The following is a 922,746-nucleotide window of genomic DNA, read 5'->3' on the forward strand; positions in this document are numbered from 1 at the left end:
TGCTGGATGTGCCTGAGGAAGTAATCAATCAGCACGGAGCCGTGAGCGAAGCAACCGTTCGGGCGATGGCCGAAGGGGTTAAAAGAAATCTACAGGTTGATTTCAGTATCGCTACCAGTGGTGTGGCTGGCCCGGATGGTGGTACTTCCGACAAGCCAGTGGGAACGATCTGGATTGCGGTAGCCAGCCCAGAAGAAACCATTGCGAAAAAAATAAGCCTTTCTAAAGACCGTTTGGTAAATGTGCGGCGTAGTACAGTAATCGCCCTGAATATGCTTCGCATGGCAATTCAAACAACCCTTGCGAACCATAGCTAATGTTGTAACTTTGCCGGCTGTTGACAGTGATATTTAAAATCTGACTAGCATATTCTTACTTATAATCCACTGATAGTCAGTAGTTAAAATCACGTTTAATTGTTAGTTATCAACTATTATTTGTACTTATGGCAACAGTAGAAATGGTATTGCCCGCAATGGGTGAAAGTATAATGGAGGCCACGGTACTTCAATGGTTAAAGAAAGAAGGCGATACCATTGAAGAAGATGAGTCTATTCTGGAGGTGGCTACGGATAAGGTAGATACTGAAGTTCCGGCGGCTCACGGGGGTGTGTTGCAGAAAATTCTTATTCAAGAAGGCGACGTAGCCCAGGTGGGTAAACCGATAGCGGTTATTGAGCAAGAAAATGGAGCAGCTAAAGAAGAAAGCACCTTGGTAGCTGCGGTGGTTGAGGAAGAGGAACGTGTAGCCGTTCAAGAACCCTCTCAACCCGCCGCCAAAAGTAGTCCGCCTACTCCTAAAACCGAAACTACTCGTTTTTATTCTCCCTTGGTAAAAAATATTGCCCGCGAAGAAGGTATTTCAGTAGCTGAGCTAGAGCAGGTTGAGGGTAGCGGGAAAGAGGGGCGAGTTACCAAAAAAGACATCCTGAACTACATAAAACATAAGCAGTCGGGTAATGGTCATTCTTCGCCCACTAGCGCGAGTCAACCAACGCAAGCTTCATTAGTTCCGGTAACTGCTCAGGCAGGGGATGAGGTGATTGCTATGGATCGGATGCGAAAAATGATTGCGGGGCGCATGTTAGACTCCCAGCGCATCTCGGCTCATGTAACATCCTTTGTAGAAGCCGATGTAACCAATATAGTGCTCTGGCGCAGTAAAAATAAGCAAGACTTTGAGCAGCGAGAAGGGGAAAAACTGACGTTTACTCCAATTTTTGTAGAGGCGGTTGCAAAAGCACTGAAGGATTATCCTATGATTAATATATCGGTTGATGGTGATAAAATCATTAAGCGAAAGAACATCAATGTAGGAATGGCAGTCGCTTTGCCTAGTGGTAATTTGATTGTACCAGTCATCAAAAATGCCGACCAGTTGAGCTTACTGGGGCTAACGAAGCAGGTCAATAGCTTGGCTGAGAAAGCCCGTAACAATCAGCTTAGTGCGGATGATCTCTCTAATGGTACCTACACTTTATCAAATATTGGTTCTTTCGGTAATACCTTGGGTACGCCAATTATTATGCAACCGCAGGTAGCTATTTTAGCGGTGGGAGCCATCGTAAAGAAACCTAGCGTTATTGAAACACCTTCGGGAGATGCTATCGCGATCCGCCACAAAATGTACCTTTCTCACTCCTACGATCATCGGGTAGTAGATGGAGCACTAGGGGGACTGTTTGTAAGAAAAGTTGCTGATTATCTGGAGCAGTTTGATCTGAACCGTATGACTTAAAGAAAAGGAGTAAATGGTGAATAATGATGAAGCACCTATCATTGTTCATTAGTGGCTACCGCACGGTTATTATCAATACTATAGACTTGTGAACGGAAAGCTATTAGTACGTTGCCCGATAATCTACTCGTATGTTAAGTTGAGTAACACGATTGGACTCTACTGAAAAAGGTGCGATGTGGCCTTCACTATTAAATTGATTAGCAAACAGCCCCTCTGTTTCTTCCACTAGCAAAGAATACTGACCTACCGGAAGCGAGAGTTCAAATTTTCCTAATGAATCGGTGGTAATCTTGGCTACCAATTCTGTCTGAACGGCTTGGAAAAAGCGTCCTTTTTGAACAGTCTGATCACGGTGAGTTAATTTATGAATGTACAAAGTACGTTGAACGGGTTCCCCCTGCCTATCAGGCGCCGCTGCTGTGTCCTCCGTAATCGTCGGCATGAGGTTACCCTCGTACCACCGCACCTGCCCAGCCACTCCCTGCTGAATAACCGATTTTTTCGGCAGCGAATCCAATGTAAGGTCACTAAGCTCACTTCGTAACCGTCGCATAAAATCATCACCCGGATCAGTTTTCTCCGTCAGGTAATTAGCATCTTTTTCCTTCCAAAGCGGATGGCCGATGAATTGCTGGTACTCGTGGTGACCAATAACGTAGTGAATATTGTACTTCTTCACCAATGTGCGAATGAGCTGTTCGTTAGCTTGAAGTTGAGCTTCTGTTAACGGATAATCATTTCCATCGCCCACATTTTCGATACCAATAGCACAGTGGTTCAGACCAATTACGTGACGGGCAAATAGGGTATCGGCCATTAGCTGGTAGACAGCTCCATCCCGATCAATTAGGTACGGAACCGATACATTCAGAGGGCTGGCTTTCCCAATAGTAGCTCGGGAACCTGGTAAGCGAGAATCATAAAATGCTTGGTAAGAAGCTTGTAGGGTAGGAATTGCCGTCCAATGCACAACAATCATCTGGGGGGTAATTGCTGGATAGTCCGGGTTCATCCCGTAGTGCTCTTGCATATAATCTAGCGAAAGCTGTACTCGCTCTTGATTCCACTGAATGGGCCACGATTGCACGCTGGCAGTAGGAGCTGCCGTTTTGCAAGCAATCAAACAGCCAAAGAATACCAATAGATAGCTAAACCGTCTTAAGAAAATTGATAACGGCATTAGCGTAATGTGCGGACAAAGCGAAAGTTCAAGCCGATGCTGTACAAATTTCGCTGCGACTGAGAAGAAACATCATCTAAAGGCGATAGCATCACTTTGGTTTGAGCTTCTAAGCCAATAAATGTTTTAGGGTCTACACTGGCCTGAATACCAAAGCCACCGAGTATTCCAATATTATGAATCTGTCTGGTTCGTAGATAAGGTTTCTTGAGAGCCTCTTCAATTTCCTTATCAACTTCTCCACTCCGTACGGCTACCCGGTTTTTCTCCGAGAGTAGTAGACTATTGGTTACGCCTAGCATGGGGTACAACTGAAATCTATCATTTTTAAAGACGGTGCGCGTGACAAAAAAGGGTATTTCTAGGTAATTCTGAATAAAATCAATCAGGTAGGTGCGAGAAACGCGAATATCTGGATATGGGATGGCTACGTGGGTATTAGAAAACCCCTTCTGCGAATACAATAATGCGGTTCCCACGTGCCAATGATCGTTAATAGCAGTGCGAAAATCTATTCCAAAATCGAAGGTATGCATGGGGCGTTCCCCATTTCGTATGGACTCTTCCAATACCGGTAATGTTTTGGTTTGGGGTAAGCGATGCGATATGCTGGGGGCTATATTTACGCTCCAGGTTGTTTGCTGAGCCAGAGCAAGGTTTACGCCACCAATAAGTAAAAAAAGAAGTAGAGTTTGTTTCATATTCCCACGGGTTATTGAGTGCTATCACTGCCAGCATTATAGTGCTAGCAGCTTAACACCATAACCTTTTGTCACACTAAACGAAAAAAATCCCTCTTGAATATACAATACCTTCTACGAAAGCGAAACTGATTGCTTATTTTTTTGCTTTTCTCAATGATACTCCATCCTCATCGGAGGGAAAAAACAGGAACTTGGCGTAAATATATTTAGCCACCTGTAGCAGTACATAATTTCGTGAACCCCTTTCGCGCCACCAATCCTCGGGCTTTTTGTCGTTAGAACGGGCAGCAATAACTCCAACATGCACCGTGCTGCCGAACATGCGCTGATACACCAAGCGGCTACGCCGGGCATGGGTGCTTTCGGAAAAAAGAACAATAGCTTCCGTGCCCTTTGGTAAATTTTTTTTTACTGTGAGAGCCGAGGCGTAAGTGCGCTCAACAGTAACCGGGGGCGCAGCCAGTGTTACTAACTTTGCGCTGTCAACCCCTTGAGCAACAAGAAACTCCGCTGCTTCCGCCCCAATGCTCTCATAATCAGTGCGAAATACATAATTGCCATCTAGCTTGTCCCGATCATACCGCACCGCTGGATGCCGAGCCGGAATCATCACAGAATCTAAACGAATAGCGTACACAAACAGATCCCGGTCCTCATTGCCAACCCGACGATTATTATCGTACACAATAGTAATGGAGTCTGCTTGGGTAGGTTGTGAAAGCGTAACGGTGTGCCAGTGAAGTTTATTGGTAGCCGTAAACTCACCCACCTGTACCGTGTCCAGCATAACTTTAGCGTGAGCCTGAATTCCAATAGCGGCTTTCCCGTAGGCACTAATCTGTATTTCTTGAAATGACTGCTGCTGAGCTGATTCAATACGCGATAGATAAAAGCAAAGTCCGCCCTGGCTGTACATTCTAAATGCCGAATCGTGGGCTATGCTAGTGACAAATATCTGGCGGTAACTGCCACTTTTTACTTCTTCAACGGCTTGTTGCAATGCTTCCTCAGAAACCCAGCCTTCAATTACTAAAACCGGAGCTTCCACCCGTTCGGTGAGGGCTAAAAAGCAAAATAGTTCTTCCTTACCAAAGAGTGCTAATCCAACGGCACCCAAGGCTAACCCTAACGATAAGAGCTTAATAATCCTTCTTACCATAACCGAGCGCGAATAACGGCTAAATTGCCGCTATTACCAACAGCTACGGTGGTATTAGTTTCAGTATAAAGGGTGACTACTTATTCTATGGTAAGTTCATAGGTGTCTACCACCTCTCCTTCGTACTCACGGGTAAGTATAAGTTTTTGATCTCGCTCGGTGATTTGAAACTCGCCCTCTAGAATAAATGTCCAATCAAAATCAGCTGTCCAAACACAATTGTTGCTGAATGTCACTTGATTGCTCACCGTTGTCTGGTATGTACCCTCACAAATAGCCGGATATTTTTCCATCTCGCTACTCCCTGAGAAGCGTCCACCCTCAAGTGTTACAGTGATGTTAGCTGTCGCCCAGCGAGCATTTGGACTAGTGCGATAAAAAATGCCCGTGTAGGTGCCTTCTTTCAGTAGAAATACCCCGCTGCCCTCCTTGTCTTCGCGACAAGCCAGGGTAAAACATGCCAATAATAAGATAATTGTTAGCCGTCTCATGCCTTTATAAGACAATTAAAACAAGGTTTTGGTTGGAATAATTATGAACCTATAAGCCATTTAGCAAATAATTATAGAACAATTGAGCCACCTACTCATCCATTTGATAATCGCTTAAATACAGATTCTCCGCTGACCCGCGCTGTTACTAGAAAAATCATATCTTTGCGCCCAAAGAAGTAATCGATATGCTATCATTGTTTGAGTTCATCGTTTGGACGGCTAACCCGGAGGTATTTTCTTGGGAATGGTTATCGTGGTCGCCGCGTTGGTACGGGTTGCTATTTGCGGCTGGATTTCTGATCTCTCAGCAAATTCTGTTTTATATTTTCCGGAAGGAAGGTCATAAAGAGAGCGATGTAGAAACCTTGACGGTATTTATGGTGCTAGCAACTATTTTAGGGGCTCGCCTAGGCCACGTTTTCTTCTACGAACCGGCGAAGTACCTGTCTAACCCTATCGATATTTTTAAAATTTGGGAAGGGGGGCTAGCTAGTCACGGGGCAGCTGTCGGTATTTTGTTCGCGTTATTTCTGTACAGTAACTACGATATTAAGTATAATCCTCTCAAAGCTGAGGGGCACTTTAAACGGCAAAAACGCCCCCGGCAAAGCTGGTTGTGGGTGGTAGACCGTATTGTAATTGTGGTAGCTCTCACTGGGGGGCTTATCCGGTTCGGTAACTTCATGAACTCGGAGATCATTGGCAAACCTACCCAAAGTGATTACGGTGTAGTATTCGGTTACAGCTTAATAGAAGCTTTGGAAAATACGCAAGGCATTGAATCAGTTACCATAGCTGCCAGCGACCGTCCCGATCCGGCTCCAGTTAATCCGGAAGGGCCAGCATTCAGTTCGGAAGAATCGCCCTATCGTCCGATTGATGTTTCTATCACCTTTGGGGAAGGTGGTTATCAGGAAGCTGAAATCAGAAACTACTTAGAGAATCAGGTGAAAGATGTGCTTACCCGCTACGCTTCTATCCGAGAGCATATTTACGAGCCAACCTCAACTCCACTCAATTATGAGCTAAACCAACGCCGAGGGGCTTACGTAGCTACTATCCAAACATTCGGTATTCCTCGTCATCCGGCCCAGTTGTATGAGTCGGGTACTACTTTTATGGTGTTTTTGTTACTCCTATTTTTGTGGTCGCGAATGCGAGAAAAGACTCCCGAAGGGTTATTCCTTGGGCTATTTCTAATCTTTGTGTTCGGCTTACGCTTTGTACACGAATTCTTTAAAGAGAATCAGGTTGATTGGGAAGGTGATATTCCCTTGAATATGGGGCAATGGCTGAGCATTCCTCTCGTGCTCATTGGGCTATATTTGCTGTTTGTAGTAGTGCCAAAAAATCATCGCAAGATCAAGCAGACTGTAAAATCTTAGAAGCTGTTTTAAAACAGCTTCTTATAAGTGCTAGGGAGAGGTTTTGCTCTTAGCTATGTACAATGTGAGCTCTTCACCTACTCGGATGATATGATCTGATTTAGCGTTCCAGTCCTGAATGTCTTTTACGGAGCAACCGTAGCGTCGGGCAATATTAACCATTGTGTTTCCTCTTCGTACTCGGTAAAGTAACTTAGTGTAGTTTGAGCCTTCCGGCACTACCGCTCGCCTTTGTTTAGTTATTCGAGCTGTCTTAGCTATTTGAGCAGAATAGTCAACAGGAACGAGCAAGTAATTCCGCTTTTGCTCAAATCGGGCTATTTTATCTAATGGCAGCACCAGCGGGTAGCCTCCTCGCCAGAACGGAATTTTATTTTGAACCAAGGCTGGGTTTAGAAACTGTAACTCTTCCAAAGCCACTACCGTAGAGGCCGCAATTTTCTCTAGGGTAATTTCCCGGTAAATCCGTACGGTATCTACCGTTTGAAACGATAGTGCGGGGTACACCGGACGAAGGTTATGTTCCTGCTGAAATTCGTTGAGGTAGACCAGTGCCATAAAGGCGGGAACGTAGCTGCGAGTTTCTCGGGGCAAAAATCGTTGCACCCGCCAAAAGTTTTTGCTTCCGCCGGCTCGCACAATCGCTTTGTGCATATTGCCCGGCCCGCAGTTATAAGCAGCAATCGCCATCAACCAATCTCCGTACATATCGTGCAGCTTTTTCAAATAGCGTACTGCCGCCTGAGTAGATGCATACGGATCAAGTCGTTGATCTATCGTTCGGTTAATAGTTAATCCTAACCCCCGTCCGGTAATCGGTCTGATTTGCCATAAACCCGCCGCGGCTCGAGCCGAAGCTGCTTCGGTTTCTAAGGCCGACTCGACCATCACCAAGTGCTTTAGTTCATCAGGAAGATCATGTTCGGCGAGCACTTGTTCAATGTAAGGATAATACAACACGCTTTTGCCCAGCATCCGTTGGGTCAAGTCACGCTTGCGAATAGCGTATACCTCAATAAATGTTTTCACCTGATTGTTAAATACCAAAGGAATATCGGTGCTTATCTGGCGAAAACGTTGCTGATAGACGGCATCTGGGTAGTCAACTAAGTCATTAGCAGCAAATCCGTAGGGGCTGGCCGAGGCGGGCGGAGGAATTACCAATAAGCGGTTTACCGCCTTATCCAATTCTTCAGCCGTAAAATCAGGTACTTTAATATTGCTAATGGCGGAAGTAGGGGGAGATAGCAAAGTATTGAGTTGATCGGTTTGGAAAGCAAGCTGACCGTTCCAATCGCGCTTCATAGACTGTAGGTTTGCCTGATGAACTTCTACTGCTTCAATAGTAGGTAAAGTCACAAATAATCGCTGAACCTTAGTAGGAAAAAGTTTAATTTCCTGATTACATCCCGTGAGAAAAAGTAGCAGGACAGCTAGAAAAATAAGCGAATAATTGTTGCTCGTCATTAAACAAATAAAGGTAAATTTTTTCTTTTTTGTTCAGCACGATAAAGTACAAAATTCTGAGTTTTGCGTGCGAGTTCTGATAAAAGCAAACTCAGAACGCAAAACTCAAACACCATATACTTTAACACCAAAAACTACTCTCCATTAGCGGCGTAGGATTCTAATTGCTGCTGCATCTTCAGGATACGATCTTCTAAGGTCTCTGAACTGATTTTCTCCCGTAGGCGATCCACCAGCAACGGAAAGGCGAACGGTGTGGGGTAGGGTGGGTGTTTGATTAAAAAGTGCTGCTGATTGATTTGCCGTAGGGAATCTGCTAACTGAGCGTGTTCTATCTGCTGATACAAAGCTTCGTCTAATGCTTGCGCGAGTAGCCGGTTGTCGGCATCGTACTTTTGGAATACATCGTAGATAATCTGGGAGGAAGCTTGCAAGTGGCGGTTACCGATATGTTTTCCAGGGTAGCCTTGAAACACTAGTCCGGCAATAGCCGCAATCTCCCGAAACCGTCGTTTGGCCATTTCGGTACTATTCACGCTGGCTAAAATATCTTCCACTAAATTCTCAGTCCCAAATAAATCTAGCTCTAAAGCCTCTTCTAACGGAATTTCTTGATCTGACAGGAGTTCAAATCCGTAATCGTTCATGGCGATGGAAAACGAAATTGGCTGTACCTGACCGATGCGCCAGGCGATCAGTGTTGATAGGATTTCGTGAGCAGCCCGCCCAGCAAAGGGATAAAAAATGACATGGTAGCCCTCCCGGGTCTGTAATTTTTCTATTAAAAAGTGATTCCGGTCCGGCAAGGCTGACCAATCTTGCTGAAGATCCAGCAAGGGTTCTAGCGCAATTAGCTCCGGGTCAGAATAGTCGTCTCGCAAGTACTGATCTAGCTTGAGACGAATCATATCCGAAAGCTGGGTGGAAAGGGGCATTCGTCCGCCTGTCCAGCGAGGGATCACTCCATTTTTCCCCCGAGCCTTGCGAACCATCACGGTCATGTCTTTAATTCGCTCTAGCTTTAAGTTACGACCGGCAAACCAAAAATTATCGCCTTTGTTCAGGCGGGAAATAAAACTTTCTTCAATGGTTCCGATGTACCCCCCGCTTACGTACTTCACCTTCAGTACCGGGTCGCTCACAATGGTTCCCACCGAAAGGCGATGCCGGAGTGCCGTTCGTCTATTGCTGACTTTGTATACTCCGTCTTCTACCTCCACTTTAGAAAACTCATCGTACTGCCCCAGACTTTCTCCTCCGGAGGTAATAAACTGCAACGCCCACTGCCATTCTTCTTCACTCAAGTTACGGTATGAATAGGTAGCGATTATCTCGGGATACAGCTCCTCTGGTCGGAAGCCTTCGCCTACCGCCAGCGTTACCAGGTATTGAACCAGCACATCAAACGACCGCTCCAGGGGCTTACGCGATTCTACGACCTCATTTTTCATCCCTTCCTGAATAGCTGCCGACTCGATCAATTCCAGCGCGTGGGTTGGTAAAAAGTAGATTCGGCTGGTGGCCCCCGGTCGGTGACCGCTACGCCCGGCTCGTTGCAGAAAACGGGAAATACCTTTAGGACTACCCACCTGAATAACCGTTTCTACCGGACGGAAATCTACTCCCAAGTCTAGGCTAGAAGTACACACTACCAGTTTGAGTATTCCCTGGTGAAGAGCTTCTTCTACCCAACTTCGCACCTGCGGATCGAGCGAGCCGTGGTGCATCGCCATCTGCCCGGCCAAATCGGGTACTTTATCGAGCAGGGTTTGGTACCAAATTTCGGTTTGTGCTCGAGTGTTGGTGAACAGCAGCGTAGTCTGACTCGTAGCTACAATTGGTAAGATTTTCGGCAGCATCCGAATGCCCAAGTGCCCGGCCCAGGGAAACTTCTCCATTTCGTCGGGCAAGATAGATTGCACCCGAATATCCTTTTTAATATCGGCCTTTACAATTCGGTTAGACTGATTAGATCTAACTCCTAGCAGTACATCACGGGCTTGTTCCAGATTGCCAATAGTAGCCGATACCCCCCAGGTCTTAAGATGGGGTTGAATGGTTCTTAATCGGGCGAGAGCAAGTTCCATCTGCACGCCTCGCTTGCTGCCCATCAACTCGTGCCACTCGTCCACAATTACGCACTTCAGCTTTTTAAAGTGACGGCTAGATCGTTTTTGAGCGAGGAGTAGGTGCAAGCTTTCAGGAGTGGTAATTAGGCATTCGGGCATCCGGCGCAATTGCTTTTGCCGCTCACCCGAAGAAGTATCCCCGCTACGAACCGCCACTCGCCACGGAACGTTTAGCCCCTCAGCGGCTCGCTCCATGGCTGAGTGAATGTCTTTAGCCAGAGCTTTTAGCGGAGTGATCCAGATCACTTGTAGTCCGTTGGCCGAACGTTCGGAAAAATCATTAGGGTGCTGCCGGATGAACTCCAGCAAGCAGGGAACCCAGAGGGCGTAAGTTTTACCACTGCCGGTGGGGGCGTTCAGTAGTCCGCTTTCGCCATTTAGGTATGCTTCCCAAACTTCTTGCTGAAACGGAAAAGGTTGCCAACCTTGCTGCCGGAACCAATTAATTCCCGGGGCGAGTGCCGAATTAGAAACTTCTGCCATTGCCCTGTTTCAACCCGCATTGCTTAGCTTTGTTCCATGATCTCGGCTAACTCCAGCCAGCGATCTGATTTTTCGTCCAGCTCTTTTACCACTTTTTCTAGCTGCTGAGAGGCTTCGGTGAGCTCTTGGTGGCTCGATTGACCGGAAGTTGATAGTTCGTTCAGTTGGTTCTCTAAGGTTTCTTTCTCTTCTTCCAGTCGACTAATGTCAGACTCAATTTGCTCGTACTCTCGCTTCTCCTGGTAAGTAGCCCGTCGTTCCTTTTTGTTCTCGGGGACTACTTTAGAACTGGTAGCTGCCTTGAGCTTTGGAGCGGATTTAACAGTATTCTTCGCTGCTTTTTCCTGCGCTAGGGCATCTCGTAGATCGGTATAGTTTCCCGGAAAGTCGCGGATGTACCCGCTATCCTGTTCAAAAACGAAAATATGTTCCACCAAGCGATCCATGAAGTAGCGGTCGTGAGTCACCAGAATTAAACAGCCATCGAACTGAAGCAGAAAGTCTTCTAAAATGTTCAGGGTGATTAAGTCCAGATCGTTGGTGGGTTCATCCAGAATTAAGAAGTTGGGGTTCTGCATCAGTACTCGCAGTAGCTGCAACCGCCGTTTTTCTCCCCCACTTAAATCCTTTACTCGCTGGTAGTGCGTATCAGTAGAAAACTGAAACCGTTGCAGCAGTTGCGAAGCGGTAATTACCTGTCCTTTGCCCAGATCAATCACTTCGGCTACTTCTTTCACTACATCAATCATCCGCAGATCATCAGAAAAGCTAATCTCTTGCTGAGTGTAGTACCCAAATACGGTAGTCGTCCCCGTATCTAATTGCCCTTCGTCGGGGGTAAGTTGTCCAGTAATAATATTTAAGAAGGTGCTCTTCCCTGAACCATTAGGCCCGATAATCCCAATACGATCCTTACGCCGAAATACATAAGAAAAATTGTCGATCAACTGCTTGTTGCCGTAGGATTTGCTGACATGTTCAATCTCTAGAATTTTTTTACCCTGTCGCCGTCCCTGAATGCTGAGTTCGGTAGTATCCTGACTCACTTTCTGGTTGGCCTGATCCTTTAGATCGTAAAACGCATCTACCCGGTATTTGGCTTTAGTGCCTCGAGCCTTAGGTTGCCGTCGCATCCAATCTAGCTCTTTACGAAGCAGATTCTGAGCTTTGTCTACGGATGCTTGCTGTTGCGCTATTCGCTCGGCTTTTTTCTCCAGAAAGTTGGCGTAGTTGCCCTGGTAGCGAAAAATTTGCCCTTGATCGAGTTCAATAATTTCATTGGTTACTCTTTCCAGAAAATAGCGATCGTGTGTTACGAGTAGCAATGCCATATTCTGAGCAGAGATATAGTTTTCTAACCACTCAATGGTGGCTAAGTCTAAATGGTTGGTAGGCTCATCGAGGATGAGAAAATTAGGTTTCTCGATAAGGGCCTTTGCTAAGGCGACGCGCTTACGCTGCCCGCCCGATAAGTTAGCCACCGGGCGATCCATATCGTAGATACCCAGTTGACCCAGTATCTGTTCAATCTGGCTTTCGTAGTCCCAGGCATGACGGCTATCGATTTGCTGAATTAAATCCGGTAATTGCTCATCGCCCGGATTTTGTTGCAATAATTTTCGGTACTCCTTTAACAGAGCGAGAGTTGGATCATCGCTATCGTAGACAAAAGAAGCAATAGTATCATCGGCCGCAAACTGGGGTTGCTGTTCAGCGTACGTCATGCGTACCCCCTGCGATAGCACTACTTCACCACTGTCGGGTACTTCTTTGCCAGCAATAATTTTTAGCAGAGTAGACTTTCCCGAGCCATTAATACCTACTAGTGCTACTTTCTGTCCTGACTTAATACCGAAGGAAATGTTCTGAAACAGAAATTTCTCTCTTCCTTCCATTGTAAGATAATGCTTACTAAGGGTTTCTACTGATAGATAAATCATAGCGCAAAAGTAACAGAAAGGCCAAAAAAAAAGTGAATCTATAAGACTCACTTTTTTCACTACTAATACAACAACCTAAAACTACTCAATCAAAAATCTTTATATCTATTGTAACGAATATTTACTCCGTAAATTATTTCTTGATTTTATTCTTAACACGAATTGCCCTAGTAAATGTTTCAAAAAAATGTTAACAAAAGTATCACAACTCTTAAACAGGCATTCGAAACTTGTCCCTAATCATGTACCTCAGCACTAGCTAGTACTCGGGAAGGTTTGAAAAATTGCATGATCCCGTAGGTTGCCAAGCAGCCCGAAGCCATTCCCTCAATAATGATAGTAAAGCCTACTAATAGAGGATTCAGAAAATCTCCAAAAGGCTCTAGGTTTTGAATTACTCCCATAAAACTGGGATTAACCACTGAAAGGTAGAATACAACCATGATAGCGAAGCTTACTGTACCCACTATAGTTGTTAGTATTCCTAAGCCCAATCCCTTTAAATACGACAATTTGTTGCTTTTTCTCTTCTTAAAGTCTTTAATCGCCATTAGCACGAAGCTAATGAGAATGACCAAATTAAAAGCTCGCAACTCTAAATTATGCTCTAACCCAAAGGCTTTCATCAAGAAGAAAAAACCCGCTAAAGCCAACGCCATTAAAATACCATAACGAAAGCTTAATCGCTCGATAGTGTCTGAGATCATTTTTCTTTCCATTTCTTCAAGTGGTTTGTTATACAGGGAAGAACTCAAGTCATTCATTATTGTTTAACTATTTGCTAAAATAAATTACACATTTTTCGGTAATTTATTTCTGGGGCTATTTTTGTAAGGATTCTGTAGTAAGCATTCTCAACAGTTTGGGGTATTATTCTGTCTGATTCAATGCCTGCTAACCAAATTGTTTAGTATTTTTGACTCAAACTACTGAAGCGGAGATGAAAAGGAAGTTTAATCAAAATGTGATAATGATTGTTATGGCAACTTTAGTATTGTTTTCATCCTGCCAAAGTGGTAAACCGCGTAAACAACCTAAGCGAGGCCCTATTCCTTGTCCGGTAAAAGATTGCTAAAAGATTTTATCATGCCGAAAGATATTATTGTGGCAATAGACGGGTACTCAGGTTGCGGAAAAAGCTCCACAGCCAAAGCAGTCGCTCAGGCTCTGAATTATACCTATATTGACTCTGGAGCAATGTACCGTGCTGTTACTCTTTATTTGCTTCAGCATAAAATTGATCCGGCTCATTTGGCGGAAGTGCTGAACGCATTACCTCAGATCAATATTCGCTTCGTTACAAAACCCAATAGTACCCCACCGATTTACGAAACATACCTAAACGGTGATAACGTAGAGCAGTCAATTCGGGAAATGAGTGTGTCGGAGCGGGTAAGTGAGGTGAGTGCCATCCCCCAGGTGCGCCACGCAATGGTGAGCCTACAACGGAACATGGGAGCGGATAAACACGTTGTAATGGATGGAAGGGATATTGGCACCAACGTGTTTCCTCACGCCGAACTGAAGGTTTTTATGACGGCCGATCTTACGGAGCGAGCCCATCGTAGAAAAGCAGAGCTGGAGGCAAAAGGAAGTACCGCCACGCTAGAAGAGATTATAGAGAACCTAGCCGAACGCGATCGGATTGATACCAGCCGAACCGAAAATCCGCTGGTGAAAGCGGAAGATGCGGTTGAAATTGATACTACACATCTGGAATTTGACGAGCAGGTAGCTAAAGTGATGAGTTTAGCGCAAGAAGCCATGGAAATTAGTTAAACCAAACTACAAAACGTATGAAAGTAACGATAGATCAGAACTCAGGATACTGCTTTGGGGTGGAATTTGCCATTCAGATGGCGGAGGATGAAATGGAAGAGTCGGATAATTTGTACTGCCTCGGCGATATTGTTCATAACGATATGGAAGTGCAGCGCCTACACGAAAAAGGCTTACGGATTATTTCACGCGAAGACTTGGAGAATCTTCGCAATTGCAAGGTGCTCATTCGGGCCCACGGCGAACCACCCGAAACCTACCAAACGGCCCTGAAAAATAATATTGAACTGATTGATGCCTCCTGTCCAGTGGTGCTGAAGCTGCAAAATCGGGTGAAGAATGCTTTTGATCAAATGGAGAAGGCCGACGGGCAAATTGTCATTTACGGAAAACCTGGTCATGCCGAGGTAATTGGTCTCACCGGGCAGACAATGGGCAAAGCCATTATTGTTATGCATGATGAGGATTTGGATAAGATCGACTTTACGAAGCCAGTGACCTTATTCAGTCAGACGACCAAAAGTACCCAAGGCTTTTATCGCATTAAGGCGATGATTGAAGAACGCCTACAGGCGACCAATGGCGAATTGGAAACCGTAGCTTTTAATGCCAATGATAGCATCTGCCGTCAGGTTTCTAACCGCGAGCCACAGCTACAGCAGTTTGCTCAGGAGCAAGACGTAATTATCTTTGTAAGCAGCAAGAAAAGCTCTAATGGGAAAGCATTATTTGAGGTTTGTCGAGCAACTAACCCGCACAGCTACTTTATTGCCAACGAAGAAGAGTTGCAGCCTGAGTGGTTCGAAGGAATGAATACCGTAGGGGTGTGCGGAGCTACTTCAACCCCGATGTGGCTCATGGAGCAAGTGGCGAATGGCATCCGTACCTTAGATAGTGAGCTATTAGAAGCTACCTAGCGAACAGCCTGCTTTACGTTGGATTACGTTAAATTTTAGGCCAGACAGAGCGCTAGCACACTGTAGACTAAGTTTCTGTATGTTGTGTTAGTGCCGTCATTGCGAGCTGTGAAGAATGAGCAGCGTGTCGGACGGCCGATGCCGCAATCTCACGTACCGCTCGCCGTAGCGCAAGATTGCCATGCTCGTTCCTCATCCAGCGTGGAACGCTCGCAATGACATTTAAAATGTATAATTATTTACTTTACAGTGTACTGGGTTTTAACATCTCAACTGGCGGGTGCGCTCTTTTTGTTTTAACACCATCATTAGGTCTACTTTTCGTCGGCAGATCGGGTATCGTTGTGTAGTGAATATTCTATTCTCTAGTCAAATCGGAACTTGTCAGACCGATCTAAGTAAGAGCGTGTTTGAACTTTATCCTTTAGTTTTCTGATGGCTGTTTTCCGCCCATACTTCGCCTTTTTTTCGGACGATAGCTTAGGCTATCCTCCTCAAAAAGAGTCTCGTCTGTCCGAAAAACACCTCATAATAAATTCTAAAAATAAAATCCAAACACGCTCTAAGAAACACGAAATTGTTGCTATTGGTAGGCATTGATTTATGGTTTACGCCAACTCGTCGAGAAAATCAGGCAGTAATCTATCTGAATTTTAGGGCTTGGTTCAGTTTATTTCAGTATCTTAGGCGGTTCATAACTGTCATGAACCTAGCTTTACCTATCAGGAGTCTGTTACTAGTGCTATTACTGCTTCTGAGCCAAACGATAGTAGCACAACAGAAAGAGAATTCATCTACCCCGGCAGATTCATTGGTTCAACACTTCATTGATCAAAATCTGACAGTTTTACCTACCGGTGAAGTAGCCAATGTCTACACCTATACGACGGGATTCTGTTCAGAATCAGTTATACTGAAAGATGATGGCCAATTTAAAGTTACCCGCGCAGGATGCCTTGATGAAACACTTGCTAAACGAGGTACTTGGCAAGCTGAAGCGGGTAAGGTATTTCTAAAGAGTCAGAAGGGGGAAGAGAACGTGGCTTATTTGATTAGACGGGGTAAAAATGTTTATTTACTTACCGGTGGAATCATCGCCGAATGGCGAGCTATCGCAGAAAACTTACAATCGGCGGGCAGTAAGTTAGCTTATGACCCTTTCTCAGGAAAGATAGATTTGTATAAGGCCGAACAGAAGCAAGTAATTGAGAAACGTAAGCGGGATATAGAATAGAATGAAAGTGGCAGTTATTGGTGGTGGGGCAGCTGGATTTTTTTCGGCCATAACGGTAAAAGAGAACTATCCGGAGGCTGATGTTACTATTTTTGAGAAGTCACAAAAACTACTATCTAAGGTTAAAATATCGGGTGGCGGAAGGTGCAACGTCACTAATAGCTGTACTTCCATTGGGCAGCTCTGCCAAGCATACCCCCGGGGTGGAAAAAAGCTGAAAAAAGCGTTCCATCAATTTAGTACAAGTCATACTACAGCCTGGTTCGAGTCTCGGGGCGTTCCTTTGTTTGCCCAAGATGATAATCGGGTTTTTCCGGTATCGCAAAGCTCCCAAACAATCATCGATTGCTTCTTGCAAGAAGCCAAACGACTGAGCATCAAGATCGAACGGGGAGTAGGAATAGAAGGTATTGATCCGATCAATGACCAATTAGCGTTAAGCTTTGTCAGTGAGCAACTGCCCCCAAGAATCTTCAATAAGGTGATTGTAGCTACCGGAGGTTCGCCTAAAATAAAAGGATTAGAGTGGCTAGAAGCACTAGGGCATAAAGTTAAAGAGCCAGTTCCTTCATTGTTCACTTTTAATATGCCCGCTGAAGAAATTACTCAACTAATGGGATTGGTGGTAGAAAATGCGATGGTAAGTATTCAGAGAACCAAGCTTAGGTCAGACGGCCCGCTACTAATCACCCACTGGGGAATGAGCGGTCCGGCGGTGTTGAAGCTATCTGCTTTTGGTGCCCGAACGTTAAATGAGATGGAGTACAATTTTAAGGTTCAGATAAACTGGGCAAATGAAGCAAATAATGAAGAAGTTGCTAATCAGTTGAAAGCAGTTGGTCAGGAACATCCTAAGAAAATTATAGCTAACATCAGACCGTATACCCTACCTCAACGATTGTGGTTGTTCTTACTGAAAAAAAGAGGTATTCCCGAAGATAAAAAGTGGAGCGAACTTGGTACCAAGTCGCTGAACAAACTAGTGAACGTACTCACCAACGACGTGTACGCCGTGAAGGGTAAAACGACTTTTAAGGAAGAATTTGTGACTTGTGGCGGAGTGAGTTTGGATAGCATCGACCTCAACACCATGCAAAGTAAGGTATGCAACAATCTCTATTTTGCCGGAGAAGTAATGGACGTTGACGCTATTACTGGAGGCTACAACTTCCAAGCCGCCTGGACCACCGGATTTCTGGCGGGTAAGTTAGGTTAGCAGTTCACCCTATGTAAACATTAACAGGCACCTTTGATTATTTGTGGTTTAGTATAGAGTTCATTATAGGTAGGTAAGTGTCAGCGTTGCGAGCATGACACTTTACGCTATGTTTTCATAACTAGAAGACCCCCGCATTGAGCGTTGCTTTCTTCATTTATTAGAAGGTATCATCATGCTGGGACTCTGCGGTACCCTTGCCAGAGCACAGCACTACCATATTTATAGAAAGATATATAAGCTCTGAAGCTGATGTATTCGGTTATCAGGTAAAAATCTAATATATGGTGACAATCAATTAGCTTTAACCAGGCTGCTTTCTGCTTTGCTAGCCCTAATTCGGAACTACCAATTTCTATTTTTTGGTTTCATTAAAAATGTATCTGAGTACAGCAGTGTTACTAACACTATAACTCAGATGCCTGATTTTGTGGTAAGTTTAACCGGAAAGCTTTATACTTGCATCCGCGTAAGATTTTCGTCGTACGGAGGCAGTCGCTATGCGCTGGCTGTCTGATTTTGAATAGACTTTTTCATGATTGTAAAAACCAAAAAATATCAGCTTTCTACGGGCACCTACATCAAACTTGCTATGTTTAATTTACTCCGCAAGCAGTGGTGGGTATTTCTGATTACAGCAGCGCTAATGTGCGGGGCGTTCTTTATCTGGTCAATTTGGTGGATTATCGGGCCACTCATCGCCTTATTGCTTTACATTTTATTTTGGCTTATCCAGTTTACTGGGGTTACGCAGATGGAGCAAAACAAAATTTTGTTTGAGCGGCTCAGCTACGAAATCAATAGTCAGCAGGTACTCATAAAAGTAAATACTAAGCAAGGGATGCCCCTACGATGGGATATGATCAAAGATGCTCGTATTGGTAAAGATTATTTTGTGCTCATTGTTTCTAAGGCTCAGCTGGTGCATTTGCCGTTTCGGATTTTTAATACCGATAACGAGCGTAAATTTCTGGAAACCATACTGAAGCGAAAGGGCTACATTAAAGCTACTTAGCAGTAATGCATGATGATTGATGAATAGTGATAAACAAAAGCCCATCTATCATTACTCAATCAACAAGTGCTTCGTAAAATAGTGTGCTGCTATTATTCGCACTCAGAATCTTTTGAGCCGATTGTTGAATATCCTCGGCAGTAACTGCCTGTATCTTTGCCGATTCTTGGTTAATCAGGTTGGGATCACCCAATAGCGTAGAAAATGCCAGGCTCATAGCTCGGTTGAGCAATTCCATTTCCGAAAATACGAGGGTAGATTCGGCTTGGTTCTTCACTTTTCGGAGCTCTTCACCACTTATTCGTTTTTCTTTTACTTCTTCAATCACCGAAGTAATGGCTTCATCGGCAGCTTCCAACGTAACTCCTTCGTTGAGTCTGCCGTGAATAATCAGCAGACCCGGGTCGACTGAGCCGGTTACGTACGCATTAATTGAACTGAATAATGGGTTTTCCTTTACTAGCTGAGTAAATAATCGGGAAGATCGGCTTCGGCCCAGTATGTCGCTGAGTAAGTCTGCCGCATGGTAGCCAGCTTGGGTTCGCCCGGGAATATGAAACGCTTTGTAAATAGCGTGAGCGGGTACGTCACCGGCTTTCTTTAGGTGCCTCGGTTCGGTTTGTTCAGCTTCTTGAGGTAGTTGACGATGGTAAGGTTCTCCAGCCGGAATATCACCAAACCATTTTTCGGCTAACTGTTTCACTTCTTCGGCCTCTACCTGTCCAGCTACAACCAGCACGGCATTGTTGGGCCGATAAAATTTGTAAAAAAAGGATTTTACGTCATCGAGTGTAGCCTGTTCAATATGAGAAATGTCGCGACCAATAGTAGGCCATCGGTAAGGATGGGTTTGGTAAGCTAGGGCTTTCAGTGTCATCATAGCATCGCCGTAGGGCTGGTTGAGGTAATTTTGCTTGTATTCCTCAATCACCACCTTACGCTGTACTTCCAGCACCTTCGGATCAAACGACAAGCTGAGCATTCGGTCAGATTCTAACCAGAAAGCTGTCTCCAGATTGGTTACTGGTAAGGTGAGGAAGTAATTAGTGATATCGGGATTGGTGAAAGCATTATTTTCACCACCCACTAGCTGAAGAGGCTCGTCATAGCTAGGAATATTCTTGGAACCGCCGAACATTAAATGTTCAAAAAGGTGGGCAAAGCCGGTTTTATTTTCATCTTCATCGCGGGAACCCACGTTGTAGAGCACATTCACCGTAGCAATGGGGACGGATGGGTCGGTATGTACCAGTACTTGTAATCCATTACTGAGCTTGAATTGATTGAAGTCAATCATACGTATTTATCTTTTGATAGTGTTGCTGTTAACAATTCGGTTCTTCAAATCGTTGTGAAATAGCAATTTTTTAGTGAGACAAACGATAACAAGCTCTATCATTTTTCTTTGCTTTGCATTATTAGTATCATTGAGCTAATTTTTGCTAATCATGCCAACCATCAAAGACCAAACCAATAGTACCGAACGGTCTCGGAATTTAATTTATCAGTTTTTTGATCTCGTTAAAGAAGAAAGAACATTTATCATGCTGATAGGTGTTCTTTTTTTCGGAGCGGCGGTGGTATACCCGTATCCGGGAATAGCCATGTGGTTTGGTTTTTTGGTAGCTGCCTACTCAGCGGTTTCTAATGACAGTATTCAAACCTTAGGCACCTTTATTGCCTCGAATGCCAACCGCAAATGGTATGTGCTTTGGCTGTACATTGGCGGTATTTTTTTGGCAACCGTTATAGTGGGCTGGCTTAAGTACGATGGTGGCGTCTCTTACGGCCGATTACTAACTACGGAAGCTGACGGTAGTTTATCATTCCCTCAACCTGAGAGTTTTGCTTTTCTACAGATTGCTGCTCCTATTTTTCTGCTGATTCTAACCCGCTTGCGGATGCCGGTTTCTACTACGTTCCTGCTACTGAGCAGCTTCGCAGTGAGTCCGAGTGCAGTAGGTTCGGTCATCAATAAGAGTTTAACGGCTTATTTAATTGCGTTTGGATTGGGCTTCGTAGTTTGGTACTTAATTACCAACCTTACTAGGAAGTATTTTGTGGGCAAGCCAGCATTCGGCTGGGCCATTGCTCAGTGGATTACCAGCGGCACCCTATGGTCGGTCTGGATTATGCAGGATGCTGCCAATATTGCCATCTACCTGCCGCGCTCGCTAAGCGTTGTTCAGTTTCTTGGGTTTGCTATGGTTGTATTTTTAGGTTTAGGGCTAATCTTCTTTCTGAAAGGTGATAAGATTCAGGATATTGTGAATGAGAAAAGCGAGGTGACGGATATTCGGGCGGCTACTATTATTGATTTTGTGTACGCGCTTATCTTGATTTATAAACTCACCATCAGTACTATTCCTATGAGTACTACTTGGGTGTTTATTGGGTTGCTAGGTGGTCGCGAAATAGGGATTCGTTTGCGCCAAAAGAGTAATGGATCAGATAAAAGAAAAAGCGTGGGCAGTGCCCTACGAATGGTTGGTAAAGATGTTGGTTTAGCTACCGTAGGCTTACTCGTTTCGGTACTGTTGGCAATGGCCGTAAATGAAGGGTTTAGGGAGGAAGTGCTGAAATACTTCGGCTGAGTGGAACAGTTGACAGTGAGCAATGAATGATGACTAATGACTAATGACTAATGACTAATGAATGATGAGTAATGGGTAGTTGGCGGGGGCTGGGAGCACGGAGCGAGGCCGCTGCGGAGAACGGAGGTTAAAATCACTTTTTTTCGGAACCAACAAGATGCATCTTTTTCTAATCTGTAATTTTCAATTTTTCGTACCTAATGCCTACTATGGACTGTCGACCGTGGACTATTAACCAATGCCCAAAACTTTGTAACCTTCAACCTGCTAAACTTGCTGCCCAATGCCCGTCGACTATCGACCACGGACTGTTGACTATTAACCAATGACCACTGTGAACCGTCGACGATGGACTATCATCTGTGGACTGTGGACTATCGACCGTGGACTAATAACTAACCACCATTAAAACATCTCTAGCAAAACAGTTTCATCGGGTAGCTCAATCTGTAGCTTCTCCAGTTGCTGACTTACTAAAACTATATTTTGCTGATTAGGAAAGTTAAACACGTTAGGGAGTTGTGTTTCCTGATGGGGAAAAGTAGTGAGAGCTAGGTCTACCTGGGTTGGAAGCTTTTCTACACTAGAAGGATTGTACCATAGCACTTGAGATGCATCAGCTAGTGATTTCCAAAAGCGTTTCTTTACTTTTGCATTTTTTGCTGAAATCACCAGACTAGTCTTACTAGCAATAGGGTAGTGGCGTAGTTTGCTACTGGATAGATTAAATAAATACTGAATATCGGCAGAAACTGTTCCGGCGATAACGATTGGAACCAATGTATTTTCGTAGGTAATTGGTTGCCAGAATTTGAGCCACTTACGCCACGCAGACTCAGTAGATAAATTGGAAAGGCCATCTGTGAGCATAAAATCAGGCGAGTGATGGTAGATTTGTTGGGTGATGCTTTGCCAGTCATGCAGTTTTTGAGGCAGCTCCAGGGAAGTCCAGCAAGCACTCCAGTTAGGTTTATTTTGGCTAAAGGTTTGAACAATTAAGCGAGGACTTAACCCTTCATCCTCACCAATTATCAAGTAATACTTTGTGCCAGAGGCTAAGCCCCGCAAATGGCAGAAATAGTTTTCCATCCCCCGATGAAAATTAGAAGCAGTGATTGTAGCCCGAAAAGCATACGCTGCCGTGTCTTGCTGATGATCTACCGTATCGTAGTAAACCCGCTGTGAGTCGGGGCAGCCCCCAATCAATTCCCAGCCAATAAGTGCCGATGTGCTTGGGTTCTCGGTGAGAATAAGGCGATAGTTTTGAGTAGCCGCCTCACTTTGTAGTGAAAAAACCAAAGTTACTAAAGAAAAATAAGCGATCCTTATTAGAAATTTCATCAGATACTAATAGCTATTTTGATAACAATTTCTTAACATTAAGTTAACAATTTCTTAACATTGCTATTCAAATCAATGCATCTTCTATGAAAACTCCTTACGAACATCGGGCAAGATATGGGTTGCATCACCTCATTTTCGGAAAGCCATCGAGAAGGGCAAGGCAGTTTTACTGGTTCTTACTAGGTCTTTTTTTGGTTCTTAGCCTAACGTATATTGTAAGCTACTAATTTGATGTGTTCAGCTCTGCAATAGCCAACCACGCCATCAGTCCCGGACCGATTTCCAGTGCGTGCTCATCAATATTAAAGGTGGGAGTATGTACCGAAGAGGTAATTCCCCTCGCTTTATTACCGGTTCCTAGCCGGTAAAAGCAGGCATCAACGTGGTGAGTGTAATAAGCAAAATCTTCGGCAGCCATCCACAAATCTAGGTTTACTACATTTTCCTCACCTAAATAATCAATGGCTAAGCTTTTCGACCGCCGAGTGAGTTCAGGATTGTTCTGTAGAAATGGGTAGCCCACCTTAATGTCAACCTCGCACGAACCGCCCAAACTAGTACATACACCGTGGGCAATGTCTCTTATTTTCTGATGCGCCTGATATCGCCACTCTTCGTTAAGCGTACGGAATGTGCCTTCTACCTGCACTTCGTTAGGAATTACGTTAGTAGCTCCCTGAGCAATCACTTTCCCGAACGAGAGCACCGAAGGAATTTTGGGGTTGGCGGTTCGGCTAACTACTTGCTGTAGGGTCACCAGCAGTTGGGCGGTAATCATTACCGGATCGATATTCTTCTCGGGCATAGCGGCGTGACCACCTTTTCCCTTAATCGTTAGGTAAATTTCATCAGCACTCGCCATATACATTCCTTCCCGAAAACCAACTTTACCAGCAGGAAGGTGGGGCAGCACGTGTTGGCCTAGCATGGTGTGAGGGGCAGGGTTTTGCAGAACACCCTCCTTAATCATCAGTGAAGCTCCGCCCGGAAACCGTTCTTCGCCTGGCTGAAAAACTAGTTTGATGGTTCCTTCAAATTCCTGACGAAGTTGCTGAAGAATGTTAGCCGCTCCCAAAAGTGAAGACGTGTGCACATCATGGCCGCAGGCGTGCATCACTCCTTCGTTCTTAGATTTATAGGGCACATCGTTCGCTTCCCGGATAGGTAATGCATCCATGTCAGCGCGCAGAGCAACAGTTCGGCTGCTGGGATTCTTGCCTTCAATCAGTGCGACTACTCCGGTATCGGCCACTCCAGTTTGGGGTGATAAGCCAAACGAAGTAAGTGTCTCCGCCACAAAACGGGCAGTTTGGTACTCTTGAAAAGACAATTCCGGGTGCTGATGCAGATGATGACGGTAGCTAACTACCTGTTCAGCTAGTTCTTGAGATAAGGATTTTATTTGAGGAAGTAAAGAGTTCATGATGATGCAGTAGGAGGGTTAGTCAACCGTTCGGAAAGTTTCGGGCACCAGCAACACGTTAGGAAACACTTTTCTGAGGGCAATATAATCCTGTTGAGCTTCTAACCGACTGGCGTATTCTCCTACTCGGGTTCGCCAAATAGTCTGAAACCGAACCGCTGGTTCTGCATCGGGCAGGGCTTTATACACTTTTAGCTTCGCTTCATTTGCCTCTTCCCGACTATTTCCGGTGTATACCTGAAGGGTGAATCCCTGATACTTATTATTCTCGCGGCTTAGATCATCTACTTCATCAAAATACTCAGAAATTTCCTGGGTAATAGCGTTGGGAGTAGGCAGCGTAGAAACGGCCGAGATCACTCGTTCAGGATTAGGGTCAGGAGAGTTGGAGTTACTTTGAGCAATAGAATCGGCGTATTGAATGCGGTACTGGCTCAAATCCTCGTTGTACTCTTCGGCTCCTTGGGTGCTAATGGTTTTGGTGGGAGCACACTGTTGAAAAAAAGCCACCAGCAGAGCCAGAGTTAGCAATAAAAATAAACTGCGGTTTATCATTTCTAAAATTTTTCTAAGCCAAAAGTAGATGATTATTATAACAACTGCTAAATCATAGAGATAAATTGTTCAATGGGCTGGGGGCGGGGAGCGTGGAGTATGAATTTCTTACATTGCGCTTTTAACTTAACATTTATATTTTCTGTACATCCCGACCCCCAGCACCCCGCCCGTTACCCGTTCCACCCTTCTCGGTCGAGGCTGCGGTACTGGATGGCCTCGGCTAGGTGCTCTACGGCAATATCAGCTGAGTTATTTAGATCGGCAATGGTGCGGGAAACTTTCAGAATGCGGTCGTAGGCGCGGGAAGAGAGGCCAAGTCGCTCCATAGCAGTTTTTAGCAGAGTTTTTCCGGCAGGTGAAATTTTACAGATTTCCTTGACCATCGGTGGGGGCATCATTGCATTGCAGTAAATGGATGATTCCTGAAAGCGCTTAGTTTGGCGTTCGCGGGCCTTAATCACGCGCTCCCGAATACGCGAACTGCTTTCGGTCTTCTGCTCGGCGGTCATCTCATCGAAGGGGACGGGATTTACTTCTACGTGAATATCAATGCGGTCGAGTAAGGGGCCACTAATTTTATTCAAATATCGCTGCACTGCCGTAGGTGAATCGGGATGGCCAGACTGAGCATCGTAAAACTCACCGGAAGGACTGGGGTTCATACTGGCAATCAGCATAAAGTTGGCCGGAAAATTGACGGTGCCTCGGGCGCGAGAAATCGTTACTGCCCGTTCTTCCAGCGGCTGACGCAGCACTTCCAGCACCGTTCGCTTAAACTCGGGTAATTCGTCTAAAAACAAAATACCGTTGTGCGCCAAAGAGATCTGACCGGGTTGCGGAATATTTCCCCCGCCTACCAAAGCCGCATCGCTAATAGTATGGTGGGGTGCGCAAAACGGACGTTGGGAGATCAAGGCCGAATCAGTACTTAGCTTGCCAGCTACCGAGTGAATTTTAGTAGTCTCCAGTGCTTCATGCAAGGTGAGGGGCGGTAAGATGGTAGGAACCCGTCGGGCGAGCATGGTCTTTCCTGAGCCGGGCGGGCCAACCATAATCACATTGTGCCCTCCAGCAGCCGCCACTTCTAATGCTCGCTTAATACTCTCGTGTCCTTGTACATCGGAGAAATCTACCGAAAACTGATTAATTTCCTCAAAAAATACGTCACGGGTTTCGTGCCAGAAAGGTTCTATCTTTTGGTTGCCCTGAAGAAAGTCGATGGTTTCGGTTAAGGTTTCTACGCCGATCACTTCCAAATTGTTGACAATAGCGGCTTCCTGAGCGTTCTCTTTCGGAAGAATAAACCCCTGATAGCCGTGTTGACGAGCTTCTACCGCAATCGGCAGAACTCCTTTTATGGGGCGGAGGATTCCATCCAGCGACAGTTCACCCATAATTAAATATTTAGATAGCAGTGTATCCTGAATTTGACCGGAAGCTGCCAGTATGCCTACCGCAATGGGTAAATCGTAAGCCGAACCTTCTTTGCGAATATCTGCCGGAGCTAGGTTCACCACGGTTTTGATACGAGGCATGGCGTAGCCTGAGTGTTTGATAGCCGCTTCTACACGCTGCTCACTTTCTTTAACCGCACTGTCGGGCAATCCCACCATAAAAAATTTGGTGCCCTGCCCAACGCTCACTTCAATCGTAATCAGGTACGCATCTACGCCAAAAACTGCCCCGCCAAACGCTTTTGCTAACATTTTCTACTAGTTGACAATTGAAAATGAAAAATTGAATGATTAATGAATGGTGAGTAATGACTGATTTCTTACGCTTAATACTCGAACACTAAAATGCTAACCTCGTGAATATCAGGCAAACGTAATATTTATAATTCAGCAGGTATGTAGGAAAAAGCGAGAATTAGCTTGATGAAGCGACTTGCTTTTCGATAAGAAGAATAAGAATATGAATGACTTTGATATGGATTTCTTGAATGCGGTCGGCATAGCCCAGGTGGGGAACCCGGATCTCGATGTTGGCCTTATTGGCAAGTTTTCCCCCGTCTTTTCCGGTTAGGGTAACTACTTTCATTCCTTGAGCCTGAGCAGTTTCTACCGCATTTAGCACATTAGGGGAGTTGCCGCTAGTGCTGATGGCCAGTAGTGCATCTCCCGGTTGGCCTAAACCTTCAATAAAGCGGGAAAAAACCTGCTCGTAGCCGTAGTCATTGCCTACGCAGGAGATATGGCTGGGATCAGAAATGGCAATGGCAGGTAACGCCCGACGATTGTTGCGGTAGCGGCCACTTAGCTCTTCGGCAAAGTGCATAGCATCGCAATGGGAGCCGCCGTTACCACAACTAATAATCTTCCCACTATTACGTATTGTCCCGGCAAAAATAGTGGCCGCTCGCTCGATTTGGGTGAGTAGTTGGTTATCCTGCCTTACTTTTTCCAGTAATTGGGCAGCCTGCTGTAACTCATCCCGAATTAGGTCAATCATGTAAGTCGTTTCTGGTCAGTATCCGAGGGGTCGTCGGTAGGATTTTCTTCCGGGTCGAGGGAAGACTCAAACGATTTTATTTCTTGGTCAATTTCATCTTCCCGCCGTTTCATATCGTATACCTGTGCTTTAATTTCATTTTTCTCAGCTTCTAGCTTAGCAATCTTACTCTGGTAACGGCGGCGGTCGTAGAAAGCCATGCCGAATACAATTAGAAAAAGGGCTAAGCCAATGAGTGTAAAAATACGGACGGTGCTACTGCTTTCTACCAGATTCTGTGCTACCGAATCATTTAAATTGAGTGCAAAAGCCACTAATATGACGTGGTAAAAAATTAATAAAACGTAAAAAAATAAGCGAATAGGTTTCATGAGCTAAGAGTTTTGCTGTATCAAATATAGGATTATTGCTAAGATAACACGCTCAACTATCTACTTTGTTTAATACTATACGGCTTGCATTTGAGTGAGTTTACGGTACAACCCATCTTCTTCTACCAGTTCTAAGTGAGTGCCCCGTTCCACAATTTTGCCTTGCTGCACCACTACAATTTCGTCGGCATGTTGAATAGTACTCAGTCGATGGGCAATCACTAGAGAGGTTCGGTTTTGCATAAGATGCGTTAAGGCTTCCTGCACCAGCCGTTCCGATTCAGAATCCAGCGCAGAAGTGGCTTCGTCCAGTATCAGGATAGCCGGATTTTTCAGTACGGCTCGGGCAATGCTGATGCGCTGACGCTGACCGCCCGATAGCTTTGATCCTCGTTCACCTACTACGGTTTGGTACTGTTGCGGGGTTTCCATGATGAAATCGTGGGCGTTGGCAATTTTTGCTGCTTGAACCACTTCTTCTTCGGTAGCATCGGGCTTGCCGAAGGTAATGTTGTTTAGAATAGTATCGTTGAATAAAATGGATTCTTGGGTGACAATTCCCATGTGCTGACGCAGTTCTTTTATCTGATATTCATTCAGTGCCACGTCGTCCAGATAGATCGTGCCTTCGGTGGGATCGTAGAAGCGTGGTAGTAGATCAGCTAAGGTAGATTTCCCCCCGCCCGAAGGACCCACCAGCGCAATTGTTTTCCCTTTTTTTAAAGTAAAGTTAATATTCTCAAGCACCCGTTCATTTTCGTAGGCAAAAGAGATATTATCAAAACGAATTTCCTGTTCAAATCCAGGCAGGGTACGTGCATTCTCCCTCTCAACAATCTGAGGCTCGGTATCAATAATTCGGAAAATCCGCTCACCCGAAGCCAAGCCCCGCTGGATGCTACTGATAGAATTGGTGATAGAGCGAGCTGGGTTCAGCATCTGGGAGAAGATAATGATGTAAGTAATAAATTCGCTAGCACTTAGCGATGAGTCATTATTTAGTACCAGAATACCACCAAACAACAGAATGCCCGCTACTACGGTAACGCCCAAAAACTCGGAGGTAGGCGAAGCTAACTCTTGCTTACGAGCCATTGCTACATTGGTGCGGGCGTAGTGGTTCACTTCTTTTTCAAAGGTTTTTTCCACCAGTTGGCGGGCATTGAAAGCTTTAACAATTCGCATACCCGAGAGCACCTCATCTAAAATACCGACAATTCGGGCGAGCGACTCTTGGCTTTCGGTAGCCCTCTTTTTCAGACGTTTATTGATTTGGGAAATAATAACTCCCGATAGTATCAGTACCAGTAGTACAAACACAGTAAGCTGAGGTGACATGATGAGTAGCACGGCAAAGTAGCCAATAATGGTAGCCGGATCACGAAAAACCACTTTTAGGGTATTGACCACCGAGTTCTCCACCTCCTGCACGTCGTTAGTCATGCGCGACATAATATCGCCTTTGCGTTCATTGGAAAAATACCCCAGATGCAAATGAGAAACCTGATTGAAAATTCTCATTCGTAGTTTTTGAATAGTGCTCGCCCGGATTTTTGCTAAGGTTAGCCCCGACACATAGCGGAAGAGGTTGGATAGAAATACCGAAATTACAATAGTGCCGCATACAAAAGCCAAGGCACCAATTTTCCCTCGAGTTTCAACAATTGATAAAAAATAGTAATTGAACGTCTGGGTAGCATATTCAGCCGAAAGAGAGAAGCTGGGGGCATTTTGCATTTCGGTTAGTGCTGATTCATCCACTTGGTTGAACAGTACTTTAAACAGAGGAATCAGCAGTGTGAGATTGATTAAACCAAAAAGGATGGATAAGGAGGCATACACTAAATACTGAGGAATGTATTGGCGGTACGGTTTGGCAAAAGAGAGGATGTGTAAATAAGTCTTCATGTGTTTTAGTCGGTCCTACAATCAATCTGTTTCGTGATTCTATGAGAACAAAAGAGGGGATATAGCCTGGGAGGTAAGTTTCTGCCCAAAGTTTCTCAGATTGTTACCGGGCAAAACTAGTATGTTTCTACGTATTTTGGTAAAATTGCGCCTATGTGAGTTTAGAGTTAACTAAGACTGAAACCCCAAAACCATAAGCTCCGTAATTTTTCATGAACAAATCATCTCAATATTAATTTTATAAATATGTTTGATGCTAACGGAACGGAAGGTTTAGAGTTATTCACCTGGATTGTTGGAGGGTTAATTGGCTTTATTGCAGCACTAACCTTTACTCACTTTCTAGCGGTGCAAAAAGAAGATGAAGAGATCAGCGAGGAACCTTCAGAAACGGAAACCTCTCAAGCCGAGGAAAAAACCACAGTACATTAGCCCATGGATAAGCTTTTTAAGGTAATTTTTGACGGGCCAGCTACTATTTTGTTAACATTACTTTTGCTGGCCGCGATTGGAGCAATAATTTTTACCGACATTTTTTCTTTCGTTTAGGGAGCTACCCAGCTACCTTTCCACTGATTATTGTTCCAGCTAAACTGCGCTCGGAGATGGCCTTCTCGGCTCAATTTCAAAAAGTCTAGCTGGTAAACGGTACTAACAACCAACACAAAGTTTTCAATACCAGATTGGGTGTTTTCTACTGTAGGGTTGTTTTTAAAGTCATCAGGAAGATTATCAGTACGTACTGTGGTGTGCGTTCCTGGCGGAAGTGGGCCAACGTAGTCGCCTCGGTTTTTAGGTGGAATATTCTGCCAAGCTGTTTTAGCGTCCTCATCGGCCCAATGCCATGCCACCGAAGCTTTCGCTCTTATCTGTTCTTTACTCCCGTGATCGTAAAACAGCCAGTGCGCTTGGTTGTTCTCTGCCAAATCATCCATTTTTTGCGTTCGGCGATCCGAGTAGCAAATCAACTGTCTTAGATTTTTATTGGCTTTGCGAAGTACCACCGTTCGCTGTTCAATTTCGGCGGAGCCATGGGTAGCTAGTGACGGAAAATGATACGCATGTTTAGCGTCTGCGCCCCCTCGGAGTAGCATACCCCAAACGTGGTTTAGTATTTCTTCTACGGTTGAGTTGGGCGAAATCATATTCAGTTTAAAGTTTTGCGTTGTTAGGTAATTTGCCCCGGAATAGAAGGCTGCGTTGGTTTAGCTTACTAACTATCGGTGGGTTGTCAATCATTTGGTTGGCAATAGCAATTGCTCCGGTTAGCTGATCTTCGGTAAGTTGCTGATAGGCCGGAATACGGTTGTTGCGCTGGAGATGATTATACCAACAGTCTTGAAACAACGTATCCAGGATGATTCGCTGAAAACAATGGTTAAACCGAACCGGCAAATGTTGTTCCCGAGCTAATTGCAGCAATCGCTGGTTGGTAAGCGACAGATATTCTTCTCTTAATTTACTTATGCTCACTGCTACTCAACTGTAGGTTAGACAGCATGTTTGGAAAGTTAGCAATCTATTTCCCCCCGTAATTAGCGCAGATGTTTTGAGCGTTGGGAGAAATCAGTTTATGCAACAAGGTTTGAATTTTTTGGTAATCTTCGCAAGCACCGGGGTTGTCGCCTAATACGTACCTACTGTGGGCTCGCATTTTATACAACCCCGGATGGAAGGGATTTCGCCGGATGAGTTCATCTAAAAAACGCGCTGCCTTTTTATATTTCTTCGCATAGTAAAAAGTGATAGCTTTTTCTGCGATTTTATGGTCAGGTGAAGAAACACGACTACTGCCTGCGGGGCAAGCAGTTACCGTTACTTCCTTCAGCATAAATCCGGGTGTGTGTTGGTTACGAGCAAAGCGGAAATCGCCAATCAGAAAGGTTACCGGAAAAAAACATAACGAAGCTTTTCTTTTCCAAGCTATCAGCTAACCATAGCTGCTCCGTATCCCTGAACTTGGTTAAAAGCTCTGCATCAATGGAAGGACTTATCGGGTTGATGGTAGCCAGGGTGATATTACCCGTGGGGTGCAAGGTGAGGGAGATGATAGCGGTACCAACGGTGCCATCTTGGCGAGCGGGGTAGGGGTAGTGCAAACTGTTAGACAGAAACTGATAAAAGGTGGCGGCACCTCCTTGTACCCGGTGGTCAGGAAAATAGGCCAGTGTATCAGGAGGGTTAGCCACTAGTGAATTAGCGGTTATAAATAGCAGAATAGAGATCGATCCGGCAGCAGAAAGAGAGAATTTTAAACAGACTTTTGCCTTAGTTGATGATGGAAGCATAGATAAAAAAATAGGCTAAGTATCCTATACAAAGCTAAGTTACTAAAAAATGTAAAAACATCAATCAGTCATAAAATATTGAAATTCAAATATTTATAAGTAGTGGTCGCTAAGTATTGTTGAATTTTACAGGCTAGGGTGTAACTTTATTGCCAAATACCTTGTATAACAAAGTACTATACGATACATTTGTTAGAAACAACATTAACCCAACATGCTTCAACTGCTATCTCAATCAAAACTTATTGTACAAGCATTGCTGATTGCTATTACCATTCTGGTTGGAGTTTTATCTCGTACCGAGAATGAAGTAAGTGCATCAACTGGACTTGGTGAGCCAGGTAGTGCACTATTTCAGGTTCAGTTTAATCCGTGCGATACTCCGCAGTTTAAAAACGTAGCCTACTAGACTCAGACATTTAAGCAACATTACCTCAAGTAAAGAATGGATTTATGAAAATTGAAAACACCCAAGTGCAGATGCGAAAAGGTATTTTAGAATACTGCATTCTGCACATTATATCTCGGGGCGAAGTATATGCCTCAGATATGCTGGAGGAATTAACTTCAGCTAAAATAATGGTGGTGGAAGGAACGCTATATCCCCTACTGACCCGCTTGCGTAAAGCCGGATTAGTTGATTATCAGTGGGTAGAGTCTACTTCTGGACCGCCCCGCAAGTATTATACGTTGACCCAAACCGGCCAAGACTTTCTCATGCAGCTCAAAACTACCTGGGAGGAACTAGTTGACTCAACGAATCATATAACAACGAATCATAACGGTAGTGTGCCGACCGTAACCGATCCCCAAAAATCATCGCAATCATGAAACGAAATATAAGTATTAACATCAGTGGAATTATCTTTCACGTGGAGGAAGATGGTTACGAGTTGCTACGAAACTATCTGGACGCTATTAGCCGCTATTTTTCTAACTATGAGGATAACAAAGAAATTACCGACGATATTGAAAGCCGTATTGCCGAAATTTTTCTGAAAAAGCTTAGTTCTTCGAAGCAAGTTATTACGAAGGAAGATGTAGAGGGGGTAGTCGCCATTATGGGCAGCGTAGAAGACTTTGCCGCCCAAGACTACGGCGACGATGAAGCTTATACCTATGCTGACTCCGGAGCGCAAACTGATAATCGTACTTCTCAGGAAGAGCCAGAAGGGCAACGTCGGTTGTACCGCGACACCCAACGTAAAGTATTAGGGGGAGTGGCGGCCGGGGTAGCGCACTACTTTCGTACCGATCCGCTCTGGGTGCGACTGCTGCTCATCTTTGGTTTATTCGCTGATGCATTTATCACTTTTGGTACTTTAAGTACCATCACCCTCATTTCTTACATCGTTCTCTGGATTGTATTGCCTGGAAGAACTGACTTGGATCAGAGCGAGAAGGTGAAAAAACTGTTTCGTAATCCTAATGATGAAGTAATTGGAGGGGTTGCGGGTGGTTTGGCTCTTTACTTGGGTATTGATACTACCGTACTTCGTCTGTTATTTGTGCTATCAGCCTTATTTGGCGGTAGCGGATTAATCATATACATTGTACTATGGATTATTACCCCGCCGGCGAAAACACTGACCGATCGGATGCAGATGAAGGGGGAACCAATTACCCTGACGAATATTGAGTCTAGCATAAAAAAAAACTTTAGTGTAAGCGAGAGTGGCGAGGAGAGTACGCTCTTAAAAGCAGTGCTCTTCCCGTTTCGGTTAGTCTCGGCTATCTTCACCAATCTGGGAAGGGCATTAGGGCCATTCCTAATCTTTCTGGGTGATGCTGCTCGGGTTTTGTTTGGCTTGTTATTAATCGTAGTTGGCGGTTCAATACTACTATCTGTTTTAGTAACCAGCGGAGTCACACTAGGAATGGCTACCACGGAGCCATACTTCTGGGGCGTGAATATTCCGATGGAAGTTATTAAAAATAGTTTTTCTGGAGCCGGATTAGTATTTGCTACTATTGCCCTTTTAATGCCCGCCCTAGCCCTAGTGATTAGCGGAATTTCTATTATCGCCCGTCGGCGTTTAATCAGTGCTGCCGTTGTCTGGACAGGAGTGGGCATCTGGTTTGTGAGCTTAATTGGACTGGCGGCCACCGTTCCGCCAGTGATAATGGGTTTTCGAGAGGAAGCTCAATATACAAGTACCGAAGATCTGCCGATTACAGGTAAAATTCCGGTTCTGCGATTAACAGAATATCCGGAGTACGACGACTCCAAGGTGGTGCTATTTCTGGCAGGGCATAGTAAAGATCAATTTGAGCTGCAAAAGTCATATCAGGCGCGGGGCAGTAGCCGGAAAAAAGCGGTTGAGAATGCCCGTTTAGTAACTTACGATATACTCGTGGAAGACTCTATCATCTCTTTTCCCCCGGTTTATACTTTTAAAGAAGGAGCAAAATTTCGGGCGCAAGAACTAGATTTGACCCTGCGTATCCCTTACAACCAACCGTTTCAGATGGAGCAAAGCCTAACCGAGATTCTAAGAAACACCTTGTATCGCTACGGGTACCGTCGGTACGATTTACCGGGCAATACCTTTATATTTACTCAAGATGGTTTAAAGTGTATTTCGTGCGAGGAAGAAGAAGCGGATGAACCGAATGCTGAAATTGATTCATTAAAGAGTTTTATCAATAAAGCAGGGGGCGAAAGCTATCGCTTAGGGCTGCGCGATTTCGAATCGGTAGAAGTTCGAGGACCATTTCGGGTGCAAATTAGCCCCAGTGAGGAATACTTGGTAGATGTTATTCCCAACGATATGCCCTTGAGTCGTATGAAAGCGAATGTAGAAGACGGACGATTGGTTATTTATTACAACGGAAGCTACAACCAGCGAAATAGTCAAGTCTACGATTTATCGATTAGTCTACCGACGCTTCAGCAACTCAAGCTAAAGGGAGATACCCGAGCTACCGTAACAGCATTTTCTGAGCAAGACCTTGATGTTGATTTATCAGGTTCAGCCCAACTAACTGCCGAAGTTAGCGGGGTACGGACTAAAGTTGCTATGACTGGCGATAGCGAAGCGGAACTTTCCGGCAAAACGCAACTGCTCAATACCGAATTGGGCGGCTCATCCTTACTAAAAGCGTTTAAACTGAATACCGATACCGCTCGGGTTGAGAGTCGGGCGGCTTCAGAAGCCCAACTTTACGTAAGTGAGAAAATAGAAGCTGATATCAGCGGAGCCGGACGGGTAGAATATCAGGGCGACCCTGAAGTAACGGTCAACGAAGCGGGGCAAACCAAATTGCGGAAGGTAGAAGAAGAAATACCGTAGAGTCACTCTAAGCGAAAGTAAAAGTGAACGGAGAAGCTGTCTTTAAAGAGATGGCTTTTTTTGTGATAATGGATGGGATTAATATCATTTCTGATGAACTTTCGTATCTTTTAGTGCTCTATCAACCTACTACCTAATGAGTAATTTTTTGAAGTTTCTGGAAAACCACGCTACCGGAATATACTTAATTATCCTTTGTGTGTTCTCTCTTATCTTAGCAATCAATTGGTTGGCTAAAATTTTCTCTTGGGGTGTTTATCAGGAAATAAATACCGAAAGAAATGCTCAGAGCAAATTATCCTACGTAATATCCCGATTTTTTGTCAATATCATTGATGACTTTAAGCATCTTCTTGCCATCATCATCGTCATAATATTCACTGCTCTAATTATCTACTCCATGACTGCGGGTGACACGTTTGATGATAAAATGGAAGCCCTTCAGTTAGTAATTGCTTCTTTAGGCGGATTGCTGGGATCAATTATTGGTTATTACTTCGGAGAGTCAGCCGCCCGAACCAGCACCCCCAAAGTAGTGGATAACGAAAAGGAAATAGCTATTTCGGGTAGAATAGTGGCTGCGCCTCAGTTAACGCTCGAAGATCAGGGCGATAATCCGCAAAATGCACCAGAATAAATATGCAAACCTACAGTATTCAGCTTAGAGATTCGGTAATAGACCCTAATGAGCCTCTGAAGAAATCGCAAACCAGGGTTGCCTACTATCGGAAAACAGCCTCATCTAACCATCAATTCCTTTACCAAGTCTGGCTCTATTTAGAGGGTAAAGACTTGCCCTTTATTAACCGTGTAAAATATATTTTACATGATTCATTCCGGAATCCTGTTCAGCTTGTTGAGCGGACTACGCTTAATCAGAATTGTTCATTGGCAATTTGGACGTGGGGCATTTTTTGGGTGAAAGCGGAAGTAGAAGATGTAAAGGGACGAATTGTACAACTCGATCATTACTTAACCTACGGTAAGCAGATTGAGAACAAACAAAAGCTGGGAATCTTGTTTAAAGAAGACACGAGAGAATAAACCTTATTCTGATAATTATTTACCCCGAGGTTCGTGACGTCACGAACCTTAGAAGTTTATTGGAATATCCTCTAATTATAATTGATAATCAGATCAGGTGCGTTCTTAGTTATAGTTTTGGTCTACTGTAAACCTTTTTGGTTTTTATCGTATTATTTAGATAAGTTCTAAACAAAAAGTATGTTTGTAGAACCAAGCGAGCCAACTCTACCATTATTAATCAAATCACAATCTGTCCGTATGAAAACGCTAGCGAAGATGAGGCCCGGTGAACGAAGGGTGATCCAACAATTGAAGCCATCGTCTGTATCAATAAAGCTACTGGAAATGGGATTGTTACCGGGTAAGACGGTGCGATTCAACTTCTCCGCTCCTTTTGGCGATCCAATATCGGTACAAGTAGCGGGCTACCAATTATCGTTACGTTTGGATGAAGCGGACTTAATAGAGGTAGCATGAGCAAGCCAATTACCGATACTCTCCCTCCGCATACGGTTAGTACGGAGCGAATCGCCCTAGTTGGCAATCCGAACGCAGGAAAGAGTAGCCTATTCAATCTGTTGACCGGGTTAAATCAGAAAGTGGGTAACTATCCGGGCGTTACTGTCGATAAGAAAGTCGGTACGCTGCATTTGCCGTCAGGGCGATCGTTGCAGGTAGTAGATCTACCCGGTACCTATAGTATCTTCCCCCGCTCGTCTGACGAGTTGGTGGTAGCCGATCAGTTGCTGAACCTAAAGGAAGAGTCTTTCCAGGCGATAGTAGTGGTGGTAGATGCAACCAATTTGGAGCGGAACTTACTGCTTTGTACTCAGTTAATAGATTTGGGTTTACCAATAGTATTGGTGCTCAATATGGCTGATCTGGTGCAAAAGCGCAAAATCAGTTTGAACACAGAGGTTCTTCGGCGAGAGCTAGGTAATATCCCTATTGTTCAAATGAACGCCCGCCGGGGTGAAGGGCTAAATACGCTGAAAAATAAGCTAGATGAAGTTATTGATGCGCCCCTCGGGCAGTTTTATGACCCTCATTCGGCAGCCGCCGAAGCAGTCTCGGAAGTTAAGTATCAACTTGGTTGCCAGAACTACTATCAGGCGTATTTGCTACTTCATTACGGCGACTCTTTAACTTTTCTATCGCCCGCCGAGAAAAAGTTGCTACAGAATTGTAAAGATCAGTTTAATTTTAACGCAGAGGCACTACAAGTAGAAGAAACCACCCAACGGTATCAGCAGATTGATCAGATCGTAGCAGCGGCGATTTCTACGCCGGAAATTGGCTCTTCGGCTTTCACCGAGAAGCTGGATCAATATGTTACCCATAAAGTATTTGGCTACCTCATCTTTTTTGGACTGTTGCTCCTCATTTTTCAGGCGATTTTTGCTTGGGCGGCGGCTCCCATGGACTTTATTGATTTAATGTTTGGTAAGCTGGGTACCTGGATTAGTGAAACGTTACCCGAAGGGCCGTTAACTGACTTACTAGCCGAAGGGATTGTGCCCGGTATTGGGGGTATTGTCATTTTTATTCCTCAAATAGCTATTCTCTTCGCATTTATTACGGTGCTAGAAGAGTCGGGCTACATGGCTCGGGTAGTATTTATGATGGATAAACTTATGCGAAAGGTGGGATTGAACGGAAGAAGCGTGGTTCCGCTCATTTCTGGTCTGGCGTGCGCTATTCCGGCGATTATGGCTACCCGGGGTATTGATGATTGGAAAGATCGCTTAATTACTATTTTTGTCACCCCGTTCATGAGCTGCTCAGCTCGTCTTCCGGTGTACGTTATTCTGATTGGGCTGGTCGTACCCGAGAAAACGTACTTAGGCGTATTTAACTTAGCGGGTTTGGTACTGATGGGATTGTATCTACTAGGCTTTTTTATGGCTATCTCTTCCGCTTGGGTAATGAAGAAGCTGATTCGAGCCAAAAGCCAAGGATTCTTAATTATGGAACTACCGGCCTACCGCTGGCCTCGCTGGGGAAATGTAGGGGTTACAGTGCTAGAAAAATCGAGAGCGTTTGTGTTTGAAGCTGGAAAAATTATTCTCGCCGTATCGATAATACTGTGGGTGCTAGCTTCCTACGGTCCCGGTGATGCTATGCAGCAGGCGGAAGAGCAAATAATTCAACTAGCGCAGCAAGATGAAGCGTTGGCAGAGTCACTAGACACAAGAATTGAGAGTGCGCGCTTGCAAGAATCTTACGCCGGGCAGTTCGGCAAGTGGATTGAACCAGTTATTCGTCCGCTGGGCTACGATTGGAAAATTGGTATTGCGCTAATCACCTCCTTTGCGGCTCGGGAAGTGTTTGTTGGAACAATTGCTACGCTGTACAGCATTGGCGATACTGATAGCGAAAGCACCATTAAAAGCCGTTTACGCAACGAGATAAATCCCGAAACGGGTGGGCCGAGGTATACTCCGGCGGTAGCTTTTTCGTTACTGGTTTTTTATGCTTTTGCTATGCAGTGTATGAGTACCTTAGCCATTGTAAAGCAGGAAACCCGAAGTTGGCGATGGCCATTGTTACAACTGCTGTATATGACAATTGCTGCCTACGTAGCAGCATTGCTCGTATATCAGCTAATGTCTTAATTATGCAGGGTTTACTAATCATTTTACTTTTTACGTTAGCGACGATTTACCTCGCCCGTTTGGTTTATCGTCATTTCAAAACCGACCAAGGCTGCTCCAGCGGTTGCGGAGCCTGTAGCACCATTGACCTGAAAAAAATCCAGAAGCAAATCCAAGAAAAAGCATAGGCACCGGAGAGCGGAGACTAGAAGCAATGGGCAATGAATAGTGTGCAATGAGTAATGAGTAATGACTAATGAATGATGAGTAATGAGTAGTTGGCGGAGGCTGGGAGCACGGAGCAAGGCCGCTGCGGAGAACGGAGGTTAAAATCACTTTTTTTCGGAACCAACAAGATGCATCTTTTTCTAATCTGTAATTTTCAATTTTTCTTACCTAATGCCTACTATGGACTGTCGACCGTGGACTATTAACCAATGCCCAAAACTCTGTAACCTTCAACCTGCTAAACCGTGCGACGGCCGCTTGTAACTCAATGACCAATACCCGTCGACGATGGACTATCGACCGTGGACTATTAACCAAACTTGTAGCTAAGTGACTGTGAACCGTCGACGATGGACTATCATCCGTGGGCTATGGACTAATTCTTCCTTGCCAAATTATCAGAAGAAGCTTTGGTGGTTAGATATCACTGTATAATCATCTCAAATTTATATTTTTCAGATATTTTGGGGCAAAGCGTTTCTATGTAGTAGGATTATTCTTATTTTGAGGTTTTGAATTTGCACAATCAAAGCCTTAACGGCCGATCTATGCTGTTACGATGTATTCTTTGGGGAGGTATTTTTTTTAGCAGTTCTTACTCCCTTATGGCTCAATCCATTTACGTTAGCAGTAATCAATTGCTAACATTAACTGACGATGCGGTTTTGTACACCTCAAGCGCAGTTATTAATGAGGGAGTGATCTTCAATGAAGGTACTATTCAGCTAGACGGCAACTGGAGTAATCAGCAGAGTTACAGTGGTAATGGCTGGTTACGACTTACAGGCTCTTCAGACCAAACCGTTCAGCATAATAATCAAGTGGTAGGCTCCTTAGAAGCAAACGGTGGTGGAGCAAAAATAGTAGAGGGAAGTCTTTCTGTTAACGATACACTCAGTCTGATTAATGGTCATGTGATAGCGATCGCTCAAAATGTAATTCAACTAAACGAAAATGTTCAAGTCGAGAATGCCAACGATAACTCCTACATTCAGGGAACTGTGCGCTTTCGCGGAACGGGCTATCACTATCTTCCCATCGGTACCAGCACTGCTTTCCTACCAATCACCTTAGAAGATGTTACTGGAGTTAGCCCTTTGGTTGAAGTAGTTGCTTTCAGCGATCAGCAATTAGAGGTTGCCGGAGAAGCATTAGAAACTAAGGTGGTCAGCAATTATTGGACTATTACTAGTTTGGAAGGTCGCTACGACGGTTCGGTAGTTACCCTCACTGCAACCCTTTCCGATAATTTTGATGATATTATCGGAGCAGTTGTCGTTGAGTCGGATAACTTAGACGGCTCTTTTAATAATTTGGGCCAGCGAAATCGGGAAGGAGATAGAACGAGTGGGTTGATAACCAGCGAGGCAATAGCGAATAAATCTATTGTAGCATTAGGACTTACAGCAGAGTACGTACTTGAGAATTCGGTAGAGATACCTTCTGCTTTCTCACCGATAGCCTCAGATGCAACCGATCGTAGCGTGCGAGTATATTCGGCCAGTCTACAATCCGAGGGCTTTTTGTTTACCATTTTTAACCGATGGGGACAAGTTGTGTATCAAACCAGCGACCTGCAATCAGCCCTCACCTCAGGTTGGGGTGGTTTAGATACCAACACCCGTCAACCGCTACCTTCAGGAGTCTACCCTTACGTGTTACGGGGCATTTACGACAGTGGGCAAGCAGTAGAGAAGACGGGTTCCATTACGCTTTTCCGTTGATATGCGACACAATCGGACTCATATTGTTCTGATAGGACTTCTGTTCTTTGCTTCCGATGGGTTGACTCAAGAAATCCGGTTCTCCCAGTATCAAGCTGCTCCGGCCTACATTAATCCGGCTAGTGTAGGAACTACGTTGCATCCGGTATTACGAGTTAATTCTCGGATTCAGCGGTTCGGAGTAGTTGCCTTTCGTACCGGCTACGCCTCATTATCGCTGCCAATTTCCCTCAGCAGTACAAAAGAGTTGCCCATCGGAGGGGTTGGCTTAAATGTATTACAGGATGTAGCCGGAGAGAGTAGCGAGTTTCGCACTACAATTGCTCAATTATCAGCCGCCTATAACATTTACCTAAACCGCCGAGGTACTCAGTGGCTGAGTTTGGGTTTACAAGCGGGTTATCGCCAGGTGCGAGTAGACTACTCCCAACTTAATTGGCCTTCTCAACTGCGATACAATGGCTTCTCGGGCACTGGCCTACCTATTGAGAATGCTGAAAACCAGTTGGGAGCGCTAAGTATTAATTCGGGTCTGTTCTGGTCGTACGATGCTACCCGTAATCCACTTTCTGAAGCCCCTCCCGTTCGTCTGTACGCGGGGTTTTCGCTACAAAACATTAATGAACCTACTTACAATTTCTTGTCAGCTTCACAAAGCTCACTGAATCTGGGATATTCGGCTCTTGGCGGGGCAGAATTCTGGATAAATGATCGGTGGACGCTTGCTCCCGATGGTCTAGTTCTGTGGTACGAGCAGTGGTTTGCTTATCAGGCAGGAACTTCCGCCACGTACCATACCCAATACAGTACTCCATCGAATCCGGTACCGTCGCCGCTCCGCTTAACGGCTGGAACTTGGTATCGGGATGAATCTAGCTTGGTGTTTTTAGTAGGGATGGGAGGGAGAAAGTGGCAGGCCGCTTTATCCTACGATGCTAATCTGGCCACTACCCGAAGAGGAGTTTCCAATCAGTATGCTTTGGAATTATCTTTGCGGTACCAGTGGTTTGGCAACAATGCTCTCAAATCTCAATCCACGCCTTTGTATTGACATGTTTGGTTTTCTCCGCATCCGAAATATTGATCTAAGGCTGCTTATTCTGTTAAGCCTGAGCATGGTTTCTATTAGCAGCTCTGGTCAAAATATCGCCATTCAGAACCCAGAGCAAAGCGGAGATCAGTATTTTTTAGCCGAACAGTATTTTCGGGCTGCTCAGTTTTATCAATTAGCTCTTAAAAACGATAGTAGTAATCATGAGCTAGCGATTAAGCTAGCGCATAGTGAGCGCAACCAATTTAATTACGTTAAAGCAGCTAAGTGGTATCAGTATGCTCAGCATATTTCCCCTGACTTTTCGGCAAAAGCGGCGTACTATCAGTCGTTAATGCTGAAAAATATTGGGCGATGCGAGGAAACGTACCTTTGGCTGGATAGCTTATTGAATTCGTCTCAACCAGAAGCACGAGCCTTGCAATGGGAGGCAGAACAACTGAAAAATAGTTGTCAGGAATTAGCTTTAGCTGCTAGAAAGGTAGCGAGTATCACGGTGTTATCACTCGATTCTACCGTAAATTCCCCTAATTATGACTATGCTCCGGTTATAATGCAGCATGATTCAATACTACTACTAACCAGTACCCGTTTTGCCGGAAAGCAGAAGGTTTCTTATCGATTTGGGGAAAATAACGCCAACTTTTTTGCGTACCGCTTACAGGGAAGCCAGTTTACAGATACTAGTACTTTTGTAAGTGCCATCAATACCAAAGCCAGCGAAGGAGCCGGTTGCTACGTAGCATCCCGAAAGGAATTTTACTTTACCTACTGCTCCAATAACCAACCCTGTCAGATTTATTTCATTGCTTTTACGGGGAAGGGTTGGTCAGCACCTGCACCATTACCTCCTAGTGTTAACGTGAAAGAAGCTGAAACTAAGCATCCTAGCGTATCAGCTTCCGGCGATACCTTATTTTTTGCATCCGATCGGCCAGGTGGCCGGGGAGGTTTAGATATTTGGATGAGTATTCGGGCGGAAGAAAATCAGTGGCTATCGCCAGTTTGTCTGGATAGTTTGGTCAATTCTACTTACGATGAAGTTACGCCGTACTATCACAGCCAAGAAGACCAACTCTACTTCGCTTCCGACAATCAGCGTGGTTTCGGTGGAATGGATTTATACTTGGTTTCCGAATTCTCTAATGCGAAATCAGGTGTTCGTAGGCATTTGCCAATGCCTATCAACTCCCCGGCCGATGATAGCTACTTAGTTTTAGGGCAGCAATCAGGATACTTAGCTTCTAATCGCGACGGTAATTTTGATATTTATCAGTTCAAAAAAACAAAAAATCAACGGTGGGCGCAGTTTCTTTTGGGTATTCCGCCGCTGCTAACTAAACCAGTGGCTGATTTACTAACGGCAGTACCTACTGATAAAATTCGTCGGGCCGACTACCTGAATTCGGAATTAAATGATTGGATTTGGGTAAATTCCGCCCAACAGAAAAGGCTTAGCTCTGGAGCTACTCGCTTCATTCTGAATTCGGATGTAAACGATATTCAAATGAAGCAATATCAGCAACAGCAGAAACGTAACGAGATGGCGCAGAACCTAACAGTAGTAAGCACCATAATTAGCCCTAACGCCGATAGCACACTGATTTTAACGAGTTTCTCTACTGATTCTTCAACGGCAAACCTGACGAGCGTAGTTACGGGAACCGTTACCGTAAGCACCCCCCAGCAACCATTTGCCGAACAAATAATTGAACTGCGGGAAAGTGGAGGAGAACTGCTAAAGACATCTACCACCAATGCGACTGGCGAATTTAGGTTTGTGAACCTTCCGGCTAATAGCTCATACTACCTCGCATTAGCTTCTGCCGAAACGCAGGATACTATTAGCGTGAGCAACTTACTGCTTCGGGCCGAACCGGAATATATTTTTTCACAGACGTTTGAGCCAATCTACTTTAACTTTAATCAGCACGAGTTACGCCCGGAGTCAGCTAAAGTACTGGATGCTTTGGCTGAGTTTTATCAAGCCAACCCTGAAATATCTATTGAGATTAATGCTTTCACGGATAGTTTGGGTAACGACCTTTATAACTTGCTACTGAGTAGAAAAAGGGGAGAAGCCGCGTTTGATTATCTAATTAATTCGGGAGTGGATCGATCGGCGTTGGCGATTAATGCTAACGGAGTATCTACAGCTTATACCTCAACCAATGCTTACGTAAGCCAGCAACTGAACCGAAGGGTTGAGTTTGAAATTTTTGGATTGGAGAATCCACTTTCCCGCGAAGTGGCTACCAGAATTTTACGGCCAAGTATTGATCTGGCTCAGCTTTTAGAAGGCACCCAAATGAGCTGGGAAGAATTATCTTCATTAAACGGGCGACCGTTGGATATACTTGAGCCATATAAACCCATCCGGATATACAAAAGCAAGATCGCCAATGACAACTCGTTATTTTACCAGATAATTGACATAAATTGATAAGCTTAATCTACCAGACGTAACGATGATATTTTTGAAGCAAATCGTACTACTGTTGAGTATTGCCCTCTTCTCCCAAAAAATATTCGCCCAATCGGTAGGAGTGGGAACTACATCGCCCAACGCCAATGCTGCACTCCATATTGTAGCACCTAATAACAACCAGGGGGTGCTCATTCCGAGTATGAGTACGGAGCAACGAATTAGTGAGCAATTTACCGCCAATCTATCTTCACAAGACAATGGCCTGATGGTATTTGACCTAACCGAGAACCGTTTTTTCTTTTGGGCAGACGGGACGTGGTCTCCCATCATCAGCGGTGCCGTAAACCAGATATTAGACGTGGGCGAGGGGCTAGAGATTAATGAGCAGAGTCTGATTATCAATACGGGAGATACCGATTCTACTAATGACATTACTGTAACTACTGCTGCGGGCGGATCGCTGGTTGGGACATACCCTAACCCTGAGCTGGCCGAAGGAACGGTTCAAACTATAAATTTAGCTGATTTGGCCGTGAACGGTAACAAAGTTGCTGATAATACCATTGGAGTAGAAAAATTATCAGGGTTGGCTGATCCAACATCAGGTAGAAATTCAGTAATGATTACTAACAACAGCAATATCCCTCGCTGGTTTCAACCGGAGGCCAATCAGGTACTAGTTACCGATAATGCCGGACAAATAACCTCACGATCTGAAGCGACCTTTGCTCGGGAAACGCTAGCCCTGGGCGAAATCTACATTGGAAATAACGTAGGAGAGGCCGAACCATTGGATGTTTCGGATATTGGTAATATTCTAGTCGGAAACGGAACCACCCTCTTTAAGCTAGATGCCTCTGGTAACGGTAGGTTACTAGTGGGCAATGGAACTACTTTAGTCTCGGTAGATGTGATGGGGGATGTTTCCCTAGACGGAACTGGAACTGTTCAAATTAGTGCGGATGCGATCGGTACAGCTGAAATTGCCGATGGTACCATTGCTTCTGCTGACTTAGCAACTCAAGCAGTAACTACCGATAAGATCGCGTTGAACGCGATACAATCCGATCAAATTCTGGATGAGTCTATTACTTTAGCTGATTTGGCTCCCGGATCGGTAAATGCCGAAAAGATTCTGAATGGAGCGATTACCGACGGTGATATTAATTCTGGTGCTGGAATTTTGGTTAGTAAGTTAGAAGAATTGAATACAGGTGAAATCATTTTTGGAAATACTAATGGACTGGGAGAAGGGATACCTACTATCGGTCTACTCTCCGGAGATGCCAGCATTAGTGCTAATGGTATCCTTACTTTATCCTCTGTAGGGCCAGGTATGGGAAGCTACGGGGGGGGTGGTAATTTCATAGAATCCATCTCCCTTGACGTTCAAGGTAGAGTGACCGCTGTGACTGCTGGCTCTCCACCCAGTGACTCCCGTCTCAAGGAAAATATTACTGAACTAGCGTACTCCCCACAAAAACTGCATCAGCTACAGGCCTACAGTTATCAGTGGAAAGATAGTAAAATGGGTGAAGGACGGCAGATTGGGCTAATCGCCCAGGAGGTAGAAAAAGTGTATCCTGAACTAGTAAAAGAGCGTTCGGATGGCTACCAAGGCGTTCTGTACCAAGGGCTTATTCCGGTACTGATTGAGGCTACTAAAGTGCAGCAAGATTCGTTAGATGTATTGAGCCAAGAAAATAGTTTGTTGCAAAACCGAATAAAGCAACTGGAGGAAAATCTAAACCAGTACGAAGAACAACTTCACCGAATAGAAACTACTATTCAGAAGATGGTACTAAAAGAATCACCAGCGGTAGCAAGCCCCGAAGCTCAGTAGGTGAGGGGCACCAATAGCGAGTTCTCCCTGGAAACCGACGTGCTCAGTAACGTACGATTCCCCACCCAAGATAATCAGCTGTGGGGCAAAGGTGCCACCCAGAGCAAAATTGATTACCCGATCAACCACATCCGAAGGAAAACCCACATCGGAATTCACATTCCAGTTAGAAAAACCGAGTCGCGCCCCGCTGTACATTCGGAAGTTGGCTTGGTAGACGATATAAAGCAAGCCCGTGGCTCCAAGGTAAAACCGATTGGCCCTAAGTCCGTACTGCCGAGCCGAACTATTGTCTGGATCACGATAAGTCACTGAAAAATTCTGATGAGCAATGGTTCCTCCGATGGCAGCTCGCCGGGTTGGCTGAAAAAGGTATGTGGCGGAGATAACCGGATTTCTACGGATGTTTACCCCGTCAATAATCTGGAAATAGTTCACTATTCCTGATAGAATTCCGGAAGTACTAAACCCGATATTTCCCCGAACTTGATGAGGATGAATGACACGATTTTCGCTTTTCCCTGTTTTTTCTTGAGCAAAAAGAGGGGAGACAGTGCTACTAACGGCTACCGCTAGTATTAGAATTACCCCTGCGGGTAAGCATTTGAGCCACATCCTGAACATCGTTCCACACCCGGAACGTGTTCTTATAGCAAATTTTCTCAATGTCTTCTTCAGAATATCCTCGCTTTAGTAGTTCGGCAATTAGGTTGGGATATTCTGAAGCATTCTTCAGTCCGGTGGGCAAGGTATCGCCCACGCCGTCAAAGTCAGACCCAAAACCCACGTGGTCAATCCCAGCTAGTTGCACCACATGATCGATATGATCAGCCACTCTCTGAACGGTAGAGTAGGCCGGATTGTTTGCCATATATTCTCGGGCGTAGGCTTGGGTAGCACTATCGCTAAAAGTTAAGTTACGTTCACTCATCCACGCCGTCAGGTGGGTTCGCATTTCACTGGATTTTTTGCGGGAGTCAGCATCAACAAACCCGGAACCGAAATTAATTTGAATGACTCCGTTATTTTCTCCCATGAGTTTAATCATATCATCGTTCATATTGCGCTCAAAGCCAGGCACAAACTCTCGAGCTGATGAGTGGGAAGCAATCACCGGGGCCTGGGTAATTTTCATTACGTCGTAGAACGCACTATCAGAAATGTGAGAAACATCCACCATGATACCTACTCGGTTCATTTCTTTTACCACCTTTTCACCAAAAGGGCTGAGGCCATTCCAAACGCGGGTGGTATCGTAAGAGGAATCACAAATTTGATTAACCTTACTATGGGTTAGCGTCACGTAGCGAATGCCTCGGTCAAAGAAGTACTGTACGTTTTCAATGGAATCGCCGATGGGGGCACCATTTTCCATTCCCATGGGTAAGGAAATTAGGTCTTTCTCAAAATTACTTTCTATTTCTTGCGGAGAGTTCGCTAACGCAAATTTCTCGGGAAATTCCTGCGGGATGTTTTGTACCAGATTAATGAGGGAGTCAGCAAATTCTTTGGCACCACCCGTTTCCTGATAACTAGCGGGAATGTAGATTGACATAAATGGGGCGTCCAACCCTCCGGCTACGGCCTTGGGATAATCGAAATCACCCTGAGTCTCATTCTCAATATCTTTAATGTATTCTTTCTTCAGCCGAAAGCCTGAAACCTTAAGCCGATAAGGTAAATCAATATGACCGTCGGTAATGATATAGGCCTGAGCTAGTGAATCAGCTTTGTTTTGCAGACTATCTTGCGCCCGAAGAGTGAAGCAGGTTAATAAAAAAACAGTACTCAGAAATATAGGTAGAAATTGCATATATATTTTGTTGATTAGCGTGTAGGCAAACTTTAGCTATTATTTAATGCGATAAAATTAAAATATTATTCGGAATTATACCAGGATGCATACATAGAATAATTGTTGGCAATGGTTTGCATACGTTCTCGGTGGGATACATCTAGCTTCTTTACCTTGCGGGCTGGTACACCCGCGTACAAGCATCCAGCTTCTACGACGGTGTTTTCTAGCACCACAGCCCCCGCAGCAATCAGCGCCCCCTGTTCAACTACTGCATGGTCCATCACGATGGCACCCATCCCAATGAGTACGTAATCTTCTAGTGTACATCCGTGTACCAGTGCCCGGTGCCCAACCGATACGTAATTACCAATAATAGTATCTGCTTTTTGATAGGTTCCGTGAATAATTACACCATCTTGAATATTACTGTTGTGCCCAATGCTGATAGAAGCTACGTCGCCCCGGATAACCGTGTTAAACCATAAGCTACAATTACGACTTACGGCTACATCGCCAATGAGAGTAGCGGTAGGGGCTAAAAAACAATCGTCACCTACGGTAGGGGTTTTCCCCCGAACAGAAATAATATGGCTCATAAAAGAAAAACCTCCGAAAGTAAGTACTGTTCGGAGGTTTTGTCAAAAGTTAGCAATCAGTAATTAAGGTAGTTCTGGAAAAGCCGACCAATTTACGGCATCTGGATTGCTGAATTTAAGTAAAAATATTCCGTCGTCAAAGTCCTGATCGTGGAAATCTCGCTGTATATCTTCGTAGGCTAGCACTAACGTTTGTTCTTCAGGAATAGCTAATATCACGTTCTGCTGCTTGATGGGGCGATTTTTATGCAACCACCAGCTAGAATAGTGGGTTAAGAAGCCAGTAGTAACCTCGCCGTCTACGAATCCTTTAAAGTTCAAGAAGAAGCCCAGCGTATTTCCGCCGGAGAAGCCGGGTAAACATATCTTATCTCCCTTCATCAGATGACTTTCGCTGAGGGTAACAGTAGCGTTAGGAAATAGCACCGTTAGATCAGTAAGATCATTCGGGCTTTCGGGTCGGTCATTATTTGGGTACGTATAGTATCCTATCGTATTTTTATGGTGAGTAGATTCCCCAACTACCGTGATTTCCAGATCGGTATCCTCTAGCAAAGCAATATCAGTTAGAACAGTCTCTAAGAACCAGTTCGGCTGGCGCTGAGTTAAATCATCACCAGCAATGAACTGCTGACTGAGACGGGCATCAATATCGGGGTCAATTTGCGTACTAGTCTCGCATAAGTAGTTCGGACGACCGTATTCGTTCCAATCACCGATAGTGATATAATTGCCCGCTTCAGGGTCGTACTCAATAATTTCAACAATTTGTAATCCCTTGGTACCCGTAGCGACAAAAAGAAGGTTGCCCTGGCTCATTACGTAGTTGGTAGAGGCTGGAAATTGCACTGACCCGAATAATTGAAAATCGTTATCTACTTGGTGGATTACGTACATTCCCGCTGCGCCGTTCGCTGCGAAAACCTTGTCGTTGGCGTAAGAAACTCCGTTACAAGTAAGATTGGCTGCCTCAATGTCCTCTATTACCGGAATAGTAATGTGCTGCACGAGCGACCCATCAGGTCGGTTCAGTAGTTTTAAGCCCTCTTGTCCGGCGGGTATAAAGTAGGTGTCATCCGACATAGCAAAAACGGACTTTGCCCCGGGCTCATTTGCTCCATCCGTAGTTACGGTTTGTAGAATCTGCCAAGAATTCTTCTGGATGGTGGTAATCCGCCCGGGGCTGCCTTGCATTACGGTTACTTGATCATCAGACACGATTAAGGAGCGGGCGTCATCTAAGGGAACTGTCTTTACTAGCTCGAGACTAGTCTTATTGTAAACGCTCAACCCACCCGTAGAGCCGTGAGTGACATAAATGAAATTTTCATCTACTTTCACGTCAGTGCTCACGAATCCGGGTACATCAACCGTCTTTCGTTCTGATGACAAACTATCCTGATACGTCATAATCTCTAATATTGCCGGAGATGAAAGACTATCCTCATCCAATTTGGCACCGGCTAAGTAAATGGTTCTATTATCTACTGCCACCGAACTAAATTCAGTATTTGGGTAGATTGCCTGAGCAACTAATGTAGCAGTTCTAGGATTTTGAACGTTGATAATATCTAAACCTCCTAAAAAAGTACTACCCTGCGTATTGTACGCAACGTAAGCCAATCCATTGGCTACGGTTACATGTGAGGCTTGTAGTTTACTGTTTTGCCATTGAGGTGGATCTACTTGGGCTCGTAGCACCAACACGTAGTTTAGATCTTCGGCAGGTTCAGTTTGTATTCGGCCATTTTCAGTGGAAGTAGTCACCTCCGCGAAGGGTAATATTTTATCGCCTTCTGATAGGTAAATACGTGCATCTTGGTTATTTCCGTTGCGAACGATAATTTCAGGAGTGCTTTCAATATCAACTTCTGAAGAAGGCTGGCAAGCAGAAATAACGGCTAAGAGCAAAATAGCTAAGAGTCCATTATTAAACTGTACATTCATATTACTAAATATTATTATTCAAAAGTATTAGTTATCAAATTTACAACATATGTAATAAAAATACAAAAAATAATTATAAAACTTATATTCATTATAATTCTCAGGCTTCAAAAGCTTTGCAAAAGTTTGGGAATTTGACCAAGATGACCATATTGCAAGTATTCAAGCACTAATTACCAGCGTTTAATGAAAGCAGCGTTGCAGCTAAAATGGAATGCTATAGTAGGTGAAGGTCCTGTTTGGGATTATCGCCAGCATTGTCTGTATTGGGTAGACATATTACGCGGACACATATATAAATATGACCCACAAACTGGCGATAACCAGATTTTTGAAATGGGGCAATACGTGGGAGCCGCAGTACCCCGGAGTAAAGAGGGATTGATTGTAGCATTACAGCACGGCTTTGGTTTATACGATGAAGAAAACAAAGCACTAACCATGCTTAATGATCCAGAAACTCATCTACCCAAGAATCGATTTAACGATGGTAAAGTAGATGCTAAGGGAAGGCTCTGGGCGGGTACGATGCAGATTGATCCAAAAGAGCCACAGGGTAGTCTATATGTGCTGGATACTACGCATAAAGTAGAGCAAAAACTAGATAATATCTACATTTCTAACGGATTAATTTGGTCGCCGGATAATCAGTGGTTTTACTTCATCGACTCACTCAAAGGCGGCGTAGATTGTTATCGTTTTGACTTGGAAACAGCTGCTATTACTTACGAACGTGAGGTGCTTGCTATTGACCCAAAAGTAGGTGTACCCGACGGAATGACCATTGATGAAGAGGGTAACCTATGGGTAGCCGTTTACGATGGGGGACGCGTTATTGCGGTTAATCCCAACACAGGAAAAATTATTCAACAAATTGATGTTCCAGCGAAGAAAACGTCGAGTTGTACCTTTGGCGGAGAAAACTTAGACACATTATTTATCACTACTATTTCGGAAAACACCGATCCGAACGATGAACCATTGGCCGGATCGCTATTTTCGGTAAAGCCGGGGGTGAGAGGGATAAAGGCTAATTTTTACGCGGGCTAACTAATAATAAAAAAAGCCTGCACCAAAAGGTGAGGCTAATGTGCGCACGAGAAGATTCGAACTTCCACGCCAGTTAAGGCACTGCCCCCTCAAGACAGCGTGTCTACCAATTCCACCACGTGCGCGAGCGTTGCAAAGCTAGACAATTTTGCCGATGAAACAACAAATAATAAACCGGAGACCGGAGACCGGAGACCGGAGACCGGAGACCGGAATTTAAAATTGATCGCTGCTGAAACCAACCACCTAATGAATAATGATTGATGAATCATGATTATTTGGTGTGGGACACTGTACAGTAGACAATGAGTAATGAGTAAAGCTAAATTCCGTACATCAAACTACGTTAACACCATAACACCATAACACTCCATTCTAACCCGCGAGACGGCCGCCTGTAATCTAATGACCAGGGACAAAGGACTAATAACAGTTGACTGTGGACTATCGTCGGTGGACTGTTGACCGTAGACTAAAAAACAATTGAGTGTATAACGAATTGGGTGCAGAGGAAAAGCGAGTGGGAATGCAGAGATTCCCTTAATTTTGAGGTCTTCAACCACCATCAAAAAAACTCGCTATGGAAGTAAAGGAAGCAAAAATCAACCAGATAAGACAACACTTAGATCAGATAATAGCCCAAATGGATGCCCGAAGTAAAGAAGGAATGAGAATTCATCAGGTAGAGCGGTCTTTGTTTACCAGTTTATTGCAGTTAGGTTTTCAACTGTTAGAATACTACATTTTGAGTATACAACAGGTAGTCGCTGTTCAGGGGGTTCCCGTTGATCGTGCAGGGGAAAAGATGAAGAACACCGGGCTGCGTAGTCGGCCTTACCGAAGCATTTTTGGCCCGTTATCCATTGCCCGCCCCAAGTATTACTCAACCACTGGTAAGAGCTATTACCGGCTGGACGAAGCGTTGGGCTTACCCAAGAGCAACTATTCTTACGTATTGGATGATTGGTTAGGGTATGGGGCCACCGAGATGGACTTTGCCCAAAGTGCTGAGCAGTTGGAGCGCATCTTAGGTCATCCCCTAAGGGGTATGCAAAGCCAACGGTGTAGTTACAGGCTTTGCGAGCAAGTAAAAGACTTTTATGAGCAACAAGCCTGGGAAAACATAGAAGATGGTACTCATTTGAGCGTAGGCTTTGACGGTAAGGGGGTGCCCATTCGTCGCAGCGAAACTCAGCGAGCTGAGGAAAGTACGGCGGTTCGTCTGAGCAAAGGACAGAAGAAGGGGGTCAAAAAAGAAGCCACAGTAAGCCTGAGCAGTTCGTTTACCCCGCGGCCCCGGCAGGCTCAAGAACTCTTAGAGAGCTTGTTTTGCCCTACCCATGAGCCGCAGAAGCCCGATGGAGGGCATACCTGGCACGAGCACAAGCATCTACGAGCCTTTCTCTCAGACAAGGTAGGGGCCATCCGCTACGGGGTGGAAAACCTACTTCGGCGCGATGCTAGTGCAAAAAAGCCGATCATCGTTTTGATAGACGGTGACCGAGCCTTAGAAAAAGCAGTTCGGCAAGTGGTAGAAGAAAAGAAAGTTACCCATCGGGTAGAGGCCTACGTACTGGATTTTATTCACTTGCTAGAGTACGTTTGGAAGGTGGCTAACGCTCATTGGGGGGAGAAGCATCCCAATCGTTTTGCTTGGGTGAGAAGCCAAGCCGCCTTGTTACTAGACAGCCAGCATGATGAGGTACGACAGCAATGGCAAGTTATCTTGCAACAGGCTACCTTGTCTCAATACAAGCGTGACACTGTCCAACGAGCCATCACCTACCTGACCAACCATCAGCATATGGTAGATTACAAAACCTATCTACAGCTAGGATTTCCTATCACCACCGGAGCGGTGGAAAGTGCCTGTGGACATTTTGTAAAGAGCCGTATGGAGAGAAACGGCATGCATTGGGGAAAACAAGGTGCGCAGAATATGCTCAACCTACGAGCCGTCAGAAAGAACGGCGATTGGGACAACTACCTACAAACAGTAGTCAAACACGAACAACAAGCTCTTTACCAAAAAGCTGCCTGAGTTACACCCTTTTTGTTATACACTCAAAACAATTAGTAGTTTAGCCATCAAACAAGCGAACCATTGAAGTAATTAACTATCGATCAGATGTTTCAACATATTATTTACGAAGTAAGCGCCGGAATTGGAAAAATTACACTGAATCGGCCTGAGGTGTACAATGCACTGAACAATCAGATAAAAGTAGAACTCAAGCAGGCATTCAGTCAAGTGCAGGAAGATTCAACCGTGCGAGCGGTCATTCTTACGGGAGGTGGTTCGGCATTTTGTTCGGGGCAAGACTTAAAAGCGGCTCAAACTGAACTAAAGAATACAACGTATTCCGAAGCTGTGCGAACGTATTATAACCCGCTAATTCTTGCGATGCGCGATTTGCCTAAACCCATTATTTGCCAGCTCAACGGTGTGGCTGCCGGGGCTGGGTGCTCATTGGCGCTGGCCTGCGATGTGATCGTTGCCAGCGATGATGCTAGTTTGGCGGAGCTTTTTGTAGGTATTGGCTTAGTAATGGATTCTGGTTCTACCTATTTTCTGCCCCGCATGGTTGGCTCGCTACGGGCGTTTGAACTAGCGAGTACCGGGCGAACGGTAAGTGCTGAAGAAGCCGTTCAAATCGGATTAGCTAATCAGGTAGTGCCTGCTGACCAGTTAGAGAATACGGTGAATCAACTGGCTCAGAAGTATGCCCAAGCCCCAACCAAAACCATTGGTATGATTAAGCAGATGCTCAATCAATCTTATGAAATGAGTTTGGCTGAAGTACTAGACTACGAAGCCCAAATTCAAGATCAGGCTGCTGCTACCGAAGACCATCAAGAGGGAATCTTAGCCTTTTTGGAGAAGAGAAAGCCCAAATTTCGGGGGAAGTGACATACCCAAATAGTTTTAGGGTGAACTTCTCTAAGTTGCACTATGAACGGCTTCTACCTTTTACTAGTTTGGAAGGCAAAACGTACTACCCACGGACGGGAATAAAGGCTTTCCTCACTATGTAAAAGATCGTAGAGTACTACTATTTTCCCTTGTATATGTTTGGTTAGAGCGTATGTTTTGCCTACCCCAATAAATGCGCTTTTCTGCCATTGGCGTATTAAATCATCTTGCTGTGGTGCGCTAATAGGTTGACTCATCAACTCAAACTCAGCGTGCAGTAAGAAGCCCTTAAAGAACTGGTAATGCGTGAAGGCACTGCCACCATAGATTGACTGTTGGGTTTGAATTCCTCGTCCATCATCCCGTAGCTGAAGGCGGTACGATGCACTAAAGCCCCCTAGCCACTTTCGGTTAAGCTGAAAGCCTAAGTAGGGAGCCAGTTGAACACCAAAAGGTGCATTGGAAAGTATCTGAAATCCACTACCATATACTAATCGTTCGCTAATAGGTATGCCTTTCAAACTACTTTTTCTTAGGAAAACATTTTGATCGGCTTGTACATGGCTATACTTTTTTTTTAGCTTCTGTAGCGAACGTTGGGCATCTTGTAGTTGATCCGCGTGCTTCATAAAGTGGGCTTTTGCTTTGTGAAGTAACTTTTGCTGCATAAAAGCTTTCATTTGCTGTCGGTCAGAGAGGTAGCCTTGGTATTGGTTAGCTTGCTCGCTGATGGCCTGGGGTTGACCTACCCATTCATCCAGCCCCTGCTGCTGTTCTTGTAAAGCTTGCCATTCGGGGCGGTTTAGTAGTTGCTGATTAACCAGCTCGGTAGGTTATGGAGCTAATGATGCTGATTTCTTTATTGATGCAGTTTGCTCAGTAACCGGGTTTAATAAGTCGGGGGTGTTAGGTACTATCTGATTAAGTTGAGGTTGTTTAGCCGCAAATGGGAGGGCAGGAACCTGCGATGATGCCTTTGGAAATGCTGGTTGAAGTGGTGACAATGGTTCAGTTGATATTCCAAGTGAATCGAGCGGTTTGGTAATTCTGCCAAGTAGACTATCTGGTGTGGCTCGTATCCGCTGATTGGGTAGAGCTACCATACTGTCTATCTGTTGTGTAGTTTTATTTACCCATTGAACAGGTGTTACTAATATACTGTCGGCGGAGGAAACTAGATGATTATCCTTACAGGTAATTGCAATCAGTCATCACCTTATAATTACGTACAAGTAGAAGCTGTAAGAAGCCGGGGAAAGAAGCACGAATTTAATTTGAGCTTCTTAAGCAACGGTGAGCTACGTACTTCTTACGACTACCTAGATGGATTGGGGCGCACGGTGCAGCAAGTAGACCAAGCCGCCAGTCCGGCGGGAAACGATGTGGTGCTGCCCGTAGAGTACGACGCGCTGGGGCGCACTCCCAAACAGTACTTGCCCTACGTAGCTAGTGGGCAAAGTGGCAACTACCGAGCCGGGGCTATTAGCGATCAAGCTAGCTTCTACCAAACCAACGGCGATAAGATTACCAATACTACCCATCCGTTTAGCCAGAGTGTGTACGATCGCTCACCCTTGAACCGAATTATAGAGCAAGGATCAGTAGGAATAGCTTTTCAACCAGTAGCCGACAACCCCAATAACTACACTATAAAACAGTCGTACCAAACTAATAATGCCAACGAAGTACGGCGTTGGCAGTATAACTACACCAACCAAACCATTAGTAGTAACAATTTTTACGGACTAAACCAACTTTACGTCAGCGAAGTGAGGGACGAAGACAATGATGCCGTGTGGGAGTACCAAGATAAACGAGGGCAAACCGTGCTGAAGAAAGTGGAAGGTGATACCGAAGATTTGTATACTTACTACGTGCACGATGCGTTTAACCGCCTACGACTGGTAAAAGACCAACGCCGCGATATTTGCCAATGGTACCAGTATAAAACTGTTGATAGTGAGTGAGTTAGGTCACGAGCTATTGCCAAGGCTATATAGCTGGTTCACGGTATGCAACGTCTGGCAGCCAACTAGCCCGGCGGTTTCGGTTCGTAGGCGGTATTGGCCTAAGCTTACCATTTGAAAGTTTTGCTCGGTAGCCCAAGTTATCTCGCGCGGGCTAAATCCACCTTCCGGGCCAACCAGCAGTACATAAGATGTATGAGTTGTCGCTAACTTGCTAAGCGGTTGGTGGTGGTTTTCATCAATGTGGGCAATAAACTTACTGCTATCCGCCGGAAGCTGAAGTTGTCCAGAAGTCAAGGGATGTATTTCAACTAAGGCAGGCAGGAGGGCTCGACCAGATTGCTTCATAGCACTTACTGCTTTTCGCTGTAACCGCTCTAATTTGAGCACTCTTCGTTCGGAATAGTCACACTCAACAAACTGGATACTATCAACGCCAATTTCGGTGAGCTTTTCTACCATCCATTCCGTGCGATCGAGGTTTTTGGTGGGAGCAATTAGCAAATGAATAGAGTAGGGGAACGCAGCTTGATGCTGCTGGCGAACGATACTAAAAGTGCAGCGTTTAGGACTCGTCTCTTGAATAACCGACTGGTAGTACGTGCCTTTTCCATCTACGACAGTTATGGTATCATTTGGGCGCAATCGTAGCACTTTTGCACAGTGGCGAGATTCTTCTTCGCCTAAAAAATTGGCTCCGTCAGCAATATCCGGTTGATAGAAAGTAGCCATAAAAACGATTGTGCAATTGAAAATAATCCAGAATATCTCTGCCAGCGAAAGAGTTTCACCTGAACACTTAATTTCCAGCGTAAGCCGTATGCTGGGTGAGTATACTACGGTTAATGTCTCGCACTAAAGCAGGGCCTTCGTAAATGTATCCGGTATAAATTTGAACTAAACTGGCTCCTGCCTCTAATTTTTCTAAAGCATCATTAGGACAGCCGATGCCTCCCACACCGATAATCGGTAGTTTCCCTCCTGACTTTTGATGAATGTAGCGAATTACTTCGGTAGAGCGTTGGCGAATAGCTGATCCGCTTAATCCTCCGGCTCCAATTTGCTGTAATGTTTCGGCATTGGTCTGGAGCGACTCGCGAGAGATCGTTGTATTCGTAGCAATAATGCCGTCCACCGGAACCGTTAGGCAAATTTCAATAATATCATCTAGCTGAGATTCATTTAGATCTGGCGCAATCTTGAGCAGAATTGGTTTTGGATGTTCCTTTTTTTGATTAAGCTCTTTTAGATGATTGAGTAGATTAAACAACGGTTCTTTTTCCTGAAGTTGCCGTAAGTCAGGAGTGTTGGGTGAGCTTACATTTACTGTAAAATAATCTACTAGCGGAAATAGCAACTCGAAGCACTGTTCGTAATCGTCTGTGGCATTTTCGTTAGGGGTGGTTTTATTCTTACCAATATTTCCCCCCACAATAATATCAGATTTCCGCCGGGCTAATCGTTTGGCTGCTTCGTGAATGCCCCCATTATTGAACCCCATTCGATTAATCAGGCCACTGTCTTGAGGTAAGCGAAACAGACGAGGCTGCGGATTTCCGGCCTGCGGATGAGGTGTTAACGTACCAATCTCAACAAATCCAAAACCTAAGGCTGCCATCTCATCAATCAGCTTAGCATCTTTATCAAATCCCGCCGCTAGCCCAACCGGATTTTTGAATTCTAAGCCAAATAAATTTTGGGTTAAGCTTGGACTATCCACTTCCAGTGCCTTCTGAAATAAAAGCCTGACCGGAGGAATTGCCATTGCTACGCGTAGTAAGCCGACGGTCACTTTGTGAGCCTGTTCTGGCTTCAGTAAAAATAGTAGAGGACGAAGAACTGATTTATACATACGCTAGTCCAAATTTCGCAACTTTAAAATCAGATCGGTTTTCTTGGTAAATAGCTTCTCTTCTAAGCCTACCGGATAGCTATGAGGGTTTACAAATCGCTTTACGCCCCAGGGTAGTTCAGCCAAATTACGTAAGGTAGCACTTCGTATATCCGCTATCTTGGGTGACTCATAGGTAGCTGTTCCACCCCGAAATACGGGTACCAGTAATTCTTCAAAATCAGCCTCACCCGAATGTATAATCTTCTGGCGAGTGATATCCAAAGGGTCAATTATTTTATGCTTTTCTTCCAGCGTTTGCAAGGTATCATAAAGCATATCGGCTACTATTTGCCGCCTACTGTTTTTTTGGGTGTAAAACCGCCGTACTTGCTGAATGCCCGGGTTATTCACTTTAATAGCCTGCTCAGATAGTTTGATTTTATACTGCCACTTGCCGTCTTCTTTCAACGCAGCTAGTTTATAAACTGCCCCTAAAGCAGGTTGATCGTACGCTGTAACTAACTTGGTGCCAATGCCCCACACATCTATTTTGGCATCTTGCGTTCGTAGGCTGCTGATAATATTCTCATCTAGATCGTTACTAGCAACAATCTTAGCATCAGGAAATCCGGCCTCATCCAACATTTTTCGGGCTTCAATACTCAAGTAGGCTAAGTCACCCGAGTCTATGCGTACTCCCAGTAGCTGTTTGCCTTTACTTTTCAGTATTTTTCCTACTTCAATCGCTTTTTTTACTCCTTCCAGCGTATTGTAGGTGTCTACCAATAAAATGCAGTTGTTGGGCATAGCCTCAGCGTAGGCTTTAAAGGCACTCAATTCATCATCAAAAGCCATAATCCAACTGTGCGCGTGGGTTCCGCTAACCGGGATTCCGAAGAGTTTGCCCGCTAAAACATTAGAAGTGGACGTGCCTCCGCCAATATACGCAGCCCTACTAGCGGCCAATGCTCCGTCAATACCTTGAGCGCGTCGTAATCCAAATTCTAAAACTGGTTCACCTTTGGCGGCCACATGAATTCGAGCGGCTTTGGTAGCAATAAGGGTCTGATAATTAATAATATTCAGTAGTGGCGACTCAATAAGTTGGCACTGTAGAATGGGGCCTTTCACCCGGATAAGTGGTTCGTGCGGAAATACGACTGTTCCTTCGGGAATGGCATCTACATCGCAGGTGAACTTTAGCTCTTGAAGGTACGCTAAAAACGCTGGCTCAAACATAGGACGGCCATCTGGGCCTTCCAGAGTAGACAAATAGCTCAGGTCGGTATCGGTAAACTGAAAGCTCTGAAGCAGATCGATAACGTAGGAAAGGCCACAGTTCACGGAGAAGCCACCATTGAATGGGTTTTTCCGAAAAAACAGATTGAAGACTCCGGTTTTCTCAGCCATACCCGTTTTCCAATAGCCATAAGCCATAGTAATCTGATAAAAATCAGTGAGCAAAGCTAAGGAGCTGGTGTACAAGTTATTGGTTAAGTTCATTTACCGATAAGAGGGTTGGTACGATTGCTGAATGGCTATTGGTTCGCAGCCCACGGGCATTGGTCAATAGTTAACAGTCCACAGTCGATAGTCCACGGGCATTAAAAATTGAAAATTACAGACTAGAAAATAGATCATTAAATTAAAAGATGCATCTCGTTGATTTTGGAAAAAGGTGATTTTAACTTCTGTTTTCCGTTCTCCGTCTTTTTCAACCTGCTATATTTTGTAAGCGGGCTACCGCTTCTTTGATGCGCTCGTATATGTTATCAATACTACCTACTCCGTCGATAAGCTCGTAACGCCCCTGAGTTTCGTAGTAAGTAGCTACCGGTAGCGTTTCGGTCTGGTATACCTGCAAACGCGTAGCAATTTTAGCTTTATCTTGGTCGTCGGCTCGTCCGGAGGTTTTGCCTCGCTCAACAATACGCGCAATCAATTCGTCGTCAGGAACTGATAGGGCAATCATTCCGGTAATGGGGGTTTCCTTTTGGTTAAGCAGTTCATCTAAAGCTTTTGCTTGGGGAATGGTTCGAGGAAAGCCATCGAAGATGATGCCTTGCAGGTTATTCTCTTCTCGTAGTCTATCATCTACCATATCAATCACCAACTGGTCAGGTACCAATCGGCCTTCGTCCATAAACGCCCGCGCTTTTTTGCCCAACTCAGTACCTTCGCCTAAGTGCTTACGAAACAAATCACCCGTGGAAATGTGGGTCAATCCAAATTCTTCAATCAGTTTTTGGCTTTGAGTGCCTTTCCCGGCACCCGGAGGGCCAAAAAGTACAATATTTAGCATAGAAATATTAGTTCAAAGTACAAATACAAAAAGCAAGTTTACGACTCTTGGTTCGTATTTGAAAATTTTTTGCCGAGATGTCGATTATTAGGCTGCTGATTGTCTTTAGTCCACGGTCAATAGTCCACAGTCATTGAGTTACAGGCGGCCGTCGCACGGTTTAGCAGATTGAAGGTTGCAGAGTCTTGGGCATTGGTTAATAGTCCACGGTCGACAGTCCATAGTAGGCATTAGGTAAGAAAAATTGAAAATTACAGATTAGAAAATGGGGCATTAAATTAAAAGATGCATCTCGTTGGTTTCGTCAGCGATCAATTTTAAATTCCGGTCTCCGGTCTCCGGTCTCCGGTCTCCGGTCTCCGGTCTCCGGTCTCCGGTCTCCGGTCTCCGGTCTCCCTACTCCCCACTACTCAATTTATAAATATCGGGTAGGTTGCGTCCGAAACCGTCGTAGTCCAGTCCGTAGCCCACCACAAAGTCATTGGGAATATGGAAGCCTGCGTAATCAATCTCGATCGAGTGCTTGAGAGCTTCTGGCTTGAATAATAAAGTAGCAATAGAGATGCTGGCCGGATGTTGACTGCGGAGCTGCTTTAGCAAGAACTGAATAGTGTTTCCGGAATCAACGATGTCTTCAACAATAATAAGATGCCGCCCCTCGATAGGCACCTCCAAGCCAATAAACTCTCGATGCTCACCGGTAGATTGTAGCTGCTCGTACGACTTAACTTTCACAAAAGTAATTTCTGAAGGGATAGAAATATGCCGGGCTAAGTCAGCCATAAATATAAAAGCACCGTTAAGTACAGCGATAAAAATTGGATCATTTCCCTTCTGATCGCGATTAATGGTTTCGGCTAATTGGATAATCTTCTCCTGAATAGATTGCTGCGACAAGTAAGGCTCAAAGTGTAGGTCTTTAATTTGCATGGAGAAGCTATCAGATTATAAATTTTTCATTAGGTACTGGTAGAGCGCAAACATATGCGTAGCATCGGGCCAATAGACTTTCTCCTGAGGAGTATGAGCATCAGTAACCGGAGCACCGATAAAGCACCAATTGAAAGGGTAGGGGGAAAGCTGCAATTCACGACCGTCGCTGGAGCCACTGCCCTCTACTTCTAGCTGAAAAGAAACACCCGATTCCTGCGCTAACGCTACAATCTGATTCACAAAGGCTCGCCGTGGAATATTGCGGTCGCGCAGTGAGATAACGGTTCCCTCACCGTGCGGTATGCCGTCGGTTACCCAAGTTACATCCGAGATAAGGCACTGAGAAACTCCGTATTCTTCAAAAATAAACTTAGCCAAATAAGGTACCGATCCTCCTCCGTGTTCCTCCCAACAGCTAAAGACCAGAATGCCGTCCTCTAACGTTTCTGCTAGCTTTAGAGCATTGAGCACTCCCAGCCGGTTGTCCAGATAACAACTGTGGACATAATCGTCAGATTGTTGAAAATGGCATTCATACACTAGTTCGGTACCGCGTTCAATGCCTCTTCCAAAGTCATATTTTGCTTGCTTAGGAGAGTTTTCATCCGCCTGATCCATGTTTAGTTCGCAGAGGATCGGGCCTAGCTGATCTTTCCCCACTAGTTTGGTGCCGGATTCAGCCTTGGGACTGCCGATAGGTACTAGTTGATCTTGATAACGAACCGTAAACCCCACCGAGTCCATATGAGCAAATACAGCGGTGCGAGGTTGGCCAAATACTAATATCAAGCAGTCTTGAAAACCATCACCCTGAATAATCTTAGGCTGACGCTGCCAACTTTCTTGCTGCTGCTGAACGTAGGCTAAGATGTACTGCTTTAGTGCCCCTTCATTTCCCGAAGGGGCTTGCACCTGACAGAGTTGCTCAAGAAGTTTCCAGTCAGAATCAAAAGGTGAAGTCATTTGAATGGAATAATTTCCTTAGTCAGACTTAGAACGGAAGATCATCTTCCTCATCGGAGGCGGAAAGTAGATCGCCACCATTACCAGATGACGAAGCCGGAGCTGATGTTGGGGCATCGGCTGCGGGATGTGGTGCTGAGGCTGGGGCTTCAGCGGCTGCGGGCTGGATTCGCCAAGCTTGTAGTGAATTGAAGTATTTGGTGTTGCCCTGCGGGTCTACCCACTTCCGGCCCTTTAGGTTAAAGCTAACTGTAAGCTCTTGTCCTACCTGAAAATTATTGAGTAGATCGCAACGATCTTGAATACACTCAAATTTTACGAACTCTGGGTACTGGGGATTATCGGCGTATTCTACCACAAATTCGCGTTTTCGGAAGGTATCTGTCACTTGTGTGGTATCAGATAGATCAATAAGTTTTCCTTGGATTTCCATAGGTATATTCGGGTTTAGTGCTTTTCAAAAGATTACAAAAATGTGGATTCATTTTGATTTAACAAACCCGGTTGCTAATATTCGCTTTAGTTAAAATAGATGATTGAGAAAAACTAGCATGTACCGTTTCTTTAACTAATCGTGGAAACGCCTTTTAAATAAACGATCGTAAAGGAAACTAACCCTACCAAATAATCATTTTGGATAAATAAGTCCGCAATTGCGTAAAAATAGGTTCAGTTTTTGATACCTGAATAAGTGAGTTGCTTCTTGCGTGCTTGTCCAATAAGTAAACTCATTTCGCGTTAGCAAAAAACCAAGATAACTCCATTGTGTTATGACCCTCGACTACATTATTCTCTTCTTTCTGTTTCTGTTAGCTCTCACATTAGTTTTGCTAAAGATTATTCGTGATGAACGACAAGGCCGCTCAAACAACGACGGCGGTTTGCCATTTGAGTGGGACGAGCCAGAGCTTGATTTGCCGCCCGGCGTTATTCTTCCATTAGGTGGGCCAGTGCGGAAACCCGACGACGATCCGGTACTAGTTTCTTAGGTAGCTCGGCGGAGTACCATCTGCTGTTGGTCGGCCTTCACTGCTTTCTTATAGAAATCGAGTAACTCGCGGTAAGCCTCGGCTGGAAAATTACCCTTGTTTCGCTGAAACCTTCGGATATACATGATCTTACCCTGATCTACCTGGTATTCGCTATAGTAATCTCCGAAGATTGATGAAATTTCGGTTGACTCAGGGGTAAACTCAGCGTATAGGTTTTCGGGCATTTCAATCACTACCGTATCAATCTCAGTATACGCTTGACGGAACACTACTGGATAGGCTCTTTCTTCTGTATTTGCAGGTAAACTTTCCAATCGAGTCATAACGTTGGGGCTGAAAAACCATCGTTTGCCACTCACACTAGCGTAGTGGTCTAGTTCAATCGTCATCTCTTCCCTCGCTACCGGAAGCCGCTTCTTCGCTAACTCGTACTGAAACTGCTTCACCCGGAAGTTAGGAACCTCAATCTGCTCATAAACCGCTTGCTTCTGTTCAGTAGCATTGAGTCGGGTGATGCTGGCAATTCTATCATAAAGCTGACCGGAGTAGGTAGTATTAACTACCATGCTGCCGTTACCCGCTTCATCTAAACGCATCGCAATGGTTCTCACTTGCCGATTGTGCTGGGCCGAATAATCGGATGTCTTCACTAAATTACCTCCTTGGTCATTAACCATGAGCACATACCGATCGTTGGTAAAATCGCTTAAGTATCCGAAGGGATTAGTCTGACTGGTACACTCTAGCCAGACAGTATCTCGTTGTAGCGGCACTCCCAAAATCGCATGGTTAAATTGCAAGCTAGGAAAGTCCGCAACTACCTGATGGGCGTAAGGGCCAGCATTCACCAGCGTATACTGCGACTGGATGCCAACTACGGCTAAAATTGATTTCATATAGTTAGAGAGGGCTTTACAGTCTCCGTAACCCAGACGGTCGACAGTAGCTGCCTCAAAAGGCTGATAGCCGCCAATACCCAACTGAATGCTGACGTAGCGAGTTTTGGATTGCATATACTCGTACAGCGTTCGGATGATCTCAGTGGTATCGCTCAATCCGGCAATTTGCTCCTTAATCTCCTGTTGGGCAGTCTGAGGAAGTTCGGTACGGCCTTCGTTTAATTGATTAACCCACTCACCAATCTTTTGCCAGCTACTTTGGTCGCCGGTGTATTCTTCGTAGCTAAACTGGTTAGGAGCCAAAAGTACTTTGGGCACCAGTGATGGTAGGTTGGGGCGCAGTTGCTCTTTACTAAGTGCTTGATGGTTGGTCAGCTCCCACTGATACCAGTGTTGATTTTCCTCCTGCCAGGTTTTAGGTTCTGAACTTTGTATGGCGTGGTACCTTAATGGCGAATCAGCCGGAGTAGCTACGGAAAAGGTGGATTTCTCAACTGACAAATTGAAATTGCTCACGGGGTACCAATCCCGGTAATCGAGTATTCCGTCGTACTCTATCTCATAGGAATACTTTATGGTGTACGGATAGCTCGGCGAATCATAATCAAAGTACTTAACTCGATTGTCGCCAAAGATAGCGTAGGAGGAAAAGGCACTTTCATCTTTTATGTCCTTGTTCTTAACTTTCTTTACTTCTTTTCCCCGAGCATCGTATATCACACATCCAATGTTCTTTACTTTACGCTGAGGATCATACGATACCGCAAATAGTCCGAAGTGATCCCCGTTTTTATTCAGCACCGTTACGGCCCGGCTTATTTGGTACGTAGCTTGTTCAATAGAGTGGATGATTAGCGTTTCTTGCTGATTTCTGACCACTGCATTTGCATTTTGCGTTAACTCCACCGGAATAGCTGAAACCCGATAGTCATCAGCGGCATACAAAGCCGTGCTGAAAAATACAGAGAACAGGGTTAGCAGCCGGAATCTGGTGGAAGCATCAGCGGGGCGCAACCAAACCTCGTACGTTTTTTCTTTGGTAAGTGTATACATACGTAACTGTAAATTAGCTCTTAATTTTTTTCAGCACAATCTGCTCTTGCTGTTTGGCAACAATTATGTTAAAGAACTGTCTGAGGTGGGGGTACTCTTGAGCGTAGAATTTTATCTTATCAATTTTTAAACGAGACGTTATCTGAACGGTATTGCCCTGCTGTTGAGTAGTGAAGGTGTAGCGACCGGCTTTTTCGGGAAGGGCAATAACCAGGTTTTCCGGTAATTCATCTACGGCGTATCCCTCGGGAACACTGAGCGTAAGCATATAGGTCTCATTAGATGGGTACGGATAATCTACCGGGTACGCCCGACTTTCTGATTTAAACGGATTTTCTGCAAAACGCCCGGTTACGATCGGGTTCAAATAAATCACATCGCCCGCCTCGGTGGCTCCCTCCTGGAGCACCACCTGATAGGTTTCTTTCACGGGAGCTCCTACGGTCTCTAAAGATTCTAGCTGGTAATCTTGAATTGCCCAAGAGTGATTATCTTCTTTCAGTTTAGATAAATACCCTTCTGCTCCGTTTTCTTGACTTACTTTACGACGAAGGCGCATAGCGTTGTAACCGGAATACGAGCTATTGATGGTGCCTAGCAGTTGCCCGTCTTCCAGAGTGAGTTGAGCCATTACCGCTTCTCGAGTTCCCTTAGCAGGGTGTAGTTGAATCCATTTTTCGCCGGGTGCTTTGCTAACAATTCGGCCTTCCTGATTCAGACATCGCACCGGAAGTACGCCCGGAGGACAAACGGCATCAGTAGCATCTAGTAGTAGTTGCCCATCATTGGTAGAGGCCAGCGCTACTACGTAGTTGAATTGATTGAGCCGAGGAAACGTTTTGCGAAGCAGGCCGTGCGACCGGGTGCTTAACACCACCGGGTCAGCCGAGATACCCGCTTCCCGGAGCATAGCTACCAGCAACAAATTAATGTCGGCTGAATTTCCCGATTGGGTTTCTAACGTTTTCCGAAGGGTTTGATCGGCATACCTGCGCCTGTTTTGGTTCCAGCGAATATTGCGCTGTACATACTGGTAGATTGACGCAACCTTTTCTGTATCGGAATTTTTACCGGCAGTAAGTGATGCTACTTCATCTTTGGTGGTTCCGGTATGTTTAACAACATCTCCGAAGTAGGTATGCTCAAGCAACTGCTTGTCAATTTCCTCCCAAGTAGTGGTGTAGTTTTTATACAGTTCGTTCGGAAAGCGAGTACCCGCTAGTTCCATTTCTATTTTTAGCACGTAATCATCCATAGTGGTTACGTAAGGCTCTTCAATTAGAGCCGGCACGTTTTGGGCGGCCCAACGGTACTTTGTTGATTGAAAATTGACCTGTTCCTGACGCGCTTGAGAGCGACCTTGAGAAATATCAGTGGGAGTTTGGGCGCGGTAACTAATATTGTACTGCCCGCTAGCGGTTGTCTGTTTATTAATGACAAACGGATAATATCCTTGCGACAAAGGCTTATAGAAGAAGTACTCAGGAATTTCTACGTTGTACTCGCTCCATACGGTGGGGACAGAACTTTGAAACCGCCAGTCTTGCAGGTTAAAGATAAAATCTGACGTAATTCGGTACGTATACTCGATGACTGAACCCTCTTTTACATTGGGTAGGGTAAACTTATGAAGTTGATGATTCTCATCGTATTCTTCGGTAAATTTACCTTCATTTTTCAGTTTAGTTTTTACCACTTTTCCATTTTCCAGATTATAGGTGCACCCTTTTATCTGAGAAATAGATTCCCGGTCGCTACCATCGTGGTACAGCGGAATGATTACATCGGCCCAGTTGTAACCGGAGGAATTAAATATTTTTACGCGACGGTGGCGGGTAAAAATCAGTTGAAATCCACTGTTAGAGTTATAGTTTATTTTAGTGTTGCCAAAGTCAGCCAAAACCACCGCACTTGCACTGCTGTCGAGGTGGGTATGAGTCATTTGAAGTTCTTCTTGACTAATTTTTCCAAACTTAATCTCCGGAGGCTCGGCTGTCCAGCCGACAGCAGGATGTAATAATAAGGCTAAAAGAGTAGTTAATAAAAATTTCATAATAAGCGATTGTAACATTCATCATAAAATTATTAAAAAAGTTATAAAATATAGAATAAATATTTGAGAAAATTTATTTTATGAAGTTTTCACCACGTAGGTAGTATAGTAAGATTGTATCACCATCTTGGATAATTATCAGCGAATTTAGTCCAACCCACCCAGTATAAAATACCTGATCTGCCTTCTATTACTTCTTGGGTACAGCCTTTCTACTTAAACCATCTATTTGTACTGCGGTCGCCTAATTGATGGTGAAAGCGATGATGCTCAAGAAGAATTTACTACGTATTTACATCAGGAACATCATTTGGTGCTACGAGTGGCTCAAGTCTAGGTGTGACTGATCAGATAAGTTCTATTGAGGAAGGAAAACTAGCCGAGACTATCGCGGTGCAGGGCACCCTGAACGATGTTGCAATGAAAGGAAAAGTCGTGATGGTGATAAAGGGTGGAAGAATCTGTAAAGTAAAGAAATTACCAGTCTTATTTAGCGACAGCAGTAATGTGCTTTTTGCGGAAGTGTTGAAAGTGTAGCCAAACCAAGCCTACTGAGCTGAGCACTGAGATATACAGAGCCGGTGCCCAAACATCATGCAGTAATAAGGTAATAGTAAACACCAGCCAGACTGCCCACATCTGTCGAGGTAGTTGCCGTCTATTTTCAGGCTGCTCATCTTCATGACGATCATTTTCATGACGAGTAGCTAGGTAGACAGCGAGGCCACTTAGTAGAACGAACCCCCAATCAAGGTACTCCCAGCGGTCAATGACGGACTCAGATACTAATCCGTACAAAATGAAGAAAGGAACGAGTAGGCAGTGAATAATGCAGAGCACTGCACTGGCTATTCCTAGAAGGTCGGCTTGTTTATTTTTCATAATTACGCAACAAAGTTGCAAATATACAAATGCAACGCGATTGCAGAAAATATGTTCCGGAATTTGGAGAGAATTATTCTGCAATTAAAAAATGAAAACTCAGTGTTGGATTTATGATGTAATAAAAGTTGTTTTATTTATTATTTTAATAATAATTTACATAATTTTATATCCGGAAAAAATTAAATAGTATAAATATGAGTCGCTCTACGCTGTTTTATCTGGTACTAATAATTATATCTGGCCTTCTTTCCACTACCGTATATGGCCAAAATATTGACCCATTGTTCAACCCATTTATTCGTACTCATGCAGCTGCTAACGGAATGGTAGTACAATCTGACGGAAAGGTATTGGTTGGTGGAGATATTGAAAGCGTAGGTTATGAGAAAGTGCCTACTATTGTAAGGTTGACTGAGAATGGGCAACTTGATAAAAGCTATCAGATACCATACGAAAATTGGCAGACATACGGCATGTCTTTAGATAGTAAAGACCGACTATATTTAATAAAAGAAAGCCAGGGCTGGCGAAGGGATTTAACCCGATTACTTGCTAATGGTACGGTCGATAATCAATTTTTAGTAGACGAGAGCATCGACCACGTTAACCACATCACTACTCAGAAGGACAAATGCATCCTAGTAATTTCTCACTGGGATGGCAATGCGGCTATAGAGCGTGTTCTAAGATTAGATGAAAATGGAAATATTGATAGCAGTTTTAAAGAGTATCAGATGAAAGATGCTTTTTTAAAAGCTGCCGTTCAACCCGATAATAAAATATTGATTTACGGTACAAACTATCAAGACAATCATCCGATTATGGTTAGACTTCATGAGGACGGTAAAGTAGATGAAGCTTTTCAGTTTAGCGGTGAGCTAAGGGGAGATTACCCTAGTATAGCTAACATTCTTGCCCAGAAGGATGGTAAATATTTGGTCTACGGCTATTTTAATTTCTACAGCGATATTCCTGTACCAGGACTAGTAAGGCTTAATAAAGACGGCTCTTTTGATAACAGCTTTATACTGCCTGGGCCAACTGCCAATGCCTTTAGAGGAACACTCAGATCAATTCAGCAATTATCATCGGGAAAATATGCAGCACTAGGACAAAACTACAGTGGCGAAAAGGGTAGCTTTTACCGAATAATCTGGTTAAACGAAGACGGTTCGCTAGATAATACCCTCGAGACATATGAACTATTTGCAGCTTTTAATCAGTACCACTGGAATCTGGAAATGGATTATCACCAAGGGCAGTTGTTTGTAAGTGGTGGATTCAGTAGCGTGAATAATATAGCGGTAAAAGGGACTATTGCTATTAATGAACAGGGGCAACTAAATACTAACTTTCTTCCAGATTTAGGAGGAAAACCTTCCGTAAACGATGCAGTACTAACGGATGATGGTAGCCTGATAATATCGGGTAACTTCAGTGAAATTGACGGTGTTTCAACGAATAGCATCGCAAAATTATCTTCAGACGGTAAAGTTGATGAGGCATTTAGTAGTAATATTAGTATCGGACCTAAGGTGAGGATAAATACAATCGCTCTGCAGCCTGATGGGAAAGTGTTGGTAGGTGGCAGCTTTAAATTGTCTAATGGACATGAGTTGTCGGGGATTATGCGGTTGAAAAGTAACGGAAAGTTAGACCAGAGCTTCTCGAGCGAGATTAATAACTCGGGTGGAGGGACTACCAATATACATTTATTTGAAGATGGTAGTATGTTGGTAGCAGGGCACAGTAACTATTTCACTAACACGGCCTATCGAAATTTAATTAAGTTAGATAGTACGGGGGCAGTTGATTATTCGTTCGTACCCGAAGTTGAAGATGGAGTAAATATAAGTGAAATGCTGGTTACTGAGGAAGGTATTCTAATTGGTGGGGATAGATGGGCTGAAGTAGGCAGTACGGGACAATATACCAATGTAGGATATATAAATAAACTAGACTTTACCGGGAGAGCCGATTCCACTTTCTCTAAGGAAGCAACAGTCGGCTACAAAACAACGGCTCTGGCCCTTACGATAGACAATAATATATTAGCAGGAGGAATGAGTGCTGGTGGGTACGGAAGCCACGATATAACACCTATCATCCAAATGAAACCAAACGGTGAACTTATTGATCGGTTCTCGGTAGGCGTAGGTAGTTACGAAATTCCTTTTTTTTCCTCAATCGTTGCCACCTCTGACTCAACGTATATACTAACCGGTAGCTATGATCGCATAAATCGGGTTGCTCGCAAAGGCTTATCCATGTTTGATTTAAAGGGAAGAGTATACAACGATTTCCGTTTTGATCTGGACGGTACATCGCAGGGTATACTATTTGAAGATGAAGGCCGAAGTCAGGCAATCGTTTACGGAAGTTTTTTAGCCATTAATGACTTATCAGGTTTTTCGGGTATTGCTCGTCTGAACCTCAAAGCCCCTCGGGCTCCTTCGGGTCTACAGGTTTCTATTGACGAAAGTCAGGGAATTGTGCTGCAATGGCAAGATAGCTCAGACTATGAAATGGGCTACAGAATATATCGAAGCAGTGAAAATGCCAACGGCTACGAACTTATTGATAGTGTAGGGGCGGATGTTACCATCTACGTAGATCAGAACATTGATCCAGCCACTAACTATAGCTACCGAGTAGTTAGTATCGGAGATGGTATCGTTTCGGGTAATTCAAATGCAGTTCAGGTTAGCACTTCTTCTTTAAGTATACCTAAGAAGCCAGAAGGACTCAATGCTACCTGGAGTAACAGTAGTTTATATCTCAACTGGAATAGTCCGGTAGATAAAGTGATGGGGCATTACATAGAAAGGGCAAAGGGAGATAAATTCACGATAATAGATACGGTCAATGTGGGATATAATTATTATTACGATACGCTAGCAAATCGGGAAAAAGCGTATGAGTATCGCATTAAGGCATATAACATCGTCGGCGAGTCGGAGTACTCAACCAGAATAGAATACGTTCCTGCGCTTGTAACTTCAATTACCGAAGAAGTAAATTTTATTGAGAAGGTATACCCCAACCCTAGTTCGGGAGTATTTACGCTGGAGGTTGATGTCGAATCAATCAGCCTAAGTACAATACAAGTATACAATACACACGGAGCTTTGTATCGTGATGTACCCTACATTGTAGGTGATAAAGAAGTGACGGTAGACATTTCTTCGTACAAAACAGGGGTCTACTTTTTAGTGATAAAAAATCAGGAAGGTCTTACCCCTCGTCTATTTCGCTTGCTAAAACTTTAGGGCTAATGAATCAATAAAGCAACAGTACAACTAGCGCAACCAGTAGTGGGCCGCCTAAACCGACTAGTATACCTAACAACCGAAAATCAGACTGTTTCAGGTAGCCGGTAGAAAACGCAATAGCATTGGGTGGGGTTGAAATAGGGAGAAAGAGTGCGGTGGAGGCTGATAGCCCAATAACCACCGATACGAGTAACGTATGATCGGGAAGAAAAGACGAGCCTACCGGAATCAAAATACTGGCGGCAGCCGTGTTGCTCATAATGTTGGATAAAAAGGTGGTTAGCCACCCCATAATCAACAGCATTACCACTAGATTATTAAATATAGGAATGCCGCTAACGATATGAGTTGCTAGGCCAGTATCGCTAATAGCCATGCCTAAAGTCAAGCCGCCCGCCACCAAAATAAGGGTATCCCAAGGAAGCAGACGAAGATCCTCGGCTCTAACTACTCCAGTTACAGTAAAAGATACAATAGGCAGAAATGAAACAACAGCGACCGGAATACTGTGTAATGTGGAAGTTAACCACAACCCTACCGTTAGGGTAAATGTAGCGACAACAATAATCCGGTAGCGATTCTGGGTTCGCTGAGAAATACCCGGAGTTGCCGCACTAACTTGGAGTTCTAAGTGGTCGTACTGAGTTTTGTAATGATTCTTTAAAACCAGCCAAATGGCTAATACTGAGATAAAGGCAACAGGTACGCCCACCAGCATCCATTGAGAGAACCCAAACGATAGTCCCTGACTCTGAATAATACCGAGGGCAATGGCGTTGGGAGGGCTACCGATCACCGTACCCATACCGCCTACTGTCGCTGCGGCTGCTACCCCCAGAAAAACGGCTTTTACCAACGGATCTTTCCGATCTACCTGCTGAATAATTGGGGTAAGGATAGCGACCATCATGGCGGTGGTAGCCGTATTAGACATAAACATGCTAAGAACCGCGGTAACTAACATACAACCTAGCAAAATATTGTACGGTTTGTTGCCGAAGTAGCGTAAGACGAAGCTAGAAAATTTCCGATCAAAAGCGGTTACCTGCGCGCCCATTGCCAGAAAAAAGCCACCAATCAGAATCCAGATAATGGGACTAGACCAAGTGCTTACGTACCTTTCCCAATCTTCGGAAACTACGGTAAGGTCAATACTATCCAGGAAGTACATGGAGTAACCAATCACTAAAATACTCACTGCAAAAGGAGGGATCGCCTCACTGATCCACAGACCGGCGGCAAATAGTAGTAAAAATAGCGCGTTTACGGCGGAGGTAGACATCGCCTCCGACCGTAATAGTTGGGTTAAAAAAAGGGCTAGTAGCGTTACTGCTAAAAAAAATGACACTTTTTGGATGAGTGGCCACTTTTTCTGTAGGAAGCGCAAGGCGGCAAATCTAGAATCAGCCATGATAGGGACGGTTTAACTAGTCGTAGACATATCGTATTATCTGCTGCGTAATTACAAAAGTTCATCTACTGATATACTGATATAAATCAGTTTTTGACCTGAGTTTTACAAACATATTTAATAGGAAATCTACTACTTTAGCAATCAACCTATAAATCACAACTCCATGAGCAAGATTAAAAAAATTCTGATACCCGTAGACTTCACCGAAATCTCTGAAAACGCGCTAAAATACCTTAATGGCCTAATTGATAATGACGATACTACTGAGATAGTATTACTGCACGTTACTGAAGCTAAACTGAGCGAAGAAAAGCAGAAAGAAGCAGAGGCAGCTTTTCATCAGTTGGCTAAGCGCGTATTGTCTTCTTTGACGGCTTCTTACTCTTTTCAGCAAAAATCAGGTGAGTTGGTACCCGCTATTCTGGCTGCTCAGGCTGAAACCGGTGCGGACCTAATTTTAATCGGAACCAAAGGTTCGGAAATGGTGGAAGAGCAAGCAACATCCAATACGGCTAATTTGGTGCTGGAAGCGAACGTACCTGTATTGGTTGTTCCTGAAGAGGCCTCATTTGCTATGAATAACATTGCGCTGGCACTAGATAAAAACGAAATTGATGATTTCTTTTTGCTTAGCCCTCTGCACGCTATTGCGCGAAAGTTTGACGCAGCAGTTCACGTGCTTACTATTCAAACTGATAAAAATCAGGTTGCTTCTCACGGTGAAAATGCGGGTCTGCTAGAGTATTATTTAGAGACGCTAGATCATCACTGCGCTTTTCCGCAAAATACTGATATTGAACTAGGTATCTCGGATTATGTCGCTGAGAATAATATTGACTTACTAGTAATGCTACCTCGGGTACACGCTACAACAGGAGTTCCCTCCGAAGGCCGTCTTATAAAACTACTTACGTTACGCACAAAAGTGCCTTTGCTCAGTTTGGATTAACTGTAATGTAGCTAAAGCGAGGGGTTAGCGTTAGTAGTTTCGTAGTTTAAGTAGGTTTTTTTAGTGTAACCTGCCTATATTACTGCTCGACAGTAACCATTAAGATACCATCAACCTAACCATGTCTTTAACCATCCAAGCCTTCTTGGCAGTGCTCCCCATTTTAGTGGCGGCAGTGCTGCTTGTCATGTGGCGTTGGCCCGCCCAGAAAACCATGCCATTGGTGCTAGTCTCAACGGCGATTATTGCCTTTTTTGGGTGGGAGATGTCAGTACTCGATATAGTCGCCTCTACCATTCAAGGGTTGGTTATAACCTTCGATATTCTCTACATTATTTTCGGGGCTATTTTACTGCTCAACACCTTAAAATATTCAGGGGCAATCACCGTGATTCGGAACGGTTTTCTGAATATTAGTTCTGACCGCCGGGTGCAAGTGGTGATAATTGTCTGGCTATTTGGGGCATTTATTGAGGGGGCAGCCGGGTTTGGTACTCCCGCAGCCATTACCGCTCCTCTGTTGCTGGCACTGGGTTTTCCGGCACTGGGAGCAGTAATGCTGGGCATGATGGTACAAAGTACTCCGGTAACGTTTGGGGCGGTAGGAACACCCATCCTAGTCGGGGTAACGGGCGGATTAGCTGGGCCGCAAGTAGAAGCGCAGTTGGCTGATTTGGGTATTACATTGCCGGAGTATATTCAGTTAGTTACGGTGCGGGCGGCTATACTCCACGCATTAGTGGGTACGGTAATGCCATTGTTTATGTGTACTATGATGACTCGGTACTTTGGCAAGAATAAGTCTTGGAAAGAAGGGCTTGCAATTTTTCCTTTTGCACTGTTTGGCGGCTTGGCGTTTACAGTGCCTTATCTGCTTACCGGAATATTTTTGGGCCCCGAGTTCCCTTCACTACTAGGGGCTCTGATTGGGCTAGCAATTGTCACTTCAGCGGCTCGCGCTGGATTTCTAGTCCCAAAGCAAGCTTGGGATTTTCCGCCTGAAGCCGACTGGCCAAAACACTGGATGGGCAAATTAAAAATACGGGTGGAGGATCTGAAAGAGGGAAAAATGAGTTTAGCCAAAGCTTGGTTACCCTACTTGTTGGTTGCTGCTCTATTAGTATTATCTCGTTTGCCTCAGCTTCCGATTAAAGGATGGTTAACCTCAGTTAAAATTCCGTGGAACGAAATTCTGGGTAGCAGTATCAGTGCGAGCAGCACTCCGTTGTATCTGCCAGGCACCATTTTAATTGTGGTCGTACTAATTACGTACTTCTTGCACCAAATGCACGGAGGCGCACTTCGAGCCGCTTTTGCGGAGTCAGCTCAGCTCATTCTAGGAGCGGGTTTTGTTTTGATTTTCACTATCCCGATGGTGCGGGTGTATATTAATAGCGGAATTAATGAGTCAGAAATGATGAGCATGCCCATTGCTATGGCCGAATGGGTAGCTCAAAATGTAGGTGAGGTCTGGCCACTGTTTGCTCCCTCAATCGGGGCACTAGGAGCTTTCATTGCCGGGAGTAATACGGTGAGTAACCTAATGTTTAGCTTATTTCAATTCGGAGTAGCCACCAGTCTAGCACTGCCATCGACCCTGATTGTAGCTTTACAAGCCGTAGGGGCAGCTGCCGGTAACATGATTGCTATCCATAATGTGGTAGCAGCTTCCGCTACGGTCGGACTGCTAGGTCAGGAAGGTAATGTGTTGCGGAAAACAATTTTTCCCACGGTATACTACGTAGCCTTAGTTGGATTACTGGGTTGGCTAGTCGTACAATTTTAATGAGTAATGAATGAGGATTTATGAATAATGAGCAATGAGCAATGTCGCCGTGGAACGGAGCAAATAGAAAATTTGCGAGGTTTAAGTTTGGAAAAACAACGCATCAAAAATAACTTCCGGTCTCCGGTCTCCGGTCTCCGGTCTCCGGTCTCCGGTCTCCGGTCTCCGGTCTCCGGTCTCCGGTCTCCGGTCTCCGGTCTCCGGTCTCCGGTCTCCGGTCTCCGGTCTCCGGTCTCCGGTCTCCGGTCTCCGGTCTCCGGTCTCCGATTATCAATTATCAATTTTCAACTTCCATGCATAACTATCCTGAACTAAATACCAGTCAAAGAATTTTAATGGGGCCTGGGCCTAGTGATGCCCACCCTCGCGTACTTAAAGCCATGTCTACTCCTTTAATTGGTCACCTCGATCCGGAGTTTTTGACCGTTATGGATGAGATCAAAACCATGACGCAGGCTACCTTTCAGACACAAAATAGCCTCACCTTTACGGTTTCCGCTCCGGGAAGTGCGGGTATGGAGACGTGTTTGGTGAACCTGCTGGAACCGGGCGACGAGGCACTAATTTGCGTTCACGGCGTCTTTGGTAACCGGATGTCTGATATTGTTGAGCGTTGCGGAGCTAAACTCATTCGGGTAGATGCTCCCTGGGGGCAACCGATTGATCCGCAGCAAGTACGCGATGCACTAAAAACCTGTCAGCCTAAGTTGGTAGCCATCGTTCATGCTGAAACTTCTACCGGAGTACTTCAGCCCTTAGAAGAAATTAGTCAGATGACCCACGCCGCTGGGGCACTGTTTGTGGTGGATGCTGTAACCTCCTACTGCGGCACCCAACTGAAAGTAGACGACTGGGGCATTGATGCCATTTATTCGGGTTCCCAGAAGTGCCTAAGTGCGCCTCCCGGCCTCTCTCCCGTTTCCTTTAGCGACCGGGCAGTGGCAGCACTAGACCGGCGTAAGACTAAGGTGCAAAGCTGGTTTTTGGATTTAACGATGGTGAAGAACTACTGGCAGGGTGCTAAGCGGGCATACCATCATACCGCTCCAGTTTCAGCTATGTTCGCTCTGCGGGAAGCTTACCGACTGGTGTTGGAAGAAGGTTTAGAACAACGCTTTGAGCGTCACCACCGTAATCATCTGCTACTTCGAAACGGCTTGGAAGAGCTAGGCTTCACTTTTCTGGTAGACGAACCTTACCGTCTGCCAATGCTTAATGCCGTGAAGCTGCCCGAAGGGGTAGATGGTGTATCAACCCGCAAACGCTTGCTCGATGACTATAATATCGAAGTGGGCGGCGGCTTAGGCGATTTTGCTGGAAAGATTTGGCGCATTGGCCTGATGGGTAATAGCTCTACACCTAATCACGTCAATATGCTGCTAGGTGCCCTCAAAGAAATTATGCGATGACCGAGATAACCGCTGCGACCAATAACCTAATCACTACGCTTCAGGCTGAAATCCAGGGTGATGTATTAGCTGACGAATACAGCCTAGGACTTTATGCTACCGATGCTAGTGTGTATCAGATTCGTCCGCAAGCGGTGGTACTACCCAAAAATACTGAAGACGTAAAAGTGGCTTTGCGCGAAGCTCGAAAGCACAATATCACAATTTTGCCTCGGGGGGGTGGTACTAGTTTGGCGGGACAAACTACCGGAAATTCGCTGGTGCTGGATTTTTCCAAGTACATGAATCAGGTTCTGGAAGTGAACGAGGAAGAACGGTGGGTGAGAGTGCAACCGGGGCTAGTACGAGATGTGCTAAACGAACATCTAAAACCTTATCGATTGCACTTTGCTCCCGATCCAGCTACCTCCAGTCGGGCTAACGTAGGTGGTATGGTCGGCAATAATTCTTCTGGAACCAAAAGTATTTTGTACGGAAAGACGGTCGATCATGTACTGGAAGCCCAAGTGCTTTTAGCCGATGGAACTGAGCTTGACCTAAAAGAGCTAAACCCCGAAGAATATCAACATAAAATAGCCCAAGGAGATCGGGAAGGAGAGATTTACCAGCGGTTTCAAGAGGTAGTTGAGGGTAATAAGAAGGAAATAGAGCAGCGGTTTCCGAAAGTGATGCGACGGGTAGGCGGGTACAATCTGGATGAATTTATTCGTACTGATCACTGGAACCTAAGCAAGTTGGTCTGCGGCAGTGAAGGAACGCTAGCAACCACCTTAGAACTCAAGTTGAATCTAGAGCCGTTGCCTACTTTCAAATCAGTGTGCGTGGTACACTTTGCCACCGTACTGGAAGCCATTCAGGCGGTGGAACCCATGTTGCGATATACTCCGGCGGCGGTAGAAATACTGGATAGTACCGTGGTGGAGCTAAGTCGGAGTAATCTAACCACTCAGCGAAGCTGCCATTTTATTGAAAGACATCCAGCCGCTATTCTGATTGTAGAATTTTACGGGGATGATGCCCAAGAAGTGCTGGAGCGACCGCAGCGGATGATCGAGGAATTGAAACAACTTAGCATGGGCTACGCCTACCCACTGTTTCCTGAAGGAAAAGATTACAATGACGTTTGGCTGATCCGTAAGAAAGGGCTAGGGCTGATGCTAGGCATCAAAGGCAACAAAAAACCTTTGCCGTTCATCGAGGATGCTGGGATTCCTACCTCGGTGCTACCGGAGTATATTGATCGGGTACTGAAGATTTGCAAAAAGCACCAGACTGAAGTTGCCATGTACGCCCACGCCAGTGTCGGGGTTATTCACGTGCGGCCCATTCTGGATTTACGACTGAACGAGGATATTGAACGGTTCCAAAAGATCGCTGACGAAACTTTTGCGCTAGTACAGCACTACGGGGGTTCGTGGAGCGGTGAACACGGTGATGGACTAGTCCGCTCGGCTTACAACGAAGAATTCTTCGGAACGAAACTTTACCAAGCCTTCCGAGAGGTAAAGCAATTGTTTGACCCTGAGAACCGGATGAATCCGGGCAAGATTGTAGATGCCCAGCCCATCACTGAAAACCTCCGTTACGGTGCCAGCTATCAGGATAAGTCCTTTCCTACTGAATATCAGTATCGGGAAGACGAAAGTTTTGAGAATGCGGTGCATATGTGTACTGGAGTAGGAGAGTGCCGGAAAATCTTGGGAGGAACCATGTGTCCCAGCTTCAAGGCCACTCGCGACGAAGAGCACTCTACCCGCGGACGAGCCAATGCGCTTCGTTTAGCCATGTCGGGACAACTAAATGGCGGAGGTATTACCAGCCATCGGCTGCGCGAGGTGCTGGATCTTTGTCTCTCCTGCAAAGCCTGCAAATCGGAGTGCCCCAGTAACGTGGATATGGCGAAACTCAAAAGTGAGGTCAGCCAGCAGTACTACAATGAGCATAGAGCTTCTATACGGGATAACATGATCCGTCTCTCATCCGATGTAGCCCGAAAGTTTAGTGGTTGGCCCGCTAAGCTGGTAAATAAGATACAACGGAGTTCATGGTTTCGGGGCAGATTGGAAAAAATAGCTGGTTTCGATCCAAGAAGAATATTACCAGAAATGGCTTCTGAAACTTTTGCCCAATGGTTATCTAAAAATGCCCAGCCTCCTAAACCAGGTTCACCCCAAGTGGCACTGTTTGCGGATACCTATCTCAATTATCATGAACCGCAGGTGGGGATTGCCGCTTACGAACTGCTCACGGCTTGTGGCTACGAAGTACTACTCGCCGAAACCGGTTGTTGCCAACGTCCCAAAATTTCCCACGGATTCCTGCGTGAAGCCAAACAAGAAGGAGGTAAAACCATAAAGAATCTGGACACTTATCTGGCTAATGACATTCCAGTAGTGGTGTGTGAGCCTAGTTGTGCTTCTGCCCTGAATGATGACCTGCCCGATTTGATTGAAGACGAAGCCTTGGCTCAGCGATTGCAAAACGGGGTGCAGATGATTGATCAGTTTCTGTTTCGAGAGCAGGCAGCCGGGAAAATTGATGTTGAGTTTACCACTTCTTCTTCCGAAGTGCTTATTCACGGTCACTGCCACCAGAAAGCCCTGTACGGTACTCAAGCCATGAAAAATCTGTTGGAAACTGTACCTGATTTGCGCGTGAGCGAGGTGGATTCTGGCTGCTGTGGTATGGCAGGTTCTTTCGGCTACGAAAAAGAACACTACGAACTTTCTGAGAAAATCGGCTCTTCAGTGTTGTTTCCTGCGGTTAAGAACGCTGATAGTGCTACGCAAATTGTAGCCTGTGGCTTTAGCTGTCGCCATCAGCTTAAGCACTTCACTGATAGAAAAGCGAAGCACTGGGTAGAAACAATTCAGGTGAAGAAGAAAGTAACTTAGGCTTCTAAAATGCGAGGGCAACCCAAAAAGCTTTTTGACTTGATAGATCAATGCTAGGAACGTAAGAATTTCTCCGCAAGTACTTTGGCTCTCTCTAATCCTTTTTCCATAAGGTATAGCGACTTAGCCCGGTTTTCTTGGTCAATCATTCCGGTTTCCTGCAAGCGGTTAAGTGCTTCAAAGTCATATCCTTTTCAGGCTCGGTAAATGGGCTGCTGATCGTCAGAAAACGGCACTTCTTCGGGCCAAGCGGCTAAATACGCTGGTAATAGCGTTAGATCAGCAATTTGTTCTTCGGTAAATTCTGACATAAGGCTTTCGTTGAAAGTTGAGTAAAATCAATCTGGAGTCTATTCTTGAGAACGAAATAAAACTCGAAAAGAGCGAGCCTGTCAGGGTAATTCTTAATTTTGTCGCCAAACTTCTAAGAATGGGTATACGATCTGTTTTAAGTAAACCACTGGCAAGCTGGGTGGCTCGAGAGCAAAAAAAATGGAGCCAGGAACCGGAAAAGTCGCAAGACGAGGTGCTAAAGAATTTGCTGGCCGGAGTAAAAAATACGCTCTTTGGCAAAGATCACCATCTGCAAGACGTAAACTCTTACGAGGAATTTAAGCAGGCCGTACCCATTCGCGATTACGAAGACCTGAAGCCCTACGTGAATCGCATTATTGGTGGAAAATCGGATGTGCTGTGGCCGGGGAAACCAGCTTACTTTGCTAAAACCTCGGGTACGACTTCCGGAGCGAAGTATATTCCCATTACGAAAGATTCTATTCCTAACCATATTAACTCGGCTCGTAATGCGCTACTAAGCTACGTACACGATACGGGTAATTCCGTCTTTTTAGACGGTAAACTTATTTTCCTATCGGGCAGCCCAACGTTGGAAGAAAAGGGCGGCATTCCATTGGGGCGTTTATCCGGTTTGGTCAATCATCATGTGCCTCAGTACTTACGAACGAACCAAATGCCTTCTTACGAAACCAATTGTATTGAAGATTGGGAAACCAAGCTGGGGCGTATCGTAGACGAAACGATTAATCAGAATATGACGCTGATTTCGGGCATACCGCCCTGGGTGCAGATGTACTTTGACTGGCTGATTGAGCGAACGGGTAAACCAATTAAAGACATCTTCCCTAACTTCTCGGTGTTTGTACACGGCGGAGTGAATTACGCTCCTTACCGCCAGAAAATGCTGGAGTCTATTGGCAAACCAATTGATAGCATTGAAACCTACCCAGCTTCCGAAGGCTTTATTGCCTACCAAGATTCACAATCAGCCGAGGGACTGTTGATGCTGCTGAAAAGCGGTATTTTCTTCGAGTTTATTCCTGCCGATGAGTTCTTCGACGAAAACCCTACTCGGCTTTCCATTCACGATGTAGAAATAGGTAAAAACTACGCTCTAATCCTCAACAGCAACGCCGGGCTGTGGGGCTACTCCATTGGCGATACGGTAAAGTTCGTTTCTAAGTATCCGCATCGCTTGGTAGTGTCTGGACGAATTAAACATTTTATCTCTGCCTTTGGCGAGCACGTGATTGGCGAAGAAGTGGAAAAAGCCATGAATCATGCCCTGGCCCAATTCCCTGAGGCCAAAGTCGTAGAATTCACCGTAGCCCCCCAAGTAAACCCTACCGAAGGGTTGCCACTGCACGAATGGTACGTGGAATTTGCCCAACCTCCGGCTGACATCCCGTCCTTTTCTAATGTGATTGACCAACAATTACAACAGCTAAACCCTTATTATGATGATCTGATTTCCGGTAGTATTCTCCGATCGCTAGAAATCAGACCACTACAGAAGGACGGTTTCCGTCAGTATATGAAGAGTCAAGGTAGGTTAGGCGGACAAAACAAAGTGCCCCGCTTATCAAATGATCGTAAACTGGCTGAGGGACTAGAATCTTTTCTGAATAAATCTAAAAAATAGATTATTTTTTTTATAAATTGCACTTTATTTTAATTTTTAATAGTAAAGTGCATAGCATAATGTTTAAGTATATTTTTCTGAGTTTTCTATTCTTTTCATCAACTCAGTTTGTTCAGGGGCAATCAGATTCTACATTCAAAATGGTAGGGGGCAACTTTTTATACTACGCAAATAGTAAGGTGGCCGATGTGGATTGGACGCAGTCGATGGAAGAGCGAACTTCTGCGTTCGTAGCTTTCCCTTACATCGGTAAATTCTATGGCGAAGAACAGGAGCTATTTGTGGGTTTTGGCGTAGGTTTTAGCCAGACGCGTCAGGTATCCGATAAGCCCAGTTATTCTTCTACCACCAGTGTGGTCAGTGCTACCGATCTATCCCGGTTAGTAACTTTCAATGCTTTTGTCCGGCGTTACTATCGCCTTCATCCCAAGTTAGCAATTTTTGGTCAACTATTGGCCGGAGGTGGTTTGGGTACATTGGAAACTGAAATCGAGCTAGAGAATGATGCTAATTTGACCTCATTTCAGGTAGTTGGTACTCCGGGAGTACATTTCTCAGTGAGCGAAACGTTTGGTTTGGAGCTACTTTACGGTGGACTTGGTTTCACTCAGATTAAAAGCAACTACCAAGACTCGAATAGTTATTTTGCTGGCTCCGAGGTGAATCGGCTGTTTGGGTTAGATTTTGACAAAACCTCGGTACGACTAGGAATTACGTTCACCTACTAATCTAGTACTGATGAGACGAACCGACTGGAAACTAATCATTGGATTGATTATTCTGATCAGTAGCTGCGATAAAGAGTGGGAGGGGAAACGCTATACCGAAGAACCTACCATACAGTTAATTGACGTAGATTGGAAACGGTATTACCAAGGCAGTCAAAGAAGCTCTTCACGCGACTCCATTGAGATAACTATAGCCTGGCAAGATGGTAATAGTGATTTGGGAATGAGTTATAGAGACAGCGATACGAGTTCATTATATGCTCCATTTGAGCTAGTGAGAGATGATGAGGGGCAGCCAGTTTATTTTGATAGTGAAACTGATATATATAACTGTCGAGACTTTGCATTTCCTATAGGACTTAGTCCGTTAATTATTGGAAGTGATACGATTACTGATACCGTGCGAGTAATTCGGAATAAATACGTTGCAAACTTTCATATTTCAGTACTATATGAAGATGAAGGAGAATTTGTGGAACGTGATTTTATGGCGGAATACTGTAGGTTCCCATTGGGAGGCAGGTTTCCCAGAATCAGCCCTCTAACTACAGAGACAACTGTTGTTAACGATGGTAGTCCGTTTACCATTGTTCAAGAAAGCCCCTGGAGCGGAATTATGACCTTTACTATCTTTACTTCTATTACTGAAGAAAGTCGGGATAACCATCCATTTGCTAAAGGTCCTCTAAAATTTAGAGTTCATATTAATGATCGGGCATTAAACGAAAGTAACATTGTAGAATCTGAACCGATTAGTCCTCGGCCCATTGGTTGGTAGTTCGTGTTTTTTAGGCTAACTTTCGGCTTTTAGCATTTTGAAGAACGACAATCAACCCCGACACATCGCCATTCTTGGCTCGACGGGCTCTATTGGTACGCAAGCGTTGGAAGTCATCGAGCAGCACCCTGACCGGTTTGAGGTGGAAGTGCTGACGGCTCACCGCAACGCTGACCTACTTATTCAGCAGAGCGTCAAATTTCAGCCCAATACAGTAGTGATTGTGGATGAAGCGCAGTACGAAAAAGTACAGCAAGCCCTTGGTCCGCACGGTATTAAAGTTTACGCTGGAGCCAAATCGCTAGCCTCAGTAGTAGAAATGGAAGCGATTGATCTGGTGCTTACCGCTACGGTGGGCTACGCCGGTCTGCTGCCAACTATCAAAGCAATTGAGGCGAATAAGCATATTGCGTTGGCCAATAAAGAAACACTAGTCGTTGCGGGTGAGCTGATTACTAAACTGGCTCAAGAAAATGGAGTCAATTTGTATCCAGTAGATTCGGAGCACTCAGCCATTTTTCAGTGTTTGGTAGGGGAGTTTCATAACCCAATTGAGAAAATTATTCTCACTGCTTCCGGTGGGCCATTTCGGGGAAAAACGCGGGAAGAACTGATTCAAGTAACCAAAGCACAGGCACTGAAGCACCCTAATTGGGATATGGGCGCGAAAGTTACAATCGATTCGGCTTCGTTGATGAATAAGGGGCTGGAAGTGATGGAAGCGAAGTGGTTGTTTGGGCTTAAACCCGAGCAGATTGAGGTGATTGTTCACCCGCAATCGATCATCCATTCGCTAGTGCAGTTTCAGGATAGCTCGATGAAGGCTCAAATGGGTTTGCCCGATATGCGGGTGCCTATTCAGTTTGCCCTCGGTTATCCTGAACGTCTGCCCTCGGACTTTCCCCGCTTTAATTTTCTGGACTATCCTGAGCTTACGTTTGAGCAACCGGATACGGGCACATTTCGTAATTTGGCACTAGCCTACGATGCCATGCAGCGAGGCGGCAATTCACCCTGTGTGCTGAATGCAGCGAATGAAATTGCGGTTTCCGAATTTTTGCGCGATAAACTTGGTTTCCTAAACATGTCTGATGTTGTAGAGACCTGTTTGGCGGAAATTTCGTTTATTGAGCACCCTACCTACGAAGACTACGTTAAGACTGACGAAGAGACACGAATCAAAGCATTAGAATTAATAAAATAATTAATGGAAGGTTTAATAATGGCGGCGCAGTTGCTGCTGGGTTTATCTATTTTGGTGGGATTGCATGAGCTAGGTCACTTACTCACCGCCAAAATGTTCGGAATGCGGGTTGAGCAATACTACATTGGTTTTCCCCCTAAAATATTTGGCTTTCGCTACGGCGAAACTGAGTATAATCTAGGAGCTATACCCTTAGGTGGCTTTGTAAAGATTACCGGAATGATTGATGAATCGCTAGATACTAAGAAGTTAAGTGAAGAACCAAAACCCTGGGAGTTTAGGTCGAAGCCCGCTTGGCAACGCTTAATCGTGATGATGGGAGGTATTATCGTCAATGTAGTTACCGGTATTATCATTTTTATTTTTCTAACCTACAAGTACGGCGATACTTACATTCCCCGCGACGAGGTACTGGAAAATGGTATTGTCGCGTATGATTTGGGCCAGGAAATTGGCTTGCAAACCGGCGATAAAATCCTGAAAGTGAATGGAGAGGAGTACGTAAAGTTCTCGGATTTAACTAGTGCTAATGTGCTTTTGGCTGATGATGCTTACTATACGGTAGAGCGTAATGGACAAACATTAGATATTCCAGTACCTACTGGTTTCTTAGATAAATTCTCAGATAAAGAAGCGGCTCGAAACTTTATTCAGGTGCGAATGCCGTTTGAGGTAGGAGAGTTGGTGGAAGGTGGTAACGCTGAAAAAGCAGGCTTACGGGTAGGAGATAAGGTTCTTTCGGTTGATGGTAAACCAATAGCATTTTTTCACGAACTACGAGATGTATTGGCTGAGAAGAAGAATACAACTGTTATGATTGAGGTATACCGTTCAGATAATAGTGCTATTGAGAATCAGGTAGCTGAACCAGTGACACTTCAAGTGGATGTAAACGAGAATGGGAATATAGGTTTTTACCAAAAGCCCCAAATAGCTTTAGGTCGCACTGAATACACCTTGGCAGAATCTATTCCTCAGGGAACCAGCGATGCATTCAATATAATTTGGGTGAACGTGCGCGCTATCGGTAAGATCTTTAAAGGTGAGGTTTCTGCCTCCAAATCGTTAAGTGGTCCAATCGGTATTGCCCAAATCTTTGGCGGTGAGTGGGACTGGGTACGTTTTTGGCGCATAACCGGATTGCTATCTATGGTGCTAGCCTTTATGAATTTTTTGCCTATTCCGGCTCTAGACGGTGGTCACGTAGCATTCTTAAGCTACGAAATGATCTCTGGTCGTAAACCTTCCGATAAGTTCTTAGAAGGAGCCCAAAAAGTAGGAATGGTACTGCTGCTCGGTCTAATGACCTTTGCCATCTTCAATGATATTTTCAAGGCGTTTTTTTAAAAACCACCGCTTTTGGCTGCCCTAGTTTATTGAGAGAGGTCACTAGAAGTAAAAGCATTGACTGGGCAGCTTGCGATTGGCCTGAAAGTTCAATTGTTGATGAGCTCAATGGTTGAATGGTTGTTAGTCTACAGTCCACAGCACTCGGTGCTCGATCTACAGTGCCTGGCAACTACTTCATCAATCATTAGTCATTACCCCCAGCTCCCAGCCCTTCGCCAATTGTCATCAATCATTATTAATTGCTCCCCACTTACTCTTCCAACGGAGCGTGTTCTAGCACCCAAGATTTACCCCAGTCATCTTTTTCCTCATCGGTCCATAGTTCAGGGAAGAAAATAATTCGCTGGTAGCGAGGGGGGAGGTACTGTCGCCAGTTGGTACCACCGGTAGCAGGTTTGTCTTCTTTGCCATTCACCAGATAGCGAACGGCAGTTCTAAAGTGAGCTAGTGGCCAGTATACGTTGGCTAATTGATCGTAGGTACGCAGTTCTTCAATAATCTGCTCAGAAAGAGCCTCGCCGTTCTGAATAAATGGCTGGATCTGCTGACGTAAATTACGGTCGCGAGCCTCGGTCATTGCATCCAGCAACACCTCATCGTATTTTTCTTCAAACTGCCGGATCATCAAGGTTTTTTCTCCGGTTTCCACATCCCGCGCCCCCGCTTTCCAGTACAGTTGATCTAAAAAATCCTGGTCGGTACTTTCTGATGAGAGCCACAACACGTGGTCGGGGTGTACCAGATTGATAGCATCAGTAGAGTGTAACTCAATAAGCCGATACTGCACCGACTGAAATCCACTGGAAGGTATCAAAGCCATCCGAAATTCATTGAATTGCCGATGCTCCATTCCCTTAGTCATGATCGAGAATGAGCTTTCTAGCTGATGAAAATAGCGGTTGAGGCGTTGAATTTTATCCAAGAATACTTTCGGTTCAGTCACCGAACCATCGGTTAACTGCGCTAATTCCCACAGAATTAACTTGAAATACAGCTCCGTAATCTGATGGTATGCGACGAAGATCATCTCGTCTTTAACATCCGTTTTAGGCCGTTGTAAACTCAGCAAAGTTTCTAGTTGAACATAATCCCAGTAATTGAGGTACCGGGTATGCATCATGCTATCTAAGTAGTCAGACACGTTTTGACCGTTTTGCTCGTATTTAGCCGATAGCTGTTCTAATTTCTTAAGCAGTTCAGACGATGAGTCTTGCTCTTCCATAATTGAGAGGGTAAGGGTAACTGTTCAACGGATCGCCCTAAGCCAATGTTGCGGAACGGTTAGTTAAGCTACCCAGCAGCTTCCTTCGCGCTCAATTTCTATCTCAGCGAAACTAAATACTACCAACAATAGGCTAAGGAGCGTTACTTTTAATAAGTATTAAAGCTTTTCACAAATTACAGGTTATGAAACAATCATTTCTGAATGCTAAGCTAAAAGAAGTAGGTTTAAGTTAGGAATTGTTGGTGATGGACTAATAAAAAAATTACAAAGCCTCATCAACTAAGTAAACCAAGTGCCACTTTCGCCGGATTGGCTCGAAGACCATCTTAAAGTAAAATCCGGCTCCAGGAGTGTAGATTTCGTCGGTAGCTAACGTATCGGTAACTGATAAATCTCGCTTAAACTGGGTAGAGTCCAGATCAAATTCTTTGAGCATAACCCAATCGGTACGTTGCCATTGGTAGGTTGAGTCCTGGATATCGGCTGTTACGCGCTCTCCCGGCAGCGGAAACTGCACACGCTTCATCTGGAATGTGCTATCGGTTAGGAAGCGTTGGTAAAAGTCCTGAAAATTCTCACTAGCCCGGCCTACGTTTGCCGATTGGCAGGCGGATACCCAAAAAAATGAAGCGATCAGGAGCCAGCGAGTTATTTTGAGTAGATGCATGAGCGACAGGTTTTCACAAAGATAGTCTTTTTGGCTGACCTATCACCTCGCTACCAGTTTGGTTAGCGTAGTGTGCTAGCTTGTTGCACTAATGTTATAAACTCTTGCCGAAAACCGTGAGGATCAAAGCGGGTAGCTTGCCGACTCCACTCCAGTAGCTGGGGGTAATCTAATGTTCCTTTATACTCAGAGTCTCTCAAAAGCATAGCAAAACCGACGGCAGATGCAGCGAACCGAAGATTTTCCGAAGCTTGACTAAACGTGTTCCCTTCGTCAAATATCGCCAACTGTAGCGGGGCACTCTCATTTTCGTTGGCGTTTTTATAGCGAAAATCAATAGTGAAGATAGGTTCCTGGCGCAGTGCCGGAGAATTATTCTGACTAGGAACAATCTCATACAATGCGGTAATGGTTTGTCCCGCCCCAATTTCGGCGGCATCCTTGGTGTCATCAGTAAAGTCTTCTTCTTCCAACAGTCGGTTTTCGTACCCAATGAGGCGGTAGGACTCTACCGTTTCTTCATTGAAGCTCACTTGCACCTTTACATCTTTGGCTACGGTTAAGAATTTGCCGTACTCGTAGATAAATACTTTCTTCGCCTGTTCCAGTTGGTCAATGTACTCGTAAGTACCGTTTCCGTGGTTGGCGATTTGTTCCATCGCCGCATCATTAAAATTACCCGTTCCCATTCCCAGCACTGTTAAGAATATTCCCTTATCTCGCTTCGACTCAATTAATTCAATCAGCTCTTCTTGGCTGGAAGGGCCAACATTGAAGTCACCATCACTGGCGATGATAACCCGATTGTTACCGTCTTCTAAAAAATTACGCTCGGCAATTTCGTAGGCCGTGATGATGCCCTGAGCACCTGCAGTGCTGCCGCCCGAAGAAAGAGAAGTAATGGCTTGTAGAATTTTTGCTTTTTCAGTTCCGGCAGTAGCATCCAGCACTACTCCGGCACTACCAGCGTAGGTAACCAGTGCAATTTTATCTTCCGGACGCATTTCTTCCACAAAAAGCTTTAGGCTTTCCTGCAATAGCGGCAGCTTATCGGGTGAACCCATTGACCCCGATACATCGACCAACAAAACCAAATTTCCCACTGGGAAATCAGCTTGTTCTACGGACTTACCCTTAATTCCAATTCTAATCAACTGATTTTCGTTGTTCCAGGGGCAAGTACTGACTTCGCCATTAATAGCAATCGGGGTGTTACCGGTAGGGTCAGCATAATCGAGCGGAAAGTAATTGATGAACTCTTCGGCGCGAATAGCTGCCGGAGGTGGGGTCATTTGATTGGTTAAAAATCGGCGAACATTAGCGTAAGAGCCACCGTCAGCATCTACCGAAAAAGTAGAAACCGGACTTTCGGCTACTTTTACGAATGGATTTTCCACGTATTCGTTGTACCGTTCTCCCGCCACCGGGTCAGGGTTAGCTGAAATGCCGCCAACCTCATCAGCGTAGTACGATAATGCGTTAGGTGAACCGGGGTAGGCCGGATCATCGCTCCCGTCTTCACAACTAAAAAAGATAATCGAGAGCAGAAGTAAAACAGTAATAATTCGCATAAAAGGGATAGTTTAGATGAGACTACACCTTTAGGACACGCATCGGTTAGCCAGCGTTGGAAGCAACTACTATTTTTCTTTGATTAGTTAAGCTCCATCTGTTGGATACTATTGAGAGCTTCTTCAATGGCTTGCTGCGTAGCCTCGGTCGGTTCACAGAGCGGTAGTCGCACCTGCGATGAGCAGTACTCTAAATGATGCATAATGGCTTTAATCGGAATAGGATTGGTTTCCATCATACTTAGCTGCATTAATGGCAGTAGCGAATAGAACTGCTTTTGGGCGGCCACTAAGTTTCCATCGAGATAGTTTTGCACGCAACTGCGGAAGCTGCCCGGAACACAGTTAGAGACTACGGAAATCACCCCGTCGCCCCCGCAGGCTAAAATTGGTAAAGTGAGTGCATCATCGCCGGAAAGTACGCAGAAATCTTCGGGTGTATGCCGAATCACATCCATAATTTGGGCTAGGTCACCGCTGGCCTCTTTTACTCCGACAATGGATTTATGTATTAGCAAGCGTAGCAGGGTTTCCGTTTCCAGATTGACGGCGGTACGCCCTTTAATATTGTAGATGATAATGGGTAAATCGGTCGCGTGGGCTACCGCGGAAAAATGACGGTATAATCCTTCTTGGGTGGGTTTATTATAGTAAGGGTTGATAACCAACTGAGCGTCGGCTCCGGCTTCGGAAGCAACTTCAGCAAACTCAATGGTTTCTCGGGTATTGTTTGAGCCGGTTCCGTGGATCACTTGGCACCGCTGGTTGACCACTTGTACCGACCAGCGAAGAATTTCCCGATGCTCATCGTGCGACAGGGTAGGGCTTTCGCCCGTAGTTCCGACGAAGACTAAGCCAGTAATGCCTCCGGCAATCTGCTGTTCTACAATTTTCTCGAATGCCACCCAATCAATTTCATTAGAAGGAGTGAAGGGAGTGATTACTGCGGTATAGGTTCCTCGGAAAAGTTTTGCCATTAGAAAAAAATTTTTGGCAATTACCGACGACGAGATGTAAATTCCAAATCAACAGTTGATGAGTAATGACAATTGGCGAAGGGCTGGGTGTAATGAGTGATGAGTAATGAATAGTGAACAAGAGGCAGTGGCTAATGAATGATGATTAATTCCCTAAACCTAACCTATCAATAATTTAGCAATCAGCAATTGAGCACTTCAAGCTTCTCAACCTGTGGACTGTAGACTATCGACTGTGGACTAATAACCAATCAACAATTGAGCAATTGAACCATCGAGCTATCTTTGACGCATGAGTACATTTTTAGAAGAAGTTAGTCAGGCTATTCTTGAAAAATATGCGACTGATTTGGAGCAGCTCACCGTAGTTTTTCCCAATCGGCGAGCCGGACTGTTTTTTCAGCATATTCTGGCTCATCAGGCAAAACAATCGGGGTGGGCACCCCGCATTATTACCTTTGAAGATTTTGTGAGCGAGCTTTCCGGGGCGCGTACTCCCGATCATCTTACGCTTTTGTTTCATCTTTATCAGATATTTATCAGAGAAAGTAATAGCCAGGAGACCTTTGACCATTTTTACTTTTGGGGCGATTTGCTACTGCAAGATTTTGATGCGATTGACAAGGCACTGGTTAAAACATCCGACCTATTCGCCAACCTCAAGGACCTCAAAGAACTAGAAGCGAACTACGATTATCTTACCGACGATCAGCGTAGCGCAATCACCCGATTTTGGAAAAGCTTTCAGCACGGGCAGTCTACTTCCTCCAAAGAGAATTTTTTACGATTTTGGGTAATTTTACACCGAGTGTATACTTCGTTTACTCAGTTTCTTCAGCAAAAAGAGTGGGCGTATGAAGGTCTGATGCTCCGTCAGCTAGCGGATCGCATTGATTCAGGAACGGTCAATTCTGCATTTCCACAACTCGCCTTCGTAGGATTACACGCGCTGGCTCCAGCCGAAGACAAGCTGATAAAGTGGTTTGTAAAAGAGCAGCAAGCGGATGTTTTCTGGGACATGGACAGTTATTACGTTCGTCACCCTCAGCATCAGGCAGGAACGTACTTCCGTCGTTACCAGCGGGATTCCCTTTGGAAAAAGACATTCCCTAACCCTTTGCCCAATTATTTTTTTACCCAACCGCAGCGAGGCGTACAAGCGGTTGGTATTAATTTACACGTGGGACAGGCCAAGTACGCTGGGGCAATCTTGAGAGAAATCAGCCAGCAGCCTGGATTCATTCCCGAAAAAACCGCGGTAGTGCTCCCAGATGAAAACTTGCTATTTCCGCTACTGCACTCGCTACCTCCTGAAATTAGGCGAGTAAACGTGACGATGGGCTATCCGGTACGAAGTACGGCGCTTTACAGCCTAATTGAACACGCCTTGAGCCTTCAGGAAGACAAACGTTATAATTCAACTACAGAGCAGTATGAATTTCACCATTCTCAAGTCCTGTCGCTGCTCCGGCATCCCTATCTTCGGCAGTTAGCCCCTAATGTGTCTGATGATCTGGGGCAGGATATTGAAAAACGTAATCAAGTATACATAAGTGAGAAGCACTTACAGCAACACCCTCTTTATACCACTGTTTTTCAGCCTCTTACGCAAGCTGAAGACACGTTTGATTATTTGTTGCAACTGCTGCAACGCATTTATCAGGGAACTGATAGTTACGAAGAGTCTAAAGATCAATTAGCTGTACCATTGCTAGAGCAGGAATTGGTGTATCAATTATCTATTCAGGTAAACCGCCTAAAGGCACTGGCTCAAGAACATCAATTTACCCTAACTCCTCAGTTGCTAGTACGAATTTTCCGGCAAATGATGCAAGGGCTGCGACTTCCGTTTACCGGAGAACCGCTGCGAGGATTACAGGTGATGGGAGTATTAGAAACTCGAAATCTGGATTTTGATAACGTAATTATACTATCATTCAACGAAGGAGTGTATCCTAAATCGGAGATGATTAATACCTTTATTCCGGGCAATTTACGACGGGGCTTCGGCCTATCTACGGTTGATGAGCAAGATGCTATTTACGCTTACACATTTTACCGCTTGCTGCACCGAGCCAAGCGAGTTCACCTGCTGTATAATACTGCCGATAGCGTAGGGCAGCAGGGCGAGATGAGTCGGTTTTTGTACCAGTTACTGTATGAGTCTGACGCTAACGCGCATAGTTCGGTTCAGTTTCCTAATGCTCAGGGAGATTTTACGGTAAGCCGAAAAAATCTGGGAAATCCGGTACAAACTATTCCTCCCCAGCCAATTGCCATCCGGAAAGATACTGACGTACTCCAGCGATTACATCGTTATACCCACCAGGTTAATCAACCGCCCCGGCGTAGTCTCACTCCTTCGGCTCTGAATACCTATCTTGATTGCCGATTAAAGTTTTACTATAAATACGTGGTCGATCTGAAAGAGCCGGAAATTGTGCAAGAGGAAGTTGATCCGGCCGTGTTTGGTAACTTATTGCACCGCGCAATGGAGTTGGTTTACCAATCGGTAGTGACTGGGCAGAATCGTACGGTTACAGTAGAGATTATTGAGGAATTGAAAAGTCAGCGACTAACTGAAGCAGTAAAATTAGCCTTTAAGGAGCATTATGGTCAGGTAGAGGATACTCATTTTACATTGGAAGGTCGGAACCTGATTGTATACGATATTGTGCTAAAGATGACTCGGCAGATTCTGGCAATGGACACGGCTTACGCTCCTTTTGATATTGTTAGCCTAGAGCGCGACAAGGGGAGAGGGTACTTCTGGGAAACTACCATTCGTGATGAGGAGGGCACAGCTACTACTGTGAGTCTACGGGGCATTATTGACCGAATCGACCAAAAAGGTACTACCATTCGGGTGTTGGATTACAAAACCGGACGGGATGAAAAGCAGACAAAAGATTTAGCATCTCTATTTAATCGGGATGAAAAGTTGCGTAACAAAGCTGCTTTTCAGGCACTATTTTACGCTTTATTGTACCGCCAACATTCGGCTGAGGGGCAAATTGTGCCTGGATTAATCAATGCTAAAGACTTATTCAATCAGGATTTTGACTCCCGAATTTACGTCGGAAAAGAAGCGGTAAACGATTTTGAACCCTGGCAAGAACCGTTTATCCAAGAGCTCCATACACTATTACTGGAGTTATTTAACCCCAATGCAGTATTTGATCAGACCGATGATTTACGAAAATGCTCCCTGTGCCCCTACGCCAAACTCTGTTACTGAACAGTTAGCAATGAGTAATGAGCAAATTTACCAGGTTTAAGTTTGGAAAAACAATGCATTGAAAATAAACTCCGGTCTCCGTTGTGGACAATTAAGCTGAGCAGACTCTGAAATGAGTTTCGGTTTTTGTTGAATCTCCCGAGAAACCTATGTTATTTTACAGTTTCTAAGTAGAACTATAATTTTTTCATCTAACCCAAGACGACATGTTAGAGACTAACGGAATAGATATCTCAGAAAGCCAACGCGCTGACAGTCAGAAAAATTTAGTGCTTCAGCGGCGATTGCTCTACTACGCACACCATCCTCAGTTTATTAACCATCGGATTAATCAACTTGAGCGAGAAACCTCGCTAGAAAAGATTATTGAAAACAGCTCAATTGCTCTCTCTCTAACCGGAATAGTACTAGCTTTTGTAAGTAATCGGCGGTGGCTCGTTCTTGCGTTATTGGCTTCCGGGCTGTTTTTTCTAAAGAAAGAACCAAAAGATAACCAGCTACAGCAGCTCTTGCAGCAGCAGGGTTACCGCTCAGAAAAAGAGATACAGCGGGAGCAACAAATTCTTCAAGCCTTACGGGGTGATTACGATGCTATTGGAGCATCTGACCAGTTGCCAGAAGATCGGGTTCGCCAGATTGTCAATAGTCTGAATGTATAATTTTCAGCGATAATCTATATTCCCGAGCTTGAGCAGCAGATTTGTTGTTCATAAGTAGGTTTCTTACATAGGTTTTTCTAAAGGAATTTCCTGCTTTACTTCCTTAATGCTGTAGGCCGGACAGGTATATTTAGGGGCACAAGCGTAAAAACCAACAGCTATTGCCAAAGTGATTAGTGTTGTTAATTTTTTCATAATATTCTTTGATTTTTTACAAATATACATAAAATAGTACATATGTAAAAAATAATATGAAGTTTATTATTTTTATACCATCAAATTACAGCCCCGTATCTCAGAATTATCATACCGTCCCAGTACTTCAAATAATCTATTGTCTAGAACTCGACCCAAATCTTTGGTTTCAATAAAAGCACAGGAGTCTACATTGGCTAAGTCAATGATATTAATTCCTCCTTGCTTGCCGGGTTGTACGTGGGCAAAAGGATCGTAAATATCCCGAATCATCACTTTCATCCAAGGGGGGGCAGCGAATTGACCAGTACTACGGGCGTAGGCTTGAGAGAGCAGTTCGGTCATGCCGTATTCGGAGGCAACCGACGTTACGCCTAATTTTGTCCTGAGTATCTGGTGCACCTCCGGGCGGGTTAGCTCTTTTCGCCGGCCTTTCATCCCCCCGGTTTCCATTATTACTACCTCTGACCAATTGAGGGAGTATTGTTCGGCTAAATCTAGCAAAGCAAAGGTAACTCCTAACAGCAGTACCGCGCCCTGCGCCTGTCGGGCTTGCTCTACGGCATCAACTAGCTGTTGGAAGTTGTTGAGGTAAAAGCCAGCGTAAGGGGATTTGCTTTCTCGAATAAGATAGTCCGCCATAGAGACTAGCGAGGCATTGTTCCGTTCCAAGTAAGAGGGAAGTAGGGCAAAAATATGAAAGTCCTGAAGCTGACCCCACTGTTGGGTAAAAATTGTTTCACAAACTTGGTGGTACCAAGCTAGGTTGGGTACGTAATGCTTGCTGCGGATTTGTCCGGTAGTGCCACTGCTTTCAAAAATCTGAGTTACCTTCGAATGGTTGCCACTAAGTATGCGGTGATGCTTAAAGAATTCAATTGGTAAACAGGGAATTTGCTCAATAGTGTTGATGGTTGTCGGATGAACCTTCAGGTAAGATAGATACGCTCGGTAAATCGGGTTATGATGAGCTTGCCACTGAAAAAGCTCCAACGCAAGAGCTTCAAATGACTTGGGGTTGGCCTTTAGCAATTTGTGTTTAAACTGGGTAGAAAAATTCATCAAGAAAAGTAGCGTAGCTTATATCAAAAATCAACTCAATCGCGTTATATTGGCAATAAAGATCAGATATACTCTGTAGTATGAAACTTAGCTTTTATTTATTTGGCGTATTTTTTTTGGTAATGGGGCTTTCTGCCTGCATTGATGAACCGGAATTCTCGGATGTGCCCGCCGTCACGAATATTGAAGAGATTTACTTCGTTGATGTGGAACAGGGAATTGATTCGCTGGTAATCACCATTGCTTTTGAAGATGGTGATGGTGACTTGGGGCTTACTGCCCGGGAGGGAGGTTCTATCAGCCCTTTTGATATTGTAGAAGACAGCAATGGTGACCCTGTTGTATTTGATCCTCTTACTGCCGATGTGCCTTTTAACTGTTGTGATTACGCTTGGCCGGAAGGGCTTGATCCAATAATAATAGGAACTGACACTATTTTTGATACTATACGAGTAAATCGGAACCAATTTGTTAGGAACTTTGAAGTGGCAATCTTTAATCGTCAACCAGATGGTTCTTATCTAGAGGTTGATTTCTGTGACCCTGACGTTTCCGGTTGCCGTCCACCTCTAGGCGGGCGTTTTCCTCCTTTAAAAGATGATTTCTCGGATGATAAACCCCGGGTGGGGACTATCACATTTTTTGCTCAATCCCGAAGTTTTAGACCGCTCTTCCGAAATGATAGCCTAAAATTCGGCGTAGTCATCCGCGACCGGAGTGGTAATGAAAGTGAAATGTTCGTTACTGAAAATGCAATTGCGCTAGAAGAAATCACCCGACGGCCGGAGTAAAGTTGTTATTTTTGAACTGGTAGAATGCTTCAACTAACTCGGTAGGGGATACAATCTTTTTAATCGACTGTCCATTCGTAAGAAAGATTTGAGACATATTGTTGCGCTCAATGGCCTCTAACGCTTCCCAAACACTTTTTTCTAAGCTGATTTCTACTGTACTGCTAACCTTTTCACTCATCACTTTTATTAGAGGATAAACTTCCGCAAGATTCACCACCTGCATCTCCAGTCGGAGGCGTTGAGCATCAAAAAATGCTTTTACAAATTTAGAAGCGGGCTGAAACAGTAGTTCTTTCGGACTACCTATTTGCTGTACCTGTCCCTGATCTAGCAAACATATTTTATCGGCCAGGATAATTGCTTCAAACACATCGTGCGTTACAATTACCACTGTTTTATCTTTGAAAAGCTGTTTTTCTACTAGTTCGGCAATTAAGTTCTGTTTGGTAATAGGGTCAAGTGCTCCGAAGGGTTCATCCATTAGAATAATGGGTGGGTCGTTAGCTAAAGCTCGGGCAATGCCTACCCGTTGCTGTTGCCCGCCGCTTAGCTCGTGAGGGTAGCGTTCGCCATCTTCTTGGTTTAGCCCTACCAATTTTAGTAGCGTACTGCTACGCTCCTCTCGTTGCTTCTCAGGCCAGTTATTCAGCCTCAATGTAAGCTCAATATTATGACGATTGGTATAATGTGGAAACAAGCCAACTTGCTGAATTACGTACCCAATAGCTTTTCGCAGCTGAGTAGGATTGCTGTTGCCCACTGCTTTCCCATCGATGTAAATATCTCCGGTGGTAGGTGGAACAAGATGGTTGATCATCTTGAGTAATGTGGTCTTTCCTGACCCACTGGTGCCAAGTAGTACCAGGGTCTGCCCACGGTCTACTTGTAAGGAAATGCGGTCAAGTACGCGCTTATTTCCATACTTCTTACTTACCTCAGAGATATTTATCATAAATAGTGCTAACCTAAAGTATTATCTGAACAGTGTGCTGAATAGTGGGAAAAATGCATAAATATCTGATAGTCAATTTATTAATATGGAAAATGTAGTAAAGATTACATCTTTTTATTATATAAAATATTAAAATAAATATTGTATTATTTATATTTATGTAACGAAACCTACCCAAGTGCGGTAACAAAACCAAAGGGTTACTTTTTTATAAACAATTCAGGCTTCTTGCTGACAAGTTTTTTTACAAAAAAACAGGTTATGATGAAGAAGTCAAAAATCGCTCTATCAGTTGGTACTGGTTTGGTAGGAATGCTGGGAATGAGCGGTTGTTTACCCGATGAAGATTTTAGTGATGTAGAAGTAAAGGTGCCTTCCCCTCAGGTATCGCTACCCCTATTTAATACCACGCTAACGGTAGAAGACATGCTACAGACAGGTGAAGAAGGTAGCTTACTGAAAAACGCGGATGAGTCTTACAGCTTGTTTTATCAGAGCAGCGTACAATCGGAACGCGTAAAAGATTATTTTCCGGCAATTCCAAACCAACAATTTGCTGAATCGCACTCTTTGGGTTTAGATGCGTCCGGTTTTTCACTAACGGGAACTCCCCCCGCTATCTTTGAAGGTTCTATTCCCTTTGATCTTAACAACTTAACGATATACAGCATTGAGAGTGAGCGAGGAACATTGGCCGTGACTATTCAATCAGGCTACCAGCACGACCTGGAAGTAGAAGCTTCTTTTCCCAATATTATTAGTCCCGATGGTGAAATTTTAACTTTAAACTTTCCGCTACCCTACTGGAATGGGGCGGGTGTGATCGAGAAAGCAGAAGATTTATCCGGTTACGAAATTAAGCTGGAGGATGGTGAAGTAAGCTATCGTTTAGAAGTGAGTATTGTCGGTTCCGGACAGCCAATTAGCTCTAGCGATGAGATAGATTTTAATTTTTCGATCGATGGGTTAGCCTTTAACTACATATCAGGAAATTTCACTGATATCCGAGTACCAATTGAGGCCGATACCTTAGGAATTCCGGCTCTGAGCGGAGTAGTGGACGGGACAATCGCCACCAACCCCAACATGTCGTTGTCTTTTTCCAATTCCTACGGTGTACCGATTTCCCCCGATTTCAGTCGATTGTACATTGAACGGGTAGACGAAACGGTAGTGAGACTTCAGGATGAGGAAGGTTTTGACTTCTTCAGCGGGGGCTTTGCCTTTCCGTATCTATCGGAGCGTTCGCCAGAACCCATTACCGATACTTACCAAATAACTAGTGAGACATCAAATATTGATGATGCATTTAGCAATGTTCCCTCAGCCTTGGCTTATGGCTTTGGCTTTGGGCTAAATAGTAGCGAAACTGATACCAGCTTTATTAGTATTGAAAGTCAGATTGGAGTAGACCTTAATCTAGAGATGCCACTGGAGGCTGGCTTTGATATTACGCTGGAAGATTCTATCGCAATATCTTTTGATGAGCTAGAAGATGTAGAGCAACTTAAGCTACTACTTAAAACGGAGAACGATTTCCCCATTAGTGCTGATCTTCAGGTATACTTTCTAGATAGTAAAGGCAACATAATTGAAGATGCAAATGGCGAGCAAATTCGTCTCTTTGAAGAAGAAGGTAAATTTCTGGTAGCTGCCGAGATTGTTAACTCAGTGAGTGGGGAAACGGTACCGGCTAACATAGATTTACCAACCACGGCTACTATCAATAAGGATAAGTTTGAGAAAGTCCGCGATGCTAGTCACTTGTTAGTTCGTGCTCAATTCAATAGCGTGAGTGACGAAAGTAATAACCGAGTGAAACTTTATTCCTTCTATTCCATCCGTTTTAGCTTGGCCACTCAGATTATAGCCTTGGTCGACGCCTAGTTTACGTGAACCACATAATTATGAAAAATAAATACGCTTCTCTCATTCTTCTGGGAGTAATGCTACTAGCATTGCCCGGATTTGCCCAACAAGAACTAACGTTGCATCTCTTAGATAATGTGTATCAGGCTACACATACCAATCCAGCGTTTAGAACCCGAAGCAACAAAATAAACGTGACAATATTTTCTTCAGCCCATCTTTCACTAAGAAATTCAGGGTTTACTTACAATCAATTAGCCGCTAATATTAAAGAGGATGAAACCGGACAGCGAATTATTGATTTGCAGGATGTGCAGGATAACCTAAATTTAAACGGTAGAGACTATGTTCATGCTAGCTTTAACGCTGACTTGTTCGCTTTATCGTTCCCTGCCGGTAAGAACCGATTTTCTCTTAACGTTACTGAGCATATTCAAGGGCGACTGCATTACGATGCCAGTATTTTAGAACTTGCTACTACCGGAAATGCCCCTGGACAAACCTTTCAGTTTGGTAACTACGAGCTAAATGCTATCCACTTCCGGGAGTTTGGGATAGGGTGGAACCGTCCGTTTCTGGAAGAAAATAAACTTACGGTAGGAACTAGGCTGAAAGCAGTATTTGGTTTAGGTAATATTCAAACCCAATATGCTGACGTGTCGCTAACAACGGGCACCGAACAAGAGCTGTATGCGATAACGACGAATGCTAATGTTCGGGCAAATACTTCTGGAGTAGATATGTTGGAAGATGATTTGGAAGCGTACTTGTTCAATCTACAAAACGTTGGGTTTGGTATTGACATAGGTGGTACGTATGAGTTAAACAATCAAATTTCTTTTAGTGCTTCTGTGATTAATCTGGGAATGATTTCTTGGCAGGAAGATGCCAAAGCATATACTTCGGAAGGCGAATTTACATTTACTGGAGTTGATAATGATGACTTGCTTACCGAAGGCTTTGATATTGACATAGAGCAGCTCACCGATTCCATTGCTGACGTTTTCGATCTTGAAGAAGAGGAAGCTCAGTATACAACCGGGTTACCTACCCAAATGTATCTTACCGGAAATTATCAGCTAGCTCGCCGTACCACTGCCTCGGCTACGTTGTACTCAGACTTCTATCGATCATTTCGTCGGGGATTCGCTTTGGGGATTCGGCAGAACGTAGGACGATGGCTCCAGGCTGCTGCCACGTATTCGGTACAAAACCGATCGTTTAATAACTTGGGGGCCGGGTTATCCCTTACCACCGGACCCGGAGGAATTCAGCTTTACTGTGCTACCGATAATATCTTGGCACTTACCAGCATAGGTGGTGCAAGAGTAGCCAATATGAGAGCGGGTTTTAATTTCGTCTTCTAAAAATAGTGTACAACAACGTTGCTCCCACCGCCGCTGCCAAAATGTACAGTCCGGTTTTAAGAGACGGCGTATTCGAGATGAAAGGATAAGTTACTCGCTGGTAGTTAATACGAGGGCGCGGAAACTTACCTAAAGTGATCCAGGGGCGATCATCTACCTTCACCACCAAAGGTTGGTTATTTTGGTAGAATGTTCGGTTGGCTTCAACCACGGTATTCCAACTGGACTTAACGGGTAGCTTTGCCGATAGTAGGGAAAAAAAGGATTTTTGGTTAGGGAAACTGACAACCAAGTTTCCATCCGAATCATTATCAATACGAATATCACCCTGGGCACCAGTTACAGTAAGGTCAGCTAGTACACGCACGCTTTTACGAGAAGAAGGGGTAGGCATAGTGTAAAAAAAATATAGTCGAAAGAATAAAGTGAAAAGGATGTATTTTCCTTTTCACTTTTTACTTACTAGGCATTTTTGCTATCCGAGGTTCTCACCCGAATTGTGCCGTTCATCTTCCAGTGAGCGTGGTCGGAAGATCCACCACTGTCGGCCTTACTAGGAACATATAGGTCAAAATCATCAAACTCATAGGTGATCTCAGCATCGCGTCCCGTTAATTTGTCGTACAAACCAATAGCCAACTCGGGCCAGGTTTTAGTTTCTTCTTGTGCCATTCTTCAAAAAAATTAAGTGTGAAAATATAAAAGCTTGGTTTACTGGTATAAAGTGTAAATCCTGCAAAATGTTTAAGCACTTAGCTGAATAGTTACGAACGGAAGTCTGTTTTTTTTAACTAATTATTCCGTAACTTACTAGTAAAAACACACTCACTACCAACTGATGAACCGATATATTATCCTTCTTGGTGTAGCATTATGCTGCCATCCGGCAATGGCTCAGTTCGAATTGCTAGGTACCGCCGATTATATGCCTTCGGGTTGCATATTACTTACCCCTAATCAGCGCTACGCCGAAGGTATTGCCTACAGTACGGAGAAGCTGGACTTAAAAGGATACTTCGAGATAGAGTTTGATATTTACCTGGGCGATAAAGATGACTTAGGGGCTGATGGTATTACGTTTGTTATTCATGATGACCCTCGGAAGTTTCAGGCATTTGGTACCTACGGCGAGGGCATTGGCTACGGACGCTTTAATGCCAATTTTGTGTCTGGTAACTTCATCGCTCCTTCCGTGGCGGTAGAATTTGATACTTACCAGAATGCGTTTCAGAACGACCCGTACAGCGATCACGTAGCTTTTTTGGTGAACGGAAGTAGCTACCATACTGAGTACTGGAATAATGAAGACCAGCAGTTTAATCTGGAAGATGACCAGATGCATAACTTTCGCTTTAGCTGGAACCCCGAAACGTATGAGATTATCGTTCGGCTGGATAATACAATTGTTTATCAGGGTAAGCAGAATCTAATCGACGACATATTCAACGGAAATACGGAGGTGATTTGGGGCTTTACTTCGTCTACTGGAAATAAGTACAATCTACAGTACTTTTGCTTTCGCCGGATTGCGTACCAACCTTCCCCCCAATCTGCTAGCGAAATCTTCGGGTCGGAAGCAGAATAAAAAGGTGAATTACCTTACAGAACAAAGGTTCACATCTTTTTGAGCAGTAACGGAAAGTAACCAGCCGTACCTTTATTAAATGTTTCGCTGGGTTCCCTATCCGTTTTTGCGCTTCACGCCATTCCTCATGTTAGGAATTGGTCAGGCTACTTACGTGAATTCCACGGGCGCAACTATAGTGTTAGTCGTAGTCTTTCTTAGCTACACAGGTTGTGTTTTTCTACTTCCTAAAGCTGCATTTTCTCGCTATCATCCCTGGGTGGCTGGTATGGCTAGCGTTGTGATTATACTACTCGGAATTTTAAGAACCCATCAGCAGGATGAATCACGTAGCTCAGATCATTTAATGCACCATACTGATTCGGCTGATTATTATATCGCTCAAGTAATGAGCCAGCCTGAACCCAAGAAAAACTCATTTCGGGTGCTACTGGAAGTAGAGCAGATGGTTGTCTCTGGTACGCAAACATTTCCTCGATCCGGGCAAATAGTGGTGTATCAACCGAAGTCTGATAGCTGTCAGCTACTTCAGTTTGGAGATAAAATCTTAGTGAAAGGATTGCCTGGCGAGATAAAACCTCCCAATAATCCCGCTGAGTTTGATTACCGGCAGTTTATGGCTTACCAAGGAATTTATCATCAGCAATACCTTCCAGCCGATCGTTGGAAAGTTATCCAAGCGGGAGTAGTTCCGGCTTGGCAAGGATGGGCCGGCAGATGGCGAAGTCGTTGCCGAGAAATACTGCTACGCTACGTGCAAGATAAGCAAGCCCAAGGAATTACTTTAGCCATTACATTAGGCTTAAAAAGCCACTTAGAAAAAGAGGTGCAAACGGCCTACGCGGCTGCCGGGGCAATGCACGTGTTGGCGGTTTCCGGATTGCACGTAGGAATTATCTATCTGATTGTAAACTTTCTGTTTAAGCCCTTGCTCTCACTTCCCAAAGGAGGGGTGCTGTTGCACACCGTGCTTTGCTTACAAGTGCTTTGGCTGTACGCTGCCCTCACCGGATTCTCACCTTCGGTACAACGGGCGGCGGTGATGTTTTCGTTTGTAATTGTCGGATCGGCTTTGAATAGGCAATCGAGTATCTACAACACCTTAGCCTGCTCGGCGTTTGCCCTGCTCTGGATTAACCCTTATCTAATGTATTCGGTAGGGTTTCAGCTTTCGTATTTAGCGGTGTTCGGCATTGTTTACTTGCAACCCAAAATCGTGGCATGGTTGGAACCACCCAATAAACTGTTGGCCTGGGCTTGGGGGCTTACGGCAGTTTCTATTGCGGCACAGATTGCTACTTTTCCGCTTAGCTTGTACTACTTCCACCAGTTTCCGGTGTATTTCTGGATTTCCAATATCGTGGTGATTCCGGGAGCGTTGGTGATGCTACCTTTGGGTTTAGTCACGTTAGTTACTGGCTTCACCATTCCAGCTTTGGCGGAATGGGTGGGACTACTACTGGAGAAGTTCATCTTAGCCATAAACTTTTTGGTGGCTTTAGTACAACAACTCCCGGGTAGTACGATTGAAAATATCTTTATATCTGCCTCACAAACCTGGCTACTGTATTTTGCTATCGTTGCGTTGGCCGCGCTATTTTATTACCGTAAGCTACGCTACCTTTCGCTGGCGGTGGTTAGTCTGTTTTTGATAGCGACCGTGCAGACAGTTCGTTACTATCAGCAGAGTAAAGAAAGAAGCCTCACCGTTTATCAGGTAAAAAACGAAACCTACCTGGATTTTACCGAAGGCTTTAATAATCTTCTTTGGGGTGAAAGAACGGCTACTGCTGACTACCATATTCGGCCTAACCACATTCGAAAGGGCGTTCACACCCAGTTTATGGTGGATAGCTCAGCCAATAACAGTGTCGCTCGGCGCGCATCAGATGGAGTTACATTGTTCCAGTATCACGAAAAGGTAATTGCACTCGTCGATCAAAAACTTGGTAAAAAACCCAAACAGCCCGTTTCGGTTAACTACGTTGTTGTGGCAAAAAACGCTGTGCGCGATTTGAACCAGCTTGATCGGTACTTTCAGTACGAGCAATTAATTATTGACGGCTCTAACTCCTACTATACTACCCGAAAGTTGACCAAACAGGCTGAGCAGAAACATATCAACTGCCACGCAGTTTCCCTACAAGGTGCATTAATCATCAACTTAAATCAGGATAAGCAAAATTTTTCAAAAATGGTCAAGACAGAAATAGAATGAACAATGAAGGGTAGTTACAACCGAATATTCACCTTTTATTAATCATCATTCATTAACACAGCCTTGAGCGAAGCCGAACCTTCCGTTTTCTTTTCCGATCAACATTTATACAGCTTACCGGAGCAGCACCGCTTCCCGATTGATAAATATATTCTGGTAAAAGAGCAGTTGCTGTACCAAGGAATAATCCGGGAAGCCCAGCTAACCGATCCGGGACTCTGTTCGGAGGGAGATATTTTGCGAGTACATACGCCAGAGTACTGGCAGGCCGTTAAAACGCGTACTCTGCCAGCCCGAATGGTTCGCCGAATTGGGTTGCCTAATACCAAAGTTTCGGTAAACCGGGCAAGGAACAGTGTAGCAGGAACGATCGCGGCAGCTGAGGCTGCTCTACAAACCGGGATTGGTATAAATTTAGCCGGAGGAACGCATCACGCTTACGCTGACCGGGGTGAGGGGTTTAGCACGCTTAACGATATTGCGATTGCTAGCCGGAGGCTGTTAGCCCAACAACTAGCGGAACGAATTCTGATTATTGATTTGGATGTGCATCAGGGTAACGGGAATGCAGTGATTTTTCAGAATGACCCAGCCGTTTTCACCTTCAGTATGCACGGAAAAGACAATTATCCGCTAAAGAAAGAACAATCGGATTGGGATATTGCGCTTGCTACCGGAACCGAAGATGAGGAGTATCTTAGGCTTTTAGAAGACGCTTTACCAAAGTTGATAGAATATCAGCAGCCCCAAATTGTATTTTACCAGTCGGGAGTCGATGTGCTGGCTACTGATAAATTGGGTAAACTAGCGTTGAGCAAAGCCGGTTGCCGTCGGCGCGATGAACTTGTATTTGAATACTGCGTTCGGCACAATATTCCGGTGGTAACAACAATGGGCGGAGGTTACTCCGAACGTATGGCCGATATCGTTGACGCTCACTGCAACACCATTCAAGCCGGACTGGCGATCTACGCAGAATGATTAACGAACCGCCAATGTATACAGAATGAAGTCGTCCGCGCAAAATACCAACCGATCACCTGCTTCTGCTTCATCAAATAGTGATTCTACTTTAAATCCCATGCGATAGGGAAGGTTATAGTTGGTTTGAAATGTAGTAACCGGACGGCTGCCTCGGGCTAAAATAATCTGAAGGTTGTCACTCTTCGCCAGATTATTCACCAGGATGGAATCGTTTATTTCTAAACTCAAATAAGGCTTAGCAATCGTTTGTACCCGTGATAACTTAATCCCCTCTTTGAGATTTACTGGCTTTCGGTTTAAGTAAATTGAAATCGGATCATTCCGGGAAATAGTTTGAGTGGCTGAGCAAGCCATTGACACTAAACAAAGCAATGTGACTGCCCAAAAGTATATTGCTTCAATTTTACTCATACTGCCTTCTGCTTTATTACTCTCTGTACCAGGCTTACTAACAAATTGATGATAAAGATTACTACCGAAAGAATGACCAATATTATGAAGGTAGAAGCAAGAGAGTTGATAAAGGTGAAATCAGAACTGTATCTTTCTACTTCAGCGTAGGCAGATAAAAAATAAAATAAGACTCCCAAAACAATAGCGATAGTCAGCACTACTATCGCATGTACTGCGGTCAATGCCCGGTTGAGATAGCCATTGCCTCTATTTAAAACGAAGTATAAACTCAAGACACCGATTAGGCTAATAGTAAAAATCTGAGCTAAAGTATAAGGAGAAATTACAAAATATGTATCGTGAAGTTGTAGGTCAAATGTCTTATTTTGATAGATCGCACTGCTAATCCAGATGAGTGGGATAGCAGCAAGAATACTAAGCAGACTGTTCCTAATAGACTTCATGCTTCACTTACTATTTCATTAATCATACAACTTCTCATGAATCAATTGCAACGTATCTAAGTCCATTTTGATAACGGCTCGGTCGTAAGTCATTAGTCCATTCACCTCAGATTCTACGTCGGTGGTTTGAGTATACACGGCAGCAGCCAGTCCTTGCTTCTTCAGAGAATCCAACGGAACATAAAGACTGCTGTAAGCCATCAATAAGCTATCGGCTGAAGTAGATGTTTTAAAGTGGGTAGGGGCTTTGGATAAATCAGTAACCCATAAATGATCGGGAACTACCAGAGCCTGCCCACCAAACTCGCCAAGCACCGCTACGCGTACGTCCTCCACTTCGGGCATACCCGGTCCAGGGTACTTATGCATATCGTTTACGTCACCTACTCCCATATCCAACCAACCGCTTGCCGGATTAATAAGTCGGGTTGAGTCATATTCCTTTGCCCATTCGGTAAGTCGTGCGGTTTCGTATTGACCCCAGCCTTCGTTAAAAATTACCCACATTACGATAGACGGATGGTTGTAAAAATCGTCAATGAGTTCGGTTAGTTCGGTTTCAAACTGTTCGGCCGACTCTGAGGTGCGCTGAATTTCTTCACCATCGCGGCGCACGCGCTCTTCGCCACTGGGCATATCTTGCCAAACCAGCAGACCAAGTTTATCGCACCAGTAGTACCAACGGGCTGGTTCAACCTTCACATGCTTACGGGCCATATTGAAACCCATTTGCTTGGTCGCTTCCACGTCATACTTCAGGGCAGCATCCGAAGGAGCCGTATACAAACCATCGGGCCAAAAGCCCTGGTCAAGTGGCCCTAGCTGGAATAGGGGTTCGTTATTCAAAAACAAACGGTTGTAGCCATCGTCGGCTTTTTCTACCGATATTTTTCGCATTCCGAAATAGCTTTCTATTTTATCTACCACATTTCCATCAGCATCGGTTAGTTCTACGGTCAGGTCGTACAGAAAAGGGCTGTCGGGCGACCACAGTTTGGGACTAGTAATCGATAACCCAATGGGAAGATTATCGCTGCCCTCTTGTGTAGCCACTTCCTGTCCACCATCGAGAGCCGTTAGGCGTACGTTGCTCATCGTAGATTCGTCGTTAGTCTGAACGGCTACCGTAAGCTTCTCTTCGTCAATATTCGGAATCAGTCTAATCTGCTCAATGTAAGAGGTGGGTACCGGTTCCACCCACACTGTTTGCCAGATGCCCGTGGTAGGAGTATACCAAATACCACGAGGGTTCAGGGTTTGCTTACCGGTTGGTTGTTTACCTTCGTCAGTTGGGTCCCAGACTTCCACAATAATTTCGTGTTCGTTTTCAGCAGAGGCTGCTTGTTGAATTTCAAGGGTAAACGGATCGTAACCGCCTCGGTGCGTGCCCAAGTTTTGTCCATTAATGTACACGGTAGCTTCCCAGTCTACCGCCCCAAAATGTAGTAACAAGCTCTCGGCCGACCAGTCTTCAGGAATGGTAAACGTTGTTCGGTACCACAGCTTCTGATGGGGTTGCACCATTTGCTTCACTCCCGAGAGGGCTGATTCAATGGGAAAAGGAACCAAAATATTGCCCTGATATTCATTAGGCATACCGCCGTCTTTATCAGTGATAGCGTACTCCCAGAGTCCGTTCAGATTGAGCCACTGTTCCCGAACCATTTGTGGGCGAGGATATTCTTGGTAGGCTGTGTTAGGCGAAACATCGGCAGCCCAGCGAGTCATGATAGGTGCAGATTGAGGTTGCCACTCGGGTGGGGCTTCCTGCTCAGCGGGCGGTTGGCAAGCAAAAAGGAACAGAAAAGCGGATGGAAGCAAGTACTTAAACATCTGTAGTAGGTTGTTTTGAAAGTGGATACCAAGTATACTGATTTTTTTAGAAATGTAATACGAACGTAGCACCCTCCTCGGGCGAGGGGCGAACAGAAATAGTTCCTCGGTGCAACCGCATAATTTGCTGGGACAGACTTAAGCCAACGCCGGAGCCTTTAGGCTTAGTAGTATAGAAGGGCACAAATATGTGTTCTGTAACCTCCGGGGAAATGCCCGACCCATTATCACTTAATTCAATGATTCCTTCGTTCGCCTCGGTTCGGTAGGCGGAAAGTGTGATGCGCGGCTGAGCGGTTTCTTCCAGGGCTTCTAGTGCATTTTTAACCAAGTTAATCAGTACTTGCTCAATCAGCTCCAAATCAATGGTAAAAGTTAGGGTTTCCGGTGAGATGGATTGGCTCCACTGAATTTCTCGCTCCTTAAACGTAGTAGCAAATAAGCCGTGTATCCGCTGAACCAAATCTATTACTGTTACCTCTCGGAAGTGGGGTGGAGCTACTTGGGTAAGGCTACGATAAGCTTTCACGAAGTTAGCTAATCCCTGGCTCCGGTCTTCAATCACTTTTAGGCTCTCCAGTAAGTCGTGGCTATCCTCTTCATCCAGCGTCTGTAACTGAAGAGTGGCTACCTGCTGGGTTTGTAGCAAGGTCTGGCGAACTATCCCGCTCAAGTTAGCAATCGGAATTACTGAGTTCATTATTTCGTGGGTGAGCACCCGGATTAGTTTTTGCCAGGAGGCTAATTCCTGCTCTTCCAGCTCCCGCCGTAAGTCTTGCAAAGAAATCAGTTTGTAGTAGGTCCCTTGTAAATAAAATTCAGAGGCTTGTACTGCCAACTGCATCAGCCGATCATTTCTTACTAGCTTAACCATTACCCGCTGCCCGGCTTCTAGCTGACAGATGCGGTGGTACAAGTCTTCATCTACGGATCTAATATCTGTTAGGTGGCGGATCACCGGATGCTTTAAAAGCTGCTTGGCTGCCGGATTGACCAGTGTTACTTCATTTTTCTGATTTAGTCCAATCAGTGCTACTGATATATGCTTTACCACATTTTGTAGGTACTGATGATTACTTTCTTTCTCCTGCCGCAACTCCCGATAAGTGGCAACTAATTTGTTATAAGCGTGAGCCAGCAACTCGCCTGATTTGCGCCAATGCGGCTGGTAGGTATTGGTGAAATCTCCCTGATGAATGGCCGTTACTAAGTTTTCTAGTTCCCGATGCGACCGCTCAATGTAGCGAAGCAATTCAATTACGCTGATGATGGCCGCCAGAATTACCCAGAAAGAAACCAGCCAAAAGTGGGTCTGTGTAAGCACATAAACTGCTGTGTAACCCAATCCGATAATGAGTAGCAGGCGAAAAATAATATGCAAGCGGAAGGCAAAGTAGTGCATATACAATTAGCAGTGAACAATGTGCAATGTACAATAAATAGCTGAGGTGAGGGTGGGGGAGCTTGGCGAGAGAAGAATGTCTTTCGCACACCCTGCTCCCCGCGTCCAGCTATTGTATAGCTTGTAACTTTTTTAGTAGGTTGAACGCCCTAATAGACTAAGAAAAGAATTTATCTGGCTACATGGCAGCAAAAAGTTAGACAAAGAGAGATAATAAGCATGTCAGACGAAATATGCCTTCAGTGCACTTAACCTATTTTAGGTGAAAGAAGAATAGCCGTTGGATTAAACGTTTGCAAAGATGATTACTACGTTTCACTTTACTCCTTCACAATATTAAATTCTACCCGACGGTTGAGCATTTTATCTTCGTCCGTCACCTCTTCTACAATGGGGCGAGAGCTGCCGTAGCCAATAGCCTCAATGCGAGGTTCTTCAATATTACCAAAGGTTATTAAGTATTCTTTAATGGCATCAGCTCGATCTTGCGAGAGCTTCAAATTAAGGTTGGGGTCACCGTCAGAGTCAGTATGCCCTTCAATGCGAAGCTTTACGTAGGGGTTATCGAGCAAGAAATCGGCAATTTTATTGAGGTCGCCGTACATCTCGGTTTTAAGTTCAGCTTTTCCGTTGTCAAATTCGAGGTTCTCAAACTTTAGGCGGCTAGAAATGGCTTCGGTTTCAAAGTTGAACTCCTGGTCGCCCGCTAAAAAGAATATTTCTTCTAATCGGAAAAAATGCTCTCCCTGAATAATTAGTAGATAGTTATTATTGTTAATCAGATTAAACGAAAAGCTACCGTCTTTTTTCAGAAACTTTGGGGCTACTTCCACTCCATTGTCTAAGTCAATTACCGATACAATACCTTCGCTGAACGGATCACCCGTTTCAGAATCTACCAAGGTACCTTTAAGGTTGACCGTTGCCAGTGGTTGGGCTTCCATCGGTAGTGGAAAGGAGTAGAGGTCGAGGTTCCCCATATTATTTTCCACCGAGCGGGCGTAGTAGAGGTTTTGGGAATTAGCATCAATCGTGAAATAAAACTCACTACCACTACCATTTACGAGCGGACCTACATTTTTTGGTTCATCCCACAGCGCACTTTTTCGGTACGATTTATAAATATCGTACTCTCCAAAATTGAGCAGATGCCCGTTAGAGCTGAAGTACAGCACTTGGTGCTTAGGATGAAAAAACGGACTTACTTCACTGCCTCGGGTGTTAATTGTTGGGCCAATATTGCGAACCGGTACCCAGTTGCCTTGCTCATCTTTAAAAGTATAATAAATATCTGATAGCCCAAATCCGCCCAGGCGGTCAGAAGAAAAATAGAGTGTATCACCTCCCGGCGAGAGGGAAGGGTGAGAATCCCAGTAGGGACTGTTGATAGAGGCTCCCAGGTTAGCCGGAGTGTTCCAGACCCCTTCGTCATCGCGGTAAGCTACGTACAAATCGCAGCTACCAAAACCATCGGGAGCCAAGCAGCGAGAAAAGTAAAGCGTAGCTCCATCGGGACTGAGGCAGGCGGAGCCTTCGTTGAACGGAGAGTTGATGTTTTCCAGCGGAATAGCGTCCATCCAGTAGCCGTTCTCATTACGACTGAGCATCAGATCTTCGTTATCGTAGGTCTTAAATCCACGCTCCAGTTTGTTTCGTTTGGAGGTGAAGAGCATCACATCGTTGCTAGCACTTAGCGAGGGGCCGTAGTCACCCGAAGAGGAATTGATGCCTGCTCCCATATTCAGATACACCCCGCGGGGGGGGCGAAGGGTGTCAATCTCTTTTCGGTACTCCACTAGTTCGTAGTAGTATTCCAGCGGAACGTAGTCGTCTTTTTGCTCCAGTTGGTACTGCTCCAAGTTTTTACGAGCCATTTTAGCGGCCATACCATCGGTGTAATGTTTTAGCACCAGCTTGTAAAGCCCTACCGCAGCCAAAGTATCTCCCTGTGCCTCCTCTAGCTTGGCCAATTGCCACAGTAGCTGGTTATCTTTAAAAAAGTTTTGCACCCCAAAATTCCGCACGTATTGGTACAATTGCGGATACCATTGGGCGGTATCCTGAGCCTGAGCTGCTTTGCGGATGCTTTGCAATTTCCGTTCATGTTGATAATAAGGAAGCTTATGTAAGTTCGGGAAAGAAAATAAATCCTGTATTTTAGCCGGGACTGCACTTTTGGCAGTATCTTGCAGGGCAAACGGGCTTTGAGCCGGTTTTATCTGGGCTAGGCTTACTGTACAGGTAAGTACCGCACTATATAGCAGTAATAATCTTCGCATTGGTATGTTAATCCGCTATAAATCAGCAACTAACGTGCAAAACAAGGGTGAGTGTAAGGTTTGGTCTGAGTTTATGCCAAAATCGGAAAAAAAATAACTTATTCTTAGCCTTAGATTTATTGTAACATAAGGCTGGCATAAGGATTGACATAGTAGTGGCCTACAATAATTTTTGAGAAAGCATTAAATACCTGTCAGCTTGACAGGAAAACAGCACATATGAATATAAATTCAGCTTTTAACCAACTTTTTACTCAGGATTTTGATGAAGAAACCGATGACCTCATACAACTAGTAACTGCCGAAGAAGAGGAAGAGGATGAAGAGATTGAGTTTCCGGTAGAGCTGTCGGTGTTGCCCATTCGCAATACCGTATTATTCCCCGGGGTCGTGATTCCAATCACCGTCGGAAGGAAAAAATCTATTAAGCTGGTAAAGCAGTCGTACAACGAAGGCTCTCGCCTCATTGGCGTAATTGCCCAAAAAGATAACCAAGCAGAAGATCCGGATACCAGCGAAGTCTACAAAGTAGGCACCGTTGCTAAAATAATTAAAGTGCTGGTCTTGCCCGATGGAAATACCACCATTATCATTCAAGGAAAAAAGCGATTTAAAGTAAGCGCGTTTGTGCGGGATGAGCCGTACATGGTAGCTCAAGTTAAGTATCTGGAAGAAAAATTTCCTACCCGCCAAACCAAAGAGGTAACCGCACTAGTGCAGTCACTCAAGGAAGCAGCGGCTAAAATTTTGCGGCTGAACCCGGAAATTCCGCAAGAGGCGCAGCAAGCTCTAGATAATATTGACAGCCCCAGTTTTCTGACGCACTTTCTATCATCTAATATCAATGTAGAGGTAAAAGATAAACAGCGGTTACTGGAGATCAATAATGGCAAGGAGCGAGCCAAGTTGCTTTTAGAGTACATGTTGAAGGACATACAACTGCTGGAAATTCGGCATGAAATCCATAGCAAAGTACATTCTGATATTGATCAGCAGCAGCGCGACTACTTCTTGCGGCAGCAAATGAAGGTGCTGCAAGATGAACTGGGCGACGGAGGAACCGATCAGGAAGTAGAAAAGATGCGACTACGCGGGGAGAAGAAAAAGTGGCCGAAACCTGTAGCCGAGCACTTTAACAAAGAACTTGAGAAGTTGCTGAGAATGAATCCGGCAGCGGCGGAATATCCGCTAACGTTCAATTATGCCGAATTTTTATTGGATTTGCCTTGGCAAGATTATACCGAAGATAACTTCGATCTGAAACACGCTCAGCGTATTCTTGATCGCGACCACTACGGACTCGACAAAGTAAAAGATCGAATTATTGAGTACTTGGCAGTACTCAAGCTGAAAAATAATATGAAAGGCCCTATTTTGTGCCTCTACGGCCCTCCGGGGGTAGGAAAAACTTCTTTGGGTCGGTCAGTAGCTTCAGCTCTGAACCGCAAATATGCTCGTATGTCGCTGGGGGGCGTAAGCGACGAAGCCGAAATTCGTGGCCATCGTAAGACCTATATTGGCGCGATGCCCGGAAAAATTATTCAGAACATCAAAAAGGCCAAGTCGGCCAACCCAGTGTTTATTCTGGATGAAATTGATAAGGTGCGATCTGATTTTCGGGGTGACCCTTCTTCCGCTTTATTGGAGGTGCTTGATCCTGAGCAAAACAGCGCGTTTTTAGATAATTATCTGGAAGTAGACTACGATCTTTCTAACGTGCTATTTATCGCCACGGCCAACTCCTTAGACACGATTCATCCGGCTCTGCGTGATCGGATGGAGATTATCGACATCTCGGGATATACCTTGGAAGAAAAGGTAGAGATTGCTAAGCGTCACCTGATTCCTAAGCAGCGCAAGGAGCACGGATTAACCGGCAAAGATATTTCGTTTGATAAAAAAGCAGTTATTCGGGTAGTGGAAGATTACACTCGCGAGTCGGGAGTGCGAAACCTAGAACGTAAACTAGCTACCGTTATTCGCAACGTGGCTAAGTCGGTAGCAATGGAAGAAGATTACTCCAAAAAAATTACCGAAGCCGAAGTGCGTCGCATTCTGGGTGCCCCGGTATTTGATAAAGAAAACTACCAAGATAACAATACTCCGGGAGTAGTAACGGGATTGGCTTGGACTCAAGTTGGTGGTGAGATTTTATTTATAGAAAGTAGCTTAAGCCGGGGTAAGGGAAAGTTAACTTTATCGGGACAACTTGGCGACGTGATGAAGGAGTCGGCCATGACGGCCCTTTCGTACTTAAAATCAAAAGCCGAGCAGCTGGGTATTCACTACAAAGTGTTTGAGAACTACGACCTGCATGTACACGTACCCGCTGGGGCAGTTCCTAAAGATGGTCCTTCTGCCGGAATTACCATGCTCACTGCGATCGCTTCGGTGTACACCCAGCGTAAGGTAAAAGCCAAGGTAGCAATGACCGGAGAAATAACTTTGCGCGGAAAGGTGATGCCAGTGGGGGGAATTAAGGAAAAAATTCTGGCGGCGCGCCGGGCAGGAATTACAGAAATTATTCTCTGTCAGAAAAACCGAAAGGATATTGAAGAGATTGATGCCCGCTACGTAAAAGGGTTGAAGGTACACTTTGTAGACACCGTGAGCGAGGTGCTAGATTTAGCCTTACTTAAAACCAAAGTAGAGGAACCACTGGCGTTAGTTTCGGATTGAGAATCTATTTAGCACGTGCATTTGGCTGTTTTACTTGCTAAAATCAGGTTCACTGGTTGTTATTTGGGGTGAATGAACGTGCTGGGTTCTACAAGAAGATCATAGTTTTTACTAAGCTTTTATTATTTTTACAGGATGAAACTGCGAATTAAAGGGAATAGCCTTCGGTTACGATTAACCCAGGCCGAAGTGCAACGCATTAGTGAAGGAGAATCGGTACGAGAAGTAATGAATATTGGTGGAGGAAATCCTTCCTTTATTTATAGTCTGACAATTCATGCAAATCAGCTGCCTGTAGCGGTGGTTTACCAGAATCATGAGATTCATGTAACTATCTCAAGGCAGGTATCTCGGCAGTGGGCTACCACCAACCAAATAAGTATTGAAGAGAATATTCCGACAGAAGACAGGCATTCATTGCACGTTTTAATTGAGAAAGATTTTCGTTGCTTACACCGAAATGTTCAAGATGAACCCGACCAATTTCCCAACCCGAAAGCCACTGAAGCAAGCTGAAATTTGGCCAGGGGTCTCCGTTTTTTATTTAAGAATCTTGCTAGCAGTCTGAGCGTTGGCTAAGGACTTTCGGTCGTAAAGTGCTGGTCAGCAAAGTTGAGGTATTGTTGCCAATCGTAGGAGTTAATATCGTGCCCGCCGCTACGGATATGGTAGCCGATAGTGCCAGTTACTGGCTGGTCTACCGGAGGGAACTTGGTGGTAGGAAGCCCGCTCTTACCCAGTAGTTCATAGACGGGCGTAGCGTGTGCTGCCGATAAGAATTCACCTTTAGGATCAGCCCATTCGTCTTCTTCTGCACTAGCTACGTAGAGCGGGCGGGGAGCGATCAGGGCAAGCAGCATGTGCTGGTCAACTGGCAGGGAAGACTCATTTTTATTGTACTGCTCAAAGTTATCGCAGAACCAGTGGGGGAAGGCGTGATTGATCCGACCGACAGTCTCGCCGTAAGCACGTCGTGATAGGGCTGCTCCACCACAGCCGGAGTTATTAGAAATAACCATCGCAAAGCGTTTATCCTGAGCTCCGGCCCACAGCGCAGCTTTCCCCAACCGAGAATGGCCGATAACCGCTATTTGATCGCCGTTAACAGCGTCTTCGGTTTGTAGATGATCTAATGCCCGACTTAATCCCCAAGCCCAAGCCCCGATAGTGCCCCACTCATCGTTGGTCGGTTCTTGCTGATTGGCCTGATAAAAAATCGGGTGAACGCCATCTTGAAAATCATTTTTATCAGGATCAATATCACCGCAGTAGACCGTGGCTAAAGCGTAGCCTCGATCAATAATGGTTTCTACTGGCCAACGGGGCACGCGCACCCCGCGAGAAGCCTCAGTAGCCCGGTGGTCTACAATACCGAAATCTTCGTTGGCTCGCATCCACTGATCAGAAAGTGTAATGGAAGAGTCAGGATGAATGGTGTGATTCCCGTAAAAATTTAACCCCAGAAAAGCTGGTGCCGGACGATTGTTACCGTTGGGCACAAATAATAAAATATCCATGTAAGGTCGAGTACCCTGTTCCGTGAAGAAGACGCGCACTTCTTTGCGGGTTGCTTTACCGCCTAATACTTTTTGGTTGGTAGAAAGCGTTTTAGTTCGTAGATCAAGCGACTGGCTTGGGGTTTTGCCGTATACCTGAGAAGAAAATAGTTGTAAAATCTCAGTTCTACGCTGTTGCCAATCGGCCTGATTTTTTACCGCATCACCATTTTCAAATACTAGCGGATTAGGCAGCGTATAGGCAGGTACTTTATTTTCGTCGTAGTTGGGCTTAAAGTCAGGTTGAGCCGACATATTAGAAGAAAAGAGAGACAGAGATACTAAACTAAGTAAAAAAAGAAGGGTAGAGTAGTTCATGTTAACTAAATAGGTTGTGGGTACTAATTTAGTAAAAGAACGGCTTTTCTGCTAGGTGCATCTGGCCCAAGAAGTACTGGATACGCATTTAGCGATTTATTCTATCAGTAGTTTAACAACCTTAGCAGCACGGTTAGCCTGAGATACGCTGAGGTAGTATACTCCGGGTGGTAAAGCATAGCCTGACAAATCGATCATTGCAGTGGGAGGAGCTATGGTTTGGGTGAAAACCTGCTGTCCAGCACTGTTAGACAGTTGTAATTCCACTTGAGAGCTGGCCGTAAAATGACCGGATAAAGATACGTATAATAAGTTGTGGGCGGGGTTAGGAAATACCGTGACTTCAGTTTCCAGAAATGAATCAGTTCTGTTTTCAGGAACTGCTTCAGTGAATAAACTTTTTGCCGACGGTTGCTGATAGCGAGCATTACCACCTTCAGTAGAGAGCATTTCATCGGGAATACGTTGCTTGCTGATATTTGGCCCCTGGTAGCGTACTTCTAATATCTGACCACCAGCTCGTTCAAAAAAAAGTACCCGAATAGGATGCCAGCCTGCCGTCAAAGATAGGCTTCCTGAACGCTCGCGCTTAGCGTGTAAACCATCGTTATCCACCACTTTCTTTGAGTCGATAAATAGCTGGCTACCATCGTCGGAAGTTGTGTAAAAAGTGTAGGTTCCACTAGTTTTTATGTTGATATACCCGTCAAACACAAAACCAAATCGATTGTCTTGTTGGCGCTTCTCCAGGCTAAAGTTACTGACCGTTCCTTGCCCAGCGGCTGAAAGTTGGGAGAAGTCAGGCAGAGACTGCCAGTCTCCTTCGTAGTAGCGGTAAGACAGTCGTTGGGTTTTTTCGGGGGATGGAGAAGATGCAACCGTAGGTTTCCGCTCATCGGCTCCTACGTCGTTTCTACTGCCCTGGGGGCGAGGGTGCCCTTCCCAATCGGTAGTGAGCCAGCTAACGGATACTCCGGCATCTACGGCGGGCGAGCTCGATTTTACTCGATAGTTATGAGCATCAGGATCAGAAAAACGAGCTTCGGCTACCTTATCAAGCGATAGGTTTCCTTGTCCGTACGGTTGCAGTAGTTTTCCACTCCCAACCATTAGATTATTTCTAAAACTTAACCACCCACTGGGGTTTGCCGTGATATTAACGTGTCGCTGGCTATGGTTGACGAAAGTATTATGATGAATAGAAATTTTATCGCCTTTATGAATTAGCAGCCCTTTTCGGTTTTGGTAGAAAAAATTGTTAATGATTTTAATATTTGTGGGACGTTGCCCCTGCACAACGATGAGTGCAGCTCCCAGATCATTGTTGTAAAAGCGGTTTCCTTCTATTCTAACTCCTCGAGCCCGATGGTGAATAACCACCCCTTTGCCTGAGCCTCCCGTACAGCCCGGAGTATTGCTGGCACAACCATTATTTTTAGAAAAAGAATTACGTTTCACCAAGATACCGCCCTTAACTGTTTTGATATCTACGCCATTCTCACCACAGTTAATAAATGTGTTGTTAGAAATTTCCCAATCACGAATGTCTTCACCGCGGTGCCCCATCTGAATACCATCGGCAGCAATATTGATGAAAGTACACCTTTTGATCGTAATTCTTTTTCCCCGACGACCACAAGCAATAGCGTGCGTATCATTTCCTACCTTTGTTCCTCTTATATTTTGAAAAGTGCATCGGTCAAATAGAATATCAGTAGCACCATCAATCCCCACTACCGAAGAAGTCACTTTATAATTCTTAAAAGTACAGTTAATAAACTGGGTGCCGCTATCTTCTTTACGCAGCATGAATCGCTCACTTTGGTCAAAAGTTTGGTTGCGGTATACTTTTGGTTGAGCCATTACCCCGAAGGAACTCAGACTTAGCGCAATAATGATAATAAATGCCTCCCAAAAATGAGAGCGCGCAATGGTGGTATAGCCAGTGGTAATAGTCATACTTACTTTGTGGTGGTAAAAACGTACTTACGTATAATCTTGGTAGGAGGGAGGGTAGCCTGCAACAGTGGCAGTTATTTCTTTAGTAGGCAGAGGTAACTTTATTCATAATGTTAATGTGAATAAAGCATGTTTTATTTTGGAATACAGTTGCGAAAATATGCTTTTATCCTGGAAATAGAAATAAACGAAATAAATATTGATTGGAGCCATCGTCAAACAGCGTGTGGCAACCCCAACCGCAAGACTCAGCCACGCGCTTCAAGGTCTGCTCATCTACGTACAACCAAGAAAACCATTCGCCGTACTGCTCCCGATACTCATACTGAAACTGCACTTCTCCGTAGTAGTAATCTTCAGGAAAATCAGTGCTCTGAAATAGATAGGCAATATCGCTGGAATCGAAGAGTAGCTGGCCCCCAGGGCGAAGGTGGTGCTTAGCCCATTGGAGAAAATCAGACAAGCCAGTTAAATTTTCTACCAAGCCAATGCCATTCATTAACATCAGCATCGTATCAACTTGGGAGCCGGAGTAATCGCGGTAGTTAATATTTTGTACCTGTTGCACCCCTCGGTCGGTCATAATGGTAGTAGCCCGAGCAGATGCCTCAATGGCCGTAATATCAAAACCTTGTTGTTGTAATGCCAAAGCATGAGAGCCAACTCCTGCACCAATATCAAGTACTGAACCCTGGCACAGCGACAAAGCGTACTGCTCCAGGTCAGGAAAGTTGCGAGGTGACCGGAAAAACCATGCGGTAGGCATTTCTTCTCGCGTACCGTAGCTGGTATGAACCCAGAGAGGGAGCGACTCCTGCCGATAATAATAATCGGCCAACGCTTGACCGTAAACGTCGGGAGAAGAGCTCATACTACTTTGCTGAGTAAAAGTGCAGTAAAAGTGCAAAAAAAAGCCATTGAGTACTCACTCAATGGCAAAAAATTGCAACTAGCATAACCAACTCCCAAAACAGGTGAAAAAATATTTTTCCTGCAAAAAGTTTTACGACGATATTATTGAATCGCGTAAACAGGTTATATTGAAGGTAATAAATTTAAAACCTAAACCCTAACAATTAGGTAGTAATGACCATAAAATTGGTAGAATGAATTCACCTAATAATGCGAATGGTGAAACTTTTAGAGTGAGAGACAATAAAAATTTGTCAAGAAATATGTACCAAATGCTGCGTGTATTTAGCATCCACTAGAGTATAGTAAGCTTGCATAATGTGACTAGGAACCGCAACGGGGATTTGAAAATCTTTCTCGGCATAAACCCACAGCCGCTGTAAATCACCGACCATTAAGTGAATTACTGTTTCGCGATTAATCTCGGGATGCGGACTCTCACAGTATTCATCAAAACTCATTTGGGGTGAGGTAACTCTACATGCCTTCTCCGGCCAGTGTTTTTTAAAGGTGGCGTAAGCCCGCCGTTCCATATAGGGCTTTTGCACCACAATAAAAGATTGAAGTGAAGCGAACAGGTTCTTTTCCTGCAATAGTTTCTCTGTAAGACGAAAGTTCTCTCCGGAGTTGGTTGATTGGTTTTCCACTAAAATATTTTCATCAGGCACGCCCTTTTCCAGCGCAATTTTGCGGAACAAGTCCGCTTCGGGCGTTTCCCAAACGCCTTCGGTAAGTCTGCCCAGTCCACCGGATAAAATCAGCCATTTGCCGAATCCCTGGTGGTAGAGTTCAGCCGCTCGCTCCGCTACCCGGGTATCATGACTACCCAGAACCAGAATGGCATCCGAAGAAATCAATTCATGATTCATATGGTGAAAATCCCAAACAGTGCGAATGGCTTGCTCTACCGTCATAGTATCGGTGCTTATCAGATAACTGTCCGCAACATTACCAATTCTTTCCAAAATTCTTATCAACTTTCACTAACAATTATTATGGTAAGTGCTTATCAAAGCAGAACCTTTACTTTTTAACCTATGAAACCACTACAACAACAAATTGCCATTGTAACCGGGGCTAGTTCTGGCATCGGTCAGGGTGTCGCTATTGCTTTAGCTAAAGCCGGAGCGAAAGTCTGTATCAATTACCGTAGTAGTGAAGACGGAGCTAAGAAAACGCTGAAGGAGATTGAACAAAATGGGGGCGAGGGTTTTATTCAGCAGGCGGATGTAAGCCAGCCCGAAGCAGTGAAAACCATGTTCCGAAACACGGTAGAGCAGTACGGGACGGTAGATATACTAGTGAACAACGCAGGGATTCAGGTAGATGCTCCTTTTCTGGAGATGAGCCACGATGATTGGCAGAAAGTGATTGACGTTAATTTGTCTAGTCAGTTCTACTGCTCGCAAGAAGCTGCGAAAGAATTTATCCGCCGGGGTATTGTGGAAGAACGATCTAAAGCAGCCGGCAAGATTATTTGCATGAGTTCAGTACACGATATTATCCCTTGGGCGGGGCACATAAATTACGCCACGGCCAAAGCCGGAATTTTGATGTTTGCCAAAACGCTGGCGCAAGAACTAGCTGAGAAGAAAATTCGGGTGAATGCTATTAGCCCGGGAGCGATTAAAACGGATATTAACCGTGATGCTTGGGAAGATGACGCAAGCCGTGAAAAATTACTGCAACTTATTCCTTACCAGCGGGTGGGGGAGGTAGAAGATATTGGCAAGGCGGCCGTATGGCTAGCCTCTGATGATTCTGACTACGTGCAAGGACAGACTATTTATATTGACGGTGGCATGACGCTCTATCCTGGGTTTAAGGACAACGGATAAAGTGGTGAACGGAAAAAGGAGGGCGAAATTTGCAGTCCATGCTTCCTACTCCTTTTGCCGTCTTCCAAAACCCAATAATTACAACTAAATCAATAACATACTGTGAAAGAAAATACTACCTCCGACTATCTACCCATTGAAAACTACGGCGTTGTGGGAAACTTGCATACCGTTGCTATGGTAGGTATGCACGGTTCTATTGACTTCCTCTGTTTCCCCCGGTTTGATTCACCTTCCATTTTTGCCTCAATACTAGACAAGGAAAAGGGTGGCAATTTTCAAATTACCCCTGACTTGGAAGAGGTAGGTTACAAGCAAATGTATCTGCCCGATACCAACATACTGCTGAGCCGTTTCCTCGCCTACGATGGTATGGTAGAAATTACTGATTTTATGCCCGTGCGGGAAATAGAGAAAGAATGCGTTCTCATCCGTAAGGTAACGGTAATTCGGGGAGAGGTAAAACTCAAGATGAATTGCTCCCCCCGATTCGATTACGCTCGGGCCGATCATCAAGTAAGTCAGAAAGACAAGAACGAGGTTGTGTTCACCAGTCAGGGTGAAGATGGCACTATTTGTAAGCTACTGAGTGATGTGCCGCTGGAGGTGGACGGAAATGATGCTAAAGCTGAATTTACGCTCAAGGAAAAAGAGTCAGCCAACTTTTTGCTGGTTGCCCTTTCGGATGATAGCCGGGAGCTACCCTTCGAGAATGAGCTGAGTAAGTTTGTGGATAAGAGTTTTAAAGAAACCCTGAACTATTGGAAAAAGTGGATTGGAAAATCATCGTACACGGGTCGGTGGATGGACATGATGCATCGATCAGCTCTGACGCTAAAATTACTGACTTCGTACGAGTTTGGTTCTCCCGTGGCAGCAGCAACTTTTGGTTTGCCTGAAGAAGTAGGCGGAACCCGCAACTGGGACTACCGCTACACCTGGATTCGGGACGCGGCTTTCACCATGTATGCTTTTATTCGGATGGGCTTCACCAAAGAGGCAGGTGATTTTGGGAAGTGGATTCTTCAGCAGTTTGAGAAAAATATTGACGAGAAGCACCAACTACAGCTCATGTACAGTATTTCGGGTGAGTCGGAACTGACTGAGGAAGAGCTGGATCATTTGGAAGGGTATCGTCAGTCGCGTCCGGTACGGATTGGCAACGGAGCCTACGATCAAAAGCAGCTGGACATTTACGGAGAACTAATGGATAGCATCTATCTCTACGATAAGTACGGCGAACCGATTACCTACGACTTCTGGTCGAAGCTTGTTCACCTGATTGACTACGTTTGTGAGCATTGGCAGGATGCCGATCATGGTATTTGGGAGATACGGTCGGAAGAAGTAGAGTTTCTCTATTCCCGGGTAATGTGCTGGGTGGCAGTAGACCGAGCGATTCGCTTGGCAGAAAAGCGTTCTTTCCCCTACGATTGGGAGTACTGGCGCACGACCCGCAGTAAGATTTTTGAGGACGTCTACCATAACTTCTGGGATGAGGAGTTGCAATCGTTTGTGCAGTACAAAGGAGCCAAAACACTAGACGCTTCTTCACTGCTGATGCCACTGGTTCGCTTTATTAGCCCTTACGACCCCCGGTGGGTGAAAACCTTGAAGGCGATTGAGAAAGAACTGGTGACCGACACCTTGGTATACCGCTATAACAATGAAAAATCTGATGACGGAATTGAGGGCGATGAGGGAACATTTTCTATGTGTTCGTTTTGGTACGTAGAGTGCCTCTGTCGGGGTGGGCAGGTAGAAAAAGCCCGCTTGTACTTCGAGAAAATGCTGGGTTACGCCAATCACCTCGGGCTGTATGCCGAAGAAGTTGGGCTACAAGGCGAGCAGCTTGGTAATTTTCCGCAGGCATTTACCCATTTAGGACTCATCAGTGCTGCCTTCGCCCTCAACCGGGAATTAGAAAGGTCTAAAAAGGGCTAGGTGCCACCGCAGCGCGAAGAAAAGTAAGGGCTGGCTGGAAGATCATCGGTAAAAATAGCCTCTACATGTTCTATATACCTGAGAGAGCAAATGACATCATTATCTCCCCATTGAGTGCAATGTGAAGAAAATCATGTTTTCCTCAGGCAAATCACTTTCCAAAGTACGAATTACATTAGGCAAATCGTGTATTACCTCTAACTCAGCAATTCCCACTACATGATAGTTTAGGTTCTCTAAGTACTGGTCATGCTTAGAATCTTCTTCGATCTTGAACTGATGTGACCACCCGTCTAACTCAACCACTAACTTGAGCTTCCGACACACAAAATCTACGATATAGTTGCCAGTAGCAAACTACCGATTAAACTGGTATCCGTAGAAAACTTTAGCTCGCAACACTTCACTCCACAGTTTGATCTCACCCGGAGTAGAATCATTACGAAGCTTTTAGAAAAAGGGGGATACAGGAGAATTTACTCATCAGGCTTGCTTGCATCATCCAACTCTCCGTATTTCTTTAGAAATTCTTCCAGCTCATTTGAAGTTATTTGAGCACTTCTACGATGACCATCTAGTAAATCATAATTAGTCTTTAGAAATATAGACAAAGCTTCACGTTGGTATTTTTGCGACAAGTCTAATGTAGTTGTGAATTGTATCCACTCTTCATGGGCGCGTACAAGCTCATAAACGTTAGCTAAGTCTATAATCAAAGAATCATCAAAGCTAACCACAGAATTAGAGATTTTGGCAGTCTGCCAAGCGGCATCTCTTAATGGGTAAACGGCAAATCCGCCACCATAATTTTATGTTGAGTCAATAGTTCCTTGGTTTGCCGCTTGAATTTCTGCTTGTAATTTCTCTAGATTTCGGGTATCAGTTTCGATAATAGACTGACAAACATAAAAGTTGCTACTAAGCTCACTCACAATATTCCGATACGCCTTCTCCGCATTAATATCGGCACGCCGTTGCTGCCACCAAGAGTTAATTCCGAAAGCCAGCAGTACGGCAATAACGACCGGGGGAATTTCTACGAGCATCTTGCGTAAGAAGGCCTTAGAAACGGAACGACGAGTGCTTTCACGCCAGTCACGAAATTCTTCAGTTTGAGCTTCAATGCTGTTGTGTAGCTTCTCAAGAAGCTCATTAGTTTTCTGCTGTTGGGCAACAAGCTGTTTGGCCTGTTCACTTTGACCGTCTGCTTTTGTAAGCTGACGCTTGATTGTTTCGGCTACACGTTCAGCCATTGCATCCCAAGGAGTATTTTTGCGATCAGCCATGTGAGAAAGATAGGTAAATTGTATGGAATATAGTCTTAGCAGTAAGCTGGGTGCTAAGATATATACTTTGGAAACAAAAATTTGTTAGTGGGAGCAGTAACGAGCTGATGAATTAGCGTGCCAACCGAGCCGAAAGTTAGTCCCTGCCCTTCGGAATAACTTACCGGTATACAGGGAACCCTTCCCGGTGCTGCGGAATAACTGCCGAGCCACGGGGAAGGGGTACAAATACCTCTGGAAGTCTATCTGAGTTAGCGGGAGCACTATACGCTAACAAATTGAGCGCAGCGACCTTTCGGAAAGAGATATTTACTAACAAATAGGTTATTGATGTAAGCTTAGGCTAACAAATACACCGCTCTGTAAGGTTTTAATAACAAGGGGGAACTACTTCTTACGGTTCCCCCTTCCCCTCTTCGCCGATAGTTGAGTGGCATCCACTAAATAGCGACCACCACGTAGCGACATCGGCATTCACCCTTACTCATGCGGTTAATGCGCTAATAGTAAATTTAGTAGTTGGTAGAGGTCAATAGTATTATATTGATATAATATTATTGTGACCTGAGATTGTCTCTTACGATAGGTATATTAAAGGTAGATAAATTACGGAAAACTAAAAAGAGTAACGATAAAATAGTTAGCTAGTTGCCATTTTTTCCAATTAATTATTTACCCCAGAGGTTCGTGTCGTCGCGAACCTTAGAAGTTTATCAGAATATCCTCTTATGTACAGTAGCCTATTCACTTAATGTTTTATCAAGTGTTATTCGGTGGGCTGGGGCAGTTCTAGCAAATAACCGGCAGACAGCGAACAGCAGAACTTGCTGATTGTGAGGCGGCTCATGCCAACGGCCTACGTATTCGTCACTTATATTTGATAAAGTAAGTACTCTGTGTGGGCGCAACTGTATCAAAACCGTACACTGCACTGTTACGAAAACGATACAGTACATGCTTTAATGTATGCAAGCTTATCCTTAAAAATAGATTGCTTTCACCGTCACTGCGATGAGTGAAACGAAGAAGCAATCTCCTCACTAACAGGAGATTGCCACGCTCGTACCTCGCTCGCAATGACGGTAAAGGTGGGGCTAACAAACAGAAAATAGCACAGATGGAAAGGCTTTTGCACTTATATTTGTAGAAAGTAAAAACACTATGCTATCCACTATTAAATTATCGCTTACACTATTTTCTTTACTATTCACTCATGCACTGCTGGCGCAGGATAAGACGGACAATTATTCTTTTATGAAGCTGTACGTCGTTAACGAAAGCGACGAAGTACTGCTGGTGAAGTGGGAAGGGGAGTGGGAACTTGCTGGCAGTCGGTACAACGACCCTCTATCGGTCACAGCTTTTTTAGACCGAATGGCAGCCGACATGGGAGTGACCATACAGAATCATAAGCTCTGCGGGGTATACACCCAGCGGTGGCAAGGCGCGCCCTACCTTACGCTGATGCAGTACTATCAAGCGACGTATGCCGGAGGGGAGCTAAAAGTACCCGATGACTGTACCGACATTCGGTGGTTTAGTTACGAGAAAGCACTAGAGGTCATTCCCTACGAAAATATGAAGCGGATGATGCGCGAAATTCGGGAGCATCCGGGACGTATTATCGGAGCAGCCTTTGAACGCTATCAAGACGAAAATAACCAAACGCAGTACGTCACCCTAGAAGACTGGTACCTGCTAAATTGATGAATAATGACTAATGAGTAATGAATAATAAAAGGCATTATTCATCTACGAAACAACTACTGCCATTATTCATCAATCACTAATCATTATGATAAAGAATAACCTAGCCATTGCCTTTCGGCATTTATACAAACGAAAATTTTACACCATTATTAACGTAACGGGCTTAGCCATTGGCCTAGCCGCCGGGCTGCTGATTACGCTCTACGTGCTGGATGAACTCAGCTACGACCGCTTCCACGAACGGGCTGATCGGATTTACCGGGTAACCACCGAAACTAACTTCAACGGAAACCTAAGCGGCAGTGCCTCTACCAACTATCATGTAGGGGAAGTCATTGACGATGAAATACCTGAGATCGCGACGACACTGCGAGTGCAGCAATTGGGTAATCGTACTATCAAGGTTGATGATGACTTGTATACTCCGCAAACCTTAGCGGTGGATAGTAACTTCTTTCAGTTTTTCACCTTTCCACTCACGGAAGGAAACCCAGCTACCGCTTTAGATGACCCTTCGTCGGTGATCTTAACCGAAAAGTTAGCTCGGGAGCTTTTTGGCCGCTCATCTTATGTACTAGGAAAAACAGTGACAATGGGTGAGGAGGTGTACCGGATTACGGGAGTGGCTGAAAACCCGCCGACTAACGCTCACTTTCACTTTGAAATGCTGAAGCAGTTTAAACCTCGAGTGGGTAATCGTATCAACTGGGGTAATGTGAATGGAACAGTTTCTACCTACTTTTTGCTAGCGGAAAACGCTTTGGTCGAAGAGGTTCCAAGCAAGATTAAGGAAGTTTGTGTTAAGTACAATCCACAGGTGGCCGAAGGTATCAAACTTGGAAAGTATGACGTAAACTTTACAGCTCAACCGTTGACCGATATTCACCTGTACTCAAATTTAGGGATGGAGCTAGAAGGCAACAGTGACGTTCGTTACGTTTATATCTTCTCCATCATCGCACTGTTTGTACTGATTATTGCCGGAGTCAATTATGTGAACCTCTCTACCGCCCGTTCGGCTGATCGAGCCAAAGAGGTAGGAGTGCGTAAAACGTTGGGCGCAGTACGCCAACCGCTGATCGCTCAGTTCCTTACTGAATCGCTGCTGGTGAGTTTAATCGCAACCTTATTGGGGCTAGCGCTGGCCGAGTTGCTGCGCCGTCCGTTTAACCAACTAGCAAATAAAGAGCTATCATTAAATCTGCTAGATAATCCAACGCTAGGGTTAGCCGTACTTATAACGGGACTGATGGTAGGCATCATCGCGGGGCTGTATCCGGCCTTTTATCTCACCCGCTTTCAACCCATTCAGACGCTACGGGGCAGTATGAAAACCGGGCAAAAGGGTAAAAGCTTTCGCAATGCGCTGGTAGTGTTTCAGTTTGCTACTTCAATTGCGCTGATTGTCTGTACCGCGGTCGTTTATCAGCAGTTGCAGTACATGCAAAATAAAAAGCTGGGCTACAATCAAGAGAACGTCGTGATTTTAGGTAACGCCGTGGAAAGTAGCTTTGATGCATTCGTCAACGAGTTAAGTGCCTATCCACAAGTACGTGCGGTGACCGCTTCCAGTCAAAGTCCGCATATGATTACTAACTCTCAGGGTGGGTTGCAAGTGCGAGGTCAGGCTGAAGACCAGATATATCAGCTAAATCGCTTGTTCGTAGACCATAATTTTCTACCGACGTTTGACATTGTACTCAAAGAAGGCCGTAACTTTTCGGAAAAACTCGCTTCCGATACTGCTGTTATGATTCTTAACGAAGCCGCGGTTCGCCAGATGGGCATTGATGACCCACTTAATGCGAAAGTACGAAGAAATAACGAGTGGTACCGGGTTGTTGGGGTGACCGAAGACTTTCACTTCCAGTCGTTGAAAAACGAAATTGCGCCTCTGTTCATTTTACTAGGGTGGGGGCCTAGCGCATATAATAATATTGAGGTACGCATTAGCGGAGAAGATACGCCGGGCACACTAGCCTTTTTGGAAGAAACCTGGCAGAAGTTCTCGCCGAACAATCCGTTTTACTACTCATTTTTAGACCAAAACTATGAAGCCTTGTACCGTACCGAGATGCGGCTGGGCAAGGTGTTCGGCATCTTTACGGGCCTAGCCATTTTCGTAGCCTGTTTAGGATTGTTGGCCCTCGTAGCTTTTATGGCGGAGCAGCGTACCAAAGAAATCGGTATTCGCAAAGTAATGGGTGCTTCAGTGCGTAGTATCGTGCTGCTGCTGTCTACAGGTTATACTAAATTAATTGTTATTGCTTTGCTGGTGGCTATTCCGGTGTCCTACCTCGCTATGCGACAGTGGCTAGCCGATTTTGCTTACCGCACTGATTTGAACCTCTGGATATTTATCGGGGCCGGATTCGTCGCCCTACTGATTGCCTGGCTTTCGGTCAGCTACCAATCTATTAAGGCTGCCGTAGCCAATCCGGTAGACGCTCTTAAGAATGAATGATGAATAATGACTAATAATTAATGTTCTTCATGGTTTGCTACTCATTACTCATCCGCACGGCGGTCGCATTCACTACTCATTCATCATCAATCATTAATCATCATGATAAGAAGCTATCTCACCATCGCCTTTCGGAACTTGTGGAAAAACCGAGCGCATACGCTGATTAATGTGCTTGGGCTGGCTCTAGGCATTGCTAGCAGCATTGTCATCTTTTTTATTGTTCGCTTTGAGCTGAGCTACGATAACTTTCACGAGAAGGCCGATCGGATTTATCGGATTACTTCTACTTTTGAGCAAGAAGGAAAGCTGCGTTATAACAATGCGGTTCCGTTTCCTTTGCCCGAAGCCTTTCAGCAAGATTTTGCGGATGATATAGAAGAAGTTCTGATTGTGGAGCAAACTGGCGGACGGGTTATACTAGACGGCGAAACCACTTTCATTGACGAAGGAAAAGTCTTCACGGAGAACGCGTACTTTTCATTTTTTGATTTTCCCCTGGTAGCTGGCAACCCGAAAACGGTACTACAACAACCTAACGAAGTTGTTCTGTCTCAATCGCTGTATCGGAAATTGTTTAACTCGGAAGAATATGAGTTAGGAAAAACACTTTCATTTAGAAATGATACCACTTATTTACTGGAGGTAACGGGTATTCTAGCAGATTTGCCAAAAAACACTGATCTTCAATTTGAATTTCTGGTGTCATACAGTACGATGCCCGAGGAGACCAACGCCAGTTGGGAAAGCTGGTTTAGCAACTTCAATGCATTTGTTTGTCTTGCTGAAGATGTGCAGCCAGCAGCATTAAGTAGCCAGTTTCAGGAGTTTCTAAAAAAATACAGGAACGCCGAGGATGTAGAAAAACACAAGCAGGGATTACGGTTACAGCCCCTATCTGAAATGCATCATAATAATCAGTATGCTGGGTTTCCCTACCGAAAGATGCCCAAATTTATGCTATCAGGACTAGTGATTCTGGCTGTACTTTTAATTACATTGGCCTGTGTTAATTTTACAAATTTAGCAACCGCAATTAGTAGTAAGCGGGCTAAAGAGGTAGGGGTACGAAAAACGCTGGGAAGCAGCCGTAGACAGATTGTACTATCGTTTTTGGGCGAAGCCTTCATAGTGACGGTGCTGGCAACTGCTTTAGCGTTTGGATTAGCTGAATTGGGTTTGATTCAGCTAAAGAAGTTATATACCCACTTACAGCCAATTACTATTCAGTTCGGCTGGATGAGTATTGGTTTTTTCTTGTTGTTAGTATTATTGGTAGCTAATTTAGCTGGCTTCTATCCAGCTTGGCTATTATCTCGCTTCAAACCTATTCAAGCCCTTAAATCTGCCACGAGCCTGACTTGTAGTAGAAGGTTTTCACTGCGCCACGCATTAGTTATATTTCAGTTTTTTGTTTCTCAACTATTTATTGTCTGTGTGCTGGTTATTGCTCAGCAACTGAATTACCTCAAAAATGCTCCGCTGGGCTTTGATAAGGAGGCAATTTTAACAATAGATTTACAAGATGAGGAAGCTAAGAGCCGGAAGCGTTTTGAAGCTGCACTAAGCAAAGAGAGTGCCGTTAAGAATCTGACTTTCACCTCAGCTTCAGCTATTTCTCAATCTATGACAGGAGCGATTTACTCGGTAGATGGAAAAGAAACCGAACGCCAAGTAAACTTGCACTACGCTGACCATCGCTTCTTTGATACTCACGGAATGAATCTATTAGCAGGTTCAGTATTCACACCTTCTGACTCGGGCATTGCCTTTGTAGCGAATGAGGCGTTTGTAAAAGATTTGGGGCTTGACAATCCTGAGCAAGCTTTAGGAAAGTTTATTGAAGTTATGAATATTGAACTACCCATTGTGGGGGTGGTTTCCAATTACCATACCGCTAGTTTTACTAGTAAAATTCCACCGTTGCTTATTACTAACCGTAGTGAGCATTATTATAATTTGAGTATGAAGGTGGATCTGACACGGGCGCAAACGGTGATCGCTAAGCTGGAACAAGTCTGGCAGACTACGTACCCCGAATATGATTTTCGCTACGATTTTCTCGATGACAAAGTAGCTAGTTTCTATAAGAGTTACGACCGTACGTTTTCTTTAGCCCAGATATTTGCGGGTATCGCTATCTTTATTAGTTGTTTGGGTTTGTACGGATTGGTCATGTTTATGGCGGAACGACGAACCAAAGAAGTAGGCATTCGCAAGGTGCTGGGAGCTTCGGTGCAGCAGATTGTAGCGTTATTTTCTAAAGAGTTTGTCAAACTAATCTTCGTTGCCTTTATACTAGCTGCCCCATTAGCCTATTATTTAATGCAGCAGTGGTTACGCAATTTTGCTTACACCATAGAGGTCAATGCTTTTACCTTCGCTATCAGTTTAGTTGCCATTATAACCATTGTACTACTTACCGTTGGTTATCAATCTATAAAAGCAGCAATCGCCAATCCGGTAGATGCTCTGCGGGATGAGTAAAACAATGTAAAGTATGCAGTGAACAATGAACAATTGCTAATTGCAAAATGCACATTGCTAATTGAATAAACTATGCTAAAAAGCTACTTCAAGATTGCCATTAGAAATCTAATTAAGCGGAAGGCTTACTCCGCTATTATGGTACTTAGCCTCACGCTGGGGGTTATTAGTTGTCTGCTGATCGGCACCTACATTCACTACGAGTTTCAGTACGATCTTCACCATCAACATGCTGACCGGGTTTATCGATTGGTAGATGAGATTACCTTGCCGAGCGGTGGTACGACTAGTTTGGCTCGGGTACCCGGTACTTGGGGTCCTCTATTAGCCGAACAGTATCCCGAGATTGAAAGTTACACCCGACTGATGAAGTACCGTCTGGATAGGCTGGTTAATTATAAAGAAGGCGATAAGCAGTTTTATGAGCCTAACTTTCTGTGGGCTGATTCTACCGTATTTGAAGTATTTAGCATTCCATTTTTGATGGGAAACCCCGACGTGGCCCTCAACGGACCCAACCGGGTAGTCATAAGCCAAAACGCAGCCGAACGCTACTTTGGATCTGACTGGCAAACCGACCCTCAGCAGAATCCGATGGGCAAGCAGCTAAATGAACTAACTGTCACGGGGGTTATGCAGAACTTTCCTGCCACCTCTCACTTTCAGGCTGATTTTCTGGTTTCTATATCTACTCTCTACAACTCCTGGAGCAGTGTCATCAACAGTCGAACCAATCATTATTACTACACCTACTTTCTGCTTTCCGAACCATCGACCTCCGCCCAATTAGAAGATAAATTATCGTCGTTCGTAAAAACTCACGTTGAACCGGAAGCAGCCCGCCGATTTAGCCCTTATTTACAATCTTTACTGGATATTCACTTACATTCTCAATTGGAAGCAGAACTAGCCATCAATGGTAATATCCGGTATGTGTTCTTTTTTGGTGGAATTGCTTTATTCATATTACTACTGGCCTGTATCAATTTCATAAACCTGACTACCGCCCGGTCTACCTGGCGTAGCAAAGAGGTGGGTATCCGTAAAGCTGTCGGTGGTCGTCGCCGACAGTTGGTCTTTCAGTTTTTGAGCGAATCGGTGCTGCTGGTAATTCTATCGGTTATTATTTCTTTAGCAATCACTGAGCTAACCCTGGTCTGGTTTACCGATTTTGTTGACCGTCCGCTTACATTACATTGGGCTTCACCTTACTTTTACGGCGCACTGCTTTTCGGAATAATCATTATTGCTCTGCTGGCGGGATGGTATCCAGCGCACTTTCTATCTTCAGTTAGCCCTATCAAGGCACTTCGTTCGGGTAAATCGGATAGCCATAGTAGTCGCCTCCGCCAATATTTGGTCGTTTTTCAGTTCGCTACCTGTATTGCCCTTATTGCTAGTACCCTGATTATTACCCGTCAGCTACGGTATATGCACGATAAAGATTTAGGGTTTCAGACGGAACATATCCTCACTTTTAACCTTCCGGATGACCCCGCTCAACAAGATCAAGAGCAGCTTGAACGTGAGATCAGTCAATTAGCCTCAGTAGAGCAGACAACAATCACCTCCCATAACCTGATCGGTGACCAGCCTTATGGTGCTACTTACCATTTTCGGGGATATGACCCTGACGACGAAGGAGTGAGTATGGGGCGCTTGCATGTGAATTTTCAATTTTTGGAAACGTACGGACTCTCGTTAGTAGCCGGGCGAGGGTTCGCCCGAGAACACACCACCGATACGGCGGCCTTTCTTATCAACGAAGCCGCGCTAGGGCTACTGGGAGTCTCTGACCCATCGGAAATACTGGGAGTAGAAGTTATGTACGAAGCTAATGGCTATCCGAAACGAGGGGCAGTAATTGGAGTGGTAGAAGACTTCCACTTCCGCTCCTTGCATAGTCCCATTGGACCGATGGTAATGGATATTCAGCCGGAGAGAAACCACTTTGTAGCAGTGAGAATGCAGAGCGAAAACATTGCCGAAGCTCTGGGCAGTATTCAGAATATTTGGAACGATTTATACCCTGATATTCCGTTTCTGTACGATTTTCTGGATTCCAAGTTTGATCAGGTCTATAAATCTGAAAAACGGTACGGAAGCTTGTTCACTCAATTTGCTTTAGTCTCCATCATCATTGCCTGTTTAGGTTTGCTGGGTTTAGCAATTTTTACTGCTGAAAAGCGAGCCAAGGAAATTAGTATCCGCAAAGTGTTGGGCGCATCGGTATCTAGCCTGCTCGTGTTACTTACCGGCGAATTTACCAAACTGGTATTAATTGCAGCTCTAGTAGCTACTCCGTTATCTTGGTATTTTATGAGCAATTGGCTTAACAATTTTGCATACCACGCCAATGTGGGAGTTGATATCTTTATGATAGCCTGTGGTATTGCTTTGGGAATAGCTTGGATAACTGTGCTTTACCAATCAGTGAAAGCGGCCAAAGTTAATCCAATAAAGAACTTAAAAAATGAATAACTGGGCGAGGAGCTAGGAGCAGGGGGCTTGAGGTTTGTGCCCCACCCCTGGCTCCCCGCCGCGCCACGGTGGCCCCAAGCTAAAACTTATGATAGAGAACTACTTCAAAATTGCTCTTAGAAGCTTACGCAAACAGAAATTCTACGCGCTGATTAACGTCTTTGGGTTATCGCTGGGTTTGGCTTGTTGTCTGCTGATTGCTTTGTACGTGGCGGATGATTTGAGCTACGATCGTTTTCATCCCGATTCGGATCGGATGTACCGGGTGCGACATAAATTTATGGTAAGTGGGCAGGAGTCGGATATGGCAGATGTGGCTCCGGCATTGGCGCAGGGTATTCGTGAGAATATTTCCCAGGTAGCGCAAGCAATTCGGACGGAATATTCTAGTCCATACATTTATCGAAAGGGAGCCGAACTGCTGGGCGAGCAAGCCACCATCCGGTCTGACCCTAATTTCTTTCAGTTTTTTGGTTACGAACTGCTAGTAGGTGACCCGGCTACGGTGCTTGCAAGTCCGCGAAGTATCGTGCTAACTAAAAGTGTAGCAGACGCATATTTTGGGAAGGTTGAAAACGCAGATATAGATCAGCACCCGGCTTTAGGGCAAGCACTTATCTCGGAGGGCGAAGACTTTACTGTGACTGGAATCGCTGAAGATCCACCCATCAATTCTCACCTGGATTTTGGAATTATCATGTCCAACGTTGCTTTAGAACGGGTGAAGAACGGTGAGGGGTTTTGGCTTCCGGCGGGCTATCTTACCTACGTGATTTTGCAAGAAGGAACTAATCCTGAATCCTTGAAAGCGGAGTTCCTGGCGATGGAGAAGGCCTACGAGTGGCCTCAGATGACGGAGCGATTGGGCGTACCACTAGCTACTCTGGAAGCTCAACAAGATTATCTGGGGCATTACCTAGTTCCTATCTCTGATATTCATCTCGTTACCGAGGGGAATATGAAGTACGTGTATATTTTCTCCGTAATTGGGCTGTTTATGCTGCTGATTGCCTGCATCAATTACACCAACTTGGCAACCGCTCGTTCTACCCAACGGGCTAAAGAGGTAGGTATCCGGAAAGCCTTAGGCACATCTCGCATACGGTTGATTGGTCAGTTTTTAAGCGAGTCAGTTTTGATGACACTGCTGGCGATGCTCTTAGCTTTGGGTATTACTGAGATTTTTCGCATTCCGTTTGGTAGACTTACTGACAAGGCTCTGACATTGAGTGTTCTGCAAGAACCTATTTGGTTGGTGTTTATTCTTTTATTGACGCTACTCGTCAGTTTGTTGGCAGGACTTTATCCCGCTTTTTACCTCTCGCTATTTAAGCCATCCGAGGTTTTGAAGGGGCAGTTGGGTAGAGTAAAATCCGGTAGTTTCAGAAAAGGGCTAGTCGTATTTCAATTTTGTGTTTCGGCGACATTGATTGTCTGCTCAATATTGGTGTATCAGCAGTTGCTATTTATGCACGCTAAAGATGTGGGCTTCAGTAAAGAGAATGTGCTTCTGTTGCCCAACACTCATACGCTAGGAAACCGGGAAGTTTTTCGGGAGATACTGTTGCAGAATGCTCAAATAGAAGCGGTAAGCTTTAGCTCTACTGCCCCCGGTGATGCTTTCGATGCGTTTACTACCTATCAGAAACTAGGCAGCGAAGACAAGTATCAGGCTAAACGCTTAGCGGCCGACGCTGATTTTCTAGAAGCTTATGAGCTCCAACTATTGGAAGGGAGAAACCTAAAAAAAGAACCGGGCGAAATGAAAGAAGCCCTGCTAAACGAAGAAGCTGCCAACCAGCTAGGCACCGATCAGGTAGTGGGAAGCGTAGTGGAAACGTTTTGGGGTGGTAAATTTGAAATAGTAGGCATCGTGAAAGACTTCAACTTTGAGCACTTACAATCCAGTATTATGCCGCTGATTATTCACCATAACCGGGACGGGGAGTTTAACTACTACACTTCGGTGCGAATAAAGGGGAGAGATATATCAGAAACCATTAGCTTTATAGAATCCGTCTGGCGCAAGCACAATCAGGAAGCCCAGTTTAGTTACTCGTTCCTCGACCGAAAGTTCAACGACCTGTTTAAAACCGAACAGCGAATGAGCGTGGCGGTCGTTACGTTTACCGGATTGATTATTTTTATCGCCTGTATCGGTCTGTTTGGTCTAATCACCTACGTGGCCGAACAACGCACCAAAGAAATCGGAATTCGGAAGGTGCTAGGGGCTTCGGTGAAGGATGTGGTTCTACTACTTTCAGACAGTTTCGCCCGCTTGGTGTTTTGGTCATTCTTATTAGCCATTCCCTTAGCTTACGTACTCATTCAACAGTGGCTCGGTACCTTTGCCTATCGCATCAGCGTAGAAGTCTGGCCATTTGCTATCGCTGGAATTATCCTTTTCTTTCTCGCAATCACTACCGTTAGCTATCAATCCATCCGGGCTGCCCGGGCAAACCCGGTAGAAGCTTTGAAGAATGAATAATGACTATTGAAGAGTGTCAGCCATTATTCACTCTTCACCATTCATTATAATCTTAAAAGTTCGTATTTTTTCCACCATGCGAATTACTTCAATTTCTTGCTTTCTAGTATTTATCAGTGTACGCTTAGTAGTGGCTCAAGAACCGTGGTCGGTAGCTAGTTATCCCGATAAACCGGGCTACCAACAACGGATCGCGCCCCAATTATCAATTATCGCCAATCAACCCTTTGGAAAGAAGAGTAAAGCATTCTCTAAGTGTCCTGATACTGGGTTGCCGGTGTACACCTGGGCACTTGAGGGGGAAACTATTGTGTCACCCTACACCGGACGAACGTACCAGCAGGGGGAAACCGGGTACTTTGGACCGAAAGAACGTGGCGAAGATGGGCAAATTATCAGGTTTGGTGGTGATCCGTTGAAGCGAGATCTGCTTCCGGCTACCGCTCGCTTGCTACTGAATCCAAATGATACTTTGGCTAAAGCCTACCTCAGTATCCCGGGTAATCTACAGCAGCAGTACCATTTTGCTGCCAAAAACTGGGCTCGTTTTTATCCATTGTTAGCCGATAGAATGGGAGAAGATTGGAAGAACGATTTTCAGCAGGCGGTGGCTACCTACGCCGAGCGGCAGCGTCCTTCCGACGGAGTTCGTCAGTATCCTCCCTTGTCGGTAGCGCACAATCTAGTGGGCGAGCCGGGCAAATTATTGGGCGGAAATAAGCAAGACGGCGGAACCGAGAACCACAAAACGATGTGGCGTACCTCGGGTTTGCTCTACGCGCAACTTTTTCCGGAAGGAAGTCAAATATCCAGCTACCCGGCTGCGGAGGCCGAACAGAAAATTACGTTCTTCTTACAGGATTATCTTCGGCGGATGCTGACCACGGGTAACGGTGAGTACGATTCTCAAATCTACTACCCACATTCCATTGAGTCCTACCTGAATCTGTACGACTTCTCGCCTAATCCTGAGACCCGAGCGGTAGCTAAACTTACGCTGGATTATTATTTGGCAACGTACGCCCTTAAGTCGTACGGCGGAGCCATTGCCGGCGTGCAGAAAAGGGGAGGGTACGGTATCAATGGTCCGAGCGAAATGCGTCAATTGTTGCATACTTGGTTTGGGTCGTCTTCCGGCGGGGATGAACCAAGTAGTGCCAAAGGAATTCTTCACCAAGCAACTTCCACCTACCGTCCTAACCAGGTGATTTGGAACCTGTTCCATAAAAATATTGAGACTCCGTTTGAGCTGAAGGTGGCTCGCCCGTCCTACCACATGGATCAGCCCAATACGTTTCAAGAATATTTCTACGGCAGTAAAAATTTCGGCTTAGGTAGCGTATATCTAACGAAAGTGGATAATCCCAACCAGCAAATCGTTTGGTCGTTGGTAGCACTAAATGAAGGAAAGCCACTGACATTCGGTGGGTTGCAGCCCTACCATCGGTCGCCGGGAGGTAACAGTCCGTATACGCAAACCCTTCAGCACCAAAATGCCATACTGGTGGCTTCGGCCCCCACCGAGGGCGAGCCTAACGACATTGCCTCCAGCCGACAAGGTTCTTTCGCCCGGGAGCCACTGCGATTGATGGACGCACCGAAGGCTGATTCCTTCGGAAGCTTTCTTCAACAAGCCAAGTACCAGGCAGCTACCTGGCTGTTTGTACCTGAACAAGTGAACCGAGTACAGGAACAAGACGGACGCATTTTTATTGATGTAGGTTCGGCCTTTGTAGCGGTAAGCCCATTTTCACCGAATTATTACTGGCTGGATGCGAAAGCTAACGATGTGCAAGAAGTCGAAGCGACAGAGAAAAAAGCCAAACATCTCTACGACAACCAGGTACTGGTTGTTCCTGGAATGTTTTCGGGCTACGCGCTGGAAGTGGTGGAGAAAAAAGATTATACTGATTTTTCCGAGTTTATAAGTAGCGTTATTCAGCAAACCCAAATTCGGGTAAATACGAACCATCAGACGGTACAGTACCAGCCCCTATCGGGTACCAGCTTGGAGATGCGCTATCAAGCCAACGAATTAAGGTGTACCGGAAGTATTGATGGCAAACCGTTGAAATTTGAGAACTGGACGAGTAACGGGGGCTACGAAAGCCCCTACATAACTACCGGCAACGGCAAAATGACCATCACCGATGGTAAAGAAGGTTACTCGGTTGATTACTCCAAGTTTAATCCGGTGTATAAAAAACTAAAGCAGAGCTATTTGGATGAGTAATGACTGGTGATTAATGCTTAATGCCGTCGTAGCGCAGAACAATGAGCAGTGAAAATCATTATTCGCTAGTCATCATTCATTAATCATCAATCAGTAGTTCCAGAGCGTAAGTCCAACAATGTTCCAGTAGAGTAAATACGCGGCAATAGTACAATGCGCCAGCGATGCTACCAGCGTGAAGTATTTACCCCACGGAGTAGCAGACCGGTTCAAGTAGATTGCAATCAACGTTTGAGATAATGCGCCGAAGGAAAGGAGAAAGAATGTCCATCCGCAAATTAAAAATAGAACTGCTCCTAAGCTGAACGGTATAAAAGGGTCGTACAATAAAGTCACCGAAACGACCATGCCTACGAAGGAACCGAAGGCTAGAAGTATTAGTAGCTGAAGACGGGAGTGATCTTTCTTTCCTTTAATCAGTTTGACAATTACTCTTATTGTAATTGTTACCGCAGCTATCATCATGATAAGTAGACTTGATGCTATCGCGTAAAACTGAAAGTACCCCCACCCAACGGGAATCTGCCGATAGGCCGTACTTTCCAACCATTGCCAATTTCCGTCGGTGTCTTCTACAAAAGCTGAAGTTGCTATTGGCTCATGAGGCTTTCTGAATTGAGTATTGCTTACCGGTACTAGTTCCTGATGTCTACCAAACATACCTCGTTGGTACCACTGTCCATTTTTTTGCTCAATAAACTGTAGATCGACTAATCGTACGGCAAAGTCAGTGATGCTCATAGTAGAAGTGATCGGTTGGTAGCAGCCCGCTAAAGAAGAAGGTGAGGAAATGGAGGGAGTATCGCTGAAACTATTCTTTGAACTTGTTGGTGGAAGAGCGTAGGATAGAAGGGCTTCTTTTACTGCTCTTAGGGCTGCTTGACCGTCTCGATGATTAATCAGAATAATGTAGCCAATGTTTAGCTCTCTCGAATAGCCAAATTCCGATAAGAATCCGCCGTAGCTACCATCGTGACCGTAGAAAAGGTGGCCTTGCTCTATCTCGCCCCGTAGCCCTTTTCCGTAACCGTACTGAACTCCAGCTTGGGCGAGTAAAGATGTTTCCGGAGTTTCCATGCTGCTTACCGAAGCAGGACTTATAATCTGGTGACCGTTGACTTCTCCTTCGTTGAGAAATAGCTGAACTAACGTTGCCATATCTTGGGTAGAAGCTACGATGCCTCCGGCGGACCACTGCGGAAGATCGGGATACGGCTCTTCCACCAGTCCGCTGGTGTACCCTTTAGATACGAAAGGTAAAGTTTCATTAGATACTCGATAGCTAGCTCGATCCATTTTTAGCGGTGCAAAGATGTTTTCTTCAACAAACTTTTCGTAAGATTGCTCCATCGCAGTAGCAATGCCGTAAGCGGCGACCATAGCTCCCAAATTGTTGTACGCAAAGTACGAACCTGGTTTCCAGCGAGTAACTAATGATGGTTTACTCTTTTCCATAACTGCGCCAAGTGGGGTGCTGGAATTAGCCTGAGAGAATAAGCTGAAGTGTGCTTCATCGAAACCCGAAGTATGCTCCAACAAATGGATCAACCGGACGGGATGAGTATTTTCCCAATGGTTATCAAAATCCAACGAGGGGATAATATTTATAAATGGCTGGTGAATGTCTAGCATTCCTTTCTCCTGAGCTATCATAGCAGCTAAAGAAAGAAAAGTCTTAGCAATAGAGCCAATACCGAACAGTGTCTGCTCATTCACCAACGTGCTATTCTCAACATCAGATAGCCCTAGGTTACCCATCCAGATAATACTATCTTTTGCCACTAAGGCTACGCCTGCTCCCGGCACTTCATGCGCTTCAAGAATCTTTAGAACAACCGAGTCAAGATTAGTGAATTTCGTTGATTGAGCAGTGGTTTGGTTTTGAAAAAAGGACAATACGATAGCAACTATGAAAATGATCTTTTTCATGGTGAGTTGATTTTGAGAGATAAAAAATACTGGGCAGCGAAGCGATGCGGAAATTTAAGGTTCTTCGTAGTCGAGAATATCGCCCGGTTTACAGTCTAGGGCTTGGCAGATAGCTTCTAATGTGTTGAAGCGCACGCCTTTTACTTTGCCTTTTTTCAGCAGCGATAAATTAGTCATAGAAACCCCTACCTTTTCGGAAAGCTCAGTTAGCGACATTTTTTTCTTCGCCATTGCAACATCAAGATTGACAATAATCGGCATAACTATACAATAGATTCGTTATCAAGCTTAATGAGTACGCCCACCCGAAACACTTCGGCAATAATTAGTAGTATCAATCCAGTAAGGAGTGCTTGCCAGTTGGTATCGAAACTCAACCATATTTGATTAGAAGATAAGTTAGCTGAAAAAGTGTCAAACAGATTGGCATATTCCTTTCCCTCTACCTCAATAGTAGTAGCGATGTAGCCTCGATAAGTCAGGCTTTTGATTAAGCTGTAGGGCGTAGCTAAAATTACTAGTAACGCAATGTTTCTCAGCCGATGGGCATTTTCAGTAGTAAAGATGCGCTGGTGCTGAAGCGAAGAAAGAATCCTGATTAATAACCAAGTTACCCCAATCGTTATGGCGAAGCCGAGAGCTATTTCCAGAAATTTGAGTAAGTAGTAGTCTACACTTTCTGAGGAGAACTGGATGCTACCTTGATTGATGGTAACAGCAACATCGCTTAGGTGCGGATGGATACTGCTAGTACGAAGGTCAGTTACGGCAGCGCCTACTTCAACGGGCCAGGCTGATAGAAGGGTATCCTCTGATGAGATTATGGTTGTTGCGAAGATAATCAGCACCATTGCCGCCATAAGAATTTCTAGAATCAATGCGAAGATTACTAATCCTCTCAGCGTACTAATTAGCTTTTTATGACGAACGTATTGCATAGCGAATATTCATTTGTTTTTACAAACGTAAGCACAATACTCTAGTAAAACAATTAATTTTTTATGTTTTACATAAAAAATTATTTACAAAACATGAAATAATGAACTGGATCTTAGATTCAACAATCCGCGCCGATTTCTACTCATCAATCAGGCCACTGCGTTTCAAATCCTTGAGAACGGATAAGCTTTTGAAAGTCAGCCAGTAGACTTTCATTTTCGCGAACGGCGTGGGGAGTGGTTTTTTTATCTAGTGCAAAAGCAGCTAACATTCCTACTGCTTCGCCGATGCTCCATTCTACCGGGTGCAGACGGTAGCAGCCGTTGGTGATGTGAGTAGTTCCGATGTTTTTATTGGCTGGAAGCAAATTCTGCATCCGTTGGGGCAGCAAAACCCCCAGAGGAATCTGGAAAGGTAGGGAAGCAAAGTCGATGTAATTATCACCGCCGGAGCTGGGATGCAAGTCAATGTGGTAGTAGCCGATACCCACACTGTCGTAAAAATTAGCTGCTGTTTGCCCATTTTCTTTTCCGGCTACCATCAGACGGTTCTCTTTACCTACGTGTTCTTCCAGCACCCGAAAGACTGGTTTTATTCGGCGCGATTCCCGCACGTAGGGATACTTAGCCAGCCCGTCGTCAGTTCCTAGAATATCTCCGCGCAGGCGCAACCCGGGCCAGCCTTGACCACCGTCGGAGCGAGGGGCTTCGGCTTGTAGCCAATAGAAAAGTGATAAGCTTAGCTGCTTGCTTTGGGCTACGTGACGATCAAATTCTTCGGAGCTTACATCTACCAGGTTTCCTAGAAAATAATCATTCTGCGGCCAATTGATAATTGTGCTGTCGCCCGGATACGCTCCTTCTTTAAAATTATGACGATCAATCAGCTTGCGGTAGTTCCAGAGATTAAGCACATCTCCGGTGGCTCCGCCTTCGGGGTGAAACCCCAGTGTTTTAGGCTTTAGGGTAGAAGGGTGGGTGTAGGTCAACGAAAGTAGTTCGCCGGGCCAAGGTGGTTGTAAATCAGGGATAAAATTTCGCCAGAAGGCATAATCCTGGGGCTTCTCAATTAGGTTCTCGGTTCCTGGAACGTAATCCATCGCCAGACACATCGTAAACGATTGCTGATTAGCGGGATCAGCTTGTTCGGCGGCATGAAGTTCTCCCGTATCTGATTTAGCTTCGGTACCAGTTACGTATTCAGTATTAGTCAAAGGAAGTAAATCACCCAACTCGGTGGCATCGGCAAAGTAGGGCGCAGTTAAGGTTATTTCTTTTTCGGTATAAATGTCTCTAGCAGTTAAAGCCCGTACTTTCTCGCCATCAGCATCAGCACCTACAATTTTGTGGTTGAGCAGCAAGGTGAGTTGTCCATTACTTAAATAAGGGGCTAACATTGCATTTAGTACTGCTAAGGCTACCCGAGGCTCATGGCAAAGCCGGGATACTGCCCCATTGCCCGGATTAAAATACTGCTGTTGACGAGCTGCTTCCGTAACTGGATAGTTCTGAAAGTAGTACTGCCGAACGGCACTCCGAAAATCCCGATAGAGCTGGGTAGCTCCGTGGGTTTCAATCCACTGATGTTCATCGGGGGGAACCCCCTGCTGGGTAATTTGCCCGCCAATCCAATTGGTTTCTTCGGTCATCACTACGCGGAGCCCGTTGCGTAAGGCAGCTAAAGCGGCGGCACAGCCCCCTAACCCACCTCCGGATACAACTAGGTCAACAGTATATTCGTTCTGTACATTATTATTAATCAGAGAGTTAGTGAAGTAGGATGGAGAACTCAGTATGGGAAGCATGGTCAATGAACTACCTCCAATACCTACGTTTTTAATAAATCTTCTGCGCTTCATAGTTTTGCTAGAGTGAAGCGAGTAAATTAAGATTAATCACCCTTATTTCTTCACAATCTGGTAAAAAATCCGTTTTAGCTAATGCGGGGTTAGCGTAGAGCACGTAAGCTAAGCCAGGGTTTTCGGTTGTAAAGCCTCTGATTATCTGTTATCTTTAGAGTACAATAGGCGTGTATTATGGGGGAAGTGGTACAAAATTTTTATTGGTTCAGCCGAACGACAGTACTCTTTTTACTGATGGTGGCCCCTCAGCTTTTATCGGCTCAAGATCAAACTCAGGTCTTTATTCAGGGGCAGGTAGTGGGAGGCGATAGCCTGGCCCCCTTGCCTTACGTGCATATTCGTGGTCAGGATGGTAGAACCGGCACGGCTACCGATAGTGAAGGTTTTTTCGGTGTGAATGTGCTTCAGCAAGATACCATTATGTTCAGTAGCGTTGGCTACAAACCCTACTTCTTAGTTCCGGCCGACAGCTCGGTTGAACGTTTAGAGCGACTAAGGATTGTGATGATTCCTCACGTGGGAGAGTTACGGGAGATTACCATAAAAGCGTACGATAATATTGAACAATTTATTCGCCGGGAGGATGAACCTTTCTCTATGAAGCGCCCTAAGGGTGAACCTTTGTTTGAACGGAAAGACCCGAAAGAGGTAGCCGCTGTCCGACTTGCGACAGGAGCGAATGGGGCGGTATTAGAAGGGGGGATTACCGCTTTTGCTAATTTGTTCAATAGTCAGCATCAACAGAGAAAGAAGCTGAAGGAAATTATGGCAATGAAGGAGAGTGAAGCCCGTCAGCAGCGAATACAAGAGATGATGATCGAGCGGTATCAGGAGATGCTGGTGTTAGCCGATAATAATCTGAGTGAGATTGATATTCAACGGTTTACCCAGGAATATATGCCCCCTTCTTCGGTAATGCTATATCAGGATGATTACACCGTTATGCTCGGTATTCTACAAAATATGGGTAGTTTTGAGACCGAAGCTGAGCGGCAATTAGCGGTTCAGGAACTACTGAAAAACAAAGTGTTTGAGGGAGATATATCAACCACTCGCCAATAAAAAATCACTCTCTAAGAGATGAAGCTCGTTTGATAAGATGGTGTTTTATCACAATAGTGTTTTGTTCATCTTGACTCTCGTTATTAAGCTGACGAATTAGGGTTCGAGCAGCAATCTCACCCATTTCTTGTCCCGGATAGTGAATAGTGCTCAGTGCTGGTTCTACTACCCTGGATAGTAAATCATTGTTAAACCCGACTACTGCAATCTGTTGCGGCACCTTAATATCCGCTCTTTGTAGTTCGCTTATGATAGCTGCCGCTTGGGTATCGCTAACGCAAAAAAGCCCATCAGGCAACGTGTCCATCGCCAGAATATCTTGAGCAGTATTGCCCGGATTTACATCGCGCAGGTCGGGGAAAAGCACTAACGATGGGTCATAATCCAAGCCAAAATCTTGCAGTGCCTGCTTATATCCCGAATGACGACCCTCATAAACACTAGACCGTAGATTTCCCGCCACGTGCACCACTCGTCGACATCCCTGCTCAAGCAGGTGCTGAGTAGCACTGTAGCCTGCCTGAAAGTTATCAATGGTAATGCAAGTGCAGTTGGGGGCTTCAATCACGCGGTCGTAGAAAATTAGGGGGATTTCTTTTTGTAGTATAAACTGAAAATGTTCAATGTCTTCAGTATCACTAGCCAAAGAAACCAATAAGCCATCTACCCGACTGTTAAACATCGTATCTACATTCGACCGCTCTTTTCTAACCGACTCCAACGACTGACTGATAATGAGGTTGTAACCCGACTGGTTAGCTATTTTTTCAATACCAGCAATGACGGTAGAAGTAAAGTAGCTATTCAGGTGAGGAACAATAACTCCGATAGTGTTCGTTTTCTGTTTACGAAGGTTACTAGCGAAAATATTTTGTTGATAGCCCATCCGGCGAGCCGTCTCGTGAATTTTTTCCCGGGTTTGCTTCTTAATTGCCGGGTGATCGTTTAATCCCCGACTTACGGTAGCTGCTGAAATTTGCAGTTCCTTCGCAATGTCATATATGGTAATATCTTTAGAGTTCTTCATTCCCCGAAGCAAGAAAGTTGTCGATCAGAAAGCAGTTTTAACAGATAATTGCAAACCCAATATATGTACGAATAATAGGAAATTTTATTATTTTGCAATCGGTTACGTATAATGATATATCTTAGGCGTTAAACTAACTATACAAAAATAACAAAATTAAGCTCGGTTATAAATTCTGCAAATGGCTATTTTATGCAGTGCTTTAAGGAGTATCAGCTCCTTAGCTATTTGAGAATCATTTAGTAACAGACAGTCGGCTTTCTCATCATTGAATTTACGTTAAGCAACCACCTAAATCAGTATTTATGTTTTTAACTCCAGTTCTACAGTGCTTATCACTGGTTTTAGTATCTGGTATTTTTGGAATTAGCACAACCGCCCCGCGACCATCAGTAGATATTTACGTAGATGCTGGTGTGTACAATCGGTTTAATACCCCTGTTTCAGTTACACTGGAGAGCGTAGCTATTTCTTTATCAGGGGATAACTTTCAGCTAGTAGAAATGGTGGAAGGGGAAGAAAAGCCCGTTGCGGCTCAGTGGGAGGGAGGGTACACCCCTAGGTTACATTGGATTCTGAAAGGGGAGACTCGGGCCGGAACCACTCGCCACTTTATACTAAAACCTTCTTCCGATACCCCAAAAAACCGTCCACCTGAGGTAGTTGCTGAAGATAACGGGCAAGCTCTGCAACTAAAGATCAACGATCAAGACGTCTTGTCGTATCACTACGGTCTTACTCCCGTGCCGGAGGGAGTCTCTGAGCGCTATCGTCGCGGTGGGTACATTCATCCACTGCGTTCGCCTAACGGTGGGGTCCTTACCCGAATACAACCGCCCGATCATTACCACCACTACGGGGTCTGGAACCCCTGGACGACCACCGAGTTTGACGGGAAGGAACTAGATTTCTGGAACCTTTACAAAGGTCAGGGAACGGTGCGGGTGAAAGATATTCCTCTGGTGGTGGAGGGTGAGGTCTTTGGCAAATTAACTGCTACTCATGAGCACGTAGTGCTGGATACACTCAATGCCCAAAATAGCCAAGTTGCCTTAAATGAGGGCTGGGAGGTGCGCGCGTGGAATACTCAATCCGATGGCTTTTTGGTAGATTTTATCTCTACCCTTAATCCGGCTACCGCATACCCGTTCACTATTAAAGAATATCGTTACCAAGGCTTTGGCTTTCGGGCCAATGAGCAATGGAATGACGAAAGTGCTACGCTAATCACCTCTGGCGGATTAAATAAATCGGATGGAAACGGAACCCGGGCTCGTTGGTGCTATGTAGAGGGACCCACGGATGCCGGACCAGCGGGAGTCCTCTTCATGACGTATCCTACCAATTTTAACTATCCCGAGAAAATACGTGTTTGGCCTACGGGTGCAAACGATGGTAAGGAGAATGTCTTTTTCAATTTTAATCCGGCAATGGATCGCGATTGGACTCTGCAGCCCGGTCAGGAGTACTCGCTCAAATACCGGATGCTTACCTACGATGGTAAAATGGACGCAGCTACTGCTGAGCGTCATTGGCAGGATTTTGCCCATCCACCCCAAGTAGAGATGTCTAGCCAGCCTTCATTGGAAGGAAAGAAATTACTGCTTTACACCAAGAATGGCAAAGGCTACGTTCACGAAAATATTCCGTACAGCATTGAAGCCATTCAGAAGTTAGCGGACGAACATAAGTTTGAAGTCATTGCTTCTGAAGATCCTGCCCAGTTTACTACCGAGAATTTGCAGCAGTACGATGCCCTAATCTTCTCCAACACGAATAATGATGTCTTTGATACTCCCAAACAAGAGCAGGCATTTAAGCAGTACATGCAGTCGGGTGGACGGTTCGTGGCCATTCACTCAACTTGTGGTTCCGAACGGGACTGGCCCTGGTTTTGGAGAAACTTAGGTGGTAAGTTTGTGCGTCATGCTCCTATTCAAGATTTTAATGTGAAAGTAGTCGATAAAACGCACCCCTCTACCTATTTCTTACCTGAAATCTGGAGTATAAAAGAGGATGAGTGTTACTATCTAAATCAACTGAATCCTAATATTCACGTACTAGTCGCATCAGATTTAACTACCGTAGAGGACGGTAAAAAGTCAGAATACCCCGGTGAGATTTTTGGTGATACTTTTCCCACAACTTGGTGTCATACTACCGATGGAGGGCGTCAATGGTATACTTCCTTGGGTCATCGTCCCGAACATTATTCTGACCCAATATTTATGAAACATATTTTAGGCGGAATTCGATGGGTACTTAGCGATGAAGCCCCTTAATTACTTATTAACGCATTCAAACATTCAATTATTCAAATATCATGAATAGACGAGATTATCTTAAAAAAACACTAGCAACCACTACCGGAGCTTTCTTCGTACCCACTATTGTTCCGTCCAGCGTTTTTGGTAAAAATGCTCCCAGCAACAAAATTCAAGTAGGGCAGATCGGCTTCGGACGCATCGCTATGTCACACGATTTACCCGAAACCATGAAGCACGATATATCGCGGGTAGTTGCTGTGTGCGATGTAGATAGCAAGCGTAAAGAAGACGGTAAAAAGTTTATCGAAAAGTGGTATGCTGATAATAAGAAAAAGGAAAACTTCGTCGACGTAAAAATGTACGATGATTACCGGGAGATGCTAGCTAGTCCTGATATCGATGCCGTAATCGTAAGTACCCCCGATCACTGGCACGCCCAGCCCGCCATTGAGGCTGCTTTGGCCGGGAAAGCGGTGTACCTACAAAAACCCACCTCGCTCACTATTGAAGAGGGGCGGGCAATGAGCGATATCATTCACCAAACTGGCGCAGTTTTTCAGTTGGGTAGCCAACAGCGTTCAATGAACCCCTGGCCTCAGTTTAAGCGGGCTTGCGAGTTGGTGCGAAACGGGAGGATTGGCGAGATTAAAACGGTTAAGGTTGGTTTGCCGAGTGATCCTTCCGGCGGAGAAATGGTTCCAACCGATATACCCGATCACCTGAACTACGATATGTGGCTGGGCTCGACCCCTTACGTACCTTACACCGAAGAGCGGGTGCACCCCCAGCCTCCGTTTACCGATAACAAATCACAATTCTCCCGACCGGGTTGGCTTCGCTGCGAGCAGTTTGGGGCGGGCATGATTACTGGCTGGGGTGTTCACCATATTGATATTGCCCACTGGGGCATGGGTACGGAATACACCGGGCCGATAGAAGTAGAAGCTACCGCCAAATTTCCCGAAACCGGGCTGTGGACCGTACACGGACCCTACAATGTAAAAAGTAAGTACGCTAATGGGGTAGAGATGATTGTGGATGGTGAACTACCCAACGGAGTACGCTTTGAAGGAACGGAAGGCTGGATTTTTGTTTCCCGGGGCAATGTAGGTGTTACCGCTTCTGACCCCAACCTCGGTAAATCCGAAGCTTTTATGGCGAGCGATCCAAAGATACTGGAGTCAGAAATTAGCCCGGATGAAATTCAGTTGTACGAAAGCCAGGAGCAGCACGGCAACTGGCTAGATTGTATCAAGTCGCGTGAATTGACTATTTCCCCGGCTGAAGTAGCCCACCGTTCGTGCTCGGCCTGTTTGGTGTCGCATATTGCTATGAAACTACCTCGTAAACTCTACTGGGATCCCATCAATGAGCGCTTCAAGAATGATGATGAGGCCAACTCCATGCTATCCCGTTCGCAGCGTCACCCCTGGGGTTACGAGCACGTAGATGCCCTCAAAGCGAGTTATGGGAGATAGGTGAGATAGTGTTAGGGTTTTAGAGTGTTACGGTGCTTGAGTTTAGAGTTCTACGTTTACCAAGTATGAACTCAAAACCAAATTACTATAACACATTAACACTAAAACACTTCAGAACTCCGGCACTACACTTTTTTTATTACCTTAGCAACCGATTACAATAACCCAACGAATGAACCAATCAATTCGAGCAGTTACCTTTATGCTCATTTTATCGGCCTGTGGTGGAACCAATCAAGATCAAGCTGATGCTACTGAAGAACAGTCAATAGCTAACCAATTTACCGGAGCAGACGATGAAGTAAAGTTAATGACCGTAGACCCTGGTCATTTCCATGCGGCTTTGGTGCAGAAGTTTATGTACGATCAGGTAGATTCGGTAGTGCAGGTGTATGCTCCCGAGGGTAAAGACTTACAGTTACACCTACAGCGAATTGAGGGCTTCAATACCCGCAGCGATGAACCTACTGCTTGGACACAGGAGGTTTACACCGGGCCTGATTTCTTCTCAGCGATGATACAAGAACAGCCCGGCAATGTGGTAGTGCTATCGGGTAATAATGCTAAGAAGACGGAGTATATTCAGCAATCGGTAGAAGCCGGGTTGAACGTGCTGGCGGATAAACCGATGGTGATCCACCCCTCTGAGTTTCCTAAGCTAAAATCAGCGTTAGCTACCGCTCAGGAACAGGACGTGCTACTGTACGATATTATGACCGAGCGCTACGAGATTACCACCATGCTCCAAAAAGCACTATCGCAAAAAGCAGAAGTGTTTGGTGAATTGGAAATGGGTGCCCCAGATAATCCGGCGATCTCTAAAGAAAGCATTCACCATTTTTCTAAGGAAGTGGCGGGTAGCCCACTAATTCGTCCCGCTTGGTTTTTTGATACTGAGCAGCAGGGTGAAGGTATTGTAGATGTCTCTACGCACTTGGTAGATTTAATCTTATGGGAATGCTTTCCTGAAGAAGGAATTGATACTACGGAAGTAGCGGTGGTAAGTGCCCGACGCTGGGCAACCGAACTGACCCCAGCTCAGTTTGAGAAGGTAACCGGAATGGCTGAGTTTCCCGACTACTTGCAGAAAGATGTACAGAATTCAGTGCTGAACACGTATGCGAATGGTGAATTTGTCTTTACTGCTCGAGGTGTCCACGGCAAGGTAGCCGCTATCTGGAATTTTGAAGCTCCCGAAGGGGCTAAAGATACCCACTATTCCATCATGCGGGGAACAAAAGCAAATTTAGTTATCCGACAAGACGCGCCGCAAAATTACCAACCGGCATTGTACGTAGAGCCAATCGGTGAGACAGCAGGTTTTGAAGAAAAGCTGAAAGCTGCCCTTAATGAGCTAAGTGGTGAGTACCCTGGGCTAAATATGCGTACATCGGAAAGCGGCTGGGAGGTACTGATCCCTGAAGAATACAAAGTAGGTCATGAAGCCCATTTTGCTCAAGTGACTGAAAAGTATCTGGAATACTTAGTAGCGGGAGAGATACCTGATTGGGAGGTGGCGAATATGCTCACGAAGTACTATCTTACCATGCAAGCTTACGAGATGAGCCGAAACAATTAGCAATGTACAGTGAACAGTTAGCAATTGGTAGTGAAGCTTAGAACAATTTGTAATTAGCAATCAGCAATCAAACAATTGAGCCATCGAGTATTTGAGCTTATGAAAATAAAAATTTGGGTCGGGTTGGCCACTTTTCTGCTAATTGGCTGTGCTCAGGAAGAGGAGATAAAGACACTCCGGTTGGGGCATGGCTTATCGGTAGACCATTCGGTGCATCAGGCAATGATGTTTATGGGAGATCGGCTGAAGGAAAAGTCAGAGGGGAAGATGGAGCTTAAAGTATACCCCAGCGAACAGCTCGGTTCAGAACGGGAATGCGTAGAGCTACTCCAGTTCGGTAGTTTGGCCATGACCAAAGTATCGGCAGCAGTAATGGAAGGTTTTGTCGATAAATACCGGGTGTTAGGCTTGCCGTATCTATTTGAAAGCAAAGCCCACGCTTTTAAAGTATTGGATAGCGATGTCGGTAAAGAAATTCTGGAATCAGGTGAGTCTATTTGGCTACGGGGGCTAGGCTTTTACGATTCGGGCTACCGCAGCTTCTACACCAAAGATCGCCCGATTAATACGCCCAGTGATTTGTCGGGGATGAAAGTTCGGGTTATGTCCAGTATCAACTCTATCAATATGGTAGAAGCGATGGGTGGCTCACCCACCCCAATTTCTTTTGGAGAACTGTATACGGCTTTGCAGAGTGGGGTTGTTGATGCGGCGGAGAATAACCCGCCTAGTTTTTATCTATCGCGCCACTATGAGATTTGTAAGTACTATTCTATCGACCAGCATACCCAAGTACCCGATGTATTACTGATTAGTCAGATTATTTGGAATGAGCTAAGCCCTCAGGAACAGCAGTGGGTGCAGGAGGCTGCCGACGAATCAGTAGTGTATCAGCGAGAACTATGGGAAGCCTCAGAGCAAGAAGCGATGGACGCAGTGAAAGCCGCCGGAGTAGAAGTCAACTATCCCGATAAAAGCCCTTTTCAGGAAGCGGTAGAAAGTGTATACGAGCCATTTAAAGATAACGAAGAACTGAACAGCCTCATTCAACGCATAAAAGCGGCCTCATAGCCCACGATATGACTTTACGAAATACAGTTGATAAGATAGTACGATGGTTGCTGGTTGCCCTCATGGCGGCTATCGTGGTTGACGTAACCATCCAGGTAGTCAGTCGCTATTTATTTCAATCGCCTTTTAGCTTTACCGACGAACTAGCCGGGTTTCTGCTCATCTGGGTAGGACTTTTGGGTTCGGCCTACGCCACCGGGGAAAAACAACACTTAGCCATTGACTTAATTTCGGGCGGAATGTCCCCGGAAAGAAAACGCCAACTGGATATTCTCATCAATGTTATTGTCGTGATATTTGCTTTGGGAGTGCTGGGGGTAGGCGGGTTTTGGCTAGTATACACCAGTTTCTTGTTTGGGCAAATATCGGCTGCCCTGGAACTTCCCCTGGGCTTTGTGTATCTGGTGGTGCCCGTATCCGGATTGCTCATTGCCTACTACGCCATTGATAATACCCGAACTGCAAGTGAAAGGTGATAATGGATAATTGGAAATGTGAGATGTGAAATGTGAGAAGTTAGAGGTTAAGTCAAAAAAAGACAATTTTCCAAAACCCAAAACCCAAAACCCAAAACCCAAAACCCAAAACCCAAAACCCAAAACCCAAAACCCAAAACCCAAAAAATCAGCAATTGAACAATCAACCAACTAATGGAAGCTACCGAAGTCCTTATTCTTGTTTTTAGCTTTGTGATCTTTATTGCTATCGGCGTTCCTATTGCCTACTGTATCGGCATTGCCGGGGTCATCACCATGCTACTCTCCATTGACTACCTTCCGGCGGTGACCACCTTTGCCCAACGAATGGCAACGGGGCTTAACAGTTTTACCCTACTGGCAATTCCCCTCTTTATTTTGGCGGGGCAACTGATGAATACTGGAGGAATTGCCTCCCGGCTGATTGAATTCGCGAAGGTACTGGTAGGTCGCTTACCGGGTGGTCTGGCGGTGGTAAACGTACTAGCGAATATGCTATTTGGTGCCATATCCGGGTCGGCCGGAGCGGCTGCTTCAGCAATTGGAACCATCATGCACCCCCGAATGAAAAAAGAGGGCTACGATGAGAACTTCAGTGCCGCCGTAAATATAACCTCGGCTACTACCGGGCTGGTAATCCCGCCCAGTAACATTCTGATTATTTACTCACTGGCAAGTGGGGGAGTGTCTATCGCAGCATTATTTTTGGCGGGTTACTTACCGGGGGTATTGACTGGCTTAGCCCTTATCGGTTTTGCTACGGCTTACGCGTATCGTCACAATTATCCTACCGGAGAGAAAGTGCCATTGCGGGAGGGGATACAGAAGTTCTTGGCAGCCCTGCCTAGCCTATTGCTACTCGTTATCATCCTCGGTGGAATTGTAGCGGGGATATTTACCGCCACTGAAGCTTCGGGCGTAGCGGTGCTGTACTGCTTAGCCCTCGCATTTATTTATCGCGAAATTAAGGTGAGCGATTTACCCGATATTTTGATACGAACCACACTGACCACCTGTATCGTGCTGCTAATGGTTGCTGCTTCAATTGGCCTTTCTTGGGTCATGGCTTACGAAGAAATTCCCCAAAACGTTAGTGCCGCCTTGCTCACCCTGAGTGATAGTCCGTTTTTGATCTTGTTGATCATTAACATGATTCTGCTTTTTGTAGGAATATTTATGGATATGACCCCCGCGGTACTAATCTTTACTCCAATATTTCTTCCGATAGTCACTCAGCAACTGGGCATTGACCCGGTTCACTTTGGCATTATTCTGATAGTCAACCTCTGCGTTGGTTTATGTACCCCGCCCGTAGGTACTGTATTGTTCATTGGGTGCAGTGTGGCTAATATTAAAATTCAGTCAGTAGTGAAGCCTCTGCTGCCCTTCTTTGTGGCGATGGTTGTGGTATTGCTGCTAGTCACGTACATTCCTGAAATCAGCCTGTGGTTACCTCGCCAATTTGGGTTCTAAATGAATTACAGTTTATAAGGAACAGAAGTGGTGGGATCGAAGAAAAAGAGAGTTCATCCTTCAATTTATTCTTTGAAAGACAAACTCTCTCATAAATTTAGGCTTTTCTCCTACTGGTTGAGCGGTATTTCTACCAATCGTTTGCTTTTTTTTAGGTAGCGAACCGTAGCATAGCTCACGGTAAGCAGCACAAAAAGCGTAATTAAATAGGGGAGTAGCGTATCTACCGCTGGCCGTCCTCCTGATCGGTACAGGGTGTTTGCTGTTACCAGCACTGCGGCTGCCGTCCAGATATATGTGGTATTGTATTCTTTAAGAACCGCCCGACGCCCGTTAAACTGCATACTTCTTAGGGTGCTGCCCAATCCAGATAGTGCCGGCAGCCACCGGTTCACATCTTGTTGGTACGATTGGTAAGCCTGCCCAAATTTAGCTGCCAAGAAGTGCTCTTCTGCCATCACAATAGCCTGGTAGAACAAGACGAAGATCGGAGTGATAACAGTTACGAAGATCAGCGAGTTGGCCATTACTCCCAACCCGAGAATCATCAGGATGTTTCCTACGTACAAGGGGTTTCTACAGTGGCTAAATAGTCCGCCAGTCACTAATTCTTCGGCGTATACTTTATAGTTTTTACCGCCTCGGATAATGTACTGCAAACCAATTGTGGTAATCCGAATAGTCTGTCCTGAGAGGGCAATCATAAATCCTAGCCCAATAGCCAGCCACGGGTGGACAGTCAGCGGAGGTGAGGGAATAAAGAGTAAAGCGTAGAAAACGGGAAACAGGCTATTACGATAGCGAAAAAGAAAGTTGCCAAATTTTACCATTATTTCATTGCAATTATGCCACAGAAATTATACCATTTAAAAAAGACTTCTTGGTAACGAAACCCAGTAGCCTCGAGCAGGGCTTGATTCTCCTTCAATTTATAGGGGATCAGCACATTCTCCAGGGCTTCCCGTTTTTGAGAAATCTCCATTTCGCTATAGTTATGGCGCCGTTTCATGTCATAATAGTACTTGATAAATAGGCGATTAAACAGCGAGTCTTCCCCCAAGACCTTCTCTACAATAATTAAGCACCCATCATTGTTAAGCTGTCGGTAAATATCCTGAATAAGCCTTTCCCGGTAGAGCGGACGGACAAACTGAAGAGTCAAGCACATGATAGCCACCGAAGCCGATTCCAGCGTGATTCCCTGGTTTAAATCGGCTGATACCAAATCAAAATTACGGGTAAGTCCCGCTTGCTCGAAGTTATTACGACATTTATTCAACATCTCCGGAGACTCATCAATCCCTACAAAGCGAACAGATGGGTCAACCACTGGATCAAGGTTTAAAAGCGTAGTGCCGGTAGAGCACCCGAGGTCATAAACGGCTTGGTTGGGCTGAGCAAAATCGGCTACTAATTCGGTTAACATTCGTTGAATCTCTCCGTAGAAAGGAACCGAGCGCGAAACCATGTCATCAAAGACCTGAACCACGTTCTCTCCAAATTTAAAATCGCCCATCGCATTAGGGCGGTCAAATACTTGATCTCTTTCTTTGTCCATGAGCATATAGTTAGATTATAAGTTTTTCCTATTATTTTATTCTGTATTTCAGGAAAAGAGAATGGTAAAAGAAGGGTGAATATAAGTTCTCTAATGCGAAAAACTGTGCTAACTTAGCCAAATATTCATAGTAACACAATACGCTATTCAACTGAAAGATTATGGAAAACAGCGACCTTTTTACTATTTCTGGAAAAATAATTGTCATCACCGGTGGCGCTGGGGTGCTCGGTGGGAAGATGGCAACGATGTTGCTGGAGCATCAGGCCAAAGTGGTGATTCTGGACTTAAACCAATCATCGATTGACCAAAAGCTGAAAGAGTTACACGCCATCAGTGACAATGCTGTTGGTTACCCTTGTGATGTTACCTCCCAGGAGAAGCTGGAAACGGTAAAACAGCAGATACTAGACAAGTGGGGGCGAATTGATGTGTTAATCAACGCTGCGGGTGGTAATATGCCCGGCGCAACCGTAGCTCCCGATCAAACGGTATTTGATGTATCGGTTGATGCTTTGCAAAAAGTACTGGATCTCAACCTGATGGGTTCAGTACTGCCTACATTGGTGTTGGGTAAGGTAATGGCCGATCAAAAATCGGGTAGTATTATCAATATTTCTTCCATGGCTGCTACCCGTTCTATTACGCGAGTGCTGGGGTATTCGTTGGCGAAGGCGGGTATCGATATCTTCACTCGGTGGATGGCTACTGAGATGTCCTTAAAGTTCGGTGATGGTATTCGAGTGAACGCAATTGCTCCGGGTTTTTTTATCGGAGAGCAAAACCGCCGCTTGCTTACTAACGAAGACGGTTCGCTTACCGACCGGGGTAATACGATCATCAAAAATACACCGATGCAACGCTTCGGTGAAGCAGAAGAACTGAACGGGACAATTCTCTACCTTTGCAGTGATGCTTCCAAGTTTGTAACCGGAACCATTGTGCCTATCGACGGCGGGTTCAGTGCATTCAGTGGAGTATGAGTAAGAATACTTCACAACATTATTTGTATCCTACCTGGCGCTGGTTTGGTCCGTCGGATGGAGTTTCCCTGAGTGAGATTAAACAAGCAGGGGCAAAGGGTATTGTTACGGCACTTCACCATATTCCCTGCGGTGAGGTGTGGTCAGTAGAAGAAATCCGACAGCGACAGCAAACGCTTGAAGCGGCTGGTTTCAACTGGACAGTGGTAGAGAGTGTAAACATTCACGAAAGCATCAAGATTGGTGCCTCCGATCGGGATCAGTACATAGAAAAGTATCAACAAACTCTGCGAAACCTGGCTAAGTGTAATAGTAGGCTGGTGTGCTATAATTTTATGCCCGTGCTGGACTGGACCCGCACCCAACTGGCGTATCCGGTAGAGGATGGCTCAACCGCTCTCCGCTACGACCCTACCGCTTTAGCAGCTTTTGAACTATTTGTGCTGAAGCGAAAGGGGGCGGAAGACCAATACAGTGAGCAACAGCAAGTAGCCGCTGAGAAGTATTTCTTAGCCATGACTGAGGCTGAAAAGGAGGAGCTACAGCAAACAGTCTTAGCTGGCTTACCTGGTACGGATGAAGTGTTTACTCCCGACGAGTTCAACAAGTTTCTGGAGCGTTACGAAAAGGTGGATACTCAACAGTTGCGTGAGAATCTTGTCTATTTTCTACAGCAAATCACTCCGGTGGCGGAAGAGGTAAGTATCAAAATGGCGATTCATCCCGATGATCCCCCATTTCCGATTCTAGGATTACCTCGCGTGGTCAGTACTGAAAATGATTTACAGTTTATCACCAGTCAGGTTCCTTCGCCCAGTAATGGGATTACTTTTTGCACCGGATCGTTAGGCGGAAGGACGGATAATGACCTGCCGGGAATGATTGAACGTTTAGGGGATAAAATACACTTTTTACACCTACGAAATGTGCAGCATAACGCTGACGGTAGTTTTCATGAAGCAAACCATCTGGAAGGAAGCACTGATATGTTTGCGGTGATGCAAGCGGTGATAAATGAACAGCAGAAGCGGGTCAATAATGGGCGGAAAGATATTGCTATTCCGGTACGTCCCGATCATGGTCATCAGTTTCAGTTTGATGCTGAGCGTAGTTTTTACCCTGGTTATTCGGGGGTAGGACGACTACGAGGTCTGGCTGAACTAAGAGGCTTAGAGCTAGGAATTCGCAGAATGATGCAAATAAGTAATATTTAGCCAACAATATGCTCAGAAAACCGTTCTATTTGTTAGCTAAAGCCCTAAAATGAATTTTTTTCACCCCTCATTTGTTGTATAGACATGATTACAATACCCGACAAACGAAAGTCTCAGATTACTAAAGAACTTCTAAAACAGTACAAAAAATCTCATCCTGGAGTTTTCTCCCTCAGCTACTTTGATCCCACTGAAATCAACGACTTTGTAGTGCAACGTGGTTCAGATGTGGTGGTAGACAAGCAAGGGATAGAAAGTTTCCTTCAAGCATTCCGATAGATACCAACAACTGCGCTATTTAGCGCAGTTTGCATTTCTAGGTAATATAGCTCTTAAGTACTTGAGATACTTCCTCTATTGAAGCTATCCTGAATGTACCATCAGCTACCTTTCACAATACCTTGAGCGCGGAGATAGTCTAGGCTTTGCTCCTGATTAGCAAATGCCTGTTCCTTGTTATCAACTGCCTGAAGCTCAATCGCCACGTAGGATACCGATTGTTCCGACAAAAGTTGCAATACTTCGGGGAGCGGTAGAGGATTTTCACCTAGCACCTCTTGAGCCTGTCCATTCTCGGCCGATTTTAGGTGAATGTAAAACAGATTGTCAACATTCTCCCGCAGATAATTCCGAACACTATCCACTGTGCCATGAACGCGAGCTACGCTGAAGGGATTGGCGGTATCAAACTGCCAACCTACCTGCTCGCTCACTTGAGCAAACATATCGGCTACCCCAAAATACGCATTATCATTTCCAAAGAAAGGTTCACCAGCATTTTCAATTACGTACTGTAATCCGGCTTCCTTAGCCAGTGCAGCAGCACTGTCAGCGTACTGCACCGCCAAGTTCAATTCTTCTGGTGTCCAGCCTTGTTTTGCGGCATCACTGGCAAACTCAGATAAGCTGGCCAGCGACCGGATTAACTTGGGGCCATCAAAGACTCCGGCATTTTGTAAGCCTTTCTCAAACGTCGGCCAGAAGTCTTCGTCTAGCAGTCCTTTCTGAATGGCGTAGCTCACTTCAATTCCTTTTTCCTGCGCGTAGGCCGCAATCTCTTGGCTTTCTTCTAATGATAACTCCGCACTCGGATCACGAAGTTCAAGCCAAGCGTAGCCCTGTTGTTCGGCGTAATCAATAAACTGCTTACTCGTCTCTAGCGAGACAGGCATAGCTGCCAGAAAATTTTGCGTGGTGAACCCTAACTTTAAATTCTCATAATCAGCAAACATCAGATTTGGATTAGATACGGCCTCAGCTTCAGTAGCTTGTTCCTGACTGCCCGAAGAACAACCAATAAGAAAGCTCACTATTAGACTGATAAAAAAAAGAAGTAGGTTATTAGGTTTGTTTAGAAAAAGTGTCATTTGTGATAATTTTTAAATCAGAATGAATTGGATTGGGAGAAACTGAAGTAGGCAATAGTGAAATTCTAGTCGAGGTAGTTCCTCTGGATGTGATCTGTTTAAAGAACGGTATGCTACAACCATAAATAGTAGGATGTGTCAGTAGCGTTGAAGCTAGTCAGAAATTAAATTTGTTCAAAATCTGCCTAACCAATTTACACTTTGTACTTTACCATTCAGATCAGCAGATTCTAAAAAACGATTAACAATAAGATTTAATCATTTGATTAAATAAAGTGATTTTTATATATTTGTATTATGTCAATACTTCGGACAGAATTTAGGAAAAGAGAAGGCACCCCATTAAGTTAGTTTTGCGAACAACTTTAGGGTACCATGAAAACCATAGAGATTCTCCAGACGATAATGGCAAAAATGCCGGACATATCCCAACCCATGCATAAGTTTTTAGTGCATCTTGTACAGGTGTTCTTATCGGCTAAGGGGCGTTATAACTTTACCAACTTGTCGCGCTGGGGCGACCTATGTGAGCGTACGTTTCGGCGTAATTACGACAAAGCTTTTGATTTCAGACACTTTAGTGAGGTGCTCATTGATCTGTTTTTTGCTAACCACTCCTGGATTGCGGTGAGTGACTGTAGCTACGTTGCTAAGAGCGGTAAAAAGACGTACGGTTTGGATAGGTACTGGAGCGGATGCTCCCAAAAAGCAATTAAAGGATTAGAGATTAGTGCGCTGGCTTTGGTATCAGTGAAAAGCGGATTGGCCTTAACCCTATCGGTACACCAAACCCCTGGTGGACTCAAAGACGAGACCAACCGCTTACTTTTCTACTTACAGCAGCTAGTCCGTTGTAGTGCCTACCTGCTCAAAAAGACGAAGTACTGGGTGGTAGACGGCTTTTACGCCAAACAAGCCGCTTGGGATCAGGTAGCTGCGTTAGGTATGTTCATGATCACTAAGTTGCGCGGTGATGCCAATATGAACTACTTATATGAAGGCCCCCAAAAGCCCCGAGGGAGAAAACGCAAGAATGGGGGTAAAGTTCACTGGAAAGGCGATGAGGTGTTAACTCGTTTTGAACAACAGGGTACCACCCCTGAAGGTTGGCAAGTCTATTGCCAAGTGGTTTGGTCGGTAAAGTGGAAGCGAAAGATAAAAGTAGTGATGGTTACTACACAAAGTAAAAGCGGCCGAACCGGTTTGTTCTTGTTAGGATGTTCGGATCTGGAACTCTCAGCAAGTCGTATTCTAGCATACTATCGCTTGCGCTTCAATATTGAGTTTCTCTTTAGAGATGCTAAGCAGCATTTAGGACTCAGCCACTGCCAAAGCACTCAAGAAAAACGTTTGGCCTTCCATTTTCAGGCCGTCATGATGACTTTGAATCTGTGTTTGGTAGAGAATCACTTGCAGGGTAGAACCAGCTTCTCACTGCAAGACGTCAAAACAGAGCATTTTAATACCCGTTGGCTACAAATCATTATTTCAAACTTAAATCTGGACGCTGAGTCAATAAAAATGCACCCCAACTACCCAAAGCTATTGCAACGGGGAAAATTGGCTGCATAAAACTGTCCATACTATTGTTATGTCCAAAGAAGTAAATACGTCAAAAGAGCTTTCTACTGAAGAAAAAATAAAGCAAGCAGCGGCCAAGGTGTTTGTACACAAGGGCTACGCTGCTACCAAAACCCGCGATATTGCTGAAGAAGCTGGAATCAATATCGCTTCATTACATTACTACTATCGCAGCAAGGATAAACTCTTCGAGTTGGTCATTGGTGAAGCCTTAAAAAGGTTTTCTAAAATGATGGACAGTACTTTTAACAATGATATGCCACTGCATGAGAAGATAAAAATCTTTGTAGAAAAATATATTGACTTTATCCGGGAGAACCCGATGGTTCCGCTATTCATTGTCGCCGAATCGCAGCACAACCCAGAAACAGTGGATAAACTAATGGCAAATGAACGGACCTTGGACAAGCTAGAGTCTCAGTTTGAAGAACTAGTTGAACAAGGTGCTATTCGCAAAATGCACCATGCCCAATTTATGATGAACATGGTTAGCCTCACAATTTTTCCGTTTCTCATGAAACCACTTCTGTTACATAAAGTTGGGCTATCGCTAGATGAGTATAATGACTTGCTGGAAGAACGTAAAGAAATAATCCCAGAGATGATTATAAATTATTTGTATCTGAAGAAACCAACATGAAATTTTTTTGCTCTAATTATAATCAAACGATTACATCATAAAGTATAAACAGTTAAACAAATCAAAATAATGAAAGCTAAGAAAATAACATTATATCTGGTAGGGTTACTGTTTCTCGGCACCCAGTGGCAGTGTAGCGAGTCATCGGGGGAGAATCAGACTGCTTCAGCCCCAGCTAAGACCGAAAATATCCGCAAGTTTACCACCCAGTCCGCTGAGCCTCAGTCTATCAGACACAGTATCAGCCTCACCGGGCGCGTGGTGCCTCAGCAAAAAATCGACGTGGTAGCTCAGGTGCAGGGCATAGCCGAAAGCCGCCGTAAACCCTTTGAAGAGGGGCAAACATTTCAGCGGGGTGAAGTACTGCTTTCGCTTGATGACGATGAGTTTCGTAGTAACTTGGCTGCTCAGAAGAGTCAATTCTTAGCTTCGTTGGTTCGTATCATGTCGGATTTGAAGCTGGATTATCCTAGCAATTTTCCGGCCTGGAACCAGTACCTAAAGCAATTGGATATAAACCAATCACTATCGTCGCTACCCGAAGTGGAAAACGAGCAGTTGCGCTATTTTTTATCCGCCAATAACATTTTTAACCTCTACCACACTATTCGAAGCCAAGAAAAAACCTTAGAGAAGTACACAATTCGGGCACCCTTCACCGGGGCAGTGACCCAGACGATGATTGATGCCGGAGGGCTGGTGAGTTCGGGAGTGAAGCTAGGTGAGTTTATCCGCACCGATCAGTATGAAGTGCAGGCGGCCGTATCGGTAGAGGACTTGGAATTAGTGGAAGTTGGACAAACAATTCCGTTGAGCTCTCATAGCATTTCCGGGGAGTGGATGGGGCAGGTAAACCGAATCGGTAAACGAGTAGACCCCGCTACGCAATCGGTATCGGTTTATCTGTTGGTAGCGGGCGAGCGACTCAAAGAAGGCATGTACCTAATGGGAGATCTGGCTTCACGCACCTACGAAAACGCAGTAGAAATGCCAAAGGAAGTACTCACTCGCCAAAACCAGGTCTATGTTATTGAAGATTCAGTGGTCAAACTCAAAAATGTTACCCCGCTAGAATATCAGGAAACGACGGTGATTCTACAAGGGCTGGCTCAAAATGACCAAGTAATCACGGATCTAGTAAGCTCTCCAATTCAAGGTATCACCGCTGTTTCCAAATAACTAAAAATACTGAACCATGCGAAGTATAATAAAATATCTTATTCAAAGCCCGACGTTGGTTAACCTGTTCGTAATCCTACTGGTTGGGATTGGGCTTCTGCGACTAGCTCAGACCCGTAGCACTACGTTCCCTAGCCAGAAAGTGCGCTTTATTGATATGACTGTTCCGTATCCGGGTGCGAGTCCCAGTGAGGTAGAAGAGGGAGTTACTGCCCGTATTGAGGATAACTTGGAAAGTGTCACTGGTATTGATCGGGTAACCTCTACTTCTCGAGAAAACTTGGCTTCTATCCAGGTGGAGCTGGAAGAAAATGCTGATGCGGATAAAATGCTGGTGGAAGTAAAGAATGCAGTAGACCGTATTAATAATTTCCCGAGTGGGGTAGAGCCGGTGTCTATCCAGAAGCGCGAACCACTCAATTTAACAATGAGTGTTGCTCTACAAGGCGATTTGCCACTGCAAGCAATGAAAGATTACGCTGAAGAAATTCGGGATGATCTGATGACCGCGCCGGGTATCTCAACCGTAATGATCAGCGGCGTACCGGAAGAAGAAATTGAAATTCGGGTACGGGAAAATGACCTGCGGGCGTACAGTTTGACCATTAGCGATGTGCAACGAGCGGTTCAAAATGCCAATCTGGAAACCTTTGGCGGAAGTATTGAGACGGGAGAAGAAAACATTTCTATTAAAGCCAATGAGAAGGGGTACTATGCGAAAGATTTACAAAATATTGTAGTGCGGGCTACTCCCGACGGTAACGTAGTTTACTTGAAAGAAGTGGCCGAGGTAGTAGATCAGTTTAAAGATTCGCCTACTGCTCGCTACTTAGAAGACGAGCGGGTAATTACCGTTACGGTTTACACCCTAAATGATGAGGATATTCTGGAAAACGCGACTTACGCTAGAGACTATATCGCTACGTTTAACGACCGCCATGCTGGGATTGACCTGCTGGTACTGGAAGATGGCACTGGCACCTTGCAAGATCGGCTCAAAACCATGATAAACAACGGAGTGGTGGGAGTTGTACTGGTGTTGATTGTTCTCGCGCTATTCCTCGATAAACACCTAGCCTTCTGGGTAGCCCTAAAAATCCCGGTAGCCATTATCGCGATGTTTATTTTTGCTGACATCTACGGGATAACCATTAATGCGGTGTCGCTGTTTGGGTTTATTTTGGTACTAGGTATTCTGGTTGATGATGGAGTAGTGATCGGGGAGAATATCTACCAACACGCTAAGGAAAAAGGAAAGAAACCGCTCCGCGCAGCACTGGAAGGAACCCTGGAGATGATTACCCCTGTCACTATTTCACTTTCCACCACGGCAATTGCCTTTTCGTTGTTCTTATTCTTGCCTACGCAAGCGGGAGAATTTTTCGGCGAGATGGCCTTCGTCGTAATTTCAGTATTATTTGTGGCCTTCCTGGAAAGCTTTTTCATTCTACCCGCTCACTTGGCGCACTCCAAAGGCTTGCGAGAAAATAGTAAACCATCGCGCATAGAACGCTGGGCGAGTAGTTCAGTAGCCTTTCTACGCGATAAGGTCTATATGAAGTTATTTCACCGAACTGCCGTAGGCCGGGGGTGGATGCAAGGCTTGACGTTTATAGCATTCGTGGGTTTACTAGTTGGCTCGGTATCCCTTATTAGTGGGGGAGTAGTCAATTTTACTTTCTTCCCTAACTTAGACGATGATGCCTTCTTCATTGAGTTGGAACTTTCCCCCGGCACTCCGGTAGAGGTAACTCAACAGAAATTAAGTCAAATTGCCGAAGCAGCTCAAGAAGTTAATACTGACCTGAGTGAAGGTAGGGAAGATAAAAAAGAAATCATCCGTTTTGTGGAGATAGTCACTGGTCCGCTGGACAACCAAGGGCAGATAAAAGTAACGATGCTCGGTGGTGAAGAGCGTGGTATTAGCTCGTTTAAGGTTTCCAATGCTATTCGCGAAGCAGCTCCGCCTATCCCGGAGGCTACCCGACTAATTTATGGCTTGGGGGCATCGACGTCTTTGTTCGGCTTACCCGTATCATTCTCACTAAAGAGTAAAAACTTGGAAGAACTGCGACTAGCAAAACAAGAGCTTAAAGCAGCAATGGAGGATTTCCCCGACGTGAAGGATGTGTCGGATACCGATACACAAGGCAAACAGGAACTGCATATTAAACTGAAGCCCCAAGCGGAGCTACTCGGACTAAGTTTAGGACAAGTGTTAAATCAAGTGCGAGCGGGTTTCTTTGGAGCGCAAGCCCAAAGCTTACAGCGCGGAGATAACGAGGTAGAAGTATGGGTGCGCTATCCTAAAGAAGGGCGCAATACAAAGGCGGAACTATTGAATATGCGAGTTACGGATCCTGGTGGAAATACCTACTATCTCAAAGATATTGCTTCGGTAGATACGGAAGAGGGCACATTGGCAATTAACCATCTAGAGGGGCAACGGGAAATTCGTATCGAGGCGAACGTAGCTAGTAACGAGATATCTGCACCTCGAGCTATTACTTACATTGAAACCGGATTACTACCTAGTATCTTGCAAAAGTATCCATCAGTATCTTACACCGTGGAGGGGCAAAACCGGCAGTCCTTCAAACTCATTGGAGCTATTACCACCATTGGCCCGATTATCTTGCTGTTCATATTGGCACTGATTATTATCAACAATAATTCGTTCTCCCAGGGGTTTCTGGTATTTGGTTTGTTTCCTTTCGCTGCCATTGGGGTCATCATCGGTCACTGGATTCACGGTGAGGCGGTAAACATCTTCTCATTGGTCGGTACAATTGCGCTTATCGGAGTATTTGTGAACAATGCTCTGGTCTTTATCTCTACGCTCAACGATCTGCTTAAGGAGGGGAAAGATTTTATTGGAGCCATTGTTGAGTCGGCTCAATCCCGATTTCGCCCCATTATCTTAACTACCATTACTACAGTAGCGGGTTTAGGGCCGCTCATTGGTTCTAGTAGTACGGGAGCGCAGTTTCTAAAAGGCCCAGCGATTGCGATGGCTTACGGTTTAGGATTTGGAATTTTTAATGTACTCATTCTGCTGCCGCTAATGCTGGTCGTATTTAATCGCCTGCGCCTATGGTGGCATAATCGAGTACGAAACCGTCAGCTATCTCCGGCTGAAGTGGAACCAGCGGTCATGAAGCTTAAGTATACCATCAACGAATAATGATCAAAACCATGAATATCTATAAAATTACATTAGCACTGGTGAGCACTAAGATGAAAATAGTTGGTACTCTTCCTCTTTGGGAAAGGAGGCCGCCGTGGAACGGGGTAGGAGGATTTGAGCGAGCAAAGGTGCTAAACTCAAAAGTAGCTAATATCATACTATTTATGTTCTGCTGTTTACTAACTACGGTCACTACAACCGGATTTAGTCAGGAAGTAGCCGTATCGTCCGATTCTTCGCAGCTAACGCTGGAAGAGGCAATTTCTCAGGCACTGGAGAATAATTACGATATCCGCCTGGAGCGATACCAGATAGAACGTAGCCAAAACAGTGTATCTCGTGCCCTGTCAGGACAGATGCCTACGCTTAATCTTAACGGCAGCTACGAGTGGGGCTACGCCAATACGGAGATTCAGACGTTGCCGATGGGAGGAGGTGAAGCTCCGGCGGAAAATCCTCCGATGGAGCTGGAGGGAACCGCCAACGCCTTCTCGGTACAACCTCAGTTGAATGTCCCTATCTTTCAGGGGTTTAAGGGTAAGTATCGTTACGAACAGTTGGAAAACGCTCAGCGGATGAGCGAGTTGCAGCGCGACGGGGTTGTTGAACAAACCTTAGTCAGCACAGTATCGGCTTATCTGGAAGCTGCCCGTTTGCAGGCACAATTGGAAATCAATCAAGAGAATATCGCTCTTTCTTACGACCGCTGGCAGCGGGTGGAGGAAGATGCAAAGTTCGGGGTGGCTAACTCTATTCGCCGATTGCAGGCCGAAGTAGACTTGAAAACTGATAGTGCGAACTATCGTAATATGTTACTTTCTTACCAAAACAGCCTGCGAAACTTGAACGTGGTGATGGTGCGTCCGCTTGATGATCAGTATTCAGTAGAGGAAGAGTTATTACTCAGCGAGCAACTAGACTACGAAGCCCTGCTAAGCGATATGAAAGCCAACAATACCCAACTCAAGCTTTCGCAACGGGGTATTGATAATGCGCTCTACGAAGAGAAAATCGCTCAAGGAGATTATCTGCCGACGGTGCAGGGCTACGCTAATTATTCGTACCTCAACTCGGAGGACGAAGCCAACTTTTTGCAGAGCAACGTAGCTTACGGGCCTAATGTAGGGGTGACACTCAGCTACTCAATCTTCTCGGGTGGAGCCAGAAAGATTCAGCAGCAAAACGCGCAACTGAGCCGGCAAGAGCAGGAAATGACCCTGGAGAGTCGGCGGTTTACCCTGGAGAAAGAGCTGCGAAACGCTTACGCTCAGTACGTTAACAATCAAAACCAGCTACGAATTGAGCAATTAAACTTAGCTACGTTTGAGCAAAACTATCAGAAGACGCAGGAAGATTTCAAGCTAGGATTGATTACTGCCTCCGATGTTCGCACCGCTCAGCTAAATCTTACTGCTGCGAAAAACCGTATTAATACTTTGACCTACGCGGTGAAGCAATCCGAGATTCGGCTGTTGCAGCTTAGCGGAAGGTTGACTCAGTAATCATAAGTGCTAACCTAGAGATTTTACACTATGCTTTTTTTGAAAAAACAACTGTTCTTCTTACTACTAATCTTACCTACTGCTTTTGCTTTTCCAATCTGGAATACCTGGAGTATCTCCGACGATTACGAAGTTCGCTTTTCCGGTTCGGGAGCTGAGGGAACATTCCGCGGATTGACGGGCACGGTGGTATTCAATCCTGACCAGCTTGGGCAAGCCCAATTCGATGTATCGGTTGATGCTACGACTATTGACACTGGAAACAAAACGAAGGACAAGCACGCTCGAGGTAAAGATTGGTTTGATGTAGAACAGTACCCGGAAATTAAGTTTCGCTCCTCCCAGATTACTAAAGTCGGCGAGCAGTATCAAATGACGGGTACACTCACGCTACACGGAACAGAAAAGGAAATTACGTTTCCTTTCACGTTTACCGAAAATGGTAGTTCCGGGCTATTTGAAGGCAGCTTCACGGTAGACCGGGAAGAATATGGCATCGAGGGGCCGTTCATCAGCTTTATGGTCGGAGACGACTTTGAAGTGAGTTTAAAAGTACCAGTTCAGTCATCTAGTGCTAAATGAAGAAATTATGGAAGATCTTATTCATCCTCAGCACGCTAGTTTAAGCTATTTGACGGGCTGGCAAACGGCTCTTCACAATTTTGAGCGTTGGAATCAGGAGCATTCCAATAGGGCAAAGCGACCAATGAGGTTGAAGAAGAGGCAAAGCCGTGGCTAAACGCAACTTCTGGTTGGCATTTTGGATTGGGTGGGTAGGTTTACCTGCATTCGCGCAGGTTTCTGTTGACAGTGCCCACTTTACTGAGGCATTCCAACAGGAACCACCCTTCGGAATCTTCAAAGATAACTACTTCATCACCGGAGCACCCATTGGCGAAACCCCCAACCGTATGAACGCCGATGCTAAGTTTCAGATCAGTTTTAAGCATCGGCTTATTGACCGGAAGCTTCCCTTTGGTACGTATCTGTTTCTGACTTATACTCAGAAATCATTCTGGAATATTTACCAAGAGTCGAGTCCTTTTGCAGAAACCAATTATAATCCTGGGTTGGGGCTAGGAAAGCTACAGTTCCGGAATGGTAAGTTGGGCGGTATTGCCTTGCTACAAGTAGAGCATGAGTCGAACGGGTTGCCCCCGGAAAGCTCCCGCAGTTGGAACAGCCTTTCGGTCAATTACCTAAAATTTGCGACTGATGATTTATTGGTTGGCCTGAAAGCTTGGCTGCCCTTTGGGTACACTAAAGATAATGAAGATTTGATGGAATATATTGGTTTTCAAGAGCTAACAGCTCATTGGCGAGTTGCCAACCGTCTGTTGTTTGATGTTCAACTACGAAAGGCGGCTGCATGGAACAATCGAGGTAGTCTTCAAGCAGGAATGAGTTACAAAATTGATTCGGAAGCCAATCAGTACTTATACATACAATGGTGGCAGGGCTATGCCGAGAGTTTGATTGAGTACGAACAAGTAAGCAGTATGCTTCGGCTAGGGATTGCCATTAAACCACCTTTCCCCGACTATTACTAAGTAATAGCCTACAGCGTAATTGTTCAAGTAAAGGTAAATAATATCAATCGGTTTCCCTCTTAAGGTATGCTTGTCTATCACTCAATTGAGCGTGAAACAACAACTGAATTTTCTATTAATAACAGCTTGAAATGACTACACATTTGAACTTTTGCAAGATTATCTCGTTTTTTACTGGTGCACCAAAATCGAAGACAATGACTGAAGAGGCGCAGCAAGCAGAAAACACCGAGGAGAAAATCCGGCAGGTAGCTAAGCGGTTATTCACCGAGCGGGGCTACAATGGCACGAAGATTCGCGATGTAGCAGAAGAAGCGGGTGTCAATATTGCTTTACTAAACTACTATTTCCGTAGCAAAGAGCGACTTTATGAGTCAATCGTAATCGAAAACTTTCAGGAATACCTTGGTACACTGGCTGTAGTACTTAACGAGCCTGATCTTCCGCTAGAAGAACGTCTTCGCCGTTACACCACTCAAATGATTGACACACTAAAGGCTAATCCCGATTTGGCTTTTTTTATTATGAATGAGGGGCGTAATAATGGAGAGTTTTGTCAGAAATTCTTGTCTAAGTACGATAAGATCATGGCCCACTCTAAACTAGCTGAACAGCTACAACATGAAGTGGAGGTTGGCTCCATTAGGTCGATTGATATGTTCATGCTCGATTCCATGCTGCACGCCCAATTAATCATGCCCTTCATTCAACTACCCATTTGGCGGCAGGTAGACTACATTAGCGATGCTGATTTTGATAAGTTTTTAGAGCAGCTAAAGCAAACAGTTCCAGATATGATTATGGCATATTTGCGATCGAAACCTTGACACAACTATTTTTTTGCCCATCAATTAAACAGTTGTTTAAAAAAATTTTTTAAAATTTTCTATTTTTCTCAACCTTTCTGTTAGAACACCGTATTCTCTGTAAAATGATTTAAACACACGTTTAAAATAAGTATTTTAAAATGAAATATAGTTTTACAGCGATTTTTTGGGCAATTATAACCAGTGTGGCTTGGGCTCAAGAATCTTACACATTAGACCAAACCATTGAGCGCGCTCTTAGCGAAAATCTCAACATTCAAGTAAGTCAGCAGGGAAAAAACCTCTTCGATGAGCAGGTTCGGGAGGTAAGAAATAATTTCTTACCTACTATTAACTTCAGCGGTTCCCACCAGTACTTCTTTGATATTCCAACCCAGGTGGCTCCGGCTGATGCATTTGCTACCCCAGGTACCGAACCTGCCCCCAATGCCCCGGCCTATTTACCGCTAGCATTCGGTTTACCTCACCAAACAAATTTGACGGTACAGCTTCAGCAGGTTTTGTACAATCCACAACTGCCTATTGGTATTAAGGCCGCCCAAACGGGGCGGGATATGGCTGATCTACAGCTTCGTCAAACTAAAGAGCAAACCATACAGTACGTGTCTTCGGCTTACTACAATGCTCAGTCACTGGCTCAACAAATTAAATCGCTTAAGCAAAACCAAGCATCGTTAGACCGCCTGATTGAAATCACGAAGCTACTGCGGCAAAATGATCTGGCTAAAGGTACCGACGTGGAACGTTTGCAGTTGAACCAAGCCAGTCTTGCCAATCGGGTAGCTAATCTGGAGGTAGCCTACGAGCAACTGCTCAATACGCTTAAGCTACTAACTCATACCTCAATGACGGAGCCATTTGCCATTGACACGGCGATCAACCGTCAAGAAGTGGTTATGCTGTCAGTACCGGATAGCATGGGTCGTACCGATATTGCTTTGGCACACAAGCAGTTGGAAGTACAGAAACTGGAAGAACGACAAATCTTATCGGGCTACCTGCCGTCACTTTACGCGACGGGTGTGTACGGTCAAACCGGATTTGGTGAATTAGATCAGGATTACTACGAGATGTTTCCGATCAGTTACGTAGGTGTCCAGATGAACCTACCCATTTTTGACGGGCTACAAAAGCGCTCGAAACGGATACAGAACCGAATTCAACAAAGCCAGACCGAAACTCAAATTGAGTTTCTGGAACAGCAGGTGGAAACGGAGATTGCTAATGCTTACGCCAGCCTGAATACCCAGCAGCAGGCGGTACAAGTGCAGCAGCAAGCATTAGCCCTTGCTCAAAAAGTATTTCAAAATATTCAGCTTCAGTACCGCGAAGGGGTGGCGGGAGTGAGTGATATCATCAACTCCGAGAATGAACTTCGGCAGGCGCAAACCGACTACTTCACCGCCTGGGCTCAACTGCGTTTGGCAGAGCTCGATATGCGTCAGGCAACCGGTAACCTACTAGCCAACCGATAACTAAAAAATTAGCGACTATATCTTCTATTCTAACATTATCATGAAAACTAACACAAACAAAAAAATCATACGCGGCACCCTGGTTATTGGGTTGGCGCTGGCCTTGGGAGCCTGGACGTACACCACGCTGATGGCTAACAAAGAAGCGGTAGAAGGTCGCGTTTACGAACGGGACTTTACCCGGAATACCCCGGTGCAAGTTGTACAGGTAGCCCGCCAAAGCCTGGAACAATCGCGTCGCTTACTGGGTACTTTTCAACCAAGCCGTGAGCTGGATATAACCGTTCAAGCGCAAGGTGAGGTAATACACGAAGCGGTTCGTGAAGGCGAACAGGTACGTGCCGGAAGCCTCATCGCTAAGATTGACGACGAGCAGTTACAGTATCAACTCATTGCCGCTGAAGCTGATTACCAAGATGCGGTACGCGAAGCAAAACGTTACGAAGCCCTTACTGCGGGTGAAGCGGTACCGAAGGTTCAGCTTGACAAAGCTGAGCTACGCCTAGCAAGTACGGAAAGCCAACTGAAATCGCTTAAGAAGCGGATTCGGCAAACGAGGGTAACATCTCCTTTCAATGGCGTAATTACCACCAAAATGTTCGAGAAAGGAACCGTGGTTGCTCCGGGAATGCCCCTGGCTCATCTCACCGATATTAATACCCTCAAGCTAATTGTACAAGTGCCTGAAGCCGAACTGCTTAGGTTTAAAGAAGGGGAAGAAGTAACAGTAAAAACCGACGTTCATCCGACAGCCAGCTATCCGGGTACTATCACGATGGTGGGAGCCCAAGGTGATGAGGCTCACAACTTTCCAGTGCACGTTCGGGTCTCTAATTCCGAAGAGCATCCGTTGCGGGCAGGTATGTACGGCTACCTACAATTTGACCTATCCGGTAGAGACGAGACGCTAGTCATTCCTCGGGAGGCATTAATTGGCTCGTCGCGCGATGCCAGTGTGTACCTGGTGCGCGATAGCACTGCGTACAAACATTCTATTCGCCTAGGGCAAACTACCGGAGGTGATCTGGAGGTATTGGAAGGCTTGCAAGAAGGTGATCAAGTAGTTGTGAACGGACAGATCAATCTGACCGACAGTACCCGCGTGACTATCCGCTAACCCAAAAGAACCAAACAGTATGAGTATCTCAGAAATATCTATAAAACGTCCGTCGCTGATTATTGTATTGTTTTCAGTGACCGTATTAGCCGGGTTGTTTGCCTTGCCCCGTATTGGTTATCAATTACTACCCGATATTGCCGCTCCGGTACTGACCGTCACCACCATTTACCCCGGAGCATCGCCCAGCGAAGTAGAGAACAGTGTAACCCGGGAGATTGAAGACGCGGTAGCCGATCTAGAAAGCATTGATAATATTGTATCCAAATCATTAGAAGGTGCTTCACTCGTAATTATCACTTTCAACTCAGGAACTGATATTGATACCCGCTTAGAAGAAGCTCAGCGTAACCTCAATAACGTTACCAGTAATTTGCCCGACGACGCACTCGACCCTTCTATCTCCAAAATTTCACCCAGCGATTTGCCGATTATGCAGATCAGTGCTACCGCGAACCTTAGTGGAAAAGCGTTCTACAGTGAGATGGACGATCAAATTGTCCCTCAACTTCAGCAAGTAAAAGGAGTAGCTGCCGTCAATATGCTGGGAGGCGAGGAGCGGGAAATTCGGGTAGCTATCAACCCCGATAAGCTTGAGTACTACGGCTTATCACTGTTGCAAGTTACCCAAACAATTGGGCAGGCAAATATGGAATTCCCTACCGGAAGTGTGAAGAGTGAAGGGAATGACATTACGGTTCGCCTCGCCGGTAAGTTTTCAGACTTGGATCAGATTCGGGAGCTAATCGTTAAGTCAACCGAGACGGGTAGCGCCGTTCGGGTGAGGGATGTGGCGCAGGTAATTGACGGAATTAAAGAAACCGCCAGCATTGCCCGACTCAATGGGGAAGATGCTATCACGCTTCGAGTGCAAAAGCAAGGCGACGCCAATACCGTAGACGTGAGTGAGGCAGTGAGAGTACGTCTGGACGAGCTAGAGAAACGTTATGCTGATAGTGGACTGGCTTTCGATGTAGCTCAAGATGAATCTGAGTTTACGTTACAGGCTGTGGAGGCTGTACTACACGATCTGGTCATTGCGGTCATCTTTGTGGCAATAGTGATGCTATTTTTTCTACACAGCTTTCGCAATGCCCTGATCATTATGGTGGCTATTCCGGTATCATTGATCTCTACGGTAGCCTTCATGTACTTGCTGGGGTACACCTTCAACCTGATGACACTGCTTGCCATGTCACTGGCAATTGGTATTTTGGTAGATGATTCCATCGTGGTATTAGAAAATATCTATCGCCACATGGAAATGGGCAAAAAAACTTGGCGAGCCGTTCTGGATGGAACCAAAGAGATTGGCCTTACCGCTTTGGCCATCACGCTGGTGATCGTCATTGTATTCATTCCGGTCACCTTTGTTGAATCACTAATTGGTGATGTATTTCGTCAGTTTTCGTGGACAGTGGTTGTTGCAACCAGCTTTAGCTTACTAGTAGCCTTCACCATCATTCCCTGGCTCATGTCGCGGTTCTCAAAAGTTTCTCATCTGAATCCCAAAAATCCGTTTGAGTGGGTGCTAGTTCAGTTTGAGCGCGGTTTAACCAACCTCACCAACTTCTACGAACGGTCGCTGCGCTGGACACTTTCACGCAAGTGGGTGGTGATGACGGTCGTGGTAGTGCTCTTTGGTTTCACGGGTTGGGTGATGAGCTTGGGAATTGTGGGGCAGGAGCAGTTTTCTTCTGGGGATAAAGGAGAGTTTTCGCTTACGCTGGAGTACGCCAAGAGCACTTCAATCCGCAGTAACAACCTAGCTACCCAAAAGGTAGAACAATGGTTGCTGGAGCAACCCGAGGTAACTACCGTACTAGCGAATGTAGGAGGCCCGAGTGTAGGGATTGGCAGTACCGGACTGGGTAATCCTTATCTGTCCGAACTCAATGTGAAGTTGGTAGACAAGGAAGAGCGAGCGCGAAATACGGAGGAGTTTATGATTGATATGATGGAAACGGTGCGCGAAGAATATAGCGGAGTAGAAGTAGGTGGCTCGGTGATTGGGCTGGTGCAGTCGGGTACTGCTCCCATTGAAATTACCCTGAGCGGAGCGGACTACAATCAGTTGGTAGCCAGCGGTGAGCAGTTGAAAACGCTTATCGAGCGTACCTCCGGGGCTAACGATGTGGAGGTATCAGTAGATGCCGGAAAACCCGAAGTATCGGTTACTATTGATCGGGATAAGATGGCTGAGTTTGGGTTGAATATCGCTACAGTAGGAGCCACGCTTCAGAATGCCTTCACGGGCAACGATGATAGTGAGTACCGCGATGGGGCTTACGAATATGATATCCGCGTACAGCTAGACGCGTTTGATCGCCGTAACCCTTCCGATGTTAAGAATATAACATTTGTCAATCAAGACGGAGCCCCCGTCAAGCTTTCGCAGTTTGCCAGTGTTTCTCAGACCAACGGCCCTTCCGTGCTGGAGCGGAAAGATCGCCGCCCTTCGGTAACGGTTACCTCGTTCGCGCTGGGAGTACCTACGGGGACGTTGGCGCAAGCGATTGACGAGCAAATGAGTCAGGCGGCTTTTCTGCAACCCGTAGAGTACGAATGGGGTGGCGAAATCAAAGACCAAAACGAGAGTTTTGGGGCACTAGGCGGAGCCTTCGGGATATCGCTTATTCTGATTTACTTGGTTTTGGTAGCGCTGTACGATGATTTTATCGATCCACTAGTAGTATTATTATCTATTCCGGTGGCACTGATTGGGTCGCTGCTCGCCCTCGCACTTTCTATGTCTACGCTAAGCGTATTCGCCATTCTGGGAGTAATTATGCTGCTCGGATTGGTAGCCAAGAATGCCATCCTGATCGTCGATTTTGCGGGTGAGCTTAAGCGGGGCGGAATGCCGACCCGACAGGCCGTAGTACAAGCTGGGCAGGAGCGTCTGCGTCCAATTCTGATGACTACTTTGGCAATGGTAATCGGTATGCTTCCGATTGCGGTAGCTGACGGAGCCGGAGCCGAGTGGAAAAGTGCGATGGCTTGGGTAATCATTGGTGGTTTGTTGTCATCGCTGTTGCTCACTATATACGTCGTTCCTATTGTATACGACTTCGTGGATTGGGTTAAAGCTAAGGTAAATTCTGCGAAGAAAGAGGAAGAAACCAGGGAGCAAAAATTGAAGCCAGCCCAAGCCTAAACTGGCTAATGGGGTGGCAACATAGTTCATTCATTTTAAAGTAATCAGTATGAAAACTTCTTATGCATCGAGGACTACCGTAACAGTCCAATACTTAGCCGGCTGGAAACAGGCACAAAAAAACTTTAACCAATTTTTAGACGAAGTGCATCGTAGAAAGAAGCGAGAAAAAGTTTCCACTCAAGTGCCTAAATAGCTAAAGAATAATGTGAAAAACTCATAGCACGAATCCTATAAATTTTTATCAAATGCAAAGTAAGGGAAAGGATGTTCAATGGAACTTGGTGATAAGAGCGCAACACAACCAGATATGGTTATTTTCGGAGCGACGTTCTGCCTCAACCTTCCTTGAGCAGCCCCCTTCTGACCAGAGTAAAGGAAAAAACAGACAAAAACCGTAAAGCTTACAAACGGTAGAATATTCAAGCTGCCGTTCAAAAGTAATTAGCATTTCGTAGGGCTGATTAGCGGAAGTATCAGCCAATTTCAGAGAAGCAAACGAGACAGACGGTCCGTTATGCTACTAGCTTTTTTACCCTCAACGAATAAAAACACCTTAACCTTACTGAGGATGGAACTCTCAATCGTCATTCCACTCTATAACGAAGAAAAAAATGTACCGCTCTTGTTATCAAGATTAGAGCAGGCACTAGCAAGTTATCAATATGAACTGATTCTGGTCGATGATGGGTCTACCGATCAGACCATCAGCCAAATTCATCTTCATGCTAACCACCGGGTTCGTTTGGTTTCACTAAACTACAATCAGGGACAGACCTACGCCATGAAAAAAGGGATTGCGCTAGCCGATGGTGACTATATTGTTACGATGGACGGAGACCTGCAAAATGATCCTTCGGACATTCCCCGCCTACTCAATAAGCTGGTTGAAGGTGGATACGACATGGTAGCGGGTTACCGGAAAAAACGAAAAGATCCTTGGCACCATACTTTTCCCAGTCGGTTGGCTAATTGGGTGATTCGTACCACCACGGGCGTACACGTGCGGGACTACGGCTGTACGTTAAAGGTCTTTCGCGCCAATTTAGCCAAATCTTTAGATTTGCACGGGGAGCTGCATCGCTTTATTCCGGTTCTGGCGCACCTTCAGGGAGCCCGTATTGGCGAACTACCGGTGCACCACGCACCTCGTCTGCACGGCAAGTCAAACTATGGCCTGAATCGTACATTTAAAGTAATCAGCGATTTGTTACTCGTGCTTTTCTTTAAGAAATACTGGTCCCGAGCGATGCATCTCTTCGGTACTGTCGGTCTTTTACTCGTGGCAGCAGGGAGCATTACGTTAACCTATTTGATCGGGGTTAAGCTACTTGGGTACGATATTGGCGGACGCCCGCTCTTACTACTGGGTATGATGTCAGTTTTAGGAGGATTGCAATTTGTCTCCTTCGGGTTTATTGCGGAGATGCTCTATCGCTTGCACCAACGGCAACCCGCTGAGAGTTCGGAAGTAACTGACTTCAATCGACTTCCTTCGGCATCTCCTGATACCACTGAAACGCTGCCTTGGCGGGCTTCATCTTCTTCAATGCACGTATAATGGTTGAGAGAAATGTCGCCCTGGATAACCGGGTTTTCTATGGTCTGCTAGTAGCCATTGTAGGGGTATACGTAGCCGGGATAGGAGCTAATAGTATTTGGACTACGCACGAAAGCTACTACGCCGTAGCTGTGCGTGAAATGTTAGAGTCGGGTGATTGGATGACAATTACCTTCAATGGTGAATTGCGGTTTAATAAGCCGCCACTCACGTATTGGCTGATGGCAGCTTCTGCATCTGTTTTTGGTTTGAAGGAGTGGGCATTGCGCTTGCCAATCTTGCTGTGCTCATTAGGCACCCTCGTTGTAACCTATCGGTTAGGAGTGGTATTATTTAGCAAGGCAGTGGGGCGATGGGCTTTACTGTTCATGGCGGTGAGTTTACAGTTTGCGTGGCTCAAGCACTACGCTTCTCCAGAAATTCCGCTGACCTTTTTCTTTACCTTAACCATCTACGGGTTTGTCAGGGGCCTACAAGACCAGCGAAAAGGGTATCTATTGCTTGCTTTTACTGCTTTGTCGCTCACGTTACTGGTGAAAGGGTGGCCGTATTTTTTGGTAGTGTATACGGTATTGGGAGCTTTTCTCTTACTGCATTACCGCTTCTCTTTATCATCCATTAAGAAAGTCATCCCTTGGGGATGGTTCTTAGGAGGAAGCCTAATTGCACTGCTAATTGGACTAAGTTGGTTGGGGCTGATGTACTTGCGCTATGAGGAGGAACTACTCGAGGTACTACATTTTGAGACCAGTCAACGTGCAGTTCGTAGTAATCAGTCTAGTTTCTGGAAGCAATGGTTTTTTTACCCCGAAGCAATTGTATGGAGTTTCTTTCCGGGATCGCTCGTGCTATACTATGCTTTATTTTTTTATTTGAAGAAAGGCTTAACCAGCTTACAAAAAATAGCCTTGCCTGTTGCGTGGCTGGGAGTGATGCTGCTGGGGTTTACCTTGGCTCAAGGCAAACTACCCGCTTATATTCTGCAAGCACATCCGGCTATGGCATTACTGTGCGCTTATTTTGTTGTTCAATCTCAGCAAAATAGAAAGGTACAGCAGATTAATGCGTGGTTGTGGGGACTGGCTACCTTTGTTGCTGTCGTATTTTCGGTCAGCTTAGTGATCGCTTTTCATCTATCGGTGGCTTGGTACTTGGTGATTGGATTGTTAGCCGGTATAGCCGTACGACAGTACGCTAAGCATTATTTGCAATACGCGCCTACCCTGGCCGTAGCCTCTACGGTAGTTGCTCTCGCTATTTTGTTTCTTAGCCTTTACCCTTCATTAGAACAATACCGTCCTTATCGCGCTATTCGGCAGGCGATCGCAGATCATCAAATTTCGGAAGAAGTGCCGATGGTAGTGGAAGAGCGGTTTATCCACAATATGCCTTTCTATGCGGAGCGAAAGGTGCTGAAAGATCGACAGTATACTTGGGCGGACATTGTTCGTATGGAAAAGGAAAAGCCCGTACTTGGGTTGGTAAAAACTGGCCACGCTTTACCAGCAGGATACGAGGTGCTATGGCAAGGATGGATATATCGTAAGGGTTCAGAATCGCACGGCTTTCGGTTCATCTTACACTGTTGGTATGCGTTCCAAGGAAATAATCATCACTTTCAGGAGTATCAATTGGTTTATCAACCTGCATCAAGTATACCACAGAATCTTCCGGTCGCACTAGATGAGCAGCGTAGGCCACTTGCTGATTGAAACTAATCCCTTTATTTCGGAAAAAGCTATTAACAAAAGCTCTTCGTTTAGTAGATCAGAAGGGTCTCGTCAATGGCTTTTCCATACGCGGCCTAATCAGATTATTTCCGCAGTAAGCGAATGGTTTGGGTGCGCTTGGGAGTTTGTATCGTCAGAAAGTAAACTCCTGGTGCTAGCAACTCCTTTACCTGTATCTGAGCTTGGTTGACGGCAAGGTTATACGAGCGTCCCAAAATATCAGATAGCCTAAGCTGATAGTTTCCCGTGAGTGGTTCAGGTAGATAGATTTCTTGCTCAAACGGATTGGGATATACTACCGCTTTTTCGCTAAGTGGATCATCTAATGAAGTGACAGGATCTTCAGTTTGCTCCACTTCCGCTGCTACTACGTAGGTACGGGTGCTTCCGTCCTGAGCTACTACAGTGTAGTCAACCTCTTGGCTGAAATCGTTACTGGAAATTCCACTAATTTGCTGGAACTCACCCACAAATACTTCTGAGCTAGGTGAGGCCGTGAAACGGGCTACTAGTGTACTGGGGTCAGTATCTTCGGGTAGCACTAATTTTATGCTATCGTTACTGATAGTGCCCACAACATTGCCCGTCTCTAGTAACATCTCATAAGAAAGAATATCCTTTTCCGAACTATTGATAACCCGCTCACCCTGACTGAACCAGGTAGTCCATTTTGCAAAGATATAAGGGGTTTCTAGTTCGCCATCAGAAGATACCTTGTCTTTGAGTGCAATTCGCCCGACAGCTGGGTTACCATCCTCGTCAATCACATCGAATACCATAAAACGGTCGTCGCTGGAATAGCTGGGGAAACCTAGAGTATTATTTTCGAATACCATATTAGTTTCACCCGTACTTAGATCAGTAGCAATAATCTGATAAGTTTCATCTTCAGTATCAAACAGGTCAAAGCAGATGATATTTCGGTTGGTTTTGGAGAAAGATGGGTTGCCAATATTGGTGCCTCGGGGAAGGTTCGTGAAAATCTTCTGAATACTACCATCGCCGAAGCTGTCTTCGGTATTATCCCACACCCGAATAGCACCCACATCCCAGTATTCAATAGTCTCCCCAAACCCGAAGCCCTGTACTTGGTTAAAAGCATCGTATATCAGAAACTCGCCGGAATAATCCCACTCAATGGCATCTGCGTACTGCACTTCCCCGGTGGTAATTCCGTCTTGGGTAGTTGGGTTGAACAGTTCAAATTGCATAACATTATCCGTATCACGGGTAAGATCAATCACCCAGATTTCCGGCATTTCTCGATTGGGAATGATGGCTAGCCGATTTCCATCTTTGGAGATACTGAGGTTAGACCAGAATGATTCATCGCTGATAACTTGTTCGTTAAAAGGAGGGGATAATTCAATACCCTGAATCGTTTCATCTTCCGTAATAAAGAAAGCAGTGCTACCATCATCAGTAATAGTTGGCTTACGATTAACCGTAGAGATTGAGATAGGAGCAAACTCTTCATTAGCTAGATCTACCAAGTACAAGCTATGCATATTGCCTGCGTTATCCTGGTCTTCCTCATCGGTATTTACTGTCAGTAAAAACTCACTTCCCGCAATGGTAGGCAGCTCATCTCCATCATCATCTCCACCGCCTCCTGGATTACTATCACCAACCTCTTCGGTAATTCCTACCGCATCAAAGGCGGTTGCTACTACCTGGATTTCAGCAGCGTCAGCACCAAACAGATCGTTGGCTGAGTTAAGTAATGCTAGCCGTAGGTCAGAAAATTCTGAACTAGCCGTAAGGTAGGTGGTAAGTGCGTGGTAGTATAGCTCACCCGCCCGGTCGCGACCAATCTCATTGGCTATCAGGAAGAAAGCTCGATTCGGAATGCCACTATTGATATGAACTCCTCCATTATCTTCTTCTCCGGTATAAATCTCGGACATATGGTCAGGTTGGAAACCATTATCTCGTAGCGAAGTACCGCCATTGTGAGGCGACTCCATATCGCGAAGAGCACCCGAAGGAAAAACTTGGGTATTCACCACATCTTCACCTAGTAGAAAGTCTTCGTTCTCAATCAGCACGCCAAATACGTCGGCAATGTGCTCATTAATAGCCCCTGATTGATTACGGTACACTAAGTTAGCCGTGGCATTAATCACCCCGTGGGTCATTTCGTGTCCGCCCACATCTAACGAACCCGCCAAGGGACGGAAGGCAACGTCGCCATTACCGTATACCATGAACGTGCCGTTCCAGAAGGCATTATCCATGCCACTGCTATCGTCTTCCACATAATTCACTACCGAGAGAATATTTCCGCCCTCGCCATCAATGGCTAAGCGATTATGTTTCTGCCGAAAGTAATCATAAGCTATCGAGACATTAACATGGGCTGACACGGCAGCGGGGTCAGCGAATACATTAGTTTCACTGAATGAGATACTAACTGATTCCGGCTCAGGCCTACTCAGGGCATCGTAGGTAATCAGCACTCCTTCCAAGTCTTGAATTGATGTTCCGGCGGGACTTTTAAATATATCTTTGGAAGCATCAATCAAACCAAAACCATCGGAAGCTTGCCAAACATTGAGGGTTTGGTTTACATTGTTTAAGTCAATACCACTTCCCTGAGAGGCATTGGTAAGGCGTAGAGGAGACATTGATTGAGTTGCTTGACGAGGAGCAGAATGATGGTGATGAGCATCAGCATCAGCATCAGTTTTTCCGTGGGGTAGGTGCATTTCAGGGGCGAAGCTACAAGTGAGATTGGTTTTTTGAATCAGTGCCCCGCTTTGGGCATCAATCATAATCTCCCAGTAGTCCAGCATGTTGGGACGAGCCATTACCTGCCAGGCTAATTGAGGTGTACCCGTTTCCCAATTGGGTAATATAACCAGCTTGGCTTCGGGACCAGTGTATTGTAGTAGTTTCTTTTGCGTTTCATTTAGATAACTAACCGCTTCCAGTTGTCCTAAAGCCGCTTGAATGGCATCAGTATCAGTGATGGAAGGGTTCGTATTCAGCAAGTGAGGGGTAGGCATATACCGACCGTTCAGCCCCTGCACCGCTCGCTGATTCGCGTGAACAATAATTTCGCTACCGTATATGTCAATTCCCTGATACTGCTGCTGGAGGCGCAGATGACGATTATTACGAACATCCGTCCACTGCTGCTTGGGAACAAACTCATCATTGGGTGCTGATATTTGCATCAGTTCGGAGACTTCATCTAAATAAAGGTTAGCTGCCGACGGAAAATCAGTAGCAATTCGAGCAGCTTGATTGTTAGCAGTAGGCAACTCACCTTTAATTTCCCGAGGTGGCTCTTGCCCTCGCGCGCCTCTTACCTGGAGGTTAAGCGAAGAAAGTGAGCCTTTCAGGTTGGGCATAAAATTAGCCTGACGAGCGGACTTGCTTTTCGCTCCGTTACGGGTTTGGTACTTAAACGAAGGCTTCTGAATTTCTTGGGAACGCTGTTTCTTTACTTCCCAGGCCTCTGACTGGGCAAACAACAGGCTACTTCCCAATAAGCAGCCGAATAGCAATAGTAGTGGTAATATGCGGGTCATAACGATTCAGAAGTTAATGTTTGGAGATATTCGTAAAATGACGTGAGGCTGTCGGCAGGAGTAAAACCTTGCCTCCCCCACGTACATTGCCGAACGGTATCGGTATGGATAGTGAGAAAATAATAGATATTGCCTGGTTCTTTGCTGCCAAAAGCCGTGCCTGGCAATGCTTCGGCTTGAGAAAATACCTGCTTTCGTTCGGCTTTATTTAAGCGAGGTAGTGATTTATACTCTTTGGTTAGGTTATTATGCTGGTAAGCTCGCCCATTTTGTAGTATGTAGTACGTGCTTACTTGATTAGCCATACCACCTCCCTTTCCAAAAGTAATGTAGTGCTGATCGATAGTTTCCGGTTGAAAACTGGCACGCTGGCAGTTACTTAAACTAAACAAGAAGCAAAGAGCAGTAAAGGAGTAGAATAGATGCATGAGCAAAAGTAAGTAGTAAACCTTTTATAGCATTATCCCGGAAGGATAAGCAAGGTTAATGGTAATTGGTAATTTTTCTCCTCTGAAAATTTTAGGTACAAGATACGTGCTAGGTAGCAGTATTGCCACTTCATGCTATTATGATTTGGAGAAGTATACCCATAAATACTGAAAATGGGTAATTGATGTAGGAGTAAGGATAGGGAGTAATAATTGATGAATGATGGGAAAAATCCAGTGTTTTGGAATGAAAAGTGAGGGGTAGGAAGCTAAAAGCGGAGCTGAATCTTTGTCGGTATCAAAACATCAAGGTGTAATCCACTTGCCATTGAGCATCACCCGGTTTATCTGATACATGGCCCGAATGTCCTCTAGCGGGTTGGCATCAAGTAGCAGTAGATCAGCCTGTTTGCCGACTTCCACGCTGCCTAGCTTATCTTCAATCCGAAAGAAGCGGGCGTTTTCTAAGGTAGCCCCTACTAGTACCTCCATCGGCGAAATGCCGCTTTCTACCATCAGCTCCATTTCTCGCTGATACGACCAGCCCCAGTCCGCGTAAGGAATATGACCGTGCGAACCGACGACCATTCGTACTCCTTGCTGTTGCAAATAGCCTGTAACATCTAGCATCCGCTCAAAACCGGTGTGGCGAAGCGTATCTGGTTTTTCTTCACTCAGGCGGTATTCGAAAGCCCCTAGGGTAGGGCAGACGAAGGTTTGTTTCTCTACCAAAAACTTCGCTAAATCATTCACCCGCTGATTGCTGGTATCTAGCCTACTCCATACTCCGTAGCGACCGGGTCGACGAAAATTATTATCCTTAAGCATTGTTTGCCGATAGCGTTCGGCTTTCCGAAGTGGTAACAACGTGGTACCGAAAGAAGTAATATGTTCAATACCGTCTAGTCCGACGTTAATGGCATCGCGAGCATCAGTAATTTCCAGATGTGCCGTCACCGGAATACCCACTTCATGCGCGGTTTCACATACCTGCCGGATGAGGTCAAGTGGCAACCGAAAGTAGACTTTCAGAGCTGATGCCTGCTGGTCTACCAATCGTTCTACAATACGTTTTGCTTCGGTCACGTCTTGTACGACGTACGAGTTTCTCGGGTAAGCTGGGGGGAAACCGTCTAAGTGAGGTCCGGTAAGGTACAGACGGGGAAGGGGCAAGTTCATTTGCCGAGCGGGTTCGTAGGTTTCCATCCACGCCCCTGGATCACGTAGGGAAGTGATACCCCGCTGTAGAAGTTGGACGGGCATAGAGTCGCTGACCAAATGAAAGTGAGCATCAATCAGCCCCGGCAGCAACGTAAGTCCTTGCGCGTCTACTACTTCGGCCCCCATGGGCACATCGGTATCTTTCTTACTTCCTACCGCAGTAATAACACCTTTCTCTACAATGACGGTAGTATTGGGGAGTGGGTCACTACCCGTTCCATCGATCAGCGTAGCTCCGACGATAGCAATAGTTGTGTTCCCCACCGCAATGCTAGCTTCATTGACAGCCCGTACCGGATTGCTAGGTTGAGAAAATAGAACATGCGAGAGAATAACTAACAAAAAGGTAGTGAGGTAGCGTAGGGTAGTAGTCATAGGTTGTATGTGGCAGAGTGTAGGTAGAAGTTAGAAAATATTTTTCAATTATGATGAAAAAAAAGCCGCATCAAGGGTAACCCTAATACGGCTGAATTCATCGTCTCTTTTCGTAAAACGATACGTCTTATTAGCAACTGGTTTTCTACTATTGATTATGAATTTTCTCTAGTGCTGGCAAGGCTATATTATCCCAGCCATTTGCAACATGTCCAAGTCTTTCTGGGTCGTTATTAAAATTTTCAATGGTAGTTGTTAATTCAGTTTTACCATCCACTTCTTTCAAATCGTAAGTTATGTGCAAATAGTTTTCAGGAATATCTTCAATGCCGAAATTTGGGTCAATCGAGGAATATTTTAAGTGCTCATTTTCACTTAGCTCTAAAATGACGCCTTTCTCTCCGCTTTCATATCCGTTAAAATTCCCTTTCCATTTGATCTCACTGCCTACTTTCCAATTAGAATGAGCTTCACAATTAAACATAAATAGTTTTGTTTTATTTGGGTTTGTTAAAGTGTTCCAAACTATTTCTGGCATTGCGTTCAGAATGTTCTTTCTTTTTATTCTTTTTTCCATTTTCTTCTTTTTATTGACTCTGTTTTGTACTTATCACCTTCGTCTTCCCGGGAGTAGGCACAGGGTAGAGGCCGTTCTCATCGGGTACAATAGGTGGTTGAGCATCGAAGGCGAATGTTTCGGGCATCAGGCTTACGTTGGAGTTTAGAGCTTCATCCCAGGTGACGACTTTGCCGGAATAAGTGGCCATTCGCCCTAAGATAGCCGTCATGGTGCTCTTAGCTCCGTTTTCAGCATCAGCCAGTAGTTCCCCGCCGTTGGCAATGGTCTCGAACAGACGGTCGTGTTCTATTTGGTAGGGATTTGCATCGTTTTTACTGCGGTGGCTCCAGATAGTGTTCCCTTTTAAATCCGTGATTTCAGTCTTGCCATCGGTGGTTGCCCGGCCTTTGGTTCCTACGAAGGACTCGGCTACTTTATTCATACAGCCCTCAATATGGCGGCACTGGCTATTAATCATGGTACCATCGCCGTAGTGGAATTCTACAAAGTGGTGGTCAAAGATTTCACCGTGGTCGGGGCCCGTGCGTACTTCGCGTCCGCCCATACCTTGCGCCATTGTCGGATAGGCTTGTTTGGCCCAGTTAGCTACGTCAATATTGTGGATATGCTGTTCTAAAATATGATCGCCGCAGAGCCAGTTGAAGTAGTACCAGTTTCGCATTTGGTACTCCATCTCAGTTTGTCCTTCTTCGCGCGGACGCACCCACACCCCGCTGCTGTTCCAGTATACTTGTCCACCCACAATATCACCAATCTCACCGTTGTGAATACGCTCCATCAGTGCCAGATAGCTGGGTTGATAGTGGCGTTGCAGACCGACGACTACGTTGAGGTCTTTTTCTTTCGCTTTCTTGGCTACTTCCAGCACTTTTCGTACTCCGGGAGCATCGGTTGCCACCGGTTTTTCCATAAACACATGCTTTCCGGCATTCACAGCTTCTTCAAAGTGTATGGGGCGGAAGCCAGGAGGGGTGGTTAGGATGACCACATCGGCCAGCGCAATAGCGTCTTTGTAGCCTTCAAATCCTACGAACTTATTTTCTTCCGGTACATCAATTCGTCCTGATTCGCCGTGCTTCTGAGTAAGGTTATCGTAGCATTTATCCAGGCGGTCCCGAAACGCATCGCACATAGCAACAAGTTTCACATCTTGGTCTACGCTCATCGCTTGACTGGCGGCTCCGGTTCCCCGTCCCCCGCAACCGATTACAGCTACTTTGATAGTTTCGTTACCGCGCACGTAAGCACTTGCCTCTACGGGCAATTGGCTAATTAATAATCCGCCTCCCGCTGCTGCTACGGCTGAATTGCGGACAAATTTACGACGATTCATTGTTAGGTTCTTGTTCATATTTTTTGTTGTTTAATTATCAAATGGCTAGGAGCGTGGGGCGGGGAGGTCAGAATGAATGCTCTTCACTTTACTTCTACGCATTGGCTACTAGTTTCTAATTTCATGTTTTATTATCTCATAATTTTTCCCTACTCCTTGCGCCCTGCTCTATATATCCTCTATAAAGTTGATCCAGTACTTGTTTTGCACTTCTTCGGCTGGGGCGACCTGAGGCCGTACCAGGCGGATGCCAACCCAGCGAGCGTTCGTGAGCCACCAGCGACTTTTAGGTATTTGGGGATCGTGGATTTTCCAGTTGGGGTTAGACCCCAGCCTCGCGGCCGAGCGAAGCATTTCAGGATCGTCATCGTAGGTTCCTCCTCGAGCTGCCCGGGGGTACAACTCGGTAGGTTCGTTCCAGGGGTTTTTCGAGGTTGCCTTGTCCAAGCTGGCGTAATACGCTGGGTTGTACTGGTCTAGCGTCCATTCGGCAATATTGCCGTGCATATCGTGTAACCCCCAGGGGTTAGGCTTTTTGGTACCAATCTTTTCGTAGCCCCCGTTGGTGTTACCGTAGTGCCAAGCGTATTCATCTAGCTGAGAGACATCATCGCCGAAAGAGTAAGCCGTAGTAGTACCCGCTCGACAGGCGTATTCCCACTCAGCTTCAGTCGGGAGGCGATAGTAATGTCCGGTTTTGGCACTGAGCCACTTACAAAATTGGCTGGCAGCGTACTGGGTCATACAGATAGCTGGGTAGCCGTATTTACCCATGTTAAAGCTCATATCTAGGTAAGGAGGAGTAGGTCGAGATACTGCATCCACACTGGGAATTTTGGCGGCATCTAATCCACCGTTTTCTTCGGCGTAGCGTTTTTCTAGTTCCTGAAACATAAACACTTCGTATACATCCCACGGAATTTCGTACTTTCCCATCCAGAAGGGATCAACCATTATTTCAACTTGGGGGCCTTCGTCGTCTTGGCGGTTTTCTTCTGATTCAGGACTACCCATCATAAAGCTACCGCCAGGAATGGGGAGCATCTCGAGGGAGAAGCTAGTACCTGGTACGGCTTCATCGTAAGCCTCAAAGGATTCTTCCGCCGTTGGTTTAGAAATGTAGCCCTGCGTAGCTAGTAGTAGTATACTACTGACCGTAAGAAGTTGATTGAACCGATTAAGATGAAAGGAAAATTGGGGTCGGAATAGGTTTTTGATTAGATTGTTGATATGCATTCGTTAGCGAAAATTCAATAGGTAGGTATAAAAACAGTGTAAATTTACTGTTATCTCCTAATTTAGCGAAATTTCTTTAATTCTTGGAGTGGGAATCTGATGTTTCTGGCTACTAACTTAGCTCAATCTGGGTGGTTTGAGCCGATTCGTCTACTGATATGCTAGCTTCCTCAAAAGAAGGTGGCCCTAGTGTGCCTCGGGCATTGTTGGAGAAGCCATAATTCTCTTTGGGTATCCCTACTAGGTTTGTATCTAGTTTTCCGTTTTCGTTTTCGTCGTGGTAAGCGGCAATGGCATAATCACCTTCGGGTAGAGAAAAGGTGGCTTCCACCGTCTGTTTTCCGTTTACCTTTACCTCTTGTGCCAAAAACGGGGTTTTGGTAAATGCTTCGGCTGAATTGTAGACGGCTATTCGTACTTGACCTTCTGAGGACGCTAGTCCGGTTATCTGAATTGTTAGGTTTTGGTTTTCATTTTCAGAAGGAAGGTTGGGCATGAGTAAAAGAGCTAGTGATAGAAAAAGTGTAAGCATGTTGAAAAGCTTTGAGTATAGTGTTTTAAGATTTACAAATTCAAAACGCTAAACTTTCTATCTTGTTATGTTCCCTTACTTACAGCACTTGCCTTTTATTTTTCAAAAAGTCTTGATAAAAAGCCTTTCTTTTTATTCTTTAAACCCCAAACTAATTCGGTGGGATGTCTTTCTGTAACTAAATGATGGCATAACATCTAATTGCCAGTTACTTAAGACAAGGTTTTACTTTACATAATTGCTACCAAGATCAAATTTAGGGCGACCATCCCATGTTGGCCGCGTCACTGTGATTTACAATTTTTTCCAAATTCTTTAGCTTAGCAAAAATTCCATCACTGCGTTAGTTCTACAGTTGGGAAGAGCTTTCTTTAAAGGGTCAAGGCTTTCTGGATATAGTTATTCATTTCATGCTTCCTGGTCCATAGCCGAAATGGTCTTTAAATACCCGGGAGAAGTGCGAATAGTTGGCAAAACCAACCTGATTGTACACTTTCGTTACGTTGGTGCCCGTGTGCTGGAGCAGATAATGAGCTTGTTCCAGCCGTTTGACCCGAAGCCATTTAGCCGGGGTCACTTTAAAAGTACGCTGAAAATCCCGCTTAAAGGTCGCCAAACTGCGACCGCTCATGGCGGCAAACTCTTCCAGCGATGCATACTTCAGATAGTTTTGCTCCATAACGTCCACTAAGTCTTTCTGCGCCACTATGGGCCCGGAAAGTAGCTGGGAAGCGATCTCAGGATGCTGGTTGGTGAGGTGAATGAGTAGCTCCGTTACTTTGAGTTGCAGTAACTGCCGGTCGTACTTAAGCTTACTTTGAAACAGGTTGAGCACCGAACGTACGAAGTCCAGAAATTGAAGGGTCGGCTCTGTGACAAAATGGTCTTGCGCCTTGGCCGGATGCGACGGCACGATCTTACGTTCAGCTAAGAACCGTTGAATAAATGCATCGTTTAAAAAGAATAATACGCTGGCGTAGCCCCGTTCGGGCGTTCCGTGCTTGCGGTAGGGGGCATATACATTTCGGTTCAACAGCCCCACCTGCCCTTCCTCAACGGTGTCGGTGCCCGAAGCAAAATCCAAAGCAATCTTACCAGACAGCATGCAGAGCAATACCCGCTCATTGACATAGATAGAGTCGGCCACCAGCTTTTCGTGATGACAGGATTCTATGATCTTGCAACCGTCCAAATGAATCACTTGATGGTGCTCTGGCATAGTCAGCAGATCCTCAGGAATTTTGAACATAGTAGTGAATGTATGAACTCTATCTTTTACGACTCTTGGTTCGTACTGTTTTTTCTATCCGGCTCACTATTTTTTGCTATTTAGCTCACTGCCCTAAATAGCAAACTTCTTTGAGCTAAATAGCAAAATACTTGATCGTTCTACGACCGTCTGTAAAGATAAATCAAACTTATCACGTTATGAACCTACCCAATTTTTTCTTAGTAACATTGCCTACAGTCGTCCTGACAGCTTGGGCTTGCCAAGATGATAATGGTGATGCTCCTTCGGCTACAGATACTGCCCTGGCCGATTTCAATGTGCGCCAACTGATTGTACTCTCCGATGCTGATATGGCCGCCGGAGCCTACGTAGACGGACAACTTCGCCGGGTACCCGGTGACCAGGACGAGTTATCGCTGATTGATTTTTCTAACGCTGATCCAGCCAACAGCATTACTACCGTGCCGGTATCCAATTCGGTCACCAACTGGACAAAAAGTTTAGACGTAAGTCCGGATGACCAAGTAGCCTTTGTGGCCGAAACCCGAGGGCAACTTGACCCAAACGTAACCCAGGTGGACAATGTCGGGGAGATTCCTGCAGCCCAAGCCATTCGGGCTATTGACATCAGCAACCCTAATGCGCTGTCACTAGTGGCTGAAGCGAACGTGGGCAATATCCCATTAGTAGCCCAACTGAGTCCCGAGGGAAACTACCTGGCTACCGTCATTGACGAACCTGGACGCGAAATTGTGTTGCTGCCCTGGCAGGGAAATGCATTCGGTACTCCCCGCTACTTTGCCATAGGACGTAGCTACGAGACTCCCGTCCGAGCCACCGATATTACGTGGCACCCTTCGGGCAACTTCTTGGCAGTGACCTTAGAAGAGAGTCAGCAACTGGCCTTCTACCGAGTCAACGAAGCCCGTACTGAAGTGACAATGATTGGTGAGCCCTTGTCATTGGGTACGCTACCAGGAGCCGGACAGTTCGTGCCCAGTGGGGAGTTTTATATTATTCCTGATGTGAATGGCTTTGTGAACGAAGGTATTCTCTACAACGTGCGGCCCGATTTTGCGGAGGGCAACCACCAGATTGCTTCTCAAGTCGCCACTGGCGGGGCTCCCGAAAGCTTCGGTATCAGTCCTGATGGGGGCCGCATCGTGGTGGCCAATATGGAAGGGTCATGGTTTCCGGAAGGGAGCGAATTTTACACCGAAACCAGCTCATTGTCACTAATAGCGCTAGCAGCAGACGGTACGCTAACCGAGCAGCAGCGCGTACCCTTTGCGGGAGTGTTACCCGAGAGTGTCGTCTTCGACGAAGACGGTGATATGATTGCTGTAGCGATCTACGAATTCCAAGACCAGCCACTGGAAGAGGCTACCGGGGCTGTAGAGTTTTGGCGAGTTGGTGAAACCAGTCTGGAGACTACTGAGGTAATCCTACCGCTTACGCGGGGAGTACACGTACTGGAAGCCGTATACTGAGCCAAATAGCAAAACAATTTGCACTCATTAGGCAAAAAGCTTTGGACTGTACTTCCGTTGGTACCAAGAAAGATACGACTATGATTCGGCACACATCGTTATTCGGATTAGCAGGGGCACTTTACCTGCTCAGCGCACTAAGTATGGCTTGCTCGGAAGGAGAGAACAATCCCCAGCCGATAGCAGTCCTTCCCGATAGCCTGGGCGTAACCTCCCCGGACGATACCTTGACAGACGCGGGGGAGGGGTACCCGGACTCCGTAGCCTTGACCCTAACCGACCGCTACGGTCCGCCCATATACTTCTACGCTCAGGTAGATAAACGTGGCGACTACTTTCGCCGAATGTTTATGGACACCGCCTCGTTTCGGGTCGCCGCTACTACAGGGCAAATTCCCGATGGTGCCCTCATTGCCATGGAAACCTGGGCTAACGAAAGCAGCCAAAGCTCGGTATTTTACCGCACCAAGCGAGGGGATGGGTGGCTCAGCGGGTCGTTCAGCCCCACTCGCCCCGATTTTAGCGATGCCGTTGATATCAACAGTTGTCGCAACTGTCACCAAACTGCCCAGACTACTGATTTTACCTTTACCCGTCCGCTCATGCAGCGGGCGGCCCGGGAAAATCAGGTGCAGTTTATTGAGTGCGACCGAGGGCCAACCGAACCTTGTGACCTGGAAGTATACTTAGGAAATCTATAATCATTCGTTCGTCCCTAATCCCTTGTCATGCTAAAGACATTCAACATTCATTGTTTCACCTTTCTAACGTTATTATTTATGCTTACTGAACCTGTAAATGCGCAGACATTTCGCGACGATTTCGCCTCGCCCAATAGCCTGAACAACTGGCAACAACTAGAAGTGGACGGCTGGCAATCCAAAGTGCGTTCGCTGGAGATACAAAATGGTCATCTAGTGATGGAACCGACTTCCAGTGGCTGGTTTGAGGATAACGTAGCTGGTTTTCTCTATCGAGAGTATACTGGCAACTTTGAACTCACCGCCCGCCTGAAGGTAAGCGGTACCACGACGGACCTTCCCCAAACGGCCTTTTCACTCGCTGGTCTCTTTGTGCGAGCTCCTCACGAATTGCGAGCCGATACCTGGCAGCCAGGACAAGAAAACTGGATGTTCTTCAGTATTGGTTCGGCTACCGAACCCGGAACACCGCAGTTCGAGATCAAAAGCACCTACCAAAGCCAATCTACCCTAAAAATCTATCCGGCGCAAGATGCGTGGGTCACCCTCAAGCTAGTGCGGGTGGATGAGGTCTTCACCCTGCTACACTGCTTTGATGGGCAAGACTGGCAACTGCTGGATCAATTCATTCGCCCGGACTTACCCGAAACCCTTCAGTTGGGGATCACGGCCTACGCGGACTGGCCATCGGTGGCCGAAGTATACCCGGACTACGCGCAGTATAACCGGCAGGGTACGCCGCAGGACCGAGGTAATCTAGTGGCCCGCTTTGATTTTATTAGCATTTCTCCTACTCCGATAGAGAAGGAACTGCCCATTGCCAACCTCATTGGCGAACAGGTACTGACTTCGGTCCAGGAAGCAACTACCGAAACAACCCATGCGAAGCAATAGCCTACGATGGATCGTCGAAGGTTGGCTAATGGTCGGGGGGCTTTTGGGCTGTCAGAAAGAGGAGAACACGGCTCTCCCAGCCATCACCTCTACCGAAGCCTTCTTTGATGAAGCAGTTACTCCGATCTTTTTCCAAAACTGTAATTATTGCCATAGCACGGAGCAGGCGACGGCGGGCATCGTGCTGGATACTTACGCCGATGCCCGTGCTGTGGCCCTCAACGGACAGTTGCTGGGAGCAGTCAACCACGTATCGGGCTACACCCCGATGCCCCTCAACGCCCCCCAACTTCCTGACGAAGAGATTGCCACGATCCGAAGATGGGTGGAGGCAGTTCTCGCAGACGCAGACAACTGATGTTCAGAGGTAGAAGTATGAGTACAGAAAATGGGCCTTTAATGAAAATGGTTACTACACCCAGTGAGGCAGCCTCGGTGGAATAGTTGTTTACATTGGGATGATACTTTCAGGGCAAAAAACTTTCTATCAATTGACGGCGTTGATGGGCACGCTATGAATCTTTGCTTAGCTTTTACAAAAGATACTATACATCTATGAAGAGATACTTCGTATTTCTATATGCTTGTTTGTTTCCTGGCTGGCTGCCAGCCCAGTTATCTGATATCACCTCCTGGAAAAGTTTCTGCTTGGACAACCAATGAAAGCCTGCTCAGTTGGCTCAAACGGTTCTAGTTTAAAGCGAAATGCATCGCTTTGAAGCTATGATAGCGTTTCCAAGCAGCATTATCCAGAACTACTTTTTTACTAAACAATCATTAACCAATCGGTAATAGATGCTGACCACCATCTACCGGGATGACCGCTCCCGCCGTTATCATCATATGGTCAAGCGAATCCAGTCTATCAAAGAGCTGCTTGACACTCGTCTCATCCGAAATGTCTACTTCTTCGGCTTGACAACCTAACTCGTCAGCGGTTTTCTGGGCTTTCTCTAAAGACCGACTAGTAACAATGACATTCGCACCTTCAGAAAGGGCTACTTCGGCCACTCCACGACCCATGCCACTACTACCGCCTACGCAAAGGACTAACTTATTCTTTAGCTTCATAGGTTGGCTTATTTATTACACTGTGAACAGAATTTTACTGTATCGTCAGAAGTAGAAAGCGGGAGGTCGTAAGCAGTTACCCACCGCCTCCAGCCTCTTGCTTTCTGGTAGTAAGATTAGATGTTATACTTACCTAACTCTACTGTTTTCCCGGTCTTAAACGATTCGTCGGCGGCGAGTACCACCCGAAGACTATTGATCGCATCCTGGTGGTGTTGGGATAAATCCATATCCTCGCTGATCGCTTTGTAGAAGAGTTCCTGTTCCCGGTCGCAGAGTTCTTGGTGGTCGGGTTCATCGGCGGTACTGACAATTTCGTCTTTCTTAGTAAACTGTCCGTTTTCGTCACGGTCGGCAAAGTGAACTTTCAGGGCGTTGGTTTTGGAGTGGGCATCCACATCATCCGAAGCACTCTGCGATTCCATAATGCTGACGCAGCCCTTCGGCCCGATTACATCCTTTACAAAAAAAGCCGTTTCACTCATCATGGGTCCCCAACCCGCTTCGTACCAACCGACGGATCCATCGTCGAAGGTTACTTGCAAATGGCCGTAGTTGTACATATCCGAAGCTACTTCGTCGGTCAGTCGCGCCCCGATGCCGCTTACGCGAATAGGATTGGCTTGGGTCATCAGACACATCACGTCTACGTAGTGTACTCCGCAGTCTACGATAGGCGACATGGATTTCATGAGATTTTTGTGGGTGGCCCAGGTTTTACCGCTACTCTGTTGGTTCAGGTTCATCCGCATCACCAACGGTTTGCCCAATGTTTGGGATATTTCAATAAACTTCTGCCAAGCTGGGTGTACCCGCACAATGTAGCCAATTAGTAGTTTTTTACCCGTTTCTTGCGCTATCTTCACAATCTCTTCACACTCCTCAATGGTGTTAGCCAACGGCTTTTCTACAAATACGTGCGCTCCGGCTTTTAGACTAGCAGTAACGTATTCGGCGTGGGTATCAGGGTAGGTGTTGACTGACACAGCATCGGGCTGGGTTTCTTTTAGGGCTTCGTAGAAATCACTGAACAGCGGTATTCCGCCACCTAGTTCATCGGACAATGTTTGACGGCTTTCTGATCCTCGGCTAACGAGGCCAGCTATCTCAAATTGATTCATTGTATGATACGCCCGGGCGTGGGACGCTCCCATATTACCGCATCCGACAACGAGTACTCTAATAGGTTGGGTCATATTGTTAAGTGATTTGGTGTGTAAATGAGAGAATGTTTAATAGATAATGCGGTGCGATAATACAGCTTTTTGGAGCGAACTACAATGGGTAGTAGGGAGAAGCAATTTGAGGGGGATGCCTCCGAGTTATCCAGATAGGGCACAGAAGGTCTTGTGGGCAAGTCCGAGCCGCTCGCAATAAACGTTTAAATGTACAATTACTTTAAAACGAAGGGGTGATCTCACATATTTTTGTAAATTTTTGATTATTACAAAATAATATTGAAAATTGTACAGTATACAACCGAAGGCTTACTTTCCTAATGATTAGTAAAGATACGTGCGATGAAGATCTGCTTTGCCTGTTCCAGCAGGGAAGTGAAGCAGCGTTTGAGGTGCTGTACAATCGCTACTGGGAACGGATGCTAACGATTGCTTACTACCGTATCGGTTGTGTAGAAACGGCTAAAGGGTTGGTGCAAGACGTTTTTGCTAATTTGTGGCAGCGAAGGGAGCAGCTTGCTATCAAAACCACCTTTGTTATCTACCTATCTTCAGCAATGCGGTACGCCGTACTGGATCATATACGATCTCAAGTAGTTCAGGAGAAATACGTGGCCGCTATCAAGAAAGCCGCGCAGCAGGTAGACGACACTACGCTAGAATCGATAGAATACCGGGAGCTGACCCAGGTACTCAATCAAGAGATTGGTAAACTTCCGGCGAAGTGCCAAACGGTATTCAGGTTGAGCCGGGTGGACCATCATTCCAACCAAGAGATTGCGAAACAACTGAACATATCACCCAAAACGGTTGAGAACCATCTTACCAAAGCTCTCAAAATTCTACGTATCAGTCTGCAAGAGTTTATGGTTTTCTTGCTATCAATTATCTTTTTACCTCATTGACCCAGCGGTAAATAGCCTATCAAAACGTTCCTAAATATATTTTGTAGATAATTCTGATTTTTTTTGTGCGTGCGTAGGGGATGTGCCCGTCTTACCCGGCTATATAATAAATAGCACGTCCTATGGATCGGGATTTGGATAAAATTATTCGCGACTATCTATCAGGAGAAGACACCCCGGAGGGTAAAGCATTATTCGAGGCTTGGTACGCCGCTCAATCGGAAGGAGCTTCGCCACTAGAAGGTCTGGGTGACGCGGAAAAAGAAAGAATTAGGCAAGAAATTCTAACGAAGGCCAAGCAGCCTCTCTCAATCCTGAAAGAAGAAAAGCCCGATAACCTGCCTAAGAATCATCAAAAACCAATCTGGTACCGAATGGCTGCTGTGTGGGGCGGACTATTACTCATCAGCATAGCTTGCTTGCTGTACTTTAGATACGGGAGTAATACTGTAACTATTCAGACGGCCTACGGCGAAATTAGTGAGGTTGGCCTGCCCGATGGATCAACCGTCACTCTTAATGCTAACTCTACCCTTCGGTACGCTACCGACTGGGAAGAGCAGGCTGATCGAGAAGTGTGGTTGGAGGGAGAAGCGTTCTTCTCGGTAGCACATACCTTGCAAAATCAACGTTTTCGGGTTCATGCTTCTGATATGAATGTGGAAGTGCTAGGTACTGAATTTAATGTGAACACCCGTCGGGGCGATACGGAAGTCGTACTGCATTCGGGTCAGGTAAAGCTTGTAATAGACACTAATCAGGCAGACTCTGCCACAGTAATGAGACCAGGTGAGTTGGCCGCTTACACAGAAAGTGAGCAGCGTCTTGTTAAGAAAGTGGTAAACCCCCAACGTTATTCCCACTGGCGCCAGCAAGAGCTGGTGCTGGACAATACCTCTTTAGGAGAGGTTGCCCAAGCTATGGAGGACTACTACGGCTTTACCATTATCATCCCGAACGATTCGCTAAAAAACAACAGGCTCACGGCTACTACAAAGCTATCGCTAAAAGATGCTGAGCTTATTCTTGCCACCATCTCAGAAATATATGGTATTGAAGTACAGCGAAACGGCAATGAAATAACGCTCGATTATCCATAAAAAGAGCTTGGGGCAAGGAGTGTTTACACCAAGCTCCCCGCCACTTAACGACCAAACAACATGAATATGAACAAGAACCTAACAACAAACACACTATGGTAAGTTTTGTACAAAAACAGACTACACTACTTGTGGTGATCCTGATTGGCTGTTGCCAGTTTGAGGCATTTGGCCAGAAGTTGGCGACGGCTACGCAGCCCTACACTAATCAGTCTGTCCAAGTAAGCTTTCAGGAGGATCAGGGCCAGCAACTGCTAGAGCAGGCCCTGAAAGAAATCGGAACGCAGCATAAAATAAGCTTTGCGTTTGACCAGAAAGTGGTCGATCAAAAGAAGGTACGTAAGTCGGCGTTGAAAGCGAACGACCTCGATCAGTTGCTACGCAATATACTGACTCCGCTCGGGCTTACCTACAAGAAGCTTGATGCTACGCACTACATCATCCGGGTGGCTACGCCTAAGAAACAGTCAGTCGGAAAAGTTGAAACCCGAACTGTGTCGGCAACGGCCAAACAAGCGAGCTTGCTACCATTGTCCGATGCCCGATCGGTAGAGCAGCTTCCTTCCCTGGAAAAAACGATTAGCGGACAAGTGACCGATGAGAACGGGGAGTCGCTACCGGGAGTAAATATTCTGGTGAAGAATACCACCGTAGGTACGGTAACCGATATTGACGGAAATTTTCGGGTTACTGCTCCTGACAATGCTGAGACATTGGTATTTTCCTCAGTGGGGTATCTCACGCAGGAAGTGGCTATCAATAACCGCACGACGATCAATCTAACCATGAGCCCGAACGTAGAATCGTTGTCGGAAGTAGTGGTGGTGGGGTACGGCACGCAGAAGAAGAGCGATGTGACGGGTTCGGTGGTGTCGGTAGATTCGGAGATACTTCAGGAGGCGAATAAGGTCAACGCAGTTCAGGCGATACAGGGGCAGGTGCCCGGTCTGGATATTCAAACCGTGAGCAACAAACCAGGCGGAGGCTTTAACATCCGGGTGCGTGGAGCTAATACGATCAACTTTGAAGAACCCGTGTCGCAGGGTGGGTACAGCCCGGGGCAGAACCCGCTGTTTGTCGTAGACGGTATTTTTGTGGACGACATTTCGTTTATCAACCCTGCGGATATTGAACAGATTGACGTGCTGAAAGATGCCTCAGCTACCGCTATCTATGGAGCTCGGGGTTCCAGCGGAGTAGTGATTGTTACTACCAAACGAGGGAAGTCAGGTAAGCTTTCGGTACAGTACGATAACTACTTCGGGGTGAGGCAACCTTACAACCTACCAGATATTTTTGAGGGCGAAGAGTACGTGGAGTTCATGCGGGATGCGGTAGTAGGACTAGCCTACAGCTCCGGAGATTTCTCAGTGAGCCGGGAAGATGTTGATCTGAGCACCTTCCTGCGGCCCAATGAACTGGAAAATATCGCTAACGGCGAGTACGTGGATTGGGTTGACCTCATCAAGCAAAACGGGTTTCAGATGAACCATACGCTGAGTTTATCCGGCGGCACTGACCGAACTACCTACGGTTTTGGAGCAGGGTACACGGTAGACGAAGGTACGTTTCCGGGTGAATCGCTAGAGCGGTATAACATTCGGGCCAATGTGCAGGGTGAGATCAGCGATAAAATTACCCTCACGTACAGCGGCTACGCCACTTACCAAGTTCTTAACAATGGCAGCTTCGAGGGGTTTCGCAGTGCCTACCGCTTGCGCCCGACTGGAACCGCCTTCGACGAAAACGGGGAACCCGAATTTTGGCCGCTGGAAGGGGAAACCTTTATTACGAACCCGCTCTTTGAGGAAGACAATATCACCCGCGAACATCGCTCGCTGAGCTACATCGGTAATCTTGGTATTACTGTAAAACCTATTGAAGGTCTAAGCTTGACCTCTACCTTCTCACCGAACCTGCGGTTCAACCGCTACGGTGAGTACCGAGGATTGTTTTCTAAGTCGGTTGGGCAGCGGGTAGATAACCGCCGAGCGATTTATAATAACTCTAACAACCTCGGCTATACCTGGGATAATATTATCAACTATGAAGTAAGCCTGGGAGCTGAACATCAGTTGAACGCGACCCTTATATCCTCGGCCTGGACTCAGCGCGATGAGCTTATTGAAACCCAGGTTAGAAACTTTACTACCGATGAATTTCTGTTCTACAATATTGATGCGGGCTCGGACATCAGAGGACTGCAAAACTCTTTTGTTCAGCAGTCAATATTATCGTACTCGGCTCGGCTAAACTACAGCTTGCTATCTAGGTACTTGCTAACAGTAACCGGACGCTACGATGGGTCTTCTATGCTGTCGGAGCAGAACAAGTGGGCGTTTTTCCCCTCGGCTGCTTTGGCCTGGCGAGTGAGTGACGAGGCGTTTATGGAAAATCAGTCGTTTGTATCGGATTTGAAGCTTCGCTTTAGCTACGGGGAAACCGGAAATAATGGTGCTGGGGGAGGATTAAACCCCTTAGGTTCTCAAGCACTAATCAATGCTGGGTTTACCAACTTGGGCGATCAGCCAGTACAATCCGCTTTTTTTGGAACACGAATCGCCAACCAAGACCTAACCTGGGAGCGAACCAGTGAATTCAACCTGGGAATCGATTACGGGTTTTTAGAGAACCGACTCGTCGGCGCATTGGAGCTATACAATCGGCACACCACCGACCTCATTCTGTCCCGTAGCTTACCTACCTTTACCGGAAAAGATCAGATATTTGACAACGTAGGGGAAATTCGTAACCGGGGTATTGAGTTTAACATTCGCAGTGTGAACGTAGATAATGGTTCGTTTAAGTGGACTACTTTATTAAACTTTGCTAGGAATATTAACCGAATTGAGCAACTGTACGGCGGGTTGGATCGCCTTCCGAATTTTTCCACACGAGATGCTGAGCTAATTCACCAAATAGGAGAAGACGTAGGTTCTTTCTTTACTTTCGAGCCCACTGGCATTTGGCAGTTGGATGAGGCAGATGAGGCGCAGGCACTCGGTCAGCAGCCGGGGCAGGTAAAGGTACGGGATGTAAACGAAGATGGTATCATCACTGCTGAGGACCGCACCATTGTGGGTTCCCCCCAGCCGGACTGGACCGGTAGTATCACCAATACCATCAACTTCAAAGGCTTTGACTTCACCGTGTTTGCTTACACCCGGCAGGGAGTTGAATCCTACAGTTGGTTCCACCGCTCGCATGGTTGGGATCAGGACGATGCTCCGGCTCGCTTCAACGGCTGGGCCACGCAATATTGGACTCCCGATAACCCGACCAATACTTGGCACCAGCCCGGAAACTCTGGGCCGTATAAGCGGGCACTATTCTACCGCGATGTGTCGTTCGTGAAAATTGGCTATATGACGCTGGGCTACACCTTGCCTCGTGGGCTGGTAGACCGGCTCGGGCTAAGTAGTTTGCGGGTGTACGCCACGGCGCAGAACCCATTCGTGTTTACCGACTACGAAGGGTGGGACCCTGAAAGTGCCGGAAGAAACTCTTGGGGGGCCGCCTTTCTGTCGCGCACGCTGATGGCCGGAGTAAATGTAAGGTTCTAATCGTAAAAGAAAATATATCATGAAAACAATACATCAATACCTACTTATCATCGTTGGATTCATTGTTCTGAGCGGTTGTGAAGACTTCTTGGAAGAGGAAAACCGACAGTCGCTAACCGATGCCAACGCCTTTGAAAACCCCGAAGTGTTCGACCAGCTTGTGGTGAATGTGTACAGCCAGTACCGGGAGGCTTTTATGGATTTTCAGATGGAGTTTATGGGCACCGATATGGCTACCCGGGAAGCCCTGGTTGCGGGGGTAAGTGAACTGAACGACTACGTGAATATCGCTACCGACAACGGTACAATCAGAGACTACTGGACTCGCTACTACAAAGTGATTGATGCCGCTAATACGGTAGTTTCGCGCGTTGACCAGATTGCGGGAGTCACCGAATCGCAGCGGGAGGTTGGGCTAGCCGAAGCGAAGTTCTTTCGGGCGTTTGCCTACTTCCACTTAGTAGAGCATTTTAGCGACGTTCCGCTGATTGTAGAAGAAGTGACCTCAGCAGAATTTAGCTATACCCGAACCCCGGAGGCCGATGTGTATAACCAGGTGGTAATGGACATAGACGAGGCCATTGCCAACCTGCCTAACGAGGTAGACGTGTACGGTCGGCTGACCAAAGATGCCGCCCGTCATCTCAAATCAAAGATACTACTGACCCGAGGGTATAAATCGTACCGCGAAGAGACCGACTTTTCGGAAGCCGCTGCGCTGGCCGAGACGGTAATTGCCAACCGTCCGCTGGTAGACTCCTTCGAGCTCTTAACCGCTATTGGCAACCAACGCAATTCAGAAGTGATACTTAGTATGCTATTCGGTACTGAGGCGATTGCTCAGGGCGATGGAGTGGGGGCTGATGGTAATGCCCGGCACCAGTTATTTAAATTTACCTACGATATCTATCCCGGCCTTAATCGGTCAAGTATCTACGGACGAGGTTCGGGCATTAGCCTTACGCCTCAGTACTTTGATCTGTTTGAAGCGGGTGACGAGCGGGAAAGTGCCACGCTACGCCGGGTGATTTACGCCCTGGAAGACGATGGTGAGATTATGGTGGGCGATACCGCCGTATTTTTTCCCCGGGAACCTTGGTCAGAGGCCGAGAAAGCGGCGGTACCCTACACGGTTATCAACGAAGACGAATACTACATTCCCAACGGTTTTACCCCGGTTCATTATCCCATGTTCCAAAAGTTTGATGATCCTACCGTTCCCTACGGAGACGCGGGCGGCTTTCGTGATGCGGTTATCTTCCGTTCGGGCGAAGCGTACCTGATTGCGGCCGAAGCCTATCTGGGTGCCGGAGATGCTTCCCAAGCGGCTGAGTACATTAACACGCTACGCAACCGCGCTGGGTTAGGCAACATCACTGCTAACGATGTAACCGTTGATCTTATTCTGAACGAGAGTGCCAAGGAGCTGCTCGGAGAGGTAAGCCGCTGGATGGACCTGAAACGTACCGGAAGGCTCATTGACCGCGTGCTCGCTTTTAATCCGCATGCCGCGCTAAATAATACGCTGGAAGCCAAACACCTGGTTCGCCCTATTCCGCAAAGTGAAATTGACCTAACCGATGGATTGACTCAGAACGAAGGGTACCAATAGGAATGAAAGAATGAGTGAATGTAGGCTATTCCATCCTTCACTCATTCTTTCATTCTCTCTCCTTCGAAATACCCGGTTCGTAGTGGTTATAGCTTCAAAAGCTGTATCTTTCCCCCGTAAAACAACCGGAAAGCTGTGAACCGAGCATTTTTAATTAGGCGACGAATAATAGAGTTTTTACTCATTGGGTTGGGAATTGCTTTCGCTAGTATTGGACTGAAGGGTTTTTTATTACCCAATCACTTCCTCGATGGGGGAGTAACTGGGGTGTCGCTACTAGTCAACCACGTCACCGACTGGAACATTGCTTGGCTAATTGTGGTAATTAATGCTCCGTTTATATGGCTGGGTTATCGGCAAATTTCTAGCATACTAGCCTTCAAGTCTATTATATCTATTCTGATATTTGCAGTGGCCCTGTTTCTGATTGAGGTACCACTGATGACCGAAGATAAGCTGCTCATCGCCATTTTTGGCGGTATTTTTTTGGGAGCTGGTATTGGCTTTAGTGTACGCGGTGGAGCGGTTATTGACGGAACCGAGATTCTTGCTATTTACCTAGGCAAAAAGTTTCGAACAACCATTGGCTCAGTCATCTTAGTATTCAATATTGTCCTGTTCATTATTGCAGCAATGGTTATCGATGTAGAGGTAGCTTTGTACTCTATCCTGACCTATCTGGTGGCTTCTCGCACCACGGACTATATTATTCACGGTATTGAAGAATACATTGGGGTGACGATCATCTCGCCGAAGAGCGAAGAAATTCGGGAGGCAATTACCGAGGCGATGGGCTACGGCCTCACGATTTACCAAGGCAAACGGGGCTACAAGAAAATGCCCCACCTTACCGCTGAGATTGATATTATCCACACCATCGTCACCCGCCTGGACTTACGCCGTTTGCACAACGTAGTAGAGAATATTGATCCGCAGGCGTTTGTAGTAGAATACAATGTGAACGATACCAAGGGCGGGGTGATTAAAAAGAAGTTAGAATAAAAAACTGTATCTACATACGGTTTTAGCAGTTATTCTCAGTGGCTAACCCTTTCTACTAATTATTCGTACATCTATTCTAAAAATAAAGCAAACACTACCAACACCTATGTCTCTTATTGTAAAATGGCTGCTCTCGGCCATCGCTGTAATGATTACCGCCTATCTGCTGCCCGGCGTTAGCGTAGAAAGTTTTTGGGCGGCCCTGGTGGTCGCGGTTATTCTGGCGTTGTTTAATGCCGTACTCAAACCGATATTAGTCATCTTGACTATTCCTATTACTATTCTTACGCTAGGGTTGTTTCTACTAGTCATTAATGCTATCATTATCTTAATGACCGATGTTCTAATCGGTGGATTTACAGTTAGCAACTTTTGGTGGGCTATCGCTTTTAGTATTATTATGGCTATTCTTGGTTCTCTCTTTAACGATATTGCGGAAAGAGTGTAGGCGGAAAAAGGAATACGGAGAATAGAGAGCAAATACAAATTCCTTTTTTTTACCCTTCTTTTTTCGTTTTCCATTAGCCGTTAAGAAGATTCTTTTTATCTTTGCGCCACTATGAAAATGACACGAGCCATAATAGTGCCCTACGTCCCGGCCAACCTCGGCTAGGGAAAGTTACTTCTCAGTAGCGTAATTGGGCATTCCCGCCCTTTCTATTATTTCAATTCTTTATTGGCATTTTCATCGTTCTCACGCGTGGCTCAGTATATCCATCGTATCAAATACTTTTATAATAATCTCCGCATCGCACTTAATGGTGCGGAAACCAATTTTACCTCCGGTAGCATCCGTCGGGCTATCTTTCTGTTGTCAGTTCCTATGATTTTAGAAATGGTCATGGAATCGCTGTTTGCAGTAGTAGACATTTTCTTTGTGGGTAAGGTCAGCACCACTGCAGTAGCCACCGTTGGTCTCACCGAATCAGTACTCACTATTATCTATTCGGTGGCAATTGGCCTTAGCATGGCTACTACCGCATTGGTAGCTCGCCGGGTGGGGGAGAAGAACCATCACAAAGCTGGTGATGCTGCCTTTCAGGCCATTGCTTTGGCGGTTATCATTTCGTTGGTTATTGGTGTTGTAGGGGCAATCTTCGCGCGCGATATTCTTCGGCTAATGGGCGGAGAGCCTCAATTGGTAGAAGATGGTTTTCTCTACACCCGAATTATGTTTTTGAGCAATACCAGCATTATGCTACTGTTTTTGATCAACGGCATCTTCCGAGGGGCAGGAAACGCCTCGTTGGCTATGCGGTCGCTGTGGTTAGCCAACGGGCTTAACATTGTTCTTGATCCGATATTTATTTTTGGCTTAGGAGCCATTCCAGCATTTGGGGTAGCGGGAGCAGCCATTGCTACTACTACCGGACGCACGATAGGAGTGCTATTTCAATTATACCATTTGCTAAATGGTAAAACAATTGTCAGAATTGGCTGGGAAAATATAGTGATACGCGCTAAAACACTGCTTAATTTGTTGAGACTAGCTTCGGAAAGCATTAGCCAATTTTTGGTTGAATCAGCTAGTTGGATATTTCTAGTACGAATTATCTCACTATTTGGCAGTGAGGCGTTGGCAGGGTATACCATTGCTATTCGGATTATTATCTTTTCTATTCTGCCCTCCTGGGGGTTGTCTAATGCAGCGGCTACCTTAGTTGGGCAAAATCTGGGAGCTGGCCATCCGCTACGAGCCGAAAAATCAGTTTGGAAAACAGCGTACTATAACTTTCTATTTTTAACGGTGTTATCTCTAATATTTTACTTTGGCGCGTATCAGTTCGTTGGTATTTTCAGTGACGATCCCGACGTGATTCAAACCGGAGTAGAATCGCTGCGAACTATCTGTTTGGGGTACGTTTTTTTATCCTACGGAATGGTGTTGGCTCAATCGTTCAACGGAGCCGGAGATACCCGAACCCCTTTACTCATCAATATTGGCTGCTATTGGCTGGTACAAATTCCGTTAGCCTACGGTATGGCGGTTTGGCTGGATATGGGGCCTCGGGGAGTATACATTGCTATAGCCATTGCCTTTTCGCTGGCGGCGGTAGTCAGTGTAATTCTGTTTCAAAAAGGCAAATGGAAACTAGTGAAAGTATAAGCTGTTTGGGTAGATAACCTAGCCAATTGCCACTCAAAATCGCAAGTTTGGTAATTATTTATTAAATTATGCTACCTAAAATAAACATTTAAGATACTATGAGACATTCTACTAAATTAATTTTTGCGTTCGTGCTTATGGTGGCCACTCAGAACGGCTACGCTCAATTCTTACAACCGGTTGAAAAAAGGATGGACATAGGCGAAAAGGTAACTCCGGCTTGGGTGCTGGCGGTAGAGGAACCAGAGGAAGAACTTCGGGAAAGTATTGTTAACTATACTAAAGAAGAACTAAGAGCCAAGCTCAAAAAAGGTAGGAATGGCTTGCTGATCGCTAAAGAAGTGAAAGTGCCTAGTATTACTTCTTACACTGGCGATTTAAAAGTGCTACTTTCGCAAGTGCAGAATCGTACGCAGGTGGCTGTGGCATTTATGCCTGGCTACGACATTTCCCTTAATTCGGACGACTACCCTAACGAGATGGAGCGACTACGGCAGTATACTCGAAATATGCTGAAGTACCACATGGTAAATGAACTTCAGGTAACGATTAAAGATGACGAAAAGCGGCTGAAAGACTTGGAAAAAGATCGTAAGAGAAATGAACGAGAGTATCGCAAGCTTGATAAGTCTACGGCTCGAATGCAGAGAAAAATTAATTCGGACAAGACCGATGAAAACACCAAGTTTGACCTTAGCAACGAGCAAGAAGCTGCCGAAGACCGAATGAACACCTTGGTTGCCGAGAAAGATGAACTAAATGATGAAATTACGAAGATGAACGAGAAAATTCAGGTGAGCCAGGAGGAAATCAATACAATTGAGAATCGGTTTGTAGAGCGAAATGTATCGGTGAGTACCGAAGAAAATGAATCTGAAGAGGAGGAATACAAGCCGTAGACCGGAGGGAAGAATTTGAAAGTTACAAGTTTCAGATAGTAAGAACTTGTAACATTAATCTTTCAGTGATCGCTATAAATTAAGGGATTGGTAATAGGCAAGCCAATCCCCACTTTCTACGTAGGGTAATCCGGCAACATCCGTATCAAACTTCAGGTAGGTGTAGAATTGATGTTCGGCTAGGTAAATAAAGCGATACAATTGTTCATCTACCCCTTCTAGTTCGTGCACGGCGGGTAAAGCGACTTCAGCCACCTGATAAATATCGCCTATCACCGAAGAGCCAGTTTGGGCAATCATATAAGGGTACCACTGCTGATAATCGTACAGTGCGTAACCAGACAGGTAATATTTTTCTTTTATCAGCTCGCTATCCGCTAGATAGTGGGCGTACATGCCTCCTCGGCGTAGCGTTCCGTACACGAAGATGTCATAGAAGGTCATTTGCTGATTTTACCTACGTTGAAGCGTTAGTGCTACTTAAAACATTGTCGGCCTAGTTTACGATATACTAGGGAGAAAGTAGAACCATGCTGGCAAAAAAGAAGTGCGTATTTATAATCAACCCAATTTCGGGGGTAGGCAAGCAAAAGGATATTCCTTCGTTGCTAAAGCAGCATCTTGATATGCGTCGCTTTGAGTATGATGTGGTGTTTACCGAGTACCCCGGCCATGCCACTGAAATTGCCGAAGCGTATCGCGATCAGGTTGAATACGTAATTGCGGTAGGAGGAGATGGTACCATTAATGAAACTGCCCGAGCTTTGCTGGGTAGCGAAGCTGTGTTAGGAATTATCCCATTGGGTTCAGGAAATGGCTTTGCCCGGCATCTGAATATTTCTACCAATCCCACCCGAGCGATTAAGCAGTTGAACCAATCGCAGGAGTCACTATTGGACGTAGGGTTTCTAAACGGGCATCCGTTCTTCAATGTGTCGGGTACCGGCTTTGATGCGCTAATTAGTAAGCGGTTTGCCGATCAAACCCGACGGGGATACGCTACCTACATTCGCTGTGTGTGGGAAGAGATCACCAGCTACCAGCCTCGTACGTATCGGTACACCTTAGATGGAGAGGAAGTAGAAGACACCTTCTTTCTAATTGCCTTTGCCAACAGCGAACAGTACGGCAACAATGCTATTATTGCCCCCCAAGCCCAAACCAATGATGGGCTACTGGACATCGTATTCGTGCGGCCTTTTCCGGCGGCCTACGTTATTACATTTACACTGCTGGCTTTTACTCGGCAAATTCACCTTTCACCCTACGTAGAAATTGTGCAGGCTAAGCAGTTTGAGGTTCAGCAGCTCAACGACTCACTTATTCATATTGATGGAGAGTACGTTGAAACTACCGACAAAACGCTGAACATTTCTCTGCGCCCGCAAAACTTGAAAGTACTACGGCCCAATTAATCACATGCTACCTTTGAAAGAGTAAGCAAAAGAAATACTAATTTAGTGGTAACAACCTACAGGTAATTAGCATGGGTTATTGTTCAGTACACAAAATATACTCATAATTAACAATTTGGTAACAATATCTTAACAAGAAGATAACAGCTTCGTCAAAAACGAATAGGTTATTTGTGTAATTAATTATTGTTGCATTTGATATACTGGTCATACCCCAGCAACGTTCGCCAGACTAGGCTAAATTCCTTGCGTTTAGTCCCCGATCAGCCTCACCCTTTTTCAACCGTACCTACTTTGTTTAACTCAACCTTGTTGACTATGCTTACCCGATTTAATCCCGCCGAAATGACGATTAGTAATTTACTCTACGTAATCCAATTTAAACTACTACAATATGTCCAAAAAGCGATCAGTCGAGGTAGCGGTTATCTCCGATGTACACTTGGGTACTTACGGATGCCGCGCCAAAGAACTGCTTGAGTACTTAAAAAGTATTAGACCCGCTACGCTAGTGTTGAACGGCGATATCATCGATATCTGGCAATTCAGCAAGCGATATTGGCCCAGCTCTCACATGCGAATTGTAAAGCAAATTTTTGGGATGGCGGCCAAAGGGGTAGAAATCTACTACGTTACGGGAAACCACGATGAAATGCTGCGTAAGTTTGATGGGTTTACGATGGGCTCTCTTAAAATTATGAACAAAGTGGTTTTGGAGCTAGATGGTAAGAAAGCCTGGATTTTTCACGGCGATGTATTTGATATCACTATGAAGCATTCTAAGTGGTTGGCCAAGCTAGGGGCAATTGGCTACGACACGCTGATTTTACTGAATGCTTTCGTCAACTTTGTGCGGGAGAAAGTTGGAATGGGACGGGTTTCTTTCAGTAAAAAAATTAAAAACCGAGTGAAAGGAGCAGTTAAATTTATTGATGATTTTGAAAATACTGCGGCCGAAATTGCGATCAACAATAAGTACGATTACGTTCTCTGTGGTCATATTCATAACCCTGAGATGAAAACAATTAGAAATAATGAAGGCAGTGTTGTGTACCTCAACAGTGGCGATTGGATTGAAAATCTGACTGCCCTGGAGTATAATAAGAAAGAATGGTCGCTCTACCGTTTTGCCGATGATGCCACACTCAGTGAAGAAAAAGCCCCGGAGGAAGAAGAGGAAAATCTGGATGTAGGGGTGCTTTATAAAAACCTCGTGGCAGAGTTCCGGTTATCTAAACCATGAAGGTACTCTACGCCATTCAGGGAACGGGCAACGGGCACATCAGCCGGGCTCGCGATATAGTGCCGATCCTCCAAAATAAAGTTGATCTTGACCTGCTCATCAGCGGCATTCAGGCCGATGTTTCTTTACCCTATTCAATTAAATATCAACTCAAAGGGGCAGGGTTCATTTTCGGCAAATCGGGCGGAGTAGACTTAATGCGAACGTACCGCAAAGCCGATACCCGAAGGTTTTTGAAAGATGTGCGGAACCTTCCGGTTCAGAAGTACGACCTGATTATTAATGATTTTGAGCCAGTGTCAGCCTGGGCTGCCTATTTTAAAAAAGTGCCTAGTGTATCGCTCAGTCACCAAAGTGCTATTCTGAATGAGAACGCCCCCCAACCGCACAAAATAGATCCGGTGGGCAAAACCATTCTCAAGAATTACGCTCCCACCGATCAGGCTTACGGTTTTCACTTTGCTAAGTTCGACAAAAACATTTTCACCCCCGTAATTCGTCAGCAACTTCGGCAGGCAGAAGTACAGAACTTAGGTCACTACACCGTTTATCTACCTGCTTTCGACGACCAAAAACTAATTAAGCGTCTCAAAACTGTAGAAAATGTTTCCTGGCAGGTATTTTCTAAGCACAGCAAAAAAGCCTATCGGGAGGGCAATGTGCAAATATCTCCGGTAAATAATGAGCAATTTATTCAGAGCTTAACCAGCTGTGAGGGTATTTTATGCGGTGCGGGTTTTGAAACACCTGCCGAAGCATTATTTTTAAAGAAAAAGCTACTGGTTATTCCCATGAAAAACCAGTATGAGCAGTACTGTAATGCAGCAGCGTTAGAAGCCTTGGGAGTGCCCGTTTTGAAGCACTTTAAGAAAAAGCAGTTGCCCTCTCTGCAAAAATGGATTGAACAATCTAGCCCAATTGAGGTAGACTATCCTGACATTACTGAAAAGATCATAGACTTAGTACTGGAGGAGCAGAAGTTAATGAGTAATGTGCGGGAGTAAGGGAGACCGGAATTTAAAATTGATCGTTGATGGAACCAACCAGCTAATGAATCATGATGAATTGGCGTGGGACACTGTACAGTAGACAATGAGCAATGGGTAAAGCTAAACCCCGTACATCAAACTACGCTAACACCATAACACTTTAACACTTTAACACTTTAACACCTGAACACTGCAACTTTGTAATCTTTAACCTTCTAACTCTGTAGACCAATGTCGACTATCGACTGTGGACTATTGACTATCTCAACTAATAACTAAAACTTTTTAAGCTTGACTGAATTTAGTGCAGGGGAGTACGACCCTGATTTTAAATGGGGAGTATCTACGGCCGCTTATCAAACTGAGGGATCCATTCAAGAAGATGGCAAAGGACTATCTATCTGGGATGAATTTTCCAACCGTCCGGGAAAAATTTACAATAACCACAATGCGAACCAAGCTTGCGATTTTTACCATCGCTACCCCGAAGATCTGAGCATTATTCAACAATTAGGTATTCCTAACTTTCGGTTTTCAATCGCTTGGTCGCGAGTGTTGCCCCAGGGGGTGGGTGCTCCCAACCGAGCGGGACTCGATTTTTATGACCGACTCGTGGATAGCTGTTTGGAGCAAAATATTGAACCTTGGATTACGCTGTACCACTGGGACTTACCTGTTGCCCTTCATCGGCGAGGGGGGTGGACAAATCGAGATATTCTGAACTGGTTTACTGAATATGTTGAGTTAGTGGTCAATCACTTCAAGGATCGAGTAACACAGTGGATGGTCCTCAACGAACCAATGGTATTTACCGGAGCGGGATATTTTTTAGGAATTCATGCTCCCGGCAAGCGAGGAATGAAAAATTTTTCGTCAGCAGTTCACCATGCGACACTATGCCAAGCTGAAGGAGGGCGGATCATTCGCGACTTGCACTCTTCAGCTCATATTGGCACTACTTTCTCTTGTTCTCTGGTAGAACCAGCTTCGGCTAACGAGCGTGATGTGCGGGCTGCCCAGCGAGTAGATGCGCTATTAAACCGCTTATTCATTGAGCCTGCTCTCGGAAGAGGCTACCCTATTAATCAGCTACCCGCGTTAGCTAGGTTAGAAAAGCATATGCGGCCAGGTGATGAACAACGCTTAAAATTTGATTTTGATTTTATTGGCCTACAGTGCTATACCCGAGAAGTAATTCGCTATTCTTGGTCAATGCCGTATATCTTTGCTCGCCAAATATCCCCTCAAAAGCGAGCAGTGCCAACTACATTAATGGGGTGGGAAGTGTACGCTGACTCCATGTATCATATTCTTACGAACTTCTATCGGCGTTATCGCCTCAAAAAAATCATCATTACTGAAAATGGGGCTGCCTTTGCCGACTCAGTGAAAGAAGGTAAAATTGACGACTATGAACGAGAGAGATATCTAAGCAGTCATATTCATGCCTGCTTACGAGCGAAGCGCGAGGGTGTACCGCTAAGTGGGTATTTTGTCTGGACACTCACAGATAACTTCGAGTGGGCTGAAGGTTACCGACCCACCTTCGGTTTAGTTCACGTTAACTTCCAAACGCAGGAGAGAATCATCAAACGTTCGGGGCAGTGGTACGCCAATTTGGTGCAGCAATACCTGAGTCAATCTCAGAAATAGAACGTAAATATTTAGCTCTTACGCAAAGCTGGCAGAAAACGCGAGCGATTCCGTTTGGTAAGCAGTGTTCTCTTCTTTCGCTTTTCTATTTCTTCCCTAATTTTCTCAAGCAGAGCTTCCTCTTCAATTTTTTGGTTACCTAATCGAAAAACGCGTTGTTTCAATTCGTAGGGTGTGTTTCTGGTTTCCATGGGCTGTCAGGTTAATCATTCTCAGCCGATAATGTGCTAATCCTTCCTAAAGCAGTGGTGAAACAACAACTTTCATTTATTACTGCTAAGCTGTTTCTAGTGGTTGATTTCGTTCTTGACTTAAAAAAGAATGTGCTTCGTCTTGTCGGATGAAAATTTTCATATTAAGGTTATCAAAGTTAAATGAGGACTTTTCTAGCCACTCATTGTTGGCCATTAGCTTCCGTTGGGAGGCAGGAGTGGTAAGCACTGCCACCTGACAAATTTTATCGGAGATAATGGAACTAGTTAAACTTTTACAAGTATTAGACCATTTTTTGATAAAAAAGAAAAACTCATAGGGATTAACGTCCTGAAAGAAGTCTTTCACAAAGAGCCATTTGTTCGTATCATACACCGCAGCAATGTTCATGGCAATGTCCATAGTCTCATGATAGAGCGTAAGTTCACCGTAACCATTAAAATTAATGACAACGGCTTCAAGGTTTTTATGGTACTCTGCACTCGCTAAACTGTTGACAATTTTATACATAAAGTAGACAATTAGTGGAAAAAATGCACCAATCTCAGGTAGAGAATTCGGCAAAAGCTGTTGTGAATAGGTGCGTAGTTTGTAGTTAGGTCAGCGCAGTAAGACAAATATAAGTATAATAACGGAAAAAGACTCATTTTGAAAGTAAAAATAATGTAAAATTAATCGTAAATTAATATATATTTTTAACATATTTTTAATTATTGCGCGCATGTAGTTCAAAATACTCATAATATATGAGTAGCTATGAAATGAATACTAGTAAAACTATGGAAAATAAAACGTACACTATGCAAGCCTACCAAGTATTTCTCCTGAAGGTGAATAGGTAGTTTTGACAGATACTATTATCTCAAGTTTTGGGTCAAGGGACTACGAAAAAATTAACGAATCTGCGCTAAAGCAGCCCCGACTTGGGTAACAGGAAGTTTACAAACTTTATTCTGACATACGTAAATAGTGGTCTGTCCAGTAACCAGCTTATTCTCCAGTAGTGTTAAACTTCCCTCGGATTGACCACCCAAAAACAATACGTTAGGCAGATATTGCTTATCCATTCCTTGACGGGTTATTTGTGAAGACTCTCCCAAGATAGCCACTTCGTAGGGTTCATGGACTATATTTCCAAGTAGGCTAGCCCAGTTGGCGTGGAAGTTAGGATACTCCTCCACGCTAGAGTAAACCGTATTAACCATAGACTGAGCACGGGTAGTGTAAGCGTCTTCCGCTAATAATAACCCTAGCGTCCACAGGTTTTTAGCCATTACCGAATTAGAGCTTGGAATAACGTTATCGTCAATCTCTTTTTGGCGGGCAATAAGCGAAGCATGACGGCTGGAAGTATAAAACAGCATAGGCGTTTTGGCATCCTGAAAATTTTCAAGCACATAATCGGTGAGCGATTTAGCAGTGTAAAGCCAGCTCTCTTCAAAAGTAGCCTGATACAAATTAATGTAGGCTGCAATTAGGTGGGCATAGTCGTCTAAAAACCCCGGAATGCTAGTAACCCCATCTTTGTAGCTACGGGTCAGCGAAAAGTCAGACTGGATAATCTGGCTCTTTAGAAAGTTGGCATTGGTCAATGCCGATTGAAGGAAGCGAGGGTCGCCCAAGGCGCGGTACGCATCTACGTAGCCGTTTAACATCAGCGCGTTCCAAGCAGTTAATATTTTATCGTCTAAGCCCGGGCGGATTCGTTCACTGCGCTGTTCAAGTAAGCGGGATTTTGCCTGTTGAAGGCTCTTTTTTACCTTTTCGGAAGAAGTACCGATTGATTGAGCAAAATCAGCTATTCGCTGATTAGCGTACAGAATATTCTTGCCTGCTTCCCAGTTTCCTTTCTGCGAGATGCTAAAATAGGAGGTGAAGTTTCCTGCATTGCTACCCAGTGTTGCTTCAATTTCTTCGGCGGTCCAAACGTAAAATTTTCCTTCTTCTCCCTCACTATCGGCATCAAGCGAAGAATAGAAGGCTCCTTCCGGGGAAGTCATTTCTCGTTCAATAAATTCTAAAGTTTCATAAATGACCTCACTATAGAGTGAGTCGCCGGTAAGCTGATAAGCGTTGCTGTACAGGCTAACTAGTTGGGCATTATCGTACAACATTTTTTCAAAGTGCGGCACTTTCCACTTAGCGTCGGTAGCGTAGCGGGCAAATCCGCCACCTAGGTGGTCATAAATTCCACCAAGAGCCATTTTATCAAGGGTTGTCAGTACCGCTTCTTTTGCTGACGTATCTCCCGAAAAATAGTGGTACTGCATCAAGAAGTTCAGGTTGACCGGCATAGGAAACTTAGGTGCTCCCTGGTTACCTCCCCAGTCAAAATCTATCTGAGGCTTCCACGTCTGGAAAAGTTGGTTTAGCGTTTCCTGAGAATAAGTCGTGGGCGAAGAGGCTACTTCCAATTGATCGATAGTTTGAATACCCTCCGTTACCTCACTAGCAATGGTTTGGAGTCGCTCAGGATCATCTTGGTAGGTTTCTACGAGTTTCCGTAGCACTTGCATCCATTGATCTTTGGGTAAATAGGTTCCTGCAAAAAAGGGGCGTCCGTCCGGAAGTGCTACGGCATTAAGTGGCCAACCACCCCGTCCGGTAAGCAACTGAGAGGCATTCATGTAAATTTGGTCCACGTCGGGTCGTTCTTCCCGGTCTACTTTAATGGAGATAAAATGCTCATTCATAAAATCAGCCACTGTAGAGTCTTCAAAGCTTTCGTGCTCCATCACGTGGCACCAGTGGCAAGCAGCGTAGCCAATACTTACTATAATCAGTTTTTTTTCTTCTTCCGCTTTTTCCAGAGCCTGATCGCCCCAGGGGTGCCAGTCAACCGGATTGTAGGCGTGCTGAAGCAGGTAAGGGCTTGTCTCATCAATAAGGGCATTGGTATGCGCTGAACCCGAGGGCTGGGCGCAGGCGGAAGTGAACAGTAAGTAGGCTATTGGCAGTAGCAGATGAAAACGCATAAAGTTCAGGCAGTTAAGGCGCAAGAAAATTCTATTTCCGAACGCCAAAGCCTAAAAATTAGTTTGTCGTCGGTTGGTAATAGCCTAATTGAATAAGAAGTGATTTAACGTTTTAATACCTACCGCGTGATTGTATTGCGTGGAACGCTCTACGCAGACGAATGCTCGTTTTTAGTAGAGGATATTTCGATAAACTTCTAAGGTTCGTGACATCACGAACCTCGGGGGCGATAATTATCAGAACAAGGTTGCGTGCTGATCGTAGCGAAGGTGTACCGAACGCGATACAATCGCGCTCTAGCATTGCATCAACCGGCTGAAAATGAGGTAGTGCTGGTAAAACAAATTTCAAAACATTAAATCACTTCAATAACCCAAACAGCTTCTAAAATCCCAAGATAAAAAATTGAGTATTTCCGGATAAAGTACACACCGTAGAAACTGGCAAAAATATTAGGGGAAATTGGGGGGTGAAACGTTAAATTTAGCATTTTAGAATACACTAAATAGAGTGAAAACCAAAACCCAAAGCCATAAAGAGTTAGAGCAGTTAGCTAACCGCGTAGCTGGTTTAGAGCAGCAACTTGCTGAACAAAATTCTGTCTTTCAACAACTGGCCGAAGAGGTAGGCAGCGGCTACTGGCAGTGGACAATCTCTACCGATACTCTTGAACTAAGCCCTAAGTTATGCCAATTTTTGAATCATACGCCTCGTGCTAATCAGAAGCAGTCATGGCAATGGGAGGATATTTTATCTCCCAGTGGCTATGCTGAGCTAAAGCAGCGAATAGGTAAACTAACCCCTAGTAAGAATAAACGGTTCGAGTTTCACGCTGAAACTGCCTCACAACCTTCTGACCCGCTCATCTGTCAAGGCAGTGTGATTGAGTGGAATCAGCAGGGCAAGCCAGAGGCAATTCTGGGTTTTTTTAAATTGGCGTCACGTGAGCAGGCAGAGCGAGATGAGTTTGCCGAGCGAAAAAACTGGTTCCAGTGGATGGCCGATCATATTCCAGGAGTGACGATTGTAGTTTTTGACCAGAACTACCGCTACTTTACGTACGAAAAGTTTAAAGAAGTAGAAAATACGGTTATAGAAGGAGTGATAGGCAAAACCTTGTACGAAATAGCCACTCCCGAAGAAGTAGCTTTTCTGGAGCCTATCTATAAGCAGGTGCTAGCGGGTAAGTGCCTGGAACACGAAGTAGCCTATAAAGACAGGATTTACTACTCTCAGTTTATTCCCCTATTTAGCGAAGGAAAAGTAAACCAAGGTTTAGTATTTTCTTTAGACATTAGCCAAACAAAAGGATTTGAGCAGCAGTTGGCCTCGTTTATAAAACAGGCGCCCGTCGCTATTGCTGTTTTCGATACCAAGATGCATTACATTGCGGCTAGCCAGCATTGGGCAGACTCTATGCTAGATGATGAGCATGTGATCGGAGAATCGTTCTACGAAAATTTTCCTGAGATTACGCAAGAATGGAAAGATATTCACCAAGATTGCTTGCGAGGAAATACGCATCGGAATGATGCAGACCGGCTTATTCGGGAAGATGGCTCAGAGCAGTGGTTACAGTGGGAGGTGAAACCCTGGCGCTTATCCACCAACGAAATTGGGGGAGTAATTATGGTGGTTAAAGATATTACCGAGCGTAAAAAATCGGGACTCGCTTTTGAGCATTACCAGCAAGGGTTAAAGATACTTACCCAGATTAGTGCCAACCACCAGCTTAGTTTAGAAGAGCAACTACAGGAGCTACTTATTTCGGTTGCCAATTACTTTGACCTTCCCATGGGAATCATAAGTAGAGTAGATGAAGATGATTTTACAGTAGAGTATGCCATCTGTTTAGAAGATGACGACCAAAAAATTGGGGTTGATAGCCAATTCTCTTTACGGGAGACATACTGTGATATTGCATATACTACGAACGATACGTTTGCCGTCTCCAGCATGGGGGCTTCGGAGTATCGCGATCATTATTGTTACCAACAGTTTCAGTTGGAAACGTATATCGGCTCACCGCTGTGGGTGGGGGGGCAAAAGTACGGAACAATTAGCTTTTTCTCAGATGAAGAGCGACTCTCGCCCTTTACCGAGAATGAAGTAGACTTTATGCGACTGTTGGCACGTTGGGTAGGCACTACACTAGAACGCTTTTACCACGAGCGTGAGCTGGTGGCTGCTCGGGAGCAGGCGGAAGAAGCTACGCAAGCCAAAACTGATTTTTTGTCCACCATGTCGCATGAGATTCGCACTCCTATGAATGCGGTAATCGGTATGACTCATTTACTGCTGGAAGAAAACCCTCGGGACGATCAGTTAAAGTCACTACAAACGCTAAAATTTTCGGCTGACCTTCTTCTTTCTTTGATTAATGACATTCTAGATTTTAGTAAAATAGAGTCGGGAAAAATAGTGCTAGAGTCGGTAGACTTTAATCTGAAAGACATGCTTCAGGGAGTAAAGGCTGCCCAGGGAACCAAATCTCAAGAGAAGCAAGTGAAGCTAAAACTGCGCTGGGATGATGATGTGCCGATAATGGTAACTGGTGACGTCACCCGACTAGGGCAAATCATGAATAACTTGGTGAGTAACGCTGTAAAATTTACGCAAGAGGGTCAAGTTTCTATTGAAGTAGAGCTGATAGAGGAGATAGAAGACAAGGTTACGTTAGGTTTTAAAGTACGAGACACTGGAATTGGTATTTCCGAAAAGCAAATAGAAGCTATTTTTGATGAGTTTAGCCAGGCCAGTACCAGCACTACCCGTAAGTTTGGTGGAACCGGATTAGGGTTGGCGATTACCAAAAAACTATTAGAACTTCAGGGGAGTCAGATTGAGGTATCTAGTGAAGTTGGAGTAGGATCGGTGTTTTCCTTTGTACTTGATTTGCAAAAAAGTAAGAAGGTATCTCAAGAGGCGAAATCTGCTAAATCTGACGATGACTTGGGTCAAAGTCTAGAGGGGTTGCGAATACTATTAGTAGAAGATAATCCGGTGAATCAGTACGTTGCAACTCGTTTTATTAAAAAGTGGGAAGCATCATTAGATACGGCTAACCAAGGCCAGGAGGCAGTTGATAAAGTGAAACAGCAACCCTATGATGTGGTGCTAATGGATTTGCAAATGCCAGTTATGGACGGATACGAAGCTACTAAGCTCATTCGGGCTTGGGAAAAGCAGAAAAAAAAGAATCCGGTTCCAATTATTGCCCTAACAGCTTCGGCAACTGCAACTACCAGAGATAAGGTAAAGGAGCTAGGCATGAATGACTTTGTAACTAAACCATTTGATCCTAAGGAGCTCTTTGCTCGTCTGCTTATGCACTGGCAAAAGGAGGAGGCTAAGATTGATTATCTGAAAAATGACTTAACGGTTAATCTGGAAGTATTTGAATACCTTACTAAAGGTAATCAGGATAAACAACGGAATCTGTGCGTAAAAATAGAGAATATAGTCACCAATTTACTACAAGAAGTGAATGAGGCGAAAGAAAAAGCAGACTTGGAAAAATTCTCTCATGATCTTCAGCAGGTAAAATCTGCCATCGCTACCTTTAAGATTGAACCATTAGGAAGTATGGTGCAAGAAATGTTAGAAAACCCGGAAATGATTAATGCGGATATGTATACCGCTTTGGTCAATTATTGTCAGCAAGTATTAGCCAAAATTCAGGAGTACAAATCAGGTATCGAGGAATAATCCCGGAGACCAGAGACCGGAATTTAAAATTGATCGTTGATGGAATCAACCAGCTGATGAATAATGACTGATGATTGATGAATCATGAATAATGATGAATTGGCATGGGACACTGTGCAGTAGACAATGAGCAATAAAGCTAACCCCCGTACATCAAACTACGCTAACACCTGAACACTTCAATCTTCTGATCCGCACGACAGCTGCCTGTAACTCAATGACTGTTGACTATGGACTGTAGACTATTAACCGTAGACTAATCAGCAATTTAGCAATCCAATAAATCATGCTTTGAATTCTGCTTTCTTTTGTGGTCTTTTGCCGGATGAAGAAAAAGCGTGTAGCAATTGATATGGATGAGGTAATGGCTGATGCCTTAGGCAAGCTCATCCGGCTGTACGAAGATGAGTATCAGCTGCCAGTAGATCAAGATGAACTAGTCGGTCATTATCTGGACGAGGTTGTTCATCCCGATCATCGGTCAGCCATACGTCGCTATTTATTTACCGAGGATTTTTTTGAGGATTTGGATGTGATGCCCGGTAGTCAGGATGTAGTTCGACAGATGCACGAGCGTTACGAAATATTTATTGTAACGGCTGCAATGGAATTTCCTGGTTCGCTACGGCCAAAGTACCGATGGCTGCAACAGCATTTTTCGTTTATCCCCTGGAGCCATTACGTATTCTGCGGCGATAAAAGCATCATTCAAGCCGATTTTCTAATTGATGATCACGCTAAGAATCTAGTCAACTTCTCAGGAGAGCCTTTGCTATTCTCTTCTCCGCACAATGCCAACGAAACCCGCTTTACCCGGCTCAATAATTGGCAAGAGGTATCCCAATATTTTTTGTCAGACCAATGAGTTCGCTGGATATACTAGGGATTATAGCGGGAACCTGCACTACGTTGGCTTTTTTGCCTCAGGCGATAAAAACCTGGCAATCTCGTTCGGCTGGCGATCTTTCAGTGGGCACTTTTACGTTGCTGGTGATTGGTCTTATCTTATGGCTGATCTACGGAATCGGTTTGTATAACTGGCCCATTATTTTAACTAACGGACTTACGTTGCTAATTGCGGGGTCAATATTGTATTTCAAATTTCGTTATCCGTAACAAACAGTACCTTTACCAGAACTTCATCTAAACTTCACATAAGTATCCTGAATTTTTTGTACTATTGTGATTCTGCCAAATACCACTTTCATTTTATTTACTGCCTATGAAATTACTATTGCTAGTCTTTAGTGTTACGCTGGCCACATTGATTGGTCTTGTTAGCCAGACTTCACGGGTAATAAGCCCTATGGCTGATTGCCGAGTAATGGTAGATGATATTGCGGGCAGTTACGAAGGCGACTGCCACAAAGAGAAAGCCCACGGTTACGGAAAAGCAATTGGTAAGGATACCTACGAAGGAGAATTTAAGAAGGGATACCCTCACGGACAAGGAACCTATACCTGGATTAGTGGTGACTATTACGAAGGCACTTTTGTAAAAGGCAAAAAAGAAGGAGAAGGAAAAATGGTATACGCTTCAGTCAACGCCGATAGCGTGCTTACCGGCTACTGGGAAGATGATCGCTTCCAGCAAGAAGAAAAAAGCTCTTCTGAGTAGTGTTTTGGTATTAGTGTGTTAAGGTGTTTGTGTGTTCATGAATAATTTAAACATTACGCGGTAACCGCCTGAACATCATTCCATGACGGCCTGAACACTGAACATTGCATAAGCAACCGCCTGAATATCAATCGTTCAACAAATCATTTAGAGGCGAATGATGATTGGTATAGCGGTTGGTATTTATCTTGAAGATGCGCTGGAACAGAAAAAATAGCGGGATGAAATAAAGCGGCCAACAGTTCAATGCCATCTACCAAGTTAGCCGCGCTAGATTGGGTAAATAAGTCGTACTCGGCAATAAACACTTTCTGCTCTCGAACCGCTCGCATAGTAGACCAGCCTGATTGTTGGGTCAGACACTCCATTTCTTCCAGACTACGCTCTATTGTAAAACCGCAGGGCGCGATCACCAGTATTTCGGGATCGTAGCGAACAATTTTATCCCAACTGGTGACAATACTATCTCCACCGGGGTGAGCCAGTAGGTCGGTGCCGCCTGCGTAGGTAATTTGATCGGGAATCCAGTGACCACAATTATAGATAGGGTCTATCCACTCCAACAGCATCACCCGACGCGGCATGGCTCGATGAGCCCGTAGCTGATCCACAATAGCATCTAACCGATTCCGAAGCTGCGGCAGGTGTCGGTACGCTACAGCTTCCGCCCCCAGTGCTTGACCGATGGTTATCACCGTATCAAATACATCATTTAGCGACTGAGGCGTAATGGAAACTAACGCTGGGGAAGTAGCTAGGGTAGCTGCGGCTTCCGCAGCACAGGACGCATCAATTTGGCAGACTTCGCATATGTCTTGGGTGAAGATAACATCAGGTGATGCGGCTTGTAGTACTTCTTGGTCTACGTAGTAAAGACTCTTTCCCTGAGCTTTACTGGTAGAAAAGATCCGATTAATTTCCGCACTGGAGTATTGTTTTCCCTCCAAAAGGTAGCGCACTGCCACCGGCTTAATTTTTCTTGCTTCCTCCGGACATTCAAAGGTAACTCCGTGAAGCTGGTCTTGTAGCTCCAGGTCGTAAATCATCTGAGTAGCAGCCGGTAAAAAAGAACAAGCCCGAATCATGAAAGTTGCGGATGATTGAGTACGGGATACCGTCGGCTAGCCAACTCATAGCCTCCGAAAAGAAACCCACTGTACAGCAGGTTGCTGAGTAGCATGTTTTTAAGAAAAGGAAGGGCTAAGACGTAACAACTCAGCAGTCCCGACCAGTCGCGGGTAAATGGCTGACCCGTAGTTAGATCAATACCACCACCCAGCCACACTCCAAAATCAGTGACAATGTAGTGCACTAAGGCCGCTCCTATAGAAGCCGCTAACACACTTTTCCAATGTACTCGACGGATGAGGGTTCCTACAAATACCATCAGGGCAAACGCTAGGTATGTCCAGTACCAGCCGTCGTACAGCAACCCACTTCTGTACTGGGAGAAGTAGGTTTGCATCATCACCAAATCGCTAACGAGCAGCATTAATAAAGGGAAAAAATACGCTCGAACTTTAGAGATAAAGTAGGTACCCCCAAACAGAGCTAAGGCACCAAAAGGAGTAAAGTTGGCTAATGGAGTAAGTTGTCCGCCATTATTTAAGATACGCCATAGCCCCATTAGTAGGATAATAGCCAGTAAAACCAGTAAACGAATATTAATACGGTTTTTCATTGGGTACGAATAGTTGAGCTAATGAAGACCATTGATGATTGAACTGAGTGTGCTTCGTGAGCGAGGGTCTAAAAAGCAAAGCCGTTCGGGGCAATTCCCACTCCGTAACTTTGAATCAAATTCCCGGTAGTTGAGTAGCGAAAGAAGGTGCCATCGCTGCTAAAATTAGGCACCTGTCCGGTCAAAATATCTCCGCTTATTGGATCAACCCCTAATCCGTAAACATCTTGATCAATGAATGGGCTATCCGGTAGTTCGGTACTCTCAATGCTCATGGTGTAAACACCGCCTCGGTACCTAAAGTAAAGCTGCTGGCCAGCGGGGTTTATTCTCACGCTAATAGGGTCGCCCCCCATCTCGCTAGCTTCAATCCGAGAAGCAACTTCGTTATTTTCCAATCGAGCTAAATATCCGGGCAAACTACCGAATTGATTGCTAGCGACCCAGATACTACCGTTGGTATCCGCGACCAGGCTGCTGGGGTTTTCACCAACCACGATCGTATCGACTACGGTATCAGTTTGGGGGTCAAGTACCACTACCGTGCTGTCAGTTCCGAAACCACCTCCGTTCGCTACGTAAACTTGATTATCGACCAAAACGAGTTCATTCGGTCCAGAACCTATCGGAACCGTGGCGGTTACTTGATAGCTAGTTAAATCCAGTACTTTTATTGTTCCGCTTACTCCATCGGCTCCCCAATCGGTCACGTAACCTTTAGTTGGACTAATTCCGAGGAAATAGCGGGGTGAGACTATACCTTCATCCGCACCAATAGTAGCTAAGGACTCAAAAGTTTCCCGGTCGATAACCTCTATCTTAGCAGAGTTTTGTACCACTATAAAACCTCGGTCGTCAAATACTGCCATCGATTGGGTTTGGTCACCCAGCGGGCGATTGTTTGTGCTACTAAAGACGTTATTGAGTACTGAGTCTTTTTGTCGGTCGTAGTAAGAAAGAGTAGTATTGGCACCACCAAACGCACCCTCATTCACAATAAAATAGCCGTCTTGCCCGGGCGGAGGCGGAGCAGGACTATCGTCATCATTGTTACAAGATGTAAAAACAGTGCTGGTAAACAGGGTAAACACAAAAAAAGTGGCAATGTGCCGAAGGTTACGATACATAGTAAACATTAATTAAACTGATAAATAATATTGATTTGGTAGTTACGACCGGGCATCGGGAAGCCCTGCCGTACTTCGTAGGCGTGATTGAAAATATTGTTAAGTGTACCATTCACCGATAGCTGGTGAGCATCATTGATTGGCCAACGGTATGCTAACGAAACATCGGTGGTAGCGTAACTGGGCAGTACCCGATTATTGGAAGCATCCGTAAACTGCTCGCCAATAATGTTGGAGGTTGTACCAAGCTCCCAGCGACGGTAGTGCAGTAGAGCTGATGCTTTTCCTTGATGGTAGGGGGTGTAAATAAGCTGCTTACGCAGTTCGGTGGGGTTACCCCCATCCTTAATTGCTTCTTTGGAAGAACGAGTATAGCTGTAAAGGCCCCACAACTGGAAAGAGATGTCATTGGCTACTTCAAATTCAGCCCGAGCGGTGGCTTCCAACCCCCGCACCCACACCTGTTGCACATTAATGGGCGACCAGCCAGCACCGTCTAGAGGAACCCACTGTAGCCAGTTATTAAACCAGTTACTAAAAGCGGTCAGATTACCTTGTAACTTCCATCGGTTGTATACTGGCTCAGCTTCTACGCCAAATTCAGCTCCCCAGCCACTCTCGGGTTGCAAATTAGGATTCCCCTGGCTAACCCCTGACCAATATAAATCGTTGAACGTAGGCAGGTTGTAGCTTCGGGCCACTTTGCTGCGGAGTTTCCAAAATTTACTGACAGAGTAAGCCAGCGATAACGAAGGCAGAATTGGCGACCACTCCTGGTCAATCAAGGTTTCTCGCAAACCGACTGATGCTTCTAAGCGATCGTAGAGTAAGGTTCGGTACGATACAAATAAGGCCGTGCGGTTACGCTGGGGCCGCCGAGATCCGTAGCTACTTACCTGGGCCTGCTCGTAGGTGTGGTTAGCACCTACTAATAACCACTGTTCTTCATCCAGATAAAAAGTGCTTTCCACTTCAGAAATCCAGGAGACAGATTCATTGAGTGAGTTTTCAATGGCATTATCGGAGTAGACCAGCCGATGACCCAAAATAGCGGTTCGGGCGCGAATCTGGTGATTGGCATTCGTCAGCGTCCAGTTAGCCACCATTCGGTGAAAGAGATCAGTTTGGATGCCTTGGCTAGAAATTCCGGCAGCCGCTACACCCGGTACTTCTACGTAGTTATCTTGTAACCAGTACTTTACCTCTATGTTTTGCTGAGGTGATAGCTTCTGATAGAACTCCGCTAAAACGCCCTGCTGACTGATACCCGCGTGTTGCCGCTCTTCCGACCGAACCCGGTAGATATTGTAGTACGGAAAATCATTATCCGCTTGACGGTAGAAGGCCCGTACTCGTACCGCACTGTGAAGATTACCATATTTTAGCTGAACACCGGTCTGTCGATCACCAAAGCTACCCAACTGCTGAAAGAGCTTGCCGTTGAGTCCGGATGAAGATTCCAGCGTGGAATGCAGGTGAATAGCTCCGCCTAGTGTTCCGGCTCCGTAGACAGCTCCCAAGCTACCGTGTTGCAATGAAATATCGTCTAGGAAGAAAGCGGGCATAAGGGTTAGATCCAAACTGCCGTTCATGTTACTTTGCAGATTGATTCCTTCCCAAAATACCGGGGTATGATTGCTGCCGCTTCCTCGTAGCGAGGCGGTAGAAAGTCCACTAATTCCGTAGGAGCGTACATTAATTGCGGAATACTTCATTAATAGCTGAGCTAAATTATTGGAGGCAGCGTAGCCAGTAGCTTGCGGAAGAATTTCGGAAACCTGATCGCCACTACTGAACAGTTGCAAGCGAGAATCTGTGATTTCTACCGTCTGCAACATCTTTACTGTGTCGCGGTTCGTAGACTGCCCAACTGCTGGAAGTAATGATATACAGCACACTCCCAAAGCTAGCCCAACCGACAGAATCCGGTTTACGATTAGATTGATCGAGAAATACGACTGCCATCCGTGCATTATAAACATACTATGCCGGGCCGTCCGCAGAATACGAGAAATGTAATGAAACGAATACCGCCACCAGGATAGCCAGATTTAGCCACAGTGGTAGTAGCCTTTAGCCAAACTTGGTAGTACGGTAAACGGTCTGATACACTCCTGGCCTTTCCACCGAAAGCCTGAATGAAAAATTGCCCGGGCAGGTCTCCTGACTTACTCTAGTTGCTGTAGCCTTCCCATCCGTAGACAGTGGCGATGTTAGACAGCAACCTACTAAAGAGTTTACAGTTGCGGGGACAGCTTCGGATTCAGAGCATGTTTAAGTTCTGTTTTTGTAGGCGAAAAGGAGCTATTTCGGGGGCTGGCGAGTGTATTTTTCAAAGAATAGCAGTAGCTATTTTGCGGAAAATACATGAAGCTCAGACACCGAAAGGGCCCTTTACAGCCCAAAGGATAGAATTTAAATATGCTCTTACACCGAATTCCCTTTTAATTCAGATCAGCTAGATATTACTTGATCTGAAACCCAATGCGATTCAAAGATAGAAGCATTATTTTTTATTTCCTAAAGGTTTAGTCAAGGGGAATATAGCTGAGACAACCGAAGAAGCAGACTTTCAATAGACTGCACAGTACTAACGAGTTTATTGTTATTACAAATGTTCCAGTGGTTATTGGCGATTATTTCCACAGATACCGCTGAGCGGGGCTGTAGGTAGTACCCTGCCCGCTCTAACGCTCGTTGGGTCCACCGGGCACGTATTCCTGAGCCGGTTAGCGCAATTGGATGATTCTCTTCGTGTTGCACCTGAAATGTTCCGCTTTCAGGGTTAAACGGAGCCTGATCGGTGCTCATAGCCTCGGGGAGGGTTCCGCTAAGCACTAGGTCTTCTGGCACTTTATCGATTACTGTTTGCTGGTGCATCAGCCAGAGCCGATCGGCAACCTGAAGGGCTAATTCAATATTGTGGGTAGAGAAGATAATGCATTTCTGCTGGTTTCTTACCAAAGTTCGTAACAACTGAATGATATTCACCTGATTAGTAATATCCAGATGAGTGGTAGGCTCATCCAAGATCATAATTGGTGTATCCTGAGCTAAGGCTCGGGCAATCATCACTTTTTGCCGTTCGCCATCGCTAAGCTGATAAATTGGTTTGTCGAGCAGATGGATGACCTTTGCTTGCTCAACCGCCGCGTTAACTTTTTGCTGATCGATGGTAGAGAAATTACCTAACCAGCCGGTATGCGGTAATCGTCCCATCGCAATGAGTTCCGCCGCTTTCACGTAGCTTATTTCGGCTTGCCCGGTTAAAACAATACTTATATAACGAGCGAAGGCTTTGGCATTAAGCGTATTGATGGATTTATTGAGTAGCTCAATAGTACCTGAGTGGGGTTTTTGTAATCCGGCAATCGTTCGTAATAGGGTGGATTTACCTGCCCCGTTGGAACCCACCAATGCAATCAATTGCCGATTGGTGACGGCTAAATTAAGATTGTGAACTAATCGTTGCTCCGATTGGCCTTTTCCGTAGCCCAGTGATACCTGATTAAGCGATATAATTGAGGAAACTGAACTCACGAGCTAGCGAAAGTGGGTGCTGAGGTTGCGACGATGAAGAATTACCCAAATAACCACCGGCGAACCAATCAGGGCAGTAATAGCATTAATTGGTAGTACCCAAGCCTGACCGGGCCATTGGGAAACTAAATCGCAGCCAATTAGAATGAATGCTCCGGCTAAAGCACTGGCCGGAATTAGCCAACGATGATCGGAGGTGTTTAGTAGTGAGCGAACTAAATGGGGAACGGCAATGCCAATAAATCCAATGGGTCCGCAAAAGCCGGTCACCAATCCTACTAATATACTCGTAGTAGCAATAATCCCGATGCGAGTGGGTAGGAGGGGAATGCCCATACTCCGTGCGTAACGTTCGCCCAGTAGTAATCCGTTCAGGTTTTTAGATAGAAGAAAAGTAACCAGAGTGACCACTAAGGTTAGTGATGAAAATATTTGTAACTGCCCGTTGGTAACGTTGCCTACACTGCCTAGCGTCCACAGTAAATAGTCGCGGATTTGCTCCGGTTGACTAAAGTACTGCCAGATACTCACGACCGCCAGCGTAATATTACCAATCATAATTCCGATAATCAGCAGCACGATATTGTCACTCACCCGCAGTGAAACCGCTAGAATGAGCAAGAGAACTACTGCTGCTCCGGCACTGGACGCAATAACCAGCAACCATCCCTGACCCACTCCGGATGACCAAAGAGCGGAAACGGCTACTGATTGCCCCGAGGCCAGCATAACTGTCGCTACTCCTAAACTTGCCCCCGCCGAAATACCGAGTACTGATGGCCCGGCTAACGGGTTTCGGAATAAGGTTTGGAGCTGCAAACCACTTACTGATAAGGCCATACCCGCTAACATAGCCGTGAGCGTTTTAGGAATTCTAATATTTACTAAAATATTGTTCCAGACCTGGTTGTCAGCCTTTTGTCCTACCAGCACGTGGGCTACGTCCCGCAGCGGAATAGAAACTGACCCCAGGGCAATATCGGCCAATCCGATAATTACCACCCCCAACGATAGCAGTACTAACCAAGTAGCGGGGACTAATCTTTTCGCGGTAGCTGATTGGGTAATGGTACTCACTCCAGAAGTTGTTGGTAATAGTAGAGCTGATGGTGAGGTAGCAACTCTGGGTGCAAAATCTTAATTAGATCGGCGAGGATTCGTTGGGGATAAACTACGCCACTTTCGTAGTAATCGTTACTGCCGCCCGAAGCACTAAGCCGACGATTGCTGTTGTAGACTCTTCCCGATTGAAAAGCCGAAAAGTCCGCGAAGCGGGAATCAATGCCCAGCACCTCTTTGGTGTTAAGCGATTGTCCGGGGTCAAGCCATATCTCGGCCTGTAATCCTAAATCGTACATCCGCTCAAAATCTACCGGAAAACTTACGGCAGTAGAATCCTGACTAAACGCCCAATCGGCTCCGGCATCTTGCAGTAGGGCATTGCGGTAGCTTTCGGCCCCCGGTACGTACCAGGTTCCCTGAAACGGAGTGCCTACGATGACTGAAGGCTTTTCGGCTACCGATTGGGTAAGCTGGGCTAGGGTAGTGTACGCCTCCTCGGTTCGACTAAACTTGGTTAATGCAAATTCTTCTTTATTCAGTAGTGATGCAAAAAGCTTGAGCCACTCGGCTTTTCCCAGCGGAGTGCTTTCGGTCCACTCGGCAACGGGAAGTACCAGAATATCCAGGTCAATAAATTTTTGGTAAGCCGATAAATCGCTACCAGGCATATGGGAAACAAATATCAAATCGGGTTCGAGCGAAACTACTTGTTCGGTGTTTAATGTATTACCGCTACCTACTTCTTGAATAAGACCCGAAGCCGCCCGGTTGGTAAACAGAGAGTCGTAGACGTAAGCAGCTTTATCTAGTCCGACAACTACATCGGTATGACCCAGCATTTTTAAGAAGGCTAAATGGGTAGTTGATTGGGTGATGACTCGCTGAACCGGAATGCGGACAATCTGATCTACTTCAGCTTCCAAGTCAGGATATGTGGTTTCATCGGCGGGCAGCAGCAGATAGCGTAAGGTATCATTAGCGGTAGCAAGTGAGAGAACTTTTTGATTCTCGTAATAATCAATGGCAAAACCTTGGGCGTACTCTACGTTTAGTGTCGAGTCAGACTTAAGTAAATTTGCCGACTGCTCTGGAGGGTTACTGCACGACCATGAGAACATTAGCGATACTCCCCAATGAAATACCGTATTACGAGCGAGCCTAGTTGGGATATCGAATGATAGAAACTGAAGTTTCATAAGTAGTTCTTTTTACCCCAACCCTCGAGGGTAGCTCAGATATTGATTAAGGCAGGTCTTCTGACTTCTCCTACAATGATAGCCTTCCCATCTGTTATTGCAGACAGTGGCGATGAAGTGATCATTGTATGTAGTTTGGAGTTACAGCAGCGAGGACTGCACCGGACTGCGCGTCTCGGTTTCCCTTTTCAACTTGCCCACAATAAGTAGGTAAGCCACCTTAATGGAAGTAAAACTAGCTAAATTCTCATGAATTCCTAAATCACTGTGGTAGGTAAACTATTAGCGAGGCGAGTAAATGGAGTAGCCGTAGAGAATAATCAATAACCCTAAGACAATGATGACTAAGGCCGCTATAATGACGTGGCGTTTATTCATGATAACGGTTAATCAAGTTGGGTCTGATTTGCATCCAAACCATCTAAAAATCCTTGATACATCGGTTTTTTACTAAAGTTCTCGTTAAACAGCAATGGCCATTGCGGATGTCCGGTATGCTTAGTCAGCCAGCTCTCGTTATCGCGTAATCCCCAAAATGTAATGGCAAACTTATTTTCTGCTGGTAGTTGCTGGTACCGCTGTACGATAGCTGCCAGCAGTTCTTGCTGTTGTTGAGCCGCTTCTTCGGTAAGCGTGCTTAGTTCACCGTCAGGATTAGTACGAATATCTACTTCCGATAGATGTACTTTCAAGTTTCGCTTCACAATTTCATCCAGCGCGTACTGAAATTTATCCAATGAGAAGTCTAATCTGATGTGCATCTGCAACCCAATACCATCAATGGGAATGTTGCGGGACTGAAAATCGTCTACCATCGCCAGAATGGTAGCTAGTTTTTCGGAGCTAGCTATCACATCGTAATCATTGTAGAACAACAAAACATCGGGGTCGGCCTCCCGAGCGTACTGGTGGCAGCGGGCTACGTAGTCATCACCTAGCTTTTGGTGATAAACGGAGTTACGCCACCCTTTTCCACCGGAAGAAACGGCTTCATTCACCACATCCCAGCTTACTACTTTTCCTCTATAGTGTTTTACCGTAGCCTGAATATAGTCACGCAGTAAATTTTCCAGCGTAGCTGAGTCGTAGGAGTCAATCGTGTTTTCTAGCCAGTCGGGCTGCATTAGATGCCAAGCTAGTGTATGCCCGTGAACTTGCTGATTGTGCGCTTGGGCAAATTCAAGTAGGGAATCACCTAAGCTAAAATCGTACTGCCGCTCGGCAGCCCAAATGTACTGGGGCTTCATCACATTTTCGGCAGTAATACTGCTAAACTCCCGCCCTACCACTTGGGCGTAGTCAGTCTGGGCTAAGCGTTTGGGGTTGATGGCTACGCCCACCGGAAAGTCGGCAGACTCTCTTAACCGAGGCTCAGGCGAGTCGAGCCCATTGCTGATTATTACGGTCAATAATAGCCCTAGACTTAAAAAGAAGGAAAAAAACTGCATAGGTGTTGGTTTAGGTGTTGTTAGTGACTGAACGTTGGATTATTGTATATATTTTTTTTGATTTTTAAGTGCAGAAGAATACTTCCTAACCAGAGTAAATATAAAAATGATAGGGTAATTGCTGAAGATAGTAGTATTTTTAGCAATATATCAACCTAATACTATGCTACGACGTACATTTTTAACGCAAAGTTTAGGGGCAAGTGCTTTGGCTTTATTGCCCAATCACGCTAACCTTTTTGGTCGTAATTCTAAGGAAGTTTCTGTTCGGGCGATCACCTATGGCTCTAAGTCCCACTGGTTTGGCTACTACGATAAATGGCAGTTTGACCCGTCAGGCCGATACGTACTGGGTATGGAGGTTGACGTGCCCCGCCGTTCGCCTACCGAAAATGATATAATTAAAATCGGTGTGGTCGACTTGGAAAATAACGATCCCGAAGGTCGGCCCCAGTGGATAGAAGTAGGGGAGAGTAACGCCTGGGGTTGGCAGCAGGGTTGTATGCTTCAGTGGATTCCGGGTTCGGAAAACCAAGTCATTTGGAACGACCAGGAAGATGGACAGTACGTTAGCCGAATACTAAGTCGAGAAAGTGGTAAAGAAAAAATTTTGCCCAAACCAGTCTACGCCCTCTCGCCCGACGGAACCTTTGCCGTTGGCACCGAATTTAACCGTATTCAGAATATGCGTCCCGGCTACGGTTATCCTGGAATTCCCGACCCCTACGCCAAAGTGAAAGCCCCGGATGAAATTGGGCTGTACCGCATGGATTTGCATTCGGGCGAGAGCAAGTTGATTTTTTCTTTGGCACAAGCGGCGGCTATCCCTTACCGAGGAAAGTCGCTGGAAGATAAGTGGCACTACTTTAATCACTTGTTGGTAAGCCCCGATAGCAAACGAATGATTTTTCTGCATCGTTGGCGTGAAGCACCGGCGAATACTGCGGGTGCATCCGGTGGTTTTACGACCCGAATGTTCACTATCAACATAGACGGAAGCGATCCTTATATTCTTGACCCCTCCGGTCGTACTTCTCACTTTATCTGGCGCGACCCTCAGCACATCTGCGCTTGGACGAAGCCCGAAGGTAAGAAAGCCGCTTTTTATCTATTTAAAGACCAAACCGATGAGGTGGAAATTGTCGGGGACGGAAAAATGACGGTCAACGGTCATAACACCTACGTTCCCAACACCAACGGCGAGTGGATACTGAACGATACCTATCCCTCCAATGATCAGAAGCGTTTACAGACTTTATATCTCTACCACGTACCAACTGATAGAAAGGTGATACTGGGGCAGTTCTACGAACCTCCCGTGTTTAAAGGGGAGTGGCGTTGCGATCTGCACCCCCGAAGTAATCAGCAAGGTACTAGGGTAGTGTTTGATTCTACTCACCAAAACGGCCAGCGACAAATGTACCTGGCCGATATCAGCTCTATCATAGAAAACTCTTAAACCATTGCCCATGCGTCGCCGATCATTTGTGAAAGCCGGTGCTGCCAGTGCTGTTTTAGCTGCAACTGGCCTACCCTCCTGTAAAATTTCCCGCCAAGTACCGGAAGTTACTGCCGATAATATCCCGATGTGGAAAGGCTTCAATCTACTGGAAAAGTTTGACGGTCAGTCCAACAAGCCTTATCGAGAAAGTGATTTTAAAATGATGGCCGACTGGGGCTTTAACTTTGCCCGGCTACCGATGTCGTACTGGACGTGGGGTGATGTAAACGATTGGAGTAAAATTGATGAAGCCACGCTCAAGCATATTGATGAAGCGATTAACTACGGACAAAAGCACAGGGTACACGTTAATCTGAATTTTCATCGGGCACCGGGCTACTGCATCAACGGAGGTGATTTAGAACCTTACCAGCTCTTTGAAGACGAGGAAGCCCAGGATGCTACCCGCTTTCACTGGCGTACCTTTGCCAAACGTTATCAGGGCATTCCTAATTACGACCTAAGTTTTGATTTACTCAACGAACCTCCCTTTATTCCCGAAGCGCAGCATAACCCAGTTATGCTCTCGGTGATTGAGGCCATTCGGGATGCTGACCCTGACCGATTGATTGTGGTAGATGGCTTAGCGGTGGGGCGTGATCCAATTATTGGCTTTGCCGATAAAAATGTGGTGCAAAGCACCCGGGGCTACGACCCCATGCGGGTAAGCCATCACGAAGCTTCCTGGATTCCGGGTAGCGATATCTGGCCGGAACCTACTTGGCCCCTAACTACTGATGAAGAAACGGTAGATCAGGCAAAACTTCGCCAGCAATTGATTGAACCCTGGCAAACAGTGGTTACTCAAGGAGTAAAAGTACACGTAGGGGAATGGGGAGCGTACAATCAAACCCCGCACGAAGTGGCTTTGGCCTGGATGGAAGATCTGTTGCAACTCTGGCAAGAAGCAGGCTGGGGCTGGGCACTATGGAACTTACGGGGTTCATTTGGAGTGCTAGATAGCGGTCGAGAAGATGTTGAGTACGAAGATTATCAAGGGCACAAGTTGGATCGTAAGATGCTGGAGTTACTACAAGCGTACTTATAATGGTAAGTAAATTCAGCATTAGTCGTGGTGATGACTTTTGGCCTCTCTTAATAATTACTACCTTACCTAGAAACGTATCAGTTATGCTAAATCATATTCGAATGCCTTACTTGGTGCGCGCGCTATGCGGAGCTACCATTGGTTTTCTCGTTAGTCTGTATATAGTAAATACCTACTTTGGGGGTAGCATTAACTTTATTGTCTACCTGAGCGTAGTTGCCGGGGCAGGAGCTGGTATCTATTTTTTTCGGCGGTGAACTGAGCCGTTACCTCAAAAATTACGCTGCTAAATTAGCGTAGTCCATATACGGCTGCTCGCTCCATAACTTTATGGATCACGAAATTCAATCTCGTTTTATCGCGGCAGTCTTAGCTGTAGAGTAAGTAATCTGGAAAGCAAAAATTGATAAGATTCTGCTAATATTTAAACAAAAGCCCAACCATAGCTTTTACTTAGATATTCTTAAAGTAAAGCCCTTGGTCATTTTCAATTTTTCTTTGATGTCAAATCACAGTACGAATTCACAAATATTATTTGTAATATTAGCCGTGCCATTAAGAGATTCGCTGAGTTGTTCACTAAGATATAAAGAAAGTGTGTTTAGATTAGATAAAATATATTTGAACAATCATCGCTAAAGTGCAACCCGATTTTTTAACCAATCTAACACGTACTCATTCTATTAGTCAGTCCAGTTTTTTAATAAATCCTTTTAATTCTATGCTATTTTCTACTGCATTACGATCCTCGGCGATAGTCGGGATTATGATCTTGCTTAGTGTAGTTGCTTTTGCCCAGCAACGCACCATTTCAGGTACCGTCACTTCTGAGGAAGAGGGAGCACTTCCCGGAGTGAATATTCTTGTGAAAGGTACTACTCAAGGTACTGTTACCGATATTGAAGGTAACTATCGTATTAATGTACCGGATGAAAATACCGTACTAGTCTTCTCGGCAGTAGGGTACACCAATGAAGAAGTAACCGTTGGTAACCAATCTACTATTGACATGATTATGTTGCCCGACATAAAATCACTCAGTGAGGTGGTGGTAGTTGGGTACGGAACTCAGGAGCGGCGCGATTTGACCGGGGCGGTTTCCTCGGTAGACGCTGGTGATTTCCAAAATATGGCAATCAACTCAGTAGAGCAAGGCTTACAGGGTCGAGTTGCGGGGGTGAACGTAGTGCAACAGTCCGGTCAACCAGGAGCAGCTATGCAGGTGCAAATTCGGGGTATCGGATCAATCGGTAACTCGGAACCCCTGTACGTTATTGACGGAGTTCCGGTAATTAACGACAACGGGGCTACTGGGGAAGCTAAGTTTAACGCTCTGAACAGTATAAACCCCAGTAACATAGAATCTATTGAGATTTTGAAAGATGCATCGGCAGCGGCTATTTACGGGGCACGAGCCGCCAATGGGGTAGTGCTAATTACTACCAAACGAGGTAAAGCGGGAGAAGCAAAAATCCAATTAGATGCTTACACGGGTATTCAGGAAGCTTGGCGATTGCTAGAACTTACCGATATTAATGAGTATAAAGAAATTTCCGATGAGCTGACAGACAATGCCGGATTACCTCGGGTAGTTGCTCTACAAGATCCGGAAGAGCTAGTTAATATTACTGATTGGCAGGAAGAGATGTTTGACGTAGCTCCGATTAATAATGTAAACCTGAGTGTATCAGGGGGGAGTGAAAGTGCTCAATTCAGTGTCTCGGGTAACTATATGAGCCAGGAAGGTATTTTACGGAATACTGATTTTGAGCGGTTGAGCTTACGGGTAAATACTGATTTTAAGAAAGGGAAATTTAAGTTCGGCCAGTCAATGGCTTTTAGTCGCACGGTAGCTAATGACCTTACTACTAATTTTTTTGCTATTATTCACTTTCCGCGTAATCGGCCGATATTTGATGAAAACAATGTGGGAGGGTATTCTGGGAACCGCATCATCGATGAACAAGACGCTAACAACCCAGTAGGAGAGTCTGATCTTTTTACCGATAGAACTACCCGCTTTAGAGTACTCGGAAATATTTATGGTGAGTACGAAATTATTGAGGGGTTGACTTACCGACTAAATCTGGGTGGTGACTTCATTTATGGAAATAGATACGAGTATAACGAGCCTTTCCAGTTTGGGGATCGGCGAACCGAGCTGTTTGCTTCAATTGATGAGCGAAATAACTTCTCGGTCTCCCCCTTAATTGAAAATACCCTAAACTACAGTAAAACGTTTGGCGATCACCAGCTAGGAGTGCTGGTGGGGTATACTCGGCAGTCTTACTCTCAAAGGTCTGCCCGAGCTGAAGGGCGAAATACGGTAAACTCAATAGATGTACTAAACGGGGTGAATGAAGTTCCCGCCGTTAGCGGAAGTTTGCAGGAATTTGCACTAGTATCTTACCTAGGACGTTTGACCTACAGTTTTGCTGACCGCTACTTACTTACTGCTAATATTCGTCGCGATGGATCCTCTCGCTTTTCACCGGGCAACAAATTTGGGGTTTTTCCCTCCGCATCAGTAGGATGGAGGATAAGCGAGGAAAGCTTTATGGATGCAGTGGATATTGTTAGTGATTTAAAGTTGCGAGCTAGCTGGGGGCAAACTGGTTTTCAGGAAATTGGTAACTACGGTTTTCAGCCTGAGTTAAGAAACACACTGAACTATCTTATTGGTGGCGAGCAGGTAACCGGAGTTGCTCAGCGAGACTTAGCTGCTAATTCATTGGTATGGGAAACATCTACCCAAACCAACATTGGTCTGGACGTAGGTTTATTCAATAACCAGGTCTTAATTAATGCCGACTACTTTATAAAAGAAACCGACGATATTCTAATACCAGTTCCGCCGACCCCAAGCACCGGAGTGCGAGGAGGAAATAACTCACCCACGCTGAATGTAGGTTCGGTGCGAAATCAAGGGCTAGAGCTAGCGTTGACCTACCGCAAATCAGTGGGTGATCTTCAGTACAGCATTACTGGAAACATAGCAACGCTAGATAACGAGTTTCTTTCGCTGGGAGGCGGGCAGCCTATCACCAGTGGTAACGTAAACGTAACTCGGGTAACTCGGATTGATGAAGGTCTACCGATTGGCTCATTCTTCGGCTTCCGAACGGATGGAATTTACCAAACCCAGGAAGATATAGATGAAGTAAACCGAATAGCCCAAGAAACTACTGGGGAAAGTGATGCTGTTTACCAACCCAACGCCGAGCCGGGCGATATTCGGTTCAGGGATCTCGATGGGAATGGAGTTATCAACTCGGATGATCGGGAGTACATTGGCGACCCAATTCCTGATCTCACCTACGGGTTAAGTATCAACGCTTCCTACAAAGGGTTTGATCTGAATGCCTTTATTCAAGGCGTAGAGGGCATAGAATTGTACTACGGCTATCGCTACTTTGCCGAAGGAATGCTTCGTCCGTTTAACTTTGAAAAGCGTACCTTGAACCGCTGGACAGGGCCAGGTACCAGCAACGAGATTCCACGGGCCATTGGGGGGGATCCGGCCAATAACACTCGAGAGTCAGATCGTTTCATTGGCGATGGTTCGTTTCTGCGGATGAGAAACCTAACACTAGGCTACACCATACCATTTGCAGCCTTAGAGAATTTTGGAAATGGCTTTTTGTCTAATGTCCGAATTTACGCTACGGCTCAAAACTTGTTCACCATCACCGCTTACGAAGGCTATGATCCTGAAGTTGGTTCCCAGAACCAGAACCCAGAGCAGGCAAGCCGGGGCCGGGGTATTGATAATGGACAATTTCCTCAGGCGCGCACCTACATGCTAGGAGCTCAAATTACCTTTTAGTGTTAACTAGAAAATATAAAACATATGAAAAAGAGTCGTATATATATTAAGTTCTCAGTAGTGCTGCTTATGGCAAATCTGCTGATTGTATTTGCTTGCCAGCGTGATGAAGAGTTGCTGGAAATAGATAATCCGAACAACCCCACTCCCGATACATTCTTCCAAAATGAAAACGATGCCCTACTAGGCTTAAACGCAGTTTATGCTTCGTGGCAGTCCCGGAATTTGTGTCAGCGCTTTTATTTCTTTGGCAACGATATGCCTTCTGATGAAAGTATTGGTACTAATAACCTTCAAGCTACCTTGGCGCAGATGCTGAATTATACTTGGGATAATAACAACGGAGTAATATCTGGTATGTGGGGCGACTATTACACTGGAGTAGGTCGGGCGAACCGGGTAATTCAGCGAGTACCCGAAATAGAAATGGATGAAGAGCTTCGTACCCGAATTGTGGCTGAAGCCCGCTTCTTACGAGCTACCTTCTACTTTGACTTAGTAAATAAGTGGGGCGATGTGCCGTTAATTACTGATCCGCCGGAAGCTTCTATTGAAGAACCGCGTTCCTCAGCAGATAGTGTTTACGCCCTAGTAATTGAAGACCTTGAGTTTGCCAAAGCTAATTTGCCTACCCGAGATGATTACGGTGCTGATGACGTGGGTAGAGCCACTAGCGGAGCCGCTACTGGCTACTTAGGAAAGGTTTATTTGTACCGTGAACAGTGGGATGCCGCCGAAGCGGAATTTATGGAGATTATTGATGGCCAACACGGTAGCTATGGCTTGGTAGATAACTTTCGTTGGAATGGTATTGGCGAAGAACAAGAACCCGCCGCTGAAAATAGTATGGAATCTTTATTCGAGGTTCAGTTTCAAGCTGCTTTAGGTGGTAACTGGAACCAAGATAATGCTGGAGGCGGCGAACATACCTTCCGAGGAGTAGAGTACGCTTTTGCTAGTTTCAATAACGTTCGACCGAAGCAGTCCTTTGCTGATCGCTTTGAGTTGGGCGACCCGCGCTATGAGCAAACCTTCTACGACGACGGCGTGGCTTATTTTGAAGGTACCTACACCCGAGCCCAATTTGGTGGACTCATTGCTTGGCGTAAATATCATAATTATGACATTCGAAGCGACGGCCAACAAGATTCAGGAATCAACTTCCGTTTGATGCGCTACGCTGATGTGTTACTGATGGCTGCTGAGGCTAAGTTTATGAGTGGTGATCCTACTTCTGAGGTACTGGAACTAGTAAACCGGGTTCGACAACGAGCCATCGCTCAAAAGGTAAACCCGGATATTGAGCTATATATGCCCCGAACGCTTGATAACGTACTAGAACTGTATCCTACGGCAGCGTATCCGGCCAATACTCCCGATCAGGTGATGGCTATTATTATGCACGAGCGTGAGGTGGAGCTAGCGGGTGAGCAACATCGCTACAATGATTTGCGGCGTTGGGGGCTGGACGATGATGTTGCTCTGGCAGATAATAAGCCTTACAATGAACGGTATCGCCTTTGGCCTATTCCACTACAAGAGTTGGAAACTAATCCAAATATTAATCAGGAGGACCAAAACCCCGGATACTAATTACTTTTTGTCAGCCTGGCTCCCGTAGTCGGGCTGATGATTTTACTTACTCATGTTAAATTTTTATACTAAACGAATGATACGATCATATTCGAAAATAGGTGGTGCCTTAGCATTTTCACTGGTAATTTTTACTGCTTGCCAAGAAGATGTTGATGTACGCGATAAAAATGGTTCGGGCCTGATTACCGTGATGAACTCAATGGAAAGTGAAGGGAAATTCTCTCGCTTCTACGATGCTATTGGTGCCAATGGTTTACGTATTTCCGACGAGTTTAACGGAAGCGGTGACTCTTACGAATATACTATTTTTGCCCCAACTGATACTGCTTTTGGTGACTTTTTGGCTCGGTACGATACTTACGATGGACTAGATAACATTCCTGATGATTTGTTGCGTAGTTTAGTGGAGTATCATGTTGTGGCCGGTAGTCTTAGTGCCGCTGATTTAAATGGAACTACCCAAACTACGGTACAAGAGGGGGAAATTAGCGTGAATGGCACTACCGTTATTGGAGCTAACAACACAGCTAACGTGGCAGTAGCTGACCGAGCTGCCCGTAATGGTTTTTTGCACGAACTGGACGCAGTACTTATTCCCCCCACTTTTCCTACTCAGACAATTCTAGACATTGCGGGGGGAAGCGACTTCACTAGTTTAGCAGCGGCGGTAACTAGTTTTTCTGATCTGGTAGATGCTATTGACGGTGGCAATGGGGCTTTTACGGTAATGGCGCCAACTAACGCGGCATTCAGTGCATTTCTGGCTAGCCAGGGTTTTGCTTCGCTAGATGCTGTTCCTGCTCCATTGCTGCGAACGATTCTTGAGTACCACGTAATTCCCGGAGTGGTTGGATCCGCAGATATTGTTGGATCTCAGAATACCTTGAGCGGTGAAGTGCTCGATTTACCGGATGATACCGAAATTGTAGCTACGGCTGATGTAGCAGCTACCAACGGACTAGTACACGTAATTAGCGAAGTGCTTGTACCACCTAGTTTAAGTTCAGTAGCCGGAGTTATTCTTGCTAATCCTAATTTTAGTACGCTGGCTGCGGCTTTAGTTGATAAAGATTTGATTACACCGCTAAGCACTGGGGCGCGTACCGTGTTTGCTCCGAACAATGCTGCTTTTACAGCAGCCAATATCACTGACCCCACTTCGGTAAGTGCCAATATTTTAACTTATCATGTCTTAGGTGACTCGGTTCCTTCAACGGCGATTATGAGTGGATTTGCCCCAACCCTCAACGATGCTTCGGTAATCTTGAATACCGGTATGGGAGTTACGGTGGATGGCGTAGCTGTGGTAACTGCCGATATTTCTGCCAGTAACGGATACATTCACGAAATTGGAGCCATACTGACTCCACCGCAAAGTAACATTGTAACCCTAGCATCTAATACTTCTGAACTTTCCATTTTATCGGCTGCCATCCAAAGGGGAGAACTAGATGGGGCTTTATCCGAAGGAGGGCCTTATACAGTGTTTGCTCCTAGTGATGCAGCCTTCACGGCAGTTGGGCTAACTGCTGATAGCGTAGCTAGAATGGCTCCTGATCAGATACAGCGACTACTCACTTTTCATGTTGTCCCCGGACGCTTTACTACAAGTAATTTACCTAATGGTGAGATAGAGACGTTAGCTGGTGAGGGAGAGGAAAATAAAATAAACATCAATAATAGAGTTTTTACAATAACTACTCCAGAAGAACAAGTAGTAGATTTGACGGTGAACAGTACGCTTGATGTACAGGCGACAGACGGCGTAGTACATATTATGGATGCAGTATTACTGCCTTAAACACGAGTAACTAACATTGATTATTAACCGCTTCAGATTTTCTGGAGCGGTTTTCTTTTTTTCTATAGCGGATTAAATTTAGGGCTTTCTGAGCGGAAAATACCATCGTATTGGCTGCCCATATAAGCCCCCCAAGAAACCTGATCGGGAGCGTATATCTGTTTTTCTAAGCGGTGAACATTTAACCGGGCAGGATGATCGCTATCATTATCCCTTACTTGGGTAACACAGTAGATGATATCGAGCCAGCCATCATTATCAACATCACCGACCCAAGGTGTTGAGGAAAAATTAATGCCTTCCTGAGGATCATGAATGCGAAATACTTCTTGTTGGTGAAAGTCGAAAACTACTAAGCGATTGAACGGAACTTTGGATTCAAACTTTTCTTCCACGTAGTTGGTGCTCATTAGTACGTCATCAAAACCATCTTTGTTAATATCTACCACCACCGGGGAAGCGTACTGGAAGCGACCTAGCGTATCTTCATAGAGAATTTGGCCATTGCTACCATCTACCATAAACTGAATAGGATCACGTAAGATAGGCCACTGACCTTTTCCGTAATTGGCAAAAAAATCAGGAACATCATCTTCAGTAAAGTAGCCCACTGCCGGAGTAGTGTAGGCCTCAGCATTAGGAATAACCCTTGCCCAAAGTGGCGCATTATTTTTACCATCAAATGCTAGCATACGTCCGTCAACCGAATTAACAACAATATCTAGAGTACCATCTAGGGTAATATCTACTAAAACGGGCGGGGCAATAAACCCTTTATCAGCACCAGTGGCCAAAAGCACCGATTGGCTTAAGTCTTCGTTCATAACACTAGCTAAGGTCGTTCGGTACAGCCCTCCACCGATGGTTTCTCCGCCCGTGCCAAAGATTATGTCGAGAGTGGTATCGTTATCTAAGTCAGCTACCACGGCTGATAAATAAGTTTCTTTTCCGTCCGGAACTTCGGCACTTGCCAGTAACTTTCCAGTTCGGCTGCTGACTACCATCAAATGACCGGGAGGACGATTGGGGTCATCCGGTTCGGCTAGATAGTCTCCACCGTTGGCTACTAACAAATCTTCCGTACCGTCTTGATCCTGGTCAGGAATACGCTGCGGATTGTAAAAATTATAGAGGCCAGCCGTTTTTCCCGGATCTATCGAATCGCCCGCTTGGTAAAACTCCCACAGCAATTCTCCGCTTCGGCCATCAATTGCCATGAGCTCAGCGTTCCGTCCACCAATAAAAATATCATCGATCTCGTCTTGGGTGACATCCAGTAGCATTGCGGAGCCAACAATCTGATCGCGGGCGGCTACCTGCCACAGAAGTCTGCCATCACGGCCATCCAAAGCAATCACTGCCGTATCCGTAGGGTGAAGCTCCCGCTGCCCAGTACCCAGTACAATATCCAGTACGCCATCGCCCGTCAGGTCAGTAAGGCGAACGGAAGAGGTGGTTCCGATATCGGGCAAATTAGTACGCCACTGCGTAATATCGGGAGAACGGTAATACTGAATCGCTCCTACAATTAAGATAATTATGGCAATAGCTCCGCCAATGAGCATCCACTTTTTCATGGTATTGAGGTGGTGTGGTTATGGGTAGAATGCAATTGCTCAAATTTTAGTTTGTTTAGTGTAAGTTGCTTAGGCGTTTTTTCTCCCTCAGTAATCTGATAAAACGTATTCAACGAAAGATCAGTAAAAGTTTGCTGTTCAGAATTAGGCCAATGGATAGTAACCTCTTTAATAGCGTCAGCGTTTCCTAATCCAACTTCAACTCGCAAAGTGGAAGCTCCAAAGCTACCCCCCGAATTGACTTCTCGGTAAAGCTTCCGTTCGCGCTCATCTTCTTTTGCAGTTAAAACTACTTTGGTTCCGATGGCAGATCGATTAGACTGAGTTCCTACTAAATGCAGTGTGATCCAGTTATGTTCATCCTGATACGGGTTCTCGAAGAAAGCATTCTGAAAAACATCGCCTTCGTAAGCTCCACCCATCGACATAAGTAAATCCTGATCGCCATCATTATCAATATCGGAGAAAGTAACCGCGTGCCCTTTCTGCAAGTGTCCCATTCCGGTAACTGTGGTTACATCCTGAAAATATTCGCCCTGAGCGTTACGAAATACCCGGTTGGGAATTACTGAAGAGAGGGTTGGGTCGCCGGTGCCCAGATACATATCCAGCCATCCATCGTTGTCCAGGTCGCCGTAGTTAGCTCCCATCGCGTAGAGAATCTGATCCAGGTTGGTTTCTTCGGAAATATTGCTAAATGTGCCATCTTGATTGTTTCGGAACAGTAGTCCGGTTTGAGCATCGTGGGGTAATCCCAAGTATTCAGCCGCAATATCGGTAGTAATGACTCCGCCATTGCCCTGCCAATAGCCCGCAGCAAAAATATCTAACCAGCCATCCTGATCGTAGTCCCAGAACCAGGTAGCAAACGTGGGGTTGAGTCCACCCAACTGAGCTTCTTGAGTAATATCTGAAAAAGAGATTACCCCTGTTTCGTCCACGCCGTTGTTCTGAAATAGGTAATTGGAGTGTTGTTCACTACCCCCGCTGGTAGAAACATACAAGTCGGGCCAACCATCGTTGTTAAAATCTCCCGAGGTGACTCCCTTCACAATAATGGATGGAATCCGAAAACTTTCCTTACTAACCGCTACCCCGGCTGCTGAAGCTACTTCACGAAAAGTGCCATCTTGATTGTTGAGGTACAATTCACAAGGGTGAAAAGACTGGGTGCCGGAGGTCTCGTTGCCGATGAAGATATCCAGCCAACCATCACGGTTAAAGTCACTCCAGGTAGCGGTTTGGGTAGGGTGGAATGACAGAATATTTGCGGCGATAGTTACGTCAGTAAAGGTGCCATCACCGTTATTTTTTAGCAAAGAATTGGGGTGTTGCCCATACTCTTGTAGCCAAGCCCCCCGAAGGATAAACACATCTAACCAACCATCATTATTGTAATCGGCCTGAACGAGGTTTAACCCGCCGAAAAGCCCACTCAGATTAGCCGTTTCGGTTTGCTCGCTAAAGGTTCCGTTTGCACCATTCACAAAAAAACGGATCGGAGCATCTTGTCCCCATTCCGAAATCAGAATATCTAAGTAACCGTCATTCGTAAAATCATCCACGACTAATCCGCCCGAACGTCCGCGAAAGTCGAAGCCAATCTGATGGGCAATATCAGGAAACTCTTTCATGGAGTGCTCCGACTGAAAAGCCGAATCGGGAATCAACCATTCCGGTGGAACCTCGCTAGGGTGTTCACCTAGCGTCATGTAGGCTACGTTCAGTAACCAGCGCACATTTAGGTTATTTGGTTGTTGCTGGAGTATTTCTTCGTATATGGCAATGGCTTGCCTAGACCCCTGAGGTAGCTGGTGAAATCCGGCGGTTTGAATCGGGAAGAGGCAGGAAGCCGCCGTATGGTTAAGAATACAATTCTCCTGCTCACCTAAGCGAAGGTAGCTTAGCCCGAAGTACGAAGCGAGTTTATCCAATTCGGGTGCGGTAAGCTGACCGTCTAATTTTCCGGCTTCTTTTAGCACCATTAGCCTCTTCAATTCCTCTGCGGCTAACCCTGAGTCGCCCCGCCGGAGTAAATCTAGTGCCCGATAATACTGATAAGCGTAGTTATCTGGTTCAGTGAGAAGAAGGCTATCGTAGTACTGAACCCGGCTATCGTTGGCGTACATATTTTCAGAATTATCAACCAGGTCTTGAGTCTCTTTAAGCAAATGGAGCATGGTAGCGTGGCTACGTTCTTCTAATGAAGAGTCACAACCACTTATCAACATCAAGGAAATGGGGAGCAGGTAGAATCTAGTAAATAAAAAATAGTAACTGGGCATTGTGCAGTGGAAATCAACGATAAGCTAATCTACAAAAAGTATATCGTAAATAAGTTCTGACGTTGGATTACGTTGGGCATCAGTGTATCTTTTGGCGTGGAAAAACCCTTCATCATTTATCGCTCTTCCGCGGGTTCCGGCAAAACCTACACACTGGCGTTAGAGTATCTTAAACTCGCGTTGCGCCAACCTAACGCCTACCGAACAATTTTGGCCGTTACCTTCACCAACAAGGCCACTCAGGAAATGAAGGGGCGGGTGTTACAGTACCTGCATGAAGTAGCGAAAGCAGACAGTAGCTTACTACGAACTACGCTGGCTAAAGAATTGGCACTTTCGGAGATTGAACTATCCTTGCAGGCTGAGCAAACTCTTCAGTATCTGCTACACGGTTATTCCTACTTTTCGGTGATGACGATTGATGCTTTTTTTCAGAAAGTAGTGCGAGGGTTTGCCCGAGAAATGGGGCTTCAGGCCGGGTTTACTATTGAACTTGATCTGAATAAGGTTTTGGGTGAGGTGATTGACCGATTGCTGGAGGAAGTGGGCGAAAAGCAAAACCGCAGTATCCGTCGTTGGCTTACCCGCTTTGCGGAAGAAAAAGTTGAGTCAGGCAGTAGCTGGGATTTTCGGCGAGAGATTAAAGTGTTGGCAGGAGAATTATTCAAAGAGAACTACCGGGAAAAAGCTCTGGCCTTTGAAGGTAACCTAACCCCCCAAACTGCCGACAATCTGCTAAAGCAACTGCGCGAATTGCAACTGGCGTTTGAAAAGCAAATGGCGGATATTGGTGAAGCCGCTCTGAATTTATTGCAACAGCAGCAGCTTGATGTAACGGATTTTAGCTACGGGAAAAGTGGGGTAGTAGGCTACTTTGTCAAGATCGCTGAAGGCAATCAGTTCACTCCTACCAAGCGAGTGCTAGCCGCTCGGGAAAATTTGGAAGGTTGGGTGAAAAAGACTGATCCGAGGAAAGAACAGCTACTGTCGGTAGCCACTGCATTGCATCCGCACTTAGAAGAAGCACTGGATTTCTACGAAGAAGCAGGACCGTTGTATCATTCGGTGGTGCAGATGCAGCGGTTCATGTACACCTACGGTATTCTGCATCATCTGGAGGAACAGATCGATCAGTATAAGCGAGAAAATGACTTAATGCTGATCTCTGATGCTCCCACTTTTCTTCGGGATATTATCGGGAAGGACGATACACCCTTTATCTACGAAAAAATCGGGAGCTACTACCAGCATTTTCTGATCGATGAGTTCCAGGATACTTCCGGCTTGCAGTGGATGAACTTCCGACCGTTGGTAGAAAATAGTCTGGATGCTGGTAATCGGAACTTGGTGGTGGGCGACGTAAAACAATCGATCTATCGCTGGCGGGGAGGGGACTGGCAACTCTTGCTCAATACCATTCAGCAGGATATTCAGGAATGGCGCACTGAAATCCGGCAACTCGATCACAATTTTCGCAGTCGTAAAAATATACTGGATTTCAATAATGCGTTGTTTCAGGCAGCAGCATCGGAGCTGTTTCAGTATATCACCGACGAATTAATGGGCGATTTGGTGGATGAGCCGTTGCAGCAACAGTTACTCCAGCAAGCTTCGGTACTCCAGCAGGCGTACCAGGATGTAGCTCAGAAGATTCCTGCCACGTATGATCAACAAGCAACTTGGCACGGCCACGTAAAAATTGAGTTGCTGGCAGAAGATCATTGCCTTGGCGAGGAAGGTGAACTCACCGACTGGCGCAGCCACGTTCGGTCTAGGTTACCCGGAATGATTGAGAAATTACAAGCCGAAGGTTACACTGCTGGCGATATTGCTTTTTTGGTGCGGAACAAGCGGGATGGACAGGCGGTGGTAGATACATTTATGCAGTATAAACACGAAGGAAAAACGCAACCTGACTACAACTACGAAGTGGTTTCATCCGAATCATTGATGCTGACTTCTTCGCTAACGGTTAGTCTACTAGTGGAGCTGATGCGCTTTCTGGATAATACGCACGATGAGATAGTTCGTAGTAGTATACTGTATAAGTACCATTTAATTACCACCAATGAAGTTAGCTCCGACAAGCTGCACCCAATCTTCAGCAACCCCAGCAATGGAGATGATTTAACTAGCTTTCTTAAGCAACTTCCCCCAGATTTTGAAACGTACTACGCCTACCTTAACAAACTGCCGATTTACGAATTGGTAGAAAATTTGGTGCTGATTTTTGATCTGGGACAGTACCACGAGAAAGCGTACTTGCAAGCGTTTCAGGATGCAGTACTGCAATATTCGCTAACTGAGCAAGGTGATTTACGCTCCTTTTTAACTTGGTGGGACGAACGAGGGACTAATAGCTCGGCTCAGATCTCCGAAGAAACGGATGCTATGCGAGTAATGACCATCCATAAAGCCAAAGGATTGCAGTTTAAGATTGTGATTCTTCCATTTTGTGATTGGCCGTTAGATCATCAGTCGTTCACCACCAATATTCTCTGGACGTATCCTCAAGATGCTAACTTGGCTAACGCTGGGCTGGTACCGATGAAGTACACCACTCAGCTTACTCAAACCGTTTTCAGCCAAGACTACTACGAAGAGAAGATTCGGATTCATATGGATCATCTGAACTTGCTATACGTAGCATTTACTCGAGCCGAAGAGGGATTATACGCCTTTGCCCGACCAATGGCTAAGCGCAACGGTAGTTTTCCGATAAACGGAGTTGCGAATTTGCTTCGTACCATTTTACCCGATTTGGAGCAACCAGATTCTTTAGCCGGTTGGGATGAGATGGGGCAGCTCTACGAAGCTGGAAACGAGAAACCGGAGACCGGAGACCGGAGACCGGAAAACGGAAAGTGGAGTGTTGAATTACCGGATTATACTTCGGTGCGCTGGCGAAACCGTCTGAGTGTGCGTTCGCTCTCGCAGGGCTTTTTTGCTACCAAAGTTGGTACGGTCAGTAACGTAGTGTTGATGCAGCAATTGCTTATCCAGTTACCATCACTTGATCAACTAGAAAATCAGCTAGAAAAAATTGCCTTCGAGCGAGGGCTTACCACGCCAGAGTGTAAGGTGCTACTGAAACAAGCGCGCTCGTTTTTAACCAAGGGAGAGGCAACTGCTTGGTATCAACCGCACCCCCGAGTACTCGTACAACGCCCCCTACTTATCAAACCGAATCGTTCCGTTGTGCTGGATCGGGTACTGCTGGATGGTAAGAAAATGACCGCCATCAACTTTCACACCCACTTAGATGAATCGGAAAAAAATGAAGCGTTGTCTATCGCTAAAGACTATTTGTTAACTCAGTATGATTTGGTAGCCTTGTATCTGGTAGATGTGAATATTTTGGGAGTGAAGAAAGTACTACAGTGCTAATGTGTTATGGTGCGAAGTGCTGAATTCTGTAGGTGGCTATCTAGTTAGGCTCAATCGAGCTCCGAAACATTTAAACCATAACACCCTCAAGCTACTGCAACTGTAGCAATCCGATCTGGATCAGGCCAATGAGGAAGCCTAGCACTCCACCCAGAATCTCGATAAACTTAAACTCCTTTCGCATAATTGAGTACAGAATTTCTTCTAGCTTATCGCTGGAGAAGTTAACCACCTTCTCGTACACTATGCGCTCCACATCAACTTCTTTCTCTATTTTGTTGGCAAACTGACCAATGAGTTCGGGTAACATCAATTCCAGTTCTTGTTGTAAGGTAGCTTTGATTTTTACGCGCATATCATCGCTCATAAATACGTAGAGCATCGGCATGCTTTCCATCATGCGGTTTTCTAGAAAATCATCTAGCTTTTCGTCAATGACCTGATGCACATCGTTCAGGTTATCCGGGTTGGTGATAGCCTTCCGCACATCCTCCATGGAGAATAGCTCATCCGACACAATTTTTCCTAGCTTCTCTGCCAGCTTTTTCTGTCGCTTCGGAAAAATACCTTGTATCTCCAGAAATAGTATTTTCACTTTTTCCCGGGGATGGAAGAGCATTTTGATTGCAATAAAGTTAGTAATCCACCCGGTGAGGGCAGCAATAATGGGTAGTGTTAGTATAATCATAGATTAGTTTGTTCGTGGTGTTGTGGTATTGGGTGCGAAATGTTATAGTGTTTGGGTGGAAAAATAATGAATTTGGATTTTAGAGGTGAACAATCTTTCAGAGTTTGGCAATTTTACGTAGTACTTTAAACGTATCCAAAGGTAAGTAGCCGTTCAGTTTTTTGGCCTTTCAGCAATTTTACCCTTGTGCTCATATTCATAGCAAGTCTAACTTGAACACTCAAACACCCCCGCACTCTAACACTATAGCACTTCATACTTTAACACCAACAACTATAACACTATAATCTCTAAAATTTGTATCTTACGTCTTAATTTTAACCGATTACAAAATTTGCAAGCAATGATCGAAGAAAAACACCTCAATCGAAGAAGCTTTATGAAAACCTCAGGAGCTGCTGGGCTAGGCATTACTTTCCTTAGCAGTGCCGTGCCGGTTTTTGGGAAGAATGCACCCAGCAATCAACTCAACGTCGCCGTAATGGGGGTACGTAGTCGGGGTGCGGCTCTGCTCAATGAAGTTTTAAAGATAGACGGTATGCACCTTTCGCATATTTGTGACGTAGACCAACAGATATTGGATAAAACCTCACATGAGATTAAGGAATCAAAGCTACAGAAAAAGCAGCCTAAGGCACTTTCTGATTTCCGGGAGGCACTGGAAGACGATGACCTTGATGCTTTGGTAATTGCTGCGCCGGATCATTGGCATGCCCCGGCTGCTCTTATGGCATTGCAAGCGGGTAAGCATGTGTACGTAGAAAAGCCCTGTGGGCACAACCCCAAAGAAGGTGAAATGCTGGTAGAAGCTCAACAGCGTTACGGAAAAATAGTACAAATGGGGAACCAGCAGAGGTCGGCTCTTGAGTCTATTGATATTGTTCAACAAATTAGAGATGGTATCATCGGTCGTCCTTACTACGCTAAAGCCTGGTATGTGAATGCTCGTGATTCTATTGGTACCGGGAAACAAGTGCCCGTACCAGAACATTTGAATTATGAACTATGGCAAGGGCCCGCCCCCCGTCAACCTTATCAGGATAATGTGATTCACTACAATTGGCACTGGTTTTGGAACTGGGGAACCGGAGAAGCCCTGAATAATGGTACCCACGAAATAGATGTTTGCCGTTGGGCACTAGGGGTTGATTACCCTACTCGCGTAGGTTCTCAGGGGGGACGTTACCACTACGACGACGACTGGGAGTTTTATGATACACAGATTGTTAATTACGATTTTGACGACGAAAAAACCATTACGTGGGAAGGAAGAAGCTGTAATCCGAACCGCATAAAAGGACGAGGAAGAGGTTCATTGATCTGTGGTACCGAAGGTTCTGTGATTCTTGACCGAGATGGGTACGAAGTATACGACATGAAGAACAATTTGGTAAAGGAACTAAAGGCTAGCACCAAGGCGGCTTCTATGGATACCCGTGGGGGAGATAGTATGACTAATATGCACATTGCTAACTTTCGTGATGGGGTAGTAGATGGGGCTACGTTGAACTCACCGATTGAGGAAGGACACAAAAGTGTGCTACTCTGCCATCTGGCCAATATTTCGCAAGAAATGGGACGAGCACTAATGATAGATACGGCTACCGGACAAATTAAAGACGACAAAGAAGCGATGAAGATGTGGAGTCGGGAGTATGAACCCGGTTGGGAACCCGAATCTAGTACTTTGGGAATGGGTAACGAATAAATTGAAAGCCTCTGCATTGCAGAGGCTTTTTAATTGCTGTTTCGGTTAGAAATACCGAGTTTCAGAAGATTAATATCAGGCTTGTTCTTCAAATCACGGTAGTGCTCTTTATCTAAGTCTTCAAGCTGCTGAATCTGTCGGGCACATTCGTTAAGTAGACTGATCTCTACCAAATCAAACTCCTGGTCGGAAGTGAGCACAAAAGAGACCTCATTTTCATTGGTTTCTTTGCTGTATTCATAGCCAAACTTGACCAGAAGCTTCTCGAACTTCTTCTCCACAAAATGATCAATACTTACACTTACCGTTGGCATAATCAGTATAATTTTTTCGCTATTTTTTTGATTGCCAATCTAGGAAGAGGCTACTAAGGTTTTCAAGTCAGATTTAAAAGCAAAGGTACATCGTAAGTTTGCCGTACATTCCTGGATTTACACTGAGCTACAGAATTTATTAAGAAAGAAAATCATATAGCGAGTTAGTTGCTGAATTGTTTTTTAGTCCACCGTCATTAGTCTTTTGTAACCATTATTCATCAATCACCAGTCATTATTCATTAGCTTCCGGTCTCCGGTTTTTGCTTTTCCGCTTTGAAGTTACTTGTTAGCTAATTTTTTTATCAAAGTCAAGAGAATCACTCATTATCCAGGGTTGGTCTCGTAAAATAGCATTCGCTCGAGCGTACACCAAGCGAGGAAGGTAATCGCCGCGCTCTTTGGCTTGTTGTAAATATTGCTGTACATCTTCTTTAGAAGAGAGTTTCTCAATCTCCTGAAGAAGTTTTTCCTCCCGCTCTTTTTCAAAACTAGCGGCTAATAGCACCTCGTCATCCGAAAACTTTTTGGATAGTTCGTGTCCCAAGTTATAGCGACGGTTAAACTCAGCGTAGTCCATAGAGCTAAATCGGGCAGCATCAAACCAGCTAATAATCATGGGAACCAGAGTCCAAAAAAAACCAGCATACCACCAGCCCCGGCGGTGTTGCCCAATGTAAAACCGATGAACACCGAATCCTCCCAGAAGAATTGCTAGGAGGATTGCGTAGGATTTATGTTTCATAATAATAAGCCTGTTTTATCAGTTTGGTTAGGTACAGTGCCCTGCCAAAAATAGCACACCGACTGAACCAAAGTTTGGCATTCGGTTAATCGTGTCTTTCTTTTCAAAAGGTAAATATCAAATAATGTTCCTAACTCGCGACCAAAAAAAAGCAAGGAAGTAAGTTCTAGACAAATATTCTGGAAACTATTACGCTACTGATGCCTTCGTCTCAATCTGAAAGTGAATAGACAAGATTTTAGTGCGAAAGTGGGTAGTATTTTTACTCTTTTTCATATTTAGTAGGGCTGTACAAAACTTTTGTTAAATTCGTTTTCTCAAAGAGAATGATGAAGTAAACCAGGAGTATTGATATGCGTGGAGATGCTGTAAAACCTACTAAGGGCGACTTATTACTATCGGAGCCTTTTTTAGCTGACCCAAATTTTGAGCGATCTGTGATACTTTTATGCGAGCATAATAGCCAGGGATCTTTTGGCTTTGTGCTTAACAAAGAAGCTGACCTCAAACTTTCTGACGCAATAGATGAAGTACAAAACTACCAACAAACATTATACGTGGGTGGCCCCGTACAGCACGAGACGCTTCACTTCCTGCACCGTATTAATCCGCCGTTCAGTAATTCGGAGCCGATAGTAAATGATGTTTTTTGGGGCGGTGATTTTGACGAGCTATTATCACTTATCAATACTCGGCAAATTTCGGCAACCGACGTAAAGTTTTTTGCCGGATATTCGGGTTGGGGCCCCGGGCAGCTAGCGGATGAATTGAAAGAAGAGACCTGGATTGTGTATCGTCAGCCTACCGCTTACCAGCTATTTGATATTCCGGCAGGCCAGTTGTGGCAGGAGATATTACGTAACATGGGCGGAAAGTACCGTATGTTCTCCAACTATCCAATTGACCCACGTTTGAACTAAAACACTTGTCTCCGTTTTATATTCTATAGTAAAGAAAAAGTAGCAAGGAAACTGAATACTGCATTATGGCCGAAGCTTCTGAAGATCAGAAAGATAAAAAACTCTCTGTAGACCAAGAACCGGAAAATACAATCGAACTCACTTCTGAGACTACCACTAGTAGTGAAGTAGTAGACGAAGAATCTAAGACTGAAGTAATAGTTGAGTCAGACTCATCAGAAAGTACTGATGTGCAAGAAACACCCAAACCCGAGATAAGCTCTACTAGCGAAGCTGAATCGCGTGAGGTGCTTGCAGTCTCGGAAGAAGATAAGGGGCTGACTGAAAACAACCCTAACCAGCCACTTGAGGAGACTATTGCCGAAGCCACTGAGGTGAAGGAACCGATAGAGGCAGCAGTCGAGGCTGACAGTCAGGTAGCCTCCCCCCCAGATTCGGAACCTGTGTCTGAAGTTAGCCTACCGGAAGAGAAATTAGGCGAGGACGAGAAAGAAAATAAAGCGAGTGAAGAAGGTCAACCAAAGAACCAAGAGCAATCAGCAGGAGAGGGGGGAGTAGTAAGTGCGCCGAGTGCAGCTACCGAAGAAGCTGAGGTAGATAATCAGGAAGCAAGTGCTGAGTTGGAGGAAGAAGAAAATGTTCCGGATTACAGCCAGTTGAGTCGGGAAGAGCTAGCCCGGGAAATGGAAAGGTTGGCTAAGGGCGACGAAGTAAATAGCATTGCCGATCAGGTTCGGGAACTGAAAGTACACTTTGACGATCTGGAAGAAACTGAGCGGCAGCAGGCTCTCGAGCGATTTATAAAAGACGGAGGCGAAGCTGATGGGTTTGAGTATCGGCCAGATGAGTTCTACACGCTATTTTATGCTGCTTACGATGAAATTCGGGAACGTCGGTCCGAATACCGAAACAAGCGGGAAAAAAGCCGTCAGGAAAACCTAAAAGAAAAAGAAGAGATACTTAACAAACTGCGCGACTTTGTAGACAGCGAAGAAACGCAGGTGAGCATTGCCAAGGTAAAAGAAATTCAGCAGCAGTGGCGTAGTATTGGCGAAGTGCCTTCGGCGCAGAACCGTACCTTGTGGGCTAATTACCACGCTTTGCTTGATCGTTTTTATGATAATCGTAGCATTTACTTTGAGTTAAAAGAGCTTGATCGGAAGAAAAATCTAGAGAGCAAGATAGCGGTGGCGGAGCGTGCCGAGCAGTTAGTAGAAGAACCCGATATTAAGAAGGCTGCCAAAGAGTTGGACGAGCTACACGAAGAATATAAACATATCGGACCCGTTCCTCGCGATGATCAGGAAGCTCTCTGGCAGCGGTTTAAAGCCGCTTCTGACAAAATTCACGACCGTCGGCGAGAAGATATTGAGGCGTTTAAGGAGCAGCTCAAGCAAAATCTGGCAGAAAAACTAAAGCTGGTAGAAGCGGTAACGGAGTTTGCCAGTTTTGAAAGCGATAGTATTAAAGCGTGGAACAAAAAGACTAAAGAGCTTCAGCAGCTTCAGAAAAGTTGGGAAGCGGCAGGTAGTATGCCCCGAAACCAAGCGAAGGAAATAAACCGGCAGTTTTGGTCGAGCTTTAAGGAGTTCTTTGCCCATAAAGGTGCGTTTTTTCAGCGTTTAGATGCTCATCGGGAAGAAAACTTACAAAAGAAGGAGGCTTTAGCAGAGAAGGCCGAAAGCCTGAAGGAAAGCGAAGATTGGAAAACTACTTCTAATGAGCTAAAACGTTTGCAACGGGAGTGGAAGGATATTGGCCCGGTGCCCGAAAAAGCGAGAGAGTCAATCTACCAGCGGTTTAAAGCAGCCTGCGATGCCTTCTTTGAACGGCGACGCAACAACAGCCAAGAAACGGAGGTTGAGTATCAGAAGAACTTAGCAGTACGCGAAGAAGTTTGTGATAAAATAGAAGCATTAGCTAAAGAAAAGTCCAGTGACTTAGATGCTCTGACGAAGCTCATTCAGCAGTATGCTGAAACAGGTTTTGTTCCACGTTCGGCCATGAAGAGTATCAGTACGCGCTATCAGCAGGCGGTTAATCAGTTCGTAGAAAATGCTGAAGAATTAGATGAGAATCAGAAGAAAGAGGTATTAATTGAAATAGAATTAGGATCAATGAAGAGTGGCCCGGGTGGTCAGCGCAAGGTTAACCTCAAAGAAAGTAGTATTCGCCGAAAAATTAGCCAGCTTGAGAGCGATATTTCGCTGTGGAGAAACAATATTTCTTTCTTTACTTCCTCCTCGAAGCAAGCCAGCAAACTAATTGCTGATGTAGAGCGCAAAATTGAGAAGGCAACTGCTGAAGTAGAGCAATTAAAGTCTCAGTTAGCTGTTTTGCGAAGTTTGAAATAGAATTAAGTAAATAAGACTTGAAAATCAGCTAACAGCCTCCTATATTTGCAACCCAATTATCGCCTCCTTAGCTCAGTTGGCCAGAGCAACTGACTTGTAATCAGTAGGTCGTTGGTTCGAATCCGACAGGGGGCTCATTTCACGAAAGCACAAAAACCTCGTATAGCGAAAGCTGTCGGGTTTTTTTTTGATACGGCTCAGTTGGCCAGAGCAACTGACTTGTAATCAGTAGGTCGTTGGCGGCCGCCGCGCGGTTCGAATCCGACAGGGGGCTCATTTCACGAAAGCACAAAAACCTCGTATAGCGAAAGCTGTCGGGGTTTTTTTTGATACGGCTCAGTTGTTCAGCGCAACTGGCTAAAAAGAAAACTTCGTTTTAAATTCTTCCATTTCATCTAGCAAGGAACGCTTTTCCCAGTGGGGAATAAAGCTGAAGAGCTTGAGGTCGGTATCAACCGATAGCTCTCGCAAACCCAAATGGCGGTTAACGAAAATAAATTCCAGATCAAAGTAAATTGCTTTTACCACATCGATAATATCCAGAATTTGGAAGTTCTTGTCGACCAGATTGTAAGTATCGGAAGGCATATCGGTATTAAGCAGTTTTACTAGAGTGTCGCCAACTCGCTGTACACTTACGAACGCTCTCCGTTGCTTTCCGTCACCGTGAATGGAAACCCTACGACGAAAATTTGCCTCGAACATAAAGCGGTTAATCACGGCATCAAAGCGCAAACTTTTGTTATAGCCGTAGACATTTCCGCAGCGGATAATGTAAGTAGGTAGCTTAGGGAAAAGCCGTTGTACGTGCTCTTCCCCTCGTAGCTTAGAGATGCCGTAAATGGTTTGAGGGTTGGGAACCGCATCTTCTCCGGCGTGGGCAGAACCGTACACCGAAGTACTGCTTACGTAAATTAGCTTTTTCACCTGCGGTGCTTCCTCAATGGCGTACACCAACTCAGCCGTACCCCAGTGGTTTGTCTGCTCGTAAGCATGTCCATCGGTGGTAGCAAAAGGTGTGACAACTTTGGCGGCTAAGTGGTAGATTATATCAGCCTCCTGTACTACCGACCGAAGCTTGCGAGTATCTAGCAGTTCACCGGAAACGAACTCAATAGTTAAAGTATTATCCGTACGCTTGTAGAGCGAGTGGCCTAAAAACCCATTATAATTGTCTCGCGAGAGATTATCGTAAATAATAATGCGGGATACTGAATAGTCTTGAACCAATTCAGCTACGAGCTGGGTGCCAATGTAGCCCGCGCCCCCGGTAATTAAAACAGTCATACGCTTACGCTGATTTTGCTAAATCGGTATTCAATCCGCACTCTACTTTATTCATGCCGTACCAACGAGCTTCCCGTTCGTGCATTTCGGGGTCAGGTTTTTTAGTACACGGTTCGCAGCCAATACTGGCGTAGCCTTTGGCATCTAACGGGTGGCGCGGTAAATCGTACTCCCTAAGATACGCAAACACTTCTTGGATAGACCAATCTAGCATCGGGTGAAATCGTAGTACGTTGTGCGGGGCGGGTTGTTCTACCTTCATGGCCTTACGCACTAAGCTTTGGTCGGCACGCACTCCGTTAATCCACACGTCGTAATTGCGAAGCACTTCTTCCATTGGCTGAGTCTTGTTCAAGAAACAGCAGTAATCAGGGTCGGAGGTAAACAGTAGGTTACCGTCAGCATCGCGCTGCTGATGCTTGGGAACAATCGGGTTGAGCCGGAGGGTATTCAAGCCAAATCGTTCAGTAACTTCATCAACAAACGCTACCGTTTCGGGAAAATGGTAGCCCGTATTTAGAAAGTAAATCGGAATGCTACGATCAATCCGCGAAAGGATGTGAAGCAAGACCAAACTGTGGGATTGAAACGATGAACTGGTAAATAGCTTTTTGCCCGCTTGCTGGTAGGTTAGGATGCGAGCCTGTATTTCTTCAAAAGTCATACGTTGCTTACGAATAAATAGGCTTTAAAGTTAATAAAAAAGTGGCGGCTAATGCTAGCCACCGGAATTTCGGTGAATATCCTAGATTATTGGAGTCCCAGTAGGGTGCTGCTTATGCTAATCACTGTATATAAACCGCAAACCATTGGTAAGTCCGGGTCCAAAGATGGTTCGGTGAGTTTCATCTTCCATCACTTCTGATTTTATGGTGAGCGCGTCAACATTCTTTTTTTCAAGCTCATGAATAAACGCTAGTTGTAGATCATCAATTCTACCCTCCAGTTCGCCGGAAGCCATGTAAAGTTTACTTTTCGCAGATGGTAGTGAACTGTTTTTCATCTCATTGAGTAATAAGTTGTCTTTATACCACAAAGAAGGGCTTAACAAGATATATCGATTAAATAACTGGGGTTTCTGTAGAAAAGTGTAGGTTCCGTAGAGTCCGCCATAAGAATGTCCGTAGATGGCTCGGTCTTCTTCTTTAACTCGGTAGTGAGCAGCAATAAACGGGAAGAGTTCAAACTCAATAAAATTGCTAAAATTATCAGCACCACCGGTAGGGTCAGGAGGAGAGCCTCTTCTCATAACCAGTTCTTTATCTTCTACCGGAGTTAAGTCGCGGCTTCGTAACCTATAAAAATTATCGTAATCGGTTCCGTAGGCGATGCCAACGAGTAATATTTTCGGGATGAGCTTATCTTTTATCAATCGCTGAACAATGTAGCTGATGCCGCCAAAATTGGTTTCGGCATCAATTACGTAAAGAACCGGGTGTACTTCTTCACCCTTCTCATAGCCTCTCGGAAACTGAATTTTTATCTTGTAAGTCTGCCCATTGTACTTTGAGATAAGCTCACGAACAGTTGTATTGGGGAGAGTAACCAGAGAACTATCAGCTAAATGCTCAATTTCTGTGCACTGCTTTTTTAAACTATCTAATTCACTCTTCAACCTTTTGTTTTCCTCTTCTAAGGTGCTTTGATCAGATACTGAGTAGGTACAGCTAGTAAAAAGGGTAAACAAAATAATGAGCGATTTTTTCATTACTCGAGTGGTAGCAGTAGAGGGGTACAAAGTTACCGATGTTTTGAAGGCGAAGTAGTTTGTCTGATAGCCTGTTATGGTTTAATTTCAATGGGAGTACCGATAGGAACACTGCGGAATAGTTCTTCTATTTCTTCATTGGTAATAGCGATACATCCGGCCGTCCAGTCTTGTTGTAGGTGAGCAGCTTCAACAAAACCGAGTCCATTTTTAAGACCATGAATTTTAATATCACCTCCCGGAGATTTCCCCAACTTTTCAGCGTGAGCCTTATCTAGCTCATTAGGGTAGGAGACACCCAGATTGAGGTGGTAGGCACTGTTTGGGTTTTTGCTATCGATATAATACAGCCCTTCGGGAGTTTTACCGTCTCCTTCTATCTCTTTATGACCAATTGGATTAAAACCAAGAGCAATACGATAGGTTTTTAGCAAGGAGTCACCTAAATACACGTGCATCTGGCGTTGGCCCTTTTCTACCACAATGCGGTCAATAACAGCATTTTTTTCTAATGGAGTGAATTCTTCGGGCGTTATCATATACAGAATACCAACTGTCAGGATTAAGAAAAAGCCAATGAAGAGATGTTTTTTTATCGCATATTTAGAAGACTAATTAGGCTTTTAGACTGATCATTTATTGGATTGATCCTTCAAGCTAACTTCTCTGGTTACAATCATTACGACCAGTGTCATTGGACTTCTTGCATTTGATGGACTTGCTTTAAAAGGATCTTTTTTGGGGTTAGTGGCACTAACGACATCATTATTTTCTGTGAAGTATTTAATCCCGACATCACGTCCAATTTACCATCTAGCATTCCCTGATAACCCTCTTGGGCCACTGTTTTAGCACTGGCTGCATTGGCGAATAAGGCCGTTTTATCCATACCCGAAGTAGATCCAAAGTCTGTTTCAGTAGCACCCGGCATTAGGTTGGTTACGGTTACATTGGTATTACTAAGCTCTTCGGCTAGCGCATTACTGAGCGAAGTTACGTAGGCTTTAGTAGCAAAGTACACCGCTTGCAGTGGACCAGGTAGTAAGCTAGCCGTAGATGAAACGTTCAAAATCTTTCCGCTATTGCGTTGAGTAAAATTAGGCAGAAACAAATGGGTCAGTTGCGTAAGGGCTACAATGTTCAGCTGAATCATGGCTCCCTGACGATCCCAAGGTAACTCGTAGAACTTTCCTACTTGCCCAAAACCAGCATTATTGACCAAATAATCTACCAGAATTCCCGAATTTACCACTTCATCGTACACTTCTTGAGCGGCATTTGCCTGCGCTAAATCTTTCACAATAACCTTTACCGAAATTGAATGCTGTTGCTCCAATTTTTCTTTCAAGTGCTGGAGTTTATCCTCACTGCGGGCTACGATCACCAAATCGCCCCCTTTTTGTGCGTGGATATAGGCAAGTTCTTGACCAATTCCGCTACTTGCTCCGGTAATTAACGCTGTTTTACGCATCGTATAGAGTTTTGTGGTTTGCTAATTGAAGTATCAAAAACTAAAACTGATGCGCGTAACAGATTGTTAGATATGCGAAAGAAGCGTGATAGTTTGGGTGAATACAGAAACATTATGAGTATTTCTACTGGAAGTCATTTGCTGTTTTTTAATACCTTCTTCACGTTGACTTTTACCAATGCGCTCTGGCTGGCGAGTTGGTATTTGTCTTACTATTTTATAAAAGCCTCATAAACTGCCACTTTTACAAAATTTTCTCCAATTGCATCAGTCTTTGTAAATAGCTAAGCTAGCCGAGCTGCGAAGGCTTATGGATGATAGTTTTGTCATGGGGATTTTTCTTTAAGAAGGGTAAATACAAACTCCATTTGAGTATCTACTCCATTCTTCAAATCAGTTATAGATTGCTCCACTTTATAATCTGGAATGACACCTCTTCCTAACGGAATCATAGGTTCCACCGATAAAAAGTGTCTCACTAACGGTATTTTAACCCTCACCTTCGAGTTCGGCAGCGTTACCCAGGCATCTTCCATACTCGTGTTTCCATAATAACTACCACCTGTTTCTGTTCCAAAGAATGTTGCTAATTTATGTGACTTTATGAGTGCCGCTAAGTCAGAAGTAGCTGAGAAGCATCCTCCGTTGATCAAAACATATACGTTCCCAAGAAACTGAGGCTTTGAAGGCTTTTGCTCTTTGAGCATAGGTTCATTTTGGAGTTGATACGTAGAGTCATTTATTTGATTTGATTTTTTTGCTTGACCGCTAATCCAAAGTTTGGAAAGCTTTGGATCACAGTATTTAGCGTAGACAGACTCTGTATCCAAAATAAATTCCATACGATTAAAGAATGTAAAATTACTGTCATAGAGATATGAAAATAATTCATAAGGTGCTCGCCCACCGCCATTATCTCGGAGGTCGATAATCAAGTTATTCACACCAGAAGAATCGATCTGTTTAAAGGCTGAACGTAATTTCTTTGAGAACTTGTACTTCTTGCCATCTTTCTTCCAGTCAAAAAAAACGTTAACATCTAGGATTGCCGCAGACACCTCATTCGCTGAATGAAATGACAGAGTAAGGTTATCTGAAAAAGTATAATCTACTATGGGTGACGAAAACTTTTTTAGGTCTTTTTCTAGCCCAGACTTTCTTCTATTGCCCTCACTATCAATGTATTCAATGATGTACAGTTCGGCATTCCCTATAAAAATGGGATAGGAATAATGTTTGAAATAGCGGCTAATCTCATTAAACATCACGGGATGAAGCCCCTCTGTCCAATGCGATTCTTCAAAAATCTGAATTAACGAATCGGTGCTAAGATCGTTGATGCTGAGAATTTCATTTCCAGCATCAATCGAGTTCTCTACACTTTGGGTCGCGTAGAGCTTATTGTCAAGTGCTATGACTGATAATGGGAAGTAGTTATTCTCCTCCTTATATGTTTGATAAGTTGAATCTGACAACCGCAACTGAGTGTGACTACATCCAATTTTAGAAATTACTGAACCCAGAATCCTCAAATATTCATGTTCATCCATCGAGTGGTTCAGCTTTGCGTATGCGGTTTCAAAGGCGTTATCGATCTCTCGCTTTGGTCTATACCAATAAAGTCCGGGGTGAAAGTCTCGGAGACTTCCAATCATTATTTTGAAATCCTCTCTTAATTCATCAGGTGAGAAAACTTTGTTAGGTTGTGAGAGAGAAGGAAGTGACAGCCATATTGTGATCGAGATCAAAAGGTATTTCATTGTTTTTCCTTCAATGCTCGTGATATTTTTAAACAAAAGTGTTGCAAATCCCGATTTGAGACAACTAATCGTATCCCTTTAAAATTTCATTGGGAGATTTGCCAGTCACTTGCCTAAATGATCGGTAAAATGTAGACCGAGATGAAAACCCGACGTCTAATGCAATGCCCTCGATGCTAAACTTTTTTGAACTATCATTCTCAAGTTTAAGAAAAGCCTCTTGTATCCGGAATTGATTTATGTATTGGTTGAATCCCTTCTTGTAGTAATGCTTAAAAATGAACGACAGTATTTTTGCTGAGATGTTAGTCTCAGTACTCAGTTGTTTAAGAGTCAGTTCCGGATTTCGGTATATTTTGTCTTTAACAATGACCGCTTGAATTTTTTCTAACACGTTGTCTAGTTCGTCTTTGGTAATAAGGTTTGGTCGGAATGACAAGCCATCTTTTAGGATACGATAGCTCAGAAAGTAAAAGAAGCTACTGATGGCATAAAAAATCGGATGAAAATAAATCCAGTTCAGTAATAGTCCCTGGTATTCCGAAATATATAGCAGAAGGAATGGAAACCAGATTATATTGACAATACTAACACCAAAAACGAAATCCCGAGCCCATTTGAAAGTTTTAGAATCCGCCAGAGGCTTGTTATTCAGTAGGTATTGCCATGTTATAACCAGATAGAAAGTAAGTGATATAAATTGTGGAATTACAATATAATCGTCATATGTGTTGAGAAATTTGTAATGATTGGTTTGATCGGATGAGGTTGCTAAAACTATAAGTGAGTATATGGGAGAAAATAAGTCAAAAATACCTGGTAGAAAGTGCCAATAACCTGATTTTCTCATGCGGAAATTTTCTTCGAGTAAGCTGTTGCAATAGAAGTAGATCAAAGGGCCTAGCAGTAAAACAGGTTCAGGAATCACAAAGTCTGTAATCCTTATATTATCTGTTTTGAATGAACCAAAAAAGATAATATTATTAAGCAGTAATATGCTTAGTATGGAAATTGTGAATGCAAATAGTCGGGAAGATTTTGACTTTTTCTGCAAGAGGGAAACTATGACAATCATAAGCCCCTGAAATAGGCCAATTATTAGGTATAAGATTTGCCAATCAACTTTCAATAGCTAGTTCTTTTTTGGTTTTACTTATTCTCTATAATCCATAACCCATAACCCATAACCCATAACCCATAGCCCATTGATAACAGCAATATATCCTTTACCACTACTCTCTATATTATCGGTTTACTCGGTACTACTTAATCGTTCAACGCTACGGTAATGGGCCAGCCAGCGAATTGCTCGGCACTTTCGGTGGTTACATCTACGTCGCGGGGCCAGCACTCAAAGGTGACTTCGTTGGTGGGCTTATTAAAGCGAATGAGGCCGTAGCCCGAACCGCTGGAAGTACTCTCAGGGTTCACGTAGGCTTTCATCGTGATTTTATTATTAAAGCCATCCAAGTAATCGCCTGTCCAGGGTAGGGGATTGTTCGGGTCATGGTTCGCTCCGGGTTCTTCATCTTTGGGCCACCACCAACGGCTGTAGTAATCATTAACAATTGCCGGAACCACAAAAGCCCAGGAGCCATCCCGAAACTCATCGGTTCCGTGCTGAATAACCGTAGCCAAGTGCTGGTCGCCGGCAATATGCACTGCCCCAGCTTTATCGATAAGTTCTACTGCCTTGTCCCGTCCGGTTTGGGGCCAGCCGTTAGAATCCAGGTCGGCGTGCAAGCGGTTCTCTTTGTTACCGTGCAGATGTGCGCCACCGCAGAACCCGGTTTGCGATAGCACAGCTTTCATGGCTACTCCGTCTTGCTGAGTAGCCCAATTATCTAAAAAATTAAGTTGTCGCTCGCCTAGCAAAACTAACCCTTCCAGATCAATAGAAGCCGGATCGTAGTCGGGATTATTGATATGGTCAGGGCGAGGGCCTTGCTGGGGAATCTTTCCGGCGGGGCCACTTTTAAACTTACGGTCTTCAATAATGGCAAAATCCACATCGCCCCAAATCAGATTGGTGTAGTACACGCCAATACCTTGCTGAACCGGGGTGGGGTCGTAGGGATCGGGTAGGTGGGCAGTCTGGGCGCGTTCTACCATTTTCACGTACTCAGGGTGGTACTTGTAACCCCCGTCATCGGCCACTTTGGTTTGCGATACCTTACCGCTTTCGCCCCACAGGTTGCCCTGTCCAATATCGTGATCGTCGGGAATGCTAATGCAAGGGCGGTCGCGAAACAAATCGCGGAATTGCAAGCCGAATTTTAGCCAGGCAGCGGTATGTTCGGTGTGGTCGTAGGATTGATCGCCGGCGAAGAAGAGTAAGTCCGGATCGTGGTGGTCTACGTTACGAACGTACTGCTCGCGCAATCCTCGGTCTTTATTGGAGTTACACGAAAAAGCGGCTAGCTTAATTTCACTTTCATCTTTGGGGTCTTTCCGAACCAAGCCTTCAAAAGAAGCTGTCTCGCCGTGCAGCAATCGGTAGGGAACATCTTGGGTCACATCCCAGTTTTCCACCCGAAACAGGGCTGACCAGCCTAAATCATTTACTTCCTGGCTTTGAATCTCTTGCCACGTGCCATCTTTCTGCACTTCTAATCGCACTTCTCGGGTTTCGTCGGGGTACAGTGGGTACAGTTGAGCACTGAGTTTTAGGGTATTATTCGCTACCGTGTACATACCAAAACAAACTACCTCACTGCGGTCTACTTTCATATTAATAATGGGATTGTCAGCCCGGTTCCACCAGTCGTTTACGGCTAGCGTATCCAGTTCGTCAAAGGGGGCTACCACGGGTGGTTGCATATCGGTGGCTGCCGTTTCGTCGGCTTGATTACCTGTGCATCCGGTTAGTATCAAAAGAAATAAGGCGAGTAGTTTTAGGCTGTTTTGCATGGCAGAAAGATGGTTTTGTAAGATTGCAAAGTACAACTCAATTCGATATTTCCCAATAAAATATGTTAGCAGGGGCTTAGATTCTACAGGGTCATAACGGGTTAAGCAATCAGTAGAAAATGAACTGCTTCTTGATAGCCTCTTCCTGCCAAAAATTGCCTAATTTCTTCTCGCTTTCCCCGATTACCAACGTAAGACAAAATAAAGTACTGGCCTGGTGGGGCCACATCTTTAAAGTAGATACAAGGCTTTTCTTGGACTTTGTTGGGAATAATGTCGATGTAGGCGGTAACTGTTATGCCGCATTCTTCTAGTAGCTTTACGCGCTGCCGAGTTTTCCGACCACCACCCCAAATGACTACAGCGGGGTAGAAAGGGTTATTTTGGCAAAGCCATTCGGCTAAGTGCTTCGTTTTAACCTGATAAAATGCATCGGTAGAATAGCGGGAATCGGTTCGGGTGAGCCTATCCGGGCTATCGTGCCAATCCAGTACAGTGTTGCTTATCTTAGAAAAAGTAGCTCCCTGCTGTAGCCAGCGTAATACTAGCTCGTAGTCTTCCGGAAAGTGGCCATTCTGGTAGCTGCCGTATTTTTCTAAACTACGGTGACGAAATACGAGAGTAGGATTAATTGTGGGCAATTCTACAAACCGATTATTAGCAATTTGATCTGGGGTAGTAAGTGTATTCGTCCAGTCTACGTAGTGCTGCATACCCACCTGCGGATTGTTGGCTTGGTAAGCCACCACTCCGCTAATTGCATCTACGTTGGGATGGTTTTCTAAGTGGTGAACCTGCTGTTCTAGCCGGTGCGGGTGGCTGTAATCATCGGCATCCATCCGGGCAATGTATTTGCCCTTGGCAAAGGCTAGACCCGCGTTGAACGCAAAGGTTACTCCTGGCTGTTTCTCCTGAATTAAGCGAATACGCGCATCTTGCAGTGTGTAGTGATTGGCAATTTGAGAACTACCATCAGTAGATAAATTGTCAATTAAGATTAGCTCCCAATGGATATAGGTTTGCTGAATAATGCTCTCAATAGCTCGAACCAATGTCCGTTCAGCATTGCAGAAGGGAAGGACAACCGAAACCTGGGGCGTCGTCATAAATGAAAAAAGACGTTACTCAAAAGTAGCAACGTCTCAAAATATTTTTACTAGCTAAGAATTGGTTAACTGCTCACACCATCTTTTAGTAAGGCAGCGTAGTTTTTCTTTAATTTCTTCACCTTAGGCTTCGCCACAGACTGAATGTATGGATTACCCGGATTTAGCTCGTAGTAATCTTGGTGGTAATCTTCTGCTAGCCAAAACTTGTCGTAAGCTACTAGCTGAGTAACGATTGGCTTATCGTATTTGCCTGATTTATCCAACTTCTTCATGTACTCTTGCGCTAAGCTCTGCTGCTCAGAATCGTGGTAGAAAACCGCCGATCGGTACTGTTCGCCCACATCGGGTCCCTGCCGATTTAGCTGCGTGGGATCCATTGTTCCGAAGAATACTTCCAGGAGCTGCTGGTAGGTAATCACTTCGGGGTCGTAGTAGATCTGCACCCCTTCAGCATGATCGGTACGTCCGTTACTCACTTGCTTGTAGGTAGGGTTTTGCTGAGAGCCTCCGGTGTAACCAGATACTACGCTTTTCACTCCCTTTACTCGTTCAAAAACGGCTTCAGTACACCAAAAGCATCCTCCGGCAAAGGTAGCGGTATCTAATTTTGCTTTTTCTGTCTCAGTGAGCGAAGCCGGAGAAACAGTTAGCGATTCGGTAGATTCATTACCTGTAGCCGGTGCAGTACAATACACCGCTATGAGGGCAAAGAATAAAATAAATATTGCGTTCTTGTTCATTACGTCAATTTTCGTCTCATTAGATAATTAGCAATCCTTATCATAAATAAAGATTAACTCTCTACCTAACGATACTGATGAAGCAAAGTTTTCAATGTAGCCAACGTTCAAAAGCTTGCTTCTCTTCATCAGTGGCATCGTTCCGCTGGGCGATGGTATACACGTTGAAGTAGCGATCTTCTTGAGCAGCTAGCGCTACTACTCGGGTTTGGTGGTTGCGGACAATGGTCAACTCTGCGGTTTGGTGTCCCGCCAGTAATTCTTCCACGCTATCCTGTACTTGAGTTCCATTAATAGCCAGCAGCTCATCGCGAAGCGTCAAGTGATCGTCAGCCACGGAATTGGGTTCAATGCGTTGCACTAGCCACTTGTTGTCTATCTGGTTGGCTCGAAAGCCAAAGATGCCTTCGGAGTGTAGCGCATTTTCAGCAATGTCTAGCCGACAGCCAACCTTGTACAGCAATTGGTTAAGCGTAATTTCCAGCGGCTCTTTGCCGTAGATAAACCGCTCAAAATAGTCGTCAATCTGGCTGCCCGAAAGGTCATCTACCAATTTTTCTACATCAGATAGAGAGTAACCACATGCCTGCTTGCCGAAGTAATCCCAGAGGTAGCGCATAAATGTATCCAACGACTGTTCCTGCTCGGTACAATCTCTCAGCGTTAAATCTAATACCAGGCTAACCAGTGCTCCTTTCACGTAAATGGAAACCTTGCGGTGCGGGATTCCGGCACTATAGCCATCTAGCCACAAATCAAAGGAAGATTCGACCAGCGAATGATTGAAGCGGCCATAATTCTCAAAGTGACGTTTGAAGAGTTTGTTCAATTCCAAAAAGTATTCCTGCTTCGTGATTACTCCGCTTCGTACTAGAAACAAGTCACCGTAGTAGGTAGTCACGCCCTCAGCAATAAACCCAGTGGGAAAGTAATTCTCCTGAGTGTAATCGTACGGGCACATCTCCTTAGGGCGAATACGGATGATATTCCAAGTATGAAATAGCTCGTGGGAACTTACTCCTAAAAAGTCAGCATAGATTGCACTGTTCTCAACAATACTTTCGCTAGGCCCTAAAGCAATGACTGTAGAGTTAAAGTGCTCTACTCCGTGGTACGCCCGATAAGGCAAAAATTGATACAGAAAGTGGTAATCGTCAGCCGGGAAATTACCCATCGTTTGTATTTGTTCTCGAGTAAATGCCCGAAAGCGGTTGATCGTTTGTTCTTTGTCTAGCAAACACTGCCCCTGAAACCATAGGTGAAAACGATGACCTTCCACTTCATACTCCCAATGGGTAAGGGTAGGACTGGCAATCAGCGGGCTTTCTACCGTATGATAAAAGCTAGGAGCCTCTAACGTATGCGTACCTAACTTTTTGAGTCCGCAAGCTACTTGATAGTCCGTTGGCACTTGCAGCTTGATTTGGTAGGCTTCATCTAATTGCCCTTCGGCATAAAGTAGGCAATTCACGAAGTTGATGTACAATTGCTCATCATCCAGGTAAGTACTACCCGCGTTCATTTCAGCCGCATAATAGTTATATTTCACGTACATACCTTCAACCCCTTCAGTATCCACTTCCCAGCGGTCTTTAGTCACTTTGCGAAAAGCGAGAGGCTGCCCATCAATATCGGTGACTACAAATTTCTGAACGTTCTTGGCAAAATTACCCAGCTCGTAGCGACCTGGACGCCAAGTCGGTAGCTGCAAATAGGTTTTACTTTGATCCAGATTAGGGAACGTAAGTTCAAAATCAAGCCAGTGCTGATGGGGCCTTTGGTAAGATACGGTACAAGTAATCATAGATAGTAAAGTGTTTTTAGGGATTCAGTGTTTGAGGATTATATAAAGGTAGGTAATTCCGGACACCGGACATTTTTTGCTACTTTTGAATTTTAAAGAGTAATTATGAACTGGGATTTTCTTTGGGTAGGTATTGGTGGATTTCTGGGGAGTATTGCCCGCTACGGAGTGGGGCTGGGAGTGAACCGTTTCTGGAATAGCTCGTTCCCGATCGGTACATTTCTCGTGAATATCGTTGGGTGCTTTTTGATTGGTCTGCTGTTTGGCGCGTGGCTCAAGGGTTATTTGACTGACACCCATAGCCGGTTATGGATTGCTGGGTTCTGTGGTGGCTTCACTACCTTTTCGTCGTTCTCTTACGAAGCATTGGTTTTACTAGAAGGTGGAAAAATAGGTCTTTGGGGGCTCTACATTCTTGGAAGTGTAACGCTCGGAATAATGGCCACCTGGGGTGGAATTACGATTCTTCGGTTAAACTAGCCTTAGCGTTTTTTCTGATCTCTAGTATTATGTCGGCGTAGGTCTTTCACAAACTGCGACCAACGCATGGGGTTTAAAAAATTGTTGGGAGGCACTAGTCCCCATTCGGCATTGTACATTCGAGTGATGCCATCGTTGGGGCTTTGGGGCTGATACTTACCCAAGATAATATCTTCTTCTAAAATAGATTTTAGCTCAGTCTGCATACTTTCCGTTCTCTTCTCAAAATCTAATTGACGATCACTGAATGATTCCATAAACTTACTGGTGGTAGGCAACGAATAGACCAAGACTTCTTCGAGAATAACGGTGTCCCGTACTAATCCCTGCACAATAGAATATTGATCTCCGGCGAGATAGTCAGGTACCACAAATTCGGCAGTTTTGTAACCTACACTAGAAAAAACAATAGTATCTTCGGGGTAAACGTTAAGGCTGAAGTATCCCACACTGTCGCTGATGGTGCCTTCGGAGAGCTGATTATCGTAAACAGTAACGTACGGTAAAGCAGTGATGCTATCCATTGAAAAAACTACCCCGCTAATAGTAATAAGATGCTTGTTAGCTGGGTCAGTAGGGTTCTGGGCAACGGCACTAAGAATCCCTGAGCAGGCAAATACTAAAAAAATTAGTGGACGAATCATACGCTAGGTTGGTAATATCACCCAAAATAAAAAAATCAACCCTAAAAAATAATTTCTAGGGCTGATCTTTAAGAAGTATTAAGTTAAGGGTGAAATTCAAGACAAATTATCCTTATCCAGAAGGATAATCTGAATGGTGTCGCTTATTGTTTCAAGTAAGGTTGTACTTGCACTTAGACTAGTAAGAAAAAAAGTGCCAACTCTGGGGTGATTTCGTAATGTTCTGTTAATCAGTTTTTTAGGTGAAAAGTAGCAATTATGGAATATAAAATTCCGTAGGAATTCGCAACAATGCTTGCTCAAAGTGGGGAATTATTCCTCAACCTTACCCAGCAACCTTCCCAAACCGAACTGTTTTCTTTACTGGTACGTATTTTTCTCAGTGAATTGTTAAATTAGTCTAATGGTTTCTAAAAGGTCATCAGCCCTACGGTCGAAGGTAGTAATCGGGTTTATACTGGTTTTTTCGGCATTACTTATAGCGGCTTACATTTCCTACGAAAGTTTTTCTGAGCTACAACAGGCTTCCCAAACCATTTCCCAGCCTGATCTGAAAATCAAGCGGATTGATAGCATTCTTATGGCGGTTACCACCACCGAGAACACGCTTCAGGAGTATTCGGTACTTCGTTCGTCTAATAAACAAAAAGAAGCGTCTGATAAGCTAGAAGTTTATTACGATCAGGTAAAGGAAGTAGAGAGAATTATTGGCTCGCTGGAAAGTGAAACCGAAAAAGAAGAATATACGCTAGATTCGGTGGTAAACTTGATCTTGGATAAACTAGTGAGTTTAGATGCTTTTCGGGAAATTGAGGAACAACGAGGTGATTTCGATTTCTATAATCAGGCTTTATCTGAGCTGGAAAGTGAAGTATCTACGATAGCGTCTCAGCGTAACGCACCTCACTTTCTGGAGGATACTGCTCGGCAGAATATTGATATTCGGATAGATAAAAAAACAATACTTGGTCGCCTGTTTTCAAGAGACAAGGAAGAACAGCCCTTTGCTACTGCTGAACAAGAAGATGAACCAATTACACTAGCTCCAGACTCGGTTCGGCAGCTACTACGGCAGGTGCGTAATGATCAGGCACAACGGCAACAACGCATAGATCAGCAAGAGCTAACTTATCTACAAAACAACGCTCAAGTGATGGGCAGTATCTATCAGCTAGTAGGGCAACTAAAAGAGCAAGAACAAGCCCGTTCGCAGGAGCGGGTAGTAGAGGCTCGGGCTGCTATGGACGAGGCTATCATTCGGATTGCCATTATTTTGATTGTTGCTTTTTTAAGTACTATTCTAATTGTTTATTTCATCTTGGCAGATATTACCCGCAGTGAGTTTTACCGAAACAGGTTACTAGTTGCTAAGTCCGGTGCGGAGCGGCTGGCTCGGGTTAAAGAAGATTTTTTAGCCAATATGAGTCACGAAATCCGTACTCCGCTTACCGCTATTCTAGGATTTACGGAGCAACTGAAGTTTTCTCAACTGGATGCTGAGCAACAAAAGTACGTGGGTGCGCTGGATAGCTCTTCCCGACATTTAATGTCGCTGGTAAATGATATTCTGGATTTTTCTAAAATTGAAGCTGGTAAAATTAATTACGAACACGAACCCTTCGATGTAGTCCGATTGATTAGCGAGGTAAAGCACGACCTACAGTTGATGGCGCAAGAGAAGCAGTTAGACTTGCGCTACAGCATCAAGGGCGATGAGCATAAGTACGTGGCGGGTGATGCATTTCGCCTGAAACAGGTTCTGTATAATTTGGTATCAAACGCCCTGAAATTTACGCACGAAGGTGAAGTACTTATTATGGCGAAGCTCAAGCCAGTCTCAGCTCAGACAACTCAGTTAATACTGGAGGTGATCGACACTGGCATTGGAATTCCTGAAGAGAAACAAGCCTCTATCTTTGATGCTTTTCATCAATCTGATCTATCAACTACGCGCAAATACGGTGGCACGGGTTTGGGGTTGGCAATTTGTAAGAAAATTATTGAAGGGCAGGGGGGAAGTTTATCCGTAGCAAGTAATGAAGGAGCGGGTAGTATATTTCGGGTTACAATTCAGTATCGTTCAGAATCAGCTATTCTTGTTGAAGAAAATTTGGAAGAAGCAGACGCTCCCGATGTGATGTATTCGGGTGGTGAAGCATTGATAATAGACGATCATCCGTTAAATGTTACGTTGCTAGAACTAGCGTTGAGTGCCCGAGGTATACAATCAGTTGGTTGCTATTCAGGTAAAGAAGCCGTATTGGCAGCCGAAGAGAAGGTTTTCGATATTATCTTCTGCGATTTGCATATGCCAGAAATGGACGGTGCTCAAGTAATTCAAGCACTAAAAGAAAATGCGTTAGTGGAAGCGTACGACACGCCTATTGTTGCTTTTACGGCGAATATCCAGGCGGAAGAGAAGCTGAAATATGAGCAGATCGGAGTGCAAGATTTTTTGTTGAAGCCTTTTAGTCAGAGGCAATTAGACCAACTGCTAAAAAAGTACCTCGTTGAACTAGATACTGAACTGGTTATGGAGTCTCAAGCTGAACAACTTGCGCCGAAGCAAAGAGTAGCGATTGTTTCCCTGGAAAACGTTCGTCAGTTTACCGGGGATGATAACGAGGCATTGGTTTCTTATCTCAAAACTTTTATGGATACCGCTCAGGAGGCTGGTCAGCAGCTTCAGGTCGCACTAAAAGAAAAGTCAGCCGAGCAAGTTTCTTTTTACGCTCATAAGCTAGTATCGCAGGTGGAGCTCCTCCAAGTAGCCGATTTAACCAAACAACTGAAGTACCTAGAGAGTACGGCTTCTTCCGGCCTCTGGAGCGATCCATTAGCCGAAGGCGTGGAAAAAGCTATCGTGATGAACGACGCACTGATCGGCTCAGTACAAAATGAAGTGGCGCTACTAGAATCATCGGCGGTAGACGCCAATAGCGAGGGAAGCTATTCCAAATTATAGCGTTTCAGCTTATTGTACAGTGTTTTACGATCAATATTTAGCACCTTAGCGGCTTGAGTTTTATTATATCGCACTTTAACCAAGGTCTCTTCAATTAGGGCTTTTTCCGTTTTTTCTTGTATGGCTTTTAAGTCAGGATTGTTAAGGTTCGGAATTGATAAGGTTTCTGAAGTGGCCGATACCGTAGCGGGAGAAGTAATTTCGGCAGGTAGAACGCCCGAAGTAATAGTGTCTTCGGAAGTGAGTAGCACAGCCCGCCGGATAACATTCTTTAGCTCACGAATATTACCAGGCCAACTGTAGGCTTGCAGCTTTTCTACCACTTCTGAGGTAAATCCGCTTACATTTTTATTAAGCTCTTGATTAGATTGTTGGAGAAAATGATCCAGAAATAAGGGAATATCCGGCACCCGCTCTCGTAACGGAGGTACCGAAATCTGAAACTCATTAAGGCGATGAAACAAATCTTCCCGAAAGTGCCCGTCTTTAGCGGCCTTCTCCAGATTTTCGTTGGTAGCTACAATGAGGCGGACATCAACTTTTATATCTTTGGTGCTACCTACCTGCCGAATGGTACGCTCTTGAATAGCACGTAGTAGCTTAATCTGATTTTCGTAAGAAAGGTTTCCGATTTCATCCAGAAAGAGAGTGCCGCCGTTAGCTGCCTGAAACTGCCCTTCTTTATCTTGTAAAGCTCCAGTAAACGATCCCTTTAGGTGCCCAAACAGCTCACTAGCCGCTAGCTCCTCCGACAACGCGCCACAGTCTACGGCCACAAACGGTTTCTTGCTCCGCTGGCTCTTTTGATGAATGAGGCGAGATACGTACTCTTTACCAGTACCACTTTCTCCTAACACGATTACAGAAATATTGGTAGGAGCTACTAGCTCAATATGCTTTTTAACCTCCTGTGAGCTTGGGCTTACTCCCTGCACGAAGGGTAGTGTAGGGGAGGGGCTTGATGGCTTAGGCTGAGGGGCAACTGATGATGTATCCGGAGCCTTTTTGTCAAGCGCATCCCGCATAGAGAGTAAAATCTCATCGGGATTAATTGGTTTGGTAACGTATTCAAAAGCGCCCAATTGCATGGCTTTAACCGCCGTTTTTATGTTGGCGTAATTGGTCATAATAATGACCGGAAGGTGTAAATATCGCTTTTTGATATTTTTTAGCAGCTCCAAGCCGTCCATATCTGGCAGGCGATAATCAATCAAAACAATATCAAAGGAGTGATCATACACGGCCCGAATACCTTCTTTCGCTGAGTAAGCTTCTTGGGTTTCGTAATCGTTTTTTTTCAGGAAGTTGCGAAGAAGGGTGCAAAAGGAGGGGTCGTCGTCAATAATGAGTACTCGGGACATTCGCTATGGATGAATTACTTACGTTAATTTATTAATAAATTTACAAATATATATACTGATTGTTAGTCTTTGAGGAAAGTAAGGAGTTATTTATGACTTCTGATAACTTAAGTATTTCCCGAGAAACGTTTATCAGGTCATTTTAGTTTGAGTACGTACTACCAAAAAAAAAGCCCCTGATCGAATCAGGAGCCTTTCTTTAGGAAAAAAATAGTACTTATTGTTCTACTTCTTCGCCTTGATCATTGTATACAACACTCTCTTCTTTTGTACCATCTGATACCGTAATCTGGTATTGAGTGGTACCTTCGTTAGAAACCATCTGTCTTACCGAAGTTACATCCCACATGGCGTAGTCAGACCCTTCAAATGAGGTTTTAACCATGTCGGGAAGTTGATCAAATTCAATTTCTACTGCTTCGGCAGAGGCAGTGATTGTTTCTTCCGGTTGGGTTTGCTCTTCCACCTGAGCGAAAGTTGAAAGGCTGAACATGAAAGCAGCCGCAAACATTGCAAAAAATAATTTCTTCATTTTGGTAAAAATTTAAGGTTGATAATTACTCACACCTACTAGAAACTTTGTGCCAAAACGAAAATGATCCCCTGGGTAGCGGTTAAATAAGCTTATTAATGGGTTTACTCATAATTAGAGAATAAAGTATTAGCGAAAAAGTACGCTAACTGAGGAAGTTATCCCCAGTTTGAGACGTAAATCAGTAGCTTTCTGCTTGGTTGGGGAAGTCCGTCGCTTTTACATCAGCAATGTAGTTTTTAACCGCCTGGTCAACCACTGATTCTAAATCAGCGTAACGACGTAAAAAGCGAGGATTGAAATCTTTGGTAACCCCCAACATATCGTGCATCACTAAAACTTGTCCGTCAGTACCGGCTCCGGCCCCAATGCCGATTGTCGGTACTGATAACTGCTTAGTGATTTTTGCGGCTAAGTCGGCCGGAATTTTCTCGAACAATACCCCAAAGCAGCCGCATTCTTGCAGTAGTAGGGCATCTTGCGTCAGTTTATCAGCTTCTTCCTGTTCTTTTGCCCGCACAGAGTATGTTCCGAACTTATAGATTGACTGGGGGGTAAGCCCAAGATGCCCCATTACCGGAACACCCGCACTAATAATTCTTTTAACCGATTCTTGAATTTCTTCCCCACCTTCTACTTTTACCCCGTGTGCTCCTGATTCTTTCATAATACGGATAGCGGAGCGAAGTGCTTCCGAAGAATTACCCTGATAATATCCGAAGGGAATGTCTACCAGCACAAAGGCTCGCTTCACAGCTCGTACTACCGAGCTAGCGTGATAAATCATCTGATCTAAGGTAATGGGTAAAGTGGTTTCGTGTCCTGCCATTACGTTTGATGCAGAATCTCCAACCAAAATAATATCAATGCCAGCCCCGTCAATTAAGGTTGCCATTGAGTAATCATACGCCGTAAGCATGGCTATTTTCTCTCCCCGATTCTTCATGGCTGAAAGCTGATGCGTAGTAATCCGCTTAATATTAGCTGATGAATTAGATTGAGTAGACATAAACAATAGGGGTTAAATTGAAGTAAATACAGTATGATGTCTTAATTTTTTTAGCCAATCGACGCATTAAGCAGGAGAATAGTCCCCAGAATAAGCAAGACATGCTGATGTAATATTTGAGAAATGTCAGCTAATTACCAAAGTGTAGAGCAATTATTGATAACCCAAATTGCAAAAAACGTAGGATTTTAGCCATAATTAAACCACTTACAGCGAAATAGAGGCATCAATTGGGTAAAAGATATTTTTCATATTTAGGTAACATATTCGACATTAGTCCGAATTATTACAAATTTCTACCGTTATTGACACGAATCAAATACCGTAGAAGGATTCACATAAAGTGATAGTTTTTTGTATATATTTTATATAATATTGCATTATATAAATTAAAAAGCAGGAGTATGGTTCGTTATCCTGAATTACTAAAAGTGCCTGAGATTGCAGAGCGTTTCTATAAGGAGTTTAGAGATGTGTTGCCTCAAGAGAAATTTTTCACTGATTTTTGCTTTGTGGATCACTGTGATGGTTTTCAATGGGCTTTTTACAAGCATTTATTGAATGACCAAAGTAGTCTGTTTAAGGTGAACTCTCAGGTTCGTTCTTATTTTCTTGATAATAGCGGTTACGTAAAGCGTTTGGCATTGTACGCCATTTTTGTGAAAGAGTGCATGGAAGAAACTGGCGAAATGCTATTAGAGCAAGAATATTATGAACTGATGCCCAAATTTGAGGCTTCTCAAAGCAAAATACTAGACCTCGTAAATATGCTAATGGGCGATGCTCTTTAGTTTGACGGCAAATAGCCGTGTTTTTTCATTAAAGACTTTACCTCATTAAGTGGTAACGCTTTTATTACATGGTTTTGTTGTCCGTACATAGTTTCGGCCAGGAATATTGAGTTTAAGATTGCTTCTTCGGTAGCTTCTATCGCCGCCCAGAATAGCGGGGTCATATTTTCATTTTTCACTACTTCATTTTTTTCTACCAGCACATCCGATGGTACAATACGGCTTGCGGTAGAGAACGCGATAACATAATCGCCGCTGCCATTAGAAGCAACCCCTCCGGTACGGGCTAAGCCAAAAACTGCCCGTTTGGCTAGTCGTTTCAGATTACGGGCTGATAGCGGCGCATCGGTAGCCACCACAATCATGCACGAACCATCCGATTTTTGCTGAAACTGCTCTTTCCAGTAGGGGTTTAGTGTGGCACCAACCGGAACACCTTTAATCATAAAGTCACCACCAAAATTAGTCTGCACCAAAACCCCCACGGTGTATCCCCCAAATTTGTCAGGTAGCTGACGAGAGGAGGTACCAATGCCGCCTTTAAATCCAAAGCAAACTGTTCCAGTGCCGGCTCCTACATTTCCTTGAATAACACTGTCTGAGGTTGCTTGGCTAATAGCATCCAATACATCTTTTTCTGTGACATGTCTACCTCGAATATCGTTGAGAAAGCCATCGTTCGTTTCACCCACCACTGCATTGACCGATCGCACTTCAGAATTTTCGGGTTGCTGTAAGGTGTAAGTAGTCAGCGCTTGCACGGCGGTAGCTACACTTAGCGTATTGGTTAGAACAATCGGGGTTTCTAAGTTGCCTAGTTCTTCTACTTGAGTGGCACCCGTCAGCTTTCCGAAGCCGTTGCCTACGTAAATAGCTGCGGATACTTTTTCCTGAAACAGATTGCCGTTGTGAGGTAAAATGGCGGTAACCCCTGTGCGAAGGCTATCGCCCGCAACAAGTGTGGTATGCCCCACTGCAACTCCGGCTACGTCGATAATAGCATTTTTGGGTCCGGTAGGTACTACGCCAATCTCAAGTCCCATCTCTCGCACCGAGATCCGCTGGGCAGCGAGGTAATGGATCGTAAGAAAGAAAAGAAGAATGAGGGAAGATAATCGGAGCAAAACTACAGGTTATTACGCCCAATCCGTTTCATCATCATGGAGTAGTCAATGAAATAAAGTACCCTTACAGACACACTGTTGCTCTGAGGAGATGCGAAGGTATTCTCTAAGTTTGTGATGTAGTCATTTTGCAGCACATCTTCGTCGCGTACAATATTATTCTTCCAAACTACGCTAATCTCACTGGCAGGAGCAAAAGCATAGGTATATACCATGTCAATGTTGAAGGTATTGTAATTACGATTCTCATTACCATCGTAATCGCTATCGAGCAATTCGCCTTGGTCGCCTAAGGTGTAGAATTCCTGATAGTCTGCCTCCGACCAGTAGTGTCGCATTCGGAAGGAAAGATCCATCCGATTATTGAAGGTGTACTTAGTTCGGAAAATATTGCTAATGGTATTAATATCTCGTCGCCCGAAGGTTATTAGATGAGCATCATCAATCTTTTCCTTTTCAGCAAAGCCAATATCATTAGCCCTAGCCTGATAAACTAAACTACTGGAGAAGGTAAGCTTATTATTTACCCGAAAACGAGGGTCAAAGCTCAGATATAATCCTTCTTGATCTTCAAAATCAAAATCGGTGTAGCCCACGTACCCTCCGAGTGATAGCTGATTGCGATTATCGGTACGCATAGACACTCCGAAATTATGGTAAGCGGGTTCAACCACATATCGACCCTCTACCCGAGGTTCAAAGTAATCGTAACGATGCACCGGAGCCGATTCGTAGCGCAGGCTCATGGATAGAAAATTACGAAACGTACCCCGCGCTGAAGCAGACACGTTGAACTGGGTGAATACCGAAGGGGCATACAAGCGTTGGTAGCGAAAGTCTAAATCCGTAGAGAGGTTTAATAACTTCCAAAAAGGCTTGTAGATGTTGTACCCGACATTAGCCGAAGTTCGTACCTCATTATTGGCTCGTAAGAAACCCATATCGTTGGGGTCGTACGTATCGCTTTCAATATAATTGGTAAATGAAGCTCGGAAGTTACCTCCCACTTTGGCTAAAGTGGCCGATGACATAAAGCCGTACTCATTACCATCGGCTAAACCGTATTTTTGAGATACTGCCCCCCGGCCAGATATTGCGTACTGATTGCCCTGATTGGCTAAGCGAAAAGTAGTCCCAGTTAGGTTCGCATCGTAGTGATGCCCCTGGCGAAGCACATTGGTGTTAACCAAACTAACGTAGGAATTATTAGGTAAACTCTGGTCGAAGGCCAGTACATTGTAATTTGTAAAAGGATCGGTAAGTACTTCGCGTACTTCGCCCGTTTCAGTGTCTTGTACTCGGGCAAAGGTGCTACTCGTCATGGCATTAAACACTCCCATTCCGAAGCCTTTGGTGGTTCGTCCCGATAATTTGGTAGCATTGATCAGGCCACTCTCTTGTGGGTTAGATAAAATTTCCTCGGTATCGGAAAGCTGATCGTCTACGTCGCCGTACAGTAGCGGTCTCCCACCCACCCGGCGGGAGTAAAAGAAATCGCCTTTGTTAAATAGATCGGTACCTTCCTTAAAGAATTGGCGATTTTCATCAAACTGAACCTCAAAAGGGGTGAGGTTTAGCACCTGATTATCGGAAACTACCTGACCAAAATCGGGTACGAGGATCATATCCAGCGTGAATGCATCGTTAATTCCGTAACGAATGTCCATTCCGCCGTTAAACTGTGAACTGGTGGAAGCGGGATTTTCGAGGTCGCCGGAATACGTATCATGATAAGCCGAAACGTAGGGGGATATAGAAAGGCGAACGGGAGATTTTACGTTGATAACGCCCGCCATACGACCGAACTGATTGACAAATCCATTAACTTGGGGATCAATTTCATTCCAGTAATTGCTTTCATTGTTTCGCCGTACTGCGCGACGAAAGTTAACGCCCCACTCTTGAACGGGGGTTTTAGGAAATCGAAGAGCCGAGAAGGGTACCTCCATTTCTACGTACCAATTGGAACCATCTATGGTAACTTCGCTAATCCAGGCAGCATTCCAGCTTTCATCCCGGCCCATGGCGGTCCACCGGCGGTCAATCTGCACTCCAGCGGCCGAAATCGAAAATTCAAAGGCGTTAATATCGTCATCGTACGTATCAAAATATACACTGAAAACATCGGAAAAACCAAAGTCATCCCGCTTCGTGAACTCCCGCATAATGCTGTCTGCTGATACGTCGTATAGGTAAGCACCTATGTAGATTGAATGATTGTCGTACAGTACTTTTACTTCCGTAGGTACCGAAGGCTCACCGCCTGGGTTAGGACTTCGCTGCACAAAGTTCATGGCCGAGCAGCGGGTCTTCAGCCAAATTTCTTCATCCAGTATTCCATCAATTTTGGGAGGGGCAGTAATGCGGGTAGCGAAAAGATTCTTTTGAGGAGTATCGGCTGATAAAGCAAAAGGAAGTGTTAGTAAATAAATAGAAAGAAAAGCAAGCAAAAATTTGAGCGACATTCGTGTTAGAGCGATAGTATAAATGAAAACCTTGTCAATAAGCAAAAATATAATTAAAGGGGGATGTTTTTTGCATTCCAGCTCCCAGCGTAACTTCGAATGTAAAAAAGTTAATATTTCTTCGCTTTAGCAAGACAATCAAATCACTAATATTACACTCGCTATTTTGAAAAAAGGTTTAAGAAAAATTAATTTTCTTGCAATCTTCTCAAGATATTACGGTGAAGGTAGCTAATTTTGTAACGCTATGAAAGGTAGATTTGGTGTTTTTTTGTTTTTGTCAGCTATCTCACATTGGGTCTGTTGTCAAAATATTCAAGTTTTGAACAAAAAGTTACAACCGATTGCAGGCGTAATGGTTGTAGGGAGTGATCGAACCGTATTTTCCCAGACGGATGAGGCAGGAAATGTCACGTTGGAAATGTTTTCAAATAGTGATACCATCTACTTTCAGCACCCGGCTTATCGCCCCGATAAAACTACATCGGAGAAGTTGGCATCTCGTAACTGGAAAATGGTTCTGGAAGAAAACGTAGTTCAGCTAGATGAAACGGTGGTATTGGTAAATCGCTGGGAACAGCAACCAGAAGAAATACCTCAACAAATTACATCAATTAGCCCGTCGGCTATTGCATTGCGTAACCCGGGAACTGCCGCCGATGCTTTGGAGCAAACCGGAGAAGTATTCGTGCAGCGTAGTCAATTGGGGGGAGGTAGTCCGATGATCCGGGGCTTCGCCGCCAACTCGGTGCTGATTGTAGTAGATGGAATCCGCATGAATAACGCTATTTTCCGTAGTGGTAACCTGCAAAACGTCATCAGCATCGACCCCAACTTGATTGGCGAAGCAGAAGTAGTCTTTGGGCCAAGTTCGGTGATTTACGGCAGTGATGCCCTGGGTGGGGTAATGGATTTTCATACGTTTAAGCCTTCCTACAGCCTTTCTGCCAACCTGGAGATAAAAGGGCAGAGCTTTATTCGTTACAGCAGTGCTGCCCACGAAAAAACGGGGAATATCCGGTTCGATCTGGCCGGAAAACGCTGGGCTTCGCTCACGAACTTTACGTACAGCAGCTTCGGCGATCTGAGAGCAGGAAACGGGCGTCCAGCGAGTTTTCCTGACTTTGGAAAACGCCCGCAGTACGTAGTGCAACGAAATGGGCAAGATACTTTGGTTCAGAATACTGATGTTAATCGTCAGGTCCCTTCAGGCTATCGCCAATGGAATATGATGCAAAAATTTCGTTATCGCCTTACTGACTATGCTGATCTCACCTACGGCTTTTTGTTTAGCACTACGTCGGATATTCCCCGCTACGATCGCTTAATAGAAGAAAGTGAGCGTGAATTGCCTCGGAATGCCGAATGGTACTACGGGCCGCAGCGCTGGATGATGAACTACCTGAAAGCAGATTTTTATAATGCTAACCGCTGGTATGATGCAGCAAAAATTACGATTGGGTACCAGCAGGTGCAGGAAAGCCGTAATGACCGTCGGTTTCAGCGTAATTTGCTACGAAGCCGAACGGAAGATGTCGGTATGTGGACTATCAATCTGGATGCTGATCGTCAGTGGAATGCCAAACATCAGTTGTTTTACGGCGGGGAGTACGTTTTTAATGATGTGCAATCATCGGCTTTTCAGCAGGATATTGAGAGCGGTGAGCAGGAACCTTCCAGTACGCGCTATCCTGATGGGGGTAGCCGTTACCAAAGCGCAGCCTTGTACTCCAGTTATCAGTGGAACCCCAATCCTAAGACAACGCTCTCTGCCGGCATACGCTACAGCTACGTTTGGTTGACTTCTGAATTTGCCGATACATCCTTTTTTAATTTTCCCTACAATCGGATTGATCTGGGAACCGGAGCATTGAGTGGTAGTTTGGGGCTAACCTACCGTCCGGATGAACGCTGGCAGTTTAGCACGGTAGCTTCCTCTGGTTTTCGAGCCCCAAATATTGACGATATTGGAAAAGTTTTTGATTCTGAACCGGGCAATGTTGTAGTACCTAATCCGAATTTATCGCCGGAATATTCTTACAATGCTGAGGTAGGGGGCACATTTCATTTTTCCGACCAATGGAAAATTAATGGGGTGCTCTATGGTTCGCTACTGCGGAATGCGATGGTACGACGTGATTTTACGTTCAGTGGTCAAGATAGCATACTCTACGACGGAGTGCTGAGCAATGTGCAGGCAATTACTAATACCGGGCAAGCGTATATTTGGGGCTATAGCTTACAGCTAGAAGGGGATTTATCGCCGTACTGGAAACTACGGGCTACCTTTTCGGATAATACCGGGCGGGATACCGAAGAAAACCAGCCACTACGGCACGTGACTCCTTGGTTTGGCCGCACTTCGGTAAGCTATAAGCGAAACAAGTGGCAGGGAGAGTTTTTTTTGCGTTACAACGGCTCGGTCGCTTTGGAAGATTTAGCCCCTTCGGAACAGAATAAGCCCCACCTGTATACCGAAGAAGGTTCACTCGCTTGGTTTACCCTCAATCTGATTAGTTCCTACGAAATTCTTCCGAAGCTACGCCTACAGTTAGGATTGGAAAATATTCTGGACAAACACTACCGCCCGTACGCATCCGGCATTAGTGCACCGGGTATCAATGCAATTGTGGCAGTCCGTGGGAGTTTTTGAAGGAATGAGTAATGATTGATGATGAATTAATAGTAACTGATGAGTAATAATTCTAGGGCGTGTTGACATATAATGGTAATCTTGGGATCTTTGATGTAAAAGAATATGCGTAGATACGAATTACGAGAGGATCAATGGCAGAATATTGCCCCTCTACTACCAGGTACAACCTTGGATCGGGGTAGAACGGCCGACAACCGTCTGTTTGTTCATGCGGTGCTTTGGATTGCCCGAAGTGGCGCACCGTGGCGGGATCTACCAGAGCGTTTTGGAAAATGGAATAGCGTGTATGTTCGCTTTAACCGATGGGCTGAAAAGGGTGTGTGGAAGCGAGTGTTTGAAGCATTGCAAGAGCCTGATTTAGAATGGATAATGACGGACAGTACGGTAGTGCGTGCCCACCAGCACTCAGCAGGGCAAAAAAAGTAACAAACAAGCCGAAGAAGCCATAGGTAAGAGTAAAGGGGGGAAAAGCACGAAAGTACACGCTAGCGTAGATGCATTAGGCAACCCCCGGCGACTCATCTTGACACCAGGGCAAGCAGCAGACGTATGCACTGGGCCTGATTTGATTGAAGGGGAGCATGTCGAGGCGGTGATCGCAGACAAGGCTTATGACAGCAACGATTTTCTAGCGTTAATTGCTCAAATGGGAGCTGAGGCGGTGATTCCGCCCAAAGCGAATCGGGTTGACCAGCGAGAATATGACGAAAATTTGTATGCTGACCGCAATAAAGTGGAACGCTTTTACAATAAAGCGAAACACTATCGGCGATTAGCTACGCGATATGAAAAGACAGCACGTAACTTTCTGGCCTTCTGGCACATAGCTAGTTGTGTCATCTTAACGTTATAATCATATGTCAACACGGCCTAGACCTTCGGTTAAAAAGTGGGGACTAATTAAACCTTATTCTGATAATTATTTACCCCCGAGGTTCGTGACGTAACGAACCTTTAAACAGATGTTTTTCGATGCGGGTAACGCGCTCATCCAACTGGCGCGTCTTTGTTACCTCTTCAGTAAGCACATCAAAATTATGTTTGATGCTTTCAAAGCTTTCTTTCACTACGGCGGTAAGCCCGCTAATATCCTGGCGCATATCGTTAATGTCTTTTCGCATTCCGACCTGGTCATCTACCGATTTTTCTAGTAGTTCACTTTGACGATCTTGCTTGACTAGCCTTTCAGAAAGTAATCGCTCAATGATTCGGTCTTCCATACCTCGTTCGTTTTTCGCCGTTTTTTTAGTTGCTACTGTAAACGTGGAAATCCTACATGTAAGTTAAAAAATCAAACTGGCTTATCGCTTCCCAATTTTCAGGCCAGCGTAATAGTTACGAGTGGCGGCGGGTTGGTAGTATCGTCGGCCGAAGGCGTTAATATCATTGCCTAAACTGTATTTTTGATTCAACAAATTATCTGCTCCGGTAAATAGTTCTAGCTGCCAACCACTGTTCAATTCTTTTCGGTAACCTAGTCTTCCTTGCACCAAATGATAGGCATCAGCAAATACGGTATTAGCATCATTGAGCGGAATCTCATCGGTAAAGTTGTAGGTAAGGTTAGCGTAAAAACCAGGGCGGGTTTGTAAACGTAGGGTAGTTACCCACACATTCGGAGCTACTCCCGTCAGGTCGTTACCCGAAAAGTCTTCACCCTCTTTTTGGTACTCGTTAAAAGCAAAATTATGATGTGTGTAAGCGGTTTGAACTTCCAACGAACTGATGGTTTGTTGGGGAGCTTGAATGGCAAACCAAGTGGCGGCCAGTTCAAATCCGGCTTGGTCAGTACTACCGGCGTTAGAGAATAAAACGGTAATCTCCTCTGATTGTCGTTGCACAATGGTTTCACTCAGTTGAAAGTAAAAGGCCGCTACATCAAACTGAAGTTTATTATTGAAGACGAGTCCTCGCAAGCCTAATTCATAGTTAACCCCTCGTTCGGGTTGCAGTTCCCGATTGATCGTGCCTTCGCTGGTGCGTACTTCTTCAATAGTGGGGGGAGAGAAGCCTAAGCTTACGCTGCCCCGAGCAGTTATCAGGTTCGTGATCTGTTTACTGATTCCAATATGAGGAACCCATACCGGGTCATACGATACGTTGGCTTGGTAGGAGCTATCCAAATCGTTATCTACCAGCCGGTAAATATCGTAGTTTAGGCGGTTATGACTTAATCCGGTAGTTACAAAAAAATCATTAGGCAGCGCGAAGTCGGCTTTGGCGAAAAAAATGGCTTGTTCGCTACGGAGCTCGTCATCAAACCGGAGCGCCCCCGCTACTCCCATATTATTCTCAAAGGTGCGGACTACGTTCATTGCTGACTGAAATTCGGCTCCTACTACATATCGGGCTTCTACCGAACCAAAACTATGATCGTAGTAAAAGCGGGTTCGGCCCCCACCACCCTGGCGACCGTCTCGTTCGTAATTGGTGTTGAATGAATTTTCAAAAGCACTGAAGTTGCCGTAAATGGTAGTCTGGTTTTTTAGGTTATCACCCCAGCGGTATTCGTTAGTTAGCCCAATCAATACATATTCATGCTCAGTTCTGGTGTTTGCCTCTTCGCTACCGGGTGCGAAGCGGTTTGCCTGACGGGCTTGCCGGGGGTTTTCAGCAAATTGTGCCGAATCCAATCCACCCGGAATCTCGTAAAACAGGTCAGAATATAAAAAGCTGGTAGAGACCGTGTGCTGATCGGATACATCAAACTCCCCACGTAACTCCAGCACATCGCGGTTCATGGCAGTTTGATTACGGTAGCCTTCGGCTTGCTGATGGGCGTACCGAACCGCCCAGCGATTTTGCTCATTGAATTGTTTGATTGAGGCAGTATAACGTTGCAGACCAAACGAACCCCAGGTTGCACCCACTTCCGCAATTGTTCCGTTTTGCTGGCGCGGTAAGCTACGGATGTTAACCACACCACCGGTACCCGCTCCGTAGATACTTCCCGCCGGACCTTTAATAACTTCTACTGACCCAAAGTTGCTGATATCCAGTAGGTTTAAGTCCGTACTGCCACTGGGGGCGGTAAAGGGAATATCGTTCCAATATACTTTTACATTTCGTACTCCGAAGGGTGCCCGCAGCGCACTTCCTCGGATAGCAATGCGGTAACTACCTGGTGAGCGCTGCTCCATTCGCACGCCCGGCAGTGTGTTCATGGCCGGAACCAGCGAAGTTTCATCGTACGCCCGAATCTCCTGAGAAGGTAGTACGGAAACTGCAATTGGAGTTTCTAACAATTTTTGCTCGGTATCGTAGCCAATTATGGTAATTTCATCCAGGGTTTCGGTTCGAACATAGGAAGAATCGCTGCCGACTTGCGCCAACGCGGAATAAGAAATCAAAAAAATAGCTGAAAAAAAGAGTAGGTGTTTGAACATAGTTTTGTTGTGCTAATTAGCGAAGGTAGGGAAGAAGACAATCTTTTTTAACTCCGAATAGTTATACAGTAAAGAATACTACACAAAAGTATCATTACCATGAAAAGTTTGGTCTACACCGCCATATTTTTATTCATCAGTGTTGCATGTTCACCGGCGTACTTGGGAGGAAGCACCCGCGACCGCACCCAACCCAACATTGTTCAACCGGACGACGAGGAAGAATACGAAGTGCTGATCTTTGATAATAATTTTGATCGCTGGATGCAAACGAACAGTCGTCCGGTAGGTTTTTACTCTCCGCAGTACTACGCGCAGAAGAATCGGCAGTACGTAGCTGCTTGGAACGAGAAGGTAGGACGGTTCGGCGGAAATTCACCCTTTCAGAATATAATTAACTACGATTATTCGGAGGATTACGGTATTGAGCTAAATTATCAACTGTTTTGGTATTTTAAGTACGTTGAGGATTTGCACGGGCGACGGTATAATTTCCCGGTTTAGCTACCGGCCATCCAGGAGATTTCTACTTGCTGCTTGCCCCATTCCCGGGCTTTTTGAATATCGGTGCCCATATAAATATCGATTCGCTTCTTCCAGCGCTTGTTCATCTTGTCTAGCACCCGATACGTTCCCGGTAGGCCCTTAATTTTCACTTTGGTATGCCGGTCTAAGCCATGCTCGTGAAGCAGGTCGCGAGAGACTGCAATAACCTTCATGCCGGGTTCAAGCTTATCGCCCCAAGCAGCCGTAGTAGGATCGCCCTTTTTGGTTTGGGCTTCTACTGAATTATAGGCAGTAGCAGTAACTTCTAGTGTTTCCCGATTTTGACAGGAAAAGATATTGAGGGCAAACAGCGTAATTAATAGGGTAGAGGTAGTGGTGTTTTTCATAGCGATATTGTCCTTAACAACTATGAAAACAACAGATTTGAGCAACATACTGTTCAATGGGTAATACTTGTTCCGGTGTGATCGGAAAGCAATATCTAAAATAACTCCTGCTGCTGACCGATGCTGAGCGGTTGAGGTGCCGACAGTCTCAATCCACATTCCTGATTTAGTTGTTGCACTAAGTAGGTGCTAAGGTCAACGCAAAGTGCTTCTTCGGGCTGATGCACAATGAAGTACATCTCTTGAAGACCGAGCTTCAGCCACTTTTTAATTCGCTGTACCCAGGTATCAATCCGTAGGTAATCAGTGTGATGTAGACGGTTACCGACAAAACGAACCATCACGCTAGAAGTCGTTAGTCGCATATGCACAACATCGCGCCGTCCGGCAGTATCGGTAATCACCGTACTTACATTCATTTCTTCCAGCAGTTGAAACGCCCGGTCGCGAAGGCGCGGTTGACTAAACCAATCAGGATGGCGAAACTCTATCGCCAGCGGAATATCCTGAGGCCACTGTTCTAGGTAATTGAATAATAACTTTCCCTTTTGCGGATGAAACGTAGGCGGTAGTTGCATAAAAGGCATCCCTAGCTGGTTGCCAAAGGCGCGTAACGCTGGGGCTAGTTGTTCAGTGGCGTAAATACCCTGACCGAAATCTGTCTGGTGGCTAATTGATTGGGGTAGTTTAGGACAGAAGGTAAATGATTCTTCGGCTTTCTGTTTCCACTGAGTAACTTGATTCACGCTAGGAAGTTGATAGTGCGTGCTATTTAGTTCAATGGTAGAAAAGTGGCGGGAATAATGCGTAAGATAATCTTTAGCAGGAGTTTTGGGCGGATAAATCTTTCCAATCAGATCACGCTCTCCCCAACGAGCCGAGCCAACGAACACTCGCGGATTGGCAGAGCCACCGTGGTTTTCAAGAACTGGTTGCGTAGCCGGATGGTCAGGAGGAAGGGTAAAGTTAACTTTTGATATATCAGCGAGCTTTCCAAATTTCATACAAATCAATACGGTAACTGACGTCACCCCGTTGTTATTACGTTATTTGCGTTGGCAGTTTTACAATCATTTCTAACTTGCATCATTTCTCGCAAACATGCAACGATTTATCCTTTTACTGGGAATAACAATTGCCACACTGAGTGCTCAGCATTTGTATGCGCAGGTGGGCGGGCAACGGGTATTTGAGTTTCTAGAGATCAGCTCTACTGCTCAGATAACCGCGCTGGGTCGTCAGCAAGTAGCTTTGGGGTACGATTCTAGCCGGGTGCAGGAAGTTACTCAGTTCATGTTCAATCCAGCACTCAATCAGCCGGGGCTTCATCAGCAAGTCTCTATTCACTACACTCCCTACTATGCTGACATTGCCCAAGTGTCTTTAGGTTATTCTCATCATCGGGAAGCGGTCGGTACATTTGGCGTAGCCCTTCAGTACTTGAATTACGGCTCATTGGAAAGTTTTGATGCAACTGGCTTGCCTGCGGGAGATTTCTCAGCCCAAGATTTTGCGGTTGTGCTGAACTACAGCCACGAGATGCGCCCGTTTCGGTTGGGGGGGAATTTGAAGTGGGTAAACAGTCAAATCTCAGGCTATGCGGCTACCGGATTGTTGGCTGATGTTTCGGGCGTGTTTCGGCATCCTACCCAAGATTTAACGGTGGCGTTGGTGTTCAGCAATTTTGGCATTCTGCTACGGGATGAACTTTCGGCGGGCATTCGGGAATTGCCCAGCGATGTGAAGATTGGCGTTTCGGTAAAACCTCAGTTTATGCCCTTTCGTTTTCACTTTACGGCTTATCGTCTCATTAATGGCTACGACTACCGGGAAGAAGATGGGGAAGAACTAGGCATAGGCGGGCAAATACTTCGTCATTTATCATTTGGTTCAGAACTGTTATTAACCCCTAATTTTCAGCTACGGGTGGGCTATAACCATTTAACCCGAAGCACGTTACAATTACCACAAACGGCGGGTGGGGCCGGACTTACTTTCGGACTCATGTTTAGAACGAACACCTTTCGGGTCGATTACAGCCGGGCTACACTGCACGCGGCTGGTGCCTTTAATCAAGTTGGACTGTCGCTGAACTTAGATCAAATATTTCTCAAGAAGCTTTAGCATAAAATCTACTTTCTATCCGTCTTAAACTATAATTGCGATAGTGCAGTTATCAAATCCTACTGAATTTAATAATCAAGACAAAATACTATGTTAGAAGATAAGCAGTATTTGACCCCTCGCCAGATTGTTGCTGAGTTAGATAAATATATTATTGGGCAAAACGATGCCAAGAAGAATGTAGCCATTGCCCTACGAAACCGCTGGCGCCGAATGCACGTGCCTACCGAGATACAAAACGAAATCATTCCCAACAATATCTTAATGATTGGGGCTACCGGGGTGGGGAAAACTGAGATTGCCCGTCGGCTAGCTAATCTCGCTGATGCCCCATTTACCAAAGTAGAAGCCTCTAAATTTACCGAGGTAGGTTACGTAGGTCGTGATGTAGAAAGCATGGTGCGCGACTTGGTAGAGCAGTCGGTTAACTTGGTGAAGGAGCGTAAGCAAGAAGAAGTAAAGGAAAAAGCGGCTGATATAGTAGAAGAAATTATTCTGGATGCATTGATTCCGCCGATTAAGAGCACACCTGCGCGAAGCCAGTCTTCTACCGTCGGGTTTGAAACCAACAGCGAGCCTACTACCGATGAAGAACTAAATCAGCGGACGCGCGAACGCTTTCGGGAGAAGATTAGGAACGGAGAGATTGATGATCGTAAGATAGATATTAATGTGAAGCAGCCTAGCAATCCGGGGATTGGTATGATTGGTGGAGGAATGGTAGACGAAAGCTCGATGATGAACTTGCAGGAGATGATCGGCAATATGATGCCGAAGAAAAACAAAAAGCGCAAAGTAAGTATCGGCGATGCCAAACGAATTTTGCTGGAAGAAGAAGCGGCCAAGCTGATTGATATGGACGAAGTAAAGGAGGAAGCCATTAAGAAAGCCGAAAACACCGGAATCATCTTTATTGATGAGATTGATAAAGTAGCCACGGGTTCTGACCGTAAGGGTGGCCCGGATGTAAGTAGGGAAGGGGTGCAGCGTGACCTGCTGCCAATTGTGGAAGGAAGTGCGGTGAATACCAAGTACGGAATCATTCACACCGATCATATTTTGTTTGTAGCGGCCGGAGCCTTCCATGTTTCTAAACCCTCCGACCTGATTCCCGAACTACAGGGTCGCTTCCCGATCCGGGTAGAGTTGAACGATCTGACGAACGAGGACTTTATACGTATTTTACAGGAACCCAAAAATGCGCTCACCAAGCAGTACCAAGCCTTGTTTGGTGCGGAAGAGGTAACGCTAGAATTTCAGGGGGACGCGCTGGAAGCATTAGCCGATATTGCTTTTCAGATTAACTCGGAGATTGAAAACATTGGGGCGCGTCGCCTACATACGGTGATGAGTCATCTTCTCAACGACTTTTTATTTGATGTGCCAGATAAAATCGGGGCAAATGCTCACTTAGTCATTACGAAAGAAATGGTAGAAGAAAGCCTGTCGGGGCTGGTACAGAATAAAGACCTGAGTCAATTTATTTTGTAGACGGAAGACGAACCTTAGTTTACTGTTGCAGATGAAGCGAATTTTGAAAGCAGCTTGGCGGACAACGCGCAGACTGATCTGGGCAATAGGAGTGGCGTATATGCTGGCGTTTCATAATGTATACTACGATGAGCAAAAGTATAAAGAAGACATTGTTATTGTAGTGGAGGAAGATACTGAAATACAAGACGCTGCCCCAGGAGAATAATTTTACGGAAACGTGAGAGCCAAATCTTGAGTCCGGACAGTTTTATCAACTACCCATTTTCAATTATCAACTATAACCTGTGAATTACTACTTCATTACCGGAACCAGCCGAGGAATTGGTCGAGCTTTAGCTGAGCGGGCTTTGCAGGAAGACAATACTCAAGTAATTGGGTTTTCCCGCCAGCAAAATATTCAGCACGATCGCTATACTCACCATTCAATAGATTTATCTGATATTGATAATCTTTCCGAGCAGATTGCTTCAATTTTTTTAGAGTTATCGGATGCTAAACAAATTGTGCTTATCAATAATGCCGGAACGCTGGGTGATGTAAAATACTTTGGCTCGATAGCTGATGCGAAGATTGAGCAGCTTTTTTCACTGAACATAACTGCCCCGGCTATTCTAATGAATCACTTCATTCGCCAGTACCGGGATGCGGCCGCCGAACGAGTTATTATCAATGTTTCTTCGGGGGTGTCTAAGTATGCGGTAGACGGCTGGTCGGGCTACTGCGCTTCTAAAGCAGCCCTGGATATGCTGACTGAAGTAGCCGCCTTGGAACTAGAAAAGCAAAACGTCCAAAACTTCCGAGTGTACTCTGTAGCCCCCGGCATTGTAGATACGCAGATGCAAACCGACATACGTGAAACCGATGAGCAAAACTTTAGTCGTCTGCAAAACTTCAAAAACTATAAAGCCGACGGAGCTTTAGACAACCCCCAGCAAACCGCTGAAAAATACTTTTACCTGATTAACCATCCTGAAAAATTCACCGAGGTACGACTGGATGTACGGGAGTTTTAAACCGTTTCTTAATCACCCAAATGGTTGTCAAAACTATACTTTAATCCATCGTACAATCCCCAACCGAAAGGATACGTTTCGTCTATTATTTCACGACATCTACTACTGTATTCTTCCTTTAACTTTTCTTCTTCGATTAGTTTGCAGGCTTCTTCAAACGAGCTTTCCAGTGAGTTGTAAAATGGTTCATCTATATCCCCGTAAGCTTTGGTGTATGCGATCATTATTTCCACGCGGTACAGCAGCAGCTCAATTACATCTTTCTTGAAGATTGATATTTTCTTGAAATCACCGACTACTCTTCGGCTGGCTTGGTTGCTGGCTCTACCAAAGCCTCTCTTTGGGAAATATTCCTTTTTGATCTTGGCTTTGAACTCATTCAGAACAGCGGTAGTATCCTGACTAAATTCAAGCTCGTAATATTTCTTCACCTCTTTGAATTTAGCGTAGAGCATCTTTACTTCTTTCTCCAGCTCTTTCTTATCTAACGCTTTTAGATATCTATTCAATTCGGTCTTCATTGGTTGTTTTACTTAGGTAACAACTCTTACTTATCGCGGTCTCGTATAAGCGCAGTAGCGGGCTTTAGGCAACTGCTTTTCGGTCGAAAAGATACTTAAATAAAAACAAAAATGGTTTGGGTTTGCACCTAAACCGCTATTGCGTTTATACATTGTTATGTGCAGGTTATGTTCCACCTATGTTTTTGAAAAACTCCCAACCAACCTGCGTAAGTTTCTTCGGATGTTTTAGTGCCACAAGATTTAATATTGATTTACCGAAGCTTTCATCAATTTCAAAAATATTTACCTTTACATTCAAATTATCAATTGCCGATTTAGGGATGACTGCACTTCCCAAACCAATTTCAACCAGTTTCACAATCGAATGTAGGTGATTTGCCCTATGCTGAATTTTCGGTTGGATATTGAGCCTTTCGAACAAAAGGGCAATGTCTGAATACAATTCTTGTCCTTGCGGTCTCTCAAAGCTTACAAAATTTGGCTCTTTGCCTATTATTTTATCTATCTCTTCAATCTTGGTTATTTTCGTTCTGATTGGGGTTAGCAAAGCATATCTTTCTGAAAAGATAGATTTTTTAACCAGTCTGTTGTCATGGATTGAGCCTCTGATTATACCTAAATCAATTGAGCCAGAAAGTACTTGACTTATTGTTTGAGCAGAAGTCTGCTCATATAGCTTTAAATTCACGTTAGGATAGGCTTTTACTAAGTTCTGTAAAGTTGCAGGCAAAATGGACTGCATTGAAGAACCAACATAAGAGATTTTCAATAATCCCACTTTTCCTTTTGAAACAGCTTTTGAGTGTTCGATTCCATCATTGAATAGTTTTTCAGATCTAATAACATACTCATAAAGGACAGCACCTGCCTGTGTCAATTCCACCTTGCGATTGGTTCTTGTAAAAAGGTTAAAGCCCAAATCTTCCTCCAGTTTTTGAATGGCTCTGGTAAGTGGTGGCTGTGTTATACCAAGATATTGAGCTGTTTCGGTAAAATTTAGTTTCTGGGCAAGAGCCTTGAAATACGAGATTGCATTAGAATTTACCATACCTATATAGTATTGATTATAGTTTTTACAGGTATTAAAGGTATAGTAATTTTATTTCAAAATAATTTACTATGAAAGTATTCACTTTAATTTTTGCAATAATCGTCACAACTTTGACGCTTAACGCCCAAACATCAAAACGAGCTATTCTATTATATGTAGATGGATTTCATCCTGATGCAACCAAAAAGTATAAACTACCCAATATCCAAGAGTTAATAGATGGTGGCACCGAAGTTGAAGAAGGCGTGATGGCATTTCCCATACATCCCACCATCTGGCCTTATGGACAATACCACACGACTTCTTTTCCAAATATTTCGACTTTAGCCGGAACTTTGTTTCTTGATGAGAAACAGCACTTTTTTCCAGATGATTTGGCTGATACGGATAAAACTCTTCATTCGGCAGGAAGCAATTCTTACAGGTCATTAAATGTCGCTTTTGACTTTCATCTTACCGAATCTGGATTGAAAGATTCAGAATTGATTGATTTTTTTATTGTTACCTACAAGGAAGAAGGCGATTTACAGTTTTCAAGAATCCATTTGCAAGAACTTGGTGGTGCTGGTAGGGTTGAATCTGGGAAGAATTTAAGTAATGACCCTTGGGCGCAGAACATTTGGGCGGAAAATAGTCCATATTCCAAAAAACTTATAGAAACTGATAAACAGATTGGTCGACTCATTGACTTTTTAAGAGAGTCTGATTTGCTCGATTCAACGTTAATTGTGTTTATGGGTGATGGTCAAGCACCTACTGGTTGGCATACCTATATGGATGAAGAAGCATCGTTGACACCAATTGTTTTTTATGGCTCAAATATCAAAAATGGATATAAAGTAAAATATGCTGAAAATATTGATGTAATTCCAACTATAGCAAAAGCTATGAATGTAAAAATGAACTTTAGCAATGGTGGAACTGGAATGGTTTTAACTGAAATTTTTGAAGGAAATAATACTGTCCTTGAACATCCACAATGGGTCAAAAGGATAAACTCACAACTTAGAGAGTACACAGTTTTAAAGGCTAAAGCAGATATTCGTTCAGCGGAAGACCCAAAGATGAATATACTACTTATGGAATTGATGCACTCTAAATTATCTGAATACCAATTTTATAATTACGATAGGCTTTTGGAATGGAAATCAGCTACATCTTTAGAAACAATGTACAAAGCAAATGAAAATGTATTAGGGATATTAAAAGATGCCTTGGATGGAAATTACCGTTTCAGTAAAATTTAGTACGGGTGTTTGTTGAACTTGCACATAACTTCTGGATGCCTACATCAAGCTAGGTCAAATTTTGGGTGAAATATAATAGAATTGATTCCGATTATCATTTTATCGGAAAATGCTTCGGTGCTCGGTTTTCTTCGGTTAAACACTTAAAAACGCTTGCAGTCGCTTGTGCATAGATAATCCAATGAAACCCTTAATACGTTAGGGCAATGGCTGGGCCAAAATAGCCAGATAGGTTTCAATACCTCGAGTCAGATTACCTAAGCGCAGGTTTTCGTTAGGGCTGTGCTGATTGTTATCGGGATTAACGGTAGGCACAATCACCGCTGGAATGCCCAGCGTATTGACAAAGGGAGCAATAGGTACTGAACCGCCCGTAGTACGAATTTTAATTGGGTTTTCACCGAAGTGATGCGCTAGGGCTGCCGAGAGCCAATTTCCTACCTCACTATCTAGCTTGGTGCGAAAGGCCGGATAGGAAATTTGAGAGCGAAAGAACGCAATTTTGGGATACTTCATCCGCTCATCGTCAGTAGGTAAACTATCTACTAAATAGTAGCCCTGTTGCTCAACATGCTCTCTCACCAGACGGATCAAGCGTTCGGGGTCACTTTCCATCACTAGGCGAATATCGATCTCGGCAGTGGCTGTGCTAGGAACAATCGTTCGTACCCGCTGGGCTACCCAGCCCGAAGATAGTCCCCGAATATTGAGTGACGGATACTGCAAAGCTTCCTGATAGGTTGCGCCCACTTTATCAGTTTCAGCAATACCTAATTTTTGCTGAATCGCGGCTTCATCGTCGGGTACCTGCTGAAGTGTGCTTTTGGTGTCTGCACTAAGGTCAATTCCATCGTAAAAACCCGGAATAGTTACCCGGCCATCCTCGTTTTTCATAGATGCCAGCAGATGACTAAGCCGAAAGCCCGGATTGGGAGCGTAGTTTCCGTAGTGCCCACTGTGCTGCGGAACCCTTGGGCCGTAGACCGTCAGCGTGATAGTCGCAATGCCCCGGGCACCAAACTTCAACGTAGGTTGATTAGAAATATGGGGCGGGCCGTCGTAAATAATCAGCATATCGGCCGCCAGGACTTCTTGATGTACTTTTACTGCCGCCGGCAGATGAGGCGAACCTAATTCTTCTTCAAAATCAATAACTACCTTAATATTATAATTAGGAGTAAACCCTGCTTGCTGCATAGCATCTAGTGCCGCCAGAAACATAATGATCGGTCCCTTGGCATCCGATGCCGATCGGGCAAACACGCGCCAGTCTTCGTAATCAGCTTCGGGAGCTAGCTGTTGCCAATCCAGTTCCTGCCAGCTACCATCCTCGGTTTGGGCTTTGAGTACTGGGGTAAAAGGGTGGGGTTGATTCCAGCGGGTAGGATCTACGGGCTGCCCATCCGCTTGCAGATAGATTAAAACCGTTTTTCCCGAAGGGGCAAATTGGCGTTCAGCTAACAGCAGTGGAATTTCACCTTTGGTGGAAAGTCGTTGCGTTTGAAATTGGCGAGTTTGAAATGCACTATCCAGCCACGCAATATTGGGTTCAATATCCTTCGGGTAATGAGCATCGTTGGGAAGGCTAAGTAATGAGCGGAAATCACTCCAGGCAGTTGGGAGTTGCTGATGAGCGAGGGTCGTAATTTTGTCGGAAGATAACGTTTGAGCAAAAGTGCTAGCCTGTAGATACAAGCTAAGTAACAAGAGTGCGCTTATTTTCATTAATACTTCAGGTTAGTAAGAGCTGTTATTATCCGTATCTTTCTCGTCGTCATCTCCTTCAAAATCTCTGTCTACCGAGAAATCGCTACGCAACGTGCCATCGTCATCGTAATCATCATCGTCTTCGATAATCTGACGGGCTTCTAGTACCGTCATGCGGATGAGATAGTAAATTTCTTCGGTCTCAAACGGAAGTGCCGAAACCCTTTTTCCTTCCCGGTTAGTGAAGGTGATTAGGTTATCCTCAAAGCCATAGGGGTATTCTGCTTTCACCCGCTCGATAATTTCTTCCGGCAGGTGCTCGTAGTCTTTAACGATACGCTTCTTATCCATACGGCGACAAGTTTAGGTTGGAGTTTATTCTGATAAGCATTTTAAAAACACTAGATGAGAAAAACAACTAATTCTTTGCTTCTTATTGGTTATGTGGGCAGCTCAATAGCGAGTTGAAACCGCAATAGTGAGTGCTTTTTTTCTTGTCTATCTTTCGTAAATTGAACATATTAACTATAAACTGCTATTTTGACACGATCTACTAAATTTCTGAAACAGGTTGCTTATCATAGTCGCGAGCCTATGGTTGAGCTTAATCAACACGGAGTAATACAAAATGCCAATCGGGTGGCTGAGCAGCTATTCAAACTAGAAAAGTACGGAGCTAACTCTTTTTCCAGCTTAAAGTTACTAGGCTTAGAGGGCAAGCATTTCGATTGGGAGTATCTTATTAATAACCTATCGCTTTTGCCGAAGATTGTAACATACTCTCTCGGCTCAAATACCACCACTTATCTTTTCTCACTTTCAGCTGATACGGATGCTCACCAAAATGAACCGGCTTACTTTTTGGTGCTTAGTCCAATTGTGGGCAATGGTAATGAGGTAGAAACCTATCGCGTAGCGGAAGAGAAGTTTTATAAAGTGTTTCACTTGAGCCCCGATGCTATTAGCATTACTCGAGTTGCTGATGGGCTGTTTATCGATGTGAACGAAGGCTTTGTGCAACTTACGGGATACCAGCGAGAAGAGTTGATTGGTAATACTGTACTAAATATTGGTTTGTGGAACGTGCTGCCAGAGCGGGAAAAGCTAACCAATGATCTATTAAACAACGGAAAAAGCTTCATGGAAGCTAGCTACCGCATTAAAGGTGGAGAGTTAGCGGAAGGACAAATTAACGCTCGTATTATCACAATTAACGGGGAAGACTGCTTGATTAGTGTCGTACGTGACTTACGTCAGCAAAAAGCCGTTGAGCGAGTTCTTCGGGAGCGGGAAGAACAATTGAAAATAATCAATCGGGCAACAAACGATGCGGTTTGGGACTGGAATTTGACGAGTGATACGCTCACCTGGAATGGAGGAATGGAGCGCATCTTTGGGTACAAACCGGAGCAGATAGAACCGAAAATACAGTGGTGGGAGCAACATATTCATCCGGAAGATCAGCAACGGGTAATGAACCGTATCCGTTATTTTATTGAGAAAAAGCAAGAGCAATGGTTTGATAAGTACCGTTTCCTACGTAGCGATAACTCTTATGCGTATGTGTACGATAAGGGTAGTATTCTTCAAGATGAGAACCACCGAGTCATTCGCATGATAGGCGGGATGGTCGACATTACCGATCGGGTGTTGGCAGAAGAAAGCCTACTGATTCGGAACCAGCAAATTGCGGAATATTCTTTCTTTAACTCCCATAAGGTGCGAGCACCATTGAGTCGCTTACTGGGGCTTACTCACTTATTGCAGGAAGACCTTGTCTCTGATAATGAGCAACGAAGCATTATTGAAAAAGTCCGTCTGGCTGGGGAGGAGATCGACGAAATGATCAAAGAGATTGCGAAGATATTTTACTAAGCGCAACTACCGAGAAAAAAGCCGCTTGATTCCTCGCGCCATCTTTTTCTCTTTCTCCCAAAAGAACTGAAATTGCCCTACTAATGCGCCGTAGGCCAGCAACAAAACTTGGTAAGCAGGCATTACAAATAGTATGTAAGTCACGGTTTTTACCCAGAAGGGAGTAAACTCATCAAATCCAATCCAACCAAAGAAGGCCTTGCGAAGCATTACCACCGTGGTACCAGTTAATGAGAATACAATAAGAACTAAAATAACCTGTCCGATACTTTCTAACTTCCATTTGCTCTGTAACTTCTGTAAGAATGAGGGCTTTTCTAATGTTGATGCTACGGCTACTTCTTTTTTCATACAGTCAAAATGATTTTTAGCAAAAATACATTCCAAAGTAACCGAAAAATATGATAAAAGTCAGGTTTGTGCGTAAAAAACAGTTTTAATATGCTTAGCTACAGATAGATTATTGTTTACTCAAGAATATTCAATTCCCAGGCGACTCCTAAAGACCAAATGGCTCCGCCGTAAATGTTCTGTTGTTCGGCGATAAATCCGACGTAGTCGCTGTAAGAAGCGGTGAGCCTGACAACTTTAGTAAGGTCGGCCATTGCGATTAATCCGTAGGTAGTGTAAGTGGTTCCTTCGCCGTACAAAAATGTGGATACTGCTTGTCCATCTGATGTACTTTCTTGAATACCTAGTCGGCCAATGAGCCAAACCCGGTCAATAAAGCACTGACCTAGCTCTAAACCTACTCGGTACTGATCGGTAAAACCTTCGGTGCGTACGTTGTATTGGCCGTAAAGGCTGCCGTACGTTTTGCCCGTTGGTAAGCTTTTAGAAATCGCTAACGTTGACCATATATTAAATTCACCATCCGTCACCGGAAGATTAATTCGCTCGCCCGCCACTACCGGATTTTCAGTAACGCTGGCAAAATTAACTCCATTGCCAGTGGGGATTTCAGCTTCAACAGAAAACGAAATCGGCAGCTTCTGAGAAATGGCGTATTTGGCTCCAACCCGAATATCACCTACACCACCAATCCGTTCGGTATTAGAAAAACGATTAGATCGATACAACGGAGCATTCAACAAAGCGGTCACCCGGCGGGTAATTCCGTATTCGCCGTACAGCGTTAATGCTTGGCTCTGAAAACGATTACCTTGGTCAAACAACTCTCCGTCTAAAGCATAAAATTCATTGGAGCTAAATGTGCTAACAGTAGTTTGAATAAATGTTTCTCCTTCTCCTCGGGTCCAACCACTCTGGGCCAAAACACTGCTTTGAATTAGTGATAGTATTACTATTGGCGTAAGTATATATTTCATTGTAGTAGGCATAAAAAAAGCAGAAGTGGCCTTATTCGTTCTCTACTAAATCGATCCCAAGGCAAACTTCTGCTCTTATCTGTTTACTTCTTCTTGTTACTGTAGTTGGGCATTTCCAAACGGTATTCCCACCGATTCGCACCACAGAATTACGTGTGTAAACCTATTCTCAGGAGCGCTGGATAACTTAAAAAAGTCTTCACCCGTACCTTGGACTGCACCTACCAGTTTTACATTAGGGTTTCCGGCACCGGCATCTCTTATTAGCTCATCAGAAGTAGAAAAGTAGATAGTTACTGTGCCAGTAGCCAAATCAGTAGTAAAATCATTACCAAAGCGCAGAAAAGATTCTCCATCCTGATCGGTACCAACTTGAACCATCCCAGCGGTTGATTTATTATTTTGGTCAACAAAAGTGCCCTGGCGCTGAACCATCAAGTCACCAGTAGGTACCGAGGAGTCAATGGTTTCGGTAACTGTTTCGGTATCGTCTTCGCAGCTTACCATCGCTAGCATTCCAACAATCATAAAGGCAGAGAGAAATAAGTTCTTAAACAACATAATAAAATAGTTTGAAAAGGTGTAATAAAAAGATTTTTAAGAATGATTTGATCGTATTTACGCCGTTGACTGCTGGGGGTTGGGGAAAAATTATAACAAGTTTATCACAAGAATATAGCTTAATTATAACAGCGGTTTAAACCACGAAATTTAGCCCATGAGGCAGAAAACCATGTGGTTGAACTTAGCACCTTCAACTTTACTGCTTTCGGGCGGAATGATAAAAATCAAGTCGACGCAAAGTCAAGCACGCTAGCTGCGGTGCTTTATCCAGCTGATTAGAAAGAGTGTTTTGGAATACCGAATAACTCGAGAGATAGCGATCGGTGACGGTTGGCAACTTGTTGGGGTCGTAATTATTTTGTAAGATTGTAGAATTGGTAATCGACTTTTGGTAGATTACGTATAAGATTTTGAGTATAAACTTTTTAATCTCAAACTAACATGGAAATTTCAAGTATTTTTACCCGTAAAAAGAAGAAGGCACCAGCCTATTTATCATTAGATGCGCTTAAAGATGTAAGTGTGGTGACTGGTGTAATACTAGCTTTAAACAAGGCCGTTAAGGCCAAGCTGAACGAGCAGCGTTATGATCTGTTCAGAAGCCGCCGCGAGGAGAAAAAGCAACAGAACGCTTTGTTAATTATGGCGGGCTTATTGGGCGGTATCGTTGCAGGAGCAGTGGCTGCCCTGCTGGTAGCACCGCAGTCGGGCAACGAGTTTCGGGGGCGTATCTCAGGGATGTTTGGTAATGGACACAACGAAGAATCCGCTATTGAGCAAGCTTCCGAAAAGGCCGAAGAACTGGCCGAAACAGCTAAGCAGAAGGCCGAACGCGCCGAACGGAATATTAGCGATAACTAGCCGAAGTAGCAACGCCGGCTTTTCGCATCTCGTCGCGAAGAGCTGGTAAGTTGGGCTTGTGATGGTAAAACTGGCTAGCCAATGCCTCAGCTTCGTCGCGGTGACCCGGAATCTGCTGCATGAGTTGTAGCCATCGGGCAATCATGCGGTACACTGAGCGTCCGCGCAATTCAATTGCTTGCCAGCACTTTTTTTCTAAAATCACAAAACAACGCGCCGGATATACCGAGAGAATAGGCTCAATAAGTTTTTCAAAGCCATAATCTAGCCCGGTACGGTTCTGTACGTGCCGAAGAATTTCTTCGTGCTGTTCTTCCAGTGCTAGTAGCTGAACGTAATAAACATCGTTCGTCTTCACAGCCTGGATGAGCCTGTTTTTTTCGCTTTCGCTAAGGTGAGGGCGAACAGATTGGTAATACTCAACCTGACCGCCTTGCTTCACAAGGTAGGAATATACTTTTTTGTAAAAATCCAGGCTTAGCTCAGGACTCAGTTTTTCGGCCAAATAGCGAGCAGTTTGCTCAGGAAATTGCTGAAATGCTCGTTGAGCGGTTTGCAGAAAATCTTCGGTTTTATCTAGCTGATGATATTTTTCTAGCAATGGTTGGGCTAAGGTATTATCAAAATCCAGAAACTCCTGAGCAGTTTTAATCCACAGCGTATCATCTTGAAGCGTTTCAGCAACGCGCAACACTACGTGTGCGGTATCTACATCTACTACATCTTCTTCCCGCATTCGCTGAAGAAGGAAGCGAGCCATAGACGGATCAACAATCATGGCCAGTAAAAAAGCTTCAAAGTCTTTGAGATAGTAAATTCCTTCTGTTCCGTTTTTGGAAGGTGCCGGGTTCACTTCGTAGTACTGATAACGGGAAAATAACAAATCTACCGCAGCCTCAATTTCAAGCTCAGCTTTTACTGTGGTTTGTAAAGATTGAAACAGGGGAGTTAGCTGTTCGTTTAGCACCTCTTTAATCCGTTCCGGATAATCTTCTACTATGCTTAATGGGTCACTACTAGGGGAGGTGATCGAGAAAACACTCTCGTAAATACCCAAAACTATGCTGAGTCCTTGAGCGAGTTCTCCCTGCTGAAAGTAATATTTAGCCTGCTTAAGATAAGAAGCCAATCCCTTTTGAATGATTTTATCTCCTCCTTCTTCGGCATCGCTCCATTCGTCGTAGTAACCACCGTTTTCGTAATACCCCGGCGGAAAAAGGTCTTCTTCATCAAAAGTTAACGATTCTAGCACAACGGAGACCTCTTCTTTTACCTTCTCAATCTGGAGCACCCGATCGTCTAATAGTGACTCTACCGGACGTTGCTGTTGAGCAGCTACGTATTTTACGAATTGGGTTTTGAGTTGGGTATTTTGGGATAGAAGTTGCTGGAGAAAGCTGAGCTTCGTAATATCTTCGGTGCGATCAAACAGCGCAGTAAAATTTTTTAGCGATATGGTTTCGGTCTCTGCTACTTCAGCATCATCGTACTCATCCGATTCGTCTTCAAATTTACCATCAAGAATAGCTAATCCTACGGCTACAATGTGCTTGCAGATGCCGCCCCAATCGTAAGGGCAACTACAGTGCGTATATGTATCGGTAGGGGAGCCGCTAATCTCAACCTGATACGGATACGTGCCTTGCACTTTGGCGGAGAATCGCTGACCGTCAAAAACTATATTTTCTACTGAATTATAATGGTAGTAGTCTTCTCCCCGAGCAAAGCTCTCGGCCGAGGCCATACTTTCCAACGAATGATGAGTAATAGGTAGTTGCATGTTATTTAGCTAGGTTGCCGTATCCACTATAACGGTAAAAGCTAGCCATCGTTAGAAATTTAAACAGATGAACAACTCCAATTCAACTATTTGAGTAATGAAGTCGGAGATAATATCGAAAAGGCGAATTTTCCGTTAATACAAACAGACATCATTTATGAAAGTTTAGAAGCATTTTCATTACAAAAGTTCATGTTACATAAAAGCTCACTAAGTAATATGACAAAATTAATTTAACAAGATATATCTTTACACTATGAAAGGTAAGAAAAGATATATTACTTTGGATGAGAAGCAACGCAAAGAATTACTGGCGGGCTTCAAAACTGGCAAAAAACCCGTCTTCAGAATGCGTTGCCATTTGATTCTGCTCAGTGATCAGGGGCATGGTGTCCAGCAGATTGCCGAGCTATATCAACTAAGTCGGCAAAGCGTGGCGAACTGGTTCACACGCTACGAGCAAGGAGGCATTACGGCTTTGCATACAATACAAGGTAGAGGTAGACGGCCTATTTTACGTATTGACAATGCGGTAGAAGTCCAGCAGGTTGAACAGTTGGTTGATCGGCATCCACAAACACTTCGGCCGGTCTTAGTTGCTTTGAGTCAACAAGGGAAGGTGCTATCTAAGCGAACGTTGCAGCGATTTTTAAAAAGATTGGACGGAAATGGAAGCGGTTCCGAAGAAGTCCGTTAGGCCAACCCGATCAGAAAATATATGAACAGAAGTGTCAACAACTCGTGATATTACACACGTTAGCTGCCTTGGGCTATATTGATTTGCGATTTGGCGATGAAACTGGCTTTTCCATGGCTCCCTCCGTTCCTTATGGTTGGCTGCCAGTAGGAAGCCAACGGGCGATCCGTTCCGACAGTGAGCGGGTCACCAATGTGTTTGGTCTGATGAACAGGCGCCAGCAATTGAGCAGCTATCCTACCCAAGGGCATATCAATGCAGAATTTATCATTCAGTGCCTAGACAATTTCTGCACCACAATCCCCCAACTGACAGTTGTGGTACTAGACAACGCTTCATGGCATACGGCCCGAGCTATTCAAGCTAGAAGAGAAGCATGGCAAGAGCAAGGGCTTTTTCTGTTTTATTTGCCTACGTATAGTCCGCACCTGAACCCCATTGAGATACTATGGCGAAAGATCAAGTATGAGTGGCTAAAGCCTGAAGCCTATAGCTCCAAAGAACAGCTACAGCAAGCGATCTTCAATATCCTGAGACAGTTTGGAACCGAGTTTCAAATCAACTTCTCACTCACCTAAATGTTGTTACACTAATTATGTTACACTACTTATCCGCAATCATCTTACTATTTTGTGTTTCGCTCACTAGCTTTGCCCAATCCGAAGAAGAACCGATGGTAAAAAAAATTGAAGTAACTGGTCAGGCTGAAGAAGAAGTTGTTCCCGATGAAATCTATTTCGCTATTACCCTGAAAGAATATCTGGGTGATAATAAAAAGAAGGTAGTGATTGATAAATTAGAGCGAGAGCTTTACCAAGCCGTGCGTAAAGTAGGCGTAGCTGAAGAAGACCTTCGCGTGGAAGATATTCAGAGCTATAATTACAATTGGTACCGTCGCAATCGTCCGCAGCGCGAAGAATTTTTAGCAAGCAAAAAGTACACAATTAAATTTGAGAAGTTGGATGAAGTTAACGACTTGTTTGCCTACTTAGACGCTAAGGGAATTCAAAGCACCGATATTGATCGTTACGATCACTCCCGTCGCGACGAATTTGAGCGCGATCTAAAAATTAAGGCTCTACAAAACGCTAAAGAAAAAGCCAAGTACCTTCTAAACGGCATTGATGAAAACCTAGGAGGGGTGCTTGAAGTGACTGAAATCAATACGGGGAATCAGTCGCCTACTTACTATCGTGAGATGTCTTACGCCCGAATGGATATGGCTGAGGCCGAATCTAGTCAAGACCCATCTATTGAATTCCAAAAGATTAAGCTACGCTACGAGGTAAGAGCTGTGTTTGAAATTCGCTAGCGTTCAGCAGTTTCGTATAGAAATACCAAGAAGCCTGTAGAACATTTCCGGAACGATTTTTCGTCGGAAGCAGGATCGATGATATTTCTTTGACTGTTTTTCATAAGGAATTGATTTTGAATGGTTCTGATAACCCCTGTGGACATTTTTTAGGACGATCTAGAATGTTTAATAACTTAATTTATGTTAAATAAATTAGTTAGGTATTAAAGCACTGTTACGAAGTTATCGCCTTGGTAATATTTTCTTTGAATAGAATTTGGTATAATACCATACATGCTATCTTAGAATGCGGAAAAAAATTGCAGCTTTGGGCAAAATACTTGGGTATGAATAATTTGAAGTTTTGGCAAGATTGGCACCCCACCAGCCGAAGCGTATATTTATTTCTTCTGACGGTGTTTCTACTAGTAATCGTGGCGTTCGTTACTTTTTATCCTAAAGGAATGCTTAATATGGTTGCCTGGGAACGAATCTCTACGCTGCAAGAAGTGCCAGTGGCTCAAGACCCCATTTCGGTAGGCTTGTTCTCTTTTTCATACGATCTCAACTTCAGCGTGGTGCTAGAAACATTTGTAGGTAGTAGCGTGAATCATTCGTCAGTTGGAGCTTATTTGTTGCTGGGGGTAGTTGCGTTGGGCTGGATTATCTTGCTTACCATTTTTTCCGCCCTGGATAGGTTTTGGTACTACGTCGGCGTGCTAATTTTGCTAGGACTTATTCTTTTGTTACAGCTAGAGCAATTACTTTGGTTTGGTCAAACTCAGAAGTTTGGGGTAGTACTAGCCTTTGGGCTGTTTTTACTACCTACTGCGTACTTTCAACTAATAAATCCCAACGCCAGATTATCAGTCCGCTTACTGACGTTTAGTAGTGTCACCGCACTTTTTGCCGGACTCATTTTTCTGTTTGCTGAAGTTGCGTATCCATTCTTAACATTAGCGTATCACAGCCTTTGGGTACCCATTATCCTTAGCGTGTTATTTATTATTATTGTGGGCCACGAACTGATAAGCTTGGTGGTGCAACTCATTACCCAGAACAATACTCCCCAGAGCTCTAACAGTCTGTTGCATATTTTTGTGCTCTCAGCCATCTATCTGCTTAACCTCTCGCTTTTAGTGCTCAAAAACATTGGCACAATTGATTGGGATATCATTTACATTGATACTTTTTGGCTACTGGCTATTTTAAGCATCATTGGTATTTGGGGGTTTAAGCAGCGAGAAGTTCAGTATAAGTTCCTGTTCCCGTTTGCGCCACTTGGGGCTCTTTTCTATCTGACACTGGGTACTATCACGCTGGCTACTGTAGCGTTTTTATCCTGGCAAGGCAATGACCCGTTGTTGGAGAGCTTGGAAGACACTATAGCCTATACCCAGATTGGCTTTAGTGCTATTTTTTTGATTTACCTGATTGCCAATTTTATTCAACCGCTACTAAAAAATCAGCGAGTATTCACCGTGCTGTACCGTCCCATTAATTTTCCCTACGGCACGGTTTTAATTGTAGGAACGATTGTAACGCTAGCATTTTTCGCACGAGGTGGCTTTTTCTCTTATTCTCAACTATTGTCTGGCTACAATATTGGAATTGGGGACTTACATTGGATGAAAGAAGAGCTATTTGTGGCGGAGCAGTACTACAAACTTAGCGATCAGTACGCGAACAACAATCACCGAGCTAACTATTCATTAGGTGCGCTGGCTCGGCAGCAAGATGACCCGGTGCTCAACGCCTACTATTTTCAAGAAGCACTTCAGAAAAAACCTAGTCCGCTAGCCTACGCCAATTCGGCAGCGGCTTACGTAGGTACCAATCAGTACTTTGATGCCTTGTTTACCTTGAAAGAAGGGGTAGCTGCTTTTCCTGATAACGCATATTTGGAGAACAATCTGGCAATGCTGTACGGCAGAACTAAAGTGCTAGACTCGGCACTGTATTGGCTAACAAATGCTTCAGAAAATACAGAAACGCAAGCGGCTGCCGAGGCTAATATTGTAGGGTTAATCGGTCAGCAAAGAACCCAACTCAACATCTCAACGGATTCTATCATAGCAGATTTTGTTACGGTTCAGGACTATGCGCCTACACTTATTAATACATTACTGTTGCAGGAACAATCGCGGTCAGACTCACTTAACTTTCTTACTGAGCAAGCCTTGCCGACTGATTCAGCCCTTAATGCTTTCTCCTTTGCCCAGCTAAAAAACTATTTGCTGCAAGCTTCTCCGGTAGATACCGCCTTACTTAGTACAGTTCAAACGCTGGCTGATTTAGCCGAGAACTTTCCGTATACCGAAGAACTAATCCTGGCTATCGCAATTGCTGAGTACCAACAAAATAAAGTAGTAAACGCTCTTCGTAAACTTGATCGTTTGCAATCAGTTAATGTTTTTAAGCGAAACTACTACCTGAATATTATCGGATTATGGGCGTTGGAACAAAGTACCCCCCGGGTGGCTACTCGGTATTTCGCCCAGTTAGCGGATCAGGGTTATCAAGATGCTCGGCTCAAGTTTGCGGTAAGCCTTACCGAATCACTCTCAGCGCCTGACGTTGCCCTAGAGGTAGTTCAGCGAGCTTGGCAGGAGGTGCTGAGCGACTCTACCCAAACCACGTTTCATGACATGGCCAGTCAGCAGCTCCAAATTTTGTCAGTACCCATTGCTCAGATGGAGACGGATACCGAACGGTACCAGTGGCTTCGTTACCGAGGGCAAGAACTGACCGAAGAGCAAATACAATTAGCGTTTACATTATTTGAAGACCAGAGTTACGCTGCTGTAGCCGCTTATGATCTGCTGCAAAAAGACCAGAAGGCTTATCGGGAGATGCTAGCACCAGTAATTCAGCGTTTACGGGAAAATGAATCGTCATTAAACTACCAAGGAACCATTTATCTGGAGTGGGCGTGGGCTTTGGCTACCATTACCGATACTAATGTGAGCGATTGGAAGAACCGCGTCGATATGCTAGTGCCTCTTACTAAGCAACAGCAGTACCAAAAGGCGTATTGGCAAGCACTACTGGCTCATTCACTGGGTGAGGAAGATAAGGCGCGAGAACGACTTGCTTCCTTATTGGGTAACCCATTTTTTGAACCGGGGTTGATTGGGGCATTACGCTATTTTTATGCCGACCAGCCAGAAGTAATATACCAATATTTTCTGGATGCCATTCAGACGAATCCGTATTCGGCCGTACTGTTAGAGGAATATATTTTGTCGGCAGTTCGGGTTGGTTTGGAGAACTACGCAGAGGAAAGTTTAGCTGATTTGGAGCAGCTATCAAGTTCCCGACAGTATCAGCAATTTATGCAACGCTATCAGCAGGTCAAAGATGAGCAAGCGGTTGCTTTTTAGCCCGATTTACGGCAACTTGCTTCACTATTCATCTATTGAACCTATTGAGTGATTCATGAAAATATATACTAAAACTGGGGACAAAGGAGAGACTTCATTGTACGGAGGAAGCCGGGTTTCTAAAGCTGATCTGCGAATAGAAGCCATTGGCACAGTCGATGAGCTAAACGCTCAAATTGGACTACTCCGAGACCAGCCTATCAATGCTTCCCGTCAGGATAAATTTCAGTGGATACAGGATAATCTTTTTGTGGTGGGCGCCATTATGGCCAGCCAAGTTGATCAATCTAGCGTACCGGAATTGTCGGCGGATAGCACCTCGTGGCTTGAGCGGGAGATTGATCAGATGGACAGCGAACTTGCCCCCATGCGATTTTTTATTTTGCCGGGCGGCCATCCGGTAGTTTCTCAAGCCCACGTAGCCCGTTGCGTGTGCCGACGTGCAGAACGTTGTGTGGTAAGATTATCCGAAAACGATTCGGTAGACCCGCTGCTAACTACTTTTCTTAATCGGCTCTCTGACTATTTGTTTGTACTCGCTCGGTATCTGGGTAAAGAACTAGGGGTAGAAGAGATTCCCTGGAAACCAAATAAGCCTTAGCCTCATTGATAAGCATCTTTATTTGGTATGCAGTACTTCAGCTTATATGAATTAAACCAGAAGATTAAATCGGCTTTATCGGCTGAGCTAGAACCAAAGTATTGGGTTGTGGCTGAGATAGGTGAGATGCGAGTAGGGCAGAACGGACATTGCTACTTAGACCTAGTAGAAAAAAACGACAACTACCTGTATGCAAAGACTAGAGCCACAATTTGGTGCAATACTTACCGGGGACTGGGCGGTTGGTTTGAATCTATTACTGGGGAAGCTTTGCGACCAGGCTTAAAAATTCTGGCGCAAGTGGAGGTGAGTTTCCACCACCTGTACGGGTTAAGCCTGAACGTAAAAGATATTGACGCTCAATTTACACTGGGCGAACGTGCGCTAAAGCGACAAGAAGTTATCAATCAGTTGGTTGAGGACGGTGTGTTTGATATGAACAAAGGGCTGACCCTCACGGAGACCCCGCAAAAGTTGGCAGTAATTAGCTCTCCCACCGCAGCGGGGTTAGGAGATTTTATGGATCAGCTTCAGGAGAACCGGTTTGGCTACGGTTTTTCTGTAGAACTATTCAAAGCGAAAATGCAGGGCAACGAAGCAGCCGAGAGCATAATTCAGGCACTGCACCGTATTTTCGGCCTACACGATCAACAGAAGGCCAGTAGTTACGACTGTGTAATTATCATTAGAGGGGGAGGGGCACAGGTTGATCTTGACTGTTTTGATAGTTACGATCTGGCCGCACACGTAGCTCAGTTTCCCATTCCGGTAATTACGGGCATTGGACACGAGCGGGACGAAACGGTTATCGACCTGATTGCTCATACCCGTAAGAAAACCCCTACGGCGGTCGCTGAATTTTTGATTGAGCAGCTTTATGCGTTTGAGGTAAAACTGGATGAGCAAATGCGAGTACTGATGCAACTAGCGGAAAGTATAATAGCTGAGCAAAACTACCGTCTGGAAAAGCTAGCCTCAACGTTAAAGCTGTCGGTCACATCGCACTTACTTAACCAGTCGCATCAACTAGCACGATTGACCGATGGCTTAAAGAGTACTTCATCTACCGTGCTTACTCGTCAGTTAGAGTACACCAGTCAACTAAATGAACGGCTGGAGCGAAGCACACGAAAAGTGATGCAGGAGCAGTATCGTGATCTAGAGTCTACCGAAAAATTGTTGCAACTACTCCACCCAGATGCAATTTTACAACGGGGGTTTAGTGTGACGTATATTGATGGTGTTCCTTTACAAGCAGTGACCCAGCCGGAAGTAGGGGCTAAATTAATTACAAAAACGCATCGGGCTGTATACCTTAGTAATTTAGAAAAAGTGACCCAATCAGAAAATGCCGAAGAAGAAATCAGCCGCCCCTGAGAGTTATCAGGCAGCCATGCAAGAGTTACAAGAAATTGTTGATGCGGTAGAAAACCAGGAGCTAGATGTAGATACGTTATCGGAGAAAGTAAAGCACGCCCTTGCGTTAGTACAGTTTTGTAAAAGTCGCCTTAGGGCTACGGAAGAAGATCTTAATCAGGCTTTTAAAGAAGATTAACTACGAAGTTCTCATGGCTAAAGGTTGAATAGAGGCGTCTTTCTGGTTCTTCAATTAGCAATTTTCCTACAATAGAATGATTGTTGTGACGTTTCAAAAAAAGATAACCAGCCCAAACTGCCCTTACGTATGAACAACGAACCTAGCAAATATCGACATCGATTTAGCTTCTTTTACCACGAACCTAAGTTTTCTACTTGGATTATTCTCGGATCATTGGTGTTACTCTCGGCCGTATTGGTATATATGAGTTGCGATTACCAAACTCCGGTTTCAGAGTTATTCTGCACGCATACCGACGAACACGCTGCACCTAGCAGAACTTTGTATTTTAAAGAAACAATGAGTTTGATTACCAGCGAATTAGGGCTGACGCCCAAGTAAATCCACTCCCAAAGGCAGCTAGGCATACCAGATCATTTTCTTTGATTTTACCCTGCTCCCAGGCTTCACTCATTGCAATAGGAATGGATGCTGCTGTCGTGTTGCCGTATCGCTGAATATTATTAAATACTTGATCGCTTTTCAGTCCCAACAGCTTTTGCACCATCTGGCTAATTCTCAAGTTCGCTTGGTGAGGAATTAATAAATCTATATCGGTAGGCTGCTGGTTATTGGCAGCAAGAGCTTCTTTGATTACTTCGGGAAAACGAGTAGAGGCATGTTTGAACACATGGTTTCCGTTCATCACCGGAAATATTGTTCCTTCTTCAATCATACGAGTTTGGGTACGAGGAACAGCCCTTGAACTTCCGGGATCAATAACCGCCAACTCTTCAGCATACTTTCCTTCCGAATGCAGATGCGTAGATAAAATGCCACGGTTGGGTTCATCCGTGGCTTGTAGTACCGCTGCTCCCGCACCATCACCAAACAGTACTGATACCCCGCGCCCCCGAGTGGTCATATCCAACCCACTACTGTGAATCTCCGATCCAATAACTAGTACCGTATTGTACATTCCGGTTTTAATAAATTGGTCGGCAATAGATAGGCCATAAACAAATCCGGTACATTGGGTACGAATATCGAGGGCACCAATGGTAGGCACCTCTAATTCTCGCTGTACTAGTACTCCCGAACCTGGAAAGTCATAATCAGGACTTAACGTGGCAAATACAATAAAATCTACGTCTTGTGGGGTAAGCCCCGCATTTTCCAGTGCCATGCGGGCAGCGCGGGTTCCCATATTAGCGGTGGTATCTTTTCCCAGTTCAAAAAATCGCCGCTCACGGATACCGGTGCGCTCTTGTATCCACTCATCAGAAGTGTCCATAATTTGCGCTAGATCATGGTTAGTAACAATTCTTTCGGGCAGGTAGCGCCCTACGCCAACAATTCTTGAGGTTCTCATAATGGGATGTAGTGTTAGATCGTTAATTGTACTTAGTAGGGTATTTTTGGAAGCCTACTCACTCTCCTTACTTGGGCTAAGGAAGCGATTCTTCAAGTTTCAGTACTGAAGCCAATAGTTCACGGCCATCGGTATTGTGGAGTGCCTCATCGGCCGCTCGTTCGGGGTGGGGCATAAGTCCCATTACATTTTTATTCTGATTTGTTACCCCAGCAATACTATTAATAGAACCATTACAGTTGCTGGTTTCATCAACTTCTCCGCTCTCATTTACATAATAAAACATAATCTGCTCCTGGTCTTGCATCGCTTTCAACTCATCTTCAGAAGCGTAGAATCTCCCTTCGGCGTGGGCTATCGGTACTTTGTAGGCTTTGTTTGGGTCAAGCGAGGCCGTCATAATATTAGTATCAGAAGCTGCCTTAAGGTAAATATTTTTACAGATGAACTGCTGATTTACATTTGGTAGTAAAACCCCAGGCAGCAAGCGGGCTTCAGTTAGAATTTGGAATCCGTTGCAGATACCGAGTACATAGCCACCCTGGTTTGCATGTTTTATGACTGAATCCATAATAGGGGAGAAGCGAGCAATAGCTCCCGCCCGAAGATAATCACCGTACGAAAATCCACCGGGTACTACCAATAAGTCGCAGTTTTCAGTATTAGCACTTTTGTGCCAGAGTTTAACTGTATTTTGCTGAAGAATATGTTTGAAAACGTAGTAAATGTCTTCATCACAGTTTGAGCCGGGAAATACTATGATCCCAATTTTCATATGGTTGCAAATTTTATTGAGGCTTGAAGTTAAGTAAATCGGGTTTCTTTAACTAAACGCGCTGCTTTTTGATGGTGATTTTTTTTCGGAAACTCAGCCATTCCACACGAAAATCAAATTGATTTATTTTAAGTAGTTATGTAATAAAATTAATATTTACCGATATGATTTTTTTTCCTTTTATCAGAAATTTGTTTAGATCAAATTTTCACCAATATGAGATATATTATATTAGTTGTTTTGCTAGCGTTGAGTTCTCTCTCTTATGGCCAGTATCTTTCAGGTAACTGGCAAAGTAGTCTTCAAACTCAAATAGAAGATTTTCAAGCCTGTAAAAGTGCTAACGATCAAAATGTTAAGTGCTTTCAGCAAATAGGGAAAGCTTTGTATTCAATGTACCGATTAAACGACTTTTATGATAAGAGCAAAAATCGTTATATGACAGTAAGTGAAATTTATGATTTCTTAGAAAACGATTCTCATTGGAAATTACTAGGAAAAGGGTATGAGCAGTCTACGCTGGAGAAAGCGCAGAAGCTAGCTAATAGGAAGAGAGCGGTGATCGCTGTTTATTTGAATGAAGAGCAACTGGGTCAGATAGCCTATATTTTACCTGGTGATATGGCACCCTCTGGTTCTTGGGGACTGAGAGTACCCAATTCGGGCACGTTTAATGCCAGTGTACCCGAGAAATCATACACCGGAAAAGGACTGTCGTATTCGTTCCCTCGCCGTCTGATTACGGATGTGCAAATTTACACTCGCGAGATTTAGCAACGTATTCATTCAAGGGTGTGAGCGTTCATCGTACCCTTGAATGAAAACGTTGCTGTAAAAGTTTAAGCAAACGCTCAGATAGCCTGAGCATTGTAGAACTGATAGTGAACGTAGGCCTTATTGGTTTTAAGAATGCGTAGAATATGCAACCAAAGCCGTTCGTAAGGGACTACCTCCATTTCGGTTTCTAGATCTACGGGGATTTTGGTATCGGTAAGCTTCTGATAATAAAGTGTACCTTTCTCCTGAATAAGATCAAAATCAAAATTCTTTTCAATAACAATTTCCAGTAAGCGAATAAATACGCTGCTGCGGTAGTTATTCCTTTTGTCTAAGTGGGGCGATTTATAATCTGTAATCCACTTCACACTTTCCTTAAACCGTTGAACGTCACCTTCACGCAGCAGAAACATGCATTGAATAGTAAGGTAGGCAATGTTTAGGTATTCGTAATCTTTAGCAAAATTCGGGCGTTCTTGTAAAAATTCTTCCAGATTGAATCCCCAGCTCAGAATTTTAGCCTCGTTAAAGAAGATGAGGTTTACGCGGTACATTGCCCAACGCTCTTTCACGTGCTCAGGCTGGTTATTGAAGTTCTTATTGGTGCGTACCTTCCGGAATATTTTGGTTGCCTCTTTGTATTGTTCAGCCTTGAGCAGCAGCAAAATATAATATTCCATAAACGTAAACCAATCGTCGTGGCTAGGTTTGAATAGTGCCTGCTTACGTTTAGCGTAAGGAATCCCTTCTATCACTTCCTCAGTGTAGATGTAGGCGTAAAGTTTGGTAAACACAATACGCTTCTGGTTGAGGTTTACCTTAATTTCGCTATTGGGCCGATTGAGGTATTCCTCTTCTAGTTGAGTACAAAGCTTGAGTGATTTATCGTAATCCCAGTTGAGGTGGTAGTATAAAATAGATAGTTTGTGACCAATAATTTTTATTGCTTCACTTTCTACCCGATCGGCAATATGATAAATCTGGCTGATGGTATTCGGAATGGAATCTAGCACCCTTTTCTGGGCACTAACCGACTTATGAATATGAACCAGGGTATCGTAGTATAAATCCTCACTAGCCTGAAACGCTCGGTGCTTTAATCGATACTTGGCTAATTCTTCCCTCACTTCTAAAAATGGGGTAATCTTGCCCTGCCGAGAGTGGTAGTTTTTCACTAACTCAAGTGCTGGAACCAGAATATCATAAAGTTCAAACTCAGTAGTAGTACGAATAAGGGCGGGAAGAATCTTTTGAGCAATCTCATCCGCTTCTTCGGTAGACAGAATCTTCGCTTGGAGTAACGTATGCTCACTTTCGTAGCGAGATTGTTGGTAAAGCGTGTAGCTATCTTTATCGTAGTCTAGAAAAAACAGGTGGTTAAGCAATTTCTGCTTGAGACGCGATTTGGCATTCCGGTAATTGCGGTTACCAGGGTCGGCACCAAATAACTTTTCCGAAGCATCGGTATCAGATTGAAAGGTCTCATTGATGATTCCCTGATACAGTAGGTTATCTTTGGATGTCTCTTTTTTTCTGAAATTGAAGTTTACAAGTTGTAGACTTCGCTGTCCTTTCTTACGGATTATCCTAATAAGATCATGTAGTTCATGCATAGTTTAGAGTGCTTTTTAATAAACGACCTTTTAAAAGTACAAAAAAATTTAGTTATCCAAAATAATCTTACACAAATTTTTTTACCTATTATTAATAATAATACCCTGAAAAAGTGCTAAATAAGCGATTTAAGCACCAAAAAACTTATTTTTATTGAAAAATCTTACATAGGTAATTTATAAGAATACTGATCTGAGACAATTTTTGGGCAGAATGTCGTGGTCGCCAACGACCTTCATCTTTAAAACGGTAAAAAGGCGTATAGTATTGAAAAAGGGAGGCTCTTCTTTTCTGAGATTGGCTACTGGGGGCTAGTTATTTTTTAGTCTATTTCTGGCTATCCGACAGGTATTTTTTAACCCAAACGATCTGCATCGCCTCAACCTCCGCCCGGCTCGGACTAATAGTCGCGTCGTTAGACTTAGGTTTAAATCCGAGTCCGGCACACCGGAACTAACGGAGCTGTAACCCTCGCTTGCTCTAAAGCCTCGTAAAATAGTTCTGATTGAGTAGGGTACTGACATATCCTTTTTATCGTGGATAATTAGTACTGGCAGATCGGAGGGATCGACCTAAGTAATCGGATTAGCTTTTTGTGCTTGTTCGGGGTTTTCCTGAAGAGGGAAGCTTTGTGTAATCATAATAATGTCACTTTATATACAATCATCTATGATTGCTACTCAAAGCAGCTTCTAGTCAACTTTGTTTGAATTTCTGCTATACCTCAGATGCAATTGAACCACTAAGTGAGTGACATTGGGCTACTTCTTTTCACTCTTCAAACGTTGGATGATATCCATTGCGGACTGAGTTCGTTCGGTCAGAAGGGTATAATTTCCTTCTTTGATAATGTCTTTGGTAATTAGCTGCGAGCCCATACCCACGCAGGCGGCTCCAGCTCCAATCCAGGCGCTGAGGTTTTCTTCGGTAGGGGACACTCCGCCAGTAGGCATAATACTTGTCCAAGGGCAGGGGGCGGTTACTCCCTTAATAAATGCTGGGCCGCCAACTTGGGTAGCAGGAAATATTTTAACAATATCGGCTCCGAGTTCTTCAGCGTAAGAAATTTCTGACAGAGAACCACAGCCGGGCGACCAAGAAATCTTCCGGCGATTGCAGACTTTTGCCATATCGGCACTCAAAATTGGGGATACAATGAAGTTACTTCCCAGCTGAATATATAGTGAAGCAGTACCAGCATCTACCACTGAGCCTACCCCTAAAATCATCTCAGGCAGAGCTTGCTCGGCATATTTGTTAAGCTCCCCGAATACTTCGTGGGCGTAGTCACCGCGGTTGGTAAATTCAAACACTCGAACGCCGCCATCGTAGCAGGCTTTAAGCACCTTCTTGGCAACTTCAATATCTTTATGAAAAAAAACCGGAACCATACCGGTGGCGTGCATTTGACTAAGCACCTGAATACGGGTAAATCGTGCCATTAATTTGATAAATGATTATTAAATTGTCACTTGTTATTAGTCTACTGTCTACGGTCAGCAGTCGTTAGTTTGAGAAGGTAACGATGAAGAGCGCAGTTTTTATGCTCTGCACCTTCTACCCTTATGATCAACCTTCCGCCTGCCATCTTCTTGCTTTCACATCTCTTATTTCACGTTTAGCGAGAGACTCGCCCGGAAGCATCACCGCTCATGAGCTTTTCTACTTCGGGTACGGTTACCATATTGAAATCACCGTGAATGGTATGTTTCAGGCAAGAAGCTGCTACGGCAAAGTTGAGGGCTTTTTGCAGATCGTCTCCGTAAGTAATCAGTCCGTAAATCAGCCCACCCATAAATGAGTCGCCACCGCCTACACGATCAACGATATGCGTAATCTGATAAGTAGGGGCTTCGTAGAGTTTGTTGCCGTCGTACAGCACGCCCGACCAAGTATTATGACTAGCACTTAAAGACCCTCGCAAAGTAATAATTGCTTTACTAGCTTTAGGAAACCGTTCCATCAATTGGGTACAAACCGATTCGTAAGCTTCAGCTTCTACATGCCCTTGCGTAACATCAACGCCCTCGGGGTGAATACCAAAAACTTTCTCGGCATCTTCCTCATTGCCCAAGATTACATCGCACTCCGCTACCAAGTCAGGCATAATATCAGCCGGTTGCTTGCCGTATTTCCAGAGGTTTTTTCGGTAGTTGAGGTCGCAAGAAACGGTAATGCCTTTGGCGCTGGCGGCTTTCACCCCTTCCAAGCAAGCATCGGCAGCCCCTTGGGAGATTGCCGGAGTAATGCCTGTCCAGTGAAGCCAAGTGGCTCCTTCCAGGGCTTTATCCCAGTCGATCATTCCTTTTTCGATTTCCGAAAGAGCCGAATGCGCTCGGTCGTATACTACTTTACTTCCTCGGCTGACTGCACCATACTCAAGAAAATAAATACCCAGACGATCGCCTCCGTAAATGATGTGATCAGTACCGATATTATGCTTACGAAGCGTGGCTAAGGCACACTTTCCAATATCATTATCGGGCAAACGCGTGACAAATTGAGCATTGAGTCCGTAGTTAGCTAGAGAAGCAGCTACGTTAGCTTCACCACCGCCGTAGATAGCATCAAATTGATTGGCTTGAATAAATCGTTGAAAGTTTGGGGTTGCCAGGCGAAGCATAATTTCGCCAAAGGTGACAATATTGTTGTTCATGATGTTAGGTAGTTTGATTTAGTGAAACTGAAAAAAACGTTTAGCATTGTGATAACAAATATTTTGAATGGTTTCGCCAATCAGTTTCAGATCGTGGGGAAGTTCGCCATTCTCAATATCAGTACCAAAAAGATTACACAGTATTCTGCGAAAATACTCATGACGAGGGTAGGAGAGTAAGCTGCGAGAGTCAGTGAGCATTCCTACAAAACGGCTCAGTAATCCTAGGTTAGACAATGCATTCATTTGCCATTCCATACCCTCTTTCTGATCTAAGAACCACCATCCTGAACCAAACTGGATTTTGCCGGGGACGGAACCATCGTTAAAATTTCCGATCATGGTTCCGATCAGATAATTATCACGAGGATTCAGATTATAGATAATTGTTTTAGCGAGCTGATCCGTCCGATCTAAGCGATCAAAAAAGCGGGACAAAGCCTGAGCTTGAGAAAAATCCCCGATTGAGTCAAAGCCGGTGTCGGGGCCGATTGTTTTCAGCATTCGGGTATTGTTATTACGCAGTGCTCCTAAATGAAACTGTTGCGTCCAGCCTTTCTGATGATCCATCAGCGCTAGTTCATACAAGATGGCTGACTTCAGCTTACTAATTTCTACAGGAGTAAGTGATTGACCTTTGCGAACCTTTTGAAAATATTGTTCTACTTCTTGATCGGTGTAGTCATCAGCATACACCTGTTCTAGTCCGTGATCGGATAATTGGCAACCCAATGAAGCAAAATAATTATGTCGTACTTGAAGAGCCTCCCGAAGGTTACGGTAACTACCAATAGAGGTATTAGCCGCTTGCTCTAGCTTGGCTAAGTAGCTATTGTAGCTTGCTGGATCGTCTACCGCCATGGCTTTATCAGCCCGAAACGTAGGTAGCATCAGTACATTAAACTCCCCTTCACTCATCTGCTGATGAAATTCTAGCGAATCGGTAGGATCATCTGTGGTGCAGACAACTTCTACTTTCATTTTTTGCAGTAAACCTTGGCTGCTCATTTCGGGAGAAGCCAATAGCTGATTGGCCTGTGCCCAAATGGCGGGTGCCGATTCGGCATTGAGTAGTTCTTTAATAGAAAAGTAGCGTTGCAGCTCTAGGTGGGTCCAATGATACAGTGGGTTGCGTAGGGTGTAAGGCACCGTTTGGGCGTAAGCCATAAACTTATCGTAATCGCTGGTATCGCCGGTGCAAAACTGTTCATTAATGCCGTTGGCCCGCATAGCTCGCCACTTGTAGTGGTCGCCGTACAACCAAATTTTGGTGAGGTTTTCAAAAGATTGATCTTGCGCGATTTCCTGAGGTGAGAGGTGACAGTGATAGTCAATAATCGGCATGTCTTTGGCGAAGTCATGGTAGAGCTTTTCAGCGGTAGGTGACTGTAGCAAAAAGTTCTCGTTCAGGAATGGTTTCATTTTTCAATCGGTTACAATTGCAAAAATAGTATTGTTTACTTATTTGGCAATAGTTGATTGTAAGTTTGAGGATATACTGATCTTTAAAGTCAAGTGGGAATCAAGCCTCAGTTTGCTATTTACGCCGACAACCCCTATTATTGTATTTACAAGTCAATTTATCCTTACCAGAAGGTCGTTGATTTATAAAGAAGTGCGGAGAGACAGGCTCTACGAAGCACTAGCAACCTCTCGCAATCGGGAAAGGTGCTAAATCCTGATTCGCCAAGGCGAAGAATATAAGTTAATTTTATGCAGCAATTACGATCACTTTCGCGTTTTCTTCCTCACGGTTTACTGCCGATGTACTTTATGGGTATGTCAGCTATGGGCTGTTGTTGCTGCTAATTTGGCGGACTCCTTCCCGGGGTGCGCTCTCTCAAGACCAATCACTAATCTAACTTTATATTTTATGTCAGAATCACTAAAATTTGAAACGCTTCAGCTACACGCTGGTCAAGAGGTAGATGCCACCACACAATCGCGCGCTGTACCTATCTACCAAACTACTTCTTATACATTTAAAGACGCGGATCACGGAGCCAATTTGTTTGCTCTTAAGGAGTTTGGAAACATTTATACGCGGATTATGAACCCGACCACTGATGTGTTTGAAAAGCGGGTTGCTGCGCTGGAGGGTGGAGTAGCAGCGGTGGCTACATCGTCGGGACAAGCGGCTCAGTTCCTGGCACTTAACAACATCTGCCAAGCTGGTGATAACATTGTTTCTACCCGATACCTATACGGAGGTACCTACAACCAATTTAAGGTGGCGTTTAAACGTATTGGAGTAGATGTTCGCTTTGTGGAAGGAGAAGATCCGGCAGCGTATGAATCGCATATTGATGAAAACACCAAAGCGATCTACCTAGAAACTATTGGTAATCCTGGATTTAATGTACCCGATTTTGAAACTATTGGTGACTTAGCTAAGAAGCACGGCATTCCGCTGATTGTAGACAACACCTTCGGAGCAGGTGGTTATTTATTTCGTCCGTTAGAGCACGGCGCATCTATCGTGACGGCTTCTGCTACCAAGTGGATTGGTGGTCACGGAACATCCATTGGCGGAGTGATTATCGATGGGGGCACCTTTGATTGGGGAAGTGGTAAGTTCCCGCAATTCAGTGAACCATCTGACGGTTATCATGGAATGGTATTCTCGGAGGTGTTCGGAGTTAATAATCCATTGGGCTTACCAAACATTGCTTTTGCTATTCGGGCGAGGGTAGAAGGCTTGCGCGATTTTGGCCCGGCTATCAGTCCGTTTAATTCGTTCTTACTGATACAGGGGCTAGAAACCTTATCATTAAGAGTAGAGCGTACCGTAAGCAATGCACTGGATTTAGCTAGTTGGTTAGAACAGCGGGATGAGGTAGAGAGCGTGAACTATCCCGGATTAGCTTCTAGTAAATACCACGATTTAGCCAAGAAATATCTGAAACGTGGCTTCGGAGGAGTATTTACCTTTAAGCTGAAAGGTGATCTGGAACAGGCTAAAATGTTTGTGAATAGCTTGAAGCTAGTAAGTCACCTGGCCAACGTGGGCGATGCTAAAACGCTGATTATCCATCCGGCTTCTACTACCCATCAGCAGTTGAGCGAAGATGAGCAGCTACAGTCAGGAGTACATCCTACTCAGTTGAGAATCTCGGTGGGGATTGAGCATATTGACGATTTAAAGGCTGATTTTGAGCAGGCATTTCAGCAGGTGGCTGAGCCGGTGACCGCGTAAACATGTTAGCAGAGCATACGTTTCAGCATTCAGAATCATTTCCGCTGGAGTCGGGCGAATCATTGCCCGGCTTCCAGCTGTTTTACACTACTTTCGGCACTTTAAACGTGCGTCGGGATAACGTTATTTGGGTTTGTCATGCCCTAACAGGCAACGCTAACTTGCTAGATTGGTGGTCTGGTTTATTTGGAGAAGATAAACTATACAACCCGGCAGATTATTTTGTGATTTGTGCCAACATGTTAGGCTCGTGCTATGGTTCCACGGGGCCGTTATCAGTTAATCCCCAAACTAACCAGCCCTTTTTTCACTCTTTTCCCGCTATTACCAACCGCGATGTGGTGCAAGCGTTTGATCTGCTACGGCAAGAGCTAGAGATCGGTCAAATTCATACGCTCATTGGTGGTTCTATGGGTGGGCAACAAGCGTTGGAATGGAGCATTATGCAGCCAGACGTGGTACGAAATCTTATTCAAATTGCTTCCAATGCCCAGCACTCACCTTGGGGCATTGCCTTCAATGAATCGCAGCGGATGGCTATTGAGAGTGATGCTAGTTGGTTAGAAAATCGGCCCGATGCTGGTCTGGACGGTATGCGTACCGCTCGATCTATCGCATTGCTATCGTATCGGCACTACCGTACTTACCAGAAAACCCAGCAAGATGCTACCTCAGATCAGCTCACCAATTACCGGGCATCTTCTTACCAGCGTTACCAAGGTGAAAAGCTGGCGCGACGATTCAACGCTTTTTCGTACTGGGTTCTCTCCCGTGCTATGGACTCTCACCACGTGGGGCGTGGGCGCGATAGTGTAATTTCGGCTCTCAAGCGAGTAAAAGCCAGAACATTGCAAGTTGGAATAGGAACGGACGTTTTGTTTCCACCCAATGAACAGCAATTTCTAGCTCAACACATTGCCGGAAGTCAATTAGCCGTAATCTATTCGGATTATGGGCACGATGGCTTTTTACTAGAGTATTCACAGCTTCGCTATCATATTACTAGTTTTTATCAGGAGGAAAATACCTCGACGAAAGTATCTGAGGCGAATTAGGTGCTATTACCACATTTTTCTAGTTTCATCTGTTTGATCGTTGATTACCTAGTTGGCGGAATCAGTCTTATTGCTCAATCTGAGGCTTGTATAGCGCAGCACCAAATGCAAATGAAGCAATAGATAAGCGACTACCTAGATTGGCTGATTAACAGTGAACACGGGAAAGATGAAGCGGTAAACGGAATACAATCACACCACGTGGTACTTTGTATAAACCATCGCAATGGTACTGTTTATTGGTCAGGATTCTTTGGCGCGCGAACTACAGCAAAAAGGAGTAGAGCTTATTGTGGATCGGTAAATAGAGGCTGATGGCACCCAGCCTACTCGCTCGTGGAATTACAGTGCCATGAACTTGTGAGCCATTTACTATTTTGCGATCTTATCGGAAAAGTTAGGTCAACCCATTTGGGATTATCAGGAACAAAAAATTAAGAAAGCACTAGATTTTCTGTTGCCTTACGTAAGCGAGGAAAGCAGCTGGAACTACCCTCAAGTTAAAGCAATGAATCGGTATAGGTTGTTGCCCGTACTGAAAGTGGCAGCTAATCGCTATCCCGAAGAAATCTACGATACTGTTTTGCTGCATTACTATCAATCTGAGGAAAGTGACTTACTGATTGGCTCACGTTATCCGTAATTCTGATTCAGGTCTACCAGCTAATATCAGGCTGACCGAATCTCGCCGCCTCCGAGAATAACCTGCCCTCGGATAACTACTTGCTGACTTGCCTCTGATGAGTACGATTGGTGAAACTGTCGCTTATCTTCAAATCCACCCAAAATAGGCGTTACATTTACCTTCACGTTCCAGTTGCTCGGCACCGTAATTTCGGCGCTTCCGAACAGAACAAATACGTCAATCACCTGTACTCCTTCGGCTAGTTGGCAACCGGTAAGATTAATCTCGTTACCGCCAAAAATTGAGGTGATGCGCCCGCCCCGAAACCAGTTCGAGGTCACGATATTTTCATTACTGCCCAAAATAGCTGACTCGTCAATCACTTCTAGCGATGAGGCTTCTCCCAATCTCCTTTTTTCTTGTCGACGCCGAAGGAGCAAACTTATGCCGATTAGCACAAATGCCACTGGCCAAAACTGCCGAATAATGTCCCAAATAGAAATATAAAATATATCAGAAATCAAAAACAAGCCTCCGACAGCTACCAACACAAATCCTCCACTTTTTTTATCGCTAGTTACAATAATCAATATGCCAATAGCAATAAGTAGCGTCTGCCAGGATATAAGATAATGAGGAATCGCAAATGGGATTAGATTGAAGTTGTTGAGCAGGAAGTAGACTCCCAGCACTAAGAAGAGTAAGCCGATGATTAGTCGACTATCGCTACTGCGGGTGTATTGACTCATAATAGGTAGGGTTGCAAATGAAAATACCAAGATACTAAATCTAAGTGAACAATGTGCAATGGAGACCGGAGACTGAGGCTCCGGAACTTGTCCGGTGGGAGACCGGAATTTAAAATTGATCGTTGATGGAACCAACCAGCTGATGAATCATGAATCATGATGAATTGGCGTGGGGTACTGTGCAGTAGACAAGGAGCAATGGGTGCAGCTAAACCCCGTACATCAAACTACGCTAACACCATAACACTTTAACACCTGAACACTTCAACTTTCTAACCCGCACGACAGCAGCCTGTAACTCAATGCCCGTGGACTATCGGCGATGGACTGTTGACTATTGACCATGAACTAATGAACAATTTGATAATCGAACAATTTAGCCATTGAGAGACGATCAGCAATTAACAATGGAGGTAAAGTAATTGTGGAAACAGCCATTTTTACCGTAATTGCTAGCGCAATCCAATCGCCGCTTAACTCAACCGTACCCGATGCTTCGATTATCATTTCTATTTATTTTTTGCGCTGTTTTTATTTTCAGCTGCACGTCTTCTTCAAACGATGAGTCGACTACTGAAGGGGAAGTTACCTCAGCGGAAACTATGGCTCCTGCTGGGGAAAGTGAATGGACAGTATTGTTTGATGGCTCTACCATGAACGCTTGGCGGAACTTCAAAAGTGATACTTCGGCTTGGCGAATAGAAGACGGTACCCTGAACACCACTGGCGGATCGGGCGATCTGATTACTAACGAGACCTTTGGAAATTTTGAGTTGGAGTTTGACTGGCGTATCACCGAAGGTGGTAACAGCGGAGTGATTTATTTAGCTCAGGAAGGGGAGGAATACAACAGCACCTACGAAACTGGTCCCGAATATCAGATCATTGATGATGAAAGCTACGGTACTGTCCATAATATCACTTTGGAAAAAAATCAGATGTCAGGATCCAACTACGCACTAGATGAGCCTCAAAGTGTTCAACTAAAACCTCTGGGCGAATACAACCAAGCTAAGATTATCGTAAATGAAGGCCATGTGGAGCATTGGCTAAACGGGCAGAAAGTAGTGGAGTACAATCTGTGGACCGATGAATGGAAAGCCCGGGTGGCCGAAACCAAGTTTAAGGATATGCCCGGCTACGGTCAATTCAAAGAAGGGCATATTGCTCTCCAAGATCATGGTGATCCGGTTTGGTTCAAAAACATTCGTATCCGACGGTTATAAACCTGATACACCCTATGATTTTACGACTACTTATTTTGGTGCTAACCGGAACTATACTGGCTTGCGCTTCAGATAGTGAGCAAGAAGGGACGCAGACTATCCAAGCTGTTATGGATCAGCAAGTCAACTGTTGAAATGAAGGTGATATCGACTGTTTCATGAAGAGTTACTGGCAGTCTAATTCGTTGATGTTTATTAGCGGCAGCGGTATTACTTACGGATTTGATAGTACATATCAGCGCTATCAGACAAAGTACCCTGACCGAGCAGCAATGGGAAAACTTACTTTCCAGATTATCAACTTAGCCCAAATAGCTTCGGATGCGTACCACATAGTCGGTCAATGGACACTAGATCGAGATTTGGGAGAAATAGGTGGTCACTTTACCCTTTTGTTTCGTAATATTGACGGTTAGTGGGTTATTGTCAGAGACTATACGAGCAGCTAATCCTAGTTTCTACTTTTTCATTTTTGTAAACATCTAATTTTGCTTTATGCATCTTCCTCGAATTTTTATTCTTACCATTATCTCAACGTATTTTACCTTGGGGTGTAATTCACCAGAGCAAAATACGACAAATACAGAATCCGAGCTTTCCTCCAATACCTCCGATGCTGTGGCCGAATATCCGGCTACTTTGCAGCAGGCACTAGCAGCCCACGGTGGTCTCGATCGCTGGAAATCTTTTGAGAAATTGGAATATGATGTGTACCGAGGCGAAGAGTTGATAGATCACCAACTAATTGCACTCGATACCCGAAAAGTACTTTTAAATAATGACCAATACACGATTGGTTTTGATGGTCAGCAGGTGTGGGTTAGTCCCGATACGTCGGCCTATCCCGGCTCATCGGCTCGGTTCTACCATAATTTGCAGTTCTATTTCTTCGCTCTGCCATTTGTTCTAGCTGACCCTGGCATTAGTTACGAGCCATTGGAAGCTCGGGAGTTTCAGGGAAAAATGCACGATGGCTTACGAATTACTTATCAACCTGATGTGGGGGATGCGGCCGATGACGAGTACCAAGCTTACTTCGATCAAGATACTCATCAACTTCGGGTGCTGTTGTACACCGTCACTTACTTCTCCCAATCGCCGGTTGAGCGTTACAGTGCTCGGGTTTACGATGAGTGGCAGACTGTTAATGGATTAACGGTTCCTTTGCAGGTTACTTCCTATCGGTACGAAAATGATTTGCTGGGCGAGCAGCGGGGAGTCACCGAATACCGGAATGTTGCTTTTGATGAAATTCCGCCCGATCAGAGCATGTTTCTGATGCCAACTCAAGCAACAGTATCGGAGCGTTAGCTAAAATTCCCTTAGTGAATTAAACCAAGGAATCGTTTGCAGATACATGGGCTGGGCTGCTTCCTGGTGGGTGGGAGCCAGATCGTAAGGGAAATACAATACCTCGGCGGCTCCATTCTGTTGCATTACTTCAAACGTACTCTCCGATACCTCCGCCGGAACTACCTCATCTTTAATGTCGTGAAACAGCCGTAACGGGGTTTGCGGTGCCCAACCGTGAACACTATTTTCTTCTAAAGCCGCCAGAAACTCACTTTCCGTTCCGTTCCGTACATTAGTAATAAAATCCGGCTGGAATAAGTCGTTTAAGGTATTTGGTAATTGAGTGTTAATAAACCCGGTGCTGTTGTTACCATCAAACAGGCTAGGAATTTGAGAGGCAAATGGCTCCTGGAAGAAATCAGTCAACGGTCGGTTCCAATTGTTCGTTTGCTGGTAGGCATATACCAAAAAAGCTAAGTTCACTGGAGCCGGATACATAGTCTCCTGAAGAATCATTTCCATTGTCTGCCGAATATTATAGCCTCCGGCTCCGGCGGCGGTAGCTACTACTTGCGTATTCGGTAGCTCACCTGGGTTTTCATCTAAATATTTCAATGTAGCCACCGCTATGTAGCCACCTTGTGAGTAGCCTGTTAGGAATAAATTATCACTAAAAGCGATTTCTTGCTCAGTTAAAAACTCCCGGGTAGCCTTTAGCATGTCTACTGAAGACCGGGCTGAGGATGCATAATCAAAATAGGGGTGCACCAAACCACTAGACGCACCGAACCCTATGTAATCAGGAACAACGCTGAAAAAACCAAAAGATGCAAATAGCTCAAACCCTGAGCTACTGTTCTGGCTAAAGTTAAGGTTAGAAGGTGCCCGTTGATTGTTGGTAATGGTACCGCGAGCCCCCAGCAATAGCGGAAATTGCTCTGTTCCCTGAGGCAATGCCACAACCCCTGAGGCTTCCACTCGCTCGCCCTGAAATTCAGTGAAGTAGTTAAGCTTGTAGAGTGTAAGCCCGTACTCAATTAAATCTTGGTACTGCCCGAAGCCCGTAAAAGCCGCCAGTACCCTCAGCTCTTGCCCCGAAAATGAAGCAACTTCTTCGTAATCAACCAGATACTCGTTAACTATTACTGGCTCATCATCTTCTGTTTGGCAAGAAGCGACTATGAGAAGAAACATTAGCCCGACAAAAAAAGAGCTAACCGAGTTGAATATTCTTAGCATGGTACAAAAATAAAAAGCACCGCCTTGGCGATGCAATCTAGTTGAAGTTTTTAGTAAGCTCCGATTTCTTGCCGAAAGCCACTCCACTCAATTTGGTACTTCGAGGTGGAAGGTTGCAGTCGGGCGGTTCCGTTCAGGAATAATCCATTTTCAATATAGTACAAAGCTTCTTGCAAGCGACTTTCCTGCGGATCGCCAAATTTGTGGGTTAGATCGTCGGGAACAAACGCATCTGGAGCGAAGCCTTGGAAGTATTCTCCTTCGCCATTATCGTTCGCAATTTTGAAGCTAATAGGGTTGATAGCGTATCCGCCAAACCTAAAAGGAAAGCTACCTACTGGCTTACCGTGGGTATTTTCACCAATCACCACCACGTCCATAAATGGAGCCAATCCGTTAATCACTAATTCACTGGCCGAAGCAGTACTTTTGGAAGTAATTGTAACTAGTCGGTCGAGGTTCAGGGGATAATCGGGTTGATTAAACGTTACCTCTTGGTTTTGTTTTAATTGTTGTTCATTAAATATATACTCAATGAAGTTACGTCCGTTTACTTTGTTTCCCGCAATATTGGCTGCCATATACTCTGCCACATTTACCCGGCCACCACCGTTATAGCGTAAATCTAGAATCAATTCATCAATTCCGGCCTGATTAAATTCCTGAAACACCGGTTTTAGCTCATCAATAGAGGTAGCTAAAAAACTGTTAAAAACCAGGTAACCTACTTTAGTACCATCCAAATCAAAAATCTGATGGTGTAGTACGGTATTAATTCCAATGGTTTCCTTGGTTAGGGTTTCGGTAATAATATTGCCCTCATCATCCGTAAACTCAAACGTGTTAGTAGGTTCAGCAATAGCCTGATTCACACTGCTAGTCGCCATAATAGAAGCGACATCTCTTCCATTCACCTTATTAATCGTCCAACTGCGGTCAACACCTAGCCTTCCGAAAGGGGAATCGCCGTAGGCAAAAGCAATACGTAGTTTGTCTTCTTCGTCGAAAGCCCACCGAAAACCGTAGCCTTCGTACTGGGCATTATTAAAAAAATCATCGTAAGCCTCTTCTTCTTCAATATACGACCATTTATCAAGCGGATTACGAAGAGCATTGATTAGAGCATCAGCCGTTTCGTAATCGTCGGGATTAATATTGGGCATTTCAGCGTTCCAAAGATACCAATCCTTCATTGTCTGGAAGGTAGTATCAATTAAGGTTATTTCCGTAGGGAGAGCGGTTGCCTCTTCGTCTTCCTGACAGCTCCACAGCAGTGGCAGTATCAGGAGCGTTAGTAACCAGTTATATTTAGATTTGAGCATACAGTATTCGTTTGAATATGATTATAACTTTAGGCAATAACCACGCAAAACCGAAATTATTGCTGGAATTTTATCGTAATTGTATAACGTCCATCTGGACATTTTGATTCATGCCACTTAGCTCTATTCTTACTAAAATCTATTTTCACTTTATGAAAGTGCAACAAAACCAACCATTAGTAGCCCAAAAGGTCTTGCTCTTGACTATTTTCTTGGGAGCCTACTCTTCACTGGCTCTAGCGCAGACGGCAGAAGATTCTATTAAAAATACTATTGAGCAACTATTTGCCGGAATGCGTACTGCCGACAGTGCTCAGGTGCGATCGACGTTAGCATCAGAAGTCCGGCTGATTACGGTGGTAAATACCAGTAGCCTTACTCATTTGCAGGAAACTTCCGTCGACCGATTTCTACAAGCTGTGGGTAGTCCGCACGATGAGGTTTGGGATGAACGGGTGCAGGATTATCACATCAGGGTAGACGATGCTCTGGCTACTGCCTGGACTCCCTATCGTTTTTATCGGGGCAGTACGTTTAGTCACTGCGGGGTGAATGCCTTCCAGCTTTATCGTGGCCAACAAGGCTGGAAGATTATTCAAATTACTGATACTCGTCGGAAAAGAGGTTGCGCCGAATAGTTTTCCTGATCCTACCGAGAAGATGTATCCAGAATCAGTCTCGGAATACCAGCGTTTTCTACCGTCTCCTCAAAAGCCTGAATATCCGTTTGCAGTAGCTCGTTAAACTGCTGACGATATTGCGCTAGCTTCCCATTTAGATCATCGAAGCGTTCGTAGCAACCCTTCGTAGGGTACGCATCTTGCGAATGCACAACGGTGTATAAATAGCTGTACTGATTATCCAATTTCACCGGATAATTAATTGGATCTTGCGAACTCTCGCTACGGGTTTGAATTAATTCTTCTTCTAAAGCAGTAAGTTTTTCCGACAACTCTGCCGATTCATTACCGAGTTTGATCTGATACTCAGCCATTTTGCTTCGTTGAGCAATTTCATTAATCTGAGTACGAGCGCTACGAATAGTACGAATCAGATCGTGCACGGCAGTTAGTGTATCTCGCACCGCAACGGCTAAATCAAACTGGGCTTGTAAATCCTCGGTAGTACTGGCCCAGCGCGGATCGGCCTTTAGCTCTAACGGCTGGGTGGCTTCTTTGCCATCGGCAATCAATTTTACCTGATAGGTTCCGGGTACGGCCATTGGCCCTCCGGTGTAGCTGAGCGACATCACGGCTCCGTCGATGAGGTCCGGCTCAGGGTACTTCAGGTCCCACACAAACTTCTGTAGGCCAGCCTTAGCCGATAGTTCATCGTTTTCTTCCACACTAGAAAAAGAACAAACATCTTGACCTTGGCTATCTAAAACGGATAGGGTCAGGCTATCAGCATCGGCATCCAGCGAATAATAGATAACCGTTCCCTTTGGTTTACTCTCTGGTACATTCTCGCCACGGTAGCCCCGAATTTGGGTTCGGTAGGCTCGGCTGGGTTTGAACAGATGGGCATCGGCCTGAGCCGTTTCGGAGCTCAGTTGGTGTAAGGGAGTCAGGTCATCTAGTATCCAGAACGAGCGTCCTTGGGTAGCTACTACCAAATCTTGTTGATGCACTTTCAAATCCGTAATTGGCGTGACAGGTAAGTTCAGTTGTAGCGGTTGCCAGTTGGTGCCATCGTTAAATGAAACATACATGCCAAATTCCGTTCCGGCGTACAGTAATCCGGCGCGGTCGGGGTCTTCCCGCACTACGCGCACAAAGTGATCATTTGGAATTCCATTTTCGCCATCTGTCAGTAATTTCCACGACTTACCATAGTCCTCGGTCAGATACACGTAAGGCTTAAAATTATTATCCCGGTATTTATACACCGAGGCGTAGGCTTTCCCGGCTTGGTGAGGCGACGGATCGATGGTGTTCACCGTGCCCTCCGTTGGCATATTCTTGGGAGTAACGTTTTCCCAGTTTTCACCGCCATCGCGGGAAATATGAATTAAACCATCGTCACTTCCGGCCCAGAGTACTCCTGCTTCCAGAGGCGATTCTTCAAAAGCAAAAATGGTACAGTACAGTTCCACTCCCGTATTATCGTGCTGGATAGGTCCTCCCGGAATGTTCAGGTACTTGTCGATATTTTGGGTCAGGTCAGGGCTGACCACCTCCCACGATTGTCCGCCGTCGATAGATTTATGCACGTAGTTGGAAGTGTAGTACAGCACTTCAGCATTATGCGGAGAAAATCGGATAGGTGCATTCCACTGAAAGCGATACTTCAGATCACGCCCTTCTACTCCGTCGTTTAACTCCGGGTACACTTCCACACTGCGGATGTGTCCTTGAGCCCGGTTGAGTTTGGTCATAATACCAATATAGTTTCCGGCGTACACCAAATCAGGGTTGTCGGGATGCACGGCAATATGTCCGCTTTCACCACCACCCACGGTGTACCAATCTTGTATTGGATCGATATTGGCGGTGCCCTGACTGGGTACCGAAATAGTGGTGTTGTCTTGCTGAGCACCGTACACCCGGTAGGGAAACTGGTTATCCACTGAGACCCGGTAAAGCTCTGCTGTAGGCTGATTGTGCTGAGTAGACCAAGTTTTGCCACCGTTAAACGAAATGTTAGCCCCACCATCGTTACTCTGAATCATGACTTTGGGGTCGTTCGGATTAATCCAAAGGTTGTGGTTATCGCCGTGGGGCACCGAAATCCGCTCAAAATTAGCTCCGTCGTTCAACGATTTGTAAAAACCAGTGTTCAGCACATAAACGGTGTGCTCTTGCTGTGGATCCGCGAACAGACGGGAGTAGTACCAGGCTCGCTGTCGGTACTCCCGCTTACGATTAATTCTATGCCAGCTATTTCCGGCATCTTCCGAAAGGTAAATTCCCCCTTTGTCTTCGTCCACATGCTCCATAATGGCCCAAACTCGTTGCGAGTTGACTGGAGATACTGTTACTCCTACTCGTCCGACTACGCCAGTGGGTAAACCATTCTCTACTTTCTTCCAGGTATCGCCTCCGTCAGTAGATTTAAATAGGCCACTCCCTTTTCCGCCGTCAATTAGTGTCCAGGGTTTGCGTTCTACTTGCCAGGCTCCGGCGTATAAGACTCGAGGATTGGTAGGATCTAAAACCAGATCAACCACGCCGGTGCTATCGTTAATGTACAGTGCTTTTACCCAATTCTCTCCTCCGTCTTCACTACGGAATACTCCTCGTTCGGAGTTAGGGCCAAAAATATTGCCCAGGGCTGCTACATAAAGCAAATCGGGGTTGTTCGGGTGAATCTGAATTTTTCCAAGCTGTCCGGCTTGCTCTAATCCGGTCTTCTTCCAAGTTTTACCGCCGTCAGTAGATTTATAAATGCCTCTACCAGCCGATACATTGCCCCGGGGTGGAGCTGAACCGGTACCTACGTAAATAACGTTGGGGTCAGACAATGAAACTTCAATAGAGCCGATGGAGCCAACATTGAGAAAGCCGTCGGAAACGTTCTGCCAGGAGCCGCCACCATCTTCAGTTTTCCAAACGCCGCCCCCGGTAGTGCCCATAAAAAAAGTGAGCGGTTTACTCGGAATGCCCGCCACTGCAGTACAGCGTCCGCCCCGGAAAGGGCCAACCAGACGGTACTCCAACGCTTGTAAATCCGCTAAGTCGTACTGCGTAGGGTTGGGCTGCGCCTGAAGAGTTGGCGTGAATAAAATAAAGCAGCAAATAAGGTAGTAAGTAATTTGATTCATAAGTTAAGTTTTTACGGCTTACTAAATTACAACAGGCGGTCGGGAAATCCATTGCCTACGTGAAATTTCCCGTACTTTTACCACTGAAATAGGTATTTCTATGAAAGAAAATTCTCTACGCCTGGATTTTTACGATTATGACCTTCCGAAAGGGCGGATTGCTAAGCATCCTCTCGCTAAGCGTGATCAGTCTAAACTGCTGGTCTATCAGGCAGGCACTGTTGAGGATCGTCACTTTTACGATCTTCCCATGCTACTTCCGGACAATAGCTGCCTCTGTTTCAACAATACCCAAGTGATTCCTGCTCGGCTATTTTTCCGCAAACCCGCTACCGAGCAGGGCGCGGGGGCTCTCATTGAAATTTTGCTGCTTCATCCGCTTGAACCAAGTTCTGTAATGAGTGAAGCCATGAGCACGCAGCATTCCGTAACTTGGGAGTGTATGGTTGGAAACCTGAAGAAATGGAAGTCGGCACAAGTGCTGGTACAAAAACTAATTATAGCTGACCAAGAAGTTACGCTAGAAGCTGAGTTAATCGATAGCAATCAGAAATTAGTACGACTTAATTGGAATGCAGGCATCTCCTTTGCCGAAGTAGTAGGAGCTGCTGGCAAAGTGCCTCTTCCTCCCTACCTAAATCGGAAAAATACGGCGGAAGACCGGCAGCGGTATCAAACCGTATACGCCCAAAATCCAGGTGCGGTAGCAGCTCCTACTGCTGGGCTGCACTTTACGGATCAGGTATTGAATCAACTAATGCAAAGAGGCATAAACTTCAACGAGCTGACGCTTCATGTAGGGGCTGGAACCTTTCAACCGATTAAGGAGAATGACATTAAGCAGCACAATATGCATGCGGAGCAAATGGTAGTTACGCGAGAGAATGTTGAAAAATTACTTAACGCTGAACAAACTATTGTGGCGGTAGGAACTACTTCTATGCGTACATTAGAGAGCTTGTATTGGTACGGAGTTAAGCTCAGTAAGGAGCCGAGTGCTGATTTTCAGATTAGTAAGCTTTACCCTTACGAGGATGATACTCCGAAACAGCTTTCTCTGGCCGATTCTCTCCAAAATATTCTTAACCGAATAGATCGGTTAAAAACTGATACGCTGGTGGGAGAAACCGAAATTTTTATTTTCCCGGGTTATCAGTTCCGTCTCTGCCAAGGGCTGATTACAAACTTTCATCTGCCAAAATCGACACTGATTCTGCTGATTGCAGCATTTGTAGGCGAAGACTGGCGAAAAATTTACCAACATGCCTTGGGTAATGAATACCGCTTTCTTAGCTACGGTGATTCTTCACTGTTGCTGCGGAGATAGTGTTTAGGTGCGAGGTATTGTAGTACTTGTTGTTATAGTGTGGAGCACTATGGTGTTTGAACCGTTGTGGAATGATGGTTACAATTATTGATGAATACTCAGACATCAGAACATTCTAACACATTATCTTTGACTCAACAGAGACTGCTCCTCCAGACTCCGAAGTCGGTTGTAGTAAGACACCATTAGATACATGCTCAAGTCGTTATTTAGGTTACGAAGTTTATTGAGCTTACGAAATTCTTGCATTTTTTCCTCGTAATCAACCATAAGGGGTAATACCTGCCGACGGAAATTACGAATTCGTTCTACCTTTCCATTTTCTACGTAATACCATTCTTCTACGGCGTATTCGTCATCAGCATCGAAAATATCGTACTCGAATACTCGTCGTAGTAGCGTTATCGAGCCATCACTCACTACTTGAAACAGTTTCTTCTCCATACGATCAAAGAATCGGTTGGAACGATAATCAAAAGAGCGAAAAGTGCGTTGGCGATCGCATTCGTCAATGGTGGTAATCTCCTCAATCATGGAAGCATGGTAGGTAAGTTGCCGTTCGTCGAGGGTTGTTACAATAGCTGAGTTGATAAATGAGTTAATGTCAACCACACCATCTACCTGACTTTGATTATTCAGCTTAAGATTTCCCGGAAGGGGTGCTTGGGCGTGTAGGAAGCTAGTTATTGTAAATAAAAATCCGATTAGTAATGTATATTTTCTCATAGTTAGATCGGTTTAGGTATAAATCTTACATGCGTACTTATTTACAATAATATGAATATTTTTTTATATAATTATAAATATCTACTAAAAAAGTGGAAAAATGATGTATTTTAGCGGAAAAACGCGGAATTTTGAAGACATACCTCTGTTAGACTAGCCATTTGTGATATTTTCAGTAGGTAAAGAATAGTAAAAAAATGTATTTCTTACATTAAACAATACTCTGATTTTTAGTCCACAGTCCACAGTCCACAGTCCACAGTCCACAGTCCACAGTCCACAGTCCACAGATGATAGTCTACGGGCATTGAGTTACAGGCGGCTGTCGCACGAGTTAGAAAGTTAAAGTATTCAGGTGTTAAAGTGTTATGGTGTTAGCGTAGTTTGATGTACGGGGGTTAGCTGTACCCATTGCTCCTTGTCTACTGCACAGTGTCCCACGCCAATTCATCAGCTGGTTGGTTCCTTCAATGATCGATTTTAAATTCCGGTCTCCGGTCTCCATTATTTATTGTTCATTGATAGACTCTTTACAAATAATTTGTACACCTTCTGTAGATTTGATAGATTTGCGATTCTATTCGCGCAAAGCGAAGGGCCCTTAGCTCAGTTGGTTAGAGCACCTGACTCATAATCAGTAAACTTTGGGTTCATAAATAGCTGAAAGTCAAAGGATTAGATGCTTTCGTTCTTTAAAATATTGATAGTTTGAACACTTTTTGAACACTTTTGTGTTCTAATTTAGTGTTTTTGGGCCCTTAGCTCAGTTGGTTAGAGCACCTGACTCATTAAATATGGTGACTTTCCGGAGTAATCCAGATAGCAAACCGGGTGAATTCAGGGAACCCTACGTTCCGATCACTAATCGGAGTATGGCAATCCTGAGCCAAGTCCAGTGAATAGATATAAGAGTAGCTGGAAAGGTGCAGAGACTAGAGTGTGAGGAATCTTACCGATAATCACTCCATGAGCGCCCGGCACCCCACTCCTGAAAATTGAGGAAGGGTGATGAGATAGTCCACCCCCGTAAAGGAAACTTTCGGAAGGGGAATCAGGTGGTCGCTGGTTCGAGCCCAGCAGGGCCCACTTCTATAAACCCCTGTAAATTATCGATTTACAGGGGTTTCATTTTTGCACTAATCCTCTTTTTACCACCTCTTCGAGTGCTGAACACTTTTCGTAGTCTAGAATGATTTATTATGAACTCAAACTAACTAACCTTCGTAAACCAGCTTATTCTCGCACTACATCTCTAATTCATTATCCCGCTCTTGCTTCAGTAACGCGACTCCTTGAAGCGCTGGCTGGTCTGGTTAGGGCTAGCCGGGTGGATACTTTGTATTGACTGATTTTCATTATGATGAAGCTCAGGCAAGGATATTGAGTTACTCGAGCGGGATACGCCAAAAGTGCCTTTATTAGGCTGATCCATTTCCATTGCCTGTTTTTTAGCTTGGCTAAATTCATTAAGGTGTTCTTCCACCCGGCCAATAGTCATCATAACGCTGTGGCCCCGCTGGCGGTTGGGCATCATGAAGATCCCCTGATCGGCTTCCCGCCGGATCGTTTCTTTTCCTGCCTCGGAGAGAAAGTCCCGCTTGGCAATGTAGCGTTCGTTCTCCTGTCGGAAGGCTTCTTTAGTTTGTAAAAAATCTTCTTTCATTTCGTTGAGGCCCGTTCGGGTGTGCTTTTCTAGCTCCGCCATTGTCGTAGTGGAAGGATGCTGCCGATGATGATCCAAGCCCTCATCCAGTCGCCGCTCTAACGGTGTTATTGCAGTCTCTGGCTGACTATACACTCGCTTGTCCCGTAGGTAGTGAGATACCTCATGAGCGGCATTGACGAGTGGCTGACTGTTTCCCTTCAGGTATTCTTTGCCCTGATGCGACAGCGTAGGCATAGGATAACCCTGATCTTTTTGTTGAACTTTCCATAGCGTATTTTCCAGCCGCTCTTGAATCTCAATATTACGATTCAGGGCGAGGTGTCGCCCCTGTCGCTCTTCCGAAAGAGTATTGAGTTCTTTCAGGGCAACATTGACCATGCGACTGTGGGCCAACGCATCTTTTGGATATAGTACCGAGCGATGCAGGGCCCGTTCGTACTCCTGGGCCAAGTCCGGATAGCCATAACCCCGCAGGGCTTCGGCCGCCTGATTGCCTACCGATTGCAGCTCCTTTTCAGAAACGGCATTGCCCGTTTTCTCTTGTTCCATCGTCTAAAAAGTTAGTAGTGAATAAAAAAGTTAATCAATCTCCCGCACTCCCTTCTGAGTTCGCAGCAGTTCTACCTGAGTGCGAATGAGTTCTTTGACCCGGCCGGCGTTTCGGATACCGTGTAGTTCCAGTTCAGGATGCGTTTTGTCCGAAGTAAGCAGGTAGATATTGGCGATCCCTAGTCCGCGGTAGAGCCAGGGAGTCGCTACCGAATAATCCTTCACCCGGTAAAGTTCTACTTCATCCTGCTGTCGGTGCAGTATTCCGGTGGACATAATCAACCGGTCTGGGGTGAGTGTATACTGCGTCGTTCGGGTTCGCAGGTATTGCCATAATGCCCACGGAAGGGGTAGTACCAGCACACAAGACAGGTAGAGTAGTAGATGCTGAAGCTGGGAAGGTTGGTCGTGCCAGAGAATGGGTTGCATGGTGCTAAGGTTAAGGAATACGCTGAAAACGAAGAGCAACTTGATATTCGGTGCTATCACGCACTTTACGAACCTGCACTTGCCAAATCTGATCATTCAGAATATCTACCCGCCAGTTTTCGGTATGATAGGAAGCATTTAGCTCATAGCCGTAGAGCATTTGGTGACTGGTATCAAACAAGTCTACCGAAAAAATATCGTGGGTATCATTCAACTTCCATCCTGCGATATGGTGATGGTAGGCTAAGTCATTTGTCTGGCAGACGAGCGAATTTTCCTCCGCGTGTAATTCCCCTACGGTACCGGGAGCTTCAGTGATGAATACGTTATCCCGCACACAATCCGGAAGATTAACGTACCAGTCCTGCGTTAGGCTACTATCTGTCGAAGTAGCCGTCACCGCCACCACCTGCCATCGCTGCTGGTGTAGTAGGATTTTTAAACGATCTTCCAGGCGGGCTTCTTCGTCGGACTGACAAGCGTTTAACTAGGAACAGCAGTCCTAATAGGCGAAGAAGTTTACAAATATTTTGCATCGTGATGAGGTTTAATGGTTAAACAATAGAGTACGGGCGGCGGCGGAACGCACGAGTTGGTGATGGGTTTGGTCGGTATGCTTTCGCAGTGGCCACATCTAACAATAGCTGATCGGAGCGTTCCAGCATTCGATTGGCTAACACTAAGTATTTTTCCGAAAAAGCTTGCAGCCGTATCCGTTCAGCCTCGGTCATTGCGAAACGCTCAGGCTGCTTGAGTACCTCATTCATTTCGGTGGATTTAATGATCAGGTCTTCTGCTAGGTACTGAAAGGCGACTGCACCGTAGGCCTTCCGCTCGGCGGCAAGTTGGTGAAAGCTCCCGGTGAGCGACTGGGCAGTTTGCTGTGCCTGCTGAATAGAAGTCAGGTCCGTCGGTAGCGCATCGGCTGCTCCGGCAATAAACAAATCGCGAAAGGTATCGTCTGGACTACGCTGAAACAGCGGATGTTCTACTACGAAATCAATCTCTATACCGGGTTGTACAGCCCCCTTCACCAGTTCGGTAGCCAAGTACAGTGAGCGGGACAAATCGGCTCAGTGTAGATCCCGGACCGATTCGGCTTGTTTCCAGTCATTCAGCACCTGCTGTTGCAGAATTTCTATCGCAAAGTAGTGAGCGTGCATATCCTCGGTAAAGTCACGGATTTTTTCGTGCTGCTGTCCTTTAGCGAAGTTCATTGCTACATTCTCACCGCTTTTGACGATGGCTTTTTTATCAATCACCAAAAAAGGCTGAGAAAGTGTTTAGGATTCTATGTATTGGATATTATAGTAATAGCAAAGTAGGATCAAAGAAGGAAATCGGCTCATCTTGAAGTTAACCAAAACATTCAGATTATGCAGACTTCACAAGAAGACCTAACCGGGCCCCGGCGGCCGATTTCCAGTGGGAATATATTAAAAATATCGTTGATAATGGTCGGAAACGAAAAACCGGCCTTCGTATGGTGGTAAATGCTCTTTTGTTGTTCAATCGTACCGGTACACAATGGCGGAATATGGATAGCAAGTACCGAAATAAGCTGCCTATTATTCAATAGTATTTCTATACATGGCAGAGACAAGACATTTGGGAGCAGGTGATACAAACTCTCGTGCAAGTTGCCCGGCATAAAGCAGGACAAGCTAATAGCCCTTCCCGAGTGGCCATTGATAGCCAAAGCGTAAAGTCCGTTCCCTTTGTCAACAAAGACCGAGGCATAGATGGTAACAAACAAATCAATGGCAGCAAACGCCACTTGGTGGTCGATAAACTAGGCCTGCCCCTAGCCATCGGGGTTAGTGCTGCTCATTGCCATGATGGCATGGAGGGTATTGAGTTGTTAGGGAAATTAGAGTCCCTTGAGCGGTTAGAGCTTATTTGTGCTGACAAAGGGTATCGGGGCGAGTTTATTCAATCAGCCGAACTCTATGGGTGGCAGGTAGATGTTGAACAAAAGCCAGAAAGCACAGAGGGGGTTGTTCCTCAGAAAGGGCGTTGGCAGCGGACGCCGCGCGGGTAGAGCGTAGCTTTAGCTGGCTGAACGCATACCGAAGGCTAGCTAAAGATTATGAAAAAACAGTGGCCTCTGCCATCAATTTCATACAATTAGCATTCATCAATATCATTTTAGCAAAAATCCAGCGCGCTAATTCCTAAACATACTCGTATGTTTGTAAGAGTTACTTAATTCAGATGAATATAGTAGTTTAGTATTACTGGGCAGATGAAGGATAAACACGCAAACACGCTGCTATTTACAGCGATGTTGATTAAGAGATCGCCTCTCTACCTGGAGGTTCTTTCAAGTCAGATCGGATCGCCGAAGCGACAGCATTTACAGCCGTAAGCAGTTGTCCCACGAGCTAGCATAAAACACGAGCGGCCGCCGCCCGGTTAAGGCGATGAAAGAACTATTTATTTCACCCACTAAACTACACAAGGATAATATTATTACAGAACGTAGGCATTGATGCCAGTATGAAAGAATTACAGGTATGCTTTATGACGTTGGAAACGGGGCAGGTACAGAAAATTAAGGGAACCCGAACGTTTCCTAATTCACCTAAAGGCTTTTCGGCGTTGATAAGTTGGGCTACCAAAAAAGCCCGTCAAACCGCCGTACGCTTTACAATGGAGGCCACGGGGGTATACTATGAGTCATTAGCGTATTTTCTTCACCAACAAGGGCACTACCTAAGTGTGGTCTTACCCAATCAATCTAAGACATTTATAGACAGCTTGAACCTGAAAAGTAAGACCGAGAAGCTGGAAGCCAAGGCCTTAGCGCAAATGGGGGTAGAGCGGCAACTGCCCCAATGGGAACCGATTAGTGAGCAGATGTACCAGATCAAACGGCACTGTCGTGAGCGAGTGATGTTGTTAGAGGAGAAAACCATGATAGCCAATCGCTTACACGCCGAACAGCATTGCGCCCAGCCGAACCGGGCAGTGATCAAGCGGATGAAGCAACGGCTCAAACTACTAGAAAAACAAGTAGGTCAGGTAGAACAGGAGCTGCATCAGCTTGTGGAACAGGATCAGGAACTGGCCGAACGGATCGCCAACATAGAGGCCATCAAAGGGTTAAGTTTCATTACCGTGATCACGATCATTGCTGAAACCAATGGCTTTGCCTTGTTCAAGAACCGGGCTCAGCTTACTAGCTTCGCAGGGTATGACATCGTGGAACGACAGTCGGGTAGTAGTATCAAGGGGAGAACCCGCATATCTAAGAAAGGTAATCGTTACATCCGCCGGGCTTTACACTTGCCCTCCTTATCAGTAATCCGCTACAATGAATGCTTTCAGCAACTCTATGAAAGAGTCTACGCAAGGACACGTATTAAGCCGCGTCCACGGTGGATGAAAGGGATCGTGGCGGTGCAGCGAAAGATTCTCATATTGATCTATACTTTGTTTAAGAAAAACCAAGCGTATGACCCTGAGTTAATGCAACGAAATACTCAGCAAAATAGTAGGCAGGATACTGTGCCTGCCTACGCTGGATGATTACGAAAAGTAACCTCCTTTGAGTAATCTAAACTACGAAATATTCTGCAATCTGACTTGCATCTACACACAGCATCTCTTAGCTACTGCCTTTCTCGAAACGCCGCAATTGATACGTAAACGTGAGCATAAAGTAGCGTTGCAAAACCTCAGTCTGGGTTTCTTCTAGGTATTGGGCACTCACCGTTTGATCAAAGCTTTGGTTTTGACCTAGTAGATCAAACACCGAAAGCTCGAGCTCTCCACGGTCATCTTTGAGAAACTTCTTGGCGATACCCATATTCCAAAGCGTGTAGTCAGTATCAAACTGATCATTGGCACCCGTATATCGTTGAAAGTAGGTTTCATTTCTAAAAACAAAGCCTTTTCCGAAGATCAGGTTAAGCTTCGCCCCCAGGGTTTGGGTATAATACTGACTGTTGGAACCGGACTGAAGCGAATTGAGCACCCGACTTCCGTTGATTTGATAGTAGATATTGTAGTCAATTTTTTCACTGATGTTACTGGCGAGTCCTACTCGAGCATTGGCGGAGTAGGCATTGGCAATGTTTTCTTCATCGTTAATCATACCCGGTAGCCTTTGGTACCCCAACCCTATTGAGGCATTTAAATTACTCTTCAGTGGCGAAATCAGAACTCCATAAGTAGTGTTGTTTTGTACATTCCAGTATCCGTCAAGGTTGACCGGGGTAGTGAGTTGAGCACCCTCCTGAAAAACGATGCCTCCGGCTGATATCGAATCTTCACTGACAATTGTGGTGCTGTTAGAGATGTAATCAGAGCTGGCCGTCACATTCGTGAAATTGGCCAGCGATGTGTTTCGATCAACATTATTTTTCTGAAACCGCAGTCTGAGGGAGTGCGAGTAAGTTTGATCCAAGTTAGGGTTTCCTACTGATAGAAAAAGCGGGTCGCTATTGTCTAGTACGCCTTGCAACTGGCTTACGGATGGTTCCGTCGTGGAGGTAGCATAGCGAACAAACAGATTGGCATTATCGGATAGCTCGAAGCGACTTGTGATCGACGGCAGCAGACTGTTAAAATGTCGAGTTGATTGACCTTCCGTGGGTAGAAACTGCCGATTGCTGAGAATAGCCCGCTGAAAACCCAGTTCAGCATTGAAGTGACTACCAAACTGACGGATAGAGTAGCGTACCGAGGGAGAGTGGATAGTATACCCACTAGTAAAATCATTGGACAATACCTCACTAAATGATTTAACTGCATCGCCTTCCTGTAAGGTATACGTATCTCGATCTGATTGACGGGACGTATGGCTCACCTCGTACTTCATCGCCAATTGGGCTAACGTACCGATTGGTTCGGTATACACTACTGATGATCCGAGCGTATACTGCCCCTCATCGGTAAGATACTCGGTGAGTGAGTCTAACACCAAGTCTTCCAGGTAGCTTTCCCGCCGAGTAGGGCTTATCCGAGAATTAACTTCTAAAGAAATCGTTCGCCCTATTTTACTGAATTTGTGCTGATAAATCAGATCGTTACTGATGCTGTATGCCTGGTTCAGACTCGAGTAATTGTTATCTGTCTCACTCAGCAGTTCGCCATCAGCCAGGGTAGTCTGACCCGAGGTGTTTTCACTGCTCTGGTTATTTTGATAGCTAATCGCAGATCGTAGCAACAGGTTGTTGTTATCATTGATCTGGTAGTCTATCCGGGTATTCAAGCGATGGTTCAGGTTTTTGGTCGTAGCCCGCTGATTTTGATCGTAAAATTGTTGACCAGTGGCTAATGAAGACTCCCGGCTTAGCAATTGATCGCTACTATTATTAGTCTGGTTGAAAAAGTAGCTTCCTTCAAAGGTAGCTTTCTCCCCCCAACTGTCAGTAAAATTGATCCCCAGCGAATGAGTGCGGGTGATCCCGTCCTGCACTCCCGTAATAAAATTATTATCTCCACCCCCTCGTCTGAAGCTACCCCGTCCGCCGCTCACCTGCGCCAAGTCTTCACTACCAAAATTTTGCTGGTTGATGTTGTTAGTCATACCCAAGAGGGTAATCCGCTGATCTTGATTGAATGAATTAATGGTAACCCCAGCCTCATATAAATTTTCAGTACCATAGCCAGCGTAAGCCTTTCCAAACTGCCCATTTCGGCGATCTTCTTTCGTGACCACATTCATCGTTTTAATGGTATTGCCATCGTCAAAACCGGTAAGCTGGGCTTGATCGCTTTCTTCGTCGTACACTTGTATTTTATCCACCATGTCGGCTGGAATCGTATTGAGGGATAGTAAAGGATCTTGCCCGAAGAAACGCTTTCCGTCTAGCAGCACTTGTTCAATGCTTTCGCCATTGGCACTCACCCCGTCGCCATCTACCACAATTCCCGGCATTTTGCTCACTAAGTCAGTGGCACTAGCATCCGGATTCGTCTTAAAGGCATCAGCATTATATTGGGTTGTATCGCCAAGTTGCTCCATCGGAACTACTTCACCTTCCACTGATATTTCATCCAGTACTTTTACATACTGCTCTAGCGAGAGTGTGCCCAAAGTAGCTTCCGGAACGGTAAGCCTCATCACGCGGCGGTAAGTTTTGTAACCCACACTAGAAATCTGAAGGCGATAAAAGGCTTGTTCCAGATCGCTAACAACAAAACTTCCGTCGTTCTCGGTAACGGCAAACCGAGTACGGGTAGAGTCTTTAATGTTAATCATTAGCACGGTAGCTCCTACCAGGGCTGTTGTATCTGATGCATCAATGACATTTCCTCGGACGCTCCAGGCTTCTTCCTGGGCGTGCGCCGAAAAAACAATCAGTATGAGTAGCATGAGGGCAATAAGCGAACGAGACTGCTGCATACTAATTGGGGCTATCACCTTCAGTTGCTGCCTCTTTTCTTCGTCCTCTTCGGGTAGTTAGTTCAGTGTAGATAGCGTATTGATCTTCACTGAGGACGTCCGCGATGAGTTCATTTTTTTCTTCTAGTAAAGCCTGCATCTTTTCTCGGCGGGCTTCCCGGTCACCACTCTGCCGTGGTTCTTGAAAAGTTTCCTGAAGTGTGACACCAAATTCTTCGTAGATGCCGTCAAGCAGCTCCTTTTGGGCATCGCTCAAATCAGTGATCTGCTCATAAAGTGCTTGCTTTTCCCGGCTAATCATTTCCTGCGGATCGCCACCGGGTCGGCCACCGCCAGAACGCTGGGCAATAACTGACGTAAAAGAAGCAACAAGCATCAAGATGCTAAGTAGGGCATTTTGTAAATTCATCATAGTTTTCATATTAATTTTCATCTTTTAGATTCCGAATCTGATAAAACCCTTCGCTTTAAGTGAATTTTTTTATATCACATCACTTGTAAACTCTCTTTCAATATGGGCTAGATGGACTGATATTAAACCTACTATCCAGACTCTTAAGAAATAGCTTGGCAATGTGTATTCAATGAATTCAACCTAAAGTCCCAGAGCCTGGATGGCGGGGTCATTTTCAGGAAAAGAATAGGCGCGCCAAATGGTTTGATAATCTGTATTTCGCCAAATTACTTCTCCTTCATCCGTGACTTCCCATAGCGTACCGTCTCTGCCTTCAGCGATGAGCGTGGTGCCATTCGCAGTACGCACTGCACTACCCAGCCCCGAACTATATAAATTAGGGTCAGTAAAGCTCCACACCACCGAGGGTTCATTGTCCTGTCCGGCCTCGAGCTGATAAGGTGGATTCAACTGGTACTCAATAATAGCTGATTGATTACCATAGACATTATTTCCGTAAACGAGCATATTGCCGTTTTCCAGTAGATTAGGATAGTGAACCCGGTTCAGGGTAATCTCTCCCACATTATCATAAGCGTCCGGATTGCCAAAGCGATACACCAGACCGCCGCCGACACCATAATTTCCTCCAGAGCTAGAGGCTGCTTCCTCAGTACTGGTGCTATGATCCAGCACCCATACCTCACTGTAGAAGTTGACCGTTAGGTATAGCAAGTCGTTCGTTTCGTCCAGAGTAAGGCCGTTAATGTGCATAAGGTTACCGCCATCATGCGTGCTATTGTAGTTCAGGTCAACTTTATTGGGATTGTCCGCCACCACTCCGTAGTTTTCTTTAGAAGCATCATTGTCTTGGATAAGATGATCGGTTACATGCCACTCCCAGACAATTTCTTGGGTCAGGGGATTCATCTCTACAATAGCTTCCGGATAAATGTCACGGCTGTCCGAAAAACCCATCGCCACGGCCTCGGTGATATTTACCTTTTCCCAAACGGGAAAAATAATATTGCCATTAGACAGATATTCGACATCATGGTGGGCAATATAGTCGTCGCCAGAGGCATAGGTCACTTCCCAGTCTACGGACTGATCGGCGTTTATTTTTCGGAACACTCCTCCGTACCCACCAAAGGTAATTTGGGCATTATCTGCCTTTAGGGCCACCACTAAGCTACCATCATCTAATAAATTAGCGTCATTCCCTAGTGCCCGGTCCATTTGCCAATCAAAAAGCTCGGTGCCGTCGTGGTTAATGAGGTACACTCCCTGACTATCTTGGTCGATGACAAGAAAGAAAGAGGTACTCTCTGTGGTATCCTCATCGGGTACGTCATCGCCAGTCTCATTCAGCGTATCATCACTGCTACAACGTATCAAAAACAAGAAAAACAGGATGGTAGATAATTGTTTTACGGAAGTTACTAATGAAGAAGAAGGTTTCGCTTTCATGTTGTTTTTACTTTCAGGTTTCGGGTTTTGCTGTGCAGTATCACTACTTGTTTTAGCGATACTTTTCTAATAGAATCTCAACTTCACAAGGCTAAAATGAAGAGACTTGTAATGATAAATGTGAGGACTAGTAGTAGTACGAGCAATGAAAATGGTCTGCTCACCGTGGTACTGATTTTATAGTTTTTCATGGTAAGATGTTAATGGGTTGAAGGTCTTTATTTGTTAGACAGCAAAAAGTTGAAAATCCTTTGGTCTTTCTGAAGAAGTCTATCTCAAAAATTAAATTCAGTTTTGCCTTCAGTACTTATCTGCGAATTCGGAAGCAGTAATTTACTCTTTTGGCTTTTTACTGGATTCTCCAGATCAGTATAGGGCTTATGGCCACGGTCAATTAAGGTTCGAGCACTCTGTTCACTGGAGATTAAGCTTAATGCCGTACCAAGCAAAGGGTCAGCGGGGTCGCCGAACGGTCTAGCGTACAACAAGTCGTCTTCCATTGCATAATCTGGAGTAAGCCCTTCGGCAAAATCAGAGGCCCCTACCGCATTAGTATATTTAAGCACGATTGGCATCGCTGCCCAATTGTGGCGAGCTGGTTCTACTAGATCCGGGATAACCCAAGATCCGTAAAACTTTCCAAGAGTAGGTTCACCAACGACAATAACATCCATGTAGGGGTCAAGCCCGCTGATGAGCAGTTCACTGGCTGAGGCGGTGCTACCAGAGGTTAAAAAGTAGATTTGGTTAAGGTTGAGCTGATGACCGGTATTGATAAACGTAGAGACTACGTTTTCAGAACTTTCTCCCTCGTAAAAAATGATGGAAGACGCTAGTTGCTCATTATAATCATAACGAACCAACACTTCTTCACCGCTTACCGCCGAAGTTGGGGCTAATGCACTAGCCAGATACTGCGCTACCTCAATCTCTCCACCGGGGTTATACCGTAAGTCTATCACTACATCAGTGACTCCCGCCTGAGCGAACTCGTCCAGCGCAATATCCAAACTAGTAAGCCAGGCCTGATTGTCGCCCGAGATAAACTCAGCGTATACTAAATAGCCTACTGTTTTGTCAGCCGTACTGATGACCTCTTTATGGAGCACCGGATCGGCTACAATAACCTCAGCCGCTAGCGAGAGCGTTTCGTCAGTGACTATAAAGCCACTATCTTCCCCATAATTAGCTAGTGTGGCCGTATATTGATCTTGAGTGTACAGGTCATAGTAGTTTTCTTCGGTTAGACGCTGCCCATCAATAGCTAGAATAATATCGCCCCGTTGCAATCCGGCTCGCTGAGCCGGAGAATTGGGATACACGTACTCCACAGCAATAAAAATTTCATCGGTGCTCGAGAGCCGACCAAAAAACGGTGAATAGCCCATACTGGTATACACTCCACTAAACTCCTCCATCAACCCTTGGTAATCGTTGGTCATGAAGGAGAAAAGATCAGCCTCATTAAGCTGGGAATAAAAGTAGTCCTCTGGATCTTGTTCGTAGGAGTTGGGTGGCATTACGTAGTCGTTCCAGTAGTAATATTCTCTCATCACCTCGTATACCCAACCCGTAATCAGTATGTTTTGTAGGGTTTGATCAGTATCCTCTACCACAATGGGTGCTACTACTTCCTCATCTTCCTGCCTACAGGAAAAGAATGAAGATAGTATCAGGACGCTGAAAACTGAAAACAACAGATGTGTTCTTTTTTTCATCTTATTATAGGTTAGTGGTCATTATAATTTGTGCGGCCGACGGGGCTGCTCGCGCTGCACTGTCCCGCTGCACAATATTGGATGAATCTTATGCATCGGCCGGCTTTTCGTAGATATGTGTCATTCAAGTTTTTTTCGTACAAACCAAATATCAAAAAATGAGATGGTGCAACTAAGCTGGGTATAGTTTTGTGAAATCAAGTCGGGATGACCATTTACATAATGTTCTACTCCTAATTGGACAAAAGATGATCCGGAAGTTGGGAGCTTGATGCCACCTGTGATACCATTCGTCGTTATTTCCCTTCCAGATAACGTTAGATAATTTTGTTCGTGAAAAACGCCCAGACTATAGCCAATTCGCTGAAGGTATGATAGTGATCTAAGATTGGGTAGTCGCTCCATCCCGAAAGAAACTCGCTGGGCATTCCGTAGTTGATATCCCTGCTCAAACGTAGCACTAGACCAATCATCCATTAGGGCATCAGCACTCAACCGCCATTTTTGCATACTATTCCAAGATATTCCGAAGCCAACCGAAGCTGGTAGAATATAATTATCAGCACTCTCTTCTTCTTCCTCAATAACTTCACTAGCTTGCAACATCTGGTAGGTGTAACTACCTTTTAACCTACTACCCAGATTGACTGTAGACCCTAGCGTAAGCGAAGACTTTTCCCATTGGAGTTCATACTGAACCCCTACATCCAAATTTAAGGTGTGCAGATACGTATTCTGATTTATTTGCCAGTTATCTGTACTGTTAGAGGTAATGTATTGCTCGGCGGTTAAAGGACCAAATATATATGATACATGAGCACCCACTGATAGGTTTCTTAATACAGTGCGGGCTAATCCGAGGTAAACCTGGCTCAATCCACCTACCCCCGTATATTCAGTAATATACTGGCTATTCAGGCCAATAAAGCTAGCTTCATCTACAATATGATAATCCACATTACTATACGGAGCTAGTCCCACCGTGCTAGCCCAGTTGTCGCTCAAACGAAACCAGAGGCTCATTCCTGGAAAATCCAAGTCAACTTCTTTACCAGTAGCGGAATTCTCCTGCTGTACACCGGCGGTAACCATCAGCGATACTTCCGTAAGCTGACTAAACGGAAGGGTTACTGCTGTGTATGAGGCCGGATTGGTGGTGTTGATTGAGTACCCATCCCGTAGTCCAATACCGGTACCACCCAGCGAACGACTGTGAGCAGAGCCTTTCCGGTAGATGCTGCCGATACCAAAGTAGGAGTAGGGTGAGGCTGCTAGAGTTTGAGCTAGAGCCTCACCTCCAATTGTACTACAAAAAAGTAGTAATAGTACCCTATAATCTCTAACCATAGTATTTATGTATCTATCAGTATGATCTCTCCTCTGAATTTTATTATAAGGGAGTAAGTAAGGAGTATCTGGCAGACCTTTCAAAAATTATAGACCAGGCGGCTTAGTAAGATGATCGATAACAGAACTTCACCGATAAACCAAAATTATTATACGCTACGCCCTTCGTGGACAAATTGACTTCTTTAAGGGGTAAAATCTGGGGGTTGGTAGAGATTTTTTTTTACTTTAATGCTTTCTACTCACTTTTGACTTGATCAATCGTAGGCGATTGTTGTGAAGAGATACTGGTTGCTATACGCGATGGTATCTCTTCTTTATTTGCCTACTATATGAGCGTGTTTGGATTTTATTTTTAGAATTTATTATGAGGTGTTTTTCGGACAGACGAGACTCTTTTTGAGGAGGATAGCCTAAGCTATCGTCCGAAAAAAAGGCGAAGTATGGGCGGAAAACAGCCATCAGAAAACTAAAGGATAAAGTTCAAACACGCTCTATGACGTGCGAAAAATATTGAGAGCTAATCCGTATGCGTATTGCTATCATCTTAATCTGTACTTTCGTTTTACTCTTTGCGTCCTGTGAGTATTCCGATTCCATCGGTCTGGATTTTGTAGAAGAGGCTCAGTTTGACGCAGTTTTTTTGGATACTGCGACCGTTAGTGTCTCTACGGTGCTTTTTGATTCTCTTTACACTAGTAGTACTGGTCGGCTGTTATCGGGGTATCATACCGGCGAAACCTTTGGGTCAATAGCTGCTCAAGCATTTTTTCAGGTAGGCCTTGATTCACTGAGCGTATATCCTGACGAAGATCATGCAACCTACGACCGCTTCACCCTGGTATTAGAGTACGATGATTACGCCTATTACGATACCACCCAGCTTCAGACCTTTTACCTGTACTCAGTTACGGAAGATATAGCGTACCGGGAGGATGGTAATCTTTATAATACTAGTGGGTTTGCTTACGATACGATCAACCCTATCGGGATGATCAGTCAATATATCCGACCCCACCGGGCCGGCGGATCGATAGAAATGTCGGTAAGTGATGTTTTGGGGCAAGCTCTTTTTACTCTTGCTCAGCAGCAGGCAGACGTACTTAGCTCCGAAAGTGATTTTCTGGGGCAGTATCCGGGATTTGTGCTGGTACCCGACCTAGCCAATACAGCTATTGTAGGATTTAGTAACTCATCGCATCTCAAATTGTACTACCAACAGGGTGGCGAAGAGCAGGAAATAGTATTTCCTATTGATGACCATATCTATTTCACCCAATTACTTCACGATCGAGGTCAGACAGCATTTACCCTACTTCAGGAGCAGCGATACGAACTTTCTGCCGGGGAAACCGGTCACCAGGCGTTTTTACAGGGAGGGGTGGGAACAGCGATTCGTATAGAGTTTCCCTATCTCAAATCGCTACTTGCGCTTGGTAACGGGGTATATGTGACCGAGGCTTTCCTTAAGCTCAACCCAATTCAGGATACTTTTGATGAAAGTACTCCATTGCCCACTAATTTATCCGTTTATCGGGTAGATGGACTTAACCGCATTGTAAGTACCTACGATTCTGCTTTTACCTTATATATCGATCAGGAGTTTAAAGAAGACACCTATTATTCCCTTCCGGTATCCGGTTTCTTAAACGACCAACTGAGTACTAATGTAGACAATGAAAACGCCTTGCTAATCGTACTTCCGGAAGAGTTTTACCACGCCACTGTTGATCGGATGGTGGTAGGAGGAGCACTGAGCGAAGAGCCCACTTTGTTAGAACTCTTCTTGCTCAAAAACTTCCGAAGGCAGTGATGGTAAAATTACATTTTTGGTACCAACCTAGTTTTTTCGGCAAGTTCACAAAACATCAAATTTTAAAACTGATTTATGATGAATAAAATCAATTTCTTTTCTCGGCTAATGTTATTAACTATCCTGATTGGGCACTCGGCCTGTGAGTCTGATGATACGGAAGAAGTAACTCTCGGTAACTGGATCGAGCGGTCAGATTTTGAGGGGCGTACCCGGGCTAGTTCAGTGTGTTTTGTCGTTGGCGATAGAGTATTTGTAGGTGGTGGTTACAATGGCAGCGACGATGAATACTACGATGACTTTTGGGTTTATGACCCTCAATTAAATTTCTGGCAATCTATTACTTCCTTTCCTGGTGGGGGGCGTAGTAGCGCAGTAGCGTTTAGTATTGGTAGCAAAGGATATGTGGGGACTGGCTTTGATGGCGATGATGAAGTGAAAGACTTCTGGGAATATGATCCGGCGACTAATACTTGGAGTCAGAAGGCAGATTTCGGAGGAACGGCTCGTCGTAATGCGGTGGGTTTTAGTTTGGATGGACATGGCTACATAGGTACCGGCTACGATGGCAGCAATACCAAAGACTTTTGGCAGTATAACCCGGCTACCGATATCTGGGTGCAGATACCTAGCTTGGGTGGCTCCAAACGGCAGAGTGCTGTGGCATTTGTTATTGATGACAAAGCATATGTTGGTACCGGCACCAATAATGGTTCTTATGAGTTTGATCTCTGGGAGCTAGACGCGACTTTAGTAGGTACCGATAACTTTCCCTGGGTTGAGAAAGAAGAACTGGATGCCGAGGATGATTATAACCTAATCCGTACCGGGGCAACCGCGTTCAGCCTAAACAGTATTGGGTATCTGATAGCCGGTTCTCAAGGTAGTATTCTAAGCACAGTATGGGCCTATAACCCTCGCTCAGATGTTTGGGAGCAAAAGACAGGACTAGAAGGTGCGGCTCGCGACGATTTGATTGGCTTTACAGTGAGCGAGAGATCATTTGTCGCTTTAGGCAAAAACGGCAGCTCTTATTTCGATGATATCTGGGAGTTCTTCCCGAACGAAGAATATGATGAAGATGACTGATTTATATTTTTTCAGGCATGATATGCGTCATTTTACGTTCATGTACTAGTAAGATAATCAAAGGAGGCTATAAATTTCAGGTTTAGTTGAAATACGTTAGCTAATAATGACCAAATTAGATTGAGATGCTTGCCTTAATCAGGGACAAATACATTAACGTACTTTTTCATCTTTTTATCATCTTGCTGATGGTCATGTCTGCCCTAACAAGAGAAGGCAACTTTACGCTGGACCGGGGATTCTATCTGGTGCTGATCATGATCCCGTTTTATTTTATCAATATAAACTACTTAGTCCCTCTGTTTTTGAAAAAGGGGAACTATGGTATGTACGCCTTCGTCATTTTTGCCTCTTACCTATTATTTCTACTGGTTCAGCATGCTGCATTTCAAGGGCTGACCAATGCTGAAATAATCTCTTTACCCAGGCGGCCACCCAGACCGGGCCCTCCTCCGCCTCGAGGGTGGTTAGCGGACATCATCCCTGGTTTTGGCAACTTCTTTCTCTTCCTACATTTTATGGTTATGATCTTGCTGGGGGTCTGCTTTGAGATGATTATGGAGTGGGAAAAACAAAAGAGAAGGTACCAGGAAAGCCAAAAGGAAAAAGCGTCTACTGAGCTTTCATTTTTAAAATCTCAGATCAACCCCCATTTCTTTTTTAACACATTGAATAACATTTACGCGCTGGCGGCGGCTAAATCAGACAATACCGAAGAAGCTATTCTGATGCTCTCCAGTATGATGCGCTACGTGCTATATGAAGCTGGTACCGATAAAATAGAATTAACGAAAGAAGTGCGGTTTATCGAGAACTATATCTCTTTGCAACAGATCCGCTTTTCTGCGAAGAAAGACATCACGATCTCATTGGATATCTCTGGAGCGATCAATAACTTTCAAGTTGCACCCATGCTATTTCTACCCATCCTTGAGAATGCTTTCAAGCACGGTATCTCCTATAAAGAAAAATCCTTTGTCGCTATTTATTTATACACTAGCGACCGAGATCTTCAGTTTACCGTTGAAAATAGCATACCGTTGAGTAGTCCTGATCTGGAAAGTAGCCAAAATAGTAAAAGCGCAGGTATAGGATTAGAAAATATTAGAAAGCGATTACAATTACTGTATCCTGATACGCATGAGTTTGAGACGATTACGAATAATAAAGAGTATATGGTACAACTAAAACTCTATCAGGTGGCATGATACGATGCGTCGCAGTAGATGATGAGCCTCTAGCCCTCAATCTAGTTCAAAGCTATATTGAGAAGGTTCCTTTCTTAACGCTGGTAGAAGCCTGCGAAAGTGCCTACGAGGCGATGGATCTATTGAGTGACCACCCGATTGATCTGATACTACTGGATATTAATATGCCTGACTTATCCGGTATTCAGTTTGTTAAAACCTTGTCCCATCCGCCCGCCGTCATCTTTACTACCGCCTACGAGCAGTACGCATTAGAAGGGTATGAACTCAACGTAGTTGATTACTTACTAAAGCCCTTTTCTTTTGAACGGTTCTTAAAGGCGGTCAACAAAGTGAAACCCGATCAATTTACAACTTCAACGGCAAAAGCCAGTAGTAATCAAACGCCCCTGCCTGCCCCCCAGACGGATTCGGCGAGTGATTATATGCTGGTACGGGTGGAACATAATATCGTCAAAGTAAGCCTAAACGACATCTTATATATTGAAGGATATAAAGATTACGTCAAGGTCTATACCACTACCGAAAAGCCGTTGCTCACGATTAAAAGTATGAAAGATGTAGAAGGTATGTTATCTGGTAAAGGGTTTATTCGGGTACACCGCTCTTATATTGTTGCCCTGAATAAGATCGACTCGCTACGAAATAACCGCATTATGGTCCATGAGAAGAATATTCCCGTGGGCGAAACCTACCGGGAGCAATTTTATGAAAAGTTTATTGAGGGAAAACTGTAAGAGGCATAAAAGATATATAATGCCGTTCTACTGCCCCATAGTTGGTGGGTGTATACGATGAAAAACGGTGGGTAGAGCACGTTAAAATGATCATTTTTGAGAAGCGAAACCGACATCATCCAAGCCATTGCCAGCGGAAAGGAGCGCGCGTTAGCCATGCTGTACGAACGCTATTCCGAGAAAGTCTACAATACTGCGTTGAGCTATACTAAAAATGCCGAAGATGCCGAAGAAATCACCCAGGATGTTTTTGTAAAAATCTTTCGGAAGGCAGCAACATTTGAGGGTAAGTCCTCTTTAACTACGTGGATTTACCGGATTGTCGTGAATACGTCGCTTACCTATGTAAAGAAAAGAAACAGGTTCTCATTTTTTACCAGCCCCCCCAAGCCTTCCGAAAGCATTGACTTTGTGCATCCGGGTGTTCTGTTAGAAAACAAAGAGAACGCCTTCGCCCTTTATAAAGCGATGGATTGTTTACCGGATAGTCAAAAAACGGCTTTTATCTTAAGTTTTATTGAGGAGCTACCCCGGCAAAAAGTAGCCGATATTATGAAAGTATCGTTAAAGGCCGTAGAATCGCTTTTGCAACGAGCGAAAAAAAACATGCGGTCAGAACTGGAAAAAGTATATCCACACCGAAGGAATCCGAAGAATTAATTGTCTAACCGAAAAAAGCGTATGTCAAACAATGACCAAGAAAAATGGGTGGAAGCGGTTTTTCAGAGTATGAAGGGCAGCCGAAGGGCAACACCAAGTCCCGAATTATTTTCCAAAATTCAAAGCCAGATTGAAGACTCAAAAAGTAAGGTTGTACCGTTGTATCCTTGGAGATACGTAGCCGCTGCCGTAGCAGTGCTCTTTGTCAACGCAACTGCCTTAATTTATTATAATCAACCGGAAGAAGTGTCTAGTGATAGTATGGTGGTAGCAGAGGATGGCTACGGTCAGCCGTTAATCTCTTCGTACCAGATTTACGAATAATGCGTCAGCTTACCCTTTATAAGTATACCACCGGGGGGCTACTCCTGCTGAATATAGCAGTTCTAGCGTTCTTTTTACTCGCAAAACCTAAGCCTCCCCGTCGTCCCCCCTCCGATAATTTTCAGTCGAGAGTAATCAATATGCTCGATTTAACCGACCAGCAAGTACCCACTTTTAAAGAATTAGCGAATGCCCACAATCAAAAAATGAGATCAATCAGAGGTCAGCAGCAACAATTGCTTTTGCCTTACTTTGAAAGTCTTACCGACTCTTCCATAACAATAGACCAGGAAGGCGTATTGAGCCAAATCCAACAATTAGAAAAAGAAAAGATCGAGGTAACCTACCAACATTTGCAAGATTTAAAATCAATGCTAACCAAAGAACAATTAGCTGATTTTGAGGAATTTGCTGATATGCTGATTGGTAGGCTACTCATTGATACGAAAAAAAATCCACCTCCCCCGAAGGATTTTGAGTAGTTGATAGTCTAAAGGGAAAATAACTATTCAACGCTAATGAAATATTCCGTTTTTTTCCCTTCCATCTTCTTCTTTGCCATGTCCACTCCTTTCGTCTCTTCCTGTCAAGAAGACGAAACGTCACCTTCTGGCGATGACACCGATACCATCGTGGACGTAGATCCTGACCTTATACTTCAATGGGCAAAATTATTTCTGCTATTCACTTTTTTCACTTTTAGTCTTAGCGTATCGGCGCACGATGGCGGACATGGGCATGAGCATACGACCCGATGGATCGTTGACAACGATACGATCGAGGCTACTTTCTTGAAATTAGTAGCAGGCAAAGTGTTTCTAGAAACGAAATCAGGAGAAATTTCCATTCACCAATTAGGCTCTTTCTCAGCAAAAGACCAACAACGGATTCGCCAGAAAGTAGCCTACATTGAGGCACTTAATCAAGGTGCTACTGAAGTCGCCCTGCATAACCATGATACCTGGATAGATGTATCTTCTAGAAAAAGCCAAGTGCTGACAGGGCTATTGGTGATTTCTGCGTTTCTCTTTTTTATTCTCAAGCGGAAAAAGCAACGAATAGCTAACACCCTGTTGTTCCTATCGCTGCTGGTGCTATTGGCCTGCGACGAAGATGACACTACTTCCGATACTGATACGCCGGATACTCCTTCCTCGGTTCCGGCAAACGATGTCGCTGCGTTAGCATCCATCTTTGGTCAATTTTCCAATGTCACGACCAGCTCAGATGATACCTACTTTTATGTTTCATCTACTGGAATTCCTGAGCACGATATGATGGTCGGTATCACCAATTGGCAACAACAGGTACCCATTCCTCATGATTATTCCGGGGCTAATAGCTGGGCTTTCCCGATACAACCGGTACTAGCCGATACGCCATTATTGTCCTCCGAACACTTTATGCGGGGAGCTATTGCTATTGCAGTCAATGGAATACCCATTTTCAATCCCTTAAACAACCGGGGCGAAGATGCCCTGGCTATTGGTGAACTTGACGATTGGGGCGGACATTGCGGAAGAGCCGACGACTATCACTATCATGTTCCGCCTACCCACTTGAAATCTACGGTTGGTGCTGATCAACCGATTGCCTATGCGTTGGACGGCTTCCCGATTTACGGTGAAACAGCCGATGAGTTGGATGAGTATCTGGGGAAATTTAACGAAGACGGTTCCTATCAGTACCATACTACCAATGAGCACCCTTATTTCATAGCCGGAATGCGGGGTGAAGTTACCCTCGATCCCAACACCACAGCCCCCGAAGATCAAATTCTACCGCAAGCAATGACCCGAGAGGTGAGACCCGCACTAACCCCTTTGCCGGGAGCCGAAATTGTCAGCTTCACATCCACGGGTACCAACGCGTATTCGCTGGAATATCAGATTGGAACCGAGGTATATTACACCAACTATAGCTGGGATGAAAATGGATTGTATACCTATGAATATGTTGACAGCGAAGGTAATGTGACTACTGAAACCTACCAGCGATAAAACTTAAACCCTTTAAACGATTAAAAATGATACATAATAAGATTGTATACATCATGGCTTTGTTTTTCGTCATCCTATCGTGCTCAAATTGTAGTGAAGATGACTCCAATGGTAATGACCCTGATCCCGATGACGATAATCCTGTTACGGGTGATTACTCCGGTACGGCCTCAGTGACGCAGGGGCTGGCGAGTACCACCGTAGATAATTTATTTTCTGATGGTCAACGAGTGGCGGGAGTGGGTACCGTTACGGCGGACGATAACTCAGTTTGGACCGTACCCGCTGAGGTGAACTATGATAACAGCTCGTTCCCCTTCGCGCCTGATCTGCACAATACCTACGGGACGCAATATGCCACTGCTGCTGAGGCATTAGCGTCTTTTGATGACAATAACATTGTGGAAGTTGATGCCGATGGCGAAGTGATTACTGGGTATATTTTCGCGGATAATTATTTCGAACTCTATGTCAATGGCCTACCCGTAGGGAAAGATGCCGTTCCTTTCACGGAATTTAATTCTCACATCGTAAAGTTTAGGGTTTCTTTGCCCTTTACTATTGCCATGAAATTAGTGGACTGGGAAGAGAACTTAGGCTTGGGCACCGAAACTAATCAAGGTAGTGACTATTATCCGGGTGACGGAGGAATGGTTGCCGTATTTAAGGATGCCTCTCAAAATACGATAGCCACGACCGGAAGCGAGTGGAAAGCCCAAACATTTTATACCGCCCCCATTAAAGATTTAGGCTGCCCCTCGGAAAGTGGCACCACCCGAAGTTCGGCCAACTGCGATACGGATAGTGAAAATGATGGATCCTCGTTTTACGCTTTACACTGGGAGATACCGGAAACCTGGATGAACGAAGATTTTGACGATGCCGATTGGCCCAATGCCACTACCTATACCAACGAAACGATCGTCGTCAATAACAAGCCATCCTATATGAGTTTTACGGACGTGTTCGATGATACTGAGGATGATGCCGAGTTTATCTGGTCAACCAACGTCATCTTAGATAACGAAGTGATTGTGCGATACACCGTTGAGTAATATAGAAGACCTTATCAATTTTAGGACAGTATACAGATCAACAGTATGGTTTATTGTTAAATAAAGAGTAACCATCTCGTTTTGAAGGTTTATGAACAAGCTGATCAATACGCGACTGACAAATACGAAAAAAAATCCACCCAGCCTGAAGGATTTTGAGTAAACGGTGGTCTAAAGGGAAATTAACTTAAAAGATATTCTTATGACAAAATCAGTTTTCCCTCTTTCTATCATCCTTGGATTATCCACTTATTTTTTCACGTCCTGCGATGAAGATGATGACGTAACAGATAATTCCGACCCAAATGATACCGGTAGTATCAATACGCCACTTTCCGCATTTGACGAATTTAACTCCGATGCGGTTACTATTTCTTTTGATGGTGATGAAATTATCATTGAATCAAATGGTCGGCCCAACCATACTACTCCATACTGGGAAGAGTCGGACTCCCTTTACATCGAACCCGTAGTGGCTATCGCTCAGACTCCTGGTCGTATTGGTAGCTTTCGCGATCGTAGTTTTACGCTTACTGCTTCAGCCGCACCTGAAATAGCCTCCTCGAGCTCAGCCACAGGTTTAGGGCCCATTGGCATCTCGGTAACGGGTGTCCCTATTTTCAATGATACTGAAGGACCCAACCGACCCATAGAGGAAGAGATTGCCGAAACATTTGATTATGCGGGAGGTCACGTGGGGCCCCTCAGGCTATCACTACCATTCCGAGTCTTCGGATGTTCCTGAAAATACAGCGCTTTCTTACGATGATGAAAAATTGATAGGAATCATGTCAGATGGCTTTCTATTATATGGAAGAAGAGAAATGGATGGTTCTTATCCTACAGATTTAGATGAATCAGGAGGGCATTATGGAGCGACACAACACAGTAACGGTGAGGAATTTTACCATTATCACATCATCAATGAATTTTATTTCGGATCTGTAATCGTCCTTTTTGGAGTGGATTTGCAAGGCACACCTAATAGGATACTTTAATACATTCACCCTAGTCACCATTAAGAATCTTGCCTATCAGCAGACAGGTTCCGTCTTTTTATGTAGCGGAACCCGAATTTGTAAACACAATGATTGGTGCTTTACTGATGGATACGAAAAAAAACACCTCCCCCGAAGGATTTTGAATAGTTAATGGTCTAAAGGGAAATTAACTTAAAAGATATTCTTATGACAAAATCAGTTTTCCCTCTTTCTATCATCCTTCTTGGGTTATCCATTTATTTTTTCACTTCCTGCGATGAAGATGATGACGTAACAGATAATTCCGACCCAAATGATACCGGTAGTATCAATACGCCACTTTCCGCATTTGACGAATTTAACTCCGATGCGGTTACTATTTCTTTTGATGGTGATGAAATTATCATTGAATCAAATGGTTTGCCTAACCACACTTCTCCCTACTGGGAAGAGACGGAACCCCTTTATATTGAACCTGTGGTGGCTACACGCTTTACTCCCGGTCGTATTGGTGGCAATCGTAGCTTTGTGCTTACCGTTCCTGCTGCACCAGAAATAGCCTCTTCGAGTACCGCTACAGGACTAGGTCCTATTGGTATTTCGGTCACGGGCGTTCCTATTTTCAACGATACCGAAGGAGAGAATAGACCCATAGAAGAAGGGATTACGGAAACATTTGATTATGCAGGGGCTCATAATGGCCCTTCGGGCTATCACTATCATGCTGAGTCTGCGGATGTTCCTGAAAACACTATGCTTTCTCACGATGATGAAAAATTAGTGGGTATTATGTCGGATGGCTTTTTATTATACGGAAGAAGAGAGATGGACGGATCGTACCCTACGGATTTAGACGAGTCTGGTGGTCATTTTGGGGTAACTCAGCATAGTAACGGCGAGGAGTTTTACCACTATCACATCATTAATGAATTTTATCTAGGAAACTTAATCGTCCTTTTTGGGGGTGATTTGCAAGGCACACCCAATAGGATATTTTAATACATCCCGTAATTTCTCACCTAAAAGGAATCAATGAAGTCTATCACACCAATCGTGTTTTTAGTAAATGTACTGATGGTAAGTTGTGCCGAAAAGAGCAAAACGAAAACTTTACCTATCTCTATCTCGACGGGCACTTCGGTAGAAATACCGAATAGAACTGTTGAGAAATCTTTACTACACTATAAAAATGAAACCTCGCTATGGACATTGAATGACCAACCTTATTCCGGTTATATAGTAAGTTTTCATCAAGACAGTACGCTAAAAGAAAAAATGGGCATCTTGAATGGAAAAAAACAAAATCAAGCCACTCGGTGGTATCCGGATGGGCAGTTGAAACAAGTGGCAAATTATCATGAAGGAAAACTACACGGAGAGAAAAAAATGTGGTTCTTAGACTCAAGCCATATCTTAATTGCCCACTTAGATTACCATTTAGGAAAGGCGCACGGAGAACAAAAACAGTGGTATCCGACTGGTGAGCTTTATAAAAAATTGAATTTAGATATGGGTAGAGAAGAGGGCATTCAGCAGGCATTTAGGAAAAATGGTGAGCTATACGCCAACTACGAAGCGAAAAACGGTAGAATATTCGGTCTAAAAAAAGCAAAGCTTTGCTACGGACTAGAAGATGAAAACATACAATATGAAAAATAGTAGTATCCTTTTTTTAGCGATGATTGGCTTCATGGCCTGTCAAGAATCACAGCAAAACCAAAGCAGAGTGGAAACCCTTCCTTTTTATGATGAAGCTACCTTTACTCCCCATTGGATTACTTCAAACGATGCTGTATTAGATACATTTCATCGTATTTCACCTTTTCGCCTGATCAATCAAGAGGGGGAAACCGTTACCGAAAAAGACTTTGAGGGCAAAATTTTTGTCGTAGATTTTTTCTTTACCATTTGCCCCGGTATTTGTCCTAAGATGACTGCTAACATGATGATACTGCAAGAAGAATTTATAGAAGATGATGAAATATTGTTATTATCACATTCTGTAATTCCTGAGAAGGATTCTGTTCCTGTTCTAAAAAGCTACGCGGAAGATAAAGGCATTTTATCGCACAAATGGCATTTAGTTACTGGAACGCAACGAGAAATCTATAAATTGGGTAGGCAGGATTATTTCGTTGAAGAAGATTTGGGCTTGAGCAAGGGAGAAGACGAATTCTTGCACACCGAAAATTTTGTATTGATTGATAAAGATAGACACATTAGAGGAATTTATAATGGTTTGAAAAAGACCTCTATTAATCAATTGATTGCTGATATAAAAACGCTGAAAAAAGAAAAATGACTCTTGTTAACAATGAAAGGTTCTTGTGGCTGAGACGGTTTAACATGGATCATGTGTTGACTGATGCAATGGAATTGAGCTGAAAAACCTGAGTGCTATTGTTGGGATTCGGAAGGCTGAAAATAGCTTACCTACCATGGTGCTGAGATGTCAATATTAGAAGTTCGAAGTGACAGTAAAATTTAAAATCCTACCGAGCGTCGGGTGCCGATAATCCCGTCCCTTTATGTAGCGGAACCCAGTTGGCCTATCGCTCTTTACGATGGTTGTTCAATGGCTCACTTCCTTTAGTCTTACTCATCCCGGCGGGGCACCGCTAGTCTAGCGCATCATTCAGCTAGTGCTACATCCTGATGCTCCATTATTCCCCAGGCTTCGTACATCAGATTACTCTTTTGCACACTGGGGTAGACTTGCAGCGGTAGCTCGCTGACTCAGAATTGCGATTGCTATCGCTCACTGAGATTTTTAACTGCGACTTCTTGTCGCACTGGGTTCTGCTGCTTATGAGGTCCACCCCGCAAAGCATGAAAATATTGATGTTCAACTGTGGTATAACCACCGGCATTTCTTTAATGTGGCTTTGTACGAAGAAGTGGCTGAGCATGCGTTGGAATTTATTCAAGCGAAGCTGGGGAAGTTTCCGTACGAACAAATCCGAATTGTTGAAATCCCCTACTACCAGGAGTCATTTTACAGCTTTCCGGGTACTATTGCTATTTCCGAAAAGGAAGGTTGGTACGCCGACACGACCGGTTTACCTGAGAAAGCCTATATCTATCATTCGGTGGCTTCTCAACTCATGAAGTAGTGGTTGTACCAACGTATAAAAATAGCCGATGTGCAAGGAGCCATCGCTCTTTACCAGCTCATAAAAGCCGTAGGTGATACAGCCTTTTTCGAGACTTTGATAGATATTACCGAGCAAGAGGATAATCAGTTGACCTTTCAGGATATCTACCAGCGTAGTAAGTGTATGATTGAAAATCCTCAGGACGTAGAAGATATTGTGGTTATGATTGAGGACTGAATGTGTTGGGTTACAGAACCGATACAAGCGAAATAGAAGCATTGCCGACTGCTGATCGCTTTCCCCTTTTGCTTGGTCTATATCTCTGGTTGTCAATCAATCAAAGCTTTTCAATCACCATTTGCTTCGTAATGCCGGCCCGCCTCATGCGGTACTCGAGGGTGGAGGGCGGTATTCCGAGCATCTCTGCCGCGCCGTGCTTGCCACTGATCTTGCCTTGGCACCGCTTCAGGGTTTCAAAAATGAGTTCGGTCTCGGCAGCTTGCAAGGTTTTGAACTCAAAAGTACGTTTATCTTTTGCGCTCGCTGGCCGGGCGTTTTCCAGCGCTAATTGTAAGGGTTTACCTGCTTGGGATAGAAGCACGGATCGCTCAATGACGTGCTCCAGCTCACGTACATTACCGGGCCAAGGGTAGTTGTTCAGCAGATTCTCAGCGGCTTTGGCCATGCCCGTTAGTCGCTTGCCGGTTTTATTCTCGTATTTCTCTAAAAAGTAGCGCGCTAAGGCTGGAATATCTTCTCCGCGCTCCCGTAGTGGTGGAAGTTCAATCGGAAAAATACTTAATCGGAAAAACAGGTCGGATCGAAAGTTTCCCTCTTTTACCTCATGCTCCAAATCGCGGTTGGTAGCAGCGATAATTCTGGTATTAATGCGAATCGTTTTGTTGCCGCCCAGCCGTTCAAATTCTTTCTCTTGGATGGCTCGGAGGAGCTTAGCCTGAAGTTCTATGGGGAGCTCGCCGATCTCATCTAAGAACAACGTTCCTTCGTGGGCTAATTCAAATTTTCCAATGCGCCGACTAGTAGCTCCCGTGAAGGCCCCTTTTTCGTGACCAAACAGCTCAGATTCTACCAACTCACGCGGCAGGGCAGCACAGTTTACCTTAATTAATGGTTTTGATTTGCGTTCGGAAGCGTTGTGCAGCGCCCGGGCGATAAGCTCTTTGCCAGTGCCGGTTTCCCCCAGAATAAGCACCGTAGTATCCGAGTTCATCACAATCTTCACTTTTTCAAACACCTGTTGCATGACCGCACTGGAGCCGATCATCTCCGAGAAATTGTATTGTTGTGCCACTTCTTCGGTCAGGTACGCCTTTTCTTCTTTCAGTAGCTTGTTGAGCGAAAGCAGTTCTTCGTAATCCATCGATTTTTCCAGCGATTGGGCAAACGATGGGGCAATGCGCTTGAACATTTCAATGTGACTATAATGATAAACCTCGGATTTTTTGCTATTAAGATAGATGTAGAACGGATGGTCCTTCACTCGCATGGACAGTGCAAGTACACTGTTAAGGTGGAGTTTTTCCAAAGAGCCTTTCCGAATGGGGTTGAGGTAGCGGCCTGCTTCGGCTTCTTTTCTGATTTCCAGGATAAAGGGAAGGTGATCTTCCTCTTCTTTTAGTACTCGGTTAAAGACTGAAAGATCAAGCTGACTCATCCGTAAAAAGTCCAGCAGGGTGACTTTCCGGTATTCGTTGAACCCGATTTTTTCAAAGCCAGTTGATATCTCGGTCATTCCTTCTTTGTCGTAATAAAACCCGATGAAATCTGCCGGAAATAGCTTTTCTATTGCTTGAGCAAACTTACGCTGGCGGGCCTCCCACTTAGTTTCTTTGTTAAGGCTATCGATCAACGAGATTTGTACACTTTTCTCAAGGTTGCGCTGCGCTATCTCTTCATTGGCCAGGACATTACTCACGGCGACCGATAGTTGTTCGGCAATGGCTTGGAACAGCGAAAAATCTTTCTCAGTGTAAAAATCTTCTTGCTGAGACCAGAAGCACAACATGCCAATAGCTTCTCCGCCCTGCTTCAAGGGACCACCTATGATGTGCGTGAGTCCCTCTTTCTCTAGTTTTGCATAATGTGGATGGCCGGGATACTCATCCATCAGTGCGTGTAGCGACTTTATCAAGGGACCTTTCTCAATGAAATTATCTACACCTGCATTACGCTCTAGCCAGCCCTCAACGTGATAGTCCAGAAAAATTCCGAATCGCTCGTCAACTGCCAAATCACGCTGGTACTGCTGGGTTTCGTCGTAGACAAATACCCCGAGGTCATCAAATGGAAAAACAGGTTTTATGCTTTTTACAATGGTTCTGAACAGGTCTTTGCGATCTTTTATGGCAGCGACTGCTTCGCTAATGCCTAACAAAGTTTCCTTGAATTGTTTTTCTTCAACTAATTGTTCGTTGGCAATAATATTGTTCAACGCCACGCTTAACTGATCACAGATGGATTTGAATTGAGGCAGGGATTGATCAAAAAAATATTCGGTTTTACTCCAGAAATAGAGCAAGCCGATAGTCTGACCCCCGTGATTGAGTGCCGCACCGATGACACTTTTAAAATTACGTATCTCAGGGTTTTGAAAATGGGGATGATCCAGTTTTTCATAAATATCGGCTCCCATTACGATAAGCTTATGATCTATGATATGCTTACTTGCCCCAGTGATAGGCATCCAACCTCCAAGCCTTTCTTCCTTGAGTGCGGCATTAATGCCAATATCGTAACTGTAGTCTACCACCAGGTCACGCTCCATTTGCCGATCTAGGTCTAAGTGAAATAAGCCAGCATCACTAAAGGGAAAGACTTGTTGCAAACGGTCGAAGATAGCACGCACCAATTCCGGACCGGTATTGATATTAGCGATAGATTCGGTGATCTTGAGTAGGTTTTCCGTCTTTTGCTTTTCTTCTAAGACTTGCTCATTGGCCAATACATTGCTCACTGCTACGGCCAACTGATCGGCAATGGCTCTAAAAAGAGCAAAGTTTCTTGCATCAAAGGTGTTTTTTTCAATAGAATTGATATTTACCGAACCCAAAACCTGATTTCCGATTTTTAATAGTGCATATAGCCCATACTCATGCTTGAATTCTCTAATTAATTTAAAATGAATCCACTCGGGAAATTGCTCTTTAACCTTAGGATAGTGAATCAACAACAGCCCATCTTGCTTTTTGAGCTCACCGATCAACCAGTTGATAGGTGAACCATGGTATGCAATTTTTCGATTGGTATTAAAATTTGTGTTTAATTCTTTATTTTCTTCAGAAGGGCTGATATCAGGATTGGTCACCATGAGGTCTTCTAGCCAATCTTCTTGTTCATTAATAATGATAAGTCCAGCATCGTAAAATGGAATGATTGATTTTATTTTTTCAAAAATGAGTTTTAGTAATTTATTTCTATCCTGAACGTGCGCAACCGCCTCACTGATTCCCAACAGAGTTTCCTTAAACTGTTTTTCTGACAACACCTGCTCGTTGGCTAAAATATTCGCTACTGCAATGGAAATCTGCTCGGCGATTGACTTAAAAAACGTGGTGTGTTTTTTGGTATAGAAATTTTCTTCGGTAGAAGTAAAACAGAGCATACCAAAGACTTTCCCGCCAGAAACGAGGGGGCCACCAATGAGCGATTTGAGACCTCCCTCCATCATATATCGGTGATGTGGATGTGGCGCATTTTTATCGAGCTGCTCTATAGAAATGGACATTGGCCCATTTTGCATTAACCAATCTACCGAAGAACCCTTATGAGGAAATAGTGCGTGCTTACCAAGATGTTCTTCTACTTGTTTCTGCGATACTGAACGATCAAAGACAGATTCATCAATGAGCTCGTAGTGCGTTTCTCCGTTATCATCAAGTGCGAATAATCCTAGCTCATCAAAGGGAAATACGGGTTTAATGGTATCGAAAATGGTTCTGTAGAGTTGTTGGGTATTGTTGACCGAGGCTACGGCCTCGGTAATTTTAAGCAAGGTATTGCTGAAGTTTTTTTCTTCGAGTAGTTGTTCATTGGCCAGTACGTTACTGACCGCTACGGCCAACTGGTCAGCAATGGCTTGGAAAAGGGGAAAGTGGTCTTCTGAATAATAGTCGCTGCTTTTGTGCAAAAAGCACAGTAAGCCAATGGTTTGATCACCGAACATCAGTGGCCCGCCTATAAATTGTTGAAGCCCTTCTGCTTTTATTCCCTTCCACTGCGGGTTAGCATAGATCATCGATTGGTCTTCAACATCAAATATTGTTGGCTGCGTAGCGTAGATCCAACTCTGAGGGTCATTGCCCGAATAGGGCCAGGGGCCTAACAGGTTAGACTGAGCGGCTCTATCTTGTAGTTCATCTAGTGTGCCTTCGCCTAGCAACTCATAAAAGATGTCTTTTTTAGCATCAACTACGAAAAGTCCGGCGTGCTCAAAAGGGAAGATACTTTTTACTTCCTCGAAGAGTGCTTTTAGTAAATCAGTTCGGGTACGGGTTTTCACTAAGTGGGTGCTAAGACGTAGCAAGGTGTCCTTCTCATCCAGGGTTGACTCTAGTGGCATAACTATTTCTCAATTATTAGGGGCTACAAATTCAAGAATTCTCGACTATTGGGGAATAATACAAGAACTTAAAACTAGATGAATAGTTATGGAATGGTATTTAAGTGGCTTACCATCAGGTACTTATCAACAAGCATTGATTTTAAGTATTCATCGGTACCGCAGTTGATCTACTAATTGTAAATCAATCGCCGTTTGCTATGGATGAGTTAGGAAAAATATCATTGGTAGAAGAAATCTACAAGCACCCTTCGCAGGTGCCCATTCACCGAAACCCCGTACTATTAGTAATTACTTACTTCGATATAGACCAAGGTACCCAACAGAGCTTTTGCTTTCGCTTTCGTTATGACCACCATCCCCGAAGCAAACCATTGCTGCTGGGCACCGAAAACGGAAGTTGTGGTGAGTATTTTTGCCAACCCGGTCAACCCTTGGTTTTCAAGGAGCTGGGGTGCCTCACCGATACCCTAAGTTGTCTGATCTCCATTCACTTGGTGAGAGAGCTTCGGGCCAACGGGCACGCCGATGTTAACCATGTTCATCATATGGCTATCTCGCTGATGAGTTATTTGATGAAGAAGTACCGGGATTTCAAGCTTCAAGGGCAACAAAACCAGACCGGGGGTATTGCCCCCTTTCGCCTTCGTAAGATCGAGGAGTATGTCCTTAGCCATATTTCATCCCCCGTTAGCATCGCCGAATTAGCGGAGATTGCGGGTACAAGCGTCTATTACTTCGTCCGCACGTTTCGGCAGTCGACTGGGGAAACGCCCCATCAGTTTATCGCCCGCCACAAAATGAACCGGGCCAAGGAGCTGCTCACCCAAACCAATATGAAGATCATTCAGATTGGCCTGGAAGTAGGGTACGATGATCCGGGACACTTCGCCCGGGTATTCAAGCGACACTTGGGAATCACTCCCTCGGGGTTTCGTAAGATACTGCAAACGTAGAATAGCAACATCGCTAAAGAAGGCGGATGCGAATCTTTAGCGCAACAAATCCCTACTTCAACAAAATAGTCTCATAAACTCGGTAAATAGATCGCCTTCTTTACTCAGGTAAGTACAACGATACGCTTGCTTACCACGGAGTACTTCCTACTTGACAGGTCGTACAGCAGAATTGACTACAAAACTGGATCAAGAGAATAAATTACTAAATGTAAAAACCACCTACACTATGAAAACCGTTAATCAAACATTTTCAAAAGAGCAACTCGTTAAGTACTGGACGGTCATCGGTATCGTATTGCTGGTAGCCTCGGTAGCCCAACCTATCGTCGCTTCTTTACTGAGCGATATTCCTCCGGAGGAGCTTCTATCGCCCATGACTAGCATGATGGGTAATCGCCCGATGCCTGAAGAGGTCACCGCCCTGTTTGCCGGGGTATTTTCCAACATTGAGTTCTCGCTGGCTTTCGCCGCCCTTAAGCTACTATTAGGAACATCCATTCTTTTGGCCGTTCGCTCTATAGATAAGTCACTCTGGGCTCGAAAAGTCCTGGAGGGGGTAGCACTCTTCGGGATAGCCGCTTTCGTTGGCATTGGTCTTTTCTTCGTTTATTCTTCATTCGTCATCGCTAGTGCGATGGATATTCCCATCGTTATGACCATCGTCATGAGTTTGATGGGTCTGGTGGTAGCCTACTTTCCCGTCCGATGGCTGTGGAAAAATTATGTTAGCCTTCGGCAACAGCCCCAGGTTGCCATCATGTAAGGCATACCTTCCTTTATTGAATATCATCAATAGCTGAACAACTCTATTACTATGGAAACAATCGACACTGGGATACAGGATACCAACCGTGAGAGCGTCGCTTACTTGCTGAACATGCTATTGGCCGATGAGCATGTGCTTTACCTAAAAACCCACAACTATCATTGGAATGTGAAGGGAATGCACTTCCAATCGCTACACCGCTTTTTTGAGACTCAGTATCAAGAGCTGGAAGAGATTATTGACCAGGTTGCCGAACGCATCCGGGCCATCGGTCATTACGCTACGGCCGCCATGAAGGACTACGTGAAAATAACGCGCCTACTGGAAACCAATCACGAAGACGGTTCAGCCGAAACAATGCTTCAGAACCTTCTGCAAGATCACGAGACGATTATCCGGGTTCTTCGGAAAAACCTGGTGGAGGAGGCGGATAAGTACCGGGATATGGGTACTAGCGATTTTGTAACGGGGCTGATGGAACAGCATGAGAAAATGGCCTGGATGATTCGCTCGTATCTAGGATGAGTTGACAATATGAAGCACAACCAAAATATCAACACCCAGGGGCACCAGTATATGCACGATCTGCGGAACGTGATCGGGAGCATACTTTCTCTGAGCGACTTATACAGTCGGGAGGTGAAACGAAAGGTAGTTGGCTTATCCGTTAACTATCCGGACCTGATTCGTAGCCAGTGCCAGCAAGCCCGAAAGCTGATGGACTGTTTCTGCGAGGAACAGCAAAACGATGAAGTACGACTACCCTCACCGGCGACCAAGTTGGAGCTCCGTCCCCATGACTTGGTCGCCTACCTGGCGGAAAAGATTGTCTTATTCCGGGCTACCGCGGCCCAACACTGCCTGCGTTTTTCATCCGTGCTACCTGATCGCGCTTTAATTGTCAACATGGACTCGGTACAGTTCGACCGCATACTACTTAACCTGTTCTCTAACGCGGTGAAGTTCACGCCTGAGGGCGGGAGTATCAATCTTGAGCTATCCACTGAGCGGCGAAACAACCAAGTGTGCCTCCGGATGAGCGATACGGGTATAGGAATTAGTCCGGCAATGCTACGCTATCTGTTCCTACAGTTTACCGTAGCGTCCCGTCCCGGTTTACGAAACGAACCTTCACAAGGGCTAGGTTTGTACACCCTTCGCCAGTTGGTGTCTCAGCATGGGGGCACTATTTCGGTAGCGAGCCAACTCAACCAGGGGACAAGTTTTGAAATACAGCTACCGGCTCTTCAAAGACAGAATTAGTACAGAAACTACAGCACCTTGATTTTTATCCTTATTACTCACTTTTATTCTAACGACTATGAAAACCTTCATGTATCTCGCGTTACTTCTGACCATTGCGTGGTCCGAAAGCACGGCTCAGGCCTACGATTCTACCAGCACCTGGAAACCCTCTTTTTACTTCGGCTTTCCAACACAATTGATTGATGTCGGAGGACTAAATGCGACACTGAGAGAGGCGCAACTATCCGAATTACGCTCCACTATGTTCGGTTTTTCGGTAGGTACTGCTATGCGCCACCGGGATCAGAACTCCTACTCGACGGGAGTGCTGTCTTTCATGACACTGATGGATGATAGCTACAATGATCTACGGAATAGCCAGATCAACTACTGGGATTTATCTATTGCGGGGCAATACGATATTACCGCCAATCCGAAGTGGCTGGTGTATCCTTATCTGAGTATTGGTACCGGGATTGCGTTTCTTAGTGTGTCAGAAGTATCTAACGAAGCATCATTTCGGGGTGGACTGGACAACTTAAGCGCAGAAGATGCCGACATTAAACGATATAATACTGGTTTTATGATTAACGGAGGCTTGGGCGCGGGAGTAGAACGCCAAGTCATCCTGTCCGGTATTCGAAGTTTTATTGGGCTAAGTGCCGGTTACGAGATCAGTAGTAGCGAAAAATGGCAACTACGTAATACATCCTACTATTTGGAAGATAGTCCTGCTTTTCAAACCAATGGCTGGGTGGTGGAACTTAGATTCCGGGTAGAATACGACCCTGCTTCTAAACGAGATGCGTTTGGTCAATCTCGCGGTCCATTTAAGTTCTTTCGGTAGGCATAGCACTAGTTGCAGTAACCAATGCTACTTTGACAACTATCAATCACCGATTATTTATTGATACATGGAAAACTTAGAAGAGACCCTCGATAAGATTGAGGTATTTCAGATGGCCTACAAATTTGCCGATGCTGCCAACCGTAAAGACGGCGAGATGTTCCAGTGCCTTTGGGACCATCAAGAGGCCGAATGGGCGATTGGACCGCCCATCAACGTTTCGTTCAGTGGCCGAGAGCAGATGGGAACCTCACTCGTCCACATGCTCAACCGCTGGGAGTTCTTCGTCCAAATGGTTTCCGGAGGCGTTGTGGAGATACATAGCACCAGAGCTTACGCCCGCTTTTATGTCCACGAAGTAGCCAATGCCAGAGGAGGAGGGGGAAACAACAATCTATCCATGTACGAGGACGAATTGGTTAAAAGAGAAGGCCTTTGGTTTTTTACCAAGCGCACCTATCATACCGTCTTTCAGTCCGCCGAACGGCAAGCAGGTGAAGTAATCGCCGTACCTGAAATCCCTACTTGGATACGGGAAGCTTCCCTGGCTAGCCGTCAGTGACCTATATTGACCGAGGTTGTTAATCCTCTTTAAAGTAACTGTCGGTGCCCATAAGCCAATCCATTCTGAGAGGGGTGAAAAAGTCAATATCTATGGTTCCATCTTCTAAGCAAATGAATTTATGCGGTACATTTGGTGGAATGATTAACACCTCTCCCGCTTTAACAATATAATCTTGATTTTCCATAGTCACTTTCACCGATCCTTTAACAATGTAAGTGAGTTGTTCATTGGGGTGTTTGTGAATAGGAACTTTTGCACCTTTATCCATTTTAAACATAGCAATCATGCCCTGAGAGCCATATACATATTTTCGATATAGTTTATCGGCTAATTGCTCCCACTCGAGCTCTTCCCATTTTATTTGATTTATCTCATTTATTTTTTGAGCATTTGTCTGGTGGATTATGGTGAAAGAGAGGATGAACAGCAATAAAAACAGTAGTTTTCTCATGATTTCGTTTTTTACAAGTATCAGATATTATTTATTGAGGTAGCCAGAAGGATGAATTTTGGCCTCAGCAAGTGCATGGTAGGCCGATAGTACTATTTCTAGAGGAATGCTTCTCTGATTATAAAGTGTTTGGATTTCAACTTTCGGATATTGCATTCCATAGGCTTTGAAGTGATCGAATGCTTTGTTAGTGATCGTGAAAGCATTGCTATATGATACCTTGCCTGCTTTGTTAAAAGTTGGCTGAATGATTTTATCCAAACGAATAGATATTCTTTTCGCTTCGTTTTCAGATAGTTCTATAACTTGACTCAGCTCTTTGCTAAACACGTTTGCTGTTCCAAGCAGTAATCCGTCGTAGTATCCGCCGTTTTTCTTGAGTTGCTTGTAGTATTTCCCTTCATATCCTCTCACAAAAAATAAGTCACCATAGTTTTCCCGCGCCTTTGCTAGCTCATCTTCACCACTGGTGTCTTTTACCATGTAGAGGTTGGGGTACTTACCGGACAGGTAGACCAAAGAAGTTCTATTCAATTCATTTCCAGTAACTTGAGGTAGTTGATAAAAAATAGTAGGTAGGTTACGTGCCAAAACTTGCTCCCAATATGCAATCAGTTGGTGCTGCGAAAAAGATTTTCCTTTTGGGTTGCAAATAGTAAACCCTTTGATATGGTAAAAGTCCAGTGCTTGATCCAAGTTCTCTTCCCCTGACCAAGCCATTAGTTCCTTCGCTACAGTTTCCAAATCAATTAATACACCCTCTGATGAAGTCCGTAAAATACCGATAGATACGAGAAGACGCTTCTCTTTAAGCAATGGCAGAACTTGTTTGAGAAGTGATAGTTGCTCGAGCAGACTCATTTCCCAACCTTCCCCGGTAGATCCTGGTATCAAAACTCCTCCAATGTTGGGTGCAATATTCTGGAGATGTTTCTTGGTTCGGTTTACGTCGATCGTTACACCGTCTTCCTTAAAATGACTTAGTAAAGGTACCCAGAGTTTAGGAACAGGATCACCGTTGTAGAGCTTTTGCACATATTGTTGCCGAGCAGAGCCTTGCGCCTGCAAAGAAAAATTGAAGGCAACAATAGCGTAGGATGCTAATAGAATTGTTTTTAACATAAATAAAATGCCTTAATAGATTGTATTATGTAAAATTATACACTTATACCTCTTATGATGTGTACATTTTTTCTTAATTTAGGTAGATTTATACTATGAATATCGAAGCACTATACAGACCTTTTGAAATAGTCTACAAGACGTTAGACGAATGTCCCAAAACAGATCACAAGCACCTATTCTTTGAGCTAGTGTATATCGTTGCAGGCTCAGGTAAGCAGTGCATCAACGAAAACACTTTTGCGTATAAGCCCGGGCATCTCTTTTTAATTACACCAGATGATTGCCATTCTTTTCAAATAGAAGAGACCACCGAATTCTTCTTCTTGCGATTCAACAATATCTATATCAAATCGAAAGGCTTTCAAGCAGAGGATATTAAGATGCTGGAGTATATTTTACAGAATGCCAGCCATCAACCCGGATGTATTCTAAAAAACTTGTCAGACAAACCCCTCTTCAAATCTTTAGTAGAAGCCACAATTTCAGAGTCTGTTAACCGTGACATTTATAACCAGGATTTAATCAAGCAAATTGTCAATACAATGATTGTGTTGGTGGCCAGAAATATTGCCAAGTATTTACCTATGGCTACCAGTGAAGCAACTGACAAAAAAGCGTTGGACATTCTACATTACATTCAAGAGAATATCTGTTTGCCTGAGAGGCTGAGAGTGAAATATTTGAGTGAGCATTTTGGAATATCTAAGTCTTATTTTGGCAGATATTTCAAGAAGATCACTCAACAGACCTACCAGGAATATGTTAATCAATTACGAATAAAGCATGTTAAGGCTCGCTTACAGTTAAGTAATTTGCGAATTAATGAGATTGTAGATGAGTTGGGCTTTACCGATGTAAGTCATTTGAACCGCTTTTTTAAAAGGTACGAAAAAGTTAGTCCGACAGAGTTTAGAAAACTGGATGTTAAGAATGAAACTAATAGCCATCAGCTCGGTATTTAGCGTGCTTTAAAATTCCTAGTGTTCAACATAAAAGCACAGTGTAATATCGCAACGGGCTCTTCAGTAGGCGCTATTGGGTAGTTACTCTTATATTATCTAATTAATCATAAAGAGGCACGGGTAGGTGATTTGGATAAAGCGATTTTATCTAGGATGAGCAACAAACTTAATTGTTCACTAAGGTGTAGGGTAGCTTTTTGATAAGAAAGTACTATACGCGCAAGAATGTCCGAGAAAGACCTGTCTATTTAAAGTTTATTTCGCAAGTAAACGTTACCAACAAAATCTAATAGCATGGCAATTATTGTAAGAAACACTATTTCACCCACCTGGGGCGACCAATTTAATCAACTAATACTGCACGATCCCATGTGGAAAAAAATGCACCCTGATCGTATTTCGCCTCCTGCCAATATCATTACGCAAGAAGATCGCTATGAAATTGAGCTTTCCGTTCCTGGTATGAATAAGGAAGATATCGAAATACACATAGACCGCGATGTACTGCACATTTCTGGGGATCATCAAGAAGAAGCAGCATCGGCCGGTCGCAAGTACGCTCACCAAGAGTTTGCCCATACGTCCTTTCATCGTTCGTTTGCACTACCTTCCCACTTAGAAGACAATCGGATAGAGGCTCGCTACGATCAGGGGGTGCTTCGTGTAGTGTTATATGAGAAAGAGGATACCCATCATCAAGGAAAAAAGCAAATTGATGTTCAGTAAGCTTCGTCATCTGTTTTACTTCGCTTAAAAGCCAATAAATATACTCGATGATGAAAAGCATCTGTATTTTAGGAGCCAACGGGCAAACCGGTCAAGAGATCGTGAAGCAAGCCTTACGGAAAAACTACGCAGTACGCGGGGTAGTACGCCGCGCCGATAGTCTGTCGGAGTATCGTGACCAGATAGAGGTAGTTGAATATAGCCTTGATGATCCTCTATCGGTCCAACGGGCAGTTACCGGAGCCGATATTGTCATTTCAGCGATCGGCTCCGGTGGGGGATCAGAAGCAGCTAAGCCTACGGAATTGTACAGTACCTCGGTTCGCATACTTCTCTCGGCAATGCGGGAGACCGGGATTCTTCGTCTGTTAGTACTTAGCTCAGGCGGGGTGGACTACGATGCACAGGCTCCCTGGTACTATAGAAAGTTCTTCCGCCCTTGGCTGATGAATACCTATATGGATATGATGAAGATGGAAACACTGCTGGAAGCAGCCCCATCGGAACTAGCGTGGACCATTGTTCGGCCTACCTATCTACTCAACGGTAGTGCTAAGCCGTATCTGGTAGCCGACCGGAAAGTAGGAAGAGGTAACTTTAAAATTCATCGTACCGATGTGGCTGACTTTATACTTAAGGAAATTGAGCAGAGCGAATGGCTTAGGCGCTACCCCACCCTGGGGTATCCTTAGTGTGGTGGTTTGTGAGCCTCTTCGCTAACAGTTCTAATTATAACAAAGGAAATTCTTATGAAACGAGTGCAATACCAAGAATACGGTGGTGCTGAAGTCATGACGTTAGATAATACTCCTCTTCCAAAAATGGCTGATGATGAAGTTTTGATCGCAGTTAAAGCTTTTTCGCTCAACGAAATTGACTGGAAAGTACGCAGTGGAAGCTTACGCGTTGTGACGGGCTTCAGTTTTCCCCGGGGAATGGGGGCTGATCTGGCCGGTGTAGTAGAAAAGGCCGGAAGTCAGGTAGACGACCTGCGGGAGGGTGACGAAGTAGTCGGCTGGCTTGATTTCAAACACGCTGGTTCTTATGCTGAATACGCTGTAGTAAAAGCCGAGAACGTAGTCAAAAAGCCAGCATCCGTTCCCTTTGCCGAAGCAGCCTGTTTGCCCATGGTAGGAGCTACCGCCCGTCAAGCTCTGCTCCGAGAAGCTAAGCTTAAAGCGGGACAAACCGTACTGATTAATGGGTGCACGGGCGGACTAGGCCACTACGCGGTACAGATTGCCAAGCAACAGGGAGCCATCGTGACGGGTACTTGTCGAAGTGAGCACCGGGAAGCAGCTCAGCAATTGGGGGTTGACGATGTAGTGGATTATACGCAGCATGACATCCGGCAGTACGGCAAGACCTACGACGTAATTCTGGATACGTCGAAGCATCTCCCTTTCACCGAGGCCAAGCTGCTGCTTAACAGCCCCGGTATCTACCTTAATACCCAACCTGGAATACCCGCGTTCATCGGTAGTTTTTTCAATAACTTGGTGAGCAACAAAAAAAACGATGTGCTGGGAGTGACTGTACAGCGTGAAGACCTCCTTGATCTGACCGAACGGGCGGCTCAGCAAAAGCTTCTAACGACGATTGGCAAAACCTTCGTTTTTTCTGACGTTATCGCGGCAGTGACAGCCGCCGAACAAGGTGAGCTACACGTACCTGGCAAAATTGTCGTCACGCTTGACCCAGATGTATAACTGCATTAATCGTTGTACTAACGTTGGTCTTAATTCTTAGTAGGTATTAATCTACGTAGTCACCCCTGAAAAAGGGTCAAATTCGTATTGCTAGATTTGGTTGCTGATTTATGCTTGCGTTGAGCCAATGGCAAAACAGCTCAAAAATAAGACGCACTTTTCTTTCAGGGTTGCTTTGATTTGGTTGTACCGCTTTTTGATGTTGAATGCGCTGGCCGCTAGCAGAGCATTGATGGCATCGCCCACTTCTCCTTTCAAGAAGTTGCGAATCATGCGGTGATCGTGCCGCGTCGGCGGTCCGATTGATATGTCCAATAGTCGGCTCAACGCCCGCCCGCTGCCGGAAGCGTTTTCTAGCTTTTCGTTTCTGATAAGCCGTAGCGTTCTTGCTTGGGGTAGTTGGAATAAAAACCTGTGTGCCGTTAATATGCTTTTGCCCACGGCAGCCTCGATCCACGATTACCACTTTGGGACGGTTTCCCCCGATAGTGGTTCGTATTCTCTCACTTTGGGTCAGAGCCGGTTCCAAGGTATGACCGTCGTAAATATTGGTATTGAGGTTGGTCACGCCAGTGATTATCCCGCTGCTGGCTCCCCGTACTAACGAAACTTTGCTGCCAAATCGGCCGCCGCGGTCATAGGGCTTATGTTCTTTGCCTTTAGCAATACAGCATACCTCGGGGGCATGTAGCGAATAGACTTTGTTTTTATCATGCCGTTTCTGGTTCAGTACCCGCTCAAAGAGAGCCAACTGTTCTTGATAGTAAGCTTTGACCGGGGCCGTCAGTTTGCGGTTGAGTTCTCGTACCAATCTTCCGGCAATCGTTTTGATCTTGCGCCGGGCGGCAGAGGCCTTCTTTCTTCGCTTAGGATGCTTACTGTTACGCTGGGCCAGCATCAAAGCTTTCAGCGTACGTCGGTAAGACTGTCGCAGTTGAATACCCTCTTGTTTGGCAATAGCCCTACACTTCTCAATGATCTTCTTCTGTAGCTTAGTATCGGTAGGAAAAGTGATAGCTTTCTCTTGTACAGTAGGGTCAATTTGTACCGCCCGGCGGCCCGGCTCGGCTTCCTTTTCAGCTCCCGGGTGTAGCTTAACGGTTAGAGCTAGCACCTTTTCCATGCTCTGCTCACCGATGCGGCGGCGGAACTTGGGAAAGTCGGTACTGTCAAAAGGGGGGCGGTGCTGGAAGAATTGTTCACCCGTAAAATACTGCCAATAAGGATTCTCCACCCACCGCTGTAATACTGATTCATCGCTCTCATTGAAGAGGTGCTTGAGCAATAGCATACCCACCATCGTACGAACAGGCACCGAAGGACGACCCACTTCGGCGTAGTGGTCTGCTAGCTGATCTTCTATCCATCGCCAGTCTATTTCTTGGGTCAGTCGAACCAGTTCGTGCTGATTGGAAAGCAGCGTATCGAGCCGGGGACGGAAAGCATCCAGTTGATCGGTATGAGTAGTTCTGCCAAGCATTTTCTTCCAGGTTTTTGTCCAATTTACTGCTTTTCTGGTAGTTTTATCGCCCTCTGGAGCAAAAAACAAATGTCTAAAATTTTGAAGATCAAAAAGTTGAAACCCTCGTCAGCTTTTATCAGGGACGACTATGTAGCTTATTCAGAGGGGTATATATGCATTTCTTAAGTTAACAACAACGAGCGTCTTTCGGTGGATAGAGTTTCATTCATCCTTTATTATCTTAGCCCCAATATCACGCGTAATGCTATTTGGAATATCAATTTTTAGACCTGACTGGGTAACGGCTTCTTTGTAAGTATCCAGAATTTCCCCCTTCTGACTGTCCCACCACTCGATGGTATACGTACCTTCGGGTAACGTCACAGTAATCTCTCTTCCCGAAAGGGCTTCCCGGTCGGTTGTTTCGTGTGGGGGCGTTCGTACCGCCCATAAAAAGGTTCGTTGCTGCGTCTGGTTAGTGAGCAAGCGTACGTGTTCTAACCCCTCGGTATTTCCCTCATGCGACAATTCTTGCCAGGGAGCGTTATCGGTGAGGTTTTCATTTTTCAAAAACTTGCTGAGTGCCGGATAAATATCTGCGTAGGCATCGCATCCTCGCTCACCGTAGATCGGATGCGTCCACCAGGTAAGAGCCCCGGTCCAGCCCGAAACCAGCGCGTTCCATTGAGTCTGACGTACCCAGTTTCCTTCCGGGTCATACGTGGCAGGATCTTTCGTGCCTATCCGGGCATTGCCGCCGAATTCGCCCATAAGAGCCGGGACAGATATGTCAGTAGGAGCATTGATCGTCCAGCAAGAACCATCGTAGGTGTGGAGGATGTAGGCATCCGGGCCAGTTTCGCCTCCGTGACCGTCGCTAGTAAACGTAATAGGATGCTGATAAGGATCAACGGTTCGTAACCAAGTAGAAATATCTTGCCAGTAGTCATCGTAGGGACGGTCATATTCGTTGAAATACTCCGTCATCCAGTAGCTGGGACTGTAGCCCCACCGGGCCAACGTATACCGGAGCCTTTGTTTGATGAGGCTCTCATTTTTTTCTTCGGCGTAGACTGTACCGGCCGAATAGGGCTGGTCAGTGATGGCATCCCAAACGGTATGGATGATGCCAATGTCGTGTTGCTCAGCATTTTCGTAAAGCTGGTCTAATAGGAAGCACATCGCGGGATGATATTTTCCTAATGCAAACCCCATGTCCCCGAAGGGTATACTACCGTACGCTTCTCCGTCGGCTTTTGCTTCCAGGGGATGATAATAGATGTCAGCGATGAACCGGGCGGCATTCCCCCCGTGCTCTCCCAGGCTGTTGATCATATTTTTCTGAAAATTGTATCCGGTATACAGATTGCTGTCGGTCAAGCCAGTTCCAGGCAGACCTGTCCACGGTGGCTTGTAGTTAGAACCTGTACCCCAATTCCTATTAGCTGAGTCGGCAGCGGCTAGCCGCAAAAAGGCATTCACATCAACGTTGAGCCCAGCGGCAAAGAACGTCCCGCCCGAGTTCTCGTAGTGATAATATTGCTTATTGATTGGGTGCATCCGAATAAAGCCTTTTTCGGTAAGCGCGGCTGGTGCTACGATAAACTCGATGGCTTCCGAATTCTTCGTTCCATTCATATCCTTCGCCTGAAGCTGATAGGACCAAGTACCGGCTACAGTGGGAGTAAACCGTATCATCCATTGGGCTAGCTCAGTTTTACGGATGGCTTGGATTTGGTCGTCAATAGCATATCCTTCGTACCAAAAGCCAGGTACCTGGGTTTCTTTCCCATCCGGATCGACGAAAATGGCCAATACATCAATCTCCTTGAAGTCATAGGGATTATCGTAGGTTTGGGAAAGGTCAAAGCTGATTTCTAGCTTTTCATAGGCGAGGAGAGTATCGGTGTTCTGGGTAATTGCGTGAAATTCGGATGAACTGCTGCAAGCAGCCAGGCTCACAGTAAAGAAGATTATCGAGTAAATGAAACCGAAAATGGTACTGGTGTCGTATTGAGTTTGCGACATTTGTTTTACTTCCAAGGGGTTGGCGATTTTTAAGATTTGATTATAAGCAGGATGCTTTTCTGTCGGCGAGCGGTACAGAAGTAGTGGAAAGAGAAACCTCTAGAAGTAGCCCCCTTTGTCGGTAATATCTTGGATAGACTGTCCCTCAGCTACCCAGCCAAAGATTTTTTTCTCATTTTCTCGAATTTCCTCAGCCCGTAGTAATACGTCGTAAGCGACGGGTCGGGGAACCACCAGCACTCCATCAATATCGCCTAGTACCACGTCGCCCGGTTTGATCGTTACGTCCCCAATCTTGATAGGGATTTGGTAATGAGTGATTAGGCAGCGGCCCAAGCTACCGTTAGAAATGCGGTATTCATAGAATACCGGAAAGTCCGCTTCCAAAATTTGGTGCGTATCCCGGATACCCCCGTCAATGCAAGCGGCTTTCAGTTTCTTTCCTTTCGCCGTAGCCGTCATCACCCCGCCCCATAGCGTCGCTTTTTGGTCGCGACTGGTATCCCAGAGTACAAAAGCATCCTCCTGCATATCGTCCAGCATCTGCGTGCGAAATTCCATCTCGCCTTGTATCTTCACATTAGGCGCGCTTTTCACAGTAAAGGCAAACCCCGCTACAGTTCGGTACTCCCGCAACGGCTTAATACGCCCAGGCAGTGCTTGCTCCAATAGGCAGAACTCCCGCAAGACATCATTGACCGCACCAGTATACAACTGCTCAAACCGAAGCAGCATTTCTTTGTCAGGAATAGGAAACCGGCCATTCGGAATACCTTCCCGTTCCTGGATCAGTTTCTCTAAGTTCATCATTCCTACTTCTTTCTTGTACTGATTAACATTCATAAGAATTTACATTATTGATTTATATTTTATATTGCTAATTTTAGGAAATAAAACCTAAATTACAAATTAAGTGAAATAAACATCTGTACTTTTGATTCCTATATGATTTTGCCATATATCACCAGGGAACGGCGAAAAAAATCAAGGTGATGATATAGCAATACTGACTTATGTACTTTTCTACTGTACAGCTTTACTATCAATATTTAAACTTATTTTATATTGAAAAATAATTTGATTATACAGCAACCAATAAAGGCGTACTATCGATGGGAGTTGATCCTTTGGCTATGGTTGGCATTTTTTCTTAATCAGGGGGATCGGCAAATCTACAACACTGTTATTCCGCTGATCAAGCCCGACCTAAATCTGACGGACGTACAAATTGGCCTAGTAGCGACTATCTTCCTTTTGGTGTATGGTCTGCTAGTTCCTTTTGCGGGCTATGCGGGAGATCTTTTTCAACGTAAGTGGATTGTCTTTACCAGCCTACTGGTATTCAGTATTGGCACTTTGTTTACCGGAACAGCTAGTACGTTTGTTTTTTTGGTTATCTACCGCAGTGTAGCTACCGGGGCGGGTGAAGCCTTTTATTATCCAGCCGCCAACACCCTGATTGCTCAGCATCACCAGCGTACCCGGGCGATGGCTATCTCTATCCATCAAACGGCCAATTACGTAGGGGTGGTGGCTAGCGGTTTCTTAGCGGGCTACATCGGTGAGCAGTTTGGCTGGCGCTCGTCCTTCTATGCGTTTGGGGCAGCCGGAGTCGTAGTGGCAGCGATCATTGCCTTGCGGGTAAAAAGTGATAAAATAACGGAGCAGGGGGTATCCCGCGATCAAATTACAATTCGGGAGGCCATTCAGTACACCTTGGCCAAAAAAACGCTGATTCTGCTAAGTAGTGCTTTCGGATTAATGGTGTTTGCCTTACTGGGGTACCTCACTTGGATGCCTACCTTTCTTCACGAAAAGTTCGGGCTACCGCTGGCGGAAGCGGGCTTTTCCTCCATGTTTTACCATCACCTACTCGCATTTGTGGGCGTATTATTAGGCGGAAGGTGGTCAGACCATATCGCCAAGCAGCGCAAAAAATTTCGGGTAGAAATCAAAATGATGGGTATGCTGCTAGGGGCACCCTTTATCTTCATGATGGGCAGCGTATCCGATCTGTGGTGGTGCTATTTGGGACTGGCAGGCTACGGGCTGTTTCGGGGAATGTACGACTCCAATTTATTTGCCGCACTTTACGAGGTCATTGAGCCTAAGTATCGATCTTCGGCTACGGGCATCATGATTTCCTTTGCGTTTATTGTGGGAGCCCTGGCACCCGTTGCTTTGGGGTGGATCAAGCAGCAGGCTGGATTGGAACTAGCGATCCAGTGCTTGGCTATTGCTCAGATAATCGCTGGGATATTACTGGCACTGGCTACTCGATATACCTTTAGTAAGGATCAAATTTCAGAATAAGATTAAAACCCCTTTAGCCTAATGAAGTTTTCTCACTTGTTTTTTTCTAACCAACCCGATGTAACTTGGCAACTGGTACGCCAGATGGGGGTTAAATACGCGATTGCCAAGTTGGCCCCCGAACTCACTGGCCAGCTTCCTCCCTACGATATTGATTCGCTGCGTACAGCTCAGGATACTTTTGCCGAACATGGCCTGGAACTCATTGGCCTAGAAGGCGATCAAATGGATATGCACCGCATTAAACTAGGATTAGCAGGGCGGGATGAGGACATTGACCATTATTGTCAGATGTTGGAAAACATGGGACAGCTCCATATCCGGCTACTCTGCTACAACTTTATGGTCACCGGCTGGCACCGCACCCGATTAGATCAGCAGGAACGCGGTGGGGCACTAGTGACGGCCTTCGACTACGAACAAGCCCAGCAATCGCCGAACCCTTTGGGGGTGACCATATCCGCGGAGCAGGTCTTCGATAATTACCACTATTTCATCGAGCGGGTCATGCCGGTAGCCGAACAAGCAGGGGTAAAGATGGGGCTTCATCCCGACGATCCTCCAGTTTCCCCCTTACAAGGCATTGGCCGGGCATTTACCAACGCGACGGAGATCAGACGGGCACTAGCAGTCTCGGGCAGTCCCTCGCACGGACTCACTTTTTGCCAGGGCACTTATACCACTATGCAGGAGGATGTTGCAGCACTGGTCCGAGAGTGGATTCCTCGCATCTTCTTTTTGCACCTACGCGATGTTGTGGGTTCACCTGCCCGGTTTCACGAAACATTTCACGATAACGGCCCCACCGACATGGTAAGTAGGCTAGCATTGTATCAGGAAATTGGCTACGACGGGCCAGTTCGCTCCGATCATGTGCCCACAATGGCCGGGGAGACCAATCATCGGCCGGGGTACGGAATGTACGGCAACCTGTTTGGCATTGGGTACCTAAAGGGAATTATGGAAGCCCTAGCTATAGATTTTACGTGATTATTTATTGACGTAGTTTTCCAACTAAACGATCTCTATGAATTCACCTTACACAATAAAAACACTGATGGACGGACTCAACTTTCCGGAAGCCCCGCTGATTGACCAGCGAGGACGCATTTGGTGTACTGAACTATTTGCCGGAGCCATTACCTGTTTAGATGCCAATGCTGTGAGGCGGCTATCCGTAGGCACTACAGCGAACGGGATGATTGAAGATGCCCAAGGAGACTTTTACATAACCGATTCGGCTGAAAATGTTGTTCGCTGGGCCAATGCAGAAACGGGTGAGGCGAAGCCCCTATTTGATAAGACCAACGAGGGGGAAACCATTCATCGGCCTAATGATCTGTGCTTTGATAAACTGGGGAACTTACTAGTAACCTGCCACGCCGAAGCCCGCACTACGCCCGATGGCTACGTGGTGGTACAAACTCTCGCTGGGGAGGTAAAAAAAGTGAGTACTAAAAAATACTTTCCCAACGGGATTGCCCTTGACGCATTAGGTACCACGCTGTACTTTTCAGAAACTTATAAACACCGGGTGTGGAAAGCGACCTGGAACCCAAATGCGTGCGTCATTGAGCACGAAGTCCCTTGGGTAGATGTAGGCGGCCCCATTGGCCCAGATGGTATGTGCCTCGACTGCCAGGGTAATGTTTACGTCACCGTGTTCGATCAGAGCAAAATTGAAGTAATTAGCCCCGAGGGTACAATCATTGAAACAATTCGCTTGCCCTACGCCCGGCCTACCAGTTGCGCTTTTGATACCAGCGGGCAGCACGGCCTTCTGGTGACGGATGCTGACCAAGGACTATTATTTAGTGTAAACCATGCCGCTGAGGGGTTGCCGCCTTTTCGTCGGTCTTGAGTCAATAATTAATCTTACTTATTCGTACAACTACCTAAGTGACTATGAAACTCAGTGGAAAAATTGCTTTTGTGACCGGCGCTAGTCGGGGAATAGGGTTAGCGATAGCCCAAGAAATGGCAAATCAGGGAGCCAAAGTGGTTATCAACGATTTGTCGGCTGACCGAACCGATGGGGCGGTTGCCACCATAATCGCTAAAGGTGGGCAGGCATTGGCCTTACCGGGTGATATCAGCGACACCTCGTTCGTCAAAACGTCTTTCGAGAAGATAACAGCAACCTGGGGTGAGGTCAATATTTTGGTGAACAATGCCGCCGTTGAGGCTCGCAAATCCTCCCTTGATTTTACCGAAGAAGACTATGATACTATGATGCGGGTAAATTTGAAGGCCGCTTTTTTTCTAGCGCAGCGGGCCCTAAAAAGCATGGTGGGGCAACAGTGGGGACGGGTGATTAACATTTCTTCGGTGCACGAAGAAATCCCGACTGGATTTTGTAGCATTTACAGTATGACTAAGGCAGGCCTACGGATGATGACCCGGGAACTGGCGCACGAATTCTCTCAGTACGGTATCACGGTTAATAATATTGCCCCCGGGGCTATTCGCACTGACATGAATAAGAAGGTACTATCCGACCCAGCCTACGAACAAAAAGTACTCGCTAAAATTCCAGCTCGATTTATTGGGCAACCGCACGATGTAGCTAAGTTAGCAGCCTTTTTAGCCACGGACGATGCCCGTTACATTACCGGAGCTACCTATTTAGTGGATGGGGGATTGGCTCTGTAGTTGAAGGTATCCGTTCTGTTAAGTGCTTTCAACTGCCTCGAGCAAGGGCTGATTAATCCCTTCGGTGAGGTTCTGGCTGATGACCGTGGCTGCTCTTCCGAGCAGTGAAACTATTTTCCGTCGATGAGCCTCCGATAGCCGGGCGGCGGGTAAAAACACCCCTAGGCTAGCTACCACCAGCTCGCCGTTAAATACCGGAGCCGCAAAGCCAACAACGTGTTGTAAAGATTCCTGAATAGTCATTTTCTCGACCCGGATTTCTTCTAATATACGGTAGAGAGTGTCGGAGTGACACGCCTCCGGCCAGCTATCTTCGGTAGGCAATCCTTTCTTCCGAAGGAATGACTTTAGCTCTTTTTCGGGAAGAAAGGCTAGCAGTAGCCGTCCGGTAGCGGTTTCGTACGCCTCCTTGGTAATGCGGTTCTTGACGTGTAACTCGTGATCGCTCTCTACCTCGTAGATAGTTACCCGCTTGTGCTTATGAATGACCGCTAGAATGGTGTTTTCATTAAGCTGATCCGATAGCTCCTCCATTACATCCTTCGCCGCCTCTACCAGGTCAGTATCGTAAAAAGAGCCATCAGTAAGTCGATAGATCAGTGGGCCGTAGCAGTATTCCCGGTTATCGTTCTGCTCCAGCATATTACGATCGGTCAGGGTTCTCAGAATATTGGAACAAGTAGCCCGATTGAGGTTCAGGCTATCGGCAATCTCGGCTAACCCCGCAGCTTGCTGGGGGGATTTACGGATAAACTCCAGAATGTCAATCGCCCGGTGTACTACTTGAATCATGGTATTCCTATCTATGTTAAATAATGTTTTACAATATAGTGAATTTTATTCTTCTAGGCTATTAGTCATGGTCACTCTTATTAGTTTGAACCGGATGAGGGCGATAATTATGCTGAATGAGTAGCGTATCGCAGATTAGTCAGAAATTTTCCTGCTCACCTTGATAATTAAATAATAAAATGTAGTTTTACATTACGACAAATTTAAAAATAGCCTACACTTGGCAAACCAACTTGTGACATTTGAAAAACGGTACCATGATCCGTACCTACTATTTGATCAAATCGAGATTTATAATAAAACAGAATACCTACATCAACACTATCAATTTACTATTCACAACTAAACAGCATACTTTATGAGAACTATTACGAACGTTCGCAGTCTTGTGCTCCTTTCGTTCTGGCTGGTGGGACTAACCCACTTAACTTTCGCTCAATCATCCATTCGAGGAAAAGTGACTACCCTAGATGAGGGGGAAGGCCTACCGGGAGTGAATGTGGTACTGCAAGGAACTTCCGTGGGAACTGTTACCGATGTGGAAGGAAACTACAGTTTAGAAGCACCAACCGATGGGGTTTTAGTATTTTCCTCCGTAGGGTATACGCAGGAAGAAGTACCGATTAACGGTCGGAGTATCATTGATTTGACTATGGCTCCCGATATTCAATCGCTATCTGAAGTGGTTGTGGTCGGATACGGAGTTGCGAAAAAAAGCGACTTGACCGGAGCAGTAAGTTCGGTTGACCCCGAACAAATCAATAACCAGGTACTGCCTAATGCAGCGGAAGGATTACGGGGACAATCCGCTGGAGTATTTGTATCCAGCCGCTCATCCCAACCAGGGGGCGGGCTGAATATCCGCATTCGGGGAACCAACTCAATTGCCGCCGGCAATAATCCGCTGTATGTAGTAGACGGAGTACCACTGGCCGGGGATATTTCAGGTATTAACCCTGCCGATATTGAGTCCATTGAAGTACTTAAGGATGCTTCGGCACAAGCCGTCTACGGTGCTAGGGGAGCGGGCGGAGTGATCTTGGTGACCACCAAAAAAGGCCGTGCCGGGCAGACCAACATTAACTTTGAAAGCTACTGGGGTGTGGCTGAGCAAAACTTAGACCTTGACTTGATGACCACCCGTCAGTCCGCCGAACTGCTTAATGCTGCAGCGCTCAACGACGACCTTCCCCCTTTCTTTACCGAAAGCGAAATCCAGCAGTTGCCGGAATATGATTGGATTGACCTGACCACACGTTCGGGGACTATCCAAAACTATACGTTAAGCATTAGCGGCGGTAACCAAACCACTCGCTACAGCGTGTCGGGGAACTACTTCGATCAGGAAGGGGTGATGCTCAATACCGGGTTTAACCGAAGTAACCTCAAACTGAGTATCGATTCGGATGTGAGCCAACGACTGACGCTTAGTACGAATATCAATCTCTCTCGTACCAACCGCAATAATATTTTTGAGGGTGGGGAGGAAAGTGGTATATTATTATCAGTTGCGGCATGGCCGTTTACTCCACCCTACGATGAGGAGGGCAACTACACTGATTTTACCACTGCACTTCCCAATTACCCCAGTTCAATGGTTAACCCCTTACCTCAGTTACTGGAGCGGGATGTAGACAATATTACCACACGTATTATTGGAAACGTAGCATTGAACTATGAGATATTTCCGTCTCTCTCGTACCGCTTAGTGTTCGGAGCCGATGTTTCGTTTGACAACTTCTCTACATACCAGACTTCCAGGTTCCCTAATAACCCGGCAGGAAGATCTTTTATCACCCGAAGAAACGGCCAGTTCTATACCAACCAAAATATTCTGACCTGGAACCAGGACTTCGGACTGCACAACTTGACAGCTACCGGGGTGTTTGAGTGGACTCAATCGATGCGCGAGTCGGTCAATAATTCGGCTACCGGATTCTTTACCGATGAACTCAGCTATAACTACATTAATATTGCCCAATCGCAGAACCCGGCTACCCAAACCAATACCGAGTACCAGATTGCCTCCTACATGGGGCGTGTTAACTACAGCTTCAACGACCGCTACTTGCTCACCGCGAGTATGCGGGCCGATGGCTCTTCCCGGTTCGGAACGGGTAATCGGTGGGGGATTTTCCCCTCAGCAGCGGCGGCGTGGAAAGTTTCGGAGGAAGAATTTATCCAGCAAGCTGGCCTATTTTCTAACCTGAAGCTACGGGCCGGATGGGGGCAAGTGGGAAACCAAAGCTTTGCTTCTTATCAATCAATTGTTCAGCTAGAAACCATAACCACAGCGATGGGCAACCAACCGGTGATTGGGGCAAATCCGGCCAATTTGCCCAACCGCGAACTGCGATGGGAAACAACTACCTCAACCAATATTGGACTCGATGTTGGGTTCTTGAACCAACGATTGACATTTACCACTGAATTTTACGTAAAGAACACCGACGACTTACTAGCCTTTGTACCGGTGGCACAGTCCACCGGCTTTAGCTCCGTAATTAGTAACATTGGTAAGATTCAGAATCGTGGGTGGGAGTTTGATGCCTACGCGCTGATCTTCGACGGGGATTTTCAGTGGGACGTGAATGCCAACATAACCTACAACCGCAATGAGGTGCTGGAGCTGGCGGGTGGTTCGGATATCTTCGGCCCAGAACTGGCTAAGCCGTTGGGGCAAATGCACGTTGTTCGGGAGGGCTTACCATTTCCTTCTATCTTAGCTTTTGAAGAAGAAGACCAATTAGATGAAGAGGGGCGGGTCGTGGTTAAAGACATTAACAATGACGGGGTGATCAACCTTGATGACCGGACTATTCAGGGAACCCCGAATCCGGATTTCTACTACGGTCTGACGACCAACTTGCGCTACAAGGGGTTTGAGCTCTCGCTCTTGTTTCAGGGGGTGAGCGGTAACGAGATCATTAGCGGTACGGTAGCTCAACTTTCTCGCGAACCATTTTTTCGAGGTCACCGGCCTCAGGAGATGTATGAAAACCGATGGACTCCAGAAAACCCGAACCCGAACCCGAATGCCGAATGGCCGCGCATGGACGAGCTTACCCGTAATCTAGTAGATGTAGGTACCGAACGTTTTGTGTTGGACGGCTCTTACGTACGCCTGAAGAATATTCGGTTGACCTACAACATTCCTACCGGTCCTATTAAATGGTTGCGTTCCGCTTCGGTTTACGTAAGCGCCGATAACTTGCTGACCTTTACCAACTACCCTTGGTTCGATCCCGAAGTAAGTACGGTCGAGAATCCTGGAGGTAACGTACAGCAGAGAATTGCCCAGGGAGTAGATTTGGGAGCCTATCCCAATAGCACCCGCTTCATTGGTGGCTTTCGGATAGGATTCTAAATTACCCTTTAACAATACTTATAAAAATAATACTGCAATGAAATCAAGATATTTTGTCGTACTGCTAGCACTAGTGGTCAACTTTAGCACCTCCTGCGAAGATTTCCTAGAAGAAGAACCAAAAGCATTGCTATCTCCTGACGTACTATTCTCTGATCTCAACGGGGCTTCTATCGTCATGATCAGTGCTTACGATAAGCTAAAAAAAGGTTGGGGGCATCGATCGCTTGTTACTTTAGTAGAGAACCAATCTGACCTCATTCAGGCTAAAGGGTCATGGGCCTCTAATTCAGACTTTGACCAACCGCTCAACTCGGTTAATATTGGCCGTAGCAACAACGTTTGGCGACGGTGCTACGAAAGTATTAATATCTGCAATACGGTACTGGCTCAAGTAGAAAATATGGCGGTGCTACCCAGCCAGGAAGAGGAAAAAGCGGCTCTATTAGGGGAAGCGCGGTTTGTTCGGGCACTTAGTTACTACTACTTGGTTCGACTTTACGGCCCAGTTCCCATTCGTACTGGCACCACCACCACTCCCGATGAAGCTAGTGAAGGGGTAGCCCGTACTCCCGAGAGCGAGGTGTACGACCAACTTATCGTTCCTGATTTACAGTTTGCCGAGCAAAATTGTGTAGACGAATGGGATGATAGCAATATGGGCCGGGCTACCCGATGGGCAGCAAAAGCGCTGCTGGCTGAAGTGCATCTAACAACCGAAAACTGGCCCGAAGCCCGTCGCCTGGCGAAGGAAGTAATTGACAGTGACATGTTTTCGTTAGTTATGGTTAACCAACCCGATGATTTTCTGCAAATCTATGGGGCTGATGTGGTGCGCCATTCTGAAGAAATTTTTTCTTTTAAGTACTCCAATGTTATTAATGGCATCGGAAACTGGGAGGCGCAGTTTGCCAATGGCTTTAACGGCGGACTGTACACGGTGGGCAACGCGGGCTGGAATGGACATAATGCCAATTACACCAATCCGATTGTTGTCAATTGGAGCGATGACGATTTCCGCAAAGAGTTCTCTACGTACTTTACGATCGTGTTGCCTGACGGTACTGTTGATTCAGTCGGTTTCGACGCTCGTGGGGTAAAGCATGCTCATATTCGGAAGTGGCAAGACAATGCGGCTCCTAATATTACAGAAGCTGGAAACGACATACCAGTGCTACGACTGCCCGATATGCTACTCGTTCACGCCGAAGCTACTGCAATGGAAAACGGCGGAGTAGAAATCGCCGAGGCAGTAGAAAGCCTCAACCAGGTTCGCCGTCGGGCTTACGGCTACGACCCAGCACAAGCGTCCCCGATCGACTACCCACCAGCGGGTTCTTATGCAGGTAGCTTTCGGGATTCAGTATTGGTGGAAAGAAGTTATGAGTTCTTTGGAGAAGCCAAGCGGTGGTACGACCTGCTCCGTACCAACACAACCGCTCAGGCAATTGAAACCGCTTTTCCAGAATTGACCTTTAACCCAGTACGCCTACGGTTCCCGCTTCCCTTCGAGGAAATTCAGAATAATTCGGAAATAAGTGCTGATGACCAGAATCTGGGATATTAAGTCACTGCATCCAAGATTTTGACTAATACAATGGTATGGAATTAACCCGCATTTCCCTCATTATGAAAATCGCTACACTTCAGCATGTAGTCTATTCTACTGTTTTCCTCGTTGCTATGTATTACGGTAAAGCACAACCAAAAGCAGAAAGTGTTTCACCAATCCCGGAAAGCGTGTTTGACTATTTTATCACTAGTGTTTTGACCATTTAGTTATTTAACAAATTCAGATACGATACTGTTGTTTCATTTTAGTTCTGGCCTGTAGGGTGGTAAAACTCCAGGAAATCTTAGTGCGCCTTTGGTTTCTATCTTCCTGCCATGCATGAGTGATGTGCTTCATTTTCTGTATTGATTCAACTCTCTGACTGATCGCTTGTCGGGCAATAGCCGAGAACTCTATCTCAGCGCTATTGAGCCAGCTAGCGTGCTTAGGGGTAAAGTGAAACTCTATCTTGTTTTTCATAGCATGGGCAATGGCTGGGGTATATCGTTCGTAGAAGGCACCATACTGATGAGTATTTAAGTTGTCCTGTACTAATTTGATCTTATCCACATGAGCATAGTGAGTGGTAGTAAGCCAGTAGATGCATTCAGCATAGTCTCGTTTAGTTCTTTGCTTTCTGACTTGTAGATAGCGAAGGCCTTGATCTATATCATAAGCTAGCAGCAGCACACAAGTGCCCTGACGGATATATCTATGATCTTGTTTTTCCACCTGTCCAGGTTTCACTGGCAATGGACTGATGCTGTGTCCTAATAACTGGCACGGACGCTCGTCAAAACAAAGCCGAGCTACACCCGGCACGATCGGGGCTTGATACAAATCAAGGATGTCTTCCATTCTAGCGATATATTCACCAGTAACCTTAGCGATACACCATTGCTTCTTGAGCCAAGGTTTGAGCAGACTTTTTTAAAATCTTACGTACCGATTCACGTGAGATCGTCTCTACATACCCCAACTCTACTACTTTATCTCGTAGAAGTCTAATAGTCCATTGTTTGCGCCCTTCCGGCGGATTGCTACAGGCCAGCGTAGTTATATGGGCCTCTTCTGATTCACCTATCTTGGAAGGCTGACCGGGGCGAGGCTTTTCACAAAGGGCTGTTTCTAGTCCTTCCCGCAGGTAACGCCTTCTAATCTGACTGATGGTAGGGCGACTGATATCTAGCAGGTGTTCAATGCGCCCGATAGGCAGTCCTTCATCTAAGTATTTCAAGGTCATTGCTCCTCTCAGGGCACGGGCTGACCTTTTGCCTACGCTTAGGTAGACCTTTAAATCTTCCCGATCGGTAGTGCTCAGTTGCAGCGGCTTACTTGTTCTTCCCATAGCTGTAAATGCTTTTGGGAAAAATAGTACCTTTTGTCAAGAATTTAAATTGTCAAAGCACTAGATGGAGTACTTGATTAGCCCAAGTACGACTGTAGTTGACAATAGCTCCCCAGATTTTACGTCCTTCCCAAAAGCGGTCGTAGCTTTGATTATTTTTGAAACCAATCAGAAACGAAACAGCAATGCCAATAACCGTAAGAGGTTCAAATCGAAAGCGCAGAAATGTCCATTCCAAAGATTGGTAAGCTATTAGGACTGCGGAGGATCAGAGCAGGGCAAAGGTCAATATAGGCCAGGAATAGCGTAAGAGTAGATCCAGACTTAAATTCCTTTTGATATACATAGAAGATACGAAAGTTTATAGGGTAGGTAGATAAAGCTGATTGGAAGTATGTGGTTAACAATAGAATCAGCGAAGGGAAGCGTCAATTATAACAACTCCTCCTTCTTGAAAATGGAGCTGTTCCTACTCGACTCGTAGAACTGCTCTATGGCTTACCTAAATAGATTGGTATGGTTGACACCGTTTTGAGTGTTCCGGGATGAAATAATGTTTCTTACGATAGGCACCATAGCTATACATTTTTGTAATGTTTTGCTGTAAAGAAACTTAGTAGCGAGAGTAATTTCTTGGACTATCTTGCGCATATAGTACTTTCTTACCGAAATCTTAGTTAAGAGTTTTCCACCTGAGTATCCAGCATGCTATCTGGCTAGCGATACTTCAAAAATTTTCTTAGAAGTGGGATACTGTTGTAGACCCGAGAAAAGAAGGGTAGCAGCGGTTTCCCGTAGAGCAACTTTGACAGTTAACCACAGTACATTGCTCGATTGACGGAACAGGGCATTCTTATAAAAACTTGATAAGCCTAAGAGCTTTTGAGAGGTGAAGGAAATCGTCTTAAAATAGCTTCATCTGCGCTTTGATATTGTCGGCTTTGAATTGGTTGAGAAGTTTAATGGTTAGCGTTCGGCACCCGGCTAACAGAACACCTAGTAACTAGCTTAAAATTTGATCCGCCGCATCATCGAGTACCTCCTGCTCAAAATCATCAAAGTAGGCTTCGGTGGTATAGTAGTTGGTATGGCCGAGCATATCCCCAATCTGCGCTTTGGATATTCCCTTACGTAATCCAGCCGTGGCGAAGGTATGGCGAGCCACGTAGGTCGTCAGGTTTTCTTCTACACCAATGGATTTTCCGATAGTGATTAAGCGGCGGTTGTGATTACGGAGCCGATTCTGATACAGTTTATAGATATACTCCTCGTCGGCGGTATCAATTACATCCCGCATAATCGGAAAAGCAAGTCCCTTGTCATTTTCAGAGTCAGCGTAAGCATCTAGGATTTGCTGGGCTTCTTTAGAAATTTTGATATTGAACTCTTTTACACTAGCTCCGCGTTTGGTTTTTCGCCGTTTGTACCGCAAACGTCCCTCTTCAATAGCTGAAGTAGGTAGGAAGGCTAAATCAATGAAGTTCATCCCTCGCATATTGAACATAAATAGAAAATAGTTACGATGGTGCCATAGGGACGAGCTTGGTGAGTAGTCTAATTCTCGGATTGTTTGAATAACATCTAGCTTGACAGCGCGTTTCTTGGCTTTTTCCGTACGGATCGAGTACCCACTTTTGCCAAAAGGATAGTGTGCTGGGGTTAGTTCCGTATCTTTATCGCGAATCGCTAAATTGTAAATGCGGCGGATAGATCGCATATAACTGCTCATTCCATTAAGCTTGAGCCCCTTTCCTAAGTAATCAGCTTCGAGATCTTCCAGAAATGTTTCATCAATGTCGGAAAGAAGGAGTTGTTTATGGCCATGAAATTTTACAAATGCTTTCAGGGCATCTTCAAAAGCACCCGCCATTCCAAAACGCTTCGCTTTTGTGTAACGAGCGATAACTTTATGTCCATAATCCCAGAGGGTAGTTTTTCTTTCTTGAGTAATCAGCGTTGGAATAACCGGGAGAGCTTTCTGATCTTCTTTCTCAAACCGCTGTTTGATCAATGCCACAAGATCGTCTACGGTTAGCTGCTTAAGAACAGCGTGATGATCGGAAAGAATATCTTGGGCCAGCGACATCTTTTTTTGTACTTTCGCATTAGCACGTGCTGCATTAGGAAAAGAGCTTTTGATTTGTTTTCGCTTATTATCCCAGTGTTTCGTTCCGGTAATAAATCCAGTTTTTAAGATACTTGGGTTTTCGGCGGTGGGATACCCGAATGACCAAGGGGGATTTGTCGGGATCAGTGTAGCGAGGGTCGGGCATGAGGGTCAGTTTAGCCATAGTTGCTCTGTGTAGTTTGGCATCTAAAGTAGACGGATTATTTTACAGTAGCAAGCAAGTTTTGAACACTTTTTGAACACTTTTTTTGGTTTCTAATGATATGTAATGAACTCTAATAACTACATGTTGCTACATAAAAAACTGATTATTAGATATTTATGAAAAATTATATTTTATTAAAGGTCATATGTCTGCTCACTCATAATCAGGTGGTCGCTGGTTCGAGCCCAGCAGGGTTCACTGTTCAATAGAATTTTTATAATTAAGCACCTACAGCATACTGTGGGTGCTTTTTCTTTTTAGATTAAAATCTCTTTACACCTTGGGCGTACATCCAAGCGTAACCAAGTATTTCAGGAAAACTAAGAATTACCAGTTAAAATACTAACATTCGTCATTTATTCGCAAGGTAGTCCGCTTTATTATTGCGTGTTGCTTATTCATAAACTTGGTGAATTTTTATCGATCACAAGTGTTGATTCTTTAGAGGCTGGTAACGATTTTCAACCGAGAAGAATATCATAATAGCGACACTACTTAACTTTGCACCTACTGCTGTTTCAACTTAGGTACTATGTTCTTACGAAAAGGAATTATTGCAGCCACCGGATTATTTTTGTGTCTGTTTCTGGTAGTACACCTATCAGCCAATTGTATCTTGCTACTACCGGAAGATATTGCGCGTAGTGCATATAATGCCTACTCAACTACCCTTCGGGAGAGTCCGCTAATCAAGATTGTCGCTTACGCTTTGTATGCGTCTATCATTTTACATGTGGTGTATGCAGTAATTGTCACTGTTAAAAACCGGCAGGCCAAGCCAGATAAGTACGCAGTAAATCATAGTCAGGAAAATAGTACGTGGACATCCCAGAATATGGGGCTTATTGGTATTTTTATTCTGCTGTTTATCGTTATTCATCTGGCGAACTTCTGGGCACGAATCAAGCTGGGCCTGGGAGAAAGCGTGGGTACTGATGTTGACGGTAACGTAGATGTGTACGAAGTGACCTACAGCCTATTTCAAAATATTTATTACGTGCTGTTTTACACTGTATTGATGGTTCCATTGGGGTTACATCTGCATCACGGACTGAAAAGTGCTTTCAAGACACTCGGTTTCTACCACCGTAAGGGATTGCGGGTGCTGAGTAAGGTTTCGTTAGTCTACGCGGCGATCATATCCATTGGGTTTGGGGTCATTCCGTTAATCGTATACTTCAAATAAACAGCTATGACGAGGTTGAATGCAAAAGTTCCGGAAGGAAGATTAGAAGACAAGTGGCGCAACTACCAAGCAAAGAGTAGTCTGATTAATCCAGCCAACAAAAAGAAGCTGAAGATTATTGTGGTGGGTTCAGGGTTAGCGGGAGCGGGAGCAGCCGCTACTCTGGCGGAGCTGGGCTACGAGATACAATGTTTCTGCTACCAGGATTCCGCTCGTCGGGCGCATTCGGTGGCCGCGCAGGGGGGAGTCAATGCGGCTAAAAACTATCAGCACGACGGCGACAGTGTATGGCGTATGTTTTACGATACGCTCAAAGGGGGAGATTTCCGATCGCGGGAAGCAAACGTTTATCGGCTAGCGGAACTATCGGCTCCATTAATCGACCATTTTACTCAGCAGGGAGTGCCCTTCGCCCGGGAATACGGTGGGGTGCTGGTGAACCGAAGCTTCGGGGGCGTTCAGGTACAGCGAACGTTCTACGCCCGCGGACAAACCGGGCAGCAACTGCTGCTGGCAGCCTACGCTCAGCTGTATAAAATGATTCGGGCCAAAAAAGTTGAAATGCTCACCCGCCACGAGATGCTTGACTTGGTAGTGATCAACGGCCAAGCCAAAGGCATTATCGCGCGTGATTTGACTAGTGGCGAGCTTAAGCGATTTGCTGCTGATGCAGTAGTGTTAGCCACGGGTGGATACTCCCGGGTATTTCGGCTATCTACGTTGGCCATTGGCTGCAACGGAAGTGCCATCTGGAAAGCTCATAAGCAAGGAGCCTACTTCGCATCTCCCAGCTTTACGCAAATTCATCCTACGGCTTTGCCTCAGTCCAGTGAAGCCCAATCAAAACTCACCCTCATGTCGGAATCGCTGCGGAACGATGGTCGTATTTGGGTGCCTCAGAACAAAGAAGACACCCGGAAAGCGAACGATATTCCGGAAGAAGAGCGGGATTACTATCTGGAACGTCGTTACCCTAGCTTTGGCAATCTGGCTCCCCGAGATATTGCTTCTCGAGCTGCTAAGGAGCGCATTGACGCGGGGCACGGTGTGGGGAGGCTGAAAAATGCAGTATACTTGGACTTCAAACACGCCATTCGGCAGTTTGGTCTAGATACAATTCGGGATCGCTACGGTAATTTGTTTACGATGTATAAAAAGATTACCGGGATTGATGCGTACCAAGAACCTATGCAAATATCTCCAGCAGCGCACTTTTCTATGGGTGGCTTGTGGGTAGACTACGAACTGATGACTACCATTCCGGGATTGTACGCTATTGGCGAATGCAACTTTTCGGATCACGGAGCGAACCGCTTGGGAGCAAACTCGCTCTTGCAGGCCAGCGTAGATGGCTACTTCATTCTGCCCAACACCATTAATAATTATTTAGCCGGAGCACTGAAGGAAGAGCAGGAAACAACCGAGCACCCGGAGTTTGCCCGAGTAGAACAAGAAGTGCAGGAAAATATTGATCGCCTATTGGCAGTGAACGGTACTAAAACCGTTGATCACTTTCATCGGGAGTTGGGAAAGATTATGTGGCAGGAGTGTGCGATGAGCCGTAACGAGGCAGGGTTACAGTGCGCTATTGAGCAAATTACGCAGATCCGCACTAATTTCTGGAGCGATGTAAAAGTTACCGGACACGACAAGGAGATGAATACCGAACTAGAGAAAGCCCTACGGTTAGCTGATTTTATTGAACTAGGACTACTCATGTGTACCGATGCGTTGAATCGGGAAGAGTCCTGCGGGGCCCACTTTCGGGAAGAGTTTCAAACCCCGGACGGCGAGGCTATTCGCGTTGACGATGTGTACTCCTACGTTTCGGCCTGGGAATACGGGGCTGAAAACTTTAAGCATCATGAGGAAGCGTTAAAATTTGAATTTATTGAACCTACGGTACGAAGCTATAAATAGACGATTATGACAGTTACATTCCGAATATGGCGGCAAGAGGGAACCAACGATCCGGGGAAATTGACCGACTACGAAGTGGAGGGGCTTACCGACGATATGTCGTTTTTAGAGGCGCTCGATCATCTAAACGAAACGCTAGTGATCAAAAATGAAAAAGTGATTGCCTACGAGTACGATTGCCGGGAGGGTATCTGCGGTCAGTGTGGAGTATTCATCAACGGACGTGCCCATGGTCCCCATGCCAATATGACCACCTGCCAACTGCATATGCGTAGTTTCAACGACGGCGACACGATTGTAGTAGAACCCTGGCGGGCCGATAGCTTTCCGGTGGTGAAAGATTTGGTTGTAGATCGCTCAGCCCTTGATCGGATTATTGAGCAGGGCGGATATATTAGTGCTAAGACCGGAACCGCACCCGAAGCCAATGCGGTACCTATTGGAAAAGAAATTGCTGATAAAGCAATGGATGCGGCGGCGTGTATTGGTTGTGGAGCCTGTGTGGCGACCTGTAAAAACTCCTCAGCAGCTTTGTTTACCGCAGCTAAGATCAATCACTTAAATTCGCTGCCTCAGGGCAAGCCCGAGCAGCATCAGCGCGTGTTAGCCATGACTGAGCAGATGCAAGAAGAAGGCTTTGGGCACTGCACCTTCACTGGAGCTTGTGAAGTAGAGTGTCCCGAGGGAATTTCTATTACCAATATTGCCGAGATGAACAATCGGGTTATTCGGGCTTCTATTTTTGGTTAATGTTCTCTAATACCTGCTTATCGGCTAACAATCGTTCGCGTAATTGACTGTACTGTAGTTGATGAAGACCCTGACTGCTATCAATTGCCATAGCTGCTGCCGTGGCTGCCGATTGTCCCAGTACCATAAAAACTGGTTCCATCCGAATAGAACCGAAAGCAATGTGGCTGGCCGATAAACAGACTGGTACCAGCAGATTATTTGCCTGCTCCTGCTTGGGCAAAATAGACCGATACGCGATGGGGTAGGGGGGGAATCCACCTACCTCAACATTACCCTCATTTTTCACTTGCCCATTTACTACTATGCGTTGGCAGTTATGAGAATCCATGGTGTAAGCCGCCATACCAACCGGATCATCTACCGTTTCTTTTCCTTGGCAATGAGCCTGAGTCATCACATGCTCACCGATTAACCGTCGGGCTTCGCGCACGTAAAGTTGAGGCGACCAGTTGCTATCGTCAGTATACTCATCTTTTGGGTAACCCCATCGCTGTACTTCTTCTTGTAATTCAGTGGGTACGCGCGGGTCGCTGGTGTAAAAGTATAGTAATCCTTGCGTGTAATCTTGGTGGGCCTCAATAATCTCAACCCGCTCCTCATAACTGGCTTCAGGATAGCGGTGGCTCCAGTTAATCATATCGGTAGAGAAACCGCCCCGGTTATTGATGTCCGTTTTAGCGTTGGGCATTCGACTCCAGATAAAGTACTGGTTAATTGCTCGCATGTTAGGCTGAGCTCCAAATAATCGGGCTAGTAGCTCGTAGCGCAAAGAGTCGTAGTTATTTGGGCGAGTAATGGCTACTTTGTTTTCATCCACATTGGTTAGACAAATACGAAAGTTGTAGGCTTGTACCAGCGTATCGCCAGTACCTTTTTCATCTAAACTAGCCGGGCTAATGCCCCAAACTAAGCCGCTACTCGAATCACCCGGAACTACATACGGGTCAACACCGTCTGGAAACTGGTGACCGTCTAGCAATTGCACTCCATTGTAAGTTTCGCCGTAACGCTCGTTTGCTTCGCGCCCAACAAAGTAGTCTACCCCAGCAGCAGCCATCAAGTCGCCTTCGTAGGTAGCATCAATAAACATTTTTCCTGCGTACGTGGTACCACTTTCGGTTGTGATCTGTACAATCTGTTCGCCCCGCTTGGTAACACCACTTTCTCGGTCTAATCGCTCATTCATCACCACTTCAATACCGGCATCGGTTAGCATCTGCTGATAAACCTGAAGAGCAGCCGAAGGCTCGAAGGTCCACATGGCATCTTCGCCCTCCTTAGTGCGGGTTTGCCCACCATCCAGGTACTCCGTTCTTTCCTGCCACTTCCAGTTTTCAGTATCGTTGTAATAGGCTCTAATATTTTGGTAAAACTCCCGGGAGATACCCCCGATGGCCTGTTTGTTACCAATATCGGTCTGTCCTAGTCCGCCGGTAGTTAGTCCACCCAGGCGGCGGGAAGGTTCAATCAGTACCACCGATTTATCCATCCGGGAGGCTTGAATGGCGGCAGCGATGCCTCCGGAAGTACCGCCGTAGATAATAATATCGGCCTGATAATTCTTTGCGGTAGGTTTATGGTTTATTGATCCACAATAGAAAAGAGCAGTTAATAGCAATAAGGCAGAAAAACGCAGAATCTTAGGTTGTGTATTGTTCATTTTTGATACGACTGGTTATTTTCGCGTTAGTTCTTTTGCAGATGTTTTAACAAGTGGGAATTTTCATCTTCTCCTTCCAGGTCAATTTCCGGCTTACTCTGATGTTGCCCTTAGCACTCCTGAGTACGAGTTAAAATACTCATTCGGTACGGAAAACCAAAGATAAGGAGTGGCTCGCTCACTATTTAGTAGCTCAGTTAATTTTTGTCCCAACTTTTGAGCTACCTCCGAGTGTGAAGAACATAAATTGTTTGTTTTGGCTTCATCTACTAAAAGGTGCTAAAGCTAAGGGCTCTGCTCGTTCGCCCCCTGAATAAACTTTTAGACTTTACAGCGCAGTCCGTACACATCGCTGCTGGTTTTCACTGCTCAGTAGACACAAGAAGGTATAAAAAAAGGCTGACCCATTGCCCGTAGCATTGCATCAGCCCTTTAATTTTTATCAGTAAATGCTGGCCAGTTTAGAAGCTGTAGCCTACCGACAGTTTATAGAAGGAAGAGATATCGTTTCCACTTTCTTCAACCTGTTCATCCGATCGCAGATCACCTCCAGTAATAAAGCGAGCAAAGGCACCACCTTTGGGGTCGGCAAATTGAACGTAGGGACCCAGCGAGACATAAAAAGGAAATCCAGCATCGTCTTCTGAATCGTTGCCACCAGTGAAGTTGAGTTGCTCAAGATGCAAACCAAAGGATAAAAATGAATTTAGTTTGTAGCCAGCACTTAACCAGTAGTGCAAGAAATTGCTCGTAGAGCTAGCATGATCAAATCCCACGTAGTAGCCAGCGTATAGCTCACCTTCTAATATGTCGGTATCTAAACCTACGGTTAGGTTGGGTACAATACCTTCGGCTAATACAGGGGTGCTTGTGCCCGAGGTCAGGCTACCATTGAGTAAGCCGATTTGGGGGCTCACGTACAAAGCATCACCTACCGGAAATCCTACTCCGACACCTACTTCGGTCCAGTTTCCCCAAGCCTCCTCTCCAGTTCCACCGCCGGTTCCGCCTGACCATAAGATACCGTAAAACGTAAAATCCACTGATCCACTACCGTAGGATCCCGCGAAAAATGGGTAGAATCCAAAAAATAAGTCAGAGTTGAGCGATACGCTCATATCAAAATTATCTTCTTCATCTTGGGCAAACGCGCTGAAAGTAAAAAGCGACAATAAAAATAATGTGTAGATTCTTTTCATTTTAATAATGATTTTAGGGTTTGGGGATGAATAAATTAATAAAAAAAGGAAATTGTTGTCGAAGACGTAATACAATAATAACACTTTAAAAAAATATAGCAATACTATTACAATAAAAAATTACGAGTTTTATCACAATTGAAATTTATTCAATTGATTAATAGACGTTATTAAATATTTTGTAATATTTTTGTGATTAAAATCAATTGATTCTTTTGAAGAGGTGGGTATTTTTTGCTCTAAAAGAACAACTTCAACTGGATAGTTTATTGTGTTTTCGTTCATAAGTGGGAGTTTGAATCAGAAAGTACTGCCTTCTAAGGAGGGCGAATTCAGCTAAAAGCAGGTATTTGGGGCTGATAACGGTTCCATGCTTTATTAAACCAATTCTTTCTGCTAGATTTAGCCAGCAAATCGCGCTTTATGAATGTAAGAGTACTACTTGTTGTCGGGAGTGTAGGGCTTTTTTTTGGCTGTAAATCAGCACCCTCCGCCCCTGAGACCGTGGTTGATTCTCCCAATATCATCTATATTTTGGCTGACGATTTAGGGTACGGAGATGTAGGTGCTTACGGTCAACAGAAGATTGAAACTCCCAATATTGATGCCTTAGCTGCTCAAGGAATGAAATTTACGCAGCACTACTCCGGTTCACCGGTATGCGCTCCTTCTCGTTGCGTACTGCTTACCGGAAAACATACGGGGAATGCCTATATTCGGGGAAATGGTGAATGGAGGGAACGGGGCGAAGTGTGGGATTTTGTAGCGATGCTGGAAGACTCTACATTGGAAGGTCAACGGCCTTTACCCGCCGATACTCCCACCTTACCTAAACTGCTAAAACAAGCTGGGTACGCCACCGGAATGATTGGTAAGTGGGGGTTGGGTGCACCGCACACCAAATCTATACCTACCACCATGGGGTTTGATTACTTCTACGGTTACAACTGCCAACGGCAAGCCCATACGTACTATCCGGTGCACCTCTACGAAAATGAACGACGGGTGTATTTAAGAAACGATACCGTACCCCCCCGTGCCCGAATGCCCGAGGGGGCTGACCCTTACAACTTAGCGAGCTACGCGGACTTTACGCTAACTGACTACACTCCCGACCTAATGTTCGAAAAGCTGATGCAGTTTGTGAACAAGCAGCGGGCTGAACCTTTCTTTATGTACTGGGCTACTCCCATTCCGCATGTACCGCTTCAGGCTCCGCAGCGGTGGGTTGATTATTACGTAGAGAAATTTGGCGATGAACAGCCTTATCTATCCGAACGAAGTTATTTTCCCCATCGCTATCCTCGGGCGGCTTACGCGGCTATGGTCTCTTACCTAGACGAACAGGTGGGGCAGCTAGTCAGTCTGCTGAAAGAGTTGGGGGAATACGAAAATACACTGATTATCTTCACCTCAGATAACGGGCCATCTTTCAATGGAGGAACAGATTCGCCCTGGTTTGATAGTGGTGGGCCGTTTTCTAGTGAAAAGGGCAGGGGCAAAGGTTCCGTCTACGAAGGAGGAATCCGGGTTCCGATGATTGCCAGTTGGCCTGAGCGAATAGCAGCAGGTAGCACTACCGATCATCTTTCGGCTTTTTATGATGTATTACCCACCTTGGCGGAGGTAGCGGGAGTAGATGAACTGCCAGCTACCGACGGCGTTAGCTTTCTCCCCGTACTATTGAGTCAAGATAATCAGCCGAAGCACGACTTTCTATACTGGGAGTTTCCGCAGTACGGCGGTCAGGTTGCTGTGCGGATGGATGAATGGAAGTTTATTCAGCGTGAATTGAATAGTGAGGAGCCAACCTTAGAACTTTATAATTTATCCGAAGATTTAGCGGAAACCAATAATGTGGCCGACAGCCATCCGGATGTTGTGCAGAAAGCGCAATCAATTATTAACCAAGCGCATACTGAACCTACGCTAGAGAATTTTAAAATACCTACGTTAGAAGCTGGATTATAACTAAAAAAACAAAAGACAATATGAATGATATTTCGTTGCTAATACTTGCCGCTGGGTTAGGCAGTCGCTACGGTAGCCTTAAACAAATGGATCAGTTTGGACCTTCGGGGGAGTCTATCATCGATTACTCAGTATACGATGCCATGCGGGCAGGTTTCACTAAAGTAGTATTCGTCATTCGCTCTTCCATGGAGCAGCAATTTAAGGAGGCCTTTCTGAAGCGATTTCCGTCGGATATTGAAGTGAAATACGTCTTTCAGGAATTAGATCATTTGCCCGCTGGCCACACTGTTTCGCCGGAGCGAGAGAAACCTTGGGGAACCGGACACGCTGTCTGGACAGCCGCCGATCAAATTGATGAGCCGTTTGCGGTGATCAACGCCGATGATTTTTACGGTAGGGAATCGCTACAGCGAATGGCTGAATTTTTGAAAAATCCTCCCGAAAATAGCCACTGCCTATTGGGCTACAAACTAGAAAACACCTTGTCTGATTACGGCTATGTTTCTCGGGGTATCTGCGCGGTGCAGGGCGATTCCCTTCAGAGCATTACCGAACGAACACACATTGAACGCCGGGACGATGGACAGATTATTTTCCGATCGGATAAAGGGGAAGAAGTCCCCTTGAGTGGAAAGGAAACAGCTTCCATGAACCTGATGGGCTTCACGCCCGATGTTTTTTCCGTATTTGAACGCTGCTTCGTAGATTTCCTAAAGGAAAACTCTCAGCACCCAAAGCAAGAGTTTTATTTACCTTCGGTCGTAAACGAAATTATCAATAGTAAGATTGCCGAGGTTAAAGTGGTGCCTACTCCCGATAGTTGGTTTGGGGTTACGTATCCGGACGATAAGCAGGTAGCTCGGCAAACCCTCCAGAATTTGGTGGCTGAAGGAGTTTATCCTCCTAACCTCTGGGCAAAGTGAAGAACCAACTCGATCTTCCGTTAGGTAATATTTTAGCGGCATACTTTTCTGATTTTTCTTCAATTTCTGCCCGTCCCTTCGGTTCCGGTCATATCAACGATACGTTTTTACTCACCCACCTCTCGGGTGAGAGGTACTTATTGCAGCGCATTAATCATCAAGTGTTTAAGGATGTAGCGGGATTGATGATAAACATAGACCAAGTTACTCGCCAGGTGCAAAGAGCATTAAAAAAACGGGACGATACTCGTTTCACCACTTTGCGAATTATCTCCACGTTAGAGGGTGGCTTGTTTCATCTTGATCAGTCAGGCAACTACTGGCGAATAATTACCTTTATTCCCAATAGCATTACTTACGACCTGGTAACATCAACGGAGCAGGCTTTTCAGGCTGGATATGCCTTCGGCTACTTTCAACAACTGCTGAGCGATATGCCCGGCGATACATTGCAAGAAACAATTCCTAAGTTTCACGCAATGGACTATCGGTTCAGTAACTTTGATAAAGCTGTTGAAGCCGATTTGGTGCATCGGGTGAAGCAGGCTACGCCTGAGATTGCGTTTGCTTTAGCCCGAAAACAGGAAATGCTCGACTGGCAAGCAGTGGTGAGCAATCCTGAATTTCCCCGGCGGGTTACCCACAATGATACTAAATTCAATAATGTGTTGTTGGATCAGGGAAGTCAACGAGCGGTTGGCGTGATTGATCTGGATACGGTGATGCCGGGGGTAATTGGTTATGATTTCGGCGATGCTATACGAACAATTGCCAACACTGCTGAAGAAGATGAAGCCGACTTAAGTAAAATTTCGGTAAACCTCGATTATTATCGTGTATTTGCTCAAGGTTTTTTGGAGGAATCTGGACAGCAACTTACTGAACTCGAAAAGAAATCGTTGCATTATGCTCCCAACTACATGACTTTTATCATGGGATTACGGATGCTCACCGACTATCTGCAAGGGGATGTATATTATAAAACCAATCATTCGGGGCACAATCTTCAACGAGCAAAAGCACAATTTGAACTTGTGGCTCAGCTAGAAAAATCGGCAAGTCAGACTCAGCAAATTTTAACTGAAGTTTTTTTTAAGTTAGGTAATTAGCTGGAAAACGAATTGTCAGTTCCCCTTTATTCTACTGAAAATTTTAACATCTTTGCGAGAAAGTTATAACAATGGCAAAAGTCTTAGTAACCGGTGGATTGGGGTACATCGGTTCTCACACGGTAGTAACTCTGCTACAACAAAATTTTGAGGTAGTCATCGTAGATGATCTGAGTAATTCTCAGGCAAGTGTGCTCGATCGGGTTGAGCAGATCAGCGGGCAACGACCTCCATTTTACCAACTAAATTTATGCGACGAAAGCGCGGTTGAACAAATGTTTGATAAAGAACCGGGCATTGATTCTATTATTCATTTTGCCGCCAGTAAAGCCGTAGGTGAATCAGTCGCGAAGCCTCTACTGTACTACAAAAATAACTTACTTTCGCTCATTCATCTACTAGAACAAATGAATCAGCGAGGCATAACGGACTTTGTGTTCTCTTCTTCCTGCACGGTCTATGGTCAACCGGATAAGTTACCAGTAACTGAGCAGTCACCCATGAAGCCAGCCGAGTCACCTTACGGAAATACCAAACAAGTAGGTGAGCAAATTTTACAGGATGCTTGTCGGGCGTACCCTTCCTTGCAAGTCATTGCACTCCGCTACTTTAATCCGGTAGGTGCCCACGAATCGGCGTTGATTGGCGAACTACCGACGGGAGTACCTAACAACTTAGTGCCCTTCATCACGCAGACAGCGGCTGGATTACGGCCTCAGCTAAAAGTTTTTGGTCAGGATTATGATACGCCGGATGGTACTGCCGTTCGCGACTACATCCATGTGGTTGATTTAGCCGAAGCTCACGAAATAGCATTACGCCGATTAATGAATGATAAGCAAAAGGAGAACTTTGAGTTTTTCAATATTGGCACCGGAGAGGGGCATAGCGTTTTAGAGGTGGTCAAAACTTTTGAAAAAGTAAATGATCTATCGCTTAATTATGAGCTAGCAGATCGTCGTCCCGGCGATGTAGAACAAGTATACGCCGATACCCACTACGCCAACACCGAACTTGGCTGGAAAGCCACCCGCAACCTAGAAGAAATGCTCACCTCCGCCTGGAAATGGCAAAAACGCATATCTCAATGATATTAAGTGGTCATCAATTATCAGTTGGACATTTCCCCAGATTTATTCTGGGATCTCCTTCATTTTAGGTGGGAGATGCCGGAATTTGCAGAGCCTCATCTGGCAAAGATATGTTAAGAGAATTTTATTCAACGCTTAAATGTATTTATATATTTATCGACATAGCCATGTATCTACTCCACCGTGGCTTGAGCAAGCCCCGGAACCTGTTGCGTTACTGCGAGTTCCATCATTACAGATTGCACCACGTCTATTATTTGGGGGGCAGTTGATATCTGTCTCTTGTTCGCAGCTCATGAAGACACTCAAGACAATTACTGACAGGAAAAACAATTTTTTAAGGTTAGGCATAAGATTTTTGATGAATAGTTTGCGATAAAAGTAAGAATTAATCATCACTCACTAATCATTATTCATTAATTTAGCCTGGTTGTAATTCCACCCTCTTACCGGCTACAGAGAGGTTTTCGTTGACGTACTGTTCGTCCCAGAGGTTGGAGATGACGGCGGAGATATGAGGATTTTGCAAGGCCCAGACATAAGCTTTCATTGGGGCTTTCATATCACCGGGTACAATGCGTTCTACTTTGTCGATGCGCCAGGAAGGAATCGGTTGAATTGCTTTATGGTGCGTAGCTACTGCCATTGCCGCCTTCATAGCGATAATTCCCATGCCGCTTTCGTGCGCCTGACGAATAGCATCTTCTAGGTAGCCACCGTTGATGATGTTATAAGCGCACATCGCTGTATCGTATTCACCCGTTGCAGCGGCTGCCCGAAGCACTCCGGCCGGATCGTTGTGGGTGGAGACTCCTAAAAAGCGAGCTTTTCCTTCTTTCTTGAGTAGGGCAAAGGTTTCGTAGATTTCCGGTATCTGCACTTCTTCGGGGCAGTCGGCACCGTGGGGGCACATCAGAATGTCGAAGTAACCAAAGCCCGTTCGCTTCAAACTTCCTTCAATGGAAGACATGATTTTATCGCGGTACGCCTGACTGCCCTCTACCCGATGGGCGTAGTCTTTTATCATTGCATTGGCCAGAAAAGCACTGTCCATTGACTCGGCCTGCCCTGACCAGTATTTAAGAAAGTACCCCGGCTTATCAACCGCCCGGTCTTGGCGAATTTCTTGAGCCCGCTTCATAATTGCTTCCTGCTTGCCCGTAGGTAGTTCATTATAAATATCCCGGTAGAGCTGATCGCGTACGGCGGCAAAACCACTTACCTTCGTGGTAATAAATACTTTTTCTCGCTTAGATGAACTGTCAATCACTTGACTGTAGGCTTCTTCACATTCGCCATTACCGTAAGCGGGTGCCATATCCAGATAGTTCAGTCCTTTGTCCATTGCTAGCTCCACGGGGCGCGTATTGCCAAACCGAACCGGATCGCCCCCGCAAACTACTTCCGAGATCATCATGCCCGTTCGTCCCAGTTGACGGTACGCCATGTCCGATTGACGGTTGCGCCATTCCTGCACGACTTCGGTTTTTTTAGGCTGATCTGATTTAGCTTGCGCTGCTTGTAAGCCAAGGCTCGATAGTCCGGCGGAGGCAGCCGAGGCAACGGTTAGGAAGTTACGACGGGATAATGATGGGGTGGGGGAGTCCGACTTTTTCATCAGGTTGTTAGTTTACCTCAATATACAAAATCTTAAAGAAAACTAGCGGAGTTGCTAACAACTGCTGTAAAATCCCGATTCAGAGGGTATCTTGTTTACCTCTATCGGGCGGTTACGTAATTGATAAATAGTAGTCCACGCTCACTATCAAAATTCTTTTTGGGGCAAGCTCTCATCCACAATGAGCTTCTTCACGCGTAGTCGCTCTACCGAGAGATCATCAATCTTCAGCGATTTGATCCGACCTTTTACCAAGGCAAGTGAGCCAATAGCCACTGTACCAATGGCGAGTGCGCCCACAGCCATAGCGCCAACGCTAATGGCAATGGTAGCTGTTGCTAAACGGCTAACAGCAGGTTGGTACGTTGGCTTACGAGTGCGAAAATGATTATGAAGGAGTTGCATAACGTAGTCTTTACCTAGCATTACGAATAATGTATCGATTCGTTGATGCCATCACTGTTTATTATGCACGAAAGATACTATACTTGGTAATGATGGATGAATAATGACTAATGAATGATTACTTTGCATTCGTCATTCGTTGTACTGACATATCAACTTGAGGGCAAATATAGAATACTCTTGCCGGATAAGGCTCTGTGCTCGGCACCCGACGAATTCCGGCATCTCATGGAGTAGACCCCGTCGGGGTGCCGACCGGAATTCGCTTTTGCTTATCCGGGGAAAGTGTCCCTATGATAGAATGTCATTACAATTAGTCATTTATCATTAATCATTACAACTATGAAGGGTAGAATCGCTATACTCGGAGGAGGAAACTTAGGAAAAGCCATTGCTATCGGTTTGGCCAGCACCGAGCAGTACGAAGCTAATCATATTTTGGTAACCAAACGCCGAATGCACGGAGTAGAAGACCTGCAAAAGCTAGGTATACAAACTACCAGTGATAACCGGGAAGCAGTGAAAGAATCTGAGCTGATTTTACTCTGTGTCCAGCCTAAGCAACTGGAGTACTTACTCATTGAAATTCGCGATGTGCTAGATCCCAAACAGCACGTATTGGTATCAACCATTACCGGAGTGAGCATTAGCGATATTGCTCGGCTAACACTGGAGGATTTTCCCATTATTCGGGCGATGCCCAACACCGCTATTGCCATCCGGGAATCGATGACTTGTTTAGCGGCGCAGAATACATCGGATGATTTGCTAAAGCAGGTACAGGCTATCTTTGATGTGATGGGTGCCACGCTGGTCATTGACGAAGAAATGATGGCGGCGGCTACTGTGCTGGGAGCCAGTGGTATTGCCTTTTGCCTGCGCTACATTCGGGCGGCGGCTCAGGGAGGTATCCAGATGGGGTTTCATGCCGAAGAAGCTCAAAAGATTGCCGTGCAGGTGTGCCGAGGAGCCGCTTCCCTCATTCTACAAAACGAGCAGCATCCTGAAACCGAAATTGACAAAGTAACCACTCCCCAGGGCTGCACCATTGCCGGACTCAACGAAATGGAGCACAACGGACTTAGCTCGGCGGTCATCAAAGGCATCATGACTTCCCATCGCCGGATCGGGAATATTACGGATTGATTTTAATGAGTAATGACTGGTGAATAATGACTAAAACTCAACAGTCACTATTTAACGGCCCCCTACGCATTTGCTATTTCTTTTAGGGAGGTGACCAACTGATCTAGCTCATCTAGTGAAGTGTACAGGTGAGGAGTTACCCGAATGCCCCGCACCGCTTCGTTGTTGATTGCTACTGTAAAGATGTTGTAGTCATCCATCAATTGTTCAGCCAATTCGTCAGGACTCAGCGAAACAACGCCCACATTGGTAATCCCGCTGGAGCGTTCTTCTTCCCAGGGGGTGTTGATAATTATCCTGGGCGTATCTTTCAATTTTTCCGTCCAGTACTGCTTAAGGTAGCGAAGCCGGGCTTGCTTACGGTGGACTCCAATTGTATCCTGAAACTTGAGTGCATCCAAAATCGAGAGTTGTCCGGTGACGGGTAGGGTGCCGTGATGCTCAAACTTACGGATATCGTCGTTGGGATACGTGTCATCACCCAGCAGTGGCCATACTTTGGCGATTTTCTCTTTTTTCACAAACAGCATTCCGTTCCCTAGCGGGGCACCTACCCACTTGTGCAGGCTAGTTCCCCAGTAATCGCAATCCAGATCACGAATTTTGAAATCCAGTTGCCCCAGCGCGTGCGCCGAGTCGCAGATGACTTCCACTCCGTGGGAGTGGGCCATATCGCAAATCTTGCGTACCGGAAGTACTTGTCCGGTGATATTAATCAAATGCGTCACCAGCATTACCTTAGTTCGCGGAGTGATCGCCTGTTCAAAAGCAGTTACAATTTCTTGGTCATTTTTTGGGTGTAGTGGCAGAGAAATCACCCGGTTCACAATTTTATCTCGTCGTGCTCGCTGGTTAAAAGCCGCCAGCATACTGCCGTAGTCCTGGTTGGTCATAATCGCCTCGTCGCCCGGAGCGAGATCCAATCCCAGAATTACCGTGTCTAGGGCTTCAGTAGTGTTTCGGCAAATCACCATCTCATCAACGGAGCAACCCGCAAAATCAGCGAGAGCTTGCCGCACTTTGAGGCGATCATCCCACTGATGGGTTCGCATGTAGTAGGAGGGAGTCTCGTTCACCCGTTGAATGTGCTGCCACTGAGCCTCCAGCACTGGCCAAGCGGCTAGGCTGTAGTACCCATTTTCCAGATTGATAAAGTCATCAGAAACCCGATAGGCTTTAGCTACTTCCTGCCAGTAAGCTTCATCGCGGGCAATATCTTGGTTAGATCGTTGCTTTTGATTACTGAGGTAGGCGAGGAGCTGATTCCATTCTGAGGTAGAAAGTGAGCTGAATGCCAGCGGTGAGACACTTAAAGTACCAAACTGTTGTAAAAAAGAGCGACGACTATTTTCCATTCTATGCGTAGTAGTGTAATTTCAAGGCGATTTTTTGTTAGGCGATTACACCAAGAGCCAGTTAGGCATTTGAAGGAGTAATCCCGTTCAAACTACCAAATCTACCGTATAAAGCCAACCTATGAAACACTTTACATCCGTCCAAGATATTTCCGACTGGTCAGTCCTGTGGGAAAAAGTAAAACAAATAAAGCAAGCACCGCAGGGAAGAAAAACACTCGGGCAAGGCAAAGCCATGTGCCTGATCTTCCTGAATTCTAGTTTACGAACTCGCCTCAGTACCCAACGAGCCGCGATGAATATTGGACTGGATACGGTGGTGTTTGATATCAATCAGGGAGGCTGGCAACTGGAAATGGCTGACGGAGTGGTGATGAGCGGTTCCAAAGCTGAGCATGTGAAAGAAGCCGCGGCCGTAATTGGTTCTTACTACGATGTGATTGGCATCCGAGCGTTTGCCCAACTCCAAGATCGGGCGGAAGATTATCAGGAAACTATCATTCAGCAGTTTAAAAAGTACGCCGGGGTACCTATTATCAGTTTGGAGTCGTCGGTGCGTCATCCACTTCAATCCCTTACCGACTTGATTACCATTGAAGAATACAAGAAGACAGAACGACCGAAAGTAGTGCTAAGTTGGGCACCGCATCCTCGCGCGTTGCCCCAGGCCGTAGCCAATTCCTTTTTAGAGTGGATGAAAACGACCGATTACGAGGTGGTGCTGACTCACCCCGAAGGATACGATTTGGCCGAGGAATTTACGCAAGGTATTACTTCAACTAACAATCAAAGTGAAGCACTGCAAAATGCTGATTTCGTGTATGTTAAAAACTGGTCATCATACCAAGATTACGGAAAAATAGTAAGAGCTGATGACGAGTGGATGATTACCGATGAAAAGATGAAATTAACCAACGATGCCCATTTTATGCATTGCCTACCCGTGCGCCGTAATGTGGTAGTGGCCGACGGAGTAATTGATAGTCCCAACAGTTTGGTGATTCCTCAGGCAGCCCATCGAGTAACAGCAGCGCAAACAGTTTTAGAATTAATGCTAGATCATGCCTAAGCTCAGTATTGTAAAAATCGGCGGAAAAGTCATTGACGACTTGCAGTCACTATCCGAATTTCTAACTGGATTCTCCCTGATAACCGGGCCTAAGATTTTGGTGCATGGAGGTGGTGCGAGTGCCAGCAGGCTAGCCGAGCAAATGGGAATTCCGGTGCAGATGGTGGACGGTCGGCGCATTACTGATGCTAATATGCTAAAGGTCGTGGTGATGATATACGCCGGATGGGTAAACAAGCAAATTGTAGCGATGCTACAAGCCAGGAAAACCGATGCGCTGGGGTTAACCGGAGCGGATCAGAATATCATTCGTTCGATAAAGCGTCCGGCTCAGCCGATAGACTTCGGGTTTGTAGGAGATGTAAAGCAGGTAGATGCGGATAGATTAAGTAAGTTGCTTAACGAGGGCACCACCCCGGTAGTAGCCCCAATTACCCACGATGGTAGCGGAAGTTTACTGAATACCAATGCCGATACCATCGCTACCGAACTGGCTATTGCCTTGACTAAGCAGTATGATGTACGGTTAGCCTTTTGTTTTGAAAAGAAAGGAGTGCTAGCCAATGTAGAAGATGATAATTCAGTGATGCCTTCCATCTCCCAGAGTGAGTATGGTAAAATGAAGAAGCAAGGGCAAGTCCATTCGGGAATGATTCCTAAACTGGATAATGCCTACCGAGCCATCAATAGAGGGGTAGCCACGGTAAAAATTATGCACCACAGTGATATTCATCGCTGGCAGCCTGACGTATCCGCCGAAAAACGTAACTTTGGAACAAGCTTAAACAATGAGTAATGAACAATTGATAGTGGATAATGGAAAACGGAAGTAGGAAGCAATGAGCCATGAACAAAATAAGCGGGGAGCTGGGGGCAGGGAGCGAGAAGTAAAATGTAAGTAGCTCTAACACCAAACGCCCGGCTCCACGCCCTCAGCCCCCTGCTAAAAGAATAATCAACAATTGAGCAATTGGACACTTCAAACTTCTCAACCTGTGGACTATGGACTATGGACTATGGACTGTGGACTGTGGACTAAAAAACAATCAACAATTTAGCTATCCAACAATCAACAGATATGAACGAAACAACAACACCCACCCAAGCCGCAGTACAATTGCTGCAAGAACTTGTCGCCACCCAATCGTTTAGCCGGGAGGAAGAAAAAACGGCAGACATTATTACTCAGCGTCTGGAGCAGGAAGGAAAGGAAGTACACCGACTGAAAAACAACGTGTGGGTACGTTCCCAAGATTTTCGGGACGACTGGCCTACTTTGTTACTAAATTCTCATCACGATACGGTAAAACCGGGAGATTCCTGGACACGCGATCCTTTTGACTCCAGTATCGAGACGGTTGACGGTGAAGAAACGCTCTACGGGCTAGGTTCCAACGATGCCGGAGGCTGTCTAGTAGCATTGTTACAGGCATTTCTTCACATGGACGAAGTAGCTGACCGGGGATTTAATTTGATCTTTGCTGCGTCAGCCGAGGAGGAGATTTCGGGTGAAAGTGGAATTTCGGCTCTGCTTCCCAAACTAGGAAAAATTGACGTAGGCATAGTAGGTGAGCCGACCCGAATGAGGATGGCGGTAGCTGAAAAAGGGTTGTTGGTACTCGACTGCACTGCAACCGGTATAACTGGTCACGCCGCACGCCATGAGGGGGTAAATGCTATTTACGAAGCCTTACAGGATATCCGTTGGATTAAGAATTTTCGCTTCACTGATAAATCGGATCTACTAGGTGAAACCACCGCTGCTGTCACGCAAATCAATGCTGGAATTCAGCATAATATCGTCCCCGATAAATGCACCTTTGTGGTAGACATTCGCACTAACGAACTGTACACCAATGAGCAGGTGCTGGAAATATTTGAGCATAATTTGCTATCGGATATTAAAGCCCGTTCGCTGCGGTTGCAGTCATCTTCTTTATCCAAAGACCACCCTTTAGTACAACGAGGTATGGAGTTAGGTTGGGAGTACTACGGTTCACCTACACTATCTGATCAGGCACTGTGTCGAGATTTTTCTACGCTGAAGCTAGGTCCCGGTAGTTCCGGACGCTCCCATACAGCGGATGAATACATTCGAGTATCGGAAATTCAGGAAGGAATTGAAAAATATATTCAGTTGCTTACTGGACTTAAGCTAGAAAAAGACTAATTTGGTATTCGTATAGACAATTGAATCATTTCTGCCTTTCCCTTGCTTTAATATTTCTTCATCTCTTTACCGTCCAAGCCTGTGAAACTCTGGCAGAAAACTACTACGTCTATTGACAAGCGCATTGAGCGTTTTACCATTGGTCAAGATGCCGTTCTTGATTTAGTACTCGCCCCCTACGATGTGTTGGGAACACTGGCGCATATTACCATGCTACAAGAAGTTGGGCTACTGAAAAAGAAAGAGCTGAATAAGCTCTGCCCGGTGTTGCAGCAGCTATACCGACAAATTCAGGGGGAGGGGTTTACCATTGATGATGGAGTAGAAGATATACACTCGCAAGTGGAGATGCTACTGACCCGGGAGTTGGGAGAGATCGGTAAGAAAGTACACAGTGGTCGTTCCCGTAATGATCAGGTATTGGTAGACCTGCGCTTGTACTTCCGCGATGAATTACAACAAGCAGTATCGGGGGTACAGGCACTATTCGAGCGTTTGCAGGGATTGAGTGAACAGCATCAGGATGTACTACTTCCGGGTTATACGCACACTCAAGTAGCTATGCCTTCTTCTTTTGGCTTATGGTTTGGTGCCTACGCCGAAAGTTTGGCGGACGATATGCTAATGTTATTGGCGGCTTACCGTCTGGTAAATCAAAATCCGCTGGGCTCGGCAGCCGGTTACGGTTCGTCCTTTCCACTCAATCGCCAGATGACTACGGATTTGCTGGGTTTTGATACGCTAAACTATAACTCAGTGTACGCCCAAATGGGACGAGGTAAAACCGAACGGATAGTAGCCTTTGCTATTTCTACGGTAGCAGCAACCGTAGGAAAAATGGCGGATGATATTTGCTGGTACGTGAGTCAGAATTTTCAGTTTATCCGTTTTCCCGACCACCTGACTACCGGTTCATCGATTATGCCCCATAAGAAAAATCCGGATGTGTTTGAACTGATCCGAGCCAAGTGTAACCAATTACAGGGGTTATCCAACCAGATTACTTTAGTCAACACTAACATGATTTCGGGCTATCATCGCGACTGGCAAATTCTGAAAGAAGGGCTATTTCCGGCTTTTGGGCAATTGAAAGACTGTTTAGCGATTCTGGACTATGCTCTTCAGCATATCTCGGTTAACGAAGATATTTTGGAGGACGAACGCTATCGGTACTTGTTTACGGTTGAGCGAGTCAACGAAAAAGTGCTAGCGGGAAAACCTTTCCGGGACGCTTATCAGGAAGTAGGTCGGGAAATTGCTGACAATACCTACGAACCACCCACCGAGATTAATCACACCCACGAAGGAAGCATTGGTAACTTGCAAAACGATGCCATTGCTGAGAAATTTCAGAGTGTACTCCAGCAGTTCAATTTTGATCAGGCGCAACGAGCCATTGAAAAACTGTTAAAGAATCGCTAAGAAAAAGTAGTATTACTTCAGTAGCTATTTTCACTAGTTGCATGTAGTCAGTTAGCCGGAAGCAGACTAATATTTACTTTGCATTTTAGTGTTTATTTTTTATTGTTTTCGACTTCTTTCCAAAAGATAGTTATATCTTATTTTCTGATAATCTTACACAGCTAAGAGGATTTTGATTATTACCCAGAAAAACTGGGCTCCATTCCCTTTCTTGCCTATCAATTAAACACACACCTGTAGTTCCGTCAGATAAAAGCTTACTGATGTAGGCCCAAGTACGGCAATACCCATTTTCACTTTATTTCTAATTATTACAAACCAAACAGTTAATATTCTAAATTTTAATCATTAATATTATGTCGAAAGTAAGGATTTACGTAAGTCGCGACCCAAATACGGGTGAATTGCATCTTCGAGACAGTGAAGGCCACGAAGGTAACGGGAGCATTGTTACAGAAGTACACCACGGAGATGAAGTAGAGTGGGTGTTAGGTGAAGGAATTGACGAGATTACCGGTATCTGTCCAGCCAGTGGTAGTCAGAATATTTTCCAAGGTGAAGTGAGAAAAAATGGTAACGGCAACTGGAAAGGAACCGTCAATGAGTGTGCCGAGGGTAGCGAAGAGTATGTGATTGAGTATGTGACAGAAGGTAAGACTGCTCGGTCAAGTAATCCCCAACTAGATGTGAAACCACCTAGGTAATAATGCTTTTTAAATCTGCGAAAACAATATTATTATTGAACATAGCCTATTTTTTAGTAGGCTATTTTACTTTTTCTAATGCCCAAGTATTAAATCAATCCAAAGCAGATAGTCTTATTCATATTATATCAACCGAAGAATTTCCTGATACGTTGAGGTACAAGATAGCGATGGATATTGCTGATTACTCGACTGTTCCTAGGCTATCTTTGGAATATGCAAAGCAATCTTTAGAAATAGCTAGTACACTAGAAAATCCACTATGGCAGGGTGCCGCATTATTGAATATTGCTAAATGGTATAGGAAATTAGGTGATGGTGAAAGTGCTCTTAATGCCGCAATGAGTAGTATTTCTTACTATCAACTTGCTAACTCTCAATTAGGCGTTTCATCAGGCTATTTAATACTTGGTGATATATATTCTCGTCAGGAAAATATTTCGCGAGCTTTAAAGTATTATAAACAGTCTATAAAAATATTCAGAGAAGAGCAAGACTCTTCTAGACTCGCTACAGTATTACTAAATACTGGTAATGTCTATCAAGAAAATTATCAATATGACTCTGCATTAAGGTTCATTAGAGAAGCGAAAGTGTTATTCGGTAAACTTCAAATTGAAATAGGAGAGGCTTACGCCACGGGTAACCTTGGTTTATTGGAGATTGAGCAAGGGAATTATATTAGCGGAGAAGAAAATCTGAATGAAGCCATAGCTCGGCTGGAGAAATTTGGAGATAACTACGCAATTGCTGAATACCAATTATCATTATCTAAAATTTACCAGAGCCGGGGAGATACTGTAGCCGCATTAAATTACGCTCAACAAAGTTGGGAAATGGCTGAGCAGGATGGTTTGCTGGAACAAATGCGGAACGTTAGTGAGCGTTTGGCTTCTATCTACGTACAGCGGGGTGATTATGAGCAAGCCTACCTTCATCAAACCCGTTATCTGAAACTAAAAGATAGTATTAATAATATTGAGGTGGTTCAAAACCTGGCCGATATGCGTACCGAGTTTGAGGTGGCGCAGAAGCAATCGGAAATAGACTTGTTGACGGAGAAACGAAATAGCCAACGAAAGATTCAGGTGGGGCTAATCTTACTATTGTTATTGATTGTGGTAGTGGCTTGGTTATTTTATCGTAGCTATTGCATACAAAAGAAAGCCAATGAACAATTAAACCAGCAGAAGAAAGAGCTGAACGCTAAAAATGAGATGCTAGATGCCCTGATTGTTACTCGCGAACGCTTCTTTTCAATCATCTCCCACGATCTACGGGGGCCAGTAGGTTCATTTTATAGTCTGGCTAGCATTCTTAAAATGCACTTACAAAAGCAAGAATACGTTAATCTGCCACCTATTATTGATCATATAGAAAAGTCAGCTATTCACCTTTCGCTAATGCTGGATAATCTGCTGAACTGGGCACTCAATCAGCAGGATGATATTCCTATTCAACCAGAAAAACTGCTAGTAAAAGAAATTACTGATGAAGTAGTTGAAGTTTTTCAAACAGTAGCTCTTTCTAAAAATATTACCTTAAGCTCTCTGATCGATACTTCGCTCTACGCATGGGTTGACCGGAATGTATTGTTTACCATTATCCGTAATCTAACGAACAATGCCCTGAAATTTACCCCTGTAAATGGGGCGGTGACCATTACGGCTCAGCGGTCGGGTGGCGATGTGGTAATTCAGGTAATCGATACAGGTATCGGAATATCAGCCGAGAAACTAGAAACGCTTTTCCAACCGCAGGAAGGACAATCTACCTGGGGAACCTCGGGAGAAAAAGGAGTAGGACTAGGGCTACAATTAGTCAAAGAGTTTACCGATCGAAGTAGCGGAACCATCGATGTGGTCAGCGTTCCCGGTTCAGGTACTACCTTTTCGGTGCGGCTACCAGCTGATCGTAAAGAGAAAGTAATCGCCTAAAACAAGATTTTTCTTAATCGGTTATTGATGCTATGAATCAAGTTACTCCGTCGTGGATGAGTCTAACACTCAAAATTGCTGCCGCCTACAATCTTCTGTGGGGCGCTTGGGTAGTGTTGTTTCCCAATCACTTTTTTGAGTTAGTAGGAATGGAGTTACCGCGCCACACCATGATCTGGCAAGGAATGGGCATGGTGATCGGTGTCTACGGCTTAGGCTATTGGTGGTCAAGTTTTGATCCGGTACGCCACTGGCCTATTGTGGTAGTGGGTTTTCTAGGTAAAATCTTTGGCCCCATTGGTTTCGTCTACAATTACTTATTGAGTGAGGTTCCAGCCGCATTTGCCTACACCCTTATTACCAATGACTTCATCTGGTGGGTACCGTTCTTTCTGATTTTACGAGCAGCGCACCAAGCTGGCTGGCCGTTAACATCATCGGGGTCAAAGCCGGCTAAAGCATGAAAAGAAGCTGCATACTCTGCTAGCCTTGGCGAGAAGGATGCCACGAAAGCTACCAAAATACCTGATTTTGTCTAATTTGCCAGCTACACCATGTATCTTGTCGTATTTAATAATCTATTTTTTTCACGATGCGCCTACGACCAATTCATCTTTTTCCTTACTTAGCCTTATGCATTCTTCTAAGCTGTACTTCCCCTCAGGAAGAAGCTGCTGAAGAGGAATCGCGTCCCAATGTGCTACTAATCCTGACCGATGATCAGGGCTGGGGCGACTTAGGTGTACACGGTAATCCGATAATTCAAACTCCAGTGTTGGATGATTTTGCCCGCAACGGAGTGCAGATCAAAAATTTCTACGTAAGTCCATTGTGCGCCCCCACCCGGGCTAGTCTGCTCACTGGACGTTATCACCTGCGAACCGGGACGCGCTGGGTATCCGATGGTTTGGAAAACATGAATCCGGAAGAAATCACGTTAGCCGAAATGTTCCAGTCGGCGGACTACGCTACGGGCTGTTTTGGTAAGTGGCACAATGGAGCACATTTCCCATTTCATCCCAATCAGCAGGGCTTCGATGAGTTTTTTGGTTTTTGTGCCGGTCACTGGAATAACTACTTCAATACTACTTTGCAACATAACAGTGAGCCATTTCTGACCGAAGGCTACATCACTGACGTGCTAACTGACCAGGCCATTAATTTTATAGAACAAGCGAAGGGCGAACCCTTTTTCTGCTACGTACCCTACAATGTTCCGCACGGCCCGTTTCAGGTTCCTGACGAGTATTTTGATAAATACTACGATCAATTGGATACTATGCAAGACGAGACCGAGCGAAATAAGCTAGCAGCCGTCTACGGGATGTGCGAAAATATGGATGCTAACGTCGGGCGATTATTATCTTCTCTAGAGAAACATGGAGTCCGGGATAATACGATTGTCATTTTCCTAACCGACAATGGTCCCAACGGTAGTCGGTATAACGGTGGGATGCGCGGAACCAAAGGCTCAACCCACGAAGGCGGAACTCGGGTTCCCTTTTTTGTGCAGTGGCCCACAAATCTTCCCAGCGGAAGCACAGTGGACGGACTAGCGGCTCACATAGATATACTGCCTACTCTGGCTGGACTCTGCGAAATACAATTACCTAATCGGGAGATAGACGGAATAAATCTGACTGATAGGTTGGTAGAGGCTAACGCAACTATTCCGGATCGAACCCTCTTTTTTCAGCAGTCAGATCGAGAGCTGTTACCACAAAGGGGGGCAGTTAGAACAAACGAGTATCGGTTGGTGAATTACCCTAATTACACCGGATTATACAATCTTCAGGTCGATCCTGATGAGTCAGAAGATCTGAGCCAGGAATTTCCCCAGTTGTACGATAGTTTGATGGCGGTGTACAACGAATGGTTTGAGCAGATGAAATCAGAAACGGTGGATATGACAACTATCCCTATCGGGTTTAAGGCGCAAACACAAGCCGTACTGCCCGCCCACGAAAGTTACTTTTCTGGGAATGTCTCCTTTAAAGAAGGACACGGCTGGGCGCACGACTGGCTGGTAAATTGGACAAGCCCTGACGACCGTATTCATTGGGATGTGGAAGTACAGTCTCCAGTTACGTACCAAGTCTATCTCTCTTACACCGTTCCCGAATCCGACGCTGGGGCAGTTATTCAACTTGAGGCTGGCGATAATTCATTAGTTGATACTTTATCCACTGCTTTTGACCCAGCGTATATCCCCAGCCCCGACCGAATTCAGCGAATTGAAGTTTACGAAAAAGAATGGGCTAAAACCTACTTGGGCGATATTACATTACAACCCAGTTCACAAACGCTTACTTTACTTGCTAAACAAATAGCGGGTAGCCAAGTGGCTGAAGTGAAAGGGCTGGTTTTAGAGAGGAAGTGATCACGTTAGTTTGCGACACTATGAGGTAGTATTTCATTTGACTAAGCCGATTGCGCTTTTTCAGAACGCACTTGGTAGATACGGATAATCTCGGCAATGGCTCTGCGCTTGCGATAATAAGAGACAAGTTGTACTACCATAATGTAGCTGAACACTGAAATTAGAGCAGCTAATACACTGTTTCCGACCAGAAATGCTTGGGTATGCCGAGTGAGCAATGTAATCCAAGATTCTTCAATTACCGTAGGGGCTGATCGGTTGAGTAGTACGCTACCTAGCCAATAGCTGGCGTAATACACCGGAAGCTGAAGAAGCGGATTCCACATGGTTATGGCTAAAACCATCGCGATTTTGTTCAGCATCCGAAATACGAGGATCAGCAATAAGCCTATAAAAATTCCAAAGCCAGGGGTGGGGAGAATAGCAATCAACGTACCTAGTGAGAAACTTAGAGCGATAGCCTGACTACTGCTTTCGGGCTGAATTAGTCGTTCAATAAATTGCACTATTTTCTCTCTTACTACCGCTTTGTTCATTGGGATTTTTCTTACTACAATACTAACAATTGATAAGCGATTTATTTTTTGCTTTTTAGTGAATATCTAACTTGCGTAACGTCTCAATTATTAATGATGAACCGTCAAATTCCACTGGCCGAACGGCTACGCCCTCAAACGCTAGATGATGTAGTTGCCCAATCTCACCTCACGGGTTCGCAGGGTGTTTTGCGGGCAATGATCGAGCAGGGTAATCTAGCGTCGCTAATATTTTGGGGGCCGCCCGGGACTGGCAAAACTACTTTAGCTCGTATTGTTTCTCAGGAGTCAAGGCGGGAATTCTTTCAGCTCAGTGCCATTCAAGCGGGGGTGAAGGAGGTGCGCGAGGCTATTCAACGTTCTAAGATGTACGGAGGCGCTATTCTATTCATCGACGAAATTCATCGCTTTAATAAGTCGCAACAGGATGCTTTATTACATGCGGTGGAAGATGGAACTATAACGCTCATCGGCGCAACCACTGAAAATCCCTCCTTCGAGATAAACCCCGCGTTACTTTCTCGCTGTCAGGTGTACACATTAAACGCCCTTACCGAAGATGACTTACGAAAATTATTAGCGCGAGCCTTTCAGCAAGATACGTTTTTGCAAATCAAGAACATTGAATTAAAGGAAACCCAGGCCCTATTCAATCTTTCGGGCGGTGATGCCCGGCGGTTGCTAAATTTGGTTGACCTGATTGTTTCTGCTACTGAAAGTGATTTGATTGAAATTACCAATGAGGTTGTAACCAAGCTGGCTCAGACTCGACTAGCTCGCTACGAAAAAGGCGGAGAGCTTCACTACGACTTGATTTCTGCCTTTATAAAATCAGTACGGGGTAGCGATCCGAATGCGGCACTCTACTATATGGTGCGAATGCTGGCAGGAGGAGAAGACCCCAAATTCATCGCTCGTCGACTAATTATTCTGGCTTCGGAAGACGTGGGAAATGCCAATCCGACCGGGTTGGTGTTGGCAACCAATTGTTTTCAGGCAGTATCCATGATCGGAATGCCGGAAGCTGAGATAGTGTTGGCACAGTGTACTACCTACTTAGCAAGTTCGCCTAAGAGCAATGCTAGTTACGCTGGTTTACGCCAAGCGCAGGCTTTGGTGAGAAAAACCGGTGATCTTCCGGTGCCGCTTCATCTGCGTAATGCTCCTACTAAACTAATGAAGTCGTTAGACTACGGCAAAAATTACCAATACGCTCATGATTACGACCAGAGCTTTGTGGCGCAGGAGTTTTTACCAGAGGCTCTATCGAGAACTACTTTTTACCAACCCGGCCAGAACGCTCGGGAGAACGAATTGAGAAAACGCTTAAAGCAATTGTGGGGCGATCATTACAAGTATTAGAGCGGGCTTTACTAAGGTAAATTGATGGAAGGTTGCTGGGCAAGATTATTCAAACGGTACACCTGGAGTGAGTCGTTATTGCTAGCAATAATCCAAGAAGTCTCATTCGTGTTCTGGGTAAAAGGAACAATAGCTTTGGCATCCGTATCTACGAAAAAGCCACTCTCGGACAGACTCACTGAATGAAAGTCGCCTTGCCCATCTCCCAAGAAAACCCACCCAATTGAGGCGTCGAACCAGCCGTGTTGCGTTTCTGGAGCGTAGGAGTTTCCTACGGCTACTACGTCCAAGTTACCATCCTGATTAACATCAGCCACCGACATAGCATTAATGGGGGCGATTTGCGCGCGAACAGGTAGCTCGCGAGATTGAAACTTATTGTTACCAAGGTTTTCCAGATAACAGCTAGTCATCATCACGCTTTCTAGTATTTCAGCCTCAGCCAATTCTTTGGTAGTAAAAACTTCGTTAAATGAAGTAAGGGCGTAGCTATTGTAATCAGAAAACCGCTTACGCATCCCAACTAACTGATCGATAAGCTGCCCCCTCGAGTGGGCGGCATACTCTTTTCCTTGAATATAATAGCTCAAAATGGGATCAATACTGCCGTTTTGGTCGTAATCGCTGATGTATAATCGGATAGGCTCTTCTTCTGAAAACTTATACTTGGTGTTCCAACCAATGTTACCCGCCAGGTAATCAGTATCACCGTCGTTATCAAAATCGCCCTGAGCTAGGCTACTCCACCAACCGGAAGTATTGAGCAACCCAGTATTATCAGTTACGTTACTAAAAGTACCATGCTGGTTTTCCAGAAAAGTGAGTGGCATCCATTCTCCGCTAAGGAGTAAATCTGGTTGCTGGTCTTGATTAAAGTCAGTCCACAGCACGCTGGTAACTAAGCCAAATTGCTGTAGCACTGGAGCCACTTCAGCCGTGACATCCACAAATTTTCCGTTCCGATTTTCTAAAATATAGCTGGAGGCAGCTAACGGATACTGCTGGGGAATGAGTCTGCCTCCTACAAATAAATCTAGGTCACCATCTTGATCGTAATCCGAGGCAGCTACACAAGAACCACTGGTAAAGAATGTCGGAAGTGCGGTAGAATCGTAGGTGAAACTTCCGGTGCCATCATTCCGATACAAGCGATCAAGATAAGCCGGGTGGTTCTCATTAAATTCATTACCGCCACTTACTACGTATAAATCTAAGTTTCCGTCCTGATCGGGATCAAATAATATTGCATCCAGATCTTCACTTTGGGTGTGTTGCGCTAAGTCTTGCTGAAGAAATTCGCCATTAGCCTGCTGTAAAAAGAAAGCCCCGGACTGATTCGTAGCTCCCCCCACAAAAAAATCCTCCAACCCATCGCCATTGACATCGCCAACTGCCAACCCAGGGCCTTCTCTAGAAAAGCTTCGGTGTAGCAGCGGTTGATAGTTAAAATCATTGAAAGCAGCCTCCTGGTGCTTCCATTCCAAGCTCATTGAGTCAGTGACTTCAATAAGTAGGGGAGGGGGGGGGCTGATTTTTTCTGATGGCTTTCTGGGAGAGGCATCCTGATAAGATACTGAAAGTTGCTGATTAATGGTCACGTTGTACAAACGCTGCACTCGATTATCGGGCCACAGTATCACCAGACTATCTACCACGGAGGTACTACCTAAACCAAAGTGGACATTAGCCTCTACGGTAGATTTATACCCTCGGTAGGGCACATGATAATGATACTGAGTTTGACTGCCAGAGTGTAGTTGGATAACTGCTTGAAACCCATAAGGATTATTGGAAGGTCCCGTTAAGCTAACTCGCAGAAAATTATGCTTCCCATCTTGTGGAATGTGATTTTCGTAGATAAAGGCATTTTCATTGATGTTATTCATAACTAAATCCAAATCACCGTCTTGATCCAGGTCGGCGAACGCTGTTCCGTTAGTAAACGAAGGTTCTCGCATGCCCCAGGCTTCCGATACATCGGAGAAGAGTAAGGTGCTGCTGGAATCGCCTCCGTTGTTTCGATAAACGTAATTATGCACTTTAGCCTCTTTGAGCATTTCAGTTAATGCCAAAGATTTGTTGTGTTTGGCTTCCGCCGTTCCGAACTGGGAAGAGGCACTCAAGTACGTGATGAAATCAAGGTTGGTAACATCTTTTACGTAGCCATTGGTGATGAGCAAATCGCGGTAACCGTCGTTGTCATAGTCAGCAAATAAAGCACTCCAGCTCCAATCGGTAGCGTGTACTCCGGCTAGTTGCCCAATTTCGCTGAAAGAAGGATGCCCGGAAGGAGTAAAGCCGTTATGCATCTGGAGGGTGTTGCGTACGTACTGGGGAGTATAACCGTAGCCCAGGTTTATTTGAAAACGGTCATAACTTGGTTTGCCGAGCATGGTCTTTTGGCGGTAGTTATCTTCGGGCAGCATGTCCAATACCATAATATCCACTAACCCATCGTTATTAAAATCGGCTACATCGGTACCCATGCCGTTGTGAGAATGATGTTTTAGGTATTCTCCCGCTCGGTCCGTAAAGGTGCCATCGCCATTGTTAATCCACATCAAGTCATTGGTAATAAAATCGTTAGCTACGTAAATGTCAGGGTAGCCGTCTTGGTTAAAGTCGTTAATGCCCACTCCCAAGCCATAGCCTTCAATCAGGATACCGGCTTCCCTGCTTACTTCGGTAAAAGCGATTGATTTGCCCGATGAGTCATTGCGGTAAAGTTTATCAGTACTGATTCCTCCACCATTAGTATTTTTCTTTCGGGCAAGGTTATGGTTAAACGTCTCCATGCCGTTGGTGAGCAGGTACATATCCAGATCACCGTCCAGATCGTAGTCAAAAAAGGCAGCTTGGGTAGAATACCCCGCATCATTTAGATTAAATTTGGCAGCTTGGTCAATGAAGGTGGGAATGCCTTCGTCGTTTACACCCTGATTGATGAAGAAGTAGTTACGACTAAGGGTTGAATCGAATTTACTGGCTACGCATACGTAAATATCGAGCCAATTGTCCTGATTAATATCAACCATCGCTACGCCAGTAGCCCAGCGACTTGTGGTTGTACCCGATACTTCGGTAATATCGTCAAACTGAAGCTCACCGCGGTTCAGGTACAGTTGGCTGGATACTTGGTTACCGGCAAAAAAGAGATCGTCCAGACCGTCGTTGTTAATATCTCCTACGCCCACTCCGCCACCGTTGTACAGATAGGCGTAGTCAATTACGTTAAGAGAGTCATTCTCCGCAATGGCGTTGGTAAAATGAATGCCGGTTTGTTCGGGAGGCAGTAGTTGAAAAACGGCTGATTGCCTCGATTGGCAGTTGGTTAGAAATACGCAGGAGCAAATTATCCCAATCAGGATTTTATAGGTCATTTCGAGCTAAGTGACGGTGTTTCTTAATCCGAAATGTACGAAAAATCTGGGATGACTAACGCGCTGCGTTTGCTTTCCTTCGCCGCTAATAGAAAAAGGGTAGGCTAAGATTGGCCTTAGGTTTAGGCGGGAAACAGCTCTTCTAACTCGGCAATACCGTACTGAATATCTTGAACAACCACACTCACCAACGCAGGAACCGAAGATAAGTCAGATGATTCTTTGCAGTTTTGCTCGATGGTTTTGATCCGCTCTAATGTCGGTTTTAATCCCACAAACTGAAGCGATGGTTTCAACTGATGAGCCGCTTGCCCCACTTCATGCCAATTAGATTGGGCACAACTTGTTTGCAAGCGTTCTAGTGTGTTGGGAGCATCGTTTACAAAAGTTGTCACGATTGAGGTCATAAAATCCCGATCGCCCCCAGTAATTTCTTTAAGATACGTTAGATCAACACTAATACTAGGGCTGCTAACGGTCTGATTAATTTTATCTACGGGTTCCATAATACGCATATTTTTACATCAGTGATACTAAACCAAGGCAGTCTCAGAATTATTTGATTCAGCCATTTGACTATCTAATTCTTCAATTTCTTTGAGGTAGCGGTAAATGGTAGACTTTCCGATGTCTAACTTTTTAGCTACCAGCAATACATTATTGTCGTATTTTTTCAGGAAGTGTAGAATGATGCGAAAGGTGTACTCTCGCATGGTAAGCTCTTCTAAAATAAAATTTTCTTCTTTACGAACGCTGTTAAAGCGAATATCATCGGCTTCAATTAGGTGACCTTCGGCCATTACTGCTGCTAATTCAATGGTAGATTTCAGTTCCCGTACATTACCAGGGAAATTATATTTCATAAGTTTCTCCTGCGCCGACTTAGCGAAAGTGAGTCCGCCCATGTTATTGTCTTTACAGAACTGGCTAAGAAGGAAACGAGCCAATAAAATAATATCATTACCTCGGTCGCGTAGAGGAGGGAGGTGAATGGGTAAACCCAGCAAGCGATAGTATAAGTCTTCCCGAAAGTTTCCAGAGTTTACTTCATCCGCCAGATCGCGGTGGGTAGCTACTAATACCCGCACATCCAGCTTAGTGACCTGATTACCCCCAATTCGGACTACTTCCCGTTCCTGAAGCACCCGAAGTAATTTAGCTTGCAGGTTAAGCTCCATTTCTCCGATCTCATCCAGGAAAATGGTGCCGCCTTGGGCTTCTTCAAATTTACCAATTCGCCGGGCTGCAGCACCGGTAAAAGCTCCTTTTTCGTAACCAAACAACTCACTTTCAACCAACTCCTTCGGAATAGCAGCTAAGTTTACCGCTACGAAAGATTTTTCTTTGCGCTCAGAATTATAGTGAATAGCCTTAGCAACTACTTCCTTACCCGTACCGGTTTCCCCGGTGATCGATACTGTAATATTCGTTTTTACCGCTTTCTCCATTAGAGAAAACACTTGCTTCATGGCCGGACTATTGCCGATGATGCTTTTATTGAATTCGTATTTTTGGCTTACTTCCTGCTTGAGCTGATCTAGCTCGTTAACTAGAGAAAGATTGTTGCGGGCGTTATTAATTGCGTGCAGCAGTCGCCCTTTCGTATCCTGATCTTTAGTGATGTAATCAAACGCTCCGAGTTTCAGCAGCTCTACGGCGGTGCCAACATCTTCCTGTCCGGATATGGCAATAATAAAAATGTCGGAATTATACGCCTTTATTTTCTCAAGTAGCTCTTTACCGCTCATATCGGGTAATGAGTAGTCGATAGTAACAATGCTGGGCTTCAGGTGAAGATTATCCAGACATTCTTGACCAGTGGTAAATATTTGGGTTTCAATGTCCGGGTTCAATCCCAACGTATACTCGAGAAACTTTTGGTAAGTAGGATCGTCTTCTACGGCAAATATCTTAATACACTCTTCCGGTAACATAATCTACTAGTTAGCAGCAGCAAAGTGAGAAGAGAGCAAAAAAAAGCCAAAATCATTCTAAGTGATCTTGGCTTTGAGATGTTGAGTGAAAGAGTGCTAAACCGAAAAGCTTTCGCCACATCCGCAAGTGCGGGATGCATTGGGGTTAATAAACTGAAACCCTTTTCCGTTTAGTCCGTCGGTGAAGTCCAGGGTAGTACCCAAAAGATAAAGTAGGCTTCGTTTGTCTACCAGAATTCTTACTCCCTGGTCTTCGTATACCTGATCTTCATCTTTAATCTGGCTATCAAATTCCAGATCGTACATTAAGCCTGAGCATCCGCCTCCTCTCACAGCTACTCGCACATTATGGTTGTTAGAGTGGCCTTCTTCTTCTCTCAAAGCACTGATTTTATTTCTCGCTTTATCTGTTATCTTAATCATGACAAAGAAACATTTATTCTGAGTGAATTATCTCGTAAGTTTATCCCGAAACATACGTACGTACGACTATACAAGTTTCGCAAGTATAACAATACGCAGCTTACCGTAAAAAACCTATACCCGAAAAAAAAAGTTTCTCATAATGCGACTAGAACATATTGGTATTGCCGTAGCCGATGCTCAGAAAGCACAGAACTTGTTTGACCGCCTATTGGGAAAACCTGTTTATCAAGAAGAGACCGTTGATACTGAAAAGGTTACTACTTATTTCTACGATGCCGGAACTGCAAAACTAGAATTGCTGACTGCCAGTGAAGAAGCGAGTGTGATTAATAAATTCATTGAGAAAAGAGGGGAAGGAGTTCACCACTTGGCTTTTGAAGTAGATAATATCAATGAAGAAATTGAACGGCTAAAGGGTGAGGGGTTTGTATTTATCAATGAAAAACCTAAGCCCGGGGCTGATAATAAGATTGTTTGTTTTTTACACCCTAAAAGTACAAATGGGGTGTTAGTAGAACTTTGCCAGTCAGTATCAACGTCATAACGTATAATATTACACCCATGTCTAACAACTCTGACCGAACCAACATTGAACAATTAGGTGAATTTGGCCTGATTGATAGAATTACAAAATCTTTTAGTTCTCGCCATCCGGAAACGGTGCTGGGAGTAGGCGACGACGCAGCCATTGTTCAGTCTGGTGAAGAGCAAATGGTAATTACCAGCGATATGTTGTTAGAGGGTATTCATTTTGATTTGGCCTACATGCCCCTGGAGCATTTAGGCTACAAGGCCGTAGCGGTAAACATCTCGGATGTAGCCGCAATGAACGCTATCCCTAAGCAAATTACGGTAAACCTAGGCTTAAGTAATCGCTTTTCAGTAGAAGCCGTAGAGGCTCTCTACCAAGGTATTAGTTACGCTTGCGAAAATTATAAAGTAGATTTGGTAGGAGGAGATACTACTTCTTCTGCTTCTGGTTTGGTTATTTCGGTAACCGCTGTGGGTTTTGCTCCGAGTCAGCTAATTACCCGCCGGAGTACGGTTCAGGAAAATGATATTGTGTGTGTTACTGGCGATTTGGGCGGAGCCTATCTGGGTCTTCAGATATTAGCTCGCGAAAAACAGGTGTATCTGGATGCGCCTGACCAGCAACCCCAGCTAGATAAGTACAACTACGTAGTGCGTCGCCAACTACGACCGGAAGCCCGCATGGATTTAGTGTATGAGCTTCGGGATTTGGGAATTGTACCCACTGCCATGATTGACATTTCTGACGGACTAGCTTCTGAGCTTTTTCACCTAAGTAAACAATCAGGGGTAGGCTTCCGAATTTTTGAAGAAAACATTCCCTACGATCAGCAAACCTACGAAACAGCGGTTGAATTCCAGCTTAGCCCCATCACCTGCGCGCTAAACGGAGGCGAAGATTACGAACTGTTATTCACAATCAGCCAAGCCGACTACGAAAAAATTAAAAACCAAGCGGACATTCACAGCATTGGTTACGCGCAGAAGCAAGAAGGTGGACTTCAGTTGGCTACCAAAGCCGGGCAACTGGTAGACCTACAAGCCCAAGGCTGGAACCACTTCAACGGTGAAGAATAAAGATTCCTTGTTTATGTGTTATGGTGTTATAGTGCTGGGTGTTATGGTAGTTTGAGTTTTGCTCTGGAACTTGTTTAGGGTTTTAGTCATTGCTTATTGCAAATTAACCCCCTGCCCCAAGCGGAATGCCGCCCAGCCCCCGCTCCCCGCTAATTATTCATCATTCATTAGTCATTCATCATCACCTTCCATCCTTCCTCTTTTCATATCTCACATCTCATATTTCACATTTTTCATGTCTTACATCTTCCTCCTAGTCTTCCGGGTAGGGGATAAATAAAAAGTTGGTGAAGTCTTGATCTACCACAAACAGGCAGCAAAATTCATCCGGATTTTTGTAAGCCTTTTTAAAATCATCTTCGCTGTCGATTAGCTTTCTTTGAACAAATTCATCTAGGTAGGTAATATAGTAATGCCAGTTGGTAGCCATTTCGCCCCGCCCGATCAACAAGTTGCCAATGGGAATTTCTACTTTAGAGATAGGAAAGATTGGGAAATCAGAAAATCCGCGAGAGCGAACCTGATACGAGGCTTCTTTAAGTGTATCGGCCACTGCTACAAAATCCTGGGAGATAGAGCCTAGGTACTTTCCGTTGAGTTCGGGATTATTTTCCATACTACGATTACTATTTAACTACTTGAAGGTTTTCAGTAAAGGTAATATTACTAGAGATTATAGCAGTATACGATTTGTTAACCCCTCATTTATTAATCTATATTATTCAATATAAAACATTGTAAATCAATATTTTGAATTGCTATAGCTAAAGTAAAAATTAATATTATCACTTGCCTTCTATTCTAATCTTGAAAAGCGGGCTAAACCTTTTATGATGTGATGGGTCTAACCGATTATACAACACATCAGCATGAAGTACTTCGCCGCTCTTAGCTTTTTATTTTTTGCTTCGGTGGTACAAGCCCAAACCTTTAAGCTGAGTGGAGTAGTAGTCGACAGTATCGATCAAAACCCTTTACCGGGAGCAACAATCCTACTATCAGACGTAAGCAATGAGCAAAAAACAAGAGCCGTAATTGCGGACGAATCGGGAAAGTTTTCTTTTGAGAGTCTCCCGGCAACAGGTTGCCAAATCCGCATCACGTACGTTGGTTACAAACCGTACGAAAAGTGGGTTATGCTGCGTAATGCTGATCGCAATCTGGGTAAAATTATTCTAGCTCCATCAGTTCAAACACTTAAAGAACTAAAAATTAGTGGGCAAGTACTTCCCACTGTTCAAAACGGAGATACCACGGAGTATAACGCCGATGCTTTCAAGGTAACCCCGGATGCAGATGCAGCCGATCTCATCAAAAAAATGCCGGGCGTGGTGGTGCAGAACGGACAGGTGCAAGCCCAGGGCGAAGATGTGCAACAGGTGCTGGTCGATGGCAAAGAGTTTTTCGGTAATGATCCTACTTTAGCACTACGAACCCTACCCGCCGAAGTCATTGATAAAATTCAGGTATACGACCGCCAAAGCGACCAAGCCCAGTTCACGGGTTTTGATGATGGCGAAACCGTTAAAACGATTAATATTATTACGAAGATCAATAAGCGAAATGGTCAATTTGGTAAAGTGTACGCGGGCTACGGTTACGATGATAAGTACCAACTTGGCGGAAACATTAATATCTTCGATAAAGACCGTCGGGTCTCTATGATCGGGCAAGCGAACAACATCAACCAACAGAACTTTGCAAATGAAGATTTACTGGGGGTAGTCAGTAGTACCGGTGGCGGCCGACGGGGTGGTTTCCGAGGGGGAAGGCCCGGCGGTGGCGCAGGTTCAATAGGCGGTCGGGGCAGACGCAACTCCGGAGGTAGTAATGTAAACGACTTTCTGGTAGGTCAGCAAAGTGGTATTTCTACTACCAATGCGTATGGTCTAAACTACACTGATTCTTGGGGAGAACGCTGGGAAACTAGCGGTAGCTACTTCTTTAATAGCAGTGCAAATGATGCGGTGGAATCGCTGAATCGAACTTTTTTTCTGGAGCAAGATGCTACGCAGGAGTACCAGGAAGAAAACCAGAACTACAGCGATAATTTCAATCACCGCCTGAATATGCGGATGACCTACCAGATTAATTCTCGCAACTCACTAATTATTCAGCCTCGGGTGAGTTTTCAGCAAAATCAAACTAGTGCGCTCCAAACTGGAGTAACCGAGCAGGAAGAAAGACTACTAAACCAAACCAATAACTCTTCTACATCTGATATTGGTGGCTACAACTTTGCCAATAATTTACTGTTTCGTCACCGCTTTGAGAAACGCGGGCGTACCATCTCCGCCCGATTGAGAACGACTGTGAATCAGCAGGATGGCTTTCAATTGCTTCTAGCTGAGAATCGCTCGTTTGGTACGAACCAGAGCCTGAACGATACCATCAATCAGGAAACTGACTTTGCGCGAGACGGCTGGAATGTAGGTGGTAACTTGGTTTATACGGAACCTTTAGGGCCGGGCATGGTGCAAATTACGGCCGAAACCAATCGCCAGACGGAGTTCTCGAATAAAAAGACCTTTGGTTTTAATGAGGCTTTGCAAGAACATATGTTGCTTGATTCAGCATTGAGCAATGAGTTCGCCAGCATCTATCAAACGCAGTCAGTTGGAACCGGTTACCGTTTTTTTTCGGGTGGCCGGCATTCCGGTGGCCGGCATTCCGGTAGCCGGCATTCCGGTGCTGGGCAAGCCCGAGGTTTCATGGGAATGATTAGCGTGAAGTACCAATGGGCTAACTTACGAAGCGATCAGGTATTTCCATCCGAGGGTTTCATTAACCAAGATTTTGCTAACCTGCTCCCATCAGCGATGCTACGGTACAAAATTAGCGATAGCAAGAATCTTCGTCTGTTTTATCGTACTAGCACCCAAGCCCCTTCGGTTACCCAATTGCAAGATGTGATAGATAATAGCAATCCGCTACAACTCACGGTGGGAAATTCTGCCTTAGACCAAGAGTATCGTCATAATCTGTTTTTACGCTATTCGTCGGTTAATGCCGATAAGTCAAACACATTTTTTGCTTTACTAGCGGGATCAATTACTGATAACTACGTTGGAAACTCCACGTTCATCGCTAATCAAGATACGCTCATTAACGGAAGTGTTTTACTGGCCGAAGGTGGGCAACTCACCCAAGCTATTAATATTGGGCAGCAGCGCAGTATTCGCACCTTTGTTACCTACGGACAGCCGATCAACTGGTTAAAAAGCAATCTGAATATTAATCTTTCAGGAAATATTGCTCAAACCCCCGGTTTAATCAACGAGCAGCAAAACAAGGCCACCAACAGTACCGCCGGGTTAGGACTCACCCTTAGTAGCAACATTAGCGAAAACGTTGATTTCACTATTTCCTCTACCTCAAATTACAATTGGGTAAGTAATTCAATCCGCAGCGAACTCAACGACCAGTTCGTTAATCAGAGTACGAACGGAGAACTAACCTGGATTTTTGGAAAAGGGCTAGTTTTCCGAACCCAACTGAATCATCAGTTATTTTCGGGACTTACCGAAGGATTCGATCAGAATTTTGTGCTATGGAATATGAGCGTTGGGAAGAAGTTTCTGAAAGACCGAAGGGGCGAATTACAACTATCCGTCTTTGACCTACTGAAGCAAAACCAAAGTGTGCAGCGCAACATTACTGAGTCGTATATTGAGGATGTTCAAACGCAAGTGCTCCAGCAGTACTTTATGCTTACCTTCACCTATCAGGTACGGAATTTCAAGTTGTGAGGATTTGGATTTAAGTACTCCTGATTTTATCAATAAACTCACCAAACCTCGGACACTTTTGAGCTATTCTGCTAACACCAATTTTTTGGGCAATCACCACACCGTCGGTGGTTTTACCGTATTCAGGGAATAATGTTTCCATTCTATGGGAAGGAGATGTCTGCACTGAATCGTTAATCTCTTTAGGATTATCATTGAACTTCGCCAAGATGGCATCTAATTCCTTTTTTGAAGCTTTCTTCTGATAATGCTGGGTTACTTTCGTAGAATCAGAAAATAAGAAAGCTTCAAACTCATGCATTTAGAGAAACACTGAAAACTTAGGGTTACTGATTTTCTCTTCAATTCTCTGAGCAACGAATTCTGCCTTTTCATTTGAACTGTTTACTCCACTATATTTCTTTAGGAAGGAAGAGTGAAGCCCGTAGAAATCGTAGACAAAGAAAACTTTTTCGCAATGAGAAGTTTGGCGCAGAAAGCGATGTATATTTTGAATACAATGATCGTAGGTGATTGCACCACCCTTGTTTTTGCGTGAGGTCTGATTCTTTTTATTAGGCATCACAGTTACTTCAAGAATATGAGTAGCCTGAAAGTGTTCTCCGACTATCGTTTTATAAAATATCTCTTCCGACTGTCCTTCAACAATGAGAAAAATATGCTTCATACTATCTAATGTCGTCCTCCAAAGAAGTTATTTTCCCACAATTCACCTAGGGTATAATCGCCTAACCATTCTTTCAATTCTTTACTATCTTTCCTTGAGCAGTGGGACTTTCAGCTAATTCAAAATCATTAAACTGCGGATAGACCAATCTTACCGAATGCTTTTAAAATTCTCTATGTCAATTTTCTTTAGCATATATTAGCTGATTAATCAACAGTATTCATACAGACATCAGGCAACGCCAACGAATTTGCCTGGTGTTGTACCAACAAAGTAATTAATTTTCCCGAATGCAGTATTCTTCTTCTATCAATCTTTTAGCTACGGCTACTGTATTACTCATTATCTCGTGCACTACCCGTCCTGGAGTTCGCAGCCGGGAATTAAAGGGCTTGGTTGGTGAATCGCCGGTTTTTGAGCGGAGCTTTACAGGGTTTGCGCTGTACGATACTGAGCGAGGTGAAATGGTATATGAGTATCAGCCAAACAAATATTTTACCCCAGCTTCTAATACGAAGATTTTCACATTGTATGCTGGATTAAAAATGCTCGGAGATTCTATTCCCGCACTGCAATATCAAATTCAAAGCGATACACTTATCTTTACGGGAACGGGTGATCCAACTTTTCTTCATCCGGATATTCAACGTATTGATACCACCTACGAGAATCAAGTGTACCAGTTTCTCAAAAATAGTGATCGCAAATTGGTATACGTCGAGCGACCCACCACCGATGATTACTTTGGGCCGGGCTGGGCTTGGGGAGATTACAATTACTACTATTCTTCCGAGAAGTCGGTGTTTCCGATCTACGCCAATGTGGTTCGCTTTCAGTTTAAAGAAAATATTGCCAAGCCCTTTCCGTATCCGCGCTACTTCAACAGCTTTGTGCAAGGGTTCCCTAATGCCAACCAACCGTCCTACCTACGGCGAGATCGACACCAGAATGCTTTTTACTACGGAGCCAAACCCGATACTCTGGCGTTTGCCCGGGATGTGCCGTTTATCCAATCGGCTTCGCTGGTACTAGATTTACTGCAAGATACGCTGAAACAGCGAGTAAGCAGGCTACCGGATTATCCGGGAGAGTTTACTGACACGCTGTACAGCCTTCCGGCGGATAGCGTTTACCAGCGCATGATGCAACTGAGCGATAATTTTATTGCCGAACAATTGCTTCTGGTATGTTCCTCAACTCAGCAAGATACACTCAGCTCGGAATGGACGATTGATTACGTAACCGAAAACTACTTATCAAATTTACCAGACAAACCCATCTGGGTAGACGGTTCAGGCCTGTCGCGCTACAATCTGCAAACCCCCCGCAGCATTGTTGCCCTGCTACAAAAAGTAGATGAAGAGCTAGCTGATGAGCGCATCAAAACGATCTTTCCGGCAGGTGGGGTTTCGGGTACCATTGAGCATTGGTACGGAAATCCGGGTGGTGCGCCTTACGTGTTTGCCAAAACAGGTACGTTGAGTAATAAGCACGCCCTCAGTGGTTTTCTATTTACCCGATCAGGAAAGAAACTCATCTTCAGCTTTATGCACAATAATTACATCACTTCATCCTCAGTGCTGAAAGTAGAAATGGAGCAGGTTTTACGAAAACTGTACGAAGAGTACTGATTAGCTATTTTCTCTATCATCGGATTGATAACGTTTTCTGATGAGCCAACTCATACTCAACATTGAATAAGCTATCCAGTTCAGACACTAGTTGCTGATTATCTACCGAAGTCGCCAAATTATTAAGTTCGCTCGGATCAGTTTGATGATCGTACAATTCTCGAGCTACTATTTTCTGATCTAAATCTCTTTCCTGCCAACGAACGTAGCGGTAGCGGTCGATTCGCATAGCATAGCCCATTAAAGAACGATCATTGTTACGGCGGGGGTACTGACTCCAGGCTGCCGTTTTAATAGAGTGGCCGGGATCGGTGATAAGCGGTAGCATACTTCGCCCTTGCAAATGAACTGGATTGGGTAAGCCAGCTAACTCACATAGAGTTGGATAAATATCCACCGATTCTACCAGAGCATCACTCTCTTGACCCACAGTTATTCCCGGAACTTTAACGATAAGCGGAATGCGGGTGTCGTATTCGTAGTTGGAATGCTTACACCAACTGCCATATTCACCCAGTTTCCAACCATGGTCACCCCAAAGTACTACAATAGTATTTTCAGCCAGATTAAGCTCATTCAGCTTGTTAAGTAATTGTCCAACTAAATCATCAATATAGGTAACCGAAGCGTAGTAGCCGTGAATAAGATTACGCGATTTCTCACCGGATAAGTATCCTTCTGGAGGAATATCGTGGTACTTCCGTAGTTCACCAAAGTTGGCCAACGAGAATTCTGGACTGCCATGGGGAGCCATTCGGTTAGGAATAATAAGATCGGTAGAGTCGTACCTATCCCAGTACCGTTGCGGAGCTACAAACGGAAGATGAGGCTTTACTAAACCTACAGCCATGAAAAATGTGGTGTCTTGCAAAGCCTTTAGCCTTTCCATTGCGTAGTTCACCGAACGGTTGTCGGCCAATTGCTCTTCTGGTACCGAAGTGGCGTAATACGGAATTCTTTTACCATTAATTTGAGGGTAGCTGCCTTCCAGACCAACGGTGTCGCCCCGTCTAATCGGCTCCGCTTCTAGAGTTCGCCGGGAAGGAACCCACGATTCCCGACTCCAGGATAATGAGTCATCCCGATTGCCGTGGCCTCGGTGATATATCTTACCAATACTCTCCGACTGGTAGCCGTTGTTTTTGAAATGCTGCGGTAGCGTAACTACATTCGGTACCGAGTCGCGAAAAAAAGTGCCTAAGTCATAGATTCCAATAGCATCGGGTCGTAATCCGGTCATCACTCCATTGCGAGAAGGAGCACATACGGCCTGCTGAACGTAGGCTCTAGTAAGCATCAAGCTTTGACTGGCCAAACGATCGATGTGAGGTGAAATAATCTGAGTTTCGCCGTAGCAACCTAGCTGAGGGCGAAGGTCATCAATGGCAATAAACAATACATTGTATTTTGTTTGAGCTGGTGGTGATTCTTCTTGTGAGGATTGGCAAGAAAGAATTGACCAGCATAAGCAAGCGAGCGATACATTTGCTAGTTGTTTTTTAGCGTAATTTAGCAAATAGACCATAGCAAATAGTTTTAGTACAGTGTAGCTAGAGGCCGAAGATAGTAAAAGAAAATAAGGTGGCTGGTGGTAATCTTTTTTTAGCGAATAGAGAATCAAACTGGTCTAAGCAAAAGTGCGGTTAGTCTTATTTCCGAGTATTGCTTTCGCTGCTTTCGTACTTTCAGGTATGGCTGCCGGAATTCCGTTTCAACTAAACGTATCTCAGAAAAAAGAAGTACTCTTCCACTTACTGGGTTGGGTAGCATTTTTTGGCCTATTGGTGGCCGTATTTGCCTGGCCGTATCCGAACCCCTTTCCGGTTTTGCGGATTTTTTTAGTGATGTTAATACTGATCGGCTTTTATTACACCAATACCGAGGTACTCATTCCGCAGTTATTGGCTCGGAAAAAAGTATACGTATACATTGCGGCGGTGTTAGCCTGCATTGTAACGGTAAACTTTTGGGACTTATGGGTGCAGCGAACGCTAAATGCCGAATTCTACTACGAGCATGATTGGTACGAAAGAGCGGTTATTCAGCGAGCTACTTTGCTCAGTATGCTAGTGCTGGCGGTAAGTGGTGGGCTGAAGATGACTCAGGAATGGTTCCGCACGGAGAAGCAAAAAAACAATATGGAGCAGGCAAAAATTGCTTCGGAATTAGCCCTACTTAAGTCGCAGATTAACCCTCATTCCTTATTCAATAATCTAAATAGCATCTATTCGCTGGCGGTGCGTAAGTCGGAAGATGCTCCCAAGGCGATTGTTAAGCTTTCGGAGATGATGCGCTATATTTTGTATGATTCTAGCGCGGAGCAAATTAGCCTGGAGCAAGAAATTGATCATTTGCATAATTTTTTGGATCTCCAGCGGCTGCGAATTCATCGGGAAGCTCATCTGTCTTTCGAGACATCGGGTGGGTGGCAAGGCAAAATGATTGCGCCAATGCTGCTGGAGCCCTTCGTAGAGAATGCGTTTAAGCACGGCAACATTCATCAGGCTGGGGCAGAAATCAATATTCTACTAAAAGTTGAAAAAGAGCAGCTTTGGTTTAGGGTGAAAAACACCATGAATAATCAGATGCAGCAGAAGGATGTTTACTCAGGTATTGGCCTAGTCAACATTCGAAAAAGGCTTAACCTGCTGTATTCTAATCGGCACAAATTACACGTTGAACCTCAAGAAGAGGTCTTCATTACCGAGCTAAATCTCCAACTTTCTAGTTAGTGGCTGAACACAGATAGTCGTAAGACTTTTGCATTGGAAGTACTACCAAATTTCATCAGAAAATGGGTTAGGTAGTGGCCGAATATGTAAGTATTTACCAAATTCTCAATGCTATCTTTATCGAGCCACCGCCCGGTCGTACGCAAAAGGTTGGGGCAGATGTCGACAGATCATTTAGTGCGCTGTCTAGTAGTCTATGATATTAATTTATGAACAATCTCTGAGACTATCGGAAGAAGAGCGTTCTTGTTTTGCTAAGTAAGAAATTAGCGGTGTTTGCTAACAAATTCTGATCGCTTCTGCGTATGTTACCGACCTATATTCGGCTGCGGGTAGATTGAGTTTGGTTATTACTTCTCAGCGGTTTTATGTACTATTAGCGAGCAAAGATACTGATATTCCGATATAGAGATTAGTACTCAAATACTCACCGTATACCTAGCCGGGAATGATTAAATGTATTGCAATTGATGACGAGCCTTTGGCACTAGACTTAGTAGAAGACTTTGTAGCGAAAGTTCCGTTTCTGTCGCTGGAAAAATCTTTCAGTAACGCCCTAGACGCGCTGCCACTACTGAACTCAGAAAAAATTGATTTGATATTTCTGGACATTCAAATGCCCCAAATCACCGGACTGCAATTTATCAAAAGCCTGGAGCAACCGCCCAAAGTAGTCTTTACCACGGCTTACGCCCAACACGCGGTGGAGGGGTTCAACGTAGATGCGGTAGATTATTTGTTGAAGCCATTTACGTTTGAGCGGTTTTTAAAAGCGGCCAATAAAGCGCAGCAGGCACTGACTAGCGAGCAGCAATCGACAGCCTCAGGTGAGGATTATATTTTTGTGAAGTCGGGGTACGATATGGTGAAGGTGCGGTTTGCCGATATACAGTACATAGAAGGGTTGAAAGACTACGTGAAGATTCACACTACACAGAAAACAATTATCGCCCTGCTTACCATGAAGTCGCTGGAATCTTCCCTTCCAACTGGGTTTTTACGCGTACACCGCAGCTATATTATCAATTTTGATCACCTTGAATCGGTAGGTCGGCGCAATCTGATCGTGGCCAAACACGATATTCCGTTGGGAGATATGTATCGGGAGCAATTTATGGCTAAATTGAACCGAAACTAACGAACCATGCGCTTCCTACTCAACCTCATCAGCTTCACGCTACTTTGCTTGCTTCCGTACACTTCTTGGGCTCAGTCCAATTCACCCCGCGAATCTCGTAAGATGTCGCTTCAAGAGTGCATTGACCTGGCCATCAAAAACAACATCACTGTTCGGACTACCGAACTAAACGTACTGCAAAGCCAAGTAGCCTTAGAGCAATCCAAGGCAGATTTGCTGCCATCGCTAAATGCTAATACCAACTTTCAGTATAATGTTGGCCGAACCATCAACCCCTTTACTAACGAGTACGTTAGCCAACCCATTCGTCAGCAAAACTTGGGTATCACGGCAAATCTGGAGTTGTTTAACGGCTTCCGTAAGCTTAAAACAATCAAGCGTAATAGACTTGACCTACTCGGTAACCAGTACGGATTAGAAACCCAGAAGAATGAAGTGACACTGGATGTGGTAGAAGCTTACGTTCAAATTCTGCTTAACCAGGAACTGCTTCGTAACGCCCAGTTCACGGCTCAGTCCACCCAAAATCAGCTAGAGCGCACCCAACGGTTGGTAGATGCCGGAAGCTTACCAATTGGGAATGTGCTGCAACTAGAATCGCAGCGGGCGACGGATGAGCTTAATACAATTAGTGCTACCAATAATTTGGCTCTGGCGCAACTTCAGTTAGAGCAATTACTATTGATTCCGGAAGATGAGCCGATTGCTATTGTTGAGCCTACTGTCGATTTACCTGATTCTACCGAACTCCCGACTAGTGCCTATCAGGTTTATCAGCAGTCCGTGACAAATTTACCGCAGATTAAGCAAGCGCAGACCCAAGTGGATGCTGCCCAGTACGGTATTTCTATTGCCAAAGCTGGGTTTTACCCTAGTTTGAATTTGACAGGGGGGCTATTCTCTCAGTATTCTAGCATAGCCCCCGACCAGATTCCGGCCTCAGGTAGTGAGAATGTTCTTACCGTTCTCCCAACTGGAGACTTTTTGGTGGTTCCGAATAACGTACCTGGCTTAACTCCTGGCGACCGTTTACCAGTATTTACTGAGCAGAATTTACCGGTAGACTTCACTGAGAATACCTACTTCAACCAGTTAGACTTCAACTACCAACGCTTTCTTCAGCTTCGCCTAGATATTCCTATCTTCAATAACTGGCGAGTGCGCTCTGACGTGGCTAACGCCCGAATCAGCCTGGAGAACGCTCAACTTAACGAACTAAACCAACAGAACGTACTGCGACAAACCATTGAGCAGGTGTACTTAAATGTTCGTGCTAATGCCCAGCAGTACCAGGCGGCCGAACGCAGATTAGCGCAGTTTGAACGGGCTTTTCAAGATACCGAACGTCGCTACCAAGCCCAGGCTATTGATGTATACGCCTATAACCAATCTCAAAATGATTTAACTGCGGCTGAAGCCGATGCTTTGCAGGCTAAGTATAATTATTTACTCAGCTTAAAAGTGCTTGATTTTTATACTGGTAAACCGCTCACATTTTAATCTATGGGTTTTCTGGATGTGCTTATTGGTCCGGTAGTATTAGCCATCGTCTTAGCAATCGCTTTTGCGGTTCGGCCTTGGTTTACCGATCCTCTGACACATCGCTACTTCATTCCGGCTTTGGGGATGAAGATTTTTGGAGCCTTAGCCGTGGGTTTTATCTATCAGTTCTATTATGGTGGGGGAAAACCCAGTGGGGATACATTTAACTATCATCAGAATGCCAGTATTGTCTTAGAAGCTTTTTCCGATGACCCCGCCGTGGGCTTACAATTACTCATGGCTAACGGAGAATACACTTCGGAGATATTTAACTACGCCGTTCGTATGTACTGGTTTCGGTCACCTACCGAATATTTCGTGGTTCGCATTATTGCCATTTTGGGCTTATTTACTTTACATTCCTACGCGGCCATTGCCATACTATTCGCTGCAATCAGCTTTTCGGGGGTATGGGCTATGTATAAAGCTTTTTACAAATTCTACCCGGGATTGCACCGTATGCTGGCATGGGCTATACTCTTTGTGCCCTCAGTAGTATTTTGGGGTTCAGGAATACTGAAGGATACGATTACGTTGGGTGCTCTGGGGTGGGCCACCTGGGCCATTGTGCGGGTATTTTTTGAACGAAAGTCGGTAGTTTCCTCCAGTCTGATACTGCTTTTTGTTCTCTACACTATATATTCCATCAAGATTTATATCGCGCTTTGCTTTTTGCCAGCGGCATTGCTTTGGGTTTTTATGAGTTACTCCTCGCAGATTTCTTCCACTCCGCTCAGACTCATGATCGCTCCGTTCATTATTGGAATTGCTGGAGCAATTGGCTACTATGCTGTACTGAAAGTAGGAGAGGGCAATAATCGCTATTCCCTGGAAAAGGTATCCGAAACGGCTGAAATCACAGCTCGCTATTTAGCCTATGTGGGCGAAAAGCAGGGTGGGTCAGTGTACACATTGGGTGACTATGATTTTAGCCCGACGGGTATGTTACAGAAGTTTCCATTAGCAGTGAATGTTACGCTGTTTCGTCCGTACCTCTGGGAGGCCTATAACCCGGTAATGATGTTATCGGCTTTAGAAAGTCTGGCCACCTTGTTAATCACGCTGTATGTATTTTTTAAAGCGGGCTTACTTCGTTCATTTTCCCTCATCGGTAGCAATCCAATCATCTTGTTCTGCTTACTGTTTGCGGTAGCGTTCTCGTTCGCAGTGGGAGTTTCTACCTATAATTTTGGCAGCTTGGTACGCTACAAAATTCCAATGTTCCCCTTTTATCTATCCGGACTAATTATACTTTGGCATCACGCAAATGAAGCGAGAAAACCCACCTCTGTACTCCAAGACCATCGCCCTGAAAGTTTACCTGCTTAGCCTACTTGGTGGGCTGCTTACTACGTCAATCGGGTTGGCCCAGGGAAGCCGAGTACCGCTAAATAACGATTGCTATCATTTGCTCGCTCGCTACGAAATACTTCAGGGGCAACAAGCTCATTCTTTTGACAGTAATGCCAAAACCTATCGGCGGTCTTCAGTTGGAACATGGCTAGATTCGCTCAATGTTCAAAACCTCTCCCAAGCTGATAAATTCAACTTCGCTTACCTCAGTAATGATAACTGGCCTTTCGTTGATAGCAGCAGTACCGTTATTCAAAAGCCAATACTGAGGCATTTTTATAAACGCCCGGCTGATTTTTGGCAGGTGAAAACAGATGGTCTGTTGCTGCGCGTTAATCCGGTGCTGTACTTCGGAGTGGGCAGCGATGAGCGAAGCGGAACGCCCTTCATTAACACCCGAGGCATTCAGGTGGAAGGTACAATTGATGATAAGATTGGTTTTTACACCTACATTGGCGAAAACCAGATGGCTCCCCCCGGTTTTGCTTATGATTATGTGCAGAGCACGCTCACATTGCCGTACCAAGGGTTTTGGAAAGGATACGGTGATCGGGGCGTGGACTTTCTCACGACTCGCGGACATCTTAACTTCTCAGCTACCCGGCACGTAGGGTTAGAACTAGGATACGGAAAACACTTTATTGGAAACGGTTATCGTTCGTTAATCCTCTCAGACTTTAGCAATGATTACGCCTATTTTCGGGGTGATGTCAATGTTTGGCGTATTCACTTTACGTATTTGCTCGGGCAGCTTACGGCTGATATTTTTGGTAATCAAACGGGTTTGTCTGGCACCCAGAGTTTTCCAATTAAGTATTTAGCCTTACATCGCATTGGAATTGATATTACTGACCGAATTAATATTGGGCTGTTTGAGGCGATTATGTACGGCGATGAGTCGGAACAATTTGATGCTCGCTACTTAAACCCATTTGCTTTTTTTCGGGCGATTGAGCAGCAGAACGGTAGCAATGGTAATGCCTTATTAGGCTTTGACGCTGACTGGATTATCGGTAAGCGGTTGAATATTTATGGTCAATTTCTGCTCGATGAACTAATCGTTAGCGAACTGACTGATAATCGGGGATGGTGGGGCAATAAATATGCTCTGCAAATTGGAGGAAAGTACATTGATGCGTTGGCTATCAAAAACTTAGACTTGCAGCTCGAGTTCAATCGGGTGCGCCCTTACACCTACGCTCACGAAGATTTATACCGCTCGTACACCCACTATCGCCAGCCACTGGCGCATCCGCTGGGGGCTAATTTGAGAGAAATAGTACTGCTAGCTCGTTACCAACCGTTGCCTCGCCTCAGTTTAAGAGGTAGCCTAATCCGCACCCAGTACGGAGCCGATACCCTCACTTCTAACTGGGGCAATAATATTCTACTGGATAACCGTACTCGGGAGCAAAATTATGGTAATGAACTAGTTCAGGGAATACCCACCGAGCTAACGATTGCCGAAGCCACCGCAACGTATCAGGCGTGGCATAATGTATTTTTAGACCTTCGTTACATTTATCGCTTTGTAGATGTTGATGAAGTAAACCAAGATCAATCTACCAGCTTTTTATCGCTGGGGCTTCGGGCCAATATTGCCCGAGTTCGCTATGATTATTAGGGTAGCAGACTCATAAAATTGGGCGTGTTAGCGACAACGGAGTAATGGTCAACTACTTGCTTTTGTCCAGCTTGCCCCATGTTCTTACGAAGTTGAGCATCAACTAATAATTTTGCCAGTGAATTGTACCATTCGTCGTTAGTGATGGCGTGGTAGCCGTGTACTCCATTTTGCACAATATTCTGATTAACCCCCACCGGCGAAACTACTGCTGGAATACCGAGAGCCAAGTACTGCAAGGCTTTAAAGCCACATTTTCCCTGCGCCCAAGAGTCGTCGGGTAGTGGCATAATGCCAATATTGATCTTCATCAAATCTTCCACTTCGGTTGATTGAGCCCATTTGATAAAATCCAAATTGGGCAAATCTAATTCGGGTGGCCGGTTGGCAATAACAACAAAACGAAACGTATGATTTTGAGCGAGTTGTTTTAGTACCTGAACGATCGATGTTAAATACTTTAAAGTAGAGTGCGAACCCGTCCAGCCAATAGTAACGAAGGATGTATCCTGATTGACGAGCTGGTTGTGGTAGTGCTCGGTGTCAATTGTGGTGGGATTGATAAGAGTATTTGGATTGTGCTGCCGACCAAATTCGGCCAGATAGGCATTGCCGGCACTGACACTGTAACTCCATCGGAACACGTTGGCAACCTTGCTGCGCCACTTGAGCTGAGAAATCCAGCGGTTGACTCCTGATTTATCTTCCAGCCAAATGGCATCGTCAAAGTCAATGATGATGGGCTTTTTTAAAACTTTGGCGATTATCCACTCAACCAAGGGTGGTCCCAACGGAGTAGCCTCTCGATGAATTAGTACAGCATTTGCTCGGCGAATGGCTCCAAGGTGCTTTATCCTTCGCAAATAACCCAAAATAATTCCGCTTAGCTTCTGTAACGAGTGTCCGGGGCGATATAATATCCGGTTAGTTTTGGTGTTTAAAAAAGAATAAATCCGGTACTCGTATCCGTAGTCCTTTAGTATAGATAAATATTGCTCGTAGCGGAAGCGCTGACTGGGAGCTCCTCCTAATGGGTAAGGACAGAGAATAATTAACTTCTTTTTACTATTTTTATCACTACTCAAAGCCTCTCAATGGTTACGCAGTTTATCCAGGAAGTACGTCGGCACTACCAAAGACCGTCAGGGGCAATTTACCTGATTGAAACCGCAATGTTCGGTAATGAACATGAGTTTATCAACAATTGTCTGGATTCTCGTAAAGTATCGACCATTGGTGAGGAAGTTGGGCAGTTTGAGGAAACGATAGCTCGTAGGCTGGGAGTAAAGTATGCTTTGGCAACATCCAGTGGTACCGCCGCTTTACACCTCGGGCTAATGGCAATAGGAGTAAAATCCCGGGACTGGGTACTCACGTCTCCCTTTACGTTTATTGCAACCTCTAACGCAATTCTTCAAGCGGGTGGTCAGCCATTGTTTATTGATATTGAACGTGCTACATTGGGACTTTCTCCGACAAAGCTGGAAGAATTTTTAGTCCGAGAAACGTACTCAAATTCCTCAGGACATTGTTATCATCGGGCGAGTGAGCGACGGATTGCCGCCTGTCTGCCAATTCACGTGTTTGGTCACCCGGCTAATCTACCCGAAATTGATAAGCTATGCCGACGGTACAATATTCCGGTGTTAGAAGACGCAGCGGAAGGTTTGGGTAGTTCAGTATGTGGACAATCGGTAGGTACATTTGGAGATGTGGGAGTAGTGAGCTTTAACGGGAATAAAATTATTACCAGTGGGGGGGGGGGAATGTTGCTAACGGATGATGAATCAATCTATCGGAAGGCTTTTCGCCGGGCAAATCAATTGAAAAGCTCAGTGAACAACGACGTGGTAGAAGTGAATTATAATTACCGAATGCCCGCCCTAAACGCGGCACTTGGGTTGGCGCAGTGGCAGCACCTCGACCAAGGTATACAACAGAAAAGAACTCTTTACAATTGGTATTCTAATCTCTTTAGCGAATCAAGCATCGAAGTCATTAAAGAACCTTCTGAATCATACTCCAATTACTGGCTGCAAGCGATCGTTTTCTCCGATCAGCAACAGCGGGATAGCTTTGTAGAAAAAACCAACGAAGCAGGCATTGAAACTCGAGCTGCCTGGAAATTGCTCCATCGGTACCCACTATTCAATCATCGCTTTCATACACCGCTCCCCAATGCGGAGTGGGCAGAATCTTGTATCGCGAATATTCCTTCAACCATTATGCCCGATGCGTGAATTAATTTTAATCGGTGGGGGCGGCCACGCCCGTTCGGTGATCGACGTGGTAGAATCTGCTGGTGATTTTCGGATCATGGGTATTGCTGACCGCAAGGAGAAAATAGGGGAAAAAGTTCTCAATTACGTCATAATTGCCGCTGATAGCCAGTTGGCTTCGCTGGTAAATAATGATCGCAACTTCTTACTCACAGTTGGTCAGGTAGAAACCGCTGAAACGCGCGTACGGTTAGATCGGGAATTGAAGCAAGTTGGAGGTAAATTAGCTCGGGTAGTTTCACCCTTGGCTCGGATATCTGACTATGCTACGATAGCCGAAGGTGCCGTAGTGATGCATTTTGCGCTAGTGAATGCCGGAGCTCAAGTAGGGCGTAACGTGATTATAAATACGCGGGCCGTGGTAGAACATGATGCAGTGGTGGGTGATTTTTGCCATATTTCTACCGGAGCAATTCTCAATGGGGGAGTAAAAGTAGGTAACCAAGTGTTGGTTGGTAGTCAGGCTACCGTCAGACAAGGCATAGAAATTGCAAATAATGTAACAATTGGTGCCCAGTCTTACGTAAATCAAGATATTTTAGAAGCCGGTGTGTACGTCGGTGTTCCGGCTCGTCGTATCCGATAAGCATTGTAAAATTGAACCATCGGGTTACAAACTGCCTGATAGCGTATACTGATTGTTAAGAGTTCTTCGTTTCAAGAGTATCTATTTTTGTAGATACTGCCTAACCTCCTGTAAGATGACTAAAACTGAGCGTATTCAACTAATTAGAACCTATTTCAATGAAGTAGCTCGTATTGACGGTAATGTGCCCTGCATTCAGTGGAAGCATCCCGATCAGCCCAACCTCTTATTATATTCTCGGGAAGATGAATCGCTGGAGCAACATGAGATAGTACTCGTAAGCAGCTCCACTGCTAAAGTGGATCAAGCTTTATCACATTCTGTGAAGCACTACTTTCATACTGCGGAAGAACTTGAATTTCTACTGCGATCGCTCTCTAAGAAGACCCTAGCCAATAAGAAAACGCAGCCGCTTGAACCAAAGAAAGCATTTCAGCCCAAATCAAAGCCAGCTTTTACGGCTAAGAAGGTAGTAGATGTTTCCCAAAGTGCGGGAACTGCTCTCAACCGACCGGCGATACCTACGCCTACCGCTAATTCAACTTCGTATGCACCGAGCCGACCAAGTTTTGCCAATGCTCCTTCTCCTTCCTCATTTGCCTCGGCTCCGCCCACAAAAATGAGTGGGTTCCGACCCAAGGGTATTTGGGTAGGGCTTATGGCGGTGTTAGTCCTTTTACTGGCTGCGTTTCTGACCAATCCTGGCCTAGAAAAACACCGAAGTGCCGTGGCGAAGTCTTCGCATCAAGAACTGTTGCAGTCTTCGTTACTAAGTTTCTCCGAAAGCTCATCTCCGAATGAGCTGAATAGCACATTGGTCTCTACGGGAGAAAGTCAATTTTCCTCCCCGGTGCAGCGACAGGATTTTTACCTATTTTCCTTAACCGAACTGCAATTTCCTGACTACGAGAAGATTGTAGGAGTAGGGTTATTTGGAATGGTATTTATTGATGAGCCGGAGACTGTCTCAACTGGCCAAGATTATTTTTCTGAAAGTAGTGCTGAACCAGCAGTTGACCAAACTAAGCTGGCTGAGATGAAGCGGGCGGTAATTGTCGCAGTGATGGATAAATTTTATGCTGATGCCGAAAATCAAGAAGATTATACGTACAAATTTGTGTTTCATAACCGCTCGAATCGAAACATCACCTCTTTTCAGGGGCATGTAGTATTTAGCGATTCCGAAGGGGAACTGGTAAAAACGCTGCCTCTTACTTATGATCGCCCTTTGGGAATTGGTGAGCGTGCTGTATTTCATATTGTGGAAGACCCAGCAAGCTCAGAAGGAGAAAACGAAGCACTTGTTAGTGCTGATCTCTCGGATCTTTCCATTGAATGGCAACCCTCCGAACTGTTATTTAAAGACGGCTCTAGCATGAGTCTGTAGCCCATATTCTACTTGACTGGTTGAAGTTTTTGTAAACTGATTAGGTTAACTACGGCGATCTTTGCATTTTTAGCGTGAAAATTTCGCTATACTGCAACTTATGAAACGCCAGACCTACATCTACACTATTACTTTTATTGCAGCCCTGGGGGGCTTTTTATTTGGATTTGATACTGCCGTTATTTCTGGAGCTAACCCATTTATTCAGAAGTATTTCAAGCTGGATGAACTCGCTTTGGGTTGGGCGGTATCCAGTGTAATTGTCGGTTGCATTATTGGGGCTTTTTCGGCGGGGTTCGTGAGCGATTTGTTCGGACGGAAAAAAGTACTTCTCATTACCGCCGTATTATTCACTTTCTCTGCGGTGGGTACTGCGTTAGCTACTAACTTTACATTTTTCGTACTGGCTCGTATTTTAGGCGGCATTGGGGTAGGAGCCGCTTCGGCACTCTCGCCCACCTACATTGCTGAAATTTCCCCGGCTGATCGTCGGGGAAGGCTAGTTTCCATCAATCAACTAACCATTGTTATCGGTATTTTGGTGGTTTACTTTACCAATCTGCTGTTTGCCGAAAGTTTTGGCGACGATAGTTGGCGGTATATGCTAGGGAGCGAAGCTATTCCTGCTTTATTGTTTTTTGGCTTATTGTTCTTAATTCCTGAAAGCCCCCGCTGGTTGTTTAAAAACCACCAGGAGGCTAAAGCGCGGGAAGTGCTCCGTAAGTTAGAAGGAGAAAGCCATATTACTGAAGAAATAAGTGAGATAGAAGAATCCCTGAAAGGGGAGCAAGAAAAAGTGGCGTTTGCTGATTTATTCAAAGGGGGTATGGCCAAAATTACAGTGATTGGGATCATTCTCGCCATGCTACAACAGCTGGTCGGGATTAACGCAATTATTTATTACGCTCCTACTATTTTTGAGAGTGCTGGTGCTGGGTTAGAGTCCGCCCTGCGGCAAACCGTGGCCATTGGAGGTACTAATCTGCTATTCACGTTCGTAGCAATCAATCTGGTAGATCGGTGGGGTCGTAAACCTTTGCTGCTTGCTGGCTCAGTTGGAATGACATTATCGTTGTCTTTCCTCTCTTTCTCCTTTTTAAGCGATGGCGGAGCAGGTTCCGGTGTACTATTTTCTATTTTAGGCTATATCGCGTCTTTCGCTGCTACACACGCGGCGGTAATGTGGGTAGTAGTATCGGAGATATTTCCGAACAAGTACCGGGGTTCAGCTATGTCGGTGGCACTGTTCATGCATTGGAGCTCTACTTATCTAGTAACCCAGACTTTTCCCTGGATGTTAGCCAATAAAGGCGGGGCATTCTCTTTCGGAATTTTCGCGGTCATCGCCGCACTAAGTTTAGTGTTTGTCTGGTTCTTTGTACCGGAAACCAAAGGAAAATCGCTAGAACAAATTGAAAAAGAATTGCAAATCAGCTAGTGGCGGGGAGCGAGGAGCAGGGAGTTAATGATTATGAGTGAATAGCAACTACTCCCTGCACCACGCACCATGCCCCCTGCTATTTAGTAATTAAACAATCGAACCATTGAACAATTGAGCAGATGAAACCACTCTGGGGCATTGATTTAGGCGGAACTAAAATTGAAGGCGTCGTACTGAAGAATGCCGAAAGCACCGAGACGCTGTGCCGTACGCGAGTCCCTACTGAACAAGATCAGGGCTACGAACACATTCTCGATCAGATTAAAAAACTGATTGATCTTCTTTCGGAAGAAACCGGACTAAAGCCGGAAAAAGTGGGCTTTGGTACTCCGGGCACCTTAGATCCTATCTTGCAAACCTTAAAAAATAGCAATACTACCTGTTTAAATGGAAAAGCATTTAAGCAGGACATTGAAGCAAAACTAGGTATCCCCATTGAAATAGCCAATGACGCTAACTGTTTTGCTTTAGCCGAAGCTCGCTTGGGGGTGGTGAAAGAAAAGATGCCGGATGCCCGGATGGTTTTTGGCGTAATTATGGGAACGGGAGTGGGCGGGGGCATCGTCATTGACGGAAAAATTTGGAATGGTCGGCAAGGCATTGGGGGGGAGTGGGGGCACAACTTCTTGGATGAGTCGGGTGGGAAATCGTATACCGGACGAACCGGAGTGGTAGAAACGGTGTTAGCCGGACCATCGTTAGCGCGGTTCTACCAACAGCAAACGGGCGATGAGCAAACGCTGCGAGAAATTTACCAGCGTTACCAAGCGGGCAATGATCCGACCGCCAAGCAGACAATTGAGCGACTTACCGAGTTCTTCGGGCTAGCTATTTCCGTGGTAATCAATATTCTCGATCCTGATGCTATTGTGCTGGGTGGGGGTGTGGGCAATATTGATGAACTGTACACCGATGGAGTAGAAGCTATCAAAAAATATGTATTCAACAATCGACTAGATACTCAATTTTTCCGCCCCAAGTTGGGTGATAGTGCTGGCGTATTCGGAGCTGCTATGCTGGTGAGCGATGCTGATTAACTCAACAGAAAAGTGTAGAGTGCTCCTGCAATTACTCCACCCACAATGGGTCCGATAATTGGAATCCAGGAATAGCTCCATTCACTACTTCCTTTATTGGAAATTGGCAATAAGGTGTGCATAATGCGGGGAGCCAAGTCACGAGCAGGATTAATAGCGTAGCCCGTGGTTCCGCCCAGCGACATACCAATTGCAAAAACGACCAGCCCCACGGGCAGTGCTCCTAAAGCTCCTAGTCCAAACTCTACTTCTGAAAACTCATTAGCCTTCAACTCGGGTGGCGCGATTGAAAGGGCCGCAAACACCAATACGAAAGTCCCGATAAGCTCCGAAAAGAAATTGGAGGTAGTTTGGCGGATAGCCGGACCAGTTGCGAAGATTGCCAGTTTAGCTCCTGAGTCTTCAGTGGCTTCTACGTGAGGGCGGTACATCAACCACGCCAGGGTAGTCCCGGTGGCTGCCCCCAATATCTGAGCCAATACATATATCGGAACTTTACTCCACTCAAATACTCCGGCTATCGCTAAGCCTAATGAAACTGCCGGATTAAGATGAGCTCCGCTGTAGGGGGCTACCGTAAAAACGGCAACAAACACGGCCACTCCCCAACCCGCAGTTATCACAATCCACCCCGCGTTATTTCCCTTAGTTTGATTCAGCACAACATTGCACACCACTCCGTTGCCAAGTAGCAGCAACAAGGCGGTTCCAATAAATTCGGCAGTAAAATTAGTCATGGTGTTCGGTTAGTTTAGAATATAGCCTGAGGCTAGTTCCTGATATTGAGCAACCTGCTCTTTTTGCCAGCTTTCGTCTTTATGCAGACTTTCGGCTAATAGTTCGGCTACCACCGGAGCCATCTCCTGACTGGCTCGGGCATTGAGTAGTAAACATCGAGTACGGCGCGCCAGAAAATCCTCAACAGTTCGGGCCATCTCGTGCTTCGCTGCCCAAACAACCTGGGCTTTGATAACGGGTAAGTCAGGGTGGATTACTTCTCCTAATTCCGGCTGGCGGTCTACTAGCTTACGAATAGCGATAGAATCAGAACCGTAGAACCACAGCGGGTTGGCCGGGTCAATGTGCTTTAACCAACCTCGGATATGCAGCTTCTTGGTTCTGGATTCCTGCTCTTCTAAACCAGCAATCATGGCCGCTTTATCTACCGCGTCTTCGCCCATTTTTCGGTAGGTAGTCCACTTCCCGCCGGTAATCGTTACCAGGCCCGATACCGAAATAATAATGGAGTGGCTACGGGAAATTTGCGAAGTACTTTTTCCTTCCGAAGTTTTCACTAGTGGTCGTAGTCCGGCAAAAACACTAAGTACATCTTCTCGCTTCGGATCTTTGGTCAGGTACTGAGCTGCGTGATCGATAATAAACTGCACCTCCTCTTCTAGTGCTCGGGGTTCTAAAGACACCTTATCAACCGGAGTATCAGTGGTGCCGACCACCACTTTATCGTTCCAGGGTACAGCAAATAGCACCCGACCATCATCCGTTTTAGGAACCATAATAGCGGAATCGCCCGGCAAGAACTTTTTGTCTAGCACCACGTGCACGCCCTGACTCGGTTGTACAATATCGCTGGCTTCGGGATCGTCCATCTGGATTACGTGATCGACAAAAACCCCAGTGGCGTTGATGACTACTCTACCACTAATTTGGTGCGTTTTTCCGGTTTCCAGATCTTCAGCTATTACTCCCGAAACCATTTCGCTGGTTTTGAGAAGGTTAGTCACCTTCATGTAGTTGAGTAGGGTTCCTCCGTTATCGGCACAGGTCTGAGCCAGATTAATAGCCAATCGGGCATCGTCAAACTGACCGTCGTAGTAGATCACACCGCCCCGCAGTCCATCTTGTTCTACGGTAGGTATCTTCTCAATGGTTTCTTCCTTGGAAAGGCTTTTGGATGGCCCTAATCCTAATTTTCCCGCCAATACATCGTACACCTTCATGCCTACAGTGTAAAACGGACCGCCCCACCAATCGTAGGCAGGAATAACAAAAGCTTGGTTATGCACCAAGTGCGGAGCGTTTTGCATCATCAAGCCTCGCTCGTGTAAAGCCTCAATGACTAGTGAGACATCACCTTGCTGTAGGTAACGTACTCCGCCGTGCGCCAGCTTGGTGCTACGACTAGACGTACCTTTAGCAAAATCAGCTTGCTCTAACAGTAAGGTGGAATAACCCCGCGAAGCAGATTCTACGGCGGCTCCCAGGCCAGTAGCTCCGCCGCCAACTATAATCACATCCCAAACGCTTTCGTACGACTCCAACGTTTCTAACATACTATCTCTATCCAGTCCGTTCATAGGTAGTTATCTATTCTTAATCTTTTGCCCAACTCTTTGATCTTCCAATAGCCTCGTCCCAGCGGCTTAGGAGCACTTCACGGTTGAAGTTGGAAGTAGGTTCAAAGGCTTGGTCTACATTCCACTGCTCTTTCAGCTCACTAATATCTTTCCAGAAGCCAACGGCTAGTCCGGCTAAGTAAGCCGCGCCCAGTGCTGTAGTCTCCATCACTTGAGGGCGCACTACCGAAACATCGAGAATATCCGCCTGAAACTGCATGAGTAAGTTATTAGCGGAAGCCCCACCGTCTACCCGTAGTTCTTTGAAGGGTATTTTAGAATCTTTGTGCATGGCCTGCATCACGTCGGATGTTTGGTACGCTATGCTTTCTAAAGCAGCTCGGGCAATATGTCCGGCTTCAGAGCCTCGGGTGAGACCCACAATGGTACCCCGAGCGTACTGATCCCAATGAGGAGCTCCCAGGCCAGTAAGTGCGGGTACCAGGTACACGTCACCATTGTCATCCACTGATTTAGCTAGCTGTTCTACTTCCGAAGATGATTCAATGATTTTCAGCCCATCGCGCAACCATTGAACAATGGCTCCGGCTACGAAAATACTTCCTTCCAGCGCGTAGGTAGTTTTGCCGTCTATTTGCCAGGCGATAGTCGTTAACAAATTATTTTCCGACTGAATAGGCTTCTCACCGGTATTTAGCACGGCAAAACAGCCAGTGCCGTAGGTGTTTTTTATCATGCCGGGTTCGGTACAAAGTTGACCAAACAGCGCGGCGTGTTGATCTCCAGCAATACCACCTAGCAGAATTTCTCCGCCAAATAGATCGGGGGCAGTTTTACCGTATTCCTGGCTGCTCGGCACTACCTGGGGTAGCATACTCATGGGAACACCCAACCGCTTGGTAATAGTGCTGCTCCACCAGAGCTTGTGAATATCGTATAGCAGCGTGCGACTGGCGTTGGTTACATCAGTAATGTGTAATTGCCCTCCGCTTAGCTTGTACATGAGCCAGCTATCAACGGTGCCAAAGGCCAACTCGCCCCGCTCCGCTTTTTCCTGGGCACCTTCTACATTATCTAGAATCCACTTTACCTTGGTGCCACTGAAGTACGCATCGGCCAGCAAGCCCGTTTTTTCCCGAATTGTGCCTTCAAAACCTTCTTCTTTGAGCTGGTCGCAAAATTGAGCGGTGCGTCGATCTTGCCACACAATAGCCCGGTAAATAGGCTCACCCGTGTTCCGATCCCATACGACTGTGGTCTCACGCTGGTTGGTGATGCCGATAGCGGCAATATCACGGGCGGAAGCACCTGCTTTTTTTAGTACCGCCTGAGCTACACTCAGTTGAGACTCCCAGATTTCTTCAGCATCGTGCTCTACCCAACCGGGACGGGGGTAGTGCTGCTTAAATTCTTGCTGAGCTGCGTAAGCAATGTTCCCTTGGTGAGTAAACAGAATTGCGCGAGAACTGGTAGTACCCTGATCAAGAGCTAGAATATATTGGGCCATGGTGTAGTGTTGTTGATGCCTAAAAATAAAAGAAAGCTATGGTTTCACCAATCTTGCTGGTATTTATTCGCTAATTGGCCGATGCAACCGCAAAAACCTAAAGTAGTGGTACACATTTTCAGGATGGGCTCAGTACATTTGATATATTTGTTGATAGTACCGTTTGTTGCCAATTATCATGAAAGTATTTTTTTTCGTCTTCATTCTGTGGGGAAGCTATACTTCAGTGCTTGCCCAGGTTTTACGAGATATTGATCCACTAATAACCGATCGGCCGGGGCTGGGCACTGATGCTCCGGCTGTGCTTGATCCTGGGCATGTACAGATTGAGTTAGGCTTTCTGTACCAAGATGATCCCATTTCTGATCAGCAGCTTCTGCTCTATCCGAACGCATTGGTTCGGATCGGCGTAACGGAGCGATTTGAATTGCGGGCCAGTGCTGATCTATTTCAGGAAGGTATTGGTGCTTCTACGTTTGTTTCGCCAATTGTATTGGGTACAAAAATTGGGATAACCGAAAGCCAAGGCATCATCCCTCAGTCAGCATTAATTGTTAATGTTACACTACCCCGAGAGGGACCGTTTGAAGTGTGGAACCCAATTGCTACCCCGGAAATGCGATTGCTAATGACACACTCACTCACTCAGCAGTTGTCGTTAACTACGAATTTCAGTATTGCTTGGGAGGCTGATCCAGTCGCTATTCGATACCCAAATCACGCTTACGCCGCTTCTTTAGATATAAGTATCAGTGATTATGTGGCTGCTTTTGGCGAATTCTACGGTTTTTGGTCGCAGTTAGATCATTCTCAATTGTTTAACCTGGGTAGCACGGTGCTGCTACTACCCGACCTGCAATTAGATTTATCGGGCGGATTTGGAATTAGCGAAAATGCACCGGACTACTTTGTTAGCAGTGGAATTTCGGTTCGTTTTTAAACGTCTCTGGCGAGGTGTCGGGAGCAATTAGCAAGGTGCAATGAACAGTTAACAATCAATAAGGGGAAATGAAGACCGGAGACCGGAGTTTAAAACCGATCGTTGATGGAACCAACCAGTTAATGAATAATGACTGATGATTAATGATTAATTGGCGTGGGACACTGTGCAGTAGACAATGAGCAATGGGTAAAGCAAAGCTAAACCCATACATCAAACTACGCTAACACCATAACACTTTAACACCTGAACACTTCAACTTTCTAACCCGCACGACAGCTGCCTGTAACTCAATGCCCATCGACGATGGACTATCGACCGTGGACTAATAACCAACCAGCCATAGAACTATCGTACCATTGTGTAGTTAGCTCCTGATGGCGACTACCGGATTTAGGCGAGAAGCCGTGATAGCGGGAATGAGCCCGGAGATAATACCAATGGTGCTGGATACCGTCAATCCGATTAAAATATTGGGTATGGTGAGTTGAAGTTCCAGCGAGCCGATAGAAACAAACGTAGTCAAATAGACCAGGAACATGCCTACAACTCCTCCGATCAAGCTGAGGAAGGTAGCCTCAAACAAAAACTGTAGCAGAATAAAATAATTCTTAGCCCCCAGCGATTTCTGAATTCCAATAATATTGGTACGCTCTTTTACTGATACAAACATAATATTGGCAATGCCAAAGCCACCCACTAAAATGGAAAAGCTGCCAATGATACCTCCGGCAAGGCTAATTACGTTAAAAATATTATTAACCACCTCAGCAAAGGCCTCGGGGCGATTAATGGCAAAATTATCTTCTTGGCGAGGTCGTAGTCCGCGCCGACCACGCATCAGGCCAATCACTTCAAATTCTAGTTCTTTTAGTCCTTCATCCCGCTCGTACCCTTTTAAACCCAAGGTAGAGCCAACGCCCCAGCGGCTTCGGCTAGCGTAAAGCTTTAAAAAACTTTGGTAAGGAATGTAGCTGGTGTAATCGGCACTGGGGGCATCGATAATATTCTCACCTTGCTCGGTCAGTACTCCGACCACCACAAACTTTAAACCCTTAATTTCTACCACTTTGCCCAGAGGGCTGCTCATCGGAAATAGTGATTTTGCTACTTCTGAGCCGATGATGACCACATTTTGAGCAAACTCAGTTTCCCGAACTGAAAAATATCGCCCCTGATTAATATCAACTTCAAACACCTGATTATACTGATAAGAAGCACCCACCAAGTAAACTCCCCCGATATTACTATTTTTGTGCTCCAGCGTAAGGTTTTCCCGATCAGCAAAAATACACATAGCCGAGGCCTGACTGACGTTGGCCTGCAAAAACTCAAACTCATTGAGGGTAGGTTGGGGGCGATTAATATATTTCCACCAAGGATAACTGTCTTCAAACAACCAAGGCCATTTTTCTACCCGAATTACTTGGTCGCCCAAAAAATCCAGACTATCGCGAATGTTACGTTCCAGCGAGTCGATAAGGGTGAACACTGCAATAATGGCAAATATACCGATGGTTACTCCCAACAGAGAAAGTATAGTGCGAAGCGGATTGGAACGAAGGGCATCCCAAGCCGAGAGCAGGCTTTCGTAAATTAAGCGGGGAACCAGCAGACGGGAAGCTTTCATGGCGTGATATTACAAAAGTATAATCTCAAAAAAATGGAACTCAATACTTTTTACCAAACGTTCCATTCCCATTAAAGACAAATATCTATCTTTGCACCCGGTTAAAAAAATCATCCACGTATTACTGTAACTACCGTAACTGTCCATGAAGCTATCGGAATTCAAGTACAAATTTGACGAAAAAGATCGCGAAAAACTCATCGCCCTCCATCCATCTGAAAACCGCGATGAGTCCCGCTTAATGGTAATTCACCGTGATACGGGTGAAATTGAGCATAAAGTCTTCAAAGATATTGTTGATTATTTTGATGAAGGCGATGTCTTTGTAGTAAACAATACGAAAGTATTTCCTGCCCGGTTGTACGGCAATAAAGAAAAAACCGGAGCAAAAATAGAAGTGTTCTTGCTACGCGAGCTCAACCCTGATATGAACTTATGGGATGTGTTGGTTGACCCGGCTCGTAAAATTAGGGTGGGCAACAAACTTTATTTTGGAGAAGGCGAACTAGTAGCTGAGGTAATTGATAATACTACTTCCCGAGGGCGCACCATCCGCTTTTTGTACGAAGGTGAGCGCGATGCCTTCTACGAAATGATTAACACCCTGGGGGAAACGCCACTACCCGACCATTTTAAAGAACGACGAAAGGTTGAAGATCAGGATCGGGAGCGTTTTCAAACGATTTATGCTGAACACGTTGGCGCAGTGGCGGCACCTACTGCTGGCTTACATTTTACTAAGCAACTACTTAAGCGGCTGGAAATTAAGGGAATTGATGTTGACCCCATTACCCTGCACATTGGTTTGGGAACCTTCCGCGATGTAGAGGTGGAAGATCTGACCAAACATAAAATGGATTCAGAGAACTACCGTATTACAGAATCTACGGCTCAATCAGTTAATCGGGCTTTAGACGAAAAGAAGCGGGTGTGTTCCATTGGTACTACCTCTATGCGCGCGTTAGAATCTTCGGTATCGGCTAGCGGACGGTTAAAGGCCAATGAAGGGTGGACTGATAAGTTTATCTTTCCTCCCTACGAGTATAAAATTTGCAATGCATTAGTCACCAACTTCCATTTGCCTCAATCTACGTTACTCATGATGGCAGCGGCCTTTGGCGGGTACGACCTGGTAATGAAGGCCTACGAAATTGCGGTGAAGGAAAAATACCGCTTCTTTACCTACGGTGATGCGATGCTAATTGTCTAATGCCTACTGCGGTAAATCGGGCAGCGGTGATTGTAGCCGGAGGGCAAGGCTCTCGGATGCAGTCTGATATTCCTAAGCAGTTTCTGTTGCTGGCCGGAAAACCGTTGCTCATTCATACGCTAGAAGCATTTTATCAGTATAATACCTCTCTACCCATCTGGTTGGTATTACCCGAAGCAGAACATACCCGCTGGGAAAATTTATGCCGAGAATATCAATGTACCGTACCGCATCAGGTGGTGGTTGGCGGAGCTTGTCGCCCTCAGTCGGTTAAAAATGGTATTTCCCAAATTCAGTTTGAAGAGGGGGTAGTTGCTATTCACGATGGGGTACGCCCGTTGGTTTCTCATCGAGTCATTCAAGAGTCATTCGGAGTAGCTGAAAAAAACGGTTCGGCTATTGCCAGTGTGCCATTGAAAGACTCGCTTCGCAAGATGAGAGGGGAAGAATCGGTAGCGCAGAACCGGGCAGCGTTTCGACTGATGCAGACCCCGCAGGCATTTCGCCTTTCCTGGCTATTAGAAGCTTATGAGAAATTAGATGTTATTGATGACTTCAGCGATGAAGCTAGCATGGTGGAAGCGGCTGGCCGGCGAGTAACGCTTTTTGACGGAGATTATCGGAACATAAAAGTAACCACACCAGAAGATATGTTGGTAGTGGAAGCCTTTCACAGGAGTAAGGCTTCCGAGTAAAGGCATTAGCTGTTGTTAGTATTCATCTTCGTTAAAAAAGAAATCTTCTTTGGTGGGATAATCAGGCCAGATTTCTTCAATATTCTCGTAGGGCTGACCATCATCTTCTAACTCTTGCAAATTCTCAACCACTTCTAGCGGGGCACCAGAGCGAATCGAGAAATCGATCAACTCGTCTTTAGTAGCCGGCCAGGGCGCATCTTCCAAATAAGACGCAAGTTCTAATGTCCAATACATACTTACCAAATTTTCTGTTTGACGTTGAATTCAGGAATGGCGAATAATAAAATGTTACAGTTAATTCAAAAGAAAGTTGTCAATTTTCTTACCAAAGAGAGCCTCGCAATGGTAATAAACTTCTAATTCAATTACGTGGGAAAGATATTCCTCAAAAAAAAAGTTTCATTATGCCTTACAATTTCTTATAAGTACTTATCTAAATTGCTCTGTAACTCATCTAAAAGCTCTTTTTTCACTTGTAGTTTTCTCATCTGCGAACGAAGGCGCCCTGCAGCCCGACGATCATCTTCTGAAAAGTTGCGGGTATCTTGGCTATTGAGCAAGTGCTGGTTCTCAGCCTTTGACCGGGCTAGTTCTTCTTCATCGCGCGAGATAAGATTACTGAGCAGCGGAATTTTTTGCTGTAGCTGTTCGGCAGTATTAAGGTACAAGTAATCAGGGTTACGGTTCGCTACGAGTCGCTCAAGAAAGTTTATCTCCAGAGCCTTTTCGCAAGCATAATTAAATGTTTCGGTAAGCTCTATTGAGCGTTCACGAGAAATTCGCCCCGACTGTTTCCAATCCATTCGTAGCTGTTTCACTTTCTCAAACATGTTGTCTTCCTCTTTTCCGATAAGGTCCTGTGCCTTTGAGATTAGCTCCTTCTTGCGCGACATAGCTTCTTCCGGGCTCATGTAGCTCGACTGCCCGCCGTACCGACTATTTCCGTAGCGGTCGCCACCCCGACGGTCACTGGAATACCGATCGCCGGAGTGCCGGTCACCGGGATGCCGGTCACCTCCGCGATAATCCCGGTTACCGTAATCCCCTCGGGGTGGTCGAGAGTATCCTCCCGATCGATCGTACCCACCCCGATTTTGGTCGTACCCGCCTTGTCGGCCGTAGCCACCGTCCCCTCGGTCGTAACCACCGCGCGATTGATAGCCACCGTAGCTATCACTACGGAAAATTTTGTTAGTCAGCGATTTATGATTTCTAAAAAGCTTGGAGTACTGAAAGCTAGGAATCTTTCCCACTTCTCGCCAAGCGGCTTGTAGCTCTTTAGCTCGCTCCCGGGCCTCTTGCTTGTCTGGGGCGCGCAATAGCTGGTACAAATCGTTGTTGATTTCTCGGTAGCGCCTCATCCGATCGTACATCATCTGCTTACGCTCCTCAAAAAACTTCTTACGTCGCTGGAAGAAATTATCCAAAATCTCATTGAACCTTCCTTCAATCTCTTCCTGGTACTCTTCATCTACTGCTCCGGTCTTAATCCATTTGCCTTTTACTTCTTTTAGTTGGTCGGTGGCCTCTTGCCAATCGGAGCTAAATTCAAAGGGCTCAGCTTCCGCAATTAAGGCTCGTTTAATTTCTAAGTTCTTTATCCGGTTTTGGGCAATAATCTCCCGCAGCTTTTCTTCAATGACATCGAGCCGTTCGTACAATTGCGTGTATTCACCTAGTGCATCAAATTTTGCTAGGCTCTCTCGCATGTGAATCAGCTTCATAAGGTACGATCCCTTGTTTTCTGATTCCTCTACCGACTGTTCTAGCTGAGCGACTTTGTTCTCGGCCATCGTAAAACGATCTTCGAAGTATTTGATGGTAGAAGCCTCGCTCTCGCGTACTTCGCCAATTTCGCGTGCAGGGTATTCAAGAAATGCGTTTCGGTAAATCTTACCGTCTTGAATGAATCCGAATGGTGTGGTTGCCTGATCCAATGTTATTAGGGTTTAAAGTTGATAATGCCGGATTTAAATAAACCGGAATTCGGTAAATAGTTATTGAAATATGTGGTTTTACTCTACTATTGTTCGCAATGATTACGATTTTTCAGAAATTACGCAAAAATATCATTTAATTACCGATTATCTGAAAATAGCTAAGAGCTATTATTATCTAAACGAAGAAATTTCAGATTGTTAAATTATGAGTGACGAAAAGATTATTTTTTCTATGGCCGGGGTTACTAAAACGTATCCCCCACAAAAACAAGTCCTAAAAAACATTTACCTTTCTTTTTTCTACGGAGCTAAGATCGGAGTGTTGGGTTTAAATGGCGCAGGTAAATCATCATTGCTGCGAATTATTGCCGGGATAGATCAAGAATACCAAGGCGAAGTAGTATTCTCTCCGGGCTATTCGGTAGGAATGCTAGAGCAGGAACCCGTGTTTGATCCGGAAAAAACAGTGAAGCAAGTAGTAGAAGAGGGCGTAGCCGAGACGGTTAATCTACTAAAAGAGTTTGAAGCAATCAATGAGAAGTTTGCCGATCCTGCCGTGCTCGAAGACCCTGACGCCATGCAAAAGCTAATTGACCAGCAGGCCGTGGTACAAGAAAAGCTCGACCATGTAAATGCCTGGGAGCTGGATAATAAACTAAATCAGGCAATGGATGCGCTCCGTACTCCCCCCGAAGATGCGGTCGTTAAAAATCTGTCAGGAGGTGAAAAACGCCGGGTTGCGCTGTGTCGATTACTACTTCAGCAGCCGGATGTGCTGTTACTGGATGAGCCTACCAACCACCTAGATGCTGAATCAGTGCATTGGTTGGAGCAGCACCTGCGCCAATACAGCGGTACCGTGATTGCCGTGACCCACGACCGTTATTTTCTGGATAATGTCGCAGGTTGGATTTTAGAGTTAGATCGGGGAGAAGGTATTCCCTGGAAAGGAAATTATTCCTCGTGGCTGGAACAGAAGCAAAAACGATTGGCTGAAGAAGAAAAGTCAGCTTCTAAGCGACAGAAAACACTGGAGCGTGAATTGGAATGGATACGAATGACCCCCAAGGGACGGCACGCCAAAGCGAAGGCACGATTAAATGCTTATGATAAACTACTGAGTGAAGAAGGGCAGGAAAAAGAACAACGGCTAGAGCTATACATACCATCGGGGCCTCGTTTAGGAAATAAAGTGATTGAAGCGGAAGGCTTAGCCAAAGCGTACGGAGAAAAAGTGCTGTTTGAGAATCTGACTTTCTCCTTGCCTCCGGCCGGCATTGTGGGGGTGATCGGCCCCAATGGTGCCGGAAAAACGAGCTTGTTCAAACTAATCACCCAACAGGCCGAACCTGACCAAGGCGAGCTTGAAGTAGGTTCATCGGTAAAACTGGCCTACGTTGATCAAGAACACGACCAGCTAGAACCAAATAAAACCGTTTGGCAGGTGATTTCAGATGGAAATGAATTGATTGAGCTAGGAGGACGACAGATGAACTCTCGAGCGTACGTAAGCCGATTCAACTTTAGTGGCAGCGATCAGGAAAAGAAAGTCGGAAACCTTTCGGGAGGGGCGCGCAACCGGGTACACTTAGCTATGATGCTAAAAGAAGGAGCAAATGTACTGCTATTGGATGAACCAACGAATGATTTAGATGTGAATACCCTGCGGGCTTTAGAAGAAGCACTCGATAATTTTGCCGGATGTGCGGTTATTATCACGCACGACCGCTGGTTTCTAGATCGAATTGCCACGCACATTCTGGCCTTTGAAGGAGAATCGCAGGTATATTGGTTTGAGGGTAACTACTCTGATTACGAAGAAAACCGTCGGGAGCGTTTAGGAGATGCCCAACCTCAGCGCATCCGCTACAAAAACATTATTGGATAGAAAGATGACCGGAGACCGGCCGCTGTGGGACAGCCCCTGTGGAACAGAGACCAGAATTTAAAATTGATCATTGATGGAACCAACCAGCTAATGAATAATGAATAATGAGTAATGATTAACTCCCAACACCTGAACACTTCAAGCTTCTTAACCTGTGGACGATGGACTATCGACCGTGGACTAATAGCCAACTAGCCATTTAACAATTGAGCGCATGTAAGTTTTAGCTTCTTTTTTGTTTAGCTGAGAGAATAAATTTGGTCAAATTTACTTTGATAAAACAGTTGATAATGAAGAAGGTATTTATACTCTGGCTTTCGGGAATACTGGTGTTTGCGGCCACAGTTTTGTGGGCGGAGAAAATAGATTACTCCAAAATAGATCAGCACGCTCGCCAGGCTCCCGAGAAAATTCATACTGACTTAGATAAGTTAGTGAAGTACTTGAGCAAACCAGCAGCCAATGATTACGAAAGAGTACGATCATTTTATAGCTGGATAGCCGAAAATATTGCTTACGATGTACAATTGTTTAGAAGTTATCGTCCATCGCGCTATCAGCCACTAGCGCCTGCCGATGTTTTGAAGCGGCGTAAAGCGGTATGCCAAGGGTACGCTGAGCTTTTTCAGGAGATGTGCCGAAAAGTAGGTATCAAGAGCTACGTAGTAGGCGGATATAGTAAAGGGTTTGGCTATACTCCCAAAGCAAAATTTACCGTAGCCGACCATGCCTGGAACGTGGTACAGATAGCAGACAAGTGGTATTTGATTGATGTTACCTGGGGAAGTGGAGGACTCAATGATAGAATGAAGTTTGTTAAGCAATTTAACGAGCAGTATTTTCTGACTGATCCGAAAGTGTTTGTACTTAACCATTTGCCGCTGGCTCCCATGTGGCAGTTACTAGATTGCCCGGTTCCGGTTATGGTATACGCTCAGAGTGAAGAACAGATTAGGGCATACCTGAACGAACGTGGTAGTGAATGTCAGGACTATAGCCGTCAAATTGCTGATTTTGAGAGTAAAACGGAGCGTGATCAGGAGTTCTATGCGGCACAAATGGCTTATGATTTTAATCCAGATAACCCGGTGGTGCTGGCACGAGCTTACTTGAATGAAGCTAATCGGCTAATGAGTGATATTCCTCGGAAGCTTAGCTCTCGTGAGTCTATTCTGCAAGCTACCGAAACGCAAGAATCTGCCTTAGACTACCTGAAAAAAGCTGAAAAACTAGTAAAAACTGTAAAAGGTGATAGTGCCAATCAAGAAAAACAGCTAATAGCCAGTAATATCAAAACCAGTGAACAAAATCTTAAAGGGCTAAGAAATGCTATCAAATAGCTGTAAGGTCTAAACACTAATCAGAATAATGATTGCTTAGTGAGAAAAGATCATGCTAAGCTTGGGGATTGAATCAGTCGTAGAGGCGGTAGTAAGAAAAACAGCTACCGTATTAAATATCTCAGTTTTTCCATGATGATCTACTTGACTCAGACGATAGTAAGAAATTCCTTTTAAGGGCTGGGTGTCAGTATAAGAATATTCTGTAGGCTTTTGACTATTTCCCACACCCGGAATCGTAGCAATTTCTTCAAAGCGTACTCCATCCGCACTACGTTCAACATGAAAAAGATCGTTATTTAGTTCTGCGGCACTCTCCCAGTTCACAATCACGTTTGCTCCACGAGCCTGAGCGTAAAAGTAGCTCAGTACCGTTGCTAACTTAAAGACACCGGCAGTTGCAAAAGCATATAATTCAGCGTTGTTAATTTCTAGAGTATCTTTGCTCAAAATAGTAGCATTGCTAACATCTTTAGTGCCGTTGAATGTTGCTCGTTTCTCCCGATGAGTGGTACCAAATACATACAATCCTTTATCATTTATAAAGTCAGTACCGCCACTGGCATCGATGTTTCGTTTTACTACCAACTGACCCTTGTTATGGCCCGTAGTTCTTCCAGTAGCCGCATAATTTCCATCAATTATCAAAATCCCGCTATCGCCAACCGTTACCGAACCTCTTCCAGATAAAGTTAGATCTCCAGTGATCCACAGCGTATCGTGAATGATAAGGTGAGTTTTGCCCCTTACGGTTAAATTACCTACTCGGTTAATGTAGCCGTAGATTTCAACATATTTGTAGTTCAGGTCGGCTCCCGGGGTATCATCCATCTCGTCTTCAGATGCAGTCCATGAGGTATCATCATTCCAGCTTCCTTGTCCTGATGAGACGTAACCTTGGTTCTTACTGGCTTTTGCCAAAGATGAGGTAGAGGTGCCCACATTTAAGTATAAAAATACTACAGCACCGGCAATTACTGCCAAGGCAATACCAGTGGTGGCGTACACGAGCGTTTGTTTTCTCTTCAGCTTAACGGAAGGCTGATGCTTTAAACTACGTTTTCTTTTCATATTATGAATACAGATTAAAGTACGAGGTATACCTCCACTACATCATATAACCGAGGGTGAGTATACCAAATCTTCGGTATCAATTTGTTCGCCATCGCTCATTAGTGCGGCTCTTTCTACGAAAGAACGCAGTTCGCGAATATTTCCCGGCCAATCGTGGTTTAGCAGAGATTCTAAAGCCGCTCGGGTAAAGTGTTTGGGTTGAAGCTTGTTTCTTTGGCAGGTCTCAGCAAGAAAATGCTTAGCTAAGAGCAATGAATCATTTTCTCTATCACGCAGTGGCGGAAGGTGAATTAAGAAACCTTGCAAACGGTAATAAAGGTCTTCCCGGAATAACCCTTCTTTTACCCGCTCGGCCAAGTCCTTGTTTGTGGCCGCTAATACTCGTACATCCAGAGAAATCTCTTTATTGCTACCCACTCTAGAAACTTTCTTTTCCTGGAGCACCCGCAGTAATTTAGTTTGCAGACTAGCATCCATTTCACCAATCTCGTCTAGTAAAATAGTGCCTCCGTTAGCTTCTTCAAACTTACCAATTCGCCGACTATTGGCTCCGGTAAATGCCCCTTTTTCGTGACCAAATAACTCACTCTCAATAAGGTCTTCAGGAATTGCGGCAGCATTTACGGCCACAAAAGGTTTCTTTTTGCGGGGGGAATTATAGTGCATGGCACGAGCCACTACCTCTTTTCCAGTACCACTTTCACCTGTAATTAAGGCCAGTATATCGCTTTTTTCAGCTTTTTGTATAAGTTTTAATACTTTTAAGATAGCACTACTTTCACCAATAATTGTATCATAGCGGTGGCGGTCAATAATTTGCTCACGAAGGTTTTCAACTTCTTTGTGCAGCTCAATATGGCTCGTCAAGTTTTTGATACAAAGTGCTAACTCGGTCAAGGCGGTTTCATCCTTGATTACGTAGTACTTCGCCCCATTTTTGTAAGCCTCTACAGTCACTCGGACTTCTTCCTGTCCAGAGACCACTACCACAGAAATATGCTCGTTATAATTTCTGATTTGCTGAATAGTTTCCAGCCCTGACATACCGGGTAAATTATAGTCTACCGTAATAATATCGGGGTTTAGGTGGATGTTTTGGAAAAGCTCTTCACCACTTTGGAAACAGCTAACATCGTAGTTACCTTCTCTTTCCAAAAAAAGCTTTAATGCTTTGCTAAATACTGCATCATCTTCAACGCAGAAAATCTTAATCATTTGTCCCATTCAATAATTTATTAGCGGCACTTTTTTGCTTGAATAACCCGACTATTAGCAAGTTAAAGTACAGGTGTAAATCTGAGACTAAAGGTATAGTATTAGCTGGGGAATAAATGTTTGTTTATAGTTGGGAAAAGGTAGTGTAAGGTTTGGCAGGTATCCGATCAATATTCTTCAGAGGAAAATGAGCTATATCAATGTTGATGCTAAGGAAGAAGCTAGCGTTTACTGGGCTAATAAATATTAATGGGGTATTACATTTGATGAGGAAGAACAGTGGTTTAATGTACCGAAAGGGCTTTTCATGGACTAAAAGACCCAGTAGGTAACATCAAAATCATTGCTCAAATTTAAATGTTGATATGCAAAGGATAGATAATATCTAATTAGACTTGACAAAGTATAGGTTGAATTTTAGTAGATATAACCCCGTATTTCGTTAGCTTCTGGTAAAAGTAGATAGGCAATATCGGGTACCTTTAACTGTAGTATTATGATATTGCTGGTTAGGTAGGTTAATGTGAGGAGAAAAAAAGCAAGAGTAAAAATACTCTTGCTTACTCAAACTGAATAAATCAGTAAACTACATTTATACTTGATCGGCCTCATGTTTAAACTCCCGAATCTGGCTCAATGATCCTCGGATCAAGCCCAGTTGCTGATTTACTATTTCTTCAATATAGTTTGGCAATCGTCCGTCTAGTACCTCAGTATATTTCTGAATGGCGTGCTCTTCGCCTCGTTCACATTCGGTCAAAATGGCTTCATCATCATTACTACCAAACGATTTCTTAAAATCAATCCAAGTGCGATGTACTTTACTAGCAAGTGAATCTTGCACATCGGCTGAGTCGCGGTAATCTTTATGTAAGACTTCTTCTAACTCACCGCGGAATAGCGCACGTTGTTGCGATAAGCGATACAAAATTGTTTTAAGCTCTTCTGAATTAATATTTTCAGATGCTTCTTTGTATCCTTTCTCACCTTCTTGATTAATCTGGATAAGTTCGTGTAGTGAATCTATTATTTTTCGGTTACTCATAAAAAATTATATTTAAAAATGAAAAAATCTGGAAATACTGAAAAGTAAAAATTAAATTTCGCTGATAATTTTCTGCACTTCATCTTTAGTTTTGCCCAGCTTTTTCTGGATTTTTCCCACCAATTCATCTTCCTTACCGTCTCGGTAGGCAAGATCATCATCAGTAAGCGATCCGTATTCCTGCTTTAGTTTGCCTTTTTTCTCGTTCCAGTTGCCTTTTATCTTATAGTCATTCATAATACTAAATTTTATTTGTGACTAAGTAGGTGAAAGAACTGATCCAAACTTGAAAAAAAATAATAACATAATGATATTCAGTGTGTTGCATAAAATTCGTTTCGTGACTTTAATACTGACTGTAGAAGCTTATCCTCAAAATAGTATGCAGAATCCACAATCTTAAAGCAGTTCTGTAGTATTATTTTAAAACAATAATTATGACTATTATATAAATCAGTTATAATATTTTGATACATAGTGGAAAAATTAGTATCTTTAAAAAACAAAAAAAACTTACATTAGTACTGTTTAATAATATACTACCAGTTATGACTGATAATTTATGGAAGAAGCCTAAGCAAGAAGATAAATTTAGAATTCAGTTTCGCTGTAGTCGTCGGCCCGATGAGCATTCAGGACTAGCTGATTTTGAAGTGGATAAATATTACGTGGGTCGCACCTACAATGGCTTGTACGAAATAGCGCCTGAATGGGGGAGAGGTAAACCTTCTGTTCTGTTGCGGCAAAGATTATTTGATCGTTACTTTGAAATTGCACCAACTGTGAACCAATCGTAAATTGTGCAGATTCAGCAAATTAAAGAAATCTGTTTATACACAGATAACCTTGAAGCAACCCGGGTATTTTACAGCGAAACGCTCGGGTTTTCTATTATCAGTGAGGTAGCTAACCGACATATTTTTTTTCGGGTAGGCGAAGCGGTGCTATTATTTTTCAATCCTGAAATGACCAGAGAAGAAAAAACGCTGCCACCTCACTATGCTGTTGGACCTCAACACCTAGCCTTTCAGGTTGACTTATGTGATTACAAAGACTGGAAAGAGAAATTACAACAGAAGAAAGTGGAAATCATTCATGAGCAGTTCTGGAAAGAAGGTTTGTACTCTTTCTACTTCCGCGATCCGGTAGGAAATGTGCTAGAGATAGTGCCGCCTGGAATCTGGGAATGAAGCCGATGCTTAAAGTTAAACTACTTGGGCAAGCTGCTGAGCCGCTTTCACAATAAGACGGTTATTGCGGCGGTGGGTCAAACAGTTTTGAATGTAATCTACACTGTATCCAGTATTTCTACTGATAATTTCGTACTCTTCTTTGGCTAAAAGCTTTTTTATCTGGCGGATATTTTCCATATTTGTTCTTGTTATAAGTACAAGTTAATGCTTTTTTAAAGTGTTATCCAAGCATTTTATTCTTTTTGCAAGTATAATTTTTCGCAAATGGCTGATAATCAATACAAAATTTCCGTAAACGAACGCTTTTTTGAATGTATCCACATGCTTAAAAGCCGTAAAGAAATTAGCTCAGATCGAGAGTTTGCTCTAGCAATTGGCATTTCCCCGTCTAATTTGGGCGATATTAAAGCCAACCGCCGGTCGGTTACTATTGAGATTTTAAACCGGGCGTTAGATAAATTCAAAATCAATAGTGCTTACATTATATCGGGGTTGGGGCAGCCGTTTGTCAGCAAAGAGTCTGGGGATTTGCCTACCAAAACTAAGGAAGTAATCATGGTGGCCACCCAAGATACTAAGGGGAATACAACGGTACCGCTCATCAACCATAAAGCTGCCGCTAATTTTATGACGGGCTACCAAACCCAAGAATTTTTTGAGGAGCGGGAAAGTATTCTTTTGCCCGATTATATGATTAAAAATGGGCAGTGCTACGGAGTGCAAGTAAGCGGTGACAGTATGGAACCCACTATGATGGAGGATGATTGGGTAATTTGCCGACTGCTTGACAACAGTGCTTACCGCAATATTACTGACGGTGGCGTTTATGTTATTGTGTCGCAAGACCGGGGCATTCAGATTAAGCGTATTCGGAACCGCCTGCATCAGTACGGGTACATTCGGTGCCTCTCTGACAACCCTAAACATGCACCATTTGACATTCCTGAAGAAGAGCTACTCCAAATTTGGAAGGTAGAATGGCACTTACGCTCATACTTACCAGAACCCAAACTTGAGATTGATGATATTCAAGAGAAACTAGATCAAATGGCGGAAATGCTTCGTTTACAAAACCAAGTGAACGGTAGCAGTGACTTATCGCAGAATTAGGGTTTGATTTGAGGCGTTATATCTGCTTTTTCTTTTGGATTAACCAATCAATCGTTGCAGATTTGACGTTTACTGATAGTCTAATCCTGCACATATGATTCACTATAAGTCTTTAGAGGAGATAGAGCTAATCCGAGAAAGTGCCCTTATTGTTTCTAAAACGTTAGGAATGCTGGCTGACGAGATCCACTCTGGGGTCACTCCACTGTACTTAGATCAGCGAGCAGAAGAGTTTATTCGCGACCATGATGCTGAGCCGGGCTTTCTAGGTCTGTACGGGTGTCCGAGCACTCTTCTTACCTCAGTTAATGAGCAGGTTGTTCATGGTTTACCCAACAATCGTCCTCTAGAAGTAGGAGATATTGTATCGATTGACTGTGGTGCTAAAAAAAATGGCTACTACGGAGATCATGCTTACACCTTTTCAGTGGGTGAGGTTGCGCCAGAAGTTCAGAGGTTACTAGATGTCACCCTGGAGTGTTTGTACAAGGGAATTGAGCAAGCTCGTAAGGGCAATCGGATAGGTGATGTTAGTTACGCAGTGCAATACCATGCTGAGCAATATGGCTACGGAGTGGTTCGCGAGTTGGTGGGGCATGGCTTGGGAAAAAAAATGCACGAGTCGCCGGAAGTGCCCAACTATGGTAAGCGAGGAAAAGGGTCGAAAATTAAAGATGGGTTAGTGATTGCCATTGAGCCGATGATAAACATGGGCACCCGACGAGTAAAACAACTTAGCGACGGTTGGACTATTGTTACGGCTGATGGTCAGCCTTCGGCTCATTTTGAGCACGATATAGCTATTGTTAATGGGCAACCTGAGATTCTTAGTACCTTCAAATATGTGGAAGAGGCACTAGCAAAGAAGGTGGTACCTAGTAAGGTATAAAAGCCAGCGATCGAGATACTACAGAACGATCCCGATCAATAGAGAATATTCCAATAAACTTATAAGGTTCGTAACGACACGAACCTCGGGGTAAGATGCTACAGAACGATCCCAATCAACCTTGCTGAATTTCACTGTAGTTTAGTAATTCCATTGTTTCCCCGCCTAGAGCCATTGCGTAAATTTTTAGCGTAGTAAGCTGTTCTACGATAGATTCTGGTAGAGAAAAGCTAGAAAAAACAGGTGCCACTGTTTTCCCTTCGTATTCAGGGAGATAGTCAAAAATATCTCGTATTTTGTGAGCGAAGGCGGGTATATGTTCTTTCTGAGGATTAGACTTGGTTTCGTTGATAAAGAGGTAGTTTCTGCAGACTATAATTACGTCAAATTCGGTTAATCGTTTTCGGTCGCGTTGGCTACGGCGCAATACCCGTACTGAGAAGTGGTCTATGTCTTGACAACCAAAATGCACCTGAGCCATTGTTTTAATATTAGGAGCAGCAAAATCCTCAGCCACTGTACCTAAGCGATTAGCTAAATCGCCCCACCTCTTATTCATGTCTTTGCGATCCTGACGCATCTCATCTCTGAATTGACCCATCTCTTCTTTGAAGTCCTTCATCTCGGTATCCCGCTGCTGGCGGTCACGTTGCATCTCTTTCCTAAAGTCAGCCATTTCGCGCTGTAGAGCGATAGTACCTTCCTCTATCTTCCGCATCGACTTATTGGTCTGCACAATAAATTCTCCCAGAACAGCTTTTAAGGTGCCAACTCGTTCTTTAACTTCTTCGTCCATATTCTCGATGGTATTGTATCTTTAAATACGGATTACTGAACGTTTAGTTAAACGTTCACCTTTTCCCGTCTTCCCGACAAAGTTCTAAATTCAGATAAGCAAGCGACCAGTTCGGTAAATTCTTCTACTGATACGTGCTGATGAGTATCGCATTTCGCAGTACCTACCTCAATGAGCATTCCGTCGTAGAGGTACTGCTCATCATTCAGTTTCATTTTCATGGCTTCTACGGTCTTTTCTACGATCTGATCTCGCATCTTAGGGCCTAATGAGTGACTGGGATCAAAGTATAGTTGTACATTTTTATCCAAGTGGCGAGCCTTAGTCCGCTTGGCGGCGTAGTGAATGGGTAAGTTACGGTATTCGCCTTTCGCCGGAAGGTCACAACCCCGTTGAATCAGAATTACTTCAGGAGCTAACATTGAGTAGTTAACCAACCCATCCCATACAGTCTCAATACTAGTTTTACCGGAAAAATCCTCCGTTTCAGAAATAGTGTATTCTTCACCCAGCCATTTACCGTTTTTAAGGCCCACCATCCAGCCGTGTTCTTTGGCAAACCCTGCCATCTGGCGCACATGCCAACCCAGTTGATCTACAGCGGAGTTCCACACCAAAAATGGAGCGGACGGAAACGATTTTTTGATACAGGCTAACTGAATGGCTGGCAGCATAATTTCCGAAGAGGCAATCATTCCGGTATCCTGGTACAGTTTCTCGGCCATTTCTACAGTAGGCAACGGAATCAAGTCATCAGCATTACCTCCGTGGCCGAAGATGTTGAAGTTCTTCATGATGGCCTCAAAATCGTAACCCATAAATCCTTTATCGGTATTGTCCTTATCGAAATTAGTGCGAGACTTTAATCCTACAGTACGGGCACCGTACACTGCAGGCACACCATCTGCCTTAATTTCAGCAACGCGGTAGACCTCCTCAATATTATATTCATCTAATGAGTCTGGTCCGGCAAAAATTTTAATATCAGAATTCAGCATAGCTCGCAAAAATAGTATTAATCTCGCTAAAACTAGAGCCTTTCAAAGGAATATTAACAAATAATAGCTGTCATATTTCTTCATTGTTAATTTTTTAAATTGATGTTTTATTATTAGCAGAAATGTATTTACTTGAACACTTAAACCGCTACAATTAATAATTTATTAATGCAATCGGTTTATATTATTTTGTTCATTACTATCTTTTTAACCACTAATCTATAACTATGAGAAATGCTTTACCTATTTCAAGGCAAGTGTTAGGTGTCTGGCTGTTATGCCTCTTTAGCTCACTAACGCTGCAAGCTCAAAACACCATTTCGGGTACTGTTACCGACGGTGAAAACAACGAGACATTACCAGGGGTCAATGTTCTGGTAAAAGGGACTACTATTGGAACAATTACTGATGTTGAGGGAAAATACTCGATCAGTGTTCCAGATGATGCTGAGACATTAGTATTCTCTTCAGTAGGATTCACTGCTGAAGAAGTAGCTATCAGTAATCGTTCTAGTATCGATATGGTTATGATGCCCGATATCCAGTCGCTATCGGAGGTAGTTGTGGTAGGGTACGGAACGCAAGACTCGCGAGATGTAACTGCAGCGATTGCTTCGGTGAGTGCCGAAGATATTGAAAAGATTCCGGTAGCCAGTGGGGTCGAGGCCATTCAAGGCCAGGTTGCTGGGGTAGATATTCTGTCGTCAGGTGGCCGTCCCGGTCAAGCCCCGTCTATCCGTATTCGTGGCCGACGTTCAATTACTGCATCCAACGATCCACTTTTTGTTATTGACGGGATACCTCAAACCAGTGGAACTAGTGCCATCTTCGATATTAATCCCCAAGATATTGAGTCAATGGAGATCCTGAAAGATGCTGCTTCTACTGCTGTGTATGGTTCTCGGGGTGCTAATGGGGTTGTTCTGATTACAACTAAACGTGGTGAACCGGGTGAAACCAAAGTAACCTACAATGGCTACTACGGTGTTACCGATGCCCTGATCACAGCTGATATGATGAACGGAGAAGAGTTTGCTGCTATGAAGCGCGAATCCCGTCGCTGGAACCCCGAAACCCGCTTAGTAGATTATCAAGGTGTCTTTCCGGCTGATGAATTAGTATTTGAAGATCCAGTGGAGCTAGAATCTATCGCTCAAGGGCGCTCCACTGACTTTCAAGATCTAGTACTACAGCAGGGTTTTCAAACAAATCACCAGTTGAGCGTTCGAGGTGGCACTGAGAAAACGCAGTATGGTCTGTCACTGGGTTACTTTAACGAAGAGGGTGTTATTAGTTCATTAGGCTTTGAGCGAATTAATGGTACTATTACACTCGATCATCAGATCAATGATGTGTTTAAAATCGGTCTTTCATCTATTATTTCTACTTCTACCCAAGATTTTGGTAACGGTAGTGTAATGCAAGAGGCCTTGGCAAATAACCCGCTCGGGGTACCGTTTGATGAAGATGGTAATATACGATTTCTACCTACTAACGACGGTATTCGTACCAATCCACTTAGTGAGTTAGTTGAGGATGCGTTTATTGATGAGCGAAAAGCTACCCGTATTTTTAGCCCGGTCTATCTAGAAGCTAAGATAGCCAATGGATTAACTTTTAAGTCTACTTTCGGGCCAGACATTCGCTTTACCCGCCGAGGTTTCTTTGCAGCTAGTGAAACTAACGCCAACCGGGGCGGGCCAGCTAGTTCACGGGTTTTCAACGAACAAGAAATCGGTTACACCCTGGAGAACCTTCTGACCTGGGAGCAAGATTTTGATCGGCATGACATCAAAGTAAACCTGCTACAAAGTATACAGAGTCGCCGTTTTGAGGGATACGCTACGCAAGTACTTAACTTACCCTACGAGTCTCAGTTATTTTACAACCAAGGAACAGCTGAAGTAAAGGGCGACATATTTAGTGGCCTCGCTACTTGGCAATTAGCCTCCTTTATGGGGCGTGTTACCTACAAGTATAACGACAAGTACAACTTACAACTTACGATGCGGGCGGATGGTTCTTCTCGCTTAGCTGAAGGCAACAAGTGGAGCCTTTTTCCCGGAATTTCCGCTGGATGGCGAATTAGTGATGAGCCGTTTTTACAAAATTCAGACTTCGTGCAGGAGCTAAAACTACGCGGAAGTTTTGGCTTAGTAGGTAACACTTCTGTTGGGCCCTATCAGACTTTTGGTCGTTTATTTAGAACCACTTACGCATGGGATGAAAGCCCTGCTTTCGGTTACCGTTTAGCTGAAATTCCTAATCCTAATCTAGGCTGGGAAACTACCTCAGAAACTAATATTGGCCTAGACTATGGATTTTTCAATGGACGAGTGTTTGGTAGTATAGACGTCTTCCGAGCATTTACCAATGACCTTCTGCTTGATCGTAACCTACCGTTTACTTCAGGCTATAATAATATTTTGCAAAATGTAGGTACTACGCGTACTCAGGGAGTAGAATTATTCGTAGCGGCAAACATCCTAAATACTTCGGGGGGCTTCCGCTGGAACGCTAGCTTTAATGCTGCTCGTATTGGTGAAGAAATTACCGAGCTAGCCCTCAGAGATGAGAATGGTAATCCTGTTAATGATTTAGGAAACGCTTGGTTTGCCGGGCAACCTATTAAAGTGTTCTTCGACTATGAAAAAGAAGGTATCTACCAACTAGATGAAGAAGATCTAGCCCGCGATCGCGAACAGAAACTTCCGGGTGAAATTAAGATTAAAGACCAAGACGGGGATGGAGTAATAACTCCTGATGACCGGGTTGTTATTGGTACCGATCTTCCCGATATTATGGGCGGTTTGACCAATAGCTTTGACTATAAAGGGTTTAGCTTTAGCTTCTTCTTCTACTATCGTCTGGGGCATACCATTCGTAGTCGGTTCCACGATAGTAACAATAGCTTATTTGCCCGCTATAATAACTTAGATGTTGACTATTGGACGGTTGATAATCCAACCAATGCGTTCCCTCGACCTAATCAGAATCAGGAAAGGCCAAGAGATGCTTCCAGTATGAGTTACTTTGATGGCTCTTATGTAAAGTTACGTAATGTTACCCTCGGGTATACTTTCCCCGAAAGTATGACTAGTAAGTTAGGGCTTGGCAATGTACGTCTGTACGCATCGGGTCAAAATCTGTGGTTTTGGTCTAAGTTTGATGCTTTTGATCCTGAAGTTAGCGATCAAGATAACGATAATATATCTGCTATTGGTTCGGGTACTATTCCTACTGCTCGCTTATTCTTATTAGGAGTTAGTGCTCAATTCATTTCTAAATAATTCAAACGATGAATATAAATAAGAAAATAATCGCTTTTACGCTAGTCCTGTTAGCCGGGGTTAGTCAATCGTGTGAAGATTATCTGCAAGAAGAACTGGTATCGGATGTATCCGCTGCTACTTACTACTCAACCCCTCAAGGTTGGGAAGATGGGGTGCGGGCTACCTACGCGGCCATGAAAAACTTCTTTGGAGTGGAAATAGGCTTTACTATGACTGCTTTTGGTACCGACGTACATACCAATGGTTCCGACGGTGGGCACAAAGGATTTAATTTCTACGATAATCAATTAGCTCCTGATACAAGGTACGCCCGTGAGGCTTGGCAGTTCTTTTATCGGGGGATCAACCAGGCTAATGCCATGATCAATCGGGCTGATGATGTAGAGTTAGACCAAGAGGTAAAAGACCAACGAATTTTAGAGGTGCGCTTCTTACGAGGCTTTTATTACTTTATGCTAACTCGTTTTTACGGCAATATTCACCTCAGTTTGGAAGAAACTGAGGGAGTAGAGATTACTGCTAATAAGACGCCAGCTAGTGAAATCTACAGCCAAGCTATCATTCCTGATCTAAGAGCTGCTGTTGCTGGTTTACCCAACGAACAAACCGATTTAGGAAGGGTAACTAAACCGGCGGCTGAGTATTTATTAGGGTTGGCACTACTTACTCGTAGCTATCAGCCATTTGCCGAAGGCACCGATGCTGCTGAAGCAGAAACGTTGTTTTCTAACGTAATTAATAACTATGGCTTTACGTTAGCAGAAAACTACCGTGCATTGTGGGGGCTTGATGAACTTTCCTTACCCGATAACGTAGGCGGTGCGGAAGATAATAGTGAGATTATTTTTGCCGTACAGAACGCTAAAGGACAAGTTGATGAAGGATTAGATAGAGATGGTCATCGGGGGCACCTTTACTTCTTAATGGAGTACGATAAGCTGCCTGGTATGCAGCGCGATATTGAGAACGGCCGTCCGTGGAAGCGTTTTCGGCCAACTCCGTATCATCTAAGTCTGTGGAACCGTGATATGGATCGGCGCTACGACGAAACTTACAAAAGTGTATGGTACGCTAACAATGAGGCTACTATTCCCACCGATGAAGCAGGCAACTTACTGTTTGAGCTAGGAGATACCGCTATCTATATTCCAGGGCCTGATATGAATGCCAAATGGGATGAAGCAGCCAAGAAAAGTACTCCTTACGTAGTGCTTACTCCTGACCCTGCTTTTGACGGTGATATATGGTTCTATAATGAGAAGCTATATCCGACGTTGGCTAAGTTCTTAGATAATACCCGGCCTAATCGTCAGCATACCCAAGGCCAGCGGGATTTTGTCCTGATGCGATTGGGAGAAGCTTATCTATTACGAGCTGAAGCCCGGTTACAGCAAGGAAACGCAGGGGGAGCTGCTGAAGATATCAACGTAATTAGAACCCGGGCGGCTTGGGACGGTATGGAAGAAGCGATGCAGATTACTGCTGACCAAGCGACACTCGATTTTCTGTTGGAAGAGCGGGCAAGGGAAATGGATGGAGAAGGACATCGTTGGTTTACGTTGACGCGCACTGGTACTTTGGTAGAGCGGGTACGGGCGCATAACCCCGAGGCGTCACCTAACATACAAGATTATCATGTTTTACGACCCATTCCACAGGAGCAAATTGACCGAACAGAAGGAGGTTACGAGCAGAATCCCGGTTATCCAGTATCTGGTGACTCGTAATAATTTTATCATATGAATTAAAAAAGGGCTTCGGCCCTTTTTTAGTTTGGCTTTTGCGTAAAAATAAGAGGTGCTTAACGTACCACTTTTTATGGTCACGCTTAGTCAGAATGAGGCTGAGAGGTTACTATTATGTTCTGCGAAAAGACTACGCTTTTTTTGTAGTACTTAAAACAGCGCCCGAACTGACACACTACCGCTGTGTACTGTGGCTTGCTCCGGCGATTTCCTTCCTTGATAATTTACGGTGAGCTGTAGTCCTTCCAGCAGTTGTTGTTGCAGGTTTATCGTCCACCGAGCGTTGTTTCCGGGTAGCAATCCTTCTAGCATTTCGTAGGCTACGGCTTGAGTAGCGTCGGCATTATAATCAATTTTGAGCCACTCCAACGTAGCATTAATATTTCGTTTCATCACCCGGCTTGACTGAATCTCTCCGCCTACTGATCGTAGGGTGGCTGTTTCGCCGGAGGCCTCGGGTAATACCGCTAAGGAGTTTACTTTGTTCGTCCAAGAGGTTCGAGTCACTACTCGGATGTCTAAATGCGGTTGCCAGTGTAGTTCGGGTGCTAGGCGGTAAGCTGTAATATCAAAATTGCGAGTACTGTTGGTAGCCGCTGCTGTTTCCAGCGTGTACTTCCGGTGCAATTGCTGACCTTCTACCGTAACTTTCCACTTGCGGTTCCACTGGTAACGTAGCTGCGTTCGGTACATTTGGGTAAACCGATCTTCGCTGCCCTGCTGAAGTAGCTGCTTCCACCGGGTAGTTCGTAACCCACCTTCCGCCCCAAAGCGAGGGTTCTGCCGATTAAAGAAAAAGGTAGTGCGGGCTTGCTGCTTCGCCGAAAGTAGATTATCCTCACTCACTTGGTAGCCCGGCAGTACGCGAGCGGCTAGCTTCTCGTCGGTCTGTTTATGCAGTGTTTGCCAACTAGTAACGTTAGAGAAGCGAGCTAACCAGGTTTTTAACCCGCTGCTTTTTTGCCAACTGCGGGGAAATTGAGCTTTGAGCTGATAGCTTAGCTGATTTGTAAATGCTTGAATATATTCATTGCTGGGCACCAGCACTCGCACGTAATTGCGCTCATCCCAGTAGCGGGCCTCAAAAAACTCATCAAGTTCTTCTACGCCGTTGCCATTACTATCGCGCCAAGTGAACAAGCCCTCGCCGGTGGGTACCCGCACGTAGATAAAATCTCGCCTAATCTCCCGCCCGTTGGCCAGGGTATAAGCCAGCGACATCTGTAAAGATTTTTTTAGCAGGCTACCTTTCCAGTCTAATTGTCCCATCACCGTCTGAGCCAGTAGATTGCCGTTAGCACTACTTTCCCAAAGTTGTTGGTTGCGGGGGGAGATGTTTCGGTAGGTAGCGTTGAGTCGTAAAGTATGCTGTTCGCCCAGTGGTTTGTCCCAGTTAGCCTGTAGCATTTGTACTTGTTCGCGAGCTTTCATCTTTCCACCTAAGGGTAAGCGGTTATTTCGTATTCGATAATCCAGCCGAAACGTGCCCCGAATGCTGTCGCCCTTGGCTAAGTACCACTGGTGTTCGTCGTAGTGCTCGGCACTAAACGCCACTGAATCGGTTTCTAAGTCACGGACTTCATTCTCCTCTCGCCGATAGGTGTAACCCGGAGTAAGCCAGCGCGTAGGACGATGAATATCGAGTTTAACTCTTTTCCAGGAAGCCTGCTGCTGCGGATACCGGCTTTGCATCAGAAATCCGCGGCCACTCAGCCGGAAACCACCCCATTCCTGAGCCGCTTCTAACGAATGCTGGTTGCCACTGAGCCAATTCGTTTGCCTTCTTCCTACCCAACGGTACTGCAAGCGGTTATGAACATTTTTTACTAACTGCGCTTGGGCTTGCAGAACGTGATCATCCTTAACGGGTTGAGGAATGTGACGAAAGAAAGAAGACCAATCCCGCTCAAAGTCTACCGACCGAAACGGATCAACCGCCTGAAAGTGACGATCAGTGTACTCAAACTGAATCTGCTGCGACCAGCGGTAGGCCGATCCGCTAAAAATTGGGCGAGGCTGGCTACGGTAACCCAACACTAGTGCTTTACCGTGATCGTCTTGACTATCCAGTTCAGATAATGTATTGAGGTTCTTTTCGGAAAAAGCCACTTCGGTGAATAACTGATCTCGCTTAGTGAGAGCTACTTCCGTATTGATGGATACTACTCGTCGGCGTTGCGGAGCCGATAGCTGGCGGGTAGGCGCGTAATTTCCCTGGGAAATACCGTTCTGCGGAGCAATCCACTCAAATACTTTTCCGTTAACTTGGCTAGTCTTGAGTACATAGTCTCCCGAGCCGTTCCCCACCAGGCTGAAGCGCGGTCGGTAAATAGCATCTTCCTCCTGACTAAAAACAAAAATTTGGTAGGACACCCCCGCCACCACTGTATCCTGTTGGGCATACAAAATTTGATATACATTGCCTACCCCCGGCACATCGGCCTGCTGGTTGCCGTAAGCTAAATCACTGGTATTTTGGCGGACAGTATCGACGGCAGCTACCATTTGGTTAACAGCCTGATCACCCGCTTCACTCAGTTGCTGGTAATCCTCATCGGTCAATTCAAAGCCGATGGGGCGGCGAGCGTGGTCACTTTCCTGGTAGAAGTTGACGGAGAACGAGACTTTCTGGTGCGTTTGCTGATGACTAGCGGTGAGGATGCTGCGGCTGTAGCTCCGTTCGGCGTACTCATAATCTACCACCAATCGGGAAAACTGCGTGAGCACCACTCGGGGAGTAAAAGTGATTTCCCCTAAGTTATAGTCAATGGTGTAATCTTGGTCAAAGCCTCGCTGAAGCAGCTCTCCGTTGTGGTAGACTTTTTCTGAGTTAGCCAGAATGTAAAACATTAGCCCGCTTTCTTCTCGTCGGCCGGTAGTTGCGTTTAATCGGTAGGGGCCTTGGATACCTTCTTGAATGCTAAGGTTGACGGAAGCGAATCGTCCTTTGGCAATAGCGGCACCTACTGAGGTTTGAGCTTTTCCCTCTTTACCCACTGAATAATGAGATTGTAATAATCCGCCTTGCACATTGCGACGGTATTTTAAAAAGTAGGGTTGCCCGGGTTGCGCCATCAATGATGCGTTACGCGATACGCCCGCTACCGTGGCCCCAGCATAACGTAGTTGCACATCGCCGACTGTAAGCGTAGCGTACTGGTGTTCAAATTCAATAAACACATTGTCAAACTGCTGAAGCTGCTGGGTGGTTCCGTCGGGTTGCAGGGGTACGTTCTGGTCGGTAATTGCCGCCCGAATAGATAGGTCATCGGTCAGTTTCCCCTCGAGTTGTAAGTTGAGCGCAGCATTCACAAACATATCCTGTCGATTGCCAAACGAAATACCCCGGCTCAGGCTACCGCTCTTCTGAAGCTTAGGCGTACTAATCAGAGTTTCCTGCGATGAAAGCGAATGATTGGCGTAACGATCAGCGTAGCGAATTTCCTGAAAGAGTGCCGCAGAATCGTAGACTGATAAATCGCGCCGGGCGTGAACCTGGTGCAAGCTGAAGGGCAACCGTCGGTAGCAAATAGCAATTTTAGTATCGGCAGGAATTTGATCTATTGATAGGTAACCGGAAGTGTAGTTGTAGCGAAACTGGTGGGGGAGTAGCGTATCATTTTTTATTACTACTTGCAAAGACTCCGGTACGATGGAAAGTGAGTCTACCCAAACCGAGTCGGCGGTGTAGGGAAGGGTGCGGCAAACGGGGTGGTGGACTGACTCAGGCGGGGCTAGCGACTGGGAGTAACCGGAAAGGTACCCAACAAGCAATAAGAAAAGAAAAGCCAGCCCCGATTTTGGCATATGTGGTCTAGAGTTCGACCACAGACTGTTGCTTGGTGACTAGAGGCAGCTCTATCAGAAACGTGGTGCCAACTCCTTCTTTTGTATCGAAAGTAATGCGACCGCCCACGTGCTCGATGCCTCGCTTGGCAATGGCAAGTCCTATGCCCGAACCGGCGTATTTGGTGCTAAAGTTGGGTAAAAATACTTTATTCTGAATTTCTTTGGCTATGCCTGTACCATTATCGCTTACTTTCAATATTACCCGGTCGGTACTGAACTTTTGCAGGCTCACTTGTAGGTTAGGTTCCCGCTCTTTAGGAATAGATTGTTTAGCGTTAATGATAAGGTTACTAAGAATTCTGCCCATCAATTGCTTATCGCCCAGCACCACAAATTCATCTCCCTGAATATCCAGGTCAATGGCGATATTTTCTTCGGCGTAGAGGCTTACCGTTCGGCGCACCACGGCTGTCAGTTCGTAAGGTTCGCTCTTAGGCAAAGGCATCTGGGCAAAATTTGAAAAGGAACTGGCAATGTCACTCAGCGTATCGATCTGATGCAGCAAGGTATCCAGTGGTTTGTCCATTTTCTGCACTTCTTCGGAATCCATACCGTGTTTGAACTCTCCGGCCAGCCGTCGTTTGAGCAATTGCAAACTGAGCTTCATGGGGGTGAGCGGATTCTTGATTTCGTGGGCTACCTGCTTAGCCATCTCCCGCCAGGCCGACTCTTTTTCGTTACGGGCCAAGGCTGCTTTACTGGCTTCCAAGTTCACCAGCATTCGGTTATATTCCCCTACCATCAGCCCAATTTCATCGTTGCTATCCCAAGAAAGGGGCTCGTTATAATCGGATAAGGATGTGCGGCGAATCTTCTGAGTAATGTATTTTAATGGGTACGTAAGTAGCACTGAGGCCAAGTAAGAAATAATCAGGAAAGCGATAAAAACAAAGGTGAAAATGTTCATCACATTGGTAAGTACCTGAATAATGCGGGATTCTAACTGACTACGCGACTCGAAGAACGGAATACTGATAATGCCTAGTAACTGCCCGGTTTGGAATGATCGCAAGCCTACGTAGGATGACTTGTAAGAAAGGTCACCGACTGATTCTTCCAACACCAACTTAGTTTCACCTTCTTCTCTAATGGAAACCAACGCCTGCGTATTAATGTAGCGAGACAATAAACCGTTTTCGTAAATTAGGGGCTGGCTGGCTACTACCAGTTTGCCCGAAGTATCAAACACATTCAGATCGGTTTCGGTAACGCTAGCAATCTGATTGACTGTCTCCGAAAGTTCGTCGGGAGATAAATTGTTACTACTGAAATCCTCAAATGGAGCTACTAAGTTACGGCTGATCTGATCGGTGCGCTCCAAATACAGTTGATCTACTTCTTGATTGTAGGAGCTACTGATGATACTAATGGTCGTGATACTCAATGCCAGCAACGGCATAAAAAAGGCAGCATTCAGGTAGAGCTGAATTTTGGTGGAGAAGTTCAGATTGCCTCGGCTGAATACGAAGTACGATGAGTACAACCCCAGCAGTAGTAGGATGGCGAATACCAGAAGCAGAAATAGAAAGGAGAAATTAGAGATGATATTGATGAATGAGTATACTGGCGACGCAATTACAATGTATTCATCGTCTTGCCCTTTGAGCATTAGGTAGTTATAATCACCGCGATCAAGGCTGGTTTCACCCGTAATCGCCTGGAAATCATAATTAATGAAATAGTCGAAGAGTTGTACATTGCCCGAAGTAAAACTTATTTGGTTGGAGGGGCTTTCGTCGGGCTGAGATACTGGAGTAATAATGGCGTAACGAAAGTCAGTGTTCAGATAATCTTGCACCGAGCTACGATCTACCAGCAACTCGGGGTAAACCTGATTAGGGGTAAAACGGCGAAGAACCAATTCAACAATGATAGAGCCGATAGTATTACCGAAGTTCTCTATGTCTAACAACAGATAGTAGCGTTGCCCGCTTTCCGCATCCAATAGCGACTTATTCTGATTGATAAAAAAGATGTTAGGATACTCAGTGGCAAAACGCAGACTGCTTACGTCTTCTTTCCATTCGTCGTAGGTGTAAGTGGGGCGTTCATCCAGGGTTTGCCCTTTGCTGTTGAAAAGGTGTACCTTAATTTCGTAGCGGTCGAAGTAGTTACCCAGGTAGATTCGCTTAATCTTTTGGCGGATAATGTTTTTAGAACCTAATGGACTAAACAGCCGATTTTTAATCAGTGGATCATTCTTGATTTTCTCTCCGGCTTCTTGCAGTAGGTACTCGCCCAAAATGTCGTTATCCACCAGCAATTGGTTAGCAAATTTCTGTTTATTATCTAAGGTTTCAATCTGGTACATATCGTAGGCCGCAATAGCACAAGCAGCCGCACTCACGAAAGCACCGGCAAACACATACAGAAAAGTGATGTAACTGATTCGGGTGAGAAAGCGAGGCAGATTAAACAAATAGAGCACAATGAAGTAAGCCGCTCCCAGTATCACCATAGCAAAGGTCGGCGTTTGCCCTAATGCGCTCAGCAGCAGTCCTATTCCTAGAGCAATAACAAAACTGACCCGCATAGGCAGGTAGCTGTGCTGGCTAAGGCTGATACAGGTACGGAAGATAATATGAACCCCCAGAAAGTAGCTAATCGAGTTGATGATGAAAATAAGCAGACTGATGTTCCGAAGATTGGTAAATGACAGGCTTTCGGTAACGTCTAAGGTCCACTGAGAATTGTAGTAGATACTGCGGATGATGTCGTAATGCCAGAAAAGAGCCATAAAGCTCAGCAGTAGGCCCACCACTGAGATAATCATTTTTACGATAGGAGTGGTTTGTAGTAGCCGACGGTACAGCCGGGAGTCGCGATAGTAAATGAACAGGTACGCGGCCACAATAAGAACAGCAATACTATTCAGCAGCAGATCGCCTAGCGACGGATTTACCGAGGAGGCCGCAAACTGCTTTCCATCAAATAGTTCTATCGGAAGTATGCTGTAAGGGTAGTTGAAGTAGATCATTATTGCTCGAAGAAGCAATAACGATAGAATGACTACCAGTAAGGCGGCATCAATTTGCTGACGACGAAATTGACGCTGCACGCGACGGTACACATTATACAGTAGTAAGAGAATAGAGGCAGCAATTAGCGTAGTAACCAACGCCTGAAAAGATTTGGCTGTACTATGTTCGCGATAGCCAGTGGGTGGAGCTTCGGTTAGCAAAGCAAACAGCGTATGATCTCGGTAGTGAATAATGGTGGTCGCTGCATCTATCGCACTAACAGTACGCACTTCTATCGTTTCTGGCTGAGGGAACAGTCGCGGGTTGTAACCGGAACTCATATACTGGTTATCAATAGTAGTTTCGTTCCGAATCAACAGCAGGTGAAAGATCTCGTAACCGTTAATAGTATCTCGGTGAATTACATAGCTGCCGTGGTCAAACTCTTTAAATTGATAAGCTGCATTACCGCTTACCTGCTCGTAAGAAGGGACGAAGCGGTAGTCAGACCAATACTGTAGTTCTTGCTGGCGAAAAATATAGAACGGATGCCGATAGTCAGCGGTGAAATCGGCGAGTGTGACTGAATCTAGTTGGGACAGGCTACGCTGAATCTCTTGAGATTCGCGACTTAGCTGGTCGAGGCTTTGGGTGATGTTACGCTGTACATCGCGAAAATACAGCTTTTCACTTCTGAAACTTCCGATAAAGAACAAACGAAGTATCAACGCTAGCAGTAGCGCGATTCCAGCGATAAACAGCGAGAGATTTTTAACTGTAAGCGTATACACCGCAGCGTTGAGGTCTGACCGAAGAAGATTACCCGGTTGATTGTGCCAAAATACAAAAGCCTAGCTAAATAACTTGAAGGCTACTAGAAAACGTGCCTTTTTAGAAAAAATTTCGGAAAAATAAGTACAGCGCATCCATCGGCTGGTAACAGCTATCTAACAAAGCCGACGGTAAGCAGTTGCTTTACTACTATTAATCATTTTTTCACTCACAAACCAAAATTTTTTAATTATGGCCGTACTAAAAGTTATTGAAATTCTTGCTAGTTCTCCCAACGGTTGGGAAGATGCCACCAAACAAGGCGTGGCCGAAGCCGGTAAATCAGTAAAGAATATTAAATCTGCTTATGTGAAGGAGCATAGTGTAATTGTAGATAATAATCAGGTTACTCAGTACCGAGTGAATCTGAAGATTACCTTTGCAGTGGAATCTTAAAAATTGTAAGCGGTAGGCAGGGCATTGACGAATACTACAAGTGCCTTGCCATTGCTTTTAATCCTTCCCTATTTCAGACTTAGCCACCTAAAATGAGTTTTTTCCTTCCTGGTAAGTTAAGAATCGTACTATTTTGCGTCTAAATACGCGATGAGTAGCCTGATGAAGTATACAATAGTCATGGCAGTATTTAACCATCAAGCGTGGTACAGTTGCAATAGTCTTGAATCAAAATAGAATGCGAACCATACTTTCATTATTATTTGCATTCTTGGTAACCCAGGTTGCGGTATCTCAAAATGACTTTCAAAGAGCCTTCAATAATGACACAAGGTCTACTAAAGAGAATATAAGAATCAATTTTTCAGACGATGAGGGGAATTCCGGTTACTTACCTATCTCCGTACTAAAAGGTGAAAATGAAGGACCCGTTTTTACCATTGTTGCGGGGGTTCATGGCTTTGAATATCCTCCTATTGTAGCCACCCAGGCATTAATGAAAGAAATTGACCTAGAGAAACTGAGCGGGACAATAATTATCATTCCAATTGCTAGTATGGCGGCATTCTTTACCCGGACACCCTTCGTTAATCCTCAAGATCAGAAAAACCTGAACAACGCCTTCCCCGGTAACGCCGACGGCAGTATAACCGAACGAATCGCCCATTTTATAACTACCAATATTATCCCCGTCAGTGAGGTTTTCCTCGATATTCACGGTGGGGATGCCCCGGAAGATTTAATTCCCTTCGTATGCTATTACAACAACCCGAAAAGACCAGACCAGACCACATTGGCCAAGAAGTTATCTGAAGATAGTGGATTTGAATACGTAGTTTCTTATCCCTACACCATCTCAGATACTGAGCCAGCCAAGTATACTTTCAAACAAGCGGTGCAAGATGGAAAAACTGCCCTGAGTATTGAATCTGGTAAATTAGGTAATGTACAGGAAGAGAATGTAAACCTAATCAAAGAAGGAGTGTACAATATGCTGGCTACGATGGATATGTACGCCAATGGTACAGAGCCTCACCCGAATATAATCTATCGAAATAATCAGACTTACGTCAAGTCAAGTGTTCAAGGAATTTTCTACAGCGACTATAAAGCGGGTGATGAGATTAAAAAGGGTGACATCGTTGGTTATACTACAGATGAGTTTGGGAATATTCTTGAGGAATATAAAGCACCCAAAGACGGAATCATTTTATACAAACTGGCAACGCCACCCATTAATGTTGATGATACCGTGATGTGTATCAGTTCCTTAGATGATTGATTTTCAGACGGAGGGCGGAAAACGGAGAATGGGAAAAGTCTTCCGTCCTCCTTTCCTCCGCGTTCCCTCTATTGATCGGTGGTTTTGTAGCGCAACGTTCTTCCTGGTAGTACGCAGTGTTTGGTCTAATATCTTTATCTGGGTAGGTTTCAACCTACCCAGATAAAGGTTATCTTTACGGGGGGTTAAGATCATGAGAAGCTATGGCAAAAAAACTGGTACGTTTTGACTGGGCGATTAAGAAACTACTCAGACATAAAGCAAATTTCACTATCCTAGAAGGTTTCTTAACCGAACTGCTGAAGTTTGAGGTGACTATAGAGAGTATTCTTGAAGGAGAGGGTAACAAGGAAGAAGTCAATGACAAATATAACCGCGTAGATATTCTAGTCAAGTCGGTTACCGGGGAATTGATGCTGGTAGAAGTACAGAATGAGTCGCAAGTGGATTACTTTCAGCGGATGGTCTACGGGGCTTCCAAACTGATTACCGAATACATTAAAGAGGGCGAGCCGTATGGTGCCATTAAGAAAGTATACTCTATTAATATTGTTTATTTTGGATTGGGGCAGGGGAAGGACTATATATACGAATACGACGGAAAGTTTGTTGGTATTCATTACGGAGACATATTACAACCAACACTGACTCAGAAAGATACTTTTCACGTCAAGGAGATTAAAGATATATTTCCGAAGTATTACGTTTTGAAGGTTAACAACTTCGACGATGTGGCTAAAAACACACTAGATGAGTGGGTTTACTTCTTGAAAAACAGCGAGGTGAAGGATGACTTCCGGGCACGAGGGCTGAAGGAGGTTAAAGAAAAACTGAAGGAAGATACACTTACTGAAGAAGAACTAATCGCCTATAAACGGTTTCAGGAGAACCGCCGGATAGAGCGCAGTGAGATCGAGACCGCCCTGATTGAGGGCGAGGAAAAAGGAATGGAAAAAGGAATGGGGATAGTGATAAAAGTGTATCAAATGCATAAAGAGGGAGGAAAAGCAAGCGAAATTGCCGAGATAGTATCCATGCCCGTAGCGGAAGTTGAAGAGATTATAAAAAACTTTACCTAACGTCCGCTCAGGGCTAGATACGCCTTACCTTATTTATCACTCGCTTCATAACGCAAAGTTCGTCCTTTGAGCGTGGCGGGTAATCCTTCTTGCATCCAAGCTGGAGCGGGTTCATCCTTTAGGTAATGGTCAAAGAACTGTTGCATCCGGCGAGTAAAATCTTTCTGATTATAGTACTTGGTCACCCAGTGGGGTTCACCGTTGTAGTTGAGCATCCAGGCGGGTTTGTTGAGGCGACGTAGCGCGACGAACAATTCAATACCCTGTTCCCAAGGTACGGCGGTATCTTCATCATTATGTAAAAGCAGTAGCGGAGTCTCAATCTTGTCCGCCATAAAGAGTGGGGAGTTTTCAATATACCGTAGTGGATACTCCCACAGCGAGCCACCAATTCGGCTCTGAGTACGCTCGTACTGGAACATTCGGCTCATACCACTGCCCCAGCGGATACCACCATAAGCTGAAGTCATATTTGAAACAGGGGCACCTGACTCAACCGCTCGGAATAAATTAGAGCGGGTAACAATATATGCCGACTGATAGCCACCCCAACTGTGCCCCTGCATCCCGATGCGATCGGGGTCAACGAAGCCTCGTTCCATGATGTTGAGCGTACCAGATACCACCGCATTTAGCGCACTTTCGCCCGGATAACCTTCTTTGTACACAATATCGGGTACAAATAGTAGGTAGCCTCGGCTCACATAAAACGAAAAGTTGATGATTGAGCGACTAGGACTAGGGGCCCAGTGGCGATGGAGGTTATCTGAGTTACGCTCGTAGAAATACACCATCATCGGGTACTTTTTAGCTAGGTCAAAGTTCTCCGGTTTGTACAACATGCCATCCAATGGAGTGCCATCGGCTGACTTCCAGGAAACTAATTCAACGCTTCCCCACAAGTAATCTTGCTGTTGAGGGTTAGCATTGCTTAGCTCTTCGGCTTTTTTAAAATCAGTACTGCTCAACCATACATCAGGAAAATCGGTGAAGCTTGATTTACGGTAAATGACATCATCGCTATCTTGGGCTTTCTGCAATCCGTAAAAGCGATAATCTTCCAGAACTAGTTTCTCCGGTGGGCGGTTATTTCCGGTATGTTCCTGATAGAAACCGCTTTGCTTGGTTTTTCGGTCAAAAGCTGAGATAATAATCTCCCCACTTCTGGGAATGAAATACTCTTCGGGATCAAGCTCTTCGTAGCGAAATGCTATTTCATTTTCCCGTCCGTAGCCGTTCGTCAGATTGGTGGCTTCTAACGTCTCCGGGTTGATTTTCCAGATGTCGTAGTAGTCGTACAGCAAGATATGCTCATCGCCTTCCGTCCATCCGGCTGAACCGTAGCTTCCGGGTAGGGCCGGAACATCGTTCAGTTCATCGTAGAAGTTAGCGTCAATATTTTCCGTCAGGTTGACGGTTTTTTGAGTAGCAATATCATAGGCGTGCCAGCTACTATCCCGCGATTCGTACCAATAAGCGTAGTTGCCGCTGGGCGAAATCTGAGGGTACCCAGTAGTGCTTTCGGCAAACTTCTCGGTTTCCCCATTACTAACATTTACCAGATAAGTATCGCGGCGGAAGGGATAATCCCAAGATATTTGTTTGCGGTAAGGAGTATCGTCAATGCCAATAACGTAAGTCAATCGTTTATCCCGGTCAAACCGAATACCGGGCATCTCTTTACTACCCAACTGCGTTATTTTCTGTGACGAAAGATCATAAACTGCGCTATACGACCGCTTCATTTCTTCTTCTTTCCGCTCCAGTTGCATCGGCTGAATGAACGGGTCTTTCCACGACCAAACGTCTACTTTCACCCGTTCTTCATCCAGTAGAGTAGTATCTTCTTCGTAAGCGTACTCTACGGGTCGCGGAGCAGTGGCGAAGAAAAGTCGTTGACCATCGTGAGAGAAATCTAGCTTACCGTGTTCGCTTACCATCCAGTTGTTAGGCAGGGCAGAGGTAGCAGTATCGGCAACTAAAGCAGCTTCGCTATTTTCAGTCCATAAATACAGACGGTGGTAGCGATTGTCGGCCTTTAGACTATCTTCACTCGCCAGATACGCTACGGAATTTCCGTCGCGACTTAGGGCGAGCTGCTTATACGACACTTTTCCAGTATCAATTGGTAGTAGGCTTTGGGATTCAGTATCAAATGCGCTTACTCCTGCACTACCCGTTGAGTCGCCAGCTACTTGGGTGAAGGCCAATCGACTGCCATCTTCTGAGAAAAAATACTCATCTACCCGCTCGTAATGCCACTCTTCCTGCGTCTCGAGGTTCACGATGACCAACTCGTTACCTTCCGGTTTATCGGGTTTTTCCTTTAAAGCGATGGTAGGGTGGTCACTGTCAGTTTGGGTGCTATCTTCCTGCGCTTCAGTTGCGGTATCTAGAGGACTTTCGTGCAGGAACGCCAGCCAACCTCCTGCCTTTTTTGGTAAACGATAGGATTTTACCCGCTCGTATTCTCCTGCTGGCTGACTATCTCCTAAATTGAAGACGATCAAAGAGTCTTTGGGTAGTTCTTTCTCCTTTTTCTCAGCCAGCTTCATCTGCCGCACCGTATCGTAGGGTGGAACGGTTTTGAAAATTAAGAACTGGCTATCATGAGTAAATTCTGGTTGCTTTCCTCTCGAGAAAGTTTGCGGTGTTGTTTGGTTAGTGTCGTGCAAATACAGTGTGCCGTCACCCTGAGCCGGGTTTACTTCGTATACCACATATTGACCGTTATTAGATATACGCTGAGCATCAACATCTTTCCAATCGTCATAAACGTCGTGGGTAAGCGGTTTTTTCTGGGCAAACCCTGCTGGGAGAAGTGCCGTGGTAATGATAGCAGTGAGAAGAGTTTTGAGCATGGTTAGGAAATAGGTTCGAAGGCTGAAAAGGAGAATTATTTTTTGTTGAAAGCGCGTAGTATGCTAGTATCCTGTTATCATTACAAAATAAAGCTATTTTAGTTTTGAACCACAGAGTCAAGACCTACAATACAAAAAAATTTAAGGAAAGCTACCTCAACCTAAACTCGGAGGTTAGTAAATTCTTTGAACGAGGCGATCAGGATTTTTTCTGTTTACGCGTAGAGGATGTTGTCCCGCACGCCATCATTCCGGTTCCGCCCTCTCGCGAGGAGTGTCATACCATGATTTTAGTCTTAGATGGATACTATGACTTAAAACTAGGGGCGAGGGAATATCAGGTGAAACCGGGCGAGTTAATTATCCAGCAGGCAGGTGCGATCTTTTCTATAGACCGGATTAACCGAAAAACCAAAGGTTTTACCTGCCACTTTCATCCTGATATGCTGATTGGTAAGTCAGGTAACCAAGCTATTTTAGCGGACTTTGAATTTCTGAATGTTTGGGCAGATTCGTTGGTACGGTTTGATGAAAATAAGCTACCGTTTGTTATCACACTTTTCCGACGGCTACATATGGAATATATACACAGCCAGAAGCCCAATTTTGATATTATTCACGCCTATCTGCTGGCTTTATTATCCGAAATGAAAGCCTTCACTGATGCTGATGGGAGAGAAGCCAAGAACGCGACTTATCATTTAGTGAAACGATTCAAAAGATTGATTCATACCAGGGTGAAAGACAACCTAAGCGTATCTGATTTTGCCTCTTTACTCAACGTGAGTCCTAATCACCTCAATAAATGCACAAAGCAGGTTGCGGGCTTTTCGGCCTCTAAGCTAATTGATGAAACCAAAACTATGGAGGTGAAATACCTGCTTTATCAGACAAGTCTTACGATTAGCGAAATAGCTAGTGAGCTAGGGTTTCTGGATCCATCGTACTTTAGCCGATTTTTTAAAAAGTGTACCGGGCAAACACCGCTAGAATATCGGAAAATGATTGAAAAATCCTAGCACTCGCACTATTCGTCCTAACAAGCCGATGGTGCATCGCCGATCTTTGCGGGAAATAAATTATACATGTATCTTACGTTACTGACAATTCACTCTCTATTCCGATGGCTGGTATTGGCTACTTTGCTGCTGGCTATCTATCGGGCGGGAAGAGGGTATTTTGGTAAAACCCTGTTCACGAGTATTGATAATAAAATTCGCCATTGGACGGCTACTACGGCGCATATTCAGCTTATTATTGGTGTTCTACTGTACATTAAAAGTCCGATCATCAGTTATTACTGGGCAAGCTCGGATAACTCGATAGATTCTGTTGAACCATCATTCTTCGGGCTATATCACTTGGGGTTTATGCTGTTGTCAATTGTTATTTTAACCATTGGCTCAGCGAAGGCAAAACGAGAAAAGTCTGACGAAGCAAAGTTCAAAACGATACTTGTTTGGTTCTCAGTAGCCTTACTTATCATCTTTTTGGCTATTCCCTGGCCGTTTCTACCTTGGGCTAACCGTCCTTACATCCGAAATTTCTAGTAAATGAATTTTCTTAACTCAAATATTGGCCGACTCCGATTGTTGGCAATTTTAGAAGGGTTAACGCTGCTAATACTGGTATTTATAGCAGTTCCCCTGCGCCGAATCTTCGATTATCCAATGGTATCCCAAGTTGTAGGCCCGATCCACGGTGTACTGTTTTTACTTTTTGTATTCAATACGTTGAGCGTGGGAGTGGAGCAAGGGTGGAAGTTCAGTCAAACTACCTGGAAGGTACTTTTGGCCTGTTTCGTACCCTTCGGTACTTTTTACATAGACCGTAGAATCTTAAAGCCTATCCACCAAGAGGAAAGATGAAAGTACACGTTTTTAAGACTTCTGTCAGGTACCAAGATCTTGGTAGTGTGGGAAAAATTATGAACACTCTTATTCCCAATACGCGCTGGAATTTTGATTTAGAAGATTGTGATAATATCTTAAGAGTTGAAAGCAGACGGGACATATCCGAAGCGGTATGTAACGAATTAGCAAAGTTTGGTTTCCTTTGCCAAGAACTGCAATAATCTTCTGCCATTTACTCAAGCTCTATGCCCCACCTAGCCCAATTAAACGTTGGTACGCTTCGTTACCCAATTGACCATCCCAACATCCAGGAGTTCGTAGAAAATCTGGATCGTATTAATCAACTGGCGGAAAGAAGTCTAGGATTTGTCTGGCGGTTACAAGATGAGGCGGGAAGTGCTACCAGTTTTCAGGTTTTTCCCGATCCGATGACGATCGTAAATATGTCGGTATGGGAAAATGCGAATGTCCTGAAGCAGTACGTGTACCTATCCGATCACGCTCAAATTATGCGGAAACGCCAGCAGTGGTTTGAGAAACACGATGGAGCGTTTATGGTACTGTGGTGGGTTCCCGAAGGTCATCGGCCAACCTTAGCTGAAGCTAAACAGCGATTAGAGCTTCTTAAAAAAAATGGCGAAACGGCTGAAGCATTTACCTTTCGGAAAATATTTGCTGCGCCAATATTAACCTGATTTCCAATTGGCTGTGCTACCTTTCAGGTTGCCGACCTTTTCTATTACTATGAATTTTTCTAATACTGAGTAGTAAAAAGTATCAAGCTTTTTATCGGTAGAAAAATGGTTGAATGATCTAGCTTTGCTTAAAAACAAGATATAATGATTGATGCAAGGCATTTGAAATTGATCGTTGAGATTGATCGGCTAGGATCGCTCAGTCGAGCGTCACAGGAATTAAATTTGACGCAATCAGCTCTAAGTCATCAGCTAAAAAACCTGGAAGATTATCTAGGAATTAGCGTTTTTCACCGGGTAGGAAATCAGTTATTATTTACTGAAGCAGGTAAAGAATTGCGGGATAAAGCCAAACCTATGATGGCTGAGTTTGAAGCTCTTGAGTCAAGAATACAAGAGATCAAAGAAAGTCAGCTTAAGCGGTACGTACACGGGTATAGCCAGCAAGAAGCCCAGCGGTTGGCTAATCAGGCTAGTACGGTGGCTGAATACCTACACTATGATTCAATCTGGGAAGATGGGGCAAGAATATTAGAAGTCGGGTGTGGAGTGGGGGCGCAAACCGAGATCATCGCTCAGGCCAACCCTAAATCACAATTCGTCTCCATTGATATAGCAGTCAACTCCTTAGAGATCGCCCGGGCAAAAATTGAAGAGCAACAGATTAAGAATGTTGAATTCCGCTTGCAGGATGCTAAAGATTTAAGAAGAGAAAAAGACGGTCAGTACGATCATGTATTCGTCTGCTTTCTTTTAGAACATCTGAGTAATCCGGTTGAGCTATTGAAGGTTTTAAAAAATGTATTGAAGCCCAAAGGAACGATTACCGTCATTGAAGGCGATCATGGTTCAACATTCTTTCATCCGGATGACGCTTTTGCCCAAAAGGCGGTGAATGCCCAAGTCGCGTTGCAGCAAAAGCGAGGTGGGAATGCCAACATTGGTAGAGAGTTATACCCTTTACTAAGCAAAGCTGGCTACTCAACTATAGTGGTAAGCCCTCGGCAGATATACGTAGACAGCTCTAGGCCAAAATTAGTAGAAGGGTTTATCAAGAATACATTTACGGCGATGATTCAAGGTATGTCAGAAGATATTCTTTCTGAAGAAGTACTTACCAAATCTGACTTACAGGAAGGTATCCGGGGGTTATTAAGAACTGCGGAAAGTGATGGGGTTTTTAGCTACACATTTTTTAAAGCAAAAGGAACGGTTTAGCTAACCGACTTTACCGGATTCCCAAAAACAAATAAGAGAAACCTATTGTCTTTACTCTTGAAAAGAACCCTAGACTATTATAACTTGACTTTGTGCTTAGGAATTTTACAATGCTGTCAGGACTGTACCAAAGGGCTACTGCGCTCCAACTTATTGCATGTAGCATCATTCTGTTGAGTAGTCAGCCAGTCTGGGGGCAGGTTTCGCTAGTAGTTTCGCCCGCCCAAATTCAGGTAGAAGAAAGTGAGATTTTTTCTGTAGAGGTAATTGCTCAAACCGGTGGTCAGGCCATCGATGGGGCTAACGTCTTTTTACTCTTTGATCCTACCGCCGTTCAGGTACAGTCAGCCGACATAGATCCTGATTTACCCGTTGAGCTGGCACCAATTGGCTTTGACAATACTACCGGTTTAATACGCTATACTTCCGGCTTATTTAATAACCCAACCAGTGGTGAGATACATCTGTTCACAGTAGTGTTTGAAGTAGTAGCCTCTGTTTCTTCGGTTCTGATTTTTACCAGTGCTGGAGGTGTTTCTACTGAGATAACCTACCGGGGAACCAATGTACTGAGTAACAATAGGGGAGGCCGAATAGTAGTAGGTGGTACCACCCCCGACGGTGATGGCGATGGTATAGCCGATAGCGAAGATAATTGTCCGGGGATGGCTAATGAAGACCAAGCTGATCTGGATGGAGATGGCACGGGCAATGCCTGCGATGATGATGCGGATGGCGACGGGGTAGCTGCCAGCGAAGATTGCGACGACTTGAATGCCGAGCTAGGCGAAGCGGCTACCTGGTACGCTGATGCCGATGGCGACGGCTTTGGCGACCCAGAAGTTTCTATCCAAGCCTGCGAACTGCCCGATGGCTTTGTGGCAGATAACACCGATTGCGATGATCGTGCAATCAACACGAACCCAAGATCAGTAGAAATACCCAACGATGGTATTGATAATAACTGCAATGGTCAGGTAGATGAAGTTATTGTTGCTTGTCAATCCCGAGGCTTTATTCTGCAAGAGTTTTGGTTTAATGTGGCAGGGGCTAGCACCGCAGAAATACCAACGGTAAATATCCCTCAAGCAGTAGAAACGCTCACCCAATTTGCTTCGCCCGCTGATATTGGGCAGGGTTATGGCTCGCGCATCCGAGGGTTTCTTTGCCCCCCGGTTAGTGGCGAATATACGTTCTTCATTGCGGGTGATGATAACTGCGAACTCTTCCTTAGCAGCGATGATACTGAGGATAATAAAATTAAGATTGCCGAAGTGCCCGACTGGACGAACCCAGGCGCATACACTAAGTACCCGGTCCAAAAATCACAATCGGTGGTGTTGGAAGCAGAGGCTAGCTACTATATTGAAGCTCTGCACAAAGAAGCGGAAGGCGGCGATCATGTATCAGTAGCTTGGCTGTTACCCGGGCAGATAGAGCCATCGGTAATTCCGGGCGACTACTTAAGCCCATTTGCTCTACCACTTCGCCCGGCTGATACACCCGCCAATGTGCAACCCGGAGTAGAAGCTTACTACTATCAAGGTCGTTGGGACAATATGCCCGATTTTGCTGAGGAAACACTGAAGAATGCCTATATAGAAGAAAATTTCTTATTAGATCAGCGTTCGCGAAACAACAATTTTGGGTTTTCTTTTGAAGGGTATATTGACGTGCCCGCCGATGGTTATTATACCTTCACCGTAGGTTCCGACGATGGTAGCCAATTGCTCATTGGTAACCAATTGGTAGTTGATAATGATGGGCTACACGCCTACCAGGAGAGAACGGGAATTATTGGTCTAGAGGCCGGACTACACCAAATTACTGTGCGCTACTTTGATCGTAGAGGCGGTGAATCGCTGAAAGTATTCTGGCAAAATGCGGTAGATAATAAAGCTGAGGTTCCCGCTGAAATTCTCTACCACGATGGATTAAATTAACCCTTTCGCAATGAACCTGTTTAAAGTTTTCGTAATTAGCCCATAAACAGTAGGCCGCTGTGAACGTGCCAAATCCCTTTAGCACGGCAAAGTCCTCCCTTTTCCAAACTGGTAAAAGAACGCTCCTCCTTTGGAAAAGGGGGGTGGGGGGATTTTATAGTATGACTGCCTATTTTATTCATTTAGTCAGCATATTTCTCCTGCCTTACTTTAAAACCTTAAATCGGTTTACTCTTAATAACATAGCCTCGAGGCATTGACCGACTAAATATTGAGCAGACTAAAGTTAATCCGGTAAACGTGTTACTTTTGTCAGCAGAAAACGCTGTAATTATATGACCCGATCCCGTGCTCAAGAATCTCGAGCGGCTATAGAGAAGATGTATATCACCATGCGGCACTTGTTTATCCGTGGTAGCTATAAGCCACTAGGCGTATCCGGTGAATCACTCATTCAAGCCCTTCACGTGCTACAGCCCGAAATCTACGGACTTATTAATGATCCCGAGCGAGTAGAAATCAATGGGTTGCTGTACGTACTAGACCGCTTGCCTCGTGGCATTGAAGAGTGCCGTTACATTAAATTAATCTCCCGTGAAGGCTACGAAAACTCCAGCTTCGAGGCAATTATACCATCCAAACGCCGTCGCAACTGTTACCGCGTAGACGATCTACAGATGTACGTGGAAATGACCCGAGGAAGAAGTGATATTTACGATATTCTAACCCATCTGACTTTTCTCTACAACGAAGCCGAAAAAATTCGGCAAAATGCTCTAGATCATAAGGGGCGGGAGACTCCCGATTGGTTCAAGCTACGCGAACTGGTAGAAAAGGAAGAGCGGGAGGAAGAGTGCGACTTAGAAGCCGCCTACTCGTATTTGTCGAATATACTGAGCCGTACCTACGAAGAAACCCGAGAGGCGTACCAACGCTTTTCTAATGATCCTACCCGAAACAGTTTATTTCGTATTGTGTACTATTTAGGTAAGCTTTCTATCGAAGAAGCGAAAGGTGAAGGTGATCGGGAAGTAAAGTTTTCCAATACGTTGCGCGAACGAATTGGTCACCACGTTTACGGTGAGCTATGGGCGAATAACATTAAATCTATTCTTACCGAAAAGAATCTGATTAGCCGTCCAATTCACGTTATCAGTGCCAACCTTCATAGCATCGTGAACACTATCTATGGGTACCATGCTCTTGGGAAGTCGGATTATGCCGCTATAGAGCAGTTGGCCACTGAGATTAGTCAGAATAAGAAACCCCAGCTAGCAAAGAAAATTCGCGATTTTGCCCTGAAGAATGGGCTTACCGAAGTAGTTGATCAATCGGGTACTAATATTTCAGTACAAATTATTGATACTGCCCAACTTCCCAATGAGCATATTGCGCCTGGAATTCCCCGCCTGGATACGGATGTAGAACAGCTTCCTGTTTTGCTAGTGATGGACTACGCTTTTGGTGAGCAAGCCTACGAATGTATGGATGAATTGCTCAAACCCTACGACGAAAAGCAAGGTAGTTATCCGCTTAGAATCGAGTCTATATCAATTATGGGGAAGGCAGGAATTTTAGAGGGAAGCAAGGGAGATATTATGATCCCGACCGCTCATGTATTTGAAGGCACCGCTGATAACTACCCTCTTGAGAACGAAGTAGATGTTCAAGCATTAAGTGGTCATGGACTTAAAGTTTTTGAAGGGCCAATGATTACCGTGCTGGGTACTTCGCTTCAAAACAAAGAAGTGCTACGGTACTTTTTTCGATCCTCTTGGCAGGCGATAGGGTTGGAAATGGAAGGAGCCCACTATCAGAAAGCCATTCAGGCCGCCGCAAAGATTCGCAATAGTATTAACCCAGAGGTAAAACTTCGTTACGCGTACTATGCTTCCGATAATCCGCTGGAGACTGGAAGTACGTTGGCTTCGGGTAGCTTAGGGCTAGAAGGAGTGAAGCCAACGTACTTGATTTCCTATCACTTTCTACAGCAGATTTTCACCGAAAAAGCAGTGAAAACATTAGAAGAAGTAAATTCTTAAAATAAGTATTTTCTATTTCTGACTAATAATGCCTTTGAGGTTAAAAAAAGCGCAAATAAATACTTTTAGCTAAATATTCAAGAACGTATTCGCTGCTTTAAATGTTCTTATAAAAAGAATATTTAAATCTATGAATAGTATTGAATCTACTCAGTCGGCACCGGCCGAACAAGATTATCAACTTTGGCAGCGTTCGCTTCCGGCGCAAGTTTTTCTAAATTATTTTTACGCGCTGCTCAGGCATATAGCGCAGAGCGATCAGGCCTACGAGTTGCCAAAAATCGCTCATTTTTCAGAACGAAAAGTGATCTTTACTGAAGCTGATGTAGCTTCGGTGCGACGGCATTTGATTAATAGCTGGAACACAGAATATACCATTCGGCAGACCGCGGCTTTAGGTGATGCAACGTACCAGCAACACGCACTTCACTGGACATTTCCGCAGGCGTACTATAGTGTAGAAGAAAGTTTAAAGGCGCTGCTTCGAGTAAACGGAAGTAGTGGCCCACCTTCTCGGGTGCTTACAGCGGCCGGACGGCTGGTAAAACAAAAGTTCTACCCTCAGCCGATTTCATTCTACGCTTCGGGAGAAGCTCATCATCCTTCGGTATACGGTCTGCCAGCGGGGCGTTGGTCAAAACCCACCTTAATATTGGCGCAAGATAAGCGAGAGGCACAGAGTCAGTTGCGGCAGTTTTTGCGTACTACCCATCGCCAACGTTCCCAACAGGTTCGGGCTCGAGTGCAAGGGAATCCAAAAACAGCCTTACGATCTGAGCGGACAGGTGAAATACTTCGTCGGTTTAATCGTGAACATTGGCAGCAACTGACCTGGCGAATCGGCAACACCACGGTGTTTCATTTGTTACAGCGATTAGTCATTTCCGCTTCTAACCGAGAAATTGAGCGGTTTGTGGTGGCCGATATTGATACCGAACTGTTTCATCAATGTCTTCTGGGTATCGTTAGCTACATCAATTTTGTTCACGAAGCTTACGTAACTCAAGCGGTTGGTATTAACACCTATGCTGATTGGTTATCGGAACTGCCACCCTACCTAAAAAATAGTTTTGCGAGTGAGCGATATGAGAAACGGGCTGTCTCAGTTGTCGGACAAAACACTGCGGCCTAGCTTTCTGTCAATAAATACGAAGAAAGAAGGCTATTCGTCGCGTAAGCTGTCTACCGGGTTTCTGGTGGCGACTTTAACCGTTTGTCCACTAACAGTAAGTAGGGTAATAACTAGCACTAGTCCGGCCGGTACGGCAAACATCCACCACTGAATACTTATTCGAAAAGCGTATCCGGCCAGCCATTCATACACTCAATTAAAGTCAAGAACTCCAGCAGTACCGAGTCCTACCGTCAGACCGGTTTGGAAGAGCTGAAAGCTTTTATTGATCAACTGCGTCCTTTGCAGTGAATCCGAAAGTGAACAAAAATTGTTAGCTTTGGGTAAGACATTAATAAATAAAACTATGGTCACGGTACTAAAAGCAGGAAGCGACAAGGAAACCATCCAATCTGTATGGCAACAACTACGGGAAAAACCACCCCGTAGGTCGCTGGATGCCTACAAATACTGCGGTACAGTCCGATTCAAAGAGGATGGGTTAGTCCTACAAAAACGTTGGCGAGATGAATGGCAATAAACTACTAGCCGATACCAACATTATCATTTACCTACTGGATGGTGACCGTACTGTAGCGGGTTTACTGAACGAAAAAACAGTGCATGTATCCTTTGTAAGCCAACTGGAACTGCTCAGCTATAGCAAGCTATCGGCTCAAGACGAAGTCCGCATCAATGATTTTTTAGAGCAATGCATTATCGTAGACATCAACCCGTCTATCAAAGAGGAGGTCATCCGTATTAGGAAGCAGCATCCTCTCAAACTACCTGATAGTATCATTGTTGCCAGTGCGTTGTACCTGGACATCCCCCTAATTACTTCCGACCAAGACCTTCAAAAGGTAGAAGAACTTTCCTTAGTGTACTACCAAAAGTAGCTACATTATTTTTGTTCACGAAGCTTACGTAGCCTGCTGTCAATAACTACGAAGAAAGAAGATTATTCATCACGTAGGCTGTCTACCGGGTTTCGGGTGGCGGCTTTAACCATTTGTCCACTAACAGTAAGTAGGGCAATAACTAGCACTAGTCCGGCCGGTACGGCAAACATCCACCACTGAATACTTATTCGAAAAGCGTATCCGGCCAGCCATTCCTGGATGAAATAATTAGCCACCGGAATAGCAATCACTAAGGCAATAAGAATCAGGCGTAGGTAACTCTTACTTAGTAGTATTAAGATGCTTCTCACTGAGGCCCCCAACACTTTTCGAATCCCTACCTCTTTGGTACGTTGAGCCGCATTAAAGGAAGCTAGTCCGATTAATCCTAGAACGGCGATAACAATGCCCAGCACCGCGAATAGATCGGCCAGTTGTCCGGTGGTTTTTTCGGTTTGGTACAACTGCGCGTAGGCTTCATCCAGGAACGTATAGTCAAAGGGATAATTAGGTTTAAACTGCTTAAACGTTTGCTGTAGACTTTCCAGTACTTCCCGGGTTTGCCCGGCACTAAACTTTAAAACTGCCAATTGAGCCCAAGTGGGCTGGTTGCGAATAATAAGTGGGTCAATTGCGTGATGAAGTGATTGGTAGTGATAGTCTTGAACCACGCCAATAATTTGACCTTCTTGGCTATTTATCTCTAGTAAAGTTCCCACCGGGTTTTCTAATCCTATAGCCCGAGCGGCAGTCTCATTAATTAGAAAATTATTCTTATCCTCTTGAATGTTCGCCGAAAAATTCCGCCCTTCCAACAAAGAAATACTCATCGTCTTCAAGTACTGCTCATCAGTTGAATGAGTATGAAATGATACTGAGGATTTATCCCCGTTCCAAGAAACATTTACCGTATTATTGGTCACGTGGTAGGGGCGTTGGTTCATGAAGGTTACATCCGAGATTCCTGCCTTTCCGGCTAGCTCGTGTCGTAGGGTTTCGTACTGCTTACTGGATATTCCCCGGAGCGAGAAGCTGATGAGTTGCTCTTTAGCTTGTCCTAAATTTCTGGACTGAAGGTAGTTGGTCTGTACCCGAACAATTAACGTAGCCGTAATAATTAGAACCGACAGGGTAAATTGAAATACCATTAGCCCTTGGCGGGTAACAAAGCCTCGTTTTCCGAACGATTTGCTGCCTTTAAATACGCTGACTGCATCCAGTGAAGCCAAAAATAACGAAGGGTAAAGCCCAGCCAATAGAGACGTGAGTAAAACAATCAATAACAATATCCCCCAAAAAGAAGGAAGAATACTCAACAGGCTAATTTCTTTTCCAGTCAGCGTGTTGAAGTATGGTAGCAACCCCCAACTCAGTACTAGAGCCAGTACGGTTGCTAGAATAGTCAGCAGCAAGGCTTCACCGAAAAACTGTAAGGCTAAGGTACTACGGTGAGCACCATTTACTTTACGAACTCCAATCTCCTTGGCGCGGGTCTCGGATTTAGCAGTAGTGAGATTGATAAAATTAATACAGGCTAGTATCAATACAATCAGAGCGACTACGCTAAATATGCGGATGTACTCAATAGGCCCACCCGTAGCTACTCCGTTTTCAAATTTAGAATAAAGGTACCAATCGTTCATGGGGTGGAGTGATTGGGTGAGCGTCATTCCGGGATACCCCTTTAGAATGTCCTCCATATTCCGAGCTGCCATAGTACCGAACTTCTCCCTGAGCGCGGGCATATTAATTCCGGGAGCTACCCGAACGAATAAGTGATGCATAAAACCTCCCCACTCATCGGGTTTCCAAGATCGATCACGGGTTATAGGTAGCACGTACTCAAACTGCAAACTGGAGCTGGTGGGTACATCGGCGAAGACTCCCGAAACAATCAACGGTTCTTCCCCTTCTATAGTGATGGGTTTCCCCAGTACATCAGTGGGTGATGATTCAGTTCCGAAGATTTTTTCAGCTAGTGAGGCGGAAATGGCTATGCCTGAAGGGGAAGCAAGCACGTTCTTTTTTTCCCCCGCCAGCAGTGGGAAAGTAAACAGACAAAAGAAGTCTTCGCCAGCGAACACACCATTTTCTGATACACTTTCTTGATCCCAGATAAACAACTGCGATGTGCTGACGGACATAGGAACCGCTAGTTCCACTTCAGGATAATCGTCGCGCACCGCTTGCGCCATAGCCGCCGGTACTTGACCGCCTGTTGCGACCTTCCCATCACCCATTTGGGTGTGGTTCATCACTTGAAATATATGCTCACTGTGCTGATGAAAGTTATCCCTATTCAGTTCATCTTGAATCCAAAGGACAAATAGCAAGCTACTTCCAATTCCTAGGGTTAGCCCTAATAAATTGATAAGAGTAAATTGCTTTTGTTTCCAGAAATTTCGGACTGCGGTGCGAAGAAGGTTCTCAATCATGGTGTAGTATTTTAGCTGCTAGTGATGATAAATACGCAAAACGATTAAGAGTACTGACTTTTTGCAGCCAACCGCAGCTATAGTGCAGTGAGCTGTAAAAAAGTAAGGTGTTTTTTCTTATAGCAATTATCTATTAAAGTGTTGATTAGTCAGGAGGCTGCGAATCAGCTTAACTTTTTCGTATATCAAAAAGTTAAGTCTCTCGAACGGTTCAGATTAATGCATTTTCAACGATGGCAGTATAGCAGAAATGTTGTATTTTCAGCCGTATGATTAATAATCAGAATTCCACGAGACAATTTATGAGAACTTTAGGAAAGGTTGTTTTCTTGCTTTTTGGGTACGCAGTTCTACTGGTTGGTTGTAAGAGCGAAGAACCCGTAGATTTAAGAATTAAGGAGATGCCACCCGAGCGAGTGGCTGAACTAGCAAAATCTATTGAGGCTACCGTTAGTCCTGAATTGGCTGAAGGTCTGACCCTTAGCCTTTGGGCGGTAGATTCTTTAGTAGATGATCCCATTGCGGTAGATATTGACGATCAGGGGCGCGTTTACTACACCCGTACCCAACGAGGGCTAAATTCCGAGTTTGATATTCGGCGGCATCAGGATTGGGAGATTGAATCCATTCAACTGCAAAATGTAGAAGAGCGGCGAGCCTTTCTTCGCAAAGTATTAGCCCCAGAAAACAGTGACCAAAATGAATGGCTGCCCGACGTAAACGAAGATGGCTCGCGTGATTGGCGGGATTTAACGATTGAAAAAGAAAAGATATATCGGGTAGAAGATGCTTCCGGTGATGGTCTCGCAGATAAAACGCAGCTAGTTGTCGATGGGTTTAATGAAGAAATAGATGATGTGCTGGGTGCCGTACTGGTTCATGGTGATGATCTATTTGCGGGAGTAGCTCCCAACCTGTGGCGAATTAAAGATAAAAATGGGGATGGCATTGCCGACGAACAAACGTCTATTTCTCACGGCTACGGCGTACATATTGGCTTTGGTGGTCACGGCATGTCTGGACTAGAAATGGGACCTGACGGAAAAATCTACTGGGGTATTGGCGATATTGGGTTCAACGGCGTTGATCCCGATGGAAAAGAGTGGAAATATCCAAATCGCGGAGTACTTGTTCGGGCTAATCCCGACGGTAGCGACTTTGAAGTGTTTGCGATGGGACTTCGCAATACTCACGAATTTACGTTTGACAAATACGGTAACATCATTGGTCAGGATAATGACGGTGACCACAAGGGGGAGAGTGAACGCCTAGTGTACATTGTAAATGGTTCTGACACGGGTTGGCGTATTAACTGGCAGTTTGGGAAGTACAAAGACGAGAAGAATAATGAGTATAAAGTCTGGATGGACGAGGGAATGTACAAGCCTCGTTTTGAAGGGCAGGCGGCTTACATCACTCCTTGCATCATTAATTACGTGAATGGACCAACGGGCTTTCTGTATAACCCAGGAACCGCGCTGGGTCCGAAGTGGAAGGATAATTTCTTCGTAGCTAGCTTTGTGGGTAATCCTACCAAGTCAGGTATTCATGCGTTTAAACTGAATCCGAAAGGTGCTTCTTTTGAGTTGGGGGAAACCGAACAAGTAATGGGCGGAGTACTTGCTACCGGTATGGATTTTGGTCCCGATGGAGCGATGTATTTTGCCGATTGGATTGATGGTTGGACACCCAAAGAAGAAGGGCGTATCTGGAAGCTTGATGCTCCCAGTGGTAGTGACTGGTCAGAAAGGACACAAACCCAAGAACTACTAGCTGCCGATTTCACTGAGAAAAATGATGAGGCTTTAGGCGACTTATTGAAAAATCCTGATATGCGGGTGCGCCAGAAAGCGCAATTTGAATTAGCCAGACGAGGTGAAGATGGCGCGAAAGTATTTCAGCAGATGCTTGGTCAAACCGACTACCAACTAGCGCGAGTACACAGCATCTGGGGCATTAGCCAGCTAGCCCGCCAAGACTCTGCTTACGCGGAAAATCTTCTCCCTTCGCTAGAAGATAGCGACCCTGAAATCCGGGCGCAAGCCGCTAAGTGGCTGGGCGATATGCGTTATACTCCGGCAGCCGAGGCCTTAGTGCCTATGCTAACTGATGAATACGATCGAACCCGCTTTTTCGCCGCTGAAGCTCTCGGGCGAATCGCTTACGAACCAGCCATTGAGCCTCTGATTAATTTACTTGAGGCTAACAACGATGAAGATGCGTACATCCGTCACGCTGCTAGCCTGGCATTAGCCCGAATTGGAAATAGCGAACCTGTCGTAGCTCTTGCCGATCATCCTTCCCGAGCGGTGCGAATTGGAGCGGTAGTAGCGCTACGCCGAATGGAAGAACCAGGTGTTGCCAAATTTTTAAATGATGAGGATGAATACATTGTTACCGAAGCAGCTCGGGCGATCAACGATGATTTCTCTATTGAAGAAGCTCTACCTGCTCTCGGCAATATTTTACAACAAAACCGATTCAGCAATGAAGCTCTGGTACGTCGGGCAATTAATGCTAACCTACGGGTAGGTAACGATGAAGCACTGCAAAATCTGCTGGATTACGCGCTGAATCAGAGTAATCCCGAAGAATTGCGAGCGGAAGCAGTAGCTGCTTTGGGAACTTGGGCGGAGCCATCAGTGCTTGACCGAGTAGACGGACGCTACCGGGGTGAAGTAAAACGTGATCCAGCTACTATTCAGGGTGCAGCTTTCCAACCACTGATTCGGCTGTCGTCTCAGAGCAATCCGGCCTTGCGGTTAGAAGCTGTGAAAGCAGTGGGTCGCTTAGGGTTTACGGAAGGAGCGGATCAATTACTAGCTCGTCTAAAAGAAGATCGCAACGCCAACGTGCGGGCGGAAGCACTAACGGCGTTAGCTGGCTTAGAATACGATCAAATCGGAAAGGCCATTGAGGTTTCTTTGACTGATACGGAGAAAAGCGTGAGAGTGGTCGGTTTAGATTTAATGACCAAAATGGATATCTCGCCTGATCTGATGGTTCAGTTGCTATCAAATGTTATCGAGTCCCAATCTCGAACGGCAGAGGAGCAACAAGTAGCAATGGCTACGTTGGGAACCCTCCCGGTTAAGGAGACGAAGGCGACATTTGAGAAATTTCTTACTCGATTAGAAGGTGGCAAGTTTCCACCTGAAATTCTGATAGAGCTAACGGAAGCAATTGAAGAAACAGAATCAAATGAGCTAACTCAACGGTTAGAGCAAATTCAAGCGGATGCTCCGGAGTCTTTTGTAGCTTCGTACCAAGACTGCCTGTACGGGGGAGATCCTGAGCAAGGGCAGCAATTAGTATTCCGTCACTCTACCGCTCAGTGTATGAAGTGCCATGCTTACGATGATTACGGTGGAAACGCTGGTCCGCGTCTCAACGGCATTGCTGACCGTCTTACTCGAGAGCAAATTTTAGAAGCCATTGTAAATCCTAGTGCCCGAATTGCTCCCGGTTACGGAGTAGTTATGCTGAAGCTAAAAAACGGAGAAACCATTAGCGGTATTTTACAGGAAGAGAACGATAGTGAAATAGTAGTGAAAGTGGGTAATCAGCCCGATAAAGCGATTGCTAAGGCAGAGATCGAGGAGCAAACTACGGCTCCGTCCAGTATGCCTAATATGACCAACTACTTAAGCAAGAAAGAAATTCGTGATATTGTGAGCTTCCTTTCTACCTTGCACGGCGACGAGATGCAGGCGAGTGTTTTGACGGACTAAACATAGAAAACGCTGATAGTATTGTTTTAATATGGATATATCCGGCCAATGTGCAATATTCGTTGGTTAAGCGACAAACAAGAGTTGAAAAGCTGTTTTATACAATGTTCTGCGGTTTGATGAGTTATGGTAAGACATAACATAAATCATCAAACCATGAAGATATACCGAAAAAATCTATCAAATAGCGTATTTTCTGTAGTAATTATATTATTTATCATAACAGTTACTGCTTGCCAAGAAAACGAAGAAGTTGTTGAAGAAATAGAGTCGAGAGAGGTTGGCTACCCAGGGGTGGAAGAAGAGCTTTGGGTGTATTTTGACCGATTTGAGGAAGAGGCTTTTAACCGAGGAGTTAGCATAAACCTACGAGCGGCGAACATCACTGGGCAGATTAATGAAATTGATGAAAGCCGCGTATTGGGGCAGTGTAGCTTTGGTTTTGGTAGAGCCAACCCTAACCGAATAACCATTGATGAAACTTTCTGGGATCGTAGTGGTGAGCGAGGGCGAGAGTTTGTAATATTTCACGAGCTAGGTCACTGCTTTCTGAACCGGGCTCACCGAGAAGATACTGACCGTCGGGGCGTTTGTCTGAGCATTATGCGGAGTGGTACCGGCACTTGCCGCGATAGTTACAGTCAGTTTACTCGAGCTCAATACTTAGATGAGTTGTTCAATACCGAGTTTACAAATGATATTTTTAGTCAATAATAACCTTTATCAGTACATTCTTATGGGAAGTATTGTATGTAGTGGTAAAGTTGCGTTACTTTGAAACCTCACTAAACCACGTTTACTTATGAGAATGGCTGGCATTGTTATGACACTGGTTGGAGCAGTGGCTCTGGTTTTATCCGTTCTTTCCCTCTTTGACGAAATGAGTATGGGGCGTTACCCACCCATGTTTGATAATAGCTGGATGGTAATTATGGCACTGTTCTGGTTTTTCTCAGGTGTTTCTCTCATTATCGCCTTCGGTAAAGAGGAAAGCAAATAGTATTCTAGCGTTAACATAAAAAAGTAGCTCTGAACATTCGTCCAAAGCTACTTTGTAGTATTTCGTAGTTACCTTTATTGAATACCTGATCCGTACTTAATGCTCAGCAGTTCGGAAACGCTTTTGGCAGGAATACAGAAGGAAATTCCTTCAATACCTCTTCCCATAAGTTTAGAGTTTACAACCCCTACTAGCTCCCCCTTCGTATTTACCAAAGCACCACCGCTGTTGCCTGGGTTTATACTTACATCCGTCTGTATCCACTCCTGATCTTCCTGGGTTCTTTCGCTAGAAATAATACCCTTACTCAGTGTTTGCCCTAAGTCTACCGAAGTAGGGGTACCGATTGCGTATACTTCTTCGCCAATACTGTAGTTTTTCTTTGTTGGCAGCTTAAATGCTGTATTAAACGTTTTACGGATTTTGAGCAGAGCTAAATCTCCGAATTCGCTGTAGCGCACTACATCGGCAGGGTACTCCTCGCCATTGTTGAGCCTTACAGTAAGATCAGATGCTCCGGCTACTACGTGGTAGTTCGTTATTATTTCACCATTTTTACCAATAACGCACCCGCTTCCGTGCCCATCTTTATTGATAATGGTAACGGTGGTTTCCCGGGCTGCTGTTAAGCTATTAACGGCGCGACTGGCCGAGAAAATAGTCATCTCTTCCATTTCTACTATCTCTTCCTCTTCAATTTGAAGTAAAGCCTGGGCTTTAGGGTTTGCCATTAGCTTTAGAAAAGACGATTTTACGGCATCGTTTATTGAAATAGTAGCCACCCCAAGATCGCTATCAGAAGAGTAGCCAGTCGTCAATGCAAACTCACCTGAGCTAGCGGTGTTACTGCTCTGAAACTTGGGTTGCTGGTATACATCGCTGATTGTCCAATCAATGGATGTTTCCGAAACCAAAAAGCGCGCTGAGCCACTAAATGCCGAGTAAGGTTTTGAGATTTGCTTAAACTTTAATCCAGTAACATTAGCACTTATGTACAAAGTATTGGTCTTTTTCTTTAGTATTTTTCGGGTAGTATCTATAAAACCATAGGTAAGCAGCACACTATTTAGGGCATCATTAAAAATCGTGTTTTCAATGCTAATTTTATTGTTATCTCGACTTGTTAACTTTGGTGCTCTCCCTTTTTTGTATTGTTTATCATTGTACGATTCTATTATTAGGTCGTTTTCTTCAATGTTAAATGAGGTACTACTCAGAAATACGTACTTTTGATTTTCCTGGCGAGATGCAATCTGAGAATCGTAAGTAATAACTTCGCCAGCATCACGGTGATAATCAAAACTTCGTGGTCCGGAATCATATATAGGAATAAAAAGACCGAATAAGCCGTAAATGGCTAAGCTTGAACCCGCTGACATAGGAGCAGCAATTAGTGCTCCGGCAGTAGCCCATGATAGTAGCTTGAGCGGAGACTTTTTCTCTTGGTAATGAACCCGGTACTCTGATTTATACCCCTCACGATCAATTCTGATCTGTTTAGCTTCTAAATCTTTCTTTACCTTAGCAGTTACGGTCTCACCCGTACCTACGTGTTCGTTATCAATATACACTTCTGCATCAGGTGCATTAGTTCGTATAGTAACTTCCTGACTTCCACCACCGAGAATAGTTGCACAACCAGTGCAAAAGATTGTCGCGAGTATGAAAATAAAGTGAGTAGCTAAGTACTTCATCCTAATAAAGTTTAATAAAATATATATTTATGACAAAAATATAATCATATTAAACGCTATGCGATGGAGATTAGAGCAAAACGGTACGTAGTTAGGAATTGCCTACTATCGAGAAAACTGACCGAGGCTTAGTATGTCAAGTAAGGCAAGTTTCTTTGGTTATTGTGTTTCTTTTTCTTTGTACAACTGCCACCAGGGTACACCTGGAGTGTTGTGGTGCTCGTAGTGGTATCCAAAAAAGTAACAACTTATAAATGCCCAAAGGTGATTTTTACGCTGGCTGCGCGACTTATATTTGTTATCGTGTTCGCCCCGGTGCGGTAAGTAGGTTCCGAAATAGAATAATTGTAGAGTAGAAAGTACGGACGGAATAATATAAAATAAAATAACATTGGGCTTAGGAAAGAAGCGGATCAGCACTTCGTAGGTAACCGCCATCAGCAAAATCTGCCAAATGCTCACGTACTCTCTGGCAAATTTGACGTACCAAGGAATAAAACCACCTTCATGGTAATCGGGGTCTTGCTCAGTAGCTACAAACCGATGATGCTGATGGTGCTTAGGAAACAATTTTTTATAAGAATTGTAGGCAAAAAGAGTTGCAGCAATTGTTCCTAGCGCATTATTCCACTTTCTGTTCTTCGCCACGCTGCCGTGCATAGCATCATGCGCTGTAATAAACAGACCGGTATATAGATGGGTTTGCAACAGCATTAACCCGTAAGTGAGCGGGTTGGCGAAATTCACTCCGTAGCTACTCAGCAAGTAAGCCAGTGATACAAACCACAGAGCGATAATGGCAATAGCAATCCAGATTCCTTTTTCTTGGTACCAAGTCATGCTAGTTAAAGGCATGGAGAAAGGCTAAAGTTCCAATAGAGTATCTCGTACTTCTTCCATTAACCACATTGGGGTAGATGTGGCACCACATACGCCCACCGTATCATAGGGCGTAAACCAGGTTGACTCAACTTCTTCTTTCCGAGAAACAAAATAGGTGTTTTTGTTTTGGTTCTTGCAGACTTGGTACAGTACTTTGCCATTGGAAGACTTGGTACCGGAAACGAATAATATTTTATCAAAACGTCCGGCAAAGTCCCGCAGCTCTTTATCCCGGTTAGATACTTGTCGGCAAATGGTGTCGTTGGCATTCACTTGGATACCCGAAGATGCTAAGGTATCCTTTATCTCGTAGAACTTATCAGTACTTTTCGTAGTCTGACTGTATAGCGTGAGGTTTTTAGGTATTTCGGCTAGGTTCAGTTCCTCCAAATGCTGAAAAACTACCGCTTCCTGATTGGTCTGACCTAGCAACCCTTCCACCTCGGCGTGGCCATGCTTTCCGTAAATATATATTTTTTCCTGTCGGTCGTACGAATTTTTTATGCGGTTCTGTAGCTTTAGTACTACCGGACAGGACGCATCAATGAGTTCAAGGTCATTTTCAGCGGCAATCTGATACGTACGTGGCGGCTCACCGTGAGCCCGAATAAGGACTCGCTCACCCCGAAGTTGCTGTAGGTCGGCGTGATTAATAATGCGTAGCCCCTTTTTTTCCAAACGCTTCACTTCTTCGTCGTTGTGGACAATATCGCCTAAGCAGTAAAGAGAGCCGAACTCATCCAGAATATCTTCGGCCATCTCGATGGCGTATACCACCCCGAAACAGAATCCTGAACTTTGGTCAATATCGACATTTAAATGTAACATCGGTATGTGGGTTAGATGTTAAAAAAGCGACTATAGATAATTGAAACGATGCCGGAAGTACGTACCAATCAGTAGAGCAATTTTTCGGTTGTCGGGTATACGAATACGCTCCTGAGCAATTCGGGCTGCCGAGCATTGCTTAATTTTTTTAAATAGGTTCAGGTAGTAAACGTAAGCCAAATACACTCCTAGTTTTGATCCATTAGGCAAGCGAATAATTCCCTGGTAGGCTTCGTCAAAATCTTGTTGAATGTCTTGTTCAATTTGCTGCTTGGCCGTTTGCGTAAAGTCATTGAAATTCACATCAGGAAAGTACACCCGGCCGCGCTCGTCGTAATCGCTCTTGATATCTCGTAAGAAATTTACTTTCTGGAAGGCTGCCCCCAGCTTACGAGCCGGATCTTCTAACGATTGGTAAAGCGAGTCATTGCCTTCACAAAATACGCGAAGACACATCAGGCCAACCACCTCAGCCGATCCATAGATATATTCGTGATAGAGTGGGTCGTCGTAGGTTTGTTGATCCAAATCCATTCGCATACTTCGCAGAAAAGCAGTAATCAGATTGTGGGAAATTTTGTATTGATTAACTACAATTTGGAAAGAATGAAGCACCGGATTCAGGCTGATTTGTTCTTCAATGGCCAGGTACGTTTCCTGTTCAAACCGATCTAGCAACGTTGATTTATCATGCTCGTGGAATGTATCTACAATTTCATCAGCGTAGCGTACAAAACCGTAAATAGCGTAAATAGGGTAGTGGAATCGCTTGTGCAGCGTACGAATTCCTAGCGTAAATGAGGTGCTGTAATGCTGGGTAATAAGCTTGCTACACTTAAAAGTAGTTAAATCAAAAAGTTCCATAAAATCAAAAATGGGACGTATTGTATATCAGGTATAAACAGCACTTTGGTGTTCCTTAGCTATCTCAGCAGCAACTACTTTTCCTGAAATGAGAGAAGGCGGAACACCCGGGCCGGGTACAGTTAATTGTCCCGTATAATACAAATTTTTTAGCTTACTACTCTTAATACTAGGCTTTAAAATTGCGGTTTGCAGTAAGGTGTTGGCTAACCCGTAGGCATTCCCCTTAAAAGCATTATAATCCTGTAAAAAATCCTGATGAGCGTAGCTGCGTTTTACCACCACGGCATCACGAATGGATTGTCCGGTTAATGATTCTAAACGATTCATCACCAGATCATAATAATGTTCCCTAATTTCAGGGCTGTCCTCCAAGTCAGGAGCCACTGGTATCAAAATAAACATATTCTCTTGCCCTTCGGGAGCAACGGATGAATCAGTTTTAGAAGTCACCGAAACATAAAACAGAGGATTATCGGGCCATTTAGGGTCGCTGTAAATAGCTTCAGCGTGAGGAGTAAAATCCTGATCGAAAAATAGGTTGTGGTGATGAAGGTTCTCCACTTTCTTGTTAACTCCTAAATAGTACAGCAGTGAAGAGGGAGCCATAGCTCGCTGATCCCAATACGTGTCACTGTAGCTACGGTGAGTTGGCGGTAATAACGTACTTTCAATAAAGTGATAGTCAGCACTGCCTACTACCAAGTCTGGCACAAACGAAGTCTTCTCGGTAATAACTTCAGTAATCTTGTTGCCCTCAAACGCGAATGATTCTACGTTTTGCCCAAATTCAAACTTTACCCCCAATTCTTCCGCTAACTGCTGCATTCCAGACACAATCTTATGCATACCACCCATCGGATACCAAGTTCCTAGCTGAATATCGGCATAATTCATGAGACTGTAGAGGGCGGGAGTATTTTGCGGTAATGCACCCAGAAGCAATATGGGAAACTCCATAATGCGGATAATCTGGTCATTGGTGAAGAAAGACCGGATGTGCTTATAAAATGACTTGAAGACGTCCATCCGAAGGATGTCATATAGCAACTGGGCACTGACAAACTCAGTGAGCGAACGACTGGGCTTATACACCAGATTATTCATACCTACATCATACTTGTAGGCTGCCTGTTCCAGAAACTTATCCAGCATATGACTGCTGCCAGTCTCCAACGATTCGAAAAGGCTCCTTAGCTCACTAAGGGAGGCTGGTAAATCCAGAAAATCATCTTTGTCAAAAACTACCCGATAGGAAGGATCAAGACGAACCAAGTTGTAGTAATCGCTTACCTGCTTACCGAAAGAAGCAAAGTAACGATCAAATACATCGGGCATCCAGTACCAACTGGGACCCATATCAAAAGTAAACCCTTGTTCCTGAAAAAATCGGGCTCTTCCGCCAGCAATATTGTGTTTCTCAACAACGGTTACATCAAATCCGGCCTGAGCCAGATAAGAAGCAGCGGAAAGCCCCGAAAAGCCTGCGCCTATTACAACAACGCTTTTTGGCATTAATCTTTAACGGAATAATTTTTAAGTACAGCTTTCAGCTCCTTGCGAGCAATATGGATACGATTTTTTACTGTTCCAATGGGAATGTTTAAGCGGTCAGCAATTTCATGGTACTTAAATCCCCGATAGTGCATCATGAACGGAGTTTTATAGGCATCATCCAGTTTGGCGATAGCTCGAGTAATATCTTTCATTGTGAAGCTAGCGTAAGCTAAATTCTCAGTGATATTACTAGTACTGTTAATATAATGCAGATTATCGGTAGTATCAATAAAGGTGTTTCGGCGCACCATACGCTGATAATTGGTAATGAAGGTGTTCTTCATAATGGTGTACAGCCACGCTTTAAGATTCGTACCATCCGTAAACTTGTCTCGGTTAGTAAATGCTTTCAGAATAGTTTCCTGAAGTAAATCGTTGGCCTCTTCCATGTCTTTGGTCAACTTCAGCGCGAAAGGCTTAAGAGATTTGGACATCTTGTCTAGCGAGTAACTAAATTCTAATGCAGTCATAAAGGTAACCTTTAGGTTTGTTAAAAAAATACGGATAAACAGTTAAACAATAATAGCAAAAATTGTTTATGAATCCCAAATAATAGTTAAACAAAAAAATTAAAAAAAGTACTTTCAAGCATGTTAAAGCTATTTATATAAATAAATAACGAAAAATTTATACTAAAAAAGTTCGCCTGCTATGATAGGTTTGTTTACTTTGTTTTTGTTGTAAGTTATACAAAAGAAATGAAAAATTGCAACAGCTACGGTCATTATTATTAAAAGTATCTGAGGAACAGAGTTCAAAAAACAGTTCTGCAATAGAAACAGGACACAATAGTAGTAAGCTATACGGAAACTAAGTGAAACAGTTTAGCCTGACTCTTTTTAAGTGGTATTAGAGGGTTTGGGGAAGGTTTCCGACTAAAGAATTGAACAGAACTACGCAGTTTTCTCTAGTTTATTTTCCTCAATAAATGAGATAAAATGCTCAATACGAGTGAAAATGTGCGTGTTTTCTGAGGTGGCTACATCCTGACCTATAATCTGGTAGCCACTAAGTAGAACCTGCGCTTCGGGAAATGTGGTAGAGAGGCGATTAACGTACCCCTGTACCTCGGAGGCAGAGGGGCTGGTGGTAATAATAGTTAGTATATAGTCAGGTTGGTGAATGCTGTAGATGGATTCCAAATCAGCAAAGGGAAGGTTCTGACCAAAATAAACAACCTTTTGCTGACGAACCTTAATGAGATAACAGATAAATAGGAGCGTGATTTCATGTAGTTCACCCTCGGGTAAGTAGAGAAGATACTTATCAGTGTTACCATTTATACTTACGTATTGTCCATCAATAGCCACAATAAGCTTTTGCCGAATTAAGTTAGTAATAAAATGTTCTTGAGCGGGGTTAATAGCACCAGTTTGCCACAGAATACCAATCTTGGAAAGAAACGGATAAACAACATTAATCATGGTACTCTCAAAGCCCAGCTTGAGAATGTTGGTAGCCATAATCTTTTCAAACCGGTCTTCATCCAGATCGACCATCGCTAGAATGAGGGTATTAATCTGGTCGGGATAGCGCAGATTTTTCTCAGTAAGGTTAAGTACTTCTTGTCGCATTTGCTGATGATCCATCTGAGCGATTTTCGATATCTTGTAACCGTTATCTTTCAGCAAAGCGATGTTGAGTACTAGTTTTAAATCATCATTGTCGTAGTAGCGAATATTAGTGTCAGTACGCTTAGGAAGAATAAATTGGTAACGTTGTTCCCAAATACGTAGGGTATGGGCTTTAATTCCCGATAGTTGCTCGATGTCTTTAATTGAATAATGGCTCACAGGTTAATTAGCTTAGTAGTTATTTGATATAAGTTTAACGCTTGTTGTTGTGGTTGCGATGTTTAAAATACCGTCGGGGTACTAACAGTAGTCCAAAGGAAACAGAATCATCTCGCTGGTCAGATTTGTGATGGGCGCGATGAGCACGGGTAATACCATCTAAATAGTAATCCGCGGGGCGCTTCCATTTCACGGCTCGCCGATGAATAAGGATATCGTGTAAGATAAAGTAGACAAAACCGTACAGTGTGATTCCGCAGCCTAGCCAGAAGCGGTAATCCAGCGTTTCTAATCCTAGGAAGATAAGTACTACGGCAACGCTACCGAAGAAGAGAGAGAATAAGTCATTTAGCTCAAAGTAGCCTGATTGCTTCCGATGATGGGTTTTGTGAATAGACCAAAGCACACCGTGCATAAGGTACTTATGGAAAGCCCACGAAAAAACTTCCATACCCAGGAAGCCTAAGACGACCAGACCAATTGCCAGCATATAGTTTATTTTGTTAACCTTTTACTCAATAAAAAGTTCACAAGATTAAACAATACTACCCAAAATTAAAAAAAAGACTAGTTGCGCCATAAAAAGATAAATGGCTAAGGGGTTTTTCTTAGAAAAAGGTAAATAGACAAAAGCTAGCTGCATAATCCAGGCCACGGCCAGCCAACCTAGGTAATTTCTCAACGGAACAGTTTCAGCCTCCCAATGCCAGAAATCAAAAAAAATAGCTACTGGTTCAATAAAAAAGTCTAAGGCAACCATCATTATAGCCGCTAATAGACTTTTCACTAGAGGAGGGAAAGAAAGCTGTGAGCAAATAACGCCAGTACAATAAGAAAGAATAAACCAATTGACACCGATAACCAGAGGTACTTCCATTACCTTTAGTCCCAGTGTTTCACCGTACTGGTACGCCCCGAAAACTACTTCTGAATGGACTCCAATTACTTCTATTCCCACCCCTAATAAAAAGGTGAACATCAGAAAAAATACAAACGCCCGGTTCCATTGCTGATGAAAAAGCAGTAACAAAGTGGCTGATACCACTAAGTTAATCGGAGTTACCAACTGAAAGTAAGGGCGGGTTACCGGCCAAGCCAAACCAATAATTCCTGCCAAGTGAGCTACCAGTAAAAAACCGGCAGCAAATTGTTGTGACTTTACAGATAGGTTAGTTTTAGCAACAATAGGTGGATTCAAACCTGCTGTGGTAGAGGAAGTAAATAACGAATTAATTTATACGTGAACGTGGCGTTCGGCGTGATAAGATGAGCGCACCAATGGCCCCGATTCTACGTACTTTAATCCTCGGGCTAAACCTTCTTCTCTAAGATGATCGAATTTATCGGGATGGATGAATTCAGCTACTTCAATATGCATTTTGGTAGGCTGCAAATACTGACCTAAGGTAAGAATGTCCAGGCCATGCGCCACCAAATCATCCATTACCTTGTAGACCTCATCATCAGTCTCACCCAGCCCTAGCATCACTCCCGATTTAGTGCGTTTTCCTGCTTCTTTTGTCAGCTTAATCTGATCCAAGCTACGCTGGTATTTCGCTTGGGGGCGTACCCGGCGGTACAGTCGTTCTACGGTTTCCATGTTGTGAGAAACCACTTCCTGTCCCGCATCAATCATCCGGTACAGTGCGTCCCAGTTCCCCTTCACATCGGGAATCAAGGTTTCAATAGTGGTAGTAGGCGAGAGTTCCTTGACCATTCGCACCGTCTGGTACCAAATTTCGGCACCCCGATCTTTTAGCTCATCCCGATTTACTGAAGTGATTACCGCGTGCTTTACTTCCATAAGCTTAATCGCTTCGGCTACCCGGCGCGGTTCGTCAGTATCATACTCGGGCGGCCGGCCGGTAGCCACCGCGCAAAAAGTACAACTGCGGGTACAGACATTGCCTAAAATCATAAAGGTGGCCGTTCCTGCGCCCCAGCACTCACCCATGTTGGGGCAATTGCCACTTTCACAAATAGTATGAAGTTTATACTGGTCAACCAGCTTGCGTACTCGAGCGTATTCTTTTCCCACCGGAAGCTTCACTCTAAGCCAATTAGGCTTACGGGTACGTTGGGTATTTTCTTCGGAAATTACCGGTAATTCAATCATAAGAAGATAAAGACAAATGGTATTATTCTAGAAATTACGCTAACAGAACAGCGGATGTAGGTGATTGATTCCCTAAGTCAATTCAGAATAAAAGTCGCTATTTACGCCCTCCGTAAAATAGCATGATAAAGGCAGAAGGGAAGATTTGACGGTTATTGGCTAATGGCACTAACTCAATTCTTTCAGTGAAAGCTTCTAACTGGAATCCGGCTTCAAATCCGGTCACATCGTTTTTGAACGTACCAAACTCAAAAGCCAGAGAGGCTTTTATGTTAGCCCCTACTTTGAGCTGAGATTCACCAATACCGCGAAGAAAGGGACCTGAGCCGACAATATTTCCTGTGTTTCCGTGCTCTATTGGATCATAAGGTACAGTTGTAACTTGGTTGCCTTCAGCAAATTGAATGTAGTAAGGCATTAAAATTCCAATGGTAGGACCACCGGCTAAAATAGCATTCACTTGTACTCCTTGTTGGGGAGCTTTTTTAAACACTACCCACTCGCGCCCGTACTGGGGGCGTACGGAGAAGAGATAATTGGTTTTACCCAACAAAAAAGTGTTACCACTAACCCGTGATACCCGGCGTAGCTCTTTAGGGTGCTTTACATTCACAATTTCTAACCCAAAAGACTGAAATTGGTTCTCGCCAATAACTCTACTGAACTTGCCTGCTACACCAGCAATTAGCCCGGAGTTGGTATTTTTGCTAATGCCCCAAATATACTCGCGACTGTAGTTGTAGGCACCCCGTTCTTGCGCCTCAGCCACTTGAAAAAATCCAATAAGGGTTAGTAAGAGTATGAAGCTAAGGGTATTTTTGGTAATTTTCCTGCTCATATGCCAGATGGTATCATAAACTTATAAATGTACAAAGTAAAAACGATCAATTTAGTATGCCGCACATAAAATCTTCTTACTTGGGAGAACTTAGAACCGAAGATATTCACCTGAAATCATCTAACCGCATAATTACCGATGCCCCTACCGACAACCACGGCAAAGGTGAAGCTTTTTCTCCTACCGATCTGGTTTGCGCGGCTCTTAGCAGTTGTATGATGACTATTATTGGTATACGAGCGCGCAAGCATCAAATAGAATTAAACGGACTAGAGGCTGAAGTAACTAAGTTCATGTCGTCTGATCCTCGTCAAATATCAAAGATTCAGGTTGATTTTACATTGAAGAGCACTAACGCTACTCCCGAACAAATTACGATGTTAAAGGAGGCAGCTCTTGCTTGCCCCGTAGCATTGAGTATCAACCCGGCCATTGAGCAAGATGTTTCTTTTGACTTTTAATTAAGAGTTGGCTAGGTCTACTACTTGTTCCTTGATCTTAGGGTACGATACCATCGTGTGTGATGCATCGTACACGCTCGTTCCTTGGTTGATTACCAAAACTTGCGGTGATTCGTGCTGTACATTGAAGGTGGTTGCCACCAGCTGAGAAATGTCGCGGTAGCGAATCAAGTCCAGAAAGTAGGCATCCACCAATGGTATTTCGTGGGAGTTCCAAGCTCGCTCTAAGCGACTTAATACCATGCTACTGATTCCGCAGCGGGTGCTGTGTTTGTAAATAACTACCGGGTGCTGCTGAGAGTCTTGTTTGATCTGCTCAATCTGCTCCGACGTGGTGAGTGATTTCCATTCCATAAGCTTAATAATTCCAGATTTCCGCTTCTTTCTTGTCGTACCTTGGCTTACGGGTGTTTTCTTTCAAATGTTTAGGTTGATCCTTAGATTTAAAGATTTGAGATAGCCAGATTCGTCGTTTACGGTACTTTTCTTTTTTCTGATACGAATTTTTTTGGCGTGCCGTCAGATAATCTACGCTCGGATGCATATCTTTTCCGCGTCTTGGACGTTTTATATCGCCATTGTACTGATGTACTTTACGCGCTAACTTTTTAAAGTAGCGAGATTTCGCCTGAGCGGTAGGGCCTCGCCAGTAACCCCGGTGCTGATGCACGTACTTAGAGTAATTTTTCTCTACCCGTTCTTGAATATACTTGGGTAAACGGCGTTGCTTACCTGTATAACTACTTACCTCGCTCGATGAGCGCTGCTGCTTTTTTCGGTAAAAAACCCCTCTTTTCTGCTTTCCTTGGTAGCTCGATGTTTGGGCAGAAGCTTTCTCTAATGCTTTCTCCTTCTTTTTTAATAACCGCTGATTGGTGAAAATACGATTACCCAGGGGTAGCCAAGGGGCTTTTTGACCTTCCTCCAACGGTGGACTATCTCGCCCCTCCGTAACTTTTACTTTTCCTGAAGGGGAAATGGTGACTGGGCGTTCGTACTGATCTTTTACCTTTTTAGAGCCACTGATTGATTCCGGAACTCGGTAACGATCTTTCACCACCCCCGATGGTGAGAGCGATGGCGGACGCTGATAATTATCCCGCACCTTTTTAAACCCACTCGCAGTTTTAGGTCGCTGGTAGCGGTCGCGTACTACTCCAGAAGAACTCTTTGTTTTTGGTCGTCGGTAAGAATCCGTTACTCTTCCTGAAGCATTCTTGGTCTTGGGCCGTTGGTAGCGATCAAATACAGGCTTACTACCCGATTTAGTTTGTGGCCGTTGGTACGTATCGCGGGCGCGCTCTTTACGTTTGGTGGTACGGTTTGGCCTCGACTTGTCCTTCATCCGCTTGGATGTTCGGCGGGCTTTGGGCACCTTGACTTCCTTCTTCTTTTTGCGGTGCTTTACGGTGGGTAGCGTGCTTTTGCCGCTTTGTGCCTGAGAAATCGAGGCAGACCCCAGCCCTAGTACCATTATCAAAACGATAAGGCAAAAGGGGTAGACTACTGAGCTTTTGTGACGATTTCCTAGCATACAGTACTTAACGCTGGTGCAACAATTTTAGTGAACTACTTCTTTACCCTTCCCTTGTTATCGTATTTTACTTCGTTCCCTTGATTAGAAAATAAGCCTTTTTGATCTTGTTTAGTTGCTATTTTTGGGCAAGGTAATGCTGAGCTTCGGCACGAACTTAGCCCCAAACCGCCGATTAAAATGATTATAAGCCATTTTTTTCCTACCGAGGGACGGAAAAAAACTGAAGAAAGTACGTTATCATTCCAAATATTACACGCCATTTTGTTTCTCTAATTTGAATTTTCTGCTATACCTAAAGATAGAGGGTTGTGTAACGGCAGAGAAACAGATTTTCTGGCATTATTACACGGATAGAAAAAGCGGAAAAATCGTCAGATTTACCGAAAACCAGAAAAAGTTAGTCAGTTTTGTAATGGAACTACCAACTGCTCGTCTTCGGGGTGTAATGAATATTAAAACTTTCAAAAGTAACGTCTTTCCGGTGCAGGCTAAGCTCTATCGGTTTGCTAAAACTATGCTGCACGACGATGAGGAAGCAGAAGATGCCGTACAGGAAGCGTTGTTAAAACTTTGGCTCAACCGGAGCAGCCTAACCAGCTATAAAAGTATTGAGGCACTGGCTATGGTCGTAACCAAAAACCTGTGTTTAGACAAGCTGAAATCAAGCTACCGGAAGAAGGTGATACCGCTTACCGAAACGGTCAATACCACCGATGGTACTACTCCCTACCAAAAAACTGAGCTAGCCAATACGGTGGTGATCTTGCGAGAACTGATGGGGCAACTACCCGAGCAGCAGCGGTTGGTCATTCATCTGCGGGATGTAGAGGAATATTCTTACGAAGAAATAGAACAAGTAACGGGGCTGTCGATCAATAATATCCGGGTTACCCTTTCCCGGGCTCGCCGAAGTGTTCGAGAAATGTATACTAAAGTAAATGCGTATGGAAGCTAATGAGATAAAGAAACTGCTGGAACGCTACTACGAAGGGGAAAGCACGCTTTCGGAGGAAAAACAATTACATACTTACTTCCTCCAAGAAGAAGTGCTACCAGGCTTAGAGCCTGATCGTGACCAGTTTTTGGCTTTTACCGATCTGAGAGCCGAAGATCCTAATAATCAGCCCGGTCACAATCAGTTCTTTCAGAAAATTGATACTGAAGAAGAAGTGGCAGAAGCAAAAGACCATCGTCTTAAACTGTGGGGTGGGCGTATTGCGGCGAGTGTTGCGCTAATCTTGGGTGGCTTTTTAGGAGGCATTTGGTACGGACAAGAGAAAACCTCGGATGAAGTAGTAGCCCTGCGGGAAGATTTTCAGGACATGCGCCAGACTATGTTGCTCAACCAGCTCCAGCGCGCTTCGGCCAGCGAACGGATTCAGGTTATTCAGGCATCGCTCAACAATAACCAAGCAGTAAGTGAAGCCCTGCTACTCACGGTAAGCAGCGACCCCAATGTAAACGTACGCCTGGCGGCCATTGAAGCACTAAAAGCCCACTCCGAGCAAGAAACGGTACGTATTGCCTTAGCCCAAACTTTGAATGACCAAGATCATCCAATGATACAAATTGCGATTATCAATCAATTGGTAACCTGGGGCGAAAAAGGGGCAGTGCCGGAATTGCAACGACTGGTACAGCAGGATAAAACAGAGGAAATTGTCCGACAACAAGCCGAATTCGGCATTAGTCAATTAATGCTCTAATAATTGATGATTAATGAGTGATGAATGATGATTAATGGATGCTTTCATTGTTCGTTCACTATCCGCGCGGTAGCCGCAATCATTATAAAAACAGTAACCCAATATTTAAACAAGTAAAGATTATGAAAATAATAATTGGAATTTTAACCTTTCTCTGGGCCGGGTCGCTGGCCTACGCTCAAGAATACCGGGCAACTATGTCGGCCAACACCATTCGTTTGGTACTACACAATACCGAAGTTAGCATTGAGGGGCACGATGGAAATGAGCTAATCGTAAATGCCTCAGGTTATAAAGCTCCTCCCAAGCGAGCCGATGGTCTTCGTCCGCTGTACAGCAGTGGTACCGATAACTCTGGCATTGGTTTGTCAATCAATGAAGAAAATGGCAAGGTTACGGTGCTGAAGGTAGGGCGCAACGATGTGGATTATAGTTTTAAAATACCCAAAAATACCACCGTGGTTATTGAAGAAGTAAACCATGCGGGTGGGGATATTGAGATGAAAAATTTGTCGGGTGAAATTGAAGTGAAAACAACGAATTCCGACGTAAGATTAGAAGACATCAGTGGGCCAGTGGTGGCCAACAGTGTGAGTGGTGATATTGATGTTATTTTTAATACAGTCAATCAGCAGAAACCTACCTCCATCACTATTGTAAGTGGCGATGTGGATATTACGCTGCCCAGTCAGACCGCCGCTAATCTGAAGCTAGGTTCGGTAAGTGGCGAAGTGTATACTGATTTTGATATTGCTTTAGATCAGTCGCAAGCGGGCGAAGTTGGATTGGTTCGGATGAGCATGGGGCAACCTATAAAAGGTACGATTAACAATGGGGGAGTAGATATGCAAGTGAAGACGGTGAGTGGCAATATTTACCTGCGGAAAAGCGAATAAACAAACGAGTTTATCATGAAGCTCTTGCTAATAATTCTACTGCTTTTTGTGTATCAAGACATTCTGGCTCAACGCTTGGAGGAAAGAACGATTATCTGGCAGCCAGGGCAAGACATTGAATTGGATCTGAAGTACGCCCAAAATATTCAGATAAAAACCTGGGATAAACCAGAGGTTTCCCTGCGAATAAGCGTTTCAATCAATAATGATGAACTGAATGATGCCTGGAGCTTACAGACTACTACGGACGAAGAGAAAGTTCGGGTGACTTCTGATTTGGAGAAACCCGACGGCTATTACCAAGGCGATTGTAGTGGGAGTGACTACCAAATGGGAGAGAATAGTTTTTGCAGTTTAATCGTTTATGATATTTATCTTCCCCAAGAAGCAACTCTTCGCGTAGAAACTCTTGGGGGCGATATTACCATACAGGGAGTAACCGCTCCAGTGTACGCTAAGTCGCTAAGTGGGTTTGTTGACGCTGATTGGCCCGCTCAACAGGGAGCAACTGTATCAATGAAATCGATTACGGGAGAAGTTTACACCAATTTAGATTTAGCAATTGATGAGTCGGATAAAAGGGAGAATCGGCGTAGCCCGATCGGCTGGGAAATAGATGCTACGGTGGCCGGAGGAGGAAAAAAAGTGGAACTGGAATCGATTAGTAACGATGTCTATTTTCGGCGGGCAGGCTCATGACTGTCAAGCTGTCTTTTAACTAAGATGTAGCATGCCGCCTTGGCTTATTCGTCGCCAACGCAGTATTCCTGAAGGCGATGTTGGATATCTTCCCCGTACAACTCGTCAAACACTTCCTTATAAATATTCTGCCTTAGATACCCTTGTTCGGCATACGATAATGCTTGGTGAAAATTCTCACAAGCAAGGTTGGGTTGGTTCCGAGCCACCAGAATCTGCGCCTTATGAAAATAGGCCTCGACGCACCGAGGGTATAGTTTAATTGCCGCATCAAAATCAGCCATGGCTGCTTGCGAAGAATCTAGTTGGGCGTAAACAATGCCACGATACACGTAGCAGTAGGGTTCAACAAAATCAGCTCCCATTTCAGCCGTAACTCGCTTAATACATTCGGTGAAGTTGGCAATTGCTAAATCGTACTGTTTCAGTTGCTTGTGAGCTAAACCTCGGAGGTAGTAGATGTTCTCGGCCCAAGGATAGTCCATAAAGTCGGGAGTGAGATTATCTAAGTGGTCAAAGTCTTGCAAAGCACCTTCGTAGTCGCGTAGGGTGTAAAGCTTAAGCCAGGCCCGGTAACCCAGGTGAGACTCTGGCGAGAGCACAATAGCCCGCCCGATTAAGTAATCAAATCCGATATAATCCCCTAGTTTTATAGCCCAAGAAGCTTTTGCCATCCAGGCATCGTGGTTGGTAGAATCAATGAGAAGCGCGGTGTCGAGCAATTGCTGCTCAATGTAGGAGCCTTGTCGGTACAAATTGGCTTTTTTCAAATATTCGCGAGACAGTGCTTTTCTCTCCTCGATATTTTGGGGCAGGGTACTGGCAAAAGTTGGTTCCTGACCGAAAGCAGCGTTCGCAGTAGCAATCAGAAGAAGCCAAATAAGTAGCTGCATTAAGGTATAATTTGAGTGATCTGTCCGTCAATCATTCGGAAACCGATAAATTTGTAGCTATCTGCCGTTTGATCGCTGTTATCGTACTGACCCGGTATCCACTGGTCGAGCTGCTGAACGATCGTTAATAGCTGTCGGACAATATCTGGGTGAAATGTGGATGGCTGATACGCTAAATCGGAGGTCTGCACGTGAAATCGACCCGATTTTCCCTGGCAATTCACGGTGAATCGAATTCGGATATAGCCGCTTTGCCCCTGAGCTTCGTTAGGAGCGATGTATCGATCATTTACAAACTGATTGATAGCTCGCTGTCCACCCGTGTAGTCAGTATCAACGCTAAAGTACTGAGGTGTAAAGGCTTCTTGATAGCAGGCATCAAACCTCAGTGCTTCACTTTCTGTCTGGAAACGTAGCGTAGTATCAACGGCCAAATAGATACTGATTGGCGAAATTGGTTCGCGTTTATCCTGCGTTACAAGGTATCGGTCAGTGCTTTCAATAATCTGACTGGTTTGCATGGTATAGAAGTCGCAGGGAGTGTCCAGACAAACGACCTGAAAAAGATGGTTTCGGTACGAAGCAAATTGGTAAGAGTACTGCTCGTATTCTCGGCCAACGAGCATCTGGTCGTACCAAAGTTCACGTAGTAAGTAAATTGAGTCGGCGGTATAGCGATAGTACGATTTTGTCAGAAAAGGGTCATCTGGCGTAGTTTTTTCTCGCAGCCAGATATTCGCCAACAGATGCTTCTGAACCGCCGAGACATTGGTAACTGCTGAGTCTAATCGATGAAATATTCGGTCGTTAGTATCGTGTAGCTTGAGCTGGTCGGCAGAGAGCGAAAGTACTGCGTAGCTAGTAGTATCTAGCTGAAGAATACTGGTATCTCCCGCTTGGAGTTTCCAGTCCAGTTGTTGAGTGATTAGGCTATCTCCTACAACTACCTTAGTCAGTGTGCCGTCATCTCGAATATCCAGCAGCACGGGGTAGGGCAGGCGATAGGTTTCGTTAACGTAGCTTCCGAACCACATCCCGGAAATATTGGAAGAAGGCGGGTTTTGGCAGGATGCAGTGGTAAGAATCAACATGCCTAACCTGAAAGCTCTGGATAACATGTGGCAAATAGTTGACTTTACAGTAAAAAGGAAGACGATACGCCTCCCTTCAGTATAAAATAACTTTATCGTTAAATGCACCTAGCTTCCCGAGTGGTAATCTAGGTTCACTGAGCCACCGGAGGTTCGCATGGTTACGTTAATACCACCACCGTTCATGCTACCCTGGATGCTGTTTTTCTCCGATTTTCCGGAAAAGTTCTGTAGCTCGGTGTTTACCCGGTTTCCGGCTAAGTCTAGGTCTAATCCTAAGCCTGCCGGAATGGTAGCGTTAATGCTGCCGCCGCTGGTTTTCAGAGTAAGCTCATCTTCTAAGGAACGAATATCGGCTTTGATGCTTCCACCGCTAGTGTATGCTTCTACGCTACCGCGTACATCATCAATCGTAATTCCACCGCCCGAAGTATTCACTGCAATTTGCCCTTCCGAATCGCGCACCCGGATAGACCCTCCGCTGGTTTTAGCGTCTAGCGTTCCGCTGTAGTCTTCTACGTTGATGCTACCGCCGGAGGTGCGAGCTTCAGTAGTACCCGTTACATCTTCAAAGCTCAGGCTTCCTCCGCTGGTGCTTACATCATGGCTGCCGCTAACATTAGCTAGCGCAATGGAGCCACCGCTGGTAGATAGGTCGGTTGTCATATCTTTAGGTACTCGCACTTTAAAAGAGATGCTCAATTTATTGTTGCCCCATCCACTGCCTTTGCGTTTGGCTGAAGCAATAATCTCATTTCCACTCTGGCTAATATCGATATCGTAATCATCCAGATATTCGGCTAGTTCTTCGTTATCATCATCGCTGCTGAACCAGCCACCCCAGGAGCCATTTTTTCGTACGTACATATCAACCTCCACCTGATTACCACTCTGTCCGGTTACCTCAATGCTTCCCCCGGAGGTACGAACCATTAGGTCGCCCCGCCCATCTACTGTAAAGGTTTTAGACAGGTACGGATCTTGGTCAGCCGGTTTGGCCGCAACTAAGGTAATTAAAATGGCCAGCGATAGGCCGAAGGTTAGTTGGATTAATTTCATCATTGTTTTGTTTTAGTGTTTCAGATAATAAATACTTTTCAAGTAGAATGCCACGTTTTAAGTATTTGATATTCAATTAAATACAAAATTATTGAGCTGTTAAAATGTGCGGATGCGAACAAGATTGTTCAGATTCGGACAGTCGCCTAATGTATTTCTCAGTCGAGAAAGAGTTATCTTTCCAGTGTTAGGTTCTTGATACAATGCGATGACTACTTTCTCTCAACTTGAGACCAGCACAAAAGGAAAAGTAATCCAATCCCCTCAGCCAGATCGCCCAATTCGATATCTACTAACCGATAGTCGCAGTGGTATTCAGAATGAAGCTTCGCTGTTTTTTGCCATACAGGGTGAGCGGCACGATGGGCATCGGTATGTTAGCGAACTGTACGAGCGAGGAGTGCGGCAGTTTGTGGTGGAAAAGTCACCCAAAGAAACGCTTCCCGAAGCAAATGTACTGCTGGTACCTGATTCAGTAGGAGCTTTGCAGCAAATAGTGGCTCACCATCGGCAGCAGTTTTCTATTTCGCTGGTAGGAATTACCGGAAGTAACGGAAAAACGATTGTAAAGGAGTGGCTTAGTCAGTTACTGTTGACCACCGAGCGAGTTGTTCGAAATCCGAAGAGTTATAATTCGCAGATTGGCGTGCCATTATCAGTTTGGGGAATCGATAGTTCTCATACTATCGGGATATTTGAAGCGGGCATTTCTCAGGCAGGTGAAATGGAAAAATTAGCCAAGGTTCTCCAGCCCACCATCGGAATATTCACTAACGTTGGTCCCCCGCACGACAAAGGTTTTGAAAGCCGCAGACAGAAAGTTGAAGAGAAGTCGCGGCTTTTTGACTCAGCCAATACAATCATTTATCGCACAGACTACGCACTGGTTGATGAGGTTCTAAAGGAAAAATACCAAGACAAAAAATGCTGCACCTGGTCTACGAATGCTAGCGATCGTGCCGATTATTACGTTCAGTGGGATAAGAAGCAGGCTGATACTGAAATAGTAGTTAGGAATTCAACCAGCCAAAAATCTCAGACTTTTTTAGTACCCCTTCGAGATGAAGCTTCGCTAGAAAATATCACCCATGCGCTGATTTTTGGTATTCACCACCAGTACGATCTGGAAAAATGGCGGGGTACAATTCGGCAGTTGCGTCCGGTTTCAATGCGTCTGGAATGGAAGCAGGGTATCAACCACTGCTATCTGGTGGATGATAGTTACAGCAACGATTTCGTCAGTTTGCAGTTAGCTCTGGATTTTCTAAAGCAGCAGTCGCCCAACAAAAAGTTTACAGTGATACTATCGGATATTTTACAGAGTGGGGAAAGCTCACCCATTTTGTACCAAAAGCTGGCGGATTTACTGCTCCAAAAAGGAATTGAGCGGTTAATCGGTATTGGTTCGGAGATGTGTCAGCAACAGGGCAAGTTCCAGGCTTCGGTTATTGAAACGAAATTCTTTCTAAATACCGAGGAATTCCTACAGGATTTTTCCCCGGATCAATTCTTTCAGGAAAATATATTGATTAAAGGGGCTCGCACTTTTCACTTTGAGCGTATTGTTCGCCGATTGCAGCAAAAGATTCACAGTACCGTACTAGAGATCAACTTAGATGCCATTACGCATAATTTGAACCAATACAGAAGTAAGCTTGAACCGTCAACTAAAATTATGGTAATGGTGAAGGCTTTTTCTTACGGCGGAGCGGCCTTTGAGATTGCAAATTTGCTACAGTTTCATCAGGTGGATTATTTGGGAGTGGCTTACGCTGATGAAGGAGTTCGGCTGCGGGAACACGGTATTCGTACTCCAATCTTGGTGCTCAATCCGGCCCCCGAAGCTTTTGAGACGATGCTAGCCTACCAGCTTGAACCCGAAATTTACAGTGCTAGACTACTAAATCAATATGTGGCTTACCTTGGGGAACAAGCCAAGCACCTTCCAATCCATCTAATGTTAGATACCGGAATGCACCGTCTTGGTTTCTCTTCCGACGAAATTTCTCAGTTGATAAATCTGCTGCAACAGTATAACCTCAAAGTAGGTAGTGTATTCAGTCATTTGGCGGCAGCCGATGAAGCGCAACACGATGCGTTCACTCAGCAACAAATTCAACAGTTTCAGCTGGGGTATGAGCAAGTTGCGGATAGCTTGGGTTACCAACCGATACGTCATATCCTGAACTCTGCCGGAATTACTCGTTTTCCGCAGTACCAGTTTGAGATGGTTCGTTTAGGAATTGGTTTGTACGGGGTAGATTCATCGGGGCAACAGCCGCAGCACTTACAAACTGTAGGAACTCTAAAAACCGTAATTTCTCAAATCAAACCCCTGAAAACAGGCGAAACGGTAGGCTACGGACGACGAGGAGTGGCTGATCGGAATATGACTATCGCCACAGTAGCTATTGGTTACGCCGACGGTTTGGATCGAGGTTTTGGCAACGGAAATATGAAGATGCTAGTGAACGAGCAGTGGGCACCGACCATTGGTAGCGTTTGTATGGATATGACTATGCTGGATATTACCGGAATTGATGCTCAGGAAGGTAATGAAGTCATTGTTTTTGGTACACCTCAGTCAGTAGAAGCTCTCGCTCAAGAAATCGGTACGATTCCCTACGAAATTCTAACTAATATTGGCGAACGGGTAAAGCGCGTGTTTTATCGGGAGAGTTAAAGAAATAGAATTGTATCACTCAGTGACATCAAGCACTTGGGTTTGTGAAATAAGTCTGATAATTTTCAACTGTCAACTGTCAACTGTCAACTGTCAACTGTCAATGCTACCCACTGGAACCATCATAAATACTTTAGCTGTGATTGTCGGAAGCACCGTCGGCTTACTCTTACAAAGTCGGTTTCCACCTAAAATCCGGGAGATTAGCTTTCACGGTATTGGCCTGTGTACGCTGCTGATTGGAATGCAGATGGCACTTAAGGTGCAGAATATTTTGATACTGATTTTTAGCATACTTATAGGCGGAGCGTTAGGGGAGGGGCTAAAGCTTCACGACCGCTTTATACGCCTTGGCGAAAGTATCAAAACTAGAATTAATGTAGGAAATGAAAAGTTTACCGAAGGACTAATTACCGCTTTTCTTTTGTTCTGCGTAGGCTCACTCACTATTGTAGGAGCCTTGGAAGAAGGTTTGAATAATGACCCTTCACTCATCTATACCAAGTCTATGCTCGATGGTTTCTCATCAATGGTATTAGCATCAACGTACGGCATAGGAGTGCTGTTTGCTGCATTACCACTATTAATTTTTCAGTCTTCCATTACGCTATCGGCCGAGTGGCTTCAGCCTTTTCTATCCGAGATGGTCATCGACCAAATGTCGGCTACCGGCGGAGTTATCATCTTAGGGTTAGGCATTAATTTGCTGGAGATTAAGTCGCTGCGTATTACCAATATGCTACCTGCGTTACTTATTGTCGTTTTACTCACGCTATCCGTCAGTAGGTTATTTTAAAGATGCAGATCAACTAAGCGTATAAAAAGCACGCTGATCTTTCTTAGCGTACAGCAAGACACGCACTAGCTAGCCATTTCGGTTACTTCCCCGCTATACCCTGACCAGATTCTTGGCTGCGAGCTTTTATCAATACTATCTGAGAAATATTTACCGAAAAAAGAAAATTTTTTTATTGAAAAATTATCAAAGGTGAGCGTATATTTTTGTGAATAGTACATAATTCGCGGCAATATGACGCTAAAATTTGGCTATTTTTATAATGATAAGTTTTAAGTTTGGCTTATAACTAATAATTCAAAATTTAGTTTTGAAAATAGAAATATATTCTTTTAGATTTGGAAAATCAGTAATCGATAGAAAAATTATATTGGTATAAGTATGTATGTCAATATAATATTTTGTTATTGGTTAGAGCGGCTATTCCTTTACAAACCTATTACTTACTATAAATTGCTAAACTATGAGGATTAATTTTACAACCTTTACTGGCTATCCTGCCCGATCTGGTATCCGAATCGGTTGGGGCATAATGGCACTTTTGCTGTCGGCCAATGTATGGGCTCAAGATCGGGTCACGCCAGACCGGATGCTTAAAGGAAAAGTCGTTTCTGCCGAAGGTAGTGAAGACTTGCCCGGGGTAAATGTAGTCGTGAAAGGCACTACGGTTGGTACTATTACCGATATTAACGGTGAATACTCCATAGAAGTAAGTCCCGGAGCCGAGGTACTGGTTTTCTCTTTCATTGGCTTAGAAACCAAAGAGGTTGAAATTGGTAACCAATCTACGATCAACGTAGGCATGACCGCCAACGTAGAGCAACTCTCAGAAGTGGTAGTTACTGCTTTTGGCCTGGAGCGTGATAAGAAAGCTTTGGGCTATTCCGTGCAAGGTATTGACGGTGAAGAAATTGCTCAGGTACCCAATCAAAGTGTAATTAATAACCTGTCGGGTCGGGTCGCTGGCCTACAGGTATCGGGTAATAGTGGGGCGGGCGGAGCACCGGAGTTTGTCATTCGCGGCTTCTCTTCGGTAGCGGGCAATAACCAACCTTTGGTCGTAATCGATGGCGTGCCGATGCAGCAAACATCAAATGCGGCTAACCAAGCTCCTAGCTCTATCAGCTCCCGGAGTAATGATAATTTCAATCGTCAAGCCAATCAACGCTACGGTGGTGGTTTGTCAGAAATTGATCCCAATAACATTGCCGAGATTAGCGTACTGAAGGGACCGAATGCAGCAGCGCTATACGGTTCCCGGGCAGCTAATGGGGTTATTTTGATAACGACTAAAAGCGGGCGAGGTGCTGAAGGAATCGGGGTAGATGTAAATCTCAGCACTACTTTTGAGCGTCCGCTAGTAAAGCCCCGCTTTCAGAATACCTACGCTGGCGGTAGTGGTTACGAAACTTGGTATGCCGATGGCTGGAGCGGTACGGTAGATGGTTTTAAAGGAACCGCCGGAACGGATGAAAGCTGGGGTGCTCCGATGGACGGACGGCAAGTACGTCACTGGTGGTCAGGTACCGAAACGGCTCCGCTACTGCCCGAGCCCAACAACTGGGAGCAGTGGTGGGAAACCGGCAGCACCCTCAACGGAAGTGTGGCTTTGAGTGCCGGTAATGAAAATGGATCGATGCGTTTATCGATTGGGCGCATTGAGCAAGAGGGTATTGTCCACAATACGGATTACTACCGAAACAATTTCCGCCTAAACTCGGAGTATAATTTTACTGATAAGCTGAAGGTTTCGGCTTTCGGGGAATACATTAAATCTGGAGCGGAAAACCGTAATTTCTTACGCTCTAGCTACTTTATCTGGCATCACCGTCAGGCGAACTTTGACCAATTGGAAAACTATCGGGCTTTCGAGGATGTGCATATCCAGCCTGAAGGAAACGATGAGCCACCAAACTGGCAGCATACCTTCTTTACCAATCCGTACTTCTTGCAGCAAACGATGGTCTCGCCCAATGAAAAAGACAGATTCCTGGGTAACATTCGCTTAAATTATGAATTTACCGACTGGCTGAGTTTAATGGTTCGTACTGGTACCGACGTTTGGAGCGATACCCGAATTAACGTTACTCGTTATGCCCGTACCCGAGGTTCTTTCCGGGCGGGGCGCTACAACGAAGAAGTGCTACGCCGTCAGGAGTCTAACTCTGATTTCATCTTTACCATTGATAAAGGTTTTGGTGATTTCAACATCGTGGGTCAGTTCGGGGGAATTAATCGGACTAATTATTTCAAAAGTAATTTTTCTCAGGTTAACGACTTAACCATCGACGGGGTGTACAACCTCGGCAACAATGCCAGTCCTAATACGGATGAGAGCCGTATTGAGGAATCGAAAGTAAATAGTGTGTTTGGTTCTGCCCAGATTGGCTTCAAAAACTATCTGTTCTTAGATGTAACCGCCCGTAACGACTGGTCAAGTACCTTACCAGCGGGTGAAAATTCATACTTCTATCCATCAGTTTCCCTGAGTGCGGTAATCACCGATATGCTAGATGTACAGAGTAACTTCCTATCGTTTGCTAAAATTCGTGGAAGCTGGGCACAGGTAGGTAACGATGCTGACCCGTACCTACTTCAGCAAGTATTCAACCCTAAAGGGCTATGGGATGGTAGCACCCCCATGTTTGCTGAAAACGATCAGATTGCTAATTCTACGCTGAAGCCTGAAACTACTACTGGACTAGAGTTTGGAGCGGACTTACGTTTTCTGAACGGACGGCTGGGGTTAGATGTAACCTACTACGATCAGTCAACGAGCGATCAGATTCTAGCAGTGGATATCTCGCGAGCTTCGGGTTACGAAAGCCGGGTGCTAAACGCCGGAGAAATTACCAACCGAGGTATTGAAGTAGTTTTAAGCGGAACCATCTTCCAATTGCCTAGCGGACTATCTTGGGATGCTTCGGTGAACTTTGCTAGAAATCGAAATGATGTGGTATCACTGGCGGATGGCCTAAACTCATTAACCCTATGGAGCATCCGGGGAGCATCGTTGGAAGCTAGGGTGGAGGACGAAAATGGAAACACCGATATACCATACGGTAATCTTTACGGAAATAAGTTTGCCCGCACAAGAGAGGGTGAAGTCATTTTTGAGAATGGTCTACCTACCCTGATGGAAGGGCAGCAAGTAATTGGTAATATCCAGCCTGACTGGATTGGGGGTATTCAGAATACCTTGAGCTACAAAGGCTTAACCGTGAGCGCACTGATTGATGTCCGCATGGGAGGTGATATTTACGATATGGGAACCAGTATCGCCCGAGTTACCGGAGTACTGGAAGAAACCGCCGTTGGTCGGGAAGAAGGCGTAATCGGGGTAGGAGTAAAAAACATCGGTACTGCGGAAGACCCGGAGTACGTAACCAACGATGTAGTAGCCGAAGCCCGCACGTTTTACGGTCGCTACAGTGGTCGTCAGTTCCACGAAGCCGCGGTATTTGATGGCAGTTACGTAAAGCTGCGCGAGGCTTCCATCACGTATCAGTTGCCGAGCAAGTGGTTTGATAATAACTTCTTGCAGTCAGCTCGGGTATCAATCATTGGTCGTAATCTGGCCATCTTACACCGTAATAATCCGCATATTGACCCCGAAATCAGCAGTGCTGATCTGGGCTACAATTACGGACAACTGCCCAGTGCCCGCAGCGTAGGCTTTAACCTAAACGTAAAATTCTAACATCATTCCCCCTTGGTGAAAGGGGGGGGCAGGGGGATTGAATAAGTTTACACTTTAATCCTCTTGCTTCCCTAGCAAAACAAAACTCACTAAATAATGAAAATACTTATAAAAACCTGGGTATTAGCCGGATTACTTACAGTAGCCGGAGCCTGCACCGATGACTTTGAGGAGCTGAACTCTAACCCCAATCAACCAACTGAAGTCGATCCTCAGTACTTATTGCCTTATGCTATTCAAACTTCGGTGGATAACTACTGGGGAAGTAAAACCCGTAATGAGCGACTGAACTTCGATCACGCCATGTCGTGGATAGGCTATCTAACTCGAAACATCTACGAAAATGAGGGCGACAACTACAATGTACAGCCTTCGGTAAATATCACCAACTGGGAGGTATTCTACACTGATGCCCTGATTAACTACGGAAAAATCGTCAGCTTCTCCGATGCTGACTCCGAAACCCCGAATGCCAACTACGAGGGTATCGGAATCGGAATGCAAGCCTGGACTTTCTCGATACTAACCGATGTGTGGGGAGCAATTCCGTACAGTGACGCATTGGCAGGAACCGCCGAAGAACCAGTTTTTTCGCCTTCTTACGATTCTCAAGAAGCGGTATACGCCGGAGTTATTGAGCAGCTACGAGTAGCCAATGAAAAGCTAAATCCTGATGGGCCAGCTATCGCGGGGGATATTATGTTTGGTGGGGATATTATGATGTGGAAGAAGCTATTTAACTCCACTCGCCTCAGATTGCTAAACCGTCAGGCTCATTTGGTGGGAACCTCATCGGCTGAAATGCAAACGATGCTGGCTGATCCAACTACCTATCCGGTGATGGAAAGTAACGACGATATTGCCCAGCTAGTGTACGGTGCCGTTCCTACCAATAATCCTTGGCATGATATTCTGGTAGACCAGGGCCGTACCGACTGGAACATCAACAGCATGTTGGTAGAGAAACTGCAAAGCCTGAATGACCCTCGTCTAGCAGTGTACGCTACGCCCGGCAGTCAAGCTGAAGGAGTATTCAGTGGACATCCGAGTGGGTTGCCAGCGGCTATTGCTACTAATTTCTTAGGGTTTAGTGCTACCATCAACCAGGACGTATTTGCCCAGGCTAACTCACCCGCCGTACTTATGAGTTACGCTGAGCTACAGTTTATCATGGCGGAAGCAGCTTTGGAAGGTGATATTGCGGGTGATTCCCAAGCGTATTTTGAAGCGGGTATTATGGCAGCTTTTGACCAGTACGGCTTAATGGTTCCCGATGGCTATATTGCTCAGCTTGGTGCGGTGTCTAAGGAAAATATCATGACCCAGAAGTGGTTAGCCTTATTTGGGCAAGGTATTGAAGCTTGGACGGAGTACCGTCGCACGGGCTTTCCGATGATGCCTACCGCCGATCCGCAAGCCCAGTTTGAAAACGACGGAGTACTACCCACCCGCATGCAGTATCCCAATACTGAATACTCGCTTAACGGAGCTAACGTAGAATCTGCGCTAGGCATATTAGGTGGGTCGGATAATATGAAAACTCAACTTTGGTGGGTAGAATAAGAAAATAAGCAGTGGGTAGAGGTGAGAATCTTCATCCACTTCCAAATCAAATTGACTAAAATTCCAGATTACAGCTTGTCAAGTCCGCTCAAAACAATTTGTAATCTGCTATCTAAAATTATAAAATCATGAAAAAAATATATCAATTAGCATTGATCGCTGTAGCTGCCCTACTGATACTGAGTGGTTGCGAAGAAGAATCTGACATGGCCTTTGATCGGGTAGCCTCTCCGGTATTATTGGTGACCGATCCGGTAGGAACTGATGAGATTCAAGCCACTTTTTACGAACTAGATAAAACCGGAATTCTGGATCAGGACATCGGTATTGATTCTATTCCAATTCCTAACTTAAGTATTGAGGTGTTTTCTAGTAATACGTCCATTGGGACTTTTACGACGAATACCAATGGCTCAATCATCGTGCAAGATGCAGGTAGCTTAGCTTGGTCGGGTGAATATAATGGAGTAAGGTTTCGATTTCAATAGATAATTTGCCAGAAAAGCAGAATTTGTAGTAGGTATTTATGCTTTAAGGATTAATAAAATTTTGATTTAGGACGTGAATGCTTATGTTTGTGTAACAAAAACTAAAATACCTAAACGATGAGTAATAATTCGACGACATCCCGGAGAAGTTGGTTAAAGCAAGGGGCTCTTTTCGCAGGAGGGCTAATGAGTGCCCCCGCACTTATGTCTAAAGTCCAAGCAATGCCTGCTTTCGGCATGACTCCTTATCAAGGATCTTACCACTTAAAAGAGTACCATATAGCTCCACCCGATTTCTCTAAGATCAAGGTGCGTTTATTAGCTAACGAGAACCCTTATGGGCCTTCACCTAAAGCGATTCAAGCCATTGCCGAAAGTGCCAGCAAAGGAAACCGCTACGTGTACAGCAGCTCCCGCCAGATGGAGGAAATGTTGGCCGAAAGAGAGGGAGTGAAGCCAGAAAACATTCTATTAGCCCCGGGTTCCACCGACATTCTGGAGAAAACGGCTATCGTACAGTGCATGAACGGTGGGAATGTCATCTCAGCTGAGCCAGCGTATATGTCATTGGTAAAAACATCCCAGGCAGTAGGCGCCACTTGGAAAAATATTCCGCTCAAAGCTGATTACGCCCACGATCTGGATGCAATGGCTTCGGCGGTCGATTCCGATACCAAACTAGTGTATATCTGTAACCCGAATAACCCAACAGGTACTATTACTCCTTCGGAAGATATTATGAAGTTTAGTCGTAAGGTAGCGGATAAGGTTCCGGTCTTTATTGACGAAGCCTACATTGAGTTAGCGATGGATCCTAAAGTGACTTCGGCGGTTGGTCTGGTTCAAGAGGGCAAAGATGTCATCATCGCCCGTACGTTCTCTAAGCTACACGGTATGGCCGGTTTGCGAATTGGCTACATGGTAGCTCAGCCCGAACGGGTACAGTCCATCAAAGATATGGTACGTACCGAAATGGGCATCAGTGTAACTTCTATGGAAGGGGCAATGGCAAGTTTAGCCGACACTGAGTTTCAAGAAAAAACCAAAACGCTAAATCAAGAATGCCGCGAGTACGTGATGGGCGAACTGAAGAGCCAAGGCTTTGAGCCGTATCCTTCGTACACCAGCTTCATCTTATTCCCAATTGATATGCCCACTGAAGAGTTTATGACGGCAATGGTCAATAAGGGAATTGGTATTCGTACCTACGATATCTTCGATAAACCTCACTGCCGCGTGAGTATGGGCACGATGGATGAAGTAAAGCAGTTTACCGAAGCTCTCGTGCAAGTTCACGATAAAGGTACCGTCCAAGCCGGAGGCAAGTGATAATGAATGATGAGTGATGACAGATCATTAGTCATCACTCATTAATCATTATTTACCATCTGTTACAAGCTGTCAACTAATTGCTTTGAAACCTTCTACTACAAGGTTGACTGCTATTACTATGTCTACTTATGAATCCTGCTGTTGTTAAGACTATATCACTTGTTGTCCTGATTCTGCTGGGCTATTCGCTGCAATCTAAGATTAAAGGGAAAGAGCAGAAGGGAGGACTAAAAACGGTTATTCTGAGCATTGCACTTCCGGCTACCATTTTTATTGCTCTGCTTAAAATTGAGTTTAGCTGGGAAATGGCGATTGTACCTCTGTTGGCCCTGGGGTTTAACCTTACGATGTTTTGGTTGGCGGGTAAAATGCATTTGGTTCAACCCGGTATAGAAGCGGGTTCGTCTCGCCATCGTACCATGCAAATGCTGATTCCCTCACTGGCTCCGGGCCTATCGGCTTTTCCGTTTATACTGGAATATTTTGGCGAAGAACCATTAGCAATGGCAGCTCTGGCTGATGTAGGAAATAAAGTTTTTGGACTAATTTTGCTTTACCTGATTGCGATGCGCTGGTACTACAGTCGGCATCAAATGGAAAATCAGCCGGTGGGAGCCAAGGTAAAAGGAATGTTACTTTCGCTGGTGAAAGAGCCGATTAACATGGTTTTGTTGGTAGCACTAAGTATGCTGGCGTTTGGTTTTTCGTTCAGTTCGCTACCCGAATTCTTCCAGATGAGTGCCCAGCGATTAAGCCTGATGATGACTCCTTTGGTGTTATTGTTTATTGGAATCTCCGTTAAGCTTGACTGGCATCAGGTTCGTACTATCTTTTCTCTGTTGTTGCTACGCTCTAGTATTGCCTTTCTTATTAGTGCTATTCTTTTGCTGGTACTTCCCGTTCAGAATATCGGTATGGCGTTGCTCATCGTAATATTTCCCCAAAGTGCCTGTAGCTTCTGGCCATTTGCCCATATGTCGGCAGTAGGTGGTATGGAAGAAGCAAGCGGACGCGCTGATAGGCCAACCTTCGATCTGGAGTTTGCCATGAATATTCTAGCCTGCTCTTTACCGTTTTCAACCGTGCTAATTCTAGGAATTTGTACTGCCAGCGATTTCTTTGCTGCCCCAACCAACCTACTAGTAATGGTAGCTGTTTTTGGCGGATTGGCATTGATTCCTTCGGCACTACATTTCTTCCGAAGAAAGCCCCAAATGGTGAATCAATAATTTCTTCATTTGGAATTATACTCATATCGTATTAGCTACTTTTATTCATCATCATTTGGGTAATAGATTCTAGCGTCTATTATAAACGGGAGCACATCCAACACTTTCACCTGCTTCATTTGAGGGTGAATCGGATTGATGAGAATATTATGTTCTTGGGGCACCACTACCGAAGGAACTTGCAGCAGTAATGTTTCCTGACTTTGTACCCACTGGTCACCCAAATGAGCGCACGGGCTTTCAAAGGAGTAGCTCGCCCAGTCTTTGGGTAAGTCAGCAATTGCTATTTGGGTTACGTTATTGCCAGGAACTTCTACTGATACCATCATTAAATCAGGAACTGGCAAGGGGTTGTTTACTCGGTACTCCAATACGGCTAATGAACGATGCTGAGCAGTGTAGATGACAGGTGAACCCATCGAGTTCCACCTTCCTCCGAACAAGGCTGCGCCCCGACCATCAAGCTGATTGGCGTAAGGGCGACGAACCAAGCGATACACTACCATCAGGAGTAAACGCCGTGCTCAATACGTCCTAATACAGTCATTACCCACTGGATGCCGACTGGAGTATCAAGTAGACTAACCGGTTGTACGCTGCCTAACGCGGTGACGGGCGTTCTGAACCACTGATTAGCGATAGTTTCGTTACCTAGCACTTCCACGGCCCTCCGGTAAAGTCGCGCCAGTTCTAACAGTTGACCGGAAGCTGCTGGAGGCAGCAAGTTATCATCCTTCATTCGCTGGATAGTTCGGGGCGTTAGGTGAAGCAAATTAGCCAGTTCTTTTTGCGACAATTGCATTCGCTCCTGCACTTCCTGCATAAGCTGTTTACTAACTCCCTTCCGAGCTAGTTCAATCCAATTGATGGATTGGTTTTTTGAAGTCTCTAATATTTGGGCGGCTTGCATGATAAATTTTTTTGTCGCTATAATATACGAAAAATGTCGTTCAGAAGTTTTACTTTAACCCCAAGTACTTTTCTCTTATTAGTCACTCGCAGTTACGATATTACTAAAATATTTTCTATCTTAATGATATGGAAGTCCGTGAAGTAGTTACTGAAGAAACCCCGGTCAAAATCCCTGAGCCACTAGTTTATGAAGTATTGGATGGGCAACCCATACCTTATCAGGGCTTTCGGGAAGTGCTGGCGGGTAATAAAAAGTTAGAAGATATTACGGGGAGTAGTGGCTTACGGTCGTTCATCATAACCAATGTTTTAGTAAGGTTCTTGATGAGAAATCTGCCCGAGGAAGAATACGACATTTTAAGTAACGAAGCTGGGTTACATTTAGGTAAAAACAATAATTTGGCAACCGATATTGGTATTTATCCTATCGGCGCACTCACTCCGGATAAACTTACTAACCAATACCTTGATATTCCTCCCCAAGTAGCTATTGAGGTAGATACTAAAGTTGAATTTAGTCAATTTAATAGCCCTCAAGATTATCTTCACCAGAAAACGCAAGCGTTACTAGATTTTGGCACTGAACGGGTAGTTTGGATATCAACGGCCAGTAAAAAGGTGATGACCGCTACCGCTCAGGAGGATTGGATTACCCACGACTGGGATAAGCCTGTTACTTTGCTTCCCAATGTCATCTGCCCGTTGGCCGAACTATTAGCCAAGCGTGGCATTAAGTGAAGAACTACTTAACACTCGCTGATTTGGTATCTATCACATCCTATATATGGTCATAAAAATAACATAGATTATGAGCTTGCGCTAACTGACTCTTTTGCGATTTCTCCATCATGTGCTACTCCTCCCCCGTGCCATTTTTCAGTAGCTACCCAAATCTCGTAGTGATATAACCACTCACACGCCCAAGGAATTATTGTTTTCGTATAAAGCATACTATTATCCCATTCCTGCTTTTTCGGATAATATAAGCAAAGCTTTTGCTCCGTAGTTGAGTAGACATGTGGTAATTTCGTGTGACCTGGAGCTAGGGCTAATTTTGGCTCCAACACGTAGAAATTTATTCCTTTATTAAAATGGTAGTGCAGTTTAACCTGGTAGTTGTCGCTGAGCGGCGTAGGGGTTAGAGTATGAGTCCAAATGAGAGAGCTCTCCCGGTTTCGTCTTACTTCCGAGTTAGGAAATATCGACTTCAACGTACCTTCTTGTACAATTAATGATATTCGTTTATTCTTCGCTTTTACCATAGAAGTTGTGATTCTTTACTGTTGCTCCCACACTTCCCAAGATTCCCGTACCAGCGGCCATTTTTTGCTGTCCGTTTTCACGAGACTGCCTTGCTTGGTTTCCCATTTTGCTAAACGCTTCGGTGACGGCACGCTGGCCAAATGGACGTTCCATTGCTTTCTCTATCAGATGTAATCCTCGCTGATCTATAGCTTCGCGTACATCATGTTTTACTTGAGTTAGCCAACGGTAAAAGTTTTCTTCTTTTTGTGGGTACTCAGCCCACTTGTCTGCAAAGTTCTCTGCTGGGTTTACCGGGTTTGGAATCCATTTCTCAATTCGTCCGCCTACATAACGTTCTTCTACTAAGGTTGACATTTGAGCAACAATATTTAGTAAAGCCATTGTTACGTCAGTTTCCTTCTGATAAGCGCGAGCTGCCAAAGTGGTAATAATGATCGAGATTGGTCTATGTTCGTCACCGTTAAACATTATATCACGATGCCGCTTCAATAGCTGCACTGCCTGCTGTAACGGGAGTTTATTTTTGGTGTAGTTAGGCACTGGTTGTACTGTGGCAACTGCCTCCATTGATTTTCTAACCTCGAGACTTGCTTGTTCCAAAAACCAAATGGCGTAACCAAAGGGATTGCTACTTGGCCAATGGCTAGGATCAGTAGATGTCCAGTAGTTAGGGAGGGTATTATCAGTGATGCTGATGAGTAATTCATTTGCTCTTTCCAACTCTCGTTCACTAAATGACTTCTCTAGCAAGATATCATAGCCTTGTGCTACTAAAGCTGGTAAAATATCCATGTGAAAACGAAGGGATTCGGCGTAGTGTAACGTCCAGCACCGACGACCTTCTTCATCAATCATCTTTTTATAGGTACCATGATCCTTGAGCCGATCACCTACAATCTTTTTTACATCGAACTGTGTCCAATTTGCTTGCTTTCCTTTTAATTGACACACTGCGTCAATGTCTAGCTCGCCTCCTTCATTTACTGCTTTAATCATCGTACCAATCAGAAAAGAACCTTGAGGAGTGATTTCCGGCTTATAAGGCGACAGTAGCGAATCTTCTTGCGCTAACCAGTCGCCTACTGCTTGGTAGCGGTTTACTACATCTTGATGTTGCTTTTCGGTAATATCTAGCGTCTCTGCTAGATTGTTCAGTATTTTGCTGAACGCTTCGTTTTCCTGTAGATCTGTTATCATATTACTTAGTGGTTTATAATTTCTAGTGCTTTGAAAAATCCGCTATTAGCGGTATTTTCATCGTAAATATGCAGCGGTATATCAGCCTTGGGCATCCAAATACGACCTAACTCAACTGCGGTAGCTATTGGCATCGCTGGGAAAATATGCAACGGAGTTTTACTATCGTAATGAGCTTTGATTTCGTTAAATAATCTTCGTATCGCTTCGCTGAAATCTTGCAAATGTCGTTTACTTCGTAAAAAGTCGTTGAAAGGCTGGTCAATGGTGAGGGTATAGATTGAACAATTTTTGCCAAGCACACTGGTAATTCGATCATTATTGATTGTCGCGCTCAACGAAATGTTTAATGCTACAGAAGGGTGTTTTACTTCTGGCTGGTTAATATAATACTCAATTGGAGCTACATCCTTTGGAAAATTCCATGATTTAGGTTCTCGCACAGGCTGGTGTACGGCTATCTGATGAATATCGGAGAGAAGAGTACCTAGCTTGATTAGTAGGGGTTGTGGTGCAAAAGCAAATAATGAGAGGTGTTTGATCTCACCTCGTCGAAATTTTGGTCGAAGCTGTTCCGAAAATTGAGCGTTTAAATTCTCAATTTCCGTATCCCAGAATAACTGATTTTTGTCCTGCTGTGGACTATTTGATAGACTTAGATCAGTAGCTGAGGAGGTCGCTGGATAATGGGAAGGTAAAAGATATTCTTTTACTGCTTCGTAGCTAAGCACTGGGCTGTGTTTCCCTACGTTTGCTTTATAGAGAACGATGTGGCTACTCATATTAGGATCAATAGATGTTATCCGTGCTATTCGTTCTTCGTGCTCCTTTTTCATTTCTACCAATAATGTCTCCGGATGCCCATCAACATCTACCTTGTCAATTAAACGATGGTGTTCATCGCAGAGTAACATTAAGTTTGTTAGGTTGTCTTTTAGTTTTTCAGAAAGGACCTTATCTCCTCGCGGACCATTCGGGGAATCAGCAATAATATGAGCAATATAGGCTTGATTAAATTTGCTTTTTGTAATTATATCCTGATATAAAGGCTTATTACAGCCTCTAAACTGACACCGTCCAGACGCTATTCCCCAAAGTATGAGTTTTGTTGATTGGGGGATATAGGATACACTCATCGATTCTTCTTTTTGTGATTACTTTATTCTTTTTTTAAGAATTTATAGTATAATAAAAAGCGCCGACAAATTAATACCGACGCTTTCTTGTGATCTCAGATTTTAGCTTCCGCAGGCTTCGCAGCCGTCGGGGTCATCGAGGGAACATTGCATGTCGGATTGCTTTTGGGCTTGGGGACCGGCTCCGGCATTGCCCTGGGATTGTCCTCCTCCGTAGGCCGGGGCACCTACCGGAACTTCCGCCGCCTGCGGTTGCCCTTGGGTAAGAGCCGCTTTGTCAACCGTAAACTTGATGGCATCGGTTGCTGCTTTGGTGCGGAGGTAGTACATTCCAGTTTTCAGTCCCTTCTTCCAGGCGTAGAAGTGCATAGACGTTAGCTTACCGAAGTTCGGGTCTTGCATATGGATGTTCAGGCTCTGGCTTTGGCAAATGTAGGCACCACGATCGGCAGCCATATCCAAAATGGTCTTCTGCGAGATCTCCCAGGTCGTTTTGTACAGATCTTTGAGGTGCTGCGGAATCTCGTTGATGTTCTGAATAGAACCGTTCTCAGCAATCAGGCGGTTCTTCATATTGTCGTTCCACAAGTCCAGATCAACCAGGTCGCGCAGCAGGTGCTTATTCACCACCACAAATTCACCGGACAGTACGCGGCGGGTGTAGATGTTAGAGGTGTACGGCTCAAAGCACTCGTTATTCCCCAGAATCTGGGAGGTAGAAGCCGTCGGCATTGGAGCGAGTAACAAGGAGTTACGCACCCCGTTTTTCTTCACTTCTTTTTTCAAAGCCGTCCAATCCCAGCGGTTGCTTTCAGGGGTGACGCCCCACATATCAAACTGGAAGATGCCTTTGGAGACGGGCGAACCCTTAAACGTCTTGTAAGCTCCTTCAACTTTCGCCAGCTCCATAGAAGTCTCCATAGAAGCGTAGTAGATAGTCTCAAAAATGTCGCGATTCAGTCCCTGAGCTTCTTCTGACTCAAACGGCATCTTGAGCATAATGAAAGCATCGGCCAGTCCCTGAATACCAATTCCAATGGGGCGGTGCCGCATGTTGGAGTTCTCGGCTTCTTTCACCGGATAGTAGTTCACATCAATCACCTTATTCAGGTTGCGCGTTACTACTTTGGTTATTTCGTACAGCTTCTGATGATCGAAGAAGTTGTTGCCGTTTTCATCCTGACTGATGAACTTGGGCAGCGCGATAGAGGCCAGATTACAAACCGCTACTTCATCCTTCGAGGTGTACTCAATAATCTCGGTACAGAGGTTCGACGAACGAATGGTTCCTAGGTTCTTCTGATTTGATTTCTTGTTCGCCGCATCTTTGAAGAGCATATACGGAGTACCAGTCTCTACCTGGGCTTCCAGAATCTCAAACCACAGCTCCTGCGCTTTTACTACGCGACGCGCTCGTCCTTCGCGTTCGTACTTCTCGTACATCTTCTCAAACTCCTCACCGTATTTGTCGTACAGTCCGGGGCACTCGTTAGGGCAGAATAGCGACCACTCTTCGTTATCTTCCACCCGCTTCATAAACAAATCGGGAATCCACAGCGCGTAGAACAGATCGCGGGCGCGAAGCTCTTCTTTACCGTGGTTACGTTTCAGTTGTAAGAACTCGAACACATCGGAGTGCCAGGGTTCCAAATAAATAGCGAAGCTGCCTTTTCGTTTTCCACCACCCTGGTCGACGTAACGAGCCGTCATATCGAAGTTCCGTAGCATCGGCACAATTCCGTTAGAAGTACCATTGGTGCCGCGAATGTACGAACCGGTTCCCCGCACGTGGTGAATACTTAAACCGATTCCTCCGGCCGATTGTGAAATCTGGGCGCACTGCTTCAGTGTGTCGTAAATACCATCAATGGAATCGTCTTGGATAGTTAGTAGGAAGCAACTGGAAAGCTGAGGTTTGGGAGTACCCGCATTGAAGAGGGTAGGGGTGGCGTGAGTAAACCACTTCTCGGAAAGTAGATTGTAGGTCTCAATCGCCGCTTCAATATCTTCTCCGTGAATACCAACCGCTACCCGCATCAGCATATGCTGCGGGCGCTCTACTACTTTTCCGTCTAGCTTAATCAAGTACGACCGCTCTAGGGTTTTAAAGCCGAAAAAGTCGTAGCTGTAGTCACGACTGTAAATGATGGTAGAATCTAATTGGGCGGCATGTTTTTTAATGACTGCGTAGGTCTCCTTAGAGATGAGCGGGGCGTGCTCGCCGGTTTTTTGGTCTACGTAAGAGTAGAGCCGTTTCATAGTATTGGAGAACGACTTACTAGTAACCTTATGCAGATTGGAGATGGCGATCCGAGCCGCTAGCACGGCATAGTCCGGATGTTTTACTGTGAGGGTAGCGGCAGTTTCGGCAGCCAGATTATCTAGCTCTACGGTAGTTACCCCATCGTAGATTCCGGTGATTACTTTTTTAGCCACCTCTACGTCACTCACGTAGTTGGTGTCTAAATTATAGCAGAGTTTCTCAATTCGGGCGGTAATCTTATCAAATTTGACTGATTCCCGCCTTCCATCGCGTTTGATTACTAACATAGCCTAGAGAAATTAATTTAGTAGATATTAAAATTCTTCGTTTAAAGAAAACTTAGGACGGTCTTGGTCTTGGGTACTATTTTTCACTCCCGCTTTTTGGTACTCACCTACGCGCTTCTCAAAGAAGTTAGTCTTGCCTTGCAGCGAGATCATCTCCATAAAGTCGAACGGATTCTGAGCATTGTATACCTTGGCGCAGTTGAGTTCTAGCAATAAGCGATCAGCCACAAACTCAATGTACTGACACATCAGTTCGGCGTTCATGCCAATTAGGCTCACGGGTAGTGCATCGGTCACAAACTCTTTTTCAATCTCTACCGCATCGATAATAATTTTCCGAACGGTTTCTTCCGAAAGCTTTGTGTTAAGGTGTTCATTATAAAGATGGCAGGCAAAGTCGCAGTGCATTCCTTCATCGCGGGAGATCAGCTCATTGGAAAAGGTCAAACCGGGCATCAGTCCCCGCTTCTTCAGCCAGAAGATTGAGCAGAACGAACCGGAGAAGAAAATACCTTCTACCGCTGCAAATGCCACCAAACGTTCAGCAAAGCTTCCTTCATCAATCCAGCGCAAAGCCCAATCGGCTTTTTTCTTCACGCAGTCCATGGTTTCAATGGCGTTGAAGAGCTTGTTCTTTTCCTGGCTGTCTTTTACGTAAGTATCTATTAATAAGGAGTACGTTTCGGAGTGGATATTCTCCATCGCAATCTGAAAGCCGTAGAAAAACTTGGCTTCGGTATACTGCACCTCGTTTACGAAGTTCTCGGCCAAATTCTCATTAACGATACCATCGCTGGCGGCGAAAAAGGCAAGCACGTGGGAGATGAAGTGGCGCTCGCCATCGTTCAGATTTCCCCAGTCCTTCAAGTCCTGACTTAAATCGATTTCTTCGGCCGTCCAGAAACTAGCTTCCGATTTTTTATACCATTGCCAGATGTCATCGTGCTCAATAGGGAATAGCACAAACCGATTGGGGTTCTCCTGTAAAATAGGCTCGTTTAAATCAACAGTTTTCTCACTCATAACAGCTATATAATTAATTTCTATACTTTAAATAAGTAATGCGGGATTATACGATTTTGTTGCAAAGAACCATGAGAAAATTCACGATTTCGTAAAAAGAACGCTTGGATAAAGACAGATAGGCTTAGGTAGTGAAAAAAACATGCTCTTCATCAAGCACTCTTCACAAATATGTTGATTTAGGCGAGAAAGAAAAAGGTTTTTCGGTATTTCCCCGGAGGAATTTCGGTTTTATATTTAACCTATTATTGAAGGTGTTATTTATAAAATACTGATTAGTAGTAGGTTGTATAGCAATTATTTTCTCTGAAATTTCGACACAATTTCTTAACATTGGGTTGCTCCGTTACCTGGGCAGGTTTACTTATTCTGAGTAATTATTTGTCATAATGATAGGTTCGTTAATCAAGGGGCAACTTTTTTACTAAAAAATGGGTTGGACGTAAGGTTGGCGGAAAAGCAAGAAAACACTATATTTGCGCCTCGTTTCCAAATAAGTAATAAGAATAACTACGGTTGATGATGGTGACTATCCATTGTCAATTATCAATTTCCAACTGTATGTATGCAATTGTTGACATTGCCGGAAAGCAATTTAAAGTAGAAAAAGATCGGTTCGTGTATGCCCCTAGTGTGGCAGGCGATGCCGGCGCTTCCGTTGAATTTGACCGAGTGCTCCTTATCGAAGATGATAACGGAGTAGAAGTAGGCACTCCCACCGTAGGTGGAGCTCGCGTGGCCGGAACCATTCTGGAGCACGGTCGGGGCGACAAGGTCATTGTATTTAAGAAAAAACGCCGTAAGGGCTACAAGAAAAAGCAGGGGCACCGTCAGGGCTACTCCAAAATCATGATTGATGATATTCTGCTGAAGGGCCAACAGGCTAGTAAGAAAGCCAAAAAAGAAGAAGCTCCGAAGGCTGATGCTCCTAAGCCCGAAGCGGTGCAAGCGGAAGCTACCGCTCAAGATGATTTGAAGAAAATTAGTGGCGTTGGGCCTGCTTTTGAGAAAGCACTAAATGAGTACGGAATTCATACCTACCAGCAAATAATTGATCTGTCTGCTGAGGAGATTGAGAAACTAGCCGAAGAGGTGGATGGTGTTACTGTAGAGATGGTACAGGATGATTGGATTCCTCAGGCCAAAGAACTGAATGCTTAAAAAGAAGGTTAACCTATTAAACAAAAAATATCATGGCACATAAGAAAGGAGCCGGTAGCTCTAAAAACGGACGTGATTCGGAAAGTAAACGGCTCGGCGTAAAAAGATTTGGTGGTGAAAATGTAATCGCCGGAAATATCATTGTGCGCCAACGAGGCACTAAGCACCACCCGGGCACCAACGTGGGTATGGGTAAAGATCATACGCTTTTTGCTCTGACCGAGGGTAAGGTACAGTTCAAGAAAGGTCGTCAAGATCGTTCTTACGTTCATGTCGTAAGCGAAGCTTAGATTAGTTTACTCCCAAAACTATCTATTTGCCAGTTCTATTTCAGGGCTGGCTTTTTCTGTTTATAAGCCCTCGTAATTTCTCACAATACCTTACACCTCTGCTAAAAGCCGCTTTTTTGTCACTAAAGCGGACACCTGAAAAGGTAAATTTACTCGTTACGTAATCAACACTGTGCCGAGCAATTTACCATGAAAAAGCAGATACTTACGGTTTTTATCATTCTCTGGGGAGCCATTTTCTCCCAGTGGGCCGCTGCCCAGGATGTACCATCTCCCGATTATTTGGCGGAAGCCCAAGAAAAAGCAGCGAATCAGGATTGGTCGGGTGCCAAAGTGGCCTATACCCAATACATTGTTCAGTATCCGAAGAAGCCCGAGGGCTACGCTGGGCGTGGTATTGCCAACTATCAACTGAATAAGTACGATGCTGCGCTGGAAGATCTGAACCAAGCTGTAGCATTCAGGGCGTACAGTGCCGACGTATTCTACTATCGGGGACTGCTTCAGTACCGCAACCAGGATTACCGCCAAACGGTTCTGGATTTGAGTAAAGCCATCAAGGAGGGAACGAAAGAAGCGGATGCGTACTACACCCGGGGCAACGCCCATTTTCGAATGGACAGTTATGCCGAAGCTATCCAGGATTATAATCAAGCGATAGCGTTGGGGCAGCAGGATGAACTAGTGTTCAACAATCGGGGCAAGGCCAAATTTTATCAGAATGATTACACCGGAGCCGTAGAAGATTTTACGCAAGCTGTCAGCGTGAAAGAAAGCTACGCGAAGGGTTGGAGTAACTTGGGCGAAGCGCAGTACCAACTTCAGCAGTGGGAAGCCGCTATTAAATCGTACCAACGAGCGGCCAATCTGGGTGAATCTTCCAAAGAAACTACCTTCCAAATCGCGATGGCGTATCGGGAACTGGAACAGTACGAGCAAGCTCTACCAGCATTTGACCAGGCCGAAAAACAAGGACTAAGTAGTTCAGAACTTAATTATTACCGGGGGATCACGGCCTTCTCGGCTGAAAAATATAACCAGACCCTACGGGATTTAGAAAAGATCGTTAGTGCGAAAGAAGCCGAGTGGTTAACTGATGAGCTGTACCACTATCTTGGGTTGGCTTACAATCAACTTAATCGGCCAACCCAAGTAATTGCTACGCTAGAAAAAATTGCCTCCGAAAATCGTGCTCCCGAAGTCTGGATGGCGTTAGGTACTTCGTACTTCACTCAGAAGAAGTACCAAAAGGCAGTAGAAACATTGCTACCCGTAAAAACAGAGACAGCAATTGCCCCCCAGTTAGGAAAAGCCTACATCTACCTAAAGCAACCCCAAGACGGAATGCCCTTTTTGACCAAGGCCATTGAAGCGGGTTCCGAAGAGGCGGAGCTATTTCATATGCGGGGAGCCATTTTCTACGATCAGAAGCTCTACGAACCAGCCTTGGCCGATATTCAGCGAGCCCAGGAGCTAGGTATGACCAACGGTAGAAACTATGCATTGTTAGGTGGTGCTCAGTACTACCTGGGTCAGTTTCCGTTGGCCGTAGAAAATCTGGAAAAAGCAGCTTCCAAAGGTGAGAAAACGGATGAGGTGTACTATACGCTGGGTAACGCTCAAGCCCAGGTGCAGAATTTTTCTAAGGCTATTCCCAATCTGAAGCAAGCCGTTGAGCAGGGAAGAGGAGACATGATTACGTATCGGCACTTGGGTGCAGGAGAATATCGGGCGAAGAACTATACTTCGGCGGTAGAAGCTCTCAGCTTGGCGGTAGAAGAGGGAGCGGATGATTTGCCAGTTTACGAGTGGTTAGGCAACGCTAAATTTTTCATCAAGAACCAAACGGCGATTGATGCGCTTAACCGAGCCATTACGCTGGGCAGTAAAGATACACTAGTCTACTGGCACCGGGCTACTATCCGCTTAGATCAAGGGGAGACGGCACCGGCCATTCAGGATTTAGATCAGGCGGTTGCCCTAGGGGCTAAGAGTGCTCAAGTATTTCTGAAGCGAGGACAGGCCAAACTGGAGCAGAAGAACGTACCCAGTGCGCTGGCTGACTTCAATCAAGCTATAACTAAAGATGCTCAGTTGCCGGAAGCTTATTTATACCGGGGACAGGCGTATTTTCTTCAAGAAGATTACGTGAAGGCGGAGGAAGATTTAGCAAAGGCCAGTAAAGCGGGGGTTAGCACCAAATTACTTTATAAATTACTTGGTTACTCATTGTATCAGACTAACGCGTACGATCGGGCCTTGACTGCGTTGAACGAAGCTATTACGATGGGAGTTAATGAATCCCAGGCGTACCGCTACCGAGCTGAAATTTACTACGATCAGCAAAACTACCAAGAAGCTCAAAAGAATATTGACCGGGCTTTTCAACTGGGCGAAGACTCTCAGTCGGCTTATGCTTTGAGCGGACATGCGGCGGCTTATCTGGATCAACCTAAGCGAACAATCAGCGACTTGACAAAGGCCATCGAAAAAGGGGCTGATGATGCGTTGGTGTACAGCCACCGAGGAAATGCCTACTACACCCAAAAAGATTATCAGGCCGCCGCTAATGACTTAGATCAAGCGGTTGCAAAAGGGGCTAATGATTTGCTCACGCTCTACAATTGGGGAAATGCCCAGTTTTTAACCGACGACTACGAAACGGCTATTCGGGCCTACGGTGAGGCTTTAGCAAATGGCGGTCAGCAAGATGTGGAAAAGGCTCCGCTCATTTACAATAATCGGGGTAAAGCAAAATTCTTACTGAAAAACTATAGCGAGGCCATTGCTGACTTTGATCAGGCAATTGCGAAAAAGCCAGATTATACCAAAGCCTATCATAACCGGAGCACGGCTAAGTTTTTGGCGGAAGATTACGCTGGAGTAATTCAAGATTTTGAGAAAGCCCGCGAACTTGATAGTCAGGAAACTGATATTTTCCGCATGATAGGGATAGCCTACTACCAGACCGAGCAATACTCGCAAGCTGTAGTTGAATTAGATCAGGCAGTAGAGTTCAAAGAAACTGATGATCGGGTGTTCTTTGCTCGCGGAGTATCGCGCTACCGAAGCATAGATAGCTTGGCAATGGAGGAACAAGAAGAGGCGTATCAAGCGGTAATTGCTGATATTAACCAGGCCATTCAGCAAGGAACTAAAGAGCCTTTGGCTTTTCTTATTCGGGGTTACGCTCAATTTGATGGTAAAAAATACAGTGAAGCATTGGTTGATTTAGATGAAGCTATCAAGCTGGGCATCAGCGATTCAGAAGTATACTTTAGGCGAGGGTTTGCCAAATACGAAACCCGCGATTGGAAAGGCGCCTTGAGCGATTTGTCTACGGCGGTTAATAAACAAAGCAATTATCCGCAGGCCTACGCGGTACGGGGAAACGCTCGCTTTCGCCTCAAAGATTACTCCGCCGCTTTAGCAGACTATAATCAGGCCGTTAAGCAGGGTTGGGAAGATGCTACTACGTATAACAATCGGGGTAAAGCCAGGTACAAACTGGAGCAGTACGATGCTTCCCTCGCTGACTATTCCCAGGCAATTGCGTTGGATTCGACCTATACGCTGGCGTACGAGAACCGAGGTATTGCCCACTTCAAACTAGAGAAATACCAGGAGGCTCGCGATGATCTACGAGTGGTGGAGAGAGCCCAGGCAGACAAAGTTGACGTAGGTATTATCTACTATCTGGCCGATGCCTACTACCATCTGGAAAATTATCCGGTAGCCATTGGCTACTACGACGAAGCGATTGACAATGGGATTCAGGAAAAGGCAGCGTACTACCGCCGGGGGCAGGCCTATATGAAGCGGGAGAACTACGCACAGGCTTCGGTAGATTTCACTAACGCAATTAATCTGGATAAGCAAGACGCACAACTGTTTGTAGATCGAGCTACCGCTCGTTCGTTTATGGGTGACTACAACGGTGCCTTGGGTGATTTTAACCAAGCCCTTAAACTCAACCCGGAATTGGAAGAAGTGTACTACAATCGGGCGTATCTGCGAGAAGAGTTAGAAGACTACAAGGGGGCAATTGAAGATTATACCAAAGTAATTTCATTGCACCCCCGCGATGCGGAAGCTTACTACAACCGGGCGAACCTACACGTGCTAGAAGAAAACCCTGAAGCAGCCCTAAAAGACTTTGAGCGAGCAATCAGTAATGATGACCAAAACCCCGACTACTTTCGCGGCCGAGCCATGATCTACTACCAGCAGGGCGATCCCAAAGCCTGCGAAGACTGGCAGCAAGCCCAAACCCTGGGCGACTCTAAAGCGGAATTCTTTTTGAAGAAGTATTGTACGCAGTAAGTTTTAGTGTTATAGTTTTATGGTGTTATAGTGTTTTTGTTATAAGTTTCAAGTTCAGAGTTGCGGAGTTTAAGGTTCATGGTTTTGCAAATTTGAACATTGCACGGCAACCGCCTAAAACCATAACACTTCGCACATTAACACCATAACACTAACCACCCGTGAAAATCCGCCGAAAAACCCAGCAGTGTCTCAATTGTGGTCTTACCCTCAATACCGTCTACCACTATTGTCCGCGCTGCGGGCAGGAAAACAACAACCAAACTGATGTCTCCTTCGGAACCTTTGTTAAAGAATTCTTTTCCAATTACTTCTCCTTCGACACCCGGATTGGACGCAGTATCAGGCCATTGTTTTTTAAACCAGGTTTTTTAACCAACCGCTTCAACGAGGGAAAACGAGTGGAGTACATCCATCCCCTTCGGATGTATCTGGTAGTTAGCCTATCGTTCTTCTTTCTGGTAACCCTAAGCTCAAACTCAGCCATTACGGAATTTACTACCGGAGCGGAGGACCGGTTTGTGAGAGGGTTTTCCAGTGAAATCATGGGTATCCCTTTAGATTCTGTTACTAGCGACTCTACCGAACAGATTCGCCAAATTATTCTGGATAAGTCGCTGACTAATCAGGAGGCTCTGGATTCACTTGCCACTTTAGAATATGACTCACTGCCAAAAACTTGGCAGCAACGAAAAATCTTTAGTCAGGCCCGCAAGATGGCTCTTTATGGCCTTCTTCCTTTCATCTCCACGGCGATTCGTAATTTGCCTATTATTCTACTAATTGCCATGCCAATTTTTGCTTTACTTCTTAAGCTACTGTACATCCGCAGAAGGCAATATTACGTACAGCATTTAGCGCACACCTTGCATATACACTCCTTTACGTTACTGCTGTTTTGCCCGTTAATTATTATAAAATGGCTAGGGGTTTCTGCTGCCGTAGTAGACTACATTGAAGTAGCGGTAGTTTTACTTTGGTTAGTATATTTAATTGTTTCTTTCCGGCGAGTCTATCAACAGGGGTGGGGAAAGACCGTAACAAAAGTGCTATTAGTTAACTTCATGTATAGTATGCTACTTTCAATTATATTTGCCTCTGAGGTCGTTTTATCATTTTTTATTGCATGAACAACCAGTACGACATTATTCTGGCCGGGGGCGGTGCTGCCGGATTAAGCTTACTTTACCACTTGCTGCAAAGCGACTGGAAGGATCGCCGTATTCTATTGATTGATCGAGAACGAAAGAACCAAAACGACCGAACCTGGTGCTTCTGGGAAGTTGGTTCCAGTCCGTATGAATCAATTGTCCACCAGCAGTGGCAGCATATGTACTTCCGCAGTCCGGGTTTTTCGCAGCTGCTAAACTTGCAGCCCTACACCTACAAAATGATTCGCGGCATTGATTTCTATCAGCACGTTTACCAAGCTCTGGCAGATTTCCCTAATGTGACGGTGCTCAATGAAGAGGTTCAAGAAATGAGAGAAAGCGATGGCGTAGCCCAGGTTATTACTGAGCGAGATACACACCAAGGAGCTTGGGTGTTTAGCAGCTTGCGCGACAAAGATGAAGTTAAGCAAGCTAACGGACATCAGTATTTACTCCAGCACTTTAAAGGTTGGGAAATACGCACGCACCAACCCCGCTTTAATCCGCAGGAGGCAACGCTGATGGATTTCCGCATTGACCAGCAGGGCGACTGTCGTTTTATGTACGTGCTGCCTACTGACGAGCAAACCGCGCTAGTAGAGTACACTATCTTTTCCGCTCAGCTTTTGGGAAAAGATGAATATAATCAGGAACTACAAAAGTACATGCCGGAATACCTTGGCCTTACCAATTCAGACTACCAAGTGGTTCACCAAGAGTTCGGCGTGATACCAATGACCGACATGACGTATCCTAGCGAACAAGGTAAACGAATTATTCGGATTGGTACGGCAGGTGGAGCTACCAAAGCATCTACGGGGTATACTTTCCAACGCATCCAGCGAGATAGTCAACAACTGGTGAGGCAACTGACCACCACCGGCAAAATCTCTACCGCTAGGTTCAGCAACAATCGTTTTCACCTGTTTGATAGTGTGCTGCTAAACGTAATGGGACGCGATATTTATCCCGCTGGTAAAGCTTTCGCTGATCTTTTTAAGAACAATCCGCCAGCGCGGGTACTTCGGTTTTTGGATGAAGACACGCACTTAGGAGAAGATTTTGCCATTATGAACTCAGTACCCAAAATGCCTTTTATCAAAGGTACTTGGTTTGCGCTGCAATCTAAATTCGTAGCAGCTAGCTACTGAAAATAATAATAATTTTGAATATATAAACAAATGATTTTCAAGTGTTTATGTTAATTTACATAAACTAATAATTTAAATATTAAAACTCCCTTTTAGTGCTGCTTCTACCCCTCTTAGTTCGGCTAAACCGCGCAGTCGACCGATGGCTGAGTAACCTGGGTTGGTCTTTTTATGTAAATCATCCAGCATTTTGTGACCGTGATCAGGACGCATAGGAATTGGGTGATTCATGCCATTAGCCCGTTGCTTTTTCTCTAGAGCTACCGTGGCCTTCACTACATTCACCAGATCAGCACTTCCTTCCAAATGGTTGGCCTCGTAGAAGCTACCGTTCACATTACTGCCTTCCCGCTGCACGCTACGGAAGTGAAGAAAGTGAATACGAGCTCCCAACCGCTCAATCATTCCGGGCAGATCATTATCGGGACGGGCACCGTAGGAGCCAGTACAGAAAGTAAGCCCGTTATTCGGGGAGTCTACCATCTCGAGCAAATGCTGGGCATCAGTTTCGGTGCTTACTACCCGAGGTAGTCCAAGTAGTGGGCGAGGAGGGTCGTCAGGATGAATCGCCATATTCACCTGAGCATCTTCGGCAACAGGAATCACCTTCTCTAAAAAATACTGTAAATTGTTTCGTAACTGTTTATCATCAACCGATTGGTACTGGTTCAGTACCTCCTGAAATTCTTGTAAGCTGTAGTCTTTATCCGAACCGGGTAAGCCCGCAATAATATTTTGTTGAAGTTGCTGCGCCTGCTGTTCGTCTAACTGGGCGGCGTATTGTTTGGCCTGCTGTTTTTCTTCTTCCGAATATTCCTTCTCGGCACCGGGACGTTGTAAAATGTAAAGATCAAATGCAGCAAAAGCCGTCTGGTCAAATCGTAGGGCAGTAGAACCATCGGATTGTAAGTAATCCAGATCGGTTCGGGTCCAGTCGAGCACCGGCATAAAGTTATAGCAAACGGTGCGAATGTCATTGGCACCCAGGTTATGAATGCACTCTTGAAACACCGCAATATCCCGGTCGCGGTGCTCACTACCGATTTTAATGGCTTCGGTTACCGGAACGCTTTCTACCACCGACCAGCGCAGTGAGCTACGGTGAGAGGAGTCTTCAATGAGTTTTTTGCGCTCAGTAATAGCCTCGTTTGTCCAGACCTTGCCCGGAGCAATATTGTGAAGAGCCGTAACAATTCCGGTAGCTCCGGCTTGCCGAATATCATTGAGGGTAACTGGGTCGGCGGGACCGTACCAGCGCCAAGTGTATTCCATCGTATTTAGGTTAAATAAATGAGTAGTAAATGAGTTTGTAAAGTACAAACCTTGGGGCGAAGTTACCAATTGGTGACGGTATGTGTGAACTTGTAGACAGATTGCCAAAAAACAGCTAATTTTATCCAGGAATAGTTATTCTTTTTACCGAGAAATATGTTAGTTTGCATTGTGAAAAAACTGGTAGATATTTGTAATTATTAACCGTTCTTTCCGTTACTAGTTAAACAACCAAGTTCCAATGATTTTTTAAGCTGGTTCTTCAATTTTATCTCTAGTATGAAACTAACTCTGCGAGCCCTAATTTTCTGTTTGGTAGGACTATTCGCCTGTGAAGAATCGGCGGACGAAGCCATTAATACTCTCGGCACTGAAGTAGATGTGGAGATGAAAGAGTACCTGGAAGGAGATCAGCGATTGCTGATGTTTAAATTTTTTACTACCCGCGATTTTGGCTGTATCAACCATCGCATTGATTACAACCTTCAGCAGCAAACCGATGGGCTGGCAATTCACCTAAATGAAGTGGAAGAGCCTACGGCTTGCCTAAAAGCAATGGGGCCAGCTTCAGCCTTTGTTGATGTGGGCGCATTGAACATCGGCGAATATGAATTTAGCCTGCACATTGGTGAAGCAATTACTAATACCGGAGTCTTGACAGTCAACCCTGAGTCGTATCAGTTGGTGTTAAACGCTGAGGCAGGCATGAACCTTGAAACTATTCAACTACAACGTATTCCTAAGAACGCGCTTTGGGGTAGCATACGGTTTTTAAATAAGCCTAGCGATAATATAGCCAACTCTTTTGTGGCTCAACTGGCGAAGCTAGGAGCTACCCAAGATAAATTTGAAAAGGGCGACTACGGTTTCTTTGAAGTGGATGCTTCCGGTAAGGTAAGTCCGAAAACGGTCACTGGCGATGCTTCTCCTTTTACTTTCTTAATGAATTATCGGGGCGACGAGGCAGAACTGGTTGCGCTACTTTCGGAAATCAACCGCAATTACGGTGATGAGGTAAACATCCGAATGCGTACGGCTCAGGGTAATGAATACCGCAGCTGGGATTTATACTGATAGCTAATGGCTTACGGTGATTACAGCTTAGAAGGTTAAAAGGCTTTGGGAATTAATACACTGTAAAGTAATAATTATACATTTTAAATGTTATCGCGAGCGTTCCACGCTGCTCATTCTTCACAGCTCGCAATGACGGTACTAACACAACATACAGAAACTTACTTTGCGGTGTAATTACTCATTATTCACCAGTTATTAATCATTATCAATTGCTCGCTGTGCGATGCTAATTATTCATTGACTCTCCTTTCCATTTTACTCGTAGCACCTGAGCGGCTACTTTCTGCTTTTGGAAAAACTTTAGCCAGTATAATTGCTGAGCCGAAAGCTGATCATTCGGTGATTTCACTTCTATAAATTGATATTCATTTTTGTTCCACACAAATAAATCAGGAAAGCCTCGGCCGTTTTCTTTGAGGTCTTTGGCCATCTCCATTAGCACTGCTCCAATTTGTTGGGCTTCCAGTTGCTGATAGCATTGTTCTACTAATGGAAGCAAGGACTCGTGCCAGCCCACCATCGGGTTGCTCATGCCTAGCTTGGTTTCGTAATGGTGGTGAATAATCTTTTTGAAACGGGAGGGTTTTTCCAGCACACTGAGCCGTTGGATCAGTTTCGGTTTGCGTTTCTTTAGAAAGTCGGGAGTATAAAAATCCGTGGGACGGGCTTGAAACGGATGATGAATAGCCTCGCAGTCTTCATCGAAGATAATATCCCAGAACAATAATCCGAAAAATCCGCGCCACAGGTAGTTTTCTACAAAGCAGCCCTCGTGCCCTTGGTTTTGGTAATACTCTAATACCCCCAACTCTACACAAGGCTGGGCTTCGATAGGTAACGTAATACTAGGGCTATCGTGCAGTACATCGGTGGCTTGCTTGCGGCGTTTCTTCTTAGCAATACGATTATAGAAATCTTCGGCAAAAAATTTCTCTTCCGCATTTTGCGGCTCACTCATGATTGTTTGACAAAGCTGGAGAGCTTCTTCTTTACAGCCGAGCTTATGAAGTAGCCGTACTCGTCGTTCCCGCGCCGGAGGTTTATCGGTTTGCTGATACATACTAAGCGCAAATTTTGGGTGGCTTTGTTGCTCGAGCATCTTGCCAATTTTCAATAAAAGGCGGTCAAAGGTAGGTAGAGCGAGTGAGCAAAACTCCTCACGGGTAAGGCTGCGATTCTGAAACCACTGATAAATTTCATCGGCCGATGCTACGGCTTCATCGCGCAGCACTCGAAACTCTTGATAAATACGAAGCATCCGGAAGGTGTCTTCCACCTCTTGACGGGTTTTGTAAGCTGCCTGTAGCTTATCTTCGTTAAATAGCTCGTGCTTGATAATTCCCAAATCGCGCACTACGAACTGGCTCATATCACTATGAATATCACCAAAGTACAGGAAGCGTAGCATAGCCACCTGATCTTCGTAGCCAACTCGAACAATATCTTCTAGCTGGCGCAAGACATTGATGATCTTTCTAGCGTTAAGATGCGCTACGGCACAAGCTATTAGATCAGGTTTTTTCAGAGAGCGATAGCCTTTGGGTAGCTCTTCTTTTGGTAAAAGAGTAAGCAGCTCAGCTCTAGGAAGGATACTTAACACTTCGGTGAACTCGGCACTATGCTTAGGAGAAAGCCGGCTAAAGAACTTCTGCTGGCAAAGCAAATCAGTGGTCTCCAACAGGTCATTAATCTCAGCGTAAGTGAGTTTAGAGATTCTGAAAAAACCTCCTTTACGATTAGTAAGCCGAACAAACAAGCAACGAGCGTCTTCGGGCAAGGCAAGAAACTTTCGCGCAAAATTCTTCTCCCGCCGACTCATCAAGTTTCCCGATTTCTCCTGCACAAAGCGAAGCAAGGCCTCGAAGTTATCCAGGTAGTATTTTTCGGGTAGCTCTATCGGCGGTACATTTCTCATAGTATAGTAGTCCACAGTCGACGGTCAATTGTCCACAGAGATTCTAGGTGAATTTATGTGGTTCAACAATGTTATCTATTATCCATTTTCAATTGTCACCTATCAACTGTTCATTGCTCTCCATATCACTGAGTTGTAGCCCTAAGGCATTGGTAGAAATCTGAATTTCGCGAACTGACAAACCCAGTGAAGCAAGCAGTAACAATAGGCTTATTCCAAACACCCATTTCCCAATTTCGTATTCTTCGGCAAATAGCAAGAACATACATAATACACATAAAAACAAGCTCATAATTCCCAGGCTTTGCATATTTCTAGTCAGAATTACCCGCTTTCGTAAGTTCTCAATCTGGCCACGTACCCGCCCATCGTGATTCTCACTGTACTGCGAGTGTAGCTGCCGAATGAGGGCGGCAATGGCTAGAAATCGATTAGTGTACGCTAGCAGCAACAGTGAAATAGCGGGAAACAGTAGAGCGGGGGTAGTGAGAGTTAATTCGTTCATAAAAGGGCAGGAGCGCAGTTTGTTTAGTAACACCAAATTAGTATTGGTAAATTTACGAAGATAGTAAATCTCACGGAGCTGTTAAATTCAGAAAATCGGTTATGTACTACACTTGGCTAGACATATTCTTTTGGTGGTTGCATGTAGTAGTCATCAGTTTTAACCTAACAGGTTGGATATGGAATAATACGCGGCGGGCTCACTTGATAGTAGTGTTACTTACCGTTTTCAGTTGGCTCGTTTTAGGCTTCTGGTACGGCTTTGGGTATTGCTTTCTCACCGATTGGCATTGGGAAGTTAAGCGAGCATTGGGACAGCAAAATTTGCCAAATTCGTTTATCACATATTTGATAAACTATCAATTGGGAGGAACTATCTCGGTGAAAGTGATTGATATTGCGACAGCCGTCACGTTTGTTGCCATCGTTATTATATCTTGCTACCGAAACCGTGATCTTGTCAAATAATTTTATAGGCGAATGATTACCCAACAGCGATTGAACTCCCAATTCAGATAATATGACCAAAACCCTCTATCTCGTTCGTCACGCCAAGTCCAGTTGGAAAGACACTTCAGTGGTCGACTACGATCGGTCTCTTAACAAGCGTGGAAAACGAGATGCGCCTGAAATGGGAAAACGTCTAGCCGCTAAAAACATCCATCCGGATTGGGTTATCAGCAGTCCTGCCAAGCGGGCTAAACTCACTATCGAGGCAATTGCTACCGAAATAAACTACGCTGAATCTCAAATCCGGTGGGCGGAGAAATTGTATCATGCTGATGTAGAAACTTTGCTCGGGCAAATTAGGAGCCTAGAGAATCAGTACCAGTCGCTTATGCTGGTAGGGCATAACCCAGGATTGACTGACTTGCAGAACTCTTTATGCAATGAAGCAATCGAAAATATTGTAACGACCGGAATTGTCTGTATTCAGTTTGACGTGGCTGATTGGGCAAACGTTCGGTCTGGTCAGTTACAATGGTACGATTATCCGAAAAAAGAAGAGCAGTAAATAGGCACTCTATGGGTAAAAACCGCCAATTGAATACTGGGTTTGAGGAAAAATAAGTAAGTTGCTCATCCACATAATCATGTACTAAATGGCAACCTACACTCGGCACTCAGCCTTCTTACTCTTTCTGTTTGCGCTTATTATCCAGTCTTGTTCAAATCCATCGGAGCAAGCTAGTGAAGATTCTACTTTAACCGAAAAACCAAACATCGTCTGGATCATGCTGGAAGACTGGGGCTACCAACTTTCCTGCTATGGTGAGCCAGGTATCAGTACACCTAATGTGGATAAACTAGCGGCAGCAGGAATCCGCTATACCAATGCTTTTGCTACCGCTCCGGTTTGTTCGCCCTCTCGCTCGGCGATGATGACGGGTTTTCATCAGAACTACATCAGAGCCAATCAGCATCGTACCAATGGTTCGGGATTTACCCGTCAACCACTTCCGCACGGTATTCGTCCCATGACGCATTTGTTGCAAGAAGCTGGGTACTTTACCTGTTTTATGGCGAATCGTAAAACCGATATGAACTTCACTCACGAAGGTGATTTGTACCAAGGAGAAGACTGGAGTGAGCGAGAGGAGGGGCAGCCGTTTTTTGCCCAGCTTACTTTTCCCGGAACCCATCGTCGTTGGCAACGCGATTCTATTAATCCAATTGCTATTGAAGATGTGCAACTGCCACCCTATTATCCGCAAACTGATTTAGCTAAGCGGGATTGGGCCAATGGGCTGGAAGCCATGCAGAACGTAGACCGACAGGTAGGGGAGGTGCTCGACCGATTAGAGGCGGAAGGTTTAGCCGAGAATACCTTAGTATTTCTGATTGGAGATAACGGACGTTGTATGCCCCGGGGCAAACAGTTTTTATACGACGGTGGTATTCAGGTACCCATTATCGCTCGCTGGCCGGGGCAAATTGAAGCAGGAGAGGTATCTGATGCGATGGTCATGACGATTGATATTACTAAAACAATTCTGGACGTAGCTGGAGCTAAGTCCACTCACCCACTACACGGTAAAAATTTGCTTGAGAGCGAAATAGCCGAACGTGAGTTTATCTTTGCCGCTCGTGATAAGATGGACAGCACCCACGATGCTATGCGGGCGATTCGTACGGAGCAGTACAAGCTTATTCATAACCTGATGCCGGAGCGAGCCTATTGCCAGTACAATAATTATAAAGAACGCAGCTATCCGGTGCTGACATTACTTAACGTGATGCACCTGAAAGGAGAGCTTCCGCCCGAGCAAGATCGCTTTATGGCTGATTCTAAACCCGAGTACGAACTTTACGATTTGCAAGATGACCCTTACGAACTAAACAACCTGGCGGATGAAGTGGCTCATCAGTCGGTAAAAGATTCATTACTCACTGAACTCAACCAGTGGCGTGAGAAAATTAACGATCAAGGGGTGAGCGATGAGTTTCGTCAAGGAGGGTGGTCGGATACTTATCCCACCAAATCGTTAGCCGAATGGGAAGAAACCCTAGAAGCCTTCCGTCCTTGGGTATTTCGCGAACCGGGTGAAACAATGGAGCATCCATTTTATCCGAATCGGGACTAGTTATTCGTTGGTGGTTTTTTTCACTTTTGTAAAGAGGATATTTTTTACGCGGCCTGAAGAAACCTGAAAGCCTGTGATAGCATCATTAGCATTTCGTACGAACGAAACCTCACCAAAGGCCCAAGTATCACCACTGAATATATCCTTTTTTCTTGGAGCTAACGAAATATTGCTTAATCGGATATGCTTTGCTACTAACCCAGTATCAACTACCGCAAGAGTGTAGGTGGTGACTAATTCTTCGCTGTAATATCGTCCGGTATATTCAGTCAAGTCTTGCGGCGATAAGTCGAGAGGTTTAACTCTAGCTGCTTCCATTTTCTGCCCACCTGCTGAGAGTTTTAGAACCGATATCTCTCCGGCACTGTCCATTGGAAAGGTTACCGTCCCATCCCAACCATCAATTGAAAACTCATTGTTAGAAATGGGATTTAGGGAACGCTGGGGTTCGTTAGGTACTTTCGCGTACAATTTACTTTGATCGTTAGTAATGTTGATAATAAACCCTGGTTGTAATTCATAATCACCAGAATAGCTATTCAGCGCTTCCTTTTCAATGGTAATGTCAAGTTCAATTTCTTTTTCAGCCTTTTCCTCTGGCTCTGGTTCAACTTCTAAGCTGTCTGCCAAGTAAATATCTGCTAGTTGATGAGCTAACCCTCCAGCATTCATTGAGGCATCGTTACTAAAAACGATCACTGCAAACTGTTGGTCGGGAAAACGAGAGAGGTGAGTTCGGTAGCCTGCATCCGCCCCACCGTGCTGTATTTCGCGTAGCCCCTTGTACTCGCCTACAAACTGACCCAATGCCCCACCCATGCTTTCGCCGTTGTTAAGAACAATAGGGGTATTCATAGTACGAAAAATACTCGTGTCGCCTACCTGACCTGTGTAAAAATTAGTAGTCCAGCGACTCAGGTCTTCTACGGTGGTAAACAAGCTCGTAGCCCCAACATTGGCGTAGTTCAGTACGCTTTTTTTATAACCAGTACTATCTTGGTAGTACGAGTAAGCTCGGTTTTTTACCACCTTTTCGTGATCATCGTAGAATAGAGTGTTTTGCATATCCAGAGGCTGAAAAATATACTGTACGGTAAATTCAGCGAAGCGTTGACCAGATACTCGCGCTACTACCTCGGCCAGTAGCGTAAAACCAGTATTGCAGTACATAAACTGTTCGCCGGGGTCAAAGTTTAACTGCTGCTGACGACTTATTAATTTTAGGATGTTTTTGGTAGTGATCACATCATCCATCCGCCACCCCGCCATTACTAACAACTCCCATTGGTCGCGGAGTCCACTGGTATGAGAAGCCAAGTGTCGCAACGTAATAGTCTTGCCAAAGTCGGGAACCTCGGGTACGTACTTTCTGATGTCATCATCTAGTGAAAGTTTTCCTTCTTTCTCTAGTAGCATGATAGCAAAGACGGTAAACTGCTTAGAGATGGAAGCAATATGAAAGACAGTAGTTGGAGTGATAGGAACACCGTACTCCAGATTCGCCTGTCCAAATCCTTGTTGATGAATAATTGCACCATTCTGCACTACCGCAAAAGCCACACCTGGAGTATGGTCGCTATTCCATTGGGTAAAAAGCTCATCGGCTTGTTTGTTTTCTGTTGATTGGCAACCAAATAACAGACAGCAAATAAACAGGAAGGATGGAGAGAGAAAAGTAGTTGATTTCATCTGAAAACAAGATACAGCCTCTAGAATGAATTAGCAAAAATCAATACGTAGCAATGCTTCACCAAACTGATCATGGTTTCAATCTATGTTAAGGAGTTTCTCTATCAGAAAAAAATTCATTTATCTTGGCGAGATATTTATTTAATCTGCCAATATCATGCGGTTAAAATTTTTTCTTTGCCTTGGAATCAGTTTCTTCTCAGCTACAAGTTTTGTTTTTCAGCCAGACCAAATCGTAGAGTCAGATTACGATTTGGTGATTTATGGAGCTACTTTCTCAGGCATTGCGGCGGCTATCAACGCTGCCGAATACGGGCATACGGTAGCTTTAGTAGAAGAATACGATCAGATTGGCGGACTCATGACCAGTGGGCTTTCTAACACCGACTTCATTTCTTTTGAGTCATTAAGTGGCACCTTTCTGGACTACTGCAAGCGGGTAGAAAAGTATTACATTGATAAGTACGGAGCTGAGTCTCAGCAAGTGGAAGATTGCCATGCCGGCATTCACGCCGAGCCGCATGTCACGCTTAAAATCTTTCAGGAGATGCTAGCCGAGCACTCTAATATTCAGGTTTATCTTAATCATAGGATTCAAAGTATTTCTTTAGGGGAACCCCAGCAGCAACTCCGGCATATCGCGCGCATCAAATGCCTCAACCTCACCGACAATGCAAGGGTTGAGCTATCGGGGCAAATATTTCTAGATGCAACCTACGAGGGTGATTTAGCTGCTTTCGCGGGGGCAGAGTATCGCGTAGGGCGCGAATCTCGTCAGGAATACGGGGAACCTCTGGCCGGGCATATTTTTTACCAGAACAGAAGGATACTAAACGGCAGTACTGGCGAGGGCGACCGAAGAGTGCAAGGCTACAACTTTCGAGTAATTATGACCGATGATCCGGATAACCGTCGTTTGATTGACCAGCCTGATAATTATCGGCGAGAAGACTATCTGCCGATTGCAGAGGTGCTCCAGCAGGAAACGGTCAGTCAGGTCTTTGCCAGATTTGGTCGGGATGCCATACTGCGGGCGCAGATGATTCCCAATCGGAAAGCAGATGTCAACGATATTAAAAACGCTGCTGTACGGATCGCCCTGTTGGGAGAAAACTACGCTTATCCCGAAGGGAGTCCCGAAGTTAGGGCTGAGATTGTCCAGCACCATCAGGAGCATATTTTGGGTTTGCTGTATTTCCTGCAAAACGATACGGCAGTTCCTGAAAAATATCGCCAAGAGGCTCGTCAGTGGGGACTAGCCAAAGATGAGTTCATAAATAATGAAAATTTTCCTCCCCGGCTCTACATCCGCGAAGCCCGCCGAATTATGGGAGAATACGTTTTTACGCAAAATGATGTAACCCCCCAGCAAGGCACCTTGATTATCCCTTTTAAAAATGATGCCATTGCTATCGGCGACTACGCCCTGAACTGTCACGGAGTACAACCGCCTTCGCTGTATTCTTCGGTGGCAGAGGGTGACTATAACTTTATTCCCCCTCCGTTTCAAATTCCTTTCGGAGTAATTGTCCCCCGACGATTTTCTAATTTACTAGTCTCAGTAGCGATCTCCAGCAGCCACGTAGGGTTTAGCGGTATTCGCCTGGAGCCAGTGTGGACATCGCTAGGGCAAGCCGCTGGACTAACTGCCCACCTAGCACTTATCGGTGAGCAAATGGTAAGAGAGGTAAATATAAATGAACTACAAAAACTGTTGCATCACCATAAGTCTAAGACTACCTACATCTCAGATATTGAGGCTAATTCTGCCTTATTTGAAGCGGCTCAGTTTCTGGGAGTCAGAGGGTATCTGCATGATCTTTATACTCTGGATACGCTGGCAATGGTGGATACCACAACCTACCGCAGTCTGTGGGGTGGGCAGTACGCCGCTGCTTATCCGTTTCATGCCTTAGAACCCGAAAAAGAACTAGAGGGTGCTTTAGCCCAGCGCTGGATTCGTCGGCTAGATGATGAAAGGCGACAAGCTGAGGCTCAGGAATATTTAGCAGGCTCCACTCCGTCGCGGGGAGAGTTTTTGCTGAAGATATACTCACTACTTAGCGAATAGCCTATTTGCTGAACAATTGATGTTTAGTATCTTGGGCGAAGTACTAAAACTACACTATGCAAACCATCACCTTATCTCACAGCGACCTTACTATCACTCGAATGACCTTCGGAGCCTGGGCGATTGTGGGAGGTTTTAACTGGGGACATCAGGAAGAAAAAGACTCATTAGCTGCACTACGAGAGGCTTACGAACAAGGCATTACTTTTTTTGATACTGCCCAAGCCTACGGCAATGGTGCTTCCGAACGAATGATCCATCAGGCACTGGGCGATGTATATGATAAGATTGTGATCGCTACCAAGATTGTTCCCGATGATTTTGGCTACGAAGATGTAAAGCAAGCCTGTGAAGCTCGAATTCAAGCCCTTCAATCCGATCATCTGGATTTACTACAGTTGCACTGGCCTAACCCAGCTATTCCGGTAGAAGAAACAATGCGAGCGTTGGTTGATCTCAAGCAAGAAGGCAAAATTCGGGCTTTTGGTGTATCTAACTTCGGAAAGCAAGACCTGACCGAAGCACTAGAAGTGACTAAAGAAATCTCTAGTAATCAACTTCCTTATAATCTCTTATGGCGAGCGATTGAATTTGATATTTTACCTCTATGTAACAAACATCAAATTCCGGTACTGAGCTATTCATCTATCATGCAAGGATTACTGGCGGGAAAATTTAGCAATCCTCAAGAAGTACCGGATGATCGAGCCCGTTCCCGCCATTTTTCCTCGGAGCGTTCCCAAACTCGCCACAGTGAAGGTGGACAGGAGACGCTTACTTTTAAGACAATTGCCCAGGTTAAGCAGATAGCCGAACGGGAAGATATTCCGATGGCGCGTCTCAGCATGGCCTGGCTGTTAGCTCAATCAGGTATGGGTAGTATTATCGTGGGAGCCAGAAATCCGCAGCAGGTAAGAGACAATGTAGCCACTATGCAAGTATCGTTATCGGATAAACTTGTTGAAGAGCTGAACGAGATCACTCGATCTCTAAAAGAAGCCTTGGGCTCTAACGCTGATATGTGGCAAAGTGATTCCCGCATTCATTAACAGAGTGTATACATCTTTATATTTATTGATTGTCCGATTACGGATTGCTCAACTTACTATTACTCTCTAATTTTCAACTTTCAACTTTCAACTTTCAACTTTCAACCTTCAACCTTAGCCTATGTCCAATAACATTCATCAGATTACATTGCTTGGCACCGGATTGATTGGCGACTTCTACGTTGCTAGCCTCTACCAACACCGGGGACGGGAAGTCGTCCAGTCAGTGTACTCTCGATCGGAAGATCGGGTAAAGGAATTTGCTAAAAAGTGGAATGTTCCCACCACCTACACCGATATTCAGCAGGCGGTACAAGACGATCAAAGTGATACTGTCATTGTCGCTTTACCTAATCACTTGCACAAAGAAGCAATTCTGGCAGCGGTTGCAGCGGGGAAGAATATCCTATGTACCAAACCCTTAGCCATGAATGGGGCGGAGGCACTGGAAATTCTGCAAGCAGTAGAAAAAGCTGGTGTCTTTCACGGCTATCTGGAAGATTTAGTGTATACGCCCAAAACACTAAAAGCCCAACAAGCTGTCGAGCGAGGAGCAGTAGGGCAGGTGCTCTGGACTCGCTCGCGGGAAGCCCATCCTGGTCCGCACAGTGATTGGTTTTGGAATCCCGAATACTCGGGCGGTGGGGCGATCATTGACATGGGTTGTCACTGCATTGAGATAGGACGAAACTTTGTAGGGAAGGATGTAAAACCCCTAGAAGTGATGTGCTGGGCGGATACGTTGGTTAAACCCATCGAGGCTGAGGATCACGCGGTAGGCTTAGTCCGCTACGAAACTGGGGCGGTCACCCAGTTTGAAGTTAGTTGGGCTTTCCGAGGAGGAATGGATTTACGCGATGAAGTCTCCGGTACCGAAGGAACCATCCGTATTGATCATTTCTTACGAACGGGCTACGAACTGTTTACTTCGGTCGGGATGCAGGGCTACGTAGCCGAAAAAGCTGAACAAGAAACGGGCTGGCTCTTTCCGGTGGGCGACGAGATTCATGCGCTGGGTTACACCCACATGTTCACTGATATGTTTAACGCGATGGACGACCAGCAGTCGCCAATGGAAAGCTTCTACGATGGCTACGTCGTCAACGCCATTATGGATGCCAGCTACAAGTCCGCCAAAAGTAAACAGTGGGAACCAGTTGAATTACCCGAATGGCGCGGTAATACCGAAGGAAGCCAGCCACTGGGGGCGAAAGAGTATGATGAATCGCACTGGCTAATTAAAGAAGAACACTTGCCCGATGGTCGGAAGAAAGTTATCTTAAAGGAGAAAGACAGCGGAAAAATTATTGAAAAACAAACGAACCCATCATGAGCACTTTTTCACCATTCACCCACCAACACCTAGCTGATTTTGAACGCGACGGCTATGTTATTATCAAAGACTTTTTCACACCGGAGGAAGCTAACCTCATTTACCAAACTTCGACTGAAGATAAGGTGATTAATGAGAAATCATTTGACTTTAATGATAGTCAAGGCCTGCGAACCAAGCTGGCGTTGTGGTACACACCTCAAGATGATATCTACGGACTCTACAGCCGCTCGGCTCGTATGGTAGAGGCGGCTGAAATGATTCTGGACGGTACGGTCGGGCATTATCATTCCAAATTGATGCAGAAAGAGCCTAAAAAGGGTGGAGCCTGGGAGTGGCATCAGGACTACGGCTATTGGTATAATAATGGGTTTCTGTACCCGGAGATGGTGAGCATTATGTTGGCTTTAACTGAGGCCACGAAAGAAAACGGCTGTATGCAAGTGCTAAAAGGCACGCACCGCATGGGTCGGGTAGAGCATAATATTACCGGAGAGCAAGTAGGTGCCCACATGGAAAAAGTTGAGGAAGCTATGAAGCAACACGAACTGGTATACGTAGAGCTTCAGCCCGGTGATGCACTCTTCTTTCACTGCAACTTGCTGCACCGTTCCAATGCTAACCTCAGCGATCATTCCCGTTGGTCATTAATTTCGGTTTACAATAAAGTTACTAACAAGCCCTACAAAGACGAACCTGCTTCTTGCTACACTCCCATTGAAAAAGTAACCGATGACGCACTACTGAAATCCGGGAAGAAAGGCATTGCCTCCGGTGCTGACTTCTTGTCTAAAGATAAAGATACTGAGTTCAAGGAAGAGATACATTAACAACTAGACCTCCAAAGTTTCTGAAATTTTGGAGGTCTTATATAGACGAATATGAAAATGATTCTTAACAAGTTCTCACTGCTTATCATTATTATTTTAGTGAGTAGTCAAATTATGTTGGCTCAGCAAACCGTACACCAGTCTGAAGAAGCAGGTTTGCAGTACCTGAAATACCTTCCTCAAGATTATGAATCGGTTAGTGACCAAGAATTTCCACTCCTGCTATTCTTGCACGGTGGGGGAGAAACTGGTGATAATATTGAGCTGGTAAAAAAGCACGGGCCACCCAAGCTAATTGAGCGGGGTAAGCAGTTTCCGTTTATTATCATTTCCCCGCAAAACCCCGAGAATAAACTATGGAATGATGCGGCTCTGAAACAGTTGCTAGACGAAGTGATTGCTAACCATCGAGTAGACTTGAGTCGGGTGTATCTGACCGGGTTGAGCCGGGGTGGCTTCGGCGCCTGGCGAATGGGAATTCAGTATCCCGATATGTTTGCGGCCATTGTGCCTATCTGCGGAGGAGGTACCCCCAGTTACGCTCAGTGGCTGAAAGATGTACCTGTTTGGGCGTTTCACGGAGCGAAAGACCAAGTCATTCCCCTGTCTCGAACCGTGGCAATGGTAGAAGCTCTTCAGCGAGCCAAAGGCAATGTAAAGCTGACGACCTATCCCGAAGCCGGACACGACTCTTGGACAAAGACCTATAACAATCCAGCCGTATTTGACTGGCTACTTTCCCACCGAACACCTGGAAAAGATAATCAGTAGGCTAAGTAAGCATTGAAGCAGTTGAGATAGAGCAAGCGATTGTGATTCAGGATTCTCGGTAGTAGTCTACTAAACCTAACAGCCATAAGCTATATCAGTGATCTGCTGGTTTAACTACTTGCCTGAAGTCTGATGGGTTGGTGATAAAGCTAGAGGTAGGGGAGAATTAGTTAGTCAACCCTGAAGAAGTCTCATATTCGCATCTGCTGCATTCATCAGAGTGTAAATCCACCGTTGCAGCCAGTGGACAAAAATGGTGTTTTGCTTTCTGATCCAACTTTTCAGATTGAAGGCCATAGCCGCTAGATTGAGATTGATTTCATCGCCCAAAAAGCTCTTGAGATAGTTTCTTTCTAATCGGAAACCTTGTTTGGTGTGACCAATGACTGGCTCAATAGCCGCTCGGCGACGGAACTTCTTTCTAGTTTTCTGTTTCTGATAATTATTTCTATGTTTTTTAGCTTTGGGAATACTGATCTGCGTGGAGCCGACCCTAGCCTTACCCCGATAGCCTCGGTCGCAAATACCCTCTTTGGGACGTTGCCCAGAAGCGCGTTCGACGGCATTTAGTGTCTCTTCCAGGGTGTGACTGTCATGGGGATTCCCCTTGAAGCTGGCTACCCCGACAATTAAATTACTTTCTTTGGTCAAGGCCAGGGATGCTTTACTGCCAAACTCGTATTTCTTCGCTACTTTGCCTTTGATGATGCAAGCTACATCAGGTTCGTGTAGGCTGTAGATTTTGTTTTTATCTGTGCGCTGTTGTTTAATGACTCGTTCAAAACGCTTCAATACATTCCGATGGTAGGCTAATGAGCCAGTAGGAAGCTTACGGCGCAACTCTCGGATGAGTCGCCCGGCAATGGTTTTCAGGCTACGTAAGGAAGACCTAGCTTTCTTGCGGTTCTTAGGGTGGGTCGCAAAACGTTGATTGAGTAGGTGTGACTTGACCACTCTTCGGTAGGATTGTCGCAGTTGAATACCTTCTTTGGAAGCTATCTTGCGACACTTATCAATCACCCTAACTGCTAACTTGGCATCTGTGGGATACGTAATGTTCTTCTCTTGGACAGTCGTGTCAATGAGCACCTGATCTACTTTTCGCACTGCTTCGGGATGAATATGCAGCGAATAGGACAGTAATTTTTCAGCCCCTTCTTTACCGATACGTTTTCGGAAGTAGACCAGATCAGTAGGATGGCAAGGCGCTTCCCACTGAAAAGTAGCCATGCCACAGAAAAATTGGTAATACGGATTCTCGCACCAACGTTCTACCAAGACTTCATCACTGAGATTTTCTAACTGCTTCAACATCAGCAGCCCGACCATTAATCGTATTGGTTTGGCCGGTTGCCCTAGCTTAGAATAGTAGCCTTCAAAGTCCTTCTCAATAGCAGCCCAAGGTAGTCGCTGAGCTAATTGATACAGGCGATTGTTCGGATTAAGGCAATCAATCAAATCAGTAGTAAACAGTGACGTTTGCTGCTGGTTAGGCGAGTCGCTTTTCATAAATATTGCAAGCTTTTGAAGCAAGGTAAGCAGAAACTGGCAAATTTAATGAGCTTTGTTGCGTCATTTTATGTCGCATTTTATTTGATAATCAATTCTTTAGATACTTCTTCAGGGTTGACTAGTTAACTTTCTGGCAGAAATAAATAATCATGAAAAGGAAAACGCTACTTTGGGTACTTACTTCGCTTACAGTAGTACTATACATGCCACTTCAGGGATATTCTCAGCTTCCAGAAGTAACTCTTACGGATACTACCAGGGTATGGAGAACTGGTTTTTACATGGGGCTTCATGCTCAGACCATTGATGTAGATAACCTCAATGCGATGCTTCAGCAAGCTAACCAGCCTACACTTTTGCCTGATATGGCTGGTGCCGCACTTGGCTTTACTATGCGCCACCGCGATCAAAACTCCTACAGTCGTTCTCAACTTACCTATTTTACCCTCCTCGACAATCTTGAGAATGATAATCTGCGCGAATCCAGAGTAAATTATTGGGAGCTATCCGTAACCGGAAATTATGACGTAATCCCCAGTCAGAAATGGTTGGTCTACCCGTATTTAGGTTTTGGAGTTGGACTGAGTTTTCTCCGAGTATCGGAAGTGATAAGTGGTACTTCTTTTCAAGGGAGCTTAAATAACCTAAATACAGCTGATTTGGAAATCAAGCAATACATGACTGATGCCATGGTAAATGGTACGGCGGGGGTTGGGGTGGAACGCCGATTTGTGTTTCCGGGCACCTTAGGTTTTATAGGTATCAGTGGTGGATACAAAATAAGCGAGCGGGAAGATTGGCAACTGCGGGGTACGTCATATACGCTGGATGATAGCCCTAATTTTCGTGCTAACGGTTGGGTATTTGAATTAAGGTTTCGTTTTGAGTACGATCCAACTATTAAACCTGAGCAAGCGAGAGAGCCTCAAGGGTTATTTAAACTATTTCAATAGTCGCGCAGTGTGGCTTACTACGTCCATTGGATAGATGACTGCTTTTTGCTTACTTAGCGTATGCAACACCTCAGATATTGCTTGCCAGCTATCTTCATTAGTCTATGTTCTTGTCTCTCACCGAGTGAGGTGCCCGAAGAGCCTCAGCAGCTTTCTTATAATGTAGTCATTTTTCTGATTGATGATCTAGGTTGGACAGATTTAAGCTGCTACGGTAGTGATCTGTACGAAACCTCTAGCATTAATCGGTTAGCTGATGAGGGCGTAAAATTTAACAATGCACATTGGTGTTCCGATAGCAATAGAACAGAAATGAGTTACTGTGGGACGGATCCGTGGCGCGGCGTCAAGCTTTCATATCACACCTTATACGAAGTATTTACGTACTTCTGAAAAAGTTTGAATTAGATTTCAAGATTGGCTTTATTCACTTCTGTACCTTTCCCCCTTTAAAAATCGGTTTGCTCTAACACAATTGATTGAGGCGGTTCAGCCATAAAGGTCAGATATTTGTCCCAATGCTTTTTACCCAGTTCTTCGCCATATTCCAAATTCAAAAATTTTGGAATGTCATAATTGGTCTTCGGATAGCTGCGCTTTTTTCATTTCACTTTCACTGTTGTACAATGCGGAATAAAGCACATCTTTTATCCAAGTATCAAATTCTTCTCGCGCTTCATTCTTCACTTTGACTATGACAATCAATACTTTATCATTCGTTTTTGCCCGGGTAGATTCTTTATCTTTTTCAATCCATGGTTGAAGCTCTTCGCTGCTGGCCATATCAACATCTTGGCAATGGACAGTTAGATTCCAAAGAAACAGAAGGCTTACAATTAGCATGGTTGGTTTCATTATTTTGAATGTTAGGTTAGTAAATTAATTGATTGATTTTTGATTTCTATTTTTATAGAAGCAAGCGACCCGGTCACGCGCTGGTTTGAGCCTTAGCAAGAGACCGGAGTATAATCGTCCTTGTGAGTATCTATCCTTTCATTTTTCTCTATAACTCCATACCCAGTTATCCTTTAATTTGTCTACTCTTCCTAGGCCTGGAAAGTCAAAGTGAAAAGCATTAACTAACATATTTTCTTCATAGGCTAAGTTTAATAATTTCACTCTTGTCTGTTTGGCTTTGTCGTGGTCTAAGTCATAATTTGTTCGCCAATCTATTTTCTCTATATGAAGAGGATGCAGAAATGCATCTGACACATATAACAACTGATTTTCTTGCTGTCCTTGGTTTATAACTAGCGCCATTTGTCCTGGCGTATGTCCCCCGGCCTTTACTGTTTTTATCCCTGGAACCACTTCCATAAAATCTCCTTTTATTAGATTTAAATTTTGGCTTGATAAAGGGGTAATATTTTTCTCAATGAAAAATTTGAATAAGGGTATTTGGTTATCTGATTTCGATGAATGCCAGTACTCCCATTCTTCTTCTTGTATATGAAATCTTGCGTTAGGGTAATTCAATTGCTCTTGATCTGAATATACTCCTCCAATATGATCTGGATGAAAATGGGTTATTATTACATCGGTAATTTCCTCTCTATTTATACCTTCTTCTTTCAATAATGAGATTAATTTACCTTTCAGGGGAAATTGGTTATCCCTAAACGTAATTGGTTCATCTGAATAGCCTGAACCTGTATCAATTAATATCTTCTTGTCTTCATTTTGCAATAAAACTGCAATAAATGGTGAGGGTATATTTTCGGGGCTTATTTTATATTTCTCCAATGATTCTGCTAACTCTCCTTCTTCTGCATTTATAAAATAATCTTCAGCTTGATACTTGAACATTAAATCTCTGAAAATTGTACAATCGAACTCACCTATTTTAAACTCATATTTATCCTGATTCATATTACTGTAGATGTCAGTTGGAAATAAATTCGCCAATGGGATTGTGCTTACAAAAGCAGAACTACTGAGTAAGAATTTTCGCCTTCTCATTTGATTTATTATATAATATTAGTCCAATTGATAACGACGGTTTTGCCATGCGATTTGCTGACTAAATTGGTCTACAAGTCACTCGCTTCCCACCTTTTCCCTTTCTAAATTTCTACCAATTTTCCTAGTATTTCTTCTGGCGAGGTTGGTTTTCCGCAAATATTTACTTGTTCAAAGTAATTATACCAACCGGCCTCTTCAACCAAATTCTCAAATTCCATTACTAACTCATCATTTGGGAAATTCCAGATAGCAAAATAATCATAATCTGCTTTCTTGGATGTTTCTTCGTCATTTTCTCCCCAGCCTACTACCTCAACTCCCTTTTCAGCAAAATGCTGAATTGCGGGGGCTAATTTTGACAAGTAGTTAGCTCTTTCTTCTTTGGATAAACTTTTCCAACTTTCTTTTACTTTCCATAATTCAACGTAACTTTTCATAGTTAATTTTTTAGCGTTATTGAATGCTTGGTTTGAATGAATATCTATTGTCTTGTCTTTTACTAAACCCGTTGGTTAGTAAAAGGGTAAAACACCTCAGCCAGAAGCAAGCTGAGGTGTAAGGGGTAGCTAGGTTAGCGACTTCACCAGGCTACTCTTTCATGAAGCGAAGCGATTTACGGATTTCACCCCCGATAATTTTGACCATATACAGCCCCGATGACAGCTCCTCAACATCCATTAGATACTGCGGTTGCCGGAGTACGTCAATGTGTTGCTCTCGCACTAACGTACCCGTCAGATCGTAAAGTTGTACCAGCGTGCTGGTGCCCCATTGTGTACCGCCGATGAATTGCAGCGTTACTGCCTGGCTGCCAGGGTTCGGGTAAAGCTGGAGGTCGGCCACTTCTTCGGGTAGTAAGCTGATGGTTTCCTGGCTGAGGCTTCCGCTGCCTTTGGTACCGATGCCTTCGGTACGGGTCGCTACGGAACCAGCACAACCTACAATGTAACCGTTGCTGCAATTGTACCGAACTACCTCGCACTCATAGCCTAGCTTGGCTCCTTTGATGCGCCCGTAAAAGGGGCGGTTGGATAACTGCCAGGAAATAGGCACTACCGTACCCGGTTCAACATCAGGGACGCGGGCGGCCTTGCACTGTCCTCCGGTAACCACAAAGCCTTCCTCATTAATTGCATTGGCGTAGATAGTACCGCCATCAGCAGAGATACCCGTTACCGTAAAAGTCCAGTTTTGGTTGTACTTTAAGCCGGAATGAGCATTATTGGGCAACTCGCTAAAGTTTTTGCGGGCACCTTGCCGTAGGGGCTTGATGGTGCAATCGCTGTGGATTTCCCAGGCACCGGGCCGACCATTGGTACGCTGACCCGCGATGACTCCGACCACAAAGGTGCTGCGGCTAAAGGTAAAGTCGGCGTAAGCAGCCGGAGCGGAAGCGACTACCTCGGCCAGGTCATTGGGGAAGTCTTCCCGGGCAATGGTACACTCTCCCTGCGTGGTGGTGAAGGTGACGGTGGGCCGACAGGAAGCCCCACCCGAGGCCTTCACCGTAGATTGTTCTACCCCGTTCTCATCTTCCCAGAAGATTTTAGTGGTGTTGGGGCCACCGACGGTCGTGGTGAAGAAGAAGCTATCGCCGGACGGGGCAATCAGATTTTCTTCGCGCTGCTGAGTACCGTACACGACATAGGAATAGATAACATCTTCTTCATTGGGATTACGTACCCGCCACCGTCGCTGCTGCCTAGGATTATCGGAGCACATAGAAGTCAGCTTCAGGCGCTCTACGACGGGTGATACTACATTGACAGTTTGGATCTGAGTAGTTACGTTACCCGCCTCGTCGGTATACTGCCAAGTGATGGTGTACTCACCCGGTGCAGGGTAGCTCAGAGGGTCTTCGGTACTCGCCACTATGGTGCCCGAAGTGCAGTTGTCGGTAGAGGTGGGCACGGTGGCGAGGGTTTCGTTGAGTGCTAACGCTACGGTAGGAAGCGTAGCTACATCGGGAGTGGGGGCTTCCTCGTCTACCACTACCACGATAAAGCTAAGTTGCGCCACATTATCAGCCTGATCGGTGGCGGTAACCTGCACAGTAGTTTCTCCTAGTGGAAAGGTATAATCTGGCCCCACCGCGGTGCCGTTTACGGTAAACACTGGCACAACTGGGCCGTCTACTTCGTCGGTGACATTATCTACGAAGCTTAGCAGTAGGCGAGACACTTCGCACTGCTCGTCAGCCGATAAGCTAAATCGGTTGGTGGTAGGGTCGCCATCCCCGTCATCCACCAGCGTAATGATCGGTGCTTCGGTATCGCTCACTTGACTGTACTTAATGGTCGCATAGCTATTGCCACTTCCTCCAGTCACGTACACATTGTCCGTCGCATCCACTGCCAAATCAGTAGCTCGATCACCATCAATATAACGCTTGACCCAGAGCTGTTGGCCGTCTGTATCGTACTTGATAGTGGCATAGTCAGAGCCACTTCCTCCGGTCACGTACACATTACTCGCAGCATCCACCGCCAGGGCGGTAGCTCCATCACTAGCGAAACCGACGAGTTTAGGGCTAATATAACGTTCGACCCAAAGCTGTTGGCCGTCCGTATCGTACTTAATAGTGGCGTAGCTAGTTCGTTCGCCAACACTTAATCCAGTCACATACACATTACCCGTCGCATCTACCGCTAGGGCAGTAGCTATATCTCTATTGGAACCAGGGCTATCGTAGCGGGCGACCCAGAGCTGCTGGCCGTCCATATTGTACTTAATAGTGGCGTAATTATCATTAAAGCCATTTCCTCTGCTTCCTCCAGTCACGTACACATTGCCCGCCTCATCTACCGCTAGAGCGGGAGCTCCGTCTGGAAGGGAGGCATCATAACGCTCGACCCAGAGCTGCTGACCGTTCGTATCGTACTTGATAGTCGCGTAGTCTCCGTTGCTTATTCCAGTCACATACACATTACCCGTCGCATCTACCGCTAGAGCGGTAGCTATATCTCTGCTGAAATCAAAGCCATTGTAGCGGGCGACCCAGAGCTGCTGGCCGTCAGTATTGTACTTGATAGTCGCGTAGTCTGCCCTATCAGGAAACCTCCCTGCGCTTTCGCCAGTCACGTACACGTTACCCGCCGCATCTACTGCTAGGGCGGTAGCTTTACCGCTACTGTAACGCCTCACCCACTGCTGCTTGCCGTTTGTATCGTACTTAATAGTGGCATAGTCCGAGCCACTTCCCCCAGTCACGTACACGTTACCTAACGCATCTACCGCTAGTGCAGTAGCTTTATGATCACGGGCAACAGGGTTATTATAAGGCATCACCCACTGCTGCTCGCCGGTCGAATTATACTTGACAGTAACGTAATCTTGAATTCTTCCTCTTTTACTCTCTCTGCTTCCGATCACGTACACGTTACCCGCCGCATCTACCGCTAGTGCAGTAGCTCCATCAACACTGAAATCACGGTCAGAGTAGCGGGCGACCCACTCTTCGTTAACCTGGGCGGCAAGTGGTAGGATTGTTATCCAGACGCTTACCGTTAGTAGTAGTAATCGTAATGTTCTTTTGCAAGCTGGGAGGGTGTGCACCGACGCTCGGTTAACTTTCCGGGCAGAGGGCAACTCTGGCTGTAGTATTTCTTGAATCATGGTAAAAAGGGTTAGGTTAGAAAATAGAATGTCTAAAGTCAGCGCAAGGGAGTTTCCTGAGCGGTCGATGGTTCAGCGAGACTGATTCGTTGATTTTGAACGGTTGAGTAATTTATACTCACAAAAAGACGGATACTGAAGTGCTAAAGCGGTTCTCGGACTCGTATTAGGAATTCTCTCCTTGCTACTGCATTGATCTTAGTTTAACAAAATTGAATAGTATCTCTTGGCGGGGTCTTTCAAAGCAACATAAACACGCTATATCAAAATCTGCCCGGTCTTACAGCACGATAGTTATCATCTACAAAGTAGGTTCGCCATTGTTTGTCTGCCACCTTCCTACCTATTTTGTAAGTACCGTCTCCCAAGCTAGTTGCAGAGTGATAATCATAGTTATTGTATTTAACCCGTGGTTTTAGAGCCATTACTTTATTCGGTTTATTGGGGTCATAAACATAGATAATAACCTTGCCCTTATTCCTATCTTTTTCTTTTTTTCCCCTGTATCCATTCAAATCATAACCAATAGCCAAGACCACATGGTTTTGAAGTGGGTTATATGTTGTTGTGTTTAGTCCTAATATAACGGGCTTTCCGCTGTCTATTCTCCTTTTCAAATCGTATAACCTACCCTCAAGTCCCCAGTAGAAGAATTCTCTGTCCCTAGCACTAGCAACGTTAGTTCCGGCAAATTCTGCCCACTTAGCTGCGTTCCCCTCCCAACTATTCATGTGTCTTTCGTATATGTATTCCTCTAAGGGGCTTAATTCAGCGGGGACACTTTCGTTGGAAGGTATGGGAACATTATGAACATAATGATCCATGGCTGCGTAAATCATCCCTCCACACATTCCTTGCATTTTTATAAATGAAATATCCCTATTGTTTGAGCTGAAAGAGTTAGAAAACTTAAAGCCATGCCTTTTAGGATCAAACGAAGTAAAGTTCCGGTCTAACCATCGGGTTAATTTCCATTGTTGAGCATTAGAGCCATTTCGGGAATACATCCATACACTAGTATTGGGTTCGTTCCGTCCCCCTTTTACCTCCAGATATGTCCCGTTTTTAGATTTAATGAAAAAGCTTCCACTAGTAGCTTCCAATTTCCACTTAAAGCCATCCTTTCTATCATAATCCCATAGACGTACTTCAGCTTCAAGACTTTTTTTGTTCTCATACACATGAACGTATAACCCTAAATCGTTTTTTATATAGTAATATCCGTCTCCGGTAGGAATGAAGTGAAAGGTCTGCTTCGGACTACTCTTTTGATTATCAACGTAAATGCCGGATCTATTTTCATTTTTTCTTACCGTCAAAAGAAGGTTATCATTCATTGAAGACTTAATCTGTACTTTATTTTTTTCGTACCATTTGTTTTCACCTAACTTTTTGATTCTCCATTTTTCAACATTTTGGTTATTCATCCAAGCACTAATAGATTCAGCGTTGCCACCTTTAATGTCTAACGAGGTGCCTAATTTATTTTTTACATAGAAATGTCCCCCTTCTGCTTCTACTAACTTCCATTTAAAGTTATCCTTATTGCTAAAATCCAGTAGACGTACCTCAGCTCTTGGATTACTATTATTTTTATAAACATGGAGAAACCTCCCTAAAGCGCTTTGAATAAAGAAATAATCATCTTCTTCATCAGTGGGTATAAACTTGAAAACTTGTTGAAGGCTATTCTCATTGCTTCTCACAAAAATTCCAGACTCCTGTTTATTGCTTCTGGCTGTTAAAACTTTGTTATTACTCTTGGTGATAATTTGATAATAGATATCTACTTCTTGGGCGATTACGCTACTTGACAATAGCACAATAGATAGTAATAGTACGAGTTGTGTTTTCATTTTTGCTTTCATTTTTCTGTTTGCATTGTAGTCTTATGGGCTGTAATGCCAGCCCCATCAGAAGTGGTAAGTTTGGTCTCTTGTATAATGATAATTTTCTGGAAGGGCTTACTATTCATCACAGTCTTTTATAATCAGTTAGCGAGTTAGCTTTCAATCATCCAAAACTTAATATTTTATAATTTTATTAATGAGTACCTTTTCACGCGTGGTGAAAGTAAGGGTATAGGTGCCTACCGCAAGCCCTGATATATCCAATTCTAAGGTGTGGGAGGCTTCTCCTACCAAGATTGTATTGCCTAAGGCATCAGCGAGTACAAATGTACTGTTGCCAGAAGGTAGATTTTTTGCCATGACTCTATCTCCGGTGGGGTTGGGATAAATCATTACCGATTCCTGCTCCGTAATTGAAAGTGAAGTGATGATCTCGGTTCCCGTTCCACTCAGGTTAATGGTATAGGTACCTTCGTCGGCATCATTGCTGGTAATGATGAGTGTGGCGGTTTTTTCCCCCTCGCTGGTGGGCGAGAACGTGACCGTAAAGGTCTGCGTGCTATCACCCGCCAGGGGCGAGATTATTTGGGCTTGATCTACCGTAAACTGATTGGCCTGGGTACCAGCTAACACCAATAAACTTCCGGCCGTACCCGAAAGCATTAAATCTGCGTCGCCCGTATTTTCCAGGGTGAAACTGACTTCGGTAGAAGTAGCATCAATATCCACCTCGCCAAAATCGTAGGTCTCCCCCGAGGCAATCGCTGTAGCATCTTGGGTTAGGTTGATCTCTGGCTCGGTGATGGCTGGTACCACGCTGGTTCCGCTTAGGTTAAGGGTGTAGGTACCCTCATCAGTATCATTACTAATGATGGTTATCGTAGCGGTCTTTTCCCCCTCGCTGGTTGGAGAGAAACTTATTGTGAAACTCTGATTGCTACCCGCTGCAATCGGTGAGGTCACGTCAGATTGGCTTACCACAAACTGATCGGTATCCGTACCGGATAGCACTACTAAACTTCCGGCTGTACCGGATAGCTCTAAATCTGCCTCACCCGTATTTTCTAAGGTGAAATCAATCTCCGCCGAAGAGGTATTGGTATTGAGTTCCCCAAAATCGTAGGTCTCCCCGGAGGCAATTGCGGTGTTTCCCTGCCTTAGGTTGATCTCGGGAGTACCCACGGGTGCAACCACCCCGGTTCCACTTAGGTTAAGGGTATAGGTACCTTCGTCGGCATCATTGCTGATGATGGTAAGTGTAGCGTCTTTCTCTCCTTCACTGGTGGGGGAGAACGTGACCGTAAAGGTCTGATCACTACCAGCAACAAGAGGGGAGGTTATTTGGGTTTGATCTATCCTAAACTGGTCGGCATCCGTACCGGATACCGCCAGTAAATTTCCTACCGTACCAGAGAGTACTAAATCTGCGGTACCGGTATTTTCCAGGGTGAAATCGACTTCAGCCAAAGAGACATTAGTAGCTACTTCACCAAAATCGTAGGTCTCTCCGGAGGCAATCTCCGCAGTATTTTGCTTTAGATTGATCTCTGGGTCTGGGAATTCGTATACCCTTACGTGCCCTGCATTTCTATCTGTTCCTTCATTACTCGGAGCCCCAATGGCAACGGTGTTCCCATCCGAGGAAAGGGAGACAGAACGGCCTGATCCGTCAAATAATGCTTCTCCATCAATATTATTGCCCCGTTGGGTCCAAGCCGTGCCATTCCAGGTGTAGACCCGTACGCGTCCTGCACGTACGTCTGTTCCATCATTACCAGCATTACCAGGAGCCCCAATAGCCAGGGTATTCCCATCCGAAGAAAGGGAGACAGAAGCGCCTGATTCGTCCACAATGTCTTCTCCGTTAATGTCATTGCCCCGTTGGGTCCAAGCTGTACCGTTCCAGGTATAGACCCGTACGTGCCCAGCATCTGATCCAGCTCCGTCATTACCAGAAGCCCCAATAGCTAAGATATTCCCATCCGAAGAAAGGGAGACAGAAGTGCCTGATACGTCCCCAATTGCTTCCCCGTCAATATCACTGCCCCGTTGAATCCAAGCCGTTTCATTCCAGGTGTAGACCCGTACGTGTCCTGCTGTACCTGAGCCGAATAAATCATTGGGCGCCCCAATAGCCAGGGTATTTCCATCCGAGGAAAGGGAGACAGAAAAGCCTGAAAAATCCCCGGCGGCTTCTCCGTCAATGTCATTGCCCCGTTGAATCCAAGCCGTTCCATTCCAGGTGTGGACCCGTACGTGCCCGGCACTTTCACCTGTTCCGTCGCTAAAAGGAGCCCCAATGGCCAGGGTATTCCCATCCGAAGACAGGGAGACAGATCTACCTGATCGGTCACCTGCTGCTTCTCCGTCAATGTCATTGCCCCGTTGAATCCAAGCCGTCCCATTCCAGGTGTGGACCCGTACGTGCCCGGCACTTTCACCTGTTCCGCCATTACCAGGAGCCCCAATAGCCAGGGTATTCCCATCTGAGGAAAGGGAGACAGAAACGCCTGATACGTCCCCAATTGCTTCCCCGTCAATATCATTGCCCCGTCGAGTCCAGGCCGTACCGTTCCAGGTGTACACCCGTACGTACCCTGCAGGACCCAAACCTAAGAAATCATTGGGAGCTCCAATAGCTAGAGTATTCCCATCAGCGGAAAGGGAGACAGAAGTGCCTGATCGGTCTTCTGCTTCCCCGTCAATATCATTGCCCCGTTGGGTCCATTGCGCTTGGGTACTAAAACTGCTGGCTAGGCACAGCAAAACAAAGCTGATGCAATTGATTTTTTTAGTAAAGTTTCTCATAAATTGGTATTAGGTTTGGTTTGTTCTGTTTATTAAGTACCCAATCAGATTAAGGTATAACTCCTAAGGCGTCACCGCGAGGCTCTGCGAAGCGGTCTCCCACAGCGTGAGATCGCTTCGTTGCTTCGCGCCTCGCGATGACGGCCATCGTGGCGCAGTAAAAAGTCGTATTTTAATTTGCATGACTACTTATGACCGCTAGCACTATCATGGTCGATAGGTAATCTGTAGGTTCAATGGGCTAAAGGTTATTCTTTTAATTCTAGTATCATCTGAACATTCGTTGTTATCGCTAATGTCGTTACCTCCGGTATCACCTACTACGTGAATGAATTCAGCTATCCCATCTCTTGAAATACACTTAGAATTCGGTTGGCAGTCGTCACCCTGATTGAATCCATAACCTCGAGAAGGACTGGTAATGGTGTAGTCAAACTCCGTTTTATCGTGAGGCGATAAAACCTCATCTATCGTCCAACTAGGCGGCATAATCAGAATAGTACGAACCCATTCGCCCTCTACTTCCGACCAGTCAGGTTTTGTTTCTTTCGCATTGAACTTAATAATTGCCCGAAGAGCATCTCGGCCTTGAACCAACTCCACACTTCCTCTGATTCTGGGTCCGTTGCCAGCAAACTCGCGATCACCCCGTAGCAGGGTAGTGGGACACAGCTCCGTCACCATATTAGGTATGAACTTCTTCTTAAAAGTAATAGGCTGGTTTGTTTCGTGGAGTTTCCATATTCGCCCCAGATCACCACGCCTAGAGCCTACTGTATTCGTCCAGACTGGCGTTTTAGCCTCACTACTACTCTCCTGCACATCCAGGAACGTACCTAATTTTGATTGAATATAGAAGTTTCCAGCCAAATCTTGCCAAAGTTTCCATTTCAGATTATCTTGATTGACAACCTCCCAAAGGCTTACCTCAGCTTCCGGATCTTTGTTGGCTCCATTTACGTGTAGGGCTCTTTTACTTTGGGTATTAGAACGTATGTAGACATAACCATCACCAGCATCTTCAAAAGTAAATTGCTGCTCTTTCTTAGCCGTGAATGCATCGATGTTTAGCGGTGCCCTACGATTTGGGTTAGCACCTTCCACTTGAAGAAACCTATTGGAATCACCCACCCCCGATTGGATGTAAAAGGTTTTGTTCAGATAGACTATACCAAACACGGGTCGTAGTATTGGTCCCTCGATAACAGGGGGTAGTATAGGACCAATAGGGGGTTGAAACGGTCCGAAAAAATCCTCAGTTTGAGAGGAGGGGACTTCAGGCTCGATTAGTTCTTCTTCCGGGTTACATGAAAATGACAACATCGTTATTAAAACTAGTACTGCATATTTCATTCTTGAAAATAAGATTGTTTTCATGGTTTCTAAGTTTTTAAAGGATCAATGATAAGAAGTACTTCCTATGGCCACAGGATTAAATAAAACTGTTTGAATGTTAGTGTCATCATTACCGCTATTGTCACCATTAATTACGACCAATTCTTTTTATGACCCTTCGCTAATGGTTCGGACTTCTTGCCCTCTTCCAGTTTGAAAACAATCGAATATCAAATCTCTAAAAAAACTCCGATTCTGATAAACACGTATGTTGCCAAAACCTGTAACTTTTTTCACCCGACTTGTACGTATGTTGCGGACTTTTGTACTCTTGTTGTATAAATGGCAAATAGATAATTGAAGGAAGGGGGGGGATACTGGGTAAAGGCCTTTACCGTGAACTATGGATTAGGTTTCACAATGAAAACTCGTAGTGCTTGATTTCTAAATGCTAGCCCTCAAGCCGGGCGGGCTTCTACTTTTCCATCGATGAAAAGTAGACAAAAATCTAGAAGAATTTGAAACTCGCTACGCTCAAACAGCAAATTCTTCCTTTCTGGGCGGAGAAGAATATTTCAATGCATCATAACTCATATGCATTTAGTATTTGGTCCCTTAGCAGCTAAGGAAATACGTTAGGAAAGCGCTTTGGGTAATTTTACGGGGTAGCTACGTTCACGAAACCCTACTCGTTTTACCAATGCATCAAATTCAGTGAGTTGATGTAAAGGATAGAATTGTGGTTCACTCACTAACCAAGGTACTTCCATCTCTTTTTCATCGATGGCGGTTCTGATCCACCTAAGCGCATCCACCGTTTCACCAAGGGCAGTATGGATAACAGCCATAAACCAAGCGGGTGAACCGGGTTGGTTCTTTACTTTCATTTCTTGTAACTCACGCAACAGCGCTTTGGCTTGTTCAGGCTCTCCTTTTTTCGCGTAGGCTGCCCCCATCCAGCCTAATATTCTGGGGAAGCGTTTGCCCACCAGTTGAATAGCTTTTTGGAATAAATGAATAGCCTGATCATACTTGCCAATATTTAGATAGAAAAAGCCCGAATTATCGTAAGCCGAATAATTTGCAGAAAAGAACGGCAATCTTTCCTCAATGTAGGTTTCCCCTTCCTCATATAAACTATTGTAGTAAAAGGACATGACGATAGAGAAATTTGGGTAGAAAGGCATTTCTTTATCAAGATATAATGATACCTGCAAGGCCTCTTCGTGCCGATTCTCAATTTGTAGATAATCGCGGTACATGATGTAATTCAGGGGTTTATTGTCTTTTAAACCCATCTGATAGTATTGGTTGGCTTGGAGAAATTTCCACTGAAAAAAGGCCAACTGAAAACCTTTCATAGTAAAATTAAAATGCCAATCTTTATCTAACTTGATGGCAATAGCTAAAAACTGTTTGGCTTTTCTAAACGCTTCTTTAGTATGAACACCAGCCGCAAAAGTGGAGGCCTTCATGTGATAATAATTAGCGATTGCGGAGTAGGCGGGGGTAATTGAGTTCTCGATTTTGATGGCTTTTTTAAAATACTCCAAAGACTTTTCAACCTCCTTGGTGCCGAGCTGATTCATGTAATACATACCCTTTAGATAATTATCGTAAGCAACTGAATCATACGAAGTCCTTTTTGTGATAAGGGAGTATTCTTCTTTTGAAATATTTATTTTTAGCGCACGGACAATACTTGTAAAAATTTCACCTTGAATTTCCAGCACATCAAATATGTTTCTGTCATAGTTTTGTGCCCATATAATCTTACCGTCATACGTGTCCAACAATTTAATTTCTATTCTTATTGTATTCGCCTGTTGTTGTATACTACCCTGTACAATGGAAGACACACCATATTTTTCTCCAATTTCTTTTATAGGGATTAATCTCGAAAGCACCAATGAAGAAACCACTTTAAGGCCATCGATATTTGATAAATGTCTATCTATGGCGTCCACCATACCATCTACTAGGTATTGATTATGTTCATTCGGGCTTAAATTTTTAAAAGGCAAAACCATGATGGTTTTATCAAGCTTGATAAAACCTTTCTCTATTGAATCTTGTGGTACGTATCCGTTCTTACCTTTAGCTTTGCTCGGTGGGTAGCCAAAATACTTTGTAAAACACTTACTAAAATAGGACGGACTGGAAAAACCAACGTGATAGGTTACTTCGGAAGCAGTTATCTCTTTCTTCAAGAGCATTTTTTTGGCCACCTCCAAGCGATATTCCCGAATTACTTGGCTGACCGACTTTCCATGTATTTTTTTCAGTTTGCGGTGTAAATGGGAACGGCTCATCCCCATAAGTTTCGATAATTGCCCGACTCCAAACTGCTCATTCTTAAGATTATTATCGATATGATGTTCTATCTTTTTTAAGAAGTTTTGGTGCTTTGTAAGCATTTTAATTCAAAAAGGTTAGTTTAACCCAATAAATTTAACAAAAATTGCTTTTTAGTTCTAAACCGGAGGCTTTAACGGTGTCTTGTTTTTTAGTAACTGACCAACTAAATCGGCTACTTCTTGAGCTCCTCCATAATTTTTTAGTGAGTTTTTCATGATCTGAACGTTTCTGCGGTAAATACTCTCTTCATCTAGTAGTTTCGTTAGTCCCGTTTTGTATGATTCTACCGTTGGGTTTTTAGCATCCATGACAATACCAATTTTGGCTCTTTCCAAAAACTTAGCATTAAAAAACTGGTCATTGCACAAGGGTAAGAGTGCCATTGGTATTCCCTTGGCCATACACTCTAAAACTGAATTTGCCCCTCCGTGACTAACCATGACATCAACTTGATCCAATACTTGAAGCTGGGGTACATAGGGTAACACAATACTGTCCTCGGGAAACTCTTTGTCAAAACCTTCACTATAAAGACTACCTACCGACAAAATCAACTGCACATTTAATCCTTCTAACGCTTTTGCAACGGTAATAAACAACTTGGGATGGTAGAAAACCATACTTCCCAGGGACATATAGACCACTTGTTTACTTTTGTTAATTTTCGCAAACGGAAAATCGGTTTCATCTCCCCGGCTATTTGCCGGAAATGGTGCTCCTACGTAATAAGAAAAATCATTCTCCGCCAACTCTCTAGAAATGTATTCTTCCGAAGTGAAAACGGTATTTAACCAGGGAGAGATTACATCGGCTACCCGAAAATCTATCTCTCTGCTAATAGAACTAAAAAGGGCCAGTCGCTCTTCCTTGAATTTTTCATGAGTCTCAGTTAAATCACTCGTCCACCCCTTTGGTACGACGGGATTAAGCGAATTGGAAACTCCCACCCAGGGTATTCCTCGTTTTTCGGCAACAATTGCTGTAGCGTAAACCATTGGGTCCGATACAATAATATCGGGTTCAAAGGAATTTACCACTTCCGTTAACTCGTCTATCAGAACTGGAACGCTATCAATAAGGAAAGTTTTTATCCATAGTTGCATCCAGCCTTTATCCTTCATTTTGTGGGCAAAGTCAGCACCCTGAACTGTAAAGTCATCTGGAATATCAGGTTCTCTTTGCGGTGTGTAACATGTGCAATGAATACCTGCTTTGAACAGTTGTTCTGAAATATCGTCTTGAGCAAAAAAAGCGACTTCAAATTTCATCTGATAGATGCGTTGGGCAACCCCTATCATTGGATTGATATGTCCCTGAACCGGAAGGACAACAAATAAAACTTTCTGCTGATTCATCTACTATTTACTGAGCTTTCTTAATGTAGCTCACCTAAAAGTAAAGTTTTTATTCTGTATTTGCCAACGCACACTATATGAGCTTAATAGTTGAGCAACTGATGAGGTCATTAAAATCAGCCTTCCACTTCTCAACTATCTTTCTGACTTGATCTAGCAACTGGAAAATGTAAGCATCTAACAGCTCCCTTCTCATACTCCTGCTAAGGTGTTCTACATATCTATTCTACATGGGTTTATCTAGTTGAATATCGGTGTCGCCTACCATTCTTACGCTGGTTAATGAACCCTGGACTATCATTCACCCAAATCGGTTGGGATAGTCCTCGGGTCTTCCGAAGCTGTTCATAAGATATGAACTAACTATTAGTAGCAAGGCCAATATTCCGATACTTTTCGTTTATTTGAGGCTATGCAACGTATCGCTTCATGTTTACTAACGGTATTGGCTACTCTAGGTGCCTGTCTCTCACCGAGTGAGGTGCCCGAAGAGCCTCAGCAGCTTTCTTATAATGTAGTCATTTTTCTGATTGATGATCTAGGTTGGACAGATTTAAGCTGCTACGGTAGTGATCTGTACGAAACTCCGAATATTGACCGATTAGCCCAAGAAGGCGTTAAATTTACCAATGCGTATTCCGCATGCACGGTGTGTTCGCCCACCCGCGCCGCTATCATGACGGGTAAATATCCAGCCCGATTGAACATTACCGACTGGATAGCGGGGCACCAGAATAAGTACGGAAAGCTTTTGCCTCCCGACTGGACAAAATACTTGCCCAACAAAGAAATTACCATCGCCGAAATTGCTCAAGCAGCAGGTTACGTAACGGCTAGCGTTGGTAAATGGCACTTGGGCGATTCGGTAGTATATTATCCGCAGTACCAAGGTTTCGATCGGAATGTGGCGGGGTATTACCGGGGGCAGCCACCAAGCTACTTTTATCCCTATGTCCGGGGAAATGATACCTTGCCGTATCTAGAAGGTGGAGTGGAAGGGGAGTCCCTGACTGATCGCTTAACTGACGAAGCCTCCCGCTTTATCACTGACCATGCCGAACAACCCTTTCTGCTGTACTTTCCTCACTATGCAGTGCATACCCCCATTCAGGGCAAAGATAGCTTAACTGCTTACTACCAAAGTAAAGTAACGGATAGCTTGCAGCATACCAATGCCAAATACGCCGCCATGATTCACAGCACTGACGAAAGCGTAGGTCAAATTATGCAGTTACTGGATAGTTTGGGGATCAGTGATCAAACGCTGGTAATATTTACTAGTGATAATGGTGGGCTAGAATTGCGAAACATTACCCAAAATGACCCATTACGGGCAGGAAAAGGCTCGGCTTACGAAGGGGGTATTCGGGTACCAATGATTGTCCGTTGGCCTAAGGCTAAGCGTAACGTAGAAATAATTGACGAGCCCGTAATTACAATGGATGTGTTTGCAACCGTGGCCAACGTTTTGGGAACCGGAGGAGCGCAAGATTATCATCAGGACGGTGTGAACCTATTGCCTCTGCTGGAAAGGGAGGCTGAAACGCTAGAGCGGGAAGCATTGTATTGGCACTATCCGCACTACCATCCGGGTGGAGCGAGTCCGTATTCAGCCATTCGGCAGGGAAATTATAAGCTGATCGAGTTCTTAGAAGACGAGCACCTAGAGCTCTATAATCTGGAAGACGACATTGGCGAAGCCAACAATCTCATCAGTGAAGTGCCCGAAGTAGCTAATGATTTATATAACCAGCTTGAAACCTGGCGGAATGAAGTTAGTGCTCAAGACCCTGTACCCAATCCGCAGTATGATTCACTAAAGGCGAAGGAATTCTATCGGTTTTAGAAATAGAAGAAACTTTACTAGGCTTCAGCGAATTACTACCAAAAACCTCAAATTCTGTGTACTATTGCACTAAGTCAACCCACTTTACGTACTATGAACAACCTGCGTCAGCTACTATATTTATCAATTTCTCTTATTACGGTGTGGGCATGCCAGCCGGAAGCTCAACCGGACGAAGAGCCTTCTCACCGTCCTAATATTCTATTTATCATGTCGGACGATCATGCCTATCAGGCTATTAGTGCCTACTCTGATAAACTGATAGAAACGCCCAATATTGATCGTATTGCAGAAGAAGGTATGCTGTTTACTAATGCCTGTGTTACCAATTCTATTTGTGCACCATCACGAGCAGTAATTCTGACTGGCAAGCATAGTCATCTGAACGGTAAAATTGATAATCGTTTTCCGTTTGATACCACCAATATCACCTTTCCGCAATTGCTACACGATGCGGGCTACCAAACCGCGATGTTCGGTAAACTACACTTTGGTAACAGTCCTAAGGGCTTTGATCAGTTTAAGATTCTGCCGGGCCAGGGAACGTACTATAACCCGGATTTTATTACCAAGAGCGAAGGTAAAGTGCAGGTTGAAGGCTATACTACTGATATTATCACCGACATGACGCTGGGTTGGCTAAAAGAGGAGCGGGAGGCGGAAAAGCCCTTTTTGCTCATGTACTTACACAAAGCTCCGCATCGCGAATGGCTACCAGCCGAACGTCACTACAAAGAGTTTGTGAAGAAAACGTTTCCCGAGCCAGAAACCCTGTTTGATGACTACGAAGGACGGGGGGCAGCAGCCAAAGAAGCTGAAATGAACCTGCTAAAGCATATGAATTGGGCAGGAGATTCAAAAATCCGTCCGAGTCTGCTAGATAGTTTAGGAATACCTGAAACTGAAGATTGGGATCACGAAGCCTTTGCTCGGGAGGTGGGGCGACAGAATGAACAGCAACGCGCCGCTTGGGATGCTGTGTATGATTCTATCAACAGTCATTTTCGAGAGAACTACGCCAACATGAATCAGGAAGAACTAATGCGCTGGCGCTACCAACGCTACATGCAGGATTATCTGGGCAGTATTGCTTCGGTTGATGAAGGGGTAGGGCAGGTACTGGACTATCTGGAAGAAAGCGGGCTAGCCGAAAATACCATTGTGGTCTATACTTCCGACCAGGGTTTTTACTTGGGCGAACACGGCTGGTTTGATAAACGCTTTATCTACGACGAATCATTTAAAACTCCATTGCTAGTTCGTTGGCCAGGAGTGATTGAACCAGGCTCCAAGAATACCCAAATGGTGCAAAACTTAGATTTTGCCCAAACCTTCTTAGCTGCTGCCGAAGTGGAGGCACCATCTGATATGCAGGGAGAAAATCTGATCCCACTGTTTAAGGGAGAGACTGAAAACTTCCGGGATGCGGTTTACTATCATTACTACGAATATCCGTCGGTGCACATGGTAAAACGGCACTACGGCATTGTTACGGAAGATTATAAGTTAGCTCACTTTTATTACGATGTAGACGAGTGGGAGCTGTATGATCGTAAAAAAGACCCTCAGGAAATGAATAATGTTTACAATGACCCGGCCTACGCTGAAGTAGTTGAAAAGCTTCATCAAGACTTGGACGAACTCCGTACGAAGTACAAAGATTCTAAAGAATTAGATCAGAAGTACATTGATATGTACCAGAATATGGTGAATTGATTTTTGGTAAGCGGAGCTAGTTCATTACATGGAATATAATAATTGGCAACCAAATGAAGGGTTAGTTATCAATCCGTAGTTGGGTGCGAAACACTCTGGAGCAGAAATTTTGAGAAAAGTAACTACTATTTGAAACCTAAAAAGAGGATTTGCGTAAATGTAAGTGATTACTCACTATTATGACAGAAAAGCAAGAAAAAATTATTCAAGCTGCTTTAGAGCTATTTGCTCGTGAGGGGTATCATGCTACCTCTACTAGCAAAGTGGCTCGCCACGCTGGGGTTTCCGAAGGTTTGATTTTCCGTCACTTCGAAAATAAAAAAGGGCTTTTGCGGGCTATAATTAGGGTGGGGGAAGAGCGGCTACAATCGCTGTACGCTGCTATCGTATTGGAGTCTGACCCAAAAAAAGCAGTGAAAAAAGCGATTGAGCTACCATTTACGGTGCCTGAGTCGGAGTACGGGTTTTGGAGGCTTCAATACAAGCTAAAATGGGAATTACCAGACTACACCCCAGGTAAGATGGAGCCGCTACGAATAGCTTTATCTAATGCATTTGAAAAACTTGATTATGCTTCCCCAAAAATGGAAGCTGAATTTCTGATTCACTTTCTAGATGGACTGGGAAGCGGATTACTAAAAAACGACGTAGTTGAGAAAGAAAAACTACGTCAGCATTTACTGACTATTTACGAGGTGTAAAAGTTTTACATAAATTATAAGTGATTACTTACTCAAAAAATGAATACTATGAATAATCAAAAAGTAGCCTTAGTTACCGGAGCATCTTCCGGTATTGGTAAAGAAATTGCCAAAAAATTATTAAGCGATGGGTTAGTGGTGTACGTGGCCGCCCGCCGAGTGGAAAAAATGCAAGACTTAGAGTCGCTAGGTGCAATTGCTCTAAAAATGGATATCACCAGCGAAGCTGATATTATTCAGGTAGTTGAGACAATTACGCAGGAAAACAATGGCGTAGATGTGCTGGTAAATAACGCTGGGTTTGGCAGCTACGGAGCTGTGGAGGACACTTCTATTGATGACGCCCGATATCAGTTTGAGGTAAATCTATTTGGTCTGGCAGCACTCACCCAAAAAGTACTGCCCCACATGCGCGGTCAACGGTCAGGAACAATTATTAATATCTCTTCTATGGGAGGTAAGATGTACACACCTCTGGGAGCTTGGTACCACGCCACAAAGTACGCTCTGGAAGGTTGGTCCGACTGCTTACGGTTGGAGTTAGAACCTTTTGGTATTGATGTAGTCATTATTGAACCTGGTATTATCAATACTGAATTTGGTGATGTGATGACTGGGCCAATGATGGAGCGTTCGGGTAATTCAGCTTATTCTAAGCTAGCTAGAGCTATGGAAAAATCTGCTCAAGAGTCCTATGAAAAAGGCAGCGGAAGCTCACCAACGGTTATTGCCGATACCGTAGCCAGAGCAGTAAGGATGAAAAAGCCCAGACCTCGCTACGCTGTGGGTAGTATGGCTAAACCCTTAATTTTCCTCCGCTGGTTACTCAGTGATCGCCTGTTTGACAAAGCGGTTATGAGCCAAGTAAAGTAATACTTATTCCGCTAGTACAAAAAAGCAGTTCATTGAGCTGCTTTTTTGTTGCTTAGTAGATGAGTGTCAGCGATAAAGTTCATAGCTTTGCTCAATATTAGAGTAACCGCAATTTGATTACTCCCTATTTTTCAGAGTTCAAATACTCAAACAGCTTTCCAAGCTTTTCTTAATAACACCGATTATAGTTATCCATTTTCAATTAGAATTATGTTTGAGAATTTTTTAAAGAGCCTAACTATAAACTTTGAAAAGATTTTTGAGAACAATACACTAGAAGATTATCTGGTAGCTCTCGGAATAGTTGTGTCAGGGTTTGTAATCACCCGCATTCTTCGGGCAATTGTTATTAAACAACTCAGAAGACTAACTGAAGCTACTGATACTGATATTGACGACTACATTGTTGATAGCATTGGCCGCTTCGGAGTGCCTATTCTGTACTTTATTTCAGTATATGTAGGCGTTAAGTACCTTACTCTCACCGATATGATTAATGAGGCGATTCGGGTAGCAACGCTGGTGGTAATCACATTTTTTAGTATTCGGTTTATCTCATCGGTAGTACTTATGCTGCTTCGTACTTACGTACGACAACAGGAAAATGGGGAAGAGAAGGTGAAGCAACTTCGCGGAGTAATGCTAATTTTCAACCTCTTAATTTGGGGGGCTGGTTTACTGGTATTGCTGGATAACCTCGGGGTGAACGTTACGGCTATGGTTGCCGGATTAGGAATTGGTGGTATTGCCATTGCATTGGCCGCTCAGAATATCTTGGGTGACTTATTCAATTACTTTGTAATCTTCTTCGACCGTCCGTTCGAGATTGGTGACTTTATTATTGTTGATGAGAAATTAGGAACAATAGAAGCTATCGGAATTAAAACTACCCGAGTAAAGAGTCTCTCGGGTGAGCAACTGGTGTTTTCTAACAGTGATCTCACTAGTTCGCGCATTCATAACTTTAAGCGGATGCAAACCCGCCGGATTGTGTTTAGCGTGGGAGTGATTTATCAAACCCCGCTTGAGCAAGTAAAAGAAATCCCGGAAATTCTGAAGCGAGCGGTAGAAACCCAGGAGTTGGCTCAATTTGACCGAGCCCATTTCAAAGCCTACGGTGATTCCAGCCTCAACTACGAAATAGTCTACATCGTTCAGTCGGCTGATTTTAATGTGTATATGAATGTGCAGCAGGCTATTAACTTTGAAATATTTGCTGAATTTCAGCAACGGGGTATAGAGTTCGCCTATCCAACCCGCACATTGTATATGGCCGGACAAACTGATAACAATCAGGAAGAAAAGACCAATCCGTACGAGTCTTAACCTTCGCTTTACATCGTACCTACCTGGAGTACGTTTTTGGCACCTACTTGTGCAGCGGCTTGAAGCAACCTCATAAAGAATGAAAAGCCTGCCGAATTACCTGGGCGGTTTTTTCATATATACTGACCTGCTTTAATAATCCTGGTTTTGCAGTTGTGCTGCTATACGCAAAATGCTATCTTCGGCAGATAAACCTGACTAAAGAAGCATGCCCAGCCCTGGGAAACAAAATAGTAGTGTGCTAATTATTGACGACGATGCCGATGTATTGCATTCGGCTCGAATGTTTTTAAAGCAACACTTTCAGCAGGTTGATACCCAGGAAGATCCTACTCAGATTAATTCACTGATCTCGCAAAACCACTACGGTGTGGTAATGCTGGATATGAACTTCCGGCGGGGCGAGCACGATGGTCGGGAGGGACTTTATTGGCTGGAGCGTATTCGCGAAATCGACCCAAAGACGGCAGTAATTCTGATCACAGCCTACGGAGATATTGAATTAGCGGTAGAAGCTATGCGGTTAGGAGCGGCCAACTTCGTACTCAAACCCTGGAAAAATCAGAAGTTATTGGAGGCAGTAGAAGCTGCTCTGAGCCGCCAGCAAGCCCGAGGAAGGAAAAATCCCACAAAGACGACCCCTGAGCCAGCAATGGTGGGGCAATCAGAAGCAATGCTGTCAGTCTTTGATTTGGTCAGGAAAGTGGCTCCTACGGAAGCCAACGTATTGATCTTAGGTGAAAATGGCACTGGAAAAGACTTAGTTGCCCAGGCTATACACCGCCAATCTGCTCGGAAAAACCAACCTTTTGTGCGGGTTGATGCGGGCGCATTAACTGCCACTCTGTTTGAAAGTGAACTATTCGGCCACGTGAAAGGAGCTTTCACTGATGCTGCTCACGATAAAGCGGGGAAGTTTGAACAAGCTTCGGGCGGAACGCTATTTTTGGATGAGATCGGCAATTTAAGTTTGGCTCAACAAGCTAAATTACTCACGGTACTACAAACCCGTCGGGTAAACCGTGTAGGTTCTAACCAAGAAATCTCTGTAAATATTAGGCTTGTCTGCGCTACCAATCAGCCCATCAGTGGCATGGCAGCCGATGCTGACTCCGCTTTTCGGCAAGACCTGTTGTACCGTATTAATACTGTTGAAGTATCAGTACCTCCGCTACGAAACCGAGTGGGCGATATTCCTCTGTTAGCCCAGCATTTTCTCGAGCAGTACGCCGAAAAATACCAAAAACCTCAACCGGCACTGGCAGAAAGCACTCTCCAGTACCTTCAGAACTACGACTGGCCCGGTAATGTACGGGAGCTGCAACATGCTATTGAGCGAGCGGTGATTCTCAGTAATAAACCTAGTATACAACCCGAAGATTTCTCGCTGGGCATTCCGGTGAATCCGCTCGCTACGGAAGAACTTCCAAAAACGCTAGATGAGAATGAGCGAAACTTTATCAAGCAAGCTCTGGATCGGCATCAAGGAAACATTACGCATACCGCCAAAGAACTAGGTATCACCCGCACAGCACTATACCGACGGTTAGAAAAATTTGGGTTATAGATTGTTCAATTGTTTTTTAGTCCACGGTCGACAGTCCATAGCCGACATTAGTCATTGGTTAATAGTCAACAGTCCATCGTCGATAGTCCACGGGCATTGGGCATTGAGTTACAAGCGGTCGTTGCACGAGTTAGAAAGTTGAAGTGTTAAAGTAGTCTGATGTACGGGATTTAGCTTTGCTCATTGTCTACTGCACAGTGTCCCATGCCAATTCATCATTATTCATCAATCATTATTCATTAGCTGGTTGGTTCCTTCAATGATCGATTTTAAATTCCGGTCTCCGGTCTCCGTTGTTTAGTGTAGCTCTTTAAATTCCAGATAATCTTCCTGAATTTCTTCAGCAATGAAAAAACCGAAAGAACCCTGTTTTTGATAAAGCGGCATTAAGAGATAGGCGTTGGCCGGAGAAAGAACGGGTTCGCCGTTGCTGGTTGCGAGCATCTCACCTTGACGAATCTTCTGAAAATTTTTATAACCAGGTTCCATTACAAATGACTCATCTGCTTGAATGCGGTAGGAAGAAATGACTGAGTAAAAAGCGTAGTGGTTATCACCGTGTGAGTACAAAACCTGGTGTGACCAGTCAAATAGTTCTTGGTATGTAGCCTGGTTAAGACAGTTAGCGTGAAATAGGGCTTGCCAAATCATCGCTTCCTGGCTTTCAACAGAAGAGGGAGCTACGTGTTGTCCGGCTTCAAAAGTGAAACCGTGCCAGCCTCTTCGGTTAAACCACTCCGGCAAACACCCCTGAATTTCCCGCTCAATTCCCATGATACTGGTAGCGGCAATATCCTTCGCAAACAAATAACTATCACCGTAGCCCTCGTTCAAACTGATATAAGGAATGCTTTCAGAAGAAGTTGTGTGGCAATCTACGAAGTAAATCTTTCCGCTGGTCTGCTGACTAATTTCTTCAGTCAAATGCAAAATCTGCTGGAGTTCCTGTTCTTCGATATTCAACGCTTCTTTACTGTTCTGCACTTGTTGAATACGTTCTGATAAGAAAACCCGGTTTAAGTCCTCATCGCAGTAGCGAGTTTTGGCCTGGATGGCTGGTAAGTTGCCAGCAACACCGTAGAACCCACCTTGCAGCGTAATTTGCTGCGTCTTGATTCTATCACTCACCTTTTGCAAGGCAATTAGTCCACTAGGTTCGTTGCCATGAATGCCCGCAAATATTACAAGCATGGGTTCGTCCGGCTTACCGGAATACTCTATCAGAAGGCGAGATACAGGTAACTGAAAGTCAGCTTGGCTCAACATTGTCCATCAATTCTTGGTACAAGTGACGGGAAATATGAACAAAATCGTGCTCGGTTATAATACCGACGAGTTTCTTCCCCTCTACCACTGGTAGGCAAGAAATATCACTCTTAATAATCAAATCAATAGCATCAGCCACTAACATATCCGGTTGGGCTGTCACCAAGTTGGTTATCATTACATTCCGGATGGGAGTTTGGGCAAAATCTTTGCTAGAATTACTAGCGTAATAGTTGATGATTGAATCTTTGGTGATAATTCCGACTAGCTCACCATTGCGCTCCACCGGAATGTGGCCAATTTTTTTCCAACTCATAATGTGGGCCGCCAAATTCACAATATCGTTTTCTTCTACGGTGTAGATAGTCTTAGTCATTACCTGATCCAGTCGCCAAAAGCGATTTTTCCAGTCACCGGCTTCTTTCACTGAGGCTAGCTCCCAAGTATGCACGGGTTGATTACTCTGTTGGCGCTCCAGCATACCGGCAGTAATAGCTACCCAGGCCTCATCGGGAGTAATACTCTGGTCGAGTAACTGTTCGTAAGACTTTAATATCCAGCGCGATCCCGTTCTGCCCGATTCGGTTCTTTGTCGAATAATATCCAGATAGTGGGTGTAATCTTTTTCGTTGACCCCCGCTTTCTTTAAGCCTTCGTGAGCGAGAGGAAGCAGTTCTTCCAGAATGAGTTCCCGAGCTGATATTAGCTTACGATCTAGCCACTCAAATTCTACCTCAATTCCCAGCTGAGCCGCTTTTAGAAAATTGGTTTTTACTCGGTCGAACGGAATCTTCTGCTGTAACCCTTGGTACCGCTCCGGAAGCGCATTCATAAGGCCCAGCCAGAACGCCGTATTGGCTAGCTCGTCCTCAATAGTAGGGCCCGCCGGTAAAACCCGATTCTCAATCCGTAGGTGAGGCTTGCCCTGAAAAACTCCGTAGCAAATGCGGTTCCAGCGATAGATTGTACCATTATGAAAATTGAGTGCCTCTAGCTTAGGAACGCCACCTCGATCCAGAACCTCCAGCGCGTTTTCGTGAAACTCTTTGGTTAGATAGGCTTTGTAGCCCGCCACATCATCGTGAAAAACTTCGGCTACCGACTCTCTCAGCCAATCATTTCCGAAAGAAACCCGGGCTTCTTCATTAGTTAGGTTGGAGTAAGGTTTGCGGGTGTCAGTGGTTTGCCGAAGCAAAGCGATTCGGGTTTCGTGCCACAGGCGTTTGCCCAGAAAAACCGGTGAATACGTGGCACAGGCTAACGTGGGTGCTGCAATAAGTTGTGCCCAGTTGTACATATCTACCATCTTATCGGCATCTACCTGGAGGTGAAGCTGTAGACTAGTCATACAGCCCCCGAAGGTAGAGGGGTTATCACGGGTAATTAGCTCATCCAAGCCCTGAATATTAAATTCGTATTGTTGGCCCCGCAGGCGGTTCACATTTTCCAGCAACGCCTGATAGCGCGGTTCAGGGGTCATAGATTCGGGAGAAGTATCTGATTTTCGGATAGTGGGCAGAATGCCAGTAAGTAGTACTTGAGTATTACGCCTAAGCGCTTCTTGTTCTACTTCCTCAATTTTTGCTGTTAGTTCTTCGCTAAGCTCAGTCAGGCAAGAACCGTTAAACAAGATAGGTGATAGGTTAATTTCTAAGTTAAATTGAGCATATTCCGTAGTTACGTACGGGCGGTTCATCCTTTGTTTTACCTTTGGCCCAATAAATGCCGGACGAAACGCCTCATTGATAAAAACCATTTCTTGCTCAGCACCGATGCGTTGCACTCCTTGCTCAAATTTGTTTTCAGTGAGCATTCGCTCCAGTGCTTGAATGTCTTTGAGCAAATAAGAGGTATACCGCTGTTTGTCAGTTTCGCTGTCGATGATCTTAATACTAGTAGTGCTCATAGGTTAGATAAATAAAAAAATATTTTGTATAAAATTTCAAAGAAAGTAGAAAAAGCGGTAAATTGCGTAAATATTACATTAGTACCTTATCCTAAGAAAAATAGTCGCCCTAGTGTTTATTATAGAAGTAAATAATTATGCAACAAGTCGCTATTTCGCAAAAATCAGTTGTACTAGCTTACATTAAGCTGCTGCGACCCGAGCAATGGGTCAAGAATCTTTTCATATTTATACCACTTTTCTTTGAGGGGCATTTTTTCGATATAGAATTGCTATTCAAGCTCGGAGTAGCCTTTGTTGCCTTTAGTGCAGTATGCAGTGCTATTTACGTACTAAACGATTACCGGGACATTGAAGCTGATCAAGCGCACCCTAAAAAGCGGGAACGACCACTAGCCTCGGGAGAGGTATCTAAAGCAGTTGGTCTAGCCACAATGAGTCTACTGGCAGTAGCAGGATTGGGTGTAGGTCTACTGCTCAATATTTGGTTTTTTGTAATTTTGCTAACCTACGTTGGTATTAATGTAGGCTATTCGTTTGGGCTTAAGCACATTGGGATTTTAGATATTCTTTTAATCGCCTCTGGTTTTTTACTGCGTACTGTCAGTGGAGGTATTGTAGCGGATGTACCGGTTTCTCAGTGGCTAATTATTATGATTTTTCTTTTAGCTTTATTTTTAGCCATTGCGAAGCGACGCGATGATGTAGTGTTGGGAGTTGACTCAGGAGTATTAATTCGAAAGTCGGTTAAGAACTACAATCTTGAGTTTGTGAATGCTTGTATGACCATGATCGCCGGAATCATTGTGGTAGCTTACCTCATGTATACTATATCCGACGAAGTAGTAATACGCTTGGGCGAACACTTGGTATACACCTCAGTATTTGTTATTGCAGGACTGATGCGCTACTTACAAATTACGTTAGTAGAAAAAAATAGTGGGTCACCGACCGCTTTGTTGTACAAAGATTCTTTTATTCAAATCACACTAGCTGGCTGGATACTGAGCTTCTTCTGGCTAATCTACTTAGGTTAAACTGAATGCGTTCTGCCAAAAAAGTACCGAATTCTACCGACAGGCAAGCTGCTCAGACTAAAAACATAGCATTTTTTGATTTCGATGGCACAATTACCAATCGAGATTCCTTCATTGACTTCATCATCTTCTACCACGGTAAGTGGGTCGCTTACTTAGGTCTACTTCGCTTATTGCCTTTTTTGCTAGCGTATAAAGTAAAGCTAATTCCGAATTGGCGAGCAAAAGAGAAAGTCTTAACCTATTTCTTCGAAGGTGAACCAACCGCTACATTTCAGCAGGGTTGCGATCAGTACGCTACGGAGCGCATTCCCCCAATAACTCGGGTAGGGGCGCTACAGGCTCTACAAAAGCACCACGATCTAGGTAATGACATTTACCTTGTATCAGCTTCTCCTGAAAATTGGTTGTCAGCTTGGTGCCAGCAAAAAGGCATTAAACTGATTGCCTCGAGACTAGAAGTAATTGATGATAAACTGACCGGGAAGCTGCGGGGTAATAACTGCTATGGTGCCGAGAAAGTGGCGCGTATCCATCAAGAGATAGATTTATCTGATTATGAGGGTGTGTACGCCTACGGTGATAGCTCCGGCGATAGGGAGATGCTTAGGTTAGCAGACTATGCGTACTATCGTCCGTTCAGATAAACCAATAAGTTGAGTATAGAAATTTGGCGATTGTCAATTAATATTATATATTTCAATAACCTAACTACTGTACTAACCTTTTCAATATGAATTTCCCCAAATTCCTCAGCTTGTTCTTCTGTTTTGCTGTACTTATTGGCACCGCTATGGCTCACCCCGGGCACGGTGCTGAACATTCCGATCCTCACGGTATCTTTCACTATCTCACATCGCTGGTTCATTTAATTCCATTACTCACTATTTTGGGTATCGTTTTATTTGCTATTGTGAGAAAGCGGGCGGCATCAAAGAAACTTCTCCGAAAGTAGTCTGATTCTAGCGGCATTTGCCCAATGTTTAGTTCTTAGCTCATAATTAGAAAAGTGCAATTTTTCTCTAAATCGCATTCTGTAAGCCACAGCAAGCTTACCAATGGGTTTTTATAGCTAATTAACCTAGATTGATCGTGTAATTGAATATTAAAATTATGCGATTAATTAGCATCTATATCGGTTTATTACTATTTCACATCCAGGTCTTTGGGCAGCAGTCTAATGAAGAACCTGAATACGAACTAGTGAACCTAGGACGTAAGGTAAATAGTATTTATCACGAATCAGCCCCGGTTCTGTCTCCTGATGGCAATACCCTTTATTTTACTATCACCAACCACCCTGAGAATACCGAAGGTACTGATGGCAGTCAGGATATTTGGTTCACCGAACGCCAGGAAGACGGCAGTTGGGCACCCTCTCAGCACTTAGAAAGCCCGTTCAATCAGGAGGAATACAATCAGGTGATGAGCGTATCAGCAGATGGGCAGGAAGTGCTGGTACGGAGCGGTAACAGCAAAAAATGGGAGTTTGCTACAATACGAAAGGCAAATGGAGTATGGCAAAAGCCAGAATCACTGCGAATTAGCAACTTCGATGCTATGTGTAAAGGGAAATTCAACGGCGGCTTCCTGTCTTACGATAAAAAGGCCATGTTGCTGTACTTTAGCGAAGTAAAAGACAGCAAAATCAGCGACCTCTACGTGAGCTTTATGGAGAGTCCAGGAAAATGGTCCACCCCGAAAAAGATCGCAGCACTTAACACCAAGCGTGATGAGTTCGGTCCCTATTTAGCTCCTGATAATCGAACGTTGTATTTTGCCAGTAACCGACCGGGCGGACACGGCGGGGCCGATGTGTACCGAACCACTCGGCAGGATGATTCTTGGTTTAAGTGGTCAAAGCCCGAAAATGTGGGGGCTCCGGTAAATACCAAGGGTTTTGATGCTTTCTACGCTGTAGGGCAGGCTGACTCTCTGGTGTTCACCACCCGAGCGCATATGTCGGCCGATGGTGGTCACCTAGACATATACGGCTTAGAAAAGATCAAAAAAGTACCACCGCCCGTTCCGGTGATTCGGTTGGAGGGTATGGTGATGAACCAGAAAACCCAAGAATTTATTGAAGCAACGGTAGAAATTAGCAGCCAACAGCAAATACTTACTACCGAAACTACGAACGTAAACGAGGGAGTGTATGCTACTGAAATCCCCGAGCCAAATATCTATCGTTTATCGGTGAGTGCCGAAGGATATTTGGCAAAAACTGATAGCATCTGGATAGGAGAGGTGCAGTCAGATACCATTCTTTTTAAAGATATTTTTCTGGAACCTCTAGAAGTGGGTCTTTCAGTTCGACTGAATAATATCTTCTTCGACTACAATAAAACTACGCTTCGTTCCGAATCTTTTGAAGAGCTGGATAAGGTAGTAGAAATGCTCAAAACAAACGAAAATCTTCATATTGAGATTGGTGGGCACACCGATGATCGGGGTTCTGATGATTATAACGAACAGTTATCGCAGGGACGAGCGGAGTCTGTTCGCCAGTACCTAGTTGAAAATTGGATTGAACAGGAACGAGTAACCGCCGTAGGCTACGGCGAAAGCCAACCCGAAGTACCCAATACCGGAGAAGAAAATTGGCAAATTAACCGAAGGGTAGAGTTCACCATTCTTAAAAACTAGATTTCTACCAGAGTGGGTTTTAACTAACTTACAAGTGCGAAGAGCGAGGGGGTATTTAGCCACTCGCTCTTTTTTTTGGCTTGGTCACGCCGAATCGTTTTCCTACTTTTAGCCCATGAAGATTCTACACACGGCTGATTGGCATTTGGGAAAGCGACTGGGAGAATATTCCCGTTTGCCGGAGCAAGAATTGGTATTAGACGAAATTTGCCAGATCAGTGAGCGGGAAGAGGTAGATGTGGTGCTGATTGCAGGAGACCTGTTCGATACTTTCCACCCAGGAAATGATGCGGCAGAGCTACTGTACCGAACCGTTCATCGCCTATCGGATGGCGGCAGACGAGCCGTAGTGGCCATTGCCGGTAATCATGACTCACCCGATCGGGTGGATTCTACTGATCTGTTAGCCCGTAGCTGTGGTATCATATTTCAGGGTCGCCCCAATAATCAGGTACCGCTCTTCCGTACCGAAGGGGGCGTAGAAGTGGTTCAGTCTTCACCGGGTTTTTTAGAAATTCGTCTTTCCTGCCGGGATTATCCGCTCCGATTGCTGTCTACTCCTTACGCCAACGAACTAACGTTAAAGCGCCATTTGGGTACAAAAAAGAGTGAAGCACTACGAGAAGTCTTAAAACAGCACTGGAGTGAGTTGGGCGAACAGCATTGCAACGACCAAGGAGTAAATATATTAATGGCTCATCTATACGCCGCTGCGCCCGGTGAACCAGCTCCCGAAGAGCCGGAAGACGAAAAGCCAGTGCTTCATATTGGTGGAATTTCTGCCGTTCACCCGGATACCTTTCCCGAGCAAGTACAGTACGTGGCGTTGGGTCATCTGCACCGCCATCATACAGTAGGTAAATTTCCTTGCCCCATCGTATACAGCGGAACGCCCCTCAGCTACAGTTTCAGTGAAGCGGGACAAACCAAGTGCGTAACATTGGTAGAAGTATCGCCTGGAACCACAGCGAAAGTAACTCCTGTGGCATTGACCCAGGGCAGGCCACTCATTCGAAAACGTTTCTCTCAGATCGACGAAGCCCTTAACTGGCTAGAGGCTCACCCGAACACATTTATAGAATTAACGCTAGTAAGCGATACCTACATTGATGCCAAAACAAAGAAAGCCCTGTACACAGCGCATTCCGGCATTGTTAGTATTATTCCTGAAATTGTTCGTCCAAAAACGGAGGTAGAGGATAAACCAAAAATAAACCTTCAGGATAATTTGCCCTCGCTATTTTCTCGCTACTTTGAGCATAAGCGAGGGCAACAACCCAACACTGAACTAGTTGCTCTGCTTCAGGAGGTAATAGAAGTTGATGAAATTTAGCTAGCACAGAAACAACTACGTCTTAACCTATCTATGATTCCGGTTCATCTTACGTTTAGCGGATTATACTCCTATCAGAAAAAGCAATCTATCGACTTTGAGAAGCTGATGGCGGCTCAGCTGTTCGGTATTTTTGGTTCGGTAGGCAGTGGAAAATCCAGCATTCTGGAAGCTATTATGTTTGTGCTATTTGACCGTAGCGATCGGCTTAATAAATCGGGTGATAACCGTTACTACAACATGCTGAATCTTCAATCTACTAAACTAGAGATTGACTTTACCTTTCGGGCTAACGCTAAAAGCAATACCAAGTATCGGGCGTATTTTAGTGCTCAGCGCAAAAAGCGGGACTTCGAGAAAGTGGAGGTAAAAGATCGGGGCTTCTATGAGTGGAAAGACGATCAGTGGGTTCCACTACCCAATGGTGACGCTGCCCAGTTGCTGGGCATAACCTACGAAAATTTTATGCAGACCGTGATTATTCCGCAGGGAAAATTCCGGGAGTTTATCGATCAGCGACCGAATGTCCGCACTCAAATGCTCAAGGATTTATTCCAACTGCATCGTTTTGATTTGGGCGCAAAAACCGGCTTACTGCTACGAAAAACCGAAACGGCAATTACTGATTTGCAGGCGCGGTTACTGGAGATTGGGCAAATTTCGGAAGAAGATATTATTGAGCAGCAGCAGGTGCTGAAGACAGCCGAAGCTGAACTTTTACGAAAGCAGCAGTTAGCAATCCAGTTAGATCAGCAGTGCCAGAAATTAGATGCACTAAAAAAACTGTTGGATAAAATTGACGATACCGATACTGAGCTAAAGCAGCTAACCGCCCAGTCTGAGCACTTCAATGACAAAGAAAAACAACTGCGAGCGTATACCAAAGCGGAAACCTTTTTCAATGAGAAGTTTCGCTTACTAGAGGATACAACGGTTGAGGCTCAGCAGGCTCAGCAAGAGCTTGATACGTTGAAAGGTCGCATTGAGGTAGGGAGCAAAAAAACGGAACAACTTAACCAGGAAGTAGTCCAAAAGAAAGAAGCGTACGAGCAACGAGAGCAAATTCACCAGCAGTGCCAGGACTTACTACACTTGATCGAAATCAAAAAAGCGCAACCTCGTCGGCAACAACTGACCGACAGCCTTACTCAAATTGAACAGCAGCAAAGAGCACTGGAACGGTCAATAACTGAGCAGCAGGCTCAACTAGAAGAGTATGAAAATCAGCTATTGGCCGCTGAAGATGAGCGTAATCAGTGGTTGGTACTTAAGGAAGTAGCAAACTGGGTGCAGCGACGAGAGGAGCTCGTAGCAGAACAGCAAAGCGTTGCCAAGCAAGTGTATCAGTACGAACAACAGCTCTCCGCCTTAGCAGAGAAGTATGAAAGTATACTGACGGCTCACGGCTGGCCCGAAAGTAGTCAACCGGATACGTTGAATGATGATTTTGCTCAATTTCAAACAAACTTGCATCAGCAGCAAGATACCGCCAATAAGGAGCTGAGCGAATTACGATTACAAGAACGCTTAACCCAAGCCGCCAGCCAGCTTACTCCCGGTCAACCATGCATGTTGTGTGGTTCTACTGAGCACCCTCGGATTATCCATAGCCCATCGGTGAAAAAAGCACTGAGCGATAAGCAGGAAGAACTAGCGGAACTGAGAAGAAAAGAAACCAGTTTTCGTGAGCTTCAGCGCGATATTCAGCAGCTATCCTCTCAGGATGAAGCCGTACGAAAGATGCTAGGGCAGGAGCAAAAACGGGCGAAAGAATTGGGCGAAAAGCAAGCTAAGCACGAAGCCTTGCATCACTGGCCGGAGTTCAAAAGCCTGAGTGGGGAAGAAATCAACCGTCAGTTAGAGATTAAATATCGGGAGCAACAAAAGGCGCAGCAGTGGCAGCAGATGCGCCAACAGGGTCAGAAAAAGCTGAAAGAATTACAGCAGAAATTGGAGCATCAGCGAAGCCAACAGCAAACACTGCTACAACAGCAAACTAGCCTGCAAGCTACCGAAGAGCAGCGGCAATCTATGCTACAAGTCTACCAAATTAGCGATTTTCAGGATACTGCGGTGGATAAAATGCAGAAAACATGCCATCAAAAGCAAACTCAGCTAACTAATATTGAGCAACAATACGAGCAAGCGCAGCAAACGCTTCAGGAGTACCAAAATGCTTTAGGGTTGCTGGAAGGAAGATACGAAGCTTTGCAGGAAAACCAGCAAAAACTATCTCAAAAGGCCGAGTCATTAAACGAAGAAATTCAGGCGTTATGCACCGAAAAAGAATTTGATAATCTGGGGGAGATCAGAAAGCTTATCGACTTGGAACTTGATATTGATGCTGAGAATCAGGTAATTCTAACCTACCGCAACCGTCGCCACAATGCAGAAGTTACGCTTCATAAACTACAAGCCGAATTGCAGGGGCAGCAGTACGACCCGCAGGAACACCGGCAGCTTCAACTAAAAGCCCAGTCTCTCACCCTGGAAGTGCGGCAGCAGCAGGAGCAGTGCGCTTTGTTGCGGCAGCAGATTCGCGATTGGCAGAGCAAGCGGGCGCGAACTCAAACTATTCAGCAGGAGCTGGCTCAACAGCAATTGCGGGAAAGCAACCTAAAAGAGCTGGCAAGCTTGTTTCGCGGTAGTGGCTTTGTGAAGTACGCTTCTACTGTATTGCTGGAGAATCTGTGCTTAGCGGCTAACCAACGGTTTATGAAGCTAACACAGAATAGTCTAAGCCTGGAACTAAATGAGGAAAATGAGTTTGTGGTACGCGATTATCTTAACGATGGTAAAACCCGCCTGTTAAAAACCCTATCGGGTGGGCAGACTTTTCAGGCATCACTCTGTTTGGCGTTGGCCTTAGCCGAAAATGTAAAGTCGCTCAACCAGGCGGAGCAAAGTTTTTTCTTCTTGGATGAAGGTTTTGGTTCGCTGGATAGGGAATCATTACGAGTGGTGTTCGACACGCTGAAATCGCTTCGTAAAGAAAACCGGATTGTGGGCATTATCTCCCACGTGGAAGATATGCAACACGAAATCGACGTGTACCTCACCATTACTCGCGACCGCCAGCACGGTAGCCAGATTCAAGCTAGCTGGGAAGCATGAGCAATGAGCAATGAGCAATGAGCAATGAGCAATTAGCAAATTTACGATGTTCAAGTTTGGAAAAACAACGCATCAAAAATAACTTCCGGTCTCCGGTCTCCGGTCTCCGGTCTCCGACAACAAGCGAGTAATCAGTCATTGAAAGAACTACTCCTGCATTATGGCTTCTTTTCGTAGCTGTATCGTTGGGTTAACAGCTAGCAGTGTTTCAATGAACTCCTCAGTGTGCTTCGGGGAAATATCCACGTACTGACCGTAGCTGTACACTACCCGTAAGCGTACTTCAGAAAAGCTGTATACATTAGGCTGGTTATAAAAACTTCGTACCCAACGAACACTGCTAATTTGAAAAATGTCAATCTCTTTCTTAGAGAATAATGACGAAATTATTAAGGAACGGTCGGTAATTTGATACCTAAGGTTAAAGTACAGAATAGATAAAGCGAGAACTGCCGTTGCCGTGGTTACGATAGCCCCAACAGCATCACTCAAAAAAAAGTACTGCGACAAAGCTAACGTTGCAATTAATAATATAATAACGATAAACGTAAACTTGCCTACGGTTGAGCGATAGGTGTTCGTAGTTGTTTGCTTCATCTTCACTACCGAATTCGTTCAATCATATAACCAAGAACTTAGGTGAAAGTTATCAATTTGGTAGCAAATATGAACCGTAAAAAAGATGAGAAGGCGTGGCTGATTAGCGCGGCTTCTAGTATAACATTGTAAGCTCTTCCGTAAAAACTGCAATTACCAGCTAACAGTGTTAGTAACAAATCAATTGTATCCGATAGGCTGACAACACGGGAAGTGCCGTATCGGACATGTCTGATAGCCAGCCTCCCGTGTTAGGAAGGTATCGGATGCGTTTGATAGTCAAATTCCCGTGTCGGTAGGGTGTCAAATTGTTCCGACGGGGCAATTCCCGCGTCGGCAGGGTATTAAACTATCTCGATAATGTAATCCCTCCAATGAAAAGCTAATAAAACTATCATCAGGCCTCGATAATTACACTATTAACTCAAGTTAGCGAGTTAGGCAATAAATTTTTATCTTTCTGCACTGACACATCCTACCCTATGAGAAAGTATCGTTCTTTTTGGTTGTTGTTACTCGGTTTTATCTCCACAGTGTCTGCTCAGGCACAAGAAACCCCCTTTAACCGAGGCATTAATCTTACTGGCTGGTTTCAGGCCGGAAGTGCCCAGCAAGTACAGTTTACCCGGTATACTAAACAAGATTTTGAGCAAATTAAAAGCTTAGGCTGTGATGTAATTCGTTTGCCAATCAATCTTCACTACATGACCAACGGAGCACCCAACTACGTAGTTGATCCGCTATTTTACAACTTTCTTGATCCGGTAGTTGACTGGGCTGAAGAGCTGGATTTACACCTGATTTTAGATAACCACACCTTCGATCCTGCGGAAAGTACCGATCCGGCAGTAGGAGAAATTTTAAAGAAAGTATGGCCCCAATTGGCGGCTCGTTACCAGAATCGGTCTGAGAAGCTGTACTACGAAGTGCTAAACGAACCTCATGGTATTGCCGGTGACGTCTGGAATGCTATTCAGGGCGAGGTAATACAAGCTATTCGAGCGGTTGATACTAAACATACTATTATTGTTGGCCCCACTAATTTTAACAGTTACAATAGCCTCAACGAGATGCCGGTGTACGAAGATGATAACCTCATCTACACTTTTCACTTCTATGATCCGTTTATCTTCACCCACCAAGGAGCAAGTTGGACGACCCCTTCAATGCAGCCTCTACAAGACGTTCCTTTTCCATATCAGGCAGGGGAAATGCCGGAGTTTCCGGCCGAGCTACGAGAAACTTGGATTGAATCGGCTTTTAATGACTACGATCAGGAAGGGTTTGTTACTCAGGTGCGCTCGTTGGTGGAGGTCGCCGCTAAATTTCAAGAGGAGCGGCAGGTTCCGGTATTTTGTGGTGAGTTTGGGGTGTATATTCCCAACAGCGACGAGCGTTCCCGGGTATTGTGGTACGAGACGGTACAACAGGCATTAGAAGAATCAGGTATCTCCTGGACAATTTGGGACTATCACGGTGGGTTTGGCTTATTTGAAGAGGGAGGTAACGGGCTGTTCGAGCATGATCTAAACACAGATCTGCTCCAAGCGCTGGGCTTTACGGTTCCAGATCAAACTGAGTACCAGCTTCGTCCCGATAGTACTGGTTTTGTTGTTTACAATGATTTTGTGGGCGAGAGAATTACTGTAAGCAGTCCTGTAGATGGACAAGTAAATTTGTACACCACCGACCAGCCCAACAACGGGCAATATTGCTTGTATTGGACTGAAGCCCAACAGTATAGTACAATCTCTTTCAATTTTGCCCCTAATAAAGATTTATCGCGGTTAGTAAATGAAGATTATACGCTCAGCTTTCTGATTAGGGGTACTGATCCCTCGCTTCGGTTTGACATTCGTTGGCTGGACACAGATAATGGTGCGAATGATTTGCCTTGGCGTATGGGAACGACTGTTGGTGAAGACGTTGCTTCGTTTGATCGCTTTTGGCACGTAGTCCGTATTCCGCTCGAAAGCTTCGTTGAGCAGGGTGCCTGGGATGGTGAGTGGCACGAGCCCGAAGGCAAGTTTGATTGGTCGGCGATAGATCGCCTGGAGATTGTAGCCGAACGCCAGGATTTTGGCAGTGCTCAACTGTGGTTTGATAACATTCAGCTTACGAATGAAGACACCGTAGAGGTTCTGGACCCCACTGCCTTTGAAGAAATAATCACTACCCTGCCAAACAATAATTTTAGCGAAATTGCGGTCAGTCTGTACCCCAATCCGGCGCAATCGTATCTGCAAGTGGTTGGTAAACCAGCTCAACAGTATCACTATCAGCTTATAAATTCGGCGGGACAAATTCTTCAGCAAGATATATTTACGGAAGCAACCGAGCTGACTGTTTCTGAGCTGAATTCCGGGCTTTATGTACTTCGAATCGATAGTAGTGAAGAAAATCTTGCCGTTCGGCGGTTTATTATCCGCTAAAAAGAGCCACTCGTAGTTAATCAGTAGTCTAGGGGGACGGTTTCTTTTTTAGGGTACTTCACTTCGTAACCAAAAGTGCGTTTTTGTTGAGTCTGCGGGGGAAGGGAGAGTCGCCAAGTGACTTGTCCAGATTTTTCGTTGAGTATGCCTCCCGAAAGCTGAGTCGGTTCTACGGAAATAGTGCTTATCACCGCTAGAGGTAGCTGGTCGCGCACTGTAAGCTCAATGGATTGCGATTTCTTGTTTCTCACCAATATCTCGAAGGCTTGGCTCTCAATTTTATTAGCTCCTAAAATTCTGCGCTGGGTATAATCCTCAACTTGCGTTCGCCCTACTACAATATTTCTATCCCGCCCCAATGAAATACTGATGGTATCTTTCAGAGCGCGAGCGTCTAGTACTGAGCGACCCACGTAGGTATCTTCAAAATATAAATTCGCTTCGCCTTCCAATAAGTGATACTGATCCCAACCAACCACGTGGGCTACCAGAAACGCATCTTTATCCAGCTTGGGTACGGCAAAATACTCGTACTTGGCCTCGATATCGTATTGCTTCAGTGTGATAGATTGCTTTTCGCCATCGGAACGAATGGAGTAGGGGGTAGCCACCTCAAACGCCACAGTTGTTTGGTTTTCCACAGTAGTTGTAATCACTGGTTCAGCTTCAGCCTTTCGCGAAACACCCCGAATTTGCACTCCGGCTACCTGGCCTTGTAAATCCTGTGATGCTCCGTATCCTACGGTAACCACTTCGGTAAGTGCAGCAATATCTGGTTGCATTATCACATCAATTTCGGCTTTATTAACCCCAATTTCCCGGGTAGCGTAGCCAATGGAGGAAAAAACCAACGTGCTGGCCCCATTGGGTAAAGTTAAGCTATAATCACCTCTCAGATCGGTAACTGTACCAAAGGTGCTTTCTTTCACCAATACATTAACGCCGGGTAAAGGTTGTTTGTCATCGCTAGAGAATACAGTCCCACTGATTGTCTGACCCGGTTTTCCGTACAGGTTAGGGCGACGGTATACGGTGTTTCGGGTGTAGTTTAGTCGCCAAGTCGTTAGTGTAGGTACAGTACTACTTTGATTAGGGGTAGCGTTAGAAAAATATAGTTTTACGTCATTCCAATCAACTCCGGTACGCTGATAAACATCAGCTTTGTAATCAAGTAGTAGGGGCTGGTCAACACTTTCTACTCGTACATCGTAGGTGGGGTACCATCCCGCGTTTTCTACTAAATAGGTAATCACAAATGCTGCTTGCGTAGGTTGCTTAGCTGCTACCTTAATCTGAACCTCACTATCGGGAAAATCGGCTTGTCGGGAAATGTCGGCAATTTGCTGCTCAATGGTAGTCTTCTGCTCTTCCAACTTCTCAACTGTCTGCCTGATGTTCAATTCTTCTGATTTAATAGCCGAAAGGGCTTCATCGAAAAATATAATCGCCTGCTTTAGTTGCGTGAGCGAAACTCCTGATTCATCACTACCCAAGTATTTGTTTTCGTGTAGCAGACTTTTCTTTTCACTTAAAATAGCCAATCGGGCTTGGTATTGAGCAATTTTAACTTCTGCCGAGTCAATCAGTTGTTGCAAGCGATCACCTTCTCGGTTGCGTTGCTGTTTATCCAGAAAATTGAAGGCGTGGTTAACAGAGAGAATCGTAAAATCACCCTTGGCTCTCACCTGAATACTTTTACTATCCAGGTAAGGCGAAAGCGATTTTACGGTTACGGTAGAAGTGCCGGCTTGAAGCTCAGTAGCACCTGCGCGAGAAATATGCGCTCCTTGAAGAAATACAGTTACTTCCTTAACTAAGGTGTTCAATTCAGTAGTAGGTATTTCCTGAGCAATAGTTTGGTATCCGCCAATAAGTAGTCCGAGTAAAAGCCGTCTCATAAGATCGTTTACTCTCAGGATGCCAGTACGAGTGATATTCCATAAGATGACGCTAAAATTTTTCAGAAATACCGAATTAGCCGTCCTAATTGGCTATCAATTCTCGCTCGTAGAGCCAGCTAAAAATAATCTGATCGACCGGGCCAACTTCCGGTAGTTGAGCATGAGTAAACCACTCAATCTCCGCAATTTCTGCGGCCGCTTCTAATGTGCCTTGGTAGTCGGCAGTATAGCACGTCATCCGTACTTCTACTCCTTTCGGTTGCCCGTGTGCTTGGGCTTGAAACGTGCCTACTAACTTGAGTGATGCTGGAACTAAAGTAACGTTCAATTCTTCTTTAATCTCCCGAGTTAAGGCTTGGGCATCGCTCTCGCCGACTTCTCGCTTACCGCCCGGAATGTAAAATGTGTCTTTGTTGTGGCTACGGGCCATCAAAATCTTTTGATCTCGGAGCAATATCCAAGCGAGCTTATCAATGATGGGAGCAGGCGGGGTTAGATTATTCATGAAGGTGGAAGTTAGACCGCAATTTACAAATAATATTACGTACCTTTTATGACAATTTGCCACCTAAGTTTGACTAACTACCAAACCTAATTATCCAACTATGTCCCGACAACCTTTGCCTGGTCACACCGAAACAGAATTTGTTACCAACATCCTGGAAACCTTCATGCAAGCTCCTGAAGAAGTTAGTCAGGAACAGATGTTTACTTTGTTAAACGTATCCAAGTCAGAAGGTGATAAACCGTTTCGGAGCGATGAGCCAATTAGTACTGCCGATCTGCGAAAACTAATGCTTCGCATCTTTGATCAAAACGATGACTTTAAGTTTGATAATGCCAATGTTGGCTATCTTAACACATTGAATAACATTAGCCAGCGTAGGCGTAACAAAGCATTTTTTCGCACTATTCGTTCGGGAGCCAATGTAAAGCGAATTGTTGCCGAGGGCGATTCCTGGTTTGAACATCCAGTGGTATACGACGTAATTGACTGGCTCAGTGATCTGGGAAAAGATCAGTACGCCATTTATAGTATTGCCCGTGGGGGAGATTTTCTGACCAATATGCTTGAGGAACGAGAATATATTACTGAGCTTTCCCTAATTCGTCCTGAAGTGTTCTTGCTCAGTGCCGGCGGCATTGAGTTGGTAAACGGCCGTCGGGTAGCATTGATGGTAGACCAGCATAGCAAGTACGTAACCGAAGAGTATATGTACGCGCATCCGCTTATTCGGAACGTGCTGATAAAAGGAGACTTGAGTAGCAGGCAGCAGCAAACGCTGATTCGAGGTATGTCATTTCTCACTAAAGAATATTTCGTACTACTCGCTGTTTTGGAGCTAAGCTATAAGTATCTTATTAAGCAGTTACGGAAGAAATTCTTTGATTTAAAGATTATTACGCATGGTTATGATTACACGGTACCTTCTTTTCAGCGCGGACCGGGAGTGGTTAAAACGCTAATTAACCTAGTGGGTGGCAACGGACAACATTTTAAAGAACCCATGCTACTACGGGGAATTCGCAATGCCGAGGATCAGCGGGCAATCAGCTTTGCTATGATCCACCTGTTTAATGAGATGATGGTGAAGGTTGTGCTTGATCCGGTTTTCGGCCGAGGTGTTCACCATATCGATTGCCGAGGTTACGCTCGGGATGAAGACTGGCACGATGAGCTTCATCTACGGCCCCGTAGCCTAAAGCGGGTTGCTCAAACCTATTTGGAAGCAATTAATTCTAATAACCCTGACCAAAAGATTTTTTTCGTTCGCCAGTTAGCACAAAAGCAAGGTGATAGTACTACTTTAGTTAATAATCCTTACGCTAATCCTGATCAGTAGTAGCTTATCTGAGTGAAGTATGGTACTCAACCTATGCTTATAGGGAGCTATTGAAGATGGGTAAGCATAGTCTGGCTCGGGCTTTTATGGATTTATTTGGCTTAGCTGCTGTATAATTTGTGACGAAGTATAGTTATTTACATAAATGCATAGTAGGTTTACACCGAACGGTAGAAGTATTGTGAATAATTAAGAAAAGGGGATTGATTTATTTAGTTTCTAAATAAATTCACTTCATCATGATAAAGGGACACCCCGAAGTCGAACCACAGGCTTAGTCACCTTTACAAGTAATAACACAAAACTGGTAACGAAAAATGTAAGGATACTACTTGGGTAAGCGTAACCCAAAGTGAAAATAATGTATGGGATCAAAGAAAACTATCTATAGCCAGCCCCGGCTACTAGAGAATATTTTAGCTAAACTTCGAGAGATGGGGCTGCGAGAAAAGAAAATCACACGGCAAGATATTACGAATATGGATGAGCTGCATTTGCAAGGAGGTGCCGTATCGGAGTATCTCGCAGATAAGCTAAACATTAGTAACCGGAGCAAAATATTAGACGTAGGATGTGGTATCGGTGGCCCCTGCCGAATGCTGGCTGATAAGTTTGATTGTTCGGTAGTGGGGGTTGATTACACCCCCGAATTCATCCAAACAGCTCAGGCATTAACTAAGATGATCGGGCTAACCCAGAAGGTGTCTTTTCAGGAAGCAGATGCCCTTCAACTACCTTTTGAAGATGCTTCGTTTAGCATTGTTTGGACCCAACATATTCTAATAAACATTGCTGATAAAACTCAGTTTTTTGCTGAGGCACAACGCGTACTGAAGCCGGGGGGGAGGTTTATCTACTACGATATTTTTAGTGCCGATCGGGGCCATATCAACTTTCCTATGCCCTGGGCCGAAAAAGCCTCAGAAAGCCATTTGCAACATCACGAAGAAGTTGACCGTTATTTTGACTACTTGGCGTATCGGCGCGTGTATACCGAAGACCATACCCCATCGGCAATACTGTTTACCAAGGCCGCCGAGGAAACGTTACGTTCCGGTAAACCTACTGGGCTAGGCATAGATATAGTGTTACCAGATCCTAACAAAAGAAAGTTTTCTAATTTGCTAAATGCTCTGTTTGATAAAAAAGTAGAGGTGCACGCTGGCATTTACGTAAAAAGAGTAGAACGGCTAGATGCGGAATAATCGCTAAAGCGAACACTGGTTCGCAAAACACATTGGTTTTTGAGCCGTAATTCCTAACTTCACCGGGCATAAAATCGGTGATTATGATACCTCGCTTTCTGTTTTTCTGCATTGGCAGTTTATGTATTCTGTTCAACACTTCTTTCGCTCAGGCACCCAAAAAGCTATCAGCTAGTGAGGTTCAGCTAGCACTAAAAAAACTTAATGTACTAGGGAGCGCTTTGTACGTAGCCGCTCATCCCGATGATGAGAACCAAGTAGTGATTGGTTATATGTCGCAGGTAGAGCTGCTAAATACGGGTTATTTGTCCCTAACTCGGGGTGACGGAGGGCAAAATCTCATTGGTTCGGAAATTCGTGAGCGACTGGGTGTAGTACGGACACAGGAACTTATTCAGGCTCGTAGCGTAGACGGCAGCCAGCAATTCTTCACCCGAGCCATTGACTTTGGCTACTCCAAAACTTCTGATGAAACCCTTAAACTCTGGGAACGAGAAAAAATTCTCTCGGATGTGGTGTGGGTGATTCGGCAGTTCCGTCCCGATGTAATCATCACTCGCTTTCCTCCCGATTCACGAGCGGGGCACGGTCATCATACTACTTCCGGTATTCTGGCTGCAGAAGCTTTTGATTTAGCTGGTGACCCTGATCAATTTTCTAATCAACTGGAGTACGTAGAAGCTTGGCAACCCACCCGGTTGATGCTGAATGAAACTAGTTGGTTTACCAGTAAAATTGATTCTATTGCTACGGCTAACGATTCTGTGTTGGTAGTAGATATGGGAGTGTATCTGCCGCTACTTGGGAAATCGGTACCTGAGATTGCTTCTCTGAGCCGTAGCAAGCACGAATCACAGGGATTTGGTTCTACCGGAGTCCGGGGGCAGCGGGTAGAATACTTTCGCCACGTGAAGGGCAAAATGGCTAAAGACCATCCGTTGGATAATATTCCCACTAGTTGGTCGCGTTTAGAGGGCGGTGCGGTAGTGGGAGAGTTACTTCAACAAGCTTACCAGAATTACAACCCTGAGCAGCCGTCGGCTATTGTACCTACGCTATTACAGGCCTACGAAGCTCTGAACAAACTGCCCGAAGGGTACTGGAAGCAAGTAAAAGCGAAGGAACTCACTACCGTCATTCAGGCTTGTCTGGGCCTATACGCCGAAGTGCGGAGCGGTACCAACGCTTTAGTTCGCCGGTTTCGCGGAGCGCAAACCCGACCGGATATTGCTGAATATTCGGCTACGCCGGGAGATAGCATCACGCTTAATTTTGAAGTAATTCAGCGAAATCCTCAAGTTGAGGTACAGCTAAACAAAATTGAAGTAGCCCAGATTGGTTATGATACCTTGATTAGTAATGCGCTAGAAGACAATGCGTTAGTAGCGTTCAACAAACAAGTAAAACTGCCGGATAGTCTTCCTTACACCGAGCCGTACTGGCTTCGAGCGAAGAATGACGGTTTTACTTTTTCAGTAGATGATCAAATGTTGATTGGTCGCGATGAAACCCCGCCCGCTTTAGAAGCAGCTTTTTCGTTTACGGTAAACGGACAGGCATTAAACCTTACTAGTCCGGTTATTTACAAGAGAAACGATCCTCGCAAGGGTGAGATGTATCGGCCTTTCGTGATTATTCCTCCGGTGCTGGTAAGCCTTCCAGAAAATGTTTACGTGTTTGCTTCGGCAGAGTCACAAACGGTTACCGCCACGGTAGAAGCGGGGCACTCGAATGTTCAAGGCAATGTATCTTTGAAGGTTCCCTCGGGTTGGTCGGTAAGTCCGGCGCAGTATAATTACGCTATTGCCCTCAAAGGACAAGAGCAGGAGTTCACCTTTACCGTGACGCCACCCACCGGAGCGAGTACCGGAAAGGTTCAGGTAATGGCCGAGTACAAAGAACAATCTTACCAACAGAGTATGGTAACTATTGACTACGAGCACATTCCCACCCAAACATTGCTGCCGCTCGCCACCGCCAATTTGGTGAAACTGGACATTCGGAAAGAAGGAAATCTGGTTGGCTATGTGATGGGAGCTGGAGATGACGTACCCAAGGCTCTGAAGCAAATCGGCTACGAAGTGGCTTTGCTGGAGGAGGAAGATATTCGGATGCCCTACTTATCAAACTTTGATGCTATTATCATCGGAATTCGAGCCTACAATACGGTAAACTGGTTGCGCTACCGCAATGATCGGTTATTAGAATATGTAGAGCAGGGAGGAACTTTAATTACCCAGTACAACACCAGTTCTCGCCTCGTGATGCAAGACTTTTCTCCCTATTCCTTGCAAATGTCCCGTGACCGAGTATCCGACGAAACTGCTGAGGTACGAATTCTGGCTCCCAGCCATCCGGTGCTCAATACTCCTAACGAAATTACTGTCAATGACTTTCAGGGTTGGGTGCAGGAGCGGGGGTTGTACTTCCCCAACGAGTGGGATGAGAAATTTACCCCAATTCTTTCCATGAATGATCCGGGGGAAGAAGAAAAGAAGGGAAGTTTGTTGGTAGCCCCCTACGGCAAAGGCCACTACATTTACACTGGTATTTCTTTCTTTCGTGAACTACCCGCCGGAGTACCCGGAGCCTACCGTCTACTTACCAATCTGATATCAGTGGGTAAAGATGAGCAGATAGAACGGGGAAATGAATGAGCAGTTGTTCGTGATAAGCTCTAACTAAACCAGGTTTGTCGGTCTCCGTATATCTGTTTTTACAAATTTCAATTACTTACTAAGACAACCTGTATGAAAACGTACTGCCTACTTACTTGCTTTTTTATTCTGACGCTTACCGCTAGTAGCCAGACTTCTATCAGGGCAACGCCCCGCTGGGCGAAATTCGAGCAGAACTTTACGAGCTCTCAGACTTACGACAACCCCATTTACGATCTGAAAGATTTTCACGCCGTGTTCACTGCTCCCAGCGGACGAACCACAAAGATTAACGGTTTTTGGGATGGCGGTACTTCGTTCAAGGTACGCTTTGCGCCGGATGAGATAGGGGAGTGGCAGTACCAAACCGTCTGCTCTGATACTGCCAATACCGGACTACACGCACAGCAGGGAAGCTTCATCTGTGAGGCCAATGATAGTGATCTGGCACTCTACCAACGCGGTACGCTTATTCAACCGAAAGGAACCTATCATCTGGCGTACCATGATGGCACTCCTTTTCTCTGGATTGGTTGCACTGCCTGGAACGGAGGGTTAAAGTCTACCGAAGAAGAGTGGGATACTTACCTTGAGCATCGGGTAGATCATCACTACAATGTGATTCAGCTCGTCACTACCCAGTGGCGCGGGGGCGACCAGAACAGTGAGGGGCAAACCGCTTACGAGTATTCTGATGAGCTTCGGGTGAACCCGGAGTTTTATCAGCATATGGACGGAAAGATTGACCGAGTGAATGAATACGGGCTGATTGCTGCCCCGGTGCTACTGTGGGCTTTGCCCTCGGTAACCGGTCGGTACCTAAGCCCAGGTTACAGCTTACCACTGGAGGAGGCGGTGATACTAGCCAAGTACCAAGTAGCCCGCTACGGCGGTAATCAGGTAGTGTGGATGTTAGGGGGCGACGGTCGCTACGCCCGAGAATACGAACAGCGTTGGCTAGAGATTGGTCGCCGGGTGTTTGCCGATAATCCTCCCGGATTAGTAGCCCAGCACCCGCACGGACGGCTCTGGATTGGCGATAACCACGCTGCCGAAGACTGGCTGGATATTGTTGGCTACCAGTCGAGCCACTCCGATGGGCAAGGCACCGTAGATTGGATTAACAAAGGCGAAGTTGCTACCCGTTGGCCGCACTTACCCGCTCGCCCGGTAATTAACCTAGAACCTAATTACGAAGAGATTCGCCCGACTATTGATGCTGAAGATGTACGCAATGCTTCTTATTGGAGCTTGTTCGCTACGCCAATATCGGGTATCACCTACGGAGCCAATGCTATCTGGCCCTGGATTCGAGAGGGCGAAAGCATTCTGAACCACGGCACTCCCAAAAATCTAAGCACTTGGCGGGAGAGTATGAATCTCCCCGGTAGCTTGCAGATTGGCTACCTAGCTGAATTTCTACACCAGTACGAGTGGTGGAATCTCCGTCCCGCTAACGAACTCTTGGTAGACCAACCTGGCGACGAGCAGTACAACCACTTCATTTCGGTAGTACAATCAATTGATAAAAATACTGTAATGGCCTACATCCCGCACGCTAGTACCCTCAAACTCTACAATCCTAGCAACGCTGAGTACGAAGCTACCTGGTTCAACCCCTCCGATAATTCTACCGTTGATGCCCAGCTAAAAACATCCACCGGAATGATTGAAGCAGCTTCGCCTTCGGAAACTGATTATATTTTAGTACTACAAAAGATTGACGAATGATAGCAGATATTAACCATTACTCATTCATTATCAATCATCAATCCAACTCGTACCACTCAACATCCGCTAGGGGCTTTCGTCGACCCTGATACTCTTCGGGAGCGTAGTTAGCCGCTAAGTAATCCAGAATGATAGGTTCGCTATCTCCCAAATCCCAGAGACCTTGGGTTTCCTGCATCCATACGATTTTCTTATGCCAGCCTTCGCGGGTAAAGCGGTTTTGCAAAATTAGCGCACTAGAATGACACGCCAGGCAATGACTCTTTACAGTATTCAATCCTTCTCCGGCAGCAAGTCCGGTAGCCACATCCTTCCCATTCTGCACTTGCGCCTCCTCCAAAGGAAGTGGCTCCGTAGCGACGGGTTCTTTAGCATCTGTATTAGAGTTACAGGCAACGAGCATTATTTGTCCTATCAAGAAAAGCGTCAAACTTGGAGACCAGAAACCGGAGACCGGAAACCGGAATCGGGATATTAGAGTCGGTAGCTGCTTAATATAAATAGAAAGTACTGTCATTTTCGTGAAGAGACATTAGTATTACGCTTATTCCATTTTTCGAACTCCGGACTCCTGTCTCCATCATTTCACTTTTACCGCAATCCGGTGGCAAGCATTGTTCAAATAACCTTTAGGATTCCAGCCGGGAATGACCATTGGTTGGGCTACGCCCTGATCGTCAGTGGCTTTCGCCCATACTTCGTAATAACCCGCTATGGGAAACTCCAGTTCAGTAGACCAATGCTGCCAGGCTAGTCGATTAACAGGCTTTTGCAGCGTGCAGCTTTGCCAAGTAGCTCCAAAGTCAGTAGACACTTCCACCTGGGCTACGCTACGTTCGCCAGCCCAGGCATGACCACGTACTTCCAGCTTTCTGAATTTATCGAACATCGCCCCTGACTTAGGGTAGGTAATTAGCGACTTCACGGGCATAGACTCTATAATCTTAAAGTCTTCTTCCGATACTTCTTCACCAGGAGCTACCGGGTACTCAGGCACTCGGTAAGAATTACCGCCCATCTTGGGGCCATCGTGTATCTGGTTGCGAACATCAATTCGGTGTATCCATTTTCCCGAAGCTGAAGCAGGCCAACCACCGCAGACCAAGCGTAGCGGGTAACCATGTTCAAGTGGAATATCCTTGCTGTTCATCGCCCAGGCAATTAGCGTTTCATCCTGAATGGCTTTTTCTATTGGTACGCCTCGTGAAATTACTACTTTATTGGGGTCACCACTTAGGTGTTTATCTTTGCCATAGTAGCCAATATACACTGCATCATCTTTAATACCTACATCGGTTAGTACATCTCGCAGACGAACTCCCGTCCACTCCGCACAGTATATTGCCCCCTCCTCCCACTGGTTGCCCGAGGCCGGAGGGTAATATCCAGCTCGCCCGTTACCTCCGCATTCTAATGTGAGTTGATAGGTATGTGACTGAAATTTTTGCTTTAAGTCAGTCATATTATAAGATTTCTCCGACTTTACCGATTCTCCGCCAATAGCCAACGTCCAGGTTTTGGCATCAATATTTTGGGGAATAACTCCGTTGTTTCGGATGAAAATATTCGGAAAGGTAGTAATCTCTTCATCCAGTAGGTGAGGGGGAGCTTCTACGTTCCAGGGGCGTTCGCTACGTACAATCATCGCTTCGTCTTTACCATCCATCGGGTTATTTTCTACCGTAAAAACTAACGGAAGGTACCCCGCAGGTAAGTTAGCGGAATGAACAATGTGAGTTCCTAATGCTGCACTCATAGCAGATAACGCACTTTTTCTAAGAAATGACCGGCGGTTCCAGACTGAACCTTGAAAAACAACTGGGCGATTTTGATCGGCTTTCAACATGGTTTCTAGTTACGTAATGGTAGGCAAAAACCAAAATCGTGCTAGGAGCTTATCTAACTTAACCCTGGTGAAGGAATGAAAACTACGGTAATTGGTGTAGATTGCCCTATGAATCTTCCTGAGCATTTTATTAGTTGCGATTGGGGAACATCCAATTTTAGACTACGAGTGGTAGAGACGCACTCACTGGAGGTGCTGGCTGAACATAAAACTGATCGGGGGATAAAAGCACACTATGAAAAATATCAGTGTCAGCAGGAAGTCAGCCAGTTTCAGTTTTTTGCTCATTACCTTAAATCTCAACGGCAACAGTTACCGGAGGGGCATCGGCAGCACCGAATAGTGGTAGCGGGTATGGCTTCGTCCAATATCGGTTTGTGGGAGTTGCCCTACGCTACTCTGCCATTTTCCCAAGATGGTAAACAATTAGTACGGAAGCAAGTGGCTAAAGATGACCTAGACTTGCTGCTTATCTCCGGAGTTAGGAGCACCAACGGAATTATGCGCGGCGAAGAGGTTCAGGCCGTAGGCTTGGAAGAGCCTCTCCGACCTTATTCTGAGGGAATACTATTGCTCCCGGGGACTCACAGCAAGCATATTACTTTCGCTAATCAAGAGTTTCGGAGTTTTCGTACCTACATGACGGGCGAACTGTTTGACATAATTTCTAAACAAAGTATTCTATCCCGTTCGGTAGAGCCAGCTTCTTGGTCAGATGATCGGGCTCAAGCTTTTCAGGAAGGATTAGAGCTAGGGTTTTCGGGCCAGCTTTCGGCTAGCCTGTTTACTATCCGGGCTAACCACATTATCAGTAAACACAACCCAAAAGATAGTTATTATCAGCTCAGCGGTATGCTCATTGGCGATGAGCTAGCTTATTTGAAAGATAAATCGGAAACCATTATTTTAGCCGCGCCCGATCCGGTGTTTAGTCTTTACCAGCAGGCACTAAAGTCGATAATTGAGCCTCAGCAGCTAGTGCTCTTAGGCGGTAAAGTACTAGAGAAAGCATTGTTAATTGGCCAAAAGAAAATACTAGCGTTACATGGCAACTGACTCATCATTTTCTTGGGAAAGGTACTACCAAGCTCCGATAGTTGGCATTGTCCGGAGTTTGCCATTAGACACTATCCGTCCGATCACGCAAGTTTATCAAGATGCCGGGCTGTTTACATTGGAAATTACCATGAACACTCCAGGAGCACCCAAAATAATTTCATTACTAAGGAAAGAGTTTCCGGGCATGAATATCGGGGCTGGAACTGTTTGTACGATGAATGACCTTACGCTTGCTCTGAATGCCGGAGCGCAATTTATCGTAACTCCAATTTTAGACGAGCGGGTGGTTAAGCACACAGTAGCCCGGCAAATACCGATTTTTCCGGGTGCCTATTCTCCCACAGAGATTCACCAGGCTTGGTCGTGGGGGGCAGCCGCAGTGAAGGTGTTTCCGGCTACCCAACTAGGCGTGCAGTTTATCAAAGACATTTTAGCTCCTCTCAATCAGATTAAGCTACTTCCCACTGGGGGTGTTTCCCAGGAAAATATTCGCTCATTCTTCGTCGCTGGGGCGGTAGGCGTAGGCATGGGAAGTTCGCTGCTGGATAAGCAGTTAATCGAAGAGAAAGATTTTGATAGCCTAAATCAGCACTTCATTAAAATAAAGGGTGAAATACAAGATTTTATCCAGTCGTAGGTCCTTCCGCCGAAGAAAGCGATTGTAATTTAACTTACTTCGCACTTAAAACGCCGCGCCTTAGCTGGCTGGGAGGCACTCCAAATCGCCGTTTGAAAGCAGTGGTAAAGTGAGATGCATACTGGTAGCCACACTGTTCGGAAACTTCAGTAATGGTTTTGTCTTTTTCTTCTAATAGCATCTCACGAGCTTGTACCATTTTTCTTTCAAGAAGATAACCAAAGACAGTGGTGCCAAATAAAGATTTGAAGCCTTTCTTGAGCGTAAACTCGTTCGTGCCTACTTGCTTGGCTAATGCGCCTAATGAATGAGGAGTGTTCACATTGGTTTCAATAATTTCTCGAACAGCGTACATCCGGTCTATATCGGCTTTTTTCAAATAATTGGACGATGCCTGATGATGAGTATTCTGATCGGCGATTATTTGCTCTAGTTGAAGCAGTAACAATTCAATGACCCGGGCCTCTACCAGCATTTTCTTCAGTGGCCCGGTTCGCTCGCAGTGCATGATTTCGTGGATAATCATTCGCATACGGGCACTAATCGGTCGGTTCCGATCAACGAGTAGGCTTGTTCGTTGCTGAGTAAGTGATTTTCGGAATTCCTCAAATGCTACATGTTCCGGTAGATATTTCTTAAAAAGACTAGGCATAACATTCACTTCAAACACTTCCATACGAGGGTTAGTAGCCCAAGTTGACCGCCCCTTAAAACCCGCTGCGTACAAAATATTATGTTCGTTCTGGCTGAAGTTATACTGCTTTTTGGTGTGCAGATCAGTAGTTTGCACCTGACCGCCGAGAGCAAAATGCATTTCTACCGATTCAAAATCACTCTCAAAGTTTATGAGCGTATTTTTTCTAGGAGCTAAATGCCCGTAGCCAATGTGCATCCCTTCAAAAAAAAGCTCTCGATAATCTCCTTGCCCAAGCCAAGGGTCGGCTCGATGAACCCGTTCGGTGATAGCTTTGGTATTATCATGAAAACCAGCCGGGTAGTGGTGCTCAATTTTATTATCAACTATATCGGTGGCGTGCAGTCGTACTTTCATCTTTTCCGTTTTGCGTAGATTTTATTCCGCGTAGAGTTACCTACCCGGATGATTTCGTCAATTTCTTTGTGGAAGATATAATTATTTAGAATAATTCTAAACAAAATAGTGAAAAAATGCGTAATAATTTTTAGGTTTTACTAAAAAAATTTTTAGCTTAATCTAAATTAGTATATTTGTAAAGGTTTTTTTGTGATTATTTAGCTGCACCCTATGGTCAGGGTAGTGATAAAAAATAGCGATAGATGAATCTGCGTAGTCAGTGCTTGGTAGTATTTAACAAGACTTCCTAAGTTTTGTGCCTCAATAGTACGAAGGTGTATTGTTGCGGAAATTTCGGAAGGCTCCGGCAACTAGTAGAATGCTTCTTCCACCACCACATAAGATCACTTAGAGTTTAAAAAATGATATGAGGAAGAAAATTAAATGGGGATTATTAGCAGTTTTTGGGGGAATAATAGCTTTTGTGCTTTTCGTATTTATTGAGGACTTGACTTATGACAAAAGCAAAACAGATACTGAAATGAAAGAGCAGAAGAAGGCATTGGTTCTAACTTGGGAAGCTGATAATCAGCGTGATTTTTGGAATAGCTACAGGAGTGATATACACCCTATCATTGATGATTTGCACCAGAAACAACAGATCAGTCAGGTGCTTCCTTTTGAACACAAGCCGTTACGTTATCAGGAGAGTGCGAAGCGTTGGACTAACTGTATTATACTGATGCTATCCGATGAAGTCTATCATTCTGAATTCTCTTTGTCTCTCATTTCCTCAATTGAAAAATCTGCCTTACGTGAAGATTTTCGCTCATTAGATGTAATGAAAATTCAGCGAGGATTAGACATGTTTTATCCGGCGAAAAATGGAATTGAAAGAGAGCCTAAACTCAATCAAACCATAGAGTATCTTTTCTCCAAACCTGAAGCAAGAGAGCAGTACTACGAAGACCAATACCGCTTTTCCGGTCCGGCTATGCAGGACTTACACCATCGGGATAAAGCGGGCAGATTTATTGGTTTTGAGTTGGAAGAACGGATATTCGCATCAGCAAATGTGCCCCAGTGGGATGTAATCCACATTATTGGCTTCACCACTTGGCAAGAGATTAAAGCTGCTCCCTTTTTTTATGGAACTTGGAATAAGCACGCCGAAAGAGCTTTTGGTGAGGGAATGACCTTTAAGAAAAAAGTGGCGGAGTGGAATAAAATCCGCACCAATGTGAAAAGCTCAGCCAAACAAAATTTTTCCATGACTTTAAGGAAATAGGTTAAAATGGCTTCATCGAAAAATCAAGGTAGTATGAAAAGTGACTTCCACATTACACTAAGCATACAGTCTATTAGACTATGTATACTTATAGGTCTTTTTGCATCAGTAACTGTTGTTGTCTGTAATACAATTCTCTATTCTTATGGGAATATAGCATTTTGGCCTCAATGGGCATTAAACCTAGCCTATTGGGCGGGATCGATGGTATTGGCTTTCGCCGCATTGGGATTTGTTCCCACTTACTTTGCTCTTAGACCTGCTGGACAATTTTGGGCAATCGTTACCAGCGGGTTCTTAGCCTACTTTGTTGCTCTCGGCTCCGTAGGTCACGGTTCATTCTTTCCTTATTACAGTATTTTACAAGCAATTGAAGTCAATCCAAAAGAAAAAATAATAGAAGATTTGCTCGTTCCCATTCAGACGTATAATCAATTTCTTTTCCTGGTTTGCATCCTTATTTTATTGTTAGGTTCTGTGTTTTATTCGGTTTTGATACTGGTAAAACCAACCGTTTACCCCAAGTGGATGGCATTCTGTAATCCGGCCTTGATTACATTACCAATTTATATATTAGCAAGTACCGAAGGCATATATCCACCACTAAAAATAGTAGCTAATGGCATTGGGTTCCACTTAGGGCTTTCCAGTCACTTTCTTCTCACTTATTATTTTCTTCGTCAAAGCTCAGAACGAGGAAAAATGCGAACTGATATAAAAGTTAGTACCGACTAAAATTACAAACACACTAAAAAGCTGGGTATAATGCCAGACGACAAGTCGTCATATGCCCTTCTACTAAAATCGTCAACTCTATGGATATAAGCAGTCAGCAAAAAGTATTGGTACTTCAAGAGGACCTTAAAAAAGTGATGTGGAAGCTATCGCTCCCGGCTATAGCCGCTATGGTACTGTTTGGGCTTAATGCCTTTATGGATACCGTATATATCGGGCGATTGATGAACGAGACGGCACTAGCAGGAGTAGCCTTGGCTTATCCTCTCACTGCTATTATGATGGGACTTGGTTCTTGGGCAGGTACGGGCGCGGGTAATTTGCTCAGTATTGTTCTAGGGAAAAACGATGAGAAAACCCAACGAAAAATAATAGGAAACGCCACCTTGTTCATGCTGCTAACAACCACGGTGTTTGCCCTTCCGGCCTACCTTTTCGCCGATAGTTTGATCCAGATAATGGGCGGTTCCGGCGAAGTGTTGACTTACGGGACAGAATATCTACAAATAACCCTGTTGGCTTCACCACTTTGGGTTTACGGCCTAGGTCTCAATTTCATTGTTCGAGCCGAAGGCAAGATGAAGGAAGCGGCGATCATGATGAGCTACGGCCTCGGGGTTAACTTAGTACTGACCCCAATCTTTATATACTACCTAGATATGGGAGTGGCCGGGGCTGCCTGGGCGACTAACATTGGAATGCTGATCTACTGCCTGACGGGTTATCTTTATTTCCAGCAGGGGCGAGCCTCCTTTCGTGCCGATATCCATTCACTTTCTTATGATCAGTCTGTGTTTCAGTCCATTGCTAAAATGGGCTTTCCAGGATTTATTCTTACGGTTATGAGTTTGGTACAGGCGGTGGTAGTTTTTAATGCTATCACCGGGATAGGAACTGAAGACGATCTAGCCTTTTTTGCGGCGGCGAACCGTATCCAGCTTTTTCTTATGACTCCACTGTTTGGGTTAATGCGTGCCCTGCAACCCGTAGTGGGCATCAACTTCGGGGCAGGACAGTACGAGCGAGTGAAGCAAGCCCTGCTGTTATTTTGTAAAACTGGCTTCTGGCTCATCGCTCCTTTCTGGTTATTGCTGACGCTCTTCCCCGCCGCCAGTCTCAGTTTGGTATTGCCCGATATGGTGTTTAGCCCGGCTGATTTATTCCACTTTCGGGTGTACGCGCTCGTACTTCCTTTTTTACCTTTCGTCTTTATGTCGCTCACCTACCTACCCGCCATTGAGCAACCCAAGTACGCCAGCATTGTCGGCCTCGCCCGGCAGGTAGTTTTTTACGTGCCTGTAATGCTACTGCTACCGAAGTGGATTGGTATTGGCGGGGTATACTATGGGTCTACGGCCATTGATATTATACTAACCGGCTGGTTAGTATACATCGTTTGGCAAACATTCCGCTCATTCCGAGCGGATCAACCTGAAACTGAAAAACCTAAAGTAAAAACTGCACTTTGATTTTAGAAGTAGAAATATGGTAAACCATTGTAGCTCTCTTGTAATCTGGTTTTCTGCTTACAAGATTCTCCGAACTCTTCGTAAAACGCTCGTTGGTTTTGGCAAGGATAGGTTTCTTTTTTACCTTACTCTCTAATTACTAAGACTACATGGAAACAACACTTGCTTCTAAAACTGTTGCTGCCCCTTTGCCTCAGGCAAGTGCAGCTTCCCTGCTGCTCAATATCCCTTGGTTTATCTACGCCACCGTGTTTGCCTCTTTATGCATTGTGGTGGGCCTAATCTGGGATATTTCCTGGCACATGAGCATTGGTCGCGACGGATTACTATCCCCTCCTCATCTAGCTATGTACTTGGGGGCTATCATTGCGGGCACTTTCTCTGGCTACCAGGTACTTCAGACGACTTTCGCGGGAAAAGAAGTCCAGAAGAAGCAATCGGTGCGTTTCTGGGGCATTTTCTACAGCTCATTAGGAGCATTATTCTGTATCTGGGGAGCGTTGGCAATGCTCACCTCAGCCCCTTTTGACGATTGGTGGCACGATACCTACGGACTGGATGTAACGATTCTTTCCCCGCCCCACACCGTGCTGGCTCTCGGTATGATGACCATTCAGTTCGGGGCGATTATTTCCGTGTTGGCTCTGCAAAACCGAACGGATGCTACGGATTTGCCTGTCGACCTTCAGCAGCGACGGCAACGTAGGCTTCAAGTATTTTACATTATTGCTGCGGGATTTTTTCTGACGATGCTATTTATAATTGCCTCGGAGTTTCAGGGGCGGCATGACATGCATCGCAGTAGTTTTTATATCATTGGTGGAGGACTTTACACTTTTCTGCTCAGTGCCATCGCCCGCTCATCCCCCCTGAAGTGGGCGGCTACTGCTACCACTGCGGTATATATGACGGTACTCATGCTGATGAACTGGATACTGCCGCTATTTTCAGCTAAGCCGATGCTAGGGCCCATTCTGAATCATATCGATCACTTTCAGGCTTTTGACTTTCCACTCTTACTGATTTTTCCGGCCCTCACCATTGATGGGGTACTTAACCGTTTCCGTGGTAAAAACGATTGGCTACAAGCTTTGGTGATAGCGGTGCTATTCATTGGGGTTTTTGCGGCAGTGCAGTGGCCTTTCGGTGATTTTCTGATGTCGCCCTACGCTCGTAATGGGTTCTTCGGCACCGAGACATGGTACTTTAGTAATAACCCTGACTGGGAGTACCGTTATGCCTTCGCTCCCTGGATGGAGACGACCGGATGGAATCTGGTTGTCGGATTACTAACGGCGGTAGGAGTGTCGGTGCTGACTACCCGCTTAGGCCTGTACTGGGGCCGTTGGATGCAGCAAGTTCGTCGGTAACCTAATTAAAACGAATCAGATGAAGGTTGTAAAAATTCTTTTGACAGGTATGGGCTTTCTGCTGGCTTTGAGTACCCAAGCCCACGTAGGGAGTCCCGGAGTGGTGTTTGAGGGTAAAGCCGGGCCGTATTCGCTACTGGTGAGTATTGACCCGCCCGAGGTAATCCCCGGGACTGCTCAAGTGCAAATCATTGTCGATAACGGGATAATTGACCACATTTGGGTGAAGCCGATCTACTGGTACGCGGGCGATGAAGGCTCACCTTCGCCCGATGAAGCCCTGCCTTCCGAAGAAAATTCCCTTCAATACGAAGGAATGGTTTGGCTGATGTCTAGTGGCACGGCTAGTTTAGAAATAACTGTAGAAGGTGCTCAAGGAAAGGGAGTAGTGGTGGTACCGGTAATGGCTGCATCCACCGCTCAAAAGGAGATGGAGCCATTATTAGGATGGGTACTGGCTGGACTAGGCATACTATTGGTCGTGCTGATGGTGACGATCATTGGGGCTAGCGTCAGCGACGGAACATTGTCACCCGATCAGCCGTTTACACCCCGCCATCGTCGTCAGCGCTGGGTAGGGGCCGGAATAGCCCTGCTCGTATTGAGCTTGGTGCTATACGGGGGGAACTCTTGGTGGCAAAATTGGGCGGATCGTTATCAGCGCTACATGTACCGCCCGTTCCAGGCCACCTCAACAATTCTGGAAACGGAGGAAGGGAAAGTATTGAACTTCGCTATTGATACTACCTACCTTTCGTACCGGGGGGAAGGTAGCCGAACCAGCTACTTCATTCCCGACCACGGTAAGCTGATGCATATGTTCTTGATTCGGGAGGGAAGCTTAGATGCCTTTGCCCATTTGCACCCTCAGCGGGTAGATACGCTAAACTACCAAGTAAAACTACCACCGCTGCCGCAGGGTCGGTACTTCGTCTACGCCGACGTAGTTCGTTGGAACGGTTTTGCTGAAACCATCGCCGATACGGTAGATATCCCTGAAACTCCACTACCCGCTCGCCTCGCCTCGGTCACTGAAGCTGATCTTTACGTCGATCCCGACGATACGTATATCATCTCTAATCCGGTGGGAAACCAGAAACCACAGTTACAGGCTAATCAGATTGTAGTCTGTGGCAAACCCGGCATTGATACACCGCTGCCGGACGGTTCTACGGCTATCTGGGAGCACGAGGCCAATGAGCCACTCGTAGTTGGTAAGCTATATCCGATGACCTTTGCCATTCAAGATCCAGAAGGGAATCCAGCCCAACTAGAACCCTACATGGGTATGATGGGACACATGGTGGTATTTAAAAACGACGGCAGTGTGTACGTTCATCTACACCCGGTCGGAAACTACTCTATGGCCTCGCAGTCGGTACTGGAGAGCCGCATTGCCGAGGATCAAACCCTGCCTACCTTGCCTGACCCTGTACAGTTCACGGATAGCATCAACCAATTGGTAGCATCCATTCGGGCAATGAGTGATCCAGAGCGGGAAGGTTTTTTGATGGAAGACATGGGGCACGATACGGATGATGAAAGCGGAGCGCACGTTGGCCACTCCGTTGTCACTTTTCCCTACGTGTTCCCTGAAGCAGGCGACTACCGCATCTGGATACAGATGAAGCGGGTCGGACAGGTGCTCAACAGTGCTTTTGATGTAACGGTAAGTGAGTAGCGTATGTATTACCCCTTACATTTCCTACGTCTTAAGTACTTTTTATGCGATCACAACTTTTGGTCTATGATAAGCGCATCAACATAAGATTATATTGACTCGAGTCAGTAGGGGTGTACGACAATTTTACAAAAATAACGTTATCTCCAGGAGGCCCTGCGTCCGGCGAATTTCGGTGGATGCCACGCGCCCATCGGGGGTGCCGACCAGCGTAGGGCGGGGTATCCCGTAGCATAGAGGGAGATACCGGAACAGGTTCGTCAAGACAATATGCACTTCTGTCGTATACCCGCCAGTAGAGCAGCCTTTCAAATGTTGAACTACTTTAGTTACGCATAGGCTTTACCATCTTGAAATCATGCTTTCACATTCAAAAATTCGTGGATAGTGCTACCGAGTTAGTGCTCTACGACAAACCATCGGAGAAGCCTAATCAATTCCGCCCCCACGCTCATCGCTCTTCTCGAGCGGGCCAGAGTACGCTAAATCAGGCAAATTGTTTACTTTTGCTACCGGGAAAGAATTTAGTAATCTCTTTTTTTGTTTTCTAATATGATTCATGGCTTTCCCTTACGTTAACAAAATATTTCTATGAGTAGATACAGTGAATACCTGAAGGAGATTGAAGAGAGAAAAGATCAAAACCTCCATCCCAAGCCGATTGATGGGGCAGCATTGCTAAGCGAGATTATCGAGCAAATCAAAGATGTAGATAACGAGCACCGATCTGATTCCCTTCACTTTTTCATTTATAATGTGTTGCCTGGCACTACCCGTGCGGCTGAGGTAAAGGCCACGTTCTTGAAAGAAATTATCCTGGGTGAAGCTGCGGTAGAAGAAATTTCACCGGCATTTGCCCTCGAGCAACTATCGCACATGAAGGGCGGACCTTCCGTGGAGGTACTCCTCGACCTGGCGTTGGGCGACGATAAGGCCATTGCCGAAGAAGCCGCTGAGGTATTGAAGACCCAGGTGTTCCTCTACGAAGCCGATATGGATCGTTTGGGAAAAGCGTATGACTCGGGCAGCGAAATTGCCCGGGATATTCTCGAAAGCTACGCGAAAGCCGAGTTTTTCACTAAGCTACCGGAGATAGAAGAAGAAATTGAGCTAGTGACATTTATCGCGGGCGTAGGAGATATTTCTACCGATTTGCTTTCTCCGGGTAGTGACGCTCACTCTCGGTCAGACCGCGAGCTACACGGTCAGTGTATGTTCGAACATAATAAGGAGCAACAAAACGCACTCCGGACACTGCAAGAAAAGCATCCGAACAAGCGAGTAATGCTGATCGCCGAAAAGGGGACAATGGGGGTAGGCTCTTCCCGAATGTCGGGGGTAAATAACGTAGCCCTTTGGATTGGAAAACAAGCGAGTCCGTACGTACCCTTTATTAATATTGCTCCGGTGGTAGCGGGTACCAATGGTATCTCACCCATCTTCCTGACCACCGTGGGCGTGACCGGAGGTATCGGCCTGGACCTTAAAAATTGGGTGAAAAAACACGATGACGCGGGTAATCTCGTCGTAGACGAAGCCGGTGAACCCATTCTGGAACAAACCTACTCCGTCGATACCGGCACGGTGCTCACCATCAATACGAAGACGAAAAAACTGTACAAGGGGGATCAAGAATTGATGGACGTCTCTTCGGCATTTACGCCTCAGAAAATGGAGTTTATGCGAGCGGGAGGATCCTACGCCATCGTGTTCGGTAAAAAGCTACAGACGTTTGCCGCCCAGACGCTGGGCATGGACGTTCCGCCTGTGTTCGCCCCGTCGAAAGAAGTTTCCCACGAAGGGCAGGGGCTTACAGCGGTAGAGAAAATCTTCAATAAAAACGCCGTGGGCACTTCAGGAGCCACGCTACACGCGGGTTCGTACGTACGAGCGGAAGTCAACATCGTAGGCTCCCAGGATACTACCGGCCTGATGACTTCCCAAGAACTGGAAATGATGGCGGCCACGGTGATTTCGCCCATCGTAGATGCTGGCTATCAGTCGGGGTGCCACACCGCTTCCGTATGGGATCGTAAATCGCAGGAAAATATCCCGAGGCTGATGAAGTTTATGCATGATTTCGGGCTGATTACGGCGCGTGATCCTGAGCACAAATACCACCCGCTGACCGATGTCATCCACAAGGTACTCAACGATATTACGATAGACGATTGGGCGATCGTTATAGGGGGCGACTCGCACACCAGGATGTCTAAAGGCGTGGCTTTCGGAGCCGACTCGGGAACGGTGGCCTTGGCCCTGGCAACGGGAGAGGCTTCTATGCCCATCCCCGAATCAGTGAAAGTGACGTTCGAAGGGAAAATGAAGGACTATATGGATTTTCGGGACGTCGTTCATGCTACCCAAGCGCAGATGCTTAAAAAGTTTAAGGGCGAGAATGTATTCCAAGGCCGGGTAATTGAAGTTCATATCGGGACACTACCTTCTGACCAGGCATTTACCTTTACGGATTGGACCGCGGAAATGAAGGCGAAGGCTTCTATCTGTATTTCACAAGACGATACGCTGATCGAGTCGCTGGAAATAGCCAAAGGGAGAATCCAGATCATGATTGATAAAGGGATGGACAACGAGCAACAGGTGCTGCAAGGACTCATTGATAAGGCCAACGAAAGAATAGCCCAGATCCAATCCGGCGAAAAACCGGCCCTGGCCCCGGATGCCAATGCTCACTACTACGCGGAATTTGTCGTTGACTTAGACATCATCAACGAGCCGATGATCGCCGACCCGGACGTGAATAACGAAGACGTCTCTAAACGATATACCCACGACACCATTCGGGAGCTTACTTATTATGCGGGGGAGAAAAAGGTAGACCTCGGGTTTGTGGGTTCTTGTATGGTACACAAGGGTGACATTAAGATCGTTTCTAAGATGCTTAAGAACCTGGAAGAAAAATACGGTAAGGTTGAGTTTGGAGCCCCTTTGGTCGTAACGGCCCCTACCTACAACATCATTGATGAACTCAAAGAAGAGGGCGACTGGGAAGTACTCCAGAAGTATTCTGGTTTTGAGTTTGATGATGCAGCTCCTAAAAGCACCGCGCGTACCGAATACGATAACATTCTGTATCTAGAGCGACCGGGTTGTAACCTTTGTATGGGTAATCAAGAGAAAGCCGAAAAAGGAGATACTGTGATGGCGACTTCTACCCGTTTGTTTCAAGGACGGGTTGTCAAAGACTCAGACCGCAAGAAAGGCGAATCTTTATTAGCATCTACCCCTGTCGTAGTTCTTTCGGCTATTCTGGGCCGAACCCCTACAATTGAGGAATATAGAACAGCAGTGAACGGCATTAAGCTCACGCAATTTGCCCCTCCCCTCAAGCAGTTGACTTCGGGTCCAGCACCATCACACCAGATTTCCTACTAGACTTTGAAATAGTACCTGGGCAAAAAACTGGTGGCGAAGTAAGGCTTACATACTCGAATAAGGAGGAAAATATGTTCACATGAGCGTACGGCCGTATGCCGTGGAGAACAGACATGTTTAACGGACTCAGTGAGGAAGGGGAAGAAAGGTGTCTGACATCTCTTTCGGGTAGGTGGAATCAGGCATCAGCCGAAGGTGCCTTGGTTACTGCTAAGGACTCAGTGAACGTTCTCTTTGGAAGGTGGTACCTGCCGTAACATCCAGCAGGTACCACTGTTTAGCCTACCGGTAAACGCGGCAGTAGATAGTTTACGTACGACAAAATGGTGGCTTATCTTATTTTCTGAATAGTTACTGGCCAGGAATTATCGGCTTCGTAAAGCAGTTCAGCCCCCGAAGAAGTCACGCGGAATAAGCGAGTATTAACCGTAGCGTAATCGTTGTCAGGAAACTCACCGGCAGGAAAAAAGAGCGCATCGCCCACGATAAAATCTACATTATTGATCCAAGACTGCACATTTTCACCCACGATGGTGTAATTGGTCACTTGCTCATCCGATACGCTGACCTTCTTGAGGGTTGCTCGCGCCACGGCGTAGTAGTTGTCCGGGGTAATGCTCTCGGGCAGGGGTTCCACTGTGGTTTCTACCACCATTTCGTTGTCGTTTAGCAGATAGACGTGCGAAGGTGGCCCTTCTACCAACGCCCCTAAATCCATCTCGAAGGAAGGATCGAACTCGCCGGTATTCATATCAAAACGCAGCATTTTACCAAAATTGGTTACATCCGCATTATTGCCGAAGACCATCGGAAAATGAATTCCCCGGTTTGGAGTCAAATAAACGATCCCCTGGCTGTCCATAACGCTGGAAGAGGTAGTTGACATGCGCGCATCCGTTTTATACTCCATCGTTTTGCTGTTTACATCGTATAAACCCACCATCACCATATCATCTACTTTAAATCCACTGTCGGGATCAATATTATTGACCACCAGCAGTATTCTGTCGTTATGTACCTGTACATGGCGATAGGCTGGAGAAGAGTAGCCGTTGGGTGCCGTTGTAATAGTGGTTGTTTCGGTGATCGACATGTCGGCGGGGTTCCACTCTACTACCTGACCGTTCAACACGTCAAATACAAAGGCTCGCGTTTCGGAATGAAAGGTGAACGGAGCATAAGCGGGGATGCCGATGTTGGCAAAACTAATAGTGGTACCCCGGTTCAGTGCCAACTCCGGAGATACTTCCCATTTGGTTACAGTACGGGTGTCCCAGTTAAAGGAGAACACATCGCCATTATAAGTCACGGCGTCGGACAAACTACCCAACTCGACCATATTGGCTCGGTCGGGTTCCGTTTCCGGAAACTCAGCGTAGGCTCCCATGTACATAATAAAGCCATCGGGAGAACTGGTATTAATGGCGTACAATACAGCGGAAGTAGATTCAGTGTTGAGATTGTCTCCCGCATCATCCGAATCACAAGCAGCGAAACTGACGATGGCAAATAGGGCGGCAAGCCATAAACTTTTCGTGGTAATCATGTTTATGTTGTTTGAATGATGATAAAACATTAAAATTGAATGGTGTTTTTTAGAAAAAAAGATCGTCCCGGACGCTGAGCCCCGAAGAAGTCATAGACTCGAGCATCAGCTGCGTTAAACATCTCAGTAGTAACTACCCATCGGATTTTGCCTACTTCCCGTTCGGAGGTGAGCTGTCCGCCCAGTTCGCCCCCCAACGAGCGGGCGGTGAACACATTGTCGTAGAGCGAACTACGCCCAATTCCCTGCAAAAATACAATGTGGTCGTTAATCTCTCGCCAGAAGAACACCGGATTGACCGTCCACTGCCAAGCACTTCGGGCTGACGGGCGCAGCTGTAGCTCGACATTGGTATTGTGCCCACGTTCGGGGTTGAGTTCTAAGTTGTCGGAAATAAACGCGCCATCACCCAGTACCTCATCAACCCGGGGCAACCGGGTGGCCCACTCGTAGGATAGCTTAGCCAGTAAAGTGGGGGTGAAGCGATAGCGTAAACTAGTTCCGGCTCCCCATCGGGATTTACCGTTGCTTTCAGTACGTATTCCTTCACCATCGCGAGAGGGTTCCTCTGACGCATACGCTACCTGATAATACTTAGCGAAGGTATTTATTTCTAGTCGATCGCTGCGCGAACGAACGGTGTGAGCCAACGAAGAAATCTGGGTGCGGTAGGTACTCAGTGTACCAAACGGATCAAAAGCTCCGGCAAAGCGGTCGTCTCCGGTACGATATACATAGGTTCCGAAGGTTTGGGCGAGTAAACTATGCTGCTCGTTGAATTCGTAGGTCAGGTTTACTTTGTGGAAGAGGCGATGCGTCCACAAAAACTGATGCGCTGGGCTGCCCGATTCCACTTCCCCTTGGGTATTTCGCCGATCAATCACCTCGCCGTACCAGTTATAGAAGTTTTGGGCGCTGTCCACATACTCCGTTTCGGTGTAGTTGTAGCCCAGGGCGGCAGTCACCTTCCAGGGTTGAGCCAGTTGATGTTCGTAGCGAAGCGTGGCACCCGAAGTTTTTCGGCTGAAGTTGACCTCCCCGAAAGGGATCCCCAAGATCAGGGGAGGATTACCTGGACGTTCTACTCCCAGTTGGGCGTGCTGTATTTCTTGATCGTTGGTCGAGACGTACAACTCTAAGCTAAGTAAATCTAGGTTTTTTCGTCCCTTAATTCCTGTTTCGGCAGTTATTCCGTAGCCCTGGTAGGCATCGTGAAACTTCTCTACGGGTTCTTCGGTGAGCCTTCCTTGTTCATCGGGGATACCCATAAAAATAGCGTAGTCATTACGAGCAAAGTCATAGTAAAGGCCGGTATTGGCGAAGAAGTGATTGTCTCCGTAGTAGCTCACATTGGCTTCGGCTCGTTGGGTGCCAAATGAGCCAAACTGATAGGATGCTGACCCGTGCCAGCCGGGGGGTACAGGCTTCGGAATCACGTGCACAGCTCCTCCCAGGGCATCGGCTCCCAGAGCGGTAGGTACCACTCCCTTGTAAATATCTACCCGCTCGAGCATACCCACCGGAATATTGGCCAGGCCAAAACCAAAAGCCGAAAAATCTAACGGCACATCGTAGTAAAAATAACGAATCTGGTCGTCGGTTAAGCCGTTTAGACTCAACCGGATGGATGAACCAAGCCCGCCGCTGCGCTGCACACTCACCCCTTTAGTTTGGGCAAGTACCTGCCCCAAATCGGCTGAGCGAACCACAGCTTTCTGAAGAGAGACTACTTCAATGCTGTTCGCCGATCTTTTCATTACACTCGCCTCTGACTCGCCCACCACCACTACTTCCTCCATCCCGGTCACACTGGCGGACAGTTGAGCGTTCCAAACAGCGGTCTGCCGAGCCTTTAGGGTCAACCGCCTGGTTTGTTGTTCGTAGCCTACCGACGAGGCTTCCAGTGCATAACTACCAGAGGCTACATTTGGTATCTGATACGTTCCATCGGTATTGGTAATCGCTCCCAGCGATGAATCAAGTATCCGGACAGTCGCCCCGGGTAACGCTTGTCCTTTCTTATCGGTTACCTTACCCCGAATGCTACCCACCTGCGCCATACTAGGCAAAACTATTCCCCCGCTAATCATCAGCCACGCCAGTAATTTTTTCATAATATCGTCTCAAATTCTTTTAGGCATCACGCAGGTTTAGGCTTGCACGCACTTCACCGAAAAGTTACTTGTTTGGTAGGGCGAGTAGGTAGGGGCGATGATGAAGTTGTTGATTCTTTTGATGACCAGCTCCTGGTGGGGTTTGGTCAGGTGATAAATTTGGTGGGGTTCTAAATCAAGTCGCTCACCGTGGCAGCGAACGGTCTTACGGGTAGTGGAAGTATTTTGAAGCTGTACGATACCCTGAAACTCAATTTCGCACACCTGATCCGTTACCTTTTCTGATTTTCCACTTCCCGTCAGTACCAATACGTACCCTTCTGGCTCAGTAGAGGCCGTTCGGTCATCATAGCCAAACTCATGGACAGATACCCAATACCCAGCATTGAGTAAACCGAACAAAAAGCAGGCAGCCGCTAGGTAGCGGACAACTTTTTTGTGTACCGGAAGTACTTTTGCTTGGGAATGGCCTATGGTTTGGGAAATACTGTTCCACCCACGGGTACGTTCTGCGGCGAAGGTCGATAGGGGCGAAGAGGCACTCAGGTTATCGTCGGCGAGCCACCGCTCAACGCGACGACGTTCTTCTTCGGAGCAGGTGCCCGCCGCGTACTTTTTTAGTAATTCAGGAGAAATATTCATCAGACCGTAGTATTGCTTTCTATACTACTATCCGAACGGGCGGGGCATTAGGTGAAGGTCAGTGGTGAAAAAATATCGAATTTATTTCGAACGTAAGTGTAATCGGCTCACATTGAGATATTTATATTTTCGGTTTCAGGCGATCTGATGTGGTTGTAGAAGAAGACTAGACTGCTAAGTGGTCACGGAAGATGTCCGACGTTTGAGTGCCAAAGTATTTCTCTGACGATAGCGATTAAAACGTCGGACATCTCTTTAAACAGGTGTAAAGCAACTGTCAAGGCTGGGCGCGAGTGTAATCCGGTAGTTTTTCGCGTAAAAAGGTTGTGGCCTTAGCCAGGTGATACGCCACGGCCCGTTCGGAGATCAGCAGCGACGAGGCAATCTCTTTATTGGATAACCCCTGTTCGCGACTCATTCGATACACCCGACGACATTGGCAAGGAAGCCGATCCACCAGTGTATCTACGTTATCTTTCAACTCGGCATAAGCAATCTCCTGTTCGGTGCAGTGACTGGCATCGCAGTAGTCGAGGGTGGCTTGCTGATGGTGATGCCGCTGTCGGGCTTCTTTTCTGAAGTGGTCGATCAGGCGATACTTGAAAAGTCGCAGTAGATAGTACTCTACTTTTTCCTTGGCAACCAACGTATCTCTCTTCTCCCAGGCCGATATAAAAAGCTCCTGAATGAGTTCGCGGGTAATCTCAGTATCTTTAGTTTGTGCGTAGCCAATTTCGTACATCGTATCAAAACATCGTTGGTAGATCTGCTCCAGCCCTTCGGGGGTACTGATATCCGGTTCGGAAGGTTTGGGCTTCTTTCTAAAAAGCAGAGACATACAATTTTACTGGCTAGGAAGGTATGATAAATTGCTTGCTTGTGATAAATACAATAATAAACTATATTGTTTAGAATAATTATAAATAACAGAAAAAGTTGACTAGATTGGCTGTTGGATGACTTTGAGGGGCATAAATAAATCTACGTGGTTAGTGGCCAGCAATAGCGAAAAAGGCATCTGATGTTTCGGGCTCTACCGTTAAAGGTGACGCTTCGTCGCTCCAACGTTAGGTGTCTTCCGCAATTAGTCAAATATCCTTTCCGCGTAAATCTTATTCCGTCTAGCGTTAGCACAGTCGAGAAACTCCTTAATAAGTTTACACGAGCATTATACACCATACTGACAAAGCAGTCTGACTATGAGGCGAAATATACTGTTAATCGGAATTGTTATTCTCTTTTTGGGTTGTTCAAAAAATAAAGATAATACGGAGGTTAAATCCTTACTAGCCGACCTAATGAAAAAAAGTCATACGGAACAACATTGGTTCGTTCCGACAAAAACTGCGCTTGAAGGACTGACAGTAGAGCAATCAAACTGGAGAGATAGCACAGAAAACCACTCAATTGGAGAATTGGTATCACACTTGGTTTTTTGGAATGGAATCAACTTAAGGGCTTTCAACGGAGAAGATATGACTGATTTTGAGGTTGATAATGAAACCACCTTTAGAATGTATACTGAAAATGAGTGGGTAAGCCTCGTTAACGAACTTGATAGTATCCAAACGGAATGGGAGTCAATAATTGTACAAGCCACTGATGAACAATTGGCAGAATGGAGTAAAGAAATTGCTAATATCCAAGCGCATAACGCTTATCATGCTGGACAAATCATTTATATACGGAAACGTAATGGTTGGTGGAATAAAAAATAAATCTTGGCCAAGAACGGGAAGTAAAACTATCAACTTTCCATTATCAATTTTCAGCTAACAGTATGCCTAGTTTACCCAAGTGGATTGCTAACGGTACCGAAGTGCTTTTTAGCCGCATGATGCACCCTGTGGAAGTTAGCCAGATTGATTACCTGGATGACAAACTGAAGCGCGTTCGATTCTTCGGCGATTTACGTTCAGCCAGCTATATTCCCGGTCAAGTCATTGAGTTTCGGGTAAATGAAACTGAGTTTCGGCATTATACTCCGGCTCACTACGATCAGGAACAAGGAGTCTGCGAAGTTCTCTTTTATCTCCACGATTACGGTCCCGGTAGCCAGTGGGCGGAACGGCTGCAAGTGGGTGATACTACGAAGCTGATGGGACCGGGCGGTAAGATGCAATTTCAATCTGAATACCAATACCACTTTATTTTTGGCGATGAATCTTCTTTGGGCTTATGCAGGATACTGAAGTCAGCGGCCGATGCCCAGCATCAAGAGTACCTCTGTCTACTGGAGCTAGCCCAAGCTCATTGTCACTGGCCAAGCTTGGTAGATCTTCAGGCAGATATAGTCACTAATACTAACCAAAACCCCGCTCAAGAAGCCGTTCGGGTGCTGCGCGATATGCAAGGCAAGCTGTGGAACACCTGGCAACGAGCCACTTTCTACCTCACCGGACGAGCGAAATCTATTCAGGCTGTTCGCCAAGCATTAATTAAAAGAGGAGTGGGGGCGAAACAAATCATCACCTTCCCGTACTGGGCGGATGGTAAAACCGGATTGTAATATGGAAAAGAAGAAAAAAGATGGCATCGCCCGATTGCTGGAAATTGCGGGCCGTAAAAAGTACCAACTGGCGTTATCGGGATTACTAGCCGTACTGCACGCAGCTCTGGCCTTAGTGCCCTACGTCTTGGTTTACTATATTCTTCGGGAGTTAGTGAATCCCCCGCTGGATACCGAATTAGTGCAGCGTTACCTAGGTTGGGCGATTGCTGCAGGAGTGGGAAGCTACGCACTGCTCTACGCTTCGGGGATGACTTCGCACGTGGCCGCTTTTAACATCTTGTATGAGCTTCGTCAGCAAACCGCCGCCAAACTGGGGCAGTTGCCCCTGGGGTTTATCGGTACCTACTCTTCCGGGACACTCAAAAAGATTGTGGCTGACGATATTGAACGCATCGAGAACTTCATCGCTCACCAGATTCCGGATTTTGTTAAAGGCTTTACCCTACCGGTGGTTACGATTGGCTATTTGTTTTACGTCGACTGGCGGTTAGCCGCGATTAGCTTTGTACCGCTGCTGGTGCTGGCGGTGTGGATGCCGCTGATGTTTCGCTCGGCCTACACCAAAGAGATGATGAAAAAACACCATCAGGCGCAAGAAGATATGAACAGTGGCATTGTAGAGTTCGTGCGAGCCATGCCCGTGATGAAAATATTCGCTCAAACCGCCGATAGCTTCCGGCAGTACAGCGGCTCCGTAAATGAATATGATACGATGGCCAAGCGATGGATGCGAAAGAGTTCTCCGCCTTTTGCCGTATTTATGAGTTTTATGAGCAACGCCACTTTGCCCGTACTCGTGCTGGGCACGTATCTGTACCTGCAAGATGGCATTACTTTCGCTACGCTGGTGTTGTTCTTGATCTTGGGAGTAGGCTACATCAAACCTATGTTTGCCCTAGCCAATATGGGTATGCAAATCACCCTGATTAATCGGGGAGTGCAGCGCATGGATGATATTTTACAGCACCCCGTCCAATCGGGGAGTAAGGAAGCCACTCACTTCTCAGATCATTCTATTGAATTTCGCCACGTGAGTTTTGCCTACGCCGAAGAAGTCAAGGTGCTTGATGATGTTTCCTTCACCATGCCCGCCGGTACCATCACGGCGTTGGTAGGGCCATCGGGTGCTGGGAAGTCGACCACGGCTCAACTGGTAGCCCGCTTCTGGGATGTACAGGAAGGTAAAGTTCTGATCGGAGGCATTGACATTCAAACCATTCCGGTGGCTACCCTTATGCAACAAGTTTCCTTCGTTTTTCAGGACAGCTTCATGTTTCAGGAAACGATGTACGAGAACATCCGCATGGGCTTGGATAAATCTGAAGCAGAGGTTATAGCTGCGGCAGAAGCTGCCCAATGCCATACGTTCATCAGCCAACTACCCCAGGGCTATCAGACTCGCTTTGGAGCGCAAGGAGTTCACCTGAGCGGTGGGGAACAGCAGCGCATCCAACTGGCGCGAGCCATTTTGAAAGATGCACCGATTCTGATCCTCGATGAAGCAACAGCTTTCAGCGATCCTGAAAATGAGTATCTCATTCAGCAGGCCTTCGGTCGTTTGATCCAAGATAAAACGGTCATCATCATTGCTCACCGCCTCAGCACCATCACCGATGCCGACCAGATTGTGGTATTTGACCAGGGTAGGGTAGCGGCCAAAGGAGCCTACCCGGAATTATTAACCCAAAGTAAATTGTACGCCCAAATGTGGAATGCCCACGTACGCGCCCAAGAATTTTCACTGTAGTTATGAATAACAATTAGTCATTATTCATCAATCATTATTCATTACTTCCATGATCAAAAACATCTTATACGCCTTTCGCTATGATTCTTCTGGTATCCGTCGGGCTCTGTTTTGGGAGTGGCTACACGGTTCGCTGATTGCGGCTCCGAGTGGCATCCTATTGGTTATTCTATGGGAACTCTTTCGGGATACCCCTGACCAGACGACCATTTGGACCACGCTCGCCGTTATGGGCGGACTGTTTCTCGTCCAGCTCTACGTAGCCCGAAAAGCCATGTTCAGCTCTAACCAGGCTACCTTTGAGATGAGCCGTCGCCTACGCTTGGCACTAGGCAACAAGCTCCAACGGCTCTCACTGGGCTACTACAAGAAGCGTGATCCCGGAGACTTAGCTTCGGTGGTGCTGCAAGACGTAGCCAACTTTGAAAATATCTTCGGTCACAGTGTGGCCAACATCGCCAATGCCGTATTCGGCACGCTGGTGCTTTCGCTGTTCTTGCTCTGGCTGGACTGGCGGTTAGCAGTCACCTTACTTCTGGCCATCGTTATTGCTGTACCCTTGATTCAGCTCAGCAAACGGTTGGTAGAAAAATACGGCAAACAACAGATTGTAGCCCGCAATGCCACTGGAGCCCGTTTTCTGGAATACGTGCAGGGAATTCGCCACATCAAGTCGTACGGCATGACCGGTGAGCGTTTCCACTCGCTAGAGCAGGCTCTGGCTAGTTTGCGACGAGAAAGCATTAAAACGGAAGCTATTCCCGGCCCTATCGTACTGACGGTGGGCGTCCTGTTCGAGGTGTTTTTTGTGCTGATGGTATGGCTGGCGTTATTTTTTCTGGCGGACGGTAACCTGACCCCTCCGGTACTTATTGCCTTTCTGATTGTGGGCTATCGGCTCTACGAGCCCATGAAAATTTTGATGGTAGAGTATCCAGTGCTGAGCTACATGAACGTGAGCCTAAGCCGAATGATTGAAGTATTAGAAGCCCCCGAGCAGGAGGCCGGACAAAACCGTCGTCCCACCACTTACGATATTGCTTTCGATCAGGTAAGCTTCAGCTACGTGGACGATAAGCTCGTCCTTAATGATGTTAGTTTTCAGGCACCGGCGGGTACCATGACGGCCTTAGTTGGTCCTTCCGGGTCGGGTAAAACGACGATCACCTCCTTGATCGCCCGCTTCTGGGACGCTCAACAGGGTACGATCAGTATCGGAGGTATTGACGTAAAAGATATGGCTCCCGCGACGGTCTACAGTCTCATTAGCGAAGTGTTTCAGGAAGTGTATCTTTTCAATGATAGTATTTATCATAATATCCAGGTAGGTAATCCGCAGGCCAGCGAAGCGCAGATTATTGCCGTAGCAGAAAAGGCTCAGGTACTGGAATTTGCTGAGGCGCTACCGCAAGGGTTACACACACTCGTGGGGGAAGGGGGCAGTAAGCTTTCCGGGGGGCAAAAACAACGCATCAGTATCGCTCGAGCTCTACTCAAAGATGCTCCGATTGTGTTACTGGACGAAGCCACCGCCAGTCTGGATCCGGAAAACGAGATTTATATTCAACATGCCATTGAAGAACTGGTAAAAGACAAAATGGTGATCGTGATTGCTCATAAGCTAGCTACTATTCAACTCGCCGATCAAATCATCGTACTCAACGAAGGGAAGGTCGCTGAACGAGGAAAGCACCACGAGTTACTAGCTTACCAAGGATTATACTTTCGGTTATGGAGTACTCAGCAGCGAGCCAGCGGGTGGAAAGTTGAGCGAAATCTAAAGATGGCTTGATAACTGCTTGGGTTATGAGTACGTATAAGTTAATATCTAACAACCTTAGCAACCATGAAAAACTTTAGATTACTTTTTTTAATTCTTCCTTTGCTTGCCGCCTGCGAAGAAGACGAACCCGATGTTGTATCCGAAGAATTACGTGATTGGGAAACATTGATTATTCCCAATGGGCGGGAAGCTGAAGCTATTGTAGGTAATATTGACGATACGCTCATGGTCACCACCATGATGAGTGCCTATTTTACTGCCGATGGCGGAGAGACTTGGCAGGAATCCGAAGGTTTGGGAGGGACTGTTTTCGATGTTCTGGAGCGTAACGACACTGTTTACGCTTTATGGGCCACCGGCTTAAGGGACTACGTAGGGCCACCGTTTGTCGCCAATCAAAGATACGCCGGTCTTGCTACTCAGTTCACAATGGATTACGGTATCACCTGGCAACGAACCCCTTATCAAGATCAGCACAGTATCAATAGCCCCGTAGGCATTGCTACATCTCCCAGCGGGGTTACCTATCGTATCAAAGATAATATCACTCCGTTGAACGCGGACACTACTTCTTACCGAACCAACTACTCTACTGTTGAGATGTACCATGAAGGACGCTGGCAAACGATAGACTTTCCGTTTGAGTACGTGCTGAACAATATCCACGTAGACGAGGATAATCGATTATATGTATCGGCTGATTCGTGGCAGTACGTACAGGATAATCAGATAACGGGGCCCGATGAGAACTATCCGGGGTTAGTATACATGTACAAGCATCCGCTGCCCTAACACATCGCAATAATTGTTAGTGGTTCTTCAGTGGTATATCCTCCCCGTTGAACCATTATTTTGTCAAAACAAAACTGCTCCCCCTGCGAAACGGTATTGCCTTTATACGTGGCAGTCTGTTGAACCGCGCGTGTACCGTCGATGCTTTGAAGGCGTGTTGGGTATTGGTATTCCCCCATGACGTCAACCAAATTATCAGCGGTGAGAGTTATCTTCATATTCGTCTGCTTTATACTAAAGTCGTAGGTTAAAGTACGGATCGCGAACGCGAATAACAAAATGCCGTCCCTTATTTTGTATACAAACTGTCTGTATCCGTGAAAATACGAACGACTAAGAGATTGTTGAACGTAACCAGTAGCAAAGAATCTAACTATGAATTATGAAGGAACCATTCAAAAAAGCTTACCTACAACTAACGAAGGCGCTGTCAGTGCTTCCTCATAAGTATATTGATAGGTATTGGGTTGGCCTTGTGGTTTCAATCTGGCCATTCATATTTGCCTACGGTCAGCAAAATCAGGCATCAATTAATAACATTGCCGAGCTTACGAGCGCGATTGAGCAGGTGATGAGAGAAACGCAAACTCCCGCCATTGGGGTGGCCCTGATTAATGCGGATGGAACGGGTTGGGTAGCCGGACTTGGCCAAGCAGATATTGAGAACGATGTAGCTGCCGATGAACAGACGATGTTTTGGATCGGATCGGTTTCAAAAATGTTTGTATCCCTCGCCATTATTTACACGAGGAAACGGGGCAGCAGGAGTGGATGAATCACTCTAATAAATCACATCAGGGATTAGAAATCTGTCTCACCCCAGCGTTCATCACCCAGTTTTTACCCGAAGATAGTCCGGATTTTCAACATTTCACTACCAGTATGACTAAGAACCAATCAACCGCCCTGACTAATTATTCTCCGGTCATTACCCCTACGATGATGCATATCATCCGTAGCATCATGCAAAGTGATACACCTACTTCCCTCAAAAAACTCTTTCTCTACTCCCGTATTATGGAATTATTGATGCTACAGTTTGAGCAAATGTATCATAGTAGCGATAGCCGGGGAATATCCAAGCAGAACAAGGAACGCATGCTCGAGGTGAAGAGCTTTCTGGAAGTACAATTAGAACCTACCTTTTCCATTCGTTCGCTAGCAAAGGATTTTGCTACTAACGAGTTTACCCTCAAGAAGGAGTTTAAGCAGTTGTTTGGGAAGAGTATCTTTGATTACTGGAATGAAGTACGATTCAGCTATGCCGGACAATTATTGAAAGAGGGTTATTCTATTCAGCAGCTAGCGGATAAGATGGGCTACAGTAGTCCTCAGAATTTTTCTACTGCTTTCAAGAGAAGGTTTGGGGTCATCCCCAGTGCCTATGAAAAATGACCGTTGAACCAGCAATTGGTTAAATCATGAAGTTTATTGTTTCTCGGCAACAATAGCGGAATAAAATGTTTGACGTTTCAAAATCTGTCATCAGCAGAGGCATTTCGCCGCTCAAACGTCGGACATCTTCCACAACTAGTCAGTGGGGCTTCTTCTACACACAAAATCATCTAGAATCAAATTAGACCTATTTTCGCCCCTATAAGCCTTTAAATTCACTTTCTTTGGTATACGACTTGAGGTGAAAGACAGTTTCTCTCTGGCGACACTCAACGATGCATTGTTATTAGAGCAGTAGTTAGTCAGAAGCTGAGCTAAACCTTATCATGTTGAAGGACTCTAGCTTACCATCATGCTACCCGCTCAGCGTTCTGGTAAGCATACTCGTATTGTATGTTCTACTCAACGATTAACTTGCCTTGCATGAGCGAGTAATGGCCGGGAAAGCTACAAATGTAATCGTAAGTACCTTTGGGAGGAGCTTCAAAAGTTATAGTATCTGACTCGCCACCCCCAATCAATTTGGTGTGAACAATAACCTGCTCGCTACCCTCCGGAATATATTCATTTTCCCGAGCGTCCAGTGCTTCATTGGCAAAGGTGGGAATATCCGTACCAGTCTTTAACAGCACAAAGTTGTGCCCCATTGCTTCCTTAGCCATCTGACCGTTATGATTTAATGTGAGCGTAACCGACTGCCCTTCCTTTACCCGAAGTTCGCTTTTGTCGTACTCCAACGCGTCGCCGGTGTTTAGTACCAGAGTAACTTCATCGGCTGATGAAGCATCGTTAGAACTTACCGAAGAAGTTTCGACTGCATCAGTGGTCTCTTCTTGATTGACATTACTACTGGAAGTGCCCCCGCATTGAAAAAAAAGGAAGGCAAAAGTTAAGGTTATAATTGATGTTTTCATACGGCTAAAACTCATCATAAATAAAATTTGTTCTTAGTTTTATAAGTAAAGCGACAGCAGTATCCCCGAAGGGTAGGAGGCCTGCCAACTACTCCTTCTTAGTTCTAAGTGAACTTATGGAGCCAGTAGGCAATAGTAGCGAAAAAGATGTCTGACGTTTAGAAGCTCATCATTAAAAGAGAGGTTTCGTTACCCAAATGTCAGATATCTTCCCCAATCGGTCAACTGATTTTCATAGATAGTTTCTTGGCTATTACCTTCTATTCGTAAACGCATTTCAACAGATAAAACATCGATCGGCTTAATACCGAACTTTGAGTTCACTCGGGGAGTAACCAAAATATTTTTTAAAGGCCGTACTAAAATGCTGAGGATTCTTATACCCAACTTTCGAACTAATTTCGGTAACGTTCATCATCCCTTCGGTCAGCAATGTTCTTGCCTCTTGCATCTTAATTTGATTCCAGTATCCGAAAACAGTGGTGCCAAACAGTTCTTTAAATCCCTTTTTCAGCGCAAATTCATTCGTGCCAACTTGCTGCGCGAGACTGTTGAGCGTAAAATTGGCATTGAGCTGCTGGTCTAGAATCTCCCGAGCCGCGTGTAATCGCTCCCAGTGCTGCTTGTCAATAGCACAAAACACGTTGCAGTCATGACTCGAAATCTGCTCTAGTTGCAGCATGAGTAGCTCGATAATATGCGACTCCAAAAACATGCGCTTAAAATGCCCGGTACGATCACAGTGAATAATTCCCTGGATCAACTTCATCATTTGTGGGGTGATCGGATAGTTGTGGGGTGAGATAACAGCCGATTGTTTCCTTTCCATGCTTTCCAGAAAAAGGTCAAATAAATGACCGTCAGGAAGGTACTTCTTCAGAAAAGAGGGCTGAACATTGATCTCCAGCAACTTCACGCTCTCCTGAGCAAACCACTCAATAGCTCCCTGAAATCCACAGGCATAGATTAGGTTGTGTTGGTTAGCATTAAAGCTTATGTCTCGGGAAAAGTTAGGTGAATTAGTGCGGGCCAGCCCTCCCAAAGCAAAGTGCATTTCTACCGTCTCCATATCGGTATCAAAATAGGCTGAGGTGGGCTTCGTCAAAAGAAAATCCCCGTAACCAATATGAATACCTTCAAAGAAAGTCTCCTTATAATAACCTTCCCCTAAAAACGCGCTGGTAGTATACTCTTTTTCGTAGTAAGCAACCCCCGGTGTTACGAAAGAGTCAGGATAATTAACTTCAACAAGCAGCTCTTCTAGCTCGGCACCGTATATTTTCGTTCTCATAAAATCCAGATAGTAATCGTGTAGCGTATTCAAACAAAGATGCATAGTAAATCAATGAACTTCAATACCTACGCATAGCGTATCAGACACTACTCATAGCTAAATTAACTAACATTTTCGGCAATTTTCATGCGTTTGGAGGCAAAAGCTTGACAGTACTCACTTTGTCACGAATTGTTTTTCGTTACTCCGTATTACGTAGGTTTTTATCCGTTTCGCGTAGGTAGTTTATTTTAGGCAGTACTTAGATTTGAAATTATTTAAAATAATTCTAAACTACCTACCCTCCTAAATGATAATTGCAAAGAGCTCTGTTAATTGGCTCACCCTCGACCGCATTTGGAAGGTTGCCTTTAGTTTCTTTCTTACTGCTACGTTTCACCCTTCATTTGCGGAAGCGAACCAATGCCAGGTTACATTAACTATCCTTGACGAAGACCGGAATGAAATAATAGGGGCCTATATTGAAATACCCGAAGTTAATCAGAAGGCAGTTAGTAATATCAGCGGCGAGGCTACTTTTCTGCTTAGTCAGGGTACTACCTATACCTTGTACGTTAGCTCACTAGGCTTTGAGACGGTTCAACACGCGATAAAAATACCAACTGATGGAGATTTTCAGCTACAAATTATTCTGAAAGAATCGACTACGAGTCTGGACGAGGTAGTCATCAGCGGAAAGTCACAGAGAGCAGCCGCAGAAGAGCTACCGTATAAGGCGCAGATCGTCAACTTAAGTACCTTAAGGGCTCAGCCAATTCAAGTTACTACCCTATTAAACCAACTTCCGGGGGTGCGAATACGGCAAGAGGGCGGAGCGGGGAGCGATGCGAATATTATGCTGAACGGAATCGATGGCAAAGGAGTAAAACTCTTCGTCGACGGCATTCCGGTATATCTACTGGGCGCAGGCTACGCGCTTAATACCATTTCACCCGGAATGATTGAACATATAGAAGTCTACAAAGGTACCATACCGGTAGACTATGGTTCCGATGCATTGGGCGGGGTAATTAATGTAGTTAGTAGGTACGGTAACGCCGAATATGCGGATGTAAGCTATGGTTACGGTTCTTGGAACACCCACGAAGCATCCGTTACGGTTCGAGAAAACTTTGGGAGCCAGGATAATTATTTTATTAATCTGGATGGTTTTTATAATTATTCCGATAATAACTATTGGATGGATAATGTCGATGTTGTTGTCGATGATCTATTTAATACTGAGAAGGGGCGGGCTCGTCGGTTCAATGATCGGTTTCAATCCCTACTTACCCGATTTCAGGCCGGGGTTAGAAATCAGCGCAGGGCTGATGAGTTGATGCTGATGTCCTCATTCTCACGTATTGACCGGGAGTGGCAGCATGGGCTCCGAGCCGAAGTACCTTGGGGCGAACCTGCCTCTATCCAAGACTCGTGGAATGCCGCTATCTCATGGAAAAAATACGGAAAATCAGAGCGATGGAACGCCTCCATCGTGGCGGGCTATACCTACGACCAACTCAATTTTGTTGACACCGCCCGAAGAACGTACTTCTGGGATCAAAACTTTACTTCCAAGATCAACGGCGGTGAAACGGGACTGTACTCCAACGGAACCCGCCCAGTGCTGACCACCCGGACCTTATTTAGTAGGGAAAGCTTTAGCTACTCGCTGAATAATCAGCATACACTCAATCTAACCATGCTCTTGACCAACGATGAGTTGCGTATTCAAAATGAAGTACTCCCACAAGAAGACCAAGAAGGACTATTACCTGCTCAAAAATTGCTTAAGAATTACACTGGTTTGGCGCTGGCTAGTGAGTTTTTCGGCAGTAAGCTAACCAACACCGTATCAGCCAAGCACTTTTACACCCGGTCGTCGGGAGTGACGTTTGACAACCGCATGGTAGGGCCAAGGGAAACGAACGAGTTTTCTATCTTCGGATACGGCGACGTGATTCAATATCAGATGAGTCCCCTGATAACCATGAATCTGGGGTACGAATTTACGGTAAGGCAACCGGACGATGAAGAGATTTTTGGTAACTACCTCACGGTAGCTCCCAACCCTTCTTTAAATCCTGAGCAGAGCCATAATATCAACTTCGGTACTGAATACAGCACTTACAAGAAGCGGTTTAATGCGGGAATGACATTTTTCTACCGCAACACCAGCGACCGGATTTTTCTGAACGCAGTAACCTTTGGGCTGGCCCGGTACGAAAACCTCATTGGAACGCAGGCAGTGGGCGCAGAATTTCATGCCGACTACTTGATCTTCGGAGGACTGAGAGCGGCGGTTAACGCTACGTACCAAGATATCACCTTACAAGAAACCAGCCCAGAGGGGAATATCCCCAATCGCTATCTAGGTTCTCGGGTGCCCAATACCCCTTATCTGTTTGGTAATGGACAATTATCCTACTCAAGAAAGTCAGCCTGGTTGGGCAACGGGACAATTAATGCTGGCTATGACTTTAATTATGTGCATGAGTTTTTTCTGAGCTGGGCCGAAGATGGTCGGGCAGAAACCAAGGACATTATACCTACCCAGGCATTGCACAATATTAACTTTTCCTGGATGGCTCCCAAAGACCGCTGGAGCATAGGCGTAGAATGCCGCAATTTGACCGACGCTCGAGCTTTCGACAACTTTTCAGTACAGCGACCGGGAAGAAGTTTTTATGTAAAAGCCAGAGTATTTTTTGGCACTTAGTAATTAATCAATAATCAATTTCGTATGAATTTTCTACTCAATTCAATTTCTAAAAAGATAGGAACCGTTGCCATTATTTCCGCACTGGTGTTCGTAGGCTGTGGCGATGATGATCCTGCCCCGGCTGAAGGGCTGGGAGAATATGCCATGGTCACGACCTCACTCAATGCCGATGGTCAGACCCGGGGCTTTTACCTTCAGCGCGTCTCGATCGATAATACTGAAACACTAGACAATAGTGATGCGACCGAGCTTTCGGCGGCTACATTCGCCATGATGCATTCTTTTGGCGGAAGTATTTATTTTAGTGATTATGGCAATGGGATGATGGAAAAGTGGAGCATTGATACGTCGAATAATGCTATCATGGAAGCTAATATGAATGTATCTGAATTATCCTTTCAAGGTAACACTGCTTTTAAGGATGAAAACACCGCTTTTGTGGGAGGTATCTCTACCAACATCATCATTTTTAACCCGACAACGATGCAGAAGACGGGAACAATCGACATAAGTTCTGCTCTGAATATTGGTAACACCACTGATTTTCCCCAACCCGGTGGAACCATCGCTGCTGAGCCAGTCACTGAAATACTTATTCGGGATAATCTACTTTTTGCGGCATTGATGCCACTAGCAGACATTGCTACGTTTTCTCCGGGAGAGAAAGGCTGCTCCATCGTCATTATTGATACCGACAAAATAGACGCGAACGCTCAAGGCAATGCGGACGCGGTAGTCAAGCGTATTTTTGATGAGCGGGGTTCGGCAACCGGTGCCTGGGGTTCAGGTGGTGGCTCACCCTTTATGCACTTAGATGAGCGAGGGGATATTTACGTACTGTGCCACAACTCATGGGGTGGCTTACGAGCGGCTTTTGACCGCCCGGCCTGTGCTCTTAAGGTTGCGGCCGGCACCACCGACTTTGATGAAAGCTACTACTTCGATTTGGAGTCAGCGGCCCGGGGCAACGGCAGCCCCGTCGTGAATATGGAGTACTACGGCAATGGCAAATTTCTGGGAGCAGCCCAAGACCCTTCGGCTATCGATCCTAATAATCCTGACTCTTACTTTGTTGACCCTATATTTCAGTGGTGGAGCTTTGATCTGTACAATCAGACCGCCGAGATTGTTGCCGAAGAGTACACCCGGGCGGCGGTAGCATCAGTCACTTATTTTGAAGATGGATTTGGCTACGTGCCCTTTGAAGCCAATGGGGAGCAATACGTGATGAAGGTCGATTTGAACACCTTGGAAACCAGTAAGCAGTTCAATACTGTAGGAACGCCCCATCTTTTCAGTTTACAATAGCAAAGTTATCGTCATTAGTTCATGAATACTGTCCGATATATCATTCGGTTTTTGTTGGCACTAATCTTTGTTTACGCCGGGATAGAAAAACTATTCCTGCCTTACAACCCGTCTGTTTTTAAGTCAGACGTAGAAATGACCGACCCGAAGTTCTTTGAGTTTTACGATTTTCTGATGGGCACCGGTTATCTCTACTTCGTGGGATTCTTTCAACTACTGAACGGATTGCTTCTCGTATTTCGGAGAACGTACCTTTTAGAAGCTATCATGATGATACCGCTTATGCTGTGCTTACTGATGACGCATGTGTTCATTTCCCGATACATGGGCTTCATTGTCTTTGATAGTGTAATGTTTTTGATGAATGGCTTTCTGGTTTTAAGTCATTTCAGTGAATTGAAGACGATTTTCCTTAAACCGCAGACCAAGCTCATTTAACACAACAACCTCCGCGTAAAATCATAACTAATTGTAATAATGAAACTAGAAATACATAATCTCTCTAAAACCTACTCTAATGGCGTCCAAGCGTTAAAGGGTGTTAGTCTTACCATCGGTAAAGGCATGTTTGGTCTGCTCGGTCAGAACGGAGCGGGTAAATCTACTTTGATGCGTACGATTGCTACCTTACAGGATGCCGATACGGGCATCATCCACTTTAATGGCGTTGATGTCGCCAAAGAACCTGAAAAGCTCAGAAAAACCCTTGGTTACTTACCCCAAGAGTTTGGCGTTTACCCTAACGTTACTGCGGAAGAATTGCTTTTGCATATCGCCGACATGAAAGGAATTGTCCATAAGGGAGAGCGGAAGGATACAGTAGAGGCACTGCTCCAAAAAGTCAATCTGTACGATGTTAGAAATAAAAAATTGGATGGTTACTCGGGGGGGATGAAACAACGGTTTGGCATTGCCCAGGCACTGATTGGAAACCCCGATTTAATTATTGTGGACGAACCAACGGCAGGCCTGGACCCGATGGAAAGAAACCGCTTTTACAACTTACTTTCTGAACTGGGAGAAGACGCCGTAGTCATCCTGTCTACTCACATCGTGGAAGATGTAAGTACGCTTTGCACCGATATGGCCATTATCGGCCAAGGCCGGGTAGTACTTACGGGCAAGCCTCACGAAGTAGAAGAGTCCCTTCGGGGAAAACTCTATGAAATGCCAGTGAGCAAAGATGAGCTCCCCCGTTACCAGGAAAAGTATAACGTCATCTCTCATCGCTTTTTTGCTGGAAAAATGATGATTACCGTGCTGACGGATGACGTTTTATCTAATGGGTTTGATGCTAAAGCCCCTTCTCTGGAAGATGCCTACTTTAATATTTTGGCTACGAGTAGTTGAGCGAGGAGAAGTTGCGAGTTATGAGCTACGAGCTGCATACAACTCGTAACTCAAAACTCGTAACTTCACGCTTATGAAGAATTATAAAGAACTATTGATCTGGCAAAAAGGAATGGATATCTGGAAAGAGACCTACCAGCTTAGCAAAGAACTTCCTCGTGAAGAAAAATACGGTCTGATTAGCCAAGTTCAGAGAGCCTCGGCTTCTATCCCGGCTAATATAGCTGAAGGAAGTGCGAGAGAAAGTACTAAAAACTATCATTATTTTCTTCAGATAGCTTTAGGCTCATGCTTTGAATTAGAGACATTTATTATAGGTATGGTTGAAATGCAGATGGTAGATAAAGTAAAAGCTGATGAACTTCTATCCAAAATTGATGAGGAACAAAAGATGATTATGTCATTCATGAAAAAAGTAAAATCCCCCTCGTAGCTAAAAGCACACAACTCAAAACTCACAGCTCACAGCTCATAACTCAAACCCCACCAACCTATGATCTCAAGTATTATCAAACACGAACTAAAACAACGCTTATTCACTTGGGTATCGTTAATTTTCTTTCTGATGCTAGTATTCCAGGCTATTTGGTATACCAAAGGAGCGTTTGATTACTATGCCAACGAAAATGTGCTGATGAACGCCCCGAGTATTATCTACCGTAATTACGCCGGAATGGGAATGCTCATGATCATCATCATCGCCATTGCCACCGGGGGAGTATTATACAAGGATATTCAGTACAAATCGGCTCAGTGGACCTACGCTTTACCCATCAACGATAAACATTTTTTTATCGGACGCTTTTTGGCGGCATTTCTCTATCTCATCATTATCAGTACTGGGTTGATTGTCGGTCATTTTCTTCTTCCGTATTCCGGTATTGGCGTAGCCGAGCGTTTTGGCTCTGCCCCCGTCGGCCAAATATTTCACGGATGGCTGATGTTTACTGTCCCTAACCTGTTTGTTTATGTAGCACTGGTTTTTTTCTCCATCGTTTTTTCTAGACGCATTGCCACGAGCTACTTGGCTGTTTTTGCGGTTGTCATCACCTTTCTCATTGCCCAAACGTCCTACGAAACCGGAGGAGGGAATAATCTGCTAGCGTACCTCCTAGTAGACCCGGGTGGATATGTGGCCGCTCAATATTATGCTGACCTCCAGACATCGATTGAGAAAAATACTGCCTACTTCCAACTGACCGGATATATTTTACAAAACAGACTGCTGTGGATTGGCTTAGCATTACTCCTTTCAATAGCGGCCTACTTTAAGTTCTCATTCAAGTATTTTATTCAAGCCGGAACGGATAAGTCTAAGAAAGTGAAGGAGGACAATAAAAGTATTCTTGCCAATGCTAGTATACAACTCCCGCAGGTGGTAAAGCAGTTTCGCATTCCCGATTTCTTGACAAAACTCTGGACGTTATCCAAGCTAGAGTTTCTCAATATTGTGCGTCCCACTTCTTTCAAGATCATCCTGGGAATTATCTTACTGATGGTCTTTTTGCAAAACGTAACTTGGAATGCTACTTTTTATATCGGTGAAGAATTGCCCATAAGCAGTAACATGACCTTCTTCCGCTTGCAGTGGGGAGTTTTTGTCAATATGTTGATTATGATTTGGGCGGGTGAGCTATTTTTCAAAGATAAAACGGTTAATATCTGGCAGATTACCGATTCCTTACCCGTTCCAGTTTGGGTAACCCAACTGTCTCGCTTGGTGGCAGTTATGGGGCTTTCGCTGGTATTAAGCCTGAGTTTTATTGCCGTTTCTATTTTCACGCAAATATTACTGGGTGGAATTTCCTACATCGATATGGGACGGTTTGCCGAAGACCTATTGCTCCATCGGTGGGCATTTTTAACATTTACGCTGTACACAGCTTTGGTCTTCTTCATTGCCGGTCTTACCTCCCAGCGAATAGTAACTCATATCTTGAGTGTTGGATTCTTTCTCTTTTTGATCGTTTCCTTTGATATGGGGATCATAGAAGATCTTCGCTTTGGCTATGCTTTGCCGCCCGGTATTGAAGATTTTTCTGAAACGAGCGGATACGGTATTTTTCAGCAATCGGCTAATTGGTTTTTCTTACTATGGCTCTCGCTAGCCGCCGCCTTGATAATGGCCGGGATATGGTTGTGGAAACGGGGCGCGGACAAGAAGTGGAGCAATCGTCTTTCTCTCAAAAGTGTACAGCTAAATCACGTCTCTAAAGTGGCCATGCTGATATGCTTGGGCGTATTCTTCGTGTTGATGTCATTTATTAGCAAAAACGTGTACAAAAGCGGAAACTTCACTCCTGAAGCTGAGGAAGAACGGCTGGATGCCACGTATGAGAAAAAGTATAAGTACTTAGAAGCGCGTTCTCAGCCAAAGTATGAGGCGGTAGATTTACAGCTAGACCTCTATCCATCAGAAAGAAAAGCATTGTATTCAGCCGATATAACTCTCACTAATTCTTCTGGTACAGATACCCTGTTCTTGAACTGGGAGGATTTTATTAACGTAAGCAGTCTCAAGCTAAATGATCAGGAACTGCAATTGGCGAAAGAAGATGAAGAGCAAAACCTAACGGCTTATCTCATTCCGAAGGCCGCTCGGACTGATAGTTTACTCCATCTATCGTTGGAAGCGGAGAAACAATACATTGGTTTTGTACAAAGTGATGCCCAAGCTGACTTAACCTACCAAGGGAGTTATGCGAGTGTACAGGATTTTCTTCCGGTAATTGGCTACGATAGCGAAAAAGAGCTAGTAGAAAACCGGAAGAGAGAAGAGCAGGAGTTGACAAGACTTACCTCACGTATGGCACCCACCGATGACCCAGTGGCGAAGGCGCAAGATGCCTACGCCCCCGATGCTGGGCTGGTTAGAGGAAGTATCACCATCAGTACCGAAGCCGATCAAATACCATTTACCGCGGGAAAATTAATTAAAACGGAAGTGAATGAAGGGCGCACTACTGCTTTTTACAACATTGAGAAACCGGCAGTATTCAACTGGCACCTAGGCTCTTCCGACTACGCTGTGGTGAACGGTGAGGCGAAAGGAGTAAACTATACTATTCTTCATAAACCTTTTCATACGTTCAACATCGAGTTATACCAAGATGCTATGAACCAGGGCATTGGGTTCATGCAAGCACATTTCGGGACGGAAACAGTAGCGGATAAGTTACAATTGGTGGAAATTCACCGTTGGCAAGACCCGGCTTACACCTTTGCCAATACGATTGTTTTGTCCGAAAAAGAAGGTTGGGTGGCCGATACCGAAGGGCTACAAGAAAAAGCTTACATCTACCAAACCGTCGGCAGTGGTTTAGCTAGTCTGTGGGTACAGCAACAACTTCGCGTGGCTAATGTGCAGGGAGCCGATATGTTGACCAAAGCATTACCCGAAGCAATAGGTTTGCAGTTTGTAGAGGAAACCTTTGGTGAAGAAGCCATGCAACTGCTGATAGACAAGAAAATGGATAAATACGCCAAAGACCGAAACAACGAACCCAATACGGAACCTGCCCTCTTATATGCCGACGGAGCGGAGTACTTAGAAATAAACAAGGGATCCGTAGCCTTGTATCAGCTTAGTAGCAAGGTAGGAAAAGAAACTTTTATAAAGTCCGTAACCGATTGGACACTTCGCGCAGAAGGTGAATACGCAACATTTAAGAGCATGTACGATTACTTGTACTCAAAATTAAACGAAGAAGATAAAGAGCAAGCAAAGCAGGATTTTGAGCAAGCCGTTTGATAGCAATCAGCCAAGCGCATCAGACCACCTCACAATTAGTTACAAGAGGCTTATTCGCTAACCCGACAGGGCTGATTGGGTCGGTCTTGGCAATGAATGGCTGAAGGCGTACCCGCCGCCACTGGTAAATAAGGAACGCTAAGCCGCGAGGGCTCTTCTCCACCGCTCACGATGGTCACCTTTCCGGCGTAGGGCAAGGGGCTAAAGTCCCATCCCAGGTGCAACGTAGCCACCCAGATAGGCACCAGGTCTAAGCGCAAACGAAACCCTTCGGACAGGCGGTGAGCCACCGGAGGAAAGCCAATACGCAGTTGGTACATTTGGTTGGGAACCAGAGGTTTAGAGTGCGTAAACGGATAGATCAAACGCCCCGCTTGCTCAGTAGCCGCTGTATATAGTGCTCGCTGTGAGGCGCGTAAAGCGGTTCGCATCACGTAGCTAACATCGCCGTTAGGAAATTCTTCAGAAAGAATTACCACCACATCTACATCCACGGTAGACACTTGCATGCTTACGGTAAGTTCCATTTCCCCGATTAGCTCCGCAGCGGTGGATAAGGGATCAGAACGATAAGTAAGAACGTTTTTTTCTACCCGATCCCAAGCTTGCCAGCCCGACGAAAAATCAGTACCCAGGGGAGGAAGGCGGGTTAACGGGCGCGGAGGTCGGTCGCTAAAGTCATAACCCGCTTTGCCTGATTCAGCCAATCCCTCAATGAGTTACCCATCCGCTTGCAGCTGCCAGTTCATATACTGTAAGCCTTTCGGAGGCCAGTCACTGAACTCCCGTGCGTAACTTTCTTTGAGGGTGGTTTTGTGAACATCAAACATAATGCTCACGGAATGCTCCTCTTTATCAATACCGTTGTCTTCGCCTTTCAGCCAACGGTCGAACCAACGAACGATCTCATCATTCGCCCAGGGTGTTTTTGACATGCTGTGTCTCCCGTTAGAAAGGAGCAGTCTTTTGGGAGCCTGTACCTCGCAGGTTTCATCGGCCGTTCTAAGTACCCGTATCTCCTGCACCGGCTGACTATAGAGCGACCAACCCAGTGGGGAAAGAAAGGTGGGAATCCCGCCCAGATGCGTCATTCCGGTAAAGAAGTTGGCGTTGAAGGTTTGGGGAGCAATGGCCGCCAGCGAAGGCGGACGGGTGCTGGCCACGTGCCAGGTTGCGATACCACGGGCCGAAGGGCCACCCATACCCACCTTGTCAGTACTCCATTCCTGATCGGCAATCCACTCGATGAGTTCGTAGCCATCCTGCCGAAATCGTTCATCTCCCAAATTCAGTACGCCTCCCGAGCAGCCCGTTCCTCGCCAGTCTGCCACGACCACGGCGTAACCAGCCGCCAGCAACTGCGGCGCAGGCCGAAAATATCAAGACCGTCGGGAAGGGTCCCTCACCCGGCGGCTGTAGTATGGTCGCCGACAAGCTGACGCCGTCCGACATGGAGACGTAGTGCGGAGAAATGACCTGAACGCTATCCATCTCTGGCACTGCTGGAGATTGAGGGTACACTACTGAGGTTTGTGCAGAAAGCAGAATGGCTAACAGAAATCGGTACATAAGTTGATCAATGAGTGCTGCGATTTGCGCCGTCGATTGCCCACTGCGGATGGGTGTTCTGAGGTTCAGGCTTGGCAGTAGAAGACCTGACGCTGTGTTTCGTAGTGATAGAGGTAGATACGTTTAGTACCCTGAACACTAAGTACAAAGCAACCAGTCCCGTCGCAAGCCAAAATATATCCACCGCGGCCACCCACGGGAAAGTAGACCACGCTTGCCAGAACCAGTCACCTGTTGCTACCCCGTTTACCACTGGTACTCCGAGCGATAGTAACCCACCAATGAACAGGTAGTTGCGGTTGAGCCGGGCGTAGTTGTCCCAACGAAGGCCAATCAGGGTCAGCAGCAGCCAGCTGCCGAAGAAAATACCATTAACCCAACCTACCCGACCCACTACCTCCATCGGAACGAGCTTATTGGCCAGAAAGAGGATAGCAAAGGCCGGAAACATGCTCAGGCAAATGGCGAGATAGGTTTTTGTTACCCGGTGATGAAACTGCCGCTGCTGCGTTGTGTAGCGCTGGTTATCCCGAGCGGTCTGCCAGATCAGCACCCCACTGATAATCATGAATCCGGTGATCAAAGCCAACACGAAATACATGATCTTCATCAACAGTCCGCCAAACTCGGCGAAATGGAGTTTACCAATAACACTAATTACGGCGGGCCCATAAGGGGTTTGTCCTGGCAAAAGACTATAGTCATCGAGGACAACCCCGTCCTTCATGTACATGGTGAGGCTCCCCCGGGAAGCTACGCTTTCAGGATCATCTACGTACCAAGTGATTAACGCATTCTCCTGACCGTAATTCCGGATCATGGCGCGGGTCACACTGAAATCAGGATAGGCCTGTTGCACCTGATCCATCAGGGTGCTAAGGCGCAGGTGATCGGCCGCCGGGGCCTGCTCGTCGAGCACTACATTGCCCTCGGGGCGAATTTTGTTAAATACTTGAGAAGAGTCGCCGTCGTAGAGCAGCAGCACGCTGGGCAGTAGGATGAGTGTAAGCAAGCCAAAGAACGCCCCAGTCACGGCGTACATCACCTGAAACGGAAATCCGATGACGCCCAGCACGGTGTGGGCGTTGGTCCAGATGAGCTTCCACTTGCCTTCGGTGATAAAGGCGTAAAATTTGGTGAAGAGGTTACGCCAGTGAATTAGTAATCCGGTTACTGAAGCGAATAAGAAGAACAAGGCCACGAAGCCCGATAGGTAAATGCCCACTACCGGAATCTGCCGAAAGTAATGTAGGTGATAGATCGTATCCCCCAGCGTCGTGAGGGGTTCGTTCATATCCTGCACGGCGTAGGTGCCGGGCACCACGGAGGCGGCTATGCGCTCAGTAGTACTATCGGTGTCGTGTACCGCTCCAAACACTCGCACGAAGGGATAGTGCTCGGTAGGCATCACAATGCTGGTTGCGGTGTGGTGATCTAAGCCGTAGAGGCTATCTACCTTCAGTAGTGCTTGGTCGTAGTCAACCGAGCGATCTACCTCAATCCGGGCTGACGGATTTTCCCATTGGTAGATATGGTGTCGGAACAGCGCAAAGGCACCAGCGTAAAAAATAACGAACAGCGCGAAGCTAATGACAATACCAGCCACCGTGTGCGTATGGAATAGTACGTTGTACGCTCGATTTCCTAACCCTTTTAGCTTCATTGTAAGGTTTGTTTACGTGAGAATTAGCAAAGCACTGATGCCCGTAAGCAGTGCATAAAGACTCCAGACATGGGCAACTTTTTTCATCCAAAACGCCAGCACCATTAAGCCCACCCACACCAAGAAAGATGAATAGGCCGCCGTCAGAATCACTGGGGTGTTGTTAGGGGCTACTTTGGCGGCAGCTACGTGCAGCAGCATGGTCACCACATAGCTGCCCACGATGGCGGCAGTTACCCGAGAGAAGCGGGCCCAGCCGCTGGATAAATATTTTGCTTTAGCAGGCATAGATTCGTAATGGGCGATGAATAATGATGAACAACTTATTCACAAGTTACCGAGTTATAGCATCGGGTCGGTTATTAGAAACAGCACACACAGCATACCCCAGCCGTAGAGCCAGCGCAGGTCGAGCTTCACCGTCAGAATCAGGGCCGAAAGTATCGTCGTCCCGGCCGTGAGCCAGATGGCAAAGGCGGTAAATCCGTCGTAGGTCTGATAGAAGCTAGCGAACGAGACTAATAACAACAGGGTCGCTCCGATCAGCATAACTTTTCTGTACTGTGCTATGTTCACGCGCAGGATGCTATCCACCGGAAAGTACCGGGACGGGGCGTAGAAAAGCAGACAAGAAAGAACCAGTATCGTGAGTTCCATAATATTAGCGTATCAATTGTCGTTTGCGATATTAAAAGCTCCCTGAATATCGGCTCCGGTTATTACGAAGGCTTTTTCGGCCACCCCGGTGCTCGGGTCGTAGCGATAGTAAGCCCCTTCGGAGGAAGTAGGCGCAGGTATATAGAGGGCACCATCGTGCCGAAAAACGGTTCCTCCGGCAAAAATACCAACCGCTGGGATACCCTCAATCGGGGAGACAGTTTGCGCCTCTAAGTCCAGTACGCACCAGCGGGCACTTTCGGCAGTGAACAGTATCTGGAGAACCTGCTGCTCCTGCGCATCTGAGAGATTCTGCACCCCACCGGCTCCGACGACAATATCGATAGCGGCCTGTGGGGTTTCGGCATTGACCCGGGCAATGGCTTGGCTTCCGCCGATGATATCAAAGGAGTTAGCCGTGGGCAGAAAGGTGTTCGCCGGATTTAGTACGACCGCCGGATAAAACGTGTAGGTATCATCAAAGGTATTGCTTCCGGCCGGAATTCTATTGATGGCCGCCGGAATACCCGCCCCGTCGTAATTTCCTCCGTCAGGAATATACAAATTACCTTGATCGTCCGTCAGGTTTTGCCCCATAGCGACCGTCAGGATGGTGTTGACGCCATTGCCGTCTCGTTGGGTGCTTCCTACGAAGGCATTCGTAGCCAAATTAGCTTGGTGTATTACCAGGGAAGGGAAGCTTTGTGCCCCCACGTTTCCCCGAACCGGCATAAAAACATCATCGTCTTGAAAGATAAAACGCTGGTAGCGCTGATCGGCATCGCCGGGTACGAATCCCTCACTCATATCAATGGTGTTGGTCACCGTGAAGGTAGTGGGGTTGAAGACCGTGATTTGATCAGGGGTAGCCCGGTCCTGAAAAACCCCGGTTTGAGCGTCTCGAACATCAATTCGGAAGGAATTTTCGCCCTGCGCTGTTATCGCCCCTTCTTCTATGAGCTGCCCTTCGCTGTTGACCACATACTTGGCGAAGCCTGACGAATTATCGGGCCGGACCAGAAACAGGGCGTGATCATAAACGGATGTGGGGACAAAACGAGGAAAGTCGGTACCATCCGATAGATCAAGCGTGCCAGTGGGCAGCTCTTCTACATACTTTACTAACACCGATTCGGAACTCGTCGCCCCAACGAAGACAAAGCCTGAGGTTTTGTTGGAAGAGGAGGGACCATTGTCGTCACTGTCGTCTTCCGAGCAAGCGCTTAGCAGTCCTCCGAACAGAAGGATAGTTAGGGGGATAGCGAGTCGATAAATATTTTCTTTAAATAACATGCTGTGTTGTGTATAAAAGATTAGTTATTGTTAGCAAGGTTAAACACTCCCACTAGGTCGGCTCCGGTCACATCGAAGGCTTTTTCGGCGGCACCAGTACTAGGGTCATAGCGGTAGTAAGCATTTTCAGCATTTTCACCGCCGACCACCACCGGAAGATAAAACTGCCCGTCATGCTCAAACATATCCCGTCGGGTAAACACCGTGACAGGTGGAATACCGGTAATAGGGGTAACGGTTTGGGCATTTAGGTCAAGGATGCACCAGCGGGCTGAGGCAGCCGAAAATAAAATACCCAAAATTGCCTGAGTCTGGTCGTCTGATAAATTCTGTACGCCCCCGGCGGCCGTTACAATATCAATCGCCGCTTGCGGGGTTTCGGCATTCACCCGGGCAATCGCCTGGCCATTGCCCGTCACATAGAAGTGGTTGAATGTGGGCAGAAACACGTTCTGAGGATTAAGTTCCAGCGCGGGTTCAAAGACATAGTCAGGATCGATTTCGTCACTGCCAGCAGGAATGCGATTAATTCTTCCGGGAATTCCTTCTCCCTGGTAGTTTCCTCCGTCAGGTAGGTATAAGTTGCCCGCCTCGTCGAGATTGCTCAGGTGTAAATAATTAGTGAACTGAGAAATAGTACTCGTCCCGTTTCCATCTCGTTGGGTTTCTCCCTCAAACGTATTGGTCGCCAGATTAGCCTGGTGAACAATAAAAGAAGTGAATTCAGTAGGCCAATTATCAATGGAGGCAAATAGTTCATCACCTCTGAAGTAAAACTGGGTATAGCGTTGGTTCGCGTTGTTAAGTACAAACCCTTCGGACATGTCAATGGTGCTCGTCACCGCCAAAGTGGTCGGATTAAAGACCGTAATTTGGTTAGGAGTACTTAAGTCTTGGAAAACACCAACATCAGCGTCTCGTACACTCAACCGAAAGGGGTTCGCATCGACGGTGGGTATGGTGCCCGCTTCCACGAGTTCACCCGCCTCATTAACAATGTACTTAGCAAACCCACCCGAAGGATCGGGATTTGTGACAAACAAGGCGTGGTCGTACAGAGCACGGGGGTCAAAGGAAGAAAAGTCGGTGCCGTCGGACAGATCAATCGTACCCGTTGGCAGCTCCTCTACGTACTTCACTAGCGAAGAGTTAGAAGCAGTATTACCCACGATCACAAATCCTGAGGTTCTAATGCCAGACGGATTACCATCGGTCATGCTATTGTCATCTTCTGAACAGGAAGTAAATAGCAAGCCTACGGCCAGCGTAGCGGTACTCAGTAGGTGAAAAAGTGTATGGTGCGTTTTCATTTTAGCGGTTGGGTTGTAAAGAATAGCTGACTTTGAATTGATAATTGATGCCGGGGCGGGGGATGCGGAAGTTGTCAAACACCTCTGCATTAAAGACGTTTTGTACGTTCAGTGAGCAGCGTAGTCCTTCTTCTTGCAGGCGGTAAATCACGCCGGCGTTGTGTACCCGCTGGGCTGGAATGATAAACAAAGGATTGGCCCGGTCCAGGTCGGCCACCTCATTGATGCTAAACCGGTCGATGAACAAGTAATCCCAGAAAACTTCCAGCGTATTTAGCTCTTTAAACACATCCTCGAAGGTATAGCGAACGCCGGCGTTGTAGAATAGCTGGGGGATGTTAGGTACCTGGTTACCGATCAGTTGGCCGGGGGCAGCGTTTCCGCCCGCACCTATCTCGTTGCTTTGGTAGGTGAAGTTACCCGAGAGCCGGAGGTTTTTGATGGGGCTGTAACGCACCGAAAATTCAGCACCCCGGCCCGCTACCTGCGCTTCATTGATAAAGCGCGTATTTTCCGGCCCGAAGGCATCGGGTCGGATCAAGTCTTCCTGGCTTCGCACAAAGCCGTCCAGGCGCAGAAACAGCTCTTGGTGAGTTGATAAGAACGTACTGTATTGAACCCCCAGGTTGTAATTATTACTCTTTTCCGGGCGTAGCTCGTAATTGGGTAAGATGGCTCCGAAATCACCGAATATTTCTACTTCAGTAGGAATGCGCACCGCCCGCTCAAAGCTGCTGCGTACAAACATCGTGGGGTGCAACTGGTACTTCACGGCCAACCCGTAGCCGTTCTCATTGGCCTGCACCTCCCGAAGAGGCAACCGGGTGGCCGAACGCTGCAAAATATCAATCGACTCAGCGTTGTAGTCGTAGTTTTTGTAGAACGCCACCGTAGTCAGCTTCTCTTTCAGTAGGGTAGCAGTGAACTCCGCCCCCACAATATTGCGACCCAGTCGCGAGGGAACAGTATTGGGGTCAAGAGAGGTATCACCGATACTGATGCGGGAGCCTACCGGATCATTGCCCTCTATCTCGGTGTAGCGAAAGAACTCCGAAACGGTCAGGGCAAAGTGCTCACTGAGCGTATAGTTGAGCACCAGTCGGTGCGCCGTTCCCAAATCGCGTCCCTCGCGCAGCGTAGGAATAGGAAACAACTCCGAACCGCTGGCATTGGTGGTAGTGAGCCGCTCACCCCGCCAGTTGTACCGAAACCGGCTGCTATCTCGCACTTGCGACTGGGCCACCGAAAGCACGCCGTAGTAGCGTACATCCAGGCGATCGTTGAGCAGGGCCTTGCGGTAGTCGAGGCGCTGGGCCAGGGTGTTAATGTCAAATTCAGCCTCGCCGACAGCCGTATTCGTGATAAACGCACCGTGCTGGATTTCATCATCCCGCCGTGCGTAAGAAGTCGTGAGGTCGAGCCGGTCGGCCCACGCTAAATCCCGTAGCTGAATGCTGGCCTCGGCGTACCCTGAAACGTGCCGGTCGTGAAAACGGCGAACATCAATGGTTTCCTCCGATCCCGCCACCACGCTGCCATTCGCCAGCGTATTTTCGGTGATGCTTCGGATATCACGCATTTCGTAATCGTTGTCCGAGTAGTTGAAATACGCCAGGGTAGAGATCGCTAGCTTACCCGACAGATTTTTGTGCGCGTTGAGGGTAAAGCGGTGGGTATTGAACGAGCCGATAGTGTAGGAAGTCTGCAAGTAGTCCTGGCTCTTTCGGGCCGGCACTAGGTTGATACCTCCGCCCAGGGCATCGGTACCAACCGCAATGGGCATTACGCCCTTGTACACGTCAATACGCTCCAATGCATCTACCGGAATGGTGTTGAGCTGCAACCCACCTCCGAATACGTTGATCGGAATGCCATCGAAGTAGATACGAACGGCTTGCCCGGACAGTCCGTTGAGGTTGATATTGACGTTGCTGCCCAGTCCGCCCGTCTGCCGCACCACCACTCCGGTCGACACTTTAAGCAGCTGCTCAGCTCCCAGGGCTTGATCCATCACAGGTTTGGTATCCAGCGAATTGATGGCAATGGGCTGCTCACTCACCTCCCGGGCTTCGGTTTTTCCTAATACAACTATGTTATTTAGTTCCTGTACGCTAGGGGTTAGCGTAATGGTTAGGGTGCGGTTTTGATCAAGGACCACGCTTTCAGACCAAACTGCGTATCCTACCGCGCTGGCTTTCACTACGTATTCACCCGGCGGTAACGCTTCGATCTGAAATTGCCCTTCCTGATCAGCTACGGCGTACTGCTGGCCTTCTTCCAGCGAAACGTGCGCGTAAAAAACAGGGGCACCCTCAGCATTAACTACTTGACCGCTAAGTGTGTGGGTGGACTGACTAAACGCTAAACTGGAAAGAAAAAGGAAAAGTAGCAATGGGAGCTTCATACAGTGTAGGCCGAAGTATTTTGCAAATCTCCTGATGAGTAATAATCAAAGGATTTTGAACTTACTATCCTGTTTATTTAGACTAATTATAAAAATACAAATGTCGATAAGAAGCAGGTAATAAGCAATAGATAGACTTAGTAAATTTAAATTTGGTAGTAAAAACTAAGAAAGGTAGGAGAGTGAGACGGCCATGTATACCTAGGCTTGATCTGAATTATCGGTATACTTTAGCCATTTATAATGAGTGGGGTACTACTTTAAGGGCAGGGCAGCCATTGCATTTTCTTGTTAAGAAAAATAATCAGAGGTTCAAGCAGTCGGGGCGGTATACCAGAAGCTAACTATCCTTCGGCTTGTTTATCTTCTTTGGCAGTTTTATTTCGGGTACCGTAGAAATATAGGGAGTGCTTATCGATAGTAATATTAAATACCTCTTCAATGGTCTTTTTAATAGACTCAATACGAGGGTCACAAAACTCTACGACTTCGTTGGTATCGGTTAGAATAATATGATCGTGTTGGCGGTAAAAAAATGATTTTTCGTAGTGGGCTTTATCATCCCCGAACTGATGCTTCCGAATTAGGTTACATTCCAATAAGATTTCAATGGTATTGTACACGGTTGCCCGGCTCACCCTAAAACTCTCGTTTTTCATTTTAATGTACAAGGAGTCTACATCAAAATGTTCTTTACTGTCATAAATCTGCTCCAAAATGGCAAACCTCTCCGGCGTTTTCCGTAGCCCGTTTTCTTCTAAAAAATTGGTAAAAACATTCTTTACTACGTTAAAATCGTTTTTTGCCATCATGAAAAAATACGGTTAGTAATTGCCAGAACCTACAAATTATTTTGAAGAGTTGGTAGCTTTGTCTTCAAAAAAATAAAGCCAGCCCCGCTACGGAGCTAGCTTTCTGATTTTTAGCGATAAAGTGCTAAGCACTAATACTTTGAGGTGCCCAAACCGAACACATCATACCGGAAGCTGCTTTGCCAGGATTGGCACAGTCTTCTTGCTCAAAACGGATGCAGGTGGTACAATCCCGGTCATCCGACAATTCGGCTTTCATGTTAAAGTTGTCACAGGTGTAGTGGTTTCCTACTTTCACGCCGTGAACCTTGCACATTTGGTCACTCATCAAGTTTTCGCAGTTTACACAGTTACTTCCTAATCGTATAGCCATGATTTTATTTTTTTTTGGTGATGCTACAAAGGTAGGAGAGGAACAGCATAGAATGAATATAAACAACTGGTATTCAGAAATTTGTAATTAGATTGTTTCCAAATAGAGTTGATTATCACAGCTTGCGGAGAGTCTGCGGCTATTCAACCTGATGATTTGCTGTTTAGCCGAGCTACGATGTTATGTTAGCGTGCCTGTTGCGCTCTGAATACTCGAGATTGCCTTTTTGAAGCTTCTTCTTTTTTCGCCCCCACCAAAGCAGCGTACCGGTCACGGGCAAGCTGGCAGTCACCAGACTGGCTAAGAAGGCCAGTGCTTTGCCCAGCCATCCGCCAATGGACCCTACGTGAATGTCGTAGTTCATCCGAATCACCTTATCGGCGAAGCTAGCCTGCTCGTAGCGACGGTAAATGCTCTGCGGATCAAGCTCTTCCAGGGAATGAGCGTCAAAGAAGCGGTAGTCGGCATTGTAGAATACCCCAGGTTGATTAATCACTTCTACGTAGATACTGGAAGTGTCAGTGGCCGGAAAATGAATTTCAAAGCTCTCGGCTTCCGGATTCTCCTGCTGCAAGCGAAGCAGCAAACGGTCGGCCGACGAGCGGGTGGGATTGTCCGCCACCGGGCTCACGTTGGTAGGAATGACGAAGCGCGGATTTTGATCACCACCAGCCGACTTGTACACCACGTAGTAAAACCAGCCGTAGCCCATCACCGATCCGGTAAAGGCCAGTGCGAACGCGAATAAGTAGATATAAAACCCAACCACGGAGTGCAGATCGAAGTTTTTGCGCCGCCAGCGAGTCGTGGGCTTCCACCGAAACTGTAGTCGCGCGGGAGCAGCCCGGCGGTTCTTCGGCCACCAAAGCAACAAACCACTCACCAAAATGACCAAGAACAGCAATACCGATACAAGCACCACGTGGGTACCCAGGGCAGCAGGCAGCCAGAGATACTGATGGCCATCGAGCACCCAGGCAAAAAAGCCGCTGCGGTGATCTACCGTCCGTAACACCTCAGCCCGGTACGGGTGAATAAAAACACTTCGGTGATATACCGGTTCGTACTCGTAAAAGATCACCTCAATAGGATCGTTGCTCGCCCCGTAGGCCACTCCGTGAATGTCTCGCCCCGGAAGCTCAGCTTCGGCCAAGATCTTTGCCTCCGTAGGCGTGACATTGGGTTGGTCTTGCACAGGAATAGGCATCTCCGCCGAAAGAAACCCTTCAATCTCCTCCTTAAACACCCATGCACAGCCGGTGATGGACACAATGAACACCACCAGTCCGGTAACTAAGCCGAGCCAACCGTGAATTTGGAGAACTACTTTTTTGGTTTTAGCACGCATGGGTGGAATGGTTAGTCAGAATTAACGGCCAATGGTGGCGAAGCGATACGCGGGATCATAAGCGGTAGAACCCTTTAATCGTTTTGCCTGCAATCTTTGCCCCACGCTGGGCAGTGGCATCAGCTACATTTACCTCGTAGACGTAGGCCTCGGTGGCTGTTTCTACACTGACCAGCACTTGACCATCTTCTACCAACACTGGTGAGGTGTAGCGCTTGGCGTGCAGAGGAAGCGCGGTGCCCGTATCATCCGTGACCGGAGTAATCGTTTGGCTGACCAAATCGATAATCACGAGCTGCTGATTGAAAATATCCCGACCGTAGGCAGACCAAGCGGGACCATCGTCACCAGTCAAGATACGCGCAATAGCTTTGTTGTTACCCACGTAGTCAAACCAGAATAGCTTACCGCCATCAGTAGCTGCCTCTACATTGAAGAAATAGTCAGGGTCAAATTCAGTAGCTCCGGATGGAATACGTAGAATACCCGAAGGCTTGGTAGAGGCCGGAGCGAAGCCCGCCATAGCAGCTCCGCAGGAGAAGGAGTACAGATCGCCGTTGTCGGCTTCGATCAGGCCAGTTGTCATGCCGTCTACCCCAATGTTACTGGTACGAGGGTCGGTAATGATTTTTTCGGGAGCATCCCCCACATTTGGGTAGGAAAAGATAGCGACAAAGGCAGTATCAGCTCGGGGAGTAGTAAAGTTGCCATCGACATCAAGCTTCTGGAAGGGAATGAACAATTTGTCGTCGCGCACTTGCAGAGAGGTAGGCCGAGAAAGCAGGGAGTCTGTAGTAGACTGAAATACTTCCAGTGCAATTTTTTCGGTTACCTGCACGCTAGCCGCATCCACCAGATACAACTGTTTCTTAGCAAAACCAGCGCGAGGAATCTCCATCGCTAGCAGGGTTTGTTCATCATCGGTAGCTCCGAACATTTGCAAGGGCACATCGAAGATGAAAGCCCCCTGCTCTACAATGATTCCCTCTTCGTTGGCGACATAACCCGTACACTGATTATCATCGCTATAACCAGCGGCAAACAAGGTTTTGCCCACCGGATAGTAGAAACGCCAGCCGGTTTGTTCAATGCCGGTGCCTACGGCGGATATCTCACCCATCAGAATAGAGTCACGGGCTTCATTGATAATGAATTCGGTTTCGTCACCCCCGGTGGTTTTTAACGACATAGTAATGCCTGAAGCTGTTTCGCTCGTCACCGGGCCAGGGTCACCATTGTCATTGCAGGCGAGGCTAAATAGGGCTAGGAATAGATATAATACTGATTTTTGAATGGTTTTCATAGATAAATTAGATTATGAGTTACTGAGAAAATAGCGTAGTTTGAGATAAAAGGCCCGACCGGGTTTTTGAATCAAGAAGTTGTCAAAGACAGTTTCATTGCTGAGGTTCGTAACGGTTGCTGAAAGATTGTACCGCCCCTCCCGAAAGCTAGTTTCAGCGGTCAGGTCGAAAGTAAGTTGAGTGGGAATGATATTTTTATCGCCCGGATTGCCCAGGTTTTCCCACTTCAGAAAGAATTCGTGCACGTAATTAGTAGTCCAGTGGAAAGCCAAGTGCCAATCTTCGGTTCGTTGAAACGGTTGCAATGAAACCCGGCTGTTAGCGAAGAAGTAGGGTATGTTAGGAATACGACTGCGGTAGTTAACATTGGGTAGCCCTTCGTCAAACTCGGTACGGTCGGTGATGTGCTGGTAGGTAGCGTTGAGGTTGACCATCAAAAGTTGCCCTCGTTGTAGTTGCACGCTTCCCTCTACTCCCTGAGTGCGGACATTAGCTAGATTTTCGTACACCCCAAACGGGCCTTCGGCGCGAGGGGGCTGGATAAAATCTTCCGAAAAGCGGGCAAAGACATTCCATTCTGACACCAGCTCAAATTTTCCGAAACTTTGGTCGAGCCAACCGCCTAGGTTAAGATTATAGCTTTGCTCCGGTTGCAGGTTGGGGTTCGGTAAAATGTACAGCCCACTTCCCAGAATTTCGGTAGGTTCAGGAATGCGGTACGCCCGTTCAAAGGAAGTTTTAACCCCACCAATAGCTGCTAGTTGGTACGAAAAGGAAATGCCGTAGCCTGTATTGCGAAGGGCAATGTCGGTGGTTACATCGTTGTTCTCAAAATCTTGAGTGACGATGTTGCCCCGATAAAAGTACTGCTTGGCAAACACCGATAAATTCAAGCGTTCGTTAGGGCTATCGAACTCGTAAGCCAGCCCCAGCAGGTTTTTATGAATGCTGTTAGGTGACTGAAAGGATCGGTTAAAGGTATCTACTTTGTCTTCGCCGGTGCGGCTTAGGTAGTTTTGCGAGGCGTTGAAGAGTAGGCGATGGCTATTTCGGAGAAAATACTGGGCGTTAAGCTGGCTTCGCAGGGTGTTATCGGTTAAGCGAAACAATGATCGTCGCTGGTTCAGTTCTCCTTTCGGATCGTTAACATCTTGCTCTAGCCGGTTGATTGCTTCCCCCGCCCAGTTGTAGCGAAAAGTACTGGTGTCCACAATACTTTCTTGAGTTTGTCCGGCCAGTACATAAGCCTGCAAATCGAGCTTGCCAATTCGTTTGCGGTAGGTGGTGGAAGCCAGCCAAGTCTGATTTCGAGTGTGGAACTCTCCGAACACCCGCTTGATATTGAAGTCCGGGTGCTGATAATTTTTGCGATTGGCAGCGTAGGTGATTCCTACTTTCCATTCGTCAGCCCACGACTTATCGAGCAATCCAGCTTCTAAGTTGAGCATAGCCGAAGTGTAGTGATCGTGAAAGCGACGAGTGCTGAAATTGTTATTGATAATATTACCGTTTGCATCAGTGAGCGGCACGCTCTCCATCCGGTAGTTGTTATCCGAGTGGTTGTAAAACGACAGCACTTTAACAAAATATCCCCGCTCAGGATTGACCTGCTGCACGTTGACTGCCGCCCGGTGGGTATTAAAACTACCGATAGAGTACGAAGCATCTAGAAAGCTCTTACGGCGGTAGCCCGTCATAATATTGATCGCACCCCCTAAAGCATCGGAACCCAAACTGATCGGTACGACCCCCTTGTACACCTCAATTTCTTCAATCAAATTGACCGGATAGTTATTTAGAGTGAGGGCCGAGCCAAAATTTTCCATGGGCACTCCGTCAATAAAGTAGCGCACCTGATTGCCAGATAGCCCATTGAGCGACAGTGAGAAGCCCGACCCCAACCCGCCGGCTTCTCGGATATTGATTCCGGGCGTTCTCCCAATGATCTGGTTGATATCTGCCGTTAGGTTGCGCTGTGGTGCGGTCTCGATCACCTGTACTGCTAAACCCTCAGTTCGCTTTAACTCCGCAGTAGATGGCCCTTGCACTATTACTTCATCCATTTGATTAATGGCTTCTCTTAGCTGTAAGCGTAAATTCTTGGTTTGATCTGCTGGTAGCGTTACGGTCAGTGTATAGGTCTGATAACCCACGCCGGAAATTGCCAACTCATGCTGACCGGGCGATATATTATTGATGGTGAACTTACCAAATGTATCAGTGGCTGTGCCCTTTGTGCTGTCTAGTAGAATAGTAATGCCAGGTATAGGATTACTATCGCTATCGGTAATGGTGCCAGTAAGATTGGCTAACTGAGCGTGCAGATAGTAGGGTAGGAGTAATAGTAAAATGATACCACTGGTACGGCGAAAAAGAATTGACACTATCTTTAATTAGACTGATTTTAATTAGCGAGCGCAAATTTAATTACTTAGAGAGAAAAGGGCAATCGCTATAAGTAGTAATTATTGACACTACCTATAGCTAATACCACTGGAGTTTATCGGTAAGATGCTACTGTCCGGCAATCTCTATTTGCCGAAAAGCTTTCTTATCTCTCCGCCGCTTCTTCGTCTTCTTCTTTCTTCCCCACCAGATGTAGAAACCTGTGATGGGCAAACTAGCAGCAATTAGACTGGCAAAGAAGGCAAGTATCTTGGTAGGTAAACCTCCAATTAAACCCAAATGGATAGGATAGTTAAGGTGCATAATCCGCTCACCGGCATTATGCTCGCTCCACTTCTCAGAAGCAATCAGCTCTCCGGTATAGCGATCGTAGACATACTCATCGTGGCGGTCATAATTTTTACCTTGTTCGGTTAAAATACTGACGGCGATACTGGCGGTAGAGTCCATTGGGTAGGAAACAGAGTAGCGGTAAACTTCGGGATATTGATTCAAAGTAGTAGCTGTCACCTGATCAATCAGGGTAAACAACTGATCGTCGGTTTGTGGAGCATCCTCGGAGTGATACGTTGAAAGTGCCCCCTGATACTCGGGCTGCTTCTCACCAGTCGCCATAAAATAAACCCCATTGCTAAACCAGCCGAAGCTCCAGACCAGTCCGGTGAGAGCAATGATGATAACTACCCACAAGGTGTAGAAACCTAAAACGTTGTGTAAGTCGTAGTTTACCCGCTTAAAACTTGCTCCCCACTTAACAGAAAACCGCTGTTTGTAGCCTTTTCGGCTCTTGGGAAACCACAGCACTAAACCGGTAATGAGCATCAGGATAAAGATAACCGTAGCCCAACCGACGACCTGATGACCTACCTCATAAGGCAACAGTAATGTTGTATGAAACTTGACCATCCAGCCCCAAAAGCCCCCTTCCCACAGTTCGTTTAACAGCACTTTCCCCGTGTAGGGGTTTTGATGAATCTCTCGGTAGCCCGCCGGAATATCCGCTTCTTCGCTACCGGGATGGTAGTGCCAATTGACAATAACATTATTTTCCTGCTCTCCGGTAAAAAAGTATTGGTAAGTACCCCCTTGGGGCGCTACTTCCAGTGACTTCTGAAAGATCAGGCTAGGTGGTGCCGCTGGAGCTTTTTGTCCTGGTACCGTTCTATCGTAGCTAGCCGTTCCAGTTGCCCAACGAATTTCTTTCTCAAAAACCATAATGGCTCCGGAAATACTGACCAAAAACACCACCAGCCCGGAAGCGAGTCCAAGCCAGAGGTGAATTTTACCAATGAGTTTCTTAGTAGTCATATTTTCGCTAGATGGCGTAGAAAAATTTCAGAACGCAGTAGTCGTTATTAATAGCAGAGCTAGCGATTTTTTAAGACAGCAAAGGCCAAAACATTATTACCGTCTAGCGCAGCTCCTTTTCTGAAATCATTCGGTCCGCCGTTAATATCTATTTCGTAGATGAAAGCTTCGCCTCCTACTGGGCTAATCGGAAGATACAGCTTGCCATTTTCTACTACGCCTTGGTCTATATTGATAGAGGGTGCCAGTGGAATATTTAGCTTCGTAGCGGTTTGGTTATACAGGTCTATTTTTACAATAGAGGTGTGGTTACCCGATGCGGCATCATCCCACTCGTTGGTGGCATCTTCGTCCAGCAGCTTTCCTTAAGCAATACCATTTCCAGCGTAAACAAAGCCAATCAGGCTCACTGTACCCGGAAACTGTTCAGAAACATTAAATACGTAAGAGTCATCATACTCACCGTCACGGATGCGTACAAACACGGTTGGCATCTCTTCTCGAGTACCCATGTTGTACCAATGTTTACTGCGAATATTTTGCTGATAAATATCACCTTGTTCATCTAGTACCGAACTAGATCCTGAAAAACCAGCTACTGTTCCTAGCGAAGCGGTAGAGACCATCATCTCAGGATTGGTAAACGACGGATAGTCTAGTTTCCAGGTTATCAGCGAATCAGGAAAGGTAGTCCACTCACCCCGGTTCGTATACATGGTGCCCAGGTAGATTTTGTCGCCTTTGACTACTCCTCCTATCTCTTCGGGGTCTAGTCCGCCTACATCTGGCAATGCAAAAGAACCACTGCTTTTCACTGTAAACGAAGGAAGACCAACAATAGCAAAAGTCGATTGACCATTGTCATCGGGCCAATTCATTAGCAATAAGTCACCTTCAGGCGTCTGTTGCATAATACGGAAGCCCCCTGATGGAGAAAGTGAAGCCATCGATAGACTAGCAACATTATCTAATCCATCAACAGTAACTTTATACTGCTCAACGTTGCCCCCGCGGTAATTGATGGTGTAAACATACCCATCACGTGCCTCTGCGTTGCCGTAAGACTCGATTTCAACACCCCTGCCGACTACCGATATTTCACCCGATGTAAGATCATGAGTAGTAACCATGTACTCTTGATCGCCCACGCTGGCGAGCATCGTGTACTGAGGTACTACCTCTTCGGAAGTATCCGGAACATCTGGGGTAGGGGTAGTGCCTCCTTCGTCCTCACTGCAAGCACTGAATAGTACTCCACTCACCAAGAGCGATCCTATTAATCGAAATACGTAATTGCTCATAAAATTCATATAGATTATAATTGTGAAATTGATTGTAAAGAATAAGTAAGTTTGCCAAAGACGGCTCGTCCTGGTTTTTGCAGCAGGAAATTATCGTACACCTGCTCATTCGTAATGTTAGACATATCCACCGCAACGGTAAATCGTTCACCCGGGAAGGCATAGCTCACGCCTAAGTCGTGCGTTAGCTGGGCCGGAATAGTATTCTTCTGACGAACGTTTCCTAAGCTAGGCCAGCCTAAGAAATACTCATGCACATAGCCCGTTTGGAAGTAGGCAAACACTCGTGAATCTTCCTGGAGTAGGTCGTTGAACTTAAACCGAAACCCACTGTTGGCCATCAGGTAAGGGGTGTTACGTAGCCGGTCTTGGTACACAATATTTGGTTGATTCGATACCTCGTCAAAGGGCTGGTTATTGCGTATATCCAGGTAGGTAGCGTTGGCGGTAAACTCCAGAAAGTCGCGGTAGCCGTAGCTAAAGTCAAATTCCCCGCCCTTGCCCAAGGTTTTGGCAATATTCTGAAACTGCCCATTACCCTGATTATCAACCACGGTAAATAGGAGCTGGTCTTGAGTATCCCGGTAAAATCCGGTTAAAGTCAGCCGATAGCTGTGATCGTCTCGGAAAAATTTACCTAACGTAACTCCGGCGTTGATATTAAAGCTACGTTCCGGAAGAATACCCGGCGCGTTTTGAATGGTAATTCCATCACCCAGAGCTTCAATAGCATTGGGCATTCGTACTGCCTGTTCTACTGATACTTTAGCTAATACGGTGGGTAATACTTTGACGGTGGGTAATACTTTGTAAGATGCCGCGAATCCGCCACCCCAGTTGTTTTGCTGGTTGTCAACAGAACGAGAGATAAATTGCTGTTCTCCTTCAATAGCTACCAGTACACCTTCATTAACTGAAGCCGTGTAGGCGTAATACTTCGCAAAAAGATTGGTAGTTAGCTTCTCATTCAGCAGAGTGCTCTCATAGGAAAAACCCCCAAAAAAGGTTTGCAGTGACTGTGGTTCTAACAGAGGTATTCTATAATCTGGCTGGAAAGGGTCACTTCCGCTGCGTTGTACATCATTAAGTACGTAGTTCATACCAAGCTTATGAGATTCATTCAAAGCGTAGGTAGTGTTCCAGCGTACTACGAGAGCATTTTCTGATAATGTAAAAGCAGAGCGACTATTATTATTAATCTCCCCACCGTTGGGGTTAGTATTGATTATCCTGCCCCTCCAGTCATAAACATTGGTAGAAGTATCTACCGTCAAGCCATCCTTCATAGCCAGTGAAGCAAACAGATTGGTATTTAAACCTTTTATCAGTAAGTCATTTTTCTGATACGTTAAAAAGGGCATCAAAAAATCTTCTTGGTAGCGGGCATCGCCGTACGGATCTTCCATTGTTTGCCCGTGCTGAATACCCCGGTCCAGATCAGAAACTACTGCCCCCACAAAAAATTGATCGGCCCATGTACGATCAGTAAAGCCAATGTCTACCTTAGCATTAATGGTTCGAAAATCATCGTTAAAGCGTTCGGCAGGTTCTTTCCGAGTAAACTCTATCGGGCGAAAGTTCTCATTATCGTACGTTACCCCGCGCCCCCATACCCGGTAATTATTATCTGAATAGTTGTAGAAGGCCGACAGCCGGGTAGTAAATCCCGAATTGCCTTCGGTCCACTGCCCTTGCACGGCTGCTTGGTGGGTATTGAATGAACCAAAGGAGTAAGAAGCTTCCGCAAAATTATCAGCTTGCTGACTGGTAACCAGATTGATAGCTCCCCCCAGCGCATCTGAGCCAAGCTCTACCGGGACTACACCCTTGTACACATCAATCCGATCTACCAGCGAAACAGGAAAGTTGTTGATAGAGTAGGATGAGCCGAAGTAATCCATCGGAATACCATCCACAAAGAAGCGAATGGAATTACCTGACATGCCATCTAGTGAATATACAAAATCAGAACCCATCCCGCCCGACTGCCGAATACGAATACCAGCGGTACGGTCGAGTACCCGGTTTAAATCTAGGCTTTGGGCTTGTAATGGCCGGGTGGCCACAGCTTCTACATTGAAGCCTCTCGATTCAATCTCAGTCGTCTCAGATTGTCCAACCACCGTCACTTCGTCCATTTGGGTAGTTCCTTCTTCCAGTCGGATAGTTAGTTGCTTCGTTTGTCCGGCTGCTAGTGTCACGAGCTGAGTCTGGGTTTGGTAACCTATTCCTGAGATAGCCAAGGTATGTTTACCCGGGGAAATATCACGTAAAGTAAAGTTGCCCGACACATCGGTAGCAACGCCTCGTTCTTGGTTAAGCATGATGTTGATACCGGGTATGACTTCATTCCTTGGATCAACGACCTGCCCTTGAATAATAGCCGTTTGGGCATACAATAGTTGAGATAAGAATAGTAGTGAAGGTGTCAGTAGATAGGTAGAAGTAGCGTACATTATGTTTATTTAGACTCAATCTAAGAAACGCGAAGGTCGCAACGAATCCAATAATAAACAATAGCTATAGGTGGGGTATTTAGATAGCTAGTACTAGTATTATAAAAGAGGGTATCAGTTCATTGTTAGCCAATCGGATAATTTATGGGCGAGCCAAGCGGTTAACTGTGAAATTGCTGAGGTGCCTACTGCTAATAATAAATATACCCAAAGAGGGCGTGAGCCAAGAGAATGCCCTACTACGTTCAGTAAAAAAGTTAGCAGGGCTACCACTCCGGCAACCCAGTATAATGAGCTTGCGATGAGAGAGGTAGTAATCCACAGTGTAAGACTCGCCATTACTCCCACTAATACACAGGAAAGTAAACTGTCCCAAAAATAGCCAGACACCATTCCGGCAATCGCTCCAACAAATAGTTGAATAAGCACCGCAGCTAAGTAGCGTTCGCTAAGCTGGTAGGCTAACCAAGAAGGTAAAAACAGCAGCATAGCTGCCCCGGAAAGTCCTACCAACGTAGCATTACTCATATCGGTGTTCATGGAGGAAACAGTGAAGCGTAGGCCGAACCCGACCAATGCTCCGAATATCAGGGAGAATAGTAGTAGAACGACCAGGCTGTTCACGGAATTAGCAATTCTTTCACTTTTACTTCCTACTATATTAAATAATCGCCGTGTCTTTAAAAGGAGTACCCTACCGAAACGCTGTAGCCTAGAGGGGCGCCTCGCTTAATAAATAACAAACTTTGCGTAGGTAGAAAGTAATACTCATCAAAGATATTATTAACGGTGAGGTTAAAGTCTAAGGCTCCTTTGGTTAGCTCCAGTTGGTAGAATGCGCTAGCGTTTACAACAAAGTAACTATCTTCTTCCAACGGTACGGTCTGCCCAAAGCTACCAGGTTGTAATTGCCAACTACTGCGGTACTCAGCACCTAAACCAAAACCTAAACGGTTGGGAAGCTGGTAGGTATTCCACAGGGAGAAAAAATGTTCGGGTACTCCACTAAAACGCTCACCCTCTAGTGCATCGGATACGCCACTTTCCACAATTTCGGTATTAGTGTAGCCGTAGCTCAGGTAAAAATTAAAACCTTCAAAAAGCTGACCACTGGCATCTACTTCTACTCCTCGGCTGCGGCGTAGACCGTCCTGAGCACTTTCATCTTCGCTTATCATAACCACTTCATTTTGCCGATCCAGTTGATACAGGCTTACGGTATAGTTCAGACGCTCAGCTAATTGCCCCTTCAGACCAAACTCAAATTGCTCTCCCTCAACCGGTTCAGGATTATCGTTTACTACTACTCCGTTGGCCCCTAGAATAGGGGCAATGGGCAAAATAGATTGGCTAAAGCTTCCGTAGGCCGATAGTAAGGGGGTGAATTCATAAATCAATCCCAAACGAGGTACTAACGACACATTGTCTATATCAGGTCGGAGGGAACCCTCCTCACCGCTCCACTGAGTATTGCCGACGCTACGATATTGGTAGTTGTTGTAGCGTAATCCCAGCATTACATTCAGTCCGCTACCCTCTATTTTTATCAGATCTTGTAGGTACACTCCATACTCCTCCTGATCCCAGTCTTCGATAGCAAATGGTGGCGAATCTTCGGTATTAGTCAGATGGTTAAACGCTACGTAAACTGGTTGAAAGATATTGGTCGGAGGCATTTCATCAACGAACCCGGGCGGTACCAGAGGCGAAAAACCGTTGCGGTTTTGTGTTGTGATCTGCGTGTACGATCCGCCTACGATCAAGCGGTGGTTTAGTAGGCCGGTTTTCCCGTTATAATTCACATCTACGTTAGCGGCAGTTCCCTGCACAAATCGTCCCTGATCGAAAACCAGACGGTTGAGTTCTCCGGTTTCCAGATTAGGCTCACCGGCAGCCCCAAAGGTATTTTCCGGCCCGGCTAAAGGAAAGTAGCCTCCGGCTCCTGATTCCCGCTCCGATTTGTTCCAACTAAAGTTAGCGGTGGCGTTCAGGTTATCAGAAAACTCATGCCGGAGGCTGGCTTGATATACTTGGGTAAGGTCTTCGGAATAATCGTTGGTGAAGCCCGCGTACCAGTTGTCCGGCACCCGAAAAATCTGGGCCTGTCCCGAACCATCGGCATCAGTTAAGTTGATGGCCGGGGCATCGGTATTAGAGGGGTTAGCGTCCTGAATGATCATTTCCCCGGTTAGTTGCAGGGAGGTGCGGGGGGTGATCTTGTAGAGAAAAGTAAGCATAGGAGCATAACGCTCAGTGTAGCTGAAGTCCTGCCAGGTTTCACTATTTTCAATTCCCAGCGTAGCCCGGTACAGTAACTTATCAGCGATAATGGGGCCTCCGGCATCCAGTGTCGCTCGGAAGGTATTCCAACTTCCGGCTAATAGATTAATATTGTAAGCGGCCTCTTCCAGCGGCTGCTTGTATACGTAGTTAAGCTGTCCGCCCGGTTCGGCACTACCGTATAGTAATGAGGACGCTCCTTTTAGAAATTCTATTCGGTCTAAACTGGCTACGTCGGCAATGGGCGAGTCAGTACCCGCGTAGTATTTCCCGTCTTTCAGTACTCCACCCAATGAAGAGTTATGAAAGAATCCTCGTGCTAAGAAGTTGGATTTGGTTTGGCTGTGGGCTGAGGCTACGGGGGTAAGTCCCGCCACCATGCGAAGTGCGGTCTCCGGTCGGATGAACTGACGGGATGCAATTAGGTCGCTTTGTACTACAGTGGCACTAAGAGGTAGCTCTTGGTAATCTACCGGTAACTTAGTAGCTCCGGTGATGCGTCCTGGGGTAAAGCCCGGTGCTGCACCGCTCACCGTTACTTCCAATAATTCCTGGGCTTCGGTTAGCAATTGCACTTCTAATGAAGCGGTAGAATCAGGCTCTATTCTAATGACCTTCGTTTGCGTGGCGTACCCTACACTGGAGATCACAATCGTTTTTCGTCCTTCTGTAACTCCTTTTATTTCGAATTCCCCTGCTTCATCAGTAGCAGCACCGAGAGTAGTATTCTTCACTTGAACATTAATTCCGGGCAGTCCATTCCCATCATTATCCGTCACTGAACCCCGTAGCGTAGCGGTGGCAGACTGAGCGTGTCCGGTAACATTGATTACTAGTACGACTAGCATTACGTATAGTATTCTCATAATTAGTTTTTTGAAGTTTAAGTACAGCGCAAAAAGCAACTTTACTACTAGCCGATCTTCTCAATTTCGGTAAATCCTGATCGATTCCGAAATCAATCAGGATTTGTAGTATCAATAAGCCTGTTTAGGCTACAGAAAGGGGCGATGGGTTCTGATCAATCCAACTCTTTCGGTATTTAGTAGGGGTCATCCCGGTGTACAGCTTAAAAGCCCGGTTGAAGGGAGCAATAGAATTAAAGCCGGTTTGATAGGCGATTTGAAGTACTGTCAGATCGCTCCTAGCTTGGTCTTTCAGTATTCCGGTAGCCTCTTTGATACGGAACGAATTCACAAAATCCAGAAAGTTTTTAAAACCCAGGTCATCGTTGATCGCCCGCCGTACCCGGTATTCCTGCTCATTGAGCTGTTTGGCAAGTTGCCCAATCGTCAACTTCTCTACCCGGTACAGCTTATCATAGCTCATCTTGTGCCGTATCTTGGTAGCCAACGCCGGATTTTTGGTAGCAGGCTCTTTCGGTTTAGTGAGATTTTCGTTGATAGCAAAATTGGAAAAAATGAATAAGCTACTTAATAGTAAAATTAGCAGGCGTTGAACTACGACTGTATACAGCCAGGTAGTATCGTCGAACAGAAAATCGCTCAATACGGTAAAAACAATGGTGATCGCTATGGCGTATACTGCGTATATTTTTAATTGGTACTGACTACGCTCCTTGCTTTTCGGGGTTTTGGTTTCCACTACGGCCATCACCGCAAACAGGATCGACAGCATGGCTGATCCCAAAGCGATAACGCTCGAAGTGTATTCCGTCAGGGGCAGATACCAGCATAAGTAGGGTACTAACGAAGCAATGATACCCACCACCCGGGTACGAAGAGGAATACTGCCGATGTTGAATAAGGAATGGGAAAAGACCCAAAAGGTAAACGGTACTAAGAAACCGCCGATAATTAGGGTGCGTTCTACTAAAATATTCTCTATTTCATCGTACATAAGATACGCGCCAACGCAGGTCAAAAAGCATAAAGGAGCAGAGATAGTATTAACTCTTTTTCGGTTCTTCCACGTAAGCAGTCCGCAGAGCAGGATACTATAAAAAGTCAGCGTATTGGCGTGATAGTAAAAAGTAAGTGTACTCATGATCAAAAAGGTTTAAAAAAATGGTTGCAAGTAATCAAGGTTATTTTAAAAATTTTGTAAGGGGTTGCCGAGAGCGTGGCGTACGGGAGCGGAGAGTACCACTACCCGGTCATTCGTGGTCAATCTCATTATTGTTCCTGCTGCTGTGGGACAGCCCCTGTGGGACAGCCCCTGTGGGACAGCCCCTGTGGCGCAGTCTCCGGTCGGCCATCGGCGCGGTTTTCGTCCCCGATCTGGAAACAAATCAGAATACTATTTAATAGTTACGGCTGCTCTAGGTATTGATTATAAGCGCGCTTAATCCGCCGTTTTAAAAATGGGCAACTGGTCTCTTGTTGGGCTTGCAGTAAAATGCGCCACTTCTGTTCAGGGTTTTCCTCAATACGACGGTGTAATTCTAATAGGAATCGATCAAAGTCTTGCATGGTTTCCATAAGAACGGGGTTTTAAGAGTTAGAGTGGAGGATTTTATAAGCTTCGTGAACAGTCAGTGCCCCACGGATGAGGCTTCGGAGGGCGTACACATCGTTGCGGTTTAGGCAAAGGCCTACGTAGGAACTAGAGCCCCGGATAATGGCGTGGGGCTGATCTTTAAAGTCGTAGCAAAAATTATCGGGGGTCAGTGCATTTAGCGTCTCTACAAACTGATCTAGTTCGTGGCGATAAAAAGACACGCAAGCACTTCGGTACACTAGCGAGTAGCTTTCGCAGCCCGGACACCAGCTCATCTGTCCGTCATCGGTTTCGTTTAAGTTAATGGGAGATTGAGTTTTACACATGCGGTTATAGTTTTACAGTTGATTAATTGGTAGATGAATTAGGAAGGTTGATAATCTGACCTACTTCTAGCATTGTTTGCGTGTTGACCATCACTTGATTGATTTGGCAGAGTTCGCAGTAGCTGAAGGTAAACACCATGTTCCTGACCGATGTAGAAATGATAAACTCCCGATAATAAGGGTCTCGTACAATCTGAATTTGCTCAAGCGTTTCTGCTACCTGCTTCTGTAGTCGGGCAAACTCGGTAGGGTTTAGTTGCAGGCTTACGTTGCCGAAGCTCAGCTGTAGTATTTCTGCTTGTTTACGATAGCTCGATGCTCGGTGGTCTGACACCCGGTAAGCTACGTAGGCAAATTCGTTTTCTTCCAAGAGTTCAAAGGGACTTTTATTCATAATTTTAGGTGTTAGGCTAGTTTTTTCTGAACAACTTTTTTTATCCGGTACTCAAATAGATACCAGGCTGCGCCAATAAAAAGTAACCATCCGGCGGTAATCAGCAGCAAAGCAGATAAAGAAGCTTGGTAGCGGGTAACAAGCGTACCGTACATGAAAACCATCATCACTCCGTACACAGTCCAATTGGCGTACTGCCACGGGCCCAGCCGCTGAGCCTTAACTTGGCACTGGGCCGTACGTTTTATCCGGCGCTTTTGGCTAATCCAAATGCCAGTCAAGACCAGCGAAGAGATGCCCAACCCCAACAAAAACCAAATAATTTTGGTCACCAGGCCACCCCAGTAGCCGAAGTGCAGTGGGTCGGTAATATCATTGAGCCAAGTAACGGTTGGTAGTGCATTGGCTCGTTGTACTTTTAGTACTTCGTAGGTGGTGGGGTGCAGATATACCCGGTTGGCCCGGTTTCGCACCAATGGCTCGTGGCTCTTTCCGGTAAGGTAAATAGCGGAAGTAGGTTTAGCTGGCGGAAGAATATCTTTCACATCTAACCCCTTAATTTCCTGCTGCGCTATTTCTACGGCCCGGTCGTAGTCAATAGCTCGCCGTACTTCAGCAAACGTTGCCGAATCGATAGGCTCGGCAAGTTGGGGGGCAGAGATATTTGCCGTATCAGCAACCCCGCCCACATTGGCTCGTTCTACAAAGTACCAAATACCCGTTACTGAAAATAGTAACGTAAACGGAACCGACCAAACCCCCACCAGTCGGTGCAGACTACGGAAAAGAACTAAGGCTCCTTTTCCGGTCTTGAGTTCAAATAACTTGCGGTACCATTTTTTATAGAACACCAGAGCAGTGAGCAGCGACACCAGCAGCATAAACCCAAAAATGAGTACGGTGAAGTGACCAATTTGAAAAGGAATAAACAAAAAATAGTGTAGGTCGCGAAAAAACCGTTGGAAGGTTAGCACGGTACTGCCTTGCACCTCACCACTGTAGGGGTTGACAAAAACGTAATCGCGACGGTCACCATTTTTCACGTACACCACATCACAAAGGTAGGGCTCACGCGAGCCCATCCAGAATGTGATCTCGCCCTGAGGGAAAGCTTGGTATACGTTTTGTGCCTGCTGGTTACGTGAGACCCGGTCTGGCGAGACCCGGTCTGGCGAGACCCGATCTGGCGAGACCCGATCTGGCGAGACCCGATCTCGCCAGACCCGCATCTCTGGATTAAACAGCCAATCCATTTCGTGGCTCACGGTGGCCAGTGTGCCCGAAAAGCACACAATAAAGAACAGCACACTCAGCTTAACACCAATCCAACTGTGGATACGAAATAGGGCTTGTTTATTCAGTTTCATAGCATTAGAAAGTGTAAGAAATAGTAGTAAGCAGATTACGCGGAGCTCCCGGAAAAGCCCGGATGAAATCGTAGCCACCCACCCAATGGGTCTGATCCAGCACATTATTCACGTTTACCTGAATACGAAATTTATCTAACTGATAGTATAGGGCAGCATCTACTACTTCGTAGCCCGGAAACAGTGGTGGGTTTTCACCTTCGGGGACAATAGACCCAAAGCGTTCGGTTACTAGGTTAATACCTACCCCGATACCCAGTCCGGCGAATGCCCCGCGGTCGATTACGTATTTAGTCCACAGATTACCCGTATGCCGGGGTGCATTGGGCTTCTGGCGGTTTTCTTCGGTTTCATCATCGCTCACCTGAATAACTGCCTCGTTAAAGGCGTAGTTGGCAACTATACTCCAGTTGGGTAAAATTTGTCCGGTAATGTCTAACTCTATTCCCTGCGACTGCTCTTCGCCGATCTGCACCTGCCGATCAGGGTTATCAGGATCATTGGCGTTGTAGAGGGCGCCCTCCTGCCGTAATCGGTATATAGCCAACGTAGCACTTAGGCGATCATCCATCCATTGGGTCTTAGCACCGAACTCTATTAGATTACTAATAAGCGGATCGAACGGCCCTCCCGCATCGGGGTCATTTATCACACTAGCCGATTGGGGCTGATAACCTTCTACGTAGGTGCCGTATAAATTTATCCGATCACTAAGCTCGTACACCAGTCCCAAACGCGGAATAAATGCATCCTGGCTTACTCGTTCTTCGTCTTCGGTACGGTAGTCCAGCTCATCAATATAGTACTCCTGTCGTAGGCCGATTAGTACTTGCAGCGGCCCCCAGGTTACTTGGTTCTGTAGGTAGATACCGTGGTTATGCAGTAGGCTTTGCGGAAAAAGCCGGGTATCATACACATAGTCGCTCATATCCCGTATTTGGTTAGCGAAAGGGTCAGTGAGGTCGAAGTGAGGTACGTTGGGAATGGGGTTACCCGCTTCATCTAGGGCAAAAGCATCAGCGTTTTCGGGATCAAAATTACTAGTCCCCGTTCGGTCAGCTAAAAGGTATCGCCGGGCCTGTAACTGTGAGCCACCGGGCTTCAGTGTTTGGCGGAAGTAGTCGTAGCCTACAAGTAATTGATGCTCCAGCGGGCCGGTAGTCAGATCAAGGGTTAAGTAATTATTGAAGTTATCGTTGCTCCAATTACGCCTACGAATGAACGCCTGCATAGCTACTTGTTCAGGGTCAATACCACCATCGCCTAGCGCTGCAAAGCGATTGGCGGCGCGGTGCTCCTGAAGGTCTTCCCGATAGTTAGAGTGCAGATATACGCTATTAAACTTAATTCGGTCGGTAAACTGGTGCTGAAACGATAGGGTAGCGTTGAGGCTCTCTTCCCGCAGGTAGTCGTTAGCTGCATTAAGAGCCTTAGTAATAGGAACCGAAAAGAGGTCACCGTCGCCGAATACTGCTTGCCCTCGGTCTAGGCGTCCGTCTGAGCTTTGGTAAACCACATCTACGTTGAGCCGGGTGGCATCATTGGGGAGAAATGAGAACGACGGGGCTACAATCAGGTTATTATCATACTGTAGGTCGCGAAAGCTGTCAGCGTTTTCGTAGCCTAGGTTGAGGCGGTACAGCAGGGTGCCATCTTCGGTCATTGGTCCGGTGAAGTCAGCCAGGGTACGTAGTGTACCAAAGCTACCTACGGTGGCAGTAATTGATTGTCGGGTTTCATCCAGCGGCTTCTTAGTAACTCGGTTGATGGTGCCCCCCGGTGAAGCATTACCAAATAGGGCAGAGGCTGGCCCCTTGATAACTTCTACTCGCTCAATGTGCGGAATAAGCTGCTGTTTCCAGAAGCTGGTAAACGCCCGCATTCCGTTGATGAGGTTGCCAGAGTTACGTTGTCCGGCCACCCGAAAGCCCCGAATAGTGATGTCGTTGTAGAACGAATACTGATTCACCCCGCTCATATTTTTCACCACATCGTTGACCCGAAAAGCTGCCTGATCGAGAATCAGTTCTTTGGTGACGTAGCTTACCGACTGCGGTACATCTTGCAGTGGCGTAGCCGTCTTGGAGCCTATGAACGATACCTCGTTCTGGTAGGTGGTTTCCTTTCGTCCGGTGATTTCTACTTCCTGTAGCTGAGTAAGGCTCGGCTGTAAGGTGAAATCAAGCTGTAGAGTTTGACCTTCGGTGACATTGACCGAGCGACGTTGGGTCTGGTAGCCCACTCCGGAAATCATAAGCTGATACGATCCGGTGGGAATTTCACCAATTGTAAATTCCCCGTCAGCGTCAGTTACGTTACCCAGCGTAGTACCCCGCAGAGCCGCGTTCAGTCCGGGTATTGGATTATTGTCTTTATCAGTGATGGTGCCTTGTATGGTACCCAAGTTGGTTTGCGCTAACAGTGCTCCGGCACCAAGAAATAGCAGCAGAAACATAAGTATAAATTTGTTCATCGTAGTGTAATTGGTTTGATCAGAAAATGCTTACAGATTGTTATTGAAAATTTTTATTATACTGAGTTGATAGATGTCAAGAGCCACACCTCTTCTTGGGCGGCTATCCTCTTTCTAAGTGGACCGGTCGCTTCGGTGCGGGATAGATGTTTTACTTGGTAGGGTTGAGCGTAGTGTTGCTCAACTTCCTCCTGACTGATTGAGAAAGGCGGCCCGTCCATCTGGTTTTGGTCGTATTCGTAGGTAATTAGCAGTTGCGGAACTGACTCCGCGATTTTCATCAAATGGTCGGAGTAGCGCGACCGGATTTCTTCGGGTAAGGCTACCAAGGCACCCCGGTCGTAAATAGCATCTATTGACCCCAGCATTGAGCCAGACAATTGAAATAGGTCACCCACAAAAATATCCAGGTTTTTGGCGCGGTAGAGGCGTAATTCCCCTTGCTGAATAATTTCCGGCTCGGCATACAGTTCGGCAAATAACTGTTCTACCGCTAACTGGCTTAGCTCCGCTCCGGCTACCGCGTAGCCTTGGGACAGTAGCCAGGCAATATCCCGCGTTTTACCACAGAGCGGTAGAAATACCCGACTTCCTTTTTTTAGGGAAAGCATGGGAAAACACTTAACCAAAAGTGGGTTGGCTTCGCTTTCGTGAAAGCCTATTTCGTTATTTTTCCAGCGGTTGAGCCAGAAGTTAGTGTCAATTATCGTCATTGGTGGATTGTTTTGCAGTGGATTTGGATCGGGTTACCTGCGAACGAGGCTGAACCCTTACTTTATTGTGAGAAACCTTAGGCTTACTTGAGGAGGAGCTAGCCACTACGGGGCGAATGGACTTGGCTTTGGTACCTTGCCTTGGGGCGCGCTTCGGCTTCTTCTTACGCCGACCTAACCAGATGTAAAAACCAGTGATGGGCAGCGAGGCGCAGAACAAGGCAGTCAGGCAAGCCAGTATTTTAGTTGATAGGCCGTAGATACTGCCCACGTGAATAGGGTAGTTGGAATTGCGCCATTTTTCACCCAGTAGCTTATTTTCGTGCTGCCGCCGAAAGTGGATATTACCCGTTTCGGGCTGGTAGAGGTACTGGTCAGACTCCTGCCAACCGGAGCTTCCGTCAAACTCTACGAAGGCCGAGATGCCTCCCTTTTCCACTGACTTGGGTAGATTGAAGTAGATGCGCTGCCAACTAGACCGCTGCTGTTGAGCATCTTGCCAAGCGAGGTTGATCGCTGATTCGGGAGTAGGCCCGAAGCGAACCAGCTCGGGCGGTTTGGCAAAGATTTCCTCCGGATCATTCCCCAGTAAACGATAGATGCCATCGCTCCACCAGTCAAATGTCCAGACCAGTCCGGTAGCTGCCAGAATGGTGATAAACAGGTAACTATAAAACCCACCTACGTTGTGAATGTCGTAGTTCACCCGTCGCCAGCGGGCGTTCCACTTAATCTTCAATCGGTGCCGGAGCACTTTTCGGTTGCGGGGCCACCATAGTACCAGTCCGGTAATCACCATTACCAAAATAATTAGCGTAGCTACGCCCACAATCCAGTGCCCAATAGCGTAGCGGAGTAGCAGGTTTTGGTGCAGGCGACGGGTTAGCTCAATCCAGTTGGTGAGCATATTGACTGTGCCGGTTACCTCACCGGTGTAGGGGTTAACGTATACTTTATCCCAGTACTGGTAGTCGTCCCAAAAAGTCCATCCACCCGCATCCGGGTTGCGCTGGAAGGCGGTAAAAAGGTAGGCTCGTTCAGGCTCGTTAAACACCTCAACTCCGTAGACTTCTTTATCGGGCAAAGCTTTACGGGCTGCGGCAAACAACGCGGCCATAGGTTGCCGGGTAGTTTGCTCTTCCACAAATACATAGTCGCCGTAGTACCAGTCAGTCAGTTCCTCTTCCCACACAAAGATAGCGGCCGCCGTCATGCTGATGACTACCACGAGTCCGGCTAAGAATCCCAGCCAAAGATGAACCTGTCCGATTAGCTTTTTGAAGGTCATATCTTTATCGTTAGGTTTTTCGTAAATGGAGATTAAACAATGAATAGATTGCTATGGAACGAATCGTGATTGAGGTAGACGAGGCTACCGCTCGGAAGTGGGACGCTACTTCCGAAGGGGTAAAGACATCGACTGCCAAAAAGATTAATGAAATACTGAAATTGGCACTGGATAAAAATGGAGAAGATATGACTAGGCTTTTGGATGAGATAAGAGAAAAAGCTGCTTCCCGGGGACTCACTCCTGAAGTCTTTCAGGAAATTATGGAACTTGATGACCAGACGATGAAAAATTTGTTCGGAGAAACATCCGAATTGAAGAAGTGAAATGCTCTTTATCTTGGATACCAACGTTATACTTAGCGGTCTGCTCTTTTCCAACTCCGTTCCTTCCAAGGCTATCAATAGAGCTACAGAATTAGGCACGATTGCCGTTTCAGAGGAAGTAGTTTCGGAGTACCGCGAAGTATTTGCCAGGAAAAAGTTTGATCGCTTCATTGGTGCGGAAGAGCGTAGGCTCTTGTTGAACAATTTCCTGTTAGAGAGCAAGTACTTTGAGATCGAAGAAACTATTACTGAATGTACCGACGCAAAAGATAACAAGTTTTTAGAAGTTGGAGTAGCCGCTTCAGCAGCTTGTTTGGTAACAGGCGACAACGCACTACTGGTGTTGCATCCCTTCCGAACCATTCCCATTCTCAACGCAGCGGACTTCCTTCGGCAATTTTGAGCGAGAAGGATTAGCCCGAAAAATGTATAAATCGAATCGCTGACTACAGTATGGTCTGGCAAACTATCATTCATTATTCAGCAATTTTAGGCAACGTAGCCACTAAATCAGCCCAATCGCTTCGCTGGGGAATGCCGGGTTTACGCAGACCGAAAAACTGGGTAATGAGGTTACGCTGGGCATCAAACAGTTCCACCGCAGTGACAATACCGTCTTCGGTGGGCTTTTTTACCACCCAAGCGGTATCCACCATGTTTAACCGCAGGTGCAGATTAAACTTGGGATCAAGCACATTAAGCCAGCGTTCCACCCCATTGTGTCCGCGCTCCAGCATCCGAATGGTTCGTATCGTATCCTGATGAATCTGGAGATTGCCCCGGTTTCCGGCAAAGATCATAATAGGTAGTTTAGTTTGGGAGGCGCGCTTCAGCATACCTTCTAGGGCTTCCGGATCAATCTGGTAGGTATATTTTTCTACTGCCAGCTCCAGCGCATGGTAGCGATGTACTTGATGCTTGCGTAGCATCGGAAAAAAGTCGTGGGTATCTTTCAGGTTGTCCCAGTCGGCAAGGAATGAGTCCTGATCTACTTCATCGGTATAGGTTTTTTCTTCGGTGCCCGGTACGCTTTGCTCAGCTCCCTGATCATCGTTCCGAAAGTCACGCACGATGGATTGATAGGCATCCTGATTACTTTCTTTTTGCAGGAAAATCTTAGTAACAGCGTCGCCCGCCCGATCAAATACCTGGAGGCTGGTGAGTTCGCGTTCCCCTTTTTTTTGGTGAACCGCAAAAGCCACGTGCCAATTGTTGAAAAATACCCGGGTCTCAATAGGGCCAATAACGGTAGCCATCCGGTGGTCGCCCTTTCCAAAAGCGTTGATCTGGTCGAAGTGACCTTTGTGTTCCAGAATACAAGCATCGTTACGGGTCAGCGACATCACGTAGCCCAGTTCGGGCAGTCGCTTGAGGAAATCAGGCCAGGGGCCCCGCAGGCGGATGCAATCTTGGCTAATGGTAGTGGCCAGTAGCTGAGCTTCACTTGACTCTAGCCGCTTGGCTGCTTCCCGGATGCGTAGGTTAGGTTCTTCTTCTAGTAACTCCTGCCAGGCAGCGCGAATGGTATCGGCTGATTGTTCAAGGGTGTGATTCATAGTGTTGTTTGTTTGCGTTGATTAAAGTTTCTTCTTTGTTGTGGCGAGGTTGTAGTTTAGGAACAACAATCAGTTGCCTCTGATCGCGAATAAGTCTTACCGCGAGCCGTTGCTCTGGATGAGAAAAAGTTTCTTCGACGATGGCCTGCGTAACAACTTCTTCCACTGCTCCATAGGCAATGGTTTCACCCTGCTTCAGAAAAAGAATATCATCGGCGTACTGAATGGCCAAGTTCAGATCGTGCAGAATAGCTAATAAGCCAAAGGGGCGTAAGCATAAGTCTTTCGCCAACCCCAATAATCGCTGCTGCTGCGCCAAGTCCAGGCTGGAAGTAGGTTCATCAAGTAGCAAGTACCGGGGTTGAGATAAAGCCCCTCGGTAGGTTTCCCCCCCGAGTTGCGCCATCACCCGAGCCATCTGCACCCGCTGCTGCTCACCTCCCGAAAGAGTTTGGTACGCTCGTCCCTGGAAAGGGACTAGTCCAGTCAGTCGCATCACTTCGCTTATGATGAGTTGGTTCTCCTGATCCGAAGTACGGTGAGCGAAGCGGCCAACTTCAATCACCTGTTCTACTGTGAAGGGGAAGTTTACCGTCGTGTGTTGCGGTAGCACCGCCCGTACCTGCGATAGCTCCCGGCTAGAGTGATTGGCTAGTAGCCGACCGTTCAGGTGAACCTGCCCCCGGTCGGGTTGATCTTCGCCCGATACGATACGAAGCAATGTGCTCTTTCCGGCTCCGTTCGGTCCCACCACTGCCGTGAACCGTCCGGGCGTAAGGGTAAGCGAACAATTATTGAGTAGTACTTTCTGCCCAATTCGGCGCGATATGTCGGTAGCCCGCAGCATCAGATCAATTGGCGTTTTTGGGTAGCTCGCAGCAGATAGATAAAGAAAGGAGCTCCAACTGCCGCCGTAATGGCACCAATGGGAAGTTCCGCCGGGGAGACGACAGTGCGAGCCAGCATATCGGCCAGCAAGAGTAAGCACGCTCCACCCAGCGCTGAAGCCGGAAGTACCAACCGCTGATCGGAGGTAAAGGCAACCCGGATAATATGGGGTACAACCAAGCCTACAAAACCGATAATGCCGGAGAAAGCCACCGAAACACCTATCGCCAACGCACTGAGTAATACAATAATTAGCTTAACTCGCTCTACCGCCACGCCAGAATGGTACGCCTCCGCTTCGCCTAGTGCAATAGCATTCAGCGGACGGGCCACTGCCAGCAGACCAATAATCGCTAAACCCACTAATGGGGTGAGTACATATAATTTATCCCAGGTGGCGGCACTCAGGTCACCCAGCGTCCAGAAAGTGTACGCCCGTAGCTGGTTGTCGTCAGCGTAAAAAGTAGCTATTCCGATGACAGCCGCAGCTAGAGCCGATATAGCTACTCCGCCCAAAATGAGGTAGGTGATATGCATTCGGTTCGCTGCTTGTCCGATTCGTAAGGTGAAGAAGGTGGCAGCTAATCCTCCCAAAAAGGAGAACAGGGGTAATAACCACGTCTGAGCCCACTCCGCCAGTTGAGGAAATCGGGTGCTGACGAACATGATGACGAAGATGGCTCCTACTGCTGCTCCGCTAGAAATACCGATGATACCGGGCTCCACTAGCGGGTTGCGAAACAAACCCTGTAAGGCAGCTCCACTCAACCCCAAGGCCGCCCCGATAAGTACAGTAAAAAGCAAGCGAGGTAGCCGAATGCTTAGCAGCACAATCTGAGCGGTATCTTCTGTATCAGCTACTATGCCCAGCTTTTGTCCTATGATCCGTAGTACATCGGTCAACGTGATAGAAACAGCTCCTACGACTAACGAACTGAGCAGCACTCCAACAAGCAGTATCGCTAACAGACTAAGCGTTAGGGTTCGAGAATTACTTTTCCGGACGGTCAGTACGCTGGGCATGCTCTTCGGGATGAGTAAGATAAAAGAGTTCACGAGCGGCTTCGGCTACACGAGGTCCCCAGTTGGTCAGTTTGACCCCATTTATGGAAATGATCTGTCGCTGCTTACCAGCAGTGGTTTGGGCTACGCCCGGAATCTCCAGTACCCCGTCAATACCTCCTAAACTTTGCAGTCCCGAATCAAAAAACAAAATGTAGTCAGGGTTGGCCTTAATAAGCGATTCGGTATTGAGCGGTTTGAAACCCTCAATTTTGGGAACGGCATTCTGAGCACCCGCCAGTTCAATGATAGAGAAAGGAGAGTCACTACCACCCACCTGCATACTCCCGGCTCCTCGGGCGTATACTCCTAGTACTTTCGGACGTTGGTCACTACTCTCAACCAGTTGTTTAACTTCCGCCAGTTCCTGCTCCAACTCAGTAATCAGTTCTTGTCCCGCATCTTCCTCGTCTAGGGCTTCGGCAATCACATCAATCCGATCACGGGTACTTTCCCAGGTGCGATCCTGAGTTACCACTTCAGTAGGGATACCCGTAGCGAGCAGTTGCTCTACCAGCGCATCCTTTACGTATTCTTCTTCCAAGATCACCAGATCGGGATTCTGCGAAATGATGCCTTCGGCTCCGATACTGTTTCGGTAGCCAATAGAAGGAAGTCCCTGCAAATGTTCGGGGTAAACGCTAGTACGGTCAGTCGCCACAATTTTATCGCAGTAGCCCAGGGCACAAACAATCTCAGAGGATGAGCTACCCGCCGTCACGATGCGTTGCTGGGCGGCTAGCGGTAAGCTGATAACGATCAGCAGTAGATATATTACGTTCTTTTTCATAGAAATTAGCATTTAGTAAGTCTTAGTCATGTCACTAGGTATACAGATAGTGAAGTCGGCATCGGTTTGATTTTCTTCTACTAGTTCATCAATAGTATCCTGTTCTACCGAATGGATATTCATAATAATTAAGTCCGGTTGGGCTTGCCGTAGGTACCAGGCAATTCCTTCTTTGTCTTGGGAATGATAGCTTCCGTTGACGTGGAACACGGGACGGGGCAACTGCTGAAGTACGAAGTGAGCCATAGTGGCATCTTTCACCGCTTGGGCATGTACTAGGGTTTCAGCCTCTCCGGTATCACCTCCGTGGCTGCTTCCGCCCATCATCGCGAGCATTTCCTGGTAGCTGGATAGTTGCATATCGACGGTGATGGGTAGGGGCGCGACCCACTGCTTCGCTTGATCGGACAGTGAATCTAGTGCAGCCAGACCCTGCCGGTAGACCAGGTTGGCGTAGCGACGGGGAACATTGGAGGCGACCACCGGAATATCATTCGCCTTGGCGAACTCAATCAGCGGTTGGTAGTCGGTAGCGTAGTTGTTCCATACCTTGGCTTCATTCAGCAGGTGCTTCTCCTGAATGGTACCCAGTAAGTACTCATCCAGCACCAGTTGATTATCGGCTTCAAACATCTCCATTGCTAGTACGAGGCTGTCGTGTTCTTGGTGCAGATCGCGGAGCAGTTGCAGTTCCAGCCAGTGGCAAATAGGGTTGTTGTGCAATTCGCCAAATAACACCACATCAGCCTTGGCTAGAGTTCGGAGCATTTTAGCGTAGGAAGTCGGCTTACCCTTTTGGTTGAATAGTTGGTAAGCGGGCAACTGCTGCGCCCAGCTACCGGAGGCTATTAGCCATAAGATACTCAGTACTGTTATTCGTCGGATCATCATTTGTTAGGGTCTAGTACCTGTTGCACTTGAAGTAGTACTTGGGTCTCGGCTAAGGCTTGCCTCAACTGTTCGTACTCGTGGCGGATGAAGGTGAATTGAATATCGCGATGGCAGGTTTGTAGTACGATATTTTTTTCACCTTCCGGAAACAACATCCCGAATTCATCAAAGTCCGTGTTCTGAACATTATGGCAGAAGTTATCGAAATCTTGCGGGGAAAAGCCTGCTAACAAGTTAGCGTAGTACAGACTAATGCGGTGACAGCACTTGCACTGGGCAATGCAAATGCGGTGTGCTTGGTAGAGTACTTGGGGCTGGCAGGGAGGCATATAGTACGTTTTTACGGGTGTGCTTTTGGGTTATATCTTGATAAATGCCCCTACGAAGCCCAACGAAGTTACTCGGTGGGTTCGTAGGGGGCTTCTGGTTTGAGGGTTGATTTTCATCAACAGTACAACCGCCAAACCATTATTTTTGAGTAGTTTTAGTACATTGTAGAGTAGGTATGTTTATATTCTCTTCGCTACGTCGTGGCGAGTCAGCGAAGCCATCTTACCCACACGGCATCCGCTCGCCACGACGGGACAAAAAATTGCCATTTGCTTACTTCACAGTGTATCAGTATCATGTAGTGTAATTCTTGTAGTATATTTTGGTGCCCCGACACCAGGGTTTTACGGTTAACTATATACCCTGGGCGGGGTCTTCAAACTCCGGGTTTTTATCGCTTATCAGTTGAAACTTAGCAGATTCATCCGGAAATAGTTCGTTTTAAAACTCGCGACTGCCCCCTGGTCGTAGTGCGTACTGGAAAGTGAAATGTCCACTTCCGCGAGCCGGAATATTATCAGCAAACTCATCGGTAGAAGTATCGGGATTTCCTTTATACCAGCTTATAATCTCGAGTTTGGCGAAGTTACCTTCGTTAGTACGAAGTACAATTACTCGACCGGGAATAGGAAGAACGGCTCGGGCAGGCCTGGTTTCCGCTGTGTATCGATACCAGCTATTTTCGAATTCTGGCCCCGCAGGAATGGCTAAAGCCGAATCAGCATCCGTTCGATAACCATTTTCCGGAGCTGACCCTATACTTTCAAACACGCCTTCTACTATTTGAGCCTCTACTTGCCCTGATCCGGAAATACCACTATTAACTAGAATGTCGGTATTATCAAAAGCAATATCCCATTCGGTAGTATTAGCTTGGTCGTCAGGCACTATCTGTCCGCTTTCTAAATCGAAGTAGGTAGTGTCACGACCTCTTCGCCGGGTGCCCGTCTCAAGGTCTTCAATTAATACGGTCTCAACTTCCGCAGGGGGAGCAGCCTCTTCGTCTTCCTCACAGCCAGCAAAGACTAACAAAGTACTGAGTAGTCCGAAATAAAATAATGAATGTACGCTTCTCATCGTCAATATAATTTAGAGGTTAGGTTTAACAAAATTCACTTGTAGTCCAGCGAAGAAAGTGCGTCCGGCTAAAGCCGGTTCGAACGGGTTGGTTTGATCCGTCAGATTATTCGCTCCAGCTTCCAGGGTGAGCCAGTCGCCGAAGTGCTTACGGGCCGCTAGGTTCACTAGCCAGTAACCATCGGCGTATTCGCTATCCGCATCTAATACACCACTGCCGTCAAAGTCGCCAACACCCCAGCGGCCCCGGTAGATTCCTCGTAAGGATATGTCAAAGTTGTGGCGAGAATTGGTATAAAATAGCTTAGCATTACCCGAATGGCGCGAGCGGTTGATTAGTCCCCCGTAATCAGCCGTAGTCACCTGCACCGTACGATTATCAGCGTTACGGCGAAAAACCTCACCGTTCTCTACCCGTCGGTAGGCCTCCTTGTCGCGGGTATCCAGGTACTGATAACTGATGCTAAACGCCCAGCTGGGGTAGGGTTCGTAGTCCACTTGGGTTTCTACTCCTTGGGTCAGTACTTCGTCAAAGTTGAAGTAGCTCACAATGTTTTGGTCGTTAGTTTTGATGGCAATCGGCGCGGTATCAATCAGGTTACGAATGTCGTTTCGGAAAAGATTAACTTGCCAGCGGAGTTGGTCGGATCGCTTGAGCCGAACCCCAAGGTTGTAGGCCAATGAGCTTTCGGCTTGAATCTCCTCAACAGTAGCCGGATCAATCAAGACCTGCTTGATTTCCCCCCGCTGCTCGAATTCAGCAAACTCTTCTTCCACAATGCGGGAACCCAGCACACTGTAGCCCACCCGAGCGTTCGTAAAGTTAAGTAGCAACTGTCGGAAGTCAGGTGCTTTGTAGCCACCGCCGAAGGAGGCCTGTAAACTCAACCAGTCTAATGCTTCGTAGCCCACCGCCAGCTTAGGACTGAATCGGTCGGCGTAGTCGCTGTGGATATCGTAGCGCCCCCCGGCCACTACATTCCAACGGGCAGTAGGCTGCCACTGGTACTGAGCGAAACCGTAGGTCGAGTAAAAGCGGTTCACATCGTCGTAACGAGTCGCTTCTACCCGCTCGGTGAGGTGCCCGCCGCCCCCCGTGATGATATGCTGGTCGCTGACGTACCAGTCGTACTGGGCTTCGCTACGCTGAAAAAATTGGTCGAAGGTGGTATAGTTAAAAGTTTGGCCATCGCGCTGGTAGGTTTCGTCCGTTTCAGTTGCATAGCCGGTAATGTAATGCCGTATTTGCATCTTGTGCCGGTCGCTGGGTTGGTATTCCAGAATCGGCAGTACATTCCAGTCGGTAAGTACATTTTTGCTATCTATCCGCTCTAGCATGATGTCTGAACCTGGGGCAACGTCCACATCACCTTCATCCTCGTTACTTTCTTGGTAGAATCGACTACTTATCCGGAGATTTAACCGATCGTTGATACGATACGAAACCTTCGGCCCGAACGTTAGCGCCTCATAAGGGGAGACCGTTTGAGAAACCGTTTCTTCGTTTAGATCATAGCCATCGGAGCGTAGACGGTTAGCAAACATCCGAACCGACAGTCGGTCGTTGCGATAGCCCGCTTCGGCCTGCGTATCCCAAGTACCAAACGAGCGAAATTGTGAGCCCAGCGAGCCATTCCACCCGGGTTCATTACCGCTCGTGATGATATTGACTACTCCAGCCATCGCCTCGCTGCCGTAGAGCGAAGAAGAAGGACCACGAATAATTTCTATTCGCTCAATATTGTTCACCGTTAGGCGGGTTAAGTCAACCGTTCCGGCGGTGCGCCCAATCACGGGTTCCCCGTCAATCAGAATCAGAATATAGTCCGAGTCTAACCCCTGCATCTGCAAGCCCGCCCCGTGGTCGGAGATCATCTGCAAGCCAGTTTGCTCCTGCAATACTTCGTTGAGCCGTAGTGCCCCAATACGCTCAATCTGCTCGCCGGTAATCACCTGAGCGGGTACGGGTACTTCATCAATAGCCCGGGCAGTACGGGTAGCTGTTACGATAACTTCGTCTGCTAGCGCACCTGATGTTTCGGTGAGTTGCACCGATACTTCTTTTACTTCCTGTGACGAGAGTGTAATTGTCTGCTGCTGAGTTTGATAGCCCAAATAGGATATAACTAGGGTATGTTGCCCAACAGGCAATTGGTTTAAGGAATATTGACCATTTAAATCTGTAGCAGTACCCCTCGTGGTGTTTTTTACAATGACTGTCGCCCCAGCCAGTGGCTCCCCGCCTTCATCGGTTATCGTCCCGCGTAGCAACTGAGCCTGAACGGACGTTACGGTCATCCATAGTATAATCAGCAGGCTAATCTGACTAGTAGGTATCAGTTGTGCCATAAGGTTAGGTAAGTGTTACTAATTTTATTTAGACTTATTTTAAATAATATCCAAAGGTAAGGGCGCAACTTATTCGTGTCAATCGCTGGAGCTAGTCTTTTTTAAGTACTACTACTAGGTATACCACTAGCTACTGCTAGGGTGTTTGTGACCGACAGCCTTAGGTAGAGTCAATGCTACGTCTCACGTTTGGTGAGTAGAATTTGATCGTCTTGATAATGAATAATATCTAAATGTAATGATTGGATAATCAGCCCTACGGGTGAGGTGACATTTAGCTTCTTAAGTATGCGTTTGCGGTGGGCATTAATAGTATGAGGACTTAGCGAAAGCTGTTTGGCAATATTTTCAGAAGAGTACTCTTGGGCAATAAGCTGAATAATTTGACGCTCCCGTTTAGTTAGTGAGGCAGCCATTGGATGAACCGGTGAGGTTTGAGTATCAGGATACGTAAGTAAATCGAGCACAGAGTTGCAGAAAAATTTCTGCCCATCGGCCACTGCTTGGAATGCCCGGATGATTTCGTTTCGGCTGCAATCTTTGGTTAAAAAAACAAATACACCCATCTTAATTATCTTAAGTATCCTAGCGTGATTGGTATCAGTGGTTAACACAAAAAACTTGAGTGATGGATACTGCTTTTGCAAGCTACTCAACTTGGCGATGGTAAAACCAGGTAAAAAAAGATAATCTAACACCAGCACATCGGGCGAATATCGCTGTACTTCGGCAGAAACCTTTTCCCAACGGTTAACTGTGCTTACTATCTGAAAAGTTGTCTCACCATTCAGTAAGTACTGAATTCCGGCTGAAGCCAGTTCTTGATTATCCGCCACTAAAACCTGTATCATCTATCTTATTTAGAAGACTTCTAAACTAAGCAACAAAGCCTTAGCATACAAGCACTGCATCATTTTGCTGCTAGTTTATAATCGCGAGTGACTTGCACTTGATAATTAGCTCAAAGCTTGGCGTAACTGATTACCAGCAAAACGAAGATCTACGGTCATTGCTTTGAATTCTTTGTCATATTTTCTTGCTTCATGTATTATGTCTGTTAAATCAAGTAATACATATTCAACTTTACCTGCCGCCACCGCGAGCAAACCCAATGCAACATTCTATCACCTTGCCCTATGTCTATACCGCAACCTGAAAGAAAACGTAACAACGCAGCTAAGCAAAGGTTAGCACTGCCTTATTTTGTTAACTTGCTGAAATTCAGTATGCTGACTGGGCTATTGACTTTGTGCTCTGTAAATTTAGAGGGGCAGACGCTTAATTACTTCTACCACGTTGCTGTTTCCAATGACTATAGTATTAACTCCATTACGGCGATCTTTCAGGATGAGCAGGGCTTCTTGTAGTTCGGAACCCGCGATGGTCTTTTTTGGTATAATGGCATCGAGTTCAAGTGGTCTGAGGCGATCAATCGTTTTCTTCAGGAAGCCGATTATACTGATATTACATCGCTCTTCTTAGACGGTGCTGGAAAGCTCTGGATAGGCGCTGCCGCCGGAATCACTATCTACGATCTGGCGAAAGAAGCGATTATAGAAGAGAACAATCCTTTTGTCAACACGCATCAGGTACTGGCCATTGGTAGCACGGCCGACAGACAGATGTTGATCGGTACCAAGCGTCATTTTTTTGTGCTGGGAAAAGAAGATCAGTTACATCAAGTATATTTATCAGGGGAGTCCCGCGATTCGCTGCACCGTATTCGTACGATCTACCCAACCCCGGAAGGTAACCTTTGCTTAGGATTCTACCTTCCTAATTAATTCTGCTTGTTCCATTTTTTCTAATTTTAAAATCGATGAATCAAAGTTCAGAGACAGGAAGTAAGATTCTTTTAACAAATGTTAAAAAAGGCTGAGTAAGCAGTAGGACAGAATTAAATTGATAATAACCATTTAGATAGAGGGGAAACATAAATGCTGAAAATCCCCCTAGCCCCCTTTTCCAAAGGGGGAACGTATAATGTATTTTTGTCTTAGTGCTTACTTGGTCAAGTTTGCCTACAGCTTTAAAAAAGCGACTGTCGCACAGTAAAATAGCGACTCAATATAACTTTAAAGACTAGCTTACAGAGGAGTCAAATTGTTACATTATCGTGTTTATATTAATCACAAATCGCTGTAATAGCACTTCGCTCAAAAACCGATGAAAATTTGGCAACCGAATTTTCCTCTCTGAGAATTCACTCCGGATCAGGGCGGACTTTTGCCCTGCTTTCTCCCTAATTCTCTATAGCTAACAAATAAAGTTTCGTGTCGAGAAATAAAGCCAAATTATCTGCATTTGATGTAAATCTGTTAGAGCATGTTTAAGTTTTGTTTTTGATGGCGAAAATTCAAGATTTGATTGCTGAACGAGTCAATTTTTGAGGGAATACCTGAGCTATGGCCGATAAAATTGGTGAAGTGCAGCGATTAAAGATGAATTTGCTTTGTATCAAAGCGGAAAACAGCAAATTGCACAAGCGAGGAGTTATCCTTATTCTACTGAGCGTTCCACCGTGGACGCGGGGTCGCCTTTTTAGAGCTACAGGCTAAGAATATCAAGTTAGTAGAAATTACGGAGCTGGAGAAAGAAATTTACGGAATTGATCGAGCGGAGTAAGTGAGTCAGTGTGGTAGGTAAGTTTTTTGCGTACCCACTCGCTCGCTCGGACAATGGTACCTTTACTTTGTTCGGCCTGATGGTAACTTTGCAGCAACTGAAAGTAGATGAGCAATTCTTCTGCTTGTGCTTCGGATAAATAATACTCCTTGCTTTTTGTAACCTTTAATGATTGAAAACTAGAATGGAGAATAAAAGTGAACGAAGGGCCTGCCTGAATAGCGTCTTGGGTAAGTAGCTGATTGTCAAAAAATAATTCGGGCGGTAGCGCAACGGAGGTTAGCTGTTGCCGCTTTTTATCATACACCTGGAAGCTACTTTTCAGGTTGCTTGGAGGGGTATTAGCTTGCGTAATGAAAGTATCGGCTGAAACGTACTTTCTAAAAGCTTCTGGGTTGTAGTAGAACGGATAGCGAAGTTGGGACAGGAAAGTTGTATCCCGACTTAGAACATCCTGATAGTTAATGGTGGTAGTGCTATCGGTACTCCAATAGTCGAGGATAATCTTGGTGGAATCAGCCCAATCGGTAAATGCTCGCTCATTATTGGGTAAATTTACCAAAAAGGTATCAACCACTTGTACATTCATGGTAGCTAAATGCCGGAGAGCTGCGTTGTACTCCATCATAAACTTCAGTGAATCTTCGTACCAGAACCTTGGGTCTTTGTAGGCTACTAGCTGGTGCTGATCGCTCGGTTGGGCATGAGACATATTCCAGCGTACCTGTTTCAGTAATTGACGTTCGTGTTGATCTACCGTAGAGTCCAATCCAATCTGATAGGTCAGAGTTGAAAAGTAGTTGAAGTGCTGATCGGTTCCTTCAAAGCGAAGTTTTCGTAACCTCCGGAGTGATTGTCGGCGGATGCTATCCAGTTCAGTGGTTAGTTGCTCATTGCTGGTTCGGTTGGTGACCGCCTGGGTAAGAGAGTCGACTCGGCGACTTTCTTGGGCAAGTATTGAATCAAGCAGTAGTCCTTCGTAGTAGTTGATGTACTCGTCTTGGGCAATTTCCTTTACAGTTTGAGTCAGTATATCATTATGAAAATGCACTCGTTGGATTTTTTGCCCGGTAACTAGAGAAAAGAAACTTTTGAGGGTTTCGGCACCCTGCTGCTGGGCTTGATCGATAATTTGCGCTTGGTGGGCGTAAAATACTAACTTTTGAATGCAGTGCTCTTTTACTCGCTGGGCATCTTTAAAGTTTACAGGGCCTTGGTAATTAATGATATCGAATCCGGGTACGCCTCGCTCAGGTATAAACCAGGGGTTAATATCGGCATCCAGAATTTGAGGTTCCAGCCCAAAGAAGTGAAGCTCGCCGGTTTCCTCGTGCAAATAAAACGAGTTTTCGTCAAGCTGATCAAAATTAAAGCCCGCTTTTACCCAGCCTCTTCCTACCAAGGCCAATTGCTTCTTACGCTCCGCGCGGGGTAGTGCCGATTTTTGCTCACCGAAAAAAAAGTCTCGGAAACTAGCCACAAATTCAAATCCATCATTAAGGTAGTCCTGAAATGCTTCATCTTCAGATGACTGTCGCCGAGTGGTTAATTCTTGGTAGAGATTGAGTAGTACTTCGGCCTCGGTACGGGCATCGGGGTTCCAGTTTTCTTTTTCCGAATGCAAATATTTATTTCGCCACAAAAACTCAATTACCGGTGAGTAAAGTGCGTGTCTTGCTAAGCTGTCAGTTAGGTTAAGAAATTCTAGCTTCTCTATGATATTGCTGCGCCTGACGTTTTGCAGGGCTTTTCTTTTCAAACCATCACTTCGTCGGTTCTCGGCCAAAAAATTTTCGCGTCGCTCTCGCTCAGGGATTTGCTGGTATTGGTACAAATCATAGAGTGCGTACTTTACCTCGACATAAAGTTCATTGGCTAGCTGTTGCGTATTGTTCTCTTCAATCAGCACAATTCTCGATTCATCTAATGATGAAATTACTTCGCCGTAGTATTCGGCCGTTACCAGCTGGCCAATTTTCTGTACTTCGGTCACCATGTTGGTGGTCGTTCCCAGTTGTAATCCGCTGCCGAATATGCCGAATGGATTAACAATAAATAGCAATACCACCAATGCAATCACCAAAAGTACATCCAACAAAAATCGCCAGTTACCAAAGAGTAAGCTAATCATCAGTGGTGGGTGAGGTGAGGTTCACTTTGTCTATCAATAATTCATCACTACTGAAAGAGATATACACTTCCTTATAGTTGAGAGAACGAAGTAATTGCCGAAGCAAGGTGCGGGTATGGTTTTGCGTAGTCTCCACAATACCCATGTATTCCAGGTTATTACGAATATCTAGCTCAGCATTCCGAAAAAACAGCTCCTGATCAGCCACACTAATGCTATTTAAAAAGGTTTTGGGATCAGAAATGACGGAATCTTCCTGGAAGCTACTGGGAGGATACGAAAAATTAATAATTTTTACCGGAGGCAATCGTAACGTAATTTTCTGCCCCTCAATCTTAACATCACTTTCTCCGATTTGTGATAAGTCAACTCCGGCTTTAATTTTGGCTTGAGAGTAGGCTAAAAATCGGGCCTCGTTAAGCTTAATGAACCAAGCAATCTTTTTGGTTTTGGTGCCGTGAACAATTTTCTCCACGGTAAACTCGGTAGTGGCCAAATCGCTGGCTTGCTGAATTTTTCCTACGACCAGGCTACGATCTTCTGGCTGGCAGGCTAGAAGAAATACAATAATTCCCCAAGGTAGAAGACGACGAAGCGGTATCATACGCTAAACTTCTGGTTGATTTCTCGTATAATTGAGAAGAGGCAACGGGCAATCCGGCGCTGGCCTTGCGAACTTAGTAAGAACTCGGCTTCCAGGCGATTATCGTAAAAAAGATTTTCTACTAAGAACGCGGAACCCCGGGTTTTACGCAGTACGTAAAACGTCTCGCTTTGATGCTTCTTCTCTTTGTCTTCATCGCCGTCGGTCATATCCTGCCGAAACTTGAATTCAGGAAACTCTCGCTTATACCATTTGGCAGCAATGGTGGCTAGCTCGTCACTGGTAGTCTGTCCTACACTAGTCCATACTTCAAAGCCTGAAGCGTTTTTTCCCGTTCCGGAAGTTTGGTTACTGGCCGCATTACTGTGAATGGATAAAAGGTAGTAATTTTGATTGCGGGTGTATAGCTGATTGGCTACGTTCACTCGGTCAGTTAAGCTAACATCCTCCTCTTCGTCAACCGTAAGGTTGTGGTAGGGGATACCTGCTTCGTCGAGCAACTCAATAAGCTGCTGACCAATTTTTCGGTTAATAACTCCCTCAAAAATTTGGGTGCCATCCTCAAAAGTATATTGCTTTCCCTGGGTATTGTACTGGTTGTCCGACATGCCACCGTGTCCCGCATCAATAATAGGTATAAATCCGGTGGGTGTTTCTTCTTTGTCTCCCGAATATATTTCTACGTATTTGCGGTAGGCGGTTCTTAGCTTAAGGTCGTACTGGTTACGTTTGTAGCCCGAGCCATTGTATCCGAACGCAAAGCGATCCCAATCGTAGTTACCCCGATTTTTTTCCGAGATAAAATCCACTAAGGGCGTTCCATCTACTTGCTTGGTTTTAATAAATGCTAGAAAGTCGAGGAAGTGATGGTACTCTGATACTTCTTGTTTACGCTCAAAGTCTTCGTAATCACGATAGTACAGGTCATCTTGAGCAGCACCTTTCCTGACTCGTTCTCTCAGATTATGCTCCAGGTTTTCGCCTAACATCTGAAACAATCCCCAAGAAGTAGCGTACACCGCCGACTTAGCATCGATAGTCCGAGCTAGCTCTAGTCGTCGGTACTCATCTTCTCCTCCTAAGTAGTGCTCGGTGGTCCAACGAGAATATACAATTGAAGGGTGCCTACGTTGCCAATTCTTTATTTCAGCCTCTGTAAACCCCTGTTTTTTCAGCCAGTACGAAAAACGATGACCTTCAAAGAGAATTTTGGGCTTTCCGTTAGGCAGATGACCCTGCCCCGATGATTCAACTTCTACTACCGCTCGCACCACGGGCATGGTAAGTTCAATTCCTTCTTCTTCCTTCAGTTGGGTTAAGGCTTGTTTTATCTCTTCGTCGCTTAGTACTTTACTGTGTATGTTATCTCGCACCTGTACAAACCCACCCTGTAGTTGAACGGGCAGGGGCGACAAAGCTGATTCTGAAAGCTGATTTCGGACTTGCGTGAGTGGAGTAGGGGATGGCTCCGGTTCTCCTTCTAGTTGATCCATTTCCCAGTTTTCTAACTGTAGCAATTGATCATCAGACTCTATTCCTGTGGTTGAGAAACCGGTTGCTGGTTCTCGGGTAGAAGGTTGCTTAGATTTAATCCAATTGCCTTCTTCATCTTTCACTTCGGGGGCATTGGTCGTCCACCGACGCTGTAAATACTTGAGGGATTTATCCCCGAAGTAAAAAGCAATCATCATCAAGAAAGCCGTTTCAAAAAATTCAAACTGCTGACGAATAAGGGCTAGTTGGTTTCCGGTGTAATACTCATTTCCAAAGCTGACAATGAGTAAAGAAAGTCCGCCTAGCAGTAACGTAAAAGCAATCATGCCGCGAACCGTACCGGGGGGTAATCCGAAGGTTTGGCTACGGTAAGGGTTTTTGTCAGGAGCTTTTACATCTTCTGGGTTTACCGGAAAACCCATCTTTTCTCGCTTGCGGGCCGACTCAATTTTCTCCCAGTCTTCGTCGGTTAGGCCGTAATTGATATTGTAGTGGTAGACCGACCACATAAAGTAGCGAAGGAAGACCGCTACCCAAATTACGGAAACGACAAGTCCGAGTGCCTGAAACAAATTTTCGTGATGAAGGTATACCAGTAATGCTCCTACCAGCCCTACCAGCGTAAGTACAATTGTTAGCAAGCGTGTTCCGGTAAAGAAAAAATTGTGGTGTGGGTTTGGTCGCCCATCGGTACCCAAATAACTTGTTCGGAGATGTCTAATGCTCAGCCACATAGTAGTTCCTACCGTAGCGATAAGAGTGATCCCGATAAATACTCCGCGTACGTCGTCTTTAACCCCCCAAGCTATTAGCAAGATTAGAAATAGCGCGATAAGCAGTGTCCCACCGAGTTGAATAAGTAAGATTTTTGTCGGTCGCTCAGAAAACCGATTAGTGAGTCGCTTAAGCCAGGTCGAGTCCTCAGAATTTTTCATATAGCTTGTGGTTGGAATTGCTCAAACCAGTCTTCGTCTACGATACGAATTGTTACTGCTTCCTTGATTTGAAGCAGGGCGCTAATCTTTTTGTATAGTCGCTCGAAGGCTAGGCGAGAATCAGTAATCATTTTATGAGAAGAGGAGGCATTTACTCCATCGGCAATAAGTAAGCAGCCATCGGTATCAGTATGTGTATTGCCAATATGGATGTAAATATTTTTGAAGCTAGGTACGTCTTTAAGTTCCAGATGATACGTAAACCAGGGGAAGCGTTGGCGATAGCTTTCCGTAAGGGGGGTATCTTGTTTTCTGTATTCAATTTGGTAGGTTCCGGAAGGAATACGGGTTTTACCCGCTACTTTCTCTGGTTGATGCGTATCTTCTAAGGTGTACGCAAAGAATTTCTTATTTAAGAAAATCAACCCTAATGAAGTATGGCCATCATCCAGGTAGCGCAAAACTGTCATAATACTGCCCGATGCAAGATTATTCACTCTCTCTTCCTGTTCAAGTTTGCGTTCTAGCTCTACCACTCGTTGCGATAGTGGATTATCAATAGCTAGAGAAGGGGAGGTAACCGTAGAAAGCGACTTTGTTCTATTGGATTGGGGGTTTACGGAAGCTACGATAGCTTTAAATCCCTTTTCCAGTAATAAAATAACGTAGCCAATGAAACCAATTATCCAGAGCCATATTTCTTCCAGCAAGGTTGGGTTTGCTAAAAACAGAAGTATTACCGTGGTAAGAAGGGCTACAAAAAGTAAAGCTGCAACGTGTTTCAAAGTTGGTAGTTGGTGTATCAGTGGCCGTTAAATATAAGAATATATGTATATCAACAGCCCCAGTGCTTTTTCAAAGTAGAGTACAGGTTTATTTATTAGTAGTTTGCCAACTCAGAATGTAACCAAATTTAAGAATTGAGTGAGAAGCTGTTTTAGTTATTAGCTCGAGAGTGAGAGCAACGAGTTTTGAAGCAAAACAACACTCTGTTATTTCTAAATTGTTAAAAAAAGATATAGTCAAAACCCTATTTTTGGCTTTTTTTAAAATACTACCCTTAAAACATTGCTAATTTGCTATATATATGCTAAATAGATATAGATAACTAATCTACCTTAGCATTGACCTATCCTGAGTGCCCCCGTTGCCAATCTACTTCCGTAGTGAAAAGTGGCATTGTGAACGATAGACAACGTTTTAAATGCAAACGCTGTAAATATTCATTTACTGTCAACAAGCTAGGTAAGCAAATTGATAGCTACTACGTCATCAAAGCATTGCAGCTCTACCTGGAGGGAATTAGCTATCGTGAAATTGAGCGGTTGCTCGGAGTCAGTCATGTTTCGGTAATGAACTGGGTACGCAAATACCGTATTAAAGCCCCCACTCAGCAAGACTACCGCCCCACTTATAAAGTCCTTAATCACGCTGAACTGAGCACATTTTTTTCTCAACCCCACAATCTTCAAGGAGCCGGTATGATTGTAACCGAAGTGGGTGATAAGTATATGCTCATTAAGTGGGAACGGTTTAAGGATTAAACGGGCTCATGTATATTAGTTAGCAAATATCTCTCTGTTAACTTTTCTTCTTAACATTTTTTTTGACCTTTCTTGAGTCACTACGACGGGCGCCTTTAGTTCATTGCTAATTACTTTCTCAACCTCAAATGCAACCATCTAATGAAAAAGTACCAGCCCCTTCTATTCGCTACTTTATTGCTATTGACTAGTGGACTTTCAACTCAAACTGCTTACGCCCAAGGTGAACAACTTGAAGAAAAGTCAAAGATAAACTACAGCTACAAACCACTCACCCTCAACCTTAGCGACGATGGCTTAGCCTATATCCGATTTATTATCTGGAATCAGCTATGGTTACAAACCAATAATTTAAGTGGAGATGAAAATCTGCGAATCACTCCCCAAATTCGTCGGGCGCGGATTTTGGCATTTGCCCAAATCTCACCCCGCTTTCTAGTACTGTCTCACTTCGGAATGAATTCTGAGTCTCCTGCTGGACTAGACCCTTTGGGTGAAAATACGAATGTCTCTCTATTCTTTCACGGTGTGTGGGGCGAATACAAACTCTTTGATAACCACTACGCTGGCTTGGGATTGCACTACTGGAATGGCTTATCACGTCTTACCAGTCAATCTACGCTAAACTTTATGACCTTAGATGCCCCCATCTTCAACTGGGCACAGCTTGGGTTGTCTGATCAGTTTGCCCGCCATCTGGGTGCCTACGCCAAGGGCGAAGTAGGCAAATTTCACTACCGGGTATCGTTGAACCAATCGCTACAGAGCAGCTTAGACGTAACCCGACGCGGTAGCGTTGCTGAGGGAGCTGCCCGCTACGGAGGACGATTTACAACGGATAGCTTACGACGAGCTAACAGTGAGTTGGAGGTAGATAACAATGCCTTCGTAGCCCAAGGATACTTCAACTATAATTTCCTAGATATGGAATCGCACAAGCTTCCTTATTTTGTGGGTACATACTTAGGGACAAAGAAAATCTTTAACGTTGGCTTTGGCTTCTTTCATCACCAGGGGGGAACCGTTACGGGTACAACGGAGAATGACTTTGAGTTTTATAATGTCAATCACTTTGCTATCGATGCTTTTTACGACGCGCCTATCGGGAATAATGGTTCTGCGGTTAATGCATTACTGGCTTACTATAATTATGACTTCGGCCCTAACTACGTGAAAACCGCCGCAAATCCGGCTCGAAGTATTGCTACCGGTAACCTGTTTTACGCTCAATTGGGCTATCTACTGCCCGGAGAAGGTACCCAAGACCGCTTTATGCCCTACGTGACCTACGCCAACGGTGATGCAGAAGCTTTTGATGCTAACTCTCAAATTTTTAAGCTGGGTCTTAACTACTTTATGAACGGACACAACAGCAAGTTAACGCTAGAATACCAAAATACGCAGACCCCTACGGGCGGAGAACAAACGGCAGATGCAGACATCCTTACCTTACAACTTCATGTATTCTTATAAAAATTTGATAATCTTTACACCTAACTAAATCTTATAATGATGGATAACTCACCTAAATCGCTCAAAAATTACTGGAAAAAGAATGTCCAGTACCTATTGATTCTACTCAGTGTTTGGTTTTTAGTCTCCTACGGATTTGGAGTCCTGTTTGCCGATGCGCTGAATAACATACAGTTTGGTGGCTTCAAACTGGGCTTCTGGTTCGCCCAACAAGGTTCCATCTACGTTTTCGTGATCCTCATCTTCGTATACGTCAGCCTGATGAATAAGCTCGACAAAGAATTCGACGTAGACGAGAAATAAACAATATAATGACTAATGATTGATGAGTAATGATTAATAAACCTCATCAGTCATTAATCATCAACCATTAATCATTACAATCATGGATGTACAAACTTGGACATATATTCTAGTAGGGCTCACTTTTGCCCTCTATATTGGTATCGCTATCTGGTCAAGAGCCGGATCTACCAAAGAATTTTACGTAGCTGGCGGAGGAGTTTCGCCTCTCGCTAACGGCATGGCAACCGCCGCCGATTGGATGTCAGCCGCCTCCTTCATCTCAATGGCCGGACTGATCTCCTTTATGGGCTACGACGGTGCCGTTTACCTTATGGGCTGGACGGGTGGCTACGTGCTACTAGCTTTACTTCTGGCTCCTTACCTGCGGAAGTTCGGTAAGTTCACCGTACCTGATTTCATCGGTGATCGTTACTATTCTAATATGGCGCGAACCGTGGCCGTGATCTGTGCTTTATTCGTTTCTTTTACGTATGTAGCCGGACAAATGCGCGGGGTAGGCGTGGTATTTTCCCGCTTCTTGGAAGTAGATATTAATCTGGGTGTAATCATCGGTATGGCAATCGTATTTTTCTACGCAGTACTGGGTGGCATGAAAGGTATTACTTACACTCAGGTTGCTCAATACTGCGTACTGATCTTTGCTTTTATGGTTCCGGCTATCTTTATTTCTATCCAACTTACCGGACATATTTTACCCCAAGTAGGTTTTGGTTCCACGCTGGCAGGCACTGATACTTTTTTGCTTGAAAAGTTAGATGGACTAAATCAAGAACTAGGGTTTGCTGCTTACACCAATGGTAGCAAAAGTGTGTTTGATGTATTTTGTATCACCGCAGCGCTCATGGTAGGTACTGCCGGGCTACCCCACGTGATTGTCCGCTTTTTCACCGTGCCTCGCGTGAAAGATGCCCGTATCTCGGCAGGTTATGCGTTAGTCTTTATCGCTATTCTGTACACCACTGCTCCTGCAATCTCCGCCTTTGCCCGCACCAATATGATTAACTCAGTATCTAATGTTGCCATTGATGAATTACCTAGCTGGGTTACCAACTGGCAGTCTACTGGCCTAATTACGATTGAGGACAAAAATAATGATGGTTTGGTGCAGTACGTAGCCGATGCGGAGCAAAACGAGTTTATACCTGACCGGGATATTATGGTGCTAGCCAATCCGGAGATTGCTAACCTTCCTAACTGGGTGATTGCCCTAGTAGCGGCTGGGGGACTGGCAGCCGCCCTATCGACCGCAGCTGGACTACTACTGGTTATTTCTACTTCTATCGCCCACGATTTGGTGAAGAAGCAGCTTAAACCAGATATTTCTGAGAAGGGTGAGCTTTGGGCAGCCCGGGGTGCAGCAGCCGTAGCGGTTTTTGTTGCGGGTTACTTTGGGGTGAACCCTCCCGACTTCGTAGCGGCAGTCGTGGCCTTGGCTTTCGGACTAGCCGCCGCCTCGTTCTTCCCGGCTATCATTATGGGTATCTTCTACAAGCGAATGAACAAAGAAGGAGCCATTACCGGAATGGTGGTTGGCCTACTGACAATGATTTTCTACATCCTGAAGTTTAAGTTTGGATTACTAGGCGGTGGCACTGCTGAAGACTGGTGGTTTGGTATTTCTCCCGAAGGCTTTGGCTTTATAGCAATGCTAGTCAACTTTGTGGTTTCGCTCGTGATATGCCAGATAACGGCCCCACCTCCGGCTGATGTACAAGATTTAGTGGAAGACATCCGCTACCCACGTGGTGCCGGGGAAGCCGTCGCCCATTAGCCTCAGGTTGCATCCTTTCCTAAAAACGTGCATATTGGGCAGAATGAGTAATGACTGATGCCGACGCGGCGCGGAGTAATGATTAGTAGGCAATTATTATTTATCCGCGTAGCAGTCATTGTTCATTCATCACTATTCATTAATCATTACAAAAGCTATGAGCAACAAAATACAAACCCTAGGCGGCTACATCCACGAGTATCAAAAAAGTGTACAACAACCTGAACAGTTCTGGGCTCGAGTTGCTGAATCATTTTACTGGCGAAAGAATTGGGATGAGATAGTTACCTGGAACTTTGATGAGCCTAACGTAAAGTGGTTTGTCAACGGCAAACTGAATATTACCGAGAATATTCTCGAGCGTCATCTGTTCACCCAAGGTGATCGTCCGGCCATCATTTGGGAACCAAATAACCCCGAAGAAGAAAATCGTACCCTCACTTACCGCGAACTACACGAACAGGTTTGCCAGTTTGCCAATGTGCTCAAAGAGCAAGGCGTACAGAAGGGCGACCGAGTGATTATTTACATGCCAATGGTGCCCGAATCGGCAGTAGCGATGCTGGCTTGTGCCCGAGTTGGCGCAGTGCATTCGGTAGTATTTGCCGGGTTCTCCGCTACCTCTCTCTCCGACCGTATCAATGATTGTGAAGCGAAAGTGGTACTAACTTCCGACGGTAATTTCCGGGGTAAAAAAACCATTCCGGTGAAAGCCGTAGTGGATGAAGCACTAGAAAATACCAGTTCAATTGAGCGAGTGATTGTACTGAAGCGTACTGAAACTGAAGTTACCATGCAGCCCGGTCGAGATCTTTGGTGGCACGAAGTAACCGAAGGTGTGTCGAGTGAGAACAAAGCTGAGGAGATGGACTCGGAAGATATGCTGTTCATTCTGTATACCTCTGGTTCAACGGGCAAACCCAAAGGAGTGGTACATACTTGCGGTGGCTACATGGTATACACCCACTACACCTTTGAAAACGTCTTTCAGTACAATCGGGGAGATGTTTACTGGTGTACCGCGGATATTGGCTGGATTACCGGGCACTCTTACATTGTTTACGGCCCTCTACTGGCCGGAGCAACTACGCTGATGTTTGAAGGCGTTCCCACTTATCCCGACGCCAGTCGTTTTTGGAAAGTGGTGGATAAGTATCAGGTGAAACAGTTTTATACCGCTCCAACTGCTATCCGTGCCTTACAAGCCTATGGGCTGGAACCTTTACAAGACTGTTCGTTGAAATCGCTCAAGGTGATTGGCTCGGTAGGTGAACCCATTAACGAAGAAGCTTGGAACTGGTACCGCGACCATGTAGGTAAAGGAAAGTGCCCCTTAGTAGATACTTGGTGGCAAACTGAAACCGGAGGTGTGCTGATCTCACCTATCCCGGGAGTGACTCCTACCAAGCCGGGTTACGCAACCTTACCCCTCCCAGGTGTTCAACCCATTATTGTTGATGCTGACGGAAAAGAATTAAAAGGTAACAGTGTGCAAGGAAATCTGTGCATCAAGTTTCCTTGGCCTTCTATGCTCCGCACTACCTACGGAGACCATGAACGCTGCCGCCAAACCTACTTCTCGACCTACAAAGGACTCTACTTTACCGGAGATGGGGTGAAACGAGACGAGGACGGGTACTACCGAATTCTGGGTCGAGTAGACGATGTAATCAACGTATCTGGTCACCGTATGGGAACTGCTGAGGTAGAAAACGCTATTAACGAGCACCCTAAAGTGGTAGAATCTGCCGTAGTAGGTTACCCGCACGATATCAAAGGGCAAGGAATCTATGCCTACGTAATCTGTGACCTTACCGATCGTTCGGAAGAAAACCTGGCTAATGAAATCCGGCAAACCGTAAGTCAGATTATTGGCCCAATTGCCAAACCAGATAAAATTCAGCTAGTACCAGGTTTACCCAAGACTCGCTCGGGTAAAATCATGCGTCGTATTCTTCGCAAGATTGCCCAAGGAGATACCAGTAATTTAGGGGATACTTCTACCTTACTAAACCCTGAAGTGGTAAGCGAGATTATGGAAGGAGAAGCGAGTTAGAATAAAGAGCATAACATCTTAGTATTGGCTGTTGTATTCACTTTTACCTTTCGTATCATACTGAGGTATGGTGAGTAATCGAGTGGTCGACACCCGGTAAAATCCACTATTATAAGTGGAAACAATTTGCCGCTCGTTGCGACGACGATCTGTAGACTGCCGTCTAAGGTAGCCATGCTTTACTGTGTGCAAAGTCAAACGGAGGCTTTTTGGCTTTAGCGTGAAGGTCTATCAAAGAGTAGCATCTATTTCAGCTTGTAATAAAACAGTGGACTCGAAGGTAAGTCAATACCGCTCCCTGGTCTTAAACGAGCACAACGCTGATTCATGCGATCAAGATACATGCCTATCAAACTGATTAAGTCAACAAACTGAGTAGTTGTTCTTTGCGGCTGCGGGCTACGCTCACTTGAGACTGGTCGCTCATGACTACCGCCCCTCCATCGCCTCTCAGGTACTTACGAATGTGCCGGAGGTTGACCAGATGAGAGTGGTGTACTCGGAAGAATGAGTATGCCTTGAGCATCTCCTCTACCTCCTTGAGCGTGCGCGAAATGGTTATTTTTCGTTCGTCCACCAGCAAAATATCCGAATAATTACTGTCCGATTGGCAGCGGATAATATCCTGGATAGCCACTACCTCTAATCCCTCCTGGGTAGAAAAAGTAATTCGTTTGTCTTCAAGGTGCGGGCTGTGTAAAAATTGCCTAAGCGCCTGATACTGTTGCTTTTGAACAGGGTTATGCTCTACTTTTTGCACGGCAGCGATCAGCTCATCTTTGTCGATGGGTTTAAGCAGATAATCAATGGCATTCACCTTGAAAGCTTTGACAGCGTACTCATCATAGGCAGTAGTAAAAATGAGCTGAAAATCGATTGGAGCTAGTGTCTCTAACATCTCAAATGCATTCATATGCGGCATTTCAATGTCTACGAAAGCCATCACGGGCTTCTGACTTTTTAGGGCTATTAGGGTTTCTTGAGCTGAACGGTAGTGACCAATCACCTTCACCGAAGGGCAGTAATGGGTCAATTGCCACTGAAGCGTTTCCAGGCAGTGTAATTCATCGTCTACCAAAATAGCCGTGAGTGAATCAGGTTTTATGATTGGGTCAGCCATAGAAGTTTGCAACTTAGTAAGCAGTGGGGATTTCTACTATAACTCGGGTTCCAGCGGCTAAATTATCCGCATCGACTAAATCTATCAGTTGAATATCAGCTTTTTGACCCAAAAGTTCAGCTAAGGCCTTAATGCGATCCGCCGCAATTTTGCTGCCCATCGATTTCTTTTTCGTGGCCGTTTTGCTTGGTAACTGTTCTGCGTGATGACGCTCGGCGTGACGACGCTCGGCGTGACGACGTGCGGATATTGGCCGTCCTACTCCGTTGTCTTCAATCACAACTTTCAGTTTGCTCTCGTTCTCTTGTTGATGTATTGAAACGCTTAAATGACCGTCGCCTTCCGGTTTATGTAGCAGTCCGTGCCAGATAGCATTCTCGACGTAAGGTTGTAAAATCATGGGTGGTACGTTTGCGAACCGGGCATCGATAGAATCATCTACTTCGATCTTATACGTGAATTTATGTTCAAATCTTAGACTTTCCATCTCGATATAGAGGCGTAGGGCAGTTAGCTCTTCTGACAAAGGAATTGTCTGAAGGTCAGAGTTTTGCAAAATCATTCGAATGAGTCGAGAAAACTTGGTGAGATAGTCTGACGCTTTCTCCGATTGCTTTTTAAGTACGAACCAGTTGATAGAATTCAAACTGTTGAACAAGAAATGAGGATTCATCTGGGAACGCAGAGCAGTCATTTTCAAGGCGGCTGTCCGACGGGCAAAGTCCTGTTCTACCTTCTTTTCGCGGGCGCGGGTCAAGTAACCTAATGTGATGGCGAATAAAAGGACTTGGCCTAATATTCCAACTTCTACAAAGTAAGCAGGGCCACCCAGCGTGGCGTACACATCCGTAATAAAGCGGCTTTGCCAGGAAATAGAAAAAGCGTAGGCGAAGTACAAGATCATCATCACCAAAATGAAGCTATTGGCGGCTACGTAGTACCTGATAACATTCGTGCGATACGTCAGTGCCAATTTTATGTGTAGGATGATAATACCCCCAAACTCCACCAAAGAGAGCACACGAAAGGCATCCGGAAAAATTGCCAATGCATGAACTAGTTTGTCCGTTGCTTCTGCGTGGCAATTGAGCGTGTATACTCCGAGCCAACTGCTAAAAAAAACCAGGTTTGCTATGATAAAACTACGTAGGGCAGTATCGGCTATTAGGTCTTCGGCAAATAGGGAAATGATCTTTCGGGAGAATTGAAAAAAACTAGTATAACTCAGGCCAATCGCTATTAGGAATACATAATCTTGAACGTACACATAACTAGGAAATAGCTGAAGCAGTAGAAATTCTTTATCGAGCAAATAGAGGGTGATAGACGACAGAAAAATACAGTACCACAGGAGTGGCCGGGAAGGGGAGATAGCGTACTGGATTAGATGAAAGAAGAAAACAAACCAGAGTGCCCCCTGCACAAACCCCGTGAGAAAAGTATGCTGATGGGCACTTTTTTCAATCGTAGATACTGGGATGAATCGGAAGAGCTTTTGCGTATTCTTTCCGTAGATATTAGGGCCGTAAGGACTGTGGGTTTTCACATAGATTGTCGTGGTACTTCGTGGTGGAAAACGTAAGCGGAAAGTGTTTACGTAGGTAGACCTCCAGACGCTAGTAACGTCTCGCTCATCTAAGGGTAAGGCGTTGCCCGCCTGACGGACTTCCGCTAATTTTCCGTTTCGCATAAGGTAAAGCTCAGCGTATTGATGGTAACCCGTGGTCAGTATGGTTGACTGAGCTTGAAAACTCTCGTTGGTAATGTCTGACCGGAACCAGTGGCAGTAGTGACCTTGATAAACATTATAGTTACCAGGAAATGGTGCGGAGCGACTCCTGACAGATAGAACTTGATCAAAAGTCATGGTACAGCTCGTATCGGTAAGGTAAGTGATGTGTTGAATGACCAGTGAGTCACTTTTTATGAATGTACTATCATCAGTAGAGTTGACCTTAGTGGCTGGTTCTAAGTTAATAAGTCTTGATGATTCTAAGCCGGGCATCGCCATGCCGGGCATCGCCATGCCGAACATTGTTGCACTGTATGCTAAAAGTGACGTTATGAGCTGGGTCGTAAACCGTTTCATATACTAAAGATAGGGGTGAAAGCTTGATTTTACCTACGAATGAGCCAATCCCGTAATCTAGTATCCAAAATGTCACTTCTGATGAGTAATTAACGTAAAATATTTTCCAGATGTAGGTTCAGACCAGATAAGTTAGTTGATACGAAAAAAACTTGACGCCCGCAAGTTGCTCATTAGAATATACCACTGACTCATTCATCGGCTATACTGGCTCTTTTTGCAGTCTTTCTTATCCCGCTCACATGAAAGAATAATGAGCCTACATGCTGATGTAGGATAAATTTGTCCGACATTAAGTAAGTACTATCTTTAGTAAGTCATTCAACCAGTAATTATGTTTTCAAAAGCCTGTGAATACGGCATTCGGGCTACGGTTTACGTAGCGCAACAATCTCGGCAAAGTCGTCGGGTGAGTTTAAAGCACATTGCTCGGGAAATTGATTCGCCCGTAGCGTTTACCGCCAAAATCCTTCAACAACTAACCAAATATGAGATTATACGCTCAGTGATGGGGGTGCATGGTGGGTTTGAGATGCACGAAGTCCAGCGTAGTCAAATAAGGCTCAGCCAAATAGTGGAAGCGATTGATGGGCCGGATATTTATCGGAGGTGTGCGCTCGGACTACCCGGATGCAACGCGCTAAAACCCTGTCCGGTTCACAGTAAGTTTGTTACCATTCGGAACGAACTGAAGAATATGTTGGAAAGCACGTATGTCTCTGAATTGGCGGACGGCGTTGATACGGGGCTGGCTTTCTTAAAAAGGTAGTTAAGAAGAAGTAATATAAATGATATGAAGAAGTTAACGGTTTATCTTGTGATAAGCATGATGTTCTTAGCAGGTATGTCTTGTAAAGAGCAACCGGAACCACTGGAACTAGGTAATCCGGATCAGTGCCCGACGGGTCGTTTTACAACGGAGGCAATTTCAACCTCCAGCATACGTACCTTTATAGCCGAACCTCAGGAGAATGTGATACTCTACCACTGGTACATTAACGATACCCTAGTGTGGAGTTCAGACAACCGAACATTTGCGTATGACTTTTGGGCTGTACTAGATGGCAGTGTGCCGGGGGGAGCGGGCGACTACGAAATTTGTTTGCGAACTCTTACTCCGGATTGCCCGGCAGGTACTACTCCATTTTGCGAAGCCCTAGAAATAGCCGCAGTAGCCAACTGCCCCTCGGCCAATTTTACTACGGAACAGAATTCTTTCGGTCGCTTTACATTTACTGCCAATTCTGAAGAACGCGCACTCTATTATTGGTATGTCAACGGAATACTGGCCGGGGATGCCGGGAATAGCTCCTTTTCCTACGACTTTTTGCTTGACCCGGATGTAGCCACAGGAGGAAGCCCTGGAGACTACGATATTTGTTTAAGAGTAGTCACCCCGAGTTGCCACCAGGGTAGTCAACTCTTTTGTGAGAAAATTACCGTGGAATCAACTAGCTAACATCATTAACCTTTCCCTTTTAGGAGGGATATATAGCAAAACACAACCCAATTTTCACCCAAAATCTGCAATCATGAAAACCTTGTCATTATTAATTGTACTAACTGCCCTTTTTGCCTGCGATCCGGAAGATGCCGATCCGAACGATCCCAATAATGCGTCGGATAGAATTGCCGGATCAGCTTTTCATATCTTTACTAATTCTAGTCCCTGGTCCGAGAATAGCCACTCATCTTATCATAAGGTCGACTTTTGCCCGAACGGCCACTTTATGCGCTTTTTCGAGACCTCACTGATTGTTGAGGGAGGCCCCACAAATTATAATGGCGAGCGAGTCACCGGAGTGTACGCCGCCAGTAATGGCCTTACGAGTGGCACCTGGGGCATCACTGAGGTCAACGGTCAGTCTATGTTGATTCTCCAGTTCGATGAAGGGTACACTTGGGAGTATGAACTGGAAAAAATTATGGAAGGCGGCTGGAAGGTAGGAAGAACGCGCTTTGCCATGGATTGGGACAATGGGGTGTGCCAGTAGTATTGCGGAGATTTTATTAACCGGCGATCAACGGATACTTACCGTCGGATTGATCGCGATACAAACCATTTTAGATTGCATGAACATGATTTCATTAGACAAAAAAGTAAGAATACCAGCTTATTTGCACGAACTACACGGGAGTCAGGCATCAATAACCGACTTAGTAATCACATACATGGCTGCTGTAATTTCAGCTATTGTCATTTTATACTTAGCTGCCAGTGTACCCCTACCAAATTACAAATTTATTTTGTTGGGGTTATTAGCTTTAGACTTAGCAGGTGGGGTAGTCTCAAACTTTACCGAAAGCACGAATTCCTTTTATACCAACCATCCGACTAGGCGTTATTTATTTATTGCTTTACACATAGTACAACCTCTACTACTCATCTGGATTTTTCCTGTTGATGCAACAGTTATTGGTAGCATTTCACTTTACACTCTTATAGCAGTTCTTTTAATCAATAGGCTAGAAGATCATCATAAACAGCGGGGGTACGCTGCTTTTCTCATGGCAATCGGAGTTTCCTTTTCCTTTTTGGTTAGCATCTCACAGGCGGTAGTTCATCTTATGCTAGTTTTATTCATTATCAAGCTAGTCGTAGCTTTTGCCGTACGGTGGAAGTGATATGAATTGGTTCACCAAGATGCTCAAATTCTTGAAGATGGAAGGTGGAGAAAAGCTACCTATCGTGATGCCTTAAGTGTACAGTTTTCTAAAAATTTTGGGAATAAAAAGTGTTTTCCACTACAAATGCGGGAGATATACGGGTTGGAGAAAGAACTCGGGTTACGCCAAGCCGGAGTGTATGCTTCAGGGTTCAGCCCGTTTAGCGATAATTTCGCTTTTCCGCTGGCGATGCTGATCGGTTTCGTCAGTAAAAAGGCGAGCCAACGGATAGCTAGCAAACTGCTGCACATGAGTACCAAAGATTATTGTAAAAACCGTCCGAAAGTTGAGTTTAGGCTAGAAGCAGAAGGTACCAAAAATGGCAAGAAAAGAATAGTTACGCTAACCGTGGTCTCTGACGATGCATTTAATCTCACTTCCCTCGTTGTTCAGGCTGGACTAAATCAGTACTTCAGTGGTGTTTTGGCTGAACCTGGTCTCTATCTAATGGGGCAGGTAGTAGACGAAACGAAATTATTCGCTGATTTAAGACGGATGGAGATTCAGGTCGAAGAGGCGACTTCACAAGCTGGGGCTGGACTTGTGAAACAGTGAGAGGATTGATTAAGCATAAGTACTCCCAGTACAAATAATATGATAGCATGAAAATAAAACGCTTATTTGTATCACTAGCAGCCCTACTATTTACCAGTTGTGCCACGTTGCTTAACCGACCAGTCACTAACATGGTTCTGCATACCTCAGAGCCAACGACTATTGTTTACCAATCGGATACGCTTTATACCAATCACCGTAACCGATGTACCATCTTGGTTGACCGAAGTCCGGAACCAATCGAGCTATCGGTAAAGCAGGATAGCCTTTTCCAATCCATTAGCATCCCTTCTAAAAACGCTCATGCCTACTATCTGAATATCGTTTATAGTGCCGGGTTGGGTATGTTGGCGGATAAGGATCGTCCCGAACGATACGCCTACCCCCGGCGAATTTACCTCGACCTCGCCGAGACACCGCCGACTTATGATCGGTACGGTAACCAACGCTACGTGCGGGTATCTACTCCCTACGTCAATCATTTCAGACTTGCTCCAGCTAACGAGTCCGACAAGATTAATACGGGCTTTTGGGGATTCAGCTTGGGTTTAGATCATTATCACTCACCACAGCAGTATCTCAACTTTACGGTGGGTGCCGTAACCGATTTTGATGCACCTATTTTAGTGCCTTACGAAAGAGTAGGCGAGAAAGAATCTATGTTTTCAGTTTACTTCAACTTATCGAATAATCATCAGATTAGTCGCTTCCATCTGGGCTACGGACTTTCCTACGCGATCAATACCTGGCAACTACGCTACCATGACCGTTTTAACGCGCCGCCACCTACCCGTGAACCGACCACCAAAACCAGTCATGCGTTGGGTGCGGTAGTGCCCGCTTACGTGCAGCTTGGTGAGCAGTTTATGATTGGGGTCGTATATCGGCCAACCTTTTTGAGATTTAATGCGAACCCAACGTTAGCGTACGAGCACTTAATAAGTTTAGACTTTGTGTGGCGAGTACACCTTAACTAGGCCATTGCATTTGGGAAAATTAATGCGAAATCCATCTCTACGAAGTATTTTCACGTTCGATCACATAGAAGTTACAGAATACTGTGGCGAATAAATTAATGAAAGTCTACTAGTGAAATTTATGATATGAACCCACTTGTATTAATTGCCCCACTGGCAATAGGATTAACCGGAACCCTAGACTACCGACACTTCATAAAGCAACGGAAAGAAGTTTTTAACTCCTTCTCTGAAGCGGATGCGAAGTACGGAAAAGTGAAATACGTAGATATTGGCCCCAGAGATGGGCCAGTGATTCTCTTCTCCACCGGCGGAGGAGCGGGCATAGATCTGGTAGAGATGTTTGATTGGCTAGTCAAGGCCGGCTACCGAATGATTGCCGTAAATCGTCCTGGGTATTATGATCTGCCTGTCGATATTGTAGACTCTATTGCAGGACACGCGGCGATCTACCACGAAGTGATAACGTATTTGGGCATTAACGAGGTAAATGTATTCGGAGTGTCTATGGGCGGTTTGTCGTCGCTCTACTACGCCCAGTCGTATCCCACCAAATCTATGGTACTGTGGTGCCCAGTCACCGGTGAGTACTATCCCAACAAGGAGGCGGTAAACTCGCCACTTGGCAAGCTGATCATGTCTGACAAAGCTAAAGACATCATATCTTGGCTTATGACCCGTTCGGTAAATCTGTTTCCAAAAGCGATAGTCACTAGTTTGCTCAATGCGGAAGCGAAGCTGGACAAGCAAGAAATAGCTGAGATAGCTAAATCAGTAGTGCAAGACGAGGGCGAAAAGCGGCGATTGATTCAGTTTGTACATTCGTTGGCACCCATGAGCCAGATTTATCCGGGGATGATGGACGAGCTGGAAAAGGCTAAGAAAGAACACCACTTTGACTGGAGCAAAATTGATATGCCCATACTAACTTACGCTTCTCCGGTCGATAAAGACGTATCCCAGGATCATTTTGATCGTTTAAGTACTAACCTCGTGAATGGCGAAGTTAGATTTGTCCGAGCGGGAGGGCACTTTGTGTGGTGGGGGCCGGAGGGGGAGGAAGTTCGGGAAGAGACGCTAAAATTCTTTGATCGGGTAAATAAATAGCAGATATGAACCACCGAAAACTTATCCTTTACATTTCCTGCTCCTTAGATGGCTACATTGCCCAACCGAACGATGACCTGAGCTTTCTGGATCGAGTCCAAAAAGAAGGGGAAGATTACGGATACGACAACTTCGTTTCAACGGTTGATACCGTTATTGTGGGAAGAAAGACCTACGATTGGGTAGTTGGGCAAGGGTATGACTTTCCGCACGCGGACAAAGAATCATACATAATTACCAGAACACCAAGATCAAAAGAGGGAAACATAACTTTTTATACGGATGATTTATCCGCACTGGTACGTCAACTCAAATCCAGGGAAGGAAAGAACATCTTTTGTGATGGTGGAGCAGAGATTGTAAATCAGTTACTCCAAGAGAAGCTGTTCGACGAGCTGATTTTATCCGTTGTTCCGGTACTCGTTGGTGATGGAACGAGGTTGTTTCAAGATGGAAGACCTGAGCAAGTACTCGATCTTGTATCGACCAAAAATTTCGATACCGGGCTGGTTCAACTTCATTACACAATGAGAGAAGAATGAAAAGTAATTTAAATATGGTAACAATACGAAAACTACGCGATGGCGAACAGGCATTTCTGGCTGAGATGCTTTACGAAGCACTATTCGTTCCGGAAGGCCATGATAAGTTCCCCCAAGAAATTATCCAAGACCCAACGCTGGCTAAATACATCGTTAACTGGGGCACCGATGCATTGGATATTGCTTTAGTAGCTGAAGAAGACGGCGAGTTAATCGGAGCCATTTGGGGACGAAGATTTACCCGAGATAATGCTGGTTTTGGGTTCGTTGATGAAGAAACCCCCGAACTAAGTGTAGCAGTAAAAGAAGCGTGGCGGGGCAAAGGCATTGGTACCAAGTTGGTTCAGGAAATTGGCAAAGCCTACCGGGAAGTGGGCGTCAAAGCGCTATCGCTTAGTGTTGATAAGAAAAATCAAGCGTATGAGCTTTACAAAAAAATGGGTTTCGAGATCGTCAATATGGTTGCTGACACTGAGACCTCAGTGGTGATGAAAAAAGACTTGGATTAATCCAGCAATAGGTCTGATACCCATACATTGATGGAGATGCTTACCGAGAATATCGTAAAAATGGATGAGAAGCAGGTTACTTCAGAAAGAGGGAAAACATATTATTGGATCAAGAGAAATGAGACCAATCCTTCTGCTGATTGTGTAGTTTTCAGTCATGGGCTTACAGCGGATCATACCTTGTTCGACCAGCAGATTGACTTCTGGAGTACCACTTATACGGTAATTACCTGGGATATGCCGCTGCACGGTGAGTCAAGACCTTACGAGAACTTCACCTTGGGTCACGCTGCTGCCGAGCTAAAAGCAATATTAGCCGCTGAAAAAATTGAGAAGTGCGTCTTAATTGGCCAGTCAGCGGGTGGCTATGTGAGTCAGGTATTCATTCGGGAGTATCCTCAAATGGTAAGCGCATTTATTGGTATTGGTACTACTCCTCTGGGGGCGAAAAATTACAAAAAGTCAGACCTCTTCTGGCTCAAGCACTTTAGCACCATTGCCCGATGGTACCCCTACCGTTGGTACTGTCGCGCTGCGGCCAAAGCTGCCACGCACACCGAAGCAGCCCAACAAAATTTTTACCGAGCTCTTGTCAAACTGGGAAAAGCGGGCATGTTGAAAGCAACCAAGCAGGTTTATACCGATTTTCTACGGATCCAAACCAATACTGAGTTTAGCTGTCCGGTGCTGCTGGTCATCGGTAAACATGATACCACGGGACTAGTACGTACATATAACCAGCATTGGGCCGAAAGGACAGGATTTCCGCTCGTGGAGATTGCTGAGGCCGCCCACAATACGAACTTTGACAATTACGAAGATTTCAATCAGGTAGTAAAAGACTTTTTAGATAGACGTTGGAAGAAAAAGTCAAGGTAGCCCTGTATTGCATCTTCCAAAGCTAGTTTTTTATTCAATATAAAGTCGGATAACAGTGAAGAGGTAAATACTTTGCTTATGGAGCCTATCTCAAAGGCACTACGGTGATTTTCACTTTTAATTTGCCCCTTGGTGCAACCTGACAAAAAAAGCCCAGTCAATAATACTGAGTATTTTTTCATAGTGGCTGTTTACTTTTACCTAAATGATCAATGCGGAGATAAATTAGTTGTAAGGTAAATTATTATCATTTGCGCGAAGATAGATAGGGTTTAGGATAAGTCCTTTACTTGTTTTACTAGTGTTCGAGTGGAGAAGGGCTTGGTAATGTACAAATCAGCTCCGGCTTCGTATCCTTTCTGGATGTCATCTTCTTTACTTTTAGCACTTAAAAAAATGATGCGGGTATGCGAGTAATCAGGTTGGGATTTAAGAAAGTGGCAAACTTCGTAGCCATCTACTTTGGGCATCATAATATCTAGAATAACAATGTTGGGCTTCTCCTGCTGAGCAATGTCCAGTGCCTCTTCGCCATTGCGGGCAATAAAAACCTCGTAGCCATTTTTCTTCATTAAAAAATCTAAGGAGAGCAAAATATTTGGTTCGTCATCTACTAGTAAAACTTTCTTTTTCATTGCTATTTTAATGCGATAATTTCTTGTTAACAGGTGGCGTAGGCAGGGTAAATGAAAACTTAGCCCATTGACCGGGTTCACTTTCTACCCATAGTTTGCCCTGGTGATGCTCAATGATTTTTCGGCTGATGGTAAGTCCTAAACCACTACCTACGGGCTTTTTAGTAGTTTGGTTATGAGCCTGAAAAAAGCCTTCAAAAATCATTTCCTGGCTCGTAGCCGGAACGCCTTTACCATTGTCTATAACGTTCACTTTTACCATATTATCTACTAGGTAAGACGAAATCCGCACCTGTCCGTTGTCCGAATCGCAAAATTTAATAGCATTGGAAATCAGATTGAGTACTACTTGCATTAGGCGGTCGTCATCGGCTTGCACCAGAGGCAAGTTAGGCGATAAATCAGTCTTTAGCGCAATACTTTTCTCTTTCAACACCTGAGAAACACTTTTGATGGCATCCTGAATAATGCTATTGATGTCTGTTTTGCTTAGATCTAACTGTTGTTTTCCCGATTCAAATTTTTCTAAGTCTAGCACTTGATTGATTAGTCGCTCCATCCGGTCGGTTTCTCTAATGATCGTACTTAAAAACTGATCTTTTTCTTCGTCAGACAATTCAGGGGAGTCCTGAAGAATTTCGCAAAATGCCCGAATAGAAGTAATCGGAGTACGCATCTCGTGGGTAACGGTAGAGATAAACTCATCTTTCAGATGGTCAATTTTTTGTAGTTCCTGATTAGCTCGCTTAAGCTGATGACCTATTTTTTCTAGCTCCTGCGATTTTTGTTTCAGCTCCTGATTGGCATACACCAACTGCTGGGATTCATTTAGTACTTGAAACAAGTCTTCTAGCATTAGCTCGTCTTTACGCACTACCGACATAACCATTACGTGGGCCGATGCCGAACCGATCACTCCCGCTAAAAGCCGTTCGGCGAAGCTCACTAATCGGTAATCTCCTTCAGTTGGGTAGCTTGTTTGGCTCTCATGATAAAAAGATTTTAGTGAGGCTTCTGTTCTGCTCTTGCCCAAAAATTTGGTCAGTAGCTCTTGAATACGGGCTAAATGTACTACCTGTTTTCCCCCTACCGAAGCAGTACTTTGGGGCGAGTAACGAAAAATATCAACGAATAGCTCAGCTTGCTTACGTTCACTGGCAGTGGCTTGCGTGAATAACGATACTACTAAGTAACATCCGGTATTGAGTAATAAACTCCAGAAGATAGCTTGGGAGAGGGGAGAGAAACTCGTCAATCCAAATAACGACTCGGGTCGTAAAGCAGAAAAACCAAATAGTCCCTGATTGAGCAGGTTAGGGGAGAGTAACTGGGCTTGTACAATAGTGGGTAGCACCAGCGTATAAAGCCAGATTCCAAATCCTACCAACAATCCGGTATAAGCTCCCTGTCGCGTACCTTCTTTCCAAAAAATGCCACCCAGCAAGGGGGGGGCAAGTTGGGCTACAGCTACAAAGGAGATAATGCCAATAGATACCAAAGAAAACTGGTCGCCAATCGACTTGAAGTATAGATAGGCCAGCAATAAAATTCCAACAATCGTTAGGCGGCGACTATTCAGCAAAGCCCGGTTGATACTTCTTCGCTTTAATTCGTGCACCGCCTTTCCAGAGAGCCAGATAGGAACCAGCAAATTGTTGTTAACCATTGTGCTAAGGGCAATGGTAGAGACAATAATCATACTGGTGGCGGCTGACAGACCACCCAAAAATGTAAAAATTATCATAGCATTTGCCCCGTAGTACTGAGGGATTGCTAGCACGTAAGTGTCAGCATCAATGCCCTGATCTTGAAATAATAAATTGCCTCCCAGCGCAATTGGTAAAACAAATAGGTTAATTAAAATGAGATAAAGAGGAAAGAGCCAAGTGGCCCGAAGCAGGTGTTTTTCGTCTACATTTTCCTTCACAGCTACCTGAAATTGGCGGGGAAGCAGAAATATCGCTAACATAGCCACCAGCGTTAGCCAAAACCAGTCGGCGTACTGGCCTTCGTCGAGCGTAAATAGTGTGCGTAACGAAGGAAGTTGGCTGGCCTGGTGAAATATATCTCCGAATCCATCATACACTCCGAAAGTAACGTAGGCACCTACCGCTATGAAAGCGACCAACTTGAATAATGATTCAAAAGCAATGGCGGTAACCATTCCCTCATGACGTTCGGTAACATCTACGCGCCGGGTACCAAATAAAATGGCAAACCCAGCCAAGGCAATTGTAATAAATAGCGCAGGGTTACTAGTTAATCCGATTAAGGTACCCCGCTGGCTGGGACTATCTAGCAAAATATCAATACTGGCCGCAATGGCTTTTAGTTGAATAGAGATGTAGGGCAGCACTCCTAAAATACATATTACGGTCACCAAAATACCCAGGCGAATATCGTTGCCGTATCGTACCGAGATAAAATCGGCTAAGGTGGTAATTCGCTGTACTTTACAAATTCGGATAATCTTACGCAGTACCACCCACCAGAGCGGAGCCATGAGAGTTGGACCAAGGTAGGTAGTTAGAAAAGTAACGCCCTGCTGGGCAGCCTGCCCTACACTTCCGTAGTATGTCCAGGCGGTACAAAAAACTGCTAGCGAAAGTGAGTAGATGTAAGGGTTACTTACCAGACTACGGCCTCGTCGGGTTTGTCGCTCACCAAGGTAGGCAATTCCGAAAAGTAACGCCAGGTATAAGATCGAGCTTATGAGAATTAGCCACTGCAAACTCATAAGCTACGGTTTAAGCCTGTTATTTTCCAGTAAAATTCCTAAGAGCACCGTCATCAGTACCCAAGTACCAAAAATGTAAAGGTAAAGCTGCGGAATATCTAGCACGGTTGCTCTTTGATTAGCAATAGAAATCAGAGGGTACTGTAACAGTAGCAAAAATACTGTGAAAATAATAAGTAAGGCTGATTTCAGGGTAGGTTGTTGCATGTTAATGATTAGTGAGTAATGAATGATGATTAATAATCAATGAGCAGTGTGCAATTAAAAGTGAGCCATCGCACGATGAATAATAGAAAATGAGAAGCATTTAGCAAGGAGCTTGCAGCAGAGAGTAATGCCTTTGGTTACCTCGCATCAGGAGCCCAGCCATTGAACAATTCAGCTATTAATCATTAATCATTATCCATTATCCGGTCGAGTTCTTTCTGTACCGCAGCTCTGCGCTTTTCCTTTTCGATGACAATGGGCGGAGCCATGCGTACCTGACAATCCGCAATGGCGCAACGCTCGCAAGTAGTATGAACGGTTTTTGTCACTAAATTCGGGTCGCTCAAAAACTGAATCTGCTTTTTTAGCTTACTATCAATCAAAAAGCCTACAGTTACGCTGATGCTTTCGTCGGGATTAGATTCATTCGATTTGGCAATAGAAAGGCACAAATACTGGTTCGCTGTTTTCCAGTACTTAGAGATTTGGGTGCCGGCCATTACGTGGTGGTTGGGCTGCAAACGCTGCTGACTACGTAAAGCTTTAATAATATTAATTGAAATCCACCGGTGGCAGTAGTGTTCATTTAGCTGATTCGCGTGCGGACTGTGAAACTGAGAGAGGTGCAACTCTTTGGTAAGCTCGTAGTTTGAAAAGTTATCAGTACCGACGAAGCGCAAGAAAAACACATTTTTAATACCGAAGTACGTTGGCAGAATATTGGTGAGCCGCTGGAACAACATTTCGGGCGTAGCCTCGTATTTTTTCAAGAATTGAAGTAAAACAGCTTCATTCCACTTTCGCAAACGGGCAAAACGCGTAACATCCTGAATAACTACCTTTTTTTCCATCAGCAAGGCAGCAGCGAAGTAAGATGCGCGGTAATTATTCAGTAGCTCTTCAAAGGTGCCCGGGGCTTGGGGCGGTGTTTCCTGCGGACGTTCTTCTATTGCTAAGTACTGAAATGCTAGCTCTCGGGCCATTAGAAAATTTTCTTGCGCCCGAGTAAGTCGCTGATTAATCAGCAGCAACTTTCGTTTAGTGTGGTACAGCGAACGAACGTGCTGAAGAATAGGGTGCTGGGTTAGCTCGGTACGGTCAATCTGTACCCCGAAGTGTTCCTTCAAAGCGATTTCCAGCGATTGTGATACCACAGGTACGGCAGTAGGGAAAGAGTATTCTACCCGAAATTGAGCTACGGATGCTTCTATATCCGGAAAGTAATTATCGTACAAGTCTTGGTAAGCCCGTAAAGCTACTCCGTAAAATTGCTCCGTTCGCATTTCGTAGTTTCGGGCCAACTGAAGCAGGGTGCTTAAGAAAGCGTTAATCTTTTCTGGTGCCGCAGAAATTAGTTCAATAATTTTTTGAGCATCCAATCCAAACATCTCCAGCGGAAATTCGCGGAAGAATTCAGACTGCATTACGCGGACTATTGGTGCCAAACGTTTAGAAACCCGCAAGGAAACCAATTGATCGTATTCTACCCCCAATGCTTGAGCTAATTGCAAAATTTTATCACCCTTAGGGTACTTTTTACCCTTCTCAATTTCGCTTAAATAAGAAACAGACAGGCCAGTGGCGGCTGAAAGCTCTTGAAATGATAAATCATTTTCTAGACGTAACTCTCTGACTTTCAGTCCAAAAATAAATTTTAGGCTGCTTTGCTCATCAATCATACTGAAAAATAAAGAAAATTTGTGAAAAAATATTATTAGCGAAATTTCGCTGAATGAAAAAATTTACTATATTTGTATTGTTCGCTAACTATTTAGAACTTAGAAAACTGAACCGTTATGCAAGAGACTGTAGAAAATACCACCCACGAAGCCATGACCATTACTGCGAACATAACTAATGCTTATGCTGAAATTCTTACCTCGGAAGCTACTGAATTTTTAGTACAGCTACACCGTCAGTTCGATGCCGAACGACAGAGCTTATTAGCTAAGCGGGAAGAGCGACAAGCAGCGATTGATGCAGGTACTTTACCTGATTTTCTTTCCGAAACCAAAGAAATTCGTGAGAGCGACTGGACGGTGGCGAAGCTGCCCGAAGACTTACTCGACCGACGGGTAGAAATTACTGGGCCAGTAGATCGGAAGATGATTATCAATGCGCTGAACTCCGGAGCCAATATGTTTATGGCTGACTTGGAGGATAGTAACTCACCCTCCTGGAAAAATATCATTGAAGGGCAAATCAATTTGCGCGATGCCGTTCGCCGAACTATTTCGTTCACTAACCCCAAAAATGGAAAAGAGTATTCCTTGAACGATGAAGTTGCCACATTGCTGGTTAGACCGCGTGGATGGCACTTACTCGAGAAGAATATCTTGGTAGATTGCGAACCCATGAGCGGTAGCTTGGTCGACTTTGGCCTGTATTTCTTTCATAATGCGAAGTATCTATTGGAAAATGGCAGTGGCCCGTACTTCTATCTTCCTAAGATGGAAAGCCACCTGGAAGCTCGGCTGTGGAATAAAGTATTTGTCTTTGCTCAAGACCATCTGAATATTCCGCAGGGCTCGATTAAAGCTACAGTGCTGATCGAGACTATCTTGGCCAGCTTTGAACTGCACGAAATTCTGTACGAACTACGGGAGCACTCGGCAGGACTAAATTGCGGTCGCTGGGACTATATTTTCTCCTTCATCAAGCGGTTCCGTAACCGTCCGGGCTTTGTATTGCCCGATCGTTCACAAGTTACTATGAGTGTATCGTTTATGCGAGCGTATTCGCTGCTGGTTATTCAAACGTGTCACCGTCGCGGCGTGCACGCGATGGGTGGAATGGCGGCTCAAATTCCGATTAAGAATGACGAGGAGGCCAACCAGCGAGCCATAGAAAAGGTTCGACAAGATAAACTTACTGAGGTGCAAAACGGTCACGATGGTACTTGGGTGGCCCACCCCGGACTAGTATCGGTAGCGAAAGAAATATTTGACGAGCATATGCCGACTGAAAATCAGATTGGTAAAAAACGTGATGATCTCACTATTCAAGCCACAGATTTGATCGAGCTGCCCGAAGGTACAATCACCGAAAATGGGTTGCGAATGAATATTAACGTGGGCATTCTCTACGTGGAAAGCTGGCTAAGGGGCAACGGAGCTGCTGCGATCTATCATCTGATGGAAGATGCCGCTACGGCTGAGATTTCCCGAACCCAAATTTGGCAGTGGATTAAGAATGAGGCAAAGTTAGACGATGGACGCACTATTACCTACGAACTATACGAGCAACTAAAAGCGGAAGAGCTAGAAGAAATTAAGGATTATCTAGGAAAAGAAGCGTACCACCAAGGTCGCTTCCCGGAAGCTATCGACATCTTCGATCGGCTTGTTTACAGCAAAGATTTTATTGAGTTTCTCACCGTACCTGCTTACGAACTGATCTAAGCAGCCAAGTAAAAGTCGCTACTAAATGTAATAGTCAACGGAGCACATTTCCCTAAGCTGTGCCTGGGAGCTTCGTTGCAAAAATATAATCGCTAAATCGGCGATACTGGGAATGGTATTTCCCATTTCTAAAATTACTCAATCAATTTAATACACTTTTAAACGTGAAAACTATGGAAACCTCCAACACCCCCAATCTGCTGCAAGACTGGACTACAAACCCTCGCTGGAAGGGCATTGAACGCCCGTACACTGCCGAAGATGTACTAAAGCTACGGGGTTCGGTAAACATTGAGTACACGCTAGCCCGAAACGGCGCTGAGAAGTTCTGGAAAAAGCTAACCTCACAACCATTTATCGCCGGACTTGGTGCCCTCACTGGTAACCAAGCAGTACAGGAAGTAACCGCCGGACTGGAAGCAATCTACCTTAGTGGCTGGCAAGTGGCTGCCGATGCTAATCTGGCGGGTGAAATGTACCCCGATCAATCATTGTACCCCGCCAATTCTGTTCCTAGCGTTGTAAAGCGAATCAACAATGCTTTGCTTCGTCGCGATCAGATTCAATCAGTAACTGGCGAAAGCGATATTGATTGGATGGTTCCTATCATTGCGGATGCTGAAGCAGGATTTGGTGGAAACCTGAATGCTTTTGAATTGATGAAATCATTGATAGAAGCGGGAGCAGCGGCAGCTCACTACGAAGATCAGTTATCCTCAGCCAAAAAATGTGGCCACTTGGGTGGAAAAGTACTGGTACCTACCCAAGAAGCCATTAATAAACTGGTTGCTGCCCGCCTAGCTGCCGACGTAATGGGAGTTCCTACGGTACTTATCGCCCGAACGGATGCTGATGCCGCCACGCTAATTACTTCCAATATTGATGAGAGCGATCATCGTTTTATCACCGGAGAGCGCACTAGCGAAGGGTTCTTTCATGTGAACAATGGTATTGAGCAGGGTATTGCCCGCGGACTGTCTTACGCCCCGTACTCCGATCTGATTTGGATGGAAACATCTAACCCCGATCTAGGGTATGCCCGCGAGTTTGCGGAAGCGATTCACGAAAAATATCCGGGTAAAATGCTAGCGTACAATTGCTCTCCTTCCTTCAACTGGGCGGCCAATTTGAGTCAGGCCGAGATGGAAACGTTCCGAGAAGAGCTAGCCGAGATGGGATACAAATTCCAGTTCATTACACTAGCTGGTTTCCACGCGCTGAATACTTCTATGTTTGAGTTATCCAAGGCATACCGAGAACGAGGTATGGCGGGCTACTCCGCACTACAAGAGCGGGAGTTCGCTCTGCAAGGAGATGGCTTCCGAGCCGTAAAGCACCAAGCATTCGTAGGAACGGGCTACTTCGATGCTATTCAAAATCTGGTACAAGGTGGAAAATCTTCTACCACTGCCATGGAAGGTAGCACCGAAACCGCTCAGTTTACCCAATAGAAAATGAATGATGAGTAATGAATAATGAATGATAAAGCAGTGGGCTTAGAGTAGGAGGGGGAGTCTCCTAGTATCAGTCCCATTGCTTACAGCCATTACTCATCAATCATCACTCACTATACACTATTAAAGATATAACCATGACTGATGTAATGAATTCTCCATCCGTAAAAGCGAATCGTGATGTAAGTCTTATTGAGCGAATTCCTCCGATTAATCTTCGCTATCAGCTTTCGCCTACTGAATTGGTAGAAGAAGCCTTGGAAAATAAGGAGGGACAACTAACGAGTACCGGAGCACTGATGTGCGACACTGGACAGTTTACTGGGCGCTCGCCCAAAGACCGTTACTTGGTTAAAGATGCAATAACCGAGAATGAAGTGTGGTGGGGCGACATCAATCAACCTTTTGACCCGGATAAATTTGACAGCTTGCAACAACGTATGGTAAAGGAGTTGCAAAATAAGAAGGTGTACGTACGCGATGCTTACGCTTGTGCTGAATCGGCTTACCAACTCAACATCCGGGTGTTTACTACCCAAGCGTGGCATAATCTGTTTTGCTACAATATGTTTCTCCGACCAACTGAAAGCGAGTTGCAGGCTTTTGTACCCGAGTTCACTATTATTCATATTCCGGAATTCAAAGCTAACCCCGAGACAGACGGCACGCGACAGGAGAACTTTGCTATTATCAACCTGAAAAAGAATATGATTCTGATTGGGGGCACAGGCTACGCGGGTGAGATAAAAAAAGGAATTTTTTCGGTACTGAATTTTCGGTTGCCCCTACGAGAAAAGGTACTATCTATGCACTGCTCAGCTAATCAGGGTAAGAAAGGCGATACTGCGCTCTTCTTTGGCCTGTCTGGCACGGGTAAAACCACCCTTTCAGCTGACCCGGATCGCAACCTTATTGGGGATGATGAGCACGGTTGGGCTGAAGACAGTATCTTTAATTTTGAAGGTGGTTGCTACGCCAAGGTGATTGATTTAACCCACAAGAAGGAACCCGAAATTTACGATGCTATTCGCTACGGTGCCATTGTAGAAAATACCCGATTTCATACCGGCACCCGAGAAGTGGATTACGCCAACATTTCTGTTACACAGAATACGCGGACATCCTACCCTATTCATCATATTGATAATGCCTTAACTCCTTCCACCGGAAGTATTCCTAATAATATTTTCTTCTTGACTTGCGATGCTTTTGGGGTGCTGCCGCCAATTTCCCGGTTAAGCAAGGGGCAAGCAATGTACCACTTTATTTCGGGTTACACGGCTAAAGTGGCGGGTACTGAGGAGGGGGTGAAGGAGCCTCAAACTACCTTCAGTGCCTGCTTTGGGGCTCCGTTTTTACCGCTACACCCTACCGTTTACGCCCGAATGCTGGGTGAGAAGATGGATGAAAGCCAAGTGAATATCTGGCTAGTAAATACTGGCTGGTCAGGTGGTGCCTACGGAGTAGGGGAGCGAATCAGGCTATCGTATACCCGAGCTATGATTACCGCAGCGTTGAACGGCGACCTAAATCAAGTAGGCTTTCGGAAACATACCATTTTTGGAGTAGAAATTCCGAACTCTTGCCCGGGAGTGCCGCATAAAGTACTAAGTCCCAGGGTAATGTGGAACGATGATGAAGTTTTTTATCAAACCAGTAACCGTCTGGCGCAAGCGTTTATAGATAATTTTGCTCAATACCAAGAATACGCCGACGACGAAATTATGTCAGGAGCTCCCCATCTTCATAATGAATAATGAATGATGATGAATGCCGCCGTGGAACGGAGCAATTAGCAAATTTACGAGTTCTGAGTTTGGAAAAGCAGTGCATCAAAAATAAATTCCGGTCTCCGGTCTCCGGTCTCCGGTCTCCGGTCTCCGGTCTCCGGTCTCCGGTCTCTATCTTTTCAACCACGTTCCGCAGCAGCCCAAAACCTAACCCCTAACCCCCAACAAAATGAATGTATATCCAATAAAAACCGAAGCCAATTCTTCTCAGCAGCTAGGTCAGCCCGTTGGGGTGACGCTGGATAGATTTATTAAGCGAAAGGAAGGTGAGTTCCCTTATGCTAGTGGTGAGCTTTCTCAGCTCCTGCGGGATATTGCTTTGGCAGCGAAAATTGTTCACAAAGAGATCAGCCGTTCGGGATTACTCGGGATTGAAGGAGCCTTTGGACGAGAGAATGTGCAGGGGGAATCTCAGCAAAAGCTAGACGTAATTGCGAACATCCGCTTTACCCGCGCATTTCGCAATGGGGGAGAAGTCTGCGCCATGATTTCGGAAGAAGACGAATTACTCATTCCTATGAATCAGGATGCTAGCTACATTGTCGCTATTGATCCGCTCGATGGTTCGTCTAACATCGACGCTAATGTTTCTATCGGGACCATTTTTTCTATCTATCGACGTAAGTCTCGCCGAGGTACGAAGGTGAAGAACGAAGACTTGCTACAGGCCGGAAGTGAGCAAGTAGCAGCGGGCTACGTACTCTATGGGTCATCTACCATGCTGGTGTATACCACGGGCTGCGGAGTGAATGGGTTTACCTACGAACCCTCACTGGGTGAATTCTTTCTATCGCATCCAGATATTAAAACTCCCAAAGATGGAAAGTTGTATTCCATTAATGAAGGCAACTACCATCAGTTCGACCGGGGCATCCAGGAATACATCAAGTTTTGCTACCGACGGGAAATGTCATCACGGTATATTGGTTCGCTAGTTGCGGACTTTCACCGGAATCTGTTGAAGGGGGGCGTTTATCTGTATCCACCTACCCGTACGAACCCTGACGGTAAACTTCGCCTCATCTACGAGTGCAATGCGCTGGCATTTATTGTAGAGCAGGCAGGCGGACAAGCCACAGATGGTAAACGCCGGATACTAGATTTGCAGCCCAACTGTCTGCACGAGCGAACGCCTCTCTTCATTGGCTCCGAACTGCTGGTGAATGCTCTCAAAAATTGCCTGATCACTGATCTACGGCCTACCGGAAGCTAAGCTCGCGAGATTTCTTTTTATAACTGCGTAACGTTAGTTTATAATTTACTTGCAACCCCGATTTCTTCTAGATCAGATTTAAGTCTGTCTATATCTTGTAAATCGGGATTTAACTCATTCACTACCCCCTCAGTAATGGGCTGTTGATTATAGATGGATTTAAGCGATTCTAAATCTAATTCGTCTAATTCGTAGTACTCTATTGCCCAATCCCGGTAGGTAACTGGATCGCCATCTAGTAATGCCAACAGGTCTTTGGAACCATCAGAATAATCGTCTTCGGGAAAGGTAATATCTCCAATCGCCCATTCACGATCATCACGACTCGCCCAAATACAAAAAGTGGTTCCTATACTTCGGACGGGTTCTCCAAATATAAATTCTTGAAATGCCTGGGGCAATCCACTAGTTACCCCGCTCCAAATATGTTGAATGCGTTCAGTCTTTGGCGGTGTTTTTCTGCCAATTATTCTTTGAAATAAGCTTTTCTTCTCCTCAGTTTCAAGCTGTTGCCAGCCATTCATAGAACTCTCATGGGCAAATCCATTGATTACCGTTCCCTGGGGACTAAAAAGAATGAGCATTTGATCTCCTTGACCGTTTCTTATTTCACAACACTCTTCCTTTTCACTCCACTGCTTTTGATAAGAAAAATATCTGTCCTCCCATTCAGGGCATAATATTGCTTCAATCGCTGATATTGACTTGCATATTCGTTGCAGTTCAGTCGGATTGGGTAAAGCATCCAAATTCTTTGTGGAAGGTCTTTGCATAACTATTCTTATCAATTAATGGAATAACATCGCTATAAAATACGTATCGTAACGAGAGAGAGTTTATAAGAAAAATTTCTATTACCCCAGTAGTTGCCGATAGGTACGAACACCTCGTTGTTCGGCTTGCGCTAGTAGTTTTAACAAAAGTTGGGCGGTGAGTAAGGCATCGCCGGCGGCAGTGTGCCGATCATTAGGAGCAATATCAAAACGTTGACAAAGGTGATCCAGGCTGTAGTGAGCTGGGTTTTGGGCTTCGGGTATGGTATTAAAGCGATCAAGGCGTTGAGCCAGTTGGGCGGTATCTAGTACCGTATTACGGAGTCGCACTTTGTACTGACCGAAATGACGGCGGAGTGCCTCATTGATAATCTGCTGGTCGAAAGCAGCGTGGTGGGCTACTAGAACCGAGTTCTCAATAAATAATAACCATCTTTGTAATACTTCCACTTCTGAAATACCATCGGCCAGAAAATTCTGAGTGATACCGTGTACCGCCACTTGTGCGGAAATATCTACATCTTGGTGCCGAAGGGTAAACTCCAGGCTTTGATCAACCCAAATGGCTCGCTGCTGTACTATTACTGCTCCTAATGATAGCCAAGTATCTTTCTGTGGGTTAAGTCCGGTAGTCTCGGTATCAAATACCACAAAGCGGATTTCCCGAATAGACTGTTTAGTATCGAGCTTAGCCCGACTCGCTCGTTGGTACTGGACAATGAAGTCGGGTGGGGGAGTAGCTGGGAGGGATGAACGACGGAACCACTTCATCGGCGAAAGTAGTCTAACTGGAAATGATGACGTAGCACTTGTTGAACATCTCGGATTATCCCAAAGATAGATCGAAGCATTTCGCGTTCTAAGTGGCTTAATGCTGCTGGGTCAATGTAACGACCTGAATCATGTTGGCGAAAGCCTTCCCTCGCTCGAAGTTGCATCAGTTCGTTGTAAGCATTAACCGCTTCTTGGTAGAGTGTAGCGCGAGACGCATCAGTAGCTGCTACTTGTTCTAAGCGTTGTTGAGTGTTACTGGTATTGAGTACTTGGGCTTCGTAAGCCAATACTCGGGCAGCATCAATGAGTGGCATCATCGCCCGTCGTTTAATATCGAAACTATCTTTGTGCTCTCCGCCCTTTTCTACCATAAATTTTCGGAAGAAACTCAGCGGGGGTGGGTTGAGTAGCGCGTTATTGGCCATATGATGCATAAATAGTGATCGGGTTTCCATTTGGCTAAAAATAAACTCCCGAAGATTATTAGCTAAAGTAACCTCTCCGGCAGTAGCCCGAAAGTCAAAGAAGATAGCGGCGTGCAGCAAAGCCTCAGTGTCAGGCACTTGAATCCAGTGACCGAATTGCTTTTTCCAATCACTCAATGACATACACCACCGGGGGTTGCTCGCCATCATATCGGCTGGGCAAGGGGCAAAGCCACATTCTTGTAATGTATTTACTACCCGCTTAGCTAACTCCAGGTAATACGCACAGGTACTTACTGCCATTTCTCCTGAGGGATCTTCGTACACCAGCGCACTATCTTGGTCGGTGCGAAGTAACTGCTCTCCTCGGCCTTCACTGCCCAGAGAGAGCCAACAGAAACAAGCTCTTGGCTTAGAAAAACCCTCCTCGGCTAAAGCCACTTCTGCCCAAGCCACACTCTTAGCAATAAGCGTATCGTTAATAACCGTAATAAGAGAAGCTACCGTACGAATAGCTACGCCCTGCTTAATCTGCTGCTGTACCATCATTTCGGCTCGTTCGCGCACGTCGATAAGGGCAGCAATATTCTCCGCCTTATGCACTTCTCGCTGAATAATGGCCGGATTATTTTCCTGAAGTAGGAGCAAATCGTGATTGGTTACCATTCCCACGGCTGGGCTATCCGTTGTGCCATCTTCAGTAATGCATATGTGGTGAACATTGTGTTGCATCATGCGGACGAGCACCTCGGCTACGCTCTGATGTTGCCCGGCAGTAACAACGGGTTGGCTCATCACATCGGATACCGGAGTCTCTAGTGGAACTTTTCCAGTTGCAACCCAGTCGCGTAGATCAGTATCGGTTACAATGCCGATGGGGTGTTGTTGAGCACTGCTAATGACGATGGAACCTACTCGCCAGCCTGACATTTGCTGAGCTGCGTATTGTAAACTTTCGTTAGCAGAGCAGGTCAGTAATTGCTGAAACGAGGTGCGGGGAAACGGCTGGGCAAGCGGATCGGTAAAACCGGGAGCACTATCGGCAGAGAAGGCCAATTTATCTTTGGTGGCCGATGCGGTAGTTTGGTGAGCCAGCCCTGCTGCAAAGAATAACGCCACCTGAGGGTTATCAGTAAGAGCCGGGCGAAACTGCTCTACGGGAATAGCGTAGAGCAACGTTTCTTCTTGGGGCTGGGCACTGAGTGCATAGTTTTGCTGAGTGATGAGAGAACGTACTCCAAACACGTCACCCTCCCCGCAGCGGTCAACCAATTCGTTTTTTTGCAATAGGTTCACGGCCCCTTGCTTTACCATAAAAAAGTGGGTGGCCGGCGAATCTCCTTCCTGAAAAATAATCTCCTCAGGTTGGTAGTACCGAATTTGCGTTAGACTAGCTAATTTCTTCACTAAATCGATTGAGCAGTAGCTGAACGGAGGATGTTCTTTAAGAAACTCATAGACCCGAAGTTGAATAGTGTTAGACGGCATAAGGCGGCGTAGTAGTAACTGTTCTAGAAAGTAGTATAAAAAGGGTAAAGCTGCAAAGCAACTCTCTACTTATCTTCTTACATTTGGTCAGTAAATCTACGCTCTATGATTCCGCAGGAAGTTATCGATGAAATCAAGTCGCGCACCGATGTGTTAGAGGTAGTCGGTGACTACGTGAACCTGAAAAAGAACGGGAGTAATTTTCGGGGCTACAGTCCTTTTAACAATGAGCGTACGCCGTCTTTCTACGTAGTGCCCTCCAAGGGTTTTTTTAAGGATTTTAGCTCCGGCAAAGCCGGTGATGCTATTACCTTTTTAATGGATGCTGAGGGGATGAGCTACGTAGAGGCAATCAAGCACCTGGCTAAAAAGTACGGCATTGATATTCCCGAAGAAGAAGCAACCGATGAAGAGCTAGAGGCTCGTAACGAACGCGATAGCGTGTTCATTGTGATGAAATACGCAGCGGAGTACTTCCAGAAGAATTTGTGGAAACACGAAGAAGGGAAGAGTATTGGCTTAACCTACTTGCGTGAGCGGGGTTTTAGCGATGAGATTATTGAGACTTTTTCGCTGGGCTATAGTCTTGATCAGTGGGACGGACTGATGCAGTCGGCTCTGAAGAAGGGCTATCAAAAAGAATATCTGGCCAAAGCCGGGCTGATTATCCAGAAAGAAGAGAGTAATAAAGAATATGATCGCTTTCGGGGACGGGTAATGTTTCCGGTACACAATATTTCCGGGCGGGTGCTGGCCTTTGGCGCGCGAGTGCTCGGTAAGGCCGATAAGCAGCGGAATGCCGCCCAACCCAAGTACATTAACTCGCCCGAAACGCTGATCTATCACAAATCTGATGTGCTCTACGGGTTGTACCAAGCCAAGCAGTACATCCGGCAGGAAGATAATTGCTATCTGGTAGAAGGCTACACTGATGTTATCGCCCTCTATCAGGCCGGAGTGCGAAATGCGGTGGCTTCATCAGGAACTTCCCTTACGCAGGAGCAAATCCGGCTGATTGGTCGCTATACCCAGAACGTGACGGTGCTCTTTGATAGCGATCCTGCCGGACTGAAGGCATCTTTCCGTGGAATCGATATGATTTTGGAAGGAGGTTTACAGGTGAAAGCTGTTACTTTACCCGAGGGCGACGACCCCGACAGCCTCTCCCGACGGATGAGTGCTACCGAACTACAAACGTATCTGAAAGAGCACCGTGCCGACTTTATCAGCTTTAAGACCCAAGTATACCAGCGCGAAGCTGAGCACGATCCAATCCGCCAAGCCGAACTAATTCGGGAGGTGGTTGCTAGCATTGCTAAAGTTCCCGATCCCATTCAACGGCAGGTGTACGTGAAAGCAACCAGCACTCAACTGGAGATTGATGAACAGACGTTGGTAACTGAGATGAACAAAATTCATCGTCAGCAGGCTCGCACCTCTCAACGCCGGGATATGCTGATGGAAGAGGAAACTCAATCTGTTCCGGAATCGGAATTAGTAGCACCTAAAAAAGACATTGCTAATGTTCAGCCCAGTATTTACTTTAAAGAACGAGAAATAATTCGGGTGCTGGTACTGTACGGACAGCAGCCCATTCAAGTGCAAGAAAGTGAGCCTGCTACTGAAGGTTCAGAAGAGGCCTTGGAAATTGTGAAGGTGTACGATTATATCTACTACGAGCTAGAAGACATAACAATACAAACACAAACATACGCTGAGATTTATCAGTTTTACCGAGAGCAAACGCTCGCCGGGGCTACCGTTACCGAAGCTTGGCTGGTGGAGCACGGCTCGGAAGAAGTCAAAAAGGAAGTAATAGATTTAGTGGTTGATCACTACGTACTCAGTGAAAACTGGGAGCTACTGCACGAAATCTTCGTGACCCGTGAACAAGACATTCTGCACCAAGTGATTCAACGGGGTATTCTAGAACTGAAGTTTGCGTATTTGGGGCAATTAATGGGCGAGCAACGCCAGAAACTGAAAGAGACTACTGACGAAGTAGATCAGTTTCAAATTTTGAAGAACTGTCAAATGCTTAAGCAGTCGCAACAGGAAATTGCCAAGGTGCTGGGTATTGTAGTAGGCTAAACAATTTCGCCTCGGGCAGTCTTTCTTTACTGTATTCCATTTTTTGAACTAATCTGCTAGCAATTTGACACATGAAAGATGACCATAGCGATAAAAATTCACTTCTGAAGTTTCTGAGTAAAGCGGATGACATACTAGACCAAAAGAAGTTTGCCTTTAAAAAGCGGTTTAATCTGATTGATCCCGTAGCCATTCAACCCTACCGAGGCTTTGGTAATTCGGAGCAGATAACTATTAGTGGCCGGGTCTTAGAAGATGAAGGAATTGGTGAGTCGCTTAAGACCGATACCAAGTGGCGTAACATGGTCTCTATGTACAAACGTTTCAATAGCGATGAAATTCCGTTTGCTCGTTTACGGGCTACCTTTCAAGGGCAAGAGCAGGAGGTGCAGTCTGATGGTGAAGGCTATTTTCACCTAAATTTTCCGGTAGATAGCACCAAGCTTGCGCCCAACGAACTTTGGCATCCGGTGCAGTTGGAGTTGATGGATCAGATTGTGGAGAAGCAACCGGAAAAAGTAAAAGCCACGGGCGAGGTGCTAATTCCTGATGCCAAAACAGAGTTTGGCGTAATATCCGACGTAGACGATACTATTCTAATATCGGAAGTAAACCAGCTTTTTCGGGTAATTAAACTTTCTTTAACCGAAAATGCATTGACCCGCTCGCCATTTGAGGGAGCTGCTGCCTTTTATCGGGCACTAGCCAGGGGGCAAAGTGGCAACCGTCACAACCCGTTTTTTTACGTATCTAGCAGCCCTTGGAACCTGTACGATGTGTTGGCAGATTTCTTCGAGGTGAATCGTATTCCGAAGGGGCCGATCATGCTACGCGATATTGGTATTGACCCTCGTAAATTCATTAAAGAATCACACCACGAGCATAAGCCCGTCAAAATTCGGAGTGTTCTGGATACGTATCCTCAACTAAAGTTCATTCTAATTGGCGATAGCGGCCAGCACGATCCGGAAATATATAAACAGGTAGTAAAGGAGTATCCAGGCCGAATTTCAGCCATCTATATTCGGGATGTAACCAAAACTGGTCGTGATACCGAGATTGATATTATTACTGAAGAATTGACTAATCACGGAGTTGAAATGCTGCGCTGTGCTGATACTGCCGCTGCGGCTCGCCACGCCGTAGAAAAAGATTTTATTCCCACTTCGGTACTTACCAATATTAAGCAGGAAAAAGAAAAAGATCACTCAAGGTGAAGGGTAAAATAGTAGAGAGATAAGAAGTAGAAAGTGAGTTCGTATTTTTAAATCAAAGGATAAAGCCTATTATCATACGTAGGTTATAATAAGTGTCTTTTTGAAACTGTAGGTTGTTACCGTGGTAGGAATGTTGTAAAGCCTTCTCATAAACAAAAATGAGAATGACAATCAAACAGGTCAGCCTATTTTGTATGACCATGCTACTCAGTATACTATCGTCTTGCGGAGATGATGATAGTGCGAATCCATCCAGCGGTGGTCAAAGCTTACGTTTAAACGGAGAGACGGATATACAGCTCAATTATGCTGTATTGGAGGGCTTAATCTCTACAGGCTCTCATTATAGCTATATGCTTTCTCTCTTCGACCAGCAAATTGATTATCAGAATCTTGCTGCTGAATTACCTAATGTTCAGGCCTTTCTTCGTTTTAACTTCTTTTCAGCATGTCCTGAAAGTATAGGTCTTGGTGAGTACAAGTTTGTTAGTACTTCGGACATGACGGTAGGAAGGCTACCGGAATCAGGATATTTTACAAGTTCAAGTGCCCTTACCCGATTGGACGATAATGGGACACCAACGCTGCTTCAGGTCAATGAAGGAACGGTACGTATATTGGCCAGTGAAGCAGTAGACCCTTCCAGCGATCAAGCTAAACTGGAGGTTGAGTTTGATGTAGTACTTTCGGATGGGTCAACATTGGCGGGGACTTACCGCTCATCAGTAGAGCTTGCTACCGATGTGGAAATTTTAGAAGAAGGGGAATGTGAAGGCTCAGATACAAATACTGATGGGTCGGAAGGGTTTGAAGCTAATGGACAGCAGTTGAATATCATTGATGGTGTCATATATGATCTAGGGGCAAATAGTACACATAAGGAATACTACGTATTGATGTCATCTGAGCAAATCGATCCAGACAATGCGGCATTTACTGAGGGAGAAACCCATTTCGAACTTGTGTTATACAGCGAAAGCGAAACAGAGTTAAACGAAGGACGCTATGATTTCAGTGATGTAACAGTACCCCGAAACTATCTGGGAACGGGTACGCTGTTACTAGACTTTGATCCACTAACCGCAGTATCGAGCGGATGGGTAAACATTAGCCGATCGGGTCAGCTCTATACGATAGAGGTGGATGTTGAGTTTGAAAGTGGGAGGGATGTAAGAGGTAGATTTACCCATGATTTCGAGTTAGTTGAAGACATACTTCCTGATAATTCTTTTACATGGAATGAAAGTGATTTTGAGATTGAAGAGTTAGTTATTCAAGATGTAGGGTATAATGGGTCTGATTATCAGATTAATTTTTATCTGCTAACTGGAGATTACGAATCATTAACTTCTGAGTCAGATTATCAAGGTGTTACTTTCACCACTTACTCTGTGAGTACCGAAGGGCTGGTTCCGGGCGACTTCAAACTCATTAATTCTTCGGATACCCCCCCGGCTACCGGAAACTTTGCCTTATCCTTGGTGTATGACAATCTTTCGGAGCGGGAGAATGAGGCCGTATCGGGCAATCTTGAAATTGATTATGATGCTGATTCGGATACTTTTAGACTCTTATTTACTAAAACTATATCCGAGAATAGCGTAGTTGAAGGTTACTACGAGGGGACATACACCGTAATACCACCAGATGCCTCCGGTGGTAGAAAAATGACTTTTAGGAAATAGACCGTATATTAGAACGAAGTAGCTATTCGTAGCACATAAGAACCATGAAAGCTGTGGGTCACTATGAAAGGGGCAGTAGTACTAACTACGCATTAAAATCAATTGATCCGCAGTTTTTTTATAATCTCCTAAGTACGCATATGCTGACGAACAAGGGTAGCTTTGATAGCTACTGAGTTCTATTGAGAATTCTATCTCATTATCTTAGCAAACCCAGGGGTGAAGGGTAGACAGTAAGAATAATAAATATACCCTTCAATTCTATGATTAGCGGCGTCGGAATGCGGTAGTGTGGCGGTTAAATAGCTTGCGGAATTTACCAGTTTCCATTCCCGAGAAAGGAGTCGTACTTCGTCGTATTCCCAATCGCTCGTTCAGTTGTAGAGTGCTTTCGGAGTAGGGGATAGCAGCGAACTCAGTGTCAATTAATAAAGCGGGGTTGTTATTTACTTGCGTTGTCATAATTGTTAAATTTTTGGGTAAACGTTGAGACGTAAAATCTTGCGTCTTTGCAATAGTATGTTTCAACTGCTGTGCCAAACGCTCAGAAGTGCCTAAAACGGCTTTTTTAGCTGTTTTTACCAAATATGCTGTCCGTTATCGAACACATGGCGTGCATTCGTGGACAGGAAAGGTGGATGAATCTGAACTTTTACAGTTGATACAGCACAAACAAACGTTCGGGAGGCTTTGGCATCAATAGAATCTTTCGTTATTTCATCTTTTTAACCCTGAATCACCAGTATTTTTATGAGTCGTGTAGTTTGTTTCGGCGAGGTTCTGCTTCGCCTTTCCCCTCTCAACGGCCACGAGCGAATTGCCCAAACCAATGAGCTGAAAGTAGAGTATTCGGGTGCGGAGGCCAACGTGGCGGCTTCGCTATCGCTGATGGGGCATCAAGTTAAGTTTATTACCAAGCTACCGTCGCACGTACTGGGCAATGCGGCTATTCGGGCCGTTCGGGAGTATGGAGTAAATATGAATGGAGTAGCCCGAGGCGGTAAGCGCATTGGCACATACTTTATTGAGCACGGCTCAACCATCCGACCTACCCGAATTATTTACGACCGAGAGCACTCCGCCATCGCCGATTCTGAACCGAAAGATTTTGACTGGCCCGAGCTTTTACAAGAACAAGCGTGGTTTGTTTCCACCGGTATTACTCCGGCTCTCTCCCCTAATTGTGCGAAAGCCTGTTCCGAAGCATTGATTACCGCCAAAGAGTTAGGTGTGACTACGGCCTTTGATTTGAATTTTCGGCGTAGCCTGTGGTCATTGGAAGAAGGTAGAGCAGTTTTGCAGCCGATGCTGGAACACGTAGATGTGCTATTTAGTAATATTGGTTCGTCGGCCGATGTGTTGGACATTCACCCGACTAAGCGCGGTGAAAGTTGGGAAGATTTAGTTGCTTCAACCTGGGAGACAGCGGAGAAATTAATGGAACACCGGAAATTTAAATGGATTGCCCTGACCGTACGAGCCCATCATTCGGCTACGGAAAACGATTGGGCTGGCATTCTTTACGATGGTACCCATCGCTATGAAAGTCGTAAGTATCGATTTCAAATTGTTGATCGTTTGGGAGGGGGGGATGCCTTTATGGCCGGAATTATTCACGGAATTAGCCAAAACTGGGACGGGCAAAAAACAGTGGAATTTGCGGCGGCAGCCTCCGCCCTCAAACATACTATTCCGGGCGATGTTAACATCTCCAGTGAGGAAGAGATTTTAGAAGTAGCCGAAGGAAATACATCGGGAAGAGTGAAACGGTAGGGACAGAGCGCAGAACGCGTGGGGTAGAAAAAAGAAGTTTACTTCAAGCATTTGCTCCACCCGCCTTGCCCCATGCCCCCAGCTCCTCGCCCACTGCTTGTTAACTTCCGTTACATCAGAATTAATCTTCTTCAAATACGTTCATTAGCAGAATGCTTTGTATCTTCAATAGATTATTTAATACCTAAACTCAGAAATATGTTCAACAGACAAACAATGGGAGTATTGTCGGTTATTTTCGCTTGGGTACTCACTACGGGGTACGCACAGGAAGTAGCAATGACTAGCGACCTGGAACTTTCTAACGAAATTCCAACCACCGATAAGGTGAAAATTGGTAAGCTAGACAATGGCTTAACCTACTACATCCGACAAAATAGCCGTCCCGAAAATCGGGTGGAACTGCGTTTAGCCGTAAACGCCGGGTCTATTCTGGAAAATGATAAACAACTGGGGCTAGCGCACTTCTTAGAGCATATGGCCTTTAACGGTACCGAGAATTTTGAAAAAAACGAACTAGTAAGTATTCTTCAGTCTGCCGGAGTTCGCTTTGGGGCGCACCTGAACGCCTACACCAGCTTTGATGAAACCGTTTATATGTTGCGGCTACCTACCGTCGATACTACCTTAGAAAAAGGGCTACAGATTCTAGAAGACTGGGCCGGAGGGCTGAGTCTCGATGGGGAAGAAATTGATAAAGAACGCGGAGTAGTTATTGAAGAGTGGCGAATTGGACAAGGTGCTCAGCAGCGAATGCGGGATGAGTATTTTCCTAAGCTGCTCTACGGTTCGCGCTACGCCGAGCGATTGCCAATTGGAACCAAAGAGGTGCTAGAAAACTTCGACTACGCTACCTTAGAAAGCTTCTACCAAGACTGGTATCGTCCTGATCTGATGTCAGTAATTGTGGTGGGCGATATTGACCCGCAGCAAATGGAGCAGGAGATAACGGAGCGTTTTGGTGATTTAGAAAACCCGGCTCAGGCTAGAGAGCGCCAACTGTACGACATACCGTACCACAATGACACCAAAGTATCGGTAGTAACCGATCCGGAGGCTACCTTCAACCAAATTATTCTTTTTTATAAGGATAAAGAAATGCCTGAAGAGCAGGAGACGATCCGGGATTTTCGGGAGTCATCCGTGCATAGTCTGTTTACTGGAATGCTTAACGAACGCTTGGCCGAGCTAACCCGCGAAGCCGATCCGCCTTTTATGAATGCCAGTGCCTATCACGGTACCGTACTGCGAACTAAAGAAGCGTATCAGTTATTCGCCATTGTGCCGGAAAATGGCATTGAGCGTGGTATGAAAACATTGCTGGAACAAAACGAGAAAGTGCGCCAGTACGGATTCACCCAAACTGAACTGGATCGATACAAGAAGCAAATTCTCACTCGCTACGAGAAAGCCTACAATGAGCGGGAGAAAACCGAATCGGAACGCTACGCGGCCGAGTACATCCGAAACTTCTTACAAGATGAGCCGATTCCCGGTATTGAATTCGAGTACGAGTTTATGAAAGAATATCTACCGGGCATCACGTTAGAGGAGGTAAATAAGCTGGCTGAAGAGTGGATAAATAATGAAAACCGAGTAGCTGTGGTAATGGCTCCGGAAAAAGATGGCGTAAGCGTTCCTTCGGAAGAAGAAGTACGCACCATTCTTCAGGAAATGGAAAATGCGGAAGTAACGGCTTACGAAGATGAGGCGGTGGCCAGCTCACTCATGGAAACTATGCCCGAAGCAGGAAGTATTACCGAAGAGAACGTGCTCGACAAAATTGGTACTACCGAACTTACGCTTTCTAACGGAGTGAAAGTGGTGCTAAAACCTACCGATTTTAAAGATGATGAGATTCTGATGACTGCCTCTAGTCCCGGAGGTCATTCGGTATATGACCTGGAAAAGTACTACTCAGCGGTAAATTCCGATGGGTTGGTAGCCCAAAGTGGAGTGAAAGATCTTTCCGCTACCGCACTAGATAAGTACTTGGCTGATAAAAACGCTAGTGTTTCGCCGTTTATCGGAACATTAACCGAAGGTTTTTCGGGTAATAGTACTCCCAAAGATGTTGAAACCCTGCTTCAGCTTACGCACTTGTACTTTACTACTCCTCGTCAAGATCAGGAAGCTTTTCAGTCGTTCATCTCCCGTAATAAAGCAATTTATGCGAACCTGCTATCCGACCCACGTTACTACTACCAAGATAAGTTATCGCGAATTCTGTCGCAGGATAATCCTCGGGGTGGGGGATTTCCTACCCAAGAAGATTGGGAAAAAGTAGAGTTTGAAGAAGCCTACGCAGCCTACAATGATCGCTTTGCCGATGCTAGTGATTTTACTTTTTTCTTTGTGGGTAAGTTTGATGTAGAAGAAATGAAGCCAATGGTTGCTCAGTATCTGGGCAGCTTACCGGCTACCAATCGGGAAGAGAGCTGGAAAGATTTGGGCATTCGCCCTCCTTCGGGAGTAGTAGAAGAAAAAGTGTACAAAGGCACCGATCCCAAAAGCATGGTGAATATTACTTTTACTGGCGAGCTTGACTACAATCGAGAGGAGGCCTTTGAACTGAATGCCTTAGTGCAAGCCCTAAATATTAAACTAATTGAAGAGATACGGGAGAAGAAGAGTGGGGTGTACGGCATTGGAGCGAGAGCCAATCCTTCTAAATATCCCTACGAGCATTATTCAATTACAGTGAGCTTCCCTTGTGCTCCGGAAAACGTAGAAGACCTGTCGGAAGCCGTATTTACCGAGATCAAGAAGATGCAGGAAAACGGTCCAATGGAGAAAGATTTGCAGAAAGTGAAAGAAACTCAACGGCGGGATATGGAAACTAATCTTAAAGAAAATCGCTACTGGTTACGAACACTTCAGCAAGCGTATTTTCGTGATCAGAATCCCGAAAAAGTGCTAGATTACGAGGAAGCAATCGATAGCTTAACTGCTGAAGGTTTGAAAGAGACGGCTAACAAGTACTTCAACTTCGATAGCTATATAAAAGTAGCCTTATTCCCGGAAGAAGGCACCTCATCGGATGATGCCCCATCGGATGATGCTGCTAGCGAAAGCACGGAGAAGAAGCCCGCTGGCTCCGGTCAGTAAATCAGGCTTACTCAATTAATAACTATTCACCCGAGGCTCTGCTTCGGGTGTTTTTGTTTGCGGATAAGGTTCTTGCCTTACTATTACTTGATTTTCCGCTGGGATGAATATCTTGCGGTTTAATTGAAATCTCATGCTACGAACCACCGCTTCATTATCTTTTTTAGTCTTGCTGTTGTCGTTGCTTCCCGAACCAAGCAAGGCGCAACAGTACGATCCTGAAAAATTTCAGAACTTAGTCATTCGCAACGTAGGTCCCGCCAATATGAGCGGTCGCATTACCGCGATTGATGTAGTGCGAGATGATCCTAAAACAATCTACGTAGGAGCCGCTTCCGGCGGAGTGTGGAAATCAGAAAACGGTGGTACGGCTTGGACGAGTGTTTTTGATGATGCACCTACCCAGAACGTAGGTGCCGTAGCGGTGCAGCCCGATAATCCGAACGTAGTATGGGTGGGTACCGGAGAAGGGAATCCTCGTAATTCCATGAATCTGGGACAGGGACTCTTCCGAAGTCGTGATGCCGGAAAAAGCTGGGAGCTGGTTGGACTGGAAAAAACTAAAACCATTCACCGCATTCTGATTGACCCGAGCGACAGTAACGTAATCTACGTAGGGGCAATGGGCGATCCGTTTAGTCCAAATGAGCATCGGGGAGTGTACAAAACGACCGATGGCGGACAAACCTGGAATAAAACGCTGTTTACCAATAATCAATCAGGAGTAGGGGATATGGTGATGGATCCCCGCAATCCTCAGAAAATATTTGCCGCTATGTACGAACACCGACGGACACCCTACAGCTTTACGTCGGGTGGGCTGGGTTCGGGACTGTTTGTGACGATGGACGGGGGTGATACTTGGCAGCAGCTGAGCGAAGAAAACGGTTTGCCTGCGGGAGAACTGGGGCGGATCGGTGTTGCCATAGCTCCGAGTAATCCTAACCGGGTGTACGCTAAGGTGGAAGCTCAGAAAAATGCGCTCTACCGTAGTGAGGATGGTGGATTCACTTGGGAGATGATCAATGACAATCCCAAATTTACCAATAACCGACCGTTCTACTTTCAGGAATTATCGGTTGACCCGGCCGATGAAAATCGACTGTACAACATCTACCAACCGCTCAGCGTGAGCTACGATGGGGGCGAAAGCTTTGATCCGGTTCCCATGATTCCGGCGGATGAAACCAAGGGCATCCACGCCGATTTTCACGCTTTCTGGATTGACCTTAACGATCCGGAGTTCTTCATTATTGGCGGAGACGGTGGGCTGGGTATTACCCACGACCACGGAAAAAGCTGGTACTTTCCTGAAACCATTCCGGTAGCGCAGTTTTACCATATTGCCGTGGATAATGAGATGCCTTATAATGTGTACGGAGGGATGCAGGACAACGGTAACTGGTCGGGACCGGGCTACGTCTGGAAGCGGGGCGGCATTCGCACGCTTTATTGGCAGTATCTGGTCGGTGGTGATGGTTTTTATATCTCGCCCGATTCGGCTAACGCTCGCTTTGGCTACGGCACCTCTCAAAACGGCGACCTGTACCGCTACGATAAGCTAACGGGCTACTACCAAAGCATTAAACCAACTGCGCCCGATCTGGAAACCCGCTTGCGCTTCAACTGGAATGCCGGATTTGCCCGCGACCCCCAAGATCAGGATGTGACTTACTACGGCAGTCAGTTCGTGCATAAGACAACGGATAGAGGGGCTACTTGGGAAGTCATTTCTCCCGATTTAACGACTAATAATCCCGAGCAGCAGAAGCAAGACTACGGCGGACTAACGATTGATGCTTCTGGAGCTGAATTTTACAATTCTATCCTAACGATTGCCCCTAGTCCGCTGGAAGAAAAAACGATCTGGGTAGGTACCGATGATGGGCAAATACAACTCACTCGTAACGGTGGAAAAGATTGGGAGAACATCACTGCTAACGTGATCGGTTTGCCCGAACAAGCCTGGATTGCTCAGATACAAGCATCTCGCCACGATGCGGAAACCGCCTGGATGGTGGTAAACAATTATCGCCAAGGTGATTACGCCCCGTATCTGTTTATGACGCGTGACTACGGCGAAACCTGGCAGCAAATGGCGAATGCCAACGATGTGAGGGGATACGCTCTGTCGGTGATTCAAGATCCGGTAGAGCCGAACCTCGTATTTCTCGGTACCGAAAACGGACTGTGGATTAGCATGAATGAGGGTGGTAGCTGGACGCAGATGAAAAACGGTTTTCCGTCGGTATCAACCATGGACTTAGCCATTCAGGAGCGAGAATCAGCTCTGATTATTGGAACGTTTGGAAGAGCCATCTGGGTGCTGGATGATTTGTCCACATTACGCGAAGCCGCTGCCCAACGATTGAACGATGGTTTAACTGCGTTACCGATAAACGATGTAGTACAAGTAAAAGGCCTGTTCATCGCTCCGCCCGGCAACATCTGGACAGGTTTTCATACTACCTTTGAGGGCGAAAACCGCCCGTTTCAGAAAGTAGAGATTCCTTTTTTTGTTTCTGAGGTAACAGATACTACACAAGCGGTGGCTAGAATACTGGATGTCGAAGAAAATGAAATTCAGTCAGTTACATCATCAGAAGTGATTTCTGGCTTGAATCATCTTACTTGGAAGTTGAACGAAGGAAACGCTGAGTTACCGGGGGCCTACGTTACCGAAGAAACCCGTCGCATCCCGGTATTACCTGGCGATTATACCATCGTGATTGACTATGCTGGCGAAACTGATACCACCCAATTGAAAGTCATTCCCGATCCGCGCTTCGAGTATCAGTCGGAAGTAGACGAAGCATTGTACGCACTACGAAAACAGTTAGACAAATCTGTGGCCTCCTTTACTCAGTCACTGAATCAACTGGCGGCTAGTGATACAACTGCTCAGAATGTGTTGGCGCAGATTGAAGAATCTGATAATCAGGAATACGGTGATTTAAAGCAGCAGTCGGGAAACATACGGGAGAAGATTAAGTTGCTGAATGACCTAGCGAAGGGTAAACGCTCCGAGAAGCAAGTAGGAGCTTGGCAGTCGTTTGAAACTACCGCGTACTCTAAAGTGTCTGATGCTCGTCAGGCGTTACAAGCTCGTTTGCGAATGCCTTCTCCGCAGGATAAAGCACTAGTACAGCATGCGGAGCAATTAGTGGGTGAATTTCAGGTAGAGGTTAAGAAGTTTTACCAAGAAGATTGGCAAATCTACCGTCAGATGGTTGAGCAGTCATCGTTGAGTGCCTCTTTAGAAGAGTAACGAAGAAATTTACCCATATAATAATACATAATTTAGCCCGAGGGCAAACTGCTCTCATCAGCAGTTTGCCTATGCCTTGGGAGCAGAATTTTGTTTTACCTACAAAAAAGAGCTACTTGCCGAAGTACACGTGCATTGCCCTACACTTCTATTTGCAATTACAAATAATATGAAAAAATGTATGGTACTTACTTTTTGCAGTTTGTTATCGTGGCTTGGCTACTCTCAATCAGAAGATGATCAGGCAGCTACAAGCCTCAGGGAACAAATTTTTTTACCTGCACTGGAAATAGGCTATTTATACAACGGTGCTCAGTCTTTATCGGGAGGACTGTTGGTGAAGACATCCATAGAATACCGTCTAAAAAATAATAACGACGTATTTTTTCGTCTCAACTACGATACTTATGACACAAAGTACAAACTTGAGAATATCAATGGCTTAACCAATATTATTAACGGTACTGCGTTTTTTTGGACCTAATACTAGGTGGAGGATATAGATTTGGAGGAAACAAAACTCGTTTCTTTTTGCTACTCCAGTCAGGGGTGAAGTTCTATGACTATCCGGTAGCTACCCAAAGCGATAGCATCACTAGTATAAATCAAGATGGTAGGAGGATTTTTACTACTCGCGCCACATTTGGGGCTGAGTACTACCTCGATGATAAGAGGGCCTTTTCTATCGATTTATTTCAAAATCAGATTTGGCAAGAAAGAGACTTTTGGGATGATAAGAAAGCAGCTTGGGGAGTGTCAGTTGGTTTCATAACATCATTATTTTAACAATCAGCATGAAGTTATTGAACAGGTTGCAAGGGGCTCTTTTCCCTGACGATACTAACGTGACCCCGGAAGTATTAGAGCACTACCGGAAGCACCCCGAAGATCTAGATTTGATCATCAATAAAGAGTACTTTCATTCAGTATTTCTTGGTATTTGTTTTGGACTAGGTATTATCATTACGTTTGGGGCTAGAATTATTCAGTACTACTACGGAAACGTGCTCGGTGGTTTTATCAATACCATAATTCTTGACATGATATCAGAACTGGGAATTGCTATTTTTGGTGGAGCAATTGTAGCTTATATGATTGAGTTTTTGAAAAAGCAACAGTATCAGAAAAACTTAAAGTTTAGAAATTATATAAAGCGAGCTTTAGTGGAAAGTCAGAATGAAGTGATAGCCAAGCATGATACTTAGCCTTCTACTCAAACGACTTCTGATTAGAATGCCTTTTGATAATACACTGTTGTAAGTGTTTATTACTTCAGCCAAGTTGACCAAGGAATCAGAAATGGGAGTGCCAGCACCCAGATGACGAAGAAGATCGCCATTCCGGTAGGAAAAGGCGCATCGTTTCTGATGGCGGGTAGCGCTACTACCAATAGCCAGGAACCTTTGTAGACTAATTGAAGTAGAAGCACGGGCGAAAAAGTGATGGGTTTCCAGAGGCCAAGAATGGATAAAACAGTGATCCCCAACCATAGGCAGCCGACTAGTCGCATTACCTCTGTGGGAGGATAGGCACTGCCGAAAGTAGTAGTAGCCGCTCGAGCCGGATTGAACATCGCCGAAATAGCAATCTGTCCGGCTACGATGATATTGAGGACGTAAATAATTCTCAGAGCAATCATGGGGTTGGCTGTTTATGCTGTTCGGCAAGTTGCTTAAAGTTTTCCATCACTTCTGGTAACGAAGCTTGAAAGCCTCGTCCCAGCACCACTCCAAAAACGTGTTTTAGGGCACCAGTAAACTGTACATCGTCAGTGAAATATGTTACCTGGTCTTGGTACGCTAATGCTCTTTTAATGACTAAGTAGCCCACGGGCATTTTTGTGTTGAAGGTGTACGATTGTCCTGGGATAAGCTCGGAAATAAAAAACTTCAGCTTCGGGCCTTTCTTGGGAATAAGTACTCCGGTTGCCTCCAGCGCGAACGCTTCGTTCAGATAAGATTCTTTAAGTTCCGTATCCCAAACTTTCCAGCGAGAAATATCTGTGAGCAATTCCCAGACTTCCGCTAGTGGTTTATCTACGGCTATGGTAGCAGAAAAATGATAGTTCTTCTGTTGATTTATTTTGAGCATCTTGTAACAAATTTTAAGATGCGCAAAATTGGCAAAGCTCAACTAAAATCTACTGCACCTAGGTTAACTTCGGTGGCCAGCCATCACTTTTTTTCTGATTCTACTCAACGATTGAGGGGCAATTCCCAGAAAAGAAGCCAGATGTTTCAAAGGAATTCTTTGCAGCAGTTCCGGCTGATGGTTTAGCAGTTTTATATAGCGATTCTCAGCTGTTTCGGTCTGTAGCTCTTCCAGGATTTCCTCAGTAAAAAACTGCACTTCCTGAGTAATTTTCTGGGCAAACTGATTCCAAGAGGTCAATTGAAGCAACCGTTGGTTTTCTCGGTAAGTAGTTTCCCAAATCACAGAATCTTCAATAGCTTGGATAGTCTCGCGCGCAGGAGCTTGGTTGTTAAAACTGTATTGCGAAGTAAAGAAGTAGGGGGCTACGGTAAAGAATTTGTTTTTCTCTTCACCATCTTTGACAATAAAGTATCGTAACAAACCACTTTCTAAAAAATACAGATGACGACAAACGTCACCTGATTCTAAGATTACCTCTCCGCGTTTCACTTGTTGTTGCCGAAAGCAGTCGGCAATTAGATGCCAATCAGTATCGGGTATGGCTAGGTAATTTTTCACGAACTGTTTAAGGTGTACATCTCTTGTTTTTTTCATGCCCTGCGTACTGATTTTCCTAAAATTAAAAATTCTAACCCGTATATTGCTGCCTTATTTAATGAAATGGATGATAGAGCGAGTGAATAACGGATTACTATCTATCTAAGATTCATTACCAAATCAGATAATACTACTACATGCAACTTGCTACGCTCGATTGGGTCATTGTCGCGGCCTACTTTCTATTTGTGCTTATTGTCGGTCTCATCGTTTCCCGAAAAGCAGGGGATAATGTCTCGGAATTTTTCCTATCGGGGCGAAATATGTCCTGGTGGCTGCTCGGAGTTTCTATGGTGGCAACCACTTTCTCCGCCGACACCCCTAATCTGGTAACTGGACTAGTGCGGGTAGACGGAGTAGCAGGAAATTGGACTTGGTGGGCTTTTCTATTGACAGGTATGCTCACCGTTTTTGTATTCGCTAAGCTCTGGCGACGTTCTATGGTGCTAACCGATGTAGAGTTTTACGAACTGCGTTATAGTGGAAAAGCGGCGGCCTTTCTGAGAGGTTTTCGGGCATTGTACTTAGGACTAGTATTTAATGTGGTGGTAATGGGTGCAGTTTCATTAGCCGCTATCAAGTTCGGTGAGATTGTTTTAGGTATGCCCGGTTGGCTTACGCTGCTTATTGCGGGCTCAATCACTCTGGCTTACAGTGCCTTCGGTGGACTAAAAGCGGTAGTGATTACGGACTTTGTGCAGTTTATTCTGGCAATGATCGGCTCAATTTGGGCTTGCATCTACTTGGTGAACCATGAGCAGGTGGGTGGTCTGAGTGCTCTGCTAGCTGATGAACGGGTGCTGGAAAAAATCCAAATTCTTCCTGATTTTTCTAATCCATCAGTGTGGGTGCCAATACTGCTGGTACCCCTAGCCGTTCAGTGGTGGGCTTCCTACTATCCGGGGGCTGAGCCAGGTGGAGGAGGGTATATCGCCCAGCGGATGTTCTCCGCTAAAGATGAGCGAAATGCCATTGGTGCTACCCTGTTCTTCAATATTGCCCACTACGCTTTGCGTCCCTGGCCTTGGATATTAATTGCTTTAGCCTCTATCGTTGTATTTCCGGAGCTGACGGATATCCAGCGGGTATTTCCTTCGCTTTCGGCAGATAAGTTAGGCGATGATGTGGCCTATCCGGCTATGCTTACCCTACTTCCGGCGGGTTTATTGGGGCTGGTGGCAGCTTCGCTGATTGCGGCCTTTATGTCTACTATTTCTACGCAACTTAACCTGGGGGCTTCTTATCTGGTAAATGACTTTTATCAGCGGTTTTTTAACCCGAATGCCTCTCAACGGCAATTAGTTTGGGCGGCTCGGCTCATTACCGTACTTTCTGCTTTCTTAGGACTAGGTTTAGGATTACTGCTAACTGATGCCAGTCAGGCGTTTAATTTATTATTGCTACTCGGAGCCGGAACTGGGTTGATTTATATTCTTCGCTGGTTCTGGTGGCGAATTAATGCCATGACTGAAATAGTAGCCATGATTGCTTCTCTGATTATTGCTGGGTTTTTTACTTTTGCCAAACATGGCTTAGAAAGCTGGCAAACGATTGTGATTGGCTCGTTGCTTACTACCGTCATTTGGATCGTTTCAGCCTTTATGACTCGTCCTACTGATGATGAAACGCTCTTCAATTTTTATCGAAAAATAAAGCCCGGTGGAAAAGGGTGGAATGCAGTTGTTGAAAAAGCAAAAGCCCAGGGAATAGCTTTGGAAAAAGTACCAGGGCAACTGCCCCTGGAGTTGCTTTGTGTATTGGTTGGATCAATTGCAGTATACTCTGCTCTATTTGCTACTGGAAACTGGGTTTATGGTAATACTAATTTAGCAGTAATTTTCACAATAGTAGCTGGGGGTGGAATGGGGTTTCTTTTTTGGGCCTGGAAGCATTTACAGGCGGAGTAGTGTAACATATCCTTTTTTATGGTGAAATTATCATTACGTAAAATACATTGTTTTTATAAGCAAAAACACTTTATTGCAAAAATTGGGGTTCGAGGAATACAGCTAAATACCACACAATTAATGATTATTTTACAAGCAAATAATTTAAAATTAAGTGAAAAAGGCATTTAGCATACTCACTCTAGAACATCGCTAACGATCAGGTTTTGTTTAAGTATTCTTTATTCACCCTGAAACATTGTATTGATTTGAGAAGAAAATTTGTCGTTTAGAGAAAAACGGTACTTAGTTCGAAAGTAACAATTGTGGCTTCCAACAAAGATCATACACACGTAATGTGTGTAAATTTTTGGTATACTTTTTTTGAATAAGTTTGAAGCTAAGAAGTTACCTAAGAGCAAAAGTAGAATGAAAAAGTACCGGATAATTGCTATCGTATTGCCTGTATGCCTAGCAGTATTTGCTAGCGCTAATGGCAAAGCTTTCTACGCGGATAATACGTTTCACCACCTTCCATTGCCGAGTAATAGTAATGCAGTACTATCAGCTGATACCGACGGCGACGGGGTAGATGATGCTACGGATGTAGACGATGATAACGACGGTATTTTAGATACGGTAGAGGGGAATGGCGACCCCGACGGTGATGGTATTGCTAACTTACGTGACTTAGATAGTGATAACGACGGTATCCCCGACAATATTGAAGCTCAACCAACGGGTAGCTACGCGGCTCCAGCTAACGATGATGCCGCTACCTACACTTCCAACAATGGTCTCAACTCGGCTTACCCCAGCGGGCTCACACCGGTGAATACCGACGGGGATAGTAACCCCGACTATCTGGATACTGATAGCGACAACGAAGGCGGAAACGATGCTATAGAAGCTGGCTTTGTGGAAGCTGCCAACACGAATGATGCCGACCAAGACGGTCTGCTGAACGACTACGAACGGGGTTCTATTAACGATGGCTACGTTGCTAATGACGGAGTAAACAACCCCGCCCTGGCCTACGCTGATAGTGATGGCGACTTAGGTATTGGTGGAGACTTAGATTACCGAGACGATACCGACGATGCCTCGGGCATTCAGTGTGGTCCAGTTAATACGTTGTACCAGACAAAAGGAGAAGGTTATCAATCTGGTAACCCTGATCCAGATGTTGCGGCAGTCTATCGATATAACCCCTTCCTACAGCAGTATTTGAAGATAGCTGAATTGCCCGGTGTGACTAGCCGAGCGGCAACAAACTCCGCCTATAATGCAGTAACGCAGTACGTTTATTCTAATTATAATGGGGCTTCTGGTCAGGGACAGATACTTAGGGTATACGATCCGGCAGATAACTTCTCACTGGTAGGTGAAATTACCATTACGGGAACCACAGAAACTTTCAACAATGTACTCTTCGCTCAAGGTAATTTGGTAGGTTTTGTCAAAAATAGCAAAATCATAAAGTTTGATGTGAGCAGTGTTACGAGTTATCCGGCTACATTAACAGCTACTGAGGTAGCAATTACGGGTACTTTTTCCACTACAGCTGATTACGCACTGATTGGCGATTATATCTATGGGATCAACAATAACGGAAGTAATGCTCGGCTAGTCAAAATTCATGTTAATACGGGGGTATCCGATCGATTTAACTTGACTATAGACAACACCCTAGACGGAGTGGCAGCTAGTAGCGGTTACGGAGCGGTTTGGCAAGATCGTTATGGTAACTTATACGCCTTTAATAACGGTAATATCAATAACGGCACTAATGGTGATATCTACAAAATTGAGGATGTAGTAAACGCCACCAATGGTACCAGTTTCACTAAAATATTGTTGGCTGATCCCTCTGGTCGTAACGACGGCTTCGGCTGTGAACTCAACCCTGACCCACTGGATTGGGATGGTGATGGCGTACCCGACGATGCCGATGTAGACGATGATAACGACGGGATTTTGGACGAAGTAGAGGATACTAGAGCAGATGGTACCCAGCCTGATGGTGACAACAATCCCAAAACTAACTTTATTGATACCGACGGTGACAACATTCCCGATGCCTATGATTTAGACTCGGATGGTGATGGTATTCCTGACAACATTGAAGCCCAGACTACAGCGGCCTATAAAGCACCAACGGGTACGTCCTACACGGCTGATGGACTAGATCATGCCTATACCACCAATGCTACTGGGGGAGCGTATCCAACCAACGGAATTGTTCCGGCAGACACAGATCCAAGTGCTGCTAACGGAGGCGACGATATTCCCGATTATCGTGACTTAGACTCGGACAATGACGGCACCTCTGACCTGATTGAGGCCAACCAAGTGCTATCCGGTAAAGATTTTGATGGTGATGGATTGGATAATAATTTAGATGCGACCACCGGCTTAGACGATCCCAACGGTAAACTCAATGCTCCCACCAACTTACCCAATACCGATGGCATAGGTGAAATTGACGTGCGCGATGCCAAAGATACCGATGGCGATAGTGTTTTAGATGTTGATGATTTTGATGATGACAACGATGGTATTCTAGATAATGATGAAGCTATTGGCAGTAACCAGCCTATTGGCGATGCCGACGGCGACGGAATTCCTAACTTTGCTGATGTGAATGATGGTGGCGGAACGGGTGATGGCTCTACCACGAGCTACACTGATGCGGATAATAATGGCGTGCCAGATGTTTATGACGTGGATGGAGATGGTATTGCCAATCATCTGGACTTAGATAGTGACAACGACGGTATTTACGACGCCGTAGAAGCCGGGCACGGGGAAATACCTACCGACGGAAGAGTAGGTAGTGCCGGGACTGTGGGTACCGATGGTATTTTTGATGATTTACAATCGCCTAGCGGGGTGAATAGCGGAGCTGTGGATTATACCTTGGCGGACTCGGAAGCTACTCCCGACGGTACGCCCGACTTTCTGGAGCTAGATGCGGACGGCGACGGCTGTAACGATGTGCGCGATGCGGGTTTTACTGACGGTGATACGAATGGGTTCTTAGGCGATGGAACCTACAACGCCGGACTGCTGGTAGATGCCAATGGAGTAGTGACCTCGGGTACTGATGGCTACACGGCACCCTCTGCCGATTACACCGATCATACCGTAGATGTGGGCTGTAATGAACCCCCAACGATTACTGTACCAGGTGCCCAGACCACCGATGAAGATAATGATTTGGTATTTAATGCTACCAACAGCAACGTAATTTCTATGACCGATGCAGATGGCGATACCCAAACCGTTACTATTACCACCACTAATGGCACTTTTACCCTATCGCAAACCACCGGATTAACTTCGGTGAGTGGAGATGGTACGAACAGTCTGAGTTTCGGTGGCAGCTTGACTGACATTAACAGCGCGCTGAACGGAGCTACCTTTAATCCTACGGCTGACTACAATGGTTCGGCTACTGTAACCATTGCGACCAATGATGGCAATACAGGCACCGATTCAGAAACAGTTAGCATTACAGTGAATGCTGATAATGATGTTCCGGTAGTGGATTTAGATGCCAATGACGACAGCGGAGCTACTGGCTCTGCCTACGAAGGTAGTTTTACCGAAGATGGTGGTGCAGTGGCTATTGCCGATGATGATGCTGCAATCAGTGATGCGGATGATACCAACTTGGAAAGCCTCACCGTAGTAATCACGAATCTTCAGGATGGTACGGATGAAAGTCTGTTGGTAGGTGATTTATCATCATTGAACATTAGTAGTAGTTATGCTAGCGGTACGGGTACACTTACATTAACCGGAAGCTCTTCAGTAGTCAATTACCAGACTGCTTTGCGTCAGATTGTGTACAATAACAGCAGCAATAACCCGGATGGCACAGCCCGTAGTATTACGGTGATAGCCAATGATGGGGATGGTAATAGTATGATTGCTACTACAACACTTAGTGTAAACGCGGCCAATGATCCGCCCAGCAGTAGTAATAACACCGTAAGTACGAATGAAGATACTGATAAAGTTTTTGTGGTTACCGATTTCCCATTCACGGATGTAGATGCGGGAGCAAGTTTAGATCATGTTGAAATTACGGCGCTGCCCACCGTTGGTACGCTTTTCTTAGATGCTGATAACGATGGCGAAGTAGATAGTGGGGAAACGGTATCCCTCAATCAAGATATTGCCGCCACTGATCTGACTGACCTGACTTTTAAACCAGCTACCAATGCCAATGGAACCGGGTACGCTAGCTTTACTTTCCGGGTGAACGACGGAACGGCTTATGCTGCTTCATCTAATACAATGACTATTGATGTAATGGCGGTGAATGACGCCCCGACGGCTACCGATAAAACACTAACTACCGACGAAGATACCCCGGTAATAATTGCCACGACTGATTTGGGTTATAGTGATACCGAAGGCGACGATTTAGCTAAAATCACCATAGACGCTATTCCGACCGATGGTACCTTGTTTATTGATTCGGATGGCGATGGTGAGATAGGTGGGGGAGAAGCCCTAGCTGATAATGACGAAGTAACCAAGGCACAACTCGATGCCAATGCACTCAAATTTTTACCCGCTACCAATGGGAATGGTACTAGCTACGCCGAATTTGATTTTACGGTCAACGATGGAACAGTTGATGCCGCAGCCTCCAATACCATCACTTTTGATGTAACGGCCATCAATGACGCCCCGACAGCTACCGATGAAACATTAAGTGGAGACGAAGATGTTGCAGTCGTAGTGACTACCGCAGACTTGGGTTACAGTGATGTTGATAGCGATCCGCTTAGCAAGATAACGATCACCAGTACTGCTACTGTGGGAACACTATTTTTAGATGGCGACGGTGACGGAGAGGTAGATGCTGGCGAAGCTTTGGTTGATAATGATGAGATAACCAAAGCCAAATTAGATGCTGGCGAACTAAAATTTATATCGGCGGCTAACGGTAATGGCACTGGCTACGATAATTTTAACTTTCGGGTGAACGACGGCACTATCGATGCTACCGCCACGAATACGATCACCTTCAATTTAGCTGCGGTGAATGATGCCCCAACCGCTGCTGATAATACTGTTACTACTGACGAAGATACTGATTACACCTTTACAGCAACTGATTTCAATTACAGTGATACAGAAAGTAGTGCATTAGATCATATTGAAATAACAACTTTGCCCTCCGAAGGAACCTTATTTTTGGATGATAACACTGATGGTATTATCGATGGTGGGGAAGTAGTATTAGCCAATCAGGATATTACTGCCGGGGATATTGCTAAATTGAAATTCCGTCCAGCTTTAAACGAAAATGGTGCTAGTTACGATGATTTTGACTTTTTGGTGAATGATGGGTCAGCTTATTCGGCTGTAGCCAACACGCTTACGATAGATGTTGATCCCGTAAATGATCCTCCGATAAGTAACAATGCTGATCCCGAAACAATTAATGCTGCCGAAGAGCAGACGGACGTCGTGCTTAATCTCTCCGCGCCCAGCGATGTAGATAATGACGACAATACATTGGCCATCACGGTTACAACGTTGCCATCATTGGGGGAAGTTACGCTAGCTGATGGCAATGCGCTTACCCTTAATCAAACTTTAACGATTGCCCAACTTACGAACCTACAGTACGATGCTCCGGCTGACTATAATGGTACGGACAATGCCGGAGATTTTGAATATACGGTCAGTGATGGCACCACAACGATTACCCAGACTGTTAGTTTCAATCTATCGACAGTCAATGATGCTCCAACGGCTGTTGATAAGACGTTGACAACCAATGAAGATACCCCCGTAGCAATTGCCACTACTGATTTGGGTTACGATGATGTGGATGGCGATGCCTTAGATAAAATCACCATAAACGCTATTCCTTCCGATGGCACTTTATTCGTTGATGGCAATGGTAATGATGTGGTAGATGGTAGCGAGGCGTTGGTAGCTACTGACGAAGTAACCAAAGCACAACTTGATGCCAATGAATTGAAGTTTTTACCTGCTAAGAACGGGAATGGTACTAGCTACGCGGATTTTGATTTTACAGTTAACGATGGTACGGTTGATGCCGCAGCTTCCAGCACTATCACCTTTGATGTAACGGCGGTGAATGATGCCCCGACAGCTACCGATAAAACACTAACTACTGATGAAGATACTCCAGTAGTGATTGCCACCAGTGATCTAGGCTACAATGATACTGAAGGCAACAATTTAGCTAAAATCATCATAGATGCTATTCCGACCGATGGCACCTTATTTATTGATTCGGATGGCGATGGTGAGATAGGTGGGGGAGAAGCCCTAGCTGATAATGACGAAGTAACCAAGGCACAACTCGATGCCAATGCACTCAAATTTTTACCCGCTACCAATGGGAATGGTACTAGCTACGCCGAATTTGATTTTACGGTCAACGATGGAACAGTTGATGCCGCAGCCTCCAATACCATCACTTTTGATGTAACGGCGGTGAATGATGCGCCTTCGGTTAGTGATGTGAGCAAACCAGCTGCCCAAGATAAAGAGACTGCTTTCACAGCGGATGATTTTTCCGATCAGTTCTCCGATGTAGACAATAATACCTTAAGTAAAATTCAAGTAATGAGCCTGCCGGCTAACGGGAAGTTACAGCTCAATGGCGTAGATGTCGCTCTGAATGATGAAATTGCTGTCGCTGATTTAGGTAATCTGGTTTTTGTCCCTGACAGTGGCTTTACCGGCACTACCAGCTTTGGCTGGAACGGTAGTGATGGCACCGTTTACGCGGCTACTCCGGCACAAGTCAATATTACGGTGTCTCCCCAGCAAGTTCCGGTGGTTTCGGACGTACAGAAGGCGGGCAATGAGGATGAAACAATTACCTTCAATGCCACCGATTTCAGTAGCCAATTTACTGATGCTGATGCCGACACCTTGGTTCGGGTACAGATCGTTAGCTTACCTACCAACGGAACATTGCTGCTGGATGGGGATACCGTAGCGGTTAACGATGAAATCAGTGTGACCGAGCTAAGCCAGCTAACGCTGGTGCCTGCTGCCAATTTCAATGATACTATCTCTTTTGCGTGGAATGGCTACGATGGCTTTCAGTATGCTGCTAGCGAAGCTAGTGTATCTGTGGTGCTGACTGATGTTCCCGATGCTCCTACTGTTGGTGCAGTAAGCAAATCTGGCGCAGTGAGCCAACCCGTTTCATTCGCCACTACCGACTTCACTAGCCAGTTTGCCGATGTGGATGGCGAGGCTCTACAGAAAATTCAGATCACCACGTTACCCGAAAACGGCACCTTGCTACTGAGTGGAGTAGCGGTCAATCTGGACGATGAAATATCGGTTGATTCGTTAGATCAGCTCACCTTTGTTCCGGATGCTACCTTTAGCGGCACGATTACGTTCGGCTGGAACGGCAGTGATGGTACTCTTTATGCGGATACACCGAATACCGTATCAATGGTCATCATCGGGGGCGGGGCTACCACTACCGACAGCGATCAAGATGGTATTCCAGACGCAGTAGAAATCGGCGACGACCCTGCGAATCCACAAGATAGCGATGGCGACGGCACCCCTGATTTCCAGGACATCGATAGTGACAATGACGGGATTCCTGATCGTATTGAAGCGGGTAGCAATCCTGCTCAGCCTACGGATACTGATGGTGATGGTACGTCCGACTACCAAGATACCGATAGTGATGGTGACGGTGTGCCCGACAGCGTAGAAGCGGGCAGCGATCCACAACAGCCTCGGGACAGCGATGGTGACGGTACGCCCGACTTCCAAGACACTGATAGCGATAATGATACGATTCCTGATAACGTAGAAGCAGGCGCGAACCCTAGCCAGCTCACGGATACCGACCAAGATGGTACCCCCGATATGCTTGATACGGATAGCGATGGTGACGGGATCGCTGATTCTACCGAAGCGGGAGCTGACCCTACGAATCCGGTCGATACGGACGGCGACGGACTGCCCGATTTCCAAGATGCAGATAGTGACGGCGATGGAATTAGCGATACGGCTGAGGCTGGATCTAACCCTACCCAACCCGTAGATACCGACCAGGATGGTACGCCCGATTTCCAAGAAACTGATAGTGATAACGACGGTATCGCCGATGCCACCGAAGCGGGAGGCGATCCACAAAACCCGATTGATACCGATCAAGACGGTGTTCCTGATTTTCAGGAAACGGATAGTGACGGGGATGGTATTACTGATGCCACCGAAGCGGGTGATGACCCGCAGAACCCGCGCGACAGCGATGGTGACGGCATCCCTGATTTTCAAGAAACGGATAGTGATGGGGACGGTATTGTTGATGGTGATGATGACGGCTTAATCATTTACGAAGGTTTTTCACCCAACGCCGATGGTAATAATGAAACTTGGTGGATTGAAGGCATCGAGAACTATCCTGATAATACCGTTCAGATTTACAACCGTTGGGGCAACAAGCTTTTTGAGGTGCAAGGGTATAATAATGAAGACCGCGCCTGGGGCAGTACTTCTAGTATCGGTCTAGTATTGGGCAATAAAGAAGTACCGGACGGGACATATTTTTATATCATTGACTTAGGAGATGGCAGTAAGCCGCGCAAGGGCTTCATTACCATTCACCGATAATAAAACCACAAACAACTAATATTACAAGGAACATGAAGCAGATAAGACCAGGGTTACTAGTGGCAGTTCTTTTGTTACTGTCGCTAGCGAGCTTCGCTCAGCAGCAAGCCATGTACACCCAATATATGTTCAACGGTCTGGCCATTAATCCAGCCTACGCTGGAAGTCAAGAGTCATTAACGCTGACTGCCTTGGGGCGCGAACAGTGGGCTGGTTTTGAAGGGGCCCCTAGCAGTCAGACGTTTTCGGCCCATGCTCCACTACGAAACAGAAAGATCGCCGTAGGGCTGCTCCTGACTCATGATGAGATCGGTATCACTAATCAGTACGGAGCCTATGCTATTTATGCTTACCGTATCCAGATGGCCAAAGGAACGCTTTCGGCTGGGCTACAGGCAGGTTTTAATAATTATCGGGCAGCCTTTAGTCAGGTAAACGTTCGGCAAAACGATGGCTCATTTGCGGCAGATGACCTGCAAGGGTTTTTACCTAACTTTGGAACCGGTTTATATTACAGCACTCAACGATTTTATGTCGGCTTCTCGCTCCCACAGTTGTTAACCAATCCTTACCCGGGCTTTGATGGCTCCCGAGCGCAGCAGTATCGCCACTGGTTTTTATCATCGGGATACGTTATCGACTTAAATACTGACTTAAAGCTAAAGCCCAACGTACTGGTAAAAGCCGTAGAAGGCGCGCCTATTGAACTAGACCTTAATGCAAACTTACTCATTCGGGAACTGATTTGGCTGGGAGTATCGTATCGCTCGTTCGATGCTATAAGTGGCTTGTTTGAGTTGCAGGTAACCCCGGGCTTTCGTATTGGCTACGCTTATGACTATACCCTGACTGATCTTCAGCAGTTTAATACGGGTAGCCATGAGCTATTGCTCAACTATCGCTTCCTGCGAAAGGATAAAAAAATGCTGACCCCTCGCTATTTCTAACCGAACGTAATTATGAAACTTGGAAGTGTTTTACTCTGTGCTATCGGATTATTGTGGGGCGGGGAAATAGCCTGGGCTCAAAGCTCACTGATCCGGCAAGGCGACAAGCTCTACGAGCAAATGGCGTACATTCGTGCGTTGGATTTCTACCAAAAAGCCCATAAGAAAGATAGTCTCAATCAGTTAGTGAAACTAAAGATTGCAGAAAGCTATCGTCATTTGAACGATCCTGCCAACGCCGAAACTTGGTACTCTCAGGTAATTAATGATTCGGTAGCTGCCACTGAGCACAAGCTCTACTACGCCGAAGCCCTGAGTAGCAATGGCAAGTACGAGCAAGCGCAGCAGTGGTTCGAGAGCTACGCCCAGGAGAGGGGACAGGAACGAAGAATTCAGAATCGAGTGCAGGGGGTGAGTCAGTCAGAAGTGTTCTACCGTAACCAATCCTTTATCTCGGTGAACGAAGCGGCTTTCAACTCTCCGCAGTCTGATTTTGCCCCTACGTTCTACGACAGTGGTCTAGTATTCACCTCCGCTCGTCAGGGCAGTGGGCGCTTTGCCTGGGATGGGTCTAACTACCTCGATTTATACCAGTTGCAGGGCGAACGGGATATTAAATCACTAAGTAAAACAATCAATTCCCGCTATCACGAAGGATCGGCTGTCTTTTTCGCTGACAATACGAAGGTGGTATTCACCCGAAGCGATTTTAAGGACAAGAAGCTAGGAAAAAGTCAAGATGGGGTAAACAAACTGAAACTGTTCTACGCCGAAAAGCAAGAAAGCGGTAAATGGAGCAAGCCGGAGTTACTACCCTTCAACAGTGCGGAATACTCCTGTGGGCACCCAGCCATTGACCTAGACACCACACTATATTTTGTGAGCGACATGCCCGGTGGGTTCGGCGGCACCGACTTATACCGAAGTAATTATCACAACGGTCAGTGGCAAGCCCCGGTGAACCTAGGCTCAACTATCAATACGGAAGGAGATGAAATGTTTCCTTTTCTGCGGGTAGTTCAAGCTCAGCCGGATAAAGAGCTTTATTTTGCCAGTAACGGCCATCAGGGGTTAGGGGGCTTAGATGTGTTTGGTATTAATATTACGCAGGGTACCGATGGGCACATCACCAACTTAGGCTACCCAATTAATACCTCTATGGACGACTTCAGTTTGATTGTCGATACTAAGAATCAAACGAAACGAGATCAGGCAACGTCGGGGTACTTTGCCAGCAACCGCGAAGAGGGTACAGGTAGTGACGATATTTATCATTTTACTTCATTGAAACCACTGTTAGACCAGCCGATGGTAAAAGGAGTGGTGATGGATGAGCAGAGTAAAACCTTTATTCCTGGGGCTAAAGTGGTATTACGCGACGCACAACAAAACGAGGTCGCTTCTACCGTGGCAGACGATGAAGGTAATTACTCTTTTGTAGTGGAGTTGGATAGGCAGTACGAAGTGGTGGCTCAGCAAAGTGAATATCTGGAGAATAAAACGCAATTTTCTACTACCGAAGAAAAAATAGCCTGGGAGGCTGACGTACTGCTAAGCAAAAACCATAGCTTTTCACTGTTTGGGCTTATTGCCGAAAATGATACGGGCGAACCCATCGATGGGGTGCAAGTAATACTTACCGATAATATGATTGGAAAGCCAGTACTGGACATTACTACCGATACCAGAGGAACATTTTCTCACAGCATAGAAAATAAAGAACTTAATGACCGGATTAGCTACCAAATCCAATTGAGTAAAGAAGGCTACCTCAGCAAAATGGTAACGTTCAATAGTCAGTTAACCGAGCCGGGGCAAATTGATCTGCACGAGGTGTTAGATGTCCGTCTTGATAAAATTGACATTGGAACCGATATTGGGGCACTCATCGACATCCAGCCCATTTACTTCGATTTAGGAAAATACGTGATCCGACCTGACGCGGCGCAAGAGCTAGATAAAATGGTGGCTACTATGAAGGAAAACCCTGGTTTAGAAATTGAGCTAGGTTCGCATACCGATGCTCGGGGCAGTGCTTCTTCTAACCTTCGCCTATCGGATAAGCGAGCGAAGGCTTCCGCTGATTACATTGTTTCTCAGGGGATTAGCCGAAGTCGTATTGTAGGCAAGGGGTACGGCGAAAGCAACCTGATTAATCGCTGTGCCGACGGGGTATCGTGTTCGGAAGAAGAGCATCAACTCAACCGAAGGACAGAGTTTAAGGTAACAAAATTTTAGTGCCCACGTCAGAAGGTCAGCAAAATGCTGGCTTTTTTTATACTTAAAGCGATAGGCCGATTGGTATATCAATAAGTATTTAAAAAATCTCGTTCGCTGAGAGAATATCGCTACTTTTGCACCATAATCTTTTCTGCGATTGAATTACTCAACGGTATCTTCTCAAGATATGCCTAACCAAAAAAACGCCCAAGAATCATTTACTACCATGACCGAAATGGTCTTTCCCAATGATACCAACGGACTGAATGGTCTGATGGGAGGGAGGCTCTTGTATTGGATGGATATTGTAGCCGCCATAGCTGCTCAGAAACACTCCAACAGCTATGTAGTAACGGCTTCGGTAGATAATGTATCGTTTTCTCATCCAATAAAAATTGGTAATGTGGTAACGCTGAAGGCAAAGGTTACTCGAGCCTTTAATACTTCAATGGAGGTACACATTGAAGTGCAGGCGGAAGATGTGCCTAGTAGTCAAGTAGTTGAAAGTCATCGGGCATTTTTCACGATGGTGGCGGTCAACCTTCGGGGTAATAAAACCAAAGTACCGGAGCTGATACCAGAGACAGAAGAAGAGCAACAACTATTTGCCGGTGCCCTTCGGCGGCGTCAGTTGCGGTTAGTGCTAGCCGGACGTATGAAGCCAGATGAGGCGAATGAGCTTCGCTCTATTTTTGATATTTCAGATGCCCCTAAACAAGAAAACGCCTAACTTCTCCGGCTATGATAGATACGCAATCAGATTTTTTGCCCTTCTTCTTCCAAGAACCAGTCTATGTAGTTAACGAGACGCAAGATGAAACAGCATACCGACCGTTAGGCAGCAATCGCTGTAAAATTCTTTTGTTGGTAGAAGAGTTGCAAGAACTTCACCTGTCTGATTCGGGAAAGGAGTTACTAGAAAAAATTCTATTGGCTTTAGAGCTTTCGTTTGATGATGTGTGCTTAGTAAATGTTAGTCAATGCGAAACCCCCGACCACCTGGAAGGTGAATTAGACTTTAAGACCTGTATATCATTCGGAATGCCCCCAGAACCGTGGCAGTTCAGTAACTTCTCCAGAAAGTATGAGATAATAAGGGATGAGTCGCAACGAGCGTTTTTATGGGCTGACCCCCTAGCCGAGGTTGCAGCTGACGTAGAAAAGAAAAAAATGCTTTGGCTCAGCTTGAAAGCGTTATTCCTCAGTGAATAGCTAAATTGCTGATCAGCCCACGGTCGATAGTCTACAGTCCACAGGTTTAGAAGCTTGAAATGTTGTGGTGTTAATGTTCAATTGTCCGATTGCTCAATTGTTGAATGGTTATTAGTCCACAAGTATTCAGATATTGGGAATTATTCATCAATCATTATTCATTAGCTCGTTGGTTCCATCAACAATCGATTTTAAATTCTGTTCTCCGTTCTCCGTTCAAATTTCATATTTTCCCTGAACCTCTCGGTTACTTTTTAGGTTGGTAGAATAGCAAGAAAAAGTTCTAAGCTGAAGTTAGCAATCCTAGCTTTTTGGCTTGTATATTTGAACTTTTAAAGCCACATCAACCTGCGTTATTGTATTCACTCTTTAGTTTGATGAATCAAATGTCCATGAAATTATCCGTACAATCGTACCTTCCTTTTGAAAAACGTCATAATAGTCCTGATAGTCAGCAAATTGCCTCTATGCTAGAATCCATAGGGGTTGAATCGTTAGAGGAGCTAATCAGTGAAACGGTTCCAGCTTCTATCCGGCTCAAAAAGCCGCTAGACCTGCCCACGGCTCAAACCGAAACGGAGTTTTTATCTCAGCTCAGAAAACTCGCTGAAAAAAACCGGGTAGCTAAATCGTATATTGGGCAGGGATACTACAGTTGCCACACCCCAGCAGTAATTCAACGAAATATTCTGGAAAACCCTAGTTGGTACACGGCCTACACTCCGTACCAAGCTGAAATTGCTCAGGGAAGATTGGAAGCACTGGTGAATTTCCAGACGATGGTTATAGATTTAACGGGTATGGAAATAGCCAACGCTTCTTTGCTCGACGAAGCAACTGCTGCAGCCGAAGCCATGAGCATGTTTTATGGGCTGCGAAAGGGTGGGAAGAAAAAGGCGATGAAGTTCTTCGTAGACGACAACACCTTTCCTCAAACGCTCAATGTGCTACAAACCCGGGCTGAGCCATTAGAGATTGAATTGATCGTCGGTGCCCTAGCTGATCTGGACGTAACAGATGAAAATCTATTCGGGGTGCTGCTTCAGTATCCGGATGCTAACGGAGCAGTTCACGATCATAGTGCGCTAATTCAGTCGGCTCAAGAATACGGCGTAAAAGTGGCTGTAGCCTCAGATTTATTAGCCTTAACGTTATTGACCCCTCCGGGTGAAATGGGAGCCGACTGTGTGATAGGGACTACCCAGCGGTTGGGTATTCCAATGGGCTTTGGTGGTCCCCATGCCGCCTTTTTTGCCACACGGGAAGAATATAAGCGACAGGTGCCCGGACGCATTATTGGCGCATCAGTAGATGCTCAGGGAAACCCAGCGTTTAGAATGGCATTGCAAACCCGCGAGCAGCACATCAAGCGTGACCGTGCTACATCCAATATCTGTACAGCCCAGGTGCTGCTGGCTGTAATGGCTGGGATGTTCGGCGTGTACCACGGCGCAGATGGTTTGAAAAATATTGCTCAGCGCACCCACGGACTGACCAAATTGCTGGCAAAAGGCCTGGAAGAACTAGGGCTAGAGCAAAGAAACGAATACTACTTTGATACCCTAAAAATTTCGGTTCCTAACCAAGCTGCTCTGAAAGAAAAGAGTGAAGAGGGAAATATTAATTTCCGCTATTTCCCTGGCGGCGACATTGGAATTTCTTTGGATGAAACTACTACGTTGGCTGATGTAGACCAGACGCTCACGCTGCTTGCCTCGGTAGCTTCTCGGGTGAGTAATTTTGATTTGGAGCAAGAAGCCAAAAGTCTAGCATTAGACTGGCCCGATGCTTTGGTGCGAAAAAGTGATTACTTAACCCATCCGGTATTCAATAGCCACCATTCGGAACACGAGATGCTGCGTTATATCAAGTGCCTGGAAAACAAGGATTTATCTTTGGTACACTCAATGATTCCTTTAGGTTCCTGCACCATGAAGCTGAATGCTACTACTGAGATGATTCCGGTGACCTGGCCGGAGTTTGGGCAGCTACACCCTTACGCCCCTGCTAGTCAGACCGAAGGTTACCAAGAGTTAGTAACTAATCTGAAAGATTGGCTCTGCGAAATTACCGGATTTGCCGATGTTTCTTTACAACCGAATTCGGGTGCTCAGGGCGAGTTCGCCGGACTGATGGTCATTCGTAGCTACCACCGGGAGCGCGGAGAAGGTCACCGAAATATTGCTTTGATCCCAACCTCCGCTCACGGAACCAACTTCGCTAGTGCGGTGATGGCGGGGATGAAAGTAGTACTAGTAAAATGCGACGACCACGGAAATATTGATATTGCTGATTTACAGGAGAAGGCCGAGAAACACAGCGAGAACCTAGCCTCTCTGATGGTGACGTATCCTTCTACCCACGGTGTTTTTGAAGAAGATATTCAGGAGATTTGTGCTTTGGTGCATCAGCACGGTGGGCAAGTCTATATGGACGGAGCCAACATGAACGCCCAAGTGGGGTTAACCAGTCCGGCGAATATTGGAGCCGATGTGTGTCATCTAAACCTGCACAAGACATTTTGTATTCCGCACGGCGGAGGTGGGCCCGGTATGGGACCTATCGGGGTGGTAGAGCACCTTGCCCCGCATTTGCCTCAAGATCCAGTAAACTACAACGGTACGTTTAATGGTGCCATCTCGGCGGCTCCGGTAGGTAGTGCCAGCATTTTGCCGATCTCTTACGCTTACATTGCCATGATGGGCGGTGAAGGGCTGACTCGGGCGACGCAAATCGCTATCTTAAATACTAACTATATCAAATTTCGCCTTGAGGGACATTATCCAGTGCTCTACACCGGAAAGAAAGGACGCAGTGCTCACGAGATGATTATTGACTGTCGGGATTTTAAGAAAGCCAACATAGAAGTTACCGATATTGCTAAGCGGCTGATGGACTATGGCTTTCACGCGCCTACGGTATCCTTTCCAGTAGCCGGAACCATGATGATTGAACCTACCGAGAGCGAAAGCAAAGCGGAGCTAGATCGCTTCTGCGATGCCATGATTGAAATTCGGCAGGAGATTCGTGATATTGAGAGCGGATTATATGCCCCTCAAAACAACGTGCTAAAGAACGCTCCGCACACAATGGCCGTGGCTACGGCTAATGATTGGGACTACCCGTATTCTCGCGAGAAGGCTATATTTCCTTTAGCGTATGTTCGGGAAAAGAAGTTCTGGCCATCTGTCAGCCGAATTGACGACGCTTACGGTGATCGCAACCTAATGTGCAGTTGCCTGCCAGTAGAGGTCTACGAAGCTACCGAGCAAGAGGAAGCTACCGCAGATGCGGTATAATAATAAACTTAGGCATTAACCATCTGTGCCCGCTTTTTCTTAAGATACGCCTGCTCCAACTCGTTAGAAGATAGGGCAATAGCTTGATCTATCTGACTAAGTGCCGGTTGAATGCTGCCTATTCTAAAATAGTATTCCGCGTAGCTACCGTGCAGTAGGTATTTTCGCTGACTTAAGTGGTTAGCTTCAACTTGGTCGAGCAACGCCTTCGCTCGGTCGAGCTGTCCTACCTGCAAATGTACCGAAGCCATTGAAAGCAATATAGTATCACCAGGCTGTAATTCGTATAGCTGCTGGTACAATTCCAAAATACGGTGCCAATCAGTGCTTTTAAAGCAGTCAGCTTTCAGGTGCTCGGCAGCAATCGCTGCTTCGTGGTGGTACGCCGAACGTTCGGTGTACTCGAGGGATTTTTGCATAGCATAGTTGCCCAGTACAATTAGTGGCTTGTACCAACGGGCGCGGTCTTGGTACTGAAGGTCAACTAGCTCATTGTTAGTACCTATCTTAGTTTCCAAACGAGAGGCATGAAAGCAGCAGAGGGCAAACAAAGCGTATAAGCTACCACTGCGGAAGCGTTCTTTTGTTAGCAGCAGTTTGCACAGTCGTAAAGCTTCCCCGCACATATCTTTACTAATTAGCGAGCCAGATTTAGTAGAGTGAAAACCTTCGTTAAAAATCAAGTAGATTGCTTGCAATACTACTGCCATTCGGTCTTCAATTTCATGGGGTAGAGGGTATGCTAGCTTAACTTGTTGGTCTTTCATCTTCTTTCTAGCTCGAGCCAGACGCTTCTTAATCGCTTCCTCTTTCAGAAGCAGGGCAGCAGCGATCTCTTTCATGGAGAAGCCAGAGATCGTTTTCAGCGCAAAGGCAATCTGTTCTTCTCGGGAAAGTACTGGATGTCCGGCTACTAAAATCATTCGCAGCTGGCTATCTTCTACTTCATGATCCAGAAAGAACTCACTAATCTCTAGAGCAATAGTCCCGTGGGGCACTTTCTGATGATGCTCATGCTTAACACTAATTCGTCGGAGAAGATCAATCACTCGGTTTTTGGCCGCTTGGGTGAGCCATGCCTCTGGATTATCAGGCATACTGTTTCTCCATTGTAACGTAGCCTTCACAAAGGTATCCTGAATGGCATCTTCAATGAGTTCCAAATGGGTAAGGCCAAAGATTCTGGATAAGATAGCAACCATCTTCCCATACTGATGCCGGAAAAGATGGTCTACTATTTTTCTGTGAGGCATACTATTCGTACTGGTCGAGCTTCATCACCTCCCGAATCTCAACGGAGCCATCTATATCGTAGTCCGGAAAGTCTTGGGCAATCTTTACTACTTCTTCAAAACTATTAGCCGCTACGGTGATATACCCACCAATTAGTTCTTTACTCTCTACAAACGGCCCATCCGACTCAATTCGGTTGGGTCCAACAACCCGTTTCACTTTGGCGTGCAAAGCTTCGCCACCTCGGAGTATGCCCTGCTGCTTTAGTTTTTCATCCCAAGTAAACCATTTTTCCATTCGGTGCTGTAGTTGTTCGGGTGAGAGACCTAGCTCTTCGTAGGCAGTGCCCCCGATAAAGATCATCATAAATTCTTTCATAATTCAAGGTACGTATTCGGTTGAAAAATGTAAACTCAGTTTAGTTTATGGAATGGATAGCCAGTTTATTTCCTTCGGTATCAATAAACTGTGCCATAAAACCGTGTTCACCAATGGATGTCTTCGGCATGACTATTTTGCCACCTGCTTGCTCTACTCGAGATAAGGGAACTGATAAATTATCTCCACCATTCAGGTATACTAACGCTCCGGCTTCTGAGGGCTCGTATTCTGGCCCACTGATGATGCATCCCCCAATACCACCATCTTCCATATCAGCGGGAAGGAAGGCCATCGTACTTCCGGTTTCATCCGGTTCTTGCGGAGTAAGAGAAGCGTTGAATAATAGTTGGTAGAATGATTGCGCCCGGGCGAAATCCCGCACCGGAATCTCAAACCAATTGATTGCATGTTTCATAGTTGTAAACATTTAAAGGTTAAACTTACCCTAATGACGAAGCGGATTTACCAGGAGGGGACAATCAATTAAAAAACGTATTCAGATATTTTGTGGCAACGTATTCAGATTTGAACCCTGCTAATTAATCAGTACTAACTGCAAAAGAACATTTCTTCTCCAGTAGGGTAAAGCAGTTTTCTCACTTTTGAGTTAAATAATGAATAATTTTAGTCATCAGTCATCAGTCATCAACGATCATTCTTCTCGCAAACTATTCACTGGATTACGCCGGGCTGCCGTAAGCGTTTGACTGCTGATGGTTAATAGCGTTAGGGTTAGGATAATTACCCCAGGTAACAATAGTAATCCTACACTGATGTCAATTGCGTAGGCAAAATTATTAAGCCACTCGGTAGCGAAGTAGTTAGCTACCGGAACAGCGATAACTAATGCAATACCAATCAGCTTTAAATAATCAGTAGAAAGTAATACAATAAGATTGCTCACCGAAGCCCCTAACACCTTCCGAATTCCAATTTCTTTGGTGCGTTGGGTCAGATTGAAGGAAGAGAGAGCTAACAGACCTAAACACGCAATAACTACCGCCAAGCCCGAAAATAACCGGAATAGTGCATTGAACTGACGTTCAGACTGGTACTGCCGATTAAAGAATTCATCCAAGAAGAAGTATTCAAACGGGCTACCCGGAAATAACGATTGATAGTTTTCTTGCAACTGCTCTAAGGTTCGGCTGAGATTGTTAGTCTGCACTTTCACTGTGTAATAGTTAAACGTACTTCGGCTTTGGAATAAAATGGGTTCAATAGCTTTCTTTAGACTTTGGTGGTGAAAATCTTGAACTACCCCGATGATTTCTTCTTGTCGGCCATTTTGCTCGAGGGTTTTACCCAGAGCTTCTTGGGCATTATTAAAGCCTAGTAGCTTTAGGGCAGAATAATTAATCACTGTTTGGTGACCGAGAATGTCGCTAAATGTCCTTCCGGCCAGAATTTTTATGTCGTACTGCTGAAAATAACTAGTGGCTACCTGTTGAATGGAAAATACACCGGACGTTTCCTCACCATTGACGGTAATTCGGTCGGCGTAATCGTAAATATTCTGTCCGGGCACGGTAGTGCTTCCTGATATATTTAGTACGCCGGAAGCAGCCGAGCTTGCCTGCTGAAAGCGGGTATAATTATTACCGTGACCGTAGTCAATCGCTTTAGGAGCTTTCAGTACTACGATCTGTTCTGGATTAAACCCTAAATCCTGCTGCTGCATAAAACGAACCTGCTGACTTGCTACCAGCGTGAGCGCAATAAACACAAACGCTAGGGCGAACTGCCCCACCACCAATACTTTACGCAGGGAAGAGCCAGCACTACTTTTCGTAAATTGACCTTTTAGCACTTTCACGGGTTGGTAGCCTGATAAAATCAGCGCGGGATAGAACCCGCTGCCAATCACTAGCGCTAGTAGCCAGAGGTTTCCACTGACCACCATCAGTACCGGAATATTGATGGTGGTGTCAGTATCCAGCTCAAACTCTTCAGCTAAAATGGGAAACAATAGATATACTATGGCTGCTGCCACCGTTACGGCTATCAGATTGATGAGTAGGGTTTCTAGAAAGAATTGCCCAATGAGTTGGGTACGCTGTGCCCCTGCCACTTTCCGAATTCCAACTTCCCGGGCTCGCCGGAGAGCCTTTACGGTAGTTAGGTTTATAAAATTGATGTAAGCAATTAGTAGGATGAGTAACGCTAAAGCAGCCAGCAGATATACGTACTGGGCATTTCCAGGAACGGAAGCCTCTACCGGAGCTTCGTGCTGCAAATCTGAGTGCAGATGAATACTGGGCAACGACTGGAGGCCAAACTCCCACTGGATGTTCGCCTCAGCAAATCGCTTTTCGTTAAACTGCTCCACAATCGGTGAGAATTCACGCTCTAGCGAGAGCGGGTCAGTACCTTCGGTAAGCTGAAGGTAAGTGTAGGTGTTATTCCAGTCCCAAGAGTCATCAAACTGGTGACCGACAAACTCAAACAGCGTAGGGTAGGAGACCAGCACCCCCAGTCCGAGATGAGTGTTCTTCGGTATATCTGCCATTACTCCGGTTATTTCAAATTCTGGCGATTGCCCGTCAAAGTTTTCAGCATCGATGGTGATTGTTTCTCCCAAGGGGTTTTCCTGTCCAAACAATTGTTGGGCAGTACTTTCGCTAATCACGATACTGAATGGCTCAATCAATGCGGTTCGCGGATTACCTTGCAACAGGGGAAAAGAGAAGACAGAGAAGAAAGACGAGTCAGCCAAGTAAATCAACTTTTCGCTGGCGTATTGGTCTTGATACGTTAGCACCCCATCGGGGCCGAGAACCACCAGACGGGTGTGGTTTTTTACAGTAGAAAAGTTATCCTGAAAGTTGGTAGCCACTGCCGGGGCCACCTGAGGGGTCTGAATATCGAGTTCACCATCTTTGTAGATACGCTGGTACACCCGATAGGTGTCGTCGGCAGATGCATGGAATTGGTCGTAGCTTAATTCAAAAGCCACGTAACGAAAAATCATCCATCCGGCAGCCATACCTAGAGCCAATCCTAGAATGGTAATTAGAGAAAATAGTTTGCTCTTCCACAGAGTACGTAGTGCGATTTTAAAGTAATTCCTTAGCATAACGTTATACAATTAACGAGGTGCAATGAGCATTTAGCAATTGTTCACTGCGCCTGGTGCCCGGCACATTACTAAATGTTCATTGTTTAAGTTATTCATTTCGTAAATTATCTACTGGGTTTAGGAAGTGCTACTTTTTGCAGCCAATAACCGTATGAGTGCAGTGAATGAATGTGAACGTGGAGAGGCTCCATCTTTTTGATGAAGTTGCAGAAGTGCATTGAGAAAGAAGGTTAGTTGAACAAATGATTGTAATTCAACTATTGATTAAACTCTTAATCTGCTCGCGGTAGCTTCGGCTGCTGTTAAGTGTGTGGCTCGTAGTGAGGGTGAGCTGGTACTCATTGCCGTGAGGTTGGGGAGCAATTTCCTGAAGAAAATTTTGATTTACAATACTGGATTTATGGATACGTACAAAGGGCGGGTTGGGTAAACTCACTTCCATCTTTTTTAAGCTATCTCTCAGCAAATAAAACCGTTCCTTTACATGAATCTTTACATAATAATCGTAGGCTTCAATCCAGGCAATTTCTGAAAAGGGGAGAAAATGAATTTTTCCATCTACTTTCACGGTGAGCCGTTCCGAAGCGGATGCTTCAGTGTTAATCAATTGGCTAGATTGACTGGTTTTTAGCTGCGACTGAATGAAGCCAGACACTTGTTGGTTGGAGGTGCTTCTTTGCTCAATGATCTGCTTGGCATGATTCAGTGCGGCGTAGAAGCGTTCATCGGTAAAGGGTTTTAGCAAATAGTCGATGGCGTGTACCTCGAAGGCTTTCAGGGTATACTCGTCGTAGGCGGTGGTGAAAATTGTGGCGGGCAAATACTCTTCAGCGATGCTATTTAGCACTTCAAACCCGTTAACCTGCGGCATTTGAATATCCAGAAACAACAATTCCGGATGGTACTCTCGAATGGCCTGAATGGCTTCAATGCCATTCGCACAAATAGCCACTACGTTAATCTGCTGATCTCGAGCAAGTAGCTCGGCCACTCCGTTTCGGGCTTCCAGTTCATCATCTACAATAACCGCTTTTATCTTTTCCATGAAGTATCAAGATACCAAAATGCTCGGAATTATTGTGCTTTATTTGTCTGAGGTAACACAATTCTTACCAGCACCCCGTCTTCCCGCTCAGTAATCTGAAATTTGAAGTTACCTTGGTAGAGCTGCATCAGCCGATTTACCGTATTACCCAAACCAATTCCCTGGTGACTGACAAAATTCCAATCGTCGGGAAGCTGGTTTCCGGTATTAAATACTTCCATCACTAGTTGGTCAGGTTCCAATTGAGCCGATATGGTGAGCCGAGCGGCTTGTAAGCTTTGCGAAATCCCGTGTTTAAACGCATTTTCCACAATAGGCTGTAGAATTAAGTTAGGCACTTTTACCGCTAAAGCTTCGTCCTCAATAGTTTGCTCTACCGTGAGCCGATCTTGGTAACGGGATTTTTCAATAGTCAAGTACTGATCGATGAGTTGTAGTTCGTCTTTCAGCGGTACAAATGCTTGGCGATTTTGGCTTAGGCTATTTCTGAGCATCTCACTGAGGCTACTCAGCATGGTTATTGCCGCGGGCTGATCGTTTTTCCGAACCATCATGGCAATGGTATTCAGGGCATTAAACAAAAAATGAGGTTGCATCTGTAACTTCATCTGGTCTAACTGACCCTCGGAAAGCTGATTTTGTAGCTCGCGGGAAATAAGCCGCTCACTATGGTACCGATGGCGGTTTTCTAACGCCAGCAATACCAGTAGTATAATCCAATAGACCGTTACGCCTACAAAAATATCGAACCAAGTTTGTTCCCATAGCGCAATCAGTTCTTGCCAGGTCTTAGATTCTTGAGGTAAGAATAGCCGCTCTAGTAGCAAACCACTGAGGTAGCTTAGTGCTTTATGAGTAGCACCAAATACTAAGCTGATTCCGAAGTGAAACACTCCGAACCACCGCTTAGGGTAATGACGTGTGGCTAAAAACAGATCGAACACTACAAAGCTGAGTATCCAGAATGATAACACAGTGGCCAATGGGTGCCGAATGCTGCTGCGAAGATTATACGCAGTATTCCAATCCGATGCTAGCGAGTAATACCACAGCAGGCTGATGAGTCCGACAATTAGCCACACTCCGGCGTTGTAAAGCAAAAAATATTTAATCTGAAATATTCGGGACAGCCGCGACATACCTGGTAGCGTAGTTCTGGGGAAAGATACAGATTCTTAGTGAAGTACTCGCCAGTAGGCTTCGGAATGATGAATAGAAGAAGCTGCTAGCAAGCTACAACGAGTGTGATGAGCCACTGAACGAGCTATTTCAGCCACTGAACGAGTTTGGCGAGCCAAGCCGCCTGCGCCCCGTATATTTGTAGTGTAAGGTTGTTAAAAAAGAGTGTTTAGAGATTAAGATGCATAGGTTGAAGTTGCGCCCTCAGCGGCGTGACAAGGTTGTTGTGAAGTAAAAACCGCGGATTGGTGTCCACGGTTTTTCTTTTTACCGAACCTAGTATCGTTATCCTGAAGGCAACCTATGCAGATAAAAATTTACAATGCCATCACAGTGAATAACTAAGTCCGCCTGGACTATTTCCGATGATTACCCACGGTACTACCTTCAACATATCACTAGCTACCTGACGGAAATTAAGCTTATTGTTACCGTACTCCTTTACTCTTAGCACGGTTACTTTTCCCTTTCCGACCGAAAATCTATTTTCGCCGTAGAAGGCTGCTTTCCATTTTCTGGCTTGTACTTCTTCTAAAAAAACGTCATTGCTTCCGAAGGAGCGTAATACAAATCTATCAGATTTTATTGGACTGTTATTGACTACATGACTGCTGCCAATCACGGTTAACTCTTTAAGGGTGGCATACGTAACGTAGGCAGTCACCTGAGCACCCTCAACGGGTTGTGCGTTTGTATCCAGGTAAATAGTTAGCTTGTTACCTTTATTCTCAGTAATAATTGAGCAAGGGTCAATTCCGTGGTATTCTAGCTGTAGCTTCGGGGTTTCTCCTTGTTGTAAAACAAGATCTATTTCATCTAATACTTCAACTCGAGTAAAAGGAGAGATTTCACGATCGTGTTGCGTTTGGGCAAAACAGACGTTTACGAAAACTAAGATGTAAAAAAGAGTGGCTGCTAGTTTCATAGGAGTATGTTTATAGCAAGATGCAGCAACTCACATAAAGGTTGCTTCTATTTACTCGGAGGCAGTAGAATCTGGTGGAGTGGTGCCGTTATAAACTTGGTTTAATCCTTCTACCACCTGTTGGGTAATATCCAGGCTATCGTCGGCGTAGAGCACACCGCTGTTTTTAGTGTAAGTGAGCACTAGTTTGAAGTCTTTGTTTTTGCCGTAGTCTTCCAGAAAATTAGAAACCCGCTCGTACAAATCGTCGTTCACTTTGCCTTCTTCTTCTAGTAATTGGCTACTCAGGTTTTGCTGGTACTGGAGTAGATTTTGCTGCTTCTTTCGTAGGTCTTCTTCCACCGCCCGGGCTTGGTTCATGGTCATACTCCCGGCATTCTGTTGGAAGTTGCTAATTTCATTCTGTAAACCTCTCGCTCGGTTTTCGTACTCTTTTTGTAAGTCTTCGGCCCGCTTCTCTAGCTCTACTCGTTTGGTCTGGAAAAACTCGTAGTTTTCAAGTAAGGTGTCAGAGTTGACGTAGGCTATCTGGGGAATAGCGCCTGAGGCAGTTCCATCAACCGCAGCTTCGGCAGGAACCACATCACCGTTCTGGCTGAAGTGAAGAACGTAGAGGTAGATGACGGCAATGGCTAGTACGATATTTAAAACGAGGGATGCAATTTTCACAGTGTTATAAGTTCTATTGGTAGATTAAGTAATAAATAAGCGGCAAAGATAAAGTATTTTTTGGGTATTGGATATTGGGAGTTGGGTTTTGGAATAGAAAACGGTTTTTAATGTGACGGCGAGTTTTACTGGATACCGTATTGCTACTTCTTATTTCACATCTCTCATCCCGGAACAAGTCCGGAATAGGTTCTCACATTTCTTAAGCAAGTTTAGACTCCGGTATGGCTTGGGAGGTTTGCGCTTTAATCTCTTCGGTGGGTTGTTTAGTCTGTTTTTCTCGGAAGAAAATGGTGAATAGCAGTAAAACGATGGCTGAGAGCACCGCCGGAATCAGCCAAATTTTATCCCAAAGATACGTTGACTGGTCAACTGTATAATTTTCGGCAATAACTCCCGAAAGTACGCTGCCGATGAACATACCAACGCCGTAGGTGGCGAAGGTAATCAGTCCCTGAGCAGCGTTCTTAATATTCTTTGGGGCGCGCTCGTCTACGTAGATTTGTCCGGTTACAAAGAAGAAGTCGTAGCAGATGCCGTGCAAGATAATACCGCCGTACAGCATCCAAACTAAGCTGCCCGGATCGCCAAACATAAACAGTACGTAGCGTAAAGCCCAGCATGCCATACCGATCATCAGCATCTTTTTATACCCCAAGCGTTTAAAAAAGAACGGCATCAGCAACAGAAACAGAATTTCCGACATTTGCCCCATTGTCATTTTGCCTGCGGCGTTTTCTACCCCAATATTGTTCAGGAACAAATTAGCAAAGCTGTAGTAGAATGATAGCGGAATACAAATGAGTAGGGAGGCGATGAACAATACGGCGAACGAACGATCTTTCATTAGCTTCAGGGCATCCAAGCCAATAATATCTTGCCAACTGGCTTTTTCGCCTTTGCTTTTGGGAGGTGTGTGCGGCAATGTAAAACTGTACAACCCCATGACCACCGACATTCCGGCAGCAATTACAAGGGGAGTTGCCTGATCCTCAATGCTTAGGTATCCAACAATGAGTCCGGCAATAATCCAACTGATGGTGCCCAGCACCCGCACACCCGGAAATTCTTTACCCGGATTATCCATATGGTGAAAGGAAAGCGAATTGGTTAGCGCAATAGTGGGCATGAAGCACAGCGTGTAAGCGATGATAAGCGGGTAAAATAAACCAAAATCGGTAGTTTGGGATAAGAAGTAGAGCAAGAATGCCCCTACCAGATGAAGTACACCTAACACCCGCTCAGTGGGAAAGAAGCGATCTGCTACCATTCCTACAAAAAAGGGGGAGATCATGGCTGCAATGGCAAACGCCCCGTAGGCCAATCCAATTTGTGTTCCTTCAAACTGAAGGGTGGTTCCCAAATACGTTCCTAAGGTTACGTACCAGGCTCCCCAAACAAAGTATTCCAGAAACATCATGCCCGATAGCTGGGCGCGGGTGCGAAAATTCATAAAGAAGTGAATATTGACTGATGGCTGATGAGTGATGAACAATGCTGAACATCAGCAATATAATAAATCATTACTCATTAATCATTACTCGTTCCACCATTCTGGGTGATTTCAACCCGGCTACTGTCTTTGAGCTGATTAGAGATAGCAATGTATGGCCCGGAAACTATCTCATCTCCGGTTGTTAGCCCGCTGAGTATTTCAATAAACTCGTAATCACTAATGCCAGTTTCTACAATAACCTTCTCCACTCGCTCTTCATCAACTTTCCTGAAAACAACTTCATCTAACGTCTCTCCACTGCCGAAAGAGTCTTGACCAGCATCGGCAGTTGGCTCATTCTTATTTTCTTTGTTTCGGGTAGTGACAGCCGAAAGCGGTACTGACAGCACATCTTCCTTCCGGTTGGTGAGTACATCTACACTGGCCGTCATACCGGGGCGAAAGGGAAACGGACCGCGGGTTTCCAGCAATTTTTGGTAAGATGAGTTTAGCAGACGAATACGCACCTCAAATTCCGTAACGGCTTCATTGGTTAATTTTTCGTTAGCTGTATTGGCAATTGAAGTAACCACTCCCTGAAATCGATAATTATCGTAACTATAAGCATCCACCTCGATAGATGCTGTATCGCCCAGTGCTACCCGGATAATATCGTTTTCGTTAACATCCACTCGCACTTCCATTTTACTCAAATCGGCTATGCGAAGCATTTCGGTACCCGCCATCTGTGAGGTGCCTACCACCCGCTCACCTTGCTCTACATCCAGTTTAGACACAATGCCAGCCATAGGGGCGTAAATACTGGTAAGCGAAAGGTTCTCACGAGCTTCTTCCACCGAAGCTTCGGAAGAGCGAACCGCGTAGCGAGCTGCTTCTACATTTTGCCGAGCCGACTCGTAGCTCTGCTGGGCTACCTGAAAATCACTCTGAAATTGCTCAAAATCAGCGTCGGAGATCACCTGATCGTCGTACAGTTTTTGGTTTCGCTCAAAGGCGAGCCGAGCTCGTTCCAGTTGGGCTTCGGCACTAGCTGCTTGGGCCTGCATTTGAGCTAAGGCTGCTCGTTGCTGGTTCAAGTTAGCCTGGGTGCGAGAAAGGATTGACTCAAAATTATCGGGGCGAATACGCACTAGTAGTTGATCTTGCTGTACCGAGTCACCTTCCTCCACATTTAGCTCGATGATTTCTCCCGGTACTTCGGGAGAAATTTTCACTTCGGTCACCGGCTGTATGGTACCGGAAGCACTCACTCGCTCAATAATTGTGTGTGGTTCTACTGAGGCAAATCGTACCTCAACGGCTTTTTCGCCACCAATCCATTCGAGCTGACGGGCAATGAGTAATAATACTAAGAGGGTGCCTACTACAATAGCGATAATCAGAATCGGATTGCGCTTCTTTTTTTTAGTGCGGGCGGTGGTTGGCATGGTGCGTTTAAGGTAAATAAGAGGTTTAGAATGTTGTAAGGTTGAAAGTTAAGGAAACCTGTAACTTTTAGCTTATGATCTTCAACTTTTAGCTTATGATCTTCAACTTTTAGAAATAAAGCAAAAAGTACTATTGTCTTTCTACGCACCAAATGTATATTCGTTCTGGTTAACATTGAAATGATTATGCGAAAAAGGATAGTGGTTTTAACTGGGGCTGGAATTAGTGCTGAAAGTGGTATTCCTACCTTTCGGGATGCGGATGGGTTATGGGAAGGGTATGATGTAATGGAAGTGGCTACCCCCGAAGGCTGGAAGAAAAATCCGGCGTTGGTGTTAGACTTTTATAATCAGCGGCGCAAAGCAGCCTTGCAGGTTAAACCTAATGCTGGTCATCAAGCACTGGTTGACTTGGAAACAGATTATGAAGTAGTAGTTATTACCCAAAACGTAGACAATCTGCACGAACGAGCGGGTTCTAGTCGAGTTATTCATTTACACGGTAGTCTGTTTGAATCGCGGAGTACGGCTGATGAGTCGTTAGTTTACGATATTGATGGTTGGGAGCTAAAACTGGGTGATGTCTGCAAAAAAGGCGCGCAGTTACGTCCCAATATTGTCTGGTTTGGTGAGATGGTTCCGATGATGGAAGTCGCTCAGCGAGAAGCCACCCGAGCTGATATTTTTATGGTAATCGGTACTTCGCTACAAGTGTATCCGGCTGCCGGATTATTGTACGATGTTCCCGAAGGTATTCCAATCTACATTATTGACCCTAGCATTCCTGATTATCACCCACAGCCCAATATTACTGCCATTGTTGAACCAGCCAGCTTGGGAGTACCGAAAGTAGTGCAACAACTTGTTGAAGAGTAGGATGGTAGAGGGTAGAATAGTAAAAGGTAGAAGGGTGAAAGGGCGTACAGACCATCCACCTTTAACCCTCTACCCTCCAACCTTTCTACCCCTTGCCATTCTTAAAGTATTTGTCTGGAAAGTCAATAAGATAGAGTTCTTGGGTGGCACGAGTGCAAGCGGTGTAGAGCCATCGGATAGTTTCCGAGGATGGAGCTTGTCGCTTCAAGTATCCCGGATCAACGAAGATCACGGGCCACTGCCCTCCTTGGGCTTTATGACAAGTGAGCGCGTAAGCGAATTTCACCTGTAGGGCATTTAGATACGGATCTTTCCGAATGGCTTTTAGTTGCTTGGATTTCTGAGGAATGTCGGCGTACTGTTCAGCTATCGCATCGTACAACTGCCGATTATCTTTGCTGCTGAGGGTAGGGGAGCTGCTGTGCAATGTTTTGGTCAGCACTTTACTTTCAAAGGGCGGTTGACGCGGATGGTCTACTAGTTTCAATTTCAAAGTAACAAAGTGAAAGTTGAACTTACGTTCATCTTCTTGTACCTCAAGAATCTCTACAAACTCACCGTTCGCTAAAAATCCTACTTTGGAAGATTTGGGGAGTACTCGATAGTTATTTCGTACCACCATCAGTAAATCACCCACTTCTAGCTCCTGCTGGCGGTGCAGAATATGCTGACGAATTAGCTGGTTGTAGTGAGTGGCTTCTTGGTTAGAGGCACAGATCAATAGTGTTTGCTGTAAGCCATACTTAAGGTAAGCATAACTCAGTCCTTGCTTAATTTTAGCAGACTGCATACGGTAAATGTCGGGGTAGGGATGGGTATCAAGCTGTGGAAGCGAAGTTTCTGCGTGGAGCGTGTTTCTTAGTGCCGTCGCGTTATGCAGAATGCCCTTTCGTTTTTGCTGCCGTATAACCTGGGTTAATTCATACGCAGCCACTGATAAACCGTAGGCATGACGCAGAATCTCGGCATTCAGAGCCACACTCAGAGAGTGCCCTACGGGCGGAAGCTGTGCCCGGTCGCCAATAATAATCAGCTTATTTCCAGGATGCTCAAAAACGTATTCTAGCAAATCTAGCAACATGGTTCGCTCAGTGCTCCGGTTATCTCCGCTTTCGTCTTCGTGACTAATCATGGAGGCCTCGTCTACCATAAAGATAGCTCTTTTCTGATAGTTCTTCCGTCGTTTAAATTCAATATTTCCTGAATACGGGTGCTGTACCTGCTTATAAATTTGACGATGAATCGTGTATGCCTTTCGCTTGCTGTACTTTGCCAGCACCTTCGTCGCTCGTCCGGTGGGGGCAATTAAAACGGTGCGATAACCATACTTGCGGACGGTCTTGGCTAAGGACTGGATAATGGTAGTTTTTCCGGTGCCCGCGTAGCCCATTAACAAAAAAGTAGCCTTCGGTATGTTTTGGTCTTCAATAAAATTTTTGAGCTGTTGAAATAGCGCGTCTTGCTCTTCCGTAGGTGGAAATTTGAAATACTTTTTCAACCAATGGTAGGCCGTAGTTTCTACGGATGTTAACTCAGAATCCATATCCGAAATAGCTGAAAATCAGGCAATAATGAAAGCAATAAAAGAAATTTTGATTTATGTTCTTATTTTAAGAACTTGTGTTCTTTATATACGTATATTTAGATGAGTAGAAATTGAACTGATAATTTTTATCTAACTGATTACCAATAAATTATCTGCGTTAAAAATTGTTAATAAATGCACCTTTCATAAGTACTAACTGTTATTATCATGAACACGAAACAAAAGCAAATGAACACCTCTACTAACGGGAAAGAATCAGCAACTACCGCCGAGCACAAGAAAAATATTGATAGCTACGATATTGCTAATTCTTACGAAACCATGCACTTGGCGCAGGATTTGGCTCGTTTCATTAAAGAAAACAAACTTTTCCATCATATACAGGGCAAAGCCTACGTTAATGTAGAAGGATGGCAGTACGCTGGTTCTCGCTTGGGTATCCTGCCGGTAATTGATGATTTGGTAAATATTAGCCTCGATAATAGTGAGACTAAGTACCAAGCAAAGGTGCGCCTACTCAATCTGAAAACTCAACAGACTGTTGGGTCTGGTTTTGCCATATGCAGCAATCGCGAGAACGGAAAACGTAATTACCAAGAATTTGCTATTGCATCTATGGCGCAAACTCGTGCTATTGGCAAAGCGTACCGTAATATTCTGGCTTGGATTATTCGAGCTGCGGGCTACGAACCAACCCCCGCCGAAGAGATGGACTACATGGCAGCGGACCGCTCCACTGAGCCTTCGGGTGAGCGAGGAAACAGACGAAAATCACGAATTTCGTCATCTTCAGAACAAACGGCTACTAAAAATTCGAAAAAAACTGACAATAAAAACCTGCAAATAAGCGAAAATAAAGCGGATAACGGAGAAAAAAGCGAGGAAGTTGTTAAAAAAATGGCAACCGTGAAACAGAAAACCGAGTTATTGTTGTTACTTAATAACAAAGCGATTACGAACAATGAAAAAAACAAAATGATTGAGGGGATAAATAGCTTAGATTCCGTAAGAGCTTCGAAAGCAATTCAGAAAATAAAGAAAGTTATTGAAGATCGTGAGTCGAACCGCCAATCGCAAGAAAGCATTGAGACTCACGCAGCATAGTTTGGTTTGGTTAGTTTAGTAGGAAAGCCTGGAGATGTTATCTTCAGGTTTTTTTGTTTTCAGCACTGAGTGCCGGACAAAGGTATTTAAAACCACATTAAAGTCCATAGTTCGCACAAAAATACTTGATTTTATTTTTTTACACTGGTTTCTCGCTTGGTGAGGTTGGCACTTTGTCGGTGATTATATAATTTTTTGGGTATGTTTGCTGGCAACCTAACGTACTCGCATCACTATGATTGAGGAAAAGCCTATTATCGACCAACAGGAGGAATCTGAGCAGCCCTATATTGGTGCCAAAACCAAGTTACCGGAACTTACCCTGAAAGCTATTTTGCTGGGAGCAGCCCTATCAGTAATTCTTTCGGCGGCCAATGCTTACTTTGGTCTTTTTGCCGGACTAACGGTTTCGGCTTCTATTCCGGCTGCGGTTATTTCAATGGCAATTTTAAAGCTTTTCCGCAACTCCAATATTCTGGAAAATAATATGGTGCAGACGGCTGCTTCGGCGGGAGAGTCTTTAGCGGCTGGGGTAATCTTTACCATTCCGGCCCTCATCATCATGGGCTACTGGGAAGAATTCAACTACTGGGAAACTACACTTATTGCCATGACCGGGGGTATTTTAGGCATCTTGTTCACCATACCGCTCCGAAATGCGCTTATTGTGAAAGAGAAACTTAAGTTTCCTGAAGGGGTAGCCACAGCGGAAGTACTCAAAACCGGGGCGAGTGGTGGCGAATCGGTCAAGTACCTGATTTGGGGAGGATTAATCGGGGGCTTATTCAAGTTGAGCGACTCTGCTCTAAACCTGTGGAGCGGACTGTTCGAGAAGGCCGCATTACTTGGTCAGAGGTTTTATCTCTACTTTGGATTGAATCTATCGCCAGCACTAGTGGCTGTTGGTTATATTGTCGGGCTTAATATTGCATTCTTAGTATTTCTAGGAGGAGCCATCAGTTGGTACATTGCTATACCCATTTACATGGCAACTGTCGGCGTGCCCGAAGGAGCGGGTAGTGTTGAGTCAATGGGAATTAGCGTATGGAGCAGTCAAATCCGATATCTGGGGGTAGGGGCAATGGTAGTGGGAGGATTATGGGCTTTACTAAGCTTACGAAAATCTCTAGTGACGGCCTTTAAATCAGGGGTAGAGGCATTCCGGGGTAGTGGTCAGCGTCTGGAAAAAATTCGTACTGAACTGGATACTCCCATGTCGTGGGTACTGATTGGCATTGGAGTATTGATTGTTCCGGTCTTTGTGCTTTATTTACGAGAGATTGAGCAGGTTGCTGTTACCGGATTGATGGCAGTAATTATGGTTATTGCCGGTTTTCTATTCTCTGCTGTGGCAGGTTACATGGCGGGGCTAGTAGGCAGTTCTAATAATCCGATTTCGGGAGTGACCATCGCTACCATTCTGGCCACAGCTCTTCTGTTAGCTGCGCTGATGGGTACTGACGATCCCGGTAGGGGAGCGGCTGCCACAATTCTAGTAGGGGCAGTCGTCTGCTGTGCGGCGGCCATTGCTGGGGATAATATGCAAGACTTGAAGGCTGGTCATGTGCTAGGGGCAACACCCTACAAGCAGCAGGTGATGCAGGTAGTTGGGGTCGCTGCCGGAGCCTTAGCAATTGCTCCGGTACTGAATAATCTATTAATTGCTTACGGTATCGGCACTCCAACGGCTGATCAGCCCAATGCATTAGCTGCCCCTCAGGCTACGCTGATGCAAAGCGTGGCCGACGGAATTTTCCGAGGGGGGCTGCCTTGGACGATGGTAGCCATTGGAGCAGTGATTGCTGTGGTCATTATTGCCATTGATGTTTATTTGAAAAACCGAAATTCCGATTTCAGGATGCCGGTATTGGCTGTAGCGGTAGGACTATACTTACCATTGGAGTTAGATACGTCCATCTTTGTGGGTGGATTAATTGCCTGGGCGGTAGAACGATACATGCGAAAGCAGAGTAGTTCATCTTCATCTCAATTTGCTGAAGCAAAAAGTAAAGCAGCTAAGGCGGGGTTACTGCTAGCTTCCGGCCTAATCACTGGCGAAGCTCTGATGGGGATATTAATTGCAATATTGATTGTGGCAATTGGTCCCGGGCAATTTCAGATCTTTGAAGAAGCCCCAGCTGGTAGCCTACCCGGTTTGACTTTGTTAATTATTATTGTTTTTGGTATTTATCGTACCGTAAAAAGCGTATTCGATAAAGCTGATAAATGACAAAGCCCCGTTCAACTGAACGAGGCTTCCAGGTATATCGCTCTAAGCAGCCTTATAAACTAAAACTGGCACCGATAAGAATCATTCTGCCAATACGATCGGTTCGGTAGTATTCCCGGCTATCATTACCCAGTAGATTACGAACGTTAATATAAACCTTCAGTGGGTCAACCACTCGGTACGAAATTTTGCTATTTAGTAACAACTTACTGTCAATTTGTACAGCTTCGTCTAAATCATCCTGAGCCATGTACAACGTATGTGAGTCAAAGTAATATCCGCTAAGATTCGCTTGCAAGCGAGAAGTAAACGACCCATGGGCAAAAAAGCCTCCGTATACCCGAGGAGTACTCAAAAGCTCAGTATCAATTCCATTATCAATAGTATTTAAGTTTACCAGTGGATTTTCAGCAGTAGGGGTGGGATTAAGCGGTAGCGCATTATAGTCCAGCGGCAAGTCTTCGGCTTGAGTTCGCTGAATCGTGATAAACGGTTTGAACTGAAACTTCGTGCTAGCCACATAATTAGCCGAAAATGTAACTCCACGTTGCATAAATTCAGCAGGTACTGTTTTCAGAGACAAACCACCGTAAGTGTTGATGAAGGGGCGTTCCGCTAAACCAGTAGGTGTGAGCACTAAATCGTCGAGCACAAATGTGTTAACATCTTGTAATTGTTGCTGGAAAATATCAAGGTCGATCCGAAAGCGATCCGAAATTTTAGCCCGGAAACCGATTTCAGCCATTCTGATGCTAGGGAGGACTAAATCAGTATCACCAGAATAGCGCCGTCGTATTGGAATACCGGGAAATTGACTAACTTCGAAAGTTACGTCTATATCAGCTGAAGTATTAATGGCAAAAGCACTACTGTTTGATTTGGAGTATGCGGCTCGGAATAAGAATTTATCATTTAAATTATAAGTGGTAGCGAACTGGTAAGATACGTATACGTCATCGGGGCGGGAGAACTTATCGGCTCGGACGGAGCCAATGATTCGCCAATTATCGGTGAAATTATAGTCAGCCCGAAGGGAAGCAGCCACTCCACTCACAGTAGCCTCTCCGTTAAAAAAACCGCCAAATAGTCCTTTATCCCGATAATTAGAGTCGTCGTAAGTAGCACTTTGGTAGTTAAGTGATGGTCTAAGTTGTAGCTTATCTCCTATCTTCCATTGATAATCAACGACCACATCTACGAGTTCAGCATCGTACTCTAAGACTATATCGGGTGTATCATCATAGTCGAACTGATCATAACCTCGAGTATACGATATTTTAGCACTCAGCCCGTATATCTGACTAGCAATATTAATATAGCGACTGCTGTTACCACTAAATCCGATTGATGTCCTGGGGTTAAGAAAGTTTTTTTGTACTTCCGATTCGTGCATTCCCAGGGATATATCTACGCTAATATTCTCATTAAATTGATGATTGATAAAAGCATTTATGCCTAGTTTATCTATTGCCAGTTCAGGGCGAGGATAGGTGACTTCGGCATTAGGTAATAAATCTGCTCCCTCAAGGTAGACAGATTCAACGAGAACTTCTGAGTCGTATTGACTTCTGCCGTAGACATAGTAGAGATTATCGTCCCGTTCCCGGTATTGATAGTTTCCTGATAGTATTACATTGGTTTTTTCATTGAACTTTTTTCCAACAGCAACATTGCCGATAGCAGTCGTTGGATCACCGTATTGAGCATTGGCTCGGGCGTACCATCCAGTACTTTCAGGTCGCCGGGTAATAATATTAATTACTCCCGTTGTAGCATTGGGGCCAAAGAGGGGAGCACTCGGGCCTCTTACTATCTCAATGCGTTCCACATCAATTAAATCTACTGGTAAAGCTCCCCAAATAATCGCTCCGTAGGCGTAATTAAATATTGGACGATTATCTACCATTAGCAGAGTTTGTTGATTTACTTGCGTGCCGTCAATTGAGTTACGAGTAGGATTATCAAATCCTCGTAAATGAATATCGTAGTTGCCATTGGTTGTTTCTCGAACAATGACCCCAGGGCATAATCGTAACGCTTCGGGGATGGAAGTAACTCCGGATTTCTCAATTTCTTCCCGGGTAATTGAATAACTGGAAACCGGAGCATCAAATAGACTTTCTGATTCTTTGGAAGCAGAAACAATTTCTACGTTCATCAAATCTTCTAGGGACATTTCAAACAGTGCTTCTTCATCCTGGGAATAAGCTGATTGCCAGATACAGAGTAGTCCGACAAAGAACAATACTTTACTTTTCATGCTTACTGTGTACATACTATGCTTCTTTTTGAGGCGAAGTTGAAATCAATTTGCACGAATCGCAATTAGTAGAGGAGGTAGGCAAAAAGGTATGGTGTAAGATTAGATACGCAATAGAAGAATAAGTAAAGATAGGTCAAGCCTACTATTTATTGGTTGTGGTACTATTTAGTGATTCCTTTTGGTTATAGTACTTCAAAAGCAATGTTACGCGCTAAATGGTAATCTTTCTAACAAAGTGATATAAACAATAAAATGGTATTAACCTGGCTACAACCGGCATGAATCAGAGCTTACAACACGTGGTAGAGCAGCAACTAGCGAATAGACTCTCTAAAAAAGTAAAGATTCATAATCTTACCTCAGTATCAGGAGGCTGTATCAATCATGGGGTAAGAGTAGATACTAATACAGGTTCATATTTTCTAAAGTATAACAGCAACGTACCCCGTGACCTGTTTATACGGGAGGCAGAAAATCTAGAAGTGTTACGAAAAGCCAGTACAGAACTCACTGTCCCTCGCGTGATTCTCGCTATGGAGGTATTGCAGGATCAACCAGGGATAATTGTGCTGGAGCTTCTAGAAGAAAATCGGGTAAACCAGTATCATCAGGATGAAAGGCTGGGGGTGGGGTTGGCACAGTTACACCGAGTAACTCATTCACAGTTCGGCTTTCTACATAATAACTATTGCGGCAAAACGCTACAAGACAATTCCTGGAATGAAAACTGGGTTGAGTTTTATGGGCAGCAACGAATTTGGCACTTGGTGAAGCTTATTGAGCAACACCGTAGTATTCATATCTTTGAGCAGAATATTTACTCCAATTTAATAGAGGTTCTTTCGGAGCGGATTAGTCACCAACCAGTTGCCTCGCTCACTCACGGCGATTTATGGTCGGGGAATTATTTGTACACTTCTAGTGGCCCAGCCTTAATTGACCCAGCTACTCACTACACTGACCGGGAGTGTGATTTAGCACTTATGCAAATGTTTGGCGGGTTTTCGCCAAGGGTGTGGGATACTTATCAAGAAGCATTTCCATTGCCACATGATTGGCAGGAGAGAATAGGCTTATATCAGCTATACCACTATCTCAACCATTATTTGTTATTTGGTGGTTCTTACGGTCAGCAAGCCTTAAGTATAGCGAAAAAATATTTATGATAAATCTTTTTCAAGACACAGGTATTTATTATTTGTTTTACAATGCGAATAAATGTTATGGAACTAAAGTTATGTTAAGTAATATATATTACCTATTGAACCTAAAATAGGGAAGTGGCTACCAATTGATTAAATTTGCTGAAAAACATTAAACTATGCTAGATTCAATACCCAGTGCGATAGATGCTATTAGAGAAGGCGAAATTATCGTGGTCGTCGATGACGAAAACCGAGAAAATGAAGGTGACTTCGTTTGTGCTGCCGAAAAAATCACGCCTCAAATCGTTAATTTTATGTCTACCCACGGTCGGGGACTCATTTGTGTACCTCTCACCGAAGACCGGTGTGAAGAGCTGGAACTAGAGTTGATGGTTGGTCGCAATACTTCGCACTATGATACTCCGTTCACCATTTCAGTAGACTTGATTGGTCATGGCTGTACAACTGGAATTTCGGCTTCAGATCGCTCTAAAACCATCCAAGCTTTGGTGAGCGATGCTACCCATCCGGATGACCTAGCGCGTCCGGGTCATATCTTCCCCCTGAAAGCGAAGAATGGTGGCGTACTCCGGCGAGCCGGACATACTGAAGCGGCGATTGACCTTCCTCGATTGGCCGGACTTTCTCCTGCCGGAGTGCTGGTAGAAATTATGAATGAAGACGGTAGTATGGCTCGGGTGCCAGATCTACGGAAAGTGGCGGATCACTTTGGCTTGAAGTTAGTATCTATCCAGGATTTGATTCAGTACCGTTTACAGCACGATAGCCTGATTCGTCGGGAAGCATCAGTACCGCTCGATTCTACCTACGGTCACCTTCAGCTATACGCGTACACCCAACTATCAACCAATGAGGTTCATTTAGCATTTGTAAAAGGAACTTGGGAAAGTGATGAGGTAGTTACCGTACGAGTACACTCATCTAATTTGTTTGAAGATATTTTTGGTACGCTCATGAGTAATCAGTTCAATGTGCTGAAGCGTTCCCTGGAGATTTTAGATCAGCAAGAAAAAGGGGTGATACTGTATATGAACCAAGGAGGAATAGGAAGCAATATTTTAGATCGTCTAAAAGAATTCCAGAAAAACCGCGACGGTGAGGAACGAAAGTCTATTTCGGCGTTGGGGCTGAAAATGGATAAGCGGGACTATGGCATTGGTGCTCAGATTCTTCGCGACCTTCAGGTAAACAAAATAAAACTAATCACCAACCATCCAGTAAAGCGGGCGGGTCTTCAGGGGTATGGCCTGGAAATTGTCGATCATATTCCACTAAAGAGTTAGAAATACACTATTTCTGGTTCTTTACTGTTATGTACGTATAAAATTAATGTCGTATGAAGAAATTCTTTAACTTGGGTTATCTTCTGATTTTTGCGATAAGCACTACCTACGCCCAGCAGTATTTTCCATCAGAAGTATGGCACGAAGGATCAGTTACTACCGTAGACGGTGAAAGCAGTCGGGGAAAAATCAAGTACAATTTAGAGACTGACCTTATTCAGTTCAGCAGCAACAATACCATTAAAACCTATAGTGCCCGTAAGATCATTTTCTTTGAGATTTTTGACGCGGAATACGGTCGCTATCGCGAATTTTATGCATTGCCCTACCAAATGGAGGGTGATTATAAAGCTCCTCGCCTGTTTGAAGTACTCTACGAAAACACGCTAACTCTGCTTTGCCGGGAGGAAATTGTGCAGCAAACATCAGCCATCAATGATCCCTTTTTCTACGGAAACCAAATGTTTACCCGCTTCCGGCTGGAGTACGAATACTACTTTCTGGATCATGACGGAGAGATTCAGTACTACTCTCAAAAAAAAGATGACTTGTACAATATGTTTCCCAAAAACAAAGCCAAGGTAGAACAGTATATTAAAAAGAATAAGCTCAAGCCCAACCGTCAGCGCGATCTGGTACGGGTAACGGCTTATTATAACTCTTTACTCAATTCCTAAACAGTAATTAATGGGGAAACCACTCATTCTTGTCTCTAACGACGACGGAATTTCATCCCGAGGTATTCATTTTTTAATTGATATTATGAAAGAGCTGGGGGAAGTGGTTGTGGTGGCTCCGGATAGCCCTCAGTCGGGTATGGGGCACGCAATCACAATTGGTGAACCACTGCGCCTTACGGAGACTGATTTGTTTGACGGGGTTCGATCCTACAAATGCTCCGGCACTCCCGCCGACTGCGTAAAGCTGGGCAAACACTTTGTGCTTAAAGATCAACCACCGGATTTAGTGGTTAGCGGAGTCAACCACGGCAGCAATACTTCCATTAGTGTACTGTATTCCGGCACCATGTCGGCGGCAGTAGAAGCCGCTATTGAAGGATTTCCAGCTATTGGCTTTTCATTATGCGATTTTGATGCCGATGCTGATTTTTCTCATACGGCTGAATACATTCGACAAATTGCTCAATCGGCTCTGGAAAATAATTTCCCGAAGGGAATTGCCCTCAATGTTAATTTTCCTCATAAGCAAAGGGAGCCAATTCAGGGTGTACAAATTTGTCGGCAAGCCAATGCCAAGTGGCAGGAAGAGTTTGATCAGCGTCATGATCCCTACGGGCGGCGGTATTTTTGGATGGCCGGAAATTTTGTCAATTTTGATTCAGAAAAAGATAATGATGAATGGGCCATTGCTAATAACTACGTTTCGGTGGTGCCTTGCCAGTTTGACATGACGGCTCACCAAGCAATCTCTGCGATTAAGGAATGGCGACTGACCTAATCTTGCAGTGCTCGCTCAATGGCTGATACAAATGCAAGTTCATCCCAATAAATATTATCAGGTTTTCCATGCGGATAAAATGAGGTATTCTTCATCTTGTTTACAAGCTCGCTCATTGACCAACTTTCTTGCGAAAAATCAACAGGAATAGCACTCTGCCAAGGCTTGCAGTAGTCTACCCAAGGCGAATGATTTTGCAGAAAAAAAGGTAACTGATAGTGCATATATTCCCAAACCCGGGTGGGAAAGCAGTTTTCAATACTGGGTAATATCTGATGACTGATCATTCCGAAATGGGCTTCTTGCATGGCTGCCAATAATTGCTGATGCGGAATGGGTTGTAAACTAATAGTGGGAACAATCCAGGATTTGATTGCTAGTTGATTGATAAGCTGTTGGTACGTATCCACCTGAGTAACGTGTCCCATCAGTACGAATCTCAATTTACCTTTTAATGCCCGATACAATGACTCCGCAAAACGGATCGCATCCCAAATGCCGTAAAAAGTGCTGATCGTTCCGGTGTAGACCAGTGTAACTTGGTCGTCATTCGCTGGATACTTAGTGCGTGGTTTAGCCAGTACCTTATTCTCTAACAACAAATGAGAGTACTGCCGAAGCCAAGGCTTTTCCTGAAAGTACCCAGCTTCGGCTACCAATAATTGCTGAGAACGGGTAGCTAATTGTTTATCTAAATACTCAATGAAGTGAGCCAACCATTTTCTTAGTCTTTCTCTTTTTCCGTGGTGGTAGACAATATTACGGGTGTGATTCTCTCGTATGTCGTAAAATACTTTTGTTTGGGTAAATAGTAGCGCGTACAACAAAACTGCCGGAGCCAGCTCAGGGGTATTAACTATAATGAAGTTCGGCCTAGTCTGAAAAAGACAAAAAAACGCGCGAAAATTCGCCAATAATCGGGCAAAACTTCGCAGGTTAAACCGGAAGATTGGGTGAAATTTTATATCAGTAAACGAGGAATGTGTATTTGAGTAAAATCCTAGTATATTCACCGAAAATTTACCGGTACGAGCTAACGACTGCGCCATCTTATGGTACATTCGCGTATCATCTACCGGCTTTAGCACTGACACAATCGCCCCAACACTTTTTTTCACAATTTCTGCCCTTTAATTTTAAGCAAATCTGGTTTATGGAACTTCAGCAAATGATTGAGGCGGCCTGGGAAGACCGCTCGCTCTTACAAGATAAAGATGTAAAAATAGCGATAAAATCCACTATCGATGATTTGGATCGGGGCAAAAAGCGAGTAGCTGAGCCTCAGGGGGGCAAGTGGGTAGTTCATGATTGGATCAAGAAAGCGGTAATCCTATACTTTCCTCTTCAGAAAATGAAAACACTAGAGGTAGGCCCGTTTGAGTTTCACGATAAAATGAAACTCAAAACTGGGTACGAAAAACTCGGGGTGCGAGTAGTTCCTCACGCTATTGCCCGCTACGGTGCTCACTTGGCAAAGGGAGTGGTTATGATGCCTTCTTACGTCAATATCGGAGCTTACGTAGACTCAGGGACTATGGTAGACACTTGGGCTACGGTAGGGAGTTGTGCTCAGATCGGTAAAGATGTGCATTTGAGCGGTGGAGTAGGGGTGGGCGGAGTTCTCGAGCCGATACAAGCAGCCCCGGTAATTATTGAGGACCATGCATTTATCGGTTCTCGCTGTATTGTGGTAGAGGGAGTTCGTATTGGAAAAGAAGCGGTGCTAGGAGCCAATGTCACGCTAACGGCCAGTTCAAAAATTATTGATGTCACCCAAGATGCAGCTGTAACTTACCAAGGCGAAGTGCCACCGCGCTCGGTAGTCATCCCTGGCTCGTACACCAAAGAGTTTGCCGCCGGGCAATATCAGGTACCTTGTGCGTTAATTATCGGACAACGTAAAGAAAGTACTGACCGAAAAACTTCGTTAAATCAAGCATTACGCGATCACCAAGTAGCAGTGTAGTGCTTGTTCAGGCTATTTTCAACTCTCAGAATAAAATCAAAATATTAAGCTAGTATCCAACATGAAATTATTTTTTTATTTCGTTTTGTGCATTTCTCTTCTCACTGCTTGTGGTGATAGTCAATCTCAAGAAGGCGATAAATTATTTAATCAGGGAAAATACGAAGCAGCTATTCAGCAGTACGAGGCGTATCTAGAATATAACCCAGAAGACTTAACTTCAGTGTACAATCAAGGTAGAGCGTACGAGGAGTTGGGGCAAACTGACCAAGCACTAGAGAATTACGAAAGAGCTTTGAAGATTGATCCTAACCATGCTAATTCTATGATGAGTATTGGTAAGTATCACTTCCGCAAGAAAAATTACGCAGATGCTTCTTTCTACTTCTCCAAAGCTTCAGAAATTATGCAAAGTAACCCTCAGGTATTCTTCCTGAAGGGGCGCACGCACCACAAACTAGGCGAAACAGATGAAGCTATGGAAGCCTACGATTTGGCAATTAGTAAAGACCGCGACTACGGCGAAGCTTACCTTTACCGAGGCGCACTAAAAGTATACCAAGGTAAAAAAGGGGCTGGGTGCAGTGACATTCGATCGGCTCAATCGCTCAAGGTACCCGAAGCTGAAACAGCCCTTGCTGAATACTGTAATTAGGAGATAAAAATTCTAAACTGAGATTCGCAAATTTCAAATTGGAAACTTGTGAATCTGCTACTCATTCAAATTGGCGAGATACTTTTTGAGACTTCGGGCCTTCCTGATAATCGTAAAACCCTTCACCCGATTTTATACCCAATTTCTGCGCGGCTACCATATTTACTAGCAATGGACAAGGTGCGTATTTTGGATTACCAAAACCTTGGTGAAGCACTCCCATGATCGATAAACAAACATCTAAGCCAATAAAATCTGCTAAGCGAAGCGGACCCATTGGATGGGCCATTCCCAGTTGCATGATTTGATCGATTTCATTTACTCCCGCTACTCCCTCGTAGAGCGTGTAGATGGCTTCGTTAATCATGGGCATCAGAATACGGTTGGAGACAAAGCCCGGATAATCATTCACTACCAACGGAATTTTCTGCAATTGTTCTGCCGTCTGCTGAATTATGGATGTGACCTCGGCATCGGTAGCGTAGCCATTGATAATTTCTACTAACTTCATCACGGGTACCGGATTCATAAAATGCATCCCAATTACCTGAGCAGACCGTTTGGTTTCGGCGGCCAAGGCAGTAATTGAAATAGATGAAGTGTTCGTCGCTAAAATAGCCTCGGGTTTGCTAGCCTGATCCAGCGTTTGGAAAATTTCTTGCTTGACGTGCATATTTTCAGTAGCTGCTTCGATAATCAAATCAGCCGAAGCGATCCCTTCCGATAGCGATGAAGTGGTAGAGAGATGATTCAGTGCTGCCGACTTTTCTTCTTCCGTAATCAGTTCTTTCGCTAGTTGCCGATCTAAATTCTTAGTAATGGTTTGCATAGCTCGGTCGAGCTGATCCTGATGGATATCGACCAATACAGTGGTAAATTTGTGGAGAGCAAACACATGAGCAATTCCGCTGCCCATAGCTCCGGCACCTACCACGGCTACGGTATTTATTTCATTTTTCATATTTATCTGTTTGAATTACAGCAACTTATACTATGTAGTTTAAAGTAAAATTTTCAGAGTAATCTTACGAAAAAAAGTACTTGACATATGCAAATACCAGTATTTTCGTTACAATTTGGAAAAGAAATTGTAATTAGCCAGAATAACAACACTTTTGGCAAATTAGCTCAGTATGATACTCAGGTGTGTTATCAGTCTATTATTTTTTTGCGTGTCCTCGCTAGCCCTGGCTCAGCCCGGATTCGAGCCGATGGGTCAAGATGACCAGTCTAGCTATCCGCTACGAGCATTTCTCAATAAATTTTCGGTCAATCTGAGCTCCGGTTACGGACGCACATTCTATCGGCATACACTCACAAATAATAATTATGTTCGCACCTCTGCGGGGTCATTCATATACCCTAACGGTGAGAGCGGAACTAACCCTGCCTACGCCAACTGGTTTAACGGAGTAAGTCCGGCTAACTTAACCCTCCCTACCAATCCGGATAGTCTGACGCTGGTGACTAGTGATTCTTCTTCCATCAACATGCAAGGGGGCGGATACAATATTCCTATCAATCTACTGATATATTTTAATTTGTACCGATTTCGGATTGGAGGAGGAATTTCAGCCGATTTTCATCGGGTAAATCCCCCGCAGCCAGAAGATTTTCGCTCTTTTTTTCCTGCTCCGCCTTCGTTTCGAACTACCCAGCTTCGGTACTTCGGTATGCTAGGCTACAGCGTTTACGAGTACTATGATTATGCGTTTGGGGTAGACCTTCGGGCGGGGGTCATAAGAATGGGCCGTGGATTTGATCGAGGTCTTGTGGAAGCTAGCCCCTTCTTTAATGCCGGGGTCACCATTGAAAAAGTCTTTTCTGAATACTTTCGAGTATATCTACGGCCGGCATATGAGTTTAAAAGCTACAATTTACAGTTACCCGATGGCCCTACCACGGCGATGAGCCACCGCAACTCCGCTGTCTTTCTCACGCTGGGGGTAAGTATTAACTACCCCGATATGCCCCGTTCGCCCATTAAAGCCGATAAAACGCAGATGAAGCATTACGTAACCGATCCTAAAACCGGAGTACGGCGCGAGGTGCGTGGGCAACCGTTTTGGCGTAAGCAAGACCCTAAGATTGGTGAGCTTTACCCCGAATTAATCAAAACCAAGCGAAAACGGCAGGCAAGACGAAAACAATTTTTCCGAAAAAAGAAAAAATAGCCTATTTCTCGTGGGTTCGTGTACCTTTTTAGGAGGCATTCACTTAATTTTTGTAAATTGCCCGCTAGTTTAAACGTCCATACCTACACCTTTAACAACACATGGCCGAAAGTGATAAGGAGAATATTATTCCCATAAATATTGAAGATGAGATGCGAGGGGCGTACATCGATTACTCGATGTCGGTCATTATTTCCCGGGCGTTGCCTGACGTACGCGATGGTTTAAAACCCGTCCACCGCCGAGTGCTGTACGGCATGTTAGACTTGGGTCTTACGCATACAAAGTCTCACAAAAAATCAGCCCGTATTGTGGGAGAAGTACTTGGTAAGTACCATCCTCACGGAGATACCTCAGTATACGATACCATGGTACGAATGGCGCAGCACTGGTCGATGCGCTACATGCTAGTAGACGGTCAGGGTAACTTTGGCTCTATCGACGGCGATTCACCCGCCGCCATGCGCTACACCGAAGCTCGCTTGCAGCATATTGCAGAAGAGATGCTAGGCGATATCAATAAAGATACTATTGACTTTCAGCCTAACTTCGATGACTCGCTGAAGGAACCCGTTTGTTTGCCGAGTAAACTACCCAATATTTTGGTAAACGGCACTTCCGGTATTGCAGTAGGCATGGCGACCAATATGCCTCCGCATAATTTATCCGAAGTTATTGAGGGAATTAAACAATACGTTGATAACGAAGATATTACCATATCGGAGTTAATGCAGTACGTGAAGGCTCCTGATTTTCCCACCGGAGCGATTATTTATGGTTACCAAGGAGTAAAGTCAGCGTTTGAAACTGGACGAGGACGCGTGGTAATGCGAGCCAGGGCTGAAATTACGGAAAGTAAAACGGGTAAGCCTCAGATTGTGGTTTCGGAAATTCCCTACCAGGTGAATAAAGCCTCCATGATTGAGAAAACGGCAGCAATGGTGAACGATAAGCGGATTGACGGAATTTCCGATATTCGCGATGAATCTGACCGTAAGGGGTTACGCATTGTTTACGATCTGAAGAGAGATGCTGTTCCGAACGTTGTTCTTAACAACCTGTTTAAGTATACTCAACTACAGTCTTCTTTTGGGGTAAACAACGTTGCGCTGGTAAAAGGCCGACCGTACACCCTCAACCTAAAGCAGATTATTGGTTACTACGTAGAGCATCGTCACGATGTAGTAGTACGGCGAACCCAGTTTGAGTTACAGGAAGCCGAGCGTCGGGCTCATTTGTTACAAGGTTATCTTATTGCCCTGGATAATATTGATCGAGTCATCGAGATTATTCGGGGTTCTCGCGACCCGGAAACGGCTCGCAATAGCTTAATCAAAGAATTTGAGCTAACCGAAATTCAGGCTCGCGCCATTCTCGATATGCGGTTGCAGCGCTTGACTGGGCTAGAGCGGGAGAAAATTGAAAGTGAATACGATGAAGTGCTGAAGCAGGTAGCCTACTACAACGAAGTGCTGGGAAACCGTGATCTCCGGATGGGAATTATCAAGGATGAGCTGGATGAACTAAATCAGCGGTTTGGTGATGAGCGTCGCACCCAGATTGTGCATAGCGCGGAAGATATTGGCATTGAGGATATTATTCCCAATGAACCGATGGTTATTACCATTTCGCATAAGGGTTACATTAAACGGAACCACATTGATGAATACCGTTCGCAAGCCCGGGGTGGAGTAGGTTCGCGGGGGGCTTCAGCCAAAGATGGCGATTTTACCGAACACTTGTTTATTGCCAACACCCATAACTACTTGCTTATCTTTACCGAAATGGGTCGCGTGTACTGGTTGAAGGTTTTTGAAATTCCCGAAGCCGGTAAAGCAGCTAAGGGACGAGCTATTCAAAACCTAATTAATATTCCGGCAACCGACGGGGTAAGGGCGGTCATTAATGTGAAAAACCTGGATGATCCGGATTATATCAACAACTCACACATTGTAATGTGTACGGTCAACGGAACCATTAAGAAGACTGTGCTAGAAGCATTCTCTCGTCCGCGGGTTAATGGAATTAATGCAATCACGATTAATGATAATGACCGCTTGCTTGATGTAAATATGACCGATGGAAAGTCGGAGATTGTTCTGGCGGTGCAGTCGGGGCGAGCTATTCGTTTTCCGGAAGATGAAGTACGGCCGATGGGGCGTAACGCCGCTGGAGTTCGGGGTATTAGCCTGGATAGTGGCGAAGATCGGGTGGTTGGTATGGTCTGCCTGGATGATGCCGATGAAAAAACGCTCTTGGTTGTTTCTGAAAATGGTTATGGAAAGCGGTCAGATATTGATGAATACCGTATTACCCGTCGGGGTGGTAAGGGGGTGAAAACTCTGAATGTCACTTCTAAAACCGGGAAGCTGGTTAGCATAAAGAAAGTAGCCGATCAGGACGACCTAATGATCATTAACAAATCAGGCATTATGATCCGTACTCCGGTATCTAATTTGCGAGTGATGGGTCGGGCTACACAGGGGGTGCGGCTTATTCGCTTAAATAATGACGACTCCATTGCCTCGGTTACCAAAGTGGAAATTGAAGATAGCATTAAGAGCAGCCAAGAAGAAATTAACCCGGCTTCAACCGATACACCAGCGTCTGAGGAAGAAACTACTTAAATAGCTAAACTTTTTCTTATTTTAATTTTACTACATATCATGAAACAATTGCAATTACTACTTGTAGCATTAATTGCTTTGCCTATACTTACTTTCGGGCAAGCGAAGAATGTTCGTAAAGCTCAATCATCCCTTGAAAGAGGCGAACTAGCCGAAGCCAAACAATTTATTGATCCGGCCATTAACGACGAAAAAACCAAAGAAGATGGCAAAACCTGGTATACCTACGGCGATATTTACCTAGCTATTGCCACTGACTCTACCAAGTCTGTACAAGCTGAAAAACCTTACGAAAAAGCCTTAATGGCATACCGTAAAGTGAAAGAACTGGAAAAGGAAAATTCTCTCTATGCAGTACAGGCTGAGCAACAGGTTCAGCAAGTATGGGGTAACGCTGTTAACAACGGTGCCAGTCTTTACTCTGCTCAAAACTACGATGAGGCAATTAAGCTATTTGATGTAGCAAAAATGGCCATGCCCGATGATACTACGGCGTATATTTACGGTGGAATTTCAGCTCAGCAAGCGGGTAACATGGCAGTTGCTGCCGAGAATTATGCTCATCTGGTTGACTCTCTGGATTATAAAAGTAAAGATTTCTATAACAGCCTGATCTACATTTACCTAGTAGAGAACAAAGACGAAGCCAAGGCTCTAGATTATTTACGGAAAGCACAGGATGTATTTCCTGATGATCCAGAATTTCTGAAGCGGGAAATCACTATGCTAATCAATAATGAAAAGTACGACGAAGCCAAGCAAAAGCTTTCTAAAGCAATTGATGCCGAACCCGACAACGCAATGTTATACTACAACCAAGGCTATCTGTACGAACAAATGGATGACAGTGAGCAAGCTATTGCCAGCTACGAGAAAGCTATTGAAAAAGACCCACAGTACTTTGATGCCAACTTTAACTTAGCAGCGTTTTACTATAACGAGGCAGCTGACATTTTAGCCGAAGCTAACGATATGGATCTAAAGGAATACCAGGAAAAAGGTGAAGCTATTGAGGCACAAGCTAAAAGCTTCTTCGAGAAGGCTTTACCGTACTTAGAAACGTCTCAATCACTAGAACCCGATAATCAGAAAGTACTAGAAACGCTAGCTACTGTTTATCAGCGATTAGAAATGAGTGATAAGGCTGAAGAGATTAATAGTAAGCTGGAAAGTATGTAATTTCTTGAAATCACGCTAAAACCTTTCATTATTAGAGGGATAGGACTGGATGTTCTATCCCTTTTTTAATAGGTATACGCCTTACACCAAAGTGAAAAGAACAGTAGAATCTTACCTATACTCTATAGCTTCTTTAGCAAAGGTTTTGTAGAAATAGTTGGTTGATAAAGGAAATAGCCCACAGGTTTGCTGATCCTACGTATTTATTGGTTATAAATCCTCTCAAAAAGCACACAGTTTGTATTACTCTTTACGAAAAAAAGTTCAACGAATAAAAAAAAATGTGGTAAATATGGGCACAGTGTAAATCTTTTTATAAGATAACGTATTTCATGGCTACTAAAAGCTCCGCACGTCCCTCACAGGCTGAATTAGAGCAAGCTATCGCTGGTTGTGCTAGCGAACCTATACATATTCCGGGTTATATTCAACCCCACGGTTACCTTATTGAGTACGACCGGAAGGAAGAGACTATTCGGGCAGTCAGCGAGAACATAGAAGAGTTTTTAGGAATAGCGACTAAAGAGTTGTTAAGCAAAAACTTATCTCTACTATTTGAAGAGATAAATATCGCCCTAATCCTCAAGAAGATTGAGCAGGTAGAAAGGCAAGATCACCCATCTTATTTTTTATTTCATCGTCCGCTTAACATAGCCTTTCGACAAATGCCTGAAATCGAGTTCGAAGTGAGTGTCCATACTTTGCCCGATACTGCTCTTTTGGAGTTAGTACCCCGAACCAAGCAAAGTGAGCTGGATTTCTTCGAGTTTAACGAACTTACCCAAGATACTCTCTACTGGCTCAACAAAATCGGAACTACTCCCGATGAAAATATCTTCGGAATATGCGCTAGGGAAATTAAAAAGATTACTGGCTTCGGACGGGTAATGATCTATCGGTTTGATAGTGATTACAACGGTCAGGTTATTGCTGAAGACTGCGGGGCTATGGACAGTTTTTTGGGGTTACATTTCCCGAGTACCGACATCCCACCGCAGGCTCGCGAGCTTTACTTAAAGAATTGGTTCCGAATTATTTCAGATATTGACTATCAACCAGTGGCTATCGCTCAGAAGAAGGTTGAGGCCAATCCGATAGACTTGTCCTATTCTTTACTGCGCAGTGTTTCTCCGGTGCATGTTCAGTATCTGAAGAATATGGGCGTGCAAGCTTCAATGTCTATTTCTATTATCGTAAATCAGAAATTATGGGGCTTAATTGCTTGTCATCATCATGTACCTTGCTACGTTTCTTCGGCTCGGCGTACGGCTGCTATATACTTAGGACAGTATCTCTCGCTCCACATCAGTCGGCAAGAGAAGGGGCTAATTAAGGAACGAAAATTTGAGGCAAAGTCATTTCAAAACCTGCTCTTGACTAACGTAACCAGTGACCTGAGTACATTCTATCGGGTGGTGGAAGAGCATGAAAATAGAATCCTCAAATTGGTTGAGGCCGATGGCATGATGCTCATCTTACAAGACAAAGTTACTGTTTCTAATGGGCTGGTTGTTGATGCCGTTCATATTAGCGATTTTGTAGAGTGGCTAAACGGTGCTACCAAGAACACACTTTATTACGCTACTGACCAGTTGCAAAATGAGTATGGTAAAGCTGAACGGTTTCAGAATAGCATTTACGGAGTGCTGGCTATACCACTATTGGGCTACCAAAACTCTTATGTCATTTGGTTTAAAAAAGAGTTACTGGCTTTGGTTCACTGGGGTGGTTCTAAAGAGAAGGCAATAGGCGTAAACAAGCAAGGGCAATTAACACTGACCCCCCGTACGTCTTTTGCTACCTTTCAGGAAACAGTACAGGGAATATCTTCGCCTTGGGAAGAAATTGATATAGAGATAGCTCTTGAGTTCGCCCAGTCTTTAGCCTTGCTACAAATTAAGTATTTACAAGAAGTTAGAGAAGATCGCGATCAGCTTAGGGCACTCAATGTTCAACGGGCGTTTCACTTGAAAGAGTCGCTTATACAGGAACAATTGGTAACTCAGCGACTACACGCCGTGCTAGAAAGCTCCTCTGACGCTATTGTTGCCTTAGACAGTGATTTATCTATTATTGTACTGAACAACAACTATCAGAAACTATTTCAGAATAGGTATGGCAAAGTGCCCCAAATCGGAGATAGTCTACTTTCCTCTAGCAAGGAAGCTAAAGAAAAGAAACGATTACTTAATATCTGTAAGCTCGCCTTTAAAAGCGAAAAGCGACAGGAGTTTTTTGATGATTATCATGATCTTACCGGAAATCTGGTTTACACTCAGACCACAGTAGATATGCTTTACGACCACCAGGAAGAAGCTATTGGTACCCTGGTGAATATTCGGGATATTACTAAAATGAAGACCGCCGAGCTTGAAATAAAACAATTATTTGCTAAGTATCGTCTGGTTGTTAAATCTGTTTCTTCCCTGGTTTGGACTACCAATCCCCAGGGTGAGTTTGATACCATTCAGAAGGGCTGGTGTGAGTACACTGGGCAAGAGCTTGAGCAGTATTCGGGACTAGGATGGCTTAACGCTATTCATGTGGAAGATCGCAGTGAATTGAATACTTTGTGGAAAGAGGGCGTAGATCAGCAGGAAGAATGTGAGTTTGAGGCGCGTATTTGGAACCAGGCAACCAAAGAGCACCACTTTGCCAAAGTATTTGCTATTCCCATTCGAAACCGTACCAATGCTATTGATGAGTGGTTTTGCTGCTGCTTAGATATGCAAGCGACCAAGGAGCGGGAGATGAGCTTAGAGAAGGCATTAATCGAGCTAGAAGCTTCTAATCTGGAGTTAGAGCGGTTTGCCTACGTAGCTTCTCACGATTTGCAGGAACCGCTGCGGATGATTAGTAGCTACCTAGAACTTATTGAGCGGCGCTATCGAAATATACTCGATATCAAAGGAATTTCCTTTATGAACTACGCGATCGATGGGGCGAACCGTATGAAACGGCTCATTCAAGATATTCTAGCCTACTCGCGCCTAAGCAAGTATGAAGATATTACTGAGGTTGATATCACCTCTATAATCCATCAGGTTTGTGAACAACAGATGATGCGTATTGAAGAAAAAAATGCTGTTATACAAACTGCTAACTTGCCTGTAGTTAGGGGGGTATCTTTTCAGATAATTCAGCTCTTCTCTAACCTAATTAGCAATGCCCTAAAATTCAGCGTAGCTGATCGCCAACCAATCATTAGTATTAAAGCGGTTGAGCAAGAATCCCATTGGAAGTTCTCGGTGGAAGATAATGGGGTGGGTATTCCCAAAAAACATCAAGAGAAAATTTTTGAGTTGTTTTTTCGGGCACACGCTGATCCCAAGTATCAGGGCACAGGCATTGGCCTGCCCATTTGTAAACGAGTGGTGGTTAACCACGGTGGTACTATTACTATTCAATCTAAAGTCAATACTGGAACTACCCTCATTTTTACGCTTTTAAAAACTCCTACACTATGATGATTAGAAAAGTTAGAATTCTATTAATTGAAGACAACCCAGGCGATGTTCAATTAACTCGGGAAGCCCTGAATGAAAAGTATGCTAATGAGGTAATACTAGAAACAGTAGGCGATGGGGAAACGGCTATCAATTATTTATTTCGTCGTCCACCTTTTCAAGACGCCTATCCACCTGATCTTATTCTGCTAGATATTAACTTACCTGGCATTAACGGTATTCAGGTACTAGAGCAACTAAAGAATGCTTCTGCTTTACGAAAAATACCCGTAGTTATATTAACCACCTCGCAATCCGATCGGGATGTGTCTTCAGCTTACGGCCAGTACGCTAACTCATATTTGATTAAGCCTTCAAGTTTTATAGAGTTTGTTGAAACTATTCAGCAACTAAAGAAATACTGGTTTAATCTAGTCAGGCTACCAACTGATTATAAAGCAGCCTCCTAAATTATCCGAGTTTTAGAATTATAAATGCTTTATGATTTCATCTGAGAATGAACTAAGTAATATAGACTCAAGCAATACAATTGCAAAAACAAAACTCAAACTACTACTGATTGAGGATAACGCTTTGGATGAAGAGCTATTTCGCGAAGCATTATCGGAGACTGCCTACGCATTTTCAGAGATAGTTACAGTTAGTACGCTAGAATATATTACCGAAGAATTGCGCAGCGAGCCGTTTGATTTAGTATTGTCTGATCTAAACTTACAACAAGATACTTATTCAGCGACACTAGATCAATTAAGAGAATTCTTCAGATACTGCCCGGTGGTACTATTAACCGGGCTTAATAATCTAGATGTTGCCCGACAGGCTCTTAACGCTGGGATCGCTGGTTTTATTACTAAAGAATTACTTCGGCCTGGTCTGCTTGAATACACTATTTTGCAGTCATTAGAATACTTTAAAAAGTTGCGCTTGCACAATAGTGCTTTACGCTCATCCCTTCAAGGTATTACCAGTCAGATAAGGCAGGCTCAAGCGGATACTCAGCATACTGATACATATTTACAGAAAGCTTTAATAATGGCTGAGAGGTTAGCGACTAGTTTTGACTGATCATATTTATGATGCATTGTACTTAATTGAATTCTTCTTTATTTAACATAATATAAATTATTTAACTTTTTCCAGCGACTCAATATTCTACCTTAATGCATTTAAAAGCTGCTTACTATTCAAATATTCAAAATACCTTGCTGTTACATTGAAGTCTTCGTCTAAAATCACCAAAGTTGGAGGAGCAAATTGCCCTTTCTTTAACGCTAATAGTTGGGCAATTTGATGGATTGGAGTTCTGAACTTACCTATCTGATCGTTGATAAATATCTGTCCTCCGAAGGCAATCTCTGCCTTGGTCTCCGCGTCGAAGCGTACAGCATAGTAGTATTCATTCAAGACGTTAATTACCTCAGGTTTTGTGAATACCACCTTATCCATTTTGCGGCAGTAGGTACACCAGTCGGTGTAGAAATCAATGAATACTTTTTTGGGTTGGTCGTTGCCACAGTTGGTGGCCAAAGAATCTTCTAGTTGTTCAAAAGTTAACCAGCGCACCGATTCCGCTTCCTGTGCACTTGAGTAAGCGCACAGGAAAAGCGAAACGGCTATAAAGCAGCCTACAATTTTACATGGCTTTTGAATCAATGTAGATTACCTATTTTTACTGAAATGAAAACGGAACGCGGAGCCATTGGCCCATAGATAAAGTCAGAATCACGCTCAGGTCCGGAGTCAAATTCAGGCTGATAACTGTTGAAAATATTTTTAACCCCACCGCTCAATTCTAAGTGGAAATCTTCGGCCACATCAAAATGGTAGCTAGCTTTTATATTTACATCCAAAAACGATTCAGAATCGATCAAATCCAGGAAGCCAGTCTCGCTTACAACGCGCGGTACGATCATAGAGCCAGTATAAGTACCCGTTAAATCTACTGTAAATGCATCGGTAACGTTGTAAAAGGTGGTGAAATAGCCATACAGGTTCGGAGTTCTCACAAATTCATCTACAGTTACCGTATTCACAGCGACAACATTTTCCGCATCTGATGCTCCTTCTTCTGGCTCAAAAAGAATTTGTGACTCATTATAACTGGTCTGCTGGGCAGTACCTCCAAGCTGAAAAGTAAACTTACTGGAAGGCGAATACCCCCCTTCAAAGTTAATACCTGATACAATAGCTCCTTCACCATTTCTCACTTCTTCTACAATAGAACCGTTGGGTAGAACAGAACCAGCACTTACCTGGGTGAATGGATTTTGTAACTGAGTGTAGAAACCTTCCAACAAGAAATTGACCTGTGTCAACCCTACACTTTTGGTGTAATTCAGTGATCCGGTAAATGCATCGGAAGTTTCTTTATCCAGACCTTCAGACAAAATTACAAAAAGGGGTTCTCCTCCCACTGAGGAAATGTGCAGATCTTCATTGAACGCCTGTGGTGCTCGGAAGCCCCGAGCATACCCACCTCTGAACCGTAGGTTCTCATTTATTTTATAAAGTAAAGTAGCCCGTGGGCTAAGCACCCCGATATTTATGTCCGCAGTGTTATTAATATCACCAATTTGATAATTTCCATTTACATCTGAAACATCGTATCTCGCGCCCAGTAATGCAGTAAACCGTTGGGTTGGCTTCCATTCGTATTGTGCGAAAAGCCCAGTTGTATTCACTTGCTGATCAATTAAGCGATTATAACCCTGAATTTCATCTTTGGTATCATACGTCTGATTTTCAACTCCTACTGTAACCACATCATCATTAGTGAAGTAGTGGTTGTATTGAACACCCGCAACCACTGCCAGGTCTTCGGTAAGCCCATAGGCATTGATGGCTAACAGGCTATCTTCGGCGGTTCTACCTCCGCCTAAGCCTCCGTAGTAACTTCCTCGTTCGGTGCCTTGGGCAGAAACATAGATCGAAACCTTATTTTGGCCTCCCCTACTCCACCGTTCATAATTGAGACCACCAAAAAAAGTGTTGTGATCGAGCTCTTCCGTAATATCGGTAAAATGGGGAGCCAAATCTAGGCGATCACCCCCTCGCCGGTATTCCTCAAGTGCGCTAAAGTCAACGGAGATTTTGCTACGTTCTCCCGGTTTGAAGAAAGCTCTTGCCCCCAATACTGTGTTTTCTAACTGCACCAGTTCGGTAAACCCATCTCCATTGGCATCGTAACTGTCCCGATGGCGGTTCATTCCGTAAAAAGTGACTCCACTGGTCAGGTCCTCGTTGACAATTGATCCATTAAAGTTAAAAGTCTGATCGACCGCGCCGCCATCAATCAAAGCCGTATTTGAGCGGATTTCCCAAGTGTTTTCTACAGGTTCTCGGGTGATAATATTAATCGTACCGCCAATAGCATTAGAACCGTAGAGAGCCGATCCTCCACTCCGAACCACCTCTACCCGCTCCACAATGTTAGTAGGAATTTGATCCAGTCCGTATACGCTATTTAAGGCACTAAAAATGGGGCGACTGTTAATGAGAATCTGGGAATAAGCTCCTTCCAGACCATTGAGACGAACCTGTGTGAAACCGCAATTCTGGCAGTTAGTTTCTACCCGCACTCCCGGTTGGAAGTTCAAGCCCTCAGAAATAGCAATGGATTGGGTAGCATTAAGTAGTTTTTTGCCTACCACGTTCACCACTACTGGCGATTCTTTTCTTGATAGTTCATAACGAGTACCGCTCACCACTACTTCATCCAGGTTAAGTTTATCTTCATTAAGATTAATATTAATCTGATTATCCTGCCCTTCTTTAATTTCTACTTGGCGAGTTAAGGACTGATAACCTACCTGACTGATCTTAAAAGTTTGTTGCCCAACTGGTATATTCTCCATATAATAGTTGCCCTGCTCATCGGCATTGGTTCCCATATTGGTTCCTACCAGTTGTATGGTTGCAAAAGGTACTCCATCACCGCCAGCACGAACCTTTCCGCTCAGTGTTCCGGTATTTTCTGTGGTTTGCCCGTAGGCATGCATTATAAAAACAGATAAAAATAGTACTAGTAAAGCTAGGTATTTCATGTAATGAGGTTTAGCATATTTCTATAGATAATATTTAGAATAACAAATATATTAATTTAGATTAATCTAAAAAAAATTAACCTACTTTTTTACTCTTGAAACGTGTACGATGCGAGTCAGCATTAGGCTTAGCCACACCCTCAAAAAAGTAGACCTCTTCCCCTCCCCTTCCGCCAACTGAAAGCGTAGTAAGGTGCATCCAGAAAGAAATTTGGCTATGGTAATATCTCAGATCCCCGTAGCGCGATGGCATGATATCGTTTAGGTTTGATTATCTGAGGCCGGATGCTTATTTTCAAACAGCCCGTTTTAGGCCTTTTTGATTATAATTGTACAGCTAAACCAATTTTCATGGCTCGCCTTACTCCTGTTTTTCTACTACTTTGGGTAAATCTCACTGCTTTTGCCCAAGAAACTCTTTATGTAGGCACTTACTCCGTGCGAGGTAGCGAGGGAGTCTACGTGTATTCTTTTGACCGCGATAACAATTCTTTTGAACTAGTACAAACAGTAAGCACACCCGAAAGCCCATCTTTCCTAGCAATTAGCCCGGACGAAAATTATCTCTATTCGACAAATCGGGGTGGCACTGAAGGTTACCCTGACTGGGGCTCAGTTTCTTCTTTTTCTATTGATGAAAAGACGAGTAGGTTGTCACTTCTAAACGAGGTTTCTTCTTACGGGGTGAGCCCATGCCATGTGGCGGTAGATGATGAGCAAAACTGGTTATATATCTCGCACTACGGGGGTGGTTCGCTATCGGTCTTCCCAGTTGAAGCCAACGGAAAGATAGGAAACTTAGCTGATTCGGTTCAACATACCGGAAGTAGTGTGAATCCGAAACGCCAAGAAGCACCCCACGTACACTCCATTCAGGCGGTGCCCCAGAGTGACTACTTTCTTACTGCTGATCTGGGCTTGGATGAGGTAAAAGTGTACCAAATGAATGGTTCAGATGCTACAGAAGCATTTGCAATTACTACCGAACCCGGCAGCGGCCCTCGTCACTTTACCCAATCGGCTGATAATCGTTTTATTTACATAGCTGAGGAGTTGACTTCTACCGTCAGTGTGCATACGTTAGACCCAAAGGGGAAGAAAACCGGTCAAACTCAACGGGTTTCTACCCTCCCTGATTCATTCGCGGATAATAACACTGTGGCTGTATCCACGGTAGCCGACATTCATCTAAGTCCTGACGGAAAGTTTCTGTATGTCTCCAATCGTGGTCATAACAGTTTGGCAATATATGAGGTAGATGAAAGAGACGGAACGCTTACCCCGAAAGGGCATCAATCTACGCAAGGCGAAACTCCTCGTAATTTTGCTATGGACCCGCAGGGTGAGTTTGTACTGGTGGCCAATCAGAATACCGATAATATTGCGTTCTTTGAGCGCGACCAGCAGACTGGCCAGCTCACCCCTACCGATACCGAATTATCCGTACCTAGCCCGGTTTGTTTAATTCTGAAATCGAACTGACGACCTTACAATGATTGTTAAGCTCTCCACATTTCTAGTAAAAGAAGTCTTTTACCCCGGTGATTAATTCGTTTTTAAGCTTAAAAATGACGATGGAATCTACCGAGATGCTATTACCTAGATTGGTGTAAAGAATAACCGTATTCTGGTAGAAACGGTCGGTGTCAAACAAAAATAGAAAACGGGTGACCTATCCATTAAGCAAAAAGCGGAACTTGAGCGATGGGACGAGAACCGGGACATGGGCAAAAGCAATCGCCAGGATATTAAAAAGCCATTGGCAGCATTGGACGAAATACTAAGCAGTATTATTGTCCTCTAGTAATGCAGATTCACCCATCTGATCTAGTTCTTCCCAATCTTCAAACGTTAGTTCGGTGAATTCTTCTCCGACAGGTTCTTTAGGTTTGGTTAGCAAAGCGGCGGTCATAATCAAGCTAGTTACCAGCACCGTACATAAGAGAATGCCCGAGTTAAACTGGTCAGTCACGAGTTGGGCAGGAATGGAGAAAAATAGTAAAATAGTGATCAGTCCGCGGGGGGCTACCCACAGTTCGGGCAGTATGTTACGGAAAAGAATACTTTTCAGACAGATGTAGCGGATTACATACATAATCACAACGATGAGCATTCCAGTGAGCAGGGTTTCCTGGTCAAGTAGGCTATTTAATTCTAGCGTCATACCGAAAACCACAAAGAAAAAGGTGCGAACCACAAACGCCGACTCGATGGTTACCAGATGGAATTCTTCGCAGATCTTTGTAATCGCCGATTGATTAATCCATGCCTGAAGCCGTCCCCGGAAAAAGAGTTGATAGTTGTTGAGCATCAGTCCGAAAATCAGAATTATAACCAGCGATGAAAGGTGGAATAACTTGCCAACCGAGTAGAGCAACACTAGTACTGCAATGAGCAAAAACAGCTTTACCTCAGTATTAAGCTGCTGGAAAAACCAGACGAGTAAGTACCCTAGCACCACCGACAGCACAATAGTCAGTGTTACATTACTCACCACATCGGTAATGACGGTGGTAGCCTGCTGGGTTTCTAGGTTGCCCGTCAGAAAGTAGAAATACATGATGCCCAAAATATCGGAGAAGGTACTTTCGTAGATCAGAAACTCCCGTTTGTGCTCCGAAAGACTCGCTACACTCGGAATAATAATCGCGCTACTCATCACCGAAAGGGGAACTGAATACACTAAAGCGGTTAGAAAAACAGGAATGATGGTACTATAGAGTAAGTAGGCGATCGCCAGTGAGGTAGCTACCAACGCCAACAGGGCAATGCTAAATGATTTGATAATTAATGGAAGCTTATCACGGGTAAGTTTTAGGTCGAGAGCCGCCTCGAGCACAATCATAATCAGACCAAAGATGCCTAACACCTCGAGGATCTGGAACAAGGTAGTCCCGGCGTCTATCTCCAGATATTTCAGAGCATACTGTATGCCAACCCCTAAACCAATCAGCAGAAGTACGCTTGGAATGTTAGTCTTGCGGGAGACGATGGAAAACGCGTACGAGAATACGATGACCAGGCAAATAACAATGTCAAAAACGTAGGGGTTGAACTCAGACATGCTCGATTACTTTTTTGAGTCAGAAGAATACTGCTGGGTAAGATAGCTTTCAATTTGCAGAGCATAATCGGTAGAAAGGCTGTACACCAAAATATCAAAGATGTAGCATTGATCGTTCTCCGACCGCCACTGAATGACGGGCGACTGCTTGGTAGAAGACCAAGGCAAGAGCAAAATCTGCTGTCGCAGCGCATGAACCCACTTATCCTTTGGTTTAGACTTAGGGAGTTGTAAGGAAAACTCGTAGGACTTAATGTACTCGGAGGCTTCGTACTGAGCAATGGACTGATTAACAACCCGGCTGTACGGCATTTTTATTTGTTCTCCTACCTCATTTTCCAGCATCAGACTCGTGATACCTAAATAGATAATTCGCCCGGTAGCATGACTATTTCCCTCTGAGGTTTCTTCGGCACGACGGAGGTTGTCTACCGGAATAACCCGAATGGACTGGTTGATTCGGGGTACATGCTGTAGGCGGAAAATAATCCCCGCCAGAATATCGCGCAGCACAAACCAGGATAATGCAATGAGTAGCAAAAAAGCCAACCCCACCGTTACGAACGGATACAGTTGGGAACGACCAATGACAGAGTTCAGAGCTTGAAAAAGCCAGACCATCCAGAGAGCAAACTCAACCCCATAAAGTGTATGGCTCAATCGCAGCCAACGGTTCTGACGGCGTACTATGGGGCGGAGCAGATAATGAATGCCTCTAAACAGCGTAAATAGCAGCAAAGCAACTCCCAACAAGCCAAAAATAGTCATAGTATTCCCTGTTCTTTCAGTAGATTGATTAGATGAACTTCGGTATACACATTCAGTTGATAAACCCCGCTTTCTTTTTCTACTACCAATCCAGCCCGTATCAAATCTTGCAAAATATCGGTAAGGGAAGCAGTATCCAAGTGAAGCACCCGGCGCATCCGGGGTAGCGACAACCGCTTATGTAACAGAAACTGAACCAGCAATATTGTCCAGTCCGTTGGCATATTCCGAAGCCCGTCGTAGTCGGGAGTGCGGGGTACGCTCAGGTGAACGGCTTTATCCACTTTTCTCTCAATAGAGGCTAACCAAGCACCTAGTGCCGCCCCCGGGTTTCCACCGGAATAATCAAAAAAGGCATTGAAGAATTGAACCTTCTGCCACTCTGATAAGGTTTCCTCGCCCCGCTCATTCAGCACAAAGGTTAAACCGCCTGACCAGTGCCTTAGCAAAATCAGTTGTTCAATCTCCTCCGTTCCGAAGGGTTGGTAAGGAATGATATTCAGGAAGTAGTCAGCAATGGGATTGACCAGATTAATCAGTTGATAGGCAAACGGATTGGTGTTAACCACGAATAGTATCTGAGGGCTGTATTTAGCGATGAGTCGCATAATCTCATTCACCACCTCAAAGCCTTTGGCACTACGCTCCCACCACATCTCCAGATCGTTGATAACGATAGTGCTACCTGCGGGTAGATTTTTAATAATCTGATCCGGTGTGCCCGCTTTCCGGGTAGCCCGCTGAAGTTCTTTATTGAAATCACTTATCCGAATAGACCCCGCCCGAGTTGGAAATACCTGAATGATACGATCTTCTTTTCGGGAGAACCGCTTTCCTATGCGCTGAGACAAGGCAGTTTTTCCCGAATCACGTTCTCCCAATAATAAAATACCTCCGGCGTAGCCCTGACGAAGCCGCTCAATCGCTCGTTCAGCCAGTTCCATTTCCTGCGGACGTTCAATCCAGAAATCGTCGCTAATTTCTGATCGGCCACCAAACAGATTTTGGTAATATAACGGCAGGTGCCGCACAATGTCTGAAGAGGGAGTTACCTGCTCTACAAAGTTCAGAACGTTTGCGGTAGGCGATTGTAGATCAGTCTCGGTTTTGGTCAGCCGTTTGGCCAGTAGTATTCCCTGGCTGCGAGAGTACAGCAGCCGCGTTCCTATTCCTCTAATAAATTGTCGCAGCCGCCCCTGATACTGCTCCACTTTATTTTTAACGAGCTGACTCTGGTACGAGCGAGTGATGCTGGACAAATCGCCCGACTGAACGATAAATGCATCAATTGAGAGGTTCTCAAAGCTTTCTTGCAGATGGGATTTAATATCATCGTGCAATGCGCTCAGGATCGCTTCTATTTTTTTCTTTTCATTTTCCACCAAAAGGGTCGTATCCTGCCATACCTGCTTATCTGCGTCACCTCGTCCTTCGGTTTGCAAATTGACCAGGCGCACCATATCACGCACCGCCGCCTGACTACGTAACAACTGCTGGTCTGTTTCAATAATTTTACTCTGAAGAGGAAGGTAGAACGTGGTTTCAGTCCAGTATTCGGCTAGCTGCTGAACGGGGACGGAAATAATTTCCTGCTCGTCTACGTAGTTGTAATTGATCGTTATTGACTCAGGAATTTCCTCGACCAATTCGTTAATACCTTCGTAGTACTCAGCAAGGTTTTTCTGCAAAACTGCTTCGTCAGACTGGCCATAATCAACTTCTACCTCGTCCGAGCTTTTAAGTTGCTCTTCCAATTGTTCCAATGGCTTAAGATAATTCCGAGTCAATAGCTGCCCCATCTGCTCTTGATATTCTACCACCTCTTGCCGAACCCGGGTCTTAATAATCTGAAGAAAGAGATCTAGCGTGATAGTATTTACCTCCAGTTGGGAGTTTTCGTACCACTGCTCGGGGAAATTGCTAATCTGGCTGGCGGTTGTCTCGTAGAAGCGAGCAGTATTTCGAGTCTTTTTGAGTTGCGCCAGTCCGGTAATACTTTCGACACTTTGCGCTAGTAAACTCAGGTTGCGGCGGTACTCAATTTGGATACGTTTGAGCCAAAGTTGCTGAAGAGTATTCTGGTTACTATCCAGTTGTTCAATAGCCATTCGGGACGAAAGAGTTTCGTACGAAAATGCCTCTGCTTCCAGCGTTTCAACTTGGCTCGCCCAGGTTTTTAACTGTTGCTCTACCTCCTTCACTACCAACTGTACTTCGTGAAAGAAGTGCAGGCTTTGCTGCTGCCATTCGCGTAATAGAGCAGCCAAAAATACGTAGCGATTATCCCGCAGATAGTACGAAGCTATTTGCTGATAACGCACCCGATGGTGAGGTTCCTGACGGGTAACCCAAGCAGCTGCACGAAGACGAAACTTCAACCAGCGCATCGCCAGTGTATTGCCCGCAGTTACTCTAAGTTTTTCGCGAGGGATATTTGTCTTTATCTCGCGGGGAAACCGCATTACATCTACCTCCAGTTGCTTGAAGTACCAGGCAATTCCTTTGTCAAACGATTCTTTTTGATCTTTAAGGTAGTCTTCCGGAATGTCACCCAACAGGGTTCGGGTCTGGAAGTGGAGTTCGTTTACTGCCTTCTGTAATGATTTTCGGCGACGAAACGTATCCTCGTACTGTTCCCACTCCTTCGCTAGTGTGTTCAGCACTCCTTTCGCAGTAGATTCCAGGCTTTGAATAATCAGGCGGTTTTCCCGAAAGTAGGGCACAAACGACTGCTGATAAAAAGCCAGGAGCACCTTACGGTTTCGCTCATCAATTTTTTGCAGATCCTCCGCTAACCACTCATTGTACACCGAAGGAAGCTCTGGTAAAGCGTGCTCATTTTCTAATAGTTCAGACTCTTCATCTAGCGTTCGCTTGCGGTTAACTTGTAAGTCAAACGCCTCAAAGTTAGAAGAAGCCGCAATAAGCAGAGTTGTTCCGAGGGTGTCTAATAGGTTACGAACTTCTTTTACCGTTTTCACCGCCTGCTGCTCGCTGCGGTCGGATAGTCCCAGAATGGTCAGGTCAGCCGCAGCCGATTCGCGGGCAATGATGGTCGGGGCAGGTAGCGCTTCCAAACTATTATCGATGAGCTTCAGACTCATCGGCATCCGGTAGTCATCCATCAACTGCTGAAGCGTACGCCGTACCCGATCCATCTGCGATAGGTCATCCAAAATAAGTAGCAGCCGGGGCTGGGCGGTTTTCCACAACCCATCGGCTACTAAATGGCGAATGAGGCTAATGGCAAACGTTAGGCTTCGTCCCGATCCCCGCCACCAAATGTCAATCGTACGGTGATTTCCGTACTTCTGCTCCGAATCGTAGTTGAGAAAGACTGTGTTGTAATCGGCTTTACGAAGGTTGGCGATAAGATGAGCAAATTTCTCCTGGTTCTTTTCCGTCTTGCTCCAGCCCATCAGGATGGTGTTAGGCGCAACCCCGGCAAAGCCGTAGATGCGGGCAATCTGCTCCATGCCATCGTACACATCCGGGGTGCGGTACTGGCGAGAATAGTAAATACCATGATCTGACTCTACTTTTTCGGTTTCTTTAAGAAAAGATTCCTCTTTCGCAGAAATAATCTCAAAACTGGTCAGGATACCCAGCCGTCCGGCAATCGCCTGCCCAAGCTCTACCAGATGCGGGCGTTCGGTTTCGCTCCCACTAAACATGAGAAGGTTCGGTCGCCAGTTGCGCCGATGAATTTTTTCAGTGCTCAGGTACTCCAATCCCGATTTAACCAGCGATGCCCAGATGCCACTCCAGGTATCGCCCGACTCCAGAGCTAACTCTTTGCGCTTGAGGTACAGATACAACAGCCCGAGAATGAGGGTAGCCCCGATCATCGCCAGAAAATCGAGTTGGATCATCACAATAAAGCAGGCCAAAGCCCCCAGTATACTTACCCAGATGGGAACACGAAAATCTGGCCTAAAATCGGCACTGGTCCAAGACTCGAATGCGGCACTTAGATTAAGAAAACCGTAAGTGGTTATAAAAAAGATGGAGACGATGCGGGCGATAACGTCTAGTTCGCCAATCAGAATACCGCCTTCGGCAATGATGAACGTCAGGATAAGGGCATTGCGAGGTTCATTACCCTTGCCCGCCCCTTTGGCAAATAGGTTTGGAGTAATATTGTCTACCGCAGTTGCCTGTAAAATTCGGGGTGCACCTAAAATACTACCCAGTGCCGAAGAAATAGTAGCCCCCCAGATACCCGCCACCACCAGTTCGGGAACGAGCGCGATGGTAAGTAGTGCCTGATTATCGGTTGCCAGTAAGCTAGCATCTACCGTATAAACGAAAAAGAAAATTAGTCCGATGTAGGCAGCCAATCCCACAACTACGGCCCAGATTGTCCCTTTCGGAATGGATTTTTTAGGATCGCGCAGATCGCCTGACATAGAGACCCCTGCCTCAAAGCCTGTAACCGCCGGAAAAAATATACCAAACAGCAGCATAAACGACACCCCTTCCGACGAAGTAAACTTAGGAGCTACGGGAGCAAAATCGTGAGAGCCAAAGAGAATTGATATTAAAGAAAGGACGATCGCCGCCATAATGACGAATTGCATCCGTAGTGCCAGCGATGTGCTGATAATCGTGACAGTGGTTACTACGATTAGCGCAATGGTTCCGGCAATGCGAATCGCATTAGTATCAGCCGGCCAGCCAAAGTACTGGAGGAAACTTTCGGAGAAGCCGATGATGTAAAGGCTTACGCTGAATGATAGTCCTACGAACAGTGCTAGCCCCAATGTTCCCCCAATGGGAAGCCCCAGGCTGCGGGAGATCATAAAGTAGGTGCCCCCGGCTTGCACCTTCTTATCGGTAGCAATAGACGAAACGCTTAATCCCGTAGTGACGGAAATAATGTGAGCAATCAGGATGATTCCTAGCGAAGTCCACAGCCCAGCCTGTCCCACAATAGTTGGAAGGCGTAAGTACATGATAACTCCTAGAATGGTAAGAATAGAGGGAGTAAATACGCCAGCAAATGTCCCAAACTTCTTAATTCCCGCCATAAAACAGATTGAAAGTATCTATATTAGAAAATCAACTACAGGCTATTTTCCAGTGGGCGGTAATTTATGGAAATATTTATCAACTTTATCATAAAAAAAGAGCAGTAACTTACTACTCTTTTCTGTCTGTAACTAATTTGCCTTGGCTACGCTCAGACATCACTCCACGAACAGAACTTAGACTTACGAAAAGATGCGTTAAAGACAGCGAAGTTGTCAACGCAGCCTCGAAGATAAACCATGCGGATCAAAATCTGAGTGGCCGGGATTATCGCAGTTGAAGGCACATATGAAAAAATAAGATACACCTAGTAATTCAATCAGTTAGGCACTCGCCGGAGTATCTGAAGGTAACTGACCCTAAAACATGCTACTCTTCAGACGTAGGCCAGCCGTTTCATCCCAGCCCATCATTAAATTCATATTCTGGACAGCTTGGCCGGAAGCTCCCTTGAGCAAATTATCAATCATACTGATTATCAGTAGTGTATCATCGTGCTGCTCAAGATAAATAATACCTTTGTTGGTATTAACTACCTGCTTTAAATGAGGATGGGTTTCTGCCACGAATACAAAAGGGGAATCTTCGTAAAACTGCCGATACAGTTCTTGTGCCTCCTCCAGCTTAATAGAGACTGCGGTGTACAAACTGGCGAAAATGCCTCGGGTAAAATTACCCCGCACCGGCAAAAAATTCAGCTTTGCTGAGTAGTTGGGTTGAAGACTTAGCAGGCTTTGATTGATTTCGCGCAAATGCTGATGCCGGAAAGCTTTATACACTGAAATATTGTTGTTACGCCAGCTAAAATGTGAGGTTGCCGTAGGTTTCTGTCCAGCACCGGTAGAGCCAGTTATGGCATGAATATGAACATCGTCCGATAATAGTCCCGCATGAGCCAACGGCAGTATTCCCAATTGAATACAAGTAGCAAAACAACCCGGGTTGGCAACCCAAGAGGTTTCTTTAATTTGATTTTTATTAAGCTCTGGCAAGCCGTATACGTAATTGTGCGATGGATCAGCTAAACGAAAATCTTGGCTTAAATCAACAATTCTTATTGAATCTGGAACCGTGTTTTCTTGTAAAAACGCTTGTGAAGCACCGTGCCCGCTGCATAAAAATAAAATATCAATAACTGACCAATCTAATTCAGCGGTGAACGCTAGTTCAATTTCGCCTAGCAAATCTTGATGCACGGTGGTAACTGGTTTCCCGCCTTGGCTTTGACTATGAACCCAGCCAATCTCCGCCTGCGGGTGGTTTAACAAAATTCGTATCAGTTCTCCGGCGGTGTAGCCCGCACCACCCACGATGCCTACTTTAGCTTTTGTCACGATTTTTTTCGGTTAACGGCAAACCAGATTTTAGTAGCGTTGGCTGCAATATTGGTAAACCCTTTTACATCTTCTCCCGTCCAAGCTTTATTCGCCTCACCGTAGTCGCCAAATTTTGAAGACATCAAGTCGTTCGCTGAACTAATGCCCTGCAATTCGTAACGATACGGATGAAGCTGAAGATACACCTCTCCGCTTACCAACTTCTGAGTATCCTTAAGAAAAACCTCAATATTTCGCATCACCGGGTCTAGGAACTGTCCTTCGTGCACCATCATGCCGTACCAGGTAGCCAATTGGTCTTTCCAGTAGAGTTGCCACTTGGTTAGGGTATGCTTTTCTAATAATTGGTGGGCATGAATAATGATAAGCGGGGCAGCCGCTTCAAAACCGACTCGGCCCTTAATTCCCACTATCGTATCGCCCACGTGGGTATCTCGGCCAATGGCGTATGGTGCCGCCATGCGCTGCAACTCCTGAATCAGTTCAATGGGATGTTTGAACGACTTGCCGTTGATTGACTCTACTTCCCCTTTTTCAAACCCCAAAGTAATTTTTTGCGAACCAATATCCAGTAACTGACTAGGATAGGCTTCTTCGGGTAATGATTGATGGGAAGTTAGCGTTTCCTGACCACCCACTGACGTTCCCCAAATGCCCTGATTAATAGAATATTTCGCTTTCTCCCACGACCAGTCAATTCCGTTTTCTTTCAAGAATTCTACCTCCTCTTGCCGGCTGAGTTGCTGATCGCGAATAGGGGTGATAATCTGTACTTTGGGTGATAAAATTCGGAAGGCTAAATCAAAGCGAACCTGATCGTTACCGGCTCCGGTGCTACCGTGAGCTACATATTCAGCTTGACTATCTTGAGCGTACTGTACAATGGCTAATGCCTGAAACACCCGCTCGGCACTCACCGATAAAGGATAGGTATGGTTACGCAACACATTGCCGTAGATCAGGTAGCGTAGGCATTTTTTGTAGAACCGCTTGGTTTCGTCCAGCACTTCAAATTTTTCAGCCCCCAACTCCTTGGCCCGCCGCTCTAAGTCTTTCAGTTGCTTAGCGGAAAAGCCTCCGGTATTTACCGTAACAGCGTGTACCCGATAGCCTTGCTGACGCAGGTAGACTACGCAGTAGGAAGTATCTAGCCCACCACTAAAAGCAAGCACTACGATTGGTTGATTATTTTTGCTCATTTATTTTTAGATTGTTCAATTACTGATTGGTCATTGGTCATTGGTCATTGGTCATTGGTCATTGGTCATTGAATTACGCGGGTCAAGTTTGAAAAGACAACGCATCAAAAATAAATTCCGGTCTCCGGTCTCCGGTTTCCGTTATTATTTTGTAAATAGTTTTAATTTAAGGATCGGTTGTTTCTTCTTAAGGAAAGCTTCTCGCTTCAGTCGCAGCCAACGTTCGTATTTCTTGATCTGATTTCGCACATTCCACTTTTTACTCTCCTTTTCCTTCGGATCGTAGAGCATACCGGTACACAGACAGTTTTTCCGCTCGTTCCGAGTCAAGATATCGTAATTTGGACAACTCTGGCAGCCTTTCCAGAAATCTTCATCGGTAGTAAGCTCCGAAAATGTAACCGGACGATAGCCCAAATCTGAATTAATCTTCATTACTGCTAGGCTAGTAGTAATTCCGAAAAGCTTAGCATTTGGGTATTTTTGCCGGGATAATTTGAAAGCTGCTTTCTTAATTAGCTTAGCTAGTCCGTGCTTACGATAGTCAGGATGGACAATAAGTCCAGAGTTGGCGATAAACTTTCGGTGCCCCCAAGTCTCGATGTAGCAAAAACCTGCTACTTGATCTTGCTGCAAAGCGATAATCGCTTTTCCCTCCCGCATCTTTCGTCGGATATATTCCGGAGGACGCTTGGCAATACCCGTACCGCGGGCTACCGCTGCCTGTTGGATCAATTGGCTGATTCTTTCTGCAAAATGCTCGTGAGCCGATGTGGCTACGGTAACAGTAAATTTCATGAAAGTGGGAATAGAAAAAGTTATGACAAAAAAAGAGAGAATCAGAGATTAGGCAAAGCAACGCCTGAGCGAGTCGCGCCTACCTTTTGGTGAATGAACGTATGGTAAATACGGGTATGTCATAACGCTACTTGAGGCTGTAAAAATACGTAAACAATTTGGTACAATGCAAGCTACTTGACATAAAGAACTCATTAGCCACACTCAGCACGAATGTGTTTCATTTTCTGCCAAATGTATTACCTTACCTGACAAAATACTAACCAGTTATTTTTACAGTAACAACGATTGTTACTTCAATGGACATTATTAGTAGGTTGGTGCATGCAAAATTTTTAGCCTTATCATATTTATCTGTGATCTTACTGCGAAAAGTCTTTTCTATTTACAGCTACCTAGCCAACTTAGGTATTGATCCCACTGGCAAAGCTGATCAAAAGAATAAGAAGCTGATGAATATTTTGTGTCTCATCTGGTACCATGCTTCTATCATATTCGTGGTTAGCGAGAGTATATTTTCCCATTCTTTAGGGTATCCGGTCATTTTACACGCTATTACCTCCATTGCTGTATCTAGCTTGGTACATTTTCTGAATGTGTATGGTCATACCGACGCTGCCAAGCTGCTCTTTATAGGATTTGGATTAGCACAGAATATGCTATTTGGTATTTTCATAGCGGCTCGACCTGGAAAAAGAGTTATTATTAGCGGTGGAGCGTAATCGGGTGCTAGATGATAAGCAAGTCATTGAAAATCAAGCTATTGAACTGCAATCCCTAAACGAATTTAAAAATCACTTTTTCGTAAACATCTCTCACGAAATCCGTACTCCCCTCACGCTCATTCTAGGGTACGCTCGCCGTCTCAAAGATCAATCTGAGGGGGAAAACGCCCGGCGTTACGCTCACATTATTGCCGAACAATCGCTTAATATCAAAGGGTTGGTCGACGATATTGTTGATCTTAGTAAACTAGAAGCTCAGAAGTTTGTGCTTAACGAAGTATCGGTTGACATTTCTCATTTACTGCGGAAAATTTACACACATTATCAGGGACTATTTGCCCAGCAAGCCATTGAACTAGTATTGGATATACCCGAGTCGCCAGTAATTATTTCTTGTGACGCTGAGCTTATGCACCGCGCCATTACTAATTTAGTCGCCAATGCACTAAAGTTTACACCACCTGAAGGAATTACTTGCCTACGTATGAAGATAGCTGATAATCTGACGGTTGAAGTGTACAATACGGGGGTTGGCATTTCATCGCATGACTTATCCAGAATCTTTGAACGCTTCTACCAAGCAGAAAATACTATTGCTAATAGTCAGGGTAGCGGGATCGGTCTAGCCATCGCGAAAGAGATCGTGCAGGCACACGGCTATCGCATTCGGGCTGAAAGTGTACCGCACCAGTACGCCAGTTTCACCATTACAATTCCTAATCATCAGGTTATTCCAGAAGAAATCCCTCAACCTGCTTCACTAACTTCTTCGCAATCCCCTGCCGCACACTCCACCGTACCTGGTTTGCAGCCTAAACTTACCAAACGTATCCTTCTTGTGGAAGATAATCTGGCAATGCGAAAGTATATTCTCGGGATTGATGCTCTGAAGTCATACGAAGTATTAGAAGCCGATCATGGCAAAGTAGCCTTGCAGTTATTAGAAAAGCACCCCATCGATCTCATCATCACGGATTATATGATGCCTCATATGGATGGGTTAGAGCTAGTAGAACAGTTAAAACAGAAAGAGTATACCCAGCCCGTAGTAGTCATTACAGCTCAAACCAACCAGCAAAAAAAGTTGAGTATGCTACGCATGAGTATTGATGGCTACCTCACTAAACCTTTCCTGGAAGAAGAGTTGCTACTGACGATTGAAAAAGCCCTCCGATACGATGATGCCCGACGACAATTTTTAGCTAAAGAACTTGGCTTTAGTGAAAGTCCCTTAACGACTGATGAGTTAACCGCTTTTAACGAACGGTTGCAAGCCATTATTGACGAAAATATCGACAATGAAAACTTTGCAATTGCTGATCTATGCGATCAACTGCACCTTACCGAACGCACCTTATACCGTAAGGTGAAAGAACTCTGCGGGGGCACCCCCGCTAAGCTAATTACCGAACGCCGCCTGATTCGGGCCAGAACGTACTACGATCAGGGTACGTATAAGTCAACCCGTCAGCTAGCCATGGCGGTTGGCTTTAAAAACAGCACCCGCTTTGCCGAAAAGTTCCGCACCCACTTCGGTATTGAACTTTAAGAGCTGGGCGCAGGGGGCGCGGGGCTTGGAGTACTTTCTATACGTATAAAGGTATTTCTATACGTAGAGAAGGTACTCCACACTCCTAGCACCCCGCTCCCTGCACCTGCTATTTTACGCTAAAAATTACACCCCCCTTTCATTCTTTTACACTCACTGACAAAGATGTTGCAAAAACTGCCAACCCCTTTTTAGACCCCTAGAAACGATTCTTTCTTCTACTACTTTTGGGTTAACCAATTAATTTTTTCCAAAAGTAATTACAAAATGAAGAATCTTAAACCACGATTTCCCGTTATAATTTTCCTGCTTGCAGTAGCTCTATTTTCCTGTCAGGAGGATGAAAACCCGGCATCCATTGAAGTAGCCATTTCGGCATTCAGTAAAACCATCGCCGAAAACCCCACCGTCGGAACTTCCCTCGGTAGTTTATCAGCTTCTACCAATCAAGGCACACTAGTCTATTCCCTGTCCAACCAAAACCCGGCAGGGGCGATGGCCATCGACTCGCTCACGGGCGAAATCACTGTCGCCAATGCCAGTCGGTTTGATTTTGAAACCAACCCTACGCTTACCGCCACCAGCACCGCTTCGGTAGGTACGGTCAGCCAGTCTTCCACCGTTACCATCACCCTCACTGATGTGGACGAAAGCGTGGATGCCGTGGCAGTGGAGGATGTTACCGTTACCATGAATGAGAACCCGGCTCCCGGACAAGCCATTGGGCGGGTGACTACCACTTCGGCCAGTGGCACCGCCAGCTTCGCGCTGGCTTCCCAAACCCCATCAGGGGCGTTGGCCCTGAATGCCAGTACGGGGGAACTGTCCGTCGCGGATTCGGCGAAGTTTGACTTTGAGACCAACCCCACTCTTTCCGCCAAAGTGGTAGCTACGGTCGGCACGGCTACGGATACCTCGGACGTGACAATTACCTTGACTGATCTGGAAGATGGTGAGGTAGCGGATAACGCCCCTATTGCTGCCCAAGATTTTACCGTCACTATCGATGAAAACCCGGCTGCTGGTCAGGTACTGGGCACAGTATCCGCAAGCACGACTGATGGCAGCAGTTTATCCTACCGCTTAATCAGACTAACTGAAGACCCAGATCCGGCCTTAAATGCAATTAGTATCAACAGCACCACCGGGGAACTATCCATTACCGACAGTGCCTATTTTGATTACGAAAGCCGAACGAAGGTAGAAGCAAATTATCGGGTCATCAGTGGTGATCTTTCTGCCGATGCCAAAATAATTATTACACTTAATGATGTGGACGAGTCGGCTCAAGTCACTATCACCGCTAGTGACTTTACGGCTTCCGTAGCTGAAAACCCGGTCAGCGGTGCCAGCTTGGGAACGGTAACTGCCAGTGCATCGGATAACAGTGTGCTAACCTACAGCTTGAGTAGCGAAAGTGTAATTGGGGCTTTAGCCATTGATGCCAGCACTGGAGAGCTCACGGTAGCCGACGTAGCCGCGTTTGATTACGAAGTGAATCAAAGTTTGACCGCCACCTACGAAGCTACCAGCGGCACCCTGACAGAATCAGCCAGTATAACGATCACCATCACCGACGTAGATGAAACCGGTTGGCAAACTGTTGGGATTGAAGGTTTTTCTACGGGTATCACCCAGAACCCGAAAATAGCATTTAACGGTACCACCCCAGTGGTAGCATTCCACGACGATGCCGCTAACCGACGGGCGCGTTTGATGTCGTATAATGGAACGCAGTGGGTGAATAAAGGTGGTTTTGCCTCCCCCTCGCAGGCCGATGATATTCAACTCATTATACAAAATGGGCAGGAAGTGATTGCCTATCGGGATGGGGGTACGGGTAAGTTAACCGTGAAAAGACTGAATAGCTCCCAAGTATGGGAAACATTAGGAACCGAAGGCTTTTCGGTTGGAGCAACTTCTGACATTAATATGGATATAAATAATAATGGAACCCTTTATGTTATCTATGCGGACCAGGGGCTTGCCGATCAGGTTGTTGTTCAAACTTACAATGAGAGCACCAATAGTTGGAGCCCGGTAGGCAACACGAGTAGTGGAACAAGTCTCTATGCTGATATAGCGATCAATGGCTCTAACTTACCGCTCATTTTTTATCAAGAAAACGGAACAAAAAATGGAATTGTAAAAGTTCACACCGGAAATCTCTGGAATGGTGCAGGCCCATCTTTAGCAAACGCTTACTTTACTAAAATTGATTTTACCGATAACGGTTCAGAACTTGCCATTGCTTTTACCGATGCTACGGGCGATAATTTGAGTGTACGTTTGCTGTCTGGCAATAGTTGGATAGCCTACGTACCCCCGAGTGGCTCTTCTAAGATCACGGACGGCATTGCCAACCATGTTGACCTGATCCTTAGTGGAAGCAGAGCCCCTATTGTTTCATTCATAGATCAGGCGAATGGCTCTGGTGTTACCGTCATGCGCTGGCTACAAAGTCAATCCTGGGAAGTTTTAGGCTCGAAAGGCTTTAGCGGTGCAGCAGCGTATGCTTCCATGGCCATATCCAATGGTGATATTTATGTGGCCTATAATAATTCATCAACGGGCAAAGTTACCGTGAAAAAATGGGTGGAATAACAAGCCAAAGCCACCAATAAGCTAAGCTGATGGGGGATAGCCCTGAACCTGCTATCCCCTATTTCAGCCCCCAATAGCGATCTTTCTTTCTACCATTATCAAGTATCAAAACAATAACAAATCTAAAATCATAGCGAAATGAACCGATTTCAACCATTATATTATTGGCTACTGCTACTAGTCGTTGGCTTCGTAGCCTCCTGCGGGGAAGATGAATCCCCCGAGCCCCCAACGGTCACTATTCAGACTTTTGCAAAAACGATAGCCGAGAACCCCACCATTGGAACTTCCCTCGGTAGTTTATCAGCTTCCACCAACCAAGGAACGCTGGTGTATTACCTATCTAACCAAAGTCCGACAGGAGCGATGGCCATTGACTCGCTCACGGGCGAAATTACTGTCGCCAGTGCCAGTCGGTTTGATTTTGAAACCAACCCTACGCTTACTGCGACCAGCACCGCTTCAGTGGGCACAGTTAGCCAGTCTTCCACCGTCACCATCACACTCACTGATGTGGACGAAAGCGTGGATGCCGTGGCGGTAGATGATGTCACGGTGACCATGGACGAGAACCCTGCCCTGGGGCAAGCCATTGGGCGGGTGACTACTACCTCGGCCAGTGGCCCCGCCAGCTTCGCGCTGGCTTCCCAAACCCCTGCCGGAGCGATGGCCATCAACAGCAGTACCGGGGAACTCTCGGTGGCGGACTCTATCCAGTTTGACTACGAAACCAACCCTACGATTTCGGCGAAGGTGGTGGCAACCGTCGGTACGGCTACGGATACCTCCACCGTCATCATTAATCTCACCGATGTGGAGGATGGGGAGGTTGCAAATGAAGGCGGTGAACCGCAACCCGAAATTACGGCGAATAACTTTACCGCCGATGTAGATGAAAACCCGACCAACGACCAAGTGATCGGTACCGTAGATGCTAGCATTTCTAATGATAGCATCTTGACTTATAGCCTGACGACTCAAAGTGTAAACGGTGCCTTAGCCATTGACCCGGCCACGGGCGAACTGAGCGTGGGAGATTCTACCGCTTTTGACTACGAATCCCGTCAAAGTATCACGGCTACCTATCAGGTCAGTTATGGCACTGTTTCGGAGTCGGCCACCATCACTATTACCGTCAATGATGACCCGGTAGATGACCTAGTGCTCACCGCTGATGACTTTACCGCATCGATAGATGAAAACTCAGCATCTGGGACAAGTATTGGCACGGTAAGCACCAGTATTTCTAACAATAATGCGCTAAGCTACCGCCTCACTTCCGAAAGTGTAGTAGGTGCTTTAGCGATAGATGCCAGCACCGGAGAGCTCACGGTAGCCGACGTAGCCGCGTTTGATTACGAAGTGAACACGACGATTACCGGTACCTACGAGGTCAGTGACCTGGTTACTGGGGTAGCTCCAGTATCAGCCAATATTACGATTAACTTGAACGACGTTCTCGGTAGTTGGGAGACGGTGGGTTCTTCTGGGTTAACCTCAGCAGCGTCCTTTATAGAATTGGTAGTAAATAATGGTCAGCCGATATTTACTTACAGCAATGGTGCCAATTATCTTGCTCAAGCGTATGATGGCACGAACTGGAGCTCTTTGGGAGGTAACATTGCAGGTAATATAGGAGGCACAGCCGAAGGTTCTGTACATACAGCTGTGGATAACAACAACATTTATATAGCTTACACTGATCCTGGTAATTCGTATCGTGGTACCGTAAAGCAGTACGATGGTTCTAACTGGGTTGCATTGGGTACTAACAGTCGTTTTTCTGCTGGGGCTGCTATCTGGTTGCGGCTTGCATTTAGTAGCGGAGGTTCACCGTTCGTAGTGTATAATCAAGGTGGTACCCTTGGCACAACCGTTAAGTTTCTGAATACTACGAACCAATGGGATAAAGTGCCATTAGGTGGAACCGGAGGGGGCATCGTAACAGGAAATACCTTTGGAACGGATATCGCTTTCCAGCCCACTACCAATAGACCTTTTGTGGCTTACGCGCTTGCCGGGAATGGCGGGGGAAATAATGTGCAGGTTAAACTTTACGGAGGAAATAGTATTGGATGGCTAGATCACGGTAATAGCCTCGCGGGAGGTTCTACAAGCAGTAGTGGCAGATCCAACTTAAACATCATAGAATTTAATAGTAGTGGTAAAGCTCATGTACTTTACAAGAACGCTGATAATAGGCTTTATATGGAGACCAGAGACTCAAACAATTCAGTAGCACCATGGATAAGGCTGGGAGCTAATATCAGCAATACCGTTACCGGATACGATTTCATCATGGCCAATAATGTTCCTTACGTAGTATATACCGATCAGGTCTCGGGTAAGCTCACACTAAAAAAGTGGGATGGGTCTAGCTGGCAAACGGTATCGGCAGATTTTGCCGATGGTACTAGCCCTGATTTAGCCTACGACAGCAATACTGATACTGTTTACGTAGCTTTTGCTGATACCAACGACTCTCAAAGCGTAGCGGTGCTAAAATGGAAACCTGAGTAACCAACTTGGGCTTTCTTCATGAAAAAAACCGGACGAATCATCCGGTTTTTTTATTTACTAATTGTACAGAAAAACCGCTCACTATTTCCGAGGGTATTACCCAACCATAAGAACTACGGGTGGTGTCTATTCACAAACTTGCCAAAGGTGCTATCATTTTTGACAGATGATAATTTAGCGGGCTTATTGCTGACAATTGCGGCTGCTAAGTTGTAGAATTGTAAAACGATTGTTACTTAGTAGACATTTGTGAATGGTAGTAATTCAGTGGATTATTTCTGGTTACAGTTACCTAGCCAACGCAGGGGTTGACTCAGCTCGTCCAGAAAACCGGAAAACGAAGAAGCTGATGAATATTTTGTGCCTCATCTGGTACCATGCTTCCATCCTGTTTGTTATCAGTAACTATCTTATTTCCCCCTCTTCAGGTCTATCAGTCGCGCTCCATGCTGTCATATCAATTATAGTATTCGGGCTAGTACATTACCTTAATGTGCGCGACCACATCGAGATGGCCAAACTGTTGTTTATTGGATTCAATATCATTCAGAATACCCTCGTTAGCATACTAACCAAGCCGGGCGAACTGGTAGAGCTATTCACGATCTCTTTTCCACTGGTAGCAGTGGTGCTGTACGATCGGTTCTCTGCCCACTTGGCATTTTTACTAGTAAGTATGGGGGCTGCATTAGCTAGTCACCACTGGTTTCAGGATTACAATCTACCGGGTATTGTGCTAGTGGTAATTCCGATGATATTCGTCACGGCTTTCCTGGTAGTAGTGTACCTTAAACGAATGGGACAGGAGAAAGAAAAGCTACTGGCCATTGAGCGAAATAAGGCATTAGCTGACAAGAAAATTATTGAAGTCCAAGCCGCTGAACTGAGCGAACTCCACAAATTCAAAGACCATTTCTTTGCCAATATCTCCCACGAAATCCGCACTCCCCTCACCCTAATTTCTGGCTACGCCCGCCGATTAAACGACCGTACTGATCCTAATTTGGTGCAACAGTACAGCAAAATTATGGCGGATAAATCGGCCGATATTAAGGAGCTAATTGACAGCATCATTGATCTAAGCAAACTAGATGCCCAGAAACTCACCCTGAATAAAGCTTCGGTCAATCTCTCCAAGCTACTGCAAAAAACCTACTCCGATTTTCGCGACCTGTTTACCAAGCAAACGATTGAGATTCAAATCAGTATACCCGATCAAACCGTTTTTGTCAACTGCGATGCAGTACTGATGACCCGGGTTATTAATAATTTGATGACCAATGCCCTCAAGTTTACCCCTCCCGAAGGTATTGTCCGGTTGAATATGAAGGTGGAACCTAAACTCACCATTGAGGTATACAATACGGGTATCGGTATTCCTGAGGCTGATCTAGCGAGGATATTTGAGCGGTTCTACCAATCGGATAATGATATCACCCGCAGCCAGGGCAGCGGCATTGGTTTAGCCATTACCCAAGGGATTATAGAACTGCACGGCTATCGCATCTGGGCAGAAAGCGAAGTCAACCAGTACGCCCGCTTTGTTATTAGCATTCCATTTGACCAGTTCTGGTTGGGCGAGGCACTTTCTCTCCCACCACTCACCGAAATATCTTCTAACGACTTGCCCCCTACTCCACCCAAGCTTGGCTCAAAACGCATTTTATTAGTGGAGGACAACCCCGATGTGCGAAAGTATATTCGGGAGATTAAAACAATGGATGAGTACGCGGTTTTGGAAGCTAACCACGGCGGCGAAGCTCTGGAACTGCTCAGCCAGCAATCGGTTGATCTCATTATCACCGACTATATGATGCCTCACACCGATGGATTGGAATTAGTAAAACAGCTTAGACAACAAGCGTACCAGCAACCCGTACTGGTTATTACGGCCCAAATTGATCAGCAGAACAAGCTGGATATGCTACGACTGGGCATTGACGGTTACCTTACCAAGCCATTTTTAGAGGAAGAACTGGTCATGATGATCCGCCGCGCACTAGAGCACGAAGAGGCTCGCCGAACATTTGTACAGCAAGGACTCTCCCCCGGCGAAATCCCCCTACTTCCTGATGAACTAGCGGAGTTCAACCGGAACCTTCGGGCAATCATTGAGCAAAATATCAGTAACCAACAATTTTCCGTTACCGATATATGCAAGGATCTGGACATCACCGAGCGCACCCTCTACCGTAAGGTGAAAGAACTCAGTGGCTGTACCCCCGCCAAGCTCATTTCCGAGCGTCGCCTACTCCGGGCTAAAGCGTACTACGATCAGGGCACATACCGCTCAGTACGCCAGCTCGCCCAGGCGGTCGGTTACAAAAACAGCACCTACTTCGCCGAAAAATTCCGCACCCACTTTGGAATAGATCTTTAGGGGCTGATCGCAGAGAGCTCGGGGCGGGGAGCATTCTGTACGCACAGAAAGTACCCCAAGCACCTAGCACCCTGCCCCCATGCTGCTGCTATTTCATGCTAAAAATTACATGTTTATTTCAATATTTTATCTCAACTGACAAAGGTGTTCACAGGTTTGCCAACCCTAATTTAACCCCTTATAAAAGCTTTTTTATTATACTACTTTTGGGATAACGAATCAATTAACTCCTACAAGTAATTACAATATGAAGAAGCTTAGACCACAGTTTTTCGTTCTAATTTTCCTACTTACGGTAGGTCTATTTTCCTGTAAAGATGATGAAAGCCCAGCATCTATTGAAGTAGTCATTTCGGCATTTAGCGAAACGATTGCCGAAAACCCAACGGTGGGCACCTCCCTTGGTAACTTATCAGCTACCACCAATCAAGGTACGCTAATATATTCCCTTTCCAATCAAAACCCCACGGGAGCCCTGGCGGTCGACTCGCTCACGGGTGAACTGACCGTAGCCAATGCCAGTTTATTTGATTTTGAAACCAACCAAACGCTCACCGCCACCAGCACCGCTTCGGTAGGCACGGTCAGCCAACCCTCCACCGTCACCATCACTTTAACTGATGTAGACGAAAGTGTGGATGCCGTATCGGTTGCAGATTTTGCCCTTACACTGGACGAGAACCCCATTTCTGGCCAATTGCTTGGGCAAGTAGCCACGACTTCGGCCAGTGGTACCGTCAGCTTCGCGCTGGCTTCTCAAACCCCTGCCGGAGCGATGGCCATCAACAGCAGCACCGGGGAACTCTCGGTGGCGGACTCTATCCAGTTTGACTACGAAACCAACCCCACCCTTTCCGCCCAGGTAGTCGCTACCGTCGGTACCGCCAGCGATACGGCACAGGTAACTATTATCCTGAATGATGTAGACGAGTCTACTGTCACAGCGGACGACCTAGCAGTGACCATCAATGAGAACCCCAGCAACGGTCAGTCACTCGGTAAGATCAACACTACCAATGCTTCGGGAGCAGTGACATTTTCCTTCGCTGCCCAAAACCCCGCGGGTACTTTCGCCCTGAACGATAGTACGGGAGAATTGACTGTGGCTGACTCTGCTAAATTTGACTTTGAGACTAACCCCACGCTCACCGCTCAGATCATCGCTACCGTGGGGACGGCTACGGATACGGCTCAAGTCACCATTACGCTCAACGATGTGGACGAGACCATGATTACCATCAGCAACTTCTCCGTGACCATGGACGAAAACCCCACCAGCGGTCAGTCACTGGGTACAATCACAACCACGAATGCTTCGGGAGCGGTCACATTCTCCTTCACTGCCCAAAACCCGACGGGTGCTTTTGCCCTGAACGATAGTACGGGAGAATTGACCGTGGCTGACTCTGCTAAGTTTGATTTTGAGACTAACCCCACGCTCACCGCTCAGGTTATTGCCACGGTGGGGACGGCTGCGGATACGGCGCAGGTAACCATAACGCTAACCAACCTGGTAGAAACGGTAACGGCCAGAGATTTCATAGCTACCATAGATGAAAACCCTGCTAGTGGGTTATCAATGGGTACGGTAAGTGTGGATACGGATGCGGCCAATATAAACTATAGTTTGGTGACGGGAAATCTACAGGTGGGGGAAACCCCGGCAGCCTTTAGCATAAGCACTGCAGGTGAGCTTACGGTGGCCGATGCCAGTTTGTATGACTTTGAGACCCGCCAGACGGTAACGGCACGTTACCTGACTAGTAACGCAGATGGTAGCTTACAAGATGAAGGAAGCATCACGATCACTTTGAATGATGTGGCTGAGGCGGGGCCTGATGCGTTTATTCTTACTTACCGGACAACTAGATCCAACGAATCAGTGAACATAGCTACGATACCCGGTCTCACCTATGATTTCAATGTCAATTGGGGAGATGGTAGGATAGATAATAACCTTGACGGTATCGGAACTATTATACATATATACTCAAGGCCTGGTGATTACAAGGTGACAATTACAGGAACCTATCCAGCTTTTAACTCAGGTTCACCTGCAAATGCGTCAAAACTCATTTCTGTTGACCAATGGGGTACTAATGTCTGGCAGAGTATGGAGTTCATGTTCAACAATTGTGCGAATTTAATATCTGTTGGTTCAGATAGTCCTGATCTATCGGCTGTTACTAGTTTGCGTTCTATGTTCAATAGGGCTACAAGTTTCAATTCTGATATTAGTCATTGGGATGTAAGCACTATTGTTAATATGAGTGCTATGTTTGGTGTAGCGAGTTCTTTTAACCAAGATATCAGCAGCTGGGATGTCAGTAATGTAACCGATATGTCTTATATGTTTTCTGGCGCAGACTCATTTGATCAGCCACTAAATAGCTGGGCAAACAAGCTGACTAATGTAGTTACCATGGCGGGAATGTTTGACTCAGCTCTTTCGTTTAGCCAAGATATTAGCAGCTGGGATGTAAGTAACGTTGCGGATATGAGCCTTATGTTCTATCTAGCTGTTGGTTTTAATCAGCCCCTTGATAACTGGGATGTTAGTAATGTAACCAATATGTCGTATATGTTTTCTGGCGCAGACTTCTTTAATCAACCATTAAATAGTTGGGCAAACAAGCTTACTAATGTAGTTTCGTTGGTGGGAATGTTTGACTCAGCCCTCAGGTTTAACCAAGATATCAGCGGCTGGGATGTAAGCTCAGTAACAGACATGCAACTTATGTTCTCGAGAGCGAGTGCCTTTAATCAAGACATTTCTGGATGGGACGTTCAAAATGTTACTTCTTGTTCCCAGTTTAGCTCGAACTCCGCTTTAATCCCGGCTTTTACACCTGGTTTTACTAACTGTTCTCAGTAAAAATGGATTGGCAACAGTAAACCTTCCCTACAAACTCCCACTTTCCAATCTACCTGGCATTATAGTCAGGTAGGTTGGCTCTCACCACCAATGTAGTTCTAATAAACTTTAACAAATCTATTGTATGAAATCACACAGTATTCTTTTGGTAGCAGCGACGTTCGCTGGCCTACTCTGTTTCTTCACGGCTTGTAAGAACGACGATGAAGAACCATCTCCCGCTCAGGTTACCATCAGTGACTTTACCAAAACCATCGCCGAAAACCCAACGGTGGGCACCTCCCTTGGTAACTTATCAGCTACCACCAATCAAGGTACGCTGATATATTCCCTTTCCAATCAAAACCCCACGGGAGCCCTGGCGGTCGACTCGCTCACGGGTGAACTGACCGTAGCCAATGCCAGTTTATTTGATTTTGAAACCAACCAAACGCTCACCGCCACCAGCACCGCTTCGGTAGGCACGGTCAGCCAACCCTCCACCGTCACCATCACTTTAACTGATGTAGACGAAAGTGTGGATGCTGTATCGGTTGCAGATTTTGCCCTTACACTGGACGAGAACCCCATTTCTGGCCAATTGCTTGGGCAAGTAGCCACGACTTCGGCCAGTGGTACCGTCAGCTTCGCGCTGGCTTCTCAAACCCCTGCCGGAGCGATGGCCATCAACAGCAGCACCGGGGAACTCTCGGTGGCGGACTCTATCCAGTTTGACTACGAAACCAACCCCACCCTTTCCGCCCAGGTAGTCGCTACCGTCGGTACCGCCAGCGATACGGCACAGGTAACTATTATCCTGAATGATGTAGACGAGTCTACTGTCACAGCGGACGACCTAGCAGTGACCATCAATGAGAACCCCAGCAACGGTCAGTCACTCGGTAAGATCAACACTACCAATGCTTCGGGAGCAGTGACATTTTCCTTCGCTGCCCAAAACCCCGCGGGTACTTTCGCCCTGAACGATAGTACGGGAGAATTGACTGTGGCTGACTCTGCTAAATTTGACTTTGAGACTAACCCCACGCTCACCGCTCAGATCATCGCTACCGTGGGGACGGCTACGGATACGGCTCAAGTCACCATTACGCTCAACGATGTGGACGAGACCATGATTACCGCCACCAACTTCTCCGTGACCATGGACGAAAACCCCACCAACGGACAGGTACTGGGAACGGTACAAGCCAGTAGCCCCATGACCCTCTCGTTTAGCCTGACCTCACAAACCCCAGCGGGGGCAATGGCCATCAACGCTACTACGGGTGAGCTCACCGTTGCCCAGGCCAGTGCATTTGATTATGAGACTAACCAAACCCTGACCGCCAACTTTGAAGTCACCAATGGCCCCAACACGGAAACGGGGACGATTACCATTACACTCAACGATGTAAATGAAGCCGCTGCTGATGCGTTTATACTTACTTACCGTACCAGTATGCCCAATGAAGACGTGACCATATATACCTATTTTAATAGTTACACTTATGACTACAACGTTGATTGGGGTGATGGGACTGTAGAGTTAAATCAAACCGGTAATGCAACACATACTTATACAAATGCTGGCGATCATCAGATTTCAATTACCGGAGACTTTCCAGCGTTTAGGGCGGGAAATCCAACTGATGCCAGAAAGCTTATTTCTGTAGATCAGTGGGGTAATCAGATTTGGCAAACAATGCAAAGTGCATTGTTGAATTGTAGCAATCTTGAGTCCATGGGTGCCGATGCGCCTGATTTATCGCAAGTAACCAGTATGGTAAATATGTTTGGAGGAGCCGAAAAGTTCAATATCGATATAGGCCATTGGGATGTCAGCAATGTTGAGGATATGAATTTTTTATTCAGTAATGCATCGATATTTAATCAGGATTTAAGCAGCTGGGATGTGGCCAATGTGATATCGATGAGTAATATGTTTGTTGGAGCTGCTGCCTTTAATCAGGACATAGGCAGTTGGGATGTCAGCAATGTCACTGATATGGGCGGGATGTTTAACAGCGCTATATCATTTAACCAAAACATTGGCAACTGGAATGTGGGTAATGTAACTAATATGAGCTTTATGTTTCGAGATACGCAGGCCTTCAATCAAGATATTGGTAGTTGGGACGTTAGTAATGTCACAGATATGCAGAGCATGTTCAGCGAAGCGGACTTCAATCGTGATATTGGTTCATGGAATGTAGGTAATGTAACTGATATGTCAGCTATGTTTAGTGAAGCTGGCGCTTTTAACCAAGATATTAGTGGTTGGGATATTTCTAAGGTTGTAAGCTTTCAGAATATGTTTAGAGGTGCTAGTTTGTTTAATCGAGACATCAGTAGCTGGAATACCTCCTCTGCTGTTAGTATGTTTGGAATGTTCAACAGAGCGAGTTCATTTAACCAGCCCATCGGTAGCTGGAATGTGAGTGGTGTCACCGACATGTCTTTTATGTTTGACGGAGCGGCAAATTTCAATCAAAACATTAATAGCTGGGACGTGAGTAACGTTACTAATATGCTTCAAATGTTTAGAAATACTGATGACTACAATCAGCCGCTAAATAATTGGGGGAATAAATTAACTAATGTTACGAATATGGGTGGGATGTTCTTTAGTGCAACTCGCTTTAACCAAAACATTAATAGCTGGGATGTAAGCAACGTTACCAACATGAGTAGTATGTTTTCTGGTGCAGTTGATTTCAATCAACCATTAATTAACTGGACTGTATCCAATGTTACCAATATGGAGCTTATGTTTAGTGATGCGAACTCATTTAATGGGGATATTACCAGCTGGAATGTAAGTTCAGTCACAAATATGTATGCTATGTTCGTAAGAGCTAGTGCTTTCAATCGGGATATTTCAGGATGGGCTGTGCAGAATGTCACCTCTTGTCAGTTCTTTCGCTTGAACTCAGCATTAGCACCAGTCAACACTCCTAATTTCACAAACTGTACTCAATAAAAAATGGATCGGCGACAGTAAGCCTTCCCGACTATCTCTCACTTTCCAACCTTACCTGGCCTGGTAGTCAGGTAGGTTGACCTTTACTTTCTATGTAATTCTAATAAAATTCAACAAATCTATTGTATGAAATCACGTAACACCTTATTATCGGCGAAAGCGCTAGGTAGCGCATTTATTGTAGCCCTTTTGTTTTGTTTAGTGCCCAGCAGCTACGGCCAGCTTGGAAAAAAGCTGAAGGCAAAAATGGAAAAAGCGGTTCAGAATCTGGAAGAAAAACAAGACGCCAAAAGTGGATTCCCCTCGACGGATCAAAGTCAGAGCGTAGTGGCAGCATCGTTCAAAGATGGTACCTACAAGTATTGGGACTCCAATGGCAGTTCGGTAGCCAGGGAGGCTAACGACGAGGTTAATCTTAGATTCTTCAAAAACGACGATGGAACCGTCAGCCACATCACCGTTGACGATGGTCCTAAGTACGTTCCCGACGAGGAAGGACGGGCTAGTTTCGTACGTTATTTTACGAGTAGTCAGAGTGACTGGGCACTATTCTTCACCGGAAAGAAAATCTATTTTCTAAAGGTAAACGAACGAGAGCGAGACGGAGAACGGGAAGTGAACGTTTCCTGGGAGGGTGTAACGGCTCACAGCAACTACTCCGAGATTCCCAAAATTAAAGATTATATCACCGAGACGAGAAAGCATCAGTTGGCCGATATTGAGCAATACGAAGCTGACAGACAAGCTGTGGCCGCCGCCGAAGCAGCCGAGCGAAAACAGACGTACTGCCTGGAAGGTAAAGATGTGGCCTCCATCAAGATGATTAACTTTCGCACGCTCAAGCATTTCGGTAACTTTGTGGGCGAGATTCACTTCGGGATGGAAGCCACGCTAAAGGATGGTCGTAAAATCTCGACTACCGAGATCAACACCGGTTATATGTCTGACTATATCATCACCTATGAGAATATGCCCGGTAAGATGTCAACCCATTTTGCCAAGAACCTGGACGAAAACACTTTCCGCACCGGATTCATCAAAGGAGATAAGGTCATCGTAAAGGTACAATCCAAGTATCATCCTAACCTGATCACTAGCCAGGAGGTAATACCCACCTACGATTACAAAGATGGCAAAGTCGTGTTTGACTGGAGTGCTACCAAGTACGGTTACCGTGGGAACGATCTAAAATTAGAGATCAAAGCAACCAAGCATGCAGTTACGGGAGATGATCTGTATCAGTACCGGGTAACCAATCTGACCCGAAACTTCATTGTTGCCGAAGGAAAAATCAAACAAGACCAGATGATGTACCTGTCTTCTGACGGGCAGCCCGGCACCCCTCACGGCTACGCCGGTTCGGAGAGCTTACGCGGAGGCGATGCAGGCGACGGTGGCACTATTACTGTGTTCAAAGACCCGAATATACCCACCCTATCCGGCTTTTTAGTTACGTCCCACAAAGGCGGACGAGGGGGAAAGGGAGTTAACGCTGATTACGACGGCCGACCTGGCCAAAGCGGTAGTACCAACATCGTAGAGCGGGCAATCAGTTTTTAACAGTGTGCTCGCACTAAAAAGTTAACTTACTCACCGAGCGAAATTGTAACCTGGAAAATACCTCCTTCTACGGAGGTATTTTTTATTTTGACAAGTCGCAAGCACTATTCTACTGGTTGCGAACGCTTCACATCGGCCTTTTCTACCCGATCCCATCGCATCGGTTGGTGGGCGCATTCGGTACTACTAAAGTTAGAGAGCCACAAATCCGCTTTTTTCTTCACCCGATCCCCGTGCGACAAATGATCGGTATCGGCTCGAGAGAGTTCAACTGAGACAATACCCGTAGGCACCGCAATAATTCCGTACCCTAAAATCATTACCACTGAGGCCAACGTTTGCCCGGCTACGGTTTGGGGAGCAATATCACCGTACCCAACCGTGGTGAGTGTGACAATCGCCCAATACACACTGACCGGAATGCTGGTGAACCCATTTTCCGGACCTTCAATCAGATACATAGATGAACCCACGATAAAAATCAGTACTAATACCACTCCAATAAAAACCGTTATTTTGGCGATACTTTGGCGAAGAGCTTTTCGCAGTACCTCGGCCTCGCCTAAAAAATGGGTTAGCTTAAGCACCCGAAATACTCGCAATAGACGCAGTGCCCGAATTACCAACGCGTACTGAGAACCTTCAATCAGAATACTTAAAAACGTGGGAAGAATGGATACTAGGTCGATAATACCGTAGAAGCTGGTAATGTATTTCCACCGACGCGGAGCACAATAAATACGCACCGCATACTCAACAGTGAATAGCGCGGTAAAAATATATTCCCCAAGTCGGATGTACCCACCGTATTGGTCACTGTACTGCTGAACGCTCTCGAGCATCACCAACAACATGCTGAGCAAAATGGCAATTAGCAACACCACGTCGAAAGCTTTACCCGGTGGGGTATCTGACTCGAAAATGATGCGATACAACTTCTCTCGGCTAATCATAAGTATATTTATACTGCTTTCCGGGCTGAAATTAGCTAAATTTTAGAGAATCACCCAAAACGACAGACTCTGATAAACAAGGAGTAAAATCGCGCTTATTCTTAAACCTCGACAGCTAATAAAAGTAGCTAGCAAGAAGCCGTTGGTAGTGGTGACCGGAGATCAGAGTTTAATGATTAATGAGTAATGACTGATGACCGTTAACTGTCGACTATGGGCGGTGGACTAATGACAAATATTGAAATCTGCGATTCAGTTCCTACATTTGCCAGTGTATCTTTGCCAATTATGCCACTGCTCACTTCTTCCGATTACCGTCCGCCTCGCTACTTATTCAACGGACACCTCCAAACCATTATTCCTTCCCAGTTTCGGAAGATAAGGGAAATAAGCTATTCCCGGGAACGTATTTCGACCGAAGATGGCGATTTTTTGCTGTTAGACTGGTCTAGCATAAAGTCGAGCCAATTAGTTATTGTATCCCACGGGTTAGAAGGCGATAGTCATCGTCCTTACATTTTGGGTATGGTGCGCGCCTTTAATCGAGCCGGGTTCGATGCACTGGCTTGGAACTTCCGGGGCTGCGGCGGGGAAATTAATCAGACGTATCGCTTTTATCATAGTGGAGCCACACCCGATCTGCATTTTTTAGTAAACTATGTTAAAAATCAATATCAGTACAAATCAATTGTATTGGTTGGTTTTAGCTTGGGCGGCAATCTTACGCTCAAGTATCTGGGTGAACAGCGCGAAGCTTTGGTAAATGAGGTGCAGGCAGCCGTTGTTTTTTCGGTTCCGCTCGACTTACAGGCCTGTTCTCGGAAGATCGCTGAACCAGAAAATTTTATCTACAGCAAACGCTTTTTACGAAATCTGAAAAAGAAAATCCGAAACAAGGAAGCGATTATGCCCGACAAAATAAGCTCGGAGTTTTTTCCGCAGATCCGCTCGCTAGAAGATTTCGATAACTACTACACCGCACCCTTGCACGGCTTTCGCAATGCAGCTGATTATTACCATCAGTGTAGTAGTATCCGCTTTTTACAATCTATCAGAGTTCCCACGCTGGTAGTTAGTGCTAAAAACGATCCGTTTCTTGCCCCGGAATGCTACCTAACAAAAGAAAGCGAAACAACCGATTATTTACACTTTCAGGCTCCTGAGTCAGGCGGGCACTGCGGATTTATGCCCCGAAGCTATTCGTCCGGACAAAATTTCTGGTCAGAAAACCGGGCCGTTGAGTTTGTAAACGATGTGTTGGTTTCCCACAACAATTAGTTGATATCTTCTGATCTTGGCAACCGATGCTACACCATCAGCGAATAATATGGTCGAAGTAAAAGCCGGTGGTTACCATCCATTCGTAACGCACATCGTTAGCACCTTGGTCGAACAGCACCAACGAATTGTCCGTGACTAAGCTTCTACCCTCAATTCGTACGTAAGAGTAATCGGTAGGGCGGTATTCAGCCCCTAGCGTTAGTCCAGTCAGTTGCAACCCTTCTTCCCTACCCGCCTCAGTGGGTAAAGTGCCCGAAATGAAGCCTTCCGGATCAGAAAAGATTTCGCCTCGAGCCGTAACGGACCAAGCGGAAGTAAACTGGTAACGAATAGTGCCTAAGGCATTGTACATCAGCGCCGTAGCATCGCTATTATCTAGCTGTGAGTTCGTTTGTGTGCCAAGATCGCCTCCGATAATTAACTGTAGCTTATCACCCAACGAACCGTTCAGATAAAGATTGTGATAAAAGCGAAGCTGGCTGGGTGTCACATCATCGAGTGACTCTCGCCCCAATAAATTGGTGTACGTAAGCGCCCACTCCTCACTCAGGTGGTAAGACAGTAGCACGCCTACCGACTTGGCATCATTCACATCCAGAAAGAAATTATAGCCACTCACCACGTGAAACTGGGCGGAAAAATCCTCCGAACCTTCATAAGAAACACGGGCACCGCTTTGAAAGAACGGCTCATTAAACGTAGCCACAGCGGTAGAACTCAGCAAGTTATTCTTAGGCAAGAAGCTCTCGGTACCGATGTGCGTCGCAAAAAAACCCGCGTCGAGCCACCAGTCTTCAAACAGCATAATACCCATGTTCGCCTCCTGTACCATGCTAAATGTTTCTGACCAAGTAGCTTGGGCAATATCTCCGTAGTGCAACGTAACGGTACCACGCACCCGCTCAGCTTGGTAGTTAACCGACAACTGTGCCACATTTAAACCAAAGTGGTCGCTACGCGGAGATACCGTAGTGTAGGGTTGCAGTGCTTCAGTGGGTGACTCGTCCGAAAAAGTAGCGTAGTACACATCGGTGTAGCCACTCAGTGTAACTTGGGGCGCAATCTGGGTAGAGTCCTGTGCTAAAGCATTCCAAGATAATAACGTAGCACCTAGCATCAGACAAAAAAATAGTGGTTTACCGTTACTCATGTAAAGCTATGTTGAATTTAAGCACGTGAAGGCTGGCAACTGCCGGAAGAGTAACTAGCTTTATCGAAAATCGTTGGGTAGACAGAGAAAATTAATTTTTATACTGCTGAGAAACAGCCAATGGATTCTTCCTTAACCCCGTCTTAAATAAACAACAGTAAGCTCACGGCCATAATCGCCATTCCGGCAATTAGCCCGTAAATAGCGTGGTGGTGCTTCCCGTAAGCGTGTGCTGCCGGAAGCAATTGGTCGAGAGAAATAAAAACCATAATTCCGGCAATACCCGCGAACAGCACCCCAAAAATGGTCTCATTAATAAACGGCATCAGTACTAAGTAGCCAATAAGTGCCCCAATGGGTTCAGCCAAGCCCGATGCAAACGAATAGGCAAATGCTTTCTTGCGGTCATTAGTCGCGTAAAATACGGGTACCGAAACCGCAATTCCTTCCGGGATATTATGAATAGCCACGGCGATGGCAATTGGAATGCCGAGCGAAACATCTTTCATCGCGCTAAGAAACGTGGCAATTCCTTCAGGAAAGTTATGAAGTCCTAACGCTAATGCCGTAAACAGCCCTATCCGCAGTAATTTCTGATTTTTCAACTGAACGATCTCCCGTTGAAGATCAGGTTCTTCTTCCGGAAATTCGTGAGGATTTTCGTAATTCGGTACAAATTTATCGATTATGGCAATCAACAATATGCCCCCAAAGAATGCCGATACTGTATACCAGTTTCCCCACTTTGTCCCATACTCCCCCACCAATGATTCTTGAGCACCAACCAACAATTCCACGAAAGAAATATAAATCATCACTCCCGCCGAAAGCCCCATAGAAACTGATAGAAAACGGGCACTTTGATTCTTGGTAAAGAATGCTAATGCACTGCCAATGCCAGTAGAAAGCCCTGCAAATAGCGTTAACCCAAATGCTATCCAGATATTTGCGTGATCCATAAAAATTTAGACTAACCTAACTATTTTTTAAATATTCGCCTAATTTACGAATTTTTAGCCAAAAGGATGCAAGATGTTAGATAAATAGTGAAACCTATTATGTAGAGTAGCTACACTGCACGATGTAATTTCTTTTTGGCATAATTTTTCTGTTGGGTATGGAGTAGCTTGTTGTTGGCAGAGGAGTATTACCATTTTTTAATAATATTATGCCACACCTAAACTATCAGCCAAAAGCTAGTGGGCGAATTGAAGTAGTTGATGCCCTGCGCGGTTTTGCCCTATTTGCCGTACTGTTCACTCACTTTACTACTGCGTTCTCGGGCTACCCTAGCTTCTTAACCGACACCCAAATAGCTTCGCTACCCTTTCCTGAACTCAACCAACTCGTATTTAAACTAAACCTGTTACTGTTTAAGCTCAAATCTAGGGTTCTATTTTCTTTTCTATTCGGGCTAGGATTCTACTTTCAGATACGCAAGGCCGAACGCTTAGGTATATCCTTCCGCCAGACATTTGTAAAGCGTCTTTTCGTTATGCTGATTATTGGCCTCATTCACGCTTATCTTATCCAGTGGGGTGACATTTTGCGCTGGTATTTTGTAGCTGGAGTGTTTTTACTGTTCCTGTACCGACTAAACAACTACGTAATTCTTGCTATTGCTTTCACGTTGGCATTTATTGTTCCGGCCAGCGAAAGTATCCTGGAGATGACTATTCCGCATACTTCTCCCTCAGGTATATCAAAAAGTCAGATTCAGCAAGCCTTCTTGAGCGGTTCGTACTGGGAGACGGTAATAATGAATGTCCTTATGGAGAATCAGCATTACGTTGATCCCTGGTACTTCGTGGGGTATGTATCCAATATCCTGGGGTTCTTCTTTTTAGGGCTTTGGGCCGGTAAGATTGATTTATTTAAACGAGCTACCGAATATCTGCCAGAAATTCGCCAAGCCTTTATCATTAGCATTCCGGTGCTTCTGTTTGGTAGCCTGGTATTTATACATTCGCCACTCCCGCGAGAAGAATTCCCGGTAATGTACCAGATTCTACATTCGGTAGGATACCGGATGAATACCGTAGGATTATTTACGTTTTATCTCTGCGGATTTATTCTGCTGTTCCGCCAACCAACTGTTCGGCATTATCTAGAGACCTTAGTGCCCGTTGGGAAAATGACACTCACCAATTACATCTTACAATCGATAGTAGCGGTGCTCTTATTTAATGGGCTGGGCTTCGGGTTACTAGGACAAATTGGCCCTGCCTTAATTCTACCTATCATTGTGCTATTTTTTGCTTTTCAGATGGCCTTTAGTACGCTGTGGTTACGATTTTTTCACGTGGGTCCCTTAGAGTGGGTGTGGCGAATAGCTGTAAGTGGAAAATGGCAGCCTCTCCTAAAAGAAAAGCATCCAGTAGCCTAACAATTGATGGTTGAAAATGGACAATTGAAAGTGAGTGTCATAGTAGAAGGCTAATCACTAATTATCCCTTATCAACTTTTACTTGTCCACTATCAAGCACTTTAGGAACGCGGAAAAACTGCTGATCGTGGTGAGGAGCTATGTCTAGCGCATTTGAACGATCTAGATGATCTTTCACCTGATCGTCGCGCATCACATTTAACTCGTAAGACATATGCATAAGTGGTTCTACTCCTTCCGTATCTACTTCCTCTAGTTTTTCTACCCAATCCAGTATTTCGGTCATACTTGCCATCATCGCCTCCTCAGTTTCGGGGTCGTGTTCTAAGCGAGCCAGATGGGCAATTTTCTTTACGGTTTCTCGGTCAATCTTCATGTTTTACTGATGAGTGAAATTTTCTTAACTCTTGCTGAATAACGTCATACGCTTGTTCCCGCAATTGGTTTTGGTCAGCCTCAGTCATCCCCGCAGTTTCAATCGGGGAATGAATTACCATTACCGGACGTTGGGGGCGCATAAGCAGCTTTCCGTCGTCGGGTAAAATTAGGTAATTATACGGAATAGTGACCGGCACCACCGGAATTTGTTTTTCGATAGCAACCTTAAACGGCCCATTTTTAAAGCGAGCCAATTGGGGTGGGTTTTCGGTTCTAATACCACCTTCGGGATACATCACCAAGCTTTTACCTTCATCTACAGCCTGCATACTTAGCTGTAATGCTTGGTAACGACTTTTCAGGCTGTTTCGGTCTACCGGAATATGGAGCTTTCGAAACATGTCGCCAAACAGCGGTATTTTTGCTAATGACACTTTGCCCACAAAAACAAAAGGCTTAGGAATATACCCCATCAGCGCAATATCGAGCAGAGAGAAGTGATTGGGAGCAATGACGTAGGTTTGATTTTTTTTCAGATGGGAGCGGCCGTACACCTTTGCCGGGACACCCATGCCCGATAGAAAAGCCCGCGACCAAAACTGATTAAGCAACAGTGCGTAGCGATGCCATTTTTTGTTTAGGGTAGCTAACGCAAACAGGGGCGACAGCAGCAAAAATACCCCACCAAAAACAATAAGCCCATATGTTGAATAAATTCTGAGCCAGATTTTATTCATATAACCAAAAAAATATAATGCGATTTAACTTAAATGTGTCAGCAAAAAAGTACCAAATACAAATTGCTATTATTTCCTACGAAGATAGTGGCATTTTTTATACTATTCCGAACAGTATTTTTTAATGTTTTTAGCTTTGAATAGTCATTCTGTACCCATAAGTAGCTCTGGCATAAATTAATTTTATCTATTTTGAACAAATAGAGTCAAAAATTTGTACATTGAATTTATATAGCTCGTAAACCTATTGTGTGCCAACTATTTTGAACTTAAACATACTCTTATTTCCCAATAATTGCACACGGTAATTCCGACAGTTTATCATTTATAACTTTTCAATCATGAACATTTATGTTGCGAACCTAAACTACCGGGTTCAAGATCAAGAACTCCAAGAATTATTCGAGGAGTACGGACAAGTTTCATCCGCAAAAATTATTAAAGACCACGAATCAGGAAGATCACGAGGCTTTGCTTTTGTAGAAATGCCCGACGACGAAGCGGGTATGCAGGCTATCAACGAACTTGATGGTGCTGAGGTGCAAGGCCGAAACCTTAAAGTGAGTAAAGCCCGACCACGGCCTCAAATGCAAGACCGTCGTTACTAATTAATAGATTTTAATCCTTAAATTCTTAGCCATCACTTCGCGAAGTGATGGCTATTTTTCGTTCATGAGGGTTTCAATCTCGTCGGCCTCAATCGGTATTTCGCCCATAAGATCAGTAAGCCCTTCTTCACGAATCACCAAATTATTTTCCAGCCGAATACCCATATTTTCCTCTCGAATATAGATGCCCGGCTCAACGGTAAAGACCATTCCTGGCTCAAACTTCCGGTAGAGATTTCCCACATCGTGCACATCTAATCCCAGATGGTGAGAAGTGCCGTGCATAAAGTATTTGCGGTAGAGCGGTTGCTTCTCGTTTTGATTTTTTACGTCAGTTCTATCTAGCAGTCCCAGTCCAATAAGCTCGCTTTCCATTATTTTGCCTACTTCTTTATGGTATTCTTTAATGATATTGCCCGGACGTAGCAACTGCATAGCTTCCCGCTGCACCCGTAGTACTGCGTTATAGACGGCCCGCTGTCGGTCGGTAAATGTCCCGCTCACCGGAATGGTACGGGTCATATCCGCATTGTAGTTAGCGTACTCCGCTCCCACATCCATCAACAGAAGATCACCCGATTTACATTCTTGATTATTATCGAGGTAATGCAGTACACAAGCATTGCCACCCGAGGCAATAATGGGTTCGTAGGCAAAACCCCGGGAGCGCTGCCGGGTAAATTCGTGAATGTATTCGGCCTCAATTTCATACTCCATCACCCCGGGCTGCACAAACTTAAGCACCCGAAGAAAGGCATCTTTGGTAATTTGACAGGCCTGCTGAAGAAGATCAATCTCGTGCGTTGATTTTATCGCCCGAAGTTGGTGCATGATAGGTGCCAACCGCTGGTACTGATGTAACGGATAGTTTTGCTGACACCACTCCACAAAGCGAGCGTCGCGGGTTTGCACCGAAACGCTGGCCCGAAGATGCTCATTGGTATTCAGGTAGACGTGCTCGGCTTGCGCCATTAGGGTAAAAAAAGTTTTCTCAAACTGCGACGTCCACATAACCCGCTCCACTCCCGACGTTTGCGTAGCCTCATCTTTGGTATACTTATGTCCTTCCCAGATAGCGATTTCCTCACTGGTTTCTCGCAGAAACAGTATCTCTCGAAAGCTTTCGTCAGGAAAATCAGGAAACAATAGCAGAATACTCTCTTCCTGATCGATGCCGCTGAGATAAAACAGGTCGCTGTTCTGAACGAACTTCATGGTGCCATCAGCGTTGGTAGGCATAATATCGTTGCTGTTCAATACTACCAGCGAATTGGGTTTTAGCTGGGCAAGTAGGCGAAGGCGATTCTCAGTAAAAAGTTCAGGATTTATTGTGTGGTACTTCATAGTCGTTGTGTTTTGCTGCTAAATTACAAAATGCGGTAAGCTGATAAAACTTAGCTGCCCGATATTGAGTTGATGATTTTATATTACCATGTCCGTGCTCTATATTTGTTGGCAATTATGAGTAACCTACGTACGCACTATTGCACCGCTCACAAGTAAACTGAATTGGAACCTAGTGGTTCACTCTTCCAAACGCATTGACCATCAAGAATTTCATGAAAAAAACGCTACGCATAGCCATTCAAAAGTCAGGACGACTTAGTGAACAATCAGTAAAACTCATCAACGAGTGTGGCATCCACTTTAATAACGGAAAAAGCCGACTTAAAGCAGTTTCTTACAACTTTCCGGCTGAGTTTCTCTTTCTTCGCGACGATGATATTCCGGGGTACGTAGAAGACGGCGTAGCTGATTTGGGGATTGTGGGTGAGAATGAGATGGTAGAGAAAGCTAAGGATGTGTTGTTGATTAAACGACTGGGTTTTTCAAAATGCCGGTTGTCACTGGCTATTCCTCGAGATAAAGCGTATACCGAGCCTAGCTATTTCCAAGCCAAAAATATTGCTACCTCGTATCCGCGAATCTTACATCAGTTTCTGAAAGAAAAACAAATATCAGCGCATATTCACGAAATCTCCGGCTCAGTTGAGATTGCCCCTAGCATCGGTCTGGCCGATGCAGTTTGCGATATTGTCAGTTCTGGCAGCACTCTGCTGAGTAATGGGTTGAAAGAGGTAGAAACGATCTTCCGTTCGGAGGCAGTGCTCCTCGGCAACCATCAGGCTAGTGAAGAGAAAAAAGACTTAATTGATCAGCTGGTCTTTCGCATCAATTCGGTGCAGGCCGGAAAAGGGAATAAATACATTCTGCTAAATGCCCCAAAAGATGCAACCGAAGCTATTGTTAACCTATTACCAGGGATGCGAAGCCCTACGATTGTTCCTTTGGCTATGAGCGGTTGGAACTCTATTCACTCGGTGGTGCAGGAAGACCAGTTTTGGGAAGTGATTGAAAAACTTCGGGAAGCCGGAGCTGAAGGTATTTTGGTAGTGCCTATTGAAAAAATGATTTTATGACCATTATAGAAAATCCAGCGCGAGAAGAGTGGGCTGAGTTGACCCGTCGACCGGCTCAGAAGTTCAAGAAAATTGAGAAGATTGTAAAACCCATCTTGAAGAAAGTGAGAAAAAAAGGCGATGCCGCGCTACGGTATTTCGCTTTGGAGTACGATCACGTTGAATTAAAAGATATTCAAGTTTCGGCCGAAGAATTTGAGCAGGCCGAAGAGCAAGTAGACCAAGCGTTAAAAGAAGCTATTCAAATTGCTTACAATAACATTAGCAAGTTTCACGAAGCACAAAAAACAGATACCCTGGAAGTAGAAACCATGCCGGGAGTGCGTTGCTTCCGACGAAGTGTAGCGATCGAGAAAGTTGGATTGTATATTCCGGGAGGAACCGCTCCCCTATTTTCTACGGTACTGATGACCGGAGTTCCTGCCAAAATTGCGGGTTGTCAGGAAATAGTCATGTGTACTCCTAGCAATCGACGGGGACAAATCAACCCGGCTATTCTCTATACCGCACGGCTCGTTGGGGTTGATAAAGTATTTAAAATTGGGGGTGCTCAAGCCATTGCTGCTATGGCCTACGGTACCGAAAGTGTTCCTAAGGTTCATAAAATCTTTGGTCCGGGAAACCAGTACGTAACGGTTGCTAAGCAATTAGTTAGTAAATCTACAGTAGCCATTGATATGCCCGCGGGGCCATCAGAAGTAGCTATTCTGGCTGATGACTCTGCCAACCCTTCTTTCGTAGCCGCCGATCTGCTTTCTCAAGCCGAACACGGAGTAGATAGTCAAGTGGTACTGATTTCTGATAGCAAGAAGCTTGTAGATCAGACTATTGAAGCGGTGAAAAACCAGCTACCGCAACTGCCCCGACAAGAAATTGCCCGCGAAGCCCTAAAAAACAGCATGTGCTTCATCGTAAGCAGCTTAAACGAAGGATACGAATTGCTAAATGAATATGCCGCTGAGCACCTGATTATTGCTACCGCTCACCCTGAAGAGGCCGTTGAGAAAGTACGTAGTGCCGGTTCCGTATTTTTGGGACATTACACTCCTGAGTCCGTGGGCGATTACGCCTCAGGCACCAATCATACGCTACCCACCAACGGATTTGCTAAATCGTACAGTGGTATTTCTCTGGATAGCTACGTAAAAAAAATAACTTATCAGTCTATCAGCCCGAAGGGGCTACACCAACTAGGGCCGTACGTAGAAAAGATGGCGGCTGCTGAACAACTAGAGGCTCACAAAAATGCGGTGAGTTTGCGCTTGCAGAAGATAAAGAACAACGGAGATTCAGCAGTAATTGCCAAGTGAGTATCGGTAATTCTTTTCGAATTTTTTCGTATCTTTATCTGAAATTTTGCGAGATGAATCTATTAGATACTCCTTCCGATGTTTTCGTATTAATGGAAAAAAGTCGGAGCGGTATACACAAGGCCGATGTATTAGCTTTGCAACAACAAGCGCAATTAAACAACGAGCAGTTAGCCCGTAGCTTGCATATTACCGTTCGAACTTGGCAAGGGTACAGCAGTAGTGATAAGCTGAAACCAGCGGTTGCCGAACGGGCTCTACTTTTGGCTCAGCTGTACGCCCGAGGATTTGATTTTATGGGCGAAGCCCGATTTCGCCGCTGGATGCAACGAAACCATCAGGCATTAGGGAACCAACCACCGTTAGAATTTCTTGACACTTTCTTTGGAATTCAGCTATTGCTTGATGAGCTAGGGCGAATAGAACACGGAGTGCTAGCGTGAGCAATGTTCCCTCAGAGGTTTTCCGAATTAGCCGAGTGAAATACGCCTCAGATCTAACCGGCACGGGAGCACGTCTACACGGAGGGCGGTGGAACTCTAAAGGGCAGAGTGTACTCTACACCGCTAGTAGCCGGGCACTAGCTGCGGTAGAATTAGCTGTTCACTTAGACCTAAATGACCTCCCTGATGACTTAATCATGACCACGTTAACCTTACCGGAATCAGCTACAATGCTTTTGCTGAAAAGCTTACCCAGGGAATGGAATCGACACCCTCCCAGTTCAGCGTCCAAGAAAATTGGCGATGATTTCTTGATTGAAAACCATCATTTAGCCTTGGCTGTTCCTTCGGTGGTAGTAGATGAAGACATCAATTACCTACTAAACCCGAATCATCCACTATTTGCAAAAGTCAACATTAAACGGCAAGTTCCGTTTCACTTTGATCCACGTTTAGGACAATATTAGCTACAGTAATGAACCGACAGTTTCGTAGAAAAAATCATTATCTACCGCAAATGTATTTGAAGAATTTTACTGATGAGCAGAATCAATTACATAGTTATCGCTTGCTAGTCTCACATGACCAAGTTCATAAGTGGAAACGAACTTCAGTGGAAGGCTTTGCTTATCATGATAATTTGTATACTTACCACACTGAACAAGGTGAAACAGACGCCATGGAACGTTGGTTTCATCAGGAAGTCGAGCAACCAGTAGAAAAAGCACTCGAAAAGGTTGTAACAGATGCTCAAATGACTCCTAATGATTGGAAGAATCTAATTCGGTTTACTATGGCACTTGACCTTCGTACTCCTGCTCGTATGATTCAGGACATGAAGCGTAGAAACGACACCTTGCCAGACTTTTTAAATAAATCACTTCCCGAGAGCTTTCAAGAATTTCAAAGTTTATCTAATGAAGAAAAAGCTAACATCGCTCATAAGGAAAAAGATGACCTATTTCCCTTTCAAATACGAGTAGATCAAAAAAGAGAAAATCCAGTTTTAGAAGTATGTATTACAAATGGTCGTAGTTTATGGTTGGGGACTATAAAGAGCCACTTAACTCAAACATTACCAAAAGTAATAAATCAGCGTTGGACAATTGTGCATCCTGCTCAAGGGCTAACTTGGTTCACAAGTGATTTCCCAGTCATAAGACTGAACTACTACAGAAAAGGCAAATATGATTTTCAAGGAGGATGGGGTAACTCTGGATCAGAATTAATGTTACCACTGAGTCCTATTCATCTACTATACACTCGCGTAGGTTCTAAAAAGCCGTGGTTGCGAGGAACTCGACTACCGTTTGATCTTACCCAGCACATACAGAAAATAATTGCTGAACATGCCTTTTGCTGGTTCATAGCTCATAAGGAAGATCAAGAAGTAAGTCGCTTACGTCCAAGAGTGGTAAATTCTCAAAAATTTGAAGCAGAAAAGAAATTTTGGGAAGAATGGCACTCATTTAATCAACAGGCCGAACAAAGTTTTTGGCAGGAATAATCAACCTATTAATATACAGACTGATAAAAGTATTTTGTGTTTACAAAAGTTTGTTTATACAATGAAATCCTTTTCCGTAGAACCTCTTGTACGTCCGCATCTTCTTAACCTAAAGCCTTACGCTTCGGCCCGATCTGAATTTTCGGGTAAAGCCCAAGCATGGCTAGATGCTAATGAAAATGCTTACGGCACTCCGGGCCGTACTATCGAGAATGCTTTCCATCGCTACCCAGATCCGTATCAGTTAAAGCTGAAAGAGCAAATTAGTGAGATCAAAAACGTACCTACCGATCATATTTTTCTAGGAAACGGTAGCGATGAGGCTATTGATTTACTGATAAAGGTGTTTTGTCGTCCGGGGCTAGACAATATCGTGAGCCTCCCCCCTACTTTTGGCATGTACGAGGTGGCCGCTTCCATCAATGATGTAGAAGTAAAATCAGCTTCACTTACCGCAGACTACCAGATTGACCGAGCCGCCGTAAAGGAAGCTGTTAACGAAAATACTAAAATCATTTTTTTCTGCTCACCTAATAACCCTACTGGCAATCTGCTGGCTACCGAGGATATTCTTTTCTTTTTAAAGAGTTTTTCTAGCTTAGTAGTAGTAGACGAAGCCTACGTAGATTTTACCGATCAATCTAGTTTTGTGGATAGATTGGCTGACTACCCGAATTTAGTAGTATTGCAAACGTTTAGTAAAGCCTGGGGCATGGCCGCTCTCCGATTGGGTGCTGCTTTTACATCGCCGGACGTGCTGAAGTTTCTTAATAAGGTTAAAATGCCCTACAATGTCTCTACTCTGACCCAGCAGACCGCACTGGAAATACTACAAAATACTGAGCAGTACCATTCGTACATTACTGCAATTAAAGAACAGCGAAATTGGTTAATAACTCAGCTTCAGTCGTTAGAAACGGTGGAGAAAATTTATCCATCGGATGCCAACTTCTTTCTAGCCACGTTTGCTGATGCCCCCGACCTATACCAGTTTTTAGTAGACCAGGGGGTAATTGTTCGTAATCGTTCATCGGTTCGCCTTTGTGAAAGTGGGCTACGGATTACGGTCGGAACCGAACAAGAAAACCAACTGCTGGTGGAAACTCTTCGCCAGTATCAGCCCAAAAGCATATTAAACGACTAGCCATGCCTCAAAAACTGCTCTTTATTGATCGTGATGGTACGATCATCCAGGAACCGGAAGACGAACAAATTGACTCATTAGAGAAGCTGGAATTTGTACCCGGAGCTATTAGCAATCTCCGAAAAATCAGCGAACAAACCGACTACAAATTTGTCATGGTGACTAATCAGGATGGTTTGGGAACTGATTCTTTTCCCGAAGAAACTTTCTGGCCAGCCCATCAGAAAATGCTCAGTATTCTGCAAGGAGAAGGTATTGACTTTCACGAAGTTCTGATCGATAAATCTTTTCCTGCCGACAATGCGCCCACCCGAAAACCTCGAACTGGCATGCTGACCCACTACATTTCTAGCGAATATGATTTAGCTAACTCTTACGTGATTGGCGACCGGGAGTCGGATGTAGAACTAGCGAAAAACCTGGGTTGCCAAGCTATTTTTATTAGTCAGCAATCTCGCGCTGATGCTGCTTTGACCACCGAAAGCTGGCAAGAAATTTATCAGTACTTGGTTTTATCGCCTCGTAAGGTAATTCATCAGCGAAATACCAAAGAAACGGCCATTACCATTCAAATGAACCTAGACGGCAGCGGACAGACTCAAAATGATACCGGATTAGGCTTTTTTGACCATATGCTCGATCAGCTGGGGAAACACTCAGGCATTGATTTATCAGTGAAAGTGAAAGGTGATTTACATATTGACGAACACCATACGATTGAAGATACTGCCTTAGCGTTGGGTGAAGCACTATCTCAAGCAGTAGGCGGCAAACGAGGCATTAATCGCTACGGCTTCTTACTACCAATGGACGATAGTTTGGCACAAGCCGCTATTGATTTAGGCGGTCGCCCCTGGTTAGTTTGGGAAGCGGATTTTAAACGCGAAACGGTAGGTGATATGCCCACTGAAATGTTTTATCACTTTTTTAAATCATTTTCTGATGCGGCGAAGTGTAACCTCAACATCAAAGTAGAAGGTGATAATGAACACCACAAAATTGAAGCTACGTTCAAAGCAGTAGCTAAAGCCCTGAAAATGGCCATCCAGCGAAATGAAGATCAGCTAAGTAACTTACCTTCCACGAAGGGAATGCTTTGAAGGTAAGATGTAGCGGAAAGCTTTTGTTTGCCTACTTCCCGAAAGCTTCCCGACTGTGGTTCATATTAGTGCTAAACACCGGAAGACTAATCTTTAGCAAAGCGTAAAAGCCCCGACCTTTGATTCCAGGGCGTGATCCAATCTCTGCGCCGTAAGCCCAACCTAATTCTCGATTGTACTTACCGTCAATGCCTAATCGGTAACCCCAGATTTTGGTTTCTACCACATCGGCAGAGAACTCTCGAACATCATTATTGGCATTCGGGTCGCGATACTGCACCGCATCTAAGGTAAGGCCAGGAGCCAGCAAGAAATCTACGTACGTATTCAAAATGAAATCATCTACCAACACTCCGTAGCCTTTATCCGGCTTAATGGCCATATTTTTGATCCAAGACATAGAACCACCAATGTACCCTCCGGTAGCCACCAAATTAGTGTGGTAAAAGCTCTGTATCGGAAAGGGTTCCCCGGTTTCGTCCACCAGTATTACTTGCTGATCTTGCGTAATCCGCTTCATATCTACCGAGGTATCAAAGGCAAATCCTCCGGCTCGGGCTCCAATGATCTTTCTCACCTTCGAGGGCACCACCGTATGCTCCGGCACATGAGCCGCCCACCGATTTCCTTTAGCGTACTTTCGGGAATACAGAATTAGTTTAGTTTCGCTATCGCTTTCTTCGTCTTTAATATGATACGTTCCGCCCAACTCGAAGTAAGTAAAGTTATTGGGGGTATTGAGAATAACTTGATTTTTGATGGCTGCATCGCGTACCAGATCAAATGAGCGAGTATACGCTTGCCGAAAATTAGCGTGAAAATTAGCTTTGTCTTTATGGTAATAGTTAGCTGCAATGCCAAATCCAGCGTTTATGTTCGTAGAAAACACATCCGCGTACATCGGCTGTAAGTGCAGGAAAAACTTATTGATACTGTAAGGGTCGTCGTACAGTTCTTCGTAAGTGATTGCCTGACTACCAAGATTTTGCGCTTCCGCGAGCTTTGTGGTCAAACTGATTGTCAATAGCAGTATGATAATCCGTTTCAAGGTACCTTGATTTAGTGATCTTTTTCTTAGTCGCTAAACTAGATACATTAGCAAGAAATTAGTACGCAATACAATCGTTTCATTGCATACGTAATAAACTAGCAAAATTTAAAGTGGGAAGCAGGGTGCAGGGTGCAGGGTGCAGGGTGCAGGGTGCAGGGTGCAGGGTGCAAAATTATTTCATACCCTCAGGATTTCAATTCTCCTGGAAATAAATTCCAGCTTCCATTCCCCAACCCCTAATACCCAGTGACGATCAAGTAATTTAGTGAATAGCTTTTAGTGATTCGTAGTTTGCTCGGACAATGGTTTCTACCATCGCTTCGTCAATGGCGGAAGAGACAAACAAAGCCTCAAACTGCGAAGGAGCTAAGTAGATACCTCGTTTGAGCATTTCTTGAAAATACGCTCCGAACAACTTTGTATCCGAAGCACTGGCTGACTCAAAATCGTACACCGGATGCTCAGTAAAAAATAAGCTAAACATGGACCCTACGTGGTTAATCGTATACGAAACATTAAGCCGCTTCATGTTTTCTTTAATTCCATTAACAATAGTCTCGGTAGTTTCCGTTAGTTGCTGATACAGGGTTTGGTGCTTCTGCAACTGCGTTAGCATCGCATAACCAGCGGCCATCGCAATCGGGTTACCCGATAATGTTCCAGCCTGATACACCGGGCCTACCGGAGATACGTAGTCCATTACTTCTTTTTTACCGCCGTAAGCTCCTACGGGCAATCCTCCGCCAATAATTTTTCCTAGGGCCGACATATCAGGAGTAACGCCGTACAATTCTTGTGCTCCACCCGGTGCCAAGCGAAACCCGGTCATCACTTCATCAAAAATCAACAGGATACCGTATTCATCGCAGCGCGCGCGTAATCCTTCCAGAAATCCTTCATTGGGCAATACACAACCCATATTTCCGGCGACTGGCTCAATCATAATCATGGAAATATTATCCGGATTACTCGCAATTAAGCGATCAATGCTATTTAAATCGTTAAAAGTAGCCAAGAGAGTATCCTGGGCGGTTCCTTGGGTTACCCCCGGGCTGTTAGGTTCACCCATCGTCATAGCTCCACTACCGGCAGCAATCAAAAAAGAATCGCCGTGGCCATGATAGCAACCTTCAAATTTAATAAACTTATCGCGACCAGTATAGCCCCGTGCTAATCGGGCCGCCGACATGGCAGCTTCAGTGCCGGAATTTACCATGCGTACCTTCTCAATTGAAGGTACCATGCTCACAATTAGTTGGGCAATTTCTACCTCTCGGGAGGTGGGTGCTCCGTAAGAAACCGAGTGCGGAATCGCTTCAGCCAAAGCTTGTTCCACTGCCGGATTGCGGTGCCCTAAAATCATCGGCCCCCAGGAATTAATCAGCTCGATATACTGATTATCATCTTCATCGTAGATATATGCCCCTTCGGCCGATTTAATAAAAAGTGGGTTCCCTCCTACCGCTCGGAATGCCCGAACGGGTGAGTTTACTCCGCCAGGAATAACATGCTGGGCTTCTTCAAATAACGTTTGACTACGTTGGGTCTGCATAAAAATCTAGTATTCTACTTTGGTAATAACTAATGATCCTTCCTCAAACTGAATTATGGGAACATACTGATTATCATTAGCCTGAAAATAGTTATATCCCTGAAAAAACCGACTGGGAACCGGGGCTTCAGTCACGAAGAATTCTTGGAAATACACTCCGTACTCGTTGAGCATTTGTCCGATAAAGTAGACTATATCGTAGCCCAGAAAGACATTTTTGCTGGGAATTTGGTAGTACGTCTGGCGGTAACGGTCTCGAAACTCTTGCACTTCATCGTTGCGATAGTCTAAGTAAATTGAATTTATTAGACGGACTCCTAGACTCTCCAATTGCTCGTAAGAAATAGTGGTAAAATCGAACCAAGACCCGTTCCCGATGACTTTAAGCGGTAATCCCGACATCACCACCGCACTGATAGTGTTGGTAATGACTAGTTCCTGATCGGATGCCACATATACTACCGTTTCTCCTAAGTCGTGCAGCTCCTGAAGCTTTTCTACAAAAAGCTCCATCGTTTCTTCATTGTAATCATCAATTATTTCCAGATGTACTTCTTGATTATACGTTTCTTGAAATTCATTGATGAAGGTGAATACCCGCGCCGAATCTCGTTTGGTAGGACCAGTTACTACCACTGCCTGAGTAGCATCCAGTGAATCAATTGCGTGTTGAGCCGCAATTTTCGCTTCGGTAACAATGCTCGGCTTAATCAGATAAGAAAAACGATTATCCCCAATGATCTGCGGATTAGAAGAAAGCGGGTTAAACATGTATTTTTGGTTATCTCGAGCGTAATCGGATACCGCCCGAAACGGTCCTTGGTACAGTGGGCCAATAAACACATCCATATACTTAATCTCATCTTGCGCTAACAATTCCTGAGTTATGTCGTACTCCCGCTGGGTATCGTAAGCATGTAGTTGAACGTTAATGCCTTCCTGCTGTAAATCCTTAGCGGCTAGCTCCATACCTCGGTACAAATCCAAAATAAACTGATTCCCCACCCGATTACCCGCGTTATCGGCATCGAGCTTCTCTTGGAGAAAGGGTAAAAATGCGGCTAAGTGATATTCTTCTTTACGTACTGACGCGGCTTGACTAGCGACTCCCAAATCAGAGAGATCGATAGAATACCGTTCCACCAACGAATCTTTTTTGCGCTCCTGGTCTTCGTTATAGATGCTGTACGTGATGTTCGTTACTAGCTGTTCAGCCACTGCTTTTTCACCAGGATAATCTAGTAGCAGTCTTTCCAGCACTTCATCAGGGGTACGGGCTAGATAATATCGTTTCATTTTCTGAAGATCGCTCCGGATAGAATCGGTGGCAGTAGGCAGTTTAGACAATTCATCAGACTCTTTAAATGCCTGATCAAAATTACCCGATTCGTAGTAGCTGTTAGCCAAACCGTAGAGCACTTCGGGCATTTGCTTCCACCGAGGGTACTTGCTCTGAATTTGCCGGAACATATTCTTCGCCAAATCGGTATCGCCCGTTCGGAAAGCAGCCATTGCGTAAAAATAAGAGGCGTAGGGGGCAAACGGGTTACTCTTTTCGGCTCGGCTAATTGGCTGAAACAGCTCAATAGCTTGTTGATAGTTCCCCTGCTCATAGAGCGTTTTCGCTTGGTTGTACTGCTGCCGATAATTGATACCGGACTGAGCAAAAAGCTGAGAGGTGAAACCACTCAAAGCAACAGTTAAGAGGATAAAATTTCGTAAGAAACGAGACATTATTACGTTAGTTAATGGTTTAATGGTTCAATTGCTCAGTGGCTCGATTGTTCTTTGTCACTTGTCACTTGTCACTTGTCACTTAATTACGAAGCTCAAACTCTTGGTTATGGTCAAAGGTCATTTTAAATTCCGGTCTCCAGCACTCATTATTCCCACTCAATAGTGGCCGGTGGTTTTGAACTGATGTCGTATACTACCCGGTTCACTCCTTTTACTTGGTTAATGATCTGATTAGAGACTTCGCTTAAAAATTCGTAAGGCAAATGACTCCAGTCCGCCGTCATACCATCTACGCTGCTTACTGCCCGCAGTACAACCACGCGCTCGTAGGTGCGCTCATCGCCCATTACCCCTACTGCCTGAATGGGTAGCAACACCGCCGCAGCCTGCCACACATCAGCGTACAAGCCGCTGTTTTTAAGACCAGAGATAAAAATATGGTCAACTTCTTGCAGAATCTGCACTTTTTCGGCAGTAACATCTCCTAAAATACGAATACCCAACCCTGGCCCAGGAAATGGATGGCGTCCTAAAATAGTATCATCAATCTCCATAGTTCTCCCCACTTCCCGCACCTCATCTTTAAATAGCATTCGCAGTGGCTCAACTACTTTCAAATGCATTTTCTCAGGCAATCCACCCACATTGTGGTGCGACTTGATGGTAGCCGATGGTCCCTTTACTGATACTGATTCAATCACGTCGGGATAAATAGTTCCCTGTCCCAACCACTTGACATTTTCAATGCGGTGCGCTTCTCGATCAAAGATTTCAATGAAGGCTTTACCAATTGCTTTTCGCTTGCCTTCGGGATCAGTAACTCCAGCTAGTGCTTGGTAGAACTCCGCTTTTGCATCCACTCCGGTCACGTTCAATCCCATATCTTTATAAGAATGCAGCACATCTTCAAACTCATGTTTGCGAAGTAACCCATTATCTACGAAGATACAGTGTAAGTTTTTACCAACTGCCTGATGGATTAGCATAGCTGCCACCGAAGAATCGACCCCACCCGATAAACCCAGTACTACTTTATCATTCTGCAACTGCTCCTTCAGCGAGGCAACCGTAGCCTCTACAAACTGATCGGAAGTCCAGTCTTGAGCGCATTCGCAAATATGCACCACAAAGTTTCGTAATACTGTTTTTCCTTCGGTAGAATGCGTTACCTCCGGATGAAACTGAATGCCATATACATCTTTGTCCTGTAGTTTATAAGCAGCTACTTTCACCGATTCGGTGCTAGCAATAACCTCTACTCCCGATGGTACCTCGGCAATGGTATCGCCGTGCGACATCCACACCTGCGAGTCCGCCGTCATCTCTTTTAAAAGTCGGGAGTGTAAATCCAGGTGACGTAACCGTGCCCGTCCGTACTCGCGAATTTTAGAAGGCAAAACTTCCCCTCCTAATTGCTGAGCCATCATTTGGGCACCGTAGCAAATGCCTAGCACCGGAAACTTATCCAGCATAGCATCTATCGCCAGATTAGGTGCATCACTCTCGGTCACCGAGCAGGGGCTACCCGACAAAATAATCCCTTTAAGTGATGAAAGGCTATCTAGGCTAGGTAAATGGTTGTACGGATGAATTTCGCAGTACACATCCAACTCCCGTACCCGCCGAGCAATGAGTTGGGTATACTGCGAGCCAAAGTCAACAATTAGAATGGTTTCTGGCATAGAAAAAGCTATGTTAAAGCATGTAAACAATTGCACTGCAAGTTATTTACTTTCCCTTGAATGCTTCGAGAAAGCGTGTGTTTTTTTGCGATATTCTTATCGACACACTGATTTAGCCCTTGCAGAAGTTTTTTATCTTCGGCATAATACCTGGGCAATCGCTCATTCTTAACATTTTTTAACAGCTAACCTGTAATTTATCCCTAAACGATTCTGTTAGAAGTGCGTATTGTTCAATAAACACTTGCTATTTCAGTTGTACTATTGCAATAAAACCAATTCTAGTACGACCAGTTTATTAGTTGTTCATTAGCGAAAAAAAACAAATTTAAAAATCCATGAAAAATATTTTAACAACCGTATTTGCTGCGGTTTTTGCCAGTCTGATTACACTGGTAGCTTACACGTATTTTGTCGATGATAATCGGGTGTTTCAAGTAGATTCCACCAACGAGCCAGCGTTCGTTAACTATGTTGCTGAACCATCTTCTGCTATGGCTCCGTTTGACTTCACCGCTGCCGCTGAGAAAGTAACCCCCGCGGTGGTGCATATTACTTCGGTGCAACAGACGGCGAGTGCATCCCGAGAAATGGAACAGATACCGGAGTTCTTTCGCGACTTCTTCGGTGATCGGTTTCAGCAATCGCCCGGCCAGCAACGTCCCCGCATGGGTTCTGGCTCGGGGGTCATTATTAGCTCCGACGGGTATATAGTTTCTAACAATCACGTAATAGCCGATGCCGATGAGCTGACGGTTGTTTTAACTGATAATAGAAGCTACACCGCGCAAGTAATTGGTACTGACCCTACTACCGATTTAGCTTTAATTAAAATTGACGATGAAGATCTGCCCTATCTTTCGTTTGCCAACTCCGATGAAGTAAAAGTTGGAGAGTGGGTTATGGCAGCCGGTAATCCACTAAGCTACCTTAATTCTACCGTAACAGCTGGTATTGTTAGTGCCAAAGGGAGAAGTATCGGTATCTTGAGAAATGAAGAACGAACGTCAATTGAGTCGTTTATTCAGACCGATGCGGCGGTAAACCCGGGTAACAGTGGTGGAGCTTTGGTTAATGTTGACGGAAACTTAATTGGTATCAATACGGCTATTGCCAGCCAAACCGGTTCGTATATAGGTTACTCATTTGCCGTACCTTCTAATATTGCTAAAAAAGTGGTAGAAGATTTAAAAGAGTACGGAACGGTTCAGCGGGGCTTTTTGGGAGTGTCTATCGTGGGAATTAACCCAGCCGTGGCGAAGGAGTTTGACTTAGAGCTTAATCAGGGAGTTCTGGTACAGGAGGTTGTTGAAGATGGTTCAGCCCAAGAAGCTGGCATTGAGAAAGGTGATATTATTGTGAAGGTTGATGAGAAGAAAATTTTACGTAACTCCGATCTGCTATCGTACATCGGCCGTAAGCGTCCGGGTGACCAAGTGATGGTAACCATTAATCGAGACGGAGAAGAGAAGACTTTCGACATGACGTTGAAAACCCGCGGTGGTGAAACGAAACTAGTAAAAGCCCAACGAGGTGAAATGTTTGACCAACTGGGGGCTGAGTTTACTCAGCTAGGCGAAGAGCAACTAGACGAGCTAGCTATCTCTGGGGGAGTACAGGTCAGTAAAATCTACGCTGGAAAACTGCGTCAGCAAGGAATCAGAAACGGATTTATCATTACCCGAATTGCGAATCAGCCCATTCGTTCGCTAGACGATTTAAGTGAGGCATTAGAACAAGAGCAAGGCGGAGTGCTAATTGAAGGTATCTACCCCGATAGCCCTGATGAAAAGCAATTCTTTGGCATCGGATTGAATTAGATAATTAAACGTAGATCTAGTAGTAAAAAACCTCCCCGCACCGGGAGGTTTTTTTGTGTTTATATCTTTCCTTCGTTTTTAGCTTACATTTCTAGGCAGTCTGACCGGAATTGCATCATTCTTGTGCAAGTTATTTCTTACGCCTGAATTCGGTGAAAAATCCATCGCTAGCCATCTTACCATCTCAAGAGGAAACTATTCTGGAGGGCCTTCAGCAAGGTGAAGAATCTGCCTACCAAGCTTTATTTGAAGAATACTACACAGTTTTAACTACTTTTGCTTATCAGTACGTTCACGATTTGGATGCTGCTAAAGAGTTAGTACAGGAAGTATTTATAACCCTCTACCAAAAACGCGCTTCTATCCGTATTGAGAAGTCGCTAAAGTCGTACCTATTTCAAGCGGTCTATCGGCGTTTTCTCAATACCCACACCCAACAAGAGCGGCGTGATTTCTACCATAACGAGGTTGCACGGGAGCAAGATTTTTCAGACTGTACCGACGCTATGGAGCAAGCTGAAGCTTTGCAGCGAATTCATCGAGCCATAGACCAGTTACCCGATCAATGTCGGCGTATTTTTACGATGAACCGTTTCGATGGAATGAACAACCAGGCAATTGCCGATCAACTACACCTATCTAAACGCACCGTAGAGACTCAAATTAGCAAAGCACTCAAACTACTGCGACAATCGCTACTACCGCAAACACTGATTTTATTGCTATTGGAGTGGGTGATGTAAAAAGATCAAAAAATTTCAGTTGCAAATACGTGTTTTAGTTTTGAGCGATGTCTTAGCTATGTATGGCACCCGACAACCCCGTAGATCCAACATTATTAGTTCGCTACCTGGAAGATAAAAACCAGCTTAGCCCCGATGAACAAAACCAGATTGAGCAGTGGATTCAGCAGACTCCTCAGAACCAGGAAGGATTTGAAAAGCTTCGCATCATTTGGGAGCAAGCCAACCAAGCCAGTATTATAAAAAAAGTAGATGCCCAAGCTGATTGGCCCAAAGTATGGGCTAAAATACCCAGCAAATCCAAACCAACACCTACCCGACAACTACCCTTTTACCAACAGCGAGTTTGGCAGATAGCCGCTTCAGTTGCATTGCTGCTCATTTCTATCTGGGGAATAAGAACGGTTTGGCATACGGAGTCGCCCGCTGAGTTAGCAACGTATACTCTTGTAGCTCAAGATAGTATTAGGGTAATCAACTTACCTGATGGCAGCCAAGTCTTTCTCAACGAGACTGCCCAACTTAGCTATCAAGAAGACTTTGGTGAGCAAAACCGTACCGTTCACCTAACAGGAGAAGGGTATTTTGAAGTAGTCTCCAATCCGGCAGTGCCTTTTTTCGTCCACACCACTCCTACTACGGTTCGGGTAGTAGGTACCTCCTTTAACGTTAATTCCGCCGATGAGGCGGTAAAAGTAACCGTAAATTCGGGAAAAGTAGCCTTCTCTCATCAACGAGATACGCTGCTGCTTACCCCTAACGAAGTTGGAATATACCAGCCAGGCAAAGCGATGCAAGAATCAATGAACAACGATGAGAATTATTTGTCGTGGAAAACCGACGTACTTCGCTTTGATGACGCGCCTCTTTCGCAAGTAGCTGAAGATATAAGTCGTCATTTCCAAGCCTCAGTTCAATTAGAAGATGAAGCCTTAGAACAACTGCGATTTACCTCCGTGTTTCAGCAGCCATCTTTGGCCACAGTTTTAGAAGAAATAAGCATGGTACTGGACATCCAGTACACCCAAGAACGTAACCAAATAAAGTTTTTTATAACTAACCCATGAAATCACTAGTATTAATTGCCCTTGCGTACTTCTCTGCCCTGATTCAAGTACCCGAATCGTTAGACAAAGAAGTTGTCTTATCCAAACAAACCCTCACTGTTAAAGAAGTCCTCAAAGAATTAGACCGCCAAAGTAGTTTTACCTTTTCGTACAGCAATCGAATTCCTTTGCAGAAAAAGATTTCCTTCGGAAAGCAAAGCGGTTCAATGCGCTATTTTCTCGATCGTATCAGTCGCGACTACGCCATACAGTACAAAACTGTCAATGAAAAGATACTGTTGCTACGAGAAAAGAAGCGATCTCCCACAAAAAAAAAGAAGGAAAACGCCACTATTAGCGGTTACATAACCGACGCTTCTACCGGCGAAGAGCTCATTGGGGCTACCGTTTACATCCAAGAACTAGAAACGGGTACGGTGACCAACGTATACGGCTACTATTCGCTCTCGGTGCCTCCCGGCGAATATACGCTAGTGCTAAGCTTTATCGGCTACCAACGCCAGCGCCTAACTGTGCCGATTGAAGAAAGTCAAACCCTTAACGTAGAAATGGCACCCGAAGAAGTGCAGTTAGAAGAGGTTATCGTGACGGCTTCGGAAACTATTCCAGAAGTGCAGGAAATGGAGATGAGCACCGCGAAGGTAGATATCCAAACTATTCAGAAAATGCCCGCTTTACTGGGTGAGGTTGATGTTATCCGCAGCATTCAGTTGCTGCCGGGAGTATCTACGGTAGGCGAAGGGGCACCGGGTTTCAACGTGCGTGGGGGAAGTGTTGATCAGAACTTAATATTGCTAGATGAAGCACCCGTATTTAGTTCCTCTCACTTACTTGGTTTCTTCTCCGTGTTTAACCCTGATGCGGTAAAAGATATCAAACTCTACAAAGGTGGCATTCCCGCTCGCTACGGTGGGCGTCTATCGTCGGTGCTGGATGTTAGGCAAAAAGAAGGTAATACCAAGCGGTTTGGCCTGAAAGGCGGCATCGGGCTAATTAGCAGCCGATTGCTAGCAGAAGGGCCGATTCAGAAAGACAAAAGCTCTTTTATGGTGGCCGGGCGGCGTTCCTACGGCGATCTTTTTCTTCGTATGTCTAACAATGAAGACATTAATAACACGATTATCTACTTTTATGATCTAAATACCAAGGTCAATTACAAAATTAATGACCGTAACCGCCTGTACCTTTCGGGCTACTTTGGGCGCGACGTGTTTGGTGGTGCCGTAGAAAACTTACGCTTTGACTGGGGCAACCGCACGGGTACCCTCCGGTGGAATCATTTATTTAACGATAAGCTGTTTTCTAACTTTACTGCCATCTACAGCGACTATAACTATCGGCTAGCCTTTGCTAATAACGGCACTGATGCCGCGCTAGAAGAGTTTGAGTGGCAGTCAAGCGTGACCAATCGTAACCTTCAGGCTGATTTTACCTACTTTCCTTCACTAAGTAGTACCATTGATTTTGGGGTTAGCGGTATTTACTACGACTTCAATCCGGGTAGCGTAACCATTCGTACCAATGACCAGCCACCGGAGTCTCCGCTAGATTTGAATGAAGAGCACGCCATAGAAGCTGCCGCTTATTTTAATCATGAAAAAAAGTTCGGCGATCGGGTTACCCTTCAGTACGGATTACGGTACTCGGCGTTTATGAATATAGGCGAACGTGACGTATTTGAGTACGAAAACGGAACACCATCGCCCGACAATGCCGTGATCGATACAGTCTCTTACGGAGCGGGGGAAATCATTAAATTTTACGATGGTTTAGAACCTCGCTTTTCGCTGAATTACTCACTTAGCAAGCAGACTGCTCTGAAAGTTAGCTACAACCGTCTGTTTCAATATATTCAGTTGGTTTCCAACACTACAGCGGCTACTCCAATTGATATTTGGACTCCGGCTAATCAATACATTCAGCCTGCTATTGTAGATCAGATTGCCCTGGGTTATTTCCGCAATTTTCGGCAAAACACCTTTGAGTTCTCAGCTGAAGTATACTACAAAAACTTTCAAGATTTAATTGACTTCCGCAACGGAGCCGAACTAATTCTTAACGAAAACTTAGAAACTGAATTACTAAGCGGAAATGGGCGCGCTTACGGATTAGAATTATTACTGAAGAAGCGAGAAGGTCGCTGGACTGGTTGGTTGAGTTATACGCTAGCTCGTACCGAACGACAGGTCGATGGTATTAACAATAATGAATACTATCCTTCTAATTTCGATAAGCCCCACGATGTATCGCTGGTGCTTAACTATAACATTAACAAAAAATGGAATGCGTCGGCCAACTTTGCCTACATGACAGGGCGACCAACTACTCCTCCGGCTGCCCGGTTTGTGTACCAAGGCATAGTAGTACCTGATTACACCGGGCGTAACGGAGCGCGTACCCCGGACTATCATCGGCTAGACCTATCGGTTAATTACGAGCCACCGCCAAAACCCGGACGTCGCTGGCGCAATAGCTGGAACTTCGGAGTGTATAATGTGTACGCTCGGCGTAATCCGTACTCGGTCTTCTTCCGCCCTAACTCCGATAATCCAGCGATTACTGAGGCTGTGCAACTATCTATCTTCGCTAACCTCATTCCTTCAATTACCTACAATTTTACTTTCTAATTACCATGACCAGATTGAAAATATATTATCTCGCGGGCTTAGCTACTTTCATTCTGCTATCCGCTTGCGAAGATGTTATTGAAATTGATGCCCCAGTGACGGACGCTCGCTTGGTGGTAGAAGGATGGGTGTACGATGACCGAGACACCCAAACTATTCTGCTAAGCAGATCGTCTCCTTACTTCAATTCAGAAACCCCTCCTTCTGAAACAGGTGCTCAAGTAGCCGTAACCACTCAAACCGGAGAAACTTTCTCCTACACTGAAACCGAAGCCGGGGTGTACCTCAGCAGTTTTCAGGGCACAATTGGGGGGCAATATACTTTAACAATAGAAACCAGTGAAGGACAGCAATATCAATCATCTACCCAGTCGCTGCAATCAGTTCCTCCAATAGATTCACTATACGTTCTTTTTGAGGATGAGGATGAAGATGAGGATGAAGGGTTCTACCCTGCCTGGGATTTTACCGATCCTGAAGGAGAAGAAAATTACTACCGATGGAGATTTTTTATCAATGACTCCCTTCAGAATATGGCCGAGGACATACTGGTATTTTCGGATGAGTTTACTGATGGAGAAGAAATAAACGGAGTAGAGTTTGTGCTGGAAAGGCTGTTACAAGAAGGCGACCGTCTTAGGATAGAACAGCTTTCTATTACAGAAGAATCGCAAGACTTCTTAAATAGAATTCAGCAGCTTACTACCGGAGTTGGTGGTCTGTTTGACACTCCACCCGACCCGGTGCGAGGTAATATTAGCAATACAACCGACGAACAGAACTATGCCCTCGGTTTCTTTGGTGCCTCTTCTGTAGCTAAAGATTCTCTAGTGGTCGGTGAATAAAAACAGTGCCACGAAGCACGCTTGAACTTTAATCAACAATACTATGAAAAAAGCGAGAGAGAATTATCAAGAAAAAGTAAATAGTAATCCAAACCATACGTATTATCGCCAGTTTGAGCTATCGCTAAAAAACCTAACGCTCAATGAGTACGATGAGCGCAAAAAAGACACCAAAAGTGTACACAGATAGCTCAGAGCGTGTTTGGATTTTAGACTTTACAATACTTTCTTCGGTTCTAGATGATTTTACGCGGTTATAGAAGAAAGCCACTTCAATAGTCGTACAGACTTCTGGGGTTTAGGTAAAGAAATATCTTGTTAATGGTAGAAGCCGAAACTTCGGAAGTCTTTTCGGGCATTATCGCTCACTGACCACGTAGATTCACTTAGCACCATCCAGATACTGTTTGCTATGAAATATCTTTATTTTCTATTAGCTGGAGTAGCTTTTCTCTACTGCTCTTGCGAAGAAGAAGGTAGCACCCCCTCTTTGCCCTCTTCCAGTGTTGCCAGTGATCTTCCTCTACTTAGAAAAGGGAAACATCTGGGTACTATTGTCGGATTTAACCCCAGTCACCCGCCAGCAACTACCGATTCTATTGAAGCCCGCTGGCAAGAGGCTTTGCAAGCTGGAATGTCCGTTGGGCGGCTTCAGATTGATTGGCCAGAATTGGAACCCAAAGCGGGGGTATACGATAGAGAAGCGCTACGCAAGCAGTTGGTAGACTTGGAAAATGAAGGGTTGCAAACCTTTCTGCTCATCTCAGTGTATGATAGTGACGGCCCCGTAGTACCCGAGTATTTGGCGGGAACACCAATGAACGATGCTGAATTAATCAACAGCTTCGTTGAGTTGATGGATTGGGTGATTCCTATGTTAGTGGAACATCAAGGCTGGGCGATTGCCATTAGCAATGAGCCCGATACTTTTTTCAAAGAAAAGCCTCAACTTGTTGATGAGCTTCTACCTTTTGTGCGAGAAAGCCGGAATCATATCCATCAGTTGAATGATAAAATGGCGGTAACTATCACGATGAGTGCCGGCAGCCTAGCCCAAAATGAGGAAGCAATGAGACGACTTGGTAATGAACTGGATATTATCAGCTTCAATACCTACGGCTCAGGCTTATTCCCCATGAACCGACCTTATTCCGAAGAGGAAATCCTAAGTAACATCAATGCAATGCTCAGCTTTGCGGGAAATAAAAACATGTTATTTCAAGAAGTGGGAATGCACACTAATCAGCCCATACTCAATAGCTCAGAAGAGATTCAAAGAACATTCTTCCGTACTTTTTTCCGAGCCATGCAGAATGAACCGCAAATGCGCGTAGCCTATGTATTTCAACTGGTAGACTGGTCGCCCGAAACTATTGAAGTATTTAACACCCTATACGAACCCAGTACCCCTCAGTCGTTTATTGACGAGTACTCGGCGGTACTAGCATCCATCGGCCTCATTCATTATGAAAGCGGACAACGCAAAGCGGCCTGGAATGAGTTTGTTCGCTGGGTCGAGACGTTTAAGCAAACTAGATAACACTAACGGCTAAGAGTCACTAGTCTCAGTGTCATTTTCGGGTAGAAGAATGCTCGAGGGTAGATGAATAATTACATCAGTGCCATCTACTTTATTGCTCCGGTAAGCAATGGTGCCGGAGTGCATCTCTACTATCAGCTTAGCAATGTATGTTCCCAAACCGGTTCCTGCTTCCTTCCCCGACGTTGAAAACTTATCGAAGAAATTACTTCTCATCTCGCTAGGAATAACCCCACCATTATGAATTGTAATTCTGAAAAAACCATTATGCTCTATTGCGATTGATACCTCTTGTTGCTCCGGGGAAGCTTCCAGTGCATTGAGCAATAAGTTATGAAACATACGCTCAATATAAAACTTATCAGCCGATACCTTTACTTCTTGCTCTGGCTCTAGCGACTTTTCTTGGTATTGTAACGAAATCTGTACCTGTTTTCTGGTAATAGTATCTCTTAAATTAGCTAACTCTTGTCTGATCATGTGTATCAAACTAAAGCTTGTCTTCTGCGGCTCGTACCCACCTTGCTCCATTTGGGCATAATCTGAGGTAGCCTTAATCATATCGAGTGTATCATCGCTTCGCCGTTTTAAATGGCTAAGCCACATCTTCTGTTCATCAGTAGGGTCTTTGTTTAATAGAATCTCTACAATTTGTAAAATGGAAGCTAAGTTGTTTCTAAGATCGTGGTTAGATAGTTGTTGTGCCACTTCTTGAGCACTTATTTTTTTCTCTAATAGTTGCACGGCCCATTCTAATTCGTACAAAACCTTTTCAGTCTTTTCAGCTTCGACGATAAAAGTCATTTTGCATGGCCCACTCGTATCAGTAGCCGGCAGATAAGCAGCATTAGAAAGTATTTGATGCAGCTTTCCCTCTCTATCGGTTACTTTCCATTTACCCTGCATTTCGTATTGCAACCCCATAAATTGATCGTGCAAATGCTGCATTTCAGCCCGATGCTCTTTAGGGACAACTAGTAAGAATGACTTTCCGATAAGCTCTTCACGCGAGTATCCGTAAAAATCGCAGTACACCTGATTTACATTGACGAAGTTTCCTTCAGCATCGGTAATACAAATCCCCAAAGGAATAATATCAAATATCTGTACTATTTCGGTAGGACTGTTTTCGGCAAATAAGCGTAGTTTCTCTAGATTACGCTTGTTCCTAGCATCAAAGCTTTGGTTTTCCATGGTTGAGTAAGGGCAGTAATTACGATTTAAGATACAAATATCTGTTTAAATATTTATCTAAAATCATTAACAACTTAGTAAGGCAATCTACAGTTAATATAGTTCCCGAGGAGAAGTAACGAAGGGCTGATTTTATAGAATTTTTCGGATTGTGGTAAATACACTACCAATTACACATTTGCAGGGAGGTAAGTTGTTGATTAGTCCACGGTCGACGGGCATTGAGTTACAGGCAGCTGTCGTGCGGGTTAGAAGGTTGAAGTGTTATGGTGTTAAAGTAGTTTGATGTACGGGATTTAGCTTTACCCACTGCTCATTGTCTACTGCACGGTGTCCCATGCCAATTAATCATTATTCATCCGTCATTAGTCATTGCCCATTGCTTCTAATCTCCGGTCTCCTTAGAAGTAAAATGAATAGTACCCCTTCATTCCGCGTTGGTTGACTCCCTCGATACGGACTTTACCGCGTATTCTGGTTAGTATTTCTTCTAGCTCACCCGGGCTTTGTATGCTGCGCCCGTTAATGGATGTTACAATAAATCCTTCTTCTATGTTTAGTCGTTGCATCAGTCCACCTTTTACTCTCACAACCTTTACTCCGTTGCTGATTTTTAGCAAATCGGCTTCCACTTGAGAAACAGCTTCTAGATCGGCTCCGAGGGTGCTGGAACGAAAAAGCTGCCTTTCAATCAGACTGGTTGTACCCTCCCGGTTAGTAAGCGTTAGATTGGTCTGATATAACTTTCCGGCTCTACTGTACGTCACATCAATTTCATCTCCCGGACTATAGTAGCTGATAAGCTCTTCAAAGTCACTCTGAGAGTTGATTAATTCCCCGTCTAATTCTTTGATAACATCCCCTTTTTGAAGACTAGCTTGCTCGGCCGAACCATCACGCTGAAGGTAGCTCAGCACTACCCCCGACAAGTTGTTGGTTTGCAATTCTTTGGCTCGCTGAGGAGTAAGGTCAACCACATCAGCTCCGAAAAAGGCTTTCTGAACTTCGCCGTAGGCAATAATATCGTCTACCACTTTACGAACAATATCGACCGGAACGGCAAACCCGTAGCCAGCGTACGAACCCGTTTTAGATAAGATCGCTGTGTTGATTCCTACCAGTGCGCCCGTTTTATCAACTAATGCCCCGCCACTATTTCCCGGATTAATGGCGGCATCAGTCTGGATAAATGATTCAATGGGAAAGTTACTACGTAAAATGTTGATTTGTCGCCCTTTGGCACTAACAATACCAGCGGTAACCGTTGAAGTTAAATTGAAGGGGTTGCCAACCGCCAGTACCCACTCCCCTACCTGCAAGTTGCGCGAATTGCCTAAAGCAACCTCCGGCAGATTATCAGCCTCCACTTTTAGCACTGCTAAATCAGTAGAAGGATCAATTCCGACGACTTGAGCAGCGTACGTATATTTCCCATGAATAATCTCAATTTTATCCGCGTGATCAATTACGTGATTGTTGGTGACGATGTAGCCATTGCTAGTATAAATAACGCCCGAACCACTGCTCACCTGCTGACTGGCCCGCCCCTCAAAAAATAGTTCTAACCAACTGCTCCGACTGTAGCGTTCCGACACCGTTTTAATGTACACTACGCTAGGCGTACTATTCGCCGATGCCACCGCAAAATCTTCGTTGAGCAAAGTAGCTCTGGGTGAATTAATATTGACAGCAGGAGTGGTAGGTGCACGCTCAACCAATGATGCGCTCGTAACCACTTCTTCCGGCATTATCCAATGCATATAAGTGAACGCCCCAAAGGTTCCGAAGACAAAACTCAATAGACTAATTCCAATTAGTTTCATGATAGTACTAGAATTGATTTTGAACAATTAACACAAAAAATATGCACAATTTGACAACGGACATCTTGTCATAATCGTCTTTATGAATGAACACTAATACCTCCACCGATGGCTGAAAATTTATTTATTGCTGATAATTTAACCAAAGAAGAACTTTACCAGACCTTACTTCCGCAACTAAAATCACTTACCCAAGATGAATCTAATATTGTGGCAAACTTAGCCAACCTGGCGGCCGCACTAAAACATGGTTTAGGTTTTTTCTGGGTTGGATTCTATCGCGTAAAAAACGAAGAGCTGATTTTAGGCCCGTTCCAGGGTCCGGTAGCTTGCACCCGAATTGCCTTCGGAAAGGGAGTTTGTGGTACCGCTTGGAAAGAAAAAAGGACGATAGTGGTACCAGATGTTCATCAATTTCCCGGACACATTGCCTGTAGTAGCGAAAGTCAGTCTGAAATTGTGGTACCCGTTATCAAGGATAACAAAGTAGCTATGATATTAGATGTAGACAGCGACCAGGTTCAAGATTTTGATGAGGTAGACGAAAAATACTTGGGTGAGTTAGCCAATTACATCGCAACCCAACTAGTCTAATTGTTGGTGCTATCTATGGTTTGAATAAACCGCTTGATCTCGCTAAAAACGTGGTCGGCATTCTGCCAAAGTTGGCGACTGTATACGTTCTTAAACTTCCAATACTTTTCCTGAAATAGCTCCGAACGATAAACGTGTGCTTCTTTGGCTGACGGACTCTGAAAGTACAGATCATCATCGGTCATTATCAGCCCCAGATACTCTACCTTGTTCTTAGCCTGCGCTAAAATAGTGAGATCAGCAAAAGGTAGCCGTCGCTGTAGCTGTACCTCTTTCAGGTTGGCTTCCGCCCACTGCTGCAGATGCCGGTCTAAAAACCATTCCACCCTATGATCTGATACTTCCGGCAGCGGAGCTTGGTAGTTACCTGCCGAAACCTGATGCGCGTATTCCAAATACTGCTTTAGCAGCTTAGGTCCCCGATTTTTCGTGTTTTCTACTTTAAGCTGCTCAGGCAATACGCTAGTAACTAAATAGATTTTCTCTCGAGCCCGGGTAACCGCCACGTTTAAGCGATTTTCTCCACCATCTGCATTCAGACTACCAAACTGGAGCACCACCTTTCCTTTTTCATTAGGGGCATACGCAGTAGAGAAAATGATAATATCGCACTCATCACCCTGCACGTTTTCAATATTTTTTACAAAGCTCAGGTTAGTAAAGTCAGTATCAGTTGCAGTATCGATCAAATCCAGTAATAAATCCTGCTGCTTCACATTGAAGGTGATCACACCAATACTTTTTTCCGTCGACTCGCTATGCAGTTGCTTTAGCAAATCTATCACTTTACTCGCTTCTGGCTCATTGATCTGATTCTTCCATACTCCGTCTACTCTTATGTACTGAATTGCCGGTTGTCCCAGCACAAAATCACGACGATCGGGCAGCATTTTCAGCCGCTGGTCATAAAACGCCTGGTTAGAAAAATCAATGAGTTCTAATGACTTAGAACGGTAGTGTGCCTCTAGTCGATAGGTGGGTAAGTATCCTTTCGCCAAGTCGAGCAAAGAAGTTGCTTCCAGAGCCAAAGCATCGGCTACCTCATCAGAAGTATCTTCCTCCCAGCGTACTTGGTACAAATCGTTGGGCTGTAGCTGCTGTTCGTCACCAACCACCACCACTTGCTGCCCCCGGTACATGGCGGGGATGCCCTTTTCTGAAAAACACTGCGAAGCTTCATCAAAAATCACTAAATCAAAACGAAGCGTTCCGTCTAGCGGAAAGATAGCGGAAACTGTCTCGGGTGAAGCTAGCCAGCAGGGCACTAGGTCAAATAATTCGTTTTGAAAATTTCCGATTAGCTTGCGTAGAGGCCAAACTTTCCGCTTTTTACTCACTTGGTGATTTAAGTCGCGGTAGGTCACCGGGTTGCTCTGTCGGTTGTATTCTACATCGTAGTAGGTGCGTTCCCGCAATTTCATAAGCACAATCGCCTGGCTCACTTCTTTTTTCTCAGCTATGGCTTGTTGTAATTCGTTTTCCAGCTCCTCAATACGTGCGGAAGACACTATTCTAAGTATCGGAAACTTGGTTTCAATATGATGAACCCAAGCCATTCGCAAACTATTGTCCACTTTCTTAACCGCTGCCTCGGCGGAGACGATACCTCCCTCTCCTGTCAGCCGGGAGATAATGCTTTTTTCATGAGCCAAGAGGCTATCTTTCAGCGTATCAAAGTGTACCAGCGATTCAAAATCCCGCTCTAAAATATCGGCAAACTGCTGGGCGTGTTCTGGCTGGTTGAGTTGGCTAACCTGGGAAGGGGTAAAATACGTTTGCCATTTTTTATGATACTGCGGAATATCTTTTATTAGCTGAAGTAGCTGGCTTATCCGCTCCTTTAGCTCGGGATACTTTAAAAAATTGATGCCAAAATACTCGTTGAAGTTTCGAAAAGATTTGAACAACAACGATGCTTGCAGTGCCTGCTTTTGGTAGAGAAACCATTGCTCTACTTCCTGCTTATCGTACTGCTGACTGGACTCGCGTTCGGGAACATTCTCTACCCAAACTCGCTCCCGTAGCTTCGTTAAATTGTGCTCTAAGTTAAGTCGATTGTCCAAGCGCTCATTCATCACCTGGAAATCCTCTTTGGTAAACTCCAGCTGATTATCTTGAAAAACATCCGCCAGCCGTTTCTTATCCTTTGAGGCAGCCTGCCAAGCCAGCCATTTAATAATTCCGGTTCGGGATTCTTCGGCTTGCTGAAGAAGTTGTTGAAACTTACCTAGCTCCTCGGCTTCCAGCGTATTCTCCACTCCGTTTCCCTCGTAGCATTCTAGCACAATCCGCTCCATATTGGCTAGCCAAAGTGGATCGGCATCTTTGTCAATCTTACCAACAATCTTCTGAAAGAATTCGTAGCTTTTAGGGTTTTCCAGCAGTCGAAGAAAAAGATCGATATCTTCTGCCCGGTGCTGAATGTTTTCGCAGATCACAAAGTCAGTCTCGGCTTTTAGTACTTCTTGCACCTTTTCTACCAACGATAGCTTATAAGCTGGTATCTCCTCCAGATACGCTTTCATCGTTTTTAGCTCCTCAACGGAGTGCTGGGCAAACGACTTACGAGGAGCAAACGGGTACTGCTCAATATCGTATTTCAGATAATTGGTTACGTACTTATGCAAGCGTTTTAAGAAATCCGGTAGTTCAGGTACTTTAAAGTGCCGATATTCCTGTTTAACGTTAATATTTTCGTGCTGTACCTGAGAGGTTAAGTAAAGCTCCTTCACGGAAACACCTGCCTCTGACTGGTCGTATAATGCCTGCTTAAACTCATCCAGCTCTTCGCAGGCTTTTTCAATTTGACGACTTGCCTGTAAAAATTGCCGCTCTAAAAAAATAGAATCGAGATTGTTATTTTTTAGCTCGTACTCATACAAGGCATCAATCTGCTGACGAATTTGTGCGTAAATGGTCGCCCGATCATTTTTAAAGTCGTGAACTAAGCCCGCGAACTGGTGAATACCTTTTTCCTTTAAGCGGCGATACACCACATCAAGTGCTGCTCGTTTTTGGCAAACTACCAGCACCCGCTTTCCTTGGGCAATAAAGTCAGATGCCAGATTGGTGATTAACTGCGATTTACCTGTGCCAGGAGGGCCTTGCACTACGAGAGACTTTCCAAGTTTCACCTCCCGCAGCACCTGCTCCTGATAGGCATCTAAATCATAAGGAGTATAAATCTGCTCTTCTTTAATTCGCCGCACATACCGGTAGTTTGCTTCCAGCGAGCTTTCGTTCTCAGTAGGTGGCTCCGATGATGAACCAGCCTCAAGCTTTGAAGCAAAGAACTCTTCAATATCCGGAATATGGTCGTGTTCTAAAAACCGTTGATAGTCAGGAATAAGGTAAGAACCTGATTGGGGAAAAATACCTAAGACTGCTTCGGGAAATAGTTTTAAAATTCCAGGGTCAGTTTCTTGAATAAATTCTTCTTTGGTAAACCCCCGAAAAGAGATTAGCTCATCGACGAATAGCTCCTGATTAAAATTTAGCTCAATATTACTTTCCTTAAACAACTGGTACAAGCTGGTGCGAAACACTCGGCTATCGCGATCAAACTCATCAAAATTGGGTTCGCTTAGCAGTTCGTTAAAGGGAAGATTGTGGCGGTGAGCGTATGACAATAAGAAGCTACGGTTCAGCATAATATTCTCTCCCTCTCGCAACGACAAAACCCACTGTTTACCTAGCCCAGTAATTTCTTGCTGCCGTAATTCAATTGGAAAAAACAGCAAAGGACAGCGAACAGAGGTACCATCCTGAAATTGTCCCCGAACAAATGGCCAACCCAAGTATAAATCGTGGGTACCCTGCTCTTCGGTCAGAAATTTGTGTGTACGGACAATTTGCCGAAGAACTTGACTTACCTGTGCCGTAGCCGCTTGCCGACTATCAGCTACCGGTGTCAGCGGGATAATACCGGTAGGTGATCCCTTAATTTCGTGCTTTCCATCCGCAATGAGCCACTCAATCAGTTTGAATGATGAAACATTATTAGAAAAGTTGACTTCTTGAATATCTAGATGCTGACGAGTGGACAGGCGGGGTAAATACAGCGACCGATTGGTGCTACTGAGATTGGTGAGCCGACGCAAATAGGATTGTAAAATACGTTGCATTATAAAATCAAATTATAAACCTAGATACGGGGCTATTTTCTGAAATACAGAGTCTTCCATTAAATATACTTCCCGACAATCTTCAATGCGTAGAAAATCGCCGTAATTTTTTCGGTGGTCAACAATAGCCCGAGCTAATTTATAGGAAACATACGGATGCTGAGCCAACCCCGAAGCATTGTCAGTATTAAGGCTCAACTGAGCCACTTCATAGTCTGGTGAAATATAGGTGTATTTTTGCAAATTCTGGGCTGCCTCATCACTAATCTGATAAACTTCCTTAAGTTGTTGCTTGGAATGTAAACCGCCTAACTTATCTCGGAAGCGTATAATTCGCGATGATAGTACGGTACCAATACCGGGTATTTGCTTTAGCCGAATAGAATCTGCCTGATTAATATCAAAAGCGACTAGCTCCTTTTTGTCAAACTTCCGATACTCTTTGGATTCAGGATAAGCCGCCACGGTGGCAGCCACCTTTCTCTCAGAATTGTTTACCACTTTCTCAGGTACCACCACATAATGCTCCAATTGAGCGTACAAATCTTCGGGAAAACCGTAGATCTTAAGCAGATCCGCCTTCTTTCTAAACCTCCCCCCCTTATTCCGATACTTGATTATCCGATCGGCTAACCAGCTCGGAATGCTGTTTTGCACCAATACTTCACGAGGAGCATTGTTCGGATTAAAGCGAACATAATCAACGCTGGCAACTGGTGTTTCGGTAATTGGTATTTGGTCTAAAGCAGGCTGTTCCAGCAAGGCGATAATACTGTCTAGCTTAGCCGGGTTAGTATGAGAAAAGGTAGATGACTGTAAGAAAACCTCTTTCGTAATTGGTGGTATTGCTAATAGCACTACTGCTAACACTGATAAAATCCAGAATCCGCGAAGTTCAGTAGCCGAAAAGCCAAAATAATCCCGGATAATCCGGTTCAATTGCTTCATTACGTATTTTATAAGTAGTGCAGGCAAAAGAGCCAACGTCCTTACACTGGTTTAATTCTGGTTTAAAAAAGCGGTTTAAATCTGGCTTAAATCTACAATAATGGTAAGCGTAGAAAAAGCAGAATATCCGGCAAAAAGCACGTTGTAAGTTCCGAATGGAATGATATTCCGGTAGTAAACAGATAAAAATGAATCATCATAGCGTAGCACTAAGAGCAGGCCTAGTTTATTTCCCTGCAAAATAGCGGTACAATACTGCATATTATTAGGTCTTGATATCAATTCGTTTCAATTTCCTATCTCAAAGAGATTACAAAAAAATTAAGGCTTACTACTGCTCAAAAGCTAATAAAGATGTTAGATAATAATTTTAAAACCGCCTGGCGGCACTTAGTAAAGAATAAACTGTTTTCCTTTATTAATGTGACAGGATTAGCCATAGGAATGGCAGCTTGTTTGGTGATTTTTCGCTACGTAAGTTTTGAATTGAGCTACGACACCTTTCACCAGCACCAAGATTGTCTCTATCGAGTGGTGCTATCTGATTACACGCAGGGTAAATTTCAAGGAATGTCACCCTCCACAGTAGCTGGATTGGAATCTGCTCTAAATAATACCTTCTCGGAAGATCTACTAATTGTCCGACTAACTCCATTATCGAAGACCATTGTTACATATCACACTCAAGAGCCAAAGGCAGTCAAATTCATTGAAGAAAGATTAGTTTACGCTGACCCTACCTTTCTACACGCTTTTTCTTTCCCGCTAATAAAAGGTGATTTAAATTCAGCACTGTCATCTCCGCACACTGCCGTCATCTCTACTACCGTCGCCAAAAAGTATTTTAATCATCAAGACCCTATTGGAAAACTACTGAGCATAGGAGAAGGTGAGCCTTTTCGTGTAGAAGGAGTAATAGAAGATATGCCTGAAAATTCTCATTTACAGTTTGACTTTATCCTTTCCTATTCAACACTAGGCAGTCAAAAAGACGAAGACTGGAGCTGGCAAGATACTTATACCTATTTGATGCTTCCTCCCTACTTATCACCCAAAGATTTAGAGACTACATTGACCACCATTGTTAGGCAACATCATAAGGAAGGGAGTTTAGATCAATACCACTTGCAGCGTCTTACGGATATTTACTTGGATGACTCTATTCGCTCTAACGTCATTAAGATGGGTAACGCCAGAACAGTCTACTTTCTTCTAGCTATTGGAATAGTATTAATGCTGATGGCCCTAATCAACTTTGTCAACCTTTCTTCTATAAAAAGCTTAGACCGTATGAAAGAAATCGGTATCCGAAGGGTAATGGGGGCTAATCGCGGGCATCTCGTTCGGCAATTCTTAGTGGAAGCAGGACTACTGAACAGCTTTGCTTTGCTCATCGGTCTATGCCTTATTTTTGTCGTAACTTCTTTGTTTGAACATTGGAGCTTACCTCATCTTTTCTCTGGGCAACAGTACTGGTTTTGGCTTTTCGTAGGAGGTTTATTACTAGCCAATACTCTCATCTCAGGACTTTATCCGATCTTTACTTTCACTTTTTTTCCTACTGCTTTACGTACCCTAAAAACGTATTCTAAAACCACAATTAGAGGGCTTGGTTTTGCGAAATATCTTATTCTATTTCAGTTCATAGCTTCGTTGGTATTGCTGACTGGTATTATCATTATTGATCAGCAGCTTTCCTATATGAGAAGCCAACAACTAGCCATCGACATTTCACGAACACTCATTGTCCAAGCTCCTCATCTGACCGATCAAAGTACTTCATCAAGATTCGAGGCATTTAAAAGCGAGTTGGCAAGCTACTCATTAATCAATAGTATCACTCATTCTACCAGTGTACCTGGCGAGCCTATCGACTGGAACAGATCCGATATCAAGTTAGGAAGTATTGACACTGAATCACTTTTTCCATCCAATATCATCGCTGTAGGGTATGATTTTGTGACCGCTTACGGGCTTACTATACTGGTTGGGCGAGACTTCCAGCCAGCAATAACCAATGATAAATCGGCTATGTTAATTAATGAAGCAGCTGCAAAACAATTTGGTTTTTCTACCTTAGAAGAAGGATTGGGTCAATCTGTTTTTATGGGTAGTCGCGAATTTCACATTATTGGGGTGGTGAATGATTATCACCATCTTTCCCTAAAAGAATCCATTGATCCTATACTATACTTTATTGGTTCTACTCGCCGACCGATATATTCGATTAAGCTCAGTACCGAAAACCTACCTACCACCCTAGCGACCATTCAAGATAGTTGGGAGAGGATGTACCCAGATAATGTGTTTTCATATTTCTTTTTAGATGAATTCTTTGACCAGCAGTATAGAAGCGACCAACAATTTGAGATGCTCACCTCTTGGTTTTCAGGGTTAACTATTTTGCTGGCCTGTATGGGTCTTTTCGGTCTGACTACTTACACAGCTGTACAACGAACCCAAGAAATCGGCATCCGAAAAGTATTGGGTGCCTCAGTTGTCAACATTTTGCTAATGCTTTCCAAAGGACAATTTAGGCTAATTTTCATCGCTATTTTTGTCTCAGCACCGATTGCTAACTATTTCTTCACTGAATGGCTTAATGAGTTTGCTTACCGTATTACTATACGATGGTGGATGTTGGTAGCACCTGGTATACTTATTCTACTCATTTCATTGCTCACTATCGCCAGACAAACCATAAAAGCTGCTAATCGGAACCCGATAGATAGTTTGCGATATGAATAAAGGCCGTAATTTGAGATGAATAGTGTTCTAATCGTTAACCGAGACGATTGTGGTAATCAGGGAGAAAGGCGGGCGATAAGCGACATCAAAGTGCGCCCGTTGTGGTAATTAGCCTTCCAGGCTTGCCCCTTGGATGCTGTGCGGGATTCGGGAGTAATATCCAAGCCTAAATTGTACCATCCCTGATTTTCATAATCAATCAGGTAGGTGCGGGTATACTTCCATAAGTCAGCAAATTCTTCGGCGTACTGAGGCTCATCAGGGTACAGTTCGGCAAAAAGCAGCAAAGTATTCAACCCTTCGGCCTGCGACCACCAGTCTTTCTCCGAGTCGATAATGCTCACGGTAGAATCGTCCGGTAGGTAATAGCCTCGCTGATAAATTCCGCTCCTGGCCGGATCGAAACCAGCTTTTAGCGTATGGTCTACTAGTGTTTTAGCAACGGATAGTGTTTGATCGTACTCAAAGTTACCAAGAACTTCGGATGCATCCAGCATCAGAAAAGCCGTTTCAATATCATGACCGAAAGAAACATGGTCTACGTCATAATTGGCTTCCCAAGCCGTTTGGGAAGAGTCGGCGTAGGAAATAGGTTGCCAATCAGAAGTAAAGAAAAGATTCAAATGCCCACGCTCGTTCACCATTGTATCGCGTACCAGATGTAACATCTCAATCAGTCGTTCCCGCACTAGAGAATCTGGCCAAACGCGGTACAGCTCGGTAAAGGCTTCTAAAAGGTGGATACCCGCATTTTGCTCCTTATAAATCCAGGTAACTGGCAGATTTTCAACGCTTTGCTCTTCGGTAGTTAAAGGAGTTCCATCTCGATGCAATACCGAAAAATAGCCACCATGCTCTGCATCGTGCGCATGCTCATCTAACCAGAGAAAAGCTTTTTTAGCGAAAGAGAGCACCTCTTCGGTAGTATCCGCCTGAGTGTAGGCCGCTAAAGCGTAAATTCCGAAAGCATGACCGTACACCTTCTTATATTCCCCCTCCCCTTCTAAAACTGGTTCTCCTTCCCGGTTGGTTCGCCAGTAGAACCCACCGTGAGTTTTATCCCACATCCTATTTTTCAGAAAATCGAATCCGAGCTTCGTTGCTCGCTGATAAAGCGTATCGTTAGGGTGATCTTTCAGTACTTTAGCGGTAGTCCAGAGGTGGCGGGCTTGGGTGACGATCATTTTATTCTGCTGCTCAGCTATTTGCCAATCGTACGTCCAGTTTGCTAAGTAGCCGCCGTAAGCCGTATCTAAAGCTCGGGGATACCAAGCTTCCAAGACATCACTCCAGTTTTGACTTACTTGAGAGTAGATAGAATCCTGATTAGGCACTTTGGTCGTCTGTTTAGGCTTTTGCTCGGCACCTTCCTGCGAAGTGCAAGCAAGGGCAATCAGCGAAAGGATGATCATCAGGTAGCGCATATCTACGTAGTGGCTTTATCGTGTTCAATGGGAGCTACTTCTTTTTCGGGGTCATCGGGTAAGGATTTTCCCCGCCAGTAGGTAGCTAAGGTTGATCCGGTAATGTTCATCACCGGACCAAAAATCGCCGGAGCTAATCCTACGGTAGCTACTTTGCCCATTTCGTTGGCTAAGGCTGAGGCTAAACCACCGTTTTGCATTCCAACTTCCAGAGCCACCGTTCGGCAGTCTTGTTCGGGCATTCGGAACAAACGTGCTCCCCAGTATCCCAGAAAATAGCCGGATAGGTTATGGAAGATTCCCGCCAGAATCAGAATGGCTCCCACTTCCAATAGATTATCCCGTCCCGCTGCCGTAATAATGGTGATAATGTAGGCAATGCCGAACATAGAAACGTAAGGCATAGCTTCATCTAACCACTTAAATTTACCGCTGAAGAAGTGATTAAATAACACCCCAGCAGACACCGGAATAATTACGATGCGAACCATGCTCCACATCATTCCCAATACGTCTACCTCCACAAATTCTCCGGCCAGCCAACCCATTAAATTAGGAGTGATGAGTGGAGCCAACAAGGTAGCAATGGCGGTTAAGGTAATAGACAAAGCCAGATTCGCTTTTGCCAAGTAAGCCATCACATTAGAAGCCAAACCACTGGGCGATGAGCCAATCAGAATAATTCCGGCGGCAATCTCCGGTTCAACGCCTAGTAAATGAGCAATACTGAACCCCACAAATGGCATGATACTGAACTGACAAATCACACCGACCAGCACCCCCCGAGGCATTTTTATCACTCCCAAAAAATCGCTGAAGCCGATGGCGGTTCCCATCCCAAACATAATCAGTTGCAAAAGCGGGGTAAATAAATTTTTTAAGTCGTAGCCCCCAACTTCCTGAAAATTAGCCGGGTAGTACATAGCGACCGTCACCGAAGCAAAAATCACCGCGGTAAAAGAGAACCCGCGCAACGATTCGTAACCACGAAAGCTAATAGCAAGTAATACGAAAAAAGCAATTAGAAAAGGTCCCGCACCCGATGCGTTGCCCATAACAAAGAGCACCAAGGCAATGAGTGCGCTGGCTCCCGCTAGACCGGGTAGTAATTTATAAACTGAACGCTGGTTCATAAATGATAACAATTAGCAATGTGCAGTTAGCAATGAACAGTGAAGATAGAAATGGTAGACCAGAAACTGGAATGAATCATTGATAATAGTATATTTAGAGAGACTTCGTCAGGCTAATACGCAGGCCAATAGTGGCTGTTTATAATAATTGCTAACTGTTCACTGCACATTGCTAATTGATTTTAACTCCACAAACGATCAGCCGAATCGACGGTATTCCATTCTTCAGTGGGGGCAAAATATTTGGTACCTTTTCGCATGTGTTTTTTTACTACATCTTCGTTCAGCTCTACCCCTAAACCTGGCTTATCAGGTACTACTACATGACCATCTTGCACAATAGGTTTATCTATCCCGGTCACCAAATCTTCCCACCAAGGTATGTCAACTGAATGGTGTTCCAGGGCAATAAAGTTTTGGGTAGCAGCAGCGCAGTGTACGTTTGCCATTAGCGAAACTGGGGTTCCGGCAAAGTGCATCATCATCGGAATACCGTTTTCTTCGGCGTAGTCGCCAATCTTTTTGGTTTCCAGAATTCCCCCCGAAGATGCTAAATCAGGATGAATCATGTCAATAGCCTGGGCATCAATCAGCTTGATGAATTCTTCTTTGAGGTAAATATCCTCGCCGGTTAGCGTGGGGGTATTAATAGCGTGGGTGATCTGCTTCCATTTATCCATATACTGCCAGGGCACCAAATCTTCCAGATAAGCCAGACGGTACGGTTCCAGCGCATTTCCTAACCGGATAGCTTCGTTGGTATCGAAGTGACCGAAGTGATCGGCGGCTAGCGGAACTTCATAACCTACAATATCGCGTACCTGCCGCACGTAATCTACTATTTTCTCCAGTCCTGCATCAGTAATTTGAATACGGGTGAAGGGGTGGGCGGTGGAACCATAGCTACCGAACTTCCGATCCCATTGCTTTCCAATGTCATTCATCCCCCGGTTAATTACCATATTCTTTTCATCCTTCAGCATCTGAATGCCAAAATCCATCTTTAGAAAGGTAAAGCCCTGATCAACCCGCGCCTTCATGCGCTTAGCGTACTCAACCGGATCATCGGAACCCGTTGTATCGGCGTACATCCGAACCCGGTCGCGAAATTTACCACCGACGAGCTGATAGGCAGGAACGTTATAAGCTTTACCCGCCAAATCCCACAGGGCCATCTCTACCGCGCAGACGCCGCCCGCTTGCCGGGAATGCCCACCAAACTGCTTAATTTTTTTGAACACCCGATCTACGTTACAGGGATTTTCCCCCAACAACCGACTTTTCAGAAACAAGGCATATTTAGGACTGGCGTGGTCGCGTACCTCCCCCAAACCGTAAATACCTTGGTTAGTATCAATCCGAATAACCGGACAAGGCATTGGGGCATCTACAATCTCTACCACCCGTAGATCGGTAATTTTCAGATCGGCAGGCTTAGAATACTTGTTCACTTTCTGAGTTGAATACTCTAGTGTTTCCTCGATTGAGCTATTAGCAAAAGCCCCGAGTGACAGGCCACCTAAGCTGGCTTTTTGAATAAAATCACGACGGTTGCTATTGGCGACAGTCTTCTGAGGCACCTTCAGTAAATTCTGCAAATACTTGTTCATATGTTTAATTGTTAAGTAAATCGATGGCTCGATTTATCGGTTGTTGAATTATTTACTGTTTCGCGCTAGTCTATTGTTTCCATTCCAATCCGTCTGAGGTTAACAGTACCGTTACTTTCTTGCCTCCGTGCTCAATCTGCCAAGTATTCTGATCTATCTGTTGAACAATAGGCGTGCTACTACCTTGAGCGAATGCCACCACCGTAAGCCAACGAATCGCCTTATCTTGAGTCGTAATTGACACCAGCGGCTCGCGGTACTGAGGTAATTTCTGGCCATCCCGGCTCTCATCGTAGGGCGGTGCAAAAGAATGATTCTGCACTGAGTAGGTCGGCGATTTACCCGCCAAAGCAGTAATATGCAGGGCTGCCGTGTGGTCACCTGCCTGAAATTGGTAGCCTCCCGGTATTAATGACGTTGGTTCGCCCCCGCTGTGCCAGCGTAAAGTAATTTGTTCTTCATTAGGTAGCTCTACCTCATCTAGCACTACTAATAAAGAAGGCCGTCCGTGCAGCACTTCCCGGGTTACCTTGCGTTGGTCAAGATAAGCTTTGCTTAGATCCATTTTCCAATGGGTACTACTTTCCTCTTCTTCAAAGAAGACCAACTCACCTCGCCCCTGAGGATTCATGCCTGCATCCGGTTCGCTACCAAACGTGATAATGTTGTGCCCACGGGCACTAGCGGGGTAATACTCCGGACGGTTAGTCCCGAAGTAGTCAGACGGATACGTAAAATTGTTACCAACCTCCACAATGATGGCCTGCGTACCGACCGTCATGGCAACCTGACCTACATCATCGTGACCGTGGCTTTGCTCGCGACCGTGCTTAGCGTATACCACCACGTCCTGACTTTCGGATGATAAATCCCAGCCTGTACGGCTGATGACTAAACCGCCTTGGTTGTAAAAAGCCTTCGCTAACGGCAGTAGCTCAGCAGGTGATAACGGCTTTACGGAAGGATTGTATGCCAGTACTGCTTCAGGATCGAGACGGCGCGGATCGATCCCTTCTCGTAGGTTACCGCCCGACAAAAACAGCCACTGAGTAAGCTGATCGCCACTAGCTGCTGCAATGGCTCCGGCAAATTCACTTCGCAGTGGTCGCTTGGTTTTAGTATCGCCAAAAGCCATCTGGCGAAAGCCCGGCAGCAGCGTCCACACTGTCCAGTGAGCTGCTTTAACTAGCTGATTTATAGTTTTTTTTGCTTTATCACTTTGACTGCCACTTCGTACCTTGAAGTATCGAGCTGCCGCTGTCAAATCACTCACATACCCCGGCGACTCGTTGAACGAACCATCTTCCCCCAAATGATCTAGATAACCATACATGGCTTCTTCGGCGATAGTGATAATTTGCCCCGCTTGCGGGTGACTGCCTTGTAGGGCAACTCCCAAAATACCAATTCCGCCTACCACCCGGGTGGTCCAGTTATGACCGGCATCTAGCCACCACACATTTTGCTCCACGCTCTTCAGAAAAGGCTGAATCACTTGCCGATCTACTCCTTCTATAAACTCAGCCCGTTGTTCTTCGGTAAGCCCTTCTTGGAGCCAACCGTAGGTAATTCCCAGTGCCGCCGATAAATCTCCGGTACGAATATCCACGTAGCTATTAGCATAATTCTGATGAGCCAAGTCCCGCCAATCAGCCCAGAGCGGATCATTAAACAGTACGGTTATCTGTCGCCAGGCACTCGCCAAATATCGCTCATCACCTGTAATGCGATAGACTAACGCGGCTCGTTCAATACGCCGTCCAACTTTCCGCATCAGCCCGTCGTTGAGGTTTCGGCGGTTCACGTGTACGGCTTCCCTTCCAGGTAGTTCGGAAGCAGGTGTCCAGGCAGGCTCCGTTAAGTCTGAATCAGCCGCTTTTTTAAGTATCGACCATAGATCGGCTACCTCTTTATGCGTTGAGAGCTGCTGCTGGAAAGATGCAATATCCCAAACTACCGTTGGGTTGGATTCTTGTGCTGAGACCAGGGTAAATTGCCAGCATACAAGCCACGCAATTAAAGCCAGACTTATAGTCTTTGGGGATGTACGACAGTGTTGCAATAGCCTCAGCAAAGTGATGTATCCCGTTGCCATGGTGGCCCGGATTAGCCACGTGAATTCCGGGGCCTCCCATCTATTGACCGGGGGATGCTGTAAATCGTAAAGCCTCATCCGGCCAGGCAGCACGTGTTTTTGTCGTACACCCGTCTTTAATCTTAGAGAGAAAAACAATATTTCGTTGGCGGGACTGGTCATACTGTAGATTGAAGAATAGCTCTTCTTACCAAGTTCGGTTTTCCAAGTACGCATCTAGCTCTTCCCGCGACATAGGCATTTCGTCGGGATTTTCGTCTAGCCAAGCCATAAAGTCTTGTTTGATAGGGTCAGTCCAGCGAGTGTCAATTTCACCGGGAGTATATTTTCCTTCGCGCAATCGTTGGATACCAAACTTATCGCGTAGCGCCACAAATTCGGCGTTGATTAGTACATCTTCAACCATATGGGCTGGAATAAAGATTACACCTTCTCGCTTAGCGAGTACCACATCTCCCGGCAAAACGGTGGCACGACCAATGCGGATAGGCGTATTTAACCCTCCGAGGGTCATATCTTTAATAAACGAAGGATCCCAACCGCGAACGAAGGCGTTAAAGCCTTCAATTTTTTCTAATCCTGCTAAGTCGCGCAGTGAACCGTCGAAGACCACCCCGTTGCCTGATTTGGCGTAGATGGAGTTTCCTAAGTTATCTCCAATTAGGGTGCCATCCACTACTTTACCGTAACCATCTGCTACGTAAACGTCGCCCATTTGCAATTCGTCAATGGGCCAGGAGTTCATTCCTCCAATGCGCCCATCGGCCTCGCCTTCGGCTTTAAGAGTTTCTTCCAAATCGGGGCGAGTGGGCATATACTGGGCAGTTAGCGCCCGACCAACAATAGGTTGATCTTCGTGGATCATCATCCAATTACCTTCAAATTGATTATGATACTCTTCACCGCGCATACTACCCCAGGCTTCTTCAATGGAAATATCTTTAACCCGCTCCAGTATCTCGTTGGGAACTTTAGGGCGACCATCAGGGTAACGCTCACCTTCCCACCGGCTGGTTAGTTTTATCATTTCGTCCCGGCTAAGCGTCAGGATTTGGGCAAATAAAGATTGGCTGGTGAGGCAAAAAAGTAGTAGAAAAACGAAGGAGTAATGCATAGTGCTAGTTAAGAATTGATAATGAGAAATTGATAGTTAACACGAATACCAGAGAGTTGATAAGTTAATTGAAGGAGATTGAAACTGCAACTTATTAGATTAGTCACTGTGGCTTAGTTAGGTAAAGAAGGGCATATCTTTATCAGCGTATTTCTTCAGCCCTTCTTCATTAATCTCCACTCCAATTCCGGGTTTATCCGATAGCGGAATGTAGCCGTCCACGATCATCTCACCATCGTAGTGGACTATTTCTTTGAACATCGGATTCGTATGAAAATAAATTTGCCACTCCAGAATTAAAAAGTTCGGTACCGACGCGCAGACGTGAGCCGAAGCCATCGCCCCTAAGTAGGAAGCCACCATATGCGGAGCAAACGGTACGTAGTAGACATTAGCTAAATTCGCGATGCGCTGAGCTTCACCTAAGCCACCCGCTTTTTGTAGATCAGGCATGATAATATCTACGGCTCCAATCTCCAGCAGAGGTCGAAATCCGTAGGCTAAATAAAGATTCTCTCCGGCACAGATTGGGGTACTAGTCGATTGAGTGATATATTTGTAGGCTTCCGCATTCTCTGCCGGAATAGGTTCTTCCAGCCACATAAGATGTAGCGGTTCCATCGCTTTTGCTACCCGTTTACCAGAGGTTGTATCAAAACGACCATGCATATCCACGCAAATATCTACGTTTACCCCTACTGACTCCCGCACTGCGGTAATCTGGTCAACCATGCGTTGTAATTCAGCCGGTCCTACTGTCCAATTATAGGGATCGTACTTATTAGGATCGTTGCTATCGTCAATATCAAATTTCACCGCCGTGAAGTTATGTTCATCAACTACCTCTTTGGCTCGCTGCCCCATGATCTCCGGTTTTTCTCGGCTACTGGCCGTATCGCAGTACACTCGGATACTATCCCGGAACTTTCCTCCGAGTAACTGATAGACCGGAACGTTCAGTGCCTTCCCCGCCAAATCCCATAGAGCGGATTCAATAGCAGTGAGCACTGAGATGTACATGCCACCCTGCGCCCCTTCGAAGAAACCACGACGACGGACGTCTTCAAATATCCGATGCACATTTAACGGATTTTTTCCCTTTATCCGGTCGCCCATCATTCCCACCAGATAATACGTTCCGGCAGTAGCATCTACCGCCTCACCGTGCCCTACAATATCCTGGTTACTGTAAACCTTCACGAACAAACTATGCCCATTACGGATGTAAGCGCATTTCACATCAGTAATCTGTAGATCTGATGGTGCCGAGAAAAGGTTTTGCTTTTGAACTGCTGCAAAAAGGTCGTTGCCAAAATTCGTAAGCAGGCTCAGTCCGGCAGCTCCGGCCAGCCCCTTCTGAATGAATGATCTTCGGTTTGATGGTTGATTTTTCAATGGTTCGATGGTTGATTGGTTCAATTGCTAGATTGCTGATGAGTTTTAGGTTCTATCTTTCATTATCCACTATCCATTTTCCCCTATCAAATATCCACTGCTAACCTTACCAAGTTCTCTCTTTCAGTAATTCTTGAATTTGTTCTTTGGGAACGGGTAACAGCTCAAGATTAGCTTCCAGCCAGCGGGAGAAATCGGTTTCTATTTCGTCTGACCAGCGGGAATCAATTTGCCCGGCAGTATATTTCTTCTCGCGTAACCGCAAGTGTCCGAACATATCACGCAAGCGAACAACTTCGGAGGTCTTTACTATCTTTTCCGCCAGATGTGCGGGAATCACGGATACCCCACCGTCTTTGCCCAAAATCACGTCACCCGGCACAACCATTACCGAACCCAGGTTGATTGGCACGTTGATCCCCATCAGCGTAGTGTTTTGGTCGTGATTAGGGTTGTGGTGAGAGGGATGATAACTTCTGACGAAGGATGTAAATTTGTCTAACTCTTCTAGCCCTTCAATATCCCGAATCGCTCCGTTGTACACAATCCCGTTGCCCGAATTAGCGTAAATAGCGTTCGCTAAATTATCGCCAATAGTCGGGCCGTCCTCGTGCGCCCCAAATTGGTCAGCTACGTAAACATCACCTGGCTGAAGCTCATCAATCGGCCAAGCGTTCTGACCACGAATACGCCCTTCGGTATGCCCTTTATCTAAAATAGCTTGGTACACATCGGGGCGGCCAGGCATAAACATGGCCGTAAATGCCCGACCAATTAACGTGCTATCCGGGTGAATGCAGAGCCAGCCTTCTTCGTACTGATGCCGAAACCCCGCATTTTTCATAACTGCCCAGGCTTCTTCGTGGGTGACTAGCTTCATCCGCTCTAACACATCGTCAGCCACCTTCGGACGGCCATCTTCAAATCGCTCTCCCTCCCATTCGGGAGTGTAGAGTTTCATTTGTTCTACCGAGATGGTTTGCCCCCAAGCTGACGGTAGCCAGAAGAATAAAAAGAAAATAATAGCAATCTGTTTCATAATTGTCTGAACGGAGAAAGGAAAATGGATAACGGAAGAGGGAAAGCCGTTTTCCCTTCTCCGTCTGCCGTGTTCCATTTTATTGAGCCACATCCCACCATACCCGGGTATCGAGAATATCAGCCCCCATTCGATCAATGGCAGCATTGACATTTTCGGTGTTCACAATGATCTCCGAAGAGGGATAAGTATAGCGACGAATAAATTCTTCGTTAATCAGATCTTGCCCCGGAAATGGGTTAGGGTCTAGATTGGGAAAGCCGCTACGGCGGAAGTTGGCAAAGGCTTCCGGGCCATTGAGAAACGATGCAACCCAATACTGGTCATTGATTTGCTGTAAAGCTGTAGCATCATTTAGCGGATTGCTAGCGATATACGCCACAATTTCTTCTTCCGGTACCACTGAGTCGTTATCGTAAGCAGCCATCTGTTCCATGTGTAGGCGGATTCCGGCGTGAAACAGCTCTTCAGCCGAACCCGTAACCCATCCTCGCGAAGCAGCCTCGGCTAATAACAGGTGATTTTGCGCGGCGGTCACCATGAACATAGGGGTTGTCTGGGTAACTACCCGCTCCCGGTCAGCTTGGGCAAATTCGTAGAAACTATCCAACCCTAGTGCAGCGGCCGCCTGACGGGCAGTTTCATCGTTATTGCCTACGGGCATACCGATATGAACCTCAGGATCGCTGGTACCATTACCATTCGGCCCCAGCACTTGTCCTGGACCCGAAGCGGCATCTACGTAGGTAACCGCAATAGACCGTAACCGGGGATCATCCATTTCTTGCAAATAGGTGACGAACGGCCCAGCTAAATAGTAATTGTTAGCTTCGGTAGCATTTAGGATGCGTCCGGTTTCGTTGCGATAGTTATTATCGTGCCGAATGACCATATTATCGCTATTGTCCGTGATTATCCCGGCCTGGAAAGCTTGCTGAACGCGCTGTTCGGCAGTTGTAGGATCTACCTTGGAAAGTCTCATCCCCCCTCTTAGTATCAGCGAATTAGCGTACTTCCGCCACTGATCTATATCACCGCCATAAAGCACATCAGCAGTTTCAACTTCTCCCGAACCGTCTAGCGCAGTGGCAGCTTCGGTAAGCTCCATTAAAATATCAGGATAGATTTCTGACTGGGCATCGTAGCTAGGGTACAGAACAAGTTCAGTATTACCCTTACCACCGTTGAAGTACGGAATATCACCGTAGGTGTCGGTGAGAATCATAAAAGCATGAGCTTGAAGAATGCGGGTCATCTGTAGCAAATTGCTTCGCTCTGGATCGTCACTGATACGACTAATAATGTCGCGGGTATGACGAACTACTCCCCGATAATAGTTCCGCCAGATTTGTTCGGTAGAATTACGGTTGTCTTGATTGAAGTTAGCTCCGGTGAGCACTCCCGAATTAGGAGTGATGATCTGCTGGATAATTCCCATATCGTACACCAGCACAGAATTAGGAAACGACATATTGATGACTGCTTCGTTAAGCTGAAACACCGGATCAACATCGTCTGCCGTTGGATCAACTACATTGGTATTAAGTTCATCGAAGCCATCATCACAGGCAAATACCAGTAGCAAGAGTACGGGTAAGTAACGTAGTATAGTAAGCTTATTCATAATTGAATTAGAATTTAACGTTTAAATTGAAACCAAGTCCTCGGGTAGTGGGCAGTCCGGTTGATTCCAACCCTACCAAGTTATCTGAGGAAAATCCGAATGATTCGGGGTCAATATTCGGAACCCACTTTTGGATAATAAAGACATTATTGGCGACAAAATTGAGCGTAACCGCTTTGGCGGGGAAGCTTTCGGGTAAGAAGCGAGAGAAATCGTACCCCAGACTAATCTGACGTAGTTTCCAGTAGCCACCATCATAGACAATAGGCTCGACCAGTTGCTGCGAACGAACCACCTCCCAGTAGGTCTGAGGGTCGGCTGCTGTGGTATTCTCAGCGTAGATAATTTCTACCTCTCCGTCACTATTTACTCTTTCGTCAGCAATCACCACTCCGTCGCCAACAACCCCACCTTCACGGCCCGGCAACGTCATTTTATGCAACCCGTGGCGCGTGGCGTTGAAGTTGGTTCCCGACATCATCATGTTGCCTAGCTTGAAGTCAATCAAAAATGAAAAGCTGATTCCTTTGTAATTGAACGAGTTGGTAATCCCCCCTACCCAATTGGGTAAAGCCGAACCAAAAGTGACTAAGTCTTCAGTACGCAGGGCTACTCCGTTGTCGCCGAATATCTGACGGCCATCGGGTGTGCGGCGGTAGCCAAAGCCAGCCAATTGACCGATCTCCTGCCCTACTACCTGCTGCAAAAACCCGTTAAATACGTGACTTCCTACAGTAATGGTTTCCCCAACGGAATCAGTTTGCAGGCTTAATACTTCGGTGATATTATACATTCCGTTGAAAGATATATTCCACTGAAAGTCTTCGGTTTGTACTAGAACCAAGTTCAGTAAAAACTCAAAGCCACGCGTTCGGCTTTCGCCCGTGTTAATAAGCGTATTGTCAAACCCGGAAGCTTCTGATACTTGAGCGCTGACGATTTGATCAGAAGTCGTTTTTTGGTACACCGCTACATCTAACCCTACCCGGCTGTTAAACATTTGTAGTTCTAAGCCAATTTCAGCTTCATTGGCTCGCATAGGACGAAGGTCAGGGTTCGGAATACTATTACCATCAACTTGAATCACCGGCTGGGCTACCCCATCGGGAGTGGTAAAAAGATTGGGCCTTACCTCGTAAAATAATACGTTAGAATAAGGCTGAACATCGGTATCACTACCTACTTCGGCGTAGGCGGCCCGTAACTTGCCAAAGTCTAACCAACCCGGTGAGCTATTAAACGACTCGGTAAACACATAGCTGGCTGATACCGATGGATACGAAATGCTCCGGTTCTCCGGGGACAAGGTAGAGAACCAATCGTTTCTGAATGTTCCGGTTAAATAAAACATATCCCGATACGATAGTTCTGCCGAAGCGTACAGCGAGTTCACCCCTCGTTCAGCCAGATCATACTGAGGATCTTTCACCCGTCCGTTTTCCACCGTATACAAGTCACGAATCACGAAGTCGTCAACCTCTACAAGGTTACGGTCACTACGGCGGTACATGATATTTCCTCCGGCACTAACATTCAATCCAAAATCCCCGAATTCGCGGTAGGCATTTACCAGTATATCGGTGTTAATCTCCCGGAAGCGACGGGCTTCCTGGGTAAATGTTCCGTTCACAAAACCATCAGGTGCCCTAGGTCGGGATGCTTGCCCGGTAGGATAGTTATTACCGGACTGATCGCGGGACCAGTAGTCCTGACCAATCCGGCCTTGTACGTAGATCCAATCGGCCAGATCGTACTTCACGGCGATATTTCCGAAGACCCGATCCCGGCGAATCTCCTGAAACTGTTCTGATAAAGTAAAATAGGGGTTGGTACGGTTACGGAAGCGCGAATACACAAATTCGTCACCATCCTCATTAAACTTATTAGCATCCAGTAAGTCGAGTGGCATGGTGTTCGCCATGTTGTACAAGGCTACTGGAATGGTGTTATCTTGTTGAGCCACATTGGGCGGATTTTCATTATGCTCGTTAGAGTAGTTGATTGCCCCGGTTACGCTCAACTTTTTAGATAGCTCATACTGAAACCCCAAGTTAATTGTTCGGCGTCGGAAGGTATTGTTCGGAACAATACCCTGGCTACTGAGATTGGATAGCGAAAGGTTTAGGCTCCCATTCTCGCCGCCCGCAGCAATAGAAACGGTGTTGGTCACGTTTTGCCCGTTACGAAAGAACTTGTCGATCCGGTCCCGCTGAGCTACGTAAGGCACTTCAATACCATCGAACAGAATTTGGGTCATCCCTGGCTCAATACGCTCACCGAACGACCACTGCCCTGAGGTTGGGTTGGGGGAAGTTGGTCGTACCCCGTTTTCTCCCTGCCCGTACTCGTACTGATAATCCGTAAAGTCTAGCGGCTGCTCGTTGGTGTAGTTGAGATTATAGGTAACCCCAATTCCTTTGGCGCCTTTTCCCTTTTTAGTGGTAATCATGATTACCCCATCTTTAGCCCGAGAACCGTAAAGTGCTGCCGCTGCCGCCCCTTTCAGCACCGTCATATTCTCAATATCATCAGGGTTGATACTGTTCAGCCCATCACCACCATCCGAAGTAAACCCGTTTCCATTGTTCCCGAGCGCATTGTCATCATTACCTCCAGGGTTAGTACCAAAGTTAGTGTTGTCAATGGGAACCCCATTAATCACAATAAGTGGATTGTTTTGACCTGAAATTGAGGACTGCCCTCGGATACGTATTTTAGAAGTTCCACCCGGCCCGGTACCCAGACCAGAAATATTTACTCCCGCAATCTTACCCTGAAGCGCATTCATTACGTTGGGGGTTCGGTTTACCGTAAATTCTTCTGGATCGACCGTCGAGGTGGCGTAACCCAGTGTTCGGGAATCCTTCTCAATACCTAAGGCTGTTACCACTACCTCACCCAGTTCCGTCACATCAGGATTCATCGATAAATCAACAATAGACCTACCATTTATAGCTACTTCTTGGGCAGCGTATCCTACGGAAGAAAATACCAGTACCTCCGCATCATCGGGGATAGTAAGCCGATAGTTACCATCAACATCCGTAATGGTACCTATCGTTGTATTTTTTGCCAATACGTTGACTCCCGGTAATGGCTCATTATCTTCGTCGGTCACTGTACCAGAAATGTCCCGGTCTACCGCGCTAGAAACACTCCCGTTCCAATTTGCCACGCTTATAGACGAAGTAAGCGAGGTTGAGGGGAGCATCATCCCCGAATCACCTGATGATTTGCGAAGAGGCTGTTTATTAACTTGCCTTACCTCTTGGGCAGAATCAGCTAGTATTATGACGTAGGTCTCATTATCAATCTTCTTAAAACGCAACTTCGTTGGTTGCAAAATTTGCTTTAGGTTAGTTTCTAAGTCAGCTTCAGCATCAATGCTAGCTAATACTGACTGATTTTGCAGGAGATGCCTCTCATACATAAATGAGGCACCATACATCTCTTGAAGATTCTGTAACAGATCGGTTAACTGCTCTTTTTCAGCTGATTGTGTTGGGTCAGTATCCTTAAATGTAGGAGTCGCTTCTGTGGAAGCAATCAATTGAGCTTCTACAGCAGATAGACTAACCCAACCCACTATGCTGAGTACAAAAACCAGTTTCATCAGGTTGTTAGTGAACATAGACATGGGTGTTAGTGTAAAGATTAATTCTCATATAGGTAGATGACGTTATTTTCTTGCTCAATTTTAACCTGTAGCAACGTACTCAAAGCTATAAGTACTGTTTCTAGATCTTCCGTGGAGATGCTCCCGGTACTGCTTATCCGGCGGTGGCGAACAGCTTCGTTGGCTAGTACGAATTCTACCCCGTAGGTATCTTCTAATTGACGAATAATACGACTCACCGGAGTATCATCCAGAATGAGTTGTTGCTTCCGCCAGGATGTGTAGATGTCAGGGTTCACTTGCCGATGAGTCACTTCTTTACTTTCGGATGAGTACATTACATAATCACCGGGCTGCATGGTAGCTTCTTCCTTTTCGGGAATATCTACCGTAACTTTCCCTTCATCTAATACAACTTGCGTCTGCCCTCTCCGGCTATTTACATTAAATTGGGTGCCTAAGACTTTCACCCGAAGGTTTGAAGTATGCACCTTAAAGGGAACTAGCTGCTCATTCTGAGTACGGCGATTGACGGAGAAGTAAGCCTCACCCTCTAAAAAAACTTCTCGCTGAGTTTTATTGAGCCAGTTTCGCGCAATGGTAAGCTGAGAATTACCGTTCAGTACTACCTGCGTTCCATCCTCCAACTCAATCGCTTGGGTCTCGCCGTAGGCTGTATCGTATACGGTTGATGCGCCCGATAACCAATACCAGACTACCACAGAAGCACACACCAACAGTGATACCGAAGCTGCGTACTGCCAACGTAGCCATAATGGTCGGATAGTCTTGGTTTCCGAAGTCGCAATTCGTTGCGATACATTATGCCAAGAGTCTGTGATCTGCTCGGCAGATACTGGTTGCTGTTGAAATGAAATTTGTAGAAGTAACGCCCGGGCTTCGGCTACCGCCTCGGTATGCTCAGGGTTGGAATCTAACCATTGCTGCCAATGTTCAGCGTCCTGCTGATTGTTATCCGGATCTCGCACCCACCGTTCAAAAGAAGGGTTATTAATTAATTGATGTGCTAAGTGGTTCAAAAAAATACTGGTTTTGCTTACATAGAGCAGATAACCACCAGTTCATACTCTCCCAATGAAGATTAAATAAAGGTTTACGCTATGTAATTTTTAACAAAGGTGCGTACTTATTAAAAAAATGGAGTTAAAATAAGGATATACCTGTTTCTCACTTAGTCTGTAAAGCCAAAAAAATAAAAATATTATAAAAACACCTCTTACGCTGATAACCCGCTTAGCAAAGAAACAATTAGAGCGGCATACTCAATGTCTGTTAGCTTGACATTGGCAATTCCTTGTAAGGTCTCATCGTCCCGAAGAGTAGCTAATCCTCGGTACACAAAATTTTGCACCGACTGTGAGCGGACGTTCATAATATCTGCCACTTCCTGAAGCGGAAGCTCTTCGTAAAACCGAAGGTAAATCGCCTCTCTCTGCCTTTCCGGTAGCTTGTTCAGTGCCCGAGCTACACTCTTTTGGCATAACTTTACTTCCTCTTGTTGGAATCTTAGATCTTGAGGAGAATAGCTAAATGAGGGAGAAATATCGGAGAGATACACAAGTTTAGAACTGTGTTTTTTTTCAGCTAACAGCTCACGTCGTAATGAAGCCAACAGATACGCTTGCGGTTTTTCTACTTCCGCTAAGTGTTCTCTGCTTTCCCAAACTCTTACAAATACATTTTGAATGCTTTGGTCGGCCTGCGATGTACCAGGAATGATACGGAGAGCATAGCGGTACATAATGGGGTAAGTTTGGCGGTAGATTGTTTCAAATGCTTGATAATCGCCTTGCTTTAGTAATATCCATAAATGCTGAAGGTGGGCCGCTGTCATATTAGTACCCTGCTAAACTAATTGAATAAGTTTACGCTAATTTTAACAGTAATCAAAATTTACCCCACATTTTGAGAAAAATTGCATAATACGTATACCAGAGCCAAACGATTTTTTTCCTCATCAACAGTGAGCTGACAACCTAGAAAAAGTACTTTATTCTTCTTTGAAACCGCCCGGAAATATGGTAAGGAAAAACAAAGAGTGGATGGGTAGTAATTGGTATGTACTTCCTTGAAATCTGGATAAGAAAGTGTAGTTATTTACTTCACCAACCGCAACCAGCGAGCGTTATGCGCTGGCAATGCAATAGCAGCACCTAATTCTAACGTTTCCCCAGTGATAGCGTCTTCAACAGATTGGTATTGAAAGTCTTTGGTATCCAGTTGCACTTGGGTTTGGGTGCCGTCGTTCACCAATACGTAGTGATCGGCATCGGGCGCAGCCAGACGGTAGACAATGGCATCGTCGCAAGCGTAAGGCGATGCGTAATTGCCTAAGGTGTAGTCCAGCAACATTTTCTCCGCTAACGTATTCCCCAGTTCAAAAGTCATGAGTGAAGCATCGTAGCCAATAACTACCGCCGTCCCCTCCCCTACTCGGTTTTCTGTAATAGCGGGTTTCCCGTGATCAAAGTAGTCTTTTACCTGGGCGGTAGTAGGAGTCATATGCACAAAGGTGCCTTTGATGTCCAGGCTATCCAGTTTGAAACTGCGGTTAAATCCAGAATACTGATAGTCGTCTAGCGTCACGCCAAAAATCTTCTCAAATTTAGAATCTTTGCCAGTAGGTAGTACTTTAGAGTAAGCATCGTACCAAGCCGAGGGCATATCCATTACTAGTCGTCCACCTTGTTCCACGTAGTCGTACAAAATATCTAGCAGATCGCGGTTAATCGCTAAGTGGGCAGGTAAGTATATAATTGGGTAGCGAGGGGCTAAGCCATTACGTAAATCGCTGGCCGTAACGTACTCAAAGGGCACATTGGCATTAATCAACGCGCGACTCGCCCCAATCCGGGCTTCAATCGGGCGCATCCGGAAGGCATCGCGCTGGCGAACCGACATTGCCGCCCAAATGCCTTCGTTGTCCCAATTATACAACACGCCCACTAGTGGTTCCTTTCGGGCTTCCCACAGCTCTTCACGATAGCGATCTAGTGCCTGGCCAATCTGGCCGAGCTTACGAGCCCGAGGGGTCACCTGATTATTCCGATCCAGTAAACTATACTCTCCGCCTTCCTTTCCCGCGCTGCGGATGCTCCAGCACCAAATACCAAATCCTCGGAAACCTGATGCTAATTGGGTAAGGTAAAACTGCGTGATCGTACCTTCGTCTACGTAAAAGCCTTTCTCATCACTCGTCTTTTCGCCGTCAAACTGCTGAGGGCCGCCGGTACTCTCCCAAGCAGCCGACCAACCGCCTTTGAATAAATCGGCCATAAACGAAGCTTGCATGTAAAACGGACGAACCAGCTCGTTATCTACTTGTCCGTAATGCCAGGAAAAATGCATGGATGGATACAGCGTGCCCCCGTCTTTCATCACTTCGGCAATGCCTTCCAAATCTACTCCGTACCACGACTGGGGCAGAAACAATCCCAGTTCACCTCCGGCCCGAAACGGAGCGTGGGGGTAGAACTCCTGGTACTTCTTCGTTACCTGCTGAATATTACTGTGGGCGTGATCGGCTTTAAAGCGCATAATATCCCGCTTAACCCGCAGTTCCCGATGATTGGATTGCTCCCAGCGTTCAGCAAAATCATCCCACGACTGGAAAACGGTGCCCCCAGCGGGTTTCAAATTGGCGTGATGAACGTTGTAAGCATCATTTAACTGTTCAATGGTTCCGTACTGCTTTTCAGCCCATTGAAGAAATAGCTTTTTACCCTCTCCGGTCAAATCCAACCCTCGCGCACCAATAGTAGGGTCATGTGCGCGAAAGCTGCTTTGTAAAGCTTTCTGTTCTCCAGTTTTTTCCAAATATGCAATGGTGCGCTCCACCCGATCTTTGAGCAAATTCTGCTGATACTCTACCATCTTCGGGTGTTCCCTAATTTCAGCCATCGGTAGATCAGCATCAATTTTTAGCTCTTTAAGCAGTTCATCAGTAATTTCTTCCCAACCACCCTGCCCGTACCACCAAGGGATAATTCCTTCTTCCAGAGCGAGTAACTGTATCTGCTCTACCGTCCAGCCGCTAACCGGATAGATTCCTTTCAGGGAGTTGTACCCCAACTCCTTCATCGTACGGAAATGCCAGCGAATTTCCTCTTCCCCTTCATCGGGATGCTGAATGTAGACTACTCCGGCGGGCATCGGAGCCAGCTTTCGGAATTTTTCCTGCGTGGGCGAAGCATGAAGCTGATCGTACTTTTCGGTTAAAAAATCGTGATCAGGCAGCCACTGGGCCAGTGTAGGTTGGTAAAAAAGTGATAATAAGAATGCGGCTAGAAAAAATAAGCGATTGTACATAGGAATTTATAATAATTGACAATAGAAGGTTGATAATGGATAGTTGACCTCAGCATAAAAGTTTGTGGTAGCACAATATAACGAAATCTGAGATTTGCCTGATAAGCAGGCTTTTTTTCTGTGCGAAGACTAAACAATTTTACCGATCAATTCTTCCAAGAGTATGGTTGCCGATTTTGATATTCATATTGCCGTTAAGCGATTACCAGCAGTAGTACAAGATTTGCCCGAAACAGCGCTATTTGATCTGTACGACCAAGGCTACACATCGCTATTTGAGCAACTAAGTGCCTGCATTATCTCTCTTTGCACCTACGATGAAGTGACTGTACCAACTTCCATTCAACTGTTTACTCGGACGCGTACTCCGAAGGCTATGACTACACTCACTACCGAGTAAATTAATGGACTAATCTCGAATTCTACCTACCACGAAGGTAAATCATACCAAATTAAAACTATTGCCGACCGAACAAGCTCGCATCGGGGTAGACATTAACGTACACCGAATCACCAATTGCTTATGTCCTAAAATTGGAATTAGTAAAAGCCATTAAATCCGTTATAGTTGGGCTATTTACTTTTGTTCAATCTTCCTTTGCCCCCCATCTTGGGTGATGATTCATTTTTGTCCTAATCTCATCTAATTAAAGAATCTATAGGATGCCATCGGCAATTCATTGCCAGAATAGTGTAATAACATCTCTGATTCGTTGCACACGCACAGCCATTTATCGCATCGGTAGCTCCACAAAATCCCTACAGACAGGGGATTACCTCGCTTCCTCAGTGCCCTTACCTTTATCAATTAGAAAATTTCATTTTTTAGGCATCCTACTTGTCATTTATTAACTCACACTATACATCTATCTTATTATGCAAAAATTTTTACCTCTTTGGGGAATGCTCAGCTTATGCTTGCTAGCCCACTGGAGTCACGCTCAGCAAGTCGTCTCCGGAAAAGTCACCTCAGCCGATGATCAGACCCCGTTGCCCGGAGTAAATGTGCTGGAAGAAGGCACGACCAACGGTACCATCACTGACCTCAATGGTGAGTATCGCATTACCTTAAATACGGAGAATCCTACACTAACATTTAGCTTTATTGGTTTTACCCAGAAAACGGCAGCAGTAAACGGACGATCAACCGTAGATATGGCCATGGAATCGGATACCCGCCAGCTCTCGGAGGTACTAGTTACAGCAGCGGGAATAGAATCTAACAAGCGTGAGCTAGGGTATTCCATTCAGAATGTGGATGCGGAAGAGATTGTGCAAGCCCGAGAAACCAATTTTGTTACTGCATTAAGTGGAAAAGTAGCGGGAGTACAAGTGACTAGTTCATCCGGTACTCCCGGGGCTGCGGCTCAGATAAGAATCCGAGGCAACAGAACGGTGCAGGGTAGCAATGCTCCATTATTTCTCATTGATGGTATACCCATCGATAACTCCACGTACAATACCGAAGACTCACCCGAAGATGATGTATCTAATTTGGGTTCGGGCGGTGTTACTAACTCTAATCGGGCGATTGATATTAACCCCGAAGATATTGAATCACTCACGGTTCTTAAAGGGCCAGCCGCTACGGTTCTCTACGGAATTCGGGCTGCCAACGGTGCGGTTGTGATCACTACCAAAAAGGGCTCACGCAATACCAAGCCTAGAATTTCGTACGACTTTGGCTACACCATTGACCAAGTAAATAAGCTACCTGATTTACAGACTGAGTACGCCCAGGGTTCTTTGGTAGACGGAGTTCCTACCTTTGAAGCGGCTATGAATGGCTTTTCTACCAGTACCAGTTGGGGACCCCGTATTGCTGATCTCCGTTATGCCGATGAAGAAAGTCGCTGGGATCCTTTCGGATTAATTGTACCTGCCGATGATCCTCGTGCCACAGACCGGGTAGCCCGATCCTACAACAATGCCGACGATTTTTTCCAGACCGGAAGCAATGCTACGCACAATATCAGCGTATCAGGTGGTACGGCCGTCACCAATTACTTCTTTTCGGTGGGTCGCTTAGACCAAACGGGCATTATGCCCAATAGCTTTTTTGACCGAACCAGCCTGCGGGCCACTACTTCTACCGAAGTCTTTAAAAACTTTAACGTTACCTTCTCGGCCAACTACATTAATTCCGGGGGTAAGCGGATACAAAATGGCTCCAATACCTCAGGATTGATGCTAGGCCTAATACGAACTTCCCCTAGCTTTGATAATAGTGCGGGGTTTGAATTTGAAGATGGTACGCAGCGGGATTACCGAGGCGGAAGTGTTTACGACAATCCGTACTTCACGGTCAATAAAAACTTCACTACCGATGATGTAAACCGAGTTATTGGATACTCTCAATTATCGTACGATGCCCTGCCGTGGCTTAACTTCACCTACCGAGTGGGGGTAGATACCTACAGCGATGAGCGCTTATTCCGAAATGATGTCAACTCTTCCAGTGTACAAGCCGGACAGGCCATCAATCAGACCATTAACAGCAAAGACATCAACTCTGATTTTTTAATGACGATTAACAAAGATGTCAACGAAACAATTGGTCTGAATTTTACGGTAGGGCATAATTATTACAGTAAGGATGTAGCCATTAATCGGATTGATGGCCAAGGGCTTGCCTCACCAGGCTTCTTTAATATAGCCAGTGCTACTTCGGTAAATGTATCGGAAGGGGTTGTCCGAAGGAAGTTGTACGGCTTGTTCGGCACGCTTAACTTGAACATTGCTGAACAACTTTTTATCAACCTAAGTGGACGAAACGACTGGTCATCGACTTTACCCGAAGCAAATAATTCATTCTTTTATCCCGCTGCAAGTATCGGCTGGGACTTTACCAATACATTTGATATTGATAACCCTATTTTTTCGTACGGTAAGCTACGCGCCTCCTGGGGCCAGGTAGGTAATGATGCTTCATTTGCCGTTACCAATAATGGGTTTTCGCAATCGCGCGTACGAGACGGCTGGACTAACCCCCAGGGAGTTATTTTCCCTGCTTTTGGCCTTAACGCTTTCAACCCTAATGGTTTATTGGGAAACGATCAGTTAAAAGCTGAAACTACCACTACGCTTGAAGTAGGAGCCGATTTGCAGTTCCTCAGTGGACGTATTAGTCTGGATGTCACCTACTTCGATGCCATCACTACCGATGCAATTCTCAATATTGGCATTCCAAGTGCCAGTGGCTGGCAACAGCGTGCGGTTAATTCGGCAGAGCTTAGAAATTTCGGTTTTGAGGCTGCATTAACTGCTAATGTCATTAATAGTGGGGCCTTTAGCTACGATGCTACCGTCAACTTTACTCACATCCGCAATGAAGTAGAAAAGCTGGCTCCAGGTATCCCCTTCATCACGCTAGATCCTTTTGGAACTCAGCGAATTGCTGAAGGCCAACCCTACGGAATGTTTTTTGGCTCTCGCTTTCTACGCGACAATCAGGGTCGGGTAGTTATTAATGCCGACAATGGCTTACCATTTGAAGACCCTGACCAAGGTATCCTCGGCGACCCGAATCCTGATTTTCTCATTGGCTTCCGAAATACCTTCACCTGGAAAGGGTTCCGATTATCCTTCCTATTGGATATCCGCGAGGGCGGCGATATCTATAATGGTACAAAAGGGGTACTAAACAACTTTGGAGTAGGTGCCGAAACGCTGGATCGTAACGAGCGCGTAGTGTTCGATGGAGTTATTGGGCAAATTCAGAGTGATGGCTCGGTAGTCCCTACCGAACAGGTGAACACCCAAGAAGTAGTGAAGGGGGGTATTGGCGGCGGTGTCAACTTCTACCAAAACTACGGCTTTGTCAACCTCACTGAACTTACTATTGAAGATGGTTCATGGATACGACTACGTGATTTGAGTCTCAGTTACGAATTACCTAACCGATGGCTAGAGAGCAGCCCTTTTACCGGAGTGAATGTTGGCTTTATAGCTCGTAATCTTTTCTTAATTACTGATTACACAGGCATTGACCCCGAAACTAACCTAACAGGTGCCTCCAGTAATGTTCAAGGATACGATTACTTTAATAACCCCAACACCAAAAGCTACGGGGTGAGTGTTGGCCTAACTTTTTAGCCTTTTTCCATTTTAAAAATAGCAACGATGAATAAATATATTGCAAAAATAAGCTTACTAGCATTATCCCTAACAGTAGTAGTTAGCTCCTGTGAATTTGGCGATACCAACGTAGACCCGGCTCTTCCTACCGATGTATCGGTGAGTGCGCTACTTCCTTCCGGAGAGACCGCCGTTTCATGGGTCGTTGGCGGGGAGATTGTTCGCTTCAGTGGCTTGCTGACTCAACAGTTCCGAGGTATTGGTTCCACCCAACAAGAGGATAATTGGCGCTACCTTATCCGCGATGCTGATACAGACGGTATGTGGCAACGGATGTACCACAACTCCTTAAATACTGTTAATACCGTAATTGAAAAAGCCGAAGAGCAAAATACCCCGCACTATCAGGGAATAGCCGAAGTACTGATGGCTACCGGTGTTGGTAATTTTACGGATGCATTTGGTAGTATTCCCTACTCTACTGCTTTTGAAGGTGATGAGGGAAATTTTACTCCGAGCTACGACGAACAAGAAGCATTGTACACCACTACCTTGCCTCAACTACTAGACGAAGCTATCGCTAATTTAAGTGCAGATGAAAGTCCGGGTGGTAGCCCAGGAAATGATGACTTGATTTTTGATGGCAATTTGGAATTATGGATTAAGGCAGCGAACTCATTGAGGCTTCGCTACACATTTCAGCAGGGCAAACGTAACCCGGCTGCTTACGAAGAAGCTTTGGCACTGATCCCCTCCGCTATCTCATCTAACGCTGAGGATTACGAGATGACGTTCGGCACGTCGGCGACTGAACCTAATCCCCAGTACCAGTTCACCCAGAGACGTTCGGGAAATATGCGAATGGATGACTATTTTGTAAGCACGTTTTCAGAAAATGATACCCGCCGTCCCTTCTTAGTAGATGGTGAAAATGGTTTTGAATTTAGCGGTTACTACACCAGCATCAACTCTCCGGTAGTGCTGATGAGTTACGTAGAAGTAAAATTTATTGAAGCCGAAGCGCATCTAGCAAAAGCTACCCCCGATGTAGCTGCTGCAAAGGTGGCGTTAGATGAAGCCATCATGGCTTCTTTTCTGAAAATTACCAGTGCCCCGGTACCAGAAGCTTATCAAGCCGAACTTGATGCTAACTGGGCTGCCGCCACTGATAAGCTAGAAGTATTAATTAACGAGAAGTATATCGCTTGCTACTCACAAAGCCTAATTTCCTGGAACGACTACCGTCGAACTGGCTATCCCGAATTAGAAACAGTGCCCAACGGAGTGAATGCTTTTAATAGCAATGGCGAAGTTCCCCGTCGCCTGCCTTATCCGCAGGAAGAGCGACTACTTAATCCCAATAATATTCCTACTTCTACTCCCAATCTACAAGACCGCTTCTGGTGGGATCAGTAGTTACTCATAACAAGATTTACTAAAGATAAAAGCATCGCACCATCCGTGTGATGCTTTTTTACTGTAGAACGATGAGATAATTTCACCTAAGAGACGAAGATGAAACTCACCAAACTCAACGTGTGTCCTTTTTTTTCGTAAATGCCACTGTAAGACTTTTTAAAACATCGACCAACGCAAACAAAATTGTTTGTTTGTTAGTCCTTTGATTATACTTTTTAACCTAGCATCACTATGGCTATTCTCGGAAATTTTATTAAAACAGCAATTGAGCTTACTGATAAGTTATTGCCTGAACCTAACGCAGTTGAAGCCCAGCAACAAGTACTACGAAAGTTGCTTACTACCGCTAAAGACACTGCGTTTGGTCAACAATACAAATTCAATGGTATTCTAAAGAGTGTAAATTTACCACTATCCTACGCGCAACACGTGCCGTTTCACGATTATCAGAAAATTTATGATGAGTGGTGGTACCAACTGTTAGAGGGTGAACAAGATATAACCTGGCCCGGCAGACCCAACTATTTTGCCCTCAGTTCAGGAACCACGGGTAGCACCAGCAAGCGAATTCCGGTCACCGATGAAATGTTAGCAGCTATTCGAAATACGGGTATACAGCAAGTAACTAGTTTGGCTAATTTCGATCTGCCTCCCGAGTTTTTTGAAAAAGAGATTATGATGCTGGGTAGCAGTACCGATTTGCAAAATCAGGGTAACTACTTAGAAGGCGAGATTAGCGGCATAAGTGCCAGCAATATTCCGTTTTGGTTTAAGGGGTACTACAAACCGGGCGACGAAATTGCTCAAATTGACGATTGGGATACCCGGGTGCAAAAAATTGCTGAACGAGCCGAAACCTGGGATATCGGCGCATTATCCGGCATTCCTTCCTGGATTGAGCTGATGCTGAAAAAGGTAATCGATTATCATGGCTTAAAAAATATTCACGAGATTTGGCCTAACCTGATGGTGTACACGCCCGGCGGAGTGGCCTTTGAACCCTACCGAAAGAGTTTTGAAAAATTACTGGCGCACCCACTGATCTACTTAGACACCTATTTGGCATCCGAAGGCTTTCTGGCATTCCAAAACCGCCCTGATACCAACGCCATGTCACTGGTAGTAGATAATGGTATTTACTTTGAGTTTGTACCCTTTGAGGAAAAAAACCTGACCGAAGAGGGAAATGTGCGGGAAGACGCCGAGGTACTTACGCTAGCTGAGGTTGAAGAAGGCGTAGATTATGTACTGATTATCACTACTGTAGCGGGTGCCTGGCGTTACATGATTGGTGATACGATTATGTTTACTGATAAGGGTCGTCATGAAATCAGAATCACTGGGCGAACCAAGCACTTCTTAAATGTAGTAGGCTCTCAGCTTTCGGTTCATAAAATGAACGATGCCATTCAAAAGCTAGAAGAACACTTTGATGTAACCATTCCTGAGTTCACTGTAGCGGCAGTTCGGCGCAATGCTGACCAGGAATATATTCACCGCTGGTACTTGGGTTCTGATGAAACCATAGACGAGCGTAAAGCAACTCAACTCCTGGATGAGGTGCTTAGCAATATGAACAAAAACTACAGTGTAGCCCGTAGCAAAGCCCTGAAAGGCGTAGAGGTAAAAGTAGTTCCTACCGATATTTTCTACAACTGGAGCGAACGCAGCAAGAAAAAAGGTGGACAAGTGAAAACCTCACGAGTGATGAGCGAAGAGAAATTTGCCGAGTGGGAAGAGTTTGCCCAGGAAAATTATACCTTAACTAAGGTGCCGTAGTATCCTCACTAATTAACTGAGAATACTCCTTAGGCGACATGTACAGCCGCTTTATCCTAGCTTTGTACCAGTTGGGAATTTCAGCATGGTTAAGAATAAACTTCTTGGTCTTTACCACTTCATCTCCTAAGCCATGTCTTAAAGCGTACATATCAGCTCTCCGCTCTGCCTTTTTCAAATACTTTTCTGATAGCCAGTACTTTATACCGAAACTCATCATCGCTAGCCCACTGCGGTCGTGGTAATCCATTATATGTCCCAGCTCATGGGCAATCCAGCCTACTAGTACCTCAAACGGAAGTGTACTAATATCCAGGTTCTTATTATTTAGCTCTAAGTACCGACTGATCTTAATAATATAAGCCCGCTTAGACTTTCCTCGGAGCAAGCTCATTACTTTAGGCTGAGCTTGCATTACCGACTTCCGAATCTCATCTTCGTAGCGAAATTCAATTCGAGTATCTACCAAATCAGGATATTGGCTTAGAGCAGCAATGATGACCGATCGCATCTCATCCGGAATGGATTTGTTCTTAGTGAAAGCTGCAACATCAGATACTACTGAATCAGCATCATAATTATTATGAGCTTTACACGCCATAGTTAATAGAAGTAATAAACAGATTGACAATGAAAGTGTACGCAAAGTAGGGTAAATCACGAGTAAAGGAACAAGTAAACAACAGATTAACGATGAGAATTAGTTCTCACTAATACCACTTTTATATATTCTTTTTTCTATTAAATAAATAGAAATTTTATATAAATAATTTTATTCACAATAAACCACCATTTCTGCTAAGATGCTTAAAATATACTTGCATTACAGTACATACGTACTTTCTGCCGACAACCCCAATCAGCATAAACAAGCTTATTGTTCGGCTAATTTTGGGAGAGTTTTATCTAAACCTATCGAACAGCCACTTTCTTCTAAGCACTTTGGTTATAAAAGAAAAGGGAGCTGGCGCTTAAATGTGATTTACCAAAGAGCCTAGCTGTTTCTAGCAGCCCCATTAGCATACCAAGAATCTTCCGCTATTCTTGGCGTACTAGCACTCATTTTGTACTTTCAACTGACGACTCAGATGCATCGTAATTGAGTCTTCTTATACAACCTATAAGTAACTAATGCCGACTAATTTACCACTTGCCCAATCTATATTCTATCGTTTGTTAGCAATAGCTCTGCTCTTGGGCGTTGTTTCGCTTGTTGCGTGTTCTACAGCATCTCAACCTCAAGAAGAAAGCAAAATCACCGAAGAACCATCTTTACCAGTACAGGATTTCATTTTTGGCGATGAACAACCGTTTCCACAGTGTCATGCTTCTACGGTTCTTCGGCGACCCGATGGAAAATTCTTGGTAGCTTGGTTTGGTGGAACGGAAGAAAAAGATGACGATGTAGGGGTTTGGTTATCAATAGGACGGCCAGAGCGGTGGACGAAGCCCAAAGAAATTGCCAAAATACGGGAAGAGCCTCACTGGAACCCAGTGCTGTTTCAAGCCCCCGATGAAAAGATTTATCTCTACTTTAAGGTAGGAAAAGAAATAGATCACTGGGAAACTTGGGTGAAAACTTCTACGGATGGTGGAAATAGCTGGAGCGAAGCCCGAGAGCTCCTCGAGGGAGATCGAGGTGGGCGGGGCCCGGTTCGTAATAAACCCATTATTCTTTCGGATGGAAGCTGGCTAGCCGGAGCCTCTCACGAAGATAATCAAGTATGGAATGCCTTTACTGACCGTAGCACTGACCAAGGAGAAACCTGGCAGATGTCGGAATACCTTGAAATTGACCGAGATTCTCTCGTCGGAGAAGGCATTATTCAACCTACGCTCTGGGAATCAGCACCCGGACAAGTGCATATGCTCCTCAGAAGCTCAGCGGGCTACATATATCGCAGCGATTCGGAAGATTACGGACAAAGCTGGTCACCCGCATACCGTACCGAGCTTCCCAACCCCAACAGTGGGATTGATTTGACTCAATTATCGGATGGAACGTTGGCTCTGGCCTACAACCGAGATAATAAAAACTGGGGTACCCGCGCTCCACTTTCTGTTGCCCTTTCTACCGATAATGGACAAACCTGGCCTCGGGTTCTGGATATTGAAGCAGGTAATCCTGATGATGAATTCTCATATCCAGCGATTATTTCCTTTGGCGATACTATTGCGGTTACCTACACTTGGCAGCGGGAGAAAATTGCGTTTTGGATGAGCCTGAAAGATGACATTCCTACCAATGATCTGGCATTTCAAGTCCGCTAAACCATGATTTTGTTGTGTTCAACTCGCGGGAGAGCCCCGCTGTTAGCAGTACCAGAAGCCCAAACCTGCCTTAGTCTATGGAAGTAGCTCTATCTCCCCTTGATGTTATCACCCTGTCGCTCTACTTATTGGGGATGGTTGCTCTTGGCTTTTACTTTGCCCGCCGAAACAATAGTACGGAAGAATACTTCGTAGGTAACCGTTCCTTCAAAGGATGGGTCATTGGTTTATCCATGCTATCCACCTCAATTAGTTCTATTACGTTTCTGGCCTTCCCGGCAGCAGCATTTACGCTGGATTGGCGACAGTTTATTTCCAATCTGATGCTGCCGTTGGCAGCCGTACTGGCCATTCTATTTTTCATTCCTTTTTTCCGGCGCGGACAACTCACTTCAGCCTTCGAGTATTTGGGAGAACGATTCGGATCAGTAGCCCGCCTCTACGGCACATTAAGCTTTCTAATACTCCAAATTCTTAGAATTGGGCAAATTTTGTTTTTAGTAGCCATTCCGGTAAATCTTTTTACTGGAATTCCTATCATCACAGTTATTAGTTTTTTAGGGTTATTTATTAGCTTTTATACCGTTATCGGAGGAATAGAAGCCGTTATTTGGACTGATGTAGTTCAGGCTATTGTGCTCTGGTTAGGCGGCATACTTTGTTTAGTCCTGATGGTTAACCAATTACCTGATGGGCTTTCTCAAGTATTTAGCGTAGCCGAAGAATACCAAAAATTTAGCGTAGGTAGCACTGATTGGAATTTGAATGAACGAACGTTCTGGACAGTTGCCCTACTGGGCATCTTTCACTTTCTAGCAATGTACTCCAGCGATCAGAACATCATTCAACGCTACGTAGCCGCCCGCAGTACTCGGGAGGCAAAAAAAGCCACCATCATTTATTCGGTGATTGCTCTCCCCACTTGGGCACTGTTCTTCTTTATTGGCACTACGTTATTCGTATTTTATACGGTATTTCCCAATATTACCATCACTCGGCTGGAGGCCGATCAGGTTTTTCCGTACTTTATCCTGACCAATTTGCCCGCCGGAGTAGCCGGATTGATATTAGCAGCAGTTTTAGCTGCGGGCATGTCTACTTTAGACTCTAGTATCAACGCTATTGCTACTGTAACGGTAGTAGATATTCTGAAGCCTTACTGGATGAAGAACCAGTCGGATCGGCGGTACTTACTGGCGGCTCGACTAATTGCCATTGGCGTATCTATCCTGATGATTGGCGGTGCCGTGTTCTTCTCGACCATTGAAAAAGAAAGTATCAACGACTTAAGCTGGATTGTTGCTTCGGTTTTCGGAGGTTGTTTGGTAGGCTTGTTTCTCCTGGGGTTCTTCACTACCCGAGTGGGTTACCGAGCCGCTTCAGTAGCGTTAATTATCTCAGTAATAGTCAATGGATACCTCGGTTTAAGTTTAGTAGGATGGTTACCCGAAAAATGGACTATGAGTGTACAATCATACTGGGTGGGTGTGCTGGTAAATTTACTATTTATGGTGTTAGCATATCTACTAAGCTTCATCTTTACCAACCGAAAATCGTTAACTGGACTTACCGTCTGGACGCAAAAAAGCAATACTACCGAGACATATGACCACTAGTAACGTATCTGAATTACACGGCATTGTCCCCCCTATGGTAACACCACTTACCGAACAAATGAAATTGGATCAATCGGCTACATCCAAGCTGCTATCCCATTTAATGGAGGGTAAAATACACGGTCTCTTCATTTTAGGCACTACCGGAGAGGCTCCTAGCCTAAGCAATCAGGTAAAGCTAAATATAATTCAACAACTGGGCAGCGAGGTAGGAACTTCACTGCCCTGGCTAGTAGGCATTTCCGATACCTGCTTAGCGCACGCACTAGACTGGGCGCGGATAGCCAAAGAACACGGGGCTGCAGCGGTAGTAGCTGCCCCACCATTTTACTTTCCGGCAAGTCAATTAGCCATTTATCAGTTCTATGAACAGCTAGCTAACCAAAGTCCACTCCCGCTGTTTTTGTACGATATTCCGAGTCATACCCACAATCGCTTAGCGCGAGAAACTATCATAGCCTTGCTGAAGCTACCCAATATTGTCGGTTATAAAGATAGCTCGTTAGACATCATGCACTTTCATCGGTTGAATCAGCTACGCTCCGAAAGCGCAGCATTTCCCTACTTCTTAGGGCCGGAAGAATTTTTACTGGAAACAACCTTGCTGGGAGCCAGTGGTGGAGTAAACGGCGGGGCAAATGTTTTCCCCTCACTGTACGTAAAGCTTTACGAAGCAGTACAACAGCAGAAATTAGAAACCGCTCAACGCTTACATCAACTAGTCATGCAGATCAGCCAAAACCTTTATCAAGATGGTGGTACCGTAACTGCCGGACTCAAGTTTGCTCTGGCTGAGATAGGAATCGGAAATGGTTTGGTAGCTCCGCCTCAGATAAATTTAACCGAAGAAGAAAAGGGGCGAATGCGGGTATTTTTGCACAACTTTGCCAAGAATTTTCCACCTTGATAATCATATGAGCCAAACCATTATCACTGAACTTCAGGAGTTGCTTACCACATTAGATAAGCACCGTAAAAACGGCCACACCATCGTCTTCACCAACGGTTGCTTTGATATTTTGCACCGAGGCCACGTTACCTACCTACAAGCTGCTCGTGAGTTAGGAGATGTATTGGTGGTCGGGGTGAATACCGATGCTTCGGTAAAGCGATTGAAAGGGGACAGCCGTCCGATTAACCATGAAGATGACCGGGCGTTTATTCTTCAAAGCCTAGCCTGCGTAGATTATGTAATTAAGTTTGGGGAAGACACTCCCTACGAGCTGCTCTCGCATATTAAACCCGACATTTTAGTAAAAGGAGGAGATTACAAACTGGAAGAAGTGGTAGGTCGGGAATTTGCCCAACAGGTAGTTCTGATTGATTTTGTAGACGGCTATTCCACCACCAAAACCATTCGAGAGATGAAAGAAATTAAAAAGTAACGATCATCAAACGTAGAGAAAATTAGTAAGTACAGTAGCGATGACTGGCTTCATTAGCTAACGCGAGTTCAGCATTTTTTGTAACTTTCCCAAGAAACAGCTTCCAATATGCCCCGTTCACTTACCAAGGTTGGTTTGGTTCTGCTGATTGTTTTTCTGCTTCCGGCTATCTTTTATTCGGTTCGGGAGCTACAGACAGCGCAGGAGAATGAACTGCTGATCGAGGAAATCTACAACGATCAGTTGGAGGCTATTTTGTTTTCAGTAAATCAGTATTCCGAAGATATTGCCCGGTCGTGGACACGGGATTGGAGCAACTTGCTGCAAGACAGTTTATGGCAGAATAGCGAAGAGTTCAATCAGTTTTTTAGTGAGAACTACGCAATTAAAGAAGCTTTTATCATGGATTCGTTAGAGGCATCTGAAATTAGTCTCTACTCCAATGAGGGCGAAGCCTTTTTCTCCGTGAGCCAAGAAATTATTCCCCAAATTATTCAAGCACAACGGCCAGTAGTACATCGCTTATTCAATTATAGGGAAAACGGGTATTTAAAAATTGAGCCATTCTTTTCTGATACTTCTTCCTTGGAGTTCTTGGTTTTTTTACCCACTGCCTCGAGCAATCCAACAACGATCTACGGCTTCATACTAGATCCTACGGTGTTTGTTAACGATTTTTTAGGCCCCCGCATTCACGCTATAGCACAAGAGGAGCTTATAATCTCAGTACACCAACAACTAGCCGAAGTACCACTGTACACCACTGCTAATCACGTAAAGCATGGTATCAGTAGAGCACCGCGTAAACCTCTGTGGCTGTTTCCGGATTACTACTTAACAATTCAATTGGAAGAGCAAGAGGCTCCTACTTTGGCCGAACAGCGTTTTCGCACTAATTTATTTTTGATTGTCGGGCTAAATGCCGTACTACTGCTGGGTGCTTGGTTTGTATTCCGAACCATTAAAAAAGAAATTGAATTGGCTCGAATCAAATCCGATTTTGTCTCCAATGTCTCCCACGAAATTCGCACGCCACTTGCCCTTATCAGCATGTTTTCAGAAACACTAATGATGGGTCGGGTAAAAAGTGAGGAAAAGAAGCATGAGTACTACCGCATTGTAAACCAGGAATCGCAGCGCCTCACCAGTATGGTGAATAAAATCTTAAACTTCTCGAAGATAGAAGCCGGAAAACATCACTTTCATTTTGAGCCTATTAACCTGAATGAAGTAGTGACTGGCGTACTGGAATCTTACGACTTTCATCTGAAAAACGAAGGGTTTCACTATCACTCGCGCCTATCTGAAACAGAATTGACGATTAATGGTGATCGGGAAAGCATTACCGAGGCAATCATCAATCTGCTAGACAACGCCATTAAGTACAGCGACGAGCACAAAGATATTTCGGTGCTGACGGGCATTAGTGCAGACCAATATTTCGTTGAAATTCAAGATAAAGGAATGGGCATTTCGGAAGCAAATCAGGAGGCCATCTTCGATAAGTTTTTCCGGGTTTCGTCTTCTCTCCCCACCAAGCCTACTGCCCCCTCTTCTGATGGGTCACCCCGTTCGGGAACTGGGTTGGGACTTAGTTTAGTGAAGTATATTATGGATGCCCACAAAGGAACAATTACATTAACCAGCTATCCCAACAAGGGTAGCAACTTTCGACTCAACTTTCCTATCTGCTACCGCGTGGGTAAACTAATTGCTAACGAATGAAGAAAATACTAATTGTGGAAGATGAGCCTAGTATGCGAATGGGCTTAGGTGACAATCTGGAGTTTGAGGGATACGAGGTAGCTACTTCCAGCGATGGACAAGAAGGCTTGCAGAGAATTTTGAACGAATCATTTGATCTGGTGATACTTGATGTAATGCTTCCGAGTATGTCAGGCTTCGAGATTTGCAAAGCCACGCGTAAGAAAGGTAATAATACCCCGATAATTTTACTCACTGCAAAGGGTGAAGAGATTGACAAAGTGCGTGGTTTAGAGCTGGGAGCTGACGACTATATCACCAAGCCCTTCAGCTTACGGGAGCTGTTAGCTCGAATTAAGGCGGTGCTTCGTCGCCAACCTACAGCTTCTGTGCCCCCTTCCCTTTCGGCAAAGAGCAATATCATTGAACTTGGCCGACTTAAGATCTTTCTCGATGCTTACGAAGCATTTAGCGATGATGAACCCGTTAAGATGTCGCATAAAGAGTTTGAGATTATTCGCTACCTCTGGGATCATGCTCGGCAACCCGTGAGCCGCTACGATTTATTAGAAAATATTTGGGGGTACGAAGACGATCAACCTACCACCCGTACGGTCGATAATTTTATCGTGAAACTCCGTCAAAAGATTGAAACAAACCCCAACGACCCTCGCCATATTCTCACGATTCACGGAGTGGGGTACAAACTAATTCCATAATTTCAATAAATAATGACTGATGAGCGATAGTCAAAAATTACTCATCAATCATTATTCATTACTCATCAATCATTACCAATTATTCATCACTCACCGGTCATCATTCGTCTACATGTGACATTTTTTTACAAGCTTTGACGGTACGGTGGCAAATGTTGTGGGGCAATTTTCGTACTTCAAAATAACAACATAAAGCCCCTACGGATGAAACAACAAACCCTACTCATGTCGCTCATTGGGGTTTTACTCTCAGGATTTACGAGTGAAACCTACGAATACGTTAAAGTGGTAAACTGGCAGTATAAACCCATTATTAAAGTTGAATTGAACGGAAAGTCGGCCTATTTTTTGGTAGATACTGGCTCAGATATGACTATTTTGCATAAGAACGAAGCCAATCGCTTTGATTTTCAGCCACTGCTCGCTAGCACCAATAATCAGCAAGTGTTAGGATTAAGCGGTAAGCGGCAAACCATTCATAAGGTTAAAAACGTTCATATGGTAATTGGATCGATGCCCATTAAGGCATTATTTAAAACGTATGATCTTTCGGGTATCGTATCGTCTTTAGGCAATCGGGTCGATTTAAAAATTGCGGGAATCATCGGTTCCGATGTAATGAAACGTTACGGGTTTATTATTGACTATCAAAAACAAACTATTGCGATTAAGACCCGAAAGCCCGCTCAATAGCAGAAAATACCAGTAGAGGCTGAATGATGGTTCAGCATTGCTACATTGTGTAATAGGAATTCAGTATGCTTCAAGTCAAATCGGTACGAATGCTCACTTTGCTTGTGAGCTTGTTATTTAGCCAAAGTATTTTGGCTGGCGATTGGCGTATGGTACTAGACCTTGCCGGCGACTGGCGGTTCTCCATCGGTGATAATATTCAGTGGGCAGACCCTGACTTTGACGACCGCCAGTGGGAAACTATTCGGGCTCCAGCCCCCTGGGAAAGTCGAGGGTTTCATGGCTACGACGGCTACGCCTGGTACCGCAAGTCTTTTGTATTGCCTACCTCGGTAGAGGAGAACCGGCTCTACCTTTCGTTGGGGTATATTGACGATGTAGACGAAGTGTACTTAAACGGAAAGCTGATTGGTTTTTCCGGTTCTTTTCCTCCTTACTTCCATACTGCTTATCGGGCGTACCGCCGCTACCCCATTCCCATCGAGTATTTAAATCCTGAAGGCGTGAACGTTATTTCAGTCCGGGTTTACGACTCTAAAATTGACGGTGGAATTATTGCGGGGAAGGTGGGACTGATGATTGACGACTCTGAAGCACAATTAGACATCGACCTGCGAGGCGTATGGAATTTTGCGTTAGGAGATAACCTCCGATGGAAGGAAAATGACCTGGGCGATGGCGATTGGGAGAAAATTATGGTGCCTTACTTCTGGGAAGCCCAGGGGTTTCATAATTACGATGGTTATGCTTGGTACCGCAAAACGTTTTTCTTACCCGAAGATTTTTCTGGCGACGAAATGTTACTAATACTGGGGTTAATTGATGACTACGATCAAACCTATGTGAACGGAGTAAAAATAGGTAGCACTGGCTTTCGCAGTAACGACCGCCCCGATCTAAGGGATGATGCCGCCTATCAGCAGGTTCGCAACTACACTATTCCCGCCAATATTTTAAACCCCGGTAGCTTCAATACCATCGCTGTCCGAGTCTACGATAAGTACGTAGATGGCGGTATCTATAAGGGTCCCATTGGCCTGATTCGTCAATCTCGCTATACCCGCTTCTGGCGAATTTCAAATTAGTTAGGGCGAAAGGTAGATTTTTCATCCCCGCTTTGGGAGCTAATTTGCCCTCTTTTCCACCCTTTCAACTCGTCAGTATTTTCAGAAGTTGCCCCAATTATTCAAACTTTCTTCTAACAAACCATAAGTCCATAAAAGTGATGTTCATGGTGAGTTTGGTATAACTTTCACTGAAGAAGTCATTCAACTGCTGACCCCGAGACGCCCGCTCGAGAATAAACCGAAGCATTCCTTTATTGCCTATTGGTAGGCCAAATCCAGCGGTGAAACCTGAATTGTTCAACCCTTCACCATCTAGTACTAAGTAAGACTGTTCGGCATACAAGCCAAAGCCCCACGTAATATATCCTAGGTAACTCTTCGCTTGGTAATTGGGAAGTTTTTCAAATCCTAAGGAAGCCCTTCGGCTATCTCGTAAACTATAATCCTGCCCCTCCAATGTTGAGGCGGACCATAGTTTCGTCTGTACATCAGCACTCAGCTTGAATCGGTTATTTCGGTTCCACGAGATTCCGAACCCAAGTGTGTTCGGCAAAATATACTCTTCGCCTTCCAGTACTTCTAGTGCTAGAGTATCCGGAAAGGCACTTCCTTGGACATCAATTTCGGAGATTAGAAGGTCTCGCTCACTTAAGAGATCATTCTCTAAATCGTAAGTTACTCCAAATGTTAGTGAAGAGTTTTTAATAGGAAGTACGTACTGAACGCCTACGTCCCAGTTGAAGGTTCGTAAGTAATTATTATCAGCAATGCCAATGCTGTAGTTAATATCGGTACTGTTAACCCACTGGGTATTTTCAATATTACCGAAGATATACGACACATGAGCCCCAATGGATAGTCGCTTGCTCAATGCTTGCCCGTAGCCGAAGTATACTTCATTCAACCCGCCCGATCCCTCATAGCGCACCCGGTACTCTCCGGATATACCGCTAAATTGCCCGGTACCAAAAATGTTATAGTTCACATTGCTGTACTTCCGCAAACCTACCGAAGCTCCCGATTTCTTCCCGGTTTTAAAGGCCATCATAAAGTACGGAAAATCCAGAGCAATTTGCCGCCCTTCGTTATCACCGTCGTTTTGGGTTGCGGTGGCTAGGCTAACGCCGAATTCATGCAGAAAAGTAAAACGGTTACTGATGCTGCTGTAGGAGGCTGGGTTCAGATTATTAATGGTAACCTCACTACGGTCGGCTACGCCCGTACCACCCTTCAAAAGATGGTGACCACTACCTTTGTTATAAATATCCCCAACACCAAAGTAGGTGTAGGGTGAACCTGGGGAGTTTTGGGCGTGAAGGGTCACTTTGCTGCTCAGCAGTAAGAGAGAAAAAAGAAATCCCTTGATGGTGTTGGATGTAGTCAATCGCTTTTTAACCTAAAAATACGCGAGCCATTTCTACCTCGAAACTAAAATCAACGTAGCCCTCACTTTCACCTACCAATAAGGGGGGTCGTTTCACCAACAGGGATTTGGAAACCAGCAATATCTGGATGAGGCATTTTGGATTAGTAGAGGAAATTAGCGAGTTGGTTGAGTTTAATAAATCAATGATGCATTTGCACCATTCAAACCCGCATTAACCTATCTTTTTGTCATATTGACGTAATAAGCAGGTTGATAGGGCAATTACCCCAGTTGGTTGATTTTATTTTTAGGAACCCTACAAGCTTTCCATCTTTGGAGGTGTGTTTTGGAAATTATCCCAGTAATGAATCAATTTTCTTTCAAGAAACTGCTATCAGTTTTTGTGCTGATTATGGGTTTCAGCTTGTGCTCTTTTGCTCAAAGTCAATCGACAATTAGCGGGAACATCCGGGATGCTGAGACCGGGGAAGATCTTATCGGTGCGGCGGTGGTTGTAGAGACGCTCAGCACTGGTGCCGTCACCAACGTATACGGATTCTACGCGCTTTCTTTGCCAGCCGGTTCTTACACCCTCAGTATTCAGTACATTGGATACGTCAGGAAACGAGTTACTATTAACCTAGAGCAAGATACTACCCTCAACGTTGAGCTAATGCCCCAGTCTACGGCGCTGGAAGAAATAGTCATTGTAGCCGAATCAGAAGAAGATCCGATCACCTCACTAGATATGGGGGTAGCGAAGATTCGTCCCCAGGATATTGACAATGTACCAGTACTGTTTGGTGAAAAGGATGTGCTGAAAACCATTCAACTATTACCTGGTATTCAGGCAGCGGGTGAGGGTAATAGTGGCTTTTTTGTGCGGGGCGGCAACGCCGATCAGAACCTGATTTTGCTCGATGAGGCTACCGTCTACAATGCATCCCACTTGCTGGGCTTCTTTTCGGTATTCAACTCCGATGCAATCAAAGATGTAAATGTCATTAAAGGAGATATGCCGGCGCAGTACGGTGGGCGGTTATCTTCGGTGCTGGATATTCGGATGAAAGAAGGTAATAGTAAAGAATTTTCTGGCACTGGAAGTATCGGTTTGATTTCGTCTAAATTGACCCTGGAAGCTCCCATCGTGAAAGACAGAGGGTCGTTTATGGTGTCGGGGCGGCGCACCTACGTGGATATGTTCTTTGATCTATTCAATATTGAAGACTTAGAAGATTCGCAACTGTACTTTTACGATCTGAATGCCAAAGCTAACTACCGCATCAATGACCGTAACCGAGTGTTTGTCTCGGGCTACTTCGGTCGTGATCGTTTCGGGTTTGAAGATACTTTTGGTTTTGATTGGGGTAATGCCACGGCCACCGTTCGTTGGAATCATTTGTTTAGCGATCGGCTGTTTTCCAATACCTCGTTGATTTACAGTGATTACGATTACAAAGTATCGATCAACGACGGTGATAATGAGGTAGAAATTGGCTCGGCTATTCAGGACTTGAACCTCAAACAGGATTTTGATTATTTCCTCAATAACAACCATACGCTTCGCTTTGGGGGAAATCTGATTTACCACACTTTTGTGCCGGGTGAGATTACTTCATCAGGCGAAGGCGGACGATTTGGCGATACCAAAGTGGAAGACCGTTACGCCTTGGAAGGTGCCGTATATATTTCGGATGAGCATAAGATCAACTCCTCACTCTCGCTGCGTTACGGGCTGCGGTATTCGCTATTCCAGGTACTTGGCCCAGGCACGTACAAGCTGTACGACGAAGATGGTGACGTAACTAGTGAGCAGGCCTTCGACGACTTTAAAGCCGTACAGTATTACGACGGTTGGGAACCACGAATTAGCTTTAACTATCGGCTTAGTAATGCAGCATCGGTTAAGGGAGCCTACTCCCGCAATAATCAGTACGTACATTTACTCTCTAATTCTACTACCACCACTCCGACTGACATATGGGTGCCTAGTTCGCCCTACGTGGAGCCCCAAATTGGTAATCAGTTTTCGTTAGGTTACTACCGCGATTTCTCGTCGGGTCGCTACGAATTTTCTTCCGAAGTCTACTACAAGACGATGGACAATGTGATTGACTATAAGAACGGAGCCGACTTATTTGTGAACGAAGATATTGAAGCCGAGCTACTGTTTGGTGAAGGTCAAGCTTATGGAATTGAATTTCTACTACGGAAGAATATGGGACAATTCACGGGTTGGCTGAGCTACACCCTGTCGCGCAGCGAGCGCATGTTTGATGAGATCAATAATGGCGCGGCTTTCCCCGCCCGGCAAGACCGCATCCACGATATTTCGCTGGTTGGTACCTACCAGTTCAACTCTAAACTATCACTCTCTTTTAACTGGGTATACTTTACGGGTAATGCCGTTACTTTCCCCAGCGGAAAGTACGAAATTGACGGACGCACGGTTAGCTACTACACCGAACGCAACGGCTACCGAATGCCCGACTACCATCGTCTGGATTTGGGGCTAAACTGGGTACGCCGAAAGACGGATAAGTTTGAGTCTTCCTGGAACTTCTCGCTCTACAATGCCTACGGGCGCGAGAACGCCTTCTCCATTGACTTCCAGGAAAGTGAAGATAATCCTGGAACCACCGAAGCGGTGCGGTTAGCCTTGTTCAAATTCGTGCCATCGGTAGCGTATACGATTAAATTTTGAGTAATGAAGAAGTTTATTTTCAGTGTATTATTTCTGGGATTGTGGGGTTGCGAAGAGGTGATCGACGTCAATCTGAACGATGCCGATGCCCGATTAGTGATTGAAGGGCAGATTGTCAACACCGATGGCCCCTTCACGGTAAGTATTTCGCAGACTACCGATTTTTTCGGAGACGAGGGGACGCAACCTGTTGATGTTCAACGAGTGAGTCTAACGACCTCAGAAGGTTGGCAGGAGGAGCTGATAAGAATGGACGAAGGTGTTTACCAAACCGTTGACATTAGCGGAGTACCCGGCGAAATTTACACTCTCACAGTGCTGCACGAAGGTGTGGGAGTTACTACCAGCAGTACGATGCCTGTACCGATAGAGATTGAGCGACTACAGTATGTTTTTGATGAAAGAGAGTTCAATCCCGCTGGGGAATCAGGTTACGAAGTTACTTGTGTCTTTAACGACCCGGAGGGGGAAGAAAACTTCTACCGCCTAGTGATCTATCTCAACGGCGAACGGCTGGACGATAACGGCCTTTACCTCTACGATGATAAGTTCGCTGATGGCAACCAAGTTAGTTATACCTTTTTTGACCAAAGGTTTGATGTGGGCGATACGGTAAAAATTGAGCTTCGCTCATTAGACGAACAAACCTATCGCTACTACGAACAATTGAACGAACTGGTTGGTAACGGTGGGCCAGGTGGTAGCTCGGCGGCTCCCGGGAATCCAACATCTGTGTTCAATAGCGGGGCGTTGGGAGTGTTCGTCGCTTACTCGCGTAATACTTTAGAGTTTTCTATCCTTATTGAGGAATGATGCGGGCTTGGTTTACTTACTTCGGAGCTATTTTCTTAGCTATTAGTCTTTGGCAGTGCAACTTTCCTAGTCCGTTGGGAGAAGATATTGTCCGTAGCGAGATTCTGGACGTGGTATTTATTGATACCATCAATCTTAGGTTGTCTACCGTAACTATTGATTCGGTAGTCACCTCCAACACCGAGCGACATCTGGTAGGCTACCGAGAGGATGAAAATATAGGTAGCATTCTAGCGCAACCTCACTTTCAGATTAGCAACGACTCAGTGACTTTTCCTGATGAGGGTGCGGAGTACCTCTTCGCCGAATTTGAGTTATTCTACGATGGATATTCTTACTACGATACCACGCAAGACATCACACTTATGCTACACCCTTTACTCGAAGAACTGGAGCTGGATGAAGATGATAACGTACTGTATGACTTTAGCGAATTTTCGTATGATCGCAACAATCCGATAGGGCAACTGACATTCGCCCCTCGTCCCCGTCGCCTTGGTTCGGTCACCATTCCGATGGATGATGAGTACGGTCAGGCTCTCTTTGACTTTGTAGATATCGAGGAGCAAGATCTGTTTTTTGATGAATTTGACGAACGCTATCCCGGCTTCGTACTGGTTCCCGATACGTTAGTTACCCAAAGTTTCCTGGGGTTTACGATCGCCAGTAGATTGGTCATTCACTACCAGGAAAGCGGGGAAGAGCTTGAACTTGTTTTTCCTGCCAATCAATTGCGGTTTAATCAAATTCTCAACGACCGAGTGGGCACTCCGCTAGAAGAACTTAGTGAACGATCCGAAGATGTTTCATCCACCGAAACCGCTCGGCAGGCATTTCTCAACAATGGAGCAGGGACAGCCATTAAGGTAGAGATTCCTTCGCTACGCGATATTCGGGAAGTGATTACCCAAAACTTTATTACCGAAGCAACGCTGGTGCTACGTCCGGTCAAAAACACTTACAGCGACCTCACCCCATTTCCTACTGAGTTCAATATTTTTGAGGTAGACCGACTGAACCGAATCGAGCGAGTGTTAAGTGTACCACAGTCATTGGTAGTGGATGATGAGTTCGGCGATGATACTCAGTACCGGATTACCCTTACCGACTTTATTCAGGATAAAATTGAAGAAGATGCCCGCCGCGAAGATGCTATTCTACTCCGGGGCAGTGAAACCGAGTTAGCCACAACGGTTAATCAACTGATTGTAGGAGATAGTTTCAGTGAGTTTGAAGCCAGCCTTGAGCTTTTTGTGCTAGACTATATAATTGACAATAATTAATATCATGACAGAACACCGTATATTCTTATTTACCTTTCTGACAACTTGTATACTCGGACTATTAGCCTGCGATGGCGATGAGGAAGATGATGACTTGCTCGGCAATTGGGTTGAGCGTTCTGATTTTGAGGGTTTTAGACGATCGAGTGCGGTCTCGTTTGCTATTGGCGAATTTGCCTATGTCGGTACTGGGTTCAACGGAGACGAAGACGAGTACTACCGCGATTTCTGGCGTTATGACGTAAACCAAAACTTCTGGCAGCGCATGGATTCGCTTCCGGGAGTAGGGCGTAGTGCGGCGGTAGCTTTTTCAATTGGAGGCACCGGATACGTAGGGCTGGGTTTCGACGGCGACGATGAGTTGCGCGACTTTTACCGCTACGATGCATCGTCTAACGCTTGGGCTCGCATTGCTGATTTTGGCGGTACAGCCCGACGCAATGCGGTAGCTTTCGGTCTGAACGGAAAAGGCTACGTGGGGACGGGTGACGATGGAAATACACTCAAGGACTTTTGGGAGTATGACCCGGGTAGCAATACTTGGTCGCAAATTCCTAGCTTGGGAGGTAGTAAACGAGAGAATGCCGTGGCCTTCGTTCTTGGCGACTTTGCTTACGTGGGTACTGGTTCCGATAACGGTAGTTTGGAACTGGACTTCTGGCAGTTTGATCCTACCCTGTTACCCGATTTTCCCTGGGTGGCCATGACTGATCTGGACGAGGAAGATGACTACGCTGTTATTCGGGAGAATGCTACTGCTTTTACCATGAACGGCCGGGCTTACATAGTGAGCGGATTACGCGGCTCAGTAACCAACAGCGTTTGGGAATACAATCCGTCTAACGACTTCTGGACGGAGAAAACGCCGATTGAAGCTGCCCCTCGCCGGGATGCCGTAGCATTCACGGTCAACGAACGAGGATTTATCACCACTGGGCGAAGTGGTAGCTCCTACTTCGACGATATCTGGGAGTTTGAGCCCAACGAGGAAGAGGACGAAGATGATTAGTAAATTTTCTTACTTTGCCTGAAAATAGAGGAAAGAGTTGGCAAAACTATATTCTAAATATCGTTGGTTGTTTCATGGGTTAGTAATGGTGGTTACCTTCATTCCTCCCATCATTCTGATTAATAGTATTGGAGTAGCGTTCATGCAGTCAACTCGCATGTTTTTATTCGGTATAGTAACCATTCCCTTTTATCTGGTCAACATTGTCTGGCTAATTCCTATTTTTCTCAAACGGCGCAAGTATTGGCAGTACGTACTATGCATAGTAACTATCATCGTTATCTATCATTCTTTCATACAGCTCTTAAGCCCTGTTGGTGCTCGATCCTTAATAATCACCTCACAAGCAAATGAGTCAATTGAAATTCCGATGAATACCTTTGCTCCGGTTATTTCCTTCTTCTTAATGACGCTTACACTAGGAACCACCTTTGAAATGCTATTGGATTGGGAACGTCAAGGAAAAGTAATTGAGAAAACCGAAAAGGAAAAACTATCGGCCGAACTCTCATTTTTGAAAAGTCAGATTAATCCTCACTTCTTTTTTAATACCCTCAACAGTATTTATGCTTTGGCTGCTACCGATACCGAAATGACTCAGCGGGCCATTCTTCTGCTCTCTAACTTAATGCGATACATTTTGTACGAAAGTAATGTAGATAGAATTACACTGTCTAAGGAGATACAATTTTTACGCGACTATATTGATTTGCAGAAACTACGGTACGTCAAAACCAACGGTAAAGAAGTGAAATTTGAACATCGGGGAAGCACTAACGCCTTTAAAATTGAACCCCTTTTGCTCGTTACATTTGTAGAAAACGCGTTCAAGCACAGCCATAGCTACGAAACTAAGAGCGTAATTGATGTAACACTGGAAACCAAAGATCAAAGTGAATTGATATTTCGAGTTTCTAACACAGTGGGCGATTTTTCGGAGCAACTGGAGAAAGATGCAGGTATCGGACTGGAAAATGTGAAGCGAAGACTAGAATTACTTTACCCCGGACGCCACCAGTTAGCGATTGATAAAATCAACGGTTATTTCAATGTAGTTTTAACGCTAAGCAAATGAAATGTATCGCGATTGACGATGAGCCACTCGCCCTAAGCGTGATCGAGGATTACGTGAAGCGAGTACCCTATCTGGAACTGATTGGAGCCTACGAGAACCCTTTTGAGGCGTTGCCCGTCATCAATCAGCAGGCGATTGACATTGTCTTTATTGATATCAATATGCCCGGGCTGAATGGAATAGATTTGGTCAAATCCTTACAAAGTATCCCTCAAATCATCTTTACCACCGCCTACTCAGAATATGCTATTGAAGGCTTTGAACTGAATGCTACCGATTATCTACTCAAACCTTTTGGCTTTGATCGATTCTTAAAAGCTATTAACAAGGCAAACAATACCTCTACCAGATCTACTACCGCCTCTGTCTCGGATAGTAGTCCCTCAGACTTTATCTTTGTTCACTCAGAGCACCACATGATCAAAATATCATTAGCCGATATTCACTACATTGAAGGCTATAAGGAGTACGTAAAAATTCATACCAATGCTGATCGCCCCATTTTAACCATCCGCAGTCTGAAATCTTTGGCAGAACAACTGGGCACCTCGTTGTTCATCCGCATTCATAAATCCTACATCATCGCCATTCATAAAATTCAGGACATCCGAAACGGAAAGGTAAAAGTGAAAGACAAATACCTACCTATCGGCGAAAGCTACAAAGAGGTATTTAACGATGTGGTTTTGAAAGGCCGTATATAGGCTGTCGATGCTGTGTTGATAGGCCTTTTGTGTAAATGAAGTTTTCATTTATTAACCCTGTT

738 protein-coding genes, 3 tRNA genes, 6 pseudogenes and 3 riboswitches (2 of these 750 cut by a window edge) are annotated in these 922,746 nt (G+C 45.1%); of the genes and pseudogenes, 400 read left to right on the forward strand and 347 right to left on the reverse strand.

Annotated features, from left to right (window positions below; genetic code table 11):
* Together P0M28_RS25855 and P0M28_RS25860 are read left to right on the forward strand one after the other, a co-directional pair.
* Window positions 1-317: the 3' end of a competence/damage-inducible protein A gene (locus P0M28_RS25855; protein WP_302206318.1), read on the forward strand. 949 nt of this gene lie to the left of the window's left edge; only the last 317 of its 1,266 coding nucleotides appear in the window; its start codon lies beyond the left edge, outside the window; it ends in the stop codon at window positions 315-317.
* 128 nt (window positions 318-445) lie between these two features.
* Window positions 446-1,738: a dihydrolipoamide acetyltransferase family protein gene (locus tag P0M28_RS25860; protein WP_302206320.1), complete on the forward strand. Its 1,293-nt coding sequence runs from the start codon at window positions 446-448 to the stop codon at window positions 1,736-1,738.
* A 103-nt stretch (window positions 1,739-1,841) separates the two neighbouring features.
* Here the strand turns inward: P0M28_RS25860 and P0M28_RS25865 are convergent, their stop codons facing one another.
* The 4 genes from P0M28_RS25865 to P0M28_RS25880 all read right to left on the reverse strand — a co-directional run bounded on the left by P0M28_RS25865 (window position 1,842) and on the right by P0M28_RS25880 (window position 5,275).
* Window positions 1,842-2,921: an N-acetylmuramoyl-L-alanine amidase gene (locus P0M28_RS25865; RefSeq protein WP_302206322.1), complete on the reverse strand. Its 1,080-nt coding sequence runs from the start codon at window positions 2,919-2,921 to the stop codon at window positions 1,842-1,844.
* Window positions 2,921-3,622: a porin family protein gene (locus P0M28_RS25870; RefSeq protein ID WP_302206324.1), complete on the reverse strand. Its 702-nt coding sequence runs from the start codon at window positions 3,620-3,622 to the stop codon at window positions 2,921-2,923. The genes P0M28_RS25865 and P0M28_RS25870 overlap by 1 nt, the downstream gene beginning before the upstream one ends.
* A 136-nt stretch (window positions 3,623-3,758) precedes the next feature.
* Entirely contained in the window at window positions 3,759-4,784 is a 1,026-nt protein-coding gene (locus tag P0M28_RS25875) for a carbohydrate-binding domain-containing protein (RefSeq protein WP_302206325.1), read from the reverse strand.
* 80 nt (window positions 4,785-4,864) lie between these two features.
* The gene (locus P0M28_RS25880) at window positions 4,865-5,275 is read right to left on the reverse strand and encodes a hypothetical protein (RefSeq protein ID WP_302206326.1); all 411 of its coding nucleotides are present in this window, start codon (window positions 5,273-5,275) and stop codon (window positions 4,865-4,867) included.
* Window positions 5,276-5,463: 188 nt separating this feature from the next.
* On the opposite strand from P0M28_RS25880, the gene P0M28_RS25885 reads away from it, so the two are divergent.
* Window positions 5,464-6,663 (forward strand): prolipoprotein diacylglyceryl transferase, encoded by a 1,200-nt coding sequence (locus tag P0M28_RS25885; RefSeq protein ID WP_302206328.1) that lies wholly within the window; start codon window positions 5,464-5,466, stop codon window positions 6,661-6,663.
* A gap of 30 nt (window positions 6,664-6,693) precedes the next feature.
* On the opposite strand, the gene P0M28_RS25890 is transcribed toward P0M28_RS25885, so the two are convergent.
* The 4 genes from P0M28_RS25890 to P0M28_RS25905 all read right to left on the reverse strand — a co-directional run bounded on the left by P0M28_RS25890 (window position 6,694) and on the right by P0M28_RS25905 (window position 13,401).
* Window positions 6,694-8,022: a lytic transglycosylase domain-containing protein gene (locus P0M28_RS25890; protein WP_302206329.1), complete on the reverse strand. Its 1,329-nt coding sequence runs from the start codon at window positions 8,020-8,022 to the stop codon at window positions 6,694-6,696.
* A 242-nt stretch (window positions 8,023-8,264) separates the two neighbouring features.
* The gene (locus tag P0M28_RS25895) at window positions 8,265-10,742 is read right to left on the reverse strand and encodes a ligase-associated DNA damage response DEXH box helicase (RefSeq protein ID WP_302206330.1); all 2,478 of its coding nucleotides are present in this window, start codon (window positions 10,740-10,742) and stop codon (window positions 8,265-8,267) included.
* A 23-nt stretch (window positions 10,743-10,765) separates the two neighbouring features.
* Window positions 10,766-12,682, reverse strand: coding sequence for an ABC-F family ATP-binding cassette domain-containing protein (locus P0M28_RS25900; RefSeq protein WP_302206332.1), 1,917 nt, complete (start codon window positions 12,680-12,682; stop codon window positions 10,766-10,768).
* Between the two features lie 236 nt (window positions 12,683-12,918).
* Entirely contained in the window at window positions 12,919-13,401 is a 483-nt protein-coding gene (locus tag P0M28_RS25905; RefSeq protein ID WP_302206333.1) for a DUF4199 domain-containing protein, read from the reverse strand.
* A gap of 367 nt (window positions 13,402-13,768) precedes the next feature.
* Between P0M28_RS25905 and cmk the strand changes: the two genes are divergently transcribed.
* The 5 genes from cmk (at window position 13,769) to P0M28_RS25930 (ending at window position 18,843) form a co-directional block, all read left to right on the forward strand.
* A complete protein-coding gene (gene cmk / locus P0M28_RS25910) occupies window positions 13,769-14,461 on the forward strand; it encodes a (d)CMP kinase (RefSeq protein ID WP_302206335.1) in 693 nt (230 codons plus the stop codon).
* Window positions 14,462-14,478: 17 nt separating this feature from the next.
* Complete coding sequence (locus tag P0M28_RS25915; RefSeq protein ID WP_302206337.1) at window positions 14,479-15,378, forward strand: 4-hydroxy-3-methylbut-2-enyl diphosphate reductase; 900 nt, start codon at window positions 14,479-14,481, stop codon at window positions 15,376-15,378.
* 703 nt (window positions 15,379-16,081) lie between these two features.
* Entirely contained in the window at window positions 16,082-16,612 is a 531-nt protein-coding gene (locus tag P0M28_RS25920; protein WP_302206338.1) for a hypothetical protein, read from the forward strand.
* Between the two features lies 1 nt (window position 16,613).
* A complete protein-coding gene (locus P0M28_RS25925) occupies window positions 16,614-17,828 on the forward strand; it encodes a BaiN/RdsA family NAD(P)/FAD-dependent oxidoreductase (protein ID WP_302206340.1) in 1,215 nt (404 codons plus the stop codon).
* A gap of 535 nt (window positions 17,829-18,363) precedes the next feature.
* A complete protein-coding gene (locus tag P0M28_RS25930; protein ID WP_302206341.1) occupies window positions 18,364-18,843 on the forward strand; it encodes a YcxB family protein in 480 nt (159 codons plus the stop codon).
* A 55-nt stretch (window positions 18,844-18,898) separates the two neighbouring features.
* Here the strand turns inward: P0M28_RS25930 and P0M28_RS25935 are convergent, their stop codons facing one another.
* Window positions 18,899-20,140, reverse strand: coding sequence for a M16 family metallopeptidase (locus P0M28_RS25935; protein ID WP_302206342.1), 1,242 nt, complete (start codon window positions 20,138-20,140; stop codon window positions 18,899-18,901).
* Window positions 20,141-20,291: 151 nt separating this feature from the next.
* On the opposite strand from P0M28_RS25935, the gene P0M28_RS25940 reads away from it, so the two are divergent.
* A complete protein-coding gene (locus tag P0M28_RS25940) occupies window positions 20,292-21,437 on the forward strand; it encodes a hypothetical protein (RefSeq protein ID WP_302206343.1) in 1,146 nt (381 codons plus the stop codon).
* 405 nt (window positions 21,438-21,842) lie between these two features.
* On the opposite strand, the gene P0M28_RS25945 is transcribed toward P0M28_RS25940, so the two are convergent.
* The 7 genes from P0M28_RS25945 to P0M28_RS25975 form a co-directional block, all read right to left on the reverse strand.
* Window positions 21,843-22,736, reverse strand: coding sequence for a hypothetical protein (locus P0M28_RS25945; protein WP_302206345.1), 894 nt, complete (start codon window positions 22,734-22,736; stop codon window positions 21,843-21,845).
* A 268-nt stretch (window positions 22,737-23,004) separates the two neighbouring features.
* Window positions 23,005-24,204, reverse strand: coding sequence for a M20 metallopeptidase family protein (locus P0M28_RS25950; RefSeq protein ID WP_302206347.1), 1,200 nt, complete (start codon window positions 24,202-24,204; stop codon window positions 23,005-23,007).
* 18 nt (window positions 24,205-24,222) lie between these two features.
* Window positions 24,223-24,759, reverse strand: coding sequence for an SPOR domain-containing protein (locus P0M28_RS25955; protein WP_302206349.1), 537 nt, complete (start codon window positions 24,757-24,759; stop codon window positions 24,223-24,225).
* 173 nt (window positions 24,760-24,932) lie between these two features.
* Window positions 24,933-26,468 (reverse strand): YifB family Mg chelatase-like AAA ATPase, encoded by a 1,536-nt coding sequence (locus P0M28_RS25960; protein WP_302206350.1) that lies wholly within the window; start codon window positions 26,466-26,468, stop codon window positions 24,933-24,935.
* 163 nt (window positions 26,469-26,631) lie between these two features.
* Window positions 26,632-27,213, reverse strand: coding sequence for a D-sedoheptulose 7-phosphate isomerase (lpcA, locus tag P0M28_RS25965; RefSeq protein ID WP_302206351.1), 582 nt, complete (start codon window positions 27,211-27,213; stop codon window positions 26,632-26,634).
* Window positions 27,210-27,584 (reverse strand): hypothetical protein, encoded by a 375-nt coding sequence (locus P0M28_RS25970; protein ID WP_302206352.1) that lies wholly within the window; start codon window positions 27,582-27,584, stop codon window positions 27,210-27,212. The genes lpcA and P0M28_RS25970 overlap by 4 nt, the downstream gene beginning before the upstream one ends.
* A gap of 75 nt (window positions 27,585-27,659) precedes the next feature.
* The gene (locus tag P0M28_RS25975; protein WP_302206353.1) at window positions 27,660-29,492 is read right to left on the reverse strand and encodes an ABC transporter ATP-binding protein; all 1,833 of its coding nucleotides are present in this window, start codon (window positions 29,490-29,492) and stop codon (window positions 27,660-27,662) included.
* A gap of 246 nt (window positions 29,493-29,738) precedes the next feature.
* Here P0M28_RS25975 and P0M28_RS25980 point away from each other — a divergent pair, with 246 nt between their 5' ends.
* Complete coding sequence (locus tag P0M28_RS25980; protein WP_302206354.1) at window positions 29,739-29,924, forward strand: hypothetical protein; 186 nt, start codon at window positions 29,739-29,741, stop codon at window positions 29,922-29,924.
* A gap of 113 nt (window positions 29,925-30,037) precedes the next feature.
* On the opposite strand, the gene P0M28_RS25985 is transcribed toward P0M28_RS25980, so the two are convergent.
* Genes P0M28_RS25985 through P0M28_RS26000 form a run of 4 tightly spaced genes read right to left on the reverse strand, consistent with a single transcriptional unit; the run spans window position 30,038 to window position 31,780 of the window.
* Window positions 30,038-30,637 carry a pyridoxamine 5'-phosphate oxidase family protein gene (locus tag P0M28_RS25985; RefSeq protein ID WP_302206355.1) on the reverse strand — a complete coding sequence of 200 codons (600 nt, stop codon included), beginning with the start codon at window positions 30,635-30,637 and terminating at the stop codon, window positions 30,038-30,040.
* A gap of 7 nt (window positions 30,638-30,644) precedes the next feature.
* Window positions 30,645-30,965, reverse strand: coding sequence for a hypothetical protein (locus P0M28_RS25990; RefSeq protein WP_302206356.1), 321 nt, complete (start codon window positions 30,963-30,965; stop codon window positions 30,645-30,647).
* A 46-nt stretch (window positions 30,966-31,011) separates the two neighbouring features.
* Window positions 31,012-31,323, reverse strand: a complete 312-nt coding sequence (locus P0M28_RS25995) for a hypothetical protein (RefSeq protein WP_302206358.1) — start codon at window positions 31,321-31,323, stop codon at window positions 31,012-31,014.
* 19 nt (window positions 31,324-31,342) lie between these two features.
* Window positions 31,343-31,780, reverse strand: coding sequence for an energy transducer TonB (locus tag P0M28_RS26000; protein WP_302206360.1), 438 nt, complete (start codon window positions 31,778-31,780; stop codon window positions 31,343-31,345).
* Between the two features lie 214 nt (window positions 31,781-31,994).
* Here P0M28_RS26000 and P0M28_RS26005 point away from each other — a divergent pair, with 214 nt between their 5' ends.
* The 12 genes from P0M28_RS26005 to P0M28_RS26060 all read left to right on the forward strand — a co-directional run bounded on the left by P0M28_RS26005 (window position 31,995) and on the right by P0M28_RS26060 (window position 45,967).
* Window positions 31,995-32,189 (forward strand): hypothetical protein, encoded by a 195-nt coding sequence (locus P0M28_RS26005; protein WP_302206362.1) that lies wholly within the window; start codon window positions 31,995-31,997, stop codon window positions 32,187-32,189.
* A 44-nt stretch (window positions 32,190-32,233) separates the two neighbouring features.
* A complete protein-coding gene (locus P0M28_RS26010; protein ID WP_302206364.1) occupies window positions 32,234-32,611 on the forward strand; it encodes a PadR family transcriptional regulator in 378 nt (125 codons plus the stop codon).
* Window positions 32,608-35,073 (forward strand): PspC domain-containing protein, encoded by a 2,466-nt coding sequence (locus P0M28_RS26015; protein WP_302206366.1) that lies wholly within the window; start codon window positions 32,608-32,610, stop codon window positions 35,071-35,073. The genes P0M28_RS26010 and P0M28_RS26015 overlap by 4 nt, the downstream gene beginning before the upstream one ends.
* Before the next feature lie 136 nt (window positions 35,074-35,209).
* Window positions 35,210-35,710 carry a hypothetical protein gene (locus tag P0M28_RS26020; RefSeq protein ID WP_302206368.1) on the forward strand — a complete coding sequence of 167 codons (501 nt, stop codon included), beginning with the start codon at window positions 35,210-35,212 and terminating at the stop codon, window positions 35,708-35,710.
* 2 nt (window positions 35,711-35,712) lie between these two features.
* A complete protein-coding gene (locus P0M28_RS26025) occupies window positions 35,713-36,117 on the forward strand; it encodes a pYEATS domain-containing protein (RefSeq protein ID WP_302206370.1) in 405 nt (134 codons plus the stop codon).
* 240 nt (window positions 36,118-36,357) lie between these two features.
* Window positions 36,358-36,576: a FeoA family protein gene (locus P0M28_RS26030; RefSeq protein ID WP_302206372.1), complete on the forward strand. Its 219-nt coding sequence runs from the start codon at window positions 36,358-36,360 to the stop codon at window positions 36,574-36,576.
* Window positions 36,573-38,714 carry a ferrous iron transport protein B gene (feoB, locus tag P0M28_RS26035; protein ID WP_302206374.1) on the forward strand — a complete coding sequence of 714 codons (2,142 nt, stop codon included), beginning with the start codon at window positions 36,573-36,575 and terminating at the stop codon, window positions 38,712-38,714. Before P0M28_RS26030 ends, feoB begins: the two co-directional genes overlap by 4 nt.
* Before the next feature lie 2 nt (window positions 38,715-38,716).
* Window positions 38,717-38,881: a hypothetical protein gene (locus tag P0M28_RS26040; RefSeq protein ID WP_302206375.1), complete on the forward strand. Its 165-nt coding sequence runs from the start codon at window positions 38,717-38,719 to the stop codon at window positions 38,879-38,881.
* A gap of 645 nt (window positions 38,882-39,526) precedes the next feature.
* On the forward strand, window positions 39,527-40,645 hold the full coding sequence (locus tag P0M28_RS26045; protein WP_302206377.1) for a T9SS type B sorting domain-containing protein: 1,119 nt from the start codon (window positions 39,527-39,529) through the stop codon (window positions 40,643-40,645).
* Between the two features lies 1 nt (window position 40,646).
* Window positions 40,647-41,696, forward strand: a complete 1,050-nt coding sequence (locus P0M28_RS26050; protein WP_302206378.1) for a PorP/SprF family type IX secretion system membrane protein — start codon at window positions 40,647-40,649, stop codon at window positions 41,694-41,696.
* Window positions 41,662-44,139 (forward strand): OmpA family protein, encoded by a 2,478-nt coding sequence (locus P0M28_RS26055; RefSeq protein WP_302206380.1) that lies wholly within the window; start codon window positions 41,662-41,664, stop codon window positions 44,137-44,139. Before P0M28_RS26050 ends, P0M28_RS26055 begins: the two co-directional genes overlap by 35 nt.
* A gap of 34 nt (window positions 44,140-44,173) precedes the next feature.
* Window positions 44,174-45,967, forward strand: coding sequence for a tail fiber domain-containing protein (locus tag P0M28_RS26060; protein WP_302206382.1), 1,794 nt, complete (start codon window positions 44,174-44,176; stop codon window positions 45,965-45,967).
* On the opposite strand, the gene P0M28_RS26065 is transcribed toward P0M28_RS26060, so the two are convergent.
* The 4 genes from P0M28_RS26065 to P0M28_RS26080 all read right to left on the reverse strand — a co-directional run bounded on the left by P0M28_RS26065 (window position 45,935) and on the right by P0M28_RS26080 (window position 50,308).
* Window positions 45,935-46,582: a hypothetical protein gene (locus P0M28_RS26065; RefSeq protein WP_302206383.1), complete on the reverse strand. Its 648-nt coding sequence runs from the start codon at window positions 46,580-46,582 to the stop codon at window positions 45,935-45,937. The two genes, P0M28_RS26060 and P0M28_RS26065, sit on opposite strands and share 33 nt — an antisense overlap.
* A complete protein-coding gene (locus P0M28_RS26070) occupies window positions 46,527-47,780 on the reverse strand; it encodes a dipeptidase (protein WP_302206385.1) in 1,254 nt (417 codons plus the stop codon). The genes P0M28_RS26065 and P0M28_RS26070 overlap by 56 nt, the downstream gene beginning before the upstream one ends.
* Before the next feature lie 65 nt (window positions 47,781-47,845).
* Entirely contained in the window at window positions 47,846-48,361 is a 516-nt protein-coding gene (locus P0M28_RS26075) for a gamma carbonic anhydrase family protein (protein ID WP_302206387.1), read from the reverse strand.
* 63 nt (window positions 48,362-48,424) lie between these two features.
* The gene (locus P0M28_RS26080) at window positions 48,425-50,308 is read right to left on the reverse strand and encodes an LVIVD repeat-containing protein (protein WP_302206388.1); all 1,884 of its coding nucleotides are present in this window, start codon (window positions 50,306-50,308) and stop codon (window positions 48,425-48,427) included.
* Between the two features lie 186 nt (window positions 50,309-50,494).
* Between P0M28_RS26080 and P0M28_RS26085 the strand changes: the two genes are divergently transcribed.
* Window positions 50,495-51,358, forward strand: a complete 864-nt coding sequence (locus P0M28_RS26085; RefSeq protein ID WP_302206389.1) for an SMP-30/gluconolactonase/LRE family protein — start codon at window positions 50,495-50,497, stop codon at window positions 51,356-51,358.
* Between the two features lie 41 nt (window positions 51,359-51,399).
* Here the strand turns inward: P0M28_RS26085 and P0M28_RS26090 are convergent.
* Window positions 51,400-51,483: transfer RNA gene (locus tag P0M28_RS26090), tRNA-Leu, on the reverse strand.
* Window positions 51,484-51,938: 455 nt separating this feature from the next.
* Between P0M28_RS26090 and P0M28_RS26095 the strand changes: the two genes are divergently transcribed.
* Complete coding sequence (locus P0M28_RS26095; protein ID WP_302204760.1) at window positions 51,939-53,399, forward strand: ISKra4 family transposase; 1,461 nt, start codon at window positions 51,939-51,941, stop codon at window positions 53,397-53,399.
* A gap of 87 nt (window positions 53,400-53,486) precedes the next feature.
* Complete coding sequence (locus P0M28_RS26100) at window positions 53,487-54,269, forward strand: enoyl-CoA hydratase/isomerase family protein (RefSeq protein WP_302206391.1); 783 nt, start codon at window positions 53,487-53,489, stop codon at window positions 54,267-54,269.
* Between the two features lie 53 nt (window positions 54,270-54,322).
* Here the strand turns inward: P0M28_RS26100 and P0M28_RS26105 are convergent, their stop codons facing one another.
* Both P0M28_RS26105 and P0M28_RS26110 read right to left on the reverse strand, forming a co-directional pair.
* A complete protein-coding gene (locus P0M28_RS26105; RefSeq protein WP_302206393.1) occupies window positions 54,323-54,901 on the reverse strand; it encodes a hypothetical protein in 579 nt (192 codons plus the stop codon).
* A gap of 204 nt (window positions 54,902-55,105) precedes the next feature.
* A complete protein-coding gene (locus tag P0M28_RS26110; RefSeq protein ID WP_302206394.1) occupies window positions 55,106-55,375 on the reverse strand; it encodes a hypothetical protein in 270 nt (89 codons plus the stop codon).
* A gap of 75 nt (window positions 55,376-55,450) precedes the next feature.
* Between P0M28_RS26110 and P0M28_RS26115 the strand changes: the two genes are divergently transcribed.
* Window positions 55,451-56,239 carry a DUF6443 domain-containing protein gene (locus P0M28_RS26115; RefSeq protein WP_302206396.1) on the forward strand — a complete coding sequence of 263 codons (789 nt, stop codon included), beginning with the start codon at window positions 55,451-55,453 and terminating at the stop codon, window positions 56,237-56,239.
* A 6-nt stretch (window positions 56,240-56,245) separates the two neighbouring features.
* On the opposite strand, the gene P0M28_RS26120 is transcribed toward P0M28_RS26115, so the two are convergent.
* The 7 genes from P0M28_RS26120 to P0M28_RS26150 form a co-directional block, all read right to left on the reverse strand.
* A complete protein-coding gene (locus P0M28_RS26120) occupies window positions 56,246-56,971 on the reverse strand; it encodes a 16S rRNA (uracil(1498)-N(3))-methyltransferase (RefSeq protein ID WP_302206397.1) in 726 nt (241 codons plus the stop codon).
* A 67-nt stretch (window positions 56,972-57,038) separates the two neighbouring features.
* On the reverse strand, window positions 57,039-58,091 hold the full coding sequence (locus P0M28_RS26125) for a quinone-dependent dihydroorotate dehydrogenase (protein ID WP_302206398.1): 1,053 nt from the start codon (window positions 58,089-58,091) through the stop codon (window positions 57,039-57,041).
* A gap of 3 nt (window positions 58,092-58,094) precedes the next feature.
* Entirely contained in the window at window positions 58,095-59,576 is a 1,482-nt protein-coding gene (locus P0M28_RS26130; RefSeq protein WP_302206400.1) for a nicotinate phosphoribosyltransferase, read from the reverse strand.
* 211 nt (window positions 59,577-59,787) lie between these two features.
* Window positions 59,788-60,375, reverse strand: coding sequence for an adenylate kinase (locus P0M28_RS26135; RefSeq protein WP_302206401.1), 588 nt, complete (start codon window positions 60,373-60,375; stop codon window positions 59,788-59,790).
* A 396-nt stretch (window positions 60,376-60,771) separates the two neighbouring features.
* Entirely contained in the window at window positions 60,772-61,305 is a 534-nt protein-coding gene (hpt, locus tag P0M28_RS26140) for a hypoxanthine phosphoribosyltransferase (RefSeq protein WP_302206403.1), read from the reverse strand.
* Window positions 61,306-61,320: 15 nt separating this feature from the next.
* Complete coding sequence (locus P0M28_RS26145) at window positions 61,321-62,271, reverse strand: M20/M25/M40 family metallo-hydrolase (RefSeq protein ID WP_302206404.1); 951 nt, start codon at window positions 62,269-62,271, stop codon at window positions 61,321-61,323.
* Window positions 62,272-62,299: 28 nt separating this feature from the next.
* Window positions 62,300-62,704, reverse strand: coding sequence for a DUF3127 domain-containing protein (locus P0M28_RS26150; protein WP_302206406.1), 405 nt, complete (start codon window positions 62,702-62,704; stop codon window positions 62,300-62,302).
* A 337-nt stretch (window positions 62,705-63,041) separates the two neighbouring features.
* On the opposite strand from P0M28_RS26150, the gene P0M28_RS26155 reads away from it, so the two are divergent.
* The gene (locus tag P0M28_RS26155; protein ID WP_302206408.1) at window positions 63,042-63,260 is read left to right on the forward strand and encodes a hypothetical protein; all 219 of its coding nucleotides are present in this window, start codon (window positions 63,042-63,044) and stop codon (window positions 63,258-63,260) included.
* Here the strand turns inward: P0M28_RS26155 and P0M28_RS26160 are convergent.
* The 3 genes from P0M28_RS26160 to P0M28_RS26170 form a co-directional block, all read right to left on the reverse strand.
* The gene (locus P0M28_RS26160) at window positions 63,257-65,215 is read right to left on the reverse strand and encodes a DUF3857 domain-containing protein (protein WP_302206410.1); all 1,959 of its coding nucleotides are present in this window, start codon (window positions 65,213-65,215) and stop codon (window positions 63,257-63,259) included. The two genes, P0M28_RS26155 and P0M28_RS26160, sit on opposite strands and share 4 nt — an antisense overlap.
* A 13-nt stretch (window positions 65,216-65,228) precedes the next feature.
* Window positions 65,229-67,268 carry a DUF3858 domain-containing protein gene (locus P0M28_RS26165; RefSeq protein WP_302206412.1) on the reverse strand — a complete coding sequence of 680 codons (2,040 nt, stop codon included), beginning with the start codon at window positions 67,266-67,268 and terminating at the stop codon, window positions 65,229-65,231.
* Window positions 67,269-67,754: 486 nt separating this feature from the next.
* On the reverse strand, window positions 67,755-68,150 hold the full coding sequence (locus tag P0M28_RS26170) for a MerC domain-containing protein (protein WP_302206414.1): 396 nt from the start codon (window positions 68,148-68,150) through the stop codon (window positions 67,755-67,757).
* A 197-nt stretch (window positions 68,151-68,347) separates the two neighbouring features.
* On the opposite strand from P0M28_RS26170, the gene P0M28_RS26175 reads away from it, so the two are divergent.
* Window positions 68,348-71,422, forward strand: a complete 3,075-nt coding sequence (locus P0M28_RS26175) for a T9SS type A sorting domain-containing protein (RefSeq protein WP_302206415.1) — start codon at window positions 68,348-68,350, stop codon at window positions 71,420-71,422.
* Window positions 71,423-71,432: 10 nt separating this feature from the next.
* Here P0M28_RS26175 and P0M28_RS26180 read toward each other — a convergent pair whose 3' ends face one another.
* Window positions 71,433-72,836, reverse strand: coding sequence for an SLC13 family permease (locus P0M28_RS26180; RefSeq protein ID WP_302206418.1), 1,404 nt, complete (start codon window positions 72,834-72,836; stop codon window positions 71,433-71,435).
* 166 nt (window positions 72,837-73,002) lie between these two features.
* Here P0M28_RS26180 and P0M28_RS26185 point away from each other — a divergent pair, with 166 nt between their 5' ends.
* The 4 genes from P0M28_RS26185 to P0M28_RS26200 all read left to right on the forward strand — a co-directional run bounded on the left by P0M28_RS26185 (window position 73,003) and on the right by P0M28_RS26200 (window position 79,877).
* The gene (locus P0M28_RS26185) at window positions 73,003-73,788 is read left to right on the forward strand and encodes a universal stress protein (protein ID WP_302206420.1); all 786 of its coding nucleotides are present in this window, start codon (window positions 73,003-73,005) and stop codon (window positions 73,786-73,788) included.
* A gap of 121 nt (window positions 73,789-73,909) precedes the next feature.
* Window positions 73,910-75,574, forward strand: coding sequence for an L-lactate permease (locus P0M28_RS26190; RefSeq protein ID WP_302206421.1), 1,665 nt, complete (start codon window positions 73,910-73,912; stop codon window positions 75,572-75,574).
* A gap of 293 nt (window positions 75,575-75,867) precedes the next feature.
* Window positions 75,868-76,983, forward strand: coding sequence for a pyridoxal-phosphate-dependent aminotransferase family protein (locus P0M28_RS26195; RefSeq protein WP_302206422.1), 1,116 nt, complete (start codon window positions 75,868-75,870; stop codon window positions 76,981-76,983).
* On the forward strand, window positions 76,980-79,877 hold the full coding sequence (locus P0M28_RS26200) for an FAD-binding and (Fe-S)-binding domain-containing protein (protein WP_302206423.1): 2,898 nt from the start codon (window positions 76,980-76,982) through the stop codon (window positions 79,875-79,877). The genes P0M28_RS26195 and P0M28_RS26200 overlap by 4 nt, the downstream gene beginning before the upstream one ends.
* A 53-nt stretch (window positions 79,878-79,930) precedes the next feature.
* Here the strand turns inward: P0M28_RS26200 and P0M28_RS31190 are convergent.
* Window positions 79,931-80,059: pseudogene (locus P0M28_RS31190) on the reverse strand (DUF6429 family protein); the annotation flags it as partial.
* A 248-nt stretch (window positions 80,060-80,307) separates the two neighbouring features.
* On the opposite strand from P0M28_RS31190, the gene P0M28_RS26205 reads away from it, so the two are divergent.
* The 5 genes from P0M28_RS26205 to rseP are packed head-to-tail and all read left to right on the forward strand — an operon-like array spanning window position 80,308 to window position 85,873.
* Window positions 80,308-81,816, forward strand: a complete 1,509-nt coding sequence (locus tag P0M28_RS26205; RefSeq protein WP_302206425.1) for a GH3 auxin-responsive promoter family protein — start codon at window positions 80,308-80,310, stop codon at window positions 81,814-81,816.
* A gap of 59 nt (window positions 81,817-81,875) precedes the next feature.
* Entirely contained in the window at window positions 81,876-82,544 is a 669-nt protein-coding gene (locus tag P0M28_RS26210) for a hypothetical protein (RefSeq protein WP_302206428.1), read from the forward strand.
* Between the two features lie 10 nt (window positions 82,545-82,554).
* The gene (locus P0M28_RS26215) at window positions 82,555-83,322 is read left to right on the forward strand and encodes a hypothetical protein (RefSeq protein WP_302206430.1); all 768 of its coding nucleotides are present in this window, start codon (window positions 82,555-82,557) and stop codon (window positions 83,320-83,322) included.
* 37 nt (window positions 83,323-83,359) lie between these two features.
* A complete protein-coding gene (locus P0M28_RS26220) occupies window positions 83,360-84,526 on the forward strand; it encodes a 1-deoxy-D-xylulose-5-phosphate reductoisomerase (RefSeq protein WP_302206431.1) in 1,167 nt (388 codons plus the stop codon).
* 3 nt (window positions 84,527-84,529) lie between these two features.
* The gene (gene rseP, locus P0M28_RS26225) at window positions 84,530-85,873 is read left to right on the forward strand and encodes an RIP metalloprotease RseP (RefSeq protein ID WP_302206433.1); all 1,344 of its coding nucleotides are present in this window, start codon (window positions 84,530-84,532) and stop codon (window positions 85,871-85,873) included.
* Window positions 85,874-86,126: 253 nt separating this feature from the next.
* Here rseP and P0M28_RS26230 read toward each other — a convergent pair whose 3' ends face one another.
* From P0M28_RS26230 to dapA, 4 genes are all read right to left on the reverse strand, one after another.
* Window positions 86,127-87,098, reverse strand: a complete 972-nt coding sequence (locus tag P0M28_RS26230; protein WP_302206435.1) for a tryptophan 2,3-dioxygenase family protein — start codon at window positions 87,096-87,098, stop codon at window positions 86,127-86,129.
* A 265-nt stretch (window positions 87,099-87,363) separates the two neighbouring features.
* Window positions 87,364-87,768 (reverse strand): hypothetical protein, encoded by a 405-nt coding sequence (locus P0M28_RS26235; protein WP_302206437.1) that lies wholly within the window; start codon window positions 87,766-87,768, stop codon window positions 87,364-87,366.
* A 62-nt stretch (window positions 87,769-87,830) separates the two neighbouring features.
* On the reverse strand, window positions 87,831-89,339 hold the full coding sequence (locus P0M28_RS26240) for a vWA domain-containing protein (protein ID WP_302206438.1): 1,509 nt from the start codon (window positions 89,337-89,339) through the stop codon (window positions 87,831-87,833).
* Between the two features lie 83 nt (window positions 89,340-89,422).
* Window positions 89,423-90,316, reverse strand: a complete 894-nt coding sequence (dapA, locus tag P0M28_RS26245) for a 4-hydroxy-tetrahydrodipicolinate synthase (RefSeq protein ID WP_302206440.1) — start codon at window positions 90,314-90,316, stop codon at window positions 89,423-89,425.
* 292 nt (window positions 90,317-90,608) lie between these two features.
* Here dapA and P0M28_RS26250 point away from each other — a divergent pair, with 292 nt between their 5' ends.
* Together P0M28_RS26250 and P0M28_RS26255 are read left to right on the forward strand one after the other, a co-directional pair.
* Complete coding sequence (locus P0M28_RS26250) at window positions 90,609-93,554, forward strand: PD-(D/E)XK nuclease family protein (protein ID WP_302206441.1); 2,946 nt, start codon at window positions 90,609-90,611, stop codon at window positions 93,552-93,554.
* A gap of 206 nt (window positions 93,555-93,760) precedes the next feature.
* Window positions 93,761-94,213 (forward strand): hypothetical protein, encoded by a 453-nt coding sequence (locus P0M28_RS26255; RefSeq protein WP_302206443.1) that lies wholly within the window; start codon window positions 93,761-93,763, stop codon window positions 94,211-94,213.
* A gap of 63 nt (window positions 94,214-94,276) precedes the next feature.
* Here P0M28_RS26255 and P0M28_RS26260 read toward each other — a convergent pair whose 3' ends face one another.
* Window positions 94,277-94,408, reverse strand: coding sequence for a hypothetical protein (locus P0M28_RS26260; RefSeq protein ID WP_302206444.1), 132 nt, complete (start codon window positions 94,406-94,408; stop codon window positions 94,277-94,279).
* 72 nt (window positions 94,409-94,480) lie between these two features.
* Window positions 94,481-95,470, reverse strand: coding sequence for a LuxE/PaaK family acyltransferase (locus P0M28_RS26265; RefSeq protein ID WP_302206445.1), 990 nt, complete (start codon window positions 95,468-95,470; stop codon window positions 94,481-94,483).
* An 80-nt stretch (window positions 95,471-95,550) separates the two neighbouring features.
* Between P0M28_RS26265 and P0M28_RS26270 the strand changes: the two genes are divergently transcribed.
* On the forward strand, window positions 95,551-96,261 hold the full coding sequence (locus P0M28_RS26270; RefSeq protein ID WP_302206447.1) for a hypothetical protein: 711 nt from the start codon (window positions 95,551-95,553) through the stop codon (window positions 96,259-96,261).
* Here the strand turns inward: P0M28_RS26270 and P0M28_RS26275 are convergent.
* A complete protein-coding gene (locus P0M28_RS26275) occupies window positions 96,242-97,216 on the reverse strand; it encodes an ATP-binding cassette domain-containing protein (protein WP_302206449.1) in 975 nt (324 codons plus the stop codon). The genes P0M28_RS26270 and P0M28_RS26275 overlap by 20 nt on opposite strands.
* Before the next feature lie 261 nt (window positions 97,217-97,477).
* Here P0M28_RS26275 and P0M28_RS26280 point away from each other — a divergent pair, with 261 nt between their 5' ends.
* Together P0M28_RS26280 and P0M28_RS26285 are read left to right on the forward strand one after the other, a co-directional pair.
* Window positions 97,478-99,103, forward strand: coding sequence for a hypothetical protein (locus P0M28_RS26280; RefSeq protein WP_302206450.1), 1,626 nt, complete (start codon window positions 97,478-97,480; stop codon window positions 99,101-99,103).
* Window positions 99,104-99,123: 20 nt separating this feature from the next.
* Window positions 99,124-100,452, forward strand: coding sequence for a DUF5723 family protein (locus tag P0M28_RS26285; RefSeq protein ID WP_302206452.1), 1,329 nt, complete (start codon window positions 99,124-99,126; stop codon window positions 100,450-100,452).
* Here the strand turns inward: P0M28_RS26285 and P0M28_RS26290 are convergent.
* Complete coding sequence (locus P0M28_RS26290; RefSeq protein ID WP_302206454.1) at window positions 100,436-100,846, reverse strand: hypothetical protein; 411 nt, start codon at window positions 100,844-100,846, stop codon at window positions 100,436-100,438. The two genes, P0M28_RS26285 and P0M28_RS26290, sit on opposite strands and share 17 nt — an antisense overlap.
* Window positions 100,847-100,914: 68 nt before the next feature.
* Window positions 100,915-101,124, reverse strand: coding sequence for a hypothetical protein (locus P0M28_RS26295; RefSeq protein ID WP_302206455.1), 210 nt, complete (start codon window positions 101,122-101,124; stop codon window positions 100,915-100,917).
* 166 nt (window positions 101,125-101,290) lie between these two features.
* Here P0M28_RS26295 and P0M28_RS26300 point away from each other — a divergent pair, with 166 nt between their 5' ends.
* The 3 genes from P0M28_RS26300 (at window position 101,291) to P0M28_RS26310 (ending at window position 105,236) form a co-directional block, all read left to right on the forward strand.
* A complete protein-coding gene (locus tag P0M28_RS26300) occupies window positions 101,291-102,037 on the forward strand; it encodes an L-type lectin-domain containing protein (RefSeq protein WP_302206457.1) in 747 nt (248 codons plus the stop codon).
* A 79-nt stretch (window positions 102,038-102,116) separates the two neighbouring features.
* A complete protein-coding gene (locus P0M28_RS26305) occupies window positions 102,117-104,255 on the forward strand; it encodes a ComEC/Rec2 family competence protein (protein WP_302206459.1) in 2,139 nt (712 codons plus the stop codon).
* Window positions 104,256-104,318: 63 nt separating this feature from the next.
* Window positions 104,319-105,236 (forward strand): histone deacetylase family protein, encoded by a 918-nt coding sequence (locus P0M28_RS26310; RefSeq protein ID WP_302206460.1) that lies wholly within the window; start codon window positions 104,319-104,321, stop codon window positions 105,234-105,236.
* On the opposite strand, the gene P0M28_RS26315 is transcribed toward P0M28_RS26310, so the two are convergent.
* From P0M28_RS26315 to P0M28_RS26335, 5 genes are all read right to left on the reverse strand, one after another.
* Window positions 105,237-105,650 carry a hypothetical protein gene (locus P0M28_RS26315; protein ID WP_302206462.1) on the reverse strand — a complete coding sequence of 138 codons (414 nt, stop codon included), beginning with the start codon at window positions 105,648-105,650 and terminating at the stop codon, window positions 105,237-105,239.
* Window positions 105,647-106,096: a hypothetical protein gene (locus P0M28_RS26320; RefSeq protein ID WP_302206463.1), complete on the reverse strand. Its 450-nt coding sequence runs from the start codon at window positions 106,094-106,096 to the stop codon at window positions 105,647-105,649. The genes P0M28_RS26315 and P0M28_RS26320 overlap by 4 nt, the downstream gene beginning before the upstream one ends.
* Before the next feature lie 18 nt (window positions 106,097-106,114).
* Complete coding sequence (locus P0M28_RS26325) at window positions 106,115-107,929, reverse strand: glycoside hydrolase family 2 protein (protein ID WP_302206465.1); 1,815 nt, start codon at window positions 107,927-107,929, stop codon at window positions 106,115-106,117.
* Between the two features lie 46 nt (window positions 107,930-107,975).
* On the reverse strand, window positions 107,976-109,331 hold the full coding sequence (locus tag P0M28_RS26330; RefSeq protein ID WP_302206467.1) for a sensor histidine kinase: 1,356 nt from the start codon (window positions 109,329-109,331) through the stop codon (window positions 107,976-107,978).
* A gap of 320 nt (window positions 109,332-109,651) precedes the next feature.
* Window positions 109,652-111,610 (reverse strand): OmpA family protein, encoded by a 1,959-nt coding sequence (locus P0M28_RS26335; RefSeq protein ID WP_302206469.1) that lies wholly within the window; start codon window positions 111,608-111,610, stop codon window positions 109,652-109,654.
* A gap of 219 nt (window positions 111,611-111,829) precedes the next feature.
* Between P0M28_RS26335 and lon the strand changes: the two genes are divergently transcribed.
* Both lon and P0M28_RS26345 read left to right on the forward strand, forming a co-directional pair.
* The gene (gene lon / locus P0M28_RS26340) at window positions 111,830-114,289 is read left to right on the forward strand and encodes an endopeptidase La (RefSeq protein WP_302206471.1); all 2,460 of its coding nucleotides are present in this window, start codon (window positions 111,830-111,832) and stop codon (window positions 114,287-114,289) included.
* A 135-nt stretch (window positions 114,290-114,424) separates the two neighbouring features.
* Complete coding sequence (locus P0M28_RS26345; protein ID WP_302206473.1) at window positions 114,425-114,805, forward strand: DUF7009 family protein; 381 nt, start codon at window positions 114,425-114,427, stop codon at window positions 114,803-114,805.
* A 59-nt stretch (window positions 114,806-114,864) separates the two neighbouring features.
* Here the strand turns inward: P0M28_RS26345 and P0M28_RS26350 are convergent, their stop codons facing one another.
* The 4 genes from P0M28_RS26350 to P0M28_RS26365 form a co-directional block, all read right to left on the reverse strand.
* On the reverse strand, window positions 114,865-116,163 hold the full coding sequence (locus P0M28_RS26350; RefSeq protein ID WP_302206475.1) for an alpha/beta hydrolase family protein: 1,299 nt from the start codon (window positions 116,161-116,163) through the stop codon (window positions 114,865-114,867).
* A gap of 96 nt (window positions 116,164-116,259) precedes the next feature.
* A complete protein-coding gene (locus P0M28_RS26355) occupies window positions 116,260-118,122 on the reverse strand; it encodes a PA14 domain-containing protein (RefSeq protein WP_302206477.1) in 1,863 nt (620 codons plus the stop codon).
* A 166-nt stretch (window positions 118,123-118,288) separates the two neighbouring features.
* The gene (locus tag P0M28_RS26360; RefSeq protein WP_302206479.1) at window positions 118,289-118,993 is read right to left on the reverse strand and encodes a class I SAM-dependent methyltransferase; all 705 of its coding nucleotides are present in this window, start codon (window positions 118,991-118,993) and stop codon (window positions 118,289-118,291) included.
* A gap of 295 nt (window positions 118,994-119,288) precedes the next feature.
* Complete coding sequence (locus P0M28_RS26365) at window positions 119,289-119,999, reverse strand: YdcF family protein (protein WP_302206480.1); 711 nt, start codon at window positions 119,997-119,999, stop codon at window positions 119,289-119,291.
* A 72-nt stretch (window positions 120,000-120,071) separates the two neighbouring features.
* Between P0M28_RS26365 and P0M28_RS26370 the strand changes: the two genes are divergently transcribed.
* Window positions 120,072-120,872 (forward strand): SDR family oxidoreductase, encoded by an 801-nt coding sequence (locus tag P0M28_RS26370; protein WP_302206482.1) that lies wholly within the window; start codon window positions 120,072-120,074, stop codon window positions 120,870-120,872.
* 102 nt (window positions 120,873-120,974) lie between these two features.
* Complete coding sequence (locus tag P0M28_RS26375) at window positions 120,975-122,816, forward strand: glycoside hydrolase family 15 protein (RefSeq protein WP_302206484.1); 1,842 nt, start codon at window positions 120,975-120,977, stop codon at window positions 122,814-122,816.
* Between the two features lie 99 nt (window positions 122,817-122,915).
* On the opposite strand, the gene P0M28_RS31195 is transcribed toward P0M28_RS26375, so the two are convergent.
* The 3 genes from P0M28_RS31195 to P0M28_RS26385 form a co-directional block, all read right to left on the reverse strand.
* A complete protein-coding gene (locus P0M28_RS31195; protein ID WP_367281925.1) occupies window positions 122,916-123,155 on the reverse strand; it encodes a DUF559 domain-containing protein in 240 nt (79 codons plus the stop codon).
* A 137-nt stretch (window positions 123,156-123,292) separates the two neighbouring features.
* Entirely contained in the window at window positions 123,293-123,553 is a 261-nt protein-coding gene (locus P0M28_RS26380; RefSeq protein WP_302206485.1) for a hypothetical protein, read from the reverse strand.
* Window positions 123,554-123,625: 72 nt separating this feature from the next.
* The gene (locus tag P0M28_RS26385) at window positions 123,626-124,102 is read right to left on the reverse strand and encodes a hypothetical protein (protein ID WP_302206487.1); all 477 of its coding nucleotides are present in this window, start codon (window positions 124,100-124,102) and stop codon (window positions 123,626-123,628) included.
* Window positions 124,103-125,263: 1,161 nt separating this feature from the next.
* On the opposite strand from P0M28_RS26385, the gene P0M28_RS26390 reads away from it, so the two are divergent.
* The 6 genes from P0M28_RS26390 (at window position 125,264) to P0M28_RS26415 (ending at window position 137,965) form a co-directional block, all read left to right on the forward strand.
* Window positions 125,264-125,809 carry an NUDIX hydrolase gene (locus P0M28_RS26390; protein ID WP_302206489.1) on the forward strand — a complete coding sequence of 182 codons (546 nt, stop codon included), beginning with the start codon at window positions 125,264-125,266 and terminating at the stop codon, window positions 125,807-125,809.
* 88 nt (window positions 125,810-125,897) lie between these two features.
* Window positions 125,898-128,276: an ABC transporter permease gene (locus P0M28_RS26395; RefSeq protein ID WP_302206491.1), complete on the forward strand. Its 2,379-nt coding sequence runs from the start codon at window positions 125,898-125,900 to the stop codon at window positions 128,274-128,276.
* A gap of 102 nt (window positions 128,277-128,378) precedes the next feature.
* Window positions 128,379-130,763 carry an ABC transporter permease gene (locus P0M28_RS26400; RefSeq protein WP_302206492.1) on the forward strand — a complete coding sequence of 795 codons (2,385 nt, stop codon included), beginning with the start codon at window positions 128,379-128,381 and terminating at the stop codon, window positions 130,761-130,763.
* A gap of 72 nt (window positions 130,764-130,835) precedes the next feature.
* Window positions 130,836-133,244 (forward strand): ABC transporter permease, encoded by a 2,409-nt coding sequence (locus tag P0M28_RS26405; RefSeq protein WP_302206494.1) that lies wholly within the window; start codon window positions 130,836-130,838, stop codon window positions 133,242-133,244.
* An 88-nt stretch (window positions 133,245-133,332) separates the two neighbouring features.
* Entirely contained in the window at window positions 133,333-135,732 is a 2,400-nt protein-coding gene (locus P0M28_RS26410; RefSeq protein WP_302206495.1) for an ABC transporter permease, read from the forward strand.
* Between the two features lie 76 nt (window positions 135,733-135,808).
* Complete coding sequence (locus P0M28_RS26415; RefSeq protein ID WP_302206497.1) at window positions 135,809-137,965, forward strand: hypothetical protein; 2,157 nt, start codon at window positions 135,809-135,811, stop codon at window positions 137,963-137,965.
* A 90-nt stretch (window positions 137,966-138,055) separates the two neighbouring features.
* Here the strand turns inward: P0M28_RS26415 and P0M28_RS26420 are convergent, their stop codons facing one another.
* The 4 genes from P0M28_RS26420 to P0M28_RS26435 form a co-directional block, all read right to left on the reverse strand.
* Window positions 138,056-139,894, reverse strand: coding sequence for a serine hydrolase domain-containing protein (locus P0M28_RS26420; RefSeq protein ID WP_302206499.1), 1,839 nt, complete (start codon window positions 139,892-139,894; stop codon window positions 138,056-138,058).
* A 54-nt stretch (window positions 139,895-139,948) separates the two neighbouring features.
* The gene (locus tag P0M28_RS26425) at window positions 139,949-140,155 is read right to left on the reverse strand and encodes a helix-turn-helix domain-containing protein (protein ID WP_302206501.1); all 207 of its coding nucleotides are present in this window, start codon (window positions 140,153-140,155) and stop codon (window positions 139,949-139,951) included.
* 2 nt (window positions 140,156-140,157) lie between these two features.
* Window positions 140,158-140,832 carry a DUF2975 domain-containing protein gene (locus P0M28_RS26430; protein ID WP_302206503.1) on the reverse strand — a complete coding sequence of 225 codons (675 nt, stop codon included), beginning with the start codon at window positions 140,830-140,832 and terminating at the stop codon, window positions 140,158-140,160.
* A gap of 146 nt (window positions 140,833-140,978) precedes the next feature.
* Window positions 140,979-142,691, reverse strand: a complete 1,713-nt coding sequence (locus P0M28_RS26435; protein ID WP_302206505.1) for an FAD-dependent oxidoreductase — start codon at window positions 142,689-142,691, stop codon at window positions 140,979-140,981.
* Between the two features lie 177 nt (window positions 142,692-142,868).
* On the opposite strand from P0M28_RS26435, the gene P0M28_RS26440 reads away from it, so the two are divergent.
* Window positions 142,869-143,756 carry a carboxypeptidase-like regulatory domain-containing protein gene (locus tag P0M28_RS26440; RefSeq protein WP_302206506.1) on the forward strand — a complete coding sequence of 296 codons (888 nt, stop codon included), beginning with the start codon at window positions 142,869-142,871 and terminating at the stop codon, window positions 143,754-143,756.
* 4 nt (window positions 143,757-143,760) lie between these two features.
* On the opposite strand, the gene P0M28_RS26445 is transcribed toward P0M28_RS26440, so the two are convergent.
* Window positions 143,761-144,783, reverse strand: a complete 1,023-nt coding sequence (locus P0M28_RS26445) for a LacI family DNA-binding transcriptional regulator (protein WP_302206507.1) — start codon at window positions 144,781-144,783, stop codon at window positions 143,761-143,763.
* A 305-nt stretch (window positions 144,784-145,088) separates the two neighbouring features.
* Between P0M28_RS26445 and P0M28_RS26450 the strand changes: the two genes are divergently transcribed.
* The 6 genes from P0M28_RS26450 (at window position 145,089) to P0M28_RS26475 (ending at window position 153,127) form a co-directional block, all read left to right on the forward strand.
* Window positions 145,089-147,065 carry a DUF6807 family protein gene (locus P0M28_RS26450; protein ID WP_302206508.1) on the forward strand — a complete coding sequence of 659 codons (1,977 nt, stop codon included), beginning with the start codon at window positions 145,089-145,091 and terminating at the stop codon, window positions 147,063-147,065.
* A 41-nt stretch (window positions 147,066-147,106) separates the two neighbouring features.
* The gene (locus P0M28_RS26455; RefSeq protein WP_302206509.1) at window positions 147,107-148,528 is read left to right on the forward strand and encodes a Gfo/Idh/MocA family protein; all 1,422 of its coding nucleotides are present in this window, start codon (window positions 147,107-147,109) and stop codon (window positions 148,526-148,528) included.
* 172 nt (window positions 148,529-148,700) lie between these two features.
* Window positions 148,701-150,107, forward strand: coding sequence for a putative oxidoreductase C-terminal domain-containing protein (locus P0M28_RS26460; protein ID WP_302206510.1), 1,407 nt, complete (start codon window positions 148,701-148,703; stop codon window positions 150,105-150,107).
* A gap of 99 nt (window positions 150,108-150,206) precedes the next feature.
* Complete coding sequence (locus P0M28_RS26465) at window positions 150,207-151,178, forward strand: TRAP transporter substrate-binding protein (protein ID WP_302206511.1); 972 nt, start codon at window positions 150,207-150,209, stop codon at window positions 151,176-151,178.
* Between the two features lie 8 nt (window positions 151,179-151,186).
* Window positions 151,187-151,654: a TRAP transporter small permease gene (locus P0M28_RS26470; RefSeq protein WP_302206512.1), complete on the forward strand. Its 468-nt coding sequence runs from the start codon at window positions 151,187-151,189 to the stop codon at window positions 151,652-151,654.
* A 174-nt stretch (window positions 151,655-151,828) separates the two neighbouring features.
* Window positions 151,829-153,127 (forward strand): TRAP transporter large permease, encoded by a 1,299-nt coding sequence (locus tag P0M28_RS26475; RefSeq protein WP_302206513.1) that lies wholly within the window; start codon window positions 151,829-151,831, stop codon window positions 153,125-153,127.
* Between the two features lie 110 nt (window positions 153,128-153,237).
* Here the strand turns inward: P0M28_RS26475 and P0M28_RS26480 are convergent, their stop codons facing one another.
* Together P0M28_RS26480 and cmoA are read right to left on the reverse strand one after the other, a co-directional pair.
* A complete protein-coding gene (locus tag P0M28_RS26480; protein WP_302206514.1) occupies window positions 153,238-153,957 on the reverse strand; it encodes a methyltransferase family protein in 720 nt (239 codons plus the stop codon).
* Window positions 153,957-154,685, reverse strand: coding sequence for a carboxy-S-adenosyl-L-methionine synthase CmoA (gene cmoA, locus P0M28_RS26485; protein WP_302206515.1), 729 nt, complete (start codon window positions 154,683-154,685; stop codon window positions 153,957-153,959). Before cmoA ends, P0M28_RS26480 begins: the two co-directional genes overlap by 1 nt.
* Window positions 154,686-154,846: 161 nt before the next feature.
* On the opposite strand from cmoA, the gene P0M28_RS26490 reads away from it, so the two are divergent.
* From P0M28_RS26490 to P0M28_RS26500, 3 genes are all read left to right on the forward strand, one after another.
* Window positions 154,847-155,668 (forward strand): SDR family oxidoreductase, encoded by an 822-nt coding sequence (locus P0M28_RS26490; RefSeq protein ID WP_302206516.1) that lies wholly within the window; start codon window positions 154,847-154,849, stop codon window positions 155,666-155,668.
* Window positions 155,665-156,882, forward strand: a complete 1,218-nt coding sequence (gene uxuA / locus P0M28_RS26495; protein ID WP_302206517.1) for a mannonate dehydratase — start codon at window positions 155,665-155,667, stop codon at window positions 156,880-156,882. Before P0M28_RS26490 ends, uxuA (P0M28_RS26495) begins: the two co-directional genes overlap by 4 nt.
* Before the next feature lie 84 nt (window positions 156,883-156,966).
* On the forward strand, window positions 156,967-157,161 hold the full coding sequence (locus tag P0M28_RS26500) for a hypothetical protein (protein ID WP_302206518.1): 195 nt from the start codon (window positions 156,967-156,969) through the stop codon (window positions 157,159-157,161).
* A 101-nt stretch (window positions 157,162-157,262) separates the two neighbouring features.
* On the opposite strand, the gene P0M28_RS26505 is transcribed toward P0M28_RS26500, so the two are convergent.
* Window positions 157,263-158,192 (reverse strand): sugar phosphate isomerase/epimerase family protein, encoded by a 930-nt coding sequence (locus tag P0M28_RS26505; RefSeq protein WP_302206519.1) that lies wholly within the window; start codon window positions 158,190-158,192, stop codon window positions 157,263-157,265.
* 432 nt (window positions 158,193-158,624) lie between these two features.
* On the opposite strand from P0M28_RS26505, the gene P0M28_RS26510 reads away from it, so the two are divergent.
* The 13 genes from P0M28_RS26510 to P0M28_RS26570 all read left to right on the forward strand — a co-directional run bounded on the left by P0M28_RS26510 (window position 158,625) and on the right by P0M28_RS26570 (window position 177,737).
* Window positions 158,625-159,821 (forward strand): transposase, encoded by a 1,197-nt coding sequence (locus P0M28_RS26510; RefSeq protein ID WP_302203654.1) that lies wholly within the window; start codon window positions 158,625-158,627, stop codon window positions 159,819-159,821.
* A 19-nt stretch (window positions 159,822-159,840) separates the two neighbouring features.
* Window positions 159,841-160,470, forward strand: a complete 630-nt coding sequence (locus tag P0M28_RS26515) for a TetR/AcrR family transcriptional regulator (RefSeq protein ID WP_302206520.1) — start codon at window positions 159,841-159,843, stop codon at window positions 160,468-160,470.
* Between the two features lie 69 nt (window positions 160,471-160,539).
* Window positions 160,540-161,649 carry an efflux RND transporter periplasmic adaptor subunit gene (locus P0M28_RS26520; RefSeq protein ID WP_302206521.1) on the forward strand — a complete coding sequence of 370 codons (1,110 nt, stop codon included), beginning with the start codon at window positions 160,540-160,542 and terminating at the stop codon, window positions 161,647-161,649.
* Window positions 161,650-161,665: 16 nt separating this feature from the next.
* Entirely contained in the window at window positions 161,666-164,833 is a 3,168-nt protein-coding gene (locus P0M28_RS26525; RefSeq protein ID WP_302206522.1) for an efflux RND transporter permease subunit, read from the forward strand.
* Window positions 164,834-164,844: 11 nt separating this feature from the next.
* Window positions 164,845-166,338: a TolC family protein gene (locus P0M28_RS26530; protein WP_302206523.1), complete on the forward strand. Its 1,494-nt coding sequence runs from the start codon at window positions 164,845-164,847 to the stop codon at window positions 166,336-166,338.
* A 39-nt stretch (window positions 166,339-166,377) separates the two neighbouring features.
* A complete protein-coding gene (locus P0M28_RS26535) occupies window positions 166,378-166,920 on the forward strand; it encodes a YceI family protein (protein ID WP_302206524.1) in 543 nt (180 codons plus the stop codon).
* Between the two features lie 149 nt (window positions 166,921-167,069).
* Window positions 167,070-167,888: a phospholipase A gene (locus P0M28_RS26540; protein ID WP_302206525.1), complete on the forward strand. Its 819-nt coding sequence runs from the start codon at window positions 167,070-167,072 to the stop codon at window positions 167,886-167,888.
* Window positions 167,889-168,085: 197 nt separating this feature from the next.
* Complete coding sequence (locus tag P0M28_RS26545; RefSeq protein ID WP_302206526.1) at window positions 168,086-168,715, forward strand: TetR/AcrR family transcriptional regulator; 630 nt, start codon at window positions 168,086-168,088, stop codon at window positions 168,713-168,715.
* Window positions 168,716-168,855: 140 nt separating this feature from the next.
* Entirely contained in the window at window positions 168,856-170,190 is a 1,335-nt protein-coding gene (locus P0M28_RS26550) for a TolC family protein (RefSeq protein ID WP_302206527.1), read from the forward strand.
* Window positions 170,191-170,230: 40 nt separating this feature from the next.
* Window positions 170,231-171,307, forward strand: a complete 1,077-nt coding sequence (locus P0M28_RS26555; RefSeq protein ID WP_302206528.1) for an efflux RND transporter periplasmic adaptor subunit — start codon at window positions 170,231-170,233, stop codon at window positions 171,305-171,307.
* Window positions 171,308-171,326: 19 nt separating this feature from the next.
* On the forward strand, window positions 171,327-174,464 hold the full coding sequence (locus P0M28_RS26560; RefSeq protein WP_302206529.1) for an efflux RND transporter permease subunit: 3,138 nt from the start codon (window positions 171,327-171,329) through the stop codon (window positions 174,462-174,464).
* A gap of 571 nt (window positions 174,465-175,035) precedes the next feature.
* Entirely contained in the window at window positions 175,036-176,025 is a 990-nt protein-coding gene (locus tag P0M28_RS26565; protein ID WP_302206530.1) for a glycosyltransferase family 2 protein, read from the forward strand.
* On the forward strand, window positions 176,025-177,737 hold the full coding sequence (locus P0M28_RS26570; protein WP_302206531.1) for an ArnT family glycosyltransferase: 1,713 nt from the start codon (window positions 176,025-176,027) through the stop codon (window positions 177,735-177,737). Before P0M28_RS26565 ends, P0M28_RS26570 begins: the two co-directional genes overlap by 1 nt.
* Window positions 177,738-177,838: 101 nt before the next feature.
* Here P0M28_RS26570 and P0M28_RS26575 read toward each other — a convergent pair whose 3' ends face one another.
* The 8 genes from P0M28_RS26575 to P0M28_RS26610 all read right to left on the reverse strand — a co-directional run bounded on the left by P0M28_RS26575 (window position 177,839) and on the right by P0M28_RS26610 (window position 188,245).
* Window positions 177,839-181,291, reverse strand: coding sequence for a M4 family metallopeptidase (locus tag P0M28_RS26575; protein ID WP_302206532.1), 3,453 nt, complete (start codon window positions 181,289-181,291; stop codon window positions 177,839-177,841).
* A complete protein-coding gene (locus tag P0M28_RS26580) occupies window positions 181,288-181,719 on the reverse strand; it encodes a hypothetical protein (RefSeq protein WP_302206533.1) in 432 nt (143 codons plus the stop codon). The genes P0M28_RS26575 and P0M28_RS26580 overlap by 4 nt, the downstream gene beginning before the upstream one ends.
* A gap of 306 nt (window positions 181,720-182,025) precedes the next feature.
* Window positions 182,026-183,315: an amidohydrolase family protein gene (locus P0M28_RS26585; protein ID WP_302206534.1), complete on the reverse strand. Its 1,290-nt coding sequence runs from the start codon at window positions 183,313-183,315 to the stop codon at window positions 182,026-182,028.
* Between the two features lie 148 nt (window positions 183,316-183,463).
* Complete coding sequence (locus P0M28_RS26590; RefSeq protein ID WP_302206535.1) at window positions 183,464-183,892, reverse strand: SRPBCC family protein; 429 nt, start codon at window positions 183,890-183,892, stop codon at window positions 183,464-183,466.
* A 10-nt stretch (window positions 183,893-183,902) separates the two neighbouring features.
* Complete coding sequence (locus P0M28_RS26595; protein WP_302206536.1) at window positions 183,903-185,246, reverse strand: Gfo/Idh/MocA family protein; 1,344 nt, start codon at window positions 185,244-185,246, stop codon at window positions 183,903-183,905.
* 150 nt (window positions 185,247-185,396) lie between these two features.
* Complete coding sequence (locus P0M28_RS26600) at window positions 185,397-186,464, reverse strand: formylglycine-generating enzyme family protein (protein ID WP_302206537.1); 1,068 nt, start codon at window positions 186,462-186,464, stop codon at window positions 185,397-185,399.
* Between the two features lie 112 nt (window positions 186,465-186,576).
* On the reverse strand, window positions 186,577-186,996 hold the full coding sequence (locus P0M28_RS26605) for a DUF2141 domain-containing protein (RefSeq protein WP_302206538.1): 420 nt from the start codon (window positions 186,994-186,996) through the stop codon (window positions 186,577-186,579).
* A 403-nt stretch (window positions 186,997-187,399) separates the two neighbouring features.
* Window positions 187,400-188,245: a helix-turn-helix domain-containing protein gene (locus P0M28_RS26610; protein WP_302206539.1), complete on the reverse strand. Its 846-nt coding sequence runs from the start codon at window positions 188,243-188,245 to the stop codon at window positions 187,400-187,402.
* Between the two features lie 179 nt (window positions 188,246-188,424).
* Between P0M28_RS26610 and P0M28_RS26615 the strand changes: the two genes are divergently transcribed.
* The 4 genes from P0M28_RS26615 to P0M28_RS26630 all read left to right on the forward strand — a co-directional run bounded on the left by P0M28_RS26615 (window position 188,425) and on the right by P0M28_RS26630 (window position 191,670).
* Window positions 188,425-189,717, forward strand: coding sequence for a lactonase family protein (locus P0M28_RS26615; RefSeq protein WP_302206540.1), 1,293 nt, complete (start codon window positions 188,425-188,427; stop codon window positions 189,715-189,717).
* Between the two features lie 80 nt (window positions 189,718-189,797).
* Window positions 189,798-190,418, forward strand: a complete 621-nt coding sequence (locus P0M28_RS26620; protein ID WP_302206541.1) for a cytochrome P460 family protein — start codon at window positions 189,798-189,800, stop codon at window positions 190,416-190,418.
* Between the two features lie 78 nt (window positions 190,419-190,496).
* The gene (locus P0M28_RS26625) at window positions 190,497-191,312 is read left to right on the forward strand and encodes a DUF1349 domain-containing protein (protein ID WP_302206542.1); all 816 of its coding nucleotides are present in this window, start codon (window positions 190,497-190,499) and stop codon (window positions 191,310-191,312) included.
* Complete coding sequence (locus P0M28_RS26630) at window positions 191,299-191,670, forward strand: c-type cytochrome (protein ID WP_302206543.1); 372 nt, start codon at window positions 191,299-191,301, stop codon at window positions 191,668-191,670. The genes P0M28_RS26625 and P0M28_RS26630 overlap by 14 nt, the downstream gene beginning before the upstream one ends.
* A gap of 419 nt (window positions 191,671-192,089) precedes the next feature.
* Here P0M28_RS26630 and P0M28_RS26635 read toward each other — a convergent pair whose 3' ends face one another.
* Together P0M28_RS26635 and P0M28_RS26640 are read right to left on the reverse strand one after the other, a co-directional pair.
* The gene (locus P0M28_RS26635; RefSeq protein WP_302206544.1) at window positions 192,090-192,383 is read right to left on the reverse strand and encodes an SDR family NAD(P)-dependent oxidoreductase; all 294 of its coding nucleotides are present in this window, start codon (window positions 192,381-192,383) and stop codon (window positions 192,090-192,092) included.
* A 116-nt stretch (window positions 192,384-192,499) separates the two neighbouring features.
* Window positions 192,500-193,579 carry a Gfo/Idh/MocA family protein gene (locus tag P0M28_RS26640; RefSeq protein ID WP_302206545.1) on the reverse strand — a complete coding sequence of 360 codons (1,080 nt, stop codon included), beginning with the start codon at window positions 193,577-193,579 and terminating at the stop codon, window positions 192,500-192,502.
* 302 nt (window positions 193,580-193,881) lie between these two features.
* Between P0M28_RS26640 and P0M28_RS26645 the strand changes: the two genes are divergently transcribed.
* The 8 genes from P0M28_RS26645 (at window position 193,882) to P0M28_RS26680 (ending at window position 204,749) form a co-directional block, all read left to right on the forward strand.
* A complete protein-coding gene (locus P0M28_RS26645) occupies window positions 193,882-194,466 on the forward strand; it encodes an RNA polymerase sigma-70 factor (protein ID WP_302206546.1) in 585 nt (194 codons plus the stop codon).
* Between the two features lie 122 nt (window positions 194,467-194,588).
* Entirely contained in the window at window positions 194,589-195,566 is a 978-nt protein-coding gene (locus tag P0M28_RS26650) for a FecR family protein (RefSeq protein WP_302206547.1), read from the forward strand.
* 95 nt (window positions 195,567-195,661) lie between these two features.
* A complete protein-coding gene (locus P0M28_RS26655; protein WP_302206548.1) occupies window positions 195,662-199,129 on the forward strand; it encodes a SusC/RagA family TonB-linked outer membrane protein in 3,468 nt (1,155 codons plus the stop codon).
* Window positions 199,130-199,148: 19 nt separating this feature from the next.
* Window positions 199,149-200,741, forward strand: a complete 1,593-nt coding sequence (locus P0M28_RS26660) for a RagB/SusD family nutrient uptake outer membrane protein (protein ID WP_302206549.1) — start codon at window positions 199,149-199,151, stop codon at window positions 200,739-200,741.
* A 135-nt stretch (window positions 200,742-200,876) separates the two neighbouring features.
* Window positions 200,877-201,743 carry a YitT family protein gene (locus P0M28_RS26665; protein ID WP_302206550.1) on the forward strand — a complete coding sequence of 289 codons (867 nt, stop codon included), beginning with the start codon at window positions 200,877-200,879 and terminating at the stop codon, window positions 201,741-201,743.
* Window positions 201,744-201,849: 106 nt separating this feature from the next.
* Window positions 201,850-202,191, forward strand: a complete 342-nt coding sequence (locus tag P0M28_RS26670; protein WP_302206551.1) for a phage holin family protein — start codon at window positions 201,850-201,852, stop codon at window positions 202,189-202,191.
* Window positions 202,192-202,443: 252 nt separating this feature from the next.
* On the forward strand, window positions 202,444-203,850 hold the full coding sequence (locus P0M28_RS26675; protein WP_302206552.1) for an MATE family efflux transporter: 1,407 nt from the start codon (window positions 202,444-202,446) through the stop codon (window positions 203,848-203,850).
* Window positions 203,851-203,948: 98 nt separating this feature from the next.
* Window positions 203,949-204,749 (forward strand): hypothetical protein, encoded by an 801-nt coding sequence (locus P0M28_RS26680; RefSeq protein WP_302206553.1) that lies wholly within the window; start codon window positions 203,949-203,951, stop codon window positions 204,747-204,749.
* Window positions 204,750-204,821: 72 nt separating this feature from the next.
* Here the strand turns inward: P0M28_RS26680 and P0M28_RS26685 are convergent, their stop codons facing one another.
* Complete coding sequence (locus tag P0M28_RS26685; RefSeq protein WP_302206554.1) at window positions 204,822-205,193, reverse strand: gamma-glutamylcyclotransferase family protein; 372 nt, start codon at window positions 205,191-205,193, stop codon at window positions 204,822-204,824.
* Between the two features lie 86 nt (window positions 205,194-205,279).
* Between P0M28_RS26685 and P0M28_RS26690 the strand changes: the two genes are divergently transcribed.
* The 4 genes from P0M28_RS26690 (at window position 205,280) to P0M28_RS26705 (ending at window position 210,049) form a co-directional block, all read left to right on the forward strand.
* Window positions 205,280-206,164 (forward strand): diacylglycerol/lipid kinase family protein, encoded by an 885-nt coding sequence (locus P0M28_RS26690; protein WP_302206555.1) that lies wholly within the window; start codon window positions 205,280-205,282, stop codon window positions 206,162-206,164.
* Window positions 206,165-206,558: 394 nt separating this feature from the next.
* Window positions 206,559-207,407: a UDP-2,3-diacylglucosamine diphosphatase gene (locus P0M28_RS26695; RefSeq protein ID WP_302206556.1), complete on the forward strand. Its 849-nt coding sequence runs from the start codon at window positions 206,559-206,561 to the stop codon at window positions 207,405-207,407.
* Window positions 207,404-208,411 (forward strand): glycosyltransferase family protein, encoded by a 1,008-nt coding sequence (locus tag P0M28_RS26700; RefSeq protein WP_302206557.1) that lies wholly within the window; start codon window positions 207,404-207,406, stop codon window positions 208,409-208,411. Before P0M28_RS26695 ends, P0M28_RS26700 begins: the two co-directional genes overlap by 4 nt.
* A gap of 276 nt (window positions 208,412-208,687) precedes the next feature.
* Window positions 208,688-210,049: a GH1 family beta-glucosidase gene (locus P0M28_RS26705; RefSeq protein ID WP_302206558.1), complete on the forward strand. Its 1,362-nt coding sequence runs from the start codon at window positions 208,688-208,690 to the stop codon at window positions 210,047-210,049.
* Between the two features lie 11 nt (window positions 210,050-210,060).
* On the opposite strand, the gene P0M28_RS26710 is transcribed toward P0M28_RS26705, so the two are convergent.
* The 3 genes from P0M28_RS26710 to P0M28_RS26720 all read right to left on the reverse strand — a co-directional run bounded on the left by P0M28_RS26710 (window position 210,061) and on the right by P0M28_RS26720 (window position 213,237).
* The gene (locus tag P0M28_RS26710; protein WP_302206559.1) at window positions 210,061-210,240 is read right to left on the reverse strand and encodes a hypothetical protein; all 180 of its coding nucleotides are present in this window, start codon (window positions 210,238-210,240) and stop codon (window positions 210,061-210,063) included.
* Between the two features lie 85 nt (window positions 210,241-210,325).
* The gene (locus P0M28_RS26715) at window positions 210,326-210,772 is read right to left on the reverse strand and encodes a hypothetical protein (protein ID WP_302206560.1); all 447 of its coding nucleotides are present in this window, start codon (window positions 210,770-210,772) and stop codon (window positions 210,326-210,328) included.
* Window positions 210,773-211,155: 383 nt separating this feature from the next.
* Window positions 211,156-213,237, reverse strand: coding sequence for a thioredoxin domain-containing protein (locus P0M28_RS26720; protein WP_302206561.1), 2,082 nt, complete (start codon window positions 213,235-213,237; stop codon window positions 211,156-211,158).
* 511 nt (window positions 213,238-213,748) lie between these two features.
* Here P0M28_RS26720 and P0M28_RS26725 point away from each other — a divergent pair.
* The 4 genes from P0M28_RS26725 to P0M28_RS26740 all read left to right on the forward strand — a co-directional run bounded on the left by P0M28_RS26725 (window position 213,749) and on the right by P0M28_RS26740 (window position 218,564).
* Window positions 213,749-216,946 carry a response regulator gene (locus P0M28_RS26725; protein WP_302206562.1) on the forward strand — a complete coding sequence of 1,066 codons (3,198 nt, stop codon included), beginning with the start codon at window positions 213,749-213,751 and terminating at the stop codon, window positions 216,944-216,946.
* 325 nt (window positions 216,947-217,271) lie between these two features.
* On the forward strand, window positions 217,272-217,811 hold the full coding sequence (locus P0M28_RS26730; protein ID WP_302206563.1) for a 5' nucleotidase, NT5C type: 540 nt from the start codon (window positions 217,272-217,274) through the stop codon (window positions 217,809-217,811).
* Complete coding sequence (locus tag P0M28_RS26735) at window positions 217,808-218,062, forward strand: SemiSWEET transporter (RefSeq protein ID WP_302206564.1); 255 nt, start codon at window positions 217,808-217,810, stop codon at window positions 218,060-218,062. Before P0M28_RS26730 ends, P0M28_RS26735 begins: the two co-directional genes overlap by 4 nt.
* A 106-nt stretch (window positions 218,063-218,168) precedes the next feature.
* Window positions 218,169-218,564 carry an MORN repeat-containing protein gene (locus P0M28_RS26740; protein ID WP_302206565.1) on the forward strand — a complete coding sequence of 132 codons (396 nt, stop codon included), beginning with the start codon at window positions 218,169-218,171 and terminating at the stop codon, window positions 218,562-218,564.
* A gap of 143 nt (window positions 218,565-218,707) precedes the next feature.
* Here the strand turns inward: P0M28_RS26740 and P0M28_RS26745 are convergent, their stop codons facing one another.
* The 8 genes from P0M28_RS26745 to P0M28_RS26780 form a co-directional block, all read right to left on the reverse strand.
* Complete coding sequence (locus P0M28_RS26745) at window positions 218,708-219,649, reverse strand: ABC transporter substrate-binding protein (RefSeq protein ID WP_302206566.1); 942 nt, start codon at window positions 219,647-219,649, stop codon at window positions 218,708-218,710.
* On the reverse strand, window positions 219,646-220,245 hold the full coding sequence (locus P0M28_RS26750; RefSeq protein WP_302206567.1) for a DUF6580 family putative transport protein: 600 nt from the start codon (window positions 220,243-220,245) through the stop codon (window positions 219,646-219,648). The genes P0M28_RS26745 and P0M28_RS26750 overlap by 4 nt, the downstream gene beginning before the upstream one ends.
* A gap of 68 nt (window positions 220,246-220,313) precedes the next feature.
* On the reverse strand, window positions 220,314-221,372 hold the full coding sequence (locus P0M28_RS26755; RefSeq protein ID WP_302206568.1) for a YncE family protein: 1,059 nt from the start codon (window positions 221,370-221,372) through the stop codon (window positions 220,314-220,316).
* 8 nt (window positions 221,373-221,380) lie between these two features.
* Entirely contained in the window at window positions 221,381-223,345 is a 1,965-nt protein-coding gene (locus P0M28_RS26760; RefSeq protein ID WP_302206569.1) for a TonB-dependent receptor plug domain-containing protein, read from the reverse strand.
* Between the two features lie 163 nt (window positions 223,346-223,508).
* Window positions 223,509-223,872, reverse strand: a riboswitch (cobalamin riboswitch).
* Window positions 223,873-223,904: 32 nt separating this feature from the next.
* Window positions 223,905-224,912 carry an ABC transporter ATP-binding protein gene (locus P0M28_RS26765; RefSeq protein WP_302206570.1) on the reverse strand — a complete coding sequence of 336 codons (1,008 nt, stop codon included), beginning with the start codon at window positions 224,910-224,912 and terminating at the stop codon, window positions 223,905-223,907.
* Between the two features lie 3 nt (window positions 224,913-224,915).
* Window positions 224,916-225,989, reverse strand: coding sequence for an iron chelate uptake ABC transporter family permease subunit (locus P0M28_RS26770; protein WP_302206571.1), 1,074 nt, complete (start codon window positions 225,987-225,989; stop codon window positions 224,916-224,918).
* Entirely contained in the window at window positions 225,986-227,170 is a 1,185-nt protein-coding gene (locus tag P0M28_RS26775) for an ABC transporter substrate-binding protein (protein WP_302206572.1), read from the reverse strand. The genes P0M28_RS26770 and P0M28_RS26775 overlap by 4 nt, the downstream gene beginning before the upstream one ends.
* A gap of 33 nt (window positions 227,171-227,203) precedes the next feature.
* Window positions 227,204-227,408, reverse strand: a riboswitch (cobalamin riboswitch).
* A gap of 148 nt (window positions 227,409-227,556) precedes the next feature.
* The gene (locus P0M28_RS26780) at window positions 227,557-228,618 is read right to left on the reverse strand and encodes an endo-1,4-beta-xylanase (RefSeq protein ID WP_302206573.1); all 1,062 of its coding nucleotides are present in this window, start codon (window positions 228,616-228,618) and stop codon (window positions 227,557-227,559) included.
* A gap of 163 nt (window positions 228,619-228,781) precedes the next feature.
* Here P0M28_RS26780 and P0M28_RS26785 point away from each other — a divergent pair, with 163 nt between their 5' ends.
* The 6 genes from P0M28_RS26785 (at window position 228,782) to P0M28_RS26810 (ending at window position 238,390) form a co-directional block, all read left to right on the forward strand.
* Window positions 228,782-230,077: a hypothetical protein gene (locus tag P0M28_RS26785; RefSeq protein ID WP_302206574.1), complete on the forward strand. Its 1,296-nt coding sequence runs from the start codon at window positions 228,782-228,784 to the stop codon at window positions 230,075-230,077.
* Between the two features lie 10 nt (window positions 230,078-230,087).
* On the forward strand, window positions 230,088-231,167 hold the full coding sequence (locus tag P0M28_RS26790) for a glycoside hydrolase family 5 protein (protein WP_302206575.1): 1,080 nt from the start codon (window positions 230,088-230,090) through the stop codon (window positions 231,165-231,167).
* Between the two features lie 83 nt (window positions 231,168-231,250).
* Complete coding sequence (locus tag P0M28_RS26795) at window positions 231,251-231,424, forward strand: hypothetical protein (RefSeq protein ID WP_302206576.1); 174 nt, start codon at window positions 231,251-231,253, stop codon at window positions 231,422-231,424.
* 464 nt (window positions 231,425-231,888) lie between these two features.
* Window positions 231,889-234,993 carry a SusC/RagA family TonB-linked outer membrane protein gene (locus P0M28_RS26800; RefSeq protein WP_302206577.1) on the forward strand — a complete coding sequence of 1,035 codons (3,105 nt, stop codon included), beginning with the start codon at window positions 231,889-231,891 and terminating at the stop codon, window positions 234,991-234,993.
* A gap of 24 nt (window positions 234,994-235,017) precedes the next feature.
* The gene (locus tag P0M28_RS26805; protein ID WP_302206578.1) at window positions 235,018-236,586 is read left to right on the forward strand and encodes a RagB/SusD family nutrient uptake outer membrane protein; all 1,569 of its coding nucleotides are present in this window, start codon (window positions 235,018-235,020) and stop codon (window positions 236,584-236,586) included.
* Window positions 236,587-236,662: 76 nt separating this feature from the next.
* Window positions 236,663-238,390 carry a fasciclin domain-containing protein gene (locus tag P0M28_RS26810; RefSeq protein ID WP_302206579.1) on the forward strand — a complete coding sequence of 576 codons (1,728 nt, stop codon included), beginning with the start codon at window positions 236,663-236,665 and terminating at the stop codon, window positions 238,388-238,390.
* 62 nt (window positions 238,391-238,452) lie between these two features.
* Here the strand turns inward: P0M28_RS26810 and P0M28_RS26815 are convergent, their stop codons facing one another.
* A complete protein-coding gene (locus tag P0M28_RS26815) occupies window positions 238,453-239,967 on the reverse strand; it encodes an outer membrane protein assembly factor BamB family protein (RefSeq protein ID WP_302206580.1) in 1,515 nt (504 codons plus the stop codon).
* Window positions 239,964-242,147, reverse strand: a complete 2,184-nt coding sequence (locus tag P0M28_RS26820; protein WP_302206581.1) for a CRTAC1 family protein — start codon at window positions 242,145-242,147, stop codon at window positions 239,964-239,966. Before P0M28_RS26820 ends, P0M28_RS26815 begins: the two co-directional genes overlap by 4 nt.
* Window positions 242,148-242,348: 201 nt before the next feature.
* Between P0M28_RS26820 and P0M28_RS26825 the strand changes: the two genes are divergently transcribed.
* Entirely contained in the window at window positions 242,349-245,639 is a 3,291-nt protein-coding gene (locus tag P0M28_RS26825) for a UvrD-helicase domain-containing protein (protein WP_302206582.1), read from the forward strand.
* Between the two features lie 91 nt (window positions 245,640-245,730).
* Here the strand turns inward: P0M28_RS26825 and P0M28_RS26830 are convergent, their stop codons facing one another.
* Window positions 245,731-246,327, reverse strand: a complete 597-nt coding sequence (locus tag P0M28_RS26830) for a DUF445 domain-containing protein (protein ID WP_302206583.1) — start codon at window positions 246,325-246,327, stop codon at window positions 245,731-245,733.
* Between the two features lie 379 nt (window positions 246,328-246,706).
* Here P0M28_RS26830 and P0M28_RS26835 point away from each other — a divergent pair, with 379 nt between their 5' ends.
* Window positions 246,707-248,035, forward strand: coding sequence for a Gfo/Idh/MocA family protein (locus P0M28_RS26835; RefSeq protein WP_302206584.1), 1,329 nt, complete (start codon window positions 246,707-246,709; stop codon window positions 248,033-248,035).
* A 29-nt stretch (window positions 248,036-248,064) separates the two neighbouring features.
* Here P0M28_RS26835 and P0M28_RS26840 read toward each other — a convergent pair whose 3' ends face one another.
* Window positions 248,065-248,349, reverse strand: coding sequence for a hypothetical protein (locus P0M28_RS26840; RefSeq protein WP_302206585.1), 285 nt, complete (start codon window positions 248,347-248,349; stop codon window positions 248,065-248,067).
* Between the two features lie 289 nt (window positions 248,350-248,638).
* A complete protein-coding gene (locus P0M28_RS26845) occupies window positions 248,639-249,094 on the reverse strand; it encodes a TM2 domain-containing protein (protein ID WP_302206586.1) in 456 nt (151 codons plus the stop codon).
* A gap of 353 nt (window positions 249,095-249,447) precedes the next feature.
* Here P0M28_RS26845 and P0M28_RS26850 point away from each other — a divergent pair, with 353 nt between their 5' ends.
* The 4 genes from P0M28_RS26850 (at window position 249,448) to P0M28_RS26865 (ending at window position 252,639) form a co-directional block, all read left to right on the forward strand.
* Window positions 249,448-250,014 carry a YqgE/AlgH family protein gene (locus P0M28_RS26850; protein ID WP_302206587.1) on the forward strand — a complete coding sequence of 189 codons (567 nt, stop codon included), beginning with the start codon at window positions 249,448-249,450 and terminating at the stop codon, window positions 250,012-250,014.
* 65 nt (window positions 250,015-250,079) lie between these two features.
* Window positions 250,080-252,368 carry a DUF349 domain-containing protein gene (locus P0M28_RS26855; protein ID WP_302206588.1) on the forward strand — a complete coding sequence of 763 codons (2,289 nt, stop codon included), beginning with the start codon at window positions 250,080-250,082 and terminating at the stop codon, window positions 252,366-252,368.
* A gap of 61 nt (window positions 252,369-252,429) precedes the next feature.
* Window positions 252,430-252,503, forward strand: a tRNA-Thr gene (locus tag P0M28_RS26860).
* Between the two features lie 59 nt (window positions 252,504-252,562).
* Window positions 252,563-252,639, forward strand: a tRNA-Thr gene (locus tag P0M28_RS26865).
* Between the two features lie 86 nt (window positions 252,640-252,725).
* Here P0M28_RS26865 and P0M28_RS26870 read toward each other — a convergent pair.
* The 11 genes from P0M28_RS26870 to P0M28_RS26915 form a co-directional block, all read right to left on the reverse strand.
* On the reverse strand, window positions 252,726-253,655 hold the full coding sequence (locus tag P0M28_RS26870) for an NAD-dependent epimerase/dehydratase family protein (RefSeq protein WP_302206589.1): 930 nt from the start codon (window positions 253,653-253,655) through the stop codon (window positions 252,726-252,728).
* 4 nt (window positions 253,656-253,659) lie between these two features.
* The gene (locus P0M28_RS26875) at window positions 253,660-254,319 is read right to left on the reverse strand and encodes a phosphoadenylyl-sulfate reductase (protein WP_302206590.1); all 660 of its coding nucleotides are present in this window, start codon (window positions 254,317-254,319) and stop codon (window positions 253,660-253,662) included.
* Window positions 254,320-254,436: 117 nt separating this feature from the next.
* Entirely contained in the window at window positions 254,437-255,363 is a 927-nt protein-coding gene (locus P0M28_RS26880) for an alpha/beta hydrolase (RefSeq protein WP_302206591.1), read from the reverse strand.
* Between the two features lie 74 nt (window positions 255,364-255,437).
* Window positions 255,438-255,902: a L,D-transpeptidase family protein gene (locus P0M28_RS26885; RefSeq protein ID WP_302206592.1), complete on the reverse strand. Its 465-nt coding sequence runs from the start codon at window positions 255,900-255,902 to the stop codon at window positions 255,438-255,440.
* Window positions 255,903-256,054: 152 nt separating this feature from the next.
* Window positions 256,055-256,834: an SDR family NAD(P)-dependent oxidoreductase gene (locus P0M28_RS26890; RefSeq protein WP_302206593.1), complete on the reverse strand. Its 780-nt coding sequence runs from the start codon at window positions 256,832-256,834 to the stop codon at window positions 256,055-256,057.
* A gap of 326 nt (window positions 256,835-257,160) precedes the next feature.
* Window positions 257,161-258,594 (reverse strand): S41 family peptidase, encoded by a 1,434-nt coding sequence (locus P0M28_RS26895; RefSeq protein ID WP_302206594.1) that lies wholly within the window; start codon window positions 258,592-258,594, stop codon window positions 257,161-257,163.
* A gap of 64 nt (window positions 258,595-258,658) precedes the next feature.
* Window positions 258,659-259,669, reverse strand: coding sequence for a helix-turn-helix domain-containing protein (locus tag P0M28_RS31200; RefSeq protein ID WP_367281885.1), 1,011 nt, complete (start codon window positions 259,667-259,669; stop codon window positions 258,659-258,661).
* A gap of 191 nt (window positions 259,670-259,860) precedes the next feature.
* Window positions 259,861-261,504: an alkaline phosphatase D family protein gene (locus P0M28_RS26900; protein WP_302206595.1), complete on the reverse strand. Its 1,644-nt coding sequence runs from the start codon at window positions 261,502-261,504 to the stop codon at window positions 259,861-259,863.
* A gap of 101 nt (window positions 261,505-261,605) precedes the next feature.
* On the reverse strand, window positions 261,606-262,610 hold the full coding sequence (locus P0M28_RS26905; protein ID WP_302206596.1) for a glycosyltransferase family 2 protein: 1,005 nt from the start codon (window positions 262,608-262,610) through the stop codon (window positions 261,606-261,608).
* A gap of 65 nt (window positions 262,611-262,675) precedes the next feature.
* Entirely contained in the window at window positions 262,676-263,353 is a 678-nt protein-coding gene (msrA, locus tag P0M28_RS26910; protein WP_302206597.1) for a peptide-methionine (S)-S-oxide reductase MsrA, read from the reverse strand.
* Window positions 263,354-263,444: 91 nt separating this feature from the next.
* Entirely contained in the window at window positions 263,445-265,157 is a 1,713-nt protein-coding gene (locus tag P0M28_RS26915; RefSeq protein WP_302206598.1) for a M61 family metallopeptidase, read from the reverse strand.
* A 105-nt stretch (window positions 265,158-265,262) separates the two neighbouring features.
* Between P0M28_RS26915 and crcB the strand changes: the two genes are divergently transcribed.
* Window positions 265,263-265,637 carry a fluoride efflux transporter CrcB gene (crcB, locus tag P0M28_RS26920; RefSeq protein WP_302206599.1) on the forward strand — a complete coding sequence of 125 codons (375 nt, stop codon included), beginning with the start codon at window positions 265,263-265,265 and terminating at the stop codon, window positions 265,635-265,637.
* 2 nt (window positions 265,638-265,639) lie between these two features.
* On the opposite strand, the gene P0M28_RS26925 is transcribed toward crcB, so the two are convergent.
* Window positions 265,640-266,281, reverse strand: a complete 642-nt coding sequence (locus P0M28_RS26925; protein WP_302206600.1) for a carboxypeptidase-like regulatory domain-containing protein — start codon at window positions 266,279-266,281, stop codon at window positions 265,640-265,642.
* A gap of 403 nt (window positions 266,282-266,684) precedes the next feature.
* Between P0M28_RS26925 and P0M28_RS26930 the strand changes: the two genes are divergently transcribed.
* Window positions 266,685-269,246, forward strand: coding sequence for an ATP-binding protein (locus P0M28_RS26930; RefSeq protein WP_302206601.1), 2,562 nt, complete (start codon window positions 266,685-266,687; stop codon window positions 269,244-269,246).
* On the opposite strand, the gene P0M28_RS26935 is transcribed toward P0M28_RS26930, so the two are convergent.
* The 3 genes from P0M28_RS26935 to panB form a co-directional block, all read right to left on the reverse strand.
* A complete protein-coding gene (locus P0M28_RS26935; RefSeq protein ID WP_302206602.1) occupies window positions 269,231-270,607 on the reverse strand; it encodes a sigma-54-dependent transcriptional regulator in 1,377 nt (458 codons plus the stop codon). The genes P0M28_RS26930 and P0M28_RS26935 overlap by 16 nt on opposite strands.
* Window positions 270,608-270,824: 217 nt before the next feature.
* Entirely contained in the window at window positions 270,825-271,139 is a 315-nt protein-coding gene (locus P0M28_RS26940; RefSeq protein WP_302206603.1) for a hypothetical protein, read from the reverse strand.
* Window positions 271,140-271,320: 181 nt separating this feature from the next.
* Window positions 271,321-272,148: a 3-methyl-2-oxobutanoate hydroxymethyltransferase gene (gene panB, locus P0M28_RS26945; protein ID WP_302206604.1), complete on the reverse strand. Its 828-nt coding sequence runs from the start codon at window positions 272,146-272,148 to the stop codon at window positions 271,321-271,323.
* Between the two features lie 404 nt (window positions 272,149-272,552).
* Between panB and P0M28_RS26950 the strand changes: the two genes are divergently transcribed.
* Complete coding sequence (locus P0M28_RS26950; protein WP_302206605.1) at window positions 272,553-272,939, forward strand: hypothetical protein; 387 nt, start codon at window positions 272,553-272,555, stop codon at window positions 272,937-272,939.
* Here the strand turns inward: P0M28_RS26950 and P0M28_RS26955 are convergent.
* Window positions 272,936-274,063: a DmpA family aminopeptidase gene (locus P0M28_RS26955; protein WP_302206606.1), complete on the reverse strand. Its 1,128-nt coding sequence runs from the start codon at window positions 274,061-274,063 to the stop codon at window positions 272,936-272,938. The genes P0M28_RS26950 and P0M28_RS26955 overlap by 4 nt on opposite strands.
* A gap of 2 nt (window positions 274,064-274,065) precedes the next feature.
* Entirely contained in the window at window positions 274,066-276,528 is a 2,463-nt protein-coding gene (locus P0M28_RS26960; RefSeq protein ID WP_302206607.1) for a DUF5916 domain-containing protein, read from the reverse strand.
* 322 nt (window positions 276,529-276,850) lie between these two features.
* Here P0M28_RS26960 and P0M28_RS26965 point away from each other — a divergent pair, with 322 nt between their 5' ends.
* Together P0M28_RS26965 and P0M28_RS26970 are read left to right on the forward strand one after the other, a co-directional pair.
* Complete coding sequence (locus tag P0M28_RS26965) at window positions 276,851-279,181, forward strand: TonB-dependent receptor plug domain-containing protein (RefSeq protein WP_302206608.1); 2,331 nt, start codon at window positions 276,851-276,853, stop codon at window positions 279,179-279,181.
* A gap of 105 nt (window positions 279,182-279,286) precedes the next feature.
* Window positions 279,287-280,037, forward strand: a protein-coding gene (locus P0M28_RS26970) for an IS5 family transposase (protein ID WP_436841351.1) whose coding sequence is annotated in 2 segments (ribosomal slippage) — window positions 279,287-279,597 and window positions 279,596-280,037 — 753 coding nt in all. Because the reading frame shifts where the segments join, the coding sequence is not laid out codon by codon here.
* A gap of 70 nt (window positions 280,038-280,107) precedes the next feature.
* Here P0M28_RS26970 and P0M28_RS26975 read toward each other — a convergent pair.
* Window positions 280,108-280,404: a hypothetical protein gene (locus P0M28_RS26975; protein ID WP_302206610.1), complete on the reverse strand. Its 297-nt coding sequence runs from the start codon at window positions 280,402-280,404 to the stop codon at window positions 280,108-280,110.
* Between the two features lie 81 nt (window positions 280,405-280,485).
* Window positions 280,486-282,570: a TonB-dependent receptor family protein gene (locus P0M28_RS26980; RefSeq protein WP_302206611.1), complete on the reverse strand. Its 2,085-nt coding sequence runs from the start codon at window positions 282,568-282,570 to the stop codon at window positions 280,486-280,488.
* 99 nt (window positions 282,571-282,669) lie between these two features.
* Between P0M28_RS26980 and P0M28_RS26985 the strand changes: the two genes are divergently transcribed.
* The gene (locus P0M28_RS26985) at window positions 282,670-283,074 is read left to right on the forward strand and encodes a DUF6146 family protein (RefSeq protein WP_302206612.1); all 405 of its coding nucleotides are present in this window, start codon (window positions 282,670-282,672) and stop codon (window positions 283,072-283,074) included.
* On the opposite strand, the gene P0M28_RS26990 is transcribed toward P0M28_RS26985, so the two are convergent.
* Together P0M28_RS26990 and P0M28_RS26995 are read right to left on the reverse strand one after the other, a co-directional pair.
* Window positions 283,071-283,622: a 3D domain-containing protein gene (locus P0M28_RS26990; protein ID WP_302206613.1), complete on the reverse strand. Its 552-nt coding sequence runs from the start codon at window positions 283,620-283,622 to the stop codon at window positions 283,071-283,073. The two genes, P0M28_RS26985 and P0M28_RS26990, sit on opposite strands and share 4 nt — an antisense overlap.
* Window positions 283,559-284,467, reverse strand: a complete 909-nt coding sequence (locus P0M28_RS26995) for a DUF72 domain-containing protein (protein ID WP_302206614.1) — start codon at window positions 284,465-284,467, stop codon at window positions 283,559-283,561. Before P0M28_RS26995 ends, P0M28_RS26990 begins: the two co-directional genes overlap by 64 nt.
* A 97-nt stretch (window positions 284,468-284,564) precedes the next feature.
* Here P0M28_RS26995 and porQ point away from each other — a divergent pair, with 97 nt between their 5' ends.
* From porQ to P0M28_RS27015, 4 genes are all read left to right on the forward strand, one after another.
* On the forward strand, window positions 284,565-285,587 hold the full coding sequence (gene porQ / locus P0M28_RS27000; RefSeq protein WP_302206615.1) for a type IX secretion system protein PorQ: 1,023 nt from the start codon (window positions 284,565-284,567) through the stop codon (window positions 285,585-285,587).
* 90 nt (window positions 285,588-285,677) lie between these two features.
* On the forward strand, window positions 285,678-287,078 hold the full coding sequence (gene hslU, locus P0M28_RS27005) for an ATP-dependent protease ATPase subunit HslU (RefSeq protein WP_302206616.1): 1,401 nt from the start codon (window positions 285,678-285,680) through the stop codon (window positions 287,076-287,078).
* A gap of 31 nt (window positions 287,079-287,109) precedes the next feature.
* Window positions 287,110-287,286, forward strand: a complete 177-nt coding sequence (locus P0M28_RS27010; protein ID WP_302206617.1) for a hypothetical protein — start codon at window positions 287,110-287,112, stop codon at window positions 287,284-287,286.
* 79 nt (window positions 287,287-287,365) lie between these two features.
* Window positions 287,366-288,094 carry an SDR family NAD(P)-dependent oxidoreductase gene (locus tag P0M28_RS27015; RefSeq protein ID WP_302206618.1) on the forward strand — a complete coding sequence of 243 codons (729 nt, stop codon included), beginning with the start codon at window positions 287,366-287,368 and terminating at the stop codon, window positions 288,092-288,094.
* 8 nt (window positions 288,095-288,102) lie between these two features.
* On the opposite strand, the gene P0M28_RS27020 is transcribed toward P0M28_RS27015, so the two are convergent.
* Together P0M28_RS27020 and P0M28_RS27025 are read right to left on the reverse strand one after the other, a co-directional pair.
* The gene (locus P0M28_RS27020) at window positions 288,103-288,615 is read right to left on the reverse strand and encodes a DUF6155 family protein (protein WP_302206619.1); all 513 of its coding nucleotides are present in this window, start codon (window positions 288,613-288,615) and stop codon (window positions 288,103-288,105) included.
* A 166-nt stretch (window positions 288,616-288,781) separates the two neighbouring features.
* Window positions 288,782-289,666 (reverse strand): LysR family transcriptional regulator, encoded by an 885-nt coding sequence (locus tag P0M28_RS27025; RefSeq protein ID WP_302206620.1) that lies wholly within the window; start codon window positions 289,664-289,666, stop codon window positions 288,782-288,784.
* A 71-nt stretch (window positions 289,667-289,737) separates the two neighbouring features.
* Here P0M28_RS27025 and P0M28_RS27030 point away from each other — a divergent pair, with 71 nt between their 5' ends.
* The gene (locus P0M28_RS27030; protein WP_302206621.1) at window positions 289,738-290,916 is read left to right on the forward strand and encodes a sulfatase-like hydrolase/transferase; all 1,179 of its coding nucleotides are present in this window, start codon (window positions 289,738-289,740) and stop codon (window positions 290,914-290,916) included.
* 198 nt (window positions 290,917-291,114) lie between these two features.
* Here P0M28_RS27030 and P0M28_RS27035 read toward each other — a convergent pair whose 3' ends face one another.
* Entirely contained in the window at window positions 291,115-292,641 is a 1,527-nt protein-coding gene (locus tag P0M28_RS27035) for a M20/M25/M40 family metallo-hydrolase (RefSeq protein WP_302206622.1), read from the reverse strand.
* Between the two features lie 12 nt (window positions 292,642-292,653).
* Entirely contained in the window at window positions 292,654-292,974 is a 321-nt protein-coding gene (locus P0M28_RS27040) for a hypothetical protein (protein WP_302206623.1), read from the reverse strand.
* Window positions 292,975-293,163: 189 nt separating this feature from the next.
* Here P0M28_RS27040 and P0M28_RS27045 point away from each other — a divergent pair, with 189 nt between their 5' ends.
* Window positions 293,164-294,498 carry a PAS domain S-box protein gene (locus P0M28_RS27045; protein ID WP_302206624.1) on the forward strand — a complete coding sequence of 445 codons (1,335 nt, stop codon included), beginning with the start codon at window positions 293,164-293,166 and terminating at the stop codon, window positions 294,496-294,498.
* Window positions 294,499-294,504: 6 nt separating this feature from the next.
* On the opposite strand, the gene P0M28_RS27050 is transcribed toward P0M28_RS27045, so the two are convergent.
* The 3 genes from P0M28_RS27050 to P0M28_RS27060 all read right to left on the reverse strand — a co-directional run bounded on the left by P0M28_RS27050 (window position 294,505) and on the right by P0M28_RS27060 (window position 296,387).
* A complete protein-coding gene (locus P0M28_RS27050; protein ID WP_302206625.1) occupies window positions 294,505-294,849 on the reverse strand; it encodes a DUF6787 family protein in 345 nt (114 codons plus the stop codon).
* Between the two features lie 116 nt (window positions 294,850-294,965).
* Window positions 294,966-295,826 (reverse strand): hypothetical protein, encoded by an 861-nt coding sequence (locus P0M28_RS27055; protein ID WP_302206626.1) that lies wholly within the window; start codon window positions 295,824-295,826, stop codon window positions 294,966-294,968.
* A gap of 96 nt (window positions 295,827-295,922) precedes the next feature.
* Window positions 295,923-296,387, reverse strand: a complete 465-nt coding sequence (locus P0M28_RS27060) for a DM13 domain-containing protein (protein WP_302206627.1) — start codon at window positions 296,385-296,387, stop codon at window positions 295,923-295,925.
* Window positions 296,388-296,831: 444 nt separating this feature from the next.
* Here P0M28_RS27060 and P0M28_RS27065 point away from each other — a divergent pair, with 444 nt between their 5' ends.
* A complete protein-coding gene (locus P0M28_RS27065; RefSeq protein WP_302206628.1) occupies window positions 296,832-297,251 on the forward strand; it encodes a YtxH domain-containing protein in 420 nt (139 codons plus the stop codon).
* On the opposite strand, the gene P0M28_RS27070 is transcribed toward P0M28_RS27065, so the two are convergent.
* A complete protein-coding gene (locus tag P0M28_RS27070) occupies window positions 297,238-299,031 on the reverse strand; it encodes an SWIM zinc finger family protein (RefSeq protein ID WP_302206629.1) in 1,794 nt (597 codons plus the stop codon). The genes P0M28_RS27065 and P0M28_RS27070 overlap by 14 nt on opposite strands.
* A 256-nt stretch (window positions 299,032-299,287) precedes the next feature.
* Between P0M28_RS27070 and P0M28_RS27075 the strand changes: the two genes are divergently transcribed.
* From P0M28_RS27075 to xseB, 7 genes are all read left to right on the forward strand, one after another.
* On the forward strand, window positions 299,288-299,728 hold the full coding sequence (locus tag P0M28_RS27075; RefSeq protein WP_302205191.1) for a helix-turn-helix domain-containing protein: 441 nt from the start codon (window positions 299,288-299,290) through the stop codon (window positions 299,726-299,728).
* Window positions 299,689-300,306 (forward strand): IS630 family transposase, encoded by a 618-nt coding sequence (locus P0M28_RS27080; RefSeq protein WP_302210860.1) that lies wholly within the window; start codon window positions 299,689-299,691, stop codon window positions 300,304-300,306. Before P0M28_RS27075 ends, P0M28_RS27080 begins: the two co-directional genes overlap by 40 nt.
* A 17-nt stretch (window positions 300,307-300,323) precedes the next feature.
* Window positions 300,324-301,040, forward strand: coding sequence for an SIMPL domain-containing protein (locus P0M28_RS27085; protein WP_302206630.1), 717 nt, complete (start codon window positions 300,324-300,326; stop codon window positions 301,038-301,040).
* Window positions 301,041-301,369: 329 nt separating this feature from the next.
* The gene (locus tag P0M28_RS27090; protein ID WP_302206631.1) at window positions 301,370-304,405 is read left to right on the forward strand and encodes a hypothetical protein; all 3,036 of its coding nucleotides are present in this window, start codon (window positions 301,370-301,372) and stop codon (window positions 304,403-304,405) included.
* Between the two features lie 55 nt (window positions 304,406-304,460).
* Window positions 304,461-305,006, forward strand: a complete 546-nt coding sequence (locus tag P0M28_RS27095; protein ID WP_302206632.1) for a cob(I)yrinic acid a,c-diamide adenosyltransferase — start codon at window positions 304,461-304,463, stop codon at window positions 305,004-305,006.
* 27 nt (window positions 305,007-305,033) lie between these two features.
* The gene (gene xseA / locus P0M28_RS27100) at window positions 305,034-306,383 is read left to right on the forward strand and encodes an exodeoxyribonuclease VII large subunit (protein WP_302206633.1); all 1,350 of its coding nucleotides are present in this window, start codon (window positions 305,034-305,036) and stop codon (window positions 306,381-306,383) included.
* Window positions 306,355-306,561 (forward strand): exodeoxyribonuclease VII small subunit, encoded by a 207-nt coding sequence (gene xseB / locus P0M28_RS27105; RefSeq protein WP_302206634.1) that lies wholly within the window; start codon window positions 306,355-306,357, stop codon window positions 306,559-306,561. Before xseA ends, xseB begins: the two co-directional genes overlap by 29 nt.
* A 352-nt stretch (window positions 306,562-306,913) precedes the next feature.
* On the opposite strand, the gene P0M28_RS27110 is transcribed toward xseB, so the two are convergent.
* The gene (locus tag P0M28_RS27110) at window positions 306,914-307,915 is read right to left on the reverse strand and encodes a 3-oxoacyl-ACP synthase III family protein (protein ID WP_302206635.1); all 1,002 of its coding nucleotides are present in this window, start codon (window positions 307,913-307,915) and stop codon (window positions 306,914-306,916) included.
* A gap of 76 nt (window positions 307,916-307,991) precedes the next feature.
* Window positions 307,992-308,690 (reverse strand): phosphoribosylformylglycinamidine synthase subunit PurQ, encoded by a 699-nt coding sequence (purQ, locus tag P0M28_RS27115; RefSeq protein ID WP_302206636.1) that lies wholly within the window; start codon window positions 308,688-308,690, stop codon window positions 307,992-307,994.
* A 216-nt stretch (window positions 308,691-308,906) separates the two neighbouring features.
* Here purQ and P0M28_RS27120 point away from each other — a divergent pair, with 216 nt between their 5' ends.
* Complete coding sequence (locus tag P0M28_RS27120; RefSeq protein ID WP_302206637.1) at window positions 308,907-309,464, forward strand: hypothetical protein; 558 nt, start codon at window positions 308,907-308,909, stop codon at window positions 309,462-309,464.
* Between the two features lie 77 nt (window positions 309,465-309,541).
* Here P0M28_RS27120 and P0M28_RS27125 read toward each other — a convergent pair whose 3' ends face one another.
* From P0M28_RS27125 to uxaC, 4 genes are all read right to left on the reverse strand, one after another.
* Window positions 309,542-311,080: a hypothetical protein gene (locus tag P0M28_RS27125; protein WP_302206638.1), complete on the reverse strand. Its 1,539-nt coding sequence runs from the start codon at window positions 311,078-311,080 to the stop codon at window positions 309,542-309,544.
* A gap of 762 nt (window positions 311,081-311,842) precedes the next feature.
* Window positions 311,843-312,523, reverse strand: coding sequence for a bifunctional 4-hydroxy-2-oxoglutarate aldolase/2-dehydro-3-deoxy-phosphogluconate aldolase (locus P0M28_RS27130; RefSeq protein ID WP_302206639.1), 681 nt, complete (start codon window positions 312,521-312,523; stop codon window positions 311,843-311,845).
* A gap of 176 nt (window positions 312,524-312,699) precedes the next feature.
* Window positions 312,700-313,737 carry a sugar kinase gene (locus tag P0M28_RS27135; RefSeq protein ID WP_302206640.1) on the reverse strand — a complete coding sequence of 346 codons (1,038 nt, stop codon included), beginning with the start codon at window positions 313,735-313,737 and terminating at the stop codon, window positions 312,700-312,702.
* Between the two features lie 18 nt (window positions 313,738-313,755).
* Window positions 313,756-315,159, reverse strand: coding sequence for a glucuronate isomerase (gene uxaC / locus P0M28_RS27140; RefSeq protein WP_302206641.1), 1,404 nt, complete (start codon window positions 315,157-315,159; stop codon window positions 313,756-313,758).
* Window positions 315,160-315,339: 180 nt separating this feature from the next.
* Window positions 315,340-315,444, forward strand: a riboswitch (SAM riboswitch).
* Between the two features lie 166 nt (window positions 315,445-315,610).
* On the opposite strand from uxaC, the gene P0M28_RS27145 reads away from it, so the two are divergent.
* The 3 genes from P0M28_RS27145 (at window position 315,611) to P0M28_RS27155 (ending at window position 318,631) form a co-directional block, all read left to right on the forward strand.
* Window positions 315,611-316,933: an O-acetylhomoserine aminocarboxypropyltransferase/cysteine synthase family protein gene (locus P0M28_RS27145; RefSeq protein WP_302206642.1), complete on the forward strand. Its 1,323-nt coding sequence runs from the start codon at window positions 315,611-315,613 to the stop codon at window positions 316,931-316,933.
* 2 nt (window positions 316,934-316,935) lie between these two features.
* Window positions 316,936-317,988: a homoserine O-acetyltransferase family protein gene (locus tag P0M28_RS27150; RefSeq protein WP_302206643.1), complete on the forward strand. Its 1,053-nt coding sequence runs from the start codon at window positions 316,936-316,938 to the stop codon at window positions 317,986-317,988.
* A gap of 508 nt (window positions 317,989-318,496) precedes the next feature.
* Window positions 318,497-318,631, forward strand: coding sequence for a hypothetical protein (locus P0M28_RS27155; protein ID WP_302206644.1), 135 nt, complete (start codon window positions 318,497-318,499; stop codon window positions 318,629-318,631).
* A gap of 26 nt (window positions 318,632-318,657) precedes the next feature.
* On the opposite strand, the gene P0M28_RS27160 is transcribed toward P0M28_RS27155, so the two are convergent.
* Together P0M28_RS27160 and P0M28_RS27165 are read right to left on the reverse strand one after the other, a co-directional pair.
* On the reverse strand, window positions 318,658-319,362 hold the full coding sequence (locus P0M28_RS27160; protein ID WP_302206645.1) for a LiaF transmembrane domain-containing protein: 705 nt from the start codon (window positions 319,360-319,362) through the stop codon (window positions 318,658-318,660).
* Window positions 319,363-319,710: 348 nt separating this feature from the next.
* Entirely contained in the window at window positions 319,711-319,869 is a 159-nt protein-coding gene (locus P0M28_RS27165; protein WP_302206646.1) for a hypothetical protein, read from the reverse strand.
* Window positions 319,870-319,964: 95 nt separating this feature from the next.
* Between P0M28_RS27165 and P0M28_RS27170 the strand changes: the two genes are divergently transcribed.
* The 3 genes from P0M28_RS27170 (at window position 319,965) to P0M28_RS27180 (ending at window position 321,899) form a co-directional block, all read left to right on the forward strand.
* A complete protein-coding gene (locus tag P0M28_RS27170) occupies window positions 319,965-320,588 on the forward strand; it encodes a 3-keto-disaccharide hydrolase (RefSeq protein ID WP_302206647.1) in 624 nt (207 codons plus the stop codon).
* 158 nt (window positions 320,589-320,746) lie between these two features.
* Window positions 320,747-321,004 carry a hypothetical protein gene (locus tag P0M28_RS27175; RefSeq protein ID WP_302206648.1) on the forward strand — a complete coding sequence of 86 codons (258 nt, stop codon included), beginning with the start codon at window positions 320,747-320,749 and terminating at the stop codon, window positions 321,002-321,004.
* 79 nt (window positions 321,005-321,083) lie between these two features.
* Window positions 321,084-321,899 carry a DUF6503 family protein gene (locus P0M28_RS27180; RefSeq protein WP_302206649.1) on the forward strand — a complete coding sequence of 272 codons (816 nt, stop codon included), beginning with the start codon at window positions 321,084-321,086 and terminating at the stop codon, window positions 321,897-321,899.
* Here P0M28_RS27180 and P0M28_RS27185 read toward each other — a convergent pair whose 3' ends face one another.
* Both P0M28_RS27185 and P0M28_RS27190 read right to left on the reverse strand, forming a co-directional pair.
* Window positions 321,900-323,120 carry an alpha/beta hydrolase family protein gene (locus P0M28_RS27185; RefSeq protein ID WP_302206650.1) on the reverse strand — a complete coding sequence of 407 codons (1,221 nt, stop codon included), beginning with the start codon at window positions 323,118-323,120 and terminating at the stop codon, window positions 321,900-321,902. It abuts the gene before it with no gap.
* 50 nt (window positions 323,121-323,170) lie between these two features.
* Window positions 323,171-324,442, reverse strand: coding sequence for a S41 family peptidase (locus tag P0M28_RS27190; protein ID WP_302206651.1), 1,272 nt, complete (start codon window positions 324,440-324,442; stop codon window positions 323,171-323,173).
* A gap of 152 nt (window positions 324,443-324,594) precedes the next feature.
* Here P0M28_RS27190 and P0M28_RS27195 point away from each other — a divergent pair, with 152 nt between their 5' ends.
* Window positions 324,595-325,080 carry a hypothetical protein gene (locus tag P0M28_RS27195; RefSeq protein WP_302206652.1) on the forward strand — a complete coding sequence of 162 codons (486 nt, stop codon included), beginning with the start codon at window positions 324,595-324,597 and terminating at the stop codon, window positions 325,078-325,080.
* A gap of 11 nt (window positions 325,081-325,091) precedes the next feature.
* On the opposite strand, the gene P0M28_RS27200 is transcribed toward P0M28_RS27195, so the two are convergent.
* On the reverse strand, window positions 325,092-328,205 hold the full coding sequence (locus P0M28_RS27200) for a glycosyl hydrolase (protein ID WP_302206653.1): 3,114 nt from the start codon (window positions 328,203-328,205) through the stop codon (window positions 325,092-325,094).
* A 100-nt stretch (window positions 328,206-328,305) separates the two neighbouring features.
* Here P0M28_RS27200 and P0M28_RS27205 point away from each other — a divergent pair, with 100 nt between their 5' ends.
* Window positions 328,306-329,532, forward strand: coding sequence for an S-adenosylmethionine:tRNA ribosyltransferase-isomerase (locus P0M28_RS27205; RefSeq protein ID WP_302206654.1), 1,227 nt, complete (start codon window positions 328,306-328,308; stop codon window positions 329,530-329,532).
* Window positions 329,533-329,655: 123 nt separating this feature from the next.
* Here P0M28_RS27205 and P0M28_RS27210 read toward each other — a convergent pair whose 3' ends face one another.
* The 6 genes from P0M28_RS27210 to P0M28_RS27235 form a co-directional block, all read right to left on the reverse strand.
* The gene (locus P0M28_RS27210; protein WP_302206655.1) at window positions 329,656-330,258 is read right to left on the reverse strand and encodes a hypothetical protein; all 603 of its coding nucleotides are present in this window, start codon (window positions 330,256-330,258) and stop codon (window positions 329,656-329,658) included.
* Between the two features lie 1,276 nt (window positions 330,259-331,534).
* Window positions 331,535-332,473 (reverse strand): hypothetical protein, encoded by a 939-nt coding sequence (locus tag P0M28_RS27215; protein WP_302206656.1) that lies wholly within the window; start codon window positions 332,471-332,473, stop codon window positions 331,535-331,537.
* Window positions 332,474-332,503: 30 nt separating this feature from the next.
* Entirely contained in the window at window positions 332,504-332,902 is a 399-nt protein-coding gene (locus P0M28_RS27220; protein ID WP_302206657.1) for a PH domain-containing protein, read from the reverse strand.
* Between the two features lie 10 nt (window positions 332,903-332,912).
* On the reverse strand, window positions 332,913-333,302 hold the full coding sequence (locus P0M28_RS27225; protein ID WP_302206658.1) for a hypothetical protein: 390 nt from the start codon (window positions 333,300-333,302) through the stop codon (window positions 332,913-332,915).
* Window positions 333,303-333,456: 154 nt separating this feature from the next.
* Window positions 333,457-333,969: a hypothetical protein gene (locus P0M28_RS27230; RefSeq protein ID WP_302206659.1), complete on the reverse strand. Its 513-nt coding sequence runs from the start codon at window positions 333,967-333,969 to the stop codon at window positions 333,457-333,459.
* 6 nt (window positions 333,970-333,975) lie between these two features.
* Complete coding sequence (locus tag P0M28_RS27235; protein WP_302206660.1) at window positions 333,976-334,164, reverse strand: hypothetical protein; 189 nt, start codon at window positions 334,162-334,164, stop codon at window positions 333,976-333,978.
* Between the two features lie 356 nt (window positions 334,165-334,520).
* On the opposite strand from P0M28_RS27235, the gene P0M28_RS27240 reads away from it, so the two are divergent.
* The 3 genes from P0M28_RS27240 to P0M28_RS27250 all read left to right on the forward strand — a co-directional run bounded on the left by P0M28_RS27240 (window position 334,521) and on the right by P0M28_RS27250 (window position 336,433).
* Window positions 334,521-334,943, forward strand: coding sequence for a transposase (locus P0M28_RS27240; RefSeq protein WP_302206661.1), 423 nt, complete (start codon window positions 334,521-334,523; stop codon window positions 334,941-334,943).
* Complete coding sequence (locus P0M28_RS27245; RefSeq protein WP_302206662.1) at window positions 334,919-335,080, forward strand: transposase; 162 nt, start codon at window positions 334,919-334,921, stop codon at window positions 335,078-335,080. The genes P0M28_RS27240 and P0M28_RS27245 overlap by 25 nt, the downstream gene beginning before the upstream one ends.
* 309 nt (window positions 335,081-335,389) lie before the next feature.
* Window positions 335,390-336,433, forward strand: a complete 1,044-nt coding sequence (locus P0M28_RS27250) for an IS110 family RNA-guided transposase (protein ID WP_302210944.1) — start codon at window positions 335,390-335,392, stop codon at window positions 336,431-336,433.
* 79 nt (window positions 336,434-336,512) lie between these two features.
* Here P0M28_RS27250 and P0M28_RS27255 read toward each other — a convergent pair whose 3' ends face one another.
* The 5 genes from P0M28_RS27255 to bamG (P0M28_RS27275) all read right to left on the reverse strand — a co-directional run bounded on the left by P0M28_RS27255 (window position 336,513) and on the right by bamG (P0M28_RS27275) (window position 344,186).
* On the reverse strand, window positions 336,513-339,257 hold the full coding sequence (locus P0M28_RS27255; protein WP_302206663.1) for a TonB-dependent receptor: 2,745 nt from the start codon (window positions 339,255-339,257) through the stop codon (window positions 336,513-336,515).
* Window position 339,258: 1 nt separating this feature from the next.
* A complete protein-coding gene (locus tag P0M28_RS27260; protein WP_302206664.1) occupies window positions 339,259-339,669 on the reverse strand; it encodes a hypothetical protein in 411 nt (136 codons plus the stop codon).
* 183 nt (window positions 339,670-339,852) lie between these two features.
* Entirely contained in the window at window positions 339,853-341,121 is a 1,269-nt protein-coding gene (locus P0M28_RS27265) for an arylsulfotransferase family protein (RefSeq protein ID WP_302206665.1), read from the reverse strand.
* 275 nt (window positions 341,122-341,396) lie between these two features.
* The gene (locus P0M28_RS27270) at window positions 341,397-342,839 is read right to left on the reverse strand and encodes a S41 family peptidase (RefSeq protein WP_302206666.1); all 1,443 of its coding nucleotides are present in this window, start codon (window positions 342,837-342,839) and stop codon (window positions 341,397-341,399) included.
* Between the two features lie 120 nt (window positions 342,840-342,959).
* Window positions 342,960-344,186 carry a BamG family beta-barrel-assembly machinery protein gene (gene bamG / locus P0M28_RS27275; RefSeq protein WP_302206667.1) on the reverse strand — a complete coding sequence of 409 codons (1,227 nt, stop codon included), beginning with the start codon at window positions 344,184-344,186 and terminating at the stop codon, window positions 342,960-342,962.
* Between the two features lie 529 nt (window positions 344,187-344,715).
* Here bamG (P0M28_RS27275) and P0M28_RS27280 point away from each other — a divergent pair.
* From P0M28_RS27280 to P0M28_RS27355, 16 genes are all read left to right on the forward strand, one after another.
* Complete coding sequence (locus tag P0M28_RS27280; RefSeq protein WP_302206668.1) at window positions 344,716-345,999, forward strand: DUF4270 family protein; 1,284 nt, start codon at window positions 344,716-344,718, stop codon at window positions 345,997-345,999.
* Window positions 346,000-346,074: 75 nt separating this feature from the next.
* Window positions 346,075-347,088: a Kelch repeat-containing protein gene (locus tag P0M28_RS27285; protein WP_302206669.1), complete on the forward strand. Its 1,014-nt coding sequence runs from the start codon at window positions 346,075-346,077 to the stop codon at window positions 347,086-347,088.
* 125 nt (window positions 347,089-347,213) lie between these two features.
* Entirely contained in the window at window positions 347,214-348,296 is a 1,083-nt protein-coding gene (locus P0M28_RS27290) for a sensor histidine kinase (RefSeq protein WP_302206670.1), read from the forward strand.
* Entirely contained in the window at window positions 348,293-349,033 is a 741-nt protein-coding gene (locus P0M28_RS27295) for a LytR/AlgR family response regulator transcription factor (RefSeq protein ID WP_302206671.1), read from the forward strand. Before P0M28_RS27290 ends, P0M28_RS27295 begins: the two co-directional genes overlap by 4 nt.
* Window positions 349,034-349,129: 96 nt before the next feature.
* A complete protein-coding gene (locus P0M28_RS27300; protein WP_302206672.1) occupies window positions 349,130-349,693 on the forward strand; it encodes an RNA polymerase sigma factor in 564 nt (187 codons plus the stop codon).
* Between the two features lie 21 nt (window positions 349,694-349,714).
* Window positions 349,715-350,017 carry a hypothetical protein gene (locus tag P0M28_RS27305; protein ID WP_302206673.1) on the forward strand — a complete coding sequence of 101 codons (303 nt, stop codon included), beginning with the start codon at window positions 349,715-349,717 and terminating at the stop codon, window positions 350,015-350,017.
* Window positions 350,017-350,499: a hypothetical protein gene (locus tag P0M28_RS27310; RefSeq protein ID WP_302206674.1), complete on the forward strand. Its 483-nt coding sequence runs from the start codon at window positions 350,017-350,019 to the stop codon at window positions 350,497-350,499. Before P0M28_RS27305 ends, P0M28_RS27310 begins: the two co-directional genes overlap by 1 nt.
* Window positions 350,500-350,535: 36 nt before the next feature.
* Window positions 350,536-352,017: a YHYH protein gene (locus P0M28_RS27315; protein WP_302206675.1), complete on the forward strand. Its 1,482-nt coding sequence runs from the start codon at window positions 350,536-350,538 to the stop codon at window positions 352,015-352,017.
* A gap of 26 nt (window positions 352,018-352,043) precedes the next feature.
* On the forward strand, window positions 352,044-353,072 hold the full coding sequence (locus P0M28_RS27320; protein WP_302206676.1) for a hypothetical protein: 1,029 nt from the start codon (window positions 352,044-352,046) through the stop codon (window positions 353,070-353,072).
* 202 nt (window positions 353,073-353,274) lie between these two features.
* The gene (locus P0M28_RS27325; protein ID WP_302206677.1) at window positions 353,275-353,817 is read left to right on the forward strand and encodes a hypothetical protein; all 543 of its coding nucleotides are present in this window, start codon (window positions 353,275-353,277) and stop codon (window positions 353,815-353,817) included.
* A gap of 43 nt (window positions 353,818-353,860) precedes the next feature.
* Window positions 353,861-354,070, forward strand: coding sequence for a hypothetical protein (locus P0M28_RS27330; protein WP_302206678.1), 210 nt, complete (start codon window positions 353,861-353,863; stop codon window positions 354,068-354,070).
* A gap of 189 nt (window positions 354,071-354,259) precedes the next feature.
* Complete coding sequence (locus P0M28_RS27335) at window positions 354,260-355,051, forward strand: YHYH protein (RefSeq protein ID WP_302206679.1); 792 nt, start codon at window positions 354,260-354,262, stop codon at window positions 355,049-355,051.
* 54 nt (window positions 355,052-355,105) lie between these two features.
* The gene (locus P0M28_RS27340) at window positions 355,106-355,711 is read left to right on the forward strand and encodes a toxin-antitoxin system YwqK family antitoxin (RefSeq protein WP_302206680.1); all 606 of its coding nucleotides are present in this window, start codon (window positions 355,106-355,108) and stop codon (window positions 355,709-355,711) included.
* A complete protein-coding gene (locus P0M28_RS27345) occupies window positions 355,701-356,354 on the forward strand; it encodes an SCO family protein (RefSeq protein WP_302206681.1) in 654 nt (217 codons plus the stop codon). Before P0M28_RS27340 ends, P0M28_RS27345 begins: the two co-directional genes overlap by 11 nt.
* Window positions 356,355-356,931: 577 nt before the next feature.
* Window positions 356,932-357,165, forward strand: a complete 234-nt coding sequence (locus tag P0M28_RS27350) for a hypothetical protein (protein ID WP_302206682.1) — start codon at window positions 356,932-356,934, stop codon at window positions 357,163-357,165.
* 3 nt (window positions 357,166-357,168) lie between these two features.
* On the forward strand, window positions 357,169-357,384 hold the full coding sequence (locus P0M28_RS27355; RefSeq protein ID WP_302206683.1) for a hypothetical protein: 216 nt from the start codon (window positions 357,169-357,171) through the stop codon (window positions 357,382-357,384).
* Window positions 357,385-357,484: 100 nt separating this feature from the next.
* Here P0M28_RS27355 and P0M28_RS27360 read toward each other — a convergent pair whose 3' ends face one another.
* Entirely contained in the window at window positions 357,485-361,726 is a 4,242-nt protein-coding gene (locus P0M28_RS27360) for a sigma 54-interacting transcriptional regulator (RefSeq protein ID WP_302206684.1), read from the reverse strand.
* 200 nt (window positions 361,727-361,926) lie between these two features.
* Here P0M28_RS27360 and P0M28_RS27365 point away from each other — a divergent pair, with 200 nt between their 5' ends.
* The 6 genes from P0M28_RS27365 to P0M28_RS27390 all read left to right on the forward strand — a co-directional run bounded on the left by P0M28_RS27365 (window position 361,927) and on the right by P0M28_RS27390 (window position 366,105).
* The gene (locus P0M28_RS27365) at window positions 361,927-362,682 is read left to right on the forward strand and encodes a helix-turn-helix domain-containing protein (protein ID WP_302206685.1); all 756 of its coding nucleotides are present in this window, start codon (window positions 361,927-361,929) and stop codon (window positions 362,680-362,682) included.
* A gap of 229 nt (window positions 362,683-362,911) precedes the next feature.
* Window positions 362,912-363,448, forward strand: coding sequence for a hypothetical protein (locus P0M28_RS27370; protein WP_302206686.1), 537 nt, complete (start codon window positions 362,912-362,914; stop codon window positions 363,446-363,448).
* 51 nt (window positions 363,449-363,499) lie between these two features.
* On the forward strand, window positions 363,500-363,976 hold the full coding sequence (locus P0M28_RS27375; protein WP_302206687.1) for a Dps family protein: 477 nt from the start codon (window positions 363,500-363,502) through the stop codon (window positions 363,974-363,976).
* Window positions 363,977-363,985: 9 nt separating this feature from the next.
* Window positions 363,986-364,714, forward strand: coding sequence for a sensor histidine kinase (locus P0M28_RS27380; RefSeq protein ID WP_302206688.1), 729 nt, complete (start codon window positions 363,986-363,988; stop codon window positions 364,712-364,714).
* A gap of 58 nt (window positions 364,715-364,772) precedes the next feature.
* On the forward strand, window positions 364,773-365,543 hold the full coding sequence (locus P0M28_RS27385) for a hypothetical protein (protein ID WP_302206689.1): 771 nt from the start codon (window positions 364,773-364,775) through the stop codon (window positions 365,541-365,543).
* 67 nt (window positions 365,544-365,610) lie between these two features.
* On the forward strand, window positions 365,611-366,105 hold the full coding sequence (locus tag P0M28_RS27390; RefSeq protein WP_302206690.1) for a nuclear transport factor 2 family protein: 495 nt from the start codon (window positions 365,611-365,613) through the stop codon (window positions 366,103-366,105).
* A gap of 19 nt (window positions 366,106-366,124) precedes the next feature.
* Here the strand turns inward: P0M28_RS27390 and P0M28_RS27395 are convergent, their stop codons facing one another.
* On the reverse strand, window positions 366,125-366,559 hold the full coding sequence (locus P0M28_RS27395; protein ID WP_302206691.1) for a cupin domain-containing protein: 435 nt from the start codon (window positions 366,557-366,559) through the stop codon (window positions 366,125-366,127).
* Window positions 366,560-366,586: 27 nt separating this feature from the next.
* Window positions 366,587-367,681, reverse strand: coding sequence for a dihydrodipicolinate synthase family protein (locus P0M28_RS27400; protein ID WP_302206692.1), 1,095 nt, complete (start codon window positions 367,679-367,681; stop codon window positions 366,587-366,589).
* A 95-nt stretch (window positions 367,682-367,776) separates the two neighbouring features.
* Here P0M28_RS27400 and P0M28_RS27405 point away from each other — a divergent pair, with 95 nt between their 5' ends.
* The 4 genes from P0M28_RS27405 to P0M28_RS27420 all read left to right on the forward strand — a co-directional run bounded on the left by P0M28_RS27405 (window position 367,777) and on the right by P0M28_RS27420 (window position 371,081).
* On the forward strand, window positions 367,777-368,646 hold the full coding sequence (locus P0M28_RS27405) for an AraC family transcriptional regulator (protein WP_302206693.1): 870 nt from the start codon (window positions 367,777-367,779) through the stop codon (window positions 368,644-368,646).
* 294 nt (window positions 368,647-368,940) lie between these two features.
* Window positions 368,941-369,372, forward strand: coding sequence for an Hsp20/alpha crystallin family protein (locus P0M28_RS27410; RefSeq protein WP_302206694.1), 432 nt, complete (start codon window positions 368,941-368,943; stop codon window positions 369,370-369,372).
* Between the two features lie 47 nt (window positions 369,373-369,419).
* Entirely contained in the window at window positions 369,420-370,064 is a 645-nt protein-coding gene (locus P0M28_RS27415) for an NAD(P)-dependent oxidoreductase (protein ID WP_302206695.1), read from the forward strand.
* Between the two features lie 57 nt (window positions 370,065-370,121).
* Window positions 370,122-371,081: an NAD(P)-dependent alcohol dehydrogenase gene (locus P0M28_RS27420; RefSeq protein ID WP_302206696.1), complete on the forward strand. Its 960-nt coding sequence runs from the start codon at window positions 370,122-370,124 to the stop codon at window positions 371,079-371,081.
* A 192-nt stretch (window positions 371,082-371,273) separates the two neighbouring features.
* On the opposite strand, the pseudogene P0M28_RS27425 reads toward P0M28_RS27420, so the two are convergent.
* The 3 genes and pseudogenes from P0M28_RS27425 to P0M28_RS27435 form a co-directional block, all read right to left on the reverse strand.
* Window positions 371,274-372,561, reverse strand: a pseudogene (locus P0M28_RS27425) (IS5 family transposase); the annotation flags it as partial.
* A 204-nt stretch (window positions 372,562-372,765) separates the two neighbouring features.
* Entirely contained in the window at window positions 372,766-374,571 is a 1,806-nt protein-coding gene (locus P0M28_RS27430) for a DUF5060 domain-containing protein (RefSeq protein ID WP_302206698.1), read from the reverse strand.
* A gap of 99 nt (window positions 374,572-374,670) precedes the next feature.
* A complete protein-coding gene (locus P0M28_RS27435; protein WP_302206699.1) occupies window positions 374,671-375,414 on the reverse strand; it encodes an RraA family protein in 744 nt (247 codons plus the stop codon).
* Window positions 375,415-375,636: 222 nt separating this feature from the next.
* Here P0M28_RS27435 and P0M28_RS27440 point away from each other — a divergent pair, with 222 nt between their 5' ends.
* From P0M28_RS27440 to P0M28_RS27455, 4 genes are read left to right on the forward strand one after another with little or no spacing between them, the layout of a single operon-like run.
* Window positions 375,637-376,884 (forward strand): MFS transporter, encoded by a 1,248-nt coding sequence (locus P0M28_RS27440; RefSeq protein ID WP_302206700.1) that lies wholly within the window; start codon window positions 375,637-375,639, stop codon window positions 376,882-376,884.
* A 21-nt stretch (window positions 376,885-376,905) separates the two neighbouring features.
* On the forward strand, window positions 376,906-377,874 hold the full coding sequence (locus P0M28_RS27445) for a mannonate dehydratase (protein ID WP_302206701.1): 969 nt from the start codon (window positions 376,906-376,908) through the stop codon (window positions 377,872-377,874).
* Window positions 377,875-377,911: 37 nt separating this feature from the next.
* Window positions 377,912-378,745, forward strand: a complete 834-nt coding sequence (locus tag P0M28_RS27450) for an SMP-30/gluconolactonase/LRE family protein (protein ID WP_302206702.1) — start codon at window positions 377,912-377,914, stop codon at window positions 378,743-378,745.
* Window positions 378,746-378,789: 44 nt separating this feature from the next.
* Entirely contained in the window at window positions 378,790-379,536 is a 747-nt protein-coding gene (locus P0M28_RS27455; protein WP_302206703.1) for an SDR family NAD(P)-dependent oxidoreductase, read from the forward strand.
* A gap of 18 nt (window positions 379,537-379,554) precedes the next feature.
* On the opposite strand, the gene P0M28_RS27460 is transcribed toward P0M28_RS27455, so the two are convergent.
* Window positions 379,555-380,328 carry an IclR family transcriptional regulator gene (locus tag P0M28_RS27460; protein ID WP_302206704.1) on the reverse strand — a complete coding sequence of 258 codons (774 nt, stop codon included), beginning with the start codon at window positions 380,326-380,328 and terminating at the stop codon, window positions 379,555-379,557.
* Window positions 380,329-380,686: 358 nt separating this feature from the next.
* Here P0M28_RS27460 and P0M28_RS27465 point away from each other — a divergent pair, with 358 nt between their 5' ends.
* Both P0M28_RS27465 and P0M28_RS27470 read left to right on the forward strand, forming a co-directional pair.
* Complete coding sequence (locus P0M28_RS27465; RefSeq protein WP_302206705.1) at window positions 380,687-383,695, forward strand: SusC/RagA family TonB-linked outer membrane protein; 3,009 nt, start codon at window positions 380,687-380,689, stop codon at window positions 383,693-383,695.
* A 37-nt stretch (window positions 383,696-383,732) separates the two neighbouring features.
* Window positions 383,733-385,262, forward strand: coding sequence for a RagB/SusD family nutrient uptake outer membrane protein (locus tag P0M28_RS27470; RefSeq protein ID WP_302206706.1), 1,530 nt, complete (start codon window positions 383,733-383,735; stop codon window positions 385,260-385,262).
* Between the two features lie 225 nt (window positions 385,263-385,487).
* Here P0M28_RS27470 and P0M28_RS27475 read toward each other — a convergent pair whose 3' ends face one another.
* The 5 genes from P0M28_RS27475 to P0M28_RS27495 all read right to left on the reverse strand — a co-directional run bounded on the left by P0M28_RS27475 (window position 385,488) and on the right by P0M28_RS27495 (window position 388,886).
* Window positions 385,488-386,171, reverse strand: a complete 684-nt coding sequence (locus tag P0M28_RS27475; RefSeq protein WP_367281926.1) for an IS630 family transposase — start codon at window positions 386,169-386,171, stop codon at window positions 385,488-385,490.
* Window positions 386,131-386,595 carry a helix-turn-helix domain-containing protein gene (locus tag P0M28_RS27480; RefSeq protein ID WP_302206707.1) on the reverse strand — a complete coding sequence of 155 codons (465 nt, stop codon included), beginning with the start codon at window positions 386,593-386,595 and terminating at the stop codon, window positions 386,131-386,133. The genes P0M28_RS27475 and P0M28_RS27480 overlap by 41 nt, the downstream gene beginning before the upstream one ends.
* Window positions 386,596-386,647: 52 nt before the next feature.
* Window positions 386,648-386,848, reverse strand: coding sequence for a bestrophin family protein (locus tag P0M28_RS27485; protein ID WP_302210947.1), 201 nt, complete (start codon window positions 386,846-386,848; stop codon window positions 386,648-386,650).
* 750 nt (window positions 386,849-387,598) lie between these two features.
* Entirely contained in the window at window positions 387,599-388,681 is a 1,083-nt protein-coding gene (locus P0M28_RS27490; RefSeq protein ID WP_302206708.1) for a site-specific integrase, read from the reverse strand.
* 67 nt (window positions 388,682-388,748) lie between these two features.
* Window positions 388,749-388,886, reverse strand: a complete 138-nt coding sequence (locus P0M28_RS27495) for a hypothetical protein (protein ID WP_302206709.1) — start codon at window positions 388,884-388,886, stop codon at window positions 388,749-388,751.
* 574 nt (window positions 388,887-389,460) lie between these two features.
* Here P0M28_RS27495 and P0M28_RS27500 point away from each other — a divergent pair.
* Genes P0M28_RS27500 through P0M28_RS27510 form a run of 3 tightly spaced genes read left to right on the forward strand, consistent with a single transcriptional unit; the run spans window position 389,461 to window position 392,784 of the window.
* Window positions 389,461-390,114, forward strand: a complete 654-nt coding sequence (locus P0M28_RS27500; protein ID WP_302206710.1) for a succinate dehydrogenase cytochrome b subunit — start codon at window positions 389,461-389,463, stop codon at window positions 390,112-390,114.
* A 6-nt stretch (window positions 390,115-390,120) separates the two neighbouring features.
* Window positions 390,121-392,034 carry a fumarate reductase/succinate dehydrogenase flavoprotein subunit gene (locus P0M28_RS27505; protein WP_302206711.1) on the forward strand — a complete coding sequence of 638 codons (1,914 nt, stop codon included), beginning with the start codon at window positions 390,121-390,123 and terminating at the stop codon, window positions 392,032-392,034.
* A 6-nt stretch (window positions 392,035-392,040) separates the two neighbouring features.
* On the forward strand, window positions 392,041-392,784 hold the full coding sequence (locus tag P0M28_RS27510) for a succinate dehydrogenase/fumarate reductase iron-sulfur subunit (protein WP_302206712.1): 744 nt from the start codon (window positions 392,041-392,043) through the stop codon (window positions 392,782-392,784).
* Here the strand turns inward: P0M28_RS27510 and P0M28_RS27515 are convergent.
* Window positions 392,771-394,447, reverse strand: a complete 1,677-nt coding sequence (locus P0M28_RS27515; RefSeq protein WP_302206713.1) for an FAD-dependent oxidoreductase — start codon at window positions 394,445-394,447, stop codon at window positions 392,771-392,773. The genes P0M28_RS27510 and P0M28_RS27515 overlap by 14 nt on opposite strands.
* 461 nt (window positions 394,448-394,908) lie before the next feature.
* Window positions 394,909-395,646, reverse strand: coding sequence for a DUF6733 family protein (locus tag P0M28_RS27520; RefSeq protein WP_302206714.1), 738 nt, complete (start codon window positions 395,644-395,646; stop codon window positions 394,909-394,911).
* A 423-nt stretch (window positions 395,647-396,069) separates the two neighbouring features.
* Between P0M28_RS27520 and P0M28_RS27525 the strand changes: the two genes are divergently transcribed.
* The 4 genes from P0M28_RS27525 (at window position 396,070) to galE (ending at window position 400,743) form a co-directional block, all read left to right on the forward strand.
* Window positions 396,070-397,617, forward strand: coding sequence for an arylsulfatase (locus tag P0M28_RS27525; protein WP_302206715.1), 1,548 nt, complete (start codon window positions 396,070-396,072; stop codon window positions 397,615-397,617).
* A gap of 20 nt (window positions 397,618-397,637) precedes the next feature.
* A complete protein-coding gene (locus P0M28_RS27530) occupies window positions 397,638-398,543 on the forward strand; it encodes a nucleotidyltransferase family protein (protein ID WP_302206716.1) in 906 nt (301 codons plus the stop codon).
* Entirely contained in the window at window positions 398,540-399,652 is a 1,113-nt protein-coding gene (locus P0M28_RS27535; RefSeq protein ID WP_302206717.1) for a phosphotransferase enzyme family protein, read from the forward strand. Before P0M28_RS27530 ends, P0M28_RS27535 begins: the two co-directional genes overlap by 4 nt.
* A gap of 71 nt (window positions 399,653-399,723) precedes the next feature.
* Window positions 399,724-400,743, forward strand: coding sequence for a UDP-glucose 4-epimerase GalE (gene galE, locus P0M28_RS27540; protein ID WP_302206718.1), 1,020 nt, complete (start codon window positions 399,724-399,726; stop codon window positions 400,741-400,743).
* A 153-nt stretch (window positions 400,744-400,896) separates the two neighbouring features.
* Here galE and P0M28_RS31295 read toward each other — a convergent pair whose 3' ends face one another.
* The 3 genes from P0M28_RS31295 to P0M28_RS27550 all read right to left on the reverse strand — a co-directional run bounded on the left by P0M28_RS31295 (window position 400,897) and on the right by P0M28_RS27550 (window position 402,787).
* Window positions 400,897-401,139, reverse strand: a complete 243-nt coding sequence (locus P0M28_RS31295; protein WP_496060939.1) for a DUF3761 domain-containing protein — start codon at window positions 401,137-401,139, stop codon at window positions 400,897-400,899.
* 25 nt (window positions 401,140-401,164) lie between these two features.
* The gene (locus P0M28_RS27545; protein ID WP_302206719.1) at window positions 401,165-402,361 is read right to left on the reverse strand and encodes an aldo/keto reductase; all 1,197 of its coding nucleotides are present in this window, start codon (window positions 402,359-402,361) and stop codon (window positions 401,165-401,167) included.
* A gap of 147 nt (window positions 402,362-402,508) precedes the next feature.
* On the reverse strand, window positions 402,509-402,787 hold the full coding sequence (locus P0M28_RS27550) for a hypothetical protein (RefSeq protein ID WP_302206720.1): 279 nt from the start codon (window positions 402,785-402,787) through the stop codon (window positions 402,509-402,511).
* Window positions 402,788-403,108: 321 nt separating this feature from the next.
* Between P0M28_RS27550 and proC the strand changes: the two genes are divergently transcribed.
* Window positions 403,109-403,912, forward strand: a complete 804-nt coding sequence (proC, locus tag P0M28_RS27555; protein WP_302206721.1) for a pyrroline-5-carboxylate reductase — start codon at window positions 403,109-403,111, stop codon at window positions 403,910-403,912.
* Window positions 403,913-403,974: 62 nt separating this feature from the next.
* Here the strand turns inward: proC and P0M28_RS27560 are convergent, their stop codons facing one another.
* Window positions 403,975-405,267, reverse strand: a complete 1,293-nt coding sequence (locus tag P0M28_RS27560) for an aminotransferase class V-fold PLP-dependent enzyme (RefSeq protein ID WP_302206722.1) — start codon at window positions 405,265-405,267, stop codon at window positions 403,975-403,977.
* Between the two features lie 121 nt (window positions 405,268-405,388).
* Here P0M28_RS27560 and P0M28_RS27565 point away from each other — a divergent pair, with 121 nt between their 5' ends.
* The 8 genes from P0M28_RS27565 to P0M28_RS27600 all read left to right on the forward strand — a co-directional run bounded on the left by P0M28_RS27565 (window position 405,389) and on the right by P0M28_RS27600 (window position 414,949).
* Window positions 405,389-406,336: an N-acetylornithine carbamoyltransferase gene (locus tag P0M28_RS27565; protein WP_302206723.1), complete on the forward strand. Its 948-nt coding sequence runs from the start codon at window positions 405,389-405,391 to the stop codon at window positions 406,334-406,336.
* Window positions 406,329-407,132, forward strand: a complete 804-nt coding sequence (gene argB / locus P0M28_RS27570; RefSeq protein WP_302206724.1) for an acetylglutamate kinase — start codon at window positions 406,329-406,331, stop codon at window positions 407,130-407,132. Before P0M28_RS27565 ends, argB begins: the two co-directional genes overlap by 8 nt.
* Window positions 407,133-407,414: 282 nt before the next feature.
* Complete coding sequence (locus P0M28_RS27575) at window positions 407,415-408,506, forward strand: M20/M25/M40 family metallo-hydrolase (RefSeq protein WP_302206725.1); 1,092 nt, start codon at window positions 407,415-407,417, stop codon at window positions 408,504-408,506.
* An 81-nt stretch (window positions 408,507-408,587) separates the two neighbouring features.
* Complete coding sequence (gene argH / locus P0M28_RS27580; protein WP_302206726.1) at window positions 408,588-409,928, forward strand: argininosuccinate lyase; 1,341 nt, start codon at window positions 408,588-408,590, stop codon at window positions 409,926-409,928.
* 356 nt (window positions 409,929-410,284) lie between these two features.
* A complete protein-coding gene (locus P0M28_RS27585) occupies window positions 410,285-410,632 on the forward strand; it encodes a hypothetical protein (protein ID WP_302206727.1) in 348 nt (115 codons plus the stop codon).
* Between the two features lie 35 nt (window positions 410,633-410,667).
* Window positions 410,668-412,569, forward strand: coding sequence for a tetratricopeptide repeat-containing sensor histidine kinase (locus P0M28_RS27590; RefSeq protein ID WP_302206728.1), 1,902 nt, complete (start codon window positions 410,668-410,670; stop codon window positions 412,567-412,569).
* A gap of 32 nt (window positions 412,570-412,601) precedes the next feature.
* Window positions 412,602-413,033 carry an alkyl hydroperoxide reductase gene (locus P0M28_RS27595; RefSeq protein WP_302206729.1) on the forward strand — a complete coding sequence of 144 codons (432 nt, stop codon included), beginning with the start codon at window positions 412,602-412,604 and terminating at the stop codon, window positions 413,031-413,033.
* 128 nt (window positions 413,034-413,161) lie between these two features.
* Window positions 413,162-414,949 (forward strand): arylsulfatase, encoded by a 1,788-nt coding sequence (locus P0M28_RS27600; RefSeq protein WP_302206730.1) that lies wholly within the window; start codon window positions 413,162-413,164, stop codon window positions 414,947-414,949.
* 41 nt (window positions 414,950-414,990) lie between these two features.
* On the opposite strand, the gene P0M28_RS27605 is transcribed toward P0M28_RS27600, so the two are convergent.
* Window positions 414,991-415,485, reverse strand: a complete 495-nt coding sequence (locus P0M28_RS27605; protein ID WP_302206731.1) for a DUF2062 domain-containing protein — start codon at window positions 415,483-415,485, stop codon at window positions 414,991-414,993.
* Between the two features lie 93 nt (window positions 415,486-415,578).
* Between P0M28_RS27605 and P0M28_RS27610 the strand changes: the two genes are divergently transcribed.
* Window positions 415,579-416,847, forward strand: coding sequence for a replication-associated recombination protein A (locus tag P0M28_RS27610; protein WP_302206732.1), 1,269 nt, complete (start codon window positions 415,579-415,581; stop codon window positions 416,845-416,847).
* Window positions 416,848-416,858: 11 nt separating this feature from the next.
* Here P0M28_RS27610 and P0M28_RS27615 read toward each other — a convergent pair whose 3' ends face one another.
* The 4 genes from P0M28_RS27615 to erpA all read right to left on the reverse strand — a co-directional run bounded on the left by P0M28_RS27615 (window position 416,859) and on the right by erpA (window position 422,584).
* On the reverse strand, window positions 416,859-420,227 hold the full coding sequence (locus tag P0M28_RS27615; protein ID WP_302206733.1) for a VCBS repeat-containing protein: 3,369 nt from the start codon (window positions 420,225-420,227) through the stop codon (window positions 416,859-416,861).
* A 122-nt stretch (window positions 420,228-420,349) separates the two neighbouring features.
* Window positions 420,350-420,733 carry an Hpt domain-containing protein gene (locus P0M28_RS27620; protein ID WP_302206734.1) on the reverse strand — a complete coding sequence of 128 codons (384 nt, stop codon included), beginning with the start codon at window positions 420,731-420,733 and terminating at the stop codon, window positions 420,350-420,352.
* Between the two features lie 27 nt (window positions 420,734-420,760).
* Entirely contained in the window at window positions 420,761-422,161 is a 1,401-nt protein-coding gene (locus tag P0M28_RS27625; RefSeq protein ID WP_302206735.1) for a sigma-54-dependent transcriptional regulator, read from the reverse strand.
* 96 nt (window positions 422,162-422,257) lie between these two features.
* Window positions 422,258-422,584 carry an iron-sulfur cluster insertion protein ErpA gene (gene erpA / locus P0M28_RS27630; protein ID WP_302206736.1) on the reverse strand — a complete coding sequence of 109 codons (327 nt, stop codon included), beginning with the start codon at window positions 422,582-422,584 and terminating at the stop codon, window positions 422,258-422,260.
* Between the two features lie 142 nt (window positions 422,585-422,726).
* On the opposite strand from erpA, the gene mce reads away from it, so the two are divergent.
* Together mce and thiL are read left to right on the forward strand one after the other, a co-directional pair.
* Window positions 422,727-423,131 carry a methylmalonyl-CoA epimerase gene (gene mce / locus P0M28_RS27635; RefSeq protein ID WP_302206737.1) on the forward strand — a complete coding sequence of 135 codons (405 nt, stop codon included), beginning with the start codon at window positions 422,727-422,729 and terminating at the stop codon, window positions 423,129-423,131.
* Between the two features lie 17 nt (window positions 423,132-423,148).
* A complete protein-coding gene (gene thiL / locus P0M28_RS27640; protein ID WP_302206738.1) occupies window positions 423,149-424,195 on the forward strand; it encodes a thiamine-phosphate kinase in 1,047 nt (348 codons plus the stop codon).
* Window positions 424,196-424,448: 253 nt separating this feature from the next.
* Here the strand turns inward: thiL and P0M28_RS27645 are convergent, their stop codons facing one another.
* Complete coding sequence (locus tag P0M28_RS27645) at window positions 424,449-424,811, reverse strand: hypothetical protein (protein WP_302206739.1); 363 nt, start codon at window positions 424,809-424,811, stop codon at window positions 424,449-424,451.
* Between the two features lie 253 nt (window positions 424,812-425,064).
* On the opposite strand from P0M28_RS27645, the gene P0M28_RS27650 reads away from it, so the two are divergent.
* Window positions 425,065-427,944, forward strand: coding sequence for an outer membrane beta-barrel protein (locus P0M28_RS27650; protein WP_302206740.1), 2,880 nt, complete (start codon window positions 425,065-425,067; stop codon window positions 427,942-427,944).
* A gap of 10 nt (window positions 427,945-427,954) precedes the next feature.
* On the opposite strand, the pseudogene P0M28_RS27655 reads toward P0M28_RS27650, so the two are convergent.
* A pseudogene (locus tag P0M28_RS27655) lies at window positions 427,955-428,611 on the reverse strand (DUF4276 family protein).
* A 290-nt stretch (window positions 428,612-428,901) separates the two neighbouring features.
* On the opposite strand from P0M28_RS27655, the gene P0M28_RS27660 reads away from it, so the two are divergent.
* Window positions 428,902-430,242 carry a D-alanyl-D-alanine carboxypeptidase/D-alanyl-D-alanine-endopeptidase gene (locus tag P0M28_RS27660; RefSeq protein WP_302206741.1) on the forward strand — a complete coding sequence of 447 codons (1,341 nt, stop codon included), beginning with the start codon at window positions 428,902-428,904 and terminating at the stop codon, window positions 430,240-430,242.
* Window positions 430,243-430,258: 16 nt separating this feature from the next.
* Here P0M28_RS27660 and P0M28_RS27665 read toward each other — a convergent pair whose 3' ends face one another.
* Window positions 430,259-431,767, reverse strand: coding sequence for a sulfatase (locus tag P0M28_RS27665; protein ID WP_302206742.1), 1,509 nt, complete (start codon window positions 431,765-431,767; stop codon window positions 430,259-430,261).
* Between the two features lie 112 nt (window positions 431,768-431,879).
* Between P0M28_RS27665 and P0M28_RS27670 the strand changes: the two genes are divergently transcribed.
* The 5 genes from P0M28_RS27670 (at window position 431,880) to P0M28_RS27690 (ending at window position 438,631) form a co-directional block, all read left to right on the forward strand.
* Window positions 431,880-432,974 carry a sensor histidine kinase gene (locus P0M28_RS27670; protein ID WP_302206743.1) on the forward strand — a complete coding sequence of 365 codons (1,095 nt, stop codon included), beginning with the start codon at window positions 431,880-431,882 and terminating at the stop codon, window positions 432,972-432,974.
* 448 nt (window positions 432,975-433,422) lie between these two features.
* The gene (locus tag P0M28_RS27675; RefSeq protein WP_302206744.1) at window positions 433,423-434,112 is read left to right on the forward strand and encodes a LytR/AlgR family response regulator transcription factor; all 690 of its coding nucleotides are present in this window, start codon (window positions 433,423-433,425) and stop codon (window positions 434,110-434,112) included.
* Window positions 434,113-434,118: 6 nt separating this feature from the next.
* Window positions 434,119-435,612 carry a TolC family protein gene (locus tag P0M28_RS27680; RefSeq protein WP_302206745.1) on the forward strand — a complete coding sequence of 498 codons (1,494 nt, stop codon included), beginning with the start codon at window positions 434,119-434,121 and terminating at the stop codon, window positions 435,610-435,612.
* Between the two features lie 3 nt (window positions 435,613-435,615).
* A complete protein-coding gene (locus P0M28_RS27685; RefSeq protein WP_302206746.1) occupies window positions 435,616-436,983 on the forward strand; it encodes a hypothetical protein in 1,368 nt (455 codons plus the stop codon).
* On the forward strand, window positions 436,922-438,631 hold the full coding sequence (locus P0M28_RS27690) for a hypothetical protein (RefSeq protein WP_302206747.1): 1,710 nt from the start codon (window positions 436,922-436,924) through the stop codon (window positions 438,629-438,631). The genes P0M28_RS27685 and P0M28_RS27690 overlap by 62 nt, the downstream gene beginning before the upstream one ends.
* On the opposite strand, the gene P0M28_RS27695 is transcribed toward P0M28_RS27690, so the two are convergent.
* Complete coding sequence (locus tag P0M28_RS27695; protein ID WP_302206748.1) at window positions 438,628-439,716, reverse strand: glycosyltransferase family 4 protein; 1,089 nt, start codon at window positions 439,714-439,716, stop codon at window positions 438,628-438,630. The two genes, P0M28_RS27690 and P0M28_RS27695, sit on opposite strands and share 4 nt — an antisense overlap.
* Before the next feature lie 9 nt (window positions 439,717-439,725).
* Between P0M28_RS27695 and P0M28_RS27700 the strand changes: the two genes are divergently transcribed.
* The 5 genes from P0M28_RS27700 to P0M28_RS27720 all read left to right on the forward strand — a co-directional run bounded on the left by P0M28_RS27700 (window position 439,726) and on the right by P0M28_RS27720 (window position 445,361).
* Window positions 439,726-440,871: a DegT/DnrJ/EryC1/StrS family aminotransferase gene (locus P0M28_RS27700; RefSeq protein WP_302206749.1), complete on the forward strand. Its 1,146-nt coding sequence runs from the start codon at window positions 439,726-439,728 to the stop codon at window positions 440,869-440,871.
* Window positions 440,864-441,496, forward strand: coding sequence for an acetyltransferase (locus tag P0M28_RS27705; protein ID WP_302206750.1), 633 nt, complete (start codon window positions 440,864-440,866; stop codon window positions 441,494-441,496). Before P0M28_RS27700 ends, P0M28_RS27705 begins: the two co-directional genes overlap by 8 nt.
* A gap of 115 nt (window positions 441,497-441,611) precedes the next feature.
* Window positions 441,612-442,883 carry a hypothetical protein gene (locus P0M28_RS27710; protein WP_302206751.1) on the forward strand — a complete coding sequence of 424 codons (1,272 nt, stop codon included), beginning with the start codon at window positions 441,612-441,614 and terminating at the stop codon, window positions 442,881-442,883.
* 100 nt (window positions 442,884-442,983) lie between these two features.
* Window positions 442,984-444,321: a sugar porter family MFS transporter gene (locus P0M28_RS27715; RefSeq protein ID WP_302206752.1), complete on the forward strand. Its 1,338-nt coding sequence runs from the start codon at window positions 442,984-442,986 to the stop codon at window positions 444,319-444,321.
* A 122-nt stretch (window positions 444,322-444,443) separates the two neighbouring features.
* Window positions 444,444-445,361 (forward strand): ROK family protein, encoded by a 918-nt coding sequence (locus P0M28_RS27720; RefSeq protein ID WP_302206753.1) that lies wholly within the window; start codon window positions 444,444-444,446, stop codon window positions 445,359-445,361.
* On the opposite strand, the gene P0M28_RS27725 is transcribed toward P0M28_RS27720, so the two are convergent.
* Genes P0M28_RS27725 through glpK form a run of 3 tightly spaced genes read right to left on the reverse strand, consistent with a single transcriptional unit; the run spans window position 445,358 to window position 449,183 of the window.
* A complete protein-coding gene (locus tag P0M28_RS27725) occupies window positions 445,358-446,098 on the reverse strand; it encodes an MIP/aquaporin family protein (RefSeq protein WP_302206754.1) in 741 nt (246 codons plus the stop codon). The two genes, P0M28_RS27720 and P0M28_RS27725, sit on opposite strands and share 4 nt — an antisense overlap.
* Before the next feature lie 9 nt (window positions 446,099-446,107).
* Entirely contained in the window at window positions 446,108-447,676 is a 1,569-nt protein-coding gene (locus P0M28_RS27730) for a glycerol-3-phosphate dehydrogenase/oxidase (RefSeq protein WP_302206755.1), read from the reverse strand.
* A 16-nt stretch (window positions 447,677-447,692) separates the two neighbouring features.
* The gene (glpK, locus tag P0M28_RS27735) at window positions 447,693-449,183 is read right to left on the reverse strand and encodes a glycerol kinase GlpK (protein ID WP_302206756.1); all 1,491 of its coding nucleotides are present in this window, start codon (window positions 449,181-449,183) and stop codon (window positions 447,693-447,695) included.
* Between the two features lie 178 nt (window positions 449,184-449,361).
* Between glpK and P0M28_RS27740 the strand changes: the two genes are divergently transcribed.
* Window positions 449,362-450,123, forward strand: a complete 762-nt coding sequence (locus tag P0M28_RS27740) for a transporter (RefSeq protein WP_302206757.1) — start codon at window positions 449,362-449,364, stop codon at window positions 450,121-450,123.
* A 367-nt stretch (window positions 450,124-450,490) separates the two neighbouring features.
* Here P0M28_RS27740 and P0M28_RS27745 read toward each other — a convergent pair whose 3' ends face one another.
* Window positions 450,491-451,753: an ABC transporter permease gene (locus P0M28_RS27745; protein WP_302206758.1), complete on the reverse strand. Its 1,263-nt coding sequence runs from the start codon at window positions 451,751-451,753 to the stop codon at window positions 450,491-450,493.
* 145 nt (window positions 451,754-451,898) lie between these two features.
* Here P0M28_RS27745 and queA point away from each other — a divergent pair, with 145 nt between their 5' ends.
* Together queA and P0M28_RS27755 are read left to right on the forward strand one after the other, a co-directional pair.
* Entirely contained in the window at window positions 451,899-452,963 is a 1,065-nt protein-coding gene (gene queA / locus P0M28_RS27750) for a tRNA preQ1(34) S-adenosylmethionine ribosyltransferase-isomerase QueA (RefSeq protein WP_302206759.1), read from the forward strand.
* Entirely contained in the window at window positions 452,963-453,658 is a 696-nt protein-coding gene (locus tag P0M28_RS27755) for a 2-C-methyl-D-erythritol 4-phosphate cytidylyltransferase (RefSeq protein WP_302206760.1), read from the forward strand. Before queA ends, P0M28_RS27755 begins: the two co-directional genes overlap by 1 nt.
* Before the next feature lie 15 nt (window positions 453,659-453,673).
* Here the strand turns inward: P0M28_RS27755 and P0M28_RS27760 are convergent, their stop codons facing one another.
* Together P0M28_RS27760 and P0M28_RS27765 are read right to left on the reverse strand one after the other, a co-directional pair.
* A complete protein-coding gene (locus tag P0M28_RS27760; protein ID WP_090257868.1) occupies window positions 453,674-453,895 on the reverse strand; it encodes a DUF2795 domain-containing protein in 222 nt (73 codons plus the stop codon).
* Between the two features lie 185 nt (window positions 453,896-454,080).
* On the reverse strand, window positions 454,081-455,598 hold the full coding sequence (locus P0M28_RS27765) for a DUF349 domain-containing protein (RefSeq protein ID WP_302206761.1): 1,518 nt from the start codon (window positions 455,596-455,598) through the stop codon (window positions 454,081-454,083).
* A 208-nt stretch (window positions 455,599-455,806) separates the two neighbouring features.
* Here P0M28_RS27765 and ettA point away from each other — a divergent pair, with 208 nt between their 5' ends.
* Together ettA and P0M28_RS27775 are read left to right on the forward strand one after the other, a co-directional pair.
* Entirely contained in the window at window positions 455,807-457,489 is a 1,683-nt protein-coding gene (ettA, locus tag P0M28_RS27770; RefSeq protein WP_302206762.1) for an energy-dependent translational throttle protein EttA, read from the forward strand.
* A gap of 290 nt (window positions 457,490-457,779) precedes the next feature.
* A complete protein-coding gene (locus tag P0M28_RS27775; RefSeq protein WP_302206763.1) occupies window positions 457,780-458,829 on the forward strand; it encodes a transglutaminase domain-containing protein in 1,050 nt (349 codons plus the stop codon).
* A 36-nt stretch (window positions 458,830-458,865) separates the two neighbouring features.
* Here P0M28_RS27775 and P0M28_RS27780 read toward each other — a convergent pair whose 3' ends face one another.
* The 4 genes from P0M28_RS27780 to P0M28_RS27795 all read right to left on the reverse strand — a co-directional run bounded on the left by P0M28_RS27780 (window position 458,866) and on the right by P0M28_RS27795 (window position 462,400).
* A complete protein-coding gene (locus P0M28_RS27780) occupies window positions 458,866-459,900 on the reverse strand; it encodes a hypothetical protein (protein WP_302206764.1) in 1,035 nt (344 codons plus the stop codon).
* A 42-nt stretch (window positions 459,901-459,942) separates the two neighbouring features.
* The gene (locus P0M28_RS27785) at window positions 459,943-461,118 is read right to left on the reverse strand and encodes a sigma-54-dependent transcriptional regulator (protein ID WP_302206765.1); all 1,176 of its coding nucleotides are present in this window, start codon (window positions 461,116-461,118) and stop codon (window positions 459,943-459,945) included.
* 592 nt (window positions 461,119-461,710) lie between these two features.
* A complete protein-coding gene (locus P0M28_RS27790) occupies window positions 461,711-462,163 on the reverse strand; it encodes a ferritin-like domain-containing protein (RefSeq protein WP_302206766.1) in 453 nt (150 codons plus the stop codon).
* Window positions 462,164-462,214: 51 nt separating this feature from the next.
* Window positions 462,215-462,400, reverse strand: a complete 186-nt coding sequence (locus tag P0M28_RS27795) for a CsbD family protein (RefSeq protein ID WP_302206767.1) — start codon at window positions 462,398-462,400, stop codon at window positions 462,215-462,217.
* Between the two features lie 311 nt (window positions 462,401-462,711).
* Between P0M28_RS27795 and P0M28_RS27800 the strand changes: the two genes are divergently transcribed.
* Together P0M28_RS27800 and P0M28_RS27805 are read left to right on the forward strand one after the other, a co-directional pair.
* Complete coding sequence (locus P0M28_RS27800; RefSeq protein ID WP_302206768.1) at window positions 462,712-462,960, forward strand: hypothetical protein; 249 nt, start codon at window positions 462,712-462,714, stop codon at window positions 462,958-462,960.
* A gap of 3 nt (window positions 462,961-462,963) precedes the next feature.
* The gene (locus tag P0M28_RS27805) at window positions 462,964-463,353 is read left to right on the forward strand and encodes a VOC family protein (protein WP_302206769.1); all 390 of its coding nucleotides are present in this window, start codon (window positions 462,964-462,966) and stop codon (window positions 463,351-463,353) included.
* 15 nt (window positions 463,354-463,368) lie between these two features.
* On the opposite strand, the gene P0M28_RS27810 is transcribed toward P0M28_RS27805, so the two are convergent.
* A complete protein-coding gene (locus P0M28_RS27810) occupies window positions 463,369-463,533 on the reverse strand; it encodes a hypothetical protein (RefSeq protein WP_302206770.1) in 165 nt (54 codons plus the stop codon).
* Between the two features lie 87 nt (window positions 463,534-463,620).
* Here P0M28_RS27810 and P0M28_RS27815 point away from each other — a divergent pair, with 87 nt between their 5' ends.
* Both P0M28_RS27815 and map read left to right on the forward strand, forming a co-directional pair.
* Window positions 463,621-464,466, forward strand: a complete 846-nt coding sequence (locus P0M28_RS27815; protein ID WP_302206771.1) for a S24 family peptidase — start codon at window positions 463,621-463,623, stop codon at window positions 464,464-464,466.
* A 94-nt stretch (window positions 464,467-464,560) separates the two neighbouring features.
* Window positions 464,561-465,355, forward strand: coding sequence for a type I methionyl aminopeptidase (gene map, locus P0M28_RS27820; RefSeq protein WP_302206772.1), 795 nt, complete (start codon window positions 464,561-464,563; stop codon window positions 465,353-465,355).
* A 115-nt stretch (window positions 465,356-465,470) separates the two neighbouring features.
* On the opposite strand, the gene P0M28_RS27825 is transcribed toward map, so the two are convergent.
* Window positions 465,471-466,151: a hypothetical protein gene (locus tag P0M28_RS27825; protein WP_302206773.1), complete on the reverse strand. Its 681-nt coding sequence runs from the start codon at window positions 466,149-466,151 to the stop codon at window positions 465,471-465,473.
* Between the two features lie 47 nt (window positions 466,152-466,198).
* On the reverse strand, window positions 466,199-467,149 hold the full coding sequence (locus tag P0M28_RS27830; RefSeq protein ID WP_302206774.1) for a hypothetical protein: 951 nt from the start codon (window positions 467,147-467,149) through the stop codon (window positions 466,199-466,201).
* A gap of 227 nt (window positions 467,150-467,376) precedes the next feature.
* Here P0M28_RS27830 and P0M28_RS27835 point away from each other — a divergent pair, with 227 nt between their 5' ends.
* Together P0M28_RS27835 and P0M28_RS27840 are read left to right on the forward strand one after the other, a co-directional pair.
* Entirely contained in the window at window positions 467,377-470,439 is a 3,063-nt protein-coding gene (locus P0M28_RS27835) for a SusC/RagA family TonB-linked outer membrane protein (protein WP_302206775.1), read from the forward strand.
* Window positions 470,440-470,447: 8 nt separating this feature from the next.
* Complete coding sequence (locus P0M28_RS27840; RefSeq protein ID WP_302206776.1) at window positions 470,448-472,169, forward strand: RagB/SusD family nutrient uptake outer membrane protein; 1,722 nt, start codon at window positions 470,448-470,450, stop codon at window positions 472,167-472,169.
* Between the two features lie 168 nt (window positions 472,170-472,337).
* Here the strand turns inward: P0M28_RS27840 and P0M28_RS27845 are convergent, their stop codons facing one another.
* Both P0M28_RS27845 and P0M28_RS27850 read right to left on the reverse strand, forming a co-directional pair.
* Entirely contained in the window at window positions 472,338-475,994 is a 3,657-nt protein-coding gene (locus P0M28_RS27845) for a DUF8818 domain-containing protein (protein WP_302206777.1), read from the reverse strand.
* Window positions 475,995-476,001: 7 nt separating this feature from the next.
* Entirely contained in the window at window positions 476,002-479,787 is a 3,786-nt protein-coding gene (locus P0M28_RS27850) for a sensor histidine kinase (protein WP_302206778.1), read from the reverse strand.
* A 232-nt stretch (window positions 479,788-480,019) separates the two neighbouring features.
* Between P0M28_RS27850 and P0M28_RS27855 the strand changes: the two genes are divergently transcribed.
* The 3 genes from P0M28_RS27855 (at window position 480,020) to P0M28_RS27865 (ending at window position 482,584) form a co-directional block, all read left to right on the forward strand.
* Complete coding sequence (locus tag P0M28_RS27855) at window positions 480,020-480,223, forward strand: dodecin family protein (RefSeq protein WP_302206779.1); 204 nt, start codon at window positions 480,020-480,022, stop codon at window positions 480,221-480,223.
* A gap of 238 nt (window positions 480,224-480,461) precedes the next feature.
* On the forward strand, window positions 480,462-481,505 hold the full coding sequence (locus P0M28_RS27860) for a M14 family metallopeptidase (RefSeq protein ID WP_302206780.1): 1,044 nt from the start codon (window positions 480,462-480,464) through the stop codon (window positions 481,503-481,505).
* A 203-nt stretch (window positions 481,506-481,708) separates the two neighbouring features.
* Window positions 481,709-482,584, forward strand: a complete 876-nt coding sequence (locus P0M28_RS27865) for a PD-(D/E)XK nuclease family transposase (RefSeq protein ID WP_302206781.1) — start codon at window positions 481,709-481,711, stop codon at window positions 482,582-482,584.
* Window positions 482,585-482,613: 29 nt separating this feature from the next.
* Here P0M28_RS27865 and P0M28_RS27870 read toward each other — a convergent pair whose 3' ends face one another.
* The gene (locus P0M28_RS27870; RefSeq protein ID WP_302206782.1) at window positions 482,614-485,445 is read right to left on the reverse strand and encodes a S9 family peptidase; all 2,832 of its coding nucleotides are present in this window, start codon (window positions 485,443-485,445) and stop codon (window positions 482,614-482,616) included.
* A 104-nt stretch (window positions 485,446-485,549) separates the two neighbouring features.
* Here P0M28_RS27870 and P0M28_RS27875 point away from each other — a divergent pair, with 104 nt between their 5' ends.
* The 8 genes from P0M28_RS27875 (at window position 485,550) to P0M28_RS27910 (ending at window position 494,328) form a co-directional block, all read left to right on the forward strand.
* Window positions 485,550-486,464: a helix-turn-helix domain-containing protein gene (locus P0M28_RS27875; protein WP_302206783.1), complete on the forward strand. Its 915-nt coding sequence runs from the start codon at window positions 485,550-485,552 to the stop codon at window positions 486,462-486,464.
* A gap of 66 nt (window positions 486,465-486,530) precedes the next feature.
* Window positions 486,531-486,995, forward strand: coding sequence for a hypothetical protein (locus tag P0M28_RS27880; RefSeq protein WP_302206784.1), 465 nt, complete (start codon window positions 486,531-486,533; stop codon window positions 486,993-486,995).
* Window positions 486,996-486,998: 3 nt separating this feature from the next.
* Window positions 486,999-487,313 carry a DUF3817 domain-containing protein gene (locus P0M28_RS27885; RefSeq protein WP_302206785.1) on the forward strand — a complete coding sequence of 105 codons (315 nt, stop codon included), beginning with the start codon at window positions 486,999-487,001 and terminating at the stop codon, window positions 487,311-487,313.
* Between the two features lie 230 nt (window positions 487,314-487,543).
* Window positions 487,544-487,993 carry a DUF3291 domain-containing protein gene (locus P0M28_RS27890; RefSeq protein WP_302206786.1) on the forward strand — a complete coding sequence of 150 codons (450 nt, stop codon included), beginning with the start codon at window positions 487,544-487,546 and terminating at the stop codon, window positions 487,991-487,993.
* 144 nt (window positions 487,994-488,137) lie between these two features.
* Window positions 488,138-489,211: a methyltransferase domain-containing protein gene (locus tag P0M28_RS27895; RefSeq protein ID WP_302206787.1), complete on the forward strand. Its 1,074-nt coding sequence runs from the start codon at window positions 488,138-488,140 to the stop codon at window positions 489,209-489,211.
* 92 nt (window positions 489,212-489,303) lie between these two features.
* A complete protein-coding gene (locus P0M28_RS27900) occupies window positions 489,304-491,154 on the forward strand; it encodes a PA14 domain-containing protein (protein WP_302206788.1) in 1,851 nt (616 codons plus the stop codon).
* A gap of 335 nt (window positions 491,155-491,489) precedes the next feature.
* On the forward strand, window positions 491,490-493,196 hold the full coding sequence (locus tag P0M28_RS27905) for a DUF6909 family protein (protein WP_302206789.1): 1,707 nt from the start codon (window positions 491,490-491,492) through the stop codon (window positions 493,194-493,196).
* 130 nt (window positions 493,197-493,326) lie between these two features.
* A complete protein-coding gene (locus P0M28_RS27910; protein WP_302206790.1) occupies window positions 493,327-494,328 on the forward strand; it encodes a hypothetical protein in 1,002 nt (333 codons plus the stop codon).
* Window positions 494,329-494,358: 30 nt separating this feature from the next.
* Here the strand turns inward: P0M28_RS27910 and P0M28_RS27915 are convergent, their stop codons facing one another.
* Window positions 494,359-494,520 carry a hypothetical protein gene (locus P0M28_RS27915; RefSeq protein ID WP_302206791.1) on the reverse strand — a complete coding sequence of 54 codons (162 nt, stop codon included), beginning with the start codon at window positions 494,518-494,520 and terminating at the stop codon, window positions 494,359-494,361.
* Window positions 494,521-494,674: 154 nt separating this feature from the next.
* Between P0M28_RS27915 and P0M28_RS27920 the strand changes: the two genes are divergently transcribed.
* Both P0M28_RS27920 and P0M28_RS27925 read left to right on the forward strand, forming a co-directional pair.
* A complete protein-coding gene (locus tag P0M28_RS27920) occupies window positions 494,675-494,848 on the forward strand; it encodes a hypothetical protein (RefSeq protein ID WP_302206792.1) in 174 nt (57 codons plus the stop codon).
* The gene (locus P0M28_RS27925; protein WP_302206793.1) at window positions 494,835-495,206 is read left to right on the forward strand and encodes a type II toxin-antitoxin system VapC family toxin; all 372 of its coding nucleotides are present in this window, start codon (window positions 494,835-494,837) and stop codon (window positions 495,204-495,206) included. The genes P0M28_RS27920 and P0M28_RS27925 overlap by 14 nt, the downstream gene beginning before the upstream one ends.
* 62 nt (window positions 495,207-495,268) lie before the next feature.
* Here P0M28_RS27925 and P0M28_RS27930 read toward each other — a convergent pair whose 3' ends face one another.
* Window positions 495,269-497,644 carry an ABC transporter permease gene (locus P0M28_RS27930; RefSeq protein ID WP_302206794.1) on the reverse strand — a complete coding sequence of 792 codons (2,376 nt, stop codon included), beginning with the start codon at window positions 497,642-497,644 and terminating at the stop codon, window positions 495,269-495,271.
* A 302-nt stretch (window positions 497,645-497,946) separates the two neighbouring features.
* Here P0M28_RS27930 and P0M28_RS27935 point away from each other — a divergent pair, with 302 nt between their 5' ends.
* The 3 genes from P0M28_RS27935 (at window position 497,947) to P0M28_RS27945 (ending at window position 502,375) form a co-directional block, all read left to right on the forward strand.
* The gene (locus tag P0M28_RS27935) at window positions 497,947-501,375 is read left to right on the forward strand and encodes a HEAT repeat domain-containing protein (RefSeq protein ID WP_302206795.1); all 3,429 of its coding nucleotides are present in this window, start codon (window positions 497,947-497,949) and stop codon (window positions 501,373-501,375) included.
* Window positions 501,376-501,531: 156 nt separating this feature from the next.
* Window positions 501,532-502,089: a hypothetical protein gene (locus P0M28_RS27940; RefSeq protein WP_302206796.1), complete on the forward strand. Its 558-nt coding sequence runs from the start codon at window positions 501,532-501,534 to the stop codon at window positions 502,087-502,089.
* 88 nt (window positions 502,090-502,177) lie between these two features.
* Window positions 502,178-502,375, forward strand: coding sequence for a hypothetical protein (locus P0M28_RS27945; RefSeq protein WP_302206797.1), 198 nt, complete (start codon window positions 502,178-502,180; stop codon window positions 502,373-502,375).
* Between the two features lie 74 nt (window positions 502,376-502,449).
* On the opposite strand, the gene P0M28_RS27950 is transcribed toward P0M28_RS27945, so the two are convergent.
* The 11 genes from P0M28_RS27950 to P0M28_RS28000 all read right to left on the reverse strand — a co-directional run bounded on the left by P0M28_RS27950 (window position 502,450) and on the right by P0M28_RS28000 (window position 512,947).
* Entirely contained in the window at window positions 502,450-504,069 is a 1,620-nt protein-coding gene (locus P0M28_RS27950) for a S1C family serine protease (RefSeq protein WP_302206798.1), read from the reverse strand.
* 159 nt (window positions 504,070-504,228) lie between these two features.
* Entirely contained in the window at window positions 504,229-504,924 is a 696-nt protein-coding gene (locus tag P0M28_RS27955; protein ID WP_302206799.1) for a fatty acid desaturase, read from the reverse strand.
* Between the two features lie 9 nt (window positions 504,925-504,933).
* Complete coding sequence (locus tag P0M28_RS27960; protein ID WP_302206800.1) at window positions 504,934-505,779, reverse strand: 4-hydroxy-3-methylbut-2-enyl diphosphate reductase; 846 nt, start codon at window positions 505,777-505,779, stop codon at window positions 504,934-504,936.
* A 30-nt stretch (window positions 505,780-505,809) separates the two neighbouring features.
* On the reverse strand, window positions 505,810-506,643 hold the full coding sequence (locus P0M28_RS27965; RefSeq protein ID WP_302206801.1) for a phytoene/squalene synthase family protein: 834 nt from the start codon (window positions 506,641-506,643) through the stop codon (window positions 505,810-505,812).
* Between the two features lie 27 nt (window positions 506,644-506,670).
* Entirely contained in the window at window positions 506,671-508,158 is a 1,488-nt protein-coding gene (gene crtID / locus P0M28_RS27970) for a bifunctional phytoene desaturase/3,4-desaturase (protein ID WP_302206802.1), read from the reverse strand.
* Window positions 508,158-508,670, reverse strand: a complete 513-nt coding sequence (locus P0M28_RS27975) for an RNA polymerase sigma factor (RefSeq protein WP_302206803.1) — start codon at window positions 508,668-508,670, stop codon at window positions 508,158-508,160. Before P0M28_RS27975 ends, crtID begins: the two co-directional genes overlap by 1 nt.
* 423 nt (window positions 508,671-509,093) lie before the next feature.
* Window positions 509,094-509,993 (reverse strand): MerR family transcriptional regulator, encoded by a 900-nt coding sequence (locus P0M28_RS27980; protein ID WP_302206804.1) that lies wholly within the window; start codon window positions 509,991-509,993, stop codon window positions 509,094-509,096.
* A gap of 34 nt (window positions 509,994-510,027) precedes the next feature.
* A complete protein-coding gene (locus P0M28_RS27985; protein ID WP_302206805.1) occupies window positions 510,028-510,483 on the reverse strand; it encodes a sterol desaturase family protein in 456 nt (151 codons plus the stop codon).
* Between the two features lie 45 nt (window positions 510,484-510,528).
* Entirely contained in the window at window positions 510,529-511,191 is a 663-nt protein-coding gene (locus tag P0M28_RS27990) for a carotenoid biosynthesis protein (protein WP_302206806.1), read from the reverse strand.
* A 36-nt stretch (window positions 511,192-511,227) separates the two neighbouring features.
* Window positions 511,228-512,109, reverse strand: coding sequence for a lipoyl synthase (lipA, locus tag P0M28_RS27995; protein WP_302206807.1), 882 nt, complete (start codon window positions 512,107-512,109; stop codon window positions 511,228-511,230).
* A gap of 97 nt (window positions 512,110-512,206) precedes the next feature.
* Window positions 512,207-512,947, reverse strand: a complete 741-nt coding sequence (locus P0M28_RS28000) for a hypothetical protein (RefSeq protein ID WP_302206808.1) — start codon at window positions 512,945-512,947, stop codon at window positions 512,207-512,209.
* Window positions 512,948-513,003: 56 nt separating this feature from the next.
* On the opposite strand from P0M28_RS28000, the gene P0M28_RS28005 reads away from it, so the two are divergent.
* Window positions 513,004-513,408: an OsmC family protein gene (locus P0M28_RS28005; protein WP_302206809.1), complete on the forward strand. Its 405-nt coding sequence runs from the start codon at window positions 513,004-513,006 to the stop codon at window positions 513,406-513,408.
* Here the strand turns inward: P0M28_RS28005 and ytxJ are convergent, their stop codons facing one another.
* Window positions 513,409-513,762, reverse strand: coding sequence for a bacillithiol system redox-active protein YtxJ (gene ytxJ, locus P0M28_RS28010; protein ID WP_302206810.1), 354 nt, complete (start codon window positions 513,760-513,762; stop codon window positions 513,409-513,411).
* A gap of 4 nt (window positions 513,763-513,766) precedes the next feature.
* Window positions 513,767-514,882: a hypothetical protein gene (locus P0M28_RS28015; RefSeq protein WP_302206811.1), complete on the reverse strand. Its 1,116-nt coding sequence runs from the start codon at window positions 514,880-514,882 to the stop codon at window positions 513,767-513,769.
* Window positions 514,883-515,357: 475 nt separating this feature from the next.
* Here P0M28_RS28015 and P0M28_RS28020 point away from each other — a divergent pair, with 475 nt between their 5' ends.
* From P0M28_RS28020 to P0M28_RS28035, 4 genes are all read left to right on the forward strand, one after another.
* Complete coding sequence (locus tag P0M28_RS28020; protein ID WP_302206812.1) at window positions 515,358-515,900, forward strand: GFO_1088 family ECF-type sigma factor; 543 nt, start codon at window positions 515,358-515,360, stop codon at window positions 515,898-515,900.
* Window positions 515,890-516,651 (forward strand): HEAT repeat domain-containing protein, encoded by a 762-nt coding sequence (locus P0M28_RS28025; RefSeq protein WP_302206813.1) that lies wholly within the window; start codon window positions 515,890-515,892, stop codon window positions 516,649-516,651. Before P0M28_RS28020 ends, P0M28_RS28025 begins: the two co-directional genes overlap by 11 nt.
* 122 nt (window positions 516,652-516,773) lie before the next feature.
* Window positions 516,774-517,547 (forward strand): DUF4097 family beta strand repeat-containing protein, encoded by a 774-nt coding sequence (locus tag P0M28_RS28030; protein WP_302206814.1) that lies wholly within the window; start codon window positions 516,774-516,776, stop codon window positions 517,545-517,547.
* Window positions 517,548-517,562: 15 nt separating this feature from the next.
* The gene (locus P0M28_RS28035; protein ID WP_302206815.1) at window positions 517,563-518,246 is read left to right on the forward strand and encodes a DUF4097 family beta strand repeat-containing protein; all 684 of its coding nucleotides are present in this window, start codon (window positions 517,563-517,565) and stop codon (window positions 518,244-518,246) included.
* 44 nt (window positions 518,247-518,290) lie between these two features.
* On the opposite strand, the gene P0M28_RS28040 is transcribed toward P0M28_RS28035, so the two are convergent.
* From P0M28_RS28040 to P0M28_RS28050, 3 genes are all read right to left on the reverse strand, one after another.
* The gene (locus P0M28_RS28040) at window positions 518,291-519,139 is read right to left on the reverse strand and encodes a tetratricopeptide repeat protein (protein WP_302206816.1); all 849 of its coding nucleotides are present in this window, start codon (window positions 519,137-519,139) and stop codon (window positions 518,291-518,293) included.
* On the reverse strand, window positions 519,139-520,257 hold the full coding sequence (locus P0M28_RS28045) for a hypothetical protein (RefSeq protein WP_302206817.1): 1,119 nt from the start codon (window positions 520,255-520,257) through the stop codon (window positions 519,139-519,141). The genes P0M28_RS28040 and P0M28_RS28045 overlap by 1 nt, the downstream gene beginning before the upstream one ends.
* An 81-nt stretch (window positions 520,258-520,338) precedes the next feature.
* Complete coding sequence (locus tag P0M28_RS28050; protein ID WP_302206818.1) at window positions 520,339-521,292, reverse strand: DUF4097 family beta strand repeat-containing protein; 954 nt, start codon at window positions 521,290-521,292, stop codon at window positions 520,339-520,341.
* Window positions 521,293-521,497: 205 nt separating this feature from the next.
* On the opposite strand from P0M28_RS28050, the gene P0M28_RS28055 reads away from it, so the two are divergent.
* The 7 genes from P0M28_RS28055 (at window position 521,498) to P0M28_RS28085 (ending at window position 533,080) form a co-directional block, all read left to right on the forward strand.
* Window positions 521,498-523,972 carry a bifunctional UDP-N-acetylmuramoyl-tripeptide:D-alanyl-D-alanine ligase/alanine racemase gene (locus P0M28_RS28055; RefSeq protein WP_302206819.1) on the forward strand — a complete coding sequence of 825 codons (2,475 nt, stop codon included), beginning with the start codon at window positions 521,498-521,500 and terminating at the stop codon, window positions 523,970-523,972.
* Window positions 523,973-524,075: 103 nt separating this feature from the next.
* Entirely contained in the window at window positions 524,076-524,768 is a 693-nt protein-coding gene (locus P0M28_RS28060) for a DUF554 domain-containing protein (RefSeq protein WP_302206820.1), read from the forward strand.
* Between the two features lie 463 nt (window positions 524,769-525,231).
* Window positions 525,232-528,468, forward strand: a complete 3,237-nt coding sequence (locus tag P0M28_RS28065) for a SusC/RagA family TonB-linked outer membrane protein (RefSeq protein ID WP_302206821.1) — start codon at window positions 525,232-525,234, stop codon at window positions 528,466-528,468.
* Between the two features lie 96 nt (window positions 528,469-528,564).
* Entirely contained in the window at window positions 528,565-530,031 is a 1,467-nt protein-coding gene (locus P0M28_RS28070) for a SusD/RagB family nutrient-binding outer membrane lipoprotein (protein ID WP_302206822.1), read from the forward strand.
* A gap of 128 nt (window positions 530,032-530,159) precedes the next feature.
* Entirely contained in the window at window positions 530,160-530,519 is a 360-nt protein-coding gene (locus P0M28_RS28075) for a hypothetical protein (RefSeq protein ID WP_302206823.1), read from the forward strand.
* A gap of 117 nt (window positions 530,520-530,636) precedes the next feature.
* Entirely contained in the window at window positions 530,637-531,848 is a 1,212-nt protein-coding gene (locus P0M28_RS28080; protein WP_302206824.1) for a pyridoxal phosphate-dependent aminotransferase, read from the forward strand.
* A gap of 131 nt (window positions 531,849-531,979) precedes the next feature.
* Window positions 531,980-533,080 carry an AEC family transporter gene (locus tag P0M28_RS28085; protein ID WP_302206825.1) on the forward strand — a complete coding sequence of 367 codons (1,101 nt, stop codon included), beginning with the start codon at window positions 531,980-531,982 and terminating at the stop codon, window positions 533,078-533,080.
* A 41-nt stretch (window positions 533,081-533,121) separates the two neighbouring features.
* Here P0M28_RS28085 and P0M28_RS28090 read toward each other — a convergent pair whose 3' ends face one another.
* Both P0M28_RS28090 and P0M28_RS28095 read right to left on the reverse strand, forming a co-directional pair.
* The gene (locus P0M28_RS28090; RefSeq protein WP_302206826.1) at window positions 533,122-533,586 is read right to left on the reverse strand and encodes an RES family NAD+ phosphorylase; all 465 of its coding nucleotides are present in this window, start codon (window positions 533,584-533,586) and stop codon (window positions 533,122-533,124) included.
* Window positions 533,586-533,990, reverse strand: coding sequence for an Xre family toxin-antitoxin system antitoxin (locus P0M28_RS28095; RefSeq protein WP_302206827.1), 405 nt, complete (start codon window positions 533,988-533,990; stop codon window positions 533,586-533,588). Before P0M28_RS28095 ends, P0M28_RS28090 begins: the two co-directional genes overlap by 1 nt.
* 128 nt (window positions 533,991-534,118) lie before the next feature.
* On the opposite strand from P0M28_RS28095, the gene P0M28_RS28100 reads away from it, so the two are divergent.
* A complete protein-coding gene (locus tag P0M28_RS28100) occupies window positions 534,119-534,730 on the forward strand; it encodes a Uma2 family endonuclease (RefSeq protein WP_302206828.1) in 612 nt (203 codons plus the stop codon).
* Window positions 534,731-534,798: 68 nt separating this feature from the next.
* On the opposite strand, the gene P0M28_RS31300 is transcribed toward P0M28_RS28100, so the two are convergent.
* The 5 genes from P0M28_RS31300 to P0M28_RS28120 all read right to left on the reverse strand — a co-directional run bounded on the left by P0M28_RS31300 (window position 534,799) and on the right by P0M28_RS28120 (window position 541,164).
* Entirely contained in the window at window positions 534,799-535,254 is a 456-nt protein-coding gene (locus tag P0M28_RS31300; protein WP_496060940.1) for a type II CBASS E2 protein, read from the reverse strand.
* Window positions 535,235-536,455, reverse strand: coding sequence for a nucleotidyltransferase domain-containing protein (locus P0M28_RS28105; protein ID WP_302206829.1), 1,221 nt, complete (start codon window positions 536,453-536,455; stop codon window positions 535,235-535,237). The genes P0M28_RS31300 and P0M28_RS28105 overlap by 20 nt, the downstream gene beginning before the upstream one ends.
* 5 nt (window positions 536,456-536,460) lie before the next feature.
* Window positions 536,461-537,591 carry an SAVED domain-containing protein gene (locus P0M28_RS28110; protein ID WP_302206830.1) on the reverse strand — a complete coding sequence of 377 codons (1,131 nt, stop codon included), beginning with the start codon at window positions 537,589-537,591 and terminating at the stop codon, window positions 536,461-536,463.
* A 102-nt stretch (window positions 537,592-537,693) separates the two neighbouring features.
* Window positions 537,694-540,141, reverse strand: coding sequence for a ribonucleoside-diphosphate reductase subunit alpha (locus P0M28_RS28115; protein WP_302206831.1), 2,448 nt, complete (start codon window positions 540,139-540,141; stop codon window positions 537,694-537,696).
* Between the two features lie 27 nt (window positions 540,142-540,168).
* Window positions 540,169-541,164: a ribonucleoside-diphosphate reductase small subunit gene (locus tag P0M28_RS28120; protein ID WP_302206832.1), complete on the reverse strand. Its 996-nt coding sequence runs from the start codon at window positions 541,162-541,164 to the stop codon at window positions 540,169-540,171.
* A 561-nt stretch (window positions 541,165-541,725) separates the two neighbouring features.
* Here P0M28_RS28120 and rplU point away from each other — a divergent pair.
* The 6 genes and pseudogenes from rplU to P0M28_RS28145 all read left to right on the forward strand — a co-directional run.
* Window positions 541,726-542,034 (forward strand): annotated as a pseudogene (gene rplU / locus P0M28_RS28125) (50S ribosomal protein L21); the annotation flags it as partial.
* Window positions 542,014-542,325, forward strand: a complete 312-nt coding sequence (locus tag P0M28_RS31210; protein WP_367281927.1) for a helix-hairpin-helix domain-containing protein — start codon at window positions 542,014-542,016, stop codon at window positions 542,323-542,325. The pseudogene rplU and the gene P0M28_RS31210, both read left to right, overlap by 21 nt.
* Window positions 542,326-542,357: 32 nt before the next feature.
* Window positions 542,358-542,615, forward strand: coding sequence for a 50S ribosomal protein L27 (rpmA, locus tag P0M28_RS28130; RefSeq protein WP_302206833.1), 258 nt, complete (start codon window positions 542,358-542,360; stop codon window positions 542,613-542,615).
* Window positions 542,616-542,804: 189 nt separating this feature from the next.
* A complete protein-coding gene (locus P0M28_RS28135; protein ID WP_302206834.1) occupies window positions 542,805-546,938 on the forward strand; it encodes a tetratricopeptide repeat protein in 4,134 nt (1,377 codons plus the stop codon).
* A 161-nt stretch (window positions 546,939-547,099) separates the two neighbouring features.
* Entirely contained in the window at window positions 547,100-548,068 is a 969-nt protein-coding gene (locus P0M28_RS28140; protein ID WP_302206835.1) for a DUF3667 domain-containing protein, read from the forward strand.
* Window positions 548,065-549,240, forward strand: coding sequence for a lycopene cyclase family protein (locus tag P0M28_RS28145; RefSeq protein WP_302206836.1), 1,176 nt, complete (start codon window positions 548,065-548,067; stop codon window positions 549,238-549,240). The genes P0M28_RS28140 and P0M28_RS28145 overlap by 4 nt, the downstream gene beginning before the upstream one ends.
* Before the next feature lie 72 nt (window positions 549,241-549,312).
* Here the strand turns inward: P0M28_RS28145 and uxuA (P0M28_RS28150) are convergent, their stop codons facing one another.
* Window positions 549,313-550,512, reverse strand: coding sequence for a mannonate dehydratase (gene uxuA, locus P0M28_RS28150; RefSeq protein ID WP_302206837.1), 1,200 nt, complete (start codon window positions 550,510-550,512; stop codon window positions 549,313-549,315).
* Between the two features lie 279 nt (window positions 550,513-550,791).
* On the opposite strand from uxuA (P0M28_RS28150), the gene P0M28_RS28155 reads away from it, so the two are divergent.
* Window positions 550,792-551,586 carry a hypothetical protein gene (locus tag P0M28_RS28155; RefSeq protein ID WP_302206838.1) on the forward strand — a complete coding sequence of 265 codons (795 nt, stop codon included), beginning with the start codon at window positions 550,792-550,794 and terminating at the stop codon, window positions 551,584-551,586.
* Between the two features lie 229 nt (window positions 551,587-551,815).
* Here the strand turns inward: P0M28_RS28155 and P0M28_RS28160 are convergent, their stop codons facing one another.
* A complete protein-coding gene (locus P0M28_RS28160; RefSeq protein ID WP_302206839.1) occupies window positions 551,816-553,504 on the reverse strand; it encodes a VRR-NUC domain-containing protein in 1,689 nt (562 codons plus the stop codon).
* An 88-nt stretch (window positions 553,505-553,592) separates the two neighbouring features.
* Window positions 553,593-554,009 (reverse strand): DUF2721 domain-containing protein, encoded by a 417-nt coding sequence (locus P0M28_RS28165; RefSeq protein WP_302206840.1) that lies wholly within the window; start codon window positions 554,007-554,009, stop codon window positions 553,593-553,595.
* Between the two features lie 101 nt (window positions 554,010-554,110).
* On the opposite strand from P0M28_RS28165, the gene P0M28_RS28170 reads away from it, so the two are divergent.
* The 3 genes from P0M28_RS28170 (at window position 554,111) to P0M28_RS28180 (ending at window position 556,593) form a co-directional block, all read left to right on the forward strand.
* Window positions 554,111-554,476, forward strand: a complete 366-nt coding sequence (locus tag P0M28_RS28170; RefSeq protein WP_302206841.1) for a DUF2784 domain-containing protein — start codon at window positions 554,111-554,113, stop codon at window positions 554,474-554,476.
* A 52-nt stretch (window positions 554,477-554,528) separates the two neighbouring features.
* Window positions 554,529-555,023 carry a SixA phosphatase family protein gene (locus P0M28_RS28175; RefSeq protein ID WP_302206842.1) on the forward strand — a complete coding sequence of 165 codons (495 nt, stop codon included), beginning with the start codon at window positions 554,529-554,531 and terminating at the stop codon, window positions 555,021-555,023.
* A gap of 88 nt (window positions 555,024-555,111) precedes the next feature.
* On the forward strand, window positions 555,112-556,593 hold the full coding sequence (locus P0M28_RS28180; protein WP_302206843.1) for a sulfatase family protein: 1,482 nt from the start codon (window positions 555,112-555,114) through the stop codon (window positions 556,591-556,593).
* Here P0M28_RS28180 and P0M28_RS28185 read toward each other — a convergent pair whose 3' ends face one another.
* Window positions 556,594-558,282: a serine hydrolase domain-containing protein gene (locus P0M28_RS28185; protein WP_302206844.1), complete on the reverse strand. Its 1,689-nt coding sequence runs from the start codon at window positions 558,280-558,282 to the stop codon at window positions 556,594-556,596.
* Between the two features lie 157 nt (window positions 558,283-558,439).
* Here P0M28_RS28185 and P0M28_RS28190 point away from each other — a divergent pair, with 157 nt between their 5' ends.
* From P0M28_RS28190 to P0M28_RS28210, 5 genes are all read left to right on the forward strand, one after another.
* Window positions 558,440-560,353 carry an FAD-dependent oxidoreductase gene (locus tag P0M28_RS28190; protein WP_302206845.1) on the forward strand — a complete coding sequence of 638 codons (1,914 nt, stop codon included), beginning with the start codon at window positions 558,440-558,442 and terminating at the stop codon, window positions 560,351-560,353.
* A 56-nt stretch (window positions 560,354-560,409) separates the two neighbouring features.
* Entirely contained in the window at window positions 560,410-561,402 is a 993-nt protein-coding gene (locus P0M28_RS28195; RefSeq protein ID WP_302206846.1) for an aldo/keto reductase, read from the forward strand.
* A gap of 121 nt (window positions 561,403-561,523) precedes the next feature.
* Entirely contained in the window at window positions 561,524-562,735 is a 1,212-nt protein-coding gene (locus P0M28_RS28200; RefSeq protein WP_302206847.1) for a Gfo/Idh/MocA family protein, read from the forward strand.
* Complete coding sequence (locus tag P0M28_RS28205; protein ID WP_302206848.1) at window positions 562,732-563,565, forward strand: phytanoyl-CoA dioxygenase family protein; 834 nt, start codon at window positions 562,732-562,734, stop codon at window positions 563,563-563,565. The genes P0M28_RS28200 and P0M28_RS28205 overlap by 4 nt, the downstream gene beginning before the upstream one ends.
* Window positions 563,566-563,616: 51 nt before the next feature.
* Complete coding sequence (locus tag P0M28_RS28210; protein ID WP_302206849.1) at window positions 563,617-564,336, forward strand: carboxylesterase family protein; 720 nt, start codon at window positions 563,617-563,619, stop codon at window positions 564,334-564,336.
* 174 nt (window positions 564,337-564,510) lie between these two features.
* Here P0M28_RS28210 and P0M28_RS28215 read toward each other — a convergent pair whose 3' ends face one another.
* On the reverse strand, window positions 564,511-565,845 hold the full coding sequence (locus P0M28_RS28215; RefSeq protein WP_302206850.1) for an IS5 family transposase: 1,335 nt from the start codon (window positions 565,843-565,845) through the stop codon (window positions 564,511-564,513).
* A 152-nt stretch (window positions 565,846-565,997) separates the two neighbouring features.
* Here P0M28_RS28215 and P0M28_RS28220 point away from each other — a divergent pair, with 152 nt between their 5' ends.
* Both P0M28_RS28220 and P0M28_RS31215 read left to right on the forward strand, forming a co-directional pair.
* The gene (locus P0M28_RS28220) at window positions 565,998-566,801 is read left to right on the forward strand and encodes a hypothetical protein (protein WP_302206851.1); all 804 of its coding nucleotides are present in this window, start codon (window positions 565,998-566,000) and stop codon (window positions 566,799-566,801) included.
* Window positions 566,802-566,861: 60 nt separating this feature from the next.
* The gene (locus P0M28_RS31215; protein WP_367281886.1) at window positions 566,862-567,194 is read left to right on the forward strand and encodes a sulfatase-like hydrolase/transferase; all 333 of its coding nucleotides are present in this window, start codon (window positions 566,862-566,864) and stop codon (window positions 567,192-567,194) included.
* 177 nt (window positions 567,195-567,371) lie between these two features.
* Here P0M28_RS31215 and P0M28_RS28225 read toward each other — a convergent pair whose 3' ends face one another.
* From P0M28_RS28225 to P0M28_RS31220, 10 genes and pseudogenes are all read right to left on the reverse strand, one after another.
* A complete protein-coding gene (locus P0M28_RS28225) occupies window positions 567,372-567,656 on the reverse strand; it encodes a hypothetical protein (RefSeq protein WP_302206852.1) in 285 nt (94 codons plus the stop codon).
* Between the two features lie 138 nt (window positions 567,657-567,794).
* Window positions 567,795-568,670: an MBL fold metallo-hydrolase gene (locus P0M28_RS28230; protein WP_302206853.1), complete on the reverse strand. Its 876-nt coding sequence runs from the start codon at window positions 568,668-568,670 to the stop codon at window positions 567,795-567,797.
* A gap of 194 nt (window positions 568,671-568,864) precedes the next feature.
* On the reverse strand, window positions 568,865-569,200 hold the full coding sequence (locus tag P0M28_RS28235; protein WP_302206854.1) for a DUF6616 family protein: 336 nt from the start codon (window positions 569,198-569,200) through the stop codon (window positions 568,865-568,867).
* Window positions 569,201-569,351: 151 nt separating this feature from the next.
* Window positions 569,352-572,378 carry a T9SS type A sorting domain-containing protein gene (locus P0M28_RS28240; protein ID WP_302206855.1) on the reverse strand — a complete coding sequence of 1,009 codons (3,027 nt, stop codon included), beginning with the start codon at window positions 572,376-572,378 and terminating at the stop codon, window positions 569,352-569,354.
* 263 nt (window positions 572,379-572,641) lie between these two features.
* Entirely contained in the window at window positions 572,642-574,234 is a 1,593-nt protein-coding gene (locus tag P0M28_RS28245; RefSeq protein WP_302206856.1) for an RICIN domain-containing protein, read from the reverse strand.
* 168 nt (window positions 574,235-574,402) lie between these two features.
* Window positions 574,403-577,036, reverse strand: a complete 2,634-nt coding sequence (locus P0M28_RS28250) for a choice-of-anchor D domain-containing protein (protein WP_302206857.1) — start codon at window positions 577,034-577,036, stop codon at window positions 574,403-574,405.
* 207 nt (window positions 577,037-577,243) lie between these two features.
* The gene (locus tag P0M28_RS28255; protein ID WP_302206858.1) at window positions 577,244-578,359 is read right to left on the reverse strand and encodes an RICIN domain-containing protein; all 1,116 of its coding nucleotides are present in this window, start codon (window positions 578,357-578,359) and stop codon (window positions 577,244-577,246) included.
* Between the two features lie 647 nt (window positions 578,360-579,006).
* On the reverse strand, window positions 579,007-580,788 hold the full coding sequence (locus P0M28_RS28260; protein WP_302206859.1) for a helix-turn-helix domain-containing protein: 1,782 nt from the start codon (window positions 580,786-580,788) through the stop codon (window positions 579,007-579,009).
* A gap of 57 nt (window positions 580,789-580,845) precedes the next feature.
* Entirely contained in the window at window positions 580,846-582,084 is a 1,239-nt protein-coding gene (locus P0M28_RS28265) for a glycosyltransferase (protein ID WP_302206860.1), read from the reverse strand.
* A gap of 73 nt (window positions 582,085-582,157) precedes the next feature.
* A pseudogene (locus P0M28_RS31220) lies at window positions 582,158-582,298 on the reverse strand (integrase core domain-containing protein); the annotation flags it as partial.
* A gap of 198 nt (window positions 582,299-582,496) precedes the next feature.
* On the opposite strand from P0M28_RS31220, the gene P0M28_RS28270 reads away from it, so the two are divergent.
* The 6 genes from P0M28_RS28270 to P0M28_RS28295 all read left to right on the forward strand — a co-directional run bounded on the left by P0M28_RS28270 (window position 582,497) and on the right by P0M28_RS28295 (window position 590,113).
* Complete coding sequence (locus P0M28_RS28270; RefSeq protein ID WP_302206861.1) at window positions 582,497-583,930, forward strand: sulfatase; 1,434 nt, start codon at window positions 582,497-582,499, stop codon at window positions 583,928-583,930.
* Between the two features lie 93 nt (window positions 583,931-584,023).
* The gene (locus tag P0M28_RS28275; protein WP_302206862.1) at window positions 584,024-585,646 is read left to right on the forward strand and encodes a sulfatase family protein; all 1,623 of its coding nucleotides are present in this window, start codon (window positions 584,024-584,026) and stop codon (window positions 585,644-585,646) included.
* 179 nt (window positions 585,647-585,825) lie between these two features.
* Window positions 585,826-586,347: a TetR/AcrR family transcriptional regulator gene (locus tag P0M28_RS28280; protein ID WP_302206863.1), complete on the forward strand. Its 522-nt coding sequence runs from the start codon at window positions 585,826-585,828 to the stop codon at window positions 586,345-586,347.
* 48 nt (window positions 586,348-586,395) lie between these two features.
* Window positions 586,396-587,220, forward strand: coding sequence for an oxidoreductase (locus P0M28_RS28285; protein ID WP_302206864.1), 825 nt, complete (start codon window positions 586,396-586,398; stop codon window positions 587,218-587,220).
* Window positions 587,221-587,430: 210 nt separating this feature from the next.
* A complete protein-coding gene (locus tag P0M28_RS28290; RefSeq protein ID WP_302206865.1) occupies window positions 587,431-588,546 on the forward strand; it encodes a mechanosensitive ion channel family protein in 1,116 nt (371 codons plus the stop codon).
* A gap of 208 nt (window positions 588,547-588,754) precedes the next feature.
* Window positions 588,755-590,113, forward strand: coding sequence for a sigma-54-dependent transcriptional regulator (locus P0M28_RS28295; RefSeq protein WP_302206866.1), 1,359 nt, complete (start codon window positions 588,755-588,757; stop codon window positions 590,111-590,113).
* A gap of 297 nt (window positions 590,114-590,410) precedes the next feature.
* Here P0M28_RS28295 and P0M28_RS28300 read toward each other — a convergent pair whose 3' ends face one another.
* Window positions 590,411-591,379, reverse strand: a complete 969-nt coding sequence (locus tag P0M28_RS28300; protein ID WP_302206867.1) for a succinylglutamate desuccinylase/aspartoacylase family protein — start codon at window positions 591,377-591,379, stop codon at window positions 590,411-590,413.
* Window positions 591,363-593,285, reverse strand: coding sequence for a CBS domain-containing protein (locus P0M28_RS28305; protein ID WP_302206868.1), 1,923 nt, complete (start codon window positions 593,283-593,285; stop codon window positions 591,363-591,365). The genes P0M28_RS28300 and P0M28_RS28305 overlap by 17 nt, the downstream gene beginning before the upstream one ends.
* A 137-nt stretch (window positions 593,286-593,422) precedes the next feature.
* Between P0M28_RS28305 and P0M28_RS28310 the strand changes: the two genes are divergently transcribed.
* From P0M28_RS28310 to P0M28_RS28335, 6 genes are all read left to right on the forward strand, one after another.
* Complete coding sequence (locus P0M28_RS28310; protein WP_302206869.1) at window positions 593,423-594,322, forward strand: decaprenyl-phosphate phosphoribosyltransferase; 900 nt, start codon at window positions 593,423-593,425, stop codon at window positions 594,320-594,322.
* Window positions 594,323-594,327: 5 nt separating this feature from the next.
* Window positions 594,328-594,969, forward strand: coding sequence for an HAD-IB family hydrolase (locus P0M28_RS28315; RefSeq protein ID WP_302206870.1), 642 nt, complete (start codon window positions 594,328-594,330; stop codon window positions 594,967-594,969).
* An 86-nt stretch (window positions 594,970-595,055) separates the two neighbouring features.
* Window positions 595,056-595,277 carry a hypothetical protein gene (locus P0M28_RS28320; RefSeq protein ID WP_302206871.1) on the forward strand — a complete coding sequence of 74 codons (222 nt, stop codon included), beginning with the start codon at window positions 595,056-595,058 and terminating at the stop codon, window positions 595,275-595,277.
* Between the two features lie 158 nt (window positions 595,278-595,435).
* Complete coding sequence (locus tag P0M28_RS28325; protein WP_302206872.1) at window positions 595,436-596,968, forward strand: OmpA family protein; 1,533 nt, start codon at window positions 595,436-595,438, stop codon at window positions 596,966-596,968.
* A 115-nt stretch (window positions 596,969-597,083) separates the two neighbouring features.
* A complete protein-coding gene (locus tag P0M28_RS28330) occupies window positions 597,084-598,301 on the forward strand; it encodes a metallophosphoesterase family protein (RefSeq protein ID WP_302206873.1) in 1,218 nt (405 codons plus the stop codon).
* 33 nt (window positions 598,302-598,334) lie between these two features.
* Window positions 598,335-601,415 (forward strand): SbcC/MukB-like Walker B domain-containing protein, encoded by a 3,081-nt coding sequence (locus tag P0M28_RS28335; protein ID WP_302206874.1) that lies wholly within the window; start codon window positions 598,335-598,337, stop codon window positions 601,413-601,415.
* Between the two features lie 147 nt (window positions 601,416-601,562).
* Here P0M28_RS28335 and P0M28_RS28340 read toward each other — a convergent pair whose 3' ends face one another.
* Window positions 601,563-602,012, reverse strand: a complete 450-nt coding sequence (locus P0M28_RS28340; RefSeq protein ID WP_302206875.1) for a PH domain-containing protein — start codon at window positions 602,010-602,012, stop codon at window positions 601,563-601,565.
* A 482-nt stretch (window positions 602,013-602,494) separates the two neighbouring features.
* On the opposite strand from P0M28_RS28340, the gene P0M28_RS28345 reads away from it, so the two are divergent.
* Window positions 602,495-604,444, forward strand: coding sequence for a cellulase family glycosylhydrolase (locus tag P0M28_RS28345; protein WP_302206876.1), 1,950 nt, complete (start codon window positions 602,495-602,497; stop codon window positions 604,442-604,444).
* Window positions 604,445-604,464: 20 nt separating this feature from the next.
* On the opposite strand, the gene P0M28_RS28350 is transcribed toward P0M28_RS28345, so the two are convergent.
* Both P0M28_RS28350 and P0M28_RS28355 read right to left on the reverse strand, forming a co-directional pair.
* Window positions 604,465-606,342, reverse strand: a complete 1,878-nt coding sequence (locus P0M28_RS28350) for a mucoidy inhibitor MuiA family protein (protein ID WP_302206877.1) — start codon at window positions 606,340-606,342, stop codon at window positions 604,465-604,467.
* An 85-nt stretch (window positions 606,343-606,427) separates the two neighbouring features.
* Window positions 606,428-606,850: an NUDIX hydrolase gene (locus tag P0M28_RS28355; protein ID WP_302206878.1), complete on the reverse strand. Its 423-nt coding sequence runs from the start codon at window positions 606,848-606,850 to the stop codon at window positions 606,428-606,430.
* A 100-nt stretch (window positions 606,851-606,950) separates the two neighbouring features.
* On the opposite strand from P0M28_RS28355, the gene P0M28_RS28360 reads away from it, so the two are divergent.
* From P0M28_RS28360 to P0M28_RS28375, 4 genes are all read left to right on the forward strand, one after another.
* Complete coding sequence (locus tag P0M28_RS28360; RefSeq protein WP_302206879.1) at window positions 606,951-608,189, forward strand: hypothetical protein; 1,239 nt, start codon at window positions 606,951-606,953, stop codon at window positions 608,187-608,189.
* Between the two features lie 365 nt (window positions 608,190-608,554).
* On the forward strand, window positions 608,555-609,394 hold the full coding sequence (locus P0M28_RS28365; RefSeq protein WP_302206880.1) for a class I SAM-dependent methyltransferase: 840 nt from the start codon (window positions 608,555-608,557) through the stop codon (window positions 609,392-609,394).
* Window positions 609,395-609,477: 83 nt separating this feature from the next.
* The gene (locus tag P0M28_RS28370; protein ID WP_302206881.1) at window positions 609,478-612,051 is read left to right on the forward strand and encodes a PIG-L family deacetylase; all 2,574 of its coding nucleotides are present in this window, start codon (window positions 609,478-609,480) and stop codon (window positions 612,049-612,051) included.
* A gap of 93 nt (window positions 612,052-612,144) precedes the next feature.
* A complete protein-coding gene (locus P0M28_RS28375) occupies window positions 612,145-613,782 on the forward strand; it encodes a glycoside hydrolase family 140 protein (protein ID WP_302206882.1) in 1,638 nt (545 codons plus the stop codon).
* A 37-nt stretch (window positions 613,783-613,819) separates the two neighbouring features.
* On the opposite strand, the gene P0M28_RS28380 is transcribed toward P0M28_RS28375, so the two are convergent.
* Window positions 613,820-614,185: a hypothetical protein gene (locus tag P0M28_RS28380; protein ID WP_302206883.1), complete on the reverse strand. Its 366-nt coding sequence runs from the start codon at window positions 614,183-614,185 to the stop codon at window positions 613,820-613,822.
* Between the two features lie 177 nt (window positions 614,186-614,362).
* Window positions 614,363-615,628: a sulfite oxidase gene (locus P0M28_RS28385; RefSeq protein ID WP_302206884.1), complete on the reverse strand. Its 1,266-nt coding sequence runs from the start codon at window positions 615,626-615,628 to the stop codon at window positions 614,363-614,365.
* A gap of 75 nt (window positions 615,629-615,703) precedes the next feature.
* On the opposite strand from P0M28_RS28385, the gene P0M28_RS28390 reads away from it, so the two are divergent.
* Both P0M28_RS28390 and P0M28_RS28395 read left to right on the forward strand, forming a co-directional pair.
* The gene (locus P0M28_RS28390) at window positions 615,704-616,684 is read left to right on the forward strand and encodes a 2-dehydro-3-deoxygalactonokinase (RefSeq protein WP_302206885.1); all 981 of its coding nucleotides are present in this window, start codon (window positions 615,704-615,706) and stop codon (window positions 616,682-616,684) included.
* Complete coding sequence (locus tag P0M28_RS28395) at window positions 616,674-617,324, forward strand: bifunctional 4-hydroxy-2-oxoglutarate aldolase/2-dehydro-3-deoxy-phosphogluconate aldolase (RefSeq protein WP_302206886.1); 651 nt, start codon at window positions 616,674-616,676, stop codon at window positions 617,322-617,324. The genes P0M28_RS28390 and P0M28_RS28395 overlap by 11 nt, the downstream gene beginning before the upstream one ends.
* A gap of 34 nt (window positions 617,325-617,358) precedes the next feature.
* Here P0M28_RS28395 and P0M28_RS28400 read toward each other — a convergent pair whose 3' ends face one another.
* Window positions 617,359-618,375 carry a helix-turn-helix transcriptional regulator gene (locus tag P0M28_RS28400; RefSeq protein ID WP_302206887.1) on the reverse strand — a complete coding sequence of 339 codons (1,017 nt, stop codon included), beginning with the start codon at window positions 618,373-618,375 and terminating at the stop codon, window positions 617,359-617,361.
* A 409-nt stretch (window positions 618,376-618,784) separates the two neighbouring features.
* Between P0M28_RS28400 and P0M28_RS28405 the strand changes: the two genes are divergently transcribed.
* The 7 genes from P0M28_RS28405 to P0M28_RS28435 all read left to right on the forward strand — a co-directional run bounded on the left by P0M28_RS28405 (window position 618,785) and on the right by P0M28_RS28435 (window position 628,553).
* Entirely contained in the window at window positions 618,785-619,645 is an 861-nt protein-coding gene (locus tag P0M28_RS28405; protein ID WP_302206888.1) for a hypothetical protein, read from the forward strand.
* Window positions 619,646-619,678: 33 nt separating this feature from the next.
* Window positions 619,679-620,380, forward strand: a complete 702-nt coding sequence (locus tag P0M28_RS28410; RefSeq protein ID WP_302206889.1) for a DUF6796 family protein — start codon at window positions 619,679-619,681, stop codon at window positions 620,378-620,380.
* Window positions 620,381-620,460: 80 nt separating this feature from the next.
* On the forward strand, window positions 620,461-621,849 hold the full coding sequence (locus P0M28_RS28415; protein ID WP_302206890.1) for an MATE family efflux transporter: 1,389 nt from the start codon (window positions 620,461-620,463) through the stop codon (window positions 621,847-621,849).
* Window positions 621,850-621,998: 149 nt separating this feature from the next.
* The gene (locus P0M28_RS28420) at window positions 621,999-623,219 is read left to right on the forward strand and encodes a hypothetical protein (protein ID WP_302206891.1); all 1,221 of its coding nucleotides are present in this window, start codon (window positions 621,999-622,001) and stop codon (window positions 623,217-623,219) included.
* A gap of 19 nt (window positions 623,220-623,238) precedes the next feature.
* Complete coding sequence (locus tag P0M28_RS28425; protein ID WP_302206892.1) at window positions 623,239-624,900, forward strand: DUF8832 domain-containing protein; 1,662 nt, start codon at window positions 623,239-623,241, stop codon at window positions 624,898-624,900.
* 591 nt (window positions 624,901-625,491) lie between these two features.
* Window positions 625,492-628,296: a bifunctional aconitate hydratase 2/2-methylisocitrate dehydratase gene (locus P0M28_RS28430; RefSeq protein ID WP_302206893.1), complete on the forward strand. Its 2,805-nt coding sequence runs from the start codon at window positions 625,492-625,494 to the stop codon at window positions 628,294-628,296.
* A 95-nt stretch (window positions 628,297-628,391) separates the two neighbouring features.
* Window positions 628,392-628,553, forward strand: a complete 162-nt coding sequence (locus P0M28_RS28435) for a hypothetical protein (protein ID WP_302206894.1) — start codon at window positions 628,392-628,394, stop codon at window positions 628,551-628,553.
* A gap of 74 nt (window positions 628,554-628,627) precedes the next feature.
* Here P0M28_RS28435 and P0M28_RS28440 read toward each other — a convergent pair whose 3' ends face one another.
* The 4 genes from P0M28_RS28440 to P0M28_RS28455 all read right to left on the reverse strand — a co-directional run bounded on the left by P0M28_RS28440 (window position 628,628) and on the right by P0M28_RS28455 (window position 633,436).
* Window positions 628,628-629,842, reverse strand: coding sequence for a hypothetical protein (locus P0M28_RS28440; RefSeq protein ID WP_302206895.1), 1,215 nt, complete (start codon window positions 629,840-629,842; stop codon window positions 628,628-628,630).
* A 29-nt stretch (window positions 629,843-629,871) separates the two neighbouring features.
* Entirely contained in the window at window positions 629,872-631,956 is a 2,085-nt protein-coding gene (locus P0M28_RS28445) for a TonB-dependent receptor (protein ID WP_302206896.1), read from the reverse strand.
* Window positions 631,957-631,992: 36 nt separating this feature from the next.
* On the reverse strand, window positions 631,993-632,598 hold the full coding sequence (locus tag P0M28_RS28450; RefSeq protein ID WP_302206897.1) for a hypothetical protein: 606 nt from the start codon (window positions 632,596-632,598) through the stop codon (window positions 631,993-631,995).
* A gap of 277 nt (window positions 632,599-632,875) precedes the next feature.
* On the reverse strand, window positions 632,876-633,436 hold the full coding sequence (locus tag P0M28_RS28455; RefSeq protein WP_302206898.1) for a sigma-70 family RNA polymerase sigma factor: 561 nt from the start codon (window positions 633,434-633,436) through the stop codon (window positions 632,876-632,878).
* 361 nt (window positions 633,437-633,797) lie between these two features.
* Here P0M28_RS28455 and P0M28_RS28460 point away from each other — a divergent pair, with 361 nt between their 5' ends.
* From P0M28_RS28460 to P0M28_RS28490, 7 genes are all read left to right on the forward strand, one after another.
* Window positions 633,798-634,316, forward strand: coding sequence for a DinB family protein (locus tag P0M28_RS28460; protein WP_302206899.1), 519 nt, complete (start codon window positions 633,798-633,800; stop codon window positions 634,314-634,316).
* Between the two features lie 62 nt (window positions 634,317-634,378).
* Window positions 634,379-635,107: a siderophore-interacting protein gene (locus P0M28_RS28465; RefSeq protein ID WP_302206900.1), complete on the forward strand. Its 729-nt coding sequence runs from the start codon at window positions 634,379-634,381 to the stop codon at window positions 635,105-635,107.
* A 1-nt stretch (window position 635,108) separates the two neighbouring features.
* Window positions 635,109-636,857 (forward strand): ABC transporter ATP-binding protein, encoded by a 1,749-nt coding sequence (locus P0M28_RS28470; RefSeq protein ID WP_302206901.1) that lies wholly within the window; start codon window positions 635,109-635,111, stop codon window positions 636,855-636,857.
* Between the two features lie 49 nt (window positions 636,858-636,906).
* Window positions 636,907-638,649 carry an ABC transporter ATP-binding protein gene (locus P0M28_RS28475; protein WP_302206902.1) on the forward strand — a complete coding sequence of 581 codons (1,743 nt, stop codon included), beginning with the start codon at window positions 636,907-636,909 and terminating at the stop codon, window positions 638,647-638,649.
* A gap of 54 nt (window positions 638,650-638,703) precedes the next feature.
* The gene (locus tag P0M28_RS28480) at window positions 638,704-639,432 is read left to right on the forward strand and encodes a hypothetical protein (protein ID WP_302206903.1); all 729 of its coding nucleotides are present in this window, start codon (window positions 638,704-638,706) and stop codon (window positions 639,430-639,432) included.
* Window positions 639,433-639,814: 382 nt separating this feature from the next.
* Window positions 639,815-640,207, forward strand: a complete 393-nt coding sequence (locus P0M28_RS28485; RefSeq protein ID WP_302206904.1) for a serine hydrolase — start codon at window positions 639,815-639,817, stop codon at window positions 640,205-640,207.
* Entirely contained in the window at window positions 640,204-640,827 is a 624-nt protein-coding gene (locus P0M28_RS28490) for a helix-turn-helix domain-containing protein (RefSeq protein ID WP_302206905.1), read from the forward strand. The genes P0M28_RS28485 and P0M28_RS28490 overlap by 4 nt, the downstream gene beginning before the upstream one ends.
* Window positions 640,828-641,225: 398 nt before the next feature.
* Here P0M28_RS28490 and azu read toward each other — a convergent pair whose 3' ends face one another.
* On the reverse strand, window positions 641,226-641,741 hold the full coding sequence (gene azu, locus P0M28_RS28495; RefSeq protein WP_302206906.1) for an azurin: 516 nt from the start codon (window positions 641,739-641,741) through the stop codon (window positions 641,226-641,228).
* A gap of 301 nt (window positions 641,742-642,042) precedes the next feature.
* Window positions 642,043-643,032: a helix-turn-helix domain-containing protein gene (locus P0M28_RS28500; protein ID WP_302206907.1), complete on the reverse strand. Its 990-nt coding sequence runs from the start codon at window positions 643,030-643,032 to the stop codon at window positions 642,043-642,045.
* 292 nt (window positions 643,033-643,324) lie between these two features.
* On the opposite strand from P0M28_RS28500, the gene P0M28_RS28505 reads away from it, so the two are divergent.
* The 6 genes from P0M28_RS28505 to P0M28_RS28530 all read left to right on the forward strand — a co-directional run bounded on the left by P0M28_RS28505 (window position 643,325) and on the right by P0M28_RS28530 (window position 652,145).
* A complete protein-coding gene (locus tag P0M28_RS28505) occupies window positions 643,325-645,733 on the forward strand; it encodes a TonB-dependent receptor (protein WP_302206908.1) in 2,409 nt (802 codons plus the stop codon).
* 24 nt (window positions 645,734-645,757) lie between these two features.
* Entirely contained in the window at window positions 645,758-647,044 is a 1,287-nt protein-coding gene (locus tag P0M28_RS28510) for a DUF4374 domain-containing protein (protein WP_302206909.1), read from the forward strand.
* 21 nt (window positions 647,045-647,065) lie between these two features.
* Window positions 647,066-647,482, forward strand: coding sequence for a DoxX family membrane protein (locus P0M28_RS28515; protein ID WP_302206910.1), 417 nt, complete (start codon window positions 647,066-647,068; stop codon window positions 647,480-647,482).
* Window positions 647,483-647,521: 39 nt separating this feature from the next.
* Complete coding sequence (locus tag P0M28_RS28520; protein ID WP_302206911.1) at window positions 647,522-648,394, forward strand: ABC transporter ATP-binding protein; 873 nt, start codon at window positions 647,522-647,524, stop codon at window positions 648,392-648,394.
* Between the two features lie 73 nt (window positions 648,395-648,467).
* Window positions 648,468-648,827: a four helix bundle protein gene (locus P0M28_RS28525; protein ID WP_302206912.1), complete on the forward strand. Its 360-nt coding sequence runs from the start codon at window positions 648,468-648,470 to the stop codon at window positions 648,825-648,827.
* 60 nt (window positions 648,828-648,887) lie between these two features.
* Entirely contained in the window at window positions 648,888-652,145 is a 3,258-nt protein-coding gene (locus P0M28_RS28530; RefSeq protein ID WP_302206913.1) for an ABC transporter permease, read from the forward strand.
* Window positions 652,146-652,195: 50 nt separating this feature from the next.
* Here P0M28_RS28530 and P0M28_RS28535 read toward each other — a convergent pair whose 3' ends face one another.
* The 26 genes and pseudogenes from P0M28_RS28535 to P0M28_RS28660 form a co-directional block, all read right to left on the reverse strand.
* Window positions 652,196-652,852, reverse strand: a complete 657-nt coding sequence (locus tag P0M28_RS28535; RefSeq protein WP_302206914.1) for a CocE/NonD family hydrolase C-terminal non-catalytic domain-containing protein — start codon at window positions 652,850-652,852, stop codon at window positions 652,196-652,198.
* Window positions 652,853-652,864: 12 nt separating this feature from the next.
* Window positions 652,865-653,503, reverse strand: coding sequence for a CocE/NonD family hydrolase (locus P0M28_RS28540; protein ID WP_302206915.1), 639 nt, complete (start codon window positions 653,501-653,503; stop codon window positions 652,865-652,867).
* Between the two features lie 218 nt (window positions 653,504-653,721).
* The gene (locus P0M28_RS28545) at window positions 653,722-655,377 is read right to left on the reverse strand and encodes a PepSY-associated TM helix domain-containing protein (protein WP_302206916.1); all 1,656 of its coding nucleotides are present in this window, start codon (window positions 655,375-655,377) and stop codon (window positions 653,722-653,724) included.
* Between the two features lie 12 nt (window positions 655,378-655,389).
* Window positions 655,390-655,665, reverse strand: coding sequence for a hypothetical protein (locus P0M28_RS28550; protein WP_302206917.1), 276 nt, complete (start codon window positions 655,663-655,665; stop codon window positions 655,390-655,392).
* Between the two features lie 54 nt (window positions 655,666-655,719).
* Complete coding sequence (locus P0M28_RS28555; RefSeq protein ID WP_302206918.1) at window positions 655,720-656,034, reverse strand: hypothetical protein; 315 nt, start codon at window positions 656,032-656,034, stop codon at window positions 655,720-655,722.
* 12 nt (window positions 656,035-656,046) lie between these two features.
* Window positions 656,047-657,327: a DUF4374 domain-containing protein gene (locus P0M28_RS28560; protein ID WP_302206919.1), complete on the reverse strand. Its 1,281-nt coding sequence runs from the start codon at window positions 657,325-657,327 to the stop codon at window positions 656,047-656,049.
* A gap of 20 nt (window positions 657,328-657,347) precedes the next feature.
* Window positions 657,348-658,637 (reverse strand): DUF4374 domain-containing protein, encoded by a 1,290-nt coding sequence (locus tag P0M28_RS28565; protein WP_302206920.1) that lies wholly within the window; start codon window positions 658,635-658,637, stop codon window positions 657,348-657,350.
* Window position 658,638: 1 nt separating this feature from the next.
* Entirely contained in the window at window positions 658,639-661,041 is a 2,403-nt protein-coding gene (locus P0M28_RS28570) for a TonB-dependent receptor (RefSeq protein ID WP_302206921.1), read from the reverse strand.
* Window positions 661,042-661,385: 344 nt separating this feature from the next.
* Window positions 661,386-661,853, reverse strand: coding sequence for a Fur family transcriptional regulator (locus tag P0M28_RS28575; protein ID WP_367281887.1), 468 nt, complete (start codon window positions 661,851-661,853; stop codon window positions 661,386-661,388).
* Between the two features lie 124 nt (window positions 661,854-661,977).
* Complete coding sequence (locus tag P0M28_RS28580; protein WP_302206922.1) at window positions 661,978-662,226, reverse strand: hypothetical protein; 249 nt, start codon at window positions 662,224-662,226, stop codon at window positions 661,978-661,980.
* 172 nt (window positions 662,227-662,398) lie between these two features.
* Entirely contained in the window at window positions 662,399-663,574 is a 1,176-nt protein-coding gene (locus P0M28_RS28585) for a PepSY-associated TM helix domain-containing protein (RefSeq protein WP_302206923.1), read from the reverse strand.
* 55 nt (window positions 663,575-663,629) lie between these two features.
* Window positions 663,630-664,877 carry a DUF4374 domain-containing protein gene (locus P0M28_RS28590; RefSeq protein ID WP_302206924.1) on the reverse strand — a complete coding sequence of 416 codons (1,248 nt, stop codon included), beginning with the start codon at window positions 664,875-664,877 and terminating at the stop codon, window positions 663,630-663,632.
* Window positions 664,878-664,889: 12 nt separating this feature from the next.
* Window positions 664,890-667,262 carry a TonB-dependent receptor gene (locus tag P0M28_RS28595; protein ID WP_302206925.1) on the reverse strand — a complete coding sequence of 791 codons (2,373 nt, stop codon included), beginning with the start codon at window positions 667,260-667,262 and terminating at the stop codon, window positions 664,890-664,892.
* Window positions 667,263-667,392: 130 nt separating this feature from the next.
* A complete protein-coding gene (locus P0M28_RS28600) occupies window positions 667,393-668,592 on the reverse strand; it encodes a PepSY-associated TM helix domain-containing protein (RefSeq protein ID WP_302206926.1) in 1,200 nt (399 codons plus the stop codon).
* Between the two features lie 59 nt (window positions 668,593-668,651).
* Window positions 668,652-669,902, reverse strand: a pseudogene (locus P0M28_RS28605) (DUF4374 domain-containing protein).
* A 5-nt stretch (window positions 669,903-669,907) separates the two neighbouring features.
* Window positions 669,908-672,349, reverse strand: a complete 2,442-nt coding sequence (locus P0M28_RS28610) for a TonB-dependent receptor (RefSeq protein ID WP_302206928.1) — start codon at window positions 672,347-672,349, stop codon at window positions 669,908-669,910.
* A 114-nt stretch (window positions 672,350-672,463) separates the two neighbouring features.
* Window positions 672,464-672,973 (reverse strand): hypothetical protein, encoded by a 510-nt coding sequence (locus tag P0M28_RS28615; RefSeq protein WP_302206929.1) that lies wholly within the window; start codon window positions 672,971-672,973, stop codon window positions 672,464-672,466.
* A gap of 56 nt (window positions 672,974-673,029) precedes the next feature.
* Entirely contained in the window at window positions 673,030-675,495 is a 2,466-nt protein-coding gene (locus tag P0M28_RS28620) for a TonB-dependent receptor (RefSeq protein ID WP_302206930.1), read from the reverse strand.
* Window positions 675,496-675,619: 124 nt separating this feature from the next.
* A complete protein-coding gene (locus tag P0M28_RS28625; RefSeq protein WP_302206931.1) occupies window positions 675,620-676,636 on the reverse strand; it encodes a helix-turn-helix domain-containing protein in 1,017 nt (338 codons plus the stop codon).
* Between the two features lie 263 nt (window positions 676,637-676,899).
* Complete coding sequence (locus P0M28_RS28630) at window positions 676,900-677,070, reverse strand: hypothetical protein (RefSeq protein ID WP_302206932.1); 171 nt, start codon at window positions 677,068-677,070, stop codon at window positions 676,900-676,902.
* 12 nt (window positions 677,071-677,082) lie between these two features.
* Complete coding sequence (locus tag P0M28_RS28635) at window positions 677,083-677,415, reverse strand: DUF6686 family protein (RefSeq protein WP_302206933.1); 333 nt, start codon at window positions 677,413-677,415, stop codon at window positions 677,083-677,085.
* A 22-nt stretch (window positions 677,416-677,437) separates the two neighbouring features.
* A complete protein-coding gene (locus tag P0M28_RS28640) occupies window positions 677,438-677,809 on the reverse strand; it encodes a DUF6686 family protein (protein WP_302206934.1) in 372 nt (123 codons plus the stop codon).
* A gap of 11 nt (window positions 677,810-677,820) precedes the next feature.
* Window positions 677,821-679,176 carry a PepSY-associated TM helix domain-containing protein gene (locus P0M28_RS28645; RefSeq protein WP_302206935.1) on the reverse strand — a complete coding sequence of 452 codons (1,356 nt, stop codon included), beginning with the start codon at window positions 679,174-679,176 and terminating at the stop codon, window positions 677,821-677,823.
* A gap of 4 nt (window positions 679,177-679,180) precedes the next feature.
* Window positions 679,181-681,649, reverse strand: a complete 2,469-nt coding sequence (locus tag P0M28_RS28650; RefSeq protein ID WP_302206936.1) for a TonB-dependent receptor — start codon at window positions 681,647-681,649, stop codon at window positions 679,181-679,183.
* Between the two features lie 56 nt (window positions 681,650-681,705).
* Window positions 681,706-682,362, reverse strand: a complete 657-nt coding sequence (gene tmpT, locus P0M28_RS28655; RefSeq protein ID WP_302206937.1) for a thiopurine S-methyltransferase — start codon at window positions 682,360-682,362, stop codon at window positions 681,706-681,708.
* On the reverse strand, window positions 682,349-683,650 hold the full coding sequence (locus tag P0M28_RS28660) for a PepSY-associated TM helix domain-containing protein (protein WP_302206938.1): 1,302 nt from the start codon (window positions 683,648-683,650) through the stop codon (window positions 682,349-682,351). The genes tmpT and P0M28_RS28660 overlap by 14 nt, the downstream gene beginning before the upstream one ends.
* Window positions 683,651-683,703: 53 nt before the next feature.
* Between P0M28_RS28660 and P0M28_RS28665 the strand changes: the two genes are divergently transcribed.
* Both P0M28_RS28665 and P0M28_RS28670 read left to right on the forward strand, forming a co-directional pair.
* Complete coding sequence (locus P0M28_RS28665) at window positions 683,704-683,976, forward strand: hypothetical protein (protein WP_302206939.1); 273 nt, start codon at window positions 683,704-683,706, stop codon at window positions 683,974-683,976.
* Window positions 683,977-683,989: 13 nt separating this feature from the next.
* Window positions 683,990-684,379, forward strand: coding sequence for a putative toxin-antitoxin system toxin component, PIN family (locus P0M28_RS28670; RefSeq protein WP_302206940.1), 390 nt, complete (start codon window positions 683,990-683,992; stop codon window positions 684,377-684,379).
* Window positions 684,380-684,452: 73 nt separating this feature from the next.
* Here the strand turns inward: P0M28_RS28670 and P0M28_RS28675 are convergent, their stop codons facing one another.
* The 9 genes from P0M28_RS28675 to P0M28_RS28715 all read right to left on the reverse strand — a co-directional run bounded on the left by P0M28_RS28675 (window position 684,453) and on the right by P0M28_RS28715 (window position 693,770).
* Window positions 684,453-685,532, reverse strand: coding sequence for a hemin-degrading factor (locus P0M28_RS28675; RefSeq protein WP_302206941.1), 1,080 nt, complete (start codon window positions 685,530-685,532; stop codon window positions 684,453-684,455).
* The gene (locus P0M28_RS28680; RefSeq protein WP_302206942.1) at window positions 685,516-686,379 is read right to left on the reverse strand and encodes a heme ABC transporter ATP-binding protein; all 864 of its coding nucleotides are present in this window, start codon (window positions 686,377-686,379) and stop codon (window positions 685,516-685,518) included. The genes P0M28_RS28675 and P0M28_RS28680 overlap by 17 nt, the downstream gene beginning before the upstream one ends.
* Window positions 686,379-687,443, reverse strand: coding sequence for a FecCD family ABC transporter permease (locus P0M28_RS28685; RefSeq protein ID WP_302206943.1), 1,065 nt, complete (start codon window positions 687,441-687,443; stop codon window positions 686,379-686,381). Before P0M28_RS28685 ends, P0M28_RS28680 begins: the two co-directional genes overlap by 1 nt.
* A complete protein-coding gene (locus P0M28_RS28690; protein ID WP_302206944.1) occupies window positions 687,412-688,272 on the reverse strand; it encodes a heme/hemin ABC transporter substrate-binding protein in 861 nt (286 codons plus the stop codon). The genes P0M28_RS28685 and P0M28_RS28690 overlap by 32 nt, the downstream gene beginning before the upstream one ends.
* A 12-nt stretch (window positions 688,273-688,284) precedes the next feature.
* Complete coding sequence (locus P0M28_RS28695; RefSeq protein WP_302206945.1) at window positions 688,285-689,163, reverse strand: ChaN family lipoprotein; 879 nt, start codon at window positions 689,161-689,163, stop codon at window positions 688,285-688,287.
* Window positions 689,160-689,492, reverse strand: coding sequence for a DUF6686 family protein (locus tag P0M28_RS28700; protein WP_302206946.1), 333 nt, complete (start codon window positions 689,490-689,492; stop codon window positions 689,160-689,162). The genes P0M28_RS28695 and P0M28_RS28700 overlap by 4 nt, the downstream gene beginning before the upstream one ends.
* A gap of 442 nt (window positions 689,493-689,934) precedes the next feature.
* A complete protein-coding gene (locus P0M28_RS28705) occupies window positions 689,935-690,570 on the reverse strand; it encodes an HmuY family protein (RefSeq protein WP_302206947.1) in 636 nt (211 codons plus the stop codon).
* A 12-nt stretch (window positions 690,571-690,582) separates the two neighbouring features.
* Window positions 690,583-692,919 (reverse strand): TonB-dependent receptor, encoded by a 2,337-nt coding sequence (locus P0M28_RS28710; protein WP_302206948.1) that lies wholly within the window; start codon window positions 692,917-692,919, stop codon window positions 690,583-690,585.
* Between the two features lie 176 nt (window positions 692,920-693,095).
* Window positions 693,096-693,770, reverse strand: a complete 675-nt coding sequence (locus P0M28_RS28715; RefSeq protein WP_302206949.1) for a LuxR C-terminal-related transcriptional regulator — start codon at window positions 693,768-693,770, stop codon at window positions 693,096-693,098.
* A gap of 285 nt (window positions 693,771-694,055) precedes the next feature.
* Here P0M28_RS28715 and P0M28_RS28720 point away from each other — a divergent pair, with 285 nt between their 5' ends.
* Window positions 694,056-694,286, forward strand: a complete 231-nt coding sequence (locus P0M28_RS28720) for a hypothetical protein (RefSeq protein ID WP_302206950.1) — start codon at window positions 694,056-694,058, stop codon at window positions 694,284-694,286.
* 1,211 nt (window positions 694,287-695,497) lie between these two features.
* Here the strand turns inward: P0M28_RS28720 and P0M28_RS28725 are convergent.
* From P0M28_RS28725 to P0M28_RS28740, 4 genes are read right to left on the reverse strand one after another with little or no spacing between them, the layout of a single operon-like run.
* On the reverse strand, window positions 695,498-697,675 hold the full coding sequence (locus tag P0M28_RS28725; RefSeq protein ID WP_302206951.1) for a hypothetical protein: 2,178 nt from the start codon (window positions 697,673-697,675) through the stop codon (window positions 695,498-695,500).
* Complete coding sequence (locus P0M28_RS28730; protein ID WP_302206952.1) at window positions 697,668-698,279, reverse strand: DUF4230 domain-containing protein; 612 nt, start codon at window positions 698,277-698,279, stop codon at window positions 697,668-697,670. The genes P0M28_RS28725 and P0M28_RS28730 overlap by 8 nt, the downstream gene beginning before the upstream one ends.
* Window positions 698,276-700,708: an N-acetylmuramidase domain-containing protein gene (locus P0M28_RS28735; RefSeq protein WP_302206953.1), complete on the reverse strand. Its 2,433-nt coding sequence runs from the start codon at window positions 700,706-700,708 to the stop codon at window positions 698,276-698,278. Before P0M28_RS28735 ends, P0M28_RS28730 begins: the two co-directional genes overlap by 4 nt.
* A complete protein-coding gene (locus P0M28_RS28740; protein ID WP_302206954.1) occupies window positions 700,705-701,493 on the reverse strand; it encodes a DUF5675 family protein in 789 nt (262 codons plus the stop codon). Before P0M28_RS28740 ends, P0M28_RS28735 begins: the two co-directional genes overlap by 4 nt.
* A gap of 339 nt (window positions 701,494-701,832) precedes the next feature.
* Here P0M28_RS28740 and P0M28_RS28745 point away from each other — a divergent pair, with 339 nt between their 5' ends.
* The 5 genes from P0M28_RS28745 (at window position 701,833) to acs (ending at window position 707,858) form a co-directional block, all read left to right on the forward strand.
* Window positions 701,833-702,252 (forward strand): IS1/IS1595 family N-terminal zinc-binding domain-containing protein, encoded by a 420-nt coding sequence (locus P0M28_RS28745; RefSeq protein WP_302206955.1) that lies wholly within the window; start codon window positions 701,833-701,835, stop codon window positions 702,250-702,252.
* A 141-nt stretch (window positions 702,253-702,393) separates the two neighbouring features.
* A complete protein-coding gene (locus P0M28_RS28750; protein ID WP_302206956.1) occupies window positions 702,394-703,725 on the forward strand; it encodes a porin in 1,332 nt (443 codons plus the stop codon).
* A gap of 39 nt (window positions 703,726-703,764) precedes the next feature.
* Window positions 703,765-704,028, forward strand: coding sequence for a DUF4212 domain-containing protein (locus P0M28_RS28755; protein WP_302210950.1), 264 nt, complete (start codon window positions 703,765-703,767; stop codon window positions 704,026-704,028).
* Between the two features lie 82 nt (window positions 704,029-704,110).
* Window positions 704,111-705,802: a sodium:solute symporter family protein gene (locus P0M28_RS28760; protein ID WP_302206957.1), complete on the forward strand. Its 1,692-nt coding sequence runs from the start codon at window positions 704,111-704,113 to the stop codon at window positions 705,800-705,802.
* A 157-nt stretch (window positions 705,803-705,959) separates the two neighbouring features.
* Window positions 705,960-707,858 carry an acetate--CoA ligase gene (gene acs / locus P0M28_RS28765; protein WP_302206958.1) on the forward strand — a complete coding sequence of 633 codons (1,899 nt, stop codon included), beginning with the start codon at window positions 705,960-705,962 and terminating at the stop codon, window positions 707,856-707,858.
* 358 nt (window positions 707,859-708,216) lie between these two features.
* Here the strand turns inward: acs and P0M28_RS28770 are convergent, their stop codons facing one another.
* A complete protein-coding gene (locus P0M28_RS28770; protein WP_302206959.1) occupies window positions 708,217-708,978 on the reverse strand; it encodes a LytR/AlgR family response regulator transcription factor in 762 nt (253 codons plus the stop codon).
* 13 nt (window positions 708,979-708,991) lie between these two features.
* A complete protein-coding gene (locus P0M28_RS28775) occupies window positions 708,992-711,067 on the reverse strand; it encodes a histidine kinase (RefSeq protein WP_302206960.1) in 2,076 nt (691 codons plus the stop codon).
* 334 nt (window positions 711,068-711,401) lie between these two features.
* Here P0M28_RS28775 and P0M28_RS28780 point away from each other — a divergent pair, with 334 nt between their 5' ends.
* From P0M28_RS28780 to P0M28_RS28825, 10 genes are all read left to right on the forward strand, one after another.
* Complete coding sequence (locus P0M28_RS28780; RefSeq protein ID WP_302206961.1) at window positions 711,402-711,836, forward strand: RrF2 family transcriptional regulator; 435 nt, start codon at window positions 711,402-711,404, stop codon at window positions 711,834-711,836.
* 24 nt (window positions 711,837-711,860) lie between these two features.
* The gene (locus P0M28_RS28785) at window positions 711,861-712,526 is read left to right on the forward strand and encodes a hypothetical protein (RefSeq protein ID WP_302206962.1); all 666 of its coding nucleotides are present in this window, start codon (window positions 711,861-711,863) and stop codon (window positions 712,524-712,526) included.
* Window positions 712,527-712,599: 73 nt separating this feature from the next.
* Entirely contained in the window at window positions 712,600-713,061 is a 462-nt protein-coding gene (locus tag P0M28_RS28790; protein WP_302206963.1) for a hypothetical protein, read from the forward strand.
* Between the two features lie 79 nt (window positions 713,062-713,140).
* Window positions 713,141-713,692: a hypothetical protein gene (locus P0M28_RS28795; RefSeq protein WP_302206964.1), complete on the forward strand. Its 552-nt coding sequence runs from the start codon at window positions 713,141-713,143 to the stop codon at window positions 713,690-713,692.
* A 6-nt stretch (window positions 713,693-713,698) separates the two neighbouring features.
* Window positions 713,699-714,289 (forward strand): hypothetical protein, encoded by a 591-nt coding sequence (locus P0M28_RS28800; protein ID WP_302206965.1) that lies wholly within the window; start codon window positions 713,699-713,701, stop codon window positions 714,287-714,289.
* A 47-nt stretch (window positions 714,290-714,336) separates the two neighbouring features.
* Window positions 714,337-715,266, forward strand: a complete 930-nt coding sequence (locus P0M28_RS28805) for a hypothetical protein (protein ID WP_302206966.1) — start codon at window positions 714,337-714,339, stop codon at window positions 715,264-715,266.
* Between the two features lie 126 nt (window positions 715,267-715,392).
* Window positions 715,393-716,373, forward strand: coding sequence for an alpha/beta fold hydrolase (locus tag P0M28_RS28810; RefSeq protein WP_302206967.1), 981 nt, complete (start codon window positions 715,393-715,395; stop codon window positions 716,371-716,373).
* Between the two features lie 5 nt (window positions 716,374-716,378).
* The gene (locus P0M28_RS28815; RefSeq protein ID WP_302206968.1) at window positions 716,379-716,915 is read left to right on the forward strand and encodes a dihydrofolate reductase family protein; all 537 of its coding nucleotides are present in this window, start codon (window positions 716,379-716,381) and stop codon (window positions 716,913-716,915) included.
* 14 nt (window positions 716,916-716,929) lie between these two features.
* The gene (locus P0M28_RS28820) at window positions 716,930-717,424 is read left to right on the forward strand and encodes a GNAT family N-acetyltransferase (RefSeq protein ID WP_302206969.1); all 495 of its coding nucleotides are present in this window, start codon (window positions 716,930-716,932) and stop codon (window positions 717,422-717,424) included.
* Window positions 717,425-717,454: 30 nt separating this feature from the next.
* Window positions 717,455-718,303, forward strand: a complete 849-nt coding sequence (locus P0M28_RS28825) for an alpha/beta fold hydrolase (RefSeq protein WP_302206970.1) — start codon at window positions 717,455-717,457, stop codon at window positions 718,301-718,303.
* Window positions 718,304-718,575: 272 nt separating this feature from the next.
* On the opposite strand, the gene P0M28_RS28830 is transcribed toward P0M28_RS28825, so the two are convergent.
* The 4 genes from P0M28_RS28830 to P0M28_RS28845 all read right to left on the reverse strand — a co-directional run bounded on the left by P0M28_RS28830 (window position 718,576) and on the right by P0M28_RS28845 (window position 723,561).
* Window positions 718,576-718,938, reverse strand: coding sequence for a response regulator transcription factor (locus P0M28_RS28830; protein WP_302206971.1), 363 nt, complete (start codon window positions 718,936-718,938; stop codon window positions 718,576-718,578).
* Between the two features lie 7 nt (window positions 718,939-718,945).
* On the reverse strand, window positions 718,946-721,675 hold the full coding sequence (locus tag P0M28_RS28835) for a sensor histidine kinase (RefSeq protein ID WP_302206972.1): 2,730 nt from the start codon (window positions 721,673-721,675) through the stop codon (window positions 718,946-718,948).
* A gap of 3 nt (window positions 721,676-721,678) precedes the next feature.
* The gene (locus P0M28_RS28840; RefSeq protein WP_302206973.1) at window positions 721,679-721,882 is read right to left on the reverse strand and encodes a hypothetical protein; all 204 of its coding nucleotides are present in this window, start codon (window positions 721,880-721,882) and stop codon (window positions 721,679-721,681) included.
* Between the two features lie 185 nt (window positions 721,883-722,067).
* Window positions 722,068-723,561, reverse strand: a complete 1,494-nt coding sequence (locus tag P0M28_RS28845) for a helix-turn-helix domain-containing protein (protein WP_302206974.1) — start codon at window positions 723,559-723,561, stop codon at window positions 722,068-722,070.
* Window positions 723,562-723,678: 117 nt separating this feature from the next.
* Between P0M28_RS28845 and aceB the strand changes: the two genes are divergently transcribed.
* The 4 genes from aceB to fbp all read left to right on the forward strand — a co-directional run bounded on the left by aceB (window position 723,679) and on the right by fbp (window position 729,740).
* Window positions 723,679-725,283, forward strand: a complete 1,605-nt coding sequence (aceB, locus tag P0M28_RS28850) for a malate synthase A (RefSeq protein WP_436841352.1) — start codon at window positions 723,679-723,681, stop codon at window positions 725,281-725,283.
* A gap of 173 nt (window positions 725,284-725,456) precedes the next feature.
* The gene (gene aceA, locus P0M28_RS28855; protein WP_302206975.1) at window positions 725,457-726,734 is read left to right on the forward strand and encodes an isocitrate lyase; all 1,278 of its coding nucleotides are present in this window, start codon (window positions 725,457-725,459) and stop codon (window positions 726,732-726,734) included.
* Between the two features lie 152 nt (window positions 726,735-726,886).
* Window positions 726,887-728,494: a phosphoenolpyruvate carboxykinase (ATP) gene (gene pckA / locus P0M28_RS28860; protein WP_302206976.1), complete on the forward strand. Its 1,608-nt coding sequence runs from the start codon at window positions 726,887-726,889 to the stop codon at window positions 728,492-728,494.
* Window positions 728,495-728,696: 202 nt separating this feature from the next.
* A complete protein-coding gene (gene fbp / locus P0M28_RS28865) occupies window positions 728,697-729,740 on the forward strand; it encodes a class 1 fructose-bisphosphatase (RefSeq protein WP_302206977.1) in 1,044 nt (347 codons plus the stop codon).
* A 38-nt stretch (window positions 729,741-729,778) separates the two neighbouring features.
* Here the strand turns inward: fbp and P0M28_RS28870 are convergent, their stop codons facing one another.
* The 3 genes from P0M28_RS28870 to P0M28_RS28880 all read right to left on the reverse strand — a co-directional run bounded on the left by P0M28_RS28870 (window position 729,779) and on the right by P0M28_RS28880 (window position 733,200).
* Window positions 729,779-730,513, reverse strand: coding sequence for a hypothetical protein (locus tag P0M28_RS28870; protein ID WP_302206978.1), 735 nt, complete (start codon window positions 730,511-730,513; stop codon window positions 729,779-729,781).
* An 81-nt stretch (window positions 730,514-730,594) separates the two neighbouring features.
* On the reverse strand, window positions 730,595-731,284 hold the full coding sequence (locus P0M28_RS28875; protein WP_302206979.1) for a 3'-5' exonuclease: 690 nt from the start codon (window positions 731,282-731,284) through the stop codon (window positions 730,595-730,597).
* Entirely contained in the window at window positions 731,281-733,200 is a 1,920-nt protein-coding gene (locus tag P0M28_RS28880) for a DUF294 nucleotidyltransferase-like domain-containing protein (RefSeq protein ID WP_302206980.1), read from the reverse strand. The genes P0M28_RS28875 and P0M28_RS28880 overlap by 4 nt, the downstream gene beginning before the upstream one ends.
* 105 nt (window positions 733,201-733,305) lie before the next feature.
* Here P0M28_RS28880 and dnaG point away from each other — a divergent pair, with 105 nt between their 5' ends.
* The 3 genes from dnaG (at window position 733,306) to P0M28_RS28895 (ending at window position 738,193) form a co-directional block, all read left to right on the forward strand.
* Window positions 733,306-735,291, forward strand: a complete 1,986-nt coding sequence (dnaG, locus tag P0M28_RS28885; RefSeq protein WP_302206981.1) for a DNA primase — start codon at window positions 733,306-733,308, stop codon at window positions 735,289-735,291.
* A 71-nt stretch (window positions 735,292-735,362) separates the two neighbouring features.
* Window positions 735,363-736,508 (forward strand): App1 family protein phosphatidate phosphatase, encoded by a 1,146-nt coding sequence (locus P0M28_RS28890; protein ID WP_302206982.1) that lies wholly within the window; start codon window positions 735,363-735,365, stop codon window positions 736,506-736,508.
* Window positions 736,509-736,672: 164 nt separating this feature from the next.
* A complete protein-coding gene (locus P0M28_RS28895; protein ID WP_302206983.1) occupies window positions 736,673-738,193 on the forward strand; it encodes a hypothetical protein in 1,521 nt (506 codons plus the stop codon).
* A 267-nt stretch (window positions 738,194-738,460) separates the two neighbouring features.
* On the opposite strand, the gene P0M28_RS28900 is transcribed toward P0M28_RS28895, so the two are convergent.
* The gene (locus P0M28_RS28900) at window positions 738,461-738,655 is read right to left on the reverse strand and encodes a hypothetical protein (RefSeq protein WP_302206984.1); all 195 of its coding nucleotides are present in this window, start codon (window positions 738,653-738,655) and stop codon (window positions 738,461-738,463) included.
* 288 nt (window positions 738,656-738,943) lie between these two features.
* Here P0M28_RS28900 and P0M28_RS28905 point away from each other — a divergent pair, with 288 nt between their 5' ends.
* From P0M28_RS28905 to P0M28_RS28930, 6 genes are all read left to right on the forward strand, one after another.
* Window positions 738,944-739,966 carry a sugar kinase gene (locus P0M28_RS28905; RefSeq protein WP_302206985.1) on the forward strand — a complete coding sequence of 341 codons (1,023 nt, stop codon included), beginning with the start codon at window positions 738,944-738,946 and terminating at the stop codon, window positions 739,964-739,966.
* 198 nt (window positions 739,967-740,164) lie between these two features.
* Window positions 740,165-743,074, forward strand: a complete 2,910-nt coding sequence (locus tag P0M28_RS28910; protein WP_302206986.1) for a M16 family metallopeptidase — start codon at window positions 740,165-740,167, stop codon at window positions 743,072-743,074.
* 133 nt (window positions 743,075-743,207) lie between these two features.
* The gene (locus P0M28_RS28915; protein ID WP_302206987.1) at window positions 743,208-746,342 is read left to right on the forward strand and encodes a VPS10 domain-containing protein; all 3,135 of its coding nucleotides are present in this window, start codon (window positions 743,208-743,210) and stop codon (window positions 746,340-746,342) included.
* A 169-nt stretch (window positions 746,343-746,511) separates the two neighbouring features.
* A complete protein-coding gene (locus P0M28_RS28920) occupies window positions 746,512-746,826 on the forward strand; it encodes a hypothetical protein (RefSeq protein WP_302206988.1) in 315 nt (104 codons plus the stop codon).
* 47 nt (window positions 746,827-746,873) lie between these two features.
* Window positions 746,874-747,128 (forward strand): hypothetical protein, encoded by a 255-nt coding sequence (locus P0M28_RS28925; protein WP_302206989.1) that lies wholly within the window; start codon window positions 746,874-746,876, stop codon window positions 747,126-747,128.
* A gap of 8 nt (window positions 747,129-747,136) precedes the next feature.
* Window positions 747,137-747,547 (forward strand): hypothetical protein, encoded by a 411-nt coding sequence (locus P0M28_RS28930; protein ID WP_302206990.1) that lies wholly within the window; start codon window positions 747,137-747,139, stop codon window positions 747,545-747,547.
* 62 nt (window positions 747,548-747,609) lie between these two features.
* Here P0M28_RS28930 and P0M28_RS28935 read toward each other — a convergent pair whose 3' ends face one another.
* The 3 genes from P0M28_RS28935 to P0M28_RS28945 form a co-directional block, all read right to left on the reverse strand.
* Window positions 747,610-747,981, reverse strand: a complete 372-nt coding sequence (locus P0M28_RS28935; RefSeq protein WP_302206991.1) for a hypothetical protein — start codon at window positions 747,979-747,981, stop codon at window positions 747,610-747,612.
* Window positions 747,978-748,433, reverse strand: coding sequence for an SRPBCC family protein (locus tag P0M28_RS28940; protein ID WP_302206992.1), 456 nt, complete (start codon window positions 748,431-748,433; stop codon window positions 747,978-747,980). Before P0M28_RS28940 ends, P0M28_RS28935 begins: the two co-directional genes overlap by 4 nt.
* A 63-nt stretch (window positions 748,434-748,496) precedes the next feature.
* On the reverse strand, window positions 748,497-749,090 hold the full coding sequence (locus P0M28_RS28945; protein WP_302206993.1) for a Crp/Fnr family transcriptional regulator: 594 nt from the start codon (window positions 749,088-749,090) through the stop codon (window positions 748,497-748,499).
* A 140-nt stretch (window positions 749,091-749,230) separates the two neighbouring features.
* Between P0M28_RS28945 and P0M28_RS28950 the strand changes: the two genes are divergently transcribed.
* From P0M28_RS28950 to gcvP, 7 genes are all read left to right on the forward strand, one after another.
* Window positions 749,231-751,000: a sodium:solute symporter family protein gene (locus P0M28_RS28950; protein WP_302206994.1), complete on the forward strand. Its 1,770-nt coding sequence runs from the start codon at window positions 749,231-749,233 to the stop codon at window positions 750,998-751,000.
* A 408-nt stretch (window positions 751,001-751,408) separates the two neighbouring features.
* Window positions 751,409-759,631: a tandem-95 repeat protein gene (locus P0M28_RS28955; RefSeq protein WP_302206995.1), complete on the forward strand. Its 8,223-nt coding sequence runs from the start codon at window positions 751,409-751,411 to the stop codon at window positions 759,629-759,631.
* Between the two features lie 32 nt (window positions 759,632-759,663).
* The gene (locus P0M28_RS28960) at window positions 759,664-760,578 is read left to right on the forward strand and encodes a PorP/SprF family type IX secretion system membrane protein (RefSeq protein WP_302206996.1); all 915 of its coding nucleotides are present in this window, start codon (window positions 759,664-759,666) and stop codon (window positions 760,576-760,578) included.
* Between the two features lie 12 nt (window positions 760,579-760,590).
* Entirely contained in the window at window positions 760,591-762,816 is a 2,226-nt protein-coding gene (locus tag P0M28_RS28965; protein ID WP_302206997.1) for an OmpA family protein, read from the forward strand.
* Between the two features lie 169 nt (window positions 762,817-762,985).
* Window positions 762,986-763,528: an acyl-CoA thioesterase gene (locus tag P0M28_RS28970; protein WP_302206998.1), complete on the forward strand. Its 543-nt coding sequence runs from the start codon at window positions 762,986-762,988 to the stop codon at window positions 763,526-763,528.
* Window positions 763,529-763,539: 11 nt separating this feature from the next.
* Complete coding sequence (locus P0M28_RS28975) at window positions 763,540-764,010, forward strand: hypothetical protein (RefSeq protein ID WP_302206999.1); 471 nt, start codon at window positions 763,540-763,542, stop codon at window positions 764,008-764,010.
* A 392-nt stretch (window positions 764,011-764,402) separates the two neighbouring features.
* Window positions 764,403-767,309 (forward strand): aminomethyl-transferring glycine dehydrogenase, encoded by a 2,907-nt coding sequence (gene gcvP, locus P0M28_RS28980; protein WP_302207000.1) that lies wholly within the window; start codon window positions 764,403-764,405, stop codon window positions 767,307-767,309.
* Between the two features lie 8 nt (window positions 767,310-767,317).
* Here the strand turns inward: gcvP and P0M28_RS28985 are convergent, their stop codons facing one another.
* The 10 genes from P0M28_RS28985 to P0M28_RS29030 form a co-directional block, all read right to left on the reverse strand.
* Window positions 767,318-768,562, reverse strand: a complete 1,245-nt coding sequence (locus P0M28_RS28985; protein WP_302207001.1) for an RNA polymerase sigma factor — start codon at window positions 768,560-768,562, stop codon at window positions 767,318-767,320.
* A 1-nt stretch (window position 768,563) separates the two neighbouring features.
* Window positions 768,564-768,920: a YciI family protein gene (locus P0M28_RS28990; RefSeq protein WP_302207002.1), complete on the reverse strand. Its 357-nt coding sequence runs from the start codon at window positions 768,918-768,920 to the stop codon at window positions 768,564-768,566.
* 40 nt (window positions 768,921-768,960) lie between these two features.
* Window positions 768,961-769,338 (reverse strand): VOC family protein, encoded by a 378-nt coding sequence (locus P0M28_RS28995; RefSeq protein WP_302207003.1) that lies wholly within the window; start codon window positions 769,336-769,338, stop codon window positions 768,961-768,963.
* 237 nt (window positions 769,339-769,575) lie between these two features.
* Complete coding sequence (locus tag P0M28_RS29000; RefSeq protein WP_302207004.1) at window positions 769,576-771,999, reverse strand: ABC transporter permease; 2,424 nt, start codon at window positions 771,997-771,999, stop codon at window positions 769,576-769,578.
* Window positions 772,000-772,255: 256 nt separating this feature from the next.
* Window positions 772,256-773,047 carry a LytR/AlgR family response regulator transcription factor gene (locus P0M28_RS29005; RefSeq protein ID WP_302207005.1) on the reverse strand — a complete coding sequence of 264 codons (792 nt, stop codon included), beginning with the start codon at window positions 773,045-773,047 and terminating at the stop codon, window positions 772,256-772,258.
* 29 nt (window positions 773,048-773,076) lie between these two features.
* On the reverse strand, window positions 773,077-774,186 hold the full coding sequence (locus P0M28_RS29010) for a sensor histidine kinase (protein ID WP_302207006.1): 1,110 nt from the start codon (window positions 774,184-774,186) through the stop codon (window positions 773,077-773,079).
* A gap of 368 nt (window positions 774,187-774,554) precedes the next feature.
* On the reverse strand, window positions 774,555-775,151 hold the full coding sequence (locus P0M28_RS29015; RefSeq protein WP_302207007.1) for a GIN domain-containing protein: 597 nt from the start codon (window positions 775,149-775,151) through the stop codon (window positions 774,555-774,557).
* 51 nt (window positions 775,152-775,202) lie between these two features.
* Window positions 775,203-775,820 (reverse strand): OmpH/Skp family outer membrane protein, encoded by a 618-nt coding sequence (locus tag P0M28_RS29020; protein ID WP_302207008.1) that lies wholly within the window; start codon window positions 775,818-775,820, stop codon window positions 775,203-775,205.
* A 202-nt stretch (window positions 775,821-776,022) separates the two neighbouring features.
* Entirely contained in the window at window positions 776,023-777,273 is a 1,251-nt protein-coding gene (locus P0M28_RS29025; RefSeq protein WP_302207009.1) for a nucleoside permease, read from the reverse strand.
* Window positions 777,274-777,350: 77 nt separating this feature from the next.
* The gene (locus P0M28_RS29030; RefSeq protein ID WP_302207010.1) at window positions 777,351-778,703 is read right to left on the reverse strand and encodes an efflux RND transporter periplasmic adaptor subunit; all 1,353 of its coding nucleotides are present in this window, start codon (window positions 778,701-778,703) and stop codon (window positions 777,351-777,353) included.
* A gap of 180 nt (window positions 778,704-778,883) precedes the next feature.
* On the opposite strand from P0M28_RS29030, the gene P0M28_RS29035 reads away from it, so the two are divergent.
* Entirely contained in the window at window positions 778,884-779,579 is a 696-nt protein-coding gene (locus P0M28_RS29035; protein ID WP_302207011.1) for an SIR2 family NAD-dependent protein deacylase, read from the forward strand.
* Window positions 779,580-779,664: 85 nt separating this feature from the next.
* On the opposite strand, the gene P0M28_RS29040 is transcribed toward P0M28_RS29035, so the two are convergent.
* Window positions 779,665-781,122 (reverse strand): ATP-dependent DNA helicase, encoded by a 1,458-nt coding sequence (locus P0M28_RS29040; protein WP_302207012.1) that lies wholly within the window; start codon window positions 781,120-781,122, stop codon window positions 779,665-779,667.
* A gap of 210 nt (window positions 781,123-781,332) precedes the next feature.
* Here P0M28_RS29040 and P0M28_RS29045 point away from each other — a divergent pair, with 210 nt between their 5' ends.
* Both P0M28_RS29045 and P0M28_RS29050 read left to right on the forward strand, forming a co-directional pair.
* Entirely contained in the window at window positions 781,333-782,229 is an 897-nt protein-coding gene (locus P0M28_RS29045; RefSeq protein WP_302207013.1) for a hypothetical protein, read from the forward strand.
* Window positions 782,230-782,464: 235 nt separating this feature from the next.
* Window positions 782,465-784,459 (forward strand): OPT family oligopeptide transporter, encoded by a 1,995-nt coding sequence (locus P0M28_RS29050; protein WP_302207014.1) that lies wholly within the window; start codon window positions 782,465-782,467, stop codon window positions 784,457-784,459.
* 52 nt (window positions 784,460-784,511) lie between these two features.
* Here the strand turns inward: P0M28_RS29050 and P0M28_RS29055 are convergent, their stop codons facing one another.
* Complete coding sequence (locus P0M28_RS29055) at window positions 784,512-786,719, reverse strand: TonB-dependent receptor plug domain-containing protein (RefSeq protein WP_302207015.1); 2,208 nt, start codon at window positions 786,717-786,719, stop codon at window positions 784,512-784,514.
* A 281-nt stretch (window positions 786,720-787,000) separates the two neighbouring features.
* Here P0M28_RS29055 and P0M28_RS29060 point away from each other — a divergent pair, with 281 nt between their 5' ends.
* The 4 genes from P0M28_RS29060 (at window position 787,001) to surE (ending at window position 790,629) form a co-directional block, all read left to right on the forward strand.
* Window positions 787,001-787,888 carry a fructosamine kinase family protein gene (locus P0M28_RS29060; RefSeq protein WP_302207016.1) on the forward strand — a complete coding sequence of 296 codons (888 nt, stop codon included), beginning with the start codon at window positions 787,001-787,003 and terminating at the stop codon, window positions 787,886-787,888.
* A 155-nt stretch (window positions 787,889-788,043) separates the two neighbouring features.
* Complete coding sequence (gene ribB, locus P0M28_RS29065) at window positions 788,044-789,171, forward strand: 3,4-dihydroxy-2-butanone-4-phosphate synthase (RefSeq protein ID WP_302207017.1); 1,128 nt, start codon at window positions 788,044-788,046, stop codon at window positions 789,169-789,171.
* A gap of 53 nt (window positions 789,172-789,224) precedes the next feature.
* On the forward strand, window positions 789,225-789,848 hold the full coding sequence (locus P0M28_RS29070; RefSeq protein ID WP_302207018.1) for a hypothetical protein: 624 nt from the start codon (window positions 789,225-789,227) through the stop codon (window positions 789,846-789,848).
* Window positions 789,849-789,858: 10 nt separating this feature from the next.
* Window positions 789,859-790,629 carry a 5'/3'-nucleotidase SurE gene (gene surE / locus P0M28_RS29075; protein ID WP_302207019.1) on the forward strand — a complete coding sequence of 257 codons (771 nt, stop codon included), beginning with the start codon at window positions 789,859-789,861 and terminating at the stop codon, window positions 790,627-790,629.
* Here the strand turns inward: surE and P0M28_RS29080 are convergent.
* On the reverse strand, window positions 790,626-791,747 hold the full coding sequence (locus P0M28_RS29080; protein ID WP_302207020.1) for a glycosyltransferase family protein: 1,122 nt from the start codon (window positions 791,745-791,747) through the stop codon (window positions 790,626-790,628). The genes surE and P0M28_RS29080 overlap by 4 nt on opposite strands.
* A 35-nt stretch (window positions 791,748-791,782) precedes the next feature.
* Here P0M28_RS29080 and P0M28_RS29085 point away from each other — a divergent pair, with 35 nt between their 5' ends.
* Entirely contained in the window at window positions 791,783-792,595 is an 813-nt protein-coding gene (locus P0M28_RS29085) for a 2,3,4,5-tetrahydropyridine-2,6-dicarboxylate N-succinyltransferase (RefSeq protein ID WP_302207021.1), read from the forward strand.
* Window positions 792,596-792,656: 61 nt separating this feature from the next.
* Complete coding sequence (locus tag P0M28_RS29090) at window positions 792,657-793,250, forward strand: tetratricopeptide repeat protein (RefSeq protein WP_302207022.1); 594 nt, start codon at window positions 792,657-792,659, stop codon at window positions 793,248-793,250.
* A gap of 61 nt (window positions 793,251-793,311) precedes the next feature.
* Here the strand turns inward: P0M28_RS29090 and P0M28_RS29095 are convergent, their stop codons facing one another.
* On the reverse strand, window positions 793,312-794,199 hold the full coding sequence (locus tag P0M28_RS29095; protein ID WP_436841400.1) for a 3-hydroxyacyl-CoA dehydrogenase family protein: 888 nt from the start codon (window positions 794,197-794,199) through the stop codon (window positions 793,312-793,314).
* A gap of 223 nt (window positions 794,200-794,422) precedes the next feature.
* On the opposite strand from P0M28_RS29095, the gene P0M28_RS29100 reads away from it, so the two are divergent.
* The 6 genes from P0M28_RS29100 to P0M28_RS29125 all read left to right on the forward strand — a co-directional run bounded on the left by P0M28_RS29100 (window position 794,423) and on the right by P0M28_RS29125 (window position 803,762).
* Window positions 794,423-795,424 carry a hypothetical protein gene (locus tag P0M28_RS29100; protein WP_302207024.1) on the forward strand — a complete coding sequence of 334 codons (1,002 nt, stop codon included), beginning with the start codon at window positions 794,423-794,425 and terminating at the stop codon, window positions 795,422-795,424.
* Window positions 795,425-795,525: 101 nt separating this feature from the next.
* A complete protein-coding gene (gene gyrA, locus P0M28_RS29105; protein ID WP_302207025.1) occupies window positions 795,526-798,051 on the forward strand; it encodes a DNA gyrase subunit A in 2,526 nt (841 codons plus the stop codon).
* 39 nt (window positions 798,052-798,090) lie between these two features.
* Window positions 798,091-799,230, forward strand: a complete 1,140-nt coding sequence (locus P0M28_RS29110) for a tetratricopeptide repeat protein (protein WP_302207026.1) — start codon at window positions 798,091-798,093, stop codon at window positions 799,228-799,230.
* Window positions 799,231-799,562: 332 nt separating this feature from the next.
* Window positions 799,563-802,697, forward strand: a complete 3,135-nt coding sequence (locus P0M28_RS29115) for an ATP-binding protein (RefSeq protein ID WP_302207027.1) — start codon at window positions 799,563-799,565, stop codon at window positions 802,695-802,697.
* Entirely contained in the window at window positions 802,694-803,146 is a 453-nt protein-coding gene (locus P0M28_RS29120) for a response regulator (RefSeq protein ID WP_302207028.1), read from the forward strand. Before P0M28_RS29115 ends, P0M28_RS29120 begins: the two co-directional genes overlap by 4 nt.
* A 31-nt stretch (window positions 803,147-803,177) precedes the next feature.
* Window positions 803,178-803,762 carry a response regulator gene (locus tag P0M28_RS29125; protein WP_302207029.1) on the forward strand — a complete coding sequence of 195 codons (585 nt, stop codon included), beginning with the start codon at window positions 803,178-803,180 and terminating at the stop codon, window positions 803,760-803,762.
* A gap of 87 nt (window positions 803,763-803,849) precedes the next feature.
* Here the strand turns inward: P0M28_RS29125 and P0M28_RS29130 are convergent, their stop codons facing one another.
* Window positions 803,850-804,350, reverse strand: coding sequence for a thioredoxin family protein (locus P0M28_RS29130; RefSeq protein ID WP_302207030.1), 501 nt, complete (start codon window positions 804,348-804,350; stop codon window positions 803,850-803,852).
* Window positions 804,347-806,740 (reverse strand): TonB-dependent receptor, encoded by a 2,394-nt coding sequence (locus P0M28_RS29135; RefSeq protein WP_302207031.1) that lies wholly within the window; start codon window positions 806,738-806,740, stop codon window positions 804,347-804,349. Before P0M28_RS29135 ends, P0M28_RS29130 begins: the two co-directional genes overlap by 4 nt.
* 351 nt (window positions 806,741-807,091) lie before the next feature.
* Here P0M28_RS29135 and P0M28_RS29140 point away from each other — a divergent pair, with 351 nt between their 5' ends.
* Window positions 807,092-808,222, forward strand: coding sequence for a lactonase family protein (locus P0M28_RS29140; RefSeq protein ID WP_302207032.1), 1,131 nt, complete (start codon window positions 807,092-807,094; stop codon window positions 808,220-808,222).
* A 298-nt stretch (window positions 808,223-808,520) separates the two neighbouring features.
* On the opposite strand, the gene P0M28_RS29145 is transcribed toward P0M28_RS29140, so the two are convergent.
* From P0M28_RS29145 to P0M28_RS29170, 6 genes are all read right to left on the reverse strand, one after another.
* Window positions 808,521-809,804, reverse strand: a complete 1,284-nt coding sequence (locus tag P0M28_RS29145; RefSeq protein WP_302207033.1) for a cation:proton antiporter domain-containing protein — start codon at window positions 809,802-809,804, stop codon at window positions 808,521-808,523.
* 6 nt (window positions 809,805-809,810) lie between these two features.
* Entirely contained in the window at window positions 809,811-810,572 is a 762-nt protein-coding gene (locus P0M28_RS29150) for a mechanosensitive ion channel (RefSeq protein ID WP_302207034.1), read from the reverse strand.
* Window positions 810,569-815,602: an amino acid permease gene (locus P0M28_RS29155; RefSeq protein ID WP_302207035.1), complete on the reverse strand. Its 5,034-nt coding sequence runs from the start codon at window positions 815,600-815,602 to the stop codon at window positions 810,569-810,571. The genes P0M28_RS29150 and P0M28_RS29155 overlap by 4 nt, the downstream gene beginning before the upstream one ends.
* A gap of 360 nt (window positions 815,603-815,962) precedes the next feature.
* Entirely contained in the window at window positions 815,963-816,937 is a 975-nt protein-coding gene (gene argC / locus P0M28_RS29160; RefSeq protein WP_302207036.1) for an N-acetyl-gamma-glutamyl-phosphate reductase, read from the reverse strand.
* The gene (locus P0M28_RS29165) at window positions 816,934-818,139 is read right to left on the reverse strand and encodes an argininosuccinate synthase (RefSeq protein WP_302207037.1); all 1,206 of its coding nucleotides are present in this window, start codon (window positions 818,137-818,139) and stop codon (window positions 816,934-816,936) included. The genes argC and P0M28_RS29165 overlap by 4 nt, the downstream gene beginning before the upstream one ends.
* Before the next feature lie 144 nt (window positions 818,140-818,283).
* Window positions 818,284-818,937, reverse strand: coding sequence for a GNAT family N-acetyltransferase (locus P0M28_RS29170; RefSeq protein ID WP_302207038.1), 654 nt, complete (start codon window positions 818,935-818,937; stop codon window positions 818,284-818,286).
* A 356-nt stretch (window positions 818,938-819,293) separates the two neighbouring features.
* Here P0M28_RS29170 and P0M28_RS29175 point away from each other — a divergent pair, with 356 nt between their 5' ends.
* The 8 genes from P0M28_RS29175 (at window position 819,294) to P0M28_RS29210 (ending at window position 836,109) form a co-directional block, all read left to right on the forward strand.
* Complete coding sequence (locus P0M28_RS29175) at window positions 819,294-819,659, forward strand: hypothetical protein (protein WP_302207039.1); 366 nt, start codon at window positions 819,294-819,296, stop codon at window positions 819,657-819,659.
* A complete protein-coding gene (locus P0M28_RS29180) occupies window positions 819,649-821,211 on the forward strand; it encodes a response regulator (protein WP_302207040.1) in 1,563 nt (520 codons plus the stop codon). Before P0M28_RS29175 ends, P0M28_RS29180 begins: the two co-directional genes overlap by 11 nt.
* A gap of 267 nt (window positions 821,212-821,478) precedes the next feature.
* Window positions 821,479-823,815, forward strand: coding sequence for a cadherin repeat domain-containing protein (locus tag P0M28_RS29185; RefSeq protein WP_302207041.1), 2,337 nt, complete (start codon window positions 821,479-821,481; stop codon window positions 823,813-823,815).
* Between the two features lie 138 nt (window positions 823,816-823,953).
* Window positions 823,954-826,335: a cadherin repeat domain-containing protein gene (locus tag P0M28_RS29190; protein WP_302207042.1), complete on the forward strand. Its 2,382-nt coding sequence runs from the start codon at window positions 823,954-823,956 to the stop codon at window positions 826,333-826,335.
* A gap of 253 nt (window positions 826,336-826,588) precedes the next feature.
* Entirely contained in the window at window positions 826,589-828,715 is a 2,127-nt protein-coding gene (locus tag P0M28_RS29195) for a hybrid sensor histidine kinase/response regulator transcription factor (RefSeq protein ID WP_302207043.1), read from the forward strand.
* Window positions 828,716-828,962: 247 nt separating this feature from the next.
* The gene (locus P0M28_RS29200; protein ID WP_302207044.1) at window positions 828,963-831,590 is read left to right on the forward strand and encodes a BspA family leucine-rich repeat surface protein; all 2,628 of its coding nucleotides are present in this window, start codon (window positions 828,963-828,965) and stop codon (window positions 831,588-831,590) included.
* A 124-nt stretch (window positions 831,591-831,714) separates the two neighbouring features.
* Window positions 831,715-834,549 carry a BspA family leucine-rich repeat surface protein gene (locus P0M28_RS29205; RefSeq protein ID WP_302207045.1) on the forward strand — a complete coding sequence of 945 codons (2,835 nt, stop codon included), beginning with the start codon at window positions 831,715-831,717 and terminating at the stop codon, window positions 834,547-834,549.
* 126 nt (window positions 834,550-834,675) lie between these two features.
* Window positions 834,676-836,109, forward strand: coding sequence for a hypothetical protein (locus tag P0M28_RS29210; protein ID WP_302207046.1), 1,434 nt, complete (start codon window positions 834,676-834,678; stop codon window positions 836,107-836,109).
* A gap of 104 nt (window positions 836,110-836,213) precedes the next feature.
* On the opposite strand, the gene P0M28_RS29215 is transcribed toward P0M28_RS29210, so the two are convergent.
* Window positions 836,214-837,062: an ion transporter gene (locus tag P0M28_RS29215; RefSeq protein ID WP_302207047.1), complete on the reverse strand. Its 849-nt coding sequence runs from the start codon at window positions 837,060-837,062 to the stop codon at window positions 836,214-836,216.
* 213 nt (window positions 837,063-837,275) lie between these two features.
* Here P0M28_RS29215 and P0M28_RS29220 point away from each other — a divergent pair, with 213 nt between their 5' ends.
* Window positions 837,276-838,340, forward strand: a complete 1,065-nt coding sequence (locus P0M28_RS29220) for a YheT family hydrolase (protein ID WP_302207048.1) — start codon at window positions 837,276-837,278, stop codon at window positions 838,338-838,340.
* A gap of 37 nt (window positions 838,341-838,377) precedes the next feature.
* Here P0M28_RS29220 and P0M28_RS29225 read toward each other — a convergent pair whose 3' ends face one another.
* Both P0M28_RS29225 and zupT read right to left on the reverse strand, forming a co-directional pair.
* Window positions 838,378-839,493, reverse strand: a complete 1,116-nt coding sequence (locus P0M28_RS29225; protein ID WP_302207049.1) for an outer membrane beta-barrel protein — start codon at window positions 839,491-839,493, stop codon at window positions 838,378-838,380.
* Window positions 839,494-839,636: 143 nt separating this feature from the next.
* Entirely contained in the window at window positions 839,637-840,452 is an 816-nt protein-coding gene (zupT, locus tag P0M28_RS29230) for a zinc transporter ZupT (protein WP_302207050.1), read from the reverse strand.
* Between the two features lie 209 nt (window positions 840,453-840,661).
* Between zupT and P0M28_RS29235 the strand changes: the two genes are divergently transcribed.
* Window positions 840,662-841,879 carry a DUF418 domain-containing protein gene (locus tag P0M28_RS29235; protein WP_302207051.1) on the forward strand — a complete coding sequence of 406 codons (1,218 nt, stop codon included), beginning with the start codon at window positions 840,662-840,664 and terminating at the stop codon, window positions 841,877-841,879.
* Between the two features lie 61 nt (window positions 841,880-841,940).
* Here the strand turns inward: P0M28_RS29235 and gatC are convergent, their stop codons facing one another.
* Window positions 841,941-842,255, reverse strand: coding sequence for an Asp-tRNA(Asn)/Glu-tRNA(Gln) amidotransferase subunit GatC (gene gatC / locus P0M28_RS29240; RefSeq protein ID WP_302207052.1), 315 nt, complete (start codon window positions 842,253-842,255; stop codon window positions 841,941-841,943).
* Entirely contained in the window at window positions 842,245-842,994 is a 750-nt protein-coding gene (locus P0M28_RS29245; RefSeq protein ID WP_302207053.1) for a lysophospholipid acyltransferase family protein, read from the reverse strand. Before P0M28_RS29245 ends, gatC begins: the two co-directional genes overlap by 11 nt.
* A gap of 341 nt (window positions 842,995-843,335) precedes the next feature.
* On the opposite strand from P0M28_RS29245, the gene rbp reads away from it, so the two are divergent.
* Entirely contained in the window at window positions 843,336-843,602 is a 267-nt protein-coding gene (rbp, locus tag P0M28_RS29250; RefSeq protein ID WP_302207054.1) for an RNA-binding regulator, read from the forward strand.
* A 51-nt stretch (window positions 843,603-843,653) separates the two neighbouring features.
* Here the strand turns inward: rbp and P0M28_RS29255 are convergent, their stop codons facing one another.
* Window positions 843,654-844,946, reverse strand: a complete 1,293-nt coding sequence (locus P0M28_RS29255; protein ID WP_302207055.1) for an aminopeptidase P N-terminal domain-containing protein — start codon at window positions 844,944-844,946, stop codon at window positions 843,654-843,656.
* Between the two features lie 215 nt (window positions 844,947-845,161).
* Between P0M28_RS29255 and hisG the strand changes: the two genes are divergently transcribed.
* The 7 genes from hisG to hisB all read left to right on the forward strand — a co-directional run bounded on the left by hisG (window position 845,162) and on the right by hisB (window position 851,526).
* Window positions 845,162-846,022 (forward strand): ATP phosphoribosyltransferase, encoded by an 861-nt coding sequence (gene hisG / locus P0M28_RS29260; protein ID WP_302207056.1) that lies wholly within the window; start codon window positions 845,162-845,164, stop codon window positions 846,020-846,022.
* Window positions 846,019-847,332, forward strand: coding sequence for a histidinol dehydrogenase (gene hisD / locus P0M28_RS29265; RefSeq protein WP_302207057.1), 1,314 nt, complete (start codon window positions 846,019-846,021; stop codon window positions 847,330-847,332). Before hisG ends, hisD begins: the two co-directional genes overlap by 4 nt.
* Before the next feature lie 53 nt (window positions 847,333-847,385).
* Entirely contained in the window at window positions 847,386-847,775 is a 390-nt protein-coding gene (locus tag P0M28_RS29270) for an Xre family toxin-antitoxin system antitoxin (RefSeq protein ID WP_302207058.1), read from the forward strand.
* Entirely contained in the window at window positions 847,772-848,242 is a 471-nt protein-coding gene (locus P0M28_RS29275) for an RES family NAD+ phosphorylase (protein WP_302207059.1), read from the forward strand. Before P0M28_RS29270 ends, P0M28_RS29275 begins: the two co-directional genes overlap by 4 nt.
* An 8-nt stretch (window positions 848,243-848,250) precedes the next feature.
* Window positions 848,251-849,282 (forward strand): DUF4238 domain-containing protein, encoded by a 1,032-nt coding sequence (locus P0M28_RS29280; RefSeq protein ID WP_302207060.1) that lies wholly within the window; start codon window positions 848,251-848,253, stop codon window positions 849,280-849,282.
* 61 nt (window positions 849,283-849,343) lie between these two features.
* A complete protein-coding gene (hisC, locus tag P0M28_RS29285) occupies window positions 849,344-850,426 on the forward strand; it encodes a histidinol-phosphate transaminase (protein ID WP_302207061.1) in 1,083 nt (360 codons plus the stop codon).
* Window positions 850,427-850,428: 2 nt separating this feature from the next.
* A complete protein-coding gene (gene hisB, locus P0M28_RS29290) occupies window positions 850,429-851,526 on the forward strand; it encodes a bifunctional histidinol-phosphatase/imidazoleglycerol-phosphate dehydratase HisB (RefSeq protein WP_302207062.1) in 1,098 nt (365 codons plus the stop codon).
* 31 nt (window positions 851,527-851,557) lie between these two features.
* On the opposite strand, the gene P0M28_RS29295 is transcribed toward hisB, so the two are convergent.
* The 4 genes from P0M28_RS29295 to guaA all read right to left on the reverse strand — a co-directional run bounded on the left by P0M28_RS29295 (window position 851,558) and on the right by guaA (window position 857,548).
* Entirely contained in the window at window positions 851,558-852,574 is a 1,017-nt protein-coding gene (locus P0M28_RS29295; protein WP_302207063.1) for a hypothetical protein, read from the reverse strand.
* Window positions 852,575-852,839: 265 nt separating this feature from the next.
* Window positions 852,840-854,129, reverse strand: coding sequence for a glutamate-1-semialdehyde 2,1-aminomutase (gene hemL / locus P0M28_RS29300; RefSeq protein WP_302207064.1), 1,290 nt, complete (start codon window positions 854,127-854,129; stop codon window positions 852,840-852,842).
* A 6-nt stretch (window positions 854,130-854,135) separates the two neighbouring features.
* The gene (locus tag P0M28_RS29305; protein ID WP_302207065.1) at window positions 854,136-855,863 is read right to left on the reverse strand and encodes a tetratricopeptide repeat protein; all 1,728 of its coding nucleotides are present in this window, start codon (window positions 855,861-855,863) and stop codon (window positions 854,136-854,138) included.
* A 149-nt stretch (window positions 855,864-856,012) separates the two neighbouring features.
* Window positions 856,013-857,548 (reverse strand): glutamine-hydrolyzing GMP synthase, encoded by a 1,536-nt coding sequence (gene guaA, locus P0M28_RS29310; protein ID WP_302207066.1) that lies wholly within the window; start codon window positions 857,546-857,548, stop codon window positions 856,013-856,015.
* A gap of 338 nt (window positions 857,549-857,886) precedes the next feature.
* On the opposite strand from guaA, the gene P0M28_RS29315 reads away from it, so the two are divergent.
* The 7 genes from P0M28_RS29315 (at window position 857,887) to P0M28_RS29345 (ending at window position 866,190) form a co-directional block, all read left to right on the forward strand.
* Window positions 857,887-859,368, forward strand: coding sequence for a Do family serine endopeptidase (locus P0M28_RS29315; RefSeq protein WP_302207067.1), 1,482 nt, complete (start codon window positions 857,887-857,889; stop codon window positions 859,366-859,368).
* Window positions 859,369-859,520: 152 nt separating this feature from the next.
* Complete coding sequence (locus P0M28_RS29320) at window positions 859,521-860,111, forward strand: RNA polymerase sigma-70 factor (protein WP_302207068.1); 591 nt, start codon at window positions 859,521-859,523, stop codon at window positions 860,109-860,111.
* 62 nt (window positions 860,112-860,173) lie between these two features.
* The gene (locus P0M28_RS29325; RefSeq protein WP_302207069.1) at window positions 860,174-861,178 is read left to right on the forward strand and encodes a FecR family protein; all 1,005 of its coding nucleotides are present in this window, start codon (window positions 860,174-860,176) and stop codon (window positions 861,176-861,178) included.
* Window positions 861,175-863,805: a TonB-dependent receptor gene (locus P0M28_RS29330; RefSeq protein WP_302207070.1), complete on the forward strand. Its 2,631-nt coding sequence runs from the start codon at window positions 861,175-861,177 to the stop codon at window positions 863,803-863,805. The genes P0M28_RS29325 and P0M28_RS29330 overlap by 4 nt, the downstream gene beginning before the upstream one ends.
* A gap of 5 nt (window positions 863,806-863,810) precedes the next feature.
* A complete protein-coding gene (locus P0M28_RS29335) occupies window positions 863,811-864,650 on the forward strand; it encodes a DUF4249 domain-containing protein (protein ID WP_302207071.1) in 840 nt (279 codons plus the stop codon).
* 43 nt (window positions 864,651-864,693) lie between these two features.
* Window positions 864,694-864,840, forward strand: a complete 147-nt coding sequence (locus P0M28_RS29340) for a hypothetical protein (RefSeq protein ID WP_302207072.1) — start codon at window positions 864,694-864,696, stop codon at window positions 864,838-864,840.
* A gap of 222 nt (window positions 864,841-865,062) precedes the next feature.
* The gene (locus tag P0M28_RS29345; protein WP_302207073.1) at window positions 865,063-866,190 is read left to right on the forward strand and encodes a hypothetical protein; all 1,128 of its coding nucleotides are present in this window, start codon (window positions 865,063-865,065) and stop codon (window positions 866,188-866,190) included.
* Window positions 866,191-866,199: 9 nt separating this feature from the next.
* On the opposite strand, the gene P0M28_RS29350 is transcribed toward P0M28_RS29345, so the two are convergent.
* Window positions 866,200-867,384, reverse strand: coding sequence for a PAS domain-containing sensor histidine kinase (locus P0M28_RS29350; protein ID WP_302207074.1), 1,185 nt, complete (start codon window positions 867,382-867,384; stop codon window positions 866,200-866,202).
* Between the two features lie 401 nt (window positions 867,385-867,785).
* Entirely contained in the window at window positions 867,786-869,207 is a 1,422-nt protein-coding gene (locus tag P0M28_RS29355) for a trypsin-like peptidase domain-containing protein (protein WP_302207075.1), read from the reverse strand.
* A 108-nt stretch (window positions 869,208-869,315) separates the two neighbouring features.
* Here P0M28_RS29355 and P0M28_RS29360 point away from each other — a divergent pair, with 108 nt between their 5' ends.
* Window positions 869,316-869,801 carry a GAF domain-containing protein gene (locus P0M28_RS29360; RefSeq protein WP_302207076.1) on the forward strand — a complete coding sequence of 162 codons (486 nt, stop codon included), beginning with the start codon at window positions 869,316-869,318 and terminating at the stop codon, window positions 869,799-869,801.
* On the opposite strand, the gene P0M28_RS29365 is transcribed toward P0M28_RS29360, so the two are convergent.
* The 3 genes from P0M28_RS29365 to P0M28_RS29375 form a co-directional block, all read right to left on the reverse strand.
* On the reverse strand, window positions 869,798-873,925 hold the full coding sequence (locus P0M28_RS29365) for an AAA domain-containing protein (protein WP_302207077.1): 4,128 nt from the start codon (window positions 873,923-873,925) through the stop codon (window positions 869,798-869,800). The genes P0M28_RS29360 and P0M28_RS29365 overlap by 4 nt on opposite strands.
* Window positions 873,926-873,937: 12 nt before the next feature.
* The gene (locus tag P0M28_RS29370; protein ID WP_302207078.1) at window positions 873,938-874,873 is read right to left on the reverse strand and encodes a ComEA family DNA-binding protein; all 936 of its coding nucleotides are present in this window, start codon (window positions 874,871-874,873) and stop codon (window positions 873,938-873,940) included.
* Window positions 874,874-874,948: 75 nt separating this feature from the next.
* Window positions 874,949-875,134 carry a hypothetical protein gene (locus P0M28_RS29375; protein WP_302207079.1) on the reverse strand — a complete coding sequence of 62 codons (186 nt, stop codon included), beginning with the start codon at window positions 875,132-875,134 and terminating at the stop codon, window positions 874,949-874,951.
* A gap of 93 nt (window positions 875,135-875,227) precedes the next feature.
* Between P0M28_RS29375 and P0M28_RS29380 the strand changes: the two genes are divergently transcribed.
* A complete protein-coding gene (locus P0M28_RS29380) occupies window positions 875,228-877,621 on the forward strand; it encodes an ABC transporter permease (protein ID WP_302207080.1) in 2,394 nt (797 codons plus the stop codon).
* A gap of 56 nt (window positions 877,622-877,677) precedes the next feature.
* Here P0M28_RS29380 and P0M28_RS29385 read toward each other — a convergent pair whose 3' ends face one another.
* The 12 genes from P0M28_RS29385 to P0M28_RS29440 form a co-directional block, all read right to left on the reverse strand.
* Window positions 877,678-879,045, reverse strand: coding sequence for an AGE family epimerase/isomerase (locus P0M28_RS29385; protein ID WP_302207081.1), 1,368 nt, complete (start codon window positions 879,043-879,045; stop codon window positions 877,678-877,680).
* 2 nt (window positions 879,046-879,047) lie between these two features.
* A complete protein-coding gene (locus tag P0M28_RS29390; protein WP_302207082.1) occupies window positions 879,048-880,178 on the reverse strand; it encodes a bile acid:sodium symporter family protein in 1,131 nt (376 codons plus the stop codon).
* Window positions 880,179-880,360: 182 nt separating this feature from the next.
* The gene (locus P0M28_RS29395; protein ID WP_302207083.1) at window positions 880,361-881,788 is read right to left on the reverse strand and encodes a mandelate racemase/muconate lactonizing enzyme family protein; all 1,428 of its coding nucleotides are present in this window, start codon (window positions 881,786-881,788) and stop codon (window positions 880,361-880,363) included.
* A 70-nt stretch (window positions 881,789-881,858) separates the two neighbouring features.
* Entirely contained in the window at window positions 881,859-884,099 is a 2,241-nt protein-coding gene (locus tag P0M28_RS29400) for a heparinase II/III domain-containing protein (RefSeq protein WP_302207084.1), read from the reverse strand.
* Window positions 884,071-884,997, reverse strand: a complete 927-nt coding sequence (locus P0M28_RS29405) for an RraA family protein (protein WP_302207085.1) — start codon at window positions 884,995-884,997, stop codon at window positions 884,071-884,073. Before P0M28_RS29405 ends, P0M28_RS29400 begins: the two co-directional genes overlap by 29 nt.
* Before the next feature lie 117 nt (window positions 884,998-885,114).
* The gene (locus P0M28_RS29410; RefSeq protein ID WP_302207086.1) at window positions 885,115-886,392 is read right to left on the reverse strand and encodes a mandelate racemase/muconate lactonizing enzyme family protein; all 1,278 of its coding nucleotides are present in this window, start codon (window positions 886,390-886,392) and stop codon (window positions 885,115-885,117) included.
* Window positions 886,393-886,498: 106 nt separating this feature from the next.
* On the reverse strand, window positions 886,499-887,431 hold the full coding sequence (locus P0M28_RS29415; protein WP_302207087.1) for an RraA family protein: 933 nt from the start codon (window positions 887,429-887,431) through the stop codon (window positions 886,499-886,501).
* Between the two features lie 79 nt (window positions 887,432-887,510).
* Window positions 887,511-889,055, reverse strand: a complete 1,545-nt coding sequence (locus P0M28_RS29420; RefSeq protein WP_302207088.1) for a SusD/RagB family nutrient-binding outer membrane lipoprotein — start codon at window positions 889,053-889,055, stop codon at window positions 887,511-887,513.
* 7 nt (window positions 889,056-889,062) lie between these two features.
* Window positions 889,063-892,686 carry a SusC/RagA family TonB-linked outer membrane protein gene (locus P0M28_RS29425; protein WP_302207089.1) on the reverse strand — a complete coding sequence of 1,208 codons (3,624 nt, stop codon included), beginning with the start codon at window positions 892,684-892,686 and terminating at the stop codon, window positions 889,063-889,065.
* A gap of 23 nt (window positions 892,687-892,709) precedes the next feature.
* Window positions 892,710-893,711, reverse strand: a complete 1,002-nt coding sequence (locus tag P0M28_RS29430; protein ID WP_302207090.1) for a FecR domain-containing protein — start codon at window positions 893,709-893,711, stop codon at window positions 892,710-892,712.
* Window positions 893,712-893,908: 197 nt separating this feature from the next.
* Entirely contained in the window at window positions 893,909-894,526 is a 618-nt protein-coding gene (locus P0M28_RS29435; RefSeq protein WP_302207091.1) for an RNA polymerase sigma factor, read from the reverse strand.
* 263 nt (window positions 894,527-894,789) lie between these two features.
* Window positions 894,790-897,000 (reverse strand): beta-galactosidase trimerization domain-containing protein, encoded by a 2,211-nt coding sequence (locus tag P0M28_RS29440; RefSeq protein ID WP_302207092.1) that lies wholly within the window; start codon window positions 896,998-897,000, stop codon window positions 894,790-894,792.
* A gap of 163 nt (window positions 897,001-897,163) precedes the next feature.
* On the opposite strand from P0M28_RS29440, the gene P0M28_RS29445 reads away from it, so the two are divergent.
* The 4 genes from P0M28_RS29445 (at window position 897,164) to P0M28_RS29460 (ending at window position 904,275) form a co-directional block, all read left to right on the forward strand.
* A complete protein-coding gene (locus P0M28_RS29445) occupies window positions 897,164-897,400 on the forward strand; it encodes a hypothetical protein (protein ID WP_302207093.1) in 237 nt (78 codons plus the stop codon).
* A 476-nt stretch (window positions 897,401-897,876) separates the two neighbouring features.
* Window positions 897,877-901,095 carry a SusC/RagA family TonB-linked outer membrane protein gene (locus tag P0M28_RS29450; protein ID WP_302207094.1) on the forward strand — a complete coding sequence of 1,073 codons (3,219 nt, stop codon included), beginning with the start codon at window positions 897,877-897,879 and terminating at the stop codon, window positions 901,093-901,095.
* Between the two features lie 27 nt (window positions 901,096-901,122).
* Window positions 901,123-902,493, forward strand: coding sequence for a SusD/RagB family nutrient-binding outer membrane lipoprotein (locus P0M28_RS29455; protein ID WP_302207095.1), 1,371 nt, complete (start codon window positions 901,123-901,125; stop codon window positions 902,491-902,493).
* A gap of 234 nt (window positions 902,494-902,727) precedes the next feature.
* The gene (locus P0M28_RS29460) at window positions 902,728-904,275 is read left to right on the forward strand and encodes a GH3 family acyl-acid amido synthetase (protein WP_302207096.1); all 1,548 of its coding nucleotides are present in this window, start codon (window positions 902,728-902,730) and stop codon (window positions 904,273-904,275) included.
* Here the strand turns inward: P0M28_RS29460 and P0M28_RS29465 are convergent.
* The gene (locus P0M28_RS29465) at window positions 904,262-904,876 is read right to left on the reverse strand and encodes a hypothetical protein (protein WP_302207097.1); all 615 of its coding nucleotides are present in this window, start codon (window positions 904,874-904,876) and stop codon (window positions 904,262-904,264) included. The two genes, P0M28_RS29460 and P0M28_RS29465, sit on opposite strands and share 14 nt — an antisense overlap.
* 530 nt (window positions 904,877-905,406) lie before the next feature.
* Here P0M28_RS29465 and P0M28_RS29470 point away from each other — a divergent pair.
* From P0M28_RS29470 to P0M28_RS29505, 8 genes are all read left to right on the forward strand, one after another.
* Entirely contained in the window at window positions 905,407-906,546 is a 1,140-nt protein-coding gene (locus P0M28_RS29470; protein ID WP_302207098.1) for a sialidase family protein, read from the forward strand.
* Window positions 906,547-906,623: 77 nt separating this feature from the next.
* Window positions 906,624-908,162: a sodium:solute symporter family protein gene (locus P0M28_RS29475; RefSeq protein WP_302207099.1), complete on the forward strand. Its 1,539-nt coding sequence runs from the start codon at window positions 906,624-906,626 to the stop codon at window positions 908,160-908,162.
* Window positions 908,152-909,069, forward strand: a complete 918-nt coding sequence (locus tag P0M28_RS29480) for a dihydrodipicolinate synthase family protein (protein WP_302207100.1) — start codon at window positions 908,152-908,154, stop codon at window positions 909,067-909,069. The genes P0M28_RS29475 and P0M28_RS29480 overlap by 11 nt, the downstream gene beginning before the upstream one ends.
* A 7-nt stretch (window positions 909,070-909,076) precedes the next feature.
* Window positions 909,077-909,547, forward strand: a complete 471-nt coding sequence (rfaE2, locus tag P0M28_RS29485) for a D-glycero-beta-D-manno-heptose 1-phosphate adenylyltransferase (RefSeq protein ID WP_302207101.1) — start codon at window positions 909,077-909,079, stop codon at window positions 909,545-909,547.
* Window positions 909,548-909,655: 108 nt separating this feature from the next.
* Window positions 909,656-911,272: a sensor histidine kinase gene (locus P0M28_RS29490; protein WP_302207102.1), complete on the forward strand. Its 1,617-nt coding sequence runs from the start codon at window positions 909,656-909,658 to the stop codon at window positions 911,270-911,272.
* Window positions 911,269-911,970, forward strand: a complete 702-nt coding sequence (locus P0M28_RS29495) for a response regulator transcription factor (protein ID WP_302207103.1) — start codon at window positions 911,269-911,271, stop codon at window positions 911,968-911,970. The genes P0M28_RS29490 and P0M28_RS29495 overlap by 4 nt, the downstream gene beginning before the upstream one ends.
* A 204-nt stretch (window positions 911,971-912,174) precedes the next feature.
* Window positions 912,175-912,663, forward strand: a complete 489-nt coding sequence (locus P0M28_RS29500) for an aspartyl protease family protein (RefSeq protein WP_302207104.1) — start codon at window positions 912,175-912,177, stop codon at window positions 912,661-912,663.
* A gap of 65 nt (window positions 912,664-912,728) precedes the next feature.
* Window positions 912,729-913,748 (forward strand): beta galactosidase jelly roll domain-containing protein, encoded by a 1,020-nt coding sequence (locus P0M28_RS29505; RefSeq protein ID WP_302207105.1) that lies wholly within the window; start codon window positions 912,729-912,731, stop codon window positions 913,746-913,748.
* Window positions 913,749-913,845: 97 nt separating this feature from the next.
* Here the strand turns inward: P0M28_RS29505 and bamG (P0M28_RS29510) are convergent, their stop codons facing one another.
* Window positions 913,846-915,114 (reverse strand): BamG family beta-barrel-assembly machinery protein, encoded by a 1,269-nt coding sequence (bamG, locus tag P0M28_RS29510; RefSeq protein WP_302207106.1) that lies wholly within the window; start codon window positions 915,112-915,114, stop codon window positions 913,846-913,848.
* Between the two features lie 346 nt (window positions 915,115-915,460).
* On the opposite strand from bamG (P0M28_RS29510), the gene P0M28_RS29515 reads away from it, so the two are divergent.
* The 6 genes from P0M28_RS29515 to P0M28_RS29540 are packed head-to-tail and all read left to right on the forward strand — an operon-like array spanning window position 915,461 to window position 922,684.
* Window positions 915,461-917,800 (forward strand): TonB-dependent receptor, encoded by a 2,340-nt coding sequence (locus tag P0M28_RS29515; RefSeq protein ID WP_302207107.1) that lies wholly within the window; start codon window positions 915,461-915,463, stop codon window positions 917,798-917,800.
* 3 nt (window positions 917,801-917,803) lie between these two features.
* On the forward strand, window positions 917,804-918,613 hold the full coding sequence (locus tag P0M28_RS29520) for a DUF4249 domain-containing protein (RefSeq protein WP_302207108.1): 810 nt from the start codon (window positions 917,804-917,806) through the stop codon (window positions 918,611-918,613).
* Window positions 918,610-919,896 (forward strand): DUF4270 family protein, encoded by a 1,287-nt coding sequence (locus tag P0M28_RS29525; protein ID WP_302207109.1) that lies wholly within the window; start codon window positions 918,610-918,612, stop codon window positions 919,894-919,896. Before P0M28_RS29520 ends, P0M28_RS29525 begins: the two co-directional genes overlap by 4 nt.
* 4 nt (window positions 919,897-919,900) lie before the next feature.
* Window positions 919,901-920,905, forward strand: a complete 1,005-nt coding sequence (locus tag P0M28_RS29530) for a Kelch repeat-containing protein (RefSeq protein ID WP_302207110.1) — start codon at window positions 919,901-919,903, stop codon at window positions 920,903-920,905.
* Window positions 920,906-920,942: 37 nt separating this feature from the next.
* Window positions 920,943-921,980, forward strand: a complete 1,038-nt coding sequence (locus P0M28_RS29535; protein ID WP_302207111.1) for a sensor histidine kinase — start codon at window positions 920,943-920,945, stop codon at window positions 921,978-921,980.
* A complete protein-coding gene (locus P0M28_RS29540) occupies window positions 921,977-922,684 on the forward strand; it encodes a LytR/AlgR family response regulator transcription factor (protein WP_302207112.1) in 708 nt (235 codons plus the stop codon). The genes P0M28_RS29535 and P0M28_RS29540 overlap by 4 nt, the downstream gene beginning before the upstream one ends.
* 51 nt (window positions 922,685-922,735) lie before the next feature.
* Here the strand turns inward: P0M28_RS29540 and P0M28_RS29545 are convergent, their stop codons facing one another.
* A protein-coding gene (locus tag P0M28_RS29545; protein WP_302207113.1) for a putative quinol monooxygenase crosses the window boundary here: on the reverse strand, window positions 922,736-922,746 show its 3' end. 289 nt of this gene lie beyond the right edge of the window; the window shows 11 of its 300 coding nt (coding positions 290-300); the start codon falls outside the window, past its right edge; it ends in the stop codon at window positions 922,736-922,738.

It is taken from the genome of Tunicatimonas pelagia (genome assembly GCF_030506325.1).
Taxonomy (GTDB): domain Bacteria; phylum Bacteroidota; class Bacteroidia; order Cytophagales; family Cyclobacteriaceae; genus Tunicatimonas; species Tunicatimonas pelagia.

Excerpts from the sequence above, each read along its gene's own strand:
- P0M28_RS29525 (WP_302207109.1), top strand. The coding sequence starts at position 918,610 with ATGATGCGGGCTTGGTTTACTTACTTCGGAGCTATTTTCTTAGCTATT.
- P0M28_RS29330 (WP_302207070.1), top strand. The coding sequence starts at position 861,175 with ATGAAATCACTAGTATTAATTGCCCTTGCGTACTTCTCTGCCCTGATT.
- P0M28_RS27530 (WP_302206716.1), top strand. The coding sequence starts at position 397,638 with ATGAATGATATTTCGTTGCTAATACTTGCCGCTGGGTTAGGCAGTCGC.
- P0M28_RS27960 (WP_302206800.1), bottom strand. The coding sequence starts at position 505,779 with ATGTTACATTTAAATGTCGATATTGACCAAAGTTCAGGATTCTGTTTC.
- P0M28_RS26405 (WP_302206494.1), top strand. The coding sequence starts at position 130,836 with ATGCTAAAAAGCTACTTCAAGATTGCCATTAGAAATCTAATTAAGCGG.
- P0M28_RS28875 (WP_302206979.1), bottom strand. The coding sequence starts at position 731,284 with ATGAAGTGGTTCCGTCGTTCATCCCTCCCAGCTACTCCCCCACCCGAC.
- P0M28_RS28920 (WP_302206988.1), top strand. The coding sequence starts at position 746,512 with ATGAAAAAATGTATGGTACTTACTTTTTGCAGTTTGTTATCGTGGCTT.
- P0M28_RS29185 (WP_302207041.1), top strand. The coding sequence starts at position 821,479 with ATGAAGAATCTTAAACCACGATTTCCCGTTATAATTTTCCTGCTTGCA.
- P0M28_RS29465 (WP_302207097.1), bottom strand. The coding sequence starts at position 904,876 with ATGGCGTGTAAAGCTCATAATAATTATGATGCTGATTCAGTAGTATCT.
- P0M28_RS28685 (WP_302206943.1), bottom strand. The coding sequence starts at position 687,443 with ATGCCCAGCGTACTGACCGTCCGGAAAAGTAATTCTCGAACCCTAACG.
- P0M28_RS27215 (WP_302206656.1), bottom strand. The coding sequence starts at position 332,473 with ATGGAACAAGAGAAAACGGGCAATGCCGTTTCTGAAAAGGAGCTGCAA.
- P0M28_RS27480 (WP_302206707.1), bottom strand. The coding sequence starts at position 386,595 with ATGGGAAGAACAAGTAAGCCGCTGCAACTGAGCACTACCGATCGGGAA.
- P0M28_RS26545 (WP_302206526.1), top strand. The coding sequence starts at position 168,086 with ATGACTGAAGAGGCGCAGCAAGCAGAAAACACCGAGGAGAAAATCCGG.
- P0M28_RS27510 (WP_302206712.1), top strand. The coding sequence starts at position 392,041 with ATGACAGTTACATTCCGAATATGGCGGCAAGAGGGAACCAACGATCCG.
- lon (WP_302206471.1), top strand. The coding sequence starts at position 111,830 with ATGAATATAAATTCAGCTTTTAACCAACTTTTTACTCAGGATTTTGAT.
- P0M28_RS26935 (WP_302206602.1), bottom strand. The coding sequence starts at position 270,607 with ATGTCCCGAGTACTCATTATTGACGACGACCCCTCCTTTTGCACCCTT.
- P0M28_RS26110 (WP_302206394.1), bottom strand. The coding sequence starts at position 55,375 with ATGGTAGCTCTACCCAATCAGCGGATACGAGCCACACCAGATAGTCTA.
- P0M28_RS27260 (WP_302206664.1), bottom strand. The coding sequence starts at position 339,669 with ATGATGAATTTACAAAATGCCCTACTTAGCATCTTGATGCTTGTTGCT.
- P0M28_RS27255 (WP_302206663.1), bottom strand. The coding sequence starts at position 339,257 with ATGCAGCAGTCTCGTTCGCTTATTGCCCTCATGCTACTCATACTGATT.
- P0M28_RS29385 (WP_302207081.1), bottom strand. The coding sequence starts at position 879,045 with ATGCGCTACCTGATGATCATCCTTTCGCTGATTGCCCTTGCTTGCACT.
- P0M28_RS28380 (WP_302206883.1), bottom strand. The coding sequence starts at position 614,185 with ATGCTCGTTGCCTGTAACTCTAATACAGATGCTAAAGAACCCGTCGCT.
- P0M28_RS26975 (WP_302206610.1), bottom strand. The coding sequence starts at position 280,404 with ATGGAAGACCGAATCATTGAGCGATTACTTTCTGAAAGGCTAGTCAAG.
- P0M28_RS26755 (WP_302206568.1), bottom strand. The coding sequence starts at position 221,372 with ATGTATCGTAACCTTCGGCACATTGCCACTTTTTTTGTGTTTACCCTG.
- dnaG (WP_302206981.1), top strand. The coding sequence starts at position 733,306 with ATGATTCCGCAGGAAGTTATCGATGAAATCAAGTCGCGCACCGATGTG.
- P0M28_RS28790 (WP_302206963.1), top strand. The coding sequence starts at position 712,600 with ATGAAAACCTTGTCATTATTAATTGTACTAACTGCCCTTTTTGCCTGC.
- P0M28_RS27755 (WP_302206760.1), top strand. The coding sequence starts at position 452,963 with ATGCCTACTGCGGTAAATCGGGCAGCGGTGATTGTAGCCGGAGGGCAA.
- P0M28_RS27690 (WP_302206747.1), top strand. The coding sequence starts at position 436,922 with ATGAAGCGAGAAAACCCACCTCTGTACTCCAAGACCATCGCCCTGAAA.
- uxaC (WP_302206641.1), bottom strand. The coding sequence starts at position 315,159 with ATGAAACCATTCCTGAACGAGAACTTTTTGCTACAGTCACCTACCGCT.
- P0M28_RS29360 (WP_302207076.1), top strand. The coding sequence starts at position 869,316 with ATGGCTGAAAATTTATTTATTGCTGATAATTTAACCAAAGAAGAACTT.
- P0M28_RS28840 (WP_302206973.1), bottom strand. The coding sequence starts at position 721,882 with ATGCAACAACCTACCCTGAAATCAGCCTTACTTATTATTTTCACAGTA.
- P0M28_RS26580 (WP_302206533.1), bottom strand. The coding sequence starts at position 181,719 with ATGCATCTATTCTACTCCTTTACTGCTCTTTGCTTCTTGTTTAGTTTA.
- P0M28_RS26800 (WP_302206577.1), top strand. The coding sequence starts at position 231,889 with ATGCTATTTTCTACTGCATTACGATCCTCGGCGATAGTCGGGATTATG.
- P0M28_RS29000 (WP_302207004.1), bottom strand. The coding sequence starts at position 771,999 with ATGCTAAGGAATTACTTTAAAATCGCACTACGTACTCTGTGGAAGAGC.
- P0M28_RS27365 (WP_302206685.1), top strand. The coding sequence starts at position 361,927 with ATGGATGAGTTAGGAAAAATATCATTGGTAGAAGAAATCTACAAGCAC.
- ettA (WP_302206762.1), top strand. The coding sequence starts at position 455,807 with ATGAGTGACGAAAAGATTATTTTTTCTATGGCCGGGGTTACTAAAACG.
- P0M28_RS28695 (WP_302206945.1), bottom strand. The coding sequence starts at position 689,163 with ATGATGATCCGACGAATAACAGTACTGAGTATCTTATGGCTAATAGCC.
- P0M28_RS28480 (WP_302206903.1), top strand. The coding sequence starts at position 638,704 with ATGAAAAACTTTAGATTACTTTTTTTAATTCTTCCTTTGCTTGCCGCC.
- P0M28_RS27070 (WP_302206629.1), bottom strand. The coding sequence starts at position 299,031 with ATGCAACTACCTATTACTCATCATTCGTTGGAAAGTATGGCCTCGGCC.
- P0M28_RS25925 (WP_302206340.1), top strand. The coding sequence starts at position 16,614 with ATGAAAGTGGCAGTTATTGGTGGTGGGGCAGCTGGATTTTTTTCGGCC.
- P0M28_RS27800 (WP_302206768.1), top strand. The coding sequence starts at position 462,712 with ATGACTGATAATTTATGGAAGAAGCCTAAGCAAGAAGATAAATTTAGA.
- P0M28_RS26235 (WP_302206437.1), bottom strand. The coding sequence starts at position 87,768 with ATGCATCTACTCAAAATAACTCGCTGGCTCCTGATCGCTTCATTTTTT.
- P0M28_RS28025 (WP_302206813.1), top strand. The coding sequence starts at position 515,890 with ATGGAAGCTAATGAGATAAAGAAACTGCTGGAACGCTACTACGAAGGG.
- P0M28_RS27935 (WP_302206795.1), top strand. The coding sequence starts at position 497,947 with ATGAGAACTTTAGGAAAGGTTGTTTTCTTGCTTTTTGGGTACGCAGTT.
- P0M28_RS27985 (WP_302206805.1), bottom strand. The coding sequence starts at position 510,483 with ATGCTGGCAATTGGTCTGGTCGTCTTAGGCTTCCTGGGTATGGAAGTT.
- P0M28_RS28430 (WP_302206893.1), top strand. The coding sequence starts at position 625,492 with ATGAGTAGATACAGTGAATACCTGAAGGAGATTGAAGAGAGAAAAGAT.
- P0M28_RS26070 (WP_302206385.1), bottom strand. The coding sequence starts at position 47,780 with ATGCAATTTCTACCTATATTTCTGAGTACTGTTTTTTTATTAACCTGC.
- P0M28_RS29500 (WP_302207104.1), top strand. The coding sequence starts at position 912,175 with ATGAAACAACAAACCCTACTCATGTCGCTCATTGGGGTTTTACTCTCA.
- P0M28_RS28785 (WP_302206962.1), top strand. The coding sequence starts at position 711,861 with ATGAAGAAGTTAACGGTTTATCTTGTGATAAGCATGATGTTCTTAGCA.
- P0M28_RS28155 (WP_302206838.1), top strand. The coding sequence starts at position 550,792 with ATGAAACTAACTCTGCGAGCCCTAATTTTCTGTTTGGTAGGACTATTC.
- P0M28_RS31210 (WP_367281927.1), top strand. The coding sequence starts at position 542,014 with ATGATTGATGATATTCTGCTGAAGGGCCAACAGGCTAGTAAGAAAGCC.
- P0M28_RS26425 (WP_302206501.1), bottom strand. The coding sequence starts at position 140,155 with ATGCCGATTATTGTCAATCTTGATGTTGCAATGGCGAAGAAAAAAATG.
- P0M28_RS27715 (WP_302206752.1), top strand. The coding sequence starts at position 442,984 with ATGAAACGCCAGACCTACATCTACACTATTACTTTTATTGCAGCCCTG.
- P0M28_RS29045 (WP_302207013.1), top strand. The coding sequence starts at position 781,333 with ATGAACACGAAACAAAAGCAAATGAACACCTCTACTAACGGGAAAGAA.
- P0M28_RS26850 (WP_302206587.1), top strand. The coding sequence starts at position 249,448 with ATGCGTGGAGATGCTGTAAAACCTACTAAGGGCGACTTATTACTATCG.
- P0M28_RS28960 (WP_302206996.1), top strand. The coding sequence starts at position 759,664 with ATGAAGCAGATAAGACCAGGGTTACTAGTGGCAGTTCTTTTGTTACTG.
- P0M28_RS28515 (WP_302206910.1), top strand. The coding sequence starts at position 647,066 with ATGAATACTGTCCGATATATCATTCGGTTTTTGTTGGCACTAATCTTT.
- P0M28_RS28390 (WP_302206885.1), top strand. The coding sequence starts at position 615,704 with ATGAAAACTACGGTAATTGGTGTAGATTGCCCTATGAATCTTCCTGAG.
- P0M28_RS26855 (WP_302206588.1), top strand. The coding sequence starts at position 250,080 with ATGGCCGAAGCTTCTGAAGATCAGAAAGATAAAAAACTCTCTGTAGAC.
- P0M28_RS26655 (WP_302206548.1), top strand. The coding sequence starts at position 195,662 with ATGGTAAGTTTTGTACAAAAACAGACTACACTACTTGTGGTGATCCTG.
- P0M28_RS26745 (WP_302206566.1), bottom strand. The coding sequence starts at position 219,649 with ATGATTCGGGCTTGTTCTTTTTTACCGGCTGCTACTCAGATGATTTAC.
- P0M28_RS27700 (WP_302206749.1), top strand. The coding sequence starts at position 439,726 with ATGGTTACGCAGTTTATCCAGGAAGTACGTCGGCACTACCAAAGACCG.
- ytxJ (WP_302206810.1), bottom strand. The coding sequence starts at position 513,762 with ATGGAATGGAAATCACTCACCACGTCGGAGCAGATTGAGCAGATCAAA.
- P0M28_RS26390 (WP_302206489.1), top strand. The coding sequence starts at position 125,264 with ATGCTATCCACTATTAAATTATCGCTTACACTATTTTCTTTACTATTC.
- P0M28_RS28600 (WP_302206926.1), bottom strand. The coding sequence starts at position 668,592 with ATGACTACTAAGAAACTCATTGGTAAAATTCACCTCTGGCTTGGACTC.
- P0M28_RS27675 (WP_302206744.1), top strand. The coding sequence starts at position 433,423 with ATGATTAAATGTATTGCAATTGATGACGAGCCTTTGGCACTAGACTTA.
- P0M28_RS27380 (WP_302206688.1), top strand. The coding sequence starts at position 363,986 with ATGAAGCACAACCAAAATATCAACACCCAGGGGCACCAGTATATGCAC.
- P0M28_RS28420 (WP_302206891.1), top strand. The coding sequence starts at position 621,999 with ATGGAAACAACACTTGCTTCTAAAACTGTTGCTGCCCCTTTGCCTCAG.
- P0M28_RS28250 (WP_302206857.1), bottom strand. The coding sequence starts at position 577,036 with ATGAGAAACTTTACTAAAAAAATCAATTGCATCAGCTTTGTTTTGCTG.
- P0M28_RS26640 (WP_302206545.1), bottom strand. The coding sequence starts at position 193,579 with ATGACCCAACCTATTAGAGTACTCGTTGTCGGATGCGGTAATATGGGA.
- P0M28_RS26230 (WP_302206435.1), bottom strand. The coding sequence starts at position 87,098 with ATGGAAGAGCAAGACTCATCGTCTGAACTGCTTAAGAAATTAGAACAG.
- P0M28_RS28975 (WP_302206999.1), top strand. The coding sequence starts at position 763,540 with ATGATAGATACGCAATCAGATTTTTTGCCCTTCTTCTTCCAAGAACCA.
- P0M28_RS26585 (WP_302206534.1), bottom strand. The coding sequence starts at position 183,315 with ATGACTACTACCCTACGCTACCTCACTACCTTTTTGTTAGTTATTCTC.
- P0M28_RS27515 (WP_302206713.1), bottom strand. The coding sequence starts at position 394,447 with ATGAACAATACACAACCTAAGATTCTGCGTTTTTCTGCCTTATTGCTA.
- P0M28_RS28255 (WP_302206858.1), bottom strand. The coding sequence starts at position 578,359 with ATGTTGTCATTTTCATGTAACCCGGAAGAAGAACTAATCGAGCCTGAA.
- P0M28_RS27650 (WP_302206740.1), top strand. The coding sequence starts at position 425,065 with ATGAAGTACTTCGCCGCTCTTAGCTTTTTATTTTTTGCTTCGGTGGTA.
- P0M28_RS27500 (WP_302206710.1), top strand. The coding sequence starts at position 389,461 with ATGTTCTTACGAAAAGGAATTATTGCAGCCACCGGATTATTTTTGTGT.
- P0M28_RS28640 (WP_302206934.1), bottom strand. The coding sequence starts at position 677,809 with ATGAATAAAAGTCCCTTTGAACTCTTGGAAGAAAACGAATTTGCCTAC.
- P0M28_RS28755 (WP_302210950.1), top strand. The coding sequence starts at position 703,765 with ATGGATAACTCACCTAAATCGCTCAAAAATTACTGGAAAAAGAATGTC.
- P0M28_RS28560 (WP_302206919.1), bottom strand. The coding sequence starts at position 657,327 with ATGTTATTTAAAGAAAATATTTATCGACTCGCTATCCCCCTAACTATC.
- P0M28_RS28705 (WP_302206947.1), bottom strand. The coding sequence starts at position 690,570 with ATGAGAAGCGTACATTCATTATTTTATTTCGGACTACTCAGTACTTTG.
- P0M28_RS25980 (WP_302206354.1), top strand. The coding sequence starts at position 29,739 with ATGTTTGATGCTAACGGAACGGAAGGTTTAGAGTTATTCACCTGGATT.
- P0M28_RS26695 (WP_302206556.1), top strand. The coding sequence starts at position 206,559 with ATGTCCAAAAAGCGATCAGTCGAGGTAGCGGTTATCTCCGATGTACAC.
- P0M28_RS28220 (WP_302206851.1), top strand. The coding sequence starts at position 565,998 with ATGAAAAGGAAAACGCTACTTTGGGTACTTACTTCGCTTACAGTAGTA.
- crtID (WP_302206802.1), bottom strand. The coding sequence starts at position 508,158 with ATGCCAAAAAGCGTTGTTGTAATAGGCGCAGGCTTTTCGGGGCTTTCC.
- P0M28_RS28425 (WP_302206892.1), top strand. The coding sequence starts at position 623,239 with ATGAAGGTTGTAAAAATTCTTTTGACAGGTATGGGCTTTCTGCTGGCT.
- P0M28_RS26295 (WP_302206455.1), bottom strand. The coding sequence starts at position 101,124 with ATGGCACAAGAAGAAACTAAAACCTGGCCCGAGTTGGCTATTGGTTTG.
- P0M28_RS28690 (WP_302206944.1), bottom strand. The coding sequence starts at position 688,272 with ATGAAAAAGAACGTAATATATCTACTGCTGATCGTTATCAGCTTACCG.
- msrA (WP_302206597.1), bottom strand. The coding sequence starts at position 263,353 with ATGAACAAGAACGCAATATTTATTTTATTCTTTGCCCTCATAGCGGTG.
- P0M28_RS28240 (WP_302206855.1), bottom strand. The coding sequence starts at position 572,378 with ATGATTCAAGAAATACTACAGCCAGAGTTGCCCTCTGCCCGGAAAGTT.
- P0M28_RS26275 (WP_302206449.1), bottom strand. The coding sequence starts at position 97,216 with ATGATAAATATCTCTGAGGTAAGTAAGAAGTATGGAAATAAGCGCGTA.
- P0M28_RS25895 (WP_302206330.1), bottom strand. The coding sequence starts at position 10,742 with ATGGCAGAAGTTTCTAATTCGGCACTCGCCCCGGGAATTAATTGGTTC.
- P0M28_RS27010 (WP_302206617.1), top strand. The coding sequence starts at position 287,110 with ATGAAGCGAATTTTGAAAGCAGCTTGGCGGACAACGCGCAGACTGATC.
- P0M28_RS29085 (WP_302207021.1), top strand. The coding sequence starts at position 791,783 with ATGGAACTTCAGCAAATGATTGAGGCGGCCTGGGAAGACCGCTCGCTC.
- P0M28_RS28215 (WP_302206850.1), bottom strand. The coding sequence starts at position 565,845 with ATGAAAAGCGACTCGCCTAACCAGCAGCAAACGTCACTGTTTACTACT.
- P0M28_RS27600 (WP_302206730.1), top strand. The coding sequence starts at position 413,162 with ATGCGCCTACGACCAATTCATCTTTTTCCTTACTTAGCCTTATGCATT.
- hslU (WP_302206616.1), top strand. The coding sequence starts at position 285,678 with ATGTTAGAAGATAAGCAGTATTTGACCCCTCGCCAGATTGTTGCTGAG.
- P0M28_RS27435 (WP_302206699.1), bottom strand. The coding sequence starts at position 375,414 with ATGAATGTTAATCAGTACAAGAAAGAAGTAGGAATGATGAACTTAGAG.
- P0M28_RS27665 (WP_302206742.1), bottom strand. The coding sequence starts at position 431,767 with ATGGTCTATTTGCTAAATTACGCTAAAAAACAACTAGCAAATGTATCG.
- P0M28_RS28320 (WP_302206871.1), top strand. The coding sequence starts at position 595,056 with ATGAATTTCCCCAAATTCCTCAGCTTGTTCTTCTGTTTTGCTGTACTT.
- rbp (WP_302207054.1), top strand. The coding sequence starts at position 843,336 with ATGAACATTTATGTTGCGAACCTAAACTACCGGGTTCAAGATCAAGAA.
- P0M28_RS27460 (WP_302206704.1), bottom strand. The coding sequence starts at position 380,328 with ATGATTCAAGTAGTACACCGGGCGATTGACATTCTGGAGTTTATCCGT.
- P0M28_RS27945 (WP_302206797.1), top strand. The coding sequence starts at position 502,178 with ATGAGAATGGCTGGCATTGTTATGACACTGGTTGGAGCAGTGGCTCTG.
- P0M28_RS26330 (WP_302206467.1), bottom strand. The coding sequence starts at position 109,331 with ATGCACTACTTTGCCTTCCGCTTGCATATTATTTTTCGCCTGCTACTC.
- P0M28_RS29435 (WP_302207091.1), bottom strand. The coding sequence starts at position 894,526 with ATGACAGCGGCCCACCTTCAGCATTTATGGATATTACTAAAGCAAGGC.
- P0M28_RS28415 (WP_302206890.1), top strand. The coding sequence starts at position 620,461 with ATGGATATAAGCAGTCAGCAAAAAGTATTGGTACTTCAAGAGGACCTT.
- P0M28_RS28030 (WP_302206814.1), top strand. The coding sequence starts at position 516,774 with ATGAAAATAATAATTGGAATTTTAACCTTTCTCTGGGCCGGGTCGCTG.
- P0M28_RS27200 (WP_302206653.1), bottom strand. The coding sequence starts at position 328,205 with ATGAATCAAATTACTTACTACCTTATTTGCTGCTTTATTTTATTCACG.
- P0M28_RS25970 (WP_302206352.1), bottom strand. The coding sequence starts at position 27,584 with ATGAAACCTATTCGCTTATTTTTTTACGTTTTATTAATTTTTTACCAC.
- P0M28_RS28290 (WP_302206865.1), top strand. The coding sequence starts at position 587,431 with ATGTTTGAGAATTTTTTAAAGAGCCTAACTATAAACTTTGAAAAGATT.
- P0M28_RS27030 (WP_302206621.1), top strand. The coding sequence starts at position 289,738 with ATGAAAGTATTCACTTTAATTTTTGCAATAATCGTCACAACTTTGACG.
- P0M28_RS27155 (WP_302206644.1), top strand. The coding sequence starts at position 318,497 with ATGAATCGGTATAGGTTGTTGCCCGTACTGAAAGTGGCAGCTAATCGC.
- P0M28_RS26020 (WP_302206368.1), top strand. The coding sequence starts at position 35,210 with ATGAGTAATTTTTTGAAGTTTCTGGAAAACCACGCTACCGGAATATAC.
- P0M28_RS29415 (WP_302207087.1), bottom strand. The coding sequence starts at position 887,431 with ATGAAACAGATTGCTATTATTTTCTTTTTATTCTTCTGGCTACCGTCA.
- P0M28_RS28530 (WP_302206913.1), top strand. The coding sequence starts at position 648,888 with ATGATCTCAAGTATTATCAAACACGAACTAAAACAACGCTTATTCACT.
- P0M28_RS26355 (WP_302206477.1), bottom strand. The coding sequence starts at position 118,122 with ATGACTATTACCACTGGCTATACCACCATTGCGCGCTCTCATTTTTGG.
- P0M28_RS25870 (WP_302206324.1), bottom strand. The coding sequence starts at position 3,622 with ATGAAACAAACTCTACTTCTTTTTTTACTTATTGGTGGCGTAAACCTT.
- P0M28_RS26135 (WP_302206401.1), bottom strand. The coding sequence starts at position 60,375 with ATGCTAAATATTGTACTTTTTGGCCCTCCGGGTGCCGGGAAAGGCACT.
- P0M28_RS27335 (WP_302206679.1), top strand. The coding sequence starts at position 354,260 with ATGACAAAATCAGTTTTCCCTCTTTCTATCATCCTTCTTGGGTTATCC.
- P0M28_RS28795 (WP_302206964.1), top strand. The coding sequence starts at position 713,141 with ATGAACATGATTTCATTAGACAAAAAAGTAAGAATACCAGCTTATTTG.
- P0M28_RS28410 (WP_302206889.1), top strand. The coding sequence starts at position 619,679 with ATGAAAAGTGACTTCCACATTACACTAAGCATACAGTCTATTAGACTA.
- P0M28_RS27965 (WP_302206801.1), bottom strand. The coding sequence starts at position 506,643 with ATGGAACTTTTTGATTTAACTACTTTTAAGTGTAGCAAGCTTATTACC.
- xseB (WP_302206634.1), top strand. The coding sequence starts at position 306,355 with ATGCCGAAGAAGAAATCAGCCGCCCCTGAGAGTTATCAGGCAGCCATG.
- P0M28_RS29495 (WP_302207103.1), top strand. The coding sequence starts at position 911,269 with ATGAAGAAAATACTAATTGTGGAAGATGAGCCTAGTATGCGAATGGGC.
- P0M28_RS28910 (WP_302206986.1), top strand. The coding sequence starts at position 740,165 with ATGTTCAACAGACAAACAATGGGAGTATTGTCGGTTATTTTCGCTTGG.
- P0M28_RS28230 (WP_302206853.1), bottom strand. The coding sequence starts at position 568,670 with ATGAATCAGGATAAATATGAGTTTAAAATAGGTGAGTTCGATTGTACA.
- P0M28_RS27785 (WP_302206765.1), bottom strand. The coding sequence starts at position 461,118 with ATGATTAAGATTTTCTGCGTTGAAGATGATGCAGTATTTAGCAAAGCA.
- P0M28_RS26775 (WP_302206572.1), bottom strand. The coding sequence starts at position 227,170 with ATGAAACTTCAGTTTCTATCATTCGATATCCCAACTAGGCTCGCTCGT.
- P0M28_RS28970 (WP_302206998.1), top strand. The coding sequence starts at position 762,986 with ATGCCTAACCAAAAAAACGCCCAAGAATCATTTACTACCATGACCGAA.
- P0M28_RS28160 (WP_302206839.1), bottom strand. The coding sequence starts at position 553,504 with ATGAGAAATGTACCGCCGATAGAGCTACCCGAAAAATACTACCTGGAT.
- P0M28_RS28725 (WP_302206951.1), bottom strand. The coding sequence starts at position 697,675 with ATGATTAGCTTACTCTTTGGTAACTGGCGATTTTTGTTGGATGTACTT.
- P0M28_RS28445 (WP_302206896.1), bottom strand. The coding sequence starts at position 631,956 with ATGAAAAAATTACTGGCGTGGCTGATGATTAGCGGGGGAATAGTTTTG.
- P0M28_RS25875 (WP_302206325.1), bottom strand. The coding sequence starts at position 4,784 with ATGGTAAGAAGGATTATTAAGCTCTTATCGTTAGGGTTAGCCTTGGGT.
- P0M28_RS26555 (WP_302206528.1), top strand. The coding sequence starts at position 170,231 with ATGAAAACTAACACAAACAAAAAAATCATACGCGGCACCCTGGTTATT.
- P0M28_RS28210 (WP_302206849.1), top strand. The coding sequence starts at position 563,617 with ATGAAAATGATTCTTAACAAGTTCTCACTGCTTATCATTATTATTTTA.
- P0M28_RS26520 (WP_302206521.1), top strand. The coding sequence starts at position 160,540 with ATGAAAGCTAAGAAAATAACATTATATCTGGTAGGGTTACTGTTTCTC.
- P0M28_RS29520 (WP_302207108.1), top strand. The coding sequence starts at position 917,804 with ATGAAGAAGTTTATTTTCAGTGTATTATTTCTGGGATTGTGGGGTTGC.
- hisB (WP_302207062.1), top strand. The coding sequence starts at position 850,429 with ATGCCTCAAAAACTGCTCTTTATTGATCGTGATGGTACGATCATCCAG.
- rfaE2 (WP_302207101.1), top strand. The coding sequence starts at position 909,077 with ATGAGCCAAACCATTATCACTGAACTTCAGGAGTTGCTTACCACATTA.
- P0M28_RS27060 (WP_302206627.1), bottom strand. The coding sequence starts at position 296,387 with ATGTTGTTTAAGAACTTATTTCTCTCTGCCTTTATGATTGTTGGAATG.
- P0M28_RS28095 (WP_302206827.1), bottom strand. The coding sequence starts at position 533,990 with ATGCAAGCCGCCCAAATATTAGAGACTTCAAAAAACCAATCCATCAAT.
- P0M28_RS27840 (WP_302206776.1), top strand. The coding sequence starts at position 470,448 with ATGAATATAAATAAGAAAATAATCGCTTTTACGCTAGTCCTGTTAGCC.
- P0M28_RS28045 (WP_302206817.1), bottom strand. The coding sequence starts at position 520,257 with ATGTTATCCAGAGCTTTCAGGTTAGGCATGTTGATTCTTACCACTGCA.
- P0M28_RS26915 (WP_302206598.1), bottom strand. The coding sequence starts at position 265,157 with ATGATTACTTGTACCGTATCTTACCAAAGGCCCCATCAGCACTGGCTT.
- P0M28_RS26080 (WP_302206388.1), bottom strand. The coding sequence starts at position 50,308 with ATGAATGTACAGTTTAATAATGGACTCTTAGCTATTTTGCTCTTAGCC.
- P0M28_RS28545 (WP_302206916.1), bottom strand. The coding sequence starts at position 655,377 with ATGAAGCTAAAAGGGTTAGGAAATCGAGCGTACAACGTACTATTCCAT.
- P0M28_RS27055 (WP_302206626.1), bottom strand. The coding sequence starts at position 295,826 with ATGAAATATATACTTACGCCAATAGTAATACTATCACTAATTCAAAGC.
- P0M28_RS27035 (WP_302206622.1), bottom strand. The coding sequence starts at position 292,641 with ATGAAAATAAGCGCACTCTTGTTACTTAGCTTGTATCTACAGGCTAGC.
- P0M28_RS28395 (WP_302206886.1), top strand. The coding sequence starts at position 616,674 with ATGGCAACTGACTCATCATTTTCTTGGGAAAGGTACTACCAAGCTCCG.
- P0M28_RS25950 (WP_302206347.1), bottom strand. The coding sequence starts at position 24,204 with ATGAACTCTTTACTTCCTCAAATAAAATCCTTATCTCAAGAACTAGCT.
- P0M28_RS25900 (WP_302206332.1), bottom strand. The coding sequence starts at position 12,682 with ATGATTTATCTATCAGTAGAAACCCTTAGTAAGCATTATCTTACAATG.
- P0M28_RS26615 (WP_302206540.1), top strand. The coding sequence starts at position 188,425 with ATGAACCTACCCAATTTTTTCTTAGTAACATTGCCTACAGTCGTCCTG.
- P0M28_RS27545 (WP_302206719.1), bottom strand. The coding sequence starts at position 402,361 with ATGAAAAAGTCGGACTCCCCCACCCCATCATTATCCCGTCGTAACTTC.
- cmoA (WP_302206515.1), bottom strand. The coding sequence starts at position 154,685 with ATGGACAAAGAAAGAGATCAAGTATTTGACCGCCCTAATGCGATGGGC.
- P0M28_RS27445 (WP_302206701.1), top strand. The coding sequence starts at position 376,906 with ATGAAGTTTTCTCACTTGTTTTTTTCTAACCAACCCGATGTAACTTGG.
- P0M28_RS26395 (WP_302206491.1), top strand. The coding sequence starts at position 125,898 with ATGATAAAGAATAACCTAGCCATTGCCTTTCGGCATTTATACAAACGA.
- rpmA (WP_302206833.1), top strand. The coding sequence starts at position 542,358 with ATGGCACATAAGAAAGGAGCCGGTAGCTCTAAAAACGGACGTGATTCG.
- P0M28_RS29215 (WP_302207047.1), bottom strand. The coding sequence starts at position 837,062 with ATGATTAGCCGAGAGAAGTTGTATCGCATCATTTTCGAGTCAGATACC.
- P0M28_RS26490 (WP_302206516.1), top strand. The coding sequence starts at position 154,847 with ATGGAAAACAGCGACCTTTTTACTATTTCTGGAAAAATAATTGTCATC.
- P0M28_RS26985 (WP_302206612.1), top strand. The coding sequence starts at position 282,670 with ATGAAAAGTTTGGTCTACACCGCCATATTTTTATTCATCAGTGTTGCA.
- P0M28_RS27505 (WP_302206711.1), top strand. The coding sequence starts at position 390,121 with ATGACGAGGTTGAATGCAAAAGTTCCGGAAGGAAGATTAGAAGACAAG.
- P0M28_RS28345 (WP_302206876.1), top strand. The coding sequence starts at position 602,495 with ATGAGAAAGTATCGTTCTTTTTGGTTGTTGTTACTCGGTTTTATCTCC.
- P0M28_RS28500 (WP_302206907.1), bottom strand. The coding sequence starts at position 643,032 with ATGAGAACGAAAATATACGGTGCCGAGCTAGAAGAGCTGCTTGTTGAA.
- P0M28_RS29155 (WP_302207035.1), bottom strand. The coding sequence starts at position 815,602 with ATGGCGGGAATTAAGAAGTTTGGGACATTTGCTGGCGTATTTACTCCC.
- P0M28_RS28720 (WP_302206950.1), top strand. The coding sequence starts at position 694,056 with ATGTCTATACCGCAACCTGAAAGAAAACGTAACAACGCAGCTAAGCAA.
- P0M28_RS29035 (WP_302207011.1), top strand. The coding sequence starts at position 778,884 with ATGATTATGCGAAAAAGGATAGTGGTTTTAACTGGGGCTGGAATTAGT.
- P0M28_RS26905 (WP_302206596.1), bottom strand. The coding sequence starts at position 262,610 with ATGACGACGCCCCAGGTTTCGGTTGTCCTTCCCTTCTGCAATGCTGAA.
- P0M28_RS28715 (WP_302206949.1), bottom strand. The coding sequence starts at position 693,770 with ATGATACAGGTTTTAGTGGCGGATAATCAAGAACTGGCTTCAGCCGGA.
- P0M28_RS27330 (WP_302206678.1), top strand. The coding sequence starts at position 353,861 with ATGTCAGATGGCTTTCTATTATATGGAAGAAGAGAAATGGATGGTTCT.
- lipA (WP_302206807.1), bottom strand. The coding sequence starts at position 512,109 with ATGATTGAATTACCGGTAATTTCCGAAGAAAATACCCAACGTACCCGT.
- P0M28_RS28915 (WP_302206987.1), top strand. The coding sequence starts at position 743,208 with ATGCTACGAACCACCGCTTCATTATCTTTTTTAGTCTTGCTGTTGTCG.
- P0M28_RS26550 (WP_302206527.1), top strand. The coding sequence starts at position 168,856 with ATGAAATATAGTTTTACAGCGATTTTTTGGGCAATTATAACCAGTGTG.
- P0M28_RS26000 (WP_302206360.1), bottom strand. The coding sequence starts at position 31,780 with ATGCTTCCATCATCAACTAAGGCAAAAGTCTGTTTAAAATTCTCTCTT.
- P0M28_RS26895 (WP_302206594.1), bottom strand. The coding sequence starts at position 258,594 with ATGAAATACCTTTTGATCTCGATCACAATATGGCTGTCACTTCCTTCT.
- P0M28_RS28295 (WP_302206866.1), top strand. The coding sequence starts at position 588,755 with ATGCCCAGCCCTGGGAAACAAAATAGTAGTGTGCTAATTATTGACGAC.
- P0M28_RS26370 (WP_302206482.1), top strand. The coding sequence starts at position 120,072 with ATGAAACCACTACAACAACAAATTGCCATTGTAACCGGGGCTAGTTCT.
- P0M28_RS26285 (WP_302206452.1), top strand. The coding sequence starts at position 99,124 with ATGAAAAATAAATACGCTTCTCTCATTCTTCTGGGAGTAATGCTACTA.
- P0M28_RS27385 (WP_302206689.1), top strand. The coding sequence starts at position 364,773 with ATGAAAACCTTCATGTATCTCGCGTTACTTCTGACCATTGCGTGGTCC.
- P0M28_RS27325 (WP_302206677.1), top strand. The coding sequence starts at position 353,275 with ATGACAAAATCAGTTTTCCCTCTTTCTATCATCCTTGGATTATCCACT.
- P0M28_RS26315 (WP_302206462.1), bottom strand. The coding sequence starts at position 105,650 with ATGAGTAAAATTGAAGCAATATACTTTTGGGCAGTCACATTGCTTTGT.
- P0M28_RS28075 (WP_302206823.1), top strand. The coding sequence starts at position 530,160 with ATGAAAAAAATATATCAATTAGCATTGATCGCTGTAGCTGCCCTACTG.
- P0M28_RS29345 (WP_302207073.1), top strand. The coding sequence starts at position 865,063 with ATGAAATATCTTTATTTTCTATTAGCTGGAGTAGCTTTTCTCTACTGC.
- P0M28_RS27835 (WP_302206775.1), top strand. The coding sequence starts at position 467,377 with ATGAGAAATGCTTTACCTATTTCAAGGCAAGTGTTAGGTGTCTGGCTG.
- P0M28_RS26690 (WP_302206555.1), top strand. The coding sequence starts at position 205,280 with ATGCTGGCAAAAAAGAAGTGCGTATTTATAATCAACCCAATTTCGGGG.
- P0M28_RS26740 (WP_302206565.1), top strand. The coding sequence starts at position 218,169 with ATGAAATTACTATTGCTAGTCTTTAGTGTTACGCTGGCCACATTGATT.
- P0M28_RS29460 (WP_302207096.1), top strand. The coding sequence starts at position 902,728 with ATGGCTATTCTCGGAAATTTTATTAAAACAGCAATTGAGCTTACTGAT.
- P0M28_RS25905 (WP_302206333.1), bottom strand. The coding sequence starts at position 13,401 with ATGGAAAGAAAAATGATCTCAGACACTATCGAGCGATTAAGCTTTCGT.
- P0M28_RS25885 (WP_302206328.1), top strand. The coding sequence starts at position 5,464 with ATGCTATCATTGTTTGAGTTCATCGTTTGGACGGCTAACCCGGAGGTA.
- P0M28_RS26255 (WP_302206443.1), top strand. The coding sequence starts at position 93,761 with ATGTTAGAGACTAACGGAATAGATATCTCAGAAAGCCAACGCGCTGAC.
- P0M28_RS28635 (WP_302206933.1), bottom strand. The coding sequence starts at position 677,415 with ATGTGTAAAACTCAATCTCCCATTAACTTAAACGAAACCGATGACGGA.
- purQ (WP_302206636.1), bottom strand. The coding sequence starts at position 308,690 with ATGAAAATTGGGATCATAGTATTTCCCGGCTCAAACTGTGATGAAGAC.
- P0M28_RS28270 (WP_302206861.1), top strand. The coding sequence starts at position 582,497 with ATGCAACGTATCGCTTCATGTTTACTAACGGTATTGGCTACTCTAGGT.
- P0M28_RS28340 (WP_302206875.1), bottom strand. The coding sequence starts at position 602,012 with ATGAAGCAAACAACTACGAACACCTATCGCTCAACCGTAGGCAAGTTT.
- P0M28_RS27825 (WP_302206773.1), bottom strand. The coding sequence starts at position 466,151 with ATGGACGAAGAAGTTAAAGAACGAGTTGGCACCTTAAAAGCTGTTCTG.
- P0M28_RS27415 (WP_302206695.1), top strand. The coding sequence starts at position 369,420 with ATGATGAAAAGCATCTGTATTTTAGGAGCCAACGGGCAAACCGGTCAA.
- P0M28_RS28730 (WP_302206952.1), bottom strand. The coding sequence starts at position 698,279 with ATGATACCGCTTCGTCGTCTTCTACCTTGGGGAATTATTGTATTTCTT.
- P0M28_RS27760 (WP_090257868.1), bottom strand. The coding sequence starts at position 453,895 with ATGTATTGGACATTAGAACTTGCGTCTTATTTGGAAGATGCGCCCTGG.
- P0M28_RS27680 (WP_302206745.1), top strand. The coding sequence starts at position 434,119 with ATGCGCTTCCTACTCAACCTCATCAGCTTCACGCTACTTTGCTTGCTT.
- P0M28_RS28370 (WP_302206881.1), top strand. The coding sequence starts at position 609,478 with ATGATACCTCGCTTTCTGTTTTTCTGCATTGGCAGTTTATGTATTCTG.
- P0M28_RS31295 (WP_496060939.1), bottom strand. The coding sequence starts at position 401,139 with ATGATTAATTCTTACTTTTATCGCAAACTATTCATCAAAAATCTTATG.
- P0M28_RS26075 (WP_302206387.1), bottom strand. The coding sequence starts at position 48,361 with ATGAGCCATATTATTTCTGTTCGGGGGAAAACCCCTACCGTAGGTGAC.
- P0M28_RS28675 (WP_302206941.1), bottom strand. The coding sequence starts at position 685,532 with ATGAATCACACCCTTGAACAATCAGCCGATACCATTCGCGCTGCCTGG.
- P0M28_RS26645 (WP_302206546.1), top strand. The coding sequence starts at position 193,882 with ATGATTAGTAAAGATACGTGCGATGAAGATCTGCTTTGCCTGTTCCAG.
- P0M28_RS28015 (WP_302206811.1), bottom strand. The coding sequence starts at position 514,882 with ATGGTACTAGGGCTGGGGTCTGCCTCGATTTCTCAGGCACAAAGCGGC.
- P0M28_RS27095 (WP_302206632.1), top strand. The coding sequence starts at position 304,461 with ATGAAAATATATACTAAAACTGGGGACAAAGGAGAGACTTCATTGTAC.
- guaA (WP_302207066.1), bottom strand. The coding sequence starts at position 857,548 with ATGCCAGAAACCATTCTAATTGTTGACTTTGGCTCGCAGTATACCCAA.
- P0M28_RS28195 (WP_302206846.1), top strand. The coding sequence starts at position 560,410 with ATGCAAACCATCACCTTATCTCACAGCGACCTTACTATCACTCGAATG.
- P0M28_RS29245 (WP_302207053.1), bottom strand. The coding sequence starts at position 842,994 with ATGAATAAAATCTGGCTCAGAATTTATTCAACATATGGGCTTATTGTT.
- P0M28_RS29515 (WP_302207107.1), top strand. The coding sequence starts at position 915,461 with ATGAATCAATTTTCTTTCAAGAAACTGCTATCAGTTTTTGTGCTGATT.
- P0M28_RS27090 (WP_302206631.1), top strand. The coding sequence starts at position 301,370 with ATGAATAATTTGAAGTTTTGGCAAGATTGGCACCCCACCAGCCGAAGC.
- gatC (WP_302207052.1), bottom strand. The coding sequence starts at position 842,255 with ATGAAGATTGACCGAGAAACCGTAAAGAAAATTGCCCATCTGGCTCGC.
- P0M28_RS26990 (WP_302206613.1), bottom strand. The coding sequence starts at position 283,622 with ATGTGGATTGAGACTGTCGGCACCTCAACCGCTCAGCATCGGTCAGCA.
- P0M28_RS27855 (WP_302206779.1), top strand. The coding sequence starts at position 480,020 with ATGGCCGTACTAAAAGTTATTGAAATTCTTGCTAGTTCTCCCAACGGT.
- P0M28_RS29400 (WP_302207084.1), bottom strand. The coding sequence starts at position 884,099 with ATGCGTACTTGGAAAACCGAACTTGGTAAGAAGAGCTATTCTTCAATC.
- xseA (WP_302206633.1), top strand. The coding sequence starts at position 305,034 with ATGCAGTACTTCAGCTTATATGAATTAAACCAGAAGATTAAATCGGCT.
- P0M28_RS29010 (WP_302207006.1), bottom strand. The coding sequence starts at position 774,186 with ATGTCGCGGCTGTCCCGAATATTTCAGATTAAATATTTTTTGCTTTAC.
- P0M28_RS28485 (WP_302206904.1), top strand. The coding sequence starts at position 639,815 with ATGAAGGAACCATTCAAAAAAGCTTACCTACAACTAACGAAGGCGCTG.
- P0M28_RS29145 (WP_302207033.1), bottom strand. The coding sequence starts at position 809,804 with ATGTCTGAGTTCAACCCCTACGTTTTTGACATTGTTATTTGCCTGGTC.
- P0M28_RS29270 (WP_302207058.1), top strand. The coding sequence starts at position 847,386 with ATGAATCTATTAGATACTCCTTCCGATGTTTTCGTATTAATGGAAAAA.
- rseP (WP_302206433.1), top strand. The coding sequence starts at position 84,530 with ATGGAAGGTTTAATAATGGCGGCGCAGTTGCTGCTGGGTTTATCTATT.
- P0M28_RS28375 (WP_302206882.1), top strand. The coding sequence starts at position 612,145 with ATGAAAACGTACTGCCTACTTACTTGCTTTTTTATTCTGACGCTTACC.
- P0M28_RS28890 (WP_302206982.1), top strand. The coding sequence starts at position 735,363 with ATGAAAGATGACCATAGCGATAAAAATTCACTTCTGAAGTTTCTGAGT.
- P0M28_RS27705 (WP_302206750.1), top strand. The coding sequence starts at position 440,864 with ATGCGTGAATTAATTTTAATCGGTGGGGGCGGCCACGCCCGTTCGGTG.
- P0M28_RS26205 (WP_302206425.1), top strand. The coding sequence starts at position 80,308 with ATGGGTATACGATCTGTTTTAAGTAAACCACTGGCAAGCTGGGTGGCT.
- P0M28_RS28060 (WP_302206820.1), top strand. The coding sequence starts at position 524,076 with ATGCTACCCACTGGAACCATCATAAATACTTTAGCTGTGATTGTCGGA.
- P0M28_RS28170 (WP_302206841.1), top strand. The coding sequence starts at position 554,111 with ATGTACTACACTTGGCTAGACATATTCTTTTGGTGGTTGCATGTAGTA.
- P0M28_RS26420 (WP_302206499.1), bottom strand. The coding sequence starts at position 139,894 with ATGAAAAAGATCATTTTCATAGTTGCTATCGTATTGTCCTTTTTTCAA.
- P0M28_RS26575 (WP_302206532.1), bottom strand. The coding sequence starts at position 181,291 with ATGACCCGCATATTACCACTACTATTGCTATTCGGCTGCTTATTGGGA.
- P0M28_RS27625 (WP_302206735.1), bottom strand. The coding sequence starts at position 422,161 with ATGTTACCGGAAGAGTGTATTAAGATATTTGCCGTAGAAGACGATCCT.
- P0M28_RS26680 (WP_302206553.1), top strand. The coding sequence starts at position 203,949 with ATGAGACATTCTACTAAATTAATTTTTGCGTTCGTGCTTATGGTGGCC.
- P0M28_RS27085 (WP_302206630.1), top strand. The coding sequence starts at position 300,324 with ATGTTACACTACTTATCCGCAATCATCTTACTATTTTGTGTTTCGCTC.
- P0M28_RS26115 (WP_302206396.1), top strand. The coding sequence starts at position 55,451 with ATGATTATCCTTACAGGTAATTGCAATCAGTCATCACCTTATAATTAC.
- P0M28_RS27375 (WP_302206687.1), top strand. The coding sequence starts at position 363,500 with ATGGAAACAATCGACACTGGGATACAGGATACCAACCGTGAGAGCGTC.
- P0M28_RS27150 (WP_302206643.1), top strand. The coding sequence starts at position 316,936 with ATGTTAGCAGAGCATACGTTTCAGCATTCAGAATCATTTCCGCTGGAG.
- P0M28_RS26815 (WP_302206580.1), bottom strand. The coding sequence starts at position 239,967 with ATGAAAAAGTGGATGCTCATTGGCGGAGCTATTGCCATAATTATCTTA.
- P0M28_RS27135 (WP_302206640.1), bottom strand. The coding sequence starts at position 313,737 with ATGAACAACAATATTGTCACCTTTGGCGAAATTATGCTTCGCCTGGCA.
- P0M28_RS27455 (WP_302206703.1), top strand. The coding sequence starts at position 378,790 with ATGAAACTCAGTGGAAAAATTGCTTTTGTGACCGGCGCTAGTCGGGGA.
- P0M28_RS29455 (WP_302207095.1), top strand. The coding sequence starts at position 901,123 with ATGAATAAATATATTGCAAAAATAAGCTTACTAGCATTATCCCTAACA.
- gcvP (WP_302207000.1), top strand. The coding sequence starts at position 764,403 with ATGAAATTATCCGTACAATCGTACCTTCCTTTTGAAAAACGTCATAAT.
- P0M28_RS28660 (WP_302206938.1), bottom strand. The coding sequence starts at position 683,650 with ATGACCTTCAAAAAGCTAATCGGACAGGTTCATCTTTGGCTGGGATTC.
- gyrA (WP_302207025.1), top strand. The coding sequence starts at position 795,526 with ATGGCCGAAAGTGATAAGGAGAATATTATTCCCATAAATATTGAAGAT.
- P0M28_RS28645 (WP_302206935.1), bottom strand. The coding sequence starts at position 679,176 with ATGAAACTGAATAAACAAGCCCTATTTCGTATCCACAGTTGGATTGGT.
- P0M28_RS26250 (WP_302206441.1), top strand. The coding sequence starts at position 90,609 with ATGAGTACATTTTTAGAAGAAGTTAGTCAGGCTATTCTTGAAAAATAT.
- P0M28_RS28760 (WP_302206957.1), top strand. The coding sequence starts at position 704,111 with ATGGATGTACAAACTTGGACATATATTCTAGTAGGGCTCACTTTTGCC.
- P0M28_RS28575 (WP_367281887.1), bottom strand. The coding sequence starts at position 661,853 with ATGATGGCAAAAAACGATTTTAACGTAGTAAAGAATGTTTTTACCAAT.
- P0M28_RS29380 (WP_302207080.1), top strand. The coding sequence starts at position 875,228 with ATGTTAGATAATAATTTTAAAACCGCCTGGCGGCACTTAGTAAAGAAT.
- P0M28_RS28565 (WP_302206920.1), bottom strand. The coding sequence starts at position 658,637 with ATGAAAACGCACCATACACTTTTTCACCTACTGAGTACCGCTACGCTG.
- ribB (WP_302207017.1), top strand. The coding sequence starts at position 788,044 with ATGCTAGATTCAATACCCAGTGCGATAGATGCTATTAGAGAAGGCGAA.
- P0M28_RS29040 (WP_302207012.1), bottom strand. The coding sequence starts at position 781,122 with ATGGATTCTGAGTTAACATCCGTAGAAACTACGGCCTACCATTGGTTG.
- P0M28_RS28935 (WP_302206991.1), bottom strand. The coding sequence starts at position 747,981 with ATGATTGCTCTGAGAATTATTTACGTCCTCAATATCATCGTAGCCGGA.
- P0M28_RS27310 (WP_302206674.1), top strand. The coding sequence starts at position 350,017 with ATGCGTCAGCTTACCCTTTATAAGTATACCACCGGGGGGCTACTCCTG.
- P0M28_RS27830 (WP_302206774.1), bottom strand. The coding sequence starts at position 467,149 with ATGCTGAATTCTGATATTAAAATTTTTGCCGGACCAGACTCATTAGAT.
- P0M28_RS28835 (WP_302206972.1), bottom strand. The coding sequence starts at position 721,675 with ATGAGTTTGCAGTGGCTAATTCTCATAAGCTCGATCTTATACCTGGCG.
- hisG (WP_302207056.1), top strand. The coding sequence starts at position 845,162 with ATGAAAAAAACGCTACGCATAGCCATTCAAAAGTCAGGACGACTTAGT.
- P0M28_RS27265 (WP_302206665.1), bottom strand. The coding sequence starts at position 341,121 with ATGAAAGCGAAACCTTCTTCTTCATTAGTAACTTCCGTAAAACAATTA.
- P0M28_RS27725 (WP_302206754.1), bottom strand. The coding sequence starts at position 446,098 with ATGACTAATTTTACTGCCGAATTTATTGGAACCGCCTTGTTGCTGCTA.
- P0M28_RS26885 (WP_302206592.1), bottom strand. The coding sequence starts at position 255,902 with ATGATAACGCCCGAAGAATTCACTCCATTAGAAAAAAATGCTGTTATT.
- P0M28_RS28810 (WP_302206967.1), top strand. The coding sequence starts at position 715,393 with ATGAACCCACTTGTATTAATTGCCCCACTGGCAATAGGATTAACCGGA.
- P0M28_RS27345 (WP_302206681.1), top strand. The coding sequence starts at position 355,701 with ATGAAAAATAGTAGTATCCTTTTTTTAGCGATGATTGGCTTCATGGCC.
- P0M28_RS28315 (WP_302206870.1), top strand. The coding sequence starts at position 594,328 with ATGCGTTCTGCCAAAAAAGTACCGAATTCTACCGACAGGCAAGCTGCT.
- P0M28_RS26280 (WP_302206450.1), top strand. The coding sequence starts at position 97,478 with ATGATGAAGAAGTCAAAAATCGCTCTATCAGTTGGTACTGGTTTGGTA.
- P0M28_RS26290 (WP_302206454.1), bottom strand. The coding sequence starts at position 100,846 with ATGCCTACCCCTTCTTCTCGTAAAAGCGTGCGTGTACTAGCTGACCTT.
- cmk (WP_302206335.1), top strand. The coding sequence starts at position 13,769 with ATGCCGAAAGATATTATTGTGGCAATAGACGGGTACTCAGGTTGCGGA.
- P0M28_RS26960 (WP_302206607.1), bottom strand. The coding sequence starts at position 276,528 with ATGTCGCTCAAATTTTTGCTTGCTTTTCTTTCTATTTATTTACTAACA.
- P0M28_RS26780 (WP_302206573.1), bottom strand. The coding sequence starts at position 228,618 with ATGCAGTTTTTTTCCTTCTTTTTAAGTCTAGGGCTATTATTGACCGTA.
- glpK (WP_302206756.1), bottom strand. The coding sequence starts at position 449,183 with ATGGCCCAATATATTCTAGCTCTTGATCAGGGTACTACCAGTTCTCGC.
- P0M28_RS27645 (WP_302206739.1), bottom strand. The coding sequence starts at position 424,811 with ATGGAAAATAATCCCGAACTCAACGGAAAGTACCTAGGCTCTATCTCC.
- P0M28_RS25940 (WP_302206343.1), top strand. The coding sequence starts at position 20,292 with ATGCCAACCATCAAAGACCAAACCAATAGTACCGAACGGTCTCGGAAT.
- crcB (WP_302206599.1), top strand. The coding sequence starts at position 265,263 with ATGAACTGGGATTTTCTTTGGGTAGGTATTGGTGGATTTCTGGGGAGT.
- P0M28_RS26145 (WP_302206404.1), bottom strand. The coding sequence starts at position 62,271 with ATGACTTCACCTTTTGATTCTGACTGGAAACTTCTTGAGCAACTCTGT.
- P0M28_RS28815 (WP_302206968.1), top strand. The coding sequence starts at position 716,379 with ATGAACCACCGAAAACTTATCCTTTACATTTCCTGCTCCTTAGATGGC.
- P0M28_RS28820 (WP_302206969.1), top strand. The coding sequence starts at position 716,930 with ATGGTAACAATACGAAAACTACGCGATGGCGAACAGGCATTTCTGGCT.
- P0M28_RS26095 (WP_302204760.1), top strand. The coding sequence starts at position 51,939 with ATGGAAGTAAAGGAAGCAAAAATCAACCAGATAAGACAACACTTAGAT.
- P0M28_RS29540 (WP_302207112.1), top strand. The coding sequence starts at position 921,977 with ATGAAATGTATCGCGATTGACGATGAGCCACTCGCCCTAAGCGTGATC.
- P0M28_RS27730 (WP_302206755.1), bottom strand. The coding sequence starts at position 447,676 with ATGAACGGACTGGATAGAGATAGTATGTTAGAAACGTTGGAGTCGTAC.
- P0M28_RS31215 (WP_367281886.1), top strand. The coding sequence starts at position 566,862 with ATGCAACACCTCAGATATTGCTTGCCAGCTATCTTCATTAGTCTATGT.
- P0M28_RS27495 (WP_302206709.1), bottom strand. The coding sequence starts at position 388,886 with ATGGCTAAACTGACCCTCATGCCCGACCCTCGCTACACTGATCCCGAC.
- P0M28_RS26830 (WP_302206583.1), bottom strand. The coding sequence starts at position 246,327 with ATGATTATACTAACACTACCCATTATTGCTGCCCTCACCGGGTGGATT.
- P0M28_RS27810 (WP_302206770.1), bottom strand. The coding sequence starts at position 463,533 with ATGGAAAATATCCGCCAGATAAAAAAGCTTTTAGCCAAAGAAGAGTAC.
- P0M28_RS28020 (WP_302206812.1), top strand. The coding sequence starts at position 515,358 with ATGGAACTACCAACTGCTCGTCTTCGGGGTGTAATGAATATTAAAACT.
- P0M28_RS27400 (WP_302206692.1), bottom strand. The coding sequence starts at position 367,681 with ATGTTAAAAACAATTCTATTAGCATCCTACGCTATTGTTGCCTTCAAT.
- P0M28_RS26030 (WP_302206372.1), top strand. The coding sequence starts at position 36,358 with ATGAAAACGCTAGCGAAGATGAGGCCCGGTGAACGAAGGGTGATCCAA.
- bamG (WP_302206667.1), bottom strand. The coding sequence starts at position 344,186 with ATGGTTAGAGATTATAGGGTACTATTACTACTTTTTTGTAGTACAATT.
- P0M28_RS28555 (WP_302206918.1), bottom strand. The coding sequence starts at position 656,034 with ATGGAACTCACGATACTGGTTCTTTCTTGTCTGCTTTTCTACGCCCCG.
- P0M28_RS26530 (WP_302206523.1), top strand. The coding sequence starts at position 164,845 with ATGAATATCTATAAAATTACATTAGCACTGGTGAGCACTAAGATGAAA.
- P0M28_RS26840 (WP_302206585.1), bottom strand. The coding sequence starts at position 248,349 with ATGCCAACGGTAAGTGTAAGTATTGATCATTTTGTGGAGAAGAAGTTC.
- P0M28_RS25960 (WP_302206350.1), bottom strand. The coding sequence starts at position 26,468 with ATGTTAGCAAAAGCGTTTGGCGGGGCAGTTTTTGGCGTAGATGCGTAC.
- P0M28_RS26870 (WP_302206589.1), bottom strand. The coding sequence starts at position 253,655 with ATGACTGTTTTAATTACCGGGGGCGCGGGCTACATTGGCACCCAGCTC.
- P0M28_RS27125 (WP_302206638.1), bottom strand. The coding sequence starts at position 311,080 with ATGCATGAACTACATGATCTTATTAGGATAATCCGTAAGAAAGGACAG.
- P0M28_RS29505 (WP_302207105.1), top strand. The coding sequence starts at position 912,729 with ATGCTTCAAGTCAAATCGGTACGAATGCTCACTTTGCTTGTGAGCTTG.
- P0M28_RS29115 (WP_302207027.1), top strand. The coding sequence starts at position 799,563 with ATGGCTACTAAAAGCTCCGCACGTCCCTCACAGGCTGAATTAGAGCAA.
- P0M28_RS26325 (WP_302206465.1), bottom strand. The coding sequence starts at position 107,929 with ATGTTTAAGTACTTGCTTCCATCCGCTTTTCTGTTCCTTTTTGCTTGC.
- P0M28_RS27220 (WP_302206657.1), bottom strand. The coding sequence starts at position 332,902 with ATGCAACCCATTCTCTGGCACGACCAACCTTCCCAGCTTCAGCATCTA.
- erpA (WP_302206736.1), bottom strand. The coding sequence starts at position 422,584 with ATGATTAAGATAACAGATAAAGCGAGAAATAAAATCAGTGCTTTGAGA.
- P0M28_RS26360 (WP_302206479.1), bottom strand. The coding sequence starts at position 118,993 with ATGAGCTCTTCTCCCGACGTTTACGGTCAAGCGTTGGCCGATTATTAT.
- P0M28_RS28990 (WP_302207002.1), bottom strand. The coding sequence starts at position 768,920 with ATGAAAGAATTTATGATGATCTTTATCGGGGGCACTGCCTACGAAGAG.
- P0M28_RS27075 (WP_302205191.1), top strand. The coding sequence starts at position 299,288 with ATGAAAGGTAAGAAAAGATATATTACTTTGGATGAGAAGCAACGCAAA.
- P0M28_RS26900 (WP_302206595.1), bottom strand. The coding sequence starts at position 261,504 with ATGCAAAACAGCCTAAAACTACTCGCCTTATTTCTTTTGATACTAACC.
- P0M28_RS26165 (WP_302206412.1), bottom strand. The coding sequence starts at position 67,268 with ATGAAATTTTTATTAACTACTCTTTTAGCCTTATTATTACATCCTGCT.
- P0M28_RS27920 (WP_302206792.1), top strand. The coding sequence starts at position 494,675 with ATGGTCACGGTACTAAAAGCAGGAAGCGACAAGGAAACCATCCAATCT.
- P0M28_RS27315 (WP_302206675.1), top strand. The coding sequence starts at position 350,536 with ATGAAATATTCCGTTTTTTTCCCTTCCATCTTCTTCTTTGCCATGTCC.
- P0M28_RS29140 (WP_302207032.1), top strand. The coding sequence starts at position 807,092 with ATGGCTCGCCTTACTCCTGTTTTTCTACTACTTTGGGTAAATCTCACT.
- P0M28_RS28180 (WP_302206843.1), top strand. The coding sequence starts at position 555,112 with ATGGCAACCTACACTCGGCACTCAGCCTTCTTACTCTTTCTGTTTGCG.
- P0M28_RS26470 (WP_302206512.1), top strand. The coding sequence starts at position 151,187 with ATGACTTTACGAAATACAGTTGATAAGATAGTACGATGGTTGCTGGTT.
- P0M28_RS26610 (WP_302206539.1), bottom strand. The coding sequence starts at position 188,245 with ATGTTCAAAATTCCTGAGGATCTGCTGACTATGCCAGAGCACCATCAA.
- hisC (WP_302207061.1), top strand. The coding sequence starts at position 849,344 with ATGAAATCCTTTTCCGTAGAACCTCTTGTACGTCCGCATCTTCTTAAC.
- P0M28_RS27370 (WP_302206686.1), top strand. The coding sequence starts at position 362,912 with ATGAAAACCGTTAATCAAACATTTTCAAAAGAGCAACTCGTTAAGTAC.
- P0M28_RS27620 (WP_302206734.1), bottom strand. The coding sequence starts at position 420,733 with ATGGAACCCGTAGATAAAATTAATCAGACCGTTAGCAGCCCTAGTATT.
- P0M28_RS27890 (WP_302206786.1), top strand. The coding sequence starts at position 487,544 with ATGCCCCACCTAGCCCAATTAAACGTTGGTACGCTTCGTTACCCAATT.
- P0M28_RS26270 (WP_302206447.1), top strand. The coding sequence starts at position 95,551 with ATGAAACTTAGCTTTTATTTATTTGGCGTATTTTTTTTGGTAATGGGG.
- P0M28_RS25955 (WP_302206349.1), bottom strand. The coding sequence starts at position 24,759 with ATGATAAACCGCAGTTTATTTTTATTGCTAACTCTGGCTCTGCTGGTG.
- P0M28_RS26670 (WP_302206551.1), top strand. The coding sequence starts at position 201,850 with ATGTCTCTTATTGTAAAATGGCTGCTCTCGGCCATCGCTGTAATGATT.
- P0M28_RS27450 (WP_302206702.1), top strand. The coding sequence starts at position 377,912 with ATGAATTCACCTTACACAATAAAAACACTGATGGACGGACTCAACTTT.
- P0M28_RS29220 (WP_302207048.1), top strand. The coding sequence starts at position 837,276 with ATGGGCGGTGGACTAATGACAAATATTGAAATCTGCGATTCAGTTCCT.
- P0M28_RS27880 (WP_302206784.1), top strand. The coding sequence starts at position 486,531 with ATGTATCTTACGTTACTGACAATTCACTCTCTATTCCGATGGCTGGTA.
- P0M28_RS27180 (WP_302206649.1), top strand. The coding sequence starts at position 321,084 with ATGCATCTTCCTCGAATTTTTATTCTTACCATTATCTCAACGTATTTT.
- P0M28_RS28630 (WP_302206932.1), bottom strand. The coding sequence starts at position 677,070 with ATGGAAACCATGCAAGACTTTGATCGATTCCTATTAGAATTACACCGT.
- P0M28_RS28805 (WP_302206966.1), top strand. The coding sequence starts at position 714,337 with ATGAAAATAAAACGCTTATTTGTATCACTAGCAGCCCTACTATTTACC.
- P0M28_RS26190 (WP_302206421.1), top strand. The coding sequence starts at position 73,910 with ATGTCTTTAACCATCCAAGCCTTCTTGGCAGTGCTCCCCATTTTAGTG.
- P0M28_RS29205 (WP_302207045.1), top strand. The coding sequence starts at position 831,715 with ATGAAATCACACAGTATTCTTTTGGTAGCAGCGACGTTCGCTGGCCTA.
- P0M28_RS27040 (WP_302206623.1), bottom strand. The coding sequence starts at position 292,974 with ATGGATAAGAAGCGTATCGTTAAAGACTACGAGCACCTGCCGGAAGAA.
- P0M28_RS29305 (WP_302207065.1), bottom strand. The coding sequence starts at position 855,863 with ATGTCTCGTTTCTTACGAAATTTTATCCTCTTAACTGTTGCTTTGAGT.
- P0M28_RS26400 (WP_302206492.1), top strand. The coding sequence starts at position 128,379 with ATGATAAGAAGCTATCTCACCATCGCCTTTCGGAACTTGTGGAAAAAC.
- P0M28_RS26445 (WP_302206507.1), bottom strand. The coding sequence starts at position 144,783 with ATGAAGAACTCTAAAGATATTACCATATATGACATTGCGAAGGAACTG.
- P0M28_RS26195 (WP_302206422.1), top strand. The coding sequence starts at position 75,868 with ATGCATAACTATCCTGAACTAAATACCAGTCAAAGAATTTTAATGGGG.
- thiL (WP_302206738.1), top strand. The coding sequence starts at position 423,149 with ATGTCTAACAACTCTGACCGAACCAACATTGAACAATTAGGTGAATTT.
- P0M28_RS27270 (WP_302206666.1), bottom strand. The coding sequence starts at position 342,839 with ATGAAAAAAAGAACACATCTGTTGTTTTCAGTTTTCAGCGTCCTGATA.
- P0M28_RS29190 (WP_302207042.1), top strand. The coding sequence starts at position 823,954 with ATGAACCGATTTCAACCATTATATTATTGGCTACTGCTACTAGTCGTT.
- P0M28_RS28475 (WP_302206902.1), top strand. The coding sequence starts at position 636,907 with ATGATCAAAAACATCTTATACGCCTTTCGCTATGATTCTTCTGGTATC.
- P0M28_RS26835 (WP_302206584.1), top strand. The coding sequence starts at position 246,707 with ATGAAAACCTCAGGAGCTGCTGGGCTAGGCATTACTTTCCTTAGCAGT.
- P0M28_RS29015 (WP_302207007.1), bottom strand. The coding sequence starts at position 775,151 with ATGAAACTAGCAGCCACTCTTTTTTACATCTTAGTTTTCGTAAACGTC.
- P0M28_RS28350 (WP_302206877.1), bottom strand. The coding sequence starts at position 606,342 with ATGAGACGGCTTTTACTCGGACTACTTATTGGCGGATACCAAACTATT.
- P0M28_RS28450 (WP_302206897.1), bottom strand. The coding sequence starts at position 632,598 with ATGAATATTTCTCCTGAATTACTAAAAAAGTACGCGGCGGGCACCTGC.
- hemL (WP_302207064.1), bottom strand. The coding sequence starts at position 854,129 with ATGCAGACCCAACGTAGTCAAACGTTATTTGAAGAAGCCCAGCATGTT.
- P0M28_RS27490 (WP_302206708.1), bottom strand. The coding sequence starts at position 388,681 with ATGTCGCTGGCCCAAGATATTCTTTCCGATCATCACGCTGTTCTTAAG.
- P0M28_RS27565 (WP_302206723.1), top strand. The coding sequence starts at position 405,389 with ATGAAACACTTTACATCCGTCCAAGATATTTCCGACTGGTCAGTCCTG.
- P0M28_RS26040 (WP_302206375.1), top strand. The coding sequence starts at position 38,717 with ATGCAGGGTTTACTAATCATTTTACTTTTTACGTTAGCGACGATTTAC.
- P0M28_RS29480 (WP_302207100.1), top strand. The coding sequence starts at position 908,152 with ATGACCACTAGTAACGTATCTGAATTACACGGCATTGTCCCCCCTATG.
- P0M28_RS27560 (WP_302206722.1), bottom strand. The coding sequence starts at position 405,267 with ATGGAAAATAGTCGTCGCTCTTTTTTACAACAGTTTGGTACTTTAAGT.
- P0M28_RS26410 (WP_302206495.1), top strand. The coding sequence starts at position 133,333 with ATGATAGAGAACTACTTCAAAATTGCTCTTAGAAGCTTACGCAAACAG.
- P0M28_RS29070 (WP_302207018.1), top strand. The coding sequence starts at position 789,225 with ATGAAGAAATTCTTTAACTTGGGTTATCTTCTGATTTTTGCGATAAGC.
- uxuA (WP_302206517.1), top strand. The coding sequence starts at position 155,665 with ATGAGTAAGAATACTTCACAACATTATTTGTATCCTACCTGGCGCTGG.
- P0M28_RS29490 (WP_302207102.1), top strand. The coding sequence starts at position 909,656 with ATGCCCCGTTCACTTACCAAGGTTGGTTTGGTTCTGCTGATTGTTTTT.
- P0M28_RS27865 (WP_302206781.1), top strand. The coding sequence starts at position 481,709 with ATGGCAAAAAAACTGGTACGTTTTGACTGGGCGATTAAGAAACTACTC.
- P0M28_RS29315 (WP_302207067.1), top strand. The coding sequence starts at position 857,887 with ATGAAAAATATTTTAACAACCGTATTTGCTGCGGTTTTTGCCAGTCTG.
- P0M28_RS29375 (WP_302207079.1), bottom strand. The coding sequence starts at position 875,134 with ATGCAGTATTGTACCGCTATTTTGCAGGGAAATAAACTAGGCCTGCTC.
- P0M28_RS28770 (WP_302206959.1), bottom strand. The coding sequence starts at position 708,978 with ATGGCTGACCCAATCATAAAACCTGATTCACTCACGGCTATTTTGGTA.
- P0M28_RS27065 (WP_302206628.1), top strand. The coding sequence starts at position 296,832 with ATGGAAATTTCAAGTATTTTTACCCGTAAAAAGAAGAAGGCACCAGCC.
- P0M28_RS26600 (WP_302206537.1), bottom strand. The coding sequence starts at position 186,464 with ATGCATATCAACAATCTAATCAAAAACCTATTCCGACCCCAATTTTCC.
- P0M28_RS26515 (WP_302206520.1), top strand. The coding sequence starts at position 159,841 with ATGTCCAAAGAAGTAAATACGTCAAAAGAGCTTTCTACTGAAGAAAAA.
- P0M28_RS29425 (WP_302207089.1), bottom strand. The coding sequence starts at position 892,686 with ATGTTCACTAACAACCTGATGAAACTGGTTTTTGTACTCAGCATAGTG.
- P0M28_RS25985 (WP_302206355.1), bottom strand. The coding sequence starts at position 30,637 with ATGATTTCGCCCAACTCAACCGTAGAAGAAATACTAAACCACGTTTGG.
- P0M28_RS28985 (WP_302207001.1), bottom strand. The coding sequence starts at position 768,562 with ATGCCTCACAGAAAAATAGTAGACCATCTTTTCCGGCATCAGTATGGG.
- P0M28_RS26435 (WP_302206505.1), bottom strand. The coding sequence starts at position 142,691 with ATGAAGCGCAGAAGATTTATTAAAAACGTAGGTATTGGAGGTAGTTCA.
- P0M28_RS27405 (WP_302206693.1), top strand. The coding sequence starts at position 367,777 with ATGAATATCGAAGCACTATACAGACCTTTTGAAATAGTCTACAAGACG.
- P0M28_RS28780 (WP_302206961.1), top strand. The coding sequence starts at position 711,402 with ATGTTTTCAAAAGCCTGTGAATACGGCATTCGGGCTACGGTTTACGTA.
- P0M28_RS27050 (WP_302206625.1), bottom strand. The coding sequence starts at position 294,849 with ATGAAAAAAGAAGTAGCCGTAGCATCAACATTAGAAAAGCCCTCATTC.
- P0M28_RS25860 (WP_302206320.1), top strand. The coding sequence starts at position 446 with ATGGCAACAGTAGAAATGGTATTGCCCGCAATGGGTGAAAGTATAATG.
- P0M28_RS28950 (WP_302206994.1), top strand. The coding sequence starts at position 749,231 with ATGCAACTTGCTACGCTCGATTGGGTCATTGTCGCGGCCTACTTTCTA.
- P0M28_RS28135 (WP_302206834.1), top strand. The coding sequence starts at position 542,805 with ATGAAAAAGCAGATACTTACGGTTTTTATCATTCTCTGGGGAGCCATT.
- P0M28_RS29050 (WP_302207014.1), top strand. The coding sequence starts at position 782,465 with ATGATTGAGGAAAAGCCTATTATCGACCAACAGGAGGAATCTGAGCAG.
- P0M28_RS29200 (WP_302207044.1), top strand. The coding sequence starts at position 828,963 with ATGAAGAAGCTTAGACCACAGTTTTTCGTTCTAATTTTCCTACTTACG.
- P0M28_RS27660 (WP_302206741.1), top strand. The coding sequence starts at position 428,902 with ATGCAGTATTCTTCTTCTATCAATCTTTTAGCTACGGCTACTGTATTA.
- P0M28_RS27575 (WP_302206725.1), top strand. The coding sequence starts at position 407,415 with ATGAACGAAACAACAACACCCACCCAAGCCGCAGTACAATTGCTGCAA.
- P0M28_RS27550 (WP_302206720.1), bottom strand. The coding sequence starts at position 402,787 with ATGCTAGGTAAAGACTACGTTATGCAACTCCTTCATAATCATTTTCGC.
- P0M28_RS27175 (WP_302206648.1), top strand. The coding sequence starts at position 320,747 with ATGAAGAGTTACTGGCAGTCTAATTCGTTGATGTTTATTAGCGGCAGC.
- P0M28_RS26385 (WP_302206487.1), bottom strand. The coding sequence starts at position 124,102 with ATGGCTGATCGCAAAAATACTCCTTGGGATGCAATGGCTGAACGTGTA.
- P0M28_RS26160 (WP_302206410.1), bottom strand. The coding sequence starts at position 65,215 with ATGTATACACTTACCAAAGAAAAAACGTACGAGGTTTGGTTGCGCCCC.
- P0M28_RS27815 (WP_302206771.1), top strand. The coding sequence starts at position 463,621 with ATGGCTGATAATCAATACAAAATTTCCGTAAACGAACGCTTTTTTGAA.
- panB (WP_302206604.1), bottom strand. The coding sequence starts at position 272,148 with ATGTCTACTCAATCTAATTCATCAGCTAATATTAAGCGGATTACTACG.
- P0M28_RS26010 (WP_302206364.1), top strand. The coding sequence starts at position 32,234 with ATGAAAATTGAAAACACCCAAGTGCAGATGCGAAAAGGTATTTTAGAA.
- P0M28_RS28190 (WP_302206845.1), top strand. The coding sequence starts at position 558,440 with ATGCGGTTAAAATTTTTTCTTTGCCTTGGAATCAGTTTCTTCTCAGCT.
- P0M28_RS29405 (WP_302207085.1), bottom strand. The coding sequence starts at position 884,997 with ATGCATTACTCCTTCGTTTTTCTACTACTTTTTTGCCTCACCAGCCAA.
- P0M28_RS28465 (WP_302206900.1), top strand. The coding sequence starts at position 634,379 with ATGCCTAGTTTACCCAAGTGGATTGCTAACGGTACCGAAGTGCTTTTT.
- mce (WP_302206737.1), top strand. The coding sequence starts at position 422,727 with ATGCGACTAGAACATATTGGTATTGCCGTAGCCGATGCTCAGAAAGCA.
- P0M28_RS25920 (WP_302206338.1), top strand. The coding sequence starts at position 16,082 with ATGAACCTAGCTTTACCTATCAGGAGTCTGTTACTAGTGCTATTACTG.
- P0M28_RS26260 (WP_302206444.1), bottom strand. The coding sequence starts at position 94,408 with ATGAAAAAATTAACAACACTAATCACTTTGGCAATAGCTGTTGGTTTT.
- P0M28_RS28280 (WP_302206863.1), top strand. The coding sequence starts at position 585,826 with ATGACAGAAAAGCAAGAAAAAATTATTCAAGCTGCTTTAGAGCTATTT.
- P0M28_RS27305 (WP_302206673.1), top strand. The coding sequence starts at position 349,715 with ATGTCAAACAATGACCAAGAAAAATGGGTGGAAGCGGTTTTTCAGAGT.
- P0M28_RS27285 (WP_302206669.1), top strand. The coding sequence starts at position 346,075 with ATGATGAATAAAATCAATTTCTTTTCTCGGCTAATGTTATTAACTATC.
- P0M28_RS26510 (WP_302203654.1), top strand. The coding sequence starts at position 158,625 with ATGAAAACCATAGAGATTCTCCAGACGATAATGGCAAAAATGCCGGAC.
- P0M28_RS26130 (WP_302206400.1), bottom strand. The coding sequence starts at position 59,576 with ATGAACTTAACCAATAACTTGTACACCAGCTCCTTAGCTTTGCTCACT.
- P0M28_RS26635 (WP_302206544.1), bottom strand. The coding sequence starts at position 192,383 with ATGAAGCTAAAGAATAAGTTAGTCCTTTGCGTAGGCGGTAGTAGTGGC.
- P0M28_RS28165 (WP_302206840.1), bottom strand. The coding sequence starts at position 554,009 with ATGAACGAATTAACTCTCACTACCCCCGCTCTACTGTTTCCCGCTATT.
- P0M28_RS26175 (WP_302206415.1), top strand. The coding sequence starts at position 68,348 with ATGAGTCGCTCTACGCTGTTTTATCTGGTACTAATAATTATATCTGGC.
- P0M28_RS26180 (WP_302206418.1), bottom strand. The coding sequence starts at position 72,836 with ATGGCTGATTCTAGATTTGCCGCCTTGCGCTTCCTACAGAAAAAGTGG.
- P0M28_RS29370 (WP_302207078.1), bottom strand. The coding sequence starts at position 874,873 with ATGAAGCAATTGAACCGGATTATCCGGGATTATTTTGGCTTTTCGGCT.
- P0M28_RS26440 (WP_302206506.1), top strand. The coding sequence starts at position 142,869 with ATGGGGGAAGTGGTACAAAATTTTTATTGGTTCAGCCGAACGACAGTA.
- P0M28_RS26650 (WP_302206547.1), top strand. The coding sequence starts at position 194,589 with ATGGATCGGGATTTGGATAAAATTATTCGCGACTATCTATCAGGAGAA.
- P0M28_RS27395 (WP_302206691.1), bottom strand. The coding sequence starts at position 366,559 with ATGAGAAAACTACTGTTTTTATTGCTGTTCATCCTCTCTTTCACCATA.
- P0M28_RS29390 (WP_302207082.1), bottom strand. The coding sequence starts at position 880,178 with ATGAACCAGCGTTCAGTTTATAAATTACTACCCGGTCTAGCGGGAGCC.
- P0M28_RS28880 (WP_302206980.1), bottom strand. The coding sequence starts at position 733,200 with ATGCCGTCTAACACTATTCAACTTCGGGTCTATGAGTTTCTTAAAGAA.
- P0M28_RS28035 (WP_302206815.1), top strand. The coding sequence starts at position 517,563 with ATGAAGCTCTTGCTAATAATTCTACTGCTTTTTGTGTATCAAGACATT.
- P0M28_RS28300 (WP_302206867.1), bottom strand. The coding sequence starts at position 591,379 with ATGTTGAGCCAAGCTGACTTTCAGTTACCTGTATCTCGCCTTCTGATA.
- P0M28_RS27605 (WP_302206731.1), bottom strand. The coding sequence starts at position 415,485 with ATGAACAAAGCGGTAGTAAGAGAGAAAATAGTGCAATTTATTGAACGA.
- P0M28_RS29225 (WP_302207049.1), bottom strand. The coding sequence starts at position 839,493 with ATGAGTAACGGTAAACCACTATTTTTTTGTCTGATGCTAGGTGCTACG.
- P0M28_RS26750 (WP_302206567.1), bottom strand. The coding sequence starts at position 220,245 with ATGAAAAACCGTATTAATATTCGTTTACTGGTTTTACTGGCTATTATC.
- P0M28_RS28005 (WP_302206809.1), top strand. The coding sequence starts at position 513,004 with ATGCCGCACATAAAATCTTCTTACTTGGGAGAACTTAGAACCGAAGAT.
- dapA (WP_302206440.1), bottom strand. The coding sequence starts at position 90,316 with ATGGCAAAACTTTTCCGAGGAACCTATACCGCAGTAATCACTCCCTTC.
- acs (WP_302206958.1), top strand. The coding sequence starts at position 705,960 with ATGAGCAACAAAATACAAACCCTAGGCGGCTACATCCACGAGTATCAA.
- P0M28_RS29255 (WP_302207055.1), bottom strand. The coding sequence starts at position 844,946 with ATGAAGTACCACACAATAAATCCTGAACTTTTTACTGAGAATCGCCTT.
- P0M28_RS26450 (WP_302206508.1), top strand. The coding sequence starts at position 145,089 with ATGTTTTTAACTCCAGTTCTACAGTGCTTATCACTGGTTTTAGTATCT.
- P0M28_RS28490 (WP_302206905.1), top strand. The coding sequence starts at position 640,204 with ATGAATCACTCTAATAAATCACATCAGGGATTAGAAATCTGTCTCACC.
- P0M28_RS26430 (WP_302206503.1), bottom strand. The coding sequence starts at position 140,832 with ATGCAATACGTTCGTCATAAAAAGCTAATTAGTACGCTGAGAGGATTA.
- tmpT (WP_302206937.1), bottom strand. The coding sequence starts at position 682,362 with ATGACGATAATTGACACTAACTTCTGGCTCAACCGCTGGAAAAATAAC.
- P0M28_RS27525 (WP_302206715.1), top strand. The coding sequence starts at position 396,070 with ATGAATGTAAGAGTACTACTTGTTGTCGGGAGTGTAGGGCTTTTTTTT.
- P0M28_RS26170 (WP_302206414.1), bottom strand. The coding sequence starts at position 68,150 with ATGAAAAATAAACAAGCCGACCTTCTAGGAATAGCCAGTGCAGTGCTC.
- galE (WP_302206718.1), top strand. The coding sequence starts at position 399,724 with ATGGCAAAAGTCTTAGTAACCGGTGGATTGGGGTACATCGGTTCTCAC.
- P0M28_RS28775 (WP_302206960.1), bottom strand. The coding sequence starts at position 711,067 with ATGAAACGGTTTACGACCCAGCTCATAACGTCACTTTTAGCATACAGT.
- P0M28_RS26455 (WP_302206509.1), top strand. The coding sequence starts at position 147,107 with ATGAATAGACGAGATTATCTTAAAAAAACACTAGCAACCACTACCGGA.
- P0M28_RS28580 (WP_302206922.1), bottom strand. The coding sequence starts at position 662,226 with ATGGCTATACGATTAGGAAGTAACTGTGTAAACTGCGAAAACTTGATG.
- P0M28_RS27165 (WP_302206646.1), bottom strand. The coding sequence starts at position 319,869 with ATGATAATCGAAGCATCGGGTACGGTTGAGTTAAGCGGCGATTGGATT.
- P0M28_RS27615 (WP_302206733.1), bottom strand. The coding sequence starts at position 420,227 with ATGACCTATAAAATCCTGATTGGGATAATTTGCTCCTGCGTATTTCTA.
- P0M28_RS28665 (WP_302206939.1), top strand. The coding sequence starts at position 683,704 with ATGGAACGAATCGTGATTGAGGTAGACGAGGCTACCGCTCGGAAGTGG.
- P0M28_RS26595 (WP_302206536.1), bottom strand. The coding sequence starts at position 185,246 with ATGAACAAGAACCTAACAATGAATCGTCGTAAATTTGTCCGCAATTCA.
- P0M28_RS26345 (WP_302206473.1), top strand. The coding sequence starts at position 114,425 with ATGAAACTGCGAATTAAAGGGAATAGCCTTCGGTTACGATTAACCCAG.
- P0M28_RS29120 (WP_302207028.1), top strand. The coding sequence starts at position 802,694 with ATGATGATTAGAAAAGTTAGAATTCTATTAATTGAAGACAACCCAGGC.
- P0M28_RS26025 (WP_302206370.1), top strand. The coding sequence starts at position 35,713 with ATGCAAACCTACAGTATTCAGCTTAGAGATTCGGTAATAGACCCTAAT.
- queA (WP_302206759.1), top strand. The coding sequence starts at position 451,899 with ATGAAGCTATCGGAATTCAAGTACAAATTTGACGAAAAAGATCGCGAA.
- P0M28_RS26125 (WP_302206398.1), bottom strand. The coding sequence starts at position 58,091 with ATGTATAAATCAGTTCTTCGTCCTCTACTATTTTTACTGAAGCCAGAA.
- P0M28_RS26940 (WP_302206603.1), bottom strand. The coding sequence starts at position 271,139 with ATGAAGAAATTATTTTTTGCAATGTTTGCGGCTGCTTTCATGTTCAGC.
- P0M28_RS27775 (WP_302206763.1), top strand. The coding sequence starts at position 457,780 with ATGAAGAAGGTATTTATACTCTGGCTTTCGGGAATACTGGTGTTTGCG.
- P0M28_RS29150 (WP_302207034.1), bottom strand. The coding sequence starts at position 810,572 with ATGACTATTTTTGGCTTGTTGGGAGTTGCTTTGCTGCTATTTACGCTG.
- P0M28_RS26760 (WP_302206569.1), bottom strand. The coding sequence starts at position 223,345 with ATGCACGGATGGCAGTCGTATTTCTCGATCAATCTAATCGTAAACCGG.
- P0M28_RS29445 (WP_302207093.1), top strand. The coding sequence starts at position 897,164 with ATGGTTGCCGATTTTGATATTCATATTGCCGTTAAGCGATTACCAGCA.
- P0M28_RS29235 (WP_302207051.1), top strand. The coding sequence starts at position 840,662 with ATGCCACACCTAAACTATCAGCCAAAAGCTAGTGGGCGAATTGAAGTA.
- P0M28_RS27430 (WP_302206698.1), bottom strand. The coding sequence starts at position 374,571 with ATGTCGCAAACTCAATACGACACCAGTACCATTTTCGGTTTCATTTAC.
- P0M28_RS27145 (WP_302206642.1), top strand. The coding sequence starts at position 315,611 with ATGTCAGAATCACTAAAATTTGAAACGCTTCAGCTACACGCTGGTCAA.
- P0M28_RS26335 (WP_302206469.1), bottom strand. The coding sequence starts at position 111,610 with ATGCGAAGATTATTACTGCTATATAGTGCGGTACTTACCTGTACAGTA.
- P0M28_RS26215 (WP_302206430.1), top strand. The coding sequence starts at position 82,555 with ATGAGACGAACCGACTGGAAACTAATCATTGGATTGATTATTCTGATC.
- P0M28_RS26950 (WP_302206605.1), top strand. The coding sequence starts at position 272,553 with ATGGTTCGTTATCCTGAATTACTAAAAGTGCCTGAGATTGCAGAGCGT.
- P0M28_RS29090 (WP_302207022.1), top strand. The coding sequence starts at position 792,657 with ATGAAATTATTTTTTTATTTCGTTTTGTGCATTTCTCTTCTCACTGCT.
- P0M28_RS26875 (WP_302206590.1), bottom strand. The coding sequence starts at position 254,319 with ATGACTTTTGAAGAAATACAGGCTCGCATCCTAACCTACCAGCAAGCG.
- P0M28_RS26880 (WP_302206591.1), bottom strand. The coding sequence starts at position 255,363 with ATGAAAAAATCGCTCATTATTTTGTTTACCCTTTTTACTAGCTGTACC.
- P0M28_RS27910 (WP_302206790.1), top strand. The coding sequence starts at position 493,327 with ATGAATAGTATTGAATCTACTCAGTCGGCACCGGCCGAACAAGATTAT.
- P0M28_RS27940 (WP_302206796.1), top strand. The coding sequence starts at position 501,532 with ATGAAGATATACCGAAAAAATCTATCAAATAGCGTATTTTCTGTAGTA.
- P0M28_RS26625 (WP_302206542.1), top strand. The coding sequence starts at position 190,497 with ATGCTTACTGAACCTGTAAATGCGCAGACATTTCGCGACGATTTCGCC.
- P0M28_RS28085 (WP_302206825.1), top strand. The coding sequence starts at position 531,980 with ATGAATCCTGCTGTTGTTAAGACTATATCACTTGTTGTCCTGATTCTG.
- P0M28_RS26930 (WP_302206601.1), top strand. The coding sequence starts at position 266,685 with ATGGTTTCTAAAAGGTCATCAGCCCTACGGTCGAAGGTAGTAATCGGG.
- hisD (WP_302207057.1), top strand. The coding sequence starts at position 846,019 with ATGACCATTATAGAAAATCCAGCGCGAGAAGAGTGGGCTGAGTTGACC.
- P0M28_RS27130 (WP_302206639.1), bottom strand. The coding sequence starts at position 312,523 with ATGGCACGATTTACCCGTATTCAGGTGCTTAGTCAAATGCACGCCACC.
- P0M28_RS28070 (WP_302206822.1), top strand. The coding sequence starts at position 528,565 with ATGAAAATACTTATAAAAACCTGGGTATTAGCCGGATTACTTACAGTA.
- P0M28_RS28570 (WP_302206921.1), bottom strand. The coding sequence starts at position 661,041 with ATGAAGCTCCCATTGCTACTTTTCCTTTTTCTTTCCAGTTTAGCGTTT.
- P0M28_RS27895 (WP_302206787.1), top strand. The coding sequence starts at position 488,138 with ATGATTGATGCAAGGCATTTGAAATTGATCGTTGAGATTGATCGGCTA.
- P0M28_RS28040 (WP_302206816.1), bottom strand. The coding sequence starts at position 519,139 with ATGCAGCTACTTATTTGGCTTCTTCTGATTGCTACTGCGAACGCTGCT.
- P0M28_RS29450 (WP_302207094.1), top strand. The coding sequence starts at position 897,877 with ATGCAAAAATTTTTACCTCTTTGGGGAATGCTCAGCTTATGCTTGCTA.
- P0M28_RS28285 (WP_302206864.1), top strand. The coding sequence starts at position 586,396 with ATGAATAATCAAAAAGTAGCCTTAGTTACCGGAGCATCTTCCGGTATT.
- P0M28_RS27710 (WP_302206751.1), top strand. The coding sequence starts at position 441,612 with ATGACTAAAACTGAGCGTATTCAACTAATTAGAACCTATTTCAATGAA.
- P0M28_RS27610 (WP_302206732.1), top strand. The coding sequence starts at position 415,579 with ATGATGAACCGTCAAATTCCACTGGCCGAACGGCTACGCCCTCAAACG.
- P0M28_RS26685 (WP_302206554.1), bottom strand. The coding sequence starts at position 205,193 with ATGACCTTCTATGACATCTTCGTGTACGGAACGCTACGCCGAGGAGGC.
- P0M28_RS28175 (WP_302206842.1), top strand. The coding sequence starts at position 554,529 with ATGACCAAAACCCTCTATCTCGTTCGTCACGCCAAGTCCAGTTGGAAA.
- P0M28_RS28120 (WP_302206832.1), bottom strand. The coding sequence starts at position 541,164 with ATGAGTGAGAAAACTGTTGATTTAAACGAGCCTATTTTACAGGAGAAC.
- P0M28_RS28710 (WP_302206948.1), bottom strand. The coding sequence starts at position 692,919 with ATGGCACAACTGATACCTACTAGTCAGATTAGCCTGCTGATTATACTA.
- P0M28_RS26085 (WP_302206389.1), top strand. The coding sequence starts at position 50,495 with ATGAAAGCAGCGTTGCAGCTAAAATGGAATGCTATAGTAGGTGAAGGT.
- P0M28_RS28625 (WP_302206931.1), bottom strand. The coding sequence starts at position 676,636 with ATGAGTACACTTACTTTTTACTATCACGCCAATACGCTGACTTTTTAT.
- lpcA (WP_302206351.1), bottom strand. The coding sequence starts at position 27,213 with ATGATTGACCTAATTCGGGATGAGTTACAGCAGGCTGCCCAATTACTG.
- P0M28_RS26785 (WP_302206574.1), top strand. The coding sequence starts at position 228,782 with ATGCTACGACGTACATTTTTAACGCAAAGTTTAGGGGCAAGTGCTTTG.
- P0M28_RS25975 (WP_302206353.1), bottom strand. The coding sequence starts at position 29,492 with ATGAAGACTTATTTACACATCCTCTCTTTTGCCAAACCGTACCGCCAA.
- P0M28_RS26620 (WP_302206541.1), top strand. The coding sequence starts at position 189,798 with ATGATTCGGCACACATCGTTATTCGGATTAGCAGGGGCACTTTACCTG.
- P0M28_RS28365 (WP_302206880.1), top strand. The coding sequence starts at position 608,555 with ATGGGATCAAAGAAAACTATCTATAGCCAGCCCCGGCTACTAGAGAAT.
- P0M28_RS28360 (WP_302206879.1), top strand. The coding sequence starts at position 606,951 with ATGTCCCGACAACCTTTGCCTGGTCACACCGAAACAGAATTTGTTACC.
- P0M28_RS26265 (WP_302206445.1), bottom strand. The coding sequence starts at position 95,470 with ATGAATTTTTCTACCCAGTTTAAACACAAATTGCTAAAGGCCAACCCC.
- P0M28_RS26890 (WP_302206593.1), bottom strand. The coding sequence starts at position 256,834 with ATGCGTAAAACAGCGTTAATTACCGGAGCAAGTAGCGGAATTGGTCAA.
- P0M28_RS26240 (WP_302206438.1), bottom strand. The coding sequence starts at position 89,339 with ATGCGAATTATTACTGTTTTACTTCTGCTCTCGATTATCTTTTTTAGT.
- P0M28_RS28550 (WP_302206917.1), bottom strand. The coding sequence starts at position 655,665 with ATGCCTGCTAAAGCAAAATATTTATCCAGCGGCTGGGCCCGCTTCTCT.
- P0M28_RS26100 (WP_302206391.1), top strand. The coding sequence starts at position 53,487 with ATGTTTCAACATATTATTTACGAAGTAAGCGCCGGAATTGGAAAAATT.
- proC (WP_302206721.1), top strand. The coding sequence starts at position 403,109 with ATGAAGGGTAGAATCGCTATACTCGGAGGAGGAAACTTAGGAAAAGCC.
- P0M28_RS26015 (WP_302206366.1), top strand. The coding sequence starts at position 32,608 with ATGAAACGAAATATAAGTATTAACATCAGTGGAATTATCTTTCACGTG.
- P0M28_RS28680 (WP_302206942.1), bottom strand. The coding sequence starts at position 686,379 with ATGCTGCGGGCTACCGACATATCGCGCCGAATTGGGCAGAAAGTACTA.
- P0M28_RS26045 (WP_302206377.1), top strand. The coding sequence starts at position 39,527 with ATGGCTCAATCCATTTACGTTAGCAGTAATCAATTGCTAACATTAACT.
- P0M28_RS29030 (WP_302207010.1), bottom strand. The coding sequence starts at position 778,703 with ATGCCAACCACCGCCCGCACTAAAAAAAAGAAGCGCAATCCGATTCTG.
- P0M28_RS29335 (WP_302207071.1), top strand. The coding sequence starts at position 863,811 with ATGACCAGATTGAAAATATATTATCTCGCGGGCTTAGCTACTTTCATT.
- P0M28_RS27745 (WP_302206758.1), bottom strand. The coding sequence starts at position 451,753 with ATGAAAGCTTCCCGTCTGCTGGTTCCCCGCTTAATTTACGAAAGCCTG.
- P0M28_RS25880 (WP_302206326.1), bottom strand. The coding sequence starts at position 5,275 with ATGAGACGGCTAACAATTATCTTATTATTGGCATGTTTTACCCTGGCT.
- P0M28_RS28200 (WP_302206847.1), top strand. The coding sequence starts at position 561,524 with ATGTCCAATAACATTCATCAGATTACATTGCTTGGCACCGGATTGATT.
- P0M28_RS27595 (WP_302206729.1), top strand. The coding sequence starts at position 412,602 with ATGAATCAAGTTACTCCGTCGTGGATGAGTCTAACACTCAAAATTGCT.
- P0M28_RS28225 (WP_302206852.1), bottom strand. The coding sequence starts at position 567,656 with ATGAAACCAACCATGCTAATTGTAAGCCTTCTGTTTCTTTGGAATCTA.
- P0M28_RS29060 (WP_302207016.1), top strand. The coding sequence starts at position 787,001 with ATGAATCAGAGCTTACAACACGTGGTAGAGCAGCAACTAGCGAATAGA.
- P0M28_RS26790 (WP_302206575.1), top strand. The coding sequence starts at position 230,088 with ATGCGTCGCCGATCATTTGTGAAAGCCGGTGCTGCCAGTGCTGTTTTA.
- P0M28_RS27120 (WP_302206637.1), top strand. The coding sequence starts at position 308,907 with ATGAGATATATTATATTAGTTGTTTTGCTAGCGTTGAGTTCTCTCTCT.
- P0M28_RS29005 (WP_302207005.1), bottom strand. The coding sequence starts at position 773,047 with ATGGAAAAGATAAAAGCGGTTATTGTAGATGATGAACTGGAAGCCCGA.
- P0M28_RS28620 (WP_302206930.1), bottom strand. The coding sequence starts at position 675,495 with ATGAGAATACTATACGTAATGCTAGTCGTACTAGTAATCAATGTTACC.
- P0M28_RS26320 (WP_302206463.1), bottom strand. The coding sequence starts at position 106,096 with ATGAAGTCTATTAGGAACAGTCTGCTTAGTATTCTTGCTGCTATCCCA.
- zupT (WP_302207050.1), bottom strand. The coding sequence starts at position 840,452 with ATGGATCACGCAAATATCTGGATAGCATTTGGGTTAACGCTATTTGCA.
- P0M28_RS29475 (WP_302207099.1), top strand. The coding sequence starts at position 906,624 with ATGGAAGTAGCTCTATCTCCCCTTGATGTTATCACCCTGTCGCTCTAC.
- P0M28_RS31200 (WP_367281885.1), bottom strand. The coding sequence starts at position 259,669 with ATGATTGTCATAGTTTCCCTCTTGCAGAAAAAGTCAAAATCTTCCCGA.
- P0M28_RS25915 (WP_302206337.1), top strand. The coding sequence starts at position 14,479 with ATGAAAGTAACGATAGATCAGAACTCAGGATACTGCTTTGGGGTGGAA.
- P0M28_RS27360 (WP_302206684.1), bottom strand. The coding sequence starts at position 361,726 with ATGCCACTAGAGTCAACCCTGGATGAGAAGGACACCTTGCTACGTCTT.
- P0M28_RS27280 (WP_302206668.1), top strand. The coding sequence starts at position 344,716 with ATGCGTATTGCTATCATCTTAATCTGTACTTTCGTTTTACTCTTTGCG.
- P0M28_RS26300 (WP_302206457.1), top strand. The coding sequence starts at position 101,291 with ATGAACCGATATATTATCCTTCTTGGTGTAGCATTATGCTGCCATCCG.
- P0M28_RS26185 (WP_302206420.1), top strand. The coding sequence starts at position 73,003 with ATGAGCAAGATTAAAAAAATTCTGATACCCGTAGACTTCACCGAAATC.
- P0M28_RS28440 (WP_302206895.1), bottom strand. The coding sequence starts at position 629,842 with ATGATTACCACGAAAAGTTTATGGCTTGCCGCCCTATTTGCCATCGTC.
- P0M28_RS26105 (WP_302206393.1), bottom strand. The coding sequence starts at position 54,901 with ATGAAGCACGCGGATCAACTACAAGATGCCCAACGTTCGCTACAGAAG.
- P0M28_RS27195 (WP_302206652.1), top strand. The coding sequence starts at position 324,595 with ATGAAAGTGCAACAAAACCAACCATTAGTAGCCCAAAAGGTCTTGCTC.
- P0M28_RS26590 (WP_302206535.1), bottom strand. The coding sequence starts at position 183,892 with ATGGAAAAAAGAATAAAAAGAAAGAACATTCTGAACGCAATGCCAGAA.
- P0M28_RS26710 (WP_302206559.1), bottom strand. The coding sequence starts at position 210,240 with ATGGAAACCAGAAACACACCCTACGAATTGAAACAACGCGTTTTTCGA.
- P0M28_RS27585 (WP_302206727.1), top strand. The coding sequence starts at position 410,285 with ATGTCGAAAGTAAGGATTTACGTAAGTCGCGACCCAAATACGGGTGAA.
- P0M28_RS29025 (WP_302207009.1), bottom strand. The coding sequence starts at position 777,273 with ATGAATTTTCGCACCCGCGCCCAGCTATCGGGCATGATGTTTCTGGAA.
- P0M28_RS28470 (WP_302206901.1), top strand. The coding sequence starts at position 635,109 with ATGGAAAAGAAGAAAAAAGATGGCATCGCCCGATTGCTGGAAATTGCG.
- P0M28_RS28355 (WP_302206878.1), bottom strand. The coding sequence starts at position 606,850 with ATGAATAATCTAACCCCGCCTGCTCCCATCATTGATAAGCTCGCTTGG.
- P0M28_RS26480 (WP_302206514.1), bottom strand. The coding sequence starts at position 153,957 with ATGGTAAAATTTGGCAACTTTCTTTTTCGCTATCGTAATAGCCTGTTT.
- argB (WP_302206724.1), top strand. The coding sequence starts at position 406,329 with ATGCCTAAGCTCAGTATTGTAAAAATCGGCGGAAAAGTCATTGACGAC.
- P0M28_RS28065 (WP_302206821.1), top strand. The coding sequence starts at position 525,232 with ATGAGGATTAATTTTACAACCTTTACTGGCTATCCTGCCCGATCTGGT.
- P0M28_RS27470 (WP_302206706.1), top strand. The coding sequence starts at position 383,733 with ATGAAATCAAGATATTTTGTCGTACTGCTAGCACTAGTGGTCAACTTT.
- P0M28_RS26120 (WP_302206397.1), bottom strand. The coding sequence starts at position 56,971 with ATGGCTACTTTCTATCAACCGGATATTGCTGACGGAGCCAATTTTTTA.
- P0M28_RS27170 (WP_302206647.1), top strand. The coding sequence starts at position 319,965 with ATGGCTCCTGCTGGGGAAAGTGAATGGACAGTATTGTTTGATGGCTCT.
- P0M28_RS28735 (WP_302206953.1), bottom strand. The coding sequence starts at position 700,708 with ATGAAAAATTCTGAGGACTCGACCTGGCTTAAGCGACTCACTAATCGG.
- P0M28_RS28650 (WP_302206936.1), bottom strand. The coding sequence starts at position 681,649 with ATGAACAAATTTATACTTATGTTTCTGCTGCTATTTCTTGGTGCCGGA.
- P0M28_RS28400 (WP_302206887.1), bottom strand. The coding sequence starts at position 618,375 with ATGAAAGTACGACTGCACGCCACCGATATAGTTGATAATAAAATTGAG.
- P0M28_RS28700 (WP_302206946.1), bottom strand. The coding sequence starts at position 689,492 with ATGCCTCCCTGCCAGCCCCAAGTACTCTACCAAGCACACCGCATTTGC.
- hpt (WP_302206403.1), bottom strand. The coding sequence starts at position 61,305 with ATGCAAATTAAAGACCTACACTTTGAGCCTTACTTGTCGCAGCAATCT.
- P0M28_RS29170 (WP_302207038.1), bottom strand. The coding sequence starts at position 818,937 with ATGAAATTTACTGTTACCGTAGCCACATCGGCTCACGAGCATTTTGCA.
- P0M28_RS28900 (WP_302206984.1), bottom strand. The coding sequence starts at position 738,655 with ATGACAACGCAAGTAAATAACAACCCCGCTTTATTAATTGACACTGAG.
- P0M28_RS28610 (WP_302206928.1), bottom strand. The coding sequence starts at position 672,349 with ATGTACGCTACTTCTACCTATCTACTGACACCTTCACTACTATTCTTA.
- P0M28_RS28305 (WP_302206868.1), bottom strand. The coding sequence starts at position 593,285 with ATGAGCACTACTAGTATTAAGATCATCGACAGCGAAACTGACAAACAG.
- P0M28_RS28265 (WP_302206860.1), bottom strand. The coding sequence starts at position 582,084 with ATGAATCAGCAGAAAGTTTTATTTGTTGTCCTTCCGGTTCAGGGACAT.
- P0M28_RS29395 (WP_302207083.1), bottom strand. The coding sequence starts at position 881,788 with ATGAACAAGTATTTGCAGAATTTACTGAAGGTGCCTCAGAAGACTGTC.
- P0M28_RS29340 (WP_302207072.1), top strand. The coding sequence starts at position 864,694 with ATGAAAAAAGCGAGAGAGAATTATCAAGAAAAAGTAAATAGTAATCCA.
- P0M28_RS28845 (WP_302206974.1), bottom strand. The coding sequence starts at position 723,561 with ATGATTGATGAGCAAAGCAGCCTAAAATTTATTTTTGGACTGAAAGTC.
- P0M28_RS26500 (WP_302206518.1), top strand. The coding sequence starts at position 156,967 with ATGATTACAATACCCGACAAACGAAAGTCTCAGATTACTAAAGAACTT.
- P0M28_RS29110 (WP_302207026.1), top strand. The coding sequence starts at position 798,091 with ATGAAACAATTGCAATTACTACTTGTAGCATTAATTGCTTTGCCTATA.
- P0M28_RS27930 (WP_302206794.1), bottom strand. The coding sequence starts at position 497,644 with ATGATTGAGAACCTTCTTCGCACCGCAGTCCGAAATTTCTGGAAACAA.
- P0M28_RS26715 (WP_302206560.1), bottom strand. The coding sequence starts at position 210,772 with ATGTATAAAATTGTCAACAGTTTAGCGAGTGCAGAGTACCATAAAAAC.
- P0M28_RS28590 (WP_302206924.1), bottom strand. The coding sequence starts at position 664,877 with ATGAAAACCATTCAAAAATCAGTATTATATCTATTCCTAGCCCTATTT.
- P0M28_RS28105 (WP_302206829.1), bottom strand. The coding sequence starts at position 536,455 with ATGATAACAGATCTACAGGAAAACGAAGCGTTCAGCAAAATACTGAAC.
- P0M28_RS26415 (WP_302206497.1), top strand. The coding sequence starts at position 135,809 with ATGCGAATTACTTCAATTTCTTGCTTTCTAGTATTTATCAGTGTACGC.
- P0M28_RS28945 (WP_302206993.1), bottom strand. The coding sequence starts at position 749,090 with ATGAAAAAAACAAGAGATGTACACCTTAAACAGTTCGTGAAAAATTAC.
- P0M28_RS27870 (WP_302206782.1), bottom strand. The coding sequence starts at position 485,445 with ATGCTCAAAACTCTTCTCACTGCTATCATTACCACGGCACTTCTCCCA.
- P0M28_RS26980 (WP_302206611.1), bottom strand. The coding sequence starts at position 282,570 with ATGTTCAAACACCTACTCTTTTTTTCAGCTATTTTTTTGATTTCTTAT.
- P0M28_RS27020 (WP_302206619.1), bottom strand. The coding sequence starts at position 288,615 with ATGAAGACCGAATTGAATAGATATCTAAAAGCGTTAGATAAGAAAGAG.
- P0M28_RS29470 (WP_302207098.1), top strand. The coding sequence starts at position 905,407 with ATGCCGACTAATTTACCACTTGCCCAATCTATATTCTATCGTTTGTTA.
- P0M28_RS28000 (WP_302206808.1), bottom strand. The coding sequence starts at position 512,947 with ATGAGCAGGAAAATTACCAAAAATACCCTTAGCTTCATACTCTTACTA.
- P0M28_RS28460 (WP_302206899.1), top strand. The coding sequence starts at position 633,798 with ATGAGGCGAAATATACTGTTAATCGGAATTGTTATTCTCTTTTTGGGT.
- P0M28_RS26925 (WP_302206600.1), bottom strand. The coding sequence starts at position 266,281 with ATGATTCGTCCACTAATTTTTTTAGTATTTGCCTGCTCAGGGATTCTT.
- P0M28_RS28955 (WP_302206995.1), top strand. The coding sequence starts at position 751,409 with ATGAAAAAGTACCGGATAATTGCTATCGTATTGCCTGTATGCCTAGCA.
- P0M28_RS28585 (WP_302206923.1), bottom strand. The coding sequence starts at position 663,574 with ATGCGTGCTAAAACCAAAAAAGTAGTTCTCCAAATTCACGGTTGGCTC.
- P0M28_RS28510 (WP_302206909.1), top strand. The coding sequence starts at position 645,758 with ATGAATTTTCTACTCAATTCAATTTCTAAAAAGATAGGAACCGTTGCC.
- P0M28_RS28145 (WP_302206836.1), top strand. The coding sequence starts at position 548,065 with ATGAACAACCAGTACGACATTATTCTGGCCGGGGGCGGTGCTGCCGGA.
- P0M28_RS27420 (WP_302206696.1), top strand. The coding sequence starts at position 370,122 with ATGAAACGAGTGCAATACCAAGAATACGGTGGTGCTGAAGTCATGACG.
- P0M28_RS29125 (WP_302207029.1), top strand. The coding sequence starts at position 803,178 with ATGATTTCATCTGAGAATGAACTAAGTAATATAGACTCAAGCAATACA.
- P0M28_RS25935 (WP_302206342.1), bottom strand. The coding sequence starts at position 20,140 with ATGATTGACTTCAATCAATTCAAGCTCAGTAATGGATTACAAGTACTG.
- P0M28_RS26660 (WP_302206549.1), top strand. The coding sequence starts at position 199,149 with ATGAAAACAATACATCAATACCTACTTATCATCGTTGGATTCATTGTT.
- P0M28_RS26735 (WP_302206564.1), top strand. The coding sequence starts at position 217,808 with ATGAGTTCGCTGGATATACTAGGGATTATAGCGGGAACCTGCACTACG.
- P0M28_RS26605 (WP_302206538.1), bottom strand. The coding sequence starts at position 186,996 with ATGCTTACACTTTTTCTATCACTAGCTCTTTTACTCATGCCCAACCTT.
- P0M28_RS28055 (WP_302206819.1), top strand. The coding sequence starts at position 521,498 with ATGACTACTTTCTCTCAACTTGAGACCAGCACAAAAGGAAAAGTAATC.
- P0M28_RS28905 (WP_302206985.1), top strand. The coding sequence starts at position 738,944 with ATGAGTCGTGTAGTTTGTTTCGGCGAGGTTCTGCTTCGCCTTTCCCCT.
- P0M28_RS26805 (WP_302206578.1), top strand. The coding sequence starts at position 235,018 with ATGAAAAAGAGTCGTATATATATTAAGTTCTCAGTAGTGCTGCTTATG.
- P0M28_RS26720 (WP_302206561.1), bottom strand. The coding sequence starts at position 213,237 with ATGCGTTTTCATCTGCTACTGCCAATAGCCTACTTACTGTTCACTTCC.
- P0M28_RS29195 (WP_302207043.1), top strand. The coding sequence starts at position 826,589 with ATGGTAGTAATTCAGTGGATTATTTCTGGTTACAGTTACCTAGCCAAC.
- P0M28_RS26475 (WP_302206513.1), top strand. The coding sequence starts at position 151,829 with ATGGAAGCTACCGAAGTCCTTATTCTTGTTTTTAGCTTTGTGATCTTT.
- P0M28_RS26570 (WP_302206531.1), top strand. The coding sequence starts at position 176,025 with ATGGTTGAGAGAAATGTCGCCCTGGATAACCGGGTTTTCTATGGTCTG.
- P0M28_RS27795 (WP_302206767.1), bottom strand. The coding sequence starts at position 462,400 with ATGAATGACTATAAGATAAAAGGCAACTGGAACGAGAAAAAAGGCAAA.
- P0M28_RS29325 (WP_302207069.1), top strand. The coding sequence starts at position 860,174 with ATGGCACCCGACAACCCCGTAGATCCAACATTATTAGTTCGCTACCTG.
- P0M28_RS28100 (WP_302206828.1), top strand. The coding sequence starts at position 534,119 with ATGGAAGTCCGTGAAGTAGTTACTGAAGAAACCCCGGTCAAAATCCCT.
- P0M28_RS29055 (WP_302207015.1), bottom strand. The coding sequence starts at position 786,719 with ATGAAAAGTAAAGTATTGTTCTTTGTCGGACTACTCTGTATCTGGCAA.
- P0M28_RS27860 (WP_302206780.1), top strand. The coding sequence starts at position 480,462 with ATGCGAACCATACTTTCATTATTATTTGCATTCTTGGTAACCCAGGTT.
- P0M28_RS28455 (WP_302206898.1), bottom strand. The coding sequence starts at position 633,436 with ATGTCTCTGCTTTTTAGAAAGAAGCCCAAACCTTCCGAACCGGATATC.
- P0M28_RS27210 (WP_302206655.1), bottom strand. The coding sequence starts at position 330,258 with ATGAGAAAATATACATTACTAATCGGATTTTTATTTACAATAACTAGC.
- porQ (WP_302206615.1), top strand. The coding sequence starts at position 284,565 with ATGCAACGATTTATCCTTTTACTGGGAATAACAATTGCCACACTGAGT.
- pckA (WP_302206976.1), top strand. The coding sequence starts at position 726,887 with ATGAATTCTCCATCCGTAAAAGCGAATCGTGATGTAAGTCTTATTGAG.
- P0M28_RS27780 (WP_302206764.1), bottom strand. The coding sequence starts at position 459,900 with ATGAAAAGAAAACGTAGTTTAAAGCATCAGCCTTCCGTTAAGCTGAAG.
- P0M28_RS28245 (WP_302206856.1), bottom strand. The coding sequence starts at position 574,234 with ATGAAAACACAACTCGTACTATTACTATCTATTGTGCTATTGTCAAGT.
- P0M28_RS29420 (WP_302207088.1), bottom strand. The coding sequence starts at position 889,055 with ATGAATAAGCTTACTATACTACGTTACTTACCCGTACTCTTGCTACTG.
- P0M28_RS28830 (WP_302206971.1), bottom strand. The coding sequence starts at position 718,938 with ATGAAAAAGAAAGTTTTACTAGTAGATGACGAACCAAATATTTTGCTC.
- surE (WP_302207019.1), top strand. The coding sequence starts at position 789,859 with ATGGGGAAACCACTCATTCTTGTCTCTAACGACGACGGAATTTCATCC.
- P0M28_RS29365 (WP_302207077.1), bottom strand. The coding sequence starts at position 873,925 with ATGCAACGTATTTTACAATCCTATTTGCGTCGGCTCACCAATCTCAGT.
- P0M28_RS25865 (WP_302206322.1), bottom strand. The coding sequence starts at position 2,921 with ATGCCGTTATCAATTTTCTTAAGACGGTTTAGCTATCTATTGGTATTC.
- P0M28_RS28260 (WP_302206859.1), bottom strand. The coding sequence starts at position 580,788 with ATGCTTACAAAGCACCAAAACTTCTTAAAAAAGATAGAACATCATATC.
- P0M28_RS29210 (WP_302207046.1), top strand. The coding sequence starts at position 834,676 with ATGAAATCACGTAACACCTTATTATCGGCGAAAGCGCTAGGTAGCGCA.
- P0M28_RS27790 (WP_302206766.1), bottom strand. The coding sequence starts at position 462,163 with ATGAGTAACCGAAAAATAATAGATTCACTACACGAACTTATCCAGATT.
- P0M28_RS27975 (WP_302206803.1), bottom strand. The coding sequence starts at position 508,670 with ATGACTGCATTAGAATTTAGTTACTCGCTAGACAAGATGTCCAAATCT.
- P0M28_RS26005 (WP_302206362.1), top strand. The coding sequence starts at position 31,995 with ATGCTTCAACTGCTATCTCAATCAAAACTTATTGTACAAGCATTGCTG.
- P0M28_RS27955 (WP_302206799.1), bottom strand. The coding sequence starts at position 504,924 with ATGCCTTTAACTAGCATGACTTGGTACCAAGAAAAAGGAATCTGGATT.
- P0M28_RS27295 (WP_302206671.1), top strand. The coding sequence starts at position 348,293 with ATGATACGATGCGTCGCAGTAGATGATGAGCCTCTAGCCCTCAATCTA.
- P0M28_RS28080 (WP_302206824.1), top strand. The coding sequence starts at position 530,637 with ATGAGTAATAATTCGACGACATCCCGGAGAAGTTGGTTAAAGCAAGGG.
- P0M28_RS27410 (WP_302206694.1), top strand. The coding sequence starts at position 368,941 with ATGGCAATTATTGTAAGAAACACTATTTCACCCACCTGGGGCGACCAA.
- fbp (WP_302206977.1), top strand. The coding sequence starts at position 728,697 with ATGAATGTATATCCAATAAAAACCGAAGCCAATTCTTCTCAGCAGCTA.
- P0M28_RS28995 (WP_302207003.1), bottom strand. The coding sequence starts at position 769,338 with ATGAAACATGCAATCAATTGGTTTGAGATTCCGGTGCGGGATTTCGCC.
- P0M28_RS29135 (WP_302207031.1), bottom strand. The coding sequence starts at position 806,740 with ATGAAATACCTAGCTTTACTAGTACTATTTTTATCTGTTTTTATAATG.
- P0M28_RS29280 (WP_302207060.1), top strand. The coding sequence starts at position 848,251 with ATGAACCGACAGTTTCGTAGAAAAAATCATTATCTACCGCAAATGTAT.
- P0M28_RS27205 (WP_302206654.1), top strand. The coding sequence starts at position 328,306 with ATGAAAGAAAATTCTCTACGCCTGGATTTTTACGATTATGACCTTCCG.
- P0M28_RS27025 (WP_302206620.1), bottom strand. The coding sequence starts at position 289,666 with ATGGTAAATTCTAATGCAATCTCGTATTTCAAGGCTCTTGCCCAGAAA.
- P0M28_RS27885 (WP_302206785.1), top strand. The coding sequence starts at position 486,999 with ATGAATTTTCTTAACTCAAATATTGGCCGACTCCGATTGTTGGCAATT.
- P0M28_RS26055 (WP_302206380.1), top strand. The coding sequence starts at position 41,662 with ATGCTCTCAAATCTCAATCCACGCCTTTGTATTGACATGTTTGGTTTT.
- P0M28_RS26525 (WP_302206522.1), top strand. The coding sequence starts at position 161,666 with ATGCGAAGTATAATAAAATATCTTATTCAAAGCCCGACGTTGGTTAAC.
- P0M28_RS28895 (WP_302206983.1), top strand. The coding sequence starts at position 736,673 with ATGACAATCAAACAGGTCAGCCTATTTTGTATGACCATGCTACTCAGT.
- P0M28_RS28275 (WP_302206862.1), top strand. The coding sequence starts at position 584,024 with ATGAACAACCTGCGTCAGCTACTATATTTATCAATTTCTCTTATTACG.
- P0M28_RS26350 (WP_302206475.1), bottom strand. The coding sequence starts at position 116,163 with ATGAACTACTCTACCCTTCTTTTTTTACTTAGTTTAGTATCTCTGTCT.
- P0M28_RS27950 (WP_302206798.1), bottom strand. The coding sequence starts at position 504,069 with ATGAAGTACTTAGCTACTCACTTTATTTTCATACTCGCGACAATCTTT.
- P0M28_RS28335 (WP_302206874.1), top strand. The coding sequence starts at position 598,335 with ATGATTCCGGTTCATCTTACGTTTAGCGGATTATACTCCTATCAGAAA.
- P0M28_RS29440 (WP_302207092.1), bottom strand. The coding sequence starts at position 897,000 with ATGTACAATCGCTTATTTTTTCTAGCCGCATTCTTATTATCACTTTTT.
- P0M28_RS28825 (WP_302206970.1), top strand. The coding sequence starts at position 717,455 with ATGGAGATGCTTACCGAGAATATCGTAAAAATGGATGAGAAGCAGGTT.
- P0M28_RS27925 (WP_302206793.1), top strand. The coding sequence starts at position 494,835 with ATGAATGGCAATAAACTACTAGCCGATACCAACATTATCATTTACCTA.
- P0M28_RS26200 (WP_302206423.1), top strand. The coding sequence starts at position 76,980 with ATGACCGAGATAACCGCTGCGACCAATAACCTAATCACTACGCTTCAG.
- uxuA (WP_302206837.1), bottom strand. The coding sequence starts at position 550,512 with ATGGAATACACTTGGCGCTGGTACGGTCCCGCCGACCCAGTTACCCTC.
- aceA (WP_302206975.1), top strand. The coding sequence starts at position 725,457 with ATGGAAACCTCCAACACCCCCAATCTGCTGCAAGACTGGACTACAAAC.
- P0M28_RS26845 (WP_302206586.1), bottom strand. The coding sequence starts at position 249,094 with ATGAAACATAAATCCTACGCAATCCTCCTAGCAATTCTTCTGGGAGGA.
- P0M28_RS27740 (WP_302206757.1), top strand. The coding sequence starts at position 449,362 with ATGAAAGTATTTTTTTTCGTCTTCATTCTGTGGGGAAGCTATACTTCA.
- feoB (WP_302206374.1), top strand. The coding sequence starts at position 36,573 with ATGAGCAAGCCAATTACCGATACTCTCCCTCCGCATACGGTTAGTACG.
- P0M28_RS27845 (WP_302206777.1), bottom strand. The coding sequence starts at position 475,994 with ATGCCAAAATCGGGGCTGGCTTTTCTTTTCTTATTGCTTGTTGGGTAC.
- P0M28_RS26565 (WP_302206530.1), top strand. The coding sequence starts at position 175,036 with ATGGAACTCTCAATCGTCATTCCACTCTATAACGAAGAAAAAAATGTA.
- P0M28_RS26465 (WP_302206511.1), top strand. The coding sequence starts at position 150,207 with ATGAAAATAAAAATTTGGGTCGGGTTGGCCACTTTTCTGCTAATTGGC.
- P0M28_RS27160 (WP_302206645.1), bottom strand. The coding sequence starts at position 319,362 with ATGAGTCAATACACCCGCAGTAGCGATAGTCGACTAATCATCGGCTTA.
- P0M28_RS31300 (WP_496060940.1), bottom strand. The coding sequence starts at position 535,254 with ATGGTAAAAGCGAAGAATAAACGAATATCATTAATTGTACAAGAAGGT.
- P0M28_RS26730 (WP_302206563.1), top strand. The coding sequence starts at position 217,272 with ATGAAGAAAAAGCGTGTAGCAATTGATATGGATGAGGTAATGGCTGAT.
- P0M28_RS27190 (WP_302206651.1), bottom strand. The coding sequence starts at position 324,442 with ATGCTCAAATCTAAATATAACTGGTTACTAACGCTCCTGATACTGCCA.
- P0M28_RS28940 (WP_302206992.1), bottom strand. The coding sequence starts at position 748,433 with ATGCTCAAAATAAATCAACAGAAGAACTATCATTTTTCTGCTACCATA.
- P0M28_RS28870 (WP_302206978.1), bottom strand. The coding sequence starts at position 730,513 with ATGCAAAGACCTTCCACAAAGAATTTGGATGCTTTACCCAATCCGACT.
- P0M28_RS28505 (WP_302206908.1), top strand. The coding sequence starts at position 643,325 with ATGATAATTGCAAAGAGCTCTGTTAATTGGCTCACCCTCGACCGCATT.
- P0M28_RS28405 (WP_302206888.1), top strand. The coding sequence starts at position 618,785 with ATGAGGAAGAAAATTAAATGGGGATTATTAGCAGTTTTTGGGGGAATA.
- P0M28_RS28330 (WP_302206873.1), top strand. The coding sequence starts at position 597,084 with ATGAAGATTCTACACACGGCTGATTGGCATTTGGGAAAGCGACTGGGA.
- P0M28_RS29350 (WP_302207074.1), bottom strand. The coding sequence starts at position 867,384 with ATGGAAAACCAAAGCTTTGATGCTAGGAACAAGCGTAATCTAGAGAAA.
- P0M28_RS28435 (WP_302206894.1), top strand. The coding sequence starts at position 628,392 with ATGCCGTGGAGAACAGACATGTTTAACGGACTCAGTGAGGAAGGGGAA.
- P0M28_RS26210 (WP_302206428.1), top strand. The coding sequence starts at position 81,876 with ATGTTTAAGTATATTTTTCTGAGTTTTCTATTCTTTTCATCAACTCAG.
- P0M28_RS26155 (WP_302206408.1), top strand. The coding sequence starts at position 63,042 with ATGACCCTCGACTACATTATTCTCTTCTTTCTGTTTCTGTTAGCTCTC.
- P0M28_RS28385 (WP_302206884.1), bottom strand. The coding sequence starts at position 615,628 with ATGTTGAAAGCCGATCAAAATCGCCCAGTTGTTTTTCAAGGTTCAGTC.
- P0M28_RS27110 (WP_302206635.1), bottom strand. The coding sequence starts at position 307,915 with ATGAGAACCTCAAGAATTGTTGGCGTAGGGCGCTACCTGCCCGAAAGA.
- P0M28_RS28050 (WP_302206818.1), bottom strand. The coding sequence starts at position 521,292 with ATGATGAAATTAATCCAACTAACCTTCGGCCTATCGCTGGCCATTTTA.
- P0M28_RS28525 (WP_302206912.1), top strand. The coding sequence starts at position 648,468 with ATGAAGAATTATAAAGAACTATTGATCTGGCAAAAAGGAATGGATATC.
- P0M28_RS26810 (WP_302206579.1), top strand. The coding sequence starts at position 236,663 with ATGATACGATCATATTCGAAAATAGGTGGTGCCTTAGCATTTTCACTG.
- P0M28_RS27185 (WP_302206650.1), bottom strand. The coding sequence starts at position 323,120 with ATGCTAAGAATATTCAACTCGGTTAGCTCTTTTTTTGTCGGGCTAATG.
- P0M28_RS29355 (WP_302207075.1), bottom strand. The coding sequence starts at position 869,207 with ATGAAACTAATTGGAATTAGTCTATTGAGTTTTGTCTTCGGAACCTTT.
- P0M28_RS28115 (WP_302206831.1), bottom strand. The coding sequence starts at position 540,141 with ATGTTAGTAATCAAACGCGATGGAAGGCGGGAATCAGTCAAATTTGAT.
- P0M28_RS26795 (WP_302206576.1), top strand. The coding sequence starts at position 231,251 with ATGCTAAATCATATTCGAATGCCTTACTTGGTGCGCGCGCTATGCGGA.
- P0M28_RS26820 (WP_302206581.1), bottom strand. The coding sequence starts at position 242,147 with ATGCTCCATTTGCTTAAAGAGACTCAAGACCTGGTTGATAATTCTGAA.
- P0M28_RS28965 (WP_302206997.1), top strand. The coding sequence starts at position 760,591 with ATGAAACTTGGAAGTGTTTTACTCTGTGCTATCGGATTATTGTGGGGC.
- P0M28_RS26700 (WP_302206557.1), top strand. The coding sequence starts at position 207,404 with ATGAAGGTACTCTACGCCATTCAGGGAACGGGCAACGGGCACATCAGC.
- P0M28_RS28205 (WP_302206848.1), top strand. The coding sequence starts at position 562,732 with ATGAGCACTTTTTCACCATTCACCCACCAACACCTAGCTGATTTTGAA.
- P0M28_RS29165 (WP_302207037.1), bottom strand. The coding sequence starts at position 818,139 with ATGAGCAAAAATAATCAACCAATCGTAGTGCTTGCTTTTAGTGGTGGG.
- P0M28_RS26630 (WP_302206543.1), top strand. The coding sequence starts at position 191,299 with ATGCGAAGCAATAGCCTACGATGGATCGTCGAAGGTTGGCTAATGGTC.
- P0M28_RS28930 (WP_302206990.1), top strand. The coding sequence starts at position 747,137 with ATGAAGTTATTGAACAGGTTGCAAGGGGCTCTTTTCCCTGACGATACT.
- P0M28_RS27390 (WP_302206690.1), top strand. The coding sequence starts at position 365,611 with ATGGAAAACTTAGAAGAGACCCTCGATAAGATTGAGGTATTTCAGATG.
- P0M28_RS27720 (WP_302206753.1), top strand. The coding sequence starts at position 444,444 with ATGAAACCACTCTGGGGCATTGATTTAGGCGGAACTAAAATTGAAGGC.
- map (WP_302206772.1), top strand. The coding sequence starts at position 464,561 with ATGATTCACTATAAGTCTTTAGAGGAGATAGAGCTAATCCGAGAAAGT.
- P0M28_RS26995 (WP_302206614.1), bottom strand. The coding sequence starts at position 284,467 with ATGAAATTTGGAAAGCTCGCTGATATATCAAAAGTTAACTTTACCCTT.
- P0M28_RS26560 (WP_302206529.1), top strand. The coding sequence starts at position 171,327 with ATGAGTATCTCAGAAATATCTATAAAACGTCCGTCGCTGATTATTGTA.
- P0M28_RS25930 (WP_302206341.1), top strand. The coding sequence starts at position 18,364 with ATGATTGTAAAAACCAAAAAATATCAGCTTTCTACGGGCACCTACATC.
- P0M28_RS27520 (WP_302206714.1), bottom strand. The coding sequence starts at position 395,646 with ATGAAAAGAATCTACACATTATTTTTATTGTCGCTTTTTACTTTCAGC.
- P0M28_RS27685 (WP_302206746.1), top strand. The coding sequence starts at position 435,616 with ATGGGTTTTCTGGATGTGCTTATTGGTCCGGTAGTATTAGCCATCGTC.
- P0M28_RS26065 (WP_302206383.1), bottom strand. The coding sequence starts at position 46,582 with ATGTGGCTCAAATGCTTACCCGCAGGGGTAATTCTAATACTAGCGGTA.
- P0M28_RS28090 (WP_302206826.1), bottom strand. The coding sequence starts at position 533,586 with ATGGTAGTGTATCGCTTGGTTCGTCGCCCTTACGCCAATCAGCTTGAT.
- P0M28_RS28750 (WP_302206956.1), top strand. The coding sequence starts at position 702,394 with ATGAAAAAGTACCAGCCCCTTCTATTCGCTACTTTATTGCTATTGACT.
- P0M28_RS27905 (WP_302206789.1), top strand. The coding sequence starts at position 491,490 with ATGACCCGATCCCGTGCTCAAGAATCTCGAGCGGCTATAGAGAAGATG.
- P0M28_RS25995 (WP_302206358.1), bottom strand. The coding sequence starts at position 31,323 with ATGCTGAAGGAAGTAACGGTAACTGCTTGCCCCGCAGGCAGTAGTCGT.
- P0M28_RS27320 (WP_302206676.1), top strand. The coding sequence starts at position 352,044 with ATGATACATAATAAGATTGTATACATCATGGCTTTGTTTTTCGTCATC.
- P0M28_RS29530 (WP_302207110.1), top strand. The coding sequence starts at position 919,901 with ATGACAGAACACCGTATATTCTTATTTACCTTTCTGACAACTTGTATA.
- P0M28_RS28325 (WP_302206872.1), top strand. The coding sequence starts at position 595,436 with ATGCGATTAATTAGCATCTATATCGGTTTATTACTATTTCACATCCAG.
- P0M28_RS26150 (WP_302206406.1), bottom strand. The coding sequence starts at position 62,704 with ATGGAAATCCAAGGAAAACTTATTGATCTATCTGATACCACACAAGTG.
- P0M28_RS28520 (WP_302206911.1), top strand. The coding sequence starts at position 647,522 with ATGAAACTAGAAATACATAATCTCTCTAAAACCTACTCTAATGGCGTC.
- P0M28_RS26050 (WP_302206378.1), top strand. The coding sequence starts at position 40,647 with ATGCGACACAATCGGACTCATATTGTTCTGATAGGACTTCTGTTCTTT.
- azu (WP_302206906.1), bottom strand. The coding sequence starts at position 641,741 with ATGAAAACATCAATTATAACCTTAACTTTTGCCTTCCTTTTTTTTCAA.
- P0M28_RS26305 (WP_302206459.1), top strand. The coding sequence starts at position 102,117 with ATGTTTCGCTGGGTTCCCTATCCGTTTTTGCGCTTCACGCCATTCCTC.
- P0M28_RS28310 (WP_302206869.1), top strand. The coding sequence starts at position 593,423 with ATGCAACAAGTCGCTATTTCGCAAAAATCAGTTGTACTAGCTTACATT.
- P0M28_RS28110 (WP_302206830.1), bottom strand. The coding sequence starts at position 537,591 with ATGAGTGTATCCTATATCCCCCAATCAACAAAACTCATACTTTGGGGA.
- P0M28_RS28235 (WP_302206854.1), bottom strand. The coding sequence starts at position 569,200 with ATGAAAAGTTACGTTGAATTATGGAAAGTAAAAGAAAGTTGGAAAAGT.
- aceB (WP_436841352.1), top strand. The coding sequence starts at position 723,679 with ATGCAAGAGACTGTAGAAAATACCACCCACGAAGCCATGACCATTACT.
- P0M28_RS28185 (WP_302206844.1), bottom strand. The coding sequence starts at position 558,282 with ATGAAATCAACTACTTTTCTCTCTCCATCCTTCCTGTTTATTTGCTGT.
- P0M28_RS27290 (WP_302206670.1), top strand. The coding sequence starts at position 347,214 with ATGCTTGCCTTAATCAGGGACAAATACATTAACGTACTTTTTCATCTT.
- P0M28_RS27465 (WP_302206705.1), top strand. The coding sequence starts at position 380,687 with ATGAGAACTATTACGAACGTTCGCAGTCTTGTGCTCCTTTCGTTCTGG.
- P0M28_RS26460 (WP_302206510.1), top strand. The coding sequence starts at position 148,701 with ATGAACCAATCAATTCGAGCAGTTACCTTTATGCTCATTTTATCGGCC.